The organism is Pantoea phytostimulans (assembly GCF_046118715.1).
Classification (GTDB): Bacteria; Pseudomonadota; Gammaproteobacteria; order Enterobacterales; family Enterobacteriaceae; genus Pantoea; species Pantoea phytostimulans.
The window spans coordinates 115,019-1,037,764 of record NZ_CP173698.1 but is presented as its reverse complement, the minus strand read 5'-3'; the positions used below and the strand labels follow the sequence as shown (position 1 = coordinate 1,037,764).

At 51.2% G+C, this 922,746-nt stretch carries 844 protein-coding genes, 20 tRNA genes, 3 other RNA genes, 14 pseudogenes, 1 riboswitch and 2 other annotated features (2 of these 884 only partly in view); of the genes and pseudogenes, 383 read left to right on the top strand and 498 right to left on the bottom strand.

Annotation, left to right across the window (positions count from 1 at the left end; genetic code table 11):
* The 13 genes from ACF2G4_RS04960 to ACF2G4_RS04900 form a co-directional block, all read right to left on the bottom strand.
* On the bottom strand, positions 1 to 117 hold the beginning of the coding sequence (locus ACF2G4_RS04960; protein WP_409075618.1) for a protein disulfide oxidoreductase. Its footprint begins 384 nt before the window's first position; only the first 117 of its 501 coding nucleotides appear in the window; its start codon is at positions 115 to 117; the stop codon falls past the left edge of the window.
* Entirely contained in the window at positions 114 to 836 is a 723-nt protein-coding gene (locus ACF2G4_RS04955) for a DsbA family protein (RefSeq protein WP_409075617.1), read from the bottom strand. The genes ACF2G4_RS04960 and ACF2G4_RS04955 overlap by 4 nt, the downstream gene beginning before the upstream one ends.
* The gene (locus ACF2G4_RS04950; protein ID WP_409075616.1) at positions 836 to 2,836 is read right to left on the bottom strand and encodes a protein-disulfide reductase DsbD family protein; all 2,001 of its coding nucleotides are present in this window, start codon (positions 2,834 to 2,836) and stop codon (positions 836 to 838) included. Before ACF2G4_RS04950 ends, ACF2G4_RS04955 begins: the two co-directional genes overlap by 1 nt.
* Positions 2,837 to 2,880: 44 nt before the next feature.
* The gene (locus tag ACF2G4_RS04945) at positions 2,881 to 3,234 is read right to left on the bottom strand and encodes a hypothetical protein (RefSeq protein ID WP_409075615.1); all 354 of its coding nucleotides are present in this window, start codon (positions 3,232 to 3,234) and stop codon (positions 2,881 to 2,883) included.
* A 91-nt stretch (positions 3,235 to 3,325) separates the two neighbouring features.
* Complete coding sequence (locus ACF2G4_RS04940; RefSeq protein WP_243077978.1) at positions 3,326 to 4,120, bottom strand: SDR family NAD(P)-dependent oxidoreductase; 795 nt, start codon at positions 4,118 to 4,120, stop codon at positions 3,326 to 3,328.
* Between the two features lie 183 nt (positions 4,121 to 4,303).
* On the bottom strand, positions 4,304 to 4,747 hold the full coding sequence (locus ACF2G4_RS04935; RefSeq protein WP_409075614.1) for a thiol-disulfide oxidoreductase DCC family protein: 444 nt from the start codon (positions 4,745 to 4,747) through the stop codon (positions 4,304 to 4,306).
* Positions 4,698 to 5,339 (bottom strand): glucokinase, encoded by a 642-nt coding sequence (locus tag ACF2G4_RS04930; RefSeq protein WP_243077980.1) that lies wholly within the window; start codon positions 5,337 to 5,339, stop codon positions 4,698 to 4,700. Before ACF2G4_RS04930 ends, ACF2G4_RS04935 begins: the two co-directional genes overlap by 50 nt.
* Positions 5,336 to 5,773, bottom strand: a complete 438-nt coding sequence (locus ACF2G4_RS04925) for a PTS sugar transporter subunit IIA (protein ID WP_215846854.1) — start codon at positions 5,771 to 5,773, stop codon at positions 5,336 to 5,338. The genes ACF2G4_RS04930 and ACF2G4_RS04925 overlap by 4 nt, the downstream gene beginning before the upstream one ends.
* 9 nt (positions 5,774 to 5,782) lie before the next feature.
* The gene (locus ACF2G4_RS04920) at positions 5,783 to 6,052 is read right to left on the bottom strand and encodes a hypothetical protein (RefSeq protein WP_215846855.1); all 270 of its coding nucleotides are present in this window, start codon (positions 6,050 to 6,052) and stop codon (positions 5,783 to 5,785) included.
* Between the two features lie 64 nt (positions 6,053 to 6,116).
* Positions 6,117 to 6,959, bottom strand: a complete 843-nt coding sequence (locus ACF2G4_RS04915) for a class II fructose-bisphosphate aldolase (protein WP_215846856.1) — start codon at positions 6,957 to 6,959, stop codon at positions 6,117 to 6,119.
* Positions 6,946 to 8,313 carry a PTS sugar transporter subunit IIC gene (locus tag ACF2G4_RS04910; protein WP_409075613.1) on the bottom strand — a complete coding sequence of 456 codons (1,368 nt, stop codon included), beginning with the start codon at positions 8,311 to 8,313 and terminating at the stop codon, positions 6,946 to 6,948. Before ACF2G4_RS04910 ends, ACF2G4_RS04915 begins: the two co-directional genes overlap by 14 nt.
* A complete protein-coding gene (locus ACF2G4_RS04905; protein WP_215846857.1) occupies positions 8,306 to 8,620 on the bottom strand; it encodes a PTS sugar transporter subunit IIB in 315 nt (104 codons plus the stop codon). Before ACF2G4_RS04905 ends, ACF2G4_RS04910 begins: the two co-directional genes overlap by 8 nt.
* Positions 8,621 to 8,630: 10 nt before the next feature.
* Entirely contained in the window at positions 8,631 to 9,611 is a 981-nt protein-coding gene (locus ACF2G4_RS04900; RefSeq protein ID WP_409075612.1) for a 6-phosphofructokinase, read from the bottom strand.
* A 458-nt stretch (positions 9,612 to 10,069) separates the two neighbouring features.
* Between ACF2G4_RS04900 and dld (ACF2G4_RS04895) the strand changes: the two genes are divergently transcribed.
* Positions 10,070 to 11,764 (top strand): D-lactate dehydrogenase, encoded by a 1,695-nt coding sequence (gene dld / locus ACF2G4_RS04895; protein ID WP_409075611.1) that lies wholly within the window; start codon positions 10,070 to 10,072, stop codon positions 11,762 to 11,764.
* 218 nt (positions 11,765 to 11,982) lie between these two features.
* On the opposite strand, the gene ACF2G4_RS04890 is transcribed toward dld (ACF2G4_RS04895), so the two are convergent.
* The 9 genes from ACF2G4_RS04890 to ACF2G4_RS04850 form a co-directional block, all read right to left on the bottom strand.
* Positions 11,983 to 12,597 carry a YceI family protein gene (locus ACF2G4_RS04890; protein WP_409075610.1) on the bottom strand — a complete coding sequence of 205 codons (615 nt, stop codon included), beginning with the start codon at positions 12,595 to 12,597 and terminating at the stop codon, positions 11,983 to 11,985.
* A gap of 94 nt (positions 12,598 to 12,691) precedes the next feature.
* On the bottom strand, positions 12,692 to 14,974 hold the full coding sequence (gene pqqF / locus ACF2G4_RS04885) for a pyrroloquinoline quinone biosynthesis protein PqqF (RefSeq protein WP_409075609.1): 2,283 nt from the start codon (positions 14,972 to 14,974) through the stop codon (positions 12,692 to 12,694).
* Positions 14,974 to 16,140 carry a pyrroloquinoline quinone biosynthesis protein PqqE gene (gene pqqE / locus ACF2G4_RS04880; protein ID WP_409075608.1) on the bottom strand — a complete coding sequence of 389 codons (1,167 nt, stop codon included), beginning with the start codon at positions 16,138 to 16,140 and terminating at the stop codon, positions 14,974 to 14,976. The genes pqqF and pqqE overlap by 1 nt, the downstream gene beginning before the upstream one ends.
* The gene (pqqD, locus tag ACF2G4_RS04875; RefSeq protein ID WP_215848280.1) at positions 16,103 to 16,381 is read right to left on the bottom strand and encodes a pyrroloquinoline quinone biosynthesis peptide chaperone PqqD; all 279 of its coding nucleotides are present in this window, start codon (positions 16,379 to 16,381) and stop codon (positions 16,103 to 16,105) included. Before pqqD ends, pqqE begins: the two co-directional genes overlap by 38 nt.
* A gap of 3 nt (positions 16,382 to 16,384) precedes the next feature.
* The gene (gene pqqC / locus ACF2G4_RS04870) at positions 16,385 to 17,140 is read right to left on the bottom strand and encodes a pyrroloquinoline-quinone synthase PqqC (protein WP_215846860.1); all 756 of its coding nucleotides are present in this window, start codon (positions 17,138 to 17,140) and stop codon (positions 16,385 to 16,387) included.
* Between the two features lie 3 nt (positions 17,141 to 17,143).
* Positions 17,144 to 18,061 (bottom strand): pyrroloquinoline quinone biosynthesis protein PqqB, encoded by a 918-nt coding sequence (gene pqqB / locus ACF2G4_RS04865; protein WP_332627921.1) that lies wholly within the window; start codon positions 18,059 to 18,061, stop codon positions 17,144 to 17,146.
* A gap of 174 nt (positions 18,062 to 18,235) precedes the next feature.
* Positions 18,236 to 18,307 (bottom strand): pyrroloquinoline quinone precursor peptide PqqA, encoded by a 72-nt coding sequence (gene pqqA, locus ACF2G4_RS04860; protein ID WP_215848281.1) that lies wholly within the window; start codon positions 18,305 to 18,307, stop codon positions 18,236 to 18,238.
* A gap of 148 nt (positions 18,308 to 18,455) precedes the next feature.
* Positions 18,456 to 19,475, bottom strand: coding sequence for a dipeptidase (locus ACF2G4_RS04855; RefSeq protein WP_332627919.1), 1,020 nt, complete (start codon positions 19,473 to 19,475; stop codon positions 18,456 to 18,458).
* Positions 19,476 to 19,564: 89 nt separating this feature from the next.
* On the bottom strand, positions 19,565 to 20,497 hold the full coding sequence (locus ACF2G4_RS04850; protein WP_409075607.1) for an ABC transporter substrate-binding protein: 933 nt from the start codon (positions 20,495 to 20,497) through the stop codon (positions 19,565 to 19,567).
* A gap of 190 nt (positions 20,498 to 20,687) precedes the next feature.
* Here ACF2G4_RS04850 and leuA point away from each other — a divergent pair, with 190 nt between their 5' ends.
* Positions 20,688 to 22,403 carry a 2-isopropylmalate synthase gene (gene leuA / locus ACF2G4_RS04845; RefSeq protein WP_409075606.1) on the top strand — a complete coding sequence of 572 codons (1,716 nt, stop codon included), beginning with the start codon at positions 20,688 to 20,690 and terminating at the stop codon, positions 22,401 to 22,403.
* On the opposite strand, the gene ACF2G4_RS04840 is transcribed toward leuA, so the two are convergent.
* From ACF2G4_RS04840 to ACF2G4_RS04830, 3 genes are read right to left on the bottom strand one after another with little or no spacing between them, the layout of a single operon-like run.
* The gene (locus tag ACF2G4_RS04840) at positions 22,324 to 23,106 is read right to left on the bottom strand and encodes a helix-turn-helix transcriptional regulator (protein WP_215846864.1); all 783 of its coding nucleotides are present in this window, start codon (positions 23,104 to 23,106) and stop codon (positions 22,324 to 22,326) included. The two genes, leuA and ACF2G4_RS04840, sit on opposite strands and share 80 nt — an antisense overlap.
* Positions 23,107 to 23,967 carry an NAD(P)-dependent oxidoreductase gene (locus ACF2G4_RS04835; protein WP_409075605.1) on the bottom strand — a complete coding sequence of 287 codons (861 nt, stop codon included), beginning with the start codon at positions 23,965 to 23,967 and terminating at the stop codon, positions 23,107 to 23,109.
* A 51-nt stretch (positions 23,968 to 24,018) separates the two neighbouring features.
* Positions 24,019 to 24,531 carry an N-acetyltransferase gene (locus tag ACF2G4_RS04830; RefSeq protein WP_243077993.1) on the bottom strand — a complete coding sequence of 171 codons (513 nt, stop codon included), beginning with the start codon at positions 24,529 to 24,531 and terminating at the stop codon, positions 24,019 to 24,021.
* A 224-nt stretch (positions 24,532 to 24,755) separates the two neighbouring features.
* Between ACF2G4_RS04830 and pqqU the strand changes: the two genes are divergently transcribed.
* Entirely contained in the window at positions 24,756 to 26,885 is a 2,130-nt protein-coding gene (pqqU, locus tag ACF2G4_RS04825) for a TonB-dependent receptor PqqU (protein ID WP_332627912.1), read from the top strand.
* A 122-nt stretch (positions 26,886 to 27,007) separates the two neighbouring features.
* On the opposite strand, the gene ACF2G4_RS04820 is transcribed toward pqqU, so the two are convergent.
* The 3 genes from ACF2G4_RS04820 to ACF2G4_RS04810 form a co-directional block, all read right to left on the bottom strand.
* Positions 27,008 to 27,565, bottom strand: a complete 558-nt coding sequence (locus ACF2G4_RS04820; protein WP_409075604.1) for an isochorismatase family protein — start codon at positions 27,563 to 27,565, stop codon at positions 27,008 to 27,010.
* Between the two features lie 17 nt (positions 27,566 to 27,582).
* Entirely contained in the window at positions 27,583 to 28,008 is a 426-nt protein-coding gene (locus ACF2G4_RS04815) for a MarR family winged helix-turn-helix transcriptional regulator (RefSeq protein ID WP_409075603.1), read from the bottom strand.
* An 81-nt stretch (positions 28,009 to 28,089) separates the two neighbouring features.
* Entirely contained in the window at positions 28,090 to 28,635 is a 546-nt protein-coding gene (locus ACF2G4_RS04810; protein WP_409075602.1) for a helix-turn-helix domain-containing protein, read from the bottom strand.
* 107 nt (positions 28,636 to 28,742) lie between these two features.
* Here ACF2G4_RS04810 and ACF2G4_RS04805 point away from each other — a divergent pair, with 107 nt between their 5' ends.
* The 4 genes from ACF2G4_RS04805 (at position 28,743) to ACF2G4_RS04790 (ending at position 36,731) form a co-directional block, all read left to right on the top strand.
* On the top strand, positions 28,743 to 29,912 hold the full coding sequence (locus ACF2G4_RS04805; RefSeq protein WP_409075601.1) for a benzoate/H(+) symporter BenE family transporter: 1,170 nt from the start codon (positions 28,743 to 28,745) through the stop codon (positions 29,910 to 29,912).
* A gap of 161 nt (positions 29,913 to 30,073) precedes the next feature.
* Positions 30,074 to 31,393 (top strand): SrfA family protein, encoded by a 1,320-nt coding sequence (locus tag ACF2G4_RS04800; protein WP_409075600.1) that lies wholly within the window; start codon positions 30,074 to 30,076, stop codon positions 31,391 to 31,393.
* 2 nt (positions 31,394 to 31,395) lie between these two features.
* The gene (locus ACF2G4_RS04795; RefSeq protein WP_409075599.1) at positions 31,396 to 34,359 is read left to right on the top strand and encodes a virulence factor SrfB; all 2,964 of its coding nucleotides are present in this window, start codon (positions 31,396 to 31,398) and stop codon (positions 34,357 to 34,359) included.
* Positions 34,356 to 36,731 carry a virulence factor SrfC family protein gene (locus ACF2G4_RS04790; protein WP_409075598.1) on the top strand — a complete coding sequence of 792 codons (2,376 nt, stop codon included), beginning with the start codon at positions 34,356 to 34,358 and terminating at the stop codon, positions 36,729 to 36,731. The genes ACF2G4_RS04795 and ACF2G4_RS04790 overlap by 4 nt, the downstream gene beginning before the upstream one ends.
* Here the strand turns inward: ACF2G4_RS04790 and ACF2G4_RS04785 are convergent.
* From ACF2G4_RS04785 to ACF2G4_RS04775, 3 genes are all read right to left on the bottom strand, one after another.
* Positions 36,728 to 36,997, bottom strand: coding sequence for a barstar family protein (locus ACF2G4_RS04785; RefSeq protein ID WP_243078002.1), 270 nt, complete (start codon positions 36,995 to 36,997; stop codon positions 36,728 to 36,730). The genes ACF2G4_RS04790 and ACF2G4_RS04785 overlap by 4 nt on opposite strands.
* A 2-nt stretch (positions 36,998 to 36,999) precedes the next feature.
* Positions 37,000 to 37,434, bottom strand: coding sequence for a ribonuclease domain-containing protein (locus tag ACF2G4_RS04780; RefSeq protein WP_409075597.1), 435 nt, complete (start codon positions 37,432 to 37,434; stop codon positions 37,000 to 37,002).
* Positions 37,435 to 37,519: 85 nt separating this feature from the next.
* Complete coding sequence (locus tag ACF2G4_RS04775) at positions 37,520 to 37,861, bottom strand: helix-turn-helix domain-containing protein (RefSeq protein WP_215846874.1); 342 nt, start codon at positions 37,859 to 37,861, stop codon at positions 37,520 to 37,522.
* A gap of 302 nt (positions 37,862 to 38,163) precedes the next feature.
* Between ACF2G4_RS04775 and ACF2G4_RS04770 the strand changes: the two genes are divergently transcribed.
* Positions 38,164 to 39,324: an efflux RND transporter periplasmic adaptor subunit gene (locus ACF2G4_RS04770; RefSeq protein WP_215846875.1), complete on the top strand. Its 1,161-nt coding sequence runs from the start codon at positions 38,164 to 38,166 to the stop codon at positions 39,322 to 39,324.
* A gap of 12 nt (positions 39,325 to 39,336) precedes the next feature.
* Positions 39,337 to 42,489, top strand: a complete 3,153-nt coding sequence (gene oqxB / locus ACF2G4_RS04765; RefSeq protein ID WP_332627901.1) for a multidrug efflux RND transporter permease subunit OqxB — start codon at positions 39,337 to 39,339, stop codon at positions 42,487 to 42,489.
* Between the two features lie 109 nt (positions 42,490 to 42,598).
* Here oqxB and ACF2G4_RS04760 read toward each other — a convergent pair whose 3' ends face one another.
* Together ACF2G4_RS04760 and ACF2G4_RS04755 are read right to left on the bottom strand one after the other, a co-directional pair.
* Entirely contained in the window at positions 42,599 to 43,087 is a 489-nt protein-coding gene (locus ACF2G4_RS04760; RefSeq protein WP_215846876.1) for an Rrf2 family transcriptional regulator, read from the bottom strand.
* Positions 43,088 to 43,277: 190 nt separating this feature from the next.
* A complete protein-coding gene (locus ACF2G4_RS04755) occupies positions 43,278 to 44,462 on the bottom strand; it encodes an MFS transporter (protein WP_243078006.1) in 1,185 nt (394 codons plus the stop codon).
* A 213-nt stretch (positions 44,463 to 44,675) separates the two neighbouring features.
* Between ACF2G4_RS04755 and tus the strand changes: the two genes are divergently transcribed.
* Positions 44,676 to 45,605, top strand: coding sequence for a DNA replication terminus site-binding protein (gene tus, locus ACF2G4_RS04750; protein ID WP_215846877.1), 930 nt, complete (start codon positions 44,676 to 44,678; stop codon positions 45,603 to 45,605).
* Positions 45,606 to 45,664: 59 nt separating this feature from the next.
* Here the strand turns inward: tus and fumC are convergent, their stop codons facing one another.
* The gene (gene fumC / locus ACF2G4_RS04745; RefSeq protein WP_243078007.1) at positions 45,665 to 47,062 is read right to left on the bottom strand and encodes a class II fumarate hydratase; all 1,398 of its coding nucleotides are present in this window, start codon (positions 47,060 to 47,062) and stop codon (positions 45,665 to 45,667) included.
* 187 nt (positions 47,063 to 47,249) lie between these two features.
* On the opposite strand from fumC, the gene manA reads away from it, so the two are divergent.
* Together manA and ACF2G4_RS04735 are read left to right on the top strand one after the other, a co-directional pair.
* A complete protein-coding gene (gene manA, locus ACF2G4_RS04740) occupies positions 47,250 to 48,434 on the top strand; it encodes a mannose-6-phosphate isomerase (RefSeq protein ID WP_409075944.1) in 1,185 nt (394 codons plus the stop codon).
* A 124-nt stretch (positions 48,435 to 48,558) separates the two neighbouring features.
* Complete coding sequence (locus tag ACF2G4_RS04735; protein ID WP_409075596.1) at positions 48,559 to 50,058, top strand: YdgA family protein; 1,500 nt, start codon at positions 48,559 to 48,561, stop codon at positions 50,056 to 50,058.
* Between the two features lie 100 nt (positions 50,059 to 50,158).
* On the opposite strand, the gene uraH is transcribed toward ACF2G4_RS04735, so the two are convergent.
* Entirely contained in the window at positions 50,159 to 50,575 is a 417-nt protein-coding gene (gene uraH / locus ACF2G4_RS04730; protein WP_409075595.1) for a hydroxyisourate hydrolase, read from the bottom strand.
* 216 nt (positions 50,576 to 50,791) lie between these two features.
* Positions 50,792 to 51,823 (bottom strand): Mal regulon transcriptional regulator MalI, encoded by a 1,032-nt coding sequence (gene malI / locus ACF2G4_RS04725; protein ID WP_243078009.1) that lies wholly within the window; start codon positions 51,821 to 51,823, stop codon positions 50,792 to 50,794.
* 181 nt (positions 51,824 to 52,004) lie between these two features.
* Here malI and malX point away from each other — a divergent pair, with 181 nt between their 5' ends.
* The 3 genes from malX to add all read left to right on the top strand — a co-directional run bounded on the left by malX (position 52,005) and on the right by add (position 56,037).
* Positions 52,005 to 53,594, top strand: coding sequence for a maltose/glucose-specific PTS transporter subunit IIBC (gene malX / locus ACF2G4_RS04720; RefSeq protein ID WP_215848283.1), 1,590 nt, complete (start codon positions 52,005 to 52,007; stop codon positions 53,592 to 53,594).
* 33 nt (positions 53,595 to 53,627) lie between these two features.
* Complete coding sequence (locus ACF2G4_RS04715; protein ID WP_409075594.1) at positions 53,628 to 54,794, top strand: MalY/PatB family protein; 1,167 nt, start codon at positions 53,628 to 53,630, stop codon at positions 54,792 to 54,794.
* Between the two features lie 247 nt (positions 54,795 to 55,041).
* The gene (add, locus tag ACF2G4_RS04710; protein ID WP_409075593.1) at positions 55,042 to 56,037 is read left to right on the top strand and encodes an adenosine deaminase; all 996 of its coding nucleotides are present in this window, start codon (positions 55,042 to 55,044) and stop codon (positions 56,035 to 56,037) included.
* An 81-nt stretch (positions 56,038 to 56,118) separates the two neighbouring features.
* Here the strand turns inward: add and ACF2G4_RS04705 are convergent, their stop codons facing one another.
* The 5 genes from ACF2G4_RS04705 to ACF2G4_RS04685 all read right to left on the bottom strand — a co-directional run bounded on the left by ACF2G4_RS04705 (position 56,119) and on the right by ACF2G4_RS04685 (position 61,812).
* Positions 56,119 to 57,159, bottom strand: a complete 1,041-nt coding sequence (locus ACF2G4_RS04705; RefSeq protein ID WP_409075592.1) for an oxidoreductase — start codon at positions 57,157 to 57,159, stop codon at positions 56,119 to 56,121.
* 78 nt (positions 57,160 to 57,237) lie between these two features.
* Complete coding sequence (araC, locus tag ACF2G4_RS04700) at positions 57,238 to 58,155, bottom strand: arabinose operon transcriptional regulator AraC (RefSeq protein WP_243078011.1); 918 nt, start codon at positions 58,153 to 58,155, stop codon at positions 57,238 to 57,240.
* Positions 58,156 to 58,241: 86 nt separating this feature from the next.
* Complete coding sequence (gene araH, locus ACF2G4_RS04695) at positions 58,242 to 59,228, bottom strand: L-arabinose ABC transporter permease AraH (protein WP_215846883.1); 987 nt, start codon at positions 59,226 to 59,228, stop codon at positions 58,242 to 58,244.
* Between the two features lie 12 nt (positions 59,229 to 59,240).
* The gene (gene araG / locus ACF2G4_RS04690; RefSeq protein WP_243078012.1) at positions 59,241 to 60,761 is read right to left on the bottom strand and encodes an L-arabinose ABC transporter ATP-binding protein AraG; all 1,521 of its coding nucleotides are present in this window, start codon (positions 60,759 to 60,761) and stop codon (positions 59,241 to 59,243) included.
* A 67-nt stretch (positions 60,762 to 60,828) separates the two neighbouring features.
* Positions 60,829 to 61,812 carry an arabinose ABC transporter substrate-binding protein gene (locus ACF2G4_RS04685; RefSeq protein WP_243078013.1) on the bottom strand — a complete coding sequence of 328 codons (984 nt, stop codon included), beginning with the start codon at positions 61,810 to 61,812 and terminating at the stop codon, positions 60,829 to 60,831.
* Between the two features lie 366 nt (positions 61,813 to 62,178).
* Here ACF2G4_RS04685 and ACF2G4_RS04680 point away from each other — a divergent pair, with 366 nt between their 5' ends.
* The 3 genes from ACF2G4_RS04680 (at position 62,179) to ACF2G4_RS04670 (ending at position 66,114) form a co-directional block, all read left to right on the top strand.
* Positions 62,179 to 63,864 carry a ribulokinase gene (locus tag ACF2G4_RS04680; RefSeq protein WP_215846884.1) on the top strand — a complete coding sequence of 562 codons (1,686 nt, stop codon included), beginning with the start codon at positions 62,179 to 62,181 and terminating at the stop codon, positions 63,862 to 63,864.
* Between the two features lie 14 nt (positions 63,865 to 63,878).
* Positions 63,879 to 65,381, top strand: coding sequence for an L-arabinose isomerase (gene araA / locus ACF2G4_RS04675; protein WP_243078014.1), 1,503 nt, complete (start codon positions 63,879 to 63,881; stop codon positions 65,379 to 65,381).
* 268 nt (positions 65,382 to 65,649) lie between these two features.
* The gene (locus ACF2G4_RS04670) at positions 65,650 to 66,114 is read left to right on the top strand and encodes a GNAT family N-acetyltransferase (RefSeq protein WP_332627891.1); all 465 of its coding nucleotides are present in this window, start codon (positions 65,650 to 65,652) and stop codon (positions 66,112 to 66,114) included.
* Positions 66,115 to 66,178: 64 nt separating this feature from the next.
* On the opposite strand, the gene yjfF is transcribed toward ACF2G4_RS04670, so the two are convergent.
* The 4 genes from yjfF to ytfQ are packed head-to-tail and all read right to left on the bottom strand — an operon-like array spanning position 66,179 to position 70,702.
* Positions 66,179 to 67,168: a galactofuranose ABC transporter, permease protein YjfF gene (gene yjfF / locus ACF2G4_RS04665; protein WP_215846886.1), complete on the bottom strand. Its 990-nt coding sequence runs from the start codon at positions 67,166 to 67,168 to the stop codon at positions 66,179 to 66,181.
* Positions 67,165 to 68,178 (bottom strand): galactofuranose ABC transporter, ATP-binding protein YtfT, encoded by a 1,014-nt coding sequence (gene ytfT, locus ACF2G4_RS04660; protein WP_409075591.1) that lies wholly within the window; start codon positions 68,176 to 68,178, stop codon positions 67,165 to 67,167. Before ytfT ends, yjfF begins: the two co-directional genes overlap by 4 nt.
* Positions 68,171 to 69,691: a sugar ABC transporter ATP-binding protein gene (locus ACF2G4_RS04655; RefSeq protein WP_409075590.1), complete on the bottom strand. Its 1,521-nt coding sequence runs from the start codon at positions 69,689 to 69,691 to the stop codon at positions 68,171 to 68,173. The genes ytfT and ACF2G4_RS04655 overlap by 8 nt, the downstream gene beginning before the upstream one ends.
* A gap of 54 nt (positions 69,692 to 69,745) precedes the next feature.
* On the bottom strand, positions 69,746 to 70,702 hold the full coding sequence (ytfQ, locus tag ACF2G4_RS04650) for a galactofuranose ABC transporter, galactofuranose-binding protein YtfQ (RefSeq protein ID WP_243078017.1): 957 nt from the start codon (positions 70,700 to 70,702) through the stop codon (positions 69,746 to 69,748).
* A gap of 707 nt (positions 70,703 to 71,409) precedes the next feature.
* On the opposite strand from ytfQ, the gene ydgT reads away from it, so the two are divergent.
* The 9 genes from ydgT (at position 71,410) to nth (ending at position 79,215) form a co-directional block, all read left to right on the top strand.
* The gene (ydgT, locus tag ACF2G4_RS04645) at positions 71,410 to 71,625 is read left to right on the top strand and encodes a transcription modulator YdgT (RefSeq protein WP_215848284.1); all 216 of its coding nucleotides are present in this window, start codon (positions 71,410 to 71,412) and stop codon (positions 71,623 to 71,625) included.
* Between the two features lie 117 nt (positions 71,626 to 71,742).
* Positions 71,743 to 72,186, top strand: a complete 444-nt coding sequence (locus ACF2G4_RS04640) for a DUF2569 domain-containing protein (protein ID WP_332627885.1) — start codon at positions 71,743 to 71,745, stop codon at positions 72,184 to 72,186.
* 123 nt (positions 72,187 to 72,309) lie between these two features.
* A complete protein-coding gene (rsxA, locus tag ACF2G4_RS04635) occupies positions 72,310 to 72,891 on the top strand; it encodes an electron transport complex subunit RsxA (protein WP_243078019.1) in 582 nt (193 codons plus the stop codon).
* Positions 72,891 to 73,469: an electron transport complex subunit RsxB gene (gene rsxB / locus ACF2G4_RS04630; RefSeq protein WP_215846889.1), complete on the top strand. Its 579-nt coding sequence runs from the start codon at positions 72,891 to 72,893 to the stop codon at positions 73,467 to 73,469. The genes rsxA and rsxB overlap by 1 nt, the downstream gene beginning before the upstream one ends.
* Entirely contained in the window at positions 73,462 to 76,194 is a 2,733-nt protein-coding gene (gene rsxC, locus ACF2G4_RS04625) for an electron transport complex subunit RsxC (protein WP_409075589.1), read from the top strand. The genes rsxB and rsxC overlap by 8 nt, the downstream gene beginning before the upstream one ends.
* Positions 76,195 to 77,253: an electron transport complex subunit RsxD gene (gene rsxD, locus ACF2G4_RS04620; RefSeq protein WP_409075588.1), complete on the top strand. Its 1,059-nt coding sequence runs from the start codon at positions 76,195 to 76,197 to the stop codon at positions 77,251 to 77,253.
* 3 nt (positions 77,254 to 77,256) lie between these two features.
* A complete protein-coding gene (gene rsxG, locus ACF2G4_RS04615; protein ID WP_243078022.1) occupies positions 77,257 to 77,889 on the top strand; it encodes an electron transport complex subunit RsxG in 633 nt (210 codons plus the stop codon).
* Positions 77,882 to 78,586 carry an electron transport complex subunit E gene (locus ACF2G4_RS04610; protein WP_243078023.1) on the top strand — a complete coding sequence of 235 codons (705 nt, stop codon included), beginning with the start codon at positions 77,882 to 77,884 and terminating at the stop codon, positions 78,584 to 78,586. The genes rsxG and ACF2G4_RS04610 overlap by 8 nt, the downstream gene beginning before the upstream one ends.
* Positions 78,583 to 79,215: an endonuclease III gene (nth, locus tag ACF2G4_RS04605; RefSeq protein WP_409075587.1), complete on the top strand. Its 633-nt coding sequence runs from the start codon at positions 78,583 to 78,585 to the stop codon at positions 79,213 to 79,215. The genes ACF2G4_RS04610 and nth overlap by 4 nt, the downstream gene beginning before the upstream one ends.
* 448 nt (positions 79,216 to 79,663) lie before the next feature.
* Here the strand turns inward: nth and ACF2G4_RS04600 are convergent, their stop codons facing one another.
* The 7 genes from ACF2G4_RS04600 to ACF2G4_RS04570 all read right to left on the bottom strand — a co-directional run bounded on the left by ACF2G4_RS04600 (position 79,664) and on the right by ACF2G4_RS04570 (position 88,049).
* Positions 79,664 to 81,271: a dipeptide ABC transporter ATP-binding protein gene (locus ACF2G4_RS04600; protein ID WP_409075586.1), complete on the bottom strand. Its 1,608-nt coding sequence runs from the start codon at positions 81,269 to 81,271 to the stop codon at positions 79,664 to 79,666.
* Positions 81,268 to 82,101, bottom strand: a complete 834-nt coding sequence (locus tag ACF2G4_RS04595) for an ABC transporter permease (protein WP_409075585.1) — start codon at positions 82,099 to 82,101, stop codon at positions 81,268 to 81,270. Before ACF2G4_RS04595 ends, ACF2G4_RS04600 begins: the two co-directional genes overlap by 4 nt.
* Positions 82,098 to 83,090, bottom strand: a complete 993-nt coding sequence (locus ACF2G4_RS04590) for an ABC transporter permease (RefSeq protein ID WP_215846897.1) — start codon at positions 83,088 to 83,090, stop codon at positions 82,098 to 82,100. The genes ACF2G4_RS04595 and ACF2G4_RS04590 overlap by 4 nt, the downstream gene beginning before the upstream one ends.
* Positions 83,091 to 83,106: 16 nt before the next feature.
* Entirely contained in the window at positions 83,107 to 84,723 is a 1,617-nt protein-coding gene (locus tag ACF2G4_RS04585; RefSeq protein WP_409075584.1) for an ABC transporter substrate-binding protein, read from the bottom strand.
* Between the two features lie 49 nt (positions 84,724 to 84,772).
* Entirely contained in the window at positions 84,773 to 85,306 is a 534-nt protein-coding gene (locus ACF2G4_RS04580; protein ID WP_409075583.1) for a GNAT family N-acetyltransferase, read from the bottom strand.
* 236 nt (positions 85,307 to 85,542) lie between these two features.
* The gene (locus ACF2G4_RS04575; protein WP_215846899.1) at positions 85,543 to 86,835 is read right to left on the bottom strand and encodes an NtaA/DmoA family FMN-dependent monooxygenase; all 1,293 of its coding nucleotides are present in this window, start codon (positions 86,833 to 86,835) and stop codon (positions 85,543 to 85,545) included.
* Positions 86,836 to 86,846: 11 nt separating this feature from the next.
* Complete coding sequence (locus ACF2G4_RS04570) at positions 86,847 to 88,049, bottom strand: M20 family metallopeptidase (RefSeq protein WP_332627868.1); 1,203 nt, start codon at positions 88,047 to 88,049, stop codon at positions 86,847 to 86,849.
* Between the two features lie 220 nt (positions 88,050 to 88,269).
* On the opposite strand from ACF2G4_RS04570, the gene ACF2G4_RS04565 reads away from it, so the two are divergent.
* From ACF2G4_RS04565 to ACF2G4_RS04555, 3 genes are all read left to right on the top strand, one after another.
* Positions 88,270 to 88,989 (top strand): HPP family protein, encoded by a 720-nt coding sequence (locus ACF2G4_RS04565; RefSeq protein ID WP_243078030.1) that lies wholly within the window; start codon positions 88,270 to 88,272, stop codon positions 88,987 to 88,989.
* A gap of 264 nt (positions 88,990 to 89,253) precedes the next feature.
* The gene (locus ACF2G4_RS04560) at positions 89,254 to 90,594 is read left to right on the top strand and encodes an MFS transporter (RefSeq protein WP_409075582.1); all 1,341 of its coding nucleotides are present in this window, start codon (positions 89,254 to 89,256) and stop codon (positions 90,592 to 90,594) included.
* Positions 90,572 to 91,918, top strand: a complete 1,347-nt coding sequence (locus ACF2G4_RS04555; protein WP_409075581.1) for an enolase C-terminal domain-like protein — start codon at positions 90,572 to 90,574, stop codon at positions 91,916 to 91,918. Before ACF2G4_RS04560 ends, ACF2G4_RS04555 begins: the two co-directional genes overlap by 23 nt.
* A 59-nt stretch (positions 91,919 to 91,977) precedes the next feature.
* Here ACF2G4_RS04555 and ACF2G4_RS04550 read toward each other — a convergent pair whose 3' ends face one another.
* Positions 91,978 to 92,676 carry a CTP synthase gene (locus ACF2G4_RS04550; protein WP_409075580.1) on the bottom strand — a complete coding sequence of 233 codons (699 nt, stop codon included), beginning with the start codon at positions 92,674 to 92,676 and terminating at the stop codon, positions 91,978 to 91,980.
* Positions 92,677 to 93,569: 893 nt separating this feature from the next.
* Here ACF2G4_RS04550 and dtpA point away from each other — a divergent pair.
* Both dtpA and gstA read left to right on the top strand, forming a co-directional pair.
* On the top strand, positions 93,570 to 95,066 hold the full coding sequence (dtpA, locus tag ACF2G4_RS04545; protein WP_243078034.1) for a dipeptide/tripeptide permease DtpA: 1,497 nt from the start codon (positions 93,570 to 93,572) through the stop codon (positions 95,064 to 95,066).
* A 139-nt stretch (positions 95,067 to 95,205) separates the two neighbouring features.
* On the top strand, positions 95,206 to 95,811 hold the full coding sequence (gene gstA, locus ACF2G4_RS04540; RefSeq protein ID WP_215848285.1) for a glutathione transferase GstA: 606 nt from the start codon (positions 95,206 to 95,208) through the stop codon (positions 95,809 to 95,811).
* A gap of 31 nt (positions 95,812 to 95,842) precedes the next feature.
* Here gstA and pdxY read toward each other — a convergent pair whose 3' ends face one another.
* From pdxY to ACF2G4_RS04520, 4 genes are all read right to left on the bottom strand, one after another.
* On the bottom strand, positions 95,843 to 96,703 hold the full coding sequence (pdxY, locus tag ACF2G4_RS04535) for a pyridoxal kinase PdxY (protein WP_215846902.1): 861 nt from the start codon (positions 96,701 to 96,703) through the stop codon (positions 95,843 to 95,845).
* A 54-nt stretch (positions 96,704 to 96,757) separates the two neighbouring features.
* Positions 96,758 to 98,032 (bottom strand): tyrosine--tRNA ligase, encoded by a 1,275-nt coding sequence (gene tyrS, locus ACF2G4_RS04530; RefSeq protein WP_215846903.1) that lies wholly within the window; start codon positions 98,030 to 98,032, stop codon positions 96,758 to 96,760.
* Between the two features lie 140 nt (positions 98,033 to 98,172).
* Positions 98,173 to 98,829, bottom strand: coding sequence for a pyridoxamine 5'-phosphate oxidase (gene pdxH, locus ACF2G4_RS04525; protein WP_215846904.1), 657 nt, complete (start codon positions 98,827 to 98,829; stop codon positions 98,173 to 98,175).
* An 18-nt stretch (positions 98,830 to 98,847) separates the two neighbouring features.
* Positions 98,848 to 99,162 (bottom strand): MliC family protein, encoded by a 315-nt coding sequence (locus ACF2G4_RS04520; RefSeq protein WP_215846905.1) that lies wholly within the window; start codon positions 99,160 to 99,162, stop codon positions 98,848 to 98,850.
* 315 nt (positions 99,163 to 99,477) lie between these two features.
* On the opposite strand from ACF2G4_RS04520, the gene ACF2G4_RS04515 reads away from it, so the two are divergent.
* The 5 genes from ACF2G4_RS04515 (at position 99,478) to ACF2G4_RS04495 (ending at position 103,937) form a co-directional block, all read left to right on the top strand.
* Positions 99,478 to 100,728, top strand: a complete 1,251-nt coding sequence (locus ACF2G4_RS04515; protein WP_215848286.1) for a mechanosensitive ion channel family protein — start codon at positions 99,478 to 99,480, stop codon at positions 100,726 to 100,728.
* Between the two features lie 108 nt (positions 100,729 to 100,836).
* Positions 100,837 to 101,031 carry a hypothetical protein gene (locus ACF2G4_RS04510; RefSeq protein WP_243078036.1) on the top strand — a complete coding sequence of 65 codons (195 nt, stop codon included), beginning with the start codon at positions 100,837 to 100,839 and terminating at the stop codon, positions 101,029 to 101,031.
* A gap of 146 nt (positions 101,032 to 101,177) precedes the next feature.
* Positions 101,178 to 101,429: a hypothetical protein gene (locus ACF2G4_RS04505; RefSeq protein ID WP_215846906.1), complete on the top strand. Its 252-nt coding sequence runs from the start codon at positions 101,178 to 101,180 to the stop codon at positions 101,427 to 101,429.
* Between the two features lie 2,031 nt (positions 101,430 to 103,460).
* Positions 103,461 to 103,694 carry a YgdI/YgdR family lipoprotein gene (locus ACF2G4_RS04500; protein WP_215846907.1) on the top strand — a complete coding sequence of 78 codons (234 nt, stop codon included), beginning with the start codon at positions 103,461 to 103,463 and terminating at the stop codon, positions 103,692 to 103,694.
* 15 nt (positions 103,695 to 103,709) lie between these two features.
* Positions 103,710 to 103,937, top strand: coding sequence for a YgdI/YgdR family lipoprotein (locus ACF2G4_RS04495; protein WP_409075579.1), 228 nt, complete (start codon positions 103,710 to 103,712; stop codon positions 103,935 to 103,937).
* Positions 103,938 to 104,798: 861 nt separating this feature from the next.
* Here ACF2G4_RS04495 and ACF2G4_RS04490 read toward each other — a convergent pair.
* On the bottom strand, positions 104,799 to 105,077 hold the full coding sequence (locus tag ACF2G4_RS04490; protein ID WP_409075578.1) for a hypothetical protein: 279 nt from the start codon (positions 105,075 to 105,077) through the stop codon (positions 104,799 to 104,801).
* Between the two features lie 284 nt (positions 105,078 to 105,361).
* Positions 105,362 to 106,552, bottom strand: a complete 1,191-nt coding sequence (locus ACF2G4_RS04485) for an MFS transporter (protein WP_409075577.1) — start codon at positions 106,550 to 106,552, stop codon at positions 105,362 to 105,364.
* 204 nt (positions 106,553 to 106,756) lie between these two features.
* On the opposite strand from ACF2G4_RS04485, the gene ACF2G4_RS04480 reads away from it, so the two are divergent.
* Positions 106,757 to 107,680, top strand: a complete 924-nt coding sequence (locus ACF2G4_RS04480; protein WP_409075576.1) for a LysR substrate-binding domain-containing protein — start codon at positions 106,757 to 106,759, stop codon at positions 107,678 to 107,680.
* A 21-nt stretch (positions 107,681 to 107,701) separates the two neighbouring features.
* Here ACF2G4_RS04480 and hchA read toward each other — a convergent pair whose 3' ends face one another.
* The 4 genes from hchA to ACF2G4_RS04460 all read right to left on the bottom strand — a co-directional run bounded on the left by hchA (position 107,702) and on the right by ACF2G4_RS04460 (position 110,721).
* Entirely contained in the window at positions 107,702 to 108,553 is an 852-nt protein-coding gene (gene hchA / locus ACF2G4_RS04475; protein ID WP_409075943.1) for a glyoxalase III HchA, read from the bottom strand.
* A gap of 214 nt (positions 108,554 to 108,767) precedes the next feature.
* A complete protein-coding gene (locus ACF2G4_RS04470; protein WP_243078040.1) occupies positions 108,768 to 109,010 on the bottom strand; it encodes a hypothetical protein in 243 nt (80 codons plus the stop codon).
* 265 nt (positions 109,011 to 109,275) lie between these two features.
* The gene (locus ACF2G4_RS04465) at positions 109,276 to 109,956 is read right to left on the bottom strand and encodes an SOS response-associated peptidase family protein (RefSeq protein WP_215846911.1); all 681 of its coding nucleotides are present in this window, start codon (positions 109,954 to 109,956) and stop codon (positions 109,276 to 109,278) included.
* A 177-nt stretch (positions 109,957 to 110,133) separates the two neighbouring features.
* Positions 110,134 to 110,721: a CGNR zinc finger domain-containing protein gene (locus tag ACF2G4_RS04460; RefSeq protein ID WP_409075575.1), complete on the bottom strand. Its 588-nt coding sequence runs from the start codon at positions 110,719 to 110,721 to the stop codon at positions 110,134 to 110,136.
* A 283-nt stretch (positions 110,722 to 111,004) separates the two neighbouring features.
* On the opposite strand from ACF2G4_RS04460, the gene ACF2G4_RS04455 reads away from it, so the two are divergent.
* Together ACF2G4_RS04455 and ACF2G4_RS04450 are read left to right on the top strand one after the other, a co-directional pair.
* Positions 111,005 to 111,886, top strand: coding sequence for an alpha/beta fold hydrolase (locus tag ACF2G4_RS04455; RefSeq protein WP_243078042.1), 882 nt, complete (start codon positions 111,005 to 111,007; stop codon positions 111,884 to 111,886).
* 450 nt (positions 111,887 to 112,336) lie between these two features.
* A complete protein-coding gene (locus ACF2G4_RS04450) occupies positions 112,337 to 112,693 on the top strand; it encodes a hypothetical protein (protein ID WP_409075574.1) in 357 nt (118 codons plus the stop codon).
* 58 nt (positions 112,694 to 112,751) lie between these two features.
* Here the strand turns inward: ACF2G4_RS04450 and ACF2G4_RS04445 are convergent, their stop codons facing one another.
* The 6 genes from ACF2G4_RS04445 to anmK all read right to left on the bottom strand — a co-directional run bounded on the left by ACF2G4_RS04445 (position 112,752) and on the right by anmK (position 121,423).
* A complete protein-coding gene (locus tag ACF2G4_RS04445; RefSeq protein ID WP_409075573.1) occupies positions 112,752 to 114,524 on the bottom strand; it encodes an EAL domain-containing protein in 1,773 nt (590 codons plus the stop codon).
* Positions 114,525 to 114,845: 321 nt separating this feature from the next.
* Complete coding sequence (locus ACF2G4_RS04440) at positions 114,846 to 116,051, bottom strand: FAD-dependent oxidoreductase (protein ID WP_409075572.1); 1,206 nt, start codon at positions 116,049 to 116,051, stop codon at positions 114,846 to 114,848.
* Between the two features lie 70 nt (positions 116,052 to 116,121).
* A complete protein-coding gene (locus tag ACF2G4_RS04435) occupies positions 116,122 to 116,316 on the bottom strand; it encodes a phenolic acid decarboxylase (protein WP_409075942.1) in 195 nt (64 codons plus the stop codon).
* 486 nt (positions 116,317 to 116,802) lie between these two features.
* Positions 116,803 to 116,871: transfer RNA gene (locus ACF2G4_RS04430), tRNA-OTHER, on the bottom strand.
* An 867-nt stretch (positions 116,872 to 117,738) separates the two neighbouring features.
* On the bottom strand, positions 117,739 to 120,003 hold the full coding sequence (gene katE, locus ACF2G4_RS04425; RefSeq protein ID WP_409075571.1) for a catalase HPII: 2,265 nt from the start codon (positions 120,001 to 120,003) through the stop codon (positions 117,739 to 117,741).
* A 298-nt stretch (positions 120,004 to 120,301) separates the two neighbouring features.
* A complete protein-coding gene (gene anmK, locus ACF2G4_RS04420; RefSeq protein ID WP_409075570.1) occupies positions 120,302 to 121,423 on the bottom strand; it encodes an anhydro-N-acetylmuramic acid kinase in 1,122 nt (373 codons plus the stop codon).
* A gap of 284 nt (positions 121,424 to 121,707) precedes the next feature.
* Here anmK and slyB point away from each other — a divergent pair, with 284 nt between their 5' ends.
* Positions 121,708 to 122,175: an outer membrane lipoprotein SlyB gene (gene slyB, locus ACF2G4_RS04415; RefSeq protein ID WP_409075569.1), complete on the top strand. Its 468-nt coding sequence runs from the start codon at positions 121,708 to 121,710 to the stop codon at positions 122,173 to 122,175.
* Positions 122,176 to 122,250: 75 nt separating this feature from the next.
* Here slyB and slyA read toward each other — a convergent pair whose 3' ends face one another.
* Positions 122,251 to 122,688, bottom strand: coding sequence for a transcriptional regulator SlyA (slyA, locus tag ACF2G4_RS04410; protein WP_215846918.1), 438 nt, complete (start codon positions 122,686 to 122,688; stop codon positions 122,251 to 122,253).
* Between the two features lie 151 nt (positions 122,689 to 122,839).
* Between slyA and ACF2G4_RS04405 the strand changes: the two genes are divergently transcribed.
* The 3 genes from ACF2G4_RS04405 to ACF2G4_RS04395 are packed head-to-tail and all read left to right on the top strand — an operon-like array spanning position 122,840 to position 125,935.
* A complete protein-coding gene (locus ACF2G4_RS04405) occupies positions 122,840 to 123,076 on the top strand; it encodes a DUF1656 domain-containing protein (protein WP_409075568.1) in 237 nt (78 codons plus the stop codon).
* Positions 123,077 to 123,080: 4 nt separating this feature from the next.
* Positions 123,081 to 123,938, top strand: coding sequence for an efflux RND transporter periplasmic adaptor subunit (locus ACF2G4_RS04400; protein ID WP_409075567.1), 858 nt, complete (start codon positions 123,081 to 123,083; stop codon positions 123,936 to 123,938).
* A complete protein-coding gene (locus ACF2G4_RS04395; RefSeq protein WP_409075566.1) occupies positions 123,935 to 125,935 on the top strand; it encodes an FUSC family protein in 2,001 nt (666 codons plus the stop codon). Before ACF2G4_RS04400 ends, ACF2G4_RS04395 begins: the two co-directional genes overlap by 4 nt.
* Here the strand turns inward: ACF2G4_RS04395 and ACF2G4_RS04390 are convergent, their stop codons facing one another.
* The 4 genes from ACF2G4_RS04390 to ACF2G4_RS04375 all read right to left on the bottom strand — a co-directional run bounded on the left by ACF2G4_RS04390 (position 125,936) and on the right by ACF2G4_RS04375 (position 128,331).
* Positions 125,936 to 126,403, bottom strand: coding sequence for a hypothetical protein (locus ACF2G4_RS04390; RefSeq protein ID WP_332627839.1), 468 nt, complete (start codon positions 126,401 to 126,403; stop codon positions 125,936 to 125,938).
* A 131-nt stretch (positions 126,404 to 126,534) separates the two neighbouring features.
* On the bottom strand, positions 126,535 to 127,047 hold the full coding sequence (gene sodC / locus ACF2G4_RS04385) for a superoxide dismutase [Cu-Zn] SodC (protein WP_243078055.1): 513 nt from the start codon (positions 127,045 to 127,047) through the stop codon (positions 126,535 to 126,537).
* 82 nt (positions 127,048 to 127,129) lie between these two features.
* Complete coding sequence (locus tag ACF2G4_RS04380; protein ID WP_332627836.1) at positions 127,130 to 128,026, bottom strand: aldo/keto reductase family oxidoreductase; 897 nt, start codon at positions 128,024 to 128,026, stop codon at positions 127,130 to 127,132.
* Between the two features lie 65 nt (positions 128,027 to 128,091).
* Entirely contained in the window at positions 128,092 to 128,331 is a 240-nt protein-coding gene (locus ACF2G4_RS04375) for a DUF1289 domain-containing protein (protein WP_215846922.1), read from the bottom strand.
* A 171-nt stretch (positions 128,332 to 128,502) separates the two neighbouring features.
* On the opposite strand from ACF2G4_RS04375, the gene ACF2G4_RS04370 reads away from it, so the two are divergent.
* The 4 genes from ACF2G4_RS04370 (at position 128,503) to rnt (ending at position 131,606) form a co-directional block, all read left to right on the top strand.
* Positions 128,503 to 129,099: a TetR/AcrR family transcriptional regulator gene (locus ACF2G4_RS04370; RefSeq protein WP_409075565.1), complete on the top strand. Its 597-nt coding sequence runs from the start codon at positions 128,503 to 128,505 to the stop codon at positions 129,097 to 129,099.
* Between the two features lie 92 nt (positions 129,100 to 129,191).
* A complete protein-coding gene (locus ACF2G4_RS04365; protein WP_409075564.1) occupies positions 129,192 to 130,289 on the top strand; it encodes an alkene reductase in 1,098 nt (365 codons plus the stop codon).
* Between the two features lie 114 nt (positions 130,290 to 130,403).
* Positions 130,404 to 130,811 carry a lactoylglutathione lyase gene (gene gloA / locus ACF2G4_RS04360; RefSeq protein WP_215846925.1) on the top strand — a complete coding sequence of 136 codons (408 nt, stop codon included), beginning with the start codon at positions 130,404 to 130,406 and terminating at the stop codon, positions 130,809 to 130,811.
* A 126-nt stretch (positions 130,812 to 130,937) separates the two neighbouring features.
* Positions 130,938 to 131,606, top strand: a complete 669-nt coding sequence (gene rnt, locus ACF2G4_RS04355; RefSeq protein WP_215846926.1) for a ribonuclease T — start codon at positions 130,938 to 130,940, stop codon at positions 131,604 to 131,606.
* A gap of 36 nt (positions 131,607 to 131,642) precedes the next feature.
* Here rnt and ACF2G4_RS04350 read toward each other — a convergent pair whose 3' ends face one another.
* Entirely contained in the window at positions 131,643 to 131,978 is a 336-nt protein-coding gene (locus ACF2G4_RS04350) for a Grx4 family monothiol glutaredoxin (protein WP_208612774.1), read from the bottom strand.
* A 361-nt stretch (positions 131,979 to 132,339) separates the two neighbouring features.
* Here ACF2G4_RS04350 and ACF2G4_RS04345 point away from each other — a divergent pair, with 361 nt between their 5' ends.
* On the top strand, positions 132,340 to 133,116 hold the full coding sequence (locus ACF2G4_RS04345) for a C40 family peptidase (protein ID WP_332627828.1): 777 nt from the start codon (positions 132,340 to 132,342) through the stop codon (positions 133,114 to 133,116).
* Positions 133,117 to 133,159: 43 nt separating this feature from the next.
* Here the strand turns inward: ACF2G4_RS04345 and ACF2G4_RS04340 are convergent, their stop codons facing one another.
* Complete coding sequence (locus ACF2G4_RS04340) at positions 133,160 to 133,252, bottom strand: YnhF family membrane protein (protein ID WP_332627826.1); 93 nt, start codon at positions 133,250 to 133,252, stop codon at positions 133,160 to 133,162.
* Between the two features lie 277 nt (positions 133,253 to 133,529).
* Between ACF2G4_RS04340 and purR the strand changes: the two genes are divergently transcribed.
* On the top strand, positions 133,530 to 134,555 hold the full coding sequence (gene purR / locus ACF2G4_RS04335; protein WP_215846928.1) for an HTH-type transcriptional repressor PurR: 1,026 nt from the start codon (positions 133,530 to 133,532) through the stop codon (positions 134,553 to 134,555).
* Here purR and punR read toward each other — a convergent pair.
* Positions 134,552 to 135,457, bottom strand: coding sequence for a DNA-binding transcriptional activator PunR (punR, locus tag ACF2G4_RS04330; RefSeq protein ID WP_215846929.1), 906 nt, complete (start codon positions 135,455 to 135,457; stop codon positions 134,552 to 134,554). The genes purR and punR overlap by 4 nt on opposite strands.
* Before the next feature lie 107 nt (positions 135,458 to 135,564).
* On the opposite strand from punR, the gene punC reads away from it, so the two are divergent.
* Both punC and cfa read left to right on the top strand, forming a co-directional pair.
* The gene (gene punC, locus ACF2G4_RS04325; RefSeq protein ID WP_243078062.1) at positions 135,565 to 136,767 is read left to right on the top strand and encodes a purine nucleoside transporter PunC; all 1,203 of its coding nucleotides are present in this window, start codon (positions 135,565 to 135,567) and stop codon (positions 136,765 to 136,767) included.
* A 313-nt stretch (positions 136,768 to 137,080) separates the two neighbouring features.
* Positions 137,081 to 138,229 carry a cyclopropane fatty acyl phospholipid synthase gene (gene cfa, locus ACF2G4_RS04320; protein WP_409075563.1) on the top strand — a complete coding sequence of 383 codons (1,149 nt, stop codon included), beginning with the start codon at positions 137,081 to 137,083 and terminating at the stop codon, positions 138,227 to 138,229.
* A 44-nt stretch (positions 138,230 to 138,273) separates the two neighbouring features.
* On the opposite strand, the gene ACF2G4_RS04315 is transcribed toward cfa, so the two are convergent.
* On the bottom strand, positions 138,274 to 138,927 hold the full coding sequence (locus ACF2G4_RS04315; protein ID WP_215846932.1) for a riboflavin synthase subunit alpha: 654 nt from the start codon (positions 138,925 to 138,927) through the stop codon (positions 138,274 to 138,276).
* A 203-nt stretch (positions 138,928 to 139,130) separates the two neighbouring features.
* Between ACF2G4_RS04315 and ACF2G4_RS04310 the strand changes: the two genes are divergently transcribed.
* From ACF2G4_RS04310 to ACF2G4_RS04285, 6 genes are all read left to right on the top strand, one after another.
* Positions 139,131 to 140,504, top strand: a complete 1,374-nt coding sequence (locus ACF2G4_RS04310) for an MATE family efflux transporter (RefSeq protein WP_243078065.1) — start codon at positions 139,131 to 139,133, stop codon at positions 140,502 to 140,504.
* 153 nt (positions 140,505 to 140,657) lie between these two features.
* Positions 140,658 to 140,734: transfer RNA gene (locus ACF2G4_RS04305), tRNA-Val, on the top strand.
* Between the two features lie 3 nt (positions 140,735 to 140,737).
* Positions 140,738 to 140,814, top strand: a tRNA-Val gene (locus ACF2G4_RS04300).
* Between the two features lie 10 nt (positions 140,815 to 140,824).
* Positions 140,825 to 140,901: transfer RNA gene (locus tag ACF2G4_RS04295), tRNA-Val, on the top strand.
* 344 nt (positions 140,902 to 141,245) lie between these two features.
* Complete coding sequence (gene pykF / locus ACF2G4_RS04290) at positions 141,246 to 142,658, top strand: pyruvate kinase PykF (protein WP_215846933.1); 1,413 nt, start codon at positions 141,246 to 141,248, stop codon at positions 142,656 to 142,658.
* A gap of 303 nt (positions 142,659 to 142,961) precedes the next feature.
* Positions 142,962 to 143,198: a major outer membrane lipoprotein gene (locus ACF2G4_RS04285; RefSeq protein ID WP_006118977.1), complete on the top strand. Its 237-nt coding sequence runs from the start codon at positions 142,962 to 142,964 to the stop codon at positions 143,196 to 143,198.
* Between the two features lie 69 nt (positions 143,199 to 143,267).
* Here the strand turns inward: ACF2G4_RS04285 and ACF2G4_RS04280 are convergent, their stop codons facing one another.
* From ACF2G4_RS04280 to sufA, 7 genes are read right to left on the bottom strand one after another with little or no spacing between them, the layout of a single operon-like run.
* Positions 143,268 to 144,302 carry a L,D-transpeptidase family protein gene (locus tag ACF2G4_RS04280; protein ID WP_215846934.1) on the bottom strand — a complete coding sequence of 345 codons (1,035 nt, stop codon included), beginning with the start codon at positions 144,300 to 144,302 and terminating at the stop codon, positions 143,268 to 143,270.
* Between the two features lie 56 nt (positions 144,303 to 144,358).
* Positions 144,359 to 144,775: a cysteine desulfuration protein SufE gene (gene sufE, locus ACF2G4_RS04275; RefSeq protein WP_243078067.1), complete on the bottom strand. Its 417-nt coding sequence runs from the start codon at positions 144,773 to 144,775 to the stop codon at positions 144,359 to 144,361.
* A 21-nt stretch (positions 144,776 to 144,796) separates the two neighbouring features.
* Entirely contained in the window at positions 144,797 to 146,020 is a 1,224-nt protein-coding gene (gene sufS, locus ACF2G4_RS04270) for a cysteine desulfurase SufS (RefSeq protein ID WP_409075941.1), read from the bottom strand.
* Complete coding sequence (gene sufD, locus ACF2G4_RS04265; RefSeq protein ID WP_215846936.1) at positions 146,020 to 147,297, bottom strand: Fe-S cluster assembly protein SufD; 1,278 nt, start codon at positions 147,295 to 147,297, stop codon at positions 146,020 to 146,022. Before sufD ends, sufS begins: the two co-directional genes overlap by 1 nt.
* Positions 147,272 to 148,018 (bottom strand): Fe-S cluster assembly ATPase SufC, encoded by a 747-nt coding sequence (sufC, locus tag ACF2G4_RS04260; protein ID WP_215846937.1) that lies wholly within the window; start codon positions 148,016 to 148,018, stop codon positions 147,272 to 147,274. The genes sufD and sufC overlap by 26 nt, the downstream gene beginning before the upstream one ends.
* 43 nt (positions 148,019 to 148,061) lie before the next feature.
* Positions 148,062 to 149,555 carry a Fe-S cluster assembly protein SufB gene (gene sufB, locus ACF2G4_RS04255; protein WP_215846938.1) on the bottom strand — a complete coding sequence of 498 codons (1,494 nt, stop codon included), beginning with the start codon at positions 149,553 to 149,555 and terminating at the stop codon, positions 148,062 to 148,064.
* Between the two features lie 7 nt (positions 149,556 to 149,562).
* Positions 149,563 to 149,937 carry a Fe-S cluster assembly scaffold SufA gene (gene sufA / locus ACF2G4_RS04250; RefSeq protein WP_215846939.1) on the bottom strand — a complete coding sequence of 125 codons (375 nt, stop codon included), beginning with the start codon at positions 149,935 to 149,937 and terminating at the stop codon, positions 149,563 to 149,565.
* 390 nt (positions 149,938 to 150,327) lie between these two features.
* Between sufA and ACF2G4_RS04245 the strand changes: the two genes are divergently transcribed.
* Positions 150,328 to 150,732 carry a hypothetical protein gene (locus tag ACF2G4_RS04245; protein WP_215846940.1) on the top strand — a complete coding sequence of 135 codons (405 nt, stop codon included), beginning with the start codon at positions 150,328 to 150,330 and terminating at the stop codon, positions 150,730 to 150,732.
* Between the two features lie 33 nt (positions 150,733 to 150,765).
* On the opposite strand, the gene ACF2G4_RS04240 is transcribed toward ACF2G4_RS04245, so the two are convergent.
* Complete coding sequence (locus tag ACF2G4_RS04240; protein WP_332627817.1) at positions 150,766 to 153,819, bottom strand: FAD-binding and (Fe-S)-binding domain-containing protein; 3,054 nt, start codon at positions 153,817 to 153,819, stop codon at positions 150,766 to 150,768.
* 210 nt (positions 153,820 to 154,029) lie between these two features.
* On the opposite strand from ACF2G4_RS04240, the gene ydiK reads away from it, so the two are divergent.
* Positions 154,030 to 155,145 carry an AI-2E family transporter YdiK gene (ydiK, locus tag ACF2G4_RS04235; protein ID WP_409075562.1) on the top strand — a complete coding sequence of 372 codons (1,116 nt, stop codon included), beginning with the start codon at positions 154,030 to 154,032 and terminating at the stop codon, positions 155,143 to 155,145.
* Between the two features lie 293 nt (positions 155,146 to 155,438).
* An RNA gene (gene rprA / locus ACF2G4_RS04230) (antisense sRNA RprA) lies at positions 155,439 to 155,527 on the top strand.
* A 64-nt stretch (positions 155,528 to 155,591) separates the two neighbouring features.
* Here rprA and ppsA read toward each other — a convergent pair.
* Positions 155,592 to 157,976 carry a phosphoenolpyruvate synthase gene (gene ppsA, locus ACF2G4_RS04225; protein WP_409075561.1) on the bottom strand — a complete coding sequence of 795 codons (2,385 nt, stop codon included), beginning with the start codon at positions 157,974 to 157,976 and terminating at the stop codon, positions 155,592 to 155,594.
* Between the two features lie 451 nt (positions 157,977 to 158,427).
* On the opposite strand from ppsA, the gene ACF2G4_RS04220 reads away from it, so the two are divergent.
* Together ACF2G4_RS04220 and ACF2G4_RS04215 are read left to right on the top strand one after the other, a co-directional pair.
* Complete coding sequence (locus tag ACF2G4_RS04220; RefSeq protein WP_215846942.1) at positions 158,428 to 159,255, top strand: pyruvate, water dikinase regulatory protein; 828 nt, start codon at positions 158,428 to 158,430, stop codon at positions 159,253 to 159,255.
* A gap of 148 nt (positions 159,256 to 159,403) precedes the next feature.
* On the top strand, positions 159,404 to 160,450 hold the full coding sequence (locus ACF2G4_RS04215; RefSeq protein ID WP_215846943.1) for a 3-deoxy-7-phosphoheptulonate synthase: 1,047 nt from the start codon (positions 159,404 to 159,406) through the stop codon (positions 160,448 to 160,450).
* A 1-nt stretch (position 160,451) separates the two neighbouring features.
* Here the strand turns inward: ACF2G4_RS04215 and ACF2G4_RS04210 are convergent, their stop codons facing one another.
* The 16 genes from ACF2G4_RS04210 to ACF2G4_RS04135 form a co-directional block, all read right to left on the bottom strand.
* Entirely contained in the window at positions 160,452 to 161,888 is a 1,437-nt protein-coding gene (locus ACF2G4_RS04210; RefSeq protein WP_409075560.1) for a protein adenylyltransferase SelO, read from the bottom strand.
* Positions 161,889 to 161,967: 79 nt separating this feature from the next.
* Positions 161,968 to 162,714: an EAL domain-containing protein gene (locus ACF2G4_RS04205; protein ID WP_243078504.1), complete on the bottom strand. Its 747-nt coding sequence runs from the start codon at positions 162,712 to 162,714 to the stop codon at positions 161,968 to 161,970.
* Positions 162,715 to 163,009: 295 nt separating this feature from the next.
* Complete coding sequence (locus ACF2G4_RS04200; protein WP_215846945.1) at positions 163,010 to 163,468, bottom strand: NlpC/P60 family protein; 459 nt, start codon at positions 163,466 to 163,468, stop codon at positions 163,010 to 163,012.
* Between the two features lie 69 nt (positions 163,469 to 163,537).
* Positions 163,538 to 164,287: a vitamin B12 ABC transporter ATP-binding protein BtuD gene (gene btuD, locus ACF2G4_RS04195; protein WP_409075559.1), complete on the bottom strand. Its 750-nt coding sequence runs from the start codon at positions 164,285 to 164,287 to the stop codon at positions 163,538 to 163,540.
* Positions 164,288 to 164,833, bottom strand: a complete 546-nt coding sequence (locus tag ACF2G4_RS04190) for a glutathione peroxidase (protein ID WP_332627811.1) — start codon at positions 164,831 to 164,833, stop codon at positions 164,288 to 164,290.
* Positions 164,834 to 164,871: 38 nt separating this feature from the next.
* A complete protein-coding gene (btuC, locus tag ACF2G4_RS04185; protein WP_243078074.1) occupies positions 164,872 to 165,855 on the bottom strand; it encodes a vitamin B12 ABC transporter permease BtuC in 984 nt (327 codons plus the stop codon).
* A 92-nt stretch (positions 165,856 to 165,947) separates the two neighbouring features.
* Positions 165,948 to 166,343, bottom strand: coding sequence for a DUF2502 domain-containing protein (locus ACF2G4_RS04180; RefSeq protein ID WP_409075558.1), 396 nt, complete (start codon positions 166,341 to 166,343; stop codon positions 165,948 to 165,950).
* 202 nt (positions 166,344 to 166,545) lie between these two features.
* On the bottom strand, positions 166,546 to 166,848 hold the full coding sequence (ihfA, locus tag ACF2G4_RS04175; protein WP_003853259.1) for an integration host factor subunit alpha: 303 nt from the start codon (positions 166,846 to 166,848) through the stop codon (positions 166,546 to 166,548).
* A gap of 4 nt (positions 166,849 to 166,852) precedes the next feature.
* Positions 166,853 to 169,240 (bottom strand): phenylalanine--tRNA ligase subunit beta, encoded by a 2,388-nt coding sequence (pheT, locus tag ACF2G4_RS04170; RefSeq protein WP_409075557.1) that lies wholly within the window; start codon positions 169,238 to 169,240, stop codon positions 166,853 to 166,855.
* A gap of 14 nt (positions 169,241 to 169,254) precedes the next feature.
* Positions 169,255 to 170,238: a phenylalanine--tRNA ligase subunit alpha gene (gene pheS, locus ACF2G4_RS04165; protein ID WP_215846949.1), complete on the bottom strand. Its 984-nt coding sequence runs from the start codon at positions 170,236 to 170,238 to the stop codon at positions 169,255 to 169,257.
* Between the two features lie 71 nt (positions 170,239 to 170,309).
* Positions 170,310 to 170,434: a sequence feature (Phe leader region), on the bottom strand.
* Positions 170,385 to 170,429 carry a pheST operon leader peptide PheM gene (pheM, locus tag ACF2G4_RS04160; protein ID WP_106120997.1) on the bottom strand — a complete coding sequence of 15 codons (45 nt, stop codon included), beginning with the start codon at positions 170,427 to 170,429 and terminating at the stop codon, positions 170,385 to 170,387. Its footprint overlaps the feature before it by 45 nt.
* 115 nt (positions 170,435 to 170,549) lie before the next feature.
* Positions 170,550 to 170,906, bottom strand: a complete 357-nt coding sequence (rplT, locus tag ACF2G4_RS04155; RefSeq protein ID WP_098050756.1) for a 50S ribosomal protein L20 — start codon at positions 170,904 to 170,906, stop codon at positions 170,550 to 170,552.
* 40 nt (positions 170,907 to 170,946) lie between these two features.
* Positions 170,947 to 171,144 (bottom strand): 50S ribosomal protein L35, encoded by a 198-nt coding sequence (gene rpmI / locus ACF2G4_RS04150; protein WP_004157374.1) that lies wholly within the window; start codon positions 171,142 to 171,144, stop codon positions 170,947 to 170,949.
* A gap of 100 nt (positions 171,145 to 171,244) precedes the next feature.
* Positions 171,245 to 171,796 carry a translation initiation factor IF-3 gene (gene infC / locus ACF2G4_RS04145; protein ID WP_215848291.1) on the bottom strand — a complete coding sequence of 184 codons (552 nt, stop codon included), beginning with the start codon at positions 171,794 to 171,796 and terminating at the stop codon, positions 171,245 to 171,247.
* A gap of 3 nt (positions 171,797 to 171,799) precedes the next feature.
* Positions 171,800 to 173,728: a threonine--tRNA ligase gene (thrS, locus tag ACF2G4_RS04140; protein ID WP_243078076.1), complete on the bottom strand. Its 1,929-nt coding sequence runs from the start codon at positions 173,726 to 173,728 to the stop codon at positions 171,800 to 171,802.
* A 246-nt stretch (positions 173,729 to 173,974) separates the two neighbouring features.
* Positions 173,975 to 174,736: a YdiY family protein gene (locus ACF2G4_RS04135; protein ID WP_215846950.1), complete on the bottom strand. Its 762-nt coding sequence runs from the start codon at positions 174,734 to 174,736 to the stop codon at positions 173,975 to 173,977.
* Between the two features lie 351 nt (positions 174,737 to 175,087).
* Between ACF2G4_RS04135 and ghoS the strand changes: the two genes are divergently transcribed.
* Together ghoS and ACF2G4_RS04125 are read left to right on the top strand one after the other, a co-directional pair.
* Positions 175,088 to 175,396 (top strand): type V toxin-antitoxin system endoribonuclease antitoxin GhoS, encoded by a 309-nt coding sequence (gene ghoS / locus ACF2G4_RS04130; protein ID WP_215846951.1) that lies wholly within the window; start codon positions 175,088 to 175,090, stop codon positions 175,394 to 175,396.
* An 86-nt stretch (positions 175,397 to 175,482) separates the two neighbouring features.
* Positions 175,483 to 176,376: a fructosamine kinase family protein gene (locus tag ACF2G4_RS04125; RefSeq protein WP_243078077.1), complete on the top strand. Its 894-nt coding sequence runs from the start codon at positions 175,483 to 175,485 to the stop codon at positions 176,374 to 176,376.
* Between the two features lie 4 nt (positions 176,377 to 176,380).
* Here ACF2G4_RS04125 and ACF2G4_RS04120 read toward each other — a convergent pair whose 3' ends face one another.
* Positions 176,381 to 176,917 carry a YniB family protein gene (locus ACF2G4_RS04120; protein ID WP_215846952.1) on the bottom strand — a complete coding sequence of 179 codons (537 nt, stop codon included), beginning with the start codon at positions 176,915 to 176,917 and terminating at the stop codon, positions 176,381 to 176,383.
* Between the two features lie 144 nt (positions 176,918 to 177,061).
* Here ACF2G4_RS04120 and hxpB point away from each other — a divergent pair, with 144 nt between their 5' ends.
* The 6 genes from hxpB to ACF2G4_RS04090 all read left to right on the top strand — a co-directional run bounded on the left by hxpB (position 177,062) and on the right by ACF2G4_RS04090 (position 182,374).
* Positions 177,062 to 177,730: a hexitol phosphatase HxpB gene (hxpB, locus tag ACF2G4_RS04115; protein ID WP_409075556.1), complete on the top strand. Its 669-nt coding sequence runs from the start codon at positions 177,062 to 177,064 to the stop codon at positions 177,728 to 177,730.
* A 173-nt stretch (positions 177,731 to 177,903) separates the two neighbouring features.
* On the top strand, positions 177,904 to 178,740 hold the full coding sequence (kduI, locus tag ACF2G4_RS04110; RefSeq protein WP_409075555.1) for a 5-dehydro-4-deoxy-D-glucuronate isomerase: 837 nt from the start codon (positions 177,904 to 177,906) through the stop codon (positions 178,738 to 178,740).
* Positions 178,741 to 178,756: 16 nt separating this feature from the next.
* Entirely contained in the window at positions 178,757 to 179,518 is a 762-nt protein-coding gene (gene kduD, locus ACF2G4_RS04105) for a 2-dehydro-3-deoxy-D-gluconate 5-dehydrogenase KduD (protein ID WP_243078080.1), read from the top strand.
* Positions 179,519 to 179,656: 138 nt separating this feature from the next.
* Positions 179,657 to 180,247 carry a metal-dependent hydrolase gene (locus tag ACF2G4_RS04100; protein ID WP_409075554.1) on the top strand — a complete coding sequence of 197 codons (591 nt, stop codon included), beginning with the start codon at positions 179,657 to 179,659 and terminating at the stop codon, positions 180,245 to 180,247.
* A gap of 151 nt (positions 180,248 to 180,398) precedes the next feature.
* A complete protein-coding gene (locus tag ACF2G4_RS04095; RefSeq protein ID WP_215846957.1) occupies positions 180,399 to 181,790 on the top strand; it encodes an L-cystine transporter in 1,392 nt (463 codons plus the stop codon).
* Between the two features lie 197 nt (positions 181,791 to 181,987).
* Positions 181,988 to 182,374 (top strand): DUF6515 family protein, encoded by a 387-nt coding sequence (locus ACF2G4_RS04090; protein ID WP_215846958.1) that lies wholly within the window; start codon positions 181,988 to 181,990, stop codon positions 182,372 to 182,374.
* A 54-nt stretch (positions 182,375 to 182,428) separates the two neighbouring features.
* Here ACF2G4_RS04090 and osmE read toward each other — a convergent pair whose 3' ends face one another.
* Complete coding sequence (gene osmE, locus ACF2G4_RS04085) at positions 182,429 to 182,764, bottom strand: osmotically-inducible lipoprotein OsmE (RefSeq protein ID WP_215846959.1); 336 nt, start codon at positions 182,762 to 182,764, stop codon at positions 182,429 to 182,431.
* A 190-nt stretch (positions 182,765 to 182,954) separates the two neighbouring features.
* Here osmE and ACF2G4_RS04080 point away from each other — a divergent pair, with 190 nt between their 5' ends.
* The 5 genes from ACF2G4_RS04080 (at position 182,955) to cho (ending at position 187,564) form a co-directional block, all read left to right on the top strand.
* On the top strand, positions 182,955 to 183,542 hold the full coding sequence (locus ACF2G4_RS04080) for a TetR/AcrR family transcriptional regulator (RefSeq protein ID WP_409075553.1): 588 nt from the start codon (positions 182,955 to 182,957) through the stop codon (positions 183,540 to 183,542).
* Positions 183,539 to 184,741, top strand: a complete 1,203-nt coding sequence (locus tag ACF2G4_RS04075) for a multidrug effflux MFS transporter (RefSeq protein ID WP_243078083.1) — start codon at positions 183,539 to 183,541, stop codon at positions 184,739 to 184,741. The genes ACF2G4_RS04080 and ACF2G4_RS04075 overlap by 4 nt, the downstream gene beginning before the upstream one ends.
* 118 nt (positions 184,742 to 184,859) lie before the next feature.
* Positions 184,860 to 185,684, top strand: a complete 825-nt coding sequence (nadE, locus tag ACF2G4_RS04070; protein WP_215846962.1) for an ammonia-dependent NAD(+) synthetase — start codon at positions 184,860 to 184,862, stop codon at positions 185,682 to 185,684.
* A gap of 65 nt (positions 185,685 to 185,749) precedes the next feature.
* On the top strand, positions 185,750 to 186,640 hold the full coding sequence (gene yddG / locus ACF2G4_RS04065) for an aromatic amino acid DMT transporter YddG (RefSeq protein ID WP_243078085.1): 891 nt from the start codon (positions 185,750 to 185,752) through the stop codon (positions 186,638 to 186,640).
* Between the two features lie 63 nt (positions 186,641 to 186,703).
* On the top strand, positions 186,704 to 187,564 hold the full coding sequence (gene cho / locus ACF2G4_RS04060; RefSeq protein ID WP_215846963.1) for an excinuclease Cho: 861 nt from the start codon (positions 186,704 to 186,706) through the stop codon (positions 187,562 to 187,564).
* Positions 187,565 to 187,668: 104 nt separating this feature from the next.
* On the opposite strand, the gene spy is transcribed toward cho, so the two are convergent.
* The 6 genes from spy to ACF2G4_RS04030 all read right to left on the bottom strand — a co-directional run bounded on the left by spy (position 187,669) and on the right by ACF2G4_RS04030 (position 194,535).
* Entirely contained in the window at positions 187,669 to 188,160 is a 492-nt protein-coding gene (gene spy, locus ACF2G4_RS04055) for an ATP-independent periplasmic protein-refolding chaperone Spy (RefSeq protein ID WP_409075552.1), read from the bottom strand.
* Positions 188,161 to 188,441: 281 nt separating this feature from the next.
* On the bottom strand, positions 188,442 to 189,437 hold the full coding sequence (gene astE / locus ACF2G4_RS04050; RefSeq protein WP_215846964.1) for a succinylglutamate desuccinylase: 996 nt from the start codon (positions 189,435 to 189,437) through the stop codon (positions 188,442 to 188,444).
* A 49-nt stretch (positions 189,438 to 189,486) separates the two neighbouring features.
* The gene (astB, locus tag ACF2G4_RS04045) at positions 189,487 to 190,815 is read right to left on the bottom strand and encodes an N-succinylarginine dihydrolase (RefSeq protein WP_243078087.1); all 1,329 of its coding nucleotides are present in this window, start codon (positions 190,813 to 190,815) and stop codon (positions 189,487 to 189,489) included.
* A complete protein-coding gene (astD, locus tag ACF2G4_RS04040; RefSeq protein ID WP_409075551.1) occupies positions 190,812 to 192,275 on the bottom strand; it encodes a succinylglutamate-semialdehyde dehydrogenase in 1,464 nt (487 codons plus the stop codon). The genes astB and astD overlap by 4 nt, the downstream gene beginning before the upstream one ends.
* A complete protein-coding gene (gene astA, locus ACF2G4_RS04035; RefSeq protein WP_409075550.1) occupies positions 192,272 to 193,318 on the bottom strand; it encodes an arginine N-succinyltransferase in 1,047 nt (348 codons plus the stop codon). Before astA ends, astD begins: the two co-directional genes overlap by 4 nt.
* Positions 193,315 to 194,535, bottom strand: coding sequence for an aspartate aminotransferase family protein (locus ACF2G4_RS04030; protein ID WP_243078090.1), 1,221 nt, complete (start codon positions 194,533 to 194,535; stop codon positions 193,315 to 193,317). The genes astA and ACF2G4_RS04030 overlap by 4 nt, the downstream gene beginning before the upstream one ends.
* Before the next feature lie 925 nt (positions 194,536 to 195,460).
* Between ACF2G4_RS04030 and ACF2G4_RS04025 the strand changes: the two genes are divergently transcribed.
* Positions 195,461 to 196,534, top strand: coding sequence for a porin (locus ACF2G4_RS04025; protein ID WP_305798589.1), 1,074 nt, complete (start codon positions 195,461 to 195,463; stop codon positions 196,532 to 196,534).
* A 53-nt stretch (positions 196,535 to 196,587) separates the two neighbouring features.
* On the opposite strand, the gene ACF2G4_RS04020 is transcribed toward ACF2G4_RS04025, so the two are convergent.
* The 8 genes from ACF2G4_RS04020 to ACF2G4_RS03985 all read right to left on the bottom strand — a co-directional run bounded on the left by ACF2G4_RS04020 (position 196,588) and on the right by ACF2G4_RS03985 (position 205,137).
* Positions 196,588 to 197,493, bottom strand: a complete 906-nt coding sequence (locus ACF2G4_RS04020; RefSeq protein ID WP_215846966.1) for a bestrophin family protein — start codon at positions 197,491 to 197,493, stop codon at positions 196,588 to 196,590.
* Between the two features lie 99 nt (positions 197,494 to 197,592).
* Positions 197,593 to 199,056: a YchO/YchP family invasin gene (locus tag ACF2G4_RS04015; RefSeq protein WP_409075549.1), complete on the bottom strand. Its 1,464-nt coding sequence runs from the start codon at positions 199,054 to 199,056 to the stop codon at positions 197,593 to 197,595.
* Between the two features lie 191 nt (positions 199,057 to 199,247).
* Positions 199,248 to 200,045, bottom strand: coding sequence for an SDR family oxidoreductase (locus ACF2G4_RS04010; protein WP_215846969.1), 798 nt, complete (start codon positions 200,043 to 200,045; stop codon positions 199,248 to 199,250).
* A gap of 11 nt (positions 200,046 to 200,056) precedes the next feature.
* Positions 200,057 to 201,124, bottom strand: coding sequence for an ABC transporter permease (locus ACF2G4_RS04005; protein WP_215846970.1), 1,068 nt, complete (start codon positions 201,122 to 201,124; stop codon positions 200,057 to 200,059).
* Positions 201,125 to 201,141: 17 nt separating this feature from the next.
* Complete coding sequence (locus tag ACF2G4_RS04000) at positions 201,142 to 202,674, bottom strand: sugar ABC transporter ATP-binding protein (protein WP_243078093.1); 1,533 nt, start codon at positions 202,672 to 202,674, stop codon at positions 201,142 to 201,144.
* A 9-nt stretch (positions 202,675 to 202,683) separates the two neighbouring features.
* The gene (locus ACF2G4_RS03995; protein WP_243078094.1) at positions 202,684 to 203,295 is read right to left on the bottom strand and encodes a DUF2291 family protein; all 612 of its coding nucleotides are present in this window, start codon (positions 203,293 to 203,295) and stop codon (positions 202,684 to 202,686) included.
* 45 nt (positions 203,296 to 203,340) lie between these two features.
* Positions 203,341 to 204,276, bottom strand: a complete 936-nt coding sequence (locus ACF2G4_RS03990; protein ID WP_243078095.1) for a D-ribose ABC transporter substrate-binding protein — start codon at positions 204,274 to 204,276, stop codon at positions 203,341 to 203,343.
* A 63-nt stretch (positions 204,277 to 204,339) separates the two neighbouring features.
* Entirely contained in the window at positions 204,340 to 205,137 is a 798-nt protein-coding gene (locus ACF2G4_RS03985) for a GolD/DthD family dehydrogenase (protein WP_215846972.1), read from the bottom strand.
* 352 nt (positions 205,138 to 205,489) lie between these two features.
* On the opposite strand from ACF2G4_RS03985, the gene ACF2G4_RS03980 reads away from it, so the two are divergent.
* Positions 205,490 to 206,302 (top strand): DeoR/GlpR family DNA-binding transcription regulator, encoded by an 813-nt coding sequence (locus ACF2G4_RS03980; RefSeq protein WP_215846973.1) that lies wholly within the window; start codon positions 205,490 to 205,492, stop codon positions 206,300 to 206,302.
* A 170-nt stretch (positions 206,303 to 206,472) separates the two neighbouring features.
* On the opposite strand, the gene cobA is transcribed toward ACF2G4_RS03980, so the two are convergent.
* The 7 genes from cobA to ACF2G4_RS03945 all read right to left on the bottom strand — a co-directional run bounded on the left by cobA (position 206,473) and on the right by ACF2G4_RS03945 (position 218,397).
* A complete protein-coding gene (gene cobA, locus ACF2G4_RS03975) occupies positions 206,473 to 207,291 on the bottom strand; it encodes a uroporphyrinogen-III C-methyltransferase (RefSeq protein WP_332627729.1) in 819 nt (272 codons plus the stop codon).
* Positions 207,288 to 209,903, bottom strand: a complete 2,616-nt coding sequence (locus ACF2G4_RS03970) for a molybdopterin-dependent oxidoreductase (RefSeq protein WP_409075548.1) — start codon at positions 209,901 to 209,903, stop codon at positions 207,288 to 207,290. The genes cobA and ACF2G4_RS03970 overlap by 4 nt, the downstream gene beginning before the upstream one ends.
* Positions 209,900 to 213,967 carry a nitrite reductase large subunit NirB gene (gene nirB / locus ACF2G4_RS03965; RefSeq protein WP_409075547.1) on the bottom strand — a complete coding sequence of 1,356 codons (4,068 nt, stop codon included), beginning with the start codon at positions 213,965 to 213,967 and terminating at the stop codon, positions 209,900 to 209,902. The genes ACF2G4_RS03970 and nirB overlap by 4 nt, the downstream gene beginning before the upstream one ends.
* Positions 213,968 to 213,977: 10 nt before the next feature.
* Positions 213,978 to 214,766 (bottom strand): ABC transporter ATP-binding protein, encoded by a 789-nt coding sequence (locus ACF2G4_RS03960; RefSeq protein ID WP_243078099.1) that lies wholly within the window; start codon positions 214,764 to 214,766, stop codon positions 213,978 to 213,980.
* 10 nt (positions 214,767 to 214,776) lie between these two features.
* Positions 214,777 to 215,649, bottom strand: coding sequence for a nitrate ABC transporter permease (ntrB, locus tag ACF2G4_RS03955; protein WP_215846975.1), 873 nt, complete (start codon positions 215,647 to 215,649; stop codon positions 214,777 to 214,779).
* Between the two features lie 11 nt (positions 215,650 to 215,660).
* A complete protein-coding gene (locus ACF2G4_RS03950) occupies positions 215,661 to 216,911 on the bottom strand; it encodes a CmpA/NrtA family ABC transporter substrate-binding protein (protein ID WP_409075940.1) in 1,251 nt (416 codons plus the stop codon).
* A gap of 262 nt (positions 216,912 to 217,173) precedes the next feature.
* Entirely contained in the window at positions 217,174 to 218,397 is a 1,224-nt protein-coding gene (locus ACF2G4_RS03945; protein WP_409075546.1) for a nitrate- and nitrite sensing domain-containing protein, read from the bottom strand.
* Positions 218,398 to 218,885: 488 nt separating this feature from the next.
* On the opposite strand from ACF2G4_RS03945, the gene ACF2G4_RS03940 reads away from it, so the two are divergent.
* The 8 genes from ACF2G4_RS03940 to ACF2G4_RS03905 all read left to right on the top strand — a co-directional run bounded on the left by ACF2G4_RS03940 (position 218,886) and on the right by ACF2G4_RS03905 (position 227,909).
* Positions 218,886 to 219,377, top strand: a complete 492-nt coding sequence (locus tag ACF2G4_RS03940; protein ID WP_243078102.1) for an SH3 domain-containing protein — start codon at positions 218,886 to 218,888, stop codon at positions 219,375 to 219,377.
* An 85-nt stretch (positions 219,378 to 219,462) separates the two neighbouring features.
* Positions 219,463 to 220,680: a type IVB secretion system protein IcmH/DotU gene (gene icmH, locus ACF2G4_RS03935; protein ID WP_215846977.1), complete on the top strand. Its 1,218-nt coding sequence runs from the start codon at positions 219,463 to 219,465 to the stop codon at positions 220,678 to 220,680.
* Positions 220,680 to 222,794 (top strand): type VI secretion system membrane subunit TssM, encoded by a 2,115-nt coding sequence (gene tssM, locus ACF2G4_RS03930; RefSeq protein ID WP_243078103.1) that lies wholly within the window; start codon positions 220,680 to 220,682, stop codon positions 222,792 to 222,794. Before icmH ends, tssM begins: the two co-directional genes overlap by 1 nt.
* 13 nt (positions 222,795 to 222,807) lie before the next feature.
* A complete protein-coding gene (gene tagF, locus ACF2G4_RS03925) occupies positions 222,808 to 223,506 on the top strand; it encodes a type VI secretion system-associated protein TagF (RefSeq protein ID WP_215846978.1) in 699 nt (232 codons plus the stop codon).
* Positions 223,507 to 223,542: 36 nt separating this feature from the next.
* Positions 223,543 to 224,682: a type VI secretion system-associated FHA domain protein TagH gene (tagH, locus tag ACF2G4_RS03920; protein ID WP_243078104.1), complete on the top strand. Its 1,140-nt coding sequence runs from the start codon at positions 223,543 to 223,545 to the stop codon at positions 224,680 to 224,682.
* Positions 224,679 to 225,455 (top strand): PP2C family serine/threonine-protein phosphatase, encoded by a 777-nt coding sequence (locus ACF2G4_RS03915; RefSeq protein ID WP_215846980.1) that lies wholly within the window; start codon positions 224,679 to 224,681, stop codon positions 225,453 to 225,455. Before tagH ends, ACF2G4_RS03915 begins: the two co-directional genes overlap by 4 nt.
* Before the next feature lie 14 nt (positions 225,456 to 225,469).
* Positions 225,470 to 226,423 (top strand): hypothetical protein, encoded by a 954-nt coding sequence (locus ACF2G4_RS03910; protein WP_409075545.1) that lies wholly within the window; start codon positions 225,470 to 225,472, stop codon positions 226,421 to 226,423.
* 43 nt (positions 226,424 to 226,466) lie between these two features.
* Positions 226,467 to 227,909, top strand: a complete 1,443-nt coding sequence (locus tag ACF2G4_RS03905; protein WP_215846982.1) for a serine/threonine-protein kinase — start codon at positions 226,467 to 226,469, stop codon at positions 227,907 to 227,909.
* Positions 227,910 to 228,073: 164 nt separating this feature from the next.
* Here the strand turns inward: ACF2G4_RS03905 and ACF2G4_RS03900 are convergent, their stop codons facing one another.
* The gene (locus tag ACF2G4_RS03900) at positions 228,074 to 228,751 is read right to left on the bottom strand and encodes a gamma-glutamylcyclotransferase (protein WP_243078106.1); all 678 of its coding nucleotides are present in this window, start codon (positions 228,749 to 228,751) and stop codon (positions 228,074 to 228,076) included.
* Between the two features lie 216 nt (positions 228,752 to 228,967).
* Positions 228,968 to 229,198 carry a putative cation transport regulator ChaB gene (gene chaB, locus ACF2G4_RS03895; protein WP_332627718.1) on the bottom strand — a complete coding sequence of 77 codons (231 nt, stop codon included), beginning with the start codon at positions 229,196 to 229,198 and terminating at the stop codon, positions 228,968 to 228,970.
* A gap of 371 nt (positions 229,199 to 229,569) precedes the next feature.
* On the opposite strand from chaB, the gene chaA reads away from it, so the two are divergent.
* Positions 229,570 to 230,661, top strand: coding sequence for a sodium-potassium/proton antiporter ChaA (gene chaA, locus ACF2G4_RS03890; RefSeq protein WP_409075544.1), 1,092 nt, complete (start codon positions 229,570 to 229,572; stop codon positions 230,659 to 230,661).
* A 75-nt stretch (positions 230,662 to 230,736) separates the two neighbouring features.
* Here chaA and kdsA read toward each other — a convergent pair whose 3' ends face one another.
* From kdsA to hemA, 6 genes are read right to left on the bottom strand one after another with little or no spacing between them, the layout of a single operon-like run.
* Positions 230,737 to 231,591: a 3-deoxy-8-phosphooctulonate synthase gene (kdsA, locus tag ACF2G4_RS03885; protein ID WP_243078107.1), complete on the bottom strand. Its 855-nt coding sequence runs from the start codon at positions 231,589 to 231,591 to the stop codon at positions 230,737 to 230,739.
* Positions 231,592 to 231,617: 26 nt separating this feature from the next.
* Positions 231,618 to 232,427: an invasion regulator SirB1 gene (gene sirB1 / locus ACF2G4_RS03880; RefSeq protein WP_215846985.1), complete on the bottom strand. Its 810-nt coding sequence runs from the start codon at positions 232,425 to 232,427 to the stop codon at positions 231,618 to 231,620.
* Positions 232,424 to 232,822 (bottom strand): SirB2 family protein, encoded by a 399-nt coding sequence (locus ACF2G4_RS03875; RefSeq protein ID WP_215846986.1) that lies wholly within the window; start codon positions 232,820 to 232,822, stop codon positions 232,424 to 232,426. The genes sirB1 and ACF2G4_RS03875 overlap by 4 nt, the downstream gene beginning before the upstream one ends.
* 12 nt (positions 232,823 to 232,834) lie before the next feature.
* A complete protein-coding gene (gene prmC / locus ACF2G4_RS03870; protein ID WP_409075543.1) occupies positions 232,835 to 233,668 on the bottom strand; it encodes a peptide chain release factor N(5)-glutamine methyltransferase in 834 nt (277 codons plus the stop codon).
* Complete coding sequence (gene prfA / locus ACF2G4_RS03865; protein WP_215846988.1) at positions 233,668 to 234,750, bottom strand: peptide chain release factor 1; 1,083 nt, start codon at positions 234,748 to 234,750, stop codon at positions 233,668 to 233,670. Before prfA ends, prmC begins: the two co-directional genes overlap by 1 nt.
* A gap of 42 nt (positions 234,751 to 234,792) precedes the next feature.
* Positions 234,793 to 236,049 (bottom strand): glutamyl-tRNA reductase, encoded by a 1,257-nt coding sequence (gene hemA, locus ACF2G4_RS03860; protein ID WP_215846989.1) that lies wholly within the window; start codon positions 236,047 to 236,049, stop codon positions 234,793 to 234,795.
* Between the two features lie 216 nt (positions 236,050 to 236,265).
* Here hemA and lolB point away from each other — a divergent pair, with 216 nt between their 5' ends.
* From lolB to ACF2G4_RS03840, 4 genes are all read left to right on the top strand, one after another.
* Complete coding sequence (lolB, locus tag ACF2G4_RS03855; RefSeq protein WP_243078109.1) at positions 236,266 to 236,892, top strand: lipoprotein insertase outer membrane protein LolB; 627 nt, start codon at positions 236,266 to 236,268, stop codon at positions 236,890 to 236,892.
* On the top strand, positions 236,889 to 237,758 hold the full coding sequence (gene ispE, locus ACF2G4_RS03850; RefSeq protein WP_243078110.1) for a 4-(cytidine 5'-diphospho)-2-C-methyl-D-erythritol kinase: 870 nt from the start codon (positions 236,889 to 236,891) through the stop codon (positions 237,756 to 237,758). Before lolB ends, ispE begins: the two co-directional genes overlap by 4 nt.
* 125 nt (positions 237,759 to 237,883) lie before the next feature.
* Entirely contained in the window at positions 237,884 to 238,831 is a 948-nt protein-coding gene (gene prs, locus ACF2G4_RS03845; protein WP_006118899.1) for a ribose-phosphate diphosphokinase, read from the top strand.
* A gap of 232 nt (positions 238,832 to 239,063) precedes the next feature.
* Complete coding sequence (locus tag ACF2G4_RS03840; protein WP_409075542.1) at positions 239,064 to 240,215, top strand: GGDEF domain-containing protein; 1,152 nt, start codon at positions 239,064 to 239,066, stop codon at positions 240,213 to 240,215.
* Here the strand turns inward: ACF2G4_RS03840 and ychH are convergent.
* Positions 240,212 to 240,490: a stress-induced protein YchH gene (ychH, locus tag ACF2G4_RS03835; protein ID WP_215846991.1), complete on the bottom strand. Its 279-nt coding sequence runs from the start codon at positions 240,488 to 240,490 to the stop codon at positions 240,212 to 240,214. The genes ACF2G4_RS03840 and ychH overlap by 4 nt on opposite strands.
* Positions 240,491 to 240,749: 259 nt before the next feature.
* On the opposite strand from ychH, the gene pth reads away from it, so the two are divergent.
* The 6 genes from pth to ACF2G4_RS03805 all read left to right on the top strand — a co-directional run bounded on the left by pth (position 240,750) and on the right by ACF2G4_RS03805 (position 255,126).
* Positions 240,750 to 241,337 carry an aminoacyl-tRNA hydrolase gene (pth, locus tag ACF2G4_RS03830; RefSeq protein ID WP_215846992.1) on the top strand — a complete coding sequence of 196 codons (588 nt, stop codon included), beginning with the start codon at positions 240,750 to 240,752 and terminating at the stop codon, positions 241,335 to 241,337.
* A gap of 108 nt (positions 241,338 to 241,445) precedes the next feature.
* The gene (ychF, locus tag ACF2G4_RS03825) at positions 241,446 to 242,537 is read left to right on the top strand and encodes a redox-regulated ATPase YchF (RefSeq protein ID WP_243078506.1); all 1,092 of its coding nucleotides are present in this window, start codon (positions 241,446 to 241,448) and stop codon (positions 242,535 to 242,537) included.
* 1,027 nt (positions 242,538 to 243,564) lie between these two features.
* The gene (locus ACF2G4_RS03820; RefSeq protein ID WP_409075541.1) at positions 243,565 to 245,250 is read left to right on the top strand and encodes a ShlB/FhaC/HecB family hemolysin secretion/activation protein; all 1,686 of its coding nucleotides are present in this window, start codon (positions 243,565 to 243,567) and stop codon (positions 245,248 to 245,250) included.
* Positions 245,250 to 245,780 (top strand): toxin-activating lysine-acyltransferase, encoded by a 531-nt coding sequence (locus ACF2G4_RS03815; RefSeq protein WP_409075540.1) that lies wholly within the window; start codon positions 245,250 to 245,252, stop codon positions 245,778 to 245,780. Before ACF2G4_RS03820 ends, ACF2G4_RS03815 begins: the two co-directional genes overlap by 1 nt.
* Positions 245,781 to 245,789: 9 nt before the next feature.
* Positions 245,790 to 254,651: a hemagglutinin repeat-containing protein gene (locus tag ACF2G4_RS03810; protein ID WP_409075539.1), complete on the top strand. Its 8,862-nt coding sequence runs from the start codon at positions 245,790 to 245,792 to the stop codon at positions 254,649 to 254,651.
* Complete coding sequence (locus ACF2G4_RS03805) at positions 254,638 to 255,126, top strand: hypothetical protein (RefSeq protein ID WP_409075538.1); 489 nt, start codon at positions 254,638 to 254,640, stop codon at positions 255,124 to 255,126. Before ACF2G4_RS03810 ends, ACF2G4_RS03805 begins: the two co-directional genes overlap by 14 nt.
* 54 nt (positions 255,127 to 255,180) lie before the next feature.
* Here ACF2G4_RS03805 and ACF2G4_RS03800 read toward each other — a convergent pair whose 3' ends face one another.
* Complete coding sequence (locus ACF2G4_RS03800) at positions 255,181 to 255,393, bottom strand: SymE family type I addiction module toxin (RefSeq protein WP_409075537.1); 213 nt, start codon at positions 255,391 to 255,393, stop codon at positions 255,181 to 255,183.
* Positions 255,394 to 255,653: 260 nt separating this feature from the next.
* On the opposite strand from ACF2G4_RS03800, the gene ACF2G4_RS03795 reads away from it, so the two are divergent.
* Positions 255,654 to 255,956, top strand: a complete 303-nt coding sequence (locus tag ACF2G4_RS03795) for a hypothetical protein (protein ID WP_409075536.1) — start codon at positions 255,654 to 255,656, stop codon at positions 255,954 to 255,956.
* Between the two features lie 868 nt (positions 255,957 to 256,824).
* Entirely contained in the window at positions 256,825 to 257,079 is a 255-nt protein-coding gene (locus ACF2G4_RS03790; protein WP_409075535.1) for a hypothetical protein, read from the top strand.
* A gap of 53 nt (positions 257,080 to 257,132) precedes the next feature.
* Here ACF2G4_RS03790 and ACF2G4_RS03785 read toward each other — a convergent pair.
* Positions 257,133 to 257,255: pseudogene (locus tag ACF2G4_RS03785) on the bottom strand (IS3 family transposase); the annotation flags it as partial.
* A gap of 21 nt (positions 257,256 to 257,276) precedes the next feature.
* On the opposite strand from ACF2G4_RS03785, the pseudogene ACF2G4_RS03780 reads away from it, so the two are divergent.
* The 5 genes and pseudogenes from ACF2G4_RS03780 to ACF2G4_RS03760 all read left to right on the top strand — a co-directional run.
* Positions 257,277 to 258,605, top strand: a pseudogene (locus ACF2G4_RS03780) (VENN motif pre-toxin domain-containing protein); the annotation flags it as partial.
* Positions 258,606 to 259,071: 466 nt separating this feature from the next.
* Positions 259,072 to 259,677: a hypothetical protein gene (locus tag ACF2G4_RS03775; protein ID WP_409075534.1), complete on the top strand. Its 606-nt coding sequence runs from the start codon at positions 259,072 to 259,074 to the stop codon at positions 259,675 to 259,677.
* 2 nt (positions 259,678 to 259,679) lie between these two features.
* Positions 259,680 to 260,213 carry an immunity 42 family protein gene (locus ACF2G4_RS03770; protein WP_409075533.1) on the top strand — a complete coding sequence of 178 codons (534 nt, stop codon included), beginning with the start codon at positions 259,680 to 259,682 and terminating at the stop codon, positions 260,211 to 260,213.
* A gap of 199 nt (positions 260,214 to 260,412) precedes the next feature.
* The gene (locus tag ACF2G4_RS03765; RefSeq protein WP_409075532.1) at positions 260,413 to 261,156 is read left to right on the top strand and encodes a DUF4258 domain-containing protein; all 744 of its coding nucleotides are present in this window, start codon (positions 260,413 to 260,415) and stop codon (positions 261,154 to 261,156) included.
* Positions 261,153 to 261,455 (top strand): hypothetical protein, encoded by a 303-nt coding sequence (locus tag ACF2G4_RS03760; protein ID WP_409075531.1) that lies wholly within the window; start codon positions 261,153 to 261,155, stop codon positions 261,453 to 261,455. The genes ACF2G4_RS03765 and ACF2G4_RS03760 overlap by 4 nt, the downstream gene beginning before the upstream one ends.
* A 39-nt stretch (positions 261,456 to 261,494) precedes the next feature.
* Here the strand turns inward: ACF2G4_RS03760 and ACF2G4_RS03755 are convergent, their stop codons facing one another.
* Positions 261,495 to 261,632, bottom strand: a complete 138-nt coding sequence (locus ACF2G4_RS03755; RefSeq protein WP_409075530.1) for a SymE family type I addiction module toxin — start codon at positions 261,630 to 261,632, stop codon at positions 261,495 to 261,497.
* 2 nt (positions 261,633 to 261,634) lie between these two features.
* Here ACF2G4_RS03755 and ACF2G4_RS03750 point away from each other — a divergent pair.
* The 9 genes and pseudogenes from ACF2G4_RS03750 to ACF2G4_RS03710 form a co-directional block, all read left to right on the top strand.
* A pseudogene (locus ACF2G4_RS03750) lies at positions 261,635 to 263,499 on the top strand (VENN motif pre-toxin domain-containing protein); the annotation flags it as partial.
* A complete protein-coding gene (locus ACF2G4_RS03745) occupies positions 263,496 to 263,759 on the top strand; it encodes a hypothetical protein (RefSeq protein WP_409075529.1) in 264 nt (87 codons plus the stop codon). The pseudogene ACF2G4_RS03750 and the gene ACF2G4_RS03745, both read left to right, overlap by 4 nt.
* Positions 263,760 to 264,001: 242 nt before the next feature.
* A pseudogene (locus tag ACF2G4_RS03740) lies at positions 264,002 to 265,339 on the top strand (TNT domain-containing protein); the annotation flags it as partial.
* A 1-nt stretch (position 265,340) separates the two neighbouring features.
* Positions 265,341 to 265,757, top strand: coding sequence for an immunity 63 family protein (locus ACF2G4_RS03735; RefSeq protein ID WP_409075528.1), 417 nt, complete (start codon positions 265,341 to 265,343; stop codon positions 265,755 to 265,757).
* 546 nt (positions 265,758 to 266,303) lie between these two features.
* Positions 266,304 to 267,167: a toxin glutamine deamidase domain-containing protein gene (locus ACF2G4_RS03730; RefSeq protein ID WP_409075527.1), complete on the top strand. Its 864-nt coding sequence runs from the start codon at positions 266,304 to 266,306 to the stop codon at positions 267,165 to 267,167.
* Positions 267,167 to 267,445 (top strand): YrhB domain-containing protein, encoded by a 279-nt coding sequence (locus tag ACF2G4_RS03725; protein WP_409075526.1) that lies wholly within the window; start codon positions 267,167 to 267,169, stop codon positions 267,443 to 267,445. The genes ACF2G4_RS03730 and ACF2G4_RS03725 overlap by 1 nt, the downstream gene beginning before the upstream one ends.
* Before the next feature lie 219 nt (positions 267,446 to 267,664).
* Positions 267,665 to 267,916: pseudogene (locus tag ACF2G4_RS03720) on the top strand (tyrosine-type recombinase/integrase); the annotation flags it as partial.
* Between the two features lie 166 nt (positions 267,917 to 268,082).
* Complete coding sequence (locus ACF2G4_RS03715) at positions 268,083 to 268,751, top strand: hypothetical protein (protein ID WP_409075525.1); 669 nt, start codon at positions 268,083 to 268,085, stop codon at positions 268,749 to 268,751.
* Positions 268,751 to 268,981, top strand: coding sequence for a hypothetical protein (locus ACF2G4_RS03710; protein ID WP_409075524.1), 231 nt, complete (start codon positions 268,751 to 268,753; stop codon positions 268,979 to 268,981). The genes ACF2G4_RS03715 and ACF2G4_RS03710 overlap by 1 nt, the downstream gene beginning before the upstream one ends.
* Before the next feature lie 248 nt (positions 268,982 to 269,229).
* Here ACF2G4_RS03710 and ACF2G4_RS03705 read toward each other — a convergent pair whose 3' ends face one another.
* The gene (locus ACF2G4_RS03705; RefSeq protein ID WP_409075523.1) at positions 269,230 to 269,445 is read right to left on the bottom strand and encodes a hypothetical protein; all 216 of its coding nucleotides are present in this window, start codon (positions 269,443 to 269,445) and stop codon (positions 269,230 to 269,232) included.
* Positions 269,446 to 269,707: 262 nt separating this feature from the next.
* On the bottom strand, positions 269,708 to 271,228 hold the full coding sequence (locus tag ACF2G4_RS03700) for an aldehyde dehydrogenase family protein (protein WP_409075522.1): 1,521 nt from the start codon (positions 271,226 to 271,228) through the stop codon (positions 269,708 to 269,710).
* Between the two features lie 232 nt (positions 271,229 to 271,460).
* Between ACF2G4_RS03700 and ACF2G4_RS03695 the strand changes: the two genes are divergently transcribed.
* A complete protein-coding gene (locus ACF2G4_RS03695; RefSeq protein ID WP_332627696.1) occupies positions 271,461 to 272,024 on the top strand; it encodes a methyltransferase in 564 nt (187 codons plus the stop codon).
* On the opposite strand, the gene ACF2G4_RS03690 is transcribed toward ACF2G4_RS03695, so the two are convergent.
* Positions 272,012 to 272,734 (bottom strand): glutamine amidotransferase, encoded by a 723-nt coding sequence (locus ACF2G4_RS03690; protein WP_332627694.1) that lies wholly within the window; start codon positions 272,732 to 272,734, stop codon positions 272,012 to 272,014. The two genes, ACF2G4_RS03695 and ACF2G4_RS03690, sit on opposite strands and share 13 nt — an antisense overlap.
* A gap of 180 nt (positions 272,735 to 272,914) precedes the next feature.
* Between ACF2G4_RS03690 and ACF2G4_RS03685 the strand changes: the two genes are divergently transcribed.
* Both ACF2G4_RS03685 and ACF2G4_RS03680 read left to right on the top strand, forming a co-directional pair.
* On the top strand, positions 272,915 to 273,799 hold the full coding sequence (locus ACF2G4_RS03685; RefSeq protein ID WP_243078127.1) for an EamA family transporter: 885 nt from the start codon (positions 272,915 to 272,917) through the stop codon (positions 273,797 to 273,799).
* A 46-nt stretch (positions 273,800 to 273,845) separates the two neighbouring features.
* The gene (locus ACF2G4_RS03680) at positions 273,846 to 275,210 is read left to right on the top strand and encodes a CoA transferase (RefSeq protein WP_409075521.1); all 1,365 of its coding nucleotides are present in this window, start codon (positions 273,846 to 273,848) and stop codon (positions 275,208 to 275,210) included.
* Between the two features lies 1 nt (position 275,211).
* On the opposite strand, the gene ACF2G4_RS03675 is transcribed toward ACF2G4_RS03680, so the two are convergent.
* From ACF2G4_RS03675 to ghrA, 3 genes are read right to left on the bottom strand one after another with little or no spacing between them, the layout of a single operon-like run.
* On the bottom strand, positions 275,212 to 275,781 hold the full coding sequence (locus ACF2G4_RS03675; RefSeq protein WP_215847013.1) for a molecular chaperone: 570 nt from the start codon (positions 275,779 to 275,781) through the stop codon (positions 275,212 to 275,214).
* 26 nt (positions 275,782 to 275,807) lie between these two features.
* On the bottom strand, positions 275,808 to 276,545 hold the full coding sequence (locus ACF2G4_RS03670; protein WP_215847014.1) for a phosphatase: 738 nt from the start codon (positions 276,543 to 276,545) through the stop codon (positions 275,808 to 275,810).
* Positions 276,546 to 276,602: 57 nt separating this feature from the next.
* Positions 276,603 to 277,544 (bottom strand): glyoxylate/hydroxypyruvate reductase GhrA, encoded by a 942-nt coding sequence (ghrA, locus tag ACF2G4_RS03665; protein ID WP_409075520.1) that lies wholly within the window; start codon positions 277,542 to 277,544, stop codon positions 276,603 to 276,605.
* Between the two features lie 221 nt (positions 277,545 to 277,765).
* Between ghrA and treA the strand changes: the two genes are divergently transcribed.
* On the top strand, positions 277,766 to 279,451 hold the full coding sequence (gene treA / locus ACF2G4_RS03660) for an alpha,alpha-trehalase TreA (RefSeq protein WP_409075519.1): 1,686 nt from the start codon (positions 277,766 to 277,768) through the stop codon (positions 279,449 to 279,451).
* 174 nt (positions 279,452 to 279,625) lie between these two features.
* A complete protein-coding gene (locus ACF2G4_RS03655; protein ID WP_409075518.1) occupies positions 279,626 to 281,728 on the top strand; it encodes a TonB-dependent siderophore receptor in 2,103 nt (700 codons plus the stop codon).
* A 117-nt stretch (positions 281,729 to 281,845) separates the two neighbouring features.
* Here the strand turns inward: ACF2G4_RS03655 and ACF2G4_RS03650 are convergent, their stop codons facing one another.
* On the bottom strand, positions 281,846 to 282,094 hold the full coding sequence (locus tag ACF2G4_RS03650) for a GlsB/YeaQ/YmgE family stress response membrane protein (protein WP_215847018.1): 249 nt from the start codon (positions 282,092 to 282,094) through the stop codon (positions 281,846 to 281,848).
* A 214-nt stretch (positions 282,095 to 282,308) separates the two neighbouring features.
* Between ACF2G4_RS03650 and ACF2G4_RS03645 the strand changes: the two genes are divergently transcribed.
* The gene (locus ACF2G4_RS03645) at positions 282,309 to 283,043 is read left to right on the top strand and encodes a flagellar brake protein (RefSeq protein ID WP_215847019.1); all 735 of its coding nucleotides are present in this window, start codon (positions 282,309 to 282,311) and stop codon (positions 283,041 to 283,043) included.
* 98 nt (positions 283,044 to 283,141) lie between these two features.
* On the top strand, positions 283,142 to 284,245 hold the full coding sequence (locus ACF2G4_RS03640; protein ID WP_215847020.1) for a mechanosensitive ion channel family protein: 1,104 nt from the start codon (positions 283,142 to 283,144) through the stop codon (positions 284,243 to 284,245).
* A 68-nt stretch (positions 284,246 to 284,313) separates the two neighbouring features.
* On the opposite strand, the gene ACF2G4_RS03635 is transcribed toward ACF2G4_RS03640, so the two are convergent.
* The 8 genes from ACF2G4_RS03635 to ACF2G4_RS03600 all read right to left on the bottom strand — a co-directional run bounded on the left by ACF2G4_RS03635 (position 284,314) and on the right by ACF2G4_RS03600 (position 293,277).
* Positions 284,314 to 285,732, bottom strand: coding sequence for an L-fucose/L-arabinose isomerase family protein (locus ACF2G4_RS03635; protein ID WP_243078132.1), 1,419 nt, complete (start codon positions 285,730 to 285,732; stop codon positions 284,314 to 284,316).
* A 19-nt stretch (positions 285,733 to 285,751) separates the two neighbouring features.
* Positions 285,752 to 287,239 (bottom strand): FGGY family carbohydrate kinase, encoded by a 1,488-nt coding sequence (locus ACF2G4_RS03630; RefSeq protein ID WP_409075517.1) that lies wholly within the window; start codon positions 287,237 to 287,239, stop codon positions 285,752 to 285,754.
* Positions 287,240 to 287,241: 2 nt separating this feature from the next.
* The gene (locus ACF2G4_RS03625; protein ID WP_409075516.1) at positions 287,242 to 288,186 is read right to left on the bottom strand and encodes a transketolase family protein; all 945 of its coding nucleotides are present in this window, start codon (positions 288,184 to 288,186) and stop codon (positions 287,242 to 287,244) included.
* Positions 288,179 to 289,009 (bottom strand): transketolase, encoded by an 831-nt coding sequence (locus tag ACF2G4_RS03620; protein WP_215847022.1) that lies wholly within the window; start codon positions 289,007 to 289,009, stop codon positions 288,179 to 288,181. The genes ACF2G4_RS03625 and ACF2G4_RS03620 overlap by 8 nt, the downstream gene beginning before the upstream one ends.
* 91 nt (positions 289,010 to 289,100) lie before the next feature.
* Positions 289,101 to 290,207 carry an ABC transporter permease gene (locus tag ACF2G4_RS03615; RefSeq protein WP_409075515.1) on the bottom strand — a complete coding sequence of 369 codons (1,107 nt, stop codon included), beginning with the start codon at positions 290,205 to 290,207 and terminating at the stop codon, positions 289,101 to 289,103.
* Positions 290,208 to 290,209: 2 nt separating this feature from the next.
* A complete protein-coding gene (locus ACF2G4_RS03610) occupies positions 290,210 to 291,724 on the bottom strand; it encodes a sugar ABC transporter ATP-binding protein (RefSeq protein WP_215847023.1) in 1,515 nt (504 codons plus the stop codon).
* Positions 291,724 to 292,323 (bottom strand): DUF2291 family protein, encoded by a 600-nt coding sequence (locus ACF2G4_RS03605; protein ID WP_243078135.1) that lies wholly within the window; start codon positions 292,321 to 292,323, stop codon positions 291,724 to 291,726. The genes ACF2G4_RS03610 and ACF2G4_RS03605 overlap by 1 nt, the downstream gene beginning before the upstream one ends.
* Positions 292,324 to 292,335: 12 nt before the next feature.
* Entirely contained in the window at positions 292,336 to 293,277 is a 942-nt protein-coding gene (locus ACF2G4_RS03600) for a D-ribose ABC transporter substrate-binding protein (RefSeq protein WP_215847025.1), read from the bottom strand.
* 184 nt (positions 293,278 to 293,461) lie between these two features.
* On the opposite strand from ACF2G4_RS03600, the gene ACF2G4_RS03595 reads away from it, so the two are divergent.
* Entirely contained in the window at positions 293,462 to 294,409 is a 948-nt protein-coding gene (locus ACF2G4_RS03595; protein WP_215847026.1) for a sugar-binding transcriptional regulator, read from the top strand.
* Between the two features lie 34 nt (positions 294,410 to 294,443).
* Here the strand turns inward: ACF2G4_RS03595 and emtA are convergent, their stop codons facing one another.
* Entirely contained in the window at positions 294,444 to 295,073 is a 630-nt protein-coding gene (gene emtA / locus ACF2G4_RS03590; protein ID WP_215847027.1) for a membrane-bound lytic murein transglycosylase EmtA, read from the bottom strand.
* A gap of 168 nt (positions 295,074 to 295,241) precedes the next feature.
* On the opposite strand from emtA, the gene ldcA reads away from it, so the two are divergent.
* Positions 295,242 to 296,162, top strand: a complete 921-nt coding sequence (gene ldcA / locus ACF2G4_RS03585; protein WP_215847028.1) for a muramoyltetrapeptide carboxypeptidase — start codon at positions 295,242 to 295,244, stop codon at positions 296,160 to 296,162.
* A 25-nt stretch (positions 296,163 to 296,187) separates the two neighbouring features.
* Entirely contained in the window at positions 296,188 to 296,850 is a 663-nt protein-coding gene (locus ACF2G4_RS03580; RefSeq protein WP_243078136.1) for an MBL fold metallo-hydrolase, read from the top strand.
* Here ACF2G4_RS03580 and ACF2G4_RS03575 read toward each other — a convergent pair whose 3' ends face one another.
* From ACF2G4_RS03575 to ACF2G4_RS03560, 4 genes are all read right to left on the bottom strand, one after another.
* Entirely contained in the window at positions 296,851 to 297,264 is a 414-nt protein-coding gene (locus ACF2G4_RS03575; protein ID WP_215847029.1) for a GNAT family N-acetyltransferase, read from the bottom strand.
* 22 nt (positions 297,265 to 297,286) lie between these two features.
* Entirely contained in the window at positions 297,287 to 297,670 is a 384-nt protein-coding gene (locus tag ACF2G4_RS03570) for a hypothetical protein (RefSeq protein ID WP_215847030.1), read from the bottom strand.
* A 143-nt stretch (positions 297,671 to 297,813) separates the two neighbouring features.
* On the bottom strand, positions 297,814 to 298,038 hold the full coding sequence (locus tag ACF2G4_RS03565; protein ID WP_215847031.1) for a YgdI/YgdR family lipoprotein: 225 nt from the start codon (positions 298,036 to 298,038) through the stop codon (positions 297,814 to 297,816).
* Between the two features lie 136 nt (positions 298,039 to 298,174).
* Complete coding sequence (locus ACF2G4_RS03560; RefSeq protein WP_243078508.1) at positions 298,175 to 298,354, bottom strand: hypothetical protein; 180 nt, start codon at positions 298,352 to 298,354, stop codon at positions 298,175 to 298,177.
* A gap of 214 nt (positions 298,355 to 298,568) precedes the next feature.
* On the opposite strand from ACF2G4_RS03560, the gene ACF2G4_RS03555 reads away from it, so the two are divergent.
* From ACF2G4_RS03555 to ACF2G4_RS03545, 3 genes are all read left to right on the top strand, one after another.
* Entirely contained in the window at positions 298,569 to 298,898 is a 330-nt protein-coding gene (locus tag ACF2G4_RS03555) for a hypothetical protein (RefSeq protein ID WP_215847032.1), read from the top strand.
* Positions 298,899 to 298,962: 64 nt separating this feature from the next.
* Positions 298,963 to 299,520, top strand: coding sequence for a hypothetical protein (locus ACF2G4_RS03550; protein WP_215847033.1), 558 nt, complete (start codon positions 298,963 to 298,965; stop codon positions 299,518 to 299,520).
* A 17-nt stretch (positions 299,521 to 299,537) separates the two neighbouring features.
* Complete coding sequence (locus ACF2G4_RS03545; protein WP_409075514.1) at positions 299,538 to 300,551, top strand: Ppx/GppA phosphatase family protein; 1,014 nt, start codon at positions 299,538 to 299,540, stop codon at positions 300,549 to 300,551.
* A gap of 34 nt (positions 300,552 to 300,585) precedes the next feature.
* On the opposite strand, the gene ACF2G4_RS03540 is transcribed toward ACF2G4_RS03545, so the two are convergent.
* Complete coding sequence (locus ACF2G4_RS03540; RefSeq protein ID WP_215847035.1) at positions 300,586 to 300,792, bottom strand: DUF2767 family protein; 207 nt, start codon at positions 300,790 to 300,792, stop codon at positions 300,586 to 300,588.
* Positions 300,793 to 300,976: 184 nt separating this feature from the next.
* On the opposite strand from ACF2G4_RS03540, the gene ACF2G4_RS03535 reads away from it, so the two are divergent.
* Entirely contained in the window at positions 300,977 to 301,225 is a 249-nt protein-coding gene (locus ACF2G4_RS03535; RefSeq protein WP_215847036.1) for a YqjD family protein, read from the top strand.
* Positions 301,226 to 301,472: 247 nt separating this feature from the next.
* Positions 301,473 to 301,643 carry a YgdI/YgdR family lipoprotein gene (locus ACF2G4_RS03530; RefSeq protein WP_215847037.1) on the top strand — a complete coding sequence of 57 codons (171 nt, stop codon included), beginning with the start codon at positions 301,473 to 301,475 and terminating at the stop codon, positions 301,641 to 301,643.
* Between the two features lie 46 nt (positions 301,644 to 301,689).
* Here the strand turns inward: ACF2G4_RS03530 and ACF2G4_RS03525 are convergent, their stop codons facing one another.
* Positions 301,690 to 301,971 (bottom strand): hypothetical protein, encoded by a 282-nt coding sequence (locus tag ACF2G4_RS03525; protein WP_243078535.1) that lies wholly within the window; start codon positions 301,969 to 301,971, stop codon positions 301,690 to 301,692.
* Between the two features lie 53 nt (positions 301,972 to 302,024).
* The gene (icd, locus tag ACF2G4_RS03520) at positions 302,025 to 303,275 is read right to left on the bottom strand and encodes an NADP-dependent isocitrate dehydrogenase (protein WP_215847039.1); all 1,251 of its coding nucleotides are present in this window, start codon (positions 303,273 to 303,275) and stop codon (positions 302,025 to 302,027) included.
* 101 nt (positions 303,276 to 303,376) lie between these two features.
* Here icd and rluE point away from each other — a divergent pair, with 101 nt between their 5' ends.
* The 8 genes from rluE (at position 303,377) to ACF2G4_RS03480 (ending at position 311,263) form a co-directional block, all read left to right on the top strand.
* Positions 303,377 to 304,045 carry a 23S rRNA pseudouridine(2457) synthase RluE gene (rluE, locus tag ACF2G4_RS03515; RefSeq protein ID WP_409075513.1) on the top strand — a complete coding sequence of 223 codons (669 nt, stop codon included), beginning with the start codon at positions 303,377 to 303,379 and terminating at the stop codon, positions 304,043 to 304,045.
* Between the two features lie 47 nt (positions 304,046 to 304,092).
* Complete coding sequence (locus ACF2G4_RS03510; protein WP_215847040.1) at positions 304,093 to 304,566, top strand: NUDIX domain-containing protein; 474 nt, start codon at positions 304,093 to 304,095, stop codon at positions 304,564 to 304,566.
* 42 nt (positions 304,567 to 304,608) lie between these two features.
* Entirely contained in the window at positions 304,609 to 305,757 is a 1,149-nt protein-coding gene (mnmA, locus tag ACF2G4_RS03505; RefSeq protein ID WP_215847041.1) for a tRNA 2-thiouridine(34) synthase MnmA, read from the top strand.
* Between the two features lie 35 nt (positions 305,758 to 305,792).
* A complete protein-coding gene (hflD, locus tag ACF2G4_RS03500; RefSeq protein ID WP_215847042.1) occupies positions 305,793 to 306,434 on the top strand; it encodes a high frequency lysogenization protein HflD in 642 nt (213 codons plus the stop codon).
* Between the two features lie 42 nt (positions 306,435 to 306,476).
* Positions 306,477 to 307,847: an adenylosuccinate lyase gene (purB, locus tag ACF2G4_RS03495; RefSeq protein WP_215847043.1), complete on the top strand. Its 1,371-nt coding sequence runs from the start codon at positions 306,477 to 306,479 to the stop codon at positions 307,845 to 307,847.
* A 104-nt stretch (positions 307,848 to 307,951) separates the two neighbouring features.
* Positions 307,952 to 308,620: a two-component system response regulator PhoP gene (phoP, locus tag ACF2G4_RS03490; protein ID WP_215847044.1), complete on the top strand. Its 669-nt coding sequence runs from the start codon at positions 307,952 to 307,954 to the stop codon at positions 308,618 to 308,620.
* Between the two features lie 2 nt (positions 308,621 to 308,622).
* The gene (gene phoQ / locus ACF2G4_RS03485; protein ID WP_215847045.1) at positions 308,623 to 310,068 is read left to right on the top strand and encodes a two-component system sensor histidine kinase PhoQ; all 1,446 of its coding nucleotides are present in this window, start codon (positions 308,623 to 308,625) and stop codon (positions 310,066 to 310,068) included.
* A gap of 70 nt (positions 310,069 to 310,138) precedes the next feature.
* A complete protein-coding gene (locus ACF2G4_RS03480; RefSeq protein ID WP_243078141.1) occupies positions 310,139 to 311,263 on the top strand; it encodes a cupin domain-containing protein in 1,125 nt (374 codons plus the stop codon).
* A 45-nt stretch (positions 311,264 to 311,308) separates the two neighbouring features.
* On the opposite strand, the gene pepT is transcribed toward ACF2G4_RS03480, so the two are convergent.
* Entirely contained in the window at positions 311,309 to 312,538 is a 1,230-nt protein-coding gene (gene pepT, locus ACF2G4_RS03475; protein ID WP_215847047.1) for a peptidase T, read from the bottom strand.
* A gap of 315 nt (positions 312,539 to 312,853) precedes the next feature.
* Between pepT and potA the strand changes: the two genes are divergently transcribed.
* From potA to potD, 4 genes are read left to right on the top strand one after another with little or no spacing between them, the layout of a single operon-like run.
* Entirely contained in the window at positions 312,854 to 313,969 is a 1,116-nt protein-coding gene (gene potA / locus ACF2G4_RS03470) for a spermidine/putrescine ABC transporter ATP-binding protein PotA (RefSeq protein ID WP_215847048.1), read from the top strand.
* Complete coding sequence (gene potB, locus ACF2G4_RS03465) at positions 313,953 to 314,813, top strand: spermidine/putrescine ABC transporter permease PotB (protein WP_370661487.1); 861 nt, start codon at positions 313,953 to 313,955, stop codon at positions 314,811 to 314,813. The genes potA and potB overlap by 17 nt, the downstream gene beginning before the upstream one ends.
* On the top strand, positions 314,810 to 315,586 hold the full coding sequence (potC, locus tag ACF2G4_RS03460) for a spermidine/putrescine ABC transporter permease PotC (protein WP_243078143.1): 777 nt from the start codon (positions 314,810 to 314,812) through the stop codon (positions 315,584 to 315,586). Before potB ends, potC begins: the two co-directional genes overlap by 4 nt.
* Before the next feature lie 12 nt (positions 315,587 to 315,598).
* Positions 315,599 to 316,642: a spermidine/putrescine ABC transporter substrate-binding protein PotD gene (potD, locus tag ACF2G4_RS03455; protein ID WP_215848297.1), complete on the top strand. Its 1,044-nt coding sequence runs from the start codon at positions 315,599 to 315,601 to the stop codon at positions 316,640 to 316,642.
* A 40-nt stretch (positions 316,643 to 316,682) separates the two neighbouring features.
* Here potD and cobB read toward each other — a convergent pair whose 3' ends face one another.
* The 4 genes from cobB to lolC form a co-directional block, all read right to left on the bottom strand.
* A complete protein-coding gene (cobB, locus tag ACF2G4_RS03450) occupies positions 316,683 to 317,516 on the bottom strand; it encodes a Sir2 family NAD+-dependent deacetylase (RefSeq protein ID WP_243078144.1) in 834 nt (277 codons plus the stop codon).
* A 158-nt stretch (positions 317,517 to 317,674) separates the two neighbouring features.
* Positions 317,675 to 318,919: a lipoprotein-releasing ABC transporter permease subunit LolE gene (gene lolE, locus ACF2G4_RS03445; RefSeq protein ID WP_215847051.1), complete on the bottom strand. Its 1,245-nt coding sequence runs from the start codon at positions 318,917 to 318,919 to the stop codon at positions 317,675 to 317,677.
* A complete protein-coding gene (gene lolD, locus ACF2G4_RS03440) occupies positions 318,919 to 319,623 on the bottom strand; it encodes a lipoprotein-releasing ABC transporter ATP-binding protein LolD (protein WP_332627657.1) in 705 nt (234 codons plus the stop codon). The genes lolE and lolD overlap by 1 nt, the downstream gene beginning before the upstream one ends.
* Entirely contained in the window at positions 319,616 to 320,815 is a 1,200-nt protein-coding gene (lolC, locus tag ACF2G4_RS03435; protein ID WP_215847053.1) for a lipoprotein-releasing ABC transporter permease subunit LolC, read from the bottom strand. The genes lolD and lolC overlap by 8 nt, the downstream gene beginning before the upstream one ends.
* Before the next feature lie 249 nt (positions 320,816 to 321,064).
* Between lolC and ACF2G4_RS03430 the strand changes: the two genes are divergently transcribed.
* A complete protein-coding gene (locus tag ACF2G4_RS03430; protein ID WP_215847054.1) occupies positions 321,065 to 321,274 on the top strand; it encodes a hypothetical protein in 210 nt (69 codons plus the stop codon).
* 108 nt (positions 321,275 to 321,382) lie between these two features.
* Positions 321,383 to 324,826 carry a transcription-repair coupling factor gene (mfd, locus tag ACF2G4_RS03425; protein ID WP_243078146.1) on the top strand — a complete coding sequence of 1,148 codons (3,444 nt, stop codon included), beginning with the start codon at positions 321,383 to 321,385 and terminating at the stop codon, positions 324,824 to 324,826.
* 128 nt (positions 324,827 to 324,954) lie between these two features.
* Here the strand turns inward: mfd and ACF2G4_RS03420 are convergent, their stop codons facing one another.
* The 8 genes from ACF2G4_RS03420 to hinT form a co-directional block, all read right to left on the bottom strand.
* Entirely contained in the window at positions 324,955 to 325,497 is a 543-nt protein-coding gene (locus tag ACF2G4_RS03420; RefSeq protein WP_243078147.1) for a glycine zipper 2TM domain-containing protein, read from the bottom strand.
* A 292-nt stretch (positions 325,498 to 325,789) separates the two neighbouring features.
* Complete coding sequence (locus ACF2G4_RS03415; RefSeq protein WP_409075512.1) at positions 325,790 to 327,094, bottom strand: NAD(P)/FAD-dependent oxidoreductase; 1,305 nt, start codon at positions 327,092 to 327,094, stop codon at positions 325,790 to 325,792.
* 212 nt (positions 327,095 to 327,306) lie between these two features.
* On the bottom strand, positions 327,307 to 327,849 hold the full coding sequence (gene ycfP / locus ACF2G4_RS03410) for an alpha/beta hydrolase YcfP (protein ID WP_243078148.1): 543 nt from the start codon (positions 327,847 to 327,849) through the stop codon (positions 327,307 to 327,309).
* 37 nt (positions 327,850 to 327,886) lie between these two features.
* A complete protein-coding gene (gene nagZ, locus ACF2G4_RS03405) occupies positions 327,887 to 328,927 on the bottom strand; it encodes a beta-N-acetylhexosaminidase (protein WP_243078149.1) in 1,041 nt (346 codons plus the stop codon).
* A 40-nt stretch (positions 328,928 to 328,967) separates the two neighbouring features.
* Positions 328,968 to 329,750, bottom strand: coding sequence for a thiamine kinase (thiK, locus tag ACF2G4_RS03400; RefSeq protein WP_409075939.1), 783 nt, complete (start codon positions 329,748 to 329,750; stop codon positions 328,968 to 328,970).
* A 16-nt stretch (positions 329,751 to 329,766) separates the two neighbouring features.
* Positions 329,767 to 330,360 (bottom strand): penicillin-binding protein activator LpoB, encoded by a 594-nt coding sequence (gene lpoB / locus ACF2G4_RS03395; protein WP_409075511.1) that lies wholly within the window; start codon positions 330,358 to 330,360, stop codon positions 329,767 to 329,769.
* Between the two features lie 10 nt (positions 330,361 to 330,370).
* Complete coding sequence (locus ACF2G4_RS03390; RefSeq protein ID WP_215847059.1) at positions 330,371 to 330,739, bottom strand: YcfL family protein; 369 nt, start codon at positions 330,737 to 330,739, stop codon at positions 330,371 to 330,373.
* Positions 330,740 to 330,760: 21 nt separating this feature from the next.
* A complete protein-coding gene (hinT, locus tag ACF2G4_RS03385) occupies positions 330,761 to 331,111 on the bottom strand; it encodes a purine nucleoside phosphoramidase (protein WP_215847060.1) in 351 nt (116 codons plus the stop codon).
* 359 nt (positions 331,112 to 331,470) lie between these two features.
* Here hinT and ACF2G4_RS03380 point away from each other — a divergent pair, with 359 nt between their 5' ends.
* Both ACF2G4_RS03380 and ACF2G4_RS03375 read left to right on the top strand, forming a co-directional pair.
* Positions 331,471 to 333,063: an MFS transporter gene (locus tag ACF2G4_RS03380; protein ID WP_243078151.1), complete on the top strand. Its 1,593-nt coding sequence runs from the start codon at positions 331,471 to 331,473 to the stop codon at positions 333,061 to 333,063.
* Between the two features lie 9 nt (positions 333,064 to 333,072).
* The gene (locus ACF2G4_RS03375; protein ID WP_215847062.1) at positions 333,073 to 334,212 is read left to right on the top strand and encodes a glycoside hydrolase family 105 protein; all 1,140 of its coding nucleotides are present in this window, start codon (positions 333,073 to 333,075) and stop codon (positions 334,210 to 334,212) included.
* Positions 334,213 to 334,262: 50 nt separating this feature from the next.
* Here the strand turns inward: ACF2G4_RS03375 and ptsG are convergent, their stop codons facing one another.
* The 14 genes from ptsG to yceD all read right to left on the bottom strand — a co-directional run bounded on the left by ptsG (position 334,263) and on the right by yceD (position 346,491).
* Positions 334,263 to 335,696 carry a PTS glucose transporter subunit IIBC gene (gene ptsG / locus ACF2G4_RS03370; RefSeq protein ID WP_215847063.1) on the bottom strand — a complete coding sequence of 478 codons (1,434 nt, stop codon included), beginning with the start codon at positions 335,694 to 335,696 and terminating at the stop codon, positions 334,263 to 334,265.
* Between the two features lie 286 nt (positions 335,697 to 335,982).
* Complete coding sequence (locus tag ACF2G4_RS03365) at positions 335,983 to 336,774, bottom strand: metal-dependent hydrolase (RefSeq protein ID WP_409075510.1); 792 nt, start codon at positions 336,772 to 336,774, stop codon at positions 335,983 to 335,985.
* Between the two features lie 18 nt (positions 336,775 to 336,792).
* Positions 336,793 to 337,782 (bottom strand): DNA polymerase III subunit delta', encoded by a 990-nt coding sequence (gene holB, locus ACF2G4_RS03360; RefSeq protein ID WP_409075509.1) that lies wholly within the window; start codon positions 337,780 to 337,782, stop codon positions 336,793 to 336,795.
* Positions 337,779 to 338,414 carry a dTMP kinase gene (gene tmk / locus ACF2G4_RS03355; RefSeq protein ID WP_243078155.1) on the bottom strand — a complete coding sequence of 212 codons (636 nt, stop codon included), beginning with the start codon at positions 338,412 to 338,414 and terminating at the stop codon, positions 337,779 to 337,781. The genes holB and tmk overlap by 4 nt, the downstream gene beginning before the upstream one ends.
* Complete coding sequence (mltG, locus tag ACF2G4_RS03350; protein WP_409075508.1) at positions 338,404 to 339,423, bottom strand: endolytic transglycosylase MltG; 1,020 nt, start codon at positions 339,421 to 339,423, stop codon at positions 338,404 to 338,406. Before mltG ends, tmk begins: the two co-directional genes overlap by 11 nt.
* Entirely contained in the window at positions 339,420 to 340,232 is an 813-nt protein-coding gene (gene pabC, locus ACF2G4_RS03345; protein WP_409075507.1) for an aminodeoxychorismate lyase, read from the bottom strand. The genes mltG and pabC overlap by 4 nt, the downstream gene beginning before the upstream one ends.
* A 123-nt stretch (positions 340,233 to 340,355) precedes the next feature.
* Positions 340,356 to 341,597 carry a beta-ketoacyl-ACP synthase II gene (gene fabF, locus ACF2G4_RS03340; RefSeq protein WP_215847067.1) on the bottom strand — a complete coding sequence of 414 codons (1,242 nt, stop codon included), beginning with the start codon at positions 341,595 to 341,597 and terminating at the stop codon, positions 340,356 to 340,358.
* Positions 341,598 to 341,681: 84 nt separating this feature from the next.
* Positions 341,682 to 341,918, bottom strand: coding sequence for an acyl carrier protein (gene acpP / locus ACF2G4_RS03335; RefSeq protein ID WP_215847068.1), 237 nt, complete (start codon positions 341,916 to 341,918; stop codon positions 341,682 to 341,684).
* Positions 341,919 to 342,070: 152 nt separating this feature from the next.
* Positions 342,071 to 342,805, bottom strand: coding sequence for a 3-oxoacyl-ACP reductase FabG (gene fabG, locus ACF2G4_RS03330; protein ID WP_215847069.1), 735 nt, complete (start codon positions 342,803 to 342,805; stop codon positions 342,071 to 342,073).
* A gap of 10 nt (positions 342,806 to 342,815) precedes the next feature.
* Complete coding sequence (fabD, locus tag ACF2G4_RS03325) at positions 342,816 to 343,748, bottom strand: ACP S-malonyltransferase (protein WP_215847070.1); 933 nt, start codon at positions 343,746 to 343,748, stop codon at positions 342,816 to 342,818.
* A gap of 16 nt (positions 343,749 to 343,764) precedes the next feature.
* The gene (locus ACF2G4_RS03320) at positions 343,765 to 344,718 is read right to left on the bottom strand and encodes a beta-ketoacyl-ACP synthase III (protein ID WP_215847071.1); all 954 of its coding nucleotides are present in this window, start codon (positions 344,716 to 344,718) and stop codon (positions 343,765 to 343,767) included.
* Positions 344,719 to 345,759: a phosphate acyltransferase PlsX gene (plsX, locus tag ACF2G4_RS03315; protein ID WP_215847072.1), complete on the bottom strand. Its 1,041-nt coding sequence runs from the start codon at positions 345,757 to 345,759 to the stop codon at positions 344,719 to 344,721.
* 25 nt (positions 345,760 to 345,784) lie between these two features.
* Positions 345,785 to 345,955, bottom strand: coding sequence for a 50S ribosomal protein L32 (rpmF, locus tag ACF2G4_RS03310; RefSeq protein WP_013025362.1), 171 nt, complete (start codon positions 345,953 to 345,955; stop codon positions 345,785 to 345,787).
* 14 nt (positions 345,956 to 345,969) lie between these two features.
* Entirely contained in the window at positions 345,970 to 346,491 is a 522-nt protein-coding gene (yceD, locus tag ACF2G4_RS03305; protein WP_215847073.1) for a 23S rRNA accumulation protein YceD, read from the bottom strand.
* A gap of 140 nt (positions 346,492 to 346,631) precedes the next feature.
* Between yceD and ACF2G4_RS03300 the strand changes: the two genes are divergently transcribed.
* A complete protein-coding gene (locus ACF2G4_RS03300) occupies positions 346,632 to 347,219 on the top strand; it encodes a Maf family protein (protein WP_409075506.1) in 588 nt (195 codons plus the stop codon).
* An 11-nt stretch (positions 347,220 to 347,230) separates the two neighbouring features.
* Here ACF2G4_RS03300 and rluC read toward each other — a convergent pair whose 3' ends face one another.
* Positions 347,231 to 348,187, bottom strand: coding sequence for a 23S rRNA pseudouridine(955/2504/2580) synthase RluC (rluC, locus tag ACF2G4_RS03295; RefSeq protein WP_409075505.1), 957 nt, complete (start codon positions 348,185 to 348,187; stop codon positions 347,231 to 347,233).
* 571 nt (positions 348,188 to 348,758) lie between these two features.
* Here rluC and rne point away from each other — a divergent pair.
* A complete protein-coding gene (rne, locus tag ACF2G4_RS03290; RefSeq protein WP_409075504.1) occupies positions 348,759 to 352,124 on the top strand; it encodes a ribonuclease E in 3,366 nt (1,121 codons plus the stop codon).
* A 170-nt stretch (positions 352,125 to 352,294) separates the two neighbouring features.
* On the opposite strand, the gene flgL is transcribed toward rne, so the two are convergent.
* The 11 genes from flgL to flgB form a co-directional block, all read right to left on the bottom strand.
* Positions 352,295 to 353,260 carry a flagellar hook-associated protein FlgL gene (gene flgL, locus ACF2G4_RS03285; protein ID WP_215847077.1) on the bottom strand — a complete coding sequence of 322 codons (966 nt, stop codon included), beginning with the start codon at positions 353,258 to 353,260 and terminating at the stop codon, positions 352,295 to 352,297.
* 14 nt (positions 353,261 to 353,274) lie between these two features.
* Complete coding sequence (gene flgK / locus ACF2G4_RS03280) at positions 353,275 to 354,918, bottom strand: flagellar hook-associated protein FlgK (RefSeq protein ID WP_409075503.1); 1,644 nt, start codon at positions 354,916 to 354,918, stop codon at positions 353,275 to 353,277.
* Between the two features lie 124 nt (positions 354,919 to 355,042).
* Entirely contained in the window at positions 355,043 to 355,987 is a 945-nt protein-coding gene (flgJ, locus tag ACF2G4_RS03275; RefSeq protein WP_215847079.1) for a flagellar assembly peptidoglycan hydrolase FlgJ, read from the bottom strand.
* Positions 355,987 to 357,096 (bottom strand): flagellar basal body P-ring protein FlgI, encoded by a 1,110-nt coding sequence (locus ACF2G4_RS03270; RefSeq protein ID WP_409075502.1) that lies wholly within the window; start codon positions 357,094 to 357,096, stop codon positions 355,987 to 355,989. The genes flgJ and ACF2G4_RS03270 overlap by 1 nt, the downstream gene beginning before the upstream one ends.
* A gap of 9 nt (positions 357,097 to 357,105) precedes the next feature.
* The gene (locus ACF2G4_RS03265; RefSeq protein WP_215847081.1) at positions 357,106 to 357,816 is read right to left on the bottom strand and encodes a flagellar basal body L-ring protein FlgH; all 711 of its coding nucleotides are present in this window, start codon (positions 357,814 to 357,816) and stop codon (positions 357,106 to 357,108) included.
* Between the two features lie 63 nt (positions 357,817 to 357,879).
* The gene (gene flgG, locus ACF2G4_RS03260; RefSeq protein ID WP_215847082.1) at positions 357,880 to 358,662 is read right to left on the bottom strand and encodes a flagellar basal-body rod protein FlgG; all 783 of its coding nucleotides are present in this window, start codon (positions 358,660 to 358,662) and stop codon (positions 357,880 to 357,882) included.
* Between the two features lie 17 nt (positions 358,663 to 358,679).
* A complete protein-coding gene (locus tag ACF2G4_RS03255) occupies positions 358,680 to 359,438 on the bottom strand; it encodes a flagellar basal body rod protein FlgF (protein WP_215847083.1) in 759 nt (252 codons plus the stop codon).
* 20 nt (positions 359,439 to 359,458) lie between these two features.
* Complete coding sequence (gene flgE / locus ACF2G4_RS03250; protein WP_215847084.1) at positions 359,459 to 360,715, bottom strand: flagellar hook protein FlgE; 1,257 nt, start codon at positions 360,713 to 360,715, stop codon at positions 359,459 to 359,461.
* Positions 360,716 to 360,741: 26 nt separating this feature from the next.
* On the bottom strand, positions 360,742 to 361,413 hold the full coding sequence (gene flgD / locus ACF2G4_RS03245; RefSeq protein ID WP_215847085.1) for a flagellar hook assembly protein FlgD: 672 nt from the start codon (positions 361,411 to 361,413) through the stop codon (positions 360,742 to 360,744).
* 12 nt (positions 361,414 to 361,425) lie between these two features.
* Positions 361,426 to 361,830 carry a flagellar basal body rod protein FlgC gene (gene flgC, locus ACF2G4_RS03240; protein WP_215847086.1) on the bottom strand — a complete coding sequence of 135 codons (405 nt, stop codon included), beginning with the start codon at positions 361,828 to 361,830 and terminating at the stop codon, positions 361,426 to 361,428.
* Positions 361,831 to 361,832: 2 nt separating this feature from the next.
* Positions 361,833 to 362,246: a flagellar basal body rod protein FlgB gene (gene flgB / locus ACF2G4_RS03235; protein WP_215847087.1), complete on the bottom strand. Its 414-nt coding sequence runs from the start codon at positions 362,244 to 362,246 to the stop codon at positions 361,833 to 361,835.
* Between the two features lie 154 nt (positions 362,247 to 362,400).
* On the opposite strand from flgB, the gene flgA reads away from it, so the two are divergent.
* The 3 genes from flgA (at position 362,401) to flgN (ending at position 363,904) form a co-directional block, all read left to right on the top strand.
* A complete protein-coding gene (gene flgA / locus ACF2G4_RS03230; protein ID WP_243078160.1) occupies positions 362,401 to 363,060 on the top strand; it encodes a flagellar basal body P-ring formation chaperone FlgA in 660 nt (219 codons plus the stop codon).
* A gap of 103 nt (positions 363,061 to 363,163) precedes the next feature.
* Positions 363,164 to 363,466, top strand: a complete 303-nt coding sequence (flgM, locus tag ACF2G4_RS03225) for a flagellar biosynthesis anti-sigma factor FlgM (RefSeq protein WP_215847089.1) — start codon at positions 363,164 to 363,166, stop codon at positions 363,464 to 363,466.
* Between the two features lie 6 nt (positions 363,467 to 363,472).
* Entirely contained in the window at positions 363,473 to 363,904 is a 432-nt protein-coding gene (gene flgN, locus ACF2G4_RS03220) for a flagellar export chaperone FlgN (RefSeq protein WP_243078161.1), read from the top strand.
* Positions 363,905 to 363,992: 88 nt separating this feature from the next.
* On the opposite strand, the gene murJ is transcribed toward flgN, so the two are convergent.
* The 4 genes from murJ to rimJ all read right to left on the bottom strand — a co-directional run bounded on the left by murJ (position 363,993) and on the right by rimJ (position 367,823).
* Complete coding sequence (gene murJ, locus ACF2G4_RS03215; protein ID WP_243078162.1) at positions 363,993 to 365,531, bottom strand: murein biosynthesis integral membrane protein MurJ; 1,539 nt, start codon at positions 365,529 to 365,531, stop codon at positions 363,993 to 363,995.
* Positions 365,532 to 365,652: 121 nt separating this feature from the next.
* Positions 365,653 to 366,573 carry a Gfo/Idh/MocA family protein gene (locus ACF2G4_RS03210; RefSeq protein ID WP_409075501.1) on the bottom strand — a complete coding sequence of 307 codons (921 nt, stop codon included), beginning with the start codon at positions 366,571 to 366,573 and terminating at the stop codon, positions 365,653 to 365,655.
* A gap of 1 nt (position 366,574) precedes the next feature.
* Positions 366,575 to 367,216, bottom strand: a complete 642-nt coding sequence (locus ACF2G4_RS03205; RefSeq protein ID WP_243078164.1) for a DUF480 domain-containing protein — start codon at positions 367,214 to 367,216, stop codon at positions 366,575 to 366,577.
* Between the two features lie 16 nt (positions 367,217 to 367,232).
* A complete protein-coding gene (gene rimJ / locus ACF2G4_RS03200; RefSeq protein WP_215847092.1) occupies positions 367,233 to 367,823 on the bottom strand; it encodes a ribosomal protein S5-alanine N-acetyltransferase in 591 nt (196 codons plus the stop codon).
* Positions 367,824 to 368,080: 257 nt separating this feature from the next.
* On the opposite strand from rimJ, the gene mdtH reads away from it, so the two are divergent.
* From mdtH to ACF2G4_RS03150, 10 genes are all read left to right on the top strand, one after another.
* Entirely contained in the window at positions 368,081 to 369,283 is a 1,203-nt protein-coding gene (gene mdtH, locus ACF2G4_RS03195; protein WP_409075500.1) for a multidrug efflux MFS transporter MdtH, read from the top strand.
* 90 nt (positions 369,284 to 369,373) lie between these two features.
* Positions 369,374 to 370,021: a glutaredoxin 2 gene (gene grxB, locus ACF2G4_RS03190; RefSeq protein ID WP_215847093.1), complete on the top strand. Its 648-nt coding sequence runs from the start codon at positions 369,374 to 369,376 to the stop codon at positions 370,019 to 370,021.
* Between the two features lie 116 nt (positions 370,022 to 370,137).
* Positions 370,138 to 370,701, top strand: a complete 564-nt coding sequence (locus ACF2G4_RS03185; protein ID WP_215847094.1) for a lipoprotein — start codon at positions 370,138 to 370,140, stop codon at positions 370,699 to 370,701.
* A 134-nt stretch (positions 370,702 to 370,835) separates the two neighbouring features.
* Positions 370,836 to 371,882 carry a dihydroorotase gene (gene pyrC / locus ACF2G4_RS03180; protein WP_332627620.1) on the top strand — a complete coding sequence of 349 codons (1,047 nt, stop codon included), beginning with the start codon at positions 370,836 to 370,838 and terminating at the stop codon, positions 371,880 to 371,882.
* A 62-nt stretch (positions 371,883 to 371,944) separates the two neighbouring features.
* The gene (gene dinI / locus ACF2G4_RS03175) at positions 371,945 to 372,190 is read left to right on the top strand and encodes a DNA damage-inducible protein I (RefSeq protein WP_215847096.1); all 246 of its coding nucleotides are present in this window, start codon (positions 371,945 to 371,947) and stop codon (positions 372,188 to 372,190) included.
* Positions 372,191 to 372,337: 147 nt separating this feature from the next.
* A complete protein-coding gene (locus tag ACF2G4_RS03170) occupies positions 372,338 to 372,607 on the top strand; it encodes a hypothetical protein (RefSeq protein ID WP_215847097.1) in 270 nt (89 codons plus the stop codon).
* A gap of 259 nt (positions 372,608 to 372,866) precedes the next feature.
* Positions 372,867 to 373,121: a biofilm formation regulator BssS gene (bssS, locus tag ACF2G4_RS03165; protein WP_215847098.1), complete on the top strand. Its 255-nt coding sequence runs from the start codon at positions 372,867 to 372,869 to the stop codon at positions 373,119 to 373,121.
* A gap of 96 nt (positions 373,122 to 373,217) precedes the next feature.
* Positions 373,218 to 374,336 carry an N-methyl-L-tryptophan oxidase gene (gene solA / locus ACF2G4_RS03160; protein WP_409075499.1) on the top strand — a complete coding sequence of 373 codons (1,119 nt, stop codon included), beginning with the start codon at positions 373,218 to 373,220 and terminating at the stop codon, positions 374,334 to 374,336.
* A 310-nt stretch (positions 374,337 to 374,646) separates the two neighbouring features.
* A complete protein-coding gene (locus ACF2G4_RS03155) occupies positions 374,647 to 375,222 on the top strand; it encodes a cytochrome b (protein ID WP_332627615.1) in 576 nt (191 codons plus the stop codon).
* A gap of 4 nt (positions 375,223 to 375,226) precedes the next feature.
* A complete protein-coding gene (locus ACF2G4_RS03150) occupies positions 375,227 to 375,799 on the top strand; it encodes a YceI family protein (RefSeq protein WP_215848299.1) in 573 nt (190 codons plus the stop codon).
* 42 nt (positions 375,800 to 375,841) lie between these two features.
* Here the strand turns inward: ACF2G4_RS03150 and ACF2G4_RS03145 are convergent, their stop codons facing one another.
* On the bottom strand, positions 375,842 to 376,891 hold the full coding sequence (locus tag ACF2G4_RS03145; RefSeq protein ID WP_215847101.1) for a rhodanese-related sulfurtransferase: 1,050 nt from the start codon (positions 376,889 to 376,891) through the stop codon (positions 375,842 to 375,844).
* A 255-nt stretch (positions 376,892 to 377,146) separates the two neighbouring features.
* Between ACF2G4_RS03145 and ACF2G4_RS03140 the strand changes: the two genes are divergently transcribed.
* From ACF2G4_RS03140 to ACF2G4_RS03130, 3 genes are all read left to right on the top strand, one after another.
* Positions 377,147 to 378,070: a Kdo(2)-lipid IV(A) acyltransferase gene (locus ACF2G4_RS03140; protein WP_409075498.1), complete on the top strand. Its 924-nt coding sequence runs from the start codon at positions 377,147 to 377,149 to the stop codon at positions 378,068 to 378,070.
* Between the two features lie 564 nt (positions 378,071 to 378,634).
* Positions 378,635 to 378,901, top strand: a complete 267-nt coding sequence (locus ACF2G4_RS03135) for a hypothetical protein (RefSeq protein WP_243078170.1) — start codon at positions 378,635 to 378,637, stop codon at positions 378,899 to 378,901.
* Positions 378,902 to 379,018: 117 nt separating this feature from the next.
* A complete protein-coding gene (locus ACF2G4_RS03130) occupies positions 379,019 to 379,420 on the top strand; it encodes a MysB family protein (protein WP_243078171.1) in 402 nt (133 codons plus the stop codon).
* Here the strand turns inward: ACF2G4_RS03130 and ACF2G4_RS03125 are convergent.
* The 3 genes from ACF2G4_RS03125 to ACF2G4_RS03115 form a co-directional block, all read right to left on the bottom strand.
* On the bottom strand, positions 379,411 to 379,650 hold the full coding sequence (locus ACF2G4_RS03125; RefSeq protein WP_243078172.1) for a YceK/YidQ family lipoprotein: 240 nt from the start codon (positions 379,648 to 379,650) through the stop codon (positions 379,411 to 379,413). The genes ACF2G4_RS03130 and ACF2G4_RS03125 overlap by 10 nt on opposite strands.
* Positions 379,651 to 379,804: 154 nt before the next feature.
* The gene (gene mdoH, locus ACF2G4_RS03120; protein ID WP_332627612.1) at positions 379,805 to 382,357 is read right to left on the bottom strand and encodes a glucans biosynthesis glucosyltransferase MdoH; all 2,553 of its coding nucleotides are present in this window, start codon (positions 382,355 to 382,357) and stop codon (positions 379,805 to 379,807) included.
* On the bottom strand, positions 382,350 to 383,885 hold the full coding sequence (locus ACF2G4_RS03115; protein ID WP_243078511.1) for a glucan biosynthesis protein G: 1,536 nt from the start codon (positions 383,883 to 383,885) through the stop codon (positions 382,350 to 382,352). The genes mdoH and ACF2G4_RS03115 overlap by 8 nt, the downstream gene beginning before the upstream one ends.
* Before the next feature lie 280 nt (positions 383,886 to 384,165).
* On the opposite strand from ACF2G4_RS03115, the gene mdoC reads away from it, so the two are divergent.
* Positions 384,166 to 385,290, top strand: a complete 1,125-nt coding sequence (gene mdoC / locus ACF2G4_RS03110) for a glucans biosynthesis protein MdoC (protein ID WP_409075497.1) — start codon at positions 384,166 to 384,168, stop codon at positions 385,288 to 385,290.
* A gap of 32 nt (positions 385,291 to 385,322) precedes the next feature.
* Here the strand turns inward: mdoC and ACF2G4_RS03105 are convergent, their stop codons facing one another.
* Positions 385,323 to 386,783, bottom strand: coding sequence for a phospholipase D family protein (locus ACF2G4_RS03105; RefSeq protein ID WP_409075496.1), 1,461 nt, complete (start codon positions 386,781 to 386,783; stop codon positions 385,323 to 385,325).
* A 155-nt stretch (positions 386,784 to 386,938) separates the two neighbouring features.
* Between ACF2G4_RS03105 and ACF2G4_RS03100 the strand changes: the two genes are divergently transcribed.
* Positions 386,939 to 388,102 carry a beta-glucosidase gene (locus ACF2G4_RS03100; protein WP_409075495.1) on the top strand — a complete coding sequence of 388 codons (1,164 nt, stop codon included), beginning with the start codon at positions 386,939 to 386,941 and terminating at the stop codon, positions 388,100 to 388,102.
* On the opposite strand, the gene ACF2G4_RS03095 is transcribed toward ACF2G4_RS03100, so the two are convergent.
* The 24 genes from ACF2G4_RS03095 to ACF2G4_RS02980 all read right to left on the bottom strand — a co-directional run bounded on the left by ACF2G4_RS03095 (position 388,090) and on the right by ACF2G4_RS02980 (position 410,066).
* Positions 388,090 to 388,269, bottom strand: a complete 180-nt coding sequence (locus tag ACF2G4_RS03095; protein WP_243078177.1) for a hypothetical protein — start codon at positions 388,267 to 388,269, stop codon at positions 388,090 to 388,092. The two genes, ACF2G4_RS03100 and ACF2G4_RS03095, sit on opposite strands and share 13 nt — an antisense overlap.
* 39 nt (positions 388,270 to 388,308) lie before the next feature.
* Positions 388,309 to 388,452 (bottom strand): hypothetical protein, encoded by a 144-nt coding sequence (locus tag ACF2G4_RS03090; RefSeq protein ID WP_215847107.1) that lies wholly within the window; start codon positions 388,450 to 388,452, stop codon positions 388,309 to 388,311.
* Positions 388,453 to 388,589: 137 nt separating this feature from the next.
* Positions 388,590 to 390,800 carry a TonB-dependent receptor gene (locus ACF2G4_RS03085; protein ID WP_409075494.1) on the bottom strand — a complete coding sequence of 737 codons (2,211 nt, stop codon included), beginning with the start codon at positions 390,798 to 390,800 and terminating at the stop codon, positions 388,590 to 388,592.
* Between the two features lie 165 nt (positions 390,801 to 390,965).
* Complete coding sequence (locus tag ACF2G4_RS03080) at positions 390,966 to 392,201, bottom strand: beta-ketoacyl-ACP synthase (RefSeq protein WP_215847109.1); 1,236 nt, start codon at positions 392,199 to 392,201, stop codon at positions 390,966 to 390,968.
* Positions 392,198 to 392,929 carry a 3-ketoacyl-ACP reductase FabG2 gene (locus ACF2G4_RS03075; protein WP_409075493.1) on the bottom strand — a complete coding sequence of 244 codons (732 nt, stop codon included), beginning with the start codon at positions 392,927 to 392,929 and terminating at the stop codon, positions 392,198 to 392,200. The genes ACF2G4_RS03080 and ACF2G4_RS03075 overlap by 4 nt, the downstream gene beginning before the upstream one ends.
* A complete protein-coding gene (locus tag ACF2G4_RS03070; protein WP_243078179.1) occupies positions 392,926 to 393,402 on the bottom strand; it encodes a hotdog family protein in 477 nt (158 codons plus the stop codon). The genes ACF2G4_RS03075 and ACF2G4_RS03070 overlap by 4 nt, the downstream gene beginning before the upstream one ends.
* On the bottom strand, positions 393,392 to 394,552 hold the full coding sequence (locus ACF2G4_RS03065; RefSeq protein WP_409075492.1) for a beta-ketoacyl-[acyl-carrier-protein] synthase family protein: 1,161 nt from the start codon (positions 394,550 to 394,552) through the stop codon (positions 393,392 to 393,394). Before ACF2G4_RS03065 ends, ACF2G4_RS03070 begins: the two co-directional genes overlap by 11 nt.
* Positions 394,549 to 395,121, bottom strand: coding sequence for a DUF3261 domain-containing protein (locus tag ACF2G4_RS03060; RefSeq protein WP_243078181.1), 573 nt, complete (start codon positions 395,119 to 395,121; stop codon positions 394,549 to 394,551). Before ACF2G4_RS03060 ends, ACF2G4_RS03065 begins: the two co-directional genes overlap by 4 nt.
* A complete protein-coding gene (locus ACF2G4_RS03055) occupies positions 395,118 to 397,424 on the bottom strand; it encodes an MMPL family transporter (protein ID WP_409075491.1) in 2,307 nt (768 codons plus the stop codon). The genes ACF2G4_RS03060 and ACF2G4_RS03055 overlap by 4 nt, the downstream gene beginning before the upstream one ends.
* Positions 397,411 to 398,019, bottom strand: coding sequence for an outer membrane lipoprotein carrier protein LolA (locus tag ACF2G4_RS03050; RefSeq protein ID WP_243078183.1), 609 nt, complete (start codon positions 398,017 to 398,019; stop codon positions 397,411 to 397,413). Before ACF2G4_RS03050 ends, ACF2G4_RS03055 begins: the two co-directional genes overlap by 14 nt.
* Positions 398,013 to 398,432, bottom strand: a complete 420-nt coding sequence (locus tag ACF2G4_RS03045) for a thioesterase family protein (RefSeq protein WP_215847116.1) — start codon at positions 398,430 to 398,432, stop codon at positions 398,013 to 398,015. Before ACF2G4_RS03045 ends, ACF2G4_RS03050 begins: the two co-directional genes overlap by 7 nt.
* Complete coding sequence (locus ACF2G4_RS03040) at positions 398,425 to 400,146, bottom strand: glycosyltransferase family 2 protein (RefSeq protein WP_409075490.1); 1,722 nt, start codon at positions 400,144 to 400,146, stop codon at positions 398,425 to 398,427. Before ACF2G4_RS03040 ends, ACF2G4_RS03045 begins: the two co-directional genes overlap by 8 nt.
* On the bottom strand, positions 400,140 to 400,487 hold the full coding sequence (locus ACF2G4_RS03035; RefSeq protein WP_409075489.1) for a 3-hydroxyacyl-ACP dehydratase FabZ family protein: 348 nt from the start codon (positions 400,485 to 400,487) through the stop codon (positions 400,140 to 400,142). Before ACF2G4_RS03035 ends, ACF2G4_RS03040 begins: the two co-directional genes overlap by 7 nt.
* Positions 400,474 to 401,841, bottom strand: coding sequence for an AMP-binding protein (locus ACF2G4_RS03030; protein WP_409075488.1), 1,368 nt, complete (start codon positions 401,839 to 401,841; stop codon positions 400,474 to 400,476). Before ACF2G4_RS03030 ends, ACF2G4_RS03035 begins: the two co-directional genes overlap by 14 nt.
* Positions 401,805 to 402,365 carry a hypothetical protein gene (locus ACF2G4_RS03025; RefSeq protein WP_409075487.1) on the bottom strand — a complete coding sequence of 187 codons (561 nt, stop codon included), beginning with the start codon at positions 402,363 to 402,365 and terminating at the stop codon, positions 401,805 to 401,807. The genes ACF2G4_RS03030 and ACF2G4_RS03025 overlap by 37 nt, the downstream gene beginning before the upstream one ends.
* A 7-nt stretch (positions 402,366 to 402,372) precedes the next feature.
* Entirely contained in the window at positions 402,373 to 402,627 is a 255-nt protein-coding gene (locus ACF2G4_RS03020) for an acyl carrier protein (RefSeq protein ID WP_332627593.1), read from the bottom strand.
* A gap of 16 nt (positions 402,628 to 402,643) precedes the next feature.
* Entirely contained in the window at positions 402,644 to 402,901 is a 258-nt protein-coding gene (locus ACF2G4_RS03015) for a phosphopantetheine-binding protein (RefSeq protein WP_332627591.1), read from the bottom strand.
* Positions 402,902 to 402,914: 13 nt separating this feature from the next.
* Positions 402,915 to 403,715 (bottom strand): 1-acyl-sn-glycerol-3-phosphate acyltransferase, encoded by an 801-nt coding sequence (locus tag ACF2G4_RS03010; RefSeq protein ID WP_243078189.1) that lies wholly within the window; start codon positions 403,713 to 403,715, stop codon positions 402,915 to 402,917.
* Positions 403,708 to 404,439, bottom strand: coding sequence for a beta-ketoacyl synthase chain length factor (locus ACF2G4_RS03005; RefSeq protein ID WP_409075486.1), 732 nt, complete (start codon positions 404,437 to 404,439; stop codon positions 403,708 to 403,710). The genes ACF2G4_RS03010 and ACF2G4_RS03005 overlap by 8 nt, the downstream gene beginning before the upstream one ends.
* A 243-nt stretch (positions 404,440 to 404,682) precedes the next feature.
* A complete protein-coding gene (locus tag ACF2G4_RS03000) occupies positions 404,683 to 405,069 on the bottom strand; it encodes a hypothetical protein (protein ID WP_409075485.1) in 387 nt (128 codons plus the stop codon).
* A gap of 404 nt (positions 405,070 to 405,473) precedes the next feature.
* On the bottom strand, positions 405,474 to 406,859 hold the full coding sequence (locus ACF2G4_RS02995) for an efflux transporter outer membrane subunit (RefSeq protein ID WP_332628245.1): 1,386 nt from the start codon (positions 406,857 to 406,859) through the stop codon (positions 405,474 to 405,476).
* Entirely contained in the window at positions 406,859 to 407,953 is a 1,095-nt protein-coding gene (locus ACF2G4_RS02990; RefSeq protein WP_243078191.1) for an HlyD family secretion protein, read from the bottom strand. The genes ACF2G4_RS02995 and ACF2G4_RS02990 overlap by 1 nt, the downstream gene beginning before the upstream one ends.
* Entirely contained in the window at positions 407,950 to 409,632 is a 1,683-nt protein-coding gene (locus ACF2G4_RS02985; protein WP_215847124.1) for an MFS transporter, read from the bottom strand. The genes ACF2G4_RS02990 and ACF2G4_RS02985 overlap by 4 nt, the downstream gene beginning before the upstream one ends.
* A gap of 2 nt (positions 409,633 to 409,634) precedes the next feature.
* A complete protein-coding gene (locus ACF2G4_RS02980) occupies positions 409,635 to 410,066 on the bottom strand; it encodes a MarR family winged helix-turn-helix transcriptional regulator (RefSeq protein ID WP_215847125.1) in 432 nt (143 codons plus the stop codon).
* Positions 410,067 to 410,212: 146 nt separating this feature from the next.
* On the opposite strand from ACF2G4_RS02980, the gene ACF2G4_RS02975 reads away from it, so the two are divergent.
* From ACF2G4_RS02975 to ACF2G4_RS02960, 4 genes are all read left to right on the top strand, one after another.
* Positions 410,213 to 411,061, top strand: a complete 849-nt coding sequence (locus tag ACF2G4_RS02975; RefSeq protein WP_409075484.1) for an AraC family transcriptional regulator — start codon at positions 410,213 to 410,215, stop codon at positions 411,059 to 411,061.
* Between the two features lie 39 nt (positions 411,062 to 411,100).
* Positions 411,101 to 411,508, top strand: a complete 408-nt coding sequence (locus tag ACF2G4_RS02970) for a DUF2000 domain-containing protein (RefSeq protein ID WP_243078194.1) — start codon at positions 411,101 to 411,103, stop codon at positions 411,506 to 411,508.
* A gap of 392 nt (positions 411,509 to 411,900) precedes the next feature.
* Entirely contained in the window at positions 411,901 to 412,161 is a 261-nt protein-coding gene (locus ACF2G4_RS02965) for a biofilm/acid-resistance regulator YmgB/AriR (RefSeq protein WP_243078195.1), read from the top strand.
* Between the two features lie 139 nt (positions 412,162 to 412,300).
* Entirely contained in the window at positions 412,301 to 413,806 is a 1,506-nt protein-coding gene (locus ACF2G4_RS02960; RefSeq protein ID WP_215847128.1) for a SulP family inorganic anion transporter, read from the top strand.
* Positions 413,807 to 413,843: 37 nt separating this feature from the next.
* Here ACF2G4_RS02960 and ACF2G4_RS02955 read toward each other — a convergent pair whose 3' ends face one another.
* On the bottom strand, positions 413,844 to 414,095 hold the full coding sequence (locus ACF2G4_RS02955; RefSeq protein WP_256449291.1) for a DUF6404 family protein: 252 nt from the start codon (positions 414,093 to 414,095) through the stop codon (positions 413,844 to 413,846).
* A 146-nt stretch (positions 414,096 to 414,241) separates the two neighbouring features.
* Here ACF2G4_RS02955 and ACF2G4_RS02950 point away from each other — a divergent pair, with 146 nt between their 5' ends.
* Complete coding sequence (locus ACF2G4_RS02950) at positions 414,242 to 414,406, top strand: hypothetical protein (protein ID WP_243078197.1); 165 nt, start codon at positions 414,242 to 414,244, stop codon at positions 414,404 to 414,406.
* A gap of 94 nt (positions 414,407 to 414,500) precedes the next feature.
* Here ACF2G4_RS02950 and ACF2G4_RS02945 read toward each other — a convergent pair whose 3' ends face one another.
* On the bottom strand, positions 414,501 to 415,385 hold the full coding sequence (locus ACF2G4_RS02945; RefSeq protein WP_409075483.1) for a substrate-binding domain-containing protein: 885 nt from the start codon (positions 415,383 to 415,385) through the stop codon (positions 414,501 to 414,503).
* 300 nt (positions 415,386 to 415,685) lie between these two features.
* Between ACF2G4_RS02945 and ACF2G4_RS02940 the strand changes: the two genes are divergently transcribed.
* Both ACF2G4_RS02940 and ACF2G4_RS02935 read left to right on the top strand, forming a co-directional pair.
* A complete protein-coding gene (locus ACF2G4_RS02940) occupies positions 415,686 to 416,384 on the top strand; it encodes a DUF421 domain-containing protein (RefSeq protein WP_409075482.1) in 699 nt (232 codons plus the stop codon).
* A 2-nt stretch (positions 416,385 to 416,386) separates the two neighbouring features.
* Positions 416,387 to 417,118, top strand: coding sequence for a DUF421 domain-containing protein (locus tag ACF2G4_RS02935; protein ID WP_409075481.1), 732 nt, complete (start codon positions 416,387 to 416,389; stop codon positions 417,116 to 417,118).
* A gap of 176 nt (positions 417,119 to 417,294) precedes the next feature.
* Here ACF2G4_RS02935 and ACF2G4_RS02930 read toward each other — a convergent pair.
* The 6 genes from ACF2G4_RS02930 to uvrY all read right to left on the bottom strand — a co-directional run bounded on the left by ACF2G4_RS02930 (position 417,295) and on the right by uvrY (position 420,835).
* Positions 417,295 to 417,381: transfer RNA gene (locus ACF2G4_RS02930), tRNA-Leu, on the bottom strand.
* Positions 417,382 to 417,391: 10 nt separating this feature from the next.
* Positions 417,392 to 417,465, bottom strand: a tRNA-Cys gene (locus tag ACF2G4_RS02925).
* A 40-nt stretch (positions 417,466 to 417,505) separates the two neighbouring features.
* A tRNA-Gly gene (locus tag ACF2G4_RS02920) sits at positions 417,506 to 417,581 on the bottom strand.
* A 152-nt stretch (positions 417,582 to 417,733) separates the two neighbouring features.
* Positions 417,734 to 418,282, bottom strand: a complete 549-nt coding sequence (gene pgsA / locus ACF2G4_RS02915; RefSeq protein WP_243078200.1) for a CDP-diacylglycerol--glycerol-3-phosphate 3-phosphatidyltransferase — start codon at positions 418,280 to 418,282, stop codon at positions 417,734 to 417,736.
* 68 nt (positions 418,283 to 418,350) lie between these two features.
* Positions 418,351 to 420,183, bottom strand: a complete 1,833-nt coding sequence (gene uvrC, locus ACF2G4_RS02910; RefSeq protein WP_215847134.1) for an excinuclease ABC subunit UvrC — start codon at positions 420,181 to 420,183, stop codon at positions 418,351 to 418,353.
* A complete protein-coding gene (gene uvrY / locus ACF2G4_RS02905) occupies positions 420,176 to 420,835 on the bottom strand; it encodes a UvrY/SirA/GacA family response regulator transcription factor (RefSeq protein ID WP_409075480.1) in 660 nt (219 codons plus the stop codon). The genes uvrC and uvrY overlap by 8 nt, the downstream gene beginning before the upstream one ends.
* 432 nt (positions 420,836 to 421,267) lie before the next feature.
* Here uvrY and ACF2G4_RS02900 point away from each other — a divergent pair, with 432 nt between their 5' ends.
* Positions 421,268 to 421,492 (top strand): DUF2594 family protein, encoded by a 225-nt coding sequence (locus tag ACF2G4_RS02900; protein WP_215847136.1) that lies wholly within the window; start codon positions 421,268 to 421,270, stop codon positions 421,490 to 421,492.
* 33 nt (positions 421,493 to 421,525) lie between these two features.
* Here ACF2G4_RS02900 and ACF2G4_RS02895 read toward each other — a convergent pair whose 3' ends face one another.
* Both ACF2G4_RS02895 and sdiA read right to left on the bottom strand, forming a co-directional pair.
* Positions 421,526 to 422,137 carry an acyl-homoserine-lactone synthase gene (locus ACF2G4_RS02895; RefSeq protein ID WP_215848303.1) on the bottom strand — a complete coding sequence of 204 codons (612 nt, stop codon included), beginning with the start codon at positions 422,135 to 422,137 and terminating at the stop codon, positions 421,526 to 421,528.
* 122 nt (positions 422,138 to 422,259) lie between these two features.
* Positions 422,260 to 422,982 (bottom strand): transcriptional regulator SdiA, encoded by a 723-nt coding sequence (gene sdiA, locus ACF2G4_RS02890; RefSeq protein WP_243078202.1) that lies wholly within the window; start codon positions 422,980 to 422,982, stop codon positions 422,260 to 422,262.
* A 555-nt stretch (positions 422,983 to 423,537) separates the two neighbouring features.
* Between sdiA and ACF2G4_RS02885 the strand changes: the two genes are divergently transcribed.
* Positions 423,538 to 424,212, top strand: a complete 675-nt coding sequence (locus ACF2G4_RS02885; protein ID WP_243078203.1) for a DUF4396 domain-containing protein — start codon at positions 423,538 to 423,540, stop codon at positions 424,210 to 424,212.
* A gap of 27 nt (positions 424,213 to 424,239) precedes the next feature.
* Here ACF2G4_RS02885 and ACF2G4_RS02880 read toward each other — a convergent pair whose 3' ends face one another.
* Positions 424,240 to 424,935 carry an extensin family protein gene (locus ACF2G4_RS02880; RefSeq protein WP_409075479.1) on the bottom strand — a complete coding sequence of 232 codons (696 nt, stop codon included), beginning with the start codon at positions 424,933 to 424,935 and terminating at the stop codon, positions 424,240 to 424,242.
* Positions 424,936 to 425,221: 286 nt separating this feature from the next.
* Between ACF2G4_RS02880 and cycA the strand changes: the two genes are divergently transcribed.
* Positions 425,222 to 426,616, top strand: coding sequence for a D-serine/D-alanine/glycine transporter (cycA, locus tag ACF2G4_RS02875; RefSeq protein WP_215847139.1), 1,395 nt, complete (start codon positions 425,222 to 425,224; stop codon positions 426,614 to 426,616).
* Between the two features lie 50 nt (positions 426,617 to 426,666).
* Here cycA and ACF2G4_RS02870 read toward each other — a convergent pair whose 3' ends face one another.
* Both ACF2G4_RS02870 and rutR read right to left on the bottom strand, forming a co-directional pair.
* A complete protein-coding gene (locus tag ACF2G4_RS02870; protein WP_243078205.1) occupies positions 426,667 to 427,641 on the bottom strand; it encodes a metal-dependent hydrolase in 975 nt (324 codons plus the stop codon).
* 35 nt (positions 427,642 to 427,676) lie between these two features.
* Complete coding sequence (gene rutR / locus ACF2G4_RS02865; protein ID WP_409075478.1) at positions 427,677 to 428,312, bottom strand: HTH-type transcriptional regulator RutR; 636 nt, start codon at positions 428,310 to 428,312, stop codon at positions 427,677 to 427,679.
* Positions 428,313 to 428,619: 307 nt separating this feature from the next.
* Here rutR and rutA point away from each other — a divergent pair, with 307 nt between their 5' ends.
* The 6 genes from rutA to rutG all read left to right on the top strand — a co-directional run bounded on the left by rutA (position 428,620) and on the right by rutG (position 433,599).
* Positions 428,620 to 429,711: a pyrimidine utilization protein A gene (gene rutA, locus ACF2G4_RS02860; RefSeq protein WP_215847141.1), complete on the top strand. Its 1,092-nt coding sequence runs from the start codon at positions 428,620 to 428,622 to the stop codon at positions 429,709 to 429,711.
* Positions 429,711 to 430,427, top strand: coding sequence for a pyrimidine utilization protein B (gene rutB, locus ACF2G4_RS02855; protein WP_409075477.1), 717 nt, complete (start codon positions 429,711 to 429,713; stop codon positions 430,425 to 430,427). Before rutA ends, rutB begins: the two co-directional genes overlap by 1 nt.
* A 36-nt stretch (positions 430,428 to 430,463) precedes the next feature.
* Positions 430,464 to 430,859, top strand: coding sequence for a pyrimidine utilization protein C (rutC, locus tag ACF2G4_RS02850; RefSeq protein ID WP_215847143.1), 396 nt, complete (start codon positions 430,464 to 430,466; stop codon positions 430,857 to 430,859).
* Complete coding sequence (gene rutD / locus ACF2G4_RS02845; protein ID WP_409075476.1) at positions 430,859 to 431,668, top strand: pyrimidine utilization protein D; 810 nt, start codon at positions 430,859 to 430,861, stop codon at positions 431,666 to 431,668. Before rutC ends, rutD begins: the two co-directional genes overlap by 1 nt.
* A gap of 22 nt (positions 431,669 to 431,690) precedes the next feature.
* On the top strand, positions 431,691 to 432,206 hold the full coding sequence (rutF, locus tag ACF2G4_RS02840) for an NADH-dependent FMN reductase RutF (RefSeq protein ID WP_215847145.1): 516 nt from the start codon (positions 431,691 to 431,693) through the stop codon (positions 432,204 to 432,206).
* Positions 432,207 to 432,279: 73 nt separating this feature from the next.
* The gene (gene rutG / locus ACF2G4_RS02835) at positions 432,280 to 433,599 is read left to right on the top strand and encodes a pyrimidine utilization transport protein G (protein WP_409075475.1); all 1,320 of its coding nucleotides are present in this window, start codon (positions 432,280 to 432,282) and stop codon (positions 433,597 to 433,599) included.
* Here rutG and ACF2G4_RS02830 read toward each other — a convergent pair whose 3' ends face one another.
* Positions 433,600 to 434,514, bottom strand: coding sequence for a DMT family transporter (locus ACF2G4_RS02830; RefSeq protein ID WP_243078208.1), 915 nt, complete (start codon positions 434,512 to 434,514; stop codon positions 433,600 to 433,602).
* A gap of 96 nt (positions 434,515 to 434,610) precedes the next feature.
* Positions 434,611 to 434,787 carry a general stress protein gene (locus ACF2G4_RS02825; protein ID WP_243078209.1) on the bottom strand — a complete coding sequence of 59 codons (177 nt, stop codon included), beginning with the start codon at positions 434,785 to 434,787 and terminating at the stop codon, positions 434,611 to 434,613.
* Positions 434,788 to 435,116: 329 nt separating this feature from the next.
* On the opposite strand from ACF2G4_RS02825, the gene wrbA reads away from it, so the two are divergent.
* Genes wrbA through ACF2G4_RS02810 form a run of 3 tightly spaced genes read left to right on the top strand, consistent with a single transcriptional unit; the run spans position 435,117 to position 437,410 of the window.
* The gene (gene wrbA / locus ACF2G4_RS02820; RefSeq protein WP_215847148.1) at positions 435,117 to 435,716 is read left to right on the top strand and encodes an NAD(P)H:quinone oxidoreductase; all 600 of its coding nucleotides are present in this window, start codon (positions 435,117 to 435,119) and stop codon (positions 435,714 to 435,716) included.
* Between the two features lie 32 nt (positions 435,717 to 435,748).
* Complete coding sequence (locus ACF2G4_RS02815) at positions 435,749 to 435,979, top strand: YccJ family protein (protein WP_215847149.1); 231 nt, start codon at positions 435,749 to 435,751, stop codon at positions 435,977 to 435,979.
* A gap of 57 nt (positions 435,980 to 436,036) precedes the next feature.
* The gene (locus ACF2G4_RS02810) at positions 436,037 to 437,410 is read left to right on the top strand and encodes an NAD-dependent succinate-semialdehyde dehydrogenase (protein WP_332627548.1); all 1,374 of its coding nucleotides are present in this window, start codon (positions 436,037 to 436,039) and stop codon (positions 437,408 to 437,410) included.
* A 71-nt stretch (positions 437,411 to 437,481) separates the two neighbouring features.
* On the opposite strand, the gene agp is transcribed toward ACF2G4_RS02810, so the two are convergent.
* The 3 genes from agp to ACF2G4_RS02795 all read right to left on the bottom strand — a co-directional run bounded on the left by agp (position 437,482) and on the right by ACF2G4_RS02795 (position 439,560).
* Positions 437,482 to 439,041: a bifunctional glucose-1-phosphatase/inositol phosphatase gene (gene agp / locus ACF2G4_RS02805; protein ID WP_409075474.1), complete on the bottom strand. Its 1,560-nt coding sequence runs from the start codon at positions 439,039 to 439,041 to the stop codon at positions 437,482 to 437,484.
* A gap of 265 nt (positions 439,042 to 439,306) precedes the next feature.
* A tRNA-Ser gene (locus ACF2G4_RS02800) sits at positions 439,307 to 439,394 on the bottom strand.
* Positions 439,395 to 439,472: 78 nt separating this feature from the next.
* A tRNA-Ser gene (locus ACF2G4_RS02795) sits at positions 439,473 to 439,560 on the bottom strand.
* Positions 439,561 to 439,789: 229 nt separating this feature from the next.
* Here ACF2G4_RS02795 and yccA point away from each other — a divergent pair.
* Positions 439,790 to 440,446, top strand: a complete 657-nt coding sequence (yccA, locus tag ACF2G4_RS02790) for an FtsH protease modulator YccA (protein ID WP_243078514.1) — start codon at positions 439,790 to 439,792, stop codon at positions 440,444 to 440,446.
* Positions 440,447 to 440,548: 102 nt separating this feature from the next.
* A complete protein-coding gene (locus ACF2G4_RS02785; protein ID WP_409075473.1) occupies positions 440,549 to 440,875 on the top strand; it encodes a TusE/DsrC/DsvC family sulfur relay protein in 327 nt (108 codons plus the stop codon).
* Here the strand turns inward: ACF2G4_RS02785 and yccX are convergent, their stop codons facing one another.
* On the bottom strand, positions 440,876 to 441,154 hold the full coding sequence (gene yccX / locus ACF2G4_RS02780) for an acylphosphatase (protein WP_409075472.1): 279 nt from the start codon (positions 441,152 to 441,154) through the stop codon (positions 440,876 to 440,878).
* An 85-nt stretch (positions 441,155 to 441,239) separates the two neighbouring features.
* Between yccX and rlmI the strand changes: the two genes are divergently transcribed.
* Both rlmI and hspQ read left to right on the top strand, forming a co-directional pair.
* Positions 441,240 to 442,430, top strand: coding sequence for a 23S rRNA (cytosine(1962)-C(5))-methyltransferase RlmI (rlmI, locus tag ACF2G4_RS02775; protein WP_409075471.1), 1,191 nt, complete (start codon positions 441,240 to 441,242; stop codon positions 442,428 to 442,430).
* A 59-nt stretch (positions 442,431 to 442,489) separates the two neighbouring features.
* The gene (hspQ, locus tag ACF2G4_RS02770) at positions 442,490 to 442,807 is read left to right on the top strand and encodes a heat shock protein HspQ (protein ID WP_409075470.1); all 318 of its coding nucleotides are present in this window, start codon (positions 442,490 to 442,492) and stop codon (positions 442,805 to 442,807) included.
* 34 nt (positions 442,808 to 442,841) lie between these two features.
* Here the strand turns inward: hspQ and ACF2G4_RS02765 are convergent, their stop codons facing one another.
* On the bottom strand, positions 442,842 to 443,264 hold the full coding sequence (locus ACF2G4_RS02765; RefSeq protein WP_215847154.1) for a CoA-binding protein: 423 nt from the start codon (positions 443,262 to 443,264) through the stop codon (positions 442,842 to 442,844).
* A gap of 174 nt (positions 443,265 to 443,438) precedes the next feature.
* Here ACF2G4_RS02765 and ACF2G4_RS02760 point away from each other — a divergent pair, with 174 nt between their 5' ends.
* Together ACF2G4_RS02760 and ACF2G4_RS02755 are read left to right on the top strand one after the other, a co-directional pair.
* A complete protein-coding gene (locus ACF2G4_RS02760) occupies positions 443,439 to 444,077 on the top strand; it encodes a DUF2057 family protein (RefSeq protein WP_215847155.1) in 639 nt (212 codons plus the stop codon).
* Positions 444,078 to 444,161: 84 nt separating this feature from the next.
* The gene (locus ACF2G4_RS02755; RefSeq protein WP_243078214.1) at positions 444,162 to 444,620 is read left to right on the top strand and encodes a methylglyoxal synthase; all 459 of its coding nucleotides are present in this window, start codon (positions 444,162 to 444,164) and stop codon (positions 444,618 to 444,620) included.
* A gap of 1 nt (position 444,621) precedes the next feature.
* Here ACF2G4_RS02755 and helD read toward each other — a convergent pair whose 3' ends face one another.
* Positions 444,622 to 446,676, bottom strand: coding sequence for a DNA helicase IV (gene helD, locus ACF2G4_RS02750; protein WP_409075469.1), 2,055 nt, complete (start codon positions 446,674 to 446,676; stop codon positions 444,622 to 444,624).
* A 123-nt stretch (positions 446,677 to 446,799) separates the two neighbouring features.
* Here helD and ACF2G4_RS02745 point away from each other — a divergent pair, with 123 nt between their 5' ends.
* Together ACF2G4_RS02745 and yccS are read left to right on the top strand one after the other, a co-directional pair.
* Positions 446,800 to 447,243 carry a YccF domain-containing protein gene (locus ACF2G4_RS02745; protein ID WP_243078216.1) on the top strand — a complete coding sequence of 148 codons (444 nt, stop codon included), beginning with the start codon at positions 446,800 to 446,802 and terminating at the stop codon, positions 447,241 to 447,243.
* A 1-nt stretch (position 447,244) separates the two neighbouring features.
* A complete protein-coding gene (gene yccS, locus ACF2G4_RS02740; protein WP_370661501.1) occupies positions 447,245 to 449,386 on the top strand; it encodes a YccS family putative transporter in 2,142 nt (713 codons plus the stop codon).
* A 23-nt stretch (positions 449,387 to 449,409) separates the two neighbouring features.
* Here yccS and ACF2G4_RS02735 read toward each other — a convergent pair whose 3' ends face one another.
* The gene (locus tag ACF2G4_RS02735; RefSeq protein WP_243078217.1) at positions 449,410 to 450,012 is read right to left on the bottom strand and encodes a TfoX/Sxy family DNA transformation protein; all 603 of its coding nucleotides are present in this window, start codon (positions 450,010 to 450,012) and stop codon (positions 449,410 to 449,412) included.
* Between the two features lie 210 nt (positions 450,013 to 450,222).
* On the opposite strand from ACF2G4_RS02735, the gene sulA reads away from it, so the two are divergent.
* Positions 450,223 to 450,714, top strand: a complete 492-nt coding sequence (gene sulA, locus ACF2G4_RS02730; RefSeq protein WP_243078218.1) for an SOS-induced cell division inhibitor SulA — start codon at positions 450,223 to 450,225, stop codon at positions 450,712 to 450,714.
* A gap of 349 nt (positions 450,715 to 451,063) precedes the next feature.
* A complete protein-coding gene (ompA, locus tag ACF2G4_RS02725; RefSeq protein ID WP_243078219.1) occupies positions 451,064 to 452,131 on the top strand; it encodes a porin OmpA in 1,068 nt (355 codons plus the stop codon).
* Between the two features lie 88 nt (positions 452,132 to 452,219).
* Here ompA and matP read toward each other — a convergent pair whose 3' ends face one another.
* Complete coding sequence (matP, locus tag ACF2G4_RS02720; protein WP_215847161.1) at positions 452,220 to 452,687, bottom strand: macrodomain Ter protein MatP; 468 nt, start codon at positions 452,685 to 452,687, stop codon at positions 452,220 to 452,222.
* Positions 452,688 to 452,794: 107 nt separating this feature from the next.
* On the opposite strand from matP, the gene ACF2G4_RS02715 reads away from it, so the two are divergent.
* A complete protein-coding gene (locus ACF2G4_RS02715) occupies positions 452,795 to 454,612 on the top strand; it encodes a Lon protease family protein (RefSeq protein ID WP_215847162.1) in 1,818 nt (605 codons plus the stop codon).
* Between the two features lie 68 nt (positions 454,613 to 454,680).
* Positions 454,681 to 455,199: a bifunctional 3-hydroxydecanoyl-ACP dehydratase/trans-2-decenoyl-ACP isomerase gene (gene fabA / locus ACF2G4_RS02710; RefSeq protein WP_243078220.1), complete on the top strand. Its 519-nt coding sequence runs from the start codon at positions 454,681 to 454,683 to the stop codon at positions 455,197 to 455,199.
* A gap of 61 nt (positions 455,200 to 455,260) precedes the next feature.
* On the opposite strand, the gene rmf is transcribed toward fabA, so the two are convergent.
* The 6 genes from rmf to rlmKL all read right to left on the bottom strand — a co-directional run bounded on the left by rmf (position 455,261) and on the right by rlmKL (position 463,231).
* A complete protein-coding gene (gene rmf, locus ACF2G4_RS02705; protein WP_215847164.1) occupies positions 455,261 to 455,431 on the bottom strand; it encodes a ribosome modulation factor in 171 nt (56 codons plus the stop codon).
* A gap of 278 nt (positions 455,432 to 455,709) precedes the next feature.
* Positions 455,710 to 456,279 (bottom strand): membrane integrity-associated transporter subunit PqiC, encoded by a 570-nt coding sequence (pqiC, locus tag ACF2G4_RS02700; RefSeq protein ID WP_243078221.1) that lies wholly within the window; start codon positions 456,277 to 456,279, stop codon positions 455,710 to 455,712.
* Complete coding sequence (gene pqiB, locus ACF2G4_RS02695; protein ID WP_243078222.1) at positions 456,279 to 457,919, bottom strand: intermembrane transport protein PqiB; 1,641 nt, start codon at positions 457,917 to 457,919, stop codon at positions 456,279 to 456,281. The genes pqiC and pqiB overlap by 1 nt, the downstream gene beginning before the upstream one ends.
* Positions 457,906 to 459,174 carry a membrane integrity-associated transporter subunit PqiA gene (gene pqiA, locus ACF2G4_RS02690; protein ID WP_243078223.1) on the bottom strand — a complete coding sequence of 423 codons (1,269 nt, stop codon included), beginning with the start codon at positions 459,172 to 459,174 and terminating at the stop codon, positions 457,906 to 457,908. Before pqiA ends, pqiB begins: the two co-directional genes overlap by 14 nt.
* A 16-nt stretch (positions 459,175 to 459,190) precedes the next feature.
* On the bottom strand, positions 459,191 to 461,110 hold the full coding sequence (locus ACF2G4_RS02685) for an ABC transporter ATP-binding protein (protein ID WP_243078224.1): 1,920 nt from the start codon (positions 461,108 to 461,110) through the stop codon (positions 459,191 to 459,193).
* Positions 461,111 to 461,116: 6 nt separating this feature from the next.
* The gene (rlmKL, locus tag ACF2G4_RS02680; RefSeq protein ID WP_215847167.1) at positions 461,117 to 463,231 is read right to left on the bottom strand and encodes a bifunctional 23S rRNA (guanine(2069)-N(7))-methyltransferase RlmK/23S rRNA (guanine(2445)-N(2))-methyltransferase RlmL; all 2,115 of its coding nucleotides are present in this window, start codon (positions 463,229 to 463,231) and stop codon (positions 461,117 to 461,119) included.
* A gap of 110 nt (positions 463,232 to 463,341) precedes the next feature.
* Between rlmKL and ACF2G4_RS02675 the strand changes: the two genes are divergently transcribed.
* Positions 463,342 to 464,451: a YcbX family protein gene (locus tag ACF2G4_RS02675; RefSeq protein ID WP_409075468.1), complete on the top strand. Its 1,110-nt coding sequence runs from the start codon at positions 463,342 to 463,344 to the stop codon at positions 464,449 to 464,451.
* Positions 464,452 to 464,456: 5 nt separating this feature from the next.
* On the opposite strand, the gene ACF2G4_RS02670 is transcribed toward ACF2G4_RS02675, so the two are convergent.
* From ACF2G4_RS02670 to ACF2G4_RS02650, 5 genes are all read right to left on the bottom strand, one after another.
* A complete protein-coding gene (locus tag ACF2G4_RS02670; protein WP_215847169.1) occupies positions 464,457 to 464,999 on the bottom strand; it encodes a cell division protein ZapC in 543 nt (180 codons plus the stop codon).
* 151 nt (positions 465,000 to 465,150) lie between these two features.
* On the bottom strand, positions 465,151 to 466,161 hold the full coding sequence (gene pyrD, locus ACF2G4_RS02665) for a quinone-dependent dihydroorotate dehydrogenase (RefSeq protein WP_215847170.1): 1,011 nt from the start codon (positions 466,159 to 466,161) through the stop codon (positions 465,151 to 465,153).
* Positions 466,162 to 466,281: 120 nt separating this feature from the next.
* Positions 466,282 to 467,289, bottom strand: coding sequence for a glycosyltransferase family 2 protein (locus tag ACF2G4_RS02660; protein ID WP_332627524.1), 1,008 nt, complete (start codon positions 467,287 to 467,289; stop codon positions 466,282 to 466,284).
* The gene (locus ACF2G4_RS02655; protein WP_332627522.1) at positions 467,286 to 468,815 is read right to left on the bottom strand and encodes an oligosaccharide flippase family protein; all 1,530 of its coding nucleotides are present in this window, start codon (positions 468,813 to 468,815) and stop codon (positions 467,286 to 467,288) included. The genes ACF2G4_RS02660 and ACF2G4_RS02655 overlap by 4 nt, the downstream gene beginning before the upstream one ends.
* Before the next feature lie 87 nt (positions 468,816 to 468,902).
* On the bottom strand, positions 468,903 to 469,757 hold the full coding sequence (locus ACF2G4_RS02650) for a hypothetical protein (protein ID WP_409075467.1): 855 nt from the start codon (positions 469,755 to 469,757) through the stop codon (positions 468,903 to 468,905).
* Between the two features lie 737 nt (positions 469,758 to 470,494).
* Here ACF2G4_RS02650 and ssuE point away from each other — a divergent pair.
* From ssuE to ssuB, 5 genes are read left to right on the top strand one after another with little or no spacing between them, the layout of a single operon-like run.
* Positions 470,495 to 471,046: an NADPH-dependent FMN reductase gene (ssuE, locus tag ACF2G4_RS02645; RefSeq protein WP_215847174.1), complete on the top strand. Its 552-nt coding sequence runs from the start codon at positions 470,495 to 470,497 to the stop codon at positions 471,044 to 471,046.
* A gap of 10 nt (positions 471,047 to 471,056) precedes the next feature.
* Positions 471,057 to 472,010 (top strand): sulfonate ABC transporter substrate-binding protein, encoded by a 954-nt coding sequence (locus tag ACF2G4_RS02640; protein ID WP_409075466.1) that lies wholly within the window; start codon positions 471,057 to 471,059, stop codon positions 472,008 to 472,010.
* A gap of 11 nt (positions 472,011 to 472,021) precedes the next feature.
* On the top strand, positions 472,022 to 473,170 hold the full coding sequence (ssuD, locus tag ACF2G4_RS02635) for an FMNH2-dependent alkanesulfonate monooxygenase (RefSeq protein WP_409075465.1): 1,149 nt from the start codon (positions 472,022 to 472,024) through the stop codon (positions 473,168 to 473,170).
* A gap of 10 nt (positions 473,171 to 473,180) precedes the next feature.
* Positions 473,181 to 473,972, top strand: a complete 792-nt coding sequence (gene ssuC, locus ACF2G4_RS02630) for an aliphatic sulfonate ABC transporter permease SsuC (protein ID WP_215847175.1) — start codon at positions 473,181 to 473,183, stop codon at positions 473,970 to 473,972.
* Positions 473,969 to 474,757, top strand: coding sequence for an aliphatic sulfonates ABC transporter ATP-binding protein (gene ssuB, locus ACF2G4_RS02625; RefSeq protein WP_243078231.1), 789 nt, complete (start codon positions 473,969 to 473,971; stop codon positions 474,755 to 474,757). The genes ssuC and ssuB overlap by 4 nt, the downstream gene beginning before the upstream one ends.
* A 47-nt stretch (positions 474,758 to 474,804) precedes the next feature.
* On the opposite strand, the gene pepN is transcribed toward ssuB, so the two are convergent.
* The gene (pepN, locus tag ACF2G4_RS02620) at positions 474,805 to 477,420 is read right to left on the bottom strand and encodes an aminopeptidase N (protein ID WP_409075464.1); all 2,616 of its coding nucleotides are present in this window, start codon (positions 477,418 to 477,420) and stop codon (positions 474,805 to 474,807) included.
* A gap of 227 nt (positions 477,421 to 477,647) precedes the next feature.
* Between pepN and pncB the strand changes: the two genes are divergently transcribed.
* The 4 genes from pncB (at position 477,648) to ACF2G4_RS02600 (ending at position 483,315) form a co-directional block, all read left to right on the top strand.
* Positions 477,648 to 478,868: a nicotinate phosphoribosyltransferase gene (gene pncB / locus ACF2G4_RS02615; RefSeq protein ID WP_409075938.1), complete on the top strand. Its 1,221-nt coding sequence runs from the start codon at positions 477,648 to 477,650 to the stop codon at positions 478,866 to 478,868.
* Between the two features lie 157 nt (positions 478,869 to 479,025).
* Complete coding sequence (gene asnS / locus ACF2G4_RS02610; protein WP_243078233.1) at positions 479,026 to 480,426, top strand: asparagine--tRNA ligase; 1,401 nt, start codon at positions 479,026 to 479,028, stop codon at positions 480,424 to 480,426.
* 301 nt (positions 480,427 to 480,727) lie between these two features.
* Complete coding sequence (gene ompF, locus ACF2G4_RS02605) at positions 480,728 to 481,903, top strand: porin OmpF (protein WP_409075463.1); 1,176 nt, start codon at positions 480,728 to 480,730, stop codon at positions 481,901 to 481,903.
* Between the two features lie 221 nt (positions 481,904 to 482,124).
* Entirely contained in the window at positions 482,125 to 483,315 is a 1,191-nt protein-coding gene (locus tag ACF2G4_RS02600; protein WP_409075462.1) for an amino acid aminotransferase, read from the top strand.
* 56 nt (positions 483,316 to 483,371) lie between these two features.
* Here the strand turns inward: ACF2G4_RS02600 and ACF2G4_RS02595 are convergent, their stop codons facing one another.
* The 7 genes from ACF2G4_RS02595 to cmoM all read right to left on the bottom strand — a co-directional run bounded on the left by ACF2G4_RS02595 (position 483,372) and on the right by cmoM (position 494,031).
* On the bottom strand, positions 483,372 to 484,001 hold the full coding sequence (locus ACF2G4_RS02595; RefSeq protein ID WP_409075461.1) for an MBL fold metallo-hydrolase: 630 nt from the start codon (positions 483,999 to 484,001) through the stop codon (positions 483,372 to 483,374).
* A 35-nt stretch (positions 484,002 to 484,036) separates the two neighbouring features.
* Positions 484,037 to 484,588 carry a YcbK family protein gene (locus ACF2G4_RS02590; RefSeq protein ID WP_215847179.1) on the bottom strand — a complete coding sequence of 184 codons (552 nt, stop codon included), beginning with the start codon at positions 484,586 to 484,588 and terminating at the stop codon, positions 484,037 to 484,039.
* Positions 484,589 to 484,774: 186 nt separating this feature from the next.
* Positions 484,775 to 486,586 carry a L,D-transpeptidase gene (gene ldtD, locus ACF2G4_RS02585; protein WP_409075460.1) on the bottom strand — a complete coding sequence of 604 codons (1,812 nt, stop codon included), beginning with the start codon at positions 486,584 to 486,586 and terminating at the stop codon, positions 484,775 to 484,777.
* A 150-nt stretch (positions 486,587 to 486,736) separates the two neighbouring features.
* Positions 486,737 to 491,224 (bottom strand): chromosome partition protein MukB, encoded by a 4,488-nt coding sequence (gene mukB, locus ACF2G4_RS02580; protein WP_409075459.1) that lies wholly within the window; start codon positions 491,222 to 491,224, stop codon positions 486,737 to 486,739.
* Positions 491,221 to 491,946 (bottom strand): chromosome partition protein MukE, encoded by a 726-nt coding sequence (gene mukE, locus ACF2G4_RS02575; protein WP_215847181.1) that lies wholly within the window; start codon positions 491,944 to 491,946, stop codon positions 491,221 to 491,223. The genes mukB and mukE overlap by 4 nt, the downstream gene beginning before the upstream one ends.
* Positions 491,927 to 493,249 (bottom strand): chromosome partition protein MukF, encoded by a 1,323-nt coding sequence (gene mukF / locus ACF2G4_RS02570; RefSeq protein ID WP_409075458.1) that lies wholly within the window; start codon positions 493,247 to 493,249, stop codon positions 491,927 to 491,929. Before mukF ends, mukE begins: the two co-directional genes overlap by 20 nt.
* Positions 493,246 to 494,031 carry a tRNA uridine 5-oxyacetic acid(34) methyltransferase CmoM gene (gene cmoM / locus ACF2G4_RS02565; RefSeq protein WP_409075457.1) on the bottom strand — a complete coding sequence of 262 codons (786 nt, stop codon included), beginning with the start codon at positions 494,029 to 494,031 and terminating at the stop codon, positions 493,246 to 493,248. Before cmoM ends, mukF begins: the two co-directional genes overlap by 4 nt.
* A gap of 125 nt (positions 494,032 to 494,156) precedes the next feature.
* Here cmoM and elyC point away from each other — a divergent pair, with 125 nt between their 5' ends.
* Entirely contained in the window at positions 494,157 to 494,942 is a 786-nt protein-coding gene (gene elyC, locus ACF2G4_RS02560; protein WP_409075456.1) for an envelope biogenesis factor ElyC, read from the top strand.
* On the opposite strand, the gene ACF2G4_RS02555 is transcribed toward elyC, so the two are convergent.
* The 12 genes from ACF2G4_RS02555 to serC all read right to left on the bottom strand — a co-directional run bounded on the left by ACF2G4_RS02555 (position 494,922) and on the right by serC (position 508,927).
* A complete protein-coding gene (locus tag ACF2G4_RS02555) occupies positions 494,922 to 495,815 on the bottom strand; it encodes a hypothetical protein (RefSeq protein WP_215847184.1) in 894 nt (297 codons plus the stop codon). The genes elyC and ACF2G4_RS02555 overlap by 21 nt on opposite strands.
* Before the next feature lie 111 nt (positions 495,816 to 495,926).
* Positions 495,927 to 496,676: a 3-deoxy-manno-octulosonate cytidylyltransferase gene (kdsB, locus tag ACF2G4_RS02550; protein ID WP_243078238.1), complete on the bottom strand. Its 750-nt coding sequence runs from the start codon at positions 496,674 to 496,676 to the stop codon at positions 495,927 to 495,929.
* On the bottom strand, positions 496,673 to 496,855 hold the full coding sequence (locus ACF2G4_RS02545; protein ID WP_215847186.1) for a Trm112 family protein: 183 nt from the start codon (positions 496,853 to 496,855) through the stop codon (positions 496,673 to 496,675). Before ACF2G4_RS02545 ends, kdsB begins: the two co-directional genes overlap by 4 nt.
* Positions 496,856 to 496,937: 82 nt before the next feature.
* Positions 496,938 to 498,164: a winged helix-turn-helix domain-containing protein gene (locus tag ACF2G4_RS02540; RefSeq protein WP_409075455.1), complete on the bottom strand. Its 1,227-nt coding sequence runs from the start codon at positions 498,162 to 498,164 to the stop codon at positions 496,938 to 496,940.
* Positions 498,165 to 498,192: 28 nt separating this feature from the next.
* On the bottom strand, positions 498,193 to 499,194 hold the full coding sequence (gene lpxK / locus ACF2G4_RS02535) for a tetraacyldisaccharide 4'-kinase (RefSeq protein WP_409075454.1): 1,002 nt from the start codon (positions 499,192 to 499,194) through the stop codon (positions 498,193 to 498,195).
* A complete protein-coding gene (gene msbA, locus ACF2G4_RS02530; protein ID WP_215847189.1) occupies positions 499,191 to 500,939 on the bottom strand; it encodes a lipid A ABC transporter ATP-binding protein/permease MsbA in 1,749 nt (582 codons plus the stop codon). The genes lpxK and msbA overlap by 4 nt, the downstream gene beginning before the upstream one ends.
* 34 nt (positions 500,940 to 500,973) lie before the next feature.
* Positions 500,974 to 503,226, bottom strand: a complete 2,253-nt coding sequence (locus ACF2G4_RS02525; RefSeq protein WP_409075453.1) for a DNA internalization-related competence protein ComEC/Rec2 — start codon at positions 503,224 to 503,226, stop codon at positions 500,974 to 500,976.
* Positions 503,227 to 503,430: 204 nt separating this feature from the next.
* Complete coding sequence (ihfB, locus tag ACF2G4_RS02520; RefSeq protein WP_003849360.1) at positions 503,431 to 503,715, bottom strand: integration host factor subunit beta; 285 nt, start codon at positions 503,713 to 503,715, stop codon at positions 503,431 to 503,433.
* Positions 503,716 to 503,798: 83 nt separating this feature from the next.
* The gene (gene rpsA, locus ACF2G4_RS02515) at positions 503,799 to 505,472 is read right to left on the bottom strand and encodes a 30S ribosomal protein S1 (protein WP_215847190.1); all 1,674 of its coding nucleotides are present in this window, start codon (positions 505,470 to 505,472) and stop codon (positions 503,799 to 503,801) included.
* A gap of 122 nt (positions 505,473 to 505,594) precedes the next feature.
* Complete coding sequence (gene cmk / locus ACF2G4_RS02510; RefSeq protein WP_215847191.1) at positions 505,595 to 506,275, bottom strand: (d)CMP kinase; 681 nt, start codon at positions 506,273 to 506,275, stop codon at positions 505,595 to 505,597.
* Positions 506,276 to 506,468: 193 nt separating this feature from the next.
* Positions 506,469 to 507,755 (bottom strand): 3-phosphoshikimate 1-carboxyvinyltransferase, encoded by a 1,287-nt coding sequence (gene aroA / locus ACF2G4_RS02505; protein ID WP_332627490.1) that lies wholly within the window; start codon positions 507,753 to 507,755, stop codon positions 506,469 to 506,471.
* A gap of 86 nt (positions 507,756 to 507,841) precedes the next feature.
* A complete protein-coding gene (serC, locus tag ACF2G4_RS02500; RefSeq protein ID WP_215847193.1) occupies positions 507,842 to 508,927 on the bottom strand; it encodes a 3-phosphoserine/phosphohydroxythreonine transaminase in 1,086 nt (361 codons plus the stop codon).
* 311 nt (positions 508,928 to 509,238) lie between these two features.
* On the opposite strand from serC, the gene ycaO reads away from it, so the two are divergent.
* The 4 genes from ycaO (at position 509,239) to pflA (ending at position 515,503) form a co-directional block, all read left to right on the top strand.
* Positions 509,239 to 511,002 carry a 30S ribosomal protein S12 methylthiotransferase accessory factor YcaO gene (ycaO, locus tag ACF2G4_RS02495; RefSeq protein ID WP_332627488.1) on the top strand — a complete coding sequence of 588 codons (1,764 nt, stop codon included), beginning with the start codon at positions 509,239 to 509,241 and terminating at the stop codon, positions 511,000 to 511,002.
* Between the two features lie 379 nt (positions 511,003 to 511,381).
* Complete coding sequence (gene focA / locus ACF2G4_RS02490; protein WP_409075452.1) at positions 511,382 to 512,242, top strand: formate transporter FocA; 861 nt, start codon at positions 511,382 to 511,384, stop codon at positions 512,240 to 512,242.
* A 72-nt stretch (positions 512,243 to 512,314) separates the two neighbouring features.
* Positions 512,315 to 514,597, top strand: a complete 2,283-nt coding sequence (gene pflB, locus ACF2G4_RS02485) for a formate C-acetyltransferase (RefSeq protein WP_243078245.1) — start codon at positions 512,315 to 512,317, stop codon at positions 514,595 to 514,597.
* A 165-nt stretch (positions 514,598 to 514,762) separates the two neighbouring features.
* Complete coding sequence (gene pflA, locus ACF2G4_RS02480; protein ID WP_215847196.1) at positions 514,763 to 515,503, top strand: pyruvate formate lyase 1-activating protein; 741 nt, start codon at positions 514,763 to 514,765, stop codon at positions 515,501 to 515,503.
* A gap of 57 nt (positions 515,504 to 515,560) precedes the next feature.
* Here pflA and ACF2G4_RS02475 read toward each other — a convergent pair whose 3' ends face one another.
* The 6 genes from ACF2G4_RS02475 to lrp all read right to left on the bottom strand — a co-directional run bounded on the left by ACF2G4_RS02475 (position 515,561) and on the right by lrp (position 524,644).
* Complete coding sequence (locus ACF2G4_RS02475; protein WP_215847197.1) at positions 515,561 to 516,712, bottom strand: MFS transporter; 1,152 nt, start codon at positions 516,710 to 516,712, stop codon at positions 515,561 to 515,563.
* A 316-nt stretch (positions 516,713 to 517,028) separates the two neighbouring features.
* Positions 517,029 to 518,321, bottom strand: coding sequence for a serine--tRNA ligase (gene serS / locus ACF2G4_RS02470; RefSeq protein WP_243078246.1), 1,293 nt, complete (start codon positions 518,319 to 518,321; stop codon positions 517,029 to 517,031).
* Between the two features lie 93 nt (positions 518,322 to 518,414).
* On the bottom strand, positions 518,415 to 519,758 hold the full coding sequence (locus ACF2G4_RS02465; protein ID WP_243078247.1) for a replication-associated recombination protein A: 1,344 nt from the start codon (positions 519,756 to 519,758) through the stop codon (positions 518,415 to 518,417).
* A gap of 7 nt (positions 519,759 to 519,765) precedes the next feature.
* Positions 519,766 to 520,377 (bottom strand): outer membrane lipoprotein chaperone LolA, encoded by a 612-nt coding sequence (gene lolA, locus ACF2G4_RS02460; RefSeq protein ID WP_243078248.1) that lies wholly within the window; start codon positions 520,375 to 520,377, stop codon positions 519,766 to 519,768.
* A 183-nt stretch (positions 520,378 to 520,560) separates the two neighbouring features.
* A complete protein-coding gene (locus tag ACF2G4_RS02455) occupies positions 520,561 to 524,031 on the bottom strand; it encodes a DNA translocase FtsK 4TM domain-containing protein (RefSeq protein ID WP_409075451.1) in 3,471 nt (1,156 codons plus the stop codon).
* 118 nt (positions 524,032 to 524,149) lie between these two features.
* Positions 524,150 to 524,644 carry a leucine-responsive transcriptional regulator Lrp gene (gene lrp, locus ACF2G4_RS02450; RefSeq protein ID WP_006118610.1) on the bottom strand — a complete coding sequence of 165 codons (495 nt, stop codon included), beginning with the start codon at positions 524,642 to 524,644 and terminating at the stop codon, positions 524,150 to 524,152.
* Positions 524,645 to 525,166: 522 nt separating this feature from the next.
* On the opposite strand from lrp, the gene trxB reads away from it, so the two are divergent.
* From trxB to infA, 5 genes are all read left to right on the top strand, one after another.
* The gene (gene trxB / locus ACF2G4_RS02445) at positions 525,167 to 526,135 is read left to right on the top strand and encodes a thioredoxin-disulfide reductase (RefSeq protein ID WP_332627480.1); all 969 of its coding nucleotides are present in this window, start codon (positions 525,167 to 525,169) and stop codon (positions 526,133 to 526,135) included.
* A gap of 143 nt (positions 526,136 to 526,278) precedes the next feature.
* On the top strand, positions 526,279 to 528,048 hold the full coding sequence (gene cydD, locus ACF2G4_RS02440) for a heme ABC transporter permease/ATP-binding protein CydD (RefSeq protein ID WP_409075450.1): 1,770 nt from the start codon (positions 526,279 to 526,281) through the stop codon (positions 528,046 to 528,048).
* The gene (cydC, locus tag ACF2G4_RS02435; RefSeq protein WP_409075449.1) at positions 528,048 to 529,778 is read left to right on the top strand and encodes a heme ABC transporter ATP-binding protein/permease CydC; all 1,731 of its coding nucleotides are present in this window, start codon (positions 528,048 to 528,050) and stop codon (positions 529,776 to 529,778) included. Before cydD ends, cydC begins: the two co-directional genes overlap by 1 nt.
* A gap of 33 nt (positions 529,779 to 529,811) precedes the next feature.
* Entirely contained in the window at positions 529,812 to 530,504 is a 693-nt protein-coding gene (gene aat, locus ACF2G4_RS02430; protein ID WP_215847204.1) for a leucyl/phenylalanyl-tRNA--protein transferase, read from the top strand.
* A gap of 346 nt (positions 530,505 to 530,850) precedes the next feature.
* Positions 530,851 to 531,069 (top strand): translation initiation factor IF-1, encoded by a 219-nt coding sequence (gene infA, locus ACF2G4_RS02425; protein WP_002211347.1) that lies wholly within the window; start codon positions 530,851 to 530,853, stop codon positions 531,067 to 531,069.
* A gap of 88 nt (positions 531,070 to 531,157) precedes the next feature.
* Here infA and clpA read toward each other — a convergent pair whose 3' ends face one another.
* Both clpA and clpS read right to left on the bottom strand, forming a co-directional pair.
* Positions 531,158 to 533,434, bottom strand: coding sequence for an ATP-dependent Clp protease ATP-binding subunit ClpA (clpA, locus tag ACF2G4_RS02420; protein WP_215847205.1), 2,277 nt, complete (start codon positions 533,432 to 533,434; stop codon positions 531,158 to 531,160).
* A 55-nt stretch (positions 533,435 to 533,489) separates the two neighbouring features.
* A complete protein-coding gene (gene clpS / locus ACF2G4_RS02415; protein ID WP_215847206.1) occupies positions 533,490 to 533,810 on the bottom strand; it encodes an ATP-dependent Clp protease adapter ClpS in 321 nt (106 codons plus the stop codon).
* A gap of 322 nt (positions 533,811 to 534,132) precedes the next feature.
* Between clpS and cspD the strand changes: the two genes are divergently transcribed.
* On the top strand, positions 534,133 to 534,354 hold the full coding sequence (cspD, locus tag ACF2G4_RS02410; protein WP_193403324.1) for a cold shock-like protein CspD: 222 nt from the start codon (positions 534,133 to 534,135) through the stop codon (positions 534,352 to 534,354).
* 71 nt (positions 534,355 to 534,425) lie between these two features.
* On the opposite strand, the gene ACF2G4_RS02405 is transcribed toward cspD, so the two are convergent.
* Complete coding sequence (locus tag ACF2G4_RS02405; protein ID WP_409075448.1) at positions 534,426 to 536,075, bottom strand: DUF2813 domain-containing protein; 1,650 nt, start codon at positions 536,073 to 536,075, stop codon at positions 534,426 to 534,428.
* 135 nt (positions 536,076 to 536,210) lie between these two features.
* On the opposite strand from ACF2G4_RS02405, the gene ACF2G4_RS02400 reads away from it, so the two are divergent.
* The 3 genes from ACF2G4_RS02400 (at position 536,211) to ltaE (ending at position 540,029) form a co-directional block, all read left to right on the top strand.
* The gene (locus tag ACF2G4_RS02400; RefSeq protein WP_215847207.1) at positions 536,211 to 537,110 is read left to right on the top strand and encodes a lysine exporter LysO family protein; all 900 of its coding nucleotides are present in this window, start codon (positions 536,211 to 536,213) and stop codon (positions 537,108 to 537,110) included.
* Positions 537,111 to 537,234: 124 nt separating this feature from the next.
* Positions 537,235 to 538,956, top strand: coding sequence for a ubiquinone-dependent pyruvate dehydrogenase (gene poxB / locus ACF2G4_RS02395; RefSeq protein WP_409075937.1), 1,722 nt, complete (start codon positions 537,235 to 537,237; stop codon positions 538,954 to 538,956).
* A gap of 71 nt (positions 538,957 to 539,027) precedes the next feature.
* Positions 539,028 to 540,029, top strand: coding sequence for a low-specificity L-threonine aldolase (gene ltaE, locus ACF2G4_RS02390; protein ID WP_409075447.1), 1,002 nt, complete (start codon positions 539,028 to 539,030; stop codon positions 540,027 to 540,029).
* 7 nt (positions 540,030 to 540,036) lie between these two features.
* Here the strand turns inward: ltaE and ACF2G4_RS02385 are convergent, their stop codons facing one another.
* Positions 540,037 to 540,861 carry an N-acetylmuramoyl-L-alanine amidase gene (locus ACF2G4_RS02385; protein WP_409075446.1) on the bottom strand — a complete coding sequence of 275 codons (825 nt, stop codon included), beginning with the start codon at positions 540,859 to 540,861 and terminating at the stop codon, positions 540,037 to 540,039.
* Complete coding sequence (locus tag ACF2G4_RS02380) at positions 540,858 to 541,178, bottom strand: heavy metal-binding domain-containing protein (protein ID WP_215847210.1); 321 nt, start codon at positions 541,176 to 541,178, stop codon at positions 540,858 to 540,860. The genes ACF2G4_RS02385 and ACF2G4_RS02380 overlap by 4 nt, the downstream gene beginning before the upstream one ends.
* 128 nt (positions 541,179 to 541,306) lie before the next feature.
* Here ACF2G4_RS02380 and ACF2G4_RS02375 point away from each other — a divergent pair, with 128 nt between their 5' ends.
* Positions 541,307 to 541,846: a lipoprotein gene (locus tag ACF2G4_RS02375; RefSeq protein ID WP_215847211.1), complete on the top strand. Its 540-nt coding sequence runs from the start codon at positions 541,307 to 541,309 to the stop codon at positions 541,844 to 541,846.
* Positions 541,847 to 541,857: 11 nt separating this feature from the next.
* On the opposite strand, the gene ACF2G4_RS02370 is transcribed toward ACF2G4_RS02375, so the two are convergent.
* The gene (locus ACF2G4_RS02370) at positions 541,858 to 542,001 is read right to left on the bottom strand and encodes a hypothetical protein (RefSeq protein ID WP_409075445.1); all 144 of its coding nucleotides are present in this window, start codon (positions 541,999 to 542,001) and stop codon (positions 541,858 to 541,860) included.
* Between the two features lie 80 nt (positions 542,002 to 542,081).
* On the opposite strand from ACF2G4_RS02370, the gene artP reads away from it, so the two are divergent.
* The 5 genes from artP to artJ (ACF2G4_RS02345) all read left to right on the top strand — a co-directional run bounded on the left by artP (position 542,082) and on the right by artJ (ACF2G4_RS02345) (position 545,804).
* Positions 542,082 to 542,810, top strand: coding sequence for an arginine ABC transporter ATP-binding protein ArtP (gene artP / locus ACF2G4_RS02365; protein WP_215847213.1), 729 nt, complete (start codon positions 542,082 to 542,084; stop codon positions 542,808 to 542,810).
* A gap of 15 nt (positions 542,811 to 542,825) precedes the next feature.
* Positions 542,826 to 543,557, top strand: a complete 732-nt coding sequence (gene artJ, locus ACF2G4_RS02360; RefSeq protein WP_409075444.1) for an arginine ABC transporter substrate-binding protein — start codon at positions 542,826 to 542,828, stop codon at positions 543,555 to 543,557.
* Positions 543,558 to 543,563: 6 nt separating this feature from the next.
* Positions 543,564 to 544,280 (top strand): arginine ABC transporter permease ArtQ, encoded by a 717-nt coding sequence (gene artQ / locus ACF2G4_RS02355; RefSeq protein WP_243078257.1) that lies wholly within the window; start codon positions 543,564 to 543,566, stop codon positions 544,278 to 544,280.
* Positions 544,280 to 544,948 (top strand): arginine ABC transporter permease ArtM, encoded by a 669-nt coding sequence (gene artM, locus ACF2G4_RS02350; RefSeq protein WP_332627456.1) that lies wholly within the window; start codon positions 544,280 to 544,282, stop codon positions 544,946 to 544,948. The genes artQ and artM overlap by 1 nt, the downstream gene beginning before the upstream one ends.
* Before the next feature lie 124 nt (positions 544,949 to 545,072).
* Entirely contained in the window at positions 545,073 to 545,804 is a 732-nt protein-coding gene (gene artJ, locus ACF2G4_RS02345) for an arginine ABC transporter substrate-binding protein (RefSeq protein WP_215847216.1), read from the top strand.
* Between the two features lie 142 nt (positions 545,805 to 545,946).
* Here artJ (ACF2G4_RS02345) and ACF2G4_RS02340 read toward each other — a convergent pair whose 3' ends face one another.
* The 9 genes from ACF2G4_RS02340 to ACF2G4_RS02300 form a co-directional block, all read right to left on the bottom strand.
* Positions 545,947 to 546,414: a YbjO family protein gene (locus ACF2G4_RS02340; RefSeq protein WP_243078259.1), complete on the bottom strand. Its 468-nt coding sequence runs from the start codon at positions 546,412 to 546,414 to the stop codon at positions 545,947 to 545,949.
* Between the two features lie 74 nt (positions 546,415 to 546,488).
* On the bottom strand, positions 546,489 to 547,334 hold the full coding sequence (gene potI / locus ACF2G4_RS02335; RefSeq protein ID WP_215847218.1) for a putrescine ABC transporter permease PotI: 846 nt from the start codon (positions 547,332 to 547,334) through the stop codon (positions 546,489 to 546,491).
* Positions 547,331 to 548,293: a putrescine ABC transporter permease PotH gene (gene potH / locus ACF2G4_RS02330; RefSeq protein WP_215847219.1), complete on the bottom strand. Its 963-nt coding sequence runs from the start codon at positions 548,291 to 548,293 to the stop codon at positions 547,331 to 547,333. Before potH ends, potI begins: the two co-directional genes overlap by 4 nt.
* Positions 548,294 to 548,302: 9 nt before the next feature.
* Positions 548,303 to 549,436, bottom strand: a complete 1,134-nt coding sequence (potG, locus tag ACF2G4_RS02325) for a putrescine ABC transporter ATP-binding subunit PotG (RefSeq protein ID WP_215848308.1) — start codon at positions 549,434 to 549,436, stop codon at positions 548,303 to 548,305.
* 123 nt (positions 549,437 to 549,559) lie between these two features.
* Positions 549,560 to 550,669, bottom strand: a complete 1,110-nt coding sequence (gene potF / locus ACF2G4_RS02320) for a spermidine/putrescine ABC transporter substrate-binding protein PotF (RefSeq protein ID WP_215847220.1) — start codon at positions 550,667 to 550,669, stop codon at positions 549,560 to 549,562.
* A gap of 369 nt (positions 550,670 to 551,038) precedes the next feature.
* Positions 551,039 to 551,524: a YbjN domain-containing protein gene (locus tag ACF2G4_RS02315; RefSeq protein WP_215847221.1), complete on the bottom strand. Its 486-nt coding sequence runs from the start codon at positions 551,522 to 551,524 to the stop codon at positions 551,039 to 551,041.
* 87 nt (positions 551,525 to 551,611) lie between these two features.
* Complete coding sequence (gene rimK, locus ACF2G4_RS02310) at positions 551,612 to 552,514, bottom strand: 30S ribosomal protein S6--L-glutamate ligase (RefSeq protein WP_332628237.1); 903 nt, start codon at positions 552,512 to 552,514, stop codon at positions 551,612 to 551,614.
* Between the two features lie 21 nt (positions 552,515 to 552,535).
* A complete protein-coding gene (gene nfsA / locus ACF2G4_RS02305; RefSeq protein ID WP_332627451.1) occupies positions 552,536 to 553,258 on the bottom strand; it encodes an oxygen-insensitive NADPH nitroreductase in 723 nt (240 codons plus the stop codon).
* Positions 553,259 to 553,274: 16 nt separating this feature from the next.
* Positions 553,275 to 553,526, bottom strand: a complete 252-nt coding sequence (locus ACF2G4_RS02300; protein WP_243078261.1) for a DUF1418 family protein — start codon at positions 553,524 to 553,526, stop codon at positions 553,275 to 553,277.
* Positions 553,527 to 553,796: 270 nt separating this feature from the next.
* Here ACF2G4_RS02300 and ACF2G4_RS02295 point away from each other — a divergent pair, with 270 nt between their 5' ends.
* On the top strand, positions 553,797 to 554,060 hold the full coding sequence (locus tag ACF2G4_RS02295) for a GrxA family glutaredoxin (protein ID WP_215847222.1): 264 nt from the start codon (positions 553,797 to 553,799) through the stop codon (positions 554,058 to 554,060).
* Positions 554,061 to 554,182: 122 nt separating this feature from the next.
* On the opposite strand, the gene ybjM is transcribed toward ACF2G4_RS02295, so the two are convergent.
* Positions 554,183 to 554,548 carry an inner membrane protein YbjM gene (ybjM, locus tag ACF2G4_RS02290; protein ID WP_243078520.1) on the bottom strand — a complete coding sequence of 122 codons (366 nt, stop codon included), beginning with the start codon at positions 554,546 to 554,548 and terminating at the stop codon, positions 554,183 to 554,185.
* A gap of 258 nt (positions 554,549 to 554,806) precedes the next feature.
* Here ybjM and ACF2G4_RS02285 point away from each other — a divergent pair, with 258 nt between their 5' ends.
* A complete protein-coding gene (locus ACF2G4_RS02285; RefSeq protein WP_215847223.1) occupies positions 554,807 to 556,495 on the top strand; it encodes an aspartate:alanine antiporter in 1,689 nt (562 codons plus the stop codon).
* A 411-nt stretch (positions 556,496 to 556,906) separates the two neighbouring features.
* On the top strand, positions 556,907 to 557,512 hold the full coding sequence (gene ybjG / locus ACF2G4_RS02280) for an undecaprenyl-diphosphate phosphatase (RefSeq protein WP_215847224.1): 606 nt from the start codon (positions 556,907 to 556,909) through the stop codon (positions 557,510 to 557,512).
* A 32-nt stretch (positions 557,513 to 557,544) separates the two neighbouring features.
* On the opposite strand, the gene ACF2G4_RS02275 is transcribed toward ybjG, so the two are convergent.
* Entirely contained in the window at positions 557,545 to 558,747 is a 1,203-nt protein-coding gene (locus ACF2G4_RS02275) for a serine hydrolase (protein ID WP_409075443.1), read from the bottom strand.
* Positions 558,748 to 559,057: 310 nt separating this feature from the next.
* On the opposite strand from ACF2G4_RS02275, the gene ACF2G4_RS02270 reads away from it, so the two are divergent.
* Positions 559,058 to 559,714, top strand: a complete 657-nt coding sequence (locus tag ACF2G4_RS02270; RefSeq protein ID WP_409075442.1) for an HAD family hydrolase — start codon at positions 559,058 to 559,060, stop codon at positions 559,712 to 559,714.
* On the opposite strand, the gene ACF2G4_RS02265 is transcribed toward ACF2G4_RS02270, so the two are convergent.
* The 9 genes from ACF2G4_RS02265 to ACF2G4_RS02225 form a co-directional block, all read right to left on the bottom strand.
* Positions 559,715 to 560,851: a PQQ-dependent sugar dehydrogenase gene (locus ACF2G4_RS02265; RefSeq protein WP_215847226.1), complete on the bottom strand. Its 1,137-nt coding sequence runs from the start codon at positions 560,849 to 560,851 to the stop codon at positions 559,715 to 559,717.
* A 112-nt stretch (positions 560,852 to 560,963) separates the two neighbouring features.
* Positions 560,964 to 561,620 (bottom strand): DUF3313 domain-containing protein, encoded by a 657-nt coding sequence (locus ACF2G4_RS02260; protein ID WP_409075441.1) that lies wholly within the window; start codon positions 561,618 to 561,620, stop codon positions 560,964 to 560,966.
* A 138-nt stretch (positions 561,621 to 561,758) separates the two neighbouring features.
* Positions 561,759 to 562,394, bottom strand: a complete 636-nt coding sequence (locus tag ACF2G4_RS02255) for a carbonic anhydrase (RefSeq protein WP_215847228.1) — start codon at positions 562,392 to 562,394, stop codon at positions 561,759 to 561,761.
* Positions 562,395 to 562,683: 289 nt separating this feature from the next.
* Positions 562,684 to 563,133, bottom strand: a complete 450-nt coding sequence (locus tag ACF2G4_RS02250) for a DUF4385 domain-containing protein (RefSeq protein WP_215847229.1) — start codon at positions 563,131 to 563,133, stop codon at positions 562,684 to 562,686.
* Positions 563,130 to 564,035, bottom strand: coding sequence for a glutathione ABC transporter permease GsiD (gene gsiD / locus ACF2G4_RS02245; RefSeq protein ID WP_243078265.1), 906 nt, complete (start codon positions 564,033 to 564,035; stop codon positions 563,130 to 563,132). Before gsiD ends, ACF2G4_RS02250 begins: the two co-directional genes overlap by 4 nt.
* Positions 564,032 to 564,961, bottom strand: a complete 930-nt coding sequence (gene gsiC, locus ACF2G4_RS02240; RefSeq protein WP_215847230.1) for a glutathione ABC transporter permease GsiC — start codon at positions 564,959 to 564,961, stop codon at positions 564,032 to 564,034. The genes gsiD and gsiC overlap by 4 nt, the downstream gene beginning before the upstream one ends.
* A gap of 48 nt (positions 564,962 to 565,009) precedes the next feature.
* Complete coding sequence (gsiB, locus tag ACF2G4_RS02235; RefSeq protein WP_215847231.1) at positions 565,010 to 566,545, bottom strand: glutathione ABC transporter substrate-binding protein GsiB; 1,536 nt, start codon at positions 566,543 to 566,545, stop codon at positions 565,010 to 565,012.
* Positions 566,546 to 566,617: 72 nt separating this feature from the next.
* Positions 566,618 to 568,474: a glutathione ABC transporter ATP-binding protein GsiA gene (gene gsiA / locus ACF2G4_RS02230; protein WP_409075440.1), complete on the bottom strand. Its 1,857-nt coding sequence runs from the start codon at positions 568,472 to 568,474 to the stop codon at positions 566,618 to 566,620.
* A gap of 9 nt (positions 568,475 to 568,483) precedes the next feature.
* Positions 568,484 to 569,449, bottom strand: coding sequence for an isoaspartyl peptidase/L-asparaginase family protein (locus tag ACF2G4_RS02225; RefSeq protein WP_409075439.1), 966 nt, complete (start codon positions 569,447 to 569,449; stop codon positions 568,484 to 568,486).
* 226 nt (positions 569,450 to 569,675) lie between these two features.
* Here ACF2G4_RS02225 and moeA point away from each other — a divergent pair, with 226 nt between their 5' ends.
* Positions 569,676 to 570,911 carry a molybdopterin molybdotransferase MoeA gene (moeA, locus tag ACF2G4_RS02220; RefSeq protein ID WP_243078267.1) on the top strand — a complete coding sequence of 412 codons (1,236 nt, stop codon included), beginning with the start codon at positions 569,676 to 569,678 and terminating at the stop codon, positions 570,909 to 570,911.
* Positions 570,912 to 571,667 (top strand): molybdopterin-synthase adenylyltransferase MoeB, encoded by a 756-nt coding sequence (moeB, locus tag ACF2G4_RS02215; RefSeq protein WP_409075438.1) that lies wholly within the window; start codon positions 570,912 to 570,914, stop codon positions 571,665 to 571,667. It abuts the gene before it with no gap.
* A gap of 40 nt (positions 571,668 to 571,707) precedes the next feature.
* Here the strand turns inward: moeB and ACF2G4_RS02210 are convergent, their stop codons facing one another.
* From ACF2G4_RS02210 to mntR, 8 genes are all read right to left on the bottom strand, one after another.
* Complete coding sequence (locus tag ACF2G4_RS02210) at positions 571,708 to 573,300, bottom strand: ABC-F family ATPase (protein WP_215847235.1); 1,593 nt, start codon at positions 573,298 to 573,300, stop codon at positions 571,708 to 571,710.
* 177 nt (positions 573,301 to 573,477) lie between these two features.
* Positions 573,478 to 573,879, bottom strand: a complete 402-nt coding sequence (locus tag ACF2G4_RS02205; protein WP_215847236.1) for an H-NS family nucleoid-associated regulatory protein — start codon at positions 573,877 to 573,879, stop codon at positions 573,478 to 573,480.
* 923 nt (positions 573,880 to 574,802) lie between these two features.
* A complete protein-coding gene (locus ACF2G4_RS02200) occupies positions 574,803 to 574,970 on the bottom strand; it encodes an MFS transporter (RefSeq protein WP_409075936.1) in 168 nt (55 codons plus the stop codon).
* 95 nt (positions 574,971 to 575,065) lie between these two features.
* Positions 575,066 to 576,589 (bottom strand): efflux transporter outer membrane subunit, encoded by a 1,524-nt coding sequence (locus tag ACF2G4_RS02195; protein ID WP_409075935.1) that lies wholly within the window; start codon positions 576,587 to 576,589, stop codon positions 575,066 to 575,068.
* 10 nt (positions 576,590 to 576,599) lie between these two features.
* Positions 576,600 to 578,168, bottom strand: coding sequence for a DHA2 family efflux MFS transporter permease subunit (locus ACF2G4_RS02190; RefSeq protein WP_215847238.1), 1,569 nt, complete (start codon positions 578,166 to 578,168; stop codon positions 576,600 to 576,602).
* Positions 578,165 to 579,316 carry an HlyD family secretion protein gene (locus tag ACF2G4_RS02185; RefSeq protein ID WP_409075934.1) on the bottom strand — a complete coding sequence of 384 codons (1,152 nt, stop codon included), beginning with the start codon at positions 579,314 to 579,316 and terminating at the stop codon, positions 578,165 to 578,167. The genes ACF2G4_RS02190 and ACF2G4_RS02185 overlap by 4 nt, the downstream gene beginning before the upstream one ends.
* Positions 579,317 to 579,457: 141 nt before the next feature.
* Positions 579,458 to 580,567 (bottom strand): SLC13 family permease, encoded by a 1,110-nt coding sequence (locus ACF2G4_RS02180; protein ID WP_215847240.1) that lies wholly within the window; start codon positions 580,565 to 580,567, stop codon positions 579,458 to 579,460.
* 21 nt (positions 580,568 to 580,588) lie between these two features.
* The gene (mntR, locus tag ACF2G4_RS02175; RefSeq protein WP_215847241.1) at positions 580,589 to 581,047 is read right to left on the bottom strand and encodes a manganese-binding transcriptional regulator MntR; all 459 of its coding nucleotides are present in this window, start codon (positions 581,045 to 581,047) and stop codon (positions 580,589 to 580,591) included.
* A gap of 267 nt (positions 581,048 to 581,314) precedes the next feature.
* Between mntR and ACF2G4_RS02170 the strand changes: the two genes are divergently transcribed.
* The gene (locus tag ACF2G4_RS02170) at positions 581,315 to 581,506 is read left to right on the top strand and encodes a hypothetical protein (RefSeq protein WP_215847242.1); all 192 of its coding nucleotides are present in this window, start codon (positions 581,315 to 581,317) and stop codon (positions 581,504 to 581,506) included.
* A gap of 304 nt (positions 581,507 to 581,810) precedes the next feature.
* On the opposite strand, the gene ompX is transcribed toward ACF2G4_RS02170, so the two are convergent.
* Both ompX and ACF2G4_RS02160 read right to left on the bottom strand, forming a co-directional pair.
* A complete protein-coding gene (gene ompX, locus ACF2G4_RS02165; RefSeq protein ID WP_215847243.1) occupies positions 581,811 to 582,323 on the bottom strand; it encodes an outer membrane protein OmpX in 513 nt (170 codons plus the stop codon).
* Positions 582,324 to 582,482: 159 nt separating this feature from the next.
* On the bottom strand, positions 582,483 to 582,638 hold the full coding sequence (locus ACF2G4_RS02160) for a hypothetical protein (RefSeq protein WP_332627434.1): 156 nt from the start codon (positions 582,636 to 582,638) through the stop codon (positions 582,483 to 582,485).
* Positions 582,639 to 582,692: 54 nt separating this feature from the next.
* On the opposite strand from ACF2G4_RS02160, the gene rhtA reads away from it, so the two are divergent.
* The 6 genes from rhtA (at position 582,693) to ybiO (ending at position 589,362) form a co-directional block, all read left to right on the top strand.
* Positions 582,693 to 583,607, top strand: a complete 915-nt coding sequence (gene rhtA / locus ACF2G4_RS02155; protein ID WP_243078271.1) for a threonine/homoserine exporter RhtA — start codon at positions 582,693 to 582,695, stop codon at positions 583,605 to 583,607.
* 324 nt (positions 583,608 to 583,931) lie between these two features.
* Positions 583,932 to 584,435, top strand: a complete 504-nt coding sequence (gene dps / locus ACF2G4_RS02150; RefSeq protein ID WP_215847246.1) for a DNA starvation/stationary phase protection protein Dps — start codon at positions 583,932 to 583,934, stop codon at positions 584,433 to 584,435.
* A gap of 328 nt (positions 584,436 to 584,763) precedes the next feature.
* Positions 584,764 to 585,510, top strand: coding sequence for a glutamine ABC transporter substrate-binding protein GlnH (gene glnH / locus ACF2G4_RS02145; protein WP_215848313.1), 747 nt, complete (start codon positions 584,764 to 584,766; stop codon positions 585,508 to 585,510).
* A gap of 76 nt (positions 585,511 to 585,586) precedes the next feature.
* Positions 585,587 to 586,246 carry a glutamine ABC transporter permease GlnP gene (gene glnP, locus ACF2G4_RS02140; RefSeq protein ID WP_243078272.1) on the top strand — a complete coding sequence of 220 codons (660 nt, stop codon included), beginning with the start codon at positions 585,587 to 585,589 and terminating at the stop codon, positions 586,244 to 586,246.
* Entirely contained in the window at positions 586,243 to 586,965 is a 723-nt protein-coding gene (gene glnQ, locus ACF2G4_RS02135; RefSeq protein ID WP_215847247.1) for a glutamine ABC transporter ATP-binding protein GlnQ, read from the top strand. The genes glnP and glnQ overlap by 4 nt, the downstream gene beginning before the upstream one ends.
* A 126-nt stretch (positions 586,966 to 587,091) precedes the next feature.
* Positions 587,092 to 589,362, top strand: a complete 2,271-nt coding sequence (gene ybiO, locus ACF2G4_RS02130; protein ID WP_409075437.1) for a mechanosensitive channel protein — start codon at positions 587,092 to 587,094, stop codon at positions 589,360 to 589,362.
* Between the two features lie 81 nt (positions 589,363 to 589,443).
* On the opposite strand, the gene rlmF is transcribed toward ybiO, so the two are convergent.
* Positions 589,444 to 590,361: a 23S rRNA (adenine(1618)-N(6))-methyltransferase RlmF gene (rlmF, locus tag ACF2G4_RS02125; protein WP_215847249.1), complete on the bottom strand. Its 918-nt coding sequence runs from the start codon at positions 590,359 to 590,361 to the stop codon at positions 589,444 to 589,446.
* Positions 590,362 to 590,546: 185 nt separating this feature from the next.
* Between rlmF and ACF2G4_RS02120 the strand changes: the two genes are divergently transcribed.
* Positions 590,547 to 591,179, top strand: coding sequence for a flavin reductase family protein (locus ACF2G4_RS02120; protein WP_409075436.1), 633 nt, complete (start codon positions 590,547 to 590,549; stop codon positions 591,177 to 591,179).
* 32 nt (positions 591,180 to 591,211) lie between these two features.
* Here the strand turns inward: ACF2G4_RS02120 and hutG are convergent, their stop codons facing one another.
* Both hutG and hutI read right to left on the bottom strand, forming a co-directional pair.
* A complete protein-coding gene (gene hutG / locus ACF2G4_RS02115) occupies positions 591,212 to 592,036 on the bottom strand; it encodes an N-formylglutamate deformylase (protein WP_332627424.1) in 825 nt (274 codons plus the stop codon).
* A complete protein-coding gene (gene hutI / locus ACF2G4_RS02110) occupies positions 592,033 to 593,196 on the bottom strand; it encodes an imidazolonepropionase (RefSeq protein ID WP_409075933.1) in 1,164 nt (387 codons plus the stop codon). Before hutI ends, hutG begins: the two co-directional genes overlap by 4 nt.
* A 136-nt stretch (positions 593,197 to 593,332) precedes the next feature.
* Between hutI and ACF2G4_RS02105 the strand changes: the two genes are divergently transcribed.
* Positions 593,333 to 594,688, top strand: a complete 1,356-nt coding sequence (locus tag ACF2G4_RS02105) for a formimidoylglutamate deiminase (protein WP_409075435.1) — start codon at positions 593,333 to 593,335, stop codon at positions 594,686 to 594,688.
* A complete protein-coding gene (locus ACF2G4_RS02100) occupies positions 594,685 to 595,224 on the top strand; it encodes a HutD family protein (protein WP_409075434.1) in 540 nt (179 codons plus the stop codon). The genes ACF2G4_RS02105 and ACF2G4_RS02100 overlap by 4 nt, the downstream gene beginning before the upstream one ends.
* On the opposite strand, the gene hutC is transcribed toward ACF2G4_RS02100, so the two are convergent.
* A complete protein-coding gene (gene hutC, locus ACF2G4_RS02095; protein WP_215847254.1) occupies positions 595,208 to 595,963 on the bottom strand; it encodes a histidine utilization repressor in 756 nt (251 codons plus the stop codon). The genes ACF2G4_RS02100 and hutC overlap by 17 nt on opposite strands.
* Before the next feature lie 315 nt (positions 595,964 to 596,278).
* Between hutC and hutH the strand changes: the two genes are divergently transcribed.
* The 3 genes from hutH to ACF2G4_RS02080 all read left to right on the top strand — a co-directional run bounded on the left by hutH (position 596,279) and on the right by ACF2G4_RS02080 (position 601,079).
* A complete protein-coding gene (gene hutH, locus ACF2G4_RS02090) occupies positions 596,279 to 597,838 on the top strand; it encodes a histidine ammonia-lyase (protein ID WP_243078278.1) in 1,560 nt (519 codons plus the stop codon).
* Between the two features lie 10 nt (positions 597,839 to 597,848).
* Positions 597,849 to 599,534 carry a urocanate hydratase gene (gene hutU, locus ACF2G4_RS02085; protein WP_243078279.1) on the top strand — a complete coding sequence of 562 codons (1,686 nt, stop codon included), beginning with the start codon at positions 597,849 to 597,851 and terminating at the stop codon, positions 599,532 to 599,534.
* 387 nt (positions 599,535 to 599,921) lie between these two features.
* Complete coding sequence (locus ACF2G4_RS02080; RefSeq protein ID WP_409075433.1) at positions 599,922 to 601,079, top strand: M20 aminoacylase family protein; 1,158 nt, start codon at positions 599,922 to 599,924, stop codon at positions 601,077 to 601,079.
* Between the two features lies 1 nt (position 601,080).
* Here ACF2G4_RS02080 and ybiB read toward each other — a convergent pair whose 3' ends face one another.
* Positions 601,081 to 602,049, bottom strand: a complete 969-nt coding sequence (gene ybiB / locus ACF2G4_RS02075) for a DNA-binding protein YbiB (RefSeq protein ID WP_409075432.1) — start codon at positions 602,047 to 602,049, stop codon at positions 601,081 to 601,083.
* Between the two features lie 29 nt (positions 602,050 to 602,078).
* On the bottom strand, positions 602,079 to 604,241 hold the full coding sequence (gene dinG, locus ACF2G4_RS02070) for an ATP-dependent DNA helicase DinG (RefSeq protein ID WP_409075431.1): 2,163 nt from the start codon (positions 604,239 to 604,241) through the stop codon (positions 602,079 to 602,081).
* A 331-nt stretch (positions 604,242 to 604,572) separates the two neighbouring features.
* On the opposite strand from dinG, the gene ACF2G4_RS02065 reads away from it, so the two are divergent.
* Complete coding sequence (locus ACF2G4_RS02065; RefSeq protein ID WP_409075430.1) at positions 604,573 to 605,658, top strand: iron-containing alcohol dehydrogenase family protein; 1,086 nt, start codon at positions 604,573 to 604,575, stop codon at positions 605,656 to 605,658.
* A gap of 119 nt (positions 605,659 to 605,777) precedes the next feature.
* Here ACF2G4_RS02065 and ACF2G4_RS02060 read toward each other — a convergent pair whose 3' ends face one another.
* Positions 605,778 to 606,302, bottom strand: coding sequence for a GNAT family N-acetyltransferase (locus tag ACF2G4_RS02060; RefSeq protein WP_409075429.1), 525 nt, complete (start codon positions 606,300 to 606,302; stop codon positions 605,778 to 605,780).
* On the bottom strand, positions 606,299 to 606,862 hold the full coding sequence (locus ACF2G4_RS02055; RefSeq protein WP_243078285.1) for an XRE family transcriptional regulator: 564 nt from the start codon (positions 606,860 to 606,862) through the stop codon (positions 606,299 to 606,301). The genes ACF2G4_RS02060 and ACF2G4_RS02055 overlap by 4 nt, the downstream gene beginning before the upstream one ends.
* A 149-nt stretch (positions 606,863 to 607,011) precedes the next feature.
* On the opposite strand from ACF2G4_RS02055, the gene ACF2G4_RS02050 reads away from it, so the two are divergent.
* Entirely contained in the window at positions 607,012 to 607,746 is a 735-nt protein-coding gene (locus tag ACF2G4_RS02050) for a MerR family transcriptional regulator (protein ID WP_215847261.1), read from the top strand.
* Between the two features lie 173 nt (positions 607,747 to 607,919).
* Here ACF2G4_RS02050 and ACF2G4_RS02045 read toward each other — a convergent pair whose 3' ends face one another.
* Genes ACF2G4_RS02045 through ACF2G4_RS02030 form a run of 4 tightly spaced genes read right to left on the bottom strand, consistent with a single transcriptional unit; the run spans position 607,920 to position 611,683 of the window.
* Positions 607,920 to 608,651 (bottom strand): ABC transporter permease, encoded by a 732-nt coding sequence (locus ACF2G4_RS02045; RefSeq protein ID WP_243078287.1) that lies wholly within the window; start codon positions 608,649 to 608,651, stop codon positions 607,920 to 607,922.
* Positions 608,639 to 609,601, bottom strand: a complete 963-nt coding sequence (locus tag ACF2G4_RS02040) for an ABC transporter ATP-binding protein (RefSeq protein WP_409075428.1) — start codon at positions 609,599 to 609,601, stop codon at positions 608,639 to 608,641. The genes ACF2G4_RS02045 and ACF2G4_RS02040 overlap by 13 nt, the downstream gene beginning before the upstream one ends.
* Complete coding sequence (locus tag ACF2G4_RS02035; protein ID WP_409075932.1) at positions 609,588 to 610,769, bottom strand: ABC transporter permease; 1,182 nt, start codon at positions 610,767 to 610,769, stop codon at positions 609,588 to 609,590. Before ACF2G4_RS02035 ends, ACF2G4_RS02040 begins: the two co-directional genes overlap by 14 nt.
* 2 nt (positions 610,770 to 610,771) lie before the next feature.
* A complete protein-coding gene (locus ACF2G4_RS02030; RefSeq protein ID WP_215847262.1) occupies positions 610,772 to 611,683 on the bottom strand; it encodes an ABC transporter substrate-binding protein in 912 nt (303 codons plus the stop codon).
* Positions 611,684 to 611,883: 200 nt separating this feature from the next.
* Between ACF2G4_RS02030 and ACF2G4_RS02025 the strand changes: the two genes are divergently transcribed.
* Positions 611,884 to 613,353: an MFS transporter gene (locus ACF2G4_RS02025; RefSeq protein WP_215847263.1), complete on the top strand. Its 1,470-nt coding sequence runs from the start codon at positions 611,884 to 611,886 to the stop codon at positions 613,351 to 613,353.
* Positions 613,354 to 613,403: 50 nt separating this feature from the next.
* Here ACF2G4_RS02025 and idi read toward each other — a convergent pair whose 3' ends face one another.
* The 3 genes from idi to ACF2G4_RS02010 all read right to left on the bottom strand — a co-directional run bounded on the left by idi (position 613,404) and on the right by ACF2G4_RS02010 (position 617,288).
* Complete coding sequence (gene idi / locus ACF2G4_RS02020) at positions 613,404 to 613,937, bottom strand: isopentenyl-diphosphate Delta-isomerase (RefSeq protein ID WP_215847264.1); 534 nt, start codon at positions 613,935 to 613,937, stop codon at positions 613,404 to 613,406.
* 149 nt (positions 613,938 to 614,086) lie between these two features.
* Complete coding sequence (locus tag ACF2G4_RS02015) at positions 614,087 to 615,982, bottom strand: methyl-accepting chemotaxis protein (protein WP_243078288.1); 1,896 nt, start codon at positions 615,980 to 615,982, stop codon at positions 614,087 to 614,089.
* A gap of 196 nt (positions 615,983 to 616,178) precedes the next feature.
* Positions 616,179 to 617,288 (bottom strand): suppressor of fused domain protein, encoded by a 1,110-nt coding sequence (locus ACF2G4_RS02010; RefSeq protein WP_243078289.1) that lies wholly within the window; start codon positions 617,286 to 617,288, stop codon positions 616,179 to 616,181.
* 255 nt (positions 617,289 to 617,543) lie between these two features.
* Here ACF2G4_RS02010 and ACF2G4_RS02005 point away from each other — a divergent pair, with 255 nt between their 5' ends.
* Entirely contained in the window at positions 617,544 to 617,855 is a 312-nt protein-coding gene (locus ACF2G4_RS02005) for a hypothetical protein (RefSeq protein WP_252515295.1), read from the top strand.
* Positions 617,856 to 617,945: 90 nt separating this feature from the next.
* Here ACF2G4_RS02005 and ACF2G4_RS02000 read toward each other — a convergent pair whose 3' ends face one another.
* Both ACF2G4_RS02000 and bglX read right to left on the bottom strand, forming a co-directional pair.
* On the bottom strand, positions 617,946 to 618,824 hold the full coding sequence (locus tag ACF2G4_RS02000; protein WP_409075427.1) for an oxygenase MpaB family protein: 879 nt from the start codon (positions 618,822 to 618,824) through the stop codon (positions 617,946 to 617,948).
* A 227-nt stretch (positions 618,825 to 619,051) separates the two neighbouring features.
* Positions 619,052 to 621,349 carry a beta-glucosidase BglX gene (bglX, locus tag ACF2G4_RS01995; protein WP_215848316.1) on the bottom strand — a complete coding sequence of 766 codons (2,298 nt, stop codon included), beginning with the start codon at positions 621,347 to 621,349 and terminating at the stop codon, positions 619,052 to 619,054.
* Between the two features lie 154 nt (positions 621,350 to 621,503).
* Here bglX and dld (ACF2G4_RS01990) point away from each other — a divergent pair, with 154 nt between their 5' ends.
* Positions 621,504 to 623,207 carry a D-lactate dehydrogenase gene (dld, locus tag ACF2G4_RS01990; RefSeq protein ID WP_243078292.1) on the top strand — a complete coding sequence of 568 codons (1,704 nt, stop codon included), beginning with the start codon at positions 621,504 to 621,506 and terminating at the stop codon, positions 623,205 to 623,207.
* A 71-nt stretch (positions 623,208 to 623,278) separates the two neighbouring features.
* Here the strand turns inward: dld (ACF2G4_RS01990) and ACF2G4_RS01985 are convergent, their stop codons facing one another.
* From ACF2G4_RS01985 to ACF2G4_RS01975, 3 genes are all read right to left on the bottom strand, one after another.
* Positions 623,279 to 625,720 carry a DUF3772 domain-containing protein gene (locus ACF2G4_RS01985; protein WP_409075426.1) on the bottom strand — a complete coding sequence of 814 codons (2,442 nt, stop codon included), beginning with the start codon at positions 625,718 to 625,720 and terminating at the stop codon, positions 623,279 to 623,281.
* Between the two features lie 137 nt (positions 625,721 to 625,857).
* Positions 625,858 to 626,805, bottom strand: coding sequence for a D-alanyl-D-alanine endopeptidase (gene pbpG, locus ACF2G4_RS01980; protein WP_409075425.1), 948 nt, complete (start codon positions 626,803 to 626,805; stop codon positions 625,858 to 625,860).
* A gap of 177 nt (positions 626,806 to 626,982) precedes the next feature.
* A complete protein-coding gene (locus ACF2G4_RS01975) occupies positions 626,983 to 627,570 on the bottom strand; it encodes a Yip1 family protein (protein WP_215847268.1) in 588 nt (195 codons plus the stop codon).
* Between the two features lie 212 nt (positions 627,571 to 627,782).
* On the opposite strand from ACF2G4_RS01975, the gene ACF2G4_RS01970 reads away from it, so the two are divergent.
* On the top strand, positions 627,783 to 628,367 hold the full coding sequence (locus tag ACF2G4_RS01970; protein ID WP_215847269.1) for a DedA family protein: 585 nt from the start codon (positions 627,783 to 627,785) through the stop codon (positions 628,365 to 628,367).
* Here the strand turns inward: ACF2G4_RS01970 and ACF2G4_RS01965 are convergent.
* Entirely contained in the window at positions 628,361 to 629,134 is a 774-nt protein-coding gene (locus tag ACF2G4_RS01965; protein WP_243078294.1) for an SDR family oxidoreductase, read from the bottom strand. The two genes, ACF2G4_RS01970 and ACF2G4_RS01965, sit on opposite strands and share 7 nt — an antisense overlap.
* Positions 629,135 to 629,250: 116 nt before the next feature.
* Between ACF2G4_RS01965 and ACF2G4_RS01960 the strand changes: the two genes are divergently transcribed.
* The 5 genes from ACF2G4_RS01960 to ACF2G4_RS01940 all read left to right on the top strand — a co-directional run bounded on the left by ACF2G4_RS01960 (position 629,251) and on the right by ACF2G4_RS01940 (position 637,598).
* Positions 629,251 to 631,065 carry a glycoside hydrolase family 15 protein gene (locus ACF2G4_RS01960; protein WP_409075424.1) on the top strand — a complete coding sequence of 605 codons (1,815 nt, stop codon included), beginning with the start codon at positions 629,251 to 629,253 and terminating at the stop codon, positions 631,063 to 631,065.
* Positions 631,066 to 631,262: 197 nt separating this feature from the next.
* Positions 631,263 to 632,354, top strand: coding sequence for a L,D-transpeptidase family protein (locus ACF2G4_RS01955; protein ID WP_215847272.1), 1,092 nt, complete (start codon positions 631,263 to 631,265; stop codon positions 632,352 to 632,354).
* Positions 632,355 to 632,503: 149 nt separating this feature from the next.
* Positions 632,504 to 633,766: an HlyD family secretion protein gene (locus ACF2G4_RS01950; RefSeq protein WP_409075423.1), complete on the top strand. Its 1,263-nt coding sequence runs from the start codon at positions 632,504 to 632,506 to the stop codon at positions 633,764 to 633,766.
* The gene (locus tag ACF2G4_RS01945) at positions 633,766 to 635,877 is read left to right on the top strand and encodes a peptidase domain-containing ABC transporter (RefSeq protein WP_409075931.1); all 2,112 of its coding nucleotides are present in this window, start codon (positions 633,766 to 633,768) and stop codon (positions 635,875 to 635,877) included. The genes ACF2G4_RS01950 and ACF2G4_RS01945 overlap by 1 nt, the downstream gene beginning before the upstream one ends.
* Positions 635,878 to 635,996: 119 nt before the next feature.
* Entirely contained in the window at positions 635,997 to 637,598 is a 1,602-nt protein-coding gene (locus tag ACF2G4_RS01940) for an inorganic phosphate transporter (RefSeq protein ID WP_409075422.1), read from the top strand.
* A gap of 36 nt (positions 637,599 to 637,634) precedes the next feature.
* Here the strand turns inward: ACF2G4_RS01940 and ACF2G4_RS01935 are convergent, their stop codons facing one another.
* From ACF2G4_RS01935 to ACF2G4_RS01920, 4 genes are all read right to left on the bottom strand, one after another.
* Positions 637,635 to 638,825 carry an MFS transporter gene (locus ACF2G4_RS01935; protein WP_409075421.1) on the bottom strand — a complete coding sequence of 397 codons (1,191 nt, stop codon included), beginning with the start codon at positions 638,823 to 638,825 and terminating at the stop codon, positions 637,635 to 637,637.
* Between the two features lie 73 nt (positions 638,826 to 638,898).
* A complete protein-coding gene (gene dusC / locus ACF2G4_RS01930; RefSeq protein ID WP_409075420.1) occupies positions 638,899 to 639,849 on the bottom strand; it encodes a tRNA dihydrouridine(16) synthase DusC in 951 nt (316 codons plus the stop codon).
* Between the two features lie 3 nt (positions 639,850 to 639,852).
* A complete protein-coding gene (gene rhlE / locus ACF2G4_RS01925) occupies positions 639,853 to 641,220 on the bottom strand; it encodes an ATP-dependent RNA helicase RhlE (RefSeq protein ID WP_243078297.1) in 1,368 nt (455 codons plus the stop codon).
* A gap of 280 nt (positions 641,221 to 641,500) precedes the next feature.
* Positions 641,501 to 641,893, bottom strand: coding sequence for a YbhQ family protein (locus tag ACF2G4_RS01920; protein WP_215847277.1), 393 nt, complete (start codon positions 641,891 to 641,893; stop codon positions 641,501 to 641,503).
* Positions 641,894 to 642,073: 180 nt separating this feature from the next.
* On the opposite strand from ACF2G4_RS01920, the gene ACF2G4_RS01915 reads away from it, so the two are divergent.
* From ACF2G4_RS01915 to ACF2G4_RS01905, 3 genes are read left to right on the top strand one after another with little or no spacing between them, the layout of a single operon-like run.
* Entirely contained in the window at positions 642,074 to 642,835 is a 762-nt protein-coding gene (locus ACF2G4_RS01915) for an endonuclease/exonuclease/phosphatase family protein (protein WP_215847278.1), read from the top strand.
* On the top strand, positions 642,832 to 644,076 hold the full coding sequence (clsB, locus tag ACF2G4_RS01910) for a cardiolipin synthase ClsB (RefSeq protein WP_215847279.1): 1,245 nt from the start codon (positions 642,832 to 642,834) through the stop codon (positions 644,074 to 644,076). Before ACF2G4_RS01915 ends, clsB begins: the two co-directional genes overlap by 4 nt.
* The gene (locus tag ACF2G4_RS01905) at positions 644,076 to 645,044 is read left to right on the top strand and encodes a lysylphosphatidylglycerol synthase domain-containing protein (RefSeq protein WP_409075419.1); all 969 of its coding nucleotides are present in this window, start codon (positions 644,076 to 644,078) and stop codon (positions 645,042 to 645,044) included. The genes clsB and ACF2G4_RS01905 overlap by 1 nt, the downstream gene beginning before the upstream one ends.
* Positions 645,045 to 645,311: 267 nt before the next feature.
* Here ACF2G4_RS01905 and ACF2G4_RS01900 read toward each other — a convergent pair whose 3' ends face one another.
* Positions 645,312 to 646,019 (bottom strand): Bax inhibitor-1/YccA family protein, encoded by a 708-nt coding sequence (locus tag ACF2G4_RS01900; protein WP_215847280.1) that lies wholly within the window; start codon positions 646,017 to 646,019, stop codon positions 645,312 to 645,314.
* A gap of 96 nt (positions 646,020 to 646,115) precedes the next feature.
* A complete protein-coding gene (locus tag ACF2G4_RS01895) occupies positions 646,116 to 647,210 on the bottom strand; it encodes a DUF1615 domain-containing protein (RefSeq protein WP_409075418.1) in 1,095 nt (364 codons plus the stop codon).
* 111 nt (positions 647,211 to 647,321) lie between these two features.
* On the opposite strand from ACF2G4_RS01895, the gene ACF2G4_RS01890 reads away from it, so the two are divergent.
* Positions 647,322 to 648,104 carry an OBAP family protein gene (locus tag ACF2G4_RS01890; protein WP_409075930.1) on the top strand — a complete coding sequence of 261 codons (783 nt, stop codon included), beginning with the start codon at positions 647,322 to 647,324 and terminating at the stop codon, positions 648,102 to 648,104.
* On the opposite strand, the gene moaE is transcribed toward ACF2G4_RS01890, so the two are convergent.
* The 5 genes from moaE to moaA form a co-directional block, all read right to left on the bottom strand.
* Positions 648,101 to 648,553 (bottom strand): molybdopterin synthase catalytic subunit MoaE, encoded by a 453-nt coding sequence (moaE, locus tag ACF2G4_RS01885; RefSeq protein ID WP_243078301.1) that lies wholly within the window; start codon positions 648,551 to 648,553, stop codon positions 648,101 to 648,103. The two genes, ACF2G4_RS01890 and moaE, sit on opposite strands and share 4 nt — an antisense overlap.
* Positions 648,554 to 648,799: a molybdopterin synthase sulfur carrier subunit gene (gene moaD / locus ACF2G4_RS01880; protein WP_243078302.1), complete on the bottom strand. Its 246-nt coding sequence runs from the start codon at positions 648,797 to 648,799 to the stop codon at positions 648,554 to 648,556.
* Positions 648,796 to 649,278: a cyclic pyranopterin monophosphate synthase MoaC gene (gene moaC / locus ACF2G4_RS01875; RefSeq protein WP_215847284.1), complete on the bottom strand. Its 483-nt coding sequence runs from the start codon at positions 649,276 to 649,278 to the stop codon at positions 648,796 to 648,798. Before moaC ends, moaD begins: the two co-directional genes overlap by 4 nt.
* A gap of 2 nt (positions 649,279 to 649,280) precedes the next feature.
* Positions 649,281 to 649,796 (bottom strand): molybdenum cofactor biosynthesis protein B, encoded by a 516-nt coding sequence (moaB, locus tag ACF2G4_RS01870; RefSeq protein ID WP_243078303.1) that lies wholly within the window; start codon positions 649,794 to 649,796, stop codon positions 649,281 to 649,283.
* A gap of 13 nt (positions 649,797 to 649,809) precedes the next feature.
* Entirely contained in the window at positions 649,810 to 650,796 is a 987-nt protein-coding gene (moaA, locus tag ACF2G4_RS01865; RefSeq protein WP_243078304.1) for a GTP 3',8-cyclase MoaA, read from the bottom strand.
* Positions 650,786 to 650,920: riboswitch (molybdenum cofactor riboswitch) on the bottom strand. Its footprint overlaps the gene before it by 11 nt.
* Positions 650,921 to 651,126: 206 nt before the next feature.
* On the opposite strand from moaA, the gene yvcK reads away from it, so the two are divergent.
* Positions 651,127 to 652,032 carry a uridine diphosphate-N-acetylglucosamine-binding protein YvcK gene (gene yvcK, locus ACF2G4_RS01860; protein WP_215847287.1) on the top strand — a complete coding sequence of 302 codons (906 nt, stop codon included), beginning with the start codon at positions 651,127 to 651,129 and terminating at the stop codon, positions 652,030 to 652,032.
* A 1-nt stretch (position 652,033) separates the two neighbouring features.
* Here the strand turns inward: yvcK and uvrB are convergent, their stop codons facing one another.
* Positions 652,034 to 654,055, bottom strand: coding sequence for an excinuclease ABC subunit UvrB (gene uvrB, locus ACF2G4_RS01855; RefSeq protein ID WP_215847288.1), 2,022 nt, complete (start codon positions 654,053 to 654,055; stop codon positions 652,034 to 652,036).
* Between the two features lie 900 nt (positions 654,056 to 654,955).
* Here uvrB and ACF2G4_RS01850 point away from each other — a divergent pair.
* Positions 654,956 to 655,678 (top strand): ABC transporter ATP-binding protein, encoded by a 723-nt coding sequence (locus tag ACF2G4_RS01850; protein ID WP_215847289.1) that lies wholly within the window; start codon positions 654,956 to 654,958, stop codon positions 655,676 to 655,678.
* Position 655,679: 1 nt separating this feature from the next.
* Here the strand turns inward: ACF2G4_RS01850 and bioD are convergent, their stop codons facing one another.
* The 4 genes from bioD to bioB are packed head-to-tail and all read right to left on the bottom strand — an operon-like array spanning position 655,680 to position 659,269.
* On the bottom strand, positions 655,680 to 656,351 hold the full coding sequence (bioD, locus tag ACF2G4_RS01845; protein WP_332627382.1) for a dethiobiotin synthase: 672 nt from the start codon (positions 656,349 to 656,351) through the stop codon (positions 655,680 to 655,682).
* The gene (gene bioC / locus ACF2G4_RS01840) at positions 656,348 to 657,103 is read right to left on the bottom strand and encodes a malonyl-ACP O-methyltransferase BioC (protein ID WP_215847291.1); all 756 of its coding nucleotides are present in this window, start codon (positions 657,101 to 657,103) and stop codon (positions 656,348 to 656,350) included. Before bioC ends, bioD begins: the two co-directional genes overlap by 4 nt.
* Positions 657,084 to 658,238: an 8-amino-7-oxononanoate synthase gene (bioF, locus tag ACF2G4_RS01835; protein WP_409075417.1), complete on the bottom strand. Its 1,155-nt coding sequence runs from the start codon at positions 658,236 to 658,238 to the stop codon at positions 657,084 to 657,086. The genes bioC and bioF overlap by 20 nt, the downstream gene beginning before the upstream one ends.
* Positions 658,238 to 659,269: a biotin synthase BioB gene (gene bioB / locus ACF2G4_RS01830; RefSeq protein WP_215847292.1), complete on the bottom strand. Its 1,032-nt coding sequence runs from the start codon at positions 659,267 to 659,269 to the stop codon at positions 658,238 to 658,240. Before bioB ends, bioF begins: the two co-directional genes overlap by 1 nt.
* An 86-nt stretch (positions 659,270 to 659,355) precedes the next feature.
* Between bioB and bioA the strand changes: the two genes are divergently transcribed.
* Together bioA and ACF2G4_RS01820 are read left to right on the top strand one after the other, a co-directional pair.
* The gene (bioA, locus tag ACF2G4_RS01825; RefSeq protein ID WP_409075416.1) at positions 659,356 to 660,648 is read left to right on the top strand and encodes an adenosylmethionine--8-amino-7-oxononanoate transaminase; all 1,293 of its coding nucleotides are present in this window, start codon (positions 659,356 to 659,358) and stop codon (positions 660,646 to 660,648) included.
* Positions 660,649 to 660,723: 75 nt separating this feature from the next.
* Positions 660,724 to 661,200: a kinase inhibitor gene (locus ACF2G4_RS01820; RefSeq protein WP_215847293.1), complete on the top strand. Its 477-nt coding sequence runs from the start codon at positions 660,724 to 660,726 to the stop codon at positions 661,198 to 661,200.
* A gap of 182 nt (positions 661,201 to 661,382) precedes the next feature.
* Here the strand turns inward: ACF2G4_RS01820 and pgl are convergent, their stop codons facing one another.
* Complete coding sequence (gene pgl, locus ACF2G4_RS01815) at positions 661,383 to 662,384, bottom strand: 6-phosphogluconolactonase (protein WP_243078309.1); 1,002 nt, start codon at positions 662,382 to 662,384, stop codon at positions 661,383 to 661,385.
* Between the two features lie 154 nt (positions 662,385 to 662,538).
* Here pgl and ACF2G4_RS01810 point away from each other — a divergent pair, with 154 nt between their 5' ends.
* Positions 662,539 to 663,357 (top strand): pyridoxal phosphatase, encoded by an 819-nt coding sequence (locus ACF2G4_RS01810; protein ID WP_409075415.1) that lies wholly within the window; start codon positions 662,539 to 662,541, stop codon positions 663,355 to 663,357.
* Here the strand turns inward: ACF2G4_RS01810 and modC are convergent, their stop codons facing one another.
* The 4 genes from modC to ACF2G4_RS01790 form a co-directional block, all read right to left on the bottom strand.
* The gene (modC, locus tag ACF2G4_RS01805) at positions 663,358 to 664,416 is read right to left on the bottom strand and encodes a molybdenum ABC transporter ATP-binding protein ModC (RefSeq protein WP_409075414.1); all 1,059 of its coding nucleotides are present in this window, start codon (positions 664,414 to 664,416) and stop codon (positions 663,358 to 663,360) included.
* Positions 664,416 to 665,105, bottom strand: a complete 690-nt coding sequence (gene modB, locus ACF2G4_RS01800; RefSeq protein WP_409075413.1) for a molybdate ABC transporter permease subunit — start codon at positions 665,103 to 665,105, stop codon at positions 664,416 to 664,418. The genes modC and modB overlap by 1 nt, the downstream gene beginning before the upstream one ends.
* Complete coding sequence (modA, locus tag ACF2G4_RS01795; RefSeq protein ID WP_409075412.1) at positions 665,102 to 665,875, bottom strand: molybdate ABC transporter substrate-binding protein; 774 nt, start codon at positions 665,873 to 665,875, stop codon at positions 665,102 to 665,104. The genes modB and modA overlap by 4 nt, the downstream gene beginning before the upstream one ends.
* A gap of 142 nt (positions 665,876 to 666,017) precedes the next feature.
* Positions 666,018 to 666,173, bottom strand: coding sequence for an AcrZ family multidrug efflux pump-associated protein (locus tag ACF2G4_RS01790; RefSeq protein ID WP_215847297.1), 156 nt, complete (start codon positions 666,171 to 666,173; stop codon positions 666,018 to 666,020).
* Between the two features lie 140 nt (positions 666,174 to 666,313).
* On the opposite strand from ACF2G4_RS01790, the gene modE reads away from it, so the two are divergent.
* From modE to gpmA, 6 genes are all read left to right on the top strand, one after another.
* On the top strand, positions 666,314 to 667,096 hold the full coding sequence (gene modE, locus ACF2G4_RS01785) for a molybdenum-dependent transcriptional regulator (protein WP_243078313.1): 783 nt from the start codon (positions 666,314 to 666,316) through the stop codon (positions 667,094 to 667,096).
* Positions 667,097 to 667,187: 91 nt separating this feature from the next.
* Positions 667,188 to 668,660: a molybdate ABC transporter ATP-binding protein ModF gene (gene modF / locus ACF2G4_RS01780; RefSeq protein ID WP_243078314.1), complete on the top strand. Its 1,473-nt coding sequence runs from the start codon at positions 667,188 to 667,190 to the stop codon at positions 668,658 to 668,660.
* A gap of 249 nt (positions 668,661 to 668,909) precedes the next feature.
* On the top strand, positions 668,910 to 669,956 hold the full coding sequence (gene galT, locus ACF2G4_RS01775) for a galactose-1-phosphate uridylyltransferase (RefSeq protein WP_409075411.1): 1,047 nt from the start codon (positions 668,910 to 668,912) through the stop codon (positions 669,954 to 669,956).
* A complete protein-coding gene (galK, locus tag ACF2G4_RS01770) occupies positions 669,953 to 671,101 on the top strand; it encodes a galactokinase (RefSeq protein WP_332627369.1) in 1,149 nt (382 codons plus the stop codon). The genes galT and galK overlap by 4 nt, the downstream gene beginning before the upstream one ends.
* Positions 671,095 to 672,129, top strand: coding sequence for a galactose-1-epimerase (gene galM, locus ACF2G4_RS01765; protein WP_409075410.1), 1,035 nt, complete (start codon positions 671,095 to 671,097; stop codon positions 672,127 to 672,129). The genes galK and galM overlap by 7 nt, the downstream gene beginning before the upstream one ends.
* Before the next feature lie 153 nt (positions 672,130 to 672,282).
* Positions 672,283 to 673,035, top strand: coding sequence for a 2,3-diphosphoglycerate-dependent phosphoglycerate mutase (gene gpmA / locus ACF2G4_RS01760; RefSeq protein WP_215847303.1), 753 nt, complete (start codon positions 672,283 to 672,285; stop codon positions 673,033 to 673,035).
* Positions 673,036 to 673,097: 62 nt separating this feature from the next.
* Here gpmA and aroG read toward each other — a convergent pair whose 3' ends face one another.
* Positions 673,098 to 674,150, bottom strand: coding sequence for a 3-deoxy-7-phosphoheptulonate synthase AroG (gene aroG / locus ACF2G4_RS01755; protein ID WP_243078318.1), 1,053 nt, complete (start codon positions 674,148 to 674,150; stop codon positions 673,098 to 673,100).
* A 293-nt stretch (positions 674,151 to 674,443) separates the two neighbouring features.
* Between aroG and ACF2G4_RS01750 the strand changes: the two genes are divergently transcribed.
* The 4 genes from ACF2G4_RS01750 to zitB all read left to right on the top strand — a co-directional run bounded on the left by ACF2G4_RS01750 (position 674,444) and on the right by zitB (position 679,470).
* Complete coding sequence (locus ACF2G4_RS01750; protein WP_215847305.1) at positions 674,444 to 674,806, top strand: YbgS-like family protein; 363 nt, start codon at positions 674,444 to 674,446, stop codon at positions 674,804 to 674,806.
* 92 nt (positions 674,807 to 674,898) lie between these two features.
* A complete protein-coding gene (locus ACF2G4_RS01745; protein ID WP_409075409.1) occupies positions 674,899 to 675,480 on the top strand; it encodes a response regulator in 582 nt (193 codons plus the stop codon).
* Entirely contained in the window at positions 675,462 to 678,536 is a 3,075-nt protein-coding gene (locus ACF2G4_RS01740; protein WP_409075408.1) for an ATP-binding protein, read from the top strand. The genes ACF2G4_RS01745 and ACF2G4_RS01740 overlap by 19 nt, the downstream gene beginning before the upstream one ends.
* Positions 678,514 to 679,470 carry a CDF family zinc transporter ZitB gene (zitB, locus tag ACF2G4_RS01735; RefSeq protein ID WP_409075407.1) on the top strand — a complete coding sequence of 319 codons (957 nt, stop codon included), beginning with the start codon at positions 678,514 to 678,516 and terminating at the stop codon, positions 679,468 to 679,470. The genes ACF2G4_RS01740 and zitB overlap by 23 nt, the downstream gene beginning before the upstream one ends.
* Here zitB and pnuC read toward each other — a convergent pair.
* The 3 genes from pnuC to ACF2G4_RS01720 all read right to left on the bottom strand — a co-directional run bounded on the left by pnuC (position 679,464) and on the right by ACF2G4_RS01720 (position 681,913).
* Complete coding sequence (gene pnuC / locus ACF2G4_RS01730) at positions 679,464 to 680,186, bottom strand: nicotinamide riboside transporter PnuC (protein WP_409075406.1); 723 nt, start codon at positions 680,184 to 680,186, stop codon at positions 679,464 to 679,466. The two genes, zitB and pnuC, sit on opposite strands and share 7 nt — an antisense overlap.
* Before the next feature lie 25 nt (positions 680,187 to 680,211).
* Positions 680,212 to 681,273, bottom strand: coding sequence for a quinolinate synthase NadA (nadA, locus tag ACF2G4_RS01725; RefSeq protein WP_215847309.1), 1,062 nt, complete (start codon positions 681,271 to 681,273; stop codon positions 680,212 to 680,214).
* Between the two features lie 154 nt (positions 681,274 to 681,427).
* The gene (locus ACF2G4_RS01720; protein ID WP_409075405.1) at positions 681,428 to 681,913 is read right to left on the bottom strand and encodes a methylated-DNA--[protein]-cysteine S-methyltransferase; all 486 of its coding nucleotides are present in this window, start codon (positions 681,911 to 681,913) and stop codon (positions 681,428 to 681,430) included.
* 159 nt (positions 681,914 to 682,072) lie between these two features.
* On the opposite strand from ACF2G4_RS01720, the gene ACF2G4_RS01715 reads away from it, so the two are divergent.
* On the top strand, positions 682,073 to 683,521 hold the full coding sequence (locus ACF2G4_RS01715) for an AlkA N-terminal domain-containing protein (protein ID WP_215847311.1): 1,449 nt from the start codon (positions 682,073 to 682,075) through the stop codon (positions 683,519 to 683,521).
* 263 nt (positions 683,522 to 683,784) lie between these two features.
* Here the strand turns inward: ACF2G4_RS01715 and ACF2G4_RS01710 are convergent.
* From ACF2G4_RS01710 to sdhC, 23 genes and pseudogenes are all read right to left on the bottom strand, one after another.
* A non-coding RNA gene (locus ACF2G4_RS01710) (RtT sRNA) lies at positions 683,785 to 683,921 on the bottom strand.
* Between the two features lie 44 nt (positions 683,922 to 683,965).
* A tRNA-Lys gene (locus ACF2G4_RS01705) sits at positions 683,966 to 684,041 on the bottom strand.
* Between the two features lie 72 nt (positions 684,042 to 684,113).
* Positions 684,114 to 684,189: transfer RNA gene (locus tag ACF2G4_RS01700), tRNA-Lys, on the bottom strand.
* Between the two features lie 57 nt (positions 684,190 to 684,246).
* Positions 684,247 to 684,322: transfer RNA gene (locus tag ACF2G4_RS01695), tRNA-Lys, on the bottom strand.
* 165 nt (positions 684,323 to 684,487) lie between these two features.
* Positions 684,488 to 685,288 carry a cell division protein CpoB gene (gene cpoB / locus ACF2G4_RS01690; protein ID WP_409075404.1) on the bottom strand — a complete coding sequence of 267 codons (801 nt, stop codon included), beginning with the start codon at positions 685,286 to 685,288 and terminating at the stop codon, positions 684,488 to 684,490.
* A gap of 9 nt (positions 685,289 to 685,297) precedes the next feature.
* Positions 685,298 to 685,819 carry a peptidoglycan-associated lipoprotein Pal gene (gene pal / locus ACF2G4_RS01685; protein WP_215847313.1) on the bottom strand — a complete coding sequence of 174 codons (522 nt, stop codon included), beginning with the start codon at positions 685,817 to 685,819 and terminating at the stop codon, positions 685,298 to 685,300.
* Positions 685,820 to 685,870: 51 nt separating this feature from the next.
* A complete protein-coding gene (gene tolB, locus ACF2G4_RS01680; RefSeq protein ID WP_409075403.1) occupies positions 685,871 to 687,166 on the bottom strand; it encodes a Tol-Pal system beta propeller repeat protein TolB in 1,296 nt (431 codons plus the stop codon).
* Between the two features lie 115 nt (positions 687,167 to 687,281).
* Positions 687,282 to 688,589, bottom strand: a complete 1,308-nt coding sequence (gene tolA, locus ACF2G4_RS01675) for a cell envelope integrity protein TolA (protein WP_243078324.1) — start codon at positions 688,587 to 688,589, stop codon at positions 687,282 to 687,284.
* A 27-nt stretch (positions 688,590 to 688,616) separates the two neighbouring features.
* Entirely contained in the window at positions 688,617 to 689,048 is a 432-nt protein-coding gene (gene tolR / locus ACF2G4_RS01670) for a colicin uptake protein TolR (RefSeq protein ID WP_215848318.1), read from the bottom strand.
* Between the two features lie 13 nt (positions 689,049 to 689,061).
* The gene (gene tolQ / locus ACF2G4_RS01665; RefSeq protein ID WP_215847316.1) at positions 689,062 to 689,748 is read right to left on the bottom strand and encodes a Tol-Pal system protein TolQ; all 687 of its coding nucleotides are present in this window, start codon (positions 689,746 to 689,748) and stop codon (positions 689,062 to 689,064) included.
* Positions 689,745 to 690,149, bottom strand: coding sequence for a tol-pal system-associated acyl-CoA thioesterase (ybgC, locus tag ACF2G4_RS01660; protein WP_215847317.1), 405 nt, complete (start codon positions 690,147 to 690,149; stop codon positions 689,745 to 689,747). Before ybgC ends, tolQ begins: the two co-directional genes overlap by 4 nt.
* Before the next feature lie 196 nt (positions 690,150 to 690,345).
* Positions 690,346 to 690,583, bottom strand: a pseudogene (locus tag ACF2G4_RS01655) (cyd operon YbgE family protein).
* Between the two features lie 32 nt (positions 690,584 to 690,615).
* Positions 690,616 to 690,729 (bottom strand): cytochrome bd-I oxidase subunit CydX, encoded by a 114-nt coding sequence (cydX, locus tag ACF2G4_RS01650; protein ID WP_215847318.1) that lies wholly within the window; start codon positions 690,727 to 690,729, stop codon positions 690,616 to 690,618.
* A gap of 15 nt (positions 690,730 to 690,744) precedes the next feature.
* Positions 690,745 to 691,884, bottom strand: a complete 1,140-nt coding sequence (gene cydB / locus ACF2G4_RS01645; RefSeq protein WP_332624841.1) for a cytochrome d ubiquinol oxidase subunit II — start codon at positions 691,882 to 691,884, stop codon at positions 690,745 to 690,747.
* A gap of 11 nt (positions 691,885 to 691,895) precedes the next feature.
* Positions 691,896 to 693,467 carry a cytochrome ubiquinol oxidase subunit I gene (gene cydA, locus ACF2G4_RS01640; protein ID WP_409075402.1) on the bottom strand — a complete coding sequence of 524 codons (1,572 nt, stop codon included), beginning with the start codon at positions 693,465 to 693,467 and terminating at the stop codon, positions 691,896 to 691,898.
* Between the two features lie 613 nt (positions 693,468 to 694,080).
* Positions 694,081 to 694,956, bottom strand: a complete 876-nt coding sequence (sucD, locus tag ACF2G4_RS01635) for a succinate--CoA ligase subunit alpha (protein ID WP_215847320.1) — start codon at positions 694,954 to 694,956, stop codon at positions 694,081 to 694,083.
* Positions 694,956 to 696,122, bottom strand: a complete 1,167-nt coding sequence (sucC, locus tag ACF2G4_RS01630) for an ADP-forming succinate--CoA ligase subunit beta (protein ID WP_215847321.1) — start codon at positions 696,120 to 696,122, stop codon at positions 694,956 to 694,958. Before sucC ends, sucD begins: the two co-directional genes overlap by 1 nt.
* 68 nt (positions 696,123 to 696,190) lie before the next feature.
* Positions 696,191 to 697,411, bottom strand: coding sequence for a 2-oxoglutarate dehydrogenase complex dihydrolipoyllysine-residue succinyltransferase (gene odhB, locus ACF2G4_RS01625; RefSeq protein ID WP_409075401.1), 1,221 nt, complete (start codon positions 697,409 to 697,411; stop codon positions 696,191 to 696,193).
* 15 nt (positions 697,412 to 697,426) lie between these two features.
* Complete coding sequence (gene sucA / locus ACF2G4_RS01620; RefSeq protein ID WP_243078328.1) at positions 697,427 to 700,234, bottom strand: 2-oxoglutarate dehydrogenase E1 component; 2,808 nt, start codon at positions 700,232 to 700,234, stop codon at positions 697,427 to 697,429.
* A gap of 207 nt (positions 700,235 to 700,441) precedes the next feature.
* A complete protein-coding gene (locus ACF2G4_RS01615) occupies positions 700,442 to 701,158 on the bottom strand; it encodes a succinate dehydrogenase iron-sulfur subunit (RefSeq protein WP_215847323.1) in 717 nt (238 codons plus the stop codon).
* Positions 701,159 to 701,175: 17 nt separating this feature from the next.
* Positions 701,176 to 702,942, bottom strand: a complete 1,767-nt coding sequence (sdhA, locus tag ACF2G4_RS01610; RefSeq protein ID WP_215847324.1) for a succinate dehydrogenase flavoprotein subunit — start codon at positions 702,940 to 702,942, stop codon at positions 701,176 to 701,178.
* Positions 702,943 to 703,290, bottom strand: coding sequence for a succinate dehydrogenase membrane anchor subunit (gene sdhD / locus ACF2G4_RS01605; RefSeq protein WP_215847325.1), 348 nt, complete (start codon positions 703,288 to 703,290; stop codon positions 702,943 to 702,945).
* On the bottom strand, positions 703,284 to 703,673 hold the full coding sequence (sdhC, locus tag ACF2G4_RS01600; protein ID WP_215847326.1) for a succinate dehydrogenase cytochrome b556 subunit: 390 nt from the start codon (positions 703,671 to 703,673) through the stop codon (positions 703,284 to 703,286). Before sdhC ends, sdhD begins: the two co-directional genes overlap by 7 nt.
* A gap of 632 nt (positions 703,674 to 704,305) precedes the next feature.
* Here sdhC and ACF2G4_RS01595 point away from each other — a divergent pair.
* Complete coding sequence (locus tag ACF2G4_RS01595) at positions 704,306 to 705,589, top strand: citrate synthase (RefSeq protein WP_215847327.1); 1,284 nt, start codon at positions 704,306 to 704,308, stop codon at positions 705,587 to 705,589.
* A gap of 59 nt (positions 705,590 to 705,648) precedes the next feature.
* On the opposite strand, the gene nei is transcribed toward ACF2G4_RS01595, so the two are convergent.
* The 11 genes from nei to ACF2G4_RS01540 form a co-directional block, all read right to left on the bottom strand.
* Positions 705,649 to 706,437: an endonuclease VIII gene (gene nei, locus ACF2G4_RS01590; protein ID WP_409075400.1), complete on the bottom strand. Its 789-nt coding sequence runs from the start codon at positions 706,435 to 706,437 to the stop codon at positions 705,649 to 705,651.
* 11 nt (positions 706,438 to 706,448) lie between these two features.
* Positions 706,449 to 707,096, bottom strand: a complete 648-nt coding sequence (gene pcp, locus ACF2G4_RS01585) for a pyroglutamyl-peptidase I (protein ID WP_409075399.1) — start codon at positions 707,094 to 707,096, stop codon at positions 706,449 to 706,451.
* 7 nt (positions 707,097 to 707,103) lie between these two features.
* Positions 707,104 to 708,120, bottom strand: coding sequence for a DUF979 domain-containing protein (locus ACF2G4_RS01580; protein WP_243078330.1), 1,017 nt, complete (start codon positions 708,118 to 708,120; stop codon positions 707,104 to 707,106).
* Positions 708,120 to 708,848, bottom strand: coding sequence for a DUF969 domain-containing protein (locus ACF2G4_RS01575; protein WP_215847330.1), 729 nt, complete (start codon positions 708,846 to 708,848; stop codon positions 708,120 to 708,122). The genes ACF2G4_RS01580 and ACF2G4_RS01575 overlap by 1 nt, the downstream gene beginning before the upstream one ends.
* Before the next feature lie 57 nt (positions 708,849 to 708,905).
* Positions 708,906 to 709,643 (bottom strand): 5-oxoprolinase subunit PxpA, encoded by a 738-nt coding sequence (gene pxpA / locus ACF2G4_RS01570; RefSeq protein WP_243078331.1) that lies wholly within the window; start codon positions 709,641 to 709,643, stop codon positions 708,906 to 708,908.
* Positions 709,633 to 710,565, bottom strand: coding sequence for a 5-oxoprolinase subunit PxpC (gene pxpC / locus ACF2G4_RS01565; RefSeq protein ID WP_409075398.1), 933 nt, complete (start codon positions 710,563 to 710,565; stop codon positions 709,633 to 709,635). Before pxpC ends, pxpA begins: the two co-directional genes overlap by 11 nt.
* Positions 710,559 to 711,215, bottom strand: a complete 657-nt coding sequence (gene pxpB / locus ACF2G4_RS01560; protein WP_332624846.1) for a 5-oxoprolinase subunit PxpB — start codon at positions 711,213 to 711,215, stop codon at positions 710,559 to 710,561. Before pxpB ends, pxpC begins: the two co-directional genes overlap by 7 nt.
* Before the next feature lie 158 nt (positions 711,216 to 711,373).
* Complete coding sequence (locus ACF2G4_RS01555; RefSeq protein ID WP_409075397.1) at positions 711,374 to 712,117, bottom strand: type 2 GTP cyclohydrolase I; 744 nt, start codon at positions 712,115 to 712,117, stop codon at positions 711,374 to 711,376.
* A gap of 18 nt (positions 712,118 to 712,135) precedes the next feature.
* Positions 712,136 to 713,563, bottom strand: a complete 1,428-nt coding sequence (phrB, locus tag ACF2G4_RS01550) for a deoxyribodipyrimidine photo-lyase (protein WP_409075396.1) — start codon at positions 713,561 to 713,563, stop codon at positions 712,136 to 712,138.
* A 12-nt stretch (positions 713,564 to 713,575) separates the two neighbouring features.
* Positions 713,576 to 714,532: a DUF523 and DUF1722 domain-containing protein gene (locus ACF2G4_RS01545; protein ID WP_215847334.1), complete on the bottom strand. Its 957-nt coding sequence runs from the start codon at positions 714,530 to 714,532 to the stop codon at positions 713,576 to 713,578.
* Positions 714,533 to 714,687: 155 nt separating this feature from the next.
* Positions 714,688 to 714,888 (bottom strand): YbfA family protein, encoded by a 201-nt coding sequence (locus tag ACF2G4_RS01540; protein WP_215847335.1) that lies wholly within the window; start codon positions 714,886 to 714,888, stop codon positions 714,688 to 714,690.
* Between the two features lie 260 nt (positions 714,889 to 715,148).
* Between ACF2G4_RS01540 and kdpE the strand changes: the two genes are divergently transcribed.
* On the top strand, positions 715,149 to 715,823 hold the full coding sequence (gene kdpE, locus ACF2G4_RS01535) for a two-component system response regulator KdpE (protein ID WP_409075395.1): 675 nt from the start codon (positions 715,149 to 715,151) through the stop codon (positions 715,821 to 715,823).
* Positions 715,824 to 715,861: 38 nt separating this feature from the next.
* Here the strand turns inward: kdpE and pgm are convergent, their stop codons facing one another.
* Complete coding sequence (gene pgm, locus ACF2G4_RS01530; RefSeq protein ID WP_409075394.1) at positions 715,862 to 717,502, bottom strand: phosphoglucomutase (alpha-D-glucose-1,6-bisphosphate-dependent); 1,641 nt, start codon at positions 717,500 to 717,502, stop codon at positions 715,862 to 715,864.
* A 25-nt stretch (positions 717,503 to 717,527) separates the two neighbouring features.
* Positions 717,528 to 718,076, bottom strand: a complete 549-nt coding sequence (gene seqA, locus ACF2G4_RS01525; protein WP_243078338.1) for a replication initiation negative regulator SeqA — start codon at positions 718,074 to 718,076, stop codon at positions 717,528 to 717,530.
* A gap of 251 nt (positions 718,077 to 718,327) precedes the next feature.
* On the opposite strand from seqA, the gene ybfF reads away from it, so the two are divergent.
* The 4 genes from ybfF to fur all read left to right on the top strand — a co-directional run bounded on the left by ybfF (position 718,328) and on the right by fur (position 720,993).
* Positions 718,328 to 719,092 (top strand): esterase, encoded by a 765-nt coding sequence (gene ybfF, locus ACF2G4_RS01520; RefSeq protein WP_409075393.1) that lies wholly within the window; start codon positions 718,328 to 718,330, stop codon positions 719,090 to 719,092.
* 166 nt (positions 719,093 to 719,258) lie between these two features.
* Complete coding sequence (gene ybfE, locus ACF2G4_RS01515) at positions 719,259 to 719,534, top strand: LexA regulated protein (RefSeq protein WP_215847340.1); 276 nt, start codon at positions 719,259 to 719,261, stop codon at positions 719,532 to 719,534.
* Positions 719,535 to 719,669: 135 nt separating this feature from the next.
* A complete protein-coding gene (fldA, locus tag ACF2G4_RS01510; RefSeq protein WP_215847341.1) occupies positions 719,670 to 720,200 on the top strand; it encodes a flavodoxin FldA in 531 nt (176 codons plus the stop codon).
* Positions 720,201 to 720,549: 349 nt separating this feature from the next.
* Positions 720,550 to 720,993: a ferric iron uptake transcriptional regulator gene (fur, locus tag ACF2G4_RS01505; RefSeq protein WP_215847342.1), complete on the top strand. Its 444-nt coding sequence runs from the start codon at positions 720,550 to 720,552 to the stop codon at positions 720,991 to 720,993.
* 59 nt (positions 720,994 to 721,052) lie between these two features.
* Here the strand turns inward: fur and ACF2G4_RS01500 are convergent, their stop codons facing one another.
* The 3 genes from ACF2G4_RS01500 to nagE form a co-directional block, all read right to left on the bottom strand.
* Positions 721,053 to 721,448 (bottom strand): hypothetical protein, encoded by a 396-nt coding sequence (locus ACF2G4_RS01500; RefSeq protein ID WP_215847343.1) that lies wholly within the window; start codon positions 721,446 to 721,448, stop codon positions 721,053 to 721,055.
* A 236-nt stretch (positions 721,449 to 721,684) separates the two neighbouring features.
* Positions 721,685 to 723,352 carry a glutamine--tRNA ligase gene (gene glnS / locus ACF2G4_RS01495; protein WP_409075392.1) on the bottom strand — a complete coding sequence of 556 codons (1,668 nt, stop codon included), beginning with the start codon at positions 723,350 to 723,352 and terminating at the stop codon, positions 721,685 to 721,687.
* A 153-nt stretch (positions 723,353 to 723,505) separates the two neighbouring features.
* A complete protein-coding gene (nagE, locus tag ACF2G4_RS01490) occupies positions 723,506 to 725,536 on the bottom strand; it encodes an N-acetylglucosamine-specific PTS transporter subunit IIBC (protein ID WP_243078340.1) in 2,031 nt (676 codons plus the stop codon).
* Between the two features lie 335 nt (positions 725,537 to 725,871).
* Here nagE and nagB point away from each other — a divergent pair, with 335 nt between their 5' ends.
* The 12 genes from nagB to ACF2G4_RS01430 all read left to right on the top strand — a co-directional run bounded on the left by nagB (position 725,872) and on the right by ACF2G4_RS01430 (position 732,771).
* Positions 725,872 to 726,672, top strand: coding sequence for a glucosamine-6-phosphate deaminase (gene nagB / locus ACF2G4_RS01485; protein ID WP_243078341.1), 801 nt, complete (start codon positions 725,872 to 725,874; stop codon positions 726,670 to 726,672).
* 63 nt (positions 726,673 to 726,735) lie between these two features.
* The gene (nagA, locus tag ACF2G4_RS01480; RefSeq protein WP_332624852.1) at positions 726,736 to 727,884 is read left to right on the top strand and encodes an N-acetylglucosamine-6-phosphate deacetylase; all 1,149 of its coding nucleotides are present in this window, start codon (positions 726,736 to 726,738) and stop codon (positions 727,882 to 727,884) included.
* 7 nt (positions 727,885 to 727,891) lie between these two features.
* Entirely contained in the window at positions 727,892 to 729,112 is a 1,221-nt protein-coding gene (locus tag ACF2G4_RS01475) for an N-acetylglucosamine repressor (RefSeq protein ID WP_215847348.1), read from the top strand.
* Positions 729,113 to 729,153: 41 nt separating this feature from the next.
* Complete coding sequence (locus ACF2G4_RS01470; RefSeq protein ID WP_215847349.1) at positions 729,154 to 729,906, top strand: HAD-IIA family hydrolase; 753 nt, start codon at positions 729,154 to 729,156, stop codon at positions 729,904 to 729,906.
* Between the two features lie 304 nt (positions 729,907 to 730,210).
* Positions 730,211 to 731,878, top strand: a complete 1,668-nt coding sequence (gene asnB, locus ACF2G4_RS01465) for an asparagine synthase B (RefSeq protein WP_409075391.1) — start codon at positions 730,211 to 730,213, stop codon at positions 731,876 to 731,878.
* 218 nt (positions 731,879 to 732,096) lie between these two features.
* Positions 732,097 to 732,173 (top strand) — tRNA-Met (locus ACF2G4_RS01460).
* 9 nt (positions 732,174 to 732,182) lie between these two features.
* A tRNA-Leu gene (locus ACF2G4_RS01455) sits at positions 732,183 to 732,267 on the top strand.
* A 23-nt stretch (positions 732,268 to 732,290) separates the two neighbouring features.
* Positions 732,291 to 732,365: transfer RNA gene (locus ACF2G4_RS01450), tRNA-Gln, on the top strand.
* Between the two features lie 35 nt (positions 732,366 to 732,400).
* Positions 732,401 to 732,475: transfer RNA gene (locus tag ACF2G4_RS01445), tRNA-Gln, on the top strand.
* Between the two features lie 37 nt (positions 732,476 to 732,512).
* A tRNA-Met gene (locus ACF2G4_RS01440) sits at positions 732,513 to 732,589 on the top strand.
* Between the two features lie 6 nt (positions 732,590 to 732,595).
* A tRNA-Gln gene (locus tag ACF2G4_RS01435) sits at positions 732,596 to 732,670 on the top strand.
* A 26-nt stretch (positions 732,671 to 732,696) separates the two neighbouring features.
* Positions 732,697 to 732,771: transfer RNA gene (locus ACF2G4_RS01430), tRNA-Gln, on the top strand.
* A 222-nt stretch (positions 732,772 to 732,993) separates the two neighbouring features.
* Here the strand turns inward: ACF2G4_RS01430 and ubiF are convergent.
* Positions 732,994 to 734,166 (bottom strand): 3-demethoxyubiquinol 3-hydroxylase, encoded by a 1,173-nt coding sequence (ubiF, locus tag ACF2G4_RS01425; protein ID WP_215847350.1) that lies wholly within the window; start codon positions 734,164 to 734,166, stop codon positions 732,994 to 732,996.
* A 175-nt stretch (positions 734,167 to 734,341) separates the two neighbouring features.
* Here ubiF and miaB point away from each other — a divergent pair, with 175 nt between their 5' ends.
* From miaB to ACF2G4_RS01380, 9 genes are all read left to right on the top strand, one after another.
* Entirely contained in the window at positions 734,342 to 735,766 is a 1,425-nt protein-coding gene (gene miaB, locus ACF2G4_RS01420; protein ID WP_215847351.1) for a tRNA (N6-isopentenyl adenosine(37)-C2)-methylthiotransferase MiaB, read from the top strand.
* A gap of 209 nt (positions 735,767 to 735,975) precedes the next feature.
* On the top strand, positions 735,976 to 737,037 hold the full coding sequence (locus ACF2G4_RS01415; protein ID WP_215847352.1) for a PhoH family protein: 1,062 nt from the start codon (positions 735,976 to 735,978) through the stop codon (positions 737,035 to 737,037).
* Positions 737,034 to 737,507 carry an rRNA maturation RNase YbeY gene (gene ybeY / locus ACF2G4_RS01410; protein WP_215847353.1) on the top strand — a complete coding sequence of 158 codons (474 nt, stop codon included), beginning with the start codon at positions 737,034 to 737,036 and terminating at the stop codon, positions 737,505 to 737,507. Before ACF2G4_RS01415 ends, ybeY begins: the two co-directional genes overlap by 4 nt.
* A gap of 81 nt (positions 737,508 to 737,588) precedes the next feature.
* Positions 737,589 to 738,470: a CNNM family magnesium/cobalt transport protein CorC gene (corC, locus tag ACF2G4_RS01405; protein WP_243078345.1), complete on the top strand. Its 882-nt coding sequence runs from the start codon at positions 737,589 to 737,591 to the stop codon at positions 738,468 to 738,470.
* 4 nt (positions 738,471 to 738,474) lie between these two features.
* Positions 738,475 to 739,998, top strand: coding sequence for an apolipoprotein N-acyltransferase (gene lnt, locus ACF2G4_RS01400; protein WP_409075390.1), 1,524 nt, complete (start codon positions 738,475 to 738,477; stop codon positions 739,996 to 739,998).
* A gap of 447 nt (positions 739,999 to 740,445) precedes the next feature.
* A complete protein-coding gene (locus tag ACF2G4_RS01395) occupies positions 740,446 to 741,342 on the top strand; it encodes an amino acid ABC transporter substrate-binding protein (RefSeq protein ID WP_215847355.1) in 897 nt (298 codons plus the stop codon).
* Positions 741,343 to 741,497: 155 nt separating this feature from the next.
* Entirely contained in the window at positions 741,498 to 742,238 is a 741-nt protein-coding gene (locus ACF2G4_RS01390; RefSeq protein WP_243078347.1) for an amino acid ABC transporter permease, read from the top strand.
* On the top strand, positions 742,238 to 742,915 hold the full coding sequence (gltK, locus tag ACF2G4_RS01385) for a glutamate/aspartate ABC transporter permease GltK (protein WP_215847356.1): 678 nt from the start codon (positions 742,238 to 742,240) through the stop codon (positions 742,913 to 742,915). Before ACF2G4_RS01390 ends, gltK begins: the two co-directional genes overlap by 1 nt.
* Complete coding sequence (locus ACF2G4_RS01380; protein ID WP_215847357.1) at positions 742,916 to 743,641, top strand: amino acid ABC transporter ATP-binding protein; 726 nt, start codon at positions 742,916 to 742,918, stop codon at positions 743,639 to 743,641.
* Between the two features lie 46 nt (positions 743,642 to 743,687).
* On the opposite strand, the gene ACF2G4_RS01375 is transcribed toward ACF2G4_RS01380, so the two are convergent.
* Entirely contained in the window at positions 743,688 to 744,170 is a 483-nt protein-coding gene (locus ACF2G4_RS01375; RefSeq protein WP_409075389.1) for a zinc ribbon-containing protein, read from the bottom strand.
* A 222-nt stretch (positions 744,171 to 744,392) separates the two neighbouring features.
* Here ACF2G4_RS01375 and leuS point away from each other — a divergent pair, with 222 nt between their 5' ends.
* The 14 genes from leuS (at position 744,393) to ACF2G4_RS01305 (ending at position 759,060) form a co-directional block, all read left to right on the top strand.
* Positions 744,393 to 746,975, top strand: a complete 2,583-nt coding sequence (gene leuS, locus ACF2G4_RS01370) for a leucine--tRNA ligase (RefSeq protein WP_243078348.1) — start codon at positions 744,393 to 744,395, stop codon at positions 746,973 to 746,975.
* 14 nt (positions 746,976 to 746,989) lie between these two features.
* Positions 746,990 to 747,589 carry an LPS assembly lipoprotein LptE gene (gene lptE / locus ACF2G4_RS01365; RefSeq protein WP_215847359.1) on the top strand — a complete coding sequence of 200 codons (600 nt, stop codon included), beginning with the start codon at positions 746,990 to 746,992 and terminating at the stop codon, positions 747,587 to 747,589.
* The gene (holA, locus tag ACF2G4_RS01360) at positions 747,586 to 748,617 is read left to right on the top strand and encodes a DNA polymerase III subunit delta (protein ID WP_215847360.1); all 1,032 of its coding nucleotides are present in this window, start codon (positions 747,586 to 747,588) and stop codon (positions 748,615 to 748,617) included. Before lptE ends, holA begins: the two co-directional genes overlap by 4 nt.
* On the top strand, positions 748,610 to 749,254 hold the full coding sequence (gene nadD / locus ACF2G4_RS01355) for a nicotinate-nucleotide adenylyltransferase (protein ID WP_409075388.1): 645 nt from the start codon (positions 748,610 to 748,612) through the stop codon (positions 749,252 to 749,254). Before holA ends, nadD begins: the two co-directional genes overlap by 8 nt.
* Positions 749,255 to 749,388: 134 nt before the next feature.
* Positions 749,389 to 749,706: a ribosome silencing factor gene (gene rsfS / locus ACF2G4_RS01350; RefSeq protein WP_215847362.1), complete on the top strand. Its 318-nt coding sequence runs from the start codon at positions 749,389 to 749,391 to the stop codon at positions 749,704 to 749,706.
* 3 nt (positions 749,707 to 749,709) lie between these two features.
* Positions 749,710 to 750,180, top strand: a complete 471-nt coding sequence (gene rlmH / locus ACF2G4_RS01345; RefSeq protein WP_215847363.1) for a 23S rRNA (pseudouridine(1915)-N(3))-methyltransferase RlmH — start codon at positions 749,710 to 749,712, stop codon at positions 750,178 to 750,180.
* Positions 750,181 to 750,214: 34 nt separating this feature from the next.
* On the top strand, positions 750,215 to 752,119 hold the full coding sequence (gene mrdA / locus ACF2G4_RS01340; RefSeq protein ID WP_409075387.1) for a peptidoglycan DD-transpeptidase MrdA: 1,905 nt from the start codon (positions 750,215 to 750,217) through the stop codon (positions 752,117 to 752,119).
* Between the two features lie 8 nt (positions 752,120 to 752,127).
* On the top strand, positions 752,128 to 753,240 hold the full coding sequence (gene mrdB, locus ACF2G4_RS01335) for a peptidoglycan glycosyltransferase MrdB (protein ID WP_215848319.1): 1,113 nt from the start codon (positions 752,128 to 752,130) through the stop codon (positions 753,238 to 753,240).
* Positions 753,241 to 753,250: 10 nt separating this feature from the next.
* Positions 753,251 to 754,339 carry an endolytic peptidoglycan transglycosylase RlpA gene (gene rlpA, locus ACF2G4_RS01330; protein WP_409075386.1) on the top strand — a complete coding sequence of 363 codons (1,089 nt, stop codon included), beginning with the start codon at positions 753,251 to 753,253 and terminating at the stop codon, positions 754,337 to 754,339.
* A gap of 127 nt (positions 754,340 to 754,466) precedes the next feature.
* On the top strand, positions 754,467 to 755,678 hold the full coding sequence (gene dacA, locus ACF2G4_RS01325) for a D-alanyl-D-alanine carboxypeptidase DacA (RefSeq protein WP_243078351.1): 1,212 nt from the start codon (positions 754,467 to 754,469) through the stop codon (positions 755,676 to 755,678).
* Between the two features lie 98 nt (positions 755,679 to 755,776).
* The gene (gene ybeD / locus ACF2G4_RS01320; RefSeq protein ID WP_215847365.1) at positions 755,777 to 756,040 is read left to right on the top strand and encodes a DUF493 family protein YbeD; all 264 of its coding nucleotides are present in this window, start codon (positions 755,777 to 755,779) and stop codon (positions 756,038 to 756,040) included.
* Positions 756,041 to 756,121: 81 nt separating this feature from the next.
* Positions 756,122 to 756,781 (top strand): lipoyl(octanoyl) transferase LipB, encoded by a 660-nt coding sequence (gene lipB / locus ACF2G4_RS01315; RefSeq protein ID WP_409075385.1) that lies wholly within the window; start codon positions 756,122 to 756,124, stop codon positions 756,779 to 756,781.
* Positions 756,782 to 756,949: 168 nt separating this feature from the next.
* Entirely contained in the window at positions 756,950 to 757,915 is a 966-nt protein-coding gene (gene lipA / locus ACF2G4_RS01310) for a lipoyl synthase (RefSeq protein WP_215847367.1), read from the top strand.
* Positions 757,916 to 758,052: 137 nt separating this feature from the next.
* Entirely contained in the window at positions 758,053 to 759,060 is a 1,008-nt protein-coding gene (locus ACF2G4_RS01305) for a hypothetical protein (protein WP_409075384.1), read from the top strand.
* An 84-nt stretch (positions 759,061 to 759,144) separates the two neighbouring features.
* On the opposite strand, the gene tatE is transcribed toward ACF2G4_RS01305, so the two are convergent.
* The 6 genes from tatE to ACF2G4_RS01275 all read right to left on the bottom strand — a co-directional run bounded on the left by tatE (position 759,145) and on the right by ACF2G4_RS01275 (position 763,867).
* Positions 759,145 to 759,348, bottom strand: a complete 204-nt coding sequence (gene tatE / locus ACF2G4_RS01300) for a twin-arginine translocase subunit TatE (protein WP_215847369.1) — start codon at positions 759,346 to 759,348, stop codon at positions 759,145 to 759,147.
* Positions 759,349 to 759,482: 134 nt separating this feature from the next.
* The gene (locus tag ACF2G4_RS01295) at positions 759,483 to 760,253 is read right to left on the bottom strand and encodes an amino acid ABC transporter ATP-binding protein (RefSeq protein WP_243078354.1); all 771 of its coding nucleotides are present in this window, start codon (positions 760,251 to 760,253) and stop codon (positions 759,483 to 759,485) included.
* Positions 760,250 to 761,203 (bottom strand): amino acid ABC transporter permease, encoded by a 954-nt coding sequence (locus tag ACF2G4_RS01290; RefSeq protein ID WP_409075383.1) that lies wholly within the window; start codon positions 761,201 to 761,203, stop codon positions 760,250 to 760,252. The genes ACF2G4_RS01295 and ACF2G4_RS01290 overlap by 4 nt, the downstream gene beginning before the upstream one ends.
* Complete coding sequence (locus tag ACF2G4_RS01285) at positions 761,200 to 762,087, bottom strand: ABC transporter substrate-binding protein (protein WP_409075382.1); 888 nt, start codon at positions 762,085 to 762,087, stop codon at positions 761,200 to 761,202. Before ACF2G4_RS01285 ends, ACF2G4_RS01290 begins: the two co-directional genes overlap by 4 nt.
* 17 nt (positions 762,088 to 762,104) lie before the next feature.
* Positions 762,105 to 762,899 carry a deaminated glutathione amidase gene (locus ACF2G4_RS01280; protein ID WP_215848320.1) on the bottom strand — a complete coding sequence of 265 codons (795 nt, stop codon included), beginning with the start codon at positions 762,897 to 762,899 and terminating at the stop codon, positions 762,105 to 762,107.
* Between the two features lie 2 nt (positions 762,900 to 762,901).
* Positions 762,902 to 763,867 carry a nitrate ABC transporter substrate-binding protein gene (locus tag ACF2G4_RS01275; protein ID WP_409075381.1) on the bottom strand — a complete coding sequence of 322 codons (966 nt, stop codon included), beginning with the start codon at positions 763,865 to 763,867 and terminating at the stop codon, positions 762,902 to 762,904.
* Between the two features lie 130 nt (positions 763,868 to 763,997).
* Between ACF2G4_RS01275 and ACF2G4_RS01270 the strand changes: the two genes are divergently transcribed.
* Entirely contained in the window at positions 763,998 to 765,353 is a 1,356-nt protein-coding gene (locus tag ACF2G4_RS01270; protein ID WP_409075380.1) for a PLP-dependent aminotransferase family protein, read from the top strand.
* Here the strand turns inward: ACF2G4_RS01270 and ACF2G4_RS01265 are convergent.
* The 3 genes from ACF2G4_RS01265 to pagP form a co-directional block, all read right to left on the bottom strand.
* Positions 765,331 to 765,762, bottom strand: coding sequence for a GNAT family N-acetyltransferase (locus ACF2G4_RS01265; protein ID WP_215847374.1), 432 nt, complete (start codon positions 765,760 to 765,762; stop codon positions 765,331 to 765,333). The two genes, ACF2G4_RS01270 and ACF2G4_RS01265, sit on opposite strands and share 23 nt — an antisense overlap.
* A gap of 328 nt (positions 765,763 to 766,090) precedes the next feature.
* Complete coding sequence (gene cspE, locus ACF2G4_RS01260) at positions 766,091 to 766,300, bottom strand: transcription antiterminator/RNA stability regulator CspE (protein ID WP_006118399.1); 210 nt, start codon at positions 766,298 to 766,300, stop codon at positions 766,091 to 766,093.
* A 151-nt stretch (positions 766,301 to 766,451) separates the two neighbouring features.
* On the bottom strand, positions 766,452 to 767,024 hold the full coding sequence (pagP, locus tag ACF2G4_RS01255) for a lipid IV(A) palmitoyltransferase PagP (protein WP_409075379.1): 573 nt from the start codon (positions 767,022 to 767,024) through the stop codon (positions 766,452 to 766,454).
* 1,004 nt (positions 767,025 to 768,028) lie between these two features.
* Between pagP and ACF2G4_RS01250 the strand changes: the two genes are divergently transcribed.
* Positions 768,029 to 768,274, top strand: coding sequence for a hypothetical protein (locus ACF2G4_RS01250; protein WP_215847375.1), 246 nt, complete (start codon positions 768,029 to 768,031; stop codon positions 768,272 to 768,274).
* 125 nt (positions 768,275 to 768,399) lie between these two features.
* Complete coding sequence (locus tag ACF2G4_RS01245; RefSeq protein WP_409075378.1) at positions 768,400 to 769,482, top strand: malate/lactate/ureidoglycolate dehydrogenase; 1,083 nt, start codon at positions 768,400 to 768,402, stop codon at positions 769,480 to 769,482.
* A 39-nt stretch (positions 769,483 to 769,521) separates the two neighbouring features.
* Here ACF2G4_RS01245 and gntT read toward each other — a convergent pair whose 3' ends face one another.
* On the bottom strand, positions 769,522 to 770,838 hold the full coding sequence (gntT, locus tag ACF2G4_RS01240; RefSeq protein WP_215847377.1) for a gluconate transporter: 1,317 nt from the start codon (positions 770,836 to 770,838) through the stop codon (positions 769,522 to 769,524).
* Positions 770,839 to 771,132: 294 nt separating this feature from the next.
* Between gntT and ACF2G4_RS01235 the strand changes: the two genes are divergently transcribed.
* Positions 771,133 to 772,299 carry an iron-containing alcohol dehydrogenase gene (locus ACF2G4_RS01235; protein ID WP_409075377.1) on the top strand — a complete coding sequence of 389 codons (1,167 nt, stop codon included), beginning with the start codon at positions 771,133 to 771,135 and terminating at the stop codon, positions 772,297 to 772,299.
* A 261-nt stretch (positions 772,300 to 772,560) separates the two neighbouring features.
* On the opposite strand, the gene ACF2G4_RS01230 is transcribed toward ACF2G4_RS01235, so the two are convergent.
* Together ACF2G4_RS01230 and ACF2G4_RS01225 are read right to left on the bottom strand one after the other, a co-directional pair.
* Entirely contained in the window at positions 772,561 to 773,400 is an 840-nt protein-coding gene (locus tag ACF2G4_RS01230) for a Cof-type HAD-IIB family hydrolase (RefSeq protein WP_409075929.1), read from the bottom strand.
* A 102-nt stretch (positions 773,401 to 773,502) separates the two neighbouring features.
* The gene (locus ACF2G4_RS01225) at positions 773,503 to 773,976 is read right to left on the bottom strand and encodes an RcnB family protein (protein ID WP_409075376.1); all 474 of its coding nucleotides are present in this window, start codon (positions 773,974 to 773,976) and stop codon (positions 773,503 to 773,505) included.
* A gap of 849 nt (positions 773,977 to 774,825) precedes the next feature.
* Between ACF2G4_RS01225 and ACF2G4_RS01220 the strand changes: the two genes are divergently transcribed.
* Positions 774,826 to 775,362 carry a DUF523 domain-containing protein gene (locus ACF2G4_RS01220; protein WP_409075928.1) on the top strand — a complete coding sequence of 179 codons (537 nt, stop codon included), beginning with the start codon at positions 774,826 to 774,828 and terminating at the stop codon, positions 775,360 to 775,362.
* Between the two features lie 53 nt (positions 775,363 to 775,415).
* Here ACF2G4_RS01220 and ACF2G4_RS01215 read toward each other — a convergent pair whose 3' ends face one another.
* Positions 775,416 to 776,705, bottom strand: coding sequence for an HAAAP family serine/threonine permease (locus tag ACF2G4_RS01215; protein ID WP_409075927.1), 1,290 nt, complete (start codon positions 776,703 to 776,705; stop codon positions 775,416 to 775,418).
* A 573-nt stretch (positions 776,706 to 777,278) separates the two neighbouring features.
* Between ACF2G4_RS01215 and ACF2G4_RS01210 the strand changes: the two genes are divergently transcribed.
* The 3 genes from ACF2G4_RS01210 (at position 777,279) to ACF2G4_RS01200 (ending at position 780,085) form a co-directional block, all read left to right on the top strand.
* Positions 777,279 to 777,875 carry a hypothetical protein gene (locus tag ACF2G4_RS01210; protein WP_409075375.1) on the top strand — a complete coding sequence of 199 codons (597 nt, stop codon included), beginning with the start codon at positions 777,279 to 777,281 and terminating at the stop codon, positions 777,873 to 777,875.
* Positions 777,876 to 778,056: 181 nt separating this feature from the next.
* Complete coding sequence (locus ACF2G4_RS01205) at positions 778,057 to 779,250, top strand: zinc-dependent alcohol dehydrogenase (RefSeq protein WP_409075374.1); 1,194 nt, start codon at positions 778,057 to 778,059, stop codon at positions 779,248 to 779,250.
* 142 nt (positions 779,251 to 779,392) lie between these two features.
* Positions 779,393 to 780,085 carry a GNAT family N-acetyltransferase gene (locus ACF2G4_RS01200; RefSeq protein WP_409075373.1) on the top strand — a complete coding sequence of 231 codons (693 nt, stop codon included), beginning with the start codon at positions 779,393 to 779,395 and terminating at the stop codon, positions 780,083 to 780,085.
* A gap of 23 nt (positions 780,086 to 780,108) precedes the next feature.
* Here the strand turns inward: ACF2G4_RS01200 and ACF2G4_RS01195 are convergent, their stop codons facing one another.
* Positions 780,109 to 780,801 (bottom strand): DUF421 domain-containing protein, encoded by a 693-nt coding sequence (locus ACF2G4_RS01195; RefSeq protein ID WP_409075372.1) that lies wholly within the window; start codon positions 780,799 to 780,801, stop codon positions 780,109 to 780,111.
* Between the two features lie 590 nt (positions 780,802 to 781,391).
* On the opposite strand from ACF2G4_RS01195, the gene ACF2G4_RS01190 reads away from it, so the two are divergent.
* A complete protein-coding gene (locus tag ACF2G4_RS01190; RefSeq protein ID WP_409075371.1) occupies positions 781,392 to 785,159 on the top strand; it encodes an NAD(P)-binding protein in 3,768 nt (1,255 codons plus the stop codon).
* Positions 785,160 to 785,222: 63 nt separating this feature from the next.
* Here ACF2G4_RS01190 and ACF2G4_RS01185 read toward each other — a convergent pair whose 3' ends face one another.
* On the bottom strand, positions 785,223 to 785,546 hold the full coding sequence (locus ACF2G4_RS01185) for a hypothetical protein (RefSeq protein WP_409075926.1): 324 nt from the start codon (positions 785,544 to 785,546) through the stop codon (positions 785,223 to 785,225).
* Positions 785,547 to 785,910: 364 nt separating this feature from the next.
* Between ACF2G4_RS01185 and ACF2G4_RS01180 the strand changes: the two genes are divergently transcribed.
* Complete coding sequence (locus ACF2G4_RS01180) at positions 785,911 to 787,065, top strand: AI-2E family transporter (RefSeq protein ID WP_409075370.1); 1,155 nt, start codon at positions 785,911 to 785,913, stop codon at positions 787,063 to 787,065.
* Between the two features lie 82 nt (positions 787,066 to 787,147).
* Here the strand turns inward: ACF2G4_RS01180 and ACF2G4_RS01175 are convergent, their stop codons facing one another.
* The 8 genes from ACF2G4_RS01175 to ACF2G4_RS01140 all read right to left on the bottom strand — a co-directional run bounded on the left by ACF2G4_RS01175 (position 787,148) and on the right by ACF2G4_RS01140 (position 791,513).
* The gene (locus ACF2G4_RS01175) at positions 787,148 to 787,465 is read right to left on the bottom strand and encodes a hypothetical protein (protein ID WP_215847385.1); all 318 of its coding nucleotides are present in this window, start codon (positions 787,463 to 787,465) and stop codon (positions 787,148 to 787,150) included.
* A 139-nt stretch (positions 787,466 to 787,604) separates the two neighbouring features.
* A complete protein-coding gene (locus ACF2G4_RS01170; RefSeq protein ID WP_409075369.1) occupies positions 787,605 to 788,027 on the bottom strand; it encodes a DUF4186 domain-containing protein in 423 nt (140 codons plus the stop codon).
* A gap of 132 nt (positions 788,028 to 788,159) precedes the next feature.
* Complete coding sequence (locus tag ACF2G4_RS01165) at positions 788,160 to 788,321, bottom strand: hypothetical protein (RefSeq protein ID WP_215847387.1); 162 nt, start codon at positions 788,319 to 788,321, stop codon at positions 788,160 to 788,162.
* 108 nt (positions 788,322 to 788,429) lie between these two features.
* Positions 788,430 to 788,705: a cupin domain-containing protein gene (locus ACF2G4_RS01160; RefSeq protein WP_243078369.1), complete on the bottom strand. Its 276-nt coding sequence runs from the start codon at positions 788,703 to 788,705 to the stop codon at positions 788,430 to 788,432.
* A 52-nt stretch (positions 788,706 to 788,757) separates the two neighbouring features.
* Positions 788,758 to 788,943 carry a hypothetical protein gene (locus tag ACF2G4_RS01155; RefSeq protein ID WP_409075368.1) on the bottom strand — a complete coding sequence of 62 codons (186 nt, stop codon included), beginning with the start codon at positions 788,941 to 788,943 and terminating at the stop codon, positions 788,758 to 788,760.
* Positions 788,944 to 790,096: 1,153 nt separating this feature from the next.
* Entirely contained in the window at positions 790,097 to 790,435 is a 339-nt protein-coding gene (locus ACF2G4_RS01150; RefSeq protein WP_409075925.1) for a hypothetical protein, read from the bottom strand.
* Positions 790,436 to 790,676: 241 nt separating this feature from the next.
* Positions 790,677 to 791,063 carry a hypothetical protein gene (locus ACF2G4_RS01145; protein ID WP_409075367.1) on the bottom strand — a complete coding sequence of 129 codons (387 nt, stop codon included), beginning with the start codon at positions 791,061 to 791,063 and terminating at the stop codon, positions 790,677 to 790,679.
* Positions 791,064 to 791,156: 93 nt separating this feature from the next.
* Positions 791,157 to 791,513 carry a hypothetical protein gene (locus ACF2G4_RS01140; RefSeq protein ID WP_409075366.1) on the bottom strand — a complete coding sequence of 119 codons (357 nt, stop codon included), beginning with the start codon at positions 791,511 to 791,513 and terminating at the stop codon, positions 791,157 to 791,159.
* A gap of 837 nt (positions 791,514 to 792,350) precedes the next feature.
* Here ACF2G4_RS01140 and ACF2G4_RS01135 point away from each other — a divergent pair.
* A pseudogene (locus tag ACF2G4_RS01135) lies at positions 792,351 to 792,525 on the top strand (hypothetical protein); the annotation flags it as partial.
* Positions 792,526 to 792,759: 234 nt separating this feature from the next.
* On the opposite strand, the pseudogene ACF2G4_RS01130 reads toward ACF2G4_RS01135, so the two are convergent.
* From ACF2G4_RS01130 to ACF2G4_RS01120, 3 genes and pseudogenes are all read right to left on the bottom strand, one after another.
* Positions 792,760 to 793,079: pseudogene (locus ACF2G4_RS01130) on the bottom strand (TA system toxin CbtA family protein).
* Between the two features lie 65 nt (positions 793,080 to 793,144).
* Positions 793,145 to 793,480 (bottom strand): type IV toxin-antitoxin system YeeU family antitoxin, encoded by a 336-nt coding sequence (locus ACF2G4_RS01125; RefSeq protein WP_409075924.1) that lies wholly within the window; start codon positions 793,478 to 793,480, stop codon positions 793,145 to 793,147.
* A gap of 13 nt (positions 793,481 to 793,493) precedes the next feature.
* Positions 793,494 to 793,751 (bottom strand): annotated as a pseudogene (locus tag ACF2G4_RS01120) (JAB domain-containing protein); the annotation flags it as partial.
* Positions 793,752 to 793,932: 181 nt separating this feature from the next.
* On the opposite strand from ACF2G4_RS01120, the gene ACF2G4_RS01115 reads away from it, so the two are divergent.
* Positions 793,933 to 795,243, top strand: coding sequence for an amidase (locus tag ACF2G4_RS01115; RefSeq protein ID WP_409075365.1), 1,311 nt, complete (start codon positions 793,933 to 793,935; stop codon positions 795,241 to 795,243).
* A gap of 313 nt (positions 795,244 to 795,556) precedes the next feature.
* Here ACF2G4_RS01115 and ACF2G4_RS01110 read toward each other — a convergent pair.
* Positions 795,557 to 795,769: pseudogene (locus tag ACF2G4_RS01110) on the bottom strand (IS3 family transposase); the annotation flags it as partial.
* Here ACF2G4_RS01110 and ACF2G4_RS01105 point away from each other — a divergent pair.
* Positions 795,769 to 796,092 (top strand): annotated as a pseudogene (locus ACF2G4_RS01105) (site-specific integrase); the annotation flags it as partial. The pseudogenes ACF2G4_RS01110 and ACF2G4_RS01105 sit on opposite strands and share 1 nt — an antisense overlap.
* Before the next feature lie 187 nt (positions 796,093 to 796,279).
* On the opposite strand, the pseudogene ACF2G4_RS01100 reads toward ACF2G4_RS01105, so the two are convergent.
* A pseudogene (locus ACF2G4_RS01100) lies at positions 796,280 to 796,746 on the bottom strand (DUF4942 domain-containing protein); the annotation flags it as partial.
* A 339-nt stretch (positions 796,747 to 797,085) separates the two neighbouring features.
* On the opposite strand from ACF2G4_RS01100, the gene ACF2G4_RS01095 reads away from it, so the two are divergent.
* The 10 genes from ACF2G4_RS01095 (at position 797,086) to ACF2G4_RS01050 (ending at position 812,276) form a co-directional block, all read left to right on the top strand.
* Positions 797,086 to 799,176, top strand: coding sequence for an AAA family ATPase (locus tag ACF2G4_RS01095; RefSeq protein WP_409075364.1), 2,091 nt, complete (start codon positions 797,086 to 797,088; stop codon positions 799,174 to 799,176).
* 24 nt (positions 799,177 to 799,200) lie between these two features.
* Positions 799,201 to 800,181, top strand: coding sequence for a helix-turn-helix transcriptional regulator (locus ACF2G4_RS01090; RefSeq protein ID WP_409075363.1), 981 nt, complete (start codon positions 799,201 to 799,203; stop codon positions 800,179 to 800,181).
* Positions 800,178 to 801,422 carry a hypothetical protein gene (locus ACF2G4_RS01085; RefSeq protein ID WP_409075362.1) on the top strand — a complete coding sequence of 415 codons (1,245 nt, stop codon included), beginning with the start codon at positions 800,178 to 800,180 and terminating at the stop codon, positions 801,420 to 801,422. Before ACF2G4_RS01090 ends, ACF2G4_RS01085 begins: the two co-directional genes overlap by 4 nt.
* Positions 801,422 to 803,389 carry a hypothetical protein gene (locus ACF2G4_RS01080; protein ID WP_409075361.1) on the top strand — a complete coding sequence of 656 codons (1,968 nt, stop codon included), beginning with the start codon at positions 801,422 to 801,424 and terminating at the stop codon, positions 803,387 to 803,389. Before ACF2G4_RS01085 ends, ACF2G4_RS01080 begins: the two co-directional genes overlap by 1 nt.
* Positions 803,390 to 805,963: an SNF2-related protein gene (locus tag ACF2G4_RS01075; protein WP_409075360.1), complete on the top strand. Its 2,574-nt coding sequence runs from the start codon at positions 803,390 to 803,392 to the stop codon at positions 805,961 to 805,963.
* A 142-nt stretch (positions 805,964 to 806,105) separates the two neighbouring features.
* Positions 806,106 to 808,484, top strand: a complete 2,379-nt coding sequence (locus tag ACF2G4_RS01070; RefSeq protein WP_409075359.1) for a dynamin family protein — start codon at positions 806,106 to 806,108, stop codon at positions 808,482 to 808,484.
* A complete protein-coding gene (locus ACF2G4_RS01065) occupies positions 808,481 to 809,386 on the top strand; it encodes a diguanylate cyclase regulator RdcB family protein (protein WP_409075923.1) in 906 nt (301 codons plus the stop codon). Before ACF2G4_RS01070 ends, ACF2G4_RS01065 begins: the two co-directional genes overlap by 4 nt.
* Positions 809,383 to 810,456: a patatin-like phospholipase family protein gene (locus ACF2G4_RS01060; RefSeq protein WP_409075358.1), complete on the top strand. Its 1,074-nt coding sequence runs from the start codon at positions 809,383 to 809,385 to the stop codon at positions 810,454 to 810,456. Before ACF2G4_RS01065 ends, ACF2G4_RS01060 begins: the two co-directional genes overlap by 4 nt.
* A 57-nt stretch (positions 810,457 to 810,513) precedes the next feature.
* A complete protein-coding gene (locus ACF2G4_RS01055; RefSeq protein WP_409075357.1) occupies positions 810,514 to 811,320 on the top strand; it encodes a hypothetical protein in 807 nt (268 codons plus the stop codon).
* The gene (locus ACF2G4_RS01050; protein ID WP_409075356.1) at positions 811,311 to 812,276 is read left to right on the top strand and encodes a hypothetical protein; all 966 of its coding nucleotides are present in this window, start codon (positions 811,311 to 811,313) and stop codon (positions 812,274 to 812,276) included. The genes ACF2G4_RS01055 and ACF2G4_RS01050 overlap by 10 nt, the downstream gene beginning before the upstream one ends.
* 406 nt (positions 812,277 to 812,682) lie before the next feature.
* Here ACF2G4_RS01050 and ACF2G4_RS01045 read toward each other — a convergent pair whose 3' ends face one another.
* From ACF2G4_RS01045 to ACF2G4_RS01020, 6 genes are all read right to left on the bottom strand, one after another.
* Positions 812,683 to 813,516 carry a DUF4942 domain-containing protein gene (locus tag ACF2G4_RS01045; protein ID WP_409075355.1) on the bottom strand — a complete coding sequence of 278 codons (834 nt, stop codon included), beginning with the start codon at positions 813,514 to 813,516 and terminating at the stop codon, positions 812,683 to 812,685.
* Positions 813,517 to 813,631: 115 nt separating this feature from the next.
* On the bottom strand, positions 813,632 to 813,961 hold the full coding sequence (locus ACF2G4_RS01040; RefSeq protein ID WP_409075354.1) for a TA system toxin CbtA family protein: 330 nt from the start codon (positions 813,959 to 813,961) through the stop codon (positions 813,632 to 813,634).
* Between the two features lie 22 nt (positions 813,962 to 813,983).
* Positions 813,984 to 814,301 (bottom strand): type IV toxin-antitoxin system YeeU family antitoxin, encoded by a 318-nt coding sequence (locus tag ACF2G4_RS01035; protein WP_409075353.1) that lies wholly within the window; start codon positions 814,299 to 814,301, stop codon positions 813,984 to 813,986.
* Between the two features lie 11 nt (positions 814,302 to 814,312).
* Positions 814,313 to 814,780 (bottom strand): RadC family protein, encoded by a 468-nt coding sequence (gene radC / locus ACF2G4_RS01030; RefSeq protein ID WP_409075352.1) that lies wholly within the window; start codon positions 814,778 to 814,780, stop codon positions 814,313 to 814,315.
* A 205-nt stretch (positions 814,781 to 814,985) separates the two neighbouring features.
* The gene (locus ACF2G4_RS01025; RefSeq protein ID WP_409075351.1) at positions 814,986 to 815,339 is read right to left on the bottom strand and encodes a hypothetical protein; all 354 of its coding nucleotides are present in this window, start codon (positions 815,337 to 815,339) and stop codon (positions 814,986 to 814,988) included.
* A gap of 1,380 nt (positions 815,340 to 816,719) precedes the next feature.
* Positions 816,720 to 817,712 (bottom strand): hypothetical protein, encoded by a 993-nt coding sequence (locus ACF2G4_RS01020; protein ID WP_409075350.1) that lies wholly within the window; start codon positions 817,710 to 817,712, stop codon positions 816,720 to 816,722.
* Between the two features lie 292 nt (positions 817,713 to 818,004).
* Here ACF2G4_RS01020 and ACF2G4_RS01015 point away from each other — a divergent pair, with 292 nt between their 5' ends.
* Both ACF2G4_RS01015 and ACF2G4_RS01010 read left to right on the top strand, forming a co-directional pair.
* On the top strand, positions 818,005 to 818,199 hold the full coding sequence (locus ACF2G4_RS01015; protein ID WP_409075349.1) for a helix-turn-helix transcriptional regulator: 195 nt from the start codon (positions 818,005 to 818,007) through the stop codon (positions 818,197 to 818,199).
* Between the two features lie 201 nt (positions 818,200 to 818,400).
* Positions 818,401 to 819,048, top strand: a complete 648-nt coding sequence (locus ACF2G4_RS01010; protein WP_409075348.1) for an inovirus Gp2 family protein — start codon at positions 818,401 to 818,403, stop codon at positions 819,046 to 819,048.
* A gap of 107 nt (positions 819,049 to 819,155) precedes the next feature.
* Here the strand turns inward: ACF2G4_RS01010 and ACF2G4_RS01005 are convergent, their stop codons facing one another.
* The 3 genes from ACF2G4_RS01005 to ACF2G4_RS00995 are packed head-to-tail and all read right to left on the bottom strand — an operon-like array spanning position 819,156 to position 825,044.
* Positions 819,156 to 821,765 (bottom strand): DEAD/DEAH box helicase, encoded by a 2,610-nt coding sequence (locus tag ACF2G4_RS01005; RefSeq protein WP_409075922.1) that lies wholly within the window; start codon positions 821,763 to 821,765, stop codon positions 819,156 to 819,158.
* Entirely contained in the window at positions 821,755 to 823,665 is a 1,911-nt protein-coding gene (locus ACF2G4_RS01000; RefSeq protein ID WP_409075347.1) for a hypothetical protein, read from the bottom strand. The genes ACF2G4_RS01005 and ACF2G4_RS01000 overlap by 11 nt, the downstream gene beginning before the upstream one ends.
* The gene (locus ACF2G4_RS00995) at positions 823,662 to 825,044 is read right to left on the bottom strand and encodes a hypothetical protein (RefSeq protein WP_409075346.1); all 1,383 of its coding nucleotides are present in this window, start codon (positions 825,042 to 825,044) and stop codon (positions 823,662 to 823,664) included. The genes ACF2G4_RS01000 and ACF2G4_RS00995 overlap by 4 nt, the downstream gene beginning before the upstream one ends.
* Before the next feature lie 353 nt (positions 825,045 to 825,397).
* On the opposite strand from ACF2G4_RS00995, the gene ACF2G4_RS00990 reads away from it, so the two are divergent.
* The 4 genes from ACF2G4_RS00990 (at position 825,398) to ACF2G4_RS00975 (ending at position 837,026) form a co-directional block, all read left to right on the top strand.
* Positions 825,398 to 826,165 carry a HipA family kinase gene (locus ACF2G4_RS00990; protein ID WP_409075345.1) on the top strand — a complete coding sequence of 256 codons (768 nt, stop codon included), beginning with the start codon at positions 825,398 to 825,400 and terminating at the stop codon, positions 826,163 to 826,165.
* A complete protein-coding gene (locus ACF2G4_RS00985; protein WP_409075344.1) occupies positions 826,155 to 827,027 on the top strand; it encodes a hypothetical protein in 873 nt (290 codons plus the stop codon). Before ACF2G4_RS00990 ends, ACF2G4_RS00985 begins: the two co-directional genes overlap by 11 nt.
* 363 nt (positions 827,028 to 827,390) lie before the next feature.
* Positions 827,391 to 830,693, top strand: coding sequence for an STY4851/ECs_5259 family protein (locus tag ACF2G4_RS00980; RefSeq protein WP_409075343.1), 3,303 nt, complete (start codon positions 827,391 to 827,393; stop codon positions 830,691 to 830,693).
* A 12-nt stretch (positions 830,694 to 830,705) separates the two neighbouring features.
* Positions 830,706 to 837,026: a DEAD/DEAH box helicase gene (locus ACF2G4_RS00975; protein WP_409075342.1), complete on the top strand. Its 6,321-nt coding sequence runs from the start codon at positions 830,706 to 830,708 to the stop codon at positions 837,024 to 837,026.
* Between the two features lie 41 nt (positions 837,027 to 837,067).
* On the opposite strand, the pseudogene ACF2G4_RS00970 reads toward ACF2G4_RS00975, so the two are convergent.
* The 6 genes and pseudogenes from ACF2G4_RS00970 to ACF2G4_RS00945 form a co-directional block, all read right to left on the bottom strand.
* Positions 837,068 to 837,967 (bottom strand): annotated as a pseudogene (locus tag ACF2G4_RS00970) (restriction endonuclease subunit S); the annotation flags it as partial.
* Positions 837,944 to 838,483: pseudogene (locus ACF2G4_RS00965) on the bottom strand (restriction endonuclease subunit S); the annotation flags it as partial. The pseudogenes ACF2G4_RS00965 and ACF2G4_RS00970, both read right to left, overlap by 24 nt.
* Positions 838,480 to 840,069, bottom strand: a complete 1,590-nt coding sequence (locus ACF2G4_RS00960; RefSeq protein ID WP_409075341.1) for an N-6 DNA methylase — start codon at positions 840,067 to 840,069, stop codon at positions 838,480 to 838,482. The pseudogene ACF2G4_RS00965 and the gene ACF2G4_RS00960, both read right to left, overlap by 4 nt.
* A 71-nt stretch (positions 840,070 to 840,140) precedes the next feature.
* Entirely contained in the window at positions 840,141 to 843,650 is a 3,510-nt protein-coding gene (gene hsdR / locus ACF2G4_RS00955) for a type I restriction-modification system endonuclease (RefSeq protein ID WP_409075340.1), read from the bottom strand.
* A gap of 242 nt (positions 843,651 to 843,892) precedes the next feature.
* Positions 843,893 to 845,071 (bottom strand): tyrosine-type recombinase/integrase, encoded by a 1,179-nt coding sequence (locus ACF2G4_RS00950; RefSeq protein WP_409075339.1) that lies wholly within the window; start codon positions 845,069 to 845,071, stop codon positions 843,893 to 843,895.
* 194 nt (positions 845,072 to 845,265) lie between these two features.
* Positions 845,266 to 845,342, bottom strand: a tRNA-Arg gene (locus ACF2G4_RS00945).
* A 179-nt stretch (positions 845,343 to 845,521) separates the two neighbouring features.
* Between ACF2G4_RS00945 and folD the strand changes: the two genes are divergently transcribed.
* The gene (folD, locus tag ACF2G4_RS00940; protein ID WP_215847390.1) at positions 845,522 to 846,388 is read left to right on the top strand and encodes a bifunctional methylenetetrahydrofolate dehydrogenase/methenyltetrahydrofolate cyclohydrolase FolD; all 867 of its coding nucleotides are present in this window, start codon (positions 845,522 to 845,524) and stop codon (positions 846,386 to 846,388) included.
* The gene (gene ybcJ / locus ACF2G4_RS00935; RefSeq protein ID WP_215847391.1) at positions 846,388 to 846,600 is read left to right on the top strand and encodes a ribosome-associated protein YbcJ; all 213 of its coding nucleotides are present in this window, start codon (positions 846,388 to 846,390) and stop codon (positions 846,598 to 846,600) included. The genes folD and ybcJ overlap by 1 nt, the downstream gene beginning before the upstream one ends.
* A gap of 26 nt (positions 846,601 to 846,626) precedes the next feature.
* Here the strand turns inward: ybcJ and ACF2G4_RS00930 are convergent, their stop codons facing one another.
* Both ACF2G4_RS00930 and cysS read right to left on the bottom strand, forming a co-directional pair.
* Complete coding sequence (locus tag ACF2G4_RS00930) at positions 846,627 to 847,733, bottom strand: AAA family ATPase (RefSeq protein WP_332625329.1); 1,107 nt, start codon at positions 847,731 to 847,733, stop codon at positions 846,627 to 846,629.
* A 49-nt stretch (positions 847,734 to 847,782) separates the two neighbouring features.
* A complete protein-coding gene (gene cysS, locus ACF2G4_RS00925; protein WP_409075338.1) occupies positions 847,783 to 849,168 on the bottom strand; it encodes a cysteine--tRNA ligase in 1,386 nt (461 codons plus the stop codon).
* Between the two features lie 217 nt (positions 849,169 to 849,385).
* Here cysS and ppiB point away from each other — a divergent pair, with 217 nt between their 5' ends.
* The 4 genes from ppiB (at position 849,386) to purK (ending at position 852,299) form a co-directional block, all read left to right on the top strand.
* Positions 849,386 to 849,880, top strand: a complete 495-nt coding sequence (gene ppiB / locus ACF2G4_RS00920; RefSeq protein WP_215847394.1) for a peptidylprolyl isomerase B — start codon at positions 849,386 to 849,388, stop codon at positions 849,878 to 849,880.
* Entirely contained in the window at positions 849,880 to 850,596 is a 717-nt protein-coding gene (gene lpxH, locus ACF2G4_RS00915) for a UDP-2,3-diacylglucosamine diphosphatase (RefSeq protein WP_409075337.1), read from the top strand. Before ppiB ends, lpxH begins: the two co-directional genes overlap by 1 nt.
* A 132-nt stretch (positions 850,597 to 850,728) precedes the next feature.
* Positions 850,729 to 851,238: a 5-(carboxyamino)imidazole ribonucleotide mutase gene (purE, locus tag ACF2G4_RS00910; RefSeq protein ID WP_243078372.1), complete on the top strand. Its 510-nt coding sequence runs from the start codon at positions 850,729 to 850,731 to the stop codon at positions 851,236 to 851,238.
* Positions 851,235 to 852,299, top strand: a complete 1,065-nt coding sequence (gene purK / locus ACF2G4_RS00905; protein WP_409075336.1) for a 5-(carboxyamino)imidazole ribonucleotide synthase — start codon at positions 851,235 to 851,237, stop codon at positions 852,297 to 852,299. The genes purE and purK overlap by 4 nt, the downstream gene beginning before the upstream one ends.
* 60 nt (positions 852,300 to 852,359) lie before the next feature.
* Here purK and ACF2G4_RS00900 read toward each other — a convergent pair whose 3' ends face one another.
* The 3 genes from ACF2G4_RS00900 to ybbA form a co-directional block, all read right to left on the bottom strand.
* The gene (locus ACF2G4_RS00900) at positions 852,360 to 853,118 is read right to left on the bottom strand and encodes a class I SAM-dependent methyltransferase (RefSeq protein ID WP_409075335.1); all 759 of its coding nucleotides are present in this window, start codon (positions 853,116 to 853,118) and stop codon (positions 852,360 to 852,362) included.
* A gap of 88 nt (positions 853,119 to 853,206) precedes the next feature.
* Positions 853,207 to 855,624, bottom strand: a complete 2,418-nt coding sequence (gene ybbP / locus ACF2G4_RS00895) for a putative ABC transporter permease subunit YbbP (RefSeq protein WP_409075334.1) — start codon at positions 855,622 to 855,624, stop codon at positions 853,207 to 853,209.
* Positions 855,621 to 856,307 carry a putative ABC transporter ATP-binding protein YbbA gene (ybbA, locus tag ACF2G4_RS00890; protein ID WP_409075333.1) on the bottom strand — a complete coding sequence of 229 codons (687 nt, stop codon included), beginning with the start codon at positions 856,305 to 856,307 and terminating at the stop codon, positions 855,621 to 855,623. Before ybbA ends, ybbP begins: the two co-directional genes overlap by 4 nt.
* Here ybbA and tesA point away from each other — a divergent pair.
* From tesA to ACF2G4_RS00865, 5 genes are all read left to right on the top strand, one after another.
* Positions 856,275 to 856,901 carry a multifunctional acyl-CoA thioesterase I/protease I/lysophospholipase L1 gene (gene tesA / locus ACF2G4_RS00885; protein ID WP_215847398.1) on the top strand — a complete coding sequence of 209 codons (627 nt, stop codon included), beginning with the start codon at positions 856,275 to 856,277 and terminating at the stop codon, positions 856,899 to 856,901. The two genes, ybbA and tesA, sit on opposite strands and share 33 nt — an antisense overlap.
* A gap of 29 nt (positions 856,902 to 856,930) precedes the next feature.
* Complete coding sequence (locus tag ACF2G4_RS00880; RefSeq protein ID WP_243078376.1) at positions 856,931 to 857,704, top strand: SDR family oxidoreductase; 774 nt, start codon at positions 856,931 to 856,933, stop codon at positions 857,702 to 857,704.
* A 79-nt stretch (positions 857,705 to 857,783) separates the two neighbouring features.
* Positions 857,784 to 858,641, top strand: a complete 858-nt coding sequence (locus tag ACF2G4_RS00875) for a co-chaperone YbbN (protein ID WP_215847400.1) — start codon at positions 857,784 to 857,786, stop codon at positions 858,639 to 858,641.
* A 57-nt stretch (positions 858,642 to 858,698) separates the two neighbouring features.
* Complete coding sequence (locus ACF2G4_RS00870) at positions 858,699 to 859,613, top strand: SPFH domain-containing protein (RefSeq protein WP_215847401.1); 915 nt, start codon at positions 858,699 to 858,701, stop codon at positions 859,611 to 859,613.
* A complete protein-coding gene (locus tag ACF2G4_RS00865; protein ID WP_215847402.1) occupies positions 859,613 to 860,071 on the top strand; it encodes an NfeD family protein in 459 nt (152 codons plus the stop codon). Before ACF2G4_RS00870 ends, ACF2G4_RS00865 begins: the two co-directional genes overlap by 1 nt.
* Here the strand turns inward: ACF2G4_RS00865 and cueR are convergent.
* Positions 860,047 to 860,463, bottom strand: a complete 417-nt coding sequence (gene cueR, locus ACF2G4_RS00860) for a Cu(I)-responsive transcriptional regulator (RefSeq protein ID WP_215847403.1) — start codon at positions 860,461 to 860,463, stop codon at positions 860,047 to 860,049. The two genes, ACF2G4_RS00865 and cueR, sit on opposite strands and share 25 nt — an antisense overlap.
* Before the next feature lie 96 nt (positions 860,464 to 860,559).
* On the opposite strand from cueR, the gene copA reads away from it, so the two are divergent.
* From copA to ybaK, 3 genes are all read left to right on the top strand, one after another.
* Positions 860,560 to 863,073 carry a copper-exporting P-type ATPase CopA gene (gene copA, locus ACF2G4_RS00855; RefSeq protein ID WP_409075332.1) on the top strand — a complete coding sequence of 838 codons (2,514 nt, stop codon included), beginning with the start codon at positions 860,560 to 860,562 and terminating at the stop codon, positions 863,071 to 863,073.
* A 69-nt stretch (positions 863,074 to 863,142) separates the two neighbouring features.
* Positions 863,143 to 863,946, top strand: a complete 804-nt coding sequence (locus ACF2G4_RS00850; RefSeq protein ID WP_215847405.1) for a TraB/GumN family protein — start codon at positions 863,143 to 863,145, stop codon at positions 863,944 to 863,946.
* A 197-nt stretch (positions 863,947 to 864,143) separates the two neighbouring features.
* On the top strand, positions 864,144 to 864,623 hold the full coding sequence (ybaK, locus tag ACF2G4_RS00845) for a Cys-tRNA(Pro)/Cys-tRNA(Cys) deacylase YbaK (protein WP_409075331.1): 480 nt from the start codon (positions 864,144 to 864,146) through the stop codon (positions 864,621 to 864,623).
* On the opposite strand, the gene ACF2G4_RS00840 is transcribed toward ybaK, so the two are convergent.
* Entirely contained in the window at positions 864,620 to 865,489 is an 870-nt protein-coding gene (locus ACF2G4_RS00840; protein WP_243078381.1) for a LysR family transcriptional regulator, read from the bottom strand. The two genes, ybaK and ACF2G4_RS00840, sit on opposite strands and share 4 nt — an antisense overlap.
* Positions 865,490 to 865,578: 89 nt before the next feature.
* Here ACF2G4_RS00840 and ACF2G4_RS00835 point away from each other — a divergent pair, with 89 nt between their 5' ends.
* Positions 865,579 to 866,010: a multidrug/biocide efflux PACE transporter gene (locus ACF2G4_RS00835; RefSeq protein WP_215848324.1), complete on the top strand. Its 432-nt coding sequence runs from the start codon at positions 865,579 to 865,581 to the stop codon at positions 866,008 to 866,010.
* Positions 866,011 to 866,055: 45 nt separating this feature from the next.
* Here the strand turns inward: ACF2G4_RS00835 and ushA are convergent, their stop codons facing one another.
* Entirely contained in the window at positions 866,056 to 867,822 is a 1,767-nt protein-coding gene (ushA, locus tag ACF2G4_RS00830) for a bifunctional UDP-sugar hydrolase/5'-nucleotidase UshA (RefSeq protein ID WP_409075330.1), read from the bottom strand.
* Between the two features lie 423 nt (positions 867,823 to 868,245).
* On the opposite strand from ushA, the gene ybaL reads away from it, so the two are divergent.
* Positions 868,246 to 869,955, top strand: a complete 1,710-nt coding sequence (ybaL, locus tag ACF2G4_RS00825; RefSeq protein WP_409075329.1) for a YbaL family putative K(+) efflux transporter — start codon at positions 868,246 to 868,248, stop codon at positions 869,953 to 869,955.
* Between the two features lie 58 nt (positions 869,956 to 870,013).
* Here the strand turns inward: ybaL and ACF2G4_RS00820 are convergent, their stop codons facing one another.
* From ACF2G4_RS00820 to ACF2G4_RS00805, 4 genes are all read right to left on the bottom strand, one after another.
* Entirely contained in the window at positions 870,014 to 871,315 is a 1,302-nt protein-coding gene (locus ACF2G4_RS00820; RefSeq protein WP_409075328.1) for an inosine/guanosine kinase, read from the bottom strand.
* A gap of 58 nt (positions 871,316 to 871,373) precedes the next feature.
* A complete protein-coding gene (gene hemH, locus ACF2G4_RS00815) occupies positions 871,374 to 872,333 on the bottom strand; it encodes a ferrochelatase (RefSeq protein ID WP_332625355.1) in 960 nt (319 codons plus the stop codon).
* A gap of 114 nt (positions 872,334 to 872,447) precedes the next feature.
* A complete protein-coding gene (adk, locus tag ACF2G4_RS00810) occupies positions 872,448 to 873,092 on the bottom strand; it encodes an adenylate kinase (protein ID WP_215847409.1) in 645 nt (214 codons plus the stop codon).
* 128 nt (positions 873,093 to 873,220) lie between these two features.
* Positions 873,221 to 874,084 (bottom strand): DUF6024 family protein, encoded by an 864-nt coding sequence (locus ACF2G4_RS00805; RefSeq protein ID WP_409075327.1) that lies wholly within the window; start codon positions 874,082 to 874,084, stop codon positions 873,221 to 873,223.
* 195 nt (positions 874,085 to 874,279) lie between these two features.
* Between ACF2G4_RS00805 and ACF2G4_RS00800 the strand changes: the two genes are divergently transcribed.
* Positions 874,280 to 875,149: a LysR substrate-binding domain-containing protein gene (locus tag ACF2G4_RS00800; protein WP_409075326.1), complete on the top strand. Its 870-nt coding sequence runs from the start codon at positions 874,280 to 874,282 to the stop codon at positions 875,147 to 875,149.
* A 35-nt stretch (positions 875,150 to 875,184) separates the two neighbouring features.
* Here ACF2G4_RS00800 and htpG read toward each other — a convergent pair whose 3' ends face one another.
* The 6 genes from htpG to ACF2G4_RS00770 form a co-directional block, all read right to left on the bottom strand.
* Positions 875,185 to 877,059, bottom strand: coding sequence for a molecular chaperone HtpG (htpG, locus tag ACF2G4_RS00795; protein WP_243078384.1), 1,875 nt, complete (start codon positions 877,057 to 877,059; stop codon positions 875,185 to 875,187).
* 97 nt (positions 877,060 to 877,156) lie between these two features.
* Positions 877,157 to 877,762, bottom strand: coding sequence for a recombination mediator RecR (gene recR, locus ACF2G4_RS00790; RefSeq protein ID WP_215847411.1), 606 nt, complete (start codon positions 877,760 to 877,762; stop codon positions 877,157 to 877,159).
* Positions 877,762 to 878,091 (bottom strand): YbaB/EbfC family nucleoid-associated protein, encoded by a 330-nt coding sequence (locus tag ACF2G4_RS00785; protein WP_215848326.1) that lies wholly within the window; start codon positions 878,089 to 878,091, stop codon positions 877,762 to 877,764. Before ACF2G4_RS00785 ends, recR begins: the two co-directional genes overlap by 1 nt.
* A gap of 55 nt (positions 878,092 to 878,146) precedes the next feature.
* Positions 878,147 to 880,183 (bottom strand): DNA polymerase III subunit gamma/tau, encoded by a 2,037-nt coding sequence (gene dnaX / locus ACF2G4_RS00780; RefSeq protein ID WP_409075325.1) that lies wholly within the window; start codon positions 880,181 to 880,183, stop codon positions 878,147 to 878,149.
* Positions 878,744 to 878,805: a sequence feature (DnaX frameshifting element), on the bottom strand. It overlaps the preceding gene by 62 nt.
* Positions 880,184 to 880,341: 158 nt before the next feature.
* Positions 880,342 to 880,893: an adenine phosphoribosyltransferase gene (apt, locus tag ACF2G4_RS00775; RefSeq protein WP_215847412.1), complete on the bottom strand. Its 552-nt coding sequence runs from the start codon at positions 880,891 to 880,893 to the stop codon at positions 880,342 to 880,344.
* Between the two features lie 144 nt (positions 880,894 to 881,037).
* Positions 881,038 to 881,427 carry a DUF454 family protein gene (locus tag ACF2G4_RS00770; protein WP_215847413.1) on the bottom strand — a complete coding sequence of 130 codons (390 nt, stop codon included), beginning with the start codon at positions 881,425 to 881,427 and terminating at the stop codon, positions 881,038 to 881,040.
* 57 nt (positions 881,428 to 881,484) lie between these two features.
* On the opposite strand from ACF2G4_RS00770, the gene priC reads away from it, so the two are divergent.
* Both priC and rsmS read left to right on the top strand, forming a co-directional pair.
* On the top strand, positions 881,485 to 882,015 hold the full coding sequence (gene priC / locus ACF2G4_RS00765; RefSeq protein ID WP_409075324.1) for a primosomal replication protein PriC: 531 nt from the start codon (positions 881,485 to 881,487) through the stop codon (positions 882,013 to 882,015).
* A gap of 91 nt (positions 882,016 to 882,106) precedes the next feature.
* Entirely contained in the window at positions 882,107 to 882,262 is a 156-nt protein-coding gene (gene rsmS / locus ACF2G4_RS00760; protein ID WP_243078387.1) for a pleiotropic regulatory protein RsmS, read from the top strand.
* On the opposite strand, the gene acrR is transcribed toward rsmS, so the two are convergent.
* On the bottom strand, positions 882,259 to 882,897 hold the full coding sequence (gene acrR / locus ACF2G4_RS00755; RefSeq protein WP_215847416.1) for a multidrug efflux transporter transcriptional repressor AcrR: 639 nt from the start codon (positions 882,895 to 882,897) through the stop codon (positions 882,259 to 882,261). The genes rsmS and acrR overlap by 4 nt on opposite strands.
* A gap of 142 nt (positions 882,898 to 883,039) precedes the next feature.
* Here acrR and ACF2G4_RS00750 point away from each other — a divergent pair, with 142 nt between their 5' ends.
* The 4 genes from ACF2G4_RS00750 (at position 883,040) to ykgO (ending at position 887,990) form a co-directional block, all read left to right on the top strand.
* Entirely contained in the window at positions 883,040 to 884,242 is a 1,203-nt protein-coding gene (locus tag ACF2G4_RS00750) for an efflux RND transporter periplasmic adaptor subunit (RefSeq protein WP_409075323.1), read from the top strand.
* 16 nt (positions 884,243 to 884,258) lie between these two features.
* Entirely contained in the window at positions 884,259 to 887,414 is a 3,156-nt protein-coding gene (locus ACF2G4_RS00745; RefSeq protein ID WP_409075322.1) for an efflux RND transporter permease subunit, read from the top strand.
* A gap of 167 nt (positions 887,415 to 887,581) precedes the next feature.
* Positions 887,582 to 887,836 (top strand): type B 50S ribosomal protein L31, encoded by a 255-nt coding sequence (locus ACF2G4_RS00740; protein ID WP_215847419.1) that lies wholly within the window; start codon positions 887,582 to 887,584, stop codon positions 887,834 to 887,836.
* A gap of 13 nt (positions 887,837 to 887,849) precedes the next feature.
* Positions 887,850 to 887,990: a type B 50S ribosomal protein L36 gene (ykgO, locus tag ACF2G4_RS00735; RefSeq protein WP_215847420.1), complete on the top strand. Its 141-nt coding sequence runs from the start codon at positions 887,850 to 887,852 to the stop codon at positions 887,988 to 887,990.
* Between the two features lie 45 nt (positions 887,991 to 888,035).
* Here the strand turns inward: ykgO and ACF2G4_RS00730 are convergent, their stop codons facing one another.
* The 3 genes from ACF2G4_RS00730 to ACF2G4_RS00720 are packed head-to-tail and all read right to left on the bottom strand — an operon-like array spanning position 888,036 to position 890,433.
* The gene (locus tag ACF2G4_RS00730; protein WP_409075321.1) at positions 888,036 to 888,914 is read right to left on the bottom strand and encodes a metal ABC transporter substrate-binding protein; all 879 of its coding nucleotides are present in this window, start codon (positions 888,912 to 888,914) and stop codon (positions 888,036 to 888,038) included.
* Positions 888,915 to 888,928: 14 nt separating this feature from the next.
* Positions 888,929 to 889,768 (bottom strand): metal ABC transporter permease, encoded by an 840-nt coding sequence (locus ACF2G4_RS00725; RefSeq protein WP_243078391.1) that lies wholly within the window; start codon positions 889,766 to 889,768, stop codon positions 888,929 to 888,931.
* Positions 889,765 to 890,433: a metal ABC transporter ATP-binding protein gene (locus ACF2G4_RS00720; protein ID WP_409075320.1), complete on the bottom strand. Its 669-nt coding sequence runs from the start codon at positions 890,431 to 890,433 to the stop codon at positions 889,765 to 889,767. The genes ACF2G4_RS00725 and ACF2G4_RS00720 overlap by 4 nt, the downstream gene beginning before the upstream one ends.
* 350 nt (positions 890,434 to 890,783) lie before the next feature.
* Here ACF2G4_RS00720 and ACF2G4_RS00715 point away from each other — a divergent pair, with 350 nt between their 5' ends.
* The 3 genes from ACF2G4_RS00715 to ACF2G4_RS00705 all read left to right on the top strand — a co-directional run bounded on the left by ACF2G4_RS00715 (position 890,784) and on the right by ACF2G4_RS00705 (position 891,900).
* Complete coding sequence (locus ACF2G4_RS00715) at positions 890,784 to 891,134, top strand: hypothetical protein (RefSeq protein WP_243078393.1); 351 nt, start codon at positions 890,784 to 890,786, stop codon at positions 891,132 to 891,134.
* A 148-nt stretch (positions 891,135 to 891,282) separates the two neighbouring features.
* On the top strand, positions 891,283 to 891,660 hold the full coding sequence (gene tomB, locus ACF2G4_RS00710) for an Hha toxicity modulator TomB (protein ID WP_215847425.1): 378 nt from the start codon (positions 891,283 to 891,285) through the stop codon (positions 891,658 to 891,660).
* 24 nt (positions 891,661 to 891,684) lie between these two features.
* Positions 891,685 to 891,900: an HHA domain-containing protein gene (locus ACF2G4_RS00705; RefSeq protein ID WP_243078394.1), complete on the top strand. Its 216-nt coding sequence runs from the start codon at positions 891,685 to 891,687 to the stop codon at positions 891,898 to 891,900.
* A 159-nt stretch (positions 891,901 to 892,059) separates the two neighbouring features.
* On the opposite strand, the gene ffs is transcribed toward ACF2G4_RS00705, so the two are convergent.
* An RNA gene (gene ffs, locus ACF2G4_RS00700) (signal recognition particle sRNA small type) lies at positions 892,060 to 892,156 on the bottom strand.
* Positions 892,157 to 892,330: 174 nt separating this feature from the next.
* On the opposite strand from ffs, the gene ACF2G4_RS00695 reads away from it, so the two are divergent.
* Complete coding sequence (locus ACF2G4_RS00695; protein ID WP_215847426.1) at positions 892,331 to 892,642, top strand: MGMT family protein; 312 nt, start codon at positions 892,331 to 892,333, stop codon at positions 892,640 to 892,642.
* A 40-nt stretch (positions 892,643 to 892,682) separates the two neighbouring features.
* Here ACF2G4_RS00695 and ACF2G4_RS00690 read toward each other — a convergent pair whose 3' ends face one another.
* Positions 892,683 to 893,240 (bottom strand): YbaY family lipoprotein, encoded by a 558-nt coding sequence (locus ACF2G4_RS00690; RefSeq protein ID WP_215847427.1) that lies wholly within the window; start codon positions 893,238 to 893,240, stop codon positions 892,683 to 892,685.
* 191 nt (positions 893,241 to 893,431) lie between these two features.
* On the opposite strand from ACF2G4_RS00690, the gene tesB reads away from it, so the two are divergent.
* The gene (gene tesB / locus ACF2G4_RS00685; protein ID WP_409075319.1) at positions 893,432 to 894,295 is read left to right on the top strand and encodes an acyl-CoA thioesterase II; all 864 of its coding nucleotides are present in this window, start codon (positions 893,432 to 893,434) and stop codon (positions 894,293 to 894,295) included.
* Positions 894,296 to 894,361: 66 nt separating this feature from the next.
* Here the strand turns inward: tesB and amtB are convergent, their stop codons facing one another.
* From amtB to ACF2G4_RS00660, 5 genes are all read right to left on the bottom strand, one after another.
* Entirely contained in the window at positions 894,362 to 895,648 is a 1,287-nt protein-coding gene (gene amtB / locus ACF2G4_RS00680; protein ID WP_215847429.1) for an ammonium transporter AmtB, read from the bottom strand.
* 32 nt (positions 895,649 to 895,680) lie between these two features.
* Positions 895,681 to 896,019, bottom strand: coding sequence for a P-II family nitrogen regulator (glnK, locus tag ACF2G4_RS00675; RefSeq protein ID WP_003850469.1), 339 nt, complete (start codon positions 896,017 to 896,019; stop codon positions 895,681 to 895,683).
* A gap of 257 nt (positions 896,020 to 896,276) precedes the next feature.
* Positions 896,277 to 898,052 carry a SmdB family multidrug efflux ABC transporter permease/ATP-binding protein gene (locus tag ACF2G4_RS00670; protein ID WP_215847430.1) on the bottom strand — a complete coding sequence of 592 codons (1,776 nt, stop codon included), beginning with the start codon at positions 898,050 to 898,052 and terminating at the stop codon, positions 896,277 to 896,279.
* On the bottom strand, positions 898,045 to 899,814 hold the full coding sequence (locus ACF2G4_RS00665; protein ID WP_409075318.1) for a SmdA family multidrug ABC transporter permease/ATP-binding protein: 1,770 nt from the start codon (positions 899,812 to 899,814) through the stop codon (positions 898,045 to 898,047). Before ACF2G4_RS00665 ends, ACF2G4_RS00670 begins: the two co-directional genes overlap by 8 nt.
* Before the next feature lie 24 nt (positions 899,815 to 899,838).
* Positions 899,839 to 900,300: an Lrp/AsnC family transcriptional regulator gene (locus ACF2G4_RS00660; protein ID WP_243078398.1), complete on the bottom strand. Its 462-nt coding sequence runs from the start codon at positions 900,298 to 900,300 to the stop codon at positions 899,839 to 899,841.
* A 116-nt stretch (positions 900,301 to 900,416) separates the two neighbouring features.
* Here ACF2G4_RS00660 and ACF2G4_RS00655 point away from each other — a divergent pair, with 116 nt between their 5' ends.
* The gene (locus tag ACF2G4_RS00655; RefSeq protein WP_243078399.1) at positions 900,417 to 901,451 is read left to right on the top strand and encodes a PLP-dependent cysteine synthase family protein; all 1,035 of its coding nucleotides are present in this window, start codon (positions 900,417 to 900,419) and stop codon (positions 901,449 to 901,451) included.
* 34 nt (positions 901,452 to 901,485) lie between these two features.
* Here ACF2G4_RS00655 and cof read toward each other — a convergent pair whose 3' ends face one another.
* Positions 901,486 to 902,307 (bottom strand): HMP-PP phosphatase, encoded by an 822-nt coding sequence (gene cof / locus ACF2G4_RS00650; RefSeq protein WP_332625376.1) that lies wholly within the window; start codon positions 902,305 to 902,307, stop codon positions 901,486 to 901,488.
* Positions 902,308 to 902,401: 94 nt separating this feature from the next.
* Between cof and ACF2G4_RS00645 the strand changes: the two genes are divergently transcribed.
* Both ACF2G4_RS00645 and queC read left to right on the top strand, forming a co-directional pair.
* Positions 902,402 to 904,120, top strand: a complete 1,719-nt coding sequence (locus ACF2G4_RS00645; protein ID WP_409075317.1) for an SgrR family transcriptional regulator — start codon at positions 902,402 to 902,404, stop codon at positions 904,118 to 904,120.
* Positions 904,121 to 904,161: 41 nt separating this feature from the next.
* On the top strand, positions 904,162 to 904,857 hold the full coding sequence (queC, locus tag ACF2G4_RS00640; protein WP_243078401.1) for a 7-cyano-7-deazaguanine synthase QueC: 696 nt from the start codon (positions 904,162 to 904,164) through the stop codon (positions 904,855 to 904,857).
* Between the two features lie 41 nt (positions 904,858 to 904,898).
* Here the strand turns inward: queC and ACF2G4_RS00635 are convergent, their stop codons facing one another.
* The 9 genes from ACF2G4_RS00635 to bolA form a co-directional block, all read right to left on the bottom strand.
* Positions 904,899 to 905,297, bottom strand: coding sequence for a thioesterase family protein (locus ACF2G4_RS00635; RefSeq protein WP_243078402.1), 399 nt, complete (start codon positions 905,295 to 905,297; stop codon positions 904,899 to 904,901).
* A 98-nt stretch (positions 905,298 to 905,395) separates the two neighbouring features.
* Positions 905,396 to 905,719 (bottom strand): helix-hairpin-helix domain-containing protein, encoded by a 324-nt coding sequence (locus tag ACF2G4_RS00630; RefSeq protein ID WP_409075316.1) that lies wholly within the window; start codon positions 905,717 to 905,719, stop codon positions 905,396 to 905,398.
* Between the two features lie 140 nt (positions 905,720 to 905,859).
* Positions 905,860 to 907,728, bottom strand: a complete 1,869-nt coding sequence (gene ppiD / locus ACF2G4_RS00625) for a peptidylprolyl isomerase (RefSeq protein WP_409075315.1) — start codon at positions 907,726 to 907,728, stop codon at positions 905,860 to 905,862.
* A gap of 246 nt (positions 907,729 to 907,974) precedes the next feature.
* Complete coding sequence (hupB, locus tag ACF2G4_RS00620) at positions 907,975 to 908,250, bottom strand: nucleoid-associated protein HU-beta (protein ID WP_215847436.1); 276 nt, start codon at positions 908,248 to 908,250, stop codon at positions 907,975 to 907,977.
* A gap of 215 nt (positions 908,251 to 908,465) precedes the next feature.
* A complete protein-coding gene (lon, locus tag ACF2G4_RS00615) occupies positions 908,466 to 910,820 on the bottom strand; it encodes an endopeptidase La (protein ID WP_215847437.1) in 2,355 nt (784 codons plus the stop codon).
* A 192-nt stretch (positions 910,821 to 911,012) separates the two neighbouring features.
* Positions 911,013 to 912,284 carry an ATP-dependent protease ATP-binding subunit ClpX gene (gene clpX, locus ACF2G4_RS00610; protein ID WP_215847438.1) on the bottom strand — a complete coding sequence of 424 codons (1,272 nt, stop codon included), beginning with the start codon at positions 912,282 to 912,284 and terminating at the stop codon, positions 911,013 to 911,015.
* Positions 912,285 to 912,418: 134 nt separating this feature from the next.
* Positions 912,419 to 913,042: an ATP-dependent Clp endopeptidase proteolytic subunit ClpP gene (gene clpP / locus ACF2G4_RS00605; RefSeq protein ID WP_215847439.1), complete on the bottom strand. Its 624-nt coding sequence runs from the start codon at positions 913,040 to 913,042 to the stop codon at positions 912,419 to 912,421.
* Positions 913,043 to 913,378: 336 nt separating this feature from the next.
* Entirely contained in the window at positions 913,379 to 914,683 is a 1,305-nt protein-coding gene (gene tig / locus ACF2G4_RS00600; protein WP_243078407.1) for a trigger factor, read from the bottom strand.
* A gap of 293 nt (positions 914,684 to 914,976) precedes the next feature.
* Positions 914,977 to 915,291, bottom strand: coding sequence for a transcriptional regulator BolA (gene bolA, locus ACF2G4_RS00595; protein ID WP_215847440.1), 315 nt, complete (start codon positions 915,289 to 915,291; stop codon positions 914,977 to 914,979).
* Positions 915,292 to 915,571: 280 nt separating this feature from the next.
* On the opposite strand from bolA, the gene ACF2G4_RS00590 reads away from it, so the two are divergent.
* The 7 genes from ACF2G4_RS00590 to cyoE all read left to right on the top strand — a co-directional run.
* Positions 915,572 to 916,150, top strand: a complete 579-nt coding sequence (locus ACF2G4_RS00590; protein ID WP_215847441.1) for a lipoprotein — start codon at positions 915,572 to 915,574, stop codon at positions 916,148 to 916,150.
* A gap of 55 nt (positions 916,151 to 916,205) precedes the next feature.
* Positions 916,206 to 917,696, top strand: coding sequence for a muropeptide MFS transporter AmpG (ampG, locus tag ACF2G4_RS00585; protein WP_409075314.1), 1,491 nt, complete (start codon positions 916,206 to 916,208; stop codon positions 917,694 to 917,696).
* 445 nt (positions 917,697 to 918,141) lie between these two features.
* A complete protein-coding gene (cyoA, locus tag ACF2G4_RS00580; protein WP_409075313.1) occupies positions 918,142 to 919,068 on the top strand; it encodes a cytochrome o ubiquinol oxidase subunit II in 927 nt (308 codons plus the stop codon).
* Between the two features lie 4 nt (positions 919,069 to 919,072).
* Positions 919,073 to 921,055 carry a cytochrome o ubiquinol oxidase subunit I gene (gene cyoB / locus ACF2G4_RS00575; protein ID WP_409075312.1) on the top strand — a complete coding sequence of 661 codons (1,983 nt, stop codon included), beginning with the start codon at positions 919,073 to 919,075 and terminating at the stop codon, positions 921,053 to 921,055.
* Positions 921,055 to 921,672, top strand: a complete 618-nt coding sequence (locus ACF2G4_RS00570; protein WP_215847444.1) for a cytochrome o ubiquinol oxidase subunit III — start codon at positions 921,055 to 921,057, stop codon at positions 921,670 to 921,672. The genes cyoB and ACF2G4_RS00570 overlap by 1 nt, the downstream gene beginning before the upstream one ends.
* Positions 921,672 to 922,001: a cytochrome o ubiquinol oxidase subunit IV gene (locus ACF2G4_RS00565; protein WP_215847445.1), complete on the top strand. Its 330-nt coding sequence runs from the start codon at positions 921,672 to 921,674 to the stop codon at positions 921,999 to 922,001. Before ACF2G4_RS00570 ends, ACF2G4_RS00565 begins: the two co-directional genes overlap by 1 nt.
* A 13-nt stretch (positions 922,002 to 922,014) precedes the next feature.
* Positions 922,015 to 922,746, top strand: partial view of a heme o synthase gene (gene cyoE, locus ACF2G4_RS00560; protein WP_215847446.1) — the 5' portion only. The gene runs 156 nt beyond the window's last position; only the first 732 of its 888 coding nucleotides appear in the window; its start codon is at positions 922,015 to 922,017; the stop codon falls past the right edge of the window.

Here is a 922,746-nt window from a genome sequence, read left to right as displayed (position 1 = left end):
CGTGGCAAAATCATCCGGTAAAGCCGGTGCACGCAAGCGATCAACGCCCCACAGAGCAACGGCAGCAATCAACAATAACCAGACGCCTTCTCGCAGCCAACGCTTGAATCGCATCATTTAGCCGCCTTAAGTGCCGCCTTCACCGCCGTTTCTAGCTGCTCGTAGGGTACCGCCCCACTGATCATGTGATCGCCTACCAGCGTGGCGGGTGTGCCTTGTACACCCAACTGCTGCGCTAAGGTCAGATTCGTGTTGATGGTATCCAGGCTCGTTTTGCTCGGCTCCTGCAAGGTAATGCCCGTTTTTTTCAGCGCGGCTTTAATGCTCGCTTCATCGTGATTGCCTTTTTTCGCCATTAATCGCTCATGCAGCGTCAGGAAGTTTTTCGGCTGCTGCTCCCATACTGTCAGCGCCAGTCGTGCTGAACTGAGTGAGGTTTCGGAGCGATACGGCAGCGGTTTGAAGATCACCGCCACTTGCGGATATTTTTTCATGACGCGCTCAATATCTGCTTCAAATTTTTTACAAAAAACGCAGTTGTAATCGGTGAAATAAACCAGCGTCAACGCGGCTTTCTCAGGCCCCACACGCGGCGAACCGGCGTCGTTATAAATCAGGTCATGATTTTTCACGATCATCTGCTTCACACTATCCTGTTGAGCATGCGCGGCCTGCTTATCAAAAGCATCGGCAGCTTCAGCCAGAATCGCTGGATTCTGCACCAGTGTTTCACGGATCAGTTCTTTGATGCGGGCTTCTTGTTCCGGGGTAAAGGGCGCAGCGGCAAAAGCTGAGGCCGTGCTCAACATCAACGTCAGTAACAGAAACTTTTTCATTATTCTTCCTTGGCATTTTTTAACGTAGAGATCACCGCATCCCGCGATAGCAACGGCGATAAAATGTGGCCTTGCGGTAATGCCGGGCCATAAATTTGATTAAACGGCACCGCGACACTGCCGCGACGTTGCAGGAATTGCCCGATCAGTGGATCGGCATGCGTCCAGTCGCCACGCAGCAGCACGATATCTTCGGCACTCAACGCGTCGCGCACCTCGGCATCTGACAGCACGCGCGATTTGTTCACTTTGCAGGTAATGCACCAGTCGGCCGTAACGTCGATAAATACCCGCTGGTGATTGGCCTGCGCAGCGGCAATCGCCTCTTCACTTAATGGCTGCCAGTTGAGTGCATCGCGTTCAGACGGAACGCGGGTGATTAACAGCCAGGCCGCCGCCAGCGTCACAGTGAAAAACAGCGCAATCGCCTTGTGCAGCGCCCCACACTTAATGAGCCAGCCGACCAGCAGTAGCATCAACCCAGCGGCTGTTAGCATTACCGCGTTGCGTCCCCAGTGGCCCATCAACAAGCTGAGCAGCCAGAAGCAAGCCATCAACATCATCAATGCCAGTACACTGCGCAGATGCACCATCCAACGTCCCGGACGCGGCAAACATCGCGCCACGCCGGGCAACGCCGCCACCGCCAGCCAAGGCAAACTCATGCCAACGCCGAGAAAGAAAAACAGCAGCCAGAGCTGTGGCAGCGGCGCGGTCAAAGCGTAGGCCAGCGCGGTGCCCAGAAAAGGTGCGCTGCACGGCGTTGCCAGCAAAGTGGCAAACGCGCCTTGGGTAAAATGCCCCAGCAAGCCGTTGTTACCGTGCGTCGCCAGACGGGTATTCAGCGAGGATGGCAGCCGTAAATGCAGCAGATCAAACAGGCTTGCGCTGAATAAAAAAGTGACCAACACCATGAAAATCAAGAAGCCAGGGCTTTGGAATTGAATGCCCCAACCCAGCGCCTGACCACTTAATCGCAGCCCGGTCATTAGCAGCGCCAGCAGTAAAAACGAGGCGATAATACCGGCGCTGGAAGCCAGAAATTGCTTCCGCGTCTGAGCGCGGCTCTGCGACTGCTGCTGCACTAGCCCGCTGAGCTTGATCGCTAACACCGGCAACACACAGGGCATGAGATTGAGGATCAATCCACCCAACAGCGCCATCAAGGCGATCACTAAAAAGTGGGTGCTGTCTGACGACAACAGCGCGTGTTGGCCCAGTATCGTTTCGCTCTGCTGAGCAATCCCGCCGTCGGCAATCACCAGTGACACGATTTCACCGACCAACTCCGGCGCGTTATCGCCCCACTCATCGCTGACCGGTACTCGTGCCTCCAACACCGTGCCATCAACATTGATGATCGGTTTACCCATCATTGCGCCGGCAGGATTATCAAAAAACAGTTCAGGCTGTTGCCATCCTGCCTGGCGCTCGGCACGAATTTGCACTTCATTCGCGACGTAATGGGCTTGCAGCTTGTCGGTCAATCCCGATGACACGGGAACCTGGCCCATCGCGCGGGCATAGTCAGTGGCAAACGCTCTCTGAGCGGGCTGCGTGAGATCCAGCGAAAAAGCGTAGTCAGTGAGGATACAGACGTTGGAACAGGTAGATAACGTGAGCGTCCCCGCCAGGCGGTTGCCTTGCAGATTACTGATGGCTAGCGGCAAACTAACATCGCCGTGATAACCCTGGGTGGTCAGTCCTGAGACATCAAAGCGGGCGGGTGTTGGCCAATACCAGCGGCTTTGAAGGGTGGATTGCTGCCAGCGAATGGTTGGCGCAACACCGCCTTCGCCTGGCGTACGCCAGTAAGTTTTCCAGCCCGATTGCAGCCGAATATCCAGTAGCACCTGTTGCGTATTGTTGTGTGGCGCGCTGCGCAGCCGTACTTCTGCATGCGAGTTCTGCGCATCACGCAGCCAGCCACTGTCTGCCGCATGCACCGCTGGCAAACTCACCGCCAGCAGCAGTAGCAAGCTTCTGATAAAAATAGTCATGATGTTCTCCGAAAAAGTGAATTAACGCGGGATAAGCGCGCGTATCACAGTCGGAAAACGCAGAAAGTCAGATGTCGCCGTCGAGGCGCTCGCGGAGAAGAAAGTGTAAGTGCACTGCGCAAAATCGGCAGCGTAATAGCGTGGGACATTACCCACAGCATCAGTAAAACAGGCAAGGCGAGATCGAGTAGCGGCGTATGGCCAGGCAAAGATTTTGCACTGAGCGCGCAACGGCTTTCGCCCACCAGGCTTTCATTCGTTTGCGAAGCGGAGAGAGTTGGCTGAGCAGGTACAGGTGGATTCACCACGCGCTGCACCGTTCTTTCAACCACGCAAAGCGCCAGCAGCAGGCAAGCCACTACTAAAATCCATTTTGCGCGCTGTTGCGAAATCTTCATGATCGGGTCCAAAAGAAAAGTGTGCTTATGGTATGCATTCTGACCCTAAGCACAACCCGTCGCTGTGTAAACTTTTGTCGAGTTAACGTCATCAGACGATATCGTCAACCACTCCCCCATCTACACGGAGTGCTGCACCCGAGGTCGCCGATGACAAAGGTGAACAGACATAAACCACCATGTTTGCCACCTCCTCTACCGAGGCAGCGCGCTGAATGACTGAGCTAGGCCGTTGCGCCATGACAAACTCTTTCGCCAGCGTTTCGAGTGATTTACCGGTGCGTTTTATTTCATCTTCCATCATGCTGGCGAAGCCGTCTGACAGCGTTGGTCCCGGTAAAACGCTGTTCACGGTGACGCCCGATCCCGCCACAAATTTAGCCAAACCGCGCGCCAGCGCAAGCTGCGCGGTTTTGCTCACTCCGTAATGCACCATGTCTGCTGGAATATTACGTGCTGATTCAGAAGAGATAAACACCACGCGGCCCCAGCCTTTTTCGACCATGTGAGGCAATAAAGCACGCGATAAACGCACGCCAGACATGACGTTGGTTTGCCAGTATTGTTCCCAAAGCGCGTCATCGATGTCATAGAAATCTTTTTGCCCGTAAATGCCCGCGTTATTGACCAAAATATCGATCTCCGGCAAGCCTTTCAGAAGCGTGTCCACGCCTTGCGCGCTGCCGAGATCGGCAATGGCACTGTGAATTTTCACGCCCGGCACGGCGGCATTCAGCTTCTGCTGCGCGTGAGCGAGGGTGGCCTCGCTGCGTCCGTTGAGCACGATTTCTGCGCCGCATTCAGCTAACCCTTGTGCAATAGCAAAACCAATGCCGCCCGTTGACGCGGTCACCAGGGCGACTTTTCCGCTGAGATCTATTTTCATGCTGCACTCCTGTAAGTGGCTAAAGAATCGATTTTCTTGGTAAGAGCCTGGCTGAAAGAGAGAAAACAGCATTGTTCGAACATGCTTTGTAACCCATCTTGCTGGCCGGTTACAAAACGTTGAGCCTTTTGAAGACCCGTTCAACAGCAGCAGAAAACGCGGACCGATTCCCCGTCAGCAAACCTATTCAGCGCTTTTTTCTTTTTGATGCAGAAAACGGCCCGGATAGTCGGGTGTAAGACTATGCTGGCTGTCGTAGCGGCCAAACAGCTTGTAGCGATTGAGGGCGATGCGGTCGTAGGCGAAGTTGCTGATGCTGTCGGGAAAGTGGCGCAGCACGCTGAGAAAGCGCCACGGCGCAGCCATTTTCTGCATAACGCGGAACACCGCTTGCGCCCGCAGCCAATGCTGTTGATCGGCAATATAGACAATGGTACTGACATTTTCTTGCGGTAAACCGGCCCACTTCAACAAGGTTTTACCCTCTTCACTTTGCACTGAGGCAAAACGAACCTGCCGCGCCACACGATGACGCAGCAGGAAATTTACCCAGCCATTACAGAGTTTGCAGACGCCGTCATAAAGCACGACGCTCTCGCCCGGTTGCAGATAAGGCGGTGGTGACATGATCATCCTCTTTCACGCGTTCACTCAGAGGAAAAGTGTAGCCTGTTGTCGCAAGTTGGTGGCGCAACCATTTAACGGCGCGTAGCTGATCGGCCTCTTGCGAACCCACGCGTAATACCGGCCCAAGCGCCATCGGCTGGGCTTGCTCCGCCAACCGCCGCAGCTCAGGTAAGTATTCCGCTCCCGGATGGCCTGGCATACGTTGCGCGAGTCTGGATTGATAGCGCGCCACCGCTTCATCAGGGGTAATTTGCAGCCACAGCTCCAGCACTTCGCTTACGCCCGCCTGCTGCAACCCCTGCTCCAGCACATGTTTAGGCTGAAAACCAAACCAGGCATCAATTAGAAAAATGCACTCTGCAGGTGCCTGACCGACTATTTGCCAAATCGCCTGATAGGCCGCGCAGCCCAGCTGCCGATTGCGCTGGCGATCCACGGGCGCGAAGCTGGCCATAAAAGGCTCTTTCACGCTGTCGAGAGTCAGCACCGGCAAACCAAACTGCTGCGACATCAGCCGGGTTAAGGTGCTTTTACCCGAGGCAGGAATGCCGTTTATCAGCACCACACGTTTTAGGGGAGTTTCATGGGTCATAAGATGGCGATGACCTCCGCGACGCTGCTGGCCTGACGTAAGCGAACCAGCGTATCCTCATCCTCCAGCAACGATACAATGGCGCGAATGCCCTCTTCGATATGCGCATTGCTGTCGCGCGCGCCAAACATAATGACAATATCGGCCTTGTCGCTGCCTTCAAATGAGATCGGCTCAGAGAGCAAAATCATACTGAAACAGTCGCGGATCACACCGGTTTCGGGTCGGGCATGGGGAATCGCAATCCCCTCTTCAAATACGTAATAGGCGCCGTGCGTTAGGGTGTTGGCAATTACCGCTTCCGGGTAAGAGGCTTTGACGTAGCCTCCGCTGACCAGCGGTTGCGCCGCCATAGCGATAACCTGACGCCAATCCGTGGCGTCGATGCCGACCTGAATCGCGTCTGCCTCTTGCAATAACTGTTTAATCGTCATTACGGCTCCTTAAATCGATTTGCGAACAACATTGCGCAATTCATCGATTTTGACAAACAGCGGATCAATTTCATTGCGATAACGTCGACTTTTCGCAAATACCGTTAATGCACGGTTATATTCCAGCATTAATTGTTTCTGCGTTTCGCCATCGCGTGGATTAATAGCCAGCTTGTTTTCTAATGCCGTTATTTTCTCACGGCTTGATTCAGCCAGACGATCCTGCTCTTCCTCTTGCTGGCTATTATTTGTCGCACTCTTTTTCATGAATCCAAACATAGCGTCTCCCGCCCCGAATGGTGCCGGGGCACCTCAGGTTAATGCATCATTTAGGATTAAAAAATTAACGGAATAACTGCATCTTCTCGACTAATACACTCGTGACTGCATCATTAGCCGGGACGAGAAAATTACGTACGCTGTCGTTCACTTTGCCTTTTTCAAAGGTATTTTTGCATTGGCTTACCCATTGAACATTCATTTCCGTGCCGACATTCACCTTTTCAATACCGCTGCGGACGGCTAACCGCATATCTTCATCACTGACGCCAGTGCCACCGTGTAACACCAGCGGCGTGCGCGTCGCCTCGGTGATCTCAGCTAAACGTTGATGCTGAATGTGCGCCTTGCCGGTGTACAAGCCGTGAACCGTGCCAATAGAGATAGCCAGCATATCCACGCCGGTTTCATCGACAAAACGCTTGGCGTCATTCACGGTGGTGAACGCAATCTCCTCCATCGCCACCACTTTGCCATCTTCCGACCCGCCAATCGCGCCCAGTTCTGCTTCAACAGAGACATTTAATGGCCGCGCCATATCAATCACTTTACGAGTATTCGCAATATTCTCTTCGATGGATAAATGCGAACCGTCATACATCACAGAACTGAAGCCGGTATCAATTGCCAGTTGAATGGAGTCGAGGTCAGAACAGTGATCTAAATGCAAACAGGTTGGAACATTTTTACTTTCTGCCAGCGATTTAATCGCATCAACCAATAATCTGTGCCCAAGATATTTTGCGGTGCCGGTCGAAATCTGAATCATTAATGGGCTGTTGGTTTTTTCCGCCGCTTTGAAATAAGCGGGCAACATCTCAAGGCAATGTAAATTAAACGAACCAACAGCTTTGAATTCACGGTCTTTAGCGATATGTAACAGCTCGGCGAAATTATAAAGTTTCATGAATTTTTTCCTCTTGCGGCTTAGTGGGTTTTCCGTTAACAAACCAGGCAATAGCGGTAATAAAGGCAATAAACAGGGCGACGAACAGCCAGTTATTTTGGAACGCATGTCCCAGAACCAAACCGGTGCTGATGACATCGGAATCGCTGAAGGTGACACCGGTGAAGCCGTAGCTTTCCAGCATCGGGACCAGAATTGCAGGCAGAAGGGTAATAAACAGACCGTGAACGAAGCCGCCGATTATCGCACCACGACGTCCGCCCAACGCATTGCCAAACACGCCTGCGGTGCCGCCTGCAAAGAAGTTGGTCAGCAGGCCTGGCAGGATCATCGCCAACCCAAACATCGGGAAGACGATCATGCCGACCACCGAGCCCACCGTGGTGGCCAGGAAGCCAACAATCACGGCATTCGGTGCATACGGGAACATCACCGGGCAATCAAGTGCCGGTTTGGCATCAGGTACCAGACGCATGGCGATGCCACGAAACGCAGGAACTAACTCGTTAAGCAGGAGACGCACGCCGCTGTACAGCACAAACACCCCAGCAACGAACTGGATAGACTGCATAAACGCATACATCAGGTAGTTCATGCCGTTGCTGTATTGCGCGATAAATGCCGGGCCTGCGGCGACAGCCGGAATCAGGTACATCGGCACCATCACCACCGCCATCGCTAAGTAAGTGTCTTGCAGAAACTTGAAGTTGTCTGGCAGCTTGAGGTCTTCGGTTGAGCGCGATCCTTTGCCGACCACTTTCGCCACCGCCGCCGTCACCAGATAGCCAATGGTGCAGAAGTGACCGAGCGCGACATCGTCAGAATCCGTAATACGTCGTACCACCGGTTGTGCCAGCGCAGGCATAACCACGGCCATGATGCCGCCAAAAATGCCGCCAGTAAGGATCAGAGGTAAGCCTGTCAGCCCCGCTTTATAACCGATGACAGCGCCAATTGTGGCCATCCACAACAACGCTTGTCCGGTCAGGAAGATATATTTGAACGGGGTAATGCGCGCAATGATAATGTTGACGATGAAAATCACCAGCAAGGTCAGTGCCACTTCAGAACCCAGTTCGCGGTTCGCTAACCCGGCGATGGCAGCCACATCGGTGATATAACCCTGCATGCCAAAGCCGTGCGTAAATATGGTGTTCAGGAAGGTTAATGTGCCGACAATGATATTAATACCGGCCATCATAATTAAGAACCCCAGCAGGGTTTTAAAGGTGCCTTCCACCACCTTCCCTGCAGATTTTTTTTGCAGCAGCAGACCAATCAGGGCAATAAAGGCGATCAGAATTGATGCCTGCCCTAATAAGTCTTTTACCAGGAAATCAATCACACTATTCATGGCTAGGAACCTTCATGTTGTGTTCTTTTAAAAACGCCACGAGCTTCTCCTCAATTTCCGTTTTATCGGTGAGCTTATTGAGAATAATGACGCGTTTAATCTGTTCCGGGCTGGCGTCGGCATTCAATACATCAGCAAAGGCTTTTTGCGTCAGAATGATGTCGGATTTAAAGGCGTTGGCTTCAGATATTGTGGTGTGATCAATATCCGCTTCAATTTCCAGTTTCTTTAATACCGATTTAGCGCTCATCTCAATTGCAAAACTGGATCCCAGACCGCAACCACAAACACATAAAATTTTCAGCATGGTGTTCTCCTCACAAGATATTCAGTTGTTTAGCGAGTTTATAATGGTGCCCTTCAATATCGACCAAGCGTTTCTTCATGCTTATTAAATCAATGGGAATCGGTTTATTGCTGCCATTAATAATGACCGCTTTATTCCGCATTCCAGATTGAATACAACGAACCACTTCACTGGCCATAATGGTGCCTTGGTAAATCTCTTCACAGGTAGGATCACCATTACGCAGACCGTAACCGATAATGGTTTTGCGAATACGCACGCCAATCATCGGTTCAAGCTGTTTAATCAGGGTATCGATCGCCCCTTGAAAACCAGGAGAATATTCGCGGGTGTAACCTTCTGAACAGAGGATCACCACGCTGTTCTGCGCGGCCAGTCGCTGCGTAATACGCTCAGCCAACTGCAGCGTGGGGATTTGGCATTCTGGAATCAGCGCAAAATCCGCATTGGATTTAATCGCGGATTGCAACGTTAATTCCCCGCAATAGCCACCCAGCAATTCCACCATAAAAACGCGACCGGTTAACGCGCGGCCAGTATTCCGCAATTTCGCCACTTCTTTTAAAACTTGTTCGCAAGCCGTAGAAAATCCGATGGTGTAATCACTGCCAAACACGTCATTATCGATGGTCATACCGACGCCAAAACAATTAACGCCAAATTCACTGAGTGTATGCAAAAATTGCAGTGAACCATCGCCACCCGCCATCACTAATACATCAATGCGTAGCGACTTCAGCTGGCGCGCAATTAATTCATATTCGCTGCGCACTAATTTTTTATCGGTCCTGCCAGACTGCATGACCGGAATTGAGGCGATTGAAAAATCCATTAAGTCGCGTTGGGACACGTCCTGGTGACGATTGGCTAATAAACCCGGTATGCCGCCGTTAAATAACACCATATCCGCTTGCGCCATCCGACCCATTTGGAAAATAAAATTATTAATACCGGTGACATCACCGCCGCTGATCACCATCCCAATTCTCATATTGGACACTCCATTGGCTGTATTGCGTCTGGAAATCATTGTTGCGGGATAAGAGCTTTGTATTTGCAATGAAGATCACATTAATGACAGGAATTTTTAAATGCAGAGCGTTGACACCAGGTTTTCATGACTGATTTATGTGATGATTATCACAATATGAATCTCAGGTTAAATAATAAAAAAACATTACACATCAATAGATTAACCATTAATGACTTCGCGCGATTTTTTAACACGTGCTTTCTCTTTTTTCGCTTTAACAGCACAATTCAAATTTGTGATTTTCACCTCATTTTCAGCGGTTCAGTCGCTTATTTATCCAATTTATTATCCGCCCTCATAATTAAAAACAGCAGGTGTAAATAGTGCCTAAAACCTAATTTAGCGCCGATCAATGATTGACTTGCCCCAAGGTCAGCCTGTCCAATAAGGCGTTTATTCACTTCAGAAGAGAAATCATGACGTCCTCGCAGGAAATGCTCCGCCAACTGGGTGAGGTGGTCGGCGCTAAACAGGTATTGACCCATCAGGATGATAAAGCCTGGTATACCAAAGGATTCCGGGTTGGACGTGGCGAAGCCTTTGCCGTTGTTCTGCCACAAACGCTGTGGCAACTGTGGCAAACGCTACAAGTTTGCGTTGCAAACGATGCCATTATCTTAATGCAGGCTGCCAATACTGGCGTGACGGGCGGCTCGACGCCGGACGGCAATGATTATGATCGCAATGTCGTCATTGTCAGTACGCGGCTGTTAAAAGGCGTGCAGGTTATCGATCAATCGCGTCAGGTGATCGCCTTCCCTGGCTCCACATTGACCGAACTGGAGAACACTTTAAAACCGTTGGGACGCGAGCCGCATTCAGTGATCGGATCGTCCTGCATTGGGGCGTCGGTGATTGGCGGTATTTGCAATAACTCCGGCGGCTCTCTGATTCGACGTGGCCCGGCATTCACAGAAAAATCGCTTTTTGCGCGTATTCATGACGACGGTCGGCTGGAGATGATCAATCATCTCGGCATTGCGTTAGGCGATACGCCGGAAGAGATGCTGCGTCGTCTTGAACAACAGGAATTTACCACCGGCGATCAGCCTGACTGGGACGGTAAAATCTGGGCTGACGATTACGCCGATCAGCTGCGCGATACGCAGGCTGACAGCCCTTCTCGCTTTAATGGCGACATGCGTTACCTGCATGAAAGTTCGGGCAGCGCAGGCAAAGTGGTGGTGTTTGCCGTGCGTCTGCCGACGTTTGAAGCCAGCCAGAAAAGCGATACATTTTATATCGGCACCCCAGATGAGAAAGCGCTGGTAGCGCTGCGCCGTTATTTATTGGCGAACATGCACGAATTACCGTTACAGGCTGAATATATCCATCGCAACGCGTTTGATTTAACGGTGCGTTACAGCAAGCACATGTATCTGGCGATCGGCAAGCTGGGCGCACAGGCACTGCCCGGCTTGATGGCCAGGAAAGCCAAGTGGGATGTGCGCGTCAGTCATCTCAAATTTCTACCCAGAAACAGCATCGATAAAATGCTGCAATTTTTTAATCAGGTCACACCGCGCTTCGTTGCGCCGCGCATTCTTGATTACCACGCACGCTTTGAACATCATTTGATGATTAAAGTTGAGGCGCAGCAAACGGCGGAACTGCAGCAGTTGCTGGAAAATTTCTTCCGCGATCAAAACGGCGAGTTTTTCCTCTGTAACGCACGCGAAGCCGCGGATGCGTTTCTGGTGCGTTTTGGCGTGGGCGGCTGCACTATTTCGTATTGCGATTATCTTGGCTATAACCCGGATGAGCGGTTAGTGGCGTTTGATGTGGCTCTGCGCCGCAACGACGAGAGCTGGCGGCTGGTGTTGCCGGATCATCTGGCTGACCAGGTTCAGGTGGATTCTTGCTGTGGGCATTTCTTCTGCTTCGTCAATCATCAGGATTACGTGCTAAAACCTGGCGTAGATGCGAAAGCGTTTAAAGCGGCGGTGATTGAGGTGTTGGAGCAGCGCGGCGCGAAATATCCGGCGGAGCATAATGTCGGGCATTTATACCACGCATCCTGTGAGCATGAGCAGCACTGGCGTCAGTTGGATCCGACCAATAGCTGTAATCCGGGAATTGGCAAAACCAGTAAGAAAAAGTATTGGGGCTGAAGGCAAGAGTAGCTGGCTGGCCCCCACCTCAATCCTCTTAAGTGCGAGGTCGTTTGTCCCCCACCTCAATCCTCCCCCATACATGGGGGAGGAAGATGCTGCCCTATGCTAACTCTGTAGCTGCATTTGGCAGCGTCTCCTTCCTCCGCTTCGCGGGGGAAGGCCGGGATGGGGGCCAGCGCGCAGATGAGGTCGTTTGCCCTAAAGCAAACGGCGACTTACTTACCGTAAGCTTCAGTCGAAATCGTCAGCGTGATCTCATCGCTCACCGCAGGGACATACTTATCCAGCTTGAAATCAGAACGCTTAATAGTGCCGGTGGCATCAAAACCAATTGCCTGCTTCTTCACCATCGGGTGCATCGCTTGCTGATTCAGCGTGGCATGCAGCGTAACCGGTTTAGTGATGCCTTTCAGCGTCAGATTACCTTCTACATCAAATTTATTGTCGCCTTTCGCCACCACTTTGGTGCTATGGAAAGTCGCATTAGGATATTTAGCCACGTCGAAGTATTCCGCGCCTTTAAATTCTTTGGTCAGCGCCGCAACATGGCTGTCGATTTTGCTCACCGGCAGCGTAACGTCTACGCGTGATTGCTCAGGATGATCTTTGTCAAACACCAGCGAACCCGTTGAGTCAGGGATATCGGCGGTTGGATGTGAAAAACCAAAGTGTGTCCAGGTCGCAATAACCGAAGTGTGCTCAGGATTGAGCTGATAATGCATGGCTTCCGCCTGCGAGAAAGGGACATACAGACTGGCAACAGCTAACAGTGGCAGCGCAATGCGCTTAACGTTTTTCACACGATATTCCTTATTAAAAAACAGATTCATTAGGAGTGTCGTCTAATATGGCAGGAATAAACAGTGAAGAGATTTGCTGATATTTTTCAAATAAATTCAGCAATATCGCAGCGTGACTATCACATTAACGTCCAGCTGTAAAAAGCACCCGCCAGCGGCGACGCTGATTCGTTAAGCGAGTATGCAACTGTTGCAGATCGCCTAACGTCAGCGCATCAATGCTTGTTTGCGTCATATCGTGCAAACCCTGCTCCCTTCGCAATGCCGTTAAGGCCGCATTGCTCTCATCAACACGGAGCTGCGTTTTTAATGCTTCGATATCCAGTGTAGCGATCTCATTGTCCAACGAGCGTAAGAATCTTTTGCAATGCTGTAACAACCTACCGACGCTAAGGTTGGGTGATTGCAGCGCAAACAGTACGCCGTCGTGATCCGCGCTACGTAAATAACGGCTACTCACCACGTAACCGATCTGCTGTTCCACCCGTAAACGCTGGAAAAAACGCGGTTCATAGATCTGCGCTAAAGCACGGAGTGCCGCGAGCGGGTGTCGTTGATCCAGGGGGATAAACAGTAACAACGCGTTATCGCGACCAGGATGATCAATGCGCGACACACCACTGCGTGAAGACAAAGGGGCACTGCGCAGCAGTGGATTAACGGGCAGTGAAAACGTGGCTAAGCGCCGTGCAATGACATGGTGCAGAGCTTCACTTCCCCCGCACAGCACGGCCCGCCAGCAGGTCGGGCTACTTGCAGAAGTTAAGTGCTGAGGCAACCTCTTCAGCAACTCACGAATGGCGATGCTTTCAGGTTGCTGCGGATCACTACCAGAACGATTATCCGCGAGCGCATCAGCAACCTGTTCCAGCGCCCAGTCCGCAAGCTTCTGGTTATCCGGCAGGCGAAGAGTCAACTGCCAAACGCCCTGCGCTTCCCTCCATTCACCGCCGCCACCTACATGACGCAACGTGGCAAACAGCGGGCGCAGTCGCTTCGCGCACGCCTCACCAGACTCGGAAAGATTACTGAAAAATTCAGGGCGCAGAATCAGGGTTGCTGCTTTGTCTGACGCAAGGTGCAACAATGTCACGGCAGCGGTTGGCAGTGGCGAGCAGATGAGTTCGGTTTTTAGCGGATAAAAAGCGAAAGCGGTAACAGCAGATTGACGCTGTGGTGCTGTTTCTCGCGGCGCTAAGCTAAGCTCAAACCCTTGGGTTTTGACGCTTTCGCCCAGCGCTTTATTTGAATAAACGGCATTCGAGCAAAATAGCGTAGCGGAAGGCGCAGCCTGTAATGCCGCGATAAAAGCGTGAAACCTTTTCGGCTCGGCTGGCGCAAAACCCAACACGCGCTGACGCAGCTGCTCCAGCGGTGACAGCGCGTTAAAACGCTGCTGCGCCAGTTGCAGATAATGCATCTGCTGTTCTTCACAGGTTTCCCCGATAGCCTGTAAAGCGTGTTGCACGCTTTGACTCAGCCGATCGGGCTGCTCGGTGGTGAAAATCGCCACCAGCCAAAGCTGCTTATCCGATTGATAAAGCCACTTCAATTCGATTTCGCTGGCAATACCGCGCTGGCGCAAAGATGCCATTAAACCGCCGGGCGCATCATCCAGTAAAAACTCACGCAATAGCGTGACGTTGTCACTCCATTGAGCATCTAAGATCCACGAATGCCAGTATTGGGCTACGCCTTCGCTCAGCATGGCGTGCGGCTTCATTTCAGGGAGTAATTGCAGTGGCGGTATAGTGAGTTGAACCTGACCTTGCGGCAGCGTTTCAGCAAATCGCTGCGCCAGATGCGCCAGGTCATCTAACGATTGTGGTCCCTGCAGCCAAAGCTGCAGGTTACTGGCAACGTAAAAACGCTGATGAAAATCACGCAGCGCCTGCTGCAACGCGACAACGTTAGCGCCAAAGGCATCGGCGCTACCTATTTGAAAGCGATGAAATGTGTGTGGCTCAGCGACCAGGCTAAACAGCGCCGCCTCAGCCTGCGCAGGCACGTGATGCTGAAGTAAGCGATATTCAGCATCAATGACGGCCATTTCCTGTTTGATCGCCGCAGTTTCAAACAAGGGCGCGCAGAGCATATCGTGCAACCGCGCTAATCCATCCCCAAATCGAGCCGCTGTGATTTCAAAAAAATAGGCGCTGTGCCGCGCCAGCGTGGTGGCATTAACACGTCCGCCGTTAGCCTGAATCCAGCTCATCAACCGATCGCGATCGGGCCAGCGCTGACTACCGGTAAACAGTAAATGCTCCAGCAAGTGCGCTAAACCTGGCCAGCGATCCGGTTCGTCATGACTGCCCGCCTTAACCTGTATCAACGCTGCCGCATCGCGCGCATCAGGTTGATGCACCAGCGTCACGGCTAATCCATTCAGGTTCAGGCGGCGAATCATCAGATGTTACGTGACTTATAAATCAGCTGAGAATTGCTGCGGTTACGGAATTGCAATTGACCAATTTTGATATCACTGCAATCCGCTTCGCGACGGGCTTCAAGAATTTTGCCGTGATGCGGCGATTTGCTGCAAACCGGATCGGCGTTGTCCGCATTGCCGGTAAGCATGTAAGCCTGACAACGGCAGCCGCCGTAATCCTTCTCTTTTTCATCGCAAGAGCGGCAAGGCTCCGGCATCCAGTCGTAACCGCGATAACGATTAAAACCAAACGAGTTATACCAAATGTCATCCAGGCTCTGCTCAAGCACCGAAGGAAACTCAACCGGCAGCTGGCGCGCGCTGTGGCACGGCAGCGCGGTGCCTTCCGGCGTTACGCTGAGGAAGATCGCACCCCAGCCGCCCATGCAGCCTTTCGGTCGCTCTTCGTAATAGTCGGGAGTAACAAACAGTAGATTGGTCAAATTACCGCTTTTACTCATGCGCTGGCGATAGTCGTTAACGACGCCTTCTGCCCGCGCAATTTGCTCACGCGTGGGCAATAAACCTTCGCGATTGAGCTGTGCCCAGCCATAAAACTGGCAGGTGGCGAGTTCAACATCATCCGCTTCCAGCTCAATGCAGAGATCGATGATTTTGTCGATCTGGTCGATGTTATGGCGATGCAAAACAAAGTTCAGCACCATCGGATAGCCGTGCGCTTTCACCGCTTTTGCCATCTCCAGCTTCTGCTGAAAGGCTTTTTTCGACCCTGCCAGTGCGGCGTTCAGCGTTTCATCGCTGGCCTGAAAGCTGATCTGGATATGATCAAGCCCGGCGTCAGCAAACGCATCCAGTTTGTTGTGCGTCAGGCCAATGCCAGAGGTGATCAGATTGGTATAGAAACCTAAATCACGGGCGGCACGGATCAGCTCAGGCAGATCTTTACGTACCAGCGGCTCACCGCCGGAAAAGCCCAGCTGCACACTGCCCATGGCACGCGCCTGACGAAACACCTCAATCCACTGATCGGTGGTGAGCTCTTTTTCTTGCTGAGCGAAATCCAGCGGATTCGAGCAGTACGGACACTGCAGCGGGCAGCGATAAGTCAGCTCCGCCAGTAGCCATAGCGGCGGATTGACGCCGGGTTTAAGCGGGTTCACGGAATTGTATCCACTTCTGTTCATAGGCTGATTGCAGGAATTCTTTTACGTCCGCGCCAACGCCACCCGCTTCCGGGAAACGCGCATCAAGCGTGGCAATAATGGCTGCAATATCTTGCTTGCCATCGACCAGCTCCAGGATCGCGACAGCGGTTTCATTCAGCTTGGCCATGCCTTCAGGATAAAGCACCACATGGCTATCCTGCGCGGCTTCCCACTGCATACGATAGCCGCGACGAAACGCGGCGATAGTGTTGTCATTCATCATTTATACCAGTCGAGTGGTGTGCCACGCCGCCTTGTCGGTGACGGTGTGATAAGGCGGACGCTTAAGTTCATAGGCCATGGTCATGGCATCCAGCATCGTCCATAAAATATCGAGCTTAAACTGCAAAATTTCCAGCATGCGGTTCTGTTTTTCTGGTGTGGTGCAGAATTCCAGCGCCAGCGCCAAACCATGCTCAACATCGCGGTTCGCCTGGCCCAGACGGTTGCGGAAGTAGAAATATCCCTCTTCTTTGATCCACGGATAGTGCTGCGGCCAACTGTCGAGGCGCGACTGGTGGATCTGCGGAGCAAAGAGTTCCGTTAACGAACTGCATGCCGCTTCTTGCCAGTTGGCGCGACGGGCAAAGTTAACGTAAGCATCGACCGCGAAACGCACGCCGGGCAGCACGTGCTGCTCTGACAGCAGCGCTTCGCGATTCATGCCCACCGCTTCACCCAGACGCAACCAGGCTTCGATGCCGCCCTCTTCGCCGTTGCTGCCGTCGTGGTCAAGAATACGCTGCACCCATTTACGACGCGTGGCCGGGTCCGGGCAGTTCGCCATGATCGCTGCATCTTTCAGCGGAATATTGGTTTGATAATAGAAGCGGTTTGCTACCCATCCCTGAATTTGCTCGCGCGTCGCCTGACCGTTGTGCATGGCGATATGGTAAGGATGATGGATATGGTAATAGGCGCCTTTGTCGCGCAGCGCCTGCTCAAAAGCCTGTGGCGACAGCGTTTCAGTGATCTGCATGATTTAGTCCTGAAGGTGGATCGCCATCCCGTCCCAGCTCACCTCAATGCCCTGTTGCGTCAGGAACTGTCGTTGGGGTGATTGCTCATTAAGGATCGGGTTGGTGTTGTTAATGTGAATAAGAATTTTGCGTTTGGCCGGTAACGACGCCAGCAGCGCCATCAAACCTTGCTCTTCTGCCAGCGCCAGATGCCCCATCGCTTTGCCGGTGTTTTTACCCACACCCGTGGCAAGCAGTTCATCATCTTGCCAGACGGTGCCGTCGATCAGCAGGCAATCGGCCTGTTTTAACCACGGCAAAATTACGTCATCAGGTTCACCGAGGCCCGGCGCATACAGCAGGGTTTGACCATTGGCGCGGTTTTTAATGAACAGCGCCACGTTATGACCCGGCAACGGGCGATCGCGGTACGGCGAATAAGGCGGCGCGTTGCTTAAAATAGGGATAGCCGTGAATTGCAGGTCGGGACACACATCCACGCTAAAGGTGTTCAGCGGCGCAATGGGACGATGCTGCAAGCCGCCGTTCCAGTGTTTCAGCATAGTGAAAATCGGAAAACCGCTGGTGAGATCGTTATGCACTTCTGGCGTACACCATACCTGATGCGGGCAGCCTTCTCGCAGGCTCAGCAAACCGGTAGTGTGGTCGATTTGGCTGTCTGTAAGGATGATGCCGCCAATATTCGTGCCGCGCAGAACGCCCTTTTTAGTTAATTCTGGGGTATGGAGGATCTGCTGGCTGATATCTGGCGAGGCGTTACACAGCACCCAGTCTTCGCCATTATCACTCAGGATGATTGAGGATTGGGTACGTGGTTGGGCCTGAATAGTGCCATTACGCACGCCGTGACAATTGGCACAGTTGCAGTTCCACTGAGGAAATCCGCCACCGGCGGCCGATCCGAGGACTTTAATAAACATGAAGGAAAACCACGTGTTGAAATAATATCCTGAATAATTCACGTTGCATGCGGACGGTAACGGCCTTTTCCCAAGCGCTGACTCACGTCAATGACCGGGAGCGCGTTCAGCCAATGCATCTGCAGCTTGAAGTATGACGGATAAAAATGCCCGCACGAGTGGCGGGCATAAACATTAACGGTTGGAGATGTACAGCGTCACTTCCAGACCTAAACGCAAATCAACAAATGCTGGTTTTTTCCACATAATTCTCTTCCTCATAAAGTAATGAACAGATGATTATCTGTCTGAAACAGTTGCGGCAGGGACTCAAATGCGATCCCCATCACAATTTTGCCGACAGATGTTGCGCCAATGCTGCGACGAGATCAACCCGCAAGACGTAAGGAAATTGTTATCGCTGCCAGGTCGCGTGTAAAACGCGCTGCCAGTTTCCCCACGCCAGCTTTTCTAACAATGCCTGATCATAGCCTGCATCGCGCAGAGTGGCGAACAGCTTGGGTAATCCACTGACATCGCCTAACGCATCGGGCGTGGATATGCCGTCAAAATCGGACCCCAACGCCACATGATCGCTGCCCATTGTCCTTAGCAAATGATCACAATGCTTAACAATTTCTGCCAAAGGGGTGTCGCTGTCACGTTTACCGTCTGGCCGTAAGAAGGCGTTACCAAAGTTGATCCCGACAACACCGCCGCTGTCGCGAATCGCGCCCAACTGCGCATCGGTTAGATTACGCGGCTGAGCGCATAACGCATGAGCGTTGGAATGGCTGGCGACGAGCGGAGCGGTAGAGATCCGCGCGGTGTCCCAGAACGCTTTTTCATTCATGTGCGATACATCAATCATCATCCGCAGCGCATTCGCCTGCTGGATCAACGTTTCGCCTGCCACCGTCAACCCCGGCCCGGTATCGGGTGAAGCGGGAAAACTGCCGCTAACGCCCGTACCAAAACGGTTAGGCAAGTTCCAGAACGGCCCTATACTGCGCACGCCTGCTGCGTAGAATGCCGCCAGCAATTCACCTTCGCCATCCAGCGCATCTGCGCCTTCGATATGTGCCACCATCGCCAGCACGCCTTGTTCGCGGCACTGCGCAATCTCAGTTGCGGTGCGGCAAATTTTGGCTCGCCCGCCAGAGGCATCGGCAATCTGCTGCAAAATATCGAGCTGCTGCCACATGATCTCCAGCGGCTGATAAGGATGATCTGCCTGCTGCGGCACCATTTTAGCGATGTAGTTTTGCGGCGGGATGAAGATAGCGAACAGGCCACCACCAAAACCGCCCTGCTGCATACGTGGAAAGTCGAGATGACCGCGCTCAATGCCGTCAAAGAAGGCCGCGGCAGGTGCTTCGCGATGGTGGAGCCACAGATTAAGGAGTAAGTCGTTATGACCGTCGAAAGTCAGCATAGAGGATTCAGGATTGTAAAACATCGCGCCATGCTACGCGTGCGCTGCGGGTTAGCCAAACCGCAGCGCACGTATTGCTTTAAGGTCGGCTAGCCGGTTTGCGCCACGCTCAAACCGTGGTAAAAGGTCGGTTTCACATCTAATTTTTTCTTAATTAACCCATATTTGGTATAAAAATCAGCGGTTTCTTGCTGTTGTTGGACAGTGGCATCGTCGATGGCCTGCCAGTGCGACTGGCGGCGCGAAAACGATTTTTCTGCGGCTTCAGCCGGGAAACCAATAATTTTCGCCAACGTTTGCGAATAAGCTTTCACATTTTTATTCGCCCAGCGATCGGCAGCAGCCAGGCGATTAACGTAATCCTGCAATGCCGCCTGCTTTTCGGGATCCGCCAGCGCCGCATCGGTCGCTGCTAAAAAGCTGTTGCCCGTTGATAAGCCTTTGCCGTTTATCAGTACGCGCCCGCTGTGTGTCACTTCGGCTAACGCCGTATAAGGATCCCAGGTTGACCAGGCATCAACCGAATGACTCTCCAGCGCGATGCGCGCATCGGAAGGTGTCAAAAAGCGCCATGTCACCTCTTTGTCGCTGATCCCCGCTTGTTCAAGCGCTTTCAGGGCAAGGAAATGACCGATAGAGCCACGTCCGGTAGCGATGCTTTTACCTTTAAGCTCGGCGGCATTTTTAACCGGAGAATCGGGACGCACCAGCAGTGCCAGGCCGACCGGCACTGATTTGCTAACCGCCACCGCTTTGACCTGCGAGCCCGCTGCCACCGAAAACAGCAGCGGTGCATCGCCAATAATCCCGGCGTCAACGGCTCCAGCATTCAAGGCTTCGGCCAGTGGCGCGGCAGCAGGAAACTCTGCCCATTCAATCTTGTAAGCCAGATTTTGCAGCTGATTCGCCGCTTCCATCTCGGCATGCATATTCCCTTTTTGATCGGCAATGCGCAGCGTCACCGCCTGCGCTGATGGGGTGCCCGCCAGCAATACACTGAGGACAATTACCTGTTTTTTCATTATTGATTCTCATCGTGCAAAAGAGCTTCAGCCTAAACTGCGACGAGAATTTCAGCGATGCCGATTCCTCATGAGGTTTGCCATTTACGGTATATGCGATTGTCACTTTTGCGCGATGGGTTGTCAGTTTTGCAGGCGATTCAGACACGGCGTTCGGTCCAGACTAAAGGCACTTAATGAGGAGAATACGATGCTGACCCAACCCGAGAGTAAATATCGCCCGCAGCCGGTTATCGCCCTGCCCGATCGCCAATGGCCTTCACGCCGTTTGACGCACGCACCGCGCTGGCTTTCAACCGATCTGCGCGATGGCAATCAAGCGCTGGCAGAGCCGATGGACCGCGCACGTAAGCTGCAATTTTGGGATCTGCTGCTGCGCTGTGGCTTTAAGGAGATCGAGGTCGCGTTTCCCTCCGCATCGCAAACCGATTTTGACTTTGTCCGTGACTTAATTGAACAGGCGCGTGTGCCTGCCGACGTTACTTTGCAGGTATTAACCCAGGCACGTCAGGATCTGATTGAGCGCACCTTTGCTGCGTTGCAGGATGCGCCGCGCGCCATTATTCATATGTATAACGCCACCGCGCCACTGTTCCGCGAGCGGGTTTTCAAGCAGAGCAAAGCGGAGATTATTGCGCTGGCTACCGCAGGCGCGCGTCAAATTCGAACGGGCTGCGAAGCGCAACCCGCAACCGACTGGACCTTTGAGTATTCGCCCGAGACCTTCTGTTTTACCGAGCCAGAATTTGCACTGGAAATTTGTGAAGCCGTTGCGGAAATATGGCAGCCGTGCGCAGAACGTCCGATGATAATCAACCTGCCGGCGACCGTTGAAGTGAACACGCCGAATGTCTACGCCGATCAGATTGAATATTTCTGTCGTCACTTTAGTCGCCGTCAGGATGTCTGTATCAGCGTGCATCCGCATAACGATCGCGGTACCGGCGTAGCTTGCGCCGAATTGGCTCTGCTGGCGGGTGCAGATCGGGTTGAAGGCTGCTTGTTCGGTAACGGCGAGCGCACCGGTAACGTCGATTTGATTACGCTGGCGTTGAATCTCTACACGCAAGGTGTTGCGCCACAGCTCGATTTCAGCCAGATGAATGAGGTGATTGAAGTGGTGACCGCCTGCAATCAGCTGCCAGTGCATCCGCGTCATCCTTACGCCGGTGAATTGGTATTTACCGCTTTTTCCGGCTCGCATCAGGATGCGATCAAAAAAGGGTTCGCCATCCGCAGACAAAACGCCGAGACCGTTTGGCAAATGCCTTATCTGCCGCTGGATCCCGCCGATATAGGTTGCAGCTATGAAGCGGTGATCCGGGTGAATAGCCAATCGGGTAAAAGCGGTGCGGCCTGGTTGCTGGAGCAGAATCACGGTTTGCAGTTACCGCGCGCCTTGCAGCAGGATTTCAGTGGATGCGTACAGCGTGAAACCGATCGCCACGGCAAAGAGATGACGCAACATGCTATCTGGCAGCTATTTTGTCGCCAGTACGGCGTGGAGCAGCCAACGCTGCGCCTGTTGAATGCAGAAAGCCAAAGCGATGCGGGCGCGCAAACGCAGCTTAACGCTAACGCAGCGCAGGATGGCAAAGCCTTGCGCTTACGCGGCAGCGGTAACGGTTTGCTGTCGGCAGCGGTGAATGCGCTGCGTCAATCACTCGGGCTGGCGCTGACCATTGAGGATTATCATGAGCACACGCTAGGCAAACGCAGTGACAGCCGATCGGTGGCTTACGTCAGCTGCCTGAACATGGCGGGAGAGCGTGCATGGGGCGTGAGCATCGATAACGACACCTCGCGCGCCTCGCTGCAGGCGCTGTTTAACGCGGCAAGTCGCTTTCTGACACCGGAAAATAATCTGCAGGCGACACGCCAAGCAGACGACGAAACATCGCGCTGAAGGCGCTTGGGCTTTCATAGCCGAGATCCAGCGCCACGCGTAACACCGATTCGCCCTGCGCCAGCTGTGTCAGGGCGATGGCCAGACGCGCACGTCGTACCCAGTCACTGAAATGCAACCCGGTTTCACGGATAAAATAGCGCGCCAGTGTGCGGCTCGACACATTGAGCTGTTCACTGGCACGCTCCAGCGTCCAGCTTTCGCCAGGACGTTGTTGAATAAGATCGCAGAGCATTTTCAAACGGTGCGTTTGCGGCGATGGCAGTTCAAACGGCAATACATCCATGCCACGAATTTCATCCAGCAGCAGTTCATAGATGCGTTCCGTGCGACTACCCGGCGTATAAGCTTCAGGCAAAGTTATCGCACTGATAATCAGTTCACGCAGCAGCGGTGAAATCTGAACCACCTGACAGCTGGCAGGCAAATCCGCTCGCGCCAGGGGATCAACAAACAGCGTCCGCGCCGCCACCGAACCGGTGATATGCAGCGCGTGCCGCGTATAGGCAGGAAGCCAGACACCGCGGCTAGGCGGCACAACCCAACTTCCCTGCTCCGTTTCCACTCGCACCACGCCGCTCAGCGTATGAATCAACTGTGCGCAGGTATGGTGATGCCAGGGTTCGCTGGCACCGTGTGCATAGTCATGCGCCAACGGCACCAGCGGGCGCGTAGCAAAATTAAATGCCAGCGTGGTGCTCATTTAGGCCTTTAAATACTTATAGATGACGGCCAGATCCTGCTCACCGTAGCCCGCATCCACCGCTTGTTGCCAGACATCAACGATATTTTCTAACGCAGGCAGTTTGCTGTCGGCAGCGTCCAGCGCCAGACGCGCATCTTTTAATGCCCAGATCAGATGCATTTGCGGGGTGTAATCGTCGCTGGCAATCATGCCCAGCTTCATTTTGGCGTAAGGCGCAGCCAGCGGGCCGCCCTCCAGCACTTTCCACAGGTCGTCGGTGGAAAAACCAAACTGTTCAGCCAGTCGGGTACTCTCCGCCAGACTCTGCATCAAGCCAATCAGCCAGCTGTTGACCACTAATTTCATCCGCGAGCTTTTTCCCGCTTCGCCCAGCCACTGCGTCCCTTTCCCAATAGCAGCAAAGACCGTTTCAGCCGCCCCAGCGCGCGATTGATCGCCGCTGGCCATCACCAAAATTTGGGCATTCTCGGCAGGTGCTTTGGTCCCCGAAACCGGTGCATCAATGAAAAGGATGTCATCGCGCACATCGGCGAAGAAAGCGATCAGCGCATCCGTTTTTTCAACGCCGATGGTGCCCATCTGACAAATTGTTGCCCCCTGCTTCAGCGCATATTTTAAGGAGTGCAATACCTCTTCGGTGGTGTCGCCGTCGGATAACATGGTGATCACTACGTCGACCAGCTTAACCGCATCAGATGCCGTGTCAGCTAATTTAAGCCCCGCATCGACTAAATCCTCGCCGCGTGCGCGGGTGCGGTTCCAGCCATGAACGGTAAAGCCTTTTTTCAGCAGGTTAGCGGCAAACGCGTGGCCCATTGCGCCCAATCCCAATACCGCCACTTCAGGTTTCTGACTCATGCTGATTCCCTCTTAAGGTTAAATTTGGCGAACCTGTGCAACAGAACAGATTCAGGATAAATCGAGACTTAAAATCTGTACCCGGCTTTGCTGTGTGGGGCTGCGAAACAGCACTTCGTGGGTTTGCATCATACCCTGACGCGTATAAAAGCGACGTGCCGCACTATTCTGTTCGAGCACTTCCAACCACAGCAGCGGCTGACGTAATTCACGCCCTTTGGCGCAAATTTCATTAAATACACGCTGCCCCACGCCTTGCCCGGTGATGTCTGGCAGCAGATAAAACTTATGCAGGCACAGTCCGCTGAGTTCGCTGCCTGGCCGCCGCTGATCGGTGCCAATTTGCACCACGCCACAGGGCGAATCCTGCATCAGTAAATACCACTGACTGCCGCTGCCATGCAGGCTACGACGCAAGCTGGCGGGTGAAAAGACGCTGTCGATGAAGTCATCGCACTCTTTGGCGTTATGCCATAACGCCGCAAAATGGTGGCGATAGCTGGTTTCGCCAATCTGGCTCAGCAGCGCAATCTCTGACTCGCTGGCGCGGTACAGCAGTTCCATGCCGGTTTCCTTGCGTATAGCCCTGAAAAGCAAAACATTCAGACTGGCGGCAATCGATCAAAAAATCCAGCCTAAATACGTAACAGCATTGAACATTTTCAGCCATAGGTTTTCGCTAAGCAGCGCTTTATCATTTACGCTTTTAAAAGATGCAACAAAACCCTTAACATATGCACACAATGTTCCAGCTGGTTCATTCCTCTTTTTTTGTAGGCTTCTAATAAATGAAAATAGCGTTACTTCGTCAGGCGCACCTTCCGCTGTTGATGCTGCCTGCGGTGTTCCCTCTGCCGTTACTGGCTGCGGATGAGAGCAGTAATACTCTGGTTGTCAGTGCGGCTCCAGGACCTTCAGGGCTTTCTGAACTGGATACGCCCGCAGCCGTCAGCGTGGTAACAGGCGATGACATGCGTCAGGCCGCACCTCGCGTTAACTTGTCAGAAAATTTAACCAGCGTGCCGGGTTTGCAGATCCAAAACAGGCAAAACTATGCGCAAGATTTACAGTTGTCGGTGCGCGGATTTGGTTCACGTTCGACGTACGGCGTGCGCGGAATACGTATCTATGTGGATGGCATCCCCGCCACCATGCCAGATGGTCAGGGTCAAACCTCAAACATTGATATTGGATCGATTGATCACGTAGAAGTGCTGCGCGGGCCATTTTCAGCGTTGTATGGCAACGCGTCTGGCGGCGTGATTAACGTTGATACCCAAACCGGACAGCAACCCACCACGCTTGAAGCGGGAACCTGGTACGGCAGCTACGGCAGCTGGCGCAACAGCGTGAAAGCCAGCGGCGCAACCGGCGATGGCACGCACGCAGGCGACGTAAATTACACCGTTTCAGCCTCACGCTTTACCACTCACGGATACCGCGATCACAGCTCGGCACAGAAAAATCTTGGCAACGCCAAACTGGGTGTGCGTATTGATGATGTCAGCACGTTGACGCTGCTGTTCAACAGCGTGCACATTGATGCGCAAGATCCGGGCGGATTAACGCCCGATCAGTGGCGCGATAATCCGCGTCAGGTGGTGAGCAACGTGTCGCTGTATGACACGCGTAAAACGGTGGATCAGACGCAAGGCGGGCTGCACTATCAGCGTCAGATGAGTGAAAACGACGATCTCAGCATCATGATGTATGCGGGCATGCGGGAAACCACACAATTCCAGTCTATTCCTGCCAGCGTTCAGAGCAATCCTGCTCATCCCGGCGGCGTGATTTCACTGACGCGTCATTATCAAGGTGTTGATACACGCTGGACGCACCGCGACGCGCTGTTCTCAATTCCCGTGACGCTAACCGGCGGCCTCGATTATGAAACCATGACCGAGCGGCGCAAAGGCTTCGAAAACTACACTATCAACAACGGCGTTTATGATTACGGTAGCCAGGGCAATTTGCGTCGTAATGAACGCAACCTGATGTGGAACCTTGATCCTTATCTGCAAACGACGTGGCAATTCACTAACAAGCTCTCGCTGGACGCTGGCGTGCGCTTCAGTACCGTTAATTTCGACTCTAACGACAACTACGTCACCGCAGGTAATGGCGATGACAGCGGCGATGCGCGTTACCACAAATGGCTGCCTGCGGCGTCGTTGAAATATGCGTTTGACGACAGCTGGAATGCCTATCTTTCTGCGGGCCGCGGCTTTGAAACGCCCACCATCAACGAACTTTCTTATCGCTCGGATGGTCAGTCGGGGCTGAACCTTGGCCTGAAACCAGCCACCAGCGACACCCTCGAGTTAGGCACCAAGAAGCGTATCGGCAATGGCTTGATTACCGCCGCCGTATTCCAGACGGATACGCAGGATGAGATTGTGGCAGACACCAGCAGCGGCGGGCGCACCACCTATAAAAATGCCGGGGAAACCCGTCGTCGCGGATTGGAACTGGGCCTGGATCAGCAGTTCGCTTACGACTGGCGTGTGAAGATGGCTTACACCCTACTGGATGCACGCTATCGCACCAACGCCTGTGGCGATGAGAGCTGCGACGGTAATCGCATTCCCGGCATTGCGCGTAATATGGCCTACGCCGGTCTGGAATACGCGCCAGAGCAAGGCTTCTATGCAGGTGCTGAGATGCGTTACATGAGCAATATTGCCGCTGACGATGAAGGGGATGTGAAAGCGCCGTCTTATACCGTTACGTCAATAAACAGTGGCTACAAATGGCTGGTGCAAAACTGGACGCTCGATCTGTTTGGCCGCGCCGATAACCTGTTTGATCGTCACTACGTCGGTTCGGTGATCGTCAATGAAAGCAACGGTCGTTATTTCGAATCTGCTCCGGGCCGTAATTACAGCGTCGGCCTGAATGTCAGTTACGCGTTTCAGTAAAAATCTTCAGTGAACATGCCTCGACATACGGATTATGCGAGGCACAAATTCTGCGAAGTTGTCAAAAGTTTCCAGGGAATGAGTGTGGTGCTGCTCAATCCCTGGAACAATCCCTCTACTGATTACAAGGCGCTGACCTGCGCCAGCACCTCCTGAGTACTGCCCGTTTCACCCAGACGTGGGAAGATCAGTTTTACGCTATTAGTATGGGTATCTGCATTGAGATCGGTCATGGCATCCACCGCCAACGTGACGTTGTAACCTAACTCATACGCCTGACGCGCCGTTGACTCCACACCAATGCTGGTGGCAATGCCGCAAATCACAACCTGCGTCACGCCACGCTTTTGCAGCTCTTCATGCAGCGGCGTGTTGTTGAATGCGCCCCAGCTGTGTTTGGTGATGGTGATATCTTCCTGCTGCGGCGTCATTTCCGGGACCAGTGTGGCCCAATCAGCCGGGAGCTCACCGCTGTGACCGCCTTGCTCGTTGCGGCCTGGCGCACCGCCCGCCACGTTTACCAAAACCACCGGCAAATCTTTGGCGTGAAACGCATCTTTAAGCTGCGCGCACAGGTCAATGATCGGTTGTGGTTCATGTACCACCGGTAAGGCGACGATGCCATGCTGCAGGTCGATAACGATCAGTGCGGTTTTTGCATCAAGTGTGGTTACAGCCATGTTGAGTCCTCTCAGGATTAATTGTCAGCGAGTCGTTGCAGTAAGGGAATGGCAAGCAGTAGCTGCTGCTGCTCAGCGGCTGAAAACCGGGTTTCAATACTCTTAATCAGCCAGTCATCACGTAAAGCGCGATTGGCGGCGATCAGTTCCCGGCAGGCTTGCGTTGGTGTGTAGCGCGTTTTACGGCCATCTTGCGCATCCGGTTCGCCCTGTAACATCCCTGCTGACTGCAAGCTGGCGACGGTGGCACCCATAGATTGCGTACGCACCCCTTCTGCTGTAGCCAGTTCGGTAATGGTCATCGCGCCGTCCCGCACCAAATGTCCAAGAACCAGTATCTGCGACCAGCTCAGCTCGCCCGGCGGGGCTGATTCGCGTAATCGGCGACCTAGCTTACCTATTACGCTGCGCAGTTCCGCTGCGGAGACATCCCTATTGCTCATTGCCTGCTCCTTACTGTGAACGCATCACTCTACAAATACGAAGGTAAACTGTGTAGTTTACCTTCGTATCAAATTGTAAAATCAGGCGCAGGCTAAATAGTGAATCAGACTATGAAAACGCAGCGTCACCTTCAGCGGATTGTGGTAGCTGTGCGCCACATCGGCGGCAAACTGAAAGGCTTCTCCCGCCTGTAACCGCCGCCAAATACCCTCCAGGCTCAATAATAGTTCCCCTTCCAGCACCACTACCTGCTCAATCACGCCCGTTTCGTGCGCCGAAGAATCGCTTTGTGCGCCGGGAGCGAGTTCAACCGCGAGCAGATCAAAACGAAGTTTAGCGTCGTAAGGCAGCAGTGGCCGCACAATCATCTGTGAATTGGGTTGGCTGAATGACGCTGTTTCGCCCTCTTGCAGCGTGCTGTCATGAATAAAGAAAGAAAAAGGAACGTTAAATCCGGTGGCAATTTTCCATAAGGTCGCCACCGTTGGGCTGGATTCGCCGCGTTCAATTTGGCCCAGCATCGCTTTGCTGACGCCCGTTCGCTCCGACGCTAAAGTCAGGCTCCAGCCATTGGCTTGTCTGAGCTGCTTCAGCGCATCACTGAGATGTTGATGCCAATTTTCCATACTTTCTCCTGCTTACAGGCTCCTGCTTGCTGAACGGCAGTGTACCACTTGTGCGTTATAGCGCATCATGCGAGGATGTGCGCTATAACGCACAAAGGATCTCAGCCATGTTCCGCGCCACTTCTGGTTTTACGTTACCGATGGTCGTTTCAGGTTTTGTCGCCGTGCTGGTGGGATACAGCAGCACCGGCGCGATTATTTATCAGGTCGCGCAAGCGGCGGGTGCCAGCCCAATGCAGATTGGTGGTTGGCTTTCGATGATTGGCATCGCCATGGGTATCGCTTCTCTGGGCCTTTCCCTGCTTTACCGCATGCCGATTCTCACGGCCTGGTCGACACCGGGTGCGGCGCTGCTCGCCAGCAGTTTTCACGGCATTTCCATCAACGACGCGGTGGGCGTTTTTGTCTTTGCCAACGTGCTGATTGTGCTGTGCGGCGTGACGGGATTGTTCGCCAGGCTGATGAACTACATTCCACAATCGCTGGCTTCCGCGATGCTGGCGGGCATTTTATTGCGCTTTGGCCTGCAAACATTCGCCGACTTGCACACTGATTTCACCCTGTGCGGCAGCATGTGCCTGGCCTGGTTACTGGCGCGCCGCTGGCTGGCGCGTTACGCCATTTTGGTTACGCTGATGGTGGGCGTTTCGGTCGCCATGGCCCAAGGCGCGATCCATTTTCCTTCGCATTCGCCTGGCTTTGTTTTGCCCGATGCGGTCATGCCGCACTTTACGTTGACCACGCTGATTGGCATAGGTCTGCCCTATTTTCTGGTCACGATGGCGTCGCAAAATGCGCCCGGTATCGCCACATTGCAGGCGCACGGCTATACCCCGCCGGTATCCGCGCTAATGAGCTGGACGGGATTGATCGCCTTAATCATGTCGCCATTTGGCGGGTTTTCGGTGTGCGTGGCAGCCATCACAGCGGCGATCTGCATGGGCGAAGAGGTTGACCCCAATCCACGTCGCCGCTGGTTAGCCTCAGCCATTGCCGGCCTGTTTTACCTGCTGGCGGGTTTTTCGGGTGCGTTGATTGGCGTGCTGTTCAGCGCATTGCCTGCGGTGCTGATTCAGGCGCTGGCGGGTCTGGCGCTGTTGGCAACGCTCGGCGGCAGCTTGCAGCGCGCGCTGGAGCACTCTAGCGAGCGTGATAGCGCGTTGATCACCTTTCTGATTACCGCATCGGGCGTGTCGCTACTGGGCATCGGCGCCGCTTTTTGGGGGCTGGTCGGCGGCGTAGCAGCGCATCTGCTGTTGAGCAAAAAATCGGTTTGATCGTCCTGCGTGCTGTTGCTTTTTCCGGCAGCGCGTGAAAAAACCACGCATTTATCCCCTTTATCTGCCGTTTGATTTGCCATTGCCCCGCGTAAAATTACCGTAATCGCCGATAACTCGCGATTTTCTGCCTCAGACAACGACCGATAAGGGCCCAACAGGTGGCAAAAACTTTTCTGCGCAGCGGTAATCTTGATGCGGTGCTGGCCTTAGGTGAAAACGGCCAGCCGGTCTACGCCTCTGCACTGCAAATTCGTGAAACCCTGCGCCTGCGCCGTCAAAGCGCGCTGGCAAACTGCCTTGCTATTCCCCAAGCCAACGAGCGCGGCGATCGCCTCGACTGGTATGCGCCCTTTTCCGGCAAGGTAAAATCCTGGCTGGGTGCCAGCGATCACGAACGCCGACAGGCGCTGCAGCAGCTTACTGCTTATCAGCAGGATATGAACGATCTCAGCTTACGCGCGCGCGCAGCGGAAAATCCTGCCATGCGTCTGTTTGGCGCGCTGTTGAGCAAGACCTTGCAGTTTCCCGATCAGCAATACGTTTATCTGGTGGATGGCAAACCGGTTATCACCTTTTGGGGCTTCGTTGATGCTCAGGAACGCAATCGCGATGACGCGCTGGCCTGTTTGCGTGACAGCCTGGAAGTGACCTTACCGAAATTAGTGATCGACCCGCAGCCCGAGCCAGTTGTCGCACCGGTTATCGAACCCATTGTTGAAAATATTGCGCCAGAACCGGTTGTCGAGTCGGTTGAACCTGAGCCAGTTATGGCACCTGAGCCAGCACCAGCAGCACGCCGTGCCGGTTTCCGTGTCTGGTATTTGTTGCCGCCTGTCGCGATTGCCGCTGCGGTAGCCATGGCAGTGGTGCTGCACACTTCACAGCCTGATACGCCAGCGACGGCTGAGCGTAAACCCGCCGCGCCAGCCCAGCCCGTCACAGCAAGTGTGAGTAAACCGCCTGCGGTACTGGTTTCTGCCGAAAAATTAGCGAATACGCTGCCGCAAACCCCAGCAAGTGTGGTTGCATCGGTTGCCACTGAAAGCGCTGCGCCGTCTGCTACCCTTTCCAGTGTGGTGACGCCTGCGGTGCCAGCAAAACCGGACGATCTGGTGGTGACACCCGATGCAGTACGTGATGGTTTGGTGCGCGTGATTGATGGTCGCTGGCGCGTCAATATTGAGCAGATCAAAACGCCGACCGGTAAGCAGCCCGAGATGCGCTTTCAGTTCAACAACGGCAAAGGCAGTGTGCAGATTGCACAAGGCAACACCCGCTGCAAAGCTGACGTCAGCGCCGCCATGACCAGCGCCGGTAATCTGGTGATTGAAAGTCGTTATACCGCAAGATGCAGCGATAACTCTCGCTACCGCATGCCGCTTTTGGTGTGCCATGCCAACATTGGCGCGGCAGTTTGCGAAGCGCAATATGGCAATGACAACGTATTCCCAATGACGATTAAGCGTGAGAGTAAATAAACATGTTGGCTCCCCTGATCGATGACAAACAAAAAATCACGCTGATTGAAGACAGCGGCGTGCAGTTTCTCGACTTCGGCTTGCAGTTTTCAGCCCCCCAGGCGCGCCGCCAGTTTGTGCGCCAGACCGCTAATGGCCCGCTGCTGCGCCTGAACGTTGACGGGAATGGCGGTAAATTCTTGCTTTATCCTGAAGATGGCGGCGCACCGGAAGTGGTGCGTCCTGAATCTGACATTGCGCTGGCTGATTCGCTGTCGCTGCTCGCCGCCTGCTGGTTGCCGCTGCCGATGTTGCGCTGCGCCAGTGGACGCCGTTTTATTGGTGGACCCGAAAACTGGGCGCGCATGCGTCTGGTCGCGCTGGATAAACCGGATGCTGCAGGCAATACCCATCGCGTTAGCCTGGCTTTTGACACCCGCTGCGTCGCCAATGACGAGGGTGGCGAGCAGTTGGGCCTCTCTCCCGCAGACGCACAAAACGGCGTGACCTTTGCGCTGGCCTGGCACAATTACGAGCTGGGTGAGTTTCTTGACAACACTTGGGTTGACGGTTGGCTGCGTGAAGCCTTTACCGATCGCGTGCAGGATCGTCGTGAACAAGCGATCAATCAGGCGCTGCGCGAATTTGAATATCAGGCGCACTACCTGAATTTGCTGGAGCTGCTCGGTGAGCAACTCACTCTCAGCGATATCCATATTCAGGCCGCTTCACTGCAAACGCCCGCCGTAAACGTCGATATCATTCTTGATGTCGGGAATTCGCATACCTGCGGCATTCTGGTTGAAGATCATCCCGAAGAAACTAACGGTTTAAAACAAACCTACGAACTGCAACTGCGCGATCTGTCTCAACCGCATCAGGTTTATAACGAGCTGTTCGACAGCCGCCTGGAGTTCGCCGAAGCGCGTTTCGGCAAGGCCAGTTTCTCGCTGGAAAGCGGGCGCGAATCTGCGTTTATGTGGCCGTCACTCACCCGTGTCGGTCGCGAAGCGAGCCGTCTTGCGCTGCAACGCGCCGGGCTGGAAGGCAGCACCGGTTTATCCAGTCCACGCCGCTATTTGTGGGATGAAGCACGCTATCAGCCAGGCTGGCGTTTCAACCAGCAAGGGTTGCAAGTGGAACCGCTGGCCTGCGCCGCCCCTTTCACTACGCTGGTTAATGATGAAGGCCAGCCGCTGCATGCGCTGCCGATTGACGATCGCTTGCCAGTGTTCTCTGCCCATTACAGCCGCAGTTCGCTGATGACCTTTATGCTGTGCGAACTGTTAGCGCAAGCCATGATGCAAATGAACAGCGCCGCACAGCGTCAACGCATGCCGCAAAGCCACGCCCCGCGCCAGTTACGTCATGTGATTCTGACGCTGCCTTCGGCGATGCCAAAACCGGAGCGTGAAATTTTCCGTCGCCGTATGCAGGAAGCGATTGCGCTGGTGTGGAAAGCGGAAGGCTGGCACGACGCTGATGCTGACTTTACGCCAGAAAGCCAGGCACAAAGCCGCAAGCCGGTACCCGACGTGCAGATGGAGTGGGATGAAGCCACCTGCGGCCAGATGGTGTGGCTGTTTAATGAAACTCAAGTCAATTTTGCTGGTCGCGCCGAAGATTTCTTCAGCAGCATGGCGCGTCCCGATCGCCCGCGTGAAACCGATGAGCTGCCCGGCAAAAGCCTGCGCATCGCCTCCATCGATATTGGCGGCGGCACCACCGATTTAGCCATTACCCAATATCGCCTTGATGATGGTCAGGGCAACAACGTTAAGATCACGCCGCGTCTGCTGTTCCGCGAAGGATTTAAAGTGGCGGGCGACGATATTCTACTGGATGTGATTCAGCTGTGGATCCTGCCTGCCCTGCAAAATGGCCTGCAAAAAGCGGGACTGACGCTAGCTGAACCGCTGATCAACAAGCTGTTTGGTCATGACAGCCGCATGGATGGACAAGCTACGCTGCGCCAACAGGCCACGCTGCAACTGTTTATTCCTCTGGCGCAGGCCGTGTTAGAGCGTTACGAAAACTGGGATCCGCTGGAGAGTCACGCTGAGATTAATGCGCTGTTTGGCGAGCTGGTTGAACAGCGTCCGAGCGATGCCGTTCTCTCGTTTGTGAACGGTGAAATTCAGCGTGAACTGGGTGGCAACAGCCGCTTTGACCTGCTTGATGTGCCGCTGGTGGTGAGCATGGCGCAGCTGCACGCCGAGTTTATGCAACACCGCATGGCGATTATTCCTGCGCTGCGTTCGATGTGTGAAGTGGTGTCGCTGTATCAATGCGATGTGTTGCTGCTAACCGGTCGGCCGTCGCGTTTCCCGGGTATTCAGGCGCTGGTACGCCACTTACAGCCGCTGCCGGGCAGTCGTATTTTGTCGCTGGAAGGCTATCACACCAGCGACTGGTATCCGTTTAACAAACTGGGCCGCATCGATAACCCAAAATCCACCGCCGCCGTGGGTGCCATGCTCTGCTTGCTGGCGCTGGATCTGCGTCTTAGCAGCTTCTGGTTCCGCGCGGGCGATTTCGAACCTTACTCCACCATTCGTTATTTGGGCATGCTGGATGAAAACCAGGCGCTGACCGATGAGAATCTTTGCTATAGCGAGATCGATCTCGATGACAGTAGTTTCGCGCTGGACCGTAAAAGCAGCTTCCGCATTCGCGGTAACGTCTGCCTTGGCTTTCGTCAGCTGGATAACGATCGCTGGCCTGCTTCGCCGCTGTATAGCCTGACGCTGAATGATGCCGCGCTGGCGCGTAAAGTCGCCGGTGAAAGCGTATTGCGCGTGAAGTTAGCGGTTAAGCCTGGCCCGGATGCGCAAGGCCCGGAAAATCTGGTGCTGAGCGATGCGCGTCTTGACGACGGCACGCGGGTGCCGCTCGATCAGTTGAGCCTCAAACTGAATACGCTTTCAGCGACCGGCAACGCCAATGCGCAATACTGGATCGACAGCGGGAGCGTGTGTAAACGATGAAATCTTTAAAAACGCGCCAGCCGCAGACGCTGGCAAAACGTCTTAGCCTGTTGCAGGACGCCCTGAATGCCAGCCTTGACTGGATTGATACTACCCGTGCGCAGTCGCCGCGTCTGGCGCTGGAAGCGGAAACGCTGACGTTACAGCTGCGACAGGCGCGCGTGCAAACTCATGCATTGGCCCAACAGGTTGCGCGTCCAGTAACGCTGGCGCTGTTTGGTCAATCTCAGGCGGGTAAAGCCTGGCTGTTGAGCGAGATGGTCGCCGATGCCCAAGGTCAATTGGTGACGCGTCTGAGCGACAAATCGCTGAACTACTTTCAACACATCAATCCCGATAACCTTGATTATGCGACCGCCACGCGTTTCAGCCACCAGCGCGAACCGCTGTCGGGTGAATGGCCAGTGGAATTAACGCTGCTGAGCGAAGCGGAAATTCTACGTCTGGCGATTGCCTGCGGTGGCGGCGTAGCGCAACCTAATATTGCGCAGATTGACAGCGTGATGCAGCGCCTGCAGCGTCATCGCCTGACCACGCCGCTGGCTGGGCTGGAAAGTGATGCGCTAGTGACATTGTGGTCATGGTGTCGCCGCCATCATTTTTATGATGCCTTGCTGGATCGTCATTTCTGGCCGCAGGCGGTAGAACTGGCGCCGTGGCTCAGCGTGGATGACCGTGTACAGCTCTTTTCTTTGCTGTGGCCAGCTGAACCGCAACTGAATGAGTGGCTACGCGGCCTGCTGCATTTGCGTCATCAACTGCGCAACAGCAGTCGCGTGCTGGCCCCGCTGAGCCTGCTGACGGACGAGGCTTCACTGCCAGCCGAACAGTTGATCGTCCCGGCCAGCGAGCAGGATCAGCAACGACTCATTGATATTTGCCCATTAAATGGCAATCGCATCGGCAAACCGCAAAGCGTACCGCTGGGTCAACTGGCGCTGCTGACGCTGGAAGTGCTGATTCCGCTGAGTTCTACGCCGCGCACCGCGCTCTACGATGACGCCGATATGCTGGAGTTGCCAGCGCCAGGCGTGCCGGCTGACCGCGCTTCGGCGGAAGAGCTTCAGCGTTTACAGCAGCAAGATCCGCTGCGGGCGCGCCTGCTGGAACAGAAACGCGCCCTGCTGCCCGGCTTTTACGCCACGCGTCAGAGTATCGATCTGTTACTGGTCTGCACTGCGGCCAGCCAGCGTCAGGATGCGGATATCGCCAGCAAGGCGCTACGCGAATGGCAGCGTCATCAGCCAGTGAATGAAAGTGGCGAAAAGCCGCGTCTGATTTGGGCCATCACGCCTTATGACGCGCGCCATCAACAGATGAATGTAGATGAAGCGGTTCAGCGACAGATTGGTCAGCCGGGACAACGCTGGGGCTCGATGCTGGCGCTGGATCGCGCAGGTGTTGATCGCATGGCGGCCTGGTTGCAAGAAGAAATGCAGCCGGAAGCGCGCCGTGAATTGCTGGTGACGCAGTTGGCGCAGATTCAACACACCGTGGTTGAGCGTCGTTTACAACCCTGGACCGAGGCAGAAGCCAGCCCAGAACAGGCAGCGCGTAAACAGAATATCGCCGATATTTTGTTGAAATGTTTGCAGCACCGCACCGGTTTGCACGGTGAATTGCTGGAGCGCTTGCAGCCGCCGCGTGAAGCGTTGCGTCAATTGTGGCTGAATCAATCTGCTGCGCCTAACGCCACCAGCCTGACGCCGCTCAATGCGGCTGAAAATCAGTTTGGTATTGGCTTTGAGTTTGATCTGTTCAGCAATGCAGAAGTCGAGCAGGCACCCGTGCAGCAGAGCAAAGCCAGCCAAAACACCCAGCAGTTTCCGCATCAGGTGTTCAGTTTATGGCTCGATCATTTACGTCAACTGCCGGAAAATCGCAGCCTGCTGGCGTTACTGAATATCGATAAAGCCACCATGGAATGGCTGGTAGAAGAGTTGATCACCGCGAGTTTCCGCGCTGAGATGACGCAGAAATTGCAGCAGGCGCTGCATGAATCCGATGCGCATACCGTGACGCATGAGTCGCGTGCCGATCGTCAAGTGACGCGCGCGATGACAGTGTTAGGGGATTTTGTTGCCTGGCTCGGCTTTTTGCAGCGCCCCGAATCGGAGCGTCCAGCGAGTCGCGTGAATCGGGGGCAATCGATCTTCTCTCGCCCGCCTGCGCCCAGCGTGAGCTTCGGTGCCGGACAGCGTTTAACCCGTCTTTCGGTCGCGCCCGCCAATCATACCGCTTATTACATTTATGATTGGTTAGTGGGACTCAATACGGTGATCATTGAGAACAACGGTTACACCGGCGGCGGTGATTTACCCGTTGCCGCACGTGACGCGTTGATTGCATTGCTGAAACCGCTGCGCGCTTAATCGACGATCAGGCGCAGCTCGCCTTCCAGCGACTGCGCCGCTTCTTCCAGCAGCGCCAACACCGGCGCGAACGTATCATGGTGATGACGCTTATCGACATGGCGTAAATGAATCTCCGCTGGCAACGCCATCCCGCCCGTCAACCAATCCCACAACGCATCCAGATTATTGCCAAACGGAAACGGGCAATGGCTTTGCTGCGCCAGCTGATCATAAAACGCATCACGATCCGCCAACTGACGAAAATCAAAGCTCAGAATCAGCATGATTATGGCACCTGTTTGAAGCTGCGATAGTGATCGGTTGAGAGATAAACTAACCCATCTGAAGAGTAGACCAGGCGATCCGCTTCGCGGTGCCCACAACGATAATTTACGTCCGCTTCATACCACTGGCGGTTCTGCCGTTGCGGCAGGCGCTTTTCACGGTTCGAGAATCGGTCGCCACCAATCGCTTTCCCCGGCAAAACATCGCACAGATCGCCTTTGCTGGGATTCCAGCCGCGACGGCGCGCTTCACCTTTGGTCAGATAATAGTCAGGTAATTGCTGGTTTTGCAGGATATAACGGGCAACGGTGCGCACATCAGTGAGCGCAGTGATATCACTGGCAGCGGGTGCAGAAGAAGAGGGTAAATAAGGTTTGAGGCCAACCCAGCAGGCGGCAAGGACCAAGAAAAGTCCAATCCAGAGTTTTTTCGACATAATGGCATCCGTAACAGCAGGATGCGGATCATAACAGTTTTAACGGCCAGAAACAGCGCGGGCCAGACAAGCTGGCCCCAGCGGCTTAGGCAGCGTGCGAATGCGCGCTATCACGTCGCCATGCTCCCGGTGCAACACCGTATTGACGTTTGAAACTGCGATTAAATGACTGCTGCGAATCGAAACCTAAAGAAATTGCGACGTTGAGAATCGGTTCGTTGGTGCTGGTCAGGCGATCTGCCGACTTCTTGAGTTTTTTCACCCGGATATATTCGCCCAGCGGATAACCGGTGTGCTCTTTAAACATACGCTGCAGATGCCACTTGGAATAACCTGCGCGCTCAGAAACCGTGTCCAAATCCAGACGTGCTTCAATGTTGTTATCAATCCAGTCGATTAGATCGTGAATAAAGGCATCGCTCATCATTCTATGTTCTCCCGTCGCGTTGACGAATGGTATCAGTATCAATTGCAGTTACACTTAAAGGGTGACTGACTATGCCAGTTAATGCAAGTTTTATTAGTACATTAAATGCCGCACAGCTTATAGGGTTTTTCTAACGCGATTCACACCTCAATAGGGCGCCTACCAAACCGCACATAAAGTGTATCAGATATTCTTGCAGTTGCGAGTTGCACAAGCCTACACTCCTCGTAATTAATTGCAATCGTCAAAGTTGCAAATATTGGCCTGCGGGCCGTTTTTTCCTTTTAGGCGGAATAACAATAATGAACAGACAAACGAAGTGGGTTCGTCAGGGTTCTACCCTTCTGGGGATGGTGCTGCTCATCAGCCAATTGAGCGGCTGCGATAATGGTGTGGCGCAAAACGCCCCGCCACCACCGCCACAAGTCAGTGCAGCAGACGTGCTGATCAAACCGGTTAGCCAATGGGATAGCTTCACGGGGCGCGTTGAAGCGGTGCAGAGCGTGCAGCTGCGTCCGCGCGTCTCTGGTTATATCAATGAAGTGAATTACCGCGAAGGCGATGAAGTGAAAAAAGGCCAGGTACTTTTCACGATCGACGATCGCAGTTATCGCGCCGCGCTAGAGCAGGCAAAAGCGGAACTGGCACGCTCGCGCAGTCAGGCCAGTTTGGCACGCAGCGAATCTGCGCGTACGGAGAAACTGATCGGAACGCAGGCGATTTCTCGCGAAGCGTGGGAACAGCGTCGTTCGGCCTCCAGCCAGGCGCAGGCTGATGTGTTAGCGGCTGAAGCCGCAGTGGATATGGCGCAGCTGAATCTCGACTTCACGCGCGTGACCGCGCCGATTGATGGCCGCGCCAGCCGCGCGATGATCACTTCCGGCAATTTAGTCAGCGCAGGCGACAGCGCCAGCGTGCTCACCACATTAGTTTCGCAAGAGAAAATGTACGTCTATTTCGAAGTCGATGAAGCGACCTTCCTGCATTATCAAGCGATGACGCGCCAGGGCCAACAGCGTAACGCGCTGCCGGTTGAGATTGGATTGGTGGACGAGCAAGGTTATCCGCATCAGGGCAAGATCGATTTCCTCGACAATCAATTAACCGCCAGCACCGGCACCATTCGTATGCGCGCCCTGCTCGACAATCCCCAGCGCCAGCTCACACCAGGCCTTTATGCGCGCGTCCGTTTACCTGGCAGCGCGCAGTTTGATGCGCTGTTGATTGACGATAAAGCGGTATTAACCGATCAAGATCGCAAATACGTTTACGTCGTTGATGGTCAGGGCAAAGCGCAACGTCGTGATATTCAAGCCGGCGCGATGGTTGACGGCTTACGTATTGTTAAGACGGGACTGCAATCGGGCGATCGGGTGATCGTTGATGGTCTGCAAAAAGTGTTTATGCCTGGCATGGCGGTGACTGCACAGCAAGTCGCCATGCGTGCGACAGCCGCTCACTAATTCGAGGCCGTTATGGACTTTTCCCGCTTTTTTATTGATCGGCCGATTTTTGCCGCCGTGCTGTCGATCCTGATTTTCGTGACCGGCGCTATTTCAATTCCGCTGTTACCGATCAGCGAATATCCCGATGTGGTGCCACCCAGCGTACAGGTTCGTGCTGAATATCCCGGTGCCAACCCCAAAGTGATTGCCGATTCAGTGGCCACGCCGCTTGAGGAAGCGATTAATGGCGTTGAGAACATGATGTACATGAAATCGGTTGCCGGCTCCGATGGCGTGCTGGTCACGACCGTGACCTTCCGCCCGGGCACCGATCCCGATCAGGCGCAGGTTCAGGTGCAGAACCGTGTGGCGCAGGCCGAAGCGCGCTTACCGGAAGATGTACGCCGCCTGGGTATCACGACACAGAAGCAGTCGCCGACGTTGACGTTGGTAGTGCACATGTTCTCGCCGAACAGCACCTACGATTCGCTCTATTTGCGCAACTACGCAACCTTAAAAGTGAAAGATGAGCTGGCGCGTCTGCCGGGCGTAGGCCAGATCCAGATTTTTGGTGCAGGCGAATATGCGATGCGCGTCTGGCTTGATCCCAACAAAGTGGCCGCACGGGGCTTAACCGCATCGGACGTGATTACCGCGATGCAGGAGCAGAACGTGCAGGTTTCTGCCGGTCAGCTTGGCGCGGAACCGTTGAAAAAACAAAGCGATTTTCTGTTGTCGATCAACACGCAAGGCCGACTGGAAAGTGAACAGCAATTTGGCGACATCATTCTGAAAACCTCAGATGAGGGTTCGCTGGTGCGACTGCGTGACGTGGCGCGCATCGAAATGGGTTCAGGCAGTTATGCCTTGCGTTCACAGCTCAACAACAAAGATGCCGTCGGTATTGGTATCTTCCAGGCACCCGGCGCGAATGCCATTGACCTCTCAAATGCGGTACGTGCCAAAATGGATGAACTGGCCACCCGCTTCCCCAACGACGTGAAATGGGCTGCCCCCTACGATCCGACTGTATTCGTGCGGGACTCGATCAAAGCGGTGGTCAAAACGCTGCTGGAAGCGGTGGTGCTGGTGGTGCTGGTGGTGATTCTGTTCCTGCAAACCTGGCGTGCGTCGATCATCCCTTTGCTGGCGGTGCCGGTTTCAGTGGTCGGTACGTTTAGCGTGCTTTACCTGCTGGGTTTCTCCCTCAATACCTTGAGTCTGTTCGGGCTGGTTCTGGCGATAGGCATCGTGGTTGATGATGCGATTGTGGTCGTAGAGAACGTGGAACGAAATATTGAGATGGGATTGTCGCCCAAAGCCGCAGCGCATCAGGCGATGCGTGAAGTCTCTGGACCCATTATCGCTATTGCTTTGGTGCTGTGTGCGGTGTTTGTCCCGATGGCGTTTTTGTCGGGCGTGACCGGGCAATTCTATAAGCAGTTTGCGGTTACCATTGCGATTTCCACCGTGATCTCCGCCATTAACTCGCTCACGCTATCACCCGCACTGGCGGCCATGCTGTTGAAGGATCATCATGCGCCAAAAGATATGCCAACACGCCTGATTGATCGCCTGTTTGGCTGGCTGTTCCGTCCCTTTAACCGATTTTTCCAGCGCAGTGCGCACGGTTATGAGTCGATGGTGGGCAAAACGTTGCGACGTCGCGGCGCGGTCTTTGCGGTATATGTGCTGTTGCTGGCGGGCGCGGGCTGGATGTTCCACAGCGTGCCGGGGGGATTCATTCCCACCCAGGATAAGTTGTACCTGATTGGCGGCGTGAAAATGCCAGAGGGTTCATCGCTGGCGCGCACCGATGCCGTGATTCGTAAAATGAGCGAAATCGGTATGCAAACCGAGGGCGTGGCGTATGCGGTGGCCTTCCCCGGCCTGAACGCGTTGCAGTTCACCAACACGCCCAACAGCGGCACGGTGTTCTTTGGTTTAAAACCGTTTGATCAACGCAAGCACAGCGCGGCGGAAATCAACGCAGAGATCAATGCGAAGATTGCCCAGATACAGCAAGGATTTGGCTTTTCGATTATGCCGCCACCGATTTTGGGTCTGGGGCAAGGATCGGGTTATTCGCTCTATGTGCAGGATCGCGCGGGTTTAGGCTACGGGGCACTGCAAACCGCAATTAATACACTTTCCGGCGCGGTAATGCAGACGCCAGGCATGCAGTTCCCGATCTCATCTTACCAGGCAAATGTGCCGCAGCTGGATGTGAAAGTGGACCGCGATAAAGCCAAAGCGCAAGGTGTGTCGCTGACGGAGCTATTCAGCACGCTACAAACTTATTTAGGTTCATCCTACGTCAACGACTTCAACCGATTTGGCCGCACATGGCGAGTCATGGCGCAAGCCGATGGCGATTTCCGCGACAGCGTAGAGGACATTTCCAACCTGCGTACCCGCAACGATCGCGGCGAAATGGTGCCGATTGGTAGCATGGTCAATATCACCACCAGTTACGGGCCCGATCCGGTGATTCGCTACAACGGCTATCCGGCGGCGGATTTGATTGGTGATGCCGATCCGCGGGTGCTTTCTTCGGCGCAGGCGATGGCGCAACTGGAAACGATGTCCGATCAGCTGTTACCAAATGGCATGAATATCGAATGGACCGATCTGAGTTATCAGCAATCCACACAAGGCAACACCGCATTGATTGTGTTCCCGGTTGCCGTTCTGCTGGCGTTTTTGGTGCTTGCCGCCCTTTACGAAAGCTGGACGTTACCGCTGGCGGTGATCCTGATTGTGCCGATTACCATGCTTTCGGCGCTGGTGGGCGTTTGGTTAACTGGCGGTGATAACAACGTGTTTGTTCAGGTTGGATTAGTGGTATTGATGGGGCTGGCGTGTAAGAACGCCATTCTGATTGTGGAGTTTGCCCGCGAACTGGAAATCCAGGGCAAAGGGATCGTGGAATCTGCGCTGGAGGCGTGTCGCCTGCGTTTACGCCCTATCGTGATGACATCGATTGCCTTTATTGCTGGCACCATTCCACTGATATTAGGCGAAGGTGCTGGAGCAGAAGTACGCGGTGTTACCGGGATTACCGTGTTCGCCGGGATGCTCGGCGTCACACTGTTTGGTTTGTTCCTGACGCCCGTATTTTATGTCACTCTGCGTAAATGGGTGACTCGTAAGGCACCGAAAGAAACGTTGCAACCGGCGTGATGTGAATAAAAAAGGCAATCTTCGGATTGCCTTTTTTTTGGAAAAAGATTGAGCGTCGTTTTTTAAAACAGGCTTAAAGCTTGGAAACCGGGACAGAAAAAAAGCCGCATCAGCGGCTTTTCTTACAGAAGTCTTCGACCTCATCGGGTTCAGGCACAGCGGTACAGTTGCTGGTGTCGCGTTTCTTTAGCTCATTGAGCGCATCGGCGACGGTACGTTTAGCTAACACATCCAGCGACGCCTGCTCGGCTTCGTCTGCGATGGATTTGAAGTACCAGCAAAGGTTGGCGCTGACCAGACAACGTGGTGCGACATCAGGGCGCGATGCCCAGATTTTCTTGTCTTCAATCACAGAGACATAGATGTCACGTAGCGTGATGTCTGCAGCAGCACGCCCCAGATGAATCGAACCGGTTCTGCCTAACGTCGAGACGATAATACCGTCACGTGTTAAAGGAACCATCAGTTTGCGTATAAAGCTGGGATTGGCTTCAAGGCCATAAGCCAGAACTGCGCTGGTTGAGCGTTTTCCCATTTGCTCCGCCATCGCTACGCTAAGAACCATTTGCAAAGCTGTCGGGAAGCGGTAATCAAGCATTTCTTTATCCTGAGTTGCGGTGCATCTTATTGTTTTATTGCCGCATAAGTGAACACTGAATGAGCAATAAATATAACAAACACTGTTGCTTTTTTGAAGCAAGGCCACAGCGACAAGGCACGTATTCACCAAAGCCCGCGGCACGATAGCACAAGGTGCTTAGCCTGCTAACTGCCAAATTGTTCTGGCGTTAGTTTATCGCTGCTGTAGGTGCGGGAAGCCTTTGTTTTAGCACCATGACCAATAACACGTTAATGATTGCCAGGACGCAAAGCAACCCTAGCGTGGCGGGTGCGCCCAGGGTTTCGAACACATAACCCCCTACCAGCGGTGTGAGTGCCTGACCAATCAACGCCGGGCGCGCCATCCGCCCGACGACAATTGCATAGGCTTCCGGTTTGACCATCGCCAGCGGTAAAGTTCCCCGCACGATGGCACGTAATCCATTTCCGGCACCGTAAAGCACCATGCTGAGCAAGGCCATGTGGGGAAAGCAGGCTAATAGCAGCAAGCCGATCGCCACTAATCCCACCGAAAAAAAGGTGGTCCAGATAGGATGCCCACGCTTAAAAGCGATATCAACAATGCGCGATCCCACCTGACACGGGCCCAGAATAGCGCTAATGGCCAACGCCGACGTCAAGCTATGACCGCTGGCCTGCAGCAGGCTGATCAGCTGCACTGAAATCGCCGTCATAATCACCGACGCAAGCGTGAAAATGGCACACAGCAGCCAAAACAGCGACGGTGCGATGTCGCTGTTAGTCTGCGTTGCGGATTTCGGTTTCAGGTTGCGAACCGGTTTGACATTGGGTAGCGCATAAAAGTAGGCAGGTAGAACAGAGAGCAGAAGCATGGCGGCGATGGCAAAGCAGGCGCCACGCCACGCTAGCCAGTGAATAAGTAACGCGGTGCCGGGCCAGACGAGTGTGGTGCAAAATCCAGAAATCAGCGTGATGCCGGTGATCGCCGAACGCGCCTGGCCGCCATAACGTGTTCCGAGCGTGGCAAACAGCGCATCGTATAAACCCATTGCCATGCCAATGCCGATAATGACCCAGGCAAACAGAAACAGCGCCAGTGATTGGCTCAAGCCCATGATCACCAAGCCCACGGCCATGACTGCCCCACTTAAGGCCAGCAGCAGGCGACCACCCGTTTTGGCAATGATGCGTCCGCTCAGCGGTGCCAGCAATCCTGACACTAAAATGCCGGTCGATAATGCGCCGTAAACCCATTGTTGCGACCAACCGGTTTCCGCAACAATGGGATTCGCCATCACCGCCATCAAATAGAACGATCCGCCCCAGGAAAGTATCTGCACTAAACCCAACGTGATAATGGCGGCCACGCCTGGTTTGTTTGTTTGGTTCACAACTGAAATCCGTTAGCTGGCAAAGCATTTTTATAACATGTTCTGGGATAAGGAAAAATGGTGCCAGAAGCGAAGCTACCCGCTTTTCTCTGTTTAGCCTGAATGCAGGCACGATTTTAATGAATACTTTAAAAGTATGTTGTAACTAGAATCGCTATTGCGGGGGAAATTAACTTCTGCGACAGTAAGGATGTTGTAATTAAGGAGGCGAATATGGCGCGCTACGACTTAGTGGCAGATCTACACCAGTGCGTAAATGATTTAGAACGGGCGCTTGGCCGCCTGAGAGCGACCCTTGAATCCCAACCGTTGCTGATTGCACGCGTATTTAGCCTGCCGCCAATTGAAAAAGGCCGCGAGCATGATCCCATTACGCAAATTGAGGTTGAGCAACATCTGGGAGAAGCCGCGCGCGACATGGCGTTGAATCATTATTGTCGCCTGTTCATGCAGCATCAGTCGGAAAAACTCAGTACCAAAGCAGCGGTGCGCCTGCCGGGGGCGATTTGCATTGAATGCGATGACGCGATGGAGCAGGCGATCACTGCGCAAGTTGATGAGGTGAATCAACTGAAAGCGCTGCTGGAAAAACTGATCACCGTTGATTCGGGTTTACCAAGTGAAGCGCGCTTCGAATTCGTCCACCACCATTTTCGCGGATTGATTACATTAAACGCTTACCGCACCGTTTCTTTACTGCAAGCGCCAGACAGCCTACGTTTTGGCTGGGCGAACAAACATGTGATCAAGAATGTAACGCGCGAAGAAATCATGGAAAAGTTGGATAAAAGCCTCAAGGCTGGACGTTCGCAAGCACCGTGGTCGCGCGAACAGTGGGCGCAAAAAGTTCAGGAGGAGTTGGAAAGCGTGCGGGCATTACCCACATCCGCTCGCTTGAAAATCAAGCGCCCGGTAAAAGTACAGCCTATTGCGCGTGTTTGGCGTGCCGATGAGAAGAAACAAACTCAGCTTGCCTGCCCTTCGCCGATTTTGGTGTTATGCCGCGATCGCACACAGGTGCCTGTGCTGGGTGAACTGCTGAATTATGACGCGGATAACATCGCTTACCGCCATAAACCCGCCGCTGAGCAGCTCTATTTGCTGATTCCCCGCCTGCATCTTTGGGTGGATGTGCCGGTTTAGGCAAATAAAGCCGGTCATAAAAAAGGCCAGCATCACGCTGGCCTTCCCGACTAAAACACTTACTGCTTCATGCTGCCGACCATCTCTTCCGGGCGAACCCATTCATCAAACTCTTCTTCGGTGAGATAACCGAGTTTCAACGCTGACCCTTTCAGCGTCAGCCCTTCTTTATGGGCCTTCTTAGCAATTTCAGCCGCTTTGTCGTAACCGATATGCGTATTCAAGGCAGTAACCAGCATCAACGATTCATTCAGTAATTGCTCAATACGCTCACGTACGGGTTCAATACCGATCGCACAGTGATGATTAAAGCTGTCCATGCCATCGGCCAACAGGCGAATCGATTGCAGGAAATTATGAATCACCATCGGACGAAAGACGTTGAGCTCGAAGTTACCGGATGCGCCGCCCATGTTAATGGCCACGTCGTTACCCATCACCTGGCAGCACAACATCGTCATCGCTTCACACTGCGTCGGATTCACTTTGCCAGGCATGATTGAGCTGCCCGGCTCGTTTTCCGGGATAGCAATTTCGCCGATGCCGCAACGCGGGCCCGACGATAACCAGCGCACATCATTGGCAATTTTCATCAATGAAGCTGCCAGCCCTTTCAACGCACCGTGCGCATGCACTAAAGCATCACAGGTTGCCAGCGCTTCAAATTTATTGGGTGCGGTGACAAAAGGCTGCTGCGTTAACTCTGCCAATGCTTTAGCCACGCGAACCGCATATTCCGGGTGCGTATTTAAGCCGGTGCCTACCGCGGTGCCGCCCAACGCCAGCTCGGCAACGTGCGGAATGCTCTGCTCGATATGTTTAAGGTTGTGCTCCAGCATCGCCACCCAGCCGGAGATTTCCTGGCCTAGCGTGAGCGGCGTAGCGTCCTGAAGATGCGTTCGACCAATCTTCACAATGTCTTTGAAGGCTTCAGACTTTTCACTCAGGGTTTTCTTTAACACATGGATTTGCGGGATCAGCTGCTCACGCAGCGCAATCACCGCGGCAACGTGCATCGCCGTCGGAAAGACATCATTAGAACTTTGGCTTTTATTTACATCATCATTAGGATGCACTAAACGCGACATGCCGCGCTCGCCGCCGAGGATTTCACTGGCGCGGTTCGCCAGCACTTCATTCATGTTCATATTGGTCTGGGTACCGGAACCGGTTTGCCAGATAGCCAACGGAAATTCATCGCTGTGTTGATCGGCGAGCACTTCGTCTGCAGCTTTAAGGATGGCTTCCGCACGTTCATCCGGGAGCAAGCCCAAATCACGGTTCACGCTGGCAGCAGCGCGCTTGGTCAATGCCAATGCATGCACCAGCGCGGTCGGCATTTTTTCAGTTGAAATACGAAAGTGTTCCAGCGAGCGCTGAGTCTGCGCGCCCCATAACTTATCTGCCGGTACATCGATGGGCCCCATTGAATCTTTTTCAATGCGATTGGCTGCCATGAATACGTCTCCTTTAGCACAGTTTTTGGGATTTAAACGCCCATAAATTGATCTGGGCGGCCGAGATTCTTACATACAATAATTTAACATTATGCGAGCCTGCCATGCTTATTGCACTTGATATGTATTTTCACTAACACTTTCTGCTTTAATAAACACAATAACTTCCCGTGATTAAGGGTAAATGATGCAAAAACTGAACAATTCGCTGCAAAATTACGCTTGGGGCAGCAAAACGGCCTTAACAGAACTTTATGGCATCGCTAACCCAAAAGGTTTACCGATGGCGGAAATGTGGATGGGTGCGCATCCCAAAAGCCCTTCAACCGTAGACGACCACGGTAAAGTTCGCTCGCTGCGCGACGTAATTGATGCCCATCCAGACGCCATGCTGGGCAATCAGGTGGCTAAGCGCTTTGGTGAACTGCCTTTTCTGTTTAAGGTTTTGTGTGCTGATCAGCCCCTTTCAATTCAGGTGCATCCCAGTAAAAGCGCTGCTGAAGAGGGATTTTCACGGGAAAATGCTGCGTCTATTCCGCTGAATGCCGCCGAACGTAACTATAAAGATGCCAACCATAAACCTGAGCTGGTTTACGCCTTAACCCCTTTTCAGGCGATGAACGGTTTTCGCGCTTTCTCAGAAATGGTTTCTTTGCTGGAGCCCGTTGCGGGTGCGCATCCTCAAATTGCGCATTTTCTTCAGCATCCCGATCAAGAGAATCTTGCGAAATTGTTCACCACGCTGCTTTCGCTGCAAGGCGAAGCTAAATCACTGGCGCTTGGCGTGTTGAAATCTGCCCTTAATGCCCGCGAAGGCGAACCCTGGCAGACCATCAAAACCATTGCGCTCGATTACCCAGACGATACCGGCCTGTTTTCTCCTTTACTGCTCAATGTCATTACGCTGCAACCCGGCGAAGCGATGTTCTTATTTGCCGAAACGCCTCACGCCTACCTGAAAGGTGTTGCGCTGGAAGTGATGGCGAATTCGGATAACGTGTTGCGCGCGGGTTTAACGCCAAAATACATCGATATTCCTGAATTGATGGCGAACGTTAAATTCGTCGAGAAACCTGCCGATCAGTTACTGACACAGCCTGAGCAGCAGGAGAGTGAATTACGCTTTCCGATTCCGGTTGATGACTTTGCCTTCGCTATTCATACCTTGAATGCGGTGCCGCAGGCGGTGAGCCAGGAGAGCGCTGCCCTGCTGTTCTGTATTGAAGGTCAGGCAATCATCGCTAAAGGCACAGAGCAAGTGGTGCTCCAGCCTGGTGAATCCTGCTTCGTTGCCGCAAATGAGGCACCGATCACAGTGGCCGGAACGGGACGTTTAGCGCGCGTCTTTAACGACTTACACGGATGCGGCTGACGTTTTGGCGCTTAACTGCTATTATTTCAACCTATTAGCTAAATAACGCCTGCGGGCGTTTTTTCTTCACGCGCCGAACACGATCAGCGGCGTAGGCGGACTCAAGGATAAGGACGACTCAGCAATGAAAAAGACCAACGTTGCCGTGGGTGTGATTGTAGCACTGGGCGTAATCTGGACCGGCGCAGCCTGGTTCACTGGCAAGCAGCTCGAAACGCACATGGATCAACTGGTGCAAAACGCCAACACCCAGTTGAACGCTTACGCACCCAATAGCCGACTGAAGATTAGCTATCAAGATTATCAGCGTGGTGTCTTCAGCAGTCAGACCAAACTGGTGATTCAGGCGACATCGCAAACGGAAGACAATGCTTTGCTGAAGCCGGGTCAAAGCATCGTATTGAATGAAAACATCAGCCACGGCCCTTTCCCGTTTGCCCAGTTAAAACACTTCAATCTTATTCCGAGCATGGCGTCGGTACATACCGAACTGGCTAATACCGATGCGGTGAAAAAGCTGTTTGAGTTGACCAACAATCAGTCTCTGATCAACGCGGAGACGCGCATCGGTTACAGCGGTGCTACCGACACCGCGCTGAAAATCCTGCCTATTGATTATCAAAATGCGCAAACCGGTGAACGTGCTGCAACGAATGGCGGCGTGCTTAACGTCAGCGCTGACAGCAAGGGCGATAAAGTGTCACTGGATAGCGATATCGGTAGCGTTGCGTTAACCAGCAAAAATGAGATGGGCCAGCCGGTGCTGTTCACGCTGAATGGCTTAAAAGTCAGTGGTAACACTCATCTTAGCCCGGAAGGCGTGCGCATCGGCGATCAGGCGATTGAAGTTGAAAAGGTCAACGCCAGCATTAATGGACAAGATGCATTAACACTGCAAAAACTGAAAGGCACTTCCTCCTTTGATAATCAGTCTGGAAAAATCGGTGGCAATATCGATTATCACGTCGACAGCATCCAGCTTCAGCAGCAAGATTTTGGCGAAGCCACGCTGAAAATGAAGCTGTCGCAGTTTGACGCACAGGCTGTTAAGACCTTCTCTGACAATTACAATGCGCAAATGCAGGATCTGCTTAATCAACAAGGCCTGGCGGATGATCCTATCCGTTATCAGGCGGGCGTTCACACCATTCTGCTGAACAATCTGCCGACGCTGTTGAAGGGCTCGCCAGCCATCAGCATCGCGCCGTTGAGTTGGAAGAATGAGAAAGGCGAAAGCAGCTTTAATCTGACCGCTAACTTTAACGATCCGGCAACCGTGACGGGCACGCCACAGAGCCTGAGCGCAATGGTTAATCGTGTGTTGAAAACGCTCGACACCAAGCTGAACATTAATATGCCAATGGCTACCGAAACCATGCGCCATGTTGGGCTGGCAGAAGGATATCAGGCAGATGAGGCGCAGAAACTGGCCGATCAGCAGGTCAAAGGTTTAGCGGCAATGGGACAGATGTTCCGTCTGACGCAGCAGCAGGATGATAATATTATTACCAGTCTGCAATATGCTAATGGTCAGGTTAATATGAATGGCGACAAAATGACGCTGGAGCAGTTTTTGTCTCGTTATATGCTCGGTATGCCAACCAATGAAGGCATGCCACAATAAAATTTCGCTATTTAGCGTGAATGAATAACAATGCCGACCCTGAAAGGGGCCGGCATTTTTTTATGCTTTCACTGACGTTTGGTCGGCGACGTTTAATTTATTAGTTGCCGCGATAAGTGGAATAACCAAACGGACTTAACAGCAGCGGAATGTGATAATGCTGACCATTATTTTCTAAGGTAAATTCAACAGGAATTTCAGGGAAGAACGTTTTCTGTTTTTGATTTTTATAATAATCCCCGGTTTTGAACACGACGCGATAATTGCCGCTTGTCGGCGTTTTACCTTGTGGATAGAGCGCTGGAATGCGGCCATTATTATCCGTCACGCCAGTAGCCAATTTAATCCATTTATCCTCTTGTTGCTGATCCAGTTCAACCTCAACACCTGCGGTTGGCACGCCGGTTTGCAGGTTCAGGACATGAACGCTCAGCGGATTTTTCATCGCTTCAGGCTGCGCCGCGATGGCTGAAACAGAGGTAGAAAATAATAACGCCGCCAGTAATGTTGTTTTCATCAGTTCTTCCCTTTATTAGAAATTGAATGCAGCCAAATCTTATAGCCAGCCATGGCGACTTTAAAATTCGCGGGAAAAAATGTGAAATTTCCTAAATTAACGCTGCAAATCTATCCGCTAAATAGTGCAAATTTTACGCGAAATATTCAAAAGGGATGAAATCGCGCAAGGCCGTGGGTATGCCTGACGCGGAGAAAAAGATATATGACGAACACGCTAGGCCGACCCCCGCACAATCAGCTGCGGCGGAATAATTAAATCTTGCCGCTCCGCCGTGGGATTTGCCATGCGATATAAAATACGCGCTGCCGCTGCCCGGCCAATATCTCGCGCCGAACTGGTCACAAAGGTCAAAGGTGGATCGGTTAATTCCGCCTGCGGCTCATCGCCAAATCCCATCAGCGCCATTTGCTGACCATAATAGCTGTCTACCGCGCCGCGACCAATATCACGCCCGGTGCGCAACAGGCCGAAATAACATCCCATTGCCGTTGACGCGTTATAGGCCAGAATCGCGGTTAATCGAGGATGCTGTTTTAATAGTTGAATAGCCGCGTCGGCGGCTTCTTTTTGCGTGTTACCACACTCTACGATCCATTCCGGGCGAAACGGCAAACCGTATTGCAGTAACGTCGCGCAGTAACCGCCAATACGTTCAGCGCGGGTTAACGACGCGCTGTTTCCGCCCAACCAACCGATGCGCTGATGTCCCTGACGAATCAAATATTCGGTCGCGAGCCGCGCCGCTTGTGCATTGTCAGGACGAATCGTATCAACATCATCAACACTGCTGGCACGTGCAGCGCAAACCATCGCGATATTTTGCTCACGCACCCGCGTAATGATTTCTGCGGCCTGATCGGTTCCACCCCCTAACACCACGCCATCAACGCCCTGCGACACCAGCGAATCAAAACAGCGATTAAGATGCTGACCTTGCGTGCCGCTCTGGGTGAGAAACAGCAATTTGCCCTGTTTTTCCAATGCTTCACTGAGACCCGCCGTCATTTCGGCATAAAAAGGATGGCTGAGATCGCGCACGATCAAGCCGATCACGCCACTTTCGCCGCCGCGTAAGGTTGATGCAGAACGGTTGCGTACGAAGCCCAGTTGCTCAATAGCCTGATTAACCCGTAACACGGTAGCAGCGGAAATGCGCCCTTTTCCAGAAAGCACCAACGAAACAGTGGTAACGGAAACGCCCGCCGCATCGGCGACATCATTAATGGTGATTTTATGCTGCGACATGGTTTCTCAATACGTAAGCGGTCATAAAGCCTTAAACATTCCGATAAAACGTTACACCGCTGAGGGAAAAATTAATATCGCATGACGCACAAACAGTGTGATTTATCGCGCATTACGGCTTGATAAAACGTTTTATCATCGCATTACTTCCTAACCGTTACTAATCCTTGCTGGAGTCATGATGCCCGCCCCACAACAAAAAATGTCCCTCTGGGAGTTTTTCCAGAGCTTGGGTAAAACCTTTATGCTGCCGGTTGCGCTGTTATCGTTCTGCGGCATTATGCTTGGCATTGGTAGCTCGCTGAGCAGTCACGATGTCCTGACGCTGATTCCTTTACTCGATCAACCCTTGCTGCAATATCTGTTTTTATGGATGGCAAAACTGGGTTCATTCGCCTTCAGCTATTTACCGGTGATGTTTGCCGTGGCTATTCCACTCGGCATGGCGCGTGAGAACAAAGGCGTGGCCGCGTTTTCCGGCTTTGTCGGCTATGCGGTGCTTAACCTCAGTATTAACTTCTGGCTGAACATTAACGGTATTCTGCCGACCACCGATGCCGCGTTATTGAAAGCCAATAACGTGCAGTCGATTCTTGGAATTCAATCCATTGATACCGGGATTTTGGGTGCGGTGATTGTCGGGATTATCGTGTTCTGGCTGCATGAACGCTTTCATCATATCCGCCTACCCGACGCGTTGGCCTTTTTTGGCGGCACGCGTTTCGTTCCCATCATCACCACGCTGGTGCTGGGTGTTGTTGGGTTGATCGTTCCGCTGATTTGGCCGTTCTTTGCTCGCGCCATTACCGGCTTGGGCTGGATGATCAACAGTGCAGGTGATTTCGGCCCGATGATCTTCGGTACCGGCGAGCGCTTGCTGCTGCCGTTTGGCCTGCAACATATTCTGGTTGCGATTATGCGTTTCACCGATGCGGGCGGCACGCTGGATGTCTGCGGCAAAACCGTCAGCGGTGCGCTGACCATCTTCCAGGCGCAACTGGCGTGTCCAGAAACCCACGGATTTGCTGAGAGCGCGACCCGCTTCCTGTCGCAGGGTAAAATGCCGGCCTTCCTGGGCGGGTTGCCCGGTGCGGCATTAGCGATTTATCACTGCGCACGCCCTGAAAATCGCCATAAAATTAAAGGGCTGCTGATTTCCGGCGTGGTTGCCTGCGTGGTGGGTGGCACCACCGAACCGATTGAATTCCTGTTCCTGTTTGTCGCGCCGTTCCTCTATTTACTCCATGCGCTGTTGACCGGTTTAGGCTTCACCATGATGGCGATTCTTGGTGTCACGATTGGTAACACCGACGGCAATATTATTGACTTCGTGGTGTTCGGCGTACTGCATGGATTATCCACGAAATGGTATTGGGTTCCCGTGGTTGCCGCTGTCTGGTTTGTCGGTTATTACGCCATTTTCCGCTTTGCTATCGTGCGGTTTAATATCAAAACGCCAGGGCGGGAAGTCGAAACGGCAAATTCCGTAGAGCAAAAAGTCAGTAGCGCGGGCAAAGGCAAGTCAGGTTACAACTCACCGGCCATTCTTTCGGCGCTGGGTGGCGTTGAAAATATTACCTCACTGGATAACTGCCTGACGCGCCTGCGTTTAACTATCGCCGATATGAGCAAAGTGGATGATGCTGCGTTGAAAGCCAACGGCGCGATCGGCGTGATTCACCTTAATCAAACCAGCTTGCAAGTGGTGATTGGCCCGCAGGTGCAGTCGGTGAAAGACGAGTTGTCACACTTGATGGACGTGACCGCGTAACGTACCTAACCTGCAACCTGAAGAGAAAAACCGATGTTTGATTTTGATAAGGTCATTGACCGTCGCGGCACGGCATGTACGCAATGGGATTTCGTGGCTGACCGCTTTGGCGTTCCCGACCTGCTGCCGTTCACCATTTCTGATATGGATTTTGCTACCGCGCCCTGCATTTTGCAGGCGTTGGAGCAGCGGGTGCAGCACGGTGTCTTCGGTTACAGCCGCTGGCAGCATGACGCGTTTCTTTCGGCGATTGTTCACTGGATGCATACCCGTTTCGACTATCAGCCTGAAGCACAATCGCTGGTTTACGGGCCTTCGGTGATTTACATGGTGGCGCAGATGCTGCGCCACTGGAGCGATGTGAATGACGAAGTGCTGATCCACACGCCGGCTTACGACGCGTTTTTTAAAACCATTCTGGCTAATCAACGCCAGGTTTTGGATATGCCATTGTTTAACAGCGCGCAAGGCTGGCTCTGTGACATGAATAAACTTGAGGCGCTGCTGGCCCGCCCAACCTGTAAGGTGATGCTGCTGTGCAGTCCACACAATCCCACCGGCAAAGTCTGGACACTGGAGGAGTTGCAGCAGATGGCTGCGTTGTGTGAGCGGCATGGAGTGCGTGTCATCAGTGATGAAATTCACATGGATATGGTGATGGGCAGCCAGCCGCATACGCCGTGGGCGAAAGTGGCGCGTAGCGATTGGGCGCTGTTTACCTCGGCGTCAAAGAGCTTCAATATCCCGGCACTGACTGGCGCGTGGGGAATCATTCCCCGTCAATGCGATCGTGCCGCCTGGTTTCAGGCACTGAAAAACAGCGATGGCCTTTCTTCGCCTGCCGTGCTGGCCATTGCTGCGCACATCGCTGCTTATCGTGAGGGCGCGACGTGGTTAGATGCTTTACGCACCTATTTGCAAAGCAATTTGACCTGCGTGGCTGAACGCTTGAATAGCGCGTTTCCGCCTCTCAACTGGCGCCTGCCGCAAGCGACATATCTGGCGTGGATCGATCTTAACCCGCTGGGCATTGACGAAGACGCTTTGCAGCAAACGCTGATTCACCAGCAAAAAGTGGCAATCATGCCGGGATCGACGTATGGCACTGCCAGCCGCAGTTTTTTACGTCTTAATGTTGGCTGCCCACGCAGCAAAGTGGAAGACGGCGTCTCTCGCCTGATTGCGGCCCTTCAGTCCTGATAATTCAACTCCTCGCGCGCTTATTGGCCGGGCGGCAATCCACACCGCCCGGCTTTCCCGCGCAATTAACCAGCATCCAGCCATGCTGTTGCGCAAATTGCTGGCGCTGTTGCGCAAGATGTTTTTATAATCCTCTGCACTTCTCATCGACTTCTCTAAAGCGTCTCAAGTACTTCTCGATATCGTTATCGACAGTATCTTCGATAGAGTTTCTTCGATAAATAACCGACAACTGAGCGAGTGCGCCATGATTGAATCACACCTTCCCCTGACCGATATTCATCGCCATCTTGATGGCAACATTCGTGCACAAACTATTCTCGATTTAGGCCGCCAGTTTAATCTTACCCTGCCCGCTAACAGTTTAGAGGCGCTGCGCCCACATGTGCAGGTCACGCAAAACGAGCCGGATTTGGTCAGCTTCCTGCAGAAGCTGGATTGGGGCGTAAAAGTGTTGGGCAATCTGGACGCGTGCCGCCGTATCGCAATGGAAAATGTCGAAGACGCCGCGCGCGCAGGCATTCACTACGCTGAACTGCGTTTTTCACCCGGTTACATGGCGATGAACCATAACCTGCCGATTGCCGGTGTGGTGGAAGCGGTGATTGACGGCATCAAAGCGGGTTGCCAGCAGCACGCCATTGATATTCGTCTGATTGGCATTATGAGCCGTACTTTTGGCGATGAAGCGTGCCTGAATGAGCTGGAAGGATTGCTGGCGCATCGCGATCATATCACTGCAGTGGATTTAGCCGGTGACGAACTGGGTTTCCCCGGCAGCGAATTTCTCAGCCATTTCACTCGTGCGCGTGATGCCGGTTTCCGCGTTACGGTGCATGCAGGTGAAGCTGCGGGCCCAGAAAGTATCTGGCAAGCCATCCGTGAGCTAGGCGCAGAACGCATCGGCCATGGTGTGAAAGCGATTGAAGATCGCGCATTAATGGATTTCCTGGCGGAGCATCATATTGGTATTGAGTCCTGCCTGACCTCCAATATTCAAACCAGCACCGTGAAATCACTGGCGCAGCATCCGTTAAAGACCTTCCTGGAGCATGGCATTCTTGCCACGATCAACACCGATGATCCCGCCGTTCAGGGCATTGAGCTGGCGCATGAGTATCAGCACGCCGCGCCTGCTGCCGGTTTGAGCCAGGCTCAGATACGCCAGGCGCAGGAGAATGGATTAGCTATCGCTTTTCTGAGCAATGACGAAAAAGCGGCAATTCGGGCGAAAATTCAGTAAAACATGCCGTCATTGATGCATAAAAAACGGGCCTGCATGGCCCGTTTTCTTTTCTGTCATGTACAGGTGCTTCAGTAATCTTTACTTCAGCGACAAGGTCTGGCGTTTTTCAGCCGATTGCAGACCCAGTTCGATCAGCTCCATCACCTGAATAGCCTCTTCAGCGGTGACCGGATTATTGCCGCGCCCTGCTATCGCATCACGCACCGCCGCATAGTAGGCAGGATAATTGCCTGGCTGCGTCATCAGCGTTTTTTCGGTCATGCTGTCGCATTCAACCAGCGTCAGCTGGCCATCTCGCATATCGTATCCCCACTCTTCTTTCGGTGGGAAATCGCCAGATTTCAGGCGATCTTCCTGCGGGTCGAGACCATATTTAACGTAGCTGCCTTTGGTACCGTGCACCACATAACGGGGTGATTCAGCCGCCACCAGCATGCTGGCATGCAGCACAACACGACGTTGCGGATAAGTCAGCGTGGCGTGGAAATGATCGGTGGTCTGCGCACCGGGACGCATCTCGGCAAGATCAACGTTAATCGCAACCGGTGAACCAAATAGTTGAATCGCCTGATCCAGCAAATGCGGGCCTAAATCGTACCAAATGCCGCTGCCTGCACCTTTCATTTCACGCCAGCGCTGGCGCACTTCTAAACGGAAGCGATCAAAATGCGATTCCAGATAACGGACTTCGCCCAGCGTGCCCTCAGCCAGAAGCTGTTTGAGCGTCAGGAAGTCACTGTCCCAGCGGCGATTATGAAACACAGAAAGCAGCAGACCTTTGGCCTTGGCGAGGTTATCCAGCTCACGCGCTTGTGACAACGTCACGGTGAAAGGCTTGTCTACTACCACATGTTTACCCGCATTCAGGGCCGCTTTTGCCAGCGGAAAGTGGGTGTCGTTCGGCGTGGGAATAACAATTAATTGCAGAGTAGGATCATCGAGCAACGCTTGAGGATCAGCTACCACCTGAACAGATGGCCAGTCGGCGTGCACTTTGCTGGCATCGCTGCTGGAAATAGCAGCCAGCTCAACGTCCGGCGTGCCCGCAATCAGCGGTGCATGAAACGTTTTGCTGGCGAAGCCATATCCCATCAAACCAACACGAAGTTTATCGCTCATTCTCATTCCTCTTGTTCGCTAGTGTGACTGATTTAAGACCATTAGCCAGGCGAGGACAAGGAGGAATCCCCCTAAAAATCAGGAGATAGCACTTCGTGCCATTGGCCAGGCAGTTTGCGCAGCCAGGCTGTCGTGCCCATCCAGATTGCGACGACGGAAATCGCTGGGACTCACGCCAACGCGTTTACGGAACACGCGTGAGAAATAGAGTTGATCGTCATAACCGACTTCACGGCCAATAGTCGCAATCGGTTCCTGGGTGGTTTGCAGCAGCAGTTTCGCGCGAATAACCCGTTGATCTTCGCGCCAGCGCAGCAGATTAACACCCATTTGTTCGCGGAACAGATGCGCAAGCCGTGAAGGCGAAAGGCAAACGTGACGCGCTACGTCTTCAATTTTCACTTCGCTCGCCAAATGATTTGTCACGTACTGGCAAGCTTCAATCACGCGCGGATCGCGCACTTGCTGATGACTGCGCGGATCTTCCTCTACCGCACGCAGCAAAAGCCGCTCGAGCAAATTCATCGCCAACTCTTCAGCGAAGCGGCGGCCTGAATTATGGGTTTGCTCTATGCTGGCGAACAGGCGATCAAATTCCCCCCGCAGTGATTCAGGAAGCTGTAATCGACCTACGCCCTCTTTCTCATCTTGCCATTGCAGCCAGTCATTCCAGTAAGCACGCGGGCGGAAATAGACCCAACGGTGAAACCATTGAGGACTGTCGGGCGCGCGACCATAATAGTGGGCCGTTTTTGGCTGAAACAGCAGCATTTCGCCCGGTTCACACTCAAAAGCCTTTTCGCCATCAAAAACCTGACCTTTGCCTTTGATGGTCAAATTCAGGATGTAGCCTTTCATGCCATGCGGACGATCGATAAAGAAATCCAGCGGTCCATCCGCTGTAATCGGCGTTAAACCTGCTACCAGCCAGGCGTTAAACGAGTAACCCGGCAACAAGGGATTGTGTTGTTCCGCAGCCAATTCACGGTGATACATAGTGCCCTCACATCGTCGTTAATTGTTCAAACGCGGACGCTGCTTGCGTCCGCGTGGTTACTGAAAACGGCGTCATTGCCCCTGAATCAGGCTTTGTGTTTTTGTTTGTAGCGGTCGAAAATTACCGCGGCTAACAGTATCAAACCACGCACCACATACTGTGAGAATGGCGAGATATTCAATAAATTCATCGCATTCTCAACGGTACCGAGAATCAACACCCCGGCGACGACATAGGAGATCTTGCCAATCCCACCCTTAAGGGACACGCCGCCTAACACGCAGGCTGAAATCACCACCAGCTCATAACCCAGCGAGGTCATCGGCTGACCGCTGGTCATACGCGAAGCCAGAATGATGCCCGCTGCAGCCGAGACCAGCCCGGAAAGAATGAAGATGATGATGCGAGTACGCACCACGGGCACACCCGCCAGACGCGCAGCTTCTTCGTTACCGCCAATCGCAAGCGTATTACGCCCAAAGGTCGTTTTATTCAGCAAGAAACCGAAAATCAGCATGGTCGCGATGGTGAGCCAAATCGGCGCGGGAATCCCCAGCCAGTTGGCAAAACCCAGAGCGAAAAAGCGCTCGTCCTCAATCCCTACGGCTTTGCCGTCAGAAAAGATGTAGGCCAGACCGCGCACAATTTGCATCGTTGCCAGCGTGGTGATCAGCGCATTGATTTTTAGACGCGCAATCACGAACCCATTAACGAATCCGGTCAGCATGCCCAGCACCAGGCCTGCGGCAACGCCAATCCACAGGCTTTCCGTCATGTTAATCACCACGGCGGTGACGACACCGGCGCAGGCAATCACTGACGCAACCGACAGGTCAAAATCGCCGGATGCCAGGCAGAACAACATGCCGCAGGCGACCATGCCAGACATCGACATCGCCAATCCCAGGCCTTTCATATTGATGAACGAGCCGAAATTCGGCACAAAGACTGCACAGGCAACGAACAGCAGCGCAAACACCACCAGCATGCCGAAGTTGTCCCAGATACGCCCAAACTGCAGGCCGCTGCGTGAGGCTGGCGGCGGCGTATTAGATGTCGTGGATGAAGCCATGTTGATCTCCTGTCAGGCCACGGCGGCCGCTTGAGTAGTTTTCGGCATCGCCAGGCTCAGCGTTTGCTGCTCCGTAGCATCGTCGTGCATTATTTCACCGGCAATCGCACCTTCACGCATGACCACAATGCGGTCAGCGAGACCCATGACTTCCGGTAAGTCGCTGGAGGCAAACAGCACCGCAATACCTCTGTTCGCCAGTTGATAAATCAGGTTATAAATTTCATGTTTAGCGCCCACGTCAATGCCGCGCGTCGGTTCATCCAGCAGGATCACTTTCATCTCTTCCGACAACCAGCGGCCCAGAATCGCCTTTTGCTGATTCCCCCCGGAGAGGTTCATGATCAGCTGTTCGGCACCGGGCGTTTTGATATTGAGCGAACGAATATGGTTATCCGCGTTTTTCGTTTCCCAGCCCTGTTTAATCAGGCATCCCGCCGCCAGGTTATGGCGTCGCGCACTGATGTTGATGTTGTCACGGACCGAGTGCACCGGGATAATCCCTTCCGTTTTGCGATCTTCCGGGCAGAGCATGACGCCCGCGCGAATCGCATCAATCGGTTCACGTAGCGTTAAGGGTTTACCATCCAGCCTGACCTGCCCACCGCGCAGTCGCGTCGCACCAAACAGCCCTTTCAGCAGTTCGCTGCGTCCTGCACCGACCAGACCAAACAAGCCAACAATTTCCCCTGCATGAACGTGCAGCGAAATCGGGGTGCGTACGCCCTTCGCTTCGACCTTGTCCAGCTCCAGTCGCACCGCCCCTTTTTCACGTGGCGCATAGCCGTAAATGTCGCCGAGGTTTCGTCCGACCATTGCCTGCACTAAATCATCGTGATGCGTGGTAGCCATGTCGGTGAATGTGCGCACATAGCGGCCATCTTTGAACACGGTAATGGCATCGCTCAGTGCAAAGATCTCTTCCATGCGATGCGATACATACAGCACCACGCGTCCCTCTGCGCGCAGCTGACGAATCACGCGGAAGAGATTGTCGATCTCACGCGCTGACAGCGAACTGGTCGGTTCATCAAAGGCGATGATGCGGGCATTGCGTGCCAGCGCCTTGGCAATTTCTACCATCTGCCACTGACCCAGCGACAGGTATTTCAGCGGCATGTCGGGATCGATATCCATGCCCAAATTTTTAAGCTGCAAACCCGCTTCGTAACGCAGTAGCTTGCGATTAACCAAGCCATGTTTGTGTGGCATCTGACCGAGATAGATATTTTCCGCCACGCTCATTTCCGGGATGAGATGCAGCTCTTGATAAATAATCGCCACGCCTGCATCGAGCGCATCGGTGGTGAGCTGGAAACTCATCGGCTTGCCTTTGATGCGGATTTCACCCCCGCTAGGCTGGTAGCTGCCGCTGAGGATTTTTAACAGCGTCGATTTACCGGCACCGTTTTCACCCATCAGCGCGTGAACCTGGCCGCCGTGACACTCAAACGAGATATCCTGCAACGCTTTCACGCCGGGGAAGGTTTTACTGATGCCATGAAACGACAGAAAGGCTGAATCAGTGTTCATGGAAACTCCATTGGGTTAGCCGAGGAGATTCCGCACCTTGATACAGGTGCGGAAGCGCTGTGCGGGTTTACATCAACCCTTTCTTCGCCAGTTCCGTTTTAAAGTTGTCACGGGTGATCAACACCACGTCGGTCACTTCAGTAAATTTCGGCGGTTCTGCCCCTTTGCTTACCCAGTTGTAGAGCATCTGGCTGCTCTTATAACCGTGTACATCCGGGCTTGGCAGCAGCGACCCGTAGAATCCGGTCGCGTTGTTTTTGGAGAGTTCACTGATGGCATCCACACCGTTGATACCGATACCGATAACGTCAGCGGCTTTAAAGCCCTGACCTTCTGTCGCACGCACACCACCCAGCACGGTGTTGTCGTTCATGCCAACAATCAGCCAATGTTTCACTTCAGGATGCTGCACCAGCAAAGAGTTACCGGCATCAAACGCGCCAGGAATATCATTGGATTTGGTCGGGACTTGATAGATTTGGCCAGCCGGGAAACCGGCTGCTTTGATCGCGTCCATTGAACCGCCGGTACGACGGCGCGCCGTGTCGAGTTCGTTGGCGGTGATCGCCATCACGGCGGTGCTTTTCACATCCCAGCCGCGTTTTTGCATCTCTTTATAGAGTTCTTGTCCCTGACGCTCACCGATTTTGGTCGCCGCCATCATCACTAACGGCACGGTATCCATCGGCTTGCCCTTGGCCGTCACAAATTGATCATCGACCGCGATAACTTTCATGTCATAGCTGCGGGCTTTGGCCGCAATAGCGGAACCGAGTTTAGGATCGGGTGTACAGATAACGAAACCTTTCGCGCCGCTGGCGGCCAGGCTGTCGATGGCATTAAGGGTTTTTTCACCATCGGGAACGGCAATTTTGATCACCTCAAAGCCCAAATCTTTTCCGGCTTTATCGGCGAATTTCCATTCGGTCTGGAACCAGGGTTCCTCCGGTTGCTTGACTAAAAAACCAAGCTTCATGGTCTCGGCGATAGCGGATTGTGACATAACCGCTGCCAGCCCAATGACCGCGAACGCTTTAGTGAATTTATGCATGATGCTCTCCGGCGCTAGTTGTTTTATCGCTGCTAATAACGAATCGGTGTAAACGCTACCAGTCAATTTTGTTTTTTAGGGACAGATGTAAATCAGTGCGTTAGGAAGCGAGTTGGTGATTGCCTGTTCAAACGCTGCGCTAGTTTTAGCTGGAATGGATAAGAAAAATGTAGAGCGGTATCACATCTTCAAATCACGGCAAATTGGTCCATATATTCAGCGATTTTAACCGGTACTTAACTTTTGCCATGGATCACAAAATCATTACTGATGGCAGAAAAGTGCATATTCTCAGCCAGCGATGACTAACCCTTAATCTGTGTCAATTCCAGGATAGGAGCATCAATACACAACAGGAGATATCCGATGCGGGCCATCACCCTCGGACTGGATTTTGGCAGTGATTCGGTACGTGCATTGGCGGTGGATTGCCAGAGCGGCAAAGAGCTTGAAAGCGCAGTCGTTAATTACTCGCGCTGGCAGCAAGGCCTTTATAGCGATCCTCACACCAACCGCTTTCGTCACCATCCGCAGGACTACATCGACGCCATGGAGCAGGCGATGCTGGGTGTGCTCAACGCGCTGAGTGCGGAACAACGCGCCGCCGTCGTTGGCATTGGCGTGGATACCACCGGTTCAACGCCCGCCCCGATTGATCGTGACGGCAATGTGTTAGCGCTGCGTCCGGAATTTGCTGACAATCCCAACGCAATGTTTGTGCTGTGGAAAGATCACACCGCTATTGAAGAAGCTGAAGAGATCAATCAGCTCTGTCACAGCGGCCGCTTCCCGGACTACAGCCGCTACATTGGTGGCATTTACTCCTCTGAATGGTTTTGGGCCAAGATTTTGCACGTGTCGCGTGAAGATGATGCGGTACGTGAAGCGGCGGTGTCATGGGTGGAGCTGTGTGATTGGGTACCCGCTTTACTGAGCGGAACTACCGCGCCCGCGCAACTGCGCCGGGGACGCTGTGCCGCCGGTCATAAAGCGTTATGGCATCCCGAGTGGAATGGTTTGCCGGATGTAGATTTCCTCAATGCATTGGATCCGTTGCTGACGCAGCAACTCGATTCGCCGCTGTTTGAAGAGACCTGGACCGCAGATATTCCGGTCGGCACCCTCAGCGATCACTGGGCACAGCGCCTGGGTTTGACGCAAAAAGTGACCCTTTCAGGCGGCGCCTTTGATTGCCATATGGGCGCAGTCGGCGGCGGTGCCAAGCCTTATACCTTGGTTAAAGTGATCGGTACATCAACCTGCGACATCCTGATCGCCGATGCTGAAACCGTGGGTGATCGCGCCATTAAGGGGATTTGTGGTCAGGTCGACGGCAGCGTGATGCCTGGTGCCATTGGCTGCGAAGCGGGACAATCGGCGTTCGGCGATATCTACGCCTGGTTTAGCCGACTGCTGGGCTGGCCGCTGCAACAGGCCGCTGAGCAACATCCTGAATTGAAGCCGCAGCTCGCCGCGCTACAAAAAGATCTGATTAAAAATCTTACCCATGCCTGGGCAGCGGATCCAAAACTGGAGCATTTACCGGTGGTGCTGGACTGGTTCAACGGTCGTCGCACCCCAAATGCTAATCAACGTCTGAAAGGCGTGATCACCGATCTTAACCTCGGCACTGACGCGCCTGCACTGTTTGGCGGATTGATCGCTGCCACGGCCTTCGGTGCCCGCGCCATTATGGAATGTTTTGAGCAGCAACAGATTCCTGTTGAGAACATCCTGACGCTGGGCGGCATTGCACGTAAATCCCCTGCCATCATGCAGGCTTGCTGCGATGTGATGAACCGTCCACTGGATATCGTCGCCTCAGATGAGTGCTGCGCCTTGGGCGCCGCAATTTTTGCCGCAGTCGCCGCAGGCGTTTACGCCAGCGTACCCGATGCCCAACAGGTAATGGCCAGCCCGATTGCCGTCACCTTACAGCCCGATCAGGCGCGCGTGGCACGCTATCAGCAGCTTTATCAACGCTATCAAGAATGGTCCGTGACGGCAGAACCGCATTACGCCGCACGTCCCGCTTCCGTTTCCGCTACGTAGTCAGGAGAGAGTTTATGGAACAGTTTAAAGCGCACAGCGTATGGTTTGTGATTGGCACACAGCATCTTTACGGAGCGGAAACGTTACGTCAGGTAGAACAGCATGCACAACAGGTTGTGGAAGGCTTGAATCAGGCGTCTGGCATTCCGCTGCGTCTGGAGCTTAAGCCGCTGGTGAAATCCCCCGACGAAGCGCTGGCGCTGTGTCGTGACGCGAATCACGATCAACATTGCGTTGGGATCATTACCTGGCTGCACACCTTTTCCCCCGCCAAGATGTGGATCGGTGGCCTGAGCGTCCTGAATAAGCCGCTGCTGCAATTCCATACCCAGTTTAATGCTGAGATCCCGTGGGACAGCATGGATATGGACTTTATGAACCTGAACCAGACCGCACACGGCGGCCGTGAGTTTGGCTTCATCGGCGCACGCATGGGGTTACAACACAGCGTAGTAACCGGCCATTGGCAGGATGCACAAAGCCAGCAGCGTATCGGCAACTGGATGCGTGCAGCGGTGGCAAAACAGGCCAGCCAGCAGCTGAAGGTGGCCCGTTTTGGCGACAACATGCGTGAAGTGGCCGTGACCGAAGGCGATAAAGTGGCCGCACAAATCCAGTTTGGTTATTCAGTAAACGGCTGGGGCGTGGGCGATTTAGTCGACGTGATTAACAGCGTCAGCGATGGCGACGTAAATGCGCTGCTTGATGAGTATGAAAGCCTTTATCGCTTTACCGACGTGGCGGCGACCGGCGGAGAAAAGCGCCAGAACGTTCTGGATGCAGCCCGTATTGAACTGGGACTGAAGCGTTTTCTTGAAGGCGAAGGTTGCCACGCGTTCACCACTAACTTCCAGACGCTGCACGGTATGACACAGTTGCCCGGCTTAGCGGTGCAGCGCTTGATGGGACAAGGTTATGGTTTTGCCGGTGAAGGTGACTGGAAAACTGCCGCGCTGCTGCGTATTTTCAAAATCCTCGCGGGCGATCGGCCTGGCGGCACCTCCTTTATGGAGGATTACACCTATCACTTCTCACCGGGCAACGATCTGGTACTGGGTTCGCACATGCTGGAAGTTTGCCCTTCTATTGCGATTGAAGAGAAGCCGCTGATCGATGTGCAGTTCCTCGGCATTGGCGATAAAGCCGATCCGGCGCGCATGATCTTCTCTACACCGGCAGGCCGTGCAATTAACGCCAGCGTGATTGATATGGGCGATCGTTTCCGCTTACTGGTGAACGTGGTCGATGCGATTGAACAGCCAAAACCGCTGCCGAAGTTGCCGGTGGCCCGCGCCTTGTGGCGTGCGCAACCCTCGCTGGCGACAGCCTCCGAAGCGTGGATTTTAGCCGGTGGCGCGCACCATACGGTATTCAGCCAGGCGTTAACACTGGATGATATGTATCTGTATGGCGAGATGAACGACATCGAAGTGTTGGTGATTGATGAACAGACGCAATTGCCATCATTCAAAGATGCGCTGCGCTGGAATGAAGCCTATTACCGCATGAAACGTTGATAGGTTAGCGGGGTTTACTCTCATTCAGCGGTAAAAAAACGGCGCGGTCAGTCGCATATGATGGGCAGTGCCGTAACGCCGCTGTAAATACATCCCTGTAGTCACGTCCGCCGCATCTCTGTGGCGGACGTTTTACTCCTCTACCCATCATTCACGCCTTTATTCCCTCGCTTCACTTGTTTTCAAACCTGCCCCTTGCGTGAATTAACAACACCGTGTTTTCATCTTTCAAAAACCCCTTTAATGTTGCCCAGCATGGAAGATAACAATGAAAATCCAACTTCTTAGTGAAGCGTCCTCATTTGCTGCTCAAACCGCACATCTCCTGTTCCGCGAATGGTCTGCCTTACCTGCCTGGTCAAATCAATCCGCCATCCTGCAACGGCTCAATGCGCGCAATGATTCAGCGCACAGCGAATTCACACTGGTTGCGGAGCACGCTGACAAAGTCATCGCCACCAGTAGCGTGATCCGTTATGAACTCAATGATGCTTTAGCGCGTGAATATTGGCTGGGCGAAGTGGTGACTGACAGCGCGTTTCGCGGACAAGGCATTGCTAAATCATTGATTAGCCGCTGCGTTGCGCTGGCGAAGCAGAACGGTATTAAAGCGTTGTGGCTCTACACGCCAGATCAACAGGCGTTTTATCAACGCTTAGGCTGGCAGGCAGTTGAGCAACGGGTCATTGCTGACGAAGAGGTGACATTAATGGTGATGTCGCTCGATTCATGACAATAAAAAGGCGGCTCGTTTTGAGCCGCCTGATGTTCAACACCTCATTTTTATAACATCCTATTTAAGAGGTACTGATGCGTTTAACGGGCGCGTTCTTCTGACGATCCCACATCACCGTGAGCAAACGTTGCAACGCGATAAAGGCGAAAAGCAGAATACCGATGGCGATTTTGGTCCACCAGGAACTCAGCGTGCCGTCGAAGTTGATCCAGGTTTGAATCAGTCCCTGAATCAAGACGCCGAACAGCGTGCCCAGCACGGTTCCAACCCCACCCGACAACAGCGTGCCGCCAATCACCACTGACGCGATGGCATCTAACTCAACGCCCAAACCGGCTAACGCGTAGCCTGCCGAGGTATATATTGAGAACACGATCCCCGCCAGCGTCGCAAGCGTCGTAGAGAGCATGTAAATTTTGATGGTGGTAGCGCGGGTTGAAACGCCCATTAACTGGGCTGAAGTCAGGCTACCGCCAATGGCATAAACCTGATTCCCAAAGCGCGTGCGGTGGGCAAGAATTATGCCCACAAACACCACCAGCAACATGATCACCGCCAACAAACTGAGCCGACCTCCACCGGGGATTTTCCAGGCAAAACTGGAGAGCGTGGTGTAGAACGGATGATCAATCGGAATCGAGTTTTCAGAAACCAGATAACTGCAACCGCGCAGAAAAAACATCCCCGCCAGCGTAATAATAAAGGCCGGGATCTTCAGCGCATCAATCAACCACCCCATCATGGCACCGAACAACGCGCCCAGAGACAAAATCAAGGCAAAGGCCACCAGCGGATTAAGATGGAAGTCGCCAATTGCGCGTGCCAGAAACACACCGGTAAAGGCGATAACTGCGCCTACGGACAAATCTATTCCGCCGGACAGAATCACAAACGTCATGCCGACAGCGATAATGCCGAGAAAAGCATTGTCGGTAAGGATGTTGCAGATCACCCGCGTGGAAGCGAATCCCGGGAACTGGCTCAGGCAGAACAGATAACCCGCCACAAAAACCAGCAAAGTGATCATCAAGGGAAGATGGCGCTTGATCATGATGAACGTCTCCGTTTAAACATCGCTATAAAGCGCGGCGACTGCAACAGCAGCACGCACATCACCACCACCGCTTTCACGACCTGATTCAGTTCAGGCGGGAAGCCAGAGAGCAAAATGCCGGTATTCATTGACTGGATGATCAACGCACCAATCAGTGACAACGCAATATTGAAGCGCCCGCCCATCAGCGACGCGCCGCCAATCACCACCGCTAAAATGGCATCCAGCTCCAACCACAAACCGGCATTGTTAGCATCTGCACCGCGAATATCTGCGGCGATAATCAAACCCGCTACTGCCGCACAAATGCCGCTGATCACGTAGGTTGACATCACCACCAGCCAGCCGGTTACGCCTGCATTACGCGCAGCGCGCAGGTTAATTCCCACCGCCTCGATAAACAGGCCCAGCGCGGTTTTGCGCGTAAGCAGCCAAACCAGCAGCGCCACCGCCACGGTAATCCATACTGGCACCGGCAACATCCAGAGCGAACCGTTGCCAAACCAGCCCAAACTGTCGCTGTCGAAAGTGACGATTTGGCCTTGCGTGATAAGCTGTGCAACGCCGCGCCCGGCAACCATCAAAATCAGCGTGGCAACGAACGGTTGGATACGCAGCAAGGCCACCAAAACACCGTTCCACAAACCGCACAAAAATCCGGTTCCCAGCGTGGCGAGAATAATAAACAGCAAACTGTGTCCGGCAACGGTTAGGGTGGCTGCGGTGGCACCGGCAATCGCCATTACCGCGCCCACCGATAAATCGATGCCGCCGGTCGCGATCACCAGCGTCATCCCAATCGCCAGCAAGGCAACCGGTGCCGCCCGGTTGAGAATATCAATGGGGCTGCCAAACAGACGTCCGTCCTGCAAATGCACGGCAAAGAAGTTATTGGCAACGAAGCTGTCCACCAGCAAAACCAGAATTAACGCCGCAATTTGCGGCATTCCCGGTGGCAGCTTCCACTTACGTGGTAATTTTTCAGGTGTCATATGGGATTCAAGCATGTTGTGCTCCTCCGTCGGCGATGGCGTTAACGATCGACGCCACCGAAAGCTGTTCCAGCGGGATTTCGGCCACCTGCTTTAGATCACGCATGATCAACACGCGGTCGGCGTAGCCCACCAGCTCTTCGAGTTCAGAGGAGATAACCAGCAGCGCAAGTCCATCTGCGCACAGGGATTCAATGAGACGAATGATCTCAGCGTGCGCACCCACGTCGATGCCGCGGGTTGGCTCATCCAGGATCAGAAATTGCGGTTTGGTCACCAGCCAGCGCGACAGCAAGACCTTTTGCTGGTTGCCGCCCGAAAGCAACTCAACCGACTGCTCGGCATGCGGCGTTCGAATACCCAGGCTTTTTATGAAACGTTCAGCAATGGCCTGCTGCTCGCGCTTCTTAATGGGTCGTAACCAGCCGCGCTGCGCCTGCAGAGCCAAAATAATGTTTTCTCGCACCGAGGCCGCGCCAATAATGCCGTCGGTTTTACGATCTTCCGGGCAAAAACCCATTCCCAGCCGTGACGCTTTGGCAGGCGTACGAATATGCTGCACTTTGCCTTTTATGGTGGCTGTGCCGCGATCGGCACGACGAATACCGAACAGCACTTCAGCGGTTTCTGTTCGTCCTGAACCCAATAACCCCGCCAGGCCCACCACTTCGCCGGGCCGAACCTGCAAATTAAACGGCTCGATGGTGCCCTTTTTGCCGTAATTTTCGAATGAAACCACCGGTTGATTGCTGCGCAAGGTGCTGCCTTGACGTTGCAAGGCGGTTTCCATCAGATCGCGGCCTAACATCAATTTAATCAATTCAATCTGCGGCAGCGAGGCGGTATCACGCGTGGCGATAAACTGACCATTGCGCAACACGGTAATGCGATCGGTGATGCGATAAACCTGGTCAAGGAAGTGAGTCACAAAAATCAGGCTCATGCCTTTGGCTTTCAACTGCGCCATCAGGGTAAACAGCATTTCCACTTCACTGGCGTCAAGGCTGGCGGTGGGTTCATCTAGAATCAGCACCTGAGCAGAGAGATCGACCGCGCGGCAAATCGCAATGATCTGCTGCATCGCCACTGAGTAATGGCCAAGTGGGCGAGTGACGTCGAGAGCAAAACCGTAGTTACGCATCAGGGCATCCGCATCACGGATCATCCGTTTACGATCGATCATGCCAAAACGATGCGGTTCGCGACCAATATACAGATTGTCCGCCACCGACATATTGGGCAGCAGATTCACTTCCTGATAAACCGTGCCAATGCCCATCTCCTGCGCATCCGCTGTGCTGTGAGGAGAAATGGCATTGCCGTTTAATGTGATAGTGCCGGCATCGCGGGTATAGACACCGGTTAACACTTTGATCAGCGTGGATTTCCCCGCGCCATTCTCTCCCAGCAGCGCCATAATTTCGCCTTTGCGTATGCTGAAAGAGACATTATCCAGCGCCTTCACGCCGGGAAAACCTTTACTGACGCCGCTGATGGTTAACAGTGCATCTTCATTGTGTATGGTCATTCGGCTAGCTCCGCCTCAGGTCATGAAAAACCGCCCCAAAGGGCGGTCTTCAACTCAGTAACCCATGCCTTTTTTCTTGTCCAGCTCGGCCTGAGCATCAGCAGGTAAGAACAGTTTTGATTCGGTTTTGATAATTTTTGGCGGCAGCGTGCCCTCTTTTTTGAATTTCTCCAGCGCGTCGAAAGCTGGGCCCGCCATATTAGGGGTTAATTCAACGTTGGCATTGGCTTCACCCGCCAGCATCGCTTTGTAGATATCGGGTACGCCATCAATCGAACCGGTCAGAATGTCTTTGCCCGGTTTCAAACCCGCTTCTTTGATCGCCTGAATTGCACCGATGGCCATGTCATCGTTGTGCGCATACACCATGCAGATGTTTTTGCCGTTATTCTCAGCTTTGATGAAGCTCTCCATCACCTCTTTGCCTTTGCTGCGCGTGAAATCGCCAGACTGTGAACGAAGCACTTTGATGTTTTGATGGCCGCTGATCGCTTCGGCAAAGCCTTTCTTACGGTCAATCGCCACGCTGGCACCTACCGTACCCTGCAACTCAACCACGTTACACTGCTTGCTACCCACCGTTTTAACCAGCCAGTCGCCAATCAGTTTGCCTTCTAATACGTTGTCTGCCGTGACGACTGCCATATACAGCGATTTATCTTTAACCACGATGGCGCGGTCTAACAGGAATACCGGAATCTTGGCATCTTTGGCTTCTTCCAACACCGGTTCCCAGCCTGTCTGCACCACGGGGGCGATAAAGATTGCATCGACGCCCTGTGCGATAAAGGAACGTACCGCTTTGATTTGGTTCTCTTGTTTCTGCTGTCCATCGGCAATCTTCAACGTAATGCCGCGCTTCTGTGCTTCGCTTTTCGCCACGTTGGTCTCTGCTGAGCGCCAGCCGGATTCAGAACCCACCTGCGAGAAGCCAACCGTCATATCTGCTGCCAGCACCGGACCAGTCAACGCGGCGCTGACCAAAGTAGTCAGAAGTAAACGTTTCCACATAATTTTCATTCCTCTGAAGGGCGTTTGCTGTATAGGGTAAAGAGCCTGTTTAGCCTGGACTAAAACCACGCAAATAATGGCGACCTGCTTCACAAAATAGAGCAATATAAAGGAGTTACGCATACTAACAGGCAATTTAAGGCAACAGGGTTATGGATAAATTGACTGCATTTAAATTGTGGTCAGGTTAAATAATTGTAATAAACAGAACCGCTTATGCGCTCAGCAACTGGAAGCGATTACAAGGATGCGTAAAGAATGGTTATGAGTAACCTGAAAAGATAAATAATTAATTTTGTGATTACCCGCACAAAGGCGCGCCTTATGGCCTAAGTACATTCAGCAACCTTGTGACGCCGATTGAAAAACGGGAATAACTCTCACGCTGCGGTTAACCGTCTAAAAAGGCCACTAAACACGGCTAATTATGGGCGGACAATGCGCGTTAACGCGCAAAAAACAACACAGCTAAAATTTTTAGCTTTTGGGTCAATTAAGGCAATGAGGCAGAAAAACCGGTTAACGTGCTGTTTAAGCCAGAAAATGAAAGTGAAGAAGTCGCACTGAAACTCTTAAAAACATCCGTTTTAACGTCACATCTCGTCAGTTAGTCTTAATTTACGCTTTTTTTCTAATCGAGATCTGGACAGCTAAAGGTTGCTCTTTATACTGAGCACTCCTTTGTTCCCACTACTGTTATGGCAATGATGACTGCGCAAGATTACCTGCTTAAATTTCGCAAAGTGAATAATTTTGAAAGCCTGGAAAAGCTTTACGACCATCTCAATTATTCGCTCACCGACGACAAAGAAATTATCAATATGTACCGCGCTGCCGATCATCGACGTGCCGAGCTCACTTCTGGCGGACGTTTATATGATTTGGGCCGCGTACCCAAAACGGTCTGGCGTTACGTGGTTTAATCTTTTTTTGGCCGCACCACTTTTCTCCATTTTATCAATCCTCTTGTCCATGTCGGGCGTGCCCCGTTTGGACATGCTATTCTGCTGCGCTTCGATCCCAAAACAGGAACACTTGCTATGAATGAACAGGTTGCTGTGCCGCGTATTGGTGGCTGGTTATTGCTGCCGCTGGCCTGGCTGATCATGACCCTGTTAACCACAGCGCTGGTGATGGCGATGTACCTTACGCCCTTATTTAATGCGGAATGGCGCACCACGCTGTTTTCACACGGCAGCAGTTTATTAATGCAGTGGGGATTTTCTTTGCTGACTGCTGCGGCTGTCTGGTTATACAGCTTGTGGGTTTGCTGGCTGTTCTTTAAACGCTCGCACCGTTTACCCCGTCACTATGTGTTGTGGTTATTGGTTACGGTATTACTGGCACTGAAAACCTTCGCCTTTTCACCCGTTTCAGATGCTAAAGCGCTGCAAACTTTACTGTTTTCCTTGTTAGCCGCAGCGGTATTTGCACCCTACTTCAAACGTTCTCAACGCGTTAAAGCGACTTTTGTCCAACCGTAACGCGGTGAGAAACGTCAATAATTTAATTCTGAGTGCGGTCTTCCACGCCTGATTGGGCGTGGGAGTTGAGATAGAGGCTTTTATCCCTGATAATAAGCCGCTTCTTGAATTTATGGCGAAAAAATGACCGATTATCTTCTTCTCTTTGTTGGCACAGTGCTGGTGAACAACTTCGTATTAGTGAAGTTTCTCGGCCTCTGTCCCTTTATGGGCGTTTCCAAAAAACTGGAAACGGCAATTGGCATGGGACTCGCCACCACTTTTGTTATCACGCTGGCGTCAATCTGTGCCTGGCTGGTAAACCACCTGATTCTTGTTCCGCTGGAGTTGGTCTACCTGCGTACCATGGCTTATATCCTGGTGATCGCAGTGGTAGTGCAATTCACCGAAATGGTGGTGCGTAAAACCAGCCCGTCGCTCTATCGCCTGCTGGGTATTTTCCTGCCGTTGATCACCACTAACTGTGCTGTGCTTGGCGTGCCGCTGTTGAGCGTTAACCTCAACCACACTTTTCTTCAGGCTGCGCTTTATGGCTTCAGCGCCTCGTTGGGCTTCTCGCTGGTGATGGTGCTTTTTGCTGGCATGCGTGAGCGGCTGGTGCTGGCGAATGTGCCGATGCCCTTTAAGGGCAACTCGATTGCGCTGATCACCGCCGGTCTGATGGCGTTGGCCTTTATGGGCTTTACCGGTCTGGTGAAATTCTGATGACCGCGATTTGGATAGCTATTGCTGTATTAAGTGCCCTGAGCCTGGTATTTGGTGCCCTGCTGGGATACGCATCACGCCGCTTTGAGGTCGAAGAAGACCCTATCGTCGAACAAATCGACGCGATCCTACCGCAAAGCCAGTGTGGTCAATGCGGTTATCCGGGTTGCCGTCCGTATGCAGACGCTGTCGGCAATAATGGCGAAGCGATCAATAAATGTGCACCGGGTGGCGAGCAGACCATGCTCAAGCTGGCTGAATTACTGAATGTGGATCCACAACCGATTGACGGCGACGAAGAGGCCAAAGCGCCGGTGCGTACCGTAGCGTTTATCGATGAAGAGAACTGTATCGGCTGCACTAAGTGTATTCAAGCCTGTCCGGTTGATGCCATCGTAGGCGCAACGCGTGCTATGCACACCGTGTTGAGCGACGTTTGTACCGGCTGCGATCTCTGTGTCGCGCCTTGTCCTACCGACTGCATTGAGATGCGTCCTGTGGCAACCACCACTGCCAACTGGAAGTGGGATCTCGAAACTATTCCTGTTCGGGTAATTCCGGTAGAGCGTCATGCTTAATCTGTTAAATTTCTTCAAAAAAGATAAGGTCTGGGATTTTCAGGGCGGCATTCATCCGCCCGAAATGAAAACCCAGTCCAACGGCACGCCCCTGAGCGAACTGCCGCTGCCGCACCGATTCATCATTCCCCTAAAGCAGCACATTGGTCATGAGGGCGAGATTTGTGTATCGCCTGGCGATAAAGTGCTGCGCGGTCAGCCGCTGACCTTTGGGCAGGGCCGGATGTTGCCAGTTCATGCGCCAACGTCAGGGGTGATTGACGATATTGGTCAGCACATGACAGCGCACCCTTCCGGCTTGTCTGAGCTCTGTATTTTCATGACGCCGGATGGCGAAGATCGCTGGATGCCGCTTGATCCCCTGCCCAATTATCGCCAACACGAACGTGCTGACATCGTGCAGCGCATTCACGACGCAGGCGTGGCGGGTTTAGGCGGCGCAGGTTTTCCGACTGCGACCAAGCTCAAAGGTGGTCTGCGTGGCATCAAGACGCTGATCATCAATGCAGCCGAATGCGAACCTTATATCACCGCAGACGATCGCCTGATGCAGGATTGCGCCGCTGAAGTGCTGGAAGGCAGCCGCATTCTGGCGTGGACGCTGCAAGCTGAGCGCGTGCTGATTGGCATTGAAGACAACAAGCCGGAAGCGATTGCGGCGTTAAAGCACGCCTTAGGCAGTGAGCGGGATTTAGAGATCCGCGTCATTCCAACCAAATATCCTTCGGGCGGCGCCAAACAGTTAACCCAGATTCTCACCGGTAAAGAAGTGCCGCACGGCGGACGCTCCACCGATATTGGCGTACTGATGCAAAATGTCGGCACCGCGTGGGCGGTGAAGCGCGCCATTATTAACGGTGAGCCGATTACCGAACGCGTCGTCACGTTAACCGGTGAAGCCATCGCGCAGCCGCGTAACGTCTGGAGCCGCCTTGGTACGCCAATCAGCCATTTACTGCATCAGGTCGGTTTTCGTCCCGCACCGCAACAGATGGTGATCATGGGCGGGCCGTTAATGGGCTTCACGCTGCCCTCGTTAGATGTTCCAGTGGTGAAAATCACCAACTGCATTCTGGCTCCCTCCAGCCACGAAATGGGCAATAACGACGAAGAACAATCCTGTATTCGCTGTTCTGCCTGTGCCGATGCCTGTCCCGCTAACCTGCTGCCACAGCAGCTTTACTGGTACAGCCAGGGCGGCGATCACGATAAAGCGCGCGCGCATCATATTGATGACTGCATCGAATGCGGGGCCTGCGCCTATGTGTGCCCAAGTAATATTCCGCTGGTGCAATATTACCGCCAGGAAAAAGCAGAACTGCGCGCCATCGATCTTGAAGCAAAACGTACATTAGAAGCCAAAGCCCGTTTCGAAGCGCGTCAGGCCAGGCTGGAACGTGAAAAACTGGCGCGTGAAGCACGCCATGTTGATGCTAAACAGCGCGCTGCGCGCAGCGATAATGCTGAGTTTGCCGCCGCTAAAGCGCGCGTGAAAGCGAAGCAGGATGCCGGGGTGGATGACGCGACGCTGGAAGCGCAACGTGAAGCGCGTCATGCGCAGGCACGTTTGCGTCAGGCAGAAACACAAGCTGAAACCCAGGCATTGAGCCGCCAGGTTACCGATCCGCGTAAAGCGGCAGTTGAAGCCGCCATCGCTCGCGCCAAGGCGAAGAAAGCCAGCTCACCCGCTGAAGCCGTTGAAATACATGAGGAGCCAGCAGCGGATCCACGTAAAGCCGCCGTCGAAGCCGCGATTGCCCGCGCCAAAGCGAAAAAAGCCGCCGCAGCGGATGCGCCGGTGGAAACCGCGGCTGAGCCTGTTGCCGACGCGCCGGAAGATCCGCGCAAAGCCGCCGTCGCCGCAGCCATTGCCCGCGCCAAAGCGAAAAAAGCCGCCGCAGCGGAAGCAATGGTGGAAACCGCGGCTGAGCCTGTTGCCGACGCGCCGGAAGATCCGCGCAAAGCCGCCGTCGCCGCAGCCATTGCCCGCGCCAAAGCGAAGAAAGCCGCCGCAGCGGAAGCAATGGTGGAAACCGCGGCTGAGCCTGTTGCCGACGCGCCGGAAGATCCGCGCAAAGCCGCCGTCGCCGCAGCCATTGCCCGCGCCAAAGCGAAGAAAGCCGCCGCAGCGGAAGCAATGGTGGAAACCGCGGCTGAGCCTGTTGCCGACGCGCCGGACGATCCGCGCAAAACCGCCGTCGCCGCAGCCATTGCCCGCGCCAAAGCGAAAAAAGCCGCCGCAGCGGAAGCAATGGTGGAAACCGCTGCTGAGCCTGTTGCCGACGCGCCGGAAGATCCGCGTAAAGCCGCCGTCGCCGCAGCCATTGCCCGTGCCAAAGCGAAAAAAGCCGCCGCAGCGGAGGCGCCGGTGGAAACCGCTGCTGAGCCTGTTGCCGACGCGCCGGAAGATCCGCGTAAAGCCGCCGTCGCCGCAGCCATTGCCCGTGCCAAAGCGAAAAAAGCCGCCGCAGCCTCCACGGCAGCAGACAATGCCGCGGCTGAAGCCAGGCAAGAAGCGCGTGATACAGCCGAAATGGCGCATATCGCCCGCACTCAAGTCGAAGATGCTGAGCAGGCAGAAGAACAAGCCAACAGCGCCTATGCAGAGCCTGAACAAGCTCCTGAACTGAATCAACCCGAAGATGCGCGCAAAGCTGCTATTGCTGCTGCCATCGCCCGTGCCAAAGCGCGTAAAGCGCAGTCGACTTCGACGCTTGAGGAATAAATGGCTTTTCGTATTGCAAGTTCTCCTTATACCCACAACCGCCGCAGCACAGGCAATATCATGCTGCTGGTGGGGCTGGCGGCTGTGCCCGGCTTCGCCGCTCAGTGGTATTTTTTTGGTTATGGCAGTCTGATTCAAGTCTTGCTGGCTACGCTCACGGCGTGGATTACAGAAGCCGCCGTTTTACGCTTACGCAAAGCGCCGATTGCCAGCAATCTGGCTGATAACTCCGCCTTGCTTACCGCCATTCTGATTGGTATCAGCTTGCCGCCGCTGGCCCCTTGGTGGTTGGTGGTAGTCGGTACGGTGTTCGCCATTGTAATTGCCAAACAGCTTTACGGGGGTTTAGGGCAAAACCCGTTTAACCCGGCAATGGTTGGCTACGTCGTGCTGCTTATTTCGTTTCCGGTGCAAATGACCAGCTGGATGCCGCCCGACACGCTGCAGGCGATTAAACCGACGCTGCTCGACTCCCTTAGTATGGTGTTTACTGGCCACACCTTGGGCGGTGACACCATGCAACAGTTGCAGATAGGTGTCGATGGAGTGAGCCAGGCGACGCCGCTCGACACCTTTAAAACCGGTCTGCGCGCCGGACACAGCGCCGATCAATTACTGGCTCAACCGATCTACAGCGGCATGCTGGCAGGATTGGGCTGGCAATGGATCAACCTGGGTTATCTGGTCGGTGGCCTGTTTTTGCTGTGGAAAAAGGCCATTCGCTGGCACATTCCCGCAGCCATGCTGCTCTCGCTGGCGTTCTGCGCCACGATCGGCTGGATTTTTTCGCCGGAAACACTGACTAGCCCAACCCTTCATCTGTTCTCAGGTGCCACGATGTTGGGTGCGTTTTTTATCGCGACCGATCCCGTTACGGCATCAACCACCAATCGCGGACGTCTGATCTACGGCGCACTGATTGGCTTGCTGGTATGGCTGATCCGCAGTTTCGGCGGCTATCCGGATGGGGTTGCTTTTGCCGTATTGCTGGCGAATATCTGTGTGCCACTGATCGACTATTACACCCAGCCGCGCGTTTACGGCCATCACAAGGAATAAACGATGCTGGAAACGATTCGTAAAAACGGCGTCACGCTGGCGATATTCGCGGCGATCACCACAGGCTTTACGGCGGTAGTGAACACCGTAACCAAACCGACGGTGGAACATCAAACCCAGTTGCAGCAGAAAAATTTGCTGGATCAGGTGGTTCCTACCGAGCTTTATGACAACAACATTCAGAAAGAGTGTTACGTTGTCACTAATCCTGCATTGGGTAATAGTGATCCGCATCATCTCTTTCTGGCGCGTAAAGGCGATCAACCGGTTGCCGCCGCACTTGAGACCACCGCACCAGACGGTTATTCTGGCGCGATTCAAATGCTGGTTGGGGCTGATTTCAAAGGCAAGGTGCTGGGCGTTCGCGTGGTTGAACATCATGAAACCCCGGGCCTCGGCGATAAAATCGAACTGCGCATTTCCGACTGGATCAACAGTTTTAACGGTAAAGTGGTACATGGCGCCAATGATACGGCCTTCGCAGTGAAAAAAGATGGTGGTGAGTTTGACCAGTTTACGGGTGCCACCATCACGCCGCGTGCGGTGGTGAATGCCACTAAACGCGCCGCGCTGTTAATTGAAACCCTTCCTGGGGAACTCTCTTCGTTACCCGAGTGTGGAGACGCAAATGAGTGAAGCTAAAAACCTGCTGGTTGGCGGGTTATGGAAAAATAACTCGGCGTTGGTGCAGCTGCTGGGCCTCTGCCCGCTGCTGGCGGTGACTGCAACCGCCACCAATGCATTAGGTCTGGGCCTGGCGACCACGTTGGTGTTGACGCTGACCAACAGCTTTATCTCCGCCTCGCGCCGCTGGGTGCCTTCGGAAATCCGTATTCCCATCTACGTAATGATTATCGCGTCGGTAGTGAGCTGCGTGCAGATGCTGATCAACGCCTACGCCTACGGTTTGTATCAATCATTGGGCATCTTTATCCCGCTGATTGTGACCAACTGTATTGTGGTGGGCCGTGCGGAAGCGGTCGCCTCGAAAAGCAGCATTCCCCTTTCCGCGCTCGACGGTTTCGCTATTGGTATGGGTGCGACCTGTGCGATGGTGGTGCTGGGATCGATTCGTGAAATCATCGGCAGCGGCACGCTGTTTAACGGCGCCGATCAGCTGCTCGGCCCGTGGGCCAAAGTGCTGCGTATTGAGGTGGTGCATTTCGATTCACCGATGCTGTTAGCCATGCTGCCACCGGGCGCGTTTATCGGCCTCGGCATGATGCTGGCAGGTAAATATCTGATCGATCAGAAGATGAAACAGCGTGCAGCGCGTCGCGCTGAAGCGGCTGCAGAGGCTGAACTGTCAGGCAATACCGGGAAAGCCGTGTGAATCAAGCAAAACGCGTCGAGATCCTGAGCCGTTTGCAGGCCAACAATCCGCACCCTACCACCGAACTCAATTTTGCTTCGTCATTTGAGTTGCTGATTGCGGTGTTGCTGTCAGCGCAGGCCACGGATGTCAGCGTCAACAAGGCCACCGCTAAACTTTATCCGGTGGCGAATACCCCGGCCGCAATGCTGGCGCTGGGCGTTGATGGCGTAAAGGAGTACATCAAAACTATCGGTCTGTTTAACAGCAAAGCAGAAAATGTGATTAAAACCTGCCGCATCCTGCTGGAACAACACGGCGGTGAGGTGCCAGAAGATCGCGCGGCGCTGGAAGCGTTACCGGGCGTAGGCCGAAAAACGGCTAACGTGGTGCTGAATACCGCCTTTGGCTGGCCGACGATTGCGGTTGATACGCATATTTTTCGCGTCTGCAATCGCACTAACTTTGCGCCGGGCAAGAACGTTGAACAGGTAGAAGAGAAGCTATTGAAAGTGGTGCCAAAGAACTTCAAGGTTGATTGTCATCACTGGCTGATTCTCCATGGTCGCTACACCTGCATAGCACGCAAGCCACGCTGCGGTTCATGCCTGATCGAAGATCTGTGCGAGTACGCTGAAAAAGTTGAATAAGCGTGCGCCACGCCTAACAAATACCGCCTGATAGCGCATGCACCTGCTGTTTGCGCACAGCGAATTGATTCAGCGGCTCCGCCAACCCTCAATGCTCACGCAGCGTTTCGCCTTCATATTCCGTACGATATATGCCCCGCGCCTGTAGCAGCGGAATCACCTGATCGACAAAATCGTCGAACGCAGTCGGCGTGCCGCCTCGGACGCGCCCGCCTGAAACACACTCGGCCGTCCTTGTGGCGTTCGCCCAACATTGAGCGGTCCTTGCACCGAAAAATAGTGGCCTTGAGGGTTAAGTCGATTTTCACCTGTTCCGCTTTGCATGCCAGCTGCTGGATGTCATCGATCCACCGCATCGGGATGGCGCCAGGCGGACATGTTGCCGGATACGCCCTGAATAAGGGTGCCTGAACGAAGCTGGCGTTGTGTCTGACGCAGACTCTTTCCTTTAAATTTGCGGCTGCCAAGCCGGTAGCACCGGCAGCGCCTGTAATAGTTTTTGCGTCCACGGATGTTGCGGCGCAGTAAAGACCTGATGCATTTCGCCGCTTTCGACAATGTGACCGTTTTGCATCACCAACACGCGATCGCAAAGGTGCTGAATGACGCCCAGATCGTGGGAGATAAACAGCAGCGCCGTGCCGTGCTCGGCCTGCATATCGGCCAGTAAATCAAGCACCTGCGCCTGCACCGAGACATCCAACGCACTCACCGGTTCATCCGCCACCAGTAACGCCGGATTTGGCGCAAAAGCCCGCGCGATGGCGACGCGTTGTCGCTGGCCGCCCGAAAGTTGCTGCGGGTAGCGGTTCATAAAGCGATCACCTAACTGCACTTCATCCAGCAGTTGCCTCACCCGTTGACGTCGCGCATCACCATTAATACCGACGCTGTCGAGGCTTTCACCAATGATCTTTTCTACGCTGTAGCGCGGATCAAAGGAGCTGAACGGATCCTGAGCAATCAGCTGTATACGCGCGCGGCGACTGCGCCGCACCTTTTCGCTCTGGCGATCCCAGCGTTGCCCTTCAAGCAGCAGCGAGCCGCTGTCGGGTTCCGTTAATCCCAGCACCACTTTGACGAGCGACGTTTTTCCTGAGCCCGATTCGCCCACCACGCCCAGCGTTTCGCCTGCATGAAGCTGAAAATGAATGTTGTTAAGCACCTGCCGTTCGCCGTAAGACTTATTGAGCCCGATCGCCTCCAGCAGCGGTTCAGCCGTGCGTTGGGGACGCGGCGGCAGCGGTGTCGGTTGGGCTTCACTCAGCCGCAATCCACGTGTCGCGGGCGTCGGCACGGCGCGCAGCAAACGCTGTGTCCAGTGATGTTGCGGCTGACGCAGCAGCACGCGGCTGTAGCCCTGTTCAACCACTTCGCCATCGCGCAGCACCAATACGCGATCGGCCAACTCGGCGACCACCGCGAGATCGTGACTGATCAGCAGTAGCGCGTGACCATCCTGACGCCGCTGCGCCAGCAGTTGCAGAATTTGACGCTGTACGGTCATATCCAACGCGGTGGTGGGTTCATCGGCAATCAGCAAGGTTGGGCTTCCGGCCAGTGCCGTGGCAATCAGTGCGCGCTGTCGCTGACCGCCGGAGAGCTGATGCGGATAGCGCGCCAGCCGGCTTTCGGCATCTGGCATTCCCGCTGACTTCAGCAGCGCCACGCTGCGCGCGTGCAAGGTGCTTTTATCGCCCTGACCCGCCGCCGTCAGGGCATCCGCCAACTGTTGCTCAATGCGCCGCAGCGGATCAAGCGACACCAGCGCATCCTGCAATACGTAGCCGATTCGCCGTCCACGTAGCGCACGCCACTGCGCCGGGCTAGCATTGAGCATGTCACACCCTTCAAGAACAAAGCGATCGGCGCTCAGCGTTGCACCAGGCGGTAACAGGCCAATCAAGCTGCGCGCCGTCAGAGTTTTTCCCGAACCGGATTCCCCTACCAGCGCCACCGATTCGCCCGGCCAGAGTTGCAGCGAAAGGTTTTTCACCACCTGCTGCGACCCGAAGCGGATAGAGAGGTTTTGAATGTCGATCACGGGATGACTCATGCTTCCCCTCCTTCAAAACGCCCCTGCCAGTAACGTCCTAGCGTGTTAACCGCTACCACGGTTAGCGTGATAAATACGCCCGGCCACACAGCGATCCACCAGGCGTTGCGTAAGTAATTTCGCCCTTCTGCCAGCATTAACCCCCATTCCGCTGTGGGCGGCTGCGGTCCCATGCCGAGAAAGCTCAAGCCAGCGGTGCCAATGATCGCAGTACCTAATCCCAGCGTTGCCAGCGCGGGAACCTGCGCAATGGCGTGTGGCAGAATATGGCGGGTAATAAGAGTAAAACGTGACAAGCCGAATGTGCGCGCCTGCTCAACATAGCCCGAATGCATCACTGAGAAGGTTTGCGCCCGCACCACGCGGGCAAAACGCGGTATGGACGCCACGCCCAGTGCAATGATCAAGTTATTGGTGCCGGGACCGGTAAAGGCGATCAGCATCAGCGCCAGCAGCAGATCGGGAAAGGCGGAGATCACATCCACCGCACGACTCAGCATTTCATCTACCACGCCGCGCGCCAGCGCAGCCAGTAATCCCAACAGCGTACCCAACACTACCGCCAGCCCCATCGCCGCAATACTGATCAACATGGAGTAGCGGCTACCGTAGATCACACGGGTCAGCAGATCGCGCCCGAGCTGATCGGTGCCCAGCCAGTGTTGTGACGAAGGCGGCAATTGCGCGTTGACGGGATCGGCCAACAGCGGATCGCCAGAGCTCAACCAGCCAGGCGCAATAACCGCCAGCGCCACCAGCAACAGGCAGAACAGCGCACTCCAAATTGTCAGCGGAAATGCGCCAGGTAAACGTTGTAATAGTGCAGTCATCGCTGCTCCTCCCCACGCAGACGTGGATCAATCCACAGCGCCAGAATGTCGACTAAGGTGCTCATTGCCACGTAAATCGCCGCTGACAGGATCGCCACCGCCAGCACCACCGGCATGTCGCTCGCCAGCACCGCATCAACCGTGAGTTTGCCGAGGCCGGGGCGACCAAACACCTGCTCAGTGATCACCGCGCCGCTGAGCAATCCGCCCACCAGCCAACCGGTGAGCGTGACGGCGGGCAGCGCCGCATGCCGCAACGCATGGCGCAGACGAAGCGTGGTTTCACCCACGCCCCAGGCGCGTAGTGTCAAGGTAAAGGGCGATTCCAGCGCTTTTTCCAACTCCCGGCGCAGCACCTGAGCAATCACTGCGCCCTGCGCCAGCCCCAATGACAAAGCCGGTAACACCAGTGAGGAGAGATGGCGATCACCCGCGACCGGGAACCAGCGCAGCGTGAAGCTGAAGAAAAACAGCAGCACAATGCCCATCCAGAAGGAGGGTGTTGAGGCCAGCAGCAGCTCCACCCCGTTGGCAATGCGCCGTCCCCAGCGACGATTCGCCGTCGCCACCGCAACAGTGACGGCAAACACCACGCTGACCAGCAACGCCGCCAGCGTGAGTTTCAGCGTCGGCCAGAGTTGAGATTGCATCAGCTGCGTGACATCCATATTGAGGATGTAAGAGCGTCCGAGATCGCCGTGCAGCACGCGCCAGATATAATGCAAATATTGCCACCACAGCGGCTCGTTAAGGCCCCATTCTGCGCGGATCGCCGCCTCAATAGCGGGCGTGCGTATCTGCTCGCCAATCAGCAAACTCACGATGTCCCCCGGCGCCAGATGCACGCCGAGAAACGCCAGCGTTACCGCCGCCCACAGCACCAGCACGCCACCCAGCAGTCGCCCGGCAATACGACGTGCCAGCACATTGCGCCATCGCTTCACCGGCTTGATGCGCGGTTCGCGGCTAATGATGCTCTCAAGGCTCATGCTTTTTTCTCCCGAATTAATGATCGCTTAACCAGACGTCGTAGGCATTTTCTGGCATCTGCTTGAAGCTGCGGAAACCCACGCCATGCACATAGCGGGCGGCTGCAATCTGATCTTCCGGCTCATACAGCGGCACGGCGAGCGCCTGCTGCGGCAACGCATAGCGCTGCAACTCGCTGTAGAGCTGGCGACGCTGGGTGAGATCAGCCGTATTGGCCGCCTGATCCAACCACGTGTTGATCTCTGGGCTGTTGACGCGGCTGTAGTTGATCGATCCCCCCGCTTTAACCGGACGATAGTGGTTTTCGATGTCGATGCCGTCCGTTTCGGTATTGGAGTTGGCAATTGAGCCAAATTTGCCGGTGTTACGCACCTCGGTATAGGTACCGGAGTCGACGTAACGCAGCTTCAGCTCAACACCCAGCCGCTGGCGCGCCTGCGCCTGAATTGCCTGTAACAGTACATCGCGTTGATCACGTACCGTCGCCTGCGCCTGAATCACTTCAATGCTCAGGCGCTCGCCATTTTTGCTGCGGAAACCTTGGCTGTCGCGAGTTTGCCAGCCCGCCTCATCCAGCAGTTTATTGGCCTCATCGGGCTGGTTGCCGTACTTGCCTTCCAAATCATTGTTGTAGAGCGGATCGATAGGCGACGTAATCCCCCACGCGCGGGTGCGCTCGCCGCGGTACACCGACGTGAGAATCGGATCGATATCCAACCCTTGCAGCAGCGCCTGACGCACTTTAACGTCTTGCGTTGCGCCGTATTCAACGTTCAGAAACAGCGAATAAGGCGTGCCGGTATTCAGCGCATGCTGATAGCTAAAATCCTCATTTTCTTTGAACTCACCGGCATCGTTACCCGAAATGCCTTCAATGACGTCAACCTGACCTGAAAGCAACGCACCGGTTCGTACCGAAGATTCCGGGAGAAAGCGATAGGTGATGCGATCTAAATAAGCTGGCCCTTGATGTTTTGCCGTGGCGGGCGCCCAGTTGTAGTTCGGGTTTTTCACGAAAGTCACCTGCTGCCCTTTCTCGTAGCTTTCGAGAATGAACGGCCCGGTGCCCGCAATCTCTTTGCCACCCGATTTCAGCTGGGTTGAATGCCAGCTGCCTGGCGACAAAATCTCCAGCGACGCAGCAAAAGAGAGAAACGGCGAATAGGCTTGTTTCAGGGTGATCACCAGCGTCTGCTCGTCAGGCGTTTCAATGCTGGCGATGCGATTACCCATCGCGCAGAGGCTTGAACCGGCGCAGTAAGCGGCATCTTGCGTATGGCGAAAGTTCTCCGCAACCGCGTTGGCATTGAGCTTTTCGCCAGTGGAAAAGGTGACATCGCGGCGCAAGGTAAAGCGGTAGGATTTTCCATCTTCACTGACTTCAAAACGCTCCGCCAACCAAGGCACAAAGCGGCCATCCGGCTGGCGAGCCAGCAGTGATTCCCATACCGAACGCAGTACCACTTCGGCTTTTGACTGGCCATTTAGCTGCGGGTTAAAGGGGCTGGGTTCGGTTTCCACGCCCCAGGTAAGCGAGCCGCCTTGTTTGGGCTGTTCCGCGGCGTGAAGAGATAAAGAGGTTCCCAGCAGGCAGGTTAAGCCCAGCGCGATGCGCAAAGAATTCGCGTTCATATAATCCTTGTATAATGCAGGTTTATTATTCGCCCTGTTTTTCGCAATATCAGGCGTGTTGACTATTTTTACTGACGGCTGGCGTAAGCGTGGAATTAAGATCCTTTTTCAAGAAGACCAGCGCTTCACCTAATGGATTGGTGCGATGATGGAAAGGTTGATAACCGCGTTTCTGATAAAGTTCGCTGAGCCAGGGATGTTTAACCGCTGTCGCCAAATAAACGCCAGGTGCTTTTAAAGTCTCCCTCAGTAAATTATTTTCCGCCCAGGTTAATATTTCTCGGCCATAACCCTGGCCTTTAAAATCGGGGTCCACGGCAAACCAGTGAATAAAAGGCAGATCGGCAGGGGCATTGTGATCCTGAGTCCAGGGAAAGCGCACAGTAACCGTTGCCAGCGCCCGTCCCCCTTTGCGCAGCACCAGCACCGTCTCACGCTGGATAGTGGCGCGCACCTGCTCAACGGTGCCCTGACTGATGGTGAAATGGATATTCAGCGGCAGCAAATCCGCATACGCGCGCTGGAGCAACGCAAATATCTCTTCTGCATCTTCAGGTTTTGCCGTCTGAATAAATTGACTCATTTTGCCGTTTCCTTGGGTTGATCACGCAGCGATTATTAAAATTCGCAGGAAGAAATGTAAACCTAGAAATATGACAATGGATTTGAGAAATATGGGATATTCAGTTTCGCTTAGGGTTCAGCATCACTATTTAAACCTTATGGTGAAAACCAATGAATAATTTCAGCTAAGGTTGTTTTAAATATGAAAAAACGGCCTGGAGAGTCATTATCCCGGCCGCAATGCATTGGCAGCGATTAATGCGAGTCTGGTCGCGCGGCTAACTCCAGGCTGCTGCGGAAATCGTGACCTTGATAATCCTCATCCAGCAAACCGCGCTTACGCAGTTCCGGCAGCAAGCCGTTCAGCAGGCGATCCTGTTGATCAGGCTGTCCCAAACCATGCAGCGAAATCACGTCCAGCACGCCCGCCTGATAACGCGCCTGAATGGCATCCGCCAGCGATTCAGGTGTTCCGGCGACAAACCAGTGTCCGGTCTCTTCCGCTTTGATAATCAGTTCCCGCAGCGTTAAGCCTTGCAGAGCAAATTCACGGAAGATCGACGCGCGTCCTTGTCGCCGGTTTACCTGCGCCAGATCGGGAATGAGAAAACTCGGCAGCGGTTGATCCAACGGCAGAGTGTTGAGTTCTATCTCCCCGCCGAGCATGTCAGCCAGCCGCAGGCGACCTTGCTGATAATCGATTCGTTCATGCTTTTCACGCAGGCGCCGTGCCACATCTGCGTCGCTGTCACCAATGATTGAGTGAAAGGAGTTCATGATCAACGGCAGATTTTGTTCGCGCCCAAAGCGCCGCGCACGCGCCTGCACATCACTGACAAAACGTTTCGCGGCACTCAACGTGGGCTGCGAGGTGTAGATCACTTCAGCATAACGCGCACCCAGCGTGATGCCCGCCTCTGACTGACCCGCCTGAAACTGTACCGGACGCCCTTGTGGTGGTGGCGGCACATTCAGCGGTCCCGCCACCTGGAAGTAATCGCCGCGATGGTTGATGGCATGCAGACGAGCGGGATCGATGCGAATGCTGCCGCTGTCGCTACGCTGTACCGCGTCGCGGTCATTCGCGTCAAACAGCGCATTAAAGACATCAATAAATTCGGTGGCGCGCGCGTAACGCTCTTGCGGTGAGGGCAGCGGTGTATCGCCGAAATTTTCTTCACCCACTGAAGACGTTACCGCGTTCCAGCCTGCGCGCCCGGCGCTGACGTGATCGAGCGTGCCAATCAGCCGCGCCAGCGTGTAAGGATGTTGCCAACTGGTGCTGACAGTGGCAATCAAGCCAATCTGTGAGGTCGCCTGGCTAAGCGCGGCCAGCACGATTAATGGATCCTGACTGCCGGTGGTTCCTGCCAACCCTGCGGGATCGGCTTGCAGCAGATCGGCGGTGAACAGACCGGTGATTTTTTCCCGCTCGGCAATTTTTGCCAACTCGACGGCACGAGCGATGCCTTTTCCCGGCGCGTCGTCATTGGCGGCAGCGACCACGTTCGCGGCACCCACCAGGGTTTTTAGTTTTCTACGCGTCATAAGATTCTCCTTTAAGCGTGCCCGCGGGCAAAATGGGCTTTTACCTGCTGCAGGCGCTCCGGTTCGGTGAGTAAACGTAATCCGCTGCGTGCCAGTACGCGCGCACCGGTGATCAACGCCTGGTAGCCCTGTTCGGAATTAGCGGCTTCTCGGAACGGCACGGTATGAAAGATCAGGTCATCGGGGCCAATCTTGAGAAAGGGGTGCGCTGTCGGCACCGCGTGGCTGATATCGCCCGCATCGGTAGAGACTTTGCCCTGCTGTGGCGAAAGATCGACGGTTTCACCCGCCGCCGTCAGCTCTTCATGCAGCAAGGCGTCCAGCGCGCTGTTGCGTTTGAAATCACGAGGGCCCACCTGATGATCAATCTCGACACGCGTGCCGGTTGCCAGCGCCACCCCTTCTGCAATGGCACGCAGACGCGGTTCCAGTGACTCCACCACTTCACGGCTGTCGGCGCGAATGTAGTAATGTGCTGCCGCATAGTCAGGAATGACATTCGGCGCCTGTCCGCCATGAGTGATGATGCCGTGTACTCGCACGCCATCCGGCAGTTGCTGACGTAATACGCTGATGCCGTTGTAGAGCAGCACCAGCGCATCCAGTGCGTTAATGCCTAGATGCGGCGCACTGCCTGCATGAGAAGGTTTGCCATGAAAGTGGAAATAGAGATGGTTATTCGCCAGCGTCTCTTCAGTCAGCCGCGTTTTACCCGCCGGGTGCATAATCAGCGCGACATCGACATCATTGAGCAAGCCCGCCGCCACAAAGCGCGCTTTCACATTGCCTTTCGGGCCGCCTTTTCCGCCTTTGCCCCCCTCTTCTGCTGGTGTGCCCAGCACCACCACGCGACCGCCGGTTTCATCAAGCACCTGTGAAAGTGCAATCGCTGCCGCCACGCTGGTGACGCCAATGATGTTGTGTCCGCAGGCATGTCCAATCCCGACCAGCGCGTCGTATTCAGCCAGAAACGCGATGGTCGGGCCTGGTTTTTGGCTCTGTTTCACGGCAAAGAAGGCCGTTTCATGACCCGCGACGTGCCGCGTGACCGTGAACTGCTGCTCGCTGAGCAATCGGGTTAACTCACCGCTGGCGAAGTATTCGTCATTGCCGGTTTCAGGCTGCTGGTGAATGGTTTTAGCCAGCGCGATATAGCGGGCAGCATGCCGTTCAAGGTTGCTTTCAAGGTTCAGACGTAATGCGCTATCACTCATCTCCATGCTCTCTTTTCGTCATCGATGGCGATTAATCTAAGCTTGTTGCTCTCGATTGTTTAAAAAGAAAAAGTGCTATCTAAAGTGGGAAACAGGGCATAAGCGCTTAACCATTACAGTTTGTCGGGTTGTTACGATGATGCTGATGATGGAAAATTGCCCGCCTCAACCATAAGAAAATGTTATGACGCACTCAGTGAAAAAATAAGTGAACAAGACAATGGACGAACAGCCCAAAAGTTGGCTACGCAGAACGCGTATTTTTTTGTCACGTCTCTGGCCGCATCCGCTGGCCGTGGGGAAAAAACAGATTTTCTTAGCCAGCCTAGGCGCAGGAATTGGCTTGGTTTTGACCAGCCTGCTGAGTCACTGGATGTTGGGTGAGTTGAACCTGTGGTTTGTGGCGCCAGTGGGTGCCTCTGCGGTGCTGCTGTTTGGTGTTCCCGCCAGCCCACTGGCACAGCCCTGGTCGGTGGTGGGTGGCAACGCGCTTTCTGCGTTTGCGGGCGTAACCGTCAGCTTACTGATTCCAAATCCTGCACTTGCCTGTGGCGTGGCCGCCTGCCTCGCCATTGTCTTGATGTTTCAACTGCGCTGTTTGCATCCACCCGGCGGCGCGGTAGCGCTCACTGCCGTGATTGGCGGTCCTGCGGTACAGCATCTCGGTTATCAGTTTGTATTAACGCCGGTGCTGCTCAACTCTGCGACGCTGGCGCTGTTGGCGATTATTTTTAATAATTTATCGGGCCGCCGCTATCCTCATCCACTGGCCCCAGAAGAGGTGAAGCCGCAGCCGCTGTCATTGCCGATACCGCTGACGCGCACCGATCTGCATGAAGCTTTGCAAAGTGGTGAGCTGCTGGATATTGATGAAGATGACTTGCAGGCGCTGTTACAGCGTGCTGAGCAGATTGCCGAGCGCCGCCTGCTTAATAGCTGAATCACCTCAAACGCGTCATGTGTACAACTTCACTGCTTATCGATGCCGCGCCTGTCACGACGCAGACCCGTTCTGATAAAAAAACAGGTAAGTTGATCTACCCCACAGTTTTATCACAGACATCGCACCGGTAAAATTGTAACACCCTGATAACAAAGCAGCCCAGGCCGAACGCCCAGTTTGGCTTGGGCCGATGCCTATAGAGCCTGTTTTTTCAGCCACCTACACTGCTCTCTCTAATTTCGTCGTCAATGAGGAAGAGAGATGGATACCGCTGTATCAACTCAGCACGATGCCTTGATCGCCTCCGCCATCAAAAAATTCTTTACCCGAATTATCCCGATGTTGGCGGTAATGCTGATCATCAATCAAATCGACCGCTCCAATATCGGCTTTATCAAAGCTGAACTGCAAACGGACGCCGGAATCAGCGCCGCTGCCTTTGGCTTGGGCGCGGGCCTGTTCTTTATCGGTTATGCGCTGTTCGAAGTGCCCAGCAATATCATGATGAAACGCTTCGGTGCGCGAGTTTGGCTAACACGCATCATGATTACCTGGGGACTGGTGGTGGTGCTGACCGGCTTTGTCACGTCGCCAGTGCAGTTTTACGCGCTGCGTTTTTTACTCGGCGTGGCAGAAGCGGGCTTTTTTCCTGGCGTGCTGTTCTATTTTCGTCAATGGGTGCCCAACGCCTGGCGTGGACGCGCGACGGCCATGGTGCTGAGCGCCACCGCTGGGGCGTTTCTGTTCTCGGGGCCGCTGACCGGTTCCATCCTGATGATGCATGACATTTTGGGCATTGCCGGTTGGAAATGGGTGATGTTCCTGGAAGGCGGCGGCTCGATTCTGGTCGGGATCGTTGCGGCAGGCGTGCTGGTTTCAAAACCCATGGATGCACGCTGGCTGAGCGAGGAGGAGAAACGCGCGCTGGCTCAACAGCTTCATAACGAAGATGTTGAGCGTGACCAACTCAACCGTGAGCCAGGCAAGATATCGCTGTTGCGCAATCGCAGCCTGCTGTTTTTCTGCGTGATCTTTTTCACCATGACCATGACCGGCTATACGTTGGTGTTCTGGCTACCACAGATTATTCAGCGTATTCAGGGCTTCAGTAGCTTTGGCATTGGTCTGCTGACCGCCGTTCCCTGGCTCTGCGCGATTATCGCCATCAACCTGTTGAGTGGTTTTTCCGATCGCCATCGCAATAAGCTGGATAAAGCGCTGGGAATGGCCATGTTGGTCGCGGCCTGCGGCACTTTTATGGCGACGTTGGGTTCACCCTGGTTTGGTTTCGTTGCCATGATCGTGGCGTGTATCGGGTCAAAAGTCAGTGCCACTTTCTTCTGGCCAATGCCGCAAGGTGAGCTTCCTGCTTCTATTGTCGCGCCAGGCATTGCGCTGGTGAACTCGATAGGTAATCTCGGCGGCTTTTTCGCCCCAACCGTTTTTGGCTATCTCGAAATGAAAACCGGTTCAACAACCGGCGGCCTGTATGCGCTGACCAGCGTGTCAATTATCACCGGTTTGTGGTTGTTGCTGCGCCGTAAACCTTCCCCGCCTTCCCCTCAACTGGAGAAAGATCATGTCAGACAGTCCAGTCATTAAAAGCATGCGCGTCATTCCGGTCGCCGGATACGACAGTATGTTGCTGAATATCGGCGGCGCGCATAACTGTTATTTCACCCGCATTCTGGTGATGTTGACGGATTCAGCAGGACGCACCGGCGTGGGGGAAAGTCCTTGTCACGCCTCAACGCTGGCATTACTGGAACGCTTTAGGTCACAGATTGAAGGCAGCGATCTGTTGCGCCTCAATGCGACCATCGGCACGCTGTTTGCCAGTGATGCGCGGGTACAGCAAAGTGCGCACACTGATGAGATTCATATTCCCCAGATGAATCCCGAAAAGTTTTACAATGCTGCTGCTGCGATAGAAGCCGCGCTACTTGACCTGTTGGGTCAACATCTCAATTTACCGGTTGCCGATCTGCTGGCCAGCGGTAAGCAGCGCGATCGCATTCCGGTACTGGGTTATCTCTTCTATATTGCTGACCGCAAACTGACCACAATGAATTATCAAACCGGCGATCAGCAGGGAGATGAGTGGTTTTGGTTGCGTCATCAGGCCGCAATGAGCAGCGAGGCTGTCGTCAGGTTGGCTGAAGCGGCGACCGAACGTTACGGATTCTGCGATTTCAAACTCAAAGGTGGCGTACATCACGCTGAACAGGAAGTGGAAACGGTTGAGGCGCTGTTAGCACGTTTCCCGCAGGCGCGCGTGACGGTCGACCCTAACGCCAGCTGGTCCCTGGATGAGGCCATTCGATTCGGTAAGCAGCTTGCCGGACGCATTCCTTATCTGGAAGACCCTTGTGGTGCCGAGCAGGGTTATTCGGGACGTGAAACGCTGGCGGAGTTCAAGCGCGCCACCGGCGTACGCGTTGCCACCAATATGATCGCCAACGACTGGCGTCAGTTGCACCATGCCTTGCAGCTTAATGCGATTGATATCCCGCTGGCCGATCCGCATTTCTGGACGATGCGTAATGCTCATACGGTGGCGCAACTGTGCAATGAATGGGGCTTGATTACCGGCTGTCACTCCAATAATCATTTTGACGTTTCGCTGGCAATGGTGGCGCATTTAGGGGCTGCTGCACCGGGCGATCGCATTACGGCCTTTGATACACACTGGATTTGGCAGGATGGTCAACAGCTTACTCATGAAGCGCCTCAGATTCGCGATGGGCATCTGGAATTGCCGCCTGGACCAGGACTTGGCATTACGCTCAATATGCAGCGCGTAGAAGAAGCCCATGCGCTTTATCAATCACTGCCAGATAAGAACCGCAACGATGCGCTGGGCATGCAGTTTCTGATCGATAACTGGACGTTTAATGCCAAGCGCCCTGCACTTTTGCGTGGCTGAACTCGCTTCATTGGATAGGTAAACCATAAGCCTGTGAGATTTCACAGGCTATTTCTGGCTTAACGTTGCGCCAGTGCAGCCTGCATCCAGGCCATCACCAACGGAGAATCTTTTTCCTGCAACGCAGCACGCTCCGACTGAAACAGCGTTGCCACAAAGAACGGATGATCGATCAGTTCAATGCCGCGCACATCACCCGCTAAATCCCAGGAAGTAATACGCAGATTATGGTCCGCCAGCGCCGCGCTGAATTCTGGGTTTACGCCAAAATTGCAGTGATAACCCTCTTCGCTTTTCAACGCGCCATACGCTTTAGCGATACGCGAGTCAGCTGTAAAGATCACTTCACCGCGCTGTTCTACCAGCGAGCAGCTTAATGGCGCAATGACCATTCTACCGCCTTGATCCGTTTCAGCATGGTTTGCATCCTGCCAGCCCAGCACATTGCGGGCATATTCAATTATCGCGTACTGAAAACCGCCGCATGACCCCAGGAAGGGTTTGTGGTTTTCGCGTAACCAGCGAAGTGAGGCGAATACGCCTGGATCATTTTTATAGGGGCTTCCTGGCACCACCCAAACTGCATCGCTCTGCTTGATCACGTCCAGATCACCGAGCGTTTCGGTGGGTATCCAGTTTGCTTCAACAGCGATGTTCAACTGGGCGGCAGCGCGATCAATGGCGAGCGGAATAGCCTGGTGGGCAACAGCGTTTGCACGGTAATCACCAACCAGAGATAAGCGTAAAGCAGAAGACATGATGAGATCCTTCAGGGGGAAATGACGAGGTTAGCGGAGTGTTAAGTTGTTGTCGAGAATGGCGTTGATGCGTGACATCAATGTGTTCAGTCGGAGATAAGGCGATGCGTAAAGCCGCCGTAAATACCGCCTTGTAGGCTCGTCCGCCGCATCCTTGTGGTGGACGCTTTACGGCACTGCCCTTATCTCCTCCTTGGTTTAGAAGGCACCTGCTTTTGCAACAGAAGCGATAATGAGCCTAAGTATGAAAAGTGAACGTTGGGAAAGCGTGTGTTACGCCAGGTCAATACAGGAATGGGCGTTCACCCGACACGCTTCGCTTTATGGCCTTACAAGAGGGCACTTAACCGGGTTATTTTTCGCTTATTAAATCGATAAGGGCGAAAAATTTTGGTGCGCAAATTTCAGCCACGCAAACGTTTACTTCTTTTTCTTCCTGAATTAAATCATCTGTTTGTGCGCAAGATCGCCATTCGCTCACTTATGCGTCAATCCCGCGCGTTGAGCGTACGCTATTTAGCCAAAAAGACCCCATAAGCCCTATTTATTCGGCAATTATGCTGCATAAATAACCTTCAGCAACGTATATAACCAGATAACACGCCAACAGCAGCTAATGCTATTTTTATCATCTCACCACCTCGCATCCATGCTTTTTATACTGGTATAATTCATCTAATCGAAATTTAAATCCGGTTAAGGGTTTTTTATAAGGATTTTAACCCTATCTTAACAAGGTATTACAGTGGTTAGAAAATTCTTGCCCTGCTGAGCTTAATCAGACAAATTAGGCGCCGCCTTTCCCTTCTAATAACAATCTTGCGCATGAAATGTTCACATGACGCAGACTTAATTCCTGTCACGAAGCAGGGTATGAAAAAACTGAGGTACTCGTGTCAACTGCAAACAAACACACTGATGAGGCTGTCAGCCTTAACGCGTTTAAACAGCCAAAGGCGTTCTACTTAATCTTCTCAATCGAGTTGTGGGAACGTTTCGGTTTTTACGGCCTGCAGGCCATCATGGCGGTCTATCTGGTAAAACAACTGGGTATGTCCGAATCTGATTCCATCACTCTGTTCTCCTCTTTCAGCGCACTGGTTTACGGCCTGGTGGCGATTGGCGGCTGGCTGGGCGATAAAGTGCTAGGCACCAAACGCGTGATCGTTTTAGGTGTCATGGTGTTGGCGCTGGGTTATGCGCTGGTGGCATTTTCTGGCCACAACGTGAGCATCGTTTATATCGGTATGGCGACGATCGCCGTCGGTAGCGGTCTGTTCAAAGCGAACCCCTCTTCACTGCTTTCGACCTGCTACCAGAAGGATGATCCGCGTATTGATGGTGCTTTCACCATGTTCTATATGTCGATCAACATCGGTTCGCTGTTCTCGATGATGCTGACACCGTGGCTGGCAGCGAAATATGGCTATAACGTGGCGTTCTCGCTGTCGGTTATCGGCCTGGTGATTACCCTGTTCAACTTCCTGTTCTGCAAACGTATGGTGAAAGATTACGGTTCTAAACCGGACTTCGCCCCGCTGAACATCGGGAAACTGTTGATGACGTTAGTCGGTGTGGTGCTGCTGGTTGCACTGGCCAACTGGATGCTGCATCACCAGTCGATTGCGCGTTTAGTGCTGGCGGTCATCGCTTTGGGTATCGTGCTGGTCTTCGCTAAAGAAGCGTTTTCTCTGCACGGTCTCGCGCGTCGTAAAATGATCGTGGCCTTTCTGCTGATGGTTGAAGCGATTGTGTTCTTTGTGCTGTACATGCAGATGCCAACGTCACTGAACTTCTTTGCTATCCGCAACGTTGAACACAGCATTCTCGGCATTACCTTTGCCCCCGAGCAGTTCCAGGCGCTGAACCCGTTCTGGATTATGCTGGCCAGCCCGATTCTGGCTGCGGTTTACAACAAACTGGGCGATAAACTGCCCATGCCGCATAAATTTGCGATTGGTATGGTGCTGTGTTCCGCTGCATTCCTGGTGCTGCCGGTCGGTGCAAAGTTTGCCAGTGATGCCGGTATTGTCTCGGTAAACTGGTTGATTCTGAGCTACGGATTGCAAAGTATCGGTGAGCTGATGATTTCGGGCCTGGGCCTGGCGATGGTGGCACAGCTGGTGCCGCAGCGCTTGATGGGATTCATCATGGGTTCATGGTTCCTGACCACCGCAGGTGCCGCCGTTATCGCCGGTAAAGTGGCGAATTTGATGGCCGTGCCAGAGAACGTAACCGATCCGCTGATCTCGCTCGTGACTTACAGCAAGGTATTCCAGGAAATTGGTATTGCTACCGCGGTCATCGCGCTGCTGATGCTGATTACTGCACCATTGCTGAACCGTATGACGCAAGATCCGCAGCAAAAAATGCAGAAAGCCGAAGCGTAAGACTTCAGTTTTCACTCAGCCGGGCTATGCCCGGCTTTTTTGTTTTTGTCCTACGGGTAATTCCCTGATCCTCATCACTGGCAATTCCGCGTTGACGATTTATTATGCAAAGATCCCATCGCAACCTGGAGTCAACATGATGAAACTCTATTGCAAGGCAGGTGCCTGCTCGCTCTCACCGCACATCGTAATGCGTGAATGCGGGCACGACTTTACGCAGGTGAATGTCGATTTGGCGAAGAAAATAACCGAGCGCAGTGAAGATTACTGGCAGATCAACCCTAAAGGACAGGTTCCCGCGCTGGAGCTTAATGATGGCACCGTGCTGACGGAAGGCGTGGCGATTGTGCAGTATCTGGCTGATTTGAAGCCCGATCGCCATCTTCTGGCCCCCGTTGGCAGCCTGACACGCTATCACACTCTGGAATGGCTAAGCTTCATTAGCAGCGAACTGCACAAGCGATTTAGCCCGTTATTCAGCTCGACGACACCCGAAGAGTATAAAGCGCTGCTACGCGCGCAGCTGGAGAATAAATTCAGTTACGTCGATGACGCGTTGCGGGAGAAGCAGTGGCTAATGGGGCTGCGTTTTAGCGTGGCAGACGCTTATCTGTTTGTCGTCACGCGATGGGCACATGCGATTAAATTAGACTTGTCTCACCTGGATGCACTGGAAAGCTGGTTTAGTCGCGTGAAGGAACGTCCAGCGGTACAGGCGGCGCTGAAGGCGGAAGGGTTAGAGTAGAGACAAGGGCCGACAAGTCGGCCCTTTTGCGTTATAACTTCTCGGCAGCAAAGTGCTGCGTAGGTTGCGCAATCGCATCCTGCGCGGCGACCAGTTGCAGTTCATACTCGCCCATTTCATGGGTTTTCAGCATCACTTCATATACCGCTGCCGTGACGTGCTCTAGTGCATCTTGCAGTGACTTGCCGTGCAGCAAATCGACCAGCAACAGGCCGCTGGTTAAATCACCGACGCCAACCGGTTGGCGAACACCAAAATCCACCAGCGGGCGGCTGATGTGCCAGGCTTCATCGGCAGTAACCAGCAGCATTTCAAAGCGATCGCTACGACGTCCGGCACGCGCCAAATGTTTAATCAGCACCACTTTCGGCCCTTGGGTAATCAGCTGACGTGCTGCGTCCACGGCGGTTTCCACGCTGGTGACAGTGCGCTCACTGAGCATTTCCAGCTCAAGCAAGTTCGGCGCAATGATATCGCTGGCGGGTAAAGCCATCTTGCAGTGAAATTCCGCCACGCCAGGCGCAACGATGCAGCCTTTTTCAGGATGTCCCATGACTGGATCGCAGAAATACCATGCATCCGGGTTGGCCGCTTTCACCTGACGCACGATCTCAAGGATCTGCTCGCCCTGCTCGGCTGAACCGAGATATCCGCTCAATACCGCATTGCAGGTTTTGAGGCGATCGATATCCGCAATGCCTTTAACGATATCTGTTAAGTGCGTCGCAGGCATTACCGTGCCGGTCCAGTGACCGTATTGCGTATGGTTGGAGAATTGAACCGTGTTTAATGGCCAAACGTTTGCGCCCATGCGGCGCATCGGAAATTCCGCTGCCGCATTCCCGGCATGACCAAAAACAACGTGAGACTGGATTGCGAGAATATTTTTCATTTTACCCTGTACTGCCCTTGCCATAAAAAAGGGCCGAAAGTCGGCCCTGAAAGCTTACTGCCAGTTGATCAGGCAGTAATGTTTTTTACCGCGACGCAGCAGTGTGTAGCGGTTAAACAGTTTGTCAGTATCACTGAAGCGATATTCGGCGTCAGACTGTTTTTCACCGTTGAGTGCCACGGCATTGGAACCAATCATGGTACGAGCCTGGCCGCGTGATGGCACCAGCTCCGCTTTCACCAGCGCCTGTTGCAGATCGTCCTCAGCGCCCAGCGAAATGGTTGGCATGCCATCCTGCGCCAGCTGCTCGAAATCTGCCTCAGTCATGTCGTTGACCGAGCCAGAGAAGAGGCTTGCGGTGATGCGTTTAGCGGCGGCTAAGCCCTCTTCACCGTGTACCAGACGCGTGACCTGTTCAGCCAACACATATTGCGCACGCGGCGCGGTACCACTGTTTTTGTCCTCTTCTTCCAGCGCATTGATTTCGTCGATGCTTAAGAAGGTGAAGAATTTCAGGAAACGATAGACGTCAGAGTCTGCGGTGTTGATCCAGAACTGATAGAACTTGTATGGGCTGGTTTTCTTGGCATCGAGCCAGACCGCGCCGCCTTCAGTTTTACCAAATTTGGTGCCATCCGATTTGGTGATCAGGGGAACGGTTAAACCAAACACCTGGTTTTGATGCAGACGACGCGTTAAATCGATACCCGAAGTGATATTGCCCCACTGATCGGAACCGCCGATCTGCAAAGAAACGCCGTGCAGTTCGTTCAGGCAGGCAAAATCGTAGCCCTGCAACAGGTTGTAAGAGAATTCAGTGAACGAGATACCTTGATCGTCACGGTTCAAACGCTGCTTCACCGCTTCTTTATTGATCATCTGGTTCACAGAGAAGTGCTTACCGATGTCACGCAGGAAAGTCAGCACGTTCATGCTGCCAAACCAGTCGTAATTGTTGGCCGCGATGGCACTGTTACTGCCGCAATCAAAGTCGAGGAACGGCGCGACTTGCTTACGGATTTTCTCAACCCATTCACCTACGGTGTCGCTGGTATTGAGTTTACGCTCTGCGGCTTTAAAGCTCGGATCGCCAATCAGGCCGGTAGCACCACCGACCAGCGCAACCGGCTTATGTCCGGCATCCTGAAAACGCTTCAGGCAGAGCAGCGGTACCAGATGGCCCAAGTGCAAGCTGTCAGCAGTGGGGTCAAAGCCGCAATAGAGCGAAATTGGCCCTTGCGCCAGTTTCTCTACTAACGCGTCTTCATCCGTCACCTGGGCGATCAAGCCCCTCTCCTGCAATTGTTGTATCAGGTTACTGCTGGTCATCACTGACTCCAAATTGATCAGACTGCACCTAGGCTGGTACACAGCTTTCCGCTGAGTTGCGGAATCAAAAAAAACGAGGGCTATAGCATAAAGCGCTGGCGACTTCTGTGCCAGCGTTGAAAGGCGAGAAAGGTACAGTTTTAAGGCGCGAGTCGGTCGATTTTCCAGCCATCGCTTTCACGTTGATAGATGAAGCGATCGTGAAGACGATGTTCACCGCCCTGCCAGAACTCAACGGTATGAAATTTCACCCGATATCCGCCCCAAAAACTCGGTAAGGGCACTTCCCCTTGCTGGAATTTTTGCTTGAGCTCAAGGAATTTTCCTTCCAACACGCCACGCGCAGAGATGCGGCTCGACTGTTTCGACACCCATGCACCAATTTGGCTGTCTCGCGGCCGGCTGTGGAAGTATTTCAGCACCTCGAGCGGTGACAGTTTTTCGACTTCACCCAGCACCATTACCTGACGCTCAAGAAAGTGCCACGGAAAATGCAGCGCAATGCGCGGATTGTTGGCTAACTGCAGCGCTTTACGGCTGCCAAGATTGGTATAGAAAACCATGCCTTGTGCATCATAATGTTTGAGCAACACGATGCGTTGGTAAGGTTGTCCATTTTCATCCACCGTCGCGACAGTCATGGCGGTAGGATCGGGCAACTGGGCTTCGCAGGCTTGCTTCAGCCAGTTTTCGAACAGAACCAGCGGATCGTCGGGCAGATCCTTACGGCGTAATCCGCCGCGGGTGTACTCGCGACGCAGATGGGAAATAGTTTGAAAAGATGCGCTGTCGCTCATGATGATGACTCTTTCAAATTAATTGGCAGGTTGCAGCTCACAATCGTTGACGACAATCTTATCATTACGCTCGATAAATGCGCCGTTGCCCTTTGACCAGAAAACATAATTATCGTCGCTGTAACGCGTGCCAGAGGCGGACTGAGTCTGCTTCAACGTGAGCGGCTTGCCATCCATAATAAAGCTGACTTGCTGTTGCGCATTATCCAGCGTGACAGTCAGTGGCAGCGTTCCGCAACGATAATGCAGCGTTTTTGGCTGCTCGGGCTGCGTGTGCATCAAACTGCACCCAGACAAAACCAGCACAGCGCCAACGGTTAATCCTTTCAACATGGTGGGATCTCCTGAGCAAATGGTGACAACATTATAAGAAGGAATGAATGTTAAGTAAGTCAGAATCCACACTAATCACCGTCGGAGTGAGGTAACGAAACGTTACTCGCGCTGTTTTAGGCTCATGCGATGGGGCATGACTGTTGCAGTGGCTTTACAGGCGGAGGTGCTCATCGCCTCAAATGAGTGAATAAAGGCCCCGCCAAACTGTCAGTACCTCTCAGCAACGCCTGTTCATTTTACGCATTCGCCGCATACACTTTCCTGCCTGAATATGTTTGAATTCGCCCTAACATTTTTAGGCATATGGTTATGATGAGTTACATTAAGGATTTAACGAATTTCATTGAGGGCAATGCGTTTCTTTCCGCCACCTTCAGCATTATTTTATTAATTTTGACAGGTATGATTGCGCACCTGATCTGTAAATTCTTTGTGGTTAAAGTGGTGAGAAAAGTCTTTTTTAGCAGCCATAAAAAAGATGTCCCCCTCGATAAAGATGTCAGAATTTCGGAGAAACTCTCGAATTTTATCCCAGTCATTACCGTCTATTATTTTCTGCAATTTATGCCGGAACTTCCCGAGCATTTACTTATTGCTATCAAAACCATTTGCGGCATTTTGTTCTTTATTTATCTTTCACTGTTTTTTACCGAAGTGCTGGAGATCGTTAATAACTCCTATTCGAAAAAGTCGAAACGAAAAAATCACTCGATTAAGGGCTACATCCAGATAGGAAAAATACTGGTTCATATCCTCTCCGCGATCATGATTCTGGCGATTATGTCTAATAAGTCGCCAGCGATTATTATTTCCAGTTTGGGTGCTGTGGCCGCCGTCTTGATGCTGATCTTTCAGCATACTTTGCTGTCACTGGTGGCAAATATCCAGGTTTCCTCCAATGATGTGCTGCAGCTCGGTGACTGGATTGAAATGCCTGAAAACAGTATCAGCGGCGAAGTGATTGATATCGCCCTGCACACCATCACCATACGTAACTGGGACAATACGATTTCCCGCATTCCGACTAAAAACTTTTTGACGGAAATCTATACCAACTGGCAGGCGATGTTCTCCTCCGGCGCGCGGCGCATCATGAGAAGCTTCTATTTGGATCAGCGATCGGTGACTTTCGTGAATCAGGAGATGCTTCAATCGATGAGCCAAATACGTGCGGTCAGTGAGCCGCTTTCGGTGCTGCTTGATGGTCGTGATATCACGGCCGTTGGCGACCGCTGGTTTTTGGAAAATGGCATTACCAACCTCACTGTTTTCCGCAAATATCTCACCGCCTATCTTTCTCAACGTGATGATATTAATAAAGAGATGTATATCGTGGTGCGTGCGTTAAAGCCTTCACCCGATGGTTTACCGATCGAAGTTTACTGCTTCACCTCCTCCACCTTGTGGATCGATTACGAGAACACGCAAGCAGAGATATTCGAATACATCTATGCCATTGTCGGCTACTTCGATTTGCGGCTCTATCAGCACCCGGCTGGCACTGATTTCTCACGCCTCTCACAGCAGGCTCCGGCAATCAATGCGCGTGATAACCACATTTGATACAGAACGGCCTGAGTCGTAGCAGGAGGGCATCAGCGATCACGATGTTTTATTCATACCTTCGGCTGGGCTGCCGATACTCTCCTCAGCGTATGGGGAGAATTCAAAATGAAAAATTATGGCGCAGCCTTGGCCGCGATAGGTCTGTTTGCCTGGTTTACCTTGCTCTTAGCGTGTTTTCGCAGAGCACAAGAGACGGGTTTCAATCCGCTGCTCACCCTCTTACTTTTATTACCGGGTTTTTATTTCATTTTGCTCGGTGTGAATGCTTTAAAGCGCATGAACACCCCGCCCAGCAAGTAGCGTCGATAAGCCTACACACCAGGTTTACTTAACCCGCAAGCGTAATAAAGCCCGCCAACGTGCGGACAGGTCACTTTAGTGCGACACTGCGCTTGCCTGTCGGGGAGCCGCTTGACTATTCTGTCTGTTTTAACAGTGGAGGTAATATGTCAGACGAAGATCGCATCAAGAACCTTGAAGACACGGTGCATCAACTGAGAATCGAAACCCACGTATTAAGAGAAATTATGGGGCAGCAGATCGCCCTCAATAATCTTAACTACAAAGGCAAATTCGATGACGTGCTTGAAGCCTTGGCCAAAGAGTATGCAGGTCGCGGCCTGGATGAAGGTGATAACAGAGACATTCACGACGCTGTTCGTCAGTACATTAAATATGAACCGCCTTCAATGGATTGACAGTGCATCTCAGGCCACGTTTCAGGTGGCCTGCCTTTTCCTTAAATTTTGTCGTTCGGCATCAGGCTAGCGTCTCTTTCCCGCCTTTTATTTATCGTCATTATAAATTTTTAACCTCTGAATCAGTTTTACACAGCGCTTTATTTTTCCTTGGCTGTTGAAAAATATTTAGCACAGTGCCTTTTAAAGATAATTCTTAGTAACCGATTTCAGGCTTAGCAAGTAACTGTAATAAATAAAAATAACCAAAAGATACTTTTTAATTGCATGATTAATAGCTCTGTTTTTTTAAAAAAAGTCCCTACATCTTGTTTAACGTTGTCTATATTCAAATAGCTCAGTGACGAAATCCGCTCCGGTCGCAGAGCATGTACTAACTCCTACCCTTTAGCCCCCAAATCAGGGGGCTTTTTTAATCACTTCTTTAAACAGTATTTTTATTGCAACAATAAGATTGAACACCTTAATTAACCTCAAGACCGGCTGCCCTTACAAAGCATTGTGGCTATCTCTTTAACTCACGTTACGCAAGATTATTTTATGCTTCCCGCGCGACCCTATCCTTAATCAGCTTGTGGCTAAAAGAGGGTGTTATAACCAGCCCTTTCATGACACCTCAGACCACACAATTTGCACCGGATAAAATTGTACAAGCCTACTCTTTTTGTATAACGTCATGCGGTGGCATTCAGCCACGCGTAACGAACGATGCATTGCATCGCCTCTGCAGGTGTTATGGATTTCTACCTCCAGAGGCTTTTTTTTCCTGTCATCTGTTTTGAATAGACCTTTTTTCTTACTGTATCAAAGCATTATTGAGCCTTCCCTTTCCTGATTTCAAACCCCTGATTACACGTTCTTGGTTTCAAATTCCGGGTTTTAATTTCCCAGATTTATTGCAAACAGCTTATTTCTGCGTCTCAGTGTCATTACCTCATCGCTCTGATTGCCAAAATTAGAATGACGTCAGTAATTTTATAAAACACCTTTCTCTTTTTTTCTGTAACCCTGACGCTGATAAGAGCTGAAAGCGTCACGTAAACTGTTAAGAAATCATTAATTTCTCTTTGCTTTTGTTAATTTTTATTTCAATTAATACGATACTTAAATTCCACATTTCACAACCTATTGAATACAATACTTATCCCAAAAATTAGCCAGCTAACCTTTAGATGGAAAACCTTTTTTCCAAAGATCAGCCCTCTAGACCGATTAGCGCAGTATGTTACAGTGAGGAAACTCTTTGAGTCATGCCTTCACCAGGGAAATGATTTAAGAGAGATTCTAAGTTCGACAATTTCTTATATTTTCCTCTCAAAAGAGAGGATTTTTTTTGGAAAAAACACGCGCTTTTAAACGCCTCGCTCATCACTGAAAATGGATATTCGTTACCTCTGCCGTTTTTATTAACGGGCTATGCAGAAGTAAAGAGGTCTCTTTTATTATCCTGCTCCAGCCTAAAACGCCTGCCTGTAAAACGTATTCAACTTCGACAGCCTCAGAGAAATGTAAATTTTTTTGACGTATTGGCTGTCAGCTTCTTCACTGTAGAGGTCAGGTATTTATCAGGAGAAATAACAATGACTGAGCTATTACATATTCTTTCTGTTAGCGCGATTGTGGCAGGTATTTATTTAATCGACTGAACGGCTACTTAACAGCATAGCAGCCCTGCTCAGCATTAATGTAACGCAAAATTTCCGAAGAATAGCGTGAAATTGACGTAAGCAGAGCAATCAGTCATTTATTATTGGCAATAGTCGATTTGAAAAACAAAATAGTTGCAGTAAAAATAGCATAAAATTCAAATGTAAATTTAAGCTTGCAACGTGTTTAATTGTGAACACCACGTGCTTATAAAAACGCCGTTACTTTTGCAATAAATGCTTTTAACAAGACTCTATATAGCCAGGATTATTCTATCTTTCTGATTTTGTTGCTTAATTATTATCCAGTCACTTAATTCAAAGAGGAAATTTTTCACATATTGTCTACGCTATTAAGGTCTGTTTTTAATTCAAGGAGATGAAAATGAATATGAAATCCCTTTCAACTGTTGCTTTATTGGTCATTTCTTTAGGTACGCTTGCTGGATGTGCTGCCAACCAATCAATTAAGACCACAGATGGACGCACAATCGTGACTGACGGCAAACCTCAGATCGATAACGATACCGGTTTAGTCTCTTACAAGGATGCACAGACTGGCAAGGAAGAGCAGATCAACCGCAATCAGATAAGCAATATGAGCGAACTTGATAACTAATATAAGGTGACTGATATGAAAAAATTCCTGATTTTACCGCTGGCAGCACTATTGGGTATGGCTGCATTGACGGGTTGCACCAGCACAAGTTATGCCATTCATACCAATGATGGCCGCACGATCATCAGTGACGGCAAACCTGCAGAATCAGATGCAGGTTTGCTGGCTTACACCGACGCTAACGGTGTTAAACAGCAGATTAATAAAACCGATGTAAAATCGGTTTCAGAAGTACCGAAGTAATTATCGAATCGATTCCCCCAGCCGCCTCAGGGCGGCTTTTTCTTTGTGGCGTTACAGCAATGATGAACTTTTTTACTCAATCCCTGTATTTTTTTACGATTACGCTATGATTTAAGCGCGACAGGCGATCTCTCGCTCACGGAAAACCGGTCTGTAGATTACGCTTTACCAGAAGATAAGTGGCATCTGGCTCCGAAGTGGGTGAAACACAATTGATTGATACGCGCCCCAACAGCAAACCATTTACATCAACTTCACAGTTAAGTGACTTGTTACTCAGAGGCCCTCATGAATACAGTATCCAATGCATCCATGGTGTCATCGGCATTGACCTTACTGCTTTCGCTAACGAAAAAAATTTCGGATAAGCGAGTGGAAGTATTCAGCGGATATCCTGCCAATTGCAGTACCTGGCTGACTATTTATCATCGTCGGAAATCAGACAGCTGGTCTTTTGAATGGTATGACAAAAGTGGATGCAGGCGCCCTGCTGCCTTAGGGGACGTTTCTGTTTGCTTGATGCGTGAGGTCACTGACAGAGGCGCATCCGATGCGGAGCATATGTATGCGCGCAGATTGCTAGAGAAAACCGGGTTTTATGATGCCTGATAGGCGCAGGTTCAAGTCGATTTTTGATCCTGCCCTTGTGGTTTAGCGCATGTACTGCGTCGTCAAAAGCGTCCGTGAATTAAGACCATCCTGTCCGACTTGCTTTCCTGATGAAGCCCTGTGCAGAAAAACAGGCTGTTAGCGCTCTGTTTTATCTGCAAGGGCTGATTTATTTATTCGGCCAGCTTAATTCTTTCTGCTGTTTACAGTAAAAAGGGATTATTACATCTCATCGAAATAGGCTGGCGAATATTATTTAATGGAAAAATCAATTTCACCTTCATGATACCTATCGCGTTGTTGTTTCCTGTTCTCACTATTTATCTTTATCAACCACAAACTAAACTGCTTAATAAGCTGATTCGCCTCAGCTTCGTCTGCAGCAGAAGTAATAAACAGTTTGCCTTTCGCATTACTTGTTTGGTCAGTTACGTATATTTCATAATCTGAACCATATTGGCTACTGATGACTGCTGAGAAATGAAGTGTGGACCAAAGCTCAATCCTGGTTTGAAACTGCTTAAAGTTCATTACATCTACCTGGTTCTATTATCATTACGCCCAAACGCAATCGATCTGGTCGGGCCAGGTAAATAATAGTGTAATCGCTCGCCGCAGCAGTGATAAAAAAAGCTTTTTTTCAACCTCATCTAACGCATTGATTCAACGCTTAGCAGAACAGTTGTTGCCTGCTTTCATTGGCCTGGCCGCACTGTGTCAGCCAGACCCGCCGCCATTCATGTGTCAGATGAAACTTTTCATTACGCCGGCCTTATTGATCGATAAACAATCAGGTCAGCGCCTGCTTCACAAATCTATTTTTTTTCACTGCGTGCTGTCAGTAAGGTGATAAACGCAGCCAGCAGCAACAGCGCGGCGCTTAAGGCAAAGGTGCTTTGATAACCGCGATGATCAAACATCAGGCCACCGGCGGTTGAACCGAGCGCAATGGAAAGTTGCACCACCGCGACCATCAATCCACCTCCCGCTTCGGCATCGTTTGGCAGGGTTCGTGCCAGCCATGTCCACCAGCCAACAGGAGCTGCAGTGGCGACTAATCCCCACAGCGCCAGCAACACCATTACCAGACCGGTTTGATGACCAAAATCAATCAGCGTAACCGCGATGATCGCCATCGCGACTGGAATCACAATTAAGGTGAGATAGAAGTTTGCCCGGAGAAACAGGCCAATCAGTAAAGTCCCCATAAATCCTGATGCACCTATCACCAGTAACGTCAGAGATAAGGTGGAGACATCAACCTGCGTGATATTTTCGAGGAAGGGACGCAAATAAGTGAAGAGCGCAAATTGCCCCATAAAAAACAGGCCGCAGCCGAGCAGCCCGCTAACCACTAAGCGGCGAGACAGCAGGGATATCACCCCGCCACGCTTTTGCTGCGCTTTATCCATGGCCAAGGTCGGTAAACTGATCCATTGCCAGATAAAAGCAACTAAAGAGACGGGGATCAGGCAAAGAAACGCGCCTCGCCAGCCCATCATCGCGCCGAGATAGCTGCCTAAGGGTGCGGCGATAACCGTTGCCAGCGCATTACCGCTGTTAAAAATTGCCAGTGCTCGCGGCACGCTGGCGCTGGGTACCAGACGAAGAGCAGTAGCCGCCGACAGTGACCAGAAACCGCCGATGGCTACACCGATCAACGCTCTGCCCGTCATATAGATAACGTAGCTGTTTGCTAAAGCGATTACCGCACTTGAGGTCATCATCAATGCCGTCATAGCCAAAAGCAGCTGTTTGCGATCCAGGCTACCGGCAACGGATGAAATCAGCAAACTGGTCAACACCGCCAGCGCACCGGAAATCGAGATTCCCTGTCCCGCCAGCCCTTCGCTGATGTGAAGATCCTGAGCAATAGGACTCAGCAAACTGACTGGCATAAATTCTGATGCCACCAGCGCAAAGACACACAATGTCATCGCCAATACACCGCTCCAGCAGGCCGTTTCCTCAACTTCTTTTTTTACCATCTGTATCTGATCAGTCATAACTTTCCTCGGGCGCCATTATTGCGCAGGTAAATTTCAGGCAAGCCGAAGCCTTTGCGTGCACCAAAAGGAATACGCAGAAATTTTAAAATGTAGGGGGATAAAAGGTGTCGTTAAAATTCTACAGAAGTCGCACAGCAGGACAAGCTAATGAATGCTTACTGAGGTTATAAGTGACATTTATAAATGACAGGGGTGATCGGCATGATCAAACGTAATCTCAATGACCTGCTTTCCTTCGTTACCGTGGCACGCGAAGGCAGTTTTACCCGAGCGGCAGCCCATTTGGGCGTGACTCAGCCCGCGCTGAGCCAGGCGATTACTTCTCTGGAAAACCGTTTGAAGATTCGCCTGTTAACGCGTACCACGCGCAGCGTATCGCCCACCGTTGCTGGAGAACGCTTATTGCTGGCGATTGGGCATCGATTCGATGAAATCGAGACGGAACTGGAGATTCTTACTGAACTTAGAGAAAAACCGGCCGGCACAGTGCGCATTACCAGTGGTGATCATATTTTACGTACCACGCTGTTACCGAAACTCACGCCTCTGATGCATCAATATCCGGATATAAAAATTGAGTTCAACGTGAATTATGGTTTCACCGACATTGTCGCAGAAAGATTTGATGCGGGTGTGCGTCTTGGCGATACCATTGATAAAGATATGATTGCTGTACCGATTGGGCCGCAACTGCGAATGGCGGTTGCCGCCTCGCCTGCCTATTTCTCACAGAACCCGCCTCCCCTTACGCCGCGCGATCTTATGCAGCACAGTTGTATCAATGTACGGATGGTAAGCGGCGGCGGGCTGTACGTTTGGGACTTCGAACATCAGGGTAAGCAGGTGAACGTTCGGGTTGATGGGCAAGTGATTTTCAACACCTCTCTGCATGTGGTGGATGCCGCGTTGGCGGGGCACGGCATTGCCTGGCTGCCTGAAGAGGAGTTTTCGCCTTATCTTAGCGAAGGTAAATTGGTGCGGGTGCTTGAAGAGTGGTGCCCCCCTTTTGCTGGCTATTACCTCTATTACCCCAGCCGTCGCCAGCCGTCGCCGGCATTTTCGCTGGTGGTTGATGCATTGCGCGTTAAAGGCGCATCGATGCGCATTGCTGGCAGCGAAGCGTAATACGTTGTGCCTTTGCGAGCGTCATTCACCATGCACTTTTAACAACGTCTCTGCCGCAAGTTTACCTAACGCGTTAGCGGCAAACGGACTATCCCCGGTGAGTACTTTGCGGTCTTTATGCACCGTGCCTTTTATGTCGTCGTTTATGAGTTTAAGACCCAGCGCTTCCAGTTTTTCACCAAAATACCAGGTCAGATGTCCAGGCATGTAACCGATATCCGGCGTTTGCTTGTCAATAGCATCAGGGAAAGCAGCGATGGCGTAACCCTGCAGTGGGTTATCGCCTTTATCCAGAGAGATAAAGGCCGCAGGCCCATGGCAAATTGAAATCAGATGGCGATCGTTTGCCAGCGTCCAGCGGATAGCGTCAGCAACTGCCTGGCTTTCAGGCAGACCAATCAAAGCGCCATGTCCACCAGGAATAAATATCCCCGCATAGTCTGCGTGAGGATTGAGTGCCTTAACCACTTCGCTCAACTTCAGAGGCGAACGAAACAGCGGCAAGCTACGGTTAAGAAATCCCACTACGGCTTCATCCTGTTCTGGCATGGCCCAAAACTCGAACTTGACCATTTGCCCTGAGAGGGTAGCAACGTCAAAGTTAAAACCCGCCTGATGCAGGTGATACAAGGGAAGCAGCGTTTCAACCGGATGGTTCCCGGTTGAAAAGAGCGTATCGTTTTCAAGCGGCAAATACCGCTCATCGGTGCAGATCACCAAAATTTTTTTATTGCCTGCATAAGGCTTTTCGTACTCGGTGTCATTGAGGTCAGATTTAGGCTGCGTAAACTGGCTGAGCGAATACGCTGAAGGAAAATAGGCGTTGTGTTCCGCTTTATCGGGTGTGGGTAATTTGCTGAGTTCGGCTGACATCATTTTATCTCCATGCTAGTTACGGTTAAGCATAGAACATCGCAGCAGTGCATTTTGAAACCACAAACCATGTTGACGGGCTTATGTTTTCTGTGTGCGTTCGCTGTTGCTTGGATGAGTTATCTTATCGTGAAGTCAGCAGCAGCCGATGCTGATAAGGGTTACTGTGTGTTTTCGCACATTAAGCTCATCGGCTGCATTGCGTTTTTTGGGGTTAGCTTTTGACTTCGACCAGTATCAGCGGGCACTTCTTCACTTTGCATGCCTGCGAATAAGCCAGTGAACAGACAGAACAAAGGTCTCTCATTGATTCATATTCATACTCCATGAAATAACGGAACCGTCCGCCGCAAGAGTCCGTTCTCCAAAATCTTTGCGGCTCAAGAATTTCATCCAACTGCATGAATGTCAGGGCTGATGGGTTATGAAACCCGACTCGTACACGATATGTGGTCATGACCTGATTATTCCTGCACAACCCCTTCCCGGCCAGACGGTATTTATTTTCAATGCGATAGCCTTCGCTTATCAGCTCGGCTGATAGCTAATGCCTGTGGAGAGAACCATTCACCGTTAACGGTTGTTATTGGGCACGGACGGGAATGCGCATTGAACTGCTGCAGGTAATCAGCACGCTCGGATTACTAGCCACTTTACAGTCGCCTTTTAGCCGCAACAAAAGGCGTAATCAGGATAAGTTGCGGTGTCGTTTTAATAGGCAATCAAACCAGGGGATGATCAATTCTCTCTACTAACTCTGCCCCCTGATGTTTAATGCTGCCGACGGCTTTATCAACCGGATGCCAGGCAAACGCCTTTTCCGGCAGTGCGGCGTCTTGCGCAATTTCTTCCGCACGTTCAGGCGTTGTTTCAGGGCTTAGCCATTCGGCAACGGCATCCGATGAGAGCACCAAGGGCCGGCGATCGTGAATATCGACCATGCCTTTATTGCTGGCCGCCGTAATAATCACAAAGCCTTCATGACCATGATCTTTGTCGTAAGGCGCTTTGCCGATGGCCGCAAAGAACAGCGGCTGCTTGTTCTGGTGATAGATAAAATAGGGCTGCTTGTGGCTGGCATCTCTTTTCCATTCGAACCAACCGTCAGCAGGTACAACAGCGCGTCCATGGTGCCACAGCGGTTTAAACATACGACCACTCGCTGCCGTTTCGCCGCGCGCGTTGATCAGCGGTTGTTTATGCCACCAATCTGGACCATAACCCCAGTAAACCGGATCCAGATGAAGATGTTCATCTCTTTCATTCAACAGCAAGACTTTAGTGCCAGGTGCAACGTTAAATCGCCCTATTGGCTGCGGATCGTAAATGATTTCGTCATCTTTGATTTTTAACGCATCAAAATATTCATTTCTGCTGTTGTACTGCGCAAAACGTCCACACATGGTGTTTATTCAACGATGTGATTGCTCAATATTCAAAGCATAGCAAAGCAGAAAATGAATTGGCGTTGAGCATAATTTTCATGAGGCATTATGCATAACGTCGTCACTGGCTGGCGGTGTTAAGCCAGCGAATGCGCAGCGTATCGCGAGCCATACGTTGCAGAACAACGACGCCATCTATTTTTGCTGCTGACGGAATCGAGCGACTTTTGCTCGGTTACCGCACAGCGCCATGCTGCACCAGCGGCGACGATGTGCTTTGGTGCGGTCAAAAAACCAAAGCGTGCATTCTGGATGTTCACATTCACGCACCAAATTGAAATCCTTTTCTGCGAGCAGCGAAGCAGCAAGATCCGCCATCGGCTCCAGCCACTGAGCGGGCGTTTGATTAGCATAAATTCGGGTAATTCTCAGCGAACCCTGTTCGTCCGTGACAAGCTTTTTATAACTGTTTGCCAGCGCCAAATAACGGTTCAACTCTTCAGGATGAAGCCGCTCACCCTTTTTTTTGTGCAATACCAAACGTCTGATCGTTTCGCGCAGTTGGCGCGCTTCCTGCAACAGTGCGCCGGATTCATATTCGGTTGAGTCGGATAGCCCGTTCAACCCAGCTTGTATGAACCAGGTTTTAACATCGTCATCTGTTTGGAAAAAATCATGCGGTTGTCCATCGACCTGCGCCACTGTATTGATGAAATCAAGCGCAGCATGATCCGCGAGATACCACGGGCCGCTTCCTGAGTGCGTTTGAACAAGAGAAGACATTGAACACCCCAAAACTGTAAAAATCTATCGCCATCGTAACCGATAAAATCCCATTTGAACAGTTACTACATAGCCTGATCAACGACTTAAAAAATAAAAATAGTGTCTCGATATCTGCATATGCCATTGATTAGAAATATTTTTATAAAATAATTTATATAAGAATCGCTTTGGCAAACTCTGTAACCCTTAAATTAGCAATTGACTGGTTACAACAGGCGCGCATACTGAACGCCGTAACCACTAAATCTATTTTTAACAGTTACCTTTAAGGAATATTGCCATGACAATGAATCAGCATTTCCCGGTGCGCTATCAATTTGCCAAAGCCGATGGCGTCCGGGTTTTCTACCGCGAAGCCGGTGAACCTTCTCATCCCACCCTGCTGCTATTACACGGCTTTCCAAGCTCCTCTCACCAGTTTCGTGAGTTGATTCCTTTGCTGGCTGATAAGTTTCACCTGATTGCCCCTGACTTGCCCGGTTTCGGTTTAACTGAAGTTCCTCCAGAACGTCATTATCACTACAGCTTCGATTCACTTGGCCAAACCTTAACGGACTTTGTTGATGTTCTGGGGCTGGAAAGCTATGCGTTATATGTCTTTGATTACGGTGCACCTGCGGGTTTGCGGCTTGCCCTTAATTATCCTGAACGGGTAACGGGTTTCGTTTCGCAAAACGGTAATGCGTATCTGGAAGGATTAGGTGACGCGTGGGCACCGGTTCAAGCTTACTGGGCTAATCCCAGTAAGGAGAATCGCCAGGTTGTTCATGACGCCATATTGAACCTGGAAGGCACGCGTTGGCAGTATCTGCATGGCGTAACAGAGCCGGAACGCGTCGCGCCGGAAGCGTATTATTTGGATGCTTTGTGGCTTGAGCGTCCCGGCAACAAGGAAATTCAGCTCGATCTGTTTCTGGATTATGCAAACAATCTGTCACGTTATCCCGATTTTCAGGCTTTCTTCCGTAAAACGCAGTTACCTGCGCTGATTATTTGGGGGGAGCACGATCCCTTCTTTATTCCACCGGGCGCTGAAGCTTACAAGCGTGATAATGCCAATGCGGTGGTTGAGCTGCTGGATACCGGACATTTTGCGCTTGAAACCCATGTTGGTGTGATTGCCAAACGCATCCGCGACGTGCTTGGCGGTGAACAACGTTGATCCTTTTTCTGAAACTGCCGTGCGCGTCATGGCAGTTTTACCGTTAATAAACCCAACCGATAAAGCGATAAATGTGCTCAACGCTTTTTGCTCTGTGACCTACCTAGCAAATAATGCAGATTACCCGTTGACCGTTAACACTCAGGTTATAATTGGTTGGAAGATTGTGAAAACCGTTGCCCTTTCGTTATTAGCGTATTCGATGAGAATCTTTTTTTAAAATGACGCATTAATATTATTTTCAATATGTTTAATGTGAAGATTTTTAACAGACGGTGTATAACCATCCTAATAATTACGCTGTTCTTTTTTGCATTGAAAATGCATTGAGCATCAATCCTCAGGCAAAGCATTAAAGATGGATATGTGCTGCCTTCACCTGACAGATGAATATGCGGTGAAATGACAGCAAAATTAAATAGGTAATTCAGCGATCGCTAGAGGTTTACTATGATCCAGCTCCGAATTCCTTTTCTGGTCATTTCACTGTTACTCACCGGTTGTCAGGTTACACCTGATGACGCAAGAAATAAGCCTGCTGCTTTCCAGATGCATAGCAATAGATCTTCTCAGCAATTAAGCGAGTGTATTTATAACGCCTGGTCAACGACTGCCGTTATTGCTAAAGATGAGACATCTCATATCGAAAAAACAGAGCAGGTAACCAGCGTGTATACCTGGGAAGATTCGATGTTTGCTGATATCTATTCAAGAGGAAAAGGGTCTGAAGTGAAATTCTATAAAACCTTTGAAATGGGTGATTCCGTGCAGAGCGATCGTCTGTCACTTCTCAAAGCCTGTCTGTAATGCGGTGAATGGCTGATACGATTCTACGCGCACGGGTACTAACCCGTGCGCGTAGCCATTAGGCTCTTATTTGATAGAGCCAATGTTCCATATCGCTGGCTGGCAGCGGTTTCGAAAAGAAGTAGCCCTGAATTTGGTCGCAACCATACTCTTTAAGCAGGCGCAAAGTCGCTTCTGTCTCGACCCCTTCGGCCAATACCGTATAGTCCAGCTCTTTTAACATGCGAATAATGCTTTTGACAATAATGTTGGATGGAGCATCATTTCCCAGACGTGTAATTAATGACATATCAATTTTAATGACATCCAACGGAATATCCTGAAGATAACTGATATTGCTATAACCGGTACCAAAGTCATCCAGTGAAATAATAAAGCCGTAGGATTTGAGCGATTCCAACCCTTTAATAGCGACATCGCTTTCAGTGATCAGCTCATTTTCCAGACATTCAATACCAATGAGCGTTCTCGGCAGTTCCGCTGCATCTATTTTTGCTGCTAGCGTGCTGGCAAAATCAGCTTTAGAGAACTCTTTTTCACTGACGTTAATCGATACGGGAATCAGCGTATACTCGACGTTCCATTTTTTTAATTGATCAATGACCCGACTAATAATCCACTCGGTGAGATCAGAGAGTAGGTTGGTTTTTTTCGCTAATGGAATAAAATCTGCCGGGAATAATTCCCCTCTTTCAGGATGATTCCAGCGAATCAAGGCTTCGAGTCCCACTGTTTTGCCTGTCTTCAGGCAAACCTTCGGCTGATAAGCAACATACAGGCCCTCATCCTTTTTCAGCGCCACGGCGAGATCATTCATGATAAGAAAATCATCGGTGTGGCGTGTGTCATAAGATTCATCGAAAGACATCGCGCTAATGTCTTGTCCAATGGCTTCATGCAGCGCACTCACTGCCTGACGTAGTATCTCATTGGCACACATTTCAGCGGGAGTAAATACCGTTTCTCCGGTATAAACCTCCAGTTCAATCGCAATATTTTCGGCCAATTCCGCATTCATACCTTGCAGGAGCTGGCTAACTTTTTCCGCGTTCAAAGCCCCTTCACTCTCCTGAATGATCGCAAAACGACCTGGAGCAAACGAATAAAGCTTTTTCCCCGCTTGTAAGTGAAGTCGATCGGCCACCAACGAGGCCATCTGCCGGAGCAATTTCTCAACCGGAGCAATGCCTACCGTGCGTGCGAGTTCATAAGAGCGCGGAATATCGATGCAATCGATCAATATCAATCTAAAGGTATGATGAGGCTGATTGACCACAAGTTGCTGAATATCTCTGATCAGCCGTTGGCGGTTAGGCAAATGCGTCATGAAATCTGCGAAACCGGCATGGCTCCAGGCATCCAGAAATGACATCACCAGATTTGCCATTAATTTTAGCGTGGTGAGTTTGGCTTCACTGAATTCGTGAGGTTGCACATCTGTGACGCAAAGCGTTCCCAACGCGGAACCTTCATTATTCATCAGTGAAACGCCCGCATAAAATCGAATATGCGGTTCACCTTCGACAAAAGGATGCGCCGAAAAGCGAGCATCGAGCAGCGTGTCATGAATGACAAGTTGCCCCTCTCCCTCTATCACATGACGACAAAGAGAATCTTCTCGGGTTGACTGTTTAAGCGCAAAATTGCGTGCAGCTTTAATATATTGGTTGTCATCATCAATGATGGAAATGAAACTTCCTGAAATGCCTAGCACTTGTCCGGCCAGATGAACAAACTCTTCCAGCACCAGATCCCTGCTTTCATCAGGTGACATAAGCGCTTTAACCGCTTTGAGACGTCTTTCTTCGTAGCCACTTTGATTACTTTGCACTGAAGCCTCCATCGACTGCGGGCGAAAAACACAAAAAATTAACGCCAAAAATAGAGGAAGAAAATAGCATCAACTTCTATTAGTTTACGGGCGAAACTGTATCACAGGCTCCGCAATTCCTTACTAACATTTACATCCGAAACAAGACGATTCGTATTTCACCTAGGTCAAAAGAAGTATAAATCCACTGTCGTCAGGATTTCATCGAAAAAACGCTTTTTGCGCAAAAAAGGTTAAACGATTCAGCCTGCTTCAATCCTGCTCATGAAAAGGTATATGCAGCGAGCTAAAAAGGGGTGTACATGCCCTATCAGCCCTGTTTTAGCGAAAGTTTTGCGGCTTTTCCGTTCTAAATCCCAACCCAATCAGCCGACCGAAAACGAAACGCAGAAAAGGAAGGCGGCGAATCAGGGTGGGCATCTTGCTTTTACCCGTGGATTTTCCTTTGTTGCTGCTCATTTTTATCTGCAGAAATTGGGTCGCAACCGTAGGGAACTGCCGCCGCTTCTGTACTTTCTCCAGATCGCGCAGTTGCACTTCGCCCTTTAGCAACGGCACGGTTAACGCGTTGGCCGTCGCAACGGCATCCTGAATGGCCAGATTGACACCGACACCACCAATGGGCGACATCGCATGTGCCGCATCGCCGATGCAAAGCACGCCAGGCTTCATCCATTTATCGAGCCGGTCAATGCGGATAGAAAGCAGCTTGAGCTGATCCCACTCAACGAGTTCATTCATACGCGTTTCGGAAAAAGGGGCGACCGACGCAATGCTCTTTTTTAACGCGGGCAGACCCGCCGATTTGAGTGCAGTGAAATGGTCTTTCGGAATGGTATAGCCGCATTGCCAGTTATCGCCGCGATCGATGATGATGAAATTTTGACGCGGGCCTTTGTGTCCCATCTCCCATTTCGGATCGCCCTGCTGTTTACGCAAGCTAAACCAAATGACATCGCGTGATGCACCGAATACCCGGCTTGTCAGACCGGTTTTTTCTCTGACCGCTGAACGACGCCCATCGGCACCAATTACTACGCGAGCACGAATAGCGAACAGCCGATGTTCTGCTGAGGCCTTTACCCCGCAAACCGCCTCTTTTTCATACAGGAAGTCATCAAATCGGGTCGATTTAAGCAAAGTAAAGCCGGGGAATTGGGCACTTTTCTCTGCCAGAAAATTCAGGAAATCCCACTGTGGCATAAAAGCAATAAAGCGGCATTTTACCGGCAGACGTGAAAAGTCAGCCATGGTGACTTCCTGCCCCGCCACTTCTGCCTGAAGTTTTTCCGCGCGTTGATGAGGTAATTTAAGCAACGCTTCAAGTAACCCAAGGTGATGCATGATTTGCAACGTAGAGGGGTGAATGGTGTCGCCGCGAAAGTCGCGCAGGAAATCGGGATGTTTTTCGATCACCACAACGCGCAAGCCTGCGCGGGCAAGCAGGTAGCCAAGCATCAAACCTGCCGGGCCAGCGCCGACGATACAACAGTCAGAGGAGATGATTTCAGTAGAGGATGACTTCATAGCGAATCCTTCATTTTGTATGAAGTCAGTTTATGATAATAATTATCATTTAGACAAGGAGAGAGTCAGCTTACTTTCCTTCAAAAAAATCTTCAGGCAGCTGACCGGGTGCCCTATTAATGACGTCGTCATTATCAGCCCCTTCATTTTTCATACAGGTTACCTGAGCAAATTCAGGAATGATCACATAGGGATAAGCCGGTCCCTCATCTCTAAAACGATGCATATCATCAATGAACTCATTCGGATAAATGAGTACCCACAAAATTCGACAAATCAGTTGATATATCTTGTTTAGGATCAATAGACATAGAACTCCTCATTTACGCCAGGAAAGAGGTTTTGTTTAGCGCTCTCCTGAAGAAAACTGGCAATACCTGAATGAAGAACTCGATAAGCTATTGGTTCCGATGTGAAGATATTCTTCTGCGTCAATCCCAGCAATCCCGCGCCGGTAAAAAAAATACTCGCACCCTGTCGCCAGGAAAATAATAACGGGAGAATTTAAAAATAAGAAGGTGAAGCCGTTTTCTTAAATTTTATATTTACACATCCTGGCGCACATTTTTTATGCTTCATGCTTATAAAACCCAAGACTTTTAAACAGTGCATTTCATTGCTGGGCCGGAGCATATAACCGTCTATTAACGCATTATAACGAAAGGAATAAATAATTTTTTCGATGGTATAGCCGATGGCGTCGCTCCCTATTAAAGGGAACGATACGTTCCGTTCGGCAAGTGTAAACGGGAACGGGCAGCAGGACTTGAACCCGCATCGTCAGCTTATCAGCTGCCGTAATGCCTTATACCACGCCCGTATCGCTTACTGATTTTCAGTTTTTCCTGTCTGTTTCGGCCAGAGAACCGCTAAGCGCCCGATAATCAGAATGCGCAGCGGTGTTTTGAAGACAGGATTCGAACGTCATTATGGCCCGGCATTGCGCGCAGGATGCTCCATGGCTGCGCAATCGCGTTTCGCTGCAAAAAGTAAATTGGAATTTTTTACAGCCGCATGAGGGACATTCAAAAGTTAGCATACTAAGAATCTCAGCCTGGATTAAAAATGATGGCTATAGATATTATCCATAGATTAGTAGCATTGATAATAATGCGCTTATTTATTGAAGCAAGCGCAAGCGGCAATTAACCCGCAAATGCGATCACCCTTTTTAGCCAAGTCCTTCATTTATCCAGTAATATAATCGTGTGCTATATTATTATGTTATATACCCTGCGCAATTAATTTTGAATAATTTGGTAACCCGCTCATTTCAAAGAGGATATTATTATGCCGCTAGGACAATTTTACATATTGGATAACCCTGACATTGAATTTACAGGAAATTATCACATTGACACGGTGAATGATAAATCCTTCCCCTCGCGGATAGTGCTTGAAATACAGAAACAAGCCCAACCAGTGGAGGCGTTCAGTTCAATGAGCATTGGCCAGGATATAACATTTGTTTCCTCAAGCGGCGAAGCCACTCACGTCTACTTGATTAGCGAAACGGAAAACCACTTTATATTTTCTTCACGCGGGTAACGTCGGCCCTTTAAGGGCGAGACGGCAATGAAAAGTGCCCTGATAAGGTATTAATTGGGTTTACTCGGGAAGTCAGGGGAAATATAACGGCAGCGGCTGGCAGAGAAGCGAACAGGGGCGAAAACGCCCCTGTAAACGATTAAGCCGGAACAGAGAGTGCTTTCTGGCTGCGTGACCAAACGCGATGTGATGCCATCGCAGAAAGGAATTCATTCATGAACGCATCTTCAGCTTTGCTGTCTTCGATAATGCCCTCTTCAACGTCAGCATCGCCCAAACCAAACTGCGCTTTGAAACGACGGGCATCGCCACTTAAACCGACCACTTTTAAGTGCTTATACGCTTCCAGCAGGAAGTAACGCGCATCACCGCTGAGCAGCAGCGCGTCAATGTTGCCGTCTGGGACGATAACAGCGTCAAAGGTGAGCGAAGGCAAGCCGTTGAACGTTGCGTCGACAGGCAGCACCGAACCATCATCTGCACGAACCTGACCCATGTGCGAAGCCAGCAGTTTTGCATGTACACCCTGCGCTTTCAGTGCCTGCAGAATCGTTAATACATCGGCCGATTTTACCCCATCACTCAGCAGCAGCGCGACCTGACGGCCTTTGATACTGCCGCCTGGCGTGGCGTAAAGGCTGAGGCTGCTGTCTTTGGTCAAGCCATTCACCTCTTTTGGCGGCGCCGTATTCAACTGCTCTTCCGTCAGCGCAATACCAAGATTTTCCGCCACGCCCTGCGCGAGCTTTATATCTATACGCAGCAGGTGATCGAGTACACGTTCACGAATATAAGGGCGAGCCACCTTACTCAGCTCGAAAGAATAGGCACCGATAATATGCTGCTGCTCAACAGGTGTCTGGCTTTGCCAGAACAAACGCGGCTGAGAATAATATTCACCGAACGACGCGCTGCGCTCGCGGACCTTATGACCTTCTACGCGTTCCTGATAACTCTCAAAACCGCCCCCTTTCGCTGCCGGTGGCGTTTCGCGCGGCCAGTTGTCATTAATGGAGTTAGGTTCATAGTTGGCAGGATTGGTGTCGATCTCCATGCGATGCATGCCCTGACGCTGGAAATTATGGTAAGGGCAAACGGGGCGATTAATCGGAATCTCGTGGAAGTTGGGTCCACCAAGTCGGCTAATTTGCGTATCGGTATAGGAGAAAAGACGGCCCTGCAACAGCGGATCGTTCGTGAAGTCGAGACCGGGAACAATATGACCGGGGTGGAATGCAACCTGTTCAGTTTCAGCAAAGAAGTTGTCTGGGTTACGGTTCAGCACCATTTTACCCACCAGCTGAACGGGAACCAGCGCTTCGGGGATCAGCTTGGTGGCATCAAGAAGGTCGAAATCAAACTTAAACTCATCTTCTTCTGGAATCAGCTGTAGCCCCAACTCATATTCTGGGAAATCACCCGCTTCAATCGCTTCCCAGAGATCGCGGCGATGGAAATCAGGATCGCGGCCAGTGAGCTTCTGTGATTCATCCCACAGCAGTGAGGCTTTACCCGCCACCGGCTTCCAGTGAAAACGCACAAAGGTCGCTTTGCCTTCGGCATTAATCAGCCGGAAAGTGTGGATACCAAACCCTTCCATTGTGCGGTAGCTGCGCGGAATACCACGGTCTGACATTGCCCAGATGACGTTGTGCAGCGTTTCGGGTTGCAGCGAAACATAATCCCAGAAGGTGTCATGTGCACTCTGCCCTTGCGGAATTTCATTGTGCGGCTCTGGTTTTACCGCGTGGACAAAGTCAGGGAATTTGTGAGCATCCTGGATAAAGAAAACCGGCGTGTTGTTACCGACTAAATCAAAAACGCCCTCTTCGGTATAAAATTTCGTGGCGAAGCCGCGGATATCGCGCACGGTATCGGCCGATCCCGCGCCGCCCTGAACGGTAGAGAAGCGAACAAAGACCGGCGTAATCTTGTCGGGATCGTCGAGAAAATCAGCTTTAGTAAGATCTTTTAGTGAGCGGTAAGGCTGAAAATAGCCGTGCGCTGCTGAGCCACGGGCGTGGACGATACGCTCCGGGATACGTTCATGGTCAAAATGCGTAATTTTTTCACGTAAAATAAAATCTTCAAGCAGCGTCGGGCCGCGTGTGCCGGCGCGCAAGGAATTCTGGTCATCGGCAATTCGCAGGCCCTGATTGGTGGTTAGGGCGGCATTTTCACCGTTTTTTCGGTTAGCAGCTAACTGGTCAAGCTTAGCATTATGCGTATCAGGCGCTTTAAGACTCCCGGGCGCCGTAGGCTCTTTCCCTGGCGGTGTAGGATGTGAAGAGGATTGATGTGAAGCATCTTTAGGTGCCAGTGAACCTAACCCTGGTTTAGCAGATTCCGGCCCGGTTGACGGCGCGCGGTGGCTCATCTCTTTATTGTCTTTCTCTTTCGACATTGCGCATTTCTCCTGTAGTTATCGCTTATCACGCGATTAACTATAGAACACCCTTTTGGATACACTGAGAAAGAACAAGGATTTAGTAATTTATCTGGAGGATGTGTTCAATCAGAGCGGGAGACGCGGAATAATGGCGGTATGCGGAAGGAACGCCCGATAAAGTTTAATGGGCTTCGTTATCTGCAGTAAGCGAGCCATCTGAAAACAGCCAACGTTTTAAGATCGCCCGCAGCGCCAGATAATGCGATTCTTTGGAATAAACTCGTCTGCCTGCGCGTTTACATGATGCTAAAACTCAACGCCGATAGAGAGGGTTTGCGGGATAGATCGCACCCAAAATGCTCTTTTCACGCGCCCCCGTTACGGCAGGCAGGTTGCCCGGCATGCCTGACATCGTGCGAAAAGCCAGCCAGGCAAAAGCCAGCGCTTCCATATCATCACCGCTGATGCCTGCTGCATCGGTGGTGGTGACTTCGGTTCCGGGAAGATGTGCCGCAAGACGCGCCATCAACAACGGATTTCGGCTACCGCCACCACACACCATTAACCGATCGCAGCCATCATTGAGTTGAACCTGCTGTGCGATAGTTAATGCCGTGAATTCAGTGAGCGTTGCCTGAACATCTTGCGGTGCTACACCAGGAAAGGCACGCAGATGCTGCTCCAGCCAACCTAAGTTAAAGTATTCACGCCCGGTGCTTTTAGGCGGCGGCAAAGCCAGCCAGGGTTCGCGCAGTAAATTCTCCAGCAGCGCAGAAATCAGCGTACCGCTTCGGGCCCAGTGTGCATCTTTATCGTAAGGCTTGCCCTGATTGCGCCAAATCCAGGCATCCAGCAGCATATTGCCTGGCCCGGTATCAAAACCACGCACCGGCTGGCCAGGGATCAGTAAAGAGAGATTGGCGATACCGCCAATGTTCAGCACCATGCGACGTTCGGTGGCATCCATTAACAGCGCCTGATGAAAGGCGGGTACCAGCGGCGCGCCTTGTCCACCTAACGCCATATCACGCCGACGAAAATCGCCCACCACGGTAACGCCGGTTGCCGCGACAATCTGATTATTGTCACCAATTTGTAGGGTATTGGGTGCTGCGCTTAGCGGCTCATGCCAAACCGTTTGCCCATGGCAGCCAATCGCGACCACATCGCTGGCTTCCAGCGATTCACGCTGCATTAAGGTCAAGACCGCTTCAGCAAACAGCTTGCCCAGACGTGCATCTAATTGGCCCAACTGCGACAGTGTTAATGTTTGTCCCTGGCAAATCGCCAAAACCTCATGACGCAATTCCTGCGGTATTGGATGGCAGTAGCTCGCCTGTTGTGCAACCATATTTTCATCAATGGCTGCCAGCACGACATCGACACCATCCAGACTGGTGCCGGACATTACGCCAATATAACGTCCTGATTTCATTGTTATTCCTTACTTCCGCCGGGAAGTTCATTGCTGATGTGGGTAGCCTGACAAATTCTGCTGGCTAATTCTATGATTAAATGTTTCTTTCTACCGTGACACAGCAGCAAATACCGTAGGGCAACACTATTTTGTCATCGATTGAATTATTGTTGACGCCTCGTAGTCTATGCTTCCGCCAACCGCGTTTTTTCGGACTAAGATTAATTTGCCAGGTTTGTGCTTATACTGTTTTCAGGATATCGCGATAAACGTGGCGCATTCTCGATTAAAGGAGTTTTTAAATGATTAAGCGTGTAATTGTGGTCGCTTTGACCGGTGTGATGCTGGCAGGTTGTAGCAATACAGATACCTTGTCAGGTGATACCTATAGCGCAAATGAAGCTAAACAGGTCCAGAGCGTTTCTTATGGCACCTTGGTTTCTGTCCGCCCGGTTAAGATTCAGGGTGGCGATGAGAATAACGTAATTGGTGCGATCGGGGGTGCTGTGCTGGGCGGTTTCCTGGGCAATACCATCGGCGGCGGCACGGGTCGCAGCCTGGCAACAGCCGGTGGTGCGGTATTAGGTGGCGTAGCGGGTCAAGGCGTGCAAGGTGCGGTTAACAAAGCCGACGGCGTTGAGCTTGAAATTCGCAAAGATGACGGCAACACCATCATGGTGGTGCAAAAACAAGCCGCCACGCGCTACTCAGTGGGCCAGCGCGTCGTAATGGCGTCGAATGGCAGCCAGATAACTGTTTCACCTCGCTAAACAATGCATAAAAAAACCGACGCCGGGCGTCGGTTTTTTTTACTGCTCGCGTGACTCCTCATACGACTTTCCGCATTATTTCTCGCGATTTTGCAGTTCCAGAATGTTTTTTTCGAGTCGGGTAATCAGCGTTACCATCTGCGTAATCTCATCGCGACTGATTCCTGCAAGAATATCGTCGCGGGTTGCATCGATCACATTTTCAACTTTTTCGATAATCGGCTCAGCCTGACGTGTCAGTTTAATGCGTTTGGCACGGCGGTCATTGGCGCACGTCGAACGGGTGATGAGCCCTTTTTCTTCAAGCTGATCAAGCGTACGAACCAGCGATGGCTGTTCGATACCAATGGCTTTGGCTAATTGAATTTGCGACTGCTCTGGCGGCAGTTGATGAATATTGTGCAACGTCACCCAGTGAGTTTGGGTCAGCTCAAGCGGTTTTAAACGCTGATCAATCAACGCGCGCCAGATGCGCACCAGGCGAGATAAATCCGTTCCGAGGGGCGTATCCATTTCATCTCCTTATAATTAGCTTGCTAGCTATCAAGCCAGATTTTACACTATTTTGCGAGGTTAAAGGACAAATTACAAATCTCAGGCCAAGTCGCTGCCTCTCATCTACGCTTTTTGAGACAGACACCTGGGTTAATAAAGGATGATGAACGTGCCCACATCTCATTTTGCTGGCGCCAAACCGCTTACTGACCTGGTTTTTGGTGCTTCACTCTTCTTTCCTCCCCTCTTTAAAGCGGTGCTACTGGGCTTCTTTTTCTGGTTGCTCATCCATCCCTTGATACGCGGCTGGGTTTATTCGGGCGATGTTTGGCATCCCACTTTATTCGATCTCTCGCTGTTTGTGCTGTGCGTTACCGCTGCACTTTGGATTATTGGTCACGGATAATTATATGAAATTCAATGCGGTAAAGTATTTCTCAACCCTGATTGTCTTCACCTTAGCGCTGCTGGCAGGTTGGTGGATTTGGAATTACTACATGCAATCACCGTGGACACGAGATGGCAAAGTGCGCGCTGAGCTGGTGGATATTACACCGCAGGTTTCAGGACGCATTGTGAGCCTCGCGGTGAAAGACAACCAGTTCGTGCATAAAGGCCAGCAACTGCTCACTCTCGATACCGTGCCATGGGAAATCGCGCTGCATAATGCGGAGGCGCAGTTAAACAAAGCGCAGGCCGATCTCGCTAAAGCGCAACATGAAGCTAATCGCCGTGCCAGCCTGCCACGCAACGTGATTTCTGCCGAAGATTTAGATGCCTATCGTTTGAGCGCCAATGCCATGGCGGCAAGTGCCAAAGCTGCGCAGGCGGCATTAGATCAAGCGCGCTGGAACCTCAAGCAAACCACCGTTACCGCGCCAACCGACGGCTGGATCAGTAACCTCACTTTGCGTCCAGGGAATTACGCCACTGCCGGAACGCCGCTGTTTGCGCTGGTCGACAGCCACTCTTACTACGTAATGGGCTATTTTGAAGAGACCAAACTGCGTCATATTCGTCCCGGCGCAGCGGCGCAAATTGTGCTGTACAGTAATGGCGCACGCTTGCAAGGCGAAGTCGAAAGCATTGGTCGCGCCATTTATGATCAAAGTATTGATACGGATAGCCAGCTGGTTCCTGATATCAAACCCAACGTGCCGTGGGTGCGGCTTGCGCAGCGCGTACCGGTGCGTATTCGCCTCGCCGCGATTCCCGATAACGTTCCATTAGTTGCAGGTACAACCTGCACAATCAACATTCAGCCATGAATTTTCAGTGGCTCGCCTGGGATCAATTGCCCTGGATAAAAGCTAACGCGAATCAGTGGCGCTATGCACTACGAAATGCGCTGGCAATGTGTATGGCGTTGAGCATTGCGTATGGACTGGAGCTGGATGAGCCTTACTGGGCAATGACTTCAGCTGCTGTGATTAGCTTTCCTACCGTCGGCGGTGCGATCAGTAAAAGTCTTGGGCGTATTGTTGGCAGCTTGCTTGGTGCAACAGCTGCACTACTGATTGCGGGTCATACACTGAACGAACCCTGGCTTTTTACCTTTGCTATTGCGGGTTGGCTGGCTTTTTGTACCTGGATCGCCAATCACTATCAAAATAACGTCGCCTACGCTTTTTCGCTGGCGGGCTATACCGCTGCAATTATTGCCTTTAGCAGCGTTGATATTACCGATGTGTCTGATCTCTGGACTATTACGCAGGCGCGGGTCTGTGAAGTGATTTCAGGCATTTTATGTGCCGGATTTATGATGATGGTGTTACCCAGCACCTCCGATGGCGATGCCCTTATGAATTCGCTGAAACAGATGCACGCGCGTTTGCTGGATCATGCCATCCTGCTGCTACAGCAGAATGATGCCGATAATGTGCGAACGGCACATGAAAACGTCATTAGCCAGATCCTGACCATGAATTTATTGCGCATTCAGGCCTTCTGGAGTCATTACCGCTATCGACGGCAGAACAATGTACTGAACTATGTACTGCATCAGCAATTGCGCCTGACCAGCGTGCTCTCAAGTTTACGCCGTATGTTATTGAACTGGCCGGACGCTCCCGCAGCGCTTTACGCTGCTATGCAGCAGCTCACAGAAGAGCTGGCCACGCCGCACTGCAATAAATATCGTCTGGCACAAATACTGCGCACTATCACCCCCGCCGCAGACGGTGATTATCGTCAGCGCGCATTCTGCCAGCGCCTGCGCTACTTCTGCTGGATGTACTTAAACGTTTCGCGTTGGATCCGCTTACTTGAACACGCCGATGCTGACACCCGTTTTCAGCCGCCGCGCGTGGCTTCGCTGGCCCGTGAAAGCGACAGCGCTGAGGCGGGCTGGAGCGCGCTTCGCACCTTTAGCGTCATCGTATTAGGCTGTGCTTTCTGGATTAACACCCAATGGTCATCTGGCGCTTCTGCCTTGACCTTAACGGCCATCGCCTGTGTGCTCTACTCTTCCGCCCCTTCGCCCAGTGGCAGCGTGAGCTTGTTACTGAAAACGCTGCTGTGGCTGTTCGTGTTCAGCTTTGTGATGAAGTTTGGCTTTATGGTGCAGATCAATCAGCTGTGGCAATTTCTGCTGTTGCTGTTTCCGCTCCTGATCACTTTGCAACTCTTTAAGCTGCAACAAAAACAGCGGGCAGGCATGTGGGGGCAATTTATTGTCTTTATGGGATCGTTTATTGCTGTGACCAATCCACCCAGTTGGGATTACGCAGACTTCTTCAATGACAACATTGCGAAAGTCTGTGGTGTATTACTGGCATGGTTGGCGTTTCAGATTTTACGACCGAGTTCGGATGCACGGCGCAGTCGCCGTCATATTCGTGCGCTACGCGTGGCGTTTCTCGATCAGCTACGACGGCGGCCGCGCTTAAGCGAAGATCGGTTTGAGTCACAAATTTATCACCACATCAGCCAACTGAGTAACAGTCGTGATGAGCAGGCGCGCGTCTGGTTACTGCGCTGGGGCGTGGTTTTGCTTAACTGTTCGCACATCGTCTGGCAATTACGTGACTGGCAGCCCTCATCACCCTCGCTTGGGCAAATACGCGAGGGCAGTCTGCATAATTTACAGCAAATTATCAGCAGCCGTGGTGTGCGGCATGGCTCGCTCGACAATACGCTGGATGAACTGGCCACGACTATTGATAAGCTACTGACGGAAGAAAACAGTGAGGCCAATACATTAGCGGGAATTCTCTGGCGTTTACGCTGTTCTTTGGCACAACTTAAACAGGCTGTACCTGATTAATTACCGGCAATATTGCTGCTGTTGGCGGCTAAATTCATCCTGCAGTTGCTGCAACGTTTTGTGCCCTTCGAAACGCGTTTTGTCCACTTCCGCCATCGGCTGAATCACCAGCGCTTTCTCATCAGGTGAAAAGATAAAGCGCCTGATAATAGCGGTACCGGTAAAGCTTTTGCCTTCAATTCCGCCGCACACCATGGTCATGGCGCGGTGCGTGATGGTGGTATCAGTGAAATTGGTTTCAGTGGCGCTGCGCAACACATCCTGACAGCCTTTGGCTTCCAGCTTGCGCACGGTGTTTTTGCTCAGCCACTCACGGCCTTTAGCAATATTTTCGCAGACGCCGCGCATCGGATTAGTATCGATGGTGCGTTGAAGTTGCCGCCCAGTTTCGGTCACCAACTGCGTGTCATTAGGTTGATCGCATCCCACTAGCAGCAGACACAATAATAATGCGCCCGATAGTTTCATTCACCTGCTCCTTAGCTCATCAACCTTTCTTACTTGAATCAACATCATAGGGGGGAACGGTTTATGATGATAGCGCTAAAGAGTAAACAACGTAGAGGAAAGCAGGCGGCAAAGGCTAGCCGCCCGTAAAGTCAGATTACGCCGCAGGCATAACGTGCCCCGCCGCCGCCCAGCGGTTGAGGATGGTCAGCATGATTGTCACCGCCTACGTGTACCATCAATGCTTTACCTTTGACCTCGCTGAGCGATTTGATCCGCGGTGCCAGCACCGGATAACTGGCCATGCCTTTATCATCAACATAAACGGCCGGTAAATCGCCTAAATGGCCTTCACCGTATGGGCCAAGGTGTTTACCTGTGTTGGCGGGATCTAAATGTCCACCCGCTGCACCGGCCGCTACCGTTTTGCCTTCAGAAGGCCCCGGTTCACAGCTGCCTTTAGCATGAACATGGAAACCATGAATACCGGGTGTTAATCCCTGTAATTTAGGGGTGAACTGTAAACCATACTGCGTTTCTTCGATTGTCACTGTGCCAACCGTTTTACCGATGCCTTCAGCCGTAACCTGATGGAGGGTGACCTGCTCTGAAGCCGCTTGTGCTGCGCCACACGTTAACATTGCCAATAACGCTATCGTTTTCATTGTTACTCCTTTTACATTCCAGGGTTCCATAAGCCTGGCCTTAGATGCGTTATCTTGCTCAAGTTTGACGCAATTTTACGCTTTAGGGCACGTCGTAACCCAGCGCCGCTTTACGAATGCGGAACCATTGCTGGCGATTCATCTTCAATTGCACAGCACCTGCAGCTTCGCTAACGCGTTGTGTTTTACCCGAACCAATGATGGGCAATGGCTTGCTGGGCAGCATCATCACCCAGGCATACACCACCTGTTCCAGACTTGACGCACCTATCTCCTGCCGCACCGTTTCGAGCTCATCACGCAGCGGTTGATAATGTGGATCGCTGAATAAAAGTCCGCCCCCCAAACATGACCAGGCCATTGGGCGAATGCGATGTTGTTGGCATTGATCCAACGATCCATCCAGTAACACACTTTGCTGAACCGGCGATATTTCTAATTGGTTTGTCACTAAAGAGAAAGGCAAGCGCGTTTGCAATAGCGTGAGCTGTGTAGGTGTAAAGTTGGAGACGCCAAAATGGAGCACCTTACCGCTCTGATGCAGCGCAATGAACGCTTCAGCGACTTCATCTGCATCCATTAACGGATCGGGACGGTGAATCAATAACAGATCTAAATAATCGGTCGCTAAATGGCTGAGTGATTTTTCAGCGCTGCTCAGGATGTGGGATTTATCGGTATTGTAGTGACCAATGTGGTGCTCTGGCTTAGCGCGCGTGGCGATACCGCATTTAGTGACGATCTGCATCTGTTTGCGTAATGCTGGCGCCAGTTTCATCGCTTCACCGAAGGCAGCCTCACAGCGATATTCACCGTATATATCGGCGTGATCAACAGTGGTAATGCCTAACGCAAGATGGTGTTCTATAAAGGCCACCCGCTGCTGCGGCGTCATGTCCCATTCCATCAGGCGCCAATAGCCCATAATTAGCGGCGAAAAAGTGGGTCCGTGCGGTGCGATCAATTGCGGTTCTAACATCGTGAACATCCTGTATTGAAAGGGCTGAAGGCGTGTAAGGGAGTATAACGGAAACGGGGAACGCGTCAGAACAATGAAGGTTGTTCAGGATCAAGCGGCTCGTCTATTTTCTTCTGGCGCAGCATGCGTATACGGCGTTGCTGACATAAGCGCAATACTTCACGCTTTTGTCCATCGCTGAAGCGCATCCAGTTAAACCGCTCATCACGGCTGCGCAAACATCCCACACAAAAGCCGCGCGCATCCGTCTGACAAATGCCGCGACAAGGGCTGGGAACGGGAAAAAATTCAAGTTGCTCCGCCACCGCATCTCCGAATAAAAAACATGAGGTCTAAAAAGAGCGTAGTGTTTTTAAGCAAGAAACCCAATAAACGGGCGTAATTTGCGCTATTGCTCTCCCTACAAACTAAACAGTATGTGCCGAAAGCGCAATTTGGCATTGCAATAGACCAACTGGTCTAATAGTCTGGCCGACATGAACATAACGCGACAACGCAACGATACCCGAGAACATTTGCTGGTTACAGGCGAGCAGCTTTGTCTGCAACGCGGTTTTACCGGCATGGGATTGAGCGAACTGCTGACGCTAGCAGAAGTACCGAAAGGCTCTTTCTATTATCACTTCCGATCAAAGGAAGTGTTTGGTGTTGTCTTGCTGGAACGTTACTTTGCACGCTACTTGCAAGATGTTGAGTATCAGTTGCAGCAAGAAACCGGAAGTGCCCGAGAACGATTGCTTAACCATTTTCGTCGCGCAGAGCGTTTGTTTCGTGAAGAAGGTCATATTGTGGGTTGTTTAGGCGTTAAGCTTTCAGCCGAAGTGTGTGATCTCTCTGAACCGATGCGAGAGGCTTTGCAACTCGGCGCCAGTAAAATCATTGCTGTTTATGCTCAAACTTTGCAGACCGCGCAGCAGCATGAAGCGGTCAACTTGCCGCAACAGCCTGCGCAAATGGCCGAATTACTCTACCTTTTATGGTTGGGCGCAAGTTTACAAAGCAAGATTTCCCGTGAGGTGCAACCTATGCATCTCGCACTCATTACCATCGAACAGTGGCTAAATGCGCACTGATTTTAAAATGGCACTTTTGAGATTTTAAAAAGACAATTTTGTTTTTTAAAATGCCACTTAATAGATGACTGGTCTACTAATAAGGAGTTTACATGGCGAGTACCCAGCTGTTTCGTCCGCTAAAAGTCGGTGCAATCACCGTTCCAAACCGTGTTTTCATGGCGCCGCTGACCCGTTTGCGCAGCATTGAGCCAGGCGATATACCGACGCCACTGATGGGCGAATATTATCGTCAACGTGCCAGCGCAGGCTTGATTATCACCGAAGCCACGCAGATCTCTTTCCAGGCTAAGGGCTATGCCGGCGCGCCGGGATTGCACACCCAGCCACAAATCGCGGCATGGAAAGAGATCAATAACGGTATTCATGAAGCGGGCGGTCACAGCGCTGTACAACTTTGGCATACCGGACGTATTTCGCATCACAGCGTGCAGCCAGAAGGCAACGCACCGGTAGCGCCAGCGGCTATTTCTGCAGGTACGCGTACTTCACTTCGCGCTGCTGATGGCAGCGTTTATCGTGAAGATACCTCGACACCGCGCGAATTAAGCGTGGCGGAAATCCAGCAGATCGTAAAAGATTTTGGTCAATCGGCGACAAACGCGCGTGAAGCTGATTTCGATTTGCTTGAGCTTCACTCAGCACACGGGTATCTGATTCATCAGTTCCTTGCGCCAGATTCAAACCCGCGTACCGATGAATATGGCGGCAGCATTGAGAAGCGTGGCCGTTTTGCGCTGGAAGTTGTTGATGCTGTGATTGCAAACTGGTCAGCCGATCGCATAGGTATTCGTGTTTCTCCCATTGGTAGCTTCCAGAATCTGGATAACGGTCCAGACGAAGAAGAAGCTGCACTGTGGTATATCGGTGAATTGGCGAAGCGTAACATTGCCTATCTGCATATGTCTGAGCCTGACTGGGCTGGCGGCACGCCCTACACCGACGCGTTCCGTGAGAAAGTGCGGAAGCTGTTCCCTGGCGTCATCATTGGTGCCGGTGCCTATACAGTAGAAAAAGCGGATGATCTGATTGCGCGTGGACTGATTGATGCCGTGGCGTTTGGTCGCGATTATATCGCCAACCCCGATCTGGTCGAGCGTCTGCAGCAAGATGCGCCACTTAATCCTCAGCGCCCAGAAAGCTTCTACGGCGGCGGTGCTGAAGGCTACACCGATTATCCCACGCTGTAAGTGACTGTGCTGTCGTAACGTTTTGTTGCGGCAGCGATTATTCTTTCACTCTGTTCGTCGCTATACTTAGCGCTTGTGTCATCATTCGATGACGTTTTGATTAAAGAGGATGTTATGCGTTTACTTCACACCATGCTTCGCGTTGGCGATCTGCAACGCTCCATTGATTTTTATACTCGCGTGCTGGGTATGCGTTTACTGCGTCAGAGCGAAAATACCGAATATAAATATACGCTGGCGTTTGTAGGTTATACCGAAGAGAGCGAAGGTGCCGTGCTTGAATTGACCTACAACTGGGGCGTAGAGAGCTACGATCTGGGTAATGCTTATGGCCATATCGCATTGGGCGTGGATGATGCCGCTGCAGCGTGCGATCGTATTCGCAACGACGGTGGAAAAGTCACCCGTGAAGCGGGCCCGGTCAAAGGCGGCTCTACGATCATCGCTTTTGTGGAAGACCCAGATGGCTATAAAATCGAGTTAATCGAGAATAAAGACGCCGGTAAAGGTCTTGGTCACTAAACAAGATTGACTCAGCCTGCCCTTGTTGTCGGCAGGCTGATATTTCCCCAGCCCTTTGTGGCCTGCTGCACCCAACGCTGTTTTTTGTCATAATGCGCGCTGCCCATTCCCTGCAATGAGATCCTGATGTCTGAATCGAATTCCCCAAACGCGCTCAATCAACGCTTCCGCGGCTTCTTTCCGGTGGTTATTGATGTAGAAACCGCTGGCTTTAATGCGCAAACCGACGCGCTGTTAGAGATTGCCGCTACAACGCTGAAAATGGATGAAGATGGCTGGATTCACCTCGACCAGACGCTGCATTTTCACGTTGAGCCTTTTGAAGGCTCGCTGTTGCATCCCGAAGCGTTGGCTTTTACCGGCATCGACCCGCATAACCCGCTACGTGGCGCTGTCGATGAACATGACGCACTGCATGCCATTTTTAAAATGGTGCGCAAAGGGATCAAGGATACCGGCTGTAACCGTGCCATTATGGTGGCGCACAATGCGACCTTTGATTTGAACTTTATGAACGCTGCTGCTGAACGGGCCAACCTCAAGCGTAATCCTTTTCATCCCTTTGCTACTTTTGATACCGCAGCATTGAGCGGTTTAGTCTTGGGACAAACGGTTTTAGCGAAAGCGTGTAAAGCGGCAGGCATGGAGTTTGACAGTACACAGGCGCATTCTGCTCTTTATGATACTGAGCAAACTGCCACGCTGTTTTGTGAATTGGTTAATCGCTGGAAGCGGCTGGGTGGATGGCCCTTACCCTTTGCAGAAGGCGATGCGGCTGAAAGCGCCTCAGAATAGATAACGTAAAAAGGCCGACATTTGTCAGCCTTTTTCTTATTCCGCTTCTTTAAACTTCTCAGCGGTTTCTTTGATCAGCGATTGAAGTTCGCCACGCTGGAACATCTCAACGATAATGTCACAACCGCCGACCAGTTCGCCATCAATCCACAACTGTGGGAAAGTTGGCCAGTTTGCGTATTTCGGCAGTTCAGCACGAATATCTGGATTCTGCAGAATATCCACGTAAGCGAAACGCTCACCACAGGCTGACAGCGCCTGAACCGCCTGAGCAGAGAAACCACAGCTTGGCAGTTTCGGCGAGCCTTTCATGAACAGCAGGATCGGGTTTTCTGCGATCTGGCGCTGAATTTTTTCTACAGTACTCATAATTGCCTTCCTTAATTCGTCACTTCGTGTTTGTTTATTGTAGCGACTTCGCCCTCGGACTGAAAATGAGAATTTACTTTCGGAAGGTCAAACCGCCATGTTTGTTAAGTCGCTGTATAAGAAATAACACTCTCATATCATTAATGCGCATTAATGTATTAATAATTAGCAATAATTTCGCTGATATAAGGTGCTGAAATTGCTCATTTTCGCTCCAATTTCAATCAGCTAACAGATTAATAGAAAAAGGACTTACTTTTTTAAAAACATCTGGACTAGAATGGCCTCGGCACTGATCCTGGATCAGATTTTTCCAACCCTGTTATGGCCGTTTTTAACCTGACAGCTCAACTGTAACCGGACTATGCGTCTAATCATTACGCTTTTCATACTGGCTTTTGCCCAGCTGTTCTTTAACGTCGCATCTGCTTCACCGCATGCGCCGGTTAAGGCCAGCCAGCATAAAGTAGAGAAAAAAAGTGCACGCGAAGATGAGCGGCGTAAACGACGCCCGGTAAAAACCGCAGTTAAGAAATCCCGTCTGACTTCCGTTCAAAAACTTAAACTCAAAAAACAGAAGAAAGTCGAGTTAGTTGCACATAATACCTCCGCTAAAAAAATTACGCTTAAATCCTCAAGTAAACATTACGGTCGCCAGCGTTCATCAAAAGTTATCGCAGCCGAAACCAATGAGCTCGGTACGATTAAGATGAGTAAGGCCCATCGTCAGCGCTATCAAAAAGCGCGCGAGACAGCGATGGCAAAACTCATGGGCCAGTTGGGCAAACCTTATCAGTGGGGCGGTACTTCTCCACATACCGGGTTCGATTGCAGCGGTCTTGTATGGTATGCCTACAAAGATTTGTTGAAGTTTAAAATCCCCCGTACCGCCAATGAGATGTATCACCTGCGTGATGCTGCGCCGATCAAGCGAGAATTGCTTGAGAAAGGTGATTTAGTATTCTTTCGCATCAATGGACGCGGCACCGCCGATCACGTCGGCGTTTATTTAGGCGATGGGAAGTTTATTCAATCGCCGCGCACCGGCAAAGATATTCAGATCAGCGCATTAGGCGAAGATTACTGGCAGCGTCATTATATTGGTGCCCGACGAATGATGACGCCGAAAACCATACGATAGAATCATTAAGCATAAAAAAAGCCGGTTAAACCGGCTTTTTTTATTAATGCAAAATAGCGGTAAAGCTAAAAGCGACGATCATCAATAATGCCCCGCCAGTGGTCATCAATGCCAGTTTCATCTCGGTACTCATCATCTCTCCTTGGCCTCACAGTTTGTGTGGGTAAAGCATTTTCCCATAAGGCCCAGTAAAAATCTCGTTTTATCCGTTCAGCCTTGTTAGAATCCCGCCTTTGTTGCGCAACGCGCGCAACGTCGGTTCCGTTCGCTGTCTTCCTTTGGCTTTTTTTTCCGCACAGACGCCATATTACCGGCAAAAAAGCAGTATATTTGCGGGCAAAACCCTACGTTGACGCAAACGTTTAACATCATGCTTATCAACTAGTTAAGATAAGCTCGGGAGTCTCTTTTTCATGGCAACAATCAAAGATGTGGCGAAACGCGCGGGAGTTTCTACAACGACCGTCTCTCACGTCATTAATAAAACGCGTTTCGTGGCAGAGGAAACGCGTAATGCGGTCTGGCAAGCCATTCAGGAGCTGCATTATTCGCCGAGCGCAGTGGCGCGAAGCCTGAAGGTAAATCACACCAAAACGCTGGGATTGCTCGCCACCTCCAGCGAAGCGCCCTACTTTGCTGAAATCATTGAGGCTGTGGAAAATCACTGTTTTGACAAAGGCTACACCCTGATTTTAGGTAATGCGCATAACGATTTGCAAAAACAGCGCGCTTACCTGTCCATGATGGCGCAGAAACGCGTTGATGGCTTATTGGTGATGTGCTCCGAATATCCAGACGATCTGCTGAAGATGCTGGAAGAAAATCGCAATATTCCCATGGTGGTCATGGATTGGGGTGAATCGCGTGGCGATTTTACCGACACCGTGCTCGATAACGCCTTCCACGGCGGTTATCTTGCCGGGCGCTATTTAATCGAACGTGGACACCGCGACATTGGCGCAATTCCGGGCCAAATGGAACGCAACACGGGTGGCGGACGTCACGCAGGTTTCCTGAAGGCCATGGAAGAAGCCAATATCCAGCCTCGCGCAGAGTGGATCGTACAAGGTGACTTCGAGCCTGAGTCAGGTTATCAGGCGATGCAGCAAATCCTCTCGCAGAAACAAAGACCGACTGCCGTTTTTTGTGGTGGTGACATCATGGCGATGGGTGCCATTTGTGCCGCAGATGAAATGGGATTACGCGTCCCACAAGATATTTCCGTGATCGGTTATGACAACGTGCGCAACGCACGCTATTTCGCACCCGCATTAACTACCGTGCATCAGCCAAAAGCGGAGTTGGGGGAAAAAGCGTTGGATATGTTGTTGGATCGTATTACCAGTAAACGCGAAGAGTCTCAGACCATTGAGGTTCATCCCACACTGATTGAGCGTCGCTCAGTCGGTTATGGCCCTTTCCGCGATTACCGCCGTTAATCCTCACTTAACCATTCCTGATTAAGTGTTTGCGCATCACCTAGATAGCTGAGCAACCAACCCAGCGCCGGTGATGCGCGATCTTCCGCCCAGCTTACGCAGCAAGGACTTTCTGGAAAACTTTCCGGTAACGTGAGCTCAACCAGTTCACCTGAATCGAGTAACGGGCGAGCCAGATGCCCCGGCACCATGGCAACGCATAACCCCGCCAAAACACAATCCAACCCTGTTTGCCATTCCGGCACGACCAAACGTCGCTGATTGTCCAGCGTCCAGGTCATACGACGCGGCAGCGCCCGTGATGTATCTTCTAATACCAACGACGGCCAACTGCGCAAAGTGTCATCATCTAATGCCTCTGCCTGTGTTAAAGGATGCTCACGCATCACTACGCAGCGCCAGTTGAGCGCGCCCATATCTTTAAAGGCGAAGCGTCCGCCCACAGGAATAGCCTGGGTTGCCCCAATCGCGACGTCAACTCGCCCGTCTGCTAAGGCATCCCACACACCATTAAACACTTCGTAACTGATGATTAATTCCATGTCGGGAAAATGACGATAAAAGTCTTTCACTAACTGCCGCGTTCGTTCTGGTTTAACAATGCAGTCTACCGCGATGCTTAACTGCCCGCGCCAGCCATTTGCCAGTTGTTGACATTGACGTCGGGTTGCCAGCATTTTTTTGATAACAGTGCGTCCTTCGCGGACAAAATGTTCGCCTGCGGGGGTTAAAACCACTTCGCGATGATGACGTTCAAATAGCGGAACCGCCAACCAGGTTTCAAGCTGCCGTACCGTATAGCTGATGGCAGAAGGAACGCGGTGTAGTTCCTGTGCGGCTGCGCTAAAACTTCCACCGCGCGCTACCGCATCCACAACTTCTAATGCATATTCTGACCACATAATCTGCCTTCAAAATTTTTAACAGCCAATGGCAAATATTAACGTTTCACAGGTTTAAACGCACCTTTTACACTCTGCCGCGTTCATTCTGCAAAAATGAGAAAAAGATGTTATCGAATAAGAGCTTTATCCCTTACCTTGCGCTGCTCAGTATGCTGGGCTTTTTAGCAACAGACATGTATCTCCCCGCGTTCGGCGCCATGCAACAAACGTTTAATACGTCACCGGGTATCATCAGTGCCAGCATGAGCTTGTTCCTTGCGGGATTCGCCTGCGCGCAGCTTTTCTGGGGACCGCTGTCTGATCGCATTGGGCGCAAGCCCGTTTTACTCGCAGGCCTGACGCTGTTTGCCTTGGGCTGTGCAGGCATGTTGTGGGTGACTGACACTATTTTGATGCTGGTGCTGCGCTTTATTCAGGCGGTAGGTGTTTGTGCCGCAGCGGTGAGTTGGCAGGCTTTAGTGGTTGATCGCTATCCGCAGGCGCGCGCGAATAAGGTATTCGCGACGATTATGCCTTTGGTGGCACTTTCACCTGCGCTTGCGCCGCTGCTGGGCGCATGGCTTATCGGTCATTTTCATTGGCGTTCAATTTTTTTGGTTTTGACACTCACAGCAGTTGCATTGATTGCCGTGACGTTGCGTTTACCCTCCACACGTAAAGTCTCCAATAACGATCTGCAAAAGCCCGGTTTTATCACCCTGCTTCGCTCTTCGGTTTATCGCGGAAACGTCATAATTTACGCTGCCTGCTCGGCCAGCTTTTTTGCCTGGTTAACCGGCTCGCCCTTTATTTTGGCAGACATCGGATTAACGCCTGCCGATATTGGCTTGAGCTATGTGCCGCAAACCATCGCCTTTTTGATCGGTGGCTTTGGTTGTCGCGCCCTGCTCAATCGCTTTAACGGTGCGCAGCTATTGCCGTGGATGTTAGTCATTTACAGCGTGAGCATTCTGGTGCTGTTTGCTGTTGCACTGGCAGGTGTCAATAACCTGACGGCGCTGCTACTGCCGTTCTGCGGCATGGCGTTAGCTAACGGTGCAATTTATCCCATTGTCGTTTCCAGCGCCCTACAACCTTTTCCTCATGCAACGGGCAAAGCGGCAGCGCTGCAAAACTGTTTGCAATTAGGATTATGTTTCGCCGCCAGCCTTGCCGTTTCTGCGGGTTTGCAACATGCCTTACATACCACCACAATGATTATGGCACTGACGATCTTGCTTGCCCTGCTGGGATACCGTATCCAACGCCAGGTGAGCGCACAAACTGATGTTGCCTCGTCAAAATCCGTTTGCCAGGATAATCACTAAGGCGAAAGATTTTAATTAGCAACCTAACAATAAGTCATTGAATACTGACCCGAGTGATAATATACTCATTCGGGTCAATAAATCTGCTACAAATCAACAACATAATTAGAGTGTTTTTAGCGACTTTGTCGCTGGGATGGCGTCTGCACAATATCTCTGTTTTCTATTGTGAGAGACCAACATTGTTCCTTTTCAATCCTCTGTAATACGTCGGATATCAGGCGCACGGGCCATTCCGTGACTTTTCTCAAAACCCCTGAGAAATTGGCTATTCTTTTTCTCAGGTTCAGGTTGGACAGGTGATGGAGAAGCTATGAGTTCATCGTTTATAGAAGAAGTGAGCCTTGAAGAAAACCATTGGTATCGCATCGTTCATGAAATGCTGGAACAAGCAGATATCGAAATCAATGGTACTCGCCCCTGGGATATTCAGGTTATTAATCCTGATTTTTTCAAACGTGTCTTGCAGGAAGGTTCGCTCGGTTTAGGCGAAAGTTATATGGACGGCTGGTGGGAGTGTGAACAGCTGGATATATTTTTTCACCGCGTGCTTAAGCACAAACTGGACCAGAAATTACCGCACCATTTCAAAGATACTTTGCGCATTGCTGCCGCGCGATTAACGAATCTACAATCGAAAAAGCGCGCATGGATGGTAGGTAAAGAGCATTACGACTTAGGCAATGATTTATTTACGCTGATGCTCGATCCCTATATGCAATATTCCTGTGCTTACTGGAAAGACGCAACAACCTTAGAGGCGGCTCAGGAAGCCAAACTAGATATGATCTGCCGCAAGCTGCAGCTTGAGCCGGGTATGTCATTGTTAGATATTGGTTGCGGATGGGGCGGACTGGCCGCTTATGCGGCGCGCCATTATGGCGTTAAGGTATATGGCGTCACGATTTCAGCTGAACAGCAAAAACTGGCCCAGCAGCGCTGTGAAGGCTTGGATGTCACTATTCTGCTTCAGGATTATCGCGATCTTGATCGGCAATTTGATCGCATCGTTTCAGTGGGTATGTTTGAACACGTCGGCCCCAAAAATTACGCGACCTATTTCGATGTAGTGGATCGTAATTTAAAGCCTCATGGCCTTTTCTTACTTCACACTATTGGCGCCATTGTAACGGATATGAATGTTGATCCATGGATTGATAAATATATCTTCCCTAACGGCTGTTTACCCTCAATGCGCCATATTGCTGACGCCAGCGAGCCGCATTTTGTTATGGAAGACTGGCACAACTTTGGTGCTGATTATGACACGACATTAATGGCCTGGTACGCGCGTTTCTTACAGGCATGGCCTGAGCTGGCAGATAATTATGGTGAACGCTTTAAGCGCATGTTCTCATATTATCTGAATGCGTGTGCGGGCGCGTTTCGTGCTCGAGACATTCAGTTATGGCAAGTGGTGTTTAGCCGCGGTGTCGAAGGTGGGTTACGCGTGGCACGCTGAAGTCTGGATTAAAAGCAGAAGGCGCTCAATGCGCCTTCTGCTTTTTATTCTCGATCGCCCTGCTCGGATAATGCTTTAATCGCGGCGGACTCACGCTGAGCCAAAACGCGCTCTACCGTCTCCACAATCGCCTGTGTGTGTGGATCAATTTCAATGTTGATTCGATCCCCAAAGGTCTTCGCACCGAGCGTTGTCCGCTCCAGCGTTTCTGGGATCAGGTAGACACAAAACTTGGTTTTCGTGACATCACCCACTGTTAGACTAATACCATCAATGCCGACAAAACCTTTATGCAGAATATATTTCATCTGCGCCGGGTCCTGAATTTTAAACCAGACTTCACGGTTGTTTTCAGACTGGATAATTTTGCAGATTTCAGCAGTGGTCATAATATGACCTGACATCAGATGGCCACCAATTTCATCGCTGAATTTCGCTGCCCGCTCTATATTCACGATATCGCCCGGCTGTAGATCGCCAAGGTTGGTTACGCGCAATGTTTCTTTTATTAAATCGAAACTCACCAGATCGCCCTCAATAGCCGTAACGGTTAAACAACAACCGTTATGTGCTACCGATGCGCCCAATGCTAAACCTGGCAATAATTCTTGCGGCAGTCTGACTACATGGGTACGAAACAACTCTTTTTCTTCAATGGACACTATTTCTGCGGTGCCCTGCACAATACCGGTAAACATAGTCTTTGCCTCTGCGAAGTTTGCGCTAGTTTATCACAGCTATTGAAGGCTGTTAGGTTTCAGCCCTGCGTGTTGCTTTACAGCTTAGCAAAACGCATCGTGTGACAAAGATTGGCGAATCTTGTCACGCCAGTTACACTAAGCCGCGCTTTTCCCCGGGGCTTTCAACGTCCCTTCATTAATTAAATAAGTCAGGTGTTTACGTGCAGAAGTATTTAACAGAAGCGCGTCAATTGCTGGCCCTTGCGATTCCAGTCATCCTGGCTCAGGTGGCTCAAACCGCAATGGGATTTGTGGATACCATTATGGCCGGCGCAGTCAGCGCCACGGATATGGCCGCCGTTGCTGTCGGCACTTCCATTTGGCTTCCGGCCATCCTGTTTGGCCATGGTCTTCTTCTTGCATTGACGCCCACCGTTGCGCAACTCAACGGCTCAGGTCGCCGCGAACGCATCGGCGAACAAATTCGCCAGGGATTCTGGCTGGCCTTTTTTGTCTCTATTTTAATCATGCTGGTGCTGTGGAATGCGGGCTATTTGATTCGTTCGATGCATGACATCGATCCGCTGTTAGCCCTTAAAGCCGAGGGCTATCTCCATGCGCTGCTGTTCGGCGCGCCGGGCTATCTGTTTTTTCAGGTCCTGCGTAACCAGTGCGAGGGTATGTCAAAAACCAAACCAGGCATGGTATTAGGATTCCTCGGTTTGCTGGTGAATATCCCATTAAACTACATCTTTATTTATGGTCACTTCGGTATGCCCGCGCTGGGTGGTGTGGGATGTGGTGTGGCAACAGCATCGGTCTATTGGGTGATGTTCATCTGTATGCGCTTTTGGGTTCGCAGAATGGGCAGTATGCGCGACATTCGCATAGAGAGCCGCTGGTCACCTCCTTCGCGTCCTATCCTTAGCCGTTTGGTCACGCTGGGGCTGCCCGTAGCGTTGGCACTCTTTTTTGAAGTAACACTGTTTGCGGTCGTTGCACTTTTGGTTTCACCGCTTGGTATTATCAATGTCGCAGGCCACCAGATAGCGCTGAACTTTAGTTCTCTGATGTTCGTCTTGCCCTTATCACTGGGGGTCGCTACTACCATTCGCGTGGGTTACCGGTTGGGGCAAGGTTCCACCGAGCAAGCTCGCGTGGCAGCATGGACGGCCCAAGGCGTTGGCATCAGCATGGCGGCGATAACAGCGCTCTTTACCGTGACATTCCGCCACGACATTGCGCTGCTTTATACCGATAATCCTGAAGTTATTACATTAGCAGCCCAACTCATGCTGTTGGCCGCTATCTATCAATTCTCTGATTCTATTCAGGTTATTGGCAGCGGTATTTTACGCGGTTACAAAGATACGCGATCAATCTTCTTTATCACGTTTATTGCATACTGGCTGCTCGGCTTTCCAACGGGCTATATTCTGGCAATGACTGATTGGGTGCTGCCACGCCTGGGTCCGGCAGGCTTCTGGTGTGGCTTTATTATTGGCCTAACCTCTGCCGCAATAATGATGCTGTGGCGCATCCGACGTTTACAGCAGTTACCCACGCAATTAATTCTGACACGCGCGGCGCGCTAAGTCGTTGAACGGGCCTGAAAAGGCCCGTTATGTCTAAAAAAACGGCGCATAGTGCAGTTGCTCGACAGTCATCACGAAAAAAACATTTTTCCCCTTGCCAGTCTCTTAGCGTGCCGTTAATATTCGTCCCCGCTGTCGCCCTGACAGCATGTTGCGCTCTTAGCTCAGTTGGTTAGAGCACCACCTTGACATGGTGGGGGTCGATGGTTCGAGTCCATTAGAGCGCACCAAGTGCGTCCGTAGCTCAGTTGGTTAGAGCACCACCTTGACATGGTGGGGGTCGGTGGTTCGAGTCCACTCGGACGCACCAATTTTTAAATGCGCTCTTAGCTCAGTTGGTTAGAGCACCACCTTGACATGGTGGGGGTCGGTGGTTCGAGTCCACTAGAGCGCACCACTCTCATTTTTTATCCTGTTGCGCAAACCCCGTTTTTCTTGATCTACATCGCAAACCCGTACCGCTTTTTAATTGGTTTTCGCATACTTAGCGATTATACTGTGCCGCGTTGTTCACTTGAAAGGTTTCAGCGATCACGTGCTTACTGCGATAACTCAGATTATTTGCGCAACAACAACGTGGTGGTTATCTAGCGTAACCGCACAACTTCCCTGCACGCCTGGCCTTCGTCACCTATTCTTACTCTGTATCGCCCGTTTCGATTTCAATCAGAATTTTCACTTCGGTGCATCGCCATCGAATCTCAACCTTTATCATCCATCACAACTTATAGAAATCCTGTCATGAAAAAGACTAAGATCGTTTGTACTATCGGTCCAAAAACCGAATCTGAAGAGATGTTGACCCAACTGCTTGAAGCAGGCATGAACGTTATGCGCCTTAATTTTTCTCACGGCGACTACGCCGAACATGGCCAACGTATTACTAACATGCGCGCCGTGATTGAAAAAACCGGTCATCAGGCAGCCATCCTGCTGGACACTAAAGGTCCTGAAATTCGTACCATGAAGCTTGAAGGTGGCAATGATGCTTCCCTGAAAGCGGGTCAAACCTTTACCTTTACTACCGATCAAAGCGTCATTGGTAATAGCGAACGCGTTGCTGTGACTTATGCAGGCTTTACCGCTGATTTAAAAATCGGCAACACGGTATTAGTAGATGACGGCTTAATCGGCATGGAAGTGACCGAAGTCACTGAAAACACCGTGGTTTGCAAAGTGTTGAACAACGGTGATCTCGGTGAAAACAAAGGCGTAAACTTGCCAGGCGTATCTATTCAACTGCCTGCATTAGCTGAAAAAGATAAGCGCGACCTGATTTTCGGTTGTGAGCAAGGCGTAGATTTCGTTGCGGCTTCTTTCATCCGTAAACGTTCTGATGTGCTGGAAATCCGTGAGCACCTTAAGCAGCATGGCGGCGAGCATATCCAGATCATCTCTAAGATTGAAAACCAGGAAGGCCTGAACAACTTCGACGAAATCCTTGAAGCTTCTGACGGCATCATGGTTGCACGTGGTGACTTAGGTGTTGAGATCCCGGTTGAAGAAGTGATCTTCGCTCAGAAGATGATGATCAAAAAATGTAATAAAGCACGCAAAGTGGTGATTACCGCTACGCAGATGCTGGATTCGATGATCAAAAACCCACGCCCTACTCGCGCTGAAGCGGGTGACGTTGCCAACGCCATTCTGGACGGCACCGATGCCGTTATGCTGTCTGGTGAGAGCGCTAAAGGTAAATATCCGCTGGAATCGGTCACCATCATGGCGACCATCTGCGAACGTACCGATCGCGTCATGAAATCACGCATCGATAGCCAAAACGATACCCGCAAACTGCGCATCACCGAAGCCGTTTGTCGTGGTGCTGTTGAAACCGCAGAAAAACTGGAAGCGCCATTGATTGTGGTTGCAACCGAAGGCGGCAAGTCAGCGAAAGCAGTACGTAAATATTTCCCTAACGCCACCATTCTGGCGCTGACTACCAACGCGACCACAGCGCGTCAGTTAATTCTGAGCAAAGGGATAGAAACCCGTTTAGTGTCCGAAATTGCTTCAACGGATGATTTCTATCGTCTGGGTAAAGAAGCGGCATTAGAAAGTGGCTATGGTCAGAAAGGCGATGTTGTCGTGCTAGTATCCGGTGCGTTAGTACCAAGTGGAACCACAAATACTGCCTCAGTACACGTACTTTAATTAATAATTGAGTATTTATTTAAAAGCGCCTTCAGGGGCGCTTTTTTTATTTTGTACTTAATACAAATGCAGGAAAATTCCAATAGAAAATAACTATTCAAATTCGCTTTAAATTAAGGTTAATCCGATTAAATCTCTCTGTTTTCGCTAAATTTTTTTATCATATTCTGCTAACCGCTGCTTCTTTGAGCGAACGATCATGTTTAAGCATCTTCTCATGAAAAATTTATTCTCAACTTAAAAAGCTTTGTGTAATACTTGTAACGCTACATGGAGATTAACTCAATCTAGAGGGTATAAATAATGAATCGTACTAAACTGGTACTGGGCGCGGTAATTCTGGGTTCAACTCTGCTGGCTGGTTGCTCAAGCAACGCTAAAATCGACCAGCTGTCTTCAGACGTTCAGACTCTGAACGCTAAAGTTGACCAACTGAGCAACGACGTGAACGCAGTGCGTTCAGACGTTCAGGCTGCTAAAGATGACGCAGCACGCGCTAACCAGCGTCTGGACAACCAGGCTCACTCTTACCGCAAGTAAGAGTTCTGGTTTAAAAATGGCGCCCTTGAGGCGCCATTTTTTTTGCTTATCATTCCTGACTCAAATGTATTATTGAGGCAATGTCTCAGCACTCTCACCCATTGCCTGACTGATGGTCGCGCTTTGTCCTTCCTGCGCTCCCTGCAACACAGCTGGCAGCGGCGTATCATCCTTAACCTTCTCACCGCTACTCACCAATATCGGCATCCCTGAGCGGCGTTCTATTGTCGCCTTGATCAGTGCCGTGTCGCTCTTATCACTTTTCATAAAGCTTTTGAGATTAGCGCTTAACGCAATCGGCATGGTTTGTGGGTCATCTTTGTCGGTACGTGACAGCGGCTGATGCGCTTCCACATAGCGTTTACCGTCAGGCTCCACCGCATACTTCACCGGCTGGTTCACGATTTGCACCCGCGTACCTTTTGGCACGCTATTGAACAGCGCTTCGATATCTTCAGTACGCAGGCGAATACAGCCAGAACTTACGCGCATCCCGATACCAAATTTTGCATTGGTGCCATGAATAAGATATTGACCTGTTCCGCGCGCCAGACGCAACGCAAAGAGGCCCATCGGATTATCGGGGCCAGCAGGCACTACAGCAGGCAACGTAACGCCCTCTTTCGCATAACGCTTACGGATGTTCTGGGTAGGCGTCCAGGTCGGGTTAGGGACCTTCTGACTGATGCTGGTGACCATCGTTGGCGTTGCTGCACCTAACTGGCCAATCCCGATAGGATAAACGATCACTTTGTCTTCGCCTTTCGGATAGTAATAAAGGCGTAACTCCGCGAGATTGACCACAATGCCTTCGCGCGGCGTGTCAGGCAGAATCATCTGTAGCGGTACGGTCAGTTGTGTTCCCGCTTTCGGTAGCCAGGGATCGGTACCGGGATTCGCTTCCAGCATGCCCAGCAGCCCTACTTTGTATCGGGCAGCAATATCTTCAAGAGGACGTTTGTTATCGGGAACCTGGGTAAGCGTATTCTCACCAATCAGGCGACTATCAGGGGGAGGAAGAGGATATTCCGTGGCAAATGTGGGTGCAGAGAGCCCAAAACAGGTCAGCAGCAATGCACCGGCCATACATAAAGCAGGTTTCATGCAATTTTCTCTTTAGATAAAAAAACAGACGCCGGTTGGCGTCTGTGGAGTTTAGCTTAGGAGAGGTTCTGAGCGGTATGGCGAATAGACCGAATCATCGCTTCCAGCCCTTGCGAACGCGTGGGCGTGAGATGCTGCATCAAGGCCAGTTCACCGAACCAGTGACGCACATCGAGCGCGACAATATCAGCCGCAGAGAGGTTTTGATACAAACTAAAAACCACTGCAATCAATCCCTTAACGATCGCCGCATCACTGTCACCTTCAAAGGTGATGGTGCCATCTGCCTGTGGCGTCATTTTGATCCACACTTGGCTTTGGCACCCTGAGATCACGTTCTCAGGCTGATGCAAGCTTTCAGAGGATTCTGGAAGTTTTGCGCCCAGTTCAATGATGTAAAGATATTTCTCTTCCCAGTTAGCGCAACGATTGAAGTTGCGCACCAGCTTCTCTTTTTCTGGCAAATTCGCCATTTGTGACTCCGTTTACTCTACTCAACCACCCAGCAGACGATGAATACGCGTCAGGCCTGCCGCCAGGCGATCCACTTCCTCTTCACTGTTATAGAAAGTGAAAGAGGCGCGGCACATCGCTGGTACAGCGTAATGGCGCATCAGCGGCATGGCGCAATGATGTCCAGTACGAATCGCAATGCCGTATTGATCGAGGAAACTGCCCACATCAAACGCGTGATGCTTGCCGAGGTTAAAGGCGATCACGCCTGTGCGTGTTGGCGGCCCATAAATTTGAATATCTGGTACCGACGAAAGCTTGTCTAACGCATAGTTCATCAACACGCTTTCACGTTGATGAATGGTATCAAGTCCCAATGCTTGCACATAAGCTAACGCCGCGCCTAAACCGATAATGCCGCCCGTATTCGGTGTACCCGCTTCAAAGCGCCATGGCGACGTGTTCCACGTTGTGCCGGTTGGCAGCACTACGCTGGAAATCATTGAGCCGCCGCCTTCCCACGGTGGCATCGCGTCAAGCAACGCTTTGCGGCCGTACAAGATACCAATGCCGGTGGGTCCATATAATTTATGGCCGGAGAAGACGTAGAAGTCGCAGTCGATATCTTGCACATCGACTTTGTCGTGCATCACTGCTTGCGCACCATCAATCAGCGTGACCAATCCTGCTGCTTTGGCTTGCGCCACAAGCGCTTTGATAGGGTTGATCGTGCCAAGCACGTTAGAAACGTGCGTCACCGCCAGCAGGCGTGTACGGTTATCAATCAAGCCTGCAAGCTGATCTACAGCCAGTTCACCGTTATCGGTTAATGGCAGAACGCGGATTTCAGCACCGGTACGCTCAGCCACCATCTGCCACGGCACGATGTTGGCATGATGCTCCATCTCCGTAATAATCAGGTTGTCGCCAGGCTGCAGCTGACTGCCGCCCCAGCTGTTAGCAACCAGGTTAATACCTTCTGTGGTGCCTTTAACAAATACAATTTCTTCTGGCGAAGAGGCATTCAGAAAACGTGCAGCCTGATCGCGCACGTTTTCCATGTCACTGGTCGCTTGGGCGCTCAAGGTATGAATGCCACGATGCACGGCTGCATAGCCGTGCTGATAAAAATGGCTTTCGGCATTAATCACCGCCAGCGGACGTTGTGCGCTGGCCGCGCTATCAAGGTAGGCCAGCGGATGACCGTTGACCTCACGCTTCAGGATAGGAAAATCCTCCCTGATCCGCTCGAGATCGAATTTCATCATGCATCGCCTCCAGGAAAGCGTTCAGCAATACGCTGCAGTACTGCTACACGCAGCACCTCATTTTCCAGTGTTTCAGTCAATTCCGCCGCAAAAGCATGAATGATCATGGTCTGTGCTGCATCCTGTTTAATACCGCGTGAACGCAGGTAGAACATCTGCTCGTCATCAATGCGACCTATCGTTGCACCGTGACCACACTTCACATCATCCGCATAAATTTCGAGCTGCGGTTTGGTGTCCACTTCCGCCAAACGCCCCAGCAACAGGTTGTTGTTGGTCATCTTCCCGTCAGTTTTCAGCGCGTGCTTGGCCACTTTAATATGACCATTAAATACCGCACGCCCTTTGTCACGCACGATGGTTTTGTGCATCTGACGACTGGTGCAATAGCCTTTGTTGTGCTCCAGATAAGTACGGGTATCCGCTACTTCCTGTTTCACTGGCAACACCAAGCTGTTAATTGCCAGCTGGGTGTTTTCACCGTTCAGCTGCGAGCTGGTGTTGTGACGCGTCAGGCCTGCGCCCAGCAAGAAGCTGGTGCTGCTGACGTCTGCATCACGACCAATGACAATATCATTGTGCGCAAAGTGATAGCTTTCGCTGCTTTCAAACGCCAGCTTGGTGTGCTTCAACCGTGCGTTATCAGCCACGTCAAACGTAAAACGTGAGCCCGTGAAATGCGTGGTCGCATTCAGCGTCACGTAATGCTCGATGATTTCCGCCTCGGCGCCTTGTTCAAGCTGCAGATGATGACGGTGATGTACCGTGTTCATACCATCTTGTTGACCGCTAGTGATATGCAGCAAATACAGCGGACGCGCCGCAGATTTGCCACGCGCCAGGCGAATCGACGTCACCTCTTCCGCCAGACTTTCCGTCAGGTGCAAAAAGACTTCCGGTTGAACAGGTGCAGGCAGCGGACGGCGTTCGGCCGCCAGGCTGTGCTGAATCTCAAACAGTTCAGTATCACGTGTGCTTAAAGCGGCCTGAAAACGGCCATCAACAAACACCAGGCGGATAGCGTCAAGCGGTAAGGCAAAACCATCAACCTGTTCGGCACTGAGCGCTTGCCCCTGCGGAAGAACAAACTGCTGAGACAGCAGCGTATCTAGCGGGGTGTATTTCCAGTTTTCATGCTTGCGGGTCGGTAAACCCACACGCATTAGCTGCTGCCAATGTTGCTGAGCCTGCAGCGAACGGACTTCACCACGTGATTCAAACAGGTGATGCCACTGTTGCAGCGCGTTCTCACTCTTCGTCGGTAAGCCAGCCATAACCCTGCTCCTCCAGCTGTTTCACCAGCGAGAAATCGCCAGATTTAACAATTTTGCCCTGATACAGCACGTGCACGAAATCTGGTTTGATGTAATCCAGAATACGTTGATAGTGCGTAACGATAATGAAAGCACGCTTCTCGTCGCGCAGGCTGTTTACGCCGTTTGCTACGGTTTTCAGCGCATCGATATCCAGACCGGAGTCGGTTTCATCAAGGATGCACAGCTCTGGCTCCAGCGCGGCCATTTGCAGAATATCGTTACGTTTTTTCTCACCGCCGGAGAAGCCAACATTGACTGAACGGGTCAGCAAATCTTCTGGCATTTTCAGCAGATGAATTTTGTCTTCAATGAAATCCTGGAAATCAAAGCGATCTAACTCTTCCTGCTGGCGATATTTACGTACCGCGTTTACCGAGGTTTGCAGGAAGAACTGATTGCTGACGCCTGGAATTTCTACAGGATATTGAAACGCCATGAAGATGCCTTCGCCTGCGCGTTCTTCAGGTTCCAGTTCCAGCAAATCTTTGCCTTTGAACGTTACCGAACCGCCAGTTACTTCGTAATCTTCACGCCCCGCCAGCGTAGCTGACAGCGTACTTTTACCGGAGCCGTTTGGGCCCATGATGGCGTGAACTTCACCCGGTTTAATCTCAAGGTTCAGACCGCGCAGAATGGCTTTGTCTTCAACGCTAACCTGTAAATCTTTAATGCTTAACATACTTAATCCTTCACATTGCTTCCGGCAACGCATGTGCCGGCAATCAGCCCACACTGTGCTCAAGACTGATAGCTAACAGTTTTTGTGCTTCCACGGCGAATTCCAGTGGCAGCTCAGAGAAAACGTCTTTACAGAAACCATTGACGATCATTGAAATCGCATCTTCTTCACTGATACCGCGCTGCAGACAATAGAACATCTGATCTTCGCCGATACGTGACGTCGTCGCTTCGTGCTCAAGCTGCGCCGTATTGTTACGCGTTTCAACATACGGGAAGGTATGTGCGCCACAATCAGGGCCGATAAGCATGGAATCGCACTGAGTGAAGTTACGTGCATTCGTTGCGGTTGGCATAATTTTCACCAGCCCGCGATAGGTATTTTGGCTCTTACCGGCAGAAATACCTTTAGAGATGATGGTCGACTTGGTGTTTTTACCAATGTGAATCATCTTGGTGCCGGTATCCGCTTGCTGACGGCCGCTGGTCAAGGCAACGGAATAGAATTCGCCAACCGAATAGTCGCCACGCAGAATGCAGCTTGGGTATTTCCAGGTAATTGCCGATCCGGTTTCAGACTGCGTCCACGACATTTTGCTGTGGTCGCCCTCACACAGCGCGCGCTTGGTAACGAAGTTTAAAATACCGCCTTCGCCTTCGCCGCCTGGGAACCAGTTCTGGACCGTTGAATATTTTACTTCGGCATTTTTGTGGATGATCACTTCTACTACCGCTGCGTGCAGCTGATAGGTATCACGCACAGGCGCAGAACATCCTTCGATATAGCTGACGTAGCTGTCTTCGTCGGCAATCAAAATGGTGCGCTCAAACTGACCCGTTTTCGCCGCATTGATGCGGAAATAGGTCGACAACTCCATTGGGCAACGCACCCCTTTCGGGATGTAAACAAAGGTGCCATCGGAGGCGACTGCAGAGTTCAGCGCGGCGAAGAAGTTATCGTTCGGCGGGACAACCGTGCCGAGATATTTTTTCACCAGCTCAGGGTGATCATGAATCGCTTCGCCGAATGAGCAGAAAATAATACCCTGCTCAGCCAGTTTGCCGCGATAGGTCGTGGCGACGGAAACGGAGTCAAAAATGGCATCCACAGCCACTTCCCGGCCTTCACGTACCGGAACGCCCAGCTGGTTAAACGCGTTTTCAACTTCCTGCGTCAGATAATCGCTGGCAGGTGTGCTGCCAGAAGCTTGAGTTGCTCCCGGTTCAGATTCACAGCTGTCATCGCAGTTACCGCAAGAAGGCGCGGAGTAATAGCTGTAATCCTGATAATCGAGCTTCTCGTAATGCGCTTTCAGCCAGTGCGGCTCTTCCATTTCAAGCCAGGCGCGAAAGGCTTTTAGACGAAACTCCAGCATCCACTCTGGCTCGTTACGCTTAGCCGAGATCGCGCGCACCACATCTTCATTGATGCCGTGAGCAAATTCTTCGGTTTGCAATTGGGTAAAGAAGCCCTCTTTGTAATTGAGCTTGCCTTCCCACATTTGTACATCGTCAGATGCTTCGCTGTGTCGTGACATATTTCACTTACTCGACGCCAAAGCTTTCACCACACCCGCAGGCGTGCTGAGCTTTAGGGTTATTGAATTTAAAGATCTGATTCAGGCCTTCGCGAACGTAATCCACTTCGGTGCCATCAACAAACGGCATCGCCTGAAGCGGCACAAACAGAGTTGCGCCATGAAACGAGAACTGAAGATCGTCATCGACTGGTTGTTTAACCAGATCCATAACATAACCAAAACCGGCACAGCCGGATTGTTTGATGCCCAGTCGCAAGCCCTTGACTTCCGGGTCCTGTGCGACCAGATTGAGAATTTGCTGCGCTGCGGTTTCGGTCAGTGTTAACCCTTTCCAGACGAAATCGTCAGGTGAGAAAGAGTCTGCATTAACAGATGCCATGTTGATACCTCTTGAGTCCGGACCTTTTCAGGCTATCCCCCTATGGTAGTGATCTGCGTGATCACTTCAACCTCTTGTTTTGCAGGGATAATCATCTTGTGCTGTTTTTAATTGCTGCTTTATTAAGCATAGCCTCTTCAACTCACTTTGCGGCGAGACAGCCAATATGAAGAGGCATGATGTAACCTGTTAATAAATAGTGAAATTTATTTTCACCACTTTCTGGTAAAAGCGTAATTGATAGGTTACGCCTTTCTGCGATGTAAACAGATTGTTATTTCCAATTGTTTTAACAGGCGAGATAAATCGATAAATATTTCTGCCCGGCAATTGCAATCCTGACCTAATTGAATATGATAATTATTATCATTCACGCTTCAGGATGGCTTTATGACGCTTTCTGTCTCAGCCTGGCTTCAGCACAAAATCGACGAATATACGTTTTCAATGCGCGATATCACCGTCGACTTTTATATGTCGCAGGCAAAACTTGATCGGGCCGACTGTACTATTCAACAGTTACGCCAGTTCAACGATACCTGTCTGGATATGGCTGAAATCTGCCAGCTTAATGGTGACGATCACAGCTATCTGCATGCGATGGGTAAACTGCATCACCGTTTAGTGCAGGAAATGGGTAATGCCGATCGCGATCGCCTGTTCCGCATTCAGGCCTACCAACTTGCGCGTTTATCACTCACTCGTCTTTGTCATCAACTGGCGATGGTCGGCGAGTGGGACAAAGCGACCACGCTGCAAAGCGACTTTGTCCGCCACGCGGGCTGGATATTCTAATCCAGCCACGTCGTGACGTCGCGCACAATTTTTTTACACTATCTCTAACAATGCCTGAAGTGGATGACGCATGCCATTACCTTCAACGCGTTTCACTTGGCTGCGGCAGGAATACCCCGTTGCCAGACAGCGCTGTCGCGGGAGCTTTTGCAACTGTGGGTGCCAGGAAAGTGCGTAAATCCCTAACGAGTTTTCGAGGTTTTTGCTTTCGTGACCGTAAGTTCCCGCCATGCCACAACAGCCAACATTGACGTTTTCTAACTTAGCGCCAAAGCGGGAGAAAATATCTTGCCAATGATTAGGCGTGGCAGGTAACGCAGTGACTTCCGTACAGTGCGCAAACAAATACCAGGCTTCTCCGCTACTGTTCTGCACGGCTCGCTCAGCTAGCGCAGTTTGCAACCATTCATGCACCAGCTGAACGTTGAAGTCGCCGCGAGCTTCACCCAACGTTTGGCGATATTCATCGCGATAACACAACACGGTAGCGGGATCGACGCCCACCATCGGCATGTCCAGTTTTGCCATACGATTCAGGAAATCGGCCGTTTTACTGGCGGTACGCGCAAAGCGTTGCAGAAAACCTTTCACATGCTGCGCTTTGCCGTTCGGAGAGAACGGCAGCAGCACCGGACGATAGCCTAGCTTCTCAATCAGCTTTACAAAGTCATTAACCAGCTTCGCTTCATAAAAACTGGTAAACGGATCCTGCACCACCAGCACATACTCTTTACGCTGTGTATGGCTTACGGCCTCCAGCTGTTCCAGCGTCATATTCATGGCGGAATGACCACTTAGCTGCTGCTTAAGCGTAGGTGACGAAAGCAGCGGCAAATCAACCATGCCAATGTGCTTTTTACTCATATCACGCATCCAGGGTTGCCTGAGGAAGTAGTTAAACACCTTTGGCGCTTTCGCCATTAGCGGCGCATAACTCTCTACCGCAGCCACCAGATGATCGCCTATCGGACGCAGATAGCGCGTGTGGTAAAGCTGAAGGAAGCGTGAGCGGAAGTTAGGCACATCAATTTTGATCGGGCACTGTGTCGAACACGCTTTACAGGCCAGGCAGCCTGACATCGCCTCTTTGACCTCATGCGAAAAATCATATTCACCTTTATTCGCATGCCAGCTGTTACGCGTGCGACTTATAAAGGTACGCATTGAAACCCGATTTTCAGGCAGCTGTTTTTCCAACTCAAGCGGATCAACGCCCTGCTCTGCCAATAGCCGTAACCATTCACGTGTCAGCGTAGCGCGCCCTTTCGGCGAGTGAATGCGGTTGCGGGTGATTTTCATCGACGGACACATCGGACTGCGCGCATCAAAATTGAAGCACAAGCCGTTGCCGTTACATTCCATTGCACCACGCCAGTCGTTACGCACCGTCAGCGGAATCTGACGATCGTAAGTACCGCGTTTCACCGCATCAACCTGCATCATTTCCGCATGACTTTCGAAGGGTGTACAAATTTTGCCTGGGTTCAGACGGTTATGCGGATCGAAAACCGTTTTAATACGACGCAGTTCGTTGAACAGCGTTTCGCCGAAAAAGGCGGGACTGTATTGTGCGCGGAAGCCTTTACCGTGTTCCCCCCACAACAAACCGCCGTAGCGTGCTGTCAGCGCCACGACTTCATCGGAGATCTGTTTCATCAGCATCTCCTGTTGAGGATCGCACATATCCAGCGCTGGACGCACATGTAAAACACCGGCATCCACATGACCAAACATGCCGTAACTCAAGCCGTGACCATCCAGTAACGCGCGGAACTCAACGATATAGTCAGCAAGATTTTCTGGCGGCACTGCCGTATCTTCCACAAAGGGAATCGGTTTGGCGCGGCCCTTGGCATTACCCAATAGTCCCACTGCTTTTTTACGCATGTTATAGATGCGCTCAATACCGTCGAGTTCGTTGCAAAGCTGATAGCCAATCACGCCGCCCTGCTGCTGAAGCATTAATTCATCCAGCCGCACGCACAAACCACTGATCTGACGCTCAATGAGTTCGGCGTTATCACCCGCAAACTCTACGATGTTCAGTCCCTGCATATCTTTTTCCGGCACATCCGCGATCAGTTCTTTAACGGAATGCCAGACGATATCTTCACGCGCCAGGTTCAACACTTTTGAATCGACCGTTTCCACCGACAACGCTTTTGCTTCAACCATAAATGGCGCGTTACGCAGCGCTGAATCAAAAGAGTCATATTTGATGTTAACCAGTCGACGTACTTTCGGAATGGGTGTGATATCCAGTCGCGCCTCGGTAATGAAAGCCAGTGTGCCTTCTGCGCCACACAGCAGACGCGTCAGGTCAAAGGTTTGCAAATCGTCGCTAAAGACGTGGCGCAAGTCATATCCGGTCAGGAATCGATTGAGCTTGGGGAACTTTTCCAGGATTAATTCGCGTTGCTCGCGACAGCGGGCTAACACCTGCTGATAAATACGACCTTCCGGAGTTTGGGTTTGCGCCAGCGTTTCCGCTAATGCGGTTGCCATCGGCCGGGTATCAAGGATATCGCCGCCTAACAACACCGCGCGTAAACCTAAAACGTGATCGGACGTTTTACCGTAAACCAACGAACCCTGTCCTGAAGCATCGGTATTGATCATTCCGCCGAGTGTCGCACGGTTACTGGTCGATAATTCCGGTGAAAAGAAGAAGCCAAACGGCTTTAGATAGGCATTGAGCTGATCTTTAATCACGCCCGCTTCAACCCGCACCCATCCTTGTTCGGGATTGATTTCCAAAATGCGGTTCATGTGTCGCGACATGTCGACAATAATGCCCTGATTGAGCGACTGTCCGTTGGTGCCAGTCCCGCCGCCGCGTGGCGTAAAGATCAAGCTGCCGAAGCGCTCCTCACCCGCTAAACGGGCAATAAGCGCCACATCAGCAGTTGAACGGGGGAACAGCACCGCATCAGGCAGCAACTGATAAATGCTGTTGTCGGTGGACAGCGAAAGACGATCGGCATAGCTGGTCGCGGTGTCGCCGGTAAAGCCTTGCTCTTTCAGCGACTCAAGGAACGTCAGCACCAGTTGAACGAGGCCTGGCGCCTGGGAAATCTGTGGGATCATGAGTGTGAGACCGAGATGTTGTAAACGTTTGCGTCTGCATTATTTGCGTTAATCCTTCGTTTTATCACATTTTTAATCGGGCTGCCGTTTTTTCAAGAAACGTAAAATCGTTTCCTTTGCACCCTGTTTAAACGGCATTAAATAGCCCATGATTAAGCTGGGCGCATAAAGCCCGGAATTGAAGGATTCAAACGAGGTCATGAGTCACTTATGAAAAGCCTGTACCGGGATATGGATCTACCGCAGATACTGTTCACCCTGATGTTTATTCTCCTGCTGATCGCTGCCTGTTTATGGGTGGTGCAGCCTTTTATTCTGGGCTTTGCCTGGGCCAGTATGGTGGTGATTGCAACCTGGCCACTGATGTTGAAGTTACAAAACCTTTTATGGGGAAGACGTTCATTAGCGGTCATCGCCATGACGATTATTTTGCTGCTGCTGTTTATCTTTCCCATCGCGTTATTGGTCAACAGCTTGATCGATAATAGCGCGCCCGTTTTTGCATGGGCAACGCAAAGCCATATGATGCCAGAGCTGACCTGGCTGAACAGCATTCCGATGATTGGCGAGAAACTTTATTCCAGCTATCACAAGTTAGTGGCAGGTGGCGGTGCGGCAATCATGACGCAAGTGCAGCCTTATATTGGCCGCACCACCGGATTTTTCGTGGCACAAGCTGGCCATTTTGGCCGCTTCATGATCCACCTTGCCGTCATGCTGCTGTTTAGCGTGTTGCTTTACTGGCGCGGTGAGCAAGCTGCACACGGTATCCGCCACTTTGCCTTTCGTATGGCAGGCAGGCGTGGTGATGCGGCAGTATTACTGGCTGGACAAGCGATTCGCGCTGTGGCGTTGGGCGTAGTGGTGACGGCGTTAGTGCAAGGCATATTGGGCGGCATTGGGCTGGCCATTTCTGGCATCCCTTATGCCACGCTACTAACTGTATTGATGATTCTTTGCTGCCTGGTGCAAATCGGCCCGCTTTTAGTCTTGGTGCCCGCCATCATTTACCTTTACTGGAGCGGTGACACCACCTGGGGCACGGTATTACTTATCTGGAGTTGCGTGGTCGGCACGCTGGATAACGTGCTGCGTCCGATGCTGATCCGACTAGGCGCTGACTTGCCAATGATCCTGATTTTGTCTGGCGTGATTGGCGGATTAATCGCCTTTGGCATGATTGGACTGTTTATTGGTCCCGTGGTGCTGGCGGTCTCTTATCGTCTGGTGTCGGTCTGGACGCATGAAGCTCCTCCGCCCGGCGATGATCCCTTGGCTGTGGTCGAAGAACTCGCCGAGCACGACGAAGAAAATCCAGTCGTCTAATCCCTTTATCCCTTCTCCTTACAATGATTAGGGCGGTTAATGGTAGTTAACCGCCCCGATTCTTTTTTGTCACAACATTATTTTTATCCATTAGCGAACTTTAAGAAAAAAGCCAGTTTCCGGGCAAATTACCGCTAACATGCTTAAAAAAGATTATTTTATGCACTGTTTTTTAACCCAAACGGCCTGGTAAACGTGACAAAATATTATTGGCTTTAAACTAATAAGAGGATTCTTAAAGACGCCAGGGGGCCGGGTGAATAACATGTTTCTTATGTTTTGAATCAAACCCCTGATTTCTAAAACAACCTTATTTCCCTGAGTAAGAAAAGAATTGCTGTGTGTAGTCTTTGCCCATCCCCTGTGATGGGCTTTTTTTTGTCTGCCAGACAATAAAAAAGGCCAGCAATGCTGACCTTTCCCTGTATTGGTCTCTCTCTGGATGGTTATGCAGGCTTATCTAACTCTGCCAGACTCAACCAGGTTTCAACTACAGTATCTGGGTTGAGCGACAAACTGTCGATGCCCTCCTCCATAAGCCAGGCTGCGAAATCCTGGTGATCTGAAGGTCCTTGTCCACAAATACCGACATATTTCCCTTGCTTCTTCGCGGCACGAATCGCCATCGACAGCAGCGCTTTCACTGCATCGTTGCGCTCATCGAACAGTGCAGAAACCACACCTGAGTCGCGATCTAATCCCAACGCCAGCTGCGTCATATCATTTGAGCCGATAGAGAAGCCGTCAAAGTGTTGCAGGAACTGATCGGCCAGCAAGGCATTGGAAGGGATCTCACACATCATGATGATTTTCAGTCCATCTTCACCCCGTTTCAGTCCCTGGCGCGCCAGCTCTTCAACCACCGCTTCGGCTTGCGCAACGGTACGGACGAAAGGCACCATGATTTCGACGTTTTTCAGCCCCATATCATTACGCACACGTTTAACAGCTGCGCATTCCAGTGCAAAACAGTCACGGAAGCTGTCAGCAACATAACGGCCCGCGCCACGGAATCCCAGCATTGGGTTCTCTTCATGCGGTTCGTAACGCTCGCCACCCACTAAGTTGGCATACTCGTTAGATTTGAAGTCCGACAAACGCACAATAACGCGCTTCGGCGCAAAGGCTGCGCCCAGAGTTGCAATGCCTTCCGTTAGACGAGCGATATAGAACTCGATGGGATCATCAAAGCCTTTCATCATCTTGCGAATTTGCTGCTGCAGCTCAGGCGTTTGCTGATCAAATTCCAGCAACGCTTTGGGATGCACGCCAATCATGCGATTGATGATGAACTCCAGACGCGCCAGGCCGACGCCTTCATTCGGTAAACAGGCAAAATCAAAGGCGCGATCGGGATTACCGACGTTCATCATGATTTTCAGCGGCAGATCAGGCATTTCATCGACCTGCGAGCTGGTGATATCGAAATCGATTAAATCGTCGTAAACGTAGCCGGTATCCCCTTCAGAGCAGGAAACCGTCACTTTATGGCCATCTTTCAGTAAATCGGTGGCATTGCCACAACCAACAACGGCGGGAATACCCAGCTCACGTGCAATGATGGCGGCATGACAAGTACGCCCGCCGCGATTGGTGACAATGGCTGACGCCTTTTTCATGATCGGTTCCCAGTCAGGGTCGGTCATGTCTGTCACTAACACGTCGCCTTTTTCGATGCGGTTCATTTCACTGATGTCGTGGATGACTTTAACTTCACCCGCACCAATGCGATGCCCTATCGCACGACCTTCTACTACAACGTTGCCTTTGCTTTGCAGGTTATAGCGCTCCATCACCTGGCCGTTTGAACGTACCGTTTCCGGGCGCGCCTGAACGATAAACAGCTTGCCAGTATGGCCATCTTTAGCCCACTCAATATCCATTGGACGCTTGTAGTGTTGCTCAATTAACACGGCTTGATGCGCCAGCGCTTGTACTTCATCGTCGCTTAAGCTAAAGCGATCGCGTTCAGCTTCAGGCACATCTTCAATACGCACCTGTTCACCATGTTCCTGTGAATCAGCGTACACCATGCGAATTTTTTTCGATCCCATGTTGCGACGCACAATCGAAGGACGATTAGCCGCAAGGGTCGGTTTATGTACGTAGAATTCATCCGGGTTGACCGCGCCCTGTACCACCATTTCGCCAAGGCCGTAGGCAGCCGTGATAAACACTACTTGATCAAAGCCCGATTCAGTATCAATGGTGAACATCACACCCGCAGAAGCGAGATCAGAACGCACCATACGCTGAATACCTGCAGACAGCGCCACGCCTCGGTGATCGTAACCCTGATGCACGCGATAAGAGATAGCGCGATCGTTAAACAATGAAGCATAAACGTGCTTCACTGCAATCATCACCGCATCAATACCCTGAACGTTCAGAAACGTTTCCTGCTGACCGGCAAAAGAGGCATCAGGCATATCTTCCGCAGTGGCTGAGGAGCGCACCGCAAATGAAGCTTCCGCATCATCAGCGGAAAGTTGTTGGTAGGCTTCGAGAATGGCGGCTTCCAGCTCCGGCTGGAATGGCGTATCCACAACCCATTGACGAATCTGCTTACCGGCTTTCGCCAGTTCATCAACATCATCAATATCGGTCTTGTCCAGCAGTTCATAGATACGCTGGTTCAGCCCGCTTTGATCGAGAAACAGATTAAATGCATAAGATGTGGTCGCATAACCATTGGGGACGGAAACACCCAGCGACGACAAGTTGGTAATCATTTCACCCAGGGAGGCATTTTTGCCTCCCACCCGATCAACATCATGCATGCCAAGCTGGTTATACCAGAGCACTAGCGGCTGTTCGCCTTTATTGGACATTGAGCTTATCCTTTAAAAATGAGTGGGCACATGGAATATCTTGCAATTTGCCAAAACAGCCTGGCACATTGCCCAAATAAAGACTAAGTGTTGAATCGTTAAAGCTAACGATAATTCTTAATTTCGGAATTGTACCTATTATTGCTGGACGTTGCGCAAACAGCTTAATTTTTGCTAAATGACTGATGGCAATGTAATTGACTCGATTTCAGCCACTTATGCGCTATTTTTTGTTGCGCAACAAAAAACCACGCTATTACTGCTTTATATTGAAGTGGGCCGCAAAATAAAAATTTAAGAAACAGCATTTCATTTATTTATGCGGGATGAATCCGTATCATTATTAAAAAAATGAAATATTCATAAAAATAAAATATGGATTTTTTGTTTTACTTAATCTTATGTGAATCGTCCTATTCCTTACATTCTACGTCAGAGGCAGGCATCGATTATGAGTACTGACAGAAGCGTTTTTTATATTTCAGATGGTACTGCTATCACCGCTGAGGTGCTGGGGCATGCCGTGCTTTCGCAATTTCCGGTAAACATCACCAGCCTGACGCTACCTTTTGTGGAAAACGTCCAGCGTGCGCAAGCCGTCAAAGCGCAGATTAACGCGCTTTATCAACAAAGTGGGGTTCGGCCCTTAGTGTTCTTCTCGATTGTGACGCCAGAAGTGCGCGATATCATCGTACAAAGTGAGGGGTTTTGTCAGGACATAGTTCAGGCACTGGTCGCACCGTTGCAGCAGGAGTTGGGCTTATCACCAGCGCCTGTCGCGCACCGAACTCACGGCCTGGATGCCACCAACCTCGGTAAATACGATGCGCGTATCGCGGCAATTGATTACACCCTGGCGCACGATGACGGCATTTCGTTGCGAGGATTGGAGCAGGCGCAGGTCATTTTGCTGGGCGTGTCTCGTTGCGGTAAGACGCCCACCAGCTTATACCTGGCGATGCAGTTCGGCATCCGTGCAGCAAATTACCCGTTTATTGCAGATGACATGGATAACCTTAAATTGCCGCCTGCATTACGAGAACATCAGCACAAACTGTTTGGACTTACCATTGACCCCGAACGTCTGGCCGCCATTCGGCAGGAGCGTGCGGAAAATACCCGTTACGCCTCGATGCGCCAGTGTCGGTTGGAAGTGGGTGAAGTGGAAGCGCTGTTCCGCACGCACCAGATTCGCTATCTCAACAGCACCAACTATTCGGTTGAAGAGATCGCCACTAAAATCCTCGATATCATGGGGCTGACTCGTCGCATGTATTAATTAACTACGGCGGCGATGTAAAGCGTCGCTGCCGTAAGTTATCTCCTCTTTTCGGGTACTTGGGTTGAATTCGCAGGCTAATGGTTTATTGTGACCCTCATCACTTCCCGGTATTTCACCGTTGCGAAGAACAGCTTTCGAGAAACCCATGAACAAAACTGACGAACTGCGTACAGCACGTATTGGCGGCCTGATAACGCCAGCCAGTCTGGCAGCAGAACATCCGATTTCCACGGCTATTGCCGAGAACGTTACCGCCGCACGTAAACGCATTGCGCGCATCTTAACCGGAGAAGATCCCCGCCTGCTGGTGATTATCGGCCCTTGCTCTTTGCACGATCCCGAGGCGGCCCTGGATTACGCTAAGCGCCTTAACGCGCTGCGTGAACGCTACCAGGATCGGTTGGAAATTGTGATGCGCACCTATTTCGAAAAACCGCGTACCGTGGTTGGCTGGAAAGGATTAATTTCTGACCCGGATCTTGATGGCAGTTTTGATGTGAATCGCGGCATTGGGATTGCGCGGCAGCTGCTGATTGACATTAATGCCCTCGGCCTGCCCACCGCGACTGAATTCCTCGATATGGTGATCGGCCAGTTTATTGCCGACTTGATTAGCTGGGGTGCCATCGGTGCCCGCACCACTGAAAGTCAGATTCACCGTGAAATGGCTTCTGCCCTCTCCTGCCCGGTAGGCTTCAAAAATGGGACTGACGGGAATGTGCGGATTGCCGTCGATGCCATTCGCGCCTCGCGCGCCAGCCACATGTTTTTATCACCGGATAAAAATGGCCAGATGACGATTTATCAAACCAGCGGTAATCCGCACGGCCACGTTATTCTTCGTGGTGGTAAGCAACCTAATTATCACGCCAGCGATGTCGCAGAGGCGGCAGCAAATCTGCGTGAATTCAACTTACCCGAACAATTGGTGATTGATTTCAGTCACGGTAACTGCCTGAAGCAGCATCGTCGTCAACGCGATGTGGCGATTGAGGTTGCGCAACAGATTCAATCTGGTTCGCATGCGGTCGCGGGTGTAATGATTGAAAGCTTTATTGAGGAAGGCAATCAGAAAGTCGTAAGCGGCGAGCCGTTGGTTTATGGCCAGTCGATTACCGATCCTTGCCTCAGCTGGCAGGACAGCGAAGATGTGCTTGCCCTGCTGGCCGAGGCGGTTTCAAGCCGTTTTTAACTTAACTGGAACAACTCACTTCTAACGTTTTGCCCCAGTCTGGCGGTCGCTGACGATATTCAGCGGCCGTTTCATCACTGAATGGCTGCTGCAACGCCTGATGCAATTGCGCTAACGCGCTTTTTTCACCCTTCTCCGCCTCTTCAATGACCTGCTGTGCCATATAGTTACGCAACACCAGCGCCGGATTCGCCTTCTTCATGGCCGCTTGTCGTGTTTCATCGCTGACTTCGTCTTGCAACAGACGCACACGATAGCTCTCATACCAATCATCAAAAGCTTGCCGATCAATAAATTCATCACGCAAAGGTGAACGCGCCTCATTTTGTTGCGTATCGCTGAGCATGCGGAAAGTCAGGGTGTAATCGCTGTGCTCTTTGGTCATCAGCGTCAGCAGGCCGGACAATATTTCGTTATCTACGCTGTCGGTACTGAGTAAACCTAATTTAGCTCGCATGCGTTCGCCCCAGACACGCATCAGTTCAGGTTCATAATGGCTTAATGCCTGTTTAAGCTGCTCGGTACTCATTAACCCTGACAGAGCATGTGCCAGACGATTGAGGTTCCATAATCCAATCATGGGCTGATTTTCGAAGCTGTATCGTCCCTGGTAATCGCTGTGATTACAAATAAAGTCGGGCTGATAATCATCGAGAAAACCAAAAGGACCGTAATCCAGCGTCAAACCCAAAATCGACATGTTGTCGGTATTCATCACGCCGTGCGCAAATCCCACGCTCTGCCATTGCGCAATCATTCCAGCGGTGCGTTTTACCACGTCAGTGAACCACAACAGATAACGATCGTGTTCATCAACCCATTGCGGCCAGTGATGACGAATAGCGTACTCCGCCAACAGCTGCACTTTGTCTTGCTGGTTGCTGTAATAGAAATGCTCAAAATGACCGAAGCGTAGATGACTCTCTGCGATGCGCATTAGCATGGCACCGCGCTCGGTAGTTTCGCGGCGTACCGGTTCATCACCAATCGCAATTGTCAGCGCGCGTGAGGTAGGAATACCTAAATGGTGTAATGCTTCAGAGGCTAAAAATTCACGCACCGTTGAGCGAATCACTGCGCGGCCATCACCCATACGCGAATAAGGCGTCAGACCTGCCCCTTTTAAATGCCAGTCAAGTTTACTGCCATCAGCTAAACGCTGTTCGCCAAGTAAAATGCCGCGCCCATCGCCCAATTGGCCGGCCCAAACGCCAAATTGATGACCGCTATAGACTTGTGCCAAAGGCTGCATACCGGGTAACAACGCAGCGCCATGCCAGACACCGTGGCCCTCGCCTGCAAATAAGGTCTCGTCCAGTTCCATGGCGCGCGCTAAGGGCGCATTGTGGTAAAGCAAGCGTCCGCCTTCCAGCGGTGTAGGATTCAGGGCGGTGTAACATCCTTTCAGCTCATGAAACCAACTGTTGTCGAATAACATAGTTTCTCCCGAGCAGCGCTCATTTCACGCTGTCGTTATAAAACCTTCAGTGTAACGTCGAAAACAGAGTTTAGACAGGTTATAGCGGCTGCTGTGACGTGCTCAGGCAGGTATAGGCGTACAAGAGTTCCTCAAGTGAATCAGACTTAACCACCGGGAATAGGGCACCTTGTAAATCCGCACCCGATAATTTATTTACCTTATTCAGTAATTGATCATCATCTACACCACAAATTATCATTTGCTCACAGTGAGAACGAAAATTATCAAGAATGCTTTGAATAAAGGATGGGAAGGACGCGCGTTTAGCCAGTGAATGAATAAATTGTTTATCCATTTTTATGCAGCTAAATAAATTATCGTAAACCGCGTTAGCTGGAGATTTTCCTGCACCAAAATGTGAAAGTGATAATCGGAATTGCTGATGAAGGGCGGCGATTAAAGGATCGTTGAGACCTTGTGCTAAATGTGGAAAGGATTCGCTTAAATCTAATAACAGAAAGGAGAGCTGTTTTATTTTCCGCGTCAGGAAATCACTTTCAAGGAGGGTTTGAGACATATTAGCGTCAACACGCATCAAGGCCACCACACCCTGCGCCTCAAAAAAAGCCTGGTGCTTTTCAAGCAGCAAAATTTGACTTTGCAACAGACGCAGTTGCTGCGCTTCATCAAGCTGCGGCAACAGCAAGTCCTGCGGCAAGGTGATAGGCGCACTTTCATGGATGAACTGAGTGACCAGCTCAACCGCGGTTAACTGCCCATTTAATGCATAAGCAGGATAAAGCCAAATCTCCGACTGGTAGTCGGCGGATATGTGAATTTTCATTTCTGGAGCCAGTATATGTGGCGATTGGCGCATCGTATATGATTGAAAACAAGCAGGCAACAGATCCAAATCATGGAAGAGGCGGTAACTTAATACCTCAGTTTCACTTTGCTGCCCGACATCCAACCTTAAGCCAAATAAACCGGGACGTACTCCGGTTGGGATTGAAAATAAATTTTCAGCGCTATTGTTATAATTAAAAACACTTCGGGTAAAGTACCATTCTAAATAAGAGCCTAAAAAAGGCGGTTTCGTCTGATTTAATAGGCCTTAAAAATGGCAATATGCGCTGTATCTATATGCGCCTTGCCTGCCAAAACACTTTTCGCCAGTAGACATTATCTAATGAAGATCGAATAACCCCTTGGCTGGTCGAGGCGTGAATGAAAGCGTTGTCGGTATCATAGATCCCTACATGCAAACCGTTTTCGCCACCGCCGGTTTTGAAGAAAACTAAATCGCCTGGCAAGAGGTCGTCTTTATCGATGCGCGTTCCCATATCACTTTGTGCCCTTGTGGTGCGCGGCAACTGAAGCGCAAATTTATCGCGAAAAGTCAGATAGACAAAGCCAGAACAATCGATACCACGGCGGCTCATGCCACCATAACGATACGGCGTACCGTGCCAGTGACCCAGTTGGTCATCAAGTTGCGCAATCACGGTAATTGAATCGGAAAGACGTCCGTTAACCGGCGGTGCGTGATGACTACAGCCCGCTAACAGCAGCACTAAAATGAGCAATCCCATCCGCATCGCAGAACGTCCCTTTTTAAAATCGTAACCGCGTTAATGTAGCGGCAAAGCGCTGTGCGTGGCAAGCCGTCACGGCATGACAGTGAGCAGCGTGCGCCCTTCCAGTTCCAGCTGACGAAACGTGATGTGATACAAGGGTGACAGGCGCTCTGGCGTCAAAACGCGTGAAGGTTCACCCTGCGCCATGAGCTTGCCTCGATGCAGCAACCACACGCTATCCGCATGGAGCAGGCTGTGGTTGAGATCGTGGCTACTGGCAATAACGCAAATACCTGCCTGACACAGTTCTTTAATGACCTCATCCACCGCTTTTTGTTGTGCAATGTCGAGTGCGGTCATCGGCTCATCAAGGATCAGCAAGCGACCTTGCGCATTAATCTGCGGGTCGACTTGCGCGCAGGCCGCGACCAAACGCACACGCTGCCACTCGCCACCGGAAAGCTCGGTTAACGATCGTCTGAGTTTGTCGCGTAGTTGGAATTTATCCAGTAATTCAGTGAGCCGTTGATCGGCCTGCGGCAGTGTAGATTGCAGATGCAGACGTATATAGTGATAAACCGGCATTGGGCTGAGTGGAATGTGCTGCTGCGGTAACCACGCACGCAGCTGAGCTAATGCAGATCCGCGCCATTCATGCAATGGATTACCCAATAAACTGGCTTCGCCATCATAAGGTTGTAAACCGGCTAACAGCGCAAGTAAGGTGCTTTTCCCGGCCCCATTTGGCCCAACAACATGCATTAACTTACCGCTGTGTAATTCGGCGGTAAAAGGCAGCAGCCGTCCAGAGACGGCTGCGTCTTTCAGGCTAAAGAACATCTATTTTGCTAAAGCCGCTTTAATCGTTTCGAGAATAATCGGATCTTCTGGCAACATATCAGGCGCAAATCGCTGTACCACCTGTCCATCGCGACCAATCAGGAATTTTTCGAAATTCCACAGGATATCGCCTGTCGCCTTAGGTGCACGCCCTTTACTTACCTGGCGCTCGTAAAAACCACTGCCCTCTGGGCGCACCGCATCGGGTTTTGCTGCTGTCAATAACGCATACAGCGGATGGCGGCTTTCTCCGTTGACGTCCGTTTTGGCAAACATCGGGAAAGTCACGCCATAGGTGGTACTGCAAAAAGTTTTGATCTCTTCACTGCTGCCTGGCTCTTGCTCAAGAAACTGGTTGCAAGGGAAACCCAATACGCTAAAACCCTGATCCTGCCAGGCTTTATGGATGTTCTCCAGCTCTTCATACTGAGGTGTTAAACCGCATTTTGACGCTACGTTAACGACCAACAATACTTTGCCTTGCCACTGAGACAGTGAGGTTTTTTCCCCATCAAGCGTAACCAGTTCAGTTTGATAAATGCTCATAACGAATTCCTGTTGTTGATGCATTAAGCCAGCCGAAGCTAGCGCGAAGATTTCACTAATAGCGCAATAAACAGAGGCGCGCCAAGCGTTGCCGTGACCACACCAATTGGCAGTTCTGCGGAGGTTAACACCAGACGAGCAATAATATCAGCACCCAGCAGCACGCTGGCACCCGCTAATGCCGCTGCCGGTAATAAATAGCGATGATCGCTTAATCCACTCAGCCGTAATAAATGCGGAATGACCAAACCGACAAAACCAATTGCGCCAGCCATCGCCACGCTTACGCCGACCAGCCATCCCATCGCCAGCACCAGTATATTGCGCCAGAAAAAAAGCGACAGGCCGAGCTGGCGTGCTGAAGTTTCTCCCAACGCCAACAGATTAAGCACGCGTGATGTTTGAGTCAGCGCCAACGTCACGGGTAATAAAGCCAACATCATCCAGCCATAGCGCCAGTCGATACCGCTGAAGCCCCCCATCATCCAATACATCAACTGCCGTAAATCGAGGCTGGTACTGAAGTAAACGGCCCAGGTCATGATGGCGCTGCAGATAATGCCCAAGGCGACGCCAGTTAACAGCAAACGCGTGACCGAGAGCTGACGATGAGCAAAATGCAGCAAAATTAAGGTAATGATCAGGGCACCTGAGATGGCTGCCAGACTGAGACTCCACAATGAACCGCTGCCTAGCAGCACGCCAAGCACCAAGCCAATGCCAGCGCCATTAGATACGCCAAGTAATCCCGGCTCTGCCAGCGGATTAGTAAACAGTGCCTGCATCACCACGCCACACACCGCTAACGCGGCACCGACCAGCATCACCGCTAAGGTACGCGGCATGCGCAATTGCCAGACAAAGAGCTTGCCGCTGTCGCTCATCCACTGTGAAGGTGCGATCCAACTGTCACCCGCACACAGGCTAAAAAATAACAATATAAGCAGCATGAAACCTAAGCCGTATAACCATTTTTGGCTACGACGATCGGCCTGACGGGCGAGCTGGTCTAGCAGAGACATAAGCAGGATTGGCTGAGAAAACAGAGATTTGATTGTAGTGAGATTGTAAAAAAAAGAAAGGATAGAGAAGCGGCGCCTGAGGCGCCGCAAACTTATTTATGTGGTGGAATCGGTTGACCGTTGTTGCCATGACCATTGTCGTCATGATTTTGCTGCGGTTTAGCGTGATTCTGCTGGGTGTTATGGGTCTGCGGTTTGTTGTCATGCCGCTGTGGTGCTTTTGCTGGCTGACGATTGCCTGGATGCTGTGACTGCCAACCATTTCCATTCCAGTAACCGTGCGGGCCTTTCAGGCCAACGTGGCGCCCCTGATGCTGCTTCCACCAGGTAGGCTGACGCCAGTCAAAACCGTCCCAGTAATAACCGCGATTATCGCGATCGCCAATATGGACGGAAACGCCCGGCGTGTTAATGCTCACGGAAACATTTGCGTTTGCTAGCAGCGGCATGCCTAACAGGATGCTTAATAAAATAGCTGTCTTTTTCATCAGCCTGACCTCTTGTTATGTGATGGCGCTGTTATAACAAAAGCCGCTGGCAGGTCACTATCAGTAGGTGCTGATTTTCCAGATGTTTTCCAGAAGCTTACATAATCCTGACAGAGTGAAGATATTGTGAGCGCTTTTAAGGTTATCTGCGGACGCTGGATATGAAAAAGGCCGCTTTCGCGGCCTTTTTTGAATACTGAAATTAGTCAGTTTCTTTGGGTGTAGCGTTCTCGACGCGGCTTTTCAGCTTCTGCCCTGGACGGAATGTCACGACGCGACGCGCAGTGATTGGGATATCTTCTCCCGTCTTCGGGTTTCTGCCTGGACGCTGGTTTTTGTCTCGCAGGTCGAAATTACCAAACCCAGACAATTTTACCTGTTCTCCATTTTCCAAAGCGCGACGCACCTCCTCGAAAAACAGCTCCACTAACTCTTTTGCATCGCGTTTGCTAAGCCCGAGTTTCTCAAACAGGTATTCTGACATTTCAGCTTTTGTAAGCGCCATAGGTTCAATCCCTCAAGGTTGCCTGGAATCGCTCTTTTAATGCCGCAACGCATTTGCCAACGGTCGCGGCAATCTCCTCTTCTTCGAGTGTCCGGCTGGTATCCTGCAAAATCAGGCTAATAGCGAGGCTCTTAAAGCCCTCGGAAACGCCCTTACCGCGGTACACGTCAAACAAGTTTACGCCAACTACCTGATTTACGCCAACTTTCTTACACTCCGCGATGATATCTGCTGCTGGGACGTTTTCAGCCACCACAACGGCGATATCACGACGGTTTGCCGGGAAGCGTGAAATCTCGCGCGCGTCAGGCAGGACGCGGTCTGCAACCTTATTCCAAAGCAGTTCAAAGACTAAGGTGCGACCATTGAGATCAAGCTTACGTTCCAGCTCAGGATGAACCACCCCGATAAATCCGATTCGTTCATCCTGTAAATAAATGGCTGCGCTTTGCCCCGGATGCAGTGCCGGATTGGCTTCTGCACGGAAGCTAATGTTATCCAGTTTGCCGGTTAAATCGAGCAGCGATTCTAAATCGCCTTTTAAATCATAGAAGTCAACCGACTGACGCGCCAGATCCCAATGCTCTTCGTTACGATTACCGCTCAATACGCCAGACAGCATAAGATCCTGACGAATACCTAAATCGGCTTGTGTATCCGGCACAAAGCGTAATCCGCTTTCAAAGAAGCGAACGCGGCTCTGCTGGCGATTCTGGTTGTAGACCACCGCACTCAACAATCCAGTCCACAGAGACAGGCGCATAGTCGACATGTCGCTGGAAATCGGGCTTGGCAGGATCAGCGCTTCTTCACCCGGATGCAGCAGCTGTTGAATTTTCGGATCAACAAAGCTGTAGGTGATCGCTTCCTGATAACCTTTATCAACCAGCAAGGTTTTGGCACGCTTCAGGGAAAGATTCGCTTCACGATGCTGAGTCATGATCAAACCAGCCTGAACCGGCACGTCTGGAATGTTGTTGTAGCCGTAAATGCGCGCGACTTCTTCAATCAGATCTTCTTCAATCGTCATGTCGAAACGCCAGCTTGGCGCAACGGCTTTCCACTCACCTTCGCTCACAGTGACCTGGTAACCCAGGCGCGTCAGAATATCCGTCACCTGATCGTCTGCAATCGCATGACCAATGAGGCGGTCGAGTTTTTCACGACGCAAAATAATAGTGGCCCGCGGCGGCAAAGATGCCTGGTGCGTCTGGTCGATTATCGGACCCGCTTCGCCCCCACAAACGTCCAGCAGTAGCTGCGTAGCGCGTTCCAATGCTTTGTGCTGCAACGCCGGATCAACACCGCGTTCGTAGCGATGCGAGGCATCGGTGTGCAAACCTTGACGGCGTGCACGCCCCGTAATCGCCAGCGGATCGAAAAAGGCACATTCAAACAGGATGTTTTGCGTTTCAGTATTTACACCAGAATGCTCGCCACCAAAAATACCGGCCATTGCCAGCGCTTTATGATGATCGGCAATGACCAGCGTGTCGCTGCTCAATTTGGCTTCAGTACCGTCCAGTAACGTTAAGGTTTCACCTTCTTTCGCCATGCGCACCACTATTCCGCCATCAATGCGGTCAAGGTCGAAGGCGTGCATCGGCTGGCCCAGCTCCAGCAGGACGTAGTTAGTGATATCAACCACCGGATCGATAGATCGAATACCACAGCGTCGTAGCTTTTCTTTCATCCACAACGGTGTGGAGGCAGTAACGTTAACGCCCTTTACTACGCGGCCCAAATAGCGTGGGCAAGCTTCTGTTGCATCAACGCGAATCGGGAAAGTGTCATTGATGGTCGCAGCAACCGAATTGATTTCCGGTGCGTTGAGCGGTAAACCATTCAATACCGCGACGTCGCGGGCGATACCGATGATACCGAGGCAATCTGCACGGTTTGGCGTCACGCTGATTTCAATAGTGTTGTCGTTGAGTTGCAGATATTCACGAATATCGGCGCCAATCGGCGCCTCTGCAGGCAGTTCAATAATGCCGTTGTGGTCATCTGAAATACCCAGCTCTGAGAATGAACACAGCATGCCTTCAGACGGCTCACCACGCAGTTTTGCGGCTTTGATTTTGAAGTCACCCGGCAGCACTGCGCCAACGGTAGCCACTGCGACTTTAAGGCCCTGGCGGCAGTTTGGTGCGCCACAGACGATGTCCAGTAGGCGCTCGCCACCTACATTGATTTTGGTGACACGCAGTTTGTCGGCATTCGGATGCTGTCCGCATTCAACAACTTCACCCACTACCACGCCATGAAACGCGCCAGCAACAGGATCTACGCCATCGACCTCTAAACCTGCCATGGTGATTTGCTCAGACAGCGCTGCGCTGTCCAGGGCTGGATTTACCCATTCGCGTAACCAGAGTTCACTGAATTTCATTGGATAACCTGCCCTTACTTAAATTGTTTGAGGAAACGTAAATCATTTTCGAAGAAAGCACGCAGATCGGTTACGCCATAGCGCAACATGGTCAGACGCTCCATGCCCATACCAAATGCAAAGCCAGAATAGATTTCAGGATCGATGCCTACGTTACGCAGAACGTTCGGGTGCACCATGCCGCAGCCCAATACTTCAAGCCACTTGCCGTTTTTACCCATTACATCGACTTCTGCTGATGGCTCGGTAAAGGGAAAATAGGAAGGACGGAAGCGGATCTGCAAATTCTCTTCAAAGAAGTTGTTCAGAAAATCGTGCAATGTGCCTTTCAGATTGGTAAAGCTGATGTTTTTATCGACAATCAGGCCTTCCATCTGATGGAACATTGGCGTGTGCGTTTGGTCGTAATCGTTACGATACACGCGCCCTGGCGCAATGATACGAATGGGTGGCTGCTGCTCTTTCATGGTACGAATCTGTACACCCGAAGTTTGCGTGCGCAGCAGGCGCGTAGCATCAAACCAGAAGGTATCGTGATCGGCACGAGCGGGATGGTGCCCCGGAATATTCAGCGCATCAAAGTTATGATAATCATCTTCAATTTCTGGGCCGGTAACGACTGCGAAACCTAACTCACCAAAAAAGTTTTCGATACGATCAATGGTGCGCGTAACCGGATGCAAGCCACCATTTTCAGTGCGGCGACCCGGCAGAGATACGTCGATGGTTTCTGCTGCCAGACGTGCATTCAGTGCTGCAGATTCCAGCGCATCTTTGCGCGCAGTCAGATGCTCAGTCACTTGCTGCTTGGCTTCATTGATTACCGCGCCTGCTGCTGGGCGCTCTTCTGCCGGCAGCTCGCGTAGTGTGGTCATCTGAAGCGTCAGATATCCTTTCTTACCCAAATATTCGACGCGTACTGCGTCAAGGGCGGCGATATCCGTCGACCCGTCAATGGCCGCCGTGGCTTTGGCCACCAGTTCTGCGAGTTGGGACATGTTTTCCTCTTCTTCCAGTCAGGCTGGTCAGTTCTCGTTGGGACCTGCTGGTCCAATGTACTATCGCCAGAAACAAAAAAGCCTCCACGAGGGAGGCTTTCGGCGCGATTTTTCGTTTCTTTTCTTATGCGCAAAAGCCCCTAATGTCAGGCGCTAAAGTAAAAAAAGAAACGGAAAATAGCAGCATTCATGCTTGCGGTTACCTTGTTATTAATTAAGGGTGCTATTGAAATGCGCAGCGGTGAAAATGTCAATCTTTTGCTTGAGTTATAGGCAATAAAAAAGGGAGCAAGCTCCCTTTTTCAACTGACTTACGCCAGAGCTGATTTCGCTTTTTCAACAAGTGCAGAGAATGTCACTTTGTCGAATACGGCGATGTCGGCCAGGATTTTACGGTCAATTTCAATGGCAGCTTTTTTCAGACCATTGATGAAACGGCTGTAAGACATACCGTTCTGACGCGCCGCAGCGTTGATACGTGCGATCCACAGCTGACGGAACTGACGCTTACGTTGACGACGGTCACGGTAAGCATACTGACCAGCTTTGATAACAGCCTGGAAGGCAACGCGGTATACACGTGAACGTGCACCGTAATAGCCTTTAGCTTGTTTTAAGATTTTTTTGTGACGTGCGCGAGCAACTACACCACGTTTAACGCGAGCCATATGAGCTCTCCTGTTCTATATTCTGTTTAAAAAAATGGACTTATGCGTACGGCAGGCAGGCAATAACCAGACCCAGATCGCCTTTAGAAACCATGCCTTTAGGGCGCAGGTGACGTTTACGCTTAGTAGATTTTTTAGTCAGAATATGACGCAGGTTTGCGTGTTTACGCTTGAAGCCGCCAGAAGCGGTCTTCTTGAAGCGCTTAGCCGCGCCACGTACAGTTTTAATCTTTGGCATTTTAAAAAATATCCACTTCGCATTGTTAATAACATGACCCAGACAGGCGAACACATCCCCGCACAGCGCGAACGCTGCGCGGTTGGTGTTACTTGAAAGCCTACTGTTTCTTCTTAGGTGCGAGCACCATGATCATCTGGCGGCCTTCAATCCTCGAAGGGAAAGATTCAACAATGGCCAATTCCAGATCTTCACACAGATCTTTACGGACGCGATTAAGCACTTCCATACCGATCTGCTGGTGCGCCATCTCACGACCGCGAAAACGCAGCGTGATTTTGGCTTTATCGCCTTCTTCCAGAAAGCGAATCAGGTTGCGTAGTTTGACCTGATAGTCGCCATCATCGGTTCCAGGACGGAATTTAATTTCCTTAACCTGAATAACTTTTTGCTTCTTCTTCTGTTCCTTAGAAGATTTGCTTTTCTCATAGAGGAACTTGCCGTAGTCCATGATGCGGCAAACCGGCGGTTCGGCGTTCGGGCTGATTTCTACTAAATCAACGCCCGATTCCTCAGCTTTTTCCAAAGCTTCACGTAGACTGACAATGCCAAGCTGCTCGCCATCAACGCCTGTTAGGCGCACTTCTGTCGCGCGGATTTCACTGTTGATTCGATTTGGACGCGTCGGTTGTACTCGTTTTCCGCCTTTAATACTTTATTCCTCCAATTGGTGAAGATTTCGGCTGCGAATTTCTTGTTGCAGTTTCTCAACAAACACATCGACATCCATCGACCCAAGGTCTTTACCACGGCGGGTGCGAACGGCCACTTTGCCAGCTTCCACCTCTTTATCACCACAGACCAACATATAAGGGACGCGACGCAATGTGTGTTCGCGGATTTTAAAGCCTATCTTCTCGTTTCTCAAGTCTGCTTTTACACGAATGCCAGCATTCTGCAACTTACGTGTCAAAGACTCAACATATTCTGCTTGTCCGTCGGTAATATTCATTACTACAGCTTGCAGCGGTGCCAACCAGGTAGGGAAGAAACCGGCAAACTCCTCGGTCAAAATGCCAATGAAGCGCTCCATCGAACCCAGAATCGCGCGGTGAATCATCACTGGCGTCTGACGGTCGTTGTTTTCACCCACATAAGTGGCTTCTAAACGCTTCGGCAGTGAGAAGTCTAGCTGAACTGTCCCGCACTGCCAGGCACGATCAAGGCAATCGTACAAGGTGAATTCGATTTTAGGACCATAGAAAGCGCCTTCGCCAGGTTGGAATTCGAACTCAATATTGTTCTCGTTCAACGCAGCAGCAAGGTCTTCCTCGGCACGGTCCCACATGTCATCGGTGCCAATACGCTTTTCTGGACGGGTAGATAATTTTACCACAATCTTTTCAAAGCCGAAGGTGCTGTACATGTCATAAACCATGCGAATACAGCTATTCACTTCGTCACGAACTTGCTCTTCAGTACAAAAAACGTGGGCGTCGTCTTGGGTAAAGCCACGTACACGCATCAAACCATGTAACGCACCTGATGGCTCGTTACGGTGGCAGCTACCAAACTCAGCCATACGCAGCGGTAGATCGCGGTACGACTTCAAGCCTTGGTTGAAGATCTGCACGTGGCCCGGGCAGTTCATCGGCTTGATACAATATTCACGGTTCTCAGATGAGGTGGTGAACATCGCTTCTTTATAGTTCTCCCAATGCCCGGTTTTTTCCCAAAGCACGCGATCCATCATAAATGGACCTTTAACTTCTTGATACTGATATTCTTTAAGCTTGCTGCGAACAAACACTTCTAGCTCGCGGAAGATGGTCCAGCCGTCATTATGCCAGAACACCATACCCGGCGCTTCTTCCTGCATATGGTAGAGGTCAAGCTGCTTACCAATCTTACGATGGTCGCGTTTTGCAGCCTCTTCCAAACGTTGCAGATAAGCCGCCAACTGCTTTTTATCTGCCCAGGCGGTACCGTAAATACGCTGCAGCATCTTATTATTGCTGTCACCGCGCCAGTACGCACCGGAAATTTTCTGCAATTTAAAATGATGGCAGAAACGCATATTCGGCACGTGCGGACCGCGGCACATGTCGATGTATTCTTCGTGATGATACAGGCCAGGATGATCGTCATGGCTGATGTTCTCATCAAGGATGGTGGTTTTATAAACTTCACCACGCGCGGCAAAGACGTCGCGTGCTTCCTGCCAACTCACTTTTTTCTTCACAACATCATAATTGGACTCAGCCAACTGATGCATGCGTTTTTCCAGCAGGTCGATATCTTCCTGGGTCAGGGTACGATCAATGTCGACATCATAATAGAAGCCGTTATCAATCACCGGACCAATCGCCATTTTTGTGTCTGGCCACAGCTGCTTAATCGCATGGCCCAACAGATGCGCACAGGAGTGACGAATAATTTCCAGACCGGCTTCGTCTTTCGCAGTGATGATGGCGACAGAGGCGTCTTCGGTGATGGGATCAACTGCATCAACCATCTCACCGTTTACACGCCCAGCAATGCAGGCCTTGGCTAAGCCTGGACCAATATCCAGCGCGATATCCATGACACTGACAGGGCGATCAAAAGAGCGCTGGCTGCCATCAGGAAGCGTAATTACAGGCATTTCATATCCTTAATTGCAGTGGTAAGCCACACGAAAGCCTACATGCACATTGAGTAAATTTATTTGCCTGGCGTAATGTCAGACCCACATTGTCGGAATGACGCCAGGATTGTAGTGCGGCGCAGATGATAGCAGTTTTACGCGAGGAGAAAAACCCATGCCTTTTCACCTAAGCCTTGGAGAGATCAAAAAAAAGCAGCCTGACATCAAGCCAGGCTGCTTTTAACCAAGATCGCTAAATCGCGATTACATCGCGTAAGAAAGCATGATCGATGTTTTGGTATCGGTGCGATCTGGCGCAGATTCTGGCGGATTGTTATTCCAGGTCACGTTATAAGCCAGTTTCAACGCGAAGTGATCGTTGATCGCTACCTGCAGGCCAGTTTCTGAGTTCAGCGTGGTATCTTCACCGAAGCTGCTTAATACAGACACACCTTGTACGAACTTGGTGGTGTCAGTTAGCTGCCACTGGTAGCTAACAGCGCCATAACCCAACGCTTTAGTTTCATGTCCACCGTCGTGGAAATCGTCATAGCGTACACCCGGACCGAATTCAGCACGCAGCGAATGCACTGGACCATTCAGAAGCTGACGACCATAACCCGCGGTTAACACGTCACGTGAATCGTAACCGTTGAAACGGTCGCTCAACCAGCTTGCCTGACCAAACAGGTAATCGTAGTTGCTCACGTTATAACGGCTACGGCCGCCAATGTTGTAGGTTTCGGAAGAGCGCTCATCGTTAGATGAGGTATTAGCCGCATTGCCCCACAAGCTATAAGCCATTGAGCTTTTATACCAGGTCATGTTGGTTTGCGCGGTCAGCGATGAGCTGGTGGTGTTACCGGTTTGAGCCAGATAACCTGCAGCCGCAGAACCTTCAAACGGTTTTTTGGCCGTGGAAGGATCATCCATAGACGTAAAGACGGCGTTATCGGCCAATGCCTGATGACAAAACGCTCCAGCAGAGAGCAAAAGAACAGCAGACAGCTTGTTGAAGGCTTTCATTAAATGTGATCCGTGCGACAGTTTAAAAAACGGAGAGTTTGAAGTGTTTCCTAAGTCAAGCAATGCAATTTACGGTAAGATTTGTAAACAAATGTTAACACTGCAAAAAGCGCGCTTTTTGGCCTGACACCGCTTGATTATTGGGATCCTTCTGATTAACGCGGGGCATTATAGTGGGCAGTTAACGCAAATACATCCTGATAAACAGAAGATTTTTCTTAAGCTGCATTTATCGCCTTACATCTCTTTACTCGCGAAATTAACAAAAGTTTGATCTCATCTCCTTAATAACTCGCCCATTTTTTCATCGTAGTCTACGCTGAGGACAGTAAAAACACGTGGAGGTGAAGAATGAGTAGCCAATCGTTAACCCGTTATATTGTGACCTTTCATTTTCAAGAATCTGGTCTAGGCGATATTCTCGAATTGACCAGCAGCATGACGTCAGCAGGCTTCACTACCACGCTGACGGATGATGAAGGGCATCCCCACGAACTGGGTACCAACAGTTTTGGTATCGTCACAACCCTTGAAGAAGCGGAATTGAAACAGCAGGCCACGGCGGCAGGTGAAAGCATTTTAGGAAAGCCTCCTGAAGTGACTATTTCAACGCTGGACGCTTTCTTACAAGACGCCGCGAATAAAAGTTCTTCTCCTTAACCAGATAAGCCGTGCATACGCGGCGGTTTTGGTGAATATTTAAGCGTGACAATCGATCTTACGCAGCGAATAAAGAGGATAGCCCAATGTGGTCAGCCATTAGTCGTCTGTTAAGCGAGCAGTTAGGCAACGCCGAAATCACACAACGCCATGAACTCCCCGGCGGAGACGTCCATCCCGCCTGGCATGTTCGCTATGGCGAGCACGACGTGTTCGTCAAATGCAACAGCCGCGAAATGTTATCGCTGTTTACCTGGGAAGCCGATCAACTGGCGCTGCTTGAGCGCACGCAAACTGTGCGCGTGCCTAAGGTTTATGGTGTAGGAAGCTATCGCGATGACAGCTTTCTCCTGCTTGAGTACATCGCTCCGCAACCGTTGGATGAACAAAGTGCTTTTCAGCTAGGCAGGCAGCTGGCACATCTGCATCAGTGGAGCGAACAAACTCAGTTCGGCCTCGACTTCGATAACAACATCACTACAACCCCCCAACCCAACAGCTGGTTACGCCGCTGGTCAGTTTTCTTTGCTGAACAACGCATTGGTTGGCAACTGCAACTCGCGGCTGAAAAAGGGGTTCAGTATGGTGATACAGACTTGATTGTGGCCTGCGTTCAGCGTGTACTGGCATCCCATCATCCGCAACCTTCCCTGCTTCACGGCGATCTCTGGCCTGCAAACTGCGCTAGCAGTGTACAAGGCCCGTGGATTTTTGATCCGGCCTGTTACTGGGGCGATCGTGAATGTGATTTGGCAATGCTGACCTGGTTTGAGGATTTACCGCGTCAGATTTATGAGGGTTATCAGGCAGTTTGGCCGTTACCTGATGGTTTTTCGCAGCGACAACCGGTTTATCAACTCTACTATTTGTTGAATCGCGCCAATGTCTTTGGTGGTAACTGGCTTGGCGAAGCGCAATTCGCCATTGGCCAGTTATTGGATGAAGATGAGTTAACACAGCATCAGGCCAAACCGGCCTGATTGCTTAAACGAATCCCAGCAGGGAGAGCGCGAAATATCCCGCTATCGCAATGACGACAGGCAAAACATAAAGCGGAAAAACCTGTAGGAACAGGGTGTGACGCGGCACACGAATCTTCTCTTCTAATTGCTGACGCGAGCGCCCTTCGCTGCCTTTTGCCTGCTCAAGGATCATTTGATCCTCAACACCTTCTTTTATATGACGCGCCTGGCGCCCCATGCGTGAACCTGATGCTTCCAGCGCCAGCCCCACAAAAATCAGAATATAGATAATCCAGAAGCCGAGATTCATTTGACCATTAAAATCGGGCACCGGCGAGTTATGCCAGAAGAAGCCAAGGAATGGCGTATTGAAGCGCACCATATCGATTATTACATGCACAAAATCCAGCATCACAGCATCAATACCTGGCTGCTTTTCACTGTGCTTAAACATAAAGCTCAGCACGGAAATTACTGTTGAAAGCAATGCCAGCAAAAAGATTATCCAGCCAGCGACGCGCTTAAGGATGGCGATACGGCCAGCCTGTTGATAGGTCATGATATCTCCTGAACCCAAAATCCAATGTGCACTCAGTCTACCTGCGCAGGGGGAAATTTCCCAAAAAAATGAGCCTACTGCGCCCGTTAAGCACACCTCATGCCGTCGTGTTAAGGTAGCGCAAACTTAATAAGGAGACGTCGTATGTCTTATCACCGCCCTGTTCTTGCTGCCTTATTCGATATGGATGGATTGATTATCGATTCTGAACCTCTCTGGGATCAGGCTGAAATGGATATCTTCTCGACGCTGGACGTTGACCTGACGCGCCGTAATGAGCTGCCTGACACACTCGGCCTTCGTATCGATCAGGTGGTGAGAATGTGGTACGAAACACTGCCGTGGAATGGCCCAAGCCAACACGAAGTGACGAACCGCATTATTGCGCGTTCGCTTTCACTGATTGAGGAGACGCGTCCGCTGCTTCCAGGCGTGAAAGAGGCGTTAGAACTGTGTCAGCAGCAGGGAATGAAAATTGGCCTCGCTTCTGCTTCACCGCTACATATGCTTGAGCGCGTATTAGAAATTTTTGATTTGCGCGCCTACTTTGATGTCCTGGTTTCTGCGGAATCCTTGCCTTACAGCAAACCGCATCCGCAGGTTTATCTGGATGCCGCTGCCAAACTCGGTATCGATCCCTTGAACTGCGTCACGCTGGAAGATTCGTTTAATGGCATGATTGCCACTAAAGCCGCACGTATGCGCTCTATTGTTGTACCCGCAGCCGAATACCGTGACGATCCGCGTTGGTCGCTCGCCAATGTTAAACTCGACGCGCTCACTCAGTTAACCGTTGCTCATCTTCAAGGCTAAATTTAGCCCGCCAGCAGGCGGGCTTTTATTTACCAAAGTTCAGAGAATTGATCTCTGCCGCAAATAAATAAAACAACGTTTCATTTTTATTGAATTCACATACCACTCTGCCTAAGATGCGCAAAGAATCCCCCAACCGGGGCGCGCACAACAATTTTGCAGAGAGGCCTGAGATGGACGTTCGTCAAAGCATTCACAGCGATCACGCCAAGCAGTTGGATACCGCCGCGCTTCGTCGCGAATTTCTGATTGAGAAAATCTTCGAAGCAGATACCTACACGCTGACCTACAGCCACATTGATCGCATCATTATCGGCGGTGTAATGCCGGTAAAAAGTACCGTTAACTTCGGCGATGAGCTCGGCAAGCAGTTTGGCGTGAGCTACTTTCTTGAGCGACGCGAACTCGGCGTGATCAACGTAGGCGGGCCGGGCGTGATTGAGGTTGATGGCAAAACCTGGGAAATCGGCAATCAAGAAGCGCTGTATGTCGGCAAAGGTGCCCGCAACCTCAGTTTCCGCAGCGCCAATCCCGATCAGCCCGCTAAGTTTTATTACAACAGTGCGCCCGCGCACAGCACCTTTCCTGATAAAAAAATCACGCTACAAGAAGCCTCGTCGACAACGTTAGGCGATGCAGCCACATCCAATCGCCGCACAATCAACAAATTCATCGTGCCCGATGTTTTACCCACCTGCCAACTGACCATGGGTTTGACCAAACTGGAAGAAGGCAGCTTGTGGAACACCATGCCATGTCACACTCATGAGCGCCGCATGGAAGTCTACTTCTACTTTGATATGAGCGAAGAAACTGCGGTGTTCCATATGATGGGCAAGCCGCAGGAGACACGCCATTTGTTGGTACACAATGAGCAAGCCGTCATCTCGCCTAGCTGGTCAATTCACGCTGGCGTGGGTACACAGCGCTATACCTTTATCTGGGGCATGGTGGGTGAAAATCAGGTCTTTGATGACATGGATCACGTCAAAATCAGCGAACTGCGTTAAGCAGAGGAGAAGCAAAATGATACTGAATGCATTTAATCTGGAAGGTAAAGTGGCGCTGGTAACCGGCTGCAACACCGGTTTAGGACAAGGAATGGCGCTTGGACTGGCGCAAGCAGGTTGCGATATCGTTGGTGTCAACCGTGCCGGTCCTGATGACACCCAAAGCAAAGTCGAAGCGCTGGGTCGCAAATTTTGGGCCGTGCAGGCCGATCTTACTCATCCTGAAGTGGTTTCTCAGGTTGTCGAAGAAGCCGTCGCCGCCGCCGGTAAAATTGACATTCTGGTAAACAATGCCGGCATTATCCGTCGCGAAGATGCGCTGAACTTCAGTGAAAAAGACTGGGATGATGTCATGAACATCAACAGCAAAAGCTTGTTCTTTCTCTCTCAGCAGGTAGCACGCCAGTTTATTGCCCAAGGTCACGGCGGCAAGATCATCAACATTGCCTCCATGCTCTCCTTCCAGGGCGGGATTCGCGTTCCTTCGTATACGGCTTCAAAAAGTGCAGTGATGGGTTTAACCCGCCTGATGGCCAATGAATGGGCAAAACACCACATCAATGTAAATGCCATCGCGCCGGGCTATATGGCGACCAATAATACCGAGCAGATACGTAACGACGAATCACGTAGCGAGGAAATTCTTGGCCGCATTCCAGCCGGACGCTGGGGTAATCCTGATGACATGATGGGACCGGTTGTTTTTCTCGCTTCTGCCGCCTCCGACTATATCAATGGGTATACCCTCGCCGTTGATGGAGGATGGCTGGCACGTTAATGATTTGGGCGGGCCACGTAACGTTGCCCGCTATTATTTGAAAAAAATTAACGCTTCGTTACAGCGTCACATGTTCTCATTTACTGGTTAAATCCCTATACTGGATGCATCGACAGTTTTTTGCAGCCAGGTTTTATCATGACGGGCGAAGGCCACATCATTTTTGCCATTGCCAGCGCTATATTCGCTAAACGCGCCGAACTCACGCCAGTGATGGCGGAAGCGGATTGGTGGCATTTGATCCCAGCAACGTTACTTACCTGCTTGCTGCCCGATATCGATCACCCTAAATCCCTGCTCGGCCAACGATTAAGATGGATTTCTCAGCCTATCGCACGCGTCTTTGGTCATCGCGGATTCACTCACAGCCTGCTGGCAGTCGCTGCGGCATTATGGTTGTTTCAAGTCAACGTTCCCAAAGATTGGCCGCTTCCGGCTGATGTGCTGCAAGGCATGACGCTGGGTTATCTCAGCCATATTGTGGCAGACATGCTTACACCTGCCGGTGTACCGCTGTTGTGGCCCTGCCGCTGGCGTTTTCGCTTGCCGATTCTCAGAAGCCAAAAAGGCAATCAGCTGGAACGTGTTTTGTGCCTTGGCTTGGTGGGATATGCCCTGTGGTTTCCGGTCGGAATGCCTTCCTTTGGTGCAAACGGTTGGCCCAGCCAATTGTTTGATACGCTGCAAAATGGCGTCGGTCGCCTTATCTCTGCACAAAGCGCACAGTAAACAGACAAATCACGACATTAAGTTATAAAGCATTCCATTTGGATATAAGGCTGCACCACAACCTGCTGATACCATTCGGTCAGGCTTAATTCGTGATTAACATTATGCTGCATACCGCTTACTTTCTGCAGCATTACTCTGGAGTTTCAGTATGGACCTTCCTCTTATTCTCAATATTGTGGCTTTTGTGCTGCTACTGGCGCTGCTTTCGCGGTTCGGTCGCAATTCATGGAGCCTGTCGAAAAAAGTGCTGACCGGTTTAGTGATCGGTGTGCTTTTTGGTTTGGTATTACAGCTGATTTATGGTGAAAACAGCGCAACGCTGAAAACCTCCATTAGCTGGTTCAATATTGTCGGTAATGGTTATGTGCAGCTCCTGCAAATGATCGTCATGCCGCTGGTGTTTGTCTCCATTCTCAGCGCCGTGGCACGCCTGCATAACGCCTCGTCATTGGGTAAAATCAGCGTACTTACTATTGGTGTGCTGCTGTTTACTACGGCGATTTCAGCGTTGGTTGGCGTATTTGTTACCGGCCTGTTTGGCCTGAGCGCTGAAGGTTTAGTGCAAGGTGTGCAAGAAACCGCGCGCCTGAGTGCTATTCAAAGCAACTATGTTGGCAAAGTTTCCGATCTCAGCGTTCCACAACTGCTGCTCTCCTTTATCCCAAAAAATCCCTTTGCCGATCTGACAGGCGCGAACCCAACCTCGATCATCAGCGTGGTGATTTTTGCTGCTTTCCTCGGTGTAGCTGCACTCCAACTGCTGAAAGATGATGAAGTAAAAGGTCAGCGCGTGCTGGTGGCGATTGATACGCTGCAATCCTGGGTAATGAAGCTGGTACGTCTTATCATGAAGCTGACGCCGTATGGCGTGCTGGCGTTGATGACCAAAGTGGTTGCCGGTTCGAACCTGCAAGACATTGTTAAACTCGGCAGCTTCGTAGTGGCCTCTTATCTGGGTCTGGCAATGATGTTTGCCGTGCATGCGCTCCTGCTGTCGGTAAATGGCATTAATCCGATGCGCTTCTTCCGCAAAGTTTGGCCGGTAATTACCTTTGCTTTTACCAGCCGCTCCAGCGCTGCCAGCATTCCATTAAGTGTTGAAACGCAGACGCGTCGCCTGGGTGTTCCTGAATCCATTGCCAGTTTTGCCGCCTCATTTGGTGCCACCATCGGTCAAAATGGGTGTGCTGGACTTTACCCAACCATGCTGGCGGTAATGGTGGCGCCTACCGTCGGTATCAACCCATTTGATCCACTGTGGATTGCGACGCTGGTTGGCATTGTTACGCTTAGCTCTGCAGGCGTAGCAGGCGTGGGTGGCGGTGCGACTTTTGCTGCGCTGATTGTACTGCCTGCAATGGGCCTGCCGGTAACGTTGGTGGCGCTGCTAATCTCCATCGAACCGTTGATTGATATGGGCCGTACCGCCTTGAACGTGAATGGTTCAATGACAGCAGGCTCGTTGACCAGCCGCTGGTTAGGTTTAACAGACAAAAAAGTGTTGGAAAGCGACGAGCACGCCGAGCTGGCGCATCGCTAAATTCAGCCCAAAGCCTGGCAACTTTACGCCAGGCTTTTTTATCTTCCCGCAGAAAATCCTCCACAATTTCTCGCCATCATGGCGGCCCCGTTAAGAAAGCGTTAAGCGTAGTAAGCAGGCGAAAAATCGCTGTTTTTCAGCTTGTCTTTACCCGCTAAAAAGAGAATCCTGCAGGCAGTCTTAGTAGGAGAATACGCATGAAAAAAGTTATCGCCTCGGTGCTGGCGTTAACCCTGTTATCGCCTGTTTTTGCCTTTGCTCATCCTGGTGATTGGGGGCATGGGCCGGGTCCACATTGGGGAGGCGGAGGTCCACACTGGGAGGGTCCAGGTCGACTGGGTTTCCTGCCTGACGCCGCTACCGCCGTATTGATTGGTGGACTCACCTATTACCTGCTCAATGGCAGTTACTATCAGCGACAGGGCGACAATTACGTTGTCGTTGAGCCTCCTGCTGAACCTTCCGGCGGCGGCATGCGCGTCCTGGACTTTAACGGCAAGCGGTTTTATGTGCAGGAAGGTCACTACTATCAGCGTGAAATCAACGGCGATTATGTTGAGGTCCCGCGCCCTTCGGGTTTATAACCCCGTAACGAAAAACGGCCCGTCATTGACGGGCCGTTTGTTTTCAATCTGCGATTACTGATTAGCTTGTGGGTCAGTATCGTACTCAGCACAGCTCTGGAAGCCATAATTCATAACGCGACCGGTATCGCTATAGCTCACGAAGTAGGTCTGCGGTTTTCCATCGCGCTCGCCCAGTACATAAGTCTGGCAAGTGCCGCGTGCGTGAACCATCGTGATTTCAGTTGACGGCGTACCGGCGATTTGGCGAACCTGATCGCGCGTCATCCCTTTTTTAACATCCTTAACTACCGGCTTAGTCACGTAGCTTTCTGCGCGATCGTAAGTCGTACAACCAGACAGAGCAGCCAGCGTCAGCGCCGCAGCGATACATCCCATCACTTTATTCATCTTGTTGTTCCTCATTTTTTGTCCATGTCAGAGAAGCCTGGAACATAAATGCAGGTTTATCAAGTTTATGGCGAACTTTAAGTGCAGCCCGAAGCGTCAGGTTTTAGTAAAGAAAGCTGTTTTGACGTCAAGGCATCCGTATAATCGCCAGCGAGAATAAGCACTCTCAAAACTATTATTTGGAGTTGGCATGACTAAACAGCGTGAAGCCCGAGAAGAACGCCATCGTACCCGCAAGGATGAAATCATCTCAGCGGCGCGTCACTGCTTTCGCCAATTCGGTTTTCACGCGGCCAGTATGGCGCAGCTGGCAAGGGGGGCAAATCTCAGCGTCGGGCAAATTTATCGCTATTTTCCCAGCAAAGACGCGCTGATTGAAGAGATGGTAAAGCGCATAGTCGACAACAAAGTTGCGGCCATGAGCGACCATTTCGACGCCCAGCACATTGCGACCCTGCTTGCCTGTCGCATAACGCTAAGCGAGGAGGATGAAATGCTGATGCTGGAAGTGGCTGCCGAAGCGAGCCGCAATCCACGCGTGGCAGAAATACTGAGCGCTGCTGATGAGCGTATTTTCAGTAATGCCTGCCATAACATGCAGCTGAATCATCCGCAGCTTAATGAAGAGCAGATTACCGCTCGCGTTGAGGTACTGGCGGTGCTGGTTGAAGGTACCGCTTTTCGTCAGTTGACACCGCAGAAGGCGTCAGCCACCTCACTTCACTCCCTTTACCACTCCTTGATTCATCATATTGTTAAAAATTCAGAGGATAAATGACACCTGCACACTCTAACCGGCTGGTCTATGCCATCACGCTGGGATTACTGGCAGCACTTGGGCCGCTTTGTATCGATCTCTATTTACCTGCGTTGCCACAACTCGCGCACGATCTGAATACTGAAACCTCCACTGCACAACTCAGCCTGACAGCAGGTTTATTAGGGCTTGGCGCGGGACAACTTTTGTTTGGCCCGATGAGTGACAAATTTGGCCGCATTCGCCCACTGATGTTATCGCTGGTTCTGCTGTTTATCGCATCGATAGGGTGCGCACTGGCACAGGATATTAATCAGCTTCTGCTGGCGCGTCTGTTCGAAGGATTAGCCGGTGCGGGCGGCGCAGTGTTATCACGTGCGGTGGCGCGTGATATGTACAGCGGGCATGAGCTTACTCGCTTCTTTGCTCTGCTAATGCTGGTTAACGGTCTGGCGCCCATCGCTGCGCCCGTGCTGGGTGGCGTGCTGATGACGGTGCTTAACTGGCGTGGCATTTTTGTGGTGCTGGGCTGCATCGCCGTGTTGCTGATCTTCCTCGCACGTTGGAAATTGCATGAAACGTTACCTGAAGAGCGCCGCAGTAAAGGATCCATCTTTTCAGCCTATGCCGCTTTAGGTCAGGTGATAACGCATCGTCCCTTTATGGGTTTTTGCCTGACCCAAGGCTTTATGATGTCGGGCATGTTTGCCTATATCGGCGCTTCACCTTTTGTCTTACAGCAAATTTACGGTTTATCGCCGCAGGCCTTCAGCTTCTGCTTCGCTGCCAATGGTGTCGGCCTGGTTATCGCCTCGCAAACCAGCGCCCGCCTCTGCCCGCTTTGGGGTGAATATCGCGTGCTGAAAGGCGGCTTGACGCTGGCCTTTGTCGCCTCAAGCCTGCTGTTGCTGGCCGCCCTCACCGCTGCGCCATTACCGCTGCTGCTGGTCGCGCTTTTCTTTACCATCGCCAGTAATGGCGTGATTGCGACCACGGCCTCTTCGTTGGCAATGCAGAGCCAGGGGCATCGTGCAGGCAGCGCATCGGCTGTTATTGGCGTCACGATGTTCAGTCTGGGCGCTTTGGCTGTGCCGATCACCGGTATCGGCGGAACCTCGGTCTTAAGCATGACGGCAACGATCTTTGGCTGCTTCATGTCGGCGATAGTGATGTTCACGCTGCTGGCAAAAAAACCTGAACCCAAGGTGAAAACTGCCTGATTTAGCAACGGTTAACCGAAAACATCCGTCGCATTGACTTGTTGTTTTCGGTTATGCACGTTAGCTTTAATAGACAGTTCGCATCGTGCCGACAGGCTACTGACTTGAGGAGATGTTCATGTCACTGCAGCAGGAAATCATTGAAGCCCTTGGCGTTAAGCCAACAATCGACACTCAACAAGAGATTCGCACCAGTATCGATTTTCTCAAATCCTATCTTAAGCGCCATACAGGCTTAAAAACCCTGGTGCTGGGTATAAGTGGCGGCCAGGATTCCACGCTAGCTGGTAAATTATCGCAGTTGGCTATCGCTGAGTTGCGTGAAGAAACAGGCGATAATGATTACACCTTTATCGCGGTGCGCTTGCCTTTTGGCGTGCAGGCGGATGAACAGGATTGTCAGGATGCGTTGGCCTTCATTAAGCCAGATCGTTCGCTGGCGGTGAATATCAAGGAAGCGGTGCTTGCCAGTGAACGTGCATTGCAAGAGGCGGGCATTACGCTTTCCGACTTTATCCGTGGTAACGAGAAAGCGCGTGAGCGCATGAAAGCGCAGTACAGCATTGCGGGTATGACCAAAGGTGTTGTGGTCGGCACCGATCACGCCGCAGAAGCCGTAACCGGCTTCTTTACCAAGTACGGCGATGGCGGTACCGATATCAATCCTCTGTTCCGCCTCAATAAGCGTCAGGGTAAGCAGTTACTAAAAGAGCTGGGTTGCCCAGAGCATCTCTATCTGAAAAAGCCGACTGCAGATTTGGAAGACGATCGTCCTGGCCTGCAAGATGAAGTCGCGCTTGGTGTCACTTACGAGATGATTGATGATTATCTTGAAGGCAAAGAGGTTGCACCTGAAACTGCCCATATTATTGAAGGCTGGTATCTGAAAACCGAGCATAAACGTCGTCCACCGATCACCGTTTTCGACGATTTCTGGAAGTAAGCCCACCGATTTCCCCTGCCTGCGTGCAGGGGAAATACTCTCCACTCAGTCCTGTTGAGTCATCAATGCTAACCCCGCTTTCTCGTGCCACCCTGATTGGTTTTACCGCAATTTTGCTCTGGAGCACTACCGTTGGCCTGTTACGCAGTGTCAGTGAGGCTTTTGGTGCCACCGGTGGCGCCGCGTTAATTTATTCGACAACCGCATTATTACTCTGCTTCACACGCGGTATCCCCAACATTGGCGCTATGCCGAAAGCCTATTTATGGGGGGGTGGCGCGCTGTTTGTCGGTTATGAAATCAGTCTGGCATTAGCGATTGGCCTTGCCAGCAATCGCAACCAATCGCTGGAACTGGGGATGATCAACTATTTGTGGCCCTGTCTGACCATCATCCTGGCGATTCCCTTTAATCAGCAGCGTTTTCGCCTGTGGCTGTGGCCCGGATTAGCGCTCTCACTGCTGGGGATTATTTGGGTGATGAAAGGTCAAAGCGCAGGATCCCCCGCTTTGCTGTTGAACAATCTTTCAAGTAATCCGCTGGCTTACGCATTGGCCTTTATCGCGGCCATCGCCTGGGCGCTCTACAATAACATCACACGGCGTTATTCACGCGGAACCAACGGTGTGACGCTATTTTTTATGATGACCGCGCTGGCGCTGTGGCTGAAATATGTCTTTGATGCACAAAGCGCACCGCTGCACTTTGGCCTGCGCCCGCTGCTGGAGGTGCTGTTTATGGGAACGTCCACCGCCATTGCCTATTCTGCGTGGAATCACGGCATTCAGCATGGCAACCTCACGCTGCTGGCGACGGCGTCCTATTTCACACCCGTATTATCCGCCTTGCTGGCATCTTTGTGGCTGGGTTTAACGCCTGCGCTGGCTTTTTGGCAAGGCGTATTAATGATCACGCTGGGATCGATAGTCTGCTGGCTGGCAACGCGGCGACTTTAAGCCGCTGGCGAACATTTCACCGCCCTGTTAGACTGTATGGACAACCAGTAATTGGAGTTCATCTTGGTCCGACGTGCAGCAACGCACCGCCTCGAGTTCGACGCGGCTGCTATTTATCAATATCCCGAACACCTGCGTGAATGGCTGGAAGGCCTGCCGAATGTACCCGGCGTGTATACCTTTCATGGTGAAAGCGAAACGCTGCCACTCTACATCGGTAAAAGCGTTAATTTACGTTCACGCGTGATGTCCCATTTCCGAACGCCGGATGAAGCCAAAATGCTGCGTCAGTCGCGCCGCGTGACATGGATCCCCACCGCAGGCGATCTCGGCGCGCTGCTGCTTGAAGCGCAGATGATCAAAACCCAGCAGCCGCTGTTCAACAAACGCCTGCGAAAAAATCGTCAACTCTGCTCCTTGCAGATCACCGACGGTAAACCGCAGGTGGTGTATGCGCGTGAACTCGACTTTACCCAGTCACCGAATCTGTTTGGTCTCTATCGCAGCCGTTTTGCCGCACTGGAAAGGCTCAAACAACTGGCGGACGACTATCAACTCTGTCATGGATTATTGGGACTGGAAGCGCTTAGCGCCCAGCGCGGCTGCTTCCGCTCAGCGTTACGTAAGTGCGCGGGGGCGTGTTGCGGTAAAGAGCCGATCAGCGATCATCAAGATCGCCTGCTAACAGCACTGGAGAATGTCCGGGTGTTTTGCTGGCCATGGCAAGGTGCGGTGGGATTGGTCGAAACCGGTAAAAACATGACGCAGATTCACGTCATCGATCACTGGTTCTATCTGGGCTCGGTTACGACGCTGGAAGAAGCAAAGTTGCTGAAGCGTGCGCCGGGTGGATTCGATCACGACGGCTACAAAATTCTCTGCCGCCCGGTTCTGTCGGGTGAATATCCGATTCATCCTCTGTAGCACGCCACTAAAAGCCCTGGCAAAACAAAACCGCCGACGCTGCCCACGACACGAATGAGGTGGACAACGTCGGCGGTCTCAAGACCTTAGAGTATCAGCGCGAATTACTCCGCTGGTGGTGGCGTCATTTTGCCGTCATGCGGGCCTTTCTCGGTCAGGTGCTTTTCAAAATTCGCGTTGTACTGTTTTTTCTGCTCAAGCGTCAGCACGTTATAGAGTTTGTTCTGCGTTTCCATCATGGCAACCGCATTCTCTTTTGCATTGACGGTCATTTTATCAGCCTGCGCTTCAGCTTTGGCTTTATCGAAGCTATCAGCGGCGATCAGCGCATGATTAGCACGGCGCTCTTCCAGCGACGGACGCTTCATCTCTTTGCGGCTCTGTTTCATGATATCGCGCATCTCTGTTTTTTGCGCATCGGTCAGGTTCAGACCTTTAAACATCATGTTCATGCCATGGTGCATCGGCGGCTTATGCATTGGCTTTTCGCTACCGGCTGCTGGTGGTGGCGTCAAGTTGTCAGCCGCAGCGTGGACAGCGCTAGCTGCACCAAACGCCAGCGAAGAAGCCAGTAAAAGGGAAGTCAGTTTACGCATAATAGTGTCCTTATTATTCAGATTAATGACGACAGCGCTCTGTCGTGTCTTCGGAAACAAGCATACGACGCTGAACGTCAACTACTCAGAGGCTGAGTAAAGCCGTGAAAGCATAAAAGACAGAAATCCGGCAATCATGAAGAGAATGAGAAGAAATGCGTGAGGAATTGCAAAAGAGTATGAATTTACTGCGGAAACGCGAGAAATTAAGGAGGAGTGTAAGGGTTCTGGTAAGAAAGCGGAAGCAAAACTCCCGCGGTTTTAGGTCAAAAGAGCCCATTCTAGAGTGGCAGCGCCTGGGTCTGCTCGCCCTCTTCTATTAACATCAATCCTGCACGCAATCCCAGTGCGACATTGGGATTAGGAAACAAGACATATTCTCGTGCCTGCTGAACGTAGTAGCGCGTCTCGCCATCCTCCGCTAACAACGTCCCTTGTGGAAACGCCGTGAAGTTCAGCGTGTCGCTGCCCATATGCAAAACGAAACTTTCACTCTTGCGCGTAATCTGTTGCGCTACGCGATAATGTTTTGGTCGTTGCGTAATATCCGGTAAAGCCTCGCCATAAAGCAGTGCAGCCAATGCTTGCTGAGCAGCGGAGAACTGAGACAAATCATTCTTACCAAACGGCAGCGCTTTACCCAGCTCCAGCGTACAGCTGGCAGCCGCAAAATGTTCACAGCTAAAATGGGTAAACGTGCCAGCGGGCGCGCGATGAAATACCAATGCTTCCATACCCGCTGCTGCCAGCCAGTCGAGAAACGCCGGCGGCCATGGACGATCGCTCTGCGGCATCACGCCAAAGCGCGTGTGATATGAGCCGCGAATAGCGGTATGCAGGTCCAGATGCCAGCGCGTTTCGTCCACCTCACACGCTTGCCAGAACGTTTCCACCGCTTGTTCAAGATGCAAGACGCGGTGCGCTTCATCCCCATCGACAATCTGCTGCCAGCGTCCGCCAAACAGGCGATTAATATCGTAATGCATGTAACGCTTACCGGCTTTTAACGCGATCGGATTGCCCAAGATCACTAACAGCCGCTGTTGCAGCGGTTTTTCGCCGTTTAATAACGGCAGCAACAGTTGATTAAGCATCTCCACCGGCGCGGTTTCATTACCGTGTATCCCTGCTGAAATCACCATTGCCTGAAGCGCTTTTTCTTTTGGCTCCATCAACAGAATGCCGTGGTCGAGCCATTGCCAGTGAAGGTGCGCAGTTTCACCTTTACGTTTGCGTGGCGCTCTACCGGACAGCGTCTGTTGTAAAAAATCCTGCATCGTTCCTCCTTATCGCGTGAAGTGAAGGGCAGCCGCAGCTGCCTGCACTTCACTGCTGAAATGCGTACACATTTCCTAAGTCTAGCAGCTTGGTCAACGCATCCAGCGCTTCACGTCCTTCACGCAGTAGTTGTGGGTCAGCAAGATCGGCTTGCGTCAGGCGATCACGGTAATAACGATCAATCCAGTCATTCAGCTCAGTAAAAAGACGATCATTCATGAATACGGCTGGATTCACTGCCCGCTGCTCTTCCGGCGTCAGTACCACACGTAAACGAAGACACGCTGGGCCGCCGCCGTTTGCCATGCTTTCGCGCAGATCAAACACCTTAAGCGCCTGCAGCGGGCCGCCCTTTTCGACTTCCTCACAGAGGAAATCCCAGACGCGGGCATGTTGGCGTGACTCTTCAGGTAAAACCAGCATCATGCTGCCATCAGGCCGGCTAAGCAATTGGCTGTTAAACAGATAGGTGTTCACCGCTTCCTGCACGCTAACCCGATTTTCTGGCACTTCAATCGCAACAAAACCGGGCACGCGCTGTTTCAGCTGTGCCAGCAACGCGGCCTGCTCTACGAATGCGTGCTGATGGCAAAACAGGACGTTTTGATTACTGACCGCAATAACATCGTTGTGAAAAACGCCCTGATCGATCACTGCCGGGTTTTGCTGAGCAAAGAGCAGCTGATCAGCGGAAAGCTGGTGCAAGCGCGCCACCGCTTCGCTGGCTTCACGGGTTTGTCGTGCGGGAAAACGGTGAGGCGATGTCGCCTCGCGGCTGGCTTCGCGTCCATAAACAAACAGCTGTACACCCGCCTCGCCATAATCACCGCCAAAGCGATTGTGGTTGGCCGCCCCTTCATCACCAAACATTGAAACTTGCGGCAGCGCGTCATGCACGCTGAAGTGCTGCGGATCGCGAAAGATAGCCTGAAGTAATTGCGCCGTTTCTGGGGCTTCAATTGCCCGGTGAAATTTATTGTTGAGGTTGGCAACCGTAAAATGCACCCGGCGATCGGCGCTGTCCGCCGAGGGAGAAACCGTTGCCGCATTCGCCACCCACATTGCCGAGGCGGAACTGGCAGAAGACAATAAACCCGGCGCCGTCTGCGCGGCGTTAGCCAGCACCTGCTCATCGCTGCCGCTGAAACCCAGCTGGCGTAGCAAAGGCAGATTAGGACGCTCATGCGGCGGAATCACGCCTTGCACAAATCCCATGTCTGCCAGCGCTTTCATTTTCAGCACGCCCTGTTTGGCTGCAAGCCGTGGATTAGAAGGCTGGAGCTGATTACGCGTTGAAGCGACGTTGCCAAACGACAAACCGGCGTAATGGTGAGTTAACCCCACCAATCCGTCAAAGTTAGCTTCTTGCGCTTTCATTTTGTCGCTCCTGAGAAATCCAGACCCGGCGATAAAGCGGCAGGCAGCGTGAGATCGGGCGTTTCCAGCGATGCCATTGGCCAGGCACAATAATCGGCGGCATACCAGGCGCTGGCTCGATGATTACCAGAGGCGCCAATGCCGCCGAATGGCGCCGTACTGGCAGCACCGGTTAACGGTTTATTCCAGTTCACAATCCCGGCGCGCGCTTCCAGTAGCAGCTGATCGAAATGCGCACGTGAAGGCGAGATTAAACCGCATGACAAACCGTACCGCGTCTGATTTGCGAGTCGAATAGCCTGGTCGTAATCGTCATAGCGAATAACGCCCAGCAATGGACCAAACACCTCTTCATCGGGCAGGTTTTGGACCTCGGTAAGATCGATAATGCCTGGTGTGAGCAGCGCGCGTTGGCGATCGGGCCAACGCATTTCCAGCAGCACGTTACCACCTGCGTTCACCCGCTGCTGCCATTCATGGAATATTTTCTCTGCCGCGCTGCAAGAGATCACGCTGCCCATAAAAGGCTGTGGCTCGGCATCCCAAGCGCCCGGTTGTAAGCGCGCACTAACTTCAACCAGACGTTGCAAGAAAGTATCTCCCGCCGCTCCCCGCTTTACCAGCAGGCGGCGAGCGCAGGTACAGCGTTGACCCGCAGTGATAAACGCTGATTGCAACGCAACATGCACTGCGGCATCAATATCTGCAGGATCTTCGACGATCAGCGCATTATTGCCGCCCATCTCCAGCGCCAGCATTTTCTCAGGCTGTCCGCCAAACTGTCGATGTAATTGATACCCGGTGTTGGCGCTGCCGGTAAACAGTAATCCATCAATTTGGTTATCCGACGCCAATGCCTGTCCGGTTTCTCGTGCGCCTTGCAACAGCGCCAACACACCTGCAGGCAATCCGGCTGCCAGCCATAAGCGCACGGTTTTCTCTGCCGTCAGTGGCGTAAGTTCGCTGGGTTTAAACACTACACAGTTGCCTGCCAGTAAAGCGGGCACAATATGTCCGTTCGGCAGATGGCCCGGAAAATTGTACGGCCCAAATACCGCTAACACGCCGTGTGGACGGTGGCGCAGCGAGCTTTCGCCATCGGCTTGTTCACCCGTGCGCGTATGGTAGGCTTTGATGGAAATCGCGATTTTATTGATCATCGCCCCAACTTCGGTCAACGCTTCCCAGCGCGGCTTACCGGTTTCGCGCGCAATGGTTTCTGCCAGCTCAACTTTGTTGGCTTCAAGCTGGGCGGCAAATTTTTCAACGTACACCTGGCGTTGCGCAAAAGGTAACGTCGCCCACGCGGGAAAGGCTGCGCGGGCAGCTTCACACGCGGCCTCAACCTGTTGTGCTGACGCAGCCTGACCTTGCCACAGCGTTTCGCCGCTGACCGGATCCTGTTTAGTCAGGGTTTCAGCGCTACCGGCCAACCATTCGCCTTTAATCATCTGCGTCATGCTGTTTTCTCCTCGCGGTTCTTATTTTCATTGAAAAGTGTCACTACGCGCAGGCTATCACCCGGCTGACATTTCAATGCCTGCATCTGTGCATCCGTTAATTGCACGCTGCCGCTTGCAGGATCGACCGGCAAGAGCGCCACGCGAAACTGGCGATAATGGCTGTTCGCTACCAGGCAGAGTGGACCCTCCGCCTCGGTTTTACCCTTTACGACATTCACTACACGGCTTTTGCGCACCGCGCGAATGCGATCGATATCGCATTCCAGCGTTGGGCCACCATCAAAGATGTCGATATAGTTCAGGTAACGGAAACCTTCCGCTTCCAACACCGCGCGCGCGGGGGCGGTTTTAGGGTGAACTTCGCCAATTACCGCCTGCGCCTCTTCGGTCAGGTAATGAATGTAAAGCGGATGTTTCGGCATCAGCTCGGCAATAAACGCCTTCTGACCGGTGCCGCTGAGAAAATCAGCCTGGCTAAATTCCATGGAAAAAAAGCGGCTACCCACGCTGTCCCAGAAGGGTGAATGCCCTGTTTCATCGCTGACGCCACGCATCTCTGCCACGACCCGATCCATAAAGCGATCGCGGAAACTGGCCATAAACAGAAAGCGCGATTTAGACAGCAGATAGCCATTTTTGCCGTCGCGGTAATCGGGATCGAGAAACAGGGTGCAAAGCTCGCTGCTGCCGGTGTGATCGTTGCTTAAATAGAGCGTGGGTAACGCTGCATAGACGTTGAGTTCTTTGGAGGCATGCACATGCGTGCCAACGCGAAAGTTATACCAAGGATCTTGTAAACCCACCGCCACTTCAATGGCGCAAATGCCGACCGCGCGATTGTCTTCGCTATCCGCCAAAACAAATACATAGCCTTGCTCGGCGCGTGGCAAGCTGCCATCCCAGGTTTGTAGCGAGCGTTCGATACGTGCTTGTAAGGTGGCGCTGTCAACGGGCAGCGAGGTTAGCCCGCCACCGGTTTTGCCCGCCAGCGCCATTAACTGGCTTAAATCATCCCGTTCAACCGGACGAATAACCATCATGACGATGTTCCTCGCGCAAAGGATTCACACGCCTCGGCAAAACGTGCCATACCTGTTCTGAGTTCTTGCTCGCTGATATTCAGTGCAGGGGCGAAACGCACTACATTTGCCCCGGCGATCAACACCATGACGCCCATCTCAGCCGCAGCAAGATTGATCTGTTTTGCCTTACCGGCAAAGTCATCACTCAATACCGCGCCAATCAGCAGTCCGAGTCCCCGTACCTGTTTAAACAGATGTAAACGCTGATTCAGCTCATCCAGCGCCTCAACAATCCAGGTATGACGTTGTGCCACGCCCGCCATCATTTCTGGCTGATTGATCAGTTCCATGACTTTGCCTGCGACCGCGCCCGCCAGCGGATTGCCGCCGTAAGTGGTGCCGTGCGTGCCCACGCCCATCACCAAGGCTAAATCTTCACGCGTCAACATGGCACCAATTGGAAATCCGCCGCCAAGCGCTTTGGCGCTGGTTAATACGTCCGGCGTGATGCCGTAATGCATATAGGCATAAAGTGAACCCGTGCGGCCCACGCCACTCTGCACTTCATCAAAAATCAGCAGCGCCTGATGTTTGTCACACAACTCGCGCAAGCCGCGCAGGAAAGCGGGCTCAGCCGGTAATACACCGCCTTCACCCTGAATAGGCTCAACAATCACTGCACAGGTATTTTCGTTGATCAGCGCGGCGGCGGCTTCAAGATCGTTGAACGCAGCATGCTGAATATCGGGCGGCAGCGGCGCAAAATCTTTTGAATAGGCAGGTTGACCACCCGCAGAGACAGTAAATAAGGTGCGACCATGAAAGGCGTTAGTGAAGGCGACAATGCCGCTTTTATGCGCACCAAAGCGATCGTGCGCAACTTTACGGGCCAGCTTTAATGCGGCCTCATTGGCTTCCGCGCCTGAGTTACAGAAAAAGACCCGATCGGCAAAAGTGGCATCAATCAACTGTTTTGCCAGACGCAGAATCGGTTCGTTGGTATAGCCATTACCAGTGTGCCATAGGCGAGCGGCCTGATCTTGCAACGCCTGTTGCAGAGCAGGATGCGCGTGGCCCAATGCGTTAACGGCAATGCCCCCCGCAAAATCGATATAATCTTTTCCGTTTTGATCCCACACCGTTGAGCCTTCGGCACGCACCGGCACAAAAGCGGCAGGCGCATAAACCGGCATCATCCATTGATCAAAGTCGTGACGTGAAACGTGCAGTGACATAACTCTCTCTCCTGCTTTCCCGGCTGGGTAAAGCTATTGTTTTAAAGTTGTTAAATTCTTGATTAACGCTGCTCTACTCTAGATTGCAGATAGCGTGCCAGCCAAGGACAAAAATGCATAAAACGTTTTGACTTACCAAATATCAATGAGTTAAGTGCGAACACCATTCACTTTATTTGCATAATTAGTGAATAATTATCTTAACGAGGCGCTTGCGCCGAGTATTAAATAGCGGAATTATGCATTTGCGCTATGAAATATCGCTTTTGTGATCGCTGATAAATTAATTGTCCAAAAACGGGCATCTGCTGCCCAATTTGAGGGCAATTTGCGCATTTGCAGTGCAGGTAAGCATTCACGTGAATTAAAGAAAGCGGTAAACGTGGAAATAGAGGATAAGCAAGCTATATTTTTTTATCGATATTAAACAGAATATAAACAAAACGAAATTTAGTATGTATTTTAATCACCACAAAAAAAGCGATGTGCGTTATTCCATTTTTATTTCTAACGTTATTATAAAAGCAGAAATATCTTGTCTTGTTGTGTAAAAAATAAACATTATCAGGCTAATTATTAGAGGTAAAAATGCTTTTATTTGATAATGACGTCTGATCATATTGCTATAACACTTTTTTTATTCTACTCATTAACCGAACAACTTACTTGAATAAAATTAAGCCCAATAAAAACACTAACAACCTGATTAATAATGATTATTAAATAAAAGCTGCGATTTATCTATCATATGGAAATCTAATACCTTTAAGGCAAAACAAACCTTAAATATGCTTTTTTATGATAACATAAATTAAATACACATTTTGTTACATTTATTGCGCTAGGCTGAATTATCTTTCTGTGTCATTTTCTTTTCACCCCTTCTCTGGGGGATAATAATTAATCGATACAGGGTAAATATTAAATGATGAAGCGCTCTTTACTGGCGGCTGTAATGCCGTTATTGATCAGTATCTCCACTGCTCAAGCAGCAGAAATTTATAATAAAGACGGTAATAAGCTCGATTTAGTGGGCAAGATTAACGTTTCTCACCTGTTTTCTGATGATGACAGTAACAATGGCGATACATCGTCCTATGCGCGCTTTGGTTTCAAAGGTGAAACGAAAATCACCGATCAGTTAACCGGTTACGGATTTTGGCAATATCAATACAGTTTGCGCAACTCTGAAGGCAGCGATGCACAAACCGGTAACCGTACGCGTCTTGGCTACGCGGGCCTGAAATTTGGCCAGGCGGGATCGCTGGATTATGGCCGTAACTACGGTCTGGTTTATGACGCGCTGGCTAACACCGACATGTTGCCATTCTTTGGGGGCGATTCCGGTTATACCGACGCCTTCTTGTCTGGCCGTTCAACGGGCGTGCTGACCTGGCGTAACAAAGATTTCTTTGGTCTGGTTGATGGCCTGAATATCGCCGCCCAGTATCAAGGGAAAAACGATCGCAGCGGCAATACCGACGGCGTGCGCCGTTCAAACGGTGATGGCTATGCGCTGTCTGCGACCTACGACTTTGATTTTGGTTTGAGCTTCGCCGGCGCATTTGCCAGCCTTGATCGTACTGAAACCCAGAATGCTGCCGCACGCGGTGAAGGCGAGAAAGCACAACATTGGGCAACAAGCGTGAAATATGACGCCAACCAGATCTATCTGGCAGCAATGTACGGCGAAACGCTGAATGCCACACCAATTTCTGGTGGTTTTGCTAATAAAGCGCAGAACTTTGAAGCCGTTGCGCAGTATCAGTTCCTGAACGGCATTCGTCCTTCTGTCGGCTACGTTTCGTCAAAAGGTAAAGAGATCGAGAACATTGGTGATGCTGACATCATCAAATATACCTCTGTGGGTGCGACCTATTACTTCAACAAAAACATGTCGGTCTACGGTGAATACCGCATCAACCTGTTGAAAGATGATAACGCACTCGGCTTGGCGACCGACGATATCACTGCACTTGGCTTGATCTACCAGTTCTAATCGCCCTGCCCTCACTTAACGGCCCGGCCTGTGTCTTCCGGGCCGTTTTCTTTTTATGTCAGGCGATAATATTTATCCGGCTGCATGGGCAGCGGCAAGTCGGATTCACCCGCCATCTCGCGCAGATTGATCTCAATATTGGTGCAGATAGCATCCATCGGCAGGTGGTTGTTTTCATACCCGAACGGCATTTCCAGCTCTTCCGCCAGCGTATCCAGTGAGAGAAAGGTATAGGCGATAAACATCGAAACCAGCGGCGTCATCGCATGCAGATCGGGTGCCAACGCAAACGGTAGCAAGGTACAGAAAAAATAGACTGTGCGGTGCAGCAGCAGGCCGTAAGCAAAAGGCACCGGCATGCTGGCAAGACGTTCACAACCGCCCAATACTGCGGCAAGCTGGTTGAGGTTATTGTCGATATTGCCCCAGACAACATCGCTGATATTTCCCTGACGACGCTGCTCTGCCAGCCAGTGTGAGAGCTGCAACTGCAACACGTTTGCAGGTGAATGCCGCTGAAGTAACCCTTCCGCTTCATCCCCTAATAAACGCGTTAAATCTTCACGCGCATCGGTGCGACGAAGCTGATGTTTAAGGCTGGCGCAAAATGCCAGTAACAGCCTTTGTACTCGCGGTGCATCAGCGGGGCAAACCGCCATCACCTGACGCTGAAGAGTACGACAGGCGATAAGCAAGGCACCTAAAAAATGCCGCGCTTCACTAAAGCGGGCAAAACAGACGCTGTTGCGAAAACCGAGAAACACCGCGATAGACACCCCCAGCAAACTAAACGGCGCCAGAGTGAGTTTAATGCCCAGCGTTTCATACCAATTCAGTGATGCCAGCGCGATCAGTGACATCATTAAATTCAGCGATAAGCGAAACAAAATATCAGGCAGCACAGAGCCGTGCCAGGCGAACAAACGAACGAACCAATGGCGTTGCGGGCGAAGGATCATGGTGAGCAGGTGTATAAGAATTTTCGCTGATTCTGCGAGTTTCCTTAAAAACTTTCCACTGGAAAAGTGTGACAATTGTCACACTTTTTTCGCGTTGGATCAGAGGCTCATTGCTGGGCTCTTTTCGGTGGGTGCCATCAAATCGTAGCGATTATCCTGCTGCTCGCGAACAGCCATGGGCGGCTGAAGTTTAAGGGTGATCCAGTTGGACGTGACACGTTGCTGCTTGGTGTCTTCCAACGTCACGGACAAGCGATATTCGTTCGTCGCATCGGGGGAATTGTCCCATGGCGGCAGAATGACGCTCCAGCCTTGTGGATCATTATTATCTGATGACGGTGTCAAACTCAGCGCCTGTGTATCGCCTTGCCAGCTCACAGCTTTGATTGCGTTGCTGGCGCGAATTTGCAGCTTGAGCGGCAGGCTTTCGCCGCCGTTTAGCTGCCAGGGCGGCGTAGCAAGAAAAACGGATAAGTTTTTACGCTGACGGAACGACAGCACCGGCGTGTCGCTGCGTGTTACGTTGTCGTAGCGGCTTCCCCGCAGCGAGTGCACAGCCGCGACGTTATTGGCATTGAGTTGTTGACTCAACGCCACGCCAAAACGGTAATTCAGTTTAAGGCCGAGTTGTTCCTGGCTCTCGCCCGCGCTGCTGGTTTTATGCGTAGCAGAAAAGGTCACCAGCGGCACCGGAGTGTATGAGAGGCCAAACGTCATCGCTGAAGGGTTGTGATAGCGGTTGCCGCTGTTAAACAGATCGACATTTTGCCCTAAATATTGCTGCCAGCTCAAAGACATACCCACCTGACGATAAAACGGCAGGTAGCTTTGCGTGGTAATGTCATAACCGCGCGCCATACGCTGCTGCTGGCTATCGCCGAGGTTTTTCCAACCCGAAAGCGGATGATAATAGTTAGCTGAAAAGCGCAGATTATCACTCCACGCTTCCGTACCCACGGAAGCGCGCTGTAAACCGCTGCTGAAAATGCGATCGATAAACGTGTTGTAACCGAGTAACCACTGCCCCGCTTCCCAACGCTGCCCCAAACCGGCATTCCCGACTAATCCGTCGGAAGTGTCGTGTAGGCCAACCTGGCTGAACGTAAGATAGCTGTTTTCATCTGCTAACGCGCTGAACAGATCGCCGCCCGTGCCGGTGAAGTTGCCATCCATGTCGACCATCAGATCCAGGGTCGCATTGCCATAAGGAGAAAGCAGCGACTGTCCTTCGTTCTCAACGCGATCCGCCACTTCATCACGTAGATGGTTAAACGCCCATACGCCAGCTTGCTGACCAAATGAAGCCTCACTGCTGCTGTTTTGACTGGCTTCACCAATGCTTTTCGCTACCGAAGCGAGCTTTTTGCTCCACTCCGCGCTGTTATCGTAATTGCCCAGCGAGGGCAGATTCTCCAGCGATTGGCGGAAACGGGCGGGATCGTCAAACGGCGCTTCTGCTACCCGAGTTTCGGGTTGTAGCGCAGCAGCAGGCGCAGTGGAGACGATTGTCGAGGCCACCAAACAGAATGTCAGCGATTTTCGTTTCAATAAGGTTGAAGACATAAGCAATGAGGTCGTTTTTGGGTCTTAAGGTGGAAGAATTTACACAACCAAGTGAGTTTACCTTAACATATTGTGACAGCCGTGCAGGACAGGTCTCATCTTTTGTGCTTATCCGAGAATTTTCTGAGGTTAAAAAACAGGCAAAAAAAAGGGTTTGCCACTTGGCAAACCCCTGATTAAAGCGGCAGGAATTAAGAGAATATTAACCCGCCATCCACATTAATGGTTTGCCCGGTGATATAGCGAGCATCGTCTGAGGCGAGAAACGCCACCAGCCCGGCAACATCATCTGGCTGCCCGGCACGTTTCAACGGAATATTTTCAACCCACTCTGCCATCAATTCGCCTTTGCCATACGTTTTCTTGTCGCTGCTCAGAATCTCGCCCCACACGCGATCGTTGTAATCCCACATTTCGCTTTCGATGATGCCTGGGCAAAACGCATTTACCGTGATGTGCCACGGTGCCAGCTCCAGCGCCAGACTTTGAGTAATGCCGATCACGCCCATTTTACTGGCGGCATAATGGGGCGTGTAGATAAAACCTTGTCGCCCCTGCCCCGAAGAGGTGTTGATCAAACTGCCGCTGTTCTGCTGCACCATATATTTCGCCGCCTCGCGACAACACAACCAGACGCCGGTGGTGTTGACCGCCAGGATCTTCTCAAAATCACTTTTAGGCATTGCGTCAAATCGGTCAATGGTGATAACTCCGGCGTTTTGAATTGAAACATCAATACTGCCAAACCGTTTAAATGCTTGCTGATAAAGCTGCTGCACCTCGCTTTCAACGGTGACATCAACCTGTAACGACAGAATCTCGCCGCCAAACTGCTTTTGTAAGGTATTGGCCGTCTGATGCACGCGATCCGCATTCGATACCATGACCAGGTTCGCCCCATCGCGGGCAAAGCGGGCCGCAATGCCTGCACCAATTCCTCGACAGGCGCCAGTAATCACCACCGTTTTTCCACTAAAATCTCGTGTCATCTTGCCTCCGTTTAGCCATGACTGACGTTAGATGTTGGGGTGGATTGCTGCTTTTGCTCATGGCGACGCAACAGCACCACTTTGCTTTGCAGACGTTGCTGGAACTGATCGATAACCACAGCAGTCACAATCACCAGTCCTTTAATCACCATCTGCCAAAAATCACTAACGCCCATCATCACCATGCCGTCGGCAAGGAAAACGATAACAAACGCACCAATAATCGAGCCGGAAACCCTGCCGCGACCGCCTGCCAGCGCGGTGCCGCCCAAGACGGTGGCGCCGATGGCATCCATTTCAAACATGTTGCCGGTCATCGGATGTGCAGTTTGCAACTGCGACGCCACCACTAACCCCACCAGACCCGCGCACAAGCCAGAGAAGGCGTAGACAAAAACTTTTACTTTGATGATAGGTACGCCAGCCAGGCGCGCCGCCCCTTCATTACCGCCGGTGGCGTAGATGTAACGCCCAAGCGGCGTTTTACGGGTTAAGTAGAGGCCCAACAGCAAAAAGCCAAGCATTAACCAGATCGGGATATAGACGCCCAGTAGCGTACCCGAGCCGAGGAACGCAAAACCGGTATTACCCAGTTGCGGCAGACCGACCAGGTTGGCGTAAGTGCTACCGTCGTTGAACAGCAGCGCCGCGCCGCGTGCGATATACATCATGCCGAGCGTACAAATGAAGGGAGCAACACCCAGCCGGGTGATCACTGCCCCGTTGATCAATCCCACCAGCACGCCAAAAATCGCCACCACAAGAATCACTTCGGGCACGTTGAGGAACAGTGTATTACCGCCCCAAAGCGGCACGCCGTTGGTGAGCAGCGCACCCGCTACCATGCCGCAAATCCCAGCTACCGCGCCCACGGATAAATCAATGCCGCCGGTCAAAATCACCAGCGTCATGCCAATTGCCAGTAAACCGGTGATGGCGACATGTTGAGTCATGATCAGCAGGTTGGACGTCGTCAGAAAATTCGGCACCATTACGCTGAAAAAGCCCACCACAATCAGTAACGCGATGAAGGTTCGCGCCTTGAGGAGATACATATAGAGCAAATATTTTTGATTCATGAAATTCTCCAGCAACCTTAAGCTTGCGGTGTCGAAGCGCTGATCAGTTTTTCTCGTGTCGCTTCAGCGCGCGGCAGATCGGCGGTAATGCGTCCATCCGCCATGACTAAAATGCGGTCGGCCAGCGCCATCACCTCGTCCAGTTCGGATGAGGAAAACATCACCGCCAGCCCCTGCTGTGCCAGGTTGCCAATCAGGTGATAGACATCGGTTTTTGCGCCAACATCAATACCGCGCGTGGGTTCATCCAACAGCACCACTTTCGGCCCGGTCATCAATGCCTTGCCCAGCACCACTTTCTGCTGGTTACCGCCGCTTAATGAGGTGATCGGCAGTTCGGCATCGCTGACTTTGATCGCCAGATGCCCAATCATTTCATTAACGCGCTGATTCTCTTTGCCGGGATTAAGCATTCGCAGCGCACGGCGAAAGCCACGCAGGCTGAGATCGGAGAGCGTCATATTGGCGGTGATCGACATCAGCTGCACTACGCCTTCGGCTTGGCGATCTTCCGGCACCAGTGCGATGCCGCGTTTGAGCCGCTGCTGGAAATTACGCTTCGCCAGATTTTCACCGTTGAGCAACACACTGCCCGACTGACAATGCATCAAGCCAATCAGCCCTTTAAACAGTTCGGTGCGTCCTGCGCCCAGCAAACCGTAAATGCCGATCACTTCCCCTTTTCGTAGCGAAAAAGTGACGTCATTGAGCTTGTATCCGCCGTTTTGATGCAGCGCGGTCAAGCCTTCTACCTGCAAGATCGTGTCACCTTGCGCCGCCGCGTGATAATCGAAGTGCTTTTTCTTGTCGCCTACCATTTGCTCAATGATCCACGGCACGCTGGCATCACGCACTTCGCGCTCACTGATAAAGCGCCCATCGCGGAAAATTGTGATGTGATCGCCAATTTCCATCAGCTCTTCGAGCCGGTGAGAAATGTAGATAATAGTGACGCCACGTCGTTTGAGCTGTTCAATGACGTTAAACAGCACCCTGACTTCCGACTGGCTCAGCGCGCTGGTCGGTTCATCCATGATCAGCACGCGGGTGTCTTTCGATAGCGCACGTGCAATTTCTACCAGCTGTTGATGACCAATGCCGAGTTCACCTAGCGCCGCATAGGGATCAACGTCCAGCTCCAGCCGCTCCAGCAGCGTTTTTGCCAGCGCATATTGATACTTTTCATTGATCACGCCGCGCTGAAAAAACTCATTGGCAATGAAGATGTTATCCATCACATTCATGTTTGGAAACAGGTTCAGCTCCTGAAAAATTATGCTGATCCCTCGCTTCTCTGCTTGCTGCGTTGAGGTCAGCGACACCGGTTTTCCCTCCAGTAAAATCTCGCCTGATGACGGCGTCTCTACACCCGCCAGCATTTTCATCATGGTGGATTTTCCTGCGCCGTTTTCGCCAATCAGCACGTTCACTTTGTTGCGATAAACGCGGTAATTGACCTGATCGAGCGCCGTTACGCCAGGATAAACCCGCGAGACATTGCGCGTTTCAATGATCACATCGGTAGCCTGTTGCGATTGAGGATTTTGCATATGCCCTCCTTACTGCCGCGTGATTTGCGCTGGCGTGATATCCGGCAGTTTCTGCGGAATGTCCCAGGCACTAAATACGCCCGCCACCGTGATTTTGTCGCCGACTTTTGGCTTGAACTGCTGCATTAATGTGGAAGCCTGCTGATTGATCGCCCGGCCATAATCGCCAAACATCACCTGATCGTTGAAGTCCTGATAGCTGGCCCCTTTATATGCATCGCGCAGTGCAGTGCCGCGAATGATTGGCCCAACCTGAATTGTGACACTGTCACCTGAAATGTCTTTAACCGTCATCTTTCCACTGCGAGAAGTGGTGTTAACTGCGGTGACATCACCGCTGACACTCACGCTGAATACGCAGGGATTCTCTTCCTGGCTGCGATAACCGTAGGTTTTACAGGCACTGTCAAAATCGGGAGCCGACTGCAAAGACTTCATCAACTCAGCCAGCGGTTTCGCTTCGCCTGCGACCTGCGGCACCAGTTTTTGCTGCCAGGTTTGCGCAATATTCGTCATGTTTGGATTGGGGGGATTTTTCAGATCAGCCAGCTCCTGCTGCGACACAATACGGCAACCACCGAGCACAACTGCTATCAGCATCAGCCAGAGTCGTTTATCCATCTCATTCTCCCTGGCGCCCGTTTTCACGGGCGCGGCGGCGGTTAATTACGACTTATAATTGAAGTCCTGCACACCTTTGGCATTTTCTGGCGTGATCAAAATGCCGCGGAACATCACTCGCTGTTTGGCCGGTTTGATCCCTTTCTGGATGAAGTTGTCGATATCGGTGACGCCCTGCGCGGCAATCGCCTGCGCCTGAAGCATGACGGTGGCTTTCAGCGTTCCTGCGGTAACCGCGTCGCGCTCATCGTTGCTACCGTCAATGCCCACCACCGTGACGTCATCGCGTCCTGCGGCTTTCAGCGCCGCAATCGCGCCCAGCGCCACTGGGCCGTTACCGCAAATTACGCCTTTTACATCGGGATGCGCCTGCAAAATGCTGTCCATGATGCGCTTGCCATCAATCAAGGTGCCTTTAGCATCCTGACGCGCCACGCTTTGCATGTCGGGATATTGATCGAGTACCTGATGGAAGGATTTGGAACGGGTTACGCAGTTGTTGTCGGCGAGATTACAGGTCAGTTCAGCGTACTTACCCTTTTCTCCCATCTTCTCAACAAAGACGTTGGCAACATCGGAACCGGCCTGGAAATTGTTGTGGGTAATCTGCTCCAGCGCCACGTCATCAACCGGGATTTCACGGTTAATCAACACCACGGGAATACCGGCATCTTTGGCTTTTTTAATCGCCGCCACGCTGGCGGTGGAATCGGCGTTGTCCAGAATAATGCCCTGCACTTTTTTACCAATCGCGGCATCGATCAGTTCGCTTTGCTTCTTCACATCTTCACCGTGAGACAGCACGGAGGTTTTGTATCCAAGTTGTTGCGCTTTGAGGTTGGCGCCTTTGGCTTCTGAGGCGTAATAAGGATTATCGAGCGAGTTAACCAGAATCATGATGGTGCCTTTCTCTGCAGCAAATGCCGCGTGAGAGATCAGGCAGGCCGCCATTGCAGTGCACAGCAAAGTACGTTTTTTCATGGTGATGTTCTCTCTATTTATCGTTATCGCAGGGTGTTTTGTTTCTCTGGAATTGGCACAGCATTACCAAATGGTGAAACCGCCATCGATCATCAGATCGGCGCCGGTGATCATGTCGCTGCCGTTGCTGGCAAAAAACAGCACGGCGGCGGCGATTTCGTCGGTGTAGGCAAAACGGCCCAGTGGAATAAGTTTTTTCATTTGCTCGCCTTTTTCACCGCGCCAGGCTTTCTCACCCATCGGGGTTAATACCACCGTGGGCGAGAGCGTGTTGACGTTAATACGATGCGGCGCAAATTCTTTCGCCATGACCTTGGTCATGCCAAGCAAGCCCGCTTTTGCCGAGGTGTAAGCCACGTGATTATCGATAGCGATTGAGGCTGCCTGAGAGGCGATATTGATGATTTTGCCGCCGTTGCCCGCCTTAACCATACGTTTACCCACCGCTTGTGAGCAGAGAAATGGCCCGGTGAGATTGACGGCAATCTGCTTCTGCCACTCGGCAAAATCAGTCTCCAGTACCGGTTGCAGCATCACGTAACCGGCGCAATTCACCAGAATATCGATATGACCGTAATGTGCTTCAACCTGATCAAAAGCCTGTTCAACCGAAGCAGGATCGGTGACGTCACAGCAGACAAACTGCACGCTTTCTGCTGCAAACCCGACACTAAGGCTGCTGACTTTCTCCGCTTCAAACGGCGGATAGAGCAGCGCCAGACGTGCGCCCTTTTCCAGCAGCATGGCGTTGCTCGCCATGGCAATACCGCCGAGTCCGCCGGTCACTACCGCGACTTTGCCGCTGAGATCTTGCGCCGTGTCCACGCCATAGCGCAGATTTACGTCATATTCACCGCTCATTCGTTACACTCCTTCAGGGTTCAACTTTCTCAATCGCAAATAATCATTTTCGAACAAAAATATATGCTATCGAATTGAAAGGATGTGTGGGTGAGATCAAATTTCATACAACTCGGCGAGAGATATTCATTATCTTATTGAAAAGACGTGATGTGCATTACAAACAGAAAAAATCGCATGGATAAAGATGCTGAACCCAATGTGAAGATTCAATAACCTGTTTATTGTTTATTTTCGTTCGAAAATCATTGGCCGTTTTCATCATCTCGCATTCGCAAAAATGGCGCGGTAGACTCAGCATCAGGTCCACGTTCGCCTACACCTAACGCGATTGGAAAAGGGAGCATTTCGATTGAAAAGCAAGAGTGAGCAGTTGGCTGATATGCAGCAACGCCGCGAAAAGATTCTGGAAATGATCCGTGAGGATGGCACGGTCACCGTCAAAGCGTTGACTGAAACCTTTGGCTTAACGGAAGCCACGTTACGTACCGATCTGCGGATGCTGCAAAAACAAGGTTTTGTACAGCGTTACCACGGTGGCGCAACATTAATGACCGGAAAACAGAATACCGGCGCGCTGCTGCTGGAGCGGCAAACACATCTTGAAGAGAAGGAAGCGATAGGACGTTTAGCCGCGCAGCATATCGAAAATGGCGACACAGTGATTTTCGATTCGGGTACCACTACCACCGCCATTGCCGAAGCGATCAGCCATATTCGCCGTTTATCGGTAGTCACAACCGCCGTGAACATTGCGCTGAAACTGGGTGGCGAGCCGGGAATAAATATCTTGTTAACAGGCGGGACGTTTAAATTTCCAACATTGTCGACATCTGGCGAAAAAGCGGCAAACTTCTTCGAAAATGTATTGGCAGAGAAGCTGTTTCTGGCAACCGCCTGTATTTCACCGCGCCTCGGTTTGAGCTTTCCCAGCGAAACCGACATCAAAGTTAAAATGGCGATGATCAACTCGGCCAACACGGTTTATGTGGTCGCCGATTCCAGCAAGATCGATAAGGTGTCGATGTTTGCGCTGCCGTGTGACTGGAGCAAAATTCACTGCCTGATTACCGACAACGGTATTTCTTCAGCACAGGTTGATGCATTCGAAGCGTTGGGCGTGAGGGTGTTGGTTGCGCCGTTGCCGTTGAGGCGGGCGATGTGAGTCCGTTTTAAACGCGCCGTAAAAAAACAGGGTGTCGTTCAGTTGGGAATAAAGGGCGATTGCGTAAAGACGCCGTCAATACCTCGCTGTAGGCGCATCCGCCGCAGCCCTGCGTCGGATGCGCCCTACCTGACTCACGCACGCCAGATAAAGTCATATCAGTAATTTATCTACACCTGTTTTATAGATTCATCTTCAGCAATCTTTAAATCAGCACGGTAATAACGCACCACATCACCAATCATCAGCAACGACGGTGAAACCGGCTTTTCATTTTCAACCGTTTGCGCTAACGCCTTCAATGTCGTGATCAACACGCGCTGCTCGGGTCGCGTCCCATTTTCGATGATGGCTACTGGCGTATCCGCATCGCGCCCTTGAGCCAACAGCTGCACACTGATTGAGGCACTCCAGCTCAATCCCATATAAAACACTAACGTCTGATTCGCAGCGGCCAACGATGCATCATTCAGTTGCGGTTCACCGCTGCGCCCGTGTCCGGTAATCAGTCGCAGCGATTGCGCACAATCGCGATGCGTCAGGGGAATTCCGCTGGCGGCGGCGCAACCCACCGCCGCCGTGATACCGGGAACCACCTCACACACAATACCGGCTTGTTGCAGGCTCACCATCTCTTCACCGCCACGCCCAAAAATAAAGGGATCGCCGCCTTTTAGCCGCACCACGTTGCGTCCACTCAGCGCTAAATCCACCAGCAGCTGATTGATTTGCGACTGCTTTAACCCGTGATAACCAGGCCGCTTACCCACATCAATACACAAGGCGCTGTCGGGCACTTCCGCCATCACCGCCTCGCTCACCAATCGGTCATACACCACCACTTCCGCTTGTTGTAACAACCGTAACGCTTTTACCGTGAGCAGCTCAACATCACCGGGACCCGCGCCCACTAACCAAACACGTCCATGTTCCGAAGCTTCGCCATTGGGCGTCAGCAGTTTATCCAATGCATCAATAGCAAGCGTCATGATTCCTCCGTCACGCATGATGACAGCAGTTGTTTTAGCTCCGGGATGCAGGAGCCACAATTTGTTCCGCACTTGAGTTTGGCGCCCAGCGCCTGTGTGCTACGGCAGCCTTGGGCCACCGCATTTAAAATGGTTTGTTCGCCTACGCTAAAGCAGCTGCAAATAATGCGGCCCGCCACGTCACCTTGCGCAGCTTGCCCCGCCAGTAGCGAATGACGATCGATGGCACGCGTTGGCGCAGCCTGAAAAGCCGCAGTAATGAAAGCGTGATCGAGGTGCGGTAAGCGAGAAGCGGCATAAAACGCCAGCTGTAACGCACCGTTGCGCCACGCCAGTAGCCGATAATCCTGGCCGCCTTCGGCAACCTGCAACTGCATTGAAGTCAAATCCGAGTGTGAAGCGAGCCAGTTTGATGCAGAACCTTCTCCGCCCAATACAAAACGCTGCGCGCCCTGTTGTGGCGCACGCGCCCAATAGCGAAGATTTTTCGGCGCTTGATCGCTGCGTTGCCATAGCCAACCTTGCCAATCTGCGCGCAGCGGTTGAATACGCACCGCCGTCTGCTTTAAGGCGGGTTGCCCCGATGCTGGGCAGCAGAGCGCGGCTACCAACATGTCTACATTGCTTTGCTGGCTGAACTGACGGTTCCAGTGCATCGGCACGAAAAGTTCGCCGCGTCGAAGTCCGCTGTCGTGGGTAACGCGTGCAGTGATCCAGCCGTGAACCGATTGCACGCGCGCCAATGTTCCTGCAGGTAAGCCATACGCAATGGCATCTTGAGGATGCAGCGCGACAAAAGGCTCATCGCAGTGTTGCATCAGACGCGGCACTGCCCCGGTACGCGTCATGGTATGCCATTGATCGCGCACGCGACCGGTGTTCATTAACAGCGGATAATCTCTATTAACAGTGACTGTTTTAGTCTCTGCAAACGGCAGCAAACGCGCCTTCCCGTCAGGATGAAAGAAGCGACGATCGCTGAATAAACGTGCGCAACCATCAGGATGCTGTGCATTAACCGGCCATTGAATCGGGCGCAATTTATCCCAGCCGTCGTCACTTAACTGCGCCAGCCCGCTGATATCAAAGGCGCGCTGTCCGTGGTTTTCAAAGCCGGAAAGTGCAGCGTGTTCTCGGAAGATCTGCGCCGGATGGGTCCAGCCAAAGGCGGCGGCGAAACCCAAACGCTGCGCCACTTGCGCCAGTAGCCACCAATCGGGTTTGGCATCACCGGGCGCAGCTGCAAACGCACGCTGACGGGAGATGCGTCGCTCGGAGTTGGTTACTGTGCCATTTTTTTCACCCCACCCCAGCGCGGGCAATAGAATGTCAGCGAAGGCGCTGGTATCGGTTTGCGCTAATACATCGGAAACAATCACCAACGGACATTTTGCCAGCGCCTGCGCAATGCGATTGCCTTCTGGCATCGACACCGCTGGATTGGTGCCCATAATCCACACCGCTTTTACGTCACCCCGCTCAATAGCGTCGAACAGCTTTACCGCCGTCAAACCAGGCTGACGCGCTATGGTTGGGCTTTGCCAAAAGCGCTGCAAACGATCGCAATCGGCATCATTAAAATTCATATGGGCCGCGAGTTGATTCGCCAATCCCCCCACTTCACGGCCCCCCATCGCGTTGGGCTGACCCGTAAGTGAAAACGGCCCGCTGCCCGGCAAACCCACTTTTCCGCTGAGCAAATGTGCATTGATAATGGCGTTGTTATTGTCGCTGCCGCTGACGGATTGGTTAACGCCCATGCACCACAAGGTCAGCACGCGTTGCGATGAGGTAAACAGCTGCCAGAAAGCAGTAACCTGTTCCGGTTCAAGATCGCAGTGCGCAGCAACCCGAGCAAGATCCCATTCGCGCGCCGCGAGCAGCGCCGGTTCCACATCGGCCAAGTGCGCGAGCATGCGGGTATCTACACCGTTGTTTTCTACCAACCAGTTCAGCAAACCGGCAAACAAAACGCTGTCGCTACCAGGACGTAATGCCAAATGCAGATCGGCAAGATCGCAGGTTGCGGTGCGGCGTGGATCGATCACTATCACCTGCATTTCTGGTCGCTGCTGCTTGGCCTTGACCAGCCGCTGATACGCAACCGGATGTGCCCATGCTGCGTTTGATCCTACCAGGATCACGACATCCGCGCGTTCAAAATCCTCATAGCAACACGGCACTGCATCGGCACCGAACGCGCGTTTATAGCCTACAACAGCCGATGCCATGCAGAGCCGCGAATTGGTATCGATATTGGCGGCCCCGATGAACCCTTTCATCAGCTTATTGGCGACGTAATAATCTTCTGTCAACAACTGGCCCGAGCCGTAAAATGCCACCGCCTGCGGGCCATGTTGTTCAATGATCTCACGCAGCCCGTTCGCTGTGGCCTCCAGCGCCGCGTCCATGCTCACGCGTTGTTGATTGACCTGTGGATAAAGCAGTCTCCCGTCCTTTTTCAGGGTTTCACCCAGCGCGGCCCCTTTTACACACAGCCGACCAAAATTGGCTGGATGTTGGAGATCGCCCGCGACCTGCGCCTGTTCATCGCCCTGTGGCGTGACGCTAACGCCGCAGCCGACGCCGCAATAAGGACAGGTGGTTTTCATGATGCCTTCGCCATGACATTAAGTGGTCGGTTTGCCAGCCAGATTTGTCCCGCTTCCAGTTTCACCGGCCAACAGCGTAGCTGGTGCTGCGGATTATCCAGGCTTTGCCCGTCACGCAGCCGCACGCGCTGCTTGTAGAGCGGCGAAATCACTACCGGTTCGCCACCCACGTCGCCGAGAATGCCGCGCGACAGCACGCTGACGTCGCTGCCTGGCTCACGATCTTCCAGCGCGTAGAGTTCATCGCCAAAACGGAACAGTGCAATGCGCTCGCTGCCAAGGCGTGCGCCAATTCCTGCCTGCAACGGCAGAGAATCGAGATCGCATACCCTGCTCCAGGGTTCAGCGGGCAGATGCATAACAGGGATCGCGTTCGCGGCGGCGGGCTGACGCTGTCCCCGTACTTGCACATAACGCAAGGTTTCATCGGGTTCGTTGCTGTTCACCGTTGGGGTAAACAAGGCGCGGCGTGACGGATCTTGCAGCGTGGTTTGCCATTCGCACTGGTAGCTTTCCACCACGTGCTGCATCTCTTGCTCCAGCATGGCGCCAATGCCGAGGCTGTCTTCAATGATCACGTCACGCAGGTAGTCGAGGCCACCTTCCATGTTGTCCATCCACACGCTGGTGCGCTGTAAACGGTCGGCGGTACGCACATAAAACATCAGGATACGGTCAACGTAGCGCAGCAAGGTTTCATCATCGAGGTCGCTGGCGAATAAGTCCGCGTGGCGCGGTTTCATGCCACCGTTACCGCACACATACAGGTTCCAGCCTTTGTCGGTGGCGATCACCCCGATATCTTTGCTCTGCGCTTCGGCGCATTCACGGGTGCAGCCTGAAACGGCCATTTTGATTTTGTGCGGGGCGCGCAGGCCCTTGTAGCGGTTCTCCAGCGCGATGGCAAACGCGGTGGAATCCTGCACGCCGTAGCGACACCATGTTGAGCCGACACAAGATTTCACCGTACGCAGCGATTTACCGTAGGCATGACCGGTTTCGAACCCTGCCATCAGCAGCTCTTCCCAAATTGCGGGCAGCTGATCGAGGCGCGCGCCAAACAGGTCGATACGTTGACCGCCTGTTATTTTGGTGTAGAGATCGTAACGTGCTGCCACTTGTCCAATCGCAATCAGACCTTGTGGCGTAATTTCCCCCGCGGCGACACGCGGCACCACCGAGTAAGTTCCATCTTTCTGGATGTTGCCGAAGTAGCGATCGTTGGTATCTTGCAGGGGCAGATGAGCCGGTTTTAACAGGTAATCATTCCAGCAAGAGGCCAGCAGCGAAGCCGCCAACGGCTTACAGACTTCGCAGCCGTGACCGCGACCATGCGCCGCCAGTAACGCATCAAAGGTTTGGATTTTCTCTACCCGAATCAGGTCATAAAGCGCCTGACGTGAATAGGCAAAGTGCTCGCACACCTCTTTTTTCACTTCGACGCCAAGGTTTTCCAGCTGGAATTCCATCACCTGCTTCACCAGCGCGGAACACCCTCCGCAGCCTGTTGCTGCTTTGGTGCAACTTTTCACACTGGCCAACTCGCCACAACCGTCTCGCACCGCTGAGCAGATATCGCCTTTGCTCACATTGTGACAGGAACAGACCTGAGCGCTGTCGGGTAATGCTGCCACACCCAACGCTTTACTCGGTGTACCAGCCAGTGCAGGTAAGATCAGCGTTGCTGGCGAAGCCGGTAACGGCAGTTGATTCAGCATCATCTGTAGCAGCGATGAATAGTCTTCGCTGTCGCCTACCAACACGCCGCCAAGCAGCAGTTTGCCGTCTGCTGACACCACGATTTTTTTGTAGACGCCTTTAGGGCCATCGGTCCAGTGATAGGTTTGACTGCCCACAGTACGCGCGTGCGCATCACCAAACGAGGCCACTTCCACGCCCAACAGCTTGAGTTTAGTGCTCATATCGGCACCGCTAAAAGCGCTGGCTTCGGCGGCCAGATGTCCTGCCAGCACGCGCGCCATTTGATAGCCTGGCGCAACTAAGCCGAAAATCTGCCCGTTCCATAATGCACATTCGCCGATAGCAAAAATATCGTCATCGCTGGTTTGGCAGTGATCGTTGATCTCAATGCCGCCACGCGGGCCGAGCACCAGATCGGCATCACGCGCCAACTCATCACGCGGACGTATGCCCGCTGAAAACAGCACCAGATCGGTGGGCAGTTCGCCCCCGTCAGCAAAGCGCAACAGTACGCTGCCATCTTCTTGCTTTTCAATCGTTTCAGTTTGCTTCGAGGTGTGCACGGTGACGCCCAGCGCGTCAATTTTCTGACGCAGCATCAATGCGCCGCCCTCATCGAGCTGAACCGCCATCAGGCGCGGCGCGAACTCCACGACGTGCGTTTCCAGGCCTAACTGTTTCAGGGCATTCGCCGCTTCAAGGCCCAGCAGTCCGCCGCCAATCACCACACCGCGTGTGCTGTTTTTGGCGCAGGCCGCAATCGCATCGAGATCGTCCAGTGTGCGATAAACAAAGCAGCGATCGCCATCGTGGCCCGGCACTGGCGGCACGAAGGCACGCGATCCGGTTGCCAGCACTAACTTATCCCACGCCAGTTCGTTTCCGGCGCTGTCACGCACGCTGCGCTGCTGGCGATCAATCGCAACGACCTGACAACCGCGACGCAGCTCAATGCCGTACTGCTCAAAAAAGTTATCGCTCACCAGCGACAATTCTTCCGCGCTTTTACCGGTAAAATACGCTGAAAGATGCACGCGATCGTAAGCCATGCGCGGCTCTTCGCCATAGACCACCACGTGATAGTGCTGATGCAGTTCACGTGCGACCAGCTGTTCCAAAAAATGATGGCTGACCATGCCGTGACCCAGCACAGCTAATGTCGGTTTATTCATCACAAAGCTTCCTGCAGCCTGCGGCTGCGTTTCAGGTTCATCAAGGCCAAACAGCGTGTTCAGACTGATCTGCTCGGCAGCGTTTAGACGGGTTAACAGCGATGCGCCCTGCTGGCTGTCGCCAAACAACAGCACGCCGTTGAGCCGTCCGTGCTTGAGAAAAAGACGGCGATAGTGGCCAGAAAGCGGATCAAAACTGGTCAGCGACGGCGCTTCTCGAATGTCGCCCGCGCTGAACAGAGAAATGCCGCTGACCTTCAGGCGTGTGCCGCTCTTTTCGTGGTAAAAATCGGCGCGTGGCGCGTCGGCCAGCTGCGCGCCTAATACTTCAGCCTGCGCCAGACAAGGCGCGACCAGGCCAAAGGTCTCTCCGGCTATCTCGCAGCATTCACCGACGGCGTAAACATTGGGAATTGTGCTGCGCAACTGACGATCAACGCAGATGCCGCGTTGACAAGGCACACCCGCCGCCTGCGCCAAGGCACTTTCCGGTTGCACACCGATGGCGATCACCACTTGCTCCGCCATGACGACGCTGCCGTTAGTCAGAACCGCGCCCTGTGCAGTGACTTCAGTTACGCCGCTGTTGAGTTCGCAGCGAATACCGCGACGGCGCAGTTGGGCGAGCAGCAATTCCCCCGCTTTGGCATCCAGCTGGCGATCCAACAGCCAGGGTTTGTGATGCACCAGCGTCACGTCACGGCCTTGCGCTTTCAGCGCTGCGGCGGCTTCAATACCGAGAAAACCGCCGCCTAACACCACGACCGGGCCAGATGCGCTGAGTAATTTTTCAACATCTCGCAGGCTGCGAAAGCCGCTGACTTTAGGATGATCGATACCAGGAATCACCGGCATCCGCGGCTGCGAACCGCTAGCAAATACCAGTCGATCCCAGTGCAGCTGACGTTGATCGGTCTGCACACAGCGGGTTGCCAGATCGACGCGCTCAACCGTTTCACCCGCCAGCAGCTGAACGCCATTCTCGACATACCAGTCACGATCGTGGATCAGCGTGTCGGCAAACGCTTTTTCACCCGCCAGCACCGGAGACAGCAGCACGCGGTTGTAATTGCCCAGCGGTTCACGACCAATCACGGTGATGGCGTAACGCTGCGGGGCCAGTGCCAGCAGGGTCTCTACCATGCGCATGCCCGCCATTCCGTTGCCAATTACCAGCAGCTGTTGCTTCATGGTGCGATCCTCACGCCGCGGTGGTCTGTTTTTCGTAGAGGAAGTGCAGGATCTTCTGGCGCAGTTGGTGATAACGCGGCTCGTCAGCCAGCGCGACGCGTGAACGCGGACGCGGCAAGTCGATATCGAGCATATCGCCCACGTGCGCCGCAGGTCCGTTGGTCATCATCAGCACGCGATCCGACAGCAGCACCGCTTCATCTACGTCGTGGGTGATCAGTACAATGGTGGTATTCAACTCTTGCTGGATGCGCATCACGCTGTCCTGCAAATGGGCGCGGGTTAATGCATCCAGCGCGCCAAAAGGTTCATCAAGCAGCAACACGCGCGGCTTCATCGCTAAGGCGCGTGCAATGCCTACACGCTGTTTCATGCCGCCAGAGATTTCGCCCGGACGTTTGTGCATCGCATGGCTCATCTGCACGCGATTGAGGTTGTGCTCGATCCAGTCGCTGATTTCCGCTTTGCTCATCTTGCCTTTGAATACCTGCTTTACCGCCAGCTCGACGTTTTGGTAGGTGGTTAACCACGGCAGCAAGGAATGGTTTTGGAATACCACCGCACGCTCTGGGCCGGGACCGGTGATTTCACGGTTATCACACAACAACACGCCGCTGCTGGGGCGCGTTAGCCCAGCGATCAAATTCAACAAGGTAGATTTGCCACAGCCGGAATGGCCGATCAGGCTCAAGGTTTCTCCTTCGCGGATGTCAAAACTGACGTTATCGAGCGCGAGGAAATCGCCGCCAGATGTGTTAAAGCGCTGGCTGACCTGCTGTACGCGAATGATATGTTGCATGGCGATCCCCTTATTTTTCCCAGCTAAAACGACGGACCAGCAGCATCAGGCCCTGCTCCAGCAGCAACCCAACCACACCGATAATCAGGATGGCGATCAGGATGTTTTCCACGTTGAGGTTGTTCCACTCATTCCAGATCCAGAAACCGATGCCCAGGCCGCCGGTTAGCATTTCAGCGGCGACAATCACCAGCCAGGCGATACCAATAGACAGGCGCACGCCGGTTAATACCGCCGGTAACACCGCAGGCAGTAAAATGCGACGCATCACCGTCCATTCGGAGAGTTGCAAAACCCGTGCAACGTTGAGGTAATCCTGCGGAATACGCTGCACACCTTCGGCGGTGTTGAGGATCATTGGCCAAATAGAGCAGATAAAAATGGTCCAGCTGGAAGCGGGTTCAGCGCGTTGAAATAACAGCAGGCCAATCGGCAACCACGCCAGCGGACTCACCGGGCGCAGCAGCGCAATAATTGGATTGAACATGCGTGACATAAAGGTAAAGCGCCCCAGCAGAAAACCGGCGGGAATGCCCACCAGCGCAGCCAGCCCAAAGCCAATGGCGACACGTTGCAGTGACGCGAGCACGTTCCAGCCGATACCCTGATCGTTCGGGCCGTTGTTATAGAACGGATCGGCGAACAGCGTTTGTGCCGCTTGCCAGGTTGCATACGGCGTGGGAAAACCCTGGCTCGACAAGGCGGCGATTTGCCACACCAAACCCAGCAGCAGCATACCGCTCAACGCAGGGATGACACGCTCTAGCAGTGGACGCAGACGGGCCGGTTTAGCCGCCGCTTTAGGGGCAATCTGTAGCGGAATAATGGTTGCGCTACTCTCTGTTTTCGCAGGTTGCGCCAGGGCGCGAGCTTCAGTTTTCATGACAACCTCTGTTAACGTTTGATGGCAAAGCTGGCGGCGTAAGCGGCAGGATCGGTTCCATCCCACACTTTGCCGTCAATGAAAGTACTGCTGCGCATCTCGCTGGCGGGCAGCGTGACGTTACCGACCGCGCTGGCGGCCTGCTTGTAGATATCTATGCGGTTGATTTGGCGTGTCACGGCCAGATAATCGGGATCAGTTTTCACCAGGCCCCAACGCTTCATCTGCGTCAGGAACCACATGCCGTCTGATAAATAGGGGAAGTTGACGCTGCCATCGTGGAAGAAACGCATGGCGTGAGCATCTTGCCAGGTTTGTCCCAAACCGTTTTCGTAGTGGCCAAGCATCCGGCCTTCCAGCGTCTCGACTTTGGTGTTGATCCATGCGCGCCCCGCCAACGCCTTGACGGTTTCACGGCGGTTATCGTCTGAAGCGTCGATCCAGCGAGCCGCTTCCAGCACGGCCGCGGTTAGCGCGCGAGCGGTATTCGGATTTTCAGTGACCCATTGCGCACGTGTTCCAAGCACTTTTTCCGGGTGATCTGGCCAGATCTGCTGGCTGGTCACGGCGGTAAAACCAATGTTGTCGCTGATGGCACGCTGGTTCCAGGGTTCACCGACGCAGTAGCCGCTCATGTTGCCAATCTTCATGTTCATCACCATTTGCGGTGGCGGCACGACAACGGTGCGCACATCTTCAAATGGGTCGATACCGGCATTCGCCAGCCAGTAATAGAGCCACATGGCGTGAGTGCTGGTGGGAAACGTGTGGGCGAAGGTGTAGCTGCCCTTGGCTTTAGCATCGATGGCTTTTTTCAGGCTGGCGGCATCCGTTACGTTTTGCGCTTTCAACTGGTTAGAGAGGGTTATCGCCTGACCGTTGTTGTTGAGTGTCATCAGGTTAGCCATGTCGTGCTGCGGTCCTGCGACACCCAGTTGCAGGCCATAAAGCATGCCGTAAAGCACATGCGCGGCATCCAGTTCACCCGATGTGAGCTTGTCGCGCACCGCAGCCCAGCTGGCTTCTTTGCTGACCTGCAGCGTAATGCCATATTTCTTATCGAAACCTTTCAACGATGCCATAACGACCGGCGCACAGTCGGTGAGTGGAATAAAACCGACGCGCACCGTGGTTTTTTCGGGTGCATCCGATCCCGCCGCCCAGGCGGCATGATGCAAACCTGGCAATAAATAGCTGCCACCTACTGCGGCTCCAGCCAATAACAACTGACGGCGTGAGAGTGAAAAAGGCGTTTTGCTCATCATTGGCACCTGAAAAAATGAAATAAAAAAAGGCGTCCTCCGACATGCCGTAGCACGCGGATGGACGCCTTTATCCAAAGCACTCGCTTCACCGCCGTTGGCGAAACAAATGCGCATTGTCTGTAAGGTAAAGCAAAGCCTGTGCCAATGTGTTGAAAGCCAGCTGGCAAGGCTTTTCCATCACAACTGATGGAAAATCACACAAATTTGCACCCTGCTGACGCACTCTACGCACAGGCTTTGTGCAACTACCTCCTTTGAGTTACCCCTTTAACGTGGCCGCCACAGCCAGCACGGCATTAGCGATGTCCAGGATGCGTTTGTTTTGATTCATGGCGCTTTTACGCAGCGCCTGCCACGCAGACTCTTCACTGTAACCGTGCTGCTGCATCAACCAGCTTTTGGCCTGATCGATAATTTTTCGCTCATCCAGCGTGGCACGCATTGAAGCCAGTTCCTCAGCCTGATTGCGTAAACGCTGAGCCTGTTCGCCAATCATTGACAATACCGAACGTCCTAACTGCGGCGCTAATCCATCGCTGTTCAGGGTTGCGGCTTCGCCATTGAGCCAGTCAGCGCCGGAAACATACAGGGCAAAACTGCTGTCACCTTGCGCCACCTTGAGTGGGGCTTCCGCCTGTAATTTTGCGACGGCAATAGCTTCACGGCAGCGCGTCATTAACGTTGCCGATAAATGATCTTCTATGCGTTTCATGTGATCGATACGAACCGACAGCAGCGAAAACCAGTTCAGCGCACCCGTCTCTTCGCTTTGACCGCCGGTGCAGGCGATGCGCCGTAAACGCTCGATTTCACGGCTGGCCTGCGCCAGCGGTTGCCAGCAAGCCAGCGCGTCGACATCTGCAAACTGGCTGAAGGTTGCGAAACTCTGCTCTTGCGCGTCAATCAGCGCCACCATGCAGCGACGCTGCTCCGCGCTAAATTGCCCTACGGTGAATCCTGCCGAACCGGTTGCACGCTCCTGGCCCGCCAGCTCTTTTCCCTGCATAAAACTGAACAATGCGATCAACGCGCGTGAAATTTCGGGATGGCTGGCGGTGTCAGCGGCTTCAAACACCAGATTTAATAAGCTGCGAATAATGTGATTAAACGCGGACATCGCCTGCGCGTGACTCAATTGCTGATCAGAAAGTTGAAGGCGAAGCGTCGGGAGATCGTTTAACGCCTGTAAAGTCGCCGCAATCAGCATAAACATCCGGCTGTAACCCGGTTGCGCCAGCGCAGGCGGTAAAACCTGGTAAAAAGCGTGCTGGCACTGAATCACATCCTGCTCGCGCGCCCGCCGCTCTTGCGCGAACAGTTTTCCCTGTGAGCAGATCCAGATATTACTTGCGCCACGTTCTCGCTGCAGTTGATGTACTAATTCGCTCACAGCAGCCAGTAACTCGCCGGTACGCAGCAAGCGTTGCAGGCTGGCAATATCACTTTCACATGATGCTTGCAGGTACTTCAGCGCATCCGTCATCGCCCAACCCTCATCGCGTAAAGTTCAATTCAAGCAAAAGCCATGCCGCTTTATTAAAAGAGTGAGATCGCCGTTACCCCGGAAATTCTGATTTTGATGAGAAAATTAAGTGAAAGACGTTAAGATTTCTGTTAACAAGTAATTAGAAAAACTTAATAGTTTCCAAGATAAGCGGTGCGTGACAGGATAGGTTCCACTATCATTGCTTCCTTTATGACGTTAATCATTTAATTCGATTTAACTATCACAAACTACAGCGTTTTTTTTGCGCCTTCGTTTACCTAAAGGCCCCCGCGTTAACACGCATCGATGAGGTGCGCAATGGTTTGAATTCTCAAAAGTCTTAGGTAGACTGAGGGCGGCACTACCTCAATGTAAGTTGGCCGTTTTTTTAACCGGCAATTTTAATCACGGCGCAAAGCCAGCCTCGGCGAACAACTGCATGATGCCGGGCAATATGCAGATACTTTGATGGGATCACGACGAACATGGTGAAAAAGAGTTTCGCGTTAACGCTGTTGGCAGTGTTGGCTTTGGCTGGTTGTAAGGCTCCGCCGCCCCCTGTCACCGATGATACGTTGGTCACCAGCGTCGTTAACAACGTTAAATTGGTACATCGACACGCCGTGTTAGCACCGAAGGAATTTGAGCCAGTTAATCAAACCTGGCGCGCTTTATATAGCGCATCTGTGATGACCACCCCAGATTACGGCGGCAAAGTGGTGCGTTATCTGGAAAGTGGTAAACCTTTTGAAGTGTTAGGCAGCGTGGAAAACAACTGGCTTGCCATCGCCGACGAAGCCGACGGCCCAATGATTGGCTATGTCCCATTGAAATCAGGCGTGGAAAGCAGCCGTTATGAGGCGACCGTACGTAGCGATCGTCCGCGTCCACGTAAGACAAAACAAGTCTGCGTTGCTGTTGGCGGCGCAAGTAAAGCCTGTCGCACTAACGATACCGCGACCTGGATCTTAGACTAAACATGGAATCCGGCGCATATTGCCCGCAGCACCGCCCTGGTCTGCGGGTTCAGGGATTTGCCATTGGCTGGAAGAACACATATTAATGACTGTGGAATCCCCTGCGCGTGAGGCAACTACCTCAGGCAATGAGAATCTATTACTGAATGCTGCAGCGCCTTTGCTGAACGCTGTAGTGCAAATTCGTCAGGCGGCTACGCATGACGATCCTGCCGGTCTACGCCAGTCACTTATCGATGAAATTCGTCAGTTTGAACAGCGCTGTAAACAAGCCGGCTTGCCCTTTGAGATGATCATTGGCGCGCGATACTGCCTGTGCAGCGCATTGGATGAGGCGGCGGCGCAAACGCCTTGGGGTACGCGCGGCGTCTGGTCCGGCAACGGCATGCTGGTGACATTTCATAACGAAAGCTGGGGTGGTGAAAAATTTTTCCAGCTGCTCTCGCGCATCTCTCAAAGTCCACAGCAACATCTTTGGCTACTGGAAGTGGTGCATTATTGCCTGTTACTTGGTTATGAAGGCCGCTATCGCGGTAATGAGAGTGGCCGCGCCCAATGCGAAGGCATTCGCAAACGTCTGGCAACCTTAATCGATGAAACCCGTGCGCAGCGTAGCGTGACACCTGCACCGTTAGTGGTGGTGCACCCGCTGGTCAGCACATTGGCACGTCCGATGGTGCCGCTCTGGGCCTGCGCCACCTTGGTGGCATTAATCGCCTGCCTGATATACAGCGGCCTGAACTGGCGATTAGGCAACGCTGCTGAGCCATTGCTGCGCGCTATCTATCAGACGCCTTTGCCGCAAATTACGGTAGGTCGCCGCCCTTCTTCACCTCAGGCGCTGCTGGATTTGCGCCAGCGTCTTAATGATGTCATTGCTGCCGGCCAGCTGGAAGTCAGCGATGGCGCGTTCGGCAGTAAAGTGATTATTCCTGCTGACAAGCTATTTGCCGCCGAAGGCACGGCAATCAATCCTGTGGGTCGTGCCTTGCTGGCGCGTGTTTCCGCAGCGATGAAGGACGTGAAAGGAACGATTTTGGTGTCGGTGTTCACTGACGATCGTCCGGTCGACAACAGCCGTTTCGCCTCAAGTTATGAATTTTCTTTCGCCCGCGCTCGTGCAGTGACGCAATTAATGCAGGTTCAACTCGCCGATGGACACGTCATTCGTTCTGAGGGCCGCGGTGACAGCGATCCGCTGTTGCCCAATGACAGCAGTGAAAACCGCACCCGCAACCGTCGCGTTGAAATTACCTTGTTTGCCGCGCCCGAAACGCTCAGTAATCATCAAGGAGCTCAATAATGCGCGCTTCCGTTCGCTTGCTTTTAACTCATCGGCTGCTGTGGAGTTTTATTGGCGTAACCGCGCTGAGCTGTCTGCTATGGATGCTTGGCCCGCTCTGGGTATGGGGTGATACGCGCCCGCTGGAACCCGCGCTGAATCGTCAATTAACTGTCGGCGCGCTGATCGTCTTGTGGGTGCTGTTTCAACTGCTTCCGTCCTTGTATCGTGCCTGGTTCAATAGCCGATTACTGACGCAACTGCAGCTTTCAGACAGCGACGATCCGGCTGAACGCCAGATTACGGAAGAGTTGCTCAACCAACGCTTTAGTGACGCGGCGACGCAGTTAAAACGCGCCCAGTTTGGCCGTCGCCAGCGCGGCAGTTGGCTATCCAGAGTCAGCGCCAACTATCTTTATCAGTTGCCGTGGTATTTAGTCATGGGCGCGCCAGGCGCCGGTAAAACCACCGCATTGTTAAATGCGGGCCTGGAATTTCCCCTGACTGATAGTTTTGGCAAAAACGCGATTCGCGGCGTGGGTGGCACGCGCAACTGTGACTGGTGGTTTACCGATAGCGCAGTGTTAATCGATACCGCTGGACGTTATGCCCTGCAGGAGAGTCAGCGCGCTCGTGATGCCAGCGAATGGCGCAGCTTTATCAATTTACTGAAGCGCTATCGCACCCGACAACCGATTAACGGTGTGATCATGACTATCAGCGTCGCCGATCTGTTGAGTGACTCTGCTGAAGCGCGTTTTGCTCAGGCAACGGCGCTACGTGAACGCATGGCGGAATTGCATCAACATACCGGCATTCATTTTCCTGTTTATGTGATGGTGACAAAGACCGATTTGCTGAAAGGCTTTATGAGCTTTTTTGGCGCTATCGACAAGTCACAACGTGACGCTATCTGGGGCTTTACCTTTAACTGGGAATTGGGCAAGCCGAACAAGGATGACTGGCACGCCAATTTCTCGCAGCAATATCACCGTCTTGAGCAACAGCTTCAGCAGCAATTAGCGCAGCATATGGCGCAAGAGCGCGATCTGAATCAGCGGGCTGAATCTTTCTTGTTTCCGCAAGAATTCGCTTCACTGCGCCCTTTACTGAATGAATATCTCGATATTGTTTTTTCCGATCATAAAGATGCCGTCGCGTGGAGTCCGCGCGGCCTGTTCTTTACCAGCGGCACCCAGGAAGGCTTGCCGTTTGATCGTGTCATGGGGGAGTTGAGCCGCAAGCTGCAACTGCGCCAGCCAGGCGATCATTCAATTGCGGCCTGGGATAGCGTCAATCGCAGCAGCCCTATTCCCGGTAACAAAGGCCAGAGCTTCTTTATTCGCGATCTGCTCAGCACATTGATCTTTAGAGAGAGCGGTTTGGCTGGCAGCAACCGCCACTGGGAATACCGCAACCAACTTTTCCACTGGATTGGCTACGGCGTGCTGGCGGGAGCCTTACTGATTTTGTCTGGATTGTGGTCACTCAGCTATTATCAAAATCAGCACTACTTGCAGCTGGTGGAAACGCGCGTCGCGCCAATTATCCAACAAAGTCAGCAAGTGATTCATCAGCCAGCCGATAATATTTTCGATCTGCTACCCTTTCTAAATAGCCTGGTGAAGCTGCCGCTGTCGGATAAGTTTTCTCTCGATAATCCGCCGCTTACTATGCGGGTTGGCTTATTTCGCGGTACGCAAGTGAGTGACGCCGCGTGGGTGCTTTATCAAAATGCGCTTAAGTCTTTACTGCTGCCGCGTGTGGCTCAGCAGGTAACGAATCTGCTGCGTAGCGATCCAGGCGATGACAATACCTATAGCCGAAATGCATTACGCGCCTATCAAATGCTTTATGAGCCGCGTAATTATGATGGAGAATTTCTGCGCGCCTGGCTGTTACAGAATTTGCAACGCACGCTGCCCAATAATGTCAGCGCCCGTGATTTACAGCAGCTTGACTGGCATCTGAGTCAGTTGCTGGATCAGCAAATTCAATCTTCGCCTTATGCGCGCGATAACGCATTGATGATGCGTAAACTTGCGGAAAATCTGAAAAATGCGGGTCACGATAGCAATACGCTTGCCGTAACGCCTTTGCGCGTTGGAGAGCGATTGACCCTGCATAGCGAGTAATGGTGAGGTGAACATGGCTGCGTATACTGTTCCCGGCTGGTATGGCAAGTTGCCTTCAACAGGCGACTTTCTACATCATCGACTCAGCGAGAAGCACATCACGCCCTGGAGCCACTGGTTTCAGCAGGGTTTGATACAGTGGCATATGCAAGAAAATGCCAACTGCGCGGCTTTTTTGCGCGCACCGGTGTGGAATTTTGTTTTGCCAATAACGCCGGGCAGGCAGCAGATTCAGATGGGGTGTTTATTGCCCTCGTGCGATCGCGTGGGCCGCGCCTGGCCGCTGGTGGCGCTGCACAGCTTTTCACTGAATCAATGGCACCCGGCGCAGCTGACTATTTCCGGTGACTGGTTTCAGGATCTCGGCGCGACCTTGCTACAGGCGGTACAACAGCCGCTGAATGCCGAACAGCTAGAGCAGCATATTCAACGCTTACCCCCGTTGCTGGTGCCGGTAAAGCAGCCGTCAGACATCATGGATGTGATTGGTTTTCAGGATCTGCCCTGCACGCTCAGCTGGCGTGAAGTGGCGGAACGTTTCGATCCCCAGCAGCACATGAGTTACTGGTGGAGTAATCGCAGTGATGGTTTCGTGCATGCCACTCACAAGCACAGCGGCAACCTGACTGCAGATCTGTTTTCGTTACTCTTTAACCCGGCGGCAGGTGCACAGCCGGGACGTAATGGCCTTTATCCACCAATGTTTGAGTGAGGCCGGTTGCGTTTGCCCTTCAATACGGGATGACCCATGCAATTTACCATTGTGCAATGCACTACAGAGGTTCCGATGAAAACCGTGGCGTTCCTTCCGCCCGGTGGGACTATTGGACGCAGTCAGGATAACGATCTGGTCTTGCCTGATGAATCGCGGGCAATTTCACGTTTACAGGCGTTGGTGCACCTCTCCAACGAAGGCGAGTGCCGCCTGACCAATCAAGGCAGCGTCACGCCGGTTGAACATAACGGTGTCACGCTGGGGCGCGGAATGCAGGTGCATCTCAAGCACGGTGATGCGCTGCGTATTGGCGAATATGCTTTGGAAGTGCGCGATCCTGCACGCAGTCATGAAAGCAAAGACGATCCGCTGGCATTCTTCAGCGCTGAAGCTGCGCAACTCACCAATCCATTGGGCATTGGTGAACAGCATGATGTCGATGCCTTGGCGGTGGAAACGGAGAGCAGCCCTACACGTCATGAGCGCCACAGCGACGCACGTCTGGCAATTGATCCCCAAACGAATGAACCGCAGCGTCAGTCTCATACGCAGCCTTACGATCAAGACAAACTGATCGCCGCGCTGCTGGAAGGCATGGGTCTGAACAACGGCCATGCTACGCCGATTGATGAGGAACAGATGCGCATTACCGGCCGTATGTTAAGCCTGTTTTCGCAAGGTACCGTTGCCTTAATGTCATCGCGCTCTATTCTTAAGCGCGGCGTGAAAGCTGACATGACGATGATCCTCAACGAGGCCAATAATCCCTTCAAAATTTTGCCCTCAGGTAAAACCGTTTTGATGCAAATGTATCAAAGCCAGATGCCTGGTTTTATGCCGCCGGAACAGGCGGTGCGCGATGCGCTGGTGGATTTGCAGGCGCACCAGCTAGGCATGATAGCCGGTATTCGCGCCATTATTGCCGCCATGCTGCAATCCTTTAATCCGCAACGTTTGGAAGAACAAGCGCGCGTTGATGGTATGTTGCCGAAGCTGCCATTCTCCACCCTCAAAAAAGCCGCGCTGTGGGACTATTTCATGCGTAACTATCAGCGCACCGCAGGCGAAATTGAAGATGACTTCCACACCTTGTTTGGCGAAGCCTTTCTTCATGCCTATGACATGGAAGTCAACCAGTACAAAGATTCTCAGACGCGAGTGGATGAAGCATGAAAATTGTTTTTGCCAGCCGCTGCCAGCAGGGTTTACGCGATGAAAATCAGGATCGTACCGGTGCTGAACTCGACGACAGTAAAGCCTGCTTTGTGGTGTGCGACGGTGTTGCTGGTTTACCTGGCGGTGACAAAGCGGCCCAACTGGTGCGTGATAGCCTGATCAATCAACTCAAAGCGTGTGAAGATTTTTCGCCCGCGTTTACCCAGCGGGCCGTTGAACACTGTCGGGCATTACTGCATGAAGCCCAAGGAAAAAATCCGAAATTTTCACGCATGAGCACCACGCTTGCGGTCCTGTTTATTGACCGTGAACAACAGCGCGCATGGTGGGCGCATGCAGGTGACAGCCGGGTTTATCACTTTCGTCACGGCATGCTACATCAGGTGACGCGTGACCACAGTCTGGCGCAACAGCTCAAAGAAGCAGGCTATGAAAATACCGGCATTAACAGTAATTTACTCTATAATGCGCTCGGTGCAGCCCCGTCTCGTCCGGTGAGTTTTTCTGATGAAATTCAGCTTGAAGATGGTGACGCCTTTTTAGTCTGCACCGATGGGTTTTGGCTTAACCTGACCACCAATGAGATGGAACAAGCGTTACGCATGGTTAACGCTTGCGAAGAGTGGTTGGCGCTGATGGAAGGCGCGGTGAGCCGTAGCGTTAAAAAAGATAATCTCAGTGCTTTGGCTGTTTGGATTGGTGAGCCTCAAGAGGCCACCTTGCTCTATTCGCTGGCTGATTCGGCTCGTTTTCTGCCGCCTCGTTATTGATTCCAAGGATTCATATGAAATTGTGGTTGCCCGGCATTGCCACCCTGCTGATTGCCTTTAACGTGCAGGCGGAAAATTATCGTGTGGTTTATTCGCCCAGCCTGGCGCTGGAAGTCTATATCGATAATGTGGTGAGCAAAGCGCCTGACGACTGGTGTAAAGAGACGCTGCCGTTGCGCATCGTTTCGGGTAAGAGCAAAGATTCGGCGGTTCTTACCACTTTTTTACCGCGTGTTGGCACGCTGTTAGCTAACCAATGCGGCACGCTTGATGTTGTGCCGTGGCAAATGACGGACAAAGATGGCGGCGTTTTAGCCAGCGGCAGCGCCAGCAAATTACAAAACTGGCGCCCCATTGTCATGGCTGATGCCACCACGAGCGCCAGCGACAGCAATGCCGCCCCACTCGATTTATCGCGTCCGGCTGACAGCACGCCATTGCAGCACTTTGATCTGCCCAGCGGCTGTCATTTTCGCACCGCGTGGGATGATAATGCAGAATCGATGTTTATTCCTGATGTCCGCAAACAGCAGTGTTCACCAGACGGCTGGGTAGAAGGCAAAAGTGAGTTGACCCTGGCGGGAACAGGAAAGTCCGTGAATGTGCCGGTTACGTTTTATCAAGGTTACCCGATCGCTAATTTATCCATTAGCGGCAGTCCGTTAGAGGTGGTCGCCGCCAATAATCAACGCATGATAGTTACGCGTCCGGATGCTACCGATAGCTGGTTGATTTTGCCCTTTGATGCAAAACAGCATCTCTGGCGCTTTAATGGCACCTTATTGGTGAAGATGGAAAAGAGTACTGCAGAGCAAGACGCCAACGCGGTGAAATCGCGAGTTGAAACCTTGCGTGCCCTTTGGGGGCCGCATTTTATGCCACAGCAAAAAGTGAATGTGTTACTCATCGACACCCTGCACGCGGATCTGGTTGATCCGGCCATCGGTGCCTGGCGTAACATCAATTAATTACCGCGCAGCCTGGCGAACAGGCGTGTTCAGAGAGTTCACTATGTCGGCTAATGATAATCAAAAAATGGTTCCGAATGCTCTGCCTGACGGTTACCGGTTTAATGAGTTTGAGATCAAGGAAGTGATTGGTGGTGGCGGTTTCGGCATTGTCTACCGCGCATGGGATCATCAGTTAGAACGCACCATCGCAATCAAAGAATACATGCCGGTTTCACTGGCGCAACGCGCCACGGATTTGTCACTTGAACTGCGTGGCGAGCGTTTTCAAAAATTATTTAATGCCGGACTGAACAGCTTTATTCAGGAAGCTCGTCTGCTGGCGCGTTTTAATCATCCCGGCTTGCTGCACGTTTTGCGCTTTTGGGAAGAGAACGGCACCGCGTATATGGGCACGCTCTATTACAGCGGCATGACGCTCAAAGAGTGGCAGACAACCAGCCCTGAATCGATTTCGGAAGCCTGGATTCGCCGCCTGTTGCCGCCGCTGTTAGGCGCCATTAATACCATTCATCAGGCGGGTTATCTTCACCGTGATATTTCGCTCGATAATATCCAGATTCAAGATAATCAATTGCCGGTGTTGCTCGACTTTGGATCAGCGCGCAAAGAGATTGGCAATTTATCGGATGAAACCGAGATCATGCTCAAACCCGGCTTTGCGCCGATAGAGCAATACAGTGAAGAAGGCGAAGTGGAACAAGGTCCCTGGACCGATATCTATGCGCTGGGCGCGGTGTTACACAGCCTGATTACCGGTAATCCGCCACCGGTGAGCGTAGTGCGCTGCATTGAAGATAACTATCTCCCGTTGGTTGAGCGCAAGCTGGAAGGTTTTTCGCTGTCGCTGTTGCACGCGGTAGATTGCGCATTAGCGATGAAGCCAGGCGATCGTCCGCAGAGCGTAGATGCATTCGCTGCCCTGATCGACTTGCCGGTCAGCGACGTTGAAGCCGTGGTTAACAGCCTGCAAGCTGCGGCGGATATGCCGCCTGCGCCGGTAGTTGTGGCTGAAGAGCCCGTTGACGCACCTGAACCGGTGGTGATGGCGGTCAATCACGGCGCATCCATCATTGAGCCAGTCACGCCTCGCAACGTTCGTCGCCTGTCGCCGGGTTTGTTAGGCATCGCTGGCGTGGCATTGCTGGCTGTCATTGCCGTAACATGGATGGTGAATAAGCGCAGCGTTGCCCCAGTGGCTGAGAACACATCCGTAGCGCCAACGACCTCGGCAAACTCGCCAGCCTCCAGCAGCGTTGCCGCCGTGCCTGTCGCTTTGGCCACGGTTTATCTCAAGCTGGGGAATGGTGAAAGCATCGTGTTGAATGGTCAACCGCTTGAAGTGAAGCCGGGAAGCAGCGGTTTTGCGGCATTGAATCTGGCTGCGGGCCAATATCGCCTGGAAGTGCATGCAGGCAACATCACGCACACGCAATCTCTGACCATTGATAAACCAGGCACCTGGTTAATTAACCCAGGAAATTAACGCTTAACCTTTTAGTGAAAAAAGCTTGCCTGATGAAGAGCAAATCGCCGACTCGTTGGCGCTTTACTCTTCAGGCGAGTTTTTCTTAAACGGAAGCATTATCGCCCTCTTTAACCAAACAATTTCCTGATTCAGTCAACCGGGCAGCACACGCAAACGGTCAGTTATCCTTGCGCCTGATTGCAACAAGATTGCAGCGCCCGCACCTGATGCGCCAGCCGACTCAAGTTTTCCTCTTCCATCCCGCGCTTTGCCAACTCCTGCTCCAGTGAAAACAGGTATTGCGCATTGGAGCCGAGCGGCCCAGTCGCGGCGGCAATTAAGGGGGCAATCGCATCCGGGCAAGAATCGGATTCATACAGCGGATGACGCGGATCCATGATAAACGCCAACGCCGTTACGCTACGACCATCATCCAAAGCGAGTTCGCACCAGGTAGGCAAATAGCAACCGGTAATCATCTCGCGCTTCCACAGCAACGCCAGCTCTTCATGCAGGCGTGCTTCCGGCAAACGAAAGGCCAATCCGCTGGTTTTGCCGCCCTCTTTCAGCGCTAACATGCGACCGGGATGACTTGATGTTCCGCGCCCCGCAATCAAACGCAGGCAAAAGGCGCGATGCCAGCCTTCCAGTGAACCGGATGCGACTTCATCCGCTTCAAAAATAGGGTTCCACATCAGAGAGCCGTAGCCGAAGATCCATACCGGGCTGTGATCGGGACGGCATGCCAATGTGGCCGCCAGTGAAGCCGCACGCTGCTCGCAACTCCATAACAACGTCTCTTCGATATCACCGAACGACGTTTTACAATCCGCTTTTAATAAAAATTCCCGAGTTAACAATCTGACCTCCTCGACACGTTTGACGTCCTGTCTGAATGACTCACCTCTTGTGCTGACCTAAAGCGATCTCGCGCTTCGTTCTATAAAACGACAGTAATTCATTTTTATTGAGGGTTACAAGCGTGATGGTGCTCACAAGATAAAAAAAGAAGGCGAACCTTTTGGGAAAAAAATAAAAAAGGGCCAGATTTTTCTGGCCCCGAAGGGAATGAGCACTCAATGCTTGGGATGCCACTTATTATCTTCACCTTTTTCGTACTCTTTTTTCACGGCTGACCAGGCAACTTTATGCGCCACCTCTTCTCGCGAGTCATCGCCGCGACGATCCTCTTCATCTTTATATTGCGACCAAGCGCTATTAAACGCCTCTTGATAGATATCTTGCGCATGTGCGGGTAGCACATGCTTAACGCTGTCCGGTAATCCACTTCGGCTACGGTAAGGCATAACTCCTCCTGTGTTTAACACCGACTTTAAGTTTGGTCGAAGTTGGGAAAATCTCAAACTTGAGTTAATACGACCTTAGCTTATTAAACGAAATTTAAACGAGATAAAACGCATTAATCCACCTTAAACAAGAGGATTAATCGATTGATAAGTGCAAATAGCAGAATCACATCCTGCTGATTAATAATCACTAAAATCAGATAACAGCTTCTTAATTCCGTTTTAACAAAATTATTGCTTAAAGTAAAAACCAGTAAATATTTACATCTTATGACGGTTAAAAGTTAAACTGGTTAAGTTGATTATTTTCATTATATTTTACGGGTGCGCTAACACGTTCCGTCTATTTGAACAGCTTAAGAGGATGGTGAATGCCAACACATGAGAAAACGCGTCACAAGGAATTCTGGCTGATATTTCCCCTCATCACGCTGGGTGTCCTCTATTTTTTTAGTGGACAAACTTCAATGCCAATCGTTATTGGCATCAACTTGTTGGCGCTGATTGCTATTTTAAGTAGTGCTTTTAGCGTAGTACGACATGCCGACGTGCTTGCGCATCGCTTGGGTGAACCTTATGGATCACTGATTCTCAGCTTGTCGGTGGTGATCCTTGAGGTGAGTTTAATTTCGGCATTGATGGCAACGGGCGACGCAGCACCCGGATTGATGCGCGATACGCTCTATTCAATCGTCATGATTGTCACCGGTGGATTGGTAGGTTTTGCCTTACTGCTGGGTGGGCGCAAATTTGCTACCCAATATGTGAATCTGGCGGGCGTTAAACAATATTTGATTGCGATTTTTCCGCTGGCTATTTTGGTGTTGGTCTTTCCCAATGCCCTGCCAGGCGGTAACTTTACTACGACGCAAGCGCTGATTATTGCCGCCATTTCTGCAGCGATGTATGGCGTATTTTTGCTGATTCAAACCAAGAGGCATCAAAGTCTGTTTGTCTATGAACATGAAGATGACAGCGACGATGGCGACCCGAGTCATGGTAAACCGTCCGCACACAGCAACGTTTGGCATACAGGATGGTTGATCGTCCATTTAATCGCCGTGATTGCCGTGACCAAAATGAATGCCAACACGCTGGAGTATTTACTTTCAGAGTGGAATGCACCGCAGCAGTTCACCGGTTTCCTGGTGGCGCTGTTAATTTTGTCGCCGGAAGGTTTAGGCGCAATCAAAGCGGTGTTGATGAATCAGGTGCAGCGAGCCATGAATCTCTTCTTTGGCTCAGTCCTGGCGACTATTTCGTTAACCGTTCCAGCGGTAACCATCATTGCTACGTTGACCGGCCAGGATTTGATATTTGGTCTTGAGCCACCGCAAATGGTGATCATGATGGCATCATTGATTCTGTGTCAGATTTCCTTCTCAACCGGCCGCACAAACGTGTTGAACGGTGCAGCACATCTGGCGCTGTTTGCCGGTTATCTGATTACCATCATGTTGTAATTCAGCCGACTGATGCAGCTTAGTTAGCGCGAAAAAAAGAGCGATTTCTCGCTCTTTTTTCTTTTTTGCGGCTGATTACTTACTGGTGTCGAGTTCCGGGAAACTTTTTACCAGCTCATCAATCGCTTTCATCTGCGCCAGGAACGGCTCAAGTTTGTCGAGCGGCAGCGCTGATGGGCCATCGCACAGCGCGTTAGCGGGATCAGGATGCGATTCGATGAACAAACCTGCAATGCCAACCGCCATACCCGCGCGAGCCAGCTCAGCAACCTGCGCACGACGTCCACCCGAAGCAGCACCAAACGGATCGCGTGTTTGCAGCGCATGCGTGACGTCGAAAATCACCGGGCTGTTGTTGGTGACTTTTTTCATCACGTTAAAGCCCAACATGTCGACCACGAGATTGTCGTAACCGAAGTTGCTGCCGCGATCGCAAAGAATCACTTTATCGTTGCCGCCTTCCGCAAATTTATCAACGATATTGCCCATCTGGCTCGGGCTGACGAACTGCGGTTTTTTCACGTTGATAACGGCACCGGTTTTCGCCATCGCTTCAACCAGATCGGTTTGACGCGCCAGGAATGCCGGCAACTGAATAACATCAACCACATCCGCAACCGGCTGCGCTTGTGAAGCTTCATGCACATCTGTGATGATTTTCACGCCAAAGGTCTGCTTCAGCTCCTGGAAAATCTTCATGCCCTCTTCAAGGCCTGGGCCACGATAAGAGTGAATAGATGAACGGTTCGCTTTATCAAAAGAAGCTTTGAACACGTAAGGAATGCCGAGTTTTTCGGTCACTTTTACGTAGTGCTCGCAGATGCGCATGGCGAGATCGCGTGATTCCAGCACGTTCATACCACCAAACAGTACAAACGGCAGATCGTTTGCAACCTTGATATCACCAATACTCACGACTTTCTGTGTCATGCCCTTTCCTTATCTGTGAAGGCGCCTTAATGCAGCGTCACTTGTTTTTGTTCAATTGCGTGTATCTGAACTTTAATCATTTCGCTAACCGGATCTTCAGGACACTGTTCAACGAAGTACGTTAAATCAGTGAGCGCGATATGTTCGCACTCGAGCTGCGCGTAGATCAAACCGCGATCGCGAATTTCATAAGGATCATCAGGATCAATACGCAGCAGAACCTGGCTCACATTCAGCGCCAGCTCCATCTGCTTCTCTTCCATCAATGCAGCTTTCAACGTATCGAGCATCTTGCGCATTACGCTGACTGTTTTCGCGCCGTCCAGATCATCGTCATACAGACGTGCGGTTGGGCTGATATTGCCTTTTAACCACACTTCAAGCGTATGTTTATCCAGCGTTTCGCCATTGAAAGGATTGATCAGCCATTTGTCACCATCAATCCAGTCGGCACGCAGAATAAGCTGGGTTGGAAAAATAACCGGCATCAGCGGCAGTTCTAACTCGGCAGCGATGTGCAGCAGAATGACGCCCAGCGACACCGCTGTACCCTGACGCGTTTTCAGTACGTTATCTAACCACAGCGCATCTGAAAGATTGTATATGCCGCTTGCCCCGCCAAATCCCCATTGGCGATAAAACAGTTCAAGCAGCTTTTCGAGTTGCAAATCGGCATCTTTTTCGCAGCTGACATACTCGCGTGCTTCAGCCACTAAGGCCGCCAGTTGCGCTTCCACTGACAACGCCGGGAAATCGGCGCGGATGGCAAGCGTGGCACCAATCACCGCTTCACACAGCGGCGTCTGGCTATAATCTAATTGTTCGGTGGCGGTCATACGATCCCCAATAACGGCATTTTGGTTACCGCCAGCTTGATGACTATCACCAGCGCGATTAACGCCACAATAAAGGCGATCCAGCGGGTGCGGTCAGTTCGCGGACGACGACTCAGTGCCACGGAAGCTAAGGCGATGTAGATGATAACCCCTAATAGCTTCTCAGTCAGCCAGCTTCCTTGCGGAGAAAAAGGGTAAAAATGGGTGATCATAACTAACATGACGCCCGTAATGAGCAGCAAAGTGTCATTAACGTGCGGCAGAATGCGTACCCAGCGGCGCATCATCATGGCAGAACTGCTGCGTTGCCAGTAAAAACGCAACAGGAAAAGTGTGATAGTGATCGCCACCGTGAGCAGGTGTAAATGTTTGATCAGAGGATAATAAGCAAACATGTCAGTTCCTTGTTAATTTGCTAGTTGACCAAAGGTCACGCGCGGATTACCGCCATAATCATTTGCCGTTGCCACGGCTTGATAACCGTTTTCAATCATCAACTGGCGCACCGCGTGTTCCTGCTGCCAGCCATGTTCCAACAGCAACCAGCCGCCCGCGACTATCCAATGCGGGGCTTGTTCAATCAACGTTCTTAAATCAGCTAATCCCGCTTCCTCTGCCACCAAGGCGCTGCGCGGCTCAAAGCGCACATCGCCCTGTCCGAGATGGATATCATTGGCATCGATATAAGGTGGATTGCTAACGATAAGATCGAAACGGCTGGGGGCAAGGTCGCGGAACCAGTGACTCAGCGAAAACGAAGCATTAGAAAGTCCGAGCTGTTCGGCATTAAGCTGCGCCAGCTCCATGGCCGCTTCGATACGATCTACGCCTACCACCTGACAGTCGGGACGTTCGCTGGCTATCGCCAGAGCAATCGCGCCGGTGCCAGTGCCAAGATCGAGTATGCGAGAAGGCGTAGCCGGTAGACGCACTAGCGCCTGCTCAACCAGAATTTCGGTATCCGGGCGCGGAATCAAGGTCGCATCGTTGACGCGCAAAGGCAGCGACCAGAATTCTCGCTCGCCAATCAGATGCGCTACCGGTTCACCCTGCGCTCGACGCAGCAGTAACGCGTCCAATTGTGTAAGCTGTTGGTCGTTAAGCAACGTTTCATCAAATGCCATCAGCCAACTCCGCGATTTGCCGGTGACAAAACTCAGCAGAATCTCTGCATCGCGCTTTGGGCTGTCACCCCCGCATAAGGTCGCAATCGCGTGTTTTAGCCAGTGACGAATATCCATTAATCCTGACCAGCCAGCGCCGCCAACTGATCTGCCTGATATTCCTGCACGATAGGCTCAATCAGACTTTCCAGTTTGCCTTCCATGGTTTCATCCAAACGATAAATTGTCAGGTTGATACGATGATCGGTGACGCGCCCTTGAGGAAAGTTATAGGTGCGGATTCGGTCAGAACGATCGCCACTGCCCAACAGGTTGCGACGCGTATTGGCTTCTACCGCATGACGCTTTGCCATCTCTGCCGCGTGAATACGGGCACCCAACACCGCCAGTGCTTTGGCTTTGTTTTTATGCTGTGAACGCTCGTCCTGACACTCCACAACAATGCCGGTTGGCAAGTGAGTAATACGAATCGCAGAATCGGTGGTGTTGACGTGCTGACCGCCCGCACCCGACGAGCGGAAAGTATCAATTTTCAGATCGCCCGCGTTGATTTCTGGCATCTCTTCTTCTGGCAATTCCGGCATCACCGCCACGGTACAGGCTGAAGTATGAATACGCCCTTGTGATTCGGTTTCTGGGACGCGTTGCACACGATGACCACCTGATTCAAATTTCAGCCGGCCATAGGCGCCTTCACCAATGAAGCGAGCAATCACTTCTTTATAGCCGCCATGCTCGCCTTCGTTGGCGCTGACAATCTCTACGCGCCAGCGACGCGCTTCGGCGTAGCGGCTGTACATACGAAACAGATCGCCAGCAAAGATCGCGGCTTCATCGCCGCCCGTGCCTGCACGGACTTCAACAAAACAGGCGCGTTCATCATCGGGATCTTTCGGGAGCAGCAAGACTTGCAGCTGCTGTTCCAGCGTTTCACTTTGCTCACGCGCCTGCTGCAACTCTTCCTGCGCCATATCGCGCATTTCGGGATCGTCGAGCAGCATTTTGGCGGTTTCAATATCTTCTTGCACCTGCTGCCATTCACGGAAGCAGCGAGTGACATCACTGAGTTGTGCATATTCGCGCGAAAGCGCACGGAAACGATCCTGATCGGCAATCACAGCCGCGTTGCCCAGCATAGCTTCCACTTCTTCGTGGCGCTCCTGCAGCGCTTCCAGTTTGGCAACAATTGAGGTTTTCATTTAAATGTGGGATTCCCGTAACAGGTGGCAACAGCCAGTTGTCTACTCGAGACCCAGGCTGTCGCGAAGAATCTGCAGGCGTTCTGAATCGCCGTCGCGGGCGGCCTGCTGAAGAGATTTGGTTGGTGCGTGAATCAGGCGATTTGTCAGTTTATGCGCCAGTTCCTGCATGACTTTCTGCGGATCGGCACCTTGCTGCAAGGCCTGCAATGCGCGGCCTTCTAGCTCAGCGCGAATGTCTTCCGCCTGTGAACGGTATTCGCGAATCGTGTTAACTGCGCCTTGTGCACGCAGCCAGGCCATAAATTCGCCACTCTCCTGTACCACGATGCTTTCAGCCTGAACCGCCGCTGCTTTGCGCTGCGCCAGGTTCTGCTCAATGATCGCCTGGAGGTCGTCTACGCTATAAAGGTAGGCGTTGGCCAGTTTACCCACTTCCGGTTCGACATCACGTGGAACGGCAATGTCGACCAGTAACATCGGTTGGTTACGACGCGCTTTCAGCGCACGTTCCACCATGCCTTTACCGATAATCGGCAGCGGACTGGAAGTGGAAGAGATAATAATGTCAGCTTCGGCCAGGCGTGAATCAATGTCTGCCAGGCTAATGACTTCCGCGCCCACTTCCGCGGCCAGCGTTTCAGCACGCTCGCGGGTACGGTTAGCGATAATTAATTTTTTAACCTGATGCTCACGCAGATGGCGCGCCACCAGCTCAATGGTTTCACCTGCGCCAACCAGCAGCACATTGACCGTTGAAAGGGACTCGAAAATTTGGCGTGCCAGCGTACAGGCAGCGAAAGCCACAGAAACGGCATTAGCACCAATTTCCGTTTCAGTACGCACGCGTTTGGCAACAGAGAAGGTTTTCTGGAACATGCGCTCCAGCTCACTGCTCAGTGCATGACCGCGCTGAGAATCAGCAAAGGCTTTTTTAACCTGCCCCAAAATTTGCGGTTCACCCAGCACCAGCGAATCAAGACCGCTGGCAACGCGCATTAAATGACTCACCGCTTCGTTGCCATGATGCCAGTAAAGGCTGTTACGCACGTCATCCTCATCCAGCTGATGGTACTCACACAGCCAGCTCACCAAACGCTCCTGGAGATCAACCTGCTGCTCTACACTCAGGTAAAGTTCGGTACGATTGCAGGTCGACAATACCACGCCGCTCTGCACCATTGGCTGAGAGAGCAAGCTATTTAAAGCCTGCTCCAGCGTCTCCGGCCCGAACGATACACGTTCGCGCAGAGCAATGGGGGCAGTTTTGTGATTGATTCCAAGTGCGAGCAGCGTCATGGTGATTTGAGTTGGGATGTCCCAATAATGTCAGGGTTTTGTGAGGCGCATTCTACAAGATGCAACAGATCAAGAAAAGCCATACAAAGCCTATGACTGTAATAAGATTAACCTGAAGGTATGCAATTTCGCGTATAACAGCATTGACTGCTTAAATGCGGATGGTTAGCGTTATCCGTTACGAATTAAAAACGTGTCTGAGGAGATGACCACTTGATGCTTAATTCCCCACGCAATCTGTTGCGCCTTTTACCCCTTGCCAGCGTATTACTGGCCGCCTGTAGCGTTAACAAACCGCAACAAGGTCCGGGGCCAAGCGTTACCGCGCCACAGTGGCAACAGCATCAGCAAGCGGTCACAAAAGTGACGCATTACCAGACGCGCGGCGCGTTTGCTTATTTATCGGACAAGCAAAAAGTCTACGCCCGTTTTAACTGGCAGCAAACCGCACCCGATCGCTATCGCTTGCTGTTAACCAATCCGCTGGGCAGCACTGAATTGCAGCTTGATGCGCAAGGTTCGGTGGTGCAATTAGTGGATAACAAAGGCAAACGTTACGTCAGCACTGACGCTGAAAAAATGATTTCGCAATTAACCGGTATGGATATTCCGCTGGCTAACCTGCGTCAGTGGATGATGGGTTTACCGGGTGACAGCAAAGCGTATCAGTTGAACGATCAGTATCAGCTAAGCAGCCTTAACTACAGCCGTGATGGGCAACAATGGCAGGTCACTATCTCGGATTACGACAGCAAGGTCACGCCACCACTGCCGGCTAATCTGGAGCTGAAAGAAGGCGACCAACGCATTAAATTGCGCATGGACAGCTGGACCGTTCAATGATCACTACCTGGCCTGCTCCGGCAAAACTGAATCTGTTTCTTTACATCACTGGCCGTCGTCCTGACGGCTATCACAACCTGCAAACGCTGTTTCAGTTTCTTGATTATGGTGACACACTGCATATCGAACCTGACCAAAGCGGCAACATCAGCTTATTGACGCCGGTTGCGGGTGTGTCCGATGAGCAGAACCTCATTGTGCGGGCCGCTAAACTGCTCAAACAGGCTGCAGAGACATCAAATCCACTGCTTGCTCAGGCTGGTGCGCGAATCAGTATTGAGAAAACGTTACCGATGGGCGGCGGTTTAGGGGGTGGCTCATCAAATGCGGCAACAGTTTTAGTCGCGCTAAATTATTTATGGCAGTGCAATTTAACATCAGACGAGCTGGCAAAACTGGGCCTGCAATTAGGTGCCGATGTGCCGGTTTTTGTTGAAGGTTTTGCTGCGTTTGCTGAAGGCGTTGGTGAGCAGCTACAGCCCGCCCAGCCTGAGGAAAAGTGGTATCTGGTGGCACATCCTGGCGTCAGCATTGGTACGCCTGAAGTGTTCAATGATCCGGGCTTAACGCGTGACACGCCTGTGCGTGATTTAGCAGCGCTTTTAGCTGCTCCATTCAGCAATGATTGTGAAGCAGTGGTAAGAAAACGTTTTCGTGAGGTTGATGAGCTTGTTTCCTGGCTGCTAGAATACGCGCCGTCGCGCCTGACTGGCACCGGTGCTTGCGTGTTTTCTGAATTTGACACCGAGTCCGCCGCACGTCAGGTGCTGGAACTTGCTCCGAAAGGAGTACGTGGTTTTGTAGCAAGAGGTGTTAATGTCTCTCCGCTACGGCGTACACTTTCCGAGCGACCAGCGACTGCGTGACAGTGTCACCACGTTCCAGACACTGCACGTTTCGCATTAACACACCCGTGTGAACGCCTATGACTGTATTCGCCGGTTACTGTCATGACGTTCATTCTCTGGACGCAAAGCCTGAGGTTCTTCTCGTGCCTGATATGAAGCTATTTGCTGGTAACGCCACCCCGGAACTAGCACAACGTATTGCCAACCGCCTTTACACCAGCCTGGGAGACGCCGCAGTTGGCCGTTTCAGTGATGGTGAAGTAAGCGTACAGATTAATGAAAATGTACGCGGTGGTGATATTTTCATCATCCAGTCCACCTGTGCTCCAACCAATGATAATTTGATGGAACTGGTTGTGATGGTCGACGCGCTGCGTCGTGCTTCTGCTGGTCGTATTACCGCAGTCATTCCTTACTTTGGTTATGCCCGTCAGGATCGCCGTGTGCGCTCTGCGCGTGTGCCGATCACCGCCAAAGTGGTGGCAGACTTCCTTTCCAGCGTTGGAGTTGACCGTGTTCTAACGGTTGACCTGCACGCCGAGCAGATCCAGGGCTTCTTCGACGTCCCGGTTGATAACGTATTTGGCAGCCCGATCCTGCTGGAAGACATGCTGCAGATCGGTCTGGAAAATCCGATTGTTGTTTCCCCGGACATTGGCGGCGTAGTGCGTGCTCGCGCTATCGCCAAACTGCTGAACGACACCGATATGGCAATCATCGATAAACGCCGCCCTCGCGCGAACGTTTCTCAGGTTATGCACATTATTGGTGACGTTGCTGGCCGCGATTGCGTGCTGGTCGACGACATGATCGACACCGGCGGCACGCTGTGCAAAGCGGCTGAAGCATTAAAAGAACGCGGCGCAAAACGCGTTTTCGCTTACGCTACCCACCCGATTTTCTCTGGCAACGCGGTGGAAAATCTGCGCAAATCAGTGATCGATCAGGTTATCGTCTGCGACACCATCCCGCTGTCTGAAGAGATGAAATCTCTGCCAAACGTCCGTACGCTGACTTTGTCTGGCATGTTGGCCGAAGCGATTCGCCGCATCAGTAACGAAGAATCAATCTCGGCAATGTTCGAGCATTAATCTTCGCTAAACCGGGCCACGCGCCCGGTTTTTTCTTTTTAAAGCACAACGCTACGTCGATTGTTCTCTGTATTAACCTGCTTTCTCATCTGATATTCCCGCGATAATTATTCACCAAAACCGTTATTGTAAAAGCCAATCACTTTTTTCATCTCAGCCTGGCATCAAGGCTTTTGCCACAAATTAATTAATGTTAATTTGCTCGGCACTTTTCACGAGAACGCCTAACACCATGAACCTCGACATTTATACCTTGTTTATATGCGAGCTCTACGTGCTGGGGTTTTTGAGTATCATCATGGTTTTTGCCTGGATGGGGTCGCAGTACGATCGCGTATTGGGCTTCACCTGCCTTTCACTGATTTTAACGCTTGTCGCGGTTTTCCTCAGTAGCTTACGCAGCATGGGTTTGCAGTTTTTACCTGTCGCAGTAGGAAATATCCTGATGATGCTCGCCTATGGCGGCTTACTTAATGCCTTTCGACTTTTTTGTGGAAAATCCATTGGAATCAGTTGGTTATTAGGCGGGTTGCTCTGGGCAGTTTTGTGCTTCTTCCCTGCATTTTACTTTTCGCTGCCCAAACGCGTGTTCGTGATATGCATCATCTGCATTATCTATACATGCGCGCTGATACATCTTTTGTGGCTCAAGCGAGCTACGCTCAAAGTCACTTTTTGGCCCGCTCAACTGCTGTTATGGATTCACTTACTGTTTCATCTGGCGCGTATTTTTCTCGACAGTGCTGCCGCCAGCCCACTCAAAGGTGCCATTGGCGGATCGACTTTTTCGGTCTATGTCATTTTGGAATCCATCTTGTTTGTGATTGGCCTGACATTCACCATTTTGGCGATGGTTAATGAGCGTACCCAGATCGCGCACAAGCACGCGTCATTACACGATCCCCTGACCAACGTCTGGAACCGCCGCGCATTATTTAATGACTCTGAGAGAATTGTGGCACGTTGCCGACGTCAAAATATCGCCTTCACGGCTGTCTTGTTTGACCTCGACCATTTCAAAAGCATCAACGATCGTTTTGGACATCAGCAAGGTGATCGTGTGCTGATTGATTTTTGTGAGGTAGTACAGCAGTTGTTGCCCAAAGAAGGCCGTTTTGCCCGTTTGGGTGGGGAAGAGTTTGCGGCAATTATTCCGGCACCAGCAGCAGAAGCGTGGTTATGGTGTGAGCGCGTGAGACTTGCGACGGAAAATTCTCAGCCCGATACGATCAATTATACCGTGAGCATCGGTTTTGCCTCATCTAACGACAGCGAACGCCGATTCGATATATTACTGGCGCTGGCCGATGAAGCGTTATATCGCGCCAAGGCCAGCGGCAGAAACCGTACTGAACAATATCTCACCCTCAGTGCTGTGATTTAATGTGAGGAATGGCGCGAGCGGCGGCAACGTTTATCACCGTAATGGCGCAACCAATAATAGCGATCTTCAATTTTTTCGCGTCCGCTAACGCGAGCACCCGCTAACCAAAGCAACGCACCAATGAAGATACTGAACATTGCACCGTGCGCTAAAAACTGCGGCAGGTTAAGTGCAGGCAGCTGATTCAGAATCGAATAACCGACGCCCAGCACCATGGTTAATAGTCCCAGCACCATCAAGGTATTACCCGCCACATGAGAATGATGACGTTTCATTTTCCACCTCCATCTGTATGAGCAATTAAAACCGCACACAATGTTAACTCGTCATAAGTTTAGGCAATGGCTGGCAGCAACGTTGCGTGTGCGATCACACATCGACAACAAACGCTGACACATCTTTACGGGTAGCGTGTTGATTTAGATGAAAAATGATTAATCACCGCAATGAACTATCTTGCATTTGCAGCCTTTGTCATCTCGGCAGCAGCGAAGTAAACTAATGCCCTTTTCGTATAACAGCAGGATATTCATCGTGAGCAGCATTAAACTGATTGTTGGCCTCGCCAATCCGGGCGCAGAATATGCCGCCACGCGCCACAATGCGGGTGCCTGGTATCTGGATTTATTGGCAGAGCGCCATAATCAGTCTTTAAAGGAAGAAGGTAAATTCTTCGGCTACACGGCACGGCTGGCGATTGCTGGCGAAGATGTACGCCTGTTGGTGCCAACCACCTTTATGAATTTGAGTGGCAAAGCCGTCGCGGCGATGGCGACCTTTTACCGCATTGCGCCGGAAGAGATCCTGGTCGCACACGATGAACTCGATTTACCGCCAGGCGTGGCTAAATTCAAGCAAGGTGGCGGCCATGGCGGACACAATGGCCTGAAGGACATCATCAGCAAGTTGGGAAATAATAATAATTTTCATCGCCTGCGCATCGGCATTGGTCATCCGGGCGATCGCAATAAAGTCACCGGTTTTGTATTAGGGAAACCGCCTGCAAGCGAGCAGAAGTTGATAGATGATGCGGTAGATGAAGCCGTGCGCTGCACTGAATTGTGGCTGAAAGAGGATCGCATAAAAGCGATGAATCGTTTGCACGCCTTCAAGCCAAGCTAAACGTCCAGATCGTCGCGATTCTGTGTATAATGCGCGAAATTTTTTATTTCGTTTCCGATAAAGCATCCTGCGATGTTTTATCCATCCAGTTATAAAGGGTATCAAACCATGGGATTCAAATGCGGTATTGTGGGCCTGCCGAACGTCGGTAAATCCACCCTGTTCAACGCGCTCACCAAAGCGGGCATCGAAGCAGCAAACTTCCCTTTCTGCACCATTGAACCCAACACTGGTGTGGTGCCAATGCCAGATTTACGCCTCGATCAGCTGTCAGAAATTGTTAAGCCGCAGCGTGTGGTGCCGACTACCATGGAGTTCGTCGACATCGCCGGTTTGGTTAAAGGCGCATCCAAAGGTGAAGGCCTGGGCAACCAGTTCCTGACCAACATCCGTGAAACCGAAGCGATTGGTCACGTGGTTCGTTGCTTTGAGAACGACAACATCATTCACGTCTCAGGCAAAGTAGACCCGGCCGAAGATATTGACGTGATCAACACCGAGCTGGCGTTGTCGGATCTGGACACCTGTGAACGTGCCATTCAGCGCGTGCAGAAAAAAGCCAAAGGCGGCGATAAAGATGCTAAAGCTGAGCTGGCTGCGCTGGAAAAATGCCTGCCGCACCTGTCTAACGCCGGTATGCTGCGTTCGCTGGATCTGGATGCTGACGACAAAGCGGCTATCCGTTATCTGAGCTTCCTGACGCTAAAACCCACCATGTACATCGCTAACGTCAACGAAGACGGCTTCGAGAACAACCCGTATCTCGATCGAGTACGTGCTATCGCTGAAGCTGAAGGTTCGGTTGTGGTGCCTGTGTGTGCCGCCGTTGAATCAGATATCGCTGAGATGGAAGATGAAGATCGTGCCGAGTTTATGGAAGAGTTGGGTCTGGAAGAGCCGGGCCTGAACCGCGTGATTCGCGCTGGTTATTCGCTGCTGAATCTGCAAACTTATTTCACCGCGGGTGTGAAAGAAGTGCGCGCCTGGACTATTCCTGTTGGCGCGACTGCTCCACAAGCTGCGGGTAAAATTCACACCGACTTCGAGAAAGGTTTTATCCGTGCGCAAACCATCGCATTCGATGATTTTATTGCGTTCAAGGGTGAACAAGGTGCTAAAGAAGCAGGCAAGATGCGTTCAGAAGGAAAAGAGTACATCGTTAAAGATGGCGATGTGATGAACTTCTTGTTTAACGTCTAATCTGTTGTCTCATGAGGTTTTACTGAACCTTATGAAAATTAACAAATGCCATAAAATCCACGCCGTTGCGTGGATTTTTCATTTTATAGTGAGTACAACAACGGTACAAGAAATGAACATTTGCCCTTCGGTAAATCGTGACTTTTCATCGGCACAGCCTCCGCTCAGGGAACTGTTTATCATGCCGGAATTCTGTGTCTGAATGGAGCAGGATTTCAGGCAGGATCAACAGTGAGTCCAGTCCGCCCTTTTGAATATATTAACGTCCGGTGTTTATCAGAGACAGGTCTTCATATCTTCGGAAAAATAAAAAAGCAAGATTTGTCTTGATGGATGGGGGTAAAGGAGAGACGAAAATATAATAACTTCATGAAATATCATTCCCCCGCTCAGAAAATCAAAGAGAATTAAATTCTTGTTTAAAAGATCTAGCGGCTACGATTTTTTAATTTATTTTATCGTTAATTTTTTATTATCCCATTTAGCATATCTTATTATACATCAAATAAAGATAATGACGCGCTTACGAAATTTGCCTGTTTTAATGTGTATGGCCCAGCAGGTTTTCAGACTGCCATGGACGACAATCAATGCCTGACAATTAAGGGCGGGAAACGGGTTCATCTCAACAAACAAGAAAAGCCTCTATATTTATCTTCATTTGATTCAGCTTTAAGGGATAAGTGCAGCACATTTTCAATCAATCTTTCTCAAGGAATGTAGCTCGATTTTCTGTTGATTTGCAGAGAGCCTTGTACTCACGCACTTTATTCATGACCCTATATCCTGTACTTTTTCTTACCCCTGACAGACTATTACAATTAAGCCATTCAGATATTCCTCTCGGCAGCGATATTACGCAACCCTAATTTTTAGCGCCCCACTTGCTTTAAGGGAACCTTTAATGAACGCAGGAAATTTCCTATATTTTCACTTATCAAAAAACCATCTTAAATATTGCCACCCACAAATAAACCGGTAGAGTATAAATTGTAGTTAAGGACAACCATTAATATGGAATACACTCATGGAAGAGAACGCAGGCATATCGCTTGCCGTCAGCGCATATGCACTGGCAATAGGCATTATATTTCCTCATGTAGCGATCGCTGCTGAGCAGGACATCATTCAACAACAGCGTCAGAAAGCGATTGAAGCGCAACTTCAGCCGCCAGTGCCTGACGTGCGTTTATCCACACCAGCGGTCAGCTCTTCCCGCGTCAGCTTCCCGGCGGAAAATCCCTGTTTTGATATTCAGCACATCACGCTGAACGGCCTGAATGATTTTCCGGGCTGGTTACCTTTGCAGCGTCTGGCCAATCAGGGTCAGGGACATTGCCTGGGCGTCAAAGGGATTAATTTGCTGATGAGCGTGCTGCAGAACCGCATGATCGACAGCGGCTACGTCACCAGTCGGGTGCTGGCGCCGCCGCAGGATTTAACCGAAGGCACGCTCACACTTCAGCTAGTGGCCGGAAAAATTAGCCATATTGGTCGCACCGATTCCAGCGATCGTTACGTGACGCTTGCCACCGCCCTGCCCTCGCGCGAAGGCAAGCTCTACGACCTGCGTGATACTGAGCAGGGACTGGAGAACCTGCAACGCCTGCCTACCGTTCAGGCTGATATGGCGCTGATCCCCGGCAGTGCGCCCGGTGAAAGTGTGATGGCCGTGCAGTGGAATCAGAGCAAGATGTGGCGACTGGCCGCATCGCTCGATGATTCCGGCTCAACGTCCACCGGACGCTATCAGGGCGGACTGACGCTCTATCTCGATAACCCCCTTTCGCTGAGCGATATGCTCTATGTCTCGGCGAGCCATGATTTGCAGTTCGGCAATGACAAAGGCACGAAAAACGTTACCGGCAGCTATTCGGTGCCGTTTGGCTACTGGCTGGCGGGCATCACCACCAGTGATTACAGCTACCACCAGACGGTAGCCGGTGCGTTCACCGACTATGAATATAGCGGCAAGAGTAAAAGCCTAAACGCGAATCTCAGCCGCGTGCTGCACCGCAACGGCAGCCAGAAAACCACGCTGAGCTATGACGTAATAACGCGTGAAACCCGCAACTTCATCAACGACACAGAAATCGACGTGCAACGCCGTCAGACTTCGGCGTGGCGACTCGGCTTGCAGCATCGTCACTATATCGGCAGCGCCACGCTGGATGCGGGCGTGAGTTATCAGCGCGGTACCCGCTGGTTTGGCGCTCAGCCTGCGCCTGAAGAGTACTGGGGTGAAGCCACCGCGCTGGCAAAAATTGTCCAGCTTAACGCCCAGCTGGCCGTGCCGTTCTCACTGCTCAGTCAGCGATTCAGTTTTAACACCCAGTATCTGCGCCAGATGAGCAACACGCCGCTGACGCCGCAGGACCAATTTGCCCTCGGTAACCGCTGGTCGGTGCGCGGCTTTGACGGCCAGCGCACACTGAACGCCGATGAAGGCTGGACTCTGCGCAACGACATCGGCTGGGCCACGCCGCTGCCGTCACAGGAACTCTATCTGGCGCTGGATTACGGCGAAGTCAGCGGACGCAACAGCGGGCAGGATTATCTGATCGGCAAGCATCTGGCCGGAGGCGCAGTGGGACTGCGCGGCTACGCCCTGCGCACCAGCTATGACCTGTTTGCCGGTATTCCGCTCTCTAAGCCTGCTGGCTATCAGACCAGCAGCCTGACGCTCGGCTTCAACCTGAACTGGCGCTACTGATGGAGATCAAAGGTTACCGGTTAATTGCGCCGTGGCTGGTTGCGGATGAGGCCAGCGAGGCCGAAGTGCTGGGCATGGCGGTATGGCTGTGGATGCACTCGGATCGTCACCGTGATGCACCGCTGCACACCTTGCCGACGCTGCTGCTGCCGCTGATTAAACAACAGCAGTACGCCATCGCCGTAAAAGATGGCCGGCCGGTGTTCTTCCTCGGCTGGGCGTGGATGGATGAAGAGGCTGAACAGCGCTATCTCACGCATGCCTCGGTGATGATGAAAGAGGCAGACTGGACCAGCGGCAACCGCCTGTGGATCACCGATTTCATTGCGCCGTTTGGTGACATCCGCAACCTGCTGCGGCTGATGTGTGAAGTGATCCTGCCGGAGCAGTGCTTCCGCTGGCAGGATCAACAAGGCAATCTCCGCGGCCAGCGGGTGCATTTTTATCATGGAAAGAAAGTCAGCGGGCGCGACGCCCTGCAATGGCAGCAGGCACATCCACTGAGCGTGGCGTTGCCTGAAATCAGATAAGGAGATCAGATGAACAAACTTCTCTATCGCATCATTTTCAACAAAGCGCGCGGCATGCTGATGGTAGTTGCCGATATCGCCCGCAGCGGTCAGGGCAAACAGGCGCGTGCGCGCCGGATGCAGCAGACTTCCAACCGGATATGTGCGCTGTCGGCGCTGCGCTTCGCCCTGCTGAGCGCGCTGGGCTGCGTTACCGTATTGCCTGCACAGGCGCAGATTGTTGCTAACAGCCAGGCACCGGGAAACCAGCAGCCCACCGTTGTCAGCGCGACCAACGGCACGCCGCAGGTAAACATTCAGACGCCCAGCGCGGGCGGCGTATCGCGCAATAACTACAACCAGTTTGATGTTGATCAGAAGGGCGTGATCCTCAACAACTCACACGGCAACACTAATACTCAGCTTGGCGGTATGGTCACCGGCAACCCGTGGCTGGCACGCGGCGAGGCCAGCGTGATCCTCAACGAGGTGAATTCACGCAACCCCAGCCAGCTCAATGGCTATGTGGAAGTCGCCGGTAGAAAAGCGCAGGTGGTGATCGCCAACCCGTCCGGTATCACCTGTGACGGCTGTGGCTTCATCAACGCCAACCGCGCGACGCTGACCACCGGTCAGGCGCAGGTAAATAACGGCAACCTGACGGGTTATCAGGTCAGCGGCGGTGACATCGTCATCAACGGTAAAGGGCTGGATTCACGCGGTCAGGATTACACAGACATCATTGCCCGCACGGTTAAGGTGAATGCCGGCGTCTGGGCCAACGATCTCAGGGTCACTACCGGTCGTAATCAGGTGGACGCGACGCATGAAACGCTGACGGCAGGCCAGACTGATGCGGCCAGTCGTCCACAAGTGGCGCTGGACGTGGCGGCGCTGGGCGGCATGTACGCCAGTAAAATCCGCCTGATTGGTACCGAACAGGGCGTCGGCGTGCGCAACGCCGGTTCGCTGGGCGCGACGGCGGGCAACTTTACGCTTTCCAGCAACGGTCGCATTGAGAACAGCGGCAGCATCAACGGCGCGCAGGATATTGCGCTGGCAAGCCAGGCCGATATTCGCAACAGCGGCACGGTTTACGCTCAGCGCGACGGTCAGGTTCAGGCCGCTGGCGAGGTAATTAATCAGGGCGTAATGGCATCCGCGGGCAATAACCGCATTCAGGCAGGTTCACTTAATAATGCCAGCAGCGGGGTCCTTGCCGCAGGTATGACGTCCGATGGCGCGCTGGGCACACAAGGCGATTTGAGCCTGACCACGCATGGGCAACTCGCCAGCAAGGGTCGTCACCTCGCGGCGGGTAATCTGAATGCTCAGGGCACAGCGGTCGATCTCAGCGGCAGCCAGACTTACGCCAACAACATTAATCTGAGCGCCAGCACGGGAGACGTCAGCACCCGCAGCGCCACGGTTGAGGCAAAGAGCAGCCTGCGAGCCAGCAGCAGCATGCGTATTAACAATGACGGCGGCAAAATCCAGGCGGGCAAGCTGGCGTTAAGCGCCCCACTTCTCTCCAACCGCCAGGGCGTGCTTAATCAGTTAGATCAAACCGATCTGCTGCTGTCGCACGCAGCAGGTATCGGCAACAGCAGCGGCACTATTGCCAGCAACGGCGACAACCTGACGCTGAACACCGACGTGCTGGATAACGGCTTGGGCAAAATTCAGCACGCGGGCAGCGGTGAGCTGAATATTTCTGCCGCCACGCTGAACGGCAGCCAGGGTAGCCTTATCACCAACGGCGGACTGCAGCTGCGCGGCGATACGCTCAATCTTGACGGCGCGACCACCGCCGCTGCGCAGATCCGTATTGATGCGAACACCCTTTCTCATCGTCAGGGTGAGATGGTGCAAAGCGGCAATAGCGCAATGAATATTAGCGTCGCCTCGTCGCTGGATAACAGCGACGGAAAAATTGCCGGTAACGGTGACGTGCACCTGAACGCCGGTGCGCTGAATAACCAGCACGGACACGTCATTGCCGCCGGTTCCGGTTCGCTGAATACCACCATCGCGGAGACGCTGGATAACCGCAGCGGCACGCTGGCGGCGAGCCAGAACTTTACTGTTAACGCCGGAACGCTTGATAACACCGCAGGTGTCATCAGCGCCGTTGCGGGCAACACACAACTGACCAGCCAGAGACTGAACAACAGCACGGGCAAAATCAATGCCGGTCAGACACTGTCGGTGACCAGTAACGGTTTGAACAACAACGACGGGCTGCTCACCGCCGCAAACACCACACTGCAGCTTGGCAGTGGCACGCTCAACAATCAGCGTGGCGTGATTGCCGCTGCTGAACAACTCAGCATCAGCAGCGGTTCATTCGATAACACCGCCGGACTGCTGCAAAGCCTTGGCGATGTGCGCATTGATACGCAGGGCAACGCCTTCATCAACCGCGACAGCGGTACTGACGGCGGCGTTATCGCGCTCGGTTCACTGACGCTCCGTTCCGGCCTGTTGGATAACCGCAATGGCGTCATTAACGCCCAGAATATGAGCCTGTTCAGCAGCGATATTCGTAATCAATATGGTCTACTGGCAGCGCAGAACGTGCTGAGCATCACGGCAGGCGATATGGATAATCAGCAGGGAAATCTGGTTGCCGGACAGTCGCTGCTGCTGCGTAGCAATGACCTGCTTAATAGCAACGGGCTGATCATGAGCAGCGGCGCGGCAACGCTTGCCACAGCAAATCTGAATAATCGCCAGGGACAAATCGGTGCAGTCGGGGATTTAACACTTAACACGCAACGGCTGCAAAACGATAACGGTGGCCTGATTCAGAGCGGTGCGGCACTGAGTATCAACACCCACGGCCAGCGGCTGAGCAATACCAATAGTGGTGACAGCGGCGGCCTTATCAGCCAGGGCGATATGCTTCTGGCTACAGGTGAGCTGGATAACCAGCGCGGCGCGTTGCTGGCATCCGGTGCCATCAACCTTGCGTCCGGACAGCTGCTAAACCAGTTCGGGCAAATCACCGGGCTGAACGGCATCACCGCACAAACGCAGTCAGTCAATAACCTGCAAGGGACCCTACAGTCCGGCGGCGTTCTTGACTGGAATACGCAGGGCAACGCCTTCAACAATGCCCGCGGCCTGATTAGCGCTCAAGGCGATTTTATCCTGCGCAGCGGCGATGTAAACAACCGTGAAGGCCAGGTCATTTCCGGCAACAACCTGGCACTGGATAACACTTCCCTCGATAACACCGACGGCACGCTCGCCAGCAAAGGCGATTTCTCTCTTGTTGCCGGCGCGCTGACCAACCTGCGCGGCGCACTGCAGTCCGCCGGAAATATGGCGGTGACGCTGGTGAACAGCTTCACCAATCAGGGCAACCTGCAGGCCAACGGCAATCTGACGCTCGTGAGCCACGGCGACATCCGCAATGAGAAACTGATTCAGGCCGGTGAGACGCTGCACGTCAGCGCCGCCAATCTGGTTAACCTGCAGGACGCTGAACTCAGCGGTTACGGCACAATCCTCGACGCCAGTAACACGCTGACCAATTACGGCCTGATCGACGGTTATTCCACCCGGCTGAACGGACAGACTGTCAGCAATATCGGCACCGGGCGCATCTACGGCGATTTTCTCAGCATTCAGGCGGGCACGCTCAATAACCTCGCCGAAAACGGCATCGCAGCCACCATCGCAGCACGCCAGCGCTTGGATCTCGGCGTGGGAACACTCAATAACCGCGACCACGCGATGATCTACAGCGACGGCGCGATGCGCCTTGGCGGTGCCATCGACGCTAACGGGCACGCCACCGGACAGGCCGGAACCGTTAATAACCACAGCGCCACCCTCGAATCCGCGGGAGATATGCTGCTTAACGTCGGTAGTCTGAACAACATCAACGACCATTTTGAAACCGAGATTGTCGAAGTGTCGCGGGAAAACATCGAGGAATATCAGGTCTCCGGCAATGCCAATCGCTACGGTCGCGATGAGGTGAGTTTCGAGCATGATGAGGTTAATTTCGTGCTGACGCCTGATTATCCATGGCGACAAAACGATAAAAACGACAACTGGTATCGCTACGAGTACGAACGCACCGTTGATGAAACGCGGATTAAAACCAGCGACCCGGCGCGGATTATCGCTGGCGGCAATCTGACGATTAATGCCGGCAACGTGCTGAACGACAAGAGCCAGATCATCGCCGGAAATAATCTGGTGATAAACGCCGCCACGCTCGACAACGTGGAGGTGGCCGGAGAACGGCACATCAGTGACGCTGGTAAGGCTTTCCACTACTGGCGCATTCACGACAAAGGTGGCGACAGTCAGGGCAAAAGTACGGCGGATTACATTCCGCTCACCGTTATCCAGAACATCACCTTAAAACCCAGCACCCTTGAAGAGCATCAGAAAATTGACGGAAGCGGTCTGGTGATTGATAACCGGACGGGCGGTAGCGTGGGCGAAATCTGGCTGGGCGATCTCAGCGCAGGCGCAGCGTTTAATCCCGGTAACGCGGTTTTGCTGCCGCCGGGTAAAACCTTTGAAGTACCGGTGAATACCGCTGCGAATGGCGATGCGGCGGGCAGCGTGATCCGCACCCAGGGCCCGAACTCGCGCCTGCCGGATAACAGCCTGTACAAAACGAATCCGACTGGCAGCGATTACCTGGTTGAAACCGATTCGCGCTTCACCAACGCGCAGAAGTGGCTCGGTTCCGACTACATGATGCAGGCGTTCGAGGCCAATCCTGACAACGTGCACAAACGCCTGGGCGACGCCTATTACGAGCAGAATCTTATCCGCCAGCAGGTTATTGGCCTGACCGGCCAGCGCTATCTGGAGGGCTACGACAGCGATCAGACGCAGTACAAAGCGCTGATGGATGCCGGGATCGCCTTTGGTCAGCAACTGAACCTGGCACCGGGTATGACGCTGACCGCCGGGCAGATGAGCCTGATGACCGGCGACATGGTGTGGCTGGTGACGCAAAGTGTCACGCTGCCGGATGGCAGCCAGCAGCAGGTGCTGGTGCCGCAGCTGTTTGCCAAAGTGCAATCTGGCGACCTTGACGGCAGCGGCGCGCTGCTGGCCGGGAAAAACGTCAGCCTGAACCTGAGCGGCGATTTGAACAACAGCGGACGCATCAATGCGCGCGCTGACACGCTGGTAGTGGCAGAAAATATTAATAATCTCGGCGGACTGATTCAGGGCGACAGCACCGGCCTACAGGCGCGCACCGACATCAACAATTTCGGTGGCGTGCTGAAAGGCAGCTCTGCGCTGGCGGCGCTGGCCGGCCGTGACATTAACGTCACCACCACGGCCCGTATGGCTGAAAGCGCCGACGGCAACTTTGCCCGCACCAGTCTCGATCGTATCGCCGGTATTTACGTGGATAAAGGCGATGGCACGCTGGCGCTGCAGGCCGGACGCGACATCAACCTGACCACCGCGCAGGTGGTTAACAGCAGCGAAAATGGCAACACGGCTATTATCGCCGGACGCGATCTGAACCTGAACGCCGTCACCACCGGTAGTCGCGATAATCTCAATTTCGACAGCGACAACTGGCTGCATCAGTCGTCATCCACGCAGCGGGGAACGGAGATTGTCGGTAAAGGCAACGTGGGCCTGGCAGCAGGCAATAATCTGCTGGCGACGGCGGCAGACATCAACGCAGGTGGCAAGCTGGCACTGAGCGCGGTCAACGATCTGAGCATTGTCGGCGGCGAATCCCGCACGCAGATGGACGAGCATACTAAAGCCAGCGGCAGCAGCGGCATCGCATCAAAAACCACCCGTGAGACACACACCACTATTGATGCACGTACGACGGTGGGCAGTTCGCTTTCTGGCGACAGCGTGCAGTTGCTGGCCGGTCACGACCTGCTGGTTAAGGGCAGCGATGTAGTCGGTACGCAAGATGTGCGGCTGGCGGCGGGCAATAATCTGACCGTTACTACCGCCGCTGAGCAGCGTGATGAGTCGCGCATGATTCAGGAGAATAAATCGGGCCTGTCTGGTACCGGCGGCATCGGCGTCAGCTACGGCAGCACAGCACAGAAATCCACGACAACGACGCATACTGACAGCGTGCGTGGCAGCACGGTGGGCAGCGTGCTGGGCAACCTGACGATGCAGGCAGGCAACGACCTGCTGGTACACGGCTCAGATGCCATCGCCGGTAAAGATCTGTCGCTGGTCGGAAAAAACGTCACGGTCAGCGCCGCCGAACAGGGGCTGAGCCAGCGTGATACCTATGAAACGAAACAGAGTGGCCTGACGCTGGCGCTCTCCGGCGTGGCGGGCAGCGCGCTGAATACGGCGGTAACCAGCGCGAAAGACGCCCGCGACGAGAGCAACGGCAGGCTTCAGGCGCTGAAAGGCTTACAGGCCACCCTTTCCGGTGTGCAGGCGGCGCAGGCGACCCAGCCGGGTGCGGTCAGCAGCGATAACGCGATTGGTGTCAGCCTCTCTTACGGCAGCCAGCAGTCGAAGTCTGAGACAAACCTGACGCAGAAAACGCATCAGGGCAGCACGCTCACCGCCGGTAATAGCCTGAACATCATAGCCAGCAGCGGCGACATTAACGTTCAGGGTAGCCAGCTGCAGGCGGGTAATGACGTGCTGCTTAACGCCAGCCGCGACCTCAACCTGAGCGCCAGTCAGGACACCGAGCGCTCGCGCGGCACCAGCTCGTCGAGCGGCAGATCAGTGGGCGTGGGCTTTGGCGGCGGTTCGGGCGGCGGCGGCATCAACGTTTCAGCGAGTATCAACAAGGGTAGCGGCCATGAGAACAGCGACAGCCTGAGCCACACCGAAACGCAGGTCATGGCCGGTAACCGCGTGACGCTGGTGAGCGGACGCGATACCACCCTCACCGGCGCACAGGTCAGCGGCGAATCAATTAAAGCGGATGTTGGTCGCAACCTGACGCTGACCAGTGAACAGGACAGCGCGACCTACGATGCGCAGCAGAAAAATACCAGCGCGGGGGCCAGCTTTAACTTTGGCTCGATGACCGGCTCGGCCAGCATTAACATGAGCAAAGACAAGATGCGCAGCGACTACACGTCGGTGCAGGAGCAGACCGGCCTGCTGGCGGGCAAAGGCGGCTTCGACATCACGGTGGGCGGCCACACCCAGCTCAACGGCGCGGTTATTGGCTCGACCGCTGATGCAGCCCTGAACCGGCTCGACACCGGCACGCTGGGCTTTAGTGACATCCACAACAGCGCGGCGTTTAAAACCGAGCATCAGAGCGTGGGCATCAGCACCGGCGGCAGCATCGGCAGCCAGTTTGCCGGGAACATGGCCAACGGCCTGCTGACCGGCGCGAACAACGCGGGCAGCGCGGACAGCACCACCAAAGCGGCGGTATCGGACGGCACGATTGTTATTCGCGACCAGCACGCGCAGAAACAGGACGTGGCCGACCTGAGCCGCGACGTGGAGAACGCCAATCCGGGGCTGGGACAAATCTTTGATAAGGAAAAAGAGCAGAACCGGCTGAAAGAAGCGCAGCTGATTGGCGAGATTGGTAATCAGGTGGGCGATATTGCCCGCACGCAGGGACAGATTGAAGCATCGAAAACAGCAACGGATAAAATGAAGGACGTGACGCCGGAGCAGCTGCAGACGGCGAAGGATGACTGGCGTAAAGCCAACCCCGGCAATACGCCAACAGCGGACGACATCAGCGGCCATGCGTACCAGAACTTCTATAACCAGGCCTTTAGCGAAAGTGGCTTTGGCACCGGCGGGAAAGTTCAGCAGGCTATCCAGGCGGCAACAGCGGCGGTTCAGGGTCTTGCAGGCGGTGACATCAGTAAAGCACTGGCCGGGGCCTCTGCGCCGTATATTGCCAATGTTATCGGTCAAAGCGGGCTGGATGATGCTGGCAAGGTGCTGGCCCACGCAGCGGTAAATGCCGCACTGGCAGCGGCTCAGGGGAATAATGCTCTCGTTGGTGCGGGCGGTGCCGCGACGGCGGAGATGGTCGGCATGATAGCCGTAAATGCTTACGGCAAACCGGTCAGCGAACTGAGCGAAACCGAGAAGCAGACGGTAAGCGCGCTGGCAACACTGGCAGCAGGTCTTGCGGGCGGTCTGGCTGGCGGCAGTACGGTGGATGCAGCTGCGGGGGCTCAGGCCGGTAAGACGACGGTGGAGAATAACTATCTGAGCAGTAAGCAGATAGATGCCTGGTCCGCTGAAATGAAGCAGTGTCAGGCTGGCGGCGGCGACTGCGGCGGCATTGTCACCAAGTATGAAGAACTGAGCACCGCCCAGCAAAAGCAGCTTATCAGCGACTGCGTAACCAGTCCGGTGACCTGCCAGCAGAAATACGGTGATGTACTGACCGACAGCATGGCGGTGAAACAAGCGCTGGATCGGGCGATGGGCGAAGATATCCCGATCAAGATGGTCTACGATCTGACAGCGACCTGGGCGCATCAGATGGACGCTGACGGGATCGTTGCCAGCAATAAAGTGTCAGAGCAGATTATGGCGAAATATGGCCTTGATCAGGCTCAGGCAGATATTATTGCAGGCGTGGCGTTAAGTGCGCTGGGTGGAGTGAGTAAGGCCGGGAAGCCTAATTACATCTTAAATAAAGATGGAGCAATGCTTGGTATAAATGGCCCAACGGTTCCAAGCAAAACCTTATGGATGGGGAAAGGAAAAGAGAGGATAGATGTTGAGAATCCTGCGCCAGGAAAAAGAGCTGGTCAAATACATTATCAAGATAGTAGTAATAACAAATATTATTATGATCCGATAACACAAACATTCCCCGGAGCACCTAAGGGTGTAAATGATAAGCTGAATGATCCTGCTTTTAAAAATGCGATCGATAAAGGCATGAAAAAATATCTTGGAGAAAAATAATATGCTAACCAATAGATTAATGCGTACCCAGCTTGTCAAGATTAATTGGACGGAAATAGGAAAAAACCGCCTGACTTATGAGCTAGAAAGTATTGTATCTGAAGGTTTTATTGAAAATTGTGGATGTTTTTTGTCCAAAAAATTATTTTCATATTGCCAATCAAACTCTCCTGACAATTTTGAAGACGAAATTTCATTTGAATGCTTTGTAAACTCTTTTCATATGGATGATTATGTAAATGAAAGACATTTTGAATATTCAATTATTTTTAGTAATTCCATAATTAAAAAGTGGAATGAAATATATGTTGATAAATTAAACGTTATTATATCTCTGGATGATGAGACATTGTTACCAACAATTAAATTTCATCTAAAAAGAGACGGTCTTTCATGGTTGGATGAACATAACCTTGATGCGAGTATTCAGGCAGTTCTAATAACTACAGATGAAATTACCATAGCTCAAACTTAAGTAAAACAGAAACCCCAGCCAATCAACTGGGTTTTTACTATGCATACCAGTCAGTTAACCTTCATCCGCCAGCCGGATAATCAGCTGTCCAGCCTCCGGGATTACCTTGATCCTCTGGCCGGTCTCAAATCCAAAATCTGCCATCCAGTGCCCCTTAAGGGTGATGGACGGTGACGGCTGAAACTTCTGCTGATCCCGGATATAGCTCCCGGTATAACGCCGGGCTTTGGTTGAGATGTGTTCGCACTTATGATGTTGCGCAGCCATAGTAACTACCTCATATAGTTGTTGTGGTCAGCGGGCCGAGAAAACAAAGCTTACACAGCAGCTTATCATCAGGTGGATTGTTATATTTACCTGGTGGAATGCAGATGACAGCGGGTACTGGCGCAACCGCAAATGCGGGTATCCAATACCTGGTTAATGGAGCAATAAATCCAACAGTTGTTCTAATTACCGGTTATGTAGGTGCATTTACTGCAAATACAGGCTTCCTTGGAACTGTAGGTTAGAATGCGACAGGTGGAGTGACATCAAGCTATCTGAACGGAAATGACCCGATAAAAGGTGGTGTAATAAGTGGTGCTGCTTCGGGGTTCGGTTATGGAATCGGTAAGGCGGCCACAATTTCATTAGATAAATGGGTAAACCCAGCATGGAAAAATTATGAGTGGGTTGATATGGATATGGGGATAAGTAAGCCATTACCTTTATCACCAACACCCGGAATATCCGGTAACGCTATTTCATCAATAATTACAGAAGCAACTGGACAAGGTGGTTCTAAAGCCACGAATAGCTTGCAACTGGGGAATGAAAATGAAAAATAACTTTTACCATTGGCTCGCTATTTTTATGGTTCTGATGATAATCATGAGTTTAAGTTCATTTTTTGCACTATTCATCAAACCCATTATTTTTTATTTTGAAACAGGTGATATCAATATTTCTGTTGTTGATATTTTGTTTTTGAGCATTAAAATTGGTTCGTTTGTTAGCGGTACAATCGTCCTTGGATTATGGATTAAATATCGATTTAATATCTAATAACATAAAAAATCTGGGCCAGAGTAGCCAGCATGAGGTAAATTTTTTTCGGAACTGTTGGGTGGGAAATATCAGGTAGCGCACTAACTTATCAAATAAATGGTGATGACCCATTAGTAGGGGCAATTACCGGGGGATTAGGTTCTGCTGCAGGTTTTGGAGCTGGTAAGATTATTTCTTCAGAAACAAATGCTACAGAAAAATGGAACACTGGTGGCTGGAATCCTAAGTTTGACCCTCAGTTACTAAAATATACCGAGATCAAAGGGCAACTAGGGATTGCAAAAGAAATGTTGCCGAGTAAATACCCACGTGGAGCCGGTAACTTAGGGGCTTCGTATATTACTGAAAAGCGGGAAATGCGGTTCAAGAGCAGATTAATTCTGTCGGAGTTTTAAATCAATGAAATTATTAGTAAGCTCAATTATTAGTATTATTCTTATGATCACATTTTGCATAGGAATTACATTCATCATTCGCTTAAGTGCTCATTTAATTTTTTGGAGGGGAATTTCTTTTTTCAGTCTTAGATATAAAAGAAGGAGTAACTACGGGAGCAATGATGGGGCTACTCCTTAGCTTAGGAATATGGATAACTGAGAAGATAAAAAAGTAAGGTTCAGAAGCAGAAAAAATTAACAAGGCCACGGAATGAATCATCGCACTAATTACTTAAAAAGAGAGCTTACTCTTAGCTTTTACATCTTTCTTGGCTGTTTGGCCTCCGTAATTATCGCAGGATTATTGGTTAAAATATTCTTTGTAATCATTTTGTGGCTTTTAACTGATGAATTTGAATTGACATGGAATGAATTTTTTCGAGGGGTTAAAATTGGCGGTTTTGGAGGGGCTATACTAGGGCTTGCAATAGTTCTGTTGCAGGCATTCAAAGTTAAAGGATTTTAATTTTCAGGAAAGAGGACTTGCAAATAGCAATGATCTTCCCTTCCCTTTCCTTAATCGCGCAACAACGTAGGCTTCATCGACCAGCCCCGCACTTTGCGCGCATAAGGGGTGATCACCACGGCCAAATACAGCCAGCCCTGCCATGCCCGTATGTAGGTAATATCCGTTCCCCAGACCTAATCAGGATCTTCAACCACCAAGCCTTTAGCGAAAGTGGTTTAGGTACCGGTGGGAAAGTTCAGCAGGCTATCCAGGCGGCGACAGCGGCGGTACAGGGTCTGGCGGGCGGTGACATCAGCAAAGCGCTGGCCGGGAGTACTGCGCCGTATATTGCCAATGTTATCGGCCACAGCGGACTGGATGATGCTGGCAAGGTGCTGGCCCACGCAGCAGTAAATGCCGCACTGGCAGCGGCTCAGGGGAATAATGCTCTCGTTGATGCGGGCGGTGCAGCGACGGCGGAGATGGTCGGCATGATAGCCGTAAATGCTTACGGCAAACCGGTCAGCGAGCTCAGTGAGACAGAGAAGCAGACGGTAAGCGCGCTGGCAACACTGGCTGCTGGCCTGGCTGGCGGTCTGGCAGGCGGAAGTACGGCAGATGCGGTTGCGGGAGCGCAGACAGGTAAGACTACGGTGGAAAATAACTATCTGAGCAGTACAGAAGCCAGGCAGCTTGATAAAGAAATGCAGGACTGTAAAACCTCTGGCGGTGACTGTCATTCAGTGGCTGAGAAGTATATTGAAATCAGCAACAAGAACAGCAGGGAACTGGCTGAGGCCTGTAGTGGCGGTGGTGTGGCCTGTGTTACCTGGGAAGAGCTGATTCAGGCGGGAACGAATGTGGCAAATGATGCCCATCCGTCACAGTTCCGGCTGGATGAAAAGCTGAAAGATCCGGATGCAGCGGCACTGGTGAATTACCTTAACGGTGCTGATCTTAAATTCCTGAAAGACAATATCACGACGGGTGACCGTGTGATGGCGGTGGTCAGCGATCCGACATCATGGCCGGCTGCGGTGATGGGCGGGAAAGCGATTGTTACCAATACCGTGACTAAGGGGAAAGAGCAGCTAATCGCGGTGGGAGTCACGTCAGCGGCCAGTGCGGGTATCCAGTACGGAACGACAGGAGAGGTAAAACTGTCGGATGTAATGGGTGCCGGAGTGATTGGCGCGATAACAGCCGGTAAAGGTTATAACCCGACAGTAAACTGGAATGCGGCAGGCGGCTATTACCAGGCAGAAATCAAAGGCGATGATCCGTTTATGGCGGCGTTGCTGAGTAAGGCGGGCACATCGGCCGGTTATGCTGCGGGTAATGTTATTAAGATACCGTTTGATAAAAAGCTAAACCCAATATCAAAACAGTATGAATGGGTGCCGACAGGGGTATGGACGATAACAAAACCAGTAACAGTGAATCCCGTACCTAACTTGGTTGGTAATATTGTTGGTAGTGGAACCAGTGAGTCAACAATCAGCGGATTGTCCGAGATTAATAAAGCAGACAAAAATGATGACTAAAAAAAATATAGCAAGATTATTTATCTTATCTTTGTATGTGGGGCTGTCTTTGTTTTTTAGTCTTTTTGTCATGTTTGTATTTTTATCATGGCTGCAATTAGATATAGGGACAACATGGACGGAATGGCAAAAAATCATCATTAATATTGCATTGTTGAGTTTTAAACTGAGTCTACTATGTATACCTATAGGTTTTGTTCTCTGGTTTTTTTATTACCGAAAAATCTAAGCATGTAGTCATTTATCAATTTGTAAACAATCCCAGCCACAGTGAACCTCCCCTAAAGTTGGCGTTGAGAATAACTCGCTGAGTGTTCAGGAAAACAAGTCCCGCGTTCAGGAAATATCGCAGTGTCAGGGCAACAAAGCCTGTGAAAGAACGATCACCGAGAAGTACAAGCAGATCTCAGCGGCACAACAAAAGCGTGTTGTAGAGTGTACAGGCGCTCGTGACTGTGTTGACAAAGTGAATGAAGTTGGCAGGTTGCAGACTGATTATGCTAACCGTACCAATGAGTTGCTGGAAAAAGCGCGAGTTAATGGAGGTCTGAGTCCGGCAGATCAGAGCGAGCTTTCAATCCTTCAGGTAACTACGATCCAGCTTGAGGCTGACAGAAATGCGGCGATTCACAATGCCTTAATGTCTGGTGATTCGTCTGAAGCGAAGCAGCTTGCTATCAATTCGTTAGCGCAGGTGGCAGGGACAAGCGCAGCGGGAATTGCTGGGATTGGAAAAGGTAAGGGAAGCGCGATGCCTATACCTACCCCAACGAAAGCTGCCAATGGGTTGGTTTATCAGTCGAATGGGAAACATACTCTAGGTCAAGTTGGATATAATAGAAACGCCGGGACCGAACCTACAAACTCTATTCGATTGTTTGGCAACTCAGTAGAAAATGGGAAAAAGAGGTATGCATTGGACGAAAAAGGTAACGTGCATCAATTTACGAATACAAATGATGGTTCATGGCATTGGTCAGGAAGTACGGGAGATGCATCCGTTCCATTGAAAAAAAGTGATATACCAAACGCTGTTAAAAAAGAGTTTGGGTTGCCTGGGAAATGGAGGTAAATATGATTTTCGGTGATCCGTATCGTTTTGCTATCTGGGTAGAAAGTATTCCTCAGTGGAGTGACTCCTATAAGAATGGTTTTTTTTATTTTTTTGTAAATGGAAATATGTATCCAGAAGATGTCAGGACATCAACGTTAGATGTTGATTTTTATGATGTCATTGATGAAAAAAATGCTCTTATCTCTCTGCCATGCAATGATGAAATTTTCAATGCACCAACAAATGAAGCTTTTGATGCCCTGTTCAAACTGGCATACCCAGAGTCGACACAAGATGATGAATACCCAGAGCAAGTGTTTGATTTTTGTGCTTCCCCCACGATCATTCACGACTCTGGGGCATATTTTTTTGCTGTTTCAAATGAAAGTTCAGTGAGAATTGTTGGGGGTAAAATAACGAAATTAGTTGATGGGGATAATGGAAGGGTTTGGGAAAATATAGAGCGTCCACTCATTGAGGATATAACCATTCCAAAAAATGAGATAAGTGAAATAATTACAAGCTTGAAAAAATATTCAACTTATTTATTTTAGTAGTCGTTTTTAATCTTGAAATACTTCCACTTCACACCGTCGCAACTGGATCACACTGGGTGCGGCGGTGGCTGATGTGATGGGTAGGCCGCTCTTTAACAACGATGGGAAAAATGGCGTAGCGGCCTGAAAAAGCACGTCTGGGAAAAAAGTTGTCCGGGACAGAATGCACAGGGAAAATGTAGTTGTAACCAGCTGAGTGTACCAAGAAAAATGTTGTTCGCTGGCTGACTCCGCACTGGATAAAGTTGTTGTTGAGAATAATGCGCTGAGCGATATTGCGCAGGCGCAGTCTGAAGGCAAGACACTGGAACAGAAGGCGGGCAAATACGTTGAGGCCGAAAACGAGCGCTATAAGAAGGCAAACTGCGGCGGAATGAGCGCCGAAGCCTGCCCGGTGAAGATGTACACGGAGCGGCGTGAAGCGCTGAAAGAAACTGCATCACTGGGCGCTGACTTCGTGCCTGTCGTGGGTGATATCAAAAGCTTTGCGGAAGCGCAGTCGGCGCTGGATTATCTTGCCGCTGCAATCGGTATAATTCCTGGCGCAGGTGATGCGGCAGGTAAGGCCATCAAGGCGGCTGAAACAGCGCTTAAGAAAGGGGATGTGGCTGAGGCATCTAAGCTGATAAATAAAGCTAGTAATGAGATCTCCGAAAAAACGCCCACTGGCTCAAAAGGTAATCCGCTAAATATTATAGATGGTAAGAATAAGCCAGTAATGATAGGAAATCTTGACTACTCTGGGCACTCATTAGACCGTATGCAGAAGCAGAATATAACACTTACTACTGTGGAAAATGCAATACGACCAGAAAATGCGATACAAGGTAAACGACCCGCTACAACAGCTTATTATGACAGTAAGAACAATATAACCGTTATTACTGATACCAAAACTGGCACAGTCGTAACTGTCGACTTTGGAAGGATAAAACAATGATTTTACTGTCAGATATAAATATCAGTGAGTACGATGAACGCCAGATCTCTCTGATGAAAGAAACATTGTCCCTTTTTGAATCAGGGAAAGTTACTCTTAAAAAACTGATTGATAATTTAAAAGGTTTATTATTTTGTCTACAGTCGGTAGATATTCAGTGGAAAAACGATTTCCATGAATATTGGTTCGTATTAGAGCAAATATATGCTGTTGCTTTGTTCAGAAATGAATCTATTTCTCCAGATGATCCTGATTTACTTGATGCTCTGAGGCATCTGAATGAACTATTAAGCAAATAACCTTAGAGATCCCGGCAAAATTGCCGGGATCTTTTTTTGTCACTCAGTCGCAAGCCGCATCACCAGTTGCCCCCGCTCAACAGCGATAGTAACTGGTGTATCTGTCCCAAATCCCGCCTCGGCCAGCCAGTTGCCCTTCAGGTGCAGGCTGGGTGTGCGGCTGTAATAAGTAGTCATAGTTGCTCCAGTCGGATGGTGAACTGAAAATCGCCTCAACCGGTAAGAACGAACAAAGCGGTGAACTGGTGACGCGGGAGTACAAAGTCCAGGGGCCGGTGATGCTGATGTTAACCACCACGGTTATCGATGTGGACGAAGAGCTGTTAAACCGCTGTCTGGTGCTGACGGTTAACGAAAGCCGCGAACAGACGCAGGCTATCCACGCGCCTCAACGCCACAACCAGACGCTGGAAGGGTTGCTGGCGGTGAGTGAAAAAGGTTACGTCACCCGGCTGCACCAGAACGCCCATCGGCTGCTGAGACCACTGAAAGTGGTCAATCCGTTCGCCCTTCAGCTGACGTTCCTGAGTGATAAAACCCGAACCCGGCGTGACCATATGAAATACCTAACGTTAATCCAGTCGATAGCGCTGCTGCACCAGTACCAGCGGGAAGTAAAGTGGGTTCAGAATCGGGGCCAGTGGCTGGAGTATATCGAGGTGGAGCGGTCAGACATCGAACTGGCGAACCGTATTGCCCATGAGGTGCTTGGCAGGACATTAGACGAGATGTCGCCGCAGACAAGGAAACTGCTGGTTCTGCTGCGTGACCGGGTGAAAGCGTGGGCCGCGAAACAGGCGATTAAGGCGGAAGAAATACGCTTCTCACGCCGTGATGTTCGTGCGGCGCTGAACTGGGGAGATCGCAGTTAAAGATCCACCTGTCAAGGCTGCTGGAAATGGAATATCTGGTGTTGTACTGGCGTGGCTTAACCTATGAATACGGTCTGTTGTGGGATGGAGAAGACAGTAGCCAGCCGCATCTGTGCGGGTTGCTGGAAGTGGGCGATGTGAACCGGTCGGGGTCTGGGGCTGAGCAGTCGGCCCCCGGTCGGGGTGTGGTCGGTAGTCAGTCGGATAGTGGAAAAGCAGCTTCAGGCCAGACGGCACAAGGGTTAGCGGCACTCGCAGCGGTAAATGCTGCACTGACAGCGGCTCAGGGGAATAATGCTCTCGTTGGTGCGGACGGTGCCGCGACGGCGGAGATGGTCGGCATGATAGCCGTAAATGCTTACGGCAAACCGGTCAGCGAGCTCAGTGAGACAGAGAAGCAGACGGTGTCAGCTCTGGCAACGCTTGCCGCAGGACTGGCAGGCGGCTTAGCCGGAGGCAGTGCTACGGATGCAATCGCGGGCGCTCAGGCTGGTAAGACAACGGTTGAGAATAATGCTTTCAGTTTGGATACGGGCATGACGAGTATTGGCGCGGCGAATCAATCGTGGAATCAGTACGCTGTGGACAAAAATCCGACTCCAGAAGAAACACAGGCAGGTCTGGATAAGATCGCCAAAGGTGATTTGCCTGAAGGTGCGAATATTACCAAAGCTATTGTCGAAGGTTATAAGGATGGTGTTTTGGTAGCAGGTGCGACTTATCTTGGGCCAGCGGCGTCTCTTGGTCAGTTTGTAGCCGGAGCGGCGATAGGCAGTGCCGCAAACACGGGCTACCAGTTCTATGACATGAGCAACGAAGGTAATGAAAATAAGGCGTTCGATTATTGGAGTGCTGCGGCGGCAGGAGCAACCGGCAGTCTTGCTCCGGGACGTGGTCTATGGACAAACGTTGGGATTGCGTTGGGAGGAACAGCATTTACTGATGGGCCCGATCCTGTGGCGTTGAGTGGTGCTGCTGTTGGTTCCGGCCTTGGTGGTGCCTTCGGAAAATACGCTCCTCATATTGTAGAAAAAGTTATCGGCGGTCACTTTGTTCCTGGACTGACCTATGACATAGGTAGCGGTGCTGTATTTGAATTTACGTATGGTTTTATAAAGAATATCAATAAGTCTATGCCACAATCTCAATTTAAAGAAGAGACTAATAAATGATACGTTCTTTCTGCAAATACGCAGCATTACTTATGTACAGCTGCGTTTTTTTTGTTATAGCATTGCTGGTTATCGGGTTGATTATCTCTTCCATCTATTATTTAAAGGATGGGGTATTTAACTTCCCCAGAAATCAAATTGAAAGAGCCATTGTTTTTGGAGTAATTGCAGGCTCAGCCATTACACTTGCAGCAATTTTATTTAAACTGATTGATATGTTTAAAATAAAAAAGGTTAAAGATACCCCACCCCTTTTTTGATGGGATCCTTAAAACCTGTCAAACGCACACACCTACTCGTTAGATAATTGGCTTTTGGTTATTTTCCACCGCCATTTAAAATATTTTCAAGCCTGATAAATTTGACATAAACATTAAAGATTGAGGGTGTTGGTTTTATTTACAAAAGTAGGCCCACAGCAAAATAAATTGCTAGTGAATCTATTGGGAAATATGCGCCCCATTTTTTAACGCCATGCGTGGGATCTTTTTCGGGCTTATAGCAGGCTATCCAGGCGGCGACAGCGGCGGTTCAGGGGCCTGCAGGCGGTGACATCAGTAAAGCGCTGGCCGGGGCTACTGCGCCGTAAATTGCCAATGTTATCGGTCAAAGCGGACTGGATGATGCTGGCAAGGTGCTGGACCACGCAGCGGTAAATGCCGTACTGGCAGCGGCTCAGGGGAATAATGCTCTCGTTGGGGCGGGCGGTGCCGCGACGGCGGAGATGGTCGGCATGATAGCCGTAAATGCTTACGGCAAACCGGTCAGCGAACTAAGCGAAACCGAGAAGCAGACGGTAAGCGCGCTGGCAACACTGGCTGCTGGCCTGGCAGGCGGTCTGGCTGGCGGTAGTACGGCGGATGCAGCTGCGGGGGCTCAGGCCGGTAAGACGACTGTTGAAAATAACTATCTGAGCGTGTCTGAAAAGACAGAGCTTGAGCTGGCGAAGCAGAAACTCAACAGTAAAGACCCTGTTGAACGCGAGAAAGCGCAGCAGAAAGTTAACGAACTGCGTGAAAAAGATATCACCAGTGACCAGAAGGTCATTGATGCCTGTGGTAACGGAAATGCAGGAAGTGCGGGTTGTGCCAGTGCAAGGCTGGAAGTCATTGCTACCAAAGGTGAGTACGAGAACACCGGTAACTACAACTCAAAAGCCAGCCAGCAGTACGGCGATGCTTACGGGCAGATAGTGAACCTGCTGAATATCACCAGTGTTGATGCCCAGAATCAGCAGCAGGTGAAGGATGCGATGGTGAACTATGCCATGGTGCAACTTGGGGTTGACAAGGCGACAGCGGAGCAATACGTATCAACATATGACGGGATGAAGATTGTTGCTGCATCTATAGCTCCTGTGCTGGGAGTCGCCGCCGCAAATAAGATTAGTTCTTTGGCCAAAGATGTGACCAAAGAAAGTATTCCTAAGAACCCTAATTCTTCGAGCGGAGTCACAGATAATGAAGCCGGAGGTTATTCTTACTACGACAGGTTCAAGAATGCTAATGGTGGTTGGGATTGGCCTAAGAATTTGGGATTTGAAGGAGATCCTGTCAAAACTACAATTCCGGTAGGCACTCACTTGGATAGATATGGAGAGCCTAATGGTTCTTTCCTTGCACCAAAAGGAACACCTTACGAACAACGTGCTCTTGCGCCGGGTGCCAAAGCTGAAAAATACTATGAATATGAGGTAATAAAACCTTTACCTGCTATACAAGGAAAAATTACCCCCGCTTTTGGTGAGCCAGGTGGCGGCATCCAAATATTACCTAATATGCAAGAGCGAGTGAATGTGGAATGGCTCTTGAAGAATGGATATATTCGTGAGGTTCACTGATATGCTACTCAATATAGATGAAATACAAAAAAAAGTTGACGAGATGATTTTAGACGCTGGTCTCCCAAGATTTTCGGTTAATCTTTGTACCACTCCTATTGGTGATGGCACTCCATATATTACATTTGAAAATAATGTATATAATTATATTTATTCAGAAAAAGGCTATGAATTCTCGAGGAAAGTTACTAGATCGTTAGATGAACTACTTTATTGGATCATGTCAGCGCTTGCTTATAAAACAGCATTCCAATATGAGTTAGAGCACAGGGTGAAAGGCAGAGATGGAAGACGCATTGCTTTTCCAAAATTCATTGAATTAATGGCGAATCTGAATTCAGCATGGGAACCAGAAGCACGACATGAAATTCAAAAAATTCTGATTGAATCGCCCTACGACGATAGCCTTTATCTATAGGTGAGCGGCTGGCCGCCGGTGTTGGCATCTTAGTGCGGCGTGGCGCACAGGCTGCGCCTCTGCTGTGGGCTTCAGTAATCGTTCTTCAGCATCGCAGTCGCCGCCGTCCGTGGCGGCTCCTCGTCTGTCCTGGCCTCAGCGGCAATCCTCAGCAAACACCTCAAAGGGTGGTCGGCCGTTGACCTCCGCTTAAAGCGTTCATGCCCGCCCGGCTGCGTCTGCCCGTCACGGCTCGCACTGCGTTGCTCGTTCCCGTGTCGGTCAGCTTCCGCAACCCGCCCCGGTTGTGTGTGGTCATGCAAAATCAAACCCCGGTCTGGCAGCAGTGCAACATACGGGCCTCGCTAGCCCGCGCCCGGCCAACCTGTAGCGGAGCCACAGCAAGCAGCGGCCCCGCTACAGGTTCGGGTAATGATGGTGGTCACAAAACAAAATCAGGGGATTACCAGCGGCTGACGGCACCGTTTACTGCCGCGCATTAAAATCCTCTCCTCCCTGCTTATGCTGTTGCTGGCTCTGGTACTCAGTACCGGGGCGTGTGCGTCCGTGGGTGAAAAGTGCGTATCAGGGAATTTTACCTGGCCGGGAAGTGAGTACTGGGCGAAGACGTCTTCGGAAGGCGCACCGCGTCTGGCATTGCTGTGTCCGGTGGAGAAGTTCACGCCGGATAAAGTTGTTGTGGAGAAAAATGCGCTGAGTCTGGGGATGCAGCAGTACGGCATGTCTCAGAGTTCACTCGGTGCGCAGATGCTTAGGGATGGCGCAGGAGTAGATCAGATATCTGAAGCTTTAGCGAAAGCGGCTAAAGGAGATATGCCGGAAGGCCAAGATGCGGTTAAAGGTCTGTTGACCGCCTGGGGTGAGTTCTTCGGGGTGCCGGTCAATGCGTTGACGTCGAATGAAACGATGACGCCGACGAAAGCCGCGGAAATCATAGCTAGCGGTATGCCGACCAGTGAAGCGAAGCTGGTGCAGTATGTTCTGGCTAAAGCGTATTTGGCTGTTTCTAAAAGTGCTGGCTCAATTAAAAATGTGAATCCAGGGTATCCTGAGCCAGGCCGCACACATAATTGTGTGAACTGCTCTGTTGCCACAGATGCTACGTTGGCTGGAAATCCTGCATCGGCTTTGCCTGTCAATCATCAAAATGGTATTCCCTTGACCGTTTTGGAAAAACAATATGGTAACAAATTCAAATACGTATCTTCGTCTGAAAATATTATGCAGCAAATGGCAGATGCAGGTTCTGGGTCGAGGGGGATTGTTTTTGGCTCATATGGCCCAGGCCAGCCTGGGCACGTATTTAATGTTGTAAACCAAAATGGTACGATCCGATTCCTTGATGGACAAACCGGTAAATCTGCCGATCTTAGCCAGTTTAAATCATTCCAATTATTGAGAACGAACTGATGATTAATTTTGATGAGGCAGTAGAAAAAGCGACAAATTATCTGAAAAATGCAGATATTCCTGTAGTTATTACGCTTCAGGGACGTTTTGCAGAAGGATGGTTTTTTTGCTTTCAATCCCGCGAATATCTTGAGACTGGAGAGTTTTCCGCTCAACTCGCAGGGAATTCGCCGTTCATAATTGATAAAGATACTGGTGAAATACATGAGCTTGGAACAGCCTACCCCATAGAAAAGTACCTACAGGACTACGAAGAAAAGAAAAATAACCTGAACTAGCAAGATCCCGGCTGATTAGCCGGGATCTTTGTTTTTACGCTGTGAAAACCCATCTTCCCGTCGCCGTAACTGGATCATGTTAGAGGCTGTGGTGAGCTTCAGCACAGTCGCTCATGAGTGGTTCATGTAATGAGGCCCGGCCATAGCGCCGGTTTTTTTATGCAAGTCAGTCGACAGAGTTTGATTATGTACCCGAAAATCGATTAGCTGATGACCAGTGGTGTGACTATGGCTGTGGTGCCCTACCTGAGAGCGGCGGGGATCATGAAGGGCAGTTGCCACCTGTTCCGGCATGCGATGGCAACCCAGATGCTGGAGAACGGCGCGGACCTGCGCTGGATCCAGGCGATGTTGGGCCACCGCAGCGTGGAGAGCACGCAGATCTACGCGCAGGTATCGATCCGGGCGTTGCAGGCGGTGCATGCCTCAACCCATCCGGCGGAGTGGTCGGACAGTCGGGAGCTGGGCGACAGTGCGGAACCACCTATGACTGATGGGCCAAGTTTAACTTCTCAAAGTGGAGCCATTGCTGGCTCAATTGCTGGCGAATCCTTTGGGAAATATGCAAAAGATTTGTTAGCGCCATATGTAGGATCTTTTTTCGGCGTAATTGGAGATATTGGCTCAGCATTCGTGTTTGAAAGATCCAACGATATCACCAAAGAACTTAAAAATAAAAAGGATAAAGAATAGTGGCAAAAAAACAACCCTTTATATATTCATTTTCATTTATATGAGCATGGCTTTTTTTATATTGGGATTGATTGCAAGAATTTTAGTGGCTTTTATGTCTGTTGATAATTTTTACTTATCTCTTGCGGGAATTATTAAAGTCACCACAATGAGTTTAGTCGCAGGGGGGCTTATTGCTGTGGGATATTTTATTTTCAACAAATTAGATGAGCACAAGAAAAAAACAAACCAACGAACGGCAATAAATAATCTTTTATGGCATGAAAGCAACAAAAATAAGGCGTTTGATTACTGGAGTGCTGCGGCGGCAGGAGTAACCGGCAGTCTTGCTCCAGGATGTGGTCTATGGACAAACGTTGAGATTGCGTTAGGAGGAACAGCATTTACTGATGGGCCTAATCCTATAGCATTATCTGGTGCTGGGGTAGCCTCTAGATTAAGCGGTGCATTCGGCAAATTTGCTCCTAATGGAGTTGATAAAATCATCGGCGATAATAGTGTGCAGGGCTTAGCGTACGGTATCATTGGTGCAGGTGGTTTTGAGTTTATCAATGGATTTGTTAAGGATGGATTAAATACCCTTCCTAAAGATGAGAAAGGAAATGAGAAGTAATGCTTAAATATATAAAGCTATTTATTTATTCTTGCATTTTTTGCGTGCTGGCCAATCTGATTATGGGGGTGGGCGGAGCAGCATTAATTTATATTTCCAAGGGGCATTTTTACTATCCATTCCATCAGGTGATAAGAGCTATTTCTTTTGGGGTAATTGCAGGCTCAGCCATTACACTTGGAGCAATTTCATTTAAACTTATCGAGATATTTAAAATGAAAAAACGTTAAATACTCCCCCTTTTTGGATGGGATCCTTCAAACCTGCCAAACGCACACACCTACTCGTTAGATAATTGGCTGTTGGTTATTTCCCCCGCCATTTAAAATATTTTCACCCTGATTAATTTGACATGGATATTAAAGATAGAGGTTTATTATTTGTAAAAGTAGCCCCACAGCAAAATATCTGTTGGGAAATATGCGCCCGATTTGTTAACGTAATGAGTAGGATCTTTTTCGGGCTTAGCGGATTTTTATTACCAGAAGCGATATTGCTGATCCAGCTGATGAATCGATTCCTGACGCTCCATACTTTCACTTTCTTGTGATTTCACTGCTAACAGCAAATCTGCATCTTCCTGACACATAACATACACCGACTGACGTCCCGGCAGATTCACGGTAATAATGCTCTCCTCAACAGCATCAAGCACTTCATCATGTTGGCTCAAATCGCTATAAACGTGTTCCACAATTATCTCCTTATATTGAAAGACGCGCAGTGTACGAAGAGTCGTAACTTACTATCGACAAAACCTGATTGATCTTGAACGCATTCTGACTTCTGAACTTGCTGCACTCTGACATGCGCAGTTGACTATTTTATGACAGCAAACCGTGATTCATCCGATCTACCCGCGCGGCGTATCTTCCCTATCAACGTATTTCATCACAGCGACAACCCGTCGTTGATAAAAACGGGCGCGCTGCAACGGCTGCAACACGCCCGAGGGATTAGAAGAAGCCCAGCGGCTGAATGCTGTAACTCACCAGCAGATTTTTGGTTTGCTGATAGTGATCAAGCATCATTTTGTGGGTTTCACGGCCAATGCCCGATTTTTTGTAACCGCCAAATGCCGCATGTGCCGGATAAAGATGGTAACAGTTGGTCCAGACGCGTCCGGCTTTGATTGCCCTGCCCACGCGATAGGCGCGGTTGATATCACGCGTCCAGACGCCGGCGCCCAATCCGTAAATCGAATCATTGGCGATGCTGACCGCTTCCGCCTCATCTTTAAACGTGGTGATACCGATCACCGGCCCAAAAATCTCTTCCTGGAATACCCGCATGCTATTGTTGCCTTTCAGCAGCGTCGGTTGAATGTAATAGCCGCTGGAAAGCGATCCTTCCAGTTTTTCCACGCCACCGCCCACCAGCACTTCTGCGCCCTCTTGTTGCGCAATCTCCAGATAAGAGAGGATTTTATCGAACTGCTGCTGTGACGCTTGCGCACCAATCATGGTTTCGGTATCCATCGGATCACCACGCTTGATGGTTTTGATGCGTTTTAACACGGCGGCCATGAAAGGTTCATAAATTGATTCTTGCACCAGCGCACGGGAAGGACAGGTACAGACTTCGCCCTGATTCAGGAAACCGAGCACCACGCCTTCTGCGGCCTTCTCAATAAAGCTCTCTTCCGCCTGCATGATGTCTTCAAAAAAGATATTCGGTGATTTTCCGCCTAACTCAACGGTAGAAGGAATCAGGCTTTTCGCTGCCAGTTCGAGAATATGGCCGCCCGTGGCGGTTGAGCCGGTAAAGGCAACTTTGGCAATCCCAGGATGCGAGGCCAGCGCTTCACCCGCTTCTTTACCGAAGCCATGCACCACGTTTATGACACCCGGAGGTAATAGATCTTTGATCAGATCAACAAAAAGCGTGATAGAAAGCGGCGTCTGTTCTGCGGGTTTTAACACCACGCAATTGCCTGCCCCCAGCGCCGGAGCGAGTTTCCACGCCGCCATCAATAGTGGGAAGTTCCACGGGATAATCTGCGCGACCACGCCCAGCGGTTCATGGAAATGATAGGCCGCAGTAAACTCATCAATCTCTGCCGCACTGCCCTCTTGCGCCCGCACGCAGCCCGCAAAATAGCGGAAATGGTCAACAGCCAGCGGCATATCAGCAGCCAGGGTTTCACGTACGGGTTTGCCGTTATCCCAGGTTTCGTTTACAGCGATATATTCAAGATTCTCTTCCAGCCGATCGGCAATTTTTAACAGCACCAGCGAGCGCTGCTGCGGTGAGGTTTTACCCCATGCATCAGCGGCGGCAGCGGCGGCGGCCACGGCATTATCGACATCAGCGCTATCAGAGCGCGGAAACTCCCCCACGGTTGATCCGTTCACTGGCGAGGTATTGGTGAAGTAGTTGCCATTAACCGGCGCTACAAACTCACCGTTAATAAAGTTGCCATAGTTTTTTTGTAGCTGAATGAGAGAACCTTGTTCTCCGGGAGCGGCGTAACGCATGGTGTTTCTCCTTGTAGAGTGCAGGATGTAACAACAATTAAACTTATTATTAACATGGCTGATCTTCGTCAGACTGTCAGATTTAGAGAGAGGAAACTGTGACCGCGACGAAGGAATAGTTGCGCGACGTAAAGCTACAGATAATTCCGACTTTTCCCCGCTGCGCTCACATAAAAGAAACTTGTCGCTGAGAAACAGTCAATATGGGGAAGTATTCATACAGGAGATCAGCATGCTGGCTTCGGCTTTTACCTTAATGCGCAAAAAAGCAGACTTCGTTCATCAGTTCATTCGTAATCCGCGCAAAATGGGCAGCATTACGCCTTCATCAGACACACTGTGCCGAGCCATGACCCATTCAGTCGCGTGGGATAATCAACTGAATATTGCGGAGTTAGGTGCAGGTGATGGGGTCTTAACCCGCCAACTCCTGGCGCGTATGTCGCCGGAAGCGACGCTGGATGTGTTTGAGATCAGCGGTTCGCTGGCAGAGAAACTCATCGCAATGGACGATCCTCGCATGACGGTTCGTACCTGTTCAGCGGAATACCTCAACGGGAAATACGATGCCATTTTCTCTGGCCTGCCGCTGTTATCACTGCCGCCTGCTTTGCGTGATGCGATCCTGCGAGCAGTATTTAATGCGTTAAGCCCAACCGGCGTATTTGTACAGTTTCAATATACGTCACTGACGCAACCCGATCTGTCGCGCTATTTCACCTGGGAACGCCAGCGGGTGCTTAAAAACGTGCCACCCGCCTGGGTTTATCGCTGCACGCGTCACTATGCGCCTTGAGCCTGCTTGATTGCCGGGCGCGTCTGTAACCAGAACGCGCTCAGCAACTCCCGCGCCCAGTCAGCATCTTCTGATTCTGCCCCGCTCATTTCCACGCCTTCTGGCAAACATGCACGCATGATCTGCTGAGTAAATTCCGGGTGAAACTGCACAGACAATGCCTGCGGTGAATAGCGCACGATTTGACAGCCATCTTTGGCAGAATGCGCCAGCACCTGCGCCTGCGGCGGCGGTGTAATCACCGATTGTCGATGTGAAAGCCAGACACTGAAAGATTTGGGTAGTGCGGACAGCAGCGGATCCTGTTGCGCCTGCGCGCTGCACACCAGCGGCAATAAACCGCGTTCCCAGCCTTGCGGATTGTCTGCCACTTTACCGCCTAGCGCGTAGGACATCAGCTGATGCCCATAGCAAACGCCAAGCAATGGCAACTCAGCGTCGATAGCGGCGCGTACCCATGCTGCGCTGCGCTCGCTCCATTCGGCGTGGTCAGTCACCATCGCCCAGGAACCACTGAGAATAGCAGCGGAAATTTGGCTAAATTCAGGCAGCGCTTCACCCAAATGCGGGCGCACAATAACGTACTCATCGGGCTGTAAATCTAACGCGTCAATAAACCAGGCGGGCTGTTCGCCAATTTGTGCCACGACGTTTGCGGGAGGAACTTCTAGCTGAATTAAGGCAAGGGGTAATGCAGGCGTTTTTATCATACCGAATCGAATCCTCTGCGAAGTGGGCGTTTCGGAAAATCAGTCTGCCAGCAATCGCCTTAAAAGTCTTATGATTTTCCATTCGAAGTAAAAACAGAAAATATCTTTCATCTCCTGACAGAATGCCCCCAGATCGTGCCATCATTAGTGTGCAAAGGTAACTAATTAAAGGATGGTATTGTGGCGGCGCGGCATTTTTTTCTGGTCTTAATGGTGGTGTGTATCTGGGCCTTCAATAACGTAGCAGTGAAATGGGGCTTGCTGGAGTTACCGCCGCTGTTCCTGACGTGGATGCGTTTCGTGGTGGTCGCCATTATTTTGGTGCCGTTCTGCCGTATAAACCGGCAGCAATTCCCCTGGCTGCTGCTGCTGGCCTTCACCTTCGGTTTTATGCACTTCTCGTTGCTGTTCGTCGGAATGCGCTACACCGATGCCGGAACCGGCGCGATTGTGGTGCAGCTCGGCACGCCGATTGCCATGTTGCTGGCGATGGTGGTGCTGAAAGAGAAGCTAAAAATGGTGCAGCTGTTTGGCATTTTGGTTTCACTGAGCGGCGTGGTGGTGCTATCCGGCAGCCCAACCATTCCTACGTGGTGGGTACTATGCCTGCTGTTGTGCAGCGCTACCGGCTGGGCCGTCAGCAACCTGATCGTCAAAAAATCACCCTCGATTAAACCACTGACCATGACCGGCTGGATTGCCTTTTTGGCGGTTCCGATTGTTGGCGTTGCTTCGTTAGTCATGGAATCTCATCAGCTGACGGCGTTGAGTCACGCAGGCTGGCGCGGCTGGTTTGCCATTTTTTACAGCGCTATCGCCTCGTCGATTGTTGCTTACACGCTGTGGTACATGCTGTTGAAAAAATACAACGTCAATTTGATCATGCCCTACTCGCTGCTGACGCCAGTCTTGTCGGTCTTGATGGGGATTGTGGTATTGGGTGACAGTCTGAACAGCTTTAAAATTATTGGCGCCTCGCTGGTGATTTTGGGGACAGCGATTGCCGTGATTAACCTGCGTAACCTGCGCATGCACGCACGTTTCCCGCGTCTTCGTCGACGTTAAAGCAGCGTGCTATGCTTGAGAGAACGTGATTCTCAGGAGCATAAACATGGACCATCAGCTCGCCGCGTCACTTTGGCAGCAGATGTGGCAAGGATTGCGCGGCAATATTGCACCGCAACCGTTGCCCACCTTTGTTGATACCCGCACATTTCCCTCCGCTTATGCCGTCAGCGAACTGGCGGCCAGCAGCTTTGGCCTGGCGACCCAAGCTGCCGCAAACCTGATAACTTCATCGCAGCCCGTTGAGATAAACGTGCGGCTGGCTTCGCGCTGGTTTCAACACAGTTTCATGCCTCTTAACCGCCCTGCGCCCGCGTTGTGGGATCCGTTTGCGGGCGATTACGCCAGCGCGGATGGCTGGATACGTTTGCACACCAACGCCGCCCATCATCGCCAGGCGATGGAAAGCGTGCTGGGCCGGCATCCCGATCGCCAGGCATTAGCGCAGCAGGTGGCGCGATGGCAGACGACTGAACTGGAACAGGCGATTATTGCTGCTGGCGGTTGTGCCGCTGAGATGCGCAGCGCAGAGGCCTGGCAGCAGCATCCTCAAGGCCAGGCAGTGAATCAGGAACCGCTGATCGCCTGGCAAACCACTGCGCCCGGCCCTGTCCCCACCTGGAGATTGCCCACTGCACGTCCGCTGTTGGGCATCAAGGTATTGGATTTAACCCGCATTATTGCCGGGCCCGTTGCAACACGCTTTCTTGCCAGCCTCGGCGCGAATGTGCTGCGTATTGATCCACCCGGCTGGCAAGAGCCGACGCTGGATGAAGAGATCACCTGTGGCAAACGTCGTGCGGTGCTGGACTTAAACCTTCAGGCGGATCGCGAGACGTTCACTCAACTGCTGCGTGAAGCCGATGTTTTGGTGCAGGGTTATCGCGCCGATGCGCTGGAAAAGCTTGGATTTGATGCCGAAACGCGGCAGCAGCTGGCGCCCGGTTTAGTGGATGTCAGCCTGAATGCATGGGGATGGCAAGGCCCATGGCGTAATCGTCGGGGTTTTGACAGCCTGGTACAGATGGGATGCGGCATTGCTGAACAAGGCATGCGCAGTCAACACAGCAATAAACCCACGCCACTGCCAGTACAGGCCCTGGATCATGCCACCGGCTATCTTATGGCGGCTGCGGTGCTGGAAGGATTGCGTCAGCGTAAAGAATCAGGAAATGGCAGCCAGGCGCGTTTATCGCTGGCGCGAACAGCGTTGATGCTGCAACAGCATCGCTATCCCGAGGGAAGCCAGCAATCCGGTATTCATGCTGAAGTCAGCGATAATCTGGCGATGTTTGAGTTAACGCAATGGGGATTGGGCGTGCGCTTGCGTTCTGCGGCTTACCTTCCTGGCACCGCGCTGATCTGCGCGACGCCAGGATGCTTGCCGGGTACGCATCCGGCGAGCTGGTAACTTATTCGTCGTCTTCGTCTTCTTCAGCGCTTTCGGCCAGTTCGTTATACATGGCCTGAATCGCTTCACGACTCAATGCAGCCAGCGTGCGATAAAACGCGCTGGTCGCATGCGCTTCGACTTTACCCAGAAACGCACCGCACCAAGGCAGTAAATAGCGTTCAAACAGCGCTAACTGGGCCGCACTTTCATCTTCCGCAGACTGATCTTCCAACCAGGAAGCCGCCAGCATCAACACGCCAAAATGATCGGCAGGCGCATCGCTCAACGGCATTCCGCGTGAGGACAAAAATGCGCGGACTTCCGCCTCTGTTTTCCCTTCTGGCCATTGCGATGCATAAGGCGGAACTTTACAGTCGCTGCCGACAAACAGCGCGTTGTAGTCTGCGGCTAACGCCTGGGGATCGCTGCTCTGCTGCAAACGCTTTAACAGATCGTCTTGTTCCAGCGGCCATTGCGCCTGCAATTTGCCCTCACGCAACAGCGTAAACAGCGGCACCAGCAGCGGATCTTGCGGTTGGCGATTAAACAGCGAGCCGATCACGCGGCACAGAATGGAAAACTCATTCATGAGTCAGAATCCTTGAAGCAATAAAGTTAAAAATCAGCCAGTTCAGCAATGTGTTTGCCGGTACGCTGCTCAAGGAAATCGAGCAGTCGACGCGGCGTGACATTTAACACGCGATCTTCAGGAAAATCCACTTCACGTGTAATCCGCAAACAATGCTCAAAATGACCCAGCGTAAAGGCGGTATGGGAATCTGAACCAAATGCCAGACGTCCGCCTGCATCCCGTACCGCTTGAGCAATCGCGCGGCAGTTTGGTTCACTGCCTGGGCGCGAATGGGTAAAGGAGGAGTTATTGATCTCTAGCGCAACGTCATAATGTGCAGCCGCTTCAGCAATCGCCGGAATATCTACCGGAAACTTCGGATTACCCGGATGGCTAATTATATGCACCAGCCCGCCCGCCATGGCAGCAATCATCGCGTCGGTGTGATGCTTTTTATCCCGTGGGGCATAAACCGGCTCGTGGAAACCGGCCACGATTAAATCCAGCGCATCCAACATCGGGCCAGAACAATCAATCTCGCCCTGCTGGTTTTTAATATTCGCTTCGATACCGCGCAAAATCGCCACGCCATCGATCACGCGCGGCCAGATGCGCATGTTAACGAAATGCCAGTAATGCGGTGCATCTGCCATATCGGGACCGTGATCGGTAATAGCAAACAGCTTTAAGCCGTTCTGTTTCGCCTGCGCGACGTAATCGTGCAGCGTACTGTACGCGTGGGTACTGGCGACGGTGTGCATATGCAGATCTACCGGATACATCTTTTTCTCCTGCTGATCGCCCGTCATGGGCTGGGATAAAAAACAGAGCTTTAATAATTAATAGCCGCGCTGGCGATCAACGCAACCTCGCGGCATTTCACCTGCTTCGCGCTGCGTGATGGCGTGAGCGATATAATCCATCGCCTCTTCCGGTAACGTGACAGCCGCATTATGTGGCGTAATGGTGACACGCGGATGTGACCACAGCGGATGACCTTCTGGCAACGGCTCAACCTGAAACACATCCAGGGCGGCAGCTTTGAGTTGACCACTGTTCAAGGCAGCCAGCAGATCGTCCTCAACGACTTGCGCGCCTCGCGCCAAATTCAGGAAGAAAGCCCCTTGCGGCAGCTGTTGCAAGAAGTCCCGATTAATCAGGTTATGCGTTTCGGCGGTGCTAGGCAGAAGATTGATTAACACCTGCGTGCCGTGCAAAAAATCATTCAGCGATTCGCGTCCGGCAAAGCTGGTGATGCCTTCAAGCTGCTTAGGCGAACGGCTCCAGACCCGCAGTGGGAAGCCCCAATATTTCAGGCTTTCAGCGACGCGTTGGCCTAAAACCCCTGCACCGAGAATACCAACGGTAAACGTTTCACGTTTGTAGCCCGTCAACGGCTGCCAGCACGGCTGCTGCTGTTGCAGTCGGTAATCATCAAAGCGGCGAAACCAATCCAGTACGCGATGCGTCGCGTACTCTTGCATCTGACGCGCCATGCCGGTGTCTTCAAGACGAAACAGCGGCACCGCATCGGAGAGCATGTCGGGATGGCGTTTAAGCTGCGCGAGGATCTCATCCACGCCAGCGCCCAATGCAAACACGCCGCGTAGATTTTCTCTTCCACTCAACATATCTATTGGCGGTGAACGCACCAGCGCGTAATCGGCGGGTGCGCTATCGCCCGGCTGCCAACGACGCACGCGTGCTTGCGGCAGTCGTTGTTGTAAGCCCTTGATCCAGAGCGTGGCGTCTTGCGAGGGGTGAAACCAGATAATCTCCATACTGCTCTCCTTTTTTCTTTTCAGCGTCGGGGAAAAAGGCAACGAAGACAAGGAAAAATCCATACAAAATGCAGGATTTTGATTCCCTGCTTTTAGCGATTTATTCCCGCGCCTTCACATTTCCGGCTCGCTTCAGGGTGAAACACTGAGATAGCGTCTAAAGTTGTTCGAGTGGTCAATGCGTTACGCGCGACCCGCTTTTCGGACAAGGAGAACAACCGATGATAAAAACTGAGGTAAACGCCACTGAAGGGCGTCAGGGCTACGCACCATTACTGCTTACGCTGTTGCTGAGCGTGCCCGCATTTACTGTTCACGCAGATGATAATTCACGCATGCTGAGCAATCAGCCGCAGCCGCCCGATGTGCGTTTAGGGCCATTATTTAACGCTGTGCAACAAGCAAAATTTTATCCTGATCAAAAGACCTTTGCTGATGCGCTACCTAAATATGATCCCGCCTCGATTCTTGCCGACTGGCAGATGCAAAAGAATCAACGCAGCTTTGACCTAAAACGCTTTGTGTCAGCGAATTTTACGCTGCCCACTAATGGCGACAAATATGTGCCGCCAGCCGGTCAAAGCCTGCGTGCACACATTGATGGTTTGTGGCCAGTACTGACTCGCACCGCTAAAAGCGCCGGGCAATATGACTCGCTGCTGCAACTGCCGAAACCTTATGTTGTTCCCGGCGGCCGCTTCCGTGAGGTCTATTACTGGGACAGCTATTTCACCATGTTAGGTTTGGCAGAAAGTGGTCATTGGGATCGCGTGCAGGATATGGTGGATAACTTCGCCTCACTGCTGGATCGCTACGGCCATATTCCCAACGGCAACCGCAGCTATTATCTCAGCCGTTCACAGCCGCCCTTCTTTAGTTTGATGGTTGATCTCTTGGCTACCCACGAAGGTGACAAAGCCTATACGCGTTATCTGCCGCAGTTGCAGAAAGAGTATGACTACTGGATGGCAGACAGCGACATCGTGGCAGCCGGCGATGCCAGCAAGCGCGTGATTAAACTCGCCGATGGCACCCTGCTCAATCGGTATTGGGATGCCCGTGATGTGCCGCGTACCGAATCCTGGATGGATGACGTGAACACCGCGAAAAAGGCCCCGCAGCGCGATAAAGCGGAAATGTACCGTGAGTTGCGCTCAGGCGCGGCGTCTGGCTGGGACTTCAGTTCACGCTGGTTTACCGATGCACATAACCTGGCCACAATCCGCACCACGCAGATAGCACCGGTCGATTTGAACAGCCTGATTTTCCATCTGGAAAAAGTTCTTTCGAAAAGCTACCTGCTGAATAAACAGGGCAATGTGGCGAAGCAGTACGCTGACCGCGCTGAGAAGCGTCAGGCCGCGATCAACCGCTATTTATGGGACAGCAAGCAAAGCTGGTACGCAGATTACGACTGGAAGAAAAAGCAGGTTCATCCGCAGCTCACCGCCGCTGCGCTGTTCCCGCTTTACCTGCACGTTGCCAGCGATAAGCAGGCCGACAGCACCGCCAGCGCGGTTGAGAAACAGCTTCTGAAACCGGGCGGATTAGTGACCACCACGGTGAATAATGGCCAGCAATGGGATGCACCTAATGGCTGGGCACCGCTGCAATGGGTCGCGGTAGAGGGTTTGGAACACTACAAAAAACCGCAACTGGCCAAACAGGTTGGCCTGCGCTTCCTGCAAAACGTGCAAACCACCTACGATAAAGAACATAAACTGGTTGAAAAGTATGTGGTTGAGGGTAAAAACTTGGGTGGCGGCGGTGGCGGTGAATATCCGCTACAGGATGGTTTTGGCTGGACCAACGGCGTCACACTGATGCTGCTCGACAAGTATTGTCCAAAAGACAAAACCTGTAACAGCGCCCACGATATTCCTCAGAGTTCCGCTTCAATGCAGTGATCCTATTCTGATACTGTCGGATCAAACCGACAGTATCAGCTTGTTTACCTTGACTTCCTTTCATCGGCAGGCAGAATTGCACTCAATTTAACAAATGGTAATGATTCTCAATATAACAATGAGAATCTTTACCATACTGTTTCCTTGCCTTAATCTGACCTGAAAGGATCGCTAATGACACTGCCTTCTCCTGTGAAACGCAGCGCGGTTTACTGTGCGCTGGCGCTTACTGCTCCGACATTTTCCTTCGCGGCTGAAACGTTGATTGTCACGGCACAACCAGAAGAAAGCGCCGAATCACCAACGCAGGGGTATTTGGCGACCACCAGCCAGGGCGCGACTAAAAGCGATCGGCCGTTGATCACCACACCCCAATCCGTATCGGTGATTACTCGCCAGCAGATTCAGGATCAGGGTGCACAGGATCTCAATCAGGCACTGAATTATACGCCAGGCGTTTTTACCAATTTTGCCGGTGCGGCGACGCGTTACGACACCATTTCGCTGCGCGGTTTCCACGGCGGCGATGTCGATAACACCTTTATCGACGGTCTGCGTGTTATGAGCGATGGCGGCAGTTTCAATGTCATGCAGGTGGATAACTGGTTTCTCGAACGCGTTGACGTGATCAAAGGCCCCTCTTCGGCGCTCTATGGTCAAACCGTGCCGGGCGGCCTGGTCAATATGATTACCAAGCGTCCGGAATACCGCGAAGAGGGACATTTTCAGCTTTCAGCAGGATCCAACGCGACCACCAGCGCGGCTTTCGATTACACCAATGCGATCAACGATCAATGGGCATTTCGCCTGACTGGCATCACGCGCAACAGCGATACGCAATACGATCACACCCGCGAAGAAAAATATGCCCTGATGCCGCAGCTGATGTGGCAGCCGGATGAAGATACGCATCTGATCCTGAAAGCCTATCTGCAGAAAGATCCTTCTGGTGGTTATCACGGATCAGTGCCGGGTGAAGGCAGCATTACTGAACACAACGGATATAAACTCAGCAACGGTTTTTACGAAGGCAACACCGATCTCGACCAGTTCAAGCGCCATGAGCAAATCTACAGTTTCGACTTCTCGCATCGATTTAATGAAATTTGGTCTTTCTCTTCAACCGGCAGCTACAGCCACTCGAATGTCGATCTCGATCAGGTGTATCAGATTGGGTGGAACACAGCGAACAGCGATTTACTGAACCGCTATTATTCAGGTGAACGTTCATCACTTTCTGCATGGGCTACTGATAACCGCTTGCAGGCGGAGTTCGCAACGGGCGCGTTGGAGCATCGCGTTAATGTTGGTGTCGATTTTCACCGTTACAAGAATGAGATCAGTAAGGCGTCAGGTGATGCTAACCCGCTGAATGCCGTAACCGGTGAACAAGTGGGTGCGATGCCGGGCTACGGCTGGACAGAAGCGACGCGTCGCTATTATCAAACCGGTCTCTATCTGCAAGATGAGATGAAGCTGGATCGCTGGCATCTCGATCTTTCAGGTCGCTATGACCGCATTGTCGCTAACAACAGCGGCAGCGATCGTCGTCAGGACGATCACATCAGCGGGCGCGCAGCCCTGCTTTATGCCTTTGATAACGGTTTATCGCCGTACGTGAGCTGGAGTCAGGCGATTACGCCAACCGCGCTGACGGATAACAACAATAATCTGCTAAAACCCACCACCGCAGAGCAGTATGAAGCGGGTCTGAAGTACCAGCCGAACGGCACGCGCGATCTCTACACCTTAGCGATCTATGATTTGATGCAAAAAAATGTCTCTAACCGCGATGTGATCACGGCAACTTTTACCCCCTCAGGCAAAGTGCATTCGCAAGGTATTGAGCTAGAGGCGCGTAATCAGATCACCCCACGATTCAGTACGATCGCGGGCTACACGCTTAATCATTTGCGCTTCAAAGATTCAGTGGATGGCAACGATGGGCACACACCTTACGTGACGCCAAACAGCATGGCCTCATTTTGGGGACATTATCAGTTCGATTACGGTCTCAGCGCGGGCGCGGGTGTGCGTTATATCGGCAAGCAGTGGGCTGATAACGAAAACACCACGCGTTTGCCTTCCGTTACGTTGTTTGATGCTTCGGTACGCGCAGATTTAGGGGCCTGGAACAGCAGCTTGAAAGGCACATGGGTGCAGGTTAATGCTAATAACCTAACCGATCGCAATTATGTCGCGGCCTGTTACGGCACCGGTTATTGTTACTGGGGCGCAGAACGTACGGTGATGGCGACGGTGGGAGTGGATTTTTAAACACCACTGAGATGACAAACATACGGTTTTAAGCGTAAGGCGCTAAACGCAAAACATGAAAAAGGGGACGAATCACTTCGTCCCCTTTTTTGTTTAGATCGTCTTTGACGCTGAACGTCAGCTGCGAACTTTACGGTAGATAAACAGCACCACAATGGCACCAATTACCGCAACCACGAAACTGCCGAAGTTGAATCCGTCCACACGACCGAAACCAAACAGGGTGCTGATCCAGCCACCAACAACTGCACCGATGATACCGAGCACAATGGTAAGAATAAAGCCGCCGCCGTCTTTGCCCGGCATAATCCATTTAGCGAGAATACCGGCGATTAAACCAAAGATGATCCATGAAAGAATGCCCATTAACTACTCCTTGCGTTTTTTCTGATTACATTGTGTTCGCCTGATTAATCAAGCGGTTTACCGCAATAAGTATAGACACAGTTTTCAATTTTGCCTGTTGTGTCACAGTTAAAAAATTTAGTTAGCAAGCTAAAGCTTTTTTTGTGCAGGTCGATAACGGACAAGTGGCAAAGGAAACAGAAATGATGACGAAGCAATCATTTGGAGCCAGTGAGTGAAAGAATCCGATAACGAACAATACCTCAAAAGAGGAACGCTAGCTGTCCTGGGAGTAATGAAGGAGCTGCTGCGCTATCAAACACCGCTCATGGTGACCTTTTCCCGTGGGCAATTTATCAGCCGCATGTTAGCCGCAGATGAAGATCGTATCGTGTTCGATTTAGGCAGTAATAACCTGGACAACGATTACGCGCTGAACTGTCGCGAAGTGAGTATTTCGGCTGAAACCAAGGGTGCCAAAGTAGAGTTCAGTCTTGCCGCGCTGGAGATGACTGAACATGAAGGCTTGCCTGCATTTAGCGCTGGGCTGCCTGCGTTGCTGTGGCAGATTCAACGCCGGGAATTTTTCCGCATTGATGCACCACTTGAACCGCAATTTTGGTGTCATACGCAATGGCCAAATGGGCAGAAAGCCCGTTTTCGTCTGCAGGATCTCTCGCTAGGCGGTATTGGCGTGCTGGTTGATGAAGCGCTGCCTGAAGCGTTAAAACCTGGCGATGCATTCAAGTCGTTCCGGGTCGAGCTGGGCGAATATGGTCATTTCGAAGTAGGGGCAAAGCTGATGCATATTGGCGAGCGCAGCCTGGTCTCCAGCAAAAACGAAACGCGCATCACGCCGCGACTGAGTTTCCGTTTTACCACTATCGAACCGCTTCAGGAACGGCAGTTGCAGCAGGTTATTTTTGCCTTAGAACGACTGGCACGTGACAAAGCTAATCGTTTTCAATAAGTTCCTTTCTGGATGTGCCGTACACATTTGGCGCATCCAGGCTATGCTTCTTCTTGCTTATTCCCTCAAACCGGATCCCAGCAAGGAGATTCTCCCCAATGGAAAACTGGCTTTCATCACGTCATTTTCAATCGATATTTTTTAACCAAACCTTCTGGATAAACAGCGCTATCGTGGTGGTCGCCACGCTAGTTATCTACTGGATCCTCCGTTCACTGATTAGATTCATATCCAACCGTATCGCACGCTACAGCGAGCACCGCCACGTTCGTGCAACTGCTATTGTGGTGGAGATATTACGCAGCACCAGCCAGACGCTGTTGCTGATTTTTTCCCTGTTGATTGCGCTGAAATTCGTTGATCTGCCATCAACCTGGAGCAACACCATTTCGCATGGCTGGTTTCTGGCCTTTATTGTGCAACTTGCGTTGTGGATCGATTGCGGTATTCGGCTGTGGCTTCAGAGCCTGCTGCGCGATCCGTTGCATGTGCGTAATCCAGTCACCACCGTGATCTTGGGTATTCTGTTGCGCATCCTGGTTTGGGTGATGATGGTGCTCGCCATTCTGTCGAATATGGGCATTAACATTACTGCGCTGGTCGCCAGTTTAGGCGTTGGCGGTATTGCTATTGCACTGGCGATTCAGACGGTGCTGAGTGATGTGTTTGCTTCTCTGGCGATTGGTTTAGATCGACCGTTCGAACATGGCGACTTTGTGGTGTTTGGCGACATTGCCGGTTCGATTGAACATATCGGCCTGAAGACGACGCGCTTGCGCAGCCTGAGCGGTGAGCAAATTGTCTGTTCGAATACCATTCTGTTGCAGCAGACGATCCATAACTACAAACGCATGCAGCAGCGCCGCATCGTGTTCAAATTTGGTATCAGCTACGCCACCTCATCAAAGCAGGTGCGTGAAATCAGCACGTTGGTCAAAGACATTATTCAGGGCATTGAGATGACACGTTTCGATCGTGCGCATTTTCTGGCTTTTGATGACTCCAAACTGACCTTTGAAGTGGTCTATTTTGTCCTTGATGCCGACTACAACAAATATATGGATATTCAGCAGGAAATTAACTTGCAGCTAATGGCCGCGTTAGAAGAGCGCAACGTTCGTTTCGCCTTCCCAATTCGTCAGGTCGAATTCAGCGGCGGCAGCTTACCGCAAGTCGATTTAAAGGCGGTCGCCAATGAGTAAACCTCAACGGCAAGGCAGGTAAAAAATCGCCTCATCCCCTTTTCGTTTAGGGATGAGGCGTTGAAACCTTAACTGTGTTGATAACAACTTACGCCCAGATAGTTGCTGAACGCTTCTTGCAACACCGCAGCAGTGGCTGAATGGTTCATCGCCACATGATGCTCAAAGCCGTTACGGCAGATCCACGCCAATAAATTTTCCAGTTGAGGCACCTGAATCACAGCGCGGCATCCCACTGTGTCCAGTGGATCGTCAACGGATAATCCTTCTCCGACGTAAGCCTTGATCTCGCCGTTAAAATCATCCGTCGAGAGGCGGAAATAGGTCAGATCACCGCTTTTCATTCGTCCATGCACCGCGCCGCAGGTGTTCTCTTTCCCGACGGTAGTGCCAATGATATCGGCGGTTCCCATGGTCGGTGATTCCAGGCTGGCGCTGGCAAAGTTGCCGCAATGGAACAGCACGCATTTATCGCGATCGTCACCGAAATTATTATTCCAGTCCGCTAACGACGCGGGATTGAGTGAACAGCTGGCCAGCGCATACATCGACAGCGCGCCCATTACATCAACCTCACACGCACTGGGCATCAGTTGACCCGACATCACACTCATAATGGAGCAGACATTGATGCCAAGGTTCTCCTGTAACGAAGTCCAGCACTGAATTGCGGTGGTATCAATATCGTTTTCATTCACCCACTCGCTGATCACCACAAACAGCTTCGCCATAGTTTGCAGCTTTTCATCGGGGATGCCGCGCGCGTCGGCGTTCGCTTCAAGAATTTCACGCTTTTCGGCTACCCGAATATCATCGTCACGCAGCCGCTTGATGCGGCTAAAAATTTCTGACAGATCGAGGGTTTCTACCGCGATGCCCATCTTTTCCAGCAATTTTTCACTGTATCGCACGGTATTAAACCCCGCCGGACGCGCACCAATCGCGCCGACGCGTACCCGCCGCATGGCGTGGACGACCCGGCACAACTGGGTGAAACGCTGCAAATCTTGCATGAATATTTCACCGCTTAAGGCGCAAACGTGCTGACGCGTTAAGCTGAAAGGAATGCCATATTGGCGCAGGTTATTGCACAGCGAGATCTTGCCGCAGAAGCTGTCGCGGCGCGTCGCCAGTCCCATTTTATCGAGGTTATCTTCTTCTGCCTGCACCAACACCGGCACATTCAGCCCCGAAAGACGCAACGCTTCCGCAATCGCTTTTTCATCGCCAAAATTAGGCAGTAAAACCACGATGCCGTGAATATTGTCACGATGCTGGCGGAACAGCTCGGCGCAGGTTTTGGCTTCCTGGCGCGTTTCAACACCGCCGAGGTTGGTTTGCGATTCATTCAACATCACGGTATTGATATTGAGTTTTTCAAACAGCGCTACCGCCTGCTGGCGCGCTTCGCCCACTAAATAGCTGGGGAAAAAACCGCGGTTGCCAATGATGACGCCGAAGGTCAACTGCTGAGGAAGTTTTGACATTGCTCTGCTCCGAAGAAAGTTATTGTGGCTGATAACGGCAACGGGCCACCGCATCGAGCCAGCCTTTATAGTTTTCCTGCATTTTTTGCGCGTGGTGTTCACGCGGCAGAATTACGCTGCCGCCTTGAAGCGCCTGCATTTCATTGCCCTGCTGCCACCAACCCAGCACTTTTCCTGCCAGTAAAGCGGCCCCCAATGCAGAGACTTCAGCGGTTGGCACGCGATGAAGCGGACGCTGCAATACATCGGCCTGTAGTTGCATTAGCCAGCCGTTTTCAGTTGCGCTGCCATCCACGCAGAGCGCGGGAAGATGCTGGCCGCTGGCTTGCTCCATGGCGAAGAACACGTCAGCGATTTGAAAGGTGATCGACTCTAACGCGACGCGCGCTAAAACCGCGGGTGTGGCGGCATCTGTCAGCCCACACACCATGCCGCGGGCTTTGAGATCCCACCAGGGCGCGCCCAGCCCCGAGAGTGCTGGAACAAAATAGATGCCTTGATTATCAACGGTGCTTTCTGCCAGCGCAGTCAACTCGCGTGGATCCTGAATACCCAACATTTTACCCAGCCAGGCCGCGCCCGAACCGGTGTGAGTAATATTGCCTTCAAAGGCATAGCGCAGCTCGCCGTCATGCCACGCCACGGTGGTGCTCAAACCATTTTCGGTCATCAATGGCGTCGCCATTGACATCATCAGTGATGAACCGGTGCCATAAGTGGCTTTTACCACTTCTGCGTCGCCCCGGCGCTGGGCCTGTAACGCCGCGTGAGAATCGCCGATACGCGCCAGGATTGGCGTGCCCGGTGATAAACCCGCAATGTCATTCACGGCCACCAACCCCTGTTCACTGGCCGAGGAGGTAATGGTCGGAAGTGCCGCGCGCGGCAATTGAAAAAGGGCCAGCAGCTCATCGTCCCAGTCATTGCGGTGCAAACTGTAAAGCTGGGTGCGTGCCGCGTTGGCATGATCGGTAATAAAGCAGTCGCCTGCCGTAAGTTGCCAGGTAAGCCAGCTCTCCACGGTGCCGATGCACAGTTCGCCCGCAGCTGCACGCGCTGCGCCGTCGGGAATGGCTGCCAGCATGCCGGTAAGCTTGGCAGCAGGAAACATCGGGTCAACCGCCAGGCCGGTCAGACCGGTGATACGCGGCGCTTTTCCTGCCTGATGCAGATCGCGACAAAACGATTCAGATCGGCGATCCTGCCAGCTCACCAGCGGCGTGAGCGGCGTGCCGTTGCTACGCTGCCAAATCAACACCGATTCACGCTGATTACTGATCGCGACCGCCGCAACGGATGCGCCAGCACACTGCGCCAGACATTGTGTGATCGCCTGCTTAACTGCCTGCCAGATGGCCATGGGATCCTGCTCCGCCAGCCCCGGCTGCGGATGTTCCAGCGTCAAACTCTGGCTACCGCGTGCCACCACCTTGCCCAGACGATCAACCGCAATCGCTTTTGCATTGGTGGTGCCTTCGTCAATCGCCAGAATCACAGGTTCTGTCATGCTTACGCTCCTGCGCAGATGCGCAATGCATTTTTTACCAGGCTGGCAGCGTCAATGCCATGATGAGCGCGGGTTGAGACGCGATCGCCCGCAATGGCGTATTCCCCGTCTGGAATGCCCAAACGCAGCAAGGGAATGCCACAACCACCTTCTGCTAAGACTTCTGCGACCAGGCTGCCGACGCCACCATTCACGTTGTGCTCTTCAACGGTAATCACCGCTGGATAGTGATTTAACAGGTTGCGCAGTTGTTGGGTATCGCAAGGTCTAATCGATGGAATGGCGATCACACCGGCTGAAATACCTTGCTCAGCAAGTTGCGTCGCGGCGTGAACTGCTTCGTGAACCGTGGAACCCATCGCCACCAGTGCAATCTCTTTGCCTTCCCGCAATTGATCGATTTGACCAGGCTTGAATCGATAGCTCTCCTCATGCAGTTGTGGCAGGTCTTTACCGTCGAGCCGGATGTAAACCGGTCCCACATGCTCCAGCGCATAATCAATGATTTGGCGGCACTCAAGCGGGCAAGAAGGCGCGTAGATTTCAATGTTGCCGAAGCCGCGCATGACGGCGATATCATCAATGCTGTGGTGGGTGCTGGCGAGCGGGCCGTAGCTGGCGCCGGCATTCAGGCCAAACAGTTTGACGTTGGTGTTGTTGTAACAGACGTCAACTTTGACCTGTTCATTGGCACGTGAGACCAGAAAAGGCGCGGCATTGCAGGTGACGGCGACTTTACCGCCCAGCGCCAGGCCAGCGGCGGTGCCAACCAACGTCTGTTCGGCGATCCCAACATTGATGAGACGATCCGGGAATGCTTTGATGAAAGGCGAAATTTTGGCGGTTGAGGTTGAATCTGCGACCACCGGTACCAGATCCACGCCACGGTTCACCGCATCGATAAATGCGGTCACCATCACGCTGGCTAAATGTTGTGCATTACTCATCTTTCAGTTCCTCCATGGCCAGGTCTATCTCTTCCCCTTTTGGCACACGGTGATGCCATTCGGGTTTGCTTTGAATGAAGGAGATGCCGAACCCTTTTTCGGTATGGGCGACGATGACCTGCGGCTTGCCGTTTTGCGGCAGGCTTTCAATGGCTTCGACTACCGCAGCCATGTCATTGCCGCTGCATTCCCTGACCTCAAGACCGAAGGCGCGCCATTTTTCGGGCAGCGGATCGGTGTTCATGATCTCTTGGGTACTGCCCGCTAATTGCAGTTTATTTTTGTCATTGATGATGATCAGGTTGTCGAGACCGTAATGGGCCGCCACCAGCGCCGCTTCCCAGTTGCTGCCTTCCGCCAGCTCGCCATCCCCAGTGACCACAAAAATACGGCGTTTGCTGTTGTCTTTCTTGGCGGCAATGGCAATGCCAACCGCCACCGGTAAACCGTGTCCCAGCGCGCCGGTATTCAACTCCACGCCGGGGGTTTTCTGCCGCACTGGATGGCCCGGCAAATGCGAATCGGCATGCTGATAGGTCGGCAGCCACTCCGTGGGAAAATAGCCCGCTTCGGCTAACACGCAGTAATAACCGCCTACCGCATGCCCTTTAGACTGGATATAGATATCGCGCTGATCGTCCTCTGTGCGATCGGGCGCGCAATTCAGAATGCGGAAATAGAGCGCCGTCAGAATTTCGACCTGCGATAAATCAGCACCGGTATGGCCGCCCGCTGGGCTGCCCGCGTTGAGTTGTATAATGCGACGGCGTATCGCACGCGCTTTGCTTTTCAGCTCATCCACCGAGAGATTGAAAGGATTCATACACTACCTCTGAATTTTAAATCGTTTATGAATATATATTCATAGCAGCCAAAAAAAGGGTGCAAGCAAGCGTGGCTTGCACCGTTACCGATTAACCTTTTGCTTCACCGCCCTCCTCTATCAGCGCTTTCTGCGCAACCACAGTGGCTTTTTGCTGCATACGATTCTGCGTCTGATCAATGATAACGGCGATGATAATGACGATGCCTTTGATCACCATCTGCCAGAATTCGCTCACGCCCATCATGATTAATCCATCAGCCAGAAAGCCAATAACGAAAGCGCCGATTAAGGTGCCGAGAATAGTGCCGCGTCCCCCCGCCAGCGAGGTTCCACCTAACACCACTGCGGCAATCGCATTCATTTCGAAGGCGGTGCCGTTAGCGGGATGGCTCGCCACCAGTTGCGACGACACCACGATGCCCGCTATCGCGGCGCAAAAACCGGACAGCGTATAGACCCATATTTTGACCCGTTTAGTCCTGACGCCTGAAAGCTCAGCCGCACGTTCATTATCACCAATGGCATAAACCTGACGGCCAAACGGCAGCCGACGGGCGATATAGGCGATAACCAGCGCCAGCACAACCATCATCCAGATGGCGTAAGGTAAGCCGAGGAAATTGCCTGCCCCGATTTTATCGAATCCGGTGTTGCCCAGTTGCGGATTGCCTTGCAGACCGGGAAAGGTTTCGCCACCGGAAGTCAACATCGCGGCACCGCGTAGGATATACATCGTGCCGAGCGTGCAGATAAACGGGGCCACGTTATAGCGGGTGATGATCCAGCCGTTACCTGCGCCAATTAAGGCGCCGACCAGCAGAACAATCGGTACGATGAGCCAGACATCCAGGAAAATCGCGATACCAAACCACGGCAGCACAATGCCTTTAGTGATCAGCCAACCCGCAATCATGCCGCATAGACCCAGCGTGGCGCCGATGGAAAGATCGATGCCGGCGGTGATAATGACAAAAGTGATACCCAGCGCCAGAAAGGCGTTAATGGCGATGTGTTTCACCATGATCACCATACTGCCCACCGCGAGAAAGTCCGGCACAGTAATGGAAAAGAAGCCGACGATAAGAATCAGCGCAATAAAGGTGCGCAGCTTCAGCAGCAGTAGCAGAAAGCTTTCGCGCGAATTAAACGCCTTGACGGGTTGAGTGGCCAGCGCCACGGCTGGATTGGTTTTCATGTTTAAAACCCCTGCGCACTTGCTTTAACCAGCGCTGACTCTTCCGCTTGATCACGCGGAATATCAGCCGTGAGTTTGCCGCCGGACATGACTAAAATACGGTCGGCCACCGCCATAATTTCTTTGAGATCTGAGGTCGAAAACAGCACGGCAATGCCCTGTTTTGAGAGCTGCACCATCATGCGAAATACCTCCGCTTTGGCACCAACATCAATGCCGCGACTGGGTTCATCCAGCAGCAGCAAACGAGGATTGGTCAACAGCGATCGGCCAATTACCACCTTCTGCTGATTACCGCCACTTAACGCGCTGATCGCCACCTCGGGTGAGGAGACTTTGATCGCCAGATTCCCTACCGTGCGGGCAACCGCCTCCTGCTCCTGCTGCTGAGCGATAGCCACACGATGCGATAACCGCCGCCACAGGCTGGCAATGGTGAGGTTACTGGCCACAGACGAAACCGGGAAAATACCGGAGCGCTTGCGATCTTCGGGCACCAGGCTCATGCCCATGCGGATGCGATCGGCGGTAGGTAGTCGGGTTGGCAGCGGTTTGCTGTCGAGCCACAGCTTGCCGAGGTAATTGCGCTGGCTACCTAACAGGCATTCAAACAGTTCGGTGCGACCCGCGCCCATCAAGCCATAAATACCCACAATTTCGCCGGCGCGTACCTGAAAACTCACATCATCCACCAGCGTATTGCCGTTTGGGCTAACGCAGGTGATGTGCTGCGCTTCGAGCATCGGCGCACCAAAATCACGCTCTTCTGGCAGGAAGTTAGTCACGGGTTCGCTGCCCAACATTTCGCGCACAATCCACGGCACATCGATTTCAGTGACGTTGGCTTCCGCCTGAAAACGTCCGTCGCGCAGGATAGTGATCACATCACCAATCGCCATCAGCTCTTCAAGCCGGTGCGAGATATAGATGACCGAAACGCCCTGCCGCGTCAGTTCGCGGATTACGCGGAACAGAATTTCCACTTCGGTTTTACTCAACGCCGAAGTCGGTTCATCGAGGATCAGAATATCTGCGTCTTCCGCCAGCGCTTTAGCAATTTCCACCAGCTGCTGCTGCCCAACCTTAAGGTTACCCACGCGTTCTTTGGGCGAGATCTTTTGATCCAGCCGCTGCATCAGTGCGGCTGTGCGGCGCTCCTGCTCCGCTTCATTAATTGGCCGAATGCCGCTTTGCAATTCTCGGCCCAGAAACACGTTTTCTGCCACCGACAGGTTTTCAAACAGGTTTAACTCCTGATGAACCATACCGATGCCGTGACGTGCTGCATCCCGCGTGCTATTCAGCGTCACTTTTTCGCCATTAAGAAGCAGTTCACCGCTGCTTGGCTGCTGAACGCCGGCGAGAATTTTCATCAGGGTCGATTTACCCGCACCGTTTTCGCCGATAATCACATTAACTTTGCCGCGCCAGACGCGGTAATCAACCCGATCCAGCGCTAACGTGCCGGGAAACAGCATCGAAATGTTATTCGCCTGCAGAATGATGTCATTGCTCATCAGGGAGTCCCCGGCTTCAGCTCAACTGCGACTACATCATCAACATTGCCGCGTTGCATTGTCACCGCCATCAGTGCTTGCACCGGTTTGTTGACCCAGCTTTCATCGACCTTGGGCAACTGTTTCACCGCATGTCGGTTCAACGCGCGAGTGAGTTGCGCGTACTGCACCTGATTCGTGAACTCTTCAAAGCGGAAACCGGCGGCATCGCGGATGCCATTACTGCGCAATACCGGGCCGATATTGATGTTCACCGACTTGCCGTTGATCGTGACGGTTAATTTATGTTCTCGGGCATTGCTGGTATCAAAAGCCGTGACGATGCCGCTGGCACGCACGAACACGCTTTCGCTGGTGCCCGCTTTTACCGTCTGGCTTTTGGTTTCCATATCAGCCCAGCTCAGCGCATGGCCGTTTGCTGTTTCCATTACACGAGATTGCCAACTCTCCTCCGCGATCTGCTGCGGCGTTTGATCGGTGTAGCCCGGCTTGGCGTTAGGATCTTTTGGCAGGATCGGCTTGCCGTCTGCATCCAGATCCACCACCGTACAGGCGCTTAGAAATGTCATCGCCCCGAACAGAATCAGCATCCGCTTCATGCGCACTCCGCCTTATTTAGCCAGATTGAAGTTTTTCAGTTTCGATGCATTGCTGTCGTCAATCAGCACGCAATCCATTAACTGCTTCTCTTCTTTCTGCGCTTTACCGTTTTTCAGGTAGTAATCCGCTTGCGTGATGGCCATTTGTGCCTGATCCCAGCCAGGTTGCAGCACGGTGGCTTTGATGTTGCCTTTATTCAGAATGGAATCACGCGTGTAGTCGCTGCCATCAAAGCCGACCACAATCACTTTGGTTTTGCCTGCAGCTTTCAGCGCGGCTTCGGCACCCAGCGCCATGGTGTCATTACCGGAGATCACACCAACGATGTTGGGATATTTTTGCAGGATGGTTTCCATGCGGCTGAAGGCTTCGGTTTGGCTCCAGTTAGCGCTTTGCTGCGCCACCATTTTCATGTCGCTGTAATCATCCAGCACATCGTGATAACCCTGCGAACGCACGCCTGCATTGGTATCGGACTCTTTCCCCAGCAGCTCAACGTAATCCCCTTTGCCGCCTAACAGCTTGGCGAACTTTTCTGCACCGAGTTGCGCGCCTTGATAGTTATTGGAGACGATCTGCGCCACCGCTATGCCGGTTTTATTGATTTCACGATCAATGAGGAAAGTCGGAATGCCAGCATCTTTGGCTTTTTGTACCGGACCAACGGTGGCATCCGCGCCGGCGTTATCCAGAATGATCGCTTTGGCTTTGCGGGCAATAGCGGTTTCGATCAGCTGATTCTGTTTGTTCACATCATCATCGTGTGAGGCGACCAGCGTGGCATAGCCCAGCTCTTTGGCCTTGGCTAACGCGCCGTCGGCTTCGGCTTTAAAAAATGGGTTGTCGTGTGAAGGGGTAATAATTGCCAGCAAGCCTTTATCTGCGGCCAGCGAAGCGGCTGAAAATGCCATCATTGAAGCCAGTAGGGTAATTTTGACGAGAGGTACGTTCATCGGTTATTCTCCGCTTGAATAAATATTCAATTGCGATTTTATATGCAAACTGACTATGCGCCTGCCTTGGCGTATCGTCCAATGCCAGATCGTCAAAAAGCGAAAACGATCACAATTTGTCCTGCGTTGTGATTTTTGCCGCCCTGGTTAACAATACCGGGCAGAATCAGAGAAGGAATAATCGATGGCTAAACAGGATGAACAGCGGCTGATGGTAAAGATTGCCACGCTTTACTATGTCGAAGGGATGAAGCAATCAGAGATTGCCCAGTCGCTAAAATTATCGCAATCGTTTGTCTCACGCATTCTTAATCGCAGCGTGAAAGAAGGTGTGGTGAAGATCAGCGTGGTGCCACCTGCCAATGTATTTCCTGAACTGGAAAAGGCCATCGAGCAGCGCTTTAGCCTGCCGCAGGCGATCGTGGTAGATGTACCGGATAACGCGTCGGCACTGCAGATTAAGCAGGCCATTGGTTCAGCGGCAGCGCACTATCTGGAGACGCGTTTACGTGCTGATGAGCTAATTGGCATCTCCTCCTGGAGCGGGACTATTCGCGCCATGGTGGATGCGCTGCATCCGTTGAATTCGCCCTGTAAAGGTGTGATCCAATTGCTGGGTGGCGTGGGTGCCAACGGCAATGTGCAGGCAACGATTTTAACGCAGAATCTTGCCGCCCTGTTGAATTGTCCGGCCTGGTTATTGCCTTCACAGTCGATTGAACATTCAGTCAGCGATCGCCAGCGTTTATCAGCCAATGCCGATGTCGCGGAAGTGCTGCAAAAATTTGATGAAGTCGATTTAGCCATTGTCGGGATTGGCGATTTGGAACCTTCGGCGCTGTTGCGTAATTCTGGCAACTATTACGATGAAGAGATGTTGCGCACGCTCGCCGAACGCGGCGCGGTGGGCGATATTTGTCTGCACTATTTTGATGCTGCTGGCGAGCCGGTTTTAACGGCGGACGAAGATCCGGTGATTGGTATGGAACTGGCGCAGGTTAAGCAGTGTTCACAGGTCGTGGCGCTGGCGGGCGGAAAAGATAAAGCGCCTGCGATTCGCGGCGCACTGCGTGGCGGTTATGTGAATGTACTCATCGTGGATTATCCGACGGCGCGGTTATTGATGGCGTAAACCGGACAGCCGTTGATGCTCTGTCCGGTTAGAATTAAATGGTGCGGTAAGCGGTTGTCACTTTCCAAAGATAGCGCGGTGCCTGCGCAGCCGGATGTTTATTTTGCACATGCTGATAAAACTCATCTGGCGACATGGCATTGATCATTGCAATGGCCCGATCGCGATCGCGTGAGAAGGTGCGTAATAATGCGCCTGCGCCATTTGCGTAAGAGACGATGGTGGCATAACGCAGTGTCAAGGGATCGCGAATACCCGACAATACTGAATCCTGCAGGATCTTCAAATACGCCGTACCGATATCGATATTTTTGGCCGGATCGCGCAGCTCGGCGCTGCTCGGCTGACCACGACGTCCTTGGGTGCGATAGACCTCACGTCCTGCGGTAGAGGCTTTAATCTGCATCAAACCCACTGCATTAGAACGGCTTACTACCGTTGGATTGCCACCCGATTCGACACTAATAATGGCGCTGATTAACTTCTCATCAACACCATAATGACTGGCGGCATCTTCGGTAAAGAACGCCCAGGCGTCATTAACATTCGAAGGCGCTGCCTGCGTTAACGGCGTGTTCTTCTCTTTGACGTGGGGTTTTGGCGGTTCGCTGGCACAGCCAGAGAGTAATAAAGCCGAGAGCATAAGGTGGCGAATTTTCAGCAATTTTTAATCTCGTTGCAGGAGTTACGCTGGCTATCATACCTGGCGTGCGGTAGAGCAAAATTACCGTTTATCCTAAATGCATAAAAAAGGGGGTGGCGGGATGACTTCATCGTCACTTTTCGTCATTATCGCGTGAGAATGATCCCCCGCTAACAGCAGGAAAGCATTATGGTTCCCCGTCAAATTCGTCTCATCTCCCCTTCCGGTTATTGTCACAACCAGCTTGCCGCATTACGCGGTGTCGAACGTTTGCGTGATGCCGGGCATCAGGTAGAAAATGACGCCGTGATTACGCGTCGGTTCCAGCGTTTTGCCGGCAACGATGAGCAGCGACTGGCCGATATTAATCAGCTAGCGCAGCTGCAAACACTGCCGGATATCGTACTGGCGGTGCGCGGCGGTTATGGTGCCAGCCGCTTGCTGGAGTCGATCGATTACATTGGTTTGCAGCGTCGTTTACTCAATCAACCGCTGGCGTTGTGTGGTCACAGCGATTTCACCGCCATTCAGTTAGCGTTGTTAGCGCAAGTGGGGTTAATTACGTTTAGCGCCCCAATGTTAGCGGGAAACTTTGGCGCAGAGGTTTTATCTGAATTTACGCTGCGTCACTTTTGGCAGGCGGTCTCATCACCTACAGTCAATGTGGCGTGGCAAAGCGATACGCCGGACAGCGGCGAGTGGCAAGGCACGCTGTGGGGTGGAAATCTGGCGATGATCTGCTCGCTGATTGGCACGCCGTGGATGCCGCAAATCGAAAACGGCATTCTGGTGATTGAAGATGTCAATGAGCACCCTTTTCGTATCGAACGTATGCTCATTCAGCTTCAACAATGCGGCATTTTGGGACGCCAGCAGGCGATTGTGACGGGTAGCTTTACCAGCACCGCGCTGTCTGATTATGACAACGGCTTTGATTTTTCTACCGTCTGGCAACGCGTCCGTGATACAAGCGGACTGCCCGTTATTAGCGATCTTGCCTTTGGCCACGCGGCCGACACCGTAACGTTGCCGTTGGGTGCCAGCGCTCGCTTGCAGGTGATGCAAGGTCAGGCGCAGCTGCAAGCGACTGGACAGCCTGTTTTGCGCTAAATTTTTGTAGTTTGGGAGATCGACATTGAAGCCGCTGTATGACGATTTGTGGATCTCAACCCCGGAATTTCCGGTGGAAGATGCCGTTAATGATTTAATGATGCACGGGTTTATGTTGCGTCATCCACGCGGCAACCTGTTGATTGGTCGTGTAGAAAACCCCCTCGACCATGAAGTGTTAGCCGATGCCGGCGGCGTGATCCGTCACTACCTCACGCACTGGCATGAATCTGCACCCGGTGCGGCAATAATTCAGCAACGCTTTAATAGCGCGCTCTATTGCCATAATCGTTCACTCGGGCCTATCAGCCGTTTTGTTGAGCCTGACGACACCTTCAGCCAGCAGGAAACCCACTTTGGTGATTTTCATCTGCTGCCCACGCCAGGCCATACACCCGGCAGCTGTAGCTTTCTCTATCACTCGCCGCTGGGCCTGACTTATCTTTTTGTCGGCGATACCATTACACGGTCGCATGAGCGCTGGATCAGCGTATTGGTGCCGGATAGCAATCCTGCCGAGCTAAAAAAGTCGCTGGAGTTTTTCCGCACGCTACGGCCTGATGTGGTGCTGATGAGCACCACGCGCGGGCACCTTTCGTGGAAAAAGGTGACGTTACAAAGTTGGTTAGCGGCGATAGATGAAGCGGAGCAACAGCCGCTGGATTTGCGCCAGCAGCCGCTGTTTTGATTACAGGGCTTTACTTAAATAGTGACGCTGATGATGGCGCGGATAGTGATCAAGGCTAAACCGCAGCGTATAACCTAATTTTTCGTAGAAAGGGCGCGCCTGAAAGCTCACGGTATCAACTTGTGCATACAAGCAACCGCGGCGGCGCGCTTCCTCCTCTGCGGCTTGCATCAACTGACTGCCCACGCCCTGCCCGCGCATCGCCTCACTCACCCATAACATATCAATGCGCAGCCAGTTACCGCTGGTTGAGCCGGTCAATCCGGCCAGTTTTTTGCCCTGCGCATTGCTGACAAACACGCCAATAGATTTGACTTCATCGATATTAATAAATCGGCTATTAAACGCGTTTAAGCCTAAGCGGATCTCATCTAAATCGTGATGCGTAACCTTGTCAGTGATGTTCAGTTGCATGCGTGCTCCTGTCGCGACCGGATTAAGAGTTAGGATGTTGGCTGTCGTCGTAGCGCTCCAGGCTGATGATATCGACATCGCGCTTGTCAGTACGGCTACAGGGCAGCAGTTTATCGCTGTCGCGATAGACGAAAAACATCTGATCGCTGCTTTTATTAACAATCAGCTGATCGCCATTACGAAAGCGGGTAATCGCCACTTTATCGCCATCTTGCAGGCGTGTGCGTTGTTGGCCCGCAGCGACCTGAAAATGGCCTTTCGGCCACATCACGGTGCTAAGCCCATATTCGGCGCGGGAAACGGTCATAGTGGGGCGACCTGGACAGTTGATTTGGAACTCGCTTTCACTCCAGGCCGGGGCAATGTGGCAGGCCAAAAGTGTTGCGGCAATAATTGCAGCCTTCATTGGGTCTCTCCGCTGAAGATTTATGATTTTGTTGGGATTTTTTTAGCTTAACATAATCGAACAGAGAAGAAAGGCGAACGGCCCGTAGGAAACGGGCCGAGATGTGCAGTTCACATCACTGCAGCGTCAAGCCGCATGGCTAATTAATGATTAACAGTAGACATCTCTGTTAACTGGTCACGATTAATTTGCTGCTCATGACCGTAAATATCTTTGTAAGTGATCAGGCCGGTATCATCATCAACCTGCGGCTTGCCTTCCACCACGATGGTGCGACCATCATGCGTGTGCAAGATATGATCATCTGCGCAACCTGCCAGCACTAACCCGCTGGTTAACACGCCAATCAGCATCAATGTCTTTTTCATCGGATTCTCCTTGGTTGAGAATCATCAGGTTTAGCACAGCAAGGTGGAATTGAGACCAGGAAAAGGTGGAATTGAAGCGTAAGGAAAGAAGCAGCAAAAGTCTGCACCGCGTCCTACGATGCAGACTTCTAAATAATTATTCCGCTGCGACCTCTGCCGCAATTAACATCAGTGCTAATCCAGCATAATCATCATCATACGCCTGCATGACTTCACGAATTGCACCGGCACACGCATTGACTTGCTGCTTTTTTTCAACGTCAAGCTTCTCAATCGCGTGCTGAATAATCATTAGACTGGCTTCTTCTTCTTTCATCATTTATCCCTGGTTTTGCTTAACTGTCGCGCAAAGATGGCAAGAATACCGTTTAACTGTTACCAAAGTCACCCTTTTACATTCCTGTTGCTTACCTATTAAACAAATAGCAAATGGGAACCTGCTTTAAAACTGCTATGATCAAGCTATTAGTGACGCAACGCGATAAAATCAGCGCCACCGGATTCCCAGGGATTGAAGCAGGAACAGGATCATGTTGCGACTCGGCATTTTAACACTCTTTATTTTTCTCACCGGATGTTCATCTGGCCCACAAGGCGTTGATTGTCCGGGAGAAGTTTCAACTATCTATGGTCGACCCATGGGCCAAACAAATGCCCTTATTTTTGACCTGGTCAACGCTTTCACCGTGAGCAAAGACAACGTCACCGTGGAGAGTGGGACATTGAAATCAGTGGATCGTTTCAAATATGTGCCCTCCGCCGTTACGCGTGAAGGTTATTACGCCCAAAGGCTTTCCAATAAACAGTTTCGTCTTATAAATCCTCATCAAGACACGCAGATTACCTGGACGTGCCCTTAAAGGGTGAATCCTGCCGCCAGATGGTTTATTGTCAGAAAACGTCAAGCGGCAGGTCATCCTTCTTATGGAAAAGCGTCTGGATAACAACGGTTATATCGATTTCCCCTTCCCCACTACGCATAATGCCGATGGCTCCGTCAATCCGTGCGGAATTGATCTCACGCTAGAAACCGATCGCATTGAAGAGATTGCTGTTATTCGCCATTCCGCTAATTTGCGGCGTCTGCTGGAAGAGGTGAATTTGCAGGATGGCAAATTCATGACGCTAACCTGCGACTGGCAGCAAAAAAGCGATGCAGTATACGGCTTCATCGATGTGGCTTTTCGCCCAGATTTACTGCGGCACACGCATGAAGAAGCGCTTCAGCTTGAACACGCCTTTTACAGCTACCTGACAGAACAAGAAACGCAGCACGCTATGGCTGCCGGTTCGCTGGTGAATTATGCGCGATCGGTGCTGGACTGGTGCTGGTCACCCCTGCGTCAACGTCAGCGCGACTACGAAAAAATCACCATCCAGTTTTATTGCCAACAAGCGGAAGATGCGGAATGGTGCTTTGATCATTTACGTCATTTTCTGGTGAGCTGGTATCCCGCGTCTGCGCCCTTGATTTCGCCCTAAATAACACAGGAATCGATATGCGACTGTTTGCGCGCCCTGCTTTACCGCTGTTTTTTGCCTCACTGTTTTTTGCTTTTTCTACACAGGCGGCCAACTGCCTGCAAACGCGTGCCGGCATTGATATGGGTTCCGGCACCACTAAAATTGCGGTTGCACAGGTCGATGTCTGTCACCATCGCATTGAAAAAGTGCTGTATGAAGATCAGCGGCCTGTGGGTTACAACGATGCCTTGTCACATGCCAGCAATAATCAGCTCGATGTCACCATTGAGCAGCAAGGTCTGGATGCGCTGATGCAATTAGTCAGCCACGCTCGCCGCTATCATCCTCAACGGATGACTGGCGTTGCCACGGCCGTGTTTCGCTCGGCAAATAATGGTCAGGCTGTGATTGACCGCTTTAACCGTCAGGCAGGCGTTCAGCTCAGCATCATTTCCCAACAGCAGGAAGCCGAACTGGGTTTTCTTTCCGCTAAAGCTGCGCTAGATGATCCGCAGGTTAAGGATCAGGATTTGCTGGTGTGGGATATTGGCGGCGGGTCAATGCAGATGACAGCGTATCGCCCAGAGCAAGGTCAACTGATTGCTGATGTTTATCAAGGCAAACTGGCTTCAGTCACGCTCAAAAACTTTATCCTGAGCGTGTTAAAAAATGTGCCTACGCAGGGATCGCCTAATCCGATTGGTTCCTGGCGCCAGTCGGTGCTGCGTTTCGTTGAATTTTACGCCAGTAACGATGTTTCGCCACAGATCAAGCAAGATGCCACTACACGTCGTGTGATTGGTATTGGTGGCGTACATGGCTTCTCCATTAAAAACCAGCTGCCTGACAAACAGAATCGCTACACCTTAGCGGCGTTGACAGCATTGTCGAAACAGCAAGTCTGGAAAGGCGACAGCGAACTAAACGGTGACTACCGTGAAACTGATGTCAGTAATTTATTGTTGGTAGAAGGTTATATGCAGGCCCTGAAGATTAATCAGGTGGAAGTGGTTAAGGCGAATTTAATTCAAGGTGTGCTGCTGCAGTAAAAAGAAAAACCGGTTGAATACCGGTTTTTTAACCTCAGGGTTTTATCAAGCGAATCGCATGTTCAAGCATTTTCTGCTCATCGCGTTCACTGCGTGCGCGATGATGCCGGGTGCGTTTTAACAAGTCGAATATTTCGTCTCGTTTGGTGTCATGGCCTGCTTCTGCCAGCATAATCACAGCATCGCCAATCACCCGACAAACTTCATCATAATCGTCTTCATTCAGCACATCACGTTTCATGGTTCCTCCGTTTTCGCTGTTGAAAGGAGCTGCTTCGAAAAGGTTAGACAGTAAACGCTTAGCCTGCAAAGTTAACGCTGTTCACAGCCGGAAATGATTTTTAGTGATTCATTTACTTTCTTTCGCCGCAGAATCAGCCACGTTTGCTACGCTTTGAGGTGTAACTAAAACCAAGGAGATAAAGATGTCAGGAAAAATTGAAGACGCAGTAAAAGAAGCAGCGGGTGCAGCGCAAGAACAATGGGGTGAAGCGACCAATTCACCTAAGCATCAAGCTAAGGGTGCTGCACGTCGCTATTCAAACCAGGCTAGCTATGCTGCACGCGATGCGGCTGATTGCATCAAAGATCAGGTGCAGTCGAATCCGTTTGCTGGATTAGCTGTAGCCGCAGGCGTCGGTGTCTTCATCGGCTTCCTGCTGGGACGTAAATAATCCCCTTCTATTAACGGAAGCCTGTGGCTTCCGTTATCTTATCGCTTGTCTGTGTTTCCCATTCTGCTTACGCCTTTTTCCAAAATTGATTCCCATTCTGCTTTCACCCCCAGTAATAAAGCCTCTCCTTTCAGATAAAACCCATGAAAAATAAACACATTTTACTGGATGGAATGGTTTCGTTGTCTATGCTTAAAACTTCGCAATTTTAGAAACACTTTCGTTAACTTTCCAAAAAGGTGGTCACATGAAGAAGGCTTCAGCATTACTTCTGGTTGTAGCAACGCTTACTGCTCTGGCAGGTTGTTCACATCGTAGCAGCGCGGTGAAAGAAGATGGACGTCCACATGCGCCAAGTGGTCAGGCATCACCGGGTGGCACCCTGGGTTCGGGTCCGGTAGGACAGCCGCAGTCATAATAAAAAAACCGGCCTGGGCGCCGGTTTTTTTTATCGTACCCAAGTGCTAGCGGCTAATAATGAATGCGCCGACGACTAATATCGCAAACATAATGCCGAAGGTAATGTAGCCGTGCTTTGCTGTCCGTGACATACCCACGAACACCGAGACCACCAGAAATAACAGCGTCAACGCCCCCGCCATTACCCAAAAAAGATATTGCTGATTCGCCATGGTTAATTCTCTCCACACCGGCCTAGTAGCTTTGGTGGCAGATTGTATAACATTATCAACGCGCTTGATAATGGCGGCACTGGAACCAAAAATAGAGGCCAAGAAAATAATCATAAAAAAACCCCGCGATCGCATTAGCCATCGCGGGGTTTTTGGGACGACAGCAATTACATGTTTTCGATAATTGCGTCACCAAACTCTGAACATTTCAGCAGTTTGGCACCGTCCATCAGGCGTTCGAAATCGTAAGTCACGGTTTTGTTAGCGATAGCGCCTTCAACACCTTTTACGATCAAGTCAGCTGCTTCGAACCACTCCATGTGGCGCAGCATCATTTCTGCGGACAGGATAACTGAACCTGGGTTCACTTTGTCCTGACCTGCATACTTCGGCGCAGTACCGTGAGTCGCTTCAAACAGCGCACATTCGTCACCGATGTTCGCACCCGGCGCAATACCAATACCGCCAACCTGCGCCGCCAGGGCATCAGAGATGTAATCACCGTTCAGGTTCATACAGGCGATAACGTCATATTCCGCTGGACGCAGCAGGATCTGCTGCAGGAACGCATCGGCGATCACATCTTTAACGATGATCTCTTTGCCGGTGTTCGGGTTTTTGAACTTCATCCACGGACCGCCATCGATCAGTTCGCCGCCGAACTCTTCTTTCACTAACTGGTAACCCCAGTCTTTGAAAGAACCTTCGGTGAACTTCATGATGTTGCCTTTGTGAACCAGCGTCAGTGAATCACGATCGTTGGTGATGGTGTATTCAACCGCTGCACGAACCAGACGTTTGGTGCCTGCTTCTGAACACGGTTTAACGCCAATACCGCACTGCTCTGGGAAGCGAATTTTCTTCACGCCCATCTCTTCACGCAGGAATTTGATCACTTTATCTGCTTCCGCAGAACCCGCTTTCCATTCGATACCGGCATAGATATCTTCTGAGTTTTCGCGGAAGATCACCATGTCGGTCTCTTCTGGACGTTTAACCGGGCTTGGCGTGCCTTTGTAGTAACGCACTGGACGCAGACACACGTACAGGTCGAGTTCCTGGCGCAGGGCAACGTTCAGAGAACGAATACCGCCACCGACTGGGGTGGTCAGCGGGCCTTTGATGGCAACGCGATATTCTTTGATTAAGTCGAGGGTTTCTTGCGGCAGCCAAACGTCCTGGCCATAAAGCTCAACGGATTTCTCACCGGTGTAAATTTCCATCCAGGAAATTTTTCGCTCGCCGTTGTAGGCTTTTTTCACAGCGGCATCAACCACTTTCAGCATGACAGGTGATACGTCAACGCCGATACCATCACCTTCGATATAAGGAATTACTGGGTTATTTGGGACAACCAGTTTTCCCTGATCCAGGGTGATTTTTTGACCTTCCGCCGGAACAACTACTTTGCTTTCCATCAACCTCTCCTTCGAGCGATTTTTTGTTAATGATTTGTAAGATGCGGATCAATACTACTTGAATATTTCCGCTACGCCAATCACCGCAATTTCGCGTTATAATGCGCCGATTGTTTCTGACTGCAAAGCCTATGCGAAAAACTTCTCAACGAATTCACCAGGATAAACGATTCAGCCGCCCAGCACGTCCGGTACGGCGATCGCCCACGCGCCCAGATGCACCGCGGCGCGTCATACTCTTTAACAAACCTTTTGACGTGCTACCGCAATTTACTGACGAAGCGGGACGGCGCACGCTGAAAGATTACGTAAGCGTTAGCGATGTTTACGCCGCAGGTCGGCTGGACCGCGACAGTGAAGGTTTGATGGTGCTCACCAACGATGGTGCCTTGCAGGCCGCGCTTACGCAGCCTGGCAAGCGCACCGGCAAGCTCTATTTTGTGCAGGTTGAAGGCGAGCCGCAGGAGAGCGATCTGCAACCGCTACGCGATGGCGTTAATCTGAAAGATGGCCTGACGCTGCCCGCAGGTATAGAAAAAGTCGCCGAACCAACGTGGTTATGGCCGCGTCAACCCCCTATTCGTGAACGCAAAAACATCCCCACGCAGTGGCTTAAAATTACCCTGTATGAAGGGCGTAATCGCCAGGTTCGCCGCATGACAGCACATATCGGTTTCCCTACACTGCGCCTGATTCGCTATGCGATGGGGAATTTTACGTTGGATGATTTGCCTTCTGGCGAATGGTGCGATGTCACTGAAACGCCCTAAATGCCCTGCCGTTTTGATAACGTCAGGTTAACAATTGCGGAGATTCAATGTTTAAACCTCATGTCACAGTGGCCTGTTTGGTTCACGCCCAAGGTGAACTGCTCGTGGTTGAAGAGCAGATCAACGGTTGCGCAACCTGGAATCAGCCAGCGGGTCATTTAGAGGCCGATGAAACGCTGTTAGCCGCTGCACAGCGTGAGCTGTATGAAGAGACCGGCATCGATGAACCGATGCACTATTTTCTCGGCGTTCAACAGTGGATCGCACCGGACAATACACCTTTTGTGCGTTTCCTTTTTGGTCTGGATCTCGCTGAAAAGCTGCCAACCGCGCCACAGGACAGCGACATAGATTGCTGCTGGTGGTTGCCGCCAGCGCAGATTCTCTCTGCCTCTAACCTGCGCTCGCCTTTGGTGGCAGAAAGCGTACGCTTATGGCAGCAAGGTGCGCGTTATCCTTTACATTTGGTCAGCCCGTTTAACTGGCCTTTTCATGAAGGTGCGCGCCACGCCGACGCATGATAGAATGCGCCGCCTGTTTTTTTATCGTTATGCGAGCCTGTGATGTCTGATATTTCCCGGAACACTCTTCAAAACTGCAACCTGGACAACAGCCAGAAAAAAGTGATCGTCGGTATGTCCGGCGGCGTTGATTCTTCCGTTTCCGCCTGGTTACTGCAACAGCAGGGTTATCAGGTTGAAGGTCTGTTCATGAAGAACTGGGAAGAGGACGACGGTGAGGAGTATTGCACCGCCGCGGACGACCTGGCCGATGCGCAAGCTGTGTGCGACAAGCTTGGCATGAAGCTGCATAAAGTTAACTTTGCTGCGGAATACTGGGATAACGTCTTCGAGCATTTTCTCGAAGAGTATAAAGCGGGCCGTACGCCGAACCCGGATATCCTCTGTAACAAAGAGATCAAATTCAAAGCTTTCCTTGAATTCGCCGCAGAAGATCTGGGCGCGGATTTCATTGCCACCGGTCACTATGTGCGTCGTCAGGACATTGATGGCCAAAGCCACCTGCTGCGCGGCCTCGATGGTAATAAAGATCAAAGCTATTTCCTTTACACGCTCAGCCACCAGCAGATTGCACAAAGCTTGTTCCCGGTGGGCGAACTGGAAAAACCCGAGGTTCGCCGTATCGCCGAAGAGTTGGATCTGATTACTGCGAAGAAAAAGGATTCCACCGGCATCTGCTTCATTGGCGAGCGCAAATTCCGTGACTTTCTTGCGCGCTACCTGCCGGCTCAGCCGGGCGAAATTGAAACCGTTGACGGCGACGTTGTCGGTGAACATCAGGGCTTGATGTATCACACGTTGGGTCAGCGCAAAGGTCTCGGCATTGGCGGCATGAGAGAGAGCAAAGACGATCCTTGGTATGTAGTCGACAAAGACGTTGAGCGCAATCGCCTGATTGTTGCCCAAGGGGGCGATCATCCTCGTCTGATGTCGGTGGGTTTGATTGCACAACAGCTGCACTGGGTAAATCGTCAGCCCATCACTGCGCCACTGCGTTGCACCGTGAAAACGCGCTATCGCCAGGCTGACATTCCCTGTGAAATTATTCCGCATGGCGATGATCGTATTGAAGTGCGCTTTGACGAACCTGTGGCTGCGGTCACGCCGGGCCAGTCAGCGGTGTTCTATCTTGGCGAAATCTGCCTTGGCGGCGGTATTATCGAAGAGCGCCTGCCGTGGGTTGCCGCTTAAACGTCGACCTTAACGACGCGTACACAGGAGTAACCGTGGCTAAGAATTATCAAGAAATTACCGTTGCGCTGGCCGGCATTTGCCAGGCCGCGCATCTGGTGCAGCTACTCGCGCATCAGGGACATTGCCCGTCGGAAGAACTTGCCGTATCGCTGCGCAGCGTGCTGGATTTGAATCCCTCTTCGACCCTGGCGGTGTTTGGTAACGAAGAAGCTAACCTGCGCCTCGGCCTGGAAACGTTAATGGCGGTACTGAACAGCAGCAGCCGTCAAGGCTCAGGCGCGGAGTTGACGCGCTACACGTTGAGCATGATGGTATTGGAGCGCAAACTCAGCGCTAACAAGCAAGCGATGGCGACGCTGGCCCAGCGTATTGGACAGTTGGATCGTCAACTGGCGCACTATGAGCTGGAGTCTGAAACTATTCTCAGCGCTATGGCCGGTATTTATGTCGATGTCATCAGCCCGCTCGGCCCACGCATTCAGGTGACGGGTTCACCAACTGTATTACAGAATCCACTGTTGCAAAGCAAAGTACGCGCGACGTTGTTAGCGGGTATTCGTGCAGCGGTGCTCTGGCAGCAGGTTGGCGGTGGCCGCCTGCAGCTGATGTTCTCGCGCCAGCGTCTGCTGCGTGAAGCAAAAACCCTTTTATCCCGGCTGCCACTGACTTACTAAGTCAGTGCGGCATTTTTGTTTAATGATTCAGGAGTTGCACTGATGGAATTATCCTCTCTGACCGCCGTCTCACCTGTCGATGGTCGTTACGGCGATAAAGTCAGCCCGCTGCGTGCGATTTTCAGCGAATACGGTTTGCTGAAATTCCGCGTTGAGGTTGAAGTACGCTGGTTACAAAAACTGGCTGATACCGCAGAGATCAAGGAAGTTCCTGCATTTGATGCCGACGCAAACGCTTTCCTTGACGCGATTGTGGCTAATTTCGACGAAACTGACGCTGCACGCATCAAAACCATCGAACGTACTACCAACCATGACGTTAAAGCGGTTGAGTATTTCCTGAAAGAAAAAGTGGCAGACGTGCCTGCGCTGCATGCCGTTTCTGAATTTATCCACTTTGCCTGCACTTCTGAAGATATCAACAATCTCTCTCACGCTTTGATGCTGGAAACCGCGCGCCGTGATGTGATCCTGCCTTACTGGCAGCAGTTGATTGATGCTGTAAAAGGTCTGGCGCACGAATACCGTGACATTCCTCTGCTTTCACGTACGCATGGTCAACCGGCTACGCCTTCTACCATGGGTAAAGAGATGGCTAACGTCGCTTACCGCCTGGAGCGTCAGCTGCGTCAACTCGGTCGCATTGAAGTGCTGGGAAAAATCAACGGTGCCGTGGGCAACTACAACGCCCACATTGCGGCTTACCCTGAAGTTGACTGGCATCAGCTGAGCGAGAACTTTGTCACCTCGCTGGGCATTACCTGGAACCCGTACACTACCCAAATTGAGCCGCATGACTACATCGCTGAGATGTTTGACTGCATTGCGCGTTTCAATACCATTCTGATCGATTTTGATCGCGATGTTTGGGGTTACGTGGCGCTGAACCACTTCAAGCAGAAAACCATTGCCGGTGAAATTGGTTCGTCAACCATGCCGCACAAGGTCAATCCGATCGACTTCGAAAACTCTGAAGGCAACCTGGGCTTGGCCAATGCGGTAATGCAGCATTTGGCCAGCAAACTGCCGGTTTCTCGCTGGCAGCGCGATCTGACCGATTCAACCGTACTGCGTAACTTGGGTGTGGGCGTTGGCTATGCGCTGATCGCTTATCAGGCGACGTTAAAAGGCATCTCAAAACTGGAAGTGAACCGCGATCGTCTGCTCGACGAACTGGATCACAACTGGGAAGTGTTGGCTGAGCCGATCCAAACCGTGATGCGTCGCTACGGTATTGAAAAGCCCTATGAAAAGCTGAAAGAGCTGACCCGCGGTAAACGTGTTGATGCTGCCGGTATGCAAGCCTTTATCGACAGCCTGGCGCTGCCAGAAGAAGAAAAAGTTCGCCTGAAGCAGATGACGCCAGCCAACTATATTGGCCGCGCTATTCAGATGGTTGATGACCTGAAGTAATGCCTGACGCAGGCGGGTGCGTACCCGCCTGCGTTAACCTGCTGTTTAATTCACTTCGCGTATACTTCTCTCAATTCGTTTCGTTTTGATGGTAAGGAAATTCTATGCGTGTTCTGGTTGTGGAAGATAATGCCCTGCTGCGCCACCATCTTGCGGTTCAACTGCGTGATATGGGTCATCAGGTTGATGCCGCCGAAGACGCCAAAGAGGCCGATTACTTTCTGCAGGAACATCTGCCGGACATCGCGTTAGTTGATCTGGGCTTACCGGATGAAGATGGCATGTCACTGATTCGCCGCTGGCGCAGTGATTCAGTGCGTCAGCCGATTTTAGTGCTCACTGCCCGCGAAGGCTGGCAAGCCAAAGTGGAAGCGCTAGAAGCCGGTGCTGACGATTACGTCACCAAACCTTTTCATATCGAAGAAGTCGCCGCACGACTGCAAGCCTTGATGCGCCGTAACAGCGGTCATGCTTCGCAAATCATCGACATGTCACCGTTTCAGGTTGATCTCTCCCGTCGCGAACTCACCGTTAACGAACAGCCGGTTAAATTGACGGCCTTTGAGTACACGATTGTTGAAACGCTGATTCGTAACGCAGGCAAAGTGGTCAGCAAAGATTCGCTGATGCTACAGCTTTATCCCGATGCCGAGTTGCGCGAAAGTCATACCATTGACGTGTTGATGGGCCGTCTGCGCAAAAAAATTCTGGCGCTGCATCCCACCGAAGTCATCGCTACCGTGCGTGGGCAAGGTTATCGCTTTGACCTGTAAACATGTCCTGGCTTAAACGCTACCGCCCTATTTCGCTGCGCGCTCGCTTCCTGTTAGCGTCAGCGGCCATCGTACTTTTCCTGTCCCTCTCCTACGGCATGGTCGCTGTGATTGGCTATGTCGTGAGTTTTGATAAAAATACCTATCGCGTGATGCGCGGTGAGAGCAATTTGTTCTTTACGCTTGCTCAGTGGAAAGAGAATCAGCTCACCATTGCTCAACCCGAGCGCATGACGCTGAACTTCCCGACGCTGGTATTTATTTATGACGAACAAGGCAAGCTGCTGTGGCAGCAGCGCGATGTGCCTGAGATTCGCAATAAGATTCACCGTGACTGGCTGCTCAAGCCTGATTTCTACGAAATCGATACCAGCAATCGCACCAGTCTGGCAGCGATGGGTAACAATATTTCAGCGCAGCGACGGCTTCACGCCTGGGATACCGACAGCGACGACACCTTTACCCACTCGGTAGCCGTGAATCGTTATGATGCCACGACCAATTTGCCCGCACTGACCATCGTGGTGGTCGATTCCATTCCCCAGGAATTACAACATTCCGATGTCGTGTGGTCATGGTTTAGCTATGTGTTAGCGGCCAATTTGATTTTAATTATTCCACTGCTGTGGTTGGCCGCACACTGGAGTTTGCGTCCTATCGGTCATCTTGCTCAGCAGGTACGTGAGCTGGAAACCAGTCAGCGTGAAAATTTGGCTGATAACCCGCCGCAGGAATTGCAAAGCCTGGTGCGCAATCTCAACTTGTTATTAACCAATGAACGGCAGCGCTATACGCGCTATCGCACCACCTTGTCGGATCTCACGCACAGTTTGAAAACCCCGCTGGCGGTGCTGCAAAGTACCTTACGATCGTTACGCAGCGGCAAGGAACTGACGGTTGAGCAGGCTGAACCCGTGATGCTGGAACAGATTAGTCGGATTTCACAACAGATTGGCTATTACCTGCATCGCGCCAGCATGCAGGCCGATCACAATCCTTTGCAGCGCGACCTACATTCAGTTTCAGGCTTGCTCGACAGCTTGTGTTCCGCTCTCAACAAGGTTTATCAGCGCAAAGGCGTGGCAATCACGCTCGATATTTCACCTGAGCTGACCTTTTTTGGCGATCAAAATGATTTTATGGAAGTGATGGGCAATGTGCTGGATAACGCCTGCAAATATTGTCTGGAATTCATCGAAGTCAGCGCGCATCAAACCGAGAAGTCTTTGCATATCTATATTGATGACGATGGTCCTGGCATACCAGAAAGTAAGCGCGACCTGGTCTTCGTGCGTGGACAACGCGCCGACACGCTGCGGCCCGGACAGGGATTAGGTCTGGCGGTGGCGCGAGACATTCTTGAGCAATATGCCGGCAAGATTATTGCCTCAAGCAGTTCGCTGGGTGGCACACGGATGGAAGTCATTTTTCAACGCCAGGAAGTCTGACATCGCCGCGAGTAGAAAGGCGTTCGGGCTGTTATACTTGCGACATTTACAGCCCTAAGCGGAACCTTCTATGGACTATCAGCTCGATCTCAACTGGCCCGATTTTATTCAACGCTACTGGCAAAAACGTCCGGTGGTGTTAAAGCGTGGCTTCAAAAACTTCATCGATCCCATTTCTCCTGATGAGCTGGCTGGTCTGGCAATGGAAAATGAAATCGACAGTCGCCTGGTCAGTCATCAGGATGGCAAATGGCAGGTTAGCCACGGTCCGTTTGAAAGTTTTGATCATCTGGGTGAGAACAATTGGTCGTTGCTGGTGCAGGCCGTTAATAACTGGCATGAACCCTCCGCAGCGCTAATGCGCCCTTTCCGCTTTTTGCCTGACTGGCGCATCGATGATTTGATGATTTCGTTTGCTGTACCGGGCGGCGGCGTTGGCCCGCATCTCGACCAGTACGATGTCTTCATTATTCAGGGCACCGGACGCCGCCGCTGGCGTGTGGGTGAAAAAGTGCCGATGAAGCAGCATTGTCCCCATCCAGACCTGCTTCAGGTTGAACCCTTTGATGCCATCATCGATGAAGAGATGGAACCCGGCGATATTCTCTACATTCCGCCAGGTTTTCCGCATGAAGGTTATTCGCTGGAAAACGCCATTAACTATTCGGTTGGCTTCCGTGCCCCAAGCGGCCGAGAATTGATCAGTAGTTTTGCCGATTACGCGCTGGCTAACGAATTGGGCAGTTATCGCTTTACCGATCCTGATGTTCCTTCGCGTGATTGCCCTTCACAGATCCTGCCGCAAGAAATTGAAGGCGTGCGTCAGGTGATGCTGGATGTGATCAACCAGCCGGAACATTTTGCCCAATGGTTTGGTGAATTTATTTCACAATCACGCCATGAGCTGGATGTTGCGCCACCGGAGCCGCCGTATCAGCCTGATGAAGTTTACGATGCGCTACAGCAGGGCGATGTACTCTCTCGCTTGGGTGGCTTGCGCGTGTTAACCATTGGCGATGCAGTTTTCGTCAACGGTGAGCGTATCGAATGTTCGCACCCGGAAGTCTTGACGGTGCTGGCGCATCATCAAGATATTACGCTGGAAGAGTTAGGTGACGCGCTAGACGATCCTTCAGTGCTGGCACAGATCGCGGCGCTGGTTAATGCCGGTTACTGGTATTTCAGCGGCGAGTAATTGCCTGAATGTGCGCACCCGTTTCATCCGGTGCGCACAGCTTCATTAATGCTGTTTCTGACCCGCCAACTCAGCCAAACGGACAATCACTTCCACCGATTGCGCCATAATATTCAGTGACGCGAACTCATGTTTGCCGTGGTAGTTATAGCCGCCGGTAAACAGGTTTGGACAAGGTAAACCTTTCCAGGAGAGTGATGATCCGTCCGTTCCACCACGAATCGGTTTTACGTTCGGCTCAATGCCACAATCACGCATGGCCTGCAGCGCCAGATCAATAATGTGGGGAAACGGCTCGACTTTCTCACGCATGTTGCGATAGCTGTTGGTGATATCGACCTTCACTGAGCAATCCGGATGCAAACCCTGGCTTATCTGCTGAGCGATCTGTTCCAGCACCTGTTTGCGCTGCTCAAAGCTTTCGGTATCAAAATCACGAATGATGTACAGCAGCTCGGCATTTTCTACTGTGCCTTTCATCTGGTGCAGGTGATAGAAACCTTCGTAGCCTTCGGTATATTGCGGCTTCTCTTTAGCCGGCACCGCCTGATGAAACTGCGTGGCTAACTCCAGCGCATTGACCATGACGCCTTTCGCTGAGCCGGGATGCACATTATTGCCCGTGATTTTTACCGTCGCCGAGGCCGCGTTAAAGTTTTCATACTCAAACTCACCCAGATCGCTGCCGTCCACGGTATACGCCCAATCGGCGGCAAAGCCCTCTACATCAAAGTAAGACGTTCCGCGGCCAATCTCTTCATCTGGGGTAAAGGCTACGCGAATCGCACCGTGTGGAATATCCCCTTTTGTCAGACGCGCCATAGCGGTCATGATTTCTGCAATGCCCGCTTTATCATCCGCACCCAGCAAGGTTTTGCCGTCGGTGGTGATTAACGTGTGCCCTGTGAGTTTATGCAGCACCGGGAACATAACCGGTGACAGCACTTCATCACCATTACCCAACGCAATATCGCCGCCACGGTAGTTTTCGATGATTTGCGGATTGACGTTTTTTGCCGTGTAGTCTGGCGAAGTATCCATATGCGAAATAAAGCCAATGACCGGCGTTGGCCAGTCAACATTAGCGGGCAGCGTGCCCATGACGCAGCAGTGATCGCTAAGCGTGACATCAACAAAACCCAGCGCCAGTAACTCCTCCTGTAATTGCCGTGCCAGTGTCCATTGGCCTTCACTGCTGGGCACCTGACGCGCCTGCGGTTTTGCCTGGGTTTCCACTGCCACATAACTTAAAAAGCGCTCAAGTAACTGTTCCATTTGCCATCCTTAAGAAATTGCCGTCGGTTATTATTAACGGACCAGCCAGACGCCAGGTTGCGTCAAATCATTATCAAACAGGTTAACGCTGTCTGGGCTGTTTCGGGAAGTCAACATGCACAAAATCTTGTTGAAAAGCGCATTTATTGCGGCAAGTCTCGCAACATGTTCACCTTACTCAGTTTTATCGCTTTTGAGGGGCGGCAAAACATGGCATTGCGTCTTTTTTCAGGTATCATCCCGCCCTCCTTGCTGGCTGGTCGTGTTATGCGGCTATGCTGTTACCTGTTCGCCCTTTGACAGACTGAGACTAAAATGACGCAAACACGCGCACACCAGGCGCTGGTTACGCTTTCTGGCATCAGTAAAGCTTTCGATGGCAAATCCATCATTGAAGATTTCAACCTGACGATTCGTCACGGTGAGTTTATCACTCTGCTCGGCCCGTCTGGCTGCGGCAAAACGACCATTTTGCGCCTGATTGCCGGGCTGGAAGAAGCCGACAGCGGTCGCATCACTTTAGACAACCACGACATCACGGATACACCGGCAGAGCATCGTCACGCTAACACGGTGTTTCAAAGCTATGCCCTGTTTCCGCACATGTCGGTATTCGAGAACGTCGCCTTTGGTCTGCGCATGCAGAAAACGCCCGAAGCCGAGATAACCACCCGGGTTAACGCGGTGCTGGCCATGGTTCAGCTGGATGCGTTTGCCGATCGCCGCCCTCATCAATTATCAGGTGGTCAGCAGCAGCGTGTTGCTATTGCTCGCGCCGTCGTGAATCGTCCGAAAGTCTTGCTGCTGGACGAATCCCTGTCGGCGCTGGATTACAAATTACGCAAGCAGATGCAGAACGAATTGAAAGCTTTGCAGCGTAAACTGGGTATCACCTTTGTTTTCGTGACGCACGATCAGGAAGAAGCGCTGACCATGTCCGATCGTATTGTGGTGATGCGCGATGGCAAAATTGAACAAGACGGCACACCGCGAGAGATTTACGAAGAGCCTAAAAACCTGTTTGTCGCCCGCTTTATAGGCGAAATTAATGTCTTCGACGCTGAAGTTATCGCCAGCGAAAACGCGCCGCGCGTGCGTGCGCGCGTAGAAAGTCGCGAATGCGATATCCATTGTCCTTTCCCGGTGCAGCCCGGCGACAAACTGCATGTCATGCTGCGCCCAGAAGATTTGCGCGTTGAAGAGATTCACGACGACAGTGTGTTTGAAGGGCTGATCGGTTATGTACGTGAACGCAACTACAAAGGGATGACGCTGGAATCCACCGTTGAGCTTGAGAATGGCAAACTGGTCACTGTGAGCGAATTTTTCAATGAAGACGATCCTGACTTTGACCACTCGCTGAATCAAAAAATGGCAGTGAATTGGGTCGCAAGCTGGGAGGTAGTGCTGCCGTATGAAACTGATGCGTAATCGTTTCCAGAAGAGCGTTATCGCGCTGATCGTCGGTTGGTTAGCGCTGTTCGTTTTCTTGCCTAACCTGATGATTTTTGTCACCAGCTTTTTAACCCGTGACGATGCGCATTTTGTCAGCATGGTATTTACCTTCAGTAATTACACGCGCTTACTTGATCCCTTGTATGCCGAAGTGCTGCTGCACTCGCTGAATATGGCGTTTATCGCCACCGCCTTCTGTTTGTTGCTGGGTTATCCTTTCGCCTGGTGTCTGACTAAATTGCCTGCACGCCTGCGTCCGCTGATGCTGTTTCTGTTGATCGTGCCCTTCTGGACCAATTCCCTGATTCGTATTTACGGCCTGAAAATTTTTCTCAGCACTCGCGGCTGGCTCAACGACTTTCTGCTCTGGATCGGGGTAATCGATAAGCCATTTCGCATTATGTACACCTCGGAAGCGGTGATCTTGGGTCTGGTCTATATCCTGCTGCCGTTTATGGTGCTGCCGCTCTACTCCAGCCTGGAAAAACTCGATAGAAGTTATCTGGAGGCGGCACGCGATTTAGGTGCCAGCAAGCTGCAAACTTTTTTCCGCATTATCTTGCCGCTGACTATGCCGGGCATTGTCGCAGGCTGCTTGCTGGTATTGATTCCGGCAATGGGGCTGTTTTATGTCGCTGATTTAATGGGCGGCGCGAAAAATCTGCTCATCGGTAACATCATAAAAAGCCAGTTCCTGAACATTCGCGACTGGCCTTTTGGCGCAGCCACCAGCATTGTGATGACGCTTTTAATGGGGCTGTTGCTGCTGATTTACTGGCGCGTAGCGCGCCTGCTGAATAAAAAGGCGGAACTGGAATGATGGCTCGCCTGCTACGCGGCGGTTTTATGACCGTTATCTACGCCTGGTTTTATATCCCGATTGTGATTTTGATCGTTAACTCATTTAACGCCTCACGTTTCGGTATCAACTGGCAAGGTTTCAGTACGCAGTGGTACAGCCTGCTGATGAACAATGACAGCCTGATCCAGGCAGCACAGCATTCGCTGATAATGGGCGTGCTCTCTGCCAGCTGCGCCACGCTTATTGGCTCGCTAACCGCCGTCGCGCTTTATCGCTATCGCTTTCGCGGTAAACCGTTTGTCAGCGGCATGTTGTTTGTCGTGATGATGTCACCTGACATCGTGATGGCTATTTCGCTGCTGGTGCTGTTTATGTTATTGGGCATTTCGCTTGGCTTCTGGTCGCTGCTGTTTTCCCATATCACCTTCTGCTTACCCTTTGTGGTGATTACCGTCTATTCGCGGCTCAAAGGATTTGATGTACGGATGCTGGAAGCCGCAAAAGATTTGGGTGCCAGCGAAACCACTATTTTACGTAAAATTATTCTGCCGCTGGCGATGCCTGCGGTTGCGGCTGGTTGGCTGCTGAGCTTTACCCTGTCGATGGATGACGTGGTAGTTTCGTCGTTCGTCACCGGACCAACATTTGAAATTTTGCCACTGAAAATTTACTCGATGGTCAAGGTGGGCGTATCACCTGAAGTGAATGCACTCGCCACGATTTTGATGCTGCTTTCGTTGCTGTTAGTCGCTGGCAGCCAATGGTTGCTGCGTGACAAAACTAAAACCTAAAGGGGAATAATGATGATGAAATGGTCTCACTGGCTGGCGGCTGGGGCGCTGGCGTTGAGTGTGCAAGGCGCGCAAGCGGATGATAGTAAAACGCTTTACTTCTATAACTGGACTGAATACGTGCCGCCGGGACTGCTGGAGCAATTCACTAAAGAGACCGGCATCAAAGTGATTTATTCTACCTACGAATCCAATGAAAGCATGTATGCCAAGCTTAAAACGTGGAAAGAGGGCGCGTATGATTTAGTGGTGCCCTCAACCTATTTCGTCGCAAAAATGCGTAACGAAGGCATGCTACAAAAGATTGATAAGTCACAGCTAACCAATTTTAAAAATCTGGATCCAAACCTGCTGAATAAGCCTTTTGATCCGAACAATGATTATTCCATTCCCTATATTTGGGGTGCGACGGCAATCGGTCTTAATTCAGACGAGATTGATCCGAAAAGCGTCACAAGCTGGGCTGATTTGTGGAAACCAGAGTATAAGCAAAGCCTGTTGCTGACCGATGATGCCCGCGAAGTGTTTCAAATGGCGCTGCGCAAACTCGGGTATTCCGGTAATACTCGCGATCCTAAACAGATCGACGCCGCTTACCAAGAGTTAAGAAAATTAATGCCAAACGTCCTGGCGTTCAACTCCGATAATCCGGGCAATCCTTATATGGAAGGCGAAGTGAATCTGGGCATGATTTGGAACGGTTCCGCTTATGTGGCTCGCCAGGCTGGCACACCGTTGCAGGTTATTTGGCCGAAAGAAGGCGGGATTTTCTGGATGGACAACCTGGCGATTCCAGCGAACGCCAAAAATAAAGAGGCCGCACTTAAGCTGATTAACTTCCTGCTTCGCCCAGAAGTTGCAGCCAAAGTCGCCGAAACCATTGGTTATCCAACCCCTAACCTTGAAGCCAAAAAGTTGTTGCCAAAAGCCGTCGCAGAGGATGCATCGCTTTATCCCTCTGCTGAGGTGATCAAAAAGGGTGAATGGCAGAATGACGTGGGTGATGCCAGCATCCAGTACGAAACGCTGTTTCAGAAGTTGAAGGCAGGTCGTTAATGCTCACGGGCGGCAGCGCTGCCGCCCTGTTATTGACTGCTTATTTGTATAAGCCACGTAACAGCGTATGCACAAATTCAGGCACCACTTCACTGGCTAAGCCATAATGGCTTTCGGCAAATTCGTTGCCAACCTGGCTTGGCTCCAGATTCAGCTCAACGGTATGCGCACCCTGCAGTTTGGCTTCATGCACAAATCCTGCTGCCGGATAAACATGCCCTGACGTGCCGATAGCGATAAACATATCCGCGTTTTCCAGCGCCTGATAAATCTCTTCCATGCCGATGGGCATTTCCCCGAACCACACCACATGAGGACGCAGCACTGAAGGGAACTGGCAGCAAGTACAGCGATCCTCTGCGGTGACATCACCGGTCCATTCGATGACCTGCCCGCTGGTAGCACAGCGCACTTTCAGCAATTCGCCATGCATATGCAACACGCGTGAATTACCCGCACGTTCATGCAGGTTGTCGATATTCTGCGTTACCAGAAAAAAGTTATCGCCTAATACCTGCTCCAGTTCAGCTAACGCAATGTGCGCAGCATTTGGCTGGATTTCAGGCTGCTGCAGTTGGTCACGGCGTTCATTATAGAAACGTTGTACCAAAGCCGGATCGCGTCGAAAACCTTCCGGCGTCGCAACATCTTCAACCCGATGCTCTTCCCACAACCCGTCGGCGGCGCGAAAAGTACGAATACCCGATTCCGCTGAAATGCCAGCGCCCGTCAGAACCACCACATGCGGCAGAGGATGTGCAGCCATTTCAGCCTGACGATCGCGCTCAAAAATGCGTTGGCGAAAGCGTTGATGCACCTTTCTCCGGGTCTTTTTGAGTCGGGCGAGTCGTAAGCGTCGACGTGGTGTGCGCATAAAGGCTCCTTGTGCAGCGGCTTCGGTGAGCCGCTATAAACAAATTTTGGGGCTTATAAGCCCGATAATAACGGTTGCGCATGACAGCGCTATGCTGCTGAGCCTGAAAATGTGCGCGGCGCGCAGATTCATTCTGGCGCGCCGCATCTTTCAGGCCTTTATTGTCCGCTCAAAACCCGCGCCGGGTCGATGCGGCTGGCGCGTCTTGCCGGATACCAGCTGGCGACCAGACTTAATATAATCGCGGTTATCAGCACCGAGAACACATCTATCCAGTGCAGTTCAGACGGCAGAAAATCGATAAAGTAAATGTCGCCGGCCAGCAGATGATGACCGGTTATGTTTTCCAGGCCGCGTACCAGCGAGGTTAAATTCAACGCCACCAGCACGCCAACCACGACTCCACTCACGCTGCCGAGCAGCCCCGCCAACAAACCGTACCAGATAAAGATGGCGCGAATCAGTCGATCTTTTGCACCCAACGTTCGCAGCACGGCGATATCACTGCTCTTGTCTTTCACCGCCATCACCAGCGTGGAAACGATATTAAAGCAGGCGACGCCGATAACCAGCACCATCGCCAGATACATGATGGCGCGAATCATTTGAATATCGCGATACATATAGCCGTAGGTACCGATCCAGCTTTTGATATAGACATACGAATGCGTGGCTTCACCCGCATCGCGGACCAGCTTCACGGCCTTAAACGGATCATCCATTTTCAACGCGATGCCAGAAACGTTTTCACCCATATCAAGGTACTTTTGCGCATCCGCTAACGGCACCAGCGCCAGGCTGTGATCCAACATGCCGCTGAGCTGTAAAATACCGCTAACCTGCAGGCGCACACGCTTGGGCTGCGACAGTTTGTTGTCGCCATCATTATTGGGGATCATGATGGTGATCCAACTGCCCTGCTTCACGTTAAGCGATTTTGCGATGCCACCGCCTAAGATGATTTGCTGTTTACCTGCCGCAAACGTCGACCACTGATTGTCAGCCACAAAACGTGGCAGCGCACTTAAACGTGGTTCCTGAGCAGGATCCACGCCTTTTACCTGCAGCGCCTGAAGTTTTGCGCCGCTTTCAATCAAGCCGGTAAAATTGACGTAAGGCGCGGCGGCGGCAATACCGGGAACCTGTTCGATGGGTGCAATCATTGACTGCCAACGCTGAAATGGCTGATTGACCGCCTCAATTTCACCGTGAGGAACCACAGCCAAAATGCGGTTATTGAGTTCACGCTCGAACCCGTTCATCGCGCTCAAGCCGATAATTAATACTGCGACACCCAACGCAATGCCGATGGTGGAGATCACCGAAATCAGCGATACCATGCCGCCGCGACGTCTGCCACGGCTAAAACGTAGCCCCAACAGCAGCGATAACGAAGAACCCATTACACCGCTCCTGAAAAGATCAGTTGATCGCTCAACTGTCCGTCACGCATTTCCATCTGGCGCGTCATGCGTTTAGCTAAATGGAGATCGTGCGTCACCACCAAAAAGGCTGTGCCTTGACGCACATTCAGTTCGCCCAACAGTTCAAAGATAGCGTCAGCGTTACGTGCATCAAGGTTACCAGTAGGTTCGTCAGCCATTACCAGACGCGGGTTATTCACCAGCGCACGCGCGATAGCCACGCGCTGGCGCTCACCACCCGATAATTCAGAGGGGCGATGGCTCGCACGGTGTGCAAGTCCTACCGCTTTCAGCATTTCATGCGCGCGCGCTTGCGCTTCTGCTTTGTGGATTTTGCCAATCAGCAGTGGCATCGCAACATTTTCCAGCGCACTAAAATCAGGCAGAAGATGGTGAAACTGGTAGATAAACCCTAATTCGCGGTTACGCAGTTCAGCTTTGGCTGACGACGACATTTCGTTGAGTGATTTACCCTCAAACACGACATCGCCCGAGGTGGGCGCATCCAGGCCGCCCAGCAGGTGCAGCAGCGTACTTTTGCCGGAACCGGAGCTGCCAACAATAGCCATCAGTTCGCCCGGTTGCAGGCTAAAAGTCACATTGCGCAGCACATCCGTCTGCACGCTGCCTTCCTGATAGCGTTTGCACAGATCGCGACACTGCAACAAAGGAGAATTACTCATAACGTAAAGCCTCAGCGGGTTGTACGGCGGCAGCGCGCCAGGAAGGATAAAGCGTAGAAAGCAGCGCAACGACCATGGCGCAGAAAGCGATAGTCACCACTTGCCATAAATTGATATCAACCGGCAGCGCTGCGCCATCCAGGAACAGGCCAATCACTGGCATCAGGTTATTTAACTGGCTGGCAAGCAGCACGCCGAGCAAGGTGCCCAACAGCGTACCGATGATGCCAGCGCTGGCGCCCTGCACCATAAACACCGCAACGATTTGACGGCGCGTTAAGCCTTGGGTTTGCAGAATCGCCACTTCACCCTGCTTCTCCATGATTAACAAGCCGAGCGAAGTAATAATGTTAAAGGCGGCGACAGCAATGATCAGGCTCAACAGCAGCCCCATCATGTTTTTCTCCATGCGTACGGCCTGGAATAGATCACCTTTACGCTCGCGCCAGTCTTTCCATACCATGCCTTCCGGCAGGGTTTGCTGACTCAAACTGTCAACCTCCAGCGGTTTATCCAACCAGAGACGCCAACCGGTAACATTGCCCGCCGGATAGCGCATCACGCGTGACGCGTCTTGTTGATTCACCAGAATTTGGTAGCCATCGACTTCACTATTGGCTGCATACGTGCCGGCAACGGTAAAGATACGCTGACTTGGCACGCGCCCCATCGGCGTGAACTGGCTGACTGAAGGCACCATCAAACGTAGCTGATCGCCGCGCTTAACGCCCAGCTGGTTGGCCAGCTGTTCACCCAGAATCACGTTGTACTGACCCGATTTCAGCACGCTTTGCTGCGTGTTGACCAGATAAGGTGTCAGCGGATCTTTTTCCTCGGGGGTGATACCTAACATCACCCCAACCGAGACACTGTGTGCACTCTGTAGCACCACATCTGAAGTCGTTAACGGCGCAACGCGGCTAACACCCTGTAGCTTAAGCTGGTCGGGAGGTTGCTGTTGCGGATTGATGCTGCCTTTTTGGCTGGTGACCAACGCTTGCGGCATCAGCCCGAGAATATTGCCTTCCAGCTCTCGCTCGAAGCCGTTCATCACCGATAGCACGGTGACCAACGCCAATACACCGAGCGTAATGCCAATAGTAGAAAGCCAGGAGACAAAGCGACCGAAGCGATCCGATGCTCGTCCGCGCATATAGCGCAGACCGATAAATAGCGCGACTGGTTGATACATGGAATCCAATGTGCGGTTGCCTGAAAATGAGTAGTGGGATGATAAAGGAGCCGCTTGCTTTATGAAACCTCTAACCCTCTGAGTCTGCGGCAAAGTTGCGTCAGAATACGTCATCAGCAACGTTCATCGTCAGGAATGCGACAAAAAGATGATGCTAATTGTACGATTATCCGGCAGCGGGTGCGGTAGACTACAATCAGATAGACGATAAGAGGTTAAATATCGCGCAGACGTAAAGAGGTAGCGACCATGTTCAAATTTCCCAAAGGCAGTATTGTTAAACACAAATCAGGGGAGATCAGAGGCGAAGTCGTTAACGTCTTTGAGCAAGGAGATGCGCCAACCGGATACTACGTGAAGTGGGACGACGGCAATCACAGTTATCACCTTGAGCGTGATCTGTGCTGGGCCAATGTTGACCGCCCGCGTATGCACTACACACAGCAATCTACAAAATAAAGCCCATTCAGAGGCTACGCGGTACTAAAATTGTGCCGCAGAGGTGATCCCCTTGGCGTAATATGGAATGATTACGCCTTGGTAAAAATGGAGAAACCTCGAGATCCCATGTCCGAACAGACTCGCTATACCCTGCCCGTAAAATCCGGTGATACGCGCCAGCTCGGTCAGCTGATCGGCGCCGCGCACGCGGTCGAGTGTGCCAACATCGCCGAGCGTCATGCTGGCCCGGTGCTGATGATTACGCCGGATACACAAACCGCCTTGCGTTTACTGGATGAAATCCGCCAGTTTACTGACTTGCCAGTTAGCCATCTCGCTGATTGGGAAACGCTGCCTTACGATAGCTTCTCGCCGCATCAGGACATTATCTCGGCTCGGCTTTCCACGCTTTATCAATTACCGACCTTGCAGCGCGGCATGCTGATTCTTCCAGTCAACACGCTGATGCAGCGCGTGTGTCCGCACAGTTTCTTGCATGGCCACGCTTTGGTGATGAAACAAGGGCAAAAACTGTCGCGCGATCGCCTACGCGATCAGTTGGAACAAGCCGGTTATCGTCACGTCGATCAAGTCATGGAGCATGGCGAATACGCCACGCGCGGTGCGCTGCTTGATCTGTTTCCGATGGGCAGCGAACAGCCTTATCGCATCGACTTCTTCGATGATGAAATCGACAGCCTGCGTCTGTTTGACGTTGATAGCCAGCGCACGCTCGAAGCGGTGCCGGAAATCAACCTGCTGCCCGCACATGAGTTTCCCAGCGATAAAGCCGCGATTGAACTGTTCCGCAGCCGCTGGCGCGAAATTTTTGACGTACGCCGTGAACCGGAACACATCTATCAGCAGGTGAGTAAAGGCACCTTCCCCGCCGGTATCGAATATTGGCAGCCGCTGTTTTTTGATCAGCCTTTGCCTACGCTGTTTAGCTATTTACCGGATAACACGCTGCTGGTTAACTGTGGCGATCTGGAAGGCAGCGCCTCACGTTTCTGGCAAGACGCCAATGCGCGCTATGAGAATCGCCGTGTTGATCCGATGCGCCCGCTGCTTGAGCCCGTCACGCTTTGGCTGCGCCCGGATGCACTGATGGGCGAGCTAAAAAGCTGGCCGCGTGTGCAAATGACCAACGATGAGTTACCCGAAAAAGCCGCGAATACCAATCTTGGTTATCAGCCCCTTCCCGATTTAACCGTGCAGGCCCAGGCCAAAGCGCCGCTGGACCATCTACGCCAGTTTTTGGAGCAATTCCACGGTGCGGTGACGTTCTCGGTAGAGAGTGAAGGTCGTCGCGAAAGTCTGCAAGAGCTGTTGGCTCGCATCAAACTTCGGCCGCAGCCGGTACATCGTCTTGATGAAGCGGGTGAAGAGCGCTACACCTTTATGATTGGTGCCAGTGAACGTGGTTTTATTGATACGCAAGGCCATCGTGCGCTGATCTGTGAAGGTGATCTGCTTGGCGAGCGCGTCAGTCGCCGCCGCCAGGATACACGTCGCACCATTAATCCTGACATCCTGATTCGTAACCTGGCTGAACTGCATCCGGGTCAACCGGTGGTGCATCTGGAGCATGGCGTGGGCCGTTATATTGGCTTGACCACGCTTGAGGCGGGCGGCATTCAGGCCGAATATCTGATGCTCTCTTATGCCAACGACGCCAAACTCTATGTCCCGGTTTCATCGCTGCATCTCATTAGTCGTTACGCCGGTGGCGCAGACGAAAATGCGCCGCTGCACAAATTAGGCAGCGATGCCTGGTCACGTGCGCGACAAAAAGCGGCGGAGAAAGTACGCGATGTGGCGGCTGAGTTGCTGGATATTTATGCCCAACGCGCCGCCAAAACAGGCTTCGCCTTCAAGCACAACCGCGATCAATATCAGCTGTTTTGTGAAGCTTTTCCTTTTGATACGACGCCCGATCAGGCACAGGCCATTAATGCGGTATTAAGCGACATGTGTCAGCCGCTGGCCATGGATCGTCTGGTTTGCGGTGATGTTGGGTTTGGTAAAACCGAAGTCGCGATGCGTGCGGCGTTTCTGGCGGTTGAAAACAACAAGCAGGTCGCGGTGCTGGTGCCCACCACGTTACTGGCTCAGCAGCATTATGATAATTTCCGCGATCGCTTTGCTAACTGGCCAGTACGCATTGAAATGCTTTCACGTTTCCGTACTGCCAAAGAGCAAGCACAGGTGTTAGAACAAGCCAGTGAAGGCAAAATCGATATCCTGATCGGTACGCATAAATTATTGATGACTGACTTGAAATGGCGTGATTTAGGTCTGTTAATCGTTGATGAAGAGCACCGCTTTGGTGTGCGACACAAAGAGCGCATCAAGGCGATGCGTGCAGATGTCGATATTTTGACGCTCACCGCCACACCGATTCCGCGTACCCTGAATATGGCCATGAGCGGGATGCGCGATCTGTCGATCATTGCAACGCCTCCTGCACGTCGTTTGGCAGTGAAAACTTTTGTGCGTGAGTTTGACAATTTAGTGATTCGCGAGGCGATCCTGCGTGAAGTGCTGCGTGGTGGACAGGTTTATTATCTCTATAACGACGTCGAAAATATCGAAAAGGCCGCACAGCGCTTGACTGAACTCGTCCCGGAAGCACGCGTCGCCATTGGCCATGGTCAAATGCGCGAGCGCGATCTGGAACGGGTGATGAATGATTTCCATCACCAGCGTTTTAATGTGCTGGTCTGTACCACCATTATTGAAACCGGTATCGATATTCCAACGGCTAACACCATTATCATTGAGCGTGCAGATCATTTCGGTTTGGCTCAACTGCACCAGTTGCGTGGTCGCGTCGGACGATCGCACCATCAGGCTTACGCCTGGCTGATGACGCCGCCGCCCAAAGCGATGACCACCGATGCCAAAAAGCGTCTCGAAGCCATTGCTTCGCTAGAAGATTTGGGAGCTGGTTTTGCCCTTGCCACCCACGATTTAGAAATTCGTGGCGCGGGCGAGTTGCTGGGTGAAGAGCAAAGCGGGCAAATGGAAACCCTGGGCTTCTCGCTCTATATGGAGTTGTTAGAGAATGCCGTGGATGCGCTGAAAGAGGGCCGTGAGCCATCACTTGAGGATTTGACCAACAATCAGACCGAAGTCGAGCTGCGCATGCCTGCCCTGCTGCCGGAAGAGTTTATCCCGGATGTGAATACCCGCTTGTCACTCTACAAGCGCATTGCCAGCGCCGAAGACGAATCTGAGCTGCAAGAATTGAAGGTTGAGATGATTGACCGCTTTGGCTTGTTACCCGATCCGGCGCGAAATCTCCTTGATATCGCCGCATTGCGGCTTAATGCGCGAACGCTGGGCGTGCGTAAAATCGAAGCCAGCGACAAAGGCGGCTTCTTTGATTTCGCTCCGCAAAACAGCGTAGATCCTGCATGGCTGATTAGCTTATTGCAGAAAGATCCCAAGCAGTGGAAGCTTGATGGCCCAACGCGTCTACGCTTTACCCGTGAGCTGGCAGAGCGCAAGGTTCGTATGGAATGGGTGCAGGGATTCGTGGCGCAGCTGGCGCAGAACCGGGCTTAATGTTGAAAGGGACTGATTCACATTGCTCGGAGTAATATCTGATGTGAAACAAAAAAAAGCGCATCATCCCTGATGCGCTTCTCTTATTGTTTGCTGTGTGGCCGCTAACGCGGCAAATCTTTGCCCAATCAAGCCTGATCGTTGTTAAGAATCAGCTGGCCATTACGGTCGAGTGGAATACGCGTACCAGGATCGTTTTCCGTGCGGATTTTGCCCTGTTGATTGCCTATTTTATAGGTCACGTCATATCCCAGCATTTTTTCTTGCTTGTCATAAACCGTTTTGCAGCGCTGTTCCGTGGTGGTGTAAGTATCACGGTTTTGCATTCCGGCCTGAACCTGATTGCCTGCGTAACCGCCTGCAACCGCACCTGCTACGGTTGCGACATCCTTACCGCGACCGCCACCGAACTGGTGACCTAAAACGCCCCCCGCGACTGCACCTAACACTGAGCCCGCAATACGGTTATCATCCTGTACCGCACGACGATGAGTCAGCGTTACGTTGCGACATTCCTTGCGCGGCTGTTTGATGCTTTCTTTAATTGGCGTTGCTGACAGCACCTGCGCATATTGCGGCCCGCGGTCAAACACGTTCATACCCGCTACGGCGGCAACACCCAGCGCCGCTGCCACACCAATACCGATACCCGCTAACATTGATTTATTCACAGGAAGTTCCTCCTGAAAGTGTTACCGCGCATTCCTGCCGCTGTCGCATCCTTCACAGCAGAGGCCTAACTCGGCGTGCGCGACCCGCCGTGTTTGTTGAATGAAGTTTTACAGATGGACCGAAATTGCAACATCAGATAAATGGAGGAAATCTATACAAGAGCCTTCAGGTCCAGCTTTTAGGAGAGTTCCGAACGAGGCGGGAAAGCGCTGATCTCAACAGAGAAATGAAATTTTCTAGTTTTAAATCAGCGCAATAGCAATATGAAAGGCGGTAAGCCGCCTTATCATCTTAATGCAGCTTGAGGCGTGGACGTATAACGCGGTTGATACTGCCTACTAACATCATCAGACCCGTTTTGAAGTATCCGTGGAGCGCAATCTGGTGCATACGATATAAGGAAATGTAGACAAAACGCGCAATGCGTCCTTCTACCATCATCGATCCACGCATCAGGTTACCCATCAGGCTTCCGACCGTACTGAAGCGCGACAGTGATACCAGCGAGCCGTGATCTTTATAGACATAGGCTTTCAAGGGCTTGTTATTGCGCTGCGCCAGAATATTTTCCATCGCACGTGAAGCCATTTGGTGTGCAGATTGTGCACGTGGTGGCACAAACCCACCGGATGGCAACGCACAGGAAGCACAATCGCCGATGGCATAAATATCATCGTCCAAGGTGGTTTGCAGCGTATCTTTTACCACCAGCTGATTAATGCGGTTGGTTTCCAACCCACCAATCTCTTTCATGAAGTCAGGCGCTTTGATTCCTGCCGCCCATACCATCAGGTCCGCTTCGATATATTCGCCGCCTTTGGTATGCAGACCTTTTTTGTCGGCACTGGTCACCATGGTTTGCGTCAGTACGCGTACGCCAAGCTTGGTCAACTCTTGGTGCGCCGCTGCCGAAATACGCGGTGGCAAGGCAGGAAGAATACGTTCGCCCGCCTCGACCAGCGTCACGTTCAACGCTTCACTGCCCAAACCTTTGTAGCCATAACTGTGTAATTGCTTAACCGCATTGTGCAGCTCGGCAGAGAGCTCAACGCCGGTTGCACCGCCACCGACAATGGCAATATTGACCTGTCCGGTCTGACCTTCGCTTGCAGAGAATTTCAGGAACAGGTTAAGCATTTCATTATGGAAACGACGTGCCTGATGCGGGTTGTCGAGGAAAATACAGTGATCTTTTACGCCCGGCGTGCCGAAATCATTTGAGGTGCTGCCCAGCGCCATCACCAAAGTGTCGTAAGGCACTTCGCGCTGTGGAACCAGCACTTCACTTTGTGCATCGAGCACTTCTGCCAGAGAGATAACCTTCTTCTCGCGGTTGATGTCGGTTAAGGAACCAAGCTGGAACTGGAAGCCATGATTGCGGGCGTGTGCCAGATAACTCAGCGCATCAATCCCTTCATCCATGGAGCCAGTCGCCACTTCATGCAGCAGCGGTTTCCATAAATGACTGTGATTGCGGTCGACCAAAATGATCTCGGCTTTGTTTTTTCGGCCCAGTTTATGACCAAGCTGTGTTGCCATTTCAAGACCGCCGGCGCCGCCTCCGACGATGACAATTTTCTTAATAGATGTAGTCAACAATGACCCCCTCAAATTGTGAACCAATAGTTAATCAATGGTTAAATTAAACCTTAATAAACATAGGGTTGGCGAAGTTAAAATCGCTATCTGAAGGCAGAATAACATGCTGCGAAGTGCGGGGCACAGCAAAATTGATTTACATCAAATTTATGAGCTAAAACTCAGAATATTACGCATAAAATCAAGGCACCTGAGAGGTGCCTTAACTATTAACCTAATGTTTTAAAAGCTTTTATTCGCTGAAGATGGGGAGAGATATTCTTAAATTTATGGCCTTCATTTTCATCCCACACAATTTCATAAAAGGGATGCAGAACCTGCGCGGTGCGTTGACCATCAAGCGCTTCATCTTTGCGTGACAAAATAGCTAAACAGCGATCACGGTTTTTCTCGCGGAAGTCGCTTACACACTTGGTAGCAATATCTTCATACTCTTCAGGACGATCAATTTTCCCTTCCATGTTTTCATAAGGGAAAAGATTGGGATTGAAGATTACCTGCCGGATACCACATAAAAAGCCAATGCGTTCAGACCAATAGCCTCCCAGCCCCACGCCGCAGATCAATGGACGATCGTCATCACACAGCGTGATCATTTTGTCCGTCTCTTTTAGCAGAAACTGCATGTCATGTTTAGGATGACGCGTGCTGTAACTGATCATTCGCACATCGGGATCGATGAATTGCAGTTGCAACACTTTTTCGTGATTGCCCGGGCTATTGGAATCAAAACCGTGCAGATAAATAATCATGGTTTTCCTCAACGTGATGATGCGCCGGGCTGTGAATTTACCTCGACGCTTTATGAGCCAGCCAGCGCTGCTGTAACGAACTCAACTGCTGTGCATTGTTTTTCCAGCGCGAGCTCGCTTGCAAACTTTGGCGAGTAAACGTTCCTCGATGGTACAGCTGAGAGACACGCTCAGCTTCGATCACGGTCAAACTATCCAGCACACTGATAGCGCCCTGACGCTGATTACACACCAAAATCATATCGCAACCTGCAGACAATGACTGCTGTGCCCGTTCAGGATAGCTCCCCATCACCGCTGCCCCTTCCATCGATAAATCGTCGGAAAAGATGACCCCCTCAAAACCCAGCTCTTTGCGCAGCACGGTTTTTAGCCAATACGGCGAACCGCTGGCAGGCAAATCGTCGATTTCAGTATAAATAACGTGAGCGGGCATAATGGCATCAAGCGCCTGCTCAGTAATCAGGGTACGAAATATCGCCATATCGTGCTGTCGCAACGTAGCTTCATCGCGCGGATCGCGTGGCGTCTCTTTATGCGAGTCGGCACTCACGGCACCATGTCCTGGAAAATGCTTGCCGGTGGTTTTCATTCCCGCTTCATGCATACCAGCAATAAAGCGACGCGCCACGGCTAGCGCAATCTCAGGATCTTCATGGAAGGCGCGATCACCAATGGCCGCACTGATATGCCCAATGTCCAGAACGGGCGCAAAACTGATATCAATGTCTAAAGCGATCATTTCTGCGGCCATTTGCCAGCCCGCCTGCTGTGCCAATTCACCGGCGGTTTGCCTGTCATGCAGCGCAGCGAAAGATTGCATCGCAGGTAATTGAGTGAATCCTTCACGGAAACGTTGAACGCGACCGCCTTCCTGATCTACTGCAACCACTAATCGCGTATGTGAAGCTGCGCGAATTTGCCGCACCAGCTCTGCAAGCTGGGCAGGATCATGGTAATTGCGGGCAAACAAAATCAGCCCGCCCACTAAAGGATGTTTGAGAATTTCGCGTTCTTCTGCATCCAGCTCGTAACCTTCCACGTCCAGCATCAGCGGACCGGGTAAATGTGTAGTCATGACCTAAATCCTGTGACCTTACGCAATCAGCGTAAAGCGATTAAATCTGTTCCCAGCTCTCACGAGCCATCTGTTGCAAAGCTTTTTCGCCGCTTTGCTCAGCGCGTAACTGATACCAACTAGCCATGAGTAAACGCAGCCATGGCTGCCAGTGGTTTACCTGCCGTTGTAGCTGCGCACAGGGTAATTGCGCGGCTTGTGCATAGGTTGTTAACCAACGAAGCTGTTGCGTAGGATCGGCAGCGCATACCGCTGCCAGTTCCAGTGCGATATCACCATCAGCTGCATATTCCCAATCAATAAGATGCAGACCTTCATGCGCCACAATGATGTTTCCGGCATGAACATCCATGTGAAGCGGGGCTAATCGCAGCGGCGAAGGTTCGCCAATCCGCGTTAAGCGTTGAAGCGCTTGCAGCCAGGGCAGATTGCGCTGGCGACAAAGCTGCCAGTATTGCCACAACAGTGGCAAGAGTTTGAGGCGATAACCGGTTAACGGCTGCTGATGCAAATGCCGTAACAGCGCAACGATTTGTGGCACATGTAGAGAGAATGCCTCAGGTTTCATCGCTTCGCCCTGCTGCCAGGCTAACAATAGGCCATATCGATCACCTGCCAGCGGTTTGGCCGTTAAACCGCCAGCGTGCAGCCTGTTCAAAAGGCGATATTCACGTTGACGATCGACAAACGGGATGGCAGGCTGCGGCGCAGGGCGTGCTATAAACTTTCCCTGCGCGCATTCAATGACTTGGCTTTGTCCGGTTAACCCCGCTAGCGGGGTCACACGCGCCAGAGCACTCTCACCTAAATGGCGGGCAATCATCCGCTGCATTGCAGAATTAATTCTGAGCGACGCCGTTGCCAGACCAGATAATTTCGCCGGTTTGCACCAACATCAACTGCATCTGTAGCGTTGGCGTTTTCACATCACCCTGCGCGTTGCTGTACAACACATATTGCGCATTAAGGTAACGCGCCAGGCCAATCGCCTTACTGCGCGAATTTAAGCTATCGTCTGCCGGCAATCCCAGCGTCTGTTTCGCTTGGGTAATTTGATCGGAAGAGACCAGCGTATATTTGCCATTGTTATTCAATGCATTTTGAATCGAATCGGTGGCTTTTTCACTTTGCAGTGCGCCATTGGTGCTGTTTTTAATGCGATCCACCAGCAATACGCTGCCGGCTTCAGGGCCTGCGGCATTCAGCATCTGCGCAACCAGTGGCTGCACGCTGGCATCCCAGTTGATGGTTTTAAGCTTTGGCGGCTGCGGGATCGGTTGCGGTTGCGGAATCGGTTCCGGCGCAGGAACAGGCTGAGTCGGCTCAACGGGTTGAGTCGGTTCAACCGGAGCAGGCTGTTGCTGTTTCACCACACAACCTGTAAGAATGAGCGCCATCATTAGCACTCCAGTACGATTTACACTGCGAATCACGTAACAGTCCTCAGAGATAAAGATAGAGACGAACCTTGCTGGCGGTCAGGTTGCCGAGTTGAGAAGTAACAGCAAGGCTACTAAGTGGCGGAACCGTAACGGTTTGAGCCGGTTCTTGCGGCGTGATTTCCAACCCTTTTTCGTCATACCAATAATAACGATAGTGCACAATCACCGGTGTTTCGCGTTGATTATAGAGCACGCTACTGGCACGTTTCTGGCCATCCTCTTCGTCAAGCTTAGGATCATCAGTAATGATGCCTGCCGACAGCACCGCAGACTCCATCACCAGCGATTGCGAGGTGTCAATCATCGGTTTGTCGCTGCTGCAGCCAGCCAGGCTGAGCAAGAACGGCAGGCTGATTAGCCATTGGCGCATAGCACGTTTCCGTTCAAAGGATCAGTTAGAAAGCATTGGGCCAAGCGGTTCGCCACCCAGCAGATGCATATGGATATGATAAACCTCCTGCCCGCCATGTTTATTGCAGTTAACGATTAGGCGGTAACCATTCTCATCAATGCCTTCATCACGCGCAATTTTAGCCGCAGCCGTAAACATGCGACCCAACGCGTGCTCGTGGGCTTCGGTGACATCGTTAGCAGTAGGAATTAATACGTTAGGAACAATAAGAACATGCGTGGGTGCTTTAGGTGAAATATCACGGAACGCCGTGACCAACTCATCCTGATACACCACATCAGCGGGGATTTCGCGACGAATAATTTTACTGAAAATCGTTTCTTCAGCCATGATGCAATTCCTTTAGCCTGAGTCGTAATCAATCAGTATGCGGGACAAATTTGTTTTCTTTCAACCTCAGGACCACTTTTATTGGATTGATTGCCTGCCTTTAAACCATTTCTTCGCTCTACCTTCTCACTTGCAACGCCACCCACGCTTCTGGTGCGTAATCGCCCACAAAAATGAAACACTGTTTTATAAATTAGAATTTAATCGTCCTTTTCTTTGTTATTTTGCCAAGTCCACGTAAGAGGTTGCCAAATCGCGAAGGTTTGCCCGCGCTGACGGCTCTACTTTCTAACCAATCCGAGAAAGAAGTCCGGAACGATGAAGGATGTACAGACTTTTACATACAAGGAGCACCCGTGATGCGCTCACGTAAAATTGGTCTTGGTCACTATCTGGCCTACGGCTCCGGAGATTTTCTCGGAGCGGGCACCACGGCGCTGACCGCCGCCTGGCTGTTATACTTTTACACCACCTTCTGCGGCTTAACGCCTATTGAAGCGACCCTGATCTTTGCCGCAGCACGCGTGCTCGATGCGGTAATCAGCCCATTAATGGGATTCCTGACGGATAACTTTGGCTCAACCTGGCTAGGTAAACGTTTTGGCCGTCGCAAATTCTTTATCATGCTGGGTATTCCGTGTGTCTTTAGCTACAGCCTGATGTGGATTAGTGACATGAACTTCTGGTGGTACCTCTGTACCTACCTGCTGTTCGACATGGTTTACACCATGATTTTGGTACCTTACGAAACGCTGGTGCCAGAAATGACGGATGACTTCAAACAAAAAACCCGTTTTTCAGGTGCTCGTATCGCACTGGCTCAGCTTTCAGCAATTCTTGCCGCCTTCCTGCCGGGCATTTTGTTGGGTGCGCTAGGCAAAGATAATCCTCAATCCTTTTTCTACGCCAGTTTGGTCTTCTCAGTGATTTGCGCAGTGGTGCTAACACTGGTGTGGCTCTTTACCTGGGAACGCGATGCGAGTGATTTTTCTGAAGAATCACGACGTGCAGAAGAAGAGAAGCAAAGCCTGACGTTGATGCAGAGTCTGAAGCGCTTATATGTTGAACTGGCTTCAACGCTGCGCATTCGTATTTTCCGTCAGCATCTTGGTATGTATCTTGGCGGTTACATCGCGCAGGACGTGTTTAATGCCGTCTTTACCTGGTATGTAGTGTTTGTGCTGATGCAAAGTGCGCAAATTGCCTCCAATTTAATGGGTACTATGGCAGTTCTGCAGTTTATTGCGGTAATGGGGATGATTCCGCTCTGTATCCGTATGGGACCGGCACCCGCTTACCGATTGGTGGTAGTGCTGTTTGGTCTTGCAGCGCTTTCATACGCAGGCCTGTGGTACGCCGGCATGAACGATAACTTCTCGTTACTGCTACTGATTTCAGCCGTAGCCGGTTTGGGCCGTGGCGGTATCAATTACGTTCCCTGGAATACTTATACCTATATCGCCGATGTTGATGAGGTGATCACCGGTCAGCGTCGTGAAGGTATCTTCGCCGGTATTATGACATTAACGCGTAAGGCCTCTCAGGCCGGTGCGGTGATGTTTGTCGGTATCGTTCTGCAATTGTCTGGCTTTGTATCGGGACAAGCAACCCAGGTGCCTGGCGTCAGCCATACCATTTTAGCGATTCTCAGTATTGGTACGGTCTGTGTATTGGCCTGCGGCTTCCTCGTCTCTTTGCGTTTCAAGCTCAACCTGCAGACACATACTGTGCTGCGTGAAGAAACGCTAAAAATGCGCGAAGCGAATCGCGTAGTACCTGAAGGCATCACGCCTGAAGCACGCCAGATTGTCGAAACACTGGCTGGCATGCCTTACGAAAATTTATGGGGCAATAACAACATTGGTTTTCTCAATCGAGATAAGCCCGCTGCCCCGCCGCTGCCCAATCAGCGTGCTGTACTTTCCCCCTTGACCTCGACGTTAAAAAGATAGGAATGAACCATGACTGTATTTCCTGTGAAACAAAGCGCCCTGTTGCGTCAACCTGAACATTTGCTGCCACGCAGCGAACTGGTGCAGCTGATCCAAAAATTGACGCAAAATTTAGTCAACATCACCGATGAAACGGGCGAATTTTTATTGCGCCTTGATGATGGTCGCGTGATTGATACCAAAGGCTGGGCGGGTTGGGAGTGGACACATGGCATCGGCCTGTACGGCATGCTGCACTATTATCAGCAGACGGGCGATCAACAGACGCTGAAGGTAATCGATGACTGGTTCGCCGAAAGACTGGCTGAAGGCACGCCAACAAAAAACGTGAATACTGTTTGCCCGTTCCTGACGCTCGCCTACCGCTACGAGGAAACTGGCAATGCAGCCTGGCGGCCTGTACTGGAGCGTTGGGCTGAATGGGTAATGTATGAAATGCCGCGCACTGAGCAAGGTGGCCTGCAACATATCGTTTATAACAACGAGAATCATCAACAGTTGTGGGACGACACGTTGATGATGAGCGTGATGGCTCTGGCAAAAATCGGTCAACTGCTTAATCGTGAAGAGTGGGTTGAAGAAGCCAGCTATCAGTTTTTGCTGCATACCCAATACCTGATGGATCGTCAAACTGGACTCTGGTTTCACGGCTGGAGCTTTGATGGCCGCCATAATTTTGCTAATGCGCGCTGGGCGCGTGGAAATAGCTGGTTAACCATTGTCATTCCTGACTTTTTGGAGATGATGAACTGGCCGGAACACCATGCTACACGTCGGTTTTTACAGCAGGTGTTGGAAAGTCAGGTAAAAGCATTACGAACCTGCCAACACAGCAGCGGCTTGTGGCCAACCTTACTTGATGATCCTGAGAGCTATCCAGAAGCCTCGGCTACGGCTGGATTCGCCTATGGCATTCTCAAAGCGGTGCGTAAACGTTACTTACCGGCTGAGTATGGCGAAATGGCGGAAAAAGCGTTGCGTGGCGTGATCGCCAATATCGATGATGCAGGTGAATTGAAACAGGTCTCATTTGGTACGGCGATGGGGAAAGACCTGGATTACTATCGCAACGTACCGCTGACTTCAATGCCTTATGGTCAGGCGATGGCGCTGCTTTGTCTGACTGAATATCTGCGCGTTTACCTGTAAACAGCAGGCATAAAAAAAGCCCCAATCGGGGCTTTTTGCTTTTCCAGCTTTTATAAGCTGCGGATGTAATCATCCATATCCGTTTTCAGGTTATCGGATTTAGTCCCGAAAATGGCCTGAACGCCTGAGCCTGCAATCACTACGCCACGGGCGCCAAGGTTTTTCAGCTCAGTTTGGTCAACTTTCGTGACATCCGCCACGCTGACACGTAAACGCGTGATACAGGCATCAAGGTTAGTGATGTTCTCTTTACCACCAAACGCTGTCACCAATTTACCCGCCATTTCAGTGCCGGTTGCCGAAGACTGCTCACTGATCGTTTCTTCGCGGCCTGGCGTTTTAAGGTTCAGTTTAGCGATCAACACGCGGAACACGGTGTAGTAAATCAGACCGTAAATAATACCGATAATAGGGAACAGCCAGATTTTGCTGCTGTTGCCGCTCAGTACCACAAAGTCGATTAAACCGTGTGAGAAGCTGGTGCCGTCACGCATGCCGAGCAAAATACAGATTGGGAATGCCAGACCCGCCAGGATAGCGTGGATAACATACAGAATCGGCGCCACGAACATGAACGAGAACTCGATCGGTTCGGTGATACCTGTCAGGAACGAGGTCAGCGCAGCGGAGATCATGATGCCGCCCACTTTAGCGCGGTTTTCCGGCTTGGCTGAATGCCAAATCGCAATCGCTGCCGCAGGTAAGCCATACATTTTGAACAGGAAGCCGCCAGAAAGTTTACCTGCAGTTGGGTCACCTGCCATATAGCGAGGAATGTCGCCATGGAAGACCTGACCGGCTGCGTTGGTGAATTCACCAATTTGCATCTGGAAAGGAACGTTCCAGATATGGTGCAAACCAAACGGCACCAATGCGCGCTCAACGACGCCATAGATACCAAAAGCCACAACTGGGTTTTGATAAGCCGCCCATTGCGAGAAGGTTTGAATCGCTGTACCGACAGGAGGCCAGATAAAGGAGAGTACGATACCCAAGGCGATAGCCGTTAAGCCGGAGATAATCGGTACAAAACGTTTACCGGCAAAGAAGCCAAGATATTCAGGCAGTTTGATGCGATAAAAGCGGTTGAACATGTAGGCGGCAATGGAACCCGCGATAATCCCGCCTAATACCCCAGTATCCGCGAGATGCTTGGCCTCAATCTCTGCCGCAGGCAGATGAAGCACCAATGGCGCCACCACCGCCATGGTTTTCACCATGATGCCATAAGCCACCACTGACGCTAGCGCAGAAACGCCGTCATTGTTGGTAAAGCCAAGTGCAACGCCAATCGCAAAAATCAGTGGCATGTTGGCGAATACCGATCCGCCCGCTTCTGCCATGACATGCGAAACCACGGCAGGTAACCAGCTAAAATTAGCCGAACCAACCCCTAATAAAATACCGGCAATCGGCAGAACAGATACCGGTAGCATGAGCGATTTACCGACCTTTTGAAGGTTGGCAAAAGCATTTTTAAACATAGCCTGAAGCTCCTGAGTATGAGTGCGTTTTCGCGCAGTGCGCGTGGCAAAGAGGGAGGATTCTTTACCGGTTGGCGTTATACGCCTTTGATTTATTACGAAGGGTAAAATAAATCACTAACGGGTACTTTGACGGCTATCACGTTTCCAGAAACAGACCGCTCTGCTTTAAGGAATTTCTTACTGACTCGCGCGGATTATAGGCGATAAAAAGCTGGCCATGTCACAATTTTCAAGGCCAGCCTGGCGTGATACAGATTAATTACAGCGTATAAAATAAAAAGGACTAATCGACCAGACGACTCATCGGAATATGAAACAGGTCAGAGAAGTTTTTGGTCGTCGCGGCTGCCAGGGTTTCAATATTGACCCCTTTAAGCACGGCAAGGTAATCAGCGACATCGCGGGTGTAAGCGGGCTGATTCTCTTTGCCACGGAATGGCACCGGCGCGAGATAGGGAGAATCTGTCTCAACCAGCATACGATCCAAAGGGACATAGCGCGCGGCTTCGCGAAGTTGTTCAGCATTACGGAATGTCACGATGCCCGAGAAGGAAATATAAAAACCCATGTCGAGCAGTTTGGCCGCTGTAGCCTGATCCTCAGTAAAGCAGTGCAGAACACCACCGCAGCGCTCAACCTGCTCTTCACGCAAAATCGCCAACGTATCTTCACGCGCATCGCGGGTATGCACGATAATCGGTTTGTTCAGTGCAATACCGGTACGAATATGTTCGCGAAACGAAAGCTGCTGCTGCGCTTTGGTTTCTTGCTGATAATAGTAATCCAGCCCTGTTTCGCCCAATGCGACGACGCGCGGATCAGCAGCCAGACGGCGAAACTCTTCAACATCGTAAGCATCTTCCTGATTGAGTGGGTGAACACCACAGGAAAGCGCAATATTTTCACGATCGCCGACCAGCGCTTTAAGCGTGTGGAAGCCAGGCAGTGTGGTAGCGATGGCTAGCATGAACTTGACGTCACGCGCTGCGGCTTTAGCGATCACATCATCCAGATCGCGATGGTTTTTTTCATAATCCAGGCCATCAAGATGGCAATGGGAATCAACAATAAACATACATTTTCTCGTTTGGTTTTAGCCGACCAGAGCAGGCTTAATTTTATCAGCCCAGCTTAATAAACAATCGGTTAACAGTAATTCGCGGTTAACGGCAGCCACATGCAAAAGCTGTTCACGACATTGCATCCAGTCGCGGGCGCTGGTGTTAAGAGCACTGGCAGAAAAGTGCTGCGCCAATAGCGCGACCACATCCTGACGATCAACATTGCTTAACCACTGGGTTGCGCCTTGCTGCCACTTCATGGCGTCTAACAGTAACGACAACAACCATCCAATACGCACAGCTGCATCATCCCCGTTGAGTACGGATAGCAGTTGCAATGTATCTTGCTGGAGCGCGCCAGCTAATCCATCACAGAGTTTTTGACGCGCCTGTAAACGGCTCGGCTCCAGTAACGTCATCGCAGCTGCAGGCGCGCCCGCACTTAAACGCAACGCCGATAACAGTAATTCATCGTTTTGCGGCGACTGTTTTTTCAGCCATTGCAGACTTTGCGCTTCATCAGGAGGCGATAAATGCAACGTCATGCAGCGACTGCGTAGCGTTGCTAATAAGCGAGAAGGTTCACGACTCGTTAGGAAAAACCAGCTGTTCGCGGGCGGTTCTTCCAGGGTTTTGAGTAAGGCATTCGCTGCTGCTTCACTTAATTGCGCGGCATCAGGTAACCAGACGACTTTAGCGCCGCCCTGCTGACCAAAATGGTACATTTTTTCGGTTACCTGCCGAACCGCATCAATGCCCAGCGTGCTTTTGCCTTTTTCCGCTTCCAGCCGATACCAGTCAGGATGCGTATTGGCTTGCATTAGCTGACAGCCGTGACAATGACCACAACTTTTAAGCCCTTCTCGCTGTTGGCACATCAACCAGCGACTCATTCCCCACACCAGGGCGTCATCACCCATGCCATCAATCGCCTGAATTAACAGCGCATGATGTCCGCGGCCCCCCTGATGTTGACTGATGACCTGACGATAAGGCTGATTCAGCCAGGGATACCAACTCATGCGGATTGCCCTGCTAACCAGGAAGACAACGTCGCTTTAAGTGACGCGGTCACTTCTTTAAGGGGTTGAGTCGCATCTACGCTTAAGATTGTGGGATCGTTTTCAGCCAGCATGAGGTAGCGCTCACGGGTACGTTCAAAGAATCGCAGCGATTCTTGTTCAATGCGATCCAGCTCGCCTCGCGCACGCGCACGCTGTAAACCAATCTCGGGCGTGACATCCAGATACAATGTCAGATCGGGACGAAAATCACCCAGCACCGCGTCGCGTAAGGTATGCATTAGCTCAACGTCAAGACCACGTCCACCGCCCTGATAAGCTTGGGAAGAGAGATCGTGCCGATCGCCAATAACCCAGGCACCACGCGCTAAGGCTGGTTTGATAACCGTTTCAACCAGCTGAACGCGGGCTGCGTACAGCATGAGCAATTCTGCTTTATCTGTAACCTGTTCGCCTTCAATGCCTTGCTTAACTAATACGCGCAACTGCTCAGCTAAAGGTGTTCCGCCTGGCTCTCGTGTAAAAACAATATCCTGGATACCTTTCTCACGCAGCGTCTCAACAATCGCATTACGAGCGGTGGTTTTACCGGCGCCTTCAAGACCTTCAATGACGATAAACTTACTTTTCATTTTTTTCCTTCAACGCGAGCCGATAAGCCTGAACGGCACGATTATGGCTAGCGAGATTGGTGGTAAAGGTGTGCCCGCCTTTGCCATCAGCAACAAAATAGAGGTAATTGGTTTTTTCTGGATGTGCCGCTGCGTCTAATGACGCTTTGCTTGGCATCGCAATCGGCCCTGGCGGCAAACCGTTAATGGTATAGGTATTGTAATCGGTTGGTGCATCGAGATCTTTACGGGTCAGAGTGCCGGTATAGTTATCACCCATCCCATAAATCACCGTAGGATCGGTCTGCAGACGCATGCCAGTCCGTAAGCGGTTGATAAACACTGAAGCGACTCGGGCGCGCTCTTCGCTCACGCCCGTTTCTTTTTCAATGATCGAAGCCATGGTGACCAGCTGTTGCTGGTTTTTATAAGGCAGATTGTCCGCACGCCCTTTCCACACTTCATCCGTCGTTTTACTCATTCGCGTATGTGCCCGCTCAAGTATCGCCATATCGCTTGTGTTTGCAGTATAGAGATAGGTATCCGGGTAAAAACCACCTTCCAGCTGACTTTGTTCAACCTTGAGCTTGTCGGCTAATGTCGCGAACTGATCGTCTTGTAAAGTGTGTTTGATATAGGGCGCCGTGCGTAACGCACTCAACCATTCCTTGAGCCGCTGCCCTTCAACAAACCGTAGAGGAAATTGCGCCTCTTTACCGCTTGCTAATAGCTGCAGCAAGCTGCGCACAGTCATGCCTTGCTCTAGCCGGTAAGTTCCCGCTTTAAAGGTTGCTAATTCGGGTTCCAGCTTAAGCAACGCACCAAACCAGATGCTGTGTGGAATAATATGCTGGCTTTCAAGCTGCGCTTCTAATGCTACTCGTCCGGTGCCTGCCGGCAGCGTGTAGATGGTTTCCTGATGCAACGTTAAAGGGGTCGACGCAAATTGTTTAACCTGCCAGTAACTAAAGGCAGCCGCGAGACCCAAAATCATCACTGTTGCGGTAAGAATTTTTTTACTTCGGCTCATGTTTCTTCCATTTTTTTACAGCTTTTCTGCAACTGGTTAAACAGCGTGCGTTGGTTAAAGTTCACCGCATCTATCTGTCTGACCGGTAAAACCGGCATTAACGCGTTACAAATAATCACTTCATCTGCCGCTAAAATCTCTGCAGGCTTGCTTTGAACTATCTGACACGTTTGGCCTGCTGCACTCAGTTGCGATAGCAGGTAGCGGCGCATAATTCCGTTAACGCCAGACGTTTCCAGCGTCGGGGTAAAGATAGCGTCACCTTTTCGCCAAAATAAATTGGCCGCGCAACATTCCACTACCCAGCCCTGAGTATCAAGCACCAAGGCTTCATCCGCATCTGTCTGGTCAAGATGAGCGCGAATCATCACCTGCTCAAGACGATTAAGATGCTTTAGCCCGGCAAATTGTGTGCTGCGCGCTAAGTTAATAGGGCTAATAGCAAGCTTTACACCTTGCTGCTGCAGTTGAATATAGTGCTGTGGCCACGGCGACAAGGCTATTATTCGCGTAGGCTTACCGCAACCGATGCGGCTATAGCCCCGCCCGCCAACGCCCGCGCTAATGATCACTTTTAATACCGCCTGCTGCTGACGTTGAGCAGCATTGCGCATCTCATTTTCGAGCTGTTGCCAATCCACATCGTAAAGCCACAGCTGTTCGCAACTCTCTTTTAACCGTTGTAAATGCCGTTCTAATAGCAGGATTTGCCCGTTTTTTATAGCAGCGGTGGTAAAACACCCATCGCCGAAATGTGCCGCACGATCACTGGCAGGAAGCTGATTTTGCTCGATACCGTTAATCCACATCCATCATCCTCCGGTTGCCTGTTTGTTCTATCTTAACGATTCAGAAAGATGTGATCAGTACCAGAGCGTGACTAAATATAAAAAAAGGCCCGCATTGCGGGCCTTTTTAGCAGAGCAGGTAGATCAAACTTTACGGAAAATCAGCGAACCGTTGGTACCGCCAAAACCGAAGGAGTTGCATAAGGTGTATTCCAGACCATTTACCTGACGTGCCGTATGTGGGATGAAATCGAGATCACAGCCTTCATCCGGGTTATCGAGGTTAATCGTTGGTGGAACTACCTGGTCACGCAGTGCGAGAATCGAATAAATTGACTCTACGGCACCTGCAGCACCCAGTAAGTGACCTGTCATTGATTTAGTTGAGCTCACCATGACGGTTTTCGCTGCTTCACCAAATACAGATTTCACTGCCTGCGCTTCCGCTTTATCACCCGCTGGCGTAGAGGTGCCGTGTGCGTTGACATAGCCGATTAGCTCTGGTGAGAGTTGTGCATCACGCAGTGCATTTACCATAGCGGCAGCAGCACCAGCGCCATCTTCTGGCGGAGAGGTCATATGATAGGCATCGCTGCTCATACCAAAGCCGACGACTTCCGCATAGATTTTAGCGCCACGCTTCTTAGCATGCTCATACTCTTCAAGAACGACCATGCCAGCACCGTCGCCAAGTACAAAACCGTCACGATCTTTATCCCACGGGCGGCTTGCCGCTTGCGGGTTTTCGTTACGAGTAGAGAGCGCACGCGCCGCACCGAATCCACCAACACCAAGCGGTGTACTGGCTTTTTCAGCACCGCCGGCCACCATAACGTCAGCATCGTTATACGCAATGATACGCGCAGCATGACCGATGTTATGTACGCCAGACGTACATGCCGTTGCGATAGAGATGCTAGGGCCTTTAAGGCCGTACATGATGGTTAAATGTCCCGCCACCATGTTTACAATGGTTGAAGGTACAAAGAACGGACTAATTTTACGCGGGCCGCCGTTTACGAGTGAAGTGTGGTTATCTTCGATCAACCCCAATCCACCAATTCCGGAACCAATTGCCGCACCTATACGACCAGCATTTTCATCGGTTACAACTAAACCGCTGTCCTGCATAGCCTGAATGCCAGCAACGATACCATATTGGATGAAGTCATCCATCTTGCGCTGATCTTTGCGCGAGATGTAGTCATCACAATTAAAATCTCTCACTAAGCCCGCAAAGCGTGTTGCGTAGGCACTAGTATCAAAATGGTCGATCAGGCTGATGCCGCTCTGACCGGCAAGGAGAGCACTCCAGGTAGACTCTACGGTATTGCCGACAGGAGACAACATGCCAAGACCAGTCACAACTACACGACGCTTAGACACGTTCGTCCTCCAGGGAGGGGAAAAAAGAACTATGTGGGACAAACATAAAACTCAGGCGGTCGAGTGACCGCCTGACGGTATTCATTAGGCTTTGTGGCTATTGATATAGTCGATCGCTGCCTGAACGGTGGTGATTTTCTCAGCTTCTTCGTCTGGAATTTCAGTATCAAACTCTTCTTCCAGAGCCATAACCAGCTCAACGGTATCAAGAGAATCGGCACCCAGGTCTTCTACGAAAGATGCAGAGTTGGTTACTTCTTCCTCTTTCACACCCAGCTGCTCACCAATGATTTTCTTAACGCGTTGTTCGATATCGCTCATACTATTTAATTTCCTATCAAAACTCGCTTTCGCGATGGTTTTCGTAGTGTATAAAATGTTGAAAAAGATGCAACAAAATCCCGGCTGGTCTAACCACGATTTACGTTATTTTGCGGTTTTTCCCGCAAATAATGCAAATGGTTTCGTGATTATCAGACCATGTACATGCCGCCATTGACGTGCAGCGTCTCACCCGTGATGTAGGCTGCTTCGTCAGAGGCTAAGAATGCAACAGCATTGGCGATTTCTTGCGCGTCGCCTAAGCGACCTGCAGGTACTTCCGCCAAAATACCAGAACGTTGATCTTCGTTCAGTGCCCGCGTCATGTCCGTTTCAATAAAGCCCGGTGCCACGACGTTGACCGTAATGCCACGTGACGCGATTTCACGCGCCAGTGATTTGCTAAAGCCAATTAAACCCGCTTTTGCTGCAGCGTAGTTTGCTTGGCCCGCGTTACCCATGGTCCCAACAACGGAACCAATGGTGATTATACGGCCCACGCGTTTTTTCATCATGGCACGCAAAACCGCCTTGGAAAGACGGAAGACGGAAGAGAGGTTGGTATCTAAGATATCCTGCCACTCATCGTCTTTCATGCGCATCAGCAGATTATCACGCGTAATGCCTGCATTATTGACTAAAATGTCCACTTCGCCAAATTCAGCGCGAATTTTCTCTAAAACGCTTTCGATCGATGCGGCGTCTGTCACGTTCAGCAGCAGACCTTTACCGTTATCACCAAGGTAAGCACTGATTGCATCGGCACCGCTTTGGCTGGTTGCGGTTCCAACCACTTTAGCACCACGTGCCGCCAGGGTTTCCGCAATCGCACGGCCAATGCCGCGACTCGCGCCGGTTACCAGCGCAACTTTACCTTCAAAACTCATGTTATTCCTCTTATTCCTGTCCTAGCGCACTTTTTAACGAGGCAGTATCGTTAACGGCTGCAGCAGTCAGGCTATCGACAATACGTTTGGTCAAACCGGTCAGGACTTTACCTGGACCCATTTCCATTAACTGTGTTACGCCTTGAGATGCCATCGCCTCGACACTTTCTGTCCAGCGTACCGGACTATAAAGCTGACGAACTAATGCATGACGAATCGCATCTGCATCCGATTCAGCTTTAACATCTACGTTGTTAATAACCGGAACAGACGGTGCATTAAAGGTAATGTCTTGCAGCGCAATGGCTAATTTATCAGCAGCGGGCTTCATCAACGCACAGTGCGAAGGGACGCTAACCGGTAAAGGCAGCGCACGCTTAGCGCCTGCAGCTTTGCATGCTGCACCAGCACGTTCAACGGCTTCTTTATTGCCGGCAATAACAACCTGACCTGGCGAATTGAAATTTACTGGCGAAACAACTTGTCCCTGCGCGCTTTCTTCACACGCCTGGCGGATTGCCGCATCATCCAGACCAATAATCGCCTGCATTGCTCCCGTGCCTTCCGGCACAGCTTCTTGCATCAGCTTGCCACGCAACTCAACTAATTTAATGGCATCGGCAAAATTCAGTACGCCAGCACAAACCAGCGCAGAGTATTCACCTAAGCTATGCCCTGCCATCAAAACCGGTTGCTCACCGCCCTGCTGCTGCCATACACGATAGATAGCGACCGATGCCGCCAACAGCGCTGGCTGTGTTTGCCAGGTTTTATTCAGTTCTTCGACCGGACCTTGGCTAACGAGCTGCCATAAGTCGTAGCCCAGCGTGTCAGACGCTTCGCGGAAAGTCTCTTCCACCAGCGGATAGGCTGCGGCCAAATCAGCCAGCATACCCACAGATTGTGAGCCCTGACCTGGGAAAACAAAAGCAAATTGCGTCATTTTCAGTTCCTGTCAATCAAAAGCGAACCAGCGCAGAGCCCCAGGTGAAACCGCCACCAAAGGCCTCCAGCAGAATGAGTTGTCCGGGTTTGATACGGCCATCGCGTACCGCTTCATCAAGTGCGCTTGGCACCGACGCCGCAGAGGTGTTGCCGTGGCGATCCAGTGTTACGACCACTTTATCCATGGTCATACCTAATTTTTTCGCCGTTGCGCTAATAATGCGTAGGTTTGCCTGATGGGGCACCAGCCAGTCGAGCATCTCACGATCGAGATTATTGGCCTGTAACGTTTCATCAACGATATGCGCCAGCTCAGTAACCGCAACTTTAAAGACTTCATTACCTGCCATCGTAAGATAGGCGGGTTGATCCTGCTTCGCACGATCCTGATAGGGTAAGGTCAGCAACTGGGCATAGCGACCATCAGCGTGCAGATGGGTTGAAATAATGCCCTGCTCTTCGCTCGGTCCGAGAACGACCGCGCCAGCGCCATCACCAAACAGAATAATAGTGCCGCGATCATTGGGATCCAAAGTACGTGCAAGCACATCAGCACCAATCACCAACGCATGCTTAACTGCACCGTTTTTGATGTACTGATCGGCAACACTCAACGCATATGTGAAACCTGCACATGCTGCAGCAAGGTCAAAAGCTGCGCAGTCTTTAATGTCCAGCATTTGCTGAATCATACAGGCTGAGCTTGGGAAAGCATGGCTGGACGATGTTGTGGCGACGATAATCAGTCCAACATCATTGGCTTCAACACCCGCCATTTCAAGCGCGCGTTGGGCTGCTTGTGAACCCATGCTTGCAACAGTCTCATCTGGCGCTGCAATGCGTCGCTCACGGATGCCGGTACGGGTAACAATCCACTCGTCCGAAGTCTCAACCATTTTTTCCAGATCGGCATTTGTGCGAACCTGGCTGGGCAAATAACTGCCCGTACCGATAATTTTGGTAAACATCTAGGCTTTGTCACTCCTGGCTAATACAGCGTCTAGGCGCGCAGCAATTCGTTCTGAAACTTGCCGCCGCACCGCCTGCTCTGCCTGTTCTATCGCCACGGCGAACGCACACTGATTGGCTGCGCCATGGCTTTTGATCACTGTCCCGCGCAATCCTAACAGACAAGCGCCATTGTACTGGTCGGGGTTGAGATGTCCGAAGCGCTTAGCCAGACGTTTTTGGATCCAACGTCCCAGCAACTTCAACCACCATGACCGCTTTTTGCCTTCGCCTGATGATTTGAGCAGCGAAAGAAACATTCTTACCACGCCTTCCATAGTCTTCAACGTGACGTTTCCGACGAAACCATCACACACCAGCACATCCGTTTTGCCCGTGAGGAGTTCGTTAGCTTCAAGGTAACCAATATAGTTTATTTGCGGGGTTTCTCTTAGGGTTTCCGCTGCTTCGCGGATACTTTCAAGCCCTTTGGTCTCTTCCTGACCAATATTGAGAAGCGCTACGCGGGGTTTATTGATGCCAAGCACCTCTTCCGCCATTACCGCGCCCATCACCGCAAATTGCACCAACATTGCACTGTCCGAATTAACGTTGGCACCTAAATCTAACACCACTGTTTTGCCCTGCTGCTGATGAGGTAAAACAGACATCAGCGCCGGACGTTCAATGCCCTTCAGCGGCTTCAACAGCATTTTTGCCAGACCCATCAATGCGCCGGTATTACCCGCACTGACGCAGGCTTGCGCACGCCCCTCTTTTACCAATTCTAACGCCACGCGCATTGAGCTGCCGCGACTGTTTCGGATGGCTTGAGCGGGCCGCGCATCACTTGCAATAACCGATTCGGCAGGAATGACCTGCAAACGCCCCAGTAAGGAGGAATCCGTTTTGGCAAGCAATGGCATGAGGGTGTCGGGATTGCCGACCAGAAGAAGGTATAATTGCGTATGAGAGGCCAGTGCCTGCAATGCTGCAGGCACTGTCACGCAAGGACCGAAGTCCCCGCCCATGGCATCAATCGCCAGGGTCAAACGTGTCAAGGTATCGCCTTGCTAAGCGCAAGTCTTATTTAACGATAACCTTGCGACCGCGGTAGTAACCATCCGCAGTGATGTGGTGACGCAGATGAGTTTCGCCAGAAACTTTATCTACTGACAGAGTTGCAGTGGTCAGCGCATCGTGCGAACGACGCATGCCACGCTTAGAACGGGTGGGTTTATTCTGTTGTACGGCCATGGACCTTACTCCTATTACTTACGCTTTAAACTGGCTAATACGGCAAATGGGTTTGGTTTTTCGACCTCTTCAGGCAATTTACCAAAGACCATGTCCGCCTCGGACACTTCACAGTGTTCAGAATCATGCACCGGAACGACAGGCAGCGCGAGGATCACTTCATCCTCAACGACGGCCAACAGATCGATTTCACCATACTCGTTGACATCGACCGGCTCGTACGCTTCCGGCAACGCTTCGGCCTGCTCTTCAGAAGAAACAGGGCTAAAGCAATAGCTTACGTGGACATGATGCGGAAACACCTGGTTGCAGCGTTGGCAGCGCAACGTCACTTGTACATCAGCAGTACCAGTCAGTACTGCCAGACGTTGGTTGTCTACCGCAAACGACATGGAGCATTCTACATCACTGTCCACACTAACGACCGACTCGGCCACGCGCTCCACCTGTACAGGTGTGTACACACCTTGATAATCAAGGCGTTTTTGAGCGGTGCGGACGGGGTCCAGCGTTAGGGGTAATTTTACCTTTTGCATAGGGCGCGCATATTAACTTTGTAATCTTATAGAGTCAAAGAAAAAGGCCGGTTTACAGCATCTTTCAACCACTATTCGCATCCAGTGCGGCACACAGTTTAAAATGACTGTCACCAATTCGCTATCAATATTGAAAAAAAATGACGGCATCGATTCTTTTAGCATCCACCTCACCCTTTCGTCAGGCGTTATTAACCAAACTCGGTCTGACCTTTGTTACCGATTCACCCAACGTTGATGAAACAGCGTTACCCGGAGAAAACGCCGAAACATTGGTGAAACGTCTTGCAGTGGCAAAAGCCCAGGCGCTGGCAGAAACCTATCCTGAACACTGGATTATCGGTTCAGATCAGGTTTGTGTGTTAGATGGAGAGATTACTGGCAAGCCGCATACCGTAGAAAATGCGCATAATCAATTACGCGCAGCCAGCGGTAATAGCATAACGTTTTACACAGGTTTAGCGTTATACCATCCCAGCAGCCAGCGTTTAATCCAGTGTTGCGAACCGTTTATCGTACATTTCCGTGATTTAAGTGACGATGAGATCACAAATTATATAAAGAAAGAACAGCCGCTTCAGTGCGCAGGCAGTTTTAAAAGTGAAGGAATGGGAATTTGTTTATTTGAACGTCTTGAAGGGCGTGATCCAAATACGTTAATTGGCTTACCGCTTATTGCGCTCAACGCGATGTTGCGAGAGGCAGGCATCAATCCCTTGCTGGACTGATGCCCAATGCGTCAGCTTTTTTGCTGACGCAGCTTCTCCAGACAACGCTTCAATCCATCATCCAGCGGCGCTTCCATTCGCATGATTTCGCCAGTGTTAGGATGCGTAAACGTCAGCGCAGCCGCGTGCAAAAACAGGCGTTTCAGCCCCGTTGATGCCAGCTGGCTATCAAAATCACGCTCACCGTAGCGATCGTCAAACGCAATAGGATGTCCAGCATGCAGCGTGTGTACACGAATCTGATGGGTTCTTCCCGTTACCGGGCTGGCCTTAACCAACGTCGCAAACTCAAACCGCTCTTCAACCTTGAAACGCGTTTCTGAGGGTTTACCTTCGGCATTCACCCGCACAACACGTTCGCCACTTTGTAAAATGTTTTTGAGCAGCGGCGCTTGCACCACTTTCAGATGCGAAGGCCAGTTGCCACGCACCAATGCCAGATAATCTTTCTGCATGCCTTTTTCACGCAACTGCTCATGCAGCGAACGCAGTGCTGAACGTTTTTTGGCGACCAGCAAAATACCGGACGTGTCGCGATCAAGACGATGAACCAATTCAAGGAAGCGCGCTTCCGGGCGCAACGCACGCAAGCCTTCAATTACGCCGAAGCTCAAGCCGCTGCCGCCGTGCACTGCGGTTCCTGATGGCTTATTCATCAACAACAAATAGTCATCTTCATATAAAATGGCATCGGCCAGCGACGCCACTTTTGCCAGCTTAGGTGAGACCGCATCTTCATCACGCTCAGCCACGCGTACGGGCGGGATACGCACTTCATCGCCCTCTTCCAGTTTGTATTCGGGCTTAATACGTTTTTTGTTTACCCGCACTTCACCTTTACGGACGATGCGATAAATCATGCTTTTTGGCACACCCTTGAGTTGGGTGCGCAAAAAGTTATCAATTCTTTGACCGGCATTTTCAGCCGTGATGGCGACAAAGTGTACGCCAGGATTCTCTGTTTTCATGGCCGCGATTCTAAATAGTGTCCCCAGATAGCGCCACCCCTTTTTCTGTGCTTAACTCTTTCGTGTTGCTGGTTTAAGCGAATCGGATGCTGTTTTTTTCAACGATGCGCCTAATCACCCGCCATATTAGCGAGTTAAATGTAAAGAAACTTTATCAGGCTGTTAAAGTCGCCTTGCTATATGAAGGTTAGCAATGGAATAATGCTTAAGTTTCTTACCTTGAGAGTTTCAAGGCAGAAAACAGCGAAATTAGTCATTTTGCCGGATTGAGCAGACACGCAGCAATGGCGTAAGACGTAATGCGAAATCAGGCACTTAGCGGGCTGCGGGTTGCGGCCTGGACAGAAGTTTGGAATGCACGGGTTTTCAAATTCTCTCTGGCATTTCCACTATCTGGTGCTGTTATTCCTTATGAAAAACAGGCCACCGACGTTATTTGCGCCCCCCGCGCGGTCGACAACCGTGAGATTGACGACATTGCACTCAGTCACGGGGCCATCGGTTGATACTCGTCCAGGGTAACTATGCCCGCAGCTTTAATCACTCATGAAAGAATAACGAGTAAGTCACGATGAAAAGAATGTTAATAAACGCAACTCAGCAGGAGGAGTTGCGCGTTGCCCTGGTTGACGGTCAACGTCTGTACGATCTGGATATCGAAAGTCCCGGACACGAGCAGAAAAAGGCCAATATCTACAAAGGTAAAATCACCCGTATTGAACCCAGCCTTGAAGCTGCGTTTGTCGATTACGGCGCTGAACGTCACGGTTTCCTCCCTCTAAAAGAAATTTCCCGCGAATACTTCCCAGCCAGTTATAACTCACATGGTCGTCCGAACATCAAAGACGTATTGCGTGAAGGCCAGGAAGTGATCGTTCAGATCGATAAAGAAGAGCGCGGCAATAAAGGCGCAGCGTTAACCACCTTTATCTCTCTGGCGGGCAGCTATTTGGTACTGATGCCAAACAACCCGCGTGCGGGTGGTATCTCGCGTCGTATCGAAGGTGACGATCGCACTGAGCTGAAAGAAGCGCTCTCAGCGCTGGAACTGCCAGAAAACATGGGTCTGATTGTGCGTACCGCTGGTGTCGGCAAATCAGCCGAATCGCTGCAGTGGGACCTCAGCTTCCGCATCAAGCATTGGGAAGCGATCAAAAAAGCCGCTGACAGTCGCCCTGCTCCGTTCCTGATTCATCAGGAAAGCAATGTGATTGTACGCGCTTTCCGCGATTATCTACGCCAGGATATCGGTGAAATTCTTATCGATAATCCAAAAGTTTTGGAACTGGCACGTCAGCATATCGCTGCGCTGGGCCGTCCAGACTTCAGCAGTAAAATTAAACTGTACACCGGTGAAATCCCGCTGTTCAGCCATTATCAGATTGAGTCCCAGATCGAGTCCGCTTTCCAACGCGAAGTGCGTCTGCCATCAGGCGGCTCGATTGTTATCGACAGTACCGAAGCGCTGACCGCGATTGACATCAACTCAGCGCGTGCAACGCGCGGTGGTGACATCGAAGAAACCGCCTTCAACACCAACCTTGAAGCCGCAGACGAAATTGCGCGTCAACTCCGTCTGCGTGACCTTGGTGGCCTGATTGTTATCGATTTCATCGATATGACCCCGGTTCGCCATCAGCGCGCGGTTGAGAATCGCCTGCGTGAAGCCGTTCGCCAGGATCGCGCCCGTATTCAAATCAGCCATATTTCACGCTTCGGCCTGCTCGAAATGTCCCGTCAGCGCCTGAGCCCGTCATTGGGCGAATCCAGTCATCACGTTTGCCCACGTTGTAGCGGTACCGGCACTATTCGTGATAACGAATCGCTGTCACTCTCTATTCTGCGCCTGATTGAAGAAGAAGCGCTGAAAGACAACACCAAAGAAGTTCACGCGATAGTTCCGGTTCAGGTTGCCTCTTACCTGCTGAATGAAAAACGTGAAGCGGTTAATGCTATTGAGAAGCGTCAGGGTGGCGTGCGTGCGGTTATCGTCCCGGATGATCGGATGGAAACACCGCACTATTCCGTGTTGCGCGTCCGTACTGGCGAAGAGACACAAACCCTTAGTTATCATTTGCCAAAGCTGCATGAAGCAGAAATGGCGATGCCGTCTGAAGAAGAACACGCTGAACGCCGTCGTCCAGAGCAGCCTGCTCTTGCTGCTTTCGTGATGCCAGATGCACCACCAGCGCCTGTTGAAGTTGCGCCTGCAGCGCCAGTTGCAGAAGCGAAACCCGCGGTTAAGGCGGCACCAGAAGCGCAAGCAAACGCAGCAGCCAGCACCGGTTTCTTGGGTCGCTTGTTTGGTGGGCTTAAAAAGCTGTTTGCCGGTGAAGAAACGCCTGCCGCTGCGCCTGCACCTGCTGTTGAAACCGAAACTGAGCCGAAAAAAGCCAGTGACGATGAAAACGGTAATCAGCGCGGCGATCGTCGTAATAACCGTCGTAATAACAATCGTCGCGAGCGTACGCCGCGTAACGGTGATAATACGCAAGCGCGTGATAACCGCGAACCGCGCGAAAACCGTGAACCGCGTGAGAATCGCGAACCGCGTGAAAACCGTGAGCCGCGTGACAACAATGGTGATAATCGCCGCAACAAGCGTCCTTCAACGCCGAACGACGTGCGCGAAGAGCGTCCAGTCCTGAGCGATGAAGCACGCCAGCAGCGTGATGAGCAGCAGCAGCAACGCCGTGAGCAGCGTGCCGAGCGCCAGCGTCGTCGTCAGGAAGAGAAACGTGCCCAACAGGACGCGCCAAAACCTGTTGAAGTTGCATCGGTTGACATCATTGAAGCTCCCGAAGCGCTGGAAGATGAGCGCGTACAGGTGCTGCCGCGTCGTAAACCGCGTCAGCTTACGCAGAAAGTGCGTGTGGGTGATGCCATCGAGCAGCCGCTGGTTCAGGCTGAAGCGCCAGTCAAGCAAGAAGAAGTGCGCCAGGTTCAACCGCTGATTGAAGCGCCGCAGGTAGAAGAGCAGTTGGATGATACCGAAGGCCGTGACAGCAACAACATGCCGCGCCGTTCACGTCGCTCACCGCGCCATCTGCGTGTAAGTGGACAGCGTCGTCGTCGCTATCGTGATGAGCGTTATCCAACGCAATCTGCTATGCCATTAGAAGCTGCCGCAGCTTCACCGGAAATGGCTTCAGGTAAAGTTTGGGTGCGTTATCCTGTCAGTCAGGCTAATGAAGAGCTGGCGACACAAGATACTCAGAACGAAGCGCCAGATTACAGCCGTCAGGAAACGGCCGCTGCAGTGGCAATTCCAGCTGCAGTTGAATCAACTGAAGCCGTTGCACCACAACAGGCGCCGGTTCAATACGCTGAACCACAAGCTGAAACCCCGGTTGCCATTGTGAATACGGATGACACCACGGCTATCGAAGCGCCAGTTAATGAAGAGCCTTCAGTGATTCCTGCTGCTGCAGAAGCTAAAGCAGAAGTTATTGCTGAGCAGGCAAAACCCGCTGCTCCGGTGATCGAAGCGCCTTCAGTACAGCAACCTGATGCAGTTTCTGATGCAGTTTCTGAGCCAGCGACCGAAACCGAACGTTCTACTGCGTTCACGGCCCCGGCCACTGAGCAGCCAGCAGAGATTGCTGAGCATTCAGCCGTTGAAGTCAGTCCGCGCCTTGAAGCACAGGTTGAAGAAGTGCTGAATGCGCCAGTTGCAGCGGATGCAGACGTTACGCCAGTAAGCGAACCGCATGCACCCGTCGCAGCGCGTGATAGCGCCCCTGCTGTGCCAAACGATGGCACTCGCTGGAAGCACTTCGCTTCTGCGCCGATGACCAAGGCACCTGCGCCAATTTGGCAGCCAGAGCCTGTTCGTCATAGCGACTGGGTACGTCCGACTTACCAGTTTGACGGAAGAGGTTCTGCTGGCGGTCACAGCGCAACTCACCAGTCGACCGCGCCGGCCACCAAGCCGTAAGCATTACACATGCATTAAATCTAACCCCGGCACCTGCCGGGGTTTTTTATTGCTTACAACGTGGCGCGGCACATGAAATCACAGACAAAAAAAATCCCACTGCCTCTTGTGAAGGCCGTGGGAGAAAACAAGCGCATCCGGTTAAAATACGCTTAAATTTGCAGGTCAGATTAGGAATTCAGTTGGAACAGCGACAGCTGAGACATATCAGTAAAGGTCTTATACGCTGCCTGAAGTGCAGTCTGCTGCATGGTGTAGCTAGAGATCGCCTGAGTGTAATCAACGTCAACTAAGTCACTCATCTGGGTACTGTAAATCACGTCGCGATCGTCGCCCTGTGCATCCAGCGTATCAAGCTCGGAGAGCTGCGTACCAATCGTAGAACGTACGCTCAATACGTTGTTCAGGGAGTTGCTCAAACCACGGTTGGTTTTATCCATTGCATCCTGAAACGTCTTTTGGGTCGCCTCATCTGCATCAGCTTGCGGCACTTTCAGGGCAGCGATGGCGCTGTCCAGCATGGCAAACAGATTGGTTTCACTGGCGCTACCGTCTGGCTCTGCCGTGGAGTTGCCGGTGATTGACATAAAAATATCATCACCCGTATGGCCAACCGTCATTGTGCGGCTGCTGTCCACTTTCTGCGTGATAGCGTCAGTTCCACCGGCATAGGTCACGCCCGTCGTCGCATCATCAACAAAAGGGGCACTGTCCGTTTTATATCCGGCAAAGATATAGCGGCCATTACCATCTTTACTGTTAGCCTGATTGAGCAACTGTGCACGTATTCCTTCCAGCTGCGTTGCGATTGAGCCACGGTCGTCATCACTCAAGGTACCGGTTGAGCCATAAACAATCAGCGTTTGCGCATCCTGAATACTGCTCGTCACGCTGCTTAACGCATTCTCTTCCATCGACAAACCCTGGCTGGCAAAGGTGCGAGCCACAGCATACTGGCTGCTTTGCGCCTGCGTTTGTGACAACACTACCGAGCGCGATGCTGCAATAGGGTCATCAGAAGGATTTGTTACGCGGCGACCGCTGGAAAGCTGTTCGCCGACTTTCAGCCAGGAAGATTGCGAATCGGTAATACCGCGCACCTGCTGGTTAAAGATCATGTTGGTACTGATACGCATAGTGTCCTCTACCCTTAGCGGATGCTCATCAAGGCATCAAAAATGGCGCTGGCGGTTTGCAGCACTTGCGCATTCGCCATGTAATATTGCTGATACTTAGTCAGGTTGGCGTACTCTTCATCGAGGTTAACGCCGGAAACAGATTGCTGGCGATCGGTGAGCTGATTCACTACGTTTTCCTGCGTGGTGCTGGCGGTCTCCAGCGAGCTGGTTTTGTTCCCCACGGTGCTGACGATACTGGCGTAAGCCTGTGCCAACGTCGCGTTGCCGTTCACCACATTAGCATCTTGTAAATCCAGTAGTTTCTGCGCGTTACGGTTGTCGCTTTCACCGCCAGTGGCACCCGCAGCAGCAATCTGTGTTTCATCAGTGATCGCTACCGACATACCCGCGATAACGTTTTGCACGGGCTTAACGACAAAGCTGTCGTTTTTTGCCGCAGTGCCGCTTACGTTCAGGGTCAGGCCATCAAAACTCAGCGTAGTGTCGGTGCCAGAGGTCACAGGCGTTAAGCTGATTTTTACATTGTCAGACGCGCGTGTAGCGGTCCAGTTTGTACCGTCATAACTTACGGTGTAGTTAGAGGCTTTCAGCGCGCTGCTGTCACTCCACTCCGCTGTCACGGTCGCGCCAGGTTGGCTGTTCTTGCTGTTGCTCAATACGGTCGGGCTGCCGATGTTAAAGAAATCCACACCCTGATCGCCGTTGCTGTCAAAACCTTCTTTATGCACTTCGTTGAAGCTGGTGGTAAACGCCGCCGCCAGTTGCCCCAGCTGGTTCTGTGCCAGATCAAGATCCTGAGTACGGAACGCTAATATTCCGCCCAGCGAGCCGGTAGTCAGCAATTTTTCTGGAATCTCAACGTTGCCCGCGGTTTTATCGACGTAGCCCACGGTGGTGCGGGTTGGATCGCTGCTGGAATTCATCGCCACTAAATCAGTGGATTTGTTGCCATTCACCAGCGTCAGGCCGTTAGCCATGGACACCACGTAAGCGCCATCCTGTTGTGAAACTGACACGCCAACGACGTTATTCAGATCATTGACCAACTGATCGCGTTGATCGAGCAGGTTATTAGGCGCATCGCCATTGCCGGTAGTCAGTTTGGCAATTTGCTTGTTTAGATCGGCAATCTGCGTCGTGTAAGTATTGATCTGATCAACACTTGAGGTGACATCGGTATTAACGCTGCTTTGCATGTTGGTCAGGTACTGAGAAGTACTCTGGAACTGATTGACCAAACCCTGAGCATAACTGAGCATGGATTGGCGCGCAGAAGGATCATCTGCATTGCTCACCACGTTCTGCAGGTTGGTATAGAAACTTTGAATAGACGTCGACAGGCTGGTGGTTGAGGTCGACAACAGATCATCGATATTTGAAATCTGATTATATTGCGTATTAACCGCGCTGTAAGTCGCACTGGAGCCTCGCAACTGTGATGTGATGAACTCATCATATTCACGCTGCACACCGCTGATATTTACACCGTTGCCGTAATAGCTGCTGCCCTGCAACGTGCTATTAGCCTGCGCCAAAATAGTGGTTTGACGCGAATAGCCCGCCACAGTGTAATTAGTGATGTTATTGCTGGTGGTGCTTAATGCAGCCTGCGCGGCACTCAATCCGCTCATAGCGGAGTTAATTATGCTGGACATCTCGGTTCCTTACATTCCCCGTCAACCGGGCTGGCAGTCATCAATCTGGGTGCCAACGCGCACAAGCGCCCTTGGCTTATGATGTTGTTATCGGCGTGCTTAAGTGAAACTTGAGGCAGATTTATCAGAACAAATCGTTTAAATCCTGGCTGTAAGCCTTGACCACCTTTTCACCCATGTTTTTGAATTGTTGGATCATTCCCACTAATTTTTGGGCATATTTAGGATCGGTAGCGTAACCCGCAGCCTGTAAAGCTTGCGCGCCCTGTTCGGCGCTTGAGGCGTTGGCAACCGCGGCATAGCGCGGGTTATTTGCGATCAGCTTGACGTAGTCGGTTAACGCTTCGAAATAGGAGTTGTAAACGCGGAAGCTGGCGCGCACTTTTTTGGCTTCGCCCTGTTCATATTCCGTGGTCATGATATCGGTGGTTTCACCTTTCCAGCCGCTGCTGGCCTTGATACCGAACACGTTGTAACTCGGCTTACCGTCACGCGTGAGGATTTGGCGCTGCCCCCAGCCTGACTCCAGCGCGGCCTGTGCCAGAATCAGATGATGCGGTATACCACTTTGCTGGCTGGCAGCCTGCGCTGGTTGTGCAAGCTGGGCGATAAATTCACTGCTGTCGCTGGGCAAGTTGGTTGGCGATACCGGTAAACGCGGCATCGCTTTACGCACCATTTGCTCAAGCTGTTGTGCGGGTGGAACGGCATTCAAAATAAAACTGTTATCCAGTTTCATCGGCACCGTGCCAGCGCTTTCATCGGGCGCTTTGGCGGGCATCATCTGTTTGACGATAGTCTCCGCCAGGCCGAGGCCGCGCTTACTCATTTCCTGCCCAAGCTGCTGATCGTACATTGAAGTGTAAAGCCGCGTCTGATCGTTGCTTAAGATGCCATCTTGCGGTGACGCCTCACGCATGCTTTTCAACATCATCTGCACGAACATGCCTTCCACCTGGCGTGCCACCTGCAATGCTTTGCCTTTCGGATCGTTGCTTGCCTGACGCTTCAGTTCATTCAGTGAGCGGCTGTCGTAAGCCGCATTCATCAGCGATTGGGTATCAACCATTAGATAATTTCCACTTTGGCACGCAAACAACCGGCGGTCTGCATCGACTGTAGAATCGACATCAATTCGATAGGTGACGCGCCCAAGGCATTCAGTGCACGCACCACGTTGTTCAGGTTGGCGCTGGCACTAACACGCTGCAATGCGCCGCCGCTTTGACGCAGATCGATCTGTGTTTGTGGCGTGACCACGGTTTGGCCGCCCGCCAGTGGCGTATCGGGCTGGCTGACGTTCTGCTGCTGATTCACCGTCACCGACAAGTTACCCTGCGCAACCGCACAGGTATTCAACGTCACTTCGCGATTCATCACTACCGAACCGGTACGCGAGTTGATGATCACTTTCGCGTCTTCAACTGGAATCGCCACATCGATGTTCTGGATCTCGGCCAGCAGACGCACTTGCGCGCCATTATTTGGCGAAACGCGCACCTGCACTGTGCGCGCATCCAGTGGCTGGGCTGCACCATAACCGCCACGTGCGTTAATCGCATCAGCGATACGCTGCGCCATCGAGAAGTCTTCGCTGTTCAGCTGCAGGTTAATGGTGTTCTGTGAGCCGAAATTGCTCTGCAGCTCGCGTTCAACGGTTGCGCCGCTGGTAATGCGTCCGCCGTTCAGCTGGTTAACCTGTACGCTGCTGCCGCCTGCGGATGCACCCGCACCACCGACTAAAATATTCCCCTGCGCCAATGCGTAAACTTGATTATCGACGCCCTTCATTGGCGTCATTAATAGCGTACCGCCACGCAGGCTTTTCGCATTACCCAGTGAAGAAACCACCACATCCAGCGTTTGGCCTTGACGGGCAAATGACGGTAATTTAGCGGTGACCATCACGGCCGCCACGTTTTTCAACTGCATGTTAGTGCCGGTTGGCACGGTAATACCCAACTGCGAAAGCATGTTGTTCACCGTTTGGGTGGTGAACGGCGTTTGCGTGGTCTGGTCACCGGTGCCATCAAGGCCCACAACTAAGCCATAACCCAACAGCTGGTTTTCACGTACGCCCTGTACAGTGGTCAGATCGCGGATACGATCGGCTTGGGCCAGCAGGCTCACGCCCAACAACAAACCTAAACCGAAACGCAGTAGCGTTAACTTTTTCATCGTAACCTCTTACATCGGCGAGATGTTTAAGAAGAAGCGTTGCAGCCAACCCATGGACTGCGCTTCGTTGATATAACCGTTACCGACATACTCAATACGTGCATCGGCGACCGCTGTCGATAACACCGCGTTGCTGGCGCTGATGGTGCGTGGATTCACCACGCCCGAGAAGCGAATGAACTCGGTGCCCTGATTAATCGCGATCTGTTTTTCGCCTACAACGTGCAGGTTGCCATTCGACAAAACCTGATCCACGGTGACGGTAATCGTGCCGGTAAAGGTGTTATTGGCAGAAGCGCCACCTTTGCCTGCGAAATCATTTTTACCTTCTGCGCTCAGGTTGGCTTTTTCGCCGCTGGCGCCGACTAAACCGGCCAAAGCCGTTGGCACGGTGGACAAGCCAAAGCTGTTGCTGCCGTCACGGCTGGCATTCGCAGAGGAGCTTTTACTGGCGCTGACATTCTCTTGCAGCGTGATCGTCAGCGTATCGCCAATATTGCGTGGGCGACGATCTTCAAACAGCGGCTGGTAGCCGTAGTTCAGGGGCGCGACACCCTGGAAAATAGAGCCGTTCACCACAGGTGGTGCAGAGGGCATTGGCTGCGCCGTAGTGGCCCCTTCAACCAGCGGCGTGCGCGGCACTAATGCGCAACCGTTAAGAGTCAGCAGCAGCGTGGCTACTAACCAATGTCCAGGCTTGAGAATCTGTTGCTTCGCCACGGAGTCACGACCTTATAAATGTCTATTCTTCAGGCCAGCCGAAGCTGGCCGTAATCACCAGCGTTACAGCTGGGTTAATTTCGCCAGCATCTGATCGGAGGTACTGATCGCTTTGCTGTTGATCTCATACGCACGTTGCGTCTGGATCATGGAAACCAGCTCTTCCGCCACGTTAACGTTGGAGGTTTCGGTATAACCCTGATACAGCAGACCGGCACCGTTCTGGCCAGGCGTGCTGTCAGTTGGCGCGCCAGAAGCCTGCGTTTCCTGATAAAGGTTTTCACCTACGCTGTCGAGGCCGGCATCGTTCATAAAGGTGCTCAGCGTTAACTGTCCAACTTGCGCAGCCTGGGTTTGTCCCTGCTGCGTCACACTCACAACCCCGTCACGCGCAACGGTAATGCTGGTGGCGTTTGCCGGAATGGTGATGCCAGGCTGTACTGGAAAACCGGAGTTGGTCACCAGCTGACCGTTTTGATCAACCTGGAACGCACCATCGCGGGTATACGCAGAGGTGCCGTCTGGCATCTGAATCTGAAAGTAACCTTGACCATTAATCGCAATATCTTTCGAGTTGCTGGTCTGCGACAGGTTGCCCTGCGTATGTAAACGTTCGGTAGTCACCGGACGTACACCCGTACCAATCTGTAAACCGGACGGTAGCGTAGTCTGCTCAGACGACTGCGTACCCGGTTGACGCATGGTTTGATACATCAGATCTTCAAACACGGCACGCGAACGCTTAAAGCCATTGGTGCTGACGTTTGCCAGGTTGTTGGCAATTACGTCCATGTTCATTTGCTGTGCATCAAGACCCGTTTTGGCGATCCATAAAGAACGAATCATCTTTTTATCCTCGCGCCTTAGCTGCTCATGTTCAGCAGCTGATTAGCTTTCTGTTCGTTTTCATCGACGTTTGTGATCACTTTCATCTGCATCTCAAAACGTCGGGCGTTGGCAATCATATCGACCATGGTTTCCACCGGCTTGACGTTGCTGCCTTCTAACACGCCAGGCATAACTTGCATGGTGGCATCAGCCTGTAACGCGGCTCCGCGTGTTGCCTGCGTTGCTTGCGTCGGGCGAAACATGCCGTCATCGCTGCGCTGCATCTCTTTTCCAGTGGCTTTCACCAGCTTCAATCGACCCAGCTGTACCGTGGCGTTCGGCGCATCACCAGCGTTCAGTGATGTAATCGAACCATCGGCCGCAATGGTGATCTGCGCGCCTTGCGGGATCACAATTGGACCGCCATCGCCCATCACGGGATTGCCCTGAATGGTTAACGTGCCGTCCGGGCTGGTCTGCATGTTGCCGTTGCGGGTATAAGCTTCGCTGCCGTCAGCGGTACGCACCGCCAACCAGCCATCTTGCTGAACCGCCACGTCCAAAGGGCGCTCGGTGTAATCCATCGCCCCCGGTGACATGTCTGCACCCGGCGTCGACGCTGTCACCAGCGTGCGCGTCGGTAACGACCAGCCATTAACAGGCACCGCACGCAGCGCGTTGAGCTGCGCACGAAAACCCGGCGTTGAAGCGTTGGCGAGGTTGCTGGCGGTAACGGCCTGCTGATCCAGCGTCTGACTGGCGGCACCCATCGCGGTATATATCGCGTGATCCATAGAACAATCCCGTTAGCGAATTAACGTAAGTTAACCAGCGTGTTAAGAATCTGGTCCTGAGTTTTGATGGTCTGGGCGTTCGCTTGATAGTTGCGCTGCGCCACGATCATATTCACCAGTTCCTGACTCATGTCGACGTTTGAGGCTTCCAGTGCGCCTGCTGTCAGGGAGCCGAAAGTACCGGTGTTAGCCAAACCCACGGCGGCCTGCCCTGAAGAGCTGGTCGCAGACCAGACGTTATCGCCTTCAGACTGCAACCCTTCTGGGTTAGAGAAGCTGGCTAATACGATCTGACCCAGCAGCTGGGTTTTCTGGTTGGAATAGCTACCGGTGATGGTGCCGTCGTCATTAATGGCGTAGCTGGTCAAATCGCCTGGTGCATAACCATCCTGAACAGGGTTTCCAAAGGTGGTGGTACCGGTGTTCTGCTGCGCACTGCCCAACATGCTGAGGGAAATAACCTGGTTCGCTGCTGCACCATTCGCTGCCACAGTGGCAGGCGCGGTTGCGATGTTGATGGTTAAAGGAACCGTGCCATCCGTTGTTGTCGTGCCGCCGCTGGTGATGCTGGTCAGTTTACCGTTGGTATCAAACGCCATGCTGAAGTCGCCAGCCGCATCACCGGTGGTGGAGTCGATGGCATGCACGGTCCAGCTATTGGAAGCGGTATCTTTGACGTAGTACATATCCAGGGTGTGATCGTTACCCTGCGAGTCATACACCGTCATGGTGCTTTTAGAGTTATAAGTATCCGCGTTGCTGGCAGAGAAGGTTCCGCCGGTTGGCACGGTATCTGTCGAGTTCAGGTTTGCAACCTGTGTTGCTGTCGTGGTGGCACGCGCAGCCATCTGAGTGGTCGGCACGCTAATCGCTACCGGGTTAGCACCGGTTTGAATCGTTGGCGGTACGCCGCTAGCCGGGTAACCCGTGACGGTCAGGCCTTGGGTGTTCACCAGATTACGGTTTTCGTCGAGGGATAACTGACCATTACGCGAGTAATAAACCGCGCCGCTGGTGTCTGTCATACGGAAGAAACCGTTACCGCTCAGTGCCACATCCAGGCCACGGCTGGTGGTGGTGGTGCTGCCGTCGTTGAAGTTCTGGATCACCGCCGCCACTTTGGTACCGAGGCCGACGTTAGAACCGGCGAACATATCGGCAAACGCAATGGTGCTGGACTTAAAGCCCGCAGTCGCGGAGTTGGCAATGTTGTTACCAATGACATCGAGGTTACTTGAGGCAGCGCCGAGTCCGCTTACCGCTTGGGAAAATGACATGTTTGTTTCTCCTGGTTACAGGTTAATCAGAGAATCTGACGTACTTCGTCAAGGGTGGCGGAGCCCATGGTGCCGAGATCCAGTTTTGTGGTGTCGTCCGTTGTACTTACCCCATTCACATAGGCATAGTTCAGCGGTTGCGCTACCAATTGGGTGCTGCCATTGCTGGCGGCAATTGAAACCGTATATTTGCCATCTGGTGCAGTCGAACCGTCAGTCAACGTGCCGTCCCACGAGAAGGTGTGAACACCAGCACTCAATGCACCGAGATCCACCGTGCTGACGGTGTTACCGCTAGCATCTTTAATGGTGGCGCTGGTCGCCGTAGAAGCGGTGGTCAGTGACACACCAAAAGGTGTGGTGGTGCCGCTACCGACCAGCACTTGCGAACCATCGACCATCACGCCATGACCAATCAGCGTAGAGGTTTGCAGCGACTGACTCGTGGTGATCTGACCCGAGATCGAACCCAAAGTAGTGTTGAGTTTTTCAATGCCGCTCAGGGTATTAATCTGTGCCAACTGGGTGGTGAGCTGGCTGTTATCCATCGGATTGGTTGGATCCTGGTTTTGTAACTGCGTTACCAGCATGGTCAGAAACTGGTTTTGTAAATCTTGCGCACTGTTGCCGGTGCTGCTGCTGGATGAGCTCAGGACACTAGGATCCAATGACTCATTAACGCCTACCGAGATACCCATTTTTATTCTCCGTTATTGACCGATCGTCAGGGTTTTCATCATCATCGACTTCACCGTATTCAGCACTTCAACGTTCGCCTGATAGCTGCGTGAGGCGGACATGGTGTTGACGGTTTCTGAAACCACATCCACGTTTGGCATCTTCACGTAACCCTTCTCATCCGCCATCGGATTGCCGGGGTCATAAACCAGTTTTGCCGGTGACGGATCGTTCACCACTTGCGCCACTTTCACGCCGCCGGTGGCTGCGCCCGGTGCAGCATCGGTCTGGAAAACAACTTGCTTTGCCACGTAAGGTTGGCCATCGGGGCCTGTCACGCTATCGGCATTAGCCAGGTTACTGGCACTGACGTTTAATCGCTGTGATTGCGCGGTCATCGCTGAGCCGGCAATGTCAAAAATATTCAGCAAGGCCATAATTATTGCCCTTGTAACACGCTCATCATGCCTTTGATCTGGCTACTGATAAGGGTGAGGTCGGTTTGATATTTCAGGCTGTTATCCGCGAATTGCGTACGTTCGCGGTCCATATCTACGGTGTTGCCATCGGCGGCGGGCTGATCGGGGATGCGATACAGCAAATCCATCGAGGGCGCTGAGTTAGTTTGTGCTTCTATGTGACGAGATGAAGTGACTTTGAGTGACAAGCTGCTGCCTTCAGCACGCCCGTTCGCCATCACTTTGTTCAACTCGCTAGCAAAGTCGATATCACGAGCCTGGTAACCCGGGGTATCGGCATTGGCAATGTTTGACGCCAGAATCTCCTGACGTTGAGCACGCATGTTGAGGGCTTCGGTACCGAATTTTAGTGCCGCATCCAGTTTGTCGAGCATGCTTCCTCCGCGAATGAGAATTTCGAGTTGGCAGCTTAATCTGGAGAATGCAAGGGCGATCGTCTGAATAACGCCCCAAATCGTCGCTATTTTTGCTCTTGAATATTTTTTTCTCTCCGTACACTTATGACCATCATCAGTGAGGAGCAGCACCATGCGCGGATATCTCATCCTGTTGACCAGCCTGCTGGTCACGATCGCCCTGCCAGCCAAAGCAGCCGATCTCAGTGCACAACTGAATCAATTTTTTAAAACCCGCGATCCACAACACGCCGTGGGCATGAATGTGGTCGTGCGCACACCACAGGCACAATGGCCCAGTTGTGACTCGCCACAATTTACCCTGCCGGGAAACAGCCGTTTGTGGGGCAATATCAGCGTGGCGGCCAACTGCGATGAAAATCGCCGATATATTCAGGTTCAGGTTCAGGTCAGCGGCCAATATCTGGTGGCTAAGCGCCAATTGGCGCGCGGCAGCAGCGTGACAAAAGAAGATTTTCAACTGCAGACCGGTCGTCTCGATACATTGCCAGCGCGTACGCTGTTTGATAGCGCGTCAGTGGCCGATGCGGTTGTCCTGCGTGATATTCAACCCGGTCAGCCCGTTAGCTTGTCAATGTTGCGTCAACCGTGGCGAGTGAAGGCCGGGCAGAACGTGATGGTTATTGCCAGCGGTGACGGATTTGATGCCAGTGGCGAAGGCAAGGCGTTAAACAACGCCACCAGCGCACAATGGGTTCGCGTACGCATGGGAAATGGGCAAATTGTTAGCGGTCGGGTCGGCGATGATGGGAATATTCTGATAACCCTATAAAGCGCTAAAGAAGCCTGTTGTTCTGCCGATAGAAGAATCAACTAAGCAATTACGCTATTCTGATTCAGGTGGCAGACTCCCCTGACCGTACAGGAGCTTGAATATGAGCATCGATCGAACACAACCTCTGAATCCCGTTAGTACTGTCCAGACTCGCGACACTAACGAGCAGAGCAGCAGCAAAGTGCGTCAAAACGAGACAACCCAGGCAACCACACCCGGTGCCGCACAGGTTAAGCTGAGCAGCGCTCAGTCACAGTTGATGCAACCAAGCAGCAAGGACATCAATGTCCAGCGTGTTGAAGAATTGAAAACGGCCATTCGTAATGGCGAACTGAAAATGGATACCGGCAAGATTGCAGATGCATTGATTGCTGACACCAAGGCGTATTTAGAGGGTAACTAACTCCCCATGAGTAACTTGTTGACCACATTAGATAAGATGCAGGAAGTGCTGTCTTCACTGGCTGATTTGCTCAACGAAGAGCAGCACCAGCTGTCGGCCGGCCACATTAACAGCAACCTGTTGCAGCGTATTACCGAAGATAAAAGCGCGCTGCTCACAACGCTGAATTATCTGGACGAGATGCGCCGTACAACTGAAGCCAGCCTGAATACCAAGGCGCCTTATCGTGGTCAGAGTGACATGTCGCGTCGCTGGCAGAGTATTCAACAGCACACCCGCCGTTTACAGGACGCCAACGTCCATAACGGCTTGCTGTTACAGCATCAAATTCGCTTTACCCAAGATGCGCTTGAGGTGTTGAAGCCGCACCAAACTCAGGCGTTCTACGGCCCAGACGGTATGGGAAAAGGTCAATCGACACTGAGTCGCAAGTTCTGATTCAGCGCGGTGCCGGCATGCTTTGGCACCTAAAAAAAAGCCCGCGATCTCTCGCGGGCTTTTTTATGTCTGCTTACAGGTTATTTGTTTAAGCCACGGTACGTCGCGCGTAATCACGTAAGCGGAAGCCCAATAAACCCAACACCAGAAAATAGGTTCCACCGCCTACAGCACAAACGGCAGCCAGACGTAACAGACGCCACAACATTGCGCCCTGCTCCCATACTGGCATCACTTGCAGAATGCCATACAGCGCAGCCGCCATGGCAATAACTGCCAGCACCAGGCGAATCAGGAAACCCGCCCAACCCGGTTGCGGCTGAAAAAAGTTTTTCTTTCGCAGCTGCCAGTAAAGCAGCGCAGCGTTTAAACAGGCGGCCAGACCAATCGACAGCGATAAACCCGCGTGTTTCAGCGGACCGATAAAGGCCAGATTCATCAATTGCGTCATGATCAAGGTGATGATAGCGATCTTCACCGGCGTTTTGATGTCCTGACGCGAATAGAAGCCCGGCGCCAACACTTTCACGACAATCAATCCCATCAATCCCACTGAATAAGCAATCAGCGCACGTTGCGTCATCAAGGCATCAAAAGCGGTGAATTTTCCATACTGGAACAGCGCAATAGTCAGCGGGCCGGACAACATGCCTAATGCCACCGCGCTGGGCAGTGCCAGCAAAAAACAGAGACGTAAACCCCAATCCATCAGGCGTGAATATTCGTCGTGATTGCCGCTGGAAAAACTTTTCGCCAACGAGGGCAGCAAAATGGTGCCCAACGCAACACCCAGAACGCCAGAGGGGAACTCCATCAGGCGATCGGCGTAATACATCCAGGATACGGAACCGGAAACCAAAAAAGAGGCGAAAATGGTGTTAATAATCAGCGAAATTTGACTCACCGAGACGCCTAAAATCGCCGGACCCATTTGACGCATTACCCGCCAGACACCCGCATCTTTTAGGTTGACGCGCGGCAGCACCAACATACCGATTTTTTTCAGGTGCGGCAGTTGATAACCCAACTGCAAAACACCACCGACCACCACGGCCCACGCCAGCGCCATTACTGGCGGATGAAAGTGTGGCGCGGCAAACAGCGCAAACCCAATCATGCTGACATTCAGCAAGGTGGGTGCAAACGCTGGTACAGAGAAACGGTTCCAGGTGTTAAGCACCGCGCCAGCCAGCGAGGCGAGGGAAATCAGTAAAATATAGGGAAAGGTGACGCGCAACAGCGCGCTGGTGAGCGCAAATTTATCTGCAGTATCGGCAAAGCCGGGGGCAGTAACCAGTATCACCCAAGGTGCCGCGAACATCCCTAATAGGGTGACGACGGCCAATACCAGCGTGAGCAGGCCAGAAACATAAGCCAAAAAGAGTTGGGTTGCCTCGTCGCCCTGCTTGCTTTTGTATTCAGCCAGAATCGGGACAAAGGCTTGAGAGAAAGCGCCTTCGGCAAAAATACGGCGCAGCAGATTAGGCAATTTAAACGCAACGAAGAAGGCATCGGTAGCCATTCCGGCACCAAATACCCGCGCCACGATGGCATCTCGGGCAAAGCCCAATACGCGGGAAAACAGGGTCATGGAACTGACCGCTGCCAGCGATTTCAACAAGTTCATAATTAGCGGCGCATCCTGAAAAGGTTCGGCAAAAAGAGAGACTTAGCGCAGGCATCAGCTGATGCCCGGCGATAGTCTACTTGCCCGGTGAGAAATCACCAGCGCTGAGTGTTACAAGGGGTTATTCGCGAACGGAGTCGCGCCACATTTTTTCCACTACCCGCTGCGCCAGCAGGGCCTGTTCGCCACTGGTTTCAGGCATCGTCTGATTTTGCACGCAGTGAATAAAATGATGCGCCGCGCCGCTGAAGCCGCGCTGAGTTAAATGGCTTTGCCAGGCGGGCGGCGGTGTAATCAGTAAGCCGCTGGCACTCTCTTCCTGCCAGTCGCGCATGTCGAGCACATCAATACATTTTCCCTCGCAGACTGCGCTCACGCGCTCGCGTTGACTGCCCGCACGGCGATGCATACTGGTAGTAAGGCGTAAGCGCCCCGCAGCGAAGTGATGTTCGGCATACAGCATTTCACCCAAATCGTTGGTCTCTATATGCCCATGTAAGCTGGTCGCGGCCTTTCCACTGAGCCACAGCGCGGTATCAACAACATGCAAATAGTCATCCAACAAGGTGAAGCGCAGATCGTGAGGGCCCACGCTGTCGCTGCGATGTTTCTCCATACGCAATGAAGCCGCGTTAGGCATTTCAGCTTTTAGCTGCTGATAACGGGGAGCAAATCGCCGGTTAAAACCCACCATTAGTTTGCGCTTCTGCTTCTCAGCTAAGGCCACCAGCGCTTCTGCCTGATTGAGATTTTCTGCCAACGGTTTATCAACGCAGACATCTTTGCCGGCCAGTAATAACGCTTTGACCACATCAAAATGCGTGGCGGTGCTGCTGTGCACGAATACAGCATCGCAAGCCGCAGCCAAATCGTTTAGAGAGCTGAAACAGGCCATGCGAAAACTTTCGCAAATAGGTTTGGCTTTAGCCTGGTTAGGTGAGAACGCGCCAACCAGCGTCCAGTCGGTTGCTTGCGATAACACCGGTAACCAGGCTTTCTGTGCGATACCGCCTAATCCCACCACACCAATGCGCAACGTCATTTCACTGCTCCTGCTGCTGTAATAATTGGGCGATTTGCGCCTGCAGTGCATCGACTCGCTGTTCCAGCGTGGCGACGCGTGTGGTTAATTCACTCTCTTCGACTGGGTCGATGTGCGTTTGCGCTTCGTCCTGTTCGCCCGCAAAAAGATGCCGATAGCGGCTTTCACGTTTGCCTGGCTCGCGTGCCAGACGCACCACCATCGCGCCATCTTCGCGCTGGCTTAAGCTTTCCAGCGTCTGTTCCACCTCAGAGACATCTGCAAACTCATGCAGCCGCCCGCTACGAGTACGTAATTCGCCCGGCGTTTGTGCGCCACGGAGAAACAGCAGCGTTAATATTGCGACTTCAGCACTGTTCAGTTGCAGGTTGCCAAACGCGGAGTTGCAAAACCGTTGTTCATATTTCGCGACGCGCTGACCAAATCCATTGTTTGAGGTGACCAGATGCTTTTTGACCAACTGATCCAGTTGATCCTGCACCTCGCCTTCTGACAAATTCATGACCGGTTCGCGATTAGACTTTTGATTGCAGGCCGTGACAACACCATTAAGAGAGAGAGGATACTGCTCGGGCGTAGTGACCTGTTTCTCCAGCAGGCAACCGATCACACGCAAGGCTTGCGCCGATAAAGCCATCTTCATGCAAAATTCCTCATCATTATCCGCGCCGATCCGGCGTCCATTCCGTGCTGGTTAACGCCGTCAGCACATGATCTTGCCAACGTCCGTCAATCAATAAGTAGTTTTTGGCATAACCCTCTTTTTCAAAGCCAAGGCGAGCCAGCAGATCACCGCTGCGCTGATTGTGCGGCATGTAGTTGGCCATGATGCGATGAATGTGCTGTTGGCGTTGCATATAGCGAATCGCTGTCTGCAGGGCTTCAAACATGAAGCCCTGCCCTTGCCATTTTTTGCCCAATGAATAGCCGAGATAACAGGCGTGAAATGAGCCACGCAGCACATTGCTGAAATTCGCCACGCCGCGCACCTCGGTCTCATTAGCATCCATTAAAATGAAATAGAAGGCCGAGCCTTGCTTGTGCATGTCAGTGATAAGCCCAAGGCGAGCTTGCCAACCGGAAGGATAACAATGACTTTCATCACGAACCGGTTCCCAGGGTTTGAGGAAAACGCGATTTTCTGCGTAGTAATCCGCCAACCGCCACGCATCGCGTTCGTGTACCAGACGTACCACCAGCCGATCGGTGGTCAATCGCACCTTTGGCGCGGCAGAACGATAGCCAAACATCTTGACTCCTGAAATACATGGCTGAGAAAGAGACACCTATTTAACGTTTCACTTCACTATAACCGCCGCTTGGGCTGCGGTAAAACGTTACGAATAACTCTGCCGGAAACGTCTTGATTTAGCACCTTAAATGCGGGCTCGCTCGATAAAAAAATATCATCTAAACAACGCTATTTTTCCCGCATGTTGCGGAGGAGAATAGACCATCTGGTCCGATTCTTTCCCTTTGTTATTAATCTACTTGCTCAGGAATCAGCATGTCACGGGTTGCGCTGGCACGACGCCGCAGTAAAGTTTTTCTTTTGGTTGATAACATGTTGGTGGTGATGGGATTTTTCGTCGTCTTCCCCCTCATTTCTATCCATTTTGTTGAGCAGCTCGGCTGGGCGGCACTGATGGTCGGCATCGCGCTTGGCTTGCGTCAGCTTATTCAGCAGGGCTTAGGCATTTTTGGCGGTGCGATTGCCGATCGCTTTGGTGCCAAGCCCTTGATCGTTATCGGCATGTTGATGCGCGCAGCGGGTTTTGCCTGTATGGCGCTGGCACACCAACCCTGGCTGCTGTGGTTAGCCTGTATGTTATCGGGTTTAGGCGGCACATTATTCGATCCCCCACGCAGTGCGCTGGTGATGAAATTGGTGCGGGCACGCGAACGTGGGCGCTTTTTCTCGCTGTTAATGATGCAGGACAGCGCAGGCGCGGTGATTGGCGCGCTGATTGGCAGCTGGCTGCTGGCCTGGGATTTCCGTCTGGTCTGTTGGGTTGGCGCTGGCGTGTTTGTTCTCGCCGCGCTATTCAACGCGATTTGGCTGCCTGCGTGGCGCATCTCTACGGAGCGGGTTGCTATGCGCGAAGGGCTAAAACGCGTCTGGCACGATAAGCGCTTCCGCCTGTATGTCTTGACGCTAACCGGCTACTACATTTTGGCGGTACAGGTGATGTTGATGCTGCCGGTCATGGTTAATCAGGTGGCGGGGGCACCTGCGGCAGTGAAGTGGATGTATGCCATTGAGGCGATGCTGTCATTGACACTGCTGTATCCGCTGGCGCGCTGGAGTGAAAAGCATTTTCGCCTTGAGCAGCGTTTAATGGCCGGTTTAACACTCATGACCTTCAGCCTGCTGCCGATCGGCATGACGCACGATCTCACCGCCTTGTTTACGCTGATCGCCGTGTTTTATCTCGGCTCAATTATCGCCGAACCTGCGCGTGAAACCTTAAGCGCCGCATTGGCCAGCGCCCGATCGCGTGGCAGCTATATGGGGTTCAGTCGCCTTGGGCTGGCGTTAGGCGGCTTGATTGGATACAGCGGCGGTGGATGGATGTTTGATATGGGCCAGCAACTATCGTTACCTGAATTACCGTGGATTTTACTCAGCAGTATTGGTCTGGTCACGTTGTTGGCACTGTGGCGGCAGTTTCAACCGCGCGATGTTGCACCCGCTATTCTTAGCAGCTGAGTTTGCCCCATCCGCTAATCTCTTCCATACTTCCCGCAAGTCCGAAAACAGGGCGAATGTCTTTCGCCCTGCTAAACAAAGGAGAACGGGATGAAGCTTTATATCTACGACCATTGCCCTTTCTGTGTAAAAGCACGCATGATTTTCGGCCTGAAAAATGTGCCCATTGAATTAGTTGTCATGCTGAACGATGACGAAGCCACGCCGACCAAACTGGTTGGTCAAAAAATGGCACCGATCCTGCAAAAACAGGACGGCAGTGCGATGCCTGAAAGCATGGATATCGTGCGATTCATCGATAATCAAGATGGCGAGCCGCTGATTGTGGGTAAAACAAACCCGGCAATCAATGACTGGCTGCGTCACGTCAACAGTTACGCAAACAAGTTGCTGTTACCGCGTATCGCTGAAGCGCCATTTGCTGAGTTCGCGACCCCGGAAGCACGCGAATATTTCCGTGTTAAAAAGCAGGCTAATATCGGCGATTTCCATGAACTCATGCAACATGCGCCGGGCTTCATTAAAAACATCAGTGACGATTTGCGACAACTGGACAAACTGATTGTTAAGCCCAATGCAGTTAATGGTGAATTATCAGAAGATGACATTAACTTATTTCCGCTGTTGCGTTCGCTGACATTAGTGAGCGGCATTGAATGGCCAAGTCGCGTAGCGGATTACCGCGATAACATGGCGAAACAGACGCAGGTTAATTTGCTCTCTTCGATCGCGCATTAAACCTGCTTTGATGAGAAACGCACACGCGTTTCTCATCCCTTCCTTGATGACACCCGCTCCGCATTCAGGCACGCTATATACAGTTTTAGCCCCACAACATCCTGGATGAGGAACACATGAAAAAGGCCTTTCTTGGGCTCACCGCCCTGTTTATTGCCGTCATCTTAAGCGGCTGTAATCAACTTACGCAGTACACCATTAGCGAGCAGGAAATCAATCAGGCGCTGCAAAAGCGCAACAACTACGAAAAAGATATTGGCGTTGCAGGATTGGTGAATGCGCACATTGTTTTAAACGATCTCAGCAGCCAGATCGGGCGTGAAGAACCCGGTAAAATTACCTTGTCAGGCAATGCCAAAATTAACGTGAGCTCTCTTTTTGGCCCTCAACAGGCAGATATGCAGCTGAAAATGAAAGCGCAACCGTTCTTCGATCAGCAGCAAGGCGCTATCTACCTGCGTGATCTCGAAATCGTTGATGCGCAAGTTCAGCCAGAAAAAATGGCGTCAATCATGAAAACCCTGACACCTTATCTGAATCAATCGCTGAAAAGTTATTTCAACCAAAAACCGGCTTATGTCCTGAGTGAAGATCGGAGTAAAGCGGAGTCGCTGGCGAAAAAATTCGCTAAAGGTTTAGAAGTAAAGCCGGGTCAATTGGTTATCCCTTTCACCCACTGATTTATTCACCGCGCCCTTTGGCGCGGTTTTCTCGATTCTGCCTAAAAAACCAGGTGCAAACGGTTGCCTGAATCCTTATGCTTAGACCCCGGCCTAAACGTGCCTTTCGTTTCCTTTCTGCCGGAGCCTCATCGATGACTGCACAAACTCAGCAACTCACTCTTCGCCGCCCAGACGACTGGCATATTCATCTGCGTGATGACGACATGCTTAAAACGGTCTTGCCTTATACCAGCGCGGTGAACGGTCGTGCCATCGTGATGCCAAATCTGGTGCCACCGGTAACCAGCGTGGCGGCAGGAGAAGCGTATCGCGAACGCATCCTGGCAGCATTACCTGCCGATCATGCCTTTACACCTCTGATGACCTGTTATTTAACAGACTCGTTGGATCCCGATGAGATCGAGCGCGGCTTTACCTCAGGTTTGTTCACTGCCGCCAAACTCTATCCTGCCCATGCGACCACTAACTCCAGCCATGGCGTAACCAACATTGCCTCAATTGCGAATGTGCTGGAGCGCATGCAAAAACTTGGCATGCCGTTGCTGATCCATGGCGAAGTTACCGATGCGCATATCGATATTTTTGACCGTGAAGCGCGTTTTATTGAAACGGTAATGGAGCCGCTGCGTAAACAGTTTCCTGAACTGAAAGTGGTAATGGAACACATCACTACTAAAGACGCGGCGGATTATGTTGAAGCGGCTAACGAAAAGCTTGGCGCAACCATTACACCGCAACATTTGATGTTTAACCGCAATCACATGCTGGTAGGCGGCATTCGCCCTCATTTGTATTGTCTGCCGATTTTAAAGCGCAATATTCATCAGGAAGCCTTGCGTAAAGTCATTGCCGGTGGAAACCCTCGTTTCTTCCTTGGTACTGATACTGCCCCGCATCTGCAGCATCTGAAAGAAGCCAGCTGCGGCTGTGCCGGTGTGTTCAATGCGCCAACCTCGCTGCCGGCTTATGCCACGGTATTTGAGGAGATGGAAGCCCTGCACCTTCTTGAAGCTTTCTGCTCTGAGAACGGTCCGCGCTTTTATGGTTTGCCGCTCAACGAAGATACCATCACACTGGTACGTGAGCCGTGGACAGTGGAAAGCCACATAGAAATGGGTGCACATTCTCTGGTGCCTTTCCTGGCAGGTGAAACTTTAAACTGGCGTATCAAAGCGTAATAGTATTTGCCTCCAGAGGATAATTACTGTAAATATATACAGTATCTTATCTGGAGGCTTTTATGCGTGTTGAAATTACCGTTGCCAAGACCCAACCTCTTCCTGCCGGTGCGATGGAAGCGTTAAGCCAAGAGCTTGCTCGTCGCATTGATGAACAGTTTCCTGATTCAACGCATCACGTCAAAGTACGTTATGCCACCGCCAACCAACTCAGCGTATTAGGCGGTAATAAAGAGTCCCGTGACCAAATCAGTGACATTCTCCAGCAAACCTGGGAAAGCGCTGATGATTGGTTCATCACCGATTAACCGCCACTGTGCTGTTTTTTGCCGGGTGTCGCCATCCGGCTTTTTTATCTCTTTTCTTCCCTCGCCATAAGCCTCCGCTGCATCTAGACTCTGATCGATCAATCCCCTATCCTTGCGCTCGTCATGCTTAACAGGAGGTGCGACAACATGACTACTGATAAACCTGAAGAAGCGATGACTTTTGGCGAGCTTTTAGCGCTAATAGGTGATCAGCAACGTCGATTGACGGTGCTGGAAAATGCCTTCTCCAGTCTGATTTTTTGCCTTGACGATCGTGCCAGTCAGCTTCTGGTGCATAATCTGTCTCTTGAAGCACAAAATCAAAACCATGATGAGCAATTGCAACTACACTTTGCCCGGCTGGCAGAATCACTGCAGAAGCGCAACGGTGGCACAACGTCAGAACCACTGATTTAATGCAATACTGAACGACGTTTCTCTCGCAAAAATAGTATTTTTTATCCTTTCAAATTGCTGGTTAAAATGCCTGTTTCATCAGGCATTTTATTTTTCATTTCGTGTCCTATAAAAGCAGTTATTCTATTTATCCGTTTTTCAACGCATTTTTTAATCAGTAGGCGGGTCTTTTACTGTTATAATTGTCTCGCTACTGGAATAAAAAAGCCGCATTGAACCTCATCAAGCACTTCGTTTAACGAGTAATATGGAGGTTATAATGGACAGAAATAAAGATGTGATTCAGACCCATTCGCTGGTGGGCTGGGACATCAGTACCGTTGACAGCTATGATGCCATGATGATTCGTTTGCACTCACTTTCGTCACAAGAGCAAACAGAAGAAGAGGCGGACGTTGGCCCGACATATTGGCTAACAACGGATGTGGCAAGGCAGTTCATCTCTATCCTTGAAGCGGGCATCGCCAAGATAGAATCTGCCGAGCAGGTAGAACGACTTCTCAAGAAACATTAATTCCTGCCACATCAAGAGGCACCCTAAGGGGTGCCTTTTTCGTCTCTGTTTCTGGTATGCTTTTGATTGTGTGACCCTTTCAGGAGTTTCGTCTCAATGATTTACGATCTTATTGTGGTAGGCAGCGGTTCCATCGGTGCAGCAGCAGGCTATTACGCAACGCAAGCAGGCTTGTCGGTATTGATGATCGACAGCGCCCACCCACCGCATGACCAAGGGACGCATCACGGTGACAGTCGCCTGATTCGCCACGCTTATGGTGAAGGCGAGCGCTACGTACCATTAGTATTGCGAGCGCAAGCGCTTTGGGACGAACTGGAACAGCAGGCTGGCGAGCGTATTATGCACCGCAGCGGCATATTAAATCTGGCGCTGCTGCAGTCGGAGTTCATTAACAATGTGATTGACAGCGCCAAAGCCTGGCAACTGGATATACACATTCTGCAGGCCGATGAGGTGCGTAAACGTTGGCCGCAAATAAACGTGCCTGACGGTTATATCGGCGTATTTGAACCTCAATCGGGTTACTTAAAATGCGAGCAAGCGGTTCGCAGTTATATTCAACTCGCCGAACAGGCGGGTTGCGCGCAACTGTTTAATTGCCCGGTCAGCGAAATAGGTCGAGACGGCGATCTACAACAGGTCACAACACTGGATGGCGTGTATCGCGCCCGGAAGATGTTAATCAGCGCAGGAACCTGGGTAAGTAAACTGGTTTCCGGCTTGCCGGTAACACCTACTCGCAAAGTCTTTGCCTGGTATCAGGCGGATGGCCGCTACAGTGAAAATAACCACTTTCCCGGTTTCACTGTTGAGATGGAAAACGGCAGCCAGTTTTACGGTTTTCCCGCCGATAATAATGCCCTAAAAGTGGGACGCCACGATGGCGGCCAACCGATGACAAAACCAGAAGATCGCAAACCTTTTGGTACCGTAGCGGCGGACGGCAACGAGACGTTTGGATTTCTGCGTCAGTTCCTGCCTGGCGTAGGCGTTTGCCTGCGGGGCGAAGCGTGCAGCTATGATTTCACGCCAGACGAAGATTTTATTATCGATACATTACCTGGTGAACCTAATCGACTCATTATGACGGGCTTAAGCGGGCATGGATTCAAATTTGCCAGCGTATTAGGTGAACTGGCTGCCGAATTTGCGCAGGATAAACCTTTCTCGTTTGACCTCACGCCATTTTCACTTGCGCGTTTCGACGTTTAATGACTTTTCTTGTCTTAAATAAAATGTGCAGCATCATTAAATATGATGCTGCACACTGACGTTAACTGACACTTATTCACATTACCCCACACTACTCGCCTTCGCACCGCCCAAAAAGTGAATCCAATTGAAATTTAATTTATTTCGGACTGGGTTAATTCAGCCTTATTCAATAAAACTGCGTTTATTAAGCGTGATCATTTCATGAATTTCACATCATCAAGATAATGTTATAGAAGCGTAAGCTTGATTGATTTTTTATTTCAATCTGTGGATGCTTATTGCCACTTATTACTACAGAAATAAAATTATGCCGTTACGTAATTCCTCTCAAAACTTTGGATTGATTAGCGTCACGCTGCATTGGTTAATGGCGTTAGTCATTTATGCCATGTTCGCTTTGGGCTTATGGATGGTGGGTTTGGGATATTACGATAGCTGGTATCACGACGCGCCAGAGATACACAAAAGCATCGGCGTAATATTGATGCTTATCTTAATTTTCCGCCTGATATGGCGCGTTGTATCGCCCTCACCTTCTCCCCTTAAAAGTTACACCACATGGGTTCGCCTAAGCGCCGTAGTCGCCCACTGGCTGCTTTACAGCTTATTGCTGGCCATCTTAGTGAGTGGCTATTTGATCTCTACAGCTGACGGTAAACCGATTTCGGTATTTGGCTGGTTCGAGCTTCCCGCTTTAGTCAGTGGGGCCGGAGAACAGGCCGATTTAGCGGGCGATATTCATTTATGGCTCGCCTGGAGCGTGGTCATCCTTTCCGTGCTGCATGGCTTAGCTGCTCTAAAACATCACTTTATCGATCGCGATGTCACTCTGAAACGGATGTTAGGTATGCGCATCCCTTTACCCTCTGAAAAGGATCATTAATATGCTGAAGAAAACCCTGCTTGCCGTAACCGCTGCGAGCTTGTTGTTGAGTTCTGTTACCGCTAATGCTGCTAATTATAAAATTGATAAGGAAGGCCAGCACGCCTTCATCCAGTTTCGCATACAACATCTTGGCTATAGCTGGCTGTATGGCACGTTTAAAGATTTCGATGGCAGCTTTAGCTTTGATGCAAGCAATCCTTCGGCCGATAAAGTCGATGTCACCATTAATACCAACAGTGTCGACACCAACCATGCGGAGCGTGACAAACATTTGCGCAGCGCAGATTTCCTCAATGTGGGTAAAAATCCACAAGCCATGTTCAAATCAACATCGGTTAAAAAAGAGGGCGATGAACTTGAGATCGTTGGTGATCTCACGCTGAATGGCGTAACCAAACCCGTAACGCTAGAAGCGAAGCTGTTAGGTGAAGGCAAAGATCCATGGGGCGGCTATCGCGCAGGATTTGAGGCGGAAGGTGAAATCGCATTGAAAGATTTCAACATAACTAAAGATTTAGGGCCAGCCTCGCAAAAAGTTCAGCTGATGATTTCAGTTGAAGGTGTTCGGCAATAGATCACAACAACCGCCTGAAGCTGAGCTTCAGGCGGGATGACATCACTTCTTAAGCGGAGCAGGAATGGTCATGTTTAACAATCCACGAGACTTGTTGAACACTTTATTTCCATTTTCTCGTCCGGCGCGGCGCGCGCGCTGCTCTTCTGGCGACAGTTTCGCTTCTTCCTGGCACAGCGGACTGCAGCAGTTTTCATAGGTCTCAGCACAAGCTGGACACTGAATAAAGAGCAGGTGGCAGCCATCATTCACACAATTCACGTGGGTGTCACAAGATGTTCCACATTGATGACAATGTGATAAGACGTCTTCTGAAATACGTTCGCCCATGCGCTCATCAAAAACAAAATTCTTGCCCTTAAAGCGTACGGGCAAGCCTTGCTCACGAGCACGGCGAGCATATTCGATGATGCCACCTTCCACATGATAAACATCTTCAAAGCCGTTATGACGCATCCACGCACTGGCTTTTTCACAGCGAATGCCGCCGGTGCAGTACATCACAATTTTTTTATCTTTCTGATCTTGCAACATATCAACCGCCATCGGCAGTTGGTCGCGGAAAGTATCAGCGGGCACTTCCATAGCGTTATCAAAACGTCCCACTTCATACTCGTAGTGGTTACGCATATCAACGAACACGGCATCGGGATCGTCCAACATGGCATTCACATCAGCCGCTTTCAGATATCTGCCAACGTCGCTGGCATCAAACGTATTGTCTTCAATGCCGTCCGCCACAATGCGGTCACGCACCTTCAGGCGCAGTACCCAAAACGATTTGCCGTCGTCATCCAGCGCCACATTCATGCGTAGATTATTCAAGGCAGGATCAAAACCATAAAGGAATGACTTCATTTTTTCATACTGGCTGGCGGGCACGCTGATTTGCGCGTTAATGCCTTCGTGTGCCACATAGACACGACCAAACACTTTTAGCCCGGTTAAACCAACATACAACGCATCACGAAAGGCTTTTGGATCAGCAATTTGGAAATATTTATAGAAAGAGACAGTGGTGCGCGGCTCAGTTTCAGCCAACATGCGCGCCTTCAGCTCTTTATTGGAAACAAGGTTGTGTAACACTGGCATGGTGTTCGTTCCTGTTATCAATAGGAGAAATTTAGCGCGCACATGATACCTGAAAACACCCAGATGCAAAGTGCATAAGGGAAATTGATTTGATGCAGTGTAAATTTTTGGCGGTTGTGCTTTTCATCTGCAACGCTTAGCTGCTTGTTACGCCGGTTCGCAATATTTCCGCCTGGGACAAAAACTGGCACAATAGGGAAAATCAACGAGATAACGGCGCCATAAGGTGCGTGACGCAGGATAATACTATTTCACATGACCCAATTGCCTCAATTTTCGCGTGAACTTCTTCATCCCCGCTATTGGTTTACCTGGCTGGGTGTCATTTTTCTTTATGTTTTCGTGCTACTTCCTTATCCCCTGCTCTACGTTTTGGGTTGTGTCATTGGACGTATCGGCATGCGTTTTATGAAACGTCGCGTCAGTATTGCGCGGCGAAATCTGGAATTGTGCTTTCCGCAGATGCCCATAAACGATCGCGAAGCGATGGTAAAACATAATTTCGAATCAGTTGGCATGGGGTTAATTGAAACCGGTATGGCGTGGTTTTGGCCAGACTGGCGCATCCATAAATGGCACAAGCCCTCTGGGTTAGAGCATATCCAGCAGGCGCGAGACAATCAGAAAGGTGTGCTGTTGATTGGCATGCACTTTTTAACTCTGGAAATCGGTGCACGCATGTTTGGCATTCATAATCCAGGTATTGGTGTTTACCGACCGAACGACAATAAGCTGATTGACTGGCTTCAGGTGCGTGGCCGCATGCGCTCGAATAAGGACATGTTAGACCGTAAAGATCTCAAGGGGATGATCCGCGCTTTAAAAAGAGGCGATATCATTTGGTACGCACCAGATCATGATTACGGTCCACGCAGCAGTGTTTTTGCGCCCTTTTTTGCGGTGGAGAATGCAGCAACCACAGCGGGTACGCATATGCTGATGCGAACCAGCAAACCTGCCGTTATCCCTTTCGTTCCGCGTCGTTTACCGGATGGCCGTGGCTATGAGTTAATGATTTTGCCTGACGTAAGCGGAGACTTTCCTCTTACAAATGATGTGGATACAGCGATGCGCATGAATAAAGTGGTTGAAGAAGGCGTATTGTTAGCACCAGAACAATATATGTGGTTGCACCGCCGATTTAAAACCAAACCTGAAGGTGAACCTTCACGGTACTAATTACATTCAGGAGGGGAAATATTTCATCTCCTGAATCATTTTAAATTAATTACTCACTATACTATCACTGTAAAAAACTTATTCACCGCTTCGTATACTGTCCAATGTTAAATTGAGTGACTATTCTTTAAAAGCCAAAGATTATTTGATATTTATGCATCATAATTAAGAAATTGCCGCTTAAGATTAAATGCCACGCACAAATTCTTAGATATTTGCACAAAAACATTGAGTGAAACGTTAAGATAACTTATTAAATTCAGCCTAAATATTCTCCTGCTTCGGCCCTGATTTTTAAAATTCCAGGTCTTTTCCGATTTAATTAACCTTAATGCTTTGGCTATGCTTATCAGTCCAATAAAATTAACTTATTTTACAAGGCTTTGTCCTGGCACGTCATCCTATATTCCTTTTTAGAAACTTTTAACTCTTTTATATATCCTTATGGAATTTGAATATCAAATTTTTTGCCGGTAATTTCAACCTAACGGTTAATTTTATTTAACTGCGCATTTAAAAATTATAAGAAGATTACCCACAGCAAACCCTTCGTAGGAATATTTTATGAATAAAGGTATTTATTATTACGTGACAATCAGCACCGATCAGGAAGGTTATCATTATTTACATCGCAAGGAATGTAAGCGCATGCCCGTTAAGGAAGACGTCATTTTTATCGGCACGCTTTATAATTTGAATCAGGCATTATCCATCGCCAGGATAAATTTTAAGAAAGTTAAACCCTGTATAAAGTGCTGTATTCGCTATTCTGCTCCGATAATTCGCGAATCAGTACGTCCGGTTTTGCATTTCCCCCAGAAAGCAATGTAAATCCGAATCGGCGGGAATCGTCTACTTTCCCGCCGGTTGTCCTGTCAGCAACTTCCCCTCCCCCATTTTTCGTCTATCCTTCTGTGAAATCCCGTTAAACAGGCATGGAGAATAGCGATGAGCATGTTCAGTACATTAGAAGAAGCCATTGAAGCGGCGCGTGAGGAATACCTCGCCAATCATCCCGAACTCGACGAAGCCGATGCATCGATTAGCCAGTTTGGCCTGCAAAAGTATGTAATGCAGGACGGCGATATTATGTGGCAGGCTGAGTTTTTTGAAGATGAAGGCGAACCGGGCGAATGCTTGCCAATCCGCAGCGGAGAAGCAGCGCAGGCTATCTTTGATGGTGACTTTGAAGAGATTGAGTTGCGTCAGGAATGGCTGGCTGAAAACACGCTACACGAGTGGGATGAAGGTGAGTTTCAACTGGAGCCACCGCTGGATACCGAAGAAGGTGAAGCGGCAGCGCAAGAGTGGGAAGACGACAACAGCGATTCAGACCGCAGTTATTCGTAAGGTCCGTGACTGGCATCAACAGGCAGTAAGAGCGTATCCAACACCAGCGACAGCGGCAGATCAATAATGGTCAACACCCGCCATGCGCTGTCGCGAACATCCCACTGTACGCCAGGATAATATTGATTACCGTGTCCCTGACCGGGCACGGTTCTACTGATAATGCTACCGCAACCGCTCAACAGCAAAACGGACAAGGTTAAAACAGATAGTTTCAGGAAACGATTCACAACAGTTTCTCTTAATGGAATTGACGCTATTTTAGTGACCCACACACAGAAGTAACACCTACATTTCCACTGAATTACGTAAAGTTCGCGTTAAATCGCTGCGTTAACCCGAATCTGAGCCATAAAAAAAGCGGCATCCCTGCCGCTTTTTTGCTTAGGCGTTTTGTGGCAACGCCTGTGGATTCAATTTCAGCTTTTGATAACTTTCAACCCACTGATGATACTTCTCTGCGTTTTCCCATAAACGGGTATGAACGCGTGCCAGCACCACCGGATCGCTGATCAGCTGCAATCGCTGTTCACGGTTGAGTTTCTCGGGTGCATCGCTTAATGCCTGATCGACGCGACGATCGCGCGCATGCTCCAGCAGCTGGCTTTGCTTGTGACGAGATGTCGCAAGCGCCGTTGCCAAGGCATTGAACGCCGGGTGGAATACCGCATGCATAAAGCCATTTTCCAACGCACGTTCGCGGTTGAGCTTCAGATAGAAGTCCGTATCCACCAACTCTTTCGGCGGCTCATACTCTTCAGGGATCAGGAACAATTTTGCATTTTTGCTCTTAATACCCAACGTGGCACGGCTCGACATCACTGAAACAAACGGTGAAAGGATCAGCGAGAAGACGATCGGTGCTAACCACCACAGGAAGTTGAGATCCAGCCAACCCATACCTGCCGCCCAGACAATCCCTAACGCCATTTGAGAACCGTGACGTTTGAATGCTTCACTCCACGGCGTAGCATCGTCATCACGTTGCGGCGAATTCCACACCACTTCCCAGCCAAGGAATGCACTGACCACAAACACAGTATGGAAAAGCATACGTACCGGCGCCAGCAATACTGAGAACAGCATTTCCAAAAACAGTGAAAGGGTTACGCGCATTACGCCACCGTAAGGTTTAGCGCCTTTGAACCAAATCAGCACCACACTCAACAGTTTTGGCAAGAACAGCAGCACCATTGTGGTTGAGAACAGGGCTATCGCCAGTTCAGGACGCCACTGCGGCCAAACCGGGAAGAGCTGTCGCGGTTGCAGGAAGTAAGTCGGTTCCATCAGCGTATGCACAATCTGCAAGGCGGTGGAGAGCGCAAGGAACATAAACCATAACGGCGCGGAGAGATAAGACATCACCCCCGTCAGGAACACCGCACGGTGAACGGGATGCATTCCTTTCACCAGGAACAGGCGGAAGTTCATCAGGTTACCGTGACACCAGCGACGGTCACGTTTAAGCTCATCCAGCAAGTTTGGCGGGAGCTCTTCATATGAACCCGGCAGATCGTAAGCGATCCACACCCCCCAACCGGCACGACGCATCAGCGCAGCCTCAACAAAGTCATGCGACAGAATTGAGCCCGCAAATGAGCCTTCACCAGGCAACGGCGCTAGCGCACAGTGCTCAATAAACGGCTTCACGCGAATAATGGCGTTATGGCCCCAGTAATGCGATTCCCCCAATTGCCAGAAGTGCAAACCGGCGGTAAACAGCGGACCGTAAACGCGTGTTGCGAACTGCTGACAACGCGCGTAAAGCGTGTCCATGCCAGACGCTTTTGGCGAAGACTGGATAATACCCGCATTTGGATTGGCATCCATCATGCGTACTAAGCCGGTAAGACATTCCCCGCTCATTACGCTGTCAGCGTCCAGCACCACCATATAGCTATAGTTGACGCCCCAACGACGACAGAAGTCATCAATGTTGCCGCTTTTACGCTTCACGCGACGACGACGACGGCGATAGAAGATTTTGCCTGCGCCGCCAACATCACGTACCAGTTCCATCCAGGCTTTCTGCTCGGCGATGGCAATATCAGGATCGTAGCTGTCGCTGAGGATGTAGACGTCAAAATGTTCTGCATTGCCGGTACGGACGACGGATTCCCAGGTCGCTCGTAATCCAGCAAATACGCGCTCAACATCTTCATTACAGATCGGCATGATCAACGCTGTACGGTGCTCAGGGTTAAGTGCTTCATCGCCTACTGTTGAGTAAGAGATGCTGTACTTGTCGCGACCAATAAGCAGCTGTAAAAAGCCCATCAGCGCAGTCCAGAAACCAGCGGACACCCAACAGAATAGGATGGCGAACAGGAACAGAATTCCGGTTTGCAGCACGTAAGGCAGAATCTGCATCACTGATTGCTGCCAGTTCTGATTGATCATCTCCATCGGGTCGAGCAGCGTCCAGCCCTGATACGGCAGAATGGTTTTCATGTACCAGGTTGCCACAACGGTCTGGAAAAGCGTCAAAATCAGCAAAGTGTAGCGACGCATTGACCCTACGTGACGCCACTTCTCTTCAGCACGCTGCTCTTCTGGATTGGCGTAGCGCGGCACTGATTTTTGTCCACGTAATGAAGACCAGGCACGCACCAACGGGTTAGTACGCCAGGCTTCCGGGAACATCAACGAGCGCTTCACTTTCGGCATGGCCTTCAGCGTGGTGCGATCGAGATAATCTTTGCCGAGCTGTTGGCCATCAGCAAGCGAGTCTGGCCAGGCCATTTTCACCCGCGATGAAACAGATTTCAGTGGCGCATCGTCAGGGCGATCGCTGGCTGCCACATCCTGGCCCAGCGATTCGTGTATGAAGTGAAACGCCTCGGCATTTTGCAGCGAGGCGCTTAAACGGGCTTTTCCTGCCGCATCCAGCGGCAGGGATTCCACGTAACTTTGAGGTGTAAAAGTCGATTTATTCATTGGCAGGTAGCTGATAGCTCCAGGTTTCCGTCAATGTCTTGTCGCCGCTAACCAGCGCCGCACGCATTTCGGTTGGCTGCTTGTTGTCTTTCACACGCAGACGCAACACCAAACGCCAGCCTTTATTGACCGGGTTATAGCGTACGCTCTGCTCAACCACATCCGCGTTATTACCCACACTCACCTGCGGTGCAACCTGGCTGTTTTCCGGCATTTGGCTCATCGCTTTACCCACAAAATCGAGAGTAAAGGCGATGCTGCCATCCGGTTGACGCACCAGATTAGACTGCTTAACGTCACCGGCAGAACGCAGGGTGTTTTTCACCCATGCCGTGTCGTCCGAGTGCAGTTGGCTTTCGTCACGCGTGAAGTGTAGACGGTATTTGAAGTTCATCTCTTTGCCCGGATCCGGCAGGTTCTCCGGTGTCCAGAAGGCAACGATGTTGTCGTTGGTTTCATCCGCAGTAGGGATCTCCACCAGCTCGACGCGGCCTTTACCCCAATCGCCTAAAGGCTCAACCCAGCCACTTGGACGCTGATCGTAACGATCGTCAAGATCCTGATAAGCGCTGAAGTCGCGGCTACGTTGCAGCAGACCAAAACCTTTCGGGCTTTCGATGGTGTATGTGCTCACCGCCAAATGGCGCGGATTATTCAGCGGACGCCAAATCCATTCGCCGTTGCCGCTATGGATGGAAAGACCATCAGAATCGTGCAACGAAGGACGGAAATTATTAACCGGCGACGGCTGGTTAGCACCGAACAGGAACATGCTGGTCAATGGCGCAACACCCAGTTTGCCCACTTTGTCGCGCAGATAGACTTTAGACTGCACGTCAACGACCGACTCATTACCCGGACGAATAACAAAACGGTAGGCACCGGCTGCTCGAGGCGAATCCAGTAAGGCGTAGATCACCAGTTGCTTATCTTGTGGTTTCGGACGTTCGATCCAGAACTCTTTAAAGCGCGGGAACTCTTCGCCAGAAGGCAACGCGGTATCAATCGCCAAACCACGCGCCGACAAGCCATAAACCTGGCCCGCACCGATCACGCGGAAGTAGCTGGCACCCAGAAAACTGGTGATCTCGTCATCTTTACCTTTGGTATTTAATGGGTAAAGGACTTTAAAACCCGCGAAGCCCAGGTTTTTAACCGAATCGGCGTCATGTTTCACATTGCCGAAATTAAAATAATCAGGGTTGTATTTGATTTCACGCACCGCGCTAGCCGTGACTTCATTAATTTGTACCGGCGTATCGAAGTACATACCCTGATGATAAAATTCCAGCTTGAATGGCGTACGCAATTTGCCCCAATACGCTTTATCGTGGTTAAACTGGATCTGCTGATAATCAGCAAATTTCATTTCACGAAACTGAGAGGGTAAATTGCTTTTAGGCGCTTCGAAGCTTTTCCCTGCCAACGCTTTGGCTTGTTTGGCTACATCATCGATGTTAAACGCCCAACTGTTATTGGCGTACAACGCCAGCAGAACCGCAGCGCCAATCCAACGCACCTTTTTCAGTTCTGGTTTATTTTTCTCTTTAGTCAGCACATCCCCCCCTTTCGTGTGCTTAAATCAAACCCGCTTATCTTAAAGGATTATTCGGTTTTCCGACAGCTTATGCGCAAGAATGTTCCCTTTATTCGTAAGCCAGATGTGTGATTTTAGGACAATTAAACGATACAGATTTAGCTGATAGTATACCTCGTTTATCACAGGTAGAATTTCACTCCGGCATAATCCGGTTTCAGGGCGAAACTGGCTAAAACAGACTCACAACGTACTAACGAACAGGAACTTTATGAGTACAGCAAAACCTGAACGTGAATATTTTCTCGACTCCATTCGGGCTTATTTGATGTTATTAGGGGTTCCATTTCACGTTTCCCTGATTTATTCCACGCAAAAATGGGCAGTTAACAGTACCGACGCTTCATTATGGTTGACGCTGTTTAATGATTTTATTCACGCCTTCCGTATGCAGGTCTTTTTTGTCATCTCCGGCTATTTCTCCTACATGCTCTATTTGCGCTATCAGCCGCAGCGGTTTTTAAAAGTACGGTTGGAGCGTGTCGGCATTCCGCTGCTTACTGCCATTCCGCTGATCACTCTGCCGCAATTTTTTATGCTCAAAGAGTGGACGCAGAAATTGTCTGGCTGGGATAATTTTAGTCTGTACGAGAAATTTAATAACCTGATGTGGGAGTTAATCTCTCACCTGTGGTTTCTGGTGGTGTTGGTGGTGCTAACCACGCTGGGCATGCTGACGTTCCGCTGGTTACGCGATCAAAAACACGCCATTGATTACCAACGTGTGGGTTGGGGTTCGCTGACCTTAGGCGTTATGGCGTGGGCGTTGTTATGGTGCCTGTTCCGCCGTGCGATCTTTATTTTCCAGCCTGACTGGTTAATGAATGGCTTGTTCAGTATTGGGGTGATGCAATCACTGTTCTTTATGCCTTTCTTCATGCTTGGCGCGCTGTCGTGGAAGCATAAGGCGCTGAAGCAGTTATTTGTACGATTCAATCCCGTGATGTGCTTTGGCGCAATTGTGGTGTTTGTTGCCTACTGCGCAAATCAGCGGATGAGCAGTGGTGAAGGTTGGTTATATGAACTGGATGCGCTGATCTCCACCCTGATGGGCTTGTGTATGCTCAACGTCTGCTTCTGCTTCGGCCATAAGCTGCTGAACTCACATTCGCCGCGCATCATGTATCTGGTCAATGCTTCGCTGTTTATCTATTTGGTCCACCATCCCCTGACGTTGCTGTATGGCATTTATATAACGCCGCACATCAGCAACAACACGCTGGGCTTTTTCGTTGGCCTGATAATGGTGTTTGGCATCGCCTTTCTGTTGTATGAGATTCACCTGCGCATTCCGCTGCTGCGCTTCTTGTTCTCCGGTAAGCCGCAGAACAAATAATAAAAAAGCGATCCCGTTGGGGATCGCTTTTTTTAAAGCAGCCATTCAATAGGTAAACGCCAGACTAATCGCACCTGCAATCGCTGCCACAGCGAACAGCCCGGTTCATGTTTATGCACCACTTCTTCTGATTCGTTCGGATACTCAAGCCAGTTTACCCTGCCCCACTTATCCAGTCGTAGTGTCCAGGCACGATCGCGCATTGAATCAATGAAGCGCTGATGGGTTTTCATTGCCAGCGTTTCGCTTTCAATCACTAATCCCATTTCCGTGTTGAGTTCTGCTGAACGTGGGTCAAAATTAAACGAGCCAATAAACAACGTTTTTTGATCGACCGAAAAGGTTTTGGCATGCAAACTCGAACCCGAATTACCGGTCAAACCGCGATCGTGTGGCGCATCCTGCAAGGCGGATTGCGGTTTAAGTTCATACAGCGCGATACCGTGACGTAATAGCTTCTTGCGCCATTTAGCGTAACCCGCATGCACAATGGAGACATCATTCGCCGCCAGCGAATTGGTCAGAATGGCGATTTTCACCCCTTTACGCTTTAAGGCCAGTAGCTGCGCCACGCCCGCACGCGTCGGCACAAAATAGGCTGAAATAATATCGAATTGATGCTGCGGCGTACCTATCACTTCCAACATGCGCTGCGGCAGCAAGCTTTTGCGCTTTGCTTTGCCTAAACCTTTACGCGGATCGTCGCTGAGCAAACGAGATTTCGCCCATGTCAGCTCCAGGGTGCCCTGTTCGAGTTGGCTGACAAACGCAGAATTATCCAGCCGTTTGAGGTAGACCTGAACGGCTTCGCTGTGGCGCCAGGCTTCCGGCAAACGCACCGCGCTTTTGTCATCGCTGGTTTCATCCAGCACCTTTTTCAACGGCGATACCGGTTTGCTTTTCCAATAGCGCTCAAAATCTTTGCTGACCTCTTCTACAACCGGCCCAATGGCCATCACATCGAGATCTGCAAACAGCGGTTCATTACCGGTTCCGAAATATTCATCACCAATATTACGTCCGCCCACCAACGTGGTAATGCCATCGACGGTAAAACTTTTATTGTGCATACGGCGGTTAAGACGTGCGAAATCAGTCAGATAACCCAGCGCGCGCAGGGTTCGAAATGAGAAAGGATTGAAGAGCCTGACGGTGATATTGGGGTGACGATCGAGCTGCGCCAGGGTTTCATCCAGGCCCGGCGTATTGTTGTCATCCAGCAGCAAACGGACTTTTACTCCGCGTTCTGCGGCGTCCAACAGGGCGCTAAACAGCAATCTCCCCGACATGTCGTTTTGCCAGATGTAGTACTGAATATCGAGCGAGCGTTCAGCTTTTTCAATCAGCATATAGCGGGCGGCGAAGGCATCCAGCCCATCGCTGAGCGGATGAATCCCGCTGAGGTCGGCACGGTGCACTCGCTGTGGTTTAAGCCGCTGTTCCAGCCAGCTCTCACAAAGAGTGGGCGGATGCAGGTCAAAAGCTTCGGTCATGTTAATTCCCTGAATGATGCAGTTATTTTTATTATTCACCGGTCTTAGGAAACACGCTATGCGAGCCTTCCTACTTCACTACACGGCTGTTGATGTTTTTAGTCTAGACTTAGCCGAACCATCTGTGACCGGCAATTGCCTGGAAGGAGAGGAAAATGACGCAGCAATCCATTACCGAAGGTTCACATCGCCATCATCCCCACCTGTTTCGCAGCTTCTTTCAGGGCAGCTTCCCCTGCTCCACCGCCTGTCGTGCGCCAGGAAAAAGGCTGGACATGGTGATCTCCAGTGGTCATGACATGTTGCTGAATAAAGATTACGCCACGCTGGTGGAACAGCACATTTTGACGGCGCGCGATGGTGCTCGCTGGCATTTGATTGAGAAAACGCCCGATGTCTATGACTGGCACTCTTTCCTGCCGATGATCGAGGCGGCACAGCGTCATAATCTGCAAATTATCTGGGAGCTGGCGCATTTTGGCTATCCCGATCATCTCAATATCTGGAAAGCAGAATTTGTCGAGCATTTCGAACGCTTCGCCCGCGCCATGGCACAGCTAATGCGAGACCACGGCATCGAGCAGCCTTTCTTTACGCCCATCAATCAAATCTCGTTTTGGTCATGGGCTGGCGCTGACGTTGCCTGGTTTAATCCTCACGTGGCGAATCGCGGTAAAGAGCTGAAGCGACAGCTGGTGCGCGCTTCGCTGGCAGCCATTCACGCTATTCGTGAAGTCTATCCCGACGCCCGCTTTGTATTAACCGATCCGCTGGTGCAGATCGCCACACATCCCGACAACCCAGACAGTAAACCTTATGCCAATGCGCAACATCAGGCGCAGTTCGAAGCCTGGGATATGTTAGCGGGTCGCCTCGATAAAGAGTTAGGCGGCAGCGAAGCGTGTCTCGACATCCTGGGTTTGAATTATTATCCCGACAATCACTGGTTTTTCCCGGATCTCCCCATGGAAGCCGATCACCCCTCAAGGGTGCCGCTGCATACGCTGCTCGCGCAGTGCTGGCAGCGTTATCAACGTCCCATGCTGCTGGCAGAAACCGGCGCAGAAGGCAATGCAGGCGCAACCTGGTTGCAGGAAGTCAGTGAAAATGTGTCGGTGGCACTGGAAAATGGGATTGCCATCGAGGGCGTTTCGCTTTACCCGGTGGTGGAATATCCCGCCTGGGCTGATGATCGCCGCTCGCCAGATCCGCTGCTGGGATTAGGTGATCCCAATGGTAATCGCACCCTGCATGAGGGGCTGGCGCTGGTATTACGTAGCCAACAGATCAAATATGAAAAACGCGATCAGGATGGATGAGAGATTGGCGGGTGAGGCTTGGGGGAGCAGGATTGCACGTCAAGAGAAGGATCGGTGGGATGGCGCACATCGGTGAGCCAGGTCATGGTAAACAGGAACGTAACCCCAATCAGACACGCAGCCAGCAGGCCAATTATCGCAATCAGTTTGTCATCTCTGTTTTCCATTGCCTTCTCCTGATGAATGTCCTTTTCACGCCTGACCTCTCAACTCATCCAGAGCGTAACCATCAATACGAAGATAATCAACGTCACTGAGGTCACAACAAGCACCACAATGGCGAACTGGGCATCGTCTAAAGATTGACGCAAAGGTTCGTCGTGTTTGTCCGGTGGTGAAGGTGCTGACATGACATCTCTACAGAATGGGATGAACCTGTTTAAGGTACGGCGCGCAACAGTGTAAAGGAATCCGTTTGATTGATCAGATTTATTCGCAAAATAAACGGGGCGCATGATGCGCCCCGTTGCGATGAAACTCAGGTTGATTAGAAGTCGTAGCTCATACCGACTTTCAGCGTACGTCCATCACCCTGTGATAAATACGTGCCGCTGTCATCAATGTTGGCCCAATATTTCTCATTGGTTACGTTCTCAACACCGACACGCCAAACCATATCGCTCTGGTTAACTTTGGTGCGGTAACGCAAACCCAGATCCAAGGTGGTGTAGCTGTCAATTTTCTTGGTATTCGCAGAATCTGCCCATTGTGAACCGGTGTGGTTCAGCAAGGCGGTTGCGGTCAGTCCTTCAACCGGTTTGATATCATATTCTGCGCCCAACTGGTAATCGTAGCGAGGAACGCCCACCGCCTGCTTGCCGTCGTAGGTGCCACCCTCGGTTTTTTGCATGACCGGATCGATCCAGGTTGCGCTGGCATTCAAGCGGAAACCTAATACCGGCTCGCCGAAGATGTTGGTTTCAACACCACGATGGCGCTGTTCGCCATCCATTACGTAGGCGTTGTCACCGTTGAGAATGCCGGAAGGCTTCTTGATTTCAAACAGTGCCAGCGAGCCGCCAATCCGGCCGAAATCCGTTTTCACGCCAATTTCATTCTGCTTCGAATGCGCAATGCCCGTGACAGAACCGTAGTTGCTGCTGCCTTGTGGCGCGACTTCACCGGGTTGCAATGCTTCGGTGTGGTTCGCATAGAGAGAAACGGTCTCCCACGGCTTGTAGACCACGCCATACGTTGGCATCCAGCGGCTGTTGTCATAACGCGAAGCGACATCCTCTGCGCCCGTGCCGTAAGCGTAGTTACGCACCACCACTTTCTGATGACGCGCACCCACTGTAAACAGCAGCGAATCATCAAACAGGCCCAAGGTATCGCTGAGCAAATAGCCTTGCGTACGCGAGCGTGCGGTGGTCAGCGGATCAGAGAAATTACCACCGCTAAAGTTCACGGCGGGTTCTGCGATATCGTTGGTGTGATAGATATTGGTTGATGCGCCGCTCAATGCCATGCCATAAGCATTTTTGGCATTGGTGGTCAGCGCCGAATAGCCAATGTTCACTTTGTGCGAGACGAAGCCGGTATCGAAATTGCCACGTAATCCCACCATGCCGCTCATGTTGTCTTGAATGCGGTTAGTGTTGAAGGTGGCAATGGTTGCATCACCGTTGCTGTTGGTGATCTTGGGCGTGGCGTAGTTGCCGGTTTCATGGGCATGCTGCGCGCCCAAGCCTGCGTAAGCTGTCCAGTTATTGGTGATATCGTATTCCGCTTTGGCGATACCAAATTCGGACTCCATATCGCTGTACACCCATTTTTGGCTGTAGTTATGCGAGTTTGACGGCACCGCAGGAATAAAGTCGATACCGCTGATGTTCAAGCCTAATCCACCGTCGTGGAAGGTCTTTTTCTGATAACCCACATCAAGTGACGTGCGCAGACGATCGCCCCGATAATCAAGGCCGATCGACGCGGCGGTGGTTCTTTTCTTCTCGTCATCTACGCCGGTTTCACCTTCACGATGCACCGCGTTCACCCGCACACCGAACTGGTTGTTATCGCCAAAGCGTCGACCAATATCGACATTGGTCCCCACCTGCGAGGAGGTGGTGTAATCCACGCCGACGCGCGTCAAAGGCACATCATCTGCATGTTTCGGTTCAAGGTTGATCATACCGCCAACCGCGCCGGTGGCTGAGCCGTTCAGCAAACTGTTTGCACCTTTAAAGATCTCAACGCGATCGATCAACGCCGTATCCATTACCTGACGTGGCACCACGCCGGGCAAGCCGCCAAAGGTCATGTCATCGCCATCCATCAGGAAGCCACGGATGCGGTAGCTTTCAGCAAAGTTGCCGTAGCCCTTCACGCTCTGCACGCCAGCATCGTTTTTCACCACGTCAGCGATGGTATGCGCCTGCTGGTCCTGAATCATTTTTGAGGTAAAGCCGATGACGTTGAACGGCACGTCCATCGCTTTTTGCTCGCCGAGCATGCCCAGGCGACCGCCGTGAGCAATTTGCCCATCGAGATAAGCGGGCACCAAATCGTTGCCACCCGCTTTAAAATCATTTTCCGGTGTCGCCACCACGGTTAAGGTCTGTTCTTTATTGTCCGCTGCTGCATCACTGGCAGCGTTATTCGTCGTCGTAGTCTGAGCCATCACTGGCAAACAACCGGCGCTGACGAAAATAGCGAGCAGCGTCGGTTTGAATCCTGGGGTTGAAAGAAGTTGGCGCATCGTCGTTCCCTAATGGTAAATATACTGAGAATCATTATTATTGCGGTTTGCGATTATGCGCGGGGCGGAAGTGAATGCAAGAAAAATCTTATGCTAAAGCGCAGGATTTACAGTCTGATAACGGATGAAAAAACAGTGAAGGCGCTGCCGAAGCAGCGCACTTGATCAGGCGTCGCGCCAGCGTTTGAAGATAAGCGAGGTATTAATGCCGCCAAAGGCGAAATTGTTGGTCTGGATAAAATCGGTTTCCAGCTTACGCGGCTCACCGATAATGTAGTCCAGCGCACCGCATTCTTGTGCAGGCTGCGTCAGATTCAGCGTCGGTGCAAACCAGCCTTCGCGCATCATCTGAATGCTCATCCAGGCTTCCAGCGCACCGCACGCGCCCAGCGTGTGACCAAAATAGGATTTCAACGAAGAGACGGGCGTTTGGTCGCCAAACACGGCTGCAGTTGCCAGGCTTTCAGCAATATCACCCCGATCGGTGGCTGTGCCGTGCGCATTAATATAGCCAATTTGTGAGGCTTCCAGCCCGGCACTTTTCAGTGCACGCTCAATGCAGATTTGCATGGTTTCGCGCTGCGGCTGCGTAATATGTGCCGCATCGCAGTTGGTGTGGAACCCTACCAGCTCGGCGTAAATTGTTGCGCCACGCGCCTGCGCATGTTCCAGCGATTCGAGAATCAAGGTACCCGCACCTTCGCCAATCACCAATCCATCACGATGCTGATCGAATGGCGAAGGGGTACTTTGCGGTGCGTCATTGCGCTGGCTGGTGGCAAATAGCGTATCGAATACCGCCGCTTCAGAAGGACATAACTCCTCTGCGCCACCGGCTACCATCACCGTTTGGTAGCCGTGGCGAATCGCTTCCCACGCATAGCCAATCGCCTGGCTGCCCGAGGTACAGGCGCTGGAAGTGGGGATCACACGACCACGTAAACCAAAAAACAGACCGGCATTCACGGCGGCGGTGTGCGGCATCATCTGCACATAGGTGGTGCCGGTAATATTGTTGGTGTGCTTTTCAGTCAGCATAGTGGCGAATTCGCTCACCGGCCCGGTGCTGCCAGTGGAAGAGCCATAAGCAATGCCGGTTTCACCATTGGTCAGTACCGGATGATCGATCAGCCCAGCCTGTTCCAAAGCCAGTTCGGTGGCGCGGGTAGCCAGCAGCGAGACGCGGCCCATGGCGCGAATACGTTTACGGGTATAGTGCGCAGGCAAGGTAAAATCATCAATCGGCGCGCCTAACAGCGTGTGCAGCCCATCATAAACTTGCCATTCCGGCATCTGCCGCACTGCGTTTTTACCTGCAAGAATACGTGCCGCGACCGCCTGCCATTGCTCGCCAAAAGCGGTGACACCGCCCATGCCCGTGACAACTACGCGCTGAATCACAGCATGCCTCCGTTAATCGAAATCACCTGACGCGTGACATAACCTGCAATGTCAGACATCAAATAGCTGGCTAATCCCGCCACTTCATCCGCTGCGCCCATGCGTTTCATCGGAATAATTTTCAGTGCTTCCTCAACGACTCGCGGTTCAAGCCCTTCCATGCCGGTATCAATCAGGCCGGGCGCGATGCAGTTTACGGTGATTTTACGTTTTGCCAGTTCAATCGCCAGCGCTTTGGTTGCGCCGATGATGCCCGCTTTTGCCGCGCTGTAATTGACCTGGCCGCGATTGCCCATCATGCCAGAAACCGACGACAGTGTGATGATCCGACCGCCACGACGCAGACCAATCATGGGCATCACGCAGGGGTGAATCACATTATAAAAGCTGTCGAGATTGGTATGAATCACATCATCCCACTCAGATTCTGTTAGCGCAGGGAAAGCGCCATCCCGGGTAATCCCTGCATTGCTGACAACGCCGTAATAGGCACCGTGCTGCTCAATATCCGCCTCCAAGGCGCTGCGGGTCGCGGCGCGATCGGCAACATCAAAACCCAGCACCCGCCCGGTTCCACCCTGCTCCACGATGTGCTGCAATGTGTGTTCAGCGCCAGCACGGTCGCGATTGTAATGCACCACCAGTTCGAAGCCGTCCTGCGCCAGGCGCAGCGCGATAGCGCGGCCAATGCCTTTACTGGCGCCCGTTACCAATACAGAACCTCTCATGGCTGATTTCCTTGTGACATCAGTTGCTGTAGCTCTTCTTCATTCGGTTGATAGGTATTCAGGCGTCCGCTGGCCAGCAGCAGATCGCCATAATGGATTTCGCCCTCAAAACTGCCCATCCGATCGTCGCGCATCAGTAGCCGCATAGTGATATCCAGCGTTGCGTTAGCCGGGAAATGGGGCTGTGTTGCCCGCCAGCCGCGCCCGCCTAACAGCATGCCTGGGTGGATAAGGATTGCTCCGGCACGTTTCGCTTGCCAACCAGACCAGACACCAACGGTTTGCGCCATGATCTCTACGCCAAACCACGCGGGCAGTTCACCCTGCTGATTAAGAAAAGGTGCCAGCACGCCTGTTTTGGCCGTTGTCACTCGGCAATGCACGCTTTCTTCGTCCACCGCAATCAGCTGTTCGACCAGCACCATAGGCGTTTCATGCGGCAAAAAATCCGCAGCACAACCCTTAATTGTCATCGCACCGTCCCAAAATTAAACAGGTATTATTGCCACCGAAAGCAAACGAGTTGGACGCGATAATCGGACGCGCCAGCGGCTGAGAGTGCAGCAGCAGGCCGCACTCTGCCAGGCTTTCGTCGCGAGCGGCGACAGAAAAATCTTGCGCCGGCAACGGCAGATTCTCGCTGAGAATCAACGCGCTGAGCGCGGCTTCGCACACGCCCGCTGCACCGAGCGTGTGCCCGGTAAGGTGTTTCGTCGAACTGCAGGGTACATCACTGCCAAACAGGCGATGGATCACTAACGCTTCCATCTGATCGTTAAGCGGCGTCGCGGTGCCATGCAGGTTGATGTAGCCGATATCCTGCGGCGCTAATCCCGCCTGTTGCAGCGCCATGCGCATGGCGCGCTCTGCGCCCTCTCCTTCTGGATGCGGCGCAGACATATGCCAGGCATCTGAAGATTCACCCGCGCCCAACAGCGCTAACGGCTGCGGTTCTCGCGTTAACAGCATCAGCGCGGCCCCCTCACCAACCGAAATGCCATCGCGCTCACGGCTAAACGGCACGCAGCGGCGTTCAGAAAGTGATTCGAGACTGGCGAAGCCGTTAACCGGCATGCGGCTTAGTGAATCTGCACCGCCTACCAGGGCAACATCCGCCAACCCTGCAGCAATCAAACGTTCGCCGCTGATCAGCGCACGAGCGCTGGAAGAGCAGGCGGTGGAGATGGTATAGGCTGGTCCATTGAGTTGCAGATATTGCGCCAGAAAGCGCGATGGATCGCCCAATTCTTGCATCTGGTAATGGTAGCGCTGGCGATCACCACGAATCTGCTGATCGCCTTCGTCAACACCCGAGGTGCTGGTTCCCAACACTATCGCAACGCGATCGACACCATATTTCGCAACAGCAGCATCCAGCGCTGGACGAATTTGCGCTAACGCCGCCAGCAGCAGCTGATTATTACGGGTGTCATGCGCAGCAAAGGCAGCGGGTATAGCAGGCAACCTGGCCTCTACCGCACCCAGCCAGCAGCGTTTGCCTGACGTTAGCCAGCCTTCATGCTCACGCATACCAGGCGCAATGCCGCTGATCAGGTTCGCGGCAATCTGCTGATTATTGTTCCCAAGCGCATTGAGCATCCCGAATGCAGAAATGTAGATCATGATGCATCCAAATGTTGAATTTGAATCAGGTAACCAAACGCGTGCTGCTGAAGGGTGATCGGCTCACGTCGCTCGCCGCGTTGTAGATAGGTAATCTCCGTCACGACCTGGTTATCGGCATCTCGCAGCACGCGCTTCAATCCTTTGTCTTGTAGCGTCCAGCCGCGCGGCAGCTGTTTTTGCCATACCGCAATCGGCCAGTGACTCAACATAATATCGGCCAATACCTGACTGGCGGGCGGCATATTGGGCAGCGGCATCAGCTGTTGCGTATGAATGCCCCTGGCATCGTAACTGACACGGAACAAGCGAATCCCCACCGATGATAAGCCCGCTAATTCTATTTTCTGCGCATCGGCGCTCAGCAACACCAGCAGCGACTGGCGGGTTCCTTTTATTTGGCCGGTTAAGAGTTGCTGCTGTTGAAATGCAGGCGTGATGCCCGGCGGTGGCAGCATAATCTTCACGCCAGGCTTCAGCCAGGCGGTAGGCTGCGTATTATCTGGCTTAGGGCTGGCGCAGGCGCTGAGCAACAGACTGAATATCAACATCATCGCTGCGCGAATCATCTTTTTTTCCTCAATTTAGTGGGCCGCATGGCCAGCGGTGAGAGCAGAAAGGCGCTAAAAATACCGCTGCACAACACGGTGCCAAAACCAGTAATGGCGCTGGTGCTGCTGAAAACCAACATGCCCAACGTCAGCAACGTTGTCATCATCGCCAGCGAGACCGCCAACAGTGAAGTCAGCGGCGTACCCTGCGGATTGCTAAAGAACAAGGTGTAATTAATGCCAATGCCCAGCACCAGAATCAATGCCAGCAGCGCGAACAGATTCAACGACGCGCCCATCCAGCCCAACGTTGCCAACGCGGTTGCCAGCGACAGCAATGAAGGTAATGCACTGCGCAAACCCGCTTTAAGGCCTAAACGCAGCACGTAGCTCAGCGCAATCAGCGCTAACGCCAGCAACAGTAAGCCGCTCAACAGCGAGCGCCAGAAGCTGAAAAGCGTATCGTAGCTGGCCTTACGATCGACCCAACTTACGCCTGGATATTTTTGCGCCAGCGCACTGAGCGCCGCGCTATTTTTTACGCCGCTGGTCGGCACCAGCACGCCGCTGCGCCCGTCAGGCAGCGACAGCCATAACAGTCGCCAGCCTTCACTCAGCGGACTGTTTAGCCAGGCTTCTGGCGTTACCGTCATCGGTTGAAGATCGGGTGCGGGCACGCTGATCCCCGCCTGTTTTAGCCGCGCCACGATCTTCGGTGCGGCCTGTTGCAGGGTAGCAATGTCTTGTTGCTGCTGTTCCAGCGAACGTAACGGCAGTAAACGGAAGTTTTGCAGCGCACCTTGCTGCTGCGCCTGTTTTAAATCTGGCACCAGCTGCGCTAAACGCTGCAGCGTCTGCTGTGCGTTATCGCCCCACACCACAAACCAAGTTTGATCGGCGCGTTGACCCGTCAAATCCGCCAGTTGGCGATCCTGTTCGAGCAGATGGGCCGGCGCGCTTTGTAGATGGGCAATATCATCATCCACCTTTAATTGCACCATACCGCCCAGCGCGTAAACCGCCATCGCCAGCGGCAAGCCAATTCGCAACGCTTTGCGGCGACGCCACGCGGCTAACCAGCGCGCAAGCGGCACCATCAACGGCACAGGACGAACCGGTAAACCGCGCACCAACCACGGATAGAGAAAAATCACCGTTAAACAGGATGCCGTTAAACCGCTGGCCGCAAAAACCGCCAACTGACGCAGACCCGGAAAAGGCGCCAGCAGCATTAATAGCCAGGCAATCGCGGTGGTGGCTAACGCCAGCAGCAGCGTACCGCGCACTTTGCGTAGACTCTGCCACGGCGTGGCGTGTTCACCATGTACCATGCGTTCGGTGAGGTAGTAGAGCGTGTAATCGGCAGAGATGCCGACAATGCTCAGGCTCATCACCAGCGTCATGATGTGCAGCTCGCCAAAACAGAGCAGCGTGGCGACCGTGCCCGCCATCGCGCCAATGGCGACCGATGCGAGGCATAGCAGCAATGGGCGCAACGAGCGGAACACCAACAGCACCAGTATCAACACGCCGCCCAAGGTTATTGTGCCGAGTGTTTCAACATCGTGTTGCGCACGCTGGCTGGCATCATCACTGAACAGTACTGTGCCGCGCGTCAGCAGTTGTGCCTGCGGCCAGCGCTGTTTTAGCGCTTTTTCAAGCTGCCTGAGTTGCGACACAAGTTGATGGCTCTGCGTAATGCTAAACGCATTATTTGCCAGTTCGCCATGCAGGAAATAGCCGCGTTGGCCTTGCTTATCCTGCACCGTTAGCCAGCCATTGTGCAGCATCATGCGATCGGCATTTTGCTGAAGTGCCAGCTGTGAGCCTCGTACCAGCATCAGCGGATCGTTTTGTAACTCCTTGCTGCCCACCCCAGAAAAGGCGGAAAAGAGTTGGCCTAACAGCCAATCAGCTTGCGCATCGCCGCCGTTTTGCAATCGTGCACGGGTTGCATCATCAATCAGGCCGTTACGATGTTGCCAGGCAAAACGGCCCCACTGCTGCTGCTGATTTTCATTGAGATCGCCCTGCACCTGTTTGAGTGCAGGCAAAGCGCGTAATTGCTCAAGCCACCAGCGCGCCACCTCTGGATCGTCGGTTTTTCCTGGTAATACCAGCCAGACCATTTGTCGATCCAGCCGCTGCATAAACCCTTCCTGCAACTCAGCAGGCGCGGCACCGAGGTTTTGCTGCGGCAACAACGCCAGTACGCTGCTGTTGAGATGGCTGCGCGGCAACAGCAGCACCAAGGCGACAGCTAACACCATGCAAACCACTAACCACAGCGCGGCGAAGAATTTATCATTACGGCCCGGCAAAACGTGTGCGCTCCTCGTCACTTAATTGCGGCGGCTTAATGCGCGTGTTGCTGAGTTGAATGTGGGTCTTATCACCCTGCTTGTCATCCAAATCGATACGTTCGAGAAATTCGCTGCCAGCCAGATCGATACGATTAAATATCATGTTAAGCGGCGCGGCTTTAGGCGTGAGTCCCAGCGTCCAGCGCTGGTTGCCTTTGTCCTGAAAATCGAGCGTAAAGTTCTCTTTCAAGACTTTCTCATCTGCCTGAAACAGCGCGCGCAACAAATGATTGAACTGGAACATTTGTGGATTACTGTCTGAAGTGATGACTTGCGGCGGCTGATTATTCAGCGTTTGTACCATGCGCTTATCATCAAGCAGCAGCGTCATGACAAACGGCGTACTTTGATGCCACCACAGTCCTTGTTGTTGCGCGATCAGCAGGTTGCCATGTGATACCAGCGGCTGCGCCATGCCGGAAATGGTGCGTGTTTGAACAAAATCTGCGCGAATGATCGGTTGGCTGGCAAAGCGCTGTTGTAACTGTTCCAGCGTGACGGCGCTGGCCGCGCTGGCCCACAGTAGCAAACTGGCAACGATAATTTTTAGCATTCTTTCACCCCCAGGCGTTCCAGCAAAATATCGGGCGTCACAAAGCATAAGGTTTCTGTTGCCTGCTCCACCGCAACCTGCAAAGTGTGCGCTTTGGTGGTGATCTCCCCTGCCGCATTGCGGACCTGGTAGTCGATGCGTAACCGGTTTTCATATTCGGTGATGCTGGCGCTGACGGTGATCGGTTCCTCACAGCGCAGCGGCTGGCGATACTTAACGCGGGTGTCGACCACCGGCCAGATGTAGCCGCTGGCCGCCATTTCGCTGTAGCTGTAATTAATGCTGCGCAGCAGCGCTTCACGGGCCACTTCGAAATAACGGAAGTAGTTACCGTGCCAGACCACGCCCATCGGATCGCAGTCGTGAAAAGAGACCGTGAGCGCGACTTCCACGGTATGCAGGTGATCAGGCATTGTCGGACTCCTCATGGCGCACCCGATCATCGGGCAACGTCCAGAAATCGAAAAAGTTAAACCAGTCGAGCGGTGCCAGCAGTGCATGGTGCGCCAGACGATCCGCATAGCGATCAACCGTGACCTGTAGCGCCTGTTGACGCTGTGCGCGTGGCAGCAGCAGCGGATCGGCAAAAGGTTCGCAATGAATCTGTAACTTACCCTGCTGGCGCAAGGCGAACATCAACAGCACCGGGCAGCGCAGCGCAGCAGCTAACACAAACGGGCCTTGGGGAAAGGGTGCGGGACGACCCAAAAACGCGCTCCAGACTACGCGACGCTCCCCGCCGCGCTGGCGGTTAACGGCGGTACGATCGCCGACGATAGCAATCCATTCGCCCGCATCCAGCTTTTGTTGCAGCAGAATGGCTGTTTCCGGGCCGATATCGCTAACCGGCAGCAAATTAACGCCCGCGTCTGGCGCGATAGTTTCCAGCACCGCACGGAAACGTTGGGCATTGTCAGTGAATACCAAGGCGTTAATCACCATGCCGCTGACCTGTTTTGCCATGGCGCGGCAGGCTTCGATATCACCCAGATGCGAGGCAAGAATCAGCTTTCCGCGTTCGCCGGGCGCACGGATCACCGCTTCTGCACCTGGCGCAAAATCGATATCGCGTCCCCAACGCAAATCGCCACGCCAGCTGGCTACCTTATCCAGCATCGCTTCAGCAAATCGCAAAAAGTGGCGATAGCTGTTAAGCGGTTTGGGCAGTGCAACCTGCTGTTGGCTGGCGTAATCACTGACTCGCGTGATCCATTGCTGTGAAGCGTGACGGGCGCGCTGTCCGCTCAGCCAGTAAACCGCCACCACCGGCCACAGCAGTATTAGAAAAGGTAAGCGGCCACAGCGACGATAAACTGCCAGCATGAAGCGCAGACCTACTTGCCCACGGCGCTCCGGTTCGCCGGACCAATGTTTTTGCTGGCGACGCATGTTTACCAGACGCGGAATGCGCGGCAACATGCCGAAAAACAAGCGCGTATGCATCCAGGAGATGCGCAGATTGTCATACAGCGCATCAAAGTGTGACACTCCGGTTTCTGGGTAAGTCACACGCGTGGTGAGAAAGCGGCTTGGTGTGCCCTGCCAATAGAGTCGCACCATGATTTCAGTGTCAAAATCCATGCGCTGACCGATCGCACGCTGATCGCACAGCGCCAACGTTGGCGATAACGGGTAGACGCGAAAGCCGCACATGCTGTCTTTGATCGAAAACGACAGCGTTTCGATCCACACCCAAAAATGGGTGATGTAGCGCCCATATAAACGTGACTTGGGGATCGAACTGTCGTACAGCGGCTTACCGGAGATCAAACATTCAGGATAACGCCGCGCTTCCGCCAGCATGGCTGGGCAATCTTCAATCTGGTGCTGTCCATCGGCATCCAACTGCAGCGCATGGGTAAAACCCTGCGCAGCGGCAGCTCGCAGTCCCTGTATCACCGCCGCACCTTTGCCCTGATTGTGCGTTAAACGCAGTACGGTGATCTGTTCAGCCCGCACGCTTTCCAGTTGCTGTTGGGTGCTGGCTTCGCTGCCGTCATCCACAATGATCACGGGCAGGTTAAAAGGTGCCAACCGTGCCAGCACTGAAGCCATCATCGCGCCGTGGTTGTAGCAGGGAATCACCACGCACGGTGAGAAGTCAGACGAAAATTGAGGTGTTAACACAGCTGAATTTTTCCGCTGCTGGCGCTCAGCGCGTTACCGTCACGCAGCAGGCTGTAACAAAAGCTGAGGCGGGATTTCGTCGCATCCCACTCAATATGCAGTTGCAACAGCGAATCCGGCGCTACCGGCTGTTGAAATTTGATGTTTTCGACCGCAGCAAACTGTTTGCCGGGTGCCAGACACTGCACCGCGTAATGCATAACCCAATCGAGTTGCGCTACGCCAGGCAGAATCGGCAACGTGGGGAAATGCCCTTGAAACCAGAACAGATCGGTAGCGATATATAGCGTTAGGGTTACGCTGTTGTCCTGAATCTGGCGGCTGCGTTCAACCGGCAACATGAAAAAGCTCCTCAATTTGTGGCCAGGCGCGTTTGCTTTGTGTGGTGACGGGAATGGTCGCCACCACACGCCAGTAACGCGGCAGCGCCACCGACTCCAGCAAAGGTTGCAGATGCTGCTTCCAGCGTTTTTTCTGCGCCGCTAGCTGATGATCATCAAGCGGCGTCGCCAACGCCAGCACCACGCCAATACCCTGGCGATCGTGGCGCGTAATAGCCAGCGCGGCGGCATCGACGACACCGGGCAGCGCCATTAAACGCCGTTCGATTTCACTCAGCGAAATGCGTTTATCTTCAATTTTTACGATGCGATCGTGGCGACCGGTTATCTGAACGTGGCCTGCGGCATCAACCTGCAAGCGATCGTCGAGCTGCCAACCTGCAGCGTTTTCAATCAGAGCGGAAGAGACTTGCCAACGATCATTGTCGATCTGTTGTAGCCTGACGCCAGGAAAACAGATCCAGGCTGCGGCGTCCGAATCGCGCTGCCGCCAGGCGATCACGCCGGTTTCCGTGCTGCCGTATATTTCACTCACCGGACAATGCATTGTCTGCTGGGTATGTTGCGCATCCTGCCAGGCCAGCGCCCCGCCCGCTGAAACAATCAACGTGCAGGCGGCTACAGGGAAGTGATCATCCAGGCGGCGCAAAAATGCGGGGCTACTGATTAAAGCGTGGCGATAATCTGGGTGCCGAAGCTGTTCAACCAGTTGTTCACTGTAGAATAGCTGCTGCGCCGCAAAGGGTTGACCCAACGCCATAGGCAATATGATGCGAAAGGTTAAGCCATAAAGATGTTGATGACTGACCGAAGCAAGGATGCGGCAATCTGTGAGCCTTTCACCCCAGAGCGCAACCAGCCAGCGCGACTCCTGCTCCAACACCGCCAGTGATTTTACGACACGACGTGGCGCGCCGGTTGAACCTGAGGTAAACAGCACCAGCGCGGCATCGGTGGGCAAAGCGGGAAGTTCACCTTCAGCTTCATCATCCTGCCAGCGTTGCAACGGCAAATGAATATCTAAAGGCAGATCGCTGATCACGCCATCCAGCGCATCGCCCATTTCATTGAGCTGCGCAGCGCGACAATGGCCCGGGATCACCGGTGTTTTTTCCGCGTACCAGGTTGCCAGCAGCGCGACGCAAAATCGGTAGCTGTCATCAAAACAGAGCGCCCACTGCGTGCCGGGCTGCCTCCGCAACGTCTGGCTAAGCGACAATACCTGACGGCGCAGCGTGCTCAGCATCAATGTGTGATCGCCACGCCACGCCACTTCGCGATCCTCGCTGGTTAGCCACGCAGCAATGGGTTGTGCGATCATGCTTTGCGTCTCACGCGCTGGCGTACCAGCCATTCGGCGCTCATCAGCGCGCCCATCAACAGATAGCTGATGCCGCCATTCCAGAGCGTCCACAGGCGAAGATTTCCCATCAAACAGGTGCTCAGCGCTATGCTGCCGTTAAAGATAAAAAACAGGCACCAGACTTGCGTGACGCGTCGCGTATAGCGCACGGCCTGCGGCGGCAGCGTGGATTCACGCAGTCGCGCAAGTCGTTCAACCAGCGGCATGCTGCTCCATAATGACACGCCAAATATGATCAGCATGGCCAGGTTGACCGCCACCGGATACCACAACAGCAGATGCTGACTGCGCAACGTCATGCTGCTGATACACAGCAGCGCGCCGAGTAGAGCCAGCCAGCCCATCACGTTGTTAAATGCGGTTTTCTGCCGACGCAGGATAAACCAACGCAGACCGAACAGCGCGGCCAGTAACCAGAACAGCGCATGCCATTGTGGTTGAGTCAGCGCCAACCAGACCAAAAAAGGCCAAGCCAACAGCGTGAGAAGGTTGATCAGGCGTAGCGCAGCATGCATGTTGAAATCAGGCGCCTTCGCGCATCAACTGTTCTACCGCATCCACCACATCCTGCACGGTACGTACCGAACGGAAAGTTTCTGGTTTGATTTTACGGCCAGTACGTTTTTGCAGGTGAACCACCATATCAACCGCATCAATGCTGTCGAGTTCCAAATCTTCGTAAAGGCGTGCGTCCGGGCGAATGTCATCCGCCTCAATTTCAAACAGGTTAGTCAGCAATGAGGCGACTTCCTGATAAATTTCATCTTTGTTCATCATAATTTTGTCTCAGCGATCAGGCGCGTTGTTGGTTCACGAACGCCGCCAAAGAGGCAACAGAAAAAAAGTGCGCACGCAGGGTTTCGCTCTCGGCGGAAAGTGCCACGCCATAGCGATTTTTTACCGCCAGCCCGAGTTCCAACGCATCAATGGAATCGAGTCCAAGCCCGTCACCAAAGAGCGGGGCCTCTGTGTCGATATCGTCGAGGTCGACATCTTCAAGGTTCAGCGTATCGATGATCATCTGTTTGATATCGTTGATTAATGAGTCCATACCGTTTTCCGCATTACACATCTTGGGGAACCAGCGCCTGCTGCAAATGGCGGGTCAGTCGACGTGCAGCTAATGGCTGCGCATCTTGGTTGCTTTCGCCAAACGACGTGCTGTCGATTCGCGCATGTACGCGCACGGTAAACACAGGTTTTACCGGCGGGATTTGATACCAGCGGCTCTGTTTATCGAGCATACGCTGAGTACAGGTAATGTGGACTACGCGTAAATCGCAGCCCGCGCGCACCGCGATGTTGGCGGCACCGCGTTGCAGCTTTAGTGCTTCGCCATGACGCGTGCGCGTTCCTTCCGGGAAGATCAAAAGGGTATCGCCACGCGCCAGTCGCTGTTGGCTGTCGGGTAGCAGCGTCTCCGCTTCACTGTTTATCAGGTAATCTGCGGCGCGAATGACGCCTCGCAGGAAAAAGTTTTTTTGCAGCTCCGCTTTCACTAAACAATCCATTTCCGGCAGTACCGAGGCGATCATCACGTAATCGATCAGTGAAGGATGATTGGCGACGATTAAGCAGCCACGATCGCGACGGAGCTGATCGGCGCCCTCAATGTGATAGTCGTAAACGCCGACAAAACGGCAGAAGCGCAGGAAACAGCGAAAACTCCAGGCGATGCTGGCGCGCGCGATACGGCGGCGGCGATGTTTGTCGCGCTGGATCAGCAACAGCAGATTAAACCACGTCAATGACATCAGCAGACCGCCCACGCTAAACAGTGTAAAGCTGACGGCAGTCATAACCAGGCGCCAGTAATAGTTAAACCCGGGCCGGCCATGGCGCAGCGACAGAGAAGAATCAGTCATGTGAATTCACCCAATGCCAGTTAAGACGTTCACCCTGAAGGGTGAAGCTGTTGCCCTGCGCCAGCACGTTATGCAGAAATTCAAGGCTCTGCGGCAGCATCGGCTGCGAAACCGGCTCGGTATTCAGGGTGGTGGTGCATTGCAACATGCTGCCAGCCGCAAGCAGCAGCGCCACTGCATAAGGTGCGTTGCAGCCTGCTTCCGGTAGCCACGGCAAATAATAATCAGGAATGGTGCCATCAAAGTCGACCAGCAACACCTGCTGATACCCAGCCTGATGCAGTGCGCTGACTTCAAGTAATCCTTGCTGAAAGGAGTCGATGCCAGCAGAAATAGAGGTGGAAACCAGCGGCTTTTTTGCTGCGATAGTCAGGCTGCCAACAGCAGAATTATGCACCGACATCGCAAAATCAGTGGGCGACAACGCCTGCCGCTCCGCCAACGTGGTAAGTATCCGCAGGTTCCGCTCCAGTTCGCCATGGCGACTGGTAAAGACGATGGCATCGACACGTTGGCGCGCCAGCAGCACTAAACCACTTTCAACCGCTGCACGACTTCCGCCGCTCAGACGCCGCGCAGTCATCATCGGAAGATGCTGCGGCTTAGCAAGCGATTGTGTGCTGTCGATGGTGGCAGCGTGCTGCGCCCAACGATGCCAGGCTTCACGTTCGGCTAACCCCGGTGCCAGGGCATGCCAATCAATTAGCGAATAAGCGAGTTTCATACCAGCGTTCTTTTATAAGCTTGGTGGAATTGCCGTCCATGGGATCGTCAACTCCCTTCCCTGCGTAAGCAAAGAATCATCCCTGAAATACCTGGCGACGTCTGACGTGGTCCATCACGGTATGGGTTTACCCTACGGACAGCAAGAGTAGGACATCTGATTTGTCGGCAGACAGGTTTATTTCTTTATTACCTTGCGTGTTATTACGTTAATTCCGTGATGACACACAAGGTATTCAAGGCACTATTTAATACTTTGTGCCGCCAGACGCAGCTGAATATCTTGATCCAGATTATTAATCCAGCGGTTATAGTTACCGTGAATTTTACCGTTTTCCGCTTTCAGATTTTCGCTGCTAACGTACTGAATTCTATAGCTTTGATCGGTATAAGTAACGCGAATATTGGCGGTGAAACCGCGCTGAGACAGTCGGCCATTAAGGATGCCCGGTGCGACAGGTGTCATCACCCATTTACGACCAATGCCCGCCTCAATTATCGCCACTTTCATTTGATTATCGGTGTAGCGTTGTGACAATGATTGATTCACATTATGAATCGGTGCGGTACCGGCGCAGCCCGTTAATAAAGTGGCGGTCAGCGCCAGCATCAAAATAGTGTTAAGCTTCATGATTTTCCTTTTTTATTTCCCTGTTATTTCAGGCAGTTAAAATAAACAACTGCCCCACACAAACGTCACTGAATGTGCATTTTTCCGTTCAGGCTGTGTAAAAACCGGCGCATGATAACACCTTTTATAAAGACGCGTAAGACGAAGCATAACGCGTAAATTGCCGTTATTTGCGTAATAGAGAGGAGAGTTAAGTCGCGTTTGGGCTGAAGAATATAGCCGTTTTTTTACACGACTATTTTACTCACAGCTGGATCGATGAAAGGATAAAAAAACAGGGTTTGTGGCAGAAAAGGCGGCCCTGATTAACAAAAGCTATTGATAGCGCTCTGTTTTGCCCGTTGCTGACTCAGTCTGGCCTTTTCTGCCCGCTTTGATTATTGCGTAATGTTCTACTGCTTAGATTACGGATGCGATGGATTAACCTGCCAGCCGCCGCCTAACGCGCGATAAAGATCAATTTGCGCCAACAACAGATTGTTTTTAACCGTGACTAAATTGAGCTGAGTACTGAACAACGTGCGCTGAGCGTCAAGTTCATCCAGATAAGAGGCGTAGCCATTCTGATAACGATTGCTGGCAATGCGCAGCGCTTCGGCAACATATTTCTCCTGCTTTTGCAGCTCTTCTTGCTGTGCTTCACCCTGGCGAATGGCATCCATTGCATCATTCACTTCTGAGAACGCGTTGCGAACCACTTTTTCATAGCTATACAGCGCCTGGTTGCGCGTCGCCATTGAGACATCAACCTGCGCGGTTAACGCTTCACGGTTCAGAAGCGGCGCCAGCACGCTGCCGCCAATGCTCCAGAGACGGAACGGATTGTCTACCAGCTGATGCAATATTGAACTCTGCATAGTGCCGGTTGCCGTCAGATTGAGATTGGGCAGCAGATCTGCTTTTGATGATTCGAGGCTTGCATCGGCAGCCAGTAACTGGCGCTGCGCCTGAACAATATCAGGCCGGCGATTCATCAGCTGTGAGGGCAACAAATTGGGCATCTGCTGTGGCGAAATCTGCGTAAACTCAGGACGACGCGCAATCTCACGCGGATTCATGCCGACCAAAATACTGAGTGCATTCTCCTGCTGTCCGATTTGATGTTGTAACTGCGGCACTTGCGCTTTGGCAGATTGATATTCTGATGCGGCCTGCATCCATTCAAGCCGCGAGGTATAGCCTGTTTCGTACTGGCGCTGCGCCAGTTTCAGCGAATTGCCACGCGTTTCCAGCGTCGCTTCGGTCACGCGCAGCTGTTCATCCAGTGCGCACAGCGTGAGATAACCCGAAGCCACCGAGCTGGCGATGGTTAATTCAGCCGCAGAGGCGGCGGCACGCTGTGCCTCCAGTGAAGCCTGTGACGCGGCGATGGAACTGCTGCGTGCGCCCCACAAATCGACATCGTAATTGGCTTGTAATAATCCCTGAAACACGGCTGTTTCATAGGGCTGTCCGGTAACGGATGAGAGCGTACGTTCACGCGTTGCCGCGACGCCCGCGCTGAGCGTGGGAAAGTTATCGCCCTGCGCCGCGCGCAGTTGGGCACGATATTGATCGACGCGCGATCGGGCAATCAAGATATCGGGATTATTGCGCAGCGATTGCGTCACCAACCGATTGAGATTTTCATCCCCAAAAGCGCGCCACCACTCTGCTTCTACGGTCGATGATGGACCAACCTGTTCACGCCACGCCGTCGGAATGGGCAATGATGACGGCGCTTTTTCAACCTGTGTGGCACAACCCGCTAATGTCATCGCCAACATGCTGGCCAGCACGCTACGACGCATCATGGCGTCGCCTCATCTTTTACTGGCGCATCAGTATCAATACTGACTTCCACTGACATGCCGGGACGCAACTGCTCAATATCTGTTGAATCAATACGAATCCGCACCGGGATACGCTGGGCAATTTTCACAAAGTTGCCGGTGGCATTATCAGGTGAAATGGCGCTGAATTCTGAACCCGCTGCCGGTGAAATGTACTCAACGCGGCCATCAAAGTGTTTGCCGTCGAGGGCATCCACGCGAATATTTACCGGCAAACCAGGCCGAATGCGTGCCAGCTGCGTCTCCTTCATATTGGCGATGATCCATTTAATATTCGGCACCACCGAAGTCAGACGTGTACCCGCAGTAACGTATGCGCCTTTGCGCACCGAAAGCTGACCAAGCTGACCATGATCTGGCGCGATAATGCGGGTGTTAGCCAGATCGATATCCGCCAGTTCCAGTGCGGCTTGCGCGCTGGCGACATCGCCTTCCAGCGAGGCGCGATTTACAATCACCGTTTGCAGATTCTGTTGCGCTACCGCTACTTGCGCATCAGCCTGGCGCACCTGCGCCTGCGCTTGTGCATTAGCGGCTCGTGCGGCATCACGCTCTCGCACTGAAAGCGAACCATCCGCCGTCAGGTTTTCAACGCGTTTGAGATCAAAGCCGCTTTTCAGTGCTTGCGCTTTGGCATTTTCCAGCGCGGCTTTATTGCTCTGAATCGTCGCTTCTGCACTTCGACGTTGTTGTTGGTTATTTTTCAGTGCGGCCTGCTTCATTGCCAGCTGCGCCTGAGCCTGATGCACGCGCTGACGATAAATTCGGTCATCAATCGTCATCAGCAACTGGCCCTTTTTCACCGGTTGGAGATCGATAACATCAACGCTGGTGAGATAACCGCTGACCTGTGGACTGATAAAGGTGACTTGCCCGCGCACATAGGCATTTTCGGTGCTTTGCACGGAACTGGTAAAGGGCCACAGTTGCCAGGCGTAAAGGATCACCAGCACACCCAACACCACAATGCCGCCTCCGGCGGCGATAGAAAGAATACGGCGACGATTCGCGCGTTCGCGTTCTGCAGCCTGAAGTTCATCCTGCTGACTCATTGTTGCTCCGTTCGTTCTTGTAAGGCGGCAAGTTGCTGCTCACGCCGGTTATATTTTGCTTGTCGCCAGTCCAGAAAACGGCGTCGGGTTAAGCGCCACAGCACCCACATCAGGGTAGTCAATGCCAGCGCAGCAGTTAATAAATAGGTGTCATTATAGGCCAGTACATTTGATTGTAGCGTCGCCACCGTTTGCAGTTGGCTGGTGCTCTGCGCACCGCGCAAAACGCTGTCACCGACCAGGTTGTTGTAGAGCGCATTATATTGATTAAGGCGTTCAGTCACGTTGGGATCGAGCAGCGATAATTTGTCGGCCAGTAGACTGGAGTGGTATTTCTCACGCCAAACCTGAAAGGTGCCGAGGATCGCCGAGCCAATCAAGCCGCCCAGGTTTTGACTCATGCCGAACAGCACAACAAAGCTGACCAGGTTTTTGGGTTGCGTCACCACGCTGCCCATACCAATCAGCAACGCCGGTGCAAGGAAAAAGGCGCTGCCGAAACCCAACAGGAATTGACTGAAATACATATTATTACCGCGCGTCAGCGGACTGGATTGCGCATCCATTAGCGAGGCGATAATCATCACCACCAGCGAAGTGACAATCGGCCAGTTGAGATGGGTTGGTTTGATGGTCAGCGCGCTGGCGACAATGCCAACAATGACGCCAGAGATAATCGCCAGCGCCAGGCCGCGCATCTGATCGTTAAGCAAACCGATTTGCTGTAAAAAGCCGATTGCGCCAGTGTTCTGCTCCGCCAGGACGATACGCATCATGATCATCACGATACCGAGACGTATCATCATGCCGCTGCTGATCCAGCGAGTATTAATTAATGGATTGCGCCGATTATGCTCAATGACAAAGGCCGCCACGATCAGCGTGAGCGCAATGGCGGTGCAAATACCCAGCCACGGCGTGGTAAACCACCATTCAATACGGCCTAAAGAGAGCACGCCACACAGCAGCGCCATGCCCGGTGCCAGCAGAATAAAGGTGACAAAATCCATTTTTTCAAAGGCTTTGATACGGTCGCCGGGCGGCAGCTTTACCACCAGCACGCAACCCAGCGCAATCAGCGCCAGCCCCAGTTCGAACAGATAAAGCCCACGCCATTCGTCCAGTTGCAAAAGCTCGCTGGAAAAGAGTCGGGCCAGTGGAATTGCTAACTGCGATGCGGTTAATCCAATCACCAGCGCCTTCATGCGGTGTTTCGCTGGCCACGCCTGAATTTGGTAATAGATACCCAGCGAACTCAGCGCGGCACCGACCATGCCATGAGCAGTACGCACGATGATCGCTGAAGCGAGATCGTTGGCAAACAGGTGAAAAAAGGCCACCAGGACATAAAGCACCAAAAATGCTTCAGTAAAGACGCGCAGCCCGAATTGCTGACGGAATTTCACCAGCAGCAGGTTGATGGAGATATTCCCCATCACATAGACCGCGGGTAACCAGGCAATTTCGTTAGAATAGGCGCCGAAGGTGCCTTGAAGGTTGGTGAGGTTGGCGGTAACTAGCGCATTGCTCAGCGCGCCAGTCAGAGAAATCAGCAGGCCAATCAGGCCAAAAGCGATACGTTTAGGTGTTGAATGCAGCGGTGTTGACGGCGAGCCCGGCAGCATCGGTTTTTCATGCGGCAGCCATTCACGTGCGGCATAGGGATTACGCCGGGCCATGATTACATGGTTCCCAGGCGCGCCAACAGCTGCTCTAACACGCGTTCCGTCACGGCTAACTCTTGCGGATCAATATCCGCTAACAACGCGGCACGCAGCGGATCGGCCTGGTCTTTGACCTTCGCGAAAGCGTGATTGCCTTTTTCGGTTAACACCAGATGACGTTTGCGGCGATCTTCGGGTGGCTGAACGCGTGACAGCAACTCTTGCTTCACCAGACGATCAACCAGCGGCACCATGCTGGCGTCTTCCAGTCCTAACAGTTGGGCTAACTCAGTTTGCGTCAGGCGACCCGGCTCACTGGCAATAATACCAATCGCCATCCAGCTACTCATGCTTAAACCGCTGTCTTTCAGATGACGATCAACAGCCAGGCGCCACGCGTGAGCGGTGAGATAAAGTAAACGAGTGAAAGTCTGATTGTGCTGCGTCAAAAATTAGCACCCTAATGGTTAGACATCTAATTAAGTAATATCGTTATTATACGCAAAGCCAAACGGTAATGAAAAGAGTCGCTTCTGTTAAAAATGGGTGATCCACGGCACAATGTCCAGGTGTCGCCACTGTGAAGAGGATTGATATGAAACAGGCAAGGCAAAATTGGGTTGATTTGCGCCACGATCCTCTTAGCGGCATTGAAACAATACGCGCGCATTTCACGGGCCATGCTTATGATCCGCACTGGCATGATAGCTATCTCATTGGCGTTACCGAGCAAGGCGTTCAGCAGTTTCATTCACGTCGGAAACAGCATCAAAGCCGACCCGGTACAGTATTTATGTTGGAGCCTGAGGAGTTGCATGATGGCGATGCCATTAATGCCCAGGGCTTTACCTATCGCATGTTGTATCTTTCTCAGCAGCAGGTTGAGCAGCAATTGTCTCCGTTAATTGAACAGGGAACGCAACAGCGTGAACTCAGTTTTGCCGCTACGCTGCGGGACGATCAACAACTTGCCTATGCGGTATGGCACGCTTTTGAAGCGCTGTGGCATAACCATCCAGAAATCATCAAAGATGCCGCGCTGGATCGCCTGTTTGTCCAGCTTAGTCAGCATCCGTTGTGGCATCATCGAAACGAAATCATCAACAAGGATGCGGTGCTGGCACAGCAAGCGCGTGAATGGTTGATTGCGCATCACGCTGAAAACCCCGGTTTGCAGACTATGGCGCAGGCGCTAAATATTGATCGTTTTCGTCTTTCGCGCCTTTTTCAGGCGCATTGGGGATTGCCGCCACACGCCTGGCTGGTGCAATGGCGACTCTGTCAGGCGCGCCAACAACTGGCAAAAGGTCAGCCTCCGGTCGATGTCGCAGCCGCGCTGGGTTTTGCCGATCAAAGCCATTTAGGGCGCTGGTTTAAACGCGCCTGTCATCTCACCCCTTCCCGTTATCAACTGGCTTGCACAAATCTTCCAGACCTTGCTTAAGCGCCTTGTCACAATGCGCTTTTACGTAAGGAGAAAAAGATGCAAGAACCCCGTTGTGTCATGATTTTGAATGCGGATCTACCGCCAGGAAAAGCCACCAATGCCGCAGCAGTTATGGCCTTAACGCTGGGACAGCGCCATCCGACAATGGTTGGTGAAGCCCTGGAAGATGCCAATGCGCGTCGCTATCCTGGTTTAATTCCGGTCGGCATTCCGGTACTGGCTGCCAGCATCGAGCAGTTAAACAGTCTGCAAATGAAATGTGATGAGCTCAATTGTGATGTGGTGCTGTTTCCAGAAGAAGGCCAAACCACCACTGATTACCAAATGTTCAGTGATGCAATGCGTCTCATCCCCGGTGCAGAATGGCGTCTTTTAGGCTTAGCCATTGTGGGTGACAAGAAAGTGCTACGTAAATTAACTGCCAAACTGAATTTGTTTAGCTGAAAACGCTACTTACCGTTTAATAGCAGCATTTTTCAGTCCCTTTTTTGATAAATTATTCACCTGTACAGCTATTTTGTACAGGTTTTAACGAATTAAATTAAAATTAACTATTTGATAAATAACAAATAGCATTTTTTGATTAAGATCATCATTTTACAAATCCCACTTCCTTGTATAACTTTATTCCCCGTGAGTTGTCTACGACTCTGTAACGAATGATGCGCTTGCGTCGCCTCTGAAGGTGTCAGTGGATTTCCACCTTCAGAGGTTACTTTTTTGCAAATTACTGTGTGTTTGAATTATCGGGCTCCTACGCATCTGTCCATGCGTGGGTTTTTCCTCTTGTCCTGACATCTGAAGCGGAAGTTCAGGCTGTTTTGAAGGGCTGACACATGCAAAATGCTTTACCTCAAACCGATAAAGAAATTGCCGAATATTTCAACGCCGCAGCCAACAAACCGGCCAGCGAGATGGAAATTCTGGGTGCCGTGGTGGCTGAGATTTTGCAAGCTGGTGCCCCAATCAGCAACAAAGCCATTATTTCGAAGCTGATTCATCGTCTTGAGCTGGAATCAGATGTTGCATCGCTCGATATCTATCGTCAGCTGCTTGAATTAGTCGTGCATAAAACGCCTGACGATTTGTCGGTGTAATCGTGACTCCACGGATGGAGTCTATACGGCTTTCGCTGGAAACTTCCCGCCCTGCCCGGTAACATTACCGCCTCATGATTTACCCAACCTTTCTCGCCTCGCGCGCGAGAGCAAAATTAAAAAGAGCCTGCACAAACTTATGACTAAATCGAATGATGTCGCTACGCCACGCGTTGTGGAAAGCGATCTCAGTGTTGGGCGCGTATTACGTTCGCCTGCACTGCTCACGCGTGAATGCCTGGCTGGCACTATTACCGCTCTGGCGCTGATCCCGGAAGTGATCTCTTTCTCTGTGATTGCGGGCGTTGATCCCAAAGTCAGTTTGGTGGCTTCGGTGGTGCTCTGTTTGACGTTATCGATCCTGGGTGGCCGACCGGCGATGGTCACGGCTGCGGCCGGTTCGGTGGCGCTGGTGATTGGCCCAATGGTGCATGCGCACGGCGTGGAATACATTCTGCCGGCGGTGGTGATGGGTGGCATAATACAAATATTGTTTGGCCTTGCAGGGCTGTCCCGCATGATGCGTTATATTCCGCGTTCGGTGATGCTGGGGTTCGTAAATGCCTTGGGCGTGCTGATTTTCTTTGCACAGGTGCCGCATGTTTGGGGGCAATCGCCGTTGGTGTGGGTATTTTTTGCCGCCACGCTGGCTATTGTGTTGCTGTTGCCACGCGTATTAAAAAGCGTGCCGTCGCCGCTGGTGGCGATTGTGGTCGTGACCGCCGTTGCGCTGCTGATGGGTTATCGCGTGCCGAACGTCAGTGATGAAGGCCCAATGAGCGCTGGATTGCCGGATTTTAATCATTTAATGGTGCCGCTCAACCTGCAAACCTTACAAATTATCTGGCCGACTGCCCTGAGTATTGCCTTTGTGGGTTTAATGGAATCATTGCTGACGGCGAAGCTGGTGGATGACATCACCGATACACCATCAAGTAAGCGTCGCGAGTCTTGGGCATTGGGTGTAGCCAATATTTTTGCGGGTTTTTATGGCGGTATCGCCGGTTGCGCGATGATTGGCCAAACTATCGTTAACGTCGAACTGGGCAAAGCACGTAGCCGTGTTTCAACCGTTGCCGCTGGTTTAGTGTTGTTGCTATTAGTCACTGGGTTGAGCCAGATTATGGCGCAAATACCGATGGTGGTGCTGGCGGCAATTATGATGGTGGTGGCGGTAAAAACGGTTAACTGGCATAGCCTGCAACCAGCGACCCTAAAACGGATGCCGTGGTCAGAAACATTGGTCATGGTGTTGACCGTTATCGTCACCGTCTGGACAGGAAACCTGGCGCTGGGCGTACTGGCGGGTGTGATTGTGGCAATCATGCTGTTCGCACGTCGTATTGCTCACGTTATACACGCTCAGCGTAGCCTGAGTGAAGATGGCGAATCAGTACGCTATCTGGTGCGTGGCCCGCTGTTTTTTGCCAGCAGCAACGATCTGTTTGAACACTTCGATTACGCCCACGATCCCAAAAACGTCACGATTGATTTAACTCACGCGCAAATATGGGACGCTTCAAGTGTGGCAGCATTAGACGCCATTGAATATCGCTATCAGCGTTATGGCACTCAGGTCACGATTGAAGGTCTGGATGATCGCAGTAACGATTTTCATCGTCGCCTGACGGGAAATCTGGGTTAATGACACAGACCTGCTGCAAGGTTGCAGCAGGTCTGTATTAAGCTTGCTGCTTGCGTGCTTTGTAACGTGCGATCATGGTAGCCAATGCTTGATAGATCAGGCCTGCATATAAGCTCATCACAATCGCCATGCCTATTTCTTTGCCTTGCGCCTGCCATGACATAAACCACATGAACACGCCCCACAGCACCGAAAAAACCAGCCAGCCCCGGACGAACTTCAAAATGCCATTCATAACGACTCCTTTAAGATGAGGCGCTACGATACCTTTGAGTGAGGAGGAACGCATGATTTACAGTGCAAAGTTGAGAGGCACCTCTAATATCCTGTAGTAAATCGACATACTTTTGCAGCAGCGCTTATTGCCCTGCCACCCAGGTTTTCCGATGAGGTTTTCTATACTTAATCGTCAAATCACTTAACAGGGAAAATCATATGAAGCGTACAGCATGCTTAATTGCCGCTTTAGGTCTTGCCGCCACACTTTCAGCTTGTGCACCACGCCATCACGGTGGAGATGCACCGCCTCCCCCGCCAAGCGGACAGCAACCCACCGGCGCACCGGGCGGCAGTGGGCCGGTGGGTCAACCGCAATCCTGAATGAGCGGCTTTTAGCCAGCTCAATAGCAAAAAGCCAGTGTAAAGAAGCGATCCTTGCACTGGCATTGTTGTTCAGGAGATGAACTGTCAGCGATCAATGGCGGCTGGCACATCCGCACTTTGTCATTTCTCCCAGCACTTCTTTTCCCAGGTGCGAATGCCTGATCTGCAATTCACCCTGTCGCCATGCACCCTGCTCATCTGCACGTTGTTCCAACAATCTGTTTAGCGCCTCAGTAACCAGTAAGTCGACGCGCTGAGTCCAGGTGGTCAAATGCCAGGTTGATGAACGCGCTTCGTCAACATCGCCACAACCCACGATGGCAATATGTGTGCCTTGGCCAAAATCTCGTATTGCCTGCATCGCACCAAACGCCAGCAGATCATTTTCACAGTACAAAGCTTCAATGCGCTCGGCTGCTCGCGTCTTTTTCAGGTAAGTCATCATTGCCTGATACGCTTGTTCGCGCTCATAACCCTCTGCTGTCAGTACCACTTTAAGCATTTTATCGGCTGCATTCAGGCTGGCAATATAGCCTTGCATCTGCTTTGAAGGGCTTGAGAGAGTGTTATGCGATTGCATAAAGCCCAAACGTTGATATTGCTGCTCAAGCAGCAAATTTCCGATGGCAAAGCCAGCTGCGTAATCATCCGGGCTGATACTCTCTGAAGTGGTTTGAGTGTGGCAAAGATAGATGGACGAGACGGCATGATGATCGAGAATCGCGGCATCATCAAAACGGTTGGACAAGTAAACCCATCCTTCTACCGGCAACTGCTCAGCCTTTTGACGCAGCGTTGCGTAGCAATCTTGTGCGTCGGCATTTAGCAGCAGCGTCAGGTAGCCGCGTGCATTCAATTGCCGGGTGATCTCATCAAGCATTGTTTGGGCATGTGGATTAGCCAGGCCCGCGCTGACTACGCCAATAAAACGGGCCTTGACTACTTTTCCCTGCGTCTCTTGTAGCGTGTTCTTCATGATTAACTATTCGCTTGCGCTTCGACCTTATTAGATAGAGGAAAGCATAAAGTAAGAATGAAAATTTCAAAAGATATAGAAAAGGAATTTTTAGTGCATTTGTGAGCCAGTTAGCGGAAGTTGCGAATCTTTTATGATCGCGATTAACTGAGCCCTGGCTGCATGAATGATTATTTTTACTGTGTTTTTTCTGAATAGATACGGCTTACTAAGATTTGCGCTTAAGTGCAATCTGGTCACTGCTTTTAACGGCTTATACTTAATAATCTCGACATGCTGAACCCAGAGGAATGTCCGTCAATGAAGCAGGTTGATATTTTTCTGTCAGATATAACGCGTCTCGTCTTAGGTCAAAATCCCCCGATCTTTTTGATAGAAGTGATTATCCGCGCGCTCGTTTGCTTTGTTCTTATCATTATTACGCTCCGCCTGTTGGGACGTCGCGTTGCATCACAATATACGCTGATCGAACTTTCGGCGGTGATCACGCTGGCCGGTACCATGGGCGTACCGTTGCTGGATGACAAACGCGGGTTATTACCGCCAGTTTTGATTATTTGCGGTCTGCTCGCGATACAACACCTGTTTGGTCATCTCAGCCTCCGCTTTCGTAAGCTTGACCGTGTATTGGCAGGCACAGAGCGCGTGGCGTTAGATGATGGTCGCCTACGTCTGGAGACGCTTCGCGGTACAGTGTTATCACGTGAAAAGCTCTTCTCACTGTTGCGTGGCCGTGGCGTGCAGCATCTCGGCCAGCTTAGCCGGGTTTATATTGAACCTTCCGGTTCATTAACACTGGTGTGGAGCGACACACCACGACCCGGGCTCGCGATCATTCCCCGTTACGACCAAGCCCTGATTACGGCTATGCAGGATGATAATCATTACGTGTGTGCTTCCTGCGGCAAATTGACTGAAAGTAAAAAAGAGCACCATCAGCCCTGTCGATGTTGTCATGGACAAGACTGGCTACCTGCTTCCGTTTCGCTGGAGGATTGAAAGTGAACAACGTCTTTCATAAATGGCTGATTGGTGAAGCGCCCTGGCGTTTTGCGGGTGAAGTACTGCTGCGTTTTGTCATTATCTATCTTATTTTATTGCTGGTACTACGCTTGATGGGCCGCCGGTTCGCCGGTCAGTTGAGCATCGTTGATTTGGCAATTATGGTTATGCTGGGCGCGGCCATTGGCGCGCCGCTGCAAACGCCCGAAAAAGGCATTTTACCCACAGTGCTGTTACTGCTTACGCTGCTGGGCTGTTTTCGCCTGCTTTCATTGCTCTCTTTTTATTCCCACAAGATCGAAACCTTTACGCAGGGAGATGCCACGCTGCTGGTTATGGATGGTCGGCTGGCGCTGGAACACCTGTATCACGCGGAGTTTTCCCGTGACAGAACGCTCTCAAAGCTGCGTTCATTGGGCGTTCAACATCTGGGTGAAGTACGGCGGGCATGGTTGGAACCTACAGGCCGCGTAAGTCTGTTACTTTACAAACAGCCACGTGTCGGTCTTTGGCTTTTGCCCGACCAGAATGAGGGTTTTAATAAGCGTATCAAGGTGGAAGGCAGTTTTGCTTGTGCCAATTGTGGATTTGTCATACAGAGTGACAGCGCACCCGAAACACCGTGCGACTATTGTCAGCATCGTAACTGGCAACCCGCCGTTAAGCGGCTTGGGACGGAGAAAATCTATAATCCGCACCAAAAAGAGCATGACACCGAGGCCAACGAATAAGCCTGTATGGGAAAGCGTTTGGCTCTCATTTCGACACAGCTTGTGTTCTGTCAGATGGTTCAAAAACATGAACCGGCTGGTAGGCGGTTTTGAGAAAACAAAAAAACCGCCCTTGGGCGGTTACGACATTACTGCATATTGCTTTGATTTTATTTGGTTTTCTTTACTTCAGAAAATGGTGCCCGGGGCGGGACTTGAACCCGCACAGCCATAAAGCCGAGGGATTTTAAATCCCTTGTGTCTACCGATTTCACCACCCGGGCAGGGTATATCTGGAGGCGCGTCCCGGAGTCGAACCGAGGTACACGGATTTGCAATCCGCTGCATAGCCACTCTGCCAACGCGCCTTAAACTGATGTGCTTTCAGGTTACCCTGAACTGCAAATTTGGAGCGGGAAACGAGACTCGAACTCGCGACCCCGACCTTGGCAAGGTCGTGCTCTACCAACTGAGCTATTCCCGCAAATCTCAGCAACTCCACAGAACTTGCTGATTTTCTTTATCTTCTGACAGACTGGCTGCCGTTCGATGCGATGCATTCTACTGACCTGACGCAATGAGTCAATAAAATTATCCTGACTCCGTGTCCGTTTGCTGCTTTTTAAATCGCATCGATCACCGTTCGAGCAAATCGCCGCGCGCTGCGCTCAAATATTGAAACATTGACCAAAAAGTTAGCACGGCTGCGATGTACAACGCGACCACACCAACACCCACAACCGTACTGTCAGGACGCCACAACAAGGCAAACAGTGAAAACATTTGTGCGGTGGTTTTGACTTTTCCGATCCAGGATACGGCCACGCTACTGCGCTTACCAATTTCTGCCATCCATTCACGTAACGCAGAAATAATGATTTCGCGTGCGATCATCGTGGCAGCAGGCAAGGTAATCCACCAGGCATGAAAATATTCAGCCACCAGCACCAACGCCATCGCGACCATCACCTTATCGGCTACCGGATCGAGAAAGGCACCGAAGCGCGTTGTCTGCTTCCAGCGACGGGCAAGAAAACCGTCAAACCAGTCAGTGACGGCAGCAATAATGAAAATCAAAGCGGTAGCAAACGGTGCCCAATAAAAAGGCAAATAGAAAGCCAGCACAAAGAATGGAATGAGGACGACTCGAAACAGGGTGAGACACGTCGGTATGTTAAATTGCATATGCCGGTAACTGTCTGGAATGGGTAGAATTTAACGTATGTTCCTACATTGCCCACCCCGTTTCAATGCTAGTGTTTCAACGAGTAGTATATTTTTTCTGCCAAAGCGAAGGATATGCCCGGTACATTGGCGATTTCTTCCACTGATGCATTCATCAAAGGTTGCAAGCCACCCATGTATTTAAGCAGTTGCTGACGCCGTTTCGGTCCTACACCCTCAATGCTTTCAAGTGCGCTGGTATTCTTCACTTTCGCCCTTTTCTTACGGTGGCCCGAAATTGCATGATTGTGAGCGTCGTCACGAATATGCTGAATGACATGGAGCGCGGGCGCGTCTGGCGGTAAGGAAACACCCTCACCTTCGGGTTCAAAGAACAGCGTTTCCAGTCCTGCCTTACGATCGCTACCTTTGGCAACGCCCAATAAAATCGGGCGAGATTTGTCCCACGGTACGTCCAGCTCGGCAAACACCTGCTTCGCTTGCGACAGTTGCCCTTTGCCACCATCAATCAAAATTACGTCAGGAATTTTATCTTCTTCGATAGCTTTGCCGTAACGACGACGCAGCACCTGATTCATTGCCGCATAATCATCGCCGGGCGTAATGTCATTAATATTGTAGCGACGATAATCGGCGCGCAGCGGCCCGTTCTGATCAAAGACCACGCAAGAAGCAATGGTTTGCTCACCCATGGTATGGCTGATGTCGAAACATTCCATGCGACTAATTTTGTCGAGTTCAAGGAATTCAGCCAGCGCAGCCAGCCGTTGGTGAATGGTCGAGTGCTGCGATAAGCGTGTGGTTAACGCCGTTGCCGCATTGGTACGTGCTAACTTCAGATAGCGCGCACGATCACCCCGCGGTTTACTCTGAATGTTAACGCGTCGTCCAGCTAACTCACTTAGCGACTCCGCCAGCAGCTCGCGCTCTGGCAAAGTGAAGTCGAGCAGAATTTCACCCGGTAGCGTTCGCGCTTCGCTGCCTTGCAGATAAAATTGCCCTACAAACGTTTGCACGACTTCCGCCAAATCCGTACCTGAAGGGACTTTAGGAAAGTAGCTACGACTGCCTAATACTTTGCCCTGACGAATAAACAGCACGTGCAAACAGGCCATGCCAGCATCATATGCAACGCCTATCACATCGAGATCATCGCCTTGATTAGAAACGAATTGCTTTTCAGTGACTCGGCGCACGGCCTGGATTTGGTCGCGCAAGCGAGCTGCTTCCTCAAAACGCAGCCCAATACTCGCTTCTTCCATCCGCTTCACCAGCAGATTAAGCACCTGGTCGTCTTTGCCCGCCAGAAACAGCCGTACATAGTCGGTTTGCTGTGCATACTCTTCCTCACTGACCAAACCAGCAACACAAGGGCCGAGGCAGCGACCAATTTGATATTGCAGACAGGGGCGCGAACGATTGCGGTAAACGCTGTTCTCACACTGGCGAATCGGGAACACTTTTTGCAGTAATCCCAGCGTTTCGCGCACGGCATACCCATTCGGAAAGGGGCCGAAATATTCACCTTTGGCGTGTTTAGCGCCGCGATGTGTAGCCAGACGTGGATGCGTATCGCTGCTCAGAAAAATATAGGGATAGGATTTGTCATCGCGCAGCAGCACATTATATCGCGGCTGGTAGAGCTTGATGTAATTATGCTCTAGCAGCAGCGCTTCGGTTTCGGTGTGGGTTACGGTGACATCGATATGCTGGATATTGCTTACCAGTGCTTCGGTTTTGCGGCTGCCTACCTGACTCCGAAAATAGCTGGTTAGACGCTTTTTAAGGTCTTTGGCTTTGCCCACATAAATAACCGTTCCCGACGCATCATACATGCGATAAACGCCGGGTTTGCTGGTCACCGTACTCAGAAAGGCTTTGGAATTAAAAACGTCACTCACTACTGATTAACGGCTCCGCATTGAACAGGCCATGTCGTATGGCCAGATGCGTTAACTCTACATCACCACTGATATTCAACTTGCTGAACATGCGATAGCGGTAGCTGTTAACGGTTTTAGGACTGAGATTGAGTTGCTCGGAAATTTCCGTCACCTTTTGTCCCTTGGTGATCATCAGCATAATCTGCAATTCCCTTTCCGACAAACAGCTGAAGGGTGATTCGGTTTTTTGCGGCTCAATTTGGCTCAGTGCCATCTGCTGAGCAATGTCAGAAGCGATATAGCGCTGGCCGGCGTTCACTGAGCGAATCGCGCTTACCACTTCCTGCGGCGCGGCACCTTTGCTGAGATAACCTGCTGCGCCTGCCTGCATCACTTTGGCGGGCAACGGATTTTCGGTATGAATTGTCAGCATAATGATTTTGATCTCTGGATTGTAGCGCACAATTTTTCGTGTCGCTTCCAGGCCACCAATGCCGGGCATGTTCATGTCCATTAAAATGACATCAACTTGATTCTGGCGGCACCATTTCACCGCGTCTTCGCCACAGTTCGCTTCACCTGCAATCACTAATCCTTTGATATCTTCCAAAATTCGGCGAATACCGGCGCGAACCAGTTCATGGTCATCAACAAGAAGCACACTGATCAACGAGGGGCACTCCGCAGGCTAAATAAAGAGGAAGTAATCAACAATTGCGAAAGATAATCATACCTGCTTTTCACTTAAAAGCACATAAACAAAGCCGAAGATTGAGGCTATTTACTGATTTAAATCAAGGGATTTCAAATCCCAACAATTAATAGAGTGACTTAGGTAACTTATTTAAAAGTTATATTTAAAAAGCAATATATTTCAATTGATTAAAAATAAACGCACTTCAACATTATAAACGCTGTGCTTTATTAATTTCCCTTGGCAAAAAAACGCATTTCGCTGCATTTTTGAATTGTTTTACGCGATGGAATAGCGGTAAAGGATTAACAAAACGCGCCGAGACATCAGGTTATCAACGCTGTGATATACTCACGCACTGCTGTGCGGACAGATTGCCGACACGTTGTACATCACCAAGGAGAATTTATGAGCGACGAAGATTTTTCAACCTCGCAGGAAACCCAGAAACTGTCTGATGAAGTTGCCTGTCTGAAAATGATGGTGACGCTGATTCTGAAAGGAATGGGCCAAGCAGACGCAGGGAAAGTGATTATTAATATGGAACGTTATGTCCAAACGCTGGGCGATAAGCCGCAGGCTGAGGTCTTTAGCAACACCATTAAGCAGATCAAAACCGCTTATCGCCAGTAAGCTGAATTGCCCCCGCATTACGGGGGCAAAGCGTTAACCGTGTGATTGCCAGTTAACCGAAACACCCAACGATGGCAGCACCTCTTCCGGGCTAAAGCGACGCGTGCCACGGTACTTTTCCGCCAGCGCAGGTTGAATAACCGGAATGCGAATCGCAAACAGATTATCTTCTGACTGAATCAATCCCGGCGTCAGTGGCTCGTACGCGACCTGATGCTGCTCAAACATCTTTTCCAGCATCGGCGTTGCCGAGCTAATAATATATTCAATACCATTTAGCTCAGCCAACTGCACAGCGTGCCACAGAATATTGAGCGGCAGTTCAGAATCAACGTCCAGCCGGGCTGAGAAACGTGACATTTCCCATACTTTTTCTTGTTCGAAAGGTAAGATAATGCCTTCATTTTGCTCAGGCTCAAACCACGGCATTAAACGTGCGCAGCCACTGATCCCTTCGCGCGCACTCCAGGCAAGTAGCCAGGTTACATCTGATCGATCATAACGATCATATTCCTGCCCCGGCGTACTTAAACGAGGTGGAATTGACCACCCTTCGCCGCGTGCAAAAACGCTGTAACGATAGCTGCCTAACTCGGCAAGCAAAGAGGACGGCATATCCTTTAATTGCGTTTGAATTATTTTCATCATGCGCCTTTGACATCCCCATGTTTGCAATGATTTCTTTGCGCCAGCCTGGCAAAGCTCCGGCGCAGGGTAGACAACTGACTCAGTCAGAGGAACTACTAGATTTAGTAGTTGCTTTTTATTTAAATCAGTCCGATCGCTGCTGCATAACAAGCAATCTGCGTTTTATTGGAAACATTGAAACGTTTTTGCATCTTTTTTTGGTGAAAATTCACCGTGTGTTCAGAAATAGATAAAATAAGCGAAATCTCAACCGAGGTTTTTCCTTCGGCGGTCCATTTTAAAATTTCCAGTTCTCGCTGACTAAAGTCATTCTTCAGGACCAGCATCGAATCATCATTCAAACGCTCTAGCACGCGCAAACTCAGCTCCGCCAGGAAGTGCAGTTTCACTTCCAACTCGACGCGCCGTTGTTGCGTGGTAAAAGGTTGATGCGATGATATAGATAATATACCAATGGCTCGATTTGGTGCCATTGCTGAACAAGAAAAACCACTGTGCAAGCCAAACTCGCCTGCTTCTTTCCAAAGATTGCCCGCGCCAGTAAACAGATCGGCAGTCCATTCAACGCCTCTGCCTGGTCTTTGACACAAAAGCAACACCGGATCTACAGCAAAGTAGTTCTGCTTTTCATATTGCTTAACCCATAATTTGGGATAAGTGCTGTGTACATGAATGCCCGGCCGGGTAAAAGGAACCGGATGTTGAATCAAAAAAGCAAAGCAATCAAATCCCAATGATTCGGTATAGCTCTGTAATAACCGCTTCAATTGAGGCGCAGCTGTTAAATGTTGAAATTGACTTTCCGCCTCAGCTCGCCAGGCGAAATAATTCTCGGTGGTCATATTCCCTCAACGTTATTCTCACGCAGATGCGTTTTGTTATTCATTATTCTTCACCACAAAATATTAATTGATTCGAGCAAAAATATTGATTGCTTAATGCGCAATAATTTAAGTAAAAAAAATCCAAAGAGTTGCAAAAATAAACTTCAACCAAAAACCATGAAAGGTGAACCGGTGAAAAAGTGTTGAAGCACCGCAAACTTCCACCTTGCATCAGAATAAGATTTTTCCGATAGGAATTCAATCTCTGAAAAGCAGAGGTCATCCTTCGACACAAAAAGGTTATGATTATTTGTGGGCAAAAATCAGAGGTTCAACCCCTAAATTATTTTTTATACAGTAAGTTAATGGTATGCAAAATATAACCGAAGCGGTAAATATTGTTCATCACACCTAAAGAATTTACTGGCTTGAGACATTTCCGTCCGCGTGCTTTGAAGCTACGCTTATTCCATTGTCCGCCTTCAGTCCTCAGCAGCAATCGGCATAGGGCAGCTTAGCGAGCAGGTTTGCGCCGCGCTGCTGGACTTTAACTTTCTGTTTCAGGGGTTGATTATGATGGATAAATTGGCATTGCCTTTTTTAGTTTTAGGTCTTTGCACGGCGTTGATGATTGCTAAGGATATTTTCAAGCATCCTCACCCGGTTCGCGTAATGAATATCATTTGGCCAATCACCGGACTTTATATGCCGTTCATTGGATGGCTGGCTTGGTGGTTTCTTGGGCGTCAACCCTCTCGTCAAGCAAATCTGGCTTTATTAATGCCGCAAAGAGCAGCCCGTCATAACAGCTGGCAGACAATATTTGTCTCAACCACTATTCCAGCAGCAGCCTGTATTTTTGGCGACGTAATAACATTACCTATAATTTCACTACTAAATCATTTGAATATTCTGATAGTTATATGGCAAGAAGCGATCATTTCTTTGGTTCTTTCATTGCTTATCGGCTTATTTTTCCAGGTGCTCGCCATTAAACAGCGTGAAAAAAATTCATTATGGCGTGCCTTGTTAATAGCATTAAGAATCGAAACCTTTCCTTTGGTTATTTACCAAACAGGCATATTTATCTTTATGGCACTGGCCCTGAAATTTGTATTAAATCAACAAATCAACCCGCAGCTCAATGCCTTCTGGTTTATGCTGCAACTGGCAATGATGACTGGATTTGTTTTTTCCTGGCCAGCCAATCATTTCTTGATAAAGCGCGGTATCAATCCGGCACATTAATACTGCATTAAATGCCGTACTACGGGCTCAACGACAATAGCCTGCACCGCGCATACCTAAATGGAAATGGCTGGCATGCGCAGCGTTATAATCTGGCCCCAATGCATTACCGAATACCCGACATCCCTCCTGCCACAAACTATGCAGCGTTTGCGCCTTCGCTGCGGGTTGCTGCCAGTTTTTGCCTACCTCAAGACGCTGTCCATTAGCCAATTGAAAAGCAGTAACATCCCAGGCATCCGCTGTGGCATGCTCGCTCAGGCGCCCCTCAGCGCGATGATAAATATTCCTACAGGCATAACTGCCAACGTGGCTGATGCGCACCAGCGGGCTTTGCTGCTGTTTTGTTATTTGATCGCGACTGCGTAAAACATATATGGTGCTGGCAACCGCCATCGGACAGCTCGCCAGAAAACTGCTGCTAAGATTTACCGGCCCAAATTTTTGGATGCGCAATGGATTAGCCAGCGGACATGCGCCCGTTACTGGCGGACGCTGGCTAAAACTGACTAATCCTGCTTGCTGAGCACGATTCATCACATCCAGACAGGCAGCAGGATCACTCGCTAGCCGCTTCATTTTCAGTTGCGTCATCCAACCTGGCGGATCGGTAACTGCAAGTGGCGTGAAGGGATTGAACTGAGGCGGCAGATTCTTTTTGATCCACGGCAAACTCCCCCAACCCACCGCAATGAATACCAGTAACAGGATAAGCGTGCGCATTTCCCCTCTCGCAGCATGATGATAAGCAAAAGAAAAGTGTAGAAGCTCTCAGTTAATACGCAGTCAATCTGGCACAAAGTGATTAAAACTTACGCATCCTGACGCAATAGTGTGCTGCGTAAACAAAACCTGCCGACGATAAGGTGATGAAAGGTCACAATTGTTCAAAAAAAATTACCGACTTCAAGGTGCTTTCCACTATCTTATGCCGACTTGCCCTTGAGGCAGACTCGCCTAATAACAGCCAGTAGAGCTGACACAACATCAAGACAGGAAAGACAATCATATGGTTGATCACTCTAAAGACGCGGTGGTTACGCAGGAGAACCCCGAAAAACTGCAGCGCAGCCTGCATAATCGCCACATCCAACTCATCGCAATCGGCGGTGCCATTGGCACTGGGCTGTTTATGGGCTCGGGTAAAACCATCAGCCTTGCAGGTCCTTCGATTATTTTTGTTTATATGATCATCGGTTTTATGCTGTTCTTCGTCATGCGTGCCATGGGCGAACTGCTGCTTTCCAACCTTGAATACAAATCTTTCAGTGACTTCGCTGCCGACCTGTTAGGGCCTTGGGCAGGATATTTTACCGGCTGGACCTATTGGTTCTGCTGGGTTGTCACCGGTATTGCCGACGTAGTGGCGATAAGCGCCTATTTCCAGTTGTGGTTCCCCGGTTTCTCAATATGGATGAGCGCCCTGCTTTGCCTGTTTGTCTTTGTGACGCTGAATGTCGCCACGGTAAAGCTGTTCGGTGAGATGGAATTTTGGTTCGCGATTATCAAAATCGTCGCCATTGTCGCGTTGATAGTCACCGGTATCGTTCTGGTTTCAATGCATTATCCTTCGCCAGGCGGCGGGACTGCATCACTGAGTAATATTTGGGATCATGGCGGCATGTTCCCGAAAGGGTTAAGCGGCTTTTTTGCCGGCTTCCAGATTGCGGTGTTTGCCTTTGTCGGCATCGAACTGGTGGGTACCGCGGCTGCCGAAACACACGATCCGCATAAAGTCTTGCCACGCGCTATCAACGCCATTCCGCTGCGCGTGATTATGTTTTATGTGTTGGCGCTGATGGTAATCATGGCCGTGACGCCGTGGACCGCAGTACAGGCCGATCGCAGCCCATTTGTTGAGATGTTTGTCCTGATTGGCTTACCGGCTGCCGCCAGCATCGTGAATTTTGTTGTACTGACTTCTGCGGCTTCGTCTGCCAACAGCGGCATTTTCTCCACCAGCCGCATGTTGTATGGCCTGTCACAGCAAGGCGTGGCGCATCGTGCATTTGGACGTCTTTCAGCGCGCGCGGTGCCGACTACCGGTCTGTTTTTCTCATGCCTTTGCTTGCTGAGTGGCGTGGCGCTGATTTATCTGATCCCGGATGTCATGACAGTATTTACGCTGGTGACGACGGTCTCAGCGATTCTGTTCATGTTTGTCTGGACAATCATCCTCTGTAGCTACCTGGTTTATCGCAAAAAATATCCACAGCGCCATGCAAAGTCGGCGTTCAAAATGCCAATGGGTAAATTGATGTGCTGGGTTTGCATCGCTTTCTTCGCTTTTGTGCTAGTGCTGTTAACCTTGCAGGAAGATACGCGTCAGGCATTAATGGTAACGCCAGTGTGGTTTGCCTTGTTGACGCTGGGTTGGTTGTTGCGCCGTCGCGCTAGCCGCTAATTCATTTAGAATGACAAAAAAGCCCGGCCAATCATGGCCGGGCTTTTTATTTACAGACGATCGGCTAGCGCGCTAAAGCTGGCGCTCAACGCAGGCCGTGCTGAAGGTAGCCGCTGCGGATGGGTTTCCCACTGCTGAGGCGAGCCGAGATTAAAGGTAAACGTATAGTTTTGCCCTTCTCCCATGCGTAAGTCAGCAATTGTGATCTTGCCATTTTTCTCATTCATCGCATAAAAACCGTGGCTGAACCAGGCCACACGTTCGGCATACCAGTCTCCCTTTACCTGTGCAAACAGTTCAGGATGACGAGGCTGCCAGCTAACATTAAGCGGACGATTTGGCGACAGCAGTGACCAATAGGCTTCGCCATAACGATCGGGGGTAATGACCACGCTGCGCCACACCAACGTGTTAAACGCAGTGGGTGTGACCAGCACTTTGTCGGCTGGAAGACCCTGATCAACCAGTGATTGCTTAATCTCTCCGGTAGCAATGCTCTGGATCACCACGCTCCATGCCAGATAAAGCGTGCTCAGCGCCAAACCGATACGGTTCCAGCGCAGACCAGGATCGCCTCGCCGCCACAGGGCAACACCAAGACAAATCAGCAGCGGCAAGGTATAGAGCGGATCAACAATATAGATGCTGCTCACTGCATAAGGATGATCGGTGATCGGCAGTCCAAGCTGCGTACCATAAACAGTCATCAAATCCAGCAGCGGGTGCGTAATCAACGCTAACCAAATGGCAGGCCACCACGCTTGCCATTTCACGTTGCCACGAAAAAGGCCCGCGACCAACCACGCCAGCAGCGGCGAAACCAGCGTCAAATAGAGCAAAGCGTGGCTTTCGGTACGGTGTAATGTCATGTTACGAATGGCATCGCCGTGATCAAGAAAGACATCAAGATCGGGTAACGTGCCGCATACCGCACCCACGGCGGCGGCTTGCCAAAGCGGGACGCGTCGGCCCATCACCGCCACGCTGACGGATGCCCCCAGAACAAACTGCGAAACAGAATCCATTTTTTACTCCGTCGCAACAACGTATGGCCGTAAAATTAACGCACGCGGATACCTTCAATAATCATGCGCTGCACATTATCTACCGTCTGATCGAAAAATTGCGGATCGCTCAACGTTTGCCCGGTTACCGCCTCAACCTGACTGGCGAAATCGGCGTAATGCTGCGTGGTTGCCCACAGCATAAAGATCAAATGCTGCGGTTGTACGCCAGCCAATCGACCTTCATCAATCCAGCGTTCAATAATCGCGGCTTTTTCATCCACCAGCTGTTTGAGATCGCCAGCCAGTTCGCCCTTCAATAGCGGTGCACCTTGCAGCATCTCCAGACAAAACAGCCGTGATGCCTGCGGGAAATCGCGTGACACTTCAAGTTTCAGGCGAATATAGCGGCGAATAGCCATCAGCGGATCTTGATCATGGGCTAACGCGCGAAGCGGTGCCAGCCATACGTCAAGAATCTCTTTCAGCACGGCTACGTACAAAACTTCTTTGGAAGGATAGTAATAAAGAAGATTGGTTTTCGAGACATCGGCGCGTTCGGCAACTTGATCTAGCGTGGTGCCGTGAATACCGAATTGCGAGAAGAACGCCAGCGCAGCTTCCAGAATAGCTGCACGCTTGGCCGCTACGGCTCGCGAACGGCGCGTTGGTTTTTTTTCATCTGTTTTCACACTGTTACCTTATCCGCTCTGCATTCCCGCATCATAGCAAAGCTGCCGACAGCTGCCCATTTCTGCTCTTGCACCTTTTTTGCTCAGGTTGCATGGAAAATGTGCAGCTTATTTTGACCAGATGGTCCAAAACAGACCAATCACTCCAGTTAACTCTTTCGAGTTATATTTAACCTTTTGTTATTACTCGATTTACAAATTGTGGCACAGCCTTTGCAAAATCTTTGATTGAGCGCCGCCATCAAGGATGACGCAGGATGCAGCGCAGCGCGTGAAACAGTCCCAACCTAATTAATTGAGGTTTCACATGAAGATAGGCGTCTTTATTCCGATTGGTAACAATGGCTGGTTGATTTCATCTACTGCACCGCAGTACAAGCCGACTTTTGAACTGAACAAAGCGATTGTGCAGAAAGCTGAGCATTATCATTTCGATTTCGCGCTGTCGATGATCAAACTGCGCGGCTTTGGCGGAAAAACGGAATTCTGGGATCATAACCTCGAATCTTTCACGCTGATGGCAGGTCTGGCCGCCGTGACTTCACGCATTGAGATCTATGCAACCGCCGCCACGCTGACTTTACCGCCGGCCATTGTGGCGCGCATGGCCGCCACCATTGATTCCATTTCCAACGGGCGCTTTGGCGTCAACCTCGTCACCGGCTGGCAAAAACCAGAATATGAGCAAATGGGTTTGTGGCCTGGTGATGAGTATTTCGGTAGCCGCTACAAATATCTGACCGAATATGTCACGGTGCTGCGCGATCTTTGGGGCACCGGCAAATCAGACTTTAAAGGTGACTTTTTCACCATGAATGATTGCCGCGTCAGCCCGCAACCGCAAAAACCGATGAAAGTGATCTGCGCGGGTCAAAGCGATGCGGGCATGGCATTTTCGGCGCAGCATGCGGATTACAACTTCTGCTTTGGCAAAGGCGTCAATACACCAACGGCGTTTTCCTCGACCTCAATACGCATGAAACAAGCGGCAGAAAAAGCGGGCCGCGATGTTGGCTCTTACGTGCTGTTTATGATCATTGCGGCGGAAACCGATGAAGAAGCACGCGCCAAATGGGAACACTACAAAGCGGGCGCCGATGAAGAAGCGCTGGCCTGGCTGACCACACAAAGTCAGCAAGATACCAAATCGGGTAGCGACACCAATGTGCGCCAAATGGCTGATCCGACTTCAGCAGTAAACATCAATATGGGCACGCTGGTCGGCTCCTACGCCAACGTGGCTCGCATGCTGGACGACGTCGCTGAAGTTGACGGCACGCATGGCGTGTTACTGACTTTTGATGACTTCCTGCAAGGTATTGAAGACTTTGGTCAACATATCCAACCGCTGATGGCTTGCCGCAGCGCACTGATTGATGCTCAGCAAGAGGTAGCTTAATGAATACGGTTTATTGCGCCCACACGCCCGACATTCCCCAGGTTGAACTGCCTGCACGTCCTGAAGCTATCGCCTTCCCGCCCAGTCAAACGGCGTTGATTGTGGTGGATATGCAAAATGCCTATGCCACTCAAGGCGGCTATCTCGATCTGGCAGGGTTTGATGTTTCAGCCACCAAACCGGTGATTGCCAAAATTCACCAGGCGGTAACGGCTGCACGTGTAGCGGGCATTCAAATCATCTGGTTTCAGAATGGCTGGGACAATCAGTATGTCGAAGCGGGCGATGCAGGTTCACCCAACTTCCATAAATCGAATGCCCTGAAAACCATGCGCAAACGCCCTGAATTGCAAGGCACCTTGTTATCAAAGGGCAGCTGGGATTATGCGCTGGTTGATGAACTCACACCGCAAGCTGGCGATATTGTGCTGCCAAAACCACGCTACAGCGGCTTCTTTAACACGCCACTCGACAGCATGCTGCGCAGCCGTGGCATTCGCCATTTAATTTTCACCGGTATCGCGACCAACGTCTGTGTGGAATCGACATTGCGCGACGGCTTCTTTCTGGAATATTTCGGCGTGGTGCTGGAAGACGCAACCTATCAGGCTGGGCCGACTTTTGCCCAACAGGCCGCCATTTTCAATATCGAAACGTTCTTTGGCTGGGTATCCAACGTCGATACTTTTTGCGAAAGCCTGCAACCCTCCGTCTAAAACGGTTTCACCTGCTGATAAAAAGGAAACGTTGCTATGCCGAAAAGTGTGATTATCCCGCCAGGTACCACGACGCCCATTGCGCCTTTTGTTCCGGGAACGCTGGCAGATGGCGTGGTTTATGTCTCGGGCACATTGCCGTTTGATGAAAATAACAACGTGGTGCATGTCGGTGATGCGGCCGCGCAAACCCGTCACGTGCTGGAAACCATCAAGAAAGTGATCGAAACCGCAGGCGGCAGCATGGAGGACGTCACGTTCAACTCCATTTTTCTTACCGACTGGACAAACTATGCAGCGGTGAATCAGGTCTATGCCGACTATTTTCCTGGCGAAAAACCGGCGCGCTTCTGCATTCAATGTGGCTTGGTCAAACCGGACGCCTTAATCGAAATCGCCAGCATTGCGCACATCGGTAAACAGGAGGCGTGATGCACGTTGAAATTCATGGCCAGCCTGCTGACGAAGCGCCCACGCTGGTGCTCTCTTCCGGGTTGGGCGGTGTTACCGGCTTTTGGCAGCCACAGTTAGCGACACTTTGTGAACGTTATTGCGTGGTGCTGTATGACCAACGCGGCACCGGGCGTAGTGCTGATACGCTGCCGGAAGGCTACAGCATGAAAATGATGGCGGCAGAGTTAGCAGAGGCGCTAACTCTGCACGGTATAACAAAATTTGGCATTGTTGGTCATGCGCTAGGCGGCTTGATCGGTTTACAGCTGGCGCTTGATTACCCAACACGCGTTGAGCGCGTCGCGGTGATTAATGGTTGGTTAACGCTTAATGCGCATACCCAACGCTGTTTTCATGTGCGTCAGGATCTGCTGCTCAACGTAGGCATTGATGCCTTTGTTCGGGCGCAGCCGCTGTTTCTTTATCCCTCTGAGTGGATGGCGCAGCATCAGGCGCGGTTGGAACAGGAAGATGCGCATCATGTCGCCCATTTCCAGGGAACGGAGAATCTGTTACGCCGTTTGAACGCATTGATGACGGCTGACTTCAGCATCCGCGCCGCCAGTATTACATCGCCGGTGTTGGTGATATGCAGCCAGGACGACTTGCTGGTGCCGTGGAGTTGTTCAGTACAGCTCGCTGCCGCCTTGCCTGATAGCCAGCTGGTAGAAATGCCGTGGGGCGGCCATGCAATGAGCGTGACCGATCCTGAACCGTTTAATGCACTGCTCATGCAGTGGCTGAATGACACCGACACTGTGCTAAAAACAGCGCACGTGGCGGGCTAAACCGACGAAGCCGGAGAAGAGTATGAGCAGAGAAGATCTTCCACCCTTGGTGGAAAAACAGGACTTCCGCAACGCCATGTCGAGATTGGGCGCAGCCGTCAACATTATCACCACTGAAGGTCCTGCAGGCCGCGCGGGTTTCACCGCCTCGGCGGTATGTAGCGTAACGGATTCACCGCCCACTTTACTGGTGTGCCTGAACCGTTCGGCCTCGGTTTACCCTGTATTTCGCGAAAACATGCAACTGTGTGTCAACACGCTGGCATCGGGTCATGAAGCACTTTCAACGCTGTTCGGTGGCAAAACACCGATGCCGGAACGCTTCATCGCGGCGGAGTGGACCACCGCGATCACCGGTTCCCCCATTTTACAGGGCGCGGTGGCTTCTTTTGACTGTCGCATTAGTCAGATTGTAAGCGTGGGAACACACGACACACTGTTTTGCGAAGTACTGGCGCTGGTACGCAATGACGACACGCATGGCCTGATGTGGTTTGATCGCGGATACCATCCTCTTTTGCGGCAGGAAGCCTGTTAATCCGCCGGCTATTAGCTGACCTTTTATAGCGAAATTGCGCGGCCCCGGCATTTATCTCTTTTTGGAGTAAACGATGGCGAGTTCCTGGTTTCCTCAGTGGCAAAAGAAGTCGGCAGTAACCGATAACGGGCTGATCGCCCCCGATGAAACGTTGCCAGCGGGACAAACAATTGTTCTCGGCTTGCAACACGCAGTTGCGATGTTTGGCGCGACGGTATTAATGCCGCTACTGATGGGGTTGGATCCCAACCTGGCGATTTTAGTTTCAGGTATTGGCACGCTACTGTTCTTCTTTGTTACCGGTGGTCGCGTGCCCAGCTATTTGGGATCCAGCGCCGCCTTTGTCGGGGTGGTGATTGCCGTTACCGGCTTCAACGGTCAAGGCCTGAATCCTAATCTCAGCATCGCGTTGGGCGGCGTTATCGCCTGTGGTTTGCTGTATACGCTGATTGGTTTCGTGGTGATGAAAGCCGGTACGCGCTGGATTGAAAACCTGATGCCGCCGGTGGTAACGGGTGCGGTAGTGATGGCGATTGGTTTGAATCTGGCACCCATTGCTGTTCACAGCGTCTCTGCCTCCTCCTTCGACAGCTGGATGGCGGTAATGACCGTTTTATGTATTGGCTTGGTGGCGGTATTTACCCGTGGCATGATTCAGCGGCTGCTGATTCTTATTGGCCTGATCGTAGCCTGGGCAATCTATGCGCTGCTGACCAACGGTTTAGGATTTGGCAAACCGGTGGATTTCACGCTGCTCGCTCAAGCGCCTTGGTTTGGACTGCCGCAAACCACCGCACCCACGTTTGATATGCAAGCCATTGTGCTGATCGCGCCGGTGGCAATTATCCTGGTAGCAGAAAACCTCGGACATATTAAAGCAGTAGCAGGCATGACCGGGCGCAATCTCGATCCCTACATGGGGCGCGCGTTTGTCGGCGACGGTCTGGCCACCATGATTTCTGGCACCCTGGGCGGCAGCGGCGTCACAACCTATGCCGAAAACATTGGCGTCATGGCGGTTACCAAAGTCTATTCCACGCTTGCGTTTGTCGCAGCAGCGGTGATTGCGTTGATCCTCGGCTTCTCACCTAAGTTTGGTGCGCTGATTCACACCATTCCCGGACCGGTGATTGGCGGCGCATCCATTGTGGTCTTTGGCTTGATTGCTGTGGCGGGTGCGCGTATTTGGGTGCAAAACCATGTCGACTTTAGTCAGAACGGCAATCTGATTATGGTGGCAACAACACTGGTTTTAGGCGCAGGCGACTTTGCGCTGAAAATTGGCGAGTCCACGCTGGGCGGTATTGGCACCGCCACATTTGGTGCGATCATCCTGAATGCCATTCTGCGCCAGCGCGGTAAGGCACTGGCCGAGAATAAGATTGTCGGTTAGTTACTCAAGCGGTGTCGGCGCTCGCTGCACCGCTTTTTTCCGCTTAAAACGCAGTTCGCTAACAATCACACCGCAAACAATCAACGCACCGCCAAATAAAGCGGCGGCCGGTAAACGCTCACCAGCAATTCGACCGACAACCCCTGCCCACACCGGTTCGCCGGCATAAATCACGGTAGCTCGGGTTGGCGATACGCTGCGCTGCGCCCAGTTCATCGTCACCTGAATTAACGCGCTGGCCGCGCCCAAACCCAGCGCACTCAACAGCAATGTCGGCGAAAACGCAGGCAGAGATTCGCCATTGGGTATCATCAGAAAAAATGCGCAAACAGAGGCGACAGCCAGTTGAATTAACGTTACGCGGCGCACATCGACCTGGCCGGCAAAGCGACTAATCAGGATAATCTCAGCCGCGATCGCTAATGTACTGATCAGGGTAGCAATCTCGCCCTGATTTAAATTGATGCGCCCATCTTGCGGCCCTGCTACCAACAGCAAACCACCAAAGGCCAGCGAAATCCCCAGCCACGCCATCACACTCGGTGGACGTCGCAGAAACACCCATTGTAATAACGGCACCACTGGCACATAGAGCGCGGTTAAAAAAGCCGACTGGCTGCTGGAGATGGTTTGCATGCCATAGGTTTGCAATCCGTAACCGCCAGCAATTGAAAGGCCAATCAGTGTGCCCGCTTTTATTTCCATCCAAGTTATTGCGGCTAAATAGCGTCGAAAAAACAACGCCAGCAGCAGTGCCGCCGTGGCAAAGCGCAGGCCAACGAAGAAAAAAGGCCCGGAGTACTGCACAGCGTGGTGCACCACCAGGAAAGTGCCGCCCCAGATCATCGTTATAAAAATTAAAACCAGCTCCTGGCGCGAAATGCGCAAGGATAAACTGCGGATAGCGTCCGACATAATTCACCTGCAAAGGGATTCGGGCGCCATTTTGCGGAGTGAAAGGAGATAAAGCAATGATGTTAACCGCCGGTATTTCCCGGCGGCAAAAGAGGATTAGGCATCAGCAGATTTTTTATTACTGCTGCGTCCGCCTTTTTCGCCAGCACGTGCGGCGCGTTGTGGGTCATTTTTAAAATTGCCGCCGCTGTTCTTACCCCCTTTCCGTCCGGCTTCTGCCGCACGTTCACGGTTTTCGGCGAAATTTCCTGAACCTCCACGATGTGTAGCCATAATTTACTCCGGTCGCTTAATCGTGTTGCTGAAATCATCATTTACCCGGACTGGCGTAAAGCCTGTTGATTGCCGATTTATACAGCAGCGTTTCATACAGCAATCATGATTAAAGCTTAGCCAGTTTTCGCTCACGCCCCGGCAACCGTTACATTTAGCAACAGATAATGCGCTGGCAATTTGCATAAATATCGAACATTCAACCAGCTTTTAATGCAACGTCTGCCGGTTAAAGGTCCTAAAAATGGTTTTGCTCCTGCCTCAGACTCGCAGCGCAATAAAGCTCTTCTATACTTCTTTTTACGCTAAATAACCTGAGAGAGATGTTGATGGCTAAGATCCTGGTGCTCTATTACTCAATGTACGGACATATAGAAACGATGGCGAATGCGATTGCCGAAGGTGCCCGCAAAGTCCCAGGCGCAGAAGTCGATATCCTGCGTGTGCCAGAAACCATGGATGCAGAACGTTTTGCACAGGTTGGCGGTAAAACGCAACAAGCTGCTGCAGAAGCCACGCCCGACATCCTCCCACAGTACGATGCCATAATTGTTGGAACACCCACCCGCTTTGGCAATATGTCTGGTCAAATGCGTACCTTCTGGGATCGCACTGGCGGACTTTGGGCTTCTGGTGCCCTGTTTGGCAAAATCGCCAGCGTCTTCTCCTCAACGGGAACCGGTGGCGGGCAAGAACAAACTATTACCTCGGTCTGGACCACGTTAGCCCATCACGGCATGGTGATTGTCCCAATTGGTTATGGCACTAAAGAGCTGTTCGATATCTCGCAAGTCCGCGGCGGCACGCCTTATGGTGCAACGACGCTGGCGGGTGGTGATGGTTCGCGTCAGCCCACGGAAGATGAACTGAATATCGCCCGCTTTCAGGGTGAACACGTTGCCGGGCTGGCAGTTAAACTCAAGGACTAATTTTACTCTGGATTTCATTTAAGGAGACCTTTATGGCGACCGATCAAGCGAAAACACATCACGTTGGCGAATGGGCCAGTCTGCGTCACACCTCACCTGAAATTGCTGAAGCCATCTTTGAAGTGGCAAATTATGACGAGAAACTCGCCGAAGAGATTTGGCGTCAGCAAGGCAGCGATGAAGTCCTGTTCCGCGCCTTCGATAAAACCGATAAAGACGTCCTGACCTGGGATGACAAAACCGTAGAACGTAAAAACGTTTAATTCTGAGGCGGGATTTCCCCGCCTCACATTTTTAAGTTATTGACCAAGGAGCGCTGTATGTCTTCCTATCAAAGTATCAATCCCGCTAACAACCAGTTGCTGAAAAGCTGGCCTTCCCACGACGCGACGGCGGTAAGCCAGGCGCTGGACGTGGCTGATCGCCTGTTCCATTCCAGCTGGAGCAAAGGGGATATTCAGCCGCGCGTGCAGGTATTAAAAAAACTGGCCGACCTGATTGATGGTCGTGCAGAAGAGCTGGCCACTATCGCCAGTAAAGAGATGGGTAAACTGATCGGCCAGAGTCGAGGTGAAGTAAAGATTTGCTCTCAAATCGCCCGTTATTATGCCGAGAACGCTGAACGTATTCTGAAACCACAATCTTATCCCAGCGAGCTGGGTGAAGCTTGGGTAGAATATCATCCAATTGGCGTGCTGGTAGCCGTCGAACCGTGGAACTTCCCCTATTATCAGCTGATGCGTGTGCTGGCACCGAATCTGGCGTTGGGTAATCCGGTGCTGGCCAAACACGCCAATATCGTGCCGCACTGTGCCGACGTATTTGAGAAGCTGGTAAAAGAAGCTGGCGCACCAGAAGGTGCCTGGACCAATCTGTTTATTTCAACCGACCAAGTGGCTGACCTGATTGCTGATAACCGCGTACAAGGCGTTGCGCTAACCGGCTCCGAACGTGCGGGCAGCGCGGTCGCAGAGCAAGCCGGTAAACATTTGAAAAAATCCACGCTGGAATTGGGTGGCAACGATGTGTTCGTGGTCATGGATGATGCGAATATCGATGAAGCAGTACGCCAGGGCGTGCAGGCGCGACTCAGTAACTGCGGTCAAGTCTGTACGGCCGCGAAACGCTTTATCCTGCATGAGAAAATTGCGGAGAGCTTTATTTCAAAATTCAGTGCTGCGTTATCTTCCGCGACGCTCGGCGATCCGCTGGATGAAAAAACCACGCTCGGCCCTCTTTCATCCAGTGATGCGCGTGATCGACTCGTTAAACAGGTTGATGAAGCGGTAGCCAACGGGGCAAAAGTGCTGACAGGCGGCAAAGCGGTAGCGGGTGTCGGCTGCTATTATCAGCCCACAATCCTGACCGATATCAAACCGGACAATCCTGCTTATTATCAAGAGTTCTTTGGCCCAGTGGCACAGGTTTATGTTGTGGGTGACGATCGCGCGGCGGTTGCGCTGGCCAACGATTCTCATTATGGCTTGGGCGGATCAGTATGGACTCAAGATATCGATCGTGGCCGTAAGCTGGCTTCAGCAATCGAAACCGGTATGGTGTTTATTAATTCGCAGAGTGACACTTCAGCTGAACTGCCATTTGGCGGCGTAAAGCGTTCAGGCTACGGACGCGAACTTTCTGATCTGGGCATTAAAGAGTTTGCCAATCAGAAGTTGGTGGTCATTTCCGGCTAAACCTTTCTGATTCACCACCATAAAAAAACCCCGTCTTGACGGGGTTTTTATTTATTGCAGCTAATGTGGAATTAGCTCGCGGCGACAGGTTCTTTCGCTTTTTCGCTGTTTTCCACTTGAGCCGGCGCTTTGTCTGCGGCAGCTTTATCTGCAGCGGCTTTTGCTTTGTCGGCTGCCGCTTTATCTGCTTTGGCCTTCTCTTCTGCGGCTTTTGCATCCGTGGCTTTTTGCGCGGCGGCTTTTTCAGCTGCGGCTTTCTCAGCAGCCGCTTTATCGGCTGCGGCTTTGTCTGCTTTCGCTTTCGCATCGTCGGATGCAGGCGCGGCAGGCTGAGCGGCAGCAGGTTGCGCAGCCGGCTGTGGCGCGGCGGCGGGTTGCATTGGTGTGCCTTGCAGCGCACCGTTCAAAGCCTGGGAAAATTGATCCCATGCGCAATAGCCATTCGCGTCGGTTTGGCAACCTGCCAGTTGAAGCGTTACGCGCTTAGGCGGATTTTTCAGGCTTAAAACATCAGCATTACGCAGTTGATCGGCTGTTTGATAAACATATTCGACTTTCAGCAGATCCTTGTCATTTTTAGCATCATGCCAGCGCTCAAAGACGACCTGACCGCCAATGGGCGTTTTCTCGTAGGTATCTGGCAGCTCGTAAGGTTTAACCTGCAGCGCGCTGAGCAGTGAAGCGATGTTGGAATCATGTCCCACCATCAACGTAATCTTAGGCGCGTTGGCTTTATCTTGATCAACTAACTGGCTACGAATGTAATCCACCAGCGGCGCAGCGACTTCACGCGCGACATCTGGGCTGGTGAACAAAGCATCTTGATAACCATTTTTTATGGTTGAAAGCTCTTTCCATTGTTCAGGCGTTTTGATCTGACCCCAGGCAACCTGATCCAGCGGGAAACCTTCGTAATATTGCAGTGTAAAAGCATCCATCAACGAATTACCCACTTTCAGCGGGCCGCTAACGTTGGGCTCTTTGCCGTTGTCTGCGGAGAAGGTGTTCTCGGCGTTGCTCAGGTCACACTGCTTTTTGTTATTACAGGCAGGCGCTGATTTGTAATCAACGATCTTTTCCAAACGTTGGAAAGCAGGCTTTAAAGAGAGTTTTTCATTAGTCGCAGCCATAGCGGCCAGCGCTTTTTTATTGAATTCATCACTGTCGTCAGTGACGACTGGATTAAAGATGGGATCCATGGTGCCCATAGCGTCCTGATGCGTGACAGCAACATCACAACCCGGGAAAGCACCATTAATGAAGAATTGAGCGGTCGCGACAGTGCGTTGCAGGCTGTTAGCGTAAACAAAAACATTATCGCTATCTGGGCAACTGCCGTTCTTTATCAGACCTTGTTGGGCTAACCATTGGCGGGTGTAATTGCCCATGTAAACTTCCAGCACGCCACCTTTGGTCGTCAACTGTCCGCCCGGTACATCCCATTGCGGCCAGTTTTTCTTGGTCGATTGCTCTAACACGCTGCCATTGTCGGCCAGTGGTGCGCGTAAGTTATGTCGACTCAACATCAGCACCTGCTGTAGCTGCATATCACCGTCAGCGGCTTGCGCCATCGTTCCGATCGGTAATGCAGCCAGCACCGACAATGCGCAAAGACTCAGTTTCTTGATCATTGTGCCTATTCCATATATTCAGTAGAGAAACACTCAGGCTATCAACCGATTAGCTCGCTTAAGAGCGAATTGCTGCACAGTGTAACTCAGCTCGCCTCGGAAAAGCGCCAGTGGATTGTAAAAACAGTTAATGGACTATAGCAGAGTTGCTGCAGTGAGTTGCAGACGTGACAGCAGATTGAAAAGCAACGGGATGTTTTTCGGAATCACTGAAGGGAAAGGACAAAAACGAAACAGGCCAGCACGAATGCTGGCCTGTAGAATGTGGCGGAGGAAGAGAGATTCGAACTCTCGGATGGTTTCCCATCGGCGGTTTTCAAGACCGCTGCCTTAAGCCGCTCGGCCATCCCTCCGTGTAATGCTTTGTACTGCGTGCGGCAAAAACGTTATGCGTTACGTTTCTGCTATTTCATCATTTTACATTGATGAAGTGGCGGAGGAGGAGAGATTCGAACTCTCGGATGGTTTCCCATCGGCGGTTTTCAAGACCGCTGCCTTAAGCCGCTCGGCCACCCCTCCGCAATGAGGCGCACTATAAACATCCCCCTGAGAGATGTAAAGCCTGCTTCAATTCGTTCGGCTGAAAAACAGTCAAAATAGAATTATTTGTTGTCAAAATCACCACTCTGCTCAAAGAATTAGCGGTTTGACGCGTAAAGAAGGGTAAAACGCCTTTTCCCCTTTTATTGCACTGCGTATTCTCAGCGCATATTTGGTGTTCTGCTAACAGGAGCGCAACATGAACAGAATGGACAGAGTCGCAACATCATCGTCGCAGCAATCGCTGCTGAGTACGCACACAGTTTTGCGTAATACCTATTTTCTTTTGGGCCTGACACTGGCTTTCTCAGCGGTGACTGCCACAGCCAGCACCGTGCTGGGCTTGCCCGCGCCAGGTTTGATCTTAATGCTGGTCGGTTTTTATGGACTTATGTTCCTTACTTACCGTTTAGCAAACAGCCCAATGGGCATTTTGGCTGCATTCGCCTTTACCGGCTTCCTGGGCTACTGCCTCGGCCCGATCCTGAGCTCGTTTCTGACGGCCGGAATGGGTGATGTGATTGCGCTGGCGTTGGGCGGAACCGCTTTAGTGTTCTTCTGCTGCTCGGCTTACGTATTAACGACACGTCGCGACATGTCCTTCTTGGGCGGCATGATGATGGCAGGCTTTATTGTGCTGCTGGTTGCGGTCGTGGCAAACATCTTCCTGCAGCTGCCTGCGCTTCACCTGGCAATCAGCGCCCTGTTTATCCTCTTCTCAGCGGGTGCGATTTTGTGGGAAACCAGCAACATTATTCACGGTGGTGAAACCAACTACATTCGCGCAACCGTGAGTTTGTACGTGTCGCTGTACAATATCTTTGTGAGCTTACTGAGCATTCTGGGCTTCTCGCGCAGCAACTAATCGGTCACAACGGATTTCACAAAACCTCGCTTCAGCGGGGTTTTGCTTTTTATGACGGCGTATTTTGTTAAAATGCGCCGTCATTTTTTATGAGGAATTCAGGTGAATTTTAACGGTATTGAAATTGCAGTCGACGCCGAAGGCTATTTAAAAGATGGCAACGACTGGAGCGAAGCGCTGGCGGCAAAGATTGCTGAGCAGGAAGAGATTACCATGACCGAGGCTCATTGGGAGGTGGTGCACTTTGTACGGGCGTTTTATCTTGAATACAACACATCGCCAGCGGTGCGGATGTTGGTAAAAGCCATGGGCCAAAAATATGGCGAAGAAAAAGGCAACAGCCGCAACCTGTTCCGCCTGTTTCCTGACGGTCCCGCCAAACAAGCAACAAAAATTGCCGGTTTGCCCAAGCCCGCGAAATGTCTTTAATTAACCTGTGGTGAAATTCTGTGGTGCCTGCGCAGGCTGGTGAGGTTCGATTAAAACGTTATCAACATGCGCACTGCGCGGCCCGCCAGCTTTTAACCAATCAATTAAGGCTTCAACCTGCTGCGCTTCTCCGTAGGCCAAAACCTCTACGCTGCCATTATCAAGATTACGTGCGTAACCGAACACACCGAGCTTCTTAGCCTGCGCTTGCGTGCTGTAACGGAAACCCACACCCTGGACCTGACCTTGTACCCATGCTTTAAAACAGGCTGCTGACATTATTCTCTCCTGCTGCTGTTCGTTGCATTTTCCCGCTATCCACCGGACAATAGCGCCTCATTTTTTCAGGTAAGCATAGCAAACTATGACAGTTCGATTGATTCTTGCGAAGGGACGTGAAAAATCCCTGCTCCGTCGTCATCCTTGGGTTTTTTCTGGTGCGGTCGCTCGCATGGAAGGCAAAGCACAACTGGGTGAAACCATTGATGTCTGTGACAGTAACGGCAAATGGCTGGCCCGCGCCGCTTATTCACCGCAGTCGCAGATTCGTGCCCGCGTCTGGAGTTGGCAGCAGGATGAATCCATCGACATCGCTTTTTTCGTGCGCCGCTTTGAGCAAGCACAGCAATGGCGAAAGTGGCTGGCGGAACGTGATGGGTTGGATAGCTACCGTTTGATTGCGGGTGAGTCAGATAATTTGCCTGGCGTTACCATTGATCGTTTCGGCAATTTTCTCGTGCTTCAACTGTTGTCAGCAGGCGCGGAATATCAGCGCCCTGCCATTATTTCTGCATTGCAGCACTGTTTCCCTGAGTGTGCTATTTACGATCGTTCTGATGTAGCGGTACGTAAAAAAGAGGGTATGGAGCTAACACAAGGCACCGTCACCGGTGAGTTGCCACCGCCGCTTCTGCCTATAACAGAACATGGCATGAAATTGTTGGTTGATATTCAGGGTGGCCACAAAACCGGTTATTACCTTGATCAACGTGACAGCCGCCTGGCAACACGCCGCTATTCTAAAGATGCTCGCGTGCTTAATTGCTTCTCTTATACCGGCGGTTTCGCGGTTTCTGCTCTGATGGGTGGCTGCCGAGAAGTAATCAGCGTGGATACCTCTCAGGATGCGCTGGATGTTGCTCGTCAAAACGTTGAGCTCAACAACCTCGATGTTTCGCGCGCCCAGTTCCAACGTGATGATGTTTTCAAACTGCTCCGACGCTATCGTGACAGCGGTGAGAAATTTGATCTTATCGTGATGGATCCGCCGAAGTTCGTAGAAAATAAAAACCAGCTAATGGGCGCTTGTCGCGGTTATAAAGACATTAATATGCTAGCTATTCAGCTGCTTAATCCCGGTGGCGTATTAATGACTTACTCCTGCTCGGGGCTAATGGCTACCGATTTGTTCCAGAAAATCATTGCGGACGCCGCCATTGATGCGGGTCGCGAAGTGCAGTTTATTGAGCAATTCCGTCAGGCAGCCGATCACCCTGTTATCGCCAGCTATCCAGAAGGTCTTTACCTGAAAGGGTTTGCTTGCCGCGTAATGTGACTTGAAAAAACTGTTCTTGACGCCATATTGATCAGAGGACAGTTTTTTCGGAGGTCATAATGATTGCCAGTAAATTTGGAATTGGACAGCAGGTACGACATCGCCTTTCAGGTATTTTGGGTGTGATTGTGGATGTCGATCCAGAATATTCATTGGATGAACCTAAGTTGGATGAGGTTGGCGCCGCGGAAAAAATGCGTGCCGCACCTTGGTATCACGTGGTAATGGAAGATAAAGAAGGCGATCAGGTTCACACCTACGTCGCCGAGATTCAATTATCGGGTGAAACCACCTTTGAACACCCGGAACAGCCTTCACTGGATGAACTTGCTGCATCGGTTCGCAAACAGTTACAGGCTCCGCATCTACGCCATTAACAGGTGGCGGCTGTGTTAATCGCCGCCACTTTTGTTATGCGTGTTTAGCTGAAATCCCCAACCGTGGGATTTCCATTTTTGGGCAGCGATCCATAATCACCGTCATCCCAGCATCTTGCGCCAATACTGCAGCTTGCTCATTAATCACGCCGAGCTGTAACCATAGGGTTTTCGCGCCTATAGCAATGGCCTCCTGCGCCACGCCCCATGCCGCTTCAGAATGACGAAACACATCCACCATATCCACTTTGCCCGGAATATCTGCGAGACTCGCGTAAGCGGTTTGACCTAATAACGTTTGTCCTGCCAGTTTTGGGCTCACGGGAATCACGTCATAACCCTGATCAAGCAGATATTTCATCACGCCATAACTCGGGCGCTCAGGACGATCGCTGGCTCCTACCAGCGCAATACGTTGCGTACGCGTCAGCACATCACGAATCGTTTGATCATTCATTTTCATCTCCTTTAGCGACAAGCTTGATTGTAGATTGGCAGAACGAACAGTGGGCCATGTACAGCGGTAATTATTAGGGCTGACGCACGAATAAATATGTTTAAATGTAAATTTACTGCCATAATGTAAGAATTTGCTACACACATCCCTTGCGCCCTATTTCCTGGAGTTGAAATGAAGCTGTCGCTGGCTGTCACGGGGTTGATGCTTTTCCTCGTAACGGCGTCCTGTTCTGCCATTACATTGAAGCTCGATCCACAGATCGATCTTCTCGTGCTTGATGGCCGCAAAATTTCGGGTTCACTGCTTAAAGGGGCCGACAGCTTAGAATTAGACCGAGGCCAACACCAGTTTCTGTTTCGTGTAGAACAACTGCGTGATGACCACAAAGATGCTTCGTTACGCTACCAATCCATACCCATGATCGTCACGTTTAATGCCGAAGTGAAAACCATCACAATTCGTTTGCCGCCGCTGGATAATAAGCGCGCGCGCCACCATTTTGATCGCACATTAAACTTTCAGCTCGTTGATGAGCATGGCAAAGAGATCGTCAGTATGCGTGATCGCTTGCCTGTCGCCGCGGGTGTTGATATGGAAAAAGCGATGTTGAATTACAACCGCGACGACCATATCGCCTCCGTTCCGCAATTCGCTAAAACAACTGCCGCTCCGCCTTCAGCCCAACTTACTGCCGATCTCGCGTGGGCCGATCAGCCTGAATTACCCTCACTCAAACGTTGGTTTCAGCGTTTTGATGAAGCGACTCGCCAACAATTTCTCAACCTCGTCAAAATGTTACGTACAAGTTGATTACGTTCAAGTTGATAGAGAGGAAAGCCAAGAGGTAAACTCGTGCAACAAATCTGGCGCACGTGACATTATCGGGAAGCCTCTATGGAACAAACGGCTCGTACTCTTGGCGTAAAAAAACATATTGCATTGGTTGCTCACGATCACTGCAAAGCCTCGCTGCTTGAATGGGTTAAGCAAAACCAGCCCGCACTCGGCACGCATGAACTTTACGCAACCGGCACCACCGGCAACTTAATCAATCGTCATACCGGTCTTGATGTTAACGCTATGCTAAGCGGACCGATGGGGGGTGATCAGCAGGTGGGCGCAATGATTGCTGAAGGGAGAATTGATGCGCTGATTTTCTTTTGGGATCCGCTTAATGCGGTGCCGCACGATCCCGATGTAAAAGCATTGCTGCGCCTTGCCACAGTTTGGAACATTCCTGTTGCGACAAACCGGACAACAGCAGACTTCATTATCCAGTCACCGCTGTTTGCCCAGTCCGTCGAGATTCAAATCCCTGACTATCAACGCTATTTGGCAGAGCGCCTAAAGTAACTCAGGCCTTGCGTAAAACCGGCACGCCAAGTTCGCGGAATTGATCGACGAAAACGGATGGTTGCTGCTTATCGAACATAAGAAACACCTGCTGGCGCGCGCGCGTCAGCGCAACATAAGCTAACCGGCGCTCTTCGGCATCCGGAAAAGCTTCTTCTTGCGGTAACAAGCCTTGCTCCATGATGGATTCGCGCGCCTCAGCCGGGAAGCCTTCTTTGCCCTGCTGTAATCCCAATAAAATGACGTAATCTGCCTGCTGCCCTTTACTGGCATGTATCGTCATAAACTCGAGTTTAAGTTTTGGCCATTTCGTTTTGGCCTTCTGCAAGACCTCCGGTAATAAATAGTGGTAACGCGCCAAGAGCAATATTCGCTCGTCGGGTTTGGCGTAGCCACTCAATTTATTCAACAGCGGTTCAAGCTGATCTTGCGATAAAAGCGCTATCGATTTCTTATTGCCTTTGATTAGGCTGTTAAGCGGCTTACGCAACTGATGAGGATTTTGCTGAATGAAACGGTTGGCAATATCACCAATGCGATCGTTAAAGCGATAAGTGGTGTACAACACACAGCGATCGCCTTCACCGAAATAGTGATGAAAGGCGGTAGTCAGACTCATTTCAGCCCCGCTAAAACGATAAATGGCTTGCCAGTCATCACCCACTGCAAACAGCGTCGTCCGTTTATTTTGCTGACGTAGCGCAGTTAACAAGGCCGCACGCTGCGGTGAAATGTCCTGGAACTCATCCACCAGAATATGCTTCCAGGGGCTGATGAAACGCCCTTTTTCAAGTATGGCTACTGCTTGATGAATTAAGCCAGAAAAGTCCACTGCACCCTCTTCTTTCAGCGCTGTTTTCCAAACCTTAAGCAGCGGAGCCATCAGCTTCACGCGTTTACTGAACAGGTCACGCCTCTCTTCGCTCACGTCAGCTATCATCGCTGCCTGCGCACCACCATGCATACGCATTAATCCCAGCCAGCGTTCAAGGCGCGATGACAGACGTTTCGCTAGAGCATCATCCTGCCAAAATGCACCTTCCGGCACTTCCCATTCCAACTCATCACGCAGCCATTGTCGCCAGCCGTTAGCTTGTGCTTTTTTCTCATTACACTGCTGACGCCATTCGGTAATCAGCAATTCACGACGCGCATCAGCATCGCTTTCTAATTTACTGATAAGAGGCTGTTTATTGCTGCCCTCGCGAATAATGTGCAGGGCTAAAGAGTGGAACGTTCGTGCCTGAATCTCACCAGCGCCTAACCGGGACTGAATGCGATCGTTCATTTCGTCTGCTGCCTGGCGACCAAACGCTAACAGTAAGATTTGATCTGGTGCCGAGAGTTTACGCTGCATCAGCCAGCCTGCACGCGCAACCAGCACCGAGGTTTTGCCGCTACCTGCTCCAGCCAGTACCAGCAGCGCATCCTCACCGTTAACCACGGCTTCACATTGCGAAGGATTGAGCGGTGTCGTTTCGACGGTGGAGAAGAAATCTTTATAGTGCGCCAGCATTTTCGCTGTCCAGTCACCATTGCGCACTTTTAATGCGGCTTCGCCCTGATCCAGCCAGTGCTGGCAGAAGGCCCAATCCTCGCGGGTATGATCGAATTCAGTGAGGCGCGACAAAGGCAATGGCAAGGCGTCGAATTGCTTTACGATTTTCTCTTTTAATGACTGGAGCTCGCTTCGTTTTATCCAACGATCCTGATCGCCAAACCCGTTGATCTCTTCACGCAAGGTATGAAGCACCTCACGACATACAACACTCATTTCGTGACTCCAACTTTGCCACGATTGCAGAAGGTAATGATGAAAACGCTGCGTTTCCTGCCATTCGGTGCCGTGCAGTCGCACCACTTTATCTTCAGCTAATAAGAACTCAAGTTCGCCCCACACCAATCCGCGCTTGCAGGTAATATTCAGCAATTGGTTAAAAGGAATTAAATACTCATGCTTATCCCCGCTCACTTCTACGCCAGCTGCGAGTAAACGAACCCGATTATAAGGATGTTGAGCAAGTCGCTTGCCCATGGATGTTGCTTTCAGTTCCACGTCCACACCAACGACTAAGAAAAGGATTATGCGGAGTTTACCTGTCAGACACTTGGCGCTCCAGCCTTAAAACAGGCTAAACTTGGCGGCACATCTTGCGAAATGCAAAAGGAAAAGATTGTCATGCGCACCGTTTTAAATATTCTCAACTTCGTCTTGGGCGGTTTTTTCACCACGCTGAGCTGGCTTTTTGCCACGCTGGTCACCATCGTCTTGATTTTTACGCTGCCACTAACGCGTTCCTGTTGGGAGATCACTAAGCTGTCATTGCTGCCTTTCGGTAATGAAGCGGTGCATGTGGATGTACTGCGTCCTGATGATAAGAGCCATATCTTGAACAGCGGCGGTACCTTACTGAATATTTTATGGTTGCTGTTTTTTGGCTGGTGGTTATGTCTGGCGCACATCTCTGCGGGCATCGTTCAATGCCTGACAATTATTGGTATTCCGGTCGGCATTGCTAACTTCAAGATTGCCGCTATCGCACTATGGCCGGTGGGACGTCGCGTCGTTTCGGTTGAGGAGGCGCGTGCCGCACGCGAAGCCAATGCCCGTCGTCGCCATTAATATGATGTCGAAATCGCTGCCTGGCTGGCGGCAATATTTGTTCAACAGCACCTGGCGCTATTTGTTGCGCATCTTTTTTGCCCTGGCTGGCTGTGCAGCGGTGCCTTGGTGGTTGAATCAAATCGAATGGACCATTCCGCTTACTTTGGGCGTAGTGGCTGCCGCGCTGGCAGATTTAGATGATCGCCTGACGGGTCGCCTGAAAAATTTACTGATTACGCTGCTGTGCTTTTGCATCGCTTCCGTTTCCGTTGAACTGCTTTTCCCGCACCCCATTGCTTTCATTATTGGTCTGGCGCTCTCTAGCTGGGGATTCATCCTGCTGGGTGCATTGGGGCAACGTTATGCCACTATCGCCTTTGGCGCCCTTCTCATCGCTGTTTACACCATGCTTGGCATCGGCCTGTTTGAGCAATGGTATATGCAACCCATGCTGCTATTGCTGGGCGCGCTGTGGTACAACCTGCTGACGTTACTGGGCCACATGATGTTTCCGGTACGGCCCGTTCAAGAACAACTGGCGGGCAGCTATTCGCAATTGGCGCGTTATCTTGAAGCCAAAGCCAATTTGTTCGATCCCGATGCGAATGAGCATGATGACGCTTCGTTAATCAATAATGCGATGGTGAACAGCCAGCTGGTGGCGCAACTCAACCTGACCAAAACAACATTGCAGAGTCGTTTACGCGGTGACCGCGGCTCTCGGGGAACGCGTCGCAGCTTGCATTATTACTTCGTGGCGCAGGACATTCATGAACGCGCCAGCTCATCACATCTGCAATACCATTTATTACGCGGTGACTGGCGTTACAACGAAATTCTGTTCCGCTTCCAGCGTCTGTTGAATATGCAGGCTCAGGCTTGTCGGCAGCTGGCGCAATCTATTTTGATGCGTGAGCGCTGGGAACATGATGGTCGCTTTGAGCGGGCCTTTGATCGTTTGCAAAAAGCTATAGAAAGGCTGGAACAGCGCGAGCCGGAAGCCACACATATCCGCGCACTTTATTGGTTATTACGAAACTTGCAAGCGATTGACGCTCAGCTGGCATCCATTGAATCGGAGCAAGCGCTGGGCGGAGACGATCCACAACACAGTGATAATCTGCTGTCCCGTGAAGGATTAAGTGGATGGAGTGATATTCGACTGCGATTCAGTCGTCATTTATCGCCCTCTTCCGCCCTGTTTCGCCATGCGGTGCGTATGTCAGTGGTTCTGTGTATTGGTTATAGTTTTATACAGATCACCGGGGTTGAGCGCGGCTATTGGATCTTGCTCACTAGCCTGTTTGTCTGTCAGCCCAATTACAATGCCACACAGCGGCGACTGGCATTACGTATCGGCGGTACGCTGGCGGGAATCGCTATTGGTTTGCCGGTACTGTGGTTAGTGCCTTCCGTCGAAGGCCAGTTGATTTTGATTGTGCTGAGCGGTGTGCTGTTTTTCGCTTTTCGCCAGGTGCAATATGCGCAAGCGACGCTCTTTATCACTTTATTAGTATTACTCTGCTTTAACCTACTGGGCGAAGGGTTTGAAATTGCCCTGCCGCGTGTCGTTGATACCTTGCTGGGCTGCGCTCTGGCATGGTTTGCGGTGGCATTTATCTGGCCTGACTGGCGTTTCCGTCAATTACCTGCTGTCGCTGAACGCACCTTAAATGCGAATTGCCGCTATCTTGATGCAATCATGGAGCAATATCATCAAGGCAAAGATAATCGGCTGGCTTACCGTATTGCTCGCCGTGATGCTCATAACGCTGATGCAGAACTGGCTTCGGTGGTATCAAATATGAGCAGCGAGACGCGGCCGGACCAAAAAACGCGGGAGTCTGCTTTTCAGTTGCTCTGCCTGAATCACTCATTTCTTAGCTACATTTCTGCTCTTGGTGCGCATCGCGACAAAATCTCAGAACCTGAACTCCTCCAATTGCTGGATGATACCGTTTGTTATGTTGAGGACGTTTTACAAATAGATACCGTTACCGATAGTCAAGCTGAAGCGATGCGCGTTTCGCTCGCTCAACGTATTACTGAACTGGCTACCGATCCGGAAACGCGTGCGCCGCTGGTGTTACAACAGTTGGGATTGCTGGTTTCGCTGTTACCCGATATTGCACGCCTGCGTCGCACGCTGGTCAGGCATTAACGCACTGAACCTTCCGTACCAGACTAGCGCTTAACAGTATCCTTATACCATTCACTCAACTCAGCCCTTACCGCTGGCGGTAAGGCTGCATGGTGATGACCTGAGATAGCACCCTGCAACGCCAGCAAAGTATTCAAGCCAACATGCTTGTTAATTGCCTTTAACTTGAGCCAACATTGTTTGGCCCCCATTTCACGCAAATGTTTCACTGTGCAGATTCCAGCTTCTCGCAAAAGCATCTCAATGCGAAGGCTGAGATTAGGCAAATCTTTTAATCTCAGTGAGACATGTCTTGTCAATAACTCACCCTGGGCAGCCTGAAGCGCAGACGCCGAGAGCGCAAGAAGGTGCTCAGCGTTTTGCCACAGGGCCTCGTCAACTTTGAAATAGTTTAGGCTGACGGGTAAACCGCGTTTGCGAAAGATCAATGGCTCTAAAGGGCGTTCAATAACATACTCACGTAACGCTTCACTGGCGCGCAGATAGAGTTCGTCCTCATTCACCAATGCGAAAACGACCTTTTCTACGGCTAACGTGTACCCCCCAAATTGTGTGCGTGATTCTATTTTTCCTAATGGTGACAAGCATTCTTTTGAACGTTCAATAACCTGATGTACTTTCTTCATAGTCCCACCTCCATGTACAGGAAATTTCTCAAATAGCTTTGTATTCAGCCACTTAGAAGATAAGAAAAAGTGATAACAGGTTCAATGAATAAATGCATTCTTGCCCAACCTTGTGTCGTTTTTGCGAGCTGCTGTCAGAAATTTGGGTTGATCTTTATGCGTGATGACATTACTGTATATTCATACAGTCAATTGTTGAGTGATTAATTTATGCGGACACAACATACGAATAATGCACGCGATGCTCACCGTTATGCGTCTTCATCCATGCCACAGCAAAACAGCGGCTGGATAACCGAGTTACGCTACAGCGAGCAACCGGGTATGATGCAAATGTTGCTGTTACCGCTGTTGCAGCAGTTAAGTCAGCAATCTCGCTGGCAGCTGTGGCTCACGCCAGCGCATAAACTCAATCGAGCATGGTTGCAGCAGTCAGGTTTGCCACTGGATAAAAGCATGCATATCGCTGATTCAGATCGGCTCAATGCTGTAGAAACAATGATTAAAGCGTTAAGAACGGGTAATTACAGCGTGGTACTGGCCTGGATTCCCTACGAACTGGATGAAGAAGAGCGTCGTGAACTTGAACGTGCGGCGGCTGAAGGTGAAGCTTTAGGGCTCATTTTGCGTTCAAGCAATCCTGCCGAAGCGCCTCTCCGACCACAAAACGCGCTAAAAATTCAGTCGGATTTGTTTCATTAAGTAAAAATGGGATTTATCTCAGGCTATTTTTCTTATCGTTCATCGCTAAGCCACTGATTCTGTTACCTCCTGTATTGACAATGGCTTAGCACCTTTTTTACCCATTTTGCGGTGGCGATAATACAAGGCCAATTGTTAGAATTTGTGTATAAACGGCTGTTTTTTTACAGTAGCGCCTCACATCATACTTGTAAGTTTCCAATCTCGTTGTAGACTTTATCTCGCCAGGGTGCTCAATAACCTCCGTTTTTTCGGTAGAGTCATAAGCGAGCGTTTTGACCCGGCGAAGGATTTAAACCAAGAGCAACCTTTTTGCTCATTGCCTATTTGGATGATAACGAGGCGCAAAATGAAAAAGACAGCTATCGCAATTGCAGTGGCACTGGCTGGCTTCGCTACCGTAGCGCAGGCCGCTCCGAAAGATGACACCTGGTATACCGGTGCTAAACTGGGCTGGTCTCAGTATCACGATACTGGTTACTACGGTAACGGTTACGAGAACAATGACGGTCCAACTCATGAAAGCCAACTGGGTGCGGGTGCATTCCTTGGTTACCAGGCAAACCCATACCTGGGCTTCGAGCTGGGCTATGACTGGCTGGGTCGCATGCCTAACAAAGGCGACGTGACTAACGGCGCATTTAAAGCACAAGGCGTTCAGCTGGCTGCTAAACTGAGCTACCCAATTGCTGACGATCTGGACGTATATACTCGTCTGGGTGGTATGGTATGGCGCGCAGACTCTACTCAGACTAACCCAACGACTGGCCGCATCAGCGACCACGACACTGGCGTTTCTCCGCTGGCAGCAGTGGGTGTTGAGTACGCACTGACTCAAAACTGGGCTACTCGCCTGGACTACCAGTGGGTTAACAACATCGGTGACGCAGGTACCGTTGGTGCACGTCCTGATAACACAATGCTGAGCGTAGGCGTTTCTTACCGCTTCGGTCAGGATGTTGCTGCTCCAGCACCAGCTCCTGCTCCAGCACCAGCTCCAGTTGTTGAAACCAAGCGTTTCACTCTGAAATCTGACGTTCTGTTTACCTTCAACAAAGCTTCTCTGAAGCCAGAAGGTCAGCAAGCTCTGGATCAGCTGTACAGCCAGCTGAGCTCAATGGATCCTAAAGATGGTTCCGTTGTTGTCCTGGGCTTTACCGATCGCATCGGTTCAGAGCAGTACAACCAGAAACTGTCTGAGAAACGTGCTCAGTCAGTTGTAGATTACCTGGTATCTAAAGGTATCCCGTCTAACAAGATCTCTGCACGTGGCATGGGTGAATCTAACCCAGTTACTGGCAACACTTGTGATAGCGTGAAAGGCCGTAACGCCCTGATCGACTGCCTGGCACCAGATCGTCGTGTAGAAATCGACGTTAAAGGTATCAAAGACGTAGTAACTCAGCCTCAGGCTTAAGTTAATACGTAAGAAAAACCCCGCTCAGGCGGGGTTTTTTGTATCTGGTGATCATGCTGGAAAAATAAAGCAATAATTCAGAAGGTCGTTATTCATTTTCTGTACTCGATTTTCCCAAGATAGCCTGCAGATCTTGTTTAAGGCTCGACATCTGGGTTGCATACTTCTCTTTACGTTCCGCATCTTCAATCAATTGCACAATGGTTTCAGACAAAGTGCTGTTCCGCCGTTGCGCTAGCCCTGCCAGTCTTTGCCAAACCAGGTATTCCAAATCGATAGATTTTTTGCGGGTATGTTGATGCTCGGCGTTGAAATGACGCTTTCGGCGCGCGCGGATGGTCTGCTTAAGGCGGTTATCCAAATCAGGATGAATATGCTGGGCAATCCATTCACCCACATCTACCGGATGGTTTTCCATCGCCAACAGCACGTCTACCGCAGCTTTCGCCGCACTTAACTCAAGGTGACGCGTGATCAGTTCACCTTCCCGATGCTTTTTCACCAGGTATTTCCATTTCCATCCACATTCAAGATTTTCGAGTTGCTGGTATTTCATCGGAATCTCATCGTGATCACGTAACAATCTAAGAATAACAGCTTTTTTCCCGGATGTAGCAACGAAAAACATGTTGCCGCCGTCACATCTTCAATTGGAACTCTGCCGTGATTAACAAGGGTGATTCCTGTATAATCGCGCTTTTCTTCAATCAGATAAATGCGATTATTTTGACCAGCACTCAACTTACGTGGCAAAACTTACAGCCGGATAGTTCGCAATACCAATCCGTATTCTCCCGAATTGCTGATGAAGAGACCGATTCACTCGCATCGGTTCAGCCTCGGCTGCTCAATGCGCTGGCGCATTTACATCATCAAACACAAGGTTTTCCTCTGTTGTTAATTCGCAGTCAGGAAAATCGAGATTATCTTTCGCTTATTGCGCAAACTGCACAACGCTTCTCGGCTAATGCAGCCACATTATTTGGCGGTGATTACCATATCATTGCAGATAACGTCACGTTGCAACCGCCTTCCAACAAAGATCGCCCTTTTACCAGTCAAGGTGAAGTGCATTTTGCGGAATGGATTGAGATGGAGCAATTGTTTGGCTGCGTTCGTTCACATAAAGATCGCATTCAGCTTGAGCCAGGTTTAATTCACCGTGCCAACGGCGGTACGCTAATTTTGTCGTTACGCTCCTTTCTGGCGCAGCCGCTGCTGTGGATGCGCCTGAAAAAATGCGTTGAGCAAGGTTTCGTTGACTGGATTTCTCAGGATGAACGACGCCCGCTACCGGTGTCGATTCCACCTCTTCCACTTCAGCTTAATCTGGTGCTTTGTGGCGATCGCGAAGCCTTAGCTGAATTTCAGGAGCTCGATCCTGAAACCCACGAAATGTCCATCTACACTGAATTTGAAGAAAACATTCAAGTGCTGGATGAGGATGACATGTTCTCGTGGTGCCGCTGGACAGTGGATTTAGCCAAGCAAGCCAACCTGCCGATACCTGAAGCCGATTTTTGGCCAGAGCTAATCAAAGAAGGTGTCCGGTACAGTGGCGATCAGGAAACGTTGCCACTTTGTCCTCGCTGGTTGCTGCGACAGATACGTGAATCATCCTTAATGGGTGAAAGCATTTCCGCGGAAACCTTACGCGATGCACTTGATGCGCGTTTATGGCGTGAAAATTATCTGAACGAGCGAATGCGTGATGAAATTCTGCTGAAGCAGATTTTGATTGAAACCGAAGGCGAAGTGGTTGGTCAGATAAATGGATTGTCAGTAGTGGAATATCCTGGCCATCCACGTGCATGGGGTGATCCTTCACGTATTACCTGTGTGGTTCATCCTGGCGACGGTGAGTTTACCGACGTTGAGCGTAAAGCCGAGCTTGGCGGGAATATCCATGCCAAAGGTATGATGATCATGCAGGCATATTTGATTGCCGAACTCGAGCTTGAACAACAACTGCCCTTCTCAGCATCGCTGGTGTTCGAACAATCTTATTCAGAAGTCGATGGTGACAGCGCCTCATTAGCTGAACTTTGTGCATTAATCAGTGCGTTGGCGAATCAGCCAGTAAATCAGCAGATCGCCGTTACCGGTTCTGTTGATCAGTTCGGTAATGTCCAGCCAGTTGGTGGATTAAATGAAAAGATTGAAGGCTTCTTTGATATTTGCCATCAGCGTGAACTTACTGGCCAGCAAGGTGTAATTATTCCAGCCTGTAATGTTCGCCATCTTTGCCTGAATCAGGAAGTGGTGAATGCCGTTGAACAAGGTCGGTTCCACATTTGGGCGATTGATCGTGCCGACGAAGCCCTGCCTTTGTTAACCGGTAAAGAGTGGAATATAGAAAATGTCGAAGGCGATTGTTTGCTGGGCACTATTCAGGAACGCATCAGCCAGCTGAACCAACAACAGGACATTTCACATCGTCCGTGGCCGCTACGTTGGCTCAACTGGTTTAACCACCGCTAATCCGATTTGCTCAGCGTACAACTGTTCGCTAGTATTCGTGATTCACTAAAACAAGGCTTATTGAGAACATGGTAGATAAACGCGAATCCTATACCAAAGAAGACCTGATTTTATCTGGTCGCGGTGAATTGTTTGGCGAGAACGGCCCACCGCTTCCGTCAGGCAACATGCTGATGATGGACCGCGTCGTCAAAATGACCGAAGACGGCGGAAAATTTGATAAAGGTTTTGTTGAAGCCGAATTAGATATCAATCCAGATTTGTGGTTCTTCGGCTGCCATTTTATCGGCGATCCAGTAATGCCAGGCTGCCTGGGCTTAGATGCTATGTGGCAGTTAGTTGGCTTCTATCTGGGCTGGTTAGGTGGCGAAGGCAAAGGCCGTGCATTGGGCGTGGGCGAAGTGAAATTCACCGGTCAGGTGCTGCCAGAAGCGAAAAAAGTGACTTACCGCATTCATTTCAAACGCGTCATTAACCGTAAACTGGTAATGGGCGTGGCAGATGGCGAAGTGTTTGTTGACGGCAATCTGATTTATTCCGCCAGCGATTTAAAAGTAGGTCTGTTTAAAGACACTACCGCATTCTAAATGACAGAAACGAAAACCTCCGCGTTCAGCGGAGGTTTTTTCCCTTTTCAGTGACATTCGGTTAGGCAACCGCCGCCGATCTGTCCTCCATGGCTTGTCGCCAACCTCCCAACCAGTGAGACTTAGCGTCAATCAATTGATACGGACACATCTCTTTTGAGCGTCCTGTAATACCTGCTTGGTAACCTCGTGAATGGGCGCGCTCGAGGCGGTCTCGTTTCTGTCTCTTCATACTCCGTGTCCCTCATATCAGGTCGGTGGAATCTGGTGGAAAGAAAAAGGTGGTGAATTAATGTTCAACCACTCTAATGTTCTACCCGCTCTGAAGAGAAAGATCAATGCGCAATATTCACGCCAATTTCATAATTGTGACCTGTATCTGAAAAAGAGTTTGAGTTTTGTGACAGAGATTGCTGTGCTATCTCGCTGATTCGTCTAAGAAAAAGCCCCTGACCATCACAACGTTAACATCATGATTAATCAAGGGCTTAGATGATGCTCGTACTATTCTTAATTTATTTCAACCGCACTATTGGCGATTTGTTGTGCCGTTTGTTGCCAGCCTAAAGCCAGCGTTCTGACCAACGCATCATAGCCATCTTCTTTCTGCGGTAAGGTCAGATTAAACGCGCGTTTCGTTAACCTTCCTTGATGTTCTAGTGTCCACTCACCGCTGATGACTGCTTGTCCATCGTAGCGTCCCTGGAAACCTGTCACTGTTACGTTCAACGTGTCATGTTGGGCACCCAATGGCGAACCTGAAACCAGCCTTCCCGGTAAGGCTTTGCTGAGATTAGTAATTAACGTTTGCTGCAGTTGCTGATCCAGCGGACTCGCCCAAAGATTATTGGCTGCGATAACGTACTTAACATCGCTGGTTTGATAAACCAGGCCGTTACCCGCCAGATAATCTGGCACCGTCACCTGCTGCACCCACAGTGTGGGTTGGCCTTGCATCTGACTGGCGCTATTGACCTGCATTGAAGCTGCCCCGGAAGGCAGCTGATAATAGGTCGTATCAATGGTGCTACTGCATGCACTCAGCGCGAGCGCGGCAAAAAGTATTAACCCTTTTTTCACTATTTTGCCCTCTTTGGCTGGGGATCTTGTCCCGGTTTGGCCTCAAACACCAATGCATTACTCTTGGTATTCAGTGTCTTCAGCACAGGTTGCAGTTCTCGCAATACCTGATCCAGGCGTTGCATATCGCCGACCAATTTGCTGTATGCAGGGGATCCCGGCTGCAAACCTTTCATGCTGCGATTCAACTCTCGCAGGGTTTGCTGCATATCTTCCGGCAAGGTTTTCATCGCCGGACTGCCAGTAAGATTGTTGACGTTATCAATAGTCCGCTGCAGATCACGCATAGTGCGCTGGCTTTCTTTCAATGTGCCGGTCGCTTGGGTAATCATACCGTCCAGCGGCAAGCCATTAATTTTATCCAGAGCCGCCATCAGTTTTTGTTGAATCTGACTTAAACCGCCGCTTACGGTAGGAATGATTTCATAACCCGAGATCTTTTCCGGTCCTTTATAGGCAGGCGCGTTATCGTAGAAGTCGAGATCAACATACAGCGAGCCAGAGAGCAAATTGCCTGTTTTCAGCGTGGCACGCAGGCCGCGTTTTTTACCATCTTGCAAATGTTGCTCAAGATCGAAGTTTTCACCCAAACGGCTAATAAAGCGGTCTGGTTCAATACGTATTAACACAGGAACGCGATAATCATTGTTCAGCGCCTGATCCACTCCCGCTTTCATAAACGGTGCTTCAGAAACTGTACCCAGACGAATTCCACGGAACTCTACCGGCGCACCTGCCTGCAAACCACGAATCGAATCGGTGAAGAACATCAGGTAATCAATGTGATTGGTATAGAGCGAATCCTGAATACTGCGCTGATCGTCAAACAGATGATAATCTGATTTGTTCTCTGCCGCTTTTCCGAGCTCCCAGCCATCCGGCACGTCAAAACTGACACCGCCGCTGAACAGCGTGGTTAAGGAGCCCATCTCGACACGCATACCTGACGCTGACATATCCACGGCTATTCCGCTGTCTTTCCAGAAACGCACATTGGTGGTGACAAGACGATCATAAGGCGCGGCGATAAACAGTTGATAAGTCATCATACGCTTGTCGGTGTCAAAGGTGCTGGTTTCCACCGTACCTACGCGATAGCCGCGAAACAGTACCGGATCGCCAGCATTCAGCTGCCCAGCTTTTTTACTGTCGAGTGTAATGCGAATGCCCTTGGCATCGGGTGGTGCGAGCGGAGGTGCATCCAACAGCTGATATTGTTCTGCCTGCTCATTCTTACTGCCCGGTTGTAATTCGATATACGCCCCGGAAAGTAAAGTGCCCAAACCGGATATTCCTTCGCGACCTACCTGCGGCTTGACCACCCAAAAAACCGAATCGCTGTGTAACAGTTTTTCCATCCCGGAATTTAAGCGCGCCTTGATTTCAACGTGATGTAAATCGTCAGTCAGTACCGCGCTTTCGACGATACCTACATCAACGCTGCGACTTTTAATGGTGGTTTTTCCTGCTTCAATTCCTTCGGCATTTTCAGTAATCAGCGTCACTTCAGGACCTTGATGGCTGAAGTGATAGAACAAAATCCATCCGCCAATCAGCAGTGTCACGATGGGGACAATCCAGACCGGCGACCAGCGCTTAATCTGTTCCACTTTGGCATGCCCGTGGTTAGTTTCCGTCAAGGCGCGGCTCCTTTAATTTATTTTCGCGAACACGATCCCAAGTCAAACGTGGGTCAAAAGTCATCGCAGCAATCATGGTCAAAATGACCACCAGCGCAAACAACACGGCTCCCCACGCTGGATAGACCTTCATTAATTGCCCCATGCGCACCAGCGCAGAGAGCACAGCAATCACAAATACGTCGATCATCGACCAACGGCCAACAAACTCGACCACTTCATAAATCAGATGCATTCTGTGGCTGTCACGGCGTCCACGTCCGCTGGCGTCCCAGCAAAGCCAGCCAATGGCCAACATCTTCAAGGTCGGTACCATAATACTGGCGATGAAAATCACCAGCGCGACCGGATAGGAGCCATCACTCCACAGCAAAATAACGCCCGCCATAATATTGGAGGGATACGCATTGCCAAGGGTTTCAGTCACCATGATAGGCAACAGATTAGCAGGAACATAGAGCATGACTGAGGTGAGCAGCAGCGCCAGCGTCCATTGCAGACTGTGCTTGCGGCGTGCACCGGCGACCACGCCGCAACGTGAACATGCAGGCTGATCAACCGCCAGAATTGCCGTACAGCAAGGACAAGAACGGTATCCCTGACGCAAGCCCGTAACGCCCACTTCAGGTGGATGCCTTAACGCAGGCATTGGCGCAATGTTCTGCCACAATTCGCGGCGATCAACGCACTGAAAAGCGCGCAGTTGTAGCAGGCAAAACAGACACCAAGGCCAAAAGCTGGTTTGCAATCCGATGTCGCCATACGCCATGAGTTTAACGAAACTCACCAGCACGCCAGCCATAAAAATTTCGGCCATGCCCCAACTGCGAAGCTGGAAAAGCACGCGTGCCAAAATCCGTTTCACACCGGCAGGCATCTTAATGGGATTAACCAACAGAATAATCGTGAGCATACAAAAGGCAGGAATGCCTTGTACCACCAATAAAAACAGCGTGGCGAGGCTGCTGTAATCTTCAGAAACCATCACCTGAGGTATTTCCATCAAGGAAATTTGGCTGCTGATCCCCGCCACTTTCATGGTGATAAACGGGAAGAGATTGGCCAATAACAGCATGAACAACGCCGCCAGCGCATAGCCGGTGGGTCTTTTACGCGGTTCGTGCCAGTTGGCCGTCAAGGTGGTATGGCAGCGCGGACAAGATGCACGGCTGCCAACAGGAATGTCCGGCAGTCTGACCATCAAATCGCATTGTGGACAGAGCATCCACGCGCCAGTTTTATCTGCTGAACACATCCCTTATTCCTTTTAACTACCCGCCGTTTTTCAGTGACTCAAGCTCTTCCCAGCGAGCAAAAGCGGTTTCCAGATTTTGTTCAGTCTGAGCCAGTTCATCTAAAACCGGCTGGGTTTTATCATGTGGCTGACTGAAGAAATCAGGATGGCTCATTTTTGCCTGTAATTCGCCGATTTTCGCTTCCAGCTGCTCAAGCTTTTGCGGTAACTGTTCCAGCTCGCGCGCCAGGTTATAGCTTAGTTTGTTGGCGCTGCGTTTGGCAGAATCATTTTTTTCTGCCGCAGGTTTAGCCGCTGTGCCTGGCGCTTTTGACGCTGTAACCGATTTCTGCTGTTTGTAAGCCGCACGCTGCTGCTGTGCGTCATGATAACCCCCGACAAAAGTACCAATTTCGCCGTTGCCTTCAAAAATCCAGCACTCCGTTACGGTGTTATCGACGAACTGACGATCGTGGCTCACCAGCAAAACGGTGCCCTGATATCCATCAATCAGCTCTTCCAACAGTTCCAGCGTTTCAACGTCGAGGTCATTGGTCGGTTCATCGAGAATCATCAGGTTACTTGGACGCAGGAACAGACGCGCCAGTAAAAGACGGTTGCGCTCCCCGCCCGACAACGCACGCACGGGTGTCATTGCGCGTTTCGGGTGGAACAAGAAGTCCTGTAAATAACCCAGCACATGGCGCGGCTTACCGTTGACCAGCACTTCCTGCTTACCTTCCGCCAGGTTATCCATCACGGTACGATCGGGATCGAGTTCAGCGCGATGCTGATCGAAGTAAGCGACTTCAAGTTTGGTACCGGAATGTACGCGTCCGCTGTCTGCTTTCAACTGCTGCAACATCAAACGCAGCAACGTCGTTTTGCCGCAGCCGTTGGGTCCGATTAAAGCAATCTTATCGCCGCGCTGCACTTGTGAAGAGAAGTCCTTCACCAGCGTTTTGCCGCCCACTGAGTAATCGACGTTTTCCATTTCGAAAACAATCTTACCGGAACGTGAGGCTTCACCGACCTGCATATTGGCTTTGCCCATTACTTCACGACGTTCTGAATGCTCACGACGTAACGCTTTTAACGCACGCACGCGGCCTTCGTTACGCGTACGGCGCGCTTTGATACCCTGACGAATCCACACTTCTTCCTGCGCCAGCTTGCGGTCAAATTCGGCATTCTGCATCTCTTCAACGCGCAGTGCTTCTTCTTTACCTTCAAGATAAAGATCGTAATTGCCCGGCCAGGAAACCAGTTTGCCGCGATCGAGATCGACAATACGGGTTGCCATATTGCGAATGAAAGAACGGTCGTGCGAGATAAACACAATGCTGCCGGTAAAGGTTTTCAGGAACGTTTCCAGCCAATCGATAGTTTCAATATCGAGGTGGTTGGTTGGCTCATCCAGCATTAAAACGCGAGGATTACTCACCAGCGCGCGGCCTAAAGCGGCCTTACGCAGCCACCCCCCCGACAGCGAAGAAAGCTCGGTATCGGGTTCCAGTCCAATCTGCTGCAACACGTCATTGATGCGGCTTTCGAGCTGCCACAAGTTTTGATGATCAAGAATGCCTTGCAGACGAGCCATCTCATTGAGGTTCTTATCGCTGGGATCTTCCATTACCACATGGGAAATAGCGTGATAGGCTTTCAGGTGTTCAGCCTGCTCTTCCACGCCTTCAGCCACGAAATCGTAAACTGAACCGGTGATATTGCGCGGTGGATCCTGTTGCAGACGTGCAACCACCAGATCGGTCTCATAAATGATGCGACCATCATCCAGCGGTTGTTCACCATTAATGATTTTCATCAAGGTGGATTTGCCTGCACCGTTGCGCCCGACTAAACAGACGCGTTCATTTTCTTCAATGTGCAGTTCGGTGTTATCTAATAACGGCGCATCGCTGAAAGAGAGATAGGCGCCGTGAATACTGATTAATGACATGTAAACTTATTCCTTACCGGCGTGAGTGATCAGCCAGCAGTTGTGTATATGACGGTTACGCGCGAAATCCTGCGACTGGGTTTTCTGGGTGATATCCTGCGCTTGCAGACCTAATTCCTTCAGCCCTTCCAGATCCATTTTGAAACCACGTTTATTGTTCGAGAACATGATGGTGCCGCCCCGACGCAGCAGGCGTTTTAAATTACGCATCAACATCATGTGATCGCGCTGCACGTCGAAGCTTTCTTCCATGCGTTTGGAGTTAGAGAAGGTCGGCGGATCAATAAAGATCAGATCAAAGTTCTCATCACTTTCGTTCAGCCAGCTCAGACAATCTGCCTGCATCAGGCGATGCTGACGTCCAGTCAGGCCGTTCAGGCGCAGGTTACGTTCTGCCCACTCCAGATAGGTACGTGACATATCAACTGTGGTAGTAGAGCGTGCGCCACCCAGTCCGGCGTGAACGCTGGCGGTGCCGGTATAAGCAAACAGATTAAGGAAATCCTTGCCCTGACTCATTTGGCCCAGCATCTTACGCGCGATGCGGTGATCGAGGAACAGGCCGGTGTCGAGATAATCAGTCAGGTTTACCCAGAAGCGTGCATTAAACTCCTGCACCTCAAAGTAATCGCCCTTTTCGCTCAGCTTCTGATACTGCGCTTTGCCTTTCTGACGTTCACGCGTTTTCAGGATCAGGCGATCTGCTGGCAGCTCTAGCACGGTCAGCGTCGCGCTGATCACGTCAAAGAGACGTTGGCGTGCTTTATTCGGATCGATAGTTTTCGGTGGGGCATATTCCTGAATAATGACCCAATCGGCGTAGCGATCGACGGCTACGTTATAGTCTGGCAGATCGGCATCATAAATACGGTAGCTTTCAATTTTTTCCTGACGCGCCCACTTCTCAAGCTTCTTGAGGTTTTTGCGCAAGCGGTTCGCATAATCTTCGGCAATCTGGTTAGCGCTTTCGCTGCTATTAACCGCCAGCTGATAGTTTTTCTGTACGCAGTCCAATGGGCCGTTTTTAGCTTTGAACTGACGATCGGCACGCAGTTGCAAGCAGCTCAGCAGTTCGGGCGAGGCGCTAAACAGCGACAAATTCCAGCCACCAAAGTGCTGCTTCATAATACGGCCAAGCTGGCTGTGCAGCGCAATCAACGCCGGTTCACTATCCAGTCGTTCACCATAAGGCGGGTTGCTCAAAACCGTGCCGTGAACCTCTGCTGGCAGCGGATTTTTCAGCTTCAACAAATCTTGTTGGCCAAAGGTAAACAGCTCGAATACGCCCGCGCGACGAGCGTTCGCCTGTGCCCATTCCAATACACGTCCGTTGTTGTCGTAACCAAAGAAACGCGCTTCGGTGGCTGCGGTACCGGCGCGAGCACGCGTTTGGGCTTCAGTTTTTACTTCAGACCACAATGCCGCGTTGAACTGGCTCCAGGCGGTAAAGCCCCAGTGTTTGCGCAGCAGACCCGGCGCGCGATCGCTGGCGATTAAAGCCGCTTCAATCAACAGCGTACCGGAACCGCACATGGGGTCGATCAACGGCGTAGTCGGCTGCCAGCCAGAACGCAGTACAATCGCAGCCGCAAGGTTTTCTTTAAGCGGCGCCTGACCCGTTTGCTGACGATAGCCACGCTGATGCAGCGAACTGCCGCTGAGATCCAGCGCAATACTGGCACGATCGTTATTCAACCAGACGTTGATACGAATATCCGCCTGTTCACGGTCAACGTTAGGACGTTCCAGATTTTTGCGGGTGAAACTGTCAACAATGGCGTCTTTAACTTTCAATGCACCAAACTGACTATTACGGATCGCATCATTGGTGCCGCTGAAATGCACCACGAAGGTTTTGTCGCTACCAAACATGGTTGTCCAGTCAACGCTCTGCACGCCAAGGTAGAGATCGAGATCGCTGTAGACACCAAATTCGCCCAGCGGCAGCAGAATACGCGACGCCAGACGGCTCCACATCAGGCTTTGATACATGATGCGGTCATCAGCTTCGAAGTGAACGCCTCCCTGCACCACTTGCAAATCTTGCGCGCCCAGCGCGTCTAGCTCACTTTTTAACAGCTCTTCGAGCCCACGCGCCGTGCTGGCAAACAGAGAATTCATATCGTCACTTCTTACTCTTGAGAAAATTGTTGCGCATTATAGCGAATCAGAGACCTATGTCATAAAGTTAGCTTCTTTTGTCTTTCGCGCCTGGTTTCAAGGAGAACACCATGATCACGCTTTCCCGCTTATTTATTCATCCTGTTAAGTCGATGCGCGGATTGCACCTCTCACACGCGCAGGTTCTGGAGAGCGGATTGGCGTTTGATCGCATCTTCATGTTGACCGAACCGAATGGCACCTTCATTACTGCGCGTCAGTATCCTGAGATGGTGCGTTTTACACCGGCAATATTACCGGATGGGCTGTTTCTACAAGCCCCGAATGGAAGCCAGTCGCTGATTTGCTTTAGTGATTTTGCCCCGCAAGAAAAACCTACCGAGGTGTGGGGCAACCATTTTACCTCACGGATTGCGCCGGATACCATTAATCAGTGGTTAAGCAGCTTCTTTCCGCGTGAGGTAGAGTTGCGCTGGATAGGCGCGCAGCCTACTCGCCGGGTCAAAAACTTCGCAACCGTGCCGCTGGGTTTCGCCGATGGCTACCCTTTCTTGCTGATCAACAGTGCTTCTTTACACGATTTGCAACAGCGATCGCCTGCCAGCGTGCGCATAGAACAATTTCGCCCCAATTTGGTGGTGAATGGTGCGGCAGCCTGGGATGAAGATAACTGGGCTGAACTGCAGGTCGGGGGCGTAACGTTTGAAGTGCCGAAACCTTGTAGCCGCTGTATTTTTACCACCGTGAGCCCAGAGAGCGGCCGCAAACATCCTGATGGCCAGCCCCTCGCCACATTACAGCGCTTCCGTAGTGCGCAAGATGGCAGCGGCGACATCGATTTTGGTCTTAACCTGGTTGCCCGCAACAGCGGCATTATTCGCGTAGGCGATGAAGTGACGGTGACAAAACGCCATACGCCGCGCGCTTATGGTGCGGGAGCCGTTGTGCAAACGCTAAAGCCGCAGCGGCAGGCAAAAGCGGAACTCACTATTGACTATCAAGGGCAACAATTTAGTGGTGACAATCAGCAGGTTCTGCTGGAGCAGCTCGAGATGCAGGGTTTCCGCATTCCCTATTCGTGTCGGGCAGGCTTGTGCGGCAGCTGTAAAATGACGTTGGTTTCAGGCGAGGTCAAAGCGTTGAAGCAGAGTGCCATTCGCAGTGATGGCACCATTTTGAGTTGTAGCTGTATTCCGGCGGGTAATATCGAACTGGCTTAACGCGATTACACCGCGCGAGCGTAGCGCGGTGCAATTTCCTGTTGCTGCGGCTGCAAACGGTCGTTCATCACCTTGATTGCATCCCCCAATACCATGCCTTTACCGGCGAGTGTTAAGGCAGGTTGCGCCAGCAGACAGAGTGCCGCGTTATCACCGTTTTCAACCACCAGCAAGCGTGCTTGCTCACCGCTGTCAGCCAACGTCACTTCCACTATTTCACCCATGGCTGGCTGCACACTTTGCTGGCAGCTGGAAAAATGCCAACTTTTAGGCATCAGCGGTTTAAGGAAGCGTGCGGCAACCAATGCATTCAATACTAGTTCGGCGCGTTGATTATGGCTTAATTCACTGTGACGACACTTCTCTTCGAAAGTGAAATAAAGCGCGGCGTCATCGACGCAAAAGCCTGATTCGTTGAATGCATCGGGTGTGAGCATTTTGCGGGAATAACGGGAACGAAAAAGCATACCGTCTGCCAGATCAAGCATCATCCGGTCATGGTCCGCGTCAAAATACCAACGCCAGTTGTCATCAGGTTTGATTTTCATGGAGTGCCCTGTAGTAAACCGCTGTGTCTAATTACGCGAAAAAGTGCGAAATAAATGACATAAGGAAAAGCTGAAAAGCGCGTAACAGGCCAAAATATAAACGAGCCGAAGGGAGAAATAAACCCCCCGGCGCTATATTGTGAGAATTGTCTTAGAGATGGGTCACGATATCTTTAATTAACCCCGGCCCTTTATAGATAAAGCCAGAATAAATTTGAACTAAGGTTGCACCGGCCGCCATTTTTTCACGTGCTGCCGTCAGGGAATCAATACCGCCAACACCAATAATCGGTAAGCTTCCTTTCAGCTCTTGTGACAGGCGTTGGATCACCGCAGTGCTGCGCGACTGCACAGGACGCCCGCTCAACCCACCCGCCTCGTCACAATATTTCAGCCCGCTGACCAGTGATCGATCAAGCGTTGTATTGGTGGCAATGACACCATCAATTTGGTGACGTATTAAACTGTCCGCAACCTGCACCAACTCCTCTTCGGAAAGATCTGGGGCAATTTTTACGGCCACTGGGACATATTTAAGGTGACGCTGCTCTAGCTCTTTTTGTTTTGCTTTAATCGCCGAAAGTAGATCATCTAACGCTTCGCCATATTGTAAAGTGCGTAAACCGGGCGTATTAGGCGAAGAGATATTAATGGCGATGTAGCCAGCATGGGCATACACCTTTTCCATGCAAATCAGATAATCGTCTTTGCCCTGCTCAACCGGCGTGTCTTTATTTTTACCAATATTAATGCCGAGGATGCCATTAAACCGCGCCTTTTTGACATTCTCTACCAGATGATCGACACCCAGATTATTAAAGCCCATGCGATTGATAATCCCTTCCGCCTGGATTAAACGAAACATACGCGGTTTATCATTACCGGCCTGTGCTCGCGGCGTTACCGTTCCCACTTCCACAAAGCCAAAGCCCATGGCCGCAAAAGCATCAATACATTCCGCATTTTTATCAAGGCCGGCTGCAAGACCCAGCGGGTTCTTGAAGGTCAATCCCATGCAAGTTACCGGACGGGAGGGCAGATTCTGGCGAATCAATGCTTCCAGCGGTGTGCCACTGATAAAACGTAATTGCTGAAAGGTAAGTTCGTGCGCGCGCTCGGGATCGAGCTTAAATAGCGCCGGACGGACGATAGGATAAAGCATGCACTCTCCTGAAGGGCGGAAGCGATCGTGAAAGTCAGTGCACGGGTAAATGTGCGCCAGAATGGTAAAGTGCTCTGGCGCAAAAGTAAATTTATCCTGTGCAACTGAATTTGATCAATATCAGCGCTTAGGTGAGTAGCGGGACAATCGATTGCGGCAAGCCTGGAGTCCCACGAAAAGCGTTGGGCAATACCATAAAAGTTTCATGCGCGGATTTTGTTGAGTGACTTTGCGTACCAGGCGTTCAACCGGTGCGCGCCAGACAGCAGGAATTTGCATAGTGTTCTTACGAATCTGACTTAAGCATCCCTGCATTATTGTTTGATAATAATCATCCAGTAATTCCTCATCGATTTCTAAACCCTGGTTTTTTAAAAAAGTTTCACTGCTTTCGCGAGCGATAAAGTAATTTTCAATCCAGGAAAAATCTCGCGTACTTTGCGACAAGGAACTTAGCAAAAAACGTTTGTAATAGTAGCTCTGGCTAGTGAGATAAATTTGGTTAGCCTGCATATAAAGCGCAAACATATAGGGCGCGTCTTCGTGATTTTGAATCGATAAAAAACCGATCGATAATCGATTAATCAGCTCGCGCGAAATAATACTGCTCCAGACCACACGATGAGCCGACTGCGATTTCATCAGTTTCATCAATGTATCACTGCCACCCGACAACAAGCCGCTGATATGACGCTGATGAATCAACTGATATTCCCGCTGATAGGCTGGCAGGTCAAAAAACATCTTTGCCCCGAAACAGAACAGCTCAATGCCTGAATGGCGAGCCTTCACGCGGCGAAAATCAGCAAACAGTTCGGTTGAAACAAAATCATCTGCGTCCATGAAATAGATGTAGTCGCCGCTTGCGGCGGCTAATCCCTTCATTCGTGCAGCACTCACTCCGCTGCGCTCGTTACGAAGCAAGGTAACGTGTGGATGGCGCGCTGCCAGATCGGTTAACCATTCAACGCTGCCATCTGTTGAACCATCATCAATAACAATGATTTCTTCAGGGGGTGAGGACTGGCGCAACAGTGACGTCATGGCTTCAGCCAACCAAGGTTTGCAATTCCAGTTCGGCACAATCACTGATACCGTAGGGCCATCGCGTGAAGTCAGCATTGTCATCCTCTTCCCTCCAGGTTAAATCTCTTGAGCAAAGGCGTTTTCAAACGCTTAATCACCAGGCTGTGCAGCAGACAACACACCGATAAATTTACCAAGCCAATCAGCCCAAGCCACAGCAGATTGATCCAACGATTTTGATTCCACTCAATGGGAAGTAACGTGCTGAGCCAGGCAATCAGTGCTGATACGGCCCAGACCATCATTACATCACGTGTTAACCAGGAAAAATGAATGCCTGGTGCAAATCGCCGATGCACCAACCATGCCCATCCTGTGAGATAGAAAACATTCTGTCCTAGCCATAACCAACCGGTGCCCAACGCGCCAAAATGGACCGCTGACCAGATATTGAGGGGAACCAACACGATGGCAAAGAAAGTGAAACCTTTCATATGCAGCTTAAGATTACCGTTCACATATTGCAGATGATAGAGCAACCCACATATTGCTTGAATACCACTTCCTAACGCATACAGGCTGAGAATAAATGACATTTCATCAACTATCTGCTGCTTCTGGGTCCATGCCCAAAGCAAGGGGCCTGCGTAAAACGCGATAGTTATACTGAGCGGTGCCATAAAGATAGAAACGGCTTGGGTGGTGTAGCGGTAGAGCTGCAAAGATTCAGTGTCGCCGCTGCCTGAACGCGTTTTCATTCCTGTCATGCGGGGCACAATAGCCTGCATAATTGGGCTACTAAGCAGTAAAATACCCGTGGCGGCTGTAGCGACAACAGTAAACGAACCGTATTCGCTCAGTGGCAGGGTTTTAGAGAGTACCAGCCGATCAATTTGCGAAATAAATGTCCATACAGCACTAGAAAACGCCGCGCTCAGCGCGAAACGTAAGAAAGGTTTCAGCACCTCTTTAAGATCTTCACGTTTCTCTTGGCGCGCTTCGCGTGGAACAAGTTGGCACGCCTTATAAATACAGCATGCGGCTTCCACCACTGAAACCAACAATTGCCAGAAAAAGAAAGTCAGGACGGGATTAGGGAAAATTTGTATGACGAGAACGGCACCGAAAGTGCGTAAGGTCGTAATGATTAAGTTAACGCCGTTCAGCCAGACTTGATGCTCAAACCCAACAATAACGCTGCGATAAGGACTGGTGCGCCAACGTATAGCTGCAGTAATCACCATAATACCCACGGCCATCACTACATCATTTGCAGGAAGATGTTTAGCATCCAGCCAATGGGTAGCAATCCACGGCGTCGCAAGCCAGCCCAGCACCACAAGCAACAACGTTGAAATCAGAAAGAACTTCGTCAGGGCAGCAAAGAGCGATGGAAACCAAACAAACTCTTTCTGGTTTGCACGATAGCGTGCAGCTTCACGCATCAATGTTGTCGAAACGCCTGCATCAAGCAATTGCAGCCACGTCAATAGAATTGAAAAAAAGCCAACTAACCCGTAGGCTTCCATTCCAAGATGTTGAATATAAAGAGGGACAACTAAAATACCAGACAGTGTCAGGTAAATCTGGCCGATATAATTAGCAATAGCATTACGTTTAATTGACATAATTTTTAATGGTGTCTGGCTTACTTTCCTGGTATGCATAAGCGTGACATAAAAATATTCGCTCGCCCAGCGGGCTAATTCTTAAAATTAAAACTGGTACTGTGGTTGTAGCTTTCTTCTCAGTTTCATTAATGTGAAAAATATGACAGGTTGTTTCAGCATTAAGTTTTCCCAATAATTTTTGGCTTTCATTTTATCGCCAAAATAATCGATTGCATGTTGAACATTAGCGGAAAGTTGACGCTGTTGTGAGCATTCGCCACGCATTAACTGCGTTAAAGCATGACGTAAATAAATTTCTCTGAAGTGATTTTTTTCAGGAATAAATTGTGTCAGTCTCGTTAACCTTTCATAGTCTGAAATAAATTGCTGGTAGGAAACAGGGTGCTTTAATCCCGTTTGGGCGTTCATTGGGGATTCATTAACAGACTGTTGTACAACCCAAACCGACTGGGTATTTAACAACCCCATCAACATGACATCCTGCAAAGTTGTTTCTTTACTAAATTCTCTTAGTTGCGCTGCGCGCAGTACCACGGCGAACAAATCATGTTGCCATAAACCTTGTTCATGTAATTTTTGAAACAAGGCAGAAGAGTTTTGTAATCCCTGCGGCAATGCATTTTTAACCAGTGAAATCAGGTAACAGTTGAGTTCTGGCAGCGTGTCACTAAGGCTAGCAATCTCTTTTAAAAGATTTTCAGGCAGCGCATACGCCTCTGGACAAATCACTATAAAATCATCGTCATCCGGCGTGCCATTAGAGAAAGTATACCCTGCGCTGCTGCTTTTATTCGCGATATATCTTCCACTGGGCAGGCTCTTTTGAAGCCAGTAGCATCCTATCGGTGACTGAGAGGCTGACAACTGTTTCGTACTCAACGTTGAAAGTAGCGTTTCATCATTATTATTGCTGTGTTGTGCATCTAAAGATTTCCCCATGATCATCTCCCTTAAGATGTGGGCGGACATTGATAAAATAAAGCGTCGCAAAATGCTCTTATTTATGAAGGCTAACTTTTCTTATCAAATTTTTAATTCAGTCAGCTTCAACTAATTATAAACAGCAACAAAATAACGAAAAGATAAATATTACTTCATTAAAGTAACAGTAATGATGCATTGTTCAGTCTTGTTTCACACTCTTTAATAGAAACAGGGAAAAATTCATCAACACTTGTTACCAAACTTAATAAGGTTAGTTTTATTTTTTTGATATTGTAATCAATCAGGCAGAAAATCGAGCGCAAAATTAAGGCAGACGTGACACATTAACGCTACTCTCTTGCTGGCAGAAATCTGTTCCGATGAGTTAACCTTGCCAGTTATCCTATTGCTATCAATGGCATTTGCGCTTTTTATGCCCTGAAATTTAGATCGTGACAACGTTTATCTTATACAGCTATTGGAATTAACGTTATTCATTAACTCAACTGATGACTAACGCACCTTAACTTATTTATTAGTTGAACGCTGAAACGCTATCATTTACCACTTTTCAGATAAAACTTAAAAAACATCAATTCGCGTCCCCCTTCATTTATATTTACCGCCCAATCCCGATTTTCAACAATCAATTGCCAGATAAATCATTTAAGACCCACCGCTTGCTCTGCCAGGATGAACGCATCAGTTCTCAACAATAGATAATCAATAACTTTTAGTTATAAGGAGTAGCGATGCGCGTTATTACGCTGGCGGGTAGCCCTCGATTTCCTTCACGTTCGACTTCTCTCCTTACGCTCTGCCAGCACAAGCTGGAAGCACGAGGTGTCGAGGTGATTCCATGGAACATCCATAACTTTCAGCCAGACGATTTGATCAATGCGCGCTTCGATGCGCCCGCTTTATTGGCACTGCGTGAAGATTTGCTGGAAGCGGATGGCTTGATTGTTGCGACACCTATTTATAAAGCCTCTTTTTCAGGTGCACTGAAAACGCTGCTTGACCTGTTGCCAGAGCGTGCGCTGGAACACAAAGTGGTTTTACCTCTCGCCAGCGGCGGCAGTCAGGGACACATGTTGGCGATGGATTACGCGCTCAAGCCGGTGCTGAATGCGCTAAAAGCGCAAGAAATTCTGCATGGCGTTTACGCAGAAGATAGCCAAATTACCCATTACGATCGTCAACCTGAACTGTATGCGCCGTTGGCTCAACGCCTTGATGAAGCCGTTGAATCATTTTGGTTGGCGCTGACACGCCACCGACATCCCGTTGCTCAGGCTGTATAAGGAAGAACAGATGAAAAGGCGTATAGGAATATGGCTCACCACCGCGCTGTTATTCGCGGGTTTGCAGACGCAGGCCGCTGAACAAGATCCGGCACAGTTTCGCGTGGGTTATCAAAAGGGATCGGTCAGCATGGTGCTGGCAAAAACGCATCGGATGTTAGAGCAACGTTTTCCTCACACTAAAATTCAGTGGGTAGAGTTTCCGGCAGGACCGCAAATGCTGGAAGCGTTGAATGTTAACAGTATTGATTTAGGCAGTACCGGCGACATTCCACCGCTGTTTGCCCAAGCTGCTGGCGCGGACTTGCTCTACGTTGGCTCAGAGCCGCCAAAGCCACAGGCAGAAGTGATTCTGGTGGCGAATAACAGCCCACTGAAAAACGTGGCCGACCTAAAAGGCAAAAAGGTCGCCTTTCAAAAAGGCTCCAGCTCGCACAATTTATTGCTGCGTGCGCTTGAGCAAGCCGGATTGAGTTTCAACGATATCCAGCCGATTTATTTGACGCCAGCCGATGCACGTGCCGCTTTTCAGCAAGGTGATGTAGACGCGTGGGCAATTTGGGATCCCTACTACTCCGCTGCGTTGCTGCAAGGGAATGTTCACGTTCTGGTCGATGGTAGCAAGCTGAGCCAAACCGGCTCCTTCTATTTGGCTACGCGTAAATTCACCGAAACGCACGGTGACTTTGTACAACACGTTTTGAAAACCTTCAGTGACGCCGATGCGTTAACCCTCAGCCAGCGCCAGCAAAGCACTGAATTACTCGCTAAAGCCATGGGCTTGCCAGAACCGGTGATTGCCAGCTACCTCAGCCATCGCCCGCCCACCACTATTACACCGGTTAGCGCTAAAACCGCTGCAGCCCAGCAGCAAACCGCTGACCTGTTTTATGCCAATCATCTGATGCAAGTAAAAGTGTCGATCAAAGATCGCATCTGGCAACCGCATGCCGTTACGCAATAAGGAGTGAAAAAATGAGCGTTTCCGTATTTTGGTTTCTGCCGACGCATGGCGATGGTCGCTATCTTGGTACTGCTGAGGGTGCTCGCCCTGTCGATCACGCTTATTTACAGCAAGTTGCGCAAGCGGCCGATCGCCTCGGCTTCGGTGGAGTGCTGATTCCCACCGGACGCTCCTGCGAAGATGCGTGGTTGGTTGCAGCCTCACTGATCCCTGTCACCCAGCGCTTGCGCTTTCTGGTGGCGCTGCGTCCGGGTGTGATCTCGCCTACTCAGGCGGCGCGTCAGGCAGCCACATTGGATCGCCTGTCAAACGGTCGTGCGCTGTTTAATCTTGTTACCGGCGGCGATCCTGAAGAGTTAGCCGGCGACGGCGTGTTCCTCGACCATCGTGAACGCTATGTTGAATCAGCGGAATTTACCCGCGTCTGGCGTCGGGTGCTCGAAGGCGAAACCGTCGACTATGAAGGCAAATACGTTAACGTACGCGGTGCGCGTCTGATGTTTAAACCGGTGCAGCAACCTCGTCCACCGCTGTGGTTTGGAGGATCGTCAGATGCTGCCCAAGACCTGGCTGCAGAACAAGTTGATGTGTATCTGACGTGGGGCGAGCCTCCCGCGCAGGTGAAAGAAAAAATTGAGCAGGTGCGTGCCAAAGCGGCGGCACAGGGCCGCAAAGTGCGCTTCGGTATTCGTTTACATGTGATTGTGCGCGAAACCAACGAAGAAGCCTGGCAGGCCGCTGATAAGCTGATCGCCAACGTGGATGACGCCACTATCGCTAAAGCTCAGGCTGCGTTCCAGCGCGCTGACTCTATCGGGCAACGTCGCATGGCAGCGCTTCATGGTGGACGTCGTGACAAGCTGGAGATCAGTCCTAACTTGTGGGCGGGTGTCGGTTTGGTTCGCAGTGGCGCAGGCACCGCGCTGGTGGGCGATGGACTAACGGTCGCTGCACGCATGAAGGAATATGAAGAGTTAGGCATCGAAACGTTCATTCTTTCTGGCTATCCACATCTGGAAGAAGCCTATCGCGTTGGCGAGTTGCTGTTCCCGCATCTCGATTTGAACGTGCCGCTGGTGCCGCAACCTCGCGTAGTACAAGCGCATGGTGAAGCGGTAGCCAATGATTTTACCCCTGAGAAAAAAGCAGCGCAGGGTTGAGGAGAGCATCATGGCGAAAGTCAGTAAACGCATATCGAATCAGCTGGTGCCGTGGCTGCTGCCCGCCCTGCTGATTGTGGTGTGGCAAATCGCGTCGCAAACCGGCTTGTTATCAACGCGCATTCTGCCGTCACCCGAAAATATTGTTATCACTTTTTACAACCTCGCCGCCAGCGGTGAGCTGTGGCAACACCTTGCTATCAGCGGCTGGCGTGCTGCCATCGGTTTTAGTATTGGTGGTTCGATTGGTTTGATACTCGGTTTGATTACCGGCACCTCGCGTACTGGTGAGCGCCTTTTAGATACTTCAGTGCAGATGTTACGTAACGTCCCGCATCTGGCGCTGATTCCGCTGGTAATTTTGTGGTTCGGTATTGATGAAGCGGCGAAAATTTTTCTGGTCGCCTTGGGCACGCTGTTCCCGATTTACCTGAATACTTATCACGGCATTCGCAATATTGATCGCGGATTAGTGGAAATGGCTCGCAGTTACGGCTTGTCAGGTTGGAGCCTGTTTATTCAGGTGATTCTGCCCGGTGCTCTGCCCAACATCATGGTTGGCGTGCGCTTCGCGCTTGGTCTGATGTGGCTGACGCTGATCGTGGCTGAAACCATTTCAGCGAACTCAGGTATCGGCTATCTGGCAATGAACGCGCGCGAATTTTTGCAAACTGATGTGGTGGTAGTCGCCATCATTCTCTATGCCCTGCTCGGTAAGCTAGCCGATGTCACTGCGCAGCTGTTAGAGCGCGTCTGGCTGCGCTGGCATCCGGCTTATCAACTGAAGGAGGAGAACGCATGAGTCATACCCTTCCCCCAGCGCGCCTCAATACCGGTACACCCGTTGGCGTCAATGCGGTCAGCAAACACTATGGCAACCGCACCATTCTGAATAACATTGATTTGCACATTCCCTCCGGCCAGTTCGTGGCGGTAGTGGGTCGCAGCGGCTGCGGTAAAAGTACGTTGCTGCGTTTGCTTGCCGGGCTGGAACAAACTTCCAGCGGACAGCTACTGGCGGGCAATGCGCCGTTACATTCGGCACGCGAAGATACACGCCTGATGTTTCAGGATGCACGCCTGCTGCCGTGGAAAAAAGTGATCGATAATGTCGGACTTGGCCTGCGTGGCCGCGAATGGCGCAGCGCAGCGATGGAAGCCCTTGAAGCTGTTGGCCTGGCTGAACGCGCCAATGATTGGCCAGCCGCCTTGTCAGGTGGTCAAAAGCAGCGTGTTGCGCTGGCGCGTGCGTTGATTCATCGACCTGGGTTGTTACTGCTGGATGAGCCGCTGGGCGCGCTGGATGCATTAACGCGTATCGAAATGCAGGGATTGATTGAATCGCTGTGGCAACAACATCACTTTACCGTGCTGCTGGTGACCCATGACGTCAGTGAAGCGGTGGCAATGGCGGATCGTGTTTTGTTGATTGAGGAAGGCCAGATTGGATTGGATTTACTGGTCGATCTGCCGCGTCCGCGCCGTCGTGGTTCTGCGCGACTGGCTGAACTGGAGGCGGAAGTGCTGGATCGTGTAATGCGACGTGGGGAGAGCGATCAACCGGTACGTTACGCTCAGCAGCGCTAAAAAACGGCGGGTTTATGCACGTAATGGCAAAACCCGCCGTTTCATTATCAGGCGTTCAACGCTTTGTCGATCTTCTCGTACAGATCGCCAGAAAGCTTATCCAACCCTTTCAGCTGCTCCAGCGCCTTGCGCATCAGCGCCTGGCGATCGGCGTCGTAACGTTTCAGACGAATCAACGGTTCTATCATGCGCGCCGCGACCTGTGGATTGCGAGTATTAAGATCAATCAGCATTTCCGTCAGGAACTGATAACCGCTGCCATCTTTATTATGGAAAGCCGACGGATTGCCTGAAGCGAAGGCGCCAATCAAGGCACGAATACGGTTTGGGTTGCCCATCGTGAATGACCGATGCTGCAACAGCGCGCGCACTTTCGTCAAAACATCCGCCGCTGGACTGGTGGCTTGCAGCATGAACCACTTGTCCATCACCAAACCATCATGATGCCAGCGCTCGTCGTAAGCCGCTAACAGCGCTTCGCGACAAGGTAACTGCGCCGACACGGCAGCAGACAACGCAGCCAGCGAATCAGTCATATTGGTGGCCTGCTGATATTGTGCCTGAACCAGCTTATCCGCCAGTTCCACCTCGCTAAAGGCGAGATAATTCAGGCAGACATTTTTCAGCGTACGCTGACCGATAGCTGCGTGTTCAATTCGGTATTCACTTTGCTGATTCGCGTTGTATACCGCAAAGAACTCATCGGCCAACTCTTTCGCCAGCGTGCGCTGCAGCGCTTCACGCACCACGGTAATCGCCTGAGGATCAATGACCTCAAATAGCTCAGCGATTTCATTTTCACTGGGTAGCGACAGAATCAGCGCCGTCAGCGCCGGATCGGCGTGAGTATCAAGCAGCACCGCGCGGAAAGCATCAGCCACATGCAGCGGCAGCGACAGCGGCTGGCCTTGCTGGTGACGCGACACATTCAGGCGAATGTAAGTAGCGAGCAAGCTTTGCGCAGCATCCCAGCGAGAAAAATCATTACGCGCATGGCGCATCAGAAACGTCAGTTGCGCATCACTCCATTTGTAATCGAGCTTCACGGGCGCAGAGAATTCTCGCAGCAGCGACGGCACTGGCTGGAAGTAGACGTTATCAAAAATAAAAGTCTGGAACTCTTCAGTGATGTTCAACACGTTATGCACCGGATAACCATTGTGCTGCAACGGAATCACTTTACCTTCGCTATCGTAGAGTTCGATATCGAGTGGAATGTGCAGCGGCAGCTTCTCTTTTTGATCGGCGGTTGCTGGCGTGTGTTGCGTAACGTGAAGGGTGTATTGTTCCATTTCTGGATTGTAATCGTCGCGTACCGTCAGCACCGGCGTACCCGACTGGCTGTACCAGCGGCGGAACTGCGACAAATCGACATTGGATGCATCTTCCATTGCCTGCACGAAGTCATCGCACGTTGCTGCGCTGCCATCATGACGATCAAAATAGAGCTGCATGCCTTTCTGGAAATTTTCTTCGCCCAGCAAGGTGTGCATCATACGGATCACCTCTGAACCCTTTTCATACACCGTTAAGGTGTAGAAGTTGTTCATTTCGATCACTTGCTCAGGACGAATCGGATGCGCCATTGGGCTGGCATCTTCAGCAAACTGCGCACCACGCATAATGCGCACATTGTCGATGCGGTTTACCGCGCGTGAGCCGAGATCAGAGCTGAACTCTTGATCGCGGAAGACGGTTAAGCCCTCTTTGAGGCTCAGCTGGAACCAGTCGCGGCAGGTTACGCGGTTGCCGGTCCAGTTATGGAAATATTCGTGGCCAATCACCGCCTCAATGCCGAGATAATCTTTATCGGTCGCGGTTTCTGCTTTGGCTAAAACATATTTGGAGTTGAAGACATTCAGCCCCTTGTTCTCCATTGCGCCCATGTTGAAGAAATCCACTGCGACGATCATAAAGATGTCGAGGTCATATTCGAGACCAAAGCGTTCCTCATCCCATTTCATGCTGTTTTTCAACGAGGTCATCGCCCAGTCAGCGCGATCAAGGTTGCCGCGATCAACGAAGATCTCCAGCGCAACATCACGACCTGAACGGGTTTTGAAACTGTCGCGCAGCACGTCGAAATCACCTGCCACCAGCGCAAACAGATAACAGGGTTTTGGGAAGGGATCTTGCCATTTTACCCAATGACGACCTTGTGCATCACGTCCGCTGTCAACGCGGTTGCCATTTGACAGCAGGAACGGATAACGCTCGCCATCAGCAATAATGGTGGTAGTGAAACGCGCCAGCACATCTGGGCGATCGAGATACCAGGTAATATGTCGGAAACCTTCCGCTTCACATTGGGTGCAGAGTGCTTCGCCTGATTTGTACAATCCTTCCAGCGCAGTATTTTGGTCAGGATGAATATCATTGATGATTTTCAGCGTGAAACTTTCAGGCAGCTGATTGAGCACCAATACGCCTTCATCTTCATGATATGCGGTCCACGGTTGCCCATTCACTTCAAGCGCAATCAGCGTAAGCGATTCGCCATCCAGACGCAGTTCAGCCTGGCTGTCACCCAAACGTTTTACCTGGCTGATCGCCGTCACGCGCGTGGTGGTGGCATCCAGCTCAAACGTCAGATCGATATCGGTGATGGTGTAATCTGGCGCACGGTAATCGTGGCGATTTTTAATTTGTGGCTGTTGCGTCATATTCCGTCTCGCATTGTTATAGGTTTACCGCCAAAGTCTAAGCTTGTTACTACAAGCTTGCCACGCACAATGCACGCATTGGCAAAAATCGCTACAATTCATTAACAATGGCACAGATTAGTCTCGACCTGCAGCCTTGAAATATGCTGTGATTGGCCTCAGTTACTGATTTATACTTTTGCGTCTTTATGACTTTTATCACACCGGGCTCTGCGCCACCGAACAGGATGCTGAAACGCGCCATGACAGGACATGCTTCCCCGATACTGACCTCATTGCTGGATACCGATGCGTATAAGCTCCATATGCAGCAAGCGGTTTTCCACCGCTATCATGACATAACGGTGGCGGCCGAGTTTCGCTGCCGTGGTGACGAACTGCTGGGTTTTTACGCTGATGAGATCCGTGAAGCGATTAACGCAATGCAGGCGCTAACGCTCAGCGATGATGAATATGCCTGGCTGGCTAGCCTTCCCTTCTTCCAGACCGACTATCTCGACTGGCTGCGAAATTTCCGCTACAACCCCGCTCAGGTCGAGGTGCGTAATCATCACGGCAAACTGGATATTCGTATTCAGGGCGCATGGCGCGAAGTGATTATGTGGGAAGTGCCGCTGTTGGCGTTGATCAGTGAAGTGGTACATCATCATCGCACCCCGCAAATCGGCACACAGCAGGCTGTCGATCATTTACATATTAAGCTGGATGCGTTTAAACAGCAGGTTTCTGACCTGGATATGTCACGTTTCCATCTAATGGATTTCGGCACCCGCCGTCGCTATTCGCAAGATGTTCAGCAATCCATCGTCAGTACTCTCAAGCAAGATTTCCCTTGGCTGGTAGGCACCAGCAATTACGATTTGGCGCGTCGTCTGGATTTGACGCCGGTTGGCACGCAAGCACATGAATGGTTCCAGGCATTTCAACAAATCAGTCCGGTTTTGGCTAACAGCCAGCGTGCGGCTCTGCAAGCATGGCTCGATGAGTATGATGGCCAGTTGGGAATAGCCCTGACCGATTGCATCGCCATGGACGCCTTCTTGCGCGATTTTGGTCTGACATTCGCTCGCCTTTATCAGGGATTGCGCCATGACTCAGGCGATCCCGTTAAATGGGGTGAAAAAGCGATTGCCCATTATCAAAAACTGGGTATTGATCCGCAAAGCAAAACGTTGGTCTTCTCAGATAACCTTAATCTGGATAAAGCACTGGCGCTGTATCGCCATTTTGGCCAACGCGCCAATGTGGTATTTGGGATTGGTACTCGCCTGACATGTGATATTCCTGGCGTGACACCGCTCAATATCGTGATCAAGTTAGTGGAGTGCAACGGTAAACCGGTTGCCAAACTTTCTGATAGTCCGGGCAAAACCATTTGTCAGGATAAAGCCTTCGTCAGAGCCTTAAGAAAAGCCTTCGATTTGCCGCTGGTGAAAAAAGCCAGTTAAGCGTCCTCTTATCGGGGCGTTGATCCGCCCCACTTCTGCTGTAATAAATCTGCATTCCCCCGGAATTTTGCTTGTTTCCTGTTTAGCCGCAAGTAACATAGCAAAACCCCGGATGGGGCAACTTTTTTACTCACTTCTTCTATATAGAGAGATATTTATGAGCGTAGTGCCTGTAGCGGATGTATTGCACGGTCGCGTCGCGGTTGACAGTGAAGTCACCGTACGTGGTTGGGTGCGTACCCGCAGAGATTCAAAAGCCGGTCTTTCCTTCATCGCCGTTTATGACGGTTCCTGCTTTAATCCCGTTCAGGCTGTCGTCAATAATTCTCTGAATAATTATGAGAATGAAGTGCTGCGTCTGACCACAGGTTGTTCCGTGATTGTTACCGGAACCGTTGTGGCTTCCCCAGGCCAAGGCCAGGCATTTGAGATTCAGGCGACCAAACTTGAGGTAGTGGGCTGGGTTGAAGATCCAGACAGCTACCCCATGGCGGCTAAACGTCACAGTATCGAATACCTGCGTGAAGTCGCGCACTTGCGTCCGCGCACCAATCTGATTGGTGCCGTTGCGCGTGTTCGTCATACGCTGGCTCAGGCGCTGCATCGCTTCTTCCATGAAAATGGTTATTTTTGGGTGTCGACACCGCTGATTACGGCTTCCGATACTGAAGGCGCAGGCGAAATGTTCCGCGTCTCTACGTTGGATATGGAAAACCTACCGCGTGACGATCAAGGCAAAGTTGACTTCAGCGAAGACTTTTTTGGCAAAGAAGCTTTCCTGACCGTATCAGGTCAGTTGAACGGCGAAACCTATGCTAGCGCGCTGTCAAAAATTTATACGTTTGGTCCGACCTTTCGTGCCGAAAACTCTAACACTAGCCGCCATCTGGCTGAGTTTTGGATGTTGGAGCCAGAAATCGCCTTTGCTTCACTTGATGATGCAGCGGCATTAGCAGAATCCATGCTTAAGTACGTGTTTAAAGCCGTCTTAGACGAGCGTGCTGATGATATGGCGTTCTTTGCTGAGCGTGTTGATAAAGATGCCGTAGATCGCTTACAGCGCTTCATCACCACTGATTTTGCTCAGGTCGACTATACCGACGCCGTCAATATTCTGATGAGCTGTGGTGAAACTTTCGAGAACCCGGTTTCATGGGGTATCGATCTCTCTTCCGAACACGAACGCTATTTGGCTGAGAAACATTTTAAAGCGCCAGTTGTAGTGAAAAACTATCCGAAAGATATTAAAGCGTTCTATATGCGCCTTAACGATGACGGTAAAACTGTTGCGGCTATGGATGTTCTGGCACCGGGTATTGGTGAAATCATTGGCGGTTCACAGCGTGAAGAGCGTCTCGATGTGTTAGACGCACGTCTGGAAGAAATGGGTCTGAATAAAGAAGATTATTGGTGGTATCGTGACCTACGTCGCTACGGTACGGTTCCACATTCAGGTTTCGGATTAGGTTTCGAACGTTTAATCGCTTATGTCACCGGCGTACAAAATGTAAGAGACGTGATCGCGTTCCCACGTACTCCACGTAACGCGAGTTTCTAAGATTCTGCATTAATTATAAGAAATTCATATATATAAAGAGGTCGGCATCGCCGGCCTTTTTTTATTTTTGTAAATTTAGAGTTCCCTCACAAAGTTCCCCTAATTTTACATTTTGTAATACATACTTTCTTTCTGAAACAAGAATACGAGATTAGTAGCATTTTCGAGGTAGAATTACCGTCGGTGTGATGGAAAGATGCGTGCAGACACAGGAAGACACCAAACTTCTTTCAAGGTTCCCGTAAAGGTTTCTTGACGGCAGTGGCAGGTGTACGAATAACTCCAATGAGGGTAATAAATAATGATGAAGCGCAACATTCTTGCAGTGGTTATTCCAGCTCTGTTAGCTGCTGGTGCAGCAAATGCAGCAGAAATTTATAATAAAGACGGCAACAAACTGGATCTGTACGGTAAAGCTGTTGGTTTGCATTACTTCTCTGACAACGACGGCAACGACGGCGACAACACCTATGTTCGCTTCGGTTTCAAAGGTGAAACTCAGATTAATGACCAACTGACCGGTTTCGGCCAGTGGGAATACAACGTTCAGGCTAACAACTCTGAAGGCGCTGACGCACAAGACGGTAACAGAACCCGTCTGGGCTTTGCTGGTCTGAAATTCGGCGATGCTGGCTCAATCGACTACGGCCGTAACTACGGTGTGGTTTACGATGCAATCGGCTGGACCGATATGCTGCCAGAGTTCGGTGGCGACTCAGGATACTCAGATAACTTCATGAACGGTCGTAGCACCGGTCTGTTGACCTACCGCAACACCAACTTCTTTGGTCTGGTTGATGGTTGGGACTTCGCTGTTCAGTATCAGGGTAAAAACGACCGTAGCGACACCCGTCGTGCGAACGGCGACGGCTGGGGCGTGTCAACCTCTTATACCTCACCAATTGGTCTGGGTATCGTAGGAGCTTATAGCAGCAGCGATCGTACCAATGACCAAGCAGCAGGCGCACAAACAACCTATACTGGCGGTACTGGCACAGCAGCGACTACTACTGACGTTACCGGTGAAGGCGCGGGAAAACGTGCTGAAAACTGGGCAACCGCTATCAAGTATGATGCGAACAATATTTACCTGGCAGCGATGTATGGTGAAACCCGCAATTCAACGCCTATTTCTGCATCTGGAAACGGTACTTTCGTAGCTGGTAACGGACAGACTTACACTGCCGCTTCGATTTCTGGCTTCGCTAATAAAGCGCAGAACTTTGAATTAGTTGCACAGTACCAGTTCGATTTCGGTCTGCGTCCGTCCATTGCCTATGTTCAGTCTAAAGGCAAAGACATTGAAGGCGTTGGCGATGCTGATATCGTTAAATATATCGATGTGGGCGCAACCTACTACTTCAACAAAAACATGTCTACCTATGTGGACTATCAGATCAACCAGCTGGACGACAACAATCCATTGGGTCTGGCTACAGACGACACCGTCGCTCTGGGTCTGGTATACCAGTTCTAAGTTGAACTCAGAATTGCAAAAACGGAGCTTCGGCTCCGTTTTTTTATGTCTACTCTCTGCTCTTTCTTTACCTCGCTTATCACGTTTATTATTAGAATCTTAAATACTCTTATCCCTGATCGTTAAATTGTGAATTTATCTCGCAAACGGTTGGCTTTTGCTCTGCTCAGCGCTAACCTGAGAGCTCATTTTGCTAAAGTTCACGCTACTGGACCTGACTCATGTTTGAATCGATCTCTGCTGCACCCGCTGATCCTATTCTTGGACTGGCCGATCTGTTCCGCGCTGATGACCGCCCCCATAAAATTAATCTTGGTATTGGCGTCTACAAAGATGAAACCGGCAAAACGCCTGTTCTGACTAGCGTTAAAAAAGCCGAACAGTATCTGCTTGAGAATGAAACCACTAAAAACTATCTCAGCATTGATGGTTTGGCCGATTTCGCGCGCTGCACGCAGGAATTGCTGTTTGGCAAAGAGAATGCATTGATCACCTCAGGCCGCGCGCGTACTGCACAAACGCCTGGCGGTACAGGCGCACTACGTGTAGCCGCAGATTTCCTTTCAACCCAAACCGCGGTGAAACGTATTTGGGTTAGCAATCCAAGCTGGCCGAACCATAAAAATGTGTTCAATGCTGCAGGCCTGGAAGTGTGTGAATACCACTATTACGATGCTGAAAACCACCAGCTGGATTTCGACGGTATGCTGGCATCCCTTAAAGAAGCCAAAGCGGGTGACGTAGTCCTGTTTCACGGCTGCTGTCACAACCCAACCGGTATCGATCCTACTGCAGAACAATGGCAGCAGCTGGCACAGCTTTCACATGCTAACGGTTGGCTGCCGCTGTTCGATTTTGCCTATCAGGGTTTCGCGCGTGGCCTGGATGAAGATGCTGAAGGTTTGCGCATTTTTGCGGCTTCACATCAGGAGCTGATTGTTGCTAGCTCCTATTCGAAAAACTTCGGATTATACAATGAGCGCGTAGGGGCAATTACGCTGGTAGCAGCCGACGCTGCCGTGGCTGATACTACATTCAGCCAGGTTAAATATACTATTCGCTCCAACTATTCGAATCCACCCGCACACGGTGCTGCTGTTGTAGCGACCATTCTTGATAACGATGCTTTACGTACTATCTGGGAACAAGAGCTTTCAGATATGCGTCAACGTATTCAACGTATGCGCCATTTGTTTGTAAATACCCTGGCGGAGAAAGGTGCTCAGCGCGACTTTAGCTTTATCATCAAGCAGAACGGCATGTTTTCTTTCAGCGGACTGACTAAAGACCAGGTTATTCGCCTGCGCGAAGAGTTCGGGGTTTACGCCGTGAATTCAGGCCGAGTGAACGTAGCAGGCATGACACCAGATAATATGTCAGCGTTGTGTGAGGCGATTGTGGCTGTACTTTAAGCAGAATTAGCGTCATAAAAAATGGGCCAAATGGCCCATTTTTTATTGCAGAAACGTTATTGCAGGAAAGGATTGCTCAGACGTTCTCTTCCCAACGTTGACGTCGCGCCATGCCCTGGCACAAATTCAACATCATCGCCTAATGGCAGCAATTTTGATTTAATTGCCTCGATCAGATGCTGGTGATTTCCCTGCGGGAAATCAGTGCGACCCACGCCACCATTAAAGATCACATCCCCTGAGATCAGTAATCGTCCAACACGATCAAAAAAGACGATGTGTCCTGGCGTATGGCCGGGGCAATGTAAAATATCCAGCGTCACTAAACCTACCTGCACGCTGTCACCCTCTTCCAGCCATCGATCGGGCGTAAAGGCAGCACAATCGTCCAGGCCGAACATACGGCTTTGCAGCGGTAACGACGCCAACAGGAAGGCATCCAGTTTTTGTGGTCCAATAATCGGAGCCGAGTAAAACGCTGCCAGTTCAACCGCCGCGCCTACGTGATCCAGATGCCCATGCGTTAACAAGATCTGCGCAGGCTTTAAATTAAGCTGTTCAAGCGTTTGCTTGAGGGTAGATGCATCGCCACCCGGATCGACCAGCGCCGCTTCGCGCGTGGTTTCACACCAGATAACAGAGCAGTTCTGTGCAAACGCAGTAACAGGAATAATGTGGTATTTCATAACGCTCCATGACCGACACACGCAGCGTTGCCGGTTTACGACCAGTGCCTGACCGGCCCGGTATCAATGTGCACAAAGTTGCTGCGTGGGTAATATCCTACACCACCAGCGCGCATTGTTAATGCCGCTTTGCGTACATTGCTTAGCGCAATGCCTTCAATATGGAAATCCATCGCCTGGCCTTTGGTGTGGTAGCTATGTTTGGCTACACCCGGCCCGCTTTCACGCAACATATTGTTCGTTGATAAAGAACGATAGCCGGAAATCAGCTGAACCGGTTTACGCGTTTCCAGCAGTGCCTGCAGACGGAAAATTTGATCAAACAGATGGGGATCAATGCTTTTTACTTTGTTAGCGCGGAAATCGCGAAAGAAATGGTTCAAGCGCGATAACTCATCCTTGTCGTAACTTTTCCCGTTGAAAAACTCAGTTTTCAACGTTTCGCCAGTGTGCAGATTGTTGAGCGTCAATACACGTGGACGAGAAGTTGAAAGTGAGGCCCTTGCGGATGTCGGCAACAATGCCAGACCTGCGGCTGCGCTTCCGCAAAGCAGTAATTTACGACGAAAAGAATCAATATTAGACATGTAACGTGTTACCTGAGAGTGAAAGCTTAGAAATGTGCAAAAAGCGCACAAGGCCGAACCTTAACTTTCTCTCAAAGGATCGTCAACCCGTGACAAGGGAGTTTATGCGGCGATCCCGCTCAGGACCGCCTTTTCAAGACATGGCTTACTTTTTATAAGCCATGAAGAGTGAAGAAAAATCAAATACTAGAGCAAAAGCTGTTCTGCTCGCAGCAATACCTGACTGCCTGAGCGCGCAGTATCATCATAATTGTAAATATCTGTTCGATATTGTGGTTTGCCATCATCCGCAACCCATGCAGTCAGGTAGTAAAGATTAACCGGAATGCGGTGGCGAATAGGGACATAGCGCGTATCACCTTCTTTAAGCGTACTTGAGATGCGACTGTCGTTCCAACCCGCATCTTGTAGCAGCAAACCCGCCAGTTCAGAGGCTTTATTGACGCGCACACATCCAGAACTCAGTGCACGAATATCACGCTGAAATAAGTTGTGGTTCGGCGTGTCATGCAGATAGATCGCGTCTGAGCTTGGCATATTGAATTTATAGCGGCCCAGAGAATTGGTTGCGCCAGGTGCCTGGCGTAAGCGATAAGGGAAAGAGGAAGCCGACACCATACTCCAGTCAATCATGCTGGGATCCATGACCTGCGCATCTGCACTCCATCCTGATAACAACGTGTAACCATGCTTGTAAAGGTAGGTAGGATCTTGCTTCACCTTCGGAATGATATCCTGACGTACCAGCGTGGTGGGCACATTCCAGGGAGGATTAAGCACCACATTGTTCAACGCGCTGCGCATCAGCGGTGTTTTGCGATCGGGACGACCAACGATAACCCGCGATGAAAGGATCTTGTTGCCGTTGTTGTAATAGATCAGCGAGTAGTTTGCGATGTTCACCATGATGCCGTTGTGCATATCATCCGGCAGCAAGCGAAGGCGCTGAATATTCAATGCCAGCAATGCGGCACGCATTTGCGGTGAGACATTTAGCCATTCGCGGGTACGTGGACCAATCGCGCCATCATCCGCCAGCCCTTGCCACTGCTGGAAACGCTTAACGGCAGCCACCAGCGTGTTGTCATAAATATTTTCTGCGCTGACCTCTGCGCTCATATTTTGTACATTGCCCAGTGCTTGCGGTGGCTGCGCCGGCAGATCGTTAACGCTGGTTGCCGAAGGGCTCACTGCTATTGGCTGTTCACTTTGGCTCACCGGTTCGACAGCCGTCGGCACAGCATCATCGGTGGGTGCTGGCGTCGCGATTTGCGCCGTCATCATGCCGCTGCGCTGTAAGATTTCACGTAAAGCCGGTACATCGTCGCTGATCTGGCCTGGACGTAGCGTTTGGCTATTTTTCAGCTGCGGCCAGGGAAGTTTATCGCTAAGCAGGTTTTTTAATGCCGTATGCATGGGTACATATTGAGGATGCTGCGGTGTTAAGGAGCTGATGAAAGCACCATTTGCCCCGGCATTCACTGCATTTAACCAATGATTCACGACCGCCACTGAGGGCTGAGCCAATTTGTAGGGCACGTTGCTGTAAAGCCAGGTTTCGCCTTGAGTAGGAACATTCGAGACAAATTGCAAATAGCCGAGCATCGCATCAGACAGCACCACATCGCGGGCAAAGCCTTTGATATTCGGATCGGTTAGGCGATCAACCCAGCGAGTAAATTGCGGCTGCACACCAGAAAGCGCAACTTCGGCCAGCTGCTGCTGAAATTTCTGTACTGCATCCCGGTCTTGCCAAATCGGTTGCATCTGACGCGACGCATAAATTGTAGCCAGTGAAGCCTGGTAAAAAGGTCGATCGGCACCTGAGAAAGCCTGCTGAATTTGTTGCTGACTTTCACTGACCGACAGCGTTCCTTGTGTCGTTCCAGGTAACGCACTAATGATAGCGGCTTGCGATACGCCAACAGGAATAACGGTTAGCGCCAGTGCTAACAATGAAATAACGCGACGGTGTTTCAACTTATTGACCAGCAACATCCCTGCCCCCTTGATTAATCTACTGCGCAGCGTTCCTTGAGATTACTGCGATTGGGCTGCCACTTATATTTATGAGTATAAGAATAAAAAACGGCATTTGCCTCAATCGACAAATGCCGTCACCAGATTAACCAATGGCGCAGTTTTTGACTACGATTCCACCTGCGATTTTTCTATTGCGAAATGGGGACTGGAACCAGCCTCGCTTTCAGACCGCGTCGGCGCTGGATCGGCTGCAAAGCCGCGCAAACCCACAACGTGAACGTGCTCGGTATTGTTAAATACCTTACGGACCAGTTTATAGGTTGTGCCTTTTTCCGGGCTGATGTTCTCTGGCGCTGCAATAACCAGCTGCATTTCCAGACGTTCGCACAGTTCAAACAGCGTGGCAATTGAGCGCGCATCCAGACGTGCTGCTTCGTCAAGGAACAACAAGCGACAAGGCGAGATGTCTTTGCCACGCAGACGGCGCGACTCCTCTTCCCAGCTCTGTACCACCATCACCAGAATTGACATCCCTGTACCGATGGCTTCACCCGTTGACAGCGCGCCACTTTCTGCGCGCAACCAACCGTCGGAACCCCGATTGACTTCCACTTCCATCTCAAGATAGTTACGGTAATCCAGCAGCTCTTCACCGATGGTTTGCGGCGTCCGCTGGCCCATATCAATCTGAGGATTCAGACGTTGATAGAGCTTCGCCAAGGCTTCAGAGAAGGTCAGACGATTACTGTTAAACAGGTCTTGATGCTGTTCATGTTCTTCCGACAGCGTGTCGAGTAGCATCGCATGGGTTTCACGCACGTTGACGTTCAGTCGCACGCTGCGAACCTGACCAAAACTCACCGTCTGCAAACCCTGATTCAGTTGGCGAATACGGTTTTGCTCACGCTGAATGGTTTTGCGAATGATATTCGCCACGCTGCGTGAGCTGATTGCCAGCGTTTGTTCACGTGCCGTTAGCTCTTCAGTCAGACGGTTCAGTTCAATTTCCATCTGCTCAATGGCTTCAACCGGATCGTCGGTACGAATAATGTCCTGTCGAATACGTTCACGCAGATGCTGATAGACGGCGATGAAGAACTGGATTTTACGTTCTGGTCGCTTTGGATCTTCTGACAAGCGCAACACATCACGCAGATGTTCATTATCCGCAACGGCCAGACGCAGCGCACCCAAAGCCTTATCCGACATAGAACGTAGCTCATCACCGCTTAAATAGGCCAGTTCACGACGGTGCAGACGACGTTCAACGCCATTGTCTTTCACCAAACGCAGCACTAAACACCAACCCGCTTTGGCGCTGACAACCTGGTCACGTTTCTGATGATAATCGCGTTCGAGGTGACGCAGCTTCTTACGCAGCGCTTCCATCTCTGCTTCACAGAAGGTCAGCTGTTTTTCCAGCTGATTACGACGCGCACGGTTGTGGCTTAGCGCGGTATAAAGCTCATCACGGCGAATGCGGGCGCGCTCTTCAGCGCGGCTATCAGCGTGTACGCCAATATCCTGCATCTCCTGCTGCAACTCTTTCAGCATATCGCGCTTGGCGTCATAGGCGCTTTTCAACGAAGCCAGCACCTGTGAATATTGTGTCAGCTGCGCCTGATGCTCGCGCAGACGTTCACGCGTGCGGCTGCGCTCACCTTCAGCCTGCTCAAGGCGTTGACGCAATTTATCGCTGAGATCGTTGTTTCCGTTCAACATGCCAGCAGAATCTTCATAGCTGAAATGCGCCCGGCGCTGCACCACTTCAGTCAGCGCGAAGGCTTGCTGACGTGCATTGCGTTGCTGCTGTTGCGCCTGCTGATAATCAGCCTGCAGCTGTTCATGTTGATCAGGATCGCTTTGCAAAACAGTAATCAGCGGTTCGAGCTTCGCCAACTTCGCGCCGTGTTGATGCAGGAAGCGTGCGGCATCTTGCGCTTCTTCGACCTGCTCACGGATCTCTTCACAGCGATCGGCCAGCGTCTCATCGAGCAGCAGGTTAACGCGCGGCAGCAAACGGTTCAGCTGCGCGACCCCCTCTTTCGCCTGTTCGTACTGCTGACGCTGCTGCTGATTGTTGCTTTCATGTTGATTCAGCGCGCGTTCTAATTCACCGCGACGTCCGCCAAGCTGGCGAATCTGCGCTTCTGGATCATCATCAAACGCCACAGCCAAATGACTGCCGATAAAACGGCTGAACGACTGATGCAGACGCTGCGTTTTCTGCACATCAAATGACAGCGTGGCGTAACTTTCAGCCAGACGATCGCGCTCGGCATGCAGCAGTTCCAGCTGATTCTCACGTGCGGCACGACCAAACAGCGGCACTTTCGGGAAGCGTGAATAGCGCCATTGACGCTCAGCGACCTTCACCACCACCGCGTTTTGTAACTCATCAACACTGAATACGCTGTCATCAAATGACTGCGGATCGCCCTCGATCAGATAAAGATCTTCTGGACACTCTTCGAGACCATCCAGCTGCTCGCGCACCAGTGACAGATCCGGCACCACAATGGCGTGTCGCGAAGGACCATACAAGGCTGAGAAGTAAGGCGCATCGTCAAGCGTAACGTCATCATAGATTTCCGATAACAACACGCCGCCAAAACGTTCTGCCAGCTGGTTTAAGCGCGCATCATCTGCGCCACCAGGCTGACTAAGGCGTTCAATTTGCTGCTCAACGTCACGCTTACGCGCTGCCACTTCATCGCGGGCAACCGTGGTTTCGCGTTCGCGCTCCAGCAGTTGCTGCATGTATTCGGTAACGTGTTGGCTACTCGCCAATTCCTGCCCGGTTTGTTCACTCAGCTGAGTCAGAATTTCTTGCGCCGCCAGCCAGTGTGGCGCACGCGTAGTCAGCGCAGTAATGCGCTCGCGTAGCTGCTCCAGCTCCTGACGCATTTTCATGCGCTGTTCACCGGCATCCGCCACGCTGCTGTTCAGATGCTCAATTTGCGCTTCCAGTTCGCGCTGCAAACCTTCCAGAGCATCCGCGTCATAGTGCTGACCTTGACGCTTGCAGAACTCGGCTAACAAACGTTCTGCATCATGCTGCTCGCGCAGACGCTGCTCCAGCTCATTCAACCGCAGGCGCAGCGAAGAGAGTTGATCGGCGTGATGGCGCTGATTATTGGCATCGCGCAATAATTCACGTCCGGTTTGCCACGCATCCTGACGGCTGACATCGCCGGCAATACTGGTAACCAAAGCCAACGCCTGCTCAAACTGGCTGTGCGCGGCTTCTGCTACGCTCAGCTTCTGCTCAAGGCGCAGCAGACGCTCGGTGGCCTCTTCTTCTTTGGCCTGGAAACTTTCCTGCCATTCAGCGGCATTGTCGATGGTTAAATCAGGTAACTGACACAGCGCGCGGGCACGCTCCAGCGCCTGCAAAGCTTGCTGATACTGAATCGCACGCGTTTGCTGCACATCAAGTGCTTGCTGGAAATCAGCCAGCTGGCTTTTTAGTTCATCCACTTCCAGCTCAGCGGCTTCGGCACGGGCCTCATTCTCTTCCTGAATTTCGCGCGCTTCAGCCACCACTTCAGTCTGCTCTTCCAGGCGAAGCGTGAGGTCTTCAATGTCACCGTCGTAGCGCTCGATTTTTTCCTGCTGGCGCATCGCGGTTTGCACTAAATTCAGGTGATCGCTGGCTGCCTGATAATCCACTTCAAGATCATTTTCCGCACCGCTGTGCTCCGACAATTCGCGCGCCATTTCAATGTGGCGATATTGCTCTGACGCCAGCTGTTTTCGGCTGCTAAACAGGTCATTACGCAGCAACAAGGCGCTATCCAAATGGATGCGGCGCTCGTTAGCGTGACGCATATAGTCAGCGGAAACATAGTTTGTCGCTTCGGAGATCAGATGCTTAAACAGATCGCGATCGGATTGCGTTACGCGAATCGCTTCCAGCGTCATGCGGTTTTCGCGCAGCGCAGCTTCCATATCCTGGAACGCTTTACGCACGCCGCTGTTTTCCGGCAACAGATAATCACGCAGCGATCGGGTAATGGCGCTGGAAATCCCGCCATACAGCGAGGCTTCAATCAGGCGATAGAACTTGCTGCGATCGCTGGCCGAGCGCAAACGACGCGGCACCACGCCCAGATCAAACAGCATGGCGTGATAATCGATAACAGAGTTGTACTGACGGAACTGCACACCTTCTTGCGCTTCAACACGTTCTTTTACTTCATTGAGCGGCAGCACGCGCGCCTGACGGCTGTTCAATACTTCCGTCAGCATGTCGGTGGGATTGGTGTCAGTTGGCAAACCGTGAATGCTGAACGGTTTGATATCAACTTTTTTGTCGCGGCCCGCGACCTGCTGCAAACGAACCCCCACCACCACACGTTGATGGCGTGAGTTCACCACGTCCAGCATTGAGTAGCAGACGCCGGCACGCAATTTACCGTGCAAGCCTTTGTCGCGTGAACCCGAGGTTGCGCCCGCTTCCGTGGTGTTACGGAAGTGCAGCAGCGTCAAATCGGGGATCAACGCAGTCACAAACGCTGCCATGGTGGTGGATTTGCCAGCCCCGTTTCCGCCTGACAGCGTGGTGACCAACTCGTCCAGATCAAAGGTACGTGCAAAGAAGCCGTTCCAGTTAATCAGCGTTAGCGAACGAAATTTTCCGCGTTCAATCATGCTTGCTGTTCCTCCGCGTTATCACTCGCTTCGCTGTCATTCTCTTCAGGCTCATCGGCTTCAACTGGCGCCGTTGCATTTTCGAACAGCATTGCTTCACCGTCACGAATCAAGCGTAACTGTGCTTCGCGGGCATCATCACCGCTGCGCACGTCGGCACCAAAGCGAAATACTGATTCAGTAATGCGAAATTTGCTGCTGTCATTGCCAAAGAACCACACCATACCCAGACGACGCAGGCGACTCAGCGAGGCGCGCGTTTTCTCCTGCAGTTTGGCGCGATCCAGATCCGAACCGGTTGAACGCTGATTAACCAGTTTCAACAGTTTATTTTCATCAGCCAGCGACAGCAGCTCATCGTAAAGCTCCTGCTGGGTGAAGATACCTTCATTGGCCAAACGTTCTGGGCTGAGATAGAGATAGCAAAGGATTTTGCCTACCATCATATCCAGCTCAGACAATACAGAACGCGGGATTAACGTTGTTGAACGCGGGCGCAGGTAGAAAAATCCCTCTGGCGCACGGATCAGCTCAACGTTGTAGCGAGCGTAAAATTCTTCAATGTATTCCTGGTAATCCATCAGAAAAGCGTGGTTATCCAGCTCTTCAATACCTATATGTCGTCCCGCGCGTAACTGGCTGTCTAACGCAGGGAAAAGCGGATTTGCCAGTGCCTGGGCCAGTTTAACTGGCATCACTTGTTCAATATTTGTCGATGACATGTGCCTGCACCTTGGCTCCGTAATCATTAATGGCCTGCCATTCCACGGGCAAGCCGGCTAAATCAGCTTCTGCTACGCCGAGACGCACGGCCTGGTCCACCACAATACGCGCGAGATCGAAATGTCGAGCCCGTGGATATTGCGCCAGGTAATCGCGCATCACTGTGGCGAGGTTGAGCGGTTTTTGCTGAGACTTATACTCTTGCAGCGCTTCTTCAATCATCGCTGCCAGCTGCTCGCGAATTTCATTGAACTCTTCGTACTCAAGTTCGGCGGGCAGTTCACCCATCACCTCTTCATTACGCAGCGTCAGCTCTTCGTCGCGCATGTCATAAAGCCGCTCAGCGTTGGCGTAAGTGAGCGCCCATGGCGAATCGAAGTAATTTTGGACTGACAAGCGCAAGCGTTGTGCAAAGACGCGGTTTTTATCCATGTCGATGGCAGTACGAATAAATTTATGTACGTGGCGGTCGTAGCCAATCCACAGGTCAATTGCCTGCTGGCCCCAACTGGTAATACGGTCGAGTTTGCTTTGCAGATCAAACACCAGCTTGTCGACGAAGCCTAAATCCGGGCTGTCGAGCGTGGCATCTTGAATGCGCAACAGGTTTTCTTGCAGCTTATCGCCAGCAGCTTCCAGCGTATCTTGCAGCTCACGCAGCGTCCCGGAAGTTTCCGACAGCAACATTTCACAGCTGGATATCGCCGCTCGCCAGTCTTTATTCAGCAAGTCGGCGATGTCATGTTTCACTGCCTGCTGCTGCTCATCCATCAGACGCTGAGTCATGTCGATGCTGTCGAAAATCTCAGCGACAGAGTATTTCAGCGGCGCGAATACGTTACGGTGCCAGTGAAATTCATCGCCATTTTCTTCGGCGGCATCAGCAGCGCGCTTCAGCTCATTCGCGACAATCGACAGCTGCATAGATAAACGCAACGTGGAGAACTCACGCTGGCGGATGTAATAATCGGTGATGCCGATTGCCAACGGCGTCAGGCGATAAATTGCATTGCCTTCCGTCAGTTCGCTGGTGAATCGGTTGAGTAAGCGCTGGCGCACCATGTCATTGATAGCGTTATTTGCGCGTACCAGCACGGTTTCGTGGGTTTGTTCGAAAGCTTTACTGACATGACGAAAGGCATCTATCAAATCGCCTTCACTCATTTCGCCATCCATCCGCTCACCGTTAAGGGTGGCGATGGCCAGCAAAAAGGCCAGACGTTCTACTGGCAGCGCAAGCGAAAAATCATTCTTACGCGCCCAGGATACCAATTCAGGTACCGTCTGGGAAAATTCACTCATAATTCGTCCTTCTGCCCGGGTTTGCGCACGGTTACGTGAATGTAGCGCCCTAAGCTCAAAAAGGGTTCCTGACGGCAATAGCGCCGCTCCATCTCAATGATCTCTTCGTCGCTTTTCGGCTCGCCTTTAGGCGGCTTCATGTAGTCACTGAAAACCCGAATGCCCGCACGTTGCTCGATAACAAATCCACACGCTTCAAGCCAACGGTAAACGTCATCAGGATTGCGCGGAAAATCGGGTGACAACGTACGCTTTTTACGTTTGGTTAAATTGGTTCGCAGATAGCCAAAATTGCCGAGTGTTAAGGTGCGTAGCGTTAAGCCATGTAGGTTATAAAACATCAGCGAAAGCACCCCGCCAGGTCGCAAAACCTCGAACAAGGCTTTAAGAACTTTCTCAGGCTCAGCGACCCATTCAAGCACAGCGTGAAACAATACCAGATCCACTGGCGTATCCAAATGTTCGCCCACCTGCTGGGCGCTAATTTGTTTGAATTGCATGTTCTGGCTCACACCCAGCGCTTCAGCATTTTCCTGCGCACGGCGAAGCATCTCAGCTGAGAGATCGCACAATAAAATTTGATGCCCTCGCGCTGCCAGGCCACTGGAGATTTGTCCAACACCGCCCCCTGCATCCAGAATCTTTAACGGTTCAGCTGACAGGCTGGGAATAATGGTTTCAAGCTCATCCCACAAGATCGCCTGACGTATTAGTCCTTTGGTGGTGCCGTAAATATTTTGCGAAAATTTTTCCGCGAGATCGTCAAAGTTGCGATCCTGCATGGCGCTGGCTCCGGTATGCTGCGGTGAGACTTGTGCTATTTTGTCACAGGCACCAGAAGAATGAACCTTTCATCCTGTTCTTCTCTTCCAGCTGCTGTTTTTTCGGACAACAGGAGAGTTTTTAGATGCTTTTTAGCCTGAAAAAAGCGGTGGGCGGTCTGTTACTTCCCCTGCCGTTTCTGCTATTGCTGATGGCTTTGGGTATTTTACTGCTTTGGTGCAGCCGATGGCAGAAAAGCGGCAAAATAGTGATCTCAGTCAGCTGGCTTGTTTTACTGTTATTGAGCCTACAACCTGTTGCCGATCGCCTGCTTTACCCTCTGGAAAATCGTTACGCAACCTGGAACGGGGCAGAAAAGGTGGATTATATCGTGGTGCTGGGTGGCGGTTATACCTTCAATCCGAATTGGGCGCCCAGTTCAAATTTAGTGAGCAATAGTTTGCCAAGAGTAACGGAAGGCGTGCGGCAATGGCGGCGCAATCCTGATTCCACGATGATATTCACTGGCGCAGCGGGGGGACAGAACCCCAGAAGCAATGCGTGGGTGGCAGCCTCAGTGGCTGAAAGCCTGGGCGTACCGCCTGAGCAGATTAAAATTCTCGATCAACCTAAAGATACCGAAGAGGAAGCGCTGGCGGTGAAAAGGCAAGTTGGTCAGCACCCTTTCCTGCTAATCAGTTCTGCTAATCATCTGCCCAGAGCGATGCAATTTTTTCAGGCTGCTGGATTGAATCCTATTGCATCACCGGCTAATCAGATGGCCATTACCTCACCCTTAAACTGGTGGGAGCGCGCCATACCTTCGCCGCTTTGGTTGGGCCACAGCGAACGCGCTGTTTACGAAACGTTGGGGCAAGCCTGGCAACGCGTAAAGGCTGATGATTTACCGCTAACCGAGCCAGGGAAGTAGCTGCTGACGCGCATGGTCAAAACGTGGGCGATCAAATTCGCCGCTATGGATCAAAGTATCGATGCAATCCCATAATTGATAGACCCAACGCCGCCAGACAAATCCTTCTGAAACCGGTGCGCGCTGTAAGTAATCATGCAGCAGCGCCGTTTCTGCAGCTGACTCGCCTAAATGGATCAGCTCATATTCACGCGGTGCCCAGAGAATATTTCCCGGCTGCGTCATCGCGATGAGCTGATCGCTGCGCGCATTTTTTATCATGCTTTGTAATCGCACATTGCCATGAAGCATTACACAGGGATCATCGAAGTCCCGCAACAAATGGGCTAATCGCTCGCGACAGCGAAATAAAATTTGGCGATCTTCAAGCGTGAAGTAAGGCGGCCGCAAATAGCTCATTGTTGCCCATAGAACTTCAACCCGCTGTTTAAACCATGCAGGCCAACTATTCTCTTGGGTGCTGTCAACCGTGCCGACTAAACCATGACTGTCGATGCGATGCCAGGCCAACAAGCCTTCAACCACCTGTTCGCAAAATTCCTGCCATCGCGCAGCGTCGCGGGTGGGCGCTTCTGCCGACACGCCATTGAGTCGCGCCAACAGCAACATTTCGTGCACTGGCTTTTGCTGGCTAATGACCACGCCATAAACTGCAGGCACGGCAATTAATCCTTCATGGCCTAGTAATGCCAGCTTTTTGGCTTCGAGCGCGGCACGCCCTTGATGGCGATAATATTTCGCTATCAGCGGCATCGGCTTGCCATCATGATCGTACAAGGCATAAAGCCGGGTTGGAGGCTGTTCACTGATGGTTTCCAGACGACTGATTTTTTCACCCAGCACCAGCGTTAATTCAGCTTTCAGGTGTTCCATACGTCATCCTCCTGAGATGAAATATCACACTATCCTGGAGGGCTTGATCATAAGAAGTTTAGAAGTGGATCAACTTTTTGACATAAGCCGGGGAAGTGTTCCCCGGCCTTTTTAAGCTTGCATGGCTAAACGCACGCGCACTAAATCTTCTGGGGTATCGACACCCACGCTCGGAATGGTTTTAGCCACAGCGACATGGATTTTTTCGCCGTACCACAACACGCGAAGTTGCTCGAGCAGTTCGATTTGCTCTAGCGGACACGGCGCCCAGGCAATATAGCGACGGATAAATCCAGCGCGATAGGCATAAATGCCAATATGACGCAGCAGTGTGTCACCAATAATGTCGCGAGACGCCGCATAGCGCTCACGATCCCAGGGAATGGTTGCACGCGAAAAATAGAGTGCATAGCCCTGTGCATCCATTACCACTTTTACGGCATTGGGATTGAATGCTTCTTCAGCATCGGTGATCGGCACAGCTAGCGTGGCCATACCTGCATCAGCTTTTGCCAGGTTGGTTGCGACCTGACGAACGATATCCGCAGGGATCATCGGCTCGTCGCCCTGCACGTTTACAATGATCTCATTATCAGCAAACTGATATTTTTCGATCACTTCAGCCAAACGTTCTGTGCCCGATTGATGATCGGCGCGCGTCATGCAGACTTCGCCGCCAGCAGCTTCAACCGCTTTTGCCACGTCGGGATGATCGGTTGCGACAATGACCCGGCTGGCACCGGATTCACGTGCACGTTCCATGACATGCACCACCATTGGTTTGCCATGAATATCGACCAACGGTTTTCCAGGCAGACGCGTAGAAGCATAGCGCGCAGGAATGATGGCAATAAAACTCATGGATGAATCTCTTCAATCGACAATGTACGGGCTTCATTTTCAAGCAAAACCGGAATGCCATCGCGCACCGGGAATGCCAGCGCATCCGGTTTGCAGATCAGTTCTTGTTGAGCATTGTTGTAATACAGCTTGCCATTACAAACTGGGCAGGCAACGATTTCGAGTAAACGGTGATCCATATATCCTCCTTCAAGGACCGAATTCTTAGGCTTCAAGCATACCATAGCGAAAGCATCGCGACTGTACGGAAACCAGATGAGGTTACGCACCCTTGCTGTTGACGCTCCACGACGAACTCCATGCAGAAAGCAACGCTTTTGGAGCCTGTTCAATAATAACCTGTTCTGCATCTTGCCAGGCTGCAAACCGCGTAATGGCACGCTGAAAATCCTGAATAAATGAGGGGGTCAGACGTGTATTATCTTCCAGCCATAGGTTTTTAATCACGAGCTGGTTGGATTTACGCACCATGCGTGCATCCAGCCGTGCTTTAATCTGGCCGCGATGCAAGAAAGGCAATACGAAATAGCCATATTTACGTTTCGCTTCAGGCGTATAACACTCGATGCGGTAATCAAAATCGAACAGTTCTAGCACACGCTTACGATCCCATACCACGGGATCAAAAGGTGATAACAGTGCGCTGTGACTGGCGGAAAGAGGGGAATCAAGCAGCGAAAGAGAATCACGATGCAGCCACATTTCACCGAGCCCCGCCACGTTGACGGCCACAATGTCACCATTAGCCTGCATCTGCGTTAAAAAGGGTTTAAGCGCAACACGCTTTAGGCGGTAATAATCAGGCAACCAGGCGGCGCGAAAAATTCCCAGACTGCGAGCGCTATTGAGTAGCATGAGGCTGATCGCCTCAGTTTCATCAATGCTATGTAATTCATCTTGCCACTCAGGCATTACGCGGCTGCGTAAATCATAAACGCGTTGGAAATTTCGCCTTTCTGCTACCATCAATTCCCCTGCGCTAAAGAGATTTTCCAGATGCCGTTTATGCGGCTTCCATGCCCACCAGCCTGGTTTATGATTGTCGCCACTCGCAAAATCCGCAGCCCTTACAGGGCCATTTAGCCTGATGTGTTCAAGCAGATCGGTAATCTCTTGCTGATGTTCGCTCATCCAGGTTGCGTTATATTTCCAACCCAGTTTCTCGGGTGACAACATGCGATGACGCAGCAGTTTGTAATCCGCGCGAGGAATAAAGCACGCTTCATGCGCCCAGTATTCAAACAATTCGCCCTGCTTCAGCGCCTGCTCTAACCATGATGAGGGATAATGGCCAAGGCGGCTGAATAGCACCAGATAGGGACTTCGCGCCACGACATTAATGGTATCGATTTGCAGCAGTGACATACGCGAGACGCAATCAATAAGATCTTGAAAGCGTGCGCGGTGAAGAGGTGCGCGCAGCATTCCCTGCGCAGCAAGATGAAGATTTCGAGCCTGTTGTAACGAAAGTGAATGTGTAACGTTCATCCTCTTCCTTATCCGAGATCACCTGTAATTAATGATGCGGATCAGGCGAAGGTTTACGGCAAAGTTGTTCAATATCATTCAGCAAAGGCTCAACACCTTCACCCCGCAAATCAGCATCAACCGGTAAATACCACCAGTTTGGTTGCGCAAAAGCCCGACATTTCACCGCGTCTTTTTCTGTCATAAGCAGGTTCTGACCCGCTAAAAGCAAACGTGATAATTCATCTTTGCTGTAAGCATGATGATCGGCAAAGGCAATTTCCGCTAGTGGCGTCAAACCCTGCTGCTTGAGCGTAGTGAAAAAGCGAGGTGGATGGCCAATTCCGGCCATTGCCACAACATTTTCAAGCTGTTGGATGGATAGCTGCTCGCCAGTGAGTAAATTAGTCGCCTGACCGGGCTGTAAAAACATCGTCATTTCACCCGGCTGTGCTTCACCACCATTGACGATAATGGCATCTACTTCTTTGAGGCGTGAAGCTCGCTCACGCATCGGGCCTGCGGGTAGCCACCAACCGTTACCGAAACGACGTACGCCATCTACTACTACGATCTCTTTATCACGTTGCAACGCGTAGTGTTGTAATCCGTCATCAGTCACAACAACGTCAATGTCGCCACCTTCAAGCAATGCTTCAATAGCTAAACGTCGTTTCGGAGCCACCGCGACGAGTGCCCCGGTGCGCTGGGCAATAAGAACCGGTTCATCACCCGCTTGTTCGGTGGAGGTGTGAGCATTCACCCGCAGCGGGTAATGATCAGCTTTACCGCCGTATCCGCGTGAAACTACGCCGACCTGTAAGCCACGCTGTTGTAATGCTTGTACCAACCAGATCACCACAGGCGTTTTACCGTTACCGCCCGCGGTGAGATTCCCCACCACCACCACCGGAACCGGCGCTCGCCAACTTTTACGCCAGCCTCGTTGGTAGCTGTAACGAATCAAAGTAGAGATCGCCCCGTAGAGCAGGCTTAGTGGCCATAACAGCAACCACAGCGGCGATTGTCCACTCCAGATACGTTCAATCATTGGCCAAACTGCATTTTGTGAAGTTGAGCATAAGCCCCTTTCTCTGCCAGCAGCGTTGCGTGGGTTCCACGCTCTACGATCTGCCCATCTTCAACCACTACAATTTCATCGGCTTTTTCAATGGTAGAAAGGCGATGCGCGATAACCAATGAGGTACGGTTTTTCTGCAGTTCGTCCAACGCAGCTTGAATAGCGCGCTCTGATTCGGTATCAAGCGCTGACGTCGCTTCATCCAGAATCAATATCGGACAGTCACGCAGCAATGCACGCGCAATGGCAATACGTTGACGCTGACCACCTGATAGCAGCACACCATTCTCGCCAATGATCGTATCCAGACCGTTATCCATCTTGTTGATGAAGTCCATTGCATGCGCCATTGTTGCCGCTTTCTCAATCTCTTCACGGCTGTACTGTTCACTACGCGCATAAGCGATATTATTCGCAATCGTGTCGTTAAACAGATGTACATTTTGAGATACCAGCGCAACCTGGTTACGCAGCGAACGCAGCGTGTATTCACGTAAATCATGTCCATCCAACAAAATCTCACCCTGTTGAATGTCATAAAAGCGTGTCAGTAAGCTTGCCATGGTTGACTTACCTGAACCGGAACGTCCAACCAGCGCAACCGTTTTACCTGCAGGTAACGAGAGGTTGATGTTACGCAGCGCAGGTGTATCACGCCCTGGGTAAGTGAAGGTCACCTCGCGGAACTCAATGTCGCCTTTAGCGCGAGTGATTTCACGCGAGCCGTTGTCGTTTTCCTGCTCACTGTCGAGAATTGAGAACAGCGTTTGGCAAGCAGCCATGCCGCGCTGGAACTGGGCGTTAACGTTGGTCAGGGATTTCAGTGGGCGCATCAAGGCGATCATTGATGAAAACACGACGGTTATCGTACCGGCCGTTAATGTGTCCATTACGCTTGGAAAGCTCGCCGCATAGAGCACAAATGCTAATGCGAGTGAAGCGATCAGCTGAATCACCGGATCAGAGATGGATGAGGCTGAAACCAGCTTCATGCCCTGCTGACGCATGCGATTACTGACTTTGCCAAAGCGTTCAGATTCCACATCCTGACCGCCAAAGATCAACACTTCTTTATGGCCTTTAAGCATCTGTTCCGCGCTGGTTGTCACCTGCCCCATCGTGTTTTGCATGTTCTTACTGATGTTACGAAAGCGCTTAGAGACCAGTCTAATAGCAAACGAAACAACCGGAGCCAGCACAATCAGAATCAATGACAGCTGCCAGCTGTAATAGAACATCATGATAAACAGGCCGATAATTGATGCACCTTCACGCACTACAGTGACTAACGCACTTGAAGAAGAAGAGGCGACCTGTTCAGAATCGTAGGTAATACGCGACAGTAGTGTCCCGGTCGATTGCTGATCAAAAAAGGCGACCGGCATTCCCATCATGTGGCTAAACAATCGACGGCGCATTCTCATTACTACATTTCCCGAGACCCAAGAAATGCAATAGCTAGAGATATAGCTGGTTACGCCTCGTATCAGCATCAAGCCAATTACGGCTAACGGCATCCACAGCATCACTGATCTGTCTGCTTTGCCAAAGCCATCATCCAGTAAAGGCTTCAACAGTGAAAGCATCAGGGTGTCGCCTGCGGCATTGAGTATCAGGGCTATCGCAGCCACAAATAAACCCGCTTTATGCGGCGCGATCATCGGCCAGAGTCGACGAAATGTCTGCCAGGTTGAGAGATCTTTATCTTGATGCATTATTTATTCACGTTGTTGGAAATAGCCGGCCATTCTACCTGGATTCGCGTTTTACGCCAAACCACTGATGATACCAACGGGGCATTAATTGTTCCCTTAGCGTCGCAACACGCATTTCACCGTTATTAATGAAGAGACTTATTTGACCTGACTGACCTGTGTCAAACCAGTTAAAGCCCGTTTTTTGGTAATTTTCCAGTACCGATTTTGCAGGCATGCGCCAGGCGTTATAACGTGCTACGGAAGCCAGCGCAGCATGGCCATTCAGGCTTCGCAAGAACAATGATGATGAGGATGTTCGGCTACCATGATGCGGAACCTGCACGATATCGACGTTTAAATTATGCTTTTCTAACGCAACCAGTTGGCGCTCTGCTATCGCTTCTATATCGCCTGTGAGCAACAGTCGAACCTTCCCATCATCTACGCTGATCACGCATGAGTCGTTATTATTTCCAGATGCAGACGCGTTTATCGGCCACAAGACTTGAAAATGCAGCTGTTTCCATTGCCACTGAGTTCCGCGAATGCACGATAAATGTTCAACATTATTTAATGCGCTTCTCACTTGAATCTGCGGCCAGCGCTGTTTTATGGATTCAAGTCCGCCGCTGTGATCGAGATGTTTATGGCTGAGAATGATCTGCTGCAACTGCAATTGCTTACGCTCAAGCCAGGGAATGACAACGCGTCCTCCTGCATCATCTGTTTTCCAGCGTGGGCCGGTATCATACAAAATGGCTTCTCTGCCCTGACTGATTACGATACTTAAACCATGCCCAACATCTAACATATCGATTCGCCAGCCCTGTTCAATTTTCTCCTGACGGCTTAATAGCATTGCAATGGCGATAGCACAGCAGCTAAGTGGTGCACTAAAAAAGATTTGTGCCCGCCAGATAATTAACCCACCCCAAACAAGAAGCGCGAGCAATAAAGCGTTATGTAATGGCCACCAGCCAGTAGGAAGAAGCGTCAAAACATAGACAAGTCCACGCAATGTTGAGTCAGCACACCACCAGATGAGTACAGAGGCTGAGGAAAACGGCAGCATCATGGCAAGCAATATCAACGGAACGGTAATGAACGAGATAACCGGCACTGCAATCAAGTTGGCAACCAATGCCGTTACGCTGATGCCATTAAAAAGAGTGACCTGCAGCGGTGCCATTAAAATCATCATGCCAATCTGTAAATGCAATAATTGCAGCAATAACCAACGTCGCTGATGAAAACGAACCGGTAAAGGAAACCAGTGATACCAAATTAACAGCATGCCCACCGCTAAAGCTGAAAGCCAAAAACTCTCTGAAAGAACAGTTAATGGATCCGTAATTAATAGCAAGCCAATGCATAACGTCCATATTTGCCAGCCGTTTAGTTGAGCACCCGCAATACGCGTGGCTATCCAAATCGTTAATGCTAACAAGGCTCGCTGAGCAGGCGCGTGCCCGCCTGATAAACAAGTGTAAGTTGCAGCTAAAATCCAACTGGCGATAAGAGGAAACAGGTAACCGATGCGGTGTGCCGGTAAAAGAAATTGTATACCTCGCGCTAACAGCCACCCCACTCCACCCGCTAGCGCTATATGCATACCTGAAATGGCCATGAGATGTGCAGTTCCGGTGTCACGCAACAGCTGACGAGTCGTTTTGCTGAGGTCATTGCGGATGCCAAAAGCCAGAGCCTTAAGCGTGGCCTGTTGCGAAAGAAACCCGATTTGCGCCTCATGATGTTTAATGAATTGCCAGCGCCAACTACATGCGGATGATTCCGCATCTTGTTTTATGATTCGCCCCTGCAGTGGGGTGTGATTAGCCAATGCAAAACGCTGGTTATCAAACTCTCCTTCGTTTAACCGTGCATGCACTGCACGCAGCCGAAGTTGCATGCTCCAGCGCTGTCCGGGGCAATACTTTTGGCTATCACTATCAAATGAGAGCCAGGCAAAACGTGGGGGGAAAATAAAGTGATCTCCCTCTTTTAAAAGCCTGACTTTAATTTGTTTATTTTCCTGACGAACCTCATCAACAAGGACATAGAACTGTTGAGGCTTGATAGTCAGCTTTTCAATATCATCAACGATCAGGCGAGCATCGTGAAGCATCCACACCAGTAACAAGAGCGCAATGCCCGCTATACGTATTGGTTGTATACGGAACTGCAGTAAAACGGCCGCAGCACAGAATAAAGCGAGCAAAATTCCCGTTGCTGGCAGTTGAGGCAACACCAGTAAAGGGAGAGCGGCGATAATCGTTATTCGAGCTAATGCAGTCCATGTCAACATAATGCAATCCATCTAAATGATTTCAGCAGTTTGACAAGCTATGACGTATTTAAAAGGTGGGATTTAAGACTTTGGACGCTGTTATGTAGGAAGAGTGATGCTTTGCATCTTGCAGAACGTTGATTTGGACGTTGACTCGCAAAAAGAATTTAAAGCAAAAAAAAACGACATCCAAAGATGTCGTTTATGCGATTCGGTATCGGCTTAACCGTAGATATTTGCACGATCACGCAATTCTTTGCCTGGCTTGAAGTGGGGAACATACTTACCTTCCAGATCCACTTTGTCACCCGTTTTAGGGTTACGGCCCGTGCGCGGTGCGCGATAATGCAATGAAAAGCTGCCGAATCCCCGGATTTCAATGCGTTCGCCCTGTGCCAACGTTGTGGCCATGTGCTCAAGCATTTCTTTTACCGCATCCTCAACGACTTTCGCCGGTATATGAGTATGCTGGCCCGCCAGTCTTTCAATGAGTTCTGACTTGGTCATTTAACCTCCGGTTAATCCCTATTGGAATGTATGACAGCCTTTTACCGAAACCGGGCGGTTTCCCGCCCGGTGCGTTAAGACGATTACTCGCCTTTCGCCGCTTTGAACGCTTCAGCCATAGCGCTAGAGAAGTTGCTTTCTTCCTGTTTGGTGTTAACAGTATTGATAGCTTCTTTCTCGTCAGCCTGGTCTTTCGCACGAACAGACAGGCTAACTACGCGGTTTTTACGATCAACACCGGTGAATTTAGCTTCAACATCGTCGCCAACATTCAGAACCAGAGTTGCGTCTTCAACGCGGTCAAGCGAAGCTTCAGAAGCGCGCAGGTAACCTTCAACGCCGTCTGCTAATTCAACTGTAGCACCTTTAGCATCAACTGCAGTCACTTTACCGGTGACGATTGCACCTTTCTTATTCAAAGTGATGTAGTTGTTGAACGGATCTTCTGCCAGCTGTTTAACGCCCAGTGAGATACGCTCGCGCTCTGCATCAACCTGCAGTACAACAGCAGCGATTTCGTCGCCTTTTTTGTACTCACGAACGGCTTCTTCGCCAGTCGCGTTCCAGGAGATGTCAGACAGGTGAACCAGACCGTCGATGCCGCCGTCCAGGCCGATGAAGATACCGAAATCAGTGATTGACTTGATTTTACCTTCAACGCGATCGCCTTTGTTGTGGGTCTCTGCGAACTGCTGCCATGGGTTAGATTTGCACTGCTTCAGACCCAGGGAGATACGACGACGCTCTTCATCGATGTCCAGAACCATAACTTCAACCACATCGCCTACGTTTACAACTTTAGACGGATGGATGTTTTTGTTGGTCCAGTCCATTTCTGAAACGTGTACCAGACCTTCAACGCCTTCTTCGATTTCAACGAAGCAGCCGTAATCAGTCAGGTTGGTAACACGACCAGTCAGCTTGGTGCCTTCTGGATAGCGCTTAGCGATAGCAACCCATGGATCTTCGCCCAGCTGTTTCAGGCCCAGAGACACACGAGTACGCTCGCGGTCGAACTTCAGCACTTTAACAGTGATTTCGTCGCCCACGTTCACGATTTCGCTTGGATGCTTAACGCGTTTCCACGCCATATCAGTGATATGCAGCAGGCCGTCAACGCCACCCAGATCAACGAATGCACCGTAGTCAGTAAGGTTCTTAACGATACCTTTAACTTCCATGCCTTCCTGCAGGTTTTCCAGCAGCTGATCGCGCTCAGCACTGTTCTCAGATTCGATAACAGCACGACGTGAAACCACGACGTTGTTACGCTTCTGATCAAGCTTGATTACTTTGAATTCAAGCTCTTTGCCTTCCAGGTGCAGAGTGTCGCGAACTGGACGTACGTCAACCAGTGAACCTGGCAGGAACGCACGAATACCGTTCAGCTCAACAGTGAAGCCGCCCTTGACTTTGCCGTTGATAACACCGGTAACAGTTTCTGCTTCTTCGTAAGCTTTTTCCAGCGTGATCCAAGCTTCGTGACGTTTAGCTTTCTCACGGGACAGCAGGGTTTCACCGAAGCCGTCTTCTACTGCGTCCAGAGCAACGTCAACTTCGTCGCCAACCTGGATTTCCAGTTCGCCGGCTGCGTTCTTGAACTGCTCTGCAGGAATTGCAGATTCAGATTTCAGGCCCGCATCAACCAGAACTACGTCTTTGTCAATTGAGACAACAACGCCACGAACGATGGAACCCGGGCGGGTTTCGATTTCTTTCAGGGATTCTTCAAATAGTTGAGCAAAAGATTCAGTCATATTGATAATCTTCAGGATTCTTCAATTTAACGTCCATCTGACTTCATGTCGGATGGGGTTGTTTCACATGCCCAGCACCGGGTCCTTGGTACAGGGTTATTAAATTCTGTCACACCGAGATATTAAATGCCCAATTTTTCACGAGCATATTTCAATGCTTTATCGATAACTTGCTCGATAGACATTTGCGTTGAGTCCAGAACCAAAGCATCTTGCGCAGGAACTAAAGGCGCAATTGCACGGTTGCGATCACGATCATCGCGCTCTTTTATCTCGGCTAAAAGGCGATCAAAGTTAACATTAAAGCCCTTCTCCTGCAACTGTAGCATACGGCGGTGAGCACGTTCTTCCGAACTTGCATCCAGGAAGATTTTTACCGGTGCATCTGGGAAAACAACGGTTCCCATGTCACGTCCGTCGGCAATCAATCCTGGCGCTTCGCGAAAACCGCGCTGACGTCGCAGCAGAGCCTCACGAACACGTGGAAAAGCCGCAACACGCGAAGCAGTATTACTCACTTCCTGAGTACGGATTTCACCGGTTACCTCTTCTCCTTCAAGGATGACCTGCATTTCCCCACTTTGCGATACAAAGCGCACATCAAGGTGAGCGGCAATCGGAACCAGCGCTTCTTCTGATTCAATATCAACTTGATGGTGTAATGCAGCCAGCGCCAGAACACGATAAATCGCGCCCGAGTCAAGCAGATGCCATTGCAAGGATTCAGCCATCGCTTTGCACAGGGTGCCTTTTCCCGCACCGCTTGGTCCATCAATAGTTATAACCGGGGCAGTCGCCGTCATTATTCTCTCCTGTTACCGCGCGTCTTTTGGCTTTTGAGCCCTAATAATGGCAAGCATTATACGCGGCCTGAGCCAGCTTAGTTACCCCTTAGCGTAGACGGCGTTAGAAATTACAGGTAAATCAGAGGATTTCTGGCGAGGCACTGCCATTTAAAAGAAGGAATCCGACGCATGGAACGTCGGATTATGATTATCAGGCGTTATGACTAATCTTAGCCAACTGTTCGAAATAATCAGGGAACGTTTTAGCCGTACAACCTGGATCGAGGATGGTTACTGGTGTATCGGAGAGCGCCACCAGTGAAAAACACATTGCCATGCGGTGATCGTTATATGTACCAATGTCAGCATGTGTTAATGAGGTTGGCGGCGTGATACGGATGTAATCATGGCCCTCTTCAACTTCAGCTCCCACTTTGCGTAATTCAATCGCCATTGCGGCCAAACGGTCGGTTTCTTTTACACGCCAGTTGTAAATATTACGCAGCTGGGTTGTACCTTCTGCAAATAATGCTGCAGTAGCAATAGTCATTGCCGCATCAGGAATATGGTTCATATCCATATCAATAGCCTGCAATTTTCCAGCGGTGCAGGCAATGTAGTCATCGCCCCATTCAACGTGCGCGCCCATTTTTTCCAGCACATCCGCAAAATGAATATCGCCCTGCACACTATTACGGCCAATGCCTGTAACGCGCACCGTGCCACCTTTAATGGCTGCCGCAGCCAGGAAATAAGAAGCCGACGAGGCATCGCCTTCAACCAGATAGTCGCCTGGCGACTGGTACTGTTGTTGACCTTTAATGATGAAACGCTGGTAACCTTGGTTTTCAACATCAACCCCAAAGCTGCGCATCAGATGCAAAGTGATATCAATATAAGGCTTAGAAACCAGCTCGCCTTTAATATTGATAGAAGTATCCTGCTCGGCCAAGGGTGCCGTCATTAGCAATGCGGTCAAAAACTGGCTGGATACACTTCCATCGACACTGACTTCACCACCCGTAAACCCACCTTGCAGATGAATTGGAGGATAATCATTGTTTTCAAGGTAGTCGATTTTTGCTCCGCCCTGACGTAAAGCATCAACCAGGTGTCCAATTGGGCGCTCTTTCATCCGAGGCTCACCCGTCAATACAACATCTTGCTGGCCCAGGCAGAGTGCGGCTGCAAGCGGACGCATTGCTGTACCCGCGTTGCCTAAAAATAACTCCAGTGGTTCAGATGAGAGTAGCGGCCCTGCGTTTCCCGTGACTTCACAAACAGTACGATCATCAGAAAGAGAGTAACTCACACCCAGCGCTTTAAGCGCATTCAGCATATGCTTGATATCATCGCTGTCGAGCAAATTAGTCAGTCGGGTGGTGCCTTTTGCCAGTGCAGCTAGTAACAATGCACGGTTCGACACGCTTTTAGAGCCAGGCAAGTTAACGGTACCGTCAACGCGCGCAATGGGTTGTAAAGTCAGGGAGTCCTGCATGTGAAACGAAATCCTCAAAAAAATACGAAAACCCCGCCTGAAGACGGGGTCTGGTGCCAACATTCAGGCTGGCATGTCATTGATAATCAGCCGTGGCGACGTTCAAAATCAATCATGAAATCGGTTAAGGCTTTGACACCCTCTAAAGGCATTGCATTGTAAATGGAGGCTCGCATGCCGCCTACAACACGATGGCCTTTCAGAGCATGCAAGCCAACTTTCAATGACTCATCCAGAAAGACTTTATCCAACGATGCATCAGCTAACTGGAATGGAATATTCATGCGTGAACGGTTTTTAGTCGCGACATCATTGCGATAAAAATCACTCTTGTCGATCAGGCCATACAGCAAGTCAGCTTTAGCTTGATTGATCTTATCTATCTCACCGACGCCGCCCTTCTCTTTTAGCCATTTAAAGACCAGACCTGAAAGATACCAGGCAAAGGTTGGCGGTGTATTAAACATTGAACCATTTTCCGCTAAAACCTGGTAATCAAGAATTGACGGAACGTAAGGGTGCGCTTTGCCTAACAAGTCTTCACGCACGATGACCAAGGTCAAACCCGCAGGCCCGACATTTTTTTGGGCGCCAGCGTAAATCACACCATAGCGATTAACATCGATAGGACGAGACAGGATGGTCGAAGAAAAATCGGCGACGACGATTTTATTACCAAAATCGGGTTGCTCATCAATAGCAATACCATCAATGGTTTCGTTAGGGCAAAAATGCACATAAGCCGCATCGTCACTCAGATCCCACTCGCTCATCGGCAAAATGGCACGTTTGCCATCGAGTGTGGTTTTCACATCAAGCGTACGTGGTGAACAATATTTTTCGGCTTCTTTAATTGCGCTATGCGCCCAGTAGCCGCCGTCAACATAATCAGCGCTGGATGCATTTCCTAAGAGATTGCCGGGTATAGCAGCGAATTGTGCACGTGCACCGCCGTGGCAGAATAAAACTTTGTAGTTAGCGGGTATTTTCAGCAGATCACGGAAGTCCTGTTCGGCTTCTTCTGCTACCTGCATAAACTCTTTACTGCGATGACTTATCTCCATTACGGAAGTACCCAAGCCATGCCAGTTTGTCAGTTCTTGTTCTGCACGACGGAGCACTTCTGCCGGCAGCATCGCTGGGCCGGAGCTAAAATTATAAACTTGCGTCATTTCCCCTCACCACTGTCATATCGAACGGTTATGAATAACGTATCGGTTTTATCACTGCCTCTCGGTGGCTGCAATCACAAATCGGGCAGCCATCACATTTTCTGAATTTGCCGCTCGGGAGGTTATGTTAGTTATACAAAGCACAACGAAATATTATGAGGCTGCTCGAGTGTCATGATTTTACGGGTGGGTTAATAAGTAGAAGTGTGAAGAATAGCCAGGAGAAATTTATGACACCTTAATAGCGAACAAGCAGTAAAGTCCGTATCATTGCGCGCTTTACGCACACCTAAAACAGAGAGAGCGGCACCATGACGCAAACTTTTATCCCAGGCAAAGATGCCGCATTGGAAGATTCCATCACTCGCTTCCAGCAGAAACTGCAGGACCTTGGCTTTAATATTGAAGAAGCCTCTTGGCTAAATCCTGTCCCGCATGTCTGGTCTGTACATATTCGTGACCGTGATTGCCCCCTTTGCTTTACCAATGGTAAAGGTGCCAGCAAAAAAGCGGCTTTGGCTTCCGCTTTAGGTGAATATTTCGAGCGCCTCTCAACTAACTACTTTTTTGCTGACTTCTGGTTAGGACATTCCATCGCGAATGGCGATTTTGTCCATTATCCCAATGAGAAATGGTTCCCATTACCTGTAGACGATACTCTCCCTGAAGGCATTCTTGATAATCGCCTTCGTGCTTTCTACGATCCCGACAATGCGTTGGTTGGTTCTGAACTCATCGATTTGCAGTCAGGAAACAGCGAGCGCGGTATCTGCGCCCTGCCATTTACTCGCCAGTCCGATCAAGAAACCGTCTATATCCCGATGAACATTATCGGCAATCTCTACGTTTCAAACGGGATGTCTGCTGGTAATACTGCGAATGAAGCTCGCGTTCAGGGTTTGTCAGAAGTCTTTGAACGTTACATTAAAAATCGCATCATAGCCGAGGCGATCAGCCTGCCCGCCATTCCAGATGAAGTTATGCAGCGTTACCCAGGCGTGATTGAAGCTATCGCTCGCCTTGAAGACGAAGGTTTTCCAATTTTTGCTTATGATGCCTCGCTGGGCGGTAAATATCCGGTCATCTGTGTCGTCTTGTTCAACCCGGAAAATGGGACTTGTTTTGCCTCTTTCGGTGCTCACCCAGATTTTGGTGTTGCGCTTGAGCGTACCGTAACCGAGTTATTGCAAGGCCGTAGCCTGAAAGATTTAGATGTCTTTACGCCTCCAACATTCGATGATGAAGAAGTGGCAGAACATGCCAACTTAGAAACGCACTTTATTGATTCAAGTGGTTTAATTTCATGGGATATGTTCAAAGAAACAGCAGACTATCCTTTCGTTGACTGGAAATTTGACGGCACGACCGAGCAAGAGTTCGACACGTTAATGGCAATTTTCCGCAGCGAAAATCAGGAAGTCTATATTGCCGACTATGAACATTTAAGTGTTTATGCTTGCCGCATTATTGTGCCTGGCATGTCTGATATTTATCCAGCAGAAGATTTGTTGCTGGCCAATAACAGCATGGGTGCTGGCATTCGTGAAACGTTATTGGCTTTGCCAGAAAGTAACTGGAATCCAGAGGAATATTTGGATTTGATCGCCCAACTGGATGAAGAAGGCTTTGACGATTTTACTCGCGTCCGCGAGCTACTGGGTTTGGCAACCGGAAAAGATAATGGTTGGTATACGCTGCGCATCGGGGAACTTAAGGCGATGTTAGCATTGGCGGGCGGTGATTTAGATCAGGCACTGATCTGGACTGAATGGACGATGGAGTTTAACAGCTCAATCTTCACGCCAGAGCGTGCAAACTACTATCGCTGCTTGCAAACTCTCTTACTGCTGGCAATGGAAGATGAGCGTGATCCGCTTCAGTATCATCATGCCTTCACTCGTATGTATGGCGCAAAAGCGGTTGAAGCTGCCTCGGCAGCGATCAGTGGCGAAGCACCGTTTAATGGACTGCAACCCGTTGATAATGACTTGAAAGCTTTTCCGGCACATCAGTCATTACTTGCTGCCTACGAAAAGTTGCAAAATGCCAAGCGTCTTTATTGGCAAAATAAATAATCACTGCTGTTTTGTGATTTATAAAAAACGCTAAAAACGAAATTTAGGCACTGATATTTTGAAGTGCCTTTTTTTCAAATCGCCTCAAGAATTCGGTGTGAAAAATAAAACCATCCTATTGAAAAAGCACTCTTTCATTTAACACCTTACTATCAATTAAAAAACATTCTTGTCGTATAAAAAGCACCATTAAAATAATTTAAAAAAATATTTTATATTTTAAAAATATTTTTTATCTTTGTTTTCAATAGATTGAATGAAATAAACAGTAATTTATTACCTTCCAAATCCCATCACCTCGGCAAACATGATCCATATCAATTTCTAACCTATACTCCTTTGTTACTATTTTCACAGACATCTTTTGGAGAGAGTTAGTGTGAAAGCTGACAACCCTTTTAATTTATTGCTACCAGCCGCAACGGCAAAAGTTGCTGAAGAAGCCGGGGTTTATAAAGCAACCAAACATCCTTTTACGACTTTCTTCTTAGCCATAACCGCTGGCGTTTTTATTTCAATTGCTTTCGTCTTTTATATTACTGCTACAACAGGCAGTGCCGGCATGTCGTATGGCATCGCGAAACTGATTGGTGGTATCTGTTTTTCACTCGGTTTGATTCTCGTCGTAGTCGGCGGAGCAGACCTCTTTACCTCAACAGTATTAATTGTCGTTGCTAAAGCAAGCGGACGTATAAGCTGGGGGCAGCTAGCGCGTAACTGGATCAACGTTTATATCGGTAATTTGGTTGGTGCTCTGTTTTTCGTCGCATTGATGTGGTTTGCAAGTCAACACATGGCCGCCAACGGCGCATGGGGTATGAATGTCTTACAAACAGCCGACCATAAAATGCATCACACTTTTATCGAAGCCGTTTGTTTAGGGATCCTTGCTAACTTATTAGTCTGCCTGGCAGTTTGGATGAGTTATTCCGGTCGAACACTAACAGATAAAATAGTGGTGATGATTCTACCGGTTGCCATGTTTGTCGCCAGTGGCTTTGAGCACAGCATTGCAAACATGTTTCTGATTCCTTTCGCCATCGTCATTCGCGATTTTGCTGGTCCAGAGTTTTGGCAGGCAACCGGCGCCAGCGCATCGCAATTTCAAGCGCTCTCCGTCAATAACTTCATTTTCGACAATCTGATTCCAGTCACCCTTGGCAATATCATTGGTGGTGGTCTGCTGGTCGGGTTGACTTACTGGGTCATCTATTTACGTGACGGTGACTCGGTGCATTAACAGTATCCGGACGGCACAAGGTATTTCCTTATGCTTGAATGTGAAAGTCTTCTTAGATAAGGCAGGTATATCATGACCGAACTTAATGCAAAACTGGCTTCGGCCTGGGAAGGATTCGCTGAGGGCGAATGGCAAAATCGCGTCGACGTACGTGATTTTATTCAAAAAAACTACACGCCTTATGATGGTGATGAATCATTTCTTTCCGGCGCAACACAAGCAACCACTCAGCTGTGGGATAGCGTGCTGGAAGGCATCAAAATTGAAAACCGCACCCATGCGCCGGTAGATTTCGACACCGATCTTGCTTCTACTATTACTTCTCACGATGCAGGCTATATCAATAAGTCTTTAGAAAAAATTGTCGGCTTGCAGACTGAAGCACCACTAAAACGCGCCATCATCCCTTTTGGCGGCATCAAAATGGTCGAAGGGTCATGCAAAGTATATGGCCGTGAACTTGATGCCGGCCTGAAAAAAGTCTTTACCGAATATCGAAAAACGCATAACCAAGGCGTGTTTGATGTTTATACGCCGGACATTATGCGCTGCCGTAAATCGGGTATTTTGACAGGCTTACCTGATGCTTATGGTCGCGGCCGCATTATCGGTGATTATCGACGCGTAGCGCTGTATGGCATTGATTACTTGATGGCTGATAAATTCTCGCAATTTGCCTCTCTGCAAAATGACCTTGAAAATGGCGTCAACCTCGAAGCAACCATTCGTTTGCGTGAAGAGATTTCAGATCAACATCGCGCATTAGGTCAGATCAAAGAGATGGCGGCTAAATATGGCCACGACATCTCGGGTCCGGCAACCAATGCAATCGAAGCTGTTCAGTGGACCTATTATGGCTATTTGGCCGCTGTTAAATCACAGAATGGTGCAGCCATGTCTTTTGGCCGCGTTTCGACATTCCTTGATGTCTATATCGAACGCGATCTGCAAGCTGGCAAGTTAAACGAAGAGCAGGCTCAAGAACTGATTGACCATTTGGTGATGAAACTGCGTATGGTGCGTTTCCTTCGTACACCAGAATATGATGAGCTTTTCTCGGGTGATCCTATCTGGGCAACCGAATCCCTCGCCGGTATGGGTGTAGATGGACGTACGCTGGTCAGCAAAAGTACTTTCCGCTTCCTGAATACGCTTTACACCATGGGACCTTCACCAGAACCGAATATGACCATCTTGTGGTCAGAAAAATTACCCATCAACTTTAAAAAATACGCAGCTAAAGTTTCCATCGATACGTCATCTTTGCAGTATGAAAATGATGATTTGATGCGCGCAGATTTCGACAATGATGACTACGCCATCGCCTGTTGTGTAAGCCCGATGATTGTTGGCAAGCAAATGCAGTTCTTTGGCGCACGCGCCAATCTGGCAAAAACGCTGCTTTATGCAATCAATGGCGGCGTTGATGAAAAACTGAAAATGCAGGTAGGCCCGAAAGGCGACAAAATTACCGATGATGTGTTGGATTTCGACACCGTCATGGAGCGTCTTGATCACTTCATGGATTGGCTGGCCAAACAGTATGTTACTTCACTGAACATTATCCATTACATGCACGATAAGTACAGCTATGAAGCATCGTTGATGGCGCTGCATGATCGTGACGTTTACCGCACCATGGCTTGTGGTATCGCAGGCTTGTCAGTAGCAGCAGACTCATTGTCCGCGATTAAATATGCCAAAGTGAAACCAGTTCGCGATGAAGACGGTTTGGCGATCGATTTCGACATTGAAGGTGAATATCCGCAGTTTGGTAACAATGACTCACGTGTGGATGATTTGGCCTGTGATTTAGTAGAACGCTTCATGAAAAAAATCCAGAAGCTGTCAACTTATCGTAATGCGGTGCCAACTCAATCAGTTCTGACTATTACGTCAAACGTGGTTTACGGTAAGAAAACCGGTAACACACCAGATGGTCGTCGTGCTGGCGCGCCATTCGGACCGGGTGCTAACCCAATGCATGGACGCGATCAGAAAGGCGCTGTTGCTTCTTTGACTTCCGTAGCGAAACTCCCCTTTGCCTACGCTAAAGATGGTATTTCTTACACCTTCTCTATTGTGCCAAATGCGCTGGGTAAAGACGATAACGTACGTAAAGCTAACCTGGCAGGTTTGATGGATGGTTACTTCCATCATGAAGCTGACATTGAAGGCGGCCAACATCTTAATGTGAATGTGATGAACCGTGAAATGTTGTTAGACGCTATGGAGCATCCAGAAAAATATCCGCAGCTCACCATTCGTGTTTCGGGTTATGCGGTTCGCTTTAACTCGCTGACAAAAGAACAGCAGCAAGACGTGATTACGCGTACCTTCACGCAGTCACTTTAAAAATTCAGCTTTAAAATCGTTAAAAAGGCTCCTTTTGGAGCCTTTTATACAAAGTCTGCTTTGGTTGCTCTCTTAACAGGAAGCAACCAAAATTGATTTAATGTTTTAAGCGCGACAAAGATTGTGCTGCCTGCTTCAGCAGGCCTACCTGGAGAATACATCGCAATGTCAATCACCGGTCGTATCCACTCATTCGAATCGTGCGGTACCGTTGATGGTCCCGGCATCCGCTTCATCACTTTCTTTCAAGGCTGCTTGATGCGCTGCCTTTATTGCCACAACCGTGATACCTGGGACACCCATGGTGGTAAAGAGATCACAGTGGAAGAATTGATGGCGGATGTTTTATCGTACCGCCATTTCATGAACGCATCGGGAGGCGGAGTCACCGCATCGGGCGGCGAAGCGATTCTACAGGCAGAATTTGTCCGTGATTGGTTTCGGGCCTGTCAGGCTGAAGGCATTCATACCTGCCTTGACACCAATGGGTTTGTGCGTCGTTATGATCCGGTTATAGATGAATTGTTAGATGCAACCGATCTGGTGATGCTCGATCTGAAGCAAATGAATGATGATATACACCAGAACCTGGTGGGTGTTTCTAACCACCGTACGCTCGACTTTGCTCGCTATTTGCAGAAGAAAGACAAGCGAACGTGGATACGTTTTGTCGTGGTTCCTGGGTATTCCGATGATGATGATTCTGTTCATCGCCTTGGCGAGTTTACTAAGGATATGCAGAATGTTGAGAAAATCGAACTGCTTCCCTACCACGAACTGGGCAAACACAAATGGATTGCCATGGGTGAAGAGTACAAACTTGACGGTGTAAAACCCCCGTCAAAAGAGACTATGGAACGCGTAAAAAACATTCTTGCGAGCTACGGTCACAACGTCATGTACTAACTGACACGCACAAAAAAGGGAGCGATTCGCTCCCTTTTTCATGTCTATGACCCGATTTTAGGCATGTGCCACGGGTGTTGCCTGCTGATCGGCTTTGCGCAGCAGCATCACTAAGTAAACCAGCGCAACCGCCGCTATCATAACAAACAGCAAACGGTCAGAGTAATTTTGCATCAGCATAGCTGTCATGCTCGGACCCGCGAGACTGCCCGCCGTATAACTCATCAGTAACGCTTGGTTCATTGCAACAAGCTCATGATGGGCAACGGTTTCGCATGCCCATGACATTGCGACCGGATAAAGCGTAAAACCCGCCAGTCCCAGTACGAACAGCGCAGGTGCCATTGCAGCATTTGCTAACATAGCAATCGCACCGAGAATGACCACAAAGACCTGAACCCGCAGAACTAACATGCGACCAAAGCGATCGGCAAGTTTGCCTACTGGCCACTGTCCCACAATACCTGCGCTTACCAGCAATGCCATCCAGTATCCGACGTTCGCATCGCTCATGCCTTGATGTGAGAGATACAGCGGCATCAGGCCATATAGTGAGCCTAATAAGATGCCAGAAATAATGCAGCCGTTGATACCCAGGCGAGAATTGCGACGACGCAACATCGGCCAGATACGACCTGGCGCCGCTTCAGCTGATTCGCTTTCTGAAGAAACACGCGTGAAAATCAAGGGTAATACGGCGCAAATAACCAGCGCTGTAACCCAAGGGATAACACTCAGAACTTCAGTCGAAACTTTACTCACCAGCAACTGCCCAGCGACCGTACCGAGATAGTAAACAATCATATAAGCGGCAAGAAGTTGACCACGGTTACGTACCGTACCGCTGCACAGTAATGCGCTCTCTACTACGACCCACATTAATGCGCAGCCGACGCCAGCAATAAAACGCAACGAAGTCCAGGCCCAAAAACCATCAAGCAGCACAAGACACACTGTGGCCACCGCAAATAACAGCGTGGCGAAATAGTAGCTCCGATTAAAACCGTGCTTTTTAATTAACCATCCCGCTAAAAGCGTGCCCGCTAAATTACCGGTGTAATAGGAGGAACTGACCATGCCTACTTGCCATGTAGCCAGCAAGTCATGCGTAAGCCACAATGGGACGAGCGTGTTAAGTACTGCTATTGAAACCGTCATTAACAGCAAGCCGCAAAGCAGCAACATCACAGGACGTGACCAGGTAGACATAGTGGATAAAACCAAAAGAAATGAAGGAAATTGCGCGCAGTTTGCCATTGCCTTTTTTAAAGTCAACGGCAAAAAAAAGGTGCAGCACATTTTGCTGCTTAACAATTTAATTTACTAATCTTCAGTAGGTTACAGCACGGTTAATGATGCTATAGAATTTTTCTATCTCTATGAATAATGAGATTATTAAGCTTTACGATGAATAAAGCGTCGATAACGTTTATTTGTGATAAGTTCCCGCTGCTAACTAACTTAATTGACGTTCTAAAGGCATAAAAAAACCCGGCAAAACCGGGTTCTGTTTATCTGAAATTTATCAGCCGATGAATTCAATCCCTTTCATATAGGGGCGCAATACATCGGGTACCGCAATGCGACCATCAGCCTGTTGATAGTTTTCCAGGACCGCAACTAATGTACGGCCTACCGCCAGTCCAGAACCGTTCAGGGTATGAACCAGACGCGGCTTTTTCTCTTGCTTGCTACGGCAGCGAGCTTGCATGCGACGTGCCTGGAAATCACCCATGTTCGAGCAGGAAGAGATCTCACGATAGGTATCTTGCGCAGGCAACCATACTTCGAGGTCATAAGTTTTGGTTGAACCAAAGCCCATGTCGCCAGTACACAACAACACTTTACGATAAGGAAGATTCAGCAACTGCAGAACTTTCTCAGCGTGGCCTACCAACTCTTCAAGCGCATCCATGGAAGTTTCAGGCGCCACAACCTGCACCATTTCAACTTTGTCGAACTGATGCATACGAATCAAACCACGCGTATCGCGACCATAAGAACCCGCTTCCGAACGGAAACAAGGTGTATGGGCTGCCAGTTTGATTGGCAACGTTTCTTCTTCAAGAATTTCGTCGCGAACCAGGTTGGTTAATGGCACTTCAGCGGTAGGAATCAGAGCATAATTACTGCTGTCTGATTCTTCTTCCAGCGGCTTAGTGTGAAACAGATCTTCGCCAAATTTTGGTAACTGACCGGTGCCATATAACGTCTCATGGTTGACGAGATAAGGCACGTAAGTTTCAAGATAACCATGCTGCTCGCTATGAAGATCAAGCATGAACTGGCTAAGTGCACGGTGCAGTCGAGCGATTTGACCTTGCATCACGACAAAACGTGAACCGGTAAGTTTAACCGCTGCAGCAAAATCCAGACCTTTTGCTGCTTCACCGAGCTCAACATGATCTTTTACCTGAAAATCAAACTGGCGCGGCTCGCCCCAGCGGCTGACTTCCTGATTTTCAGTTTCATCTTTGCCCAGCGGAACTTCATCTGCAGGCAGATTAGGTAGCGCCAGCGCGAAATCACGAATTTGGTTTTGCAGCTCATCTAGCTCTGCTTTTGCAGCATCCAGACGTTCACCCAGCACATTGACTTCCAGACGCAGCGGCTCGATATCTTCCCCACGGGATTTGGCCTGACCGATAGATTTGGATCGAGAATTACGCTCGGCTTGCAGATTTTCAGTTTCGACCTGCAGCACTTTACGACGCTCTTCAAGGGAGCGCAGCGTATCCACATCCAGTTTAAATCCTCGGCGTGCCAGTTTTTCTGCGACTGCGTCTGGCTCATTACGCAGCAGATTGGGATCGAGCATGCTTATCCTGTGTAATTAAAGTTGATTGAATGAAGGGACGTGCTCCAGCTGGAACACGTTGAAATCCTTGCCCACATTACCGCAACGTCTGTTTTAGCGGTAGCGTTTTGTCGGGCTATTTTGATCCTGCTCAGCAAGCCAGGCGAGCTTTTCGCCAATTTTACCTTCAAGGCCACGCGAAGTTGGACGGTAATAGTGCGTTTGGGCCATTTCAGGTGGAAAGTAGACTTCACCGGCAGCATACGCATTCACTTCATCGTGCGCGTAACGGTACTCTTTGCCGAGCCCCATCTCTTTCATCAATTTGGTCGGCGCATTGCGCAAATGCTCAGGCACATCATAATCCGGGTTATCACGCGCATCGCGCATCGCAGCTTTAAAAGCTGTATAAACAGCGTTGCTTTTTGGCGCACACGCCAGATAAACAATCGCCTGAGCAATGGCACGTTCCCCTTCTGCTGGACCGACGCGAGTAAAGCAATCCCAGGCAGCGATGGCGACCTGCATGCCACGCGGATCAGCATTCCCCACATCTTCAGAAGCGATTGCCAGCAGTCGACGTGCGATATAAAGCGGGTCGCCGCCTGCAGTAATAATGCGAGCGTACCAATACAACGCTGCATCCGGGGCAGAACCGCGAATTGATTTATGCAGCGCTGAAATCAGATCGTAAAAGCGATCGCCTTTATTATCGAAACGCGCTGCACGTTCACCTGACACTTCATTGAGTAACTGCGGCGTGAGTTCTCGCAGACCAGATGCATTGGCTTCCGCCATATCCGCCATCATTTCAAGCGTATTTAAGGCGCGTCTGGCGTCGCCATTCACCAGTTCAGCAATCATGCGGCGAGTATTATTAGGCAATACAATGTCACTGTTGCCATAACCCCGCTCTTTATCCTGCATGGCTTGATTCAGAACCTGTTCAATATCATCACTGGATAAAGATTTAAGAAGATATACGCGTGCGCGTGATAACAGCGCCGAATTTAGTTCAAACGACGGGTTTTCAGTGGTGGCGCCAATAAAGGTAATGGTGCCATCTTCAATGTGCGGCAAAAAAGCGTCTTGCTGGCTTTTGTTAAAACGATGCACCTCATCGACAAACAGGATAGTACGCCGTCCAACTTGCTTACTTTGACGTGCTCGCTCAATCGCCTCACGAATCTCTTTAACGCCCGACGTCACGGCTGAAATACGTTCAACGTCGGCATTACCATAATGCGCAATAATTTCTGCTAACGTGGTTTTACCTGTGCCCGGTGGCCCCCAAAGAATCATTGAGTGCAGATGACCGGCTTCGATAGCGCGTGGCAACGGTTTACCCGCTGCCAGCAGATGTTGCTGACCAATGTACTGTTTCAATGTTTCTGGCCGCATACGTGCGGCCAGAGGTTTAAAATCTTCGGTGGAAAAATCCAGAGACAGAGTACTCACCGCAACCTCACTGACGTTGATCGTCCACCGTTACGCCTTTAGGCGGTGTGAACGTAAATTTGTCCGGGCTTATCGCACCGTTTTTCTGGCTCTTCAGCTGGTAGTTACTGCGTTGACCATCTTGCTCAATAGCGCTGAACTGATTAATGGTGCCAGCCGGAGTCACAGTAATAGTGAACTGCTTTAAGTTGCCGTCGCTGTTTTTCGGCGTCAACGCAAACTCATCACCTTGTTGTTTGATGTTGTATTGCTGCCAGTCGCTGGATTGGTTACGCGCAATCAGCATGAAAGGTGTGTTGCTGGTTGCATCTTTCAACAAGCTAACCGTGGCTTGTTCAACAAATGGATTATAGAACCACAGCGACTTACCATCAGAAATGATGACGCTTTCATCCGGGGCGGTCATGTGCCAGTTAAACAGGCTGGGACGTTTCACCCACAATTCACCTTCACCGTCCTGAACATTTGCACCGGTGCCGTCTGTAACTTTTTGCGTAAAGCTGGCATGAAAGCTGCTGACTTTATTAAGACGCTGTTGCAGGTCACTTGAAGCATCAGCCAACACGCTGGCAGAAGCGAAAGAGGCCATCAGGCCAAAAGCAATTACACGTAATTTCATCTGCTTCAATTCCTTATCTTCTCGTTTCCCATTGATAACTGCATTAAGCCTGGCTGCAATCCTGCTTTTTAGACAGGAGAAAAAACCGAAAGCATAGTCTGATATGGGGATGATCTGCTGATAAACAATGAGCCAGTCTAAACTGGCTCATTGCTGCTGTTTACATGCGTGTTTTTATCCGAACTACATTTCGTGCGGCGGCGGCGCTAACACTTCGCGATTGCCGTTGTGTGCCGGAGGAGAAACAATGCTTTGCGCTTCCATCTGCTCAATAATGCGCGCCGCACGGTTATAACCAATGCGGAACTGACGTTGAACACCTGAAATTGACGCACGACGTTTATCCACCACAAAGGCGACTGCCTGATCAAACAGCGGATCAAGCTCTTCGTCGCTGTCCATTCCGCCGCCACCACTTTCATTCTCTTCGCCAGCGGTGATGCTTTCGATGTATTGTGGGCGACCGCGCGCTTTCCAGTCCTGAACAACGGCATGCACTTCCTGGTCGCGAACAAATGCGCCATGAACACGCACCGGCATTGAAGAGTTAGGCGGCATATAAAGCATGTCACCCATCCCCAACAGTGACTCAGCACCGGCCTGATCAAGAATGGTACGTGAATCAATTTTGCTCGATACCGTAAAGGCGATACGGGTTGGAATGTTCGCCTTAATCAAGCCGGTAATCACGTCAACGGAAGGACGTTGCGTTGCCAGCACCAGATGGATACCTGCGGCACGGGCTTTTTGCGCCAGGCGGGCAATAAGCTCTTCCACTTTTTTACCGACGGCCATCATCAAATCGGCAAATTCATCCACCAGAACCACAATGTAAGGCAGTTTTTCCAACACCGGCGGTGTCATATCCATGCTATCGCCCGGCTTCCAGAATGGATCGGGTATTGGACGGCCCATGGCTTCAGCTTGCTCAACTTTCTCGTTGTAACCCGCCAGATTACGCACACCCAAAGCAGACATCAGCTTATAACGGCGCTCCATCTCGCCCACACTCCAGCGCAGCGCATTAGCGGCGTCCTTCATGTCTGTAACCACTTCGGTTAACAGATGCGGAATGCCTTCATAGACGGACAACTCCAGCATTTTCGGGTCAATCATGATGAAGCGCACCTCTTCAGGCGTCGCTTTATAAAGCATACTGATAATCATGGCGTTAACGCCCACAGACTTACCAGAACCGGTTGTACCCGCTACCAGCAAGTGCGGCATCTTAGCCAGATCCGCGACCACCGGTTGCCCCGCAATATCTTTACCTAACACGATCGCCAGCGGAGAAGGATTATCGCGGAATTTTGCGCAATCCAGCACTTCACGGAGATAAACCGTCTGGCGATGTTTATTGGGTAACTCCAGTCCGACATATGGCTTGCCCGGAATCACTTCAACTACACGCACCGCCACTGCAGAAAGCGAGCGAGCCAGGTCTCGTGAAAGATTTGAGATTCGCGCCGCTTTTACACCAGGTGCCAGATCCAGTTCGAAACGCGTAATGACTGGGCCAGGCGAAATGCCAACCACTTCCGCTTTTACGCGGTAATCGCCCAAGCGAGACTCCACCAGCCGCGCCGTTTGCTCCAGCATAAACATATCCACCGGCTCTTCCTCTTCTGGCGGAGCCGTCAGCAGATCGAGCGTTGGGAGTGGCGTTGACGGTTTCTCCAACGGGTGTTCATGACGCATCAAGAAGGGATGGATCAGGCTGTCATGCACTGAAGGTTTCGCTTCTTCGACCGCTGGCGTTGGCACTGGCGCAGCATAAGAAGAATGTGCAGCCGGAACCGGAGGCTGAACTGGCGCAGCAAAAGTTGAAGGCGCTTCTGGCACCGGAACCTGTGCGGGTGCCTGGGGCGCAGAAACTTCTGCCACTTGCTGCCACGGCTCATGCGAAACCGCAGGTTCTTCTGGCTCTGGCGTAGCAGCAATGGTGAACAGAGGCTCGGTTGGGCCATCATCGATGAGATCTTTCATTGGAGAAAAATCAAAGGCGGAAGCCGTATCCAGATTAAATACGGGTGCCGCAGGCGCTTCACGCTCAGGCACATAACGCTGCTGCTGTTGTTCAGCAAACTGACGGGCGAGCGAAGCTTGCTGTAACGCTTCTTCATCCTCTTCATCTTGCTGCCAGCTTTCGCCATAGCGTTGCTGTTGCCCAGACTGGAACGCTTCACGCAGTTCTGCCTGCTGCAATGCTTCTTCGTCTTCTGGTGCCCAGATGGCATTTTGTTCTGAAGATACGCCTGACTGAACCGTGCTCGACTCTTCTGCTTTGGCTTTTTCTTCCGCCATGCGTTGTGAGGGTAATTTGATGCCGTAAGAGGCTAATTCACGACGCGTCGGCAACTTAACCGGATTAGGACGCGGCAACGAAGGCCCGATCCCTTGTTTGACCTGCGGGTTAGGATTCACTTCTGGCGCAAGGTCAAATGTAGGGGTTGTTCTTGTTGCAACGGATGCAGCGGCAGCGGCTGTCGCTGCTACTCGCGTTACTGCGGAAGGTGTTTCTGGCATTGAAGATGCGCTTTCACGCCAGTTGCCCATCTTCGGCTCGTTATCTTCAAAGGCGGTAAACGGCGGTGCTTGAGCAGGTTTATCTTCTGGAATTTCAAACCGATAAAGCGGCGGCGACGCTTCTGGTGCAGTCTGAACCTGAGGTTGGCCATTGTTTATCGGTGCAGAAACCTGTGCTGCTACGGCAGGTGCAACTGTTGATGGCACAGCAACTGAAGAAACTGGCGCAACGGCAGGTAATGGCGCTAATTCGACGTGCGCAGCTTCCACAGTTGTAGCAACAGCTGCGCTGGTTGCTGCAGCCGCTTTCGCTAACAAGGGATCCTGGTTTGACAAGAGAACATCTTCAGCTGAGACAGCTTCTTCAGCGGGCACGCTTTCAGCAGCCACATTACGTGGCGCCGCCAGCAAAATATCCTCTTCATCGTCATCATGCTGAATAGCACGTGAACGGGAGGTCGATGCGTGTTCAGCCTCATACTCTTCGTCTTCTTGCCATGGCTCATCGTGGCGCGACCGGTTGCTGGCAAAGGTTAATACACCCATGACCACACCCCCAATGCGCTCCGCAATGGTCAGCCATGACCAACCAGTGTAGAGCGTGACACCCGCTGCCCAGACACACAGCAATGCTAACGTTCCACTCGCAGGATTTAACCAAGGCGCCATGGCATTACTGACCAGGCTGCCGATCACACCGCCGGAAGCGAAATACCAAATATCATCAGCATTCAAAGCAGCCATGCCGCAGGTGGTGACTACCAGCGCCAAAACACCAATCAAACGCAGGCCAACCGCGAAATAGTCGAAGTAGTCTTGATTGTCACGCTGACGAAAAGCGATCCAACACAGCCCCAGAATGACCGGCGGAATGGCGTAAGCCATCACACCAAAAATGAAAAGTAAGGTGTCAGCAAGCCAGGCGCCAACGCTGCCGCCAATGTTGTGAATGGGTTCATGCCAGGCCGTTTGCGACCAGCTTGGATCGGAAGGATTAAAACTGACCAATGAAACCATCAAATAAATGGCAAAAAGCGCCACCAGGATGAGCAACGCTTCGAGTAGACGGCGTCCACTGCTCAGCGATTGTAACGAAACGTCTTTATCTTCTGTGTATTCCTGGCTCAAGAGAACTCTCCAGGTGCCTGTAAAGTATGAAGCAACAGCGTCGGGCACTCCCGACGCTGGTCCTGTATGAATTCACAGGAGTGTACCGAAATCCCACAGGTTTTGCACCTGCCCCGCATCAGCGAGTTTTGATCACCAGACGATTGCTCTGTTTGACCTCTTCCATCACCACATAAGTACGCGTGTCGTTAACGCCTGGCAGACGCAACAAGGTTTCGCCCAACAGTTTGCGATAGGCAGACATGTCAGGTACACGCGTTTTAAGCAGGTAGTCGAAATCACCCGAAACGAGGTGACACTCTTGAGTTTCCTCAAGTTTTTGTACAGCGGCGTTAAATTGCTCAAACACATCTGGCGCGCCACGATTCAGAGTAATCTCAACGAACACCAGCAGTGATGCATCCAGATAATGCGGGTTTAATTGTGCGGTGTAGCCCAGGATAAAACCTTGACGCTCAAGGCGGCGCACACGCTCAAGACACGGCGTAGGCGATAATCCTACGCGTTTGGAAAGTTCCACGTTTGAAATACGACCATCTTTCTGCAGTTCATTCAGAATATTTCTGTCGATTCTGTCGAGGTCTTTCCCGGGGCGTTTCTTATTGTCTACCATTATTATTGTCTCTCTTAATTCCTTCCCTTTACCTGCCACGCCCTGAAAACGCTCATTGTTCGGGGCATTTTTGAAGTGAAGTTGTAGAGCCTGTGCGTTAAGGCACTCATCCGCATGACGCATGTTGTCTGTCCACATCATGCGTCATTACCAATGTCAGGCTGCTTTTATTCGGTGTTGCGCGCAAAACGAGGCATTAAACCCTGTTTTGATCCGATTAACATTCTTCGCTTCTGACACTGTTTTCGCAAATGCGCAGGCGATTGTCAAAGTAAAATGTCCAAATCCAGTACAAGATGCCAGACAGTCCTCTGGGTAACTGTTTTTAAATGAGTATTTTTGAACAGCTGCACCACAAAAAGCCGATTTTTGCCCCCTTTTGGCGCAAAGGAGAGGCGGAAACTATCATCATCGTCTACGCCATTTGCAGCTATCGTTAACAAAATCGTGCAAGCCTTGTCATTCCATCAGGATATTCCCTACAATCGCAGGCTATGTCAGCCGAATGAAACTGAGGAAAGCATGAGTACGGCAAAACACAGTAAGTTACTCATTCTGGGCTCCGGTCCAGCGGGTTATACCGCAGCCGTTTACGCTGCACGCGCCAACCTGAATCCGGTTTTAATTACTGGGCTTGAAAAAGGCGGTCAGTTAACCACCACGACAGAAGTTGAAAACTGGCCGGGTGACCCGCACGATCTGACAGGTCCATCTCTGATGGAACGCATGCATGAGCATGCTGAGAAATTTAATACTGAAATCATTTTTGACCACATTCACACTGTCGATTTACAGAATCGTCCTTTCCGTTTGACCGGTGACAGCGCTGAATACACCGCTGATGCGCTGATCATCGCCACTGGCGCCTCTGCACGTTACCTTGGTCTGCCGTCGGAAGAAGCGTTTAAAGGCAAAGGCGTTTCAGCCTGCGCAACCTGTGATGGTTTCTTCTACCGCCAGCAGAAAGTCGCGGTTATTGGCGGCGGTAATACCGCCGTGGAAGAAGCGCTTTATCTCGCCAATATCGCTTCAGAAGTGCACCTGATTCATCGTCGTGACAGCTTCCGTGCAGAGAAGATTCTGATTGATCGACTGATGGAAAAAGTAAGTAGCGGGAATATTGTTCTGCATACTCACCGCACGCTGGAAGAAGTGGTGGGCGATCAGATGGGCGTTACCGGTTTAACATTGCGCTCCACGCTTAACGAGCAAGAAACTGAAGCGCTGGAAGTCGCGGGTCTGTTTGTGGCCATTGGTCACAGTCCGAACACTGCCATCTTTGATGGACAGCTGGATCTGGAAAATGGCTACATCAAAGTCCAGTCTGGTCTGCACGGTAACGCGACCCAAACCAGCATTCCAGGCGTATTTGCCGCAGGTGATGTCATGGATCATATCTACCGTCAGGCAATTACTTCAGCGGGTACCGGTTGTATGGCTGCATTGGATGCAGAACGTTATCTCGACGGTTTGGTTAAAAACGATCGATAAGTTATTCATTTCCTGATCGTAATCAATAAAGGCGACTGTTTTTCAGTCGCCTTTTTTATTGTCGCCATGCTAGATTCATGCGCCTATAGAAGCAGGAAACGTCCTAATTCTGCATTCGCCTTCAGCATTCTCCACGGTATCGCATGAATAAATCGCGGCAACAGCATCTTACCCGCTGGCTTCGCCAGCAACGCAGTCACGCTGGACGATGGTTGCGACTGACCACGCTGCTGGGTTTTGCCAGCGCGCTGGTTATTATTGCTCAAGCCTGGCTAATGGCCTCATTGCTGCAAGCGCTGATTATTGAACAACAATCACGCGATACGCTGCTGACCCATTTCATGCTGTTAATGCTGTGCTTTGTCCTGCGCGCGGCATTAAATTATGCTCGGGAACACGCTGGGTTTCGTGCTGGCCAGGCCATTCGTCAGGCCCTTCGAAAGCAGATCATTGATCGTCTGGCTGTACTCGGTCCCGCCTGGATTCAGGGGAAACCGGCTGGCAGTTGGGCAACGTTATTACTGGAGCAAATTGAAGATATGCAGGATTACTATGCGCGCTATCTTCCTCAAATGACGCTTGCCGTTCTTATCCCCTTTTGCATTCTGTTCACCCTCTTTCCTCTAAACTGGACCGCCGGCTTAATTCTGTTTGTCACCGCGCCTTTGATTCCGCTGTTCATGGCCTTGGTCGGCATGGGAGCTGCTGATGCTAATCGTCGTAATTTCAGCGCGCTTGCACGACTGAGCGGTGACTTTCTTGATCGCCTGCGTGGGCGCGAAACGCTGCGCCTTTTTCATCGGGGCGAAGCGGAAAAAGAGGCTATTGCGGCCTCAACCACAGATTTTCGCCAGCGCACTATGGAAGTGCTGCGCCTTGCTTTTCTCTCTTCTGCCGTGCTGGAGTTTTTTGCTTCATTGGCTATCGCGGTGGTCGCGGTTTACTTTGGCTTTTCCTATTTAGGCGAACTGCATTTTGGCGATTATGGCCATGGCGTTACGCTTTTTACCGGTTTTTTAGTGCTGATATTGGCCCCTGAATTTTTTCAACCGCTGCGTGATCTCGGCACCTTTTATCACGCCAAAGCGCAAGCAGTTGGCGGCGCTGATGCGCTTGAAAAATTCATGCACGAAACTCCGGACAACGTTGCCAATCAAGGTGAAACCCCTTTCGCGTCAAATGATTCGATTGAAGTCAGGGCTGAAAACCTGCTGATTTGCGCGCCAAACGGAAAAACGCTGTGTGGCCCGTTAACTTTCCATCTGCCAGCTAATCAACGCGTGGCGCTGGTTGGGCAAAGTGGCGCAGGCAAGAGCGCATTAATGAATGCGTTACTGGGCTTTTTACCTTATCAAGGCTCTCTCCGCGTTAATGGGATGGAGTTACGCGATATTATTCGTGATAACTGGCACCAACATTTGGCTTGGGTCGGACAAAACCCCCATCTGCCGGCCTCGACAATTCGCGACAATATTTTGATGAATGAGTCTTATAGTGAAAGCCGTTTTACCGAGTCATTAAAAACCTGCGGAATAAACGAATTTCTACCGCGGCTGCCTCAGGGTCTGAAGACAATTCTGGGCGATGGCGGTACAGGTTTATCGGTTGGTCAGGCACAGCGCATCGCTGTTGCACGCGCATTGTATAAACCAGCACGCTTGTTATTACTGGATGAACCCGCCGCCAGTCTTGATGCCCTTAGTGAATCGCTGGTCATGCAGGCGCTCAACCAAGCTGCCAGGCAGCAAACTACGCTAATGATTACTCACCAACTCGATAATCTTAAGGAATGGGATGCAATTTGGGTGATGCAAAACGGACAGCTTATACAGCAAGGAAACTGGCATCAGCTAAGTGAACAATCCGGTGCGTTTAAACAGATGATGAAGCACCGTCAGCAGGAGATTTCCTGATGTCTGCATTGCATCCTTTCCTCCGTCTCTGGTTGCGCCATCCTTATCGCTTAGCCTTAGGCATGGCGTTAGCCATGATTACTTTGCTGGCCAGCATTGGCCTTCTTACTCTTTCTGGTTGGTTTCTGGCGGCGTCCTCTGTTGCGGGTTTTGCGGGACTCTACAGCTTCAACTACATGCTACCCGCGGCGGGTGTTCGCGGTGCTGCCATCATACGTACCGCTGCCCGTTATTTTGAACGCCTTGTGAGTCACGATGCCACTTTCCGCGTATTGCAACATCTGCGTGTGTTCACCTTTAGCCGCCTGATTGCCTTATCACCCGGTCAACTTGCTGATTTTCGTCAATCTGACCTGTTAAATCGTTTTGTTGGCGATGTAGATGCGCTCGATCACCTTTATTTGCGTGTTATTTCCCCGCTAGCGGGTGCCTTTGTGGTCATTATGCTGGTCACGCCAGCACTCAGCCTGATTGACCTGCAATTAGCATTAATTTTGGGGGGTTTCATGTTAGCAACGCTGCTGCTTTTTCCGCCGCTGTTTTATCATCTTGGTGCACCAGCAGGCCGGGCAATCGCGCAAGGGCGTGTTCATTGGCGCATGCAGTTCATGCATTGGCTGAGCGGACAGGCGGAACTCACGCTCTATGGCGCAGCTTCCTCTTGGCGGAAACAGCTTAATGATCAAGAACAGCAGTGGCAGCAAGCACAGCGTCAACAGCAGCGCCTACACGCTTTAGCACAAAGCCTACTGTTGCTGATTAGCGGTTTTACCGTAACTCTTCTGCTTTGGGTCAGCGCAACGACAATTGAAGCACAGCAGTTACCGGGCTCCCTCATTGCGTTAGTGGTGTTTTGCGCGCTAGCCGCTTTCGAAGCGCTGGCACCGGTTGCTGGTGCGTTTCTGCCATTATCCCAGGTCATTACGGCTGCGCAACGCGTAAATGACATCATTGGTCGAGAGCCTACGATAATTTTCCCTTTGGTTGCTGATGTCAGAACAGGTAGCCTTGAAGTCATTATCGAAAATCTTTATTTCTCTTATCCTGATCGACCCGACGCCGTGCTCAGCGATTTCTCCCTGAATATCCGGGCTGGCGAGCATATCGCTTTGCTCGGACCAACCGGTTGCGGTAAATCAACGGTGTTAGCCTTATTGACGCGCGCCTGGGAAAGTCAGCACGGCACCATAGCGCTCAATGATGTTGCGCTTCAGGCGTGGGATGAAGCGCAACTACGTCAGCGTATTAGCATGGTGACACAGCGAGTCCATTTATTTAGCCAAACGTTGCGCGATAATTTGCTTATTGCTTCTCCAACCGCAACTGATGAGAAGCTCAAAGCAGTGCTGGTTCAGGTCGAACTGCAATGTTTACTTGAGAATGATGAGGGCTTAAATGCCTGGCTTGGTGAAGGCGGACGCCCGCTTTCAGGTGGCGAACTGCGGCGTTTAGCCATTGCACGCGCACTTCTGCATGATGGCGATCTTTGGTTGCTCGATGAACCTACTGAAGGTTTAGATGCCAGTACGGAGCAGCAAATTTTGACGTTGCTGAATCAGGTCACTCAGGGGAAAACGGTGATCATCGTTACCCACCGCCTGAGTGGCTTACATCTTATGGATCGCATCTGCGTAATGGAAAATGGTGCAATTATTGAGCAAGGCAGCCATAAGGAATTAATCTCAAAAACGGGTCGCTATTGGCGTTTCCAGCAACGCTTTGCGCTATAGTTCTAGCGAATAGCTGACAGGTAAAATAACGTCATGAGACTGGTACAACTTTCAAGGGAGTCATTGCATTTCCCACCGCCTGAAATGGCCTTGCGCGAACCTAACGGCTTGCTGGCAATGGGTGGCGATCTCTCCCCTGCTCGTTTACTGAATGCGTATCAACGTGGAATTTTTCCCTGGTTTTCGCCCGGCGACCCTATTTTATGGTGGTCGCCCGATCCTCGTGCCGTGCTACTGCCTGAGTATTTTCATCTCAGTCGCAGCATGAAGCGTTTCCACAAGCAGTCACCTTATCGCGTGACCATGAACGAGTCTTTCGCCGACGTTCTTGAAGGCTGCGCTACTGGACGTGAGGAAGGCACCTGGATTACTTTCGAAGTTAAACGCGCCTGGTTGCGATTATATGAACTCGGTCATGCGCATTCGATTGAAGTCTGGAATGGGCAACGTTTAGTCGGCGGCATGTATGGTTTAGCGTTAGGCCAAATATTCTGCGGCGAGTCGATGTTTAGTCGTCAGGAGAATGCCTCGAAAACCGCACTCTGGGTATTTTGCCAACACTTCGTAAAACACCAGGGTCGTTTGGTGGATTGTCAGGTACTTAACCCGCATACTGCGTCTTTAGGTGCGAGGGAAATCCCCCGTGTAGATTATCTGCAATATGTGCAAAGCCTTGCGTGGCAACCGGTCAGCGAAGGCTGCTGGCGTACGCAAACCCTTTTTTAAACCTATACAGATGTTTTGCACACATAAAGCGGTAAAAGTGATATAATAATCGAGTTTGGTATGTCGTCCGCGCTTGATAGTAGTAAGCCGGAATTGCCAGGCTGGGAATCTCAACGCACTCTCGGAACTGTTCAATCGTGCGCGTGTAACCGGTTGATACAGATTCTTAGCCCGCTAACTCCCCCGCAGACGTCACATAAAACACCCGAATTTAACCGAGATGCTCGCGTTATAACGCGAAGCACGGCGAAGCGTTGGCAAAATCGTCGACGGTTCTTTACATAAATCGTTGAATTGGGCATTATCTTGCCGGTTCAACTGAAAGGTAGTACACCCAGAGGATTCGATGGCCAAAGAAGACAATATTGAAATGCAAGGTACCGTACTGGATACGTTACCTAACACCATGTTCCGCGTAGAACTTGAGAACGGACACGTGGTTACCGCTCATATCTCCGGTAAAATGCGCAAAAACTACATCCGCATCCTGACGGGCGACAAAGTGACTGTCGAGTTGACCCCGTACGACCTGAGCAAAGGCCGCATTGTCTTCCGTAGTCGCTAAGCTGCTCTCATCGCGCCGCTGAATAATATCAGCAAGCAAAAAAAAGGCCGGATTCTCATCCGGCCTTTTCTCTATCTGACATCCGTGATTAATGCACGGTGCCCTCTGTTTTACGTTTTTCCGCACTCAGGAAATGATAGGTTAGCTGGCCTTTTTCTTTATCCAGTCCAACTGATACCGATCCACCATCCACCAGCGAACCAAACAGCAGTTCGTTAGCCAACGGTTTCTTCAGGCTCTCCTGAACGGTACGCGCCATCGGACGTGCACCCATCGCTTTGTCATAGCCTTTCTCAGCCAGCCAATCGCGCGCTTCGTCACTGACTTCCAGCGACACACCTTTTGCATCCAACTGCGCTTGCAGCTCGACAATAAACTTGTCGACCACCTGATGAATCACCTCTGGAGACAAGTGACGGAACCAAATGATGTTGTCGAGGCGGTTACGAAACTCTGGCGTAAAGATCTTTTTGATCTCTTCCATTGCATCGGTGCTGTTGTCTTGATGAATCAGGCCGATAGATTTACGTTCCGTTTCACGCACACCGGCGTTTGTCGTCATCACCAGCACGACATTGCGGAAGTCCGCTTTACGCCCGTTGTTGTCCGTTAGCATGCCGTTATCCATGACCTGCAACAGCAGGTTAAAGACATCCGGGTGCGCTTTCTCAATCTCATCCAGTAGCACAACGGCATGAGGATGTTTGATTACCGCATCGGTCAGCAAACCACCTTGATCAAAACCAACGTAGCCCGGAGGCGCACCAATCAAACGGCTGACGGTATGACGCTCCATATACTCGGACATATCGAAACGCAGCAGCTCAATGCCCAATGCTTTTGCTAGTTGAACCGTGACTTCGGTTTTACCCACGCCCGTTGGACCCGCAAACAAGAACGAACCAACCGGTTTACGATCCTGGCCCAGACCCGCCCGGCTCATTTTGATCGCTTCAGTCAGGGCTTCAATCGCATTGTCCTGACCAAATACCAGCATTTTCAGGCGGTCACCCAGATTTTTAAGCGTATCGCGATCGCTTGCTGAAACGCTTTTCTCTGGGATACGCGCAATACGCGCCACCACTGATTCTATATCAGCCACATTGACCGTTTTCTTGCGCTTGCTGGCTGGCATCAGTCGAGCGCGAGCGCCCGCTTCGTCGATAACGTCAATCGCTTTATCCGGCAAATGACGATCGTTGATATATTTCACCGCCAGCTCCACCGCTGCACGCACCGCTTTCGCGGTATAACGCACATCGTGATGCGCTTCGTATTTCGGTTTCAGGCCATTCAGGATTTGAACGGTTTCATCCAGCGACGGTTCAGTGATATCAATTTTCTGGAAGCGACGTGCTAAAGCACGATCCTTCTCAAAGATGTTACTGAATTCCTGATAAGTCGTTGAACCCATAACGCGAATCTTACCGCTGGAAAGCAGCGGTTTGATGAGGTTAGCAGCATCAACCTGGCCACCTGACGCCGCGCCCGCACCAATAATGGTGTGGATTTCATCGATGAACAGAATACTGCTGTTGTCCTGCTCAAGCTGTTTCAACAACGCTTTGAAACGCTTCTCGAAGTCGCCACGATATTTAGTGCCTGCCAGCAGTGAACCAATATCTAAAGAGTAAATGGTGCAATCTTTCATCACTTCCGGCACGTCGCCCTGAACAATACGCCAGGCGAGACCTTCAGCAATAGCGGTTTTACCGACACCCGATTCTCCCACCAGCAGCGGGTTATTTTTACGACGGCGGCATAAAACCTGAACGGTACGCTCAAGCTCCTTGTCCCGACCAATCAGCGGATCGATTCCGCCGACGCGAGCAAGCTGATTGAGATTGGTGGTGAAGTTTTCCATACGATCCTCCCCGCCTGCTTGCTCTTCGTTAACCGGATTTTCTGCATTCGGCGCATGGCCGGGTTCGTCTTTACGCGTACCGTGAGAAATGAAGTTCACCACATCAAGGCGGCTGACTTCGTGTTTGCGCAGCAGGTAAGCCGCTTGCGACTCCTGCTCACTAAAAATGGCAACCAGCACATTAGCACCGGAGACTTCGCTTCGGCCTGATGACTGGACATGGAAAACCGCACGCTGTAACACACGCTGGAAGCTGAGCGTAGGTTGCGTATCACGCTCCTCTTCACTGGCAGGCAGCACAGGTGTGGTTTGTTCGATGAAGGCTTCGAGCTCCTGCCGGAGAGCCACAATATCCACCGTACAGGCTTCCAGTGCCTCTCTGGCCGACGGGTTACTGAGCAGCGCCAGTAACAGATGCTCGACGGTCATAAATTCATGACGGTGCTCACGCGCTCTGGCGAAAGCCATATTTAAACTGAGTTCCAGTTCTTGATTGAGCATTAGGCACCTCCCCCAATTATCGCTCTGACGACCTGTTTCCTATATGGAGACGGGATCAGGCTTTTTCCAGCGTACACAGCAAAGGATGATGATTTTCCCGCGCATAATTGTTCACTTGGGCCGCTTTGGTTTCGGCGACTTCTGCAGTAAATACACCACAGATCGCTTTACCGTGGTAGTGAACTTTCAACATCAGCTGCGTTGCACGTTCAACATCATAAGAAAAGAACTTTTGCACTACGTCAATAACAAATTCCATAGGTGTATAATCGTCATTATTCAGAATGACTTTATACATTGAAGGCGGCTTTAACCCTTCGCGTACTTTGTCTTCGGCCAGATGTTCAAAATTAAGCCAGTCGTTATTGTTTGCCATAATGATCCGTTGAGATTCCGCACATCATTCATAAACCCATTGCAGTTCATATTTAGAGTTTAACACGCTTGTCAAGCTATCAGCCGATGATGGAAATTTAGCCGAAAAAAGCCTCCGCGACCTGTATCACAAAATTCGCAATAGCGTTAACTACCTCAAATTTTAGTGATTTTCTCCCTGCGCAGTCCGGCGCTTTGCTTGACGCCAGTGCCCGTTTCTCTACATTCTACGGACACAAGCTGATTGAGTTTTAATCAAACTCGACTCACAGCTTAAATGACCTCACCTACTTAATAAAATGTCTTGCGAGGGAAGTAAAAGCATGGAGACGGGTACAGTTAAATGGTTCAATAACGCCAAAGGCTTCGGCTTTATCTGTCCAATCGGGGGCGGCGAAGACATCTTCGCGCACTACTCAACGATTAAGATGGATGGTTACAGAACACTTAAAGCCGGCCAACAAGTTCAGTTTGACGTCCATCAAGGTCCGAAAGGCAATCATGCCAGTCTTATCGTGCCAGTAGAAGCGCAGGCTGTAGCCTGACGTTTATCCCCATTCTGAACATTCCCTAAAAAAATGCCAGCCCATGCCGCTGGCATTTTTTTGTTACCTTTCTAATCTGCTTTACCCTGCGCCAGCCAAATCACCCGTGAAAACATTTGGCGCATCAGCGTTGGAATAGCCTCGGGGCCGCGCTCGGCCGCCGCCATCGCCACGGCAATTGCCAGTTCCGGTTTCGACGCATGATGAAGAGCTTGGGTAATAATACGCCTTGCATTCATGGGCGCGTTTAACGGCAGGTGCGCCATCTGATGGTAAACTTCATCGAACCCTTGTTTATAAAGGAAATTTTCCATATCCAGCGCGGGAAGCTGGGTAAGATGATGTGATTCCTCGTCCCCCTCCTGCAATTGGCTGCGCGTTGTAGCTGCATATTTATTGCCGGCATCATCACCATCGGTTAACACATGCCAGGCAATGCCCATGCGGCGGGCAAATTTGAGTAAAGGCTTTAATCCTGACTGAGCAAACTCAATCACTTTTACCCCTTCTGCGGCAAAGTGATGACCGCATTGCTGCGCCAGCTCATTGATAATCCACACTTCAGTTTCGCCTTCCACCAGCAACCAGCAGCGGGCAAACAGTGCAGACGGACGATTAACGCGAATATGAAACCCAATGCGCCGGCTATCTTCCGCACTCAATCCTTCCGGGCCGATACGCCACGCAGCGACCCGCGAAGGCTCTCGTACCAGCCGACACACATTCTCAATCGGCACCTGTGAAAGCAGCTCAGCTGAATTGGTGGTCGTGATTTTTTGCAGCGGCAGCAACACCAGTAAATTCCATGCCACTGACAACATAATCGGATGAAGTCGCGTTTCGGGATCTTCTATCAGCAGCAGCGGTCGTGCGCCAATAGCCAGCGGCTCACTGCCCTGCGCTTGTATCAGCAGCGTAAACATACGCAGTAAAATCAGCTGGCGACTGCGCGAATCCGTTCCCGATATCAGTTTATTCAGCCTATCCAGCGAGCGCCATCCTTGCATGCCATCACGCGCTTGCGGATCAATGCGGCGCGCTTCACTGGCATCTTTGGGATGCTGCACCAAAAAATAGTGCTCCATCAATTGTTGCATGGTTTGCAAACCTTGACGCAGCACCTCATCGCTCAGCGTTTGCGGCTGCGTCACCAGATCTCGCGTGAGCGTATCAAGCTCCATCGCTAACTGGTTCAAGGTGGCGGTGCGCGTATCGTTATTGCTTTCGCTATCCCGCCTGCGACGACTAAAACGCGCATCACGCAATCGCAGCACCGGATACCTGTGCAGCAGATAACCAATAGCCGCTCCCGTCCCCTCTTCAGGTAACACGTTGCCCTGCTGATCGACAAAGCGCCGTGTTGTGCTGACATGGCCATCACGCAGCTTCGCCCGCGTACTGTAATAGAGCCAACGTTGCCCTTGTGCGTCCCGTTGCCAGAACGGCGTAAGCAGCGCGTCTTGATCGCTGTGGTCATCACGGAAATGGAACACAATCTGCAGACGTCGTCGCTGATCGTTAACGTCGCCTGGCGTAAAGTAAAAATCAGCAGGCGTAAACTGATAATCTTCCGTTTGCGGTGACAATAACAGTGTAAGTGCGTCCAGCAGACTCGATTTGCCCCAGGCGTTTTCACCGATTAACAGGTTGGTGGGGGTCAGCGGCAAGGAAAGCTGACTGATGCCGCGAAAACCGCGAATATCGATATGTTGCAGAATCATACGTGGCTCATCCTCTTATTAACCGAAGCATGGTTGGCGAACGCAAACCGGTCAAGCCACTCTCTCTACAGGGTTTACTCTTAGCGCCTTTTTCGCTAGCGTGTCGCCACTTTCGCACGGATGGCTTAAATAATTATGTATTCCGGACTTCTGATTATTCTTGTTCCACTGGTCGTGGGCTGGCTGTTACCTCTGCATAAAACCGCAATTTTACGTGCAGTTAATCGCTTACTGAGCTGGATGGTGTATGTCATCTTGTTCTTCATGGGCATCAGTTTGGCGTTTCTTGATAACCTTAGCCGCAATCTGCTCACGGTATTTCACACCGCCGCAGTCGCCGCAGTTTGTATTATGTTATGCAATCTACTGGCGTTGCTCTGGCTGGAAAAACGTTTACCGTGGCAACACGCTCACAAACAGGAAAAATTGCCGTCGCGGCTGCATATGGCGCTGGAATCACTCAAGCTGTGCGGCGTAGTCATCGTGGGATTTTTATTAGGCCTGACACAGTGGAACTTTCTTCATCACGCCTCTGCAGCCAGTGAATACGCATTAATTTTCTTGCTGTTTTTAGTGGGAATACAGTTGCGTGGCAGCGGCATGACGCTGCGCCAAATTATCCTGAATCGCCGCGGCATGATTGTCGCCAGCGTCGTGTTAGTGAGTGCGTTGATTGGCGGTATGATTGCGGCGCTGCTGTTGGGTTTACCGTTAAAAACCGGTTTGGCAATGGCCAGCGGATTTGGCTGGTATTCGCTGTCCGGTATTTTAATGACCGAAGCGTTTGGCCCGGTCATTGGCAGCGCAGCGTTCTTCAATGACCTGTTACGCGAACTGATTGCTATTATGTTGATCCCGGCCTTAATTGCCCGTCATCGTTCCAGTGCATTGGGTTTATGTGGCGCTACCTCAATGGATTTCACCCTGCCGGTGTTGCAACGCGCAGGCGGCATGGAAATTGTTCCCGCCGCGATAGTGCATGGTTTTGTCATGAGCCTGCTGGCCCCTATTCTCATCGCCCTGTTCTCCGCGTAACGCCCTGAGCCGAAACGCAGCGCATTTTTTCACGGCTGCGTTTCGATAACCTCGTCTAAGCTTCTTTTTTTGCGCTTTCGGTTGTGCCATCGCCAGGATGGCCAATCACCAAAAGGAGAAGATGATGAAACAAACCATTGCGGCGCTGCTCGCTAAAACCCTTGAGAATGCAGGCGTCAAACGCATTTGGGGCGTGACCGGTGATTCGCTTAACGGTCTGAGTGACAGCTTAAATCGCATGGGAACCATTGAATGGATGCCAACCCGCCATGAAGAAGTTGCTGCGTTTGCCGCAGGCGCAGAAGCGCACGTGACCGGTGAGCTGGCAGTCTGCGCGGGTTCTTGTGGTCCCGGCAATTTGCATCTGATTAACGGCTTGTTTGATTGTCATCGTAACCATGTTCCGGTATTAGCCATTGCCGCACATATTCCTTCCAGCGAGATCGGTAGCGGCTATTTTCAGGAAACGCACCCACAAGAGCTGTTTCGCGAATGCAGCCATTACTGTGAGTTGGTTTCTAATCCAGAGCAATTACCTCAAGTCTTAGGCATCGCGATGCGTAAAGCGATCCTGAATCGCGGCGTGTCAGTGGTGGTCATCCCTGGCGATGTTGCGCTGAAGTTAGCGCCAGAAACGGCGAGCGCGGCGTGGTATCCGCCACAGTTTCCACACATCCAACCGCAAGCTGCAGAGTTAGCGCGTCTGGTTCAAACCCTAAACGAAGCCAGTAATATTACTTTGCTTTGCGGGAGTGGCGTTGCAGGTGCGCATAAAGAAGTGGTTGAGCTGGCCGCGACGCTAAAAGCGCCTATCGTTCATGCGCTGCGCGGCAAAGAACACATTGAATATGACAATCCTTACGATGTCGGCATGACCGGGCTTATCGGATTCTCATCAGGTTTCCACGCGATGATGAATGCTGACACGCTGGTGCTGCTCGGAACACAATTTCCCTATCGCGCTTTCTACCCGGAAAAAGCCAAAATTATTCAACTGGATATCAATCCCGGTAGCCTTGGCGCGCACTGTCGCGTGGATCAAGCCTACATCGGCGATGTGAAAACCACCCTGCAGACGATATTGCCGCAGCTGATGGATAAAACCGATCGTCAGCATCTCGACAGCGCATTGAAACATTATGTTGAGGCACGGAAAGATCTCGACGATCTCGCCAATGCCAACGACAAGCAAGCCATTCATCCGCAATATCTTGCTCAGCAGATTAGCCACTACGCCAACGATGACGCTATTTTCACTTGCGACGTGGGTACGCCCACCGTCTGGGCTGCGCGTTATTTGAAGATGAACGGGAAGCGTCGTTTACTGGGCTCGTTCAACCACGGATCAATGGCAAACGCCATGCCGCAGGCCTTGGGCGCGCAGGCCATCGATCGCGATCGTCAGGTGGTCGCGCTGTGTGGTGACGGCGGTTTCAGTATGTTGATGGGGGATTTCCTTACGGTGGCGCAGTTGAAGTTGCCGGTAAAACTGGTGATTTTCAACAACAGCGTGCTGGGTTTTGTCGCGATGGAGATGAAGGCTGGCGGTTACTTAACCGATGGCACAGAGCTAGACAATCCTGACTTCGCCGCTATTGCGCAAGCCTGTGGCATTAAAGGTATCCGCGTAGAAAAAGCGTCTGATCTGAATGGCGCGCTGGAACAGGCGTTTTCCCATGATGGCCCAGTGCTGATTGACGTTATCACCGCCAAAGAGGAGTTGGCGATGCCGCCACAAATCAAAATGGAGCAGGCCAAGGGTTTCAGTCTTTACATGCTGCGGGCCATTCTGAATGGTCGCGGCGATGAAGTGGTTGAACTGGCGAAAACCAACTGGTTGCGGTAAAACCATAGAACTTCGCAAGCGGGCGCCATGCCCGCTTTTTTTTATTAATCAGGAAAGTTCAGGAGCGCAACGTGATCGATTTACGCAGTGATACCGTTACCCGGCCTAGTGCCGCGATGTTGCAAGCGATGATGACGGCAGAGACCGGCGATGACGTCTATCGCGATGATCCTACGGTTAATGCACTGGAAGCTGAAGCTGCGCACTTGAGCGGCAAAGCTGCCGCGCTGTTCTTTCCAACCGGTACCCAAGCAAATTTGGTCGCGTTGCTCAGCCATTGCGAGCGCGGCGATGAATATATCGTGGGCCAGCAAGCGCATAACTACAAATATGAAGCGGGCGGCGCTGCAGTACTTGGCAGTATTCAGCCGCAGCCGATTTTAGCCGCCGCTGATGGCACATTGCCGTTGGCGTCTATTGCTGCTGCAATCAAGCCTGATGACATTCATTTTGCACGTACTCGCCTGCTCAGTCTGGAAAATACCCATCATGGTAAAGTGCTGCCGCTGGCTTATCTGGCTGAAGCTTTTGCCTTTACCCGCCAACACCAACTGGCGCTGCATATTGATGGCGCACGTATTTTCAACGCTGTTGTTGCTCAAAAGGTCACGCTGGAAGCCATCGCACGCTATTGCGATAGCCTGACAATTTGCCTTTCTAAAGGGTTGGGTACGCCAGTGGGATCGCTGTTATGTGGCGATGAAGCCTACATTGAGCGTGCACGCCGTTGGCGCAAAATGACCGGTGGCGGCATGCGCCAGGCCGGTATTCTGGCGGCTGCCGGTTTGTATGCGCTGCAACATAACGTGACGCGTTTACAAGAGGATCACGACAACGCCGCATGGCTGGGACAACAGCTGCATGAAATTGGCGTTGAGGTCGTTGATCAGCAAACCAATATGCTGTTTGTCCGTGTACCTGCGGAACAGGTTGAACCGCTCAAGGCGTGGATGAAGGCGCGTGATGTGCTGATTAGCGTCGGCCCAGCAACACGTTTGGTGACGCATATTGATGTTGACCGGGCAGCGCTGGAACAGGTTGTCACGCACTGGAAAGCCTTTTTACAGCAGTAACAGCGTGCTATTCCGCCGCGCCATATTTTTCCAGTAGCGCGGCGGCAATCGCTGCGGTTTCTGCATCCGGTAGTCCGCGATAATCAGTTGGCCGAAAGTGCATCTGAAAGGCGGCGATCAGATTTTGCTGCTGAGGTAGCGTCATCTCTGGCGTCACCGCGTAACCGTAGCGCTGCAGCAATTCCATCACCTGTGCCGTTGGCACCGGCGTCTGCGCGGCTTTTCCGGCTAAATAAACCTGCACACGATCGGCATCTGGCCACGCGCCAATACCTTGCTGCGCCAGTTGCTGCCAAGGGAAACGGGGGCCCGGATCCTGTTTGCGCTGCGAAGCGATATCGCTGTGCCCGACAATATTCTCAGGCGCGATGCCGTAACGCTGCGCCACGTCTTTCACTAGTGCGCTTAGCGATGCGATTTGCGCCGGGGTAAAAGCTTGCCATTCGCGCCCGGTTAGCGTGCGTCGATAACCACTGTTCACCAGTTCGATACCCACTGACGTATCGTTGATGCGCGTAGCACCGCGCCAAAAGCTGGGGCCAGCATGCCAGGCTAAATCACGCTCGGGAACTAACTGCCAGATAATGCCTTTGCCCTCGCGTTGTGGCGGCTGGCGCGGGATAAGGTAATGCGCACTGACCTGATTATCGGTCAAAGTAGCGAGTGAAGATGAGAAGTCTTCGGCGGTGTAGTGAATCACAATCACCTTGATACGCGGGCGCGCACCTTGAGCCGGATGGCGTAAATCGGCCCAGTAACCCTTACGTGATTCCACGCCAGACTGGCAGCCAGACAATAGGATCGCTGCCAGTATTAGTATCCATTTTTTCAACTAACGATGACCGCCGTGCCGCTTACACTCACCATCAACATGCTGCTGTCTTTGCCGACGGTTTCGTAATCGATATCAATCCCCACAACCGCATTAGCGCCTAATGCTTTTGCCTGTTCTTGCAGTTCTTTGAACGCGATTTCTCGCGCCTTACGTAACTCTTTCTCGTAGGCGCCCGAGCGACCGCCGACGATGTCGCGAATACCGGCAAAAAAGTCACGGAAAATATTCGCGCCCAAAATCGCTTCACCCGTTACAACGCCACAATATTCGGTAATGCGGTGCCCTTCTAGCGTAGGCGTGGTAGACAATTTCATCGTGTTCTCCTTCTCTGAAAACCAGACTAAAACCTTAACAAAGCGGACTAAGGCTCTTTCGACTAAAAAGCACGGCTATACTCTATGCTAAAAATGGCGCTTTGCCAGAGAACAATAAGGAAATCGAGATGAGAAACAAAGCCTTTGCGCTGTTGATACCTGCGGCAGTGCTGCTTAGCGCCTGTACCACGGTTGAGCCGGTCATCAAGGATAATGGCCCACGTACAGCATCCTGCGCTGAGGGCGGTCCTGATAGCGTTGCCCAGCAGTTTTATGACCTGCGCGTTGCCCAGCCTACGCAGGGTTTGCCTGACAGCAGCACGCTGGCAAAATATCGTCCTTATCTAAGCGATCACCTTTATCAAACGTTACTTGCCGCCAACGGCAACACCAAAAATGGCGCATGGCGCAACGGCGATCTCTTCTCCAGCCTGGCGCAAGGTCCAACGGTAGCCAGCGTAGCGGACGCCTCCACTATTCCTAACAGCGATGCGCATAATATTCCTTTGCGTGTTGATCTGAGCCGTGACGGTAAACAATGGCAGGATGAAGTATTGATGATCCGTGAAGGCACCTGCTGGGTAGTTGACGACATACGTTATGCGGCCAACTGGTCACATCCGGGTAGCGGCACGCTGGGTCAGACGCTGGAATACGAGAAGAAGTAATACATTATTTTTCAGTCATTTAGATAAAAAAAGCGTACTGCAGCAATGTGGTGCGCTTTTAGTTTCAGTTCAAGGATAAACACGCAACCCAGCCAAACGTGAAGGGGAAAGGCGCGATATTGTGCTACGCTTTTAGGGTTTTGCTGCTGTTTCATAAATTTTAACCCACCTCAATTGCATAACTATTCTGAGGACGTTAAAATCCACGACACTAATAGCTATTCATATTTGGCGCATGAGTATTCAACTAAACGCAATTAACTGCTTCTACGGTGCTCATCAGGCGCTGTTTGACATTAACCTGGAATGCCCGCAGGGCGAAACGCTGGTGCTGCTCGGTCCGAGCGGCGCAGGCAAAAGTTCTCTGCTGCGCGTACTGAATTTGCTGGAGCATCCGCGCTCTGGCCATTTGCAGATCGCCGGAAACCAGTTCGATTTCAGCAAAAAGCCCTCTGACGCGGCAATTCGCGAACTTCGCCAAAATGTCGGCATGGTTTTTCAGCAATATAATCTTTGGCCGCACCTCACTGTGTTGCAAAACCTGATTGAAGCGCCCTGCCGCGTCTTGGGTTTAAGCAAAGCGGATGCAAAAGCACGCGCCGACAAGCTGTTGGATCGCCTGCGCTTAACGCCTTATAGCGATCGCTTCCCGCTGCATCTTTCCGGCGGTCAGCAACAGCGCGTCGCTATTGCGCGTGCGTTGATGATGGAACCTCAGGTATTGCTATTCGATGAGCCTACTGCCGCGCTCGATCCCGAAATCACCGCCCAGATTGTCAGCATTATTCGCGAGCTGGCGCAGACCCAAATTACCCAAGTAATCGTTACCCATGAAGTGGAAGTGGCACGTAAAACTGCCAGCCGCGTGGTTTACATGGAGAACGGTCATATTGTGGAACAGGGCGACGCCAGCCGATTTACACAGCCGCAAACCGAAGCGTTTGCCAACTACCTTTCGCACTAAGTCAGGATGCTAAAAATGAAAAAAGTTGTACTTGCTGCACTGCTTGCTGGATTGAGCCTGAGCGCATCAGCCGCTCAAACGATTCGCTTCGCCACTGAAGCCTCTTATCCTCCGTTTGAGTTTGTTGACTCAGACAACAAAATTCAGGGCTTCGATGTCGATCTGGCTAACGCACTGTGTAAAGAGATCGACGCAACCTGTACTTTCACCAATCAGGCCTTTGACAGTTTAATCCCAAGCCTGAAATTCCGTCGTTTTGATGCCGTTATGGCCGGCATGGATATCACGCCAGAGCGTGAAAAGCAGGTTCTGTTCAGCAAGCCTTATTACGATAACTCCGCGCTGTTTGTTGCGCAGAAAGGCAAAGTGGCTGATGTAGCAGCGCTGAAAGGCAAACGTGTTGGGGTTCAGAATGGCACCACGCACCAGAAATATTTGACCGAAAAACACAGTGAAATTACCACCGTACCTTACGACAGCTACCAGAACGCGATTCTTGACCTGAAAAATGGCCGTATCGATGCCGTCTTTGGTGATACCGCAGTGGTAAACGAATGGCTGAAGCAGAACACTGCGCTGGCACCTGTCGGTGAAAAAGTCACGGACAAAGCCTATTTCGGTACCGGTTTGGGTATCGCAGTACGCATGGGTAACAGCGATCTGCAGACTAAATTCAACGCCGCGTTGGATAAAGTCAAAGCAGACGGCACTTACAAAACCATCTACAGCAAATGGTTCCAACAGTAATTTTCAATGAATGAAATGATTCCACTCGCAAGCGCCGCCGGTATGACCGTCGGCCTTGCCGTTTGTGCTCTCATCGCTGGCCTGGTGCTGGCGATGATTTTTGCTGGCTGGGAATCGGTGCGCTGGAAACCGCTGGCGTGGCTCGGTACAGGTTTAGTCACGTTGATCCGCGGCCTGCCGGAAATTCTGGTGGTGCTGTTTATCTATTTCGGCGCCTCGCAGCTGCTGCTGATCTTATCTGACGGCTTTACCCTCAATTTCGGCCTGTTCCAGTTGCCGATACAGATGCAGATCGAAAACTTCGACGTCAGCCCCTTCCTGTGTGGCGTGATTGCCTTGGCGATGCTTTATGCCGCTTATGCATCCCAAACCCTGCGCGGCGCATTAAAAGCGGTGCCGGTGGGACAATGGGAGTCGGGTCAGGCGCTGGGCATGAAGAAATCAGCCATATTTTTTCGTCTGATTATGCCGCAGATGTGGCGGCACGCCTTGCCAGGCTTAGGCAACCAATGGCTGGTATTGCTGAAAGATACGGCACTGGTATCGTTGATTAGCGTAAATGACCTGATGCTGCAAACCAAAAGCATTGCGACCCGCACTCAAGAGCCGTTTACCTGGTTTTTAGTGGCGGCGGCTATTTATCTGGTTATTACGTTGTTCAGCCAGGCGGTATTACGCCGCATTGAATTACGCACTACCCGTTTTGAGCGGGGAAACAGCTGATGCTTGAGTATCTACCCGAATTAATGAAAGGGCTGCATACCAGCCTGACACTGACTGTGGCCTCGCTGATCGTGGCGCTGGTGCTGTCATTGCTGTTCACCGTGGTGCTGTCACTTAAAATGCCGCTGCTGACACCGCTGGTAAAATGTTTTATTACGCTGTTTACCGGCACGCCGCTGCTCGTACAAATATTCTTGATCTATTACGGTCCCGGCCAGTTCCCGAGCATTCAACAGATTCCCTGGTTGTGGCATCTGCTGTCACAACCGTGGCTGTGTGCCATGTTGGCACTGTCACTAAACAGTGCGGCTTATACCACGCAGCTTTTTTATGGTGCTGTGCGTGCCATCCCTGCTGGTCAATGGCAATCCTGTGCTGCGCTTGGGATGAACCGCAAAGATACGCTGCGCATCCTGCTGCCTTACGCCTTTAAACGCGCCCTTTCATCCTATTCCAATGAAGTGGTGCTGGTGTTTAAAGGCACCTCCCTGGCTTATACCATTACGCTGATGGAAGTGATGGGACACGGACAATTGCTGTACGGACGCACCTACGATGTCACCGTGTTCGCGGCGGCGGGTCTGGTTTATCTGTGCGTCAACGGTTTACTCACTTTGATGATGCGTCTGATCGAAAAGCGCGCGCTGGCATTTGAGCGCCGAAACTGATATTTAGGCGAGAATTCTCGCCTTTTTCACTTGTTTACTCACAGATATTGCATAAAGATTCATTTAGTGGCATCTTGTAACGCGTCCAAACGCTGTGCTAATGACGTTTTACAGGAGCCGTATCATGAAAAAATGGATTGTTGCCGCTGCACTGGCAACCCTGGCAATGAATGCCCACGCTGCGGAGAAAATCCGTTTTGCCTCTTCGGCAACCTATCCCCCTTTTGAATCTCTGGATCGTGAAAATCAGCTTGTCGGCTTCGATATCGATTTGGCTAAAGCGTTATGCCAGCAGATGAAAGCAGACTGTACGTTTACCAATAACGCTTTTGACAGCTTGATTCCGTCGTTGAAATTCCGTCGTTACGATGCGGTGATCTCCGGCATGGACATCACGCCCGATCGCAGTAAACAGGTCGATTTCACGCAGCCTTATTACGCTAACTCCGCCATCGTTATTGCTCGCAAAGGTAAATTCAACGATTTCAGCCAGCTGAAAGGCAAGCGCATTGGCGTAGAGAACGGCACCACGCATCAGAAATTCTTGCAGGATAAACATCCTGAAGTCGTGATGGTGGCCTATGACAGCTACCAGAACGCAATTCTGGATATGAAAAACGGTCGTCTGGATGGCGTATTTGGCGACAGCGCAGTGGTTAATCAGTGGTTAAAAACCAATAACGATCTCGCTACCGTGGGTGAACATGTCACCGATACCGATTACTTTGGCACCGGTTTAGGTATCGCAGTACGCAAAGGTAACGAAGAGTTACGCGAGAAGTTGAATAGCGCACTGGCTGAAATGAAAGCTAATGGCAGCTGGCAGCAGCTCAATCAGAAGTGGTTCCCCGAATAAGTATTATGGGCCAGCAAGGTCATTGTCTGACCGGTTCTGCACTGTCCTCAGTTCAGATAATTGCTACGCTGGCCCACCCTCGTTCATCAATCGCTCGGCAACCGCTAAAACCTGACAAAGCAGAGTTGCGGCAGGCGTGCGTTCAACGCTTATGGAAAAAGACGCGGCTGCTGACAGGCAGGAAAAGCAGCATCAGCACCACAACGTCCGGTAGCTTCTGCAACAGCGTATGGTGGATAATCTGCGCATTACTCTCGCCGCTAATACTGAATATTTCTGGGTAGATCCATCCCATTGAAGCCATCAGCATATAAAACAACACAATCACCTGTGTCCCGACATATCCCCAACGTCCGCGATTGCTGCCCCGCATCAACGTAAACGCGCAGCGTAGCTCAAACAGAAAAATCAGTTGGCTGGCAATAAAGATAAATGTGGAATCCCAGGCTTGGGCGCTGCGATGAACAAAATTAACGATTTCGGCGTAACCCAGTTCGTTAGCTAGCATCAATACGCTAAGGCAACGCGTAACGATAATAGCAATCCCTGCGACCGATACCGCCACGGGTGCTTCTGGTAAAACCGGGCGGTGTTTGAGGGTTTCCGACATGTTCCGTGCTCCGTACGCCATTGAAAATGGGCTGGAAAACCAGCCCATTCTTATAGTGGCAAAGCTTACGAGTTTCAGCCACGTTTAGCTTTCTGAATATCGCTTAAACGTTGTTTTTCTGTATGCGCCATGAAGCGCCAGGCAATAAAACCAACCAAACCGACAATGAACAGGATCAGCGAGGCCAGTGCATTAATTTCCGGGTTCACGCCACGGCGCACGGTGGCGAAAATTGCCATGGGTAGCGTGGTCGCGCCTGGTCCGGTGACAAAACTGGAAATCACCAGATCATCAAGCGATAGCGTAAACGCCAGCAACCAGCCCGTCACCAGCGCGGGTGCAATCATCGGCACGGTAATCACGAAGAACACTTTCAGCGGCGTTGCGCCCAAGTCCATCGCCGCTTCTTCAATGGAGCGATCCAGTTCACGCAGGCGCGAATTGATCACCACCGCCACATAGGCGGTACAAAACGTGACGTGCGCCAGCCAGATAGTTAACATGCCGCGCTCACTCGGCCAGCCGATGGCATTGCCAATCGCGACAAACAGCAACAGCAGCGATAACCCGGTAATCACATCCGGCATAACCAGTGGCGCTGTCAGCATAAAGGCAAAACCGTTGTGACCGCGGAAATGACCGAAGCGCACAATGATCACTGCCGCCAGCGTGCCCAATACCACCGCCATGCTGGCCGATAATCCTGCGATGCTTAAACTCAGCAGCACCGCATCAATCATCGCATCATCCTGAAACAGCACGCTGTACCAGTGAAACGAAAAACCTTCCCACACCGTGACCAGCTGCGAGCTGTTGAATGAATAAATCACCAACAGCAGCATCGGCGCATAAAGAAACAGGAAACAGCACGCCAAAATGGCGGTGCGCCAGGGCGAGCGGATCGTTGGCAGATTATTCATCCCTTCTCTCCCATTTCACGATTTTGATGCTTGTGGAACCAGATGATAGGCAGAATCAGTATCAGCAGAATAATCACCGCCAACGCAGATGCGACTGGCCAATCGCGGTTATTAAAGAACTCTTGCCACAAGATACGACCAATCATGATGCTGTCAGGCCCGCCAAGCAGTTCAGGAATCACGTATTCTCCGACCGCCGGAATAAATACCAACATCGAACCGGCAATAATCCCGCCTTTGGTTAGCGGCACAATCACCTTGAAGAAAGTTTTCAGCGGACGCGCACCCAAATCCAACGACGCTTCCACCAGCGAATAATCGATGCGGGTTAATGCGGTATAGATAGGCAGCACCATAAACGGCAAATAGCAGTAAACAATGCCGATATAAACCGCAGTGTTGGTGTAAAGGATCACCAGCGGATGGTCGATCACGCCCAGCCACAGCAAGAAGCGGTTCAAAATACCGTTGTTGTTAAGGAGCCCCATCCAGGCATAAACACGTACCAGAAATGAGGTCCACGACGGCAGAATCACCAGCAGCAGCAAAATGGTGCGCATTGAGGGCTTACTGTGCGCCACCGCCCACGCCAGCGGATAACCAATCAACAGACAGATTACCGTGGAGATCGCCGCCACTTTCAAAGATTGCAAATAGGCGTCGATATACAGCGGATCATCAGTAAGTTGCAGATAGTTGGCAAAATTGAGAATCAGGCTGAACTGGTCATCGGCCCAGCTGATTAAATCGGTATACGGCGGAATGGCGCGAGCGATGTCCGCGAAGCTGATTTTCAGCACGATCAGGAAAGGCAGCAGGAAAAACAGCACCAGCCAAATATAAGGCAATGCAATGACCAGCTTGCGGCCATGTTGCATTTTGATGCGCGTTACCCAGCGCTGCAGCGGCGTACCAACCAATTTAGCGGGCGCTTTGCTGCGTTGAAAAATCTGGCTCATTGCGCCTCCTTAAACCGTCAACACCACGCAGCTGTCGCTTTCCCAGTAGAGACGAACTTCGTCGCCCCATGTCGGCAACCCTTTGCGAAAGCGGTGTGCATTTTGCAATTGTGCACTGATCATTTGCCCGCTACGCAGGCGCACATGAAAAATCGACAAGTCGCCTAAATAGGCAATATGCACCACTTCACCCACCGCAAAGTTACAGCCATCTGCAGGAACGTCTTCACAAAGCATCACTTTTTCTGGACGCAGCGCGACGTGTACCGGCACGTTGTCTGTCACTGAGACGTCTGAGTCCACTTTCAGTGGATGCAGCAAGCCGGGGCTGTCTATTACCAGGCCATCCTCACGACGCTCGCGCAGTAGACCCTCAAAGACATTGACTGAGCCGATAAATTCGGCGCTGTAGCGGCTGGTGGGATGTTCATAAATCTCTTCCGGCTCGCCAATCTGCACAAATTTGCCGCGGTTCATGATGGCAATACGACCCGCCATGGTCATCGCCTCTTCCTGATCGTGCGTCACCATCACGCAGGTCGCGCCGACACGCTCAAGAATATCGACCACTTCTAACTGCATGCGGTCACGCAACTTTTTATCCAACGCACCCATCGGCTCATCCAGCAATAACAGCTTTGGACGCTTTGCCAGACTACGTGCCAGCGCCACACGCTGACGCTGGCCGCCCGAAAGCTGATGCGGTTTACGTTTGGCGAACTCTTGCATATGCACTAACGTCAGCATCTCTTCAACCCGGCTGCTGATCTCACCCTTTGGCAACTTGTCCTGCTTCAGGCCAAAAGCGATGTTCTGTTCCACAGTCATATGTGGAAACAGGGCGTAGGACTGGAACATCATGTTAATTGGGCGCTGATATGGCGCAACGTGAGACAAATCTTGTCCATCCAATACGATCTGGCCGCTGGTTGGCGGCTCAAAGCCCGCCAGCATGCGCAGCAGCGTCGATTTACCGCAGCCGGATGCACCCAGCAGCGCAAAAATTTCACCTTTGTAAATCGTCAGGCTGACATCATCAACAGCGTGCTGACCATCAAACGATTTGGTCAGGTTGCGGATTTCTAGCAGCGGCGTTAACGCCTTTGCGGTTTTATTTTGAGGACGAGGAATGGCGTCGTTCACTAACATTAATCTCCGGGGCCACGCGGAACTGCACGGCAAAGCCAGCCGCTAAAAATGGCACAACAGAGGCCATCACTGCACCTCTGTTGCTGTTTCGTTATAAGCCTATTCGTTTAGAACGAATTACTTACCACTTTTTACTTTAGTCCATGCACGCGTACGCACACGATCCAGTTTTGGATCTTGTACTTTCAGCACGAACAGTTTTGACATGGCTTCAGGCGTTGGGAAGATACCTGGATTATTACGCACATCAGCGTTAATCAGCGGCAGCGATGCCTTGTTACCGTTAGCGTAGGACATCTTGTTAGAGACATCAGCGATCACTTTCGGATCCATCATGTAGTTCAGGAACTGATAAGCGGCATCCAGATTTTTCGCGTCTTTCGGAATCGCCATCATGTCAAAGAACGCCAGCGCGCCCTCTTTGGGTACGCTGTAAGCCAGATGTACGCCGTTTTTCGCGGCATCGGCGCGATCTTTCGCCTGCAAAATATCGCCTGACCAACCAATAGCCACGCAGATATTGCCGTTAGCCAAATCGTTGATGTACTGCGAAGAGTGGAAATAGCGAATATTCGGACGCAATTTCAGCAGCAGATCGGTGGCTGCACCTGAGTAATCCTTCGCATCTGAGCTGTTCGGATCTTTACTGAGATAGTTCAGCACGGTGGCGAAAATCTCTTCTGGCGCATCGAGGAAGGAAACCCCGCAGCCTTTCAATTTTTCCAGGTTCTCAGGTTTTAAGACCAAATCCCAGCTGTTAACGGGCGCATCCGCACCCAACGCCGCTTTAACTTTATCAACGTTATAACCAATACCGGTGGTGCCCCACAGATAAGGAATGGCGTATTTATTGCCCGGATCGTGCTGCGCGACTTTTTCCATCAGCGCCGGATCGAGATTTTTGTAGTTAGGCAATTTACTTTTGTCTAACGGCTGAAACACGCCAGATTGCAGCTGACGCGCCAGGAAGCTGGAGGATGGCACTACCACGTCATAACCGGTGCTGCCGGCCATTAACTTGCCTTCCAGCACTTCGTTGGAGTCAAACACGTCATAGACCACTTTAGTGCCGGTCTGTTTTTCGAAATTCGGAACGGTATCTGGTGAGATATAATCGGACCAGTTATATACGTGCAGCGTTTTATCTTCCGCCATTGTGCTGGCAGAAGCTGCCATCAGCACGCCAGCAACCACACCTGACAACCATTTTTGACGTTGGTTGGACATGTTTTACTTCCTCCTGAGCGGGTCATCACAACGCTACAAATACCTGATCCGAACGTTGCGTTCTGTGCGTAAAATTAGTGACACAATGAATCATTATTCAGCGGGAGTTTAATAGTAAAAACCTATACCTGCGCTGCATTTACAAGGCTGACGTAGCCCCGCAAGAATAGCCGCCCTGATGAGGGTTAACCAGACCTCAGCGTAAAAAACGCCTAATTGCGATATTTTATTCATCTTTAAACTATGAGGTTCGGCTTTGATGGCATAAAGAACGACAAATATCTGGCATTAAAGGGCAAAATGCAGAATAAAACGTGGTGGGGCATAAAGAAAAACTGCTGCATTATGCAGCAGTTAAATCTGGAAGGATTAATGCAGCATTGAGTGGCCGAGCAAGGTCGCCGGGCGCTCCTCTTCTTCATCTTCACTCATCATCAACAAATTGTTGGCAAACGCTTCCAGAATGACCATGGAAATTTGCTCTTCACTCTGCTTCATGAAATGTGAAAACTGGCCAAAGGTTAGACCCGCTGTGGTGGTCATCGACTGACACACAATCAGCTTCGGCAAATTATCATCCTGAATGTCGATAAAGGCTTTAACCGTGAGTGAACTGGCATTGATTTGCGACAGGTCGCCAACCAAAGGAATTAATGCCGTCGGCTTCACTTCCGCCAGCGCAGAAAACAGAATGACGTTGTCGACCAGATCGATTTTGGCGTCAAACACCCCTTCAAAGTTCTGCATGTGCGGCAGATGAAGTGCCTGACAGGCATCACATTCGAACCAGGTGATATTTTGCTGATCCAGCCAGCGACGCAACAGGTCGATATCCGGAACGACAAGAGAATCCATCGTAAAATCCCTTGGGGTGAATAAACAGGCGACTAAGCTTACGGAAAAATTGCCATTGACGCTATGAAAACCGCTGAAAAGCGCGGGTTAGCCAGCGGTTTTAGGACGTTGGCCGGGTAGAGCGTGTTGCTCAATCCAGTCAATCATCATACCGGCAATATTCAGCCCGGTGGAGGCTTCAATACCTTCTAACCCTGGCGAGGCGTTAACTTCCATCACTAACGGGCCGCGATGTGCGCGTAAAATGTCAACGCCTGCAATGTCTAATCCCAGTGTTGACGCGGCTTTAACAGCAATTTCACGCTCTTGATCGGTGATGTTAACCGGATGCGCTTTACCGCCGCGATGCAGGTTTGATCGGAAATCGCCCTCTTTCGCCTGACGCTCAATGGCCGCGACCACCTTGTTGCCAATGACGAGACAACGAATGTCACGCCCTTGCGCTTCCTTGATAAACTCTTGCACCAGAATATGCGCATTCAGGCCGCGAAAGGCGTCAATAACGCTTTCCGCAGCCTGCCGCGTTTCTGCCAGCACCACACCAATTCCCTGACTCCCTTCCACCAGCTTTACCACCAGCGGCGCGCCGCCCACCATCGCGATAAGATCTTGCGTATCGTCAGGCGAGGAGGCAAAACCAGTTACTGGCATATTAATGCCTGCCCGTGCCAGCAACTGCAAGGAGCGTAATTTGTCACGCGCGCGGGTAATCGCTGCGGAGTCATTGAGCGGATAACTGCCGCACATCTCAAACTGGCGCAACACAGCCGTGCCATAAAAGGTGATGGAGGTACCGATGCGAGGAATAACGGCGTCAACGTATTCCAGCGGTTCGCCACAATAATGTACTGCAGGCGACGCGGGATTGATGTTCATGTAGCAAGAAAGCGGATCAATGATGTGAATAAAATGGCCACGCTGCTCGGCAACTTCACGTAAACGGCGGCATGAATAAAGCGATCCATCACAAGACAGGATGGCCATTTTCATCATCACATTCCTTGGGTCAGATTAGCGTGTCGCCCAACCCTGCTGATGCAGATAATCCAGCATAAATGGGCGCGTTTCTTTAATGATCAGGCGCTGAATCAGCTGGCTCCAGGTTTCGCTACGCTGGTTACTGTCGCGCTGCTGATAATATTCAGTAATCTGATTATCGTAATCGGCAAGCACCGCTGGATCCACCGATTGATAGCGATTTTCATGCACTAACATCGCCTGTGGCATACGCGGCTTCACATTTGGTGCGGATTCAGGATAACCCATACAGAAACCAAACAGCGGCAGCACATATTTTGGCAGCTCCAGTAATTCAGTAACCTGCGCAATGCTATTGCGAATACCACCAATAAACACGCCACCCAGATCCATTGACTCTGCTGCAATCATGGCGTTCTGTGCCATCAATGCTGTATCAACACAACCTAACAGCAGTTGCTCAGCGCGACCAAGCTGCGCATCCGGGCAGATCTGCAGATGACGATTAAAATCGGCACAGAAGATCCAAAACTCAGCCGCATCCGCCACCCAAGGCTGTCCGCCAGATAAAGTGACCAGCTGATCGCGCAGGCCTTTGTCGGTGATGCGCACAATAGAAGAACACTGCAAAAAGCTGGATGTGGACGCCGATTGCGCTGCGTGAATAATTGCCTCACGTTGCGCTTCGCTGATGGCTTGATCGGTAAACGCGCGAATGGAACGGTGGCTACACAATAAATCAATGGTCGGTGTCATAAACTCTCCAGCAACATTATCTTTTTTTGTCGGTGCGATTAAACAACTGCGGCGCCATCGCTTTTGCGGTGCGCCACATTAATAGCCAGGCGGCAGGCAGCATCAAAATGACGCCAAATAACAACAGCCCGGTCGCCAGCGTTTTGCTGTCGACCGATGTTGACGCAGGCAGCCACTGATTGATCACCAGCAGTGCGGCAATAATCAGCAGGCCACCTATCGCCTCCATTACCAGAATGGGTTTCGGTAATCTCGCTACATTTCGCATTACTCCGCTCCTGCATCACACCTGAATGGAACGGTAATTATGGTTAACAAGTCAGCGCCTGCCCATACCCGACATCTTTTGAAAAGAAGTTAAGACCCGTACACAACGCTGACGCGCCTGCATTTTAGATCAAGACGGGTATAGACGGCGGGCATCAGACTAACAGGTAAATCCTGCTTTCTTTAAGCGGTACGAGCGGGCATGATGATTGTCATTCTTTTACCTGTTGCGTGATGCAGATCACACAACATAGTCTGCAAGGAGTTTTCAATGATTGCTGTAATTTTTGGTCGCCCGGGTTGTTCTTTTTGTGTACGTGCCAAAGAACTGGCTGACAAATTAGCGGCCGATCGCGACGATTTTAGCTTTCAATACGTTGATATTCAGGCGGAAGGGATTACGAAAGCGGATCTTGAAGCCAGCGCAGGCAAACCCGTAAACACCGTGCCACAGATTTTCCTCGACGAACAGCACATTGGTGGCTACACCGAGTTTGCGGCGTGGACTAAAGAAAACCTGGGCTTTGTTGCTTAAAGGTGTATGAAGATCTCACGAAGCGGTTTAGTCCAAACGATAAACTGCTTCGCTAATATCCGCGAAAATTGATCACGCCGCTGCATCACAACGCTCTGAACGGTTTCAACTCTACGCCCACCTTAACTTCTAAGCGTTAACATTATCCGCAATAATCGCACCAGCAACGCGCCACAACCGGCCCAAAAAATGGCACTCAGGCTCCATGCAGTCAGAAAAAGCCAATTTGTGGAGGGAAATAACGCGCTGTTGAGCATCAATGCGGCTAACAACGATCCCCACAAAGCCATTAACAAGGTACTTTTCAGCGGGCTGTTCGTCTGCACTAAAGCCATAAAGACACCGGGAAGAATGAAAAGCAGTAATTCCGGCTGACCGCGGACAGCCGCTTTACCGGTCTGCCAAAAATCGTGCGCAAAAATGAACACCAGACTATAAATCACCACGCCCAGAAGACGGATAGTCCAGAGATAAGAACGCTGCGGCATATCACCCCACTCATCAACATTTAACATGACAAAATTCAACGCCCTACCTGCTGCGCTCAGGTGGAAATAAAAAGAAACAGTCCGCTGTTCGTCTGAATGATTTCAGCGCATAGCTGAGAAAGATTTTTCTGATTAGAATAGCCGCCGCATCACCCTATCCTGCAGCTGCATTTTTCAATGCAGGATGTTACGGCTTGCTCAAGATAACCAAAAACAAGCCACTCATCAATAAGTTACACGTAAACAAGAAGTTAAACAGTGAATATTAACGTCGCAGAATTGTTAAGCGGAAATGACGTTTTGTTATTATTTGTTGTATTGGCCCTCGGACTTTGTCTGGGTAAATTGCGTCTAGGCTCCGTTCAACTAGGAAATTCTATCGGCGTATTAGTGATTTCCCTGTTATTAGGGCAACAACACTTCGCGATAAATACGGACGCCTTGAGCCTGGGCTTTATGTTATTTATTTTTTGTGTTGGCGTTGAAGCAGGGCCTAATTTCTTCTCAATTTTTTTCCGCGACGGAAAAAACTATTTCATGCTGGCTATCGTCATGGTGGTCAGCGCGCTGGTTTTAGCGTTGGGTTTAGGCAAGTTGTTTGGCTGGGATATCGGTTTAACCGCGGGCATGTTGGCGGGCTCCATGACCTCAACGCCCGTGTTGGTCGGCGCAGGCGATACCTTACGGCAAAGCATCAGCGACAGCAAACAGCTGGCATTGATGCAGGATCACCTTAGCCTGGGTTATGCCATCACCTATCTGATTGGTTTAGTCAGTTTGATTTTTGGTGCCCGCTACTTGCCCCGTCTACAGCATCAAGATTTATCAACCTGCGCGCAACAAATCGCCCGTGAACGTGGTTTAGATGCCGATAGCCAGCGCAAAGTCTTTTTGCCGGTGATCCGTGCCTATCGCGTCGGCCCGGAACTGGTGGCGTGGAGCGGCGGTAAGAACCTGCGTGAATTAGGCATCTATCGTCAGACCGGTTGTTACATCGAACGTATTCGCCGTAATGGCATTATCGCCAGCCCTGATGGGGATGCGGTGCTGCAACTGGGCGATGATATTTCGTTGGTGGGTTATCCCGACGCTCACGCCCGTCTTGATCCTAGCTTTCGCAACGGCAAAGAGGTTTTTGATCGCGACTTGCTGGATATGCGCATCGTCACTGAAGAGATCGTGGTAAAGAACCATAACGCCGTGAATAAGCGCCTGAGCAAACTCAACCTGACCGATCACGGCTGCTTCCTTAACCGCGTAATTCGCAGTCAGATTGAAATGCCGATCGATGACAACATCATTCTCAACAAAGGGGATGTGTTACAGGTCAGCGGTGAAGCGCGTCGCGTGAAAAGCGTGGCCGATCGCATTGGCTTTATCGCCATTCATAGTCAAATGACCGATCTTCTGGCGTTCTGCGCTTTCTTTATTGTTGGGCTGATGATTGGCCTGATCACTTTCCAGTTCAGCAATTTTAGTTTTGGCATTGGTAACGCTGCCGGTTTGCTGTTTGCAGGTATCATGCTGGGCTTTCTGCGTGCTAACCATCCCACGTTTGGCTATATCCCGCAGGGCGCGCTGACCATGGTGAAAGAATTTGGTTTGATGGTGTTCATGGCAGGTGTTGGATTGAGTGCGGGCAGCGGCATTAATCATGGCCTGAGCAGCGACGGTGCCTTAATGCTGCTGTGTGGATTGCTGGTCAGCCTGATTCCGGTGGTGATTTGCTACCTGTTTGGCGCCTACGTACTGCGAATGAACCGCGCCCTGCTGTTTGGGGCCATTATGGGCGCACGAACCTGCGCGCCCGCCATGGAGATTATCAGCGATACCGCACGCAGCAACATTCCAGCACTCGGCTACGCAGGTACCTACGCAATAGCCAACGTCCTTCTGACGCTAGCAGGTACACTGATTGTGATTATTTGGCCGATATTGCCCTTATAAAAATTTTTTAGTGGAGTCCAGAACTTTTTAATGGGGGTGCAGTCTTAATAAGTGCCACTGCTTTTCTTTGAAATCCCCAAATTGTGGAGCCCGTTAGTGATTTAGCTAGCGGGTTTTTTTATGCCTGAAATCCCCGGTCAAAGCGCCTGCCCATGAGATACAGCCTTCATGAAAATGTCATTAAACCTAAACCGTTTTGCAACCTGCATGAAGATTAAGAACCCTGCTATGGACGAATGCATTGAATAATTCCAGGATAGCCTCTTTATTTTATTAGCATTTAGTGCGCTGCTGCTCAGCAACGCGGTCACATCAAACTGAGCCAATTTTGCCTGTTTACAGATGTTGCCTATCCAAAACAGAGATTGCTGAATGTGCTCGCGCACTTTTCAAAGAGGAAGCCCGCCAATAATGGAAGAGTTAAACCGCTCGCTGTTTATGTTGATTAACGCTACACCCGCTTCGCCCGCCTGGATGTTGCAACTGGCGACATTTATTGCCAAAGACTTGATTGCCATTGTGCCGCTGCTGATTGTAGCGCTGTGGTTGTGGGGGCCACACGAGCAGGTTAAATCTCAGCGTGTGCTGGTGTTGAAAACCGGAATGGCGTTGATTTACGCGTTAGCGATCTCCTGGTGCGTTGGCCAGCTGCTGCCGCATCCTCGCCCCTTTGCCATTGGCTTAGGGCATCAGTTCCTGCATCACACGGCTGACGACTCTTATCCCAGCGATCACGGCACCACCATCTTCACCTTCGCGCTGGCTTTTATCTTCTGGCATCGTTTGTGGTCGGGTGTAATTTTAATGCTGGTTGGCAGCGCTATCGCCTGGTCGCGCGTTTATTTGGGCGTGCACTGGCCAATGGATATGTTAGGCGGATTTTTGGTAGGGATGCTGGGTTGTCTGGCGTCGCATCTTGCCTGGCAAATTTACGGCAACCGCATGCTGAATGTGATCAATCCGCTTTACCGCACCCTTTTCGCGTTGCCGATTCGTAAAGGCTGGACGCAAGGTTAAAAAAAGGGGACGCATTGCGGCGTCCCCTCTCTTCACGAAAACCACTTCCCGAACCAGCCGTTAAATTTCATCATCACAAAATCGAAAATACGACTGAAGAAACCGCCTTCTGGCACATCCTGCATGACCACCAGTGGACGCTGCTCAATAGTTTTGCCATCCAGCTGGAAATTAATGGTGCCGACAACCTGATTTTTCTTCAGTGGCGCTTCTAACTGAGGCGAACTTAGCGTGTAGCTGGCCTTGAGATTTTTCATCTGCCCCTTCGGAATGGTCAGCGCGGCATCTTTTTCTACCCCAAGGTTCACTTGATTGCGCTCGCCAAACCAGACGCGCTGCTGGGCGAAAGGCGCATCAGCTTTGATCGGCGTTACCGTTTCATAAAAACGGAAACCCCAGGTCAGCAACTTCTCACTCTCGCGGAAACGCATAGCGTCGGTAGCAGTACCCAGCACCACGGAAATCAATCGCATGTCGCCTTCGGTTGCAGAGGCCACCAAATTATTCCCTGCGCCTGAAGTGTGGCCCGTTTTAATGCCATCGACTTTTAGGTTGGTACTCCACAGCAGGCGATTTCGGTTCATCTGGCGAATATTATTAAAGGTAAATTCTTTCTCTTTATTTAGCGCATACTCTTCAGGCACATCACGAATCAACGCCTGACCAATCAGCGCCATGTCGCGCGCGGTGCTATATTGCCCTTCCGCATCTAAACCGTGCACCGTCATGAAATGCGTATTTTGCAGCCCAAAGGCTTTGACATAGTTGTTCATCAAGCCAATAAACGAATCCTGACTGCCGGCGACATAATCAGCCAGCGCAATACAGGCATCATTACCCGATTGAATCACTATGCCTTTATTCAGCTCATGTACCGGAATACGGTCGCCCGGTTTAAGAAACATCAATGATGAGCCTTTGAGTTTCGGATTACCCGTTGCCCACGCATCCTGACCCACAGTAACCAGATCGTCGGGTTTAATCTTGCCCGCTTTAATGGCCTGGCCGACCACATAGCTGGTCATCATTTTTGTCAGGCTGGCAGGATCGAGTCGTTGATCGGCATTAGATTCTGTTAATACTTTGCCGCTGGCGTAGTCGATTAAAATCCAGGCTTTCGCATCGATTTGAGGGGCATTCGGCGCCTGTTCAGCAAAAACGCTGATCGGCGCAACAATGAGTAATGAGGTTGCAGCAAAAAGCCGCAAACGGGAAGCGAAGCGAGTGTTTGTCATGAGCGTGACCGAATTGTCCTTGTTAAATCGGGGTTTTAAGGCAAAAACCTTCAGTTAGAACGCTAACCGTTGGCGTCCGCGAAAAAAACCGATGAACCGTAAAGTTTTTTAGAGTTTAGTAGAGTAATCCTGGCATTCACGCCATGCGCCCCTTCTTCCGCTGACTCTTTTGCAAACTCTTTGTCTAACACGCTTTCCTCTCATAAACGTTCTCTCTTAAAAACTGCGTGAAATTCCGATTTTTCTCAGAACAGTTAAGACCGTCACAAAATTCAGCTAACCTGACTTGAGTCAGCCTGAGGAGAATGCCATGGACCTAGCCCTGTTTGATCTCGATGAAACGCTTATTTGCGAAGACAGCACCAGCCTGTGGCTGCGTTGGCTGGTCTCGCAAGGATTCGCATCCAGTGACCTTATTGCCGAAGAGCAGCAGTTGATGACGCAATATTACGCCGGCACGCTTTCTATCGAAGAATACATGAACAAAACGCTGGCACCGCTGGCGGGTATGGCCACCTTAACAGTCGAAGGTTGGGTGCGTCGCTTTATTCATCGCGATATCATGCCACGTGTGTTTCCAGCAGCGCGTGAACGCATAGAATGGCATCAACAGCGCGGCGATAAAGTGATGATTATCTCGGCCAGCGGCGAACACTTAGTCATCCCCATCGCCGAGCGTTTGGGTGCTTATGGCGCGTTGGCAATTGGAGTGGAAGTTGTAGACGACCGCTACAGCGGCCAAACCTACGGCACCATGACCTACAAAGATGGCAAAGTGACACGTCTAACGGACTGGAAGGCGTTACAGGAAGGCGAAGCGTTTGAGCGAACCTGGGCTTACAGCGACTCCATGAATGACCTGCCGTTGCTGGCACAGGCCGATCATGCGCATGTGATTAACCCCGACACAATGCTGCATCAGGAGGCAATGAGCCGGGGCTGGGAAGTCTGTCACTGGGCAAGGTAATTATCCGCGGGACGCCGTGGCGTCCTGCGCTAATCCCACCTTGAGCAGTTTGCCGTTGGCTTCATCAGTAAGCACATAAAGATAGCCATCCGGTCCCTGACGCACATCGCGAATGCGCTCATTGCGATCCTCTAACAATCTCTGCTCCTCGACGACTTTCTCGCCGTTAACCCGCAGGCGAATCAGATTTTTCTCTTTCAGTGAGCCGATAAACAGCGAGTTTTTCCACTGCGGGAAACGGGCACTGTTGTAAAATGCCATCCCGCTGAGCGCAGGCGAAACCTTCCAGTGAAACACCGGCTGCTCCGTGCCATCGGCATGCGTTCCTTTTGATTCCGGCACTTTCGAACCACTGTAGTCAACGCCATAAGTGGCCAGCGGCCAGCCATAATTTTTTCCCTTCTCAGGAATATTTACTTCATCGCCGCCGCGCGGGCCATGCTCGCTCTCCCACATTTCCTGAGTCCATGGATTGAGCGCCAGTCCTTGTGGATTACGCAGACCGTAGGCCCAAATTTCTGGTCGCGCACCGTCACGGTCAATAAAGGGGTTATCTTTCGGTACGCTACCATCACTGTTCAGGCGCAGTAATTTCCCTTGCAGCTTGTCGAGATCCTGCGCGGTGCTGCTGGCAAAATTATCGCCAAACGCTATCCAGAGAAAACCCTGACGATCAAACGCCAGCCGCGTGCCGATGTTATTGCCGCGAGAGAGCATGGGTGTCTGGCGAATCACTTCACGGAAATCGCTGAGTTGACGATTATCCTCGCTCAGCGTGCCATATCCGACCACCGCACCCGCCTTGCCGCTGCTGTTGGCTTCGGTATAACTCAACCAGACGCGTCGGCTTTGTGCGAAATCGGGTGCCAGCACCACGTCCAGCAAACCGCTTTGACGCTGCGCCCAGACTTTCGGCACACCCTGAATCGGCTCGGATAGACCGCTACCGGGTTGCCAGCTACGCAACTGGCCGGAACGTTCGGTGATCAACAGGGTTTGGTTATCGGGCAGAAATGCCAGCGACCAAGGGTGATCGAGTTTTTCTTGCAGAACCTGCACGTGCAAGTCCGCCGCTAAGGAAGAAAAGGAACAGAGTAACGCGCCGCTGAGAGCCAACGCGACAGGGAAACGAACCATGAAATTCTCCTGGCTGGATACGATGCTCTTAAGCGTAGACAGCCCAGGCAGGATGATGTTGAGGATTTACAAAAGATTAAGGATGGCGACAGGCATCTGCCGCCATGGGCGATTACGGCGTAGTGAAACTTACCGCGTCGCGGATCATTTTGTCGATACCCGGTTTGAGATCGGCAAAGGTAATGGCCGTCGTGCTGTTATTGACGGTTTTACCAAAGGCTTTACGCACAACCCGAATCATCGGCTTACCGGTTGCATCGGTCGCTTCAAGTTCGAGGAACAGCATACTGTTTTGCGTGCGATGACCGGTAGCCGCCATGGTGCTGGCAACAACGGCCGCAACCGGTACCACTTCATAGAACTGCATGCCTTTGTTCTCGGCATTCACTGCGGTAATCGCCGCACGTACCATTAAAGTTTGCGAACTTTTGCTCGCAACCAGCGGCCAATGGGTGGCGATAGCCCCTTTTAGCTGAATATCGGTGTAGTTACGAATTTCATCCAGTGTTTGCTGGCTAATACGCTGAGAGGGATGCGCCGCTGGATAGTAAATTACCGGCGTGTAATGGGCATTTTTAAAATTACCTTTTTGGTAATCGGGTGAAATCCAGCGCAGCGTTTGCTCACCGCTGACAGATTCAGCCGGTTTTAACTGACTGTAATCACCCAAGAATCCAGAATATTGCTCTTTATCAGCAACGTGAGACGTACAACCGGCAAGTAGCAATGATGAAACCGCGAGTAAAGCAGCAACCGAAGTTTTACGCATAGCGAATTCTCTTTTGTAAGGAAGGCTTACAAGAGAATAGTTAAGGCAAATCCGCCTTGCTGTAAAATGTCGAATTTTTGAGGGGTTATGCGAACTCAATAGCAGAAAATCCGCCACAAACGCGGCGGATTGAAAAAATTATTCGAAACACGTCTCTGGATTATCGGCCAGCGAAATAAACTGCTTTCCGCCTTCAGTCAGCGCAATGATTAATCCGCTTTCAATATCGTAAACCCAACCGTGCAGACGCAGTGCGCCTTTACGCAACGCTACCGCAACGGAAGGATGGGTTTTCATGTTATTGAGCTGAGCAATAACGTTCTCTTTCACCATTTCGTTCAGCTTTTTCTCTGGCGTATCATATTGACGCTCTTCCACTACCGCTTTTGCCGCATCGGCATATTGCAGCCAGTGTTTAACCGCGGGCATCGTATCCATGCACTGACAGGATGCGATAGCATTCATGGCGCCGCAGTTAGAGTGACCACAAATAATGATGTCGGTTACGCCGAGCGCCACGACAGCATATTCGATAGTTGCTGAGACACCGCCCGGTTCAGGACCGAATGACGGCACGATATTGCCCGCATTACGGATAACGAACAGCTGTCCTGGTTCTTGCTGAGTCACCAGTTCCGGCACCAGTCGGCTATCAGAACAGGAAATAAACAGCGCTTTCGGATTTTGATTCGACGCCAGGCTTTTGAAAAGATCCTTCCTTTCAGGAAACACATTCTGTTGGAAACTCAGAAATCCATTAACGATCTCTTTCATTATTTAGCTCTCTCATTATCCACTTCGTCACCTGAAGGAAACGCGCCTTCAGTGTTGATTTGCCTGTTTATTATTAAGCGTAACAGGCAAATATCAACCGCGAATTTAAGCAAACGTCCAATCTAAACACAACCTTTGCGTTTTTTACGTAACCTTGCAAACCGGGCGGCATTTTCATTCGTTACCTTCCCGCCAGCGATTTACTGGAAACAGTGCAAGCCTTCACGCTCGCAGTAGAACCTCTACTCGGCGGAGAATGAAAGTCAGATTTATTAACGCGTTGAGTGCATTAGCCATATTTTTGTTGGTGTGCTTTTTTGCGCGTTAGATAATCCTCGTCACCCCGAAGACGATCCCAATACGTTTTGAAGACCGCTGCCGCTGCGGCTTTTTCTTCATTGACGCCGCGCGGCAACTCTTTGCCTTCTGCATCATATTTGCGTCCACCTTGATGATTGCTGTAGCGGCGAGCGCGGGTGTACCCCATTTGAATAAACTTGCGCGCCATATCCATGCCAACAAAATCATCTTGCGCACGATACGCCTCGAACAGCTGCATAATTTTTGCTGCTGACTCTTCAGCAATCGGCACGGTACGAAAACGCCAGTGCGGTAAAATTTCGCCTTTATAGGGCTGGACCATCAGCACGCCCTGCTCACCGCGTCCCACCTGGTAGAGCTCCGGGTGTTTGCGAAAGTCGATGGTGCTGAAGTCTTGATCGTAATCGAAAGGTTTCATGTCTTTAGTTTAGGATCGAGTGCATCACGCAGCCCGTCACCCAGTAAATTAAAGGCTAAAACGGTGAGGAAGATCGCAAGACTCGGAAAGAGGGCAACGTGCGGCGCAATCACCATATCGGCTCGCGCCTCATTGAGCATGGCACCCCATTCTGGTGTCGGTGGCTGCGCGCCCAAACCCAGGAACGAGAGGCTGGCGGCGGTGATAATGGAGGTCCCGATGCGCATGGTAAAGTAGACCACAATCGGTGATACCGTACCCGGCAGCACGTGACGCATCAAGATCGTCCAGTCAGACGCGCCAATACTGCGTGCCGACTCAATATAGGTTTGATGTTTGAGCACCAGCGTATTGCCACGCACCAAACGGGCAAAGGCCGGGATACTAAAAATGGCGACCGCAACGATCACGTTGCTCATGCCGCTGCCCATGATCGCGACTACCGCAATCGCCAGCAAAATACCGGGAAAGGCAAACAACACGTCGCAGACGCGCATGGTAATACGATCCCACCAGCCTTCGTAATAACCTGCCAGCAAGCCAAACAGCGTGCCAATCAGGGCACCTATCGCCACAGAGAAGAAACCCGCAATCAGTGAGATGCGTGTGCCCACCAGCACGCGGCTGAAGATATCCCGGCCCAATGAATCCACGCCAAACCAGTGCATTAACGATGGCCCTTCATTCAGCCGGTCGTAGTCAAAATAGTTTTCAGCATCAAAGGGGGCGATGTAAGGGGCGATAAACGCCAGCACGATTAATATCACGACGAACAGCCCCGCCAATAACGCGACCGGTTGGCGCTTAAAGCGTCGCCAGAATTCCCCCCACGGCGTACGTACCCGATTTTCCGTCATCAGCGGCATGGTTTTCAGTGCCGCTTCGCGTCGCCAGTTTTTCATCGCGATTCCTTAAAGCGAATGGCTGGATTGATGACCGCGTAGAGCATGTCAACAAACAGATTGATCAATATGAATTCCAGCGAGAACAGCAAGACTTCGGCCTGAATCACCGGATAATCGCGCATTGCCACTGAATCCACCAGCAAGCGGCCCAATCCCGGCCAGTTGAACACCACTTCCACCACAATCGACCCGCCGAGTAGAAAGCCAAACTGCAGCCCCATCATAGTAACCACCGGGATCATGGCGTTACGTAGGCCGTGTTTCACCACCACCAGCGATTCACGTACCCCTTTGGCGCGAGCGGTACGCATGTAATCTTCCTGCATCACTTCAACAAAGGAGGCGCGGGTAAAGCGCGCCATCACCGCCGCTACCGCAGCCCCTAAGGTGATTGATGGCAAAATATAGTGCTGCCAGCTGTCGGCTCCCACGGTTGGCAACCAGCCAAGCTCAACCGAGAAGACCTGCATCAGCAACATGCCAAGCGCAAAGGCGGGAAACGAGATGCCGGAAACCGCCAGCGTCATACCAATGCGATCGGGCCAGCGGTTGCGCCATACCGCTGAAACAATGCCGATAGTCATGCCGAAAATCACCGCCCAAATCATGCTGGCCAGCGTTAACCACAGTGTCGGCATAAAACGTGAAGCGATCTCATCGGCTACCGGTCGTTTCGACACCATCGACTGACCGAAATCACCCTGCAGAGCGTTGAGAATAAAATGCCAAAACTGCTGAGGCAGCGGGAGATCCAATCCCAGCTCCTGACGTACCAGCGCCACCACCGAGGCATCCGCTTCGGGGCCAGCAATCAAGCGTGCCGGATCGCCCGGCAGCAGATGAACAAACAGGAAAACCAGCACCGCAACAATCAGCAGCGTAGGAATCAGGCCCAATAAGCGTTTTAGAAAATAATTAAACATGCAACATCCTGCGCAATAGCGGCCAGCCAACAAGGCTGGCCTGCTCCGTTACTTCAGGCTGGCCTCATCAAAATTGAATGAGGTGTCAGGCATAACGTAAAAACCGGTGAGGTTTTTGCTGTTCGCTGACACCAGCTGCTCAACCACCAGCGGGATCCACGGATGGTCATTCCAAATGCTATCCTGCGCGTCTTTATAGAATTTGGCTTTTTGCTCGCGATCGGTGGTTTTCAGCGCATCAGCCAGATCTTTATCGACCTGCGGATTACTGTAAAACGCGGTATTAAAAATGGCTGGCGGCCAGGCAGCAGTAGCGAACAACGGCGTCAACGCCCAGTCCGCTTCACCCGTTGAGGCGGACCAGCCAGTGTAGAACATGCGCACACCGCTCTCTTTCTGGCCTTTGCTTTCAACTTCAGCGGCACGCTGGCCCGCATCCATTGCCGTGACTTTTACTTTCACGCCGACCTGCGCCAGCTGCTGCTGAGTAAACTGCAATACTTTCTGCGCAGTGCTGTGGTTATGAGAAGACCACAACGTCGTTTCAAAGCCGTTGGGATAACCCGCTTCCTTCAGTAGTTCACGGGCTTTCGCCGGATTGTACTGAATGGCGGGATATTTTTGGGCAAAATCGATGCTTGGCGGCACGATCCCGGTGGCTGGCGTGGCATAACCGGCAAACGCAACTTTTGCCAGCGCGTCGCGATTAATGGCATATTCCAGCGCTTCACGTACTTTCGGGTTATCAAACGGTTTCTGCGTGACGTTGAGACTGATGTAACGCTGCATAATCGATGGCGTGGTGACGACATCCAGCTTGGCGTTTTTCTCCAGCAGTTTGGCCTGCTCATAGGGCACCGGGAAAGCGAAGTTGGCTTCGCCCGTTTGCAGCATCGCCGCGCGGGTATTGTTATCTACGACCGGACGCCAGGTAATGCTGTCGAGTTTCGGATAGCCCTTTTTCCAGTATCCGTCCCACTTCTTCACCTTCACAAAGTCGGTCTGATTCCAGGTCACGAACTCAAACGGGCCGGTGCCTACTGGATGAAAACCGATCTCCTTGCCATATTTTTTCAACGCCGTCGGCGAAATCATTGCCGCCGCCGGGTGAGCAAGATTGTTGATAAAGGCTGAGAACGGTTGCTTGAGGGTGACTTTAACCGTGGTGGGATCCACCACTTCGGTGGTTGCGATATATTTAAACAGGTTATAGCGTTTCAGGTGATTATCAGGATTGCTGGCGCGATCGAGGTTCACCTTAACGGCTTCGGCGTTGAAGTCTGTGCCATCCTGGAATTTGATGCCAGAGCGCAGCTTGATGGTATAAGTCAAACCATCAGCGCTGGCTTGATAACTTTCAGCCAGCACATTATTGAGCTTCATCTCTTTATCAAAGCCAAACAGACCTTGATAGAACGATTTCGCTACCGCCTGCGACAATGTGTCGTTGGCATCGTACGGATCCATGGTAGTGAAATTGGATGCAACAGCAATCACCGCATCTTGTGCCGCCCAGGCAGGCAGCGTCATTACGCTACTCAACACGCCCGCAGCCAGTAACCCTTTACGCATCGTAATGTGCATCTTACTCTCCTGTAATCCCTGTCTGGTTAGCCGCCGAAGCGGCGTGCTTTCATCATTCTTTGATCATGGTACTCAGGCCACGCTGATAACATGACGGGCAACAAAATGGCCCGGTGCCACTTCCATCAGCGGAGCCACTTCTGGTTCATCACCCAATGAACGGATTGGGCTAGGAATTTCATCTACCATCAATGCTCGCTCGCGACGACGATGCGCCGGATCGGCGACAGGCACCGCCGCCATTAGCTTTTTGGTATAAGGATGCTGCGGCTGTTCAAACACCGCCTGACGCGGGCCCATCTCAACAATTTGGCCAAGATACATCACCGCCACGCGATGACTGATGCGTTCCACCACCGCCATATCGTGGGAAATAAACAAGAAGGCGATGCCAAATTCGCGCTGTAGATCGAGCATGAGATTGATGATTTGCGCTTGAATTGATACGTCGAGTGCCGATACCGATTCATCAGCAATCACCACTTTTGGATTAAGCGCCAGCGCACGAGCAATACAAATACGCTGGCGTTGGCCTCCAGAAAATTCATGCGGATAGCGCTGCGCATGTTCCGGCAGCAAACCCACCTTTTCCAGCAGCCAGGCGACGCGCTGCTCCGCTTCGCGGCGCGGCATGACGTTATGCACCAGCAACGGCTCCATAATGGAAAAACCCACCGTCAGGCGCGGATCGAGCGAGGCGTAAGGATCCTGAAAAATGAATTGGATATCGCGGCGTAAATGCGCCAGCGCCTGACCGGATAAATCATCAATGCGTTGACCATTAAAGGTGATAGTGCCGCCTTGGCTGGCGACCAGACGCAGCAATGAGCGTCCGGTGGTGGATTTACCACAGCCCGATTCGCCCACCAGCGCCAATGTTTCGCCGGCAAAGAGATCAAAACTGACTTTCTCCACGGCATGTACTCGACTTTTCACCCGATTTAATAAGCCGCCACGAATATCAAACCGGGTCACTAAATCACGCACCTGCAAAATAGGGGGTTCGGCGCGGCGAACCGTATCTTGCGGCGCTTCTTCACTGCTTTCACTGTGCAGCAGCGGAAATTTAGCCGGTAAGCTGAGTCCGCTCATTGAGCCGAGTTTGGGCACCGCCGCCAGTAATGCTTGTGTGTAAGGCTGCTGCGGCGCGCTAAATAGCTGCTCGACCGGCGCATTTTCTACCACATCACCGCGATACATCACCTGTACGCGATCGGCCATTTCAGCCACCACGCCCATGTCATGCGTGATGAAAATGACACCCATCTGCATCTCTTTTTGTAGCACACGGATCAGTTGCAGGATTTGCGCCTGAATAGTGACATCAAGCGCGGTAGTGGGTTCATCCGCAATCAGCAACGCGGGTTTACACGACAGCGCCATGGCGATCATCACACGCTGACGCATGCCGCCGGAAAGTTGATGAGGAAAACGAGTTAACACGTTTTGCGCGTCAGGAATACGCACTAAATCCAGCATATGGCGCGCTTCAGCCAGCGCCTGGCTGTGCGTTTTGCCCTGATGTAAGCGGATCGATTCGGCTATCTGTTCGCCGACCGAAAACACCGGATTAAGCGACGTCATCGGCTCCTGAAAAATCATCGCCATATCGGCGCCACGTACGCGTCGCATCTGGCGGGATGAGGCGTGCGTAATATTCAGCACGTCGCCGTTGCGACGCCGCAGCTGAATTTCGCCGCTGACTTCTCCGCCGGTCTGCTCAATTAAACGCATTAAGGCCAGCGAAGTGACTGATTTACCCGAACCCGATTCCCCCACTAAAGCCAAGGTTTCACCGCGATGAAGATCAAGTGAAAGGTGACGCACAGCTTCCGTTACCGTGCCTTCGTGACGAAAGCGCACATTTAAATCGCGCACCGCTAACACCTGATCCGGCGCCATTGGCGGCATCGTTTTCCGCTCAGTCATGCATGCTCCTTAGCTTTCGCGGTAGATCGCCACCTCAGCGGCTTCACCTACCCGCGCAAATCCGCGATACATGCCTTCACTGTTAAACGGCAGCGCGACATTCCCTGCATGATCGATAGCGATAAGACCGCCGCTTCCGCCCATTTCCAGTACTTTATCGTGAATAACACTCACAGTAGCCTGCTGCAGGCTGCGTCCACCGTAGCGCATTTGCGCGGCAACATCGTAGGCGGCCAGCGTACGGATAAAGACTTCGCCTGTGCCGGTGCAAGAAACCGCCACGCTGTCGTTGTCAGCGTAGCAACCGGCACCTGGCAGCGGGGAATCACCCACGCGTCCGGCTTGTTTATTAGTCATGCCGCCGGTGGATGTCGCAGCAGCAAGATTCCCTTCGAGATCCAGTGCCACCGCGCCAACCGTACCAAATTTGCGATCGGGGTCGAGCGGATCATCACTGTGACGTTGTGCTTCACCATCATGATCAAGCACCATCTGATCGCTGTTTAGCGCACGTTGCAGCTGTTCCCAGCGCTCAGGTGTGGAGAAATAATCAGGTTCAACCTGCTCAATGCCTTGTGATGCGGCAAACTGCTCGGCGCCTTCACCGATAAACAGCACATGCGGGCTCGCTTCCAGCACTGCGCGTGCAGCCAGTATAGGATTTCGAATGCGCGTGACGCCCGCGACTGCACCGGCTTCCAGCGTGCGGCCATCCATTACACTGGCGTCGAGTTCATGCGTGCCTTGATGGGTAAAAACCGCGCCTTTGCCCGCATTGAAAAGCGGACACTCTTCCAGCAGACGTACCGCTTCCGTCACCGTATCCAATGCGCTGGCGCCCTGCTCTAACATCTGTTGTCCACGCGTAACGATATCGGTTAATGCCTGACGATATAGTTGTTCTTTTTCTGCGCTCATCGCGGCACGCGTAATCGCGCCTGCACCACCGTGAATGGCGATAACTGCTGTTACCATAACGCTTACCCTGTCGTTGCATCAGATGGAAAAACACTGATTTAGAATGGTTTTCAGCCATTTTTAGTCGTTTTTGACTATAGAAAGCCTGCTAAGGGTTGTAAAGCGGAAACTGTCTCAACAGTCATAACCTTTTATTGTGGCTTATACCGTTGCAGCAGATGTGACTCCTTGCGCAAATGCCACCATAATAAGCAGCAAATGCGATAACCCAGGTTGATACCCAATGGAAAGCTTTACCGCAGGATTGATCTCCCTTGAGGAAGCTCAGGAAAAAATGCTGGCGCAGCTGACGCCCATTACCGATTCACTCAGTGTGCCACTGACCGAAGCCGCAGGACGTATTACCGCTCGCGCCGTGACCTCCCCTATTGATGTGCCGCCTTTTGATAACGCCGCGATGGATGGTTACGCCGTGCGCCTCGCTGATATCAACAGAGGTATTCCGCTGCCTGTCGCCGGGAAAGCGTTTGCCGGTGCGCCCTTTACAGGCAGTTGGCCCGCAGGCAGCGTCATCCGCATCATGACCGGCGCGCCGGTTCCCGCAGGCTGTGAAGCGGTGGTGATGCAGGAAGAGACCGAACAGCGCGACGACGCGATTATTTTTAACGCGCCGGTGAACGCGGGTCAGAACATTCGCCTGATTGGTGATGACATTCGTGCAGGCACAGGCGTGCTTGCGGCAGGCGTCAGGTTGGGTGCTGCAGAATTACCGCTGCTGGCCTCGCTGGGCATTGCAGAGGTCAGCGTGTTGCGTAAACTTCGCGTTGCGGTTTTTTCAACCGGTGATGAATTGCAGCCAGTAGGCCAACCCTTGGCAGCAGGCCAAATCTACGACACCAATCGATTTACCGTCTCTTTAATGCTGAAAAAGTTGGGCTGTGAAGTTATCGATCTCGGCATTATTAAAGATGATCCCAACGCGCTGCGTGCTGCCTTTGAAGAAGCCGATCGTCAGGCCGATGTGGTGATCAGCACCGGCGGTGTTTCTGTCGGTGAAGCTGATTTCACCAAAACCATGCTGGAAGAGTTAGGCGCTATTACTTTCTGGAAGCTGGCCATCAAACCCGGCAAACCGTTTGCTTTTGGTCGCCTGGCTAACAGCTGGTTTTGTGGATTGCCAGGCAATCCGGTCTCCGCTGCAGTAACATTTTATCAGCTGGTTGTGCCGCTGCTCGCCACGCTAACGGGCCAGAAAAAATCAGCGCTGCCGCCGCGTCAAAAAGTCCGTGCGGCAACACGCCTGAAAAAAACGCCGGGCCGCCTCGATTTCCAGCGCGGCTTCTACCGTCGTAACGATCAGGGCGAATTAGAAGTGCATTCCACCGGGCCACAAGGTTCACATGTTTTTAGCTCCTTCGCACAGGCCAACTGCTTTATTGTTCTGGAGCGAGAGCGTGAGAATGTTGAAGCGGGTGAATGGGTTGAAATTGAACCGTTCAACGCGCTGCTGGAGGGGTAAATGCTGCCCGAATTAAGCGACGAAGAAATGCTGCGCTATAACCGACAAATTGTGTTGCGTGGTTTCGATTTTGACGGACAAGAGCAACTCAAAGCCAGCCGTGCGTTGGTGGTAGGTTTAGGGGGATTAGGCTGTGCCGCTGCGCCCTATTTAGCCGCAGCGGGCGTAGGAAGCCTGACGTTGCTTGATTTCGACACGGTTTCGCTCTCAAACCTGCAACGGCAAATATTGCACCATGATGCAGATATTGGTTACGCCAAAGTGGAATCTGCTGCGCAAAGTCTGGCGATGATTAATCCACATTGCCAGGTGAATACCGTGAGCACGCGGCTAGAGGATGAAGCGATGCGCACGTTGATCGCCACGCATCATGTGGTGCTGGACTGCACCGATAACGTTCAGGTGCGCGAGCAGCTAAACCGCTTATGCCGTCATCAGCGCGTGCCGCTGGTTTCCGGTGCAGCGATTCGTATGGAAGGCCAAATCAGCGTGTTTACCTGGCAGCCGAATACGCCCTGCTATCGCTGCATTAGCCGCCTTTTTGGCGAGCAGACATTAAGCTGCGTAGAAGCTGGCGTCATGGCCCCGCTGGTGGGTGTAATTGGAGCTATGCAAGCAATGGAAGCGATTAAACTGCTGACACACTACGGCACGCCCGCAACATCTCGCTTATTAATGTACGATGCCATGAGTGCAGAATTCCGCAGCATGAAGGTGGCGCAGGATGCGCACTGCGAAGTGTGTGGCGACAAATAGCGAAGAAAAAAAACGGGGTAGCCAGCGCTACCCCGTTTTTTTAGACGATGCCCTGACTGCGCAGGTAATCTTCGTAGTTACCGGTGAAGTCCACGATGCGATCTTCTTTCATTTCCATGACGCGAGTTGCCAGCGAGCTGACGAATTCACGGTCATGTGAAACGAAAATCAACGTCCCCTCATACATTTCCAACGCCATATTCAGCGATTCAATGGATTCCATATCAAGGTGGTTGGTGGGTTCATCCATAATCAGGATGTTCGGTTTTTCCAACATTAACTTACCGAACAGCATGCGTCCCTTTTCACCACCGGAAAGCACTTTAGCTGGCTTCTTAATATCATCCTGAGAAAACAGCAGGCGGCCCAAAATGCCACGAATGACTTGCTCGTCATCACCTTGCTGTTTCCACTGGCTCATCCAGTCAAACACGGTGAGATCATTTGCAAAATCTTCGGCATGATCCTGAGCGTAATAACCGATGCGCGCATTTTCTGACCATTTAACGTTGCCGCTTTCCGGCGTCAATTCGCCCACCAGCGTTTTCAGTAAAGTCGATTTACCGATACCGTTGGCACCCAGCACCGCTAATTTCTCGCCGACTTCAAGCATCAGGTTTAAATTTTTAAACAGCGGACCGTTATCAAAACCTTTGGTAATCGCTTCAACTTCGAGCGCATTACGGAACAATTTTTTATCTTGTTCAAAACGAATAAACGGGTTCTGTCGGCTGGAGGCTTTTACTTCATCCAGCTTAATTTTATCCATCTGTTTCGCACGTGAAGTTGCCTGGCGCGATTTAGAGGCGTTGGCGCTAAAGCGGCTAACAAATGATTGCAGATCGGCAATTTGTGCTTTTTTCTTGGCATTATCCGATAACAGACGTTCGCGGGCCTGAGTGGCTGCGGTCATATATTCGTCATAGTTGCCCGAATAAACACGGAGTTCGCCGTAGTCTAAATCCGCCATATGCGTACAGACCATATTCAAAAAGTGACGGTCATGCGAAATGATAATCATGGTGCTGTCGCGTTCGTTAAGAACCTGCTCCAGCCAGCGGATGGTGTCGATATCCAGGTTGTTGGTCGGTTCGTCCAGCAACAAAATATCAGGATTAGAGAACAGCGCCTGCGCCAACAACACGCGTAATTTAAAGCCCGGTGCAATTTCGCTCATCGGACCATAATGCTGCTCAACTGGAATACCTACACCGAGTAATAACTCTCCGGCACGTGATTCCGCACTGTAACCATCCATTTCACCGTAAAGCACTTCAAGGTCTGCGACTTTATAGCCATCTTCTTCGCTCATTTCTGGCAAAGCATATATACGATCGCGTTCTTCTTTAACTTCCCATAATTCATGGTGACCCATGATAACGGTATCGAGCACACTATATTGTTCAAAGGCGAACTGATCCTGGCGTAACTTGCCGATACGTTCATTCGGATCGTAAGAAACATTTCCGCCGCTTGGCACCAGATCGCCACCCAGAATCTTCATGAAGGTGGATTTACCGCTGCCGTTCGCACCGATTAAACCGTAACGATTACCGCCGCCAAATTTAACGGAGATGTTCTCGAACAGTGGCTTGCTGCCAAACTGCATGGTGATATTGCTGCTAACTAACACGGCATTGACCTTTGTGAAGAAGTGGATGAAAAAACGGCGGCTATTATGCCAGATGTGATGTAGCGCACGCCAGCGCAAGGCGTGCGGGCTAAGCAGAGTAGTTGATAAACAGGTGTAAATAAAAAAGCCGAGGCGCCAATATTGGCCCTCGGCTCCCGCATACAAGGATCGTGTCGATTAATCGATCAGGAAACTGTCCAGGCTCTTGCCTGAATCCAATGCTTTTTTAATCGCTGCTGGTGTACGGCCTTGGCCGGTCCATGATTTGGTTTCACCGTTTTCATCGGTATAAGAATATTTTGCTGGACGCGGAGCACGCTTAGAACGTTTTTTACCTGGCTCCAGAGCGCCTAATAATTCATTTGGGTCAATGCCGTCTGCCAACAGCATTTCGCGATATTTAGAGAGCTTTTCTTCTTTTTCGCGATTTTGAGTCTCTTCCGCTTCTGCTTCTTCGCGACGTTCGGTCACAACAACGGTTAATTTCTCGAGAATTTCTTCCAGGTCAGTCAGCGGCAGTTCACGAGCCTGGGCACGTAATGTGCGAATGTTGTTCAGAACTTTAAATGCGTCACTCATCACAATGTCCTTGATTGAGGGGGGTAATTAAAACTGTAGCGTTAAGATTACCTAATTCAAATAAAAAAATAAATTAATTTTACGCTACAGATTATTCTGAGCGCTAATTTAAATCGCTACGCTTTTTTTATCACCTCATTTTATGGGCTTTATTAACGTAGAATTAACAGTCTCGTGGCGTTAACCTCAAACTCTGGAATCGATTTCAGACGCGAGCATTTCATAAATTCTTCCTGATTGCTTTTAAACAAAATCATAAAAAGGTAACAGGATTATTCCCGCAGACGTTGGCGCGCGGCTTTTAACGGGGACTAAACCACGATCTCAATCAGAAGGTTCTACAAGCCACTGCTTTAAAAAAGCGGCTTAATAAATCAAATTTTTATAACCCTTACGAATTCTTCACGTTGGCGTTTTTTAATTACAGAGGTTAATGCTTGTGATTCTTCATCGGATGATAACCCATCATGCAAATAATGTTTCCTCTGTTCCAGGCGTCGGTTATGCGTTTCAGGAAGACACAAAATCACAAAAATGGTCTGCTATACGCGCTCGCGATACAGATAAAAAAGAGATCAGACAGCCCTGCGCTCGCCAGTAAAACAGGAAACATCAGTGAATTAATGAAATTCGCTGTCCCTATGGCAAATACTGCGCCATCCATAACCCAGGCGCGTAGGAAGAATTTCTAAAACAGCAATCATCTCACCGGTGAAAGCACGCCTTGATGAAAGCGATGAGACATAAGCATACGCAATAATCCCCTTTCACTGCACAAAACATCCGGCTAGCCATTCGCTGCTCCGGCATTAAATAGCCAGCGTTGTTGATAAATAATAAGCAAGCCATGCCATCCCATTTCCCCAGCTTTGTTGGGGTACAGCGAGCTGTTTTTTCCAACAGCTAAATACTGACTAACGCCATTAAAACAGAAATAGCGCCGTGGTAAGGGTGTTAAATAAGAATACGCTATCGCTCATATCCGCCGCTTTTAACAACACTGGCGCGTAATAAATTCGGATTTTAACGCCGGTAAACGCCTGAATGGCCGCGATGACCATGCCCATCATGTGTTCGGGATGAAACCCGATCTCGCGTGTGGCCGACAGGTCAGCGGGCTGTGATGAAACGTGTTTTCATCACAGCCGCGTATCCAAAAGCAATAAAAGTGAGAGGTGAAGGGGGATTAATTTACCTGGGTTGCCGGGCCAAACACATCATATTGCGGCAACGTAACGTTCTGATACGTTTCCCAACCCCCCCCCAAGGCTTTATACAAGGCGACTAAGTCTAATCCGCTTTGCATCCTCGCTTGCGTCGCCTGCTCCTGCGCTTGCGCCAGTTGGCGCTGTGCATCCAGTACGTCAAGGAATGTCGACAGGCCTTGTCGATAACTGTCGCTGGCAAGGTCAAACGCACGTTGCAGCGCACCCGTGGTTTCATCCAGCGCGGTGACACGCTGCTGGTCGGCGCGGTAACTTACCAGCGCGTTCTCCACATCTTGCAATGCGGTCAGTACCGTTTGGCGATAATCGAGTGCTGCGCTGGCTTGCTGCGCGCGCGCCAATTTCACACTGGAAACCAACTGACCGCCCTGGAAAATCGGAATCGACAGCGAGGGCCCGTAGCTGTAGAAGTGGCTGCTCCAGTTATCTAAATAGCTAACATCAGTGTTACGTACACCCAGCTGACCGGTTAATGACAGACTCGGAAAGAGTTGGGCTACCGAGACGCCAATATTGGCCGTCTGCGCGTGTAGCGTGGCTTCAGCCTGACGTATATCTGGTCGACGACGAGCCAGTGTGGATGGAATGCCGACTGAAACAATTTGCGGCAGCGTTGGCAGCGCTTTTGGCGTATTGAGTTCTGCATCCAACGCGCCCGGCGTTTTACCCAATAACACGGCTAAGCCGTTCATCGCTTGACGCGCATGAGCCTGATATTGCGGCAGCTGCGCCTGCAGCGTACTGAGCTGAGCGTGCGCATTTTCCACATCGGTCACGGGTGCTAAGCCGTTACGTTGCTGACTTTGCGTCAACTCTACGGTTTGCTGGGCAACATCGATCTGCTGCTGTAGCGTCTGCACCGTCGATTGCGCGCCGCGCAGTTGCAGCCAGGCACGCGCCACTTCAGCTTCTAACGACACTAACGCATCATTACGCTGCTCAATCGCTGCCTGCGTCTGTGCGTTCGCTGCCTCAACCTGACGTCGTACCCTGCCCCATAAATCAAGCTCCCAGCTGGCATCAAAACTGCCTTGATAGAGATTAACCGGCTGTGTCAGACTATTCAGCTGGTTGGTAACATCACTATCAAGCTGATCGTAAGCGCCATTTGACTTCAACAGGCCCTCGAGTCCTAGCTGCTGACGCGTCATTTTGGCTGAACCGTTCAGGCTGGGAAACAAACCGCCCTGCGCTTGCGCCAGCTGTTGTCGAGCGCCCGCAATGCGCAGCACTGCCTGTTGCAGCGTCAGGTTGCCTTCAATGGCACGCGCAATCAGGCTGTCGAGTTGCGGATCGTTGAAGCTGCGCCACCAACGAGCGTTGATCGCTGACGATCGCGGTTTAGAGGCTTCTTGTGATTCCAGCGAGTTGTAACCGCCCGGCATTTGCGGTTTCGGTGCCTGATAATCGGGCCCAACGGCGCAACCTGCCAGCCACATTGCCAGTGTTAATAAGCTCAACGGTTTGAGGCCGCGAGAAAACATAAACTTCATGTCAGTGTGCTCCTGCACTGCCTTCGCTTTTAATCGGCGACAGCAGCCAACAAAATGGAATCAATATCAGGGCGACGATGCTCAAACCTGAAAAGACGTCGATATAAGCGAGGATGCGCGACTGGGCAATCATCTCTTGATAAAGCTGCCCGGTGGCTAAGGTGATCGGATCGCCAACAGCCGACGTAAAGTCACGGATCGCCTGCGCCCAGTGCTGCACGGTAAGATTGAACGGCTCATTGAGCGGTGTCATGTTGTGCACCATGTGCGCCGACCGCACCTGTTCACGCTCGGTGATCGCCGCGGTAGAAAGTGAGATCCCAATCGATCCTGCCACATTGCGAAACATGGTAAACAGCGCGGAGGCATCGGCATTCAGTCGTTGCGGAATGGTGACAAAAGCGATGGTGGTCAAAGGAACAAACAAGAAACCCAGGCCAATTGACTGAGCACTACGCATCAACACCAGCGTGGTAAAATCGACATTCGGCGTTAAGGTTGCCGAATAGAAAAACGCCACGGCAAGACAGCTAAAACCAAAGGCGATGATATAGCGCGTCTGCACGATCGGCATCAGCTTAAGCACCAGCGGAATGGTCATCACGATCAACACGGCGCCCGGCGATAACACCAAGCCAGACCAGGTTGCGGTATAACCCAAATCCTGCTGTGCCAGCTGCGGTAATACCACCGAACTGCCGTACAGGATCATCGCCATACCCGCCATCAATAAACCCGCCACCCAAAAGTTACGATCCTTCATCACCAGGATGTCGACCACCGGTTTACGCGCATACATCAGCCAGTAAACCGCGCCAACAATGCCGATAACCGCCAAAATGGCAAACAACACAATGAAGTTTGAAGAAAACCAATCTTCATCTTCACCGCGATCCAGCATCACCTGTAAACAGCCAAGCCCGAGGGTAATCAGTGATATGCCAATGTAGTCGATCTTCAGGCGACCTTTAGCCCATTTGCGTTCCCACGGCGGATCTTCCAGCAGTTGATAGATCGCCATTACGGTTAAAATTCCTACCGGAATATTGATGAAAAATACCCAGCGCCAGCTGTAGTTATCCGTAATCCAGCCACCAAGCGTTGGCCCGATCACTGGCGCAACAATGATGGCGATAGAGGAGAGACCAAAGGCTTTGCCGCGATCTTCCGGCTTGAAGTAGTCAAGTAGCACCGATTGCTGCACCGGCTGCAAGCCTCCGCCGAAAAACCCCTGTAATACGCGGAACAGAATGATTTGCCACAGTTCGGTGGCGATACCGCACAGGAATGAGCAGATGGTGAACATCACAATGCAGATCAAGAAGAACTGCTTGCGGCCAAACAGGCGACTGAAAAAGGCAGAGATGGGCAGCACGATGCCGTTTGCCACCAGATACGAGGTCAACACCCAGGTTGACTCATCGTAGCTGGAAGAGAGCGAACCCGCGATGTGCGGCAACGCTACGTTGACGATCGTGGTGTCAAGGATCTCCATAAACACCGCCAGCGTAACCGTGATGGCAACTAGCCACGGATTACTGGCGGGTTTCCAGCTCTGCGTTGGGCTCATTCCACCGTCACCTTCGGTTCAACCGACAGACCCAGCGGCAGCGGATGGTTGGGATCTAAACCGTGGTCAATAACGATTTTCACCGGTACGCGTTGAACAATTTTTACGTAGTTGCCGGTGGCATTTTCCGACGGGAAGGTCGAGAAGCGCGAGCCGGAACCCATTTGAATACTGTCCACATGCCCTTGCAGCTTCATGTCTGGCCAGGCATCGACAGTGATCGCCACTTTATCGCCTGGGTTCATGCGCTCAAGTTGCGACTCTTTAAAGTTGGCCGTAATCCAGATGTCGGCTGACACCAGCGAGAAAAGTGAACTGCCAGCCTGCACCAGCGTACCGACCTGAACATTACGTTTCGTCACGAATCCGTCGTAAGGTGCGCGAACCTGAGTGTATGAAAGGTTTAACTCTGCCGTGTTGAGTTGCGCTTTAGCCTGTTCAACCTGCTGCTGACGCGCTTCGACATTGGTTTCCTGCTGACGAATTTGCAAAGCAACCTGAGAGGCCACTTCAACTTGTGCTTTGGCACTTTGCAGTTGTGCCTGCGCGGAACGCAGTTGCGCATTCGCGGTATCAATATTGCGTTGGCTGGTCGCGCGCGGATCAACACCGCGCTGACGGCGATAATCGGCTTGGGCATTCATCATATTTGCCTGCGCTTTGGCTTGATCGGCTAACGCCTGATCGCGCTGCGCCGGATATTGAACGCGAGACAGCGCCAGTTGCGCCTGCGCCTGATGTAATTGTGCCTGCGCTAAGCCAAGCTGGGCTTTAGCCTGATCGCGCTGCGCACTGGTATCACTGGGATCAATCTCAACCAGCAAATCACCCTTTTTCACCCGCTGGTTATCTTTAACCAGCAGTTTGACGACATAACCTGAGGCTTTGGGCGCAATAGTGACCGCATCACCTTCGGTAAAGGCATCGTCAGTGGTCTCTTCATTGCGGGTACTAAACCAGAAATAGAAGCCGACGATCAGCATCACCACAACGATAATCGCTAAAATAATCAGCGGCTTTTTACCGGGGCGTTTACGTTCGGGTTCATCGTTATTCTGGTTTTCTTGTGACTGACTGTTTTTATCCGCCGCGTTATCAGCGTCTTCCTGGCGTGGCTCGCGTTGATCTTTCTCGCTCATAGTTCCCATCACTGGCTAAGGCCCTAATTCCCGGGCATAAAAGGTCAAATTAACCTTAGATGGGAAACTGACAAATTCCAGTGCAACTTTACATAACTTGATGAAAGACGCACGTCCTGCCAATTAATTCATTAGCAGGACGAAATGATGTCAGGAAATCAGGCGCAGCAGCAGCCAGCCGCTCAGCATTGCCCAGGCGAGCAATGGCAGGGAAAAGAGATGAAAGCGCCACCAAACGCGGCGATCTTTTGCCATACGCAAGGCAATCAAATTGGCAAGAGAACCAGGCAGCAGACCGAAGCCACCGATATTTACTGCCCATGCGAGTACCTCTGAAGAAGGCACTTTTTGCAGCAGCAGAATAGTCGCCGGTACGTTGCTAATAACTTGTGATAACGCGATAGCCAGCAAGTAAAGCGCGCCGTCGCCAAGATGCGTAATCGCATCGAAATGCGCCTGTAAAACGGGCAAGCGCGTGAGTAAATAGACATCAACAAACATGGCGATAAAAACTGCCAGCAAGCTCCAGTCGATATTGAGCAATACCGGGCGCGCCATGATTAAAAAGCACAGCACAATCAACAGGAGTGCCCAGCCAGTGAGATGCCATTCCAATGCGGCAATAAACAGCACATACAGCAAGACGCTCACCGCAAACAGCGGCTTCCGCCATTGATGCGTTTCATTATTTTGATGTTTTTGTATTTCTCGCGTTGAAAAGCTCCACCAGGTCAATGCAACCAGGCTCAGCAGCAGCCAAGCCGCCAAGGGAAACATCTGCCCGATAAATCCCGCCACGCTGAGAGAACCGTGGCTCCATAGCAAAATATTTTGCGGATTACCGACCGGCGTTAGCAACGAGCCAGCATTGACCGCCAACGCTTCAAAAATGATTAAACGTGAAAGGGGTAAGCGAGAGAATTTTCGTAGTGTTAACGTTAGCGGCACCAAAATAAACAGTGCAACATCGTTCGTCAGAAAGGTAGAAAGCAGCGCCGCGGCTAACACCATAAACAAGGCCAATGCCCGCTCATGCTTAAAACGGCTGATTAATCGCTCGCCTAGCACATCAAAATAGCCGCTGACTTCTAATCCCTTTGTCAGGATCAACAATCCTGTCAGCGTAATAATGGTATGCCAGTCCACGGCGCCAGGCAGGTCTGACCAACGAAAGTTGGCCAGAAATAGCAAGATCGCTCCAATGATTAACAGCAGATGCAAAATTCGGTCATGCAAAAAGGAGCGAAAAAGAGTGGGCATGTTGGCCGTTCGCCTTAAAGGTTAGCGATTTTCGTAGAACTTCTGGAAGACGGCCAGCGTTTCATCACTGACGTGATGCTCAATGCCTTCAGAGTCGCGGCGCGCGGTTTCTGGACTAATGCCCAGCGCTAACAAGAAGGTTTCAACAATGTAATGGCGTGCACGACTCTCTTCCGCCAGCTTTTCACCTTCACTGGTTAAGAACACGCCGCGATAAGGAACCTGCTCAACCAAACCGGCGATGCTCAGGCGCTTCAGCATTTTCGCTACCGTCGGCTGTGAGACACCGAGGCGCGCAGCCATATCAACCTGACGCGCTTCGCCAAATTCACCAATCAAATCAGAGATTAGCTCAACGTAGTCATCAATAAGTTCACGGCGATGCGCTTCACGCACCTGCCGAAAACCTTCGACATGCTCTTCAATATCTTTTAGTGGTCCTTGCGGGGCAGAAACCACGCTTTTAGCACGACGACTCATTCAACTTCCTCTTTATTATTATCCGTATTCAACCTGCTCTACGGATTAGCTGCGCTCATTGTAAACCAGGTGCAAAGAAGCTCAAATTTTTCCTAATTAGCATTGGCTAAAGGATATAGCCAATGCTATATTTGTCGATAATGTAAGCAGCAACGCTGGTCAGCCAGTGAAGATCGTGCAAGATCCTTTTTCATCATTGCTGTTGTTCTAAGCTTAATTGACGATCTCTGCTTACTTTTGCGTCAACATTCATTGGGAGGTGATTCTATGAGCACCCTAAAAAGCTGTTTAGATTGCAGCAAATGCTTCCAGGCTGAAAAAACAACGTCCGTGGATATCAAATCCTGGTTGTGCCTGCTGACGCGTTCCCCTTTTACGCTTCGTCTGATGTTGATCGAAAAATTGCTCGGTAAAAAAACTGACAATCGTCGCTGCCAAAACCTGATCTGGCGCGGCTAAACATCCCGCTTTTTAAGCCTTTCACATTAATGCTGAAGGGCTACCAATCTTGTTAACTCCCCATCGACCGCGCTCGCTTCGTTAGTTTGTGCCCTTTTAATCTGCGACATTGCGTTGTTCAATCATCCGTTTAAATTTTCATCCTAATCTGGAAAGCGCAGTGCATTTCTGAGTCGAAAAAGTGCGCGCCTGACTCAATGATGGTGGGAAAGGTCAATGAATAAGGTGAGAAAAGACGAGGAAGTGCAGAAACGAAAAAACGGCCCATTAAGGGCCGTTTTGGAATAGGCAGTCTAAGCTGAACTTAGAAGCTGTAACCTACGCCAGCAATCCAGGTGCCAACGTCAACGTTACGGATGCGGCTCTGCTCGTAGCCCACGTCCAGTGCAACGTTTTCGATTGGGTTGAACTGCATACCTGCGCCGTAAGAGAAACCTACGTCGCTTGAATCAGATTTGTCGCGTGATGCGGTAGTGTTCTGCTCGAACTTACCGTAGCCGAGACCAACAACACCGTAGATGCTTGCCCAGTCGTTCAGACGGAAAGCAGGACCACCGGTAATGCCGTAGTATTGGCCTTTGTTATAAACGCCAGCTTCGGTACGATCTTTCTCGGTGTAAGTGAAAGAACCGATCCAACCCAGTGGGTTAGAACCGTCTTCGTAGCGGTATTTCAGGTTGAAGCCGTTAGCTTTGTTAGCAACGCCCTGATAATCGCTCTGCGCATAGCCACCAGATACAGTGCTTTGCGCCATTGCGGAACCTGCGGATACAGCCAGAACACAGGCCAGTGCTGAAAGACATGCAATTTTTTTCATAACCACCTCAAATGTGAAAGTACTACTCTCCTGACAACGCTGAAAATATAACAAAAAATAGCGAGAAACTCTGCCCAGATTTTATTGTCTAACAGAAAGTTTGGTGTAACAGGACGTTAATGCACGATCCTATGTCATTCTTTTTTCTTATAAAAACCATCATTTTTCTGCAATAAACTTTTCGTCTTTTAATTTCCGCTTTAAGTAAAATCCTAAAAAATCCTGACGTTTCTTTACTAAATTGGCGCTGAAATTGCGCAATTCATGCGCAGTTAAACCAAATTTAAACCACGCGCCATCGTCTCTTTTGCCCATAAATTCCATTACACTGTGCACTTGTTAAGTAAATGATCAGGATGTAGCCACAGGATGTCACCTACCTCACCCCTAAGAAATCTCGCACCGGTTTTAATGCCTATTGCGGTACTGCTCATCGCGATGCTTTCACTGCAAGGCGGCGCATCGCTGGCCAAGTCGCTTTTTTCCACTGTGGGTGCCACCGGGATTACAGCGTTACGTTTAGGGCTGGGGACGCTTATTCTCTGTGCAATTTTTAAGCCGTGGCGTCTACATTTCACGCGTGCGCAGCGCATGCCGCTATTGATGTATGGCCTGGCGCTCGGCGCTATGAACTTCTTGTTTTATCTTTCTATTCGTACCGTGCCGCTTGGCGTGGCGGTTGCGCTGGAATTCACCGGTCCCTTAACGCTTGCACTGCTTGGTTCACGCCGCTTGCTGGATTTTGTCTGGGTCGTGCTGGCCGTGATTGGATTATGGTTTTTGCTGCCGTTCGGCGCGAACATGACGGCAATCGATCCGCTGGGTGCAGCATGCGCTGTTGGCGCAGGCGCATGTTGGGCATTTTATATTTTGGCGGGGCAACGTGCGGGCGCGGAACACGGTCCTGCCACCGTGGCGATGGGTTCGTTGATTGCTTCTGTTATTTTTGTACCGCTGGGTCTGACTTTTGCGGAAAGCGGCATCTGGCACTGGAGTGTGCTTCCCATTGCGTTGCTGGTCGCTCTGCTTTCTAGTGCCATCCCCTATTCTCTTGAAATGATCGCGTTAACCCGCTTACCGGCACGCATTTTTGGTACGTTGATGAGTCTGGAACCCGCGATGGCAGCGTTATCGGGCATGCTTTTTCTTGGCGAAACCCTGAATGGACAACAATGTCTTGCCTTGCTGGCGATCATCATAGCTTCTGCCGGTTCGACACTCACAATGAAGCCAAAAAAGAACCGGTTAAGTGAGGTTGAGTTAAATAATGCAGCGCCAAAATAAATTATTTGGCCTGTGAAAACGCGGGCCAAATAACAAGCGTATTAATCTTGATAAGCCTTCTTAATTAACGAACGGCTTTTACCGTATTATTTTGAAACAGTCAGATATACCACATTGACACATTAACCTAACCACCTGTAAATATTAAATTTTTAGCTCACGCTAAATTTAACATTGCATTAACTACCTTGGCTAAATGCTTATTTATAACCAGGAAGTGCTCTATTTCAGCCATCGGCATAGCCGTTACTGCAAACTCCCAAAGCGCTGCTATACTTATTCCCGTACTTGACTAGGACAACCATCAAAGAGAGGACTGAAACGATGAGTACCGCTAAACTGGTTAAAACAAATTCTTCTGATCTCATTTACACCCGTAATGACGTGGCTGAAAACGATAAAAAAGCCACCATCGAGGTGCTGAACCGGCTGGTAGTGGAGTTCATTGACCTGTCGTTGATCACTAAGCAAGCGCACTGGAACATGCGCGGTGCGAACTTTATTGGTGTGCATGAGATGCTGGACGGCTTCCGCACCACAATTACCGATCATCAGGACACGATTGCAGAACGCGTTGTGCAGTTGGGCGGCGTAGCACTCGGTACAGCGCAGGTGGTGAGTGATAAAACGCCACTGCAAAGCTATCCGCTGAATATTCATAGCGTACAGGATCATCTTAAAGCACTGGCAGATCGGTATGGTCTGGTTGCTAACGATGTACGTAAAGCCATCACTGAAGTGAAGGATGAAGATACCGCTGATATCTTTACCGCAGCGTCACGTGACCTCGATAAATTCCTGTGGTTTATCGAAGCTAATATCGAATAAATTATAAGTTAACGTTCGACATGATAAATCAGGCGGGGAAACCCGCCTTTTTTATGCCTTGTTACCGGCTTTTTATGACTTCGTTAACAGTTTTCCCTTTCAGATTTTTACCGCCTCCGCTTTTACGTCACACTTCCTGTTGCACCAAAATAACCTTACGCACCAATATAGGGCGCCATTTTAGTGCAAAGCGCTAATGCGATGCAAAATCGTGTCAGCCAGCCTGTCCAACTCACTGATTTTAGAGATTTTGCAAAGTTGGCATAATTCTTTCATATGACAAGCCGCAAACACGGGTTTTATAACCTTGTAGTAATAAGGAAAAATGATGAAGTCACTGTTTAAAGTCTCTGTGGCCGCGCTGGCGCTGGCCTTCTCACTCTCTTCTACCGCAGCTGAAAAAAAATTGGTTGTCGCCACTGACACCGCCTTTGTTCCTTTCGAATTTAAGCAAGGCGACAAATACGTCGGTTTTGACGTTGATTTGTGGGCAGCTATCGCGAAAGAACTGAAACTGGATTACACCCTGAAACCGATGGACTTCAGCGGCATCATTCCTGCACTGCAAACGCGCAACGTTGACCTAGCGTTAGCGGGTATTACCATTACCGAAGAACGTAAAAAAGCCATTGAGTTTTCTGACGGTTACTACAAAAGCGGCTTGTTGGTGATGGTGCGTAACAACGAAAACGACATCAAAGGCATCAGCGATCTGAACGGCAAAGTCGTGGCAGTGAAAAGCGGAACCGGTTCGGTCGAATACGCTAAAGCGAATATCAAATCTAAAGATCTGCGCCAGTTCCCAAATATTGACAGCGCTTATATGGAGCTTGGCACCAACCGTGCTGACGCTGTACTGCACGACACGCCAAATATTCTGTACTTCATCAACACCGCCGGTAAAGGCCGCTTCAAAGCGGTAGGCGACTCAATTGAAGCTCAGCAATATGGTATCGCCTTCCCGAAAGGCAGCGACGATTTACGTGAAAAAGTAAACGGCGCACTGAAGACCATTAAAGAAAACGGGACTTACAACGAGCTGTACAAAAAATGGTTCGGCAGCGAACCTAAATAATAATTTGAGCTCGATTTAATTTTCAGCAGGGAATATTTCCCTGCTTTTTTCCATCGCAACATATCTGGAGTTCACCATGGAGTTCGACTGGAGCGTTATCTGGCCAGCCATGCCCGCGCTGCTTGAAGGCGCCAAACTGACCTTAATCATCTCCGTAATTGGGCTGATTGGGGGGTTGATCATCGGTTTGGTCGCAGGTTTTGCCCGCGCCTACGGCGGTTGGTTCACCAACAACCTCGCACTGGTGTTCATTGAAATTATCCGCGGCACGCCAATCGTGGTGCAGGTAATGTTCATCTATTTCGCCTTGCCCATGGCTTTCCCGGACTTGCGCATTGATCCGTTCAGCGCAGCGGTTGTCACTATCATGATTAACTCGGGTGCCTATATCGCGGAGATCACGCGCGGCGCGGTGTTATCCATTAATAAAGGTTTTCGCGAAGCTGGATTGGCGCTTGGCCTGTCACGCCGTGAAACCTTGCGTTATGTCATTATGCCGCTGGCGCTGCGCCGCATGTTGCCACCGCTGGGCAACCAGTGGATTGTCAGCATTAAAGACACCTCGCTGTTCATCGTTATCGGCGTGGCGGAACTGACACGTCAGGGTCAGGAAATTATTGCCGGTAACTTCCGTGCACTGGAAATCTGGAGCGCGGTTGCGATCATTTATCTGGTGATTACGCTGGTGTTGAGCTTTGTGCTGCGCCGTATTGAAAAAAGGGTGAAAATCCTGTGATTGAATTTAAAGACGTCTCGAAGCATTTTGGTAAAACGCAGGTGCTGCATAACATCGACCTGAAGATTAATCAGGGTGAAGTGGTGGTGATTATCGGCCCTTCTGGTTCAGGTAAATCCACGCTGCTACGCTGCATCAATAAATTGGAAGAGATCACCAGCGGCGAGCTGATTGTTGATGGATTAAAAGTGAATGACCCTAAAGTGGATGAGCGTCTGATCCGCCAGGAAGCGGGGATGGTGTTCCAGCAGTTCCATCTGTTTCCACAGATGAGCGCGTTGGATAACGTCGCTTTTGGACCGATTCGCGTCCGTGGTGCGAAAAAAGAGGCAGCGCGCGCACTGGCGCAGGAACTCTTGGGCAAAGTCGGTCTGGCGGAACGCGCCCACCACTTCCCTTCTGAACTTTCTGGTGGTCAGCAGCAACGCGTCGCGATTGCGCGTGCGCTGGCGGTGAAGCCTAAGATGATGCTGTTTGATGAGCCAACCTCCGCGCTCGATCCTGAACTGCGTCACGAAGTGTTAAAAGTGATGCAGGATTTGGCCGAAGAAGGCATGACCATGGTGATCGTCACCCATGAAGTTGGCTTCGCTCAGAAAGTTGCCTCACGCCTGATTTTCATCGACAAAGGTCGCATCGCTGAAGATGGCAATCCCGATGCGTTAATCAGCAATCCGCCAAGCGATCGTCTGCGCGAATTCTTGCAGCACGTCTCTTGATAAAACGGGCCGCTTTATAAGATTGCGGCCCTTTTTTATCTGCCCTTCTTCTTTCAGAATTTTGATTCGCCATCCCTGACTATACTTTTTCTCTTGTGAAGCAAGCATGTTGCTAAGGAGAAAGCCATGTTGTCAGCCTGCCCACCCCGCATATTTTTGCGGCGTTGGATTCTGCTCTGTCTGTTATTTTTCATTACGCTACCTACAGCACAAGCCGTTTCATTGCCCCAAGCCGCTGTTGCGGCACAACAAACCAAAACCGATTCAGGTAATGCGCAAGAACCTGGCCTGAGTGATAAAAAAGCCGCGTACGCGGCATTGGCAAACATTCTTGATAACGATCAGTCCCGCCAGGAATTAATTGAGCAACTGCGTAATGCCGCCGCGACACCCACCGATACCGGTACACCAGAACTGGCACCGCCAACCGAGGAGCCGGAAGAAAAGACCGTGCTGCAGCGGCTCACCGATATGACGCGCCAATATGGCGGTGAAGCCGCTACGCAATTCATTCGGCTGCACGACAATATTCTCTACGCGCCACATAAGCCCTTTAATCCCGTGACCTTTGTGAATGCGGTAAACCATTTTGCCGGCCTGGCCTTGGCGATGTTTGCCCTTTACTGGCTGCTGCGTCGTTTGGTTTATCCACTCTATCAACGTCTTGGAGCATGGGGACGACAGAAAAATCGCGATCACCGTAACTGGCTACATCTTCCCGCTACCATCATTGGCGCGTTTATCATTGACCTGCTGTTACTGGCGCTGGCGTTGTTTATCGGCCAAATTATCAGCGATAACTTTCACGGCGATAGTCGCACTATCGCCTATCAGCAGGGTTTGTTCCTCAACGCCTTTGCCTTAATCGAATTTTTTAAAGCGCTGTTGCGCCTGATTTTCTGCCCGCATTTTCCTGAACTCCGTTTTTTTCATCTCAACGATGAGCGCGCCAGCTACTGGAATACGCGGCTAAGCTGGCTCAGCGGCATCATGGGTTACGGTTTATTGGTGATCGTGCCGATTGTGTCTAATCAGGTGAACGTGCAAATTGCAGCGCTACTGAACATTGCCATTATGGCGATCATGACCTGTTGGGCGCAGTGGCTGATATTCAGTAACAAACGCAATATTCACAATGCGTTGATTGGGTTAGCCAACCGCAGCATGGCCTTTTTTGCCTTCTTCATTCGAGCGTTTGCGCTGTTCTGGCACTGGCTGGCGAGCGCGTATTTTATCGCGCTGTTTTTGTTTTCGATTTTCAATCCCGGCGACAGCCTGAAATTTATGATGTCCGCCACGGTACGCAGCCTGGCCATTGTCGGCATGGCCGCTTTTGTTTCCGGTATTTTGACGCGCTGGATAGGTAAAACCATTATTTTGTCACCCGATCTGCGCCGCAATTACCCTGAATTGCAAAAGCGCGTGAATGACTGGGTTCGCGCCATGCTAAAGCTGGCCCGCATTCTCACGGTTTTTGCCACCTTGCTACTGCTACTTAATGCCTGGAACCTGTTTGATCTTTGGCATTGGCTAACCATTGGTGCTGGCGAAAAAATGGTGGATATCCTGATCCGCATCGTGATGATTTTACTGCTGTCCGCGATCGGCTGGACGGTGCTGGCGAGTTTGATTGAAAGCCGTCTCGCCTCTGATTCACATGGCCGCCCAATGCCCAGCGCCCGCACACGTACACTGCTGACACTATTCCGCAACGCGTTAGCCGTGGTGATTAGCACCATTACCATCATGATCTTACTGTCAGAAATTGGCGTCAATATTGCGCCTCTGCTGGCGGGTGCAGGCGCCTTGGGGTTGGCGGTTTCCTTCGGATCACAAACGCTGGTGAAGGACATTATTACCGGCATTTTTATTCAGTTTGAGAATGGCATGAACACCGGCGATTTGGTGACGATAGGCGCCATTACCGGCACGGTGGAGCGCATGTCAATTCGATCTGTTGGCGTACGTCAGGATACCGGCGCTTATCACATCATTCCCTGGTCTTCGATCACCACCTTCGCCAACTTTGTGCGCGGTATCGGCTCGTTTGTTGCGAACTATGATGTCGATCGTAATGAGGATACGGAACGCGCTAATCGAGCGCTGCAGGCGGCAGTAAATGAACTGCTGGAAAACCCAGAGATTCGCGGCATGGTCATTGGCGAACCAAACTTTGCAGGCTTAGTCGGGCTGACTAATCAGGCATTTACTGTGCGCGTCTCGTTTACCACCCAGCCGCTTAAGCAGTGGACGGTACGTTTTGCTTTAGATGAAAAGGTGAAGAAGCATTTTGATGCTGCAGGCATCAAAGCGCCGCACCAAACGGTGGAAGTGATGCAAACCGGACCTGACGTTGCAGGCGCTGCCAGCTTACCGGCGTTACCGGCCCCGCAATAACCGCGCTATTTTTAGTCGGTACCACAAGCAGAACATCCGCCACCTGAATACAGGTGGCGGATGCCATCAACAAACGTTGGATTAACGTAAACGCTGCGCGCGTGTCGCCGCAGGCATAAATGACCAGGCCAGGAAGCGGCTCTGTTTCTGGCCCTGCGCCATGTTCACTACGCGAACCTCTACATCCAGCGCCTGCAACTGTTTTTCCAGCGCAGCCAGATTATCTTTGCTGGAGATCAGCGACGTGAACCAGATGCATTGACGCGCCAGCGCCACGCTTTCCTGAATCATTTTGCTGACAAAGGCTTTTTCGCCGCCGACGCACCATAACTCATTATGTTGACCACCAAAGTTCAGCGGTGCGGATTTCTCCAGACCCAAATTACGCACTTTACGCTGTGAACTGGCCGCAGCTTCAGCGGCAGAGGCATGGAACGGTGGATTACACATCACGGCGTGGAAAAAATCGTTCTTGTTCACGACACCCGCCAAAATAGCATCGCTGTTTTTTTGACGGCGCAGGCGAATATTGCGCTGCAAACCAGGATTCGCAGCCACGATTTGATTCGCGGCTTTCAATGCGCTTTCATCAATTTCAGTGCCGGTGAAGCGCCAGCCATATTCAGCCTGACCAATCAGCGGATAGATGCAGTTTGCACCACAGCCGATATCCAGCACATCGGCCATCGGGATTTTTCCTTGATTATCCAGCGCCAGCAGATCGGCCAGATAATGCACATAATCTGAACGGCCCGGCACGGGCGGACAGAGTGAACCCGGCGCAAGTTGCCAGTCAATGCCGTAAAACAGCTTGATCAAGGCCTGATTCAGCAGCATCACCGCCTCGGGATCGGCAAAATCCACCGACTGCACGCCATAACCATTAGGGCGCACTTTCACCGCCAGCGGTGGATGTGCAGCGATTAAGGCGGCAAAATCGTATTCACTTTGATGGCGATTACGGGCATGGAACGGTGACGAACTGGCTGACTTTTTCATACTTTCTCTCAATTATTCGGGCGCGCGTACAATACGCTGTGCATCGCTGAAAATAAATAATGAATATGCGAAGAGCGTCGGGTTGAGACAACTACGCGGCTTCGCACAATCCGCTTACACAATTCTCGCCGACTCAATCAATGCTGTAAGACTAAGATAAAACAAAAAACGCTATCGGAGATTTCATGACGCACAAACGTTACTCTTACCAACCGCGCGCAGGTCACGGATTGCCGCACGATCCTCTCAATGCGATTGTTGGACCACGCCCGATTGGTTGGATCAGTTCCATCAGCGCCAGCGGTCATCGCAACCTTGCGCCTTACAGCTTCTTCAACTGCTTTAATTATCATCCGCCCATCATCGGTTTCGCCAGCAGCGGATGGAAAGACAGTGTGCAGAATATTTCTGAGACCAAAGAATTTGTCTGGAACCTGGCAACGCGTTCGTTAGCAGAAGCGATGAACGAGAGCTCCGCTTCGGTGCCCGCCGATCAGGATGAGTTTGCTATTGCTGGCTTAACGCCGTTACCCGCCTCGCAGGTCAAGCCGAGTTTAGTGGCGGAAAGCCCGGTTAATTTTGAATGTAAGCTCACGCAGCTCATTCAGTTGCAGGATACACAAGGTCAGCCGATTGATAGCTGGTTGGTATTGGGTGAAGCGGTGGCGATTCATATCGATGAAACGCTGCTGGAAAATGGCATTTATCAAACCGCCAAAGCCGAGCCGATTCTGCGCGCTGGCGGACCGAGCGCCTATTACAGCATCACTGAAGCGCAGCGTTTTGATTTAGTGCGCCCGGATGCTCGTCGGGCATAAAGCATCACAGCGCGTCTTCTCGACGCGCTTGTTTACACCTTTCCTTGTTCGATAAATGCCTGTATCAGCGGCTTCAACACTTTCTGTAGCGCGGTGGCACGTTCCTGTCGCCAGGCAAAGGGGGGTGTTTCATCCATGTAATTGCATTGCGCCAGTTCGAGCTGCACCGCTTGCACATTCTCATCAGGTTGCGCGTAGGCGCGAGTAATGTAACCGCCCTTGAAGCGCCCATTCAGCACCCAGCTGTATTTATCTTGTTCAGCACACACAGCCTGAATAGCGTTAATCACCGCTGGGCTACAGCTGGCACCGTCGTTGGTACCAATATTGATATCCGGCAGGCGTCCTTCAAACAGGCGAGGAATCACGCTGGCAATCGAGTGGGCATCAAACAGCAAGGCATAACCGTATTCGGCTTTGAGTCGCGCCAGCTCATGTTGAATTTGCTGATGATAAGGCTGCCAGATGTGATCAATATAGCTTTGGCGCTGTTCAGCGCTTGGCGTTTTTCCTTCCGCGAAGGTCGGTGTGCCATCAAACAGCGTTTCGGGAAACAAACCCGTGGTTGCGGTGGTGTACAGCGGTTGGTTGTCGGGCGGACGATTAAGGTCAACGACGAAGCGTGAGTAGCGGCCAATGATCACGCTGGCACCCAAATCGCGCACAAAATCGTACAATAGCGGAATGTGCCAATCGGTATCCGGCAAGCTGCGCGCGGCATCGCTCAACGCGTTTTCAACCTCTGGCGTAAGCAACGTACCCGCGTGCGGAATGCTAACCAGCAGCGGGATCTTGCCTTGGGTAAAGTGAAAACAGGTGGATTCACTGCTTGTTTCGCTGATTTTTTCACTGCTCATTGTGCTTCTCCACGATAGATGACTTTACAGGGCAGCTCACCACCCAACCAGTAAACCAATTCTGCCGGACGGGCTAATGGCCAATGAACGAAGCTGGCGACTTTGCCCGCTTCAAGCGTGCCATGAGTCTGTTCCAGACCAAGCGCTTTTGCTCCCCAAATCGTCACGCCTGCCAGCGCCTCTTCCGGTGTCATGCCAAATAGCGTGCAACCCATGTTTAACATCAAGCGCAGGGATAATGCCGGTGATGTGCCAGGATTCGCATCGCTTGCCAGCGCCATCGGCACGCCATAACGGCGGAACAGTTCAACCGGCGGACGCTGAGTTTCACGCAGCAGGTAAAACGCACCCGGCAGCAACACCGCAACCGTTCCATGCTGCGCCATGGCCTTAACATCATCTTCCGTGGCGTATTCCAGGTGATCGGCAGAAAGCGCGTCGTAACGCGCTGCCAGTGCGGCACCGCCTAGCGATGAAAGCTGTTCTGCGTGTAACTTAACCGGCAAACCCAACGCTGTTGCCTGATCAAACACACGCGCCACCTGCGCAGGCGACAAAGCCAGATGTTCGCAAAAAGCATCGACCGCATCCGCCAGCCCTTTCGCTTTTACCTGCGGCAATAGCTGATTGCAGATGACATCAATCCAGCCGTCGGGATTGTGTTTGAATTCTGGCGGGAAACCGTGGGCGGCTAAACAGGTCGCGAATACATCCGCTGGCACGCTTTCGCTTAACTCACGAATCGCCCGTAACATGCGCAGCTCACTCTCTTCATCCAGACCATAACCCGATTTGATTTCAACCGTAGTCACGCCTTCTGCCAGTAAGCGATCCAGTCGCCAGCGCGCAGAAGCCACTAACTCCTGCTGGCTGGCCGCGCGCGTGGCACGCACGGTAGAAAGAATACCGCCGCCCTGCGCAGCAATCTCAGCGTAGCTAACGTTATTTAATCGCTGCTCAAACTCCTGGCTGCGATTGCCGCCAAACACCAAATGGGTGTGACAATCCACCAAACCCGGCGTGATGATGCCACCCGAAAGTTGATGCTGCTCACGCGCGTGAAACGCCGGCATCGTTTCACGCGGCCCTACCCAGTGCAGCTTCCCGGCTTTTACCGCCAGTGCGCCATCTTCGATGATCTGGTACTTACCGCCCTGCATAGTCACCAGATCGGCCCCTAGCCACAGGCTATCTATTGATAAGTCATCTGCTGTTGTCACCTCATCGCTCCTGAGATTTACACTGCGCATCAAAGTATGTATATGTATATACAACCACATCCGTTGAGGATCAACCATGGCGACTTTTTTTGCCTCCCGCGCGCTGCTTACTGAAGGCTGGCGCAGGCAGGTGCGTATTTCAGTCAATCAGGCTGGATTCATTGAATCAATCATTCCCGACAGTCAGGCACAAGAGACGATGCCCCTGCATGGCCACGTGATCCCCGCGATGGCAAACCTGCATTCACATGCGTTTCAACGTGCGATGGCGGGATTAGCAGAAGTCGCTGGCGATCCTCAAGACAGCTTCTGGACCTGGCGCGATCTGATGTACCGCATGGTGCAGCGCCTGACGCCCGAACAGGTTGGCGACATTGCCGCGCTGCTTTACATCGACATGCTGAAAGGCGGCTACAGCCAGGTCGCTGAATTTCACTATCTGCACCACGACCCGCATGGCGCGCCCTATCCTGATGATGCGATGTTACAGCAGCTGATTCACGCAGCCGAGACAGCTGGCATCGGTCAAACGCTGCTGCCGGTGCTTTACAGCTACAGCGGTTTTGGTGCGCAGCCACCTTCAAACGGGCAAAAACGTTTTATTCAGCAAACCGATCGCTATCTGCAGCAGCAGGCTTGGTTGCAAAGCAACCTGCGCAATAAGCCGCTGCACAATCAAGGTCTCTGTTTTCATTCGTTGCGGGCGGTGAGCGAAGCGCAGATGCGAGAGGTGCTGGCAACCAGCGACGCCGCTTTGCCGGTGCACATTCACGTCTCTGAGCAGGAAAAAGAGGTCAATGACAGTCTGGCGTGGAGCAGCGAGCGCCCGGTGGCCTGGCTGATGAACCGCTTTGAGGTTGATGCGCGCTGGTGCCTGATCCACGCTACACATCTGGATGAGCAAGAAATTCGCCGACTCGCAGCCAGCGGTGCAGTAGCGGGTTTGTGCCCAACAACAGAAGCTAATCTGGGTGATGGCATTTTTCCCGCCGTTGATTACATCGCGCAGGGCGGACGTTGGGGCATCGGTTCCGACAGCCACGTTTCGCTCAGCGCCCAGGAAGAGTTGCGCTGGCTGGAATATGGGCAGCGTCTGCGTGACCGCCGACGCAATCGCATCACCACGCCTCATCAAGCTTCGGTGGGCGATCTGTTATGGCAACAGGCGGCGCAAGGTGGCGCGCAGGCGTGCGGCATTCGCAGCGGTGGACTCGCCGTGGGGCAACGCGCCGACTGGCTGGTGCTCAAGGATGATGCCTGGTTTAGCCATATTGACGATCGCGCCCTGCTTAATCGCTGGCTGTTTGCCGGACAGCGCAATCAGATTCGTGATGTGTATGTTGCGGGCAATGCCGTTATCCAGGACGGTCATCATGCCGCAGAAGAAGCCTGCACCGCGCGGTTCAAACAGGCCATGGCGGCACTACGATGAAGCGCTTTTCCTATGCTGATTTACCGGTTAGCCGCTGGCGCAACGGCGGCGGCGAAACGCGCGAGATCGTCAGCTTTCCGCTTGGTGAAGCGCAGTTCGGCTGGCGCGCCAGTATCGCCACCCTTGCCGCGGACGGGGATTTTTCACTGTTTCCAGGGGTGGATCGGGTTATCACGCTGCTGCACGGTGATGACGTCTTGCTGAGTACATCGACTTTGCAGCATCGCCTGATCCCCCATCAACCCTGGGCTTTCCCTGGTGAGTGGGCACTGCAAGCCAGCCTTATAGGGGGCGCCAGTGAAGATTTCAATATCATGACGCGGCGTGATGTCTGGCAATCTTCAGTTGCGGTGGTGACAAAACAGGCTGGCAGTGAAAACGGTGTGGCGTGGGTGTTATGCGGAGAATGGCAGCTGGCGAACGGAGAAACACTTTCTCGCCAGCAGGGCGTCTGGTGGATGGATGAAACGCTGCAGCTGACGCCTTTAGGCGATGATGCGCAGCTGCTGTTTACCCGCCTCAGCCGTGTCCTTTGAATCGGCCCAGCAGCTTGTAGCGTGAACCCGGATACAGTAAACGCGCATAGGTGACGATTTTGGTATCGCTCCACGTCTGGCGGCGGATCAGCAAGCAAGGTTCGTGCTCATCCAACGCCAGATGTTTACGCTGACGCGCATCCGGCAATACCGCTTCAACGATGTGTTCGCCCGCCGTCAGTGGCGCGACGCGCATCAAATAGGTGTAAGGCGTAAAGGTATGGTAATCCTGCGTCAGGTAATCCGGTGCCACGAGCGGATTGACCAGGCGATCTTCCAGCTGAACCGGCAGCTCATTTTCATAATGAACAATCAGCGAATGGTAAAGGGTTTGCCCGGTGCTTAGCCCTAAAACGGCGGCCTGTTCGGGATCGGCTTTGTTCTGACCGATGGCGAGAATTTTACAGCTGTGCAGATTCCCACGCTGGGCGATTTCATCGGCGATGTTATGCACTTCCAGCATCGCGGTGTAACCTTTCATCTCCGCGACAAAGGTGCCCACGCCTTGCATTCGCACTAAAAAACCTTCGCCAGTCAGCTCACGCAGCGCGCGATTGATGGTCATGCGGCTGACGCCCAACTCATTCACCAACTCGCTTTCTGACGGTACGCGCTGATTCGCTTTCCAGTGCCCTTCACGAATCTGACTCACGATTGCCTGTTTAACGCGCTGATAAATCGGTGCGGGTTCATCACTCATGGCCGCAGCCAGTTGTGCTATCGCCGTATGCTCGACCATTTGCTGTTCCTTATCCTGATAATACCCCGAGTTTACTGTCTCAACCTGCAAATGTATATACATCCATATCAGGTAGATGCACGTTGGTAGTGCAGCTGGCGCATCGTTGCAGTGCAAACCTTTGCGGTAATAACAGCGCAACCACAGATGACAACAAGCACGATTTTTGTGATCGGTTTGGCACAGCCCTTGCTAATTGTATATACAAGGATAGACAAGATTAAACCCATATGCTTCACTCGAATAAATCCGCGGGGTCAATGCGCTTAACAGCAGCTAACAGCCCCAGCAAACTTGTATAGACAGGAGTAGGTTATGTCAGGCTCTTCTCAGCATTTGCGCCTGGTTCCAGGCGAGGTGGATCTCGCTACGTTACGCGCAATCTATCAAGGCGGTGTTTCGCTTAGTCTTGATGACCAGGCACGTAACGCCATCGCGCAGGCACAGCAAACCGTTGACGCCATCGTCGCCTCTGGCAACGTGGTTTATGGCATTAATACCGGATTTGGCAAGCTGGCACAGACGCAAATTCCCACCTCACGTCTGGCCGATCTGCAACGCAATCTGGTGCTATCACACAGTGTCGGCTTGGGCAATTTGCTACCGGATAACGTAACGCGCCTGATTTTGGCTACCAAGATCGTAAGCCTGGCGCGTGGACATTCTGGCGTGCGTATCGAACTGGTTGATGCGCTACTGGCTTTGTTCAACGCGGGCATCATGCCTTGCATCCCCGAAAAAGGCTCGGTTGGTGCGTCTGGCGATCTGGCTCCGCTGGCGCACATGTCGCTGATGTTATTAGGTGAAGGTCAGGTCCGTGTTAACGGTGAGCTGATTTCTGCCGTTGATGGCCTGGCCAAAGTGGGATTAACCCCCATCGTACTGGGCCCCAAAGAGGGCTTGGCGCTGCTCAACGGCACGCAGGTCTCTACCGCATTGGCGCTGCGGGGATTATTCGAAGCAGAAAATCTGTTCGCAGCGGGACTCATGGCGGGCGCGCTGTCGCTGGAAGCGATCAAGGGATCGCTGAAGCCCTACGATGCACGCATTCATCAGGCACGCGGTCAGCAAGGTCAAATTGCGGTTGCCGCCGCAGTGACGTCGTTGATTGAAGGCAGTGAAATTCTGGGTTCGCACGCTAACTGCGGTCGCGTACAGGATCCTTATTCTATTCGCTGCGTACCCCAAGTGATGGGCGCATGTCTGGATAACCTGAGCCACGCCGCACGCGTCCTGCAAATTGAAGCCAACGCCGCATCAGACAACCCGCTGGTGTTCAGCGAGTCCGGTGACGTCATTTCCGGCGGTAACTTTCATGCTGAACCGGTGGCCTTCGCGGCTGACATTCTCGCCCTGGCAATCGCTGAAGTGGGCGCTATTTCTGAACGCCGTATGGCACTGCTGCTCGACACTGGTTTATCCGGCTTACCGCCCTTTTTGGTACGCGACGGCGGTGTGAACTCGGGCTTTATGATCGCGCAGGTGACAGCGGCAGCGCTGGCATCTGAGAACAAATCCCTGGCGCATCCGGGCAGCGTTGACAGCCTGCCAACTTCCGCTAATCAGGAAGATCACGTTTCAATGGCGACTTACGCCGCACGCCGTCTGGGCGACATGTGCTTTAACACCGCTGCGGTCGTCGGTATTGAAGCGATGGCGGCAGCACAAGGCATTGAATTCCATCGTCCGCTGCAAAGTTCGGCCTTAATCGAGCAGGAAATCAGCACCATTCGCGAGCAAGTGGCTTTCCTTGAGGAAGATCGCCTGCTGGCACCTGACATCGACGCCATGCGTCAGTGGGCAAGTCGCACCGCCTGGCCTCAATCCTTGACTGCGCTGCTGCCGAGTATGCGCGCTGTAACGTCTGCTGAATAAGGAACCTGTAATGAGCGAAACCCTGTCTCAGGCCGTAGCACGCGAAGTTCGTGCACCACACGGTAACGAACTGCATTGCGCTAACTGGCTGATTGAAGCGGCTTACCGCATGATCCAGAACAACCTCGATCCCGACGTCGCCGAGCGCCCGGAAGATTTAGTGGTATATGGTGGCATCGGTAAAGCGGCGCGCAACTGGGAATGCTTCGAGCAGATCCTGCGTTCTTTAGAAGTGTTAAAACCTGATGAAACGCTGCTGATTCAATCGGGTAAGCCGGTCGGTGTGTTTCGTACTCACGCCGATGCGCCGCGCGTCCTGCTGGCAAACTCGAATTTGGTTCCGCATTGGGCTAACTGGGATCACTTCCACGAACTGGATAAAGCCGGGTTGATGATGTACGGCCAGATGACAGCCGGCTCATGGATCTACATTGGTGCCCAGGGCATCGTGCAAGGCACTTACGAAACGTTTGTTGAAGCGGGTCGCCAGCACTACAACAACGACCTCAGCGGACGCTGGATTTTGACCGCAGGCTTAGGCGGTATGGGCGGCGCACAACCGTTAGCAGGTGTCTTAGCGGGCGCCTGTGTGCTGGCGATTGAGTGTCAGGAATCACGTATCGATTTCCGTCTGCGCACCCGCTATGTCGATCACAAAGCCACCTCGCTGGATGAAGCATTAGCGCTAATTGCAGAAGCGACCCAAGCGAAAAAAGCCATTTCCGTGGGTTTGCTGGGTAACGCGGCAGAGATTTTGCCGGAGCTGGTGAAACGCGCTAAAGCGGGCGGCCCACGCCCCGATATCGTCACCGATCAAACCTCAGCGCATGACCCGCTTAATGGTTATCTGCCGATTGATTGGGATCTGGCGCGCTGGCAGCAGGAGAAATCCAGCAATCCCAAGGCGGTAGAAAAAGCGGCGCGCGCATCAATGGCGGTGCACGTACAGGCGATGCTCGACTTCTGTCATATGGGCATTCCCACCGTTGATTACGGCAACAATATTCGTCAGGTCGCGCTGGATGAAGGCGTGAAAAATGCGTTTGATTTTCCAGGTTTTGTGCCGGCTTATATTCGCCCACTCTTCTGCGAAGGCAAAGGCCCGTTCCGCTGGGTTGCGCTTTCGGGCGATCCAGAAGATATCTACAAAACTGACGCCAAACTGAAAGAGCTATTCCCACAGCATGCCAGCCTGCATCGCTGGTTGGATATGGCGCAGGAACGTATCGCCTTCCAGGGTTTGCCTGCACGTATTTGCTGGTTAGGCTTGGGTGAACGTCATCGTGCCGGGCTGGCTTTTAATGAGATGGTGCGCAACGGTGAGCTCAAAGCGCCGGTGGTGATTGGGCGCGATCATCTGGACTGCGGCTCTGTTGCCTCGCCAAACCGTGAAACCGAGGCGATGAAAGATGGTTCCGACGCCGTTTCTGACTGGCCGCTGCTCAACGCGCTGCTAAACACGGCGGGCGGCGCTACCTGGGTCAGCCTCCACCATGGCGGCGGTGTGGGCATGGGCTTCTCACAGCATGCAGGCGTGGTCATTGTCTGTGATGGCAGCGAAGCCGCCGATGCACGTCTGAGTCGCGTATTGTGGAACGATCCTGCCACCGGTGTGATGCGCCATGCTGATGCAGGCTATGAGCAAGCGCAAGCTTGTGCTAAGGCGCATGGGCTGAATCTGCCGATGCAGAAGTAAAGAAGTGCGAGGTCGTTTGGCCCCCACCTCGCTCCTCTTGAGTGCGAGGTCGTTTGGCCCCCACCTCAATCCTCTTGAGTGCGAGGTCGTTTGGCCCCCACCTCAATCCTCCCCCATACATGGGGGAGGAAGATGCTGCAATATGCGAGTAGTAAAGCTGCCTGTGGCAGCGTCTCCTTCTCCCGCTTCACGGGGCGAGGCTGGGATGGGGGACCGCGCGCGCTTCACTTTCTGCGCGCCTACGCTGACTCAAACCCATCGCACTTCCTTATTACTTATTCCATTTTGATTTAGCCTATAGCCAAAATTCCCTGTTTCGGCAATAGACGTGCGCTCGCCAGACCTCTAAAGTGAAATCTTCTCAATCCGTAAGGAGCGCGTTTCTGCATGACCCTTTCCCCTGCTCTGCTTGAAGATGCCCTGCGCTGGCGCCACCAGTTTCATCAGGAACCTGAACTCGGCTATCAGGAGCACAAAACCAGTGATGTTGTCGCTCAACAGCTCGAACTGGCTGGCCTGCACGTTTTTCGTGGATTAGCGGGAACGGCAGTGATTGGCACGCTGGAAAATGGTGCAGGTCCGGTAATTGGCTTACGTGCAGATATGGACGCCCTGCCTATCACCGAAAAAGGTGATGTTGCGTGGCGCTCTGCGCAACCTGGCGTCATGCACGCCTGTGGACACGATGGCCACACCGCCATTCTGCTTGCTGCCGCAAAACAACTGGCCGCAACGCGTCAGTTCAGCGGCACGGTGCACTTCATCTTTCAGCCTGCTGAAGAGAACCTTGGCGGCGCGCGGAAAATGGTAGAAGAAGGTCTGTTCCAGCGCTTTCCGATGGATGCGGTTTATGCCATGCACAACTGGCCAGGCATGGCGCTGGGCACGCTGGCGGTGAATCCTGGCGCAATGATGGCTTCGCTTGACTCCTTTGAAATCACTCTGAATGGCAAAAGTTGCCACGCGGCAATGCCAGAAAGTGGTGCCGATCCGATGGTGGTCGCTGCAGAACTGATTTTAGCGTTACAGACAATCCCCTCACGCCGCCTGTCGCCGCTGGCCTCTGCGGTAGTGAGCGTGACGCAAATCCACGGCGGCGAGGCAATCAACGTGATTCCCGAACAGATAAAGCTGCGCGGCACGGTGCGTTGTCTGCAAACCGACGTGCGCAATCGGGTACGTCAGTTAATTGAAGATTTTGTGAGTACGCTGCCGAAACCGTTTGGCGTCTGCGGAGAAATCGATTGGTTACCCGGTTATCCGGTAACGGCCAATCACGCTGAGCCAGCGGAACAGGTGCGCGCAGTGGCGCTGAACACGTTTGGCGAAAAGAACGTCAAATGGCAGGTTAATCCTTCCATGGCATCCGAAGATTTTGCCTGCATGATGGAAGCGTGTCCGGGTGCCTATTTCTGGCTAGGTGTGGATGGCGAAACGCCGTCGGCACCTTTGCACAACGCCCGTTATGATTTTAACGATGCGCTGATTCCGCTGGGCGTTGAATTTTGGCAGAACCTGGTTGAACAGGCGCTGCCAAAAGCCTGATTTAATAACCCGCGTCGCTAAGGCGCTGTAATCCCGCGTCCAGCGAGTCACTTTGTCCGCTGGCACGTAAACAGCAGGCGATCTGCAAACGCAGCGCTTCTGGCACCGGTCGCTGTTTCGCCAACACCGCGTCAATCCAACGCGCCGTCACGGCAGCTGTTTTATCGCCTGGCAGTTCCAACGTGACTTCTGGCTGACGTTCAACCCACACCTCTGCTTCCGTTTCTGCGCCGTGAATGTAGCTGATTGCCGGACAGCGCTGTGGATTGGCATAAACCTCACCTTCAGTGCCGTTCAGTAAAAGGCCTGGCGCATCAATGTCACTGAAGAATTTGCCCACGCGCGGCACATATTCTGGGTGCGACACGCTGGAAAGACGCAGCGCCTCACGCTCACCAAACGGGGTGGCCAATTTGGCCAGCGTATGCGCGCTGTTACGCACGCCCATGCGCCAGCGCAGCGACAGCTGTTTTGCCATGGGCGGGCAAAGGTTGTCGATGGTAATAAACACCAACTCGCCGTTATCCAGTTTTTCCTGCGCCTGCTGCTGTGTGGTCGCAGGTTGTACACCAAGTTCAGCAAAAACCGCTTCGCTGGTTACGCGCGTGGCATCTTCACTCACGCCATGCACCAGCACCGGAAAACCGAGCTGGTTGAGCAGCCGCGCCAGCAAAGGTGTCAGGTTGCCTTGACGACGTGCACCGTTGTAGCTGGGAATGACAATCGGCATAGGACGATCAACGGGTGCACGCAGCGTCATCATTTGCGTTTGCATCGCTTGATAAAAGCCGCGCATTTCGTCTTCGCCTTCGCCTTTAATACGCAGCGCAATTAAAATGCCGCCCAGCTCCAGATCGGGAACATCGCCCGCCAGCATTGCACTGTAAAGCGCCACTGCGGTATCGAAGTCGATGTCACGCGCGTGATTCTTTCCACGCCCAATCTCTTTAATAATCTTATTCAGTTCCATCACTCGCTTCCGTTAAAGTGCGCGGCCATTTAGCGCCGCGTGGGACGTTTTTTACGCACGGTTTGCGTGGGTGTGCTTATTATTTTTGCAGGTTCGGGCGCTGCTGGCTGCTCAATCGGAAACACCGGTAACGCCGCCAGCAAGCGGCTGCCGTATGCTTTGCTCAACAAACGGCGGTCATAAATGACAATTTCGCCATAACATTGATGGCTGCGAATCAGGCGTCCGACCTGCTGAATCAGCGTAAATGAAGCGCTGGGTAAACTCTGCACCTCAAACGGATAGCGTTTCAGGCTTTTTAGCCATTCACCTTCGGTTAAAATTACCGGACTGTCCACCGGGGGAAAAGCAATTTTATGGATATGCACCTGACTTAGCAGGTCGCCTTTTAAATCCAGCCCTTCGGCAAACGACTGCAAGCCAATCAGGATACTGGTTTCGCCCTTTTCCACTCGCTTGCGGTGCAGCTCCACTAATCGACTGCGCGGTTGATCGCCCTGCACCAGCATCGACAGACGCAAATCGGGCAAACAGGCGACAAATTGCTGCATGGCGCGACCGCTGGCAAATAACACCAGCACCCCTTTGTGTTTCTCTTCGTGCATTTGCTGACGGAAAAATCCCGCCATCTCAGCAATGTGCTCTGCTTCGTTAGCCATGACGGGCTCGTAACGCATCTGCGGAATCACCAGCTTGCCTTGATCGATATGATTGAACGGCGAGTCGAGCGCCACAAAGCGATCGCCAGCCTTCTCATTCAGACCAGACATCTCCTGCAAGCGATTAAAACTGTTCAACGAACGCAGCGTGGCGGATGTCACCACCACATGCGGTATTTTCCGCCACAGCATTTTTTCCAGCTGATCGCTGACGCGAATGCCGGCGCAGTGAAACAGCAAATGTGCCTGACCCTCACGCAGTTCTCGGGTGATCCATTTTGATACCGGCGCGCCAGAGGCTTTTTCCAACGCCGCCAGTCGCCATAATTTGCTCACCGACTCAAACCAGCCAAACTGACGATTGAGCTGCAACAGGCTGCGGTGCAACCGCACCAGATCCACTTTGCCCGTTTGCTCGCTTAGCGCGTTGATCAGCCCTTCTGTTAAGCCTCGCAGCGCATCACTGAGCTTAAACAGGCGCGCACAGAGTTCGAGGATTTCCTGCGGCAATTCGCCCAGCACAAAACGGAATTCGCCGGGCTGATTATGCGTAGGCAGCAGCGGATTGAGTGCGTTACTCATAATCGTGAGCAGCTCACGTAGCTCATCGCAGTGCGCTTTAAGCCGTTCAGGATTCGTCAGTGGCGGCGGCGATTTAGGCCGCATCTGAGTCATGATGCTGTCCACCAGCTTCACGAAAAGGTCGAGCTGCAAGCTGCTCCAACCGGGTGTGATATCAGCGCTCATTTCCAGCGCATCGCGCGCCACTTCGGGCAGATGATGCCCTTCATCAAGCACCAGCATCAGCTGTTTAGCAGGCGGCAACACCGATTCGTTTTCCATTGCCGCCATCACCAACGCATGGTTTGCCACCACCACATCCACCTGCTCAATTTCACGGCGGGCGACAAAAAACGGGCATTCGCGATACCAGCGGCAATGCGCGCCCAGACAGCTGGCTTTATCGGTAGAAAGCCGCTGCCATAAGCTGTCGCTGATGTTGTCTTCACTGTGATCGCGCAAACCATCCCACTGATAACGATCCAGCGACTTCTGCAAGCGTCCGCATTGGGTTTGTTCTTCTTTAGTGCTGCTGATCGCTTCGTCATCCAGATAAAGCAGCAGATCGCCCTGCTGCTCGTCATCCGCTGCCAGTGCGGCCAAATTGCGCGGGCAAACATAGCGACCACGACCAAAAGCAGCGGTAAAGGTGAGATCGGGAATGATTTTTTTAAGCAGCGGCAGATCCTTGGTGAAGATCTGATCCTGCAACGCCACGTTGGCGGTGCTGATCACCAACCGCTTCTCTTCAGCACGGCTCACCGCAATGCCGGGAATGAGATAAGAAAGGGTTTTGCCGACGCCGGTTGGCGCTTCGACCGCCAGATGACGGCCATCGTCACCGGCCAGGCATTTCGCCACTTCGGCGATCATCTGCCGCTGCGGCGGGCGCGGAATAAAGTCAGGCACCTGTTGCTGCAGCGCTTTATACCACTGCGCTATCTGGCTTTTTATTGCTGCTGTCAGGGCCATTGTTTCATTACCACCAGGAACGCTCTACTACAGGAAATTGCCTGTATTTTTACACAGTGTCTGGACGGCGTCAGCTTTCGCTGTGATTTTTTCGCGTCATGTTCAGAATTTCATGCGTTGTGATGTTCACTCTTTCACGGCTGCACAGCGTAAAAAATAAAATATTATGGCCAATTGTCGCGGCAGATCAGATTGATTATCACGCCGACTTTTGCTGTAGTCGATGCCTGCTTTGCCCTGCGATATCAGCGGCATGACTTCGCCGCAGATAAACACTATTTTTTTGAGATGCTGTGCGATCTGCCCGGCCTCGGTGATCTGGAAAAACAGAATGCATGAAATGAACCTTGTCTTTCCCGCTCGCGTACTGCGTGGTGCAGGCGTGTTAAATCAGCTTGGCGGCCTGTGCGCCAGCCTGGGGCAGCGAGCCGTGCTGATTGGTGGTCATCAAGCTTTGCGAGCAGTTGAAACGCCGGTACGTGAACAGTTGCAGGCCGCTGGCGTAACGCTGCTGGCGCAAGAGTGGTTCGGCGGAGAAACCTCGCTAACGCACATTGATCGCTTAGCCGCATTGGCAACGGAATTAGCAGCAGAGGTGATTATCGGTGTGGGTGGCGGTAAGTCGCTGGATACCTGCAAAGCGGTGGCGGCGCAAATCGGGCTGCCGCTGGTGACAATTCCCACTATCGCCGCAACCTGTTCAGCGGTCACGCCGTTAGCGATTCGCTATGACGACAACGGCAATTTTTTCGATATCTTTCCCTTACCACAAGCGCCTGCTGCGGTGTTAATCGACAGTGAGTTACTGGCAAAAGCGCCGGCGCGCTGGTTAGCTGCTGGATTGGGCGACACGCTGGCAAAATGGTATGAGTTTCGGGCGGTCAGCCAACGCCATCCCGCCCGTGATGGCAATGCGCGCTCTTCACTGGCACACAGCAAAATCTGTTACGACGTCATTGCAGAGCAAGGCCCGAATGCCTATCAGGCCGTGTTAAATGGCGAAAGTAGCGCGGCGTTAGATCAGGTTTTGGATGCGATTTTTACCTGGGCAGGCTTAACGTCGCTGATGAGTAATGGCTCGCATGCCGCTGCGGCCCATGCGATTTATGAAGGTTTTACCTTCTGTGATAAAACCCGTGAGTTTGGTCATGGGCTGCTGGTTGGTTTCGGTAATCTCTGCCTGCTGGCGCTGGAAAATCGCCCCGACGCGGAACTGCTGAATGAGATGCGGCTCGCACGCGATTGCGGCGTCCCGCTGACGTTACAAGCCATTGCCTCACTGGACGACACCGAACGGGCATTAATAATCAAAGAATCGGTACACGCACCAGACATGGCCATGATGGCGGAACCGGTGAATGAAGCGCGTCTGCTGGCCGCTATTCAGCGAGTAGAGACGTTAGCAGAGCAGGTTTAATCTTGTACTTTATGCCCGGCTTACTGCGGTAAATCGGGCATAACGCGTTTTGCTGGCCGTAACGGTTACCCCGCTTTACAACATCGTTCGGTGACAAGCTGTGTAACACACTAATCGCGCTAAACTTTTTTTAACACTTTAAACATCACCGTTGTGGCATCCAATATTCCCGCTGTTGATTCTGCATAAAACGGAATCGACCCAGCAATCTGCCAACCAAGCGAAAGGTAGAGATCGCTGGCAACATCACCGCTGCGCGTATCCAGCACCAGTAATACTTTATCTTGCTCGCGGGCACGCTGCTCAGCCTGTTGCATTAATTGACGCGCAATGCCCTGACGCCGAGCCTGCGGCCGCACCAGCAGTTTACTGATTTCAGCACGATGGCGGCTGTTCGGCATGCTGCTGTAATTCACCATCACGGTGCCTGCCACCACGCCATGCTGACGCGCGACCAGCAGCTCACACTCGCCGCTGGCGAGGCTACGTATTTTATTCTGCCAAAACTGCGTTATGACTTCCCGATCGTCGGCATTCACAAAACCAATGCTGGCCCCCTCAACCACGCACGCCTGTAGAACATCACATAACTGCGGCAAAACCTGTTGCGCCTGCCTCGCATTAAGCGGCTCATAATTGATCATGGTTTGCACACCACCAGTAAATAGCGCGCACCTTCTGTCAGATGTGCAGCGAAAGAGGATTTTCCTGTTAAGTGAAAACGTAAACTGTCACCCGCTTTCATCGTCCACTGCTGCGAATCCATGCTGACAGTGAGTTCGCCTTCACGTAGCCAGATATGTTGCTCCATGCCGTGCAGTGGCGGCGCGTCATAATCGATACGCGCGCCGGGACGTAACTTGCCCTCAACCAATTCGCATCTAAAATGAGTGGCAGGGGGTGAAACGTTACGGCGGTGAAACCCGCTGGTTTCATCTTGCCAGACCGGCTGCTGGTCACGCGTAAGCAGTAAGTCTACGCCCTCTTCTACTTCGCTTAACAAGCGTGACATGGTTAATCCATAAGCCACGCAGAGGCGATTAAGGAGCGCGGCTGTTGGGCTGGTCTCGCTGCGTTCAATACGCGATAATGAAGCGCGACTGATTCCGGTTGCGATTGAAAGTTCATCCAGCGACCAGCCGCGTTGCAGTCGAAGCTCTGCAAGACGCGCAGCTAAGCGTTGTTCGGTATCTTGAATCTGCATGATTATGTCTCACTTTTGGGAAATTATTCTCATAAGTGAGAATACAAACAAAATAAGCCCGCCGGCAAGTTGTACAGGCAAAAAAGTATTGTACAACTTAGCTTGCCTGGTTATGGTGTTTCGACTCAGGTCAGCATGAAGAGGAAAGTATGACCTTATACAGTATCGGTGATGTGGCCGAACGCTGTGGGATAAACCCGGTAACTTTGCGCGCATGGCAAAGACGCTACGGCTTATTAAAGCCACAACGCTCTGAAGGTGGACATCGCCAGTTCGACGACGTCGATGTTAATCGCATTGAAGAGATCAAACGCTGGATAGAAAGTGGCGTGCCGGTTGGGAAAGTCAAAGCGTTGCTGGAAGGCGGTGACGTTGATGCGCATGATGGCTGGACCGCCCTACAAGACGAATTGATTAGCGTTTTACGTCACGTTCGCCCCTCTAAATTACGCAATAAAATCGCGACAATTGGTCGTGAACATCCCGTTGATGCCCTTATCGATCATGTTTTCATGCCGGTAAGACAGAAGCTCGGACTGGATCAAAACACGGCGCGCACCATGTGCAGTCTGCTTGATGGCATATTGATCGATTACGTGGCTTTCTGCCTCACGGCAAGCCGCAAGAAAGCCGGTAAAGATGCATTGATTATTGGCTGGGGCACTGATGATCGTACCCGGATTTGGCTGGAAGGCTGGCGTCTTTCGCAACATGGCTGGCGTATCGATGTCTTGGCTGAACCACTTGATCTGCCGCGCCCAGAGTTGTTTCCAGGCATGAATATGTTTGTCTGGACCGGTAAAAAGCTGACGCGTCGCCAGCAGGAACAGATGGAACACTGGAAAGAGCAAGGTTATACCGTTCATCTGCACGAAACGCCTTGATAACAAAAACGCACGCTGGGCACTTTGCCTCCTGCCTCGCGCGCGCTATTATCCCCCGCTCCACGTCATCCACTCAGGTTTCTTCATGAACTGGCAAAAAATCTTCTTCGCAACTCTGTTTTTCATCATGGCTGTTGGCGGCACGGGCGGCATGATGCTGGTGGGTTATAGCCTTATCGTTCATTCAAACTAAACCAACGCTGCAAGCGCTCAAACAGGCGATCGCTGACAATCGCTAACAGCGCCACCAGCAAGGCTCCCTGAATAACGTAGGCGGTATTAAAGCCGCTCAAACCGATAATCACCGGCGAACCCAGGCTTTTTGCGCCCACGGTTGAGGCAATCGCGGCGGTACCTATATTAATGATCACCGAGGTACGAATACCGGCGATGATCACTGGCGCAGCCAGCGCTAACTCAACCTGCCATAAACGCTGCCATGCGTTCATGCCGACGCCTCGCGCAATTTCGCGACTGCTGGCGGGTACGCTATCAATACCCGCTAACGTGCCCTGCAAAATGGGCAACAGCCCATATAACAGCAACGCGACGATCGCAGGCCAGGCGCCGAATCCCATTACCGGCACCGCAATGGCTAATACCGCCACCGGTGGAACAGTTTGTCCAGCGGCAACAATTGTCTCAATCAAGGGACGAAAAGCGCGCCCGCTGCGACGCGTCACCGCTACCCCACTTCCCACGCCGATCACTATCGCCAGCAAACTGGCCGTCACCACTAAAAAAAGGTGCGCCAGCGTCAACTGCCAAAAGCTGTCCTGCTGATAAAGCGGACGCGCCAGCTCAGGAAACCAGTGGGCAAACAGCGGCGCGCTGTAAGGCATGGCGCTGAGCAGCGCAAGATAAAGGATAACCAACCACAGTAACGGATCTTTTAACCAGCGCATTGCACGCCCTCACGGAGATTAAGCTCGCGCAGATTAAGCAAATCATTGAAGTGAAGTACGCCAATCGGTTGTTGCCGATCGTCCACCACCGGCAATTTGTCGGTACGGCGGGTGATAAACTGCGACAGTGCTTCACGCAGCGTCAGCGCAGCGGCAATCGGTTCGCCTTCCAGCCATTCACCGCGCCGTGCCGCATTCCCCGCTTGTCCCAGCGCCAGTAACCGCACGCCCATTTCACTGCGGCCAAAGAAATTACGCACAAACTCATTTTTGGGCTGAGTCAGCAGTTCGGCCGGCTTGCCCTGTTGCACGATTTCGCCCTCATCCATTAACACAATGTTATCGGCCAGGGTCAGCGCTTCGTCGATATCATGCGTCACTAGCACAATGGTTCGGCCCGATAAGCGATGGATACGCAACATTTCCTGTTGCAGTGCCCCGCGCGTGACCGGATCAAGTGCCCCGAAAGGTTCATCCATCAGCAGCACTTCTGGATCGGCCGCCAACGCGCGTGCCACGCCAACGCGCTGCTGCTGCCCGCCAGAAAGCTGATGTGGATAACGCTTTAGCAGTTGTCGATCAAGGCTCAGCAGCGAGAACAACTCCTCGACCCGCTCGCTTACTCGCACCTTTGACCAGCCTAACAAGACGGGTACCGTGGCGATGTTTTTCTCCACCGTCCAGTGGGGAAACAGGCCGATGGACTGAATGGCGTAGCCCATGCGGCGACGTAAAGTGCGCGCCTCCATTTGACGAATCGCTTCACCGGCAAAACGAATTTCGCCCTCATCTGCCTCAATCAAGCGGTTAATCATTTTTAAGGTGGTGGATTTGCCTGAACCTGAGGTGCCCAGCAGCACGCTGAATTCACCCTTCCCCACCGTTAGCGACAGATTTTTTACTGCCGCTTTTCCGGCGAAATACTTGGTCACGCCATCAAACTGAATCATCTTTTTTCTCCAGCAGAGAGATCAGCAGCCGGAACAGCGCATCAATCACCACCGCCAGCGCAATCACAGGAATAACACCCAGCAGCACCAAATCCAGCGCACTACTCAGCAGGCCCTGAAAAATAATGGCACCGAACCCGCCTGCGCCAATCAACGCGGCCACCACCGCCATCCCTAAAGTTTGCACCACCACCACACGCAGTCCCGCCAACCACACCGGCAGCGCCAGCGGCACGTCAACGGCAAAAAATTGTTGGCGTTCGCCCATTCCCATTCCGCGCGCACTTTCACGCACCTCATGCGGCACCTGCTGCAAACCCACTACCACGCTGCGAACCAGCGGCAGCAAGGCATACAGCACCAGCGCGATCAATGCGGGTGCCATACCAATACCGCTGATGCCCCACTCGCCCAGCCACGGAAAACGATTAGCCAGACCGGCTAACGGCGCGATCAGTAGCCCAAACAGCGCCACCGAAGGCACGGTTTGAATCACGTTGAGCACGCTGAATACGCTGCTTTGCCAGTGAGCCCGACGATAAAGCGCCACACCAAGCGGCAGCGCAATCAGCAGCGCTGGCAGCACGGTGCCGCCCAGCAGCAGCAAATGTCGCGTTAGAGCTGCATCAAAAACGGCCTGCCGATTGGCATACTCTTTAAGTAATGACAGGTGCTCAAGCGTGCCGCTAAACAGCAGCAAGAGTGGAATGATCCATACTTGAAGATTCAGCAGCAGCTGCGCAAATCGATGGCGGGTTACGCGGCGTATTACATCCGTCATCAGTAATAGCGTTAATCCACTGGCGCACCACATGCCGCTGCCAAAACTGGTTCGCGCCAGCGGGCTACCTTGATCCGCCAGCAGCGTCGCCTGATGGCCGCTGAGCCAGATCATTCCCGCCAGGAGCACTTCACTGGCGAGCAATGATAGCAATAACGTTGTGCGCGACGACTTACACCACAGCAGCCCCAGCAGCAGCGCCAGCGGCGGCAACAACATCGCCGCATCTTTAATCTGCCACAGCATCAAAGGTTGCCCGCCAACCAGGCGATTGGCGGCGTATTTGAGAAAAGGCAGGCTCACTAAGCTGATGATAATCACTACCACCAGCAGCAGCGCAACCGGAGAATGGCGTGGGCGGATTATCGCATCCCGCGATAACAGCATGGTTACAAGAGCTTTTTCTGTTGCAGCCATTGAGTGGCTACGCTGCTGGCATCCTGCCCATCGACAGCAATTTTGGCATTCAGCTGCTGCAACGTTTTCTCATCCAGCGCACTAAATACCGGTTTCAGCCAGTTGCCGATCTCCGGGTAAGCTTTCAACACTGACTCGCGAATCACTGGCGTAGGCGCATAGATCGGCTGGACGCCTTTCGGGTCGCTTAACGTTTGCAAACCCAGGGCCGCAACGGGACCATCGGTGCCATAAGCCATTGCCGCATTAACCCCGGAAGTTTGCTGCGCCGCTGCACTGATGGTGACAGCCGTATCACCGCCCGCCAGGGACAACAGCTGATCTTGTTTCAGATCGAAGCCATAGGTTTTTTCAAACGCCGGTAACGCATCGCTGCGCTCAATAAATTCCGCCGAGGCTGCCAGCTTGAAGGTGCCGCCCTTTTTCAAATATGCGCTGAGATCATCCAGTGATTTAAGCTGATTTTTGTCCGCGAGATCTTTGCGTACCGCGATCGTCCAGGTGTTATTAGCGGGCGCGGGTGTGAGCCAAACCAGATGATTTTTGTCTGCATCCAGCTTTTTCACTTTCTCGTAGCCCTGCTGAGCATTTTTCCATGCACTGTCTTTTTCATCGTTAAAGAAGAAGGCGCCGTTGCCCGTGTATTCCGGGTAGATATCTAGCTCACCGGCGGTAATCGCGCCGCGCACCACCTGCGTGGTGCCCAACTGAATTTTATTCACCGTTTTCACACCGTGCTTCTCCAGCACCTGCAAAATGACATTGCCGAGCAGTGAACCCTCCGTATCAATTTTCGACCCCACGCGTACCGGATCGGCAGCCTGCGCAACGCCCAGGCTGAGCAGCAATGCGCCCATCCCCACGATTCCCCGAAACTTAGCCATGACGCATTCCTTCTCTGTTTTTTGTTGATAGCGATGTGCATTAAAAGCGTAGCCTGGCATTGCCAATACGCGACCTACTTTAGCGCATCCTAATAACAATTCGAGATTGTTAGCTTATCATCTATAACTAAATAGAATTTACGTCTAGACGTCCAGACATTATTCTCAATTACCATTTTTATAAAAAAACAGACAACATCATGTCCGAATTAACATCTTCAGCCCATGTGGCAACGGCAGGGAGTGCGCCTACGGGCGAAACGCAATGGATCCGCAGCGCGTCAGACGTTTCTAATCTAATAAACCATAGCGATAACGCCCGCAACAATGCGAGGATTGTGGTCGCTATTGCGCTTGGCGGCGTGTTTCTTGACGCGTATGACCTCGGTGCACTGGCGTTCGGTATCAAAGATGTCGCACGTGAATTTAACCTGACGCCAACCGGCACCGGCATGGTGGCTTCTGCTATCACCTTCGGTGCCATCGTTGGTGCGCTGATTGGCGGCTATCTCACCGATAAAATCGGTCGCTATCGGGTTTTCATGGCCGATATGTTTTTCTTTGTGGTCGCGGCTTTGGCCTGTGCGTTTGCGCCAAATGAGTACGTGCTGGGCGGTGCCCGCTTTGTGATGGGGCTTGGCGTCGGTATTGATTTACCGGTGGCGATGGCGTTTTTAGCGGAGTTCTCGAAACTGCGCGGTAAAGGCAACAAAGCCGCTTCCGTAGCCATGTGGTGCCCGACCTGGTATGCCGCCATTAGCATTTCCTATCTGCTGGTGCTGCTGCTGTATGCGGTGCTGCCAGAAAGCCATTCGGACTGGTTATGGCGTTTGATTTTAGGCTTTGGTGCGGTACCGGCTATTTTGATAATCCTGATTCGCAGCCGCTACATGAGCGAATCGCCGGTATGGGCAGCGAACCAGGGCGATTTACAGGGAGCCGCTAATATTCTGCGCAGCGCGTGGAATATTAATGCGCAGGTCGCAAAAGATGCGCCGCTGACGCCAGAAAAACCGGCACGTCGCGCCAGCTGGCGTAATTATGGCGCGCTGTTGCAGGGCGTTTACCTGCGCCGCACGGTGTTGGCGACCATAACCTCGATCGCCTCAGCGTTTGCTTACAATGCCGTGGCGTTTGGTTTACCGGTGATCATTTCCAGCTTCCTGGCGCAATCGATGCTCACCACCATTTTGGTGTCGCTGGCGCTGAACCTGCTGTTTGCCTTTGTCGGCGGGATCCTTGCGGTACGGCTGGTGCCGCGTCTGGGGGCGTGGAAGATGTCGGTGGCGGGATATGCCTGTCAATGTATTGCACTGTTAGGACTGGCCTTGATTGGTCGCCCGGAAGGCGGGCAAGAAGCCGCATTAGCGATCGCGATGCTGGCGCTGTTCCTGTTTGGTCAGGGTTTTGGTCCCGGTTCGCACACCATGACGTATGCCTCGCTGAGTTACCCGACTTCGCTGCGCGGCGTTGGCGTGGGCTTTAACCAGACGCTGATGCGCGGCAGCTCAACCGTTTCGCTGTTCCTTTTCCCGGTGTTGGTCGCTGCGCTGGGCACCGGGGTTTTCTGGGTCATCTTTCTCGCTCCGCTGGCGGGTTTGCTGGCGCTGCTGGCGATTCGCTGGGAACCCTCGGGCTACGACGTTGATGCGGAAGATTTTAATCGCTAAGACACAAGCCGCACCCTAAAAGGTGCGGCTTTTTTTATGCCATTCTTGATTTATGCAGGGAAAGAAAAAGCGTCGATATAGGCAGGAATACGCGGAAAGGTGTAAAGAAACCACGGCGTAAACTGCTGGGGATTTTGCTCCATCTGTTGCTGAATCTTTTCCATTGGACGGTATTCAAACGCATCCGCTTCTTCCGGGTTGAGGTGCGGCAATGCATCGCAAACGGCAAAAAATACGTGACCATATTCATGTTCGGTCAAACCGTTACTCAGCGGCAGGTTGTAGCTCAGCTCAAACATCGGCGTCAGTGAGACGTTCATGCCCATCTCTTCACGCAGGCGACGTTCGGCCGCATCCTGGGTGGATTCATGCGGATACGGATGGCCGCAACAGGTGTTGCTCCATAATCCGCCGCAGTGATATTTTTCGCTGGCGCGACGTTGTAACAGCAATTCCTGTCGGGAATTGAAGACGTAAACCGTCACCGCACGGTGCAATAATCCTTTCTCATGCACTTCCAGCTTTTCCATTTTGCCGGTGGGACGATCAAGATGGTCGACGAGGATAACTTCAATAGCAGACATGTCGGTTCCTTGAGCTTATTCCTAACTATTTTGGCACAGGATTTGGCATATGGAGCGCATAAAATCGTGCTATTTGCCGTCAGGCCATGTCAGACAAGGGTTTCGAGCGAGGAAAAAAATTGGGCCAGCCGCGCTGGCCCAGTGAAAATTTACAATTTGAAGCTTTGAACCACCAATTCCAGCTGCACGCTTTGCACTTCCATAGCCTGCGCGGCGGCAGAGACTTGTTCAACCAGCACGGCATTTTGCTGCGTGGTGCCATCAAGCTGCGTAATGGCAATATTGACCTGCTCAATGCCCATGCTCTGCTCACGGCTGGCTGACATGATTTCACTCATTAAGGTGGTCACGCTGCTCACGCCCTGCATCAGCTCATCCATGGTGTTACCGGCCTGTTCCACCAGCTGACTACCCGCATCGATGTTGGCTACTGACTCCTCAATCAGCTTTTTGATTTCACGCGCGGAATTAGCCGAGCGCTGTGCCAGATTGCGCACCTCCGATGCCACCACCGCAAATCCGCGCCCCTGCTCGCCAGCACGTGCAGCTTCCACCGCTGCGTTCAAGGCCAGGATGTTAGTTTGAAACGCGATGCTGTCGATAACGCTGATGATATCCACCACTTTGCGCGATGAATGGTGAATTTCGCCCATGGTGGTCACCACCTGCCGCACCACGTCGGTGCCGCGTGCTGCCACTTGTGACGCGCCATCCGCCAGCTGGTTAGCATGGGTTGCGTTATCCGCGTTCTGTCGCACCGTGCCCGTCAGCTGCTCCATTGATGCCGCCGTTTCAACAATCGAACTGGCCTGATCTTCGGTACGTGACGATAAGTTGGCATTGCCACTGGCAATTTCACGTGAGGCGGCGGTGATCGCCAATGCGCTTTCTCCAACCTGACGCATCAGGCCTTGCAGGTAGCTAATAAACTGGTTAAAGCTTTGCGCTACCGCATTGAATTCTGGGCTATTGCTGGCAGGCAAACGCTGGGTTAAATCCGCGCCGCCCATTGATAACGCTTCAATATTGCTATTAAGCACGTTGAGGCGTTTCATCATGGTACGCACGAAACCCAGTAACACCAGCAGCAGAATCACTGCCAGCGGGATCTGCACTAAGCCCAGGCGCGTCAACATGTTGTGGGATTGCGCTTTTAGCAAACTGGTGGGCACGCTGCTGGCGAGATACCACGGACTGTTAGGGATCGCCTGCAAGAACAGCGTTTGCTCGCCCTCATCACTGTCGAATGTTGACTCAGCGGGCTGTGTGCCTGCACCTGCCAGCAATGCTTTCAACGGTGCCGCCATCGGCGATTGCAGGTCAGCCAGATTCTCAAGCTTCGGTGTGGCATCAACCAGCGCGGCGTTGCCGACCACCTTGCCATCAGCTTCCACAATCAGCACGTTGCCCTGAATGGCTTCACCCATCTGTTTTGCCAGTTGATTGAAGAAGCCGAGCGTCACGTCAATGGTTGCGACCCCCCAAACGTTGCCATCACGATAAATGGCCATGGCACAGTTGGTACGCGGCTGCGGGCTGGCAGCATCCTGGTACGCTTTTGCCCAAGCGCACTGCCCTTTTGCCGCTGCTAAGCCATCCTTGTACCAAGACTGCTCCCAATATTTGTCGGCAGCGTCAGAGTTCCAGTAGGTGTTTACCTGCAGTTGATTACTGGCATTACGGGCGAAAAAGCTGCTGTTTTTCTCTTTGTCAGCATCACGACGATTAGGCAACGGCCAGATGCCGCCGCCAAATACGTTGCTGTCCTGATATTGGTTCACTAACGTCGGCAGCAGCGTATCGATGGTGGCGCTTTCCATCACCGATGCCGCTTCAGTGATGGCGCGTTGCTGTGCCTGTACGCGGTTCATCTGCTCTACGATGCCGCTGGCAAGCGAATCAACCTGATAACGCACCAGACGGCTTTCGTTATGAATGAGCTGTGGTGCGACAAACTGGTTGATCACCAATACGGTAATCAGCATCAATAAAATAAAGAATGCGATGAGTGTTGCGGTGAAGCGGGATTGGGTTGTTTTAAACATCTTTGTTCCCTCGAGCCTGGTGCGGCGCAATTGCCTGATCCGGTTTAACGGCGCGGCCGTGAGGAACTTGAGGTGGGCGAGATCACAGATTGACGAAATAGTTGATAAGGGTAAGGATTTAGTTAGCAGGCGCGATAAAAAAAACCACCGGCTCTGCTCCGCGTGCAGACGAAAGAGCCGGGATAAGAGCTGAAGGTTACTCGGGTGAATCAACCACTTGCTGTCGGGGTCGGAAAATATGATTGCTGCCCTGCGCGGTTAATAGCTCTCGCAGCCGCTGACCGCCCTGTTCATCCGCCTGAGCAAATATACGCTCCGCTTCTGTTACCGGCGTGGCCCACAACAGTTTGGGTCGGTCATCATCGCGCTTCGGCAATTTAAACTGCGCTTTGTCTTCGGCCAGCTCATTAGCCAGCAGGAAGCTCTCAAAGCCCACCGGCGCAACTTCTGATGCCAGCGTATGACCTTCGCCAAGCCAGGTCAGGCGCGCCCACGGCAGATGAACGAACTCCGCCAGCGCACTGGCCATCTGCACCGCATTGCTTTCGGTCATCACTTCGCCATCCACCGCCATCGCCAGTTCGATGCGGCGATACTGCGGGGCTAACTCGTCAAACAAGTAATCCACCTGCGGCATAGGACGAATGCTCATACCCAGCGTCAGGAAATACCAAATGCCTTTGTGCCAGTGCTGCGAAATCGCCATAGGCGGCCAGCTACCCTGATCGATGGCGTAATATTTTACCGATTCGCCAAACTGCGCCTGGTAACTCACCATCAATTCTTTTTGTACCCGGTCCCATTCGCTGCCGTCATGCCATTCGCGCCAGAATTGGCGCTGCTGCTCAGCACGTGCGTAGTATTCATTGGTAGAGGCGGAACCCAGCGGCGCGGTTAACCGATTCTTTTTGATGCAGCCCGCAGAAAAGCTCACTTGCTTATCCTGATACAGGCTCCATCCCGGAATTACCGCCAGCAGTTGGCCGTAATACCACAACGCCGCACCATCATCGCTGGGTTCCCACAGCACCTGAAGCCCGGCGGGATCCAGGGCAGGCTCCGCTTCCAGCGTGCGGCAGAATTCAGCGCTCAACAGCGGCGCAATGCCCTGCTCCATCGCTTCGCGATCTTCTAACGCGGGAGCGGGCTCAAGGTTACGCAACCAGCAGCCACGCACCGCATATTGGCTACGAAACAGATCCGTCGGCCAGATGTAGAAGTAAGCGGTGCGCGCATCCTGTTCGACAATCGCCGTCAGGGTACGTTGCTGATTGTGGACTTCGGCAATCAGAGGTTGGTACGTCATAGAGCCTCGACAAAACCAGGAGGAAGTCATTTTCCCCGAGATTAGAGCAGGATCCTGACTGCCGCCACATGTGACAAGGGTAAAACTCTCAAAGTGTGAAAAGCACAGTTTAAGCAAACTGATTAACGCAAACTGGAAATGGTGATTACCCCGATCAAACCCGTAATTTGGCTTAAGGTTATATACCGCGCTTTATGCAGTTTATTCCGCGATTGAACCGAGTAAGCCAGTGCTATCGTCAACGGATGCGGATAAATGCCAGAGAGAGTTAACATGTTGCTGGGCACATTAGATTTTGGATTTCGTGAGGCGGTGATTTTGGCGATATTTGCCTGGCTCTATTATCGCCATACCTGGGTGATGATTGCTGTTACGTTAATGGCGTTAGGCTTGGTCATTATAATGATTTTACCTGCCGATCTTTATTACAGTCTGCCACCGCTGGCGCTGTCTGGCTTTGGATTAGGCATGCTGTTTTATCACTATCAGCTACGACAAATTACACTCCGCCGGGAGGCTAAAACACCGCGTACTTATCACCGCAAACAGGATGGGCTCAAGAGTTAAAAGGCGCTAAAGGATCCGGTGACAATTAGCACAAATTTCCCGGTGTCCGCTGCGTAAAAAGCGTTCTAACCGGTTAGCCTGGGTAATATTTCAGCTTTGAGGATTTCTGCCCATACGCTGCATGGCACGCTGATAAGCGCCGCGCTGAATCGACCAACGCAGTGCGGCAGAGATAACGTTGATCTGCCGATCAAGCAGTGATTGCTGCCAATGCCCGATGCGATAACCAGACATCTCCTGCGCCCAATCCGGCATCAACCCAACACCCGCTTTCAGCATGGTTTTCATCACCGGTTTCGCCTGCCAGCTTGGTGCGGGCGCATTCATCAAGGTATGGGTGACGTCTGCGGTGCGTGCATCGAAACGCAATTCGCTGCGCATCGATTGCAGATAATCTTCTATATCTGCACAACTTTTTGGCACTTTTTCTGCGCCCAGCGCTTCAGCGACAATGGCCGCCTCGGCGTAGTAACGATCTTGTTCCGCTGGACTTAGCGACGGATTTTTATAGCGAAGATGGGCGGCCAGAAAGCGACTGGTTTCGGCGACGTGCACCCAAGTCAACAGATGCGGATCGCTGGCGGCATAGGGTTTTCCTTCGCTGTCTACGCCGCTGACCCTGAGATGGATACGTTTTACCTTCTCAATAAGAAATTGCGCGTCGTGTTGATTACCAAAAGTGGTGACGGCAATGAACTGGCTGGTGCGGCGCAGGCGCCCCATCATATCTTCACGAAAGTTGGAATGATCCCATACGCCCGCCAGCGCGGCCGGATGTAACATCTGCAAAAACAGCGCACTGATGCCACCGCACATCATTGAGGAGAAATCGCCGTGTACGCGCCAGATTACGCTGTCGGGGCCAAACAGGCCCGGATCACCCGGCGGTTGAGAAATATCGAATTCATTAAGCGCCAGACCATTCAGGCGAAAAACCTGCTGCTGGATGCGGTATCGGATGTTAACCATAGTGAGTTTTCTCAGAGTCAGGCGTCGTTTGCTCTCACTTCGGTCCTGTTAAGGGCGAGGTCGTTTGTCCCCACCTCAGCGCTCCCCATAAATGGGGAAGGAAGACACTGACCTGTATCAGCGCTTTACCTGCATGTGGCAGCGTCTCCTTCCTACGCAAGCGGGGGAAGGCTGGGATGGAGGACAGCCAGCACAATCCAGGATCGGCCAGCACAAACGAAACAGACTTACAAATAATCGAACTGCGCATCCTGGGTTCGTACAGAATCCAACCCGATCATCACATTGAATTTACCTGGCTCAGCGACATGCTGCATCTGCTGATTCCAGAACTTCAGTGCATCAACGTCAATCTTAAACGTCACCGTCTGCGATTCACCCGCTTTCAGCATGATGCGCTTAAAGCCGCGCAACTCCTGCACCGGACGACTCATTGTCGCCACGGGATCATTTAGATAAAGCTGCACCACGGTTGCGCCGTCACGTTTGCCACTGTTGGTCACCGTCACGCTGGCGTCGATGGTGCCGTTGCGCGGCATGGTGCGCGAAGACATCTTGACCGGCGACACCGTAAAGGTGGTGTAACTCAGGCCATAACCAAACGGGTACAGCGGGCCGTTGACCGCATCATAATAATGCGAAGTGTACTTGTTAGGCTTCTCCGGATTGTAAGGACGACCCGTTGGCAAGTGATTGTAGTAAATGGGTATCTGTCCAACCGAACGCGGGAACGAAGCGGGCAGTTTACCGGAAGGATTGTAGTCCCCGAACAGCACATCAGCGATTGCGTTGCCGCCTTCAGTGCCGCTAAACCACGTTTCCAGCATCGCGTCGGCCATGTGATCTTCGTTGACTACCGTTAGCGGACGACCATTCATCAGGACAATCACCAGCGGTTTACCGGTTGCTTTCAGCGCGGCCAGCAAGTTCTGTTGGCTTTGCGGAATCACCAAATCGCTGCGGCTGGACGCTTCATGCGCCATGCCCTGCGCTTCACCTACCGCTGCGACAATCACATCCGCCTGTTTGGCTTTCTCGACGGCTTCGTCAATCAACGCCTGCGGCGAGCGCTTATCGACCGTTACCGCAGGTTCGTAGAGGTTGAGGAAATCCTGAATGCCTTTATTGTCAGAAATGTTGGCACCCTTGGCATACAGCAGCGTCGCTTTGCCCGCTGTTGCATTGCGCATGCCTTGCAGCAGCGAAATGGATTGCTTCGCGACGCCCGCGGCTGACCAGCTGCCCATGATGTCACGTTGGCTGTCTGCGAGCGGCCCCACCAGCGCAATCGTGCCCGATTTTTTCAGCGGCAAGGTTTCCAGGCGATTTTTCAACAACACCATACTCTTACGCGCCACATCGCGAGCTTCCGCACGGTGCAGACGGCTTTCAGCGTTGGTGTCCTGAGGATCGCTTTCTTTCGGACCGAGATGGCTGTAAGGATCGTTAAACAGCCCCATATCATATTTAACGTTCAACACATGACGCGCAGCATCATCGATTTCCGCCATGCTGACCGCGCCACTTTTCACCAAACCCGGCAGATATTTGCTGTAGTACTCGTCGCTCATACTCATGTCGACGCCCGCTTTCAGCGCAATGCGCACTGCATCCTGCGGATCGCTGGCGACACCGTGCTTGATCAGCTCTTTGATCGCGCCATGGTCGCTGATGGTAATGCCTTTGAACTTCCATTCGCCGCGCAGCAGATCTTTCAGCAACCAGCCATCAGCGGTTGCCGGTACGCCATTGATGGAATTCAGCGAGACCATCACGCCACCGCTGCCGGCATCTAGCGAAGCTTTATAAGGCGGCAGGTAGTCCTGGAACATACGCTGCGGACTCATATCAACGGTGTTGTAATCACGGCCGCCTTCTACTGCGCCATACAGTGCGAAGTGCTTCACGCTGGTCATGATGGAGTAACGATCTGCCGCGTTTTTACCTTGCATCGACTGCACCATGCTGCGACCCATTTCAGAGGTCAGCCAGGTATCTTCGCCAAAGCCTTCCGAAACGCGACCCCAGCGCGGTTCGCGGCTGACATCAACCATGGGTGCCCAGGTCATATTCAAACCATCATCTGCGGCTTCATAGGCAGAAATGCGTCCGACATCGCCAACTGCATCCAGATCCCAACTGGCCGCTAAACCCAGCGGAATGGGGAAAATGGTGCGCTGACCATGAACCACGTCATACGCGAAGAACAACGGAATTTTCAGGCGGCTGAGCTGCATCGCCTGATCCTGCATCGCGCGAATATCCTGGCGCGTAACCGTATTGAAAATGGCGCCAACCTGGTTTTTTTGAATCATCTCGCGGATGACTTCTTTCGGATTGTCGGGGCCGACGCTTATCAAACGTAGCTGACCGATTTTCTCATCCAGCGTCATTTTTTTAAGCAGATCGTTGACGAAGGCATCACGTGCCTGCTCCGTCATCGGGTGATTACCAATCAGCTCCTCCGCTAAGGCGGGTTGAATAGCGAGGGAGACAGCGAGACTAACAGAGTAAATCCATTTCATCAGGTCGGGTTCTCTTAAGTGACTGCGCAATATCGAATTAACTGGCGGCAGTTTGCCACAAGAAGAGGATAGCAGGTAGCCGCTGCTGTCACACTGGTCCTGCACGGTTGACGTGCTACAGTAAGGACGCATGAATAAGACAAGGGAATTGCCCATGATTAACGCCTCCGCCCTACTCGCAGATTTACGCCGTTTGGTCGGCTCTTCTCACCTGCTTACTGAAGCAGCACAGACGGCACGCTACCGTAAAGGCTTTCGCTCAGGCGAAGGTGATGCGCTGGCGGTGGTCTTTCCCGGCACGCTGTTGGAGCTGTGGCGAGTGCTGCAAACGCTGGTGAACGCCGACGCGATCATCTTGATGCAAGCGGCCAACACCGGCTTGACCGAAGGTTCAACCCCACAAGGCAATGATTACGATCGTCCGGTAGTGATTATCAGTACGCTGCGGCTTGATAAGCTACAGCTCATTGATGAGGGAAAACAGATCTTAGCGTTTCCGGGCAGCACGCTGTATCAACTGGAAAAAGCGCTGAAACCGCTGGGGCGTGAGCCGCATTCAGTCATCGGTTCATCCTGCATTGGCGCATCCGTATTGGGCGGAATCTGTAATAACTCCGGCGGTTCGCTGATCAAACGCGGCCCGGCATACAGCGAAATGGCGCTGTTTGCACAGAGAGATGCACAAGGCAAGTTGAAGCTGGTGAACCATCTGGGCATCGATCTTGGCACCTCGCCAGAAGAGATTTTAGGACGTCTCGATGACGATCGCTGGCAGACCAACGATGTTCAGCATGATGGTCGTCATGCATCAGATAATGAATACGCTGAGCGAGTTCGTGAGGTTGATGCCGATACACCGGCACGCTTTAACGCTGACGCGCGTCGGCTGTTTGAAGCTTCGGGTTGTGCAGGCAAGCTGGCAGTATTTGCCGTGCGGCTTGATACTTTTCCCACCGAACCGCAGCAGCAGGTGTTTTACATCGGCACCAATGATGTCTCGGTATTGAGCGACATTCGTCGTCACATGCTCGCGCACTTTAAAAACCTGCCGGTAGCGGGTGAATATATGCACCGTGACATCTATGACATCGCTGAAGTTTACGGCAAAGACACCTTTTTGATGATCGACAAACTCGGCACCGACAAAATGCCGCTGTTTTTCACATTAAAAGGCCGCGTGGATGCCTGGCTGACAAAACTCTCTTTTGTTAAACCGCACTTCAGCGATCGCCTGCTGCAGCGTCTGAGCCGCCTGTTCCCCGCGCATTTACCCAAGCGCATGAAGCAGTATCGCGATAAATATGCGCATCATCTCATGCTGAAAATGTCTGGCGACGGCGTGCAGGAAGCGCGCGAATATCTAAAAGATTATTTCCGCGAAGGCGGTGGTGAATTCTTCGAATGTGAAGGCAAAGAGGGCGCACATGCCTTTCTGCATCGCTTTGCCGCAGCGGGAGCCGCGGTGCGCTATCACGCAGTCCATGCTGACGAAGTCGAAGAGATTTTGGCGCTGGATATTGCACTGCGCCGCAACGATCGTGACTGGTTTGAAACGCTGCCCGCAGAGATCACCCAGTCGCTGAGCCACAGCCTTTATTACGGGCACTTCTTTTGCCACGTTTTTCATCAGGATTACATCGTGAAAAAAGGGGTAGATGCGCACGCATTAAAAGAGAAAATGCTGGCGATATTGCAAGCGCGTGGGGCGGAGTATCCGGCAGAGCACAATGTCGGTCATCTTTATCAGGCCAAACCGCAGCTGGCGTCGTTTTATCGCCAACTCGATCCCACCAACACGTTTAATCCGGGCATCGGCAAAACCAGCAAACAGAAAGGCTGGGCGGTGAAACAGATTTAATCTGCGCGAGGAGAAACGCTGAGGGCGGTTTAAAGCAAAAGGCCCCCGCACATGCGGAGGCCTTTTTGTCTTTACGGCATTTGCTCTTCAGCAGCGGCAACCGCTGCTTGATGACGACGCTCAATAATCATCGTCTGCGGCGCGGACAGCATAATGCCCTCTTTGCGCAGTCGCGTCAGGATGTCGAACAGCAGATCGCTTTTGGCACCTGAAATCTGTCGTTGCCCTGCTACGTTTCCGGTTACGCTCAGTACAATGCCCTGCGGAGTCAGATCCTTGAACGAGACCGACGGTTCCGGTGTTTCCAGAATACGTTCGTTTTCGTTATACACTTCCAGCAAAATTTCACGCACCTGCACAGGATCGATATCTAATGGGAAGGTCAGCAAAATAGTGACCACACCTTGTGCATTGCCCATCGTTGCGTTGCGTACGTTTTGCGAAATGAGCTGCGAGTTCGGCACAATCACCGTGGATTTATCGCTGAGCTGAATCTCCGTGGCGCGCACGTTAATGCGACGAATATCCCCTTCGATTCCGCTTATGCTCACCAGATCGCCCACTTTTACCGGACGTTCAGTCAGTAGGATCAGGCCCGAGATAAAGTTTTTCACTATTTCCTGCAAGCCAAAACCGATACCGACCGACAAGGCGCTGACGATCCATGCCAGCTTATTCCACTGTAAGCCCATGATAGACAGCGTCAGCAGGATAATCAGTACGTAGCCTATATTGCTGAACAGGGTCACCAGTGAAACGCGCATGCCCACGTCCATGGTGGTTTTTGGCAGGAAATCGTTATCCAGCCAACGGCGCACCGAACGCAGCACATAAATACCCACAATAAGACAGATAATCGCATTTACCATGTGCGCTGGCACAATATTCAGCGATTCCAGTCCCTTACCACCCCAGAATTCGATAGCTTTTTGCAGCAGCTCAATCGGCGTTGACGAGGCGAACGTACCATTCAGCAAGGCCAACGCGACAAACAGAATCAGAAATGTTTTGCCGATTGCCGCCAACACCGTTGCCGCCTGCTGTAGGTGGCGCTCATCGATGTTCAGCGAACTTTGAATGCGTTTGCCCGATGAGTTATTGGTTGAGAACAGACTTTCGCACCCGTCATTGACCAGATGACTGAGGAAGTAAAACGAGCCAAACAAGATGCCGCACCAGATCACCTCATAACTCAAGTAGCGGGCCAGCGTGACGTAGCCGATGATCAGCGACAGCAGAATCGCCACCGCTGTCAGCGTCAACGCCATTTGTATCAAACCTACCACGGTAGAGCGGGCTTCTGGCGGCGTGCCCGCCAGCGCCATGCGACGACGAACGCGATTGGTGCGCACGCTGATCGCCAGCGCTGTGCTGCCAATCAGCAGCGCGGTTAAGCCATTGGCAAAAATGGTTGTGTTCAGGCTGGTGCCAACACTGTAGTTAAAGGCTTCTACCGTCTGGAATATAAACACCAGCACCGCTGTAATCGGTGGGAACGGCTTCAGCGCCAGCGCCACTTCGTTGGAAAGCGCCGGTAAGCGCCAGCTTGGACGGCGCGTGGACAAGAAAGCGCGGCCTAAGCCCGCAATCAGCCCACAAAACACGCTGAGCTGTACTAATCGATCAACAAAATCCTGCACATCCGTTGAGACTTCATCGCGGCGGGTCAACGCTAATGCGATAAAGTTGAAGGTCAGCACCACCGCAGCCAGCGTGGTGAGTGCAATGGTCGCGGCGAGGAAGCTGCGACGCAATCGCCCTTCCGGCATTTTGTGAATGCTAACCCAGGCGAGAAACTCTTCGCTATAACGACGTCCTAACGTCATCACCAGCATCGCCGCAACCAGCCAGGCGATGGTGCCAAAGCGCCAACCCGATTCCCACGACATGGCAGCGGTATCTTGCAGTTCGCTGAGGAAGTCGTTGATTTTTTCGCCATCAAGATCCTGACTATTAAACACCGGTGCCCAAAAACGTGGCCCAAAAATACTGCCGGAGTTCAGCGCCAGCTGGCTTTTCAGTTGATCGCGACGCAGATTAACGATTTGCGATGACAGCATCAGCGCGCCGTTTTTAATGCCTTCGGCTTGCTTGATCTGCGCATCCATCTTGGCTTTCTGGCTTTCGAGGGCGCTACGTTTGCGCACCACTTCTGCGGTCTCTTTCATGCCGCTGTCCGACTTGGGAGCCGGACCCAGCACCGCCAGTTGCGCGTCAAGTTGCTGACGATCCGGCAACAACGCCTGACCCAGCGTATCGGCGCTGCCCGACAGTTCAAGCGCCATCTCATTCAGCTGATTGAGTTTGCTTTCACTGGTTTCCCCCGACACCTGACCTTTGATCTTGTCGAGGATTTTTTGCATTTTCGGCAATTCAACCGCAGCGTTAACCTTGGGTTGCTCGTCTTGTTCCTGAGCGGCGCTAACCGCATCGTCCGCTGCCAGGCTAAGCGCAGGCGCAAAAGCCACCAGAGCCAGCATTAACAGCGCAAAAAAGGATTTTAACTTAAACATGAGAATGGGATTCCAGCACAGTAATCAGGCGATCTTCCCTCGCCAGTCGCGCGTAGTGTAGGGCTTTGCGAGAGTTGAGACTATAGGAATGCAGGTTAATTCTGAGGGTGCTCACCGAGGTGAGCACCGCTTATTTTTTACTCAACGTCGGAACTGCTGGCAGCGTTACTGGCCACCTGACCCGCTTTTTGTTTTTTATAGGCCAGTGCAGCAGCCGGGACTGGCGCAGCTTTGCCGGTTTCAAGCCAGTCGCGAAGGCGATTTGCATCAGCAAAATGGGTGTATTTGCCAAATGCATCCAAAACCACCAGCGCCACTGGACGATTGTTGATCATGGTGCGCATCACCAGACAATGCCCCGCCTCATCGGTGTAACCGGTTTTGGTTAACTGAATGTGCCAACCCTGTTTGTAAACCAGATGATTAGTATTGCGGAAAGGCAGCGCATAACTCGGATGAGCAAAAACCGCCGTCTCTTCTTTAGTGGTGCTGAGCTGGCCCAGTAGTGGATATTCACGCGTGGCTTTTAGCAGCTTGATCAAATCTTCTGCGCTGGAGACGTTGCGAACCGATAAACCTGTGGGCTCAACGTAGCGCGTGTGGGTCATGCCAAGCGCTCGCGCTTTGGCATTCATGGCGCGGATGAAGGCGTTGTAACCGCCCGGATAAGCATGCGCAAGGCTGGCCGCCGCGCGGTTCTCTGAAGACATCAATGCCAACAGCAGCATGTTGCGGCGGCTAATTTGGCTGTTGAGTTTAACGCGAGAAAAGACGCCACGCATTTCTGGCGTCTGGCTCACATCCACCGTCAGCATTTCGTTCATCGGCAAATGGGCATCCAGCACCACCATGGCCGTCATCAACTTCGTGATGGATGCAATGGATCGCACGCGATCGGGATGACTGGAAAACAGGACTTTATTTGTATTGAGATCAACGATCATTGCACTGCCAGACGCGATTTGCGGCTGAGCAATCGGTGCCAGTTGCGACAGCGACGTCGCCGCCTGCGCTGGAAGAGAAAGCACCTGCCCGGAAAAGAGCAGCGCCAGCGACAGTAGAGAAAAACGAATTTTTGCAGGCATCGTAAGAAAAAACCCGGTTGAGATTGTGCGCTGTGTCAAACACAGGCCGCCCGCTTCAAACCTGTCAGAGCGCGGGCTGGCAGCAGCATCATACTCTGAAGCTTGAGAATTTTCCTGGTGAGAGTGTTTCCGAGCGTTAAAAATAAAACTGCCGCCAGAGCGGCGGCAGTCGCAGGATTAAAACAGTCGAGGTCCATAACCCCATAAAACAACAGTCATCGCCAGTAACACTTCAAATACCAGCACGCCAATCGCCAGGGTTGATCCCGAGAACCGCAGGCTCTCTTCACGATCGATATTCAGGAACAGCGGAATACCGACATAGAGCAGATAACCGGTGTAGACCAAGGCCAGCGCACCCGCCAAGACACACAGCCACACCAGCGGATAAAGCGCCACCAGCCCACTCAGAAACAGCGGTGTAGCGACATAACCGGCAAACACCGTACAGCGTTGCGTGCTGGGACGCTGCGGGTAATTACGCGCCATCCAGTGAATGACCCGACCCATAACGGCCACGCCACCGAGAATAATCAAATAAAATACAATGCCGAGTCCAATCCCGGTCAGCAGGTTAAGTTGAATATATTGCCCTTCGCCCAGATTCCAACCCAACTGTGTCGTGCCGATAAAAGCGCAAATTACCGGAATTGCAGCCATTAACAGAACATGGTGGGTGTAATGGTGCGAAACGCTTTCGTTCTCTTGCTTAATATCGCGCATTTCCTGATTAGGATGCGCCAGAAGGCCCCAGACATGATTCATACAGTCACTCCTCTGATGCGATGGGCCGCCCTCCTCTCAACTTCAGACTTGTCCTAAGGGCAGCTTCTTCTCAAGTATAAGCGTCACAGCAATTTCTGTGGCACTTGCTCAATAATTCATCGCTAAAAGCAGTAGAGGCCCTTTGCTGGGCGGAAGGAAACGCCGTTAGCGTATAGACTGAAAGTCTAATTCTCATAACAGGGAGGTCTGTTTTGCATTTTGATATCAACGGATTAATTACCCAATACGGTTATTTGGCACTTTTCATTGGCTGCATTGCTGAAGGGGAAACATTTACATTACTCGGTGGCGTGTCGGCACATGAGGGCTTACTGCATTTTGGCGGCGTGGTTCTGGCTGCGATGGCGGGCGGTATCGTCGGCGATCAATTGCTTTATTGGCTGGGACGACGCTACGGTACGCAAATTTTGCGCCGCATCAAAAAGCATCAGGACAAAATTGTTAAAGCGAACCGTTTGATTAAACGTCGCCCCAGCCTGTTTGTGATTGGTGTGCGCTTTATGTATGGCTTTCGCTTAATCGGCCCGATTATTATCGGTGCCAGCCGCCTTAATCCGATGAAGTTCTTTCTCCTTAACATAGTGGGCGCAGCCATCTGGGCACTGATCTTTGTCACACTGGGCTATTTTGCGGGCGGCATTATTGCGCCTTGGTTACACAAACTCGACCAGCACTTAAAGCACCTGCTTTGGCTGGTCGGGGCGATTGTATTTGCCCTGCTGCTGCGCTGGGTGATCCGCCGCTGGCACACCAAACGTGCCGATGCCGATCAGTAACCTTTAAACTGCGGATTCGCTAGCATGAATCCGCCATCCACAATAAATGACTGTCCGGTGGTGTAGGTTGCCCATTCTGAGCATAACCACGCCACCAGACTGGCAATTTCATGGGTATCGCCGGGTCGGCCTGCTGGGATTTCCGGCATTTTTATCTGATGCGCATCGGCATCGCTCATCTCGTTCATCGGCGTGGCAATCGCGCCAGGCGCAACGGCATTCACCAAAATGTTATGCGGCAACAGGCTCAGCGCCATGGACTTGGTCAAGCCGCCAATGGCATGTTTTGATGAGGTATAAGCCACCGAACCTGGCAGCGGCGTGTGTTCGTGAACCGAGCTAATATTGATGATACGGCCACCATCACCCTGCTCTACCATCTTACGTGCGGCAATCTGGCTACAAACGAATGCACCTTCAACGTTCACGCTAAAGACTTTGCGCCAGTCTTCAAATTTCACATCAAGAAAATCGGCTTTGATATTGACGCCAGCATTGTTGACCAGCACATCAATACGGCCAAACTTATCGATCAACTGTTGCAATGATTCACCTCCCTTTTGCGGATCGGAGAGATCGAGGTGAATAACTTCTGCACGTTGGCCTTTATCACGGACGCGCTGTGCGGTTTCGTGCGCGCCCTTGTCATCTGAGCGCCAGGTAATACCAATATCAAATCCCTGTTCCGCCAGCATTTCAGCGCAGCGGCTGCCGATGCCAGAATCTGATGCGGTAATGATCGCGACTTTGGTGTGTTGTGCCGTCATTGTTACCTCCTTCACGTGTATGTCCCAGAAGTATAGAACTTATCCTTCTGTGCCCAAGCGAGACCGCGCTGTGTCTCTTGTCTATAGTTAAAGTTGACCACGACCGGGAGAAAGGGATGAGCACCGTAAAACGCAAAATTGAGGATCACGGCGTTATTGGCGATTTGCGCACCTGCGCACTGGTCGCTAATGACGGCACCATTGACTATCTCTGCTGGCCAGAACTCGACAGCCCTTCGGTTTTTACAGCTTTACTTGATGGCGATGACAGCGGCCTGTTTTCTCTTGCACCCGACTGGCCAGATGCCCGCCGTCAGCAGCTTTATCTTCCTGATACCAATATCCTGCAAACGCGCTGGTTAGGTGACGACGGCGTGGCGGAAATTACCGATTACATGCCGATTTGCGACGATCGCGACAAATTACCGCGTATCATTCGGCGGATAAAAATGGTGCGTGGCAGTGCGCACTTTACGATGCGCTGTTCGCCGCGCCATGATTACGCTCGCGCACAAACCCATGCCGAAGCTCAGCGCGGCTGCATTGATTTTCATGCCGAAGGCCAGCCTTCTCTGCGCCTGGCGGCAACGGTCGTCATGACGCTGGAAGCGCACGCCGCCACCGCCAGTTTTACGCTCAAGGCGGGCGAGCATGCCGAATTTGAATTTGGTAGCGTCAACGATTCACATATCGAAGCGATCAAAACCGAACACTGCTTTCAGGAAACACTGGAATTCTGGTGCCGCTGGAGCAACAAAAGTAATTATCATGGCCGCTGGCAGGAAATGGTGCAGCGCTCGGCGCTGGCATTGAAATTACTCACCTCATATCAACACGGCTCGATCGCTGCTGCTGCCACGTTTGGCCTGCCGGAAGAGTTAGGCGGCGAGCGCAACTGGGATTATCGCGCGTCCTGGATCCGTGATGCGTCTTTCAGCATGTATGCCCTGATGCGTCTCGGCTATGTGGATGAAGCCAAGCATTTCACCCGATGGGTGGGTCGATGTGTGGAGAATAGCCATCACGATGAAATGCGCTTGCAGGTGATGTATCGACTCGACAGCGGCACCGAACTGCATGAAATGGAGCTACTCAATCTTTCTGGCTATGGCGACTCACGTCCGGTGCGCATCGGTAATGATGCCTGGCAACAAACCCAGCTGGATATTTATGGTGAATTAATGGACGCCGTTTATCTCGCCAACAAATATGGCGAAGCCATTTCTCAGCGCGGCTGGCGTCACGTTTCGCAGATGATTGATCGCCTGTGCGATAACTGGAATCAACCCGATGCGGGGATTTGGGAGATGCGCGGCGAGCCGGAGCATTTCCTGCATTCACGGCTAATGTGCTGGGTCGCGATGGATCGTGCGCTGCGTCTGGGTATGAAGCGCTCGCTACCAATGCCTTATGAACGTTGGGATCGGGTACGCCGCGAGATCCGCGAAGATATCTGGCAAAACTTCTTTAACAGCGAGCGCGGTCATTTTGTCTCAACCCGCAATGGCGAATATCTTGATGCTTCTATGCTGTTGATGCCGCTGGTGCGCTTTGTCGGCGCCACCGATCCAGACTGGCTGGCGACGCTGGACGCGATCAAATCACAGCTGGTCAGCGATGGCATGGTTCGTCGCTACAATATTCACCAAACCCCGGCTGATGGATTGAAAGGTGGCGAAGGATCATTTGGTGCGTGTTCGTTCTGGTATGTGGAATGTCTGGCGCGCGCCGGACGTATTCAGGAAGCCCATTTTGAATTTGAAAAGCTGCTCAGCTATGCCAGCCCGCTTGGGCTGTATGCGGAAGAGTTCGATAGCCGTGGACACGCATTGGGCAATTTTCCACAGGCACTGACGCATCTGGCGTTGATCAGTGCCGCTTTTTTCCTGAATCGGAAACTCAGCGGTGAAATCACGTTGTGGCAGCCCTAAAACAGGCCTGTTTCGTCTAAAATGGCGGAAAAAATCGTCTGGATAACACGGTAAGTTACGTAAAGAGTAGTAAGACGGTTAAAATCCCGATTCACAACTTGAGATCAATGAACATATAATGCGCAGCAGGTCACCTTGACCAGCATGGGTTCGATACACTGACAAGCCTGAAACATGGCGATAACGACTTGTAAAATATGAAAATGAGCATTCGCGCGTTCGCTTCAATCGCTTTGGCTCTGGCTGCTTTCAGCCAGTCCGCCTTCGCTGTGGTTTACCCCTTGCCTGCGGCAAATAGCCGTCTGACCGGGGAAAATATCGAAATTACCGTTCCACAGGACAGCAAATTGCCGCTGGAAGCTTTTGCGGCGCAGTATCAAATGGGTCTTAGCAATATGCTGGAAGCCAACCCGGGTGTGGATGTTTATCTGCCTCAGGCTGGCCGTAAAATCATTATCCCACAGCAGTTGATCCTGCCCGACGCGCCGCGTGAAGGCATTGTGATTAACAGCGCGGAAATGCGTCTCTATTACTACCCGAAAGGCACCAAAACGGTCGTTGTGTTGCCAATTGGTATTGGTGAGCTGGGCAAAGATACGCCGATTAACTGGACAACCACCGTACAGCGCAAAAAAGATGGTCCAACCTGGACCCCGACTAAAGCGATGCATGCGGAATATGCTTCACGCGGTGAAAACCTGCCAGAAGTCTTCCCGGCGGGTCCAGATAATCCAATGGGCTTATATGCGCTCTATATTGGTCGTCTGTATGCGATTCACGGCACCAATGCCAACTTCGGCATTGGCCTGCGCGTAAGCCATGGTTGCGTACGTTTACGTGCTGATGACATCAAGTGGCTGTTCCAGAATGTGCCCGTCGGAACACGCGTTCAGTTCGTTGATCAACCCGTGAAAGCCACGGTTGAGGCGGACGGTTCACGTTATATCGAGGTGCACAATCCACTTTCTACCACTGAAGAGCAGTTCAACTCGCGCGAACTGGTGCCGATTACGCTGACTCAGGCGGTAAGTAAAGTGTTAGTTGAAGGCAGCGTGAATCAGGATGCCGTCAATAACGCGATTCAAGCACGTACCGGCATGCCGGTAAAAGTTAACGGTGTAGAAAACAGCATTCAAACTGCACCGGTTGACGTACCTGAAACGCAGGACGCGCAGCCAAAAGAAGAGCCAATGACGCCAATGACCTCACAAGGTGCTAACGTCACGGATCCCAACGCTGCTCAGCCGGCACAATCACAGCCTGCTGCTACCAGCAACGACAATTCGTAATTGTTGAGTGGTTCAAAAAAGCCAGCGCTTGCGCTGGCTTTTTTATTGCCATCGCGCTGATTTCCCGCCCTTTGTTAGATGAATCGATATTGATTCTGCTGCGTTCTCGTCGAATAATCGCCCGCAATTAACCCGCTCAGGAGAGCCGGATGGCGACGCCACTTTTTCGACAGGGATTTATCGATAGCCAGCAGCAGCCTACGCTGCAAGGCACGCTGGTGTTGCCGGTTCAGGGTAATCTCACGCTGCTTGCTGCGATCTCTTTACTCCTCTTGCTGCTGCTCATCTTGTTTCTGGCTTTTGGTAGCTATACGCGTAAAGCGCAGCTTCAGGGCATTATTTTGCCTGCTGCCGGGCTGTTTCACATCACCAGCCCGCGCGATGGCTATGTGCAGCGCCTGATGTTTCATGAAGGAGAGACTGTCTCGCCAGATGCCACGCTGTTGCAACTCAGTACGTCATCATTACAAGGGATAGGCGACGACAATTTACAGGCGCAGCGTGATTCGTTAGCGCGTCAGTTACAGCACCTGGTGCAGCAACTTATGCAGGAACAGGCGTTGATGCAGTTGCAACAGCAGCACAGCGAACTGCATCGTCAGCAGTTGTTAGCGGAGAGGGTCAGCGCTGACCATACGCTAACCCTTGCCAGGCAGAGATCAGCACTATTGAAACGCGATGCCACGCGCTTTCAGCAACTCCATCAGCATCAGTTCGTTTCAACCCGTGAACGCGAACAGCAGCAGCTGATGCTCAATGAAGCGCAGCTGGCAGAAACGCAGTTGCATCAGCAAAAGCAGCGGCTGGAACGCGAACTTATTCAGCTTGATACCAGCCAGCTGCAACAAAACCAGCAGTTTGCCATCCGTCGCGAAACGCTGCTGGGCCAACAAGCGTTACTGCAACAACAGCAGTTAGCGCTGGCGGCTCAGGGCGAAAGCCATATTCGGGCGCCGGTTGCCGGTCAAGTAGCGGCCTTGCTGGTGAAAGCCGGTGAAAGTGTGCGCGCCGGTGAACGCCTGTTGACGTTATTGCCCGCTGATGCACAGCTACAGGCAGAGCTTTACGCCCCGAGCAGCGCGGTGGGATTTATCCAGCCCGGTCAGCGTGTAGGATTGCGGCTTAATGCATTCCCCCATGAGAAATTCGGTATTCAGTGGGGCAAAGTGCAAACCATGACGCTGGTGAGCCTGCAAGCCGGCGATGTCTTGCCGCGCCAGCTGGCCACCTGGCAGCGCAGCGAGGCGCATTATCGCATCGTGGTCGCATTGGATAGCGCCACGCTGCGCGCCTACGGACGCGACGAGCCGCTGCGCCCCGGCATGACATTAAGCGGTGCAGTAGAGCTTGAGCAGCGCTATTTGTGGGAATGGCTGTTAGAGCCGCTTTGGGCGTTGCGGGGTAATTTGTGATGCGCTATGAGATTCGCTGGCGGCGTCGTATGCCGCTGATCATGCAAACTGAATCAGCGGAATGTGGGCTGGCCTGCCTTGCAATGGTACTCGACCACTTCGGTCAACGCTGCGATCTTGCCAGCCTGCGCAACCGCTTTTCGCCCTCCTCTCAAGGCATGCGCCTGAATGAACTGTTGGCTTGTGCCGAAGCCTGTGAACTGCAAGGGCGTGCGCTGCGGCTGGAGATGGATCAGCTGCGGCAGTTATCCTGCCCGGCGATTCTGCACTGGGATAACCAACATTTCGTGGTGCTGGTAAAAGTCTCACGCCACGGGATTGTGATTCACGATCCCGCGGCTGGCCGCACAACACAAAGCTGGGCGGCTGTGAACCGCCATTTTACGGGTATTGCGCTGGCGTTAACGCCGCGTCCGGCGTTTGTGCCGCAGGATCAGCGCCGTGACATCGGCTTACGTCAGTTGTTGGGGCAATGTCATGGCTTGATCCCCGCATTGGCACGCATTTTTTGTTTTGCCTGCGTGCTTGAAGTCTTCGCCTTGGGCGCACCGTTGCTGAACCAAATGGTCATTGATGATGTGCTGGTAGCGCGTGACAGCAGTTTGTTGACGCTGATTACATTGGCGCTATTGCTGCTAGTCGCGGTGCAAACGCTGCTCGGTCTGCTACGGCAATGGGCGATTTTATCGCTGTCGCTGTCGCTCAATGTGCAGTGGAGCCAGAACGTATTTCATCATCTACTGCGTTTACCGATCGCCTGGTATGAAAAGCGTGATACCGGCGGGATCAGCGCGCGTTTTGATGCGGTAAATACGTTGCAAAGCACCTTGACCAACACGCTACTCAGCGCGCTGCTTGATGCCCTTTTGGTTCTCACGCTGTTAGCCATGATGATGAGCTACAGCATAAAATTGAGTGCTATCGCACTCGTCAGCGCCCTGCTCTATTTTTTGCTGCGGCTGGTGGCCTATCGCCCTTTTCGTCAGGCGACCGAGCAAAGTTGGCAAGCTGCAACGCGTGAAAACAGCCATTTTCTTGAAACGCTGCAAGGCGTGCTGAGCCTGCGTATCAATGCGGCTATGTCGGCGCGAGAGAGTGCCTGGCTGCAGCTTAATAATGCCCGACGTAATGCCGAACTGGCTGAGCAAAAGCTGTCGATGCTGTTTGGTGTCATTGAAATTGCCTTGTTGAGCCTGAGCGCCGCGCTGGTGTTATGGCTGGGCGCAACCGAAGTGCTGGAGGATCGTTTCACTGTTGGGATGCTGGTGGCGTGGCTCAGCTTTCAGGGTCGCTTCTCCAGCAGCATCAGCAACCTCACCGACAGCTTGTTTAGCTGGTTACAGGTTGGCGTCTATCGCGAGCGGCTGGCCGATATTGTGCTGACGCCGCTGGAGGCCGCCGCTAATCTGCGGCCTGAACCTCTCGTTACGTCATCTGCGCACGTTATCGAGGCGCATCAACTCCGCTTCCGTTATCACCCCAACGCGCCATGGTTGTTGGATAACGCCACATTTACCTTGGGTGCCAATGAAATAGTGGCGATTACCGGCCCCTCAGGCTGCGGTAAAACCACGCTGGCTAAACTGCTGCTGGGGCTACATCCATTAGAAAGCGGCGAAATTATCTTATTGGGTCAGCGGCTCAGCGCGCAGCATTGCGCTAACGTGCGGCAAAACGTTGGCTGCGTGTTACAGGAGGATCGACTATTTAGCGGATCGATTCTGGAAAACATTACGCTGTTTAGCCAACCCGCCGATCGAGAATGGGCGCAACACTGCGCAAGTCAGGCGCAGATTGACGATCATATTCAGCGCTTACCGATGGGATATCAGACCTTATTAGGCGAACTCGGCGGCGCGCTCTCTGGCGGCCAGCGTCAGCGCTTACTGCTAGCACGGGCGCTCTACAAACGGCCGCGTTTGTTGATTCTTGATGAAGCCACCAGCCAGCTCGACAGCGAAAACGAACGCCTGATCGCCAACGTGCTGCGCGATTTACATTTACCGGTGTTGCTGATCGCGCATCGGCCTGAAACCCTTGCCAGCGCCGATCGGGTGCTGATATTGCAGCAGGGTCAACTGTTGCCTTGGGCGAATACAGACACGCCTTAACCCCATGCACTGTTAAGCCCAGAATCGAACCCGATCATTTTTCTGTCATACAACGCGCGTATCACACTGCAAATACCGGGTGCGAAATGGCATCTGCAACCTGAAAGCCGAGGTATGCCATGAGTGAAAACAGCGTCTCTTCCCCAATAAACCGAGGGCGTCCTAATTTCGACAGCAAAGGCAACCGATATTCGAAGCCGCTGTTTCTCATTCTGCTGGTATCAGGTTTAGCCTTTGCCGGTCTGAATTTATTTCATGATGTCGAAGAAACCGGTGCGCCAGTGACCAGCTACGTGCCCTTTCTGCTGCTGGGTTTAGCGCTGCTAATTGCGCTTGGTTTCGAATTCGTCAACGGTTTCCATGACACCGCCAATGCGGTGGCGACGGTGATTTATACGCACTCGCTGACACCGGGCGTTGCGGTGGTCTGGTCAGGCATTTGCAATTTTCTTGGCGTGCTGCTCTCTAGCGGCGTGGTGGCATTCGGTATTATTTCATTGCTGCCGGTTGAGTTGATTTTACAAGCCGCCAGCGGCAGCGGCTTTGCCATGGTTTACGCGCTGCTGTTCTCAGCGATTATCTGGAATCTTGGCACCTGGTATTTTGGCCTTCCTTCTTCCTCATCCCACACGCTGATCGGATCGATTATTGGCGTAGGTGTGGCGAATGCCTTGCTGCACGGCCGCAGCGGTTTGAGTGGTGTCGATTGGGATCAGGCATTAAAAGTGGGTTATTCACTGCTGCTTTCGCCGATTGTGGGCTTCGTTTGTGCCGCCCTGTTGCTGTGGGCGATGAAGATGTTGATCCGCAATCGTCAGCTTTATCAGGCACCGGCAAACGATCAGCCACCGCCAGTCTGGATCCGCGGTATGTTGATCCTGACCTGCACCGGTGTTTCGTTTGCGCATGGATCAAATGATGGGCAAAAAGGCATGGGATTGATCATGCTGATCTTAGTCGGCACCATGCCGATCGCTTATGCGCTTAACCGCTCGCTGCCCCCCGATCAAATTCCGCGCGTGGCGGCATTAACCCAGGTGACTGAACAGCAACTGCTGCAAATTCAACCTGCCGCTAATCCGCTGCCGCCCTCGCGTGAGGTGCTCACCGAATTCGTGCGCAGCAGCACCCTGAATCCAAACGTTCTGCCCGCGCTGGCAATGACGCTAAGTGATATCGGCGACCAGATTCGTCGTTATGGCTCAATGGAAAATATCCCGGCTCAGTCTGTTTCCAATACTCGCAACCAGATGTATCTGGCATCAGAATCGATCAAGCATTTGCAAACCGCTGAAGCCAGGTTGCCGGAAGAGACCGCTCGCAATTTAACAGCGATGAAGCATGAGCTGGACAGCGCAACGCGCTTTATCCCGATGTGGGTAAAAGTGGTGGTGGCGATCGCGCTGGGGCTGGGAACCATGGTGGGATGGCGACGAATTGTCGTTACGGTGGGAGAGCGCATTGGTAAAACTCATCTTACCTACGCGCAAGGTGCCAGCGCCGAATTAGTGGCAATGATGACGATTGGTGCTGCCGACGGCTTTGGCCTGCCGGTTTCAACTACTCATGTTCTCTCTTCGGGCGTTGCCGGCACCATGGCTGCGAACCGCTCAGGTTTGCAAATGTCCACATTGCGCAATCTTGCCGTTGCCTGGATATTAACGCTGCCGGTTTCTATTCTACTTTCAGCCCTGCTTTATGCGCTGTTTATCCATTTTTAATCAAATGACGTTGCGCGTCATAATACCGCGCAACGCTTATTGGCTCTGACGCGAACGTCGCAAATGCAGCCGTAACGTCATCAGCATTGCACCCAGCACCATCATTGCGGCTGCCAGATAGACTGATTGCATGCCCCAATGGCTGATAAACAATCCCGCCACCGGACCGGTTAATCCCAGCCCTAAATCCAGAAAAGCTGAATAGGTACCCAATGCAGCACCCTGATCCTGCCGCTGAACCTGTTTTACGGCTTCAACGCCCAGAGCCGGGAAGATCAACGAGAAGCCGCAGCCGGTAAGAAAGGCGCCGAACCCTACGACCATTGCACTGTCGGCTTGCCAGATGATAATCAAGCCCAAACATTCCAGCAGAAAAGAGCCGAGCGACACCTTTAAGCCGCCAAAACGCGTGATGTAACGGCCAAAACCCAAACGCACCATCACAAAACCCAGGCTGAATACCGACAGCGCCAAAGCTGCGCCACTCCAGTCTCGGCTGGCAAAATAGAGCGTAATAAAGGTGGCGATAACACCAAAACCGATGGTGCCAAAACCCAGCGCCATGCCGTATAACCAGACACGCGAAAAGACGCGATGGAAAGGCGTACGTTCACCGACGCTCACGCTAACCGCAGGTTTACTACTCGCCAGCAAATAACCGCCAATGCCCATTAAAGCAATCAATCCGGCAAAACCGCTCATGCCAAACCAATTATTGAGCATCACACCCAGCGGAGCACCAATTGCCATGGCCAGATAGGTTGCAACACCATTCCATGAGATAACGCGCGCCGTTTGCAATGGCCCAACGACGTTCATGCCCCACAAAGTTGAACCGGTGCTGCTGAAGCTTTCACCTACGCCAAGGAACAAGCGCCCCAGTGCCAGCAGGCCCAAACTGAGCATCGGTGAATGACTCATAAGCGCTGCCAGAATGGTAAGCACGCCGCTCATGCCACAGCAGATCAATCCCAGCATCACCACGCGTTTTGGCCCGAGGCGATCGGCAAGAATGCCCGATTGCGGACGGCTGAGTAAGGTCGCAAAGTATTGCAAACTGATGATTAATCCGGCGATAAACGCGCTAAACCCCAGCTGATTTTTAACAAAACCGGGCAGCACCGCCAGCGGCAGACCGACAGAAAGGTAACAAAAGAAGGTGAAGATGATGACGGAGAGAATACGTTTGTTGAGTTGGCTGTTACTCAATACAGCGACGTCAGACATAGCAGGCTTTTAATAGAGGTGGAAATATCGTCCATCATACCCTTAGCATGCTAACCAGTCGCCTGCTTTTTTATCACAAGCCGTGAACAGCCGCATGACGATCAATCGCTAAAGCAATGTCACTCGAGATTTTTAACGCACGGATTTCGCTGAATAATCCGTCCGCTTCGCGATAAGCTTTGCGCAGGTAGCCGAGCCACTGTTTGATGCGTGCGACATGATAAAGTCCGGTGTCGCCCTGCTTTTCCAGGCGGGTATATTTTTGCAGCAACGCAACGACATCCGGCCACGGCATTGGCGCTTCGTTATATTTCACAACCCGACTCAGATTGGGCACATTGAGCGCACCGCGACCCAGCATTACCGCATCACAACCCGTTATTCGTAAGCAGTCTTGCGCGCTTTGCCAGTCCCAAATTTCACCGTTGGCGATAACAGGAATGCGCAGTCGCTGACGTATTTCGCCAATCGCCTGCCAGTTGATCGCTTCGGCGCGATAACCGTCCTCTTTAGTACGACCGTGCACCGCCAGCTCGCTGGCTCCAGCCTGTTGCACTGCATCAGCAATTTCCATGCTGCGCGCACTGGAATCCCAGCCAAGGCGCACTTTTACCGTCACCGGCAAGTCTGCGGGAACGGCTTCACGCATCGCTTTAGCACCGCGATAAATCAATTCGGGATCTTTGAGTAATGTGGCTCCGCCACCGCTGCCGTTCACTAATTTGGAAGGACAACCGCAGTTGAGGTCAACGCCCCAGGAACCGAGTTCTGCCGCACGCGCGGCATTCTCAGCGAGCCATTCAGGATATTGCCCCAGCAGCTGCAAACGCACCCGCGTACCGGATGGCGTGCGGCTGGCATTTTGCAGCTCGGGGCAAAGACGATAAAAGGATTTTACCGGCAGCAACTGATCAACTACGCGCAAAAACTCAGTGATGCATAAATCGTAGTCGTTCACTTCCGACAGCAACTGGCGAACCAGCGAATCAAGCACGCCTTCCATCGGCGCCAGTAAAACCCTCATCGCTTAGACGTTCCCGGTACGCTTCGCAGCGGCAGGACGACGTGGATGCGCAGGCTTATCGCCATGCGTGGTTGACGCTGGTCCCTGACGACGCGGCTGTGGTGCACGTTTGTCACCCGAAGAGCGAGGCGCTGAAGAAGATGAACCGCCTGGGCCGCGACCACGGCCACCGCCGCCGCCGCGCGTTTGCTGCTGCTGGCGACCATTCTGGATCGGTTCAGCTTTAATGCTTGGATCGGGCTCGTAACCAGCCATCGCTACGCGTGGAATTTCACGCTTCAGCATACGCTCAATATCACGCAGCAGTTTGTGCTCATCTACGCAGACCAGCGACAGTGCGGCACCGGTTGCGGCTGCACGACCGGTACGGCCGATACGGTGTACGTAATCTTCAGCAACGTTTGGCAGCTCGTAGTTAACGACGTGCGGCAGCTCTTCAATATCCAGGCCACGCGCAGCGATGTCTGTGGCCACCAGCACACGAATGCCACCCGATTTGAAGTCAGCCAGTGCACGAGTACGCGCGCCCTGACTTTTGTTACCGTGAATCGCTGCGGCTGTGATGCCATCTTTGCCGAGCAGTTCAGCCAAATGGTTAGCACCGTGTTTGGTACGGGTAAAGACCAACACCTGCTGCCAGTTGCCTTCGCCGATCAGCTGGGACAGCAGTTCGCGCTTACGCTTCTTATCAACAAAATAAACTTGCTGAGAAACCTGTTCAGACGCCGTGTTGCGGCGCGCCACTGCAACCTCTTCTGGATTATGCAGCAGTTTTTCCGCCAGACCTTTGATCTCGTCAGAGAAGGTGGCAGAGAACAGCAAGTTTTGACGCTTGGCGGGCAGTTTTGCCAACACGCGACGAATGTCGTGGATGAAGCCCATATCCAGCATGCGGTCTGCTTCGTCCAGTACCAGCACTTCAACCTGTGACAGGTCAACCGCGTTCTGATGGACCAGATCCAGCAGACGGCCTGGCGTAGCAACCAGGATATCGACGCCGCCACGCAGCTTCAACATCTGTGGATTAATGCTCACGCCGCCAAATACCACTAGCGAACGCAGCGGCAAATACTTGCTGTATTCGCTAACGTTTTCACCAACCTGTGCGGCCAGTTCACGGGTTGGGGTCAAAATCAGGGCGCGAACCGGACGACGGCCACGCACGGCGCCTGTTTTAGCACTGAGCTTTTGCAATAACGGCAACGTAAATCCGGCCGTTTTGCCGGTGCCGGTCTGGGCACTTGCCAGCAGATCGCGGCCTGCCAGCACCACAGGAATCGCCTGGCGCTGAATAGGAGTGGGTTCGCTGTAGCCTTGTTCAGCGACCGCGCGCAAAATATCGGCACTCAGGCCGAGAGAGTCAAAAGACATTAAGTGTTGTACTCCGGTCCGCTCTGACCGTGATTCACGGTGTAGTTTTCAGAGGGATAGTGACGCCAGCTGGTGCTGACGCGTGAAAAGGGCGCAAACTACGATGCGTAAGCGGGCGAGTGTAGCAGCTTTAATACAAAGGCGCGAGATAGCTCACATTTCCTGACAGAAATTGCTGAATGGATTTTTCGGTGAGGTGAGATGAAAGAATGGCAAACGTGATTTAAAACAACAACGATGAGAGCGGAAACAAAAAGGCCACCTTGCGGTGGCCTTTAACTTAGCTACGTTTTTTCTCGATGCGCCGCGTCGGCTCTTTCGCCAGCAGCGACACCAGCGCCGGTCCCACTAACATCACCAGGCCCAGACAGGCCAACAGCAGATTGTTATGGAAAATGCGGGACACCAGGAACAGCGTCATCATTGCCGCGCCAAAGTAGTAAGTGGTGGTCGCTTCTTCAAGGTAATCACCCAAAGTGCGTAAACGAGCACTACGCTGCGTGACCAGCATGGCGATAAACACCGCCACATAAGCCGCCACCAGGGTACTGCACACTTCAACCAGTGCTCTGTGTTTCCAGCCCCAGACCAGCGCCACAATTATCAACAGGTGCAGCGCGATATGCGCATACGTTTGACCCGTGGTAATTTGAATACGATTAGACCATTTCATTTTCTTCTCCTGGCGAACCTCAGAGGTCGCCCAAGTGCAACCGGCAAAGGCCGGTGACGTGTTTCCTCAATGTAAAGCAAATTTCGGATAACGCCCTAAATATCGCCCTTCTTCACCATCTGTTTGTGACAAAGACTACACTTTGATCCAATTGATGATGAAAAGGAGTGCGTCGCGAGTATGCCACAAAACAAGCAAGGATTTTCATTTAAAGTCCTGACGATCAATACACACAAGGGTTTCGCCCCTTTCAACCGCCGCTTTATCCTGCCGGAACTGCGAGAAGCTGTACGTGCAACGTCAGCCGATGTGGTCTTCTTGCAAGAGGTAATGGGTACGCATGACATCCACCCTTTACACCATGAAAACTGGCCAGACACACCTCATTACGAATTTCTTGCCGATACCATGTGGAACGATTTCGCCTACGGGCGCAATGCGGTTTATCCCGAAGGACATCATGGCAACGCCGTTTTATCCCGCTTCCCGATTCTTGAATATGAAAACCGGGACATCTCCGTTGCCGGCAGTGAAAACCGCGGCATGTTGCACTGCAAAGTTGCCCTGCCAGAACCGCACGGCACGCTGCACGTTATTTGCGTGCATTTGGGGTTAAAAGAGGCGCATCGCCACGCACAAATGAAAATGATGTGCGAGATGATCGCTTCGCTGCCAGCGGACGCACCGCTGGTGGTAGCGGGTGACTTTAACGACTGGCAGCATCGTGCCAATAAAATCTTAAAACATGGCGCAGGTCTGAAGGAGGTGTTCAGTATGACAACGGGTCGCCCAGCGCGTACCTTCCCGGCACGCTTCCCAGTGTTACGCCTGGATCGCATTTACGTGCGCAATGCGACCGTGAGTCATCCCTGGTTGCTTCCGCGCAAACCCTGGTCACATCTTTCCGATCATGCGCCGCTAGCCGTGGAGATTCATCTATGAATTTTCATTGGCAAGACGGTAATAAGCTGCGTCTGCTGGAAAACGGCGACGAATTTTTCCCTCGCGTATTCGGCGCTATTCAGCGTGCCGAGCGCACGCTCATGCTTGAAACATTTATTCTGTTTGAAGATGAGGTGGGCAAAGCGCTGCACCGTGAATTACTGGCAGCGGCTAAACGCGGCGTAAAAATCGAAGTGATGGTGGACGGCTACGGCTCGCCCGATCTCTCCGATGCGTTTGTTAACAGCCTGACCGGCGCGGGCGTGCGCTTTATTTACTACGATCCGCGCCCGCTGGTAATGGGTATGCGCACCAATGTCTTCCGTCGGTTACACCGTAAAATCGTGGTGATTGATGATGTGATCGCTTTCGTTGGGGGCATCAATTTTTCCGCTGAACACAACACCGATTATGGCCCCGAAGCCAAGCAGGATTATGCGGTGGAAGTGAAAGGCCCGGTGGTAGCGGATATTACCCGTTATGTAGAAAGCGCCATGGGCAGCGAACAAACCACGCGTCGCTGGTGGGGTTCACGCTCGCATCGTCCGGCAAAAAATGCCACGCCGGGTGATGCACAGGTGTTGTTTGTTTACCGCGATAACGACGATCACCGCGACGACATCGAAATGCACTATCTCGACATGCTGCGTGACGCCAAAGAGGATGTGATCATTGCCAACGCCTACTTCTTCCCTGGCTACCGTTTACTGCGCGAGATGCGTAATGCGGCCCAGCGTGGCGTACGTGTCAGGTTGATTGTACAAGGCGCACCGGATATGCCGATTGTGAAAGTGGGCGCGGAGATGCTTTACAACTATCTGGTGGATGCAGGCGTTGAAGTTTATGAATATATCCGCCGTCCGCTGCACGGCAAGATCGCCGTAAAGGATCAGCAATGGTCAACGCTCGGCTCGAGTAATCTTGATCCGCTGAGTTTGTCACTCAATCTGGAAGCGAACTTAATCATTCACGATCGCCAGTTTAACCAGACGCTGCGCGATAATCTGGAGCATTTGCTGGCGGAAGATTGCCAGCGCGTACAGGACGATAAATTGCCGCCACGCAACTGGTGGAATCTCACCAAAGGCGTGATTGTGTTTCACTTCCTGCGCCATTTCCCGGCCATTGCCGGTTGGCTACCTGCCCATACGCCACTTCTGGCTCAAGTTGATCCGCCGGTGCAACCGTCGATGGAGACGCAAGATCGGGTTGAAACAGATAACGAAGGAGCGAAGTCCTGATGGCGAAAAAGCATCCGCGCTGGCAACTGGCGAAAAAAATACTGACCGGGCTCTTCTTTATTGCGGTGATTGTGCTGTTGGTGGTCTACGCACGTAAAGTGAACTGGGAAGATGTCTATGAAGTGATCGTTAACTACAACCGTTTTGTGGTGTTAATCGCTGCCGGTTTGGTCGTGGTGAGTTATCTCACTTACGGTTGTTATGACTTGATTGGTCGCGCTTACTGTGGTCATAAGCTGGCGAAGCGCCAGGTGATGCTGGTCTCATTCATCTGTTATGCGTTCAATTTGACGCTGAGCACGTGGGTGGGCGGTGTGGCGATGCGCTATCGCCTCTATTCACGTTTGGGTTTAGACAGCGGCACCATTACGCGTATTTTCTCGATTAGCATCGCCACCAACTGGCTGGGTTATATTTTGCTGGCAGGCATCGTGTTCACGGCGGGCATGGTGTCGATCCCCGAAGGCTGGTTTATTGGTGAAACAACGCTGCGGTTGATTGGTGCCGTTTTACTGGTGGTAGTGCTGATTTATCTTTGGGCCTGCGCCTTTTCCAAACGCCGTCGCTGGACAATTAAAGGCCAGACATTGCAACTGCCATCGCTGCGCATGGCGGTGCTACAGTTTGTGGTTTCCTGTGCCAACTGGATGGTAATGGGCACCATCATTTGGCTGCTGCTGGGCCGGGATGTCGGTTATCCGATGGTGCTGGGCGTATTGTTAATCAGCAGTATCGCAGGCGTGATTATTCATATTCCTGCAGGCATTGGCGTGCTTGAGGCGGTGTTCCTGGCGTTATTGAGCGGTCAACACACCACGCATGGCGCTATTATTGCCGCGCTGCTGGCTTATCGCGTGCTCTACTTTATTTTGCCGCTGCTGCTGGCGCTGGTGCTTTATCTGTTGCTTGAAAGCCGGGCGAAGCATCTTCGCGAGAAGAATGAGAAGAAGTTGCAGAATTCATCGTGAGGTTGTACGGCTTTTTGAAGGGTACTGGCCGGGTTTGAGATTGTGCTGGCTATCCCCCACCTCGCTCCTCCCCCACGCGTGGGGGAGGAAGACGCTGCCTTATGTCAGCCCGGAGCCTGCATAGAAGACGCTGCTTTATGTTAGCTCGGCGCCTGCATAAATGCGCGTTACGCACATGGGGCAGCGTCTCCTTCCCCTAGTAACATGGGGGAAGGTCGGGACGGGGAACAATCAACGTCAAACCGAAATTAACACTCTCTGCAAAAATCAGCGGCGGTTGCCAAAAATTCTCAGCAGCATCAGGAACAGGTTGATGAAGTCGAGATACAAGGTCAGCGCGCCCATGATTGAATAACGACGCAGATTCTCTGTGTCACGCACATCAATCTGCTCACCGATGTTTTTCAATTTCTGTGTGTCATAGGCGGTTAATCCCACAAACACCACCACACCAATGTAGGTAATCGCCCACATCAACGCCGGGCTTTTCAGCCAGAAGTTTACCAGCGATGCTAATACGATGCCGATCAACGCCATAAACAGCAAACTACCAAAACCGCTGAGATCGCGTTTGGTGGTGTAGCCGTAGAAGCTCATCGCGCCAAACATGCCGGCGGTGACAAAGAAGGTGCTGGCAATCGACGAATAGGTATAAACCAGGAAAATACTCGCCATCGTCAAACCGGTTAGCGCCGAATAGAGCATAAACAGGCCGGTTGCGACCGCGCCGCTCAGGCGATGAACCATGCCAGACAGGAAAAATACCAGTGCCAGCTGCGCGATGATCAAGCCAAAGAAGGTGATGCGGTTAGCAAACACCAGCTCCATCAACGCTGGCGTACGCGCAGCAAACCAGGAGACAAACGCGGTAAGCAGCAATCCGCACGTCATCCAGCCATAAACCTGCGCCATATAGGCCTGCAGCCCGCGGGTTGCAGGCTGAACAATTGAATCATTACGTGGATATCGGTCCATGATGCACCTCTTGTTAATCGGATTTGGACACACCCCGCGAAATGGGGCCTCGCTAAGTGTGGCACAGCTCAGCTCAACTGTGCCACAACGCAGACGTTAACGGCGCGACATGCACTGCTGATAGCGGCTATCGACACGCTGTGCAAACCACGCCGTGGTGAGATTACGGGTAATTTTAGGGCTTTCCAGCTTGATGCCTGGCAACATTTCACGCGGCACGCGGCGGCCTGCCATTTTATCGGCCAGCGTGAACACCTGTTTCCAGAGATCGCTGTCGCTAAAATCTGCCTTTTCACCTTTTTCTAAATCATCGCGAATTTCGCTGTTACTCATATCAATCCGCTTCGCCAGCGTCCGCACGGCTAATTCAGTGGAGCCCGCTTTTTCAGAACCGTAAAGAATTAAATCGCCATCCAGCGCCAGTTTCATACCCGTTGCGCGTGCTACGGCAGCCTGGAAAGCAGCGTTACGACTCGCGTACCATCCCGCGTTGAAATCTGCAAAGCGATAAAGCGGCTGACTGTAATCCGCCGGATAACCCAGCAGATGCATGATGCCGAAATACATGCCGCCGTGGCGGGTAAAGACTTCGCGACGAATGGAGCCGTCAACCGGCCACGGATACCCTTCGGCATGCGCTTCGGCAAAGTCGATGCTGACCTGCATCGGTCCGCCAGTATGAATCGGATTGAGGTTGCCAAACAGTTTTTGCCCCATCGGCACCATATCAATGAAATCATCAAAAATAGCGCTCAACTCTTTTTCACTGCGTACTTTATCCAGTCGTGCAGCGTAACTTTCGCCGTTGGATGATTTAATCATCAGCGCCGTCCGCACGACAAACGCCGGAACATGCACTTTAGCGGCGCGGCGATCAATTTCGCCCCAGGCAATTTTAGGTAAGCCTGACACCGCCGCTTCAGCACTGAAATTAGATTCCTGAGCGGCAACGGCAATCACTGAGCACAAATTACTGGCGCTGGGATCGATCTGTTGAGTACGGAATGAAGTGTAAATGTCATCAGCCCAGCCCGCTTTATTGCTCACCTGTGCGGGCAGGAGCTTTTGAATTTGTGCCTTAACATCAGCGGGTTGACGAACCGGCGCTTGCGGTTCTTTTTTAGTGCTACAGCCCGCCAGCACTAACACAGCAACCAGCGTCAGCCGTTGCAAAAGAGATGGAGATGACATACCTGTCCTCGGAAGAAACCAAACGACTACCTTATCATTGCAACGCAATAGACGGCAGGTGCGATTTTCTGAACTACTTTTATCTTTTTAAGGTTAAAAGGATGGAACATGTTGAAAATCTTACCTCTCGCTGCGCTTACCCTGTTATTAGTCGGTTGTGGCGGCAATAATTCTCCGGCCAACGTCAACGCGCCGGGCGCACCTACGTCCCCTTCCCTTAAAGTGCTGGAAACCGGCGCGGATGCCTTGCAATCCCGCCCACCTATTGACGCTATCAGCGCCTACCTTGATGGGTTTCATTTTTACAATGGTGATCAAAATGGTCAGATGGAAGCGCATCACTACGTTACGGTGTTAAACGAAGATGTGATGCAGGCGGTGATTTACGACGGCAATACACGCGACGCAAAACTCATGGGCGTGGAATACATTATCAGCGAGCGGCTGTATAAAACGCTACCACCGGAAGAGAAGAAGCTGTGGCACAGCCATCAATATGAAGTGAAATCGGGTTCATTGATTGCGCCAGGTTTACCGGCTACGGCCGATCATGCGTTGATGAAACGCATCGCTAATACCTACGGGAAAACCTGGCATACCTGGCACACCGATCGCGATAAAAACTTACCGATGGGCATTCCGGCGTTGATGATGGGCTTTACGGCTGACGGCCAACTCGATTCTCGTCTGTTGGCCGATCGCGATAAGCGCTTTGATGTGGACAGTAAAAAAATCCGTGCTGAGCGCGCCGATATTGTGACGCATCCCGTGGTACCCGGTGCAAATGCCTGGGAACAAGGTCAGGTTATTCAGTTGAAGCGTGTTACCGGCGGCGGTGAGCATGCCCATGGCGAAACGCACTTCGCGCCCGCCGAGCAGCTTAAAAAACCTTAATCCCAGCGCTGGGCTGACTGATGATCGCTGTCACGCGCATCCACCCAGCGATCGCCGTCATCGGTGGCTTCGCGCTTCCAAAACGGCGCACGGGTTTTTAAGTAATCCATCACAAACTCCGCAGCGGCAAAGGCGCTGCTGCGGTGTGCGCTGGTAACGCCGACAAACACGATTTCATCGCCGGGAAACAGCTCTCCAATACGATGTATCACCGTTACACGCTGTAACGGCCAGCGCTGGCGCGCATCATCGACAATGTCCTGCAATGCTTTCTCGGTCATGCCGGGATAATGCTCCAGCGTCAACGCCGCAACGTTGTCCCCTAAATTGTGATTGCGCACTTTGCCGGTGAACGTCACTACCGCGCCATCTTCGTGACGTGCCGCCAGCCAGCGATACTCTTCAGCCATGTCAAAAGGCGCATGGCCAACACGAATTTGCGTTTCCATCTATCCTCCCGTTACCGGTGGAAAGAAGGCCACTTCATCGCCCGCACGCAGCGGATGCGTCATTGGCACCAGGGTTTGATTGACCGCAGCCAGCAGCTTGCCGGACTCTAACGCCAGCGCCCAGCGGTCGCCCTGTTCTGTCAGCGCGCTGCGTAATGCTGCGACATCAGGATAGTCGGTTGTTATCTCAAGTTCGCTGGTGCCGATTAATTCGCGCACTTGGGCAAAAAACAGCACTTTGATCATGCTTCACCTGCCTGAAAATCACCCGATTTGCCGCCGCTTTTGCTCAGTAAGCGCAGTTGATCGATAACGATATCCTTCTGCACCGCTTTGCACATGTCGTAAATGGTCAGCGCCGCCACCGAAGCAGCGGTCAACGCTTCCATCTCAACGCCGGTTTTACCGCTCAAACGGCACAGCGAGGTTATGCGCACGCGATTGAATTCTGGCTCTGCAACCAAATTGACTTCAACCTTGCTCAGCATCAGCGGATGGCAAAGCGGTATCAGCTCCCAGGTACGCTTAGCGGCCTGAATGCCCGCAATGCGTGCAGTAGCAAAAACATCACCTTTGTGGTGGCTGCCTTCAACAATCATTTGCAGCGTTTCGGGCTTCATCAGCACCAGCGCTTCAGCCTGTGCTTCGCGCACTGTTTCCGCTTTGGCTGAGACATCCACCATGTGCGCTTCGCCTGCGGCGTTTATGTGTGTGAGTTGTGACATGCTTACAGTTTCTTCAAATGTGAAACGAAATTACACGGACGCGTACGCGCATCCAGCTGATCGGCAATAATGCGTTCCCACGCGCTGCGGCAAGCATTGGTTGAGCCAGGCACGGCAAAAATCAGCGTTTGATTCGCCAGGCCAGCAACAGCCCTTGATTGCAGCGTAGAACTGCCAATTTCTTCATAGGAAATCATGCGGAACAACTCACCGAATCCACTGATTTCACGGTCAAACAGCGGCAGCAGCGCTTCTGGCGTGCTGTTCTTTAGATTGAAACCGGTGCCGCCATTGATAATCACCACCTGAATATCTTCACTGGCAATCCAGCGTGAGACGATGGCGCGAATGCGGTAGAGATTGTCGGGGACGATGGCGTGGTCAATCACGCTGTGTCCGGCTTCGCGGGCAGCTTCACGCAGATAATCACCGGACGTATCATTACTGGCTTCGCGGCTGTCCGAAACGGTGAGCAGCGCAATTTGCACCGGTTGGAATTCGCTGGTTGGTTTACCCATGATTGCTCCTTAATTATCCGCCAATGTAGGACAGGTTCTGCGTAATACCCGTATTGCCCTGATGCAGAAAATGTGTCTGTTTTTTCTTACCCAGACTGCTGGCGATGCGCGCCTGCAGTTCCTGTTGCTGATCATCCGAAGCGAGCAAATCTCGCAGCGGAAGGCCGCCGTCGCCGAACAAGCAAAGATGCAGATTTCCCTGTGCAGAGACGCGCAGACGGTTGCAGCTGGCACAAAAATCTTTGGAATAAGGCATGATCAAACCGATCTCACCGACGTAATCAGGGTGATAAAACACCTGCGCCGGGCCATCGCTGCGCCCGCTTAAGCGGCGCTGCCAACCCTGCGCGATCAACTGATCGCGAATCACTTCGCCGGAAACGTGTTGCTGGCGGAAAAGCGCGCCGCCTTCGCCCGTTTCCATCAGTTCGATGAAACGCAGTTGAATTGGACGGGTACGAATCCATTCCAGGAAGGTCATCAGATTATGACTGTTGATATCGCGCATCAGCACGCTGTTGACTTTGACCTGCTGAAAGCCAGCGTCAAAGGCGGCATCAATGCCTGCCATGACCTGATGAAACTTATCCTGGCCGGTAATAGCATGAAACTGGCGGGCATCCAGGCTGTCGACGCTGACGTTGAGCGCGGTCAAACCGGCGTCGCGCCACTGTTTGACGTCGCGCGCCAGGCGATAACCATTGGTGGTAACCGCAATATGGCGTATTGAGGCGTTTTCACGCACTGCAGCAATGATGTCCGTGAAATCACGGCGCAGCGAGGGCTCGCCGCCTGTCAGACGCACTTTTTCAGTGCCTGCAGCAGCAAACGCACGCGTGACGCGGCGAATTTCATCCAGCGAGAGAAAACTTTTGTTGCGGATGCCGTGCGGTTTGTAGCCGTCCGGCAGACAATAGGTACAACGGAAGTTACACACATCCGTGACCGATAAGCGCAAGTAGTAAAACTTGCGCTCAAATGCATCAGTAAATTGTGACACCTGGACACCTTTCCAAATTCGGGAGATGCAGTCATTTCTTTCTGCACCCTGGCAGCGCGAAGGCTACGGCCTGAATCCCCTATCTTGCGACTTAGGCACTCAGGCTAGAGTGTACGTTGACCTTATGATCAACGCGGTTAGTATGATGGTAGCGCGAAATTTCACACGATTCCACCGGCTGTTTTCGCTATATATTTGATGATATAGCGAATTTTCACCGCATTTTCGCAGCAGGATACGTTAAAATACGCCGCAGAATTTGCTGTATGTCATCCCTGCCCGGACTTGCGCTTAAAAGAGCCATAATCTGGGCGCGTTTTAAGGAGAAGTATGAATCGAACACTGGCCGATCTCGATCGCGTCGTGGCTTTAGGCGGCGGACATGGATTGGGACGCGTGATGTCAGCGCTGTCACCGCTCGGTTCTCGCCTGACCGGCATTGTCACCACCACCGATAACGGCGGATCAACCGGACGTATTCGTCGCTCAGAAGGCGGCATTGCATGGGGCGACATGCGCAACTGTTTAAACCAGCTCATTGCTGAACCCAGTGTCGCTTCAGCCATGTTTGAATATCGCTTTTCTGGCAATGGTGAACTGGCGGGACACAATTTAGGTAATCTGATGTTGAGAGCGCTGGATCACCTTAGCGTTCGCCCGTTAGAAGCCATCAATATCATTCGCAATTTATTAAAGGTTGATGCGTTTCTCATTCCGATGTCCGAGCAGCCGGTTGATTTGGTGGCGCTCGATAGCGAAGGCAACATGGTTTACGGCGAAACCGATATTGATGAGATGAAGCAACCGCCGCAAGAGATGATGCTGCATCCCAACGTGCAACCCACGCGTGAAGCGTTGGAAGCCATTGCTGAAGCTGATCTGATCCTGATTGGTCCCGGCAGTTTCTATACCAGTCTGATGCCCATTTTGTTAATGGATGAGATGGCACAGGCGTTGCGCCGCACGCCAGCCACCATGGTGTTTATCGGCAACCTGGGACGAGAACTTAGCCCCGCAGCCGCTAATCTGACCGTCGCTGATAAGTTAGAAATGATGGAGCGCTATATTGGCAAGCGAGTAATCGATGCCATTGTGGTGAGCCCAGCCGCAGATATCAGCAACGTCGAAAATCGGTTGATCGTGCGTGAACCGCTGGAAGCCGCCGACATTAAATATCGTCACGACCGCCAGCTGCTACGCGTCGCGTTGGAACACGCGATTCAGGGATTTAACTGAGCTACGATGCCGCAATAAACAGCGTGCGCAGTTCATGCAGCTGATCGCGCACGTTGGCTGCCTGTTCGAACTCCAGGTTCTGCGCATGCTGCTGCATCTGCCCTTCCAGTTCATGAATCTTTTTCTGCAACGCCTGTGGCGTCAATGACAGGTAATCAGCTTCGGCATCAGCGGCGCCTTTGCGGGTCGACTTACCTTTGCCGCGCACTTTCGCCACGTTGTTACCCAGTTCCAGAATATCGGTAATCTTCTTATTCAGGCCCTGCGGCACAATGCCATTTTCCTCGTTGTACAGTCGCTGCTTCTCGCGGCGGCGCTCGGTTTCCTCAATAGCCCGCGCCATTGATGGCGTGATTTTATCGCCGTAGAGAATTGCTTTGCCGTTAATGTTACGCGCCGCACGTCCTATAGTCTGAATCAGCGAGCGTTCAGAACGCAGGAACCCCTCTTTATCGGCGTCCAGAATCGCCACCAGCGACACTTCTGGCATATCCAGGCCTTCACGAAGCAGGTTGATACCGACCAGCACATCAAACTCGCCCAGACGCAAATCACGGATGATCTCCATACGTTCAACCGTATCGATGTCCGAGTGGAGATAACGCACCCTTTCACCGTGCTCTTCGAGGTATTCGGTGAGATCTTCCGCCATGCGTTTGGTTAACACCGTCACCAGCACACGCTCTTTGACTGCCACGCGCTGACGGATTTCTGATAACAAATCGTCAACCTGTGTCCCAACGGGACGTACTTCGAGGATCGGATCCAGTAACCCGGTGGGACGCACCAACTGATCGATCACTTCAGTGCCCGATTTTTCCAGCTCATATTTACCCGGCGTCGCCGAAACATAAATCGTCTGGGGCGCCAGCGACTCAAACTCTTCAAACTTCATTGGGCGGTTATCCAGCGCCGACGGCAGACGGAAACCGTATTCCACTAACGTCTCTTTACGCGCCCGGTCGCCTTTATACATACCGCCAATTTGCGGAATGGTAACGTGCGATTCATCCACCACCAGCAGGCCATCTGCCGGTAAGTAATCAAATAAGGTCGGTGGCGCTTCGCCTGGCCCGCGTCCCGAAAGATAGCGCGAGTAGTTTTCGATACCAGAGCAATAACCCAGTTCACCCATCATCTCGAGATCAAATTGAGTACGCTGCGTAATGCGCTGCTCTTCCAACAGTTTGTTGTTTTCCAGCAAATTTTTCCGACGATCGGCCAGCTCGACTTTGATCTCTTCCATCGCCTGCACAATGCGCTCGCGTGGGGTGACGTAGTGCGTTTTAGGGTAAATCGTGAAGCGCGGGATCACCGATTCCACTTGGCCGGTCAGCGGATCAAACAGTGACAGCCGCTCTACCTCTTCATCAAACAGCTCAACACGCAACGCAATATCATCCGACTCTGCCGGGAAGATGTCGATCACTTCGCCGCGCACGCGGAACGTACCGCGCTGGAAAGCCTGATCGTTACGCGCATATTGCAGCTCTGACAGGCGACGCAAAATGCTGCGCTGATCGATGATCATGCCGCGCGTCAGATGCAGCATCATTTTTAAATAGAGATCAGGATCGCCCAAACCATAAATGGCTGACACCGAAGCCACCACAATGACATCGCGGCGTTCCAACAGCGCTTTGGTCGCGGAGAGACGCATCTGCTCAATGTGTTCGTTTACCGAGGCGTCCTTTTCAATAAAGGTATCGGAGCTGGGAACATAAGCTTCTGGCTGATAATAATCGTAATAAGAGACGAAGAATTCCACGGCGTTATCGGGGAAAAACTCTTTCATTTCACCATACAGCTGCGCCGCCAGCGTTTTGTTAGGTGCCAGCACCATGGTGGGACGATTGAGATCGGCAATGACGTTGGCCACGGTGAACGTTTTCCCCGAGCCGGTTACGCCTAACAGCGTTTGATGGGCCAATCCATCCTCAAGCCCCTCTTCCAGACGGCGAATCGCTTCGGGCTGATCGCCAGAAGGTTTGAAAGCGGAGTTCAATTTAAAGGCTTTACTCATGAATGCGGTTCCTGCTGAAGAAGTCGGCGGGCAGGCAATCATTTTACTCTGCTATGGTGATTTTGCCAGAAATAAATACTGGATATAAAAACAGTAATGATGCACAGTTATGGAGAACCCCGCTGCGCCGTATTAACAAGATTGATAGCCCGCAACGTTAATTCTTGTTGCGCAAGGTTATCCCCAAGCAGAGCTTGATTTTAACATTTGTCAATAGAGCGTCATAAAATTACAGTTTGATTAACTGGCAGATAATCCTTAGGCTTGTTTTTTACTAATTCATTGATTTATATTGTTTATGCAGAAAAGCCCAGTTTCTCATCACAATGTAAGCAAGCCGCGTATTTCCTCGCTTCTAACCTGTTTTCATGAGCTAATGCACAAGGTTATCCACAGGAATGGTGGATAACTGAGGGCAGCCCAATCGCCATAGGCTGTGTATAATTTTTTCCCGCATTAGTTCCCTGCTAAAAATATTTTTTTTTCGATTTAATTTCACCACTTTCCCTCATGTATTAACTATGCTTTTGGAGCCTTAGCGTAAAAATTATGCATCCGAAGCGCGGGCCAAGGGCCATTCTTAATCAGACTCTATGCCTTCTAAATGTACAGATGCACCAGCAACGTTAAGCATTCCGCACCGTTAATGTGCATGCCTTTTATCACCCCGAGCAATTGTTAAGCATTGCTCATATTTTGCTGCGCTTTTTCCCGTCCAGTACGCTAAATTAGGCTTTTTTAGGAATTTGGCCTGGTAATTGCAGTACTCATTCCAGTACGTATCACAGCGCCAACCGGCGCACTGTGCGGCAATGGCGTTAACGCCATCGTTGATGACTTGTTTGCCAGACGACAAAGAGCGGAAGCATTCAGGCTAATTATCTGGAAGGAGTGTGTCAGATGCTGAGTTTACGTTCGGTGAATCAGTTTTACGGTCAAAATCACATCTTGTGGGATGTGGATCTCGATCTGCCGCCCGGCACCTGCACCGGTGTTTTGGGTCGTCCCGGCATGGGCAAAACCACGTTAGTTAACTGCATCATGGGTAAGCTGCCGATCAATAGCGGCTCAATATTTTGGCAGGAGAATGGCGCGCCGCCGGAGAATCTTCTGCTACAGCCGGCTGAACAGCGTGCGCGCAGAGGGATCGGTTACGTGCCGCAAGGTCGCCATATTTTTACGCAGATGAGTGTTGAAGATAATTTATTGATTGGCCTGTTGGCTGGTGCGGCGCAGACGGATCGCCATCGCGCCATTCCGGAAATGGTTTTCGACCTCTTTCCGGCACTCTATTCCTTACGCCAACAGCGCAGCGGCGATCTTCCCATCGATCAGCAACAGCAGCTTGCGCTGGCGCGCGCACTGGTTTTACAGCCTAAGCTTTTGATTCTGGACGAACCCAGCGACGGTATGTCGCCTTGGCTCGAAGAGGAAATGGGCAATTTGATTCGCCGCCTCAATCTGGATTATGGCATGACCATATTGCTGCTGGAGCAGCGCGTGTCACTGATTCGACGTGTAGCCGATTACTTTTTCCTGCTGCATCGCGGACGCAATGTGGCGCAAGGAAAAGTCGCCCAACTGGATGACAGTACCGTCAACAAATGGCTGACGGTAGCGTAATTTACTCAGGCAGGGTCAAATAAGCGCCGCAATCAGCGTGTTGAGCGATGTCGGTGAGATAGGGAATTTCACCGAGGCACGGTGCCGGTAAGCGCTGTTTTAGGGTGGCAAGGTATTCCTGATGGCGTTTTCCTGGCGGTACGACGGTGTTGGCGATCCAGCCCGCCAGACGCAGTCCGCGCGCCTGAATGGCATCGGCTGTCAGCATTGCGTGGTTGATACAGCCCAGTTTCACACCGACGACTAAAATCACCGGTAACTGTTCCGACGTTACCCAATCGGCGTAAGTATCGCGTTCTGACAGCGGCGTATACCAACCGCCCGCGCCTTCGATCAAAATCCATTCTGCCAACGGTTCCAGATCGCGCAGTCCAGCCGACAAGGTGCTGAATTCAATGGGCCGGCCCTCGTCTGCGCTGATGATATGCGGTGAAGTGGGTTCGACAAACGCCAACGGATTGATCTGCTGATAATCCAACGTCACGCTGCTATAGCGCTGTAAAGCCAGTGCATCGCTGTTGCGAATGCCTTCAGCGGTGATTTCGCAGCCCGAGGCCACCGGTTTGTAGCCCGCAGTACGATAACCTGCGCTGTTCGCGGCCTGCAGCAATGCGCTGCTGGCAACCGTTTTACCAACCTCAGTGTCGGTGCCAGTGATAAACCAGCGTTTCATGATGGGCTTACTCCATACATCAAATGGTAACTCATGCGAAATCCCTGCGCGTCTTGTGGCCAGTGTTTTTCTAGCTGTGCCAGACGCTGACGGGTTAATAAATGGCCTTCTCGCCCTGCATGCAGATGCGTTGCACCGATGCCTTTTAATGAACGCATCGCGCTAAGCGCATCAGGAAAATGCATTGTGATCACCTGCGCCTGACAATGTAATCCCTGCTCAACGCAGGCGGCAGTAATCTCCTGCTCACTCAGGAAGCGGTTAGCGTGGGCGACATCATCAATGTGCGACCACGCTTGATGCACCTCATGCAGCGATCCCGCGCTCAACGTGGAAAACAGCAAGCAGCCTTCAGGGCGTAAAACGCGTTTGAACTGGTGCAGCGCTGCACGCAAATTGTCACTCCACTGCACCACTAAATTGCTCCACACCACGTCCATGCTGGCATTGGCGAAAGGTAAAGCATCAATATCGCCCGCTAAATAGTGTTGCGCTACGTTATTCGCGCGCGCCTGTTGCAGCATTTGTGGTGACAAATCCAGCGCCGTGACCTGCTTGCCGCGCTGCCGCCAGGTGCGGCTATACCAGCCCGTTCCACATCCTGCATCTAACAGCTTGTCACCGGTTTGCGCCGGGGCTAGTGCCAGCAAGGCGTCGCCGCTTAAACGTTGCAGCTCGGCGTGGCGATCGTAATGCAGCGCAGCACGCCCAAAGGCGCGAGCCACGGCGCGTTTATCTACCTGCAGCGTCATGCAGCGCCTCCAGTAACAGATCGATATCTTCCGGCGTGTGCGCCGCAGTCAAGGTAATACGCAAGCGCGCGGTGCCTGGCGGCACGGTCGGTGGTCGAATCGCGCTAACCCAGCAACCAGCATCAGCCAACGTTTTTGATAACGCCATCGCCTCGGCGTTGCCGCCAACAATCAACGGCTGGATGGCACTTTCTGATTGCATGAGCTTCCAGGGCAATGAAGCGGCACCAGCACGAAAACGTTGAATGTTGGCGTAAAGCCGCTGACGTAATGCATCGCCCTGTTGAATCTGCTGCAGCGCCGCCTGCAACGCGCAAGCTTGCGCGGGTGGCATGGCGGTTGAGTAAATCAGGTGACGTGAGAATTGCAGAAAATAGTCGGCAATAGCGTCATCACACAGCAGCGCTGCGCCGCTGACGCCAAAGGCTTTACCAAACGTCACTACCAGCAGCTCTGGCTTCACGGCTTGCTGCCAGCAGCTGCCGCGCCCTTGCTCTCCTACCACGCCAATGCCATGCGCATCATCCACCAGCAGCCATCCTTCAGCGCGGCGAGTCTGATCGGCAATATCGCGCAAGGGGGCGCTGTCGCCATCCATGCTGAAAATGCCTTCGGTCACGACCAGCGTTTCACCTTCACATGGCACCGCTAAGCGTGTTGCGAGGCTGTGCGAATCGTTATGGCTGAAACGCCGCAGCTGCGCCGGACTGTGGCTTGCGGCGTCAAGCAGCGACGCATGCGCCAGTTTGTCGGCAAGGATACGGTCGTTTTTTTCCGCCAGCAGATGGATCACCGCCTGATTAGCGGCAAAACCAGAGATAAACAGCAGCGCGCGCGAGTAGCCCAGCCAGTCTGCGAGCTGCGCCTCTAAATCGGCGTGCAGACGGTTAAAACCGGTGACGTGACTGGATGCGCCTGCGCCTGCGCCTGCGATGTCAGCGCCTCGCTGCCAGCCTGCGATTACCGCCGGATGCTGACTCAATCCGAGATAATCGTTACTGGAAAAATGGCGATAGCGCTTGCCCGCTAGCGTCAGCGAGCGAGTGTGGTTCTCTTCAGTGATATGCCGCTGACGCCAGCCATCAGCGGCTCGCCGCTGCGCCAGCGCCTGCGTAATACGATGCTGCCAACTCATTACACCGCCGCGTTGTAAAACTGTTCAGTGTCAGCATTGAATAGCTGCTCGCTTAACTGCTGCTGCTGTTCATTATCGCCATTTTGCGTGTGCGTATGCTCCGGGTTCAGGCCCAGTTTGCGAAACAGCAGCATGTCTTTGTCTTCTTCTGGGTTTGGCGTGGTCAACAGTTTGCAACCGTAGAAAATGGAGTTCGCGCCAGCCATAAAACACATCGCCTGCGTTTGCTCACTCATCTGTTCACGACCGGCAGAAAGACGCACATGCGAGCTCGGCATCATGATGCGCGCTACCGCAATGGTGCGGATAAAATCAAACGGCTCAACATCATCGTTATCGGCCATCGGCGTGCCTTTCACTTTCACCAGCATGTTGATGGGCACGCTTTCTGGTGGCGTAGGTAAATTCGCCAGCTGCACCAGCAAACCCGCACGATCGTTAATCGTTTCGCCTAATCCGACAATGCCGCCGGAGCAAACTTTAATGCCCGCGTCACGCACTTTTCCCAGCGTATCGAGACGTTCCTGATAGCTGCGCGTGGTGATAATGCTGCCGTAGAATTCGGGTGAAGTGTCGAGATTGTGGTTGTAAAAATCTAATCCCGCGCCAGCAAGACGCTGTGCTTGCGCCTCGCTGAGCGTGCCAAGCGTCATGCAGGTTTCCATGCCCATCGCCTTGACGCCTTCAACCATTTTTTCGAGGTAAGGCATGTCGCGATCGTTGGGGTTTTTCCACGCTGCGCCCATGCAAAAACGGCTTGAACCCGCCGCTTTGGCTTTGCGGGCAGAAATCAACACGTCGTCCACTTCCATCAGGCGTTCCGACTCAAGGCCGGTTTTGTAGCGCGCGCTTTGCGGACAATATTTGCAATCTTCCGGGCAGGCGCCGGTTTTGATAGATAACAAGGTGCTGACCTGCACCTGGCGCGGGTCAAAGTGCTGACGATGCACCTGCTGCGCTTCAAACATTAACTCGAGAAAAGGTTTATCAAACAGCGCTTGTGCCTGTGCGATTGTCCAACGTTGTGCCATTGCTTGCTCCAAAAAAGGGTGTCATCCCGACGATTAACGTGGTTATACTTGTAAACTATATTTTTTATTTTTGGTTTACAATACCCATGTTCACCCAAAGCGACATTGAGTTTGACCGTCAGCATATTTGGCATCCTTACACTTCAATGCTGGATCCGTTGCCCTGTTATCCGGTGGTGGCGGCGCAAGGTTATCAACTGCAACTGGCGGATGGCCGCCAACTCGTGGATGGCATGTCGTCGTGGTGGGCCGCCATTCACGGCTATAACCATCCTCGCTTGAATCAGGCGCTGCAGCAGCAAATGTCGCAAATGTCGCATGTCATGTTTGGTGGCATTACACACCCTTCAGCCGTTGCGTTATGCCGCAAACTGGTAGAGATGACGCCCGCCGCGCTGGAGTGTGTGTTCCTTGCCGATTCCGGTTCAGTTGCCGTTGAAGTGTCGATGAAAATGGCGCTGCAATACTGGCTGGGCCGTGGTGAAACGCGGCAAACATTTTTGACGTTGAAGCGCGGTTATCACGGCGATACGTCTGCTGCGATGTCGGTCTGCGATCCCGATAACTCCATGCACAGTTTGTGGCGCGGTTATCTTCCTGAGCATCTCTTCGCTGCCGCTCCGGCTTGTGGCTTTGATGACATCTGGGATGAGCGTGACTTTGATGATTTTTCCCGCCTGATGGAACAACATCATCACCAGTTAGCCGCTGTCATTCTTGAACCTATCGTGCAGGGCGCAGGGGGGATGCGCTTCTATCATCCACGCTATTTGCAACGCGTGCGGGAATGTTGCGATCGCTATGGCGTGTTGCTGATAGCGGATGAAATCGCGACCGGCTTTGGTCGTACCGGTAAACTTTTTGCCTGTGAACATGCCGGGATTGCGCCAGATATCTTGTGTGTTGGCAAAGCGCTGACCGGCGGCACCCTGACGCTGGCCGCAACGCTCACCACGCGGGAAGTGGCCGACACCATCAGCCGCAGCCCGGCGGGTTGCTTTATGCATGGGCCAACCTTTATGGGCAATCCGCTTGCCTGTGCGGTGGCGGTGGAAAGTTTGGCGCTTTTGCAGGAAGGCGATTGGCAAACGCAGGTGGCTACTATCGAACAGCAACTGCGTGAGCAACTGCTACCGCTGCGCGCTTCGCCGCAGGTTGCGGAGGTTCGTGTGTTGGGTGCCATTGGTGTGGTGGAGACGCATTCCCCTGTGAATATGGCCGCTTTGCAGCACTTTTTCGTTTCGCAAGGCGTGTGGATCCGTCCGTTTGGGCGCCTGATTTATCTAATGCCGCCTTACATCATTGCGCCAGCCGCGTTGAAAAAACTGGTTCAATCGATTGGCGCTGCGCTTGAGCATCCTCTGCATTTTAAGTCATAAAGCAGCCTACGCTCTGAAAGTGTTGCGCTTTTGGTTAAGATGAAGCGTGATTCCTCGACAACCAAAGGAGATGTAATGCGAGTATTTAGCCAGGATTTCAATGACGGCGACAAAATGCCAGAGAAGCATGTCTTCAATGGCATGGGTTATCAAGGCGAGAACGTGTCACCCCATCTCGCGTGGGAAGATGCGCCCGAAGGCACCAAAAGCTTCGTGGTGACCTGCTACGATCCTGATGCGCCAACCGGTTCTGGCTGGTGGCATTGGGGAGTAGCTAATATTCCTGCCAGCACAACTTCGCTGCCACAAGGCGCAGGTTCGGGTGTAGCAGCCTTACCGACGGGTGCCATTCAAACGCGTACCGATTTCGGCCAGGCAGGTTACGGTGGCGCAGCACCGCCGCAGGGCGAAAGTCATCGTTATATTTTCAGCGTACATGCTTTGGACGTGGACAAGCTCGAGGTCGATGAAGGGGCGAGCGGTGCCATGGTCGGCTTTAATGTGCATTTTCATGCGCTGGCTAGCGCAACCATTACAGTGATCTATTCGTAAGGCGTTGTCAGGCTGACAGTTAAAGCAATAAAGCGGGATGAGACTTGCAGGCAAATGTGATGCAGGATTTCATCCCGCTTTTTTCGTTTATCAAAGGTGTCAGAGAAGATGACCAGGCCCTGTTGACGCCTGAAAACATGACTTAAAAAAAGCCCGCTTTGAAAGCGGGCTTTATCAATCAATTAAGCATCAAGCTGATGAATCACAACCCACATTGGGCCTTGGCCTACAGCATAACGACTTAACGGTTTCAGCAAACCCTGTGGTTCGGTAATGCTGTAAATTTCGATATGGTGAGATTTCTGTCCTGCCGCGACCAAATACTTGCCGCTGTTATCGATATTAAAACCGCGTGGTTGCGTTTCAGTCGGTTGGAAGCCTTCAACCGCCAGGATTGCACCATCTTCACTCACGCTAAATATCGCCAGCGTGCTGCTGGTGCGATCGCAGGCATAAAGGTATTTGCCGTTAGGGGTTAAATGAATATCTGCAGCCCAGCGCGTACCATTGAAGCCTGGCGGCATCAAATCGACAGTTTGCACGCGGGCGACTTCACCGTGTGCATTATTCAGCGCCCAGACATCGACTGTGCTATCCAACTCGTTGACACAATAGGCGTAATTGCCATTGGGATGGAACACCATATGACGTGGACCTGCGCCTTCCACCGTAGTGACTTGCGCCTGCTTACGTGGCGTTAGCTGACCTTCTTCACCCAGTTCAAACAGGCAAATGCGATCCTGTTTCAGCGCAGGAACAAACAGCGTTTGGTTGGCATTATCGATATTGGCGGAGTGGCAACCGGCCAGGCCGTTAATCACCTGGGAAGGTGCCTGAGGAATGCCCTCTGCATTAATGGGGCTAACGCTAACGCATTCGTCATTGTACGAGCCGCAAAACAGGAAATTGCCTGCGCGATCGGTTGAAATATGCGTTGGGCTACCCGGCAAAGGTGCCTGGCCCGCTTCGGTCAACGTACCGTCAGCCGCAATGCGGAAGGCTAAAACGCGGAAATTAGGCCGTACGCCAACATAGAGAAAATCTTTTTTTGGACTCACCACCATTGGCTGAACCTGACCGGCGACATCCGTCACCTGAAGCAGAGTCAATACGCCCTCTTCATTTAACTGCCAGACGTGAATCTGCTGACTCTCGGGACTGGCGGTATAGACAACTTGTTTCATGTATTCTCCTTTTACGCTGCCTGCTAATCTTCAGTGGGTCACTTTAGCGCGTTTTCCCCCCCTACGCTGGAATCATTTGTGCCTTGTTTTTTGTCTCCGGGCCGCCAGCAATGTAGACTTGACGCCTCGCTAATGCATACAGACGGAAGGATTAATGAGCTATCGTGTAATCGCCCTCGACCTCGACGGCACGCTGTTAACGCCAGCAAAAACCATTCTGCCGCAGTCCATCGAAGCGCTAAAACGTGCCCGTGAAGCAGGCGTTAAAGTCGCCATCGTTACGGGTCGTCATCATTGTGCTATTCATCCTTTCTATCAGGCGCTGGAACTGGATACGCCCGCCATCTGCTGTAACGGCACTTACCTTTATGATTATCAGGCGAAAAAAGTGTTAGCCGCCGACCCGATGGATAAACAGCAGGCGCTGCGTGTTATTGACATGCTAGATGAGCAAAAGATTCACGGTTTGCTGTATGTGGATGATGCGATGTTGTACCAAACGCCCACTGGCCACGTTACTCGCACCCTAAACTGGGCCGAATCGTTGCCGCCGCATCAGCGTCCACTGTTTAAACACGTACCCGATTTGGCACAAGCGGCACGCGAAGCTGAATCAATCTGGAAATTCGCCTTGTCGCACGAAGACACCGTTGCACTGGAACTGTTTGCAGAGAAAGTAGAAGCGGAATTAGGTCTGGCTTGTGAGTGGTCATGGCACGATCAGGTCGATATTGCCCGTGGCGGCAATAGCAAAGGCAAGCGTCTGGCGCAATGGGTTGAGTCGCTGGGTCTGAGCATGAGTGAGGTGATCGCGTTTGGCGATAACTATAACGATCTCAGCATGCTGGAAACGGTTGGCTTGGGCGTAGCGATGGGCAACGCCGATGAAGCAATTAAAATCCGGGCGAAGAAGGTGATCGGCACCAATCTCGAAACGGGCATTGCCGACACCATCTACCAGGAAGTGCTGTAATCAGGGCGTCACTGAGACGCTTTTAATCTGGGCATACAACCATTGTTCTGGCCGGATGCCCAGCTCATCTCGCGCCCAAGGCGAGATGCGCGCCCACAGTTCGCTGATACCGATGCGCAGCTTCACTTCTATCTGATCGCCAACTTCAATTAACTCCACCACCTGCGCCGGCAATATATTGCGGATGGAGGTGTTGTGCGGCGGTTGCAGCGCCAGTGAAACGTCAGCTGATGCGATACGGATACGCAGCGGCGTTTTTACCGGCTGGTTCACCCGGCTAACCCAGATGTGTTGATCGCCCAATGACAACGCCGTCATGGGGTAATCGGGATGCTGCTCCAGTACCTGTACGCGCAAAACGCTGGTGAGTTCATTCATTGGCAGCCACGGCCGCATCGCGCTGCTGCTCCAGACGCGCTCTAGCGTGCCAAACGCTTTAACCTTTCCACTGTCCAGCACCAGGACGTTATCGGCTAATTGCAAAATCTCTTCAAGGCTGTGCGACACATACAGCAGCGGGATCTCAACCTGCTTCGCCAGCTTTTGCAAATAAGGCATCAGCTCGCGCTTACGCGGCAGATCCAGCGACGCCAGCGGCTCATCCATCAGCAAAATGTCGGGCGCACTCAGCAACGCTCGGCCAACCGCCACTCGCTGCTTTTCGCCACCAGAAAGCGACAGAGGGAAACGTGTTAACAGCGTTTCCAACCCGAGCAGCGACACCAGCGGGTCAAAATGTGCTTTCATTTTTGATGACATGCCATATTGCAGATTGCCCCGCACCCGGTAATGCGGAAACAGGCGAGCATCCTGAAATACGTAGCCAATGCGGCGTTTTTCAGGCGGCAAAGCGATCTGTTTTTCTGTATCGAACAAGACGCGATTATTGAGGTGAATATAACCGCGCTGTGGCTGGGTTAATCCACCAATGGCGTTGATCAGCGAGGTTTTGCCCGCGCCTGACACACCAAAAATCGCGGTAATACCTTTGGCCGGAATCTGCGCGTTGACCTCAAGCAGATGATCGCCCAGCTGCTGAGAAAAATTAAGTGACAGCATTAAGCCCCCATGCGCTTACGGCCCCAGCGGGCTAGCCATTCCGACATCAACAACGACGCCAGCGCCAAGACAATGGCAATCACGCATAATCGTGCTGCTGCGCCTTCTGCGCCGGGCGTTTCAATCAGGGTATACATCGCCAACGGAATGGTGCGTGTTTCGCCGGGAATATTTGAAACGAAGGTGATGGTTGCGCCAAATTCGCCGAGCGAACGCGCAAAGGCCAGCACGGTGCCGACAATAATACCGGGCAAGGTCAGCGGTAAGGTGATGGTAAAAAATACCCGCCAGCGCCCGGCGCCCAGCGTGCGTGCTGCTTGCTCCAGTCGGATATCGACCGATTCCAGCGCCAGACGAATCGCCCGCACCATCAGCGGAAAGGCGATCACAGCGGACGCCAGCGCGGCTCCTCGCCAGCTAAAGGCGAAGCTAAAACCAAACCAGTCATAGAGTTTTTCACCGATAAAACCGCGGCGGCCCAAACCAATCAACAACAGATAACCGACCACAACCGGCGGCAGCACCAGCGGCAGGTGAATCAGACTATCAAGCAGGGTTTTGCCTGGAAACCGGCAACGTACCAGAATCCAGGCCATCAAGATGCCAAATGGCAGGCTGCAGAGCACGGCAATGCCAGAAACTTTTAGGCTGAGCATCACCGCCTGCCATTCGAGATCGCTAAGTATCATGTCTTCGGTGTGAATCCGTAATGTTTAAACACGGTAGCCGCTTCCGGCCCTTTTAAATAATCATAAAAATCATTTACGGCCTTGCCGTCGTGATCCTTAACGATCGCCATTGGATATTCTACTGCTTTATGGCTCGACTCAGGGAAAGTCCCCACGACCTGCACTTTGTTGCTAGCGACAGCGTCGGAACCGTAGACGATGCCGTACGGCGTTTCGTTTCGTTCAACCAGCGCCAGCGCAGCACGCACGTTGTTAGATCGGGCCAAAACAGGTGACAGCGATTCCCAGGCACCCAATTTTTGCAGGGCTTCTTTAGCGTAAATACCCGCTGGAACATGATCGGGATCGCCCACCGCTAAACGCTCGCCCTTTAGCAAACTTTTCCAGTCTGTTTGCGCATTGATGGTGACAGCTTTCGCTGAGGCGCTTCGCGGTGCCACCAGCACCAAATCGTTGCCTAACAACGTGAAGCGGGTGGTGTCGATCATGCTTTTTTTCGCGACTGCATCATCCATCCATTGCTGATCGGCGGAAATAAACAGATCGGCGGGTGCGCCCTGCTCAATCTGGCGCGCCAGCGTTGAGGAGGATGCAAAAGATGACACCACTTCAACCCCACTTTTTTTCTGATACTGCGTGGCAATATCTTGCAACGCATTGGTCAGCGAGGCGGCGGCAAACACCGTGATTTTTTCTGCCGCCACGGCCTGTCCAGCAACCGATGCACTTAAAACAGCAGCCATACCCCATTGGGTGAGTGAAACAGACATTTTTATTCTCCAGTGATTCGTTGTATAGGCGATAATACAACGCCAGTTCTCGGAGTGTCATGAAATTATCGGCAGGAAACAGAGAAGGTTGAGGATGAGTAAGAAACAACAACGCCCGCAGCGTTGGCGGGCGTTGTGGGGATTAATTGTGCGAGCGGGATGAAGACTTTTCGCGATGACCAAATTTTGAGATGACGTTAAACACTTCACCCAGGCCATAAATCAGACCCAACATCAAGGCCATCACGATTGGCACCATTATCACCGCCACGGCGAGGCTTTTTAGCAATTCCAACATGGAGAGTCTCACTTTGCGATCAAAAAAGAGATTGTAACGGTTCAGGAAAAGATTGCGCAGCCCTTTTCGTGCTTTTACTTTACGAGCGAAACGCCGCTATCATCGCTGAATTGCTTACGTTATCTTTCCCCGGAGCTGCCATGCAAGCCGAACTTTCCCTTCATATACGATTACAGCAGAAACTTTTTGCCGATCCGCGTCGCATTGAACTGTTAAAACGGGTTCAGCAAACCGGCTCGATCAGCCAGGGCGCTAAGCTGGCGGGCATCAGCTACAAAAGCGCCTGGGATGCGATCAATGAAATGAATCAGCTGGCGGATGAGACGCTGGTTGAGCGCGCAACGGGCGGTAAAGGCGGCGGTGGCGCCAGCCTGACGCGTTACGGCGAGCGACTGATCCAGCTGTTTCAGTTAATGGAGCAAATTCAGCAGAAAGCCTTCGACGCGTTGCAGCAAGATTCGCTGCCGCTCGACAGTTTACTGGCGGCAATTGCGCGCTTTTCACTGCAAACCAGCGCGCGTAATCAGCTGTTTGGCAAGGTCATCGCCAACGATGCTCAGCAGGTCGTACAGCATCTGACTGTTTTATTAGCCGATGGCAAAACTCAGCTCAGCGTGGCGTTAACCCAACGCAGCGCACAACGCTTACAGCTTGCAGAAGGCAAAGAGGTTTTATTGCTGATCAAAGCGCCATGGATTCGGGTTAATCACCAGCCTGGCGAAGAGGATAATCAGCTGGTCGCGCAGATTAGCGCGATCGAACCGGGCGAGCAGGTCAGCGAAATTTTAATGACGTTAGCCAGCGGTGAAACCTTGTGCGCCACCTTACCGAATGCTGAAGTGCAGCAGCAAAACTTCCAACCAGGCGATCCGGTTACCGCCAGTTTCAACGCCGAGCACGCCATCGTGGCGACGTTACTTTAGTTAATTGCTACCGCGTTTTAAGGGCGTGATTTGACTTCATCGCAGCCAGTGGTTACAACTCAGTAACTCGATGCATAAAATGGAACAGATCATGGCTTCATTGCAAATTTCGCAAGGCACGTTTCGTCTTAGCGACACCCGAATTCTGACCCTGAATGATGTGCACCTTCACAGCGGTGAAAGCTGGGCCTTTGTCGGTGCTAACGGCAGCGGCAAGTCATCTCTGGCGCGCGCGCTTTCCGGTGAACTCTCTCCGCTAAAAGGGACGTTCAGCACGACTTATCAACGCCCGACGCGTCTGTCGCTGGAGCAACTTCAGAAGCTGGTTTCTGATGAATGGCTGCGTAATAACACCGATCTGCTCAGCGAAGGTGAAGACGATACCGGCCGCACTGCGGCTGAAATTATTCAGGATGAAGTCAACGATGCCGCGCGTTGTGCGCATCTGGCAGAGCAATTCGGCATTAGTTATCTGCTGTCACGCCGTTTTAAATATCTCTCAACGGGCGAAACGCGAAAAACATTGCTGTGTCAGGCACTGATGAAGCAGCCTGATCTGTTAATTCTGGATGAACCGTTTGACGGGCTGGATGTGGCGTCTCGCGCCAGCCTGACCAAAACGCTGCAAAGCTTGCAGCAGCCGGGCTTCACGTTGGTGCTGGTGCTTAATCGCTTCGACGATATTCCTGATTATGTCCAGCAGATTGGCGTGTTGGCGGAATGCACGCTGACCCATGTGGGCGCGCGTGAAACTATTCTGGCTGAAGCGCTGGTGGCGCAGCTGGCACACAGCGAGCAGCTACAAGGCATGGCGCTACCGGAAGCGGACGCGCCCGATCAGCTGCCGCCGCTGGCCGATGATGCGCCGCGAGTAGTTTTGCGTAACGGCGTCGTATCCTATAACGATCAGCCAGTGATTAACGGGTTGAACTGGCAAGTTGAATCAGGCGAACACTGGCAGATTGTGGGGCCAAACGGTGCAGGTAAATCAACGTTACTGAGCCTGGTGACCGGCGATCATCCGCAAGGCTACAGCAATGATTTAACGCTGTTTGGCATGCGTCGCGGCAGCGGAGAAACCATTTGGGATATCAAACAGCACATTGGCTACGTCAGTAGCAGCCTGCATTTGGATTATCGCGTTAGCGTGAACGTGCGAACCGTGATTTTGTCTGGCTTTTTTGATTCGATTGGCTTGTATCAAGCGGTATCGGATCGCCAGATGGCGCTGGCTCGCCAATGGCTGGCGCTGCTGGGCATGGATAATGCCCTTGGCGATGCGCCTTTCCACAGTTTGTCGTGGGGCCAGCAGCGTTTAGTGTTGATTGCACGCGCCTTAGTGAAGCACCCCACGCTGCTGATTCTCGATGAGCCGCTGCAAGGACTGGACCCTATCAATCGTCAGCTGGTACGCCGCTTTGTCGATGTGCTGATTGGCGAGGGACGAACCCAGTTGCTGTTCGTTTCGCATCACGCAGAGGATGCGCCGCACTGCATCACCCACCGCTTAAGCTTTGTGGCTCGTGAAGGCGGCTACGATTATGTGCAGGAAACGCTGCGCTAACTTTGCCTCCATCGCTTGCATCCGTTTCAGTAAACGCCGCATTGTCGGCGTTTTTTTCACCTCATGATGTAACCGCTACCATTTATGTTGCGCTTTTAAGGTGATTAGCTTCGAACAAAGCCACAAAATGAGAATAGTCAGCTTGTGTAAACGATACCATTTATTCAGACTTGATCACGCTTTCGCCCGTGCCAATGTGCTACTTTTTAACGATGCCTTACCGGCTTTTGACGCTTACCAGGATTAAACATGGAAAAATTCAACCCGGTCGATCATCCACATCGCCGTTATAATCCACTGATTGATCAGTGGATTCTGGTTTCTCCCCATCGTGCTAAACGCCCGTGGCAGGGTGCGCAAGAAACACCTGCTACCAATACTTTACCGGCGCACGATCCCGACTGCTTTCTTTGCGCTGGCAATACGCGCATTACCGGCGATAAGAATCCCGATTACACCGGCACTTACGTCTTCACTAACGATTTTGCTGCATTGATGACTGACACACCGGATGCGCCCGCCAGCGACGATATTCTGATGCGTTGTGAAAGCGCGCGCGGCACCAGCCGGGTGATCTGCTTTTCTCCCGATCACAGCAAAACGCTGCCGGAAATGTCACTCAACGCGCTTGAAATCGTGGTGCGCACCTGGCAAGAACAAACGGCCGATCTCGGACAACATTATCCGTGGGTGCAGGTGTTCGAAAACAAAGGCGCGGCAATGGGCTGCTCTAATCCTCATCCGCATGGTCAGGTTTGGGCCAACAGCTTTCTGCCTAATGAAGCGCAGCGTGAAGATGATAATCAACGCGACTATTTCGCTAAAAACGGCTCGCCAATGCTGGTTGATTACACCGCCCGTGAACAGAAAGATGGCAGCCGCACTGTGGTAGAAACCGAGCACTGGCTGGCCGTTGTTCCCTGGTGGGCGGCATGGCCTTTCGAAACGCTGCTGTTGCCTAAAGCACACATCAAGCGTTTGACCGATTTGACGGATGCCCAGCGCAAAGATTTGGCATTAGCGATAAAGCAGCTAACCAGCCGCTACGACAACCTGTTCCAGTGCTCTTTCCCCTATTCCATGGGCTGGCACGGCGCGCCATTCAACGGCGAAGCCAACGATCACTGGCAGCTGCACGCACACTTCTATCCACCGCTGCTGCGTTCAGCAACGGTACGTAAATTCATGGTCGGATATGAAATGCTGGCCGAGACCCAACGTGATCTAACCGCAGAACAGGCGGCTGAACGGCTGCGTTCTGTTAGCGATGTACACTTCCGCGAGGCACAACAATGAGTTTAAAAAACACCACGCATCAGGTTTTCTCTGACAGTTTCGGCTATGCGCCAACGCACACCATTCAAGCGCCAGGCCGCGTAAACTTGATCGGCGAGCATACCGATTACAATGACGGTTTTGTGCTGCCCTGCGCCATCGATTATCAAACAGTTATTGCCTGCGCCAAGCGTGACGATCGCCAGGTACGCGTCATTGCTGTGGATTACGACAATGCGCAAGACACCTTCTCACTGGATGAGCCGATTGTTAGCGTGCAAGAACCGATGTGGGCCAACTACGTGCGCGGCGTGATAAAGCATCTGCAAAAACGTCACGCGGATTTTGGCGGCGTGGATATGGTGATCAGCGGCAATGTGCCGCAGGGTGCAGGCCTCAGCTCCTCCGCATCACTGGAAGTGGCGGTGGGCACTGTGCTGCAACAACTTTATGCGCTGCCGCTGGATGGTGCTGCTATTGCAGTGAATGGCCAGGAAGCGGAAAACCAGTTCGTAGGCTGCAACTGCGGCATTATGGATCAGCTGATTTCCGCGCTAGGCCAGAAAGATCACGCCATGTTGCTGGATTGCCGCACGCTCGGCACGCGCCCGGTTTCCATGCCGGAAGATATCGCCGTGGTGATCATCAACTCCAACTTCCGCCGCAGCCTGGTGGGAAGCGAATACAACACGCGTCGTGAACAGTGTGAAACCGGCGCGCGCTTCTTTGAGAAGCAGGCGCTGCGTGATGTTGAGTTAGCGCAATTCGACGCAGCCGAATCAAAACTGGATCCGCAAGTGGCCAAACGCGTGCGCCACGTGCTGACGGAAAATGCCCGTACGCTGGAAGCCGCCGATGCGTTGACGCAGGGCGACCTGAAACGCATGGGTGAGCTGATGGCTGAATCACATGCTTCGATGCGTGACGATTTTGAAATCACCGTGCCGCCTATCGATGCGCTGGTTGAGATCGTAAAAGCAGAAATCGGCGAACGTGGCGGCGTACGTATGACCGGCGGCGGCTTTGGTGGCTGCATCGTGGCGTTGATGCCATTGGATTTAGTCGATCAAGTCAAAGCCGCAGTAGCGGAGCAGTACGAAGCAAAAACCGGTATCAAAGAGACGTTCTACGTCTGTAAAGCGTCTGAAGGAGCGGGCCAATGCTAAGTGATGTGCAATCTCACGCACCTGATGGTCAGCCATGGCGTATTACCGTGCTGCGTAATGCCAACGGCATGATCGCAACTTTTATGGATTGGGGCGCAACCTGGCTTTCCGCACGTGTGCCAATGCAGGATGGCTGCGTGCGTGAAACGCTGCTCGGCTGCGCTACGCCGTCCGACTATTTGCATCAGGATGCTTATCTGGGTGCCACGGTTGGCCGTTATGCTAACCGCATCGCCCACGCCAGACTGACAACGCTTGATCGCCAACTGCAGGCAAATCAAGGTGAACACCAGTTGCATGGCGGCCCGGAAGGGTTTGATAAACGCCGCTGGCAGATTGTCAGTCAATCCGACAGCGAAGTGCACTATCGTATCGATTCACCTGATGGCGATCAGGGCTATCCGGGCAATTTGATTGCCGATGTACGTTTTCAGCTCGACGACGATAACTGTGTGTCGATCCGCTATGAAGCCCGTTGCGATCAGGCTTGTCCGGTTAACCTGACCAACCACGCTTACTTTAATCTTGACGCGCATCATGGCGATGCGCGTCAGCATCGCTTACAACTGCACGCCGACCGTTACTTGCCGGTCGACAGCGCGGGTATTCCCAATGCGCCGCTGAAAGCAGTAGCAGGCACCAGCTTCGATTTTCGTCAGGCTAAAACCGTGTCGCAGGACTTCCTCGCCGACGACGATCAAAAGGCGGTTAAAGGGTATGACCATGCGTTTCTGCTCAACAGCGCTGGCGACGCCAATCAGCCTGCCGCAACGTTGTGGTCGGCAGATGGCAAGCTGGAGCTTAGCGTGACCACGTCCGCGCCGGCACTGCAGCTGTACTCCGGCAACTATCTTGAGGGTACGCGCGCGCGCGAACAAGGAAGCTATACTGCTTTCCAGGGTATTGCGCTGGAGAGCGAATTTTTGCCTGACTCGCCCAATCATCCTGAATGGCCGCAAGCCGATTGCTGGCTGCAACCGGGCGATCGCTGGGAATCGATAACGCGTTATCGCTTCACGCCGCGCTGAGTTGCCGGATGAAAAACGCGCAACGCGTAATGCTCGGGCTTACGCGTTGCGCTGTTTTCCGTTATGGTATGGCGCTATCAATGCGCCGCTCGTCGGGCTGGCAGCAGCAGGTTTCCATTATCATAGAAACATTAAGTATTAAGGAGTTAAGCTATGGCCGTAACTAAGCTGGTTCTGGTGCGACACGGCGAAAGCCAGTGGAACAACGAAAACCGCTTTACCGGATGGTACGACGTGGATCTTTCTGACAAAGGTCGCACTGAAGCCAAAGCAGCCGGTCAGCTGCTGAAGAAAGAAGGTTTCGTCTTTGATTTTGCTTATACCTCTGTGCTGAAACGCGCTATCCACACGCTGTGGAATGTTCTTGATGAACTGGATCAAGCCTGGCTGCCTGTTGAAAAATCCTGGCGCCTGAACGAGCGTCACTACGGTGCACTGCAAGGTCTGGATAAAGCGGAAACCGCCGCTAAATATGGCGACGAGCAAGTTAAACAGTGGCGTCGTGGCTTCGCGGTAACCCCGCCAGAGCTGGATCGTAGCGATGAGCGTTTCCCAGGGCACGATCCACGTTACGCATCATTGACTGCTGAGCAGCTGCCAACCACCGAAAGCCTGGCGCTGACCATTGATCGTGTGATCCCTTATTGGAATGAAAGCATTCTGCCGCGCATCAAAAGCGGTGAGAAAGTGATCGTTGCTGCACACGGTAACTCACTGCGTGCACTGGTGAAGTATCTCGACAATCTGAGTGAAGACGAGATTCTGGAACTGAACATCCCAACTGGCGTGCCGTTGGTGTATGAGTTCGATGAAAACTTTAAACCACTGAAACGTTACTATCTGGGCGATGCCGACGAAATCGCTGCGAAAGCAGCCGCCGTGGCAAACCAAGGTAAAGCGAAGTAAGCTGAGGCTGAAACGCAAAAAGGCCAGACGCGAGTCTGGCCTTTTTTATTGCCTGCGGAAAATTAACCGCGACGCTGTTTTACCGCCGCCGCTAACTGGCGCAACACTTTATCGGTGTCGTCCCAACCAATGCAGGCATCCGTCACGCTTTTGCCGTACACCAGCGGCTCACCGCTTTCCAGATTTTGATTCCCTTCCACCAGATGACTTTCAATCATTACGCCGACAATACCCTGCTCGCCCGCGATAATTTGCTGTGATACATCATCCGCCACCAGCATCTGCTTTTGATACTGCTTGCTGCTGTTAGCATGGCTGAAATCGATCATCACCTGTTGAGGCAAACCGGCTTTTTCCAGGCCTGACTTAACTGCGCTAACGTGATGTGCGCTGTAGTTAGGCTCTTTGCCGCCACGCAGAATGATGTGGCAGTCAGCGTTGCCGCTGGTTTCCACAATCGCAGAATGACCATATTTGGTCACCGACAGGAAACAGTGCGGCGAACCGGCGGCGTTAATGGCATCAATCGCCACTTTGATGGTGCCATCGGTGCCGTTTTTGAAACCAACCGGGCAAGATAATCCCGACGCCAGTTCACGGTGAACCTGAGATTCGGTAGTGCGCGCGCCAATTGCGCCCCAGCTCATCAGGTCAGCAACGTATTGCGGAGTGATCATATCTAAAAATTCACCCGCTGCTGGTAAACCGCTGTCGTTAATATCCAGCAGCAGCTTACGCGCCATGCGTAATCCATCATTTAACTGGAAGCTGCCGTCCATATAGGGATCGTTAATCAATCCCTTCCAGCCCACCGTCGTGCGCGGCTTTTCAAAATAGACGCGCATCACAATTTCCAGCTCGCCTTTCAGCTCTTCACGCAGGGTCAACAAGCGTGACGCATACTCTTTGGCCGCTTCGGTATCATGAATAGAGCAAGGGCCAATCACCACCAGCAGGCGATCATCCTGACTTTGCAGGATCTGATGAATCGCCTGACGCGCCTGCGAAACGGTTCTCGCCGCGTTATCTGTGGCCGGGAATTTTTCAAGCAGCGCAACAGGGGGTAACAGCTCTTTAATCTCTTTGATGCGTAAATCATCGTTCTGGTAATTCATACATATTCCATATTATTTCAGGCCCAGCGCGCGCCGGGCACAACCCGAACAATGTAGCCCGTTGTGCTGGGGCTGTAAATTACCGTTCAGGTTAAAATGTGCGCGTGAAATTTGCATTTATCAGGCCATCAACTAAGCTTTTTACTTGTAAGCACTGAGGAACTGGCTGCTTACAAAATTAATATTTGCTAATAAGCCAAACGGTGAAACTTTATTTCGCCCGAGAGACTTTTACTCCAAATCTGCAGCAGAAGATTTGAGACAAGCAACTGTCATTAATTAACAGGAGCATAATGATGAATAAGTTTGCAATTATCTTTTTGACGGCAGCAATGACACTGGGCAGCGGCGCGGCAATGGCGGCGAGTAGCAATAACGGTACAGCGAACCAGGCCGCTGATGCAGGCGCAGCAGCAGGTGGCGCAAATGAAAATCTGCCACCTAACAAAGTTGATAACAGCAAAATCAACAACTCTGGCGTCAATACCAATTCTGCCGCTTCTGGCAGCAGCACCAGCAGCAGCGGTATGTCTGCTAATGATATTGACCAGAACAGCCAGTGCAAAGATGGCAAATGCCCGAACATCAATAAAAAAGTCCAGACTAAAGAAGGTGGTGGTGACGTAAACACCAAAACCGACGGGACTTCGCAGTAATTCATTGTTAAAGGAGAGCATTCGCTCTCCTTTATATTATCCCTTCTGTTCTTCCGCTATGCTGAGCCTGTGAAATTAACAGGGACATTTTCATGGCTTCTTTGCTACTCATTGACGATCATCCATTAGTTGAAGTGGCGTTGGAAGCTGCGCTCACCAAAGCCCCTTTTCCCATTCGCTTGTTTTCAGCCAGCAGCGAGAAAAATGCGCGTCCTTTTTTACAGCAACCGCTCGATATTATCGTCCTGGATATCGGTTTACCCGATGACGATGGGCTGGAAATACTACGTCGCTTGAAAGTACATCTGCCGAATTGTCCGGTATTGATCTATTCCGGCCAGCAAACCAGCCATTATGTGCGCCGTGCTCAAACACTGGGTGCTGCAGGCTATGTTGTGAAGAGTCAGCGCATGGAGCAGTTGCTTAGCGCCATTCTGGCGATATTGGGCGGACAGTCGGCTTTTCCAGCTACCTGTGATGCGCCAGAGTTGCCGCTTACTACCAAAGAACGTCAGGTTCTCGCCTTGCTTGCCAGCGGCCTCTCTAATTTGCAAATCGCCGAACAACTCCATATCAGCAACAAAACCGTAAGTACCCATAAAAAGAATATCCTGGAAAAAACCGGCACGCGTTCAGTGGTCGAATTGGCTGATTTATGGAAGGCGCAGCAGTGAAATACTGGCTGTTCACTCTCCTGCTGATTACGACGTTCACGCAGGCCAATTTACGTCCGGTGAGCAGCGTCAATTTGCCGATGATGATGCCGGTTAAAGCCGCTGAAACCATGCAGGGCAAGATGCTTCGTGTAGGGATTCTTGAGGATAACAATGCACCCTGGACGATGCGGGTGGGCAACGATCTTTACGGCATTGATGCCGATTACCTTGCTGCGCTGCGTCAGCTTACCGGTGCGCAATTCACCCTGACTCAGTTCGCAACGCAGGCCGCCTTGTTACAGGCGCTACAACAGGAAAAAATCGATTTCGCGCTGGGCATGTTAACTCCGCCGCTGCCCTCTGGCACCTTAAGCAGTGATAACTGGTTCAGCAGTCCGCTGCGTATTTATCGCAATCAGCAGAATCAGCGCGCCGTGATGTTCAACAGTCAAAACGCCCAGTTAGCCATCAGCGAATCAACGCTGGCGCAGTTACCTGAAACATTGGCTGCACGTCACCAATGGCGAACCTACAGCAGCGATCTGCAGGCGCTGTATACGTTGTTCAATCAGCAAAATGATTATGTGGTAGCAGATGAAACCAGCGCTGGTTTTCTGCTGAGTCAGCTACAGCAAGGGCAGATTTATCAAATCGCCTCAGGCATCGAAGCCGGTCAACTCAACCTTCGCGCCTTTGCTCGCGATCCGGCGATGGTGAATTGGCTCAACCAAAGTTTGCGTCAGCTACCGGCTGAATTAATGAGTTCATTGCAAAATCGCTGGAGCACGCCGCTGCCACGTTATCAGGATACGCAAACGCTGATGCTTAGCGCGGCGGAGCGCAGTTGGATACACGCACATCCGGTCATTTATTATGCTGCCGAACGGGATAACTATCCGTGGAGCTACCGCGACAGCAACGGCACCGCGCGGGGTTACGGTATCGATCTGTTAAAAGCGGTGGCGCAAAGTACGGGTCTGCGCTTTGAACCGCGCTGGGTTACTAATCCGCAACAGGCTGCCGCTTTGATGACTCAGCAGCAGGCGATGCTGCAATTGATGCAGCCGTTAAACGGTGAAGCGATGCAAAGCGCCAGCCTGCCGGTTTGGCGCGCGTTATGGGGAATTTATACCCTCCGCGATGCTGCCCCAGCCCACTGGAGCGATCTGCGTGGTAAGCGAATAGGGATTTTACAAGATGATTTAGCGTCTCAACTGCTCCCTGCTGACATGCAGGCGCAGACGTTTGCCGATCGCGCCAGTTTGTATGATGCGCTCTCTGCCGGGCAAACAGATGCCATTGTTGATAATGTGCTGTCGGCACGCTGGCGTATTGCCAGTCGCGATGACAGCAAGATTCACCTTGCCTTTGCCGCCAGCGATATCGCCTGGCCGATTGCGTTAGGTGTTACGCCGAATCAGGGGGTTTTGCGCGCCCTGCTTGATCGCGCGTTGCAGCAAATTCCCGCCGATACGCAAAGCCAGATGCGTGACAGATGGTCAACACCACCACAGCCGGGTAGTGTCATGGCGATGCGTTCCTTGCCGCTGATGGTACTCGTCGGCGCGGGTGTGGCGATTATCGTTTTACTGCTGTTGCTGGTGCGCCGTTACTGGCAACAGCGCCGCGATCGTCAGCAGCGTGAGCAGGCTGAGCACGCCAATGCCATGAAGAGCCAGTTCCTGGCGACCGTTAGCCATGAATTACGCACGCCGATGCAGGCGATTCTTGGTTTGCTAGAACTAGAAAAGCAGCAGCATCCTAATCCTAATCTCCGGTTACTGCATAGCAGTGCCCAATCGCTAATGACCCTGCTAAATGATTTGCAGGATCACGCGCGCATTGAAAGCAACAGCTTTAGCCTTGCTCCGCGTCCGCTGGTGTTGGCGCAATGGCTAACGCAGCAGCAGCACTATTATCATCCACTGATGCACCGGGATGGCCCGACCTTAACGTTTAACGCGCTCACCCCTTTGCCGCCGGCTGTATTGATCGATGCCGATCGTTTGCAGCAGGTGGTGAATAACCTGATGACCAATGCGCTGAAATTCACCCGCCACGGCGAAATTTGCCTGACGCTGGCCGCCAACGATGCGCTTATTTTCACCGTCAGCGATAGCGGCAGCGGCATTCCACTGCAAGAGCAGCAAAAGTTATTTGATCCTTGGTATCAGGCGCCGTCCGGCAAATCAGTATCGGTTCAGGGCAGCGGCTTAGGGTTATTTATCTGCCGTGAAATCGTGCTGCGCATGGGCGGTGAGATCAGCGTTAATTCAGAACCTGGCGTGGGAACCCAGGTCATTGTCACGCTGCCTTTGATCCTGTGTGATGCTCCTGAAATCAGTGATGAAGATGCGTTGCCGCTTTATCCTCATTTGCGCGTCGCTATCGTGGACGATCATCCTGCCAACCTGATGGTTATGCAGCAGCAGCTGGCCCGCTTTGCTATCCAGGCGGACTGCTTTGAGCAAGGCCGCGCCTTGCTGTTAGCTGATGCCCAGCAGCCTTATGATTTACTGTTTATTGACCAAATGATGCCGCGTCCAAATGGCATGCAGTTGCTTCGCCTGCTACGCCGACGTGACCGCCAGCGCAAACGTCAGCCGTTGCGTGTCCTTTGTTCAGCTGATGCACAAATGCTGAATGTCATGCTACAGGATAATGAAAGTGTGCTGATCAAACCGGTTCAACTGCAAGATATCGCCGCACTCCTTCAAACCTTGCAAAACGATCCGCTCACGGCTGTTGATGAAAACTTGTGGCAGTTGGCGCAACAGAATGAGAAATTTCTGACGCGCTTAAGTCACACATTACGTGACACGTTGACCACGGATCTGACGCAGTTAATAGCCGCACGGGAAGCCACTAATTGGTCGCTGTTGGCAGAAACCGCACATCGGATGAAAGGAAGCTGGCTGTTAATGGGTTTAAGCGAAGGCGCAGCGCTGAGCCAGCAGTTGGCCGAAAAAGCAAAACAGCACCAGGACGTGTCTGAGGAGTGGGATTTGCTGATATCATTAACCAACAGGTTACTGAAAAAACTGGATTCTTATGGCTCACACGCACTCACATAGCGGGCAAGACAGCAATCGCAAACGCCTCGCTGCGGCCTTTGCTGTTACAACCGTCTTCATGTTCGCCGAGGTGATTGGCGGATGGATGTCTGGCTCGCTGGCGCTGCTGGCGGATGCCGGCCACATGTTAACCGATGCCGCCGCACTGTTGATGGCACTGCTGGCAGTTCAGTTCGCTCGACGCAAACCCAACGCGCGCCACACGTTTGGCTTGCTACGACTTACAACGTTGGCAGCTTTCGTCAATGCTATTGCGCTGCTGGTGATCACGGCATTAATTGTTTGGGAAGCGATACGCCGCTTTTATCAACCGCAGCCAGTAACCGGCGGCCTGATGCTGGGGATTGCTATTGCTGGGCTCTTCGCCAACCTGCTGTCGTTTTGGTTGCTGCATCATGGTAGTGAAGAGAAAAATTTAAATGTGCGAGCGGCAGCGCTGCACGTGATGGGTGATTTGCTGGGTTCGGTAGGCGCAATTGTCGCGGCAGTCATTATTATGCTGACCGGCTGGATGCCCATCGACCCGATATTATCCCTGCTGGTGTCACTGCTGGTATTGCGCAGCGCATGGGCGTTGCTGCGGGAAAGTTTGCATGAACTGTTAGAAGGTGCGCCGAGTTCAGTAGACACCAACAAGCTTGCGCGCGACCTGACGTTGAACATTGCCGAAGTACGCAATGTTCATCACGTTCATTTGTGGCAGGTTGGCGAAAAACCGGTATTAACGCTGCACGTGCAGGTGATTCCACCTTACGATCATGATGCGCTGCTGCAACGTATTCATCATTATTTGCACCAGCACTACCAGATTGCCCACGCGACGGTACAAATGGAATATCAGCCGTGCGCCGGTCATGATTGTGACCTCGGGCTTAGCAGCCCTTCAGCTGCCGAGCACCATCATCATCATGGTGAACACGCCCACCCTCACTGATTGGACAACGCGCGTGAGCCCTGCTCACGCGCGCTTTTGATCCACATCCGCGAACCGTTCAAAGCAATCAGCGTCAAAATCATATACTCCAGCGACATGGCGTAGACGCCCTGACGAGCGAAAATCATCACGCTGATAACGTTGATGATGACCCACAACAGCCAGTTTTCAACGTATTTACGCGTCATTAAAATCATCGCCACGATCGACAGTACCATCATGCAGGAATCCCAAAACGGGAAAGCATCCGGCTGCAATTCAAGCATGACCACCGCCACGCCTAACCCATTCATCAAGCTCACCGCTGCATGCGTCAACACGGCGAATACCGGGTTGATATACAGCGTCATCAAGCCAATGGCGATAACGCAGACCGCTCCCCAAAGCAGCGCTTTGTTCAACGGCAGCCAGCGAATTTTAAGCGCGGCCTGATTATCCGACGTTTGTCGGCTCCAGGCATACCAGCCGTAAACGTTAGCAACGAAGAAAAACAGCTGCAACAGCAGGCTCGCATAGAGTTGGATTTGAAAAAAGATCACCGCAAACAGCGTGACGTTGATCAGTCCAAAAGGATAATTGATGATTTTTTCCAGGCTGGCGAACCAAATACACAGCAAGCCCGCCAGCGTGCCGATAGCTTCGATCCATGAAAGATCGTAGCCACCTGCGCCCAAAGGAATATGAACCAGAATATTTTGTGTGCTTAAGAAATCCATAGCGGGCACCTGTGAAAGAGACGCATCAGGCGTTTCCTTTCACTTTAAGTTTGAGTTCCGCTGCAAAGGATAGCATGCGATTCAACGGCAGCAATGCCGCTTCTCGTAATCCAGCATCAACATGGATTTCATGGGTTTTCCCACCAAATTCCAGGCTTTCTGCTATGGCTTTGAGGCCGTTCATCGCCATCCACGGACAGTGCGCACAGCTGCGGCAGGTTGCGCCCTCACCTGCAGTCGGCGCTTCCAGCAGCTCTTTATCCGGCACAGCTTGCTGCATCTTGTAAAAAATACCGCGATCGGTTGCGACAATCATTTGTGGATGCGGCAGGCTTTTCGCCGCCTGAATCAGCTGGCTGGTCGAGCCAACGGCATCAGCCAAATCAACAATGGCCTGAGGTGATTCGGGATGAACCAAAACCGCTGCATCAGGATAGAGCGCTTTCATGCGCTGCAGCGCCTGGGTTTTGAATTCGTCATGCACGATACAAGCACCTTGCCAGCACAGCACATCAGCACCCGACTTTTGTGTGACATAGCGGCCCAAATGACGATCGGGTGCCCAAATGATTTTCTCACCCAAGCTATCAAGGTGTTCAATCAGTTCTACCGCAATGCTTGAGGTAACAACCCAGTCAGCGCGCGCTTTTACTGCCGCCGAAGTATTGGCGTATACCACAACAGTCCGGTCAGGATGCGCATCGCAGAAAGCATTGAACTCCTCAATGGGGCAACCCAGATCCAGCGAACATTCCGCCTCTAAAGTGGGCATTAAGACGGTTTTTTCCGGGCTAAGGATCTTTGCTGTTTCACCCATAAAACGCACACCCGCTACCAGCAGCGTGGTGGCTGAATGATTACTGCCGAAACGGGCCATTTCAAGTGAATCGGAAACACAACCGCCGGTCTCTTCAGCCAGCGCCTGGATTTCAGGATCGGTATAGTAATGCGCCACCATCACCGCATTGCGGGCCTTGAGTAACGTTTTGATTTTTTCGCGATAGAAAGATTTTTCATCATCGCTTAAACGGGCAGGTTTGGGCGGGAATGGGTAAATGGCGCTCTCAGGATCGAACATTACACTCATGACACAGCTCTCGTTTTATGAAATTAACGATAATCGCCTTTTAAGACGACTAATGGCGCTCATTCCGCCCTCGTGTTTTATATGCTAAACACGATAGCGGAAAAGCCCCTGAGTGTCGTGCTTTTTGTGTTCATGTTTTTAACAATGCGAGACGCTACGCGCTTGCCGGAGTTTCAAGTTGCAACAGGAATGCTTTAACATCGAGCCCGCCCGCAAAACCGGTTAGCTTGCCGTTTGCGCCAATGACCCGGTGACATGGCGCGATAATAGAAATGGGATTTTTACCGTTTGCTGCACCCACGGCACGCATAGCGGCGGGATGGCCGATTTGCTCGGCAATCTGACGATAGCTGCGCGTTTCACCAAACGGAATCGCCACCAGCGCCTGCCACACTTTCTTTTGAAACTCTGTGCCAGTGAAATCGAGTGCTAACGTGAAGCGTTGGCGCGTGCCGGCAAAATATTCCAGCAACTGAGTTTGCGCTTCACACAACATGGGATGGTGATCGTTGCGTTCCAGCGGCGCCAGGCGTACGCGTTTAGGATCGTCGTTTTGCCATAATATAGCCGCCAGCCCATGATCGCTGGCAACCAGCTTGAGTTCGCCAACCGGCGTTACAACAGATTTGTAGTAGTACATGGTTTTTCTCCCGCAAATGTTATGCCATGCATTATCGCACTTTTGTCTCAGCAAACTGGCTGTTTTCGGCCATCACGATAAACTGTTGTGCTGTCCGAAAACAGCCAGTTTGCTACAGGATTGCGGAAGTAAACTGCGTTTTATTTGTCGGAGATGTTCATGCTCAATCATGATATGGCTTACCAGGCGCTAACCTCGCGAGATACGCGTTTTGATGGCGTTTTTTTTGTTGGTGTGACCTCAACCGGCATTTATTGTCGTCCGGTCTGTCCGGTGAAGGCACCCATGCAAAAAAATTGTTTGTTCTTTGCCAGCGCAGAAGCAGCTGAGAAAGCGCATTTTCGTCCCTGTTTGCGCTGTCGGCCTGAGCTCGCGCCCGGTAATGCACCCGTGGATAATTCCCATCGCGTAGCCGATCGTTTGGTTCAGCGCATTGAAGAAGGTTTGCTTGAAGAACATGGCGGCCTGGATGAAATAGCGGCTGAGTTTGGTCTGAGTTCGCGTCAGTTAAGGCGCATCGTTCAGCAAGAGCTGGGTGTTTCGCCGTTAGAGCTAAAGCAGACGCGCCGGATGCTGTTAGCCAAACAGCTCCTGACTGAAACCCGTTTGCCCATCATTGATGTCGCTTACGCCAGCGGTTTTAGTAGCCTGCGCCGATTCAATGATGTGTTTCAGACGCGCTACCGCATGACGCCGAGTGCGTTACGCAAAGAGGTTACTCAACCTGCCCAACGCCATTCTGGCGATACCGCAACGTTACGCCTCAGCTATCGGCCGCCTTACGACTGGCAAGCGATGCTCACTTTTTTGCAATTACGGCTAATGAAAGAGGTCGAGGCGGTTGAAGGTAATATTTATCGCCGTACAGTGGCATTGGGGAAATATCGTGGCTGGATCAGCGTTTCTCATCTGCCGGCGAAAAATGCTCTACTGGTTGAGTTCACGACCTCATTAACGCCTGTATTACCTGCCCTGCTGCGTAGGTTACGTGACTTGTTTGATTTGAATGCGCAGCCGCTGCTGATTGCAGCTCATCTGCGGCAGGATCCTTTGCTGATTGATAGCATCAACCGTTTTCCCGGTTTGCGCGTTCCGGGTGCCTTTGACGGCTTTGAGTTAGGCGTCAGAGCAATATTAGGCCAGCAGATCACGGTGAAAGCCGCAACGACCTTGAGCAGCCGATTTGCTCAAGCTTTTGGTGAGCCATGCGTAACGCCTTTTGCCGATTTGTCCCGCTATTCTGCTCAGTCACAACCCGTTGCCGTTGCCACAATAGATGATATTGCCAGCCTGGGGATTGTCAGCGCGCGTGCTAAAGCCATTCTCGCCTTCGCTAACGCCTGTATGACCGGGACTTTAAGGTTCAACGCAACGTTGACACCAGAAGAAATCATGGCGCTGCTGGTGAGCCTGCCAGGTATTGGTCCTTGGACAGCAAACTATATTGCCATGCGCGCGTTACGCTGGCCCGATGCCTTTCCGAAAGAGGATATCGCGATTCGTAATAACCTGGGCGGTCTGACACCTCGGGTTGCGGAAGAGCGTTCACAGCAATGGCGGCCTTGGCGCAGTTATGCGGTGATGCATATTTGGAAGAGCTTGTCGTAAATGGGATCGTTCCTTTTTAACGGTCTCGTTCTCTCTTACAGAAAAAACGAAAAAAGCGCCTGAAAGGCGCTTTTCTCTGAATTGGTGGGTCGTGCAGGATATGCCTCGGCCCATCCGGGGCCTCGCCCTGCGGGTGAGGCTGACGCATCAGCCTGAATCGCTCCCGGCGATTCAGTCGAACCTGCTACAGGTTCTCATCCTGCACGTTTGAGAGCTGTGCAGCAGAAACGAAAAAAGCGCCTGAAAGGCGCTTTTCTCTGAATTGGTGGGTCGTGCAGGATATGCCTCGGCCCATCCGGGGCCTCGCCCTGCGGGTGATGCTGACGCATCAGCCTGAATCGCTCCCGGCGATTCAGTCGAACCTGCTACAGGTTCTCATCCTGCACGTTTGAAACCTGTGCAGCAGAAACGAAAAAAGCGCCTAAAAGGCGCTTTTCTCTGAATTGGTGGGTCGTGCAGGATTCGAACCTGCGACCAATTGATTAAAAGTCAACTGCTCTACCAACTGAGCTAACGACCCGATGTCGCTTACAACCGCTCAAACATTCCGTTTCAAATTATCATTCAAAACAAACACAGTTTGTTTATTAGATGGTGGGTCGTGCAGGATTCGAACCTGCGACCAATTGATTAAAAGTCAACTGCTCTACCAACTGAGCTAACGACCCATCTAAGGTTGTGAAGCAATGCTGAAGTCATCTCTTAAGGAACATGTCCGGAGAAGATGGTGGGTCGTGCAGGATTCGAACCTGCGACCAATTGATTAAAAGTCAACTGCTCTACCAACTGAGCTAACGACCCATCTTCAGGCTTACCAGACACATCTGCAATGTGTCCCGGCAACGGCGGCATATATTACTGATTTACCGAGGTAGCACAACCCTTTTTTCTTTAAAAGGGTTTGATTGCTCACCTTTCATTCGGCAAGACCAGAAATCAAACGATATCCGGTCTGACCTGCAACAATTACAATCCAGAAAGACGTTTTTGTGCTTGTTTAGCCGACTCGGTGTTCGGATAAAGTTTGATCACCTGCTGGAAAACGGCTTTGGCTTTTGCCGTGTCGTTTTTCTCTTGCATGATGACGCCAACCTTAAGCAACGCTTCTGAAGCCTTAGGTGATTTTGGATAATTCTTTACCACGGTGGCGTAATAATAAGCGGCGTCGTCCTTTTTCCCTTTGTTGTAAAACAACTGGCCTAGCCAATAATTGGCGTTAGGCTGATAGGTGGAATCAGGGTAACGCTTTACCCATGCCTGAAGCGCGGTAATTGCCTGGTCGTACTGTTTTTTCTCAAGAATCAACGCAACCGCAGCATTGTAATCGCTATTTGCATCGCCGCTTTGTACAGGCGCGCCTGTAGAGACCGCTGCGCCCGTATCAGCGCCTGTGCTAGCTGCGGCAGCAGAATCAGCGTTCGCATCACCAGCCGCCGCCTGTTGCCCGCCATTGCTATTGCTGCTCAGACTGTCGATCTGTTGATAGATCTGTTTCTGACGCTCAACAACTTGGTTCAACTGATAGGTGTTTTGCTGGATTTGCCCACGCAGCGAGTCAATATCGCTTTGGTTGTCGCTCATTTGCTGCTGCAGTTGTTGCAAAAGCTGAGCCTGAGCATTCGAGATTCGTTCAAGAGTGGTGACACGGTCTTCGACCGAGCCGGAGCCAACGCTACTGATTGACGCTTGGGCATTAGCGGCCCAAGGGACCGCTACGCCAATCAGTAACGACAGACTCATTAGATGACGTCTGAAGTTACTAACCATGTGATTCTCTTAGTAGACCAGAACTGCACGACGGTTTTTAGAATAAGCTGATTCGTCATGACCTAAGACGGCTGGCTTCTCTTTACCGTAAGAAACGATAGACATTTGGTCAGCAGAAACGCCTTTACCTTGCAGGTACATTTTAACGGCGCTAGCACGACGCTCGCCCAGGGCGATGTTGTATTCCGGCGTACCGCGCTCATCCGCATGACCTTCGATGGTCACTTTGTATGATGGGTTGCTACGCAGGAAAGAAGCGTGCTGATCCAGCATCTGAGCGTAATCAGACTGAACGTCATATTTGTCCAGGCCGAAGTACACGATGTTGTTCTGCTGCAGCTGTTGCATCTGCAGACGCGCTTGCTCGTCAGAAGACATGTTGCCGCTGCCGTTTGCGCCAGCACCGTAAGCACCATCAGCGCCGCCCATGCCGGTCTGATCGTTGTTGTTGTTTTTGTGTGAGCTACAAGCCGCTACAGCCAAAACCGGCAGAGCCAGCAGTAAACCCTTCAGCACTTTGTTCAGTTGCATTTCTTAAATCCCGTTATTGTTTATTGTTTGTGATGCCTGTTTTATCAGGCATTACAGATACGGCGACCAGGCAGGAAATTTGACCTGTCCATCAGTAGCCGGAAGACGCGCTTTGAAACGTCCGTCGGTTGAAACCAACTGCAACACGGAACCCATCCCCTGAGTAGAGCTATAGATTACCATCGTGCCGTTCGGTGCCAGGCTCGGCGTTTCATCCAGGAACGTGTCCGTTAACGTTTGAACGGCTCCCGTTTCCAGATCTTGTTTGGCGACGTGTTGAGCACCACCGTTGGTGCTAATCATCACCATAGATTTGCCATCAGTAGCGACATCCGCATCCTGGTTCTGTCCACCTTCCCAGGTAATACGCTGCGGCGCTCCGCCATTAACGCCAATCTTGTAAATTTGTGGTGCACCCGCCTGATCGGAGGTATAAGCCAGCGTCTGGCTATCCGGGAACCAGGTAGGCTCGGTGCTGTTGTAGCGACCATCGGTCACTTGACGTGTCTGACCAGACGCTAAATCCATCACATACAGGTTAAGGCTGCCGGTTTTCGACAAGGCGAAAGCGAGCTTAGAACCATCAGGAGAGAACGCTGGCGCACCGTTGTGACGTGGATAAGAAGCAACCTGACGGATTGCACCGTTAGAGAGCGTCTGTACTACCAGCGCTGATTTACCACTTTCAAAGGTCACGTAAGCAACTTTGCTGCCGTCTGGAGACCAGGCTGGCGACATCAGCGGCTGTGGTGAACGATGCACAACAAACTGGTTGTAGCCATCGTAATCAGCTACGCGCAGTTCATAGGGGAACTGGCCGCCATTCGTCTGTACGACATAGGCGATACGCGTACGGAAGGCACCTTTGATACCGGTCAGCTTCTGGAACGTTTCATCACTGGCGGTATGAGCCGCATAACGCAGCCACTGCTTAGTGATTTTGTAAGAGTTCTGAGCCAGCACGGTTCCCGGTGCAGCACCGGTATCGACCAACTGATAAGAAACTTGATAGCTGCCATCTGGGTTAGATTGAACCTGACCGACGACAACAGCATCAATACCTAATGCGCTCCATGCAGCTGGCTGCACTTCCTGCGCGCTGGTTGGCTGCTGTGGAAGACGTGAACGATCAAGCGGATTAAATTTACCGCTGTTACGCAAGTCTGCTGCGACGATACCACCGATATCTTCCGGTGCAGCGCCAGCGCCAACCCATTTAAACGGAACCACACCAATTGGACGCGCGGTATTGACGCCTTGGGTGATCTCAATGCGAACTTCTGCATGCAGCACAGCTGCCCACAGTAATAGAAAAAAGCTTAACGATACGCGAAGTGCTTGCTTCATTTTCTCTCCCTTATCTGAACCTCAGTCCACGATAATTGGCACTGTTCCTGGAAACCATGAGTACAACTAAAATACGGCAAGCTAACCTTAGATCAACCTGCCATAAGTTACTGCATTATTGCGGCCTAAAACGCATAGGTGCGTTTTTAAACACTTCATATACCGCGGGTGAAGGCGGTTTTGGAATGCGTGCTTGCTTCGCCGCTGCGATTGCAGCCTGGCATAATGCGGGATCACCGCCTTCTGCCTTAACGTCAATCAACAAGCCATCTGGCGCAAGTTTAATACGTAAGTCACAGCTCTTTCCGCGATACAGATCCGCATCATAGAAACGGCTCTGAATTGCACTGGTGATTTGACCTAAATAGGCGTTCACTTCTGCACCTGAAGCACCGGCTTTCTTCTGATTCCCCTGCCCTGCTGCGCCGCCTGAAGCGCCACTTTTCGGTGCATTCTTACCTGAAGTTAAGCCACCTAATAAATCATCAACATCGCTGTCATTCTTCGCGGCTTCTGCAGCGGCTTTCTTCTTGGCGTCAGCTGCCGCTTTCGCTTTAGCAGCGGCATCCGCTTTGGCTTTCGCTGCGGCATCGGCTTTTGCTTTGGCATCAGCTGCCGCTTTCGCTTTGGCTTCTGTTGCGGCTTTTTCTTTAGCCTCTTCAGCAGCCTGAGCTTTAGCTTCCCTGGCTTCTTCAGCCGCTTTTTCTTTGGCCTCCTGCGCAGCTTTCGCTTTTGCATCCGCAGTTGCTTTGGCTTTCGCCTCCGCATCAGACTTCGCTTTAGCAGCAGCGGCGGCTTTTGCTTCCTCAACCGCTTTTTCCTTCGCGGCAGCAGCAGCAGCGGCTTTTGCCTGTTGATCAGCCTGTTTTTTAGCGTCGGCAGCCGCTTCCTTAGCCTGCTCTTCAGCTTTCTGTTTAGCGTCTGCGGCCGCTTTGGCCTGAGCATCTGCCTGTGCTTTAGCATCGGCTTTCGCTTTGGCGGCAGCGGCTTCGGCAGCTTTTTGCTGCTCCTGAGCTTGCTTAGCCGCAGACTCAGCCGCTTTCTGCTGCTCAGCCTGCTGTTTAGCCTGTTCCTTTGCTGTTTCCTGCGCTTGCAAACGCTCTTTCTCTAACTCTTTCAAACGCTGCTGCTCGGCGGCCTGCTTCTGCTGAAGCTCTTCAGCCTGCTGCTGCGACTGTTTTTTACGCTGCTGCTCAGCACGTTGGCTGTCGCTTTGCTGATTTTGCTGTCGGTTGAACTGTTCCACTACCGCACCAGGATCGACCATTACTGCATCGATATCGCTGCCGCCACCACCGCCGCTGGCTTCAATGTGCTCATTGAATGAGCTCCATATCAGCAGCGCGATCAGCACGATATGCAGAACCACCGATACAATTATCGCGCGCTTTAACTTCTCGTTTTGCTCGGTTGCCTTCGACACTCTCGGTTCCCAAAAAACGGTTCGATTTTAAATCGGCTGCGTCATCAAACCGACAGATTTAACACCCGCTTGGTGCAGCAGATTAAGCGCTTTGATGATTTCGTCGTAAGGCACTTCTTTCGCACCCCCGATCAAAAACACGGTCTTTGGATTGGATTCCAGTCGACGCTGCGCTTCACTGATCACCTGCTCAGGCGGCAATTGTTCCATGCGATCGTGATCCACCACGAGGCTGTATTGACCGACGCCTGACACTTCAACAATTACGGGCGGATTATCATCGCTGGAGACGGTTTTCGAATCCGTTGCATCCGGTAAATCCACTTCCACGCTCTGGGTAATAATGGGTGCCGTCGCCATAAAAATCAGCAGCAGCACCAGCAGGACGTCCAGCAGCGGAACAATGTTGATTTCCGACTTCAGTTCGCGGCGACCACCGCGACCACGCACTCTGGCCATCATTAACCTCTATTTACTTAGCGCTTTCGCTGGAGAATGCCTGGCGATGCAGGATGGCGGTGAACTCTTCCATAAAGTTGTCGTAGTTCTGCTCCAGTTTGTTGACGCGCTGATTGAGTCGGTTAAAAGCCATCACCGCAGGGATTGCAGCGAACAAGCCGATTGCTGTAGCGATCAACGCTTCTGCGATACCCGGCGCAACCATTTGCAGGGTTGCCTGCTTCACCGCACCCAAGGCGATAAAGGCATGCATGATCCCCCAAACAGTCCCGAACAGGCCGATATAAGGGCTGATTGAACCCACGGTACCCAAGAAAGGAATGTGATTTTCCAGCGACTCTAATTCACGGTTCATAGAAATACGCATAGCACGGCCAGCCCCTTCAATGACCGCTTCAGGTGCATGACTATTTACCCGATGCAGGCGCGCAAACTCTTTGAAACCCGAATAAAAAATTTGCTCGGATCCAGAGAGTTCATCACGGCGGCCCTGACTTTCCTGATACAGGCGAGAAAGCTCAATACCGGACCAGAATTTATCTTCAAACGCTTCTGCTTCGCGCCCCGCCGCGTTCAAAATACGTGTACGCTGAATGATGATCGCCCAAGAGGCAATCGAAAAGCCGATCAAAATCAACATGATAAGTTTGACCAGAAGGCTCGCCTTCAGGAACAAATCAAGAATGTTCATGTCAGTCACTGCTTGAACTCCGCGACAATAGACTTGGGAAGCGCAATCGGCTTCATTAGATGTGGGTTTATGCAGGCAATCAGGACTTCTGCTTCATTGAGCACTTTACCTTCTGCATTCACGATACGTTGCGTGAACGTCATCGTCGCTCGCGTCATTGAAGTCACTTCACTTTGAATTTCAAGAAGATCATCAAGACGTGCCGCCGAAAGATAGTCCACCGTCATACGCCGCACCACAAAAGCAATCTGCTGTTCTAACAGCACCTGCTGATTGAAATGATGCTGACGCAACATTTCGGTACGTGCTCGTTCATAAAAAGCGATATAGCTGGCGTGATAAACCACACCACCGGCATCGGTGTCTTCGTAGTAGACCCGAACCGGCCAGCGAAACAGCGTTGTACTCACTCTACATCCCGGCCTCGTTTTAAACGTTGCTACTATACGCAAGACAATTCGGGTTTGGAATGGGTGTCCAGAGCCAAGAGAAAATAATTATCAGTCCGTAACAATCGGAACTATTTAAGGGAGGTTTATTGACCAAATGCTGACAAATAATCACCGCCAGCTTCGATTTTGCTTAGAAAAGCCAGCGATAAATGGGCTAAAAGGAAAGGAATGATATAACCCATGCCGGTAAGGGTGAAAATAGCGCCTGCCAACGGGTTTGGCTGGGACGAAAATCGATACCGTGATTAACCACCGTGCAAACCGCCCAAATCATCAAAAAAACGTGCCTCATGATGGGCACCTGCTGCGAAGCGCGAAGGCGCCCACCTCACACATCCGGCTAACAGCAAAGCCAGTATTCAAGAAAGGGCCCGAAACGGGCCCTTGTCTATTAGACGCTATAACGTCCGACTCAGCTGGCACATCAGGCGTGATCGTCTTCTGCAGCACGCTCTTCTATATGCTCAATCGCCAGCGCGGTGATGATTCCAAAGGCGCAAGCCAGCAGCGTGCCGAGAATCCAGGCAAAATACCACATGCGTCGTCTCCTTACTCAATACAGCGAGTGCGTGTTGCTCTCGATGTGTTCTTTGGTAATGCGACCAAACATTTTGTAGTAACACCAGGCGGTATACGCGAGGATCAACGGAACAAAAATGGCCGCGGCGAAAGTCATAATTTTCAGTGTCAGCAAGCTGGATGTGGCATCCCAAAGGGTTAGGCTGATGTCCGGCACCGTGCTGGAAGGCATAATGAACGGGAACATCGCAATACCTGCAGTCATGATCACGCACGCTAATGTCAGCGAGGAGAAGATAAATGCCCATGCACCTTTCTCAAGGCGTGAAAAAATAATCGTCAACAGAGGCAGCAACACGCCCAGTAATGGGAACAACCACAACGTCGGCATGCTTTCAAAGTTAACCATCCACGCCCCCGCTTCGCGCACCACTGTTTTACCCAACGGATTAGACGCTGCATGATGATCAATGAGGCTCTTCACTACATATCCGTCGATACCGTATTTCACCCACAGGCCGGCGAGCACGAAACAGACCATCATCACCAGCGCGGCTATCTGCGCAGCAGCGCGTGAGCGTACATGCAGTTCACCGGTGGTGCGCATTTGCAAGTAAGTGGCACCTTGCACCAGAATCATTGCCACACTGATCACACCCGCCAACAGGCCGAACGGATTAAGTAGCTGGAAGAAATTACCCGTATAAAACAGGCGCAGATATTCATCTGCATGGAACGGCACGCCTTGCAGCAGATTGCCGAAAGCCACACCAATCACCAACGGCGGTACAAAACTGCCGATGAAAATGCCCCAATCCCACATACCACGCCAGCGCATATCTTCTATTTTCGAACGGTAATCAAAACCTACCGGCCGGAAGAACAACGACGCCAGCACCAGGATCATCGCGACATAGAAACCAGAAAACGCAGCGGCATAAACCATCGGCCACGCAGCAAACAGCGCGCCGCCTGCAGTGATCAACCAAACCTGGTTGCCATCCCAATGGGGGGCAATGCTGTTAATCATGATGCGCCGTTCGGTATCAGTGCGGCCTAACACCCGCGTTAACATGCCCACGCCCATATCAAAGCCGTCGGCAACAGCGAATCCAATCAGCAAGATGCCAATCAGCAGCCACCAGACAAAGCGTAGAACTTCGTAATCAAACATGGTTGTTCTCCTTATCCACGCACCGGCTGAGAAAGAGTTGTCATTTCTTCATGGTGATAACGTCCGGTTTTCAGGCTGCTTGGCCCTAGTCGCGCAAACTTGAACATCAAATACATTTCGGCCACCAGGAACAGTGTGTACAGACCGCAAATCAAAATCATTGAGAACAAAAGATCGCCGACGGTCAGAGAGGAATTCGCGACTGCCGTTGGCAACACTTCACCAATTGCCCAAGGCTGACGCCCATATTCTGCGACAAACCAACCGGCTTCGATCGCAATCCAAGGCAGCGGAATGCCATACAGCGCCGCTTTCAACAGCCAACGATTTTTGCCGATGCGATTACGAATCACACTCCAGAACGACAGCCCGATAATGCCTAACAAGAGCACGCCGCTGAGTACCATGATGCGGAAGGAGAAATAGAGTGGCGCAACGCGTGGAATCGAATCTTGCGTCGCTTTCTGAATTTGCGCTTCTGTCGCATTCGCGACGTTTTCGGTATAGCGCTTCAGCAGCAGGCCATAACCCAGATCCTGTTTACTGTTATTGAAGGCTTCGCGTACTGCTGGATCCTGACTTCCGCCGCGTAGCTCATTCAGCAAGGCGTAGGCTTTCATGCCGTTGCGAATGCGGACTTCATGTTGCACCAGCAACTCTTTCAGGCCTGTTACCGGCGTGTCCACCGAACGTGTAGCGATAAGCCCAAGCAAATAGGGAATTTGAATCGCGTATTTGTTTTCTTGCGTTTCCTGATCAGGCAAGCCAAACAGTGTAAAAGCTGCTGGCGCTGGCTGGGTTTCCCATTCTGCTTCAATGGCCGCCAGTTTGGTTTTCTGTACGTCACCCATTTCGTACCCGGACTCATCACCCAATACGATCACGGATAATATCGCCGCCATACCAAAGCTCGCCGCAATAGCGAACGATCGCTTAGCAAAAGCCGTATCGCGCCCTTTCAGCAGATACCATGCGCTGATCCCCATAATGAACATCGCGCCTGCGGTATAGCCTGCCGCCACGGTATGTACGAATTTCACCTGCGCAACCGGATTCAACACCAGTTCAGAGAAGCTCAGCATCTCCATACGCATGGTTTCAAAATTGAACTCGGAGGCGATTGGATTCTGCATCCAGCCATTCGCGACGAGGATCCACAGGGCGGACATGTTTGATCCCAGCGCCACCAGCCAGGTGACCGCCAGATGTTGCACTTTGCTTAGCCGATCCCAGCCAAAGAAGAACAAGCCGACGAAAGTAGATTCCAGAAAGAATGCCATCAAACCTTCAATGGCCAGCGGCGCCCCGAAAATATCGCCAACATAGTGTGAATAGTAGGACCAGTTAGTCCCGAACTGAAACTCCATGGTCAGACCGGTCGCCACCCCGAGCGCAAAGTTGATACCAAATAACTTGCCCCAGAACTTGGTCATATCTTTATAGATTTGTTTACCACTGAGAACGTAGACCGTTTCCATGATTGCCAGCAGAAACGCCATACCCAGCGTTAAAGGGACAAACAAGAAATGGTACATCGCCGTCAAAGCAAACTGTAAACGCGACAGCTCGACGATATCTAGCATAATGACTCCTTGCTCCTCGCATACCCCTTTTTAGCCGCGTAAAAAGGCACTAAATAAGAGTCAGGAACGACTGATTATTAATTCCAGTTTTGTTATTGGCAGAACAGGTAAAAGTGCTGCCTGATATAGGCGAATAACGAGACTTATAAACCCTGAAAAGCGTCAATACAGGCCGATTATTTAAACGGATGTGAGAAAAGTGGGGGGAATTTGATAGCACCCCATATTTCAGCAAATGTTTGAATCTTTTTATAAAAGGCTGGATTGATGCAGCGCAATTTAAGCCTTTAACGTTGCGCTTTTCCAGCAATAAACTTTTTTATAAGTCGCCAATAATTGATCTGGATTAACGCATTACATTTCCGAATAGTGTCAGGTAATCTGGTTGTTAAAAAAGTGTCAGTAATGATTGGATTTATTTGAAAACGTGTTACTTTTAACCCTTTTAATTAACGCCCGTTTTCTCTATGAAAACCGCACAAAATTAATAGCGCACTGAAATAGGAAAGGTGAATAACATGCGGTTGCATTTAACAATCGCCTGTTTTGACGGGTAACTTAAAAAGGCAAAAAAAGCCACCCGAAGGTGGCTTGATGTCGCGAAAATTAAAGTTTATTTCGCTGGCAGAACCGCTTTGACGGCGTCGCCGATGTCAGCCAGGCTGCGAACGGTTTTCACGCCAGCTGCTTCCAGCGCGGCAAATTTCTCATCCGCCGTTCCTTTACCGCCAGCAATGATGGCACCTGCGTGGCCCATACGTTTACCTTTAGGCGCTGTCACACCCGCGATATAACCTACAACTGGCTTGGTGATATGCTCTTTGATAAATGCAGCCGCTTCTTCTTCTGCACTGCCGCCGATTTCACCGATCATCACGATCGCTTCAGTCTGCGGATCATCCTGGAACATTTTCAAGATGTCGATGAAGTTAGAACCTGGGATTGGGTCACCGCCGATACCGACGCAAGTCGACTGACCGTAACCGATGTCGGTGGTCTGCTTAACCGCTTCATAAGTCAGCGTACCGGAACGTGAAACAATGCCCACGCGGCCTGGCTGATGAATGTGGCCAGGCATGATACCGATCTTACATTCGCCTGGAGTAATCACGCCCGGACAGTTTGGTCCGATCATGCGGACGCCAGCTTGATCCAGCTTCACTTTCACGGTCAGCATATCCAGCGTTGGGATACCTTCAGTGATGGTGATGATCAGTTTGATGCCCGCGTCGATCGCTTCCAGGATACCGTCTTTACAGAACGGAGCTGGAACGTAGATCACGGTGGCAGTTGCGCCCGTGGCTTCAACCGCTTCGCGTACAGTGTTAAACACCGGTAAACCGAGATGCGTGGTGCCGCCTTTGCCTGGCGTTACGCCGCCAACCAGTTGCGTACCATAAGCCAACGCCTGCTCAGAGTGGAATGTGCCCTGTCCGCCGGTGAATCCCTGGCAGATAACTTTGGTGTTTTTGTCGATCAAAATGGACATTATTTACCCTCCGCAGCAGCAACAACACGCTGTGCCGCGTCTGTCAGGCTGGTTGCTGCAATGATGTTCAGACCGCTGTCCGCCAGTTTCTGCGCGCCCAGCTCGGCGTTGTTACCTTCCAGACGTACCACCACTGGCACGTTCACACCCACTTCAGCCACTGCGCCAATGATGCCGTCGGCAATCAGGTCACAGCGCACAATGCCGCCGAAGATATTAACGAACACGGCTTTAACCGCATCGTCAGACAGGATGATTTTGAAGGCTTCGGTAACGCGTTCTTTGGTTGCGCCGCCGCCAACATCAAGGAAGTTAGCAGGTTGACCGCCGTGGTGTTTAACGATGTCCATGGTGCCCATTGCCAGGCCCGCACCGTTAACCATACAGCCGATGTTACCTTCCAGCGCAACATAGTTCAGTTCCCACTGCGTAGCATGTGCTTCACGTGGATCTTCCTGACTTGGGTCACGCATTTCGCGCAGCTCAGGCTGACGGAACAGTGCGTTGCCATCAGCGCCCAATTTACCATCCAGGCAGATCAAATCGCCTTGTTTGGTGATCACCAGTGGGTTGATCTCAACCATCGCCAGATCGCGTTCCAGGAACAGATTCGCCAGACCCATAAAAATTTTGGTGAACTGGCTCACTTGCTTGCCGCTCAAACCCAGTTTGAACGCCAGCTCACGGCCTTGATATGGCAGTGGCCCGGTTAACGGATCAAGCGCCATTTTGTGAATCAAGTGTGGGGTTTCTTCCGCCACTTTCTCGATTTCCACGCCACCTTCAGTCGATGCCATGAAGATCACGCTGCGGGTTGCGCGGTCAACCACGGCACCCAAATAAAGCTCTTGATCAATGTCTGTTGCTGCTTCAACCAAAATCTGGTTTACCGGCTGACCGTGAGCGTCAGTTTGGTAAGTTACCAGACGCTTGCCGAGCCAATGTTCAGCAAACGCACGAATCTCTTCTTTACTGTTAACCAACTTCACACCGCCCGCTTTACCGCGGCCACCGGCATGAACCTGACATTTAACTACCCACGGTCCTGCGCCAATTTTAGACGCTGCTTCTTCCGCTTCACGTGGTGTAGTACAGGCGTAACCCGTTGGTGCCGGCATGCCATACCGTGCAAACAGCTGTTTCGCCTGGTATTCGTGTAAGTTCATGATGTTCTATCCATTCAGGTCTGAAAAGAGTAATAAGGTTGGGCGCGCCGTAACGCGCCCGATGAAAATCAGACGTCCAGCAGCAGACGTGCCGGATCTTCCAGCATCTCTTTCACCGCAACCAGATAGCCAACAGATTCGCGGCCATCAATCAGACGGTGATCGTAGGAGAGCGCCAGATACATCATTGGCAATACCACAACCTGACCATTTACCGCCATCGGACGATCTTTGATGGCATGCATGCCCAAAATCGCGCTCTGTGGTGGGTTGATGATCGGGGTGGACATCAGCGAGCCGAAGACGCCGCCGTTGGTAATGGTAAAGTTACCGCCAGTCAGATCATCTACAGTCAGCTTGCCGTCACGGCCTTTTACAGCCAGCTCTTTAATTTTCTTCTCGATGTCAGCCATGCTCAATGCATCAACATCACGCAGTACTGGCGTTACCAGACCACGCGGCGTAGATACCGCAATGCTGACGTCGAAGTAGTTGTGGTAAACCACATCTTCGCCATCAATTGAAGCATTTACTTCTGGATAGCGTTTCAGCGCTTCAACAACCGCTTTGATGTAGAAGGACATGAAGCCCAGACGCACACCGTGGCGTTTCTCGAAGGCGTCGCCGTACTGCTTGCGCAGATCCATGATCGGCTTCATGTTCACTTCGTTGAACGTCGTCAGCATCGCAGTGCTGTTTTTCGCTTCCAGCAGACGCTCTGCAACACGCTTACGCAGACGCGTCATCGGAACGCGTTTTTCGCTGCGGTTAGCCACAGCTTGCTGCGGGGCCGCTTCAACAGCAGGTGCAGCGGCTTTTGCGGTTTCCGGTTTCTTCGCCAGATGTTTTTCAACATCTTCACGTGTCAGACGACCACCCACACCGCTGCCTTTGATCTGCGAGGCATCTAAATTGTGTTCCGCGATCAGGCGACGAATCGCCGGGCTGAGCGCGTCATTGCTCTCTTCTTCCAGTGAGGCGGTCTGACGCTGAGCCGGTGTGGACTCTTTGCTGTCAGCTTTGGCACTGGTTTCTTTACCGGCACTGTTGCCCTCTTTCAAACGCCCCAGAATCTGGCGCGAGGTCACGGTTGCGCCTTCGTCTTCCAGTACAGCTTCGAGAACGCCATCGGCGGAAGCAGGCACTTCCAGTACCACTTTGTCAGTTTCGATCTCTACCAGCACTTCATCACGAGTGACGGCATCGCCTGGTTTCTTGTGCCATGTTGCCACGGAGGCATCGGCAACGGATTCAGGCAGGTCGGGAACGAGAATATCTACGCTACTCATTATCTTTCCTTTTAATTAATCAACGTTCAGCGCGTCATTAACCAGGTCTTGCTGCTGTTTTTGGTGTACGGACATGTAACCCACGGCCGGTGAAGCGGATGCCGGGCGGCCTGCATAACGCAGAGTTGCACCAAAGGGTACGACTTCGCGGAAATGATGCTGACTGCAATACCAGGCGCCTTGGTTCAGGGGCTCCTCCTGACACCAGACAAAATCCTGCACATGGGAATACGCTTTCAAAATTTCTTGTACTGCCTGATGCGGGAACGGATAAAGCTGCTCGATACGCAGAATCGCGACATCGGTCTGCTCGTTTTTACGACGCTGCTCCAGCAGATCGTAATAAACTTTACCGGCACACATCACGACGCGTTTAACGCCTTTCGGATCGAGCGCATCAATTTCGCCAATTGCCGGTTGGAAGCTGCCTTCTGCTAATTCATCCAGTGTTGAAATAGCCAGTGGATGACGCAGCAGCGATTTCGGTGACATAACGATCAGCGGACGGCGCATACCGCGCAGCGCCTGACGACGCAGCATGTGGTAAACCTGCGCAGGCGTTGACGGAACGCAAACCTGCATGTTCTGCTCAGCACAGAGTTGCAGATAACGTTCCAGTCGGGCAGATGAGTGTTCCGGGCCTTGACCTTCATAGCCGTGCGGCAACAGCATCACCAGACCACACATGCGGCCCCATTTCTGTTCGCCGGAGCTAATGAACTGATCGATAACAACCTGTGCGCCGTTGGCGAAGTCACCGAACTGCGCTTCCCAAATGGTCAGGATGCGTGGCTCAGCGGTGGCATAACCATATTCAAAGGCCAATACCGCTTCTTCGGATAACACTGAATCCCAAACTTTGAACTGTCCCTGACCGCTGTGCACATGATGCAGCGGCGTATAGGTTGAGCCGTTAGCTTGGTTATGAATTACCGCATGGCGATGGAAGAACGTGCCGCGGCCAGTATCTTCACCAGATAAGCGAACCGGAATGCCTTCATCAACCAGCGTGGCGTAAGCCAGGTTCTCAGCACCGCCCCAGTCAAAGGCTTTGTTGCCTTCGGCCATCTCTTTGCGATCGTTGTAGATCTTGGTAACGCGCGACTGAACTTCCACTTCTTCTGGGATCTGGCTGATACGACGCGCCAGTTCTTGCAGGCGTTTCTTATCCACCTGTGCCGGATAAGCTTCATCCCACTCGTGGTTAAGATACGGCGACCAGGTAAAGGAGTGCAGGCTCATTGGACGCCATTCCGGCACCACGCATTCACCTTCATCCAGCGCGTCACGGTAAAGATTCACCATTTCGGTGGCATCTTCTTGCGTAGCAACACCTTCGCTTTCAAGGCGATCGGCATAAATTTTACGCGGGGTCGGATGCTTTTTGATTTTCTGGTACATCAACGGCTGCGTGGCGCTTGGCTCATCCGCTTCGTTGTGACCATGACGGCGATAGCACACCAGATCAATGAAGACATCACGTTTGAAGGTATTGCGATAATCCAACGCCAGACGCGTAATAAAGGCGACGGCTTCTGGATCATCAGCATTGACGTGGAAAATCGGGGCCAACACCATTTTACCGATGTCGGTGCAATAAGGCGTTGAGCGGGCATCTTTCGGATTGGAGGTGGTGAAGCCAACCTGGTTGTTGATCACAATGCGAACGGTACCGCCCACTTCGTAGCCACGCGCCTGAGACATGTTCAGGGTTTCCTGCACCACGCCCTGGCCAATAATTGCCGCATCGCCATGAATAGTGATTGGCAACACTTTATTGCTGCTTGGCTCGGAGAGACGATCCAGACGCGCACGAACTGAACCCATCACCACAGGACTCACGATCTCAAGGTGAGATGGGTTAAACGCCAACGCCAGGTGCACTAAGCCGCCTTCGGTTTCAACGTCTGATGAGAAGCCCATGTGGTACTTCACATCACCGGTGCCGAGGTGTTCTTTGTGTTTACCCGCGAATTCGTCAAACAGATCCTGCGGCTTCTTACCCAATACGTTAATCAGTACGTTGAGACGACCACGGTGCGCCATACCCAGCACCACTTCACGCGTGCCGCTTTTGCCCGCGTGACGAATCATCTCGCGCAGCATCGGAACCAACGCATCGCCGCCTTCCAGCGAGAAGCGTTTAGCACCAGGGAATTTCGCGCCGAGGTATTTTTCCATCCCTTCTGCCGCAGTCAGCTCTTTCAGGAAACCTTTTTTCTCTTCGTTGCTGAAGGAGGCCTGGCCCACCACTGACTCAAGACGCTGCTGAATCCAGCGTTTCTCGTCGGTGTTATTGATGTGCATATATTCTGCACCAATGGAGCCGCAATAGGTCTGGTTCAGCGCGTCGAACAGATCGGCCAGCTTCATGGTTTCTTTGCCACCGGCAAAAGAACCTACGTTAAAGCTTTCCTGAAAATCGGCGTCGGTCAGATCGTGAAAAGCGGGATCGAGATCGGAGACACGATCCTGTTTCCACAAGCCGAGCGGATCAAGATTAGCATGCTGATGACCGCGAAAACGAAACGCGTTTATCAACTGCAACACTTTCACTTGTTTGGAGTTTGTTGCTGGATCGGAAACTGAGGAGGTGTAACGAGATGCATCTTTCGCCAGGCGACGGAAATACTCGCGCGTGGTGGAGTGAAACTGTTCTGGTTTCACGCCGGTGCCTGGTAGCTGTTGGAACATCGTGCGCCACACTGCATCGACAGAGTCAGGATCGGTCAGGAAATCCTCATAGAGCTGCTCTATGTAAGACTGATTCGCGCCGGCCAGCCAGGAAGAGTCCAGCCAGGGTTTCATCGCGCTGTTCTGCATTGTGATCCCTTAAGCATTGTTATGCTTTTTTGAGGTTTCATTTGTTGCCGCTTACGCGGTTTGCCGTAGTGAGTTCAGCGATACGAGCACTGTGCGCAGCGCGCGCCCGGCCCGTAAGGGAACCTTTGTAAACGTAGTACACGACCACGTTTACAGAGGCTTCCGTAAATCGTCCGGGAACCTGAGGTTCCCGGACGATAAAAATACTTATGCCCCGCGTTGCAGCAGCATCGACTTTATATGGCCGATAGCGCGTGTCGGGTTCAATCCTTTAGGACATACGCTCACACAGTTCATGATGCTGTGACAGCGGAAAACACTGAAAGCATCATTAAGATTGTCGAGACGCGCATCGGTTTCGGTGTCGCGGCTGTCAATCAGGAAGCGGTAGGCTGCCAACAGGCCGGCAGGTCCAATAAATTTATCTGGATTCCACCAGAATGATGGGCAAGACGTTGAGCAGCAGGCGCAGAGAATACATTCGTATAATCCATCCAGATGCTCACGTTCTGCCGGCGACTGTAAATGCTCGCGCGCCGGCGGATTTTCCCCATTATTCAACAAGAAAGGTTTAATTTTCTCATATTGCGCATAAAACTGACTCATGTCCACAACCAGGTCGCGGACAACCGGCAGACCCGGCAATGGGCGAATAACAATGGTTTTTTTACCGTTGCCCAACGCCGATACCGGCGTGATGCAAGCCAGGCCATTTTTGCCGTTCATGTTCAGGCCGTCAGAACCACACACGCCTTCACGGCATGAGCGGCGAAAAGCCAGAGTAGGATCTTTTTCTTTCAGACGGATTAACGCGTCCAACAGCATCATGTCGCGACCATCTTCCGCTTCGAGGCTGTATTCCTGCATGCGCGGCTTGTCATCGACGTCTGGATTGTAGCGATAAATTGAAAATTCGAGTCTCATGATCGTCTCTCCGCAAATTAATAAGTACGCACTTTCGGCGGGAACGCCGCGCGCAGTTTCGGCTGCATGTTCACCTCACGGCGCGTCATGCTCTCGGTTTGCGGGATATAAAGACTGTGGCACAGCCAGTTTTCATCATCACGATCCGGGTAGTCGAAGCGACTGTGCGCACCGCGACTTTCGGTGCGATAGTTTGCTGCCACCGCAGTGGCGTAAGCGGTTTCCATCAGGTTATCCAGCTCCAGGCACTCAATACGTTGAGTATTAAAGTCTGGTGAGCGGTCATCCAAACGCGCTGATTTCAGGCGTTCACGGATCACTTTCAGCTCAGCAAGCCCTTCTTTCATCGCATCACCTTCGCGGAACACCGAGAAATTGTTCTGCATGCAGCGCTGCAGCGCCTTGCGAATCTCAACCGGATCTTCGCCAGTGGTATTGTTTTCCCAACGATTAAAGCGCGCCATAGCTGCATCAATCTCTTCCAAAGAGGCATCACGCAGCTCGCCCTGCTCGGCAATCGACTCCAGCAGATGCAAACCGGCTGCGCGACCGAATACCACTAAGTCGAGCAGTGAGTTTCCACCGAGGCGGTTAGCGCCATGCACGGATACGCAGGCGATTTCACCCACGGCAAACAGGCCTGGAATGACCACATCTTCGCCCTGCTCGTTCACGCGCAGCGCCTGGCCCGTTACTTTGGTCGGAATACCGCCCATCATATAGTGGCAAGTTGGGATCACTGGGATCGGCTCTTTAACCGGATCCGCGTGAGCAAACGTACGAGACAGCTCAAGAATGCCTGGCAGACGTGATTCAAGAACGTCTTTACCTAAATGATCGAGTTTTAGCTTAAGGTGTGGGCCCCAAGGACCATCACAGCCGCGGCCTTCACGAATTTCAATCATCATCGAACGTGCCACTACATCACGACCCGCAAGGTCTTTGGCGTTAGGTGCATAACGTTCCATAAAGCGTTCGCCGTGTTTGTTCAGCAGATATCCGCCTTCACCACGACAACCTTCTGTCACTAATACACCCGCACCGGCAATACCGGTTGGGTGGAACTGCCACATTTCCATATCCTGAACCGGCACGCCTGCGCGCAGCGCCATGCCGACACCGTCGCCAGTGTTGATGTGGGCATTGGTGGTTGACTGATAAATACGGCCCGCGCCACCGGTTGCCAGCACAGTAGCTTTGGCTTTGAAGTAAACGGTTTCACCCGTTTCAATGCAGATTGCGGTACAACCGACAACTGCGCCATCTTCATTTTTAACCAAATCCAGTGCATACCACTCAGAGAAGATGGTGGTTTTGTTTTTCAGGTTCTGTTGGTAAAGCGTGTGCAGCAGCGCATGACCGGTACGGTCAGCGGCGGCGGCAGTACGTGCCGCTTGTTCGCCACCGAAATTCTTCGACTGGCCGCCAAACGGACGTTGATAGACACGACCATCTTCAAGGCGCGAGAACGGTAAACCCATGTGTTCCAGTTCCAGAATCGCTTCAGGTCCGGTTTTACACATATATTCAATCGCGTCCTGGTCACCGATATAGTCGGAACCTTTGACGGTGTCGTACATATGCCATTCCCAGTTATCTTCATGGGTGTTACCCAGCGCGACGGTGATGCCGCCTTGCGCAGATACGGTATGGGAACGGGTCGGGAAAACTTTAGATAGCAAGGCACAGCTCTGGCCTGCTTGGGAGATTTGCAATGCGGCTCGCATTCCTGCGCCGCCTGCGCCGATCACCACGGCATCAAACTCTCTGATTGGCAAACTCATTTACACACCCCACACCACAACAAACCCATAAATCGCATAGGACAACAACGTCACCACGACCACCAATTGCAACACCAGACGCTGCGCTACTGATTTAACGTAATCAGTTAACACTTGCCACATGCCAATCCAACCGTGGATCAGAATGGAAAACAGCGTCAGCAGAGTGAATACTTTGGTAAAGGCCGAAGCGAAGAATCCACGCCAGATGTCATAAGTCAGCGTGTCTGTCATCACTACAAAGCCGAGTATGTAGAGGATGTAAAGCGTAATGAGAATTGCAGAAGCCCGCAGCAGCAGCCAGTCCTGAATGCCGTTGCGACCCAACGCGGATGCATTGCTTACCATACGAGGACTCCAGCCAAAATTGAAAGCACGACAGTAATACCAATTGCCACCTCAGCCGAGCGCGAGCCTGCTTGCAGGGTCTCAGCCAGATAACCAAAATCCATCAACATATGACGAATCCCGCTCACCGCGTGGTAAGCCAACGCCGTTAAAATGCCCCACATAATGAACTTCGCGAAGAAGCCATCCATGATGGTTGCAGCGTGTTGGAAACCTTCCGGAGAGGAGAGAGACAAGCCCAGTAACCACAGCAGAATGGCAAGCGCAACCAAAGTAATTACGCCAGTAACGCGGTGGAGAATAGACGATATTGCAGTAACGGGAAACCGGATCGTCGAGAGATCCAAGTTGACAGGTCTTTGTTTTTTCACGGTTTTGCCCACACAGCTCTTTTTTATTTTGCTTCCTCCGGTCCTGAGGCGGAGTCGGATCACGCGACGTGTTCAGACTTTAACCGTCACCAAAAAAGCAACATCCAGTGTTAATTGACGCGGTAGAAACGCTGGGTGGCTCCTGGTGTCAGGGAATTCCGGAGACCTCGGCGAAGTATAGGAGGATCACAATCTGATTACAATTCCCCTACAAACACTTTGGGAACATTTCGGTTGAACAGTGATCTTACTCACGATTTTCACATTTGATACAAATTTAATTATCTGATTTGACAATAGTTAAACAATTCAGTTACAAACTAACCCAATAAACTCCTATGATGCACAAAAGTTATGGGGATACACTTTCCCCTAAGCTCAAGTTATGTAACATTGCGAGCGTGAGCCACAACAAGCATCAGGTTATTGGTTACCAAGAAGTTATGTCCAGACCGGATCTTTAACAACCTCGATATGCAGCATGTCATGGCTTTACGGTTCCTGACGGGAACATGCCTCTCACTCTGTACCCTGCACCAGACTTATGAACGCAGAGTGAAATTGTGAAGTTTTGCCACCCGCAACATGAACGCTTTTCAGGTGTCTAAAGATCCTTACCTACATAAGGCGCTATGGAGACGAAAATGACAGATAAAAAAGTGACGCTAACCCTACAAGATGATACGTCTTTTGAACTGGACGTGCTGGAAGGCACCTTAGGCCAGGATGTCGTTGATGTCCGTACCCTTGGCTCAAACGGCTTATTCACCTTCGATCCGGGTTTCACTTCTACAGCGTCATGCGAATCCAAAATTACCTTTATCGATGGTGACGAAGGTATTCTTCTGCACCGTGGTTTCCCGATTGATCAGTTGGCTACCCATTCGAATTATCTGGAAGTGTGCTACATCCTGCTGAATGGCGAAGCACCGACGAAGCAACAGTTTGACGAGTTCCGCACCACGGTTACCCGCCACACCATGATTCACGAACAAATTAACCGCCTGTTCCACGGCTTCCGTCGCGATTCGCATCCGATGGCCGTAATGTGCGGTGTGACTGGCGCGCTAGCCGCGTTTTATCACGATTCACTGGATGTTAATATTGAGCGTCACCGTGAAATTGCAGCTTTCCGTCTGCTGTCAAAAATGCCGACCATGGCAGCGATGTGCTACAAATATTCGATCGGGCAGCCGTTTGTTTATCCACGCAATGATCTGTCATATGCCGGGAACTTCCTGCATATGATGTTTGCAACGCCATGCGAAGAGTACAAGGTCAATCCTGTACTGGAGCGCGCAATGGACCGCATTCTGATTCTGCATGCTGACCATGAGCAAAACGCTTCAACATCAACCGTGCGTACTGCCGGTTCGTCTGGCGCTAACCCCTTTGCCTGTATCGCGGCGGGTATCGCATCGTTGTGGGGGCCTGCTCATGGCGGGGCTAACGAAGCGTGTCTGCGTATGCTGGAAGAGATCAGCACCGTTGAGCATATTCCTGAGTTCGTTCGTCGTGCGAAAGATAAGAATGACTCTTTCCGCCTGATGGGCTTTGGTCATCGTGTTTACAAAAACTATGACCCACGCGCAACCGTGATGCGTGAAACCTGTCATGAAGTCTTGAATGAACTGGGTATGAAAGATGATCTGCTGGAAGTGGCGATGGAGCTGGAGCACATTGCGCTGAACGACCCGTACTTTATCGAGCGCAAACTCTATCCAAACGTGGACTTCTACTCCGGTATTATTCTGAAAGCGATGGGGATTCCATCTTCAATGTTTACCGTGATCTTCGCCATGGCGCGTACTGTTGGCTGGATTGCTCACTGGAAAGAGATGCACGACGAAGGCATGAAAATTGCGCGTCCGCGTCAGCTTTACACCGGTTACACTGAGCGCGAATTTAACTCGCAGCTGGAAAAATAATTTCTTTTAAACAGTAAAAAAAGCGGGGATTTCCCCGCTTTTTTTATGACGCGTTCAGGCTAAACCTGACAGCCCGGACACCAGTAAAAGGGTCTGGACGACAGCGTTCCCTTCTCAATCAGTGTTCCGCAACGCCGACATTTCTTGCCCTGCCGATGAAACACTTCGAAGCGAAAAGCCGCTTCAGAGTGATATTTTTTCATCGTTCCTCGCATGCGATAAGCGTGACGTGGTACCGATAACAGCGCCTCGCTGAATGCTGTCAGCTGTGCTTCGCTTAATGAATGTGCCCGATGCTGCGGCAACAGTTCTGCTAACCACAAAATTTCAACCCGAAGGTAGTTACCCAACCCGGCAAGAAAGGCTTGATCCAGTAACAATCCACTGAACTGTCGGCGGCTGAAGCGCGGTGAAAGTAGCCGTTGTTTGACTTCTTCCACCGTCAACGTGCTGTCGAGCACATCCGGGCCAATGCGATTCAAAAAGGGATGGCTGGCGAGCGTATCCGCATTTAGCAGTTCAATATCTGACGCGCTATAGAGCAAAATCGCATGCTCGGCGGTAGCCAATCGAACCCGCAGTTGCCGTTTCGTTTCTGGCTGGCTTTCAGGTAAGACAATACGCCAGACGCCATAAAGCTGATTGTGACTGTAAAGCGTTAAGCCATTGCTGAAATGCGTCAGCAACGCTTTACCCCGCGTTTCAATCGCCTGTACCTGCTCACCGAGCAGCGACGGTTCGTAGGTTTTCAGCTCAGGAAAGGCAAACCAGACATCCGTTAACGGTTGCCCGACAATGGCTGTTTCAAGCTGATCCGCCACACGGCGGATCTCCGGTCCTTCTGGCATTTATCCGCCTATTAGTGCGTTGCTCCACCCACGACTTTCAAATCCTCTTTTATCTCTAACGTGACGCGAACGGCAATTTCCAGCGCCTGAATCACGTTAGCCGAAGACATACTCGGTGCGCCAGGATGCTGTGCCGCCTGCTCTGGCAGATAAGGGATATGAATAAAACCGCCCCGCGCTGAACTGCCTTGGGTTTGCAGCCAATGCAGCAAACCATACATCACCCGGTTACAGGTAAAGGTGCCCGCAGTTTGTGATACCGACGCGGGAATGCCCGCTTCACGTACCGCCGCGACAATGGCTTTGATCGGCAAGCGTGAGAAGTAGGCCGCTGGGCCATCCAGCACAATCGCTTCATCCACCGGTTGTTTACCGGCGTTATCGGGAATGCGCGCGTCATCCACATTAATGCCAATCCGCTCGACGGTAATGTCGCTACGTCCGCCCGCCTGCCCTACCGAAATAATCGCGTCAGGTTTAATCTCATCCAGCGCCTGATTAAGTACGTTCAACACTTCGCTGAACACTACCGGCAATTGGCGCGTAACAATGGTTGCGCCAGCAATTTGCTTGCCTTCCAGCGCCCGTACCGCTTCCCAGGAAGGATTAACATCTTCCCCACCAAAAGGTTCGAACGCGGTCATCAATACAGTTTTCATTCTTTCCTCACAGGAACATCAGAAAATAGAGCAAAAAGACGTTAACGATTAACAGTAGCACACCGGTTGGCACCTGAGCCTTGATGACCGCGTTACGGTCTGGTAGCTCAAGCAATGCCGCAGGCACGATGTTGAAGTTAGCCGCCATCGGTGTCATCAACGTGCCGCAATAGCCAGAGAACATGCCAATCGCCGCCATCACTGCTGGATTACCGCCATGCTGCAAGACAAGAATGGGGATCCCTACGCCTGCGGTAATAATCGGGAAGGCAGCAAACGCGTTGCCCATGATCATGGTCAACAGCGCCATGCCGACAGCATAAACCGCAACCGCAATAAAGCGATTATCGACCGCTAAATAGGTTTCCGTAAGGTGTGAAATCGCGCTGCCGACGCCTGCCGTAGTGAACAATAATCCCAGCGTGGCCAATATTTGCGGCAGGATGAATGCCCAGCCGATGGCATCAAGCAGACGGCGCGTTTCCTGCATCGACTGCACAGGTTTCTCGTGGGTCATTTTCAACGCCACCAGCCACCCCACCAAACACCCAACCATCATTGAAAACAGCGTCACCAGAGTGGAATGATTGCCGGGACCAAATACCGCGTCTTGCAAACCCGGAATATGGTTAAACGCTAAGACACCGACCACGGTGATTACCGGAATGGCTAGCGCAGGCAGAAACAGTTTGTTGTGCAAACGTTTTGCGCTGACCTTTTTTTCTTCGTCACTACGTTGATGATAGCGGCCTAATTTTACACCGCCTAAACCTGCGATGAGCGCCATCACCACCACCGCAACACCCACTACAATATGCAGCGTACGTGTGCCGACTTCCGGCGTTCCCATCAATTGCGTCATTAAATGCGTGGTCCAATCACCGACCAGAAAAATCAAGCCGTACAGCGCCCAGAACAAACCGGTGGTAAAACGACGCGGGTTGGCGCTGTCACGCCAGGAAAGTACCGCCACAACCAGCAGGATAATGCCTGCCAGCCACATCAAATATTGTTGCTGAAACATTATTGGCCCTCCTTGGCTTTCAATGCCTGGCTATTCAGCGTCTGTAATTCACGTGACAGTTTGCGATCCAAGCGAACCAGACGTGCTGAGTGGATTAGGAAGGCAGCAATCGCTGTTGGAATACCCCACAGCGCGATGTGCAAGGGCTCGGTCTGAATGCCTGCCGACTCTTGCATGAAGTTGTGCATGAAGATAATGGCACCGAAAGCCACAAAAATATCTTCGCCAAAGAATAAACCTACGTTATCCGTTGCCGCTGACATCGCGCGCAGACGATGACGTACCTCAGGTGAAACCTCACCATAACGGTTCTCGGTAGCACCTTCAGCCATTGGTGCTAAGAGCGGACGCACCATCTGTGGATGTCCGCCCAGGCTGGTTAATCCCAGCGCGGCGGTGATTTCACGCACCAGCAGATAGACGATCAGCAAGCGACCGGCGGTCGCGGTTTTGATCTGAGCAATCCACGCTTGCGCGCGCTCTTTCAAACCGTGGCGCTCCAGCAGGCCGATCACTGCCAGCGGTAACAACAGAATCAGCGGCAGATTTCGCGTATTTAAAAAGCCTGCGCCCAGCTTTTCCAGAATGTCAGCAATCGGCATCATCGCGGCGATACCGGTCACGAAACCCGCAACAATCACCACCAACACCGGATTAAAACGTAATAAAAAGCCTACCACGATGGCGGCAATGCCGAGCAGCGGCCAAAGGTTCACCACGCTGTCCATATTTTCCCCTTATGAGATAAAAAAACCCGGCGCATTGCCGGGCTAACAGTCAACAACTTAAAGGCTATTCACGGCAACCTGATGTGTCGCAAAAACATCACGCAGGCGCTGAGCAAACTGCAACGCATGCGCGCCATCGCCGTGCAGACACACGGTTTGTGCATTCACCGCAACCCATTCGCCGCTGATGCTTTTCACTTTGCCTTGTTGCACCATTGCCAGCGTTTGTTCAATCGCCAGGGCTTCATCTTCGATCAGCGCGCCCGGTTGACCGCGTGGTACTAATGCACCGCTATTGAGATAGCCGCGATCGGCAAAAACTTCTTCACGGGTACGTAATCCGCAATCAAGGCCTGCGCGAATTAATTCGCTATTGGCAAGACCAACGACGATCAAATTAGCATCCACCGCTTTAATCGCCTGCGCTATAGCCCCTGCCAACACAGCATCCGCTGCGGCTTGGTTGTAGAGCATGCCGTGCGGCTTAACGTGCACCAATTTTTGCCCTTCGCTCTCCGCCAGGCTTTTCAATGCGCCAATTTGATAAATCATCTGGGCATAGACCGTTTCAGGTGGAAGCTGCATCGCGGTGCGACCAAAGTTTTCGCGATCGGGAAAGCTGGGATGTGCGCCAATGGCGACGCCAAACTCTTTTGCCCAGCGCACTGACTGCAGCATGGTTTGTGCATCACCCGCGTGAAAGCCGCAGGCGATATTGGCTGAACTGACTAATTGCAGCAGTGCGCGATCGCTGCCGCTGCCTTCACCCAAATCGGCGTTTAAATCAATTTTCATGAGCGAGTCCCCACACCATCTGGTCCAACGCGCGTTGCTGATGTTCACGCGCCTGTATTGCTTCTGGCAAAGTGCAGTGAATGAAGTGGATTGGATCACCTAAACGAATCTGTGCCAGATGATAAAGATCGGCTTCAATCACGCAGGCGATACGCGGATAACCGCCCGTGGTTTGTGCATCTGCCATTAGAACAATCGGCTGACCATTAGGCGGTACTTGAATCACACCGGGTACCAAACCGTGCGATAACAGCTCACGCGGGGTTTCGCGGTTGAGCTGTCGGCCCTGCAGGCGATAACCCATGCGGTTACTTTGCGGACTGAGTTTCCATGCGGTACGCCAAAAAGCCTGCTGCGCCTCGCGGCTGAACTCGTGATACTCCGGCCCCGGCAAGGCGCGAATACGATTACCCCATAAGATTTGGCGCACACCGGCTTTCTTATCAAACTGGCGAGTTGGTTTGCCCAGCGGCAGGCGGTCCCCATCTTCCAGTTTACGCCCTTGCCAGCCGCCAAACCCCGCCTTGAGATCGGTGCTGCTTGAACCCAATACTTCCGGTAGCTCAAAACCGCCATTAATAGACAAATAGCTGCGCATGCCGCGAACCGGCATCGACAGTGATAAAACCTGGCCTTTCTTCACTGGCAAACGCCAGCCGGTCCACACCGCTTTGCCATCCAGTTCAGCATGACAACCTGCGCCCGTTAAGGCAAACCAGCCGTCACGCATGAATTCAGCTTTGAACTGACCCAGCACAATTTCCAGCACCGCGCTGTCAGGCGCATTACCCACCAGCAGGTTCGCGGTGACCATCGCTGGATGGTCGAGCACGCCGCTGACGCTGATACCATATTGTCGCCAGCCGTTACGACCGCTGTCTTGAATGCTGGTTGCCAGCCCGGCACGAAGAATTCTTAGCATACGCCCTCCTTTTGCGGCACAAACCGTACCGTATCGCCGGGACGTAACAAGGTTGGTGGTTGATTTTTTGGATCAAACAGCGCGACGCGTGTTTGTCCGATCAGTTGCCAGCCACCGGGGCTGGCGAGCGGATAAACGCCAGTTTGGCTACCGCCAATGCCCACCGACCCTGCTGGAACCAGCACGCGCGGTTCTGCACGACGCGGCGTGTGCAAACGCTGATCTAATCCGCCCAAATAGGGAAAGCCAGGCTGGAAGCCGATAAAATAGACCACGTAATCACTGCTGCTGTGCAGCTCAACCACTTGCTGCGGCGTCATGTTGGCCTGTTCAGCCACCACGTTGAGATCGGGCCCGCTTTCACCGCCATAGATCACCGGAATGTCAACCTGACGTGATTCTGGCAACTGCGCTTCACTCTCTTCCCACCAGCGCTGTAAGCGCTCAATAGCATCCAGCGCTTTATGTTGTGGATCGCGTAACAAAATGGTGATGTTGTTCATCCCAGGTATCACTTCAAGCACTTCTTCATGCGCTTGCAGCCGTTGATTCAATCCCCAAATGCGCTGTTGGCTTACCAATGAAATCGGCGGCTCCAGTTCCAGCACAGCCGCGCGTTCGCCCAACAAATAACAACGTGCTCGTTGCAACACCCACCTCCATTTCACCTTAAATTACGCGCGCAAAAATCTTCAGGCGCGCGTTGCAGGCATTTGCTTATCGGTATAAAGCAGACAGTTATGCGAAAGTGACAGAGATGTGTCAATAGATTTAGGTCCTGCGCGAAAGTGCAGGACCCGTGAAGTGCTTAGGCGGGGTTAGGAATATCGATGAAAGTGACGTCGAGGCCGTGGTTTTCAGCCAGCCATTCGCCCAATGCTTTAATACCCGCGCGTTCAGTCGCGTGATGGCCTGCTGCAAAGAAATGCAAACCTTGCTCACGGGCGCTGTGAATAGTCTGCTCGGAGACTTCACCGGTGATATAGGCATCAACGCCGAAGTCGGCGGCGCTGTCGATAAAGCCTTGGCCGCCGCCGCTGCACCACGCAACACGACGGATTTGCGCGGGTGCGTTATCGCCACAGTGCAGCGGTTCACGCCCCAGTTTCTGGGCAATGCGCTGAGTCAGTTCTTCCCCGGTCAGCGGCGTTTTTAATTCGCCCCAAAATACCAGTGGCATCACTTCACCGCGTACATCAATATCCAGTAACTGTGCCAGCTGTGCGTTATTACCCAATGTCGCATGCGCATCCAGCGGCAGATGCCAGCCATACAAATTAATATCGTTAGCCAGCAGCGCACGCAGGCGATTACGCTTCATGCCTTTAATTATCGCCGGTTCATTTTTCCAAAAATAACCGTGATGAACCAGAATCGCATCGGCGTTACGCTTTACGGCTTCATCCACTAATGCCTGACAGGCAGTAACCCCGGTAACGATGGTTTTGACTTCGGCGCGGCCTTCAACCTGTAATCCGTTGGGTGCGTAATCGCTGAAGCTGTGTGTATCCAGCTGCTGATTGACGATTTGCTCTAATTCGTAGTGATTCATTTCGGCTCCCTTGCCGCCTCAAGCCGCATTTTTTGCGCGCTCAAAGGCGTCTAATGTCTTTTTACGTGCGTCCTTATGTTCCACGATTGGTGCCGGATAATCGAGTACCTTGTTGTGTTTCTTCGCCCAAGCGTGCGGTTGGTGAATATCGCTGTCTGGCACGTCACTGAGCTCAGGCAAATAGTGGCGAATAAATTCACCTTGCTTATCGAAGCGCTCGCCCTGCGTTGTCGGATTAAAAATACGAAAATAGGGTGCAGCATCGGTGCCGGTTGACGCCGCCCATTGCCAACCGCCGTTATTGGCAGCCAAATCACCGTCAATTAACTGCTGCATGAAATAACGCTCACCGCCATGCCAGTGGAGAAGCAAATCTTTTACCAAAAAGCTGGCGGTGATCATGCGTAAACGATTGTGCATCCACCCAATATCATTCATTTGCCGCATAGCAGCATCAACAATTGGATATCCTGTTCTGCCCTCTTTCCATGCAGTGAAGTGTTCATCGTTTTGCTGCCATTCAACGTTATGTGTCCACTGAATAAAGGGCTGATGCTTGCACAACGCGGGATAAGCCACCATCAAGTGCCGATAAAAATCACGCCAGATCAACTCATTAAGCCAGACAAAAACGCGATTATCATCCAATGCCGCAGTATGTTCTTTCAGAACCCGATGCAAACACTGGCGCGGCGAAAGCACGCCGGTTGCCAGATAAACCGACAAGCGGCTTGTGCCATCAATGGCAGGCATATCCCGTGCGGATGAATAATCCAGAATCGGTTGAGTGGCGAAATGGCGTAACTGCCTCAGCGCAGCGGCTTCACCGGGAGGGAAAAGAGCCTGATCAAAGTCAGCTGCTTGATAACTAAAGGGGGGGATTTTTTTGTGAATTCTTAATGGCGCGCCGTCACGAGCTCTCGGCGCTGGAACACATTCCGGCAAGCCTTGATGCAGTCGACGGACAAAAGCTTTGCTAAACGGCGTAAACACCTTGTACATGCTGCGATCACCGGTTTGAACGCTGCCGGGTGCCAACAGCACGCTGTCATCAAAACCCTGACAAATTACGCCGTTCTCATCCAACTGTTTTTCAACTTTCGCATCACGCTGCCGCTCATTGAATTCGTATTGGTAGTTATAGAAGAGGTTATCAATTTTATGTTGCTCACAGAATGTTGTGAGGTAGTCAACAGACGCATTGAAGTCAGTGCATTGATGATAATAAAGTTCGATACCGCGATCGGCTAAAGTCTCTTGTAGCAGCAGCAAGCTTTGATAAATAAAAGCAGCCTGCTTCGGTGCCATATCATGCTGCTGCCACTGTTTCGGCGTAGCAATGTACAGCGCAATCACCTTGGCTTTGCTGTCGCGACATGCCGCGTGCAAAGCCAGATTATCGTTAATGCGCAAATCATTACGCAGCCAAACTAAATGGGTGGTCATATCAGGTCCGAATTATTGCCCATAACGCAGGCGCAGCGCTTCGGGATAGGGATCAAAGTAGCGCTGTTGAGCCAGCCATGGATGCGGATATTCCGCCATGTAGTGCTTAAGAATGGTGATAGGAACCAGCAACGGCTGCGTACCCTGACGATAATGGTCAATCAAGGTTGCCAGTTCCTGCCGCTGTGGCGAGCTGAGTTGGCGGCGGAAATAGCCTTGAGCGTGCATTAATACATTGGTGTGATTACGCCGTGATGCAGGATGCGACATCAGTTCCATCAGGCGATTGCGATACTCAAAAGCGAACGCTTCCAGCGAATCCCACTGGCTCATTGACGCGACAAAAGGCCCCAACTCACGGTATTTTTCTTGAGAATGCGCTAAAAGCAGCAATTTATAACGGCTGTGGTACGCAATGAGACGCGCACGCGTCAAACCTGACTTCCACATTTGATTGAATTCGTGCAACGCACAAATGCGTCCTACAAAGTTTTCGCGCAATGCAGGATCGTGTAGACGTCCATCCTCTTCAAGTGGCAGCCAAGGCATCTCTCTACGCAGAAACTCGGTAAAAATGCCGGTTCCCGCTTTGCGGTTGTTGTTGGATTCAGGCTCGTAAACGCGCACGCGTTCCATGCCACAACTCGGGGACTTAGCACACAGAATGTAGCCACACAGATGATGCATTGCTTTCACCCGCTGTTCAGACCATGTGCGCATTTCCTGCGTAACCTCTTCTCCCCCATCTTTGCTGAAGCAGAGATGCAGATCATCGTCTTCTTGCTTTACTAAACGTAATGCTGGACGTGGCGTGGGAAGACCAATCGCCATTTCTGGACAAACAGGTTCGAAGCGCACAAACGGCGTGAGCTGTTCCGTTGCGAAGGTTAATCGCTTGTGACCACCATCAAATCTGACGGTATCGCCAAGCAGGCAAGCACTGATCCCAACTGGAATTTTCTCACTCATACTTGTACAACCTCTGAAATCTTGTAGAGGTTTAAGTGTAGCTGAAAATTATTTGGCTGTAAGGGATTGAAGGTTAAGTTTAGAGAAATTCTGAGAAGATAATGCTTAAAAAAAAGCCCGGTAAAATGACCGGGCTGACTATTTGGATGGGTAAATTACCAAAAAATTCCTCCTGCCGCTTCTGACTGCGCCAACCAAACGGGTTTAGCGCTGGTTTTACACCATACGCGATGCAGATAACTGTAAAAACGGGCGCGATCTTTACGGAAAAGCATGATCGGTAACGCCATAACGCCGAGTAAAATCACCAAGGCACGACGCAAAATAATTTTGTTGCGTGAATAAGCGGGATACATCGTTTGCCTCCTTTTTAAGCGTAATAAGTGAGTAAATGTGATCTGACTCTAATATTACGCCCAGCTGTGTAATTTTACTACTCATCCGACCACCCTCCAGACCAAATTTATCGCTTTTAAGAATGCACGCCGTAAGTAAGTTACACATTTGTAATGGCGTTGTTTCTTTAGTGGTTATTTTCTCAATTGAACATTCACGGACGCGCTGATCATTTGTTGTTAAAGTAGCGAGTAAATGTTGATTTGATGGCAGGTTGCACGTGGCTACGGTTTTGATCATTGAAGATGAAAAAGAAATACGTCGTTTCGTTCGACTGGCATTAGAAGGCGAAGCCTTAAAAGTGTTTGATGCGGACACCCTGCAACGTGGCCTGATTGAAGCCGCCACACGCAAGCCGGATGTGGTGATTCTCGATTTGGGTTTGCCTGATGGTGATGGGAACATGTTTATCCGTGAACTACGGCAATGGAGCGCCATTCCGGTGATTGTGCTGTCGGCGCGCAGTGATGAACAAGATAAAATCGATGCGCTGGATGCCGGTGCGGATGATTACCTGACCAAGCCCTTTGGGATTGGCGAGTTACAGGCGCGAGTGCGGGTGGCCTTACGTCGTTTTAGCGGCATTAATCCTGAGCCTAAAGTGGCGTTTGCAGACGTGACCGTTGACCTTGCTGCACGTCGCGTGATTCGCGCAGGCGAAGAGATTCATCTCACTCCGATAGAGTTTCGTTTACTGGGCGTTTTGCTGAACAACGCGGGCAAGGTGATGACTCAGCGTCAATTGCTTAGTCAGGTATGGGGGCCGAGCGCGGTCGAACACAGCCATTATTTGCGTATCTATATGGGACATCTGCGGCAAAAGCTGGAGGGCAACCCGACTCAGCCGCTGCATTTGCTCACCGAAACCGGGATTGGTTATCGATTTATGCCATAAAAAAAGGCGCCAGCGGCGCCTTTTTCATTACACCTTTATCAGGCGTTTTTCAGCACTTCGCTGACGATTTCTACTGCTTCTTTCTCGATCTGTGCGCGATGTTCAGCACCAAGGAAGCTTTCACAGTAGATTTTATAGGCGTCTTCAGTGCCAGAAGGACGCGCTGCAAACCAGCCGTTTTCCGTCATCACTTTCAGACCACCAATTGAGGCACCGTTACCAGGCGCTGCAGTCAACCGTGCGGTGATCGGATCACCCGCCAGCGTGTCTGCACTCACCATTTCTGGCGACAGCTTAGAGAGCGCCGCTTTCTGTGCCGATGTAGCAGAAGCCTGCAAACGGTTGTAGCTTGGCGCACCAAAGCGCTGAGCCAGCTCATCATAATGTTGCTGCGGGTTCTTACCGGTCACAGCCGTAATTTCAGCGGCCAGCAAGCACATAATGATGCCGTCTTTGTCCGTTGACCATGGCGTACCATCGAAGCGCAGGAAGGATGCACCCGCGCTCTCTTCGCCGCCAAAACCGAAGCTGCCGTCGAAAAGACCATCCACAAACCATTTGAAACCAACCGGTACTTCAACCAGTTTACGACCAATGTCATTAACAACACGGTCGATCATCGCACTGGAAACCAGCGTTTTGCCTACGGCAACTTCTTTGCCCCATTGCGGACGATTCTGGAACAAATAGTTAATCGCTACCGCCAGATAATGGTTTGGATTCATCAAGCCCGCAGGCGTAACGATACCGTGGCGATCGTAATCAGGATCGTTACCAAATGCTAAATCGAATTTGTCGCGGTAAGCCAACAGGCCCGCCATTGCGCACTCGGACGAGCAATCCATACGCACCACGCCATCTTTATCAAGATGCATAAAGCGGAAGGTTTGATCGATAGCATCGTTAACGATGGTAAGATCTAACTTGTAGTGCTCTGCAATACGCTGCCAGTAAGCCATACCGGAGCCGCCAAGTGGATCGACACCCATTTTCAATCCCGCTTTCTGGATTGCGGCAAAGTCGATAACCTGCGCTAACCCTTCGACGTATGGCTGGATCAGATCTTTTTCTACAATATGGCCGCTTGCCAGCGCTTCATCCAGCGGCAGACGTTTGACTTCTTTCAAGCCATTTTTGATCAGCTGATTTGCACGATCTTCCACCACTTTGGTGACATTGGTATCAGCTGGTCCACCGTTTGGTGGGTTGTACTTGATGCCGCCATCTTCAGGCGGGTTATGGGATGGCGTAATAACAATGCCATCAGCCAGCGCGCCGCCAGACTTATTATGTTCAAGAATTGCGTTGGAGATCGCAGGCGTTGGCGTATAGCCATTATCCTGCTGAACAATAACGTCAACGCCGTTGGCCGCCAGCACTTCCAGCACCGACAAAATAGCGGGTTCTGACAGCGCGTGGGTATCTTTACCTACGTAGCATGGGCCAGTAATGCCATTCTTTTTGCGCTCTTCAGCAATTGCCTGCGCGATAGCCAAAATGTGCAGCTCATTGAAGCTTTGACGCCCTGCGCTACCGCGATGGCCAGATGTGCCAAATTTCACCGCATGTTCCGGGTTCGCCACATCAGGCTTCAGGACATAATACTGTGATGTTAATTGTGCAACGTTAATCAAATCGCTCTGCTGGGCAGGCTGCCCGGCACGGGGGTGATTGGCCATTGGCGCTTCTCCCTGACGCTTCAGTTTAAATGGTGCCGCAAACTTTCTCTGTCAGTTCCGGCGGGAACTGCATTGATAGCATGATGTGTTCGACCATGCTGCATTTGCGACCAGTATTGGTATTGGTGATCACCCAGTACGGCGTGCCAGGAACGTGCTTTGGCTTCGTGTGGGTGCCATTCTGCAACAGCGTGTGCTCATCGCCCGCAAAGTAAACGCGAGTACGGCCTTGCAGCGAGGCAGTTGCCTCGGCAAACGCTTCGGTATCAAGACGATAGAGTGTTGACAAAATCAGCATAAAGCGATTAACCGCTCGCTTCTGCTCCGCATACTCATCAGAAAGCATTAGCTCACGCATGGCTCGCACGCGATCTTGCGGGCGCGATTCTACACGCGCAGCTTGCGCGTCATTCACGTCTGGCTTCGCCGCGTTTGGCGCAGCCGCTGCAGGTGCCGTTTGACCGGCAGTAAACTTCAGCATGCGACGCAGAATATCTGATGCGCTTTCGCCAATATGTTGCGTATGGCTGGCAATATAACGGTAGAGCTCTTCGTCAACTTCGATCGTTTTCATCTTATTCCGTACGGTTTTTTACTCATGACAGAACCATGCATTACCTGAAAAGCCCTTAGCAAAGTTTGGCAATTCGAAATGTGAGCGGATTCTAACATCAGGATTATAAAGTTAAATTCAGGCGGGCTGTTAGCATTCAAACGGTTTATGGGCAAAAGTCAGAATATGTCCTAATGCCGCTGGAACCGGCGCGCCTGAAAAGGTGAATCCATGATAACCTAAGCTTAGGTCTCAAACTTAAGAACTTTGCCATGATTTTGAACGCCCGTCTGCAAACTGAACAATCTACTGTTGATTCCCAGCCCATCCTGCTTATTCATGGACTTTTTGGTAGCCTTGATAACCTTGGCGTGCTGGCGCGTGGATTAAAGGATGATCGTCCTCTCATCCAGGTTGATGTCCGTAATCATGGCATGTCGCCGCGCTCTGAGGAGATGAACTACGCTGTAATGGCGCAGGATATGTTTGACACGCTGGATGCGCATGGTATCGATCGCGTTTCTGTCATAGGTCACTCTATGGGCGGCAAAATAGCCATGACGATGAGCGCACTGGCTCCCGAACGCATTGAACAGTTGGTTATGATTGATATCGCTCCGGTTGATTATCAAACTCGTCGTCACGATGAAATTTTTGCTGCTATCCGGGCGGTCACAGAATCTGGCGTTAAGCTGCGCAGTGCAGCGGCTAATGTTATGCGCAACGTGATCAATGAAGAAGGCGTGATTCAGTTCATTCTCAAATCTTTTCAGGATGGAGAATGGCGTTTTAACGTGCCGGTACTGTGGGACAATTACGCGACCATTTCTGGTTGGAAAGATATTCCGGCTTGGCCACATCCTGCGTTATTCATTCGCGGCGGTGATTCTGCCTATCTGGATAATCAGTATCGCGATGCTTTACTGAAACAGTTCCCGGCAGCTCATGCACATGTGATTAGCGGAGCGGGACATTGGGTGCATGCTGAGAAACCTGATGCCGTTTTACGCAGTGTTCGTCGGTTTTTTGCGCTTTAAAAGCAATTACCTGGCGGTGAAAGTTTAGGATTGGCGTACGCGGTTAGCGTGGAGTATGATGGCGCGCTAAAAATTTGCCGACGGCTATTTCTGCCGCGGTAAGGGCCAATAATTTATAATCTGCGCAGCGTAAACGCCGCTCGCGCCCATTCAGTTTCACTAAGCCATGGCAAAAGAACACACTGACCGCACCACGCTTGATCTGTTTGCTGAGGAGCGTCGTCCCGGTCGCCCTAAAACCAGTCCGCTTTCGCGCGATGAACAGCTGCGTATAAATAAACGCAATCAACTGAAACGTGACAAAGGGCGCGGGTTACGCCGTGTCGAGCTTAAAATGAACAGTGAAGCCGTTGAAGCACTTAATACGCTGGCGGAACAGCGCAATCTCAGTCGCAGCGAATTGATTGAACAAATGTTGCTGCAACAACTCAAACTAGACTGACACGAGCAAAACGCACGCAAAAACAAATGTCACGGCTTTACAAGTTCCGCGCTTTTGTCACGTCTGCTATTATTCGCAGAAATGTGCTGTTTTAGCACACATCTCATCATCAGGATTTAAGAGGTTATTTTACCCATGGCACTCGTAGGCATCTTCTTTGGCAGCGATACCGGCAACACCGAAAACATTGCAAAAATGATCCAGAAACAGCTGGGTAAAGACGTTGCGGAAGTGCATGACATCGCGAAAAGCACCAAAGAAGATCTGGCAGCGTTTGATATCTTGCTGCTGGGCATCCCAACCTGGTATTACGGCGAAGCGCAGTGCGACTGGGATGATTTCTTCCCAACGCTGGAAGAGATCGACTTCAACGGCAAATTAGTCGCGTTGTTTGGTTGTGGCGATCAGGAAGATTACGCAGAGTATTTCTGTGACGCGATGGGCACCATTCGTGACATTATCGAACCTAATGGCGCAGTGATTGTTGGACACTGGCCGACTGAAGGCTATCACTTTGAAGCCTCCAAAGGCTTGGCCGATGATAAAAACTTCTTGGGTTTAGCGATTGATGAAGATCGCCAGCCAGAATTGACCAACGAACGCGTTGAAAAATGGGTTAAGCAGATTTTTGATGAGCTACAGCTCAAAGAGATTATCGAAGCTTAATGCTTACTGATTCGATGTGGGCGCTGGCTCACATCGAATCAGTGGAAATTCCTATAGAAATAATAGCCACATTTTTTTAACTTTCTTCGTTTAATCTGTAGAATACCCCTATCGGTCATCCGCTTATTTCTCTGGATATGAGATGAGGCTGAACGAAATGTTAACAGACCTCTGTAGAAATCCTCCCCGGCTCGGTAAATTCCTCACAGCTAATGGTGATTTCCAGCATTTCACTCGGTTTTCATTTCGTTGCTTCGGTTCTATAATGAGACGCAAATGAGAATGGGTGTAGATCGACATTCAAGGCCAAGCGCCACAAAAGTGATTAAAGTAACAGGACAAAATCCGCATGACTGACAACAATACCGCATTAAAGAAGGCTGGCCTGAAAGTCACGCTGCCCAGACTTAAAATTCTGGAAGTGCTTCAGGAACCTGAATGCCATCACGTCAGCGCGGAAGATTTATACAAACGCCTGATTGATATGGGCGAAGAGATTGGTCTGGCAACGGTTTATCGCGTATTAAACCAGTTTGATGATGCTGGCATTGTAACCCGTCATAACTTTGAAGGCGGCAAGTCTGTTTTTGAGTTGACGCAACAGCATCACCACGATCACCTGATTTGCCTGGATTGCGGCAAAGTGATTGAGTTCAGCGATGAGTCGATTGAAACGCGCCAGCATGAAATCGCTACCCGCCATGGCATCAAATTATCCAACCATAGCTTGTATCTTTACGGTCACTGCTCACTGGGTGATTGTCGCGAAGACGAAACGCTTCACGACAAGTAAGTTGCTCTGCACTGATATGAAAAAGCCGGTTTATAACCGGCTTTTTTTGCGTCTGAATCTCAGGCAACGAGCGTTTCCTGCAAGTAGCGCCAACGCGGAATCGAGGTGCTGCAATCTAAAATCGCCAGTGAAATGCGGCTCTGATTTTGACCGTTCATCATTTGCAATTCACGATATTGAATGATGACTTCATTTTCTTGCTCAGAAATCACCACATGCTCACTGGTCGCAATACGCATCCCTTCACGCTGTCCTTGCAGCTGAAGAAAAAGCGCTTCAGTTTCGTTCAAATTCAGTTGCCTTCCCTGCGGCGTCACCATACAAAAGTCGGGATGAAAGTGCGAAAGCAGAAGATGAAAGCTATCATCCGCGGTCGCTGTGTTATTGAAAATACGTTCAATTAGCTGATGTAATACCACGACACTGTGTTTAGCTTCCTGGGCGAGAACGGTCATTTTTTTTCCTTTTTTAACCCGCATAGCAACGCTTGAGAGCGCTTAGCCTACCTGAAAAAAAGCAATTCACACCTTGTAATTGATTAATTTTACTAAACTAAGATTTCTCCCAGATATGCTTGCAGGGTCAATTTGATGTAAAGCAGCATATCTGGTTGTATTGACAGGAATCGCAGTAATAAAAAAGGGCGATTAATCGCCCTTTTGTTTTTTTATCGTGTCGGTAATCGAAATTTTTAATCGCCGATTTTTGCCCAGGTATCACGCAATCCCACAGTGCGGTTAAACACTAGTTGTGAAGGCGTTGAATACACGCTGTCAGCACAGAAATATCCTTCACGCTCAAACTGATAAGGTGAGGTCACTTCAGCATTTCGTAGGCCAGGTTCGACAAAACCGTGTTTTATTTCCAACGAATTTGGGTTGATGGCAGCAAGAAAATCTTCTGCCGCACCAGGATTCGGTACGCTGAACAAACGGTCGTAAAGTCGGAATTCGGCAGGTAGCGCATGCTCAGCAGAAACCCAATGAATCACGCCTTTAACTTTGCGGCCATCAGCAGGATCTTTACTTAACGTGTCCACATCGCACGTGCAATAAATGCAAGTGATATTGCCGTCTTCATCCTTTGCTACACGCTCAGCGCGAATCACATAAGCATTACGCAGGCGTACTTCTTTACCCAGCACCAAACGCTTGTACTGCTTGTTCGCCTCTTCTCGGAAGTCAGCACGATCGATCCAAATTTCACGGCTAAACGGAGCTTCGCGCGTGCCCATTTCTGGCTTGTTTGGATGATTTGGCATAGTGATAATTTCGTTATGGCCCGCAGGCAAATTCTCAATCACCACTTTTAAAGGATCCAACACCGCCATAGCACGAGGTGCATTTTCATTCAGATCGTCACGAATACACGATTCCAGCGAAGCCATCTCAACGATATTGTCTTGTTTGGTCACGCCAATACGACGGCAGAACTCACGAATAGAGCCCGCCGTGTAACCGCGACGACGCAGGCCTGAAACGGTCAGCATGCGCGGATCGTCCCAGCCTTCTACATGCTTTTCACTGACTAATTGCGTCAGCTTACGCTTCGACATCACTGCATATTCCAGATTCAGACGTGAAAACTCGTACTGACGTGGATGAACTGGAATAGTAATGTTATCCAAAACCCAGTCATACAAACGACGGTTATCCTGGAATTCCAGCGTACACAGCGAATGGGTAATGCCTTCCAGCGCATCGGAAATGCAGTGGGTAAAGTCATACATCGGATAGATGCACCACTTATTGCCCGTCTGATGATGTTCAGCAAACTTAATGCGATACAGCACAGGATCGCGCATCACAATGAAGTTAGATGCCATATCGATTTTAGCGCGCAGGCAGGCTTTACCTTCCTCAAATCCACCCGCACGCATTTTTTCAAACAGTGCCAGGTTCTCTTCTGGGGTACGATCGCGGTAAGGACTGTTTTTACCCGGCGCCGTTAAGGTGCCACGGTACTCACGAATCTCTTCAGGCGTGAGTTCATCCACATAGGCCAGGCCTTTATTGATGAGTTCGACCGCATAGTGATAAAGCTGATCAAAATAGTTTGAGGAATAACAAACTTCGCCACTCCACTCAAAGCCCAGCCATTGCACATCACGCATGATGGATTCAACGAACTCCACATCCTCTTTGACCGGATTGGTGTCGTCGAAACGCAGGTTGCATTGACCCTGGTAATCTTGAGCAATACCGAAGTTCAGACAAATCGATTTTGCATGACCAATATGCAGATAACCATTAGGCTCTGGCGGAAAACGGGTATGCACGCTGCTGTGCTTGCCGCTCGCCAAATCTTCGTCAATGATTTGACGAATAAAGTTAGTTGGGCGGGCTTCAGCCTCACTCATTACAAAAATCCTCAATACGAATAGCGGGTGATTTGTACCACGAAGTATCGGAGTATGATCCACAAAGCGTCGTAGGGAAACAACCGTTTGTTAAGCGTTTAAAACAAAAAGGCAGGAATCGCTTCCTGCCTTTGGGGTTGTGTCGCGGAGTAATTAACCTATTACTTCATACAGTCGGGTTTCGCCGGCAATCACCTGTCCGCTTGCTAACAGATTCAAACCGCCAAAATCATCACTGTTGCTTACCACAACAGGACTGATCATGGATCGTGCATTGGCATTAAGGAATTCAAGATCCATTTCCAGCACCGGCTGGCCAGCAACGACCGTTGCGCCCTCTTCGACTAAGCGTGTGAAACCTTTACCACCTAATGCCACGGTGTCCAGGCCCATATGCACCACGATTTCAACGCCATTATCCGTTTCAAGGCAGAACGCATGATTGGTGGTGAAGATCTTCACAATGGTTCCCGCAATCGGCGCAACCACCCGCTTATCGGTAGGCTTGATCGCTAAACCTTCGCCAACGGCTTTGCTAGCGAAAGCTTCATCCGGCACTGCATCCAGAGCCACAACCTCACCGCTGACTGGTGAGACCAGTGTGGCAATGACTTTTTTATCGCTGTTCAATACGGCTTGCGGCTTAGTCTCTGTCGCCGCTGGCGCGCTACTATTACTCGCTGCGGCAGCCACCGGACCTTTGGTCAGCACGCGTTTCATCGCAGAAGCAATGCTTTCAGCTTGCGTCCCTACAATGATTTGTACGCTTTGCTTATTCAGACGAATCACGCCCGATGCGCCAAGACGTTTAGCCACACCTTCATTGATTTGTGCAGAATCTTTCACATTTAAACGTAGACGCGTAATACACGCATCGATAGCTGTCAGGTTTTCAGAACCGCCAATCGCACCGATATAGCGGCGTGCCAGAGACTCCGTCGCGTTTTCGCCATCGCCCGTTTTATCAACGTTAACGTCGTAGCCATCCGTCTCATCACCCGCAACGGCTAATTCACGGCCAGGCGTCATCAGGTTGAACTTCAGGATAGTGAAGCGGAATACCACGTAGTAAAGGGCAAAGAAGACCAGGCCTTGTGGGATCAGCATGTACCAGTGAGTGGCTAATGGGTTACGGGTTGAAAGCACCATATCCACTAAACCGGCACTGAAACCAAAGCCCGCAATCCAATGCATGCTCGCGGCGATGAAAACAGAAATACCGGTTAATACGGCATGGATGAAAAACAGTACCGGCGCCACAAACATGAAGGAGAATTCCAACGGTTCGGTAATTCCGGTAAAGAAGGCTGCAAACGCAGCTGCCAGCATGATCCCGCCAACTTTGGCGCGGTTCTCTGGGCGTGCACAGTGAAAAATTGCCAGCGCGGCGCCCGGCAAGCCGAACATCATGATCGGGAAGAAGCCCGCTTGATAGCGACCTGTGATACCCACTGTTGCGCTGCCATCAGCCAGAGATTGCGCACCGCCAAGGAATTTAGGGATATCGTTAATGCCTGCAACATCAAACCAGAAAACCGAGTTCAATGCATGATGCAGGCCAACCGGAATCAATAAGCGGTTAAAGAAGGCGTAAACCCCTGCACCGATCGAGCCAAGTTTTTGTATGTGCTCACCAAAGCTGACCAGGCCACCAAAAATAATCGGCCAGATGTACATTAAAATGAACGCGACCAGAATCATCAGGAAGGAGACCAGAATGGGCACCAGACGACGACCGCTGAAGAAAGAAAGGGCTTTAGGCAACTCAACATGGCTGAAGCGGTTATAGACTTCGGCCGATAAGATACCGACAAGAATGCCGACAAACTGGTTATTTATTTTGCCAAATGCAGCGGGAACTTGTTCCACGGGCATTTTCTGAATCATTGCTACCGCAGCGGGTGAACAAAGCGTGGTAACGACGAGGAAACCGACAAAACCGGTCAGAGCGGCTGCACCATCTTTATCTTTCGACATGCCGTACGCTACACCAATCGCGAACAGCACAGACATATTTTCGATAATGGCAGCACCCGATTTGATCAACAACGCTGCTAGCGCATTACTTGCGCCCCAGCTGTCAGGATCAAGCCAGTAACCAACCCCCATTAATATCGCTGCCGCTGGCAGGGTTGCTACCGGCACCATGAGTGCGCGGCCAACCTTCTGTAAATAACCTAACATTTGCCCTTCCCCCTATGAGACACGCTTATTGCTTTGTTGCCGCTTACTCTTTTTTTGTCAGCAACAAAGATCTGTAATAACACTTTTGGTCACGCTGCGAGTGTAATGATAAATTAATTCGCCTCGCAAATTAAAACCGCGCTTTCTGTGATTTTTATCACCAAAAAACGTCTCTTGATGCAGCTGCGTCTGGCTATCACGCCAAACTTATTTTATGATCCAAAATATCAAGGCGCAGAATTACCATGGCGATAACGCGTAATCAGTTTAGGCTGATTATTAGCACAACGGTACAGCGTCTAACCTTTCCCAATTCTTTAATATTGAGGTGAAACATGAGACTGATTCCTTTAGCCACGCCGACCCAAGTAGGCAAGTGGGCTGCACGTCATATCGTCAACCGCATCAATGCCTTTAATCCAAGCGCCGATCGCCCTTTCGTTCTCGGCTTACCTACCGGCGGAACGCCGCTAGAAGCGTATAAACATCTTATTGAGATGCATAAATCGGGCCAGGTTAGTTTCAAGCACGTAGTGACGTTCAACATGGACGAATATGTTGGCTTACCGAAAGAGCACCCAGAAAGCTATCACAGTTTCATGTACCGTAACTTTTTCGATCACGTTGATATTCAAACAGAAAACATCAACCTTCTGAATGGCAATGCGCCTGACATTGACGCAGAATGTCGCCAGTATGAAGAGAAAATTCGTGCGCTGGGTAAAATTCATCTGTTTATGGGCGGCGTCGGCAACGACGGACACATTGCCTTTAACGAACCAGCCTCTTCTTTGGCTTCCCGCACGCGTATCAAAACGCTGACACACGATACGCGCGTTGCCAATTCACGCTTCTTCAACGGCGATGTTGATCAGGTGCCAAAATACGCCCTGACTGTAGGTGTTGGCACGTTACTGGATGCCGAAGAAGTCATGATTTTAGTGACGGGCCATGTCAAAGCGCAGGCGCTGCAAGCGGCAGTTGAAGGCAACGTTAACCACATGTGGACCATTAGCTGTCTGCAACTGCATGCAAAATCCGTTGTGGTTTGTGATGAGCCCTCCACGATGGAATTAAAAGTGAAAACGGTTAAATATTTCCGCGAGATGGAAGCGGAAAATATGAAAGGTGTTTAAGACTACGTTGTAGATGTCTGCTGTTGCCCTTAAATCAAAGCAGGCCTAGCCGGGAGAAGAAAGATGTATGCATTAGTTAACGGTCGTATTTACAGCGGCCATGAGATTTTGGACAACCACGCAGTGGTTATTGCTGAGGGTAAGATTGAGCGTGTTTGCTCTCACGAGGCGCTGCCCGCAGATATTGAGCAGCGCGATGTCTCAGGTGCCATCATCGCTCCCGGTTTTATCGATCTACAGCTGAATGGTTGCGGCGGCGTGCAGTTTAATGACGACATTGATGCGCTCAGCATTCAAACGCTGGAAATTATGCAGCGCGCCAATGAAAAATCGGGTTGTACCAGCTACCTTCCTACCTTGATTACCAGCAGCGATGCGTTGATGAAGCGCGCCATTGAAACCATGCGTGCTTATCTAAACAAGCATCAGCATCAGGCGCTGGGATTGCATCTTGAAGGTCCGTGGTTAAGCACGGCGAAAAAAGGCACCCATAATCCTGCGCTGATCCGTTTGCCCGATCCTGAAATGGTGCAATTCCTGTGTGATAACGCAGACGTCATCACCAAAGTGACTTTGGCACCTGAAAACGCCGGTAGCGATGTCATTCGTCAACTGACTGATGCGGGTATTATTGTCTCTGCAGGCCACTCAAACGCGACCTATGAAGAAGCCAAAACAGGTTTTTCAGCGGGTGTGACCTTTGCGACGCATCTCTATAATGCCATGCCTGTTTTTGCTGGTCGTGAGCCTGGTCTTATCGGTGCGCTGTTTGATTCGCCTGATGTATACTGCGGCATTATTGCCGATGGTTTACATGTTCATTACGCTAATGTGCGTAATGCAAAACGGATTAAAGGCGACAAACTGGTGTTAGTGTCCGATGCCACCGCACCGGCTGGCGCAGACATCGATAAATTTATTTTTGCAGGTAAAACAATATACTATCGTAACGGCCTGTGCGTGGATGAGAATGGCACGCTGAGTGGTTCAGCATTAACCATGATTGATGCCGTGCGAAATAGCGTCGAACATGTCGGCATTGCATTGGATGAGGCGTTGCGTATGGCGACACTTTATCCTGCACGGGCAATGGGCGTGGAAAAACAGTTGGGCACGATCGAAGCAGGAAAAATCGCAAACCTGACTGTGTTTACACGCGACTTTAAAATCACTAAGACGTTTGTCAACGGAGACGACGTCCTGAGCGAGTAAGCACTGAATGACCACTGGCGGCCAGACACAAATAGGAAATGTCGATCTTGTCAAACAACTCAATAGCGCGGCCGTTTATCGGCTAATCGATCAACAAGGGCCGATTTCGCGCATTCAAATTGCCGAATTGAGTCAGCTTGCGCCCGCCAGCGTCACAAAAATTACCCGCCAACTGATTGAGCGCGGCCTGATTAAAGAGGTGGACCAACAGGCGTCCACCGGCGGGCGCCGCGCGATTTCCATCATCACTGAAACCCGCAACTTTCATACCATCGGCGTGCGTTTGGGCCGTAACGACGCCACGCTAACGCTGTTTGATCTCAGCGGGAAATCACTGGCTCAAGAAGATTATGCGTTGCCGGAACGTACGCAAGAAACGTTGGAGCACGCGCTGCTGAATGCCGTCGCCGCCTTTATTGAACTCCACCAGCGTAAAATCCGTGAGCTGATTGCAATATCGGTGATTCTCCCCGGCTTAGTTGATCCTATAAACGGCGTGATTCGCTATATGCCGCATATTTCAGTCAGCCACTGGCCTCTGGTTGCCAGCCTGAAAAAACGCTTCAACGTGACCAGTTTTGTCGGCCACGATATTCGTAGCCTGGCGCTTGCTGAGCACTATTTCGGTGCAAGTCGTGATTGTGCTGACTCTATTCTGGTGCGTTTACACCGCGGCACTGGCGCAGGCATCATCGCTAACGGACACATCTTTCTGGGTAGCAATGGCAATGTCGGCGAGATTGGTCATATTCAGGTCGATCCTTTGGGCGAGCGCTGCCATTGCGGTAATTTCGGCTGTCTGGAAACCATTGCTGCAAATGGCGCGATCGAAAATCGCGTACGCCATTTATTGAGTCAAGGCTATCCCAGCGTGTTGACGCAAGATGATTGCTGCATGCCTCAGATTTGCAAAGCTGCAAATCAGGGTGATGCGCTGGCATGTGAAGTGATCGAATATGTCGGCCGCTATTTAGGCAAAGCCATCGCGATTGCGATAAACCTGTTTAATCCGCAAAAAGTGGTGCTGGCAGGTGAAATCACCGATGCGGAGAAAGTGCTGCTGCCCGCGATTGAAGGGTGTATCAATACTCAAGCACTTAAAGCGTTTCGCAAAAATTTACCGGTGGTGCGCTCACAGTTGGATCACCAATCTGCCATTGGCGCTTTTGCGCTGGCAAAACGTGCCATGCTCAATGGCATCCTGCTGCAACATCTTCTCGAAGACTAAGTCGAGCCTGCCAATCTGGCGGGCTGCATCGGAACGAAACTATGACAATTAAAAACGTAATCTGTGATATCGACGGCGTGCTGATGCACGACAATACCGCTGTGCCCGGCGCTAAAGAGTTTTTACAACGCATCGTGCAAAAAGAGATGCCGCTGGTGGTACTCACCAATTATCCCTCACAAACCGGTCAGGATTTGGCTAACCGCTTTGCCTCGGCAGGTATTGATGTACCGGATTCGGTTTTTTATACCTCAGCAATGGCCACTGCAGATTTCTTGCGTCGTCAGGAAGGCAAAAAAGCCTACGTTATCGGTGAAGGTGCGTTGATTCATGAGCTTTATAAAGCGGGATTCACGATCACTGACGTCAATCCCGATTTTGTTATCGTGGGTGAAACCCGTTCGTTCAACTGGGATATGATGCATAAAGCCGCTTTTTTTGTTGCCAGTGGCGCACGCTTTATTGCAACCAATCCAGATACGCATGCACGAGGATTTGTCCCGGCCTGTGGCGCGCTTTGCGCAGGCATTGAGAAGATTTCTGGCCGCCGCCCTTTCTACGTGGGTAAGCCAAGCCCCTATATCATGCGTGCTGCACTCAATAAAATGCAGGCTCACTCCGAAGAGACGGTGATTGTCGGAGATAATTTGCGTACCGATATTCTGGCAGGCTTTCAGGCGGGACTTGAAACGATACTGGTGCTTTCTGGTGTTTCAACCTTGAGTGATATTGATGCCATGCCTTTCCGTCCAGATTGGATTTATCCTTCTGTGGCCGATATCGACCTGTTCTGATTCATTTTTCTTATGACGCAGCGATAAGAATGTGCGGTGCGTCATCTTTTCTTGCTGAAAACCGCCACACCCGTGATTAAATAACGACCGATTTCGTTATTTAATTATCGATTCATCAATTAAATGGTGATTTTATTGATGAATCCTCAAATATATCGCACTACCAACAATCTTTTTATCAGTAAATCATGATTCCTCTTGCATTGGATGCATGAAATAGCGCATTTTCTTATGCATCAGGCAGCGACAGGCTGCTGCAAACACAAAAGATAACATCGCCGTTAGGTAAGCTCAGGAGTCAGTTATGTGTTCAATTTTTGGTGTGCTGGATCTTAAAACCGATCCTGTTGAGCTGCGCAAAAAAGCGCTGGAATGTTCACGTTTAATGCGTCATCGCGGACCAGATTGGTCAGGTGTCTATGCGGATGACCACGCGATTCTTTCGCATGAACGCCTCTCAATTGTCGACGTCAATAACGGCGCACAGCCGCTGTATAACGCCGACCACACTCACGTGCTGGCTGTTAACGGTGAAATCTATAACCATCAGGCGCTGCGTGCAGAATTAAGCGATCGCTATCAGTTCCAGACCGGGTCTGACTGTGAAGTGATCCTGGCGCTTTATCAGGAAAAAGGCGTCGACTTCCTGGATGATTTGGAAGGCATGTTCGCATTCATCCTGTATGACAGCGTTAAAAACACTTACCTGATTGGCCGCGATCACATCGGTATCATTCCGCTGTATATGGGTAATGATGAGCACGGCAACCTGTATGTCGCGTCTGAAATGAAAGCGCTGGTGCCGGTTTGTCGCTCTATTAAAGAATTCCCGCCGGGAAGCTATCTTTCCAGCACTGACGGAGAAATCCGCCGTTACTGGCAGCGTGACTGGATGGAATATAAAAACGTTGAGCATAACGAAACCGATGCTGCGGGCCTGAAACACGCACTGGAAGAATCAGTGAAAAGCCATTTGATGTCTGACGTTCCTTACGGCGTGTTGCTTTCTGGTGGCCTCGACTCTTCCATTATTTCTGCAGTGACCAAACGTTATGCAGCAAAACGTGTTGAAGATCAGGATAAGAGCGATGCGTGGTGGCCACAGCTGCACTCTTTTGCCGTGGGTCTTGAAGGTTCACCGGATCTGAAAGCAGCGAAAGCTGTGGCCGAACATCTGGGCACCGTGCACCATGAAATTCATTTCACCGTGCAGGAAGGTTTGGATGCCATCCGCGATGTGATTTACCACATTGAAACTTACGATGTCACCACTATCCGCGCGTCTACGCCGATGTATCTGATGTCACGTAAGATCAAAGCGATGGGCATTAAAATGGTGCTGTCGGGTGAAGGTGCAGATGAAGTCTTTGGCGGTTATCTCTACTTCCATAAAGCGCCGAACGCGAAAGAATTCCATGAAGAGAACGTCCGCAAGTTGCTGGCACTGCATATGTTCGACTGCGCGCGTGCTAACAAAGCCATGTCTGCATGGGGCGTGGAAGCGCGTGTCCCCTTCCTGGATAAGAAATTCCTTGATGTCGCCATGCGCATCAACCCGGAAGATAAGCTGTGTGGCAGCAACGGTAAGATGGAAAAACACATTTTGCGTGAATGCTTCTCTTCTTACTTGCCGGAAAGCGTGGCGTGGCGCCAGAAAGAGCAGTTCTCAGATGGCGTGGGCTACAGCTGGATTGACAGTTTGAAAGAAGTTGCTGCGAAGCAAATCAGCGATCAGCAGCTGGCGACGGCGCACTTCCGTTTCCCTTATAACACGCCAAACTCTAAAGAAGCCTATCTCTATCGTGAAATCTTCGAAGAGCTGTTCCCGCTGCCAAGCGCTGCTGAATGTGTACCAGGCGGACCTTCTGTAGCCTGCTCTTCTGCAAAAGCGATTGAGTGGGATGAAGCGTTTAAATCAATGGACGATCCTTCAGGTCGTGCGGTTGGGGTGCATCAATCTGCTTATAAATAAGCAAGATAATTGATTTGAAAATGGGCCCTTTGTGGCCCATTTTTTTTGCCATTCGCCTTGTAAATACTGAATAATTGCCGAATAAACCATCAGCCTGGTTATAAGCCAAACAAACAGGCGCTTTAAGGTAAAAAACGACAAAAAAATTGTTGACGCTGTCTGGTCAACTCCGCATAATGCGCCCCGCAACGCCGATGAAGGTTGCGCGAAAAAAAGATGGCTACGTAGCTCAGCTGGTTAGAGCACAGCACTCATAATGCTGGGGTCACAGGTTCGATTCCCGTCGTAGCCACCATCTTTTTTTGCGGGAGTGGCGAAATTGGTAGACGCACCAGATTTAGGTTCTGGCGCCGCAAGGTGTGCGAGTTCAAGTCTCGCCTCCCGCACCATTTCATGATTCGGCAAGCGTGGATGGGGTATCGCCAAGCGGTAAGGCACCGGCTTTTGATGCCGGCATTCCCTGGTTCGAATCCAGGTACCCCAGCCAATTTTCGAAGTTTCTCGTGGTTGCGAGTCGACGAATGGGATATCGCCAAGCGGTAAGGCACCGGTTTTTGATACCGGCATTCCCTGGTTCGAATCCAGGTATCCCAGCCATCTTCGAAAAAGCAAAGCAATAAACGCAATAAAATTAGGCTACGTAGCTCAGCTGGTTAGAGCACAGCACTCATAATGCTGGGGTCACAGGTTCGATTCCCGTCGTAGCCACCATTTTATTGGGGTGTCGCCAAGCGGTAAGGCACTGGTTTCTGATACCAGCATTCCGGGGTTCGAATCCCTGCACCCCAGCCATATAAAGACAATTTGATTCCCATAATTGGGGTGTCGCCAAGCGGTAAGGCACTGGTTTCTGATACCAGCATTCCGGGGTTCGAATCCCTGCACCCCAGCCAAATTGCATAATAAAGCCCGCTTTTGCGGGCTTTATTGTTTCTGCCTGTTGCAGTTCACCTTTCAATAGCCCCGCGCACACTTACCGCACAGCATCGACATATCAAAAAACGCCTCTACACCCTGAACATTAAAATTCAGAAGTGTAATGTCCGTATATCCAGAGGCGCCAGATTTCAACGCGTTTCATCCTCTACGCAGATCCACCCATTATTTCGTTGTCATTACAGCCCTAATGCATAACGCAGCGCCTGACGTTTTAACACGCCAGAATGCTCTGCAGCGATCAACCCAAGGTTACGTATAAATTTAAGCGGTGGCAGGTGATTGCTAAAGGCGAAATAGAACAGATCCATGCCGCTTTGCATCAACAAATTATCGTTGCGTCGTTGTCGTTGATAACGTAACAGCACGCGTTCAGAGGCCCAATCTTCTGCCTGACTGCGCGATTCGCTCAACACATCAATTAAGGCGTCAATATCGCGATAACCAAGGTTTACGCCCTGTCCTGCCAGCGGATTAATGGTATGTGCTGCATCACCTACCAACGCTAACCCCGGTAGAACATAGCGAGAAGCATGACGGCGTACCAGCGGAAAACCGCCTGCAGCGTGCGCTTTAAAGCGGCCTAAACGCGCAGGGAAATGGGCAGCAATCTCTTTTTCTAGCTGTGGCAGTGCCATCGTCTGTAATTGACGAATGCGCGTTGGCGAGTCATACCAAACCAGCGAAGCATGATTACCATAGAGCGGCAAAAAAGCACGTGGGCCTTGTGGAGTAAAGTGCTGCCATGTTGTATCGCCTGCTGGGTGTTCACAAGTTACACCAATCAATAAACATGACTGCGCATAACTCCAGCCATGAATACCAATGCCCGACATCTGCCGCACCTGCGAATTGGCACCATCTGCGCCCACCACCAAACGCGCATGCAAAGTTTGGCTATTATCGAGATTCAGCCGCCAGCCGCCATTTTCTTCTTGTAGATGTTCTAACGTTGCCGGTGAGATCAGCGTAACCTCCAGCTGCTGCATCCGCTCCCATAAAGCCCGCTGCAAAACACCGTTTTCCACCATAAAACCTAATTCTGGCAATCCCAGCGACACCGCATCAAAATTGACCTGCGCGGTTTGCCATTCCCAGGTTTCTAACTTGCGATACGGCGCACAGCGCATGGCCTCAATACGTGACCAGACATCAAGCTGCTTTAGCATGGCTACAGAAGAAGAACCAATGGCAGAAATACGAATATCAGGCTCGCTGTCAGCCACAAACGGTGCCGGCTCCGCGCGCTCAATCACTGCTACGCGAAATTTTTCCAGCGCCAATCCGCAAGCCAGTGCTGCTCCGACCATGCCACCGCCGACCACCACGACATCAAACTGATTATCCTGCATTGCTCATATCCTTTTACTTTTCTCCGCCAGCTTCAGCAGCGAGCGGGACCGATTAAGCAAAGTGTACCGGAAAAAATCCGGCACGATCAGAAAAGCCCTTAGGCTGGTCACAACAGCATCAAAGCATTACAATACGCGCCCTGCACTTCACTGCTCTGAATCAATGGCTAGTTCGATGACAAAAAAACTGCATATCAAAACCTGGGGATGTCAGATGAATGAGTACGATTCATCTAAGATGTCTGACCTGCTGAACAGTACGCATGGCTACACGCTGACTGAGGAAGCTGAAGAGGCGGATATCCTGCTGCTTAACACCTGCTCTATCCGAGAGAAAGCGCAGGAGAAGGTTTTCCACCAGTTGGGCCGCTGGAAAAAGTTAAAAGAGCGCAACCCTGATTTGATCATCGGCGTCGGCGGTTGCGTAGCGTCACAGGAAGGGGATCATATTCGCCAGCGCGCGCCTTGCGTGGATATCGTATTTGGTCCACAAACCCTGCATCGCCTGCCAGAAATGATTAACACCGTACGCGGAAGCAAAAGCCCGGTTGTTGATATCAGCTTTCCTGAAATTGAGAAATTTGATCGTCTGCCAGAACCGCGTGCAGAAGGCCCAACCGCCTTCGTTTCCATCATGGAAGGCTGCAACAAATATTGTACTTTCTGTGTGGTGCCTTATACCCGCGGCGAGGAAGTAAGCCGTCCGAGCGACGACATTTTGTTGGAAATTGCCCAACTGGCTGCGCAAGGTGTTCGCGAAGTCAACCTGCTGGGTCAAAATGTTAACGCCTATCGTGGCGCAGCCTTTGATGGTGATGTCTGCACTTTTGCAGAGTTATTGCGTCTGGTTGCTGCTATCGACGGCATTGACCGTATTCGCTTCACCACCAGCCATCCCATCGAATTTACCGATGACATCATCGAGGTTTATCGCGATACACCGGAACTGGTGAGCTTCCTGCATTTGCCGGTGCAAAGCGGTGCTGATCGTATTCTCACACTGATGAAACGTGCGCATACCGCACTGGAGTACAAAGCGATTATCCGTAAGCTGCGCGCGGCACGCCCGGAGATTGAGATTAGCTCTGACTTTATCATCGGCTTCCCTGGCGAAACGCAGCAGGACTTCGAGCAGACCATGAAGCTGATTGGCGACATCAACTTCGACATGAGCTATAGCTTTATTTATTCTGCACGTCCCGGCACGCCAGCGGCGGACTTGCCCGATGACGTCAGCGAAGAAGAGAAAAAGCAGCGTCTGTGGATTCTGCAAGATCGTATTAACCAGCAGGCACTGGCCATCAGCCGCCGTATGCTGGGCAGCGTGCAACGCATTCTGGTTGAAGGCATCTCGCGTAAGAACGTGATGGAACTGACGGGACGCACTGAAAACAACCGCGTGGTTAACTTCGAGTGCTCGCCAGAGATGATAGGCAAATTTGTCGATGTCGAGATTGTCGACGTCTATACCAATTCGCTGCGTGGCAAACTGGTCCGCACTGAGGATGAGATGGGTCTACGCGTTGTTGAAAGCCCGGCGTCGGTCATTGCGCGTACGCGTAAAGAGAACGAAATCGGCGTAGGTACTTTCCAGCCTTGATCCCTGCTTTACTTTGCGGCAGCGCGCGCAGTGCTGCCGCCAAATTCAGTTTGTTGCACTTGGTTTCTGAAAGAGCCGCCCAAATATCTTTTCTGAAGCTTGCGTCCAGGCTTTACGACATAAATAATTTCGTTATGGCGCATTCGTTTAAGCCAAACGGTGCGTCAAACCCTCATTTCAACTGGCCCTCAGTGACCCAAAGGATTCGTTTGAATATCGAAACTCGTGAAATCGCCCTTGAACCGGCCGATAACCGCCGTCTGATGAGCCTGTGTGGTCCATTTGATGACAATATTAAACAACTGGAACGTCGTTTGGGCATTGAAATCAATCGCCGTGACAATGCCTTCAAGTTAGTTGGACGCGCGCTGTGCGTGAACGCGGCGGCAGATATCCTTAAAACGCTCTACGTTGACACGGCCCCCGTTCGCGGTGATATCCCCGATATCGAGCCAGAAAAAATTCACCTGGCGATCAAAGAGAGTCGCGTACTGGAACAAACCGCAGAAAGCGTGCCTGATTTTGGCAAAGCGGTGAACATCAAAACGAAACGTGGCGTCATTAAGCCGCGTACGCCTAATCAGGCGCAGTACATCGCGAATATCCTCGACCATGACATCACCTTCGGCGTCGGCCCGGCGGGTACCGGTAAAACCTATCTGGCGGTGGCTGCTGCAGTTGACGCGCTGGAGCGTCAGGAAATCCGTCGTATTCTGCTGACGCGCCCCGCCGTGGAAGCGGGTGAAAAACTGGGTTTTCTGCCAGGCGATCTCAGCCAGAAAGTTGATCCTTACCTGCGCCCTCTTTATGACGCGCTGTTTGAGATGCTGGGCTTTGAACGCGTTGAAAAGCTGATGGAGCGCAACGTTATCGAAGTCGCGCCGCTGGCTTACATGCGTGGCCGTACGCTCAATGATGCGTTCATCATCCTGGATGAGAGCCAGAACACCACCATCGAACAGATGAAAATGTTCCTGACGCGTATCGGCTTTAATTCAAAAGCGGTGATTACCGGCGACGTCACGCAGATAGACTTGCCGCGTCACACCAAATCTGGCCTGCGCCACGCAATTGAGGTGCTTTCAGAAGTGGAAGAGATCAGTTTCAACTTCTTCCATAGCGAAGACGTTGTCCGTCATCCCGTGGTCGCACGCATCGTTGTCGCCTATGAAGCCTGGGAAGAAGCCGATCAAAAACGTCGCGATCAACAGGCTGAAGAGCGTAAACGTGAAGCGCTGGCGGCGCATGTTGCCGCGCAGGAGAGCAAATGAGTTCGGTAATTCTTGATCTTCAACTCGCCTGCGAGCACACCACGGGCTTGCCGGAAGAAGCACAGTTCCAGCGTTGGCTGGAAGCGGCGGTTATGCCCTTTCAACCAGAAAGTGAAGTCACTATTCGTCTGGTTGATGAAGCAGAAAGTCATGAGCTTAATCTGACTTATCGCGGTAAAGATAAGCCGACCAATGTGCTGTCATTTCCGTTTGAAGCCCCACCCGGTATTGAATTGCCGCTGCTTGGCGATCTGATTATTTGTCGTCAGGTTGTCGAGCAAGAGGCTGCTGAACAAGGCAAAACTGTTGAAGCGCATTGGGCGCATATGGTGGTACACGGTACGCTGCATTTGTTGGGCTATGACCACATTGAAGACGAAGAAGCCGAAGAAATGGAAGGAATCGAGACCGAGATAATGCTTGCTCTTGGGTATCCCGATCCGTACATTTCGGAGAAAGAAGACGCTTGAGCCTTTGGTTCAGGTCATCCTGCTGTTGGCACTAACGCCGGCAGTTTTATTTTCTTATCAGAGAGATCGACAAAAACCGCCATGAGCGATGACCATTCTCAAAACAGCGATGCACCCAGTAGTAAAAAGGGATTTTTTTCCCTGTTGATCAACCAACTGTTTCACGGTGAACCAAAAAGCCGTGACGAACTGCTGGAGCTGATCCGCGATTCCAATCATAAAGACCTGATCGATCAGGATACCCGCGACATGCTCGAAGGTGTATTGGACATTGCAGAACAGCGCGTGCGTGACATCATGATTCCACGCTCGCAAATGATCACTCTCAAACGCAATCAGAACCTCGAAGAGTGCCTTGAGCTCATTATCGAATCCGCGCATTCGCGTTTTCCAGTAATCAGCGAAGACAAAGATCATGTCGAAGGCATCTTAATGGCAAAAGATTTGCTGCCATTTATGAGCAGTGAATCAGAACCGTTCAGCATGGAAAAAGTGCTGCGTCCTGCGGTTGTGGTGCCTGAGAGTAAGCGCGTTGACCGCATGCTGAAAGAATTTCGCTCGCAGCGTTATCACATGGCGATTGTCATCGATGAGTTTGGTGGTGTTTCAGGTTTAGTCACCATTGAAGACATTCTTGAGTTGATCGTGGGTGAGATTGAAGACGAGTATGACGAAGAAGAAGATCGTGATATTCGCCAGCTAAACCGTCAAACCTTCACTGTGCGTGCATTGACGCCAATAGAAGATTTTAACGAGGTGTTTGCCACGCAGTTCAGCGATGATGAAGTCGACACCATCGGTGGACTGGTGATGCAGGGATTCGGCCACCTTCCCGCACGTGGGGAAAGTATTGACATTGATGGTTACCATTTCAAAGTCGCGATGGCTGACAGCCGCCGTATCATCCAGGTTCACGTAACAATTCCGGAAAATTCGCCGCTACCTCACTTGGATGACGAATAAGTTTATGGTTTTAGCCTCTCTCTACTCGCGTCAGCGGGTACGCCTTCTGCTGGCTTTAATTATGGGTGCCTTTGGCACCCTCGCCTTTTCCCCTTATGATTTTTGGCCTGCTGCGCTGCTTTCGCTGTGTGGCCTGCAGCTCCTGACGCTCAATCGAACCAGCCCGCAGGCTACAGTCATCGGCTTCGTTTGGGGTTTTGGTCTGTTTGGTAGCGGCATAAACTGGGTTTACGTCAGCATCGCGACCTTTGGTGGCATGCCAGGACCGGTGAATATTTTCTTGGTGGTTCTGCTGGCCGCCTATTTAGCTATCTACCCCGCATTATTTGCAGGTTTGCTCAATCGATTTTGGCCGCGCGCTACATTGTGGCGTCTGGCGCTAGCCGCACCAGCATTGTGGCAAATCACTGAGTTCTTACGCGGTTGGGTGCTAACTGGCTTCCCTTGGCTGCAATTTGGTTACAGCCAGATTGATGGTCCGCTGAAAGGGCTTGCTCCGCTGGCGGGGGTAGAAACGCTGACCTTCCTGCTGATGATTATTGCTGGCCTGCTGGTGCATGCTCTGCAACAACGCAGCGGTAAAAGCCTGATCGCCGGCTTGATATTACTGGCACTGCCTTGGCCTCTACGCTACATCCAGTGGGTTCAACCGCTGCCTCAGCGCAGCGTTGAAGTGGCTTTAGTACAAGGTAATATCCCGCAGTCGATGAAGTGGGATCCTCAGCAATTACTGAATACGCTACGCGTTTACACCAGCCTGAGTCAGCCGCTGATGGGCAAAGCGCCGATCATTATTTGGCCTGAGTCTGCTATCACTGATTTAGAAAGCAACCAGCAAGCGTTTTTGCGTTCACTTGATGATGAATTACACCAGCGTGGCAGCGCATTGATTACCGGCATCGTTGATTCACGTCTGGAGCAGAACCGCTACCACGACTACAACACAGTAATCGCGTTGGGTGGAGAACAGCCTTATAACTACTTCAGCGCCAATCGTTATCAAAAAAACCATTTGGTTCCCTTTGGCGAATTCGTGCCGCTGGCTGATTTACTCCGCCCGCTGGCGCCGTTCTTTGATCTGCCAATGTCCTCTTTCAGTCGCGGTGCCTATATTCAACCGCAACTGAGCGTGGCGGGCTACCACCTTACTAGCGCGATTTGCTATGAAATTGTGCTGGGCGAACAGGTACGCGCCAATTTACGTCCCGATACTGATTTCCTGTTAACGGTATCCAATGACGCATGGTTTGGGCACTCAATCGGCCCGTGGCAGCATTTCCAGATGGCGCGAATGCGTGCATTGGAATTAGGCCGCCCGCTGTTACGTAGCACCAATAATGGCGTGACCGCAGTAGTGAATGCCAATGGCGATGTTGAGAAGATGCTGTCGCAGTTTACCCGCGGCGTATTAACTGAAAAAGTCACGCCCACTACCGGTGAAACACCTTATGCACGCGCTGGCGTTTGGCCAGTCTGGATATTAACGGCCTTAGCGGCGCTTATTGCTGTTATCCGCCGTCGGCGTTAGGTTTATCTCAACGCAAAACGGCGAAGGCTCCCTCGCCGTTTTTTCTTCTCATAATCTCTGTATCCCACCTTTTTTCGTCACCCTCCGCTGCCAATGTCTCTGCATCCTCATCGACTCGATCGCGCTTTCTGGCACGATGATTGCTATTTAACTCAGGAGTTTTCGCAGACATACCATTTGATGACGCGTTGTCAGGCCGTCTGCACCAAAAGAAATCAATCCCGCGCACCGCTATCGCGCATGGATGTGTTTTTGCCTTTTTTTGGTGCGAATCGCCTCGCAAAAAAGAAACTTTTTTGTTTCATCACGTTAACAATCCGCTATGTTAGTGACTATTCTGAGCGCGCTTGCGCTGTGGGATGACCAGAAAAGCAGCAGAAAATACACACAACATCATAATCAGCACAGGATAAATTCTGTGCAATTTCCATACGAAGGAGTTGGAACATGCAGATACGCAAAGTGGCATTATCTCTTCTGCTGTTAAGCGCAGCAGCTGGAGCGGCCCAAGCGGAAGATCTCAGCGGCACCCTGAAAAAGATTAATGACAATGATGTCATTGTCGTCGGGCACCGTGAATCATCAGTTCCCTTTTCTTACTATGACAACCAGCAAAAAGTCGTCGGTTATTCTCAGGCTTATTCCAACGCCATTGTAGAAGCCATCAAAGCGAAGCTGAACAAGCCTGACCTGCAGGTCAAAATGATCCCTATCACTTCACAAAACCGTATCCCTCTGTTACAGAACGGGACTTACGATTTTGAGTGTGGATCAACTACCAACAACCTTGAGCGTCAGAAACAGGCCGCCTTCTCCGATACCATTTTTGTGATCGGCACGCGCCTGCTGGTGAAAAAAGGCGGTCCGATTAAAGATTTCACCGACCTCAAAGGCAAAACTGTGGTCGTGACATCCGGTACGACTTCTGAAGTTCTGCTGCATAAGCTGAACGATGAGAAGAAAATGGAAATGCGCATTATCAGCGCTAAAGATCACGGTGATTCTTTCCGCACGCTGGAAACCGGTCGCGCTGTGGCCTTCATGATGGACGATGCACTACTGGCAGGCGAACGTGCAAAAGCGAAGAAACCTGATAACTGGGAAATTTTAGGCACGCCGCAATCGAAAGAAGCTTATGGCTGCATGCTGCGTAAAGAAGATCCACAGTTCAAAACCTTGGTGGATGACACCATCGTTAAAGCGCAGTCTTCTGGTCAGGCAGAAAAATGGTTTGATACCTGGTTCAAGCAGCCGATCCCACCAAAGAATTTGAACATGAACTTTGCGTTGTCTGATGACATGAAAGCCCTGTTTAAAGAGCCTAATGACAAGGCACTGAATTAACAATGATAACAAGGGCAGCCGCGCTGCCCTCTCGATTGCTGAAACCGCGGCATGGACAGACAAACCTGTAACAGGTCGTTCCCCTGAAACAGGCAGTAAAAGCCGTTCATCAATCTTCAGGGTAGCTTAGCTACCCTTTTTTACCGGAGCTCGTTATGGGTATCGATTGGAACTGGGGCATTTTTCTCGAACAGGCCCCGTTCGGTAACACGACCTACCTTGGCTGGCTGTGGTCCGGTTTTCAGGTGACGATCGCCGTCTCCTGTTGTGCCTGGATTATCGCCTTCTGTGTAGGATCATTTTTCGGCATTCTGCGCACTGTACCCAATCGTCTGTTGTCGACCATTGGTACGTGCTACGTGGAACTGTTTCGTAATATCCCACTCATCGTTCAGTTTTTCTTCTGGTACTTGGTGGCACCGGAACTGGTGGGTGAAAACTTAGGGATGTGGTTTAAAGCCGAGCTGGATCCCAACATCCAATTTTTCATCTCCTCTACGATCTGTCTTGGCCTGTTTACCGCGGCCCGCGTCTGCGAGCAGGTACGAGCGGCGATTCAGTCGCTGCCAAGCGGACAAAAAAATGCCGGTTTGGCGATGGGGCTAACCCTGCCGCAAACCTATCGTTATGTGTTACTGCCGAATGCGTATCGCGTGATTGTGCCGCCGATGACATCGGAAATGCTTAACCTAGTGAAGAACTCAGCTATCGCTTCAACTATTGGCTTGGTAGATATGGCTGCACAGGCGGGCAAACTGCTCGACTATTCCGCACACGCTTATGAATCCTTTACGGCTATTACGCTGGCCTACGTGGCGATTAACCTGGTGATCATGCTGTTGATGAGTTTTGTAGAGCGCAAAGTGCGTCTGCCTGGCAATGTAGGAGGGAAATAATGTACGAATTTGACTGGAGCTCCATTGCTCCCAGCCTGCCCTACCTGCTAAACGGTTTGGTTATCACGTTCAAAATCACCCTCACCGCGGTGATCTTCGGCATTATCTGGGGCACCTTGCTGGCAGTAATGCGTTTATCTACTTTCAAGCCCATCAGCTGGTTCGCCAAACTTTACGTCAACCTGTTTCGCTCAGTGCCGTTGGTGATGGTGCTGCTGTGGTTTTATCTGGTGGTGCCGAGCTTCTTACAGCAGGTTCTGGGGATATCGCCGAAAACCGATATTCGCCTGATTTCGGCAATGGTGGCTTTTTCACTGTTCGAAGCCGCTTATTATTCAGAAATTATCCGTGCCGGGATCATTAGTATCTCACGCGGTCAGGGTAATGCGGCGTTGGCGCTGGGCATGACGCAATGGCAGTCGATGAAACTTATCATCCTGCCGCAGGCGTTCCGCGCCATGGTACCGCTGCTGCTGACGCAAGGTATCGTGCTGTTTCAGGATACGTCGTTGGTCTATGTCTTGAGCCTGGCTGACTTCTTCCGTACCGCTTCTACCATTGGTGAGCGTGACGGTACCCAGGTTGAAATGGTTCTGTTTGCCGGTCTGGTTTACTTCGTTATCAGCCTGAGCGCGTCGTTGTTGGTCAGTTATCTAAAAAGAAAAAGGACGGTTTAAATGATTAACCTGAAAAATGTTTCTAAGTGGTATGGTCACTTTCAGGTGCTGACCGACTGCTCAACCGAAGTGAAAACCGGTGAAGTGGTGGTGGTCTGCGGACCGTCCGGTTCTGGTAAATCAACCTTGATCAAAACCGTCAATGGGCTGGAGCCGATTCAGCAAGGCAACATCACGGTTAGCGGAACCGAAGTAAACAACAAGAAAACTAACCTGGCCAAGTTACGCAGCCAGATCGGCATGGTGTTTCAGAACTTCGAACTCTTTCCGCACCTCAGCATCATCGATAATTTGGTGCTGGCACAAGTCAAAGTCTTGAAACGTGACAAAGCCGCAGCGCGTGAAAAAGGCCTAAAGCTGTTGACTCGCGTCGGATTGGCAGCACATGCACAAAAATTTCCAGGCCAGCTTTCTGGCGGCCAACAGCAGCGTGTGGCGATTGCCCGCGCGCTCTGCATGGATCCCATTGCCATGCTGTTTGACGAACCGACTTCAGCGCTCGATCCTGAAATGATCAATGAAGTGCTGGACGTGATGGTCGAACTGGCACAGGAAGGCATGACAATGATGGTGGTAACCCACGAAATGGGCTTTGCGCGTAAAGTGGCTAACCGCGTGATCTTTATGGATGAAGGTAAAATTATCGAAGACACCAATAAAGATGACTTCTTTAATAATCCGCAATCCGATCGCGCTAAAGACTTCCTCGCTAAAATCCTGCACTAAAAAACAGGCGGGCTGTGAGGCCCGCCTGTTTTATCAAACATTTAAATTAAGGTTCAAACGGCTGGCGTTGAAACTGATCGTGCCCGCATTCCGGGCAACGTGACAAAGTTTCGGGCGTGTAAATAGCGCGTGTAAAGTGGCACTTTTCACATACCAGATTTCCTAACCCCACCACTTCACCACTTTGATATACGCCATGGTGATGCAGATCCTGAAACACCTCCCGCCACTCCAGCTGGCTCTTATCGGTGATGTCAGCCAACTCTTTCCACACGCTTTCACGAATCACTCGCATAAACACTGAATCACCTAACGGCTCCTCAACTTCAGCATAGCTGCGTGCAAACTCTTCTAAATCTCGCCGAACCGATGAAAGCGCCTGATCGACTTCACCAACGCTGAGGTCACTGCTGGCGAGCAACTGGCTACGTCGTTCAGCAATCAGCGTATCAACGTTACGATCGCCATGGCGAAGGCGCTCGGTCAAAACCGCTAACGACTCGCGATATTCCTGAGCCACTTTGTTCATTTAATTCTCCTTTATGCGCTCAATGCCTGCACTAAGTTTAGACGTTTTGGCATATTTGCCGTGTCGTCTGAGAGACGAATGACAAAAGGGTGAAGGCTCAGGCGCTTTAAGCAGAAATCGCGCCAGCGAAAGTGGGAAGTGTTGTTGATACGCGGCCTTATGGGTATGCTATGCGGATCTTAAAGTAAGCAAAGTGTTATTCATTAAGGACCACAGGCAGCCATGCAAGAGCAATACCGCCCGGAAGAGATTGAATCCCGCGTGCAGCAGCACTGGGATGAAAACGAAACGTTTAAAGTGACTGAGCAGGAAGGTAAAGAGAAATATTATTGCCTCTCCATGTTGCCCTATCCTTCTGGCCGCCTACACATGGGTCACGTTCGTAACTACACCATCGGCGACGTAATCGCGCGTTATCAGCGTATGCTCGGCAAAAACGTGTTACAGCCGATTGGCTGGGATGCGTTTGGTCTGCCTGCAGAAGGTGCAGCGGTAAAAAATAACACCGCACCTGCGCCGTGGACTTACGACAACATCGCCTACATGAAAAACCAGTTAAAACTGCTGGGCTTTGGTTATGACTGGAGCCGTGAGCTAGCGACCTGCCAGCCAGAATATTATCGCTGGGAACAGTGGTTCTTCACCAAGCTGTACGAAAAAGGCCTGGTTTATAAAAAAACGTCGGCGGTGAACTGGTGCCCGAACGACCAAACAGTGCTGGCAAACGAGCAGGTTATTGATGGCTGCTGCTGGCGCTGTGACACCAAAGTTGAGCGCAAAGAAATTCCGCAGTGGTTCGTGAAGATCACCGACTACGCTGAAGAATTACTGAACGATTTGGATACGCTGGAAGATTGGCCTGAGCAGGTCAAAACCATGCAGCGTAACTGGATTGGCCGTTCGGAAGGTGTAGAAATCACTTTTGACGTGGCTAACAGTGAAGAAAAAGTCACCGTCTACACCACGCGTCCAGACACCTTTATCGGTGCGACTTACGTAGCGGTTGCCGCAGGTCACCCTTTAGCCACTCAAGCCTCAGTAAACAACCCGGCTCTGGCTGACTTTATCGCCGAATGTCGCAACACCAAAGTGGCTGAAGCCGATATGGCGACCATGGAGAAAAAAGGCATGGCTACCGGCCTGTCTGTTATCCATCCGCTGACGGGTGAGTCCCTTCCAGTATGGGTCGCTAACTTCGTACTGATGGAATACGGCACCGGTGCGGTCATGGCCGTTCCGGGTCACGATCAGCGCGACTGGGAATTTGCGACCAAGTACGATTTGCAAATCAAGCCGGTTATCCTGAACCTTGATGGCAGCGAGCCTGACGTCAGCGCGGCAGCGATGACTGAAAAAGGCACGCTGTTCAATTCCGGTGAGTTTAGCGGTCTGGATCACGCTGCCGGTTTCAATGCCATTGCTGAAGCGTTAGCAGCGAAAGGCGTTGGCGTACGCAAAGTAAACTATCGTCTGCGTGACTGGGGCGTTTCTCGTCAACGTTACTGGGGTGCGCCAATCCCAATGGTGACGCTGGAAGATGGCACCGTGATGCCAACGCCAGAAGATCAGCTGCCCGTGATTTTGCCGGAAGATGTCGTCATGGATGGCATCACCAGCCCAATCAAAGCCGACCCAGAGTGGGCAAAAACCACGGTAAACGGCCAACCTGCGCTGCGCGAAACCGACACGTTTGACACCTTCATGGAATCGTCGTGGTACTACGCACGTTATACCTGCGCTAACTACAACGAAGGCATGCTTGACCCGGCTGCTGCAAACTATTGGCTGCCGGTTGATCAATATGTGGGTGGTATCGAACACGCCATCATGCACCTGATGTATTTCCGCTTCTTCCACAAATTGCTGCGCGATGCTGGCCTGGTTAACTCGAACGAACCGGCTAAACGCCTGCTGTGTCAAGGCATGGTACTGGCAGATGCGTTTTACTATTTGGGCGTCAATGGCGAGCGCAACTGGGTTTCTCCGGTTGATGTCACCGTTGAGCGTGATGAGAAAGGCCGCATTACTCAGGCTGTTGACAATCAGGGCCGCGAAGTGATTTACGCTGGCATGAGCAAAATGTCGAAGTCGAAAAACAACGGCATTGATCCCCAGCTGATGGTTGAGCGCTATGGTGCGGATACCGTGCGTCTGTTCATGATGTTTGCTTCGCCAGCAGAAATGACACTGGAATGGCAGGAATCAGGCGTCGAAGGGGCTAACCGCTTCCTGAAGCGTGTGTGGAAACTGGTGTTTGATCACACGCAAAAAGGTGCCACTGTGGCGCTGGATGTGGCCAGCCTGGACGATGATCAGAAAGCGCTGCGTCGCGATCTGCATAAAACCATCGCCAAGGTCGCCGATGACATTGGTCGCCGTCAGACGTTTAACACGGCGATCGCGGCTATCATGGAATTGATGAACAAACTGGCGCGCGCGCCGCAGGAGAGCGAACAAGATCGCGCTCTGATGCACGAAGCGCTGCTGGCGGTTACACGTCTGCTTTACCCTTTCACTCCGCATGCGTGCTACGTTCTGTGGCAAACGCTGGGTGGCGAAGGTTCGATTGATGATGCAGTTTGGCCAGTAGCCGATGAAGCGGCAATGGTTGAAGATTCGCTGTTAGTCGTGGTCCAGGTAAACGGTAAAGTGCGTGGTAAAATCACCGTTCCAGCCGATTCAACTCAGGAGCAAGTTCAGGCACGCGCTGCGCAAGAACATTTGGTGGCGAAGTACCTTGACGGCGTGACTATTCGTAAAGTGATTTATGTACCGGGCAAACTGCTTAACCTGGTCGTAGGTTAAGTTCAGGAGGAACTGTGCGACATCCGATTATCAGGCTGTTTGTCACGCTGGCGGTGTTGATCACCGCTGGCTGTGGTTTTCATCCACGCGGCACCACGCAGGTGCCGTCTGAGTTGAAAACGCTGATTGTTAACTCTGGCGATCCTTATGGTCCGCTGACACGTACAGTGCGTCAGCAGCTGCGCCTTAATAACGTCAATATTGTTCAGGACACTAAGCAGAACCGCATCGATATCCCCACGCTGCGTCTTGGCGGAGAAAGGCAAGGTCGTGACACCGCTTCGGTATTTATCAGCGGCACCACCGCAGAATATCAGTTGGTGATGACGGTAACTGCGCAGGTCCTGTTGCCGGGCAAAGGCATCTATCCCATCAGCACCACGGTTTATCGCTCCTTCTTTGATAACCCGAATGCGGCGCTGGCAAAAGATGCCGAGCAGGACTTGATCGTTCAGGAGATGCGTCAACGTGCTGCAGAGCAGTTGGTGCGTAAGCTGCTTACCGTGCATGCTGCGCAAATCAACAACAAAGAGACATTACCTGAATCGTCCATTCCGGTGCCGGGTGAAGATTCAGCGGAAGTGCCCTCTTCCTCTGCTACCAGTTTGCAATGATCAGGATTTATCCTGAACAACTCAGCGCGCAGCTTCGTGAGGGGCTGCGCGCCTGTTATTTGTTAGCCGGTAACGAACCATTGTTGTTGCAGGAGAGTGCCGATGCCATCCGCGTCACCGCGAATGCGCAAGGCTTTGAAGAGCATTTCAGCTTCACGCTGGATGCTCACACCGACTGGGACAGTTTGTTTGTCAGCTGCCAGTCGCTCAGCCTGTTTGCACAACGCCAAACCCTGACGCTACACTTTCCCGAAAATGGCCCCAATGCGGCGATGGCAGAGCAACTGCTCAAGCTGTCTGGCCTGCTGCATGCCGATATTCTGTTGATTTGCCGTCTGGCAAAACTGACCAAAGCACAGGAAAACAGCGCCTGGTTCAAAGCGTTGTCGGCGCACGCTGTGTTAGTACCCTGTCAGACGCCAGAGCAGGCGCAGCTGCCACGTTGGGTTGTTAACCGTGCTAAAGCGATGCAGTTAAACATCGATGACGCTGCCGTGCAGCTGCTGTGTTACTGCTATGAAGGTAATTTGCTGGCGCTGGCACAAGCGCTGGAGCGTTTATCGCTGCAGTGGCCCGACGGCAAACTCACTTTGCCGCGCGTTGAAGAAGCCGTAAGCGATGCCGCACATTTTACCCCTTTTCACTGGGTGGATGCTTTGCTGGCGGGTAAAAGCCGCCGCGCCCTGCATATCCTTCATCAGTTAGAAAAGGAAGATAGCGAAGCGGTAATTTTAATGCGCACGCTGCAACGCGATCTGCTGACATTACTGCACTTGCAGCGCCATCAGACGCAACAGCCGCTGCGCACGCTGATGGATCAGCAACGCATCTGGCAAAATCGTCGCGCTTTGTTTACCGAAGCACTACAAAGACTGGATGCGGTCCGTTTACAGCGCGCCATTCATTTGCTGGCACAGATCGAGATAACCTTAAAGCAAGATTATGGTCAGCCTGTTTGGCCACAGCTCGAAACGTTGTCGTTATTGATTTCCAGCCGCGCCTTTCCAACGAGTTTTGCTCATGTCTGAACTACACGCGCTGTTTGGTGGCACCTTTGACCCGATTCACTTTGGCCATTTGCGCCCTGTTGAAGCATTGGCGCAACAAGTTGGATTAAAACGCATTACCTTGTTACCCAATAACGTGCCGCCACATCGTCCTCAGCCAGAAGCGAATGCCGCACAGCGCGTTGATATGCTGCGTTGCGCTACCGAAACGCTTCCGCTGTTTGAGATTGATACGCGCGAACTGCAACGCGAAACGCCATCGTGGACCGTGGCGACGCTAGAAACCCTGCGCGCTGAGCGTGGCCAACAGCAGCCGCTGGGTTTTATTATTGGCCAGGATTCTTTGCTTACGCTGGCAAAATGGCATCGCTGGCAAGATTTGTTGTCATTGTGTCACCTGCTGGTCTGTAAACGTCCTGGCTATGCCACCGAAATGGATTCGCCCGAAATGCAGGCGTGGCTTGATCACCATATCACGCAGGATGTTCAGCAATTGCATCAACGGGCAGCAGGGTGTATCTGGCTGGCTGAAACGCCGTTGTATAATATTTCCGCTACTGAAATCCGTCAGCGCCGCCATCAGAACCTCGCTTGTGATGATCTTCTGCCTGCCGCCGTTATTGCCTATATCGACCGCGCTGGCTTATATCGCGACTGATTTCCCCATGCTATACTGCGCCGCTTGATTTTTGGCTGCATCATTCCGTACATCATTTAGTCTGTGCATCATTTATTCTGAGCACTATCCGGGCTTTCAGCCGGTCCACCATCACCAGTTTTGAGGGGAACCTTTTGCAAGGTAAAGCACTCCAAGAGTTCGTTATCGATAAAATCGATGATATTAAAGGCCAGGACATCATTGCACTTGATGTGCAAGGTAAATCCAGCATCACCGATTGCATGATTATCTGCACCGGCACCTCGACACGTCATGTCTCTTCGATTGCCGAGCACGTAGCGCAGGAATCTCGCGCAGCGGGTATGGCGCCGCTGTCGGTTGAAGGTAAAAATGCTTCCGATTGGGTCATTGTTGATCTGGGTGAAGTTATTGTGCACATCATGCAGGAAGAGAGTCGCCAGTTGTATGAACTGGAAAAACTCTGGAGCTAACGCGTGAAACTGCAGCTCGTTGCCGTTGGCACCAAAATGCCCGACTGGGTGCAGACCGGTTTCATGGAATATCTGCGTCGCTTTCCCAAAGATATGCCGCTGGAATTGATTGAGGTTCAGGCGGGTAAGCGTGGGAAAAATGCTGACATCAAACGCATTCTTGAAAAAGAAGGTGAAGCGATGTTGGCGGCGGTCGGCAAAGGCAATCGAATTGTTACGCTGGATATCCCCGGACATCCGTGGGAAACGCCACAATTAGCGCAGCAGCTGGAGCGCTGGAAGCAGGATGGACGTGATGTCAGCCTGCTGATTGGCGGCCCGGAAGGTTTAGCGCCCGCCTGCAAAGCTGCGGCCGAGCAGAGTTGGTCGCTTTCAGCATTAACGCTACCCCATCCGCTGGTGCGCGTGCTGGTCGCTGAAAGTCTTTATCGTGCATGGAGCATTACGGCAAATCACCCTTATCATCGTGAATGACCGATAAGCCCACATCAGACCTTACAAGTAGCGGATGAAATTACAAAGCAACGCCTTTCGCGATTATAGCGCCGAACAGAAACTCTTTGTCCGCCGGGCGTTGATCGCTTTCGTCGGTATTTTAGTGCTTTCCTCCGTGCTGGTGGTCAACCTGTACCACCTGCAGATTTTACGTTTCGACGATTACCGTACCCGCTCAAACGAAAACCGCATCAAACTGGTGCCGGTTGCGCCCAGTCGCGGCATCATCTATGACCGCAACGGTACGCCGCTGGCGTCGAACCGCACTATTTATCAGGCTGAGTTAGTACCAGAAAAGGTCGATGATCTTAAACAGACGTTAGAAAAATTACGTCCGGTGCTCGATCTCAGCGACGAAGATCTTGAAGCCTTTGAAAAAGAGCGCAAGCGCTCACGACGCTTTACCTCAATTCCGGTTAAAACCGGCCTGAATGATATTCAGGTTGCCCGCTTTGCGGTTAATCAATATCGCTTTCCCGGCGTCGAAGTCAAAGGCTACCAACGTCGCTACTATCCTTTTGGTCAGACGCTGACGCACGTTGTGGGTTACGTGTCGAAGATCAACGATCGCGATGTCGCTCGCCTTGATAAAGAAGGTAAATGGCCAAACTACGCAGCGACCCATGATATCGGCAAGTTGGGCATCGAAAACTTCTATGAAGATCTGCTGCACGGCAAGACAGGTTATGAAGAAGTTGAAGTAAACAACCGCGGCCGCGTGATTCGTCAGCTGCATGAGGAGTCGCCACAGGCGGGCCGCGACATCTATCTCACCATCGATCTTAAACTGCAGCAGTATATTGAAACGCTGCTGGCGGGAAGCCGCGCGGCGGTCGTGGTTAGCGATCCGCGTACCGGTGAAATATTGGCGATGGTATCAACACCAAGCTATGACCCGAACCTGTTTGTTGATGGCATCTCGTCAAAAGATTATCGCGCCTTGTTGGCCGATGAAAACCGTCCGCTCTACAACCGTGCGATACAAGCGGCTTACCCGCCAGCGTCAACCGTTAAACCCTATGTCGCCGTCTCTGCCTTAAGTGCTGGTGTGATCAATCGTAATACCAGCCTGTTCGATCCAGGTTGGTGGCAACTTCCCGGTTCTGAAAAGCGTTATCGCGACTGGAAAAAATGGGGACATGGCCGCCTCAATGTGACCAAATCGTTGGAAGAATCCGCCGATACCTTTTTCTATCAGGTCGCTTATGACATGGGTATTGACCGCCTTTCCGAATGGATGAATAAGTTTGGTTATGGCCATCGCACCGGTATTGACCTTCCACAGGAAAGCGCGGGCAACATGCCGACGCGCGAATGGAAACAGAAGCGCTTTAAAAAACCGTGGTATCAAGGCGATACCATTCCTGTTGGTATTGGTCAGGGATACTGGACGGCCACGCCCTTGCAGATGAATAAAGCGATGATGATCCTGATTAACGATGGCGAGATTAAAGTGCCGCATATGCTGCGCGCCACACGCGAAGGCCGTACGATTGTGCCTTACCGTCAGGCACCCTCGGCCCCTATTGGCGATATCCATTCGGGTTATTGGGAAATTGCTAAAGACGGCATGTATGGCGTTGCCAATCGCCCAAACGGTACTGCACACAAAAGCTTCGCGGATGCACCTTACAAAATCGCAGCCAAATCAGGTACGGCGCAGGTGTTCGGTTTGAAAGAGAACGAAACGTATAACGCGCATAAAATTGCCGAACGCTTACGTGATCACAAATTGATGACAGCCTTTGCACCCTACGACAAACCACGTGTTGCCGTGACGATCATTCTGGAAAACGGCGGCGCTGGCCCGGCGGTCGGTACCGTGATGCGCCAGATTCTGGATCACATTATGTTAGGTGATAACAATACTGTCCTGCCCGACGCAGCGCCCACGCCGCCCGGCTATGAAGGTGAATAATCATGTCCATGAACGATAGTCCGCAAAAAAGATCGATCTGGACGCGTATCCATATCGATCCATTGTTTATGTTAGTTATTTTAGGTCTGCTGACCTACAGCGCCATCGTTATCTGGAGTGCCAGCGGGCAAGATCCTGGCATGATGGAGCGTAAAATTGGCCAGATTGTCATGGGCCTGGTAATCATGATCGTCCTGGCGCAGGTTCCACCGCGAGTTTATGAAGGCTGGGCGCCTTATCTCTATATTATTTGCGTCATCTTACTGATAGCAGTCGATGCTTTTGGTCAAATCAGTAAAGGTGCGCAACGCTGGCTGGATCTTGGCGTGGTGCGTTTTCAGCCCTCGGAAATCGCTAAAATTGCTGTACCGCTGATGGTGGCGCGTTTTATCAACCGCGACGTCTGCCCGCCTACACTGAAAAATACCGGCATCGCCTTGATTCTAATCTTTGTGCCTACGCTATTGGTCGCGGCGCAGCCTGACCTTGGCACCTCAATTCTGGTGGCGGCATCAGGTTTATTTGTTCTGTTCTTATCCGGTATGAGCTGGAAATTAATTGGTGTCGCAGTATTGCTGGTGGCTGCTTTCATACCTATTTTGTGGTTCTTCCTGATGCATGACTATCAGCGCGACCGCGTGATGATGCTGCTTGATCCCGAGAGTGACCCGCTGGGAGCCGGCTATCATATAATCCAGTCCAAAATCGCCATTGGTTCTGGTGGCCTGCGTGGCAAAGGCTGGCTGGAAGGTACGCAATCACAACTCGAATTTTTACCCGAACGTCATACTGACTTCATCTTTGCGGTGCTGGCAGAAGAATTAGGCCTTGTTGGCGTGCTGGCTTTGCTGGCGCTTTATTTGTTGTTGATCATGCGCGGTTTGATTATCGCAGCACGTGCGCAAACCACGTTTGGCCGCGTGATGGCGGGTGGTTTAATGCTGATTTTATTCGTTTATGTTTTCGTTAACATTGGCATGGTTAGTGGTATCTTACCGGTGGTTGGCGTTCCGTTGCCGTTGGTCAGTTATGGCGGCTCTGCGCTGATCGTACTTATGGCGGGATTCGGCATTGTGATGTCGATCCATACTCACCGAAAAATGTTATCTAAAAGTGTTTAAGAGGCTGCAGATGCGTAAGGATTGGCTTGGCGTTGCACTGGCATCAATGATTTTGGCTGCCTGTTCCACCCCGGAACCGCAAAACAGTGCGCCGCCGCAACCGGCTTATAATGGCCCGGTGGTTGAAATTCCTGGCGTGGAACCGCGTTATGAGCCCGTCAATCCCGGCACCAACCAGGATTACAGCGTCAATGGTAAAACCTACCGCATCAACCAAAATCCTCAGAATTTCAGCGAGATTGGTATAGCGGCCTGGTACGGTGATGAAGCAAAAGGCAACCGCACGGCAACGGGCGAAAGCTACGATCCTGATGCCTTAACGGCAGCCCATCCAACCCTGCCGCTGCCAAGCTATGTTCGTGTAACCAATATCGCCAATGGTCGTCAAATCGTGGTACGCGTTAACGATCGTGGTCCCTATACGCCAGGCCGCGTTATTGACTTGTCGCGTGCCGCAGGAGACCGCCTCAACATTTCCAACAATTCTCGCGTACGCGTTGACTACATTAACGTGGCACCAGATGGCACCCTTTCGGGACCCGGTACCATCGGTACCGTTGTTGCTAAGCAAAGCTACTCCCTTCCGGCTCGCCCTGATTTGAGCGGCGGATCGGTGATGAACGGCGGCAGCGCAGCGCAATCAGAACCCGCTCCGCAAAACGTTGAGGCTATCAGCAACAGCACATTGCAAAGCAGCGATAATATGGGCGCACCGGTTCAAAGCAGCGGCTTTCTTGGCGCCCCTCAACCGCTAGCCAATGGCGTACTGGAGGGCAGCGAGCCGCAGCCCGCTCCAGTAATCGCGACCGCTGCCGCAGCATCTGCTGCCAGCCCTGCCTCATCCAGTAACAGCGCGCATCCGGTGGTCGGCTATGTTGTACAAGTCGGTGCATTAAACGATCCCGCTCGGGCGCAGCAAATGCAAAAAAGCTTAAGCCAGCGCTTTGGTGTGCCCGGCGCCGTTGAAGCTTCAGGCAACGTTTATCGTGTGCAACTTGGCGGGTTTAAAACCCGCGCTGAAGCAGCCGCGTTACAACAGCGACTAAATACCGAGGCACAAATTACGTCGTTCATTACCAGCGCGCGTCACGAAATGTGATGTAAATCACCTTAGTCGTAACGTCTGCTAACAACCCATTCATTAAGCCAGATGCCTGTAAATCAGGCATTTGTTATGATGAGTTATCTTTTTAAACCTTAAAACCACGGATGTTGTAGTCCTATACATGAACACGCTGAAATCATCTCGTTTGCTGAAACGCCTGACAGTGGGATCACTGATCGCTTTCTCTCTCAGCCATGCCGCTATTGCTGATGATGTTAATCTCAAGACTATGATTCCGGGCGTACCGGACATTGATGCCGAAGCTTATGTGCTCATCGATTACCATTCAGGTAAGGTGTTGGCCGAAAAAAATGCTGATGCGCGTCGCGATCCCGCCAGTCTGACCAAAATGATGACCAGCTATGTGATTGGACAAGCGGTTAAATCTGGCAAAATCCATCAGGACGATATTGTTACTGTGGGTCAGGATGCCTGGGCAACCGGTAACCCCGTGTTTAAAGGCTCTTCGTTGATGTTCCTGAAGCCTGGCGATCGTGTTCCAGTTTCACAGCTGACGCGCGGCATTGTGCTGCAATCAGGTAACGATGCTTGTGTGGCGATGGCCGATTACGTTGCCGGCAGCCAGGATGCGTTCGTTAACCTGATGAACAACTACGTAAAAGCCATTGGCCTGACAAACACCCATTTCCAGACGGTTCACGGTTTGGATGCGGAAGGTCAATACAGTTCAGCACGCGATATGGCGAAGATTGGTCAAGCACTGATCCGCGATGTGCCAGATGAATACGCGGTTTATAAAGAAAAAGAATTTACCTTCAACAATATCCGTCAGATGAACCGTAATGGTCTGCTTTGGGACACTAACCTGAATGTTGATGGGATCAAAACCGGTCATACCAACGCAGCGGGCTATAACCTTGTCGCTTCTGCTACCGAAGGCCAGATGCGTTTGATCTCTGCCGTAATGGGTGGGCATACCTATAAAGGTCGTGAAACCGAAAGCAAAAAGTTGCTGACATGGGGCTTCCGTTTCTTTGAAACCGTCGCGCCACTGAAAGCAGGTAAAGAGTTTGCTTCCGAGCCGGTGTGGTTTGGTAACAGCGATCGTGTTCAGCTGGGCGTAGATAAAGATGCCTACCTGACCATTCCACGTGGACGGATGAAAGATCTGAAAGCCAGCTATGTGCTGAACAATACTGAGCTGCACGCACCGCTGCAGAAAAACCAAGTTGTGGGTAGCATTAACTTCCAGCTGGACGGTAAAACCATCGATCAGCGCCCGCTGGTGGTGTTAAACGAAATCACTGAAGGTGGATTCTTCAGCCGTATCGTCGACTACATCAAACTGATGTTCCATCACTGGTTCGGCTAATCTCTGCGGGCGATTGAAAAGTCGCCACAGCGCCCCCATATCACGTTATTATGATGCTCCCGCTCAGGCGGGAGCCTTTTTTATGCACCGGAGTCAATATGAAAACCAAACTGAATGAACTGCTCGAATTCCCTACCCCATTTACCTATAAAGTAATGGGCTTGGCACAACCGGAGCTGGTTGATCAAGTGGTTGAAGTGGTGCAGCGCCATGCGCCCGGCGACTATTCTCCCGAAGTGAAGCCGAGCAGCAAGGGCAACTATCACTCCGTCAATATTACTATTACCGCCACGCACATTGAGCAGGTGGAAAAGCTGTACGAAGAGCTGGGCAAGATCGAAATCGTTCGTATGGTGCTGTAAATGATAACGTCGGCAAAGGGAGTTGGTCTTACTGTTTGCCGACGTTATACTCAGCCTTTCCCCCTTTAGCGGACCCGCGTTTTGTCAGTCGAAACTCTTCTTGTTCGCCAGTTAGGTCTTTGCAACTGGCAATCCACTTCTGAAGCTATGCATCACTATACCGATCAACGTGACGGCAGCAGCCGCGACGAGATTTGGCTGGTGGAGCATGATCCGGTTTTCACGCAAGGTCAGGCAGGCAAAGCGGAACATGTTTTAATGCCAGGCGATATTCCTGTAGTACAAAGCGATCGCGGCGGTCAGGTCACCTATCACGGCCCCGGCCAACAGGTAATGTATGTGCTAATTGACATCAAGCGACGCAAAATTGGCGTCCGCCAACTGGTTACGGCTCTGGAAGAAACGGTGATTGCAACACTCATGCACTTTGGCGTTGAAGCGCGCGCGCGCGCCGATGCACCTGGCGTCTATGTTGGTGATGAAAAAATCTGCTCGCTGGGTTTACGCATTCGCAAAGGCTGCTCATTCCACGGTTTGGCGCTTAATGTCGCCATGGATTTATCGCCTTTTTTGCGTATCAATCCTTGTGGTTATGCAGGAATGAGCATGACGCAACTGCAACATTTTAATCGTGACGTAAGCGTTATCGAGGTTCAGCCTTTGCTGGTAGCGGCATTTGCCCGCCTGTTGAATTATGAAAACGTTGAGTGGCAGACTGAGCCAAACTCAGTAATGCGTTAACTGTGAATGCGTATTTACAAATATGTAACGTTTCAACGCTCAGGATGGCTGCTTCCCGGCCAATCAGATGATATAATTTTTGCACTTTTTTCAAATAAAGTTGAAAGCGCCCTTCTCGATGTGTGAGAAAGCTTTCAAATCGCAATCCGACCGGAACCTGCAGATTTTATGAGTAAACCAATTCAGATGGAACGCGGCGTCAAATATCGTGACGCAGATAAAATGGCGTTGATCCCAGTTAAGACTGTGACCACCGAACGGCAAGAGATGTTGCGTAAGCCGGAATGGATGAAAATCAAGTTGCCTGCGGATTCCAGTCGTATCCAGGGCATTAAAGCGGCAATGCGTAAAAACGGTTTACACTCGGTCTGCGAAGAGGCGTCATGCCCTAACCTCGCCGAATGTTTTAACCACGGTACGGCAACCTTTATGATCCTTGGTGCCATCTGTACCCGCCGCTGCCCATTCTGCGACGTTGCTCATGGCCGCCCTAACGCGCCTGATGCTAATGAACCCGGTAAGCTGGCACAAACCATTGCTGACATGGCGCTGCGTTATGTGGTGATCACTTCCGTTGACCGCGACGATTTGCGTGATGGTGGCGCTCAACATTTTGCCGATTGCATCAGCGCAATTCGTGAAAAAAGTCCTACCATCAAAATCGAAACCCTGGTGCCTGACTTCCGTGGCCGTATGGATCGTGCGCTGGAAATTCTGACTGCTACGCCGCCAGATGTATTTAACCACAATCTGGAAAACGTACCGCGCGTTTACCGTCAGGTGCGTCCTGGCGCTAACTACGACTGGTCGCTCAAACTGCTGGAGCGTTTTAAAGAAGCGCATCCATCTGTTCCGACCAAATCAGGGTTGATGGTCGGTTTAGGCGAGACCAACGCTGAAATCGTGGAAGTGATGCGCGATTTACGTCGCCATGGCGTGACTATGCTTACGCTGGGTCAATATTTGCAGCCAAGTCGTCACCATTTGCCGGTTCAACGTTATGTCAGCCCGGCAGAATTTGATGAGATGAAAGAAGAAGCGATGGCGATGGGCTTTACGCATGCCGCCTGTGGTCCTTTTGTTCGTTCTTCTTATCATGCCGATATGCAGGCTAAAGGCCTGGAAGTTAAGTAACGCTATACAGGTCGTGCCACCTGGTACGGCCTGATTATCCCCTGCCCTTAATCTCTTCAACTAATCTGTCGCTTTATCCGCTGAGGCTATAAGCCATTTTGTCATTTTAATCCTCAGCTGTTTTTATAGGTCAGATTATGGAACCCCTTTCCACCACTTCAGCGTTTCCCGATTGGTTCATACCGGACGATACTGATCACCAGGCTAGCGATATGTTGTCTGGCGGTTCAGACGAAAATCTTGATGCCATAAAAATTCGAACGGCGCCTGTTAACACAACTAACCCAAACCTTACGGCTCACGCGAGTTGCGGCATGGCCGCGCTGGCGACTGCGCTTCATATTGAACAGCGCTATGCTGTTGAGCTAAGCCTCAAGACGCAGATCTCTCAATTAGCGCCTGTTGCGACGACACTCCCTTCATCACTTTATCCTACCGCTGAATTCGTCAACGCCCATGCCTTATCAAATTCAGCAGCATCAGTTTCACAGTCAGAATGGAAGAGTTGCTCAGCTGCTGAAATTGAGCCTCATTCGTCGCTTGCTGCTTTTGAGCCTGAAACGCTTAACCTCATCGGGTCCAGTTTGCTGGAAGTCCCCACACCGCTAAGCGATGTCTACAGTCATCCGATACAAAACACAGAACGTTATCAGCAAACAGTTAAGGATAATGCGAAGGATCAATCTGATGATGAGATAACACAGCCAAACCTGACGTTTGATGGCAGTTCAGAAGCTGATGCATTAATGGACATCTTTCTCAACAGCATATTGGAGGGAAGTACCGTAACAGATGCACAAGTTCACTGGATTTCCGAGCAACCTGAAAATTGGGGAGAAGGATTATATCAACTAAACGCACTGCAGAGCTCAACATCAACGCTTGCGCCGGTGAGCGGTCAATACATGTTTGAAGCGGGAACCGCCCTGTTTTCTGAAGATTTATTAATTCCAGAAGATGAATTTATTTTACTGCAATCTGAGATCGAGCAGGGATTTACATTACCCGTTGAGGATTTGGAAATTGATCTTTCGGAGATTGTCGACACGCTATCGCTAACGCTAAGTGAGACCGGTTTTGCCTGGGATTGGGTTAGGCCTGTTGACGTTGATCTCGAACTCAACTCAGTGGTCAGCCTGCATTAAAAAACAAAAACCAGACTGATTAAGTCTGGTTTTCTCTCTTCCATCAGAAATAAAAAGTAACATTTATTGTCAACTGACGTTGATTTACTCTTTATGTGATACGCGTTCTGCTGGAATTTCTTCAGCTGTGTTCTTAGTTGCGCTGGAGTCATCATCTTTCATGGCTTTTTTGAAGCCTTTGATTGCGGATCCCAGATCGCCACCCAGTGAACGTAACTTATTGGTGCCAAAGAGCAGTACGATAAGCGCACCGATGATCAGCAGTTTGGCAATACTGATACCTTCCATAATTAACTTTTAAACCTTAGCGAAAAACGGTGAATCTTATTTAGGCGCAGTTTCTCAATCACCTCAACTGCAATCTGTAACAGAGTAAGATCGCTTTGCGCGAAATCGATTGAATCTACCCTAATCATAAACGCTTAAATAAAACGACTTAAAAAAGCCTGCGTTCGTGGATGCTGCGGATTCGCAATGACCTCATCCGGCGTTCCTTGCTCTACCACCACCCCACCATCCATGAACACCACACGATCGGCTGCTTCGCGTGCAAAACCAATTTCGTGCGTGACCACAATCATGGTTAAGCCTTGATCGGCCAGCGTGCGCATTGTGGCCAGCACTTCACCCACTAATTCAGGATCCAGCGCCGAAGTCGGTTCATCAAATAGCATTAAGGTCGGCTTAATCGCTAATGCGCGAGCAATCGCGACACGCTGTTGCTGTCCACCAGAAAGGTGTCGCGGCCAGGCATCCGCTTTGTCGCTCAACCCCACCGTTGCCAGCAGCTCTTTAGCATGCGCTAACGCTGCCTGACGGGGAAATTTATGCACACCAATCGGCGCTTCAATGATGTTTTGCAGCACTGTCATATGGGGGTAGAGATTGAACTGCTGAAACACCATGCCAATTTTCTGCCGTTGCTGGGCAATTTTTCGCGGTGACAAACGATGTAACACGCTGCGTTTTAGCTCATAACCAATCTGCTGATCGCCGACCATAATCGAGCCGCCGTTCATATCTTCCAGATGATTAATGCAGCGTAAAAAAGTAGATTTCCCCGACCCTGATGGGCCAAGAATAACCACCACTTCACCGGGATAGACATCAAGGTCGATGCCTTTGAGCACTTCATTGTCGCCATAACTTTTCTGCACGTTTCGCGCGCTGACTAAAGGTTCAGCTGTTTTCATACGTCCTCCTTACGCACCAATGACGTATTGGTAAATGGCGTAGCGGCACGTTTGGCCGTAACCGCCACGCGTTTCGTACCACGCGCGTAGTAGCGTTCAATCGCGGACTGTCCCACATTGAGAATTGAGGTGATGAGCAGATACCAAATTACCGCCACCATCAGCATTGGAATAATTTCGAAGGTGCGGTTGTAGACGGCCTGCACGGAATAAAGCAAATCGCCCATCGCGATAACGCTCACCAACGAAGTGGCTTTGATCATACTGATGAGCTGGTTGCCAGTAGGTGGAATGATGGAACGCATCGCCTGTGGAATAATAATGCGGCGCAGTGCACGCGCTCGACTCATCCCAAAGGCCTGAGTGGTTTCTACCTGACCGTTGTCGACCGAGAGCAGGCCAGCACGAATCACTTCCGCCATATAAGCCGCTTCATTCAACGCCAGTCCCGCAATTGCTGCCGTCAGCGGTGTGATGAGATCATTGGTATTCCAGCTGGCAAAAGTGATGTCGGTCCAGGGCACAGTAATCGATAAGGTCGGGAACAGCGTCGACAGGTTGTACCAAAAAATGAGTTGCACCAACAGCGGCGTACCCCGGAAGAACCAGATATAGAGACCGGAAAGACCGCTCAGTAATTTATTCTCTGACAAACGCCAGACCGCCAGAATTAAACCCAACAGGGTGCCGAGAATCATCGACACCACCGTGAGTCCGAGCGTCACCTGCAACCCTTTCAATACTGTGCCTTCCGTGAACCATTGCAGCACCACTTTCCATTCGAAATTGGGATTGGTCACTACCAGCCACATCAGGTTCGAGCCAATAACCAGCACCACAATCCAGGAGACCCAGCGTCCATATGAGGGCGCACTGTGGGCAAAAGCCACATCGCGCTGTTGCACGTTGGCCTTGTCCATGGCTCGTGAATCGTTGGTGTGTAAACTCATTTAGCCGCCCCTTTCGCCAGATTAACGCCCGGTTCAGTAATCATGTTGCCGTCCAACTTCCACTTTTTCATGATTGCTGCATAAGTGCCGTTTTGATACAGCGCTTTGTAACCATCCAGTACAACTTTACCCAGTTGAGAGTTTTTCGGCACAACGGTGCCCTGGAAGATATCGCCAAAACCATTTTTCTGACCTGTGCCTGCGAGTTCAAGCTGACCATTAGCCTGTTCAACAAAATAAGTCAGCGGCGCTTGTGAAGAGAAAAAGGCATCAGAGCGCTTAGAACGTACCGCCAAAATAGATGAGGGTTGGTCGGTAAAGGATTGCACAGTGACCGCCGGTTTACCGGCAGCGGTACAAGCGGCAGATTGCTTACGAATAACCTGTTCGGCAGAGCCGGCAGCCATAACCGCAATCCGCTTGCCGCAGGTGTCGTCCAGACTATTAATTTTTGACGGATTGCCTTTTTGAACGCCAAAAACCACAAACTCTTGCACGTAATCGATAAAGTCGACCTTTTGCTGGCGGTCTGGATAATCGCCTACCGGACCGATTGCTAACTGATAGCGTCCCGAATTAATCCCAGCCAATACGCCTGATAAACCACTGACCGTTGCATGTTCAATTTTAACGCCCAGCAGCTGGCTGAGCGCTGTGGTTAAGTCAGCGGATGCGCCATCCATTGAGTGTGGGCCATTGACGATTTCATAGGGAGGAAAGGATCCGTTGTTAACTGAAATCATTTTCCCGGCTGTTTTGATCTCTTCTGGCAGGCGATCGTGCAGTGCCTGATCCACTTTTTGTGCCGCAATGGCATCAGCAGCATGGGCTAAAGTTGCAGTCATACCTAAAGCCAGCGTGAGTGCGGTTGCTATCTTTTTCATTATCTTCCCCAATGCTGTCAGTGTGTTTTTAATTCGGGTCGTGCAAAACGACGGTTTTCAAGGACCGGTAAAACGCTGCGAGCGTACGCGATCCGCTGCGGATCGAGATCGGCAAACACCAACGCGGTGGATTCCGGCGCTTTTGCAATCGCGACGCCGAGCGGATCAATCACCAGGCTATTGCCAATATTGCGTGGTCCACATTCTCCCACCGCGACCATGTAGCAGGTGTTTTCCAGTGCCCGCGCAGTAGTGAGTAATTCCCAGTGCATCTCTTTCAGCGGCCCTTTGACCCAGGCGGCAGGCAGCACCAGCACATCGGCACCATCCAGCACCAGACGGCGCGCCAGCTCCGGGAAACGCACGTCATAACAGGTCATTAATCCCACCTTCATACCCGCCACCTCGACTAAGGGTGGAATGACATGGCCGGGATTAACGCGCTGTGATTCTTGCATGGCAAAGGCGTCATAAAGATGCAGCTTTTCGTAAGCAGCAATGATTTCACCATTGCGAATGGCGATCAGGACGTTGAGCGCCTTTTGCTCTTGCGTTGGCACATGGACACTCATCATCGTGGTGAGGTCGTTACCTTTACTGGCTGCCAAGAGTTGGGTTAAAAATGGACCATCCAGCGGCTGCGCAGCTTTCAGAACTAAATCGGGATCGGCGATATCACGCGCCAATACGCCTTCAGGCAGTACCAGTAGATGCGCGCCACCCGCTAAGGACCGGCTCATTAAATCAAGGCATATATCCGCGTTATCCTGCCATTCACGGCTAACGGCAAATTGCCCCATCGCGACTTTCATCATCATTCCCCCTTACCTGCCACCGGGAATAGAAGCTCCGGCGTCAGCAATGTTTTGGTCAGACCTTGTTGATACAGCTCATTGGCAAAGTCCGTGATCATCTTCTTGTTAACGGTAAAACCGTTTTCATTCCAGTTGGCTGGCAATTCCTGCGCGGTACGTCGCAAATCGTCCAGTAACCACGGCGTGGTGTCGGCATACTTTTCGCGCTTTTGCATCCAGACGTGATAGGAACGGGTAATGAGGTCACTCAACGCCTGAGGCAGCCAAGGATGCTGCTCCGCCAGCGCGGGTTTCATTGCCAAAATATGGATGCCTGGCACATATCCAACACGATTAAAGTAATCAAGCTCGGCCTGATAAAAATCGGTTTGCAGTTGACGTAAGCCCGATCCCGCCAGGAAAAAACCTTCTGGCATGAAGGGAGTAAACACAGCATCCAGCTCACCCGCTTTCAGCAACTCAATCAGTGGGCGCTCTTCTGGCGCAGGTTCGATACGGCCCGGACGGCCAAATCCTGCCAAACGGTCAACAATCGGATGGTCGGCAGTTAATCGACCGGCAAACCAATAAGCATCATCAATTTCCACTCCCGCTTCACGCAGCACTGTGCGCGTCCAGGTGTTACCTGAATCTTGCCAACCCGTAACACCAATTCTCTTTCCTTTTAGCTGGGCTGGCGAAGTGAGCGGACTTGCGGTGGTGGTGATAATGCAGCGCTGGCGAAAGCCACGCATCAAAAAGTGCGGCAGGCCAAGCAGCGAGTGATCACCTTTCGCCCGGCCTTGCGCGTAACGGCTAAAGGAGACTTCGCCTGCGTCGTAATCGGGGCTGGTTGCAATGTCATTCACCAGCGTCCCGACGCGGTCAATTTTTAAATCAAAGCCTTCCGGCTTGATGTCGCCAAGTGCCAGCGGCGTAAAATAGTCCCAGTCACGTACCGCTAGTCTGATGGTAAGCCTTTCCATTTTTTCCCCGTCTCTGCCAATGCAGTTGAGCTGCGATGATTTAATCACCAAATAGTGCTTGAATTTGATACTAGATCTGGAACACTATCCTGAACAATCTTTTCTTTGTTACTGAACAAATTATTTTCTTATGACGCAAACCGTAGATCTTTACTGGCTAAGTAGCCAAATTAATGATGCTTCCGTAAAAGGCATTGCGCTGGCTGCCTCCACACTAATACGTGACGGCCAAATTGCGATTGGCATGCAGATGCCGTCGGTACGCGACTTAGCGGAAGTGTTAGGCGTAAGCCCAGCAACCGTTTCAGCTGCCTGGGCGCAGTTAAAGAAGCAGAAAGTGCTGGCAGGTAAAGGCCGAAGTGGCGTTTGGGTGAGTGGAAATAACGTAACGCCTCGCCCTATTCGCTTTGAGAAAATTGGTAACTATGGCGATAACATTCAAGCTGACCTGGCAATGGCGTCGCCTGATACCGCTTTGCTGCCTGATTTATCGTCCGCTTTACAGGCGGCACTTAACTCTCCACAGCTCAACAGCTACTATCGTGAAGCCATTTCGCCGCAGTTGCTCAGCGCGATTCAACCTCGCTGGCCTTATCCGGCAGAAGCTTATTTAGCGACCGATGGTGGTTTTGATGCGATGAATTTAGTGGTGCAAACGCTGGTTTCGCCTGGCGATCGGGTCATCATTGAGGATCCGACAGCGACACGCTTGCTGGATATGCTCGACAACGTTGGCGCTGAAATCCTGCCTCTTGCTTGTGACAGCGAAGGCCCGTTGCCAGAGGTGCTAACAACATTGCTAGAGAAGTCGCCGGTGATGGTGATTTATCAACCGCGCACGCATTCAGCGACAGGGCACAATATCAGCCGCGGGCGTCGTCAGGCGTTGGCAGATGTATTAGCAACCAGCTCGACGCTGATTATCGAAGATGACGGCATTGGCGATCTTTCCGTGGAATCTGCTTGGAGCCTGGGGGAAGTTTTTCCCGACCGCACGATACACGTACGCTCATTCTCCAAAGCGTATGGGCCAGATTTAAGGTTGGCGGTGCTTTCTGCTACATCAAATATGGTCAAACGCATTCAGGCCTGGCGTAATTTTGGCGTTAGTTGGACCAGCCGTATTTTGCAGGATGCCGTTGCGTGGATGCTGGAGGACGCGGCGACTCAACAGCACATTAACGTCGCCCGGGAAACTTACCGCCAACGGCGGGAGAAACTCTTGCTGGCTTTAGCGAATCGTGGATTAGTACTTGAAGCGCGGGATGGATTGAGTATTTATATTCCCGTACTCTCAGAACAATTTGCGATGATCACCTTGGCGGCACGCGGTATCGCTGTGCTGCCAGGCGAACGCTGCCGCTTGGGCAACACGCAGTTTATTCGCGTCAGTATTGCCTGTATGAACGAGCAACAGTTGGAAATGATCGCCAATGCGCTGGTGATTGCTGCCGGACATGAAATCAGTTTGGGCGTAAACCTTTGACATGATAACTCGGCGATTCTTCGTAGCCTTCTCGCGCATAAAACTGATTAGCTTTTAGCCGTGATACGTGACAATGCACTTCCATGCGGTCGCAACCGCGTTGTGATGCCATGGCTTCAGCGTGCTGAATAAGCTGCTGACCGACACCTTTACTGCGCTCACCTTCAGCAATGCAGAAATAACTGATACGCGCAAAATCACCGGCCAACGCCAGCTGTGGAATAAAATGCATCGACAAAAAGCCCAGCACCTGCGTGCCATGCTCTGCAACTAAAAGCATTTCATTCGGATGCGTGATGAGCTGAGCAAGGCGCTGGTCAATAAAACTCTCCGTTCCGCCGTAGCCTAGCTCCGCTAACAACGCGCTCAATGCGAAACTGTCCTTTGCCTGTGCCTGACGTATATTCATTCTCTCTCCTGAATAGGGTAATTCCTGTCGTTCTGTTATATAGCGTTGAGAATGAAAAATCTGCAAGTAACGCTTGTTATGATTATGTTACGAGAACTATTTGTGACTGACACCGCAGAATGTGCGCCGTCATCTGCAAGCCATTAAATTTGCATCTTCAGCGCACCTGATGCCGGTTCGTGGAAAAAGAGTGAATCAGTCACCAAGATCGGGCATTGCTACGGTGGTGGGCTGGAGGGCTACAGGAATATCAAAGCGTGGCAATTGAGGAATGGCAGGCATAAAAAAACCCGCCAATTGGCGGGTTTTTAGAATTCTGACTGTTAACTTACAGACTGATAACGTTAGCAGCAGATGGGCCTTTCGCGCCGTCGGTGATTTCAAACTCAACGCGCTGACCTTCAGCCAGAGTTTTGAAGCCGTTGCTCTGGATTGCAGAGAAGTGTACGAATACATCTTTGCTGCCATCTTCAGGAGTAATGAAACCGAATCCTTTAGATTCATTAAACCACTTAACGTTACCTTTGATCTTAGACATCTAATATTACCTTTACATGAAAAATGGACACTAAACTGTGTCGGCGTCTAGTACAGCAATTGCAGAGAGATTTGTCCAGCTTGAATTGATGGAAAAGTGATAAATATCGACATTCTTTAGATGCGTCACACTTTATGTTTCTTTCGCTTGCCTAAAATGCCCAACGTAGCCAGGCAAAATAGACATTTCCATTGTTATAAGTACCCGGAATGTAAGTCATTTGAAAACTCAATGCGCCATAACCTATTGAACCCAAGGGTAATAGCACAGGAACGGGGAAGTAATTCCAGTTTTCTCGCGCTGTGGCTCCCACAGTAAAACCTACGCCCCAGTGGAATGACTGATTTTCTAACGGTCGCCAGGTCGCTTCCCAACCGTATCCACCGATCGGCTCCCATTTATTGAAAGAATCCTTAAAGGCCATGAGATACAGGCCATGCCAGTTCCCCTTTTCGTCATAACGAGAAACGCCGCCACCCGCGCCCCATGGATGTTCGTTATAGCGATCAATATGTTCCTCATCGTAGGTCCAGCGGTTATGCCAGGTTATCGCTGGCACATAGACATCCACGCTGTCTGGCTGCTGCCAGGTCTGTTGCACATTATGATTTAAGGTTTCCCAACCTGACTGCACTCCCTGAAGCAACGTTGCGGCCTGAAGTGAGAATGAGAGCATGAGTGCTGGAACAAGAGGCCAGATCACGTGAAGACAATACCTGTTCACTGCTTTTTCCTGCCGATTTTTTAAATGGCGAGTTCTAAACCCAGTGTTGAAGCCAAGCGGGCATCTTAATGAGGCGCTCCAAACTGGAGATAAACATGAAGTCGATTTTAAGAAATTGTGCCGCAGAAAGAGGTGAGGCACCGCCAGCAACTTTCGCCTCTGGTCACATTAAATGCGAAAACAGGCCATTGATGGCGAGATTATCCGCAAACAGCTAAAAAACATGATCCTTATCAATGAAAAGGATTTTTGCGGAGCCTGAATTGCTCAAAAAACAGCTACAAAACAGGAAAATATTCTTAGATTCAATGCGCTAAAAGAAATGATCGCAACGTGTTATAAATTAGAAAATCTTAACTATTTTTGATGTGTTTTTGATAAGATTGGTCTTATTCAATTCCAGGAAGGAGGCGAAGATGCCATGGTGATGAAAATTCGCTGCACTGCATGTGGCAGCGCAAAATTTACCTTTATTGATTGCAAAGCAAGTTTAAAACCTTTCCACGGCGCCTGCTGTGCATACTGTAAGAAACACCTTGCGGTAAAAGATTTGTTACCTGTAACGCGTAACAGCCCCCTCTCGCCCTGTTCACCCGTACGTCAAAACAGAGATTCAGGCAATTGAGAGGAAATTCGGGCACCCGGTAAGGTGCCCGCTTTATTAGAAAATGAGTTTGAACACCCCTGTCAGCGTTAACAGCCCAACGATAAAAATGATGGCGATGACCCACAAAATTATTTTCATTTTCCTCTCCCTTACCTAATAAAAAAGCCTTTCCTGTAAACAGTATAGGTGAAAATTTTACCTTTGCTGCTTCGCTCTCAAAGACCAACTCTGCCCCGTTAAGCCGCTTAGTGTCCATTTTTTTTCTGCGAGACAGGTCGCAAGATAATCATTATTTCTGGGACACCGCTTCGTTTAGCGAAGCAGGGCCAGCTAAAATTTAAGCGGCAAAGGCAGGCCAGAATTGTGATGAATTTGAAATCAGTAACAAGGAGATCTTATGAGCACGATTAATACCAGCATGGGTCGCTATAGTCTTAAGGCTAAAAATAGCGGCGATCACATCAAGGGTTCTTTCGCTATCAATGATGAAGGCGGTACTCAACTTACCTTGCAAGAGTTTGATGAACCCTATTTAGACGATGTGGTAAATAACGTGATTTATCCTGTCACGGGTGGTAACCGCGAAATAGCGCGTGCACTGCGCGAACAGATGGTGAAAGCCGGTTTCGAACAACCCCATTAATCCTCAAAACTTTGGGCCGCATTTTGCGGCCCTGCTCTTAAAAAACCCCTTGATATCTAACCAACACTTGCCGCTGGCCTACCTTTCACTGCAGGATGAAAACCCTTCATAAAAAGGAGATTAGCGTGAGTCAATTGCATCGTATTAATGCCAGTCGATTACATCAGTTTGTTCAGGCGATTTGGCTTTATGCCGGCAGCACAACAGAAGAAGCTGGCTTGGTTGCCGATCATTTAGTTGCTGCGAACCTGGCAGGACACGACTCCCACGGCGTAGGTATGATCCCCAGCTACATGGCGTCGTTGGCACAAGGTCATTTGCAGCTTAATCAGCGCCCAACGCTGACCAAAGACGCTGGTGCGGTGTTGACGCTGCATGCCAATCAGGGCTTTGGTCAGGTTGCCGCTTGGGAAGCAATGAAATTGGGCATTGAACGTGCTCAGAAATTAGGGATTGCCGCAGTCGGTTTACATCATTCACATCATATTGGTCGTATTGGTCACTGGGCAGAACAGTGTGCAGCAGCGGGTTTGGTCTCGTTCCACTTCGTTAACGTTATGGGCGATCCCATGGTGGCACCCTTTGGTGGCAGCGATCGCCGTTTTGGTACTAACCCATTTTGCGCCATTTTTCCAAGACAAAATGCTAAACCGCTGCTGCTTGATTTCGCTACCAGCGGTATTGCTTATGGCAAAACGCGGGTTGCCTGGAATAAAGGCATTGAGGTCGCGCCAGGTTATCTGATTGATCACCAAGGTCATGCCACTACGCAACCAGGCGTAATGCATCAACAGCCGTTTGGCTCTTTACTGCCTTTTGGCCTGCATAAGGGTTACGCATTAGCGACAATGTGCGAGATTCTCGGTGGCGCGTTATCGGGTGGGCGCACCACTCACGATGCCACAGTGCAGAGCAACAGTGACGCCATCTTCAACTGCATGACCACCATCATCCTTGATCCTGCTGCTTTTGACGCGCCAGCGATGCAAGAAGAAGCCGAAGCTTTTATCGAATGGGTAAAACGCTCGCCGAAAAGTGGTGATGAGGATATTCAGGTGCCAGGTGAATGGGAAGAAGCGAATCGCGAAGCGCGCGATCGTTTAGGCATTCCGTTAGATGCCACCAGCTGGCAGCAGATATGTCAGGCAGCGGCACAGGCTGGCATGCCAGATGAAGAGCTAAACGCGTTCCGTTTGTTGGCGGTATAAAGTAAAACCGCCGCGACACGTTGTCACGGCGGTGTTTGCTTATAGGGCGTAGGAGAGCAGTAAGCAGCCGATCAAACCACATACGGAGATAATGGTTTCCAGCGCTGACCATGAACGAATCGTTTCGCCAATCGTCAGGTTAAAATACTCTTTAAACAGCCAGAATCCTGGGTCGTTTACGTGCGAGAAGATCACGCTACCGGAACCGACGGCAATCACCATAAGCTCCGGGCTGGCGCCACTGCTAACAATCAAGGGTGCCACAATCCCGCCAGCAGTAATTGCCGCCACGGTGGCAGAACCCAACGCAATACGTAACACCGCAGCAATCGACCAGGCCATGAAAATAGGTGACAGGTTGGTTTGGTTCATCATGTTGGCGATATATTTATCTACGCCGCTGTCCACCAATACCTGCTTGAATGCCCCGCCGCCGCCGATGATCAACAGCATCATTGCGATGATTTTGATCGAATCTGTCAGCGTATCCATCACCTCTTCCATGCTACGACCGCGGTTCAGGCCGAAGGTGAAGATAGCGATCAATACTGCGATCAGCGTTGCCATGACCGGATCGCCGAAGAATTCGGCGTAAGGCAGCAGTACATGCCCTTTTGGCAGTAGCATTTCCGCCACCGCACGCAAAGCCATCAACACCACTGGAATCAGCGCAGTCCAAACGCTCACGCCAAAACTTGGCATCTCCGCTTCAGTAAAGGTTTTAGGGTTGTAAAAGCTTTCTGGGATGGGTTTATCAATTTTCTTCAGGAAGCGCGCATACACCGGCCCCGCCAGAATAACGGTTGGGATCCCCAACAAGGTGCCGAACAGCAACGTTTTACCCATGTCAGCGTCAAACAGGGTCGCGATAGCGGTTGGGCCAGGGTGTGGAGGCAAAAAGCCGTGCGTAACAGAAAGTGCAGCAGCCATTGGCACACCGACGTACAGCAGCGGCACACGCGCCGATGCGGCAACACTGAACACCAACGGCAACATCAGGACGAAACCAACTTCGTAAAACAGCGCAAAACCCACAGTGAAACCGGTCAGCACCAGCGCCCATTGAATATACTTGACGCCAAATTTCTTAATCAACGTCGTCGCAATGCGCTGGGCGCCACCACAGTCGGCCAGCAGTTTACCGAGCATGGCACCAAAACCCATGATCAGCGCCAAACTGCCCAGTGTTCCGCCCACACCGGTTTTAATTGAAGTAATAACTTTATTGACCGGCATGCCCTGCATCACACCGACCGCCAGCGCTACCAGAATCAGCGCGATGAAACCATTGAGTTTGAAGCGGATCATAAGCAGTAGCAGTAACGCAACGCCGATCGCCACGTAAAGTAATGGCATAATTTTTCTCCACCATGCGCACTGACGAGCTGGCTCAGTGCTGGTTTGTTATCGTGGTCCCCAAAGGGTGACAGAACTTAACGTCTGTAAGATGTTTTAACACCTCGACAAACGCTGTTACCGATAACATGTTAAGGGTAACATCGCGATGAAAGCATCACCCTCTCGATAGTGAATTTCTGTTTTGCGAAGGTGATCAACTTTTTGCCAACGCGTTATCAGAAAGTTTGCAGAGGCCAGCGGCGCGCTTTTAGTTACACTCAAATCTTAGCGAAAACTTAAAAGGATGCGCAGGTGAGTGAGAATTTGAGTGAGCTGTATAGCAATCAACGAACTCTGTTTGGCCGTGGAAGCATTGATAAACTGATGCCGCTGTTAGCGCTACAGCAGCAGCCGACCCTGCTGTTTTGTGGTCAATCATTTCTGCAAAGCCCAGCTTATGCCCGGCTAAAGTCAACGTTGAACGATCACATCATCGGCTATGAAATTGTGCGAAATGAAGCGTCGCCCGCTGATATTGATGCCTGGGTCACACGTTGGCGTGGTCATGTCGATCGCGTTGTAGCCATCGGGGGCGGCAGCGTGCTTGATGCCGCTAAGGCATTTAGTGCGATGATGCAGCATCCGCTGCCGACGGCGCGTTATTTAGAGAAAGTCGGCGACAGCGCCGTTCAGCCAGTTACCTTGCCGATGATTGCGGTGCCGACTACAGCCGGAACCGGCAGCGAAGTGACGCAGAATGCGGTCGTGACCGATCAACACGATATTCAGGTGAAAGCCTCACTGCGCCATCCGGTCTTTGTGCCTCAGGTTGCGATTCTCGATCCCGATCTGTTAAAAAATGCCCCCGATAAAGTCCTGGCAACTTGCGGCATTGACGCCTTTACCCATCTGTTTGAAGCGTATTTATCAAATAAAGGGAATCTGTTTACCCGCCAGCTGGCGTTAACGGGCTTAAAGCAGTTTGTTCAAGCGTGGCCCCAATTAAATCGTGACGATGCAGAAGGTGATAAAGCGCGTGAAGCGATGATGATGTCTTCATGGTTAGGCGGTGTTAGCTTGAGCAGCGCCGGTTTAGGTGTGATTCACGGTATCGCCGGCGAGCTGGGTGCACTCAAGCCTTTTCATCATGGCGAAGTTTGTGGGCGGCTGCTGTTTCCGTTTCTTGAGGTTTTGGCAGAAAGCCACCACATTGAGCAGCAACAGTTAATGACAGCGCTTCATGCTCAGCTGTTTAGTGAAACCACGGACTCTCCGGCGCGTTACATGAAAAACTGGCTGCAGCAGCAGGCGATCACACCATTTTGGCAAGATGGCCCTGCACTAACGCATCAGGAGGTAGAGTGGATTTTGGCGCGCGCCAACAGCAAAAATTCCTTTGTGGATTACAGCAAAGATGAGATGCGATCCATGATTGTGCAGGCATGGCCGATGCTTTTAAGCAAAGCTGGGCAGGCTTGAATGTTGCTCGGTGATAATCCACCCTTTTAAATACTGAACTCACCTGCGCCAGCTTCATCACCTGGCGCCTGAATATTGTCCGGCAATCCGCGCGTTAATTTCCTTCGCCGCCATCGCGCTGCGCCACTGCACACACTAACGAAGCGCCGCGCCCATCCAGCTTGAGCCTATCGCTTCTACCGCGGTGTTTAACCCCGATATGATAATTTAAAAGTCGATAATGTCATTTTTGAATATCGGTAAAGCAAAGGATAAATCCAGTCAAGGCGAAGGTGTAGGTGTAAAAGGTGCCTCGCCCGCTAGCATGTGCTCAATCACCTGCAATACGCCCTGCTCGTTGTTGTGCGGAGCCAGGTAGCGTGCGCTCTCTTTCACCCGCTGCGGCGCATTTTCCATCGCAAAACTGAATGCAGATTGCTTAAGCATTTCCAGGTCGTTGCCGCCATCGCCAAAAGCCAGCACTTCGTCATGCGAAATGCCCCAGCGTTTCGCCAGCAAATCGAGACCGTGCGCTTTATGGTTGCCCGGAACGATTAAATCAACAGAGCCATGCCCGCTGGAGGTCGCTGCCGCCGCGCCTTGATGTAAGCGCGTAATATCAGCCATCAAAGGTTCGACGTAATCATCAGAGAGGTTAAGTGCGAATTTGAACAGCTTGTCATCTTGTACTTCATCGAGGCTGCCGATCTTTTTCAGCCGATGGCAGTAATGACGCATTTTCGCTAGCCATTTTTCATCGGTATCATCGAAATAATAAGCGCTGTTGCGGCCGCAGAGCAGATAGCGCAAACCCGGATAATGGCCGTTTTGCAGCGTATCGATCACCGCGTTAATGTCGCTGCGAGAAAAGGCGCCGCAAAAAAGTTCCTCATCACAATCGATGATCCATGCGCCATTTTCAGCCACAAATGCAATTTCACTGGCGATGTCAGGAAAGAAAGATTTGAGCTGGTAATACTGATTGCCGCTGGCGACGACAAATTTTATGTTGCGGGCTTTGAGTTGGTGATAAAGGGCGAGAAAGCGAGGCGAGTTGTACTGTTTTTTATCATCAAGAAAGGTGCCGTCCATATCAACCGCAACCATTTTAACCATCGTCATCATGACTCCTTAAAAAGGGAACCTCAGAATGAAGTGTCAGAATAGCCTGGTGAGAAGGAAGCGGAAAGAAGCACGGATGGCCGTAGCCATCCGTGAGGGAAATTAATGAAAAGCGTTGCTCAGGATCAGCGAGGTAATCACACCAGTAGCAGCAGCGATCAGCACATAGTTACCGTCAATATAGGCCCAGTGTTCACCGCGTGGCGGTTCACGTAAACCGCGTTCATGCCAGTCATTCACGCGATAATGGTCGCCGCGATATTCGTGTGGTACTGAGTGGCCGCGACGGAAGTCGTGGCCGTTCCAGGCGAAGTGATCGCGATCATTACCGCGATGGCCATGATAGTCAGCGCGAGAGCCGCCACGATTGTCATGATCGCCGCGAGGACCGCCCTGGTTGTGATGATCATCATGACCCGCCCCGCGTCCGCGATCGTCATGACGGTCGCCACCGCCCTGCTGTTGCTGCCACGGTTGCCCATGGTGATCGCCCGGGCCATCAGCCCAAGACGCGCTTGAAAACAGTGTGCTGCATGCTAAAAGTGATGCGATAAACGTTAATGTTGTTTTTTTCATGGTACTACCTCCAATGGCAACGGCTGATGTATCGCCGTTGAGATGACTATTATCCATATGGAGGGTGTTCAGCATCTCCAAAAGTCTTAAAGATCGGTCACTTACACACTATTACGCTGCCTTATCGATTCCTTAACGATTGTCATAACTTTTGATACAGATGGCGCTGAAATTTTATTTAGCAAAGCAGACTTTCAGGCATTTAAATAACTCAGAATAAATAAGAACTTTCTGATGAAATAGCGTTAAAAAAACCAACACCTGGAATGTAACCTTTGAAAAATGGAAATAACGGCATAATGCGGGGGGAGTAAAGGTGAATAAAAACCCGATCGAAAACGATCGGGGATTAAATATCCACACCAACCAAACGGGGTAAAACCCTTACATTTTATTAAGGGAAAACTGAAGCACACAACACCACATCACTAGTGCCGCAGCGCAAGAATAGCATCTCCAGCACAGCGAATGGGTGAAAAATTGTCATGTTATACAAAATAATTTTCACTTATTAACTCAGCGTAAATAAACATTTCCAAAAAAGATAAAATCCATAATAAGGACAAAAATTACTTTCGTAACTTAACAGAAATAGGTCTGTGCTCTGACCAGATAGCGATAAAAATTAAATCAAGACTGCCCTGATAAATATAAAAACAGGAATAAATAAAAAAACGCATGTCTCACAGCTTATATCTCATAAAACATACCGGTTCCCCGGTATAGCCGTTCTTTACTGCTGTTAAGGCATCTCAGTTAAGCATTACTCATTATTCGTTCCCTCACTCACATGCTAATAACTGAACGCTGTAACCAGCAGATAAATCAACGCTAGCGAGAACGGTTTTGATTAAGACTTCAGGAAACGTTAAAGAAAAAATTTTAATCAGCGCCTGTTTGATGGGCTTCCGTGTGCGTTACAACGGCAGCAATAAAGCGCTGGTGCTGGATACCCTCGATCGCTGGCAGCGAGAAAATCGTTTAGTCGTTCACTGCCCCGAACTGGCAGCCGGTTTAGCAACGCCACGTTTACCGGCTGAAATTATTGGCGGCTCAGGTGAGGATGTATTGGCCGGGCGGGCGATGATTGTAGAAAGCGATGGCAGCGATGTCACACAACCCTATTTACTTGGGGCATGGCTGGCGCTAAAAACGGCTCAGGATGCGGGTTGCCGCTTTGCCCTACTCAGCGATGGCAGCCCAACCTGCGGCAGCCAGAGAATTTACGATGGATCTTTCAGCGGTCAGCAGCATCCCGGCGCTGGCGTGGCGGCAACACTTCTTCGTCAGCACGGCATTACTGTTTTTGCCGAGCATCAGGCAGGTGAATTGGTGTCTCATCTTGAACAACTCGCAGACCAGCGTATTGCAATCCGATTAAAGTAAAAAGAAGTTAAAAAAATGCGCCGGATTAAGCGCCGCATAACGGCGCTAAACGTTTAACGTACCAGTGAGAAGAAAATCGCTGAAATTGCGATCAGACCAATCAGTACTACAAACACATTGCTGATCTTACCGCTGTATTTGCGCATTGCCGGGACTTTCTGGATGGCATACATCGGCATCAGAAACAGAATCACCGCAATGATCGGCCCGCCAAGCGTTTCAATCATGCTGAGGATATTGGGATCAAGTGTCGCCACCAGCCAGGTGGTAAGCAGCATAAACAGTGAAGTCAGGCGATTCAGCGTGTTCGGCGCGACCGATTTCCCCTGGCTGCGCAGCGCTTTGTTCACCAGCCCATTAAAGCCTTCACGCGCGCCCAAATAGTGCCCCAGGAACGATTTAGTAATGGCAACTATCGCGATAATGGGGCCGAGCCAGGCAATAACCGGTACGTGGAAGTGGTTGGCAAGGTAAGAAAGAATGGTGATGTTCTGCGCTTTTGCTGCATGTAAATCGTCTGGCGACAGGCTCAGTACACAGCTGAAAACAAAAAACATTACCGTCACAACCATCAACAGATGCGAATACGCCAGGATGCGTGAACATTTTTTCTCCGCCTCCTCGCCATACTCTTCACGCTTCGCCACGGCAAAAGAAGAGATGATGGGCGAATGATTAAAAGAAAACACCATCACCGGAATTGCCAGCCACAGCGTCATCCATAAACCGTTTCCGCTGCTCTGATTCACCTCCATCGTTTGCAATGCCGCACCGTGCCAGTGAGGAATCAGATAGCACGCCATTAACATTAAAACGGCCACGAAGGGATAGACCAATACGCTCATTGCCTTAACGATCATCTGCTCACCGAAGCGCACAATGGTCATCATGCCCATAATCAGCATCAGCGACAGCAGCACACGCGGCGGTGCAACCCACCCCAACTGGTTAACGATCAGGCTCTCAACCGTATTGGTAATGGCCACGCTGTACATCAATAAAATGGGATAGATTGCAAAGAAATAGAGCAGCGTAATGACATTTCCCGCGCCCGTACCGAAATGCTCTTCCACCACTTCAGTGATGTCGCCCGAAGGATTTTTGCCTGAAAGGACGAAGCGTGTTAGCGCGCGGTGTGCAAAAAAAGTCAGGGGAAAGGCGAGAATCGCCATAATGATTAACGGAAGCAAGCCACCAACGCCTGCGTTAATTGGCAAGAACAACACGCCGGCGCCAATCGCGGTGCCGTATAATCCCAACATCCACATGGTGTCGGTTTTCTGCCAACCTTTTTCCGTTGACGTCTCAAGGGCACCCAGCGTGCCGGTTTGCGTGTTTTTCATCTGGTGATCCAATAAACGTGCAATCAACGCCGCTGCGTTTTGCGACTGCAAAATTAACGTCCACTTGCTGCTCTGCCCTGCTTCACAAGGATGAGCACAAGCGCGATGTGCCGGTGAGATCAATGACAACGGGCGCAACTTCAAGAAAATCCGCTGCCTTTGCGTTCAGGTGGTCGACAGGGACGAAGCCCCGTAAAACGCGTCTCCACCCTTTAAAACGTAATCGATTGCGCGGCATCTTTTTACACTACTTGACGGTTTAACATCAAGTTCAGCGGCAACTTAAGCGTTAAACGCGGTAGAAACGGGCAAATTTTGCACGGCGTGCACTTTCTTAGCGAGTGGCTGGCAACTGTTCATGTTGTGATTTAAACCGGCCAAGATACTGGCACTCCCATTGTTGCGATGATTGTCGACCTGCTGGCGCACACCTTATCGCGCTTGGTTAGAGGTGCACTGAACGTTTAACTTCTTATAAATTTTCCTGCCGTCGTGACGTAATCTTTGCCAGACTTTAAACAGTCCCGTTGAATTGATTTACTCTGTTTTTAACGGCTTAACAGGAGTTAAAACATGAAAATTGCTTGCCTGGGTTGGGGATCGCTGATTTGGAAGCCTGACGTACTGCCACTTGCAGGAAACTGGCAAGCAGACGGCCCCTTGATGCAGATTGAATTTTGTCGCATCGGCGATGGCGGTGAATTAGCCACTGCGATCTGCCAGAATGCCGACCCGATTCCCGTCTTCTGGGCCTGGATGTCGACATCGTCACTTGCATTAGCCTGCAAATCACTGCGCAAGCGCGAAGACATTCCAGACGACCGTGTGGATGGCTTAGGCATAATGTTAATCGGTGATAAAGCCGTGGGGGGAACAGAGAAATGGGCACGCAGCAAGGGCATTGAAGCCCTGATCTGGACTGGCCTGCCCGCGCGCGTGGATTTTACTGAAGGGCGCATTCCCAGCGTTGAGGAGGTACTCAACTACCTTCAACAGCTGTCTGGCGATAAACGCGCCCACGCGCGAAGTTACATTGAGCAGGTCCCGGCGCAAATCGATACGCCTTACCGACGAGCCATTGCCGATACGCTTGGCTGGCATCACGCAAACCCTCAGATTCCGGCGATCACTACGCCAGTAAATGACGACAAAAACAGCCAATCCGCTTAAATCCTACGCTTATGCCATTGGGCCGCTCGGCTTACTTAAATCGAGCTGGCTACACTTCAATGCAGGTTGAATAACCTGGCGGAAATGTATTCTGCATTCCCCACCCTGAGTCATTCTGATATTGCCGCAACGGTGTTCCTCTTGAATAGACGGCAATTCACTGATCAAAGGAGTCGAACAGATGAAAGCATTAACCTACCATGGCCCACATAAAGTCAGCGTTGATAACGTGCCCGATCCAGGGCTTGAAGCCGCTGATGACATTATTCTGCGCGTGACTGCCACAGCAATCTGCGGTTCAGACCTGCACCTATACCGCGGCAAAATTCCCGGAACCGATCACGGCGATATTTTTGGCCATGAGTTTATGGGGGAAGTTGTGGAAACCGGTAGCGGCGTCACGGCCGTCGCTAAAGGCGATCGCGTTGTCATCCCTTTTGTCATCGCCTGTGGCGACTGCTTTTTCTGCCATCTGCATCAATATGCTGCGTGCGAAAACACCAACAGCGGCAGAGGCGCGATACTCAATCGTAAAAAAATTACGCCACCCGCTGCGCTGTTTGGTTACAGCAAACTGTATGGTGGCGTGCCGGGAGGCCAGGCCGAATATGTCCGCGTCCCTAAAGCCAACGCCGGGCCGTTTAAAGTGCCGGAGACTTTATCGGATGAAAAGGTGCTGTTCCTTTCCGATATCTTGCCTACTGCCTGGCAAGCCGTGAAAAATGCCGAAATCAAAAAAGGCTCAAGCGTAGCGATTTTTGGTGCAGGCCCAGTCGGCTTATTGAGTGCGGCTTGCGCCCGACTGGAAGGTGCCGAGCAGATTTTTATGGTCGATCATAATGATTATCGACTGACATTTGCGCGGGAACGTTACGGTGTAATCCCGATTAACTTCGACAAAAACGACGATCCTGCTGCCTTTATCATTGAAAACAGTGCCGGCAATCGGGGGGTCGATGCGGTTATTGATGCCGTTGGCTTTGAGGCTAAAGGCAGCTTGACTGAAACCGTACTCACCAATTTAAAACTGGAAGGCAGCAGCGGCAAAGCGTTGCGTCAGTGCATTGCCGCAGTACGTCGAGGTGGCATTGTCAGCGTACCGGGGGTCTACGCTGGATTCATTCACGGCTTTCTGTTTGGTGATGCGTTCGATAAAGGGCTTACCTTTAAAATGGGCCAGACGCATGTCCATGCTTACCTGCCAGATCTGTTGAATTTAATCGAGCAAGGGCATTTGACCCCGGAAGAGATCGTTACCCATCATATGCCGCTGGAGGACGCTGCACGCGGTTATGAGATTTTTGAGAAGCGCAAAGAGGATTGCCGCAAAGTGATTCTGGTGCCGGGCATGGCAGCCACGCAAGCCACGCTGTAATTACCAAGGGGCGGCTTATTTTGTCGCCCCGCCTACCTTTTTTGTTCTCGACCTGCCTCACGCCCAGGCTTCGACCTGCCTGTACATTGCTGCTGCAAAAACCTATGTTTATTCTCTTCAACACTTTGCAGGAACAGGCAGCGTGAACATCAATCAATATGGACAGCAAATCGGATGGGCCCTGCCTGACTGGCAACCCGTAGCAAAACCTCTTCGTCAGGCGATTGTAGGGAATTACTGCCTTTTGGCGCCGCTTGACCCTGAGCACAGTGAAGCGCTGTATCAGGCTTTTTCGTTGGCGGAAGATGATCGTGACTGGTCCTGGTTGAGTACTAACAAACCCAACTCCGTTGAAGAGTTGAGGTTTTGGGTAATCGATAAAGTCGATAATCTGGAATTAGTGCCCTTTACGGTAGTAGATAAAACAACGCAGCGCCCAGTAGGCGTGGTGTGCTTTGCCAATATTGAGGTGGATAACGGTGCGATTGAGATAGGTCATGTCACCTGGTCGCCCCTGATGCAGCGCAATGTTATCGGGACAGAAGCCCTGTATTTGCTGCTGAAGACGGTCTTTTCTCTGGGCTACCGCCGCGTAGCCTGGCGCTGTGACTCGACCAATCTGGCTTCGCGTCGTGCTGCTGAAAGGTTAGGGTTTACTTTTGAGGGACGCTTTCGCCAGACGATGACGCGCAAACAGCGCAATCGGGATACCGACTGGTTATCAATGATTGACAGTGAATGGCCGCGTATCAATCAGGCGCTATCCGGCTGGCTGGCAGAGAATAATTTTGATGGCGAAGGCCAGCAAAAGAAAAAGTTAGTCACCTTTTTCTGACACGCTAACCTCGCCGTTATTCACTAATGCAGACGGCGAGTTTTTAGCGCAACCGACCATAACGTCTCTTTGCAGCGCGAACAGGTTCTGCTCTGCCCCTTTTCTATCTCTTCCGTCTGCCCGCAATGGGTGCACGCGTACAAAGCCGTGAAAGGGATCTGCGCGAAATCCTGCCGATGTTCCGGTGGCAACACGCTGAGTCCTGCACGCATTTCATCATCATCATAAAAATAAATGCTGAGTTGCCCATCGACCTCAATCAGCGCCAGTCGTACCTGACCGAGATGTTCTACCCCATCCTGACGCAGTTCCATAAAAAACTCATCTTCAGAAATATTGAGCTTGTCGAGACTTTCAAGGACATACAGGCCCTCTTTGATCAGCGTGACAACATCGCCCTGTATCCACTTAGAGAAGCGCACGCTACGCGCAGTGAGAAACGTGGTGAAGCGGTATAAAGCCAGCATCACGATAAACACTAAAACCACCGGCAATACCGGCACATCATCATAAAAAGTGACATCACCGGACGCCGATCCCAGCGTCAAAATCACCACCAGCTCAAACAGTGACAGCTGACGCACGCCCCTTCTTCCCGATACCTTAAGAAAGGTAAACACCACGACATAAGCCAGTAATACGCGCACCACCACTTCAAACAAAAACGTAGCCGGTTGGTCGTTGAGCAAAAATCGATGCCAGTCGAATGAAAGCATATAAAACATCCTCAGTGATGAGAGGTGAGCTCACTGAGCGACACCTTTCCCTGCCTGATTATTTAGGCCATACGATAGTCAAGCCGGTTTAAAGTTGCAAAAGAGAGTGGAAGCGGCATTTAAAGCGGAGCGCGTGTTATTAATCCTGATATCGTATTAAACCGAAAAGGATCCTCTTCCGTTAAAAACAGATCTTGCCTCCTTTCCCTTAAAGTCTAATGTTTACAAAGAGATTTCCTGTTAAAGACAGGAATCACTTTACCGCTTTGCTTTTTCTTTTTACTTCAATAGTTTGCTTAAAAATCGTGCTTACCTATACTTTCCAGTAAGGTTTCCCTTTTCATTTGAAATGTATGAGAAACCTATACAAATCAAAACCTCGATAGCGTTAGCGCTTCTCCCGCTATCTTCTGTTTGTCCGGGATGCATTTTCTTGCCCGCACAAGCACTCATCGTTTTTCGCATGGATCGTCTGACAAATCAGAAGGGTTAGGCCAGCCAGTCTGCATCGTATTTCTCTTCTTACCTGACTCGTCCTCCGACGACATGTCAGCGAGAGGCTTTTGCTCTTTTTTTGTACAGGAGATGCAATGACGCCATTTTCCAGTTTTTGGCAGGCCGGCTATGAAGGTGCCGATCACGTTAATCCGCACGGTGAAGCATTGGCAATGAACCATATCAATGCTCATCAGGCGCGCTGCGCAGAGGATTACGCCGCACTCAAGCCCTTTGCAATCAACACGGCACGCGAAAGTGTCGGTTGGCGACTGTGTGAACGCGATGACAGCTATGACTTTTCATCCGTGGCGCAGCGTATGGCGATGGCAAAACAGCACGGCATTCAACTGAGCTGGACAATTTGTCATTACGGTTGGCCAGCCAATGTCAGCCTGTTTGATGCTGACTTTATTCCGCGCTTCGCCGCTTTTTGCGGAGCGCTGGCGGGTTTTCTTGCGCCCTGGTATGACGACGCGCCGGTTTATTCCCCCATCAATGAAATCTCTTTTCTGAGTTGGGGTATTTCGGTTGGTCTGTTCGCGTTGCCCGATATTCCTCAAGAGGATCGGGCCGATGCCGCCAAGCAACAGTTGGTGCGCGCCACGCTGGCAGCGTGTGACGCGATCTGGCAGGCCGACCCGCGCGCACGCATTTTGCACTGCGATCCGCTGATTCACATTGTGCCTGAAGATGAAAGCGAGGCCAGCCAGCAACAGGCGGAGAGCATGTGTGAGACGCAATATCAGGCATGGGACATGTTGAGCGGCAAGCGCAATCCCGAACTGGGGGGTGATCCACGTTATTTGGATCTCGTGGGCGTCAATTACTACCACGACAATCAATGGGAAAACACCAGCAACCGCCGACTTTATTGGCACTTGGGTGACGCACAGCGCAAACCGCTGAATGAAATGCTCTCGCATGTTTATCAACGCTATCGACGCCCTTTGCTATTAGCGGAAACCAGCCACGTCGGCAGCGGACGCGGTGCGTGGATTTTACAAGTCAGCGCGCAAGTCGCGCAGGCGCAGTTATCAGGCGTTGAACTGCTCGGCATCTGCCTTTATCCCATCATCGACCGACCGCTGTGGGAAGATCCTGGCTTCTGGACCCGAAGTGGACTTTGGGATCTTGACCGACTCGGCCCCGATCCCTTTGCGCGCCAACTGCAGCAACCTTACGCCAGCGCCCTTCGCCAGGCACAGCATGCCTTACAAGCTCTTACCTTCTCTATCCAGCACGATCAGGAGAACACTATGAAACAACCGGTTCTAATTGTATTCAGTCATTTACGGTGGAGATTTGTCTTCCAACGGCCACAGCATTTGCTGACGCGTCTGGCACGCTATTACCGCGTGTTATTTGTTGAAGAACCGCTGTATCAGGCAGGCCCGGCAGGATTGAAACAGAGCGCCCCCGCCGCAAACATTACCGTAATCCAGCCGCATACGGATATTGAGGCACCCGGTTTTCACGATAGCCAAATCGCGCCGTTGCAACTGCTACTGGCAAGTTTGTTAGAGGAGAATGAGCGCCCGCTGGTGTGGTTTTACACGCCGATGGCACTGCCGTTGTTGACGCCCTTCAAGCCCGCGCTGGTGATTTATGACTGCATGGATGAACTTTCCGCCTTTCATCAAGCTCCGCGCCAATTGCAGCAGCGCGAATCAGCATTGTTAACGCGCGCTGATTTAGTTTTTACCGGCGGCACCAGTTTGTATGAAGCGAAAAAAGACAAACATCCGCAGGTACACTGTTTTCCCAGCAGCGTTGATGCAATCCATTTTGAGCAAGCGCTGGATCGCAGCAATCATCATCCTTTGCATGATGACGTTCCGCCATTGCGCCTTGGCTATTACGGCGTGCTGGATGAGCGTATCGATTTGCCGCTGATTGCCGCGCTGGCGGATAGCCATCCTGAATGGCAAATCGTGATGGTTGGCCCGGTGGTTAAAATTGATCCGGCCAATTTGCCACAGCGGCCCAATATTCACTGGCTTGGTCAGCAGCCTTATCAGGCGCTGCCGCAGTTCCTTGCGGGTTGGGATGTTTGCCTGATGCCCTTTGCCATCAATGCATCGACTCGCTATATCTCACCGACCAAAGTGCTGGAATACATGGCGGCGCAACTGCCGATTGTCAGCACCGCCATTGTCGACGTGGCACGTCATTATGCCGATTTGGTTGCGGTGGCGCATAACCCTGCGGAATTTATCCAGGCTTGTGAAGCGGCGTTGCAGCTCCCGTCTGATGAGCGATTGACGCTGGCAAAAAAAATGCAGGCAAAGGTAGCCGCCACCTCTTGGGATCGTACCGCAGAGCAGATCCACGCACTGATGCAGCAGGCGCTGATACAGGAGAACGATGCCGCGCAGCGCAGCGGTGAACCTACAGAAAACGATTCGGCAGTGCGCTGGTTAACGCCACCCACTGAAGAGTCTGAAGCGGTGCCCTGCCTGATTATTGGTGCCGGGCCGACCGGCCTGAGCGCGGGTTATCATTACGGTGAAGGCGCAGTTGTGCTGGAAAAAAATGCGTCACCCGGTGGGTGGTGCCGTTCAATTGAAGACAACGGTTTTACCTTCGATTACGCCGGGCACATTATGTTTTCGCAAGATCCTTATGTCCTGCAACTTTATGAAATGCTGCTAGGCGATAACTTACATTGGCAAGAACGCGAAGCCTGGGTTTACAACGACGGGGTTTATACGCGTTACCCTTTCCAGTCAGCACTGTATGGTTTGCCTGCCGACGTGGTGAAAGAGTGTATTTTGGGTGCCATTGATGCCCGTTACGGTGAGACGGAAGCGCGCACTGTGCCGCTGGATGTGGCGCGTCAGCGCCGTGATTGTTGTGCTGACGGCGCGATACCCGATGGCGATTCCTGTGCAGTTGAAGGCGAAGAAAGCGCTGAGAATTTCGAGCAGTTTATTATGCGCACTTGGGGAAAAGGCATCGCCCGCCATTTTGCCCTTCCTTACAACAAAAAGCTCTGGAAGGTGCCGCTTTCCGAGATGGAAACCTCCTGGCTTGGCGGTCGCGTGCCATTACCGGATTTAGCACAAATCATTGATGGTGCAATCCAACCGCTGGCGAAACCGGTTGGGCCGAATGCGCGTTTTGGCTATCCGCTACACGGCGGTTTTCAGGCGTTGATGTCAGGCTTTTTACCGCATCTGAAATGTACGCTGGAAACCGATGCGGCGCTGGTGAAAATCTTGCCGCAGGCGCATATCGCCATGCTGGCGGATGGGCGTCATTACCGATATGAACAGTTGATCAGCACCATGCCATTGCCGGAATTGATCAAAATAATGGGTGATGAAGTCCCTGAAAATGTGCAGCTTGCTGCCAAAAAACTACGATACGTCTCGGTACGCTGTGTGAATTTAGGCATTGATCGCGCCAACCTGACTGAAAAGCACTGGATTTACTATCCGGGTGACACGCTGTTCCATCGTATTTTTGTTCAAGGCAATGCCAGCCCGCACTGCAATTCACCCGGCGGATTTGGCCTGACATGTGAAATGACCTACAGCAAAGAGAAGCCACTCATGCTGCAAGGTGACGCACTGATTGAACGCTGCCGTGAAGACTGCATCAAAGTGGGCATGATTCGTCCTGAAGATGCGATTATCTCTGCCACTCAGGTAGATATGCCTTATGCGTATGTGGTTTACGATCATGCTCGCCAGGCGAATGTGGCCCTGATTCGCCAATGGCTGCTTACTCAGGATATTCATCTGTCGGGACGCTACAGCGAGTGGGAATATTACAATTCTGACCACGCTTTTCTTGCCGGAAAACGTGCAGCTGAAAACGTGAAAATGCAGCTGCCATCGCAAAGTACCCGCGTATAAATAACGGAATATAAATCGAGCCAGCTCATCTGAGCTGGCTTTTTTATAGACAACTGTCTGGCTTTAGGCCACGGCGGGTAGGCATTTAGTGGTTTTTAAATTTTCTAACTGATTTAGCCGCACATCCGCTTTTTTAGTGGCGGAATGTTTAGCCAACCCATTTCCCAAGCCAAAGTCACCAATAAACCCCAGCACCGTCAGCACATCGAAACGGCCCGTTTCGCTGATTTCACTCTGTACGCTGTGGGCTTTAACGATTTCCTGTTCAACGGCTTTGCAATCAAAGGCGGTGGTTTCTTCTGTCGTCACCGCAGGTGCTTGCGGATATTGTTTGGTCGCGCAGCCCACCAGCATCATGGCGACGACGATTAGCCTCAGTTCTTTCATTATCTTGCTCGTTTTTTGCTCGGTTACTCTCTTATCGGCAGATTCCGCTGCTTTCATTAATATTCTTAATCTACTTTTTTCAAACGAACCCGCTACGCTAATGTAGGCTTCTGTCCCGCCTGTTGCGGTAGGCACACAACGCGCGTCGTTAAAAGGCCCAGAACCTGAGGAGAGAAGATGTCGACTTTTTCACTGCTTGCCATCCCTTTTTGGGATTGGCTCTGATCCTGCTGGCGCTGGCTGCGGTAAAAAAACAAAAAACCTTTCTTATTGTCGGTTATGTATTGATGACCTCAACGGTTGTAAATGCCGTAATCGGAATGACTTTAGGTTGACCAAGGAATGTTTTATATGAGGTTTTTCAATGCGCTTTAAAGGATTGAATATTGGGTTTTTCCTGCTGATTTTGGCGATCGTAACAGTCGCCTTCTTCGATGTGTTATCCCCTTACTTTTCTCCCATTTTGTGGGCTGCGGTATTAGCGGTAATCTTTCATCCGCTTAAATCACTGCTGCGCAACAAACTGGGCGACCGCAACGGGCTGGCTTCGCTGCTGACCTTGCTGTGTATCTGTTTGATCGTGTTCACGCCGTTGATGATTATTGCCTCTTCGTTAGCGGTAGAAATCAACGCGGTGTATACCAAATTGCAGGGTAATTCGACCCAGTTTCCAACGGTTTTTGCTGAGTTAATGCAGCATTTACCGCGGTGGGCGAAGCATTATCTAACGGAGCATAATCTGGATAATGCAGCGCAAATTCAGCAAAAACTCTCTGAGTTTGCCCTGAAAGGCGGCCAGTATGCGGCGGGCAGCGTATTTATCATCGGTAAAGGCACGTTTAGTTTTACCGTGGGCTTTGGCGTGATGCTTTACCTGCTGTTCTTCCTACTGAAAGATGGCTCTTATCTGGTGCATCTGATTTTAGAAGCGCTGCCGCTTTCGACCTACGTTAAACACCATTTGTTAGGAAAATTTGCCGCTGTCTCGCGTGCAACCGTCAAAGGCACGGTAGTCGTAGGCATCGTGCAGGGTATTTTGGGTGGACTGGCCTTCTGGTTCATCGACATTGATGGCAGCCTGCTATGGGGCGCATTGATGGCCTTTTTATCCCTGATCCCCGCCGTGGGTTCTGCGATTATTTGGGCACCTGCCGCCATCTTCTTCTTTGCCACAGGTGCATTGTGGAAAGGTCTGTTCCTGGTGGGCTTCTTCGTGATTGTGGTTGGCCTGGTGGATAACATTCTGCGCCCACTGCTGGTGGGCAAAGACACCAAAATGCCAGACTATATGATTCTGATCGCCACGTTAGGCGGAATGGAAATTTACGGCATCAACGGCTTCGTTATTGGTCCGGTGATTGCTGCGCTGTTTATCGCCTGCTGGAATTTGCTCTCTGGGCGCGATAACCGCCAGAACATTGAAGAGCTTGATGAAGAGGTTATCGAGGAAGGCAAAAAACAGTCGGACACCGCAGTTGAAGAAAGCAAAAAGCAGCTGGAGACCCCCGTTAAAGAGTAATGCTTCCAGATTGTGAATATGCCAACCATAAAAAAACCCACCGCATTGGTGGGTTTTTCTTTTAAACAACTTACTAAATCAATTAGTTAGTTGCTTTGTTTTTCAAATCTTCTGCACCCTGCTTGGTTTTATCCCAGCCTTTCTCAGTGCCTTCTTTGGTCTTATTCCAGTTTTTCTGCGCGCCTTCCTCAATCTTGCTGCTGGTGGCGTTGCTTTTGCCTTCCGCTGCATTTTTAGATTTGAGTTTCAGCTCTTCGCCCTGGTGCTGAGATTGATGCAGTTTTTCTTTCGCTGTATCGGCGCCTTTGTGCGCTTCAGCAACCGTGTTATCGGTAGTCGTTGCGGCGAAAACAGGGGACGCCAGTAAAAGTGCAGACAGTGCAATCATTGTTTTCTTCATAATTCCCTCTTTTATAAAAAGTGCCGTGTCAGGTCATTATCCTGGCATATGAGGTTGTAGAAAGATTTAAGAATAAACCAGGAATGAAGAAAGTGGCTTGAGCGCCGAAAATTTAACCAAAAAACAGCATAATTCACCGTTAAAGCAGATCGAGCTGTGGGTTGGTGTCCTGTTTTTTCACTTTGCGCGTTTTTGCTACAGGCGCAGGCTTCTGCATTTGCTGATGAATCCAGTGCAGGATGACTTCAACGGCATACGCCTGTTGCTCAGTCGTCAATGCCTGATGCTGAGGAATCGCGTGCCACTTGCGCAAACAGCCGCGACAGCAGGTGCCGGTAGCATGTTGAGCAATAAATACCGGATGACCGCGCATCGGCGTTTGCTTGCCGTCATTAGTTGGTTCGGCTGCTGCCAACCTTTGTTTGATGAAGTCAGTCGCATGTTCGCGTACCTGAACTTCGCCTTTATTTAGGCAATAATCATATTCAATTTTACCCAATGCAAAGCGCTGCCTGAATGGAGAGCGCGACAGACGCTGAAAAAGATCGTCGAGTGGCGTCATAAAACCTCAGTGAACGAATGGAAAGGCAAAACAGCGGTGAAAAGTATACTGGATTTTATTCACGTTTTTGAGTGGCTGCAGAATCGAGTGATGTCCGAATTAAAAAAACCGCCTGGAGGCGGTTTTGAGTTTTTAGATGTTTTTAGCAGGATCGGGAAAGTCATTTCCATCTTCATCTTCCAGCGGATCAATCCCTTCATCTGATCCTTCAGGTAACTCTTCATCATCATCTTCATATGCCGGATATTCGGCATCATCAGGAACCGGTTCTTCATAATCGGGACGTTCAGACATGGTGACCTCCGTGATTGCTGTGGTTGGTCTGTTAACTGTAGTCCTCCCACCCCAACAAGGCGTGCGGCACTTCACGAAAGCGTGAGAATAGCGCGTTATCTGCGGTGATTAAGCACTCTCTTTCCTTCCCGACAGATAACGTACGCCCTGCTCGCCAAATTCCTCGCGATGCGGCACGTTGGGTTGCAGATGAAAAATCTCCCCTGCCTGATAAGTCTTTTCGCTGTGTTCCGTAAAAATGGTGATGTCGCCATGAGTAATCAGCGCCATCGCCTCAAAAGAATGCACATGGTTATCGAGTTGCGTTTCGGGAGCTCGCTCAACCCAAACCGGTTCATCAAACCCTTTATCCGCTAATAATTTTCGGAATTCTTGCTCGGTCATCTCGCCTCCTGAGTATTGGCCTGCCTTAAGCATAGACAATGATGCTTTTACGCTACTGCGCTGGGGTGAAGAACAGGCTGCCGCTGGCTCTGTTGCCGCTGAGCACGGCCAACGAGTTTGCCCCTGCGCTGGTCACTTCGACCGAGTTGGTACACAACTTAACGGCTGAATCCATAAAACATTGGGCATTGCTGGAGCGGCGTTCGCCACCTTTCTGCTGCTGCGACAGAGTCGCCAATTTAGGGTCAATTCAATAAAGAGAATAAAAGAAGTTCAGATCAAAATCGTCCACATTTCGGTTGGCAACGGGCGTTTTTATGGGCGGCGGCATGACAGCGAAAAAATGCAGCACCGATGATGGATGACTTGATGTTTATAGTCTTGAAGTTGCGCATTGTTAGCAAATGATCTCCCTGCTTTACGACATGGTACGCAGCACCGCTGGCGCACGGTTAGAGCATGAGTACAACCTCATTACATTAACGCGGATGGCGAAATTGTGGGTTAAATTCCGACGGCTTAACAACGCGTTGAGCGTCTTTTCACCTTGCCAGAATGCGCTTACAGCGCTGCCTTTTAGGCCATAAAAAAAGCCACCCTGTCCGGTGGCTATTTCTAAAGTAAAAGCAGAATGCGTAATGTGGATTTCAGCACCAACCGCTTTCCTTAAGACTTATTCTAACAACTCGTCAATAAGATGCAAATCAAATGTAACTTTATAGAGGCGAAAAAACATCCTACTGAAACCGTAATATTTCGCTGTGTCAGGGGATTAAGCGCGTTCGATATGTGGGTAATAGCATAAGGGCTAACGCCAGAATTACATTAAAACAACCACACCGTAAATTCTCCTTCACTTAAAAGAATTCAGAGGATGTGGCTGAGATAAAGCTGCTGCTCCGGGTGCCTCCCGGTAAGCCATTGAATGGCCAAACCGGCTCATGTTCGATTACCCACAGTATTCACCGTGATGACCATTTACATCCTGCCGCTTAGGAGGATTAGCAGCAACAATGCAGCCTAACACTTGAATGGTAGATAGGCATGAGGGCAAAATCTTATATTGTATTACTAATGCACTTTTTATTATGTCGGCACTAATTTTTTGCCGTTTCGCTAATGAACGTGTTGGGTAAGAATGACAAGACATAACAGAACCACCCGCGTTACGTCTGCCGGTTCACTTCCATGGCCGCCGAGTTACAATTCAACAGCAATAATTCGCAATGCTCAGCCAACTTTTCAGGATTGGCTCTTACTGAACACAGCATATACACATCAGAAAAATCAACATGTCGATTATCATAAGGTGTCCCAGCCTGTAATTGACTTGAAATGGCATATTGACTCCAATAAAAAACCCGCCGAAGCGGGTTATATAAATATTTGTTTTAGTCGACTTTTTCGCAATCGTATGTGCCATGTATACGTATCTGGCTTTGGTGAGTACGAATCACCTCTACATTCAAAATCGCTTTGCCATCTCGATATATTTGTTCCATTCCCAGCATACCCGGCGCTTTAGCGTTTTTTACCCGCCACTGTAACTTAACGTTGTCATAGTCATCTTTCTCTTTCAGAAAGGTAATTTTCTGCGTCTCTGACCGTTCACCATTGACATACATCCAACCACTTTTATTAGCCTTTAAATAGAAAGGGCCACATTGCGTTGCCGAGAAGGCGGAAGCAGTGAACATCATTAAAGAAATTAAACAGATTATTTTTTTAATCATGACCAACAAAACTCCGTTGAATTTTCAATGCAGGTAAATAAATCTGACAACCGTATCGTAAAGAGCCTCGATGCTTAATTTGCTCACTTCCTTGTTCTCATAAACATGTAGCAGGATAAATGCCAAAGGGAAACTGATGCAATGGGAAACAAATAACTAAAGACAATGAACTTTGTAAGTCGCATTGAAATCGTTTCAGCCATAACCTTCTTCATGATGGGATTTTGATTGATGTAGACTATTGGTCTCTTTGAGAATTAATAACATAAGCCTGTTTCCAGCCAGTGTCGACAATGAAACATATAGCCGTCTGGCTGGGGAAATAAGGGGCGGATATTAACCTACAAACATAAGCGCCCTTCGCATTCGATTGCACTATGATTGCACTAAAAATGACTGGCTTAGTCATACCTAAATCGTCATGCCGTGAAGCATATGCCATTAACTTTTTATCTGCGCGGTTGGATTTGTTAACTGCTTCTTTCGATGAAACGCACATGGCATGTAGCGTTAAATGCGCCAAAAAACGCTTTACTCTCGCCTGCGCTTCTGAAATTTTTTGCTGCTGAATGCCAGCAGTGGCATAACTACTGAGCTGAGCAACATAAAAATTTATGTCGTTCATTGAATCCTTTCATTTCCAAAATAACGGGAAAAATCTTCGCACGTGACGTTTGTATAACAGCGCAAAAAAAGCCACCCGAAGATGGCTTGGTCATTAGTCGGCGTTCTCGCAACCAGGCTGGCTACGATCAATGATTTCTGTACCTTCAATGCGATAACCAAGGGTGCCAAAGAAGAATGCATGGTTAAGCTGTGAAACCACTACGTCAGACAGAGCAACAGCACAGCGATTTTTCTCAATGGCGCGATCCATTGCCGTTTTCACGTTAGGGATGCCAAGTGGAAACAGAACAACCGGCACTTTATCTTCGCCAATTACGCGCTGACCTTTAACGAACTTTGCTGAGTTGAGATTGTAGTTTTTAGTACTTGCTACAGTCATATCTGCAACGCGCACAGTACAGCCTGAAAGTAAAAGCGCGCCAAGCGCCACTGCCAAAACCTTTTTCATTTTATATTTCCGTTAATTGCAATCGGAACCATGTTACCTGCTTCTCATTTATTTCTAATTGTAAGTAAGGGCTCATTAAATGATTTTGTTCGGGTAATTAGCTAGCGGTGAGAAGCAAAACATCAGACATGCTTTGAGCAAGTGGAGAGGTATGTTTCTGGCTTTCTAGATAGTTGATTGCGCAGTTGTTCAGCTTTTGAGAAAAGCTTTTCTAGTCCGCGCGAGTGCAGAAGCATATCAGCAAGCCTGAAAAGGTAGCCTGACTTTATAACCTTAACGTCATTGGTAACAGTCGGATAAACCGTGGCATGGGGTGGCTTTAAGAGCGTGAAAGAAAAAACCCACCATTACGATGGGTTCTGTTATTTAATCAGTGAAGAGGGCTCTTGCTCTTTTTTCCTGAGCATTCATACCATGAAACTTGCGTTGATTACCGCACATCCAGCATGAGCAACGGCAAGGTGTATGGTAAGTCATGCCCTTACTTACGGTGGTTATATCGCCCAGGAAGCAATTACCAGCAGCACTAAAGCGGCTGCGTTTCGTTTTTAATCTTTCACTGTGGTGCCGACGAATGGCACGATTTCTTTCTTTCATATCTGAACCCCGTTTTTTCAGAGGCGGCCACACCTTCGTGCGGCCACCGTATAGGGTATTCAGAATGAGCCAACGCGCGTCTTTTCATCATGCTTTGATTATTCCATGGCTGTGTAAGCAGGCAAAGCAAAACCATAAGCACTGATCATCATTCAGTTCAGTGATTAAATAAAGCCTGATTAGGGTCAGATATAAATAAATTGCTACCATTAGCGTGTTTTTATGGCGTCAATATTCACCTCGGTCTGGAATGAGGTGGGAGGACTGGAAAAGCATAGAGATGGTACGTCGTTACGCTCACCTGGCTCAGAACCATTTAACGGAACATGCGCGCAAAATTGACTCACTTTTAGACCCTACAAGATTCGAATTAAGTCCAAATTCCCCTTGTTATTACTGGTTTTTTCTCTGTTAGAAAAACTCAGGAGCCCCCAAATGGGCTCCCAAACGTATTTCGCTGAAAACAAAAGCGATTCGAGTCTGGTGATTGTAACTGCTAACTATCGTGGCACCAACATATCTGGATTATGTTTAGCTTTCACATTGGCCACAAAAGCAAATACGCCTGCGAGAGTCGCAGCCGCATTATGCGATGAATAAAAATAGTGGAAAGTTCGGAGTTAAAAATCAGGAATGAGGCTCGAAGAATTTAAGTATTTATTAATCCAGTAGCTCGCCTGGCTCTGAGAATATCTGTGGCGGTCAGGAATGGCGTCTGCTCCTGCCAGGTTAATCCCTTACGGTCGGTGCGCACCAGTTCATAACGTTCACCAGGAAATTCACCGCATCAGCAAGCGTTATTTCCGCTTCGATATACTCCTGAATGGCCGCATCCTCATGGAATAGCGTGTCGTTGAGGGTGAGGCCGTAATAGTTTTTCAGTAGTTACCCTAACAATTGCTGCCAGACCTCTGCGGGCGACAGGCGTGAAGAAACCGGCACCGTGGCCGGTACAGCTGAGGTTTGCATAAGTTGACTCTCTTAATAAAGCAAGAAAAGGTGTGAAGGATTACGATGCAGGGATAAGGCTAAAATCAGTCTTTAACCTGTTTTGAGGGATAAATTGCGATATATACATACCCATGACTACCCAGCGTATCGGCTTCACAGGTCAGCCCGTTACGGTACAGTGTGACACAGTGCGCGTACCGTGGATTCAGCTCACAGAAGAGCAGTATCAGCTCCAGATGTGCGACAAAATGTGCGAAGGCTTCATCCAGTTGTAGGGCCTGCATCTCGCTGAATGAGCCGGTGAATACTGCCCGGTCTGCCAGAAAATGCAGACGGTTACCTTCCTGCACCAGTCGGGCTCCGAAACAGCGTGTGATATCTCGTTTGAGACCCCAGATTTGGGTCGCGTCTTTATTCATCATTTTATTCCGGTTAAATAAGACCATGTTCGGCGAATGAGAATATTTGCCTGCCGCCGACAATCAGGTGGTCGGAAACCCGGATTTCCACCAGCATCAGCGCCTGTACCAGACGCTGGGTGATGGCCTTATCTGCCTGGCTTGGGGCAATTTCCCCGGACGGGTGGTTATGGGCAAATATCACTGCTGCCGCGTTAAAGTACAGGGGGCGTTTCACCACCTCGCGGGAATGAACTTCAGTGTGACTGAGTGTGCCGGTAATGAGTAATTGGTGTTTTGGTTATAAATAATTATTTTGTTTTTGTGAGGTAAATGAGTTTTTAAATTGCATACGTATGCAACCATGAGGGTGTAGAAAGAACAGGTATCCTGCGGGATTAGGCTGGGAGTAGAACAGCCATGAAATTTGCCCGCAGGTTTAAGTTGAAATAGGTAATCACTCAATGCGAACTATGCGTCTTGTACCACCGTCTGACTGCCGGGAAGAGATCGCCCGACGACTGGAGATAGTCGAGCAGAACCTGCACCTTAACGCGATTCTCGGGGTAAACCCGGAGGCCATTTCTCAAGCAGAAAAGTGTCAGCAATTACGCCGCGAAAAGAAAAGCTTGGGGCCCCTGCATGGCATCCCCCTCATTGTAAAAGATAATATTGCCTGTGCATCTTTGCCGCTAACGCTGGGGTGTAAGGCGCTGGAATCGGTCATCGCGGCTAAGGATGCGTTAGTGATCCAGCGTCTGCGTAAAGCAGGGGCGATTATTCTGGCAAGGGCGAATATGTCAGAGTTTGCTTTTGATGTTCGCTCCCGGAGTTCTCTGGGGGGCGATGTCCGTAACCCACTGTGCCCGGCGTTAACCGCAGGCGGATCCAGCGGAGGCAGTGCTGCTTCTGTGATTGCCGGAATGGCAGATGGTGCGCTGGGAACCGATACCGGTGGTTCGATTCGCATTCCATGCAGCTACACCGGGTTGGTCGGACTGCGTCCCGCTTTCCGGAGACAGCAGCTCGCGGGCGTTGCGCCGCTGTCCGTGAGCAAGGATACCGTTGGCCCCATGGTCCACAGTGTCCGGGATGCAGCGCTGTTACATGGCATTCTGCACGGTGAAGAGGTTGCTGAATTATCGCCAACATTGCTGAAAGGCGTGCGATTAGGCGTGATTCGCGCGCTGGAGTCAGAAAATAGCGATGAGCGAACGGTCTGGAACAAGGCGCTGGAGAGATTACGCCAGGCAGGCGCAGTCATCATAGAGATCGCTCTGCCCATTCTGGCGGAGGTTGAATCACAGTCTTGCCTGAGCATGTATGAATTCCCGGTCGCCATAAACAGCTGGCTGGCGGCACAAACAGCCGTGCCGACAACGCTGCGGGGAATTGTGGATTCCGGTGAGTGTCTGGCTGAGTTTATCCCGCTGCTTGAAAAAATGCTGGAATGTCAAAGCCTGAAAAACCCGTTGTGGTTGAGTGGACGCCGCTTTCAGCGACGATTAACCCATGCACTCGGGCTGGCTGCAGAACAGAATCGTATCGAGGGTTTTCTTTATCCCACGGTTCGCCGACTGCCAGAAAGCCTCAATAAAATGCCCCCTGGCTGTGCGCCTGAACTGGCCGCCATCAGCGGTTTGCCCGCCATAACAATGCCGTGTGGCAGGACGCAAAAGGGGCTGCCGGTAGGAATGGAAATTCTGGGGAAGGAGTCGGATGAATTTTCTTTGCTCTCTCTGGCGTTGGGGTGTGAATGCGTCCTCCTGAGCAATGAAATATAGGTATGAACAAAACAGACATCACGTTAAAAGTAATGTGGTCCGTAGCTGTTATCTGTTCATTGGCCCCGTGATTAAAAGGCGATCCTGTGCCATGAATATATGTTGGTCGTTGGTGAGGCGGATGGCGCGATCATGGTATCGTCAGTTGATTTTCAATCGCATCAAATATGGCAAGTAAATGGTCTGCGACTGCTCTAACGCGTAGCTAACCTGCTCAGTCTGAATACATCACCAACCATAATGCCTGATCGACACCGATATCAGGATTAACGCAATGCATATTTGTTTCTCTTGAATCGCCACGGATCATCAAGATATTTCCGAGTCGTTGATAATATTGGTTTTCGTATTCAAAAAGTGGCATCTGATTACTCGAACCATGCCGACGCCTACAGTTATAAAACTTTTCGATGTAATCAAAAACATCACTGCGGGCTTCTTCCCGCGTTCCGTAGATCTTTCTCTTTATCCGTTCGCGTTTCAGTAGCGGGAAAAAGCTTTCCGCAACCGCATTGTCGTGGCAATGACGGAACCACAACAGCAAGCGTCAGGAAGATGCGCGTAGATTCCAATACCGCATGGCGGGCAGCATTAAAACGGGCAGGCATTGAAGACTTCCGCTTTCACGACCTTCGGCACACATGGGCAAGCTGGTTGATTCAGGCTGGCGTTCCGTTATCGGCATTGCAGGAGATGGGTGGCTGGGAAAGTATAGAGATGGTACGTCGTTATGCTCACCTTGCACCGAACCATTTAACGGAGCATGCGCGCAAAATTGACTCACTTTTAGGTGATCACGACACAAATACGACACAAGGAGGAAATCAGGTAGGATTGAAGCTTGCGTAAGTGCTTGAAAGGATTGGTACCCCTACAGGATTCAAATTACTACCCTAAACCATTGACTAAAAAACATAAAATTGTGTTCGATAAAATTTACACCAACAATTATACCAACACATTGTTTTGCGTGGTTTTGCTGATTGAATCTGCTTAGCGGGTTAACACCTCACGCAGCAGCTATTGTATCGCCTGGCTATCTGGACGCCAACATCCCAGGGTAATGCTTAGCAATGATGTCGTTCATTTTATCCACTAACTCGGGGCGCTTGAAGGTGAGATGCGCAGTGCCCTTTTGAAAGTAGCGGATGGTGAAATAAGTATCATTGTAAACATCCCTACCCGGATTATCACGAATATGCTCCATCAGATGCATGGAGATATCGCCTGGTGTATTGGGTATCGCTTTGCTATCGAGCAAAAACAACACCCGTTCAAGATCTGTCAGTTGATCACGACGAAATCCCCACGTCAGGCAATAGCCACAGCGGGCGTACGTCACCAGATTGTTAATAATGGCTTTCTTACCGAAGAAGCACGAGCTATTAGTTTTGTAATCCTATGACAGCTCTTTAAGCCGTTGATAATGCCACGCTCGAACACTTAAGCCTTGCTCTGATGTAGCTGATCAAATGTGCTGAAAATATTCGCTTCAACGATGGCCGCAAAGTGAATGTATATTCCCAAAGTAGAAACACATTACCCTAACCATCCTGCTTATTAATCTCTTGATTCATCGAACGTATCGATTTACTCGATATTTCCGTATCTTTTAAACAAATGTGCTTAGCAAGCGAAAAATACATTTAACTCACGAGTAGAAAGTTATCGGCCATATAAATAAGAAACCTAAAATCACTATTTTCCAATAAAAAAACCATTCATAACCCTGCGACAGCTTGTGCCGCACGCGAACGAAAACTCATAAAAAACACACTCATTTCCTGCGACACGAAATGTCACAGCGCGATATGAAAATAGCGTTTTTACGAGGAGAAGAATATGAACACTAAGATGTCTGTTGAAGCGATTGAAGTTGCTGAGATGAATTACCAGGATACCAAAATGCAGCAATGGATTTTGCGGATACTTTTTCGCTTGGGCGCACACAAACAGTTTATTACCCAGCATGGGTTCAGCAGCCAGTCGCTGGCGGATTATCTTAATCTTACCTATGAACACTCTTTTAGCTTCAGTCAGCAGGATCAACATTTGTTGCTGAGGAAATTACGCAAATATTATCAGGATGCTGAACAGCATAATTCGCTGACCCAAACTTCTATTTTTCAATCGGCAGTGAACAGGTTTGCCACGCGTATTGGCCTAAACAGTGCCGAAAAATCCATCCTGGAATTCACATTACAGTTACATCAGGAACGGCTGCTCGATGACGTCACGGAATGGCTTGGGCCGCTCACCTCAGCCAAGGTTTATCGTGTGCTGGCGGCAATATTGGATATGACCGAAATTGACATACGCGATGCACTTGGCCCTACGAGCACCCTGACGAAAACCGGTCTGATCAGCCTTGAAATGAACGGCGCGCATTTGCTGCGCAATAAGCTTGAGCCATTCTCACCCACCCTGGCAGAACGCCTTTACGCGGGTGAGACGAGTCCAGCGCGGCTACTGCATGGCATGATTAACAGCTGCGGACCCGCCCAACTGACGTTAAACAATTATGCCTACATCCCGGCGGTCAATATTCTGCGTCAATGGTTGCACCACGCGCTTAGCACCGATCGCGTTGGGGTAAACATCCTGATTCATGGTCAACCGGGCAGCGGTAAAAGCCAGCTTTGTCGCCTGATGGCGAAAGAGTTACAAGCCTCCCTCTATGAAGTTAGCAGTGAAAATGAAGCCCTGCGCCCGATGAGCGGCAGTCGTCGCCTGCGTGCCTGGCGCGCAGCGCAGCGTCTGTTTATCGATGAGAAAGCGATCATTTTGCTTGATGAGGCAGAAGATGTTTTTATCGACAGTCCGGGGCTATATAACAGCAGCCCACTTCCGTTAGCGAAAGCCTGGATAAATCGCCTGCTGGAAGAGAATGCTGTCCCCTCTTTATGGGTAGCGAATGATATCCGCTCTCTGGATCCGGCTCTGGTGCGCCGCTTTGATATGGTGATTGAGCTCAATGCTCCGCCACGTGCGCAGCGGGCAGAGATTATACAGCAAGCCTGCGGCGCGATGCTGGCCCCTGACACCCTCTTTCAATTAGCTGAAGCGCCTTATCTTGCACCGGCGGTTGTTAACCGGGCGGCAAGCGTGCTTGCGGGCATTGGCGAAAATTTACCCAAAGAAAATCGCCCTGAGACTTTAATGTATTTAATAAATAACACCCTAAAGGCACAAGGCCATATGCCGATAAAACATCATGTTGCTGCCCAAACATCAGCGCTCTATGACTCTGCATTTATCAATAGTGATGTTCCCCTTGGCGAGATTGGAAAAGCTCTGATGCCTGGACAATCAGCTCGTTTTTGTCTTTATGGCCCACCGGGTACAGGTAAAACTGCATGGGCATATTGGCTGGCGCAGCAGTTGAACATGGTAGTTATTGAACGTAAAGCCTCGCAGCTTTTTGGCCGATACATAGGCGAAAGTGAACAGAACATAGCTGCGCTATTTGAACAGGTGCACCGTGACAACGCGTTACTACTGATTGATGAGATTGACAGCTTTCTCAGTGCACGCGACGAGTATCAGCACCATTGGCAGGTGAGCTGTACCAACGAGATGCTTAGCCAGATAGCACAGTTCAAAGGTGTGTTGATCGCCACCACTAACAGATTTGATGTGCTGGATGCCGCCGCACTGCGTCGTTTCGATCTTAAAGTGCGCTTCAATTATTTGTGTGATGACCAAGCCGTTGCATTGCTGGCTCTTTACTGCCGTGAGCTACAGCTTAATGAGCCGCAATCCAGTGACATCAAGGAAGTATCAAAACTGGACTATCTGACACCTGGCGATTTTGCGCTGGTAGCACGTCAACATCAATTCAGGCCAGTGAGTTCAGTAGAAGCCTTTGTTTCCGCACTGAAAAACGAGTGCTGGATGAAAAAACGCAATAAACCAGCGATTGGCTTTCTGTAGTAATTAATTTGACAAGGGATCGAAATGGCTAAAAGACCCGAAACCATTGAAACCACCGTGCTGGCTCTTGAGCTGCTGCGTCGTATTCCGCGCGGCAGAAAAATCACGGCAAGAGAACTGCACGAGCAATTGTTGCATGCGGGAATCGCGCGCGATTTACGGACTATTCAGCGTAATCTGGAAATGCTTTGCGACCATTTTGATATCGAGTGCGACAACCGTAGCCGTCCCTATGGCTATCGCTGGCTGGAGAATTCTAATGGCGTTTCGCTACCGATGCTGACGCCGCAAGAATCGCTGCTATTGGCAATGGCAGAAGCACATCTGAAGCCTATTTTGCCAAGCCGATTAATCAAATCCATGACCGGGCTGTTCACCCAGGCGCAACGTAATTTGCATGACAACGGCCCTAGCCGACTTGAAGCAGAATGGCCGGATAAAGTACGCATTGTGGCAACCAGCCAACCGTTGCTGCCGCCACCGATTGCTGATGGCGTGTTTGAATCCGTTAGTGAAGCGTTATATCTCAATCGTTTATTGCGCATCACCTATCGCAATGCGAGCGGAAAAGAGAGTGAAAACACAGTGATGCCATTGGGTCTAGCGCAGCAAGGCCCTCGCCTCTATCTGGTCTGTCGTTTCGAAGGCTACAACAACGAACGCAGTCTGGCGCTTAATCGCATTATTACCACCAGTGTCAGTACCTTTACTTTCGAGCGTCCAGCCGAATTCAATCTGAAAAAATATGATGACGATGGCCGCTTTGGATTTGGTGAAGGCCACCAGATATTTCTTACGTTTGAAATTGACCGTACCGCTGGATTCCACTTGATTGAATCACCGCTTTCACTGGATCAAACCCATCGGGAAATAGGCCATGAACGCCTGGAATTCTCCGCCACGGTGGTAGACAGCGCCATGCTGAAGTGGTTTTTAGCTGCCTTTGGGGAAGCAGTCAGTAACGTTCAACGGCAGTCGGTCATGGAAGAGAACACCATAGAATGAGCCTGAACAACATCACCTGGGGTCTTTGCGCGCCTGCAAAAGTACCTTCCGTCAGAAGAACACGCACCTTACAACTTAACGAAATTGTTACCCGCTTCCATCATCGGGCTGTGCCGGGTTTAGGCGGCGTCTGGTTTGGGCGTCAACTGATGATGGCATTACAGGGTGTGGCTATCGCCAGTCAAATGGGCGAGAACGTCAGCAATATCGAAGCCGCGAATGCCATTGAAGCTCTTTGCTGCTGGCAGGGCTTTAAAGAGAATGAAGGAAAGAACAGAGATCGTCGTCTGCGTGGCATCCAAAAAATTCGCACATTAAAACCTGACAGCCTGACCTTCAACGCCGCCAGAAGACGTGCTTTCTATGTCACCATACCGATGCGCATGGGTACAATTGAAGCACTGCCCGCTCTGGGATTTGTTCAAGCTCAGCGTAACTTTAACGCTTTTCAGTGTAGCCCGGTGGGCAAGCAACTTGTCAGGCTTGAAACGCCGCAAATGGCTGAGCTGAAAAAATGGATCAGCTCACCTGACAGAAAGCCTCCAAAATTCATCTCTTCGCCATTAATCCCCTTATCACAAGATGCCTGTTTACTTATACGAAGCCAGCTGGAAAATGCCGGCAGTGACGAAGATAGCAAGCGTCGCAGGGACGCCCTGCAATGGATGGATCGCTTGCGCCAGTCCCCGCCTAAACCACTCAGCTGGAAAGATCGTCCTGACGAAATTTCATCAGTTCACTGGCACGATTTGCAGGCAGGTGCATATTTCTTTAAAACGCAAAACACTGCACTGGCGCTGCTGGATCGTCTCGAGTCTGAAATGGCTCAGCGTGGTCCGGGGCCTGTTCTCCCTTTGCATCAGGAGCTTCCACTGGCTATCGGTGATGCAGCTGAAAAGCTAAGGATTTACGCACAAGCGTTTTTGGATTTGCAACACAATGACGCTGCTGCAAACCAGTTTTGCAGCGAATGTACTTTGGAACCTGCGGCGTTATTACGCGCACTGGTCAGTCGTGACGGTCATATTCTTAAGCTAAAAGGCGACCTGATTGAACCGGGTCCGGCCTTTGATAGCGCACGCTCTCAATTCTCTCAGTCCACTGATGAAGAAGAACAATATGCCCCAGAAGCCTCTGGTTTCTGGCCTGCAGAGATATCATGGCGAATTCGCAACCTTTTCCGACTCAACCTTGATCTCCATGGCGAACTGGCAGATCGGCTCAAAGAAGGAAATGCATAATGGCTGATGTCTCAAAACTTCCGCCCTCCCTGGTCGACTATTTTGATGCACCTGAGGGTTATAAAGGGCATTTTGGCTGGCTGTGTGGCTATTCAGCAACGGATGACTTTCTGGAAAATGCGGTGGATCGCTTTAGCTGTCTTAATCAGGCTACGCGGGCTAATCACGGACAAATAAAACTGGCACTTTTTCTTGATGCTGGAAATAAACCCATATCTGCGGTTGATGTCCCCGGCGTATTACATTGCCAGATGAAGTCAGCCCCACCGCTGAATTTACTTCATGCGAAAGTCGCGATCCTGGGCTTTAAGCCTGACCAACCGGAAGATACCTGGCGGCTACGACTGGTCGTCAGCACCGGAAACTGGACAAAAGAGACACTGACTGAAAGCCTTGATTTGGTCTGGTGTCTGGATCTCTCCAGTGATGCGCTGGACAATGTCACCGATGATATTCAACAGAGTTGTGCAGATTTTCGTGCCGCGCAAAATTTGTTTGAGGAAATCGCCTCCTGGTGTGATACCAGCCTGTTAACATTAAAAATAAACGATCGGCTAACAATCGGGGGGCTGGCGCGGCTGGATGTTAATGCCTGGCTCAATACATGCCGCAAATATGCCCGCGGCAAACCCCGTTTGGTCGATAACCGCAAAAGATCACTCTTTAATCAGTTGAAATCCTGGCTGGACCGACCTGCTGTCGTTGGAAAAAGAAATTATCTTGCAATGGGGTCTGGTTTCTATGAAGGGGGTAGAGGCGATAAATCATTAGTGCCACAAAAAATTGTCCAGCTTTTACAGGATGAAAATTTATTAACAAAAAACCCTGAAATCGACCTCTATGTTAATCCTGAGGCTTGCCAGGCAGTAGCCAGTAATGTGGCAAAACTCAGAAAACAACACATCACTGTCAGACCCCCCTCTCAGTTGGTAAAGCCTGAACGTACCCTGCATGCCAAATTTATTTTTAGTGCTAACTACCGCAACGTCAGCGATACGCTGACCCAGTGCTGGCTTTATTTGGGCTCAGGCAACCTTACCGCACCTGGCTTTATGCAGCGAATGAAAACAGGCGTGGGCAATCTGGAAGCCGGCGTGTTCTTTTCACCGGAACGATTGGCGAGAACCCGTGCTGGGAAACTGGCACCCGAAAAAACCCTGACATGGTTACTCCCCATCCAGTCGGAGATTGATTGTGATGCTCTGCAAATGCCCCTTCAGGCGGGACAAGATATGGAGGAACGCCGTCCCCACTTTGCACCGCCCATAACCTGGCTGAAATGGACCCCCCTTGCGGACGGCCGGGGTGCTCTTCATTCCCCCGGCCTCCCCGAGAATAAAATCACCGTTTTAGCGTCTGCCGGGACTTCCTGTCCCCTGGTTCAGCAGGGTTTTCTGTGGCAGGGAGAAATGCCACGCTGGGTGAACATTACCTGGCAGTCAGATAACGGGACTGAGAGTGCAAAAATTCCCGTTATTGATGTGCTTGGTCGCATTGCCGCAACGCCTTTGCGACCACTCGATCTGGAAGAAGTGCTTTGGCAGCTATCCAGTTTCCCTCACACACCCGATGTGGATTTCGCCGATCCAACCAGCGCTTTAACAACCTCAACGGCCGGTTCTTTTGCGATAAATTCTGACGACCAGACAGTCTCTTCTCAGCCTGTCAGGCAGGTGATGGCGTTAATCGAAGGTATTGCCGAGCGTCAGACCACGCTTCCTGAAAGCCAGTGGCTTTACTGGTGTCGCAGTCTCGAGCAGACACTGATTCAGGCGAGCGAAAACAACGATATCACCTGCTTTAAGGATCTTGGCATCAATCCACTCAGTCCGTTGAAAGAAGCGCCTTTCCGACCGGTGTATGCCGAAGACGACCAGAGCGATAAGGGGCAGGATTATCTGCAGATGCTGATGCGTATTGAACAAGCCTGGGGTGTCGATTCCCTGGCCCATTTCTGGAGAGCGTAAATGAAGAATAACTTTCAGGGTTGGCCTGTCGTCACTGAGTTACTGCGCGAATTGGTTTCGCAGGAACAAGTAGAGCTTAATGCCGGACAAAAAGCAGCCTTGCTGGCGATTGCCGATCGCATTGAACATCATGGCATTATTCTGGCGGACGAAGTGGGTATGGGAAAAACCCGCATCGCAGCGGCGCTTTCCCGCTGCGTCATTGCGGCAGGCGGCAGAGTCGCCGTTTTGATTCCGGGCGGACTGGCGACCAACTGGCGGGATGAGCTGCAAACGGCAGGTGTCACCCCTTCAGCACCGCTGCTTAGCCTTAAGCAATATATGAGTGCCTGGGGAACGGATACACCATCCGTCCCCTGGTTTGAGGAAGATTGCCTGATTGTTTCCCACGCCATGGCTAACTGGCGACTGGGTGAAAACAGTCATCCGTGGCGTTGGGGATTACTCCCGGAACTCTGCTGGCAGTGGTCTGACAGGCGTGATTGCCCTTCATTAACCGAGCCTTATCTCAAGCTGGCTGCCAAAAAAATCAGCACAGCAATACGCCGTCTGCCGACTGCACATCCAGCCAAAGAAAAGATCAAATCGCTGAATCGTGAGATCCACTGGGATAACGCGCTGTTAGATGAGCAGTATGGCGTGCATTCATCACAACGCGAACAGCTTGAAACCAGTGTGGGGCTCGGCCTCGGGACATTTGATCTTGTTATCGTCGATGAAGCGCATAAAAGCCGTGGACATAACAGCAGCCTGAATCGCTTACTGGAAAATATCATTCAGCCTGCCGGTGAAACCCGACGACTGGCCGTGAGCGCAACGCCCATTGAACTCGACAGCCAGCAATGGATACAAATGCTGGCGCGTATTGAGGTCAGTTCTCCCGAAGCTATTCAGGCCATTGAACATTACCAGGCCGCCGTCGCAGATATTAGGGAAAACTACGCCAACACCCTGTCACAACAGAAGTATTACCTGGCCGCCGCTGCGTTTGAGCAGGCTCTGTCTCCTTATCTGTTACGTCGTGACAAACGCGAAGACGAGTTTGTGCAGAAATTCCATCAGCACTCAACTCGTTCCTATCGTCGTAAGAAAGAGATCGTAGTGGATACCTTCACGCTGCCGATGAACTGGAGACAGGCGATTTGCGCAGCTGAAGCGCTCTCGTTTGTTTCCCACATGCACGAAGATAGCGCCACACAACGACTGCGGCTGACGGTTGGCAACGGTCATGGTATCGCCACGCTGTTAAACAATCCAGATGAAGGCGCGACGCATCCGCTCGAAACGGAGCAGCAGGAAGTCGCTAAACCGGAAACCAACACGTGCGTAGATAAGCGCCAGCAACGTGTCAAATGGTGGCAGAGCCAACTCAACTCCGTCCTGAGCACGGGAGAAGGAACAACTCTCTTTACCCATCCCGCGATCCTGGCTGCGGTTGAAGCCGTGGAGGAGGTTTGCTCTCGCAATGAAAAAGTATTGGTTTTTGGGCGGTTTACTCGCCCGATGACCGCGCTGGTGCAATTGCTTAATGCACGTGAAATGTTGCGAACGCTGAAGTCAAAACAGGATTACTGGCCGCATGAACAGTTGCCTTTACTCGAGTGGCCTGCCGTTCAGTGTGCCTGGCGCCAGCTATATGATGGCGAAGCCGATCAAGACGCCATTAATGCGCAGCTTGCCAGTCAGTATAAAGAGCTTAATAACAGCCGTATCGCGTTTCGTAACAGCCTGATCTCGCGGCTTGATGAGGGATTATCAGCCTGCGAAAGTGACAAAGTGAAAACACTGTTTGCCGTCTTTAAGCAACGTGCTACCCATCGTGAGGGTAATGAAGATTTAGTCATTGTTGCCAGGGCTATTTATGCACTTACCGGGGCCGCAGATGAACGACGCTCCCCTGCACGCCTGGCAGAAGTCTTTACCGATATCGTTAATGCCATGCGTGGCCGTGATAACCCCGACAGTGATGAAGAAGTTGACGGGGAGAGTCAGTTTACAGAGCAACGCTGGCAAGCTGTTGTGGACTGGCTCCATGAAGAGTACAGCCGTCGCGAAAGTGACTATGCACGCCTGATGAATGGACAAACCTCTGCGGCCAGTCGCAACCTGCTTAATCTGGCCTTCAACCGCCAATACAGCCGTCCTTCTGTTCTGGTCGCTCAGTCGATGGTCGCCAGAGAGGGGCTGAACCTGCACCTGGCCTGTAGAACAGTAATCATGCTACATCCGGAATGGAATCCTGGCGTGGTAGAGCAACAGATTGGCCGGGTCGATCGATTGAACAGCCTCTGGCAGAAAAAACTTGAAGAAGCATTGGCCGCAGGAGAACGCGGCGATGCATTACCCACCATAAATTTCATGCCAATTGTCTTCAAAGGCACCTACGACGAGCGGAACTGGCAAGTTCTCAGCCAGCGCTGGGATAACCTTCGTGCGCAATTACATGGCAATCCCTTCTCAGTGAACACGCTTCAGGAGGATGTCAGGAACAGAGAAAGTATGCAGTCGGTGATTAATGCTGCACCCAACTTTTCTCCCCTGACTAAAAGCAGAAGGACTCCATTATCTGACTGATAAATTAACCTGAAGGTTTTCAGGCATGTGCCGTTATTAATAATCAAATAGTGAATTTTTCTTCTGCCGCTTCTGATGTAGTGAGTTTACACCAATGCCAGGCGTCAGGGACGGTACTTTCTACATGTTAATAAGGATGATCATGCACGAGAACAACATTGTTTTGCTCTGTGATGAAGCTGGCAGGCTATTACAGCTGAATATTGAATTGCTGCACAAGATGATTAATGAACCGAAAGTATTAGCCGATAACCAGCGATATGACCAAGGGCAGTTATTTGCCCGGCATAAAGCTGAGAAAAGAGTTGAAGAACTTGAGGGTGAGCGGTTAAAAATCGTCCGTAAGGAGATCGTGCTTGCCGTCGTCGGCACCATGAAAGCGGGAAAATCCACCACCATTAATGCAATTGTTGGCAAAGAAATTCTGCCCAACCGTAATCGTCCAATGACGTCGATACCGACACTGATTCGCCATGTGCCAGGCAAGCTTATCCCGGATTTACAGCTGAACAATACTGACGCACTGCATAACCTTCTGATTAGTTTGAGTAAGAAAATCAGCACATCAGAAGGTAAACATCTTGTTCGTCAGTTGGAAAAAGACAGTGAGAAGAAAAAATTACTGGCAATCACTCACAATGTTGAATGGTTGAAAGATACCTATCATGGTGAGGAAGAAATTTTCTCCTGTCTGACCCATCTTAACGACCTTGTGCGCCTTGCCAGCGAACTTGAAGTCGAATTCCCTTTTGATGCCTACGACGAATTCCATGAACTTCCGGTTATTGAGGTGGAATTTAGCCACCTGACCAGTTTGGATGATAGCCAGGGTACGTTAACCTTGCTGGATACCCCAGGGCCAAACGAAGCAGGTCAGCCACATTTGCAGGCAATGATGCGCGATCAACTGCAGAAAGCTTCCGCTGTTCTGGCCGTACTCGATTACACCCAGTTAAATTCTCTGGCCGACCAGGATGTGCGTAAAGAACTCAATGCTATCGCTGAAGTGACTGCCGGGCGCCTGTTTATTCTGGTGAACAAGTTTGATCAGAAAGATCGTAACAGCGATGACGCCGCGACGGTTAAGCAAAACGTTCCGGCAATGCTCGATGGCGATCTTCTGACTGCAGAGCAGGTTTATCCAGGATCTTCCCGCCATGCATACCTCGCCAACCGGGCCCGAAACGTCCTTAGCTATTCTGATTCACTACCAATCAGTGAAGAATGGGTGAATGACTTTGCTCAACTGGCTTATGGACAAATGTGGGATGAAAGCGACCTGCAGGATAAAGTTCAGAGCCTGAATCGTGCCGAAAAGATCTGGCGCCACTCATTGTTTGATAAGTTGATCGCTGAAGTCATTCAGGCAGCACATGCTAAAGCCGCTGCCTTAGCCGTGGATTCTGCTGCATCAAAACTGGTACAAAATGCGGAAAACGCTAACGAATATCTCTCTGTACGCCATCAAGGACTCAGAGCGAGTATTGATACATTGCAGCAGCAAATTAATGATTTGCTTAACGATATCGAAAGTGTCAGTCGCTGTCAGAAATCGGTAGATCAAGAAGTCAAAGCTTCCATGCTGCGGGTTAATCAGGAATCAGAAGCATTAATGACGCAGGTTCAGGAAAAACTGGACGGAGAAATCGAACATTACTTCCGTGAAGGTAAACGCATGGAAGAAGAAGCACTTGAATCTTCACTGCCTAAAGTCACTGAAAGCTTATGGGGAGGATTTTTCAAAGGATGGACAAGCAATTTCATAACACAAGCGCGCGATTTCGATCCCAATAGCCCAATTGTGACATTTACTGAACGTCGTGACGCTGAAGCATTTGTGGCCAAAATTGAAGATTCAGTGATGTCACTTCTGGATCAAATCGAGGGTCATATAAAGCCGACCCTGACAGATATTGTTGCCGGAATAGAAGAGAGTTTCCACGGTAACGCGCTGACAGCGATAGACAATATTGCTAATCAGATCAATTCACGCCTGGAAGAGGGAGGCTTCTCAATTAAGATCTCGTTCCCGCAGGTTAAAAACCTGCAGTCTCCCCTATCTGTCAGAACTCGTATGACCACTCTGCTTGAAGAAAAATCGTTTAAAGAGACGCGATCTCGACGCTCCAATGGTGTGTGGGGATCCGTATGCAAATGGTTTGGTACCAGCGACTGGGGTTGGGAAGATTACAGCGTGGACGTTGTCAAATCAGTGGTTGATATCAATAAAATAAAATCAGCAGTGGAAGTTCAGACCCACGAACATTTCGAACAGCTCAATAAACATATAAAAGAACAAATCAACGACCCAATCGTTGCTGAGATTAGCCTGTTCTTCCAGCAATTCAAAAGTAAAGTTGAGCAACTCCGTAATACCTTGATCCAAAGTACAGAGGATCACAAAAGTAACAAGCAACAGCAGGAAGAGCTCACAGAACGTTTACTTGAATTGCAAAAGCTGACGCCGGAGATGATCCGAGACAGTAAAGCGCTTAAAGAAGAACTGGAGACGCTGCTCTGATGACACTTTTCAAAGAAATTTTTCCTGAGATTGAAGCCTGCCAGGTACTCGAGTGTATTCCTGAAAAATTCGTTGTCGATTTTGCTAACGGTATCGATGTTGTAAACGATCACTTGCGCAGTTCGCAAAACCGATCTTTCTTTCAACGAATTAAGGAGGGCTTGAGTGGACGATCATCTGTCAGGCAACAGGCGATAAACGCTTCTTTAAATGATGGAATGCAGGCTTCCCTTACTTGGCTCACCGAACTGACGTCATCTCTGGCAGGCACCAATTTAGCCGTGTCGCGAGTAAACGAACGCGTCAATGCGTTGATGCAGAATACGGCGAAAATTGCGGAATACTCGGCCGACACGCGTGAACAGTTGCGTGAGCTTGCCAGTCACGTTAACCAACGCGTTGGCAAACTGGAGGAACAACTCCAGCGGGTCGATAGCATTCAGCAGGGTCAGTTGCACTTTGATCGTGTTTTCTCTAACTGGAGTGCTGGACGTTACGCCGCGCTTCCACTTGCCGGACGTTGCTACGTGGCACTCGAAGAGTTGCGCTGGGGGGCTTTTGGCGACGTTATCCGACAGGCTGAAACAAAACAGGCGGAGCAGTTTATTGAGATGTTGAAAAACAGGGCACTGACCCAGATGGCTCTGGATTACGGGACAAAATCCAATGTGCGCCACGACGTCCGAAACTGGTTGGCTTGGCAGGCTGGCGCAGTACAAGACACGGCCTGGCCCGCGATCATTAACTGGATGGCTGACTGGTGTAAGGAAGAAAGTCACCCGGTTAGCTGGGCAGTCACTCAATCCTATGAAACGCTGCCTATGAGGATGCCACGAATTTGTTCAGCCGAACGCATTGCAGACACAATGGTCGACGAAGTGTTTAGTGGGGATTTGAAATGAATCAAACAATGAAAGTGGGTCTGGTGCTGTCCGGTGGCGGTGCCATTGGCGCTTATCAGGTTGGGGTTGTCAGGGCGCTTGCAGAGTCAGGTACGGAAGTTCACAGCATTGCAGGCGCCAGTATCGGCGCACTAAATGGCGCCATTCTTTCCTCCTCCTCTTCGCTGGAACAGGGCGCTGCCCGGATGGGTGAAATATGGCACCATCTGGGCACTAACGAGGTGCTTAAAGTTAATAAATCGGCTTATCTGCGATTACTGACGCAATTTGGTCTCTCAATGGGACTTTCGCCATTTCTCAGTAAATCCGGAACATTGATAGGCGCGCTGATGAGTGGTCTGGGAATGAGATCATTGTCAGCTTTGCAGGAAGATGAATCTCTTTTATCTGACCAACCGCTAATAGAATTGATGAACCGGTTTTTGGATCCCGATGCATTAGCCAGCGGAACGCCGTTATATACTTCGCTCTATCCCACTGAAGGAGGCTTGTCCGACATTATAAAGTGCGCACTGGCTGAATTTGGCGTAGGCAAGACGCAAGATTCGGAGTTCCAACATATCCAGACCTTGCCTCAAGCCATACAAAGAGAAGCGTTACTAGCTTCAGCAGCACTGCCACTGTTGTTTCAATCTCGCGACATTAACGGCAAGCGCTACAGTGATGGCGGGATGGGTGGATGGGCAACCCTGCAGGGTAATACGCCTGTTACCCCGCTAGTTGCTACCGGTTGTAATATGGTGATCGTCACGCATTTAAGCGACGGCTCGTTATGGGATCGCCATCATTTTCCAGACACCACAATCCTGGAAATTCGGCCACAAAGCTCACTCCGTCGCAACGAAGGTGTATTTGGAGGAATGAAGGACCTGCTTGGATTCACAGCTGAAAACATCGACTCATGGATTGGCCAGGGGTATCGGGACACGTTTGCCGTAATGGAGCGTATTAAAGCTCCATTACAGGCGCGCCAGGCATTAAATACATCTGTCTCGACGCTTGAAAACAGCGAGTCACATAATGCCCATAGCAGTGCTCAACTCCAGAACTCCATGGCGCGGCTTAAATAAGGTCAATTTAAAAAAACCTGAAGTATCACGTAACCTCATTTTAGGGAGAAGAGTAAAGTGAGTTCAAAACAATCTACTCCACTGATTAATAAGACGCTCTCACTTGATAAGTTGTTGCGTTATGCTTCCACTGCACAACTTTCTGAACTGGCTGATATCATTACTGACTCAGGCAAAGGTCGTCTGGCATTGACTGAAAACAGCAAGAAAAATATCTTGGCACACCAGAGACGAAGAGCACTTCACATCATCAGCACGGACTTAGCGCGTGAAATTTGTGCGTTTGGCGGAAACACCGTGGTTAATGTATTCCGTTCAACATCTCAACCTTCTTACCTTGTCGTCGCCATGGATGTCGCAAAAAAAATGGGGGTGAAAGTCCCTAAAAATGCCTCAGCCTGCGATATTGAAGAGTTAATTATCAAACAAATTCTGATCAGCTCGTTTAAGGGAAAGAGTAAGGAAGAAATCGAGGCGTTATTTAGTGCGCATGATTGTAAATTTGATAACCAGCAACTTGAGCAATTATTGAAAAAGGGAAAGACAGCTGATTTAGTCTCATGGCTTTACTCCTCTTGCGGACCCTATACGCTTTCCCGTCTGGTCAACTTGGCGATGGTTCCGGCACTTAATGTGGCAGCAAAATTTGGAATGCCCCTGATTGGAAAAGTGATTGCGACCCGCGCTCCTGTGATGATGAACCCAATCGCAGCAGTCATATCCGCTGCCTGGGTTACATACGATCTTACAGGTCCCGCCTTTCGCATCACCCTTCCAGCAGTGATACGTATTGCCTGTATCCGTCAAACCTATATCAGGCAGGAAACTGAAAAATTTTGCCAGGAGCTAAAAAAATGCCTGTAATTCCAGATGTTCTTTACCGCACATTTGAACAATCTCCAGAAATCTTGGAAGGACTCAAGACCGGAATTTATGATATTTGTGGTGGTGTTATTCGTGTTACAAAAGGGAATGACAAAGCGGGAACTATTGTTGCGCATTTGAAATTCCCGGGTAAGGCACAGCAGGCTGCAGAGAGTATTGAAAAGCTAAAATCTTCACTTTCAAATATTCATGGGGGCATTGCCACCCTGCAAAATTCTCTCGGGACATTACAAAATCTCCAATATGCCAATATTGCACTTTCCGGACTTAACCTAGCCGTTTCAGCTGCTGGCTTCGCCATCGTATGTAAAAAACTTAATGGTATCGAATCCATTCTGATTACACATACTCAGAAGCTCGACACGCTGCTTTCATTAGCCTTAGATGCCCAAGAGAAGGCCTCATTCCAGCAGACCGCCCGCTTTAATGCTGTAATCACCACGGCCCGACAATTTGTTGAGATGAATGACTACGAGCAGCTTAAAACACTGATACGTCCTTTCAACGAGCAATACGAATTTACCAGCCTGATTTTAAAAAATTGCGCTCGTTCTGCCAACAACCCGGATTTTTTCACTTCATTGCCTGAACTATTTCTTCTTCAGGAACGCTTTATGCATCTCGGAATGTGCCTGAGCTATATTCAGCAAAAAATCGAGGCGCCAATATATGCCATAGAGACAATGCAAAAAATGCAGAGCGACTGGCTGGAAATTAATCAAACTATCGTTGAGATATTAACTTCATCGCCAGAGACAATAAATGCACTGACTCAACAGAATGCTGGAAGCATACGTTCATTCCTCAACTATCGAAAAGAGCGCATTTCAGGTATTGAGTATCAGACAAACCTGTTGATATTAGTGCAGAAACGACCTGAACTGACTAAAGTAATCAATGCGGAAAGCGATGACATTCTGTTACTGGCGGCATAGAAAATAAGATGAAAGCCAGCATGTTAGTGCTGGCTTTTGAAAAATTCACATCAGAGTATAAATCGTTTGAAAAACGTTTTCATTTATCTACGAATCGAAAAAGTAAATGCCGGCATTATTAATACTTAGAGTGGGTGATGTTGGTGGAATTCAGTGTCGTGAGGTGAGTTGTACTCCGACGACTTCATTCTATTGAATTTCAGGCATGAAAAAGACGTCGATTGATGTCTCTTAGTTTGAATTTGGCGCTTTTAGTAATTAAAGCTTAACATATTGATTAAAAAGATAAAATATTACCCGGTAAATTTATAATAATAACTAAACCAACAAATTGTTTTATTAACTGTTCTGGCTTAGGTTGTACATAACAAGCCTAAGCCAGAACAGCGCTTATTGTAATGGCACGCTACCTTGACGCCAACATTCCCGGATAATGCTTAGAAATAATGTCGTTCATCTTCTCCACTAACTCAGGGCGTTTGAATGTAAGATGCGCAGTACCCTTTTGAAAGTAGCGGATAGTGAAGTACGCATCGTCGTAAACATCCTTGCCTGGATTATCGCGGATATGATCCATCAAGCGAATAGAGATATCACCGCGATTATCGGATATCGCTTTGCCATCCAGTAAAAACAGCATGCGTTCCAGATCCGTAAGCTGATCACGACGAAATCCCCACGTCAGGCTGTAGCCCCAGCGGTTGTGCGTCACAAGGTTGTTAATGATAATTTTCTTACCGAAGAAGCACGGACTGTTAGTTTTGTAATCCCATGACAGCCCTTTAAAAACATTGATGATGCCGCGCTCAAACACTTCAGCCTTACTCTGATGCAACTGTTGAAAAGTGCTGAGAATATTAGCTTCATTGATGGCCGGAAGATCCCCCTCCTCCAGGTTTTGTTGCCACTGCTCACGGGCCTGCGCATCCATCAGTGAAAGCATGCCGGATTTCAACATCAGGCCGCGCCACAGGCTGCGGTCAATGTTGTGGGTGATCACTGGCATCGCTTTCTCTGGTTTTTCCATCAGCCAGCAGTCATAGCGATGCTCTGACTTCATCGCCCAGTCGGAAGCGTTGCCGCCACCGATTCCTGTTGTCAGTTGGGAAATGGTACTGAGTTGCTTAATCAACTGTTCAATCTGTACTAGCGCTGCATCATGTCCGGTGACGATGCGCTCAATGCTGGTGGAGTTCATCAGCTCAGTATGTTCGGTAATCACTTCAGGTTCTGTTTGCATTGAAAAAAATCCCATAAAAGCAAATGCCCCTGCCGGTGATGGCAGGGGCATTATGCGTTGTCAGATATAAGGAGAGGATGACAGAAAGGTAAATTCGGGAAGCGGTACGCAGGGTTTAACTGAGATTGCGCTGTGTTAATCCGGTAGCGTGACTTGCTTTCAGAATATCGGCGGCGGTCAGAAAGATTTCTGGCTTAGAATAGGCATCACTCCTGGTATCAATGCGCACCAGTTCATATTTTTCCACCAGGAAATTGATGGCATCGGGCAGGGTAACACCTGCCTCAATGTGTTGTAGGATGACTGACTCGCTGCAAAACGGCGTATCGGTTAACTCCAGTCCGAAGTGCTTTTCCAGCAGGTAGACAAGCAGTGTTCGCCAGTGCGCTACGGGTGACAGGCAGCACGATGCCGCCCGCCCCGGATGAATTGCTGAGGTTGGCATAGTGGTCTTCCGTTAGTAAGTTTTACTGAGGTGTCGGGTAAATCGCGATATAGACGTAGCCGTGTGAACCGAGGGTATCGGCTTCACAGGTCAGCCCGTTGTGATAAATCGTGACGCAATGCTGCTGGCTGGGATTGAGTTCGCCGGTGGTCAGCAGATGTTCCAGCATGCCGATCATTGGCGGGAACGACTGATTGAGACGGTCAATTTGCTCTTCGCTGAGTTCACCGGTTATTCCGGATCTGTCGGCCAGGTAGTGCAACCGGTTGCCTTCCTGCACTAACCTCGCACCGAAGCGCGGTGTGATGTTGCACTTCAGCCCCCATTCCTTGTTGTTCATCACATCCCCCGCTAGAGCCAGCTGCGTTCAGCAAACGACACGATCTCTTTGCTACCGACGACGAGATGATCCAACAGTCGCACCTCTACCAGCGTCAATGCCTGTTTCAGACGTGCAGTGATATTCCTGTCTGCATCACTGGGTTCAGCAAAACCGGATGGATGGTTGTGGGCAAGGATTACGGCTGCAGCGTTATGCCGCAGCGCCGCTTTGACCACTTCGCGTGGATAAACCACCGTGCTGCTTATCGTGCCGTAAAACAGCGTCTCATGTGCAAGCAGCCGGTTCTGGTTATCGAGCAATAGCACCATAAACAGCTCACGCTCCTGACTGGCCAACTGCAGGCGGATCCAGTCACGTGAAAAGGGGGTTGATGTAAACGCCACGCCCGGTTCACTTAGATGCTTTTCAAGCAGCGTCAGGGCGCGTTTTATCGTGCGCTGCGATGTAAGTGGAAGAGGTAGTGCGATATTTTCCATTTTTTTCCTTTCAATAAAAAAAGCAGGCTAATTGCAGCCTGCCCTGTCTGGTGGGATGTTTTTTAAAATAGTGGAAGTGAATAATATGGTTAAAATCCCTTAAGGAGGGAAACCTTACGGATGGGAGGTTTATAACGGCTGTTAATACGCAGTATTAACACATCCTTCTGGTGTACAGAGTGAAAGGCAGGAATGGATCCGGTTACTAATAAGACTGTGACCAGCTCCCCTTGCTGGTCACCACCTCCACCTGAGAGGCTTTACAGGGCCCAGAGAAGTCTAATGTTACCACCTCACCATATTTTAGGCGTTTAGGTAATTTCGTCATTCCGTTATTCAGCCCCTTGAAGCGCTGATTTTCCATCCTGCAGTTACCCCGGTTTACGACAATGTTTTCAATTTCAATATCATCGACCAACGCGGACACACTTATGCTAACAAATGGAAGATTTAAAAACTGATTTACACGATTCTGCGTTTCAATCCGTATTTCAGGCTCTTCATCCTCACAGGCGCACAGCAGAAGAATAGCCAGCACAAGCAGCACTTTATATTTCATTTTAAACCTCATTATGGTGAGAATGCGGCAATAAACCGCTCAATTGAAAGAATTTTTGATAAATCGTATAACCCGTTGTGCAATGCCATATAGCACCATGATGCAAATGACCAGCGGCCTTAGCAGTGCGAGTCCCGCAGCTTCTGTGCGGGTGCTACGGTCTAACCGTGCGTCATGGTCAGGCTTAAGCGCGGTATGGAACAAAACGCCTCCGGGAATCAGCCATATAAGACCTAGGATTAATAAATACCTAGCGCCTCAGGATGATGTCATATGTGGCTCCATCTCGCTCAGGCAGAGCGAGATGGAGCAATACCCGTCAGCACATTCCTGACGTATTGAAAATGGGTAAGTAAATTAATGAAGTCAGCATCGGCGATGCCGCTCATCAATGCTGCGCCTGCGCAGAAACTTTTGCTGAGTAAGTGACACGCTGGAGATGTCGCTCAGCATGCACACCTGAATCTGGTGATCATGTTCCCCCACCAGATACCAGCAGTACCAAAGAGAACTAGTCGGTATGGAGCAAACCACCGGTATAGTTGCCCTACGGATGTGATATCTAATAGCGACTTGTCCACAATGGCTTGCGTGATGCGCCTGAGGCTTCCCGGATTAATGGGTTTGCGCTCCATTGGCACCTGACAGACAATAAATAGGGACTCAATGCTGGTATCCGTGAGCACTGAAATAAGTCTCCTGTCCATGAGAGGAAATAGCTGGTCCGGACTGGTAATGCGGGCAAAGTGCAATATATCCCTATCAGTACGCATCCCTTCATCAAGGATCGACTAGGACCAAGTCCCCTGCCGATAATCCAATGATAGGCAGCTCAGCCGCTCCATAAATTCCCGCCCGAGCATTAGTCCGACACCATAAACTCCTGCGACAGTGCTTGAGCTGATAGTTTTTCCCACATAAACAACCGGCTGATAATGAGCGCAAGCCTTGCGGCCATACAATCGTATTTTCTATATTCCGCAGACATAATAATTAACTTTCCTAGATGGACTTATTGATTATTAACACCTTCAACTTAGTAATAGACTTCACTAAGCCAAAAGCTTAATGATAATTATTTTAAAAAACACTATTAGACACCGACTTAAGGTTTTAGCCGCATGAAGAATACGCATATTCAATGAAAGGAAATAACGAGCACAAAGTGGCCGATAATTTAAAAACAGAACATTATGCTACCATTGATCCGGTGTAAACAGAATTACAAAAAAAGAAAGCTTAGAGAAATAGTGTCGAATGTACTGGCTAGCCCCCCGAATCTTTAATCTAAAAACCCACCACAGCACCTCTCAATGATTATATATATTTATAAATTTTTTTAATTCATAAAAATTACGAGACAATGGAAACTTGGATGAATTACTTTGATTTGCTAATTGATAAGCCAAACGCTCTAACCCGCCTGATTTTTTTCTTATCTGAACTTAGTTTTCCATTTTTATCCATGCGTGGTTTTCCATAACATTGCATAATCTCATCTATTGTTTCGTAAAACCCCTGCATGCCTTTTGAATATATGTAAATTTCACTTGCAAGCGCATAAACGTATTTACTAAATTTTTTTTCGCCAACATCCACCTCCAACTTACATAAGTCATTTGAATAAGACTCAGAGTAATCACTTAAAATAGCAAATACCCTCTCATTCGGTACATCTTTCATCCTCACTAAGCTCTTATATCCCCCACCGTTGCCAGCATCATTCATTAAACTGTAATTTCCATAAAACTCATTGAAAGTAAAATGCCTCACTTCCCCTTGACTGTTAGTACAGCCCATCCATAAGTCTTGAATTTCAGCCCCAACCTTTGAATTAAAAACAGCATGGTCTATATAAAAACACACATGTATAAACGGTAAATTACTATTTTCTTTTTTTAACATAACCCAAAAGTAACCATGAACTCTATTTAGAGCAACCCTGCCTCGCAATTTATTAAAAAATAAACCAAGCGAATTACGAAGGTTATCACAATAAATTTGCGGGTGTTGATCTGTCTCGTGATTTAAAGATAAAGACACTTTTATGACAGCTAAACTTGAGTTTTTCTTTAATTTTATTTTATGGGAGCTCATTACTCTATTGTAAAACCCCTCTTTAAATTTAAACTCCCTAGATACTTCCGCCTTAATGTTAGTTAAAGTCAAATATGGTTTTCCTGATGAGATTACCCTTTGAACAATTTTGGCTGGCGGCAAATTAATCCCCCTATCTAAGAGGCATGATAATAAATACTTAGACATTAAAATACTGAATGAATGATATAGTTTCTCTTCAAAGTCAGCATTCTCAGGTGGTAAAGTCAAATCAGCTTTACCAATACTGATTAACTTCAAGTCCTCTTCGAACATAATTACTCCAAAACATACAAGTTAAAGATAAACAAACATACAAGTTAATGCTTAACAAGCGTCATCTCAAGGTTTTTTCTTGATACGTCCCTATAAAATCCACTTTCAGAAAAGGCCGTTCCAAACAACCTAAGAATCATTTAGAGTCAGAAAAATAAAACCCAGCACTAATCATGCTGTATTCATGTATTTTTTTACACGCCAGACCAATGAGATGAACTGCAATGAGGTTGGTTGATCTCCATAGACTGAACTCATTGCTCCTGCCAATGTTTGATACAGGATCATACTCATGAGCAACCTACTCGAAGACCAAATGGTTGATATGGCTTTCATTACATCTTACTCAGGAATGACTGATAAATGGTTTTATAAACTCATACAGGAAGATCGCTTTCCCAAACCAATAAAGATGGGTCGATCGTCACGTTGGCTTCAAAGTGAAGTAGAGGAATGGATAGCAAAACAAATTTTAATGTCACGATAACCCTCCTGTTAACTTCGGAGTGATAATTTAATAAATAGACAATAAAAAACACAATCACACGACAACAATTGCACCTATCGATTGTTGGTTTTGTAATATTAAAGATTTGACTTAATAGTCTCAAAGACTGATCTCCTAAACGTAATAACATCCATTTGCTATAAATCTGATTCAGCATTAAACCTTTTAAGAGGATGTTAAATGATAATCAACGCCTACCCTATTAATCCAGTCTACGCACCCTATAACAATCATTATCTAAACAGGTTAAAACAAACTTTGGATTTCGCACTAACCTTTCACCCAAGAACTTTAGCAGTAATTTTAATCCTTAGATATCCAGATTATTTAGATAATGGTGACAGCATCCAACACTCACCTAACATGGGCCAGGGGGTGTTTTCGAGATTCATTGAGTCATTAAATGCAAAAATATTAGCTTATCAGAGGAGAAAAAAGTTAGCTGGTAAGAGAGTTTACCATTGCAAAGTTAACTACTCATGGGTAAAAGAATGGACCACTGAAGGAAAGCCACACTACCATGCAGTTTTATACTTCAATCATGACACTTTCTTTAACTTAGGCAATCTAAGAAGAAGCAATAATTTGGGTTCATTTATTCAAGAAGCTTGGTGTAGTGCCCTATCTATCAATAGTGACCAAGAATACTCAACGCTTGTACACTTTCCTGGCAATTCTCTTTACATTTTGAATATAAATAATTATTACTTTAATCAAACATACCAAGATCTATTGTTAAGATTGAGTTATTTTGCGAAGGAACGTAGTAAAATCTACAACAAACAAGAACGTACATTTGGTAGTAGTCGCATACGAAATCATTTTTGAATGCCGCCTGTGATAGCATTTATAAATTGAGGAGTTAAGCTATTCGGGCATCTTGATGTAGAAATTTATGGCGAGTTTGAGTGGCAACGTTTGCCACTCCTCAAAACTTACTCTGGTTCAAATTTTGCGGGGAAAGGATCTTCTAAAAATTTATTTTCATGTGGCTGTCGTAGCCAGCTTTTCCAGCCTTGGGTATCCTGATAAAGATCGATCTCGCTGTCAAACTCTTGCGATTCACAGCTATCCAGCTTCTCTTCAACGATATATTTATGGCGAATAAAAGAGGCAAGTTGGTCCTGATCAAAAGTTCCTTCCAAATAAGGATAATTAATGATCATCTCAGCTTTTCCACTTTTTTCTTTGAGCATTGTATTAACACGCCCAAACAAACGATCCACGCGCCCGTTACGCTGTTCATTATCACCGGGCGTCCAGGCGATGCCGTAATGATGTACCTGATAGCACTCAAGATGGAGATTTACCCCCTCTTGTAATACTGAGGTGGCAACCAGTACATTTGGGAAAAAGGGAGAGTTGAAGCCGCGAATCAAACGTTCACGATTAGACGACTGACCACTGGCATACATTCCCGGGCTGCTGAGACTGCTCAGCTCTCGCCAAGTGTAATCGCTGTTATCAAGTGGTTGCCCAACGATTTTCTCACATAACGTTTCGAAGGTTTCAATTGCGGCTGCAAAATAGCGCAGCATCAAAGAACCGCCAAGTTTTGGCATAATCCATTCTATAAAATGCAGGTAACGCTGTTGTACGTCACTCTTTTGAGGCCCACGATTAAATTCAGTGAACCAGCAATAAATCTCAATCATTACCGGACTGGCAAATAGATAGCCTGTGCGCAAATAATGAGCAAAGTTTTCTATAATCTTTTTACCGTTAGGTTCACTCCGCCAGCGCTTCAACTGCTGCCTGGCAGAGTCTGGGAGCAGTTCGAACATCAAACCCCAGGCAGTTGGCAAAGGTTGTTGGTAAGTAACATGCTTTACTGATGACTGTGAAGGGATTCGGGCATCACGTGCGGCATCGCCATAGCTGTCGCGCTCTCGAATTCCGTGCTCATGCCGGTAGTAGTATACATAGCAGGCGTTGATACCGTCCCGTGCGGGCTCGAGGAAAAGAGAAAAAAGACTTTCAGAACGTCGGAATCGAAGGCTGACATTGCTACAATCAGTGCTGCGCATACCGGTTCTCTTCACCACGAACAAGTCTGCAATCTTACTCGACAGCTTCTCTTCATTAGCATCTTCAGCTATAACTTCCGCACTCTGTTCAAATGCTTGCTCATCTGGATATAAACGAGTGCTAACTTGGGTCGAAATAAGATCCATGAACTTTTCGCGTTTCCAACCTGTTTTACGCCATTCTCTCAGCGCTTCATCAGGTAGCTGCCAGACTTTAATTAACAGCTCCGCCATCATCTCGTCATAACGGGCATTGATACGTTGGGTAATTTCACGCACAGAGGGAATACGACGCACAAACACCAAATGCTTACTGCTATACAAAGGTTTGCGCTGCTTGAAGGGATCATCACTGATACAGGCATTCACTAACTGGTCATACTTTGGGTGATCGGGCAAGCGATGATAGATATCTTGAAACTGCCGAGTTAAGTGACTCAAAAGCTCGGAATCGAAGGCTTTATTAAAATCATTGTGGATTTGCTCATCTTCATCGCTATATTCAGTGACTCTACTGCCGGTTGATTCGAACCCTTCCAGATAACCATACAGCATGCGCCTGCCCGTTCCCTGTTTACTCATCTCAGTTACCAGCTGCTTCTGATAGAGTGCAAAGAACAGCTCTGCATCCGTCTGACCGGAAAAGCTGGTCGCGATAGCTCGCTCATTTCGGTAAGCATATTTGCTTAGTCCCTGCATTTTACGTAAACGTCGGATGGCAAAATCCTGCATTAGGCCACGGACATCATCCTTCGAATATGGCTCAGGTATTTCAATAAAATAGCTGAAGATATCGTAGACATTACGCGGGGAGGAGTGATTCGGCGTCGCCGTCAGCAGCAGTACATTGCTTCCCAAACGTTCCTGCTTATTGCCAAAAAAAGCCTGTGCCGCTGCGGCACGCTGCGAGTCTCCGTGGCGGTTACGAAAATAGTGCGCTTCATCGACGATGATCAGATCAAATTCGCCTCCCAAGGCGTGTTTGATTTTCCGACGGTAGAGCGCGCCATAGCGTGCAGCGGCATTGTAACCATCCTCTTTCTCGTCTTGCGGAACCAAGCCACTCAGTGCATGGATAGTAGTGAGGTAGAAAGGGCGGGGCCTTTCTTGTACAGCAGCGGCTAGATCGACCAGTCGACCATAAATTTGTGGCTCGTAATTTTTTGCCTGAAACTCTTTGCGATAATGCTTTTGGCTGAATGTGGCAAACTCAGTTTTCCAGTTATTGCAAAGAGTATGGTTAGGTGCCATCACCAAAATACGTGCTTTGGGTTTATCCAGCCATAACCGCAACATCACCCCCATAGCTTGATAGGTTTTTCCCATGCCGACTTCATCTGCAAGCAACGCCAGTCGCCGTTTGCTCAGCAGATTCCATAAACCAGCAACTCCTTCTGCTTGCTTAGCTGCCATGCTGGTATCCTCTGGCTTGTAATGCCAACCTAGATCCACAGCATTAAAATTTATTAGCTCAGCCACTTCATTTGGAGTTATTAACGGAGTTAATTTAAGCCCCATAGCCACAAACCTCCCTGATGGCAGTAAGATAACGCTCGCTTGCAGCATCCATGGTCAGCTCTGGAGTATTAACCTGTAACGATTCCCACTGATGAGCTGCAACAGAAAGATCTTTACCCGGCGCGCGCCGCAGATGCTTAAAGCGTTTTTTGCCCAGTACCGCCAAACTATTCACCTCTTGTGTGAGGAACCAGTTAAAGATTAGTTGCTTAGATTGCTCAGCGTGCTCTCTGGTAAACTCTGCCAGTTCCAACAAACAACCAGGTTCATTGAACAGGTGATGATGAAGTTGAATAATGTCCTCTTCAGCTATTAGTCGCTCTCGACGCCGCTGAATGGCCTGGAACAAGCGGAAATAACTGGAAGGTTCAAAGGTACTCTCTGGAATAGTTGCGCCCTCACCCAGCGTTTGGCCCTGTGCCTCATTGCCACGCAAAATGGTGTATTCACTGACAGCAGGATCTGCATCGCTTAGGTAGCTGTTAAGTAAATCATCCAAAGATGCAAAACTTAACGCACGCCGGTGTTCAACGCCCTTTTCGTTAATCATGCCCTGCCAGTCGCTTTTACCCGCAGTACGCAAGATATAGAAAGGATTATTCAGTAGCGCATCTGTCTTTCTCACCACCAATTTATTCGGCGACTTTAATACCCCATCCTTTTTCCATAACAGCTCGCAGGGTTTATTAATGCCGGGTAGCAAGAGCTGATAGCTAGATTGCGCTCTGCCATCAACCCATTTACCACTAATCAGATACTCACAATGTGTCCAGTCGAAAATGATATTAATATCGCAAGGTGGCAGCTCGACTACATTTAAATATTCTTCCTGCAGCTGTGCCTCACTAGCAAAATCACTTTCAGTAACCTCAAGCCATGCAGGTCCACATAGTTTGGTACTACTCATCACCGAATGCACGATACCCGCCTCAACATTCCATCCTTTTTCATCCAAACTACAGCAACCTTGTGCGGTGAAATTCCATGAACCTACTGCTAAGTGTTTGCCAGCTGCGGTATGCCCTAACCAGAGCTTGGCATGAGTCATCGGCGCACGTTCATCGCGCGGTAACGGCGAATGGCAGAGAGTCAGTTGGCCTTCATCCATAAGCGTTTGCAATGCTCTATCCCAACGGGTTCGAATATAGAATCCATTTACCCGATCGGGCACAAGTTCGATACATTGCTCCGGTTCAAGTAAACTCACAATAAATCCGGCCATGTCTGCAGCAAGATAAGGAGACCAGACACTAAGCGTTTTTATAGCTTCGCCCTTTTCCAGGGCTTCCATCAGTGTTTGACCACTCAAGCTGTGGATGAAAGACCATTCGTTATCTTCCCCATGGAATTTACGTCTTACCGGAAAGAATTCATCACTCGCTAGGCTGCTATCGATATGGATAAAAAATTGCTTAACTTGTTGGTATTGCTCATTTCTTGAGATAAATCGAAAATCTACAGACTCCTGATTGCGGCCCCAACCACTAAGAGTTAGATTTGCACTTCCTGCGCCCACAATAATTTTCTTATTATGGTCTTCAAGGTAGAACACCTTCGGGTGAAAAAAGCTGTTTTCAGCGTCAAGGTAATGTGCGTGCGGCGCATCCCCTTCCGCCAGTTGGCGCACTGAAACTGGGTAAATGTTTATAGAAGTTCGTTTCGGCTTTTCTCTTGCTACCATGCGCGGATCGCAGTAGATGCGAAAATCAATGCCGCTTTCAGTGAGTGCTTGCTGAAGTATTTCGTAATCCATCCTGCTGACAGGAGGATCCATTTTCAATATTGCGGGCAATACCGTTTTTTCAACAAAAGCAATATCCAGATTAAAAGTAGTAAGCCAGACGTGTTTTAGCTCCCCCATTCCGGCCAACTGCTGCTTAAATTTTTCCAATAGCTTCATGCCGTATTACCCCATAAGCCTTTAAGCATGTGCCGAAACTGGGGCAAGTAATAGTTATTAACCCAGTCCCCTTTATGTCGGCTTACATCAACTGTCGCTGGTGGCACCTGTAATAAAATACATTCACCTTCCATAGCCAGCCAAGAAAACTGCCCACGCATCGCCATCAGTTCATTGTGATATTCAAGTAAGCCGTGCACTTGCTCTTTTAGAGTTGACGCACCAGCAAGCCGGAGTAGATGCTGAAAACGTTTTTTTGGCGTGCCGCTGAGGGAGTCAGCCAGTTGACTGTCAGCCTGAAGTTGCGCTGCCATTTTCGGGAGGTCTTGCTCCGACAGACTGTGTTCTCTCCAAAACTGACTGAACTCAGTTAGCGTCTGGCTACTCTGACGGCGCAACCCAGTAAACATCAGATCAATCAGTGACAGGAATGGCTCTGCTTGACGAATATGCTTAAGAACCATCAGCTCATTGTTGTCTATGTCCGACATCTTTTCAGCCTCCTGCATAGCAAGGGCGAAAATTGTGGATACAGGCATCTCGGCACTGTCGGTTCGATGCTTCTCCATTACCCGATAGAGTGCCCCAGCAGCATTCTTATTCAGCCCGGTCCGAGCCAGCCAGAACTCGCGAGAATAATCTCCAACCATTTGTGGATCTCGAAAAGCCTGCACATAGGCTTTTTTGAGGTCTTTGGGAATAACGGTATAGAGAGGGGTTAGATCTCGGTTGTGCGATGCATGCATCAGTGATTGGAGGTAACTAAAAGATTTGGCATGTAATTTCTTGAGTTGAGGAACATTATCGATGAATGCTTTTGTCTCCTGCCAAATATGCTGATTACCAGGTAAATTATAGCAATAGTCAGCGGTGAAAAACTTCATACTCATCATCGGCGATTTATAACGCCCGTTAGTGCCGAGAGCCATCTGATTGGTTAGGAGCTGGCTATCTACACCGTGACCAAAAATCAGCTGTGGATTATGTGCTGAGACATCCCACCTTAGCCGGGCTTTGTTGATGCCCTGTACACCCGTCAGCAGGACCCCCAGCTTTTCGGCTTCAAGCATTGAATAGATATAGATGTTTTCAAGATGAATGAGGCAGGCAGCTTTGAATTCTCGCATGTGCTTTTTTGGATATAGGCTTTTCATCAAACCAGCAGTTTGTTGCTTATCATCATCCATCAGCTGACGCATGACACTGTGATGCACCAGGTTGAGGGTGTACTGACGCACATCGTTAGCAATAGATGTTATGCGGCTGTGAAAGATATCCTGTCCCCACGAGGACCAAATGACGAGTAGCCCCAACGGATCAATGTTTAACTCACCAGTCAGTGAATCGTCGTAGCTAGTTAAAAAATTTTCAATGTGCATTTCTTTGAGTCTATTTTGAAAAATTAGCGCGCTGACACCACGTTAATCGTGTATCAGTCATGCCCTTCCACCTGCTTCTCACTTCCTGATATTTATCGGCTTTAATGGGAAAATTGTTAGCCTCAGTTTGCGAGCACAGCTAAGTACACGTTAACTGTATTGAGTTAGCTAGTGGCAACCATTAATAAAACAAATCCATTTCGGGCTGTTTTGTAGGTTTATTTGAGTTTAAACCCACCTTAAACACAAAAATATTTCTTATCATTATGAACATAAGTACTATTCATAAAACATACTTTAATCAACCTGATTATCTGTGTAATATCAAAGGATATTCCCATTCAGAGCTTCCTATGGACACGATTGAGATAGCTACCCTTTTACCTGGTGCCATACCTTTTAGCGATAGCAACGTTAATCAAACTTGGAAGGGACATGTCAGGACTGATCATGAAACAGTTATTGTGTTCGCTAAAATTATTGATCCTAGAGAAATTTGTGTAGAAGCCTTCTGTGCAATTTTAGGGCGAGAGGTCGGTCTTCCTATTCCCAAACCTTTCCTTATTTTAGCTGATAGCGAATCGTTGAACACTATATTGCCTGGGCAGAGTGCATTGATGTTTGGTTCAGAAGATGCTGAATACCCAAGCTTTAGGCGCTATGCCGACTGTGAAGAAGCACTCGAAAAATTAGGAGCTTTTAAGGCCACGCTCGATGTAGGTGTTTTCGACGAGTGGATAGCTAACCATGATCGCAACATCGGAAATATTTTGTACGACGGTGGTGGTGATTTCATGTTTATTGATCACGGATTATCGCTGCCACAGGGCATGCCAGCGGACAAGCCTGCACTCGATAACAACATTTTGAGAGCGCTTTATTCTGTTAAATCAGAAATTGAGAAGTTTCGCAACATGCGTACAGCTTCACAGGACATTACTCCGATGTATCGCTCATTAAATCTTGAAAGAATAATGGAGAGAACACATTCGTCATCCTATATTCCTGAGCATGTGATTATGGAAATCCTTTCCTTCTTGTCCAACCGATTGCCATCAATCGAAAGTCTGATAAGATCTCGTTTACGCATCTCACAAATGGACATGTTTAATGAATATTGATCGTTCCATGTTTCCTCCAAAACCTGCGTATGCAGGAAGATGGTGGTCAATATCTTTTGAGCCAATAATTGGCTCTGGAGAGCGAATCAATGCTGTCGTCGTCGCCTTAGGTTTCGATGGAAAGCTAGAGATAATTCAGTCAGTAAGGGATGACATTTTGGAAGCGATTTATGGTTATAAATCTGAATCCATCAAAGAGATGATTACTTGGATAAGAACGTCTCTAAAAGCACACCTATTCGCTAACGATGATCTAAATGAATGGCGCTCTCCAGTTTCTGGCTTTAGCGTTGCCAGGAGTTCGAAAGCGTTAGACGATAGTCTGTCAGGTATTCTCAGACAAGCTGTCAGGATGACGGCAAGCTTAGGTACGTTAGCTCTAGAAGCGGAGCGGTCCGAAGATGAAGACCGTTCCAATCAAAGACAATCAGAACAATGGGCCACGAAAATCCTCGATGAAGTCAGATCTATCGAACCAAGATTGTTAGATTTTTTTGGCAAACGCATTCAACTTTCCAACACTCAACTTCAAACAAAGTTTGGCTTTTACAATGATGTTTACGCTTCTAATTTCGGTTTGATGGTACCAAGTCGATTATCTGCATCAATTAATTCAATTAAAGCCAAAATTTATGACCTTGAATCACTGTCTCGGTCTGCGATGGTTATAAAGCCTCAGAATTTGGATATTATTATTGGCACCCCTTCCTTTGAAGACCCTACTATTCCGCCAAAAACACTCATCACAATGCGCCATCACATTGATGAATTAACTGAACTGTCGCAAAAAGAAAACATTAATTTTAAATCAGTCAATAATGCATATGACGCAGCAGTAATTATCGTTGACATGGCAGCTTAATTTTTTAACTTAGACATATTTTTAAGTAACCACCTTACTCTTAGGGAGGGAAAATTAATTAGAAGACCTACTTAAATTCATTAATGTTATGGAATTTTAGGCTAATGAGGTGTCTTGCACATAGAAAAATCTCCTTATCCACTAAAAATTTTAAACCAGTAGATAGATGACACGTAAGCTATCTCTTCAAATCAGCTTTTTCACCAGACACATGATTTCTCATACCGAATCATGGGAAAAAAATCTGGTCTAGTCTATAGAAACACCGATTTACGTGTTAATTTGGCAGGATTTTTTTACTAAAAATTCAATTGGTTGCACTCCTGAACTTTTAACAAAATTCTAATTAATGAGAGGTTTGTTGTGAGTCGATCAGAATACATTTATCTTATTAAGTGTACTTCTTGGCTAACTAAGTTTCTAAACCATCGTGGATTAAAAACAACGGATAGCCGGCCTTTATTTGAGTATCATACAACTAATGAAGAGTATGAAGAACTAAAACGGTTACTCCGCGATGCAGGGCAAGCTGAAGGTATTAAAAACGATAAAGGCTACGCTGCTTGTTTTACGTTATTTAGCGCAGAATGGTACCGAAGAGATTATGAGAGAATTCATGGATGGAGTTGGGATCCTATCTATAAAGCTCTTGGTATATCTCTATCTGCTCCGGAGCTGAGTCTCATGGTACCGAAAGGTCTTGAAGACTACTGGAGACGCCCTATTCGCTTTTATGACTCAGAACGACGCAACTTTTTAGGATCTTTGTTCAGCGAGGGAGGTCTGCCATTCAAGCTATTGAAAGAATCGGATAGTCGTTTCCACTCTGTTTTTTCTAGAATTCTTAATCAGTACGACCAATCCCAATCGTTAGGCTATTCAGCTTTAGCTTTAGTACAAACAGTTGTCGATAAGTCGATGCTTCCAATTGTATTTAAGGAAGACACATCAGTTGAGCTTATTGGTCGGATGGCTGATCAGCTTATTTCACTTGTTGAAGCATACGACCTCAGTAATCATTCAGAGCCCGTCAAAGCACTTGACCGTGTTCATCCTAAATGGCGGGATAGCTTCCCGATGCCCTTAGATGATGAAACTGGCACCAGTTTCCTTAATAGCCTTTTACGTACAGCCACTGTTGAAACTAAACCTCGATTACAAAAAAAAAATAAAACAACTGGCTGTAATTTTTATTGGTCAGAACAACATCCTGATGAAATTCAGGCACATATTTTCCTTCCTAATGAATTAACGTTTGCTATTTCTAGTGAGCCATCAACGACTCGTTTTGAACTTGCTGTTTATGAAAATGGTGAAGAAGTAGCCAGTCTGGGGCCCGCGTATGCCAGGCTTGAGAAAATGCAGGCTACAGTGAGGCTTCGCAAGAGTGAAATACGTTTTGTAAGACAACAGCCAACAGCAAGCTTATCGCTGGTAGCACGAGCCGGGGGCATCATTGTCGGTGCTATCAAATTGGATGGAGGAGAAATTGCGATTGGAGATATTCCTTTAACATTTGTGCATGACGAGGATCGCTGGTTATTAGCAGGTCAGGCTTCTTGTAGCGTGCGTAACAGTGATGTACTCATCATTCTTCCTGCAGAAGGCCATCTGGCTTCGAATCATGACGATTGTTCTTCTGATATTCGGGCGCTTGGACTCCCTGCTTTGTTGATAAAAGGGCATCAGGACGTCATTTTTGAAGGTGACGAAACATATCGAATTCGAACCGGTCGGGAACAAATTAAACACCCTGATTTAGCTTTACAGGGAAATCAGTTAACTTGGTTATGCAGCCCCTATGAAACATTTTTCGGTATACCCAAAGTCATTCACAAGTTTCCCGCGGTACAAAGTATTCGTTACGAACGGTTCCTGAGCGGTAAAAATATTGATCGATGTGATTTACATGAAACGATGGGGGCGCACTATATTTCAATTAGAAATGAAGATAATGAAACATTATTACGCCGAAAAGTAGGGATTTTACCTTCAGATTTTCAACTAGAAATTAAAAGCAGAGAACAGGCAAACGAGGGTGTAATAATTATTTCTACCCAACACCCTTGTTTGTATAGATTAAAAGATAAAGATCTCGAAGTTGGACGTAGAAAATCAGTAAATAAAACGGAAATAATGATTAAAGCGGAGGGAGTGCCACCAACCTCTGTAGTATTACAGGTGACGCCTAATCTTGCAGGTAATCCCATTGAAATTATTCTACCTTTCCCGACTAAAGGCTGTCTGGTTCTAGATGTTAATGGCCAACTCCTATCTAAGAATATAACTATTAATGATCTGTTGGGGACCAGAGCATTCCTCTTTGGACGAAATGGCGAGCCAGCAAGATTCCGCCTTGAACTACGCTTAATGTCCAGAGCGAAACTGCAGGCGTGGCATGAATGGCGTTATACCGCAGGCGAACGTCCGGTTGAACTCAATTTGTATAGTCTAAGAGAACATATTGAGAACTTACTCTCTCTGGAAACTGGCATTGACCAAGTTGTGGAAATGCGTATAGATGGCGCTGGGAGCATACATACCTGGCAAATTCGACGATATAAATACAGCCTTAACTACGATTATGAAAGGCAGGTTCTTTTTAGCAACTCAGTGACTACTCGCTCCGGGCAGATCCCATCACCAGTCATCATGCTGCTAAGCGAGCCTGAAAGAAAACCTGTTTCTCTCACTTCACGAATGAGCGAGGGTGTACCTGTTGGTGAATTTGAGCTGAGTTCAGTAATACAGAAGAATGGCCCCTGGCTGGTAGTTCCTGGAAAAGGTGAAGAAACCGCATTTCGACCATGTTTTATTCGCGGCGAACCACCATTACAAGCTGAAGTTAACGCCATCCAATCTATGCAAAAAGCGACACAGCTTTTTAACCCTCGGTCAGACGTGAATACCATCACCTTGGTTCTCGACCAAATGGCTAGTAGCCCAGCGCATTCAGGCTGGCAGTTCCTGCGAAGCCTATATGAGCAGTACGGATATTTACCTCTGGCTACCTTCGAAGTATGGCGAGCGCTTGTTCAACATCCACAAGCTCTGGCAATGTCGCTGTTTAAATTTGAAATGTCTGTTGAATATCTCAGCCGCATTGAAAATGAATTTCCTATTTTCTGGGAGTTTTTACCCATTTTTGAGATTAAAGGTGCAGCAGAAAGATTTAGGGCCTTCCTGACCCATAAAGGTGCGCCAGAAGAAATGCAGAAAAAATTGCTGAATAAAATGTTTCAGCAATTGGGGACTATTTTTCCTACCTATGCCAATGAAGTTCAGGAGTGGTTAAATTTAGGTAAACAACCACGTCCAATACCTCATTCGATGATGAGAGAAATTATTCAGAATTGGTATCAGGATCTTCTGCGTGAGCATAGTGAATCACGTTGGCCTGAATATGGTGGTTCTCGTCTTTATAACTGGATCCTGTCGCAAACAGACCACGCAATTGATGTTTCTCCCGATGCAGAATACCGCTATTCCGTTGCCTGGTTACCCATATTTTCTGCTGCTGTTGCCAGTGGAAAAACAACATTTGAAAGTGTTTTTGGCAATGAGCCAGGTGCCGTTTTTTTCTTAAGACAAGTCAGAGATTTTGATTCGCGTTGGTTTAACGCCATTTTCCAATACAGCTTATTGCGTAATGTTGCCGAAAAATAAAAAGGGACAAGAATGACTACACGCTATTTTTCTTCACTCATTGAACAATCACTCTCTCGCTCAACAGAAGCGACGCTTAGCATCATGGGAGTTACGAATCCTCAGCTCCGGGAGCATCTTGCCCAGCAGATGGGGGCAGATTGTGGCAAAGCAGGTTCTTTCCTTGCATCTCCAGTATTTGAGCAGACATTTGGCTGGGAAGAATCAAACTACACCATGAGAATGCTGGCAACAGAGAAATCATTGCTGAGCAAAGAGGTAGTTAACTCTCTGGATAGTGAAAAAAATGGCCGCTATCGTTTTGGCGCTAACTGGAAACCTTTTACCCATCAGTTGGCTAGCTGGAAATCATTACTTGAGAAAAAGCATTCGGTTGTTGTTACCAGCGGGACAGGCTCCGGTAAAACAGAATGCTTTATGGTGCCGGTACTAGAGGATCTTTATCGTGAATTACGCGATAGCGGCAATCAACCGCTAGTGGGAGTAAGAGCACTGTTCCTCTATCCACTGAATGCTCTTATTAATTCGCAGCGTGAACGCCTGGATGCATGGACTCGTGGATTTGGGTCAGGGATTCGATACTGCCTATATAACGGCAACACAGAAGAATTGCATGCCTCGGTAAAAAGCGAACAGGCAAACAAGCCTAATGAAGTTTTATCACGTGAAAAAATGCGCGAAGAGCCTGCACCAATACTGGTGACGAACGGTACCATGCTGGAATACATGATGGTTCGTCAGGTTGATGCTCCAATAATTCAGCAATCGAAAGCAGAAAAATCATTACGCTGGATAGTTCTGGATGAAGCGCATACCTATGTAGGGTCTCAAGCAGCCGAGCTTGCCCTACAACTTCGTCGTGTAATGACTGCATTCGGTGTCACGCCTGATGATGTTCGTTTTGTTGCAACGTCAGCCACCATTGCAGGAAGTGATTCAGAAAAGCAGCTAAAGAAATTTTTATCTGAAATATCCGGGGTACCACAAGAACGTATTGATGTTTTGGGGGGCAATCGCGTTATTCCAGAACTTGATGCATGCAAAAATCATCCCGTCACACTTGATGAGCTTGAGGCTATACTCGATTCCGATAACGAAGGAATTAGCCTTGAGCGTTATAGTGCGTTAACACATTCCCCGGAAGCGCGCTATCTACGCGAGATGCTGGTTAGCCAACCTCGCCCAGTGAAACTTGATGTAATGACGAAACGCTTAAACGAGCTGACCAATAATCATTACACGCAACAAGAAATTTTACGCTGGCTCGATCTCTGTACGGGTACAAGTCCCAACGCACAAGATCCTGCTTTCCTCAAAGTAAGAGCGCATATCTTTCAACGTAATACCCAAGGTATATGGGCCTGCGCAGATAAACATTGTACAGCGAAGTACAACACTGCACTGGAAAAAAACTGGCCTTTTGGGTACGTTTATGTAAATCAACGACAAAAATGCCAGTGTGGTAGTCCTGTTTTTGAGCTTGCGTTCTGTAATGAGTGTAACGAGCCGCACCTATTGGCGAAGGATAAAAAAGGTAAGCTCGTGCAGTGGGACAATAAAGGTGGGGATGAATTCTCGCTTCATGATGACGTCCCAGATGACTTTGAAACATCGGGAGAGAAAGTTCAAAAAGATCATGTATTCCAAGCTCCGCAAATTATTGCGCCTGAATGCAATACTGAAGCGGGATATATAATCCAGCGACTCGATCGTAATACCCGGAGCATTGGAGTTGTTCATAAAGACGCCATTCCTCTAGCTATGAACGAAAATGAACAGATCTGTAGCGCCATCAACTGTGGCTATAAAGGCGGGAAAGGTCAGCCCCCCTTTAGACGCGCTTTGCTGGGAGGTCCTTTTTATGTCACTAATATTGTGCCCACGGTGTTGGAATACTGCCAGGATTTCGCCAGCGATGAAGGTAAAGATGGTGTAGGCCCTCTATCATTGCCGGGGCGAGGACGGCGGCTGATTACCTTTACCGATAGCCGCCAGGGAACGGCACGAATGGCAGTAAGGATGCAGCAAGAAGCTGAACGTAGTCGTTTACGCGGTAGTGTGGTGGATATACTTTCCTGGCATCAGAGAAAACAAGCTGTAAATACTCCTAATGCACTGGCTGATGTAACAAAACTGGAAGAGATGGCTACACTGGCCAGAGACGAGGCGAAAAACCTGCGTGACTGGGGTATGCCGGAAGAGGCGATTCTCTCTGAAGAAAAAGCGGAACGTATTGAACAGGCCATACAAAAAGCAACAGGTGGAAAAGTTAATACCGTTTTAACTTCGCTGACCTGGCAGGAAATGATTAATGAGCTTAAAGATAAGGCAGATATTCAAGGCTCGATTCTGCAGTACAACCACTATCTTAAACCTGAGATTTTCACTGAAAACAGCGGGCCTCTGAAGCTTTCAGACATGCTTTTATTCCGTGAATTTATGCGTCGACCGAAGCGAACCAATAGCCTTGAAACGCAAGGGCTGGTGCAGGTTGGTTATCAAGGGTTGGAGAAGGTACATAAAACCCCTGTCCACTGGCAGGAACAAGATCTAACTCTGGAGGACTGGCGTGATTTTCTGAAAGTCACACTGGATTTTTATGTCAGAGAAAGCAACTTCATCCAACTGGATTTAGAACTGAAGAACTGGATTGGCAGCCGTTTCTCTTCGAAATTTGTACGCAACCCTGAATCAAAAGACCCTGACGATAACCAGGTCAAACGTTGGCCACAAATTCGGCATGGCAATGTCACCCATCGCTTGGTTAAGCTACTAATACTCGGAGCAAAATTCAGCACCATAAACACGGTTACCATCGATATGGTTAACGCATGGTTGAAAGAGGCCTGGCTTCAATTAACCGGCCCTCTGGCTGTGTTAAAACCAGACGGTAACCGTTTTTACTTGCCGAAAGAACATCTGACATTCTATCTGGTTCAAAAGGCGAGTATTTGTCCTGTTACCAATAAATTGTTGGATACCACTTTCAAAGGACTCACCCCGTACCTACCCAGACATATCCCGTTTGAAGGCCTGACCAATACGCAATATAGCGCCTATATGGCCCAGGGAGTTATGCTACCTGAAGTCTGGAAACACGATCATTCGCAGTTAGATTATGCCGAAGGGTTGGCACAAGTCCGGGAATGGGTATCGCAAGATCCGCTAGTCGCTCATTTACGCTCGCAAAACGTCTGGACGGATATTAACGACCGCGTGGTGGAAGGAGGCTTTTACTACCGCACTGCTGAGCATTCAGCACAACAATCAGCGGATCGTCTGCAAAGCTACGAAAAAATGTTTAAAAACGGGCAGCTCAACGTCCTTAACTGTTCCACCACCATGGAAATGGGCGTGGACATTGGCGGTATTTCCGCAGTAGTGATGAATAACGTCCCTCCTCATCCTGCAAACTATTTACAGCGTGCGGGACGGGCCGGACGTAGTAAAGAGTCCCGAGCAATCTCCTACACGCTGTGTAAAGGAAACCCCCACGATCAGCAGGTTTTCGCCAATCCTCTCTGGCCATTTGAGACCGTGATCCCAGCACCGATGGTGGCAATGAACTCAGAACGATTGGTACAACGCCACGTTAATTCGCTACTACTGTCAGAATACTTGTGCCATGTGGTGGGAGAAACTAAGAAAGAGAAAACTAATCTGAACAGCGCGTGGTTCTTTGGTGAAGAGTTTGGTCAATCTGTATGTAACAACTTTAAGATTTGGCTTGAACGCCCCGCCCTGACAATTGATGACGCGCTTGAGCGTCTGGTAAAAGGGACCGCGTTAAATGCTGCAAGACCGGAATTATTGCGGGAAAAGACTTTCCATGCGATTACTGGCTTACAAAAACGTTGGCAGGGGATTTTCCACGATCTCGTGAAACAAGAACATGAATCACAGCCAAATACTCCGTATCGTAAGCGCCTGCAACTGGAGAAAAAACGGCATTGTGATGAATACCTATTGCGCGATCTTGCAGCGCGAACGTTCCTGCCTGGTTATGGTTTCCCGACGGACGTTGTGAACTTTGATAACTTCACTATGGAAGACTATATCCGCGAGAAAACGCATAAAAGCCGTAATAAGAGCGACCGTGAAGATAACGTTTCACGGTATAAAGGACTACCTTCTCGCAACCTGTCTGTTGCCATTCGTGAATATGCACCAGGAGCGGAGATCATTCTGGACGGACGTGTGTTCCGTTCAGCTGGTGTATCACTGCACTGGCACAATCTCAATGCTGATACCAATGAAGCCCAACGGTTGGACCGCGCCTGGCGTTGCCAGAAATGCGGTACGTTAGGCTATGAAGAAGGTATTGGTAGCTCTGTAGAATTATTCTGCACCAACGGCGACTGTGGTGAGCGAATTACTCGTGACAACACTCGTCAAGTGCTGCAGCCAGCCGGGTTTGTCACAGATGCTTATGACGCGGTAACGAATAACATTGAAACGATGAAGTTTATCCCGGTAGTTCCGGCATGGGTATTTGTTAAGGCGGAGCGTTTGCCACTACCAAACCCAGAGATGGGCTTTATGGCTTCAGGCGCTAATGGTCATGTATTCCAACAGAGTATGGGCGAAGGTGGACATGGTTATGCACTGTGCCTGAGCTGCGGTCGCGCGGAGTCGATGATAAGCGAAAAAGACGCACCAAAATCGATGGAGACGCATTACCCGCCGCGCCCAGGAAAAGCCGACCGTGACAGCCAGAATCAGAGAATTATTTGCCCAGGTTCCACCGCATTAAATACCAAAGTCACCCTAGGAGCGTTAGCGCGTACCGATGTATTTGAACTAATTTTACGTCGTCCACAAGACGGTGAGTATATTCCAGATAGTTCAGATGAAGGGCGTATTGTCGCTATGACGCTGGCTGTTGCGCTGCGTCGGGCGCTTGCGGGTGTACTGGGTGTTTCTGCTGCGGAGTTGGGCTATGCGGTGCGCCCGGTCAGGCTGGAGAGTGAGGAATCAGTACTGGCAGTTCAGCTTTACGACGTCATCAGCGGCGGTGCGGGGTTCGCTTCCAGTGCACCATTGCATATTGAAGCGATACTGCAGGGAATGGTCAAACAGCTAGGGTGCGCCTACTGCGATACCGCCTGTAGCGATTGTTTACTCGATTCGCAAACGCGTCACGATCATGACCATCTGGATCGCAAAGCTGCACTGGCCTGGCTGGGGGATGATTTCAGCCACTATATTGGTTTGCCAGACGAGGAAAAATTCTCGCTACCCGATGCGCAGTATTGTCCTGGAACCATCGAAGATGCTGTACGTCGCGCAATTAACGAAGGGGCAGATAAACTTACGCTGTGGATGAACGGGCCGTTCAACGAGTGGGATTTGTATGCCCGGCAGTTCCGCGCGGCAATCCAGAACTACCGGCTTAAAGACAATGTCGCGGTTGAGATTGTCATTCCCGCAGGTATTGACGATCCGGAGGTGTTGCACGAACTGGCGCAGTTTGCAGCTATTGGCGTAAGGTTGTGCCATGCCGAACAGGAAGTATCATTCCCTATTGTGGCGCAGATCGCTTTCGCCGATCGTGTCATAACGCTGGTATCACGCAGCCAGCAAGCCACGGTGCCTGGGCCGTACTGGCATCAGAATGACGAGCTGGTGGTTCGCAGCCAATGCTATCGCCCTGCTGCTCTGCGTGGGTTTGAACTGCCAGCAATCACAGCGAACTATACTGAGCTGGTGAAAGACTTTCAAATTCATAAAGAGTTGAATGGCCCGTTTTCGCAGTTTGGCCAACGCTTCTGGGATATACTTTTTGACGGCCATGAAAAAGCACAAAACCTGATGAAGACAAACCGAATTACCCATATTCACTATACCGATCGCTATCTGCAAAACCCGGTTGCGCTGGCGCTGCTGAGCGCTTTACTCAAACCGCTGAAAGCCTTAATGACCAAAGATGCGGAAGTAGGGATTGATACCTTATTCAAAAACAAAGATCGACCAGGGAATCGACCATCCCACGACTGGATGAGTGAAGCTGATTTTCAGGATTTTGCCGACCAGTGGTTTGCCGCATCATTGGGTAAGGCGGCTGACATAACGGTGTTCGACTACTCACGAGATATTCCACATCATCGTAAATTGATGGTGAGTTTTGACAATGGCCAAGTGCTGAAGATCCGCTTTGATCAGGGAATGGGCTACTGGCGTATCGACTTCCCCTATGTCTGGCGCAGCTTTGACTTCAATGATGATGTTACTTCTCAACTCCACAAAATGGCGAAAGCTTGTTTGGAAGGGAAAGTGATTAACGGAGAGGAAAACTGGTCAACGGACGTGGTTGTTGAAGTGATGGAGCCTTAAGGGATTATCGCTCCCGGTACTTTGTCGGGAGCGATTGCCTTCTATATCTTTTTACGCGAGGCTTTTTTACCACCACTGGCAGCGCGTTCGGCCTTAATTTTCTTCAGTAAGGCAGCCGCGCTATTTTCACCGCTGATCAGATCTGGGTTTTTTGCTCGCCACTGAGCGGTCAGCTCACCGCGAAACGCTTTAGCCAGGATCGACTGGGTGAGGTTGTTGACGCGATCTAAGGCGCTGTTAACCTGCTTTTCGATGGTGTCGGCGTAGGCGAAGAGTTGCTCGACGCGGCGGACGATTTCGTGTTGTTCAGTTAGAGGCGGCACTAAAACAGGTATTTCGCGAACCTTATTCAAGTTTAAATTAGGTTGATTGCCCCCCGCAGCTGCTTTCCTCGTTTCTTCATAATTTTCCATTAATCGCATTTTTAAAAACTGCAGATCAATTTTTTCCTTATTGCATATAATTGCTGCACAGGCTTGGTTACATGTGGCGCTGATATTTAACTCCGTTACCTGGCCACGAGTTTTTCCTTCACCATACATAGCTAAAAGCAGCGTTCCTGGTGGAAATATCTTAAGTGTGCATTCTTTTAATGCGGCCAACGTAATGAATTGTTCAGCCGAATCTACGTAAGCTCTTCCTGTACTTGAACTCGTAAGCCAAGGTATAGATCCATTTTCCCAATATGTTATCTCAGTTCGCTTAGGTGTTTTACCGGTGGCAACTTGAGCTAATTCCCCTATGCTACTATTAATCCATTCTGAAAAAAGAATGGATTTGTTACCTCTCCATTCATCTGTCAACTTACCACTTATCGCCATAGACAATACCGCCTGACGAAAACGTTTCAGGATTTGTGGGATTTGCTCAAGACGTGCTTTGGTAGTGTCTACCTGCGCCAGCAGCGTATCGAGTTTTTCGGCGATGATTTTTTGTTCGGCAAGTGATGGTAGTGGTAATTCGATCTTTGAGTAATCTTTAAATTTAAGATTCCTTAGGTTATTACTTCCGCCTTGGTATTTAGTAACCTCACCAGAACTGTAGAAAAACTCTAAGTATCGATTAATAAAAGATGCACTTACTTCTGAACTTAACCTAACCAAACGAAGAAAGTTTGTACACACCAAAGGTAACGTTTGGTTGTTCAATACTCTATCATCAATTAATACAGTTCTACCTACCGGTTGGTCTGGCCCCCCTCCGGAGATTTCAACTAATATGTCGTTTTTAAGTAACTCCCTAGACGTTAAACTCGAAGCCTTTACCTTTCGTATTACAGCGGTATTGCCGAAATTTTTTTTCCAGTTTTTAAATTCAGATCCACGAATACATGATACAGATTCATATCCTTCTTCGCTGAATTCTGGATCTTTCCCCCAGTCACCACCGATGATATGAATCGCAATATCTTCTAGAGAAGATTTACTCCAACTTGAGTGAGAGGAAAAAAGCTTCATTCCTTCACCTCACCAAACGCTTCTTCCAGCAATTGGCGCTGAGCATCAGCTTCATCGTCTGCGCCTAATTCACGCATCAGCGCATCAAGTTCTCCCATCGCCTGTACCAGCTCGCCCATCGCTTCTGCCGCTAAAATATCCGGCTCCGGTAGGTTGTCGGCATCGATGCTGTCTTTATCTTTCAGCCAGGAGATATCCAGCGAATCAGATTTAGTGTTGCGGATCCACTCGCGACTGAATTTACGCCAGCGGCTGGTGGCCTGGTGCTGGTCGATGTTTTTATTCTCTTCACTATCAGCAACTTCAGCTTCTTCGGCGTTAAAACTCCACTCACCTTCTGGGCGCGGGCTAAGGCCGTGCGGATCTTTGCCGTACACAGTTTTAAACGGTTGCAGGTGCTGCTCGGTAAACGGTGTGCGCTTGCCGAAACTTGGCATATTGGTACGCAGGTCATAAACCCAAACGTCGTCAGTACAGTTCTTATCCTGATTAGGATTTGCCACCGTACCTTTAGTAAAGAACAACACGTTGGTTTTCACGCCCTGAGCATAAAAAATACCGGTCGGTAGACGCAGAATAGTGTGCAGATGGCACTTGTCCATCAGGTCGCGACGGATATCGGTGCCCTTCCCGCCTTCGAACAACACGTTATCCGGCACAACCACTGCGGCGCGACCACCAGGACGCAGCGTCTCGATAATGTGCTGCATAAAGCACAGCTGTTTGTTGCTGGTTGGGTGAACAAAGGTACGGGTAATGTTAGTACCTGCGGCGCTACCGAACGGTGGGTTGGTCATCACCACATGAGCCTGCGGCAGGTTTTCGCCATCGCTACCCAGCGTGTTGCCAAGGCGGATGGCACCACCGTGATCAAGGTTGCCTTCAATATCGTGTAACAGGCAGTTCATCAATGCCAGACGACGGGTGCCAGGCACCAGCTCAAGACCGATGAAGGCACGGTGAAGCTGGAAATCCTGAGTGTCACCGTCAAGATCGTCCAGATCGTTGGTTTGTGATTTTACGTAGCGGTCAGCTTCAATCAAAAAGCCTGCCGTACCCGCCGCCGGATCCTGGACAATTTCGCGCGGCTGTGGCTTCAGCAGATGAACGATAGTTTTAATCAACGGACGCGGGGTAAAGTACTGACCTGCGCCGGATTTGGTTTCGTTGGCGTTTTTCTGCAACAGCCCTTCGTACATATCGCCGAAGTCATCGCGAGATTTGCCATCGCTTCCGTTGTACCAGTCAAGCGAATCCATATTGCTGACCAGCTCGGTCAACTGTTTGGGTTGTGTGATCGTGGTGTTGACGTTCTGGAACACCGCTTGCACGAGTTTCTGTTCGTCCGCCCCCAAATGCACCAGCAGGTTACGGTAGAACTGTAACTGCTCCTGGCCGATGCGGGATTTCAGGTCGTCCCAACGGTAGCCTTCTGGCAGATATTCTGCTTCCTGCCCGGTTTCTTTACACATTTTCAAAAACAGCAGTGAGGCGAGTTCATTGACGTAGTTTTGATAGGAGACGCCGCCATCGCGTAGGTTGTCACAAAGTTTCCATAACTTAGCGACCAGATCGTTATTGTTCATGTCTGATTCCCTGAAAAGCAGCGGCCCTCAATAGGGCCGCAGAAGATATAATTACCGTGGATGATAACGCGTCAGGCTAATTGGTCCCAAATGTAATCACTGAATTTATCCAGCACGCGGTCCAGACCATCATCAAAGGTGCGTTGCAGCATAACCTTACCGCCGCGACGGTGGAAATTGCCGGTTTTAAACACATCGTCATCAAGCACGACTTTCTCTTTCAATGCAGTGGCTAAGCGGTCGAGCCAGGCCTCCTGCTCGCTATTCCAGTCGTTTTCGACTTTAATCCGCTCCAGAGCATGATCGACCCGTTCATCAAACGGCTTTAATGCATCACCGACAGCTGCACGGCGGATATGGCCGATAAGCCTTGCGGCGATGTCCTCGTTGCGTGTCTCTTTCCACGCGCTGCGCAGAGATGACTCTTCGAAGTGCTGGCGGTCAAACCATTCTTGTAGTTCAACAAGCCCTTTGCGGGTGAGATCCCGTGGGTGATTGATTACGGCCTGAAGCGCAGGCTGGGCATTAGGGGCTCGTTTTACCAGTTCGTCAAAGGCCTCGAGGAAATCCTGCGGTGTGTCGTAATCACCGTACAAAGATTTCACGCTGATCACCTCGTCATCAATATCGAGGAAGATGGGAGCATCGCGCAGGGCATTAATATCAGCCTTCAATTTTTCCAGCCGAGCGATAAATCCTGGCAACTTGTTGAATACTTCCGCGCTCCACTGCGGCCCCTTTTCACGCAAACGCATTGCCAGACTACCGAAGCCGACACCAGCGGCATCCTGACAGAGTTCATCCAGGCGGCGTACCTGCTTGTCTACTGCTTCGCTACGGTCACGGTTATACATTGCCAGGCTGATAATACGTTGCAGTTTGGCGACCAGCTGTTCATGGCTGTGCTCGGCGTAGCTGCGACCGTCCGCTTCGGTGATTTTGTACGTTTCGGAGTCGGTGATTTCATTGACCAGCGTTTTCAGCTCCACCTTAGGGCGAATCACCACCGGGCGCATAGTGTCTACACTTTCCAGAGTACTGTAGATATCTACACAGTCGAAAATCTTGAAGCTGGTTTTATACACCGCCGGGCAAAGACGAGTAGCGCGGCCTTTCATTTGCTCGTAAAGGATGCGGCTTTTTACCTTGCGCAGAAACACTATGTTGCAGATCGACGGGATATCTACGCCGGTGCTCAGCAAATCAACCGTGACTACAATGTTCGGCAACCGCTCTTTATTGAAGCGCGTGATCATTGTCTGCACTTTCTTCGCATCTTTGTCGGCGTCGCCGGTGATCTTGATGATTGCGTCATGTTCCAGCTGCGGGTGCTGTTTTTTAAATGCTGCACGTAGCTCTTCTACTACCATATCTGCGTGGCTGTTGGTGACACAGAAGACCAGTGTTTTTTGTTGACCCGTTGGGTCCAGGTATTTAGCCAACTCACCACAAACAGCACGGTTAAAAGCAGGGATAACCAGACCCCGGTTAAAATCCGCAACTTCAAAATCCTGATCGTCAGCCAGCGTATCGTTAATCACTTCACCTTGCGGGTTCAGACGTTCCACTTGCTCACCTTTCGCCAAATACACACCATCCTGGGCATTGCGAGTAGTGATTTTAATCGGTGGATCCTGATCGATGAGATAGCCGTCGATCACTGCAGTACGGTAGGTATAGCGATAAATCGGTTCGCCGAAGATATCGACTGTATGTATGGCAGGAGTGGCGGTAAGGGCAATTTTTACGGCATCGAAATGATCGAGAATACGACGGTATGCCGAAACATAATCCAACTGGCTGCGGAACTGCAGTTCGCCTTCAGTTTGTTCTTTATCGAGAATGTAGCCACGGTGCGCTTCGTCCACCACGATACAATCATAACGGCCGACCGGCATCGGTTCATCTGACTGTAGGGTACGTTTAACCAGTGACTGGACTGTAGCGACATGAATTTTGGTGCTGTCTTCAGGGAATTTATCCGTCAGACCTTTGATGTCGAAAATACTGTTAAAAGTATCCCCTTTGATGCGTGTATCTTCAAACGCCCCCAAAGCCTGTTCACCGAGTGAGCGGCGGTCAACAAGGAACAACACACGCTTAAAGCGCTGGGACTGGATTAGGCGAAACATTAATGCGATAGCAGTACGGGTTTTCCCGGTACCGGTTGCCATGGCCAGAAGAATTTCTTGTTGCCCTGCAATAATCGCGTTCTCTACGGCGCGAACGGCATCTTCCTGATAGTAGCGAAGCCCCAATTCGCTCATACTTGGATTATCAGCAAACCATTGATTTTGTTTCTGGGGATCGCAGCCCAACATAGCCACGAGTTCTTCCGGCTGATGCCACTCTGGCAGGGCTTTTGGCATATTCGCAGCGTGACGAACATCACGATACCAAATACCACTTTTTGTTTTTATCGCCGCCCGGTATTCGCGCCCATTGGTCGAATAGCAGAAGGGAATTTTGAATCGCTGACTACCGCTGGTGTCCTTCCAACTAACCTCATACTCTGGAACTGCTTCATGAACCTCATCAGGTGAATTGTCCTCAAGCAGCACTTCACGCAGGTAGGCATTATCAAAGTATTTACTGTAGCGATATGACTCAGGAAGTTTGCCAGAAACATCCGTATTTTTACGTTTGGCTTCAATGACGGCAATGGGTTTGAGACCTACAAACAAGACATAATCTGCAAAGCCTGGATTACCATTTTCATCTTTACCGGTTGGCCATTCAGCAATCGCTTTGTTCACACCTAGCTCGGGGCGAGCACCTTTAGAAAAGCGTAATGTTTTACTGTCAGCCTGCCATTTAGCTTTGCGAAGTTGAGCGTCGATCAGGAAACGGCTTTCTTCTTCACTCAGATCCAGTGTGCGTTTTGTTGCCTGGTTGGTGATCTCTTTATGATAGGCCTTCCGTTCCTGCTCAGTCTGCTTCGCCAGCTCTGCATCTTTTGCTGCTAGCTGTGCCTCCAGGGCAGAAACACGCGCTTTCGACTGCTCCTCTGTTTCATGCTGTTTGCCTTCCAGAATGGCAATATAACCGTTCAGCGCGATCATTTTTTGCTGCTGAGCATCTATCTCGGCCTGGCTTTGTACTTTTTCTTTTGCCTGTTGTTCCAGTTGCTGCTTGAGTGCTAAAACCTCCTGATGATAGAGGCTCTCACCCCTTTCAGGCAGAACAAATATTGGCAGCGCGAAGTCATAATCTTTAGTTACCAGGCGGTAGTACCAAACGCTCAAACGAAAACCAAGCCGCAAGCACATCTGAGCATCATCCAGATCATTATGGTATTCATGGACTGCCTGGTTACCGATGCGGCGTAGCTTATGGAAAATTGAGAGTATGCTGTCATCAACGAAAGGAATCTTACCCAGCTCACGCAGTAGATCGTGCTGGTTCTCGCAAGGAGGAATATCCAATAACATACCCAGATGTTTGGCTGTAGCTTCGCCGAACATGCGCATTTTTATTAGAGTGGTGTTGGGGTCGTCTGGGTAGTTATTTTCTGCTGCGCAGGCAATAGCGTAAATAAAGTCATTAACGCCTTTCAGGAAATCGAAGTTGGATTTATTCATGCGCCTTCCATGTTCTGCTCAGTCTCACAGGAAGTAGAGCAGTTACGTCAATCTGTTAGAAAACAAAGATGAAAGTATCTTAGCCTTAGCGGATTACTCGAGCAATTATTAGAATGTCCAAGCTTGGATGTGAGTCTGCAAATACTTCACTTCAAAAAAAATAAGGCCTGCCTTAGGCAGGCATTTATAGAAACCCTTTAAATCGGTCTGGATTCAACTTAGCAAAAAAAAGTGGATCTCCATCATCTCTCCCAATTTGCATCAAGGTAATCTCCATACCACTGCAACATATCCCTTCTCTGTTCCAGATACTGCGCATGGTTATACGTCCCACGAATCGTGTTCTTGTCCACATGCGCCAGTTGCAACTCAATCCACGCAGTGTTGTACCCTTGCTCATGCAAGATAGTACTCATGGTGTGCCGGAATCCATGCCCAGTTGCCTTTCCGTGATACCCAATTCGCTTCAATACTTGGTTAATGCTCGCCTCACTCATCGGCTTGGCTGCATCGTTCCGCCCCGGAAACACCAGTGAATAACGTCCTGTCACCGCCTGTATCTCTTTCAGAGCCTCAACGACTTGAGTAGACAAAGGAACTATGTGTGGCCGTCGCATCTTCATGCGCTCTTTTGGCACTTCCCAGATCCCTTTATCCAGATCAAACTCTCTCCACTCAGCTAACCTCAGCTCAATAGTTCGAACTCCAGTGAGCATCAGAATACGCGTAGCAAGACGTGTTATAGGGCTGCCGCTATAATTCTCCAGCGCCTGTAAAAACGCTGGCAACTCATCAGCGAGTAAATGAGGGAAGTGTTGAGGTTTTGGCGTCGCCAATGCACTGGCAAGATCCGAAACTGGATTGATCTCCGCCCTGCCCGTGACGATGGCATAGGTAAACACCTGCTTACAGGCTTGCCGAATTTTACGCAGCTTATCCAATACTCCGCGCTTTTCTAACTTTCGCAGCGTCGTAAGCATCTCTAGCGGTTTGATTTCAGCGATGGGACGTTTGCCAAGATCCGGGAAGATGTCGTTTTCAAACGCTTCCATCAGATCATCGGCGTAACCTTTCGACCATCCCGGACGCTTGTACTCATGCCATTCAAGAGCAAGCGCTTTGAAGTTATTCTCAATCGCAATCTTACGAGTTTGCTTATCAACCTTTTTCTGTTCGCTGGGATCGATGCCGTTAGCAACCTTCCGTTTGGCTTCATCACGACGTTGTCTTGCTTCCGAAAGGGTAATCTCTGGATAGACACCTAGCGCCAACGTTTTCTGTTTGCCATCAAAGCGATACTGCAAGCGCCAGTATTTCGAACCATTAGGATGCACCATCAAATGCATCCCTTCTCCATCTGTAAGTTTGAAAGCCTTATCGGTAGGTTTTGCACTGCGGACTTTTACATCTGTAAGCGCCATAAGCGGTTCTCCATTGCTGGATGTTGGTATAAAGATTCATTGAACGGAGTTGTACCAACACATATACCAACAAATAGTACTTGATGTGGGTTGATGTCGGTAGACTTGGGTTGAATACGAAGGGATAAAATGTAGCTATTACATTGAATTTTAGACATAAAAAAGACGTCAGTTGACGTCTCTTGATATGAATTTGGTACGCCCTACAGGATTCGAACCTGTGACCTACGGCTTAGAAGGCCGGTGCTCTATCCAACTGAGCTAAGGGCGCATGGAGATGGCGAGGATTATACGGGCCGACCCGAATGAGTCAACGCTTTTGACTTATCAATCAGCATGGTTGCTGAAGTTTAAGACAATGTCAGCAATTCAAAACCTGACAGCGCGTCGCGCTTCTGACAAAATAGGCACCTTCCCCGATTTAACACAACACAGTGGATTTCCTCTCTGATGGCAGCAAAAATTATTGACGGTAAAACGATTGCGCAGCAGGTGCGTCTTGAGGTTGCGGAAAAAGTGAAGCAACGTCTGGCAGCCGGAAAACGTGCACCGGGTTTGGCAGTCGTTCTGGTAGGTGAAAATCCTGCATCGCAGATTTATGTCGGCAGCAAACGCCGCGCCTGCGAGGAAGTGGGATTCATCTCCCGCTCTTACGATTTGCCCGCTACCACCAGCGAAGCCAGGTTGCTGCAGCTGATTGACGATCTCAACAATGACCCAGAAATCGATGGCATTTTGGTACAGCTGCCGCTGCCAGCGGGCATTGATAACGTCAAGGTGCTGGAAAGTATCACACCGGACAAAGACGTTGATGGCTTCCATCCTTACAACGTCGGTCGTCTGTGCCAGCGTTCGCCGAAACTGCGTCCTTGTACGCCGCGCGGCATCGTCACGTTGCTTGAGCGTTATAACATTGACACTTACGGCCTCAATGCCGTGGTCGTTGGCGCATCAAATATTGTTGGTCGCCCGATGAGCATGGAACTGCTGCTGGCGGGATGTACCACCACCGTTACCCATCGTTTTACCAAAGATTTGCGTCATCACGTTGAGCACGCCGATCTGCTGGTGGTGGCGGTCGGAAAACCGGGCTTCATTCCAGGCGACTGGATCAAGCCGGGCGCGATTGTTATTGATGTCGGCATTAACCGTTTAGAAAGCGGAAAAGTGGTAGGCGATGTTGATTTCGAAGCGGCCTCTGAGCGCGCAGCGTATATCACGCCAGTACCGGGCGGCGTAGGCCCGATGACAGTAGCAACGTTGATTCAGAATACGCTGCAGGCGTGTGAAGAATTTCACGACAATGAGGTGAAATAATGGCGAACTTTTCTTTGGGGAAATTCCCGCACGTTGATCTTTGTGATTTGCTCAAGCTGGAAGGCTGGGTTGAAAGTGGCGCAAAGGCCAAGGTCGTGATTGCTGATGGTGAAGTGCGGGTCGACGGCGCGATTGAAACCCGTAAGCGTTGTAAAATCGTTTCTGGTCAAACGGTTGAATACGCAGGTCAACGCATCACCGTGACCGCATGATGTTCTGGCGTCCCTGTGGGGACGCCTTAAACCCACGCTTCTCCCACCACGCGCGTCTCGCCTTCTATTTGCTCCAGCTCAATATGATTCAACGCCGTATGCTGACGAATCAATGTGGCCAGTTTGGGCGAGTGACTGGTAATCCACAATTGACTGAACTGGCTGGCCTCAGCAATTAACCGCGCCAGAGCGGGTAATAAATCTTCATGCAAACTGTTTTCAGGCTCATTCAGCGCCATAAATTGAGGGGGTCGCGGACTCAGCAGCGCCACGACTAAACAGAGAAAACGCAGTGTGCCATCTGAAAACTCAGCGCTCTCCAACGGCCGCAAAATACCTTTGCGCGACATCAGCATTTGAAACCGGCCATTCTGCACATCAACGTGAAACTCGCTGTCGGGAAACGCTTCACCCACCACCTCAAACAACAATTCATGATGACCACGCTCAACAATAGTGGCCCAGGCTGCTGCAAGATTGCTGCCATCATGCGCCAGCACCGGCGCACGCACGCCAATTTGTGGTGCGCGAATGGGCGAACCGGGCCAGACAGCAAACTCGTGATAGAAACGCCATTGGCGCAGTCGCTCACGCAGTTGTGACAGTTCAGGATAGCGATGCGGTTCACCTAGCTGCCCGAACAGCGACTCTTCCGGGTGCAACACCGCCGGATAAGCGATGCGCTCACCGTCAATATTATGCAAAAAAGCAGTCTGATTTTTACGCTGCATAATGCAAGCTGAAGGACGCCGTTGATGACCACTCATCCACAGATGTTCTTCCTTCACCAGTGGATCAAGGTTAAACAAGCTCGTTGCAAGCGGCTCAGGAAAGCCAACCTCCAGCTGATAATCCATATCATCCATTTGTACCGCGAGAGAAAGCCGTTTGGCATCGTGTCGGCGATCGCCTTGGCGCAAACCTCCGGCCCACATCGCTTTTTGGATGCCGCCCTCTTCCGCTAATGCCAAGGCCAGTTGCCCGCAGGCAGCTTCATGCAGCAGGCGCACCGCTTTATAGAGGTTGGATTTGCCGCATCCGTTTGGGCCGCTCACCACGTTTAACTGCTGCAGCGGCAGGGTCAAATCCCTTACCGAACGGAAGCCGCGAATCTGAAGCTGCTCAATCGACATAATAAAAAATCCGCATAATAAAAAAGGGCGATTTCTCGCCCTCTTCAGTTTACTTGCGTCGCCAGGTTGATCCCTGCGGGCCGTCTTCAACTATTACACCGAGTTCGATCAGCTTGTCGCGTGCCACATCGGCTTGCGCCCAATCTTTAGCCGCTCGGGCTTCGGCGCGGGTTTTCACCCAATGCTCAATTTCCGCCACTTCTTCATCGTTCACCTGCGCGCCACTTTGCAGGAATTGCTCAGGATCCTGCTGCAGAATGCCAAGAACGTTGGCAATTTCACGCAGTTTTGCCGCCAATCCATTCGCCGATGCTGCATCTTCACCTTTCAGGCGATTCACTTCACGCGCCATGTCGAACAGCACTGAATAAGCTTCAGGGGTATTAAAATCATCATCCATCGCGGCACGGAAACGGGCCTCGAAATCATTGCCACCGCTCGCCGCCACGCTGTTATCCGTGTGGCGCAGCGCAGTATAAAGACGCTCTAAGGCGGCACGCGCCTGATTCAAGTTATCTTCACCGTAATTAAGCTGACTACGGTAGTGGCCAGACATCAGGAAGTAACGCACCGTTTCTGCATCGTAATGCTGCAGCACGTCCCGCACGGTGAAGAAATTCCCCAGCGATTTGGACATTTTTTCGCGGTCTACCATCACCATACCGGAATGCATCCAGTAATTGACGTAAGGCCCCTCATGCGCGCAGGTTGACTGAGCAATCTCATTTTCATGGTGCGGGAACATCAAATCAGAACCGCCGCCGTGGATATCAAAATGCTCGCCCAGTTGCTTGCAGTTCATGGCCGAGCACTCAATGTGCCAGCCCGGACGACCATTTCCCCACGGCGAGGACCACGCCGGTTCGTCCGCTTTCGACATTTTCCACAACACGAAATCCATGGGATTACGTTTCACTTCTGCCACTTCAACACGCGCACCGGCTTGCAGTTGATCCAGATCCTGTCGCGAAAGCGCGCCGTAATCGGTGTCGCTCATGACATCGAACATCACGTCGCCGTTGTCCGCGACGTAGGCATGATCGCGTGCAATCAGCTTCTCAACCAGCTCAATAATTTCCGCAATATGACGCGTGGCGCGTGGTTCTTGATCTGGCGGAAGAATACCCAACGCCGCAAAATCCTTATGCATCTCTGCAATCATGCGGTTGGTCAGGGTTTCAATACTCTCACCGTTTTCGTTAGCACGTTTGATGATCTTGTCATCAATATCGGTGATGTTGCGCACATAGTTCAGATCATAACCGGTATAACGTAAATAGCGCGCTACCACGTCAAATGCCACAAACGTCCGACCATGACCAATGTGACAGAGGTCGTACACCGTGATGCCGCATACATACATACCGATTTTACCGGCATGGATGGGTTTGAATTCCTCTTTCTGTCGACTCAGGGTGTTATAGATCTTAAGCATTGAACGTTTCCGTATTAACGTGTGCGGTTGGCACTTATTTTGGGTATTTAGACATTGTGCCGTATTTTTAACGCTCGTGCGATGCAAAGCAAGCCAACTGCGCCGCCCTGCTGACGCGTCATTGCAAATTATGATATAAGAACCGTCGAGAAAAATGGGCACGCCATTCTATGATGCGGCCTGAGTGACTGACGACAACCTTTACAGGACAACAAAAATGGTAACTTTCCAGACGAACCATGGCGATATCGTGATCAAAACCTTCGATGACAAAGCGCCGGCAACCGTACAGAACTTTCTGGATTATTGCCGTGAAGGTTTCTACGACAACACCATTTTCCATCGCGTAATTAACGGTTTCATGGTTCAGGGCGGCGGTTTTGAGCCGGGCATGAAGCAGAAAGCGACGAAAGAAGAGATTCGTAACGAAGCCAACAACGGCCTGAAGAACACCCGCGGTACTCTGGCGATGGCGCGTACTTCTGCTCCACACTCCGCGACTGCCCAGTTCTTCATTAACGTCGCTGACAACGACTTCCTGAACTTCCGTGACGAAAGCCTGCAAGGCTGGGGTTACTGCGTGTTCGCTGAAGTGGTTGAAGGCATGGACGTGGTTGAGAAAATCAAAGCGGTAGCAACGGGCCGCAGCGGCATGCACCAGGATGTGCCAAAAGATGACGTTGTCATCCAGAAAGTGACCGTTAGCGAGTAATGTCGCGCACGTTATTTATTGCAGATTTACATCTGTGCCAGGAAGAACCGGCGATTACCGCCGGTTTTCTGCATTTTTTACAGCGCGAAGCGCCGCATTGCGACGCGTTGTATATCCTTGGCGATCTGTTTGAAGCCTGGATTGGCGATGACGACCCCAATCCGCTGCATCAAAAAATCGCGAATGCACTGCGCGCCCTACCCGTACCGGTTTACTTTATTCATGGTAACCGCGATTTCCTGATTGGCCGACGCTTTGCGCGCGACAGCGGCATGACGCTACTCCCAGAAGAGCAGGTTCTTGAACTGTACGGTCATCGATTACTGATCATGCATGGCGATACATTATGTACTGACGATCAAGGCTATCAACGCTTTCGCGCTAAGGTGCATCAACGCTGGATTCAAACGCTGTTTCTCGCGCTGCCACTGTTTATTCGTAAACGCATCGCAACGCGCATGCGTGCCGACAGCAAGCAAGCTAATCAGCATAAGTCGTTGACCATCATGGATGTTAATCAGCAGGCTGTTGAAGCCGCGATGCAACGCCAGCAGGTACGTCTGCTGATTCATGGACATACACATCGCCCCGCTATTCACTCTCTGACGCTGCAAGGCAAAGCTGCTGAGCGTGCCGTTTTAGGCGCATGGCATAGCGAAGGTTCAATGATCCAATTGGACGCCAGCGGTATTCAACTGATCGAATTCAACTTTTAAAAATCGGGCTGAATTGGCCCGTTTTAGCCCGACGCAACCGTTTTCCTTGCTCTCTTCTCATGCTATTCTCTGTGCCCTTCAAAACCTGTCCGCCCGGCCAGGTCTGTTTGTTTATTCACAGGAGTTGACCGCATGTCATCCAACGCCGCCCCGGCTCGCATTGCTATTGTTATGGGTTCCAAAAGTGACTGGGCCACCATGCAGTTCGCTGAGGAAATTCTGACCAGCCTGGACGTGCCCTTCCATGTTGAAGTGGTTTCAGCGCACCGCACGCCGGATAAATTGTTTAGCTTTGCCGAAACGGCTGCTGAAAATGGCTATCAGGTGATTATCGCGGGTGCAGGTGGCGCGGCACATCTGCCTGGCATGCTGGCGGCTAAAACCTTGCTGCCCGTGTTGGGTGTTCCAGTGCAGAGTGCAGCACTCAGCGGTGTCGACAGCCTCTACTCCATTGTGCAGATGCCACGCGGCATTCCTGTTGGCACCTTAGCCATCGGCAAAGCGGGTGCTGCCAATGCGGCGCTGCTGGCGGCACAGATTCTGGCGATTCATGACGCGGCGCTGGCTTCCCGCCTCGCCATCTGGCGTCAAACGCAAACTGACGACGTGCTGAATAACCCGGACCCGCGGGTGGAAGCATGAAGCCGGTTTGTGTTTTAGGAAATGGTCAACTGGGCCGTATGCTGCGCCAGGCGGGTGAACCGCTGGGCATTGCCGTTTATCCTGTGGGTTTGGACGCTGATCCCGATGCGCTGCCGATTGCTGAAAGCGTGATTACCGCCGAGATTGAACGCTGGCCTGAAACGGCATTGACGCGCGAACTGGCGAGTCATCCGGCTTTCGTGAATCGCGATATCTTTCCTCGCTTGGCCGATCGCCTTACGCAGAAGCAGCTGCTTGACCAGCTCAATCTTGCTACCGCACCCTGGCAGTTGCTGGCCAATAAACAAGAATGGCCAGCGGTGTTTACAGCATTGGGTGAACTGGCCATCGTGAAGCGCCGTACGGGCGGTTACGATGGTCGTGGTCAATGGCGTTTGCGCGCCAATGAAACGGACTCGTTGCCAGACGAATGCTACGGCGAATGTATTGTTGAGCAAGGCATCAACTTTTTAGGTGAGGTGTCACTGGTCGGCGCACGCGGTCAGGATGGCAACACTGTGTTCTATCCGTTGACTCATAATCTCCATCAGGATGGCATTCTCCGCACCAGCGTGGCTTTTCCGCAGGCAGACAGCGCTCAGCAGCAGCAGGCTGAAGCGATGCTCAGCGCCATCATGCATGAACTGAACTATGTTGGTGTGATGGCGATGGAGTGTTTTGTCACACCAAAAGGTTTACTGATCAACGAACTGGCTCCACGCGTGCACAACAGTGGCCACTGGACGCAAAATGGCGCTTCAATTAGCCAGTTCGAACTGCATCTGCGGGCGATATTGGGTCTGGCGCTGCCAAAACCGGTGGTGATTGCCCCTTCGGTGATGGTGAACTTGATTGGTACCGCCGTGAATCTCAACTGGCTGCAGCAGCCGCTGGTACACCTGCATTGGTACGACAAAGAAGTGCGTGCGGGTCGTAAAGTTGGCCATCTGAATTTGACCGACAACGATCAGGCACGTTTGAAAGCGTCACTGAATGCGTTGGTGTCACAGCTTCCAGAAGAGTATGTGAGCGGTATTGCTTGGGCAGTGGCTAAATTATAACGCTTTGCCTGTTGTTCCCTCTTCTCTGACAGAGGGAACAATCCATTCCATCTTTGCGCGTTAATCTCTCATCTTCATCGCAACGTGATACCACTCATTCAAATGCGTTATTTGGTAGCCGTGCGCGGTAAATAGCGTGTTCAAAGAGTCTTCAGAATAGAGGGTGATGTGGCCATTACGCGGCGCAATATACCAATTGTTCATTCCTTGATGACTGACTGAGTCATGGGTTCCGGTACTGAAATAAAACACCCCGCCTTTTTTCAAAAAGCGCGTAATTTCTGCAACGGTTTGATGCGGATCTGGCGTGTGCTCAAGCACCTCAAAGCAAGTTATAAAATCATAGGCAGCCGTTTCGGGATAATCACCTGCAATGAACGGATCCCAGGCGATCATATCGATCCCTTCTTCTCGCATTAATTTCGCCAGCGTGCCGCTGCCGCCACCGTAATCCAGCATCTTGCTGCCATGATAGCGTTTGAATAATTGCAGAATAAAATCACGGTTTTTAAGCGGGCGGTTGATCTCATAATTAGGATCGAATTGCGCATAATCCTCGTTATAAATGTGCTGCTGGTAATCTGCCGGACGCCAGTCATCCAGCGCATGGGTATAAATCAAACCACACTGCTGACACTGATGATAATAAATCGCAACCCCGGTAAGGGGATAAACATAGCGGTTCACATTGTTGGCATAACAAGCGGTATTAAAATCGGTAACGCCATAGAGCGTGGCGCGGCCCTGGCAAATTTTGCAGCAGGCAGTGTCAGTAACGGGCTTGATGGCAAGGGGGTGCGATAAAGGTGAATGTGACAATGTAAGCGACTCTTTGCGGAATAATTGACCTGATTATTTCAAACGACACGTCCAGACCAAGTCTTAAGTCTGGCCTGGACGTTTAGTGCTATCCGGCGCTAAAACTTTTGAACAGCGCCTCTCCTTTCAACAACCGCACGCCCAGCCAGCCACCACACACCGACAGTAGCAGCGCACCGCCGATCGGCAAGGCCAGCCACAGCGTCCAGTCAGGCTGCCAGGGAAAGTCGAAAATTTTACGCTGCAATCCCCACAACGCCGCTTCCGCTCCTAATGCCGCCGCCACACCCGATACCACACCGAGCAGCGCAAATTCACACCACAGTGTGGATCGCAACAAACGTTTGCTGGCCCCCAACGTTCGATACACCACTAACTCCTGACGGCGTTGTCGCATACCGACTTGAATTTGTGCCATCAACAGCAATACGCCACAAGCCGTAACCAACACCACCATGATTTCCAGTGCCTGGCTTACCTGCGCCAGTACCTGTCCGATCTGCCGCATGATACTGCCGATATCGAGCAGGCTCAGCGTGGGAAACTGGCGATTTAGCTGTGCCAGCAAAGCGGGATTGTTATCCATGCGGAAACTGGTTAACCAGGTTTGCGGCTGTGCGTCCAGTGCGCCAGGTGGAAAGATAAAGAAGAAGTTAGGTCGCAAACTCTCCCAGTCCACTTTGCGCAGGCTGGTGATTTTGGCGCTGAACTTTTGCGTATCACCCTCGAAGGTCAAGGTATCCCCGAGTTTCAGTCCCAGCCGGTCAGCCAGCTCAACCTCCATCGACACTTCACCCGCTTTTGGAGGCCAGTTGCCCGCTACCAGCGGATTGTGTTCAGGGCGCTCAGTGAGCGAGGTTAAATTGAGTTCACGGTTTAAAGCGTTATCCATTTTGGGATCCGCCTCTTTACCGTTTAACTCACTTAATCTGACCCGAGCGATAGGGTAAAAGGTTTCCGGTTTGATTTGATGCGCCTGCAAGAAATCCCGCACCTGCGGTACCTGATCTTCTGTCATGTTCAGCAGAAAGAAGTTTGGACTGTCTGCAGGGAGCTGCTGCTGCCAGCGATCCAGTAAATCGCCGCGCATGACTAACAACAGTGCCAACAACATAAATGACAGCGAAAATGCAGAAAGCTGGCTAAGCGTGATGCCGGGCTGACGCAGCAGACGATTGATTGCCAGCCTTAGCGCCAGATTACGCACCACTAAACGGCGCAGCAGCAGCAGCGTTGCCCAGCCGAGCAGCGACAGCAACGCAGCCAGCAACACCACACCCGCCAGCAGCGCCCACAGCATTTTGCTGCCGCCGACCAGCAGCGCCAGCAAGACAACGACCAGCGCACCCATGGCAGGAAGGTAGAATTTTAATGGCCAGATATTCGCCACCGCATCCCGTCGCAGGACGCGTAATGGCTGCGTCGCCAGCAGCAAGCGATAGGGCCGCAATCCCACCAGTAGCGAAATCACGAACAGTGAACCCACCGCCCACACCCACGGCCACAAGCTGGCAGCGGGCAAGCTGGCCGGCAGCACCGGTTTCAGCATCGCCATTAACAGCGCTTCAACGCCCTGCCCGACCATGCTGCCGCACACTGCCGCCAGCAGCAGCACCGCCAGCCATTGACCAATCAGCAGCTTTTGCAAGGCGCCGTGCGTGGCACCCAGCGTTTTCAACACTGCGACTAAATCGTAACGGCTGCGACAGTAATGGCTCATTGCCACCGCTACCGCCGCAATCGCCAACATCAATGTTAGCAGAGCTGAAAGCAGCAAAAATTGCTGAGCACGCTGCATCGAGCGACCTAATGCATCTTCGGAATTTTCGATGCTGGTCCAGCGCTGATCGGCTTTCAGCTGCGGCTGAATCCAGCGGTCATAATTCGCCAACTGCTCAGATTCACCAGAAAATTTATAGCGCCAGGTCAGCCGGCTGCCTGGTTGAATGGCACCGGTTTTTGCTGCGTCTGCCAGATTGATCAACAAGCGCGGCGCCATCTGAAACGGATTAAAGCCGCCATCCGGTTCCTGAATCACCTCCCCGACAATGCGCAGCGTGGTGTCCCCGACATCCAATCGATCGCCGACTTTTAAATTCAGCAGCGCCATTAAACGTGGGGCCGCCAGCGCTGTGCCTTCAACCGGTTTCAGACCCGGCGGATCGGTTTGCAAATCACCAAACATTGGATAGTGATTATCAACCGCTTTTACCGAGGCCAGCTGCGGCGTTTGTTCAGCAAAAGTCATGGTCATAAAGCTCAGCTGACTGCTGACTGACAATCCCTCTTCACGCGCTTTCGCTAGCCAGGCATCAGGCACCACATCGCTGCTGCGCAAGGTGCGATCACCCGCCATGAAATCCCGACTTTGCTGACTTAGCCCCTTTTCCATTCGGTCACTGATGGAACCCAATGCCAGCACGCAAGCGACCGCCAGCGTCAATGCGAGCCAAACGATCAGCAGCGAGGGCGAGCGCCACTCACGCCAAAACCAGCGCCAAATCATTGCTCCTCCCACAGCTTGCCGTCGCGCAACCGTAAACGCCGATCGCAGCGCGCGGCCAGTTGCTCATCATGCGTGACCAAAATCAGCGTGGTCGCAAAATCACGGTTGAGTGAGAACAGTAAATCGGCAATACGATCGCCGGTTTTACGATCCAGATTACCGGTGGGTTCATCAGCAAACAGCAAGCCGGGCCGACCGTTAAAAGCACGTGCCAGCGCCACACGCTGCTGCTCACCGCCGGAAAGTTGCGCGGGCAGATGATGCAGACGCTCACCTAATCCCAACTGATTAAGCAGTTCTCGTGCCTGCTCGCGGCTTTGGCGATCGCTGTCGCCACGTAACAGCGCAGGCAACTGCACATTTTCCTGCGCATTTAGCGTTGGGACTAACATAAATGATTGAAAAACAAAGCCGACTTTCTTAGCACGCAGCGCGGCGCGTTGCTCCTCGTTCATCTGATGCAACGGCTTGCCCATCAGATTCACCTCGCCGCTGCTGCCATCATCGAGGCCAGCTAAGATACCGAGTAACGTGGATTTTCCTGAACCTGATTCGCCAATCAACGCGATGGTTTCAGCCGGTTTGACAACTAACTCAACTCCGGTAAGGATGGTCAGCTGATGCTCTCCCTGACCGACGGACTTAGTAAGATGATGAACTTCAACAACGTTTTCCGCTGGCATTATCCCTTCCTGTTATTGTGTCTTCTGCTGGTGTCTCGTCTTGCTGCGGCTGATACCCTGATGGTATTGGGCGACAGCCTCAGCGCCGGTTACCGTATGTCGGCTTCCGCCGCCTGGCCCAGCCTGCTCAATAAACAGTGGCAACAGCAACCCAGAGTGATTAACGCCAGTATTAGCGGCGATACCGCTGCACAAGGACTGGCGCGTTTACCGTCGCTATTAAAACAGCATCAACCGCAATGGGTGTTAATCGAATTGGGCGGTAATGACGGTCTACGTGGATTTCCGCCTGACGCCATCGCCCTGAATCTGCGCAAAGTGATCGACGACGTAAAAGCAGCCAACGCGAAACCCCTGCTAATGCAGATTCGTTTACCGGCCAATTATGGACGTCGTTATACGGAAGCGTTCAGCGGGATCTATCCCGATCTGGCACAGCAGTACAACATTCCTCTGGTGCCCTTTTTCATGGAGCAGGTTTACCTGAAACCTGAGTGGATGCAGCAGGACGGCATTCATCCAAACCCTGATGCACAACCTTTTATTGCCAATTTAATGGCAAAAGAACTCGCTCCTTTAGTTAAGCAGCAGTAGCGACAATGAGCGCGAAAATGGGTAAATAAATGCAAAGAACCGTGGTAATAACCGGCTGTTCCAGCGGAATTGGACTGGCTGCCGCCAACGATCTGCTGACACGCGGCTACAAAGTCATTGCTGCCTGTCGTAAAACAGAAGACGTTGCGCGGATGAATACGCTCGGTTTTATTGGGCTGCAGTTGGATCTCGACGATCCCGCGAGCGTAGATCGTGCCGCTGATGACGTGATCGCCCTGACGGAAAACCGCCTGTTTGCTCTGTTTAACAATGGCGGCTTTGGCGTATATGGGCCGCTGCATACACTTTCTCGCCAACAGCTGGAGCAGCAATTCTCGACGAACTTTTTCGGTACGCACCAATTCACGATGCGCTTGCTGCCCGCACTGCAAGCCAGCGGGAATGGGCGCATTATTAATACCAGCTCGGTGTTAGGTCTCATTTCTACACCCGGCCGTGGTGCCTATGCCGCCAGCAAATATGCGCTGGAAGCGTGGAGCGATGCGCTTCGCCTGGAAGTTTACCGCAGCGGCGTGCGTGTCAGCCTGATTGAACCCGGTCCGATCAAAACGCAATTTACCGACAACGTAACGCAAGGTGAGCAAAATAAACCGGTGCGCAATCCCGGTATCGCCGCACGTTTTACTTTGCCGCCAGAAGCCATTCTGCCTAAATTGCGCCATGCTTTGGAGAGCAAGCATCCGCGTTTGCGTTATCCAGTGACGCTGGTCGCACACATTATGGGCTTGCTGAAACGTTTGCTTCCGGGCTGGATGATGGATCGCATTTTGCGTAGCCATTAACCGCTCAACCTGAATTCAACTTGAAGCGCGGCCCGTTGGCCCCATATTCTTAGAACACTTTCTGCAAAGAGACTTATTCATGTCACCACAAGCTTCGATTATCGACATCAACGAATCCAACCTGCATCAGATTCTTGAGCAGTCGGCACAGCTGCCCGTGCTGTTTTACTTTTGGTCTGAGCGTAGCCAGCATTGTCAGGAGCTTACCCCATTACTGGAGCGCTTAGCTCAGGAATACGCGGGTCAGTTTATCCTTGCCAAACTCGATTGCGATAAAGAGCAAATGGTGGCGTCGCAGTTTGGATTGCGCTCTATCCCAACGGTTTATCTGTTCCAGAACGGTCAGCCCGTTGATGGTTTCCAGGGACCGCAACCGGAAGAGGCGGTTCGTGCCCTGCTGGAAAAAGTTTTACCACGTGAAGAAGAGCTGAAAGCGCAGCAAGCCATGGCACTGATCGACGAAGGTAAACCGCTTGAAGCGTTGCCGCTGCTGAAAGATGCCTGGCAATTGAGCAACCAAATGAGCGAAATCGGCTTTCTGCTGGCAGAAGTATTGATTACCCTGAACCGCAGCGATGAAGCAGAAGCCGTGCTAAAAGTGGTGCCGCTTCAGGATCAAGATACCCGCTATCAAAGCCTGATCGCCCAGATCGAGTTGCTGAAGCAAGCCGCCGATACGCCAGAGATTCAGCAGTTACAATCCCAGTTAGAAAGCGATCCTTCTAACGCTGAACTGGCTGCTAAACTTTCGTTACAGCTGCATCAGGTTGGCCGCAACGAAGAAGCGCTGGAACTGCTGTTTAGCTTCCTTAAAACCGATTTGAACGCGGCTGACGGTCAGGCGCGGAAAATGCTGCAAGAGATTTTGGCTGCGCTAGGGACCGGCGATGCACTCGCCGCGCGCTATCGCCGCCAGCTTTACTCACTGCTCTACTAGGTGAGTAACAACGGGCCGAAGCGACTCGGCCCGTCAATCTGACAATCTGGAGGTTATATGTTGACTGTTATTCCGGTACTCATCGTACTGGCACTGGTGGCTGTGTGGGCCTGTGTCAAAATTGTACCGCAAGGTTTTCAATGGACGGTGGAACGCTTTGGTCGTTACACCCGAACATTGCAACCAGGTTTAAGTCTGGTGGTGCCGTTTATGGATCGTGTGGGTCGCAAGATCAACATGATGGAACGGGTGCTGGATATCCCATCGCAAGAGATCATTTCTAAAGACAACGCTAACGTCACCATCGACGCCGTCTGTTTCATTCAGGCCGTTGATCCGGCTCGCGCCGCCTATGAAGTCAGTAACCTTGAGTTGGCGATCATTAATCTCACCATGACAAACATGCGTACTGTGCTTGGCAGCATGGAGCTGGACGAAATGTTATCGCAGCGCGACAGCATCAATACGCGTTTACTGCACATCGTTGATGAAGCAACTAATCCGTGGGGCGTGAAAATTACCCGCATCGAAATTCGCGATGTGCGTCCGCCGCAAGAGTTGATTGGTGCCATGAATGCTCAGATGAAAGCAGAGCGAACCAAACGCGCCGACATCCTGACTGCTGAAGGTGTACGTCAGGCGGCTATTCTGCGCGCCGAGGGCGAAAAGCAGTCGCAAATACTCAAGGCCGAAGGCGAAAGAACCTCCGCATTTTTGCAGGCCGAAGCGCGTGAACGTCAGGCGGAAGCCGAAGCGCGTGCCACCAAAATGGTCTCCGAAGCGATTGCGGCGGGTGATATCCAGGCCATTAATTACTTCGTTGCTCAGAAATATACCGATGCATTGCAAAAAATTGGCGAGGCCAATAACAGCAAAGTGGTGATGATGCCGTTAGACGCCAGCAGCTTGCTGGGATCCGTCGCGGGTATCAGCGAGTTGCTTAAAGATTCACGTCCCGAGTCGAAACGCTGATGCTGGTCGATATTATTGCGCATCCCCACTGGTTCTGGCTGACCTTAGGTGGCCTGCTTTTAGCGGCTGAGATGCTCGGCACCAGCGGCTATTTACTGTGGAGCGGCCTGGCAGCAGTGATGGTGGGAATCATTGAGTGGTTTATTCCCTTTAGCTGGACGACCCAAGGCTCAATGTTTGCTGTGCTAACGCTGGTTTGCGTCTTCTTTTGGTATCGTTGGATCCGTTACCGTGAAGGCCAGCAGCAGCCAAACTCCCTTAATCAGCGCGGTAGCCAGATGATTGGCATGCACCTGACGCTTGATACGTCACTGATAAACGGCTTGGGTCACGTACGCATCGGCGACAGCAGTTGGCGCGTACAGGCCGAACAAGATTTAGTGGCGGGAACCCAGGTTGAAGTGATTGCCGTTGAAGGCATCACGTTGCGCATTCAGCCACGCTTTCCTACCGTTTGAGTACAGCAGCCTGTTAGGTTATTGATGATGGGGCATTCAGCGCTGTCATCGCCCGGACAGGCTTCAGCCAGCGCTAATAATCGGGCGCGCATGGCGTGTAATTCTTCAATGTGCGCCGCAATTTCATCTGCTTTTTGTAGCGTTCTCGCTTTCACATCTGCGCTGTGGCGAGCGGGATCGTTAAACAGCATCACCAGTTCGCGGCACTCATCAAGGGTGAAGCCAACCTGTCGCGCCTGGCGCAATAAGTTGAGTTCTTCAATATGATGCGGATTATAGCTGCGGTAACCATTTTCACTGCGCAGTGGCGGCGTGACGACGCCCTTCTCTTCATAAAACCGAATCGCTTTGCTGGTCAGCCCGGTTTTGTTTGCAACATCGCTGATGTTCATTTTCTCTCCTTGACCTTCCCCTTGATGGAAGGTTTACGCTTTATAACTAATCGAAAGTGACCGCCCGGTCAAATGTCATGAAACGAGGAGTTAAGCATGTCACAGACTATTTCTTTGGCGCTGGATGGATTGACCTGCGGCCATTGCGTTAAACGCGTAAAAGAGGCGCTGGAACAGCGCAGCGATGTTAAACAGGCTGACGTCACGCAGCAGGAGGCGCAAATTGTCAGCGATGCTGATGCGGCCGAACTGATTGCGACGGTTGAAGCAGCAGGTTATCAAGCCACATTAAAAGCAGACGACAGCTACCCAAAGGCTGAACCGTTGACAGCAACAGAGCCGACGCCGAAGGCGCTGACAACGGAGTCCTTTTCTCAACCGGCAGAAAAAGCGCTACCCGCGCATTTTTTACTGATTGACGGCATGAGCTGTGCCAGCTGCGTTAGTCGGGTTGAAAAAGCGCTGCAACAGGTGAAGGGCGTGAGTCAGGCGCGTGTCAATTTAGGCGAGCGTAGCGCACTGGTGTTGGGCAACGTTGAGCCACAGCAGTTAGTGGCGGCCGTTGATGCCGCAGGCTACGGCGCGCAAGTCATTGAAGATGAGCAGGAACGCCGCGAGAAACAGCAAAACAGTGCCCGCAAAGCCATGCGACGTTTTAGCTGGCAAGCAGCTTTAGCGCTGCTGTTTGGTGTGCCGCTAATGATCTGGGGCATGGCTGGCGACATGATGCTGAATGCCAGCAATCATTCAACCTGGCGGGTGTTGGGTATTATTACGCTGTTAGTCATGGTCATCAGCGGTAATCACTTTTATCGCAGCGCCTGGCGCAGCTTGCTTAATGGTGCTGCCACCATGGATACCTTGGTGGCACTTGGTACGGCTGCGGCATGGATCTACTCCTTCAGCGTGGTGTTATGGCCAGACTTCTTTCCTCTGCAGGCGCGCCACCTCTATTTCGAAGCCAGCGTAATGATTATCGGTCTGATCAATCTCGGGCATGCACTGGAACAGCGTGCACGTCAGCGTTCGTCCAAAGCGCTGGAGCGCCTCCTCGATCTCACTCCCGCACAAGCTCGCGTAATGACTGAAGAAGGTGAATCGCTGCTGCCGGTTAGCGCAGTGCAATCGGGTATGACGTTGCGATTAGTAACCGGCGATCGCGTACCCGTGGATGGCGAGATTCAGGACGGCGAAGCCTGGTTAGATGAAGCGATGCTAACGGGTGAAGCCGTGCCGCAGGGTAAATCCACAGGGGATAAGATTTACGCGGGCACGCTGGTTCAGGATGGTGCGGTGCGCTTCATCGCCAGCGCCACCGGTAATCACACGACGCTGTCGCGCATTATTCATTTAGTGCGTCAGGCGCAAAGCAGTAAACCTGACGTTGGCCGCTTAGCCGACCGCATTTCAGCCGTGTTTGTTCCTGTGGTGGTGGCGATAGCGGTGATCAGCGGTTTGATTTGGTATCTTTTCGGACCACAGCCGCAAATCGCTTACACGCTGGTTATCGCCACCACCGTGTTAATCATCGCCTGCCCTTGTGCGCTGGGTTTAGCCACGCCGATGTCGATCATCGCGGGTGTCGGTCGCGCTGCTGAGCTAGGCGTGCTGGTGCGCGATGCCGATGCACTACAACGTGCCAGCAAAGTAGACACCTTGGTGTTCGACAAAACCGGCACGCTCACAGCAGGCCGACCGCAGGTGACTGACGTTATTGCCTGGGGCGATGCCGATCGTCATACAATTTTGCAGGCTGCCGCCGCACTTGAGCAATCAGCCAGTCATCCGCTGGCAAAAGCCATCGTGGCTGAAGCGGGTGAAGCTAAACGGCCTGACGTTGAGCAATTTCGTACAATACGCGGCAAAGGCATCAGCGGCATACTCAACGACAAGTCGTTACTGTTGGGTAATGTGGCGCTGATGCGCGATCACCATATCGAGTGCCATTCTGCTCAAGCTGATATTGATCGGCTTACCCAGCAAGGCGCAACGCCAGTGTTGCTGGCGCAGGACGGTAAATTAGCGGGTTTGATTGCCTTGCGCGACACCTTACGTGACAGTAGCCGTGATGCTCTCCAACGGCTGCATCAGTCGGGATATCGTCTGATTATGTTAACCGGCGATCATGAAAAAACGGCACGCGCTATCGCCGCGGAAGCCGGTATTGATGAAGTGATCGCTGGCGTGCTGCCGGAAGGCAAAGCGGATGCGATAGCGCATCTGCAGCAGCAAGGCCGTGTGGTTGCCATGATTGGTGATGGTATCAATGATGCACCTGCGCTGGCGCAGGCGGATGTCGGCATTGCTATGGGTGGCGGCAGTGATGTGGCGGTAGAAACGGCGGCGATAACCTTAATGCGCGCCGATCTCAACAGCGTTGCGGATGCTTTAGCGCTCTCTTCAGCAACATTGCGTAATATTCGACAGAACTTATTTGGCGCCTTTATTTATAACAGTATCGGCATTCCTGTCGCCGCTGGCGTGCTTTATCCGCTAACCGGCATGCTGTTGAGTCCGATTGTGGCAGGTGCAGCGATGGCGCTCTCATCAATAACCGTAGTCAGTAATGCCAATCGCCTGCTACGTTATCGTCCGCCACGTCAGCAATAGCCGTTACGGCGCTGTTTTTCGACCGCTGAAATCGCTAGCATGGTGTTTTCAGCGAATTAAGGACAGGGAATGACAGGTAGCGTTTGGCACACTTTGCGCGGATTAATCAGTCGACTGTTTCCTACACACTATCGTTGGCCGGCAATGGACGTTCGGCTTGGCGATCGCAAATTGCATCTGGTCGGCAGCATTCATATGGGCACACGTGATATGCAGCCGTTGCCCAGCCGTTTACTGCGCCAGTTGCAGCAAGCCGATGCGTTGATCGTTGAAGCGGACATTACACAAGGCGGTTCGCCTTTTGATAACAGCGGCGAACGTGCGCCTTTAGCCGAACGTATTGATGCTGAAGCGATGGCAAAACTGGTGGCGCTGTGTAATGAACTCAACCTTGCCATCAGCATGTTTACTACACTGCCTGCGTGGCAAATCGCGCTAATGCTTCAGGCGCAACAAGCACAACGGCTCGGTCTGCGCCCCGATTACGGCATCGATTATCAGCTGTTACAGGCGGCGAAAAACTGGCAAAAGCCGATCATTGAACTGGAAGGCGCGGATACGCAAATTGCGCTGTTGAAAGCGTTGCCTGATGACGGTATGGCGCTGCTGCAAGATACGCTGATCCACTGGCACACCAATGCGCGCTTGCTTCAGATGATGGTGAGCTGGTGGCTGGATACACCGCCGCGTCAGCCAGAGATTGCGTTACCGAGCACGTTTAGTCAGGCGCTGAACGATACGCTGATCAGTCAACGTAATGTGCACTGGCGTGATGCATTACAGGCATTGCCTGCGGGTAAATATGTGGTTGCGGTAGGTGCGCTGCATCTTTACGGCGAGGATAATTTGCCCGGTCTGCTTAGAGCGCCTTAAAAAAGCACTATAAAAAAAGAGAGCCGATAGTTTTATCGGCCCGTCAAAGAGGAATTTGTTTATGATTTTGGTTATCACTCAGCAATCAAGTTGCTGGCGCGGGCCAATTCTCACCTAAAGAACAAATTTTCGCCACCTTTATTCACCTCTTTTTATAATAAGATTTTTCTGATCAGCTGATTAAAACAGGTACGACTATGACGCCCGCGGTAAATCTTCTGGAAAAACAAAAAGTCAGCTTTACGCTGCACCCTTATGAACACGATAGTCAGGAAACAAATTTTGGTGATGAGGCGGTGCGTAAACTGAATTTGGATGCACGTCAGGTCTACAAAACGTTGCTTGTTGCCTTAAATGGTGACGCAAAACAGCTGGCCGTGGCGGTCACACCGGTTTCCAGCCAGCTCGATTTAAAAAAAGTCGCTAAAGCTTTGAAGGCAAAAAAAGCGGATATGGCCGATCCACACATCGCACAACGCGTTACCGGCTACCTGCTGGGCGGTATCAGTCCGTTAGGGCAAAAAAAGCGTTTACCGACGGTGATCGATCACTCCGCTGCGACATTTACCAACCTGTTTATCTCTGGCGGTAAGCGAGGTTTAGATATCGAATTAGCGCCTCAGGATCTTGCACGCCTGCTGGATGCACCGTTCGCCGATATTGCGCGCCGCGACTAAACGCGCGGCTGGGCGCAGAGTTGATCGATCATCCATCGTCCGGCGGGACCCGGCGGATTACGGCGCGACCAAATGACTTCGATAGCAATATGCTGCGGCCAGCCCGCTAACGGCAGCTCTTGCAAAACGCCGTGACCAAACTGGCTCACTAACCAGCGCGGTAGAATGCTCCAGCCAAAACCCTGCTCAGCCATTTCCAGCAGTAAAAGATAGTTAGGTGCAGACCAAACGCGCCCCAGCGGGGATGTTTCCCGCTGATCAACCCATGTATTCAGACGTAAATGACGCACTTCCTCAAGCTGGTTTTCGCGGATGATCGCTTGCTGCGCCAAGGGATAATCGCGATGCAAGTAAATCGCCATCTGCGCTTCTACCTGCAAACGCGCCATCGCAATATCATCAGGCAGTCGTGGCTGAGCGCGAACCACACCCAAATGCACACGGCCTGTTTGCAGCAGATCGAGCACATCTTCGTCTTCCGCCATCATGCATTCCAGTTCAATGTCGGGGTAGCGCGCATCAAATTGCTTAAGAAGATGTTCGTGGTGATCGGTTTGCCAAAAATCAGAAACGGCAAAACTCAGGCGCGGTTCTACCCCTTCTGAGAGCTGAACCGCCAGCGTACTTAGCCGCTCATTGGCCGCCAAAATTTGCTGCACCTGTGGCAATGCCCGCCGGCCTTGCTGGGTCAGCTGCGGCTGCCTACCGCTACGATCGAACAGGATAAAGCCCAGGTCATCTTCCAGATTCGCCACTGCGGTGCTAATAGTGGATTGGCTTTTACCCAACGCTCGTGCAGCGGCAGAAAATGAACCGCTGGTGACAGTTTGTACAAAAGCTTCAAGGGATTCGGGGGAATACCGCATTTCATCCATCGCTTTTATCGATAGCTATTCATTTTATCTTAGCATTTTTCCGTGAGAAACTGCGTCGCATCACCCAAAGGAGTTTTATGATGCGTACTCGCTCAATGAAAGAACGTTTTTTACATGCCGCAGGCTTTGAAACGTTAGCGATCCTCACGGTATCGCCGCTTGCCGCCTGGGCCATGGATAAACCGCTGTTTCAAATGGGCTCGCTGGCCATCATGCTGTCGACTGTCGCCATGTTGTGGAACATGATCTATAACAGCGGATTTGACCGTTTCTATCCGCCTGGCCAGAAACGTAGCTTTGGCGTGCGTGCTTTACACGCGCTGGGCTTTGAAGGGGGATTTATAGTGATCGGTTTACCGATTGCCGCATGGATGCTGAACATCACTCTGTGGCAGGCGTTGTTGGTAGAAATTGCTTTCTTCCTGTTTTTCTTGCCCTACACCATCGGCTACAACTGGGTGTGGGACAAACTACGTCAACGCTGGATTGCACGTAAGTCTTGCGAAATCTGATAAAAAAGGAGGCGCTAGCGCCTCCTCATTTTTACCTTTCACGCTTTACTGGACGTTAGCGGTTTCCCGACCCCAAGGCCAAATCCACGCCAAAAACATTTGTGGATAGTTGCGCTTACGGGATTTTTCTGCCGCTTCATCACGCGCCTTTATTTCCGCTTCCGTCAGATGAATAATCTCACCCTTGGTGGCGTAATCGCTGGCTTTAAGCGGCGAATGCGTCTTAAACCAATTACGTAGAACCTCTGCATCAACATCGCCGCTATTCACATAACCCGCGTGATTATCGAGTCGTGGATAACCATCTCCGCCCGCTGCGTTAAAGCTGTTAGTCGCCATGCGATAGCTTTGCTTGTCGTCAATCGGTTGCCCTTTGATGCGAACCTCGCTCACCGACTTTCCGTCTGCTACCAGGCTCACATTGCTGAACTGAGCGTAACCACCAGAGTTGGGTTTAATATTGGCCACTACCGCCAGATACTTTTTGATTTCCGCACCGGTCAGCGTGACTGAAACCACCTGATTACCGAACGGTTGCACCTGCAATAAATCACGCCAGCTAATCTTGCCGGACTTCAGTGAAGTGCGTATGCCTCCGCCACTCATCACGCCAAAGTCAGCTTGGGCATGTGCCATCTGTGCACGCAATATAAGCTGCCCAAGGTTGGTCTGCTCAGCGCGCACTTTGTCGTTTTCACCCTCAAATACGCCCTCAGTGCTGCCAACATTCACTATCAGCTTCGCGTCTGCACGCTTCTGATAAGGCGTTAACAACTTCATCATCGCGGTATTTTTTGGGATCTCTTCTTGCCAGGTCAGCCAGGATTCGCTGCCATCCATATTATTGATTTTATGCTTGAGATTTACCGGCACCAGCTGGTACGACGCCAGCGTGATTTCACCATTGCGGTAAGTGAAGTCACCGCGACCCACATATTTTCCCCACTTATCAGCCTGCATGATCCAGACACCGTTTTGTTGATCGGGCTGACAAGGCTGACCTGGTTGATAATTTTTGACGCTGACGTTCTCTTTTTCCATGCAAACCGCATCATGAGAATGCCCGCCGACAATCAGATCGAGGGTTCCTTTTGGCAGGCTACGCGCTAACGTTACATCGCCCGGTGCATTGCTGCCGTGTTTACCGTCTTCGTCATAACCCAGGTGCGTCAACGCGACAATCACGTCAGGCTTTTCAGTGGCGCGTAATTCAGCCACGGCTTTCTCTGTTTCGCTGATGGGATCGCGGAACTCGATATCCTTCAACGCAGCCGGATTCGCCAACTGCGCGGTTTGCGGGGTAATCAAACCGAGCACTGCAATTTTCAGCCCCATACGGTTAAATACAGCCCAAGGCTTGAACAGGCGCTCTCCGCTGCTTTTTTGATAGACATTTGCGGCTAAAAACGGGAATTTTGCCCATTTTTCCTGCTTACGTAGGATATCGAGCGGTTTATCGAACTCATGATTGCCTAACGCCATGGCATCATAGCCAATCAGATTCATGCCACGAATATCGGGTTCGGCATCTAGCTCATCCGATTCAGGCACGCCGGTGTTGACGTCACCCGCAGACAGGATCAGCGCACCGCCGCCTTTGGCCTGCACGTCATAGCGCAGTGTATCCATCAAGGTCTTTTGCGCCGCCAGGCCATATTCGCCCTGCTCGTTGAACCAGAAATGTCCGTGCTCATCGTTGGTATGAAGGAGGCTAAAACGGTAGGTACGATCAGGCACAGCGGCCTGAGAAAGCATGGGTGTCAGCGCCAGTAACAGCGCTATTCCTTTTCCTGACCATCGTGGTATTAACAAAGCCAATCTCCTTATCACGCATCTGGCCCGTTTATCTACGGGCTCGCTCGCTAAATCGACCTCCTGTGTCGCACATTCCTCTCTTTAACTCAAGGCCAAACACGCTTAGGGTTAATTAAGCGGATGTTCTTAAAGCGCTGATTTACCTTCCTGGAATGTCTGGTCTGGCGATAACACCTTTTCTGTGGCGTATCCGTCGTGTCATACGACTTTTAGAGGGATAATTATTTTTCCTTACGTCCCTTGATTAACCGCTATTACGGCCGATATTAAAGATAATGAGTAAAAATAGAGGTTCGATTGCGTTTTCTTCGTATTTAATGAGTTTTTTCCCTTAATCCCACAAATTATTCAGCGTACCACTGCTATTTGCATTAAACTCATTTGTTACAAGCGGATACAATTGTACACAAGGAGACAGGCATGCATCACACCACACCGTTGATCACCACCATTGTCGGGGCACTGGTTCTGGCTTTTCTCCTTGGCATGCTGGCTAATCGCTTACGAATATCTCCGTTAGTCGGCTATTTAATGGCTGGCGTGCTGGCAGGCCCTTTTACGCCCGGTTTTGTCGCTGATACCAACCTCGCTCCCGAACTGGCGGAATTAGGCGTCATTTTGCTGATGTTTGGGGTAGGTCTGCATTTCTCTTTAAAAGATTTGATGTCGGTAAAACACATCGCTATTCCCGGTGCTATTGCGCAAATTGCCGTAGCAACCTTGCTGGGAATGGGTTTGTCGTGGTCGATGGGCTGGTCATTAATGACGGGCTTAGTGTTTGGGCTCTGTCTTTCAACCGCCAGTACCGTGGTGTTACTGCGCGCCTTAGAAGAACGCCAACTGATTGATAGTCAACGCGGGCAAATCGCCATTGGCTGGTTAATCGTCGAAGATTTAGTGATGGTGCTGGCGCTGGTTCTGCTGCCTGCGATTGCCGGAATGTTTGAAGAAGGCAACGCCAGCGCGAGCTTACTTGCCTGGGATCTACTGTTGACCATAGGTAAAGTCGCTGCCTTTATGGTGTTGATGATGGTGGTAGGACGTCGCGCGGTGCCGTGGATCCTTGCCAAAAGTGCCGCAACCGGTTCGCGCGAGCTTTTCACACTCGCGGTGCTGGCGCTGGCGTTGGGCATTGCGTTTGGTGCTGTAGAGTTTTTTGATGTCTCCTTTGCCTTGGGCGCGTTTTTCGCGGGCATGGTGCTGAACGAGTCTGAATTGAGCCACCGTGCCGCACATGACACGCTGCCCCTGCGCGACGCGTTCGCGGTGCTGTTCTTTGTTTCGGTCGGAATGTTGTTTGACCCGATGATTTTAGTGACACAGCCGTTAGCGGTGCTGGGTGCGCTGGTAATTGTTGTGGTGGGTAAATCGGTCGCGGCCTGGTTGCTGGTCACGCTGCTGGGTCATTCACGTCGAACAGCGTTAACCATTTCCGTGAGTCTGGCGCAGATTGGTGAGTTTGCCTTTATTCTCGCAGGGCTCGGTATTTCCCTGAATATCCTGACCGAAGAAGGGCGTAATTTGGTGCTCGCCGCCGCCATTCTGTCCATTATGCTGAATCCTGTTCTCTTTACCTTGCTAGAACGTTACCTGGCAAAAACTGAAACCATGGAAGAGCAAACGCTGGAAGAGGCGATTGAAGAAGAGAAGCAAATTCCGGTCGATATCTGTAATCATGCGGTGATTGTGGGATATGGCCGCGTGGGAAGCCTGATTGGTGAGAAGTTGCTGGAGGCGAATGTGCCGCTGGTGGTGGTAGAAAATTCACGTCCTCGCGTTGAAGCGCTGCGTGAACGCGGCATCAGAGCGGTGCTGGGCAACGCCGCTCGCGCCGAAACTATGGAGCTGGCACGTTTAGACTGCGCCCGTTGGCTGCTGCTGACGATTCCCAATGGCTATGAAGCGGGCGAAGTGGTGGCAGCTGCCCGTGAAAGACATCAAAGCATTGAGATTATCGCGCGGGCACATTATGACGACGAAGTGGAGTACATCATGGAACGGGGCGCAACGCGCGTGGTGATGGGCGAGCGTGAGATTGCCAATAGCATGTTGCTGATGCTCGAACAGGAGATGGCGCAAGATCATCAGGATTTAGCCTGCGAAACTGTACGGGTCACGACCAACAGCTAATCCCCTCTTTAAGGCGAGAAGGTCATTAACAGGACCTTCTCGCACTGACCCGCTTAAATCATCGATCCCAGTAGGACTCTTCCAGGCTATCTTCACGCTCTGGTAAGCCGCGCGTCAGGCGCGGTGAATGCTGGTTCAACACCTGATAACTGACGCGGTTAGCGTATTTACATACTTGCGCCAGCGAAGAGTAAGTCAGATAAGGTCGGGCGTGTTTGCTGGAATTCGCCACTTTAAGACGGTGATAGTTGTTCGCCGTAATGTCGTGTAGCAGAGCCGCCAAAGCACCATCACCCGCACCGTTGGTATTCATGATTTTCTCTGGACCGCCCATATAAGGTGCGATATGAGAGAAAATACGCAGCGGTTGCTGGCAATCCTGCAAACGCATTACGCGGCTGAATTCGTACTGGTTAAACTCTGCAATCGCACCGGGCAGCAACGGATGATTGGTTTTGCGCTTGAATTCGTCTTCGGTATAACCCGCCATGTACAAACCCGTCGGGCCTGCGGTACACAGCACCAGGTCTACCCATTCCAACGCCATATCAGATGCCAGCAGCGGATCCGCTTCGCCAGTTAACGCATAGGCTTCTTCTTCATTCATTGCCACGATAGAGACGTGATCACGTAGGAAATCGCGCCAGAATTGCGGATTATCGCCAATCACGTGTTTAGTCCCTAACGTTAGCACCACCGGCACGTTATGCTTTTTTGCGTACTCAATTGCTTGTAGCGTGGCATGCGGCATCGGCTCGCCCTCTTTGCAACGCACCAGATAGGATGTCAACACCAGCGCCGAGGCACCCGCAATCACCTCTTCCGGGATATTGGCTGGCTGCAACTGGTTCATCTGGCCGGGACTGATAGCAAAGGTGCGTTCGCCCTGCTCGCCGACTAAAGTGAAGCAGCGTCCAATCGCGCCATCAACACCCTGCAGATAGTTGAGATCCATGCGGCTGGAAGTATTGCAAAGATAGCGATAAGCGTAACCGCCAATTTGAATGTTATTACACATCACGCCCAGCAGTACCGAGCGATCATCAGCCAACACGGAAAAATTGTGCAGGGTGTTGCCAATGGTACCGCCCGCAAACTGATGGCTGATCAGCTCTTCACGCATTAACTCGGCGTAGAGCGCTTCAGCAACAGCATCGTCAATCACTAAAGAATGGCCTGCGCTTAAACCGTAGCGAGCTAAAAAGTCATCATCCACTTTGGCTTCGATATCAACCAATGTCTGGTCAATACCCACCACCCAGCTGCCTTCTTCAACGTCGTGTTGAGTGGGTTGCAATAAAGGATCGCGAGCGCTAACAGGGAAATAGTGTTTGGATTTTCGTTTGCCGGGAAATTTCATGAAGGCTGCCGTAGGGGGAAAACAGGCAGAGAATGATATCACACTCTCTGCCTGTGAATTAACGGCGTGCGTTGACCAGCTGCACCATCATGTCGATGTGAGCTTCATCATCGTTTAAAGCTGGGATGTACTCAAACTTCTCACCGCCTGCGTGCATGAAGAACTCGCAGTTTTGCTCGCTGATCTCTTCCAGCGTTTCCAGGCAATCTGCCGAGAAACCAGGACTCATCACTTGAACGTGCTTGACACCTTTGGCCGGGAGGCCTTGCATCGTCTCATCGGTATAAGGCGTCAACCAAGGCTCACGACCAAAACGCGACTGGAAAGTCAGTTTAAACTGGTCGTCACGCAGGCCCAGCGCTTTAGTCAGGGCTGCGGTCGTATCCGCGCAGCGCTGCGGATAGTCATCGCCTTCATCTGCAAAACGTTGTGGAATGCCGTGATAAGACATCACCAGCAGATCGGGCTGACCATGCTTGGCAAAAGAGCGTTCAACCGAGGCTTTTAACGCAGCAATGTAAGCAGGATGCTCAGCATAATCGCGAATGAACTCGACATCAGGCAGCGAGCGGTAATCTTTAAATACCGCGGTTAAGCCGTCCCACACTGCAGCCACGGTGGAGCAGGAAAATTGCGGATAAAGCGGCAGCACGATCAATCGCGTTACGCCCTGCGCCATTAAACTGTCGACGGCACTTTTCAGGCTGGGATTGCCGTAACTCATGCCCAATGCAACCGGCATATCGAGCTTTGCCGCAAGCGCATCACGTTGGCGCTGGCTGAAAACCATCAACGGCGAACCGCCTTCCATCCAGACCGAAGCATACAGTTTTGAGACTTTTGGCGATCGGAATGGCAAAACGACGCCATTGAGGATCGGCCACCAAAGCCAGCGCGGCGTATCGACAACGCGCGGATCGCTCAAAAATTGTTTTAGATAACGTTTAACTGCAGGTGTGGTTGGGGCGTCTGGCGTACCTAAATTTACCAGTAACACGCCGGGCTTATCTTGCCTCATTGCTATTCCTTGACGAATACGGGGGTGCGTGAAAACGAGGGAAATTGTAGCGGAATTAGTGGGAGGTAACAGCGATTACTGCAAAAGGGGCCAGCATAACCAGCCCCAACGCATTTAGCCGAGGATGTTCGCCAGCTCTGCGCTTACTTCAGGCACTTTACGGGTGCCATCAATTTTGTGATAAGCGGTGTTGCCCGCCTCAGCTTCTTTGCTGTAGTAAGCAATCAGCGGCGCGGTCATCTGATGATATTCCACCAGGCGCTTACGCACGGTTTCTTCCTGATCATCTTTACGGGTGGTCAGCTCTTCGCCCGTTACATCATCTTTGCCTTCCACTTTTGGTGGATTAAAGTTGACGTGATAAACGCGGCCAGATGGCGCATGGACGCGACGGCCCACGATGCGTTCAACAATCAGTTCATCCGGTACAGCAAACTCCAGCACGTAATCAACGTTGATGCCGGCATCTTTCATCGCGTCTGCCTGAGGAATGGTGCGTGGGAAACCGTCCAGCAGGAAACCGTTTTTGCAGTCTTCCTGTGTAATACGCTCTTTTACCAGCGCAATCACTAATTCATCGGTAACCAGCTTGCCAGCATCCATAATGGCTTTCGCCTGGTTGCCAAGGTCAGAGCCTGCTTTAACTGCTGCACGCAACATGTCGCCGGTGGAGATTTGCGGGATGCCATATTTCTCCATGATGAATTGGGCCTGAGTCCCCTTACCTGCGCCCGGAGCACCGAGCAGAATAATACGCATTGCGTAAATCCCCTTGCGAATTGCATTGATCTATCTGAGAAGGCGAAGAACATACCATTATGATCCGCGCATCACAAGAAAGGCGCGGATCCTGTCAGGTCTACTTTATTGGCTTTCCTCTCGGATACCTAGCAGCGATTCAACGTTGCGCCTTTTTCAGATTTGTTGCTAGCGGCAAACAAGTTTTGCAGCCGCTTGGACACCTGATGCGTCACATTGACGCTTTTTTTGCCACCGCCGCGCACATTGGCATTGAACTGCAAGCGCTCCAGTTTTGGCCACAACATCATCTCGTCCGAACTCTTTAACGTCGCCAGCAGCGAAGCGGGCAAATAAAAACTGGCAAACGGCAAGCCGGGCTGATGGCTGGAATTCAATATTATCGGCGAGGAGATCGAGACATTATCCACAACCGCAGCGTTATAAGGCCGCCAGTCATCATCGTCCATTCGCTTGAGGGTATGTTGAATCGCACTTTCCAGCGTTAAACCTTGTTCAAACAGGCGCAATTCGCTGCGCACTAACGTGCTGAAATCCTGTGTACGCAGCGCCACCAGCACTAAATCATTCCCTAACTCAGCGTGACGATCAAAACGGGTGACAAACAGCTGAGCCTCATTGATCAGTGACTCATGCAGCATGCTGGCAAAGCTTTCACTGGCATCGGTCACGCCCTGCTTTTGGCAATCGCTCAACGCTCGTATTACGCCGCGCGGCATTTCAATATGCGGAATGAGCGTGATATTGCCTGACATCAGTGGAATAGCGGGCAGTACATTGAGTTCGGTAACAGGATAATGGGAAGCGTAGCGGGTTTGATTACGTGCCTGTTCCTGGCGAAAAAAGAGTTGGGAGAGCAGTATGCGCGCAACATGTAACGACGGAGTAAAGAACAGATCGAACTGCTCTAGTTTATAGAGTCGTGACAATGTGAGGCGCAACCTATCTCGCGCCTTTGAAGCACGCTCAGATGAAGAAGATGAGGAAGCCATCGTACTTTTTTCTCGTGTTTTTGCAGTGTGATGGCGAGCGGCTCGTCTTGAGCAAGGCGGAAATAGCCGATAAAGGCACAGACAAACGCATCAGTCAACCCGCCAGAATTTGCCCTAAAGGGTAGGCCAATGCGGCTGGACTTTAAAATGATATAAACTGACAATCCCTGTTAGGTTTTTACACAGGGGATGAGTATGACCGGGCTACCACCGCTGAGGGCGCTGCACTATTTTCATCAGGCCGCTTTGAACAGCAGCTTTAGTCTGGCGGCCGAACACCTGCACGTCACACATAGCGCTATCAGTCATCAAATACGCCAGCTTGAAAACTGGATGGGCAAGCCGTTATTTGTCCGTTCTAATGGACGCGTCAAATTAACCTCACATGGTGAGCGCTTACTCATCAGTTGCCAGAAAGCCTTCAGCGAATTACACAGCACCAGTGAAAGTATTCGTACTGGCATGCGTCATCATCTTAAAGTTTCCTGTTCACCCAGTTTTCTCTCGCAATGGTTGATTCCACGTATTGCGATATTTTATCAGCGACATCCCGAAATCGACATTCAGTTTCAAGCACTGGCTGACGTTGATCAGTTGCGCAGCGAGCATACTGACGTGTTGATCCTCAGCTACGAGCAGCCACCGGATGGCGATATTGATGCCACCTTGGTTAGCGAAGACTATATTGGCCCGCTCTGCTCGCCACTGTTTGCCCAGCGCTTTCGCAGCGAACAGGATCTGGCAGAATTGCCGCTGCTCCATGCCGATACACGCTTACATGCCTGGTCAGAGTGGGCAAAAGCCGCAGGCGTGCGCGGGAATTTTCGTCCCGGTAAGCATTTTGAAAATCTGACGTTGGGTATTCAGGCGGCACGCAATGGTCTCGGCGTGATCATGGCGCCGCGTTTGCTGGTTCGAAAGGAGCTTGAAGATGGCACGTTGATTGCGCCCATAGGCTTTGTGCGGGTTGAACGCGCCACCTGGATGATGACCAAGCAAGCGCGGCGAAACGATGCCGAGATAAGCCTGTTTCGACATTGGCTCCGCGACGCTGCGCAGCCATAAAAAAAGCCGGTGATGTGCGTCACCGGCTTGTTAGTTTAGGCCGTCAGCAGCTGATTCATGCGACGGATAAACTGGTTCGGATCATCCAGCGTACCGCGCTCAGCCAATAGCGCCTGATCCAGCAGCAGTTCAATCCACTCGCCAAAGTGCGCTTCGTCTTGCGTATCCGCAACGCGTTTGACCAATTGGTGATCCGGGTTGATTTCGAAGATGTATTTCACCTCTGGCACTTCCTGACCCGCAGCCGCGAACAGCTTCGCCATTTGCGTGGTCATTTCATTAGCGTCAGTGGTGACAATCGCTGGCGTGTCGGTTAAGCGATGCGTTAAGCGCACCTCTTTAACACGCTCGCCCAGCAACGTTTTAATGCGCTCAACGAACGGTTCCAGCGCCTTCTCAGCTTCTTTTTGCTCTTCGGTTTCTTCATCGGCCAGCTTGCTTAGCGAATCATCCGCTTTGCTGACAGATTGGAAGGTTTTGCCGTCGAACTCGGTCAGGTAGCTCATCATCCATTCATCGATGCGATCGGAGAGCAGCAGAACCTCAATGCCTTTTTTGCGGAACAGTTCCAGATGCGGGCTGCTCTTCGCTGCGGCATAGCTGTCGGCAGTGATGTAGTAAATCTTCTCCTGCCCTTCTACCATGCGGCTAACATAGTCTTCCAGCGAAATGGTTTGCTCTGCACCTTCGCTCTGCGTGGTTGCAAAGCGCAGCAATTTAGCGATGGTTTGCTGGTTGGTGTTGTCTTCAGCAGGACCTTCTTTCAGCACCAGACCAAACTCTTTCCAGAAGGTCTGATATTTGTCGCTGTCCTCTTTTGCCAGTTTTTCCAGCATTTGCAGCGCACGCTTAGTCAGCGCACCGCGCAGGCTTTGGGTTACGCGGCTGTCTTGCAGAATTTCACGCGAGACGTTCAGCGGCAGATCGTTGGAATCAATCAGGCCACGAACAAAGCGCAGATAGTTCGGCATGAACTGCTCAGCGTCGTCCATGATGAACACGCGCTGTACGTAGAGTTTCAGGCCATGCTTGGTATCGCGGTTCCACATGTCGAATGGCGCACGTGCCGGGATATAGAGCAGGCTGGTGTATTCCTGCTTGCCTTCAACCCGATTATGGCTCCAAATCGCTGGATCGCTGAAGTCATGTGCGATGTGCTTATAGAACTCGGTGTATTCTTCATCGCTGATGTCAGACTTGTTACGCGTCCACAGCGCCTGAGCTTTGTTGATCTTTTCCCAGCTGGTGGTGTCGTTTTCTTCGTCTTTGGTCTCGATTTCAACCGGCAGCGCGATGTGATCAGAGTATTTACCAATGATGTTGCGCACACGCCAGGCATCAAGGAACTCATCCTCACCTTCACGTAAATGCAGCGTGATCTCGGTGCCGCGATCGTCTTTGGTGATATCCGCGAGGGTATATTCACCTTCCCCTGCTGATTCCCAGAACACGCCTTCGTCAGCAGCTGCACCCGCTGCGCGCGTGCGCACGGACACTTTGTCTGCCACGATAAAGGCGGAATAGAAACCGACACCAAACTGGCCGATGAGCTGGCTGTCTTTGACCTGGTCAGAACCCATGGATTCAAGAAACGCTTTGGTACCTGATTTCGCAATCGTACCGAGGTTATCAATCACCTCGTTTCGACGCATACCAATGCCGTTATCGCTCAGCGTAATGGTGCGGTTGTCCTTATCAACAGAGAGACGCACGCGCAAGTCGCCATCACCTTCGTAGAGGCTGGCATCAGACAGCGCACGAAAACGCAGCTTGTCCGCCGCATCTGAGGCGTTGGAAATCAGTTCGCGCAGGAAAATCTCTTTGTTTGAATAGAGAGAATGGATCATCAGGTGCAGAAGTTGTTTTACTTCCGACTGAAAGCCACGGGTCTCTTGTCCTTTCATGGTCATTGCTACCTCAACAAAACAGGTTGAACAAACGTTGAGGAAGATGTGGGGATAAGTACGAGGATTTCAAGCCGGTGTCTTACATAACACCGGCAAGCGTTTAAAATTTAATCTTGTGGCGACCGGCCAGCGAGTGCGACAGGGTGGTGCCATCAACCATTTCAAGTTCGCCGCCCACCGGAACGCCATGGGCGATACGGCTTGCATCGACACCATATTGCCCGCACAGCTCGGCAATATAGTTAGCAGTGGCTTCGCCTTCAACCGTTGGGTTGGTCGCGAGAATCACTTCATTGAGGGTTTCACTCTCTAAGCGCTGTTCAAGGCGATCCAGGCCAATATCCGCCGGGCCAATGCCGTCAAGCGGCGAAAGATGGCCCATCAGCACAAAGTAGCGACCGGCAAATTGCCCGGTTTGCTCAATGGCGTGGATATCTGCCGGGCTTTCCACCACACAGATTTGCCCGTTTTGTTGACGCCGGGGATTGGCGCAAATGGTGCAAATTTCCTGCTCGGTGAACGTGCGGCAATCGGCGCAATGACCGATTTCCGACATGGCCCGTGTAAGCGCCTGCGCCAGCCGCATGCCACCGCTGCGATCGCGCTGCAACAGCTGGAAGGCCATGCGCTGTGCCGATTTCGGCCCAACGCCAGGCAGACAGCGCAGCGATTCCATCAAAGACTCAAGCAGTGGACTGGTTTGCATTAGAACGGCATCTTGAAGCCAGGCGGCAATTGCATGCCTGAAGAGACATCCGCCATCTTCTCTTTCTGGGTTTCATCGATGCGGCGTGCTGCATCGTTGAATGCCGCAGCGATCAGATCTTCCAGCATGTCTTTGTCATCTTCCAACAGACTTGGATCGACTTCAACGCGGCGACAGTTATGCGCACCGTTGATGGTGACTTTTACCAGACCCGCGCCTGATTCACCGGTGACTTCCAGTGCAGCGATCTCTTCCTGAACTTTGGCCATTTTGTCTTGCATCTGCTGGGCCTGTTTCATCAGGTTACCCAATCCGCCTTTACCAAACATAGTTTTCTCTCTCAGCTGTGGCCACAACGCTATCCATTGGACAGCGGCAGCGTGATCAAACGGGTCGGATACTTTCTTCATCCAGATCGGCATCGAAAAAGCGACGCAGCGTCTGAATGTGAGTATCGCTGGTGATCGACTGACGCGCTTGCGCCAGCTTCTCTTCGTAAATGGCCTGACGCCACTCCAGTGGCGTCAACACCGTAGAATTATCGTCTTCAATGACCGACAGTTCAACTGTCTGTCCGGCTGCCTGACTTAACGCTGCGCTTAATGCCTGCTGCGCAGCGGTAGAATTCAAATGGCGCTGGCTGGAACGGAGGTGCAAACAAACACCATTCTCAGTGGTTTCCTTCCATGCATTCAAGGCTAACTGCTGTACTAGCTTAGGCAACTGCAGGGTGGCGATTTCGGCAGCCCAACTGTCACGCTGCAACGCCTCTTCCGCCAGCCGTGCCGCCAGCTCAGGGGTTTTCTCATGCTCAAGCGCAGAACGCAAGGCTTTTGGCGTAGCGACGGGTTCGGCAATTTCCACCGTCTGGTTCTGCGATTTCCAGCGATAGGCCTCTTTTTTTACCGGAGCGGCAGGCGCGCTATCTCGCATGCGCTGCTGGCTTCGCTCAGTGACTGAAGCCAGCCGCTCCAGCGCGGAGTTGGCCGGCCGCGCTCCAGGCGCCGCCGGCTCACTCTTTTTTGGTTTGTTCGCTCCCTGGCGCAACAGTTGCGTGCGCGCCTGCAGGAGCTGACTGGTGGAACTGGATAAAGAGGGATCCGGTGCCGCCGCTGGCGACGTTTCATGATGCTGCGTTGCAGGTGCAGCATCAGGCGGTGCCATTTGTGGCTGTGCCGCCGTCGGTTGTGGCTGCGACTTTGCAGTTTGCGGCTGCGCGGGCGCACGTTGCGGCTGCAAATTGGCGGCTTGAGGCTGTACCGGCGGGTTTTGTGGCTGTACTTCTGCCGGTTGCGCCATCAAGGCTGGACGTGCTACCGGATCAGCCACCTGCGCTTTAGGGTGAAAAGCCAGCGCACGCAGCAGCGTCATTTCAACGCCCATGCGGCGATCGGGCGCAATCGGTAAATCTTTGCGTCCCATTAACAAGGTTTGGTAATAAAGCTGCACATCCGCTGGCGGCACGACGCGCGCCAGTTCACGCAAACGCTGCGCATTGCTCTCTTCATCATCATTTAATGATGTCGGCAGCAATTGCACCATGGCAATGCGATGCAGTAAACGCAGCATTTCAACCAGCAGAGCTTCCCACTCCACACCGCGCGACGCCGCCTGGTTCAACAGCGACATCACCTCTTCACCGTTGCCATCAACCACGGCCTCGATCAGTCCCAACGGCTGTTCGCCATCAAGCGTGCCCAGCATGGTGCTGACGGTTGCGCTGGTTACTGCACCTTGCCCCATCGCAATCGCCTGATCGGTTAGGCTCAGCGCATCGCGCATACTGCCATCCGCAGCGCGGGCTAAAAGCTGCAGCGCGCGCGGTTCACTTTCGATCTGTTCTTGCTGTAGAACATGGTCAAGCTGCTGGCGGATTTGATCGACATCCAGCGCCTTGAGATGAAATTGCAGACAGCGAGAAAGAATGGTCACCGGCAGTTTTTGCGGATCGGTGGTTGCCAGCAGAAATTTAACGTGTGATGGCGGCTCTTCCAGCGTTTTTAACAGCGCGTTAAAGCTGTGACGCGAAAGCATGTGCACTTCATCGATCAAATAGACTTTGAAGCGGCCACGCGCCGGTGCGTACTGAACGTTATCGAGCAGATCGCGGGTGTCTTCCACTTTGGTGCGCGAAGCCGCATCGATCTCAATCAGATCAACGAATCGGCCCTGTTCAATCTCGCGACAATTATTGCACTGGCCGCACGGCGTCGCGGTAATACCCGTTTCGCAGTTAAGACCTTTGGCCAACAGACGCGCAATGGTGGTTTTCCCTACCCCGCGCGTGCCGGAGAAGAGATAAGCATGATGGATACGTCCCAGAGACAATCCATTCGCCAGCGCCGTCAGAACATGTTCCTGACCAACAACATCAGCAAAAGCCTGGGGACGCCATTTTCGCGCAAGTACCTGATAGCTCATGTGGATTCGACGAATTTGGATGGAAAGGTGAGCGCAGAGATCTGCAACTCCTGTATATCGTTGCAGTAGTCTAACAGCGAGAAATGCATCTGCCTATCACTGGTTATCTCAGTGAAGCGTGTGAAGACCTCGCCTTGCGGCAAGGCCTGCAGAATCGTTTAGTGGCCGGGGAAGTTGACCAGACTGTAGCACTCTACGCCAAGCGCTTTTAGGCGGGTTTCGCCCGTTAAATCAAACAGGTTAATGATGAAAGCGGCATCCGTAACTTCACCACCGGCACGACGAATCAATTTCACTGTCGCTTCAATGGTGCCGCCGGTTGCCAGTAGATCATCAACCACTAACACCACATCGCCCGGTTGGATAGCATCTTTGTGCAGTTCCAGTTGGTCGGTGCCGTATTCCAGCTCATAGGTTTCGCTGTAAGTTTCGCGCGGCAGTTTGCCCGGTTTACGCACGGGGACAAATCCCACGCCCAAACCTAACGCCACTGGCGCACCAAACAGAAAACCACGCGCTTCGGTTCCTACAACTTTAGTGATGCCTTTGTTGCGATAACGCTCGACCAGCAGCGCAATTGACGCCGCATAGGCTTTTGGATCTTCCAGCAAACTGGTGACGTCACGAAACAGGATGCCCGGTTTCGGATAATCAGAAATGCTTTTGATGCTGTTTTTAATGTATTCAAGCTGCTGCGCAGTGTCGGTCATAATGTTACGCCTGGTAAAAAATTCTGTTTCGCGCAGCTTCTATAGCGCCAATACCTATTAAAAGGCTCAGCGGGAGAGTATTCACAAGGGAAAGCCACGCACGAAGACGCCCAAATCTAAGCAAATGGCCGGATAAATGCAACTTTATCGCGGTGTCTGCGGCGGATCCGCCGTTTCTGCCACCACCGGAATACGCCACATAAATGCCACCAGCAACGCTAACATCACCAATAGCATGATACGTACCCACACGATTTTCACCAAAAAAATGGAAACGCTAAAGGTAAGAACAATCAGTAAGATAGCGCGACCTTTCGTGCCTGGCGGCATGGCTCGATGTTGATCCCAGTGGCGAAGATAACGGCCAAAGGGTGAGCGCCACAGCAGCCAGTGATGAAAGCGGGGTGAAGAACGGGCAAAGCACCAAGCCGCCAAGAGCATAAATGGCGTGGTAGGTAATAAAGGTAATACAATACCCAATGTGCCCAGCACAATTGCCAGCCAGCCGAGGGTTAATAACACAATGCGTTGCATGAATGCCGCCCAAAAATTCCTGAGTTCGCACACGTTAGCACAATTGGCTGGCGGATTATGAGCCTCAGTTCCGTTCATCAGCGACTGCATCATTGCATTCTTAGCTTGCGTGAAGAGATTGCCCGCCATCCCGATGGACGCTGTCGTCAACCACGCTTCGACAGTCAACTCTTCCGTGCTAAAGGCACAAGACTGGCCGACTATCTGCAAGAAATTGAGCAAAATTTTCAGCGATTGTGTACAGAGGCAGAGGATCTGACTCGAAGTGCCTGGTTAGCTGAACGTTTGGTAGATCAAATCGCAGCCCTGCAACGAGAAGCGAGTACCCAGCAAATTCGCACCTGGCGCGAGCGACCGCAGCGGAATCTGCGAGAATCCAAATATCAGGAATATCGTGAGTATGAGCGACGATTGCAGGCCATGATCGATCAGCGCGAGCAGCGCATGGCGTTGGCTGAAACCCTGGCGGTACAGCAGCAGTTGAAAAAAGATTTGGAAATTCTTGAAGGCAGAATGGCGCGTTGTCGACAGGCTATCCGTTCTGTTGAATGGGCGTTATCGCTGCGTAATGGCAGTGAAAGCGAATAAAACGTCCCGGCAATGTCTGCTTCTATTATTAAGAGCGATACGCTGGCATAAGAGATGGGACAGTAACGACGCCCCCTGTTAAGGAGAGATTATGTCTTTGGAAAATGCCCCTGACGACGTCAAGCTGGCGGTGGATTTGATTCAACTTTTGGAAGAGCATCAGCTTCCAGTAGAAACGGTGCTCTCAGCATTGGCCATGGTACAACGCGATTTTGAAAGAAAACGCGACAACAGCCATTCTGATTAAACGTTAACGGTTAAGGTTGGGCTTAGCCGTAACATATCAATAAATGCTTCAACCAGTTGTGTGGCATCACCGGCTAAATCGAAGCTTTCCGGCGTAAATAACCAGCTTTCCATCATTCCATTAACGTAACCGCGCATAATAAGCGCTGCCTGACGCGTGTTAAGATGCGGCGACAGCTGTTCTGCTTCAATACACTGACGCAGAACGTCTTCTATTTTTTCGTAACACTCAAGCAGTAAACTCTGCTGAATGTTTTTCAGGGCCGCCATTTCACCGACGAATTCGCACTTATGGAATATGATCTCCATCAAGGCGCGGCGTTGTGGATCCTTTGCTGTTGCTTCAAAGATATAGACTAACATCGCCCTTAAAACAGAAAGTGGATCGCCCGGGTATTTTGTCTGATACTCAAGTTCCACATCATCAAGCCCGGCGTCGCATCGCAACCAGATTTCATGCAAGACATCAGCTTTATTTTTGAAATGCCAGTAAATGGCACCGCGCGTGACATTAGCGGCTGCGGCGATATCTGCTAATGAGGTGGCAGAAACACCCTGTTGTGAAAACAGAATAATGGCGGCATCAAGAATTTGATGTCGAGTTTCAAGTGCTTGCGCTTTGGTTTTTCGTGCCATAGGTAACTTTTTTTACAAACAGGCAAGTTTACATACATTTGTGAATGTATGTACCATAGCACGACCCGCGATCTGACGCAGCAATGGGTTTTTCGGTTTGTGATCCATTGATCATTTGATATCGAACTCTAGAGGTTTATTTATGAATAAAATCAGAGGATTATCGCCTCTGGCGGCCGTCCTGATGTTATCAGGCAGCTTTTTGTTAACAGGATGTGATGATGGTAAATCCCAACAAGCCGCCCAGCAACAACCTCCTGAAGTAGGTGTTGTCACGTTAAAAAACGAACCTTTAAAAATTTCTACCGAATTACCGGGCAGGACTTCCGCGTATCGCGTAGCTGAAGTTCGGCCTCAAGTTTCCGGTATTATTCTGAAGCGTAATTTTGTTGAAGGCAGTGATGTAAAAGCGGGTCAATCGCTTTATCAAATCGATCCTGCAACTTATCAAGCCGCTTATAACAGCGCCAAAGGCGATTTGTCTCAGGCTGAAGCTAATGCGCGCATTGCTCAGCTCACGGTGAAACGTTACAAGCCTCTGCTGGGTACTAAGTACATCAGTCAGCAAAACTATGACACCGCGGTTGCGACTGCTGCGCAGAATGATGCTGCAGTTCAAGTGGCAAAAGCCAACGTCGAAACAGCGCGTATCAATCTCGCTTACACCAAAGTGACTTCGCCTATCAGCGGCCGTATCGGTAAATCTTCCGTTACGGAAGGTGCATTGGTGCAAAGCGCGCAAACTACCGCGCTGGCTACCGTGCAGCAGCTTGACCCGATGTATGTTGATGTCACGCAATCCAGCGACGATTTCCTGCGCCTGCGTGGAGAACTGGAGTCAGGCAAGCTGAAACAGATTGACGGTAAAGCAAACGTCACCCTGTTGATGCAAGATGGCAGCAGCTTTTCTCAACCTGGCACACTGGAATTCTCTGACGTAACCGTCGACGAAACCACTGGCTCTATCACCTTGCGTGCGATTTTCCCAAATCCACAACATTCATTGTTGCCGGGCATGTTTGTACGTGCACGTTTGGATGAAGGAACCAACCCAGAAGCCTTGCTGGTACCGCAACAAGCGGTAACGCGTACGCCAACCGGTCAGGCGACGGTAATGGTGGTGGGCTCTGACAATAAAGTCGAATCACGTACCGTGAATGCCGCTCAGGCCATTGGCGACAAATGGCTGGTGACGGACGGTGTTAAATCGGGCGAACGCGTGATTACGACAGGTCTGCAACGTGCAAAACCGGGCGCACAGGTTACGCCACAAGAAGTCTCAGACGATGCTAAAGCTGCACCTGACTCGCAATCGCAGTCTCAGTCTGAAAAATCATCGTCATAACAGGAGCCGTTGATACATGGCTAAGTTCTTTATCGATCGACCCATCTTTGCGTGGGTCCTCGCCATCATCATCATGTTGGCGGGTGTGCTATCGATTCTCAAACTGCCGATAGAGCAATATCCCAATGTTGCGCCGCCGGCAATTGAGATTCAGGCCACCTACCCAGGTGCGGATGCGAAAACGCTGCAGGATTCGGTAACGCAGGTTATCGAGCAAAATATGAACGGCATTGACGGACTGATGTACATGTCCTCAAGCAGTGATTCATCCGGTACGCTGACGCTGACAATCTCTTTCCAGTCTGGAACTGACGCAGATATTGCCCAGGTCCAGGTGCAGAACAAACTGCAACTGGCAATGCCTCTGCTTCCGCAGGAAGTGCAGCAACAAGGGATTCAGGTTAAGAAATCCTCCAGCAGCTTCCTGATGGTGGCCGGTTTCATTAGTGATGACGACAGCATGACGCAGAATGATATTTCTGATTATGTTGCCTCCAACATTAAAGATCCGATCAGCCGTACTACAGGTGTTGGTGATACGCAGGTGTTTGGTGCGCAGTACGCTATGCGTATCTGGATGGACCCGCATAAGCTGAATAACTATCAGCTGACGCCGGTTGATGTGATCAGCGCGTTGGATACACAGAATGCTCAGGTTGCAGCAGGTCAGTTAGGTGGAACGCCACCTGCGCCAGGCCAGCAACTTAACGCATCAATCATCGCGCAAACTCGCTTAACGTCTACCGATGAGTTCGGCAAAATCCTGCTGAAAGTGAATCCCGATGGCTCACAGGTGCGTTTACGTGATGTGGCGAAAATTGAACTCGGCGGTGAAAACTACGAGATCATCGCACGTTACAACGGCAAACCCGCATCCGGTATCGGTATCAAACTGGCAACCGGTGCTAACGCACTGGATACCGCAGATGCGGTAAAACAAGAACTGGCGAAGCTGCAACCGTTCTTCCCTGCTGGCATGAAAGTGGTTTATCCGTACGACACCACACCATTCGTTAAAATTTCCATCTTTGAAGTGGTGAAAACCCTGATGGAAGCGATCGTACTGGTGTTCCTGGTCATGTATCTGTTCCTGCAAAACTTCCGCGCCACGTTGATCCCAACGATTGCGGTGCCGGTGGTGTTGCTGGGTACATTTGCCATTATCAGTGCGTTTGGTTATTCGATAAACACCCTGACGATGTTCGGGATGGTGCTCGCCATCGGCTTGCTGGTGGATGATGCCATCGTAGTGGTTGAGAACGTTGAGCGCGTGATGGCGGAAGAGGGATTACCGCCAAAAGAAGCGACCAAACGTTCGATGGAGCAGATTCAGGGCGCGCTGGTGGGTATCGCGCTGGTACTGTCAGCGGTATTCGTACCGATGGCGTTCTTTGGCGGTTCAACCGGCGTAATTTATCGTCAGTTCTCCATTACCATCGTATCGGCTATGGCCCTTTCGGTGCTGGTGGCGTTGATTCTGACGCCTGCGCTTTGTGCCACCATGCTGAAACCCATCAAAAAAGGGGACCACGGCAAAACCACTGGTTTCTTCGGTTGGTTTAACCGTCTGTTCGACAAGAGCACCAACCACTACGTTGACAGTGTGGGTCACATCGTTCGCAGCACCGGTCGCTATTTAGTGATTTATCTGGTGATTGTGGTTGGCATGGCTTTCCTGTTCTTACGTCTACCCTCCTCCTTCCTGCCGGAAGAAGATCAGGGCTTGCTGTTAGCTCAGGCATCGTTGCCTGCGGGTGCCACGCAAGAACGTACCCAGAAAGTGCTGGATCAGGTGACGGATTACTTCCTGACCAAAGAGAAAGACAGCGTTAACTCCGTATTTACCGTCAATGGCTTTGGTTTCGCAGGCCGTGGCCAGAATACCGGTATTGCGTTTGTCAGCCTCAAGCCTTGGGATGAACGTGGAAACAGTGATTTGAAAGTCCCTGCCATCGCCGGACGTGCGATGAAAGCGTTGGGTGCGATCAAAGATGCCATGGTAATTCCATTTAACCTGCCCGCAATTATCGAATTGGGTAACGCTACTGGCTTCGACTTTGAACTGATCGATCAGGGCAACCTGGGTCACGATAAGTTAACCGAAGCGCGTAACCAGCTGTTTGGTATGATTGCACAGCACTCTGACACGCTGGTTGGTGTGCGTCCGAACGGGTTAGAAGATACACCGCAGTACAAACTGACCATCGATCAGGAAAAAGCACAGGCGTTGGGCGTGTCGTTGAGCGACATCAACACCACACTGGCTGCATCTTGGGGCGGTTCCTACGTCAATGACTTTATTGACCGTGGCCGCGTGAAGAAAGTGTATGTGATGGGTAAAGCTGATTCACGTATGCTGCCGGATGACATCAGCAAATGGTACGTGCGCAACAGCAGCGGAACCATGGTGCCCTTCTCGGCCTTCTCATCGGCGAAGTGGCAATACGGTTCTCCGCGTCTGGAACGCTATAACGGTCTGCCTGCGATGGAAATCCTTGGTCAGCCTGCGCCAGGTAAAAGTTCTGGTGAAGCGATGAACCTGATGGAAGAGTTAGCGTCGAAGCTGCCAACCGGCATCGGCTATGACTGGACCGGCATGTCCTACCAGGAACGTTTATCAGGAAACCAGGCACCGGCGCTGTATGCTATCTCGCTGATTGTGGTTTTCCTCTGTCTCGCCGCCTTGTATGAGAGCTGGTCGATTCCGTTCTCAGTCATGCTGGTGGTACCGCTCGGGGTGGTAGGTGCGCTGCTCTTCACTACGCTACGTGGCTTGAGTAATGACGTCTACTTTGTAGTGGGGTTACTGACAACCGTTGGCCTCTCGGCTAAGAACGCCATCTTGATCGTCGAATTCGCGAAGGATTTGATGGATAAAGAGGGCAAAGGCTTGATTGAATCGACGCTGGAAGCATCACGTATGCGTCTGCGTCCAATCCTGATGACCTCGCTTGCCTTTATCCTTGGCGTAATGCCTCTGGCGATCAGTACAGGCGCGGGTTCCGGTGCACAGAACGCAGTAGGTACAGGCGTAATGGGCGGCATGGTAACGGCTACCGCGCTGGCTATCTTCTTTGTTCCGGTATTCTTTGTCGTGGTGCGTCGCCGCTTCGGCAAGAACAAAGCCGAAATTGAAAAAGGCCATCCGGTCGAACATACCCAATCACACTAAGGTGTGATGCTAAAAAGGCCGCGCAAGCGGCCTTTTTTATTGCCTGCGAAACCCGCCACTTTCCGTTCTCACACGCTTCGTTAATCGTGTTTTTTTTCTTCGGTTGCATTGAGACATCTGACGGCGCATAATATTGTTATATTATAACATTACATAAAGGTGATTTTATGAAAGCCAATATTCATCCGCAATATCGTCAGGTGGTATTCCATGACACTTCAGCTGATGCCTGGTTCAAAATCGGTTCGACGATTAAAACCGATCGCACCGTGGAGTTTAGGGGCGAGACGCTGCCCTACGTGACGCTGGATGTCTCATCTGCCTCACATGTTCATTACACCGGTAAACAGAAAGATTTCACCAAAGAAGGCAGCACAGCACGCTTTAACCAGCGTTTCGGTCGCTTTCTGGGCCGTCAATAACAGGAGATAAATCATGCAGGTATTGAGTTCGCTGCGTTCCGCTAAACATCGTCATAAAGACTGCAAAGTGGTGCGACGCAAAGGTCGTATTTATGTGATTTGTAAAACCAATCCGCGCTTTAAAGCGGTGCAGGGAAGAAAGAAAAAACACTAGGATGTGTCGTGATGATTGGCCGGGAATTCCCGGCCTTTTTTATGCTTAACGCATACTGCTCAACATGGCATTAACGTTATGTTTAAAGGCGGCCTCATAAGTTGCAGCCGGACCAGATGCGGCAGAAAGCGCTTCGGGATAAAGTTCACCGCCAGGCTGTGCGCCGGTCGCGCTGGCAATTTGTTTCACCAGACGGGGATCGGTCTGATTCTCGATAAAGTAGCTGTTGATGTGCTGCTGTTTTAATTGATCAATCAAACTGCCGACATCGCTCGCGCTGGCTTCTGCTTCCGTTGAAAATCCAACCGGGGCCAGAAAATCAACGTCATAACGCTGTCCGAAATAGCCGAAGGCATCGTGGCTGGTTAATACCTTCCGTTTCTCTAACGGAATGGCCTGAAAAGCCTTTTTTGCCCAGCTATCGAGTTTTTTAAGCTGCTGAATATAATTTTCGCCACGCTGACGAATCGCAGCGGCATCATCAGGATCGGCTTTGATTAATGCATTCATCACATTCGTTGCGTAAATCACCCCATTTTGCATGCTGTTCCATGCATGCGGATCGGTAATACTTTTGCCCTCTTCCTCCATGCTACGCGTCGTTACACCGCGAGAAGCCACGACGGGCTGACCTTTATAGCCTGATGCTGTCACCAGGCGATCCATCCATCCTTCCAGCCCTAAACCACTGACGAAAACCACATCAGCTTTTGACAGCGCCAGGCTGTCTTGTGGTGTCGGCTCAAAAGTATGAGGATCGCCATCTGGCCCTACCAGACTTTTTACTTTTACCTGATCGCCGCCAACCTGCTTAACGATGTCAGCCAGCACAGTGAAACTGGCTACGGCATTTACAGTTTTAGCCATGGAAAATGGGCTGATCGCCATCACGCCGATCGCCAGGCTAACCGGTAACTTTTTCATAAAAACCTCTTAAATTAATGGCGGTGCAAAATGCCACCGCACGGCCCTGTCAAAATAGAAATGAAAAACAGCATGGCGGCACTCAGCACCACCGCCGGTCCAGCGGGCAGTGAAAAATGCCAGGAAAGAATCAATCCAATAAATGAAGCGATCACGGCTAACAGCATGGCAATGGCGAGCATGGCAACCAGATGACGACTCCAGAAACGAGCACTTGCCGCGGGTAACATCATCAATCCTACCGACATCAAGGTGCCCAACACCTGAAAGCCAGCAACCAGGTTCAGCACTACCAACATCAGAAAAAGGCCATGCACCAGCGGCGCGCTCCATTTACCCTGCGCACGTAAAAAATCGGGGTCGAACGCGTCAATCACTAAAGGCCGGTAGATCAGCGCCAACATCAGCAAAGTAAAAGCAGCAATGCCACCGACCAGCAGCAATGCCGGGTTATCTACCGCCAGCAGCGAACCAAACAGCACATGTAACAGATCGACGCTCGAGCCTCGCAGTGACACTAATGTCACCCCTAACGCCAGCGAACCAAGATAGAAACCGGCAAAACTGGCATCTTCTTTTAGCGGCGTGTAACGGCTGACTGCGCCTGATAGCAACGCCACGGCTAAGCCCGCGATCAAGCCACCAATGCCCATCGCGACTAATGAAAGTCCTGAGATCAAATAACCGATGGCTGCGCCCGGCAACACCGCATGTGATAACGCGTCACCAATCAAACTCATCCTTCGTAACGAAAGGAACACGCCGAGCGGCGTCGCGCTAACGGCTAAAGCGATGCAGGCAACCAGCGCACGGCGCATGAAACCAAATTCAAGAAAGGGTTGAAGCAGCGTCACGGTGCCACTCTCCGTAACGGCAGTGAATGTGTCGGCATTTGGCTATGGGAAGCGTCATCCATCGACAAAACATCTGTGAAATAACGTGCGACTAAGGGGCGATCGTGTAGAACTACCAGCAAGGTGGTACCCGCTTGCTGCTGCTGCTGCAGGATTGACATGAGCAAAGTAACCGTTTGGCTGTCGATACCATTAAAGGGCTCATCCAGCAGCCATAGACGACTGCGTTGTAACATCAGGCGAGCAAACAGAACGCGTTGTAATTGTCCACCTGACAAGGTCGCTGGCTGCGCATCGGCATAATCCATCATTTGTACCGCTTCAAGCGCCAGCCAAATCTCTTTACGCAAAGTACGAGTAATGCCGCCGAACCAACCACAGCGCGGCCAGCAGCCAATCGAAACCAACTCAAATACAGTTAGCGGGAAACGCGTTTCCAGCTCGGTACGTTGTGGCAGCCAACCCCTCTCTTTTCGCGGTAGCAATAGCTCGCATTGTCCTGATATGGGCGGCAGTAAACCGGCAATAGTTTTTAATAAGGTTGATTTTCCGCTGCCATTGGCACCCATTAATGCTGTCATGCTGCCTGCTAACAACTGACCCGTGATCACGGGGGTAACGGCCTGACCCTGATAGCCTGCACGAAGCGATTTAAAAACAATCATTGATACATTCCCCACTCCATCGCACAGCTAAGCAGTGCAATCAGTGCCAACGCGATAAGCAATCGCCTGTTCAACGACAGCAGTAATCCACTGTGATTCATAATTGCACCTAAATGTTATAACATAACAATTATGATACGCGATTCTTTTGTCAGGGGAAGTGTTCAAAATGTTTCAAAAGATAACGTAGCGGGCAAATTATTGAGAGAAAAAAATCATTAAATTAGATTATAATCAACAACTTAAACAATAACCTATCTCAGCTATCGTTTGTCCGCTCAGTATCTCGCTTGCAAACTTCTTGCAGAACATTAATCATAGGTTTATCAATTGTAATTACAGACCCTGATATGCTGCATATTGAATGTGATATTGCACCTTGCGAAACAGATATCGCTAAAATAGAAACGATCATTCAGCGGAATATTCTCAAAATAGCGGAACCGCTAGCCGGAGATTTACAGTGGTATTCACACAATGCCCTGTTAGTTCCAGAGAGTTTTAAAATAAATTCAATAGAAGTTGTCGGGCCGAATAGATTTAAAATGCTTTACCATTTTGATTGGAATTTATTTAGTCCGTGTTTAGATCTAAATGAAACCATGACGCAAAAAGAGCAGGTAATGTTTCAAATCGTGCCCGGTGCGCTGGCGTTTGAGCTAATTGACAATACGCGTCCTTCTCCCGCCGACGAATTGTAATATTTAGTAATGGAGGTGAGCAAAACTAATGGTTTTACACTATATTTAAAGCACTCCGTTTATTAACAGCTCTATATAATCGCTTCCTGGCCGCTTTGCTTTATCACCCCGCATCGCGGTAACTGTGCTTGCTACGGAGGGGAAAAAGATGGACGAATACTCACCGAAACGGCATGATATTGCCCAGCTCAAATATCTGTGTGAGAGCCTGTTTGACGAAAGTATGGCAACGTTGACTGATAGCCATCATGGCTGGGTTAATGACCCCACTTCTGAAAGCAATTTACAACTCAATGATCTGATTGAGCATATCGCCTCTTTCACGATGAATTACAAAATTAAGCATGTTGAAGATGAAGCGCTGATTTCGCAAATCGATGAATATCTTGACGATACCTTTATGTTGTTCAGTAATTACGGTATCAATACGCAAGATCTTCAACGATGGCAACGTTCAGCTAAACGCTTATTTAATCTGTTCACTGAAGAGTGCGCTTTTCTCCAGCAACCAAGCCATTCGTTATAGTACTTACGTGAGAACGGTTTATTTATGAACAAAGCCCTAACTAAAACGGATTATTTGATGCGACTGCGTCGTTGTCGCTCAATCGATACCCTTGAAAGGGTCATTGAAAAAAATAAGTACGAATTACCTGACAACGAACTAGCCGTATTTTACTCTGCAGCCGATCATCGTTTAGCTGAACTGACAATGAATAAGCTTTACGACAAAGTTCCCGTTTCGGTGTGGAAATTCGTACGTTAGTCCTTCACTGCTTTACGTCTTTTCCCTACAACGCATCCATCCAGACTTAATAATCTCGCCTGCCGGCAATGGATCGGCCTCAGGCGAGTTTCGCCTGTCTGCTTTTTTTGAGCATCGTTTTTTGAGTAGAAAGAGGGGGAGGATAAAATTGGGTGGGGGCCCTGCCAGCTACATCCCGGCACACACGTCACCTGCTGCGGCTGCTTCCTTCCGGACCTGACCGAGTTCACAAGCTAGCATTGCGGGAGAACCAACAGGGCCCCCATTGATAGCCCTCATTACGAGAGCGCAGGCATTATCGGGGAAGCCCTTGGCAATTGCAAGCGCAGACGGGATGACCGTTGCTTTCTTGAACAACAAGCACTTCCGCGCATTCCGCTCTCGTCTGTCATGCTAAAGTTGAAGCCATTTTTTGCGACAGGACAAGCAGATGGACCAACCCGACAGCTTTCAGCAACGTATCTGGCAAATTGTCGCCGCCATTCCAGCCGGTAAGGTCATCACTTACGGTGAAATTGCCCAACTTGCAGGTTCGCCCCGAGCGGCACGACAAGTCGGCGGCGTGTTAAAGCGCCTGCCTGCAGGCAGTACTTTGCCCTGGCATAGAGTGGTTAACCGTCACGGCACAATTTCATTGCAAGGTGATGACCTGTTTCGGCAACGCGATGCACTGGAAGCCGAAGGTATTGAGGTCAGCGATGAGGGAAAGATTGCGTTGGAAAAATATCGTTGGTGCTATTAATTAATAAATTTGGGGCGAACGGCGTCGCCCCAGAACGGCGTTACAGACTGGTTGGTGCGGGTACAGAAGAGGATGGTGTCACCTGCGTCGGGGAGGTTGATGGCACCGTGGTCGCTGCGCCCGGTTGGGTTGGCATTGCCATCTGTGGAACCGGAACCAACAACAGTTCCGCTTTGGTACCGCCCTGATTGATCACGGGTTTTACCGCATCCGTGATAAAGGCCATTTTGCCGTCAACAGTAATCGCTGCACTCAGCAAGATACGCGCGTTAGGCTGAATATCTGCTGGGTTGAAAGGCAGGATAAACTGGAAAGGTGCCTGTTTGCCTTCAGTACGTACTACGCGCTGTGACAACACCTTAGAGGGTGCATCTGCCATTGAAGCATCTGAAAGCGTAACGGTTAATACTGCATCCGGTGGCAACGCAATGCGTTGACGAATATAAACCGAACCGCTAACGTTTGGCTGGGTAATTGCCGCTTGCTGTCCTGCCACTGCGGAACCTAAAGTCGGCGTTGCAACCGGCTTACCTTTATCGGCACACCCTGCGACAGCCACCGCCAATGCTAATCCACTGAACACTTGCCAGAATTTCATTGATGTCGTCTCCATTTGATCAAAATGATTATCAGCAGCGAATCTGCAGTACAGCGCTTCACTCGCCGTATGTCCTTAATGTTGGCACAGAATTCGGAAATTTGCCTGGCTGGCACTCAGGCGAAAGTCTGATTGACGACAACTGGTCGGATCTTTCAAACTGAGCAGGTTACTTTTCTGAGGAAAGCGCGATGAGCCAGGCACTGCAAAATCTGCTGAATTTATTAAATTTGGAAAAACTCGAAGAGGGTTTATTCCGTGGTCAAAGCGAGGATCTCGGTTTGCGCCAGGTTTTTGGTGGTCAGGTTGTCGGGCAAGCGCTGTATGCCGCCAAACAAACGGTCCCTGAAGATCGCATCATTCATTCGTTTCATAGCTATTTTTTACGTCCCGGCGACAGTGCAAAAGCCATTATTTACGATGTCGAAACCTTACGAGATGGCAAAAGCTTCAGTGCTCGCCGCGTCAGCGCGGTGCAAAATGGTCATCCTATCTTCTATATGACCGCCTCGTTTCAGGCCCCCGAAAGTGGTTTCGAGCATCAGAATCAAATGCCTTCGGTACCCGGCCCAGATAATTTGCCCTCTGAGCAGATGATGGCGCAAAAAATGGCACATTTGCTGCCGGAAAAAGTCCGAGAAAAATTTATCGCTGAACGTCCATTGGAGATTCGCCCGGTTCAGATTCATAACCCGATAAAAGGCCATGTCGATGAGCCCGTTCGCCAGGTCTGGATCCGCGCTAATGGCGTTCTGCCCGATGATTTGCGCCTGCATCAATATGTTTTGGGATACGCTTCCGATTTAAACTTCTTGCCCGTTGCGCTTCAGCCGCACGGTAAAGGCTTTCTTGAAGCCGATATGCAAGTCGCTACCATTGATCATTCTATGTGGTTTCATCGCCCCTTCGATTTTAGCGAGTGGCTGCTTTACAGCGTGGTAAGCACCTCTGCGTCTGGCGCACGTGGTTTTGTGCAGGGTGAGTTTTATAATCAGCAAGGTGTACTGGTGGCATCAACGGTGCAGGAAGGGGTAATGCGTCAGCGAAATGAATAAAAAAGGGGCGATTGATCGCCCCTGATATTTTTTATTTTAGCGCACTGCTCTTTTTGAAGTGATTTCTTACTGGTTGTAAGCGTTTTCGCCGTGACTGTTGACGTCCAGACCTTCGCGTTCCTGCTCTTCTGGTACACGCAGACCCACAATCATGTCAGCCAGTTTGAAGCCGATGAATGCGGCCACGCCCGACCAAACAATGGTAACGCCAACGCTGAAAATCTGTACCCAAACCTGATGGCCCATGGTAACGCCCTCTGCGTAACCCACGCCGCCCAGTGAAGAGGAAGCGAAAACACCGGTCAGAATACACCCTACGATGCCACACACGCCGTGCACACCAAACACATCACACGGGTCATCAACACGCAGCCATTTCTTCAAGGTTGTGACACCCCAAAGGCCAGCCAATCCACCCACCAGACCGATGATCAACGCACCACCGACACCGACATAACCACACGCGGGGGTAATCGCAACCAGGCCACCAATAAAGCCGGAACACGCACCCAGCAGAGAAGGTTTACCCCTAACAGCCCACTCGCCAAAGGTCCAGGACAAAACTGCGCCTGCCGTTGCTATAACAGTGTTCAGGAAGGCCAGCGCAGCGATTTCGTTAGCTGCTGAAGCTGAACCGGCGTTAAAGCCAAACCAGCCGACATAGAGAATCGCGGTACCCATGAAGACCATTGGCAGGTTATGCGGTTTAAACGCTTCTTTGCCAAAACCAGCACGTTTGCCGACCAGGTAAGCACCCACCAGACCCGCAACAGCGGCGTTGATGTGCACCACGGTACCGCCAGCAAAGTCCAGCGCGCCGTCCTGAGCCAGATAACCGCCGCCCCACACCATGTGAGCGATAGGCAGATACGCCAGTGTCAGCCAAACCAGCACAAAAATCAGAACTGCAGAGAAGCGAATACGTTCAGCAATCGCACCGACAATGAGACCGACGGTGATACAGGCGAAAGAGGCCTGGAATGCAACGTGAATATACTGGTAGAAGCTGCCCATCACGGCGGTCAGCTGGATATTTTTCAGCATTGCCCACTCGAAACCGCCGAAGAACGCATTGCCTTCGCTGAAGGCCAGCGAATAGCCATAAACCATCCACAACACGCAAACCAGAGAGAACGTTACGGCAACCTGAGTCAGCATTGACAGCACGTTTTTTGCACGGATTAATCCGCCGTAAAACAAGGCAATACCTGGAATTGACATAAACAGCACCAGCGCGGTGCAAATCATCATAAATGCGTTATCAGCCTTGTCCGCAACGGCAGGTGCAGCCATCGCGAGCGATGGTAACAGTGCCAGGCTGGTCAGGCCCAACTTAGTCAAAACTTTATTCATTTTATCCATCCCATCACATTACTGAGCTTAAATTACAGAGCTGCTTCGTCGGTCTCGCCGGTACGAATACGGATTACGCGCTGCAGTTCAGCCACGAAAATTTTACCGTCGCCAATTTTACCGGTGTAAGCCGCCTTGCTGATAACGTCCACAACTTCGTCAAGCTGATCGTCAGCAATGGCGATATCAATTTTCACTTTCGGCAGAAAGTTAACGCTGTATTCAGCGCCACGATAAAGTTCGGCATGCCCTTTCTGACGACCAAAACCTTTAACTTCGGAGACGGTCAGCCCCTGAATGCCAATAGAGGATAAAGCTTCACGCACATCCTCCAGCTTGAATGGTTTAATCACTACGGTAACCAGCTTCATAGGATCCCCTCCGGGTATTAAATAGGTGAGTCTCATGGACACGCAGAGATATAAGCAAAGCGTGTGCCACAAATATCGAAAGCGATTAATCAGTGAGTCAGGCGCGCTGGAGCTAGCTTTGTTTTGTGATGGATAACACAGAGAATAGTTTAAGCGGGGGAGTTAAGAGAAACGACTGCACTTCTTTGGTGCCTTCAGCCTCAAAGAAGTGCATTTATACAGATTAATCTGATAAAAGCGCGCAAAAAAGGTGCAGATCACCCTTCTGTTGTTAAGGGCATGCCCGAAGCAAGTTCATCCCCTGCTTGCTGTAACTGATACATTTGCCAATAGCGGCCTTGCTGCGCGAGCAGTTGCTGATGATTGCCACGCTCCACAACTTGTCCATGATGCAGAACTAAAATTGTATCGGCTTCGGTGATGGTTGAAAGGCGGTGAGCAATCACCACCAATGTGCTGTGCTGCCTTAAGGTGCGTAGCGTTTGCTGAATAGCCTGCTCAGTGCCAGAGTCGATATTGGCCGTGGCCTCATCAAGAATCAGGATTTGCGGTAATTCGACCAGCACCCGCGCCAGCGCCAACAACTGTTTTTGCCCAACAGAGAGATTATTGCCCTGCTCACCCAGCCGGGTGTGAATGCCTTCGGGCATGCTGCGGGCTAAGGGTGCCAGCTGGACTTGCTCAAGCACCTGCCAGACCGCCTCTTCACTGATATCGCGGCCTAAGCGTACGTTGGACAACAAGGTGTCCGCTAACACGACCGGATCTTGCTGCACCATCGCAATACCACGTCGCAGCACCGAATGTGTCAGTTCACTTATCGGGCGATCGTCGAGGCGAATCTCGCCGCGCGTCACCGGGTAATAACCCATTAATAAGTTGGCCAGCGTGCTTTTTCCACTGCCGGTATGTCCCACCAATGCAACAAACCCGCGTGAAGGAACCTCAAGATTGATATTACTCAGCACATCGCGATTTTCGCGATAGGCAAAGCTCAGGTTGTTAAAGGTGATACGACCTGAAGCGAGGGGACGATCATCACTACCATATTGCTGTTGGGCGGCATCCATCAGCTCAAAAATGCGCTCACCCGATACTACCGCCTGCTGCAACATTGATTGTTGGGTGGTTAGTTCGATCAAGGGTTCGTTCAGGCGTCCCAGATAGGTAATAAAAGCGTAAAGTACGCCCACTTCAAATACGCCCGGCATGGAAAAGCTAAATAGCATCAACAAGCCACACAGCACCAAGGCCGAGAACAGGCTTAATAGAGGCCGCAGCAGGAATCCGTCCAGCCGCAGCGTTTCCATGCGCGCCAGATAGTGTGAACGGCTGGCCTCGCCCATGCGCTCACCAAAGCGCGCCTGCTGACGAAACTGCTGGATCACGCTCATGCCGCTGATCACTTCATTAAAACCGTTGTTGATTTCAGCCAGATAACTGCGTACACGGCGTGCAATAGGCGTGCTGTAGCGCTGATAAATCAACATCACCACCAGCACCATCGGGAAAATCAACATCGCCACCAGCGCCATGCGCCAGTCAAGGCTAAACATCGCGACCATCATCGCGCCGACTAACGCTGCGCTGCGCAACACTGTTGCTACCACCGTAACGTAGAGATCTTTGATCACTTCGGTATCGTTAGTAACGCGTGAGATGATTTGCCCAACCGGCTGCGTATCAAACGCGCTCAGCGGCTGACGCAGAGCCGCATTCATCACATCGCTGCGTAATCGCTGCACCACGCCTATCGCCGCGCGATTAAACAGCAGTGCCTGCCAGTAATGCAGCGCAGCAGCCAACAATTGCAGCAAAATGAAACTCACCACCAGCCCAGCCACCACAGCCCAAGGCATATGGTGTTTCGCCACTAATTTATCGATAAAGTAGCTGACCAGAACCGGGCCCGTGACTTCAGCGGCAGCGGCAATCCACAGCATTGCGACGGCTATCGACAAGGACTTACGCCAGGGTTTACCGTAGCTCAGCAGGCGTTTCAGTGTTGGCCACAAGCGTTGTGACTTAGCCATGCGGCACTCCTTTTTCATTCTCGTCGTCGTCTAGCGCGGCTTCCAATTGCTGATAACGATACATATCGCGATACCAACCTGGCTCTGCCACTAGCGTATCGTGATTGCCACGTTGCGCGATCGTACCTTGCTGTAGCACCAGAATCTCGCTGGCTTCAGTTAACGCTGACAGACGATGTGCACTGATGATCAAGGTGCGATTCTTGCCCCAGATGCGCAGGTTATGCAGTATTTCATGTTCTGTACGGCCGTCCACCGCGGACAAGGCGTCATCAAGGATCAGGATTTCTGCATTCAGCAATAATGCACGAGCAATCGAAAGCCGCTGTTTCTGCCCACCCGATAACATCACGCCGCGCTCACCCACCTCTGTTTCATACCCTTGCGGTAAACGTAAGATGTCATCATGAACGCAGGCCATTTTGGCTGCTTGCTCAATCTCTTCCTGCGAAGCATTGGGTTTACCCAGCGCAATGTTACTCGCCACGCTATCCGAAAACAGGAAGGGCGTTTGGCTCACCACGGCTAAGCGGCTACGCCAGCTATCAATGCGTAATTGCGGGAGCGGCAGATTGTGATAGCGGATATCGCCTTGTTGAATATCGAAGTGGCGCTGAATCAAGCTAAGCAGCGTACTTTTACCGCTGCCGGTTGGACCACATAAGCCCAACATTTCGCCGGGTTTCAGTTGGAAATTGAGATGACTTAATACCGGCCCGGAGCTGGCAGGATAACGAAACTCACGGATCGCCGCCTGCAAAAGACCTGGCTCTGCAGGCAGTGTTTTTTCACCATCTTCTACCGCCGGCGCTTCCGACAACAGGACGCGAATTCGGCTCCAGGCTGCACTACCGCGCTCGACAATATTAAACATCCACGCCAGCGCCAACATGGGCCAAATCATCAGACCGAGATACATTACAAAACTGGTGAGCTGACCTAGCGTCATTTGATCGTGCCACACCAGCCAGCTGCCGCCGCCAATCGCCAGTAGATTGGAAAAGCCAATCGCGATGTAAATGGTGGGATCAAACCGTGCATCAACGCGAGCCACGCGCAGATTTTTTTCACCTGTATCGCGGGCAATGTCAGAAAATTGCTGCGACTGATGCTGCTCAAGACCAAAAGATTTGATCATGCGGATGCTGGTCAGGCTTTCTTGGGTCTGATCGTTGAGGCTGGAAAAAGCTGCCTGCGCCAGTTTAAAGCGTTGATGTAATTGGTTGCCGTAACGATGGATCACCAGCGCCATAATCGGCATGGGTATCAGTGACAGCAAGGTCAATTGCCAGCTGATTTGCGTGCTCATCACCACTAACACGACGCAACCCATCACCAGTGAATCGACCAGTGTCAACACGCCTTCACCGGCGGCGAAAACCACGCGATCCACATCATTTGTTGCGCGCGCAATTAAGTCGCCAGTACGATGGCGTAAATAAAAGGCGGGATGCTGGCGACTTAGCTGACGATAAAAATCTTCACGTAGCTCTACCGCGAGTTGATAAGAGGCGCCAAACAGCAGCACGCGCCAGACATAGCGCAACAGGTAAACCACTATCGCGGTTGCTAGCATGATGCCAATCCACATCATGATTTGGCCAGTGCTCATACTATGGTGCGTAACGCCATCCACAATAACGCCCACCACATGCGGCGGTAACAACTGCAGAATAGCAATAATGATCAATAAGATGACGGCGCCTACATAGCGTCGCCACTCACGTATAAAATACCAACTTAACTGGCTGAATAATCGCACAACGCTGCTCTCAATCTTTTGCCCTCAAGGGGCGACAGGTAAAGCCGTGGTGTATTTAATTTCTTCCATGGCGAAGCTGGAGGTCACATCAATCAAACCCGGAACGCCGTTAACTAAGCGCTTATAAAAGCCATCGTAGCTTTTCATATCGGCAACCTGCACGCGCAGCAGGTAATCATATTCGCCCGCCATACGGTAAAAGGCCATCACCTCGGGCATACTTCGTACCACCGACACAAACGCCTGATACCAGTCGCTGCTGTGTTGCTGCGTCTTAACAAACATAAACGCCGTCAGCGATAAACCGAGTTTTTCACCGTCCAACAGGGCAACACGTGCGCGAATAATGCCATCTTCTTCCAGCTTTTTCAGGCGTTTCCAGCATGGCGTTGTGGTGAGATTAACCGCATCCGCCAGCGCCTGCAGCGATAACGTACAATCCTGCTGCAGCAGCGCCAGCATTTTAAAGTCTGTTTTATCTGGCATTTGGCTTTTCCGTAGAAATATTTTCTCTATTAACGTGATTTTAGCGGCAATATAGCAATCTCTTTTTCCCGCCAGTGCCTTAAAATAGCCGCCATTCACGCTGCCGGATGCTTAACATGCACACTTGCTGGACTCGCCACGCCATTAAAGAAATCAACGCAGATTTTCAACGATCCGCAGAAACCCATTTGATCCGCTTTGATCTGGCCGATTTCCCTGGCATCTGGTTTTACCTGAAAGATGAAAGTACCCATCCGAGCGGCAGCTTAAAACATCGTCTGGCGCGTTCGCTGTTTTTATATGGCCTGGCCAACGGCTGGATAAAGCAAAATACCCCGATCATTGAAGCCTCTTCCGGCAGCACCGCAGTATCTGAAGCCTATTTTGCGCGGCTGCTGGGTTTGCCGTTCATCGCCGTGATGCCCGCCAGCACCGCTAAACGTAAAATAGAGCAAATTACTTTTTATGGCGGGCAATGCCATTTTGTTGAGGATCCTTGCCAGCTTTATACGGAATCGGAGCGGCTGGCGCGTGAGATGAACGGGCATTTTATGGATCAGTTCACCTATGCGGAGCGTGCAACTGACTGGCGCGGTAATAATAATATTGCCGAGAGCATTTTTCGTCAGATGACGCTTGAACCTTATCCTACCCCGCATACCTTAATTATGAGCGCAGGAACGGGCGGCACTTCTGCCACACTAGGGCGTTACATTCGCTATCAAGGCTTCGATACGCATTTATTAGTGGTCGATCCGCAACACTCTGTGTTTTTTGATTACTGGCACAGCCGCGATACGCGTTTGCACAGTACACGTGGCAGCATGATTGAAGGCATTGGCCGCCCACGTGTAGAGCCCTCTTTTATGCCAGATGTCATTGACGAGATTATGAAAGTACCGGATGGCGCGACCATTGCTGCGATGCTGAAGCTGGAAAAATTACTGGGACGCAAACCTGGCGCATCTACCGGCACCAATTTTTGGGGCATGATTCAGGTGGCAAAACGGATGCGTGAAAACAACGAAAAAGGCGCGTTAGTCACTCTGTTGTGTGATAGCGGCGAGCGTTACCTCGACAGCTATTATCAGCCGGAATGGGTAGCAAAAAATATCGGCGATATTCAACCCTGGCTGCGCGAGCTGGAATAAAAAACCGGACTTCCTGTCCGGTTCACTGCAATCCTCAGCATTCGGGGGAATACGCGAGGTCAGGTGTGGAAAGCCAGTGATTTAAATAGTGAGACACCGCCTGTGTCTCGCAATGACCAATAATGGGCAGATGCGGCAGCGCAGCTTTTAACTGGCTCATGGCATTGCCCATCACGAAACCTTTGCCCACTTGCGCCAACATCTCTCGATCGTTCATTGCATCGCCAAATGCCATGCAATCCGCCAAAGTTAATGAAAGATGCTGACAGAGCAGAGTTAATGCGCTGCCTTTGTTACAGTTAAGCGGTAAGACCTCCAAACAATCCCACGCCGAAAAACAGATATTTGTCTGCGCACCTAATGCCGCTTCAAGCTGAGTTTTAAGTTTGCACAAGCGCGTATGTTCATCAATAAAACAGATCTTTGTCACATCGTGTGCAGGGATAGATTTCAGATCGCGCAATTGATAATGAAAACCACTCATCTGATGGGCCGCAAGTAGCGCAGGAACCGCTTTGTCAGTGAACCAGCCTTGATCATTAAACACATGCATGGATGCCGTTGTATCCCAGTGCGTATGAATGACCTCTTCCGCAACGGAAGGCGGTAAGTCGCTTGCGAACAGCAAATTGCCTTGTCTGTCGTGCACGCGCGTTCCGTTACCTGTGATCAGCCAGGCGGGAAGCGTGATTTTCTGCTGCAGGATTTGCATTTCAAGCAGGTGCCGACCGGTAGCAAACGCGAGCTGCACATCGCGAAGATGTAATGCCTGTAAACTCGCTAACGTCTCGCCGCCCAACTGATGGTTCGGCAGTAATAATGTGCCATCCATATCAAATGCTGCTAAACGTGCCATCACTTATCTCCCGCTGAAAAACTGTTCAGCTACTATCACCTGTTAATTGCGGAAGTAATAGTGAATACTTTTAGAAAATTGTTCCGGGTTTACTATGCGCCAACTTAATCGTCTTAATCAGTTTCAGCGCTTGTGGCAGCAAAGTCAGGGCGCTCCACAACAAACGTGCGTGGCAGAAATGGCACGCTACTGCATTTGCAGTGAGCGCCATCTGCGCACGCTGCTGTCGCAATGGCAGCAAGCAGGTTGGCTACGCTGGCAAGGCGAACCGGGCCGTGGTAAGCAGGGTCGTTTGGAATTTATTCTTGCACCAGAGCAGCTGCGCCAGCAATTGTTGCATAGCCGTTTAGCATCAGGCGATGCGACAGAAGCCTTACAGGTTATGGAAGTTGCACCGGAGAAGTTAATGAGCCTGCTACAGCCTTTGATGGGCGCACAGTGGCAGAACAATGCGCCGGTACTGCGTATTCCTTATTATCGGCCATTAGAAAGTGTGCAGCCGTTGCAGATCAGTGGCCGGGCCGAACAACATTTGGTACATCAACTTTTCTCCGGTTTGACGCGATTCCAGAATGATGATCCTATTGGTGATCTTGCGCACCACTGGCAACATCAGGAACAGGGACGAGTTTGGTTATTCTGGCTTCGTCCGCAGCTTTTCTGGCATAGCGACGAGCTGATTCAGGCCAGTCACCTCGTGGCGCAATTTGAAAAGATCATACAGAACGCGCGCGTACGTCAGTTGCTTGCCGATGTGGTGCATATCGATGCGCCCCATCCACTCGCGCTGCGTTTTCAGCTAAAGCAAAGCGATTACTGGTTGCCGCACAGATTGGCTCACCAACTCTGTTTGCTGCCGCATCCTGTTGATACTCACATTGGCAGCGGTCCCTGGAAGCTAAAGCATTTCACACCTGAGCTGGTACGAATCGAAAGCCACGCGCGCTGGCATTTACAGCTTCCACTCCTGCAAGCGATAGAGTATTGGATTACGCCACAGCTATTTGATCGTACGTTGGGCACCAGTTGCCGCCATCCGGTGCAAATCGCTATTGGTGATACTGATGAATTGGACAGCTTACGTCCCGTCAGCCGGAGCATTAGCCTGGGTTTTTGTTATCTGGTTTGTCGCCCACGCAGTGGATTTACACCAGGTCAGGCACGTCGCTTATTTAATCTGGTGCAACAGAGCGACATCATTACTCAGTTACCTTTGGATGAGGGTCTCATCACACCAAGCAGAGAGTTATTGCCCGGCTGGCCGGTACCTGAGCTCAAAGAGGAACAATACCCGTTACCTGCTAACCTGACACTGCACTATCACTTGCCGGTTGAACTGCATGAGATGGCGCGGGCATTACAGCAGCTCCTGTTAGCAAATGGCTGCAAGCTTGAAATCATTTTTCACCAAGTGAAAAGCTGGCGAGATATTCATTCGCTCGCCGATGCTGATTTAGTCATGGGCGATCGTTTGATTGGTGATGCACCGGTTTTTACCCTGGCGACCTGGCTGCAGATAGACCCGCTGTGGCAGCCACTGTGGCATTCTGAGCAAGGCGCGGCAATGTATCAGCAGCTTTGTGAGTTGCAGCAAATTGATAGTCCAGACGATCGCTCCAGGGCTTTGCATCAACTCTATCAACAGCTCATGATCGGTGGTGTATTGCTTCCGCTCTTTAACTACCGTTACCAAATTTCCGCACCACCGGGGGTAGAAGGGCTTCAGCTTAACACTTTAGGATGGTTCGATTTTAATCGCGCCTGGATACCGCCGCCGATTAGCACCTCACGCAGCTGTTCAGCGACAGACTGAGGCATTACCATAGACACCAATTTTTGATCAGGATAAACACCATGAAACGCGCCGTTGTCGTTTTCAGTGGTGGACAAGATTCCACCACCTGCTTAATTCAGGCACTCCAGCAGTATGATGAAGTGCATTGCGTCACCTTTGATTATGGTCAGCGTCATCGCGAAGAGATTGATGTCGCACGTGAACTTTCGCTCCAGCTAGGGGCGCGTGCGCATAAAGTGCTGGATGTCACGATGCTAAACGAACTCGCAGTAAGCAGTCTGACACGCGATAATATTCCCGTGCCTGCCTACGATCCCGACGCCAGCGGCTTACCCAGCACGTTTGTTCCTGGTCGCAATATTCTGTTTCTGACATTGGCATCCGTTTATGCGTATCAAGTCGAGGCAGAAGCAGTGATTACCGGTGTATGCGAAACCGATTTTTCTGGTTATCCCGATTGCCGTGACGAATTTGTTAAGGCGCTGAATCATGCCGTGAGCCTGGGCATGGCGCGCAATATTCGTTTTGAAACGCCTTTAATGTGGCTGAATAAAGCTGAAACCTGGGCGTTGGCAGATTACTGGCAACACCTGACGTTAGTGCGTGAGCAGACATTAACTTGCTATAACGGCATTAAAGGCGATGGCTGCGGAGAGTGTGCAGCCTGTCATTTGCGCGCCAATGGCTTGCAGCTTTATCTCAACGATCGTTCTGGCATCATGGCAGCGATGAAAAGTAAAACGGGTTTAAACTGATCACAGGCGGCGAATGTTTCATTCGCCGCCCTGCCCTGCGATTACATCATTAATCCTTGCAAGCGTTGACGTAATTCTCCTTCAATTGGCACCGCTTTTTGGCTGTGCAAATCGATACAGACAAAGGTCAGCGCTGCGTCTGCCACTACAGTTTCTTCTCCCGCTAATAACACGCGCTGCGCAATAATGCCGCTTTTGCCGTTTAATTGCGTAATCTCACTGTCTATTTCGAGTACATCACCCAGCACCGCTGGGCGACGATAGTTGATATTGATATTGACCACCACAAAAGCCAGCCTTTGTTCTACCAGCCAGTTAAAAGCGTCGGCTTCTTCTAGCCATTGCCAGCGCGCCTCCTCCAGAAATTCAAGATATCGTGCATTATTAACATGTTGATAAACATCCAGATGATAGCCACGCACTTTAATAGTGGTTCGCATTTAAAAACTCCTGCCGCAAATGAATAACTGGTTGGACCTGTTAAACTTAGCAAAACCCAACCTTTGCGGCAGGCTATCTGTCAGAGATGTGTGTCACTTCACAATTTCAAACGTGAGGCATTTCTTTCGACTAACGCATTACCAATCCCCGGCACCTCTTTTAACTGTTCAATCGCCGTGAAGGCGCCATATTGCTCGCGGTAACTCACAATTGATTGGGCTTTTTTCAAACCGACACCATTCATAACCTTCGATAGCTGTTCAGCAGAAGCCTCATTGATGCTGACTTGATCCTGTTGTGGCAAGAAAATCTGCGCTGCCTGCGCTTCAGCTGACGCTTCTTCGGCATGCAGTGCGGTTTGATAAAGTGCGCCGCCAAGCGCCAGTGAAAGACAAAGTGCATATAAAGTGGATTTTGCCATGCTGTGTTTCTCCTTGTGGTTAACAGCAGGCACAGCATTTCACGCAGGCAGGATTGACTCAAAAGACAAAAAACAAAAATGGAAAAGGCCGCGAAAGCGGCCTTTGTTTGTTTCAGTGATTACCTGATTATTTGCGAGGCTTACTGCATTTGTGCAGCAGCGCCGTACTTAATTTTTGCTTCTTTACGCAGGTTTTGTAGCAGCGCTTCAAATGCCAGTTGAGCATTGTTCTGCGTCACACCTTTAACCATTTCATCAATCTGCGCCTGCGGCATGCTACCGGTGCTAACTTTATCCACCGCTACCAGAACCACATTGCCTTGCATATCTTCACTTACACCCCATGAAGGTTTGTTGTCTGCTGGCTGTGGCAAATTGAAGGCTGCCTGAGCAACCGGATCTTGCGCGTTACGGTCAACCGTCGTGGCCGCGCTCAGCGTCAAGCCCGCTACAGTTAAAGCATCTTGCTTGCCGGCCTTCAAATCTGCCAGCAGCTTATCCGCTTGCGCTTTCGCTTGCTGCTGCGCTTTCTCGTGCTTCAATGTATCGCTAATCTGCGCCTTAACCTGTTCCAGCGGTTGCACGGCTTCCGCTTTGTGTTCACTGATACGCAGAACAAAAGCACGATCACCATCGACGCTGATGATGTCTGAATTATTACCTGGCGCACCGTTCTGACCGACTAAACCACCGTTGAAAATAGCTTGTTTAACCGCATCAAAATCGAGTTCTTTGGGCAGGCTGTCATGACTAAACCAGTTTGTTTCAGTGGCTTTTAATCCCGACGCTTGTTCAGCACCCGCCAGCGATTCATTGTCGTTGCTGGCTGCTTCACTCACTTTCTGCTGAAGTTTGTAGAAAGCATCAACGCCTTTTTCCTGCTTCACTTTATCTGCCACTGCGCTCTGCACTTCGGCAAATGGCTTAACTTGCTCTGGCTGGATATCGTCGAGACGGACAATCAAGAAACCAACAGAAGATTTGATCACTGCTGACATCTGGCCTTTTTCCGTCAAGCCGGCGTTTTTCAGTTCATCAGGTGTTGTCGCGGGTTCTAACCAACCCATGTCGCCCCCTTTGCGTGCCGAAATCGGGTCGATGGATTTGGTTTTTGCCAGCTCAGCAAAGTCCCCACCTGCTTTCAGCTGCGTTAATAACGCCTCTGCATCCGCTTCGGTCTTGGTCTGAATCACGCTATAACGATTACGCTGTGGCTGAGAATATTCAGCTTTGTGTTGGTCGTACCAACTCTGAACCTCAGCTTCGCTGGGATTCTGCTGCATGCTTGCCGCATCAAGTTTGATGTAGCTAACACGGAATTGCTCTGGCGCCATAAAATTGCTTTTATGTTGCTGATAATATTGATTTATTTCATCATCAGTGACGGATTGTTTGGCAACAAGCGCATTGACATCAATCGTCGCCTGGCGAATATCACGCTTCTGTGAAACGAGGTCTACCAGCTTGCTGGTTTCACCTTTCAGCATGAAATCGGTATTGGCTACCGCATTGATCAATTGCTGATTTGATAACTGTTTACGCAGTGCTTCCGCATATTGATCGGCGGAATAGCCCATACTGGAGATCAAACCGTTGTATTTAGCGTTATCAAATTTTCCGTTGGTCTGGAAAGCCTTCTGATTGAAGATGGCTTGTTTGACTTGTTCATCGCTGATATCGATGTGCAGATCTTTGATATAAGCGTCGAGTAGCGCCTGATCAACCAGTTGCGAAAGCGCCTGCTGGCGAATTTGCTGCATATAACCGTCATTACTTGCCAGCTGAGAGAACTGTTCGCCCAACATTTGCTGCTGACGATTACGCTCATTATTGAACGCCTGCTCCAGCTGTGCCCGGCTGATCTCCTGACCATTAACCTTGGCTGCATAATCGCTGTTGCCGCCAATCAGATAGTTGCCAACGCCCGTCAGCACAAAGGAGAGAATGATCAACCCCAAAATAATCTTGAGCACGACATGGTTCGACGCCGCGCGTAAATTGTCCATCATGGTATGACAACACTCCGCTGTAGTGTGAATGTAAAGCTCGGGCGTAATACGCCGTGTTGCTGGCCCATTACGCAGCTGCAAGTTTAGCTGGCAGCATTAATCCTGCTGAGACACGTCTCACGACCTTTTTTCGCCGCTTCAGGATAAAAAAAGGCACATCAAATCGATGTGCCCGTATGTTACATGAGAACGCGTTAACCGTCCCCTAATCCACTGAAGAAAATGCTCCAATGAATGCATTCGTTGTTATTGATTGACTGCGTCTTTCAATGCTTTACCCGCACGGAAGCCGGGTACTTTGCCTGCCGGAATAGTGATTTCTTTACCGGTTTGTGGATTGCGGCCAGTACGTGCAGCACGGTCGCGCACGGAGAAAGTGCCGAAACCCACCAGCGCCACTTCATCGCCGCCTTTCAGCGCGTCAGAAACAGAGCCCATGAATGCATCTAAAACACGTCCCGCTGCTGCTTTAGAAATATCAGCATCTGCAGCAATTTTGTCGATCAATTGTGACTTATTCACTCTTTTCATCCCCTCTTTTATTATTTCACTTCGTATCCGCGCTTCCCGCCGAACACGAACGCGCAGCAAGTTATATCAAGCCTGTTATGCCGAAACAACGGTAATTCTCTTAGAACGCTGCTTCCACAGCCACCTAAACTAGCGGCACAAAAAAAAGCTGGCAAGCGCCAATTGCCTTGCCAGCTCTGCTTTTTAACGGTTTTTGCCGTTAATCACTATTTTGCTGTCGCGACCTGCATTCCGTATGGTGCATTTTCCAGTGCCAGGTTCAGCACTTCTTCAATACGTTTAACCGGATGAATGTCCAGATCGGCAATAACGTTCTGTGGAATTTCTTCCAAATCACGCTTGTTGTCATCTGGAATCAGCACAGTTTTAATACCACCACGGTGCGCTGCCAGCAGTTTTTCTTTCAAACCACCAATCGGCAAGACTTGTCCACGCAAGGTGATTTCACCTGTCATCGCAACATCTGCGCGCACTGGGTTACCCGTCAGACAAGAAACCAATGCGGTGCACATAGCAATACCGGCACTTGGGCCATCTTTAGGTGTAGCGCCTTCAGGTACGTGAACGTGAATATCACGTTTTTCGTAGAAGTCGCCATTGATGCCCAGTTTCTCAGCACGAGCGCGTACCACAGTTAACGCAGCCTGAATCGATTCCTGCATCACTTCACCCAGTGAACCGGTATAAGTTAATTTACCTTTGCCCGGTACACAGGCGGTTTCGATAGTCAGCAAATCGCCGCCAACTTCCGTCCATGCCAAACCGGTCACTTGACCTACACGGTTTTCGCTGTCGGCACGACCATAATCGAAACGCTGAACACCAAGGAAGTCCTTGAGGTTCTCACCGTTAATGGTGATGTGTTTCTTGGTCTTATCCATCAACAGCGATTTCACTGCTTTACGGCAAAGCTTCGACAACTCACGCTCAAGGCTACGTACGCCCGCTTCGCGGGTGTAATAACGAATGATGCCGACAATAGCACTGTCTTCAACCGTGATTTCGTGAGCTTTTAATGCGTTACGCTCGATTTGCTTCGGCAATAAATGCTGCAGCGCAATATTCAGTTTTTCGTCTTCGGTATAACCCGAAAGGCGAATCACTTCCATACGGTCTAACAGCGGTGCCGGAATATTCATCGAGTTCGATGTCGCGACAAACATCACGTCGGAAAGATCGTAATCGACTTCAAGGTAGTGATCGTTAAACGCAATGTTCTGTTCTGGATCAAGTACTTCCAGCAGAGCAGACGCCGGATCACCCCGCATATCAGATGACATCTTATCGATTTCATCTAACAGGAACAGCGGGTTTTTCACGCCGACTTTCGCCATTTTCTGGATCAGTTTACCCGGCATTGAGCCGATGTAAGTACGACGGTGACCGCGAATTTCTGCTTCGTCACGCACGCCGCCCAGCGCCATACGCACATATTTACGGCCTGTCGCTTTAGCAATTGATTGGCCCAGTGAAGTTTTACCAACACCCGGCGGTCCAACCAGGCACAAAATAGGCCCTTTGATTTTGCTAACGCGACTTTGCACCGCAAGATACTCAAGGATGCGATCTTTCACACGCTCAAGACCGTAATGGTCGATATCCAGCGTTTCCTGAGCTTTACGCAGATCTTTTTTCACTTTGCTGCGCGCGTTCCATGGCACCTGGACCATCCAGTCGATGTAACCACGTACAACAGTTGCTTCAGCAGACATCGGTGACATCATTTTCAGCTTCTGCAGTTCTGCTTCCGCTTTTTCGCGTGCTTCATCTGGCATTTTTGCCAAATCAATTTTGCGTTTCAGCGCTTCGTATTCATCAGGCGTATCATCCATCTCACCTAACTCTTTCTGAATGGCCTTCATTTGCTCATTCAGATAGTACTCACGCTGACTTTTTTCCATCTGCTTTTTGACGCGGTTGCGAATGCGCTTCTCAACCTGCAGCAGATCGATTTCGGACTCCATCATCGCCATCAGATATTCCAGACGCTCGTTCACGTCTGACATCTCCAGCACTGATTGTTTATCCGCTAATTTCAGTGGCATATGCGCAGCGACGGTGTCGGCAAGACGTGCCGCATCGTCAATATTATTCAGTGAAGTCAGTACTTCTGGTGGGATCTTCTTATTCAGTTTGATATAGCCTTCAAACTGATTGATCGCCGTACGCACCAGCACTTCTTGCTCACGCTCTTCAATCTCTGGAGATTCCAGATATTCAGCCTGAGCAACAAAATGGTCACCGTTGTCTGCCAGCGTCGTGATGTGCGCACGCTGTAAACCTTCGACCAATACTTTAACCGTGCCATCCGGCAGTTTCAGCATTTGCAAAACAGAAGCGACGGTCCCTACCGAGAAGAGATCGTTAATGCCAGGTTCATCCGTTGAAGCCTCTTTCTGTGCGACCAGCATGATCTTCTTATCATGATCCATTGCGGCTTCAAGGCACCGAATCGATTTTTCCCGACCGACAAACAACGGAATTACCATGTGCGGATAAACCACCACGTCGCGCAGCGGCAACACGGGGATTTCAATGCGTTCAGAACGCTCAGGATTCATAGAGCTCTCTCTTAGTTTAATGTCCGCCAGGTGATGGGAACCGCATCATGCATGAATGAAGTATGCAATTACCCACAGGTATCTGAGTATATGGGGATGATCGTCCGACATTCAACGTCACAGAGGCGAGAAAAACAAAAGGGGAAAGAATTTTCCCCTTTTTTAAGATAATAACATGGCTAAATTGATTATTTATTCGCCAGAAGCCTGCGCTTCGTGCTTTCCGTAAATCAACATTGGGTCTGACTGCCCCTCAATAACTGATTCATCAATCACCACTTTTTCAACGTCATCCATTGAAGGTAAGTCGTACATGGTTTCCAGCAAAGCACCTTCAACGATGGAACGCAAACCACGCGCACCCGTTTTACGTGACATCGCTTTTTTCGCGATGGCAGTCAATGCCTCATCACGGAATTCCAGTTCAACGCCTTCCAGGTTGAACAACGCCTGATACTGTTTAGTCAGCGCATTTTTTGGTTCACGCAAGATCTGAATCAGGGCTTCTTCGCTCAGTTCACTCAACGTCGCCACAACAGGGAGACGACCAATAAACTCAGGAATCAGACCAAATTTGATCAAATCTTCCGGCTCACACTGAGCAAGCAGGTCACCTTCAGACGCTTTCTCTGATTTGCCTTTCACTGTCGCGCCAAATCCGATACCAGAACCGGTTTCAACACGCTGCGAAATGACTTTATCCAGGCCAGCAAACGCGCCACCACAAATAAACAAGATTTTCGAAGTATCAACCTGCAAAAACTCTTGTTGTGGATGCTTACGTCCCCCTTGCGGTGGAACGGCTGCTACGGTGCCTTCAATCAGTTTCAGCAAGGCTTGCTGTACACCTTCACCGGACACGTCACGCGTGATTGATGGATTGTCTGACTTACGTGAAATCTTATCGATTTCATCAATGTAGACGATGCCACGCTGTGCTTTTTGCACATCATAATCACATTTCTGCAGCAGTTTCTGGATGATATTTTCAACATCCTCACCCACATAACCCGCTTCAGTTAACGTCGTTGCATCTGCCATGGTAAACGGTACATCCAACAGGCGCGCCAACGTTTCCGCCAACAGCGTTTTACCGCTACCGGTTGGACCGATCAGCAGAATGTTACTTTTACCCAGTTCAATGCCGTTGCTGGTGTCGCCGTTGCGCAAGCGTTTGTAGTGGTTATATACCGCCACAGCCAGCACTTTTTTCGCCTTTTCCTGACCGATAACATAATCGTCGAGGTGATGGCGAATTTCATGCGGCGTAGGCAGAGCACTACGTTCGCGATGCGGGGCAACTTCTTTAATCTCTTCGCGAATGATGTCGTTACACAGATCAACACACTCATCGCAGATATACACTGACGGCCCGGCAATCAGCTTACGCACTTCATGCTGGCTTTTGCCGCAAAAAGAGCAGTACAGCAACTTTCCTGAACCGTCTTTGCGCTTATCTGTCATCAGTTAACCTCTTCTAGTTCTCAGGCCATACCGGCGTACGGCGCTGGCCGTGTCGTCACGGCCGAAATTCATTCAACCCATAATATAACCGATATCCTGATAACTATAGCGTAAGGATAAGGGCAAGTTGGGTCTTATTCGCGATGTGTCAGGATAGAATCGACTAATCCATACTCTACCGCTTCACTCGCAGAGAGGAAACGATCACGCTCAGTATCGCGTTCAATTTCTTCCAGCGTTTTGCCTGTATGCTCTGCCATCAGCTCGTTCATGCGCTGTTTTACTTTAAGAATTTCACGCGCGTGAATTTCGATATCACTTGCCTGGCCCTGATAACCGCCTAATGGTTGGTGAATCATGACGCGTGAGTTAGGCAGGCAGAAACGTTTACCTTTGGTGCCTGCGGTCAGCAGGAAAGCGCCCATCGAACAAGCCTGGCCCATACAAATGGTGCTGACATCCGGTTTGATAAACTTCATGGTGTCATAAATAGACATGCCAGCGGTGATAACGCCGCCTGGAGAGTTGATATACAGGTAGATGTCTTTTTCTGGATTCTCTGCTTCCAAAAAGAGCATCTGCGCGACAATCAGGTTCGCCATATGGTCTTCAACCTGCCCGGTCAAAAAGATCACACGCTCTTTGAGCAGACGGGAATAGATGTCGTAGGAACGCTCGCCACGCGAGGTTTGCTCGACCACCATTGGCACCAGCGCATTATGCGGTGCAGTAAATTCACGATCGCCACTGTATGACATTACCGTCTCCTGATTAAATTTCATTGGCAACATTCTGTACCGATTCTACGTAAGACGAGCGAGGAAAACTATGCTCAGTCTCTTTCCGACACCTTCAGGACGGTTAATCAGCCAGCTTAACTGTTTTATTTGCATACTCCCTCTATCTGGGGATGCTGCCCAGTTGTTTCAAGCATAACAATCTTTTCCTTAATCGCTAACCCGGAAAAAGCGATGCGTGAATAATTTGCCGATTAATTAACCGAATAGCGCTAAAGCCTGTGCGCCTGAACGCTAAAAACAAAAAAGCCCGCGACTTTTCAGTTGCGGGCTTAGCACGTCAGGTTAAATCTGGAATCAGGCAGACTGAGTCTGGTTCATCAGATCCTGGAAGTTAGTGGCTTTTTCGGTCACTTTGGCTTTAGCCAGAACCGCTTCAACCGCTTGCTCTTCCAATGCAACGTTACGCATGTTGTTCATCAGCTCATTATTTTTGCTGTAGAACTCGATGACTTCTTTTGGATCTTCGTAGGCAGACGCCATTTCTTCGATCAACGTGCTTACGCGCGCTTCGTCAGCTTTCAGCTCGTGGGTGCGAATCACTTCACCCAGCAGCAGACCTACAACAACACGGCGCTTAGCCTGCTCTTCAAACAGCTCACGTGGTAATTCCAGCGCTTGCTGCTCGTTGCCACCAAAACGCTGAGCAGCCTGACGACGCAGAACGTCGATTTCGCTGTCAATCAACGCAGCAGGTACGTCGATTTCGTTGGCTTCAACTAAACCGTCGATTGCCTGGGTCTTAATGCGGTTACGGATTGCGCCTTTCAGCTCGCGATCCATATTTTTACGGACTTCAGTACGCAAACCGGCAATTGAACCATCTTCAACGCCGAAACGCTTGATGAACTCTTCAGTAAATTCTGGCAGTTCGCGCGTTTCAACTTTCTTCAGCACGATCTCGAACTTCGCATCTTTGCCTTTCAGGTTTTCAGCGTGGTAATCGTCTGGGAATTTCACGTCGATAGTGAAAGTCTCGCCCGCTTTATGACCCACAACGCCTTCTTCAAAGCCTGGAATCATGCGACCCTGGCCCATTGCCAGCACGAAGTCAGACGCTTTACCGCCTTCAAACTCTTCGCCATCAACAGAACCAGAGAAATCGATAGTTGCGCGATCTTCCGCTTCGGCAGCTGCTTCAGTTTCGATCCAGTTGGCTTGCTGCTTACGCAGGGTATCCAGCATGGCGTCAACGTCAGCATCAGTCACTTCAACCACTGGTTTTTCAACTTCGATGTTTTCCAGGCCTTTCAGCTCAACTTCTGGATAAACTTCGAAATCGACCGAATAGGTGAAATCCTGGCCTTCTTTATATTCGCCTGGCACGTAGTTAGGTGCGCCAGCCGGATTGATTTTTTCTTTGATGATGGCGTCAACGAAGTTGCGCGTCATCAGATCGCCCAGCACGTCTTGACGTACAGAAGCACCGTAACGCTGTGCCACGATGTTCATTGGCACTTTGCCTTTGCGGAAACCATCGATACGGACTTTTTTCGCCACATCAACCAGTTCTTTTTTTACGGCGCTTTCGATGCTGTCAGCTGCGACAGTGATCGTAATGCGACGGCCCAGGCCTTGAGTGGTTTCTACTGAAACTTGCATCTTGTTACCTCAAAAAATCACGTGCTCGGTCAACTTCAGACACCACACATTGTTAATGCGCCGTATCCAACAACCGGGACGGCTTCCGTGAAGAGAACCTGATCCCTGTTACCAGAAGCGTCCCGAAGACATTCCGGAAAAATAGACGCAGCATTATAGCGGCATCGCTGGAATGAGTCGAGGATGCTAACTCACCACTTTTTAACAGTTTTGTTGATTTTTTGCGCTGGGGATCGCGTTTATGTATAAATCGAAAAGAAAAACGGCCCGCAGGCCGTTTTATTTATAAAGGTTTAAGCGAGGGTTCCGGCACCGCGGCAGTTCGGTGAAGCGAGTACAGTATCCTGTAAGCCTTCCCACTCTTTTACTGTGTAAGTGTGTAACGCCAAGGCATGCACGCTGCCTGCCAGTTCTACAGTCAGTTCTCCGTAAATAGCACGGTGACGAGCCAGAAAACGTTGCCCAGTAAAACAATCACTTACTATCACCACTTTAAAATGGCTTTCAGAACCGGCAGGAACATTGTGTCGATAACTTTCGTCGTGCACTTCCAGATGAGCCGGCTCAAAGGCCAGGCGCAGCTTTTCTTCTATTTGTTCGCGGATCATTGTTTTACTCCTCAATGGCGAGCGCTGTGCCCCATCTGTTTAAATATTAGTAGGTTTTTTGACGCAATATGTAGCGAAGCGCGGAAATATTCTGATAGCACTTTCCGAACACTGGCATCTTAACCCGTCTCGATTGATGCTCAAATGGCTGCAACATCTAAAACGCTGAAAAAAGCCTTTACAATCAATTTCCCCTGATGCGGGGCTTTTTTCACTGCCGCGCAATGCTATGATGACGACAGTTTTTGCAAACCAACCCACTATGCTAACGAGAACAAGTATGTTGAAAAAACTGTTATTCCCGCTGTTGGCTGCGTTTATATTGGCCGGCTGTGCATCCAGCAATAATACATTAACTATCCAACCTAAAATTGAGCTGCCGCAGCAAGATCCAAGCCTGATGGGTGTCACTGTGAGCATTAACGGTGCCGATCAGCGTAGCGATCAGGCATTGGCGAAAGTGAATCGTGATGGACAACTCGTCACGTTGACGCCTTCGCGCGACCTACGTTTCCTGCTTCAGGAAGTGCTTGAGAAGCAAATGACCGCGCGCGGTTATATGGTGGGCCCTAACGGCGCCGTTGATCTGCAAATCGTTGTCAACAATCTCTATGCCGATGTAACGCAAGGTAACGTGCGCTACAGCATTACAACTAAAGCCGATATTTCTATCATCGCCACCGCGAAAAACGGCAACAAGCAAGTTAAAAACTATCGCCAGACTTACAGTGTGGAAGGTGCCTTCAGTGCGAACAATCAGAAGATCACCAACGCTGTAAACTCAACCATGAGCGATGTCATTGCTGATATGGCGCAAGATACCAGCGTGAATAACTTCATCAAGCAAAACGCGCGTTAATTAAACCTGTTTTTCCCCTGCCCGGCACCGCGTCGGGCATCTCCTCAAGGTCAGCATGAATCACTATCTCCGCATCTTTACCCAAAAAAATGCCGCCGTCTTACTGCTGCTCGGCTTTGCGTCCGGTCTGCCGTTAGCATTAACTGCAGGTACGTTACAGGCATGGATGACGGTAGAAAATGTTGACCTGAAAACGATCGGTTTCTTTTCTTTGGTAGGCCAGGCTTACGTCTTTAAATTCCTCTGGTCACCCATGATGGATCGCTTTACGCCGCCATTCCTTGGCCGCCGTCGTGGCTGGCTGCTGGTAACGCAAGTCGCGTTAATTGCAGGCATTATCGCGATGGGGTTCATGCAGCCCAGTCGAGATTTAACGTTGATGGCTGCGCTTGCGGTACTGGTTGCCTTTTGCTCAGCATCACAAGATATTGTTTTTGATGCCTGGAAAACGGATATTTTGCCGGCCGAAGAGCGAGGCAGTGGTGCAGCCATCACTGTTCTGGGTTATCGCCTGGCGATGCTGATTTCGGGTGGGCTGGCGTTGTGGCTCGCAGACCGTTATTTAGGCTGGCAGATGACCTATTGGCTGATGGCGTTGATGATGGTGCCGGGCATTATCGCAACGTTTCTGGCTAAAGAACCCGATACGCTTATCTCAACACCCCACTCCTTGCGTCAGGCCGTTATCGACCCGCTAAGAGATTTCTTTCAGCGTAATAATGCCTGGCTGCTGATCACGCTGATCATCCTGTATAAGCTCGGTGATGCCTTTGCTGCCTCACTAACCACAACGTTCCTGATCCGCGGTGTCGGCTTTAATGCTGGAGATGTTGGCTTAGTGAACAAAACGCTCGGCCTGATTGCGACCATTATTGGAGCATTGTATGGCGGCGTGCTCATGCAGCGTCTGAGCCTGTTCCGGGCGCTGATGCTCTTCGGATTGCTGCAGGCAGTATCCAATTTTGGCTATTGGTTATTAGCCATTACCGATCAGCGTTTGTGGAGTATGGCCAGCGCAGTATTTGTTGAGAATCTGTGCGGCGGCATGGGAACGGCAGCGTTTGTCGCACTGCTAATGACACTGTGCAATCGCTCTTTTTCCGCTACCCAATTTGCGCTGCTCTCTGCATTGTCTGCTGTTGGCCGGGTTTACGTCGGTCCAGCGGCTGGCTGGCTGGTCGAACTTTGGGGCTGGCCAACCTTTTACGCTTTTACCGTGCTAGCCGCTCTGCCAGGATTGCTGCTGTTGACCCTTTGCCGCCAAACTCTGGATGCAATGCAAAATAGCGGTGAGTTTTTACCGCGCACCTTATATCGCAAAGGTTATCGCTGGACGCGCCGTTTGTTTACAGCAGGATGCCTGGTTATCGCACTCTGGTTGTGTACGCTGGCATTAAAAGGAGCAGGTTTTGAAGGCTTCCCAGACCTTTTACCTCACCTGTTTGAACTCGGGATCGTACTGGCACTACTGGGCGTCATGGGTGGCGTTATTTTGGATTACTGGTCAATGAAAAAAACGCCAAATCCTGAAACCACTTTTAAGTAAAGTACGCATAATTTCTGCCGATATTGGCTTATTCCTCATCAAAACCTGCAGGCGTGCTATTTTATCAACGCGTGTTATTTTTTGAAGGAGGAATTCTGGATGAAAATAATATAGCTAAGGGATATTAAAAACCGGGACGCAATTATCTTGTATTAAAGTTATCTCGAAAATGATACAGAATTGTTAAACAGTTGAGTAATTAAAGTAAGGGTTATTCCTTTCCCTGTTTTTTTTACGGTTACTTCCATCGCTTTTTGTTATATTGGAGCCAACTGCTTGTCTGCGTTAATAATTTGTCACCCCAAGCAACATCTGTGACACCCTTAGCAAAAGGTGTCAACACGCATCTGACACATCCTTAAGCTGGTTTACACTGCATAAACCTTCCCGTAAAATGCGCGCACACTTAAACGACAATAGAGCCCTTTGTCATTGAGGTCGTTAAATGAGACTCAGTAAATACAATAAAAGTTTGGGGATTTTGTCATTAATTGCAGGCACTTTATTAATGAGTGGCTGTGATAGTGCATTGTTAAATCCCAAAGGACAGGTTGCACTGGAGCAACGTTCGCTGATACTGACTGCCTTTGGCCTGATGTTGATCGTCGTTATCCCCGCAGTCTTGATGGCAGTGGTGTTTGCCTGGAAATATCGGGCTTCCAACACTAACGCGAAGTACAGCCCTAACTGGTCACACTCTAATAAAGTGGAAGCCGTGGTTTGGACCATTCCGATCCTGATCATTGTTTTCCTGAGCGTGTTGACCTGGAAATCAACCCACGCACTCGAACCAAGCAAACCGCTGGAATCGGATGTCAAACCGGTTGAGATCGATGTGGTTGCGCTGGACTGGAAATGGTTGTTCATTTACCCGGAACAGGGTATTGCGACGGTAAACCAGATTGCCTTCCCGGCAAACACGCCAGTGAACTTTAAAATCACCTCTAATTCCGTCATGAATTCTTTCTTTATTCCGACACTCGGAAGCCAGATTTACGCGATGGCTGGCATGCAGACTAAATTGCATCTGATTGCCAACGAGCCGGGAATTTTCGACGGTATCTCTGCGAACTTTAGTGGTCGTGGTTTCTCTGGCATGAAGTTCAAAGCCATTGCAACCAAAGACGATGCGGAATTCCAGCAGTGGGTGGCCAAAGTTAAAGCGGCCCCTAACACGCTGACTACTATGGATGATTTCGAGAAAGTAGCTGTGCCAAGCGAAAATCACCCGGTGGAATATTTCTCTACAGCAAATCCTGAACTGTTCTTGCAGGTTATCAACAAGTTCAAGATGAGCCACGGAAAAATGGACATGCCTAAGCACGAAGGTATGGACATGAGTCATGCCGCTTCCGCGGGAGCCGAGGAATAATACGATGTTCGGAAAATTAACACTGGATGCAGTGCCGTACCATGAACCGATTATCATGGTTACGGTCGCCGGTATCATTTTAGGTGGTCTAGCACTTGTTGCAGCCCTAACCTATTTTGGTAAATGGCAATATCTGTGGTCTGAATGGCTGACGTCTATCGACCACAAACGACTGGGTATCATGTACATCATCATGGCATTTGTCATGCTGCTGCGTGGCTTTGCTGATGCAATCATGATGCGTACCCAACAGGTGATGGCTTCGGCCGGTGAAGCAGGCATTCTACCGCCGCATCACTACGACCAGATCTTTACCGCGCACGGCGTGATTATGATCTTCTTCGTGGCGATGCCTTTCGTAGTTGGCCTGATGAACATCGCCGTTCCGTTGCAGATTGGTGCACGTGACGTTGCGTTCCCGTTCCTGAACAACCTGAGCTTCTGGTTTACTGCGATCGGTGTGATCCTGGTTAACTTGTCGCTGGGTGTGGGCGAGTTCGCGCAGACCGGTTGGTTGGCTTATCCGCCACTATCCGGCGCGGAGTACAGTCCCGGCGTCGGGGTCGATTACTGGATATGGAGTCTCCAACTCTCTGGTATCGGTACGACCTTAACCGGTATTAACTTCTTCGTAACCATTCTGAAGATGCGCGCACCAGGCATGAGCCTGTTCAAAATGCCGGTATTTACCTGGACCGCACTTTGCACCAACGTCCTGATCATCGCTGCGTTCCCGGTTCTGACCGTTACGCTGGCGCTGTTGACACTTGATCGTTACCTCGGTTTCCATTTCTTCACCAATGAAATGGGCGGGAATATGATGATGTACGTCAACCTGATCTGGGTTTGGGGTCATCCGGAAGTGTACATCCTGGTTCTGCCCGTCTTCGGTGTGTTCGCTGAAATCACGGCGACCTTCTCGAAGAAGCGTCTGTTTGGTTACACCTCTCTGGTTTGGGCGACCATCGCCATTACCGTATTGTCGTTCATCGTTTGGCTGCACCACTTCTTCACCATGGGTGCGGGCGCTAACGTAAACGCCTTCTTCGGTATCATGACGATGATTATCGCAATCCCGACCGGGGTTAAAATCTTTAACTGGCTGTTCACCATGTATCAGGGCCGCATTGAGATGCACTCTGCCATGCTGTGGACTGTTGGCTTCCTGGTCACCTTCTCTGTAGGTGGTATGACCGGCGTTCTGCTGGCCGTTCCGGGTGCTGACTTTATTCTGCATAACAGCCTGTTCCTGATTGCACACTTCCATAACGTTATTATCGGTGGTGTGGTGTTCGGTTGTATGGCTGGCGTGACCTACTGGTTCCCGAAAGCTTTCGGCTTTACCCTGAACGAAACCTGGGGCAAACGCGCTTTCTGGTTCTGGATCATCGGCTTCTTTGTTGCCTTTATGCCGCTGTACGCACTGGGCTTCATGGGTATGACTCGTCGTATCAGCCAGGATATCGATCCACAGTTCCATTCACTGCTGGTTGTTGCAGCGTGCGGTGCTGGCCTGATTGCAATGGGTATTATTTGCCAACTGACCATGTTCTACGTCTCTGTACGTGACCGTGAGCAGAACCGCGATCTGACGGGTGACCCATGGGGCGGCCGTACGCTGGAGTGGTCAACCTCTTCACCACCGCCGTTCTACAACTTTGCTGTTATCCCGCATGTGCATGAACGTGACGCTTTCTGGGAAATGAAAGAGAAAGGCGAAGCGTACAAGCAGCCGGAGAAATATGAAGAAATTCATATGCCGAAAAACAGCGGTGCTGCGATTGTTATCGCCGCCTTCGGTACCATCTTTGGTTTCGCGCTGATCTGGCATATCTGGTGGCTGGTGGGGCTCTCTTTCCTCGGCATGATCGTTTCCTGGATCGTGAAGAGCTTCGACGAAGACGTGGATTACTACGTTCCGGTTGCCGAAGTCGAGAAGATTGAGAAGCAGCACTTTGACGAAATCAGCAAAGCAGGTCTGAAATAATGTCAACTGAAACTCTGACTAAACACCACCACGACGCCCATGCGGAGCATGGGCATCACGATGCAGGAGCCAATAAAGTCTTTGGTTTCTGGATCTACCTGATGAGTGACTGCATTATCTTCGCAACCTTGTTTGCGACCTATGCAGTTATGGTCAATAACACTGCCGGTGGCCCGGCAGGTAAAGATATCTTTGAACTGCCGTTTGTTCTGGTAGAAACCGCACTGCTGTTGTTGAGCTCCATCACCTACGGCATGGCTGTTATCTCCATGAACAAGGAAAACAAAGGCGCCGTTATCGGTTGGCTGGCGTTGACCTTCCTGTTCGGTCTTGGCTTCATCGGTATGGAAATCTATGAATTCCATCATCTGATTGTTGAAGGTTACGGCCCGGATCGCAGTGGTTTCCTGTCTGGCTTCTTTACGCTGGTGGGGACGCACGGTCTGCACGTGACTTCAGGTTTGATCTGGATGTTGTTGTTGATGTTCCAGATCTCCAAGCGCGGTCTGAGCGCCACTAACCGCACGCGTATCATGTGTCTGAGCCTGTTCTGGCACTTCCTGGACGTGGTTTGGATTTGCGTCTTTACCGTTGTTTATCTGATGGGAGCCATGTAATGAGTCATTCTGTTAACGAACATGGTGCATCACACGGTAGCGTGAAGTCATACATGATCGGTTTCATCCTTTCTATCATCCTGACCGGTATTCCGTTCTGGATGGTAATGGATGGCAGTGCATCTCACGGTACCATTCTCGGTGTAGTTCTGGTGTGTGCGATAATTCAGGTGCTGGTTCACCTGGTTTACTTCCTGCACTTAGACAGCAAATCTGAGGGTGGCTGGAACATGGTGGCCATTGTCTTCTCGGCGATCATTATCCTGATTGTCGTTGTAGGCTCGCTGTGGATTATGTGGAACCTCAACTACAACATGATGGCCCACTAAAGAGTCGCTCGTAATGATTAAGCAATACCTGCAAGTAACAAAACCAGGAATTATTTTCGGGAATTTAATTTCTGTCATTGGCGGATTTCTGCTGGCATCTAAAGGCAGCATTGATTACGCCCTGTTTCTCACCTCGCTGGTTGGCGTGTCATTGGTAGTGGCTTCAGGTTGTGTTTTTAACAACGTGATTGACCGCGACATTGACATCAAGATGGAGAGAACCAGGAATCGAGTGCTGGTTAAAGGCCTCATTTCCGCGAAAGTAAGCCTGTGTTATGCCACTACGCTGGGTATTGCTGGCTTTGCGTTGCTCTATTTCGGTGCTAACCCGCTGGCCATGTGGCTGGCGGTAATGGGCTTCGTCGTATACGTCGGCATTTATAGCCTCTATATGAAGCGCAATTCGGTCTATGGCACGCTGATTGGTAGTCTTTCTGGCGCAGCGCCGCCGGTGATTGGCTACTGTGCAGTGACCAATGAGTTTGATGCTGGCGCGCTGATCCTTCTGGCAATCTTTAGCCTGTGGCAGATGCCGCACTCGTACGCGATTGCGATCTTCCGCTTCAAAGATTACCAGGCAGCGAACATTCCGGTTTTACCGGTAGTAAAAGGCATCTCCGTGGCAAAAAATCATATTACGCTCTACATTCTGGCGTTCATGATTGCCACCTTGATGCTGACGCTGGGCGGTTATGCTGGCTACAAATATCTGGTGGTTGCTGCGGCAGTAAGCGTGTGGTGGTTG

Bases quoted from the DNA above. Each gene is read 5' to 3' on its own strand.
- ACF2G4_RS04955 (WP_409075617.1), bottom strand. From the start codon at position 836: ATGAAAAAGTTTCTGTTACTGACGTTGATGTTGAGCACGGCCTCAGCT.
- ACF2G4_RS04950 (WP_409075616.1), bottom strand. From the start codon at position 2,836: ATGACTATTTTTATCAGAAGCTTGCTACTGCTGCTGGCGGTGAGTTTG.
- ACF2G4_RS04945 (WP_409075615.1), bottom strand. From the start codon at position 3,234: ATGAAGATTTCGCAACAGCGCGCAAAATGGATTTTAGTAGTGGCTTGC.
- ACF2G4_RS04940 (WP_243077978.1), bottom strand. From the start codon at position 4,120: ATGAAAATAGATCTCAGCGGAAAAGTCGCCCTGGTGACCGCGTCAACG.
- ACF2G4_RS04935 (WP_409075614.1), bottom strand. From the start codon at position 4,747: ATGTCACCACCGCCTTATCTGCAACCGGGCGAGAGCGTCGTGCTTTAT.
- ACF2G4_RS04930 (WP_243077980.1), bottom strand. From the start codon at position 5,339: ATGACCCATGAAACTCCCCTAAAACGTGTGGTGCTGATAAACGGCATT.
- ACF2G4_RS04925 (WP_215846854.1), bottom strand. From the start codon at position 5,773: ATGACGATTAAACAGTTATTGCAAGAGGCAGACGCGATTCAGGTCGGC.
- ACF2G4_RS04920 (WP_215846855.1), bottom strand. From the start codon at position 6,052: ATGTTTGGATTCATGAAAAAGAGTGCGACAAATAATAGCCAGCAAGAG.
- ACF2G4_RS04915 (WP_215846856.1), bottom strand. From the start codon at position 6,959: ATGAAACTTTATAATTTCGCCGAGCTGTTACATATCGCTAAAGACCGT.
- ACF2G4_RS04910 (WP_409075613.1), bottom strand. From the start codon at position 8,313: ATGAATAGTGTGATTGATTTCCTGGTAAAAGACTTATTAGGGCAGGCA.
- ACF2G4_RS04905 (WP_215846857.1), bottom strand. From the start codon at position 8,620: ATGCTGAAAATTTTATGTGTTTGTGGTTGCGGTCTGGGATCCAGTTTT.
- ACF2G4_RS04900 (WP_409075612.1), bottom strand. From the start codon at position 9,611: ATGAGAATTGGGATGGTGATCAGCGGCGGTGATGTCACCGGTATTAAT.
- dld (WP_409075611.1), top strand. From the start codon at position 10,070: ATGACGTCCTCGCAGGAAATGCTCCGCCAACTGGGTGAGGTGGTCGGC.
- ACF2G4_RS04890 (WP_409075610.1), bottom strand. From the start codon at position 12,597: ATGAATCTGTTTTTTAATAAGGAATATCGTGTGAAAAACGTTAAGCGC.
- pqqF (WP_409075609.1), bottom strand. From the start codon at position 14,974: ATGATTCGCCGCCTGAACCTGAATGGATTAGCCGTGACGCTGGTGCAT.
- pqqE (WP_409075608.1), bottom strand. From the start codon at position 16,140: ATGAACAGAAGTGGATACAATTCCGTGAACCCGCTTAAACCCGGCGTC.
- pqqD (WP_215848280.1), bottom strand. From the start codon at position 16,381: ATGAATGACAACACTATCGCCGCGTTTCGTCGCGGCTATCGTATGCAG.
- pqqC (WP_215846860.1), bottom strand. From the start codon at position 17,140: ATGCAGATCACTGAAACGCTGTCGCCACAGGCTTTTGAGCAGGCGCTG.
- pqqB (WP_332627921.1), bottom strand. From the start codon at position 18,061: ATGTTTATTAAAGTCCTCGGATCGGCCGCCGGTGGCGGATTTCCTCAG.
- ACF2G4_RS04855 (WP_332627919.1), bottom strand. From the start codon at position 19,475: ATGCTGACTTTCGACGGTCATAACGACTTACTCCTTAATCTGTGGCTC.
- ACF2G4_RS04850 (WP_409075607.1), bottom strand. From the start codon at position 20,497: ATGAAAAAACAGGTAATTGTCCTCAGTGTATTGCTGGCGGGCACCCCA.
- leuA (WP_409075606.1), top strand. From the start codon at position 20,688: ATGCTGACCCAACCCGAGAGTAAATATCGCCCGCAGCCGGTTATCGCC.
- ACF2G4_RS04840 (WP_215846864.1), bottom strand. From the start codon at position 23,106: ATGAGCACCACGCTGGCATTTAATTTTGCTACGCGCCCGCTGGTGCCG.
- ACF2G4_RS04835 (WP_409075605.1), bottom strand. From the start codon at position 23,967: ATGAGTCAGAAACCTGAAGTGGCGGTATTGGGATTGGGCGCAATGGGC.
- ACF2G4_RS04830 (WP_243077993.1), bottom strand. From the start codon at position 24,531: ATGGAACTGCTGTACCGCGCCAGCGAGTCAGAGATTGCGCTGCTGAGC.
- pqqU (WP_332627912.1), top strand. From the start codon at position 24,756: ATGAAAATAGCGTTACTTCGTCAGGCGCACCTTCCGCTGTTGATGCTG.
- ACF2G4_RS04820 (WP_409075604.1), bottom strand. From the start codon at position 27,565: ATGGCTGTAACCACACTTGATGCAAAAACCGCACTGATCGTTATCGAC.
- ACF2G4_RS04815 (WP_409075603.1), bottom strand. From the start codon at position 28,008: ATGAGCAATAGGGATGTCTCCGCAGCGGAACTGCGCAGCGTAATAGGT.
- ACF2G4_RS04810 (WP_409075602.1), bottom strand. From the start codon at position 28,635: ATGGAAAATTGGCATCAACATCTCAGTGATGCGCTGAAGCAGCTCAGA.
- ACF2G4_RS04805 (WP_409075601.1), top strand. From the start codon at position 28,743: ATGTTCCGCGCCACTTCTGGTTTTACGTTACCGATGGTCGTTTCAGGT.
- ACF2G4_RS04795 (WP_409075599.1), top strand. From the start codon at position 31,396: ATGTTGGCTCCCCTGATCGATGACAAACAAAAAATCACGCTGATTGAA.
- ACF2G4_RS04790 (WP_409075598.1), top strand. From the start codon at position 34,356: ATGAAATCTTTAAAAACGCGCCAGCCGCAGACGCTGGCAAAACGTCTT.
- ACF2G4_RS04785 (WP_243078002.1), bottom strand. From the start codon at position 36,997: ATGCTGATTCTGAGCTTTGATTTTCGTCAGTTGGCGGATCGTGATGCG.
- ACF2G4_RS04780 (WP_409075597.1), bottom strand. From the start codon at position 37,434: ATGTCGAAAAAACTCTGGATTGGACTTTTCTTGGTCCTTGCCGCCTGC.
- ACF2G4_RS04775 (WP_215846874.1), bottom strand. From the start codon at position 37,861: ATGATGAGCGATGCCTTTATTCACGATCTAATCGACTGGATTGATAAC.
- ACF2G4_RS04770 (WP_215846875.1), top strand. From the start codon at position 38,164: ATGAACAGACAAACGAAGTGGGTTCGTCAGGGTTCTACCCTTCTGGGG.
- oqxB (WP_332627901.1), top strand. From the start codon at position 39,337: ATGGACTTTTCCCGCTTTTTTATTGATCGGCCGATTTTTGCCGCCGTG.
- ACF2G4_RS04760 (WP_215846876.1), bottom strand. From the start codon at position 43,087: ATGCTTGATTACCGCTTCCCGACAGCTTTGCAAATGGTTCTTAGCGTA.
- tus (WP_215846877.1), top strand. From the start codon at position 44,676: ATGGCGCGCTACGACTTAGTGGCAGATCTACACCAGTGCGTAAATGAT.
- fumC (WP_243078007.1), bottom strand. From the start codon at position 47,062: ATGGCAGCCAATCGCATTGAAAAAGATTCAATGGGGCCCATCGATGTA.
- manA (WP_409075944.1), top strand. From the start codon at position 47,250: ATGCAAAAACTGAACAATTCGCTGCAAAATTACGCTTGGGGCAGCAAA.
- ACF2G4_RS04735 (WP_409075596.1), top strand. From the start codon at position 48,559: ATGAAAAAGACCAACGTTGCCGTGGGTGTGATTGTAGCACTGGGCGTA.
- uraH (WP_409075595.1), bottom strand. From the start codon at position 50,575: ATGAAAACAACATTACTGGCGGCGTTATTATTTTCTACCTCTGTTTCA.
- malI (WP_243078009.1), bottom strand. From the start codon at position 51,823: ATGTCGCAGCATAAAATCACCATTAATGATGTCGCCGATGCGGCGGGC.
- malX (WP_215848283.1), top strand. From the start codon at position 52,005: ATGCCCGCCCCACAACAAAAAATGTCCCTCTGGGAGTTTTTCCAGAGC.
- ACF2G4_RS04715 (WP_409075594.1), top strand. From the start codon at position 53,628: ATGTTTGATTTTGATAAGGTCATTGACCGTCGCGGCACGGCATGTACG.
- add (WP_409075593.1), top strand. From the start codon at position 55,042: ATGATTGAATCACACCTTCCCCTGACCGATATTCATCGCCATCTTGAT.
- ACF2G4_RS04705 (WP_409075592.1), bottom strand. From the start codon at position 57,159: ATGAGCGATAAACTTCGTGTTGGTTTGATGGGATATGGCTTCGCCAGC.
- araC (WP_243078011.1), bottom strand. From the start codon at position 58,155: ATGTATCACCGTGAATTGGCTGCGGAACAACACAATCCCTTGTTGCCG.
- araH (WP_215846883.1), bottom strand. From the start codon at position 59,228: ATGGCTTCATCCACGACATCTAATACGCCGCCGCCAGCCTCACGCAGC.
- araG (WP_243078012.1), bottom strand. From the start codon at position 60,761: ATGAACACTGATTCAGCCTTTCTGTCGTTTCATGGCATCAGTAAAACC.
- ACF2G4_RS04685 (WP_243078013.1), bottom strand. From the start codon at position 61,812: ATGCATAAATTCACTAAAGCGTTCGCGGTCATTGGGCTGGCAGCGGTT.
- ACF2G4_RS04680 (WP_215846884.1), top strand. From the start codon at position 62,179: ATGCGGGCCATCACCCTCGGACTGGATTTTGGCAGTGATTCGGTACGT.
- araA (WP_243078014.1), top strand. From the start codon at position 63,879: ATGGAACAGTTTAAAGCGCACAGCGTATGGTTTGTGATTGGCACACAG.
- ACF2G4_RS04670 (WP_332627891.1), top strand. From the start codon at position 65,650: ATGAAAATCCAACTTCTTAGTGAAGCGTCCTCATTTGCTGCTCAAACC.
- yjfF (WP_215846886.1), bottom strand. From the start codon at position 67,168: ATGATCAAGCGCCATCTTCCCTTGATGATCACTTTGCTGGTTTTTGTG.
- ytfT (WP_409075591.1), bottom strand. From the start codon at position 68,178: ATGCTTGAATCCCATATGACACCTGAAAAATTACCACGTAAGTGGAAG.
- ACF2G4_RS04655 (WP_409075590.1), bottom strand. From the start codon at position 69,691: ATGACCATACACAATGAAGATGCACTGTTAACCATCAGCGGCGTCAGT.
- ytfQ (WP_243078017.1), bottom strand. From the start codon at position 70,702: ATGTGGAAACGTTTACTTCTGACTACTTTGGTCAGCGCCGCGTTGACT.
- ydgT (WP_215848284.1), top strand. From the start codon at position 71,410: ATGACTGCGCAAGATTACCTGCTTAAATTTCGCAAAGTGAATAATTTT.
- ACF2G4_RS04640 (WP_332627885.1), top strand. From the start codon at position 71,743: ATGAATGAACAGGTTGCTGTGCCGCGTATTGGTGGCTGGTTATTGCTG.
- rsxA (WP_243078019.1), top strand. From the start codon at position 72,310: ATGACCGATTATCTTCTTCTCTTTGTTGGCACAGTGCTGGTGAACAAC.
- rsxB (WP_215846889.1), top strand. From the start codon at position 72,891: ATGACCGCGATTTGGATAGCTATTGCTGTATTAAGTGCCCTGAGCCTG.
- rsxC (WP_409075589.1), top strand. From the start codon at position 73,462: ATGCTTAATCTGTTAAATTTCTTCAAAAAAGATAAGGTCTGGGATTTT.
- rsxD (WP_409075588.1), top strand. From the start codon at position 76,195: ATGGCTTTTCGTATTGCAAGTTCTCCTTATACCCACAACCGCCGCAGC.
- rsxG (WP_243078022.1), top strand. From the start codon at position 77,257: ATGCTGGAAACGATTCGTAAAAACGGCGTCACGCTGGCGATATTCGCG.
- ACF2G4_RS04610 (WP_243078023.1), top strand. From the start codon at position 77,882: ATGAGTGAAGCTAAAAACCTGCTGGTTGGCGGGTTATGGAAAAATAAC.
- ACF2G4_RS04600 (WP_409075586.1), bottom strand. From the start codon at position 81,271: ATGAGTCATCCCGTGATCGACATTCAAAACCTCTCTATCCGCTTCGGG.
- ACF2G4_RS04595 (WP_409075585.1), bottom strand. From the start codon at position 82,101: ATGACTGCACTATTACAACGTTTACCTGGCGCATTTCCGCTGACAATT.
- ACF2G4_RS04590 (WP_215846897.1), bottom strand. From the start codon at position 83,090: ATGAGCCTTGAGAGCATCATTAGCCGCGAACCGCGCATCAAGCCGGTG.
- ACF2G4_RS04585 (WP_409075584.1), bottom strand. From the start codon at position 84,723: ATGAACGCGAATTCTTTGCGCATCGCGCTGGGCTTAACCTGCCTGCTG.
- ACF2G4_RS04580 (WP_409075583.1), bottom strand. From the start codon at position 85,306: ATGAGTCAATTTATTCAGACGGCAAAACCTGAAGATGCAGAAGAGATA.
- ACF2G4_RS04575 (WP_215846899.1), bottom strand. From the start codon at position 86,835: ATGACGCGTAGAAAACTAAAAACCCTGGTGGGTGCCGCGAACGTGGTC.
- ACF2G4_RS04570 (WP_332627868.1), bottom strand. From the start codon at position 88,049: ATGAGTGATAGCGCATTACGTCTGAACCTTGAAAGCAACCTTGAACGG.
- ACF2G4_RS04565 (WP_243078030.1), top strand. From the start codon at position 88,270: ATGGACGAACAGCCCAAAAGTTGGCTACGCAGAACGCGTATTTTTTTG.
- ACF2G4_RS04560 (WP_409075582.1), top strand. From the start codon at position 89,254: ATGGATACCGCTGTATCAACTCAGCACGATGCCTTGATCGCCTCCGCC.
- ACF2G4_RS04555 (WP_409075581.1), top strand. From the start codon at position 90,572: ATGTCAGACAGTCCAGTCATTAAAAGCATGCGCGTCATTCCGGTCGCC.
- ACF2G4_RS04550 (WP_409075580.1), bottom strand. From the start codon at position 92,676: ATGTCTTCTGCTTTACGCTTATCTCTGGTTGGTGATTACCGTGCAAAC.
- gstA (WP_215848285.1), top strand. From the start codon at position 95,206: ATGAAACTCTATTGCAAGGCAGGTGCCTGCTCGCTCTCACCGCACATC.
- pdxY (WP_215846902.1), bottom strand. From the start codon at position 96,703: ATGAAAAATATTCTCGCAATCCAGTCTCACGTTGTTTTTGGTCATGCC.
- tyrS (WP_215846903.1), bottom strand. From the start codon at position 98,032: ATGACCAGCAGTAACCTGATACAACAATTGCAGGAGAGGGGCTTGATC.
- pdxH (WP_215846904.1), bottom strand. From the start codon at position 98,829: ATGAGCGACAGCGCATCTTTTCAAACTATTTCCCATCTGCGTCGCGAG.
- ACF2G4_RS04520 (WP_215846905.1), bottom strand. From the start codon at position 99,162: ATGTTGAAAGGATTAACCGTTGGCGCTGTGCTGGTTTTGTCTGGGTGC.
- ACF2G4_RS04515 (WP_215848286.1), top strand. From the start codon at position 99,478: ATGAGTTACATTAAGGATTTAACGAATTTCATTGAGGGCAATGCGTTT.
- ACF2G4_RS04510 (WP_243078036.1), top strand. From the start codon at position 100,837: ATGAAAAATTATGGCGCAGCCTTGGCCGCGATAGGTCTGTTTGCCTGG.
- ACF2G4_RS04505 (WP_215846906.1), top strand. From the start codon at position 101,178: ATGTCAGACGAAGATCGCATCAAGAACCTTGAAGACACGGTGCATCAA.
- ACF2G4_RS04500 (WP_215846907.1), top strand. From the start codon at position 103,461: ATGAATATGAAATCCCTTTCAACTGTTGCTTTATTGGTCATTTCTTTA.
- ACF2G4_RS04495 (WP_409075579.1), top strand. From the start codon at position 103,710: ATGAAAAAATTCCTGATTTTACCGCTGGCAGCACTATTGGGTATGGCT.
- ACF2G4_RS04490 (WP_409075578.1), bottom strand. From the start codon at position 105,077: ATGAACTTTAAGCAGTTTCAAACCAGGATTGAGCTTTGGTCCACACTT.
- ACF2G4_RS04485 (WP_409075577.1), bottom strand. From the start codon at position 106,552: ATGACTGATCAGATACAGATGGTAAAAAAAGAAGTTGAGGAAACGGCC.
- ACF2G4_RS04480 (WP_409075576.1), top strand. From the start codon at position 106,757: ATGATCAAACGTAATCTCAATGACCTGCTTTCCTTCGTTACCGTGGCA.
- hchA (WP_409075943.1), bottom strand. From the start codon at position 108,553: ATGTCAGCCGAACTCAGCAAATTACCCACACCCGATAAAGCGGAACAC.
- ACF2G4_RS04470 (WP_243078040.1), bottom strand. From the start codon at position 109,010: ATGACCACATATCGTGTACGAGTCGGGTTTCATAACCCATCAGCCCTG.
- ACF2G4_RS04465 (WP_215846911.1), bottom strand. From the start codon at position 109,956: ATGTGTGGACGTTTTGCGCAGTACAACAGCAGAAATGAATATTTTGAT.
- ACF2G4_RS04460 (WP_409075575.1), bottom strand. From the start codon at position 110,721: ATGTCTTCTCTTGTTCAAACGCACTCAGGAAGCGGCCCGTGGTATCTC.
- ACF2G4_RS04455 (WP_243078042.1), top strand. From the start codon at position 111,005: ATGACAATGAATCAGCATTTCCCGGTGCGCTATCAATTTGCCAAAGCC.
- ACF2G4_RS04450 (WP_409075574.1), top strand. From the start codon at position 112,337: ATGATCCAGCTCCGAATTCCTTTTCTGGTCATTTCACTGTTACTCACC.
- ACF2G4_RS04440 (WP_409075572.1), bottom strand. From the start codon at position 116,051: ATGAAGTCATCCTCTACTGAAATCATCTCCTCTGACTGTTGTATCGTC.
- katE (WP_409075571.1), bottom strand. From the start codon at position 120,003: ATGTCGAAAGAGAAAGACAATAAAGAGATGAGCCACCGCGCGCCGTCA.
- anmK (WP_409075570.1), bottom strand. From the start codon at position 121,423: ATGAAATCAGGACGTTATATTGGCGTAATGTCCGGCACCAGTCTGGAT.
- slyB (WP_409075569.1), top strand. From the start codon at position 121,708: ATGATTAAGCGTGTAATTGTGGTCGCTTTGACCGGTGTGATGCTGGCA.
- slyA (WP_215846918.1), bottom strand. From the start codon at position 122,688: ATGGATACGCCCCTCGGAACGGATTTATCTCGCCTGGTGCGCATCTGG.
- ACF2G4_RS04400 (WP_409075567.1), top strand. From the start codon at position 123,081: ATGAAATTCAATGCGGTAAAGTATTTCTCAACCCTGATTGTCTTCACC.
- ACF2G4_RS04395 (WP_409075566.1), top strand. From the start codon at position 123,935: ATGAATTTTCAGTGGCTCGCCTGGGATCAATTGCCCTGGATAAAAGCT.
- ACF2G4_RS04390 (WP_332627839.1), bottom strand. From the start codon at position 126,403: ATGAAACTATCGGGCGCATTATTATTGTGTCTGCTGCTAGTGGGATGC.
- sodC (WP_243078055.1), bottom strand. From the start codon at position 127,047: ATGAAAACGATAGCGTTATTGGCAATGTTAACGTGTGGCGCAGCACAA.
- ACF2G4_RS04380 (WP_332627836.1), bottom strand. From the start codon at position 128,026: ATGTTAGAACCGCAATTGATCGCACCGCACGGACCCACTTTTTCGCCG.
- ACF2G4_RS04370 (WP_409075565.1), top strand. From the start codon at position 128,503: ATGAACATAACGCGACAACGCAACGATACCCGAGAACATTTGCTGGTT.
- ACF2G4_RS04365 (WP_409075564.1), top strand. From the start codon at position 129,192: ATGGCGAGTACCCAGCTGTTTCGTCCGCTAAAAGTCGGTGCAATCACC.
- gloA (WP_215846925.1), top strand. From the start codon at position 130,404: ATGCGTTTACTTCACACCATGCTTCGCGTTGGCGATCTGCAACGCTCC.
- rnt (WP_215846926.1), top strand. From the start codon at position 130,938: ATGTCTGAATCGAATTCCCCAAACGCGCTCAATCAACGCTTCCGCGGC.
- ACF2G4_RS04345 (WP_332627828.1), top strand. From the start codon at position 132,340: ATGCGTCTAATCATTACGCTTTTCATACTGGCTTTTGCCCAGCTGTTC.
- ACF2G4_RS04340 (WP_332627826.1), bottom strand. From the start codon at position 133,252: ATGATGAGTACCGAGATGAAACTGGCATTGATGACCACTGGCGGGGCA.
- purR (WP_215846928.1), top strand. From the start codon at position 133,530: ATGGCAACAATCAAAGATGTGGCGAAACGCGCGGGAGTTTCTACAACG.
- punR (WP_215846929.1), bottom strand. From the start codon at position 135,457: ATGTGGTCAGAATATGCATTAGAAGTTGTGGATGCGGTAGCGCGCGGT.
- punC (WP_243078062.1), top strand. From the start codon at position 135,565: ATGTTATCGAATAAGAGCTTTATCCCTTACCTTGCGCTGCTCAGTATG.
- cfa (WP_409075563.1), top strand. From the start codon at position 137,081: ATGAGTTCATCGTTTATAGAAGAAGTGAGCCTTGAAGAAAACCATTGG.
- ACF2G4_RS04315 (WP_215846932.1), bottom strand. From the start codon at position 138,927: ATGTTTACCGGTATTGTGCAGGGCACCGCAGAAATAGTGTCCATTGAA.
- pykF (WP_215846933.1), top strand. From the start codon at position 141,246: ATGAAAAAGACTAAGATCGTTTGTACTATCGGTCCAAAAACCGAATCT.
- ACF2G4_RS04285 (WP_006118977.1), top strand. From the start codon at position 142,962: ATGAATCGTACTAAACTGGTACTGGGCGCGGTAATTCTGGGTTCAACT.
- ACF2G4_RS04280 (WP_215846934.1), bottom strand. From the start codon at position 144,302: ATGAAACCTGCTTTATGTATGGCCGGTGCATTGCTGCTGACCTGTTTT.
- sufE (WP_243078067.1), bottom strand. From the start codon at position 144,775: ATGGCGAATTTGCCAGAAAAAGAGAAGCTGGTGCGCAACTTCAATCGT.
- sufS (WP_409075941.1), bottom strand. From the start codon at position 146,020: ATGAAATTCGATCTCGAGCGGATCAGGGAGGATTTTCCTATCCTGAAG.
- sufD (WP_215846936.1), bottom strand. From the start codon at position 147,297: ATGGCTGGCTTACCGACGAAGAGTGAGAACGCGCTGCAACAGTGGCAT.
- sufC (WP_215846937.1), bottom strand. From the start codon at position 148,018: ATGTTAAGCATTAAAGATTTACAGGTTAGCGTTGAAGACAAAGCCATT.
- sufB (WP_215846938.1), bottom strand. From the start codon at position 149,555: ATGTCACGACACAGCGAAGCATCTGACGATGTACAAATGTGGGAAGGC.
- sufA (WP_215846939.1), bottom strand. From the start codon at position 149,937: ATGGCATCTGTTAATGCAGACTCTTTCTCACCTGACGATTTCGTCTGG.
- ACF2G4_RS04245 (WP_215846940.1), top strand. From the start codon at position 150,328: ATGACGCTTTCTGTCTCAGCCTGGCTTCAGCACAAAATCGACGAATAT.
- ACF2G4_RS04240 (WP_332627817.1), bottom strand. From the start codon at position 153,819: ATGATCCCACAGATTTCCCAGGCGCCAGGCCTCGTTCAACTGGTGCTG.
- ydiK (WP_409075562.1), top strand. From the start codon at position 154,030: ATGAAAAGCCTGTACCGGGATATGGATCTACCGCAGATACTGTTCACC.
- ppsA (WP_409075561.1), bottom strand. From the start codon at position 157,976: ATGTCCAATAAAGGCGAACAGCCGCTAGTGCTCTGGTATAACCAGCTT.
- ACF2G4_RS04220 (WP_215846942.1), top strand. From the start codon at position 158,428: ATGAGTACTGACAGAAGCGTTTTTTATATTTCAGATGGTACTGCTATC.
- ACF2G4_RS04215 (WP_215846943.1), top strand. From the start codon at position 159,404: ATGAACAAAACTGACGAACTGCGTACAGCACGTATTGGCGGCCTGATA.
- ACF2G4_RS04210 (WP_409075560.1), bottom strand. From the start codon at position 161,888: ATGTTATTCGACAACAGTTGGTTTCATGAGCTGAAAGGATGTTACACC.
- ACF2G4_RS04205 (WP_243078504.1), bottom strand. From the start codon at position 162,714: ATGAAAATTCACATATCCGCCGACTACCAGTCGGAGATTTGGCTTTAT.
- ACF2G4_RS04200 (WP_215846945.1), bottom strand. From the start codon at position 163,468: ATGCGGATGGGATTGCTCATTTTAGTGCTGCTGTTAGCGGGCTGTAGT.
- btuD (WP_409075559.1), bottom strand. From the start codon at position 164,287: ATGTTCTTTAGCCTGAAAGACGCAGCCGTCTCTGGACGGCTGCTGCCT.
- ACF2G4_RS04190 (WP_332627811.1), bottom strand. From the start codon at position 164,833: ATGAGCATTTATCAAACTGAACTGGTTACGCTTGATGGGGAAAAAACC.
- btuC (WP_243078074.1), bottom strand. From the start codon at position 165,855: ATGTCTCTGCTAGACCAGCTCGCCCGTCAGGCCGATCGTCGTAGCCAA.
- ACF2G4_RS04180 (WP_409075558.1), bottom strand. From the start codon at position 166,343: ATGAAAAAGACAGCTATTTTATTAAGCATCCTGTTAGGCATGCCGCTG.
- ihfA (WP_003853259.1), bottom strand. From the start codon at position 166,848: ATGGCGCTTACAAAAGCTGAAATGTCAGAATACCTGTTTGAGAAACTC.
- pheT (WP_409075557.1), bottom strand. From the start codon at position 169,240: ATGAAATTCAGTGAACTCTGGTTACGCGAATGGGTAAATCCAGCCCTG.
- pheS (WP_215846949.1), bottom strand. From the start codon at position 170,238: ATGTCCCAACTCGCAGAACTGGTGGCCAAAGCCACGGCGGCCATTGAC.
- rplT (WP_098050756.1), bottom strand. From the start codon at position 170,906: ATGGCTCGCGTTAAACGTGGTGTAGTTGCTCGCGCACGTCACAAAAAA.
- rpmI (WP_004157374.1), bottom strand. From the start codon at position 171,144: ATGCCAAAGATTAAAACTGTACGTGGCGCGGCTAAGCGCTTCAAGAAG.
- thrS (WP_243078076.1), bottom strand. From the start codon at position 173,728: ATGCCTGTAATTACGCTTCCTGATGGCAGCCAGCGCTCTTTTGATCGC.
- ACF2G4_RS04135 (WP_215846950.1), bottom strand. From the start codon at position 174,736: ATGAAAGCCTTCAACAAGCTGTCTGCTGTTCTTTTGCTCTCTGCTGGA.
- ghoS (WP_215846951.1), top strand. From the start codon at position 175,088: ATGAGTAGCCAATCGTTAACCCGTTATATTGTGACCTTTCATTTTCAA.
- ACF2G4_RS04125 (WP_243078077.1), top strand. From the start codon at position 175,483: ATGTGGTCAGCCATTAGTCGTCTGTTAAGCGAGCAGTTAGGCAACGCC.
- ACF2G4_RS04120 (WP_215846952.1), bottom strand. From the start codon at position 176,917: ATGACCTATCAACAGGCTGGCCGTATCGCCATCCTTAAGCGCGTCGCT.
- hxpB (WP_409075556.1), top strand. From the start codon at position 177,062: ATGTCTTATCACCGCCCTGTTCTTGCTGCCTTATTCGATATGGATGGA.
- kduI (WP_409075555.1), top strand. From the start codon at position 177,904: ATGGACGTTCGTCAAAGCATTCACAGCGATCACGCCAAGCAGTTGGAT.
- kduD (WP_243078080.1), top strand. From the start codon at position 178,757: ATGATACTGAATGCATTTAATCTGGAAGGTAAAGTGGCGCTGGTAACC.
- ACF2G4_RS04100 (WP_409075554.1), top strand. From the start codon at position 179,657: ATGACGGGCGAAGGCCACATCATTTTTGCCATTGCCAGCGCTATATTC.
- ACF2G4_RS04095 (WP_215846957.1), top strand. From the start codon at position 180,399: ATGGACCTTCCTCTTATTCTCAATATTGTGGCTTTTGTGCTGCTACTG.
- ACF2G4_RS04090 (WP_215846958.1), top strand. From the start codon at position 181,988: ATGAAAAAAGTTATCGCCTCGGTGCTGGCGTTAACCCTGTTATCGCCT.
- osmE (WP_215846959.1), bottom strand. From the start codon at position 182,764: ATGAATAAAGTGATGGGATGTATCGCTGCGGCGCTGACGCTGGCTGCT.
- ACF2G4_RS04080 (WP_409075553.1), top strand. From the start codon at position 182,955: ATGACTAAACAGCGTGAAGCCCGAGAAGAACGCCATCGTACCCGCAAG.
- ACF2G4_RS04075 (WP_243078083.1), top strand. From the start codon at position 183,539: ATGACACCTGCACACTCTAACCGGCTGGTCTATGCCATCACGCTGGGA.
- nadE (WP_215846962.1), top strand. From the start codon at position 184,860: ATGTCACTGCAGCAGGAAATCATTGAAGCCCTTGGCGTTAAGCCAACA.
- yddG (WP_243078085.1), top strand. From the start codon at position 185,750: ATGCTAACCCCGCTTTCTCGTGCCACCCTGATTGGTTTTACCGCAATT.
- spy (WP_409075552.1), bottom strand. From the start codon at position 188,160: ATGCGTAAACTGACTTCCCTTTTACTGGCTTCTTCGCTGGCGTTTGGT.
- astE (WP_215846964.1), bottom strand. From the start codon at position 189,437: ATGCAGGATTTTTTACAACAGACGCTGTCCGGTAGAGCGCCACGCAAA.
- astB (WP_243078087.1), bottom strand. From the start codon at position 190,815: ATGAAAGCGCAAGAAGCTAACTTTGACGGATTGGTGGGGTTAACTCAC.
- astD (WP_409075551.1), bottom strand. From the start codon at position 192,275: ATGACGCAGATGATTAAAGGCGAATGGTTGGCCGGTAGCGCTGAAACC.
- astA (WP_409075550.1), bottom strand. From the start codon at position 193,318: ATGATGGTTATTCGTCCGGTTGAACGGGATGATTTAAGCCAGTTAATG.
- ACF2G4_RS04030 (WP_243078090.1), bottom strand. From the start codon at position 194,535: ATGTCACTGCACGTTTCACGTCACGACTTTGATCAATGGATGATGCCG.
- ACF2G4_RS04025 (WP_305798589.1), top strand. From the start codon at position 195,461: ATGATGAAGCGCTCTTTACTGGCGGCTGTAATGCCGTTATTGATCAGT.
- ACF2G4_RS04020 (WP_215846966.1), bottom strand. From the start codon at position 197,493: ATGATCCTTCGCCCGCAACGCCATTGGTTCGTTCGTTTGTTCGCCTGG.
- ACF2G4_RS04015 (WP_409075549.1), bottom strand. From the start codon at position 199,056: ATGTCTTCAACCTTATTGAAACGAAAATCGCTGACATTCTGTTTGGTG.
- ACF2G4_RS04010 (WP_215846969.1), bottom strand. From the start codon at position 200,045: ATGACACGAGATTTTAGTGGAAAAACGGTGGTGATTACTGGCGCCTGT.
- ACF2G4_RS04005 (WP_215846970.1), bottom strand. From the start codon at position 201,124: ATGAATCAAAAATATTTGCTCTATATGTATCTCCTCAAGGCGCGAACC.
- ACF2G4_RS04000 (WP_243078093.1), bottom strand. From the start codon at position 202,674: ATGCAAAATCCTCAATCGCAACAGGCTACCGATGTGATCATTGAAACG.
- ACF2G4_RS03995 (WP_243078094.1), bottom strand. From the start codon at position 203,295: ATGGATAAACGACTCTGGCTGATGCTGATAGCAGTTGTGCTCGGTGGT.
- ACF2G4_RS03990 (WP_243078095.1), bottom strand. From the start codon at position 204,276: ATGAAAAAACGTACTTTGCTGTGCACTGCAATGGCGGCCTGCCTGATC.
- ACF2G4_RS03985 (WP_215846972.1), bottom strand. From the start codon at position 205,137: ATGAGCGGTGAATATGACGTAAATCTGCGCTATGGCGTGGACACGGCG.
- cobA (WP_332627729.1), bottom strand. From the start codon at position 207,291: ATGACGCTTGCTATTGATGCATTGGATAAACTGCTGACGCCCAATGGC.
- ACF2G4_RS03970 (WP_409075548.1), bottom strand. From the start codon at position 209,903: ATGAAAACCACCTGTCCTTATTGCGGCGTCGGCTGCGGCGTTAGCGTC.
- nirB (WP_409075547.1), bottom strand. From the start codon at position 213,967: ATGAAGCAACAGCTGCTGGTAATTGGCAACGGAATGGCGGGCATGCGC.
- ACF2G4_RS03960 (WP_243078099.1), bottom strand. From the start codon at position 214,766: ATGCAACATATCATTCGCGTACAGCAGGTCAGCCAGCGCTTTAACACA.
- ntrB (WP_215846975.1), bottom strand. From the start codon at position 215,649: ATGAAAACTGAAGCTCGCGCCCTGGCGCAACCTGCGAAAACAGAGAGT.
- ACF2G4_RS03950 (WP_409075940.1), bottom strand. From the start codon at position 216,911: ATGAGCAAAACGCCTTTTTCACTCTCACGCCGTCAGTTGTTATTGGCT.
- ACF2G4_RS03945 (WP_409075546.1), bottom strand. From the start codon at position 218,397: ATGACGGATGCGCTGAAGTACCTGCAAGCATCATGTGAAAGTGATATT.
- ACF2G4_RS03940 (WP_243078102.1), top strand. From the start codon at position 218,886: ATGGTGAAAAAGAGTTTCGCGTTAACGCTGTTGGCAGTGTTGGCTTTG.
- icmH (WP_215846977.1), top strand. From the start codon at position 219,463: ATGACTGTGGAATCCCCTGCGCGTGAGGCAACTACCTCAGGCAATGAG.
- tssM (WP_243078103.1), top strand. From the start codon at position 220,680: ATGCGCGCTTCCGTTCGCTTGCTTTTAACTCATCGGCTGCTGTGGAGT.
- tagF (WP_215846978.1), top strand. From the start codon at position 222,808: ATGGCTGCGTATACTGTTCCCGGCTGGTATGGCAAGTTGCCTTCAACA.
- tagH (WP_243078104.1), top strand. From the start codon at position 223,543: ATGCAATTTACCATTGTGCAATGCACTACAGAGGTTCCGATGAAAACC.
- ACF2G4_RS03915 (WP_215846980.1), top strand. From the start codon at position 224,679: ATGAAAATTGTTTTTGCCAGCCGCTGCCAGCAGGGTTTACGCGATGAA.
- ACF2G4_RS03910 (WP_409075545.1), top strand. From the start codon at position 225,470: ATGAAATTGTGGTTGCCCGGCATTGCCACCCTGCTGATTGCCTTTAAC.
- ACF2G4_RS03905 (WP_215846982.1), top strand. From the start codon at position 226,467: ATGTCGGCTAATGATAATCAAAAAATGGTTCCGAATGCTCTGCCTGAC.
- chaB (WP_332627718.1), bottom strand. From the start codon at position 229,198: ATGCCTTACCGTAGCCGAAGTGGATTACCGGACAGCGTTAAGCATGTG.
- chaA (WP_409075544.1), top strand. From the start codon at position 229,570: ATGCCAACACATGAGAAAACGCGTCACAAGGAATTCTGGCTGATATTT.
- kdsA (WP_243078107.1), bottom strand. From the start codon at position 231,591: ATGACACAGAAAGTCGTGAGTATTGGTGATATCAAGGTTGCAAACGAT.
- sirB1 (WP_215846985.1), bottom strand. From the start codon at position 232,427: ATGACCGCCACCGAACAATTAGATTATAGCCAGACGCCGCTGTGTGAA.
- ACF2G4_RS03875 (WP_215846986.1), bottom strand. From the start codon at position 232,822: ATGTTTGCTTATTATCCTCTGATCAAACATTTACACCTGCTCACGGTG.
- prmC (WP_409075543.1), bottom strand. From the start codon at position 233,668: ATGGATATTCGTCACTGGCTAAAACACGCGATTGCGACCTTATGCGGG.
- prfA (WP_215846988.1), bottom strand. From the start codon at position 234,750: ATGAAAACCTCAATTGTTGCCAAACTGGAAGCGCTGCAGGAGCGCCAC.
- hemA (WP_215846989.1), bottom strand. From the start codon at position 236,049: ATGACGCTGCTCGCACTTGGAATCAATCACAAAACTGCCCCCATTGCT.
- lolB (WP_243078109.1), top strand. From the start codon at position 236,266: ATGCTTAATTCCCCACGCAATCTGTTGCGCCTTTTACCCCTTGCCAGC.
- ispE (WP_243078110.1), top strand. From the start codon at position 236,889: ATGATCACTACCTGGCCTGCTCCGGCAAAACTGAATCTGTTTCTTTAC.
- ACF2G4_RS03840 (WP_409075542.1), top strand. From the start codon at position 239,064: ATGAACCTCGACATTTATACCTTGTTTATATGCGAGCTCTACGTGCTG.
- ychH (WP_215846991.1), bottom strand. From the start codon at position 240,490: ATGAAACGTCATCATTCTCATGTGGCGGGTAATACCTTGATGGTGCTG.
- ychF (WP_243078506.1), top strand. From the start codon at position 241,446: ATGGGATTCAAATGCGGTATTGTGGGCCTGCCGAACGTCGGTAAATCC.
- ACF2G4_RS03820 (WP_409075541.1), top strand. From the start codon at position 243,565: ATGGAAGAGAACGCAGGCATATCGCTTGCCGTCAGCGCATATGCACTG.
- ACF2G4_RS03815 (WP_409075540.1), top strand. From the start codon at position 245,250: ATGGAGATCAAAGGTTACCGGTTAATTGCGCCGTGGCTGGTTGCGGAT.
- ACF2G4_RS03810 (WP_409075539.1), top strand. From the start codon at position 245,790: ATGAACAAACTTCTCTATCGCATCATTTTCAACAAAGCGCGCGGCATG.
- ACF2G4_RS03800 (WP_409075537.1), bottom strand. From the start codon at position 255,393: ATGGCTGCGCAACATCATAAGTGCGAACACATCTCAACCAAAGCCCGG.
- ACF2G4_RS03790 (WP_409075535.1), top strand. From the start codon at position 256,825: ATGAATCATCGCACTAATTACTTAAAAAGAGAGCTTACTCTTAGCTTT.
- ACF2G4_RS03770 (WP_409075533.1), top strand. From the start codon at position 259,680: ATGATTTTCGGTGATCCGTATCGTTTTGCTATCTGGGTAGAAAGTATT.
- ACF2G4_RS03760 (WP_409075531.1), top strand. From the start codon at position 261,153: ATGATTTTACTGTCAGATATAAATATCAGTGAGTACGATGAACGCCAG.
- ACF2G4_RS03755 (WP_409075530.1), bottom strand. From the start codon at position 261,632: ATGACTACTTATTACAGCCGCACACCCAGCCTGCACCTGAAGGGCAAC.
- ACF2G4_RS03745 (WP_409075529.1), top strand. From the start codon at position 263,496: ATGATACGTTCTTTCTGCAAATACGCAGCATTACTTATGTACAGCTGC.
- ACF2G4_RS03735 (WP_409075528.1), top strand. From the start codon at position 265,341: ATGCTACTCAATATAGATGAAATACAAAAAAAAGTTGACGAGATGATT.
- ACF2G4_RS03725 (WP_409075526.1), top strand. From the start codon at position 267,167: ATGATTAATTTTGATGAGGCAGTAGAAAAAGCGACAAATTATCTGAAA.
- ACF2G4_RS03710 (WP_409075524.1), top strand. From the start codon at position 268,751: ATGCTTAAATATATAAAGCTATTTATTTATTCTTGCATTTTTTGCGTG.
- ACF2G4_RS03700 (WP_409075522.1), bottom strand. From the start codon at position 271,228: ATGCGTTACGCCGCTCCCGGAGAACAAGGTTCTCTCATTCAGCTACAA.
- ACF2G4_RS03695 (WP_332627696.1), top strand. From the start codon at position 271,461: ATGCTGGCTTCGGCTTTTACCTTAATGCGCAAAAAAGCAGACTTCGTT.
- ACF2G4_RS03690 (WP_332627694.1), bottom strand. From the start codon at position 272,734: ATGATAAAAACGCCTGCATTACCCCTTGCCTTAATTCAGCTAGAAGTT.
- ACF2G4_RS03680 (WP_409075521.1), top strand. From the start codon at position 273,846: ATGGACCATCAGCTCGCCGCGTCACTTTGGCAGCAGATGTGGCAAGGA.
- ACF2G4_RS03675 (WP_215847013.1), bottom strand. From the start codon at position 275,781: ATGAATGAGTTTTCCATTCTGTGCCGCGTGATCGGCTCGCTGTTTAAT.
- ACF2G4_RS03670 (WP_215847014.1), bottom strand. From the start codon at position 276,545: ATGTATCCGGTAGATCTGCATATGCACACCGTCGCCAGTACCCACGCG.
- ghrA (WP_409075520.1), bottom strand. From the start codon at position 277,544: ATGGAGATTATCTGGTTTCACCCCTCGCAAGACGCCACGCTCTGGATC.
- treA (WP_409075519.1), top strand. From the start codon at position 277,766: ATGATAAAAACTGAGGTAAACGCCACTGAAGGGCGTCAGGGCTACGCA.
- ACF2G4_RS03655 (WP_409075518.1), top strand. From the start codon at position 279,626: ATGACACTGCCTTCTCCTGTGAAACGCAGCGCGGTTTACTGTGCGCTG.
- ACF2G4_RS03650 (WP_215847018.1), bottom strand. From the start codon at position 282,094: ATGGGCATTCTTTCATGGATCATCTTTGGTTTAATCGCCGGTATTCTC.
- ACF2G4_RS03640 (WP_215847020.1), top strand. From the start codon at position 283,142: ATGGAAAACTGGCTTTCATCACGTCATTTTCAATCGATATTTTTTAAC.
- ACF2G4_RS03635 (WP_243078132.1), bottom strand. From the start codon at position 285,732: ATGTCAAAACTTCCTCAGCAGTTGACCTTCGGCGTCATCATTGGCAAC.
- ACF2G4_RS03630 (WP_409075517.1), bottom strand. From the start codon at position 287,239: ATGACAGAACCTGTGATTCTGGCGATTGACGAAGGCACCACCAATGCA.
- ACF2G4_RS03625 (WP_409075516.1), bottom strand. From the start codon at position 288,186: ATGAGTAATGCACAACATTTAGCCAGCGTGATGGTGACCGCATTTATC.
- ACF2G4_RS03620 (WP_215847022.1), bottom strand. From the start codon at position 289,009: ATGAATCCTTTCAATCTCTCGGTGGATGAGCTGAAAAGCAAAGCGCGT.
- ACF2G4_RS03615 (WP_409075515.1), bottom strand. From the start codon at position 290,207: ATGAAAACCAATCCAGCCGTGGCGCTGGCCACTCAACCCGTCAAGGCG.
- ACF2G4_RS03610 (WP_215847023.1), bottom strand. From the start codon at position 291,724: ATGAGCAATGACATCATTCTGCAGGCGAATAACATTTCGATGCTGTTT.
- ACF2G4_RS03605 (WP_243078135.1), bottom strand. From the start codon at position 292,323: ATGAAGCGGATGCTGATTCTGTTCGGGGCGATGACATTTCTAAGCGCC.
- ACF2G4_RS03600 (WP_215847025.1), bottom strand. From the start codon at position 293,277: ATGAACGTACCTCTCGTCAAAATTACCCTACTGGCTTCAATGATGGCA.
- ACF2G4_RS03595 (WP_215847026.1), top strand. From the start codon at position 293,462: ATGGCTAAACAGGATGAACAGCGGCTGATGGTAAAGATTGCCACGCTT.
- ldcA (WP_215847028.1), top strand. From the start codon at position 295,242: ATGGTTCCCCGTCAAATTCGTCTCATCTCCCCTTCCGGTTATTGTCAC.
- ACF2G4_RS03575 (WP_215847029.1), bottom strand. From the start codon at position 297,264: ATGCAACTGAACATCACTGACAAGGTTACGCATCACGATTTAGATGAG.
- ACF2G4_RS03570 (WP_215847030.1), bottom strand. From the start codon at position 297,670: ATGAAGGCTGCAATTATTGCCGCAACACTTTTGGCCTGCCACATTGCC.
- ACF2G4_RS03565 (WP_215847031.1), bottom strand. From the start codon at position 298,038: ATGAAAAAGACATTGATGCTGATTGGCGTGTTAACCAGCGGGTTAGTG.
- ACF2G4_RS03560 (WP_243078508.1), bottom strand. From the start codon at position 298,354: ATGAAAGAAGAAGAAGCCAGTCTAATGATTATTCAGCACGCGATTGAG.
- ACF2G4_RS03555 (WP_215847032.1), top strand. From the start codon at position 298,569: ATGTTGCGACTCGGCATTTTAACACTCTTTATTTTTCTCACCGGATGT.
- ACF2G4_RS03550 (WP_215847033.1), top strand. From the start codon at position 298,963: ATGGAAAAGCGTCTGGATAACAACGGTTATATCGATTTCCCCTTCCCC.
- ACF2G4_RS03545 (WP_409075514.1), top strand. From the start codon at position 299,538: ATGCGACTGTTTGCGCGCCCTGCTTTACCGCTGTTTTTTGCCTCACTG.
- ACF2G4_RS03540 (WP_215847035.1), bottom strand. From the start codon at position 300,792: ATGAAACGTGATGTGCTGAATGAAGACGATTATGATGAAGTTTGTCGG.
- ACF2G4_RS03535 (WP_215847036.1), top strand. From the start codon at position 300,977: ATGTCAGGAAAAATTGAAGACGCAGTAAAAGAAGCAGCGGGTGCAGCG.
- ACF2G4_RS03530 (WP_215847037.1), top strand. From the start codon at position 301,473: ATGAAGAAGGCTTCAGCATTACTTCTGGTTGTAGCAACGCTTACTGCT.
- ACF2G4_RS03525 (WP_243078535.1), bottom strand. From the start codon at position 301,971: ATGATTATTTTCTTGGCCTCTATTTTTGGTTCCAGTGCCGCCATTATC.
- icd (WP_215847039.1), bottom strand. From the start codon at position 303,275: ATGGAAAGCAAAGTAGTTGTTCCGGCGGAAGGTCAAAAAATCACCCTG.
- rluE (WP_409075513.1), top strand. From the start codon at position 303,377: ATGCGCCGATTGTTTCTGACTGCAAAGCCTATGCGAAAAACTTCTCAA.
- ACF2G4_RS03510 (WP_215847040.1), top strand. From the start codon at position 304,093: ATGTTTAAACCTCATGTCACAGTGGCCTGTTTGGTTCACGCCCAAGGT.
- mnmA (WP_215847041.1), top strand. From the start codon at position 304,609: ATGTCTGATATTTCCCGGAACACTCTTCAAAACTGCAACCTGGACAAC.
- purB (WP_215847043.1), top strand. From the start codon at position 306,477: ATGGAATTATCCTCTCTGACCGCCGTCTCACCTGTCGATGGTCGTTAC.
- phoP (WP_215847044.1), top strand. From the start codon at position 307,952: ATGCGTGTTCTGGTTGTGGAAGATAATGCCCTGCTGCGCCACCATCTT.
- phoQ (WP_215847045.1), top strand. From the start codon at position 308,623: ATGTCCTGGCTTAAACGCTACCGCCCTATTTCGCTGCGCGCTCGCTTC.
- ACF2G4_RS03480 (WP_243078141.1), top strand. From the start codon at position 310,139: ATGGACTATCAGCTCGATCTCAACTGGCCCGATTTTATTCAACGCTAC.
- pepT (WP_215847047.1), bottom strand. From the start codon at position 312,538: ATGGAACAGTTACTTGAGCGCTTTTTAAGTTATGTGGCAGTGGAAACC.
- potA (WP_215847048.1), top strand. From the start codon at position 312,854: ATGACGCAAACACGCGCACACCAGGCGCTGGTTACGCTTTCTGGCATC.
- potB (WP_370661487.1), top strand. From the start codon at position 313,953: ATGAAACTGATGCGTAATCGTTTCCAGAAGAGCGTTATCGCGCTGATC.
- potC (WP_243078143.1), top strand. From the start codon at position 314,810: ATGATGGCTCGCCTGCTACGCGGCGGTTTTATGACCGTTATCTACGCC.
- potD (WP_215848297.1), top strand. From the start codon at position 315,599: ATGATGAAATGGTCTCACTGGCTGGCGGCTGGGGCGCTGGCGTTGAGT.
- cobB (WP_243078144.1), bottom strand. From the start codon at position 317,516: ATGCGCACACCACGTCGACGCTTACGACTCGCCCGACTCAAAAAGACC.
- lolE (WP_215847051.1), bottom strand. From the start codon at position 318,919: ATGGGTTCTTCGTTATCGCTGCTGTTGGGGCTACGTTTTAGCCGTGGC.
- lolD (WP_332627657.1), bottom strand. From the start codon at position 319,623: ATGAGTAATTCTCCTTTGTTGCAGTGTCGCGATCTGTGCAAACGCTAT.
- lolC (WP_215847053.1), bottom strand. From the start codon at position 320,815: ATGTATCAACCAGTCGCGCTATTTATCGGTCTGCGCTATATGCGCGGA.
- ACF2G4_RS03430 (WP_215847054.1), top strand. From the start codon at position 321,065: ATGTTCAAATTTCCCAAAGGCAGTATTGTTAAACACAAATCAGGGGAG.
- mfd (WP_243078146.1), top strand. From the start codon at position 321,383: ATGTCCGAACAGACTCGCTATACCCTGCCCGTAAAATCCGGTGATACG.
- ycfP (WP_243078148.1), bottom strand. From the start codon at position 327,849: ATGATTATTTATCTGCACGGTTTTGATTCCAATAGCCCGGGCAATCAC.
- nagZ (WP_243078149.1), bottom strand. From the start codon at position 328,927: ATGACTACACATTTACCCGGTCCGCTGATGCTGGACGTGGAAGGTTAC.
- thiK (WP_409075939.1), bottom strand. From the start codon at position 329,750: ATGATTGCCCGCCATTTAGGTGAGAGTGCTCTGGCGCGTGTGACCCCG.
- ACF2G4_RS03390 (WP_215847059.1), bottom strand. From the start codon at position 330,739: ATGCGCCAATGGCTAATCAGCCTGCCGTTCTTGCTCAGCCTGGCTGGC.
- hinT (WP_215847060.1), bottom strand. From the start codon at position 331,111: ATGGCTGAAGAAACGATTTTCAGTAAAATTATTCGTCGCGAAATCCCC.
- ACF2G4_RS03380 (WP_243078151.1), top strand. From the start codon at position 331,471: ATGCGCTCACGTAAAATTGGTCTTGGTCACTATCTGGCCTACGGCTCC.
- ACF2G4_RS03375 (WP_215847062.1), top strand. From the start codon at position 333,073: ATGACTGTATTTCCTGTGAAACAAAGCGCCCTGTTGCGTCAACCTGAA.
- ptsG (WP_215847063.1), bottom strand. From the start codon at position 335,696: ATGTTTAAAAATGCTTTTGCCAACCTTCAAAAGGTCGGTAAATCGCTC.
- ACF2G4_RS03365 (WP_409075510.1), bottom strand. From the start codon at position 336,774: ATGTTTATTGTTGATTCCCATTGCCATCTTGATGGCCTGGATTATGAA.
- holB (WP_409075509.1), bottom strand. From the start codon at position 337,782: ATGAGTTGGTATCCCTGGCTGAATCAGCCTTATCGTCAGGTCATCAGT.
- tmk (WP_243078155.1), bottom strand. From the start codon at position 338,414: ATGAAAAGTAAGTTTATCGTCATTGAAGGTCTTGAAGGCGCCGGTAAA.
- mltG (WP_409075508.1), bottom strand. From the start codon at position 339,423: ATGAGCCGAAGTAAAAAAATTCTTACCGCAACAGTGATGATTTTGGGT.
- pabC (WP_409075507.1), bottom strand. From the start codon at position 340,232: ATGTGGATTAACGGTATCGAGCAAAATCAGCTTCCTGCCAGTGATCGT.
- acpP (WP_215847068.1), bottom strand. From the start codon at position 341,918: ATGAGCGATATCGAACAACGCGTTAAGAAAATCATTGGTGAGCAGCTG.
- fabG (WP_215847069.1), bottom strand. From the start codon at position 342,805: ATGAGTTTTGAAGGTAAAGTTGCGCTGGTAACCGGCGCGAGTCGCGGC.
- fabD (WP_215847070.1), bottom strand. From the start codon at position 343,748: ATGACGCAATTTGCTTTTGTTTTCCCAGGTCAGGGCTCACAATCTGTG.
- ACF2G4_RS03320 (WP_215847071.1), bottom strand. From the start codon at position 344,718: ATGTTTACCAAAATTATCGGTACGGGCAGTTATTTGCCCAGCCAGGTT.
- rpmF (WP_013025362.1), bottom strand. From the start codon at position 345,955: ATGGCCGTACAACAGAATAAACCCACCCGTTCTAAGCGTGGCATGCGT.
- yceD (WP_215847073.1), bottom strand. From the start codon at position 346,491: ATGCAAAAGGTAAAATTACCCCTAACGCTGGACCCCGTCCGCACCGCT.
- ACF2G4_RS03300 (WP_409075506.1), top strand. From the start codon at position 346,632: ATGACGGCATCGATTCTTTTAGCATCCACCTCACCCTTTCGTCAGGCG.
- rluC (WP_409075505.1), bottom strand. From the start codon at position 348,187: ATGAAAACAGAGAATCCTGGCGTACACTTTGTCGCCATCACGGCTGAA.
- rne (WP_409075504.1), top strand. From the start codon at position 348,759: ATGAAAAGAATGTTAATAAACGCAACTCAGCAGGAGGAGTTGCGCGTT.
- flgL (WP_215847077.1), bottom strand. From the start codon at position 353,260: ATGCGTATCAGTACCAACATGATCTTTAACCAGCAGGTGCGCGGTATT.
- flgK (WP_409075503.1), bottom strand. From the start codon at position 354,918: ATGTCCAGCATAATTAACTCCGCTATGAGCGGATTGAGTGCCGCGCAG.
- flgJ (WP_215847079.1), bottom strand. From the start codon at position 355,987: ATGGTTGATACCCAATCGCTGATGAATGCGGCTTACGACAGCCGCTCA.
- ACF2G4_RS03270 (WP_409075502.1), bottom strand. From the start codon at position 357,096: ATGAAAAAGTTAACGCTACTGCGTTTCGGTTTAGGTTTGTTGTTGGGC.
- flgG (WP_215847082.1), bottom strand. From the start codon at position 358,662: ATGATTCGTTCTTTATGGATCGCCAAAACGGGTCTTGATGCACAGCAA.
- ACF2G4_RS03255 (WP_215847083.1), bottom strand. From the start codon at position 359,438: ATGGATCACGCGATATATACCGCGATGGGTGCCGCCAGTCAGACGCTG.
- flgE (WP_215847084.1), bottom strand. From the start codon at position 360,715: ATGTCATTTTCCCAAGCGGTAAGCGGACTCGGCGCTGCCTCAAGTAAC.
- flgD (WP_215847085.1), bottom strand. From the start codon at position 361,413: ATGGGTATCTCGGTAGGCGTTAATGAGTCATTGGATCCTAGTGTCCTG.
- flgC (WP_215847086.1), bottom strand. From the start codon at position 361,830: ATGGCCTTGCTGAATATTTTTGACATTGCCGGCTCAGCGATGACCGCG.
- flgB (WP_215847087.1), bottom strand. From the start codon at position 362,246: ATGCTCGACAAACTGGATGCGGCACTAAAATTCGGTACCGAAGCCCTC.
- flgA (WP_243078160.1), top strand. From the start codon at position 362,401: ATGCGCGGATATCTCATCCTGTTGACCAGCCTGCTGGTCACGATCGCC.
- flgM (WP_215847089.1), top strand. From the start codon at position 363,164: ATGAGCATCGATCGAACACAACCTCTGAATCCCGTTAGTACTGTCCAG.
- flgN (WP_243078161.1), top strand. From the start codon at position 363,473: ATGAGTAACTTGTTGACCACATTAGATAAGATGCAGGAAGTGCTGTCT.
- murJ (WP_243078162.1), bottom strand. From the start codon at position 365,531: ATGAACTTGTTGAAATCGCTGGCAGCGGTCAGTTCCATGACCCTGTTT.
- ACF2G4_RS03210 (WP_409075501.1), bottom strand. From the start codon at position 366,573: ATGACGTTGCGCATTGGTGTGGTGGGATTAGGCGGTATCGCACAGAAA.
- ACF2G4_RS03205 (WP_243078164.1), bottom strand. From the start codon at position 367,216: ATGAAGATGGCTTTATCGGCGCAAGCCTTGCGTGTGATCGGTTGCCTG.
- rimJ (WP_215847092.1), bottom strand. From the start codon at position 367,823: ATGTTTGGCTATCGTTCTGCCGCGCCAAAGGTGCGATTGACCACCGAT.
- mdtH (WP_409075500.1), top strand. From the start codon at position 368,081: ATGTCACGGGTTGCGCTGGCACGACGCCGCAGTAAAGTTTTTCTTTTG.
- grxB (WP_215847093.1), top strand. From the start codon at position 369,374: ATGAAGCTTTATATCTACGACCATTGCCCTTTCTGTGTAAAAGCACGC.
- ACF2G4_RS03185 (WP_215847094.1), top strand. From the start codon at position 370,138: ATGAAAAAGGCCTTTCTTGGGCTCACCGCCCTGTTTATTGCCGTCATC.
- pyrC (WP_332627620.1), top strand. From the start codon at position 370,836: ATGACTGCACAAACTCAGCAACTCACTCTTCGCCGCCCAGACGACTGG.
- dinI (WP_215847096.1), top strand. From the start codon at position 371,945: ATGCGTGTTGAAATTACCGTTGCCAAGACCCAACCTCTTCCTGCCGGT.
- ACF2G4_RS03170 (WP_215847097.1), top strand. From the start codon at position 372,338: ATGACTACTGATAAACCTGAAGAAGCGATGACTTTTGGCGAGCTTTTA.
- bssS (WP_215847098.1), top strand. From the start codon at position 372,867: ATGGACAGAAATAAAGATGTGATTCAGACCCATTCGCTGGTGGGCTGG.
- solA (WP_409075499.1), top strand. From the start codon at position 373,218: ATGATTTACGATCTTATTGTGGTAGGCAGCGGTTCCATCGGTGCAGCA.
- ACF2G4_RS03155 (WP_332627615.1), top strand. From the start codon at position 374,647: ATGCCGTTACGTAATTCCTCTCAAAACTTTGGATTGATTAGCGTCACG.
- ACF2G4_RS03145 (WP_215847101.1), bottom strand. From the start codon at position 376,891: ATGCCAGTGTTACACAACCTTGTTTCCAATAAAGAGCTGAAGGCGCGC.
- ACF2G4_RS03140 (WP_409075498.1), top strand. From the start codon at position 377,147: ATGACCCAATTGCCTCAATTTTCGCGTGAACTTCTTCATCCCCGCTAT.
- ACF2G4_RS03135 (WP_243078170.1), top strand. From the start codon at position 378,635: ATGAATAAAGGTATTTATTATTACGTGACAATCAGCACCGATCAGGAA.
- ACF2G4_RS03130 (WP_243078171.1), top strand. From the start codon at position 379,019: ATGAGCATGTTCAGTACATTAGAAGAAGCCATTGAAGCGGCGCGTGAG.
- mdoH (WP_332627612.1), bottom strand. From the start codon at position 382,357: ATGAATAAATCGACTTTTACACCTCAAAGTTACGTGGAATCCCTGCCG.
- mdoC (WP_409075497.1), top strand. From the start codon at position 384,166: ATGAGTACAGCAAAACCTGAACGTGAATATTTTCTCGACTCCATTCGG.
- ACF2G4_RS03105 (WP_409075496.1), bottom strand. From the start codon at position 386,783: ATGACCGAAGCTTTTGACCTGCATCCGCCCACTCTTTGTGAGAGCTGG.
- ACF2G4_RS03100 (WP_409075495.1), top strand. From the start codon at position 386,939: ATGACGCAGCAATCCATTACCGAAGGTTCACATCGCCATCATCCCCAC.
- ACF2G4_RS03095 (WP_243078177.1), bottom strand. From the start codon at position 388,269: ATGGAAAACAGAGATGACAAACTGATTGCGATAATTGGCCTGCTGGCT.
- ACF2G4_RS03090 (WP_215847107.1), bottom strand. From the start codon at position 388,452: ATGTCAGCACCTTCACCACCGGACAAACACGACGAACCTTTGCGTCAA.
- ACF2G4_RS03085 (WP_409075494.1), bottom strand. From the start codon at position 390,800: ATGCGCCAACTTCTTTCAACCCCAGGATTCAAACCGACGCTGCTCGCT.
- ACF2G4_RS03075 (WP_409075493.1), bottom strand. From the start codon at position 392,929: ATGAGAGGTTCTGTATTGGTAACGGGCGCCAGTAAAGGCATTGGCCGC.
- ACF2G4_RS03070 (WP_243078179.1), bottom strand. From the start codon at position 393,402: ATGACAATTAAGGGTTGTGCTGCGGATTTTTTGCCGCATGAAACGCCT.
- ACF2G4_RS03065 (WP_409075492.1), bottom strand. From the start codon at position 394,552: ATGATCTACATTTCTGCATTCGGGATGCTCAATGCGCTTGGGAACAAT.
- ACF2G4_RS03060 (WP_243078181.1), bottom strand. From the start codon at position 395,121: ATGATTCGCGCAGCGATGATGTTGATATTCAGTCTGTTGCTCAGCGCC.
- ACF2G4_RS03050 (WP_243078183.1), bottom strand. From the start codon at position 398,019: ATGCTAAAAATTATCGTTGCCAGTTTGCTACTGTGGGCCAGCGCGGCC.
- ACF2G4_RS03045 (WP_215847116.1), bottom strand. From the start codon at position 398,432: ATGCCTGATCACCTGCATACCGTGGAAGTCGCGCTCACGGTCTCTTTT.
- ACF2G4_RS03035 (WP_409075489.1), bottom strand. From the start codon at position 400,487: ATGTTGCCGGTTGAACGCAGCCGCCAGATTCAGGACAACAGCGTAACC.
- ACF2G4_RS03030 (WP_409075488.1), bottom strand. From the start codon at position 401,841: ATGGCTGGTACGCCAGCGCGTGAGACGCAAAGCATGATCGCACAACCC.
- ACF2G4_RS03025 (WP_409075487.1), bottom strand. From the start codon at position 402,365: ATGCATGCTGCGCTACGCCTGATCAACCTTCTCACGCTGTTGGCTTGG.
- ACF2G4_RS03020 (WP_332627593.1), bottom strand. From the start codon at position 402,627: ATGATGAACAAAGATGAAATTTATCAGGAAGTCGCCTCATTGCTGACT.
- ACF2G4_RS03015 (WP_332627591.1), bottom strand. From the start codon at position 402,901: ATGGACTCATTAATCAACGATATCAAACAGATGATCATCGATACGCTG.
- ACF2G4_RS03010 (WP_243078189.1), bottom strand. From the start codon at position 403,715: ATGACTGATTCTTCTCTGTCGCTGCGCCATGGCCGGCCCGGGTTTAAC.
- ACF2G4_RS03005 (WP_409075486.1), bottom strand. From the start codon at position 404,439: ATGAAACTCGCTTATTCGCTAATTGATTGGCATGCCCTGGCACCGGGG.
- ACF2G4_RS03000 (WP_409075485.1), bottom strand. From the start codon at position 405,069: ATGAAGCTTAACACTATTTTGATGCTGGCGCTGACCGCCACTTTATTA.
- ACF2G4_RS02995 (WP_332628245.1), bottom strand. From the start codon at position 406,859: ATGCGTCGTAGCGTGCTGGCCAGCATGTTGGCGATGACATTAGCGGGT.
- ACF2G4_RS02990 (WP_243078191.1), bottom strand. From the start codon at position 407,953: ATGAGTCAGCAGGATGAACTTCAGGCTGCAGAACGCGAACGCGCGAAT.
- ACF2G4_RS02985 (WP_215847124.1), bottom strand. From the start codon at position 409,632: ATGGCCCGGCGTAATCCCTATGCCGCACGTGAATGGCTGCCGCATGAA.
- ACF2G4_RS02975 (WP_409075484.1), top strand. From the start codon at position 410,213: ATGAAACAGGCAAGGCAAAATTGGGTTGATTTGCGCCACGATCCTCTT.
- ACF2G4_RS02970 (WP_243078194.1), top strand. From the start codon at position 411,101: ATGCAAGAACCCCGTTGTGTCATGATTTTGAATGCGGATCTACCGCCA.
- ACF2G4_RS02965 (WP_243078195.1), top strand. From the start codon at position 411,901: ATGCAAAATGCTTTACCTCAAACCGATAAAGAAATTGCCGAATATTTC.
- ACF2G4_RS02960 (WP_215847128.1), top strand. From the start codon at position 412,301: ATGACTAAATCGAATGATGTCGCTACGCCACGCGTTGTGGAAAGCGAT.
- ACF2G4_RS02955 (WP_256449291.1), bottom strand. From the start codon at position 414,095: ATGCGTTCCTCCTCACTCAAAGGTATCGTAGCGCCTCATCTTAAAGGA.
- ACF2G4_RS02950 (WP_243078197.1), top strand. From the start codon at position 414,242: ATGAAGCGTACAGCATGCTTAATTGCCGCTTTAGGTCTTGCCGCCACA.
- ACF2G4_RS02945 (WP_409075483.1), bottom strand. From the start codon at position 415,385: ATGAAGAACACGCTACAAGAGACGCAGGGAAAAGTAGTCAAGGCCCGT.
- ACF2G4_RS02940 (WP_409075482.1), top strand. From the start codon at position 415,686: ATGAAGCAGGTTGATATTTTTCTGTCAGATATAACGCGTCTCGTCTTA.
- pgsA (WP_243078200.1), bottom strand. From the start codon at position 418,282: ATGCAATTTAACATACCGACGTGTCTCACCCTGTTTCGAGTCGTCCTC.
- ACF2G4_RS02900 (WP_215847136.1), top strand. From the start codon at position 421,268: ATGAGCGACGAAGATTTTTCAACCTCGCAGGAAACCCAGAAACTGTCT.
- ACF2G4_RS02895 (WP_215848303.1), bottom strand. From the start codon at position 422,137: ATGAAAATAATTCAAACGCAATTAAAGGATATGCCGTCCTCTTTGCTT.
- sdiA (WP_243078202.1), bottom strand. From the start codon at position 422,982: ATGACCACCGAGAATTATTTCGCCTGGCGAGCTGAGGCGGAAAGTCAA.
- ACF2G4_RS02885 (WP_243078203.1), top strand. From the start codon at position 423,538: ATGATGGATAAATTGGCATTGCCTTTTTTAGTTTTAGGTCTTTGCACG.
- ACF2G4_RS02880 (WP_409075479.1), bottom strand. From the start codon at position 424,935: ATGCGCACGCTTATCCTGTTACTGGTATTCATTGCGGTGGGTTGGGGG.
- cycA (WP_215847139.1), top strand. From the start codon at position 425,222: ATGGTTGATCACTCTAAAGACGCGGTGGTTACGCAGGAGAACCCCGAA.
- ACF2G4_RS02870 (WP_243078205.1), bottom strand. From the start codon at position 427,641: ATGGATTCTGTTTCGCAGTTTGTTCTGGGGGCATCCGTCAGCGTGGCG.
- rutA (WP_215847141.1), top strand. From the start codon at position 428,620: ATGAAGATAGGCGTCTTTATTCCGATTGGTAACAATGGCTGGTTGATT.
- rutB (WP_409075477.1), top strand. From the start codon at position 429,711: ATGAATACGGTTTATTGCGCCCACACGCCCGACATTCCCCAGGTTGAA.
- rutC (WP_215847143.1), top strand. From the start codon at position 430,464: ATGCCGAAAAGTGTGATTATCCCGCCAGGTACCACGACGCCCATTGCG.
- rutD (WP_409075476.1), top strand. From the start codon at position 430,859: ATGCACGTTGAAATTCATGGCCAGCCTGCTGACGAAGCGCCCACGCTG.
- rutF (WP_215847145.1), top strand. From the start codon at position 431,691: ATGAGCAGAGAAGATCTTCCACCCTTGGTGGAAAAACAGGACTTCCGC.
- rutG (WP_409075475.1), top strand. From the start codon at position 432,280: ATGGCGAGTTCCTGGTTTCCTCAGTGGCAAAAGAAGTCGGCAGTAACC.
- ACF2G4_RS02830 (WP_243078208.1), bottom strand. From the start codon at position 434,514: ATGTCGGACGCTATCCGCAGTTTATCCTTGCGCATTTCGCGCCAGGAG.
- ACF2G4_RS02825 (WP_243078209.1), bottom strand. From the start codon at position 434,787: ATGGCTACACATCGTGGAGGTTCAGGAAATTTCGCCGAAAACCGTGAA.
- wrbA (WP_215847148.1), top strand. From the start codon at position 435,117: ATGGCTAAGATCCTGGTGCTCTATTACTCAATGTACGGACATATAGAA.
- ACF2G4_RS02815 (WP_215847149.1), top strand. From the start codon at position 435,749: ATGGCGACCGATCAAGCGAAAACACATCACGTTGGCGAATGGGCCAGT.
- ACF2G4_RS02810 (WP_332627548.1), top strand. From the start codon at position 436,037: ATGTCTTCCTATCAAAGTATCAATCCCGCTAACAACCAGTTGCTGAAA.
- agp (WP_409075474.1), bottom strand. From the start codon at position 439,041: ATGATCAAGAAACTGAGTCTTTGCGCATTGTCGGTGCTGGCTGCATTA.
- yccA (WP_243078514.1), top strand. From the start codon at position 439,790: ATGGACAGAGTCGCAACATCATCGTCGCAGCAATCGCTGCTGAGTACG.
- yccX (WP_409075472.1), bottom strand. From the start codon at position 441,154: ATGTCAGCAGCCTGTTTTAAAGCATGGGTACAAGGTCAGGTCCAGGGT.
- rlmI (WP_409075471.1), top strand. From the start codon at position 441,240: ATGACAGTTCGATTGATTCTTGCGAAGGGACGTGAAAAATCCCTGCTC.
- hspQ (WP_409075470.1), top strand. From the start codon at position 442,490: ATGATTGCCAGTAAATTTGGAATTGGACAGCAGGTACGACATCGCCTT.
- ACF2G4_RS02765 (WP_215847154.1), bottom strand. From the start codon at position 443,264: ATGAATGATCAAACGATTCGTGATGTGCTGACGCGTACGCAACGTATT.
- ACF2G4_RS02760 (WP_215847155.1), top strand. From the start codon at position 443,439: ATGAAGCTGTCGCTGGCTGTCACGGGGTTGATGCTTTTCCTCGTAACG.
- ACF2G4_RS02755 (WP_243078214.1), top strand. From the start codon at position 444,162: ATGGAACAAACGGCTCGTACTCTTGGCGTAAAAAAACATATTGCATTG.
- ACF2G4_RS02745 (WP_243078216.1), top strand. From the start codon at position 446,800: ATGCGCACCGTTTTAAATATTCTCAACTTCGTCTTGGGCGGTTTTTTC.
- yccS (WP_370661501.1), top strand. From the start codon at position 447,245: ATGATGTCGAAATCGCTGCCTGGCTGGCGGCAATATTTGTTCAACAGC.
- ACF2G4_RS02735 (WP_243078217.1), bottom strand. From the start codon at position 450,012: ATGAAGAAAGTACATCAGGTTATTGAACGTTCAAAAGAATGCTTGTCA.
- sulA (WP_243078218.1), top strand. From the start codon at position 450,223: ATGCGGACACAACATACGAATAATGCACGCGATGCTCACCGTTATGCG.
- ompA (WP_243078219.1), top strand. From the start codon at position 451,064: ATGAAAAAGACAGCTATCGCAATTGCAGTGGCACTGGCTGGCTTCGCT.
- matP (WP_215847161.1), bottom strand. From the start codon at position 452,687: ATGAAATACCAGCAACTCGAAAATCTTGAATGTGGATGGAAATGGAAA.
- fabA (WP_243078220.1), top strand. From the start codon at position 454,681: ATGGTAGATAAACGCGAATCCTATACCAAAGAAGACCTGATTTTATCT.
- rmf (WP_215847164.1), bottom strand. From the start codon at position 455,431: ATGAAGAGACAGAAACGAGACCGCCTCGAGCGCGCCCATTCACGAGGT.
- pqiA (WP_243078223.1), bottom strand. From the start codon at position 459,174: ATGTGTTCAGCAGATAAAACTGGCGCGTGGATGCTCTGTCCACAATGC.
- ACF2G4_RS02685 (WP_243078224.1), bottom strand. From the start codon at position 461,110: ATGTCATTAATCAGTATTCACGGCGCCTATCTCTCTTTCAGCGATGCG.
- rlmKL (WP_215847167.1), bottom strand. From the start codon at position 463,231: ATGAATTCTCTGTTTGCCAGCACGGCGCGTGGGCTCGAAGAGCTGTTA.
- ACF2G4_RS02675 (WP_409075468.1), top strand. From the start codon at position 463,342: ATGATCACGCTTTCCCGCTTATTTATTCATCCTGTTAAGTCGATGCGC.
- ACF2G4_RS02670 (WP_215847169.1), bottom strand. From the start codon at position 464,999: ATGAAAATCAAACCTGATGACAACTGGCGTTGGTATTTTGACGCGGAC.
- pyrD (WP_215847170.1), bottom strand. From the start codon at position 466,161: ATGCTTTATCCTATCGTCCGTCCGGCGCTATTTAAGCTCGATCCCGAG.
- ACF2G4_RS02660 (WP_332627524.1), bottom strand. From the start codon at position 467,289: ATGACAATGCTGACTTCACGCGATGGCCCTACGGTATCAGTGATTGTG.
- ACF2G4_RS02655 (WP_332627522.1), bottom strand. From the start codon at position 468,815: ATGTCAATTAAACGTAATGCTATTGCTAATTATATCGGCCAGATTTAC.
- ACF2G4_RS02650 (WP_409075467.1), bottom strand. From the start codon at position 469,757: ATGGGGAAATCTTTAGATGCACAACACAGCAATAATAATGATGAAACG.
- ssuE (WP_215847174.1), top strand. From the start codon at position 470,495: ATGCGCGTTATTACGCTGGCGGGTAGCCCTCGATTTCCTTCACGTTCG.
- ACF2G4_RS02640 (WP_409075466.1), top strand. From the start codon at position 471,057: ATGAAAAGGCGTATAGGAATATGGCTCACCACCGCGCTGTTATTCGCG.
- ssuD (WP_409075465.1), top strand. From the start codon at position 472,022: ATGAGCGTTTCCGTATTTTGGTTTCTGCCGACGCATGGCGATGGTCGC.
- ssuC (WP_215847175.1), top strand. From the start codon at position 473,181: ATGGCGAAAGTCAGTAAACGCATATCGAATCAGCTGGTGCCGTGGCTG.
- ssuB (WP_243078231.1), top strand. From the start codon at position 473,969: ATGAGTCATACCCTTCCCCCAGCGCGCCTCAATACCGGTACACCCGTT.
- pepN (WP_409075464.1), bottom strand. From the start codon at position 477,420: ATGACGCAACAGCCACAAATTAAAAATCGCCACGATTACCGTGCGCCA.
- pncB (WP_409075938.1), top strand. From the start codon at position 477,648: ATGCTGAAACGCGCCATGACAGGACATGCTTCCCCGATACTGACCTCA.
- asnS (WP_243078233.1), top strand. From the start codon at position 479,026: ATGAGCGTAGTGCCTGTAGCGGATGTATTGCACGGTCGCGTCGCGGTT.
- ompF (WP_409075463.1), top strand. From the start codon at position 480,728: ATGATGAAGCGCAACATTCTTGCAGTGGTTATTCCAGCTCTGTTAGCT.
- ACF2G4_RS02600 (WP_409075462.1), top strand. From the start codon at position 482,125: ATGTTTGAATCGATCTCTGCTGCACCCGCTGATCCTATTCTTGGACTG.
- ACF2G4_RS02595 (WP_409075461.1), bottom strand. From the start codon at position 484,001: ATGAAATACCACATTATTCCTGTTACTGCGTTTGCACAGAACTGCTCT.
- ACF2G4_RS02590 (WP_215847179.1), bottom strand. From the start codon at position 484,588: ATGTCTAATATTGATTCTTTTCGTCGTAAATTACTGCTTTGCGGAAGC.
- ldtD (WP_409075460.1), bottom strand. From the start codon at position 486,586: ATGTTGCTGGTCAATAAGTTGAAACACCGTCGCGTTATTTCATTGTTA.
- mukB (WP_409075459.1), bottom strand. From the start codon at position 491,224: ATGATTGAACGCGGAAAATTTCGTTCGCTAACGCTGATTAACTGGAAC.
- mukE (WP_215847181.1), bottom strand. From the start codon at position 491,946: ATGTCATCGACAAATATTGAACAAGTGATGCCAGTTAAACTGGCCCAG.
- mukF (WP_409075458.1), bottom strand. From the start codon at position 493,249: ATGAGTGAATTTTCCCAGACGGTACCTGAATTGGTATCCTGGGCGCGT.
- cmoM (WP_409075457.1), bottom strand. From the start codon at position 494,031: ATGCAGGATCGCAACTTTGACGATCTCGCGGAAAAATTTTCGCAAAAT.
- elyC (WP_409075456.1), top strand. From the start codon at position 494,157: ATGCTTTTTAGCCTGAAAAAAGCGGTGGGCGGTCTGTTACTTCCCCTG.
- ACF2G4_RS02555 (WP_215847184.1), bottom strand. From the start codon at position 495,815: ATGGAACACCTGAAAGCTGAATTAACGCTGGTGCTGGGTGAAAAAATC.
- kdsB (WP_243078238.1), bottom strand. From the start codon at position 496,676: ATGAGTTTTATTGCCATCATTCCTGCGCGCTATGCTTCTACGCGTCTG.
- ACF2G4_RS02545 (WP_215847186.1), bottom strand. From the start codon at position 496,855: ATGGATCACCGTTTACTCGAAATCGTTGCCTGCCCAGTTTGTAATGGC.
- ACF2G4_RS02540 (WP_409075455.1), bottom strand. From the start codon at position 498,164: ATGAACGTTACACATTCACTTTCGTTACAACAGGCTCGAAATCTTCAT.
- lpxK (WP_409075454.1), bottom strand. From the start codon at position 499,194: ATGATTGAACGTATCTGGAGTGGACAATCGCCGCTGTGGTTGCTGTTA.
- msbA (WP_215847189.1), bottom strand. From the start codon at position 500,939: ATGCATCAAGATAAAGATCTCTCAACCTGGCAGACATTTCGTCGACTC.
- ACF2G4_RS02525 (WP_409075453.1), bottom strand. From the start codon at position 503,226: ATGTTGACATGGACTGCATTAGCTCGAATAACGATTATCGCCGCTCTC.
- ihfB (WP_003849360.1), bottom strand. From the start codon at position 503,715: ATGACCAAGTCAGAACTCATTGAAAGACTGGCGGGCCAGCATACTCAT.
- rpsA (WP_215847190.1), bottom strand. From the start codon at position 505,472: ATGACTGAATCTTTTGCTCAACTATTTGAAGAATCCCTGAAAGAAATC.
- cmk (WP_215847191.1), bottom strand. From the start codon at position 506,275: ATGACGGCGACTGCCCCGGTTATAACTATTGATGGACCAAGCGGTGCG.
- aroA (WP_332627490.1), bottom strand. From the start codon at position 507,755: ATGCAGGACTCCCTGACTTTACAACCCATTGCGCGCGTTGACGGTACC.
- serC (WP_215847193.1), bottom strand. From the start codon at position 508,927: ATGACGCAAGTTTATAATTTTAGCTCCGGCCCAGCGATGCTGCCGGCA.
- ycaO (WP_332627488.1), top strand. From the start codon at position 509,239: ATGACGCAAACTTTTATCCCAGGCAAAGATGCCGCATTGGAAGATTCC.
- pflB (WP_243078245.1), top strand. From the start codon at position 512,315: ATGACCGAACTTAATGCAAAACTGGCTTCGGCCTGGGAAGGATTCGCT.
- pflA (WP_215847196.1), top strand. From the start codon at position 514,763: ATGTCAATCACCGGTCGTATCCACTCATTCGAATCGTGCGGTACCGTT.
- ACF2G4_RS02475 (WP_215847197.1), bottom strand. From the start codon at position 516,712: ATGTCTACCTGGTCACGTCCTGTGATGTTGCTGCTTTGCGGCTTGCTG.
- serS (WP_243078246.1), bottom strand. From the start codon at position 518,321: ATGCTCGATCCCAATCTGCTGCGTAATGAGCCAGACGCAGTCGCAGAA.
- lolA (WP_243078248.1), bottom strand. From the start codon at position 520,377: ATGAAATTACGTGTAATTGCTTTTGGCCTGATGGCCTCTTTCGCTTCT.
- lrp (WP_006118610.1), bottom strand. From the start codon at position 524,644: ATGGTAGACAATAAGAAACGCCCCGGGAAAGACCTCGACAGAATCGAC.
- trxB (WP_332627480.1), top strand. From the start codon at position 525,167: ATGAGTACGGCAAAACACAGTAAGTTACTCATTCTGGGCTCCGGTCCA.
- cydD (WP_409075450.1), top strand. From the start codon at position 526,279: ATGAATAAATCGCGGCAACAGCATCTTACCCGCTGGCTTCGCCAGCAA.
- cydC (WP_409075449.1), top strand. From the start codon at position 528,048: ATGTCTGCATTGCATCCTTTCCTCCGTCTCTGGTTGCGCCATCCTTAT.
- aat (WP_215847204.1), top strand. From the start codon at position 529,812: ATGAGACTGGTACAACTTTCAAGGGAGTCATTGCATTTCCCACCGCCT.
- infA (WP_002211347.1), top strand. From the start codon at position 530,851: ATGGCCAAAGAAGACAATATTGAAATGCAAGGTACCGTACTGGATACG.
- clpA (WP_215847205.1), bottom strand. From the start codon at position 533,434: ATGCTCAATCAAGAACTGGAACTCAGTTTAAATATGGCTTTCGCCAGA.
- clpS (WP_215847206.1), bottom strand. From the start codon at position 533,810: ATGGCAAACAATAACGACTGGCTTAATTTTGAACATCTGGCCGAAGAC.
- cspD (WP_193403324.1), top strand. From the start codon at position 534,133: ATGGAGACGGGTACAGTTAAATGGTTCAATAACGCCAAAGGCTTCGGC.
- ACF2G4_RS02405 (WP_409075448.1), bottom strand. From the start codon at position 536,075: ATGATTCTGCAACATATCGATATTCGCGGTTTTCGCGGCATCAGTCAG.
- ACF2G4_RS02400 (WP_215847207.1), top strand. From the start codon at position 536,211: ATGTATTCCGGACTTCTGATTATTCTTGTTCCACTGGTCGTGGGCTGG.
- poxB (WP_409075937.1), top strand. From the start codon at position 537,235: ATGAAACAAACCATTGCGGCGCTGCTCGCTAAAACCCTTGAGAATGCA.
- ACF2G4_RS02380 (WP_215847210.1), bottom strand. From the start codon at position 541,178: ATGAAATTGTCTACCACGCCTACGCTAGAAGGGCACCGCATTACCGAA.
- ACF2G4_RS02375 (WP_215847211.1), top strand. From the start codon at position 541,307: ATGAGAAACAAAGCCTTTGCGCTGTTGATACCTGCGGCAGTGCTGCTT.
- ACF2G4_RS02370 (WP_409075445.1), bottom strand. From the start codon at position 542,001: ATGAAACAGCAGCAAAACCCTAAAAGCGTAGCACAATATCGCGCCTTT.
- artP (WP_215847213.1), top strand. From the start codon at position 542,082: ATGAGTATTCAACTAAACGCAATTAACTGCTTCTACGGTGCTCATCAG.
- artJ (WP_409075444.1), top strand. From the start codon at position 542,826: ATGAAAAAAGTTGTACTTGCTGCACTGCTTGCTGGATTGAGCCTGAGC.
- artQ (WP_243078257.1), top strand. From the start codon at position 543,564: ATGAATGAAATGATTCCACTCGCAAGCGCCGCCGGTATGACCGTCGGC.
- artM (WP_332627456.1), top strand. From the start codon at position 544,280: ATGCTTGAGTATCTACCCGAATTAATGAAAGGGCTGCATACCAGCCTG.
- artJ (WP_215847216.1), top strand. From the start codon at position 545,073: ATGAAAAAATGGATTGTTGCCGCTGCACTGGCAACCCTGGCAATGAAT.
- ACF2G4_RS02340 (WP_243078259.1), bottom strand. From the start codon at position 546,414: ATGTCGGAAACCCTCAAACACCGCCCGGTTTTACCAGAAGCACCCGTG.
- potI (WP_215847218.1), bottom strand. From the start codon at position 547,334: ATGAATAATCTGCCAACGATCCGCTCGCCCTGGCGCACCGCCATTTTG.
- potH (WP_215847219.1), bottom strand. From the start codon at position 548,293: ATGAGCCAGATTTTTCAACGCAGCAAAGCGCCCGCTAAATTGGTTGGT.
- potF (WP_215847220.1), bottom strand. From the start codon at position 550,669: ATGTCCAACCAACGTCAAAAATGGTTGTCAGGTGTGGTTGCTGGCGTG.
- ACF2G4_RS02315 (WP_215847221.1), bottom strand. From the start codon at position 551,524: ATGGATTCTCTTGTCGTTCCGGATATCGACCTGTTGCGTCGCTGGCTG.
- rimK (WP_332628237.1), bottom strand. From the start codon at position 552,514: ATGAAAATGGCCATCCTGTCTTGTGATGGATCGCTTTATTCATGCCGC.
- nfsA (WP_332627451.1), bottom strand. From the start codon at position 553,258: ATGACACCGACCATTGATTTATTGTGTAGCCACCGTTCCATTCGCGCG.
- ACF2G4_RS02300 (WP_243078261.1), bottom strand. From the start codon at position 553,526: ATGCGAAATGTAGCGAGATTACCGAAACCCATTCTGGTAATGGAGGCG.
- ACF2G4_RS02295 (WP_215847222.1), top strand. From the start codon at position 553,797: ATGATTGCTGTAATTTTTGGTCGCCCGGGTTGTTCTTTTTGTGTACGT.
- ybjM (WP_243078520.1), bottom strand. From the start codon at position 554,548: ATGCCGCAGCGTTCTTATCTCTGGACTATCCGTCTTCTGGGCGTGGTG.
- ybjG (WP_215847224.1), top strand. From the start codon at position 556,907: ATGGAAGAGTTAAACCGCTCGCTGTTTATGTTGATTAACGCTACACCC.
- ACF2G4_RS02275 (WP_409075443.1), bottom strand. From the start codon at position 558,747: ATGACAAACACTCGCTTCGCTTCCCGTTTGCGGCTTTTTGCTGCAACC.
- ACF2G4_RS02270 (WP_409075442.1), top strand. From the start codon at position 559,058: ATGGACCTAGCCCTGTTTGATCTCGATGAAACGCTTATTTGCGAAGAC.
- ACF2G4_RS02265 (WP_215847226.1), bottom strand. From the start codon at position 560,851: ATGGTTCGTTTCCCTGTCGCGTTGGCTCTCAGCGGCGCGTTACTCTGT.
- ACF2G4_RS02260 (WP_409075441.1), bottom strand. From the start codon at position 561,620: ATGCGTAAAACTTCGGTTGCTGCTTTACTCGCGGTTTCATCATTGCTA.
- ACF2G4_RS02255 (WP_215847228.1), bottom strand. From the start codon at position 562,394: ATGAAAGAGATCGTTAATGGATTTCTGAGTTTCCAACAGAATGTGTTT.
- ACF2G4_RS02250 (WP_215847229.1), bottom strand. From the start codon at position 563,133: ATGAAACCTTTCGATTACGATCAAGACTTCAGCACCATCGACTTTCGC.
- gsiD (WP_243078265.1), bottom strand. From the start codon at position 564,035: ATGAAAAACTGGCGACGCGAAGCGGCACTGAAAACCATGCCGCTGATG.
- gsiC (WP_215847230.1), bottom strand. From the start codon at position 564,961: ATGTTTAATTATTTTCTAAAACGCTTATTGGGCCTGATTCCTACGCTG.
- gsiB (WP_215847231.1), bottom strand. From the start codon at position 566,545: ATGCACATTACGATGCGTAAAGGGTTACTGGCTGCGGGCGTGTTGAGT.
- gsiA (WP_409075440.1), bottom strand. From the start codon at position 568,474: ATGACTGAGCGGAAAACGATGCCGCCAATGGCGCCGGATCAGGTGTTA.
- ACF2G4_RS02225 (WP_409075439.1), bottom strand. From the start codon at position 569,449: ATGGTAACAGCAGTTATCGCCATTCACGGTGGTGCAGGCGCGATTACG.
- moeA (WP_243078267.1), top strand. From the start codon at position 569,676: ATGGAAAGCTTTACCGCAGGATTGATCTCCCTTGAGGAAGCTCAGGAA.
- moeB (WP_409075438.1), top strand. From the start codon at position 570,912: ATGCTGCCCGAATTAAGCGACGAAGAAATGCTGCGCTATAACCGACAA.
- ACF2G4_RS02205 (WP_215847236.1), bottom strand. From the start codon at position 573,879: ATGAGTGACGCATTTAAAGTTCTGAACAACATTCGCACATTACGTGCC.
- ACF2G4_RS02195 (WP_409075935.1), bottom strand. From the start codon at position 576,589: ATGTTTTCTCGCGGCCTCAAACCGTTGAGCTTATTAACACTGGCAATG.
- ACF2G4_RS02190 (WP_215847238.1), bottom strand. From the start codon at position 578,168: ATGAGCCCAACGCAGAGCTGGAAACCCGCCAGTAATCCGTGGCTAGTT.
- ACF2G4_RS02185 (WP_409075934.1), bottom strand. From the start codon at position 579,316: ATGGGAACTATGAGCGAGAAAGATCAACGCGAGCCACGCCAGGAAGAC.
- ACF2G4_RS02180 (WP_215847240.1), bottom strand. From the start codon at position 580,567: ATGCCCACTCTTTTTCGCTCCTTTTTGCATGACCGAATTTTGCATCTG.
- mntR (WP_215847241.1), bottom strand. From the start codon at position 581,047: ATGAGTCGTCGTGCTAAAAGCGTGGTTTCTGCCCCGCAAGGACCACTA.
- ACF2G4_RS02170 (WP_215847242.1), top strand. From the start codon at position 581,315: ATGAGCACCCTAAAAAGCTGTTTAGATTGCAGCAAATGCTTCCAGGCT.
- ompX (WP_215847243.1), bottom strand. From the start codon at position 582,323: ATGAAAAAAATTGCATGTCTTTCAGCACTGGCCTGTGTTCTGGCTGTA.
- ACF2G4_RS02160 (WP_332627434.1), bottom strand. From the start codon at position 582,638: ATGGGCAAAAGAGACGATGGCGCGTGGTTTAAATTTGGTTTAACTGCG.
- rhtA (WP_243078271.1), top strand. From the start codon at position 582,693: ATGTCACCTACCTCACCCCTAAGAAATCTCGCACCGGTTTTAATGCCT.
- dps (WP_215847246.1), top strand. From the start codon at position 583,932: ATGAGTACCGCTAAACTGGTTAAAACAAATTCTTCTGATCTCATTTAC.
- glnH (WP_215848313.1), top strand. From the start codon at position 584,764: ATGAAGTCACTGTTTAAAGTCTCTGTGGCCGCGCTGGCGCTGGCCTTC.
- glnP (WP_243078272.1), top strand. From the start codon at position 585,587: ATGGAGTTCGACTGGAGCGTTATCTGGCCAGCCATGCCCGCGCTGCTT.
- ybiO (WP_409075437.1), top strand. From the start codon at position 587,092: ATGTTGTCAGCCTGCCCACCCCGCATATTTTTGCGGCGTTGGATTCTG.
- rlmF (WP_215847249.1), bottom strand. From the start codon at position 590,361: ATGAAAAAGTCAGCCAGTTCGTCACCGTTCCATGCCCGTAATCGCCAT.
- ACF2G4_RS02120 (WP_409075436.1), top strand. From the start codon at position 590,547: ATGACGCACAAACGTTACTCTTACCAACCGCGCGCAGGTCACGGATTG.
- hutG (WP_332627424.1), bottom strand. From the start codon at position 592,036: ATGAGCAGTGAAAAAATCAGCGAAACAAGCAGTGAATCCACCTGTTTT.
- hutI (WP_409075933.1), bottom strand. From the start codon at position 593,196: ATGCAGGGCGGTAAGTACCAGATCATCGAAGATGGCGCACTGGCGGTA.
- ACF2G4_RS02105 (WP_409075435.1), top strand. From the start codon at position 593,333: ATGGCGACTTTTTTTGCCTCCCGCGCGCTGCTTACTGAAGGCTGGCGC.
- ACF2G4_RS02100 (WP_409075434.1), top strand. From the start codon at position 594,685: ATGAAGCGCTTTTCCTATGCTGATTTACCGGTTAGCCGCTGGCGCAAC.
- hutC (WP_215847254.1), bottom strand. From the start codon at position 595,963: ATGGTCGAGCATACGGCGATAGCACAACTGGCTGCGGCCATGAGTGAT.
- hutH (WP_243078278.1), top strand. From the start codon at position 596,279: ATGTCAGGCTCTTCTCAGCATTTGCGCCTGGTTCCAGGCGAGGTGGAT.
- hutU (WP_243078279.1), top strand. From the start codon at position 597,849: ATGAGCGAAACCCTGTCTCAGGCCGTAGCACGCGAAGTTCGTGCACCA.
- ACF2G4_RS02080 (WP_409075433.1), top strand. From the start codon at position 599,922: ATGACCCTTTCCCCTGCTCTGCTTGAAGATGCCCTGCGCTGGCGCCAC.
- ybiB (WP_409075432.1), bottom strand. From the start codon at position 602,049: ATGGAACTGAATAAGATTATTAAAGAGATTGGGCGTGGAAAGAATCAC.
- dinG (WP_409075431.1), bottom strand. From the start codon at position 604,241: ATGGCCCTGACAGCAGCAATAAAAAGCCAGATAGCGCAGTGGTATAAA.
- ACF2G4_RS02065 (WP_409075430.1), top strand. From the start codon at position 604,573: ATGCATGAAATGAACCTTGTCTTTCCCGCTCGCGTACTGCGTGGTGCA.
- ACF2G4_RS02060 (WP_409075429.1), bottom strand. From the start codon at position 606,302: ATGATCAATTATGAGCCGCTTAATGCGAGGCAGGCGCAACAGGTTTTG.
- ACF2G4_RS02055 (WP_243078285.1), bottom strand. From the start codon at position 606,862: ATGCAGATTCAAGATACCGAACAACGCTTAGCTGCGCGTCTTGCAGAG.
- ACF2G4_RS02050 (WP_215847261.1), top strand. From the start codon at position 607,012: ATGACCTTATACAGTATCGGTGATGTGGCCGAACGCTGTGGGATAAAC.
- ACF2G4_RS02045 (WP_243078287.1), bottom strand. From the start codon at position 608,651: ATGCGCTGGTTAAAAGATCCGTTACTGTGGTTGGTTATCCTTTATCTT.
- ACF2G4_RS02040 (WP_409075428.1), bottom strand. From the start codon at position 609,601: ATGATTCAGTTTGATGGCGTGACCAAGTATTTCGCCGGAAAAGCGGCA.
- ACF2G4_RS02035 (WP_409075932.1), bottom strand. From the start codon at position 610,769: ATGCTGTTATCGCGGGATGCGATAATCCGCCCACGCCATTCTCCGGTT.
- ACF2G4_RS02030 (WP_215847262.1), bottom strand. From the start codon at position 611,683: ATGGCTAAGTTTCGGGGAATCGTGGGGATGGGCGCATTGCTGCTCAGC.
- ACF2G4_RS02025 (WP_215847263.1), top strand. From the start codon at position 611,884: ATGTCCGAATTAACATCTTCAGCCCATGTGGCAACGGCAGGGAGTGCG.
- idi (WP_215847264.1), bottom strand. From the start codon at position 613,937: ATGTCTGCTATTGAAGTTATCCTCGTCGACCATCTTGATCGTCCCACC.
- ACF2G4_RS02015 (WP_243078288.1), bottom strand. From the start codon at position 615,982: ATGTTTAAAACAACCCAATCCCGCTTCACCGCAACACTCATCGCATTC.
- ACF2G4_RS02010 (WP_243078289.1), bottom strand. From the start codon at position 617,288: ATGACGTACCAACCTCTGATTGCCGAAGTCCACAATCAGCAACGTACC.
- ACF2G4_RS02005 (WP_252515295.1), top strand. From the start codon at position 617,544: ATGCCAGAGAGAGTTAACATGTTGCTGGGCACATTAGATTTTGGATTT.
- ACF2G4_RS02000 (WP_409075427.1), bottom strand. From the start codon at position 618,824: ATGGTTAACATCCGATACCGCATCCAGCAGCAGGTTTTTCGCCTGAAT.
- bglX (WP_215848316.1), bottom strand. From the start codon at position 621,349: ATGAAATGGATTTACTCTGTTAGTCTCGCTGTCTCCCTCGCTATTCAA.
- dld (WP_243078292.1), top strand. From the start codon at position 621,504: ATGATTAACGCCTCCGCCCTACTCGCAGATTTACGCCGTTTGGTCGGC.
- ACF2G4_RS01985 (WP_409075426.1), bottom strand. From the start codon at position 625,720: ATGTTTAAGTTAAAATCCTTTTTTGCGCTGTTAATGCTGGCTCTGGTG.
- pbpG (WP_409075425.1), bottom strand. From the start codon at position 626,805: ATGCCTGCAAAAATTCGTTTTTCTCTACTGTCGCTGGCGCTGCTCTTT.
- ACF2G4_RS01975 (WP_215847268.1), bottom strand. From the start codon at position 627,570: ATGAATCATGTCTGGGGCCTTCTGGCGCATCCTAATCAGGAAATGCGC.
- ACF2G4_RS01965 (WP_243078294.1), bottom strand. From the start codon at position 629,134: ATGACGGCACAACACACCAAAGTCGCGATCATTACCGCATCAGATTCT.
- ACF2G4_RS01960 (WP_409075424.1), top strand. From the start codon at position 629,251: ATGAGCACCGTAAAACGCAAAATTGAGGATCACGGCGTTATTGGCGAT.
- ACF2G4_RS01955 (WP_215847272.1), top strand. From the start codon at position 631,263: ATGAAAATGAGCATTCGCGCGTTCGCTTCAATCGCTTTGGCTCTGGCT.
- ACF2G4_RS01950 (WP_409075423.1), top strand. From the start codon at position 632,504: ATGGCGACGCCACTTTTTCGACAGGGATTTATCGATAGCCAGCAGCAG.
- ACF2G4_RS01945 (WP_409075931.1), top strand. From the start codon at position 633,766: ATGCGCTATGAGATTCGCTGGCGGCGTCGTATGCCGCTGATCATGCAA.
- ACF2G4_RS01940 (WP_409075422.1), top strand. From the start codon at position 635,997: ATGAGTGAAAACAGCGTCTCTTCCCCAATAAACCGAGGGCGTCCTAAT.
- ACF2G4_RS01935 (WP_409075421.1), bottom strand. From the start codon at position 638,825: ATGTCTGACGTCGCTGTATTGAGTAACAGCCAACTCAACAAACGTATT.
- dusC (WP_409075420.1), bottom strand. From the start codon at position 639,849: ATGAGGGTTTTACTGGCGCCGATGGAAGGCGTGCTTGATTCGCTGGTT.
- rhlE (WP_243078297.1), bottom strand. From the start codon at position 641,220: ATGTCTTTTGACTCTCTCGGCCTGAGTGCCGATATTTTGCGCGCGGTC.
- ACF2G4_RS01920 (WP_215847277.1), bottom strand. From the start codon at position 641,893: ATGAAATGGTCTAATCGTATTCAAATTACCACGGGTCAAACGTATGCG.
- ACF2G4_RS01915 (WP_215847278.1), top strand. From the start codon at position 642,074: ATGCCACAAAACAAGCAAGGATTTTCATTTAAAGTCCTGACGATCAAT.
- clsB (WP_215847279.1), top strand. From the start codon at position 642,832: ATGAATTTTCATTGGCAAGACGGTAATAAGCTGCGTCTGCTGGAAAAC.
- ACF2G4_RS01905 (WP_409075419.1), top strand. From the start codon at position 644,076: ATGGCGAAAAAGCATCCGCGCTGGCAACTGGCGAAAAAAATACTGACC.
- ACF2G4_RS01900 (WP_215847280.1), bottom strand. From the start codon at position 646,019: ATGGACCGATATCCACGTAATGATTCAATTGTTCAGCCTGCAACCCGC.
- ACF2G4_RS01895 (WP_409075418.1), bottom strand. From the start codon at position 647,210: ATGTCATCTCCATCTCTTTTGCAACGGCTGACGCTGGTTGCTGTGTTA.
- moaE (WP_243078301.1), bottom strand. From the start codon at position 648,553: ATGGAAACGCAAATTCGTGTTGGCCATGCGCCTTTTGACATGGCTGAA.
- moaD (WP_243078302.1), bottom strand. From the start codon at position 648,799: ATGATCAAAGTGCTGTTTTTTGCCCAAGTGCGCGAATTAATCGGCACC.
- moaC (WP_215847284.1), bottom strand. From the start codon at position 649,278: ATGTCACAACTCACACACATAAACGCCGCAGGCGAAGCGCACATGGTG.
- moaB (WP_243078303.1), bottom strand. From the start codon at position 649,796: ATGGGTAAACCAACCAGCGAATTCCAACCGGTGCAAATTGCGCTGCTC.
- yvcK (WP_215847287.1), top strand. From the start codon at position 651,127: ATGAATCGAACACTGGCCGATCTCGATCGCGTCGTGGCTTTAGGCGGC.
- uvrB (WP_215847288.1), bottom strand. From the start codon at position 654,055: ATGAGTAAAGCCTTTAAATTGAACTCCGCTTTCAAACCTTCTGGCGAT.
- ACF2G4_RS01850 (WP_215847289.1), top strand. From the start codon at position 654,956: ATGCTGAGTTTACGTTCGGTGAATCAGTTTTACGGTCAAAATCACATC.
- bioD (WP_332627382.1), bottom strand. From the start codon at position 656,351: ATGAAACGCTGGTTTATCACTGGCACCGACACTGAGGTTGGTAAAACG.
- bioC (WP_215847291.1), bottom strand. From the start codon at position 657,103: ATGACGCTGCAGGTAGATAAACGCGCCGTGGCTCGCGCCTTTGGGCGT.
- bioF (WP_409075417.1), bottom strand. From the start codon at position 658,238: ATGAGTTGGCAGCATCGTATTACGCAGGCGCTGGCGCAGCGGCGAGCC.
- bioB (WP_215847292.1), bottom strand. From the start codon at position 659,269: ATGGCACAACGTTGGACAATCGCACAGGCACAAGCGCTGTTTGATAAA.
- bioA (WP_409075416.1), top strand. From the start codon at position 659,356: ATGTTCACCCAAAGCGACATTGAGTTTGACCGTCAGCATATTTGGCAT.
- ACF2G4_RS01820 (WP_215847293.1), top strand. From the start codon at position 660,724: ATGCGAGTATTTAGCCAGGATTTCAATGACGGCGACAAAATGCCAGAG.
- pgl (WP_243078309.1), bottom strand. From the start codon at position 662,384: ATGAAACAAGTTGTCTATACCGCCAGTCCCGAGAGTCAGCAGATTCAC.
- ACF2G4_RS01810 (WP_409075415.1), top strand. From the start codon at position 662,539: ATGAGCTATCGTGTAATCGCCCTCGACCTCGACGGCACGCTGTTAACG.
- modC (WP_409075414.1), bottom strand. From the start codon at position 664,416: ATGCTGTCACTTAATTTTTCTCAGCAGCTGGGCGATCATCTGCTTGAG.
- modB (WP_409075413.1), bottom strand. From the start codon at position 665,105: ATGATACTTAGCGATCTCGAATGGCAGGCGGTGATGCTCAGCCTAAAA.
- modA (WP_409075412.1), bottom strand. From the start codon at position 665,875: ATGTCTGTTTCACTCACCCAATGGGGTATGGCTGCTGTTTTAAGTGCA.
- ACF2G4_RS01790 (WP_215847297.1), bottom strand. From the start codon at position 666,173: ATGTTGGAATTGCTAAAAAGCCTCGCCGTGGCGGTGATAATGGTGCCA.
- modE (WP_243078313.1), top strand. From the start codon at position 666,314: ATGCAAGCCGAACTTTCCCTTCATATACGATTACAGCAGAAACTTTTT.
- modF (WP_243078314.1), top strand. From the start codon at position 667,188: ATGGCTTCATTGCAAATTTCGCAAGGCACGTTTCGTCTTAGCGACACC.
- galT (WP_409075411.1), top strand. From the start codon at position 668,910: ATGGAAAAATTCAACCCGGTCGATCATCCACATCGCCGTTATAATCCA.
- galK (WP_332627369.1), top strand. From the start codon at position 669,953: ATGAGTTTAAAAAACACCACGCATCAGGTTTTCTCTGACAGTTTCGGC.
- galM (WP_409075410.1), top strand. From the start codon at position 671,095: ATGCTAAGTGATGTGCAATCTCACGCACCTGATGGTCAGCCATGGCGT.
- gpmA (WP_215847303.1), top strand. From the start codon at position 672,283: ATGGCCGTAACTAAGCTGGTTCTGGTGCGACACGGCGAAAGCCAGTGG.
- aroG (WP_243078318.1), bottom strand. From the start codon at position 674,150: ATGAATTACCAGAACGATGATTTACGCATCAAAGAGATTAAAGAGCTG.
- ACF2G4_RS01750 (WP_215847305.1), top strand. From the start codon at position 674,444: ATGATGAATAAGTTTGCAATTATCTTTTTGACGGCAGCAATGACACTG.
- ACF2G4_RS01745 (WP_409075409.1), top strand. From the start codon at position 674,899: ATGGCTTCTTTGCTACTCATTGACGATCATCCATTAGTTGAAGTGGCG.
- ACF2G4_RS01740 (WP_409075408.1), top strand. From the start codon at position 675,462: ATGGAAGGCGCAGCAGTGAAATACTGGCTGTTCACTCTCCTGCTGATT.
- zitB (WP_409075407.1), top strand. From the start codon at position 678,514: ATGGCTCACACGCACTCACATAGCGGGCAAGACAGCAATCGCAAACGC.
- pnuC (WP_409075406.1), bottom strand. From the start codon at position 680,186: ATGGATTTCTTAAGCACACAAAATATTCTGGTTCATATTCCTTTGGGC.
- nadA (WP_215847309.1), bottom strand. From the start codon at position 681,273: ATGAGTGTAATGTTCGATCCTGAGAGCGCCATTTACCCATTCCCGCCC.
- ACF2G4_RS01720 (WP_409075405.1), bottom strand. From the start codon at position 681,913: ATGTACTACTACAAATCTGTTGTAACGCCGGTTGGCGAACTCAAGCTG.
- ACF2G4_RS01715 (WP_215847311.1), top strand. From the start codon at position 682,073: ATGCTCAATCATGATATGGCTTACCAGGCGCTAACCTCGCGAGATACG.
- cpoB (WP_409075404.1), bottom strand. From the start codon at position 685,288: ATGGTTAGTAACTTCAGACGTCATCTAATGAGTCTGTCGTTACTGATT.
- pal (WP_215847313.1), bottom strand. From the start codon at position 685,819: ATGCAACTGAACAAAGTGCTGAAGGGTTTACTGCTGGCTCTGCCGGTT.
- tolB (WP_409075403.1), bottom strand. From the start codon at position 687,166: ATGAAGCAAGCACTTCGCGTATCGTTAAGCTTTTTTCTATTACTGTGG.
- tolR (WP_215848318.1), bottom strand. From the start codon at position 689,048: ATGGCCAGAGTGCGTGGTCGCGGTGGTCGCCGCGAACTGAAGTCGGAA.
- cydX (WP_215847318.1), bottom strand. From the start codon at position 690,729: ATGTGGTATTTTGCCTGGATTCTCGGCACGCTGCTGGCTTGCGCCTTT.
- cydB (WP_332624841.1), bottom strand. From the start codon at position 691,884: ATGTTTGATTACGAAGTTCTACGCTTTGTCTGGTGGCTGCTGATTGGC.
- cydA (WP_409075402.1), bottom strand. From the start codon at position 693,467: ATGCTAGATATCGTCGAGCTGTCGCGTTTACAGTTTGCTTTGACGGCG.
- sucD (WP_215847320.1), bottom strand. From the start codon at position 694,956: ATGTCCATTTTGATCGACAAAAACACCAAAGTTATCTGCCAGGGATTC.
- sucC (WP_215847321.1), bottom strand. From the start codon at position 696,122: ATGAACTTACACGAATACCAGGCGAAACAGCTGTTTGCACGGTATGGC.
- odhB (WP_409075401.1), bottom strand. From the start codon at position 697,411: ATGAGTAGCGTAGATATTCTCGTTCCCGACCTGCCTGAATCCGTTGCC.
- sucA (WP_243078328.1), bottom strand. From the start codon at position 700,234: ATGCAGAACAGCGCGATGAAACCCTGGCTGGACTCTTCCTGGCTGGCC.
- ACF2G4_RS01615 (WP_215847323.1), bottom strand. From the start codon at position 701,158: ATGAGACTCGAATTTTCAATTTATCGCTACAATCCAGACGTCGATGAC.
- sdhA (WP_215847324.1), bottom strand. From the start codon at position 702,942: ATGAGTTTGCCAATCAGAGAGTTTGATGCCGTGGTGATCGGCGCAGGC.
- sdhD (WP_215847325.1), bottom strand. From the start codon at position 703,290: ATGGTAAGCAATGCATCCGCGTTGGGTCGCAACGGCATTCAGGACTGG.
- ACF2G4_RS01595 (WP_215847327.1), top strand. From the start codon at position 704,306: ATGACAGATAAAAAAGTGACGCTAACCCTACAAGATGATACGTCTTTT.
- nei (WP_409075400.1), bottom strand. From the start codon at position 706,437: ATGCCAGAAGGACCGGAGATCCGCCGTGTGGCGGATCAGCTTGAAACA.
- pcp (WP_409075399.1), bottom strand. From the start codon at position 707,096: ATGAAAACTGTATTGATGACCGCGTTCGAACCTTTTGGTGGGGAAGAT.
- ACF2G4_RS01580 (WP_243078330.1), bottom strand. From the start codon at position 708,120: ATGTTTCAGCAACAATATTTGATGTGGCTGGCAGGCATTATCCTGCTG.
- ACF2G4_RS01575 (WP_215847330.1), bottom strand. From the start codon at position 708,848: ATGGACAGCGTGGTGAACCTTTGGCCGCTGCTCGGCATTGCCGCCATC.
- pxpA (WP_243078331.1), bottom strand. From the start codon at position 709,643: ATGAAAATTGATTTAAACGCCGATTTGGGTGAAGGCAGCGGCAGCGAT.
- pxpC (WP_409075398.1), bottom strand. From the start codon at position 710,565: ATGCTAAGAATTCTTCGTGCCGGGCTGGCAACCAGCATTCAAGACAGC.
- ACF2G4_RS01555 (WP_409075397.1), bottom strand. From the start codon at position 712,117: ATGAATCACTACGAATTAGAGCAAATCGTCAATCAGCAGCTGGATACA.
- phrB (WP_409075396.1), bottom strand. From the start codon at position 713,563: ATGACCACCCATTTAGTTTGGCTGCGTAATGATTTGCGCATTAACGAT.
- ACF2G4_RS01545 (WP_215847334.1), bottom strand. From the start codon at position 714,532: ATGAGTGAGAAAATTCCAGTTGGGATCAGTGCTTGCCTGCTTGGCGAT.
- ACF2G4_RS01540 (WP_215847335.1), bottom strand. From the start codon at position 714,888: ATGTATCCCGCTTATTCACGCAACAAAATTATTTTGCGTCGTGCCTTG.
- pgm (WP_409075394.1), bottom strand. From the start codon at position 717,502: ATGGCCAATCACCCCCGTGCCGGGCAGCCTGCCCAGCAGAGCGATTTG.
- seqA (WP_243078338.1), bottom strand. From the start codon at position 718,076: ATGAAAACGATCGAAGTTGACGAAGAGCTCTACCGTTATATTGCCAGC.
- ybfF (WP_409075393.1), top strand. From the start codon at position 718,328: ATGATTTTGAACGCCCGTCTGCAAACTGAACAATCTACTGTTGATTCC.
- ybfE (WP_215847340.1), top strand. From the start codon at position 719,259: ATGGCAAAAGAACACACTGACCGCACCACGCTTGATCTGTTTGCTGAG.
- fldA (WP_215847341.1), top strand. From the start codon at position 719,670: ATGGCACTCGTAGGCATCTTCTTTGGCAGCGATACCGGCAACACCGAA.
- fur (WP_215847342.1), top strand. From the start codon at position 720,550: ATGACTGACAACAATACCGCATTAAAGAAGGCTGGCCTGAAAGTCACG.
- ACF2G4_RS01500 (WP_215847343.1), bottom strand. From the start codon at position 721,448: ATGACCGTTCTCGCCCAGGAAGCTAAACACAGTGTCGTGGTATTACAT.
- glnS (WP_409075392.1), bottom strand. From the start codon at position 723,352: ATGAGTGAGGCTGAAGCCCGCCCAACTAACTTTATTCGTCAAATCATT.
- nagE (WP_243078340.1), bottom strand. From the start codon at position 725,536: ATGTTAGGTTATTTACAGAAGGTTGGCCGCGCACTCATGGTGCCGGTA.
- nagB (WP_243078341.1), top strand. From the start codon at position 725,872: ATGAGACTGATTCCTTTAGCCACGCCGACCCAAGTAGGCAAGTGGGCT.
- nagA (WP_332624852.1), top strand. From the start codon at position 726,736: ATGTATGCATTAGTTAACGGTCGTATTTACAGCGGCCATGAGATTTTG.
- ACF2G4_RS01475 (WP_215847348.1), top strand. From the start codon at position 727,892: ATGACCACTGGCGGCCAGACACAAATAGGAAATGTCGATCTTGTCAAA.
- ACF2G4_RS01470 (WP_215847349.1), top strand. From the start codon at position 729,154: ATGACAATTAAAAACGTAATCTGTGATATCGACGGCGTGCTGATGCAC.
- asnB (WP_409075391.1), top strand. From the start codon at position 730,211: ATGTGTTCAATTTTTGGTGTGCTGGATCTTAAAACCGATCCTGTTGAG.
- ubiF (WP_215847350.1), bottom strand. From the start codon at position 734,166: ATGCAGGATAATCAGTTTGATGTCGTGGTGGTCGGCGGTGGCATGGTC.
- miaB (WP_215847351.1), top strand. From the start codon at position 734,342: ATGACAAAAAAACTGCATATCAAAACCTGGGGATGTCAGATGAATGAG.
- ybeY (WP_215847353.1), top strand. From the start codon at position 737,034: ATGAGTTCGGTAATTCTTGATCTTCAACTCGCCTGCGAGCACACCACG.
- corC (WP_243078345.1), top strand. From the start codon at position 737,589: ATGAGCGATGACCATTCTCAAAACAGCGATGCACCCAGTAGTAAAAAG.
- lnt (WP_409075390.1), top strand. From the start codon at position 738,475: ATGGTTTTAGCCTCTCTCTACTCGCGTCAGCGGGTACGCCTTCTGCTG.
- ACF2G4_RS01395 (WP_215847355.1), top strand. From the start codon at position 740,446: ATGCAGATACGCAAAGTGGCATTATCTCTTCTGCTGTTAAGCGCAGCA.
- ACF2G4_RS01390 (WP_243078347.1), top strand. From the start codon at position 741,498: ATGGGTATCGATTGGAACTGGGGCATTTTTCTCGAACAGGCCCCGTTC.
- gltK (WP_215847356.1), top strand. From the start codon at position 742,238: ATGTACGAATTTGACTGGAGCTCCATTGCTCCCAGCCTGCCCTACCTG.
- ACF2G4_RS01380 (WP_215847357.1), top strand. From the start codon at position 742,916: ATGATTAACCTGAAAAATGTTTCTAAGTGGTATGGTCACTTTCAGGTG.
- ACF2G4_RS01375 (WP_409075389.1), bottom strand. From the start codon at position 744,170: ATGAACAAAGTGGCTCAGGAATATCGCGAGTCGTTAGCGGTTTTGACC.
- leuS (WP_243078348.1), top strand. From the start codon at position 744,393: ATGCAAGAGCAATACCGCCCGGAAGAGATTGAATCCCGCGTGCAGCAG.
- holA (WP_215847360.1), top strand. From the start codon at position 747,586: ATGATCAGGATTTATCCTGAACAACTCAGCGCGCAGCTTCGTGAGGGG.
- nadD (WP_409075388.1), top strand. From the start codon at position 748,610: ATGTCTGAACTACACGCGCTGTTTGGTGGCACCTTTGACCCGATTCAC.
- mrdA (WP_409075387.1), top strand. From the start codon at position 750,215: ATGAAATTACAAAGCAACGCCTTTCGCGATTATAGCGCCGAACAGAAA.
- mrdB (WP_215848319.1), top strand. From the start codon at position 752,128: ATGAACGATAGTCCGCAAAAAAGATCGATCTGGACGCGTATCCATATC.
- rlpA (WP_409075386.1), top strand. From the start codon at position 753,251: ATGCGTAAGGATTGGCTTGGCGTTGCACTGGCATCAATGATTTTGGCT.
- dacA (WP_243078351.1), top strand. From the start codon at position 754,467: ATGAACACGCTGAAATCATCTCGTTTGCTGAAACGCCTGACAGTGGGA.
- ybeD (WP_215847365.1), top strand. From the start codon at position 755,777: ATGAAAACCAAACTGAATGAACTGCTCGAATTCCCTACCCCATTTACC.
- lipA (WP_215847367.1), top strand. From the start codon at position 756,950: ATGAGTAAACCAATTCAGATGGAACGCGGCGTCAAATATCGTGACGCA.
- ACF2G4_RS01305 (WP_409075384.1), top strand. From the start codon at position 758,053: ATGGAACCCCTTTCCACCACTTCAGCGTTTCCCGATTGGTTCATACCG.
- tatE (WP_215847369.1), bottom strand. From the start codon at position 759,348: ATGGAAGGTATCAGTATTGCCAAACTGCTGATCATCGGTGCGCTTATC.
- ACF2G4_RS01295 (WP_243078354.1), bottom strand. From the start codon at position 760,253: ATGAAAACAGCTGAACCTTTAGTCAGCGCGCGAAACGTGCAGAAAAGT.
- ACF2G4_RS01290 (WP_409075383.1), bottom strand. From the start codon at position 761,203: ATGAGTTTACACACCAACGATTCACGAGCCATGGACAAGGCCAACGTG.
- ACF2G4_RS01285 (WP_409075382.1), bottom strand. From the start codon at position 762,087: ATGAAAAAGATAGCAACCGCACTCACGCTGGCTTTAGGTATGACTGCA.
- ACF2G4_RS01280 (WP_215848320.1), bottom strand. From the start codon at position 762,899: ATGAAAGTCGCGATGGGGCAATTTGCCGTTAGCCGTGAATGGCAGGAT.
- ACF2G4_RS01275 (WP_409075381.1), bottom strand. From the start codon at position 763,867: ATGGAAAGGCTTACCATCAGACTAGCGGTACGTGACTGGGACTATTTT.
- ACF2G4_RS01270 (WP_409075380.1), top strand. From the start codon at position 763,998: ATGACGCAAACCGTAGATCTTTACTGGCTAAGTAGCCAAATTAATGAT.
- ACF2G4_RS01265 (WP_215847374.1), bottom strand. From the start codon at position 765,762: ATGAATATACGTCAGGCACAGGCAAAGGACAGTTTCGCATTGAGCGCG.
- cspE (WP_006118399.1), bottom strand. From the start codon at position 766,300: ATGTCTAAGATCAAAGGTAACGTTAAGTGGTTTAATGAATCTAAAGGA.
- ACF2G4_RS01250 (WP_215847375.1), top strand. From the start codon at position 768,029: ATGAGCACGATTAATACCAGCATGGGTCGCTATAGTCTTAAGGCTAAA.
- gntT (WP_215847377.1), bottom strand. From the start codon at position 770,838: ATGCCATTACTTTACGTGGCGATCGGCGTTGCGTTACTGCTACTGCTT.
- ACF2G4_RS01230 (WP_409075929.1), bottom strand. From the start codon at position 773,400: ATGACGATGGTTAAAATGGTTGCGGTTGATATGGACGGCACCTTTCTT.
- ACF2G4_RS01225 (WP_409075376.1), bottom strand. From the start codon at position 773,976: ATGAAAAAAACAACATTAACGTTTATCGCATCACTTTTAGCATGCAGC.
- ACF2G4_RS01215 (WP_409075927.1), bottom strand. From the start codon at position 776,705: ATGAAAAACACGCAAACCGGCACGCTGGGTGCCCTTGAGACGTCAACG.
- ACF2G4_RS01210 (WP_409075375.1), top strand. From the start codon at position 777,279: ATGAAAATTGCTTGCCTGGGTTGGGGATCGCTGATTTGGAAGCCTGAC.
- ACF2G4_RS01205 (WP_409075374.1), top strand. From the start codon at position 778,057: ATGAAAGCATTAACCTACCATGGCCCACATAAAGTCAGCGTTGATAAC.
- ACF2G4_RS01195 (WP_409075372.1), bottom strand. From the start codon at position 780,801: ATGCTTTCATTCGACTGGCATCGATTTTTGCTCAACGACCAACCGGCT.
- ACF2G4_RS01190 (WP_409075371.1), top strand. From the start codon at position 781,392: ATGACGCCATTTTCCAGTTTTTGGCAGGCCGGCTATGAAGGTGCCGAT.
- ACF2G4_RS01185 (WP_409075926.1), bottom strand. From the start codon at position 785,546: ATGAAAGAACTGAGGCTAATCGTCGTCGCCATGATGCTGGTGGGCTGC.
- ACF2G4_RS01180 (WP_409075370.1), top strand. From the start codon at position 785,911: ATGCGCTTTAAAGGATTGAATATTGGGTTTTTCCTGCTGATTTTGGCG.
- ACF2G4_RS01175 (WP_215847385.1), bottom strand. From the start codon at position 787,465: ATGAAGAAAACAATGATTGCACTGTCTGCACTTTTACTGGCGTCCCCT.
- ACF2G4_RS01170 (WP_409075369.1), bottom strand. From the start codon at position 788,027: ATGACGCCACTCGACGATCTTTTTCAGCGTCTGTCGCGCTCTCCATTC.
- ACF2G4_RS01165 (WP_215847387.1), bottom strand. From the start codon at position 788,321: ATGTCTGAACGTCCCGATTATGAAGAACCGGTTCCTGATGATGCCGAA.
- ACF2G4_RS01160 (WP_243078369.1), bottom strand. From the start codon at position 788,705: ATGACCGAGCAAGAATTCCGAAAATTATTAGCGGATAAAGGGTTTGAT.
- ACF2G4_RS01145 (WP_409075367.1), bottom strand. From the start codon at position 791,063: ATGAACGACATAAATTTTTATGTTGCTCAGCTCAGTAGTTATGCCACT.
- ACF2G4_RS01140 (WP_409075366.1), bottom strand. From the start codon at position 791,513: ATGAAAAAGGTTTTGGCAGTGGCGCTTGGCGCGCTTTTACTTTCAGGC.
- ACF2G4_RS01125 (WP_409075924.1), bottom strand. From the start codon at position 793,480: ATGAATAAAGACGCGACCCAAATCTGGGGTCTCAAACGAGATATCACA.
- ACF2G4_RS01115 (WP_409075365.1), top strand. From the start codon at position 793,933: ATGCGTCTTGTACCACCGTCTGACTGCCGGGAAGAGATCGCCCGACGA.
- ACF2G4_RS01095 (WP_409075364.1), top strand. From the start codon at position 797,086: ATGAACACTAAGATGTCTGTTGAAGCGATTGAAGTTGCTGAGATGAAT.
- ACF2G4_RS01090 (WP_409075363.1), top strand. From the start codon at position 799,201: ATGGCTAAAAGACCCGAAACCATTGAAACCACCGTGCTGGCTCTTGAG.
- ACF2G4_RS01085 (WP_409075362.1), top strand. From the start codon at position 800,178: ATGAGCCTGAACAACATCACCTGGGGTCTTTGCGCGCCTGCAAAAGTA.
- ACF2G4_RS01080 (WP_409075361.1), top strand. From the start codon at position 801,422: ATGGCTGATGTCTCAAAACTTCCGCCCTCCCTGGTCGACTATTTTGAT.
- ACF2G4_RS01075 (WP_409075360.1), top strand. From the start codon at position 803,390: ATGAAGAATAACTTTCAGGGTTGGCCTGTCGTCACTGAGTTACTGCGC.
- ACF2G4_RS01070 (WP_409075359.1), top strand. From the start codon at position 806,106: ATGCACGAGAACAACATTGTTTTGCTCTGTGATGAAGCTGGCAGGCTA.
- ACF2G4_RS01060 (WP_409075358.1), top strand. From the start codon at position 809,383: ATGAATCAAACAATGAAAGTGGGTCTGGTGCTGTCCGGTGGCGGTGCC.
- ACF2G4_RS01050 (WP_409075356.1), top strand. From the start codon at position 811,311: ATGCCTGTAATTCCAGATGTTCTTTACCGCACATTTGAACAATCTCCA.
- ACF2G4_RS01045 (WP_409075355.1), bottom strand. From the start codon at position 813,516: ATGCAAACAGAACCTGAAGTGATTACCGAACATACTGAGCTGATGAAC.
- ACF2G4_RS01040 (WP_409075354.1), bottom strand. From the start codon at position 813,961: ATGCCAACCTCAGCAATTCATCCGGGGCGGGCGGCATCGTGCTGCCTG.
- ACF2G4_RS01035 (WP_409075353.1), bottom strand. From the start codon at position 814,301: ATGAACAACAAGGAATGGGGGCTGAAGTGCAACATCACACCGCGCTTC.
- radC (WP_409075352.1), bottom strand. From the start codon at position 814,780: ATGGAAAATATCGCACTACCTCTTCCACTTACATCGCAGCGCACGATA.
- ACF2G4_RS01025 (WP_409075351.1), bottom strand. From the start codon at position 815,339: ATGAAATATAAAGTGCTGCTTGTGCTGGCTATTCTTCTGCTGTGCGCC.
- ACF2G4_RS01020 (WP_409075350.1), bottom strand. From the start codon at position 817,712: ATGTTCGAAGAGGACTTGAAGTTAATCAGTATTGGTAAAGCTGATTTG.
- ACF2G4_RS01015 (WP_409075349.1), top strand. From the start codon at position 818,005: ATGAGCAACCTACTCGAAGACCAAATGGTTGATATGGCTTTCATTACA.
- ACF2G4_RS01010 (WP_409075348.1), top strand. From the start codon at position 818,401: ATGATAATCAACGCCTACCCTATTAATCCAGTCTACGCACCCTATAAC.
- ACF2G4_RS01005 (WP_409075922.1), bottom strand. From the start codon at position 821,765: ATGGGGCTTAAATTAACTCCGTTAATAACTCCAAATGAAGTGGCTGAG.
- ACF2G4_RS01000 (WP_409075347.1), bottom strand. From the start codon at position 823,665: ATGAAGCTATTGGAAAAATTTAAGCAGCAGTTGGCCGGAATGGGGGAG.
- ACF2G4_RS00995 (WP_409075346.1), bottom strand. From the start codon at position 825,044: ATGCACATTGAAAATTTTTTAACTAGCTACGACGATTCACTGACTGGT.
- ACF2G4_RS00990 (WP_409075345.1), top strand. From the start codon at position 825,398: ATGGACACGATTGAGATAGCTACCCTTTTACCTGGTGCCATACCTTTT.
- ACF2G4_RS00985 (WP_409075344.1), top strand. From the start codon at position 826,155: ATGAATATTGATCGTTCCATGTTTCCTCCAAAACCTGCGTATGCAGGA.
- ACF2G4_RS00975 (WP_409075342.1), top strand. From the start codon at position 830,706: ATGACTACACGCTATTTTTCTTCACTCATTGAACAATCACTCTCTCGC.
- ACF2G4_RS00960 (WP_409075341.1), bottom strand. From the start codon at position 840,069: ATGAACAATAACGATCTGGTCGCTAAGTTATGGAAACTTTGTGACAAC.
- hsdR (WP_409075340.1), bottom strand. From the start codon at position 843,650: ATGAATAAATCCAACTTCGATTTCCTGAAAGGCGTTAATGACTTTATT.
- ACF2G4_RS00950 (WP_409075339.1), bottom strand. From the start codon at position 845,071: ATGGCGCTTACAGATGTAAAAGTCCGCAGTGCAAAACCTACCGATAAG.
- folD (WP_215847390.1), top strand. From the start codon at position 845,522: ATGGCAGCAAAAATTATTGACGGTAAAACGATTGCGCAGCAGGTGCGT.
- ybcJ (WP_215847391.1), top strand. From the start codon at position 846,388: ATGGCGAACTTTTCTTTGGGGAAATTCCCGCACGTTGATCTTTGTGAT.
- ACF2G4_RS00930 (WP_332625329.1), bottom strand. From the start codon at position 847,733: ATGTCGATTGAGCAGCTTCAGATTCGCGGCTTCCGTTCGGTAAGGGAT.
- cysS (WP_409075338.1), bottom strand. From the start codon at position 849,168: ATGCTTAAGATCTATAACACCCTGAGTCGACAGAAAGAGGAATTCAAA.
- ppiB (WP_215847394.1), top strand. From the start codon at position 849,386: ATGGTAACTTTCCAGACGAACCATGGCGATATCGTGATCAAAACCTTC.
- lpxH (WP_409075337.1), top strand. From the start codon at position 849,880: ATGTCGCGCACGTTATTTATTGCAGATTTACATCTGTGCCAGGAAGAA.
- purE (WP_243078372.1), top strand. From the start codon at position 850,729: ATGTCATCCAACGCCGCCCCGGCTCGCATTGCTATTGTTATGGGTTCC.
- purK (WP_409075336.1), top strand. From the start codon at position 851,235: ATGAAGCCGGTTTGTGTTTTAGGAAATGGTCAACTGGGCCGTATGCTG.
- ybbP (WP_409075334.1), bottom strand. From the start codon at position 855,624: ATGATTTGGCGCTGGTTTTGGCGTGAGTGGCGCTCGCCCTCGCTGCTG.
- tesA (WP_215847398.1), top strand. From the start codon at position 856,275: ATGATGAACTTCAACAACGTTTTCCGCTGGCATTATCCCTTCCTGTTA.
- ybbA (WP_409075333.1), bottom strand. From the start codon at position 856,307: ATGCCAGCGGAAAACGTTGTTGAAGTTCATCATCTTACTAAGTCCGTC.
- ACF2G4_RS00880 (WP_243078376.1), top strand. From the start codon at position 856,931: ATGCAAAGAACCGTGGTAATAACCGGCTGTTCCAGCGGAATTGGACTG.
- ACF2G4_RS00875 (WP_215847400.1), top strand. From the start codon at position 857,784: ATGTCACCACAAGCTTCGATTATCGACATCAACGAATCCAACCTGCAT.
- ACF2G4_RS00870 (WP_215847401.1), top strand. From the start codon at position 858,699: ATGTTGACTGTTATTCCGGTACTCATCGTACTGGCACTGGTGGCTGTG.
- ACF2G4_RS00865 (WP_215847402.1), top strand. From the start codon at position 859,613: ATGCTGGTCGATATTATTGCGCATCCCCACTGGTTCTGGCTGACCTTA.
- cueR (WP_215847403.1), bottom strand. From the start codon at position 860,463: ATGAACATCAGCGATGTTGCAAACAAAACCGGGCTGACCAGCAAAGCG.
- copA (WP_409075332.1), top strand. From the start codon at position 860,560: ATGTCACAGACTATTTCTTTGGCGCTGGATGGATTGACCTGCGGCCAT.
- ACF2G4_RS00850 (WP_215847405.1), top strand. From the start codon at position 863,143: ATGACAGGTAGCGTTTGGCACACTTTGCGCGGATTAATCAGTCGACTG.
- ybaK (WP_409075331.1), top strand. From the start codon at position 864,144: ATGACGCCCGCGGTAAATCTTCTGGAAAAACAAAAAGTCAGCTTTACG.
- ACF2G4_RS00840 (WP_243078381.1), bottom strand. From the start codon at position 865,489: ATGCGGTATTCCCCCGAATCCCTTGAAGCTTTTGTACAAACTGTCACC.
- ACF2G4_RS00835 (WP_215848324.1), top strand. From the start codon at position 865,579: ATGCGTACTCGCTCAATGAAAGAACGTTTTTTACATGCCGCAGGCTTT.
- ybaL (WP_409075329.1), top strand. From the start codon at position 868,246: ATGCATCACACCACACCGTTGATCACCACCATTGTCGGGGCACTGGTT.
- ACF2G4_RS00820 (WP_409075328.1), bottom strand. From the start codon at position 871,315: ATGAAATTTCCCGGCAAACGAAAATCCAAACACTATTTCCCTGTTAGC.
- hemH (WP_332625355.1), bottom strand. From the start codon at position 872,333: ATGAGGCAAGATAAGCCCGGCGTGTTACTGGTAAATTTAGGTACGCCA.
- adk (WP_215847409.1), bottom strand. From the start codon at position 873,092: ATGCGTATTATTCTGCTCGGTGCTCCGGGCGCAGGTAAGGGGACTCAG.
- ACF2G4_RS00805 (WP_409075327.1), bottom strand. From the start codon at position 874,084: ATGGCTTCCTCATCTTCTTCATCTGAGCGTGCTTCAAAGGCGCGAGAT.
- ACF2G4_RS00800 (WP_409075326.1), top strand. From the start codon at position 874,280: ATGACCGGGCTACCACCGCTGAGGGCGCTGCACTATTTTCATCAGGCC.
- htpG (WP_243078384.1), bottom strand. From the start codon at position 877,059: ATGACCATGAAAGGACAAGAGACCCGTGGCTTTCAGTCGGAAGTAAAA.
- recR (WP_215847411.1), bottom strand. From the start codon at position 877,762: ATGCAAACCAGTCCACTGCTTGAGTCTTTGATGGAATCGCTGCGCTGT.
- ACF2G4_RS00785 (WP_215848326.1), bottom strand. From the start codon at position 878,091: ATGTTTGGTAAAGGCGGATTGGGTAACCTGATGAAACAGGCCCAGCAG.
- dnaX (WP_409075325.1), bottom strand. From the start codon at position 880,183: ATGAGCTATCAGGTACTTGCGCGAAAATGGCGTCCCCAGGCTTTTGCT.
- apt (WP_215847412.1), bottom strand. From the start codon at position 880,893: ATGACCGACACTGCGCAGCAGCTTGAATACATTAAAAACAGCATCAAA.
- ACF2G4_RS00770 (WP_215847413.1), bottom strand. From the start codon at position 881,427: ATGCAACGCATTGTGTTATTAACCCTCGGCTGGCTGGCAATTGTGCTG.
- priC (WP_409075324.1), top strand. From the start codon at position 881,485: ATGAGCCTCAGTTCCGTTCATCAGCGACTGCATCATTGCATTCTTAGC.
- rsmS (WP_243078387.1), top strand. From the start codon at position 882,107: ATGTCTTTGGAAAATGCCCCTGACGACGTCAAGCTGGCGGTGGATTTG.
- acrR (WP_215847416.1), bottom strand. From the start codon at position 882,897: ATGGCACGAAAAACCAAAGCGCAAGCACTTGAAACTCGACATCAAATT.
- ACF2G4_RS00750 (WP_409075323.1), top strand. From the start codon at position 883,040: ATGAATAAAATCAGAGGATTATCGCCTCTGGCGGCCGTCCTGATGTTA.
- ACF2G4_RS00745 (WP_409075322.1), top strand. From the start codon at position 884,259: ATGGCTAAGTTCTTTATCGATCGACCCATCTTTGCGTGGGTCCTCGCC.
- ACF2G4_RS00740 (WP_215847419.1), top strand. From the start codon at position 887,582: ATGAAAGCCAATATTCATCCGCAATATCGTCAGGTGGTATTCCATGAC.
- ykgO (WP_215847420.1), top strand. From the start codon at position 887,850: ATGCAGGTATTGAGTTCGCTGCGTTCCGCTAAACATCGTCATAAAGAC.
- ACF2G4_RS00730 (WP_409075321.1), bottom strand. From the start codon at position 888,914: ATGAAAAAGTTACCGGTTAGCCTGGCGATCGGCGTGATGGCGATCAGC.
- ACF2G4_RS00720 (WP_409075320.1), bottom strand. From the start codon at position 890,433: ATGATTGTTTTTAAATCGCTTCGTGCAGGCTATCAGGGTCAGGCCGTT.
- ACF2G4_RS00715 (WP_243078393.1), top strand. From the start codon at position 890,784: ATGCTGCATATTGAATGTGATATTGCACCTTGCGAAACAGATATCGCT.
- tomB (WP_215847425.1), top strand. From the start codon at position 891,283: ATGGACGAATACTCACCGAAACGGCATGATATTGCCCAGCTCAAATAT.
- ACF2G4_RS00705 (WP_243078394.1), top strand. From the start codon at position 891,685: ATGAACAAAGCCCTAACTAAAACGGATTATTTGATGCGACTGCGTCGT.
- ACF2G4_RS00695 (WP_215847426.1), top strand. From the start codon at position 892,331: ATGGACCAACCCGACAGCTTTCAGCAACGTATCTGGCAAATTGTCGCC.
- ACF2G4_RS00690 (WP_215847427.1), bottom strand. From the start codon at position 893,240: ATGAAATTCTGGCAAGTGTTCAGTGGATTAGCATTGGCGGTGGCTGTC.
- tesB (WP_409075319.1), top strand. From the start codon at position 893,432: ATGAGCCAGGCACTGCAAAATCTGCTGAATTTATTAAATTTGGAAAAA.
- amtB (WP_215847429.1), bottom strand. From the start codon at position 895,648: ATGAATAAAGTTTTGACTAAGTTGGGCCTGACCAGCCTGGCACTGTTA.
- glnK (WP_003850469.1), bottom strand. From the start codon at position 896,019: ATGAAGCTGGTTACCGTAGTGATTAAACCATTCAAGCTGGAGGATGTG.
- ACF2G4_RS00670 (WP_215847430.1), bottom strand. From the start codon at position 898,052: ATGGCTAAGTCACAACGCTTGTGGCCAACACTGAAACGCCTGCTGAGC.
- ACF2G4_RS00660 (WP_243078398.1), bottom strand. From the start codon at position 900,300: ATGCCAGATAAAACAGACTTTAAAATGCTGGCGCTGCTGCAGCAGGAT.
- ACF2G4_RS00655 (WP_243078399.1), top strand. From the start codon at position 900,417: ATGCACACTTGCTGGACTCGCCACGCCATTAAAGAAATCAACGCAGAT.
- cof (WP_332625376.1), bottom strand. From the start codon at position 902,307: ATGGCACGTTTAGCAGCATTTGATATGGATGGCACATTATTACTGCCG.
- ACF2G4_RS00645 (WP_409075317.1), top strand. From the start codon at position 902,402: ATGCGCCAACTTAATCGTCTTAATCAGTTTCAGCGCTTGTGGCAGCAA.
- queC (WP_243078401.1), top strand. From the start codon at position 904,162: ATGAAACGCGCCGTTGTCGTTTTCAGTGGTGGACAAGATTCCACCACC.
- ACF2G4_RS00635 (WP_243078402.1), bottom strand. From the start codon at position 905,297: ATGCGAACCACTATTAAAGTGCGTGGCTATCATCTGGATGTTTATCAA.
- ACF2G4_RS00630 (WP_409075316.1), bottom strand. From the start codon at position 905,719: ATGGCAAAATCCACTTTATATGCACTTTGTCTTTCACTGGCGCTTGGC.
- ppiD (WP_409075315.1), bottom strand. From the start codon at position 907,728: ATGATGGACAATTTACGCGCGGCGTCGAACCATGTCGTGCTCAAGATT.
- lon (WP_215847437.1), bottom strand. From the start codon at position 910,820: ATGAATCCTGAGCGTTCTGAACGCATTGAAATCCCCGTGTTGCCGCTG.
- clpX (WP_215847438.1), bottom strand. From the start codon at position 912,284: ATGACAGATAAGCGCAAAGACGGTTCAGGAAAGTTGCTGTACTGCTCT.
- clpP (WP_215847439.1), bottom strand. From the start codon at position 913,042: ATGTCATACAGTGGCGATCGTGAATTTACTGCACCGCATAATGCGCTG.
- tig (WP_243078407.1), bottom strand. From the start codon at position 914,683: ATGCAAGTTTCAGTAGAAACCACTCAAGGCCTGGGCCGTCGCATTACG.
- bolA (WP_215847440.1), bottom strand. From the start codon at position 915,291: ATGATCCGCGAACAAATAGAAGAAAAGCTGCGCCTGGCCTTTGAGCCG.
- ACF2G4_RS00590 (WP_215847441.1), top strand. From the start codon at position 915,572: ATGTTGAAAAAACTGTTATTCCCGCTGTTGGCTGCGTTTATATTGGCC.
- ampG (WP_409075314.1), top strand. From the start codon at position 916,206: ATGAATCACTATCTCCGCATCTTTACCCAAAAAAATGCCGCCGTCTTA.
- cyoA (WP_409075313.1), top strand. From the start codon at position 918,142: ATGAGACTCAGTAAATACAATAAAAGTTTGGGGATTTTGTCATTAATT.
- cyoB (WP_409075312.1), top strand. From the start codon at position 919,073: ATGTTCGGAAAATTAACACTGGATGCAGTGCCGTACCATGAACCGATT.
- ACF2G4_RS00570 (WP_215847444.1), top strand. From the start codon at position 921,055: ATGTCAACTGAAACTCTGACTAAACACCACCACGACGCCCATGCGGAG.
- ACF2G4_RS00565 (WP_215847445.1), top strand. From the start codon at position 921,672: ATGAGTCATTCTGTTAACGAACATGGTGCATCACACGGTAGCGTGAAG.